The organism is Nocardioides cavernae (assembly GCF_016907475.1).
GTDB lineage: Bacteria > Actinomycetota > Actinomycetes > Propionibacteriales > Nocardioidaceae > Nocardioides > Nocardioides cavernae.
Genome location: NZ_JAFBCA010000001.1, coordinates 2,497,439 through 3,410,833, shown reverse-complemented (window position 1 = coordinate 3,410,833; position 913,395 = coordinate 2,497,439). Strand labels below are relative to the sequence as shown.

Genomic DNA, 913,395 nt, shown 5'->3' with positions numbered 1-913,395 from the left:
GAGTCGCACGGTGGGACGCTGTCGGTGTCCTCCGAGCTGGGTCAGGGGAGCACGTTCACCTTCACGCTCCCGTTGCGCTCGCCTCGAGAGCAGGCCGACTGACCGAGGCGGCCGTCCCCGCCTCGAGGTGCACCACCCGGTCCATCGCGTCGAGCCCGACCGTGCCGTGGGTGATCCACAGGATCGACCGTCCGACCCGGGCCGCCGAGTCGAGCATCTCCTCCGCGACCGCCCGCGCGGTGGGCCCGTCGAGGTGGGCGGTCGGCTCGTCGAGCACGAGCACCGGCGGGTCCGCCAGCAGCGAGCGTGCCAGGGCGAGGCGCGCACGCTCGCCCCCGGACACCTCGTGGCTGCCGGAGCCGACGTGGGTGTGGATGCCCGCGGGCAGGCCGTCCACCCACGCGCCGAGGCACGCCCGGTCCAGGGCCGTGCGGACCTCGTCGTCGCCGGCGTCCGGCCGGGCGAGCCGGACGTTCTCGGCGACCGTCGAGGCGAAGACGTGGGGGTCGTCGTCGACCAGCCCGACCCGGCGGCGTACGTCGTCGAGGGACAGGCGCCGCAGGTCGGTCCCGCCGAGCAGCACCTCACCGCTGACCGGGTCGATGAAGCGGACGAGGGTGGCGGCGAGGGTGGACTTCCCGGCCCCGGAGGGCCCGGTGATCCCGAGGTGCTCACCCGGCCGCAGGACGAGGTGGTCCAGCGCCAGCGCCGGACGGTCGGTCCATCCGAGCTCGGCACCGCGCACCACGACGCCGTGACCGGCGGGCAGAGGCAGGGGAGCGGCAGGGTCGCTGACCGCCGGAGCGGTGACGGCGAGCCGGTCCAGGCGCTCGCGCGCCGCACGTGCGCGCACCGACAGGGCGCCGGCGTCGGCCAGCCCGCCGACGGCATCGGCCAGGGCGAGCGGCACGAGCAGCAGGAGGGCCAGACGGGCGGGGGAGGTGGCTGCCGGGTCGACGAGGGCGGCCACGGCGACCACGCCCAGCCCGGCCGCCGCGGTGGTCAGGGCGGTACCCGCTGCGACGGCGCGGGAGGAGCGTCGTACGGCCCGGGAGAGCCCTGCCCCCTCCTCGCGGACGGCGTCGAGGGCCCGGTCCGTCGCGCCCCACTGCTCGAGCTCGCGCAGCCCGTGGGCCAGCTCTTCGACCCGGGTCCCGAGCAGCGCGCGGTGCGTGACGACGAGCGGCTCGGCGGCGGCGGTGCCGCGGCGGGCGAGCACGAACGCGAGCGCCCCCGAGCCGGCGACCAGCAGCACCACCGCGCCCGCCACCGGGGCGACGAGGGCGGTGAGCAGGGCGGCGCCCCCGCCGACGAGGGCCGCGGTGACGAGCGGCTGGCGCACCCGGAGCCGGTCGTCGAGCAAGGCGTCGACGTCGTCGACGACACCGGTGAGCAGGTCGCCGCGGCGCGGGCCGAGGCGACCGGGGACCAGCGGGACGAGGTCGGCGAAGACCCTGGCCCGACGCTCGGCCAGCTCGCGGAGGACGACGTCGTGGCTGAGCACGCGCTCGGCGTGGCGGAGCACCGGGCGGGCGAGTCCGAAGAGGCGCACCCCGACGATCGCCACCATCAGGTAGAGCACCGGCGGCTGCTCGCTGGCACGGGTGATGAGCCAGCCCGCAGTCGCGGTGAGGGCGACGCCGGACGCCGTGGACAGGGCGCCGAGCAGGGTGGCCGTCCGGATGCCCCACCGCGGCCGACGCTCGTCGACCGCGGCCGGGACGACCGCAGGGGCCGCCGGACGCTGAGGGCGTACGACGTCCGCACCGGCCGGTCGGGTGTCGTCCGCGGCCACCAGGGTGGTCACCGGCACCAGCTCGACCACCCGGTCGGCGGCCGCGAGCACGGCCGGCCGGTGGGCCACCACGACCACCAGGCTGCGCTGCGCGAGCAGGGCGAGGGTCTGGAGGAGGACCTGCTCGGTCTCCTCGTCGAGGTGCGCGCTCGGCTCGTCGAGCAGCACGACCGGACGCCCGGCGAGCACGACGCGGGCCAGCGCGACACGGGCCCGCTGGCCCGCGGACAGTCCGGCACCGTCCTCGCCGAGCGTCGTGTCGATGCCGTGGGGGAGGGCGCGTACGACGTCGGCGAGGCCGACGCTGCGCAGGGCCTCCCACACCTCGTCGTCGCCGGCCGAGGGACGGCCGATCCGCACGTTGGCGCCGACAGTGTCGGCCATCAGCCAGGGCCGCTGCGGTGCCCACCCGACCAGGCTGCGCCACCAGCCCGGGTCGAGGTCGGCGAGCGGCGTCCCGCCGAGCGTGACGTCGCCGGCCAGGGGTGCCAGCTCGCCGCGGAGCGTGGCCAGGAGCGTCGACTTGCCGCAGCCGGACGGCCCGGCGATCGCGACGAGGCCCCGGTCGGGGAGGTCGAGGTCGAGCGGACGGGTCAGGGCAGCGCCGGGGGCGTAGCCGATCTCGAGGTCGCGCAGCGCGAGACCGGTCGTGGTGGGCAGCGCCGTGCCGGGCTCGACCGACCCGGCCCGCGCCAGGAGGTCGTCGGCATCGGCGAGGGCGGCGGTGCCCTCGGCGGCCGCGTGGAACTCCGCGCCCACGCGGCGCAGCGGCCAGTAGGCCTCGGGGGCGAGCAGCAGGACGGTGAGGGCGACCTGGAAGCCGACACTCCCCGACGCCAGCCGCAGGCCCACCGTCACCGCCACCAGCGCCACGGACAGGGTGGCGATCAGCTCCAGCACCGACGAGGAGGCGAAGGCGACCTTGAGGGTGTCGACGGTCGCGCGGCGGTAGCGGTGCGTGACGGACCGGATCGTGCCGACCTGTGCCTCGGCGCGGCGGTGGGCGACGAGGGTCGGCAGCCCGCGCACCACGTCGAGGAAGTGCCCCGACAGCGCCTCGAGCGCGCGCCACTGCGTGCGGGCACGGTCGCGGGTCGTGAGCCCGACCAGCACCGCGAAGACAGGGACCAGCGGCAGCGTCAGCGCGACCACCAGGCCCGAGAGTGGGTCGAGCCACGCGATCGCGGCGAGCGCGACGAGGGGCAGGACGGCGGCCGGCACGAGCGCGGGGAGGTAGCGGGTGACGTAGGGCTCGACGCCGGCGACGCCGCGGGTGGCCAGCACGACGAGGCGGGCGGGCGACAGGTCGTCGCTGCGGCCTGCGGCGTCCAGGAGTCGCTGTCGCAGCGCCCCGGAGACCTCGCCCGCCGCGCGGGCCGCGCCCCGCTGACCGACGTACGCCGCAGCGGTCCGCAGCAGCACGAGGCCGCCGAACGCCCACGCGGCACCTGCCCAGCCGCCGGCCGGCGGCGTGACGGCCGCGACCACGAGCGCACCCAGCGCGAAGGCCTGCGCCACCGTGGCCAGCCCCCCGACGACCCCGCTGACGACGACCAGCGACAGGGCCCCGCGCGCGGGACGGAGGTGGCGGACGACGGCCGGGTCGAGCGGCTTCACTTCGCCGCGTCCGCGAGGACCGGCGAGGGGATGTGGTGCACCGCGATCCGCTTGCGGAACACCCAGTAGGTCCACGCCTGGTAGCCGAGGACGATCGGGGTGAAGACGACCGCGACCCACGTCATCACCTTGAGCGTGTACGCCGTCGCCGCCGCGTTGGTGGTGGTGAGCGAGAAGGCGGGGTCGGTCGTCGACGGCATCACGTCGGGGAACAGCGCCACGAACAGGCCGATGACGGCGAGTCCGATCGTGAGGAACGTGCCGACGAAGGCCCAGCCCTCCCGGCCGCGCATCGCCGCGAAGAGCGCGCCGACGAGCGACAGTGCGGCGACCACGAAGACGACCGCCGAGGCGGCGGTGCCCGTCTTCACCTGCGTCCACGCCAGGAACACCACCGCCAGCAGGGCGGCGACCGCGCCGATCCGCACCGACAGGTCGCGGGCGCGGTGGCGGATGTCGCCGTCGGTCTTGAGCGCGACGAACATCGCCCCGTGCGTGGCGAAGAGCGTCAGGGTGACGAGGCCGCCGAGCAGGCCGTAGGGGTTGAGCAGGGTGAGGAGCGTGCCGGTGAACTCCTTGTCGGCGTCGATCGGGACGCCCGCGACGATGTTGGCGAAGGCGACGCCCCACAGCACCGCCGGAACGAACGACCCCCAGATGATGGCGAGGTCCCACCGGCCCTTCCAGGCGTCAGCCTCCCGCTTGTGGCGGTACTCGAAGGAGAGCCCGCGCACGATGAGCGCGACCAGGATCAGCAGCAGCGGCAGGTAGAACCCGCTGAAGAGGGTGGCGTACCACTCGGGGAAGGCGGCGAAGGTCGCGCCGCCCGCCACGAGCACCCAGACCTCGTTGCCGTCCCACACCGGCCCGATGGTGTTGATCATGACGCGTCGTTCGGTCTCGTTGCGGGACAGCACGGGCAGCAGCATCCCCACCCCGAAGTCGAAGCCCTCGAGGCAGAAGTAGCCGACCCACAGCACGGCGATCAGGGCGAACCAGACGGTGGTCAGTTCCATGGTGTCTCTCTGGTGTCTCTCTCGTGATCGGGCGGGAGGTCAGTAGGCGAAGGTGAGCGGGGCGTCCTCGTCGTCGGAGCCGCCGACCTTGACGCGGGGCGGCTCCTCATAGGGATCAGCGCCCTTGTTGATGTAGGTGACGAGGAGCTTGACCTCGATCACCGCGAGCACGGCGTAGAGCGAGGTGAGCACGACGAGCGACGTCGCGGCCTCGAAGACGGAGACGCCGGGCGAGACGCCGGACTCCGTGGTCATCAGCCCGAAGACGACCCACGGCTGGCGGCCCATCTCGGTGAAGATCCACCCCCACGACGACGCGAGGGTCGTCGCGATCGGCAGGCTGAGCCCGAGCACGCCGAGCCAGCGGACACCGGGCGTACGCCCCTTGCGCGTCAGCCACAGGATGAGTGCCGCGCCGGCCGCGGCGAAGATGCCGAGGCCCATCATGAAGCGGAACGACCAGTAGGTCACCGGGATGACGGGGGTGTAGTCGCCGTCGGTGTAGGTCGTCGAGGTCGGGTCCGAGCCGTACGTCTCGACGTACTGCTCGCTCAGCGGGTTGATGCCCTCGACCTTCCCGTCGAAGGAGCCGGTGGCGAGGAAGGACAACAGGCAGGGGATCGTGACGGCGAACTTCTCCTCCTTCCCGTCGGGGGTGCCGAGGGTGAAGACGGAGAACGGCGCGCAGCTGTCGCTGGTCTCGTAGAGGCCCTCCGCGGCCGCCATCTTCATCGGCTGCACCTCGGTCATCACCTTGCCCTGCAGGTCGCCGGTGACGGCCACACCGATCCCGGCGAGCAGGGTGATGACCGCGCCGATACGGATGGCGCGGTGGTACATCGGCCGGTCGGCCTCGTGCTTCTTCTTCATGTAGAGGTAGGCCGAGACGCCGAGCAGGAAGGTGCCCGCGGTCATGTACGCCGCGAAGATCACGTGCGGGAACGTCACGACCTGGACCTTGTTGAACATCACCGCCCAGAAGTCGGTCAGCTCGGCGCGGCCGGTCTCGGGGTTGAAGCGATGGCCGACGGGGTGCTGCATCCACGAGTTGGCGGCGAGGATGAACCACGACGAGGCCAGGGTGCCGAGGTGCACCAGCCACATGCAGCCGGCGTGGAGGCCGCGGGGGAGCTTGTCCCAGCCGAAGATCCAGAGGCCGAGGAAGGTCGACTCGAGGAAGAAGGCCAGCAGCCCCTCGATGGCCAGCGGCGCCCCGAACACGTCGCCGACGAAGCGGGAGTAGTCCGACCAGTTCATCCCGAACTGGAACTCCTGGACGATCCCGGTGACGACGCCGATGGCGAAGTTGATGAGGAAGAGCTTGCCGAAGAACTTCGTCAGCCGGAGGTAGTCCTCCTTGCCGGTGCGCACCCACGCCGTCTCCAGCCCGGCGATCACCGCTGTGAGTCCGATCGTCAACGGCACGAACAGGAAGTGGTAGACGGTGATGATCCCGAACTGCCACCGGGCGATGTCGAGGACGTCCATGAGACCCTTTCGGCGAAGGAGTTACTACACAGCGTAGTAGATACTACGTCGTGTCGTAGTTCGACGGGCAGGGCCTCTAGACTCTTGTGCCATGAGTCCAAGGTCCCGGGTGGGAGAGCTCGAGCAGGCCGTCCTCGAGGCCCTGTGGGACCTCGACGGCGCCGATGCCGAGCGCCCGGGCGTCAGCGGCCGCGCCGTGCACGAGCGGCTCCAGGGGCGCGACGGTCGGGACCTGGCCTACACGACCGTGATGACCGTGCTCGACCGACTTGCCCGCAAGGACGTCGTGGTCCGCGAGCGCGACGGACGGGCGTTCCGCTACGCACCTCGACTCACCCGGGCCGCGATGACCGCCGAGGTCATGCACGAGGCGCTCGAGGGCACGCGCGGCGACCGCGAACAGGCTCTGGTCTCGTTCGTGGGGGAGGCCAGCGCCGAGGACCTCGCGGCCCTGCGACGCGCCCTCGACGACCTGGCCTGACCGGGCGCCGGCGATGCCGACCCCTGTCGTGCTCGGCGCGCTCGCCGTGCTGCTGGCCGGTCCGCTGCCGTGGGTGCTCTCGCGCTGGACCGGGCTCCGTCGCACGCCGGCCGCCGCGATGCTGCTCTGGCAGAGCGCCGCGCTGGCCGCAGTCCTCGCCGCGCTCGGTGCCGGGCTGTCGCTGGTGACCGCGCGCCTCTGGGAGGACCCGGCCGGCCCCGGTGACGTCGTCGTTGCCTGCCTCGCGGGAGCGGTCACCGTCGTCGTGCTGGCCCGGCTCCTGCTGAGCGGGCACCGCACCGGCACCTCGCTGCGCCGGATGCGACGTCTGCACCGCGAGCGGGTCGACCTGGTCGCCCAGGTGGACGGGGGAGTATCGGTCCTCGACCACGACGTGCCGGTGGCCTACTGCGTGCCCGGCATGAGCCGCTCGCGCATCGTCGTGTCCCGCTCGACCCTGACCCGCCTCGCGCCGGCCGAGCTCGGCGCGGTCCTCGAGCACGAGCGCTCGCACCTGCGGGCGCGCCACGACCTGGTGCTGGAGGCCTTCACGGTCCTGCACCTGGCGTTCCCGCGCTGGGTCGCCAGCGCGTCGGCCCGTCGCGAGGTCGAGGTGCTCGTCGAGGTGCTCGCCGACCGCGCGGCGTGCCGTACGGGCGGCCGCCGGGACCTGGTCTCCGCCCTGGTCACCCTGGCCGGGTCACCGGCGCCCGCCGGGTCGCTGGGGTCGGCCGGCTCGAGCCTCGCCGCCCGGGTCGAGGTGCTGCGTGACACCCGCCCGCACCCGTGGCAGTCGACAGCGGTGTCCGTGCTCGCGGCGGCCATCCTGGCGCTGCCCACGCTCCTCGTGGTGCTGCCCTGGCTCGACCGCCTCGTCTGAGGGACGCACGGGGGCCCCGGCGGAATCACTCCGCCGGGGCCCTCGCGTGCCGCTGGTGCTCAGCCGGTGATCAGGTCAGCGACGCACGACCTTGAACGTCAGCTTGTCGCTGCTGTCCTCGACCGAGTCCGAACCCGTGTAGCGGGCGACGAGCTTGTGCTTGCCCACCTCGAGGTTCTTGGTCACCGTGAGGACCACTCGGCCGTCGTCGAGGCGCTTGGCCCCGATCTTCTTGCCGTCGATGCGGACCACGACCCGGCCGGTGGGCGTCGTGCCCTCGGCCGCGACCTTGACGACGACCTTGAAGTCCCGCTTGAAGCGGGGCTTCGCGGGCTTGACCTTGGCCGTGGTCGTCGACGCCGTGACGCCCTTGCCGACCACCGTGGCGGTGAACGCCGCCGTGGAGGTCGCCAACGAGTCGCTGCCGCTGTAGGTGGCGGTGAGCTTGTTGGCACCCACCGGCAGGTCGGCCGGTAGCGGGACGGAGGCCTTCCCGTCGACGAGCTCGGCGCTGCCGACCTCGGTGCCGTCGGCCTTCGTGATCACCACCTCGCCGGTCGGCGTCGATCCCGTGGAACCATCGCGCGCGACCGTGACCCGTGCCGTGGAGGCCTCGCCGAAGGTCGAGGGCTCCGGCACGTGCACCGCGGTGACCTTGGTCGCGAGCTTGCAGATCGTCAGTGCAATGTTGTCGACCCACCAGCCCGTCACGCCACCGCAGCCGTCCCGACCGATGTCCAGGCGGAACTGCACGGTGTCACCCGCAACCACGCCGAGCGCACCCATGTCGACGACGGACGTGCCCCACGCTGTGGTGAGCTCGCCGCCGTCGGTGCCGGTGAAGGCGTCCTCGCCGGCCAACGGGTTGGTGTTGCCAGCCGAAGCAGGCAACAGCGTGCCGGGAGCGTTGAAGGTGTAGGCCTCGGCGGGGATGGCCTCGAAGTCGCCGCCATTGACGGCGACCTTCACGTTGCCGCCGTCGACATCGAGCTCGGTCGCGACCGAGTGCTCGAAGGACAGTCGCTGGTTGCGAAGGGTGCCGGACGGCAGCTCCACGATCGGACTGATGATCGAGTCGCGGCTCGAGAAGTCACCCGCGCCCCCGACGCACTTGCCAAGACGGCCGTCCGCGTTGCCGAAGGCCACACGACCCGCGTGCCCCTCGGCGCCGGTCACCGTGGTCCACGGCTTGCCGAACCCGCCGTCGTAGACGACCTCCTGGTCGGTGCCCCAGCCGGCCAGGCCGTCCTCGAAGTCCTCGCTCCACAACACGTCGGTGGTGTAGCCGGGACCGCAGGGAGCCGGGGCGCCCTGCTCGAAGAGCGGCTTGAAGTTGCACTGCGTGGGCTCCTTGCGGAGCTCCACGGCAGCGGCGGCGTTGTCGACCTGCGTGCAGTCGGTTGCCGTGATCGGCGTCGCCGCAACCGGGGTGGCGTTCGGCGCGACCGTCAGCTTGTTGATCGGCTGACCTGTGAGGTCACGACACGAGGCCGCCAGCGCGTCCGCGTGGTCGGTGAAGTCCGACGTCGGCGTCTGGTAGGCGGTCATCGCCCGGTAGTAGATCGCCGCGGCCTTGTCGAGGCCGATGCCGGTGATGGTCACGCCGTTGGACGTGCCGCCGTCGACGAGCAGCGCATAGCCGTGATTGGGCACACCGGAGTTGGTGTGCACGCCGCCGGCGTCGCTGGTGTCGCAGTGGTATTCGGCATCCGACACCTTGCCAGGGTCCCCGGCGCAGGTCGGCATCCACATGTCGCGGATCGCGCCGCCGAAGGCGCTGGACTTCTCGCCCATCAGCCAGCGGTAGGAGTCATCCGTCTGGTCCGTGCCGGACAGGCGGATCGTGGCGTTGACGGCCGTGGTGGATGGGATCGAGAGGATGCGCTCGCCGTCGGCCTGGGAGATGCCGACCACCGGGACGGTCAGGGGCGGGTTGACCCCACCGCCGGGCCCGAACGGACCACCGCCGTTGTTGTTGTAGAGGATCACGCCCACGGCACCGGCGTTGACGAGGTTCTGCGCCTTGGTCGTGAACGGACAGGTGCCGCGCTGAACCATGCCGATCTTGCCGTTGACGGCCGCCGCGTTGGTGAGGGCGGTGCACCCGTCGTTGGTGGCCGGGCCGTCCGTGTTGGCTGCGTCGAGCCCCAGGACGACCTGGTTGGTGACGCCCGTGGTCGTCGGCGTGGCTCCCCAGTTGGCGCTGCCGGCGACGCAGACCTTCGCGATGTTGGCCGGCGAGTTGATCACGACCTGGACCGCACGCGGCCCCTCGGTGGCGCAGATGCCGTCAGTGCGCTTGGTGGTGAGGTCACCCTCGCCGTCGTCGAGCCTTCCGTTGATGAGGTCGATGGTCTCGCCCCAGACGTCGGAGTAGGACTCGTTGAGCGCGCCGGCCTGCCACTGGTAGATGAGGCCGTGGGTGTACTCGGTGTAGGCGTGGCCCCACTCATGGGCGACCACGTCGTCCGAGGTGACGCCGTCGCAATAGTTGGTCGTGGTGCCGTTCCAGTTGGCGTTGGGGCAGCTGATCCGGCCGTCGTTGTTGACGGTCGTCATCGAGTGTCCCGCGCCGTCGTAGGAGTCGCGGTTGAAGACGTTCTTGAAGAACCAGTAGGAGTCGCCGGTGAAGTTGACCTCGTTCTGCTGGTCCTGGTTGAGGGTGCCGGGGAACGGGTCGCCCTCCTTCCACACCTCGGTGAAGGTGCTGGGGTTGTTCGACCCGCCCGCCTCGATGAGGTGGCGGTCGAGCGCGCCGTGCACCAGCGACCAACGGTTGACCGGCTTTCCGGTCGACGCGTCGAGGATGACGACGTCACGGATGTTGTCGCCGTTGCCGACCTCGGTGTACCAGGCGAGCACGGACTCGCCGTCCTCGCCCTTGGTCGAGCCCTTGCGGTAGACGACCAGGCGCGGGTCGCTCGCCTGCAGCTCGCCGACGTCGAAGGATCCGTCGTCGTTGACCGGCGGCTGCGCCTCGACCAGTCCTTCGGCGTTGCTCGCCGCCTTGGTCGCGGACACGCGGGGATCGGTGGACAGCGACAGGTCGGGCGCGGCGAAGCCGTTGACCGAAGTCAGGTCGCCCTGCTGGTCCACCTGGGCCCGGAGCATCGAGCCGAAGACGTCGACGCCCTGATAGGTCTGGGTGTAGGTGATCGTCCAACCGTTGGGGCTTCGGTCGACGCCGGCCCTCTGCAGCTCGTCGGCGCGCGCACCGAAGCTGCCGGCGAACTCGTCGAGGTAGGCGTCGGCCTTGGCCGTCGCCGCGTCGGCAGACCTGCCCTCGAGCGCCGGCATCAGGTCGCCGTCGCCCTTGACGCGGATGAAGCCGACCTTGTGGGTCGCCCCCTCACGCGTGACGGCGACCTCGCCACTGGCCCGGTCGGCCATGGCTGCGACGCCGTTCGTGTCGGCCTTGGCGGCCGGTGCTGCTTGCACGCCGATCGTGGGGAGTGCGGCAAGGCCAGCCCCCATGACGGCGAGTGCAAGTCCTCTGTTGAGGAGCTTCACTCTGTTTCCTCCGATTCCGAGACGCACCCGGAACCCAAGTCGCCCGAGTGACGCGGCTCACCATAAGTAGGACGTCCGACAATTGGGAAGGGAGGGTGGACAATCCGCCCCCCAAGGGGTGCGCTCGCACGACACGCACTCGTGTGGTCCGTGTGACGGGTGTGACGTGGCCGTAGGGTCGGACCATGGCGACCCGTACGTCTTCCCCGCCGGGGTCGCGGAGCTCGAGCACGTCTGGATCCAAGCGCACCACCAAGGGTTCGAGCACCCGATCACGGAGTACCAGCAAGCGCCCCGCCCCTCGCTCCTCAGCGAAGGGCCGGAGCGGCTCCAGCGCGTCCGCACGCCGTTCGGGCTCACGCCCGGCGCCCCGTGCCGTCAGGAGCGGCCCCGGTCCGGTCGCGCGCAGCTTCGGCGTGCTGGGGCGAGGTGTCGCAGCCGTGTGGCTCGGCATGGCCCACGCCGTCGGCGCGGTCGCGCGGTCGATCGGGCGGTCCGCCCGCGACCTGGACCCCGAGCACCGCCGTGACGGCGTCGGCCTGTTCCTCTTCGGCCTCGCCATGGTCGTCGCGGCCGCCGTGTGGTGGCAGCTGCCGGGTGGGGTGATGGACTTCGCCCGATCCGTGACGTCGGGCGCGGTCGGCAAGGTCGGCTGGTTCGTGCCGCTGTTCCTGGTCTACGCCGGCTGGCGCACCCTGCGCGACCCCGAGCGCAACGGTCCCGCCGGGCGACAGGTGATCGGGTGGGCCGCCTTCACGCTCGGGCTGCTCGGCATCGTGCACATCGCCAACGGCAACCCGCAGCCGGTGCTCGGCGACGCCACCAACCTCCAGGAGGCCGGCGGCGCCGTCGGCTACGTCACCTCGAGCCTGCTGCTTGACCTCATGCAGACGACGTACGTCGTCGTGCCGCTGCTGACGTTGCTGGCGGTCTTCGGCGTCCTCATCATCACCGCGACGCCCGTCTACCAGGTCCCGGTCCGGCTCGCCGAGCTGCGCGACAAGGCTCTGGGCCGCACCCCGGCCCGCGAGGCGGAGGACGACGACCCCACCAAGCCGGTGCGCACGCGCCGCCGCTCGATGCTGGACGACGACATCGACCCCGAGATGGGCGATCCCGCCTACGACAGCCCGGTCCTCAGTGACCGCGAGCTGCGCAAGCGTCGCAGGAAGAAGGCTGGGGCCGACGAGGGGGCAGAGCCTCAGGAGGACTACGGGATCGACCTGTTCGCCGACCCGATCGACTCCGGTGACTCCTCGGCCGACGCCCCCACCGCGGTCACCCCGGCCGTGGCCCCCACCGCAGTGGGCGGCGGCAAGGACGACACCGGACCCGTCGAACCGCCGCCGCACACGCCGCTACCGGCCCGCGTGGAGCAGCTCGCGCTGTCCGGCGACATCACCTACTCGCTGCCCGACAACTCCTCGCTCAAGCCCGGCTCGCCGCACAAGGCACGCTCGAAGGCCAGCGACGCGGTCGTCGAGCGGCTGATGCAGGTGATGGACGAGTTCAGCATCGACGCCACCGTCACCGGCTACACCCGTGGCCCGACGGTCACCCGCTACGAGGTCGAGCTCGGCCCGGCGGTGAAGGTCGAGAAGGTCACGGCGCTGTCGAAGAACATCGCCTACGCCGTCGCGTCCGCCGACGTCCGGATCCTCAGCCCGATCCCCGGCAAGTCGGCGATCGGCATCGAGATCCCCAACATCGACAAGGAGATCGTCTCCCTCGGCGACGTGCTCCGGTCCACCACCGCACGCTCGGACCACCACCCGATGGTGGCCGGGCTCGGCAAGGACGTCGAGGGCGGTTTCGTCGTGGCCAACATGGCGAAGATGCCGCACCTGCTGGTCGCCGGTGCGACCGGCTCCGGAAAGTCGAGCTTCATCAACTCGCTGATCACCTCGATCCTGATGCGGTCCACGCCCGACGAGGTGCGGATGATCATGGTCGACCCGAAGCGGGTGGAGCTCAACGCCTACGAGGGCGTGCCGCACCTGATCACCCCGATCATCACCAACCCCAAGAAGGCCGCCGAGGCGCTGGCCTGGGTCGTGCGTGAGATGGACATGCGCTACGACGACCTGGCCAACTTCGGCTTCCGTCACATCGACGACTTCAACAAGGCGGTGCGGGCCGGCAAGGTCGAGGTTCCCGCGGGCAGCGAGCGCACGCTGACGCCGTACCCCTACCTCCTCGTCATCGTCGACGAGCTGGCCGACCTGATGATGGTCTCGCCGCGCGACGTCGAGGACTCGGTCGTCCGCATCACCCAGCTGGCCCGCGCGGCTGGCATCCACCTGGTGCTCGCCACGCAGCGGCCCTCGGTCGACGTGGTGACCGGCCTGATCAAGGCCAACGTGCCGTCGAGGCTCGCGTTCGCGACGAGCTCGCTCGGCGACAGCCGCGTCATCCTCGACCAACCGGGCGCGGAGAAGCTGGTCGGCCAGGGTGACGGTCTCTTCCTGCCGATGGGCGCGTCCAAGCCCGTGCGCGTCCAGGGCGCGTGGGTCACCGAGGCGGAGATCCACCAGGTCGTCAAGCACTGCAAGGACCAGCTCGAGCCGACCTACATCGAAGAGGTAACGGCGCCGAAGGAGTCCAAGCGCGAGCTCGACGACGACATCGGCGACGACATGGAGCTCGTGGTGCAGGCCATCGAGCTGATCGTCTCCACGCAGTTCGGCTCGACCTCGATGCTCCAGCGCAAGCTGCGCGTCGGATTCGCCAAGGCGGGCCGGCTGATGGACATCCTCGAGAGCCGCGGGGTCGTCGGACCCAGTGAGGGCTCCAAGGCCCGCGACGTCCTGGTCAAGCCGGACGAGCTCGATTCCGTGATCGCCACGTTGGAGGGAGGAGCCTGATGGGCGCCGCAGCAGTGCACGAGGACGACACCAGCTGGACCGAGACCGGGGAGCACGAGTCGCTCGCCGTCGCTCCCGACGCGGTGGAGGTACGCCGCAGCGCGGCCGTCGCCGCCGGGGTCGGGCTGACCGCCTCCGCGGTCGCCATCGCCTACCTCGGTCGCGCCACCCAGACCGGGTCGGTGCTCGACTGGGCCTTCGTGGTCGCGATGGGGCTCCTGGGCGCCTACTGGCTCGTCGGCCTCGTCGACGCCCGCACCCCGCTGCTCGTCGCCGACGCGCAGGGCATCCGGATCCGCCTCGGCCGCACCTGGCGGGGGCTGCCGTGGACGGCGGTGCACCACGTGGAGCACACGCCGCGGCAGGGCCTGCTGCGCGACGGCCGCCTGGTCGTCGTCCCCCACAACCTCGAGCTGATCGAGGCCGAGCTCACCGGCGCAGGCAAGCGCCACACCAGCATCTCCCGCCTGTTGCACGGCGCCCCGTTCGCCGTCCCGCTCGGGCTCTCGACGCGCGTCATCGGCGCGGACGGCGACCTGACCGAGGCCCTCGGCCGCGTCGCGCGCGACGCCAGCCAGATCGTCGTCCTCGAGCCGGCCGCCGCCGAGGTCGAGGACTCCGAGACCGTCGAGGCCGCAGAGCCCGTCGACGAGACCCAGGCGCCCGAGGCCACCGAGGTCACCGAGGACACCGAGGTCACCGAGGTCACCGAGGTCACCGAGGCATCTGCGTCCTCGGCGCCCGAGGTCGGCGTGCCAGTCGTCGTCGCCAGCCCGACGCCGGCCGCGCTCCGCGAGACCGGCGCAGCCCGGCGCTCCGAGGTGCGGCGCGACGTCGTCGTCGACGAGGACGAGCCGGAGGGTCGTGAGCTGCGCCGCCCCGGTCGGGTCAGCCTCGTGGAGGAGACCCAGTCCTGGGGCGACCGCGTCCGCGCGATTGCCCGGCCGGGGGAGCCGGTGGAGCCGCTGGTGCTCGACGACTTCGAGGTCGAGCCTGCAGAGGACCCGGTCATCGGCCCTGAGCTCGCCGCGGCCCGCACCCGCCTCGGCCTGACCGTCGACCAGCTGGCCGACCGCACCCGCATCCGTCCGCATGTGATCGAGGCCGTCGAGGTCGACGACTTCGAGCCCTGCGGTGGCGACTTCTACGCCCGCGGACACCTGCGCACGCTCGCCCGCGTCCTCGGCATCGACGTCGCGCCGCTGCTGGCGTCGTACGACGAGCGCTACGCCCGCGCGCCCATCAACCCGCGCCGCGTCTTCGAGGCGGAGCTCGCCACGGGCGCCCACGGCTCCATCCGCGGCACGCGCGGCGGCCCCAACTGGTCGGTGCTCGTCGCCGTCGTCATGGCCCTCGTGCTCGCCTGGTCGATCGCCCGGCTGGTCATGGACACCCCGCCCGAGCTGCGCGGCGCCACGCCTGTCCTCAACGGCTCTGGCGGTCCGCAGGGCGCCGGCACGGCCCCGCTGGCTGAGCCGGTCGCGGTCGTCGTCAGCGCGGCGTCGGGCGGCGCCCAGGTCGTCGTACGGGACGGCGCGGGGGAGCAGGTCTTCAAGGGCAACCTCGCCGTGGGCCAGACCCGCGAGCTCAAGGCCTCGCCCCCGGTGCGCGTGATGTCCTCCGACGGTGCCGTCACCGTCTCGCTGGCCGGCGGCGACGCCCGCCCGGTCGGCGAGTCCGGCGTCGCCGGTCAGGGCACCTTCGTCACCGACTGATGCGCTCGCCGGCCCGTTCTTCAGCGATCCCCGGTCAGCCGGCGATCACTGGCGCCGGGGATGGCGGTCGGCGGGGCCGGAACGGGCATACTCACGGTGCGATGACGATTGATACAGAGCTTCCCCCGACTCCGCTGAACGTTGCTGTGGTCACCCTCGGGTGCGCCCGCAACGAGGTCGACTCCGAGGAGCTGGCCGGACGGCTCGAGGCCGGCGGCTTCGTGCTGGTCGACGACGCGGAGGACGCCGATACCGTGGTGGTCAACACCTGCGGTTTCGTCGAGGCCGCGAAGAAGGACTCGGTCGACACGCTGCTCGAGGCGGCCGACCTCAAGGCGTCCGCCGGTCACGGCGGCCGCGCCCAGGCCGTCGTCGCGGTGGGCTGCCTGGCCGAGAGGTACGGCAAGGACCTCGCCGAGTCGCTTCCCGAGGCCGACGCGGTCCTCGGCTTCGACGACTACCCCGACATCGCCTCGAAGCTGCGGGCGATCGTCGGCGGGGAGACCCACCACCCGCACACGCCGTCAGACCGCCGACGGCTGCTGCCGATCTCGCCGGTCGAGCGCGACGCCTCCGGGATCTCCGTGCCGGGGCACCAGGACCGGCCCGAGGTCGGTGACGTTGCCGAGATCGGTGCGGGTGCGCCCGCGACGGGCCCGCGCGCCGTACGCCGTCGCCTCGACGCCGGCCCGATGGCTCCGCTCAAGCTGGCCAGCGGCTGCGACCGGCGCTGCTCCTTCTGTGCCATCCCGAGCTTCCGCGGCTCGTTCGTGAGCCGCCGTCCCAGCGACGTCCTGCAGGAGGGCCAGTGGCTGGCCACGCAGGGTGTCAAGGAGCTCTTCCTCGTCAGCGAGAACTCCACGTCCTACGGCAAGGACCTCGGCGACCTCCGGCTGCTGGAGACGCTGCTGCCCGAGCTGAGCGGCATCGACGGCATCGAGCGGGTGCGTGTGTCCTACCTGCAGCCCGCCGAGACGCGTCCCGGCCTCATCGAGGCGATCGCCTCGACGCCCGGCGTGGTGCCCTACTTCGACCTTTCCTTCCAGCACGCCAGCGCTGCGGCGCTGCGAAGGATGCGCCGGTTCGGCGACCCCGACAGCTTCCTCGGCCTGCTCGAGCAGATCCGCTCGCTTGCCCCGCTGGCCGGCGTACGGTCCAACGTCATCGTCGGCTTCCCCGGTGAGACCGAGGACGAGCTGCAGACCCTGTGCGACTTCCTGGTCGCGGCACGGATGGACGTCACGGGCGTCTTCGGCTACTCCGACGAGGACGGCACCGAGGCTGCCGGCTTCGCCGACGACCTCAAGCTCGACGAAGACGAGATCCGCGCCCGCACCGAGCACGTCACCACCCTCGTCGAGGAGCTCAACGCGCAGCGCGCCGAGGAGCGCATCGGCGAGCAGGTGGTCGTGCTGGTCGAGTCCGTCGACGACGACGTCGTGGAGGGCCGGGCGGCCCACCAGGGACCGGAGGTCGACGGTACGACGATGTTGACTGGCGCCGGTCGCGCGCTCGTCGGCGACCTGGTGACGGCCACCGTCACGGGCACCGACGGGGTTGACCTGATCGCACGCACGGACGGAGTCCCGGCATGAGCACTGACCACCAGGTCTCCAACTTCAACATCGCCAACGTGCTGACCACGCTGCGCATCGTCATGGTGCCGTTCTTCGGCTGGGCGCTGCTGTACGACGGCGGCAACGACCCCACGTGGCGCTGGATCGCCTTCGGGCTGTTCGCGGTCGCGATGATCACCGACAAGATCGACGGCGACCTGGCGCGCAAGCACAACCTGATCACCGACTTCGGCAAGATCGCCGACCCGATCGCCGACAAGGCGATCACGGGCATGGCGTTCATCGGCCTCTCGATCGTCGGCGACATCTGGTGGTGGGTGACGATCATCGTGCTGCTGCGCGAGTGGAGCGTGACGCTGCTTCGGCTGTCGATCCTGAAGGACGTCGTCATCGCCGCCGCGCAGAGTGGCAAGGTCAAGACCGTCCTGCAGGGGGTCGCGCTCGCCGGCCTGATCATGCCGTTGCCCCACGGCGACGCGCACGGAGGGGCCTTCGACTTCTGGCCCGGTCTGCTCGGTGAGGGGCTCTTCTACCTTGCCCAGATCATGCTGGCCGCCGCGGTCGCGATGACGATGTGGTCCGGCTACGAGTTCTTCCGCGACGTCCGCAGGCAAAGGGCCTCCCGCGTCTGAGACGTAGGTCACATCGCGACGAAGAGCGATGTGAACTTTTGGCAACAATCGAAGGAAAAGGTTCGCGGCTCTGGGCCCGAATCCGAGATCCATGGGTGAAGATGCGTCGGTCACATCAACCCTGAAGACTCGGAGCACCCATGCGCGCACCGCTCCCCTCGCCGCGTCGTATCGCGGCAGGAGCAGGTCTGGCCATCTTGGCGGCCGGACTCACCCCGATAGCAGCGTCCGCGAATCCCGGAGGCACTGGCCTCGTCATCAATGAGGTCTACGGTGCCGGCGGCAACAACGGCGCCGTCTACAACGCGGACTTCGTGGAGCTGAAGAACCCCACCGGTTCCCCGATCGACCTGAGCGGCAAGTACATCGCGTACCGCTCCGCCAGCGGTTCGCCCGGCGCAGTTCCCTTCGCCCTGGCGGGTTCCGTGCCTGCCAACGGCACCTGGCTCGTCCAGATGTCGGCCACGGGCGCGGGCGGTGCCGCGCTCCCGCCCCCGAACCAGGTGGCATCGCCTGCGTTCGCGATGGCGGGCGCGGGCGGCCAGGTCCTGCTGCAGACCAGCTCGACCTCCCTCGCCGTCTCCGGGGACGTGGCAGGAACGGCGGGGACTACCGCCGGCATCCTCGACATGGTGGGTGCTGCCGGCTCCACGACGTTCGAGACCGCTCCGGCGGGAACGGCGACCACGACGTCCTCGCTCAACCGCAGCGCTGCGGGCACCGACTCCGACAACAACTCCGCGGACTTCTCGCTGGCCGCGCCGTCGCCGACCGCAGGAGCCGTGGGCAACGGCCCCGCCGTCGGCACTGTCGCAAACAAGAGCGCCATCGTCGGGCAGCCCATCACCCCGTTCACCGTTACCGCCACGGGCGGCACCACGCCGTACTCCTGGTCCGCCACTGGTCTCCCGGCCGGCGTGACGATCGATGGCACGACCGGCGAGGTCACGGGCACCCCGACCACCGCCGGCGTGTCCAACGTGACCGTCACGGCCGAGGACGCCGCTGACGCGACGGCCACCACGACCTTCAAGATCACGGTGAACCCGGCCGGCACCATCGCGATCGACGAGGTCCAGGGCGCCGGCGCCACCTCGCCGATCGTGGGCACCACCGTCACCACCCGGGGCATCGTCACCGCTGCGTACCCGAGCGGCGGCTTCTTCGGGTTCTACATCCAGACGCCGGGCACGGGCGCCGCCAACATCGACCTCGCCACGCACACCGCGTCGGACGCGGTCTTCGTGCGCCAGACGACCGGGTCGGTCACGGCTGCTCCGGGCAGCTACGTCGAGGTCACGGGCACCGTCGCCGAGTTCGCCGGCGCCACCCAGATCGAGGTCGTCCCGGCCGGCATCCAGGTGCTCTCCGAGACCCCGGCCCCCGTCGTCACCACCACCACGGCCTCCTGGCCGCGCGCCGCAGCTGAGAAGGAGTCGCTCGAGGGCATGCGCTACCGCCCGACCGGCAACTTCACGATCAGCAACACCTTCTCGACCAACAACTTCGGCGAGGTCGGTCTGGCGCAGGGCACCAAGCCCCTGATCCAGCGCACCGAGGTCGAGCGCCCCGGGCCGGCCGGCTCCAGCGCGACCGAGGCCGACAACCTGGCACGCGCGGTCGTCCTGGACGACGGCGCGTCGACCAACTTCCTGCTGTCCGGCGACGCTGCCGCGTGCACCCCGCGTCCCACGGGCTGCCTGCTCAACGGCAACCTCACGCCCCCCTACGTCTCGACGACCGACCCCGTCCGGGTCGGCGCCAAGGCGACGTTCACCGAGGACGTGATCTTCACCCAGGGTGGCTCGCCCAGCGCGCCCACCTACCGCTTCCAGCCGCTGACGACCGTCGTCGGCCCCGGCAACGCGGGCTCCCCGGCGACGTTCGAGAACACCCGGACGGCCGCTCCGGACGAGGCGCTGATCAACGAGACCGGCGACGCCGACCTCAAGGTCGCCTCGTTCAACGTGCTCAACTACTTCACCACGCTCGGTGACGCCGACGACGACAACGTCGGTGACGGTGGTTGCACGCCGTTCCGCGACCGCAACGACGACGGCAACTCCGTCAACAGCGGGTGCGACCAGCGCGGAGCCTGGGACCCCCAGGACTTCGAGCGCCAGCAGTCCAAGATCGTCAAGGCGATCAACGCCCTCGACGCGGACGTCGTCGGCCTGCTCGAGATCGAGAACTCGAAGACCCTCGGTGAGACTGCGGACGAGGCGACCAACAGCCTCGTGGCGGCGCTCAACGCGGACGCCGGTGCCGGCACCTGGGCGGCCAACCCGTCCTCGTCCGAGCTCCCGGCCAGCGGCATGGACGTGATCACCAACGCGATCATCTACAAGCCCGCCAGCGTCGACCGTGTGGGTGAGTCCCGTGCGCTCGGCACCCTGAGCGACGCCGGTGAGGCGTTCGACAACGCGCGTGAGCCGCTGGGCCAGGTGTTCGAGGCGAAGTCGGGCGGCGACCCGTTCCTCTTCGTCATCAACCACTTCAAGTCCAAGGGTTCGGCCGGTCCCAACCCGGGCGACGGCGACTCAGGCGACGGCCAGGGCGCGTCCAACGGCTCCCGCGTGCTGCAGGCGACTGCGCTGCGCGACTGGGTCGCGGGGCTGCAGACCGAGACGGGCGTGGAGTCCGTCGTCCTCGGTGGCGACTTCAACTCCTACGCCATGGAGGACCCGCTGAAGGTCCTGTACGACGCGAAGTACACCAATGTGGAGCAGCACTTCGGCAACGGCGAGTACTCCTACTCGTTCTCCGGCCTCTCGGGCTCGCTGGACCACATCCTGGTGAACGACGAGGCGCTCGAGCGCTCGACCGGCACCGACATCTGGAACATCAACTCGGGCGAGTCCCTGGCGCTTGAGTACAGCCGCTGGAACTACCACGGGACCGACTTCCACGCCGAGGGCCCGTACCGCTCCTCCGACCACGACCCGGTCGTCCTTGGTCTGAAGAAGGACGACCCGATCACCAAGGTGCAGATCATCGGCACCAACGACTACCACGGTCGTCTGGCTGCTGGTCCGCGTCTCGCGGCAGCGGTGAAGGCTGCCCGCAAGGCCAACCCCGACACCGTCTTCGCGGCTGCGGGTGACCTGGTCGGTGCGACGACGTTCGAGTCGTTCATCCAGCACGACAAGCCGACCATCGACGTGATGAACGAGGCCGGTCTGGAGGTGTCGGCAGTGGGCAACCACGAGTTCGACGCCGGCTACGACGACCTGGTCGACCGCATCATGGCTCCCTACGACGCCACCACGAACCCCGAGGGCGGCGCCGAGTGGCAGTACCTAGGTGCCAACGTCAAGTTCAAGGACGACGGCTCCGACGCCCTCGAGGGCACCTGGATCCGCGACTTCGGTGACGTCCAGGTCGGTTTCGTCGGCGCGGTCACCGAGGACCTCCCCTCGCTGGTCGGGGGCGACGGAATCGCCGACATCGAGGTGACCGACATCGTCGGCGCCACGAACGCGGCGGCCGAGGACCTGAAGGACGAAGGAGCGGACGTCGTCGTCCTGCTCGTGCACGAGGGCGCGACGACCACGTCGCTGGCCTCCGCGACCAACCCGAGCTCCGCGTTCGGCAAGATCGTCAACGGCGTGAACGCTGACGTGGACGCGATCATCTCCGGCCACACCCACCTGGCCTACAACCACTCGGTGCCGGTCCCCGCATGGGCGACCGAGGGCCGGGCGGTGACCGAGCGCCCCGTCGTCTCGGCCGGCCAGTACGGAGAGAACCTCAACAAGCTGGTCTTCACGGTCGACAACGCCACCGGCGAGGTCCAGGCGAAGACCCAGGAGATCGTCACCACGGCGCAGTTCCCGGCCACGGGTGACGCTGCCACGCAAGCCATCGTCACCGCGGCCAACAGCCAGGCGGCCGTCCTGGGTGCCCAGCCGTTGGGCAAGATCGAGGCCGGGTTCTCGCGGGCCAAGTTCGTCGGCGGTGCCGAGAACCGGGGCGGCGAGTCCACCCTGGGCAACAAGGTCGCTGAGGTGCAGAGATGGGCGACGGACGCGGAGATCGCGTTCATGAACCCGGGCGGTCTCCGCGCCGACATGCTCGGCACGGGTACTGACTACCCGCGCACGCTGACGTACAAGAACGCCGCCGACGTGCAGCCGTTCGCCAACACCCTCGTGACGATGGACCTCACCGGTGCGTCGATCAAGAAGGTGCTCGAGCAGCAGTGGCAGCGCAACGCCAACGGGACCATCCCGGCCCGACCGTTCCTGAAGCTGGGTCTCTCGGACGGGTTCGAGTACACCTACGACCCGACCCGTCCCGAGGGCGATCGGATCACGGGGATGAGGCTCGACGGGGTCGAGCTCGTTGCCACCGGCACCTACAAGGTGGCGGCCAACGCGTTCCTCGCCTCCGGCACCGGTGACAACTTCTTCGCGTTCGCCGAGGCGACTAACAAGCGCGACAGCGGCAAGGTGGACCTGCAGGCCATGGTCGACTACATGGCTGAGTTCGCCCCCGACGCCGACCCGCTCGAGGTCGACTACGCCCAGCGCGCGGTCGGTGTCTCCGGTGTGGCCGACGAGTACGCCGTCGGCGACTCGGTGGTGATGAACCTGTCGTCGCTCGCGATGACGGGCGCCGGTGACCTGCAGGACGCGAAGGTCGAGGTGTCGTTCGACGGCACGTCGGTCGGCGAGTTCGCTGTCGACAACACGGCGAACCCCGCCGGCGACGGCAACAGCAACGACGAGGCCGGCAAGGCCGCGGTGACCTTCGCGGTCCCTGCGCTCGAGGCTGGAGGCACCTACGACGTGGTCATCACGGGCGCGACGACCGGCACCAGCATTGCCGTGCCGGTGCAGGTCAGGGTCGAGACCACGCCGCCGACCACGCCGCCGACCACGCCGCCGACCACGCCGCCGACCACGCCGCCGACCACTCCGACCCCGGAGCCGGAGAAGGTGGAGCCGAAGCTCAAGGTGGTCGACGCCAAGGGCCAGGTGGGCGAGAAGGTCCGCTTCAAGGTCAAAGTGAAGGCCGGCGACGAGACCGCCACGGGCTGGATCAAGGTCCGCCGCAAGGGCAGCGACAAGGTCTGGCGGTTCAAGGTGAAGAACGGTGTGGCGATCGTGAAGCTGCCCGCCTTCAACCGGGCTGGCACCAAGAAGCTGGTCGTGCGTTACCTCGGTGACGACGCCGTCAAGCGCGACAAGACGGTGGTGAAGCTGAAGATCAAGCGCTGACCCTCGGCCCGTGGCAAACGGCCCCCGTCCTGCACTGCAGGGCGGGGGCCGCTTTACGTGTCAGCGCAGGGCGAGGGCCGCTTGCACGAGCGCGAGGTGGCTGAACGCCTGCGGGAAGTTCCCCGCCATCCGGCCGTGCCCGGCGTCGTACTCCTCCGACAGCAGGCCGACGTCGTTGGCCAGGCCGCAGAGGCGGTCCATCAGCTCCGTCGCCTGGTCACGCCGCCCGGCCTTCGCGAGGGCGGACACGAGCCAGAAGGAGCAGGCCAGGAAGGGGTGCTCGTCGCCCGAGATCCCGTCGACCCCCGTCTCGGTGCGGTAGCGCAGCAGCAGGCCGCCGACGTCGAGGTCGGCGATCACGGCGTCGATCGTGCCCAACACGCGCGGGTCGTCGCCGGGCAGGAACCCGACCAGCGGGATGGTCAGCAGCGAGGCGTCGACAGCGGTCGTGTCGTAGTGCTGCGTGAAGGTGCCGCGCTCGTGGTCGAAGCCCTTGTCCAGGATCTCCTCGCGCACCCGGTCGCGCAGGTCGCGCCACCTCTCGAGCGGACCGTCGAGCCCGTGGCGCTCGACCGCCTTCACGGCGCGGTCGAAGGCCACCCACACCATCATCCGGGAGTGGGTGAAGTGTCGCTGCGGCCCGCGGATCTCCCACAGCCCGTTGTCGGGCTCGTCCCAGTGCTCGGCGAGCTCGTCGACCAGTGCGCGCTGCAGGGACCAGGAGTTGTGCGTCTCCTCGAGGCCGGACTCCCGGGCGAGCTCGAGCGCGATCATCACCTCGCCCAGCACGTCGTTCTGGCGCTGTGACACCGCGCCGTTGCCGATCCGCACCGGGCGGCTGTCGGCATAGCCGGGCAGGTGCGGCACCTCGCGCTCGGGCAGCTGGCGGCCACCGTCGACGGTGTACATGATCTGCAGGTCGGCGGGGTCGCCGGCGACGGCCCGCAGCAGCCAGCTGCGCCAGTGCAGCGCTTCCTGCGCGTAGCCGGCGCCGAGCAGCGACTCGAGCGTCAGGGCTGCGTCGCGCAGCCAGCAGAAGCGGTAGTCCCAGTTGCGCTCGCCACCGAAGTCCTCCGGCAGCGACGTGGTCGGCGCCGCGACGATGCCGCCGGTCTCGGCGTGCGTCATCAGCAGGAGGGTGAGCAGGCTGCGTCGCACCATGTCGGCGTGCGGCACGTCCTCCGGCGAGCGGGCCGACCACTCGCGCTGGCGCGCGGTCGTGGCGTCGATCCTCTCGTCGAAGCCGAGCGGCCGGGGGATGTCGCGCCACGAGCGCACCCAGGTCGTGGAGAAGGTGACCTCGTCGCCGGCGGTCATCTCGAACTCGTCGCTGTGGTGGCCGGCGTGGCCGTGGGGGAGGTGCGGCCCGCGCAGCACGAGCTTGTCCGGTCCGGCGACAGCCACGACCACCTCGTTGCCGTGCGCCTGCTCCCGGCTCACCCACGGCCGCACGCGACCGTAGTCGGTGCGCACCACCCAGTCGTGCCGGATCCGCACCGTGCCGCGCGTGCAGGTGAGGCGGCGTACGACGTCGGCGCGGTCGTCGCCGACCGGCATGACGTCGAGCAGCACCACTTCTCCGTCGTCGACCGTGAAGGTGGTCTCGAGGCACGCAGTCCCGTCGAGGTACTGCCGCGACGTGGCGACCACCTCGTCGGCAGGGGCGAGCAGCCAGCGGCCGTTCTCCTCGGTGCCGAGCAGCGCGGCGAAGCAGGCGGGGGAGTCGAAACGCGGAAGGCACAGCCAGTCGATCGACCCGTCCTTGCCGACCAGGGCGGCCGTGCCCCGGTCACCGATCAGTGCGTAGTCCTCGATGGGGAGTGCCATGCGGCTAGTGTCGCCGACATGTGGTCAGCCGAGCCGGACGGCAGCGTGGCCGCGCGCGTCCTCGAGACCCTGGCCGGTCGCGGCCAGACGCTCGCGACGGCCGAGTCCCTGACCGGCGGCCTGCTGGCGGCCCGGATCACCGACGTGCCCGGCGCCTCGCGGAGCTTCGTCGGCGGCGTGGTGTCGTACGCCACCCGCGTGAAGGTGTCGCTGCTCGGCGTGCCACCCGAGGTGGTGCAGGAGCACGGCGTGGTCTCGGAGCAGTGCGCCCTCGCGATGGCCCGCGGCGTACGTGACCGACTCGACGCGATGTGGGGCCTGGCCACCACCGGCGTCGCCGGACCCGACGAGCAGGAAGGTCGCGCGGTCGGGACGGTGTGGGTCGCGATCGCCGGACCTTCCGGGGCGACGGCCCGGCTGCTGGCGCTCGGTGGCGACCGGGCAGCGATCCGGCAGGCATCCTGCGTCGCGGTGCTCGAGATCCTCGCCCACGAGCTGCGGGACTGAGCCCGTGGGGACGGGCTGTCGTGCTCAAACCGAGGTAACCCCGCGGGAAGAAGGAGGCCTCGGGTAGCGTTGGGGGCAGAGACTTCCCTCATCCGGACATCCCAGAGAGTAAGGACTCGCGCATGGTGCTCTTCCGACGACTGCTCGGTGACGTGCTGCGCAGTGCCCGGATGCAGCGTGGGATGACCCTGCGGGAGCTCTCTGCGGAGGCCCGGGTGAGCCTGGGCTACATCTCCGAGATCGAGCGCGGCCAGAAGGAAGCGTCCTCCGAGCTCCTGGCGTCCCTGTGCCAGGCGATGGACCTGCCGCTGTCCGACGTGCTGCGCGACGTCGCCGACGCGGTGTCGATCGAGGAGGCCGCCATGAGCGTGGTCGTGCGCACCCCGATCGGCGTCGGCCGCCCGGCCGGCGACGTGGTCGCCTCCGCCGCCTGACCCGACCGGCGGATCGGGCCTAGCGCTCGGGCTGGCAGCTGGGACACCAGTAGGCCGCGCGCTCGCGACCGAGCTCGCCGAGCATCGTGACCGCGATCGGTGTGCGGCACCGGCGGCACGGAGAGCTGTCGCGACGGTAGACCCACATCCGCTCGCGCTCGCGGAGGTCGCCGGTCGTCGTCTGGATCGCCCGCTCCTTGTTGACCTCGAGCATCTGCTTCCCGCGCCGCACGAGCCGGGGGAGCTGGTCGACGGTGGCGACGGCGCTGGCCGGGTGGACGCCCATGGTGAAGCACAGCTCGGCCATGTACATGTTGCCGATGCCGGCGAGGTTGCGCTGGTCGAGCAACGCCTGTCCGATCGGCCGGGCCGGCTCGTCGCGGAGGTTGGCGAGGGCGCGCTCCTCGTCCCAGTCGGGGCCGAGCAGGTCGGGACCGAGGTGGGCCACCAGGTCGGCCTCCTGCTCCCGTGGCACGAGCTCGACGATGCCGAGCTGGAACCCGACGGCCTTGCGCCCGTCGATGCCGAGCACGAGTCGTACCTGGGTGTCGGGGCGCCGCCACCGCTCGCCGTCGGGGTAGACGTGCCACGAGCCCTCCATCTTGAGGTGGGTGTGGATCGTCCAGGCGCGGTGGTGGTCGACGCGGGTGAGGAGGTGCTTGCCGCGGGACAGCGTGCGGATGACAGTGCCCTCGCGGAGGTCGACGGTGGCGAAGGCGGGCACGCGGAAGTCGGAGAGGGTCAGGCGGTGACCAGTGAGGGCGCGGTCGAGCTTGGCTGCCGCGCGGTAGACGGTGTCTCCCTCAGGCACGCAGCCTCAACCCCTTGGGTGTCGCCAGGAAGCCCGCCGCCGTGAGCGCGAGCCTGATGGGTGTCTCCCCGCCGCTGCCGATCAACGCCTGTCCGTCGGCCTTCTCGACGGTGAGCCGGCCGAGCGCCCCACGGCGGGCGGCGTCGGCCAACGCCTGCATCGCCGGCGTGAGCACATCGAGGTCGTCGTTCCAGGTGAGTAGCGTGCGGCCGCCGCGCTCGACGTAGACGGTGAGCGCCCCGTCGACCAGGACGACCAGCGCCCCCGCCTTGCGTCCCGGCCGGTGGCCGGTGCGCTCGAGGTCGCCCGCGTCGGGCCACGGGAGGGCGGCGCCGAAGACGCTGGCGGGGTCGGTCGCGGCGAGCGCGACGACCGACGGCTTGGTGCCGGGCCTCGCGCTGTCGGGCTCGGCGAAGGTGCGCAGCCTGTCGATCGCACCGGCGCTGCCGAACTGCGCCGCCCCGAGGCCCTCGATGAAGTAGCCGCGGCGGCAGCGGCCGGTGTCCTCGAAGGCGCTGAGCACCTTGTAGACCCCGGCGAACCCTCCCGCGATCCGTTCGCTGACGACGGCGCCGCGGGTGACGACGCCGTGGCGCTCGAGGAGGTGCTCGGCGCGGGCGTGGGCGCGTCGCGTCGGGTCGCCGTCGCGGTCGGGCATCAGCGCCCACCGGCCGGCCGTCTCAGGGGGACCCGTGCGCACGGGCATCCGCCCGCCGGTCGTGCGGCCGAGCCGCGGCGGCGTACGACGGGTGCGGTGGGACGGTGTGCCGCTGCGGACGAGCGCGCGCAGCGGCGCCAGGGTGTCGTTGGTGACCAGGCCCTTCCAGGTCAGCTCCCACAGTGCGCTGCTGAGGTCGGCGTCGGACGTCGACCCGACGCGGTCGGCGAGCTGGCGGAAGAACCACGCCCCGCCCGGGTCGAGCGCGTCGAGGACGGCTCGCTGGAGGCCGTCGGGCTCGTCGCCCTCGACCTCGGGCAGGGTCAGGTGGGCCTGGTCGGCGAGGTGGAGGCTGACCCAGCCGTCGCTGCCGGGCAGCGGGGCGTGACCGGTCCAGATGACCTCGCCGGACGCGGTGAGCTCGTCGAGCATCGACGGCTCGTAGTCGCGCACGCGGGCGGCGAGCACCAGCGGCTCGAGGGCGCTCGCCGGCACGGGGCACCCGGCGAGCTGGTCGATGGCGGCGACCACTCCGTCGACGCCACGCAGGGAAGCGCCGACGCGCTGCCAGGCGGGGAGGAAGCGGGCGACCGCGTCGTGGCTGACCGGCTCGATCTCCTGCCGCAGGCGCGCGAGGGACCGACGACGCAGCTTGCGCAGCACCTCGGCGTCGCACCACTCGGTGCCGGACCCCGCGGGACGGAACTCCCCGTCGAGCACCCGGCCACGGTGGGCGAGGCGCTGCAGGGTCTGGCGGGCGACGGCCTCGCCGAGGCCCAGCCGGGCGGCCACCTCGGCGGTGGTGAAGGGTCCGTGGCTGCGGGCGTAGCGGGACACGAGGTCGCCGAGCGGGTCCTCGGGGAGCTGGAGGAACGCGTCGGGGGTGCCGACGGGGACGGGTACGCCGAGCCCGTCGCGCAGGCGGCCGATGTCCTCGATCGCGGTCCACCGGTCGTCACCGGCCATCCGGACCAGGGCGACGCGACGGTCGAGCGAGGCGAGCCAGCCCTCCACGTCGGCGCCGTCGACCGACCGCGCCCGGATCTCCTCCACCGACAGCGGGCCGACGAGGCGCAGCAGGTCGGCGACGGCCTCGGCGTTGCGGGCGCGACGGTCGGTGGCGAGCCACTGAAGCTCGGCCTCGACCTCGGTCAGCACCTCCGGGTCGAGCAGCTCGCGGAGCTCGGCGCGGCCGAGCAGCTCGGCGAGCAGGCCCTGGTCGAGGGAGAGCGCGGCGGCACGGCGCTCGGCGATGGGGGAGTCGCCCTCGTAGACGAACTGGGCGACGTAGCCGAAGAGCAGGCTGCGGGCGAACGGGCTGGGCTGGGTCGTGGCGACGTCGAGGACGTTGACCTCGCGCCGCTGCACACGACCGAGGAGGGCAACGAGCGCCGGCAGGTCGTAGACGTCCTGGAGGCACTCGCGGACCGCCTCGAGCACGATCGGGAAGGCTGGATACTGCGACGCGACCTCGAGGAGCTGGGCGCTGCGCTGGCGCTGCTGCCACAGCGGGCTGCGTCGGCCCGGGTCGCGGCGGGGGAGCAGCAGGGCGCGGGCGGCGCACTCGCGGAAGCGGCTGGCGAACAACGCCGACCCGCCGACCTCCTGGGTGACGAGCTGCTCGATCTCCTCGGGCTCGAAGACGATGACCTCGCCGGTGGGCGGCTCGGCGTCGGTGTCGGGGATGCGGATCACGATGCCGTCGTCGGAGGCGACGGCCTGCCCGTCGACGTCGAAGCGCTCGCGCAGCCGGGCGTTGATCGCGAGCGCCCACGGGGCGTGGACCGGCGTCCCGTAGGGGGAGTGGACGACGAGGCGCCAGTCGCCCAGCTCGTCACGGAACCGCTCGACGACGATCTGGGTGTCGTTGGGGACGACCTGGGTGGCCTCGCGCTGCTCGCCGAGGTAGGTGACCAGGTTGGTCGCGGCGTTGACGTCGAGGCCGCGCTCGCGGACGCTGTCGATCGCCTTGGCCGCGGGCTTGCCGGCGAGCTCGCGGGTGAACGCACCGACGGCCGCTCCGAGCTCGGCGGGTCGCCCGAGCGCGTCGCCCTTCCAGAACGGCAGGCGGCCCGGGATGCCCGGCGCAGGCGTGACGAGCACCCGGTCGTGGGTGATGTCCTCGATCCGCCAGCTGGTGGCGCCCAGCGCGAAGATGTCGCCCACCCGGGACTCGTAGACCATCTCCTCGTCGAGCTCGCCCACGCGGCTGGCCTTCTCGCCGACAAGGAAGACGCCGAAGAGGCCCCGGTCGGGGATGGTGCCCCCGCTGGTGACGGCGAGTCGTTGGGCGCCGGGGCGCCCGCTGAGCTGGCCGGTCACGCGATCCCAGACGATGCGCGGGCGCAGCTCGGCGAACTCGTCGCTCGGGTAGCGCCCGCTGAGCAGGTCGAGGGTGGCGTCGTAGGCGCTGCGGGGGAGCTGGGTGTAGGACGCGGCGCGGGTGACGAGGGAGAACAGCTCGTCGACCTGCCACTCCTCCATGGCGAGCGCCGCCACGACCTGCTGGGCCAGGACGTCGAGGGGGTTGGTCGGCACCGCCATCTTCTCGATGGCACCCGAGCGCATCCGCTCGACCGACACGGCCGTCTGCGCGAGGTCGCCGCGGTGCTTGGGGAACAGCACCCCCCGGCTCACCTCGCCGACCTGGTGGCCGGCGCGACCGACGCGCTGGAGCGCGCTGGCGACGCTGGGTGGCGACTCGATCTGGATGACGAGATCGACCGAGCCCATGTCGATGCCGAGCTCGAGGCTGCTGGTCGCGACGACGCAGGGGAGGCGGCCGCGCTTGAGGTCGTCCTCGATGATGGCGCGCTGCTCCTTGGAGACCGAGCCGTGGTGGGCCTTGGCGATGACGGCCTCGGCGCCGCTGCTCTGGCCGGACTGCGCCATCACCTGGGCGGGCGGCTTGCCCGGTGCGGCCCCCGTCGGCCCCGCCCCAGCGGTCTCCGCCTCGGCGCGCTCGGCCCGCTCGGCCGCGATCTCGTTGAGGCGGGCGGTGAGCCGCTCGGCCAGGCGCCGCGAGTTGGCGAAGACGATCGTGGAGCGGTGCTGCTCGACGAGGTCGACGACGTGCTCCTCCACGTGGGGCCAGATGCTCGTCGATCGGCCGGGGTCGCCGGACTCCTCGTCGTACTCCTCGGGCATGGTCATGTCCTCGACGGGCACGACGACGCGCAGGTCCCACTCCTTGGTGCTGGGCGGGGAGACGATCTCGACGGGCTGGGTGCCGCCGAGGAAGCGGGCGACCTCCTCGAGGGGGCGGACGGTCGCGCTGAGCCCGATGCGCTGGGCCGGCCGCTCGAGCAGGTGGTCGAGGCGCTCCAGGCTGATGCCGAGGTGGGCGCCGCGCTTGGTGCCGGCGACCGCGTGGACCTCGTCGATGATGACGGTGTCGACGCCCCGGAGCGTCTCGCGCGCCTGGCTGGTCAGCATCAGGAACAGCGACTCGGGCGTGGTGATGAGGATGTCGGGCGGCGTCGTGCCGAGCTTGCGTCGCTCGGCGGGGCTGGTGTCGCCCGAGCGCAGGCCGACGGTGATGTCGGGGACGGCCGTCTCGAGGCGCTCGGCGGTGTTGCGGATGCCGATCAGCGGGGCGCGGAGGTTGCGCTCGACGTCGACGCCGAGCGCCTTGAGCGGGGAGATGTAGAGCACGCGCGTGCGGCGGGTCTTGTCGTCGGGGCGCTCGGTGCTGAGGAGCCGGTCGATCGCGTGGAGGAAGGCACTGAGGGTCTTGCCGCTGCCGGTGGGCGCGACGACCAGCGCGTTCTTGCCGGCGGCGATGGCGTCCCAGGCGCCGTCCTGCGCCGGGGTGGGGCTGGCGAAGGACGCTTCGAACCACTCGCGCGTGGGTGCGCTGAAGCGGTCGAGGGCGGTCATGCCCTGCAGTCTTGCACCGGGGCCCGACAACGGTCTCCGTCCTTTGGGGGCTGGCTGGCCCGTCCGGCCGCTGATTCTTCGGCGCCGGGCCACCAAATCGGGCATGTTGGCGCGCGGAGGCCGACCTCGACCGGACGAGCGTGCACGCTGTCGGCATGACAGCGGTGATGCTCGACGGGACGGCCACGGTGATCCGTGAGCTGTCTCGCGCCGCCGAGGCCTTCGCCCAGCGCGCGGAGGAGCAGGAGGCCTGTCGCGACCGGGCGCGTCCCGGCACCGCCGTGCAGCACCGCCACGCACACTCCGCCACGCTGTGGCGGCTGGCCGAGGCGAGCCTGCGGGCACGGATCTGCGAGCTGGAGACCGCGCCGGCCGCGTGACCGGACCCTGCGCACGTCGCTCCCGCAGCGTGGACCGCACATCCTCAACTTGGGCGACGCCCTCGCGGCAGCGCGCGCCGTACTGTCGCGGGAGCAGCTGCGCCCCACGACTGGAGGCTCGAGCCATGGGAACTCTCGCCCGGACATCCCGGATCCTGGCCTCGGCGAGCCTCGCCGCGGCCGTCCTCGCCTCGGTCGGGGCGGGCGCCGCGCCAGCTGAGCCAGGAGCGCGCGCGCCCGGTGGCCCGCGGTTCACCGCCGGCGCGGACGGAGCCGGAGACCCCTACTTCCCCCGAGCGGGCAACGGGGGCTACGACGTTTCCCACTACGACCTCGACATCGACTACGAGCCCCCGACGGCGACGGTCCCGCCGACGCCGCTCGCGCAGATCCGTGGCCGCCTGGACGGTGTGGCGACGATCGACCTCGTCGCGCGCCAGGACCTCGACCGGTTCAACCTCGACCTGCGCGGCATGACGGTGTCGGCGCTGACCATCAACGGGAAGCGGGCCACCGGCATCGCGCCGCCCGCGGACGGGGCGGAGGTCGAGGGAGCGGCGTACTGGCACGTGCAGGACGCCGCGGCCCGCCAGTGGGAGCTGACCGTGCAACCCCGACCCAAGCTCAAGGCAGGGCAGTCGGCGCGGGTCGTCGTCACCTACGGCGGCGAGACCACGCGCCCGACCGACATCGAGGGAGCGCTCTACGGCTGGGTGACGACGCGCGACGGCGCGATGGTGGTCGGCGAGCCGGAGGGGTCGATGACGTGGTACCCGGTCAGTGACCACCCGAGGGACAAGGCGACCTACAGCTTCGAGATCACGGTGCCGGCCGGGAAGACCGCCGTGGCGAACGGCCTGCCGGACGGGGACCCCGTGACCGCCGGTGGCCGGACCACCTGGTCCTGGGAGGCTCCCGACCAGCAGGCCAGCTATCTCACCACCGCCTCGGTCGGCGACTTCGTCCAGCGACCCGTGACGATGTCGGCGAGCGGGGTGCCGATCCTGGACTTCGTCGACAGCAAGATCGCGGGCAACGCGTTGGCCGCGACCAACGCCAGCCTGGCGTTGCAGCCGCGCATGATCGACTTCTTCGAGTCCCGGTTCGGGGCCTACCCGTTCAACTCGTTCGGCTCGATCGTCGACAACGACAGCGTGGGCTACGCGCTCGAGACGCAGACGCGTCCGGTCTACTCAAGCTCGGCCGGCCAGGGCACGGTCGCGCACGAGCTCGCGCACCAGTGGCTCGGCAACGCGGTCAGCCCGGACGAGTGGCGCCACATCTGGCTCAACGAGGGTTGGGCGACCTACGCGGCCTGGATGTGGACCGAGGAGAACGGCGGCACCACCGCGCAGCAGGCGTTCGCCAACTGGTACGCCCCCGCGCGCACGCCGGCGTACTGGGCGCTGCCCATCGCCGACCCGGGCGCGCTCGGGCTCTTCGCGACGCAGGTCTACAACCGCGGCGCGGGCACGCTGCACGCGCTGCGGACGAAGGTGGGCGACGAGGTGTTCTTCGCCGCGACGCGCGAGTGGCTCCGGCGCTACGACGACTCGACCGGGACCACCGACGACTTCATCGCGGTCTTCGAGGAGGAGTCGGGCCAGGACCTCTCGGCGTTCTTCCACACCTGGCTGTTCGCCCCGGAGAAGCCCACGAGCTGGTAGCCAGCCTCAGTCGTCGGCGACCGGACGGATCTCCACGACGGGGTGCGAGCGGGTGAGGACCTGTGCGGCCTCGACGAGGGCATCGTGGTCGTCGCACGTGACAAGGAAGAACCCGGAGATCTGCTCCACCGTCTCGGCGTACGGGCCGTCGGTGACCAGGGGACCGTCCGGGCCGCGCCGCAGCGTCCGCGTCTCGCTGCTGGCGCCCAGCGCGGCGCCCCCGGTGATGGCACCTCCACTCGCGCGCAGCAGCCGGGCGAACTCGGCGTCGGTGTCGAACGTGACCTGCCGGTCGGCGTCGGTGGCGCGCTGCCACGCGGCATCGTCGTCGGCCGGGAACAGGAGGACGTACTCGGTCATCGGTTCTTCCTCTCAGGTGTCGTCACCACGATGACGGGTACGCCGAGGCGGGATCGACAGCTCAGTCCCCGGTGCCCGGGCGGATCTCCGCGACGCCGGCGAGCTCGACCTGCGCGAGCTCCGAGTACGTCGTCCCGGACGCGCCGAACGACGCTCGGGCCAGCGTGACGTGGGACGGCGACCAGGTCGGACCGGCGTGGGGTGCCTCCGCGCCCGCGACGGTGGCGGGGACCGGGGTGCCGTCCTCACCCTCGACGGAGCCGACGACGAGCTCGCTGCGGAAGCTGCGTCGGTCGAGGAAGAACCGCTGCTGGCGCGCGACCTCGTTGACGTTGCCGTAGATGTCGCGCAGCGCGTCGACGTCGCCGCCGAGCTGGGCCGTCACGGCGTGGGGCTCGGACTCCGACACGCTCACCCCGGTCGTGTGGAGCACGGGTGCCGGCCAGGTTCCGGCCACCGCTGCGAGGGCCCGGGCGAGACCCTCGGCGTCGTCCCCGGCGACGTTGCCGAACTTGGCCAGGTGCACGAACACGGCGTCCGGCGAGACCGGACGGAGGGCGATGCCCGGCGCGGTGGACGAGGCGCCCCGTCGTCGGCCACGGATCCGGTCCAGGAGGCCGCGGGCCGGTTCGTCGTTCGTCGCCGGCGCCGGCGCCCACAGGGCCTGCGCAGCCTCGAGAGCGTCCCGGACCACCTCCGGTGGCGGGACGATCACGGCGAGCAGCTGCATGCGTTGGCCTCCTTCGACGGCGACCCTGGTCGCGACCCGGTCCATCAGAACGGGGTCACCCTAGGCCACGCCCGGCAGGCGAACCGGCGACCGAGCAGTGCCAGATTGCGGAGAAGGAATGCGCCGGCGCCGACCGGCAGTCGGGAGGGCCGGAAGTCGGACACGTGCGGCAGATGTTGCCCTCGGATCGGCGGACCGAGGGCCGGAAGTCGGACACGTGCGGCGGATGTCGACCACGGCAGCGTCCCCGGGTCCGAGCGGTCGTCAGTCGGGCACCGCGGCGACCAGCTGCGGGAGGAGCCAGGGAGCGATCCAGCCCTGGACGCCTGACGGCGTGAGGTGCAGCCCGTCGGACCGGACCTGGTAGCCCCCTGCGGTCCACGAGAAGCGACCTTCGGGAGAGACGCGGGCCCCGAGCTCGACGACCTCGACGGCCGGGTGGTCACGCGCGACAGCGCGGAGCAGGTGGTTCCACGCAGCCACCCGCTCGGGCTCGTCCTCGGGATAGAGGCTCCCGTCGAGCTGCTCCCAGCGCCGGTTGTACGGCTCGGTGGCGAGCAGCACGTGCGCGCCCCCCGCCCCAGCCAGTCGGATCGCCAGCTCGAGCTCCGAGCGCAGGTGCGCGTCGAACGCCGGATCGCCGACGTGGGTCCACCGCCCGTCGAGGACCCGGTCCATGGTCTCCCACCGCCCGACCAGGATCAGCGCGACGTCGGGGTCGTCGCGAGCCACGGCGGCCTGCCAGATCCGGGGCCAGCTCCGGCAGGCGGGCATGAGCCCGGCGTGGTGGCGCCCGGCGTAGCGGAACGGGGCGGTCCGGCTGATCCCGCACCCCATCAGCGTGCGGTCGCGCACGTCGAGCTCGGGGTGGCTCGGGAGGTAGGTGACCAGTGTCCAGGCGACGGAGTCCCCGAAGACGTCTACCACGATCGGTCGTCCGGGCCGACGGTGGTGGAGCCGCGGCGACGGCCGCCGCTCCGGAGACGCGCTCGGCTCGGTGGTCCGCGCGGCCGGGTCGCTCCACAGGTCGCCGACGAGGTTGCCGGATCGTCCATCACCGGCAACGAAACGGTCGACCACCTCGGACACGGAGGAGTCTCGAGCGACAGCGGGCCCGAGCGGCACGGCCGTCAACGGCACGAGCACGGCGGCGCCGGCCGCGGCGGCGACGCCCGCCCCGGTGATGGCGAGGGCCGGACGCCGGACACGCACGCGGAGCTGGACGGGCCGCTCGACGAGCACGTAGGAGAGGGTGGCGAGGGCCAGGGTCACCATGCAACGCGCAGCGAAGAGGGGCAGGCCCTCGAGGCCGGTCCGGGCGGCGTTGGCGGCGATGAACACCGGCCAGTGCCAGAGGTAGACGCCGTACGAGATCAGCCCGAGGGCGGGGAGCGGTCGCATCGACAGCGCGCGCGCCGACCATCCCGAGGGGACCAGCACCACGTGCGCCACCACCACCGCGACAGCGAGCGCGACGGCGGCCATGCCCCCGCCGTAGAGTCCGCGGTCGCCGCCGGACACGTGCGTCGCGGCCCACGCCAGGCCGACCACCGCGATCGCCGCCAACCCGCCCAGGGTCGTTCGCCCCCAGCGGGTCGAGATCGACAGGGGAGCGGCCACCCCGCCTGCCTCCCGACCCTGCTGGTCCCGGACCGCCAGCAGTGCGGCGAGACCGGCCCCGACGAGGATGGCCGCCCCGCGGGTGTCGGTGCCGTAGTAGGCGCGTCCGGGATCACCGACGGCGTACGTCGCAGCGAGCGCAGCCGTCGAGGCAGCAGCACCGACGAGGCAGACGGCGACGAGCATCCACAGGCGGGGCTGCAGCGAGGCTCCGGGCCGTCGGCTCCAGAGGCCGATGCACAGCACCAGCGGCCACACGAGGTAGAACTGCTCCTCGATGCCCAGGGACCAGGTGTGCTCCAGCGGTGACGGTGCCGCGGTCTGCGCGAAGTAGTCGCCCCCGCGGAGGATCATCCGCCAGTTCGCGACGTAGAAGAGGGCAGCGATGCCGTCGCCGCGCAGCAGCCGGACCTCCTCGGGTGGGAGCAACGAACGCGCACCGATCGCGACAGCCGTCACCACCAGGAGCAGAGCCGGCAGCAGCCGGCGCGCGCGACGCCCCCAGAAGGCCGCGAGGTCGATCCTGCCGCCGTTGCGGGTCCACTCGGTCAGCAGCAGCGCGGTGATGAGGTAGCCGGAGAGCACGAAGAAGGCATCCACGCCGACGAAGCCGCCGCTCGCGCCGGGCAACCCGCCGTGGAACGCGAGCACGGCTGCCACGGCCACGGCCCGTACGCCGTCGAGGGCAGGAACGTGCGTCCTTCGACTCCGCCGCTGCTGCGGACGGTCGTGGGCCATGACGACCTCCAGGGACCCGTGCCATCAGTGGATCTTCACAGTGGTGGCGGGCGGTGCCTGTGTCATGGGTCACGAGTCCCGGTGGGCCGGGAGGAATCGCCCTGATCCACGGTTTGCGTGCGCGCCGGGTCCGAGCAATGGTGAGGGGGACACATTCTCCATTCGGAAGGAGAGCCATGCTTGCTCTCACCGAGAACGTGACCGACATCGTGAAGCAGCTCGCCGACGAGGTGCCCGAGATCACTGCCCTCCGCATCGCCACCGAGGTGGACGGGGAGTCCCTGTCCGTGAGCCCGGCCGACCACGCCGAGAGCGAGGACCAGGTCATCGAGCAGGACGGCGCGACCGTCTACGTCGACGGACCCGCGTCGGAGTTCCTCTCCGACAAGGTGCTGGACGGCGGCGTGGACGAGGACGGCACCATCCAGTTCGCGCTGGGCCAGCAGGCCTGACGCACGACTGACACCGACCGACGGAGTCCCGGGCCCATGGGGGTCCGGGACTTCGGTCATCTCGGGGGCGGGTCGCCCGCACCTCGCGCCACCCGGGACATCGACCCGCGACGTGGACAGGTCTGTACCAGCGCTGGCGTGCCCTGACTTCATCTCGCTAGAGTCAGCAGGGTGGCGGGTGCTGAGGGGCTTCTCGGCCGGCACGTCGAGCGGGAGCGGGTGCGTGCCCTGCTCGGGCACGCGCGCAACGGGCGCGGCGGCGCGCTGCTCGTCACCGGCGAGCCGGGGATCGGCAAGACCGCCCTGCTCGATGCCACGACGTCTGACCAGGCCGGGCTGCGCCTGCTCAGGGTGGACGGGTTCGAGGCGGAGTCGATGATCCCCTTCGCCGGCGTGCAGCGGCTGGCGATCCCGTTGCGGGGCTACCTCTCCGAGCTTCCCGAGAGCCACCGCCACGCGCTGCGGGTGGCAGCCGGCGCGACGGACGGCGAGCCGCCCGACCGCTTCCTCGTCGGTCTCGGGGTGCTGGGCCTCCTCGGCGCCGCCGGGGAGGTCGAACCGGTGCTGTGCGTGATCGACGACGCCCACCTGCTCGACCCCGAGTCGCTCGACGTCCTCGGTCTGGTCGCGCGCCGGCTGGAGGCCGAGTCGGTCGCGCTCGTCCTGGCCGGGCGCGACACGGCGCACGTCGCGACCCAGCTGGCCGGCGTTCCCGGTCTGCCCCTCGCCGGGCTCGAGACCGAGTCGGCCCAGCGACTGCTGTCGGCGTCGCTCCCCGAGCCGATCGATCCGGCCGCGGCCGCGCAGGTCATCACCGCCACTGGCGGCAACCCGCTCGCCCTGGTGGACCTGGCGCAGGAGCTGAGCGCACGGCGACTCACCGAGGTGAGCCTGGCCGACGAGCCGCTGCCGATCGGTCACCACCTCGAGGCGCTCTACCTGAGGCGGATCCGCCACCTCGCCGCGGACCTCCAGACCTGGCTGCTGATCGCCGCCGCCGACGCGACCGGCAACATCGACCTGATCCGGGCCGCCGGCCAGGCGTGGGGCCTGCCGGACGACCCGGTCGAGGAGGCGGAGTCGGCGGGCCTCGTCGAGCTCGGCGCGACCATCAAGTTCCGGCACCCTCTGGTGCGCTCGGCGGCGTACAACGCCGTCCAGGGCTCCCAACGCAGGCGGGCCCACCGCGCGCTGTCGGTGGCCGCCGAGCAGCTCGGACTCGTCGAGGTGGCGGCGTGGCACGCCGCCAAGGCGACGCTGGGCACCGACGCGGACGTCGCCGACCGGCTCGAGCGGGTGGCCGACGCAGCCGGTCGACGAGGCGGTCTGGCATCCCGCGCGCGGGTGCTGGCCCAGGCGTCGGAGCTCACCCCGCCCGGTCGCGTGAAGTACGCCCGTCTCGTCGACGCCGCGGAGGCAGCGCTCGGGTCAGGAGCGGCCCAGCTCGCCAAGACCTACCTCGACGACGTGGACGAGGACGCGCTCGACGCCGTGTCCCGGGGGCGGCTCGTCTGGATCCGCGCGAGCATCTCGCTCTTCACCGCCGACCCCGCGCTGATGGAGGCGGGCGCGACCATGCTGTCGGCTGCGGAGTGCTTCCACGGGCACGACACGGCGCTGGAGCAGGAGGCCCTGATCAAGGCGTTCGAGTACACGCTGCCTGCGGAGCGGCTGGCCCGGGGCCTCACGCTGTCGGAGCTCGGGGCCCGGCTGCGAAAGGGTGCGGAGCTGCGTGACGGGACGGCGAGCACCATCCTGCGCGGCCTCAGCGCGCACATCCTGCTCCCGTACGAGCAGGCCGTCCCGGTCATGCGCACCGCGGTCAGGGCGATCCTCGACCTCGACGCCCCCGGCCTGCTGCGTTACGGCGCCACGAGCGTGGCGCTGACGACGGCGCTGTGGGACGCCCACGCCCGGCGCGAGTGCCTCGAGCGGACGGCGGCCGCTGCGCGCGACGCCGGCGCCCTGCAGCTGCTGGACACCACCCTGTGGATCATGTCCCTGGCCGAGCTCTCCGGTGGCACGCCGCGGCACGCGCACGAGTACATCGAGCAGGTGCGTGAGCTCCGCCGGGCCATCGGCTACGACGCCGAGCACGTCATCAACGTGGCACTGCTCGCCTGGGCAGAGGCACCCCGCGCCCAGGTGGAGATGATCGCGGACGGCGCCGGCTCGATGGGCTTCGACGGCGTGCGGTCGGCCGGCTGGGCCGCCCTGGCGGTGCGCGACCTGGCCGAGGGCGACTACGACGGGGCGCGGCGCCGGCTCGAGCCCCTGGTGGCCGATCCCTTCCTGCAGGTCACGCCCCTGCAGCTGCCCGACTACGTCGAGGCGGCCTGCCGGAGTGGGCGCGCACCCGACGCGACGGCGCACGTGCGGCACCTCGAGGGACTGGCGAGGGTCAACGGCTCGCCGTGGAACGCGGGGGTGGCGCACCGCTCGCGCGCGTTGGTCGAGGAGGATGCCGAGCCGCACCACCGCGCGGCGATCGAGGCCCTGGCCGCAGGCGACGTGCCCATCGAGCTGGGTCGCGCCCACCTGCTGTACGGCGAGTGGCTGCGTCGCTCCAAGCGCCGCCGCGACGCCCGGGAGCAGCTCCATGCGGCACTCGCCCTCTTCGAGCGCGGCCAGGCTCCGGCCTTCGCCCACCGGGCCCGCGCCGAGCTCACCGCCATCGGCGACCAGGCCGCTCCAGCCGGCGTGCGCGAACCGCTCGACCTCACCGCTCAACAGCTCACCGTCGCGCGCCTCGCGGCCGCGGGCCGCACCAACGCCGAGATCGGGGCGACGATGTTCCTGAGCCCCAACACCGTCGACTACCACCTGCGCAACGTCTTCCACAAGCTCGGCATCTCGTCCAGACGCCAGCTGGCCGAGCGCCTCGACGGGTCGGACTGACAGGCGTGACCGGCGGCCGGAGTGCGGCCGGACTACGTGGCGTACGTGGTCCGCGTGGTCCCGGACTCCACCACGCTCGGAGGCATCCGACTCCAGCCCCACCTCAGGAGGCCTCGTGCCCTACGTGACCGCCGACGACGGCGCCCGCATCTTCTACAAGGACTGGGGTGTCGACGGCACCCCCGTCATCCTCAGCCACGGCTGGCCCCTCAACGCGGACGCCTGGGAAGCCACCGCCCTGTTCCTCGCCGAGCACGGACACCGCGCGATCGCCCACGACCGTCGCGGTCACGGACGCTCGAGCCAGACGTGGGACGGCAACGAGATGGACACCTACGCCGACGACCTGGCCTGCTTGGTCGAGGCCCTCGACCTCTCGGACCTGACCCTGGTGGGCCACTCCACGGGCGGAGGCGAGGTCGTGCACTACGTGGGTCGCCACGGCACGGCCCGCGTGGCCCGGCTCGTGCTGGTGTCCGCAGTACCGCCGCTGATGCTGCGCACCGACGACAACCCCGACGGCCTTCCGATCGAGGTGTTCGACGACATCCGGGCGGGGGAGGCCGCCAACCGCTCGCAGCTCTACCGCGACCTGGCCGACGGACCGTTCTTCGGGCACAACCGCGACCACGACGTGGCCCAGGGCTTCCGTGACGCCTTCTGGCTCCAGAGCATGGCGTGCGGCCACCGGGCGGCGTACGAGTGCATCGCCGCGTTCAGCGCGACGGACTTCCGTCCCGACCTGGAGAAGGTGGACGTCCCCACCCTGGTCATCCACGGCGACGACGACCAGATCGTGCCCTTCGAGGTCGGTGGCGCGCGGTCGGCGGCCATGGTCGACGGCGCCGAGCTGAAGGTCTACGAGGGAAGCGGCCACGCGCTACCCGACACCGACCGCGACCGCCTCCACGCCGACCTGCTCGCCTTCATCGACTCCTGAGAGGAACCACCCATGACCGAGACACGACCCGAGACCATCGCGCTGGTGCACGGGCTCTGGATGACCCCCCGCAGCTGGGAGCACTGGGTCACGCACTACGAGGCGCAGGGGCACACCGTGCTCACGCCGGGCTACCCCGGATTCGACATCGAGGTCGAGGCGCTGCGGGAGAACCCGCAGGTCATCGCGGACCTCACCGTCCCCGAGACCGTCGACCACCTCGCCTCGGTGGTCGAGGGGGTCGGCACCCCGCCGATCATCATCGGACATTCCTTCGGTGGGACCCTCACGCAGCTGCTCCTGGCCCGCGGGCTGGGGTCGGCGGGGGTGGTCATCGATTCCGCGCCGACCGAGGGCGTCCGGGTGAACCCGGTGTCCCAGGCCAGGTCGCTGTTCCCCGCGCTGAAGAATCCGGCCAACCGGCACAAGGCCGTGGGCTTCACGCCCGAGGAGTTCCACTACGCCTTCACCAACACCCTCTCCGAGGAGGAGTCGCGCAAGGTCTGGGACCGCTACGCGATCGCGGCCCCCGGCCACTGGGTGTGGGAGTACGGGTTGTTCGCCAACTTCAAGCCCGGCCACCAGGACACCTGGGTCGACTACTCCGCCGACCGCGCCCCGCTGCTGTTCATCGCCGGCTCGGAGGACCACATCATGCCGCCGTCGGTGAACCGGTCGAACGCCAAGCACTACGGCAAGTCGCCGGCCGTCACCGAGTACCACGAGTTCGAGGGACGCGACCACTGGACCTGCGCCGCGCCCGGGTGGGAGGCGGTCGCGGACCACGCGCTGACCTGGGCCCGCGAGCACAGCCGTACGGCGTCGACCGGGGCCGTCGGGTCCTGAGCGTCCCATCCGCAAGCGGGGTCGACCGGGCTGGTCCAGCCCGGTCGACCCCGTCCGCGTCCGCGCAACCGCTGATCGATGCGCGAACTACAGTGGCGAGGTGTCGATGAAGCTCGAGGGGGCACTCGCCCTGCGCGACGACCAGCCGGTCGGCAGCTACTGCCCGATCGAGCGCACCCTCACGGTCGTGAGCACCCGGTCGGCGATGCTGGTCCTGCGCGAGGCGTTCTACGGTGCCTCTCGCTTCGAGGAGTTCGCGGCACGAGCCGACCTGACCGACGCGACGACGTCCGCCCGGCTCCGCGACCTGGTCCGGGCCGGCGTCCTCGAGAAGCGCCCGTACCAGGAGCCCGGCCAGCGTCGGCGGCACGAGTACGCCTTGACGCCGGCGGGGGAGGACCTGATGCCGGCGCTGTTCGCGCTGCTCCAGTGGGCCAACCGCCACGACCCGCCGCCGTACCCCCCACAGCTCACCCACGACGGGTGCGGCCGACCGGTGACCATCGAAGCGCGCTGCGACGCCGGGCACCACGTCACGAGCGACGACGTCACCGTCACGGCTGCCGGACCCTTCGGTCTCGACGACCCCGTCGCGTCGACCTGAGGCTCCGGCGCCGAGCCGGCACGGAGACACCGGCCGACCGCGCGAGCGGCCGACCGGTGTCATGTGGACCGGTGACGTGCTGGTCAGCGAGCGGCCTCCCGGATGAGCTTCGTGACGGCTCGCGGGTGGCTCATCATCACCACGTGTGAGCTGTCGACCTCCACGACCCGCGCACCGGCCCTCGCGGCCATCGCGCGCTCGGCCTCCGGCGGGATGATGCGGTCCTGCGTGGCGACGAGGTACCAGCTCGGGATCTCGGCCCATGCCGGCGGACCGGACTCCGTGACGAGGGCTGCCAGGGCGCCGGGTCGCTGGGTGGCTGCCATGAACCGGGTGGTCCGTCGCGGCAGGTCCTGCGCGAAGAGCTCGCCGAACCACGCCGGGTCGATGTAGGCGTCGGCGTTGGGCGGGCTGACGCCGGGAATCGGCCGGAGCACCAAGTGGTCGGTCACCACCGTGTGACCGCCACCCAGGTGGTTGGCCTCCGCGACGCTCTCGCCCTCGGCAGGGGCGTACGCCGCCACGTACACGAGGGAGCGGACGGCGGGGTTGCCCGTCGCGGCGTTGCTGATCACCGCGCCGCCGTAGGAGTGACCGACCAGCACGATCGGTCCCTCGACGGTGGTCAGGAACTCGCGCAGGTAGGCGCCGTCGCTGATCGGGTCACGCAGCGGGTTGGAGAACGCCAGGACCGGGTAGCCCTGGTCCATCAGCTGCGTCGCGACGGCGTCCCACCCGCTGGAGTCGGCGAACGCGCCGTGCACCAGCACGACGGTCGGCCGGTCGCCCCGGTCGGGGTGGCGCACAGGTGGCCGCTGGACGGCGCGGGCGACGTCGGCCGTCGAGGAAACGGTCGGGCCCGGTGGCGAGCCGGACGTGGCGGCGGCGAACAGCGTCCCCACCAGTGTCAGCGCCAGCGTCAGTGGCAGGAGGACGGCCGACAGCGGGCGGGTCAGGAACCGGTGTCTCATCAGGGGACTCCTCGTCTCGTGGGTGACCCCGATCGTCGATCGGCCAGCAACCGGCGCGGACCACGTGCCCCTCGTAGTCGGACAGCGTCGCGAGGCGGGCGCTCACCGTCAGGTGCGCGGGGAAGGAACCCCGAGGACTCGAGCGAACGTGGCAGCAATCGCAGCGCCGTCCCGCTCGCCGTTCGCATGCAGGTCGAGCCACAGCTCAGGCAGGTCCCACCCCTCGAACGACAGGCGGCAGCGACGGTTCGCCTGGTCGAGGTTGATCCAGTAGTCGATGCAGTGAACGGTTTCCCACTGGCCCTCGCCGTAGGTGTCCACGATGCCGCTCTCGGGGTAGCGCTCTGCAAAGCGTCGCGGATCTGCCTCCCACAGGAGGTGGACGACCTCGTTCTGCTGGTCGTCGGCGTACTGCACCTGTCGCACGAAGCCGACGTCCGCGCCCTCGAAGACGGGGTCGCAGGCGTGAGTGACCGAATCGGCCCAGCGCTTGCCCATCATGTGCACTGCAACAGGCTAGATGTTGAGAGACTGAATCGGTGTCGGAGGACAGACCTGCAGAGATCGCCGCGAACCGGAAGCTCTGGGCGATCGTGAACGAGCGATACACGGACGGCGCCGCTGAGAGCATGTGGCGCCGGGAGGAGATGGCGTGGGGCCTGTTCGCCGTACCTGAGGAGCAGTTGGGCGTCCTGGGCGACGTCCGCGGTCTGGACGTCCTCGACCTTGCCTGCGGCACCGGCTACGTCGCCGCCTGGCTCGCACGCGCAGGTGCCCGGCCGGTCGCACTGGACTTCTCCGGTGATCAGCTCGGCACGGCACGGCGGCTCCAGGCCCGGCTCGGCCCCGCCTTCCCCCTGGTCCAGGGGGACGCGGAGCGGACCCCGTTGGTCAGCGGGCAGTTCGACCTCATCGTGAGCGAGCACGGCGCGGCAGCCTGGTGCGACCCGGCGCGCTGGCTGCCCGAGGCGGCCAGGCTGTTGCGCCCCGGCGGTCGGCTGGTCTTCCTGACCAACAGCAACCTGTCGACGCTGTGCGTCCCGGCCGAGGGCGGCGTGGCGCAGGACCGGCTCCTCCGCGGGCAGCGCGAGGTCCACCGGGTTCATTGGCCGGGCGGCGGGTTCGAGTTCCATCCGTCGCACGGTGAGTGGGTCGGACAGCTGCGCCGCTCCGGCTTCGTCGTGGAGGCGATGCACGAGCTCTACGCGCCGGCCGACGGGCTCGACCATCCCTTCTACGAGATCGTGTCCCCGGAGTGGGCGACGGCGTGGCCGGCGGAGGAGCTGTGGGTGGCGGTCCTCGGCCAGCCGGCGGAACAGTGACGCAGCCCGGGCGTCTGCGGGGCGCCCCGCCGCACTGTGGCCCACAATGCGTCCGTGCGGGCGGCGATCCCGGCGATGCGCGATCAGCAGGGCCTGGGTGTCGGAGGCTCGATGGACTGTGGCGCAGGCCAGCCGTGGGACTCGCGGGTGAACGAGATCTGGGTGCCGGCAGGCGACGCGGTGACCAGCAACTTCTACGACGTCTGGGTGACGCTGACGTTCAGGTGACCTCGGCGCTCGTCGGCTAGCAGGGTCATGCGACCGCATCAGCCTTGCTCACCTGTCGTCCGCCCTGATCTGCCGTTACCAGGTGAGCCGGCGGGCGCTTCGGGGGACCGTCGGCAGCACTGTTGACCGATCGCCAACTCAATGGTTGGCTCATGCTGTGACTCCCCCACGCACCCGCCTCGACGCCGCGGAGCGGCGTGCTCAGATCCTCGATGCGGCCAACAAGCTGTTCGCCGAACACGGCTATGACGGCGTCGCCGTCGACGACATCGCACGCGCAGCCGGCGTCACGCGCGGGCTCGTGCATCACTACTTCGGTGGACGCAAGGATGTCTATCTCGGCCTGCTCGCGTGGCTGGGCGCAATGCGCGAGGACGAGCTCCGGCCGCCGACGGGGCGGAGCGCCCGCGCGCGCGTAGGGGACTCGGTGTCGCGCTGGCTGGACTGGACCGAGGCGAACCGGACAGTCTGGCTCGCAGCAATGGCGCCCGGAGAGGACGTAGCGGATCCCGAAGTGCGGGACGTGCTCGCCGAGCTGGTACGTCGCGCCGTTGTGCTCCTGGCCCAGTTCCACGCCGACATCGCCGAGGACACCCCCCGGCTGCGCTACGCGTTGGAGTGCTGGACGGGTCTCAATCGTACGGCGACGCGGCGCTGGTTGCGGGGCGAGGCGTCACGCGAGACGACCCATGAACTCCTCGCCTCGACACTCGAACATGTCCTTCGCAACTTCGGGAAGCCCGCGACGACCTAGTCCTGTCCCCACGGAGCGGGCACGGCTCGCACCACCACCGGAGCAGTCGACGCGGATCGGCCGCGATCTCACTGCGGGATCACGAGCAGCCGATGCGGTGCGCCCCCCGGCGCGCGGGCGCTTCGACCCCTAGCGAGCAGCACTCCGCCATAAGTTGGCGATACGTCAACAACTAATTAGCATTGTGCCAACAGTCCCCCCCCTTGGCGTAGCGAGCCAATCTCACTGGAAGGCACCACTTGAACCTCCGCACCCTCCGCATCGCAGGGACGTTCGGCGTCTCTGCGTTCGTCATCGCCTGCGCAGCTTCTCCCGGCAGCGCAGCCACCCCGACCACCACGATCCGCCACGGCGACTTCATCGGCGGTCTGTCGGACACCCGCTCGGCCGGGCACGTCGAGTTCATGGACGACAGCCTCCGCGTCTACACCGACAACAACACGTCACAGGCGAAGGCAGCCGAGTACTTCTCCATCGCCCCGGAGTTCCCGACCCAGGGCTCGATCGCCTGGACCGGCACCAGCCCCGCCCCCGGAGCCCAGCTCGTGTTCGACGTCGACGGCGTCACCGGCAATGGCAACGACTACAACATCCTCGTGGGCGAGTCGGTCTACGGCCAGAACTGGTGGCTGACGAACAGCTCCAGCGCGGCGGCCAAGGCAGCTGACCCGTCCGGTACCAACGACGGCGGAAACGGCTCGTCCTACTTCGGCACGTTGGCCGAGTGGAAGGCAGCCCTGCCCGAAGCGCGCGCACTGGCGGGTGGCTTCTCACTCGGGTCCGGTGTCCTCGGCAACGGGTACATCCACTCCATCACCCTCGGGGAGGACTCCTACGTGTTCACCGACCGCGGCGTGGACGGCACTGACGGCACTGACGGAGCGACCGGCGCCACTGGTGCCCAGGGCCCCGCAGGTCCGGCAGGTCCGGCAGGTCCCGCAGGTCCCGCAAGCGCCGTGACCACCAAGGCGGCTACCGACGCGATCGGCGGGTACAGCATTGTCAAGCCGGCCGTGAACCGCATCCGGATCATTCTGTCGACCGTCGACCAGGACGCCCCGGTCGCCAAGAAGGTGTCGTGGGTCGTGAAGGCCGACGGCAAGCCGATCGCGGTGATCTCGCAGGGCCACGGCGCCAAGAGCATCGTGACCGCTCGCTTCGCGAAGCTGTCGGGAACTCACACCGTCTCGATCGTGAAGAACAAGACGGCCCTCCGCTCCCTCCAGGTGCGCACCGGCCGCTGACCCACGGACCAGCGCCCGGAGGTGCCGACCCGAGACGGCCCTCCGGGCGTTGCCACCTCATCCGGATCTCGGCAGATTAGTGCGCTCATCGCGGCAGATCCGGGCGAGCGTAGGCGCCCTCAACGCGGCAGATCCGGATGTTCAACGGTTGACCTCGAGCCCCCGCCGCGGCGTCACATCTGCAGCCGCGGGTCGTCGCTCGGGTCGTCGTACGGTGGCGGACAGCCCATCTCGACGGCGCCGGGATCCAGCTCGAAGTGCCACGGCTCGTTGTCGTACACCTGGCACAGGCCGTAGTCGGCGCCGTGCTGCGCCAACCAGTCGACGGCGTTACTCGGCCCCAGGTCGACGGCCGCCCCCGCCTCGTGAACGGACGTGCCGGGCCGCGCGACCCACGCCGTGGCCGCGGCCTCCGTGCCGTGCTCGGCGACTGCCTCCTCGAACAGCAGCGACTGGTACGCCTTCGACCGCCACCCGCTATTGACAACGATCCCGATGCCCTGGGCGGACGCGTCCGCCGTGGCGGCGCGGAGCTCCTCGAGGAGCCGACTGTCCAAACGGACAACCCCGGGGTGGTCGTCGAACACCGTCGCGCCGGCCGGCAGCATGCCGTCCGCGAAGTGGCGCGACGCACCGAACGGCGGCCGGGGAGGACCTTCGGGGACGGGGGCCACCAGCGCGACGGACGACGACGGGTCCTGGGTTGTGGCGCAACCGAGGGCGAGCATCGCGACGAGGGCGAGCGCGGAGGGAAGGTGTCGTGACATGCGACCAGTGAAGAGAGCGCGACGTTGCCAGAGCGTATGCCGTTTTCGATACGCCGACGACACACCGCGCTCTCTACCATCGGGGCATGCGCGTGCTGATCGTCGAGGACGAGCCCCTGATGGCGGGCGCCATTCGTGACGGCCTGCGGCTCGAGGCGATCGCGGCCGACGTAGCCGGTGACGGCGATGCCGCGCTCGAGCTGCTCGGGGTGAACTCCTACGACATCGCCGTCCTCGACCGCGACATCCCGGGGCCCTCCGGCGACGACGTCGCTGCGCAGATCGTCGCGTCCGGCTCGGGCCTACCAATTCTCCTGCTGACGGCCGCCGACCGGCTCGACGACAAGGCGTCCGGCTTCGAGCTCGGCGCCGACGACTACCTCACCAAGCCGTTCGAGCTGCAGGAGCTGGTCCTCCGACTGCGCGCCCTGGACCGCAGACGCGGTCACCACCGGCCACCGGTGCGTGAGCTCGCCGGGCTGCGCGTCGATCCGTTCCGGCGCGAGGTGCACCGCGATGGGCGCTACGTCGCCCTCACCCGCAAGCAGTTCGCCGTGCTCGAGGTCCTGGTCGCAGCGGAGGGCGGGGTGGTGAGTGCCGAGGAGCTGCTGGAGCGGGCCTGGGACGAGCACGCCGACCCGTTGACCAACGCCGTACGCATCACGGTGTCCGCGCTGCGCAAGCGCCTCGGCGAGCCGTGGGTGATCGCCACCGTGCCTGGGGTGGGTTACCGCATCGACGTGTCGGACGCAGACCGTCGTGGCTAGGCCGCCCGGGCCCAGCGTCCGGCTGCGGCTGACCCTCAGCTATGCGGGCTTCGTGCTGGTCGCGGGCGCTGGGTTGCTGGCCGTGGTGTGGGTCTTCCTGCTGCGCTACGTGCCCGACGAGGCCGGGTCGACGAGCGGACCCGGCGCGCCGGACGGCGGGTTCGGCAGCACGTTCATGCCGGGCCGGTCCGACCTCTGGGACGCCTTCGCGCCCAAGGCCGCGCTGATGATGGGCCTGCTCCTCGTCGTCGGGCTGGCCGGCGGCTGGGTCCTCGCCGGCAGGATGCTCGCGCCACTCGACCGCATCACCGCGGCGACCCGCTCCGCCGGCAGCGGCGCTCTCGACCACCGCATCCGGCTGTCTGGCCGCAACGACGAGTTCCGCGAGCTGGCCGACGCCTTCGACGCCATGCTCGAACGCCTCGAGCGCCACGTCGCCGAGCAGCAGCGTTTCGCGGCCAACGCCTCGCACGAGCTGCGTACGCCGCTCGCGATCACCCAGACATTGCTCGACGTGGCCGCGAAGGACCCCGACCCGGACGTCGACCTGCTCGTCGAGCGACTGCGCACTGTCAACACTCGGGCCATCGATCTCACCGAGGCGCTGCTGGTGTTGAGCCGGGCCGACCAGCGCAGCTTCGAGCGGGGGCCTGTCGACCTGTCGCTCCTCGCGGAGGAAGCGGCCGAGGTGTTGCTCCCGCTCGCCGAGGAGCGCGGCGTCACGATCACGACCGCGGGCGAGGCGGCCGCGACGTCGGGCTCACGCGCGCTCCTGCTCCAGCTGATCACGAACCTGCTGCACAACGCGATCGTGCACAACCTGCCGTCCGGCGGCAGCGCGTGGGTCACCACCCGGACCACCTCGTCGGGGGTCGCCCTCGTGGTGGAGAACACCGGCGACCGCCTCGATCGGCTCCTCGTCGATACGCTGGCCGAGCCGTTCCGACGCGGCTCCGGCCGGCTGCACGACGACCACGGGGGCGTCGGCCTGGGCCTGGCGATCGTCCAGCGGATCGCGGCGGCGCACGACGGGACGCTGTCCCTCGACCCTCGCCCCGGCGGGGGGTTGGTCGCGACCATGAGCCTGCCCCGACGCTGACCAGCTCGCGCAACGGGGGCACCGTGGCGACTGCAACAGGCACATCCACTCACTGACCTAGGTGGGTCGGCGCCGCCAGAGACGTGCACTCGAGCCAGGCACCTATCGGCTTCGCGGGGGTGTTCGGGCCTTTCGCTGGTCGCACGCACGTCGGTGCGGGCAGATCCGGTCGTTCGAGGGCGACACAACGTGATGAGCGCGTCATCGGGCGGCACGACCACGAGCTCGGGTGCGGGTCGAGGGACACGGCCGCCTCGCCCTGCCGTCCTGACCGTTCCCGTCTCCTGCGAAGGTCGGCCGGACGATCAGGCGCGCCGCCCGATCACGGGGGAGTAGCGGTATCCGAGCTCGTCGTGCGGCTGGTTGCGGAGCGAGGCGCCCGCGAACGAGTCGCGGCTCGCGAATCTGGCCAACGCATGCAGGCCGAGGAAGATGAGGAAGACGGCGATGAAGGTCATAGCGGGTCCTTTCGTGTGAGTGCCCGCAGGGGTGCGGGAAGTTCCCGTTACTTACGATACGCAAAACGTATCGTTTTTATTCCCGACGATGCTGCGGTCCACGCCTCGGTCAGGAGACCGCCGTCATGTCCTGTCCTTGAGGGCCGGCGCGGTGTCCATGACGGCATGGAGGCGCCAACTGGCATTCGGCCCGAACGTTGCTATGGTCGAGGACATGGAGGGGAACTTGGTGCTCGAGGCGGCTGCGCCCGACCGCACCTACCTGCCCTCCCACGTGCCGTCCGGTGCCGCTCTGCTCGCCATCGAGCTCAGCGAAGAAGCGCGCGGCATCCGTGGTCTCGACGTGCTGCGTCGCAGCGTCGACCGCGCCCCTCCCGGCCGCTGAGCTGAACGGTCCCGGGTGCACCGCCTCGCAGCACCCGTTCCTCGACCCACTGACGTCCGGATCATCCGCTAGGGCGCTCACACCTGCTCGTGCAGGACGGCACCCACGGGACACATACCCGCTGCGCGGTCCTGTTCACCCAGCCGCTCTCGGGACCGTCTCGTGGCAGTCGGCCAGCGTCACCTGCGACCACCTCGTCGTCAGCTGACCTCGGCGCCCACCTCACCCCCTCCTCTCCACCTTCACGAAAGCCCCTCAGCCATGCCCCAGTCCGTTGCCATCGTCGGAGCCGGAATGGTCGGACTCGCGACCGCCTGGCACCTCCAGGAACACGGCATCCACGTCACTGTCTACGAACGCCATCACGTCGCCGCGGGCTCCTCATGGGGCAACGCCGGCTGGCTCACCCCCGCCCTCACCGCGCCCCTGCCCGAGCCTGCCGTCCTGCGCTACGGCGTCCGCGCCGTCGTCAGCCCGTCCTCACCTGTCTACGTCCCGCTTCGGCCCGACCCGCGGCTGCTTCGCTTCCTCACCGGGTTCGCCCGCCACAGCACAGAGCGGCACTGGGGACGCGGGATGCGCGCCTACGCCCCCATGAACCGTCGCGCCCTCGACGCCTTCGACGAGCTCACCGACAACGGTGTCGCGGCCACCACCCGGCCTGCGGACCCGTTCCTCGCAGCCTTCCGCACCCCTGAGGAGCGAGCAGCACTCGTCGACGAGCTCGAGCACATCCAGGACGCCGGCCAGGCCGTGAAGTACGACCTCCTCACCGGCCACGAGGCCCGCGGTATCGAACCGGCCCTGTCCTCGGCAGTCGGGGCAGTCATCCGCCTGTACGACCAGCGCTACATCAACCCGCCGGCCTTCGTAGGAGAGCTCGCTCGAGCGGTCATGGACCGCGGGGGCCGGATCGTCGAGGGCGCGTCCGTCTCCGGCGTCCGCCCCGCGAACGGCGGCGCCTACCTCACCACCCGCGAAGACATCGACGGCACCAACCGCTACGACGCCGTCGTGCTCGCCAACGGCGCATGGATCGGGCACCTCGGTCGCCAGTTCGGCGTACGGCAGCCCGTCCAGGCTGGCCGCGGCTACTCCTTCAGCGTGGCCGGCGAGCACCTTCCGTCCACGCCCCTGTACTTCCCCGCCCAACGAGTCGCCTGCACGCCGCTCCACGGCCCCAACGGAACGCGGCTGCGCGTCGCCGGGATGATGGAGTTCCGCGCCCCCGACGCAGCACTCGACCGACGCCGTATCGGCGCGATCGTCAACGCCGCGCGCCCCTTGCTGGACGGCGTCGACCTCGACAACCGTCGTGACGAGTGGGTCGGGTCCCGCCCGTGCACCGCAGACGGTCTGCCGCTCATCGGCGGCACCCGCGCACCCGGCGTGTACGTCGCGGGCGGGCACGGCATGTGGGGCATCGCCCTCGGGCCGCTGACCGGCAAGCTCCTCGCCGACCAGATCGCCACCGGAGTCACGCCGCCCGAGCTCGTGGCGTTCGACCCGCTGCGCTGACCTGCCCCAGGCCGCCGGACCCGGCCCTACCCCCGCGCCAGCGGACGTGCCCATGGTCCGAGCCATCAGCCTCCACGGGAGTCGGAGCGGAGAGGAGGGGTCCGAAGATGGACGTTGTCGTCAGCGACGGAGTTCTCGACCCATGCGAGCAGCTGCGGCCGCCACGCGCGCACGCTTTCCCTTCGCGCCCTCCCGCCGGCGCGGCCCTCGCCGCGCTGCGGCTCAGCGAGGAGGCGCGAGGAGTTCGAGGCCTCGACGTGCTGCGACGGAGCGTCGATCGCGCCCCGCCCGTCCCGGCCTGACCGTCATCCAGCCAGTACGCCACGTACCCCGCTGACAGCGCAGCCGAGCACCGACGCCACTCACGGATCGTGAGCGACGCCGCGGCGTGAGCCTGCCTGCGCCTCCACGACCCCGCAAAGGACATCCGCGTGCGCACGCCCATCCATCAGCACCAGCTGACCACCCCCGTTCCGGACTCGACGCCGCCGGAGCACAGACCGAACACCGAGGACACGCCCGGCACGTGGGATCACCTGGAAACTCGCGCACTCGGGCGGACGGCAGTGGCTTCGACCACATCGTTGGACGCGACACTGGCCGCGCTCGCGCTCAGGCGACAAGAACAGCTCTTGAACTGAGGCGCTCGGCAGGCGCAAGCGGCTCTGGTCCGCGCGTGAACGGGGAATAGTCGCCGATCGCGTGCGTTCAGACTGCGTGTGCGCGCCATCGACCCTTCTGCTGCAGCTGTGACGCGAAAGTCGATGCCCTCAGCGCGTGACACGGGACCAGCGGCGAACATCCTCGGCACGCGCTCCCAGCGGATGCTGGCTGAGCTGGGCCGGTTCCTCACCGTGGGGGGCGTCGCCACGATCGTCGCCTTCATCCTCTTCAACGTGCTGGTCCACGGCTTCAGCACCGGCAACCACGCGCTCCTCCGCGATCGACCGATCCTTGCCTACGTGCTGGCCAACAGCGTCGGCATGGTGATCAGCTACCGCGGTGCCAGGAGCTGGGCATTCCGAGACCGCCCGCCGCGGCAAGCGGACGGCGGCCGGTCGGCGTACGTGCTGATCAACCTGGCCACAATGTCGCTTCCCATCGCGTGCCTCATCATCAGCCGCGACGTGCTGGGTTTCGACGACCCGTTGTCGGACAACATCTCGGCCAACCTCATCGGTCTCGTGCTCGGCCTCGCTGCGCGGTTCTACCTCTTCCGCCGATTCGTCTTTCGACGGCCGGTCACGCCGCGCAGCCACTTCGCACAGAGGTCGGAACTCGTCGATGCCGTAGATCCGCGGGACCTCCGCATCTCGGCATGAGCGGACGCGCGGTCGCGGCAGATCCGGGCGACCGTAGCCGCCCGCAGCGCGGGCAGAACCGGTAGCCCGCGCCAGGCGGCTGCTTGAGATGCCGGGACCGTTGCCGCCGTCGTCGGCGTTGCGGCCGGGTGGTCGGAGGTGGACGCTGGGGGAATGCGCGTGCCGGGCGTACGAGGTGGCCGCTCTGGAGCCAGTCTGGTCCTGGTCCTGGTCCTGGCGTTGGTGCTGCTCGCCGCCTGCACCTCGAGCTCAGACGACTCACCTCGCCCGTCGAGCGACACCTCGGGCGCGGCTGCCGATGCTGCGGAGGAACCCCTCGTTCTCGACCGGATCGTCGAGTCGTGGCAGAGCCCCAGCGCCGACGTCTACCTCGAGGACCTCCCTGGGGCGATTCTCGTGGCCTTGGAGAATGGTGAGACCCGCTCCCTTGCCGTCGGCAACTCTCGACTGGCCCCGGACGAGCCGATGCGCGTCGACGACCGCTTCGGTGCCGGAAGCGTCACCAAGCCGATGGTCGCAGCCGCCATTCTCCAGCTCGAGGACCAGGGAGCACTCAACCTCACGGACACGGTCGAGGAGTGGCTCCCAGGCATGCTGCCGTTCGGCAAGGGGGTCACCATCGAAGACCTGCTCGACCACCGCAGCGGCATCTTCGACGTCGCCAACGCTGATCCCGACTTCCCCCTCGACATCGATCTGACCGACCAACGGCTACGCCGCCTGCTGGACCACCCGCCCACAGGCCCACCGGACAAGACCACGCGCTACACCAACCCGGGCTACTGGCTGCTCGGCAAGATCATCGAGCGGGCGACCGGCCACCAGCTGGCGCACGAGCTGGACACGCGGGTGTTCACCCCTGCAGGGATGACAGACACCGTGCTGTCAGCCGACCTGCGCGGCGAACCGCGCCTCGTGCGCGGGTACGACAAGAACGGCGAGGACATCACGCCGAGCGACTACACGGGACCCTGGGCTGCCGGCGGTGTCGTGACCACCGGCGGCGACCTCGTCCGGTTCCTCGACACTCTCCTCCACAAGGACCTCGTCTCCGACGCCAATCTGGACGAGATGACCACCTCTCGCGGAGACCTGGCGGCCGGTGCGGGTTACGGGCTCGGCGTCCTGCTTGCGGACAGCAGGTGCGGTGAACTCATCGGCCACGACGGCGAAATCGCCGGCTACCGCACCTTCGCCTTCTACAACCCGGCCAACGGCCGCACCGTGGTCGCGTTCACCAACACCTCGACGAACGCTGCCGACGAGGCGCTCGCGTACCTCACCGTCGACGGCCTCTGCTATTAGTGATACGGACCCCGCGGGGGCTCACCGACCAGACGCCGGGCACAACTCAAGCACCGACCTCATCTCGGCAGATCCGTGAGCTCATCGCGGCAGATCCGGATGCTTGCGGGCTAGGTTTCTTCGTGCGCACGAGACTGTGTAGTGGTTGCGGACGGGGAGGATGAGTGACGAGCGAATCGCCTGACTGGTTGCCGCTGCTGCGCCTGCACACCGAGCGATTCGGTGACGTTGCTCGGGATGCCGAACTCGACGCACCGGTGCCTTCCTGTCCAGGTTGGTCATTGCGAGACCTTGTGGTGCACCTGGGCGGTGTCCATCAATGGGCGACTCACGCCGTAGTCGAAGGCAACCCCAACCTCCGACCGGAACCACCCGCCGACGAAGGGCGCTCGGGGTTGACCGCGTGGTACCGCCGACACGCCTCGCATCTGGTCGAGGTCCTGGCCTCGACAGCGACGGACGCGCCCGCATGGACCCTCGACGACCGAGACCCCTCCGCGCAGTTCTGGATGAGGCGTCAGGTTCACGAGACCGTGATGCATGCTTGGGACGCCGAGAATGCACTAGGCCGGCCTCGACCCATGGACCCGTCCCTCGCTTGGGATGGAGTCCTCGAGGTTCGGGACGTGATCTACCCACGGCAAGTGAGGCTCGGGCGCGTTCAGCCTCTGTCACGTCCCGTCCGCGTGATTGGTACGGACGTCTCCGGGTTCGCCGTCCTCGGCGACGGCGACGGCGAGTCAATCGTGCTGCGAGACAAGGCGGAGACACTGCTGCGGTTGCTGTGGCATCGCGCGGATCCTCACGTCCACGTGTCGGACCGACAAGCGCGCGGTCTCTTGTCAGGTGCCTTGACCCCGTAGCCCTCGCCGTCCGCGCATCGGCGTGAGCGGATGCACGGATCGCCGGAACGCTCACTCGTGAGTAGCCTCCGCCAGATGCAGGAGCAGTGGCATCTGTCAGATCAACCGGGCCCGGTCGAAGCGGACGTCATTGTCGCGACGATCGAGCGGCGAGTCTCGCAGGGCACGATGACCACGTGGCTGGAGAGCTCACGTGGCCGCACGATCTCCCTGGTGAGTAATGGCTCTCGAGCGATGGTCGTGCTCCTGGAGCACAGCGACGGCGACCCTGGGGAACATGCGATCGACCCAGCGGGAGCGGGGTCGAGTGGGGGTTTCGTCCTCGAGAACGGTCAAGTTGATGACTACCCCGACCAAGACACCGTGCCGATGGAAGAGGCGCTGCGGATCCTGGCCCACCTTGTTGCCGAGGGCGTGCCCCCGAGTGATGCCTCGTGGCAGGTGGATCGCTAGCGGCATCGCCACGATCGCTCATCGGCATGTGCGGACACTCGGGACGCGGCAGATCGAGACATCAACAGCCGGTTCCCGCCGAACCTGTGCGCGCCTTCAGTCCGAGGCGCGATGCTGTCCCAGGGTCAGAACTTTTGGGGGAGGTCGCCATGCGGCTCGGTGTGTCTGCCGCACTCTGGTGCGCGTTGCTGCTCGCTGGGTGCGATGTCGGACTGGGACGAAGCGTCATCGTCGTCAACCAGACCAGTGAACCCCTGACGATCGACGGGGATGAACTGCGACCCCACGGGGGCCGATGGAACTACGGATTCCAAGGTTGCAGTCATGATGCGCTCGACATTCTCGACGCCGCCGGCGAGGAGTATGCCCAGATCGACGTGGGCTGGTGCGATGGCGAGGTCTGGACGATCACCGGGCCTGGCGAGGTTTCGGTCGAAGAGGAAGAGTAGAGAGCGCCGATTGCGCGGAGCGCTGATCGCGGCAGATCCGGACGTCACCCGTCTTCGTCTGACACCTCGTCCTGCGCCTCGTCGAGAAGTCCGTGGTACTCGATCCAGTCCGGATGCGCAGCGAAGAAGGCCGGAAGGTCCTCCGCCGCCAGCGTCTGGATCTCCTCGCCCGTGTAGTGGTCACATGCCAGCCACAACTCAGGCGCATCGTGCGACTTGTCGTCTGGGTGGATGAACAGGTCGTACACGTAGACCTCCCTCCGCCGATACTCCGCGAGCCGTTCCTCCACCCTGCCAGCGATGCGCGCGGTGAACTCTTGGTACCGGTGTCGCTCCTCCAGAGTCCACTCATCGGGGTAGGACATGAGATGAGGCTAGGGCACCGACGGGGGACGCCTCGTTGAGAAATGGACGCTCCGGAGACCGTCGACGAGATGGGCGGCTACGGGACCATGCTCGGTTCGCGGCAGGTCCGGATGTCAACGAAGGGCGTAGAACCAACTTCCCTCGAAGTCTCGGGCGACTGTCTCTTCTGACTGCACGCTCACTCCGCTGACGTTCTGCGCTGGGAAGCCGTGGTGCTCCGCGATCCGACGCGCCTCCGAGAGCAGGCGAGGTTTCGTGCCCGTCAAGGCGTCACGCTCGGCGTCAGTAGCCGTTCCGAGCCACACCCAGGCATCGTCCTGGAGCGGGAAGGCGGACACGTACTCAACCCGCAACACCCCCCACTCCCCGAACCTCCTCAACAGCGCAGGCTTCATGTCCTGCAGCAGCGCCCATCGCGGATCAGTCACCAGGCAACCGTAGATCCGAACCGCGTCAGCGTCCGCTCATCGACATGGGCGGACGCGCCAGTCGCGGTGGGTCCGGACTGACCGGGCGACCCGGTGAGCTAGTGCGGTGATCGTGGCGCACCCGGTGCATCAGGATCACCGCGCTGTCCGGTTCTCCTCCGCCCGCCGCAGCAGGACGGTGCGCTCGCCCTCGTTGCGGGTCCGCGAGGCCGCATCGGCGAACGCGTCCGCGGCCTCGGAGTGGCGTCCGGCCCGCTCGAGCAGGTCGCCCCGCACGCTGGGCACCAGTGGCGAGTCCCCGAGAGCCGCGGGATCGACGGCGTCGAGCACGGCGAGCCCCGCTGGGGCCCCGTGCGCCCGGCCGTGGGCCACGGCCCGGTTGACCTCGACGACCGGGCTGGGCGCGGCCCGCGCGAGGACGTCGTACAGCGCGGCGATGCGCGCCCAGTCCGTGTCCTTGGCGAGCGACGCAGTGGCGTGCTCGGCGGCGATGGAGGCCTGGAGGAAGTAGCGACCGACCGGCGCACCGTCGGCGGCGAGGCGGGAGGCGGCCCGCAGCGCCGCGAGGCCGCGCCGGATCATCAGCTCGTCCCACCGGGAGCGGTCCTGCGCCTCGAGCAGCACCGGGGTGCCGTCCGCGGAGAGACGAGCCGCGGTCCGCGATCCCTGCAGCTCGAGCAGCGCCTGCAGGCCGAGCACCTCGGGCTCGTCGGGCGCCAGGTCGGCCAGCATGCGGGCCAGCCGTGTCGCCTCGGCCGCGAGGTCGGGGCGCATCCAGTCGTCGCCCGCGGTGGCGGCGTAGCCCTCGTTGAAGATCAGGTACACCACGGCCATCACGTCGTCGAGGCGCGCCGTCCGCTCCGCGCCCGTCGGCAGCTCGAGCTCCGCCCGGGCGGACGTCAGCGTCTTCTTCGCCCGCGAGATGCGCTGGCCCATCGTCGTCTCGCTGGTGAGGAAGCCGCGGGCGATCTCCGCGGTGGTGAGGCCCCCGACCAGCCGCAGCGTGAGCGCGGCGCGGGACTCGGGGGTCAGGGAGGGATGGCAGGAGAGGAAGACCAGCCGCAGGACGTCGTCCTCGATGTGGTCGACCTGGTCGTCGAGGTCGGTCACCCGTGCCTCCTCCCCGCCCCCGGCGTGCTCCAGCTCGGCCACCTTGCGACGCAGCGTGTCGGCGCGCCGGAAGTGGTCGACACCGCGGCGCTTGGCCGTCGTCATCAGCCAGGCCGACGGGTTGTCCGGGATCCCCGACACGGGCCACTGCTCCAGCGCGGCGACGAGCGCGTCCTGCGCAAGGTCCTCTGCCAGGTCGACGTCGCGCGTCATCCGGGCGAGGGCGCCGACGAGGCGGGCCGACTCGGCCCGCCACGTGGCGATGACGATCTCTTGGGCCCCCGTGGGGTCGTCGTACGTCCCTGCCGGCACGCGGCCAGCGTAGTGAGCCGGCGTCAGTCGCCGGGCGCGTCCGGGCCCTCGGACACCTGGCGCAGCGTGGAGACCACGGTGACCTCCGGCCAGTGCTTCGCGTGCAGCTCGGCGAAGAGCTGCTGGTCGGCCACGGCCTCCTCGAGGCTGGCGTACTCCATCAACGACCAGCCGCCGACGACCTCCTTGCCCTCGGCGTAGGGCCCGTCGACACGGGTGATCTCACCCCGGCGGACCACGAAGTTGACGGCGTCCTCGGTGCCGAAGAGCCCGCCGCCGTCGAGGAACGAGCCGTTGGCGGCGCGCTCCCCGATGAAGACGTCCATCGCGTCGAACAGCGACTGCGGCGGCACCCCGATGCCCTCTTCCATCCTGACGAATCCCATGAAACGCGGCATTGTGATCGTTCCTCCTGTGGTGCGGTGGATGTGTTCTCGCACGTACGTCGAACGGGTGCGGCGCGGCTCGACATCGGCGCCGCCGATTTCTTCGACGTCTTTCCCGACATCCTTCTCCGACGGGTGCCGCGCTTGCCACCCCCGCGCACCATGGACCCATGAAGCCCCTCGCACCGGCGCTGGCCGGACTGCTGACCGTGCTGGCCACGGCCTGTTCCGGGGACACCGCGGCCTCCGGCTCGCTCGGCCCGGCATCGGGGGAGGGGGACGACGGCTGGCCCTTCGCCGTCGAGGAGCTCGACCGGCTCGACGAGCCCTGGGCGATGGCGTTCCTGCCCGACACCGGCGACCTGCTCATCACCGAGCGCAGCGGCACGCTCCACCTGCGCGACGCCGAGACCGGTGACAGGGTCGCGGTCGCGGGCGTGCCCGAGGTGGTCGACGCCGGCCAGGGCGGGCTGGGCGACGTCCTGCCCGCGCCGTCGTACGAGGAGGACGGGCTGGTGTACCTCAGCTGGGTCGAGGCGGGCGACGGCGGTACGGGTGCCGTCGTGGGTCGCGCGGTGCTCGAGACCGACGGGGACGGGCCGCGCCTCGACGGCCTCGAGGTGGTGTGGCGCCAGACGCCGAAGGTCGACGGCGACGGGCACTTCAGCCACCGCCTCGCCTTCTCGCCCGACGGCGAGCACCTCTTCGTCTCCTCGGGCGACCGTCAGCTCGGCGATCCGGCCCAGGACAACACCGACACGCTGGGCACGATCGTGCGCCTCACACCCGACGGCGAGCCCGCGCCGGGCAACCCGCTCGCCGACCAAGGAGGGGTGGGCGCCGAGATCTGGAGCTGGGGCCACCGCAACCCGCTTGGACTCGAGCACGCTCCCGACGGCACCCTGTGGTCCTCGGAGATGGGGCCCGAGGGCGGCGACGAGCTCAACCTGATCGAAGCCGGCTCGAACTACGGCTGGCCCGAGGTGTCCGACGGCAGCGACTACGGCGGCGGGGAGATCCCCGACCACGCCGAGGGTGACGGGTACGCCGCCCCCGTGCGGTCGTGGAACCCCAGCATCTCGCCGGGAAGCCTGATGGTCTACGGCGGCGAGTTGTTCGAGGGCTGGACGGGCGACGCGTTCCTCGGCGCGCTGTCGGGCGAGGCGCTGGTACGCGTGGACCTCGACGGCCGGACCGCGGGCGAGACGGAGGTCTTCGACATGGGCGCACGCGTGCGTGCTGTCGAGGAAGGCCCCGACGGCGCGATCTGGGTGCTCGAGGACGAGGGCGCCGGACGGTTGCTGCGCCTGACCCCGGCCAGGTAGCAGCAGGTCTTCCCACGGATCCCACCTGTGGCCCTCGAAGCCCGAGCAGATGATCTAGGGTCGTCGCCTGTGACAGAAGCCATGATCTCGGCACGGGGACTGCGCAAGTCGTTCGGCGACTTCGAGGCTGTCAAGGGCATCGACGTGGAGGTGCGACGGGGCGAGGCGTTCGGCTTCCTCGGCCCCAACGGCGCGGGCAAGTCGAGCACGATGCGGATGATCGCGTCGGTGAGCCCCGTGAGCTCCGGCGAGCTGCGCATCCTCGGCATGGACCCCGCCACCGACGGCCCCGCGATCCGCAGCCGGCTCGGGGTGTGCCCGCAGGAGGACACGCTCGACAACGAGCTCAACGTGTTCGACAACCTCTACATCTACGGCCGCTACTTCGGCATCGACCGTGCCACCTGCCGCGAGCGCGCGCAGGAGCTGCTCGAGTTCGCGCAGATCACCGACAAGGCGAAGGCCAAGGTCGAGGACCTGTCAGGCGGCATGAAGCGTCGGCTGACGATCGCCCGCAGCCTGATCAACAACCCCGACCTGCTGCTGCTCGACGAGCCGACCACCGGCCTCGACCCGCAGGCCCGCCACGCGCTCTGGGACCAGCTGTTCCGCCTCCGGCAAGCGGGCGTGACCCTGGTCCTGAGCACCCATTTCATGGATGAGGCCGAGCAGCTGTGCTCGCGGCTGATCGTCATGGACAAGGGCCTGATTGCCGCCGAGGGGTCACCACGCGAACTCATCGACGCGCACTCCACCCGCGAGGTCGCCGAGCTCCGCTTCGGCGTCGGCGAGCACGAGGCGCTCGCGGAGAAGATCGAGGACCTGGGGGAGCGGGTCGAGGTGCTGCCCGACCGGCTGCTCGTCTACAGCGACCACGGCGAGGACGTCGTCACGGCCGTCCTCGACCGCGGGCTGCACCCGATCGCCACCCTCGTGCGCCGCTCCACCCTCGAGGACGTCTTCCTGCGCCTCACCGGCCGGAGCCTGGCGGACTGATGGGCTCCGACATGGGATCCGACGTGGCCTCCGACACGACCCCCGCGACGACCACCTCCCGCCCGGCCCGACCCACCGGCTCCCTGTCGGCGTGGGAGGGCATGGCCCGGCAGTACGACTACTGGCTCACGGTCCTCAAGCGCACGTGGCGCGGGGGAGTGGTGAGCAGCTTCCTCACGCCGCTGCTCTACGTCGTGGCGATGGGCGTCCTGCTCGGCGGGTTCATCGAGGCCGACCCCGACAAGCTCGAGGGTGCGACCTCCTACCTCGCCTTCGTGGTCCCCGGCCTCGTCGCCTCGCACGCCATGACGCTCGCGGTCAGCGAGTCGACGTACCCCGTCATGGGGTCCATCAAGTGGCACAAGACGTTCTTCGCGCAGCTGGCCACGCCCCTTGCGGTGCGCGACCTGGTCAACGCCTACGTCGCGTTCGTGATGTTCCGGGTGGCCTCGGCGTGTGCGGTGTTCATGCTGGTGATCGCGCCGTTCGGGGTCTTCGCGACATGGTGGGGGCCGATCCTGGCGTGGCTGTCGCAGGTGCTCGTCGGCTTCGCGTTCACCACGCTGGTCTTCGCCTACAGCGCGTGGCTGAAGTCGGAGGAGGGGTTCGGCCTGCTGTTCCGGCTCGTCGTGATCCCGCTGACGCTCTTCTCCGGTGCCTTCTTCCCGATCAGCAACCTCGGCCCGGTGCTGGAGTGGATCGCCCGGCTGACCCCGCTGTGGCACGGCGTCTCGCTCTCCCGGATGTTCTGTGTCGACCACATCGACTGGGCGCTGGTCGTGGTGCACGTCGTCGTTCTCGTCACCCTCACCGTCGTCGGCTGGTTCCTCGCGGTGCGCAACCTCGACCGCCGGCTGGAGGTCTGACATGGCGCTCCTCGAGGGGATCCCGGCCCCGCTGACCCCGGCCGCCGCCACCAGGGTGCTGGTGCTGCGCAACTACGTCGTCTACAAGGGCGCGTGGAAGCTCTTCATCACCGGGTTCCTGGAGCCGGTCTTCTACCTGTTCTCGATCGGCATCGGCGTCGGCCAGCTGATCGATACCTTCGAGTTCCACGGCGAGGCGATCCCGTACGCCGAGTTCGTCGCGCCGGCCATGCTCGCGACGTCCGCCTTCAACGGCGCGCTGCTCGACTCGACCTACAACGTCTTCTTCAAGATGAAGTACGAGAAGCTCTACGACCAGATGCTCGCGACCCCGCTGTCCACCGGTGACATCGCGCGCGGCGAGATCACCTGGGGCCTGATGCGGGGGTCTGTCTACTCCGCCGCCTTCCTCGTCGTCATGGCGCTGATGGGTCTGACCCAGTCGTGGTGGGCGGTGCTCGCCCTGCCGGCGGCGATCCTCATCGCGTTCGCGTTCTCCGCTGTGTGCATGGCGGTCACGACGTGGATGACGAGCTGGCAGGACTTCGACAAGATCACCCTCGCGCAGATGCCGCTCTTCCTCTTCTCGGCCACCTTCTTCCCGGTCGAGGCGTTCGGAGACGGTGTGCTCCGGTGGGTCGTCGAGGCCACCCCGCTCTACCGCGGGGTCGTGCTGTGCCGTGAGCTGACCACCGGCGTGATCACGTGGGAGTCGGCCGTCTCGGTGGTCTACCTCGTCGTGATGGGCGTGGTCGGCCTGCTCGTCGTACGACGCCGGCTCGACAAGCTGCTGCTGACCTGAACGGGTCTCCCGGGCTAGGTTCGGGAGCATGGCGAGCAGCACGGACTCCTGGACGAAGGGTGGGTCGACCCCAGCACTGCTGGAGGAGACCATCGGGGACAACCTGGCGCGCACCGTGGCGTCGTACGCCGACCGCGAAGCGCTGGTCGAGTGCGCGAGCGGGCGGCGCTGGACCTGGGCGGAGCTGCAGGCCGACGTCGACGCCGTCGCGCGCGGCCTGATCGGGGCGGGCATCCGCAAGGGCGACCGCGTCGGCATCTGGGGGCCGAACAGCGCCGAGTGGACGCTGGTGCAGTTCGCCACCGCGAAGGTCGGCGCCATCCTGGTCAACGTCAACCCGGCCTACCGCACCCACGAGTTCTCCTACGTCGCCAACCAGTCGGGCATGCGGCTGCTGGTCGCCGCGACGTCGTTCCGCACCAGCGACTACCGAGCCATGGTGGAGGAGACGGCTGCCGAGAACCGTGCGCTGGAGCGCGTCGTCCACCTCGACGACGAGGAGAGCTGGGCCGGCCTGCTGGCCGACGGCGAGGGCGTCTCCGCCGACGACCTGGCCGAGCGCGCCGCGAGCCTCGCGCCGGGCGACCCGATCAACATCCAGTACACCTCCGGCACCACCGGCTTCCCCAAGGGCGCGACCCTGAGCCACCGCAACATCCTCAACAACGGCTACCTCGTCGGCGAGGTGTGTCGCTACACCGAGGCCGACCGCGTCTGCATCCCCGTGCCCTTCTACCACTGCTTCGGGATGGTGATGGGCAACCTGGCGTGCTCCACGCACGGGGCAGCGATGGTGATCCCGGCGCCCGGCTTCGACCCGGCGCTCACGCTGCGGGCGGTGGCGGACGAGCGCTGCACCTCGCTCTACGGCGTGCCGACGATGTTCATCGCCGAGTGGGCGCTGCCCGACATCGACTCCTACGACCTGTCCTCCGTGCGCACCGGGATCATGGCGGGCTCGCCCTGCCCCGCGGAGATGATGAAGAAGCTCATCGCGGCCGGCATCGAGGAGATGACGATCTGCTACGGCATGACCGAGACGTCGCCGGTCTCCACCCAGACCCACACCGACGACTCCTTCGAGCGGAAGGTCGGCACGGTCGGCCGGGTCTGCGCGCACCTCGAGGTCAAGATCGCCGACCCGCTCACGGGCGAGGCCGTCCCGCGAGGGGAGGCCGGTGAGCTCTGCACCCGCGGCTACTCGGTGATGCTGGGCTACTGGGACGACGAGGAGAAGACCCGCGAGGCCATCGACGACGACGGGTGGATGCACACCGGCGATCTCGGGGTGATGGACGACGACGGCTACGTCCAGGTCACCGGTCGCATCAAGGACATGGTCATCCGGGGCGGCGAGAACATCTACCCGCGCGAGATCGAGGAGTTCCTCTACACCCACCCCGACATCGAGGACGTCCAGGTGGTCGGCGTCCCGGACGAGAAGTACGGCGAGGAGCTGTGCGCGTGGGTGCGGATGCGCCCGGGCAGCGAGCCGCTCGACGCCGACGCGGTGCGCGCCTTCGCGACCGGCAAGCTCGCCCACTACAAGATCCCGCGCTACGTGATGGCCGTGGAGGAGTTCCCGATGACCGTCACCGGCAAGGTGCGCAAGGTCGAGATGCGCGAGGTGTCCACCGCCCGACTCGGCCTGGCCTGACTGCGGCTGGCCTGAAGGGGCCCGTCACCGGAAGACGCCCCGGTAGACCTCGTCGAGGGCCGCGGTGTCGAGGGCGGTCACGACGCGCACCGGTCCGTCGCCCGTACGCCGGAGCCGTCCCCGGTCGTCGCTCGTGTCGACGGCCCAGGTGCCCGACTCGGTGGTCGCGGCCGAGCCGTCCACGAACGTGCCGGCGGTCGCGAGGTCCCAGTACTTCGGCGACTCGAACCCGGGGACACGGCCGAGCCCACCGACGACGGGACCGGCCAGCCCGTCCGGGGCGCCGGGCGGCACCGGGTCGTCCGGCAGCACCGTCACCGGCACGGGGCCGGCCAGCACCTCGGCGAACGGCACCGGGTCGGCCCCGACGTTCCACTCGCCCACGCCGTCGGCGTGCGACTCGCTGTCGACGGTGCCCGCCATGGTGGTGACGCCGCCCAGCCGGGCGTACGCCACCGGGTGCTCGCGCAGGACGGCGGCCACCTCGGTCAGGGGCGCCAGGGCGACCACCTGCAGCCCGAGATGGCGCCGGGCCAGCCGGGCGATGAGCTCGGCAGCCGGCGTACGCACCGGAGTGAGCTCACCGCCGACGGCGTCGCGTGGGAGCCCGCTGTTCATCAGCGCGCCGGCGCCCCACTCGGGCGGGAACATCACCCCGTCCTCGCCGCGCGGCGTGGAGCCGCAGGCGACGGGAGGCGGGACGGTCTCGAGCGCGTCGAAGAAGTCGCCCAACAGGCCGGTGCCACGGCAGTCCAGCTCCCCGGTCTGCGGGACCGTCACGGCGACGACCTGGACGCGGGGGTGGCGCAGGAGCAGGGCGAGCGCGGCGAGGTCGTCGGGCGCGAGGTCGGTGTCGACGACGACCGGCACGGCGTCCGGTTGCTTGGCGGCGGCCGGCGCCATCGGGCCGGTGGCGAAGACCTCGCCGTCGACGTCGGAGGCCGCGGGGCTGCAGGCGGCCAGCGCCGCGACGGCCAGCGGCACGACGAGCAGACGCCAGCTCACGGGATCACCACGTGCTGGCCGACGAGCCCTGCCACGGCGAGGACCGCCCCGACGGCGAGCAGAGCCCGACGTCCCGACCGGGGCCACGCGACACCGAGCAGCAGCGCGGCGATCCCGAGCAGCCACACGTCGTGCCACCACGCGAGCGCCTCGGACACCCACTGCCTCTGCCAGCCCTCGGGATCGGGATGGCCGACGAGGAGCCAGTCGGACGGGAAGGACAGCGGGTCGGCGGAGGCCGGGCCCACCGTGATGGAGAGCGGCTGGACCTGGATCACCGAGAACGGCGTCACCGCCGCCTGGCCGAAGAGCCAGTAGACGCTGACGACGAACCACAGCACGAAGAGCGCGGGTACCAGGGCCACGAGCCGCGACATCCGCCGCCCGAGGGCGGCGCCGAGCGCGACGGCCACCAGTGCGAGGGCGACCGGCTGCGCCAGCTCGGCCGTGGTGTGGAGGGCCTCAGTCGTGCGACCGGGCTCCATGCCGAGCCACAGGCCGCCGAGCTCCCGCTCCCGCCACGCGACTAGGCCGGCGTACGCAGCGGCGACCACCACGAACGGCAGCGCCGCCAGCAGCCGGGCGAGCGTCCGGCGGGCCTCCGAGACGGGTGCGGCCGGCGCGACGTCGTGGCGTGCGCGGTGGAAGGGCAGCGAGACGGCGACAGAGATGCCGAACAGGAACGGCGCGACGGCGGGAGTGATCCCTTCGTACGACGCGCCCGGCCACTCGCCCGGCTCGGGCGTCACGGTCCACATCGCCCAGATCGTCAGCGCCAGGAAGGCCCAGGGCACCGGGTTGCGCAGCATCCGACGTGCCTCGGTGACGACCAGTGCGCGGGTGACCATCGCAGGCGCTGACGTGGCAGGCACGGGCCTGACGGTCGTCGTGCTCATCGCCGCCACCCCGCGATGCAGAGGAGGGTCGCGGCCGCGAGCACCCACCACGGCTCCGTCAGCCACCAGCCGACGACGTCCGAGGCGGTCCCACCCGGCAGGAACTGGTGGAGGGCGAACAGGGCGACCGGTGTGGATGCCCCCAGCACCACGGCCCGGCGCGGCGGCGCCCACACGGCGACGGCCACACCGCACGCCGTCGCGGCAAGCAGGGGACCCGGCCCGGACAGCTGCGCGGTCGTCAGCGAGTCGAGCAGGAACCACACCGCGAGGGCCGGCAGCCCGAGCAGGGCGAGCCGCAGGACCCGACGCTGCATGACCGACACCGGCACCGCCGAGAGCATCGCAGCGGCGGGGTCGTGCAGGCCGGACACGACGGTCGCCGCGAGGCCGGCGGCGGCGATCGCGAGGAGGACGTCCGCCGGTCGGCCGGCGGACCGGGCAAGCACCGTCGCAGCGACGAGCACACCCGCGAGGCAGACCGCTGGCGCCCAGCGGATGGCGCGCGCGGTGGGCAGGGCGGCCTGGGCGAGCGCGGTGTTCACCGGGTCAGCCTCGTCACGAGCAGGTATCCGTCGTCGACGGTGGGGACGGCCGGTGAGGCGCCCACCGGCGGGGTGCCGACGTGGCGGCGCGCGCCGGGGCCGGTCAGCCACGAGCGCAGCGCGGTCGGCTCCTCGACGTCGGACTCCCAGACCCGGCCCTCGGCCTCGCCCGCCAGCTCGGCAGGCGTGCCGGACCAGCAGATCCTGCCGCGGTCCATGACGAGGACCTGCTGGCACAGGGCCGCGACCTCGGCGGTGTTGTGCGTCGACAGCACGACGCAGCCGCGGTGCGAGGTCTCGGCGAGGACAGAGCGCAGCGCGATGCGCTGCTCCGGGTCGAGCCCGGTGGCCGGCTCGTCGAGGACGAGGAGGTCCGGCGCACCGACGAGCGCGGACGCCAGTGCCACCCGCTGCTGCATGCCGCCCGACAGCGTGCGGATGCGCTTGTGCATCGCGTCACCGAGGCCGACGGCCTCGAGCATCTCGGCTGCTTCCCGCCGTCGCCGGGCCGCGTCCGTGTGCTCCTTGAGGATGGCGACGTAGTCGACCATCTCGAGCGGCGTGAACCCGCCGTAGAGCCGGGGCGACTGCGGGAGGTAGCCGAGGCGGCGTCGCACCTCGGTGCGAGATGTCGGGTGGGCCGGGTCGAGGCCCAGCAGGGACAGGGTGCCGCGGTCGGGAGCGAGCACGGTCGCCAGGATGCGCAGCAGCGTCGTCTTGCCGGCGCCGTTGGGGCCGAGCACCCCCACGATGCCGCGCCCGAGGGTCAGGTCGACCCGGTCGACGGCGGTCTGGGAGCCGAACGCCTTGGTGATACTGGCCGCGCTCAGCAGCGTGCCCGTGGGCGTGTGAGTGGCAGTGTCGGTGGTGCTCATGTGGTCCTCCGGTAGGCGACGGTGTCGCGACGGGCGATGGTGAGGGCGATCGCCGCGAGCGCGACCACCAGGGCGGTGAGCTGGATGGGCGCCGACGCGACCAGGCTGGTGACGACGTCGGCGGGCAGCCTGCGCGAGGCGGCGGGCCACGAGACGGCCACGGCCCAGAGCGAGCCCAGGGATGCGGCGACGACCGTGGGATCCAGCCGGGTCGTGCCGGCCAGCGCCACCAGCGAGGCCAGGGCGGCGCCGGGCAGCAGCCAGCCGAAGGCCACTGGTGTGGGAAGCCCGAGCAGCAGGGCCACGCCGACGCCGATGGGCACGGCCGAGAGGGCCACCAGCACGGCCCGCGCCGCCACCACGCGCAGACCGGCCGTCGGCGCGGCGAGGGCGAGCTCGCCGGCCGGCTCGGCGTGGCGTCCGTAGGTGAGGGCCACCGCCGCCAGCGGGGCGACAGGCGCCAGCGCCATGAACACGGGCAGGCGGAGGCCGACGACGGACACGACGACCGGCAGGGTGAGCAGCAGCAGGATCGAGGTGAGCCAGGCTGCGCGCAGCCCGGGGGTGGCCAGGCCGAGGCGCAGCAACGGGTTGGAGCGCGGCCGGTCGATCCGGTCGGCCAACGCGTCCCAACGTCGTACGACGTCGCTGCCGGAGGTGGACGGCGCCAGCGTGGCCATGCGACGACGGCACTCGTCGCAGCGGAGCAGGTGGGCCTCGAGCGAGGCGGCGGGGACGGGCGCCGCGGAGCCGTCGGCCCACGCGCGCAGCGCCTCCTCGTCGGCATGCCAGGTCTGCGTCACAGCAGGGCCTCCCTCAGCTCGGTGCGAGCGCGGCTCATCCGGCTCTTGACGGTGCCGCTCGGGATGCCGAGCAGCGCGGCGGCCTCACGCGTGGTGAGGCCGTCGAGGACGGTCGCCTGGACGACCGCCTGGAGGTCAGGGGAGAGGCGTGCGAAGGCGACCCCCACGTCGCTGTGCTCGACGCGGGCGAGCACCTCCTCCTCCGCCGACGCGATCGAGGACCCGCGCAGGGAGCGCAAGCGCTCGACCACGCTGGCCCGCGGCCGCAGCTGGTGGAGCATGGACCGCACGGCGATGCCCCACAACCAGGCAGCGACCTCGCCGTCGCCCCGCCAGGCGGACGGCTTGCGCCAGACGGCGAGGAAGGTGTCCTGGATCGCGGTGTCGACGATCGCCGGATCGGCACACCGCCGCGACAGCCGGATGGCGACCCAGGGCTCGTGGCGCACGAAGAGCTCGTGCAGCGCACCACGATCGGCGTCTGCCACGGCGGCCAGCAGCTCCGCGTCGGACCGGTCGTCGACGCCCTCTCGGGCGTCCCAGCCGGTGTCGTCCACTCCCATCACGTCTCCTAGTTGCACCGACGCACATGATCGGTTCGCCCACGCCGCCACGTCTTGCACCGGTCCAGACCAGGCGTGAACCGAACACCGACCGCGCGGACACCTCTAGGTGGCGGCCCGATCGGTCCGCCGGAGGAGCTCAGTCATGAAGGGGAACCAGATGTCGAAGATCAGGACGGGAGTGGCGGCAGCAGTCGTCCTTGCCGCAGTGCCCACCACCGCGGTGGCCGCGGGGGTGCTGGTGGACCACGGGCACGGGCCCACGGTCGTGCACGACACGGCGTACGACCAGGTCAAGACCCAGGTGCACGCCTGGTCCAGCGACGGGATCACCCGCGTCCGGCTCATGGTGACCGGGCTGCCGGCCGGACAGACGTTCGGGGCGCACGTGCACACGCGTGGCTGCGGCACGGACCCGCTCGCGTCCGGTGGTCACTACCAGCACTCGACCGACGCGACGGTCCCGCTCGCCGACCGGGAAGTCTGGCTCGACGTCACCTCGGACGAACAAGGGCGAGGCGTCGCCACGACCACGGTGCCGTGGGCGTTCGTGCCGGGCACCGCGGGATCGGTGGTGATCCACGCGCTGCCCACCAACCCGACCACGGGGGCTGCCGGTGCCCGGTTGGCCTGCACCACCGTCGAGTTCGGAGGCTGACGGCCGTCGATCGCGGCGACGGCCGGCAGGTCGGCGGGAAGTGCGCGACGGATGACCGTTCCACACGTTGTCACCGCCGCCGGGACTGGTTGGATGACGGCCATGAGCATCACGCCCGACACGAAGGACTGGACCTGGGTGCTCGAGCGGCCGTGCCCCGAGTGCGGCTTCGAGGCCGCCGCGCACGACGTGTCGGACCTGCCCGACCTCCTCGCGGTGACGGCGTCGTCGTGGTCGCAGGTGCTGGGTCGCGGCGACGCGACCGACCGCCCGCGACCCGAGGTCTGGTCGGCGCTGGAGTACGGCTGCCACGTCCGTGACGTGCACGTGCTCTTCGCCGAGCGCGTGCGGCTGATGCTCACCGAGGACGTCCCGACGTTCGCCAACTGGGACCAGGACGTAACCGCGGTCGAGCGCGCCTACGGCAGCCAGGACCCCACGGCGGTCGCGGCCGAGCTGGTCGAGGCCGCCCGCGCAGTGGCGATGCTCTACGCCTCCGTCACCGATGCCACGCGCGGTCGCCGGGGGCTCCGCTCCAACGGTGACGAGTTCACCGTCGAGACCCTGGGCCGCTACCACCTGCACGACGTCGTCCACCACCTCCACGACGTGGCGGCGCCGGCGTGACCAGCGAGACCGTCCGGTCCTACGACCGCGACGCAGCGGCGTACGTCGCCCGCACCGCGGCCGTGCCGGACTCGGTCCGCGCCGCCCTGGAGCAGCTTGCCGACCGGCTCGGCCCGGGCGCACGCGTGATCGAGATCGGGTCGGGTGGCGGTCGTGACGCGCTGCTGATGGAGCAGCTCGGCCTCGCCGTGCGGCGCACCGACGTCACGCCCGCCTTCGTCGCGCTGCTGCGCGAGCAGGGCCACACGTGCGACCACCTCGACCCCCTCGTCGACGACCTGTCCTCGCTCGACGGGCCGTACGACGCCGTGTGGGCGAACGCGTCGCTGCTGCACGTCGCGCGGGACGACCTGGCCACCGTGCTGGGGCACCTGGCGGCGGTCACCCGGACCGGTGGCCTGCTGTGCATGTCGCTCAAGGAGGGCGACGGCGAGGGCTGGTCCACCCACGGGACGATCAACGGCCCGCGGCACTTCACCTACTGGCAGGCCGCCGCCGTCGAGGCCGTCGTCCGCCGCGCGGGCTGGGGCGACGTCGTCGTCCGGCAGGGGCTCGGGGGCGACCGGGGGGAGACCTGGCTCGAGCTGTGGGCGGTCCGTGATGGGGTGTCGCCATGAGGCACACGGAGTTCTGGGCGCGGCTCGACGAGACCCTCGGGCGGGCCTACTCCCGCACCTGGGCCGAGCTCACCGTCGTGCGCGACCTCGACGGCCGCACGACCCAGGAGGCGCTCGACGCGGGTGTGCCGCCCAAGCAGGTGTGGGCCGCCGTGCATCGCCAGCTCGAGCTCCCGGACAGTCAGCGGTGACCACCCGGCTCGCGGGAGGCCTCACCGTCGCCGACGTCCAGCGTCGTACGGTCCGCACCCTCGTCGTCTCCCAGGCGGTCGGCGCGGTCGGCGTCACCATCGGTGTCGCGACCGCCTCGCTCCTCGCCCGCGACATCTCCGGCAGCGAGACGATGGCCGGCCTCGCGCAGACCTTCCAGGTCCTCGGCACGGCGGCCGCCGCCTACGGGCTCGCGCGCGTCATGCGACGCCGCGGGCGACGTGTCGGCCTGGTCGCGGGCTACCTCATCGGGGCGACCGGTGCGGTCCTGGCCGTCGTCGCCGGCGTCGTCGACTCCATGGCGGTGCTGCTCCTCGGAGCGCTCATGCTGGGAGCCACCACGGCGGTCAACAACGGGTCGCGCTACGCCGCGACCGACCTGGCGACCGAGGAGCACCGCGCCCGTGCCCTGTCGGTCGTCGTGTGGGCGACCACCGTCGGAGCCGTCGCCGGCCCCAACCTCACCGGCGTCGGAGCGAGCGTCGCCCGCTCCATGGGCGTGCCCGAGCTGACCGGTGGCTTCGCCATCGGCGCCGTCGTCCTGGTCGTCGCGGCCGGGTGGGTGTGGTGGCGGCTGCGGCCCGACCCGTTGCTCCTCGCCCAGGAGACGGCCGGGGTCGTGCCGAGCGCAGGTCCCGAGCCGCGGGGCCGGTCGTGGAGCCGCTTCGCCGCGGTGGTGCGCGACGTGCCGGCCGTCGGGGCCGCAGTGGTGGCGATGGCCTGCACCCACGCGGCGATGGTGACCGTGATGATCATGACGCCGCTCCACATGGAGCACGGCGGCGCGCACCTCGAGGTCATCGGGTTCGTCATCTCGATCCACGTGCTCGGCATGTTCGCCTTCTCGCCGCTCGTCGGCTGGGCCGCCGACCGCTTCGGCCGGTCGGCCGTCCTGGTCACCGGGGGAGTGGTGCTGCTGGTGTCGCTCGCGCTGTGCGGCCTGTCCCCGCAGGGCACCTCGTGGCAGATCTTCGCGGGGCTGTTCCTCCTCGGCCTCGGCTGGTCCTGCGCGACGGTCGCCGCGTCGACGGTCATCGCCGACCGCACGCCCATCGAGGCGCGCACCGACGTGCAGGGCACCTCCGACATGGCGATGGCGCTCACCGCCGCCGGGGGAGGAGCCCTCGCCGGGGTCATCGTCGGCGAGCTGGGCTACCCCGCGCTGGCGACGTTCGCCGCGCTGCTGGCGGGTGCGGTCGTGGTCGCCGGCGCCGTTACCCGCCGTCACTCCTGAGCCGCACCGGCCGTTCCTCGCACCCGGGGCAGGTTCGGCGTCGACACGCCGGTGTCGAAGCGCTCGTCGAACACCTGTTCGGGCTACTGTGCATCCACAGGTACGACGAGGGGCGAGGTTGTCCACAGCGTTCGACCGTTCTGATCAGGGACTGTCGGTGGCTCGCCCTAGCGTCGCAGACGTACCTCTCACGACACGACACGACGACAAGACAGGACACAGCTATGGCTGGTGCAGACCGCGAGAAGGCCCTCGACGCCGCGCTCGCACAGGTGGAGAAGCAGTTCGGCAAGGGCTCGGTCATGCGACTGGGCGACGAGACGCGTGCGCCGCTCGAGGTGATCCCCACGGGGTCGATCGCCCTCGACGTGGCCCTCGGGCTGGGCGGCTTGCCGCGCGGTCGTGTCGTGGAGATCTACGGTCCGGAGTCCTCCGGAAAGACGACGGTCGCCCTCCACGCGGTGGCCAGCGCCCAGGCAGCCGGCGGCATCGTCGCCTTCATCGACGCCGAGCACGCGCTCGACCCCGACTACGCGAAGAACCTCGGCGTCGACACCGACGCGCTGCTGGTCTCGCAGCCCGACTCGGGTGAGCAGGCGCTCGAGATCGCCGACATGCTGATCCGCTCCGGTGCCCTGTCGCTGATCGTCATCGACTCGGTGGCCGCGCTCGTGCCCCGGGCCGAGATCGAGGGCGAGATGGGCGACAGCCACGTCGGCCTCCAGGCCCGACTGATGAGCCAGGCGCTGCGCAAGATGACCGGTGCCCTCAACAACTCGGGCACCACCGCGATCTTCATCAACCAGCTGCGCGAGAAGATCGGCGTGATGTTCGGCTCGCCGGAGACCACGACCGGTGGTCGCGCCCTGAAGTTCTACTCCTCGGTGCGCCTCGACGTGCGTCGCATCGAGACGCTGAAGGACGGCACCGACATGGTCGGCAACCGCACCCGCGTCAAGGTCGTGAAGAACAAGGTGGCCCCGCCGTTCAAGCAGGCCGAGTTCGACATCATGTACGGCAAGGGCATCAGCCGCGAGGGCGGTCTCATCGACGTGGGCGTCGAGGCGGGCCTGATCCGCAAGGCCGGCGCCTGGTACACCTACGAGGGCGACCAGCTCGGCCAGGGCAAGGAGAACTCGCGCAACTTCCTGCGCGACAACCCCGACCTCGCCAACGAGATCGAGAAGCTCATCCTCGAGAAGCTGGGCGTGACTCCCGCGGTGGACAAGCCCGGCGACGACCTGACCGACGAGCCCATCGGGGTCAATGACTTCTGATCGCACAGCCGCCCTCGAGGAACGAGAGGGCGGCGTGGGTGCGGTCAGGTCGAGCAAGCGATCGAGCGAGCCTGCGAGGTCGATGATGCGTGTCGAGACCGGTCGATGAACGAAGAGAATCGTCCCGCACCCGACTGGGTCGGTGACGTCGGGCTCGGAGTGGAGGCGTGGGTGGGGGACACCCCATCCACGCCGGTCGAGCCACGTCCGGCCCGTCCCCGCGGCGGGCGCGCGGGCGCCGGTCGCCGTGAGGGCCGCAAGGGTGGTCGGAAGGCGACCCGCACCTGGGAGGAGCGCGAGGCAGCCAGGCTCGCCCGGGAGGAAGCCGCGGCGGCGGAGCTCGAGGCTGACCCCGAGGCCGTCGCCCGCAAGATCCTGCTCGACACCCTCACCGGTCAGGCACGTTCTCGCAAGGAGCTGGCCGACAAGCTGGCCAAGCGAGGCGTGCCCGACGAGCTCGCCGGCGAGCTGCTCGACCGCTTCACCGAGGTCGGCCTGATCGACGACGCCGCCTACGCCCGGCAGTGGGTCGAGAGCCGGCACCGCAGCCGGGGGCTGGCCCCCCGAGCCCTGGCCCAGGAGCTGCGCCGCAAGGGCATCGACGACGAGGACTCGAAGACCGCGCTGGAGCAGATCGACGAGGCCGACCAGCGTGCGGCCGCCCGCGCGCTCGTCGACAAGAAGCTGCGCTCCATGCGCGGCCTCGACCGCCAGGTGGCCACCCGCCGCCTGGCCGGGCTGCTGGCCCGCAAGGGCTACGCGGCCGGCCTCGCGTTCTCGGTCGTCCGTGAGGCGCTCGGCGAGGCGGAGGACGACGAGCCGCACCCCGACTTCTGAGACCGGGGCCGATCGGGTGCCGCGTGCCTGCGTCATGCGGACTCGCACCCATGGGTCCGGGTCGGTATGACGGTCGAGGTCGATACCGTCGGGCGGGCCCGGTCTTCCGGTGAGCGCCGGGCTCTGGTGGGATGGTCCCGTGAGCAGCGAGCGCGAGGTCCTCACCTACGACCTCTTCGGCACCGCCACCCGCGAGCTGGCGCAGGAGGTGGCCGACTCCGGGTTCCGCCCCGACATGATCCTGGCGATCGCCCGCGGCGGGCTCGCCCTCGGCATGGGGTTGGGCTACGCCCTCGCGGTCAAGAACATCTCGGTGGTCAACGTCGAGTTCTACACCGGCGTCGACCAGCGCCTCGACGTCCCGATCATGCTGCCGCCGACGCCGGCGGCCGTCGACCTGTCCGGCCTCAAGGTGCTCGTCGCCGACGACGTCGCCGACACCGGTCGCACCCTCGAGCTCGTCCACGCGTTCTGCGAGGGCCACGTCGCCGAGGCCCGCACGGTGGTGATCTACGAGAAGCCCCAGTCGGTCATCAAGCCCGACTACTCCTGGCGGAGCACCGAGCGGTGGATCGACTTCCCGTGGTCGGTGCTGCCACCCGTCGTCGACCCGGACGCCCTCGCGCACTGACGTGCCCGGGAGCGACGTGACGGCGACCCGCCCCGTCGTCGTACGCCACGGAGACGGGGAGCTGGCCGGCACCCTGCTGCCGGGGGAGCCGTGGGCAACGGCCGCGGCCCGCATCTCCGCACCGGTCGACGGCGAGCCCGTCGCCCACGACCTCTCGGGCGACATCCTGCGATTCGACGTCGAGACCGACCGGGCTGTCTACCTGCGGGCGATGACGCGCAGCGACCTCCCGGCACTGACCCGCTGGTTGCAGGCACCGCACGTCCGACGGTGGTGGCACAACGACGGGGAGCCCACCACGGACCGCGTGACGGCGGCGTACGGACCTCGCGTCGACGGCAGCACGCCGACACGCATGTGGGTGGTGGAGGTCAACGGCCGGTCCGTTGGCTTCGTCCAGGACTACCGGATCCGCGACTACCCCGGGTTCGCCCTCCTCACGCCCGATCCGGACGCCATCGGCGTCGACTACGCCATCGGGGAGCCCGGCTGGGTGGGACGCGGCCTGGGCGCCCGTCTGCTGTGGGCATGGATGCGGGACGCGCACCGACGCTTCCCCGACGCCACGTCCTACTTCGCCGCGCCCGACCACGCCAACGCGGCATCGCTGCGGATCCTCGACAAGGCCGGGTTCGGCCGGGGCACCTGGTTCGACGAGCCGCAGCGCGACGGCACCACCTCGACGGTCGTCGGCTGCACCCTCGACGTGCGCCGCGTCCTCGGCCCAGCAGCGCCACGCCGTGCGCCATGATGTGCCCATGACGGACCACATCGCCGCCCACCTGCGCCTGCCCGCGGGACCGGTGGACCTGACCGCGATCGAGACCGACGCCGCGCCCGGCTTCGACGGCGGCAAGACCGAAGGCAAGGCCGCCCTCGCCGGGATGGGTGCTGAGCTCGCCGATCTGCAGGAGCGGCTCTGGGCCGAGCGGACCGTCGGGTCCGAGCGGCGCGTCCTGCTGGTGCTCCAGGGGATGGACACGAGCGGCAAGGGCGGGGTGCTCCGCCACACGATCGGCCTCGTCGACCCCCAGGGCGTCCGGATCACCAGCTTCAAGGCGCCCACCGAGGAGGAGAAGCAGCACGACTTCCTCTGGCGCATCGAGAAGGGCCTGCCACAAGCCGGCTACATCGGGGTGTTCGACCGCTCGCACTACGAGGACGTCCTGATCGCCCGGGTCCGGAACTTCGCCGACGCCGACGAGCTCGAGCGGCGCTACGACGCGATCAACGACTTCGAAGGCCGGCTCGCTGCCGAGGGGTTCTCGATCATCAAGTGCATGCTCCACATCAGTGCCGACGAGCAGAAGGCCCGGCTCGCCGAGCGGCTGGGCAACCCCGAGAAGCACTGGAAGTACAACCCCGGTGACCTCGACGAGCGCTCGCTGTGGCCCGCCTACCGCGACGCCTACGAGATCGCTCTCGAGCGCACCAGCACCGACACTGCGCCGTGGCACGTGGTCCCGTCCGACAAGAAGTGGTTCCGCAACCTCGCCGTCGGCCAGCTCCTGCTCGACACCCTCCGGGGCCTCGACCTGCAGTGGCCGGCTGCCGACTTCGACGTGGCCGCCGAGACCGAGCGCCTGGCCGAGGAGACGCCGGTCCAGTGATCCGAACCGGCCTCCCCAGCGTCACCGTCACCCGCTACGTCACCCCCTTGCGCGAGGGCGGCAGCCTGCCCGGAGTGGTGGAGGGCGATGACCTCGGCACCTACGTGTGCAAGTTCCGCGGCGCCGGGCAGGGCGCCAAGGTCCTCGTCGCCGAGGTGATCGTCAGCGCCCTCGCCACCCGCCTCGGACTGCGCACCCCGCGCCTCGTCGTCCTCGACCTCGACCCCGAGCTCGCCCGCTACGAGGCCGACGAGGAGGTGCAGGACCTGCTCAACGCGAGCGTCGGTCCCAACCTCGGCATCGACTTCCTGCCCGGCTCGTTCGGCGTCGACGGACAGGTGAGCGCTGCCGACGACGAGGGCGCGCGCGTGCTGTGGCTCGACGCGTTCACCGCCAACGTCGACCGCTCCTGGCGCAACCCCAACCTGCTGCTCTGGCACGGCGACCTCTGGGTCATCGACCACGGCGCGGCGCTCTACTTCCACCACGGCTGGCGGTCGGGCATCACCGACCCGGCGAAGTTCGCGGCGCAGGCGTGGGACGTCGGCGGCCACGTCTTCGAGGAGTGCACGCACCGCGCGCGACAGCTCGACGAGGAGATCGCTGCCCGGTTGGGCCGCGACGTCTTCGTGGAGGTGCTGGCCCAGGTGCCGGACGTGTGGCTCGAGCCGGTCCCGGGTGCAGAGACGCCGGACGCGCTGCGCACGGCGTACGTCGACTTCCTCGTCGCCCGCCTCGGCACCCGTCAGTGGCTTCCCGAGGGAGAGTCGCGATGACCGCCAGCCGGCTCGCCTACCAGTACGTCGTGCTCCGCTGCGTGCCGCGACCCGAGCGCGAGGAGTTCGTCAACGTCGGCGTGGTGCTGCACTGCCAGGCCGCCGACTTCCTCGACGTGACGTGGTCGGTGGACGCTGACCGTCTCCGCGCCCTTCACCCGTACATCGACGTCGACCAGGTGTGCGACGCCCTCACGTTCACCGACTGGGTGTGCCGCGGCGACGACCGCGGGGGCGAGGCATCGCGGCAGTCGCTGGGACAGCGGTTCGGCTTCCTCAAGGCCCCGCGCAGCACCGTGCTCCAGCCCGGCCCCGTGCACGGCGGGCTGACCGGCGACCCGGCACGTCAGCTCGAGCACCTCCGCGAGCGGCTCGTGAGCTGAGCCGAGGGCCGCGCGTCCTCCGGGCGGCGCCCTGTCCGGACCGGACGTCGGGGCGGATACTCGGCTCCGTGAGCACGCACGACGGCGTCGTCCGGCTGCGCCTGTCGTCCACCCTGGCAGTGGACGCGACAGCAGGCGCGCTCACGGGCAACGCCTTGGGCAGTCGCAAGGCGCGCACGCTGCTCGCCCTGCTCGCCTCCACGCGCGGGGCAGCCGTGTCCACCGACCGCATCGTCGAGGCGCTGTGGCACGACGAGCCGCCCAGGGATCCCGCGGCCAACGTGGCCACGCTGGTCAGCCGCCTGCGGCGTGCGGTCGGCACCGGCCTCGTCGTGGGCTGGCCCGGCGCATACGGACTGGGCGGCACGTGGTCCCTCGACCTGGAGGAGGCGCGCCAGTGGTGTGTGCAGGCCGCCGGCCGAGCGGCTGCCGGCGAGCCTGCCCTGGCCGAGACCGCGGCCGCCGCAGCCCAGGCCCTGCTCGGCTCCGGCCCTGCGCTGCCGGACGAGGACGACGACGACTGGGTCCTCGAGGTGCGCCGCGAGGCCGACGCGCTGCGTCGCGACGCGCGGCACCAGCGCGTGGCCGCGCTCCTCGAGGTCGACCCGGCGCGAGCGGTCCCGGTGGCCTCTGCCGGGGTGGCGCCGGACCCCTACGACGAGCGGGCGGTGCGCGACCTCATGCGGGCCTTCGCGGCAGACGGACAGGTCGCCGCGGCGCTGGCGGCGTACGACCGGCTCGCGGGGACGCTGCGCGACGACCTCGGCACCGAGCCGGACCGCGCATCGACCGACCTGCACCTCGCCCTCCTGCGCCACCCCGGGCCGACCCGGACGGACGGACGTCCGCCGCGCGCGCCGTCGGCCGCCCCGAGGGACGCGCTCGTGGGCCGCGACGGCCAGCTCGCCGCCCTCCGCGACACGTGGCGCTCGGCCGTGGCCGGCGACGACGTGGACCTCGTGCTGGTCGTGGGGGAGGGCGGCATCGGCAAGACCCGCCTCCTCGACGCCGCGGCCGAGTGGTGCTCCGCCACCGGTGGCCAGGTGCTGCGCGGGCGGTGCCACCCCGCGGAGCGCTCCCTGTTCGTCCAGCCGTTCGTCGACGCCCTGCGCCCCGGCCTCGCCGTGCTCGGGCGTGACGCGCTCGTCGCCGTGCTGCGCGACCACGAGGGCGCGTGGGTGACGTTGGTTCCGGACCTCGGCACGGTCCTCGGTGAGGTGCCGGCGCCGCCGGCGGACCGCGACCTCCAGCGCCGGGCGACGTACGACGCCGTGCTCGCCGCACTGCGCCGGCTCGCTGCCGAACGGCCGCTCGTCCTCGTCATCGACGACCTGCAGGACGCCGGTGCCGCGACGCTCGACCTGCTCGGCTACCTCTCCCGACGCCTCGACGGGTCGCGCGTCCTGCTGGTCGGCGCCGTCCGGAGCGAGGCCGTCGCCGTCGCCGAGCGCCTCGGTGACCGGGTGCGCCGCGTCCCGCTCGGACCGCTCGACACCGCGTCCGTCGAGTCCCTCGCCGCAGCAGCCGGCCTGTCACCGCTGAGCGACCAGGTGATGGACCGCACGGCCGGCCACACGCTCAGCGTCGTGGAGTGCCTGCGGGCGCTCGCTGACGGTGACACCGGGGTGCCGGCCTCGCTGTCGGCCGCGGTGCTCACCCGCGTCGACCGGCTGGGCGCCGAGGCGCGCTCGGTGGTCGAGGCCGGCGCCGTGCTGAGGCGGCGGCTCGACCCGCGACTGCTGGCGGCCCTCACCGAGCTGACGGAGATGAGCGCCACCCGCCACGGGGAGGAGCTCGCGCGGGGCGGGCTCTTCGTCCGGAGCGGTGCGGTCTACGAGTTCGCGAACGACCTCTTCCAGGAGTGCGTGTACGCCGCGCTGCCACCGGCCGTCGCCACGGCCTACCACCGCCGCGCCGCCGACCTGACCAGCGACCGTCCCGAGGTGATGGCGACGCACGCGCACGCGGTCGGCGACGACGCGCGGGCGGCGCGCGGCTGGCTGGTCGCGGCCGAGGAGGCACTGCGCCGGGCGGCGGTGGAGGACGCGCGGACCCTGGTCGAGCGCTGCCTCGCCGTCCCCGACCTCGCCGGGGAGACCCGGGCGCGGGCGCTGCTGGTCCGGGGCCGGGTCCACGAGGCGGCCACGCGGTGGCAGGCTGCGATCCAGGACATCGACGCGGCGCTCGCATGGGCGCGCCGCGACGGGGAGCGCCGGCTCGAGCTCGCCGCGCTGCGCGCCCGCGGGGGCGACGCAGCGGTCGGCGCGCAGCTCGCCGCGGACGAGCTGCTCGGCCCGCTCGAGGACGGAGTCCGGCTCGCCGCCGCGCTCGGGGACCGGAGGGCGGAGGCCGACTTCGCCACCCGGCTCACCGTGCTGGAGGCCAGCCGGCTGCGGCTGGCCGACGCCGCCCGGCGCGCCGAGCAGGTCCTGGCCCGAGCGCGCGCCGCGGGCTCGGAGGACGCCTTGGTGCTGGCGCTGGACGGGGCGAAGACCGTGGCGTGGTACCTCGGGGACGCGGAGGCCCTCGATGAGGTGGTCGTCGAGATGGAGCCGCTCGTGCGGGCGCGCCGCGACGCCTGGCTGCTCCAGTGGGTGGTCTTCGAGTCCGCCTTCGTCCCGGCGGCGTACGACCGGTGGGGCGAGGCGCGCGACCGCGTGGCGCAGGCGCTCGACCTGAACCGTCGCAGCGGCTTCCCGGCCTACGCGGGCTACATCCGGGCGTACGACGGATGGCTGGCGCGCCTGTCCGGAGACCTCGACGACGCGGCTCGCCTCGGCCGTCGGGCAGTGGAGGACACGTCGGCCGTCGACCACCCGTGGTGGCACTCCTGGGCCGCGGGGCTGCTCGCCGCGACGCTGGTCCGCACGGGGGAGACGGACGAGGCGACGGCTGTGGCCCGCGCCGGCCTGGCTGCACGCAGTGGCACGGCGCGACCGGGGCGGCTGCTCTGTGCCGCCGCGCTCGCGACCGTCACTGGTGAGCACGCGGCCGCCGCGTCGGACGCGCTGTCCCGCGTGGACTGCCCTCCCGGCCGCGCCTGGGTGCTCGGCGCGGACGCCTACGTGATGCTGGCGGGATCCGCGGCCGCCCGTGGAGACGGCGACGAGGCCGCCCGGCTCCTCGCGCCCCTGAGGACGGCGACGGCCGGGGCATGGCCCGCGGTACGCGGGCTGGTCGAGGAGTCGGACCATGGCGAGCGGGAGCCGGGTCAGAGCGCCTCCAGCGCCAGCCGGGCGGCGCGCGCGGCCCCGTCGGAGGGCACCGGCAGGTAGTCCACGGGCTGCGCCAGGCAGGCCGCCAGCTCCTCGGCGATGCGGTCGGGGTCGGCCTCGGCGTAGGCGAGGGGGCGGCCGGCGCGGTGCCGGTCGAGCCGGTGTCGCACGTGGACCTGCTGCTCGAAGTGGCGCCCGAGTGGCACGTAGAGGAACGGCCGACGTGCGGCGGTGAGCTCCATCGTGGTGCTCAGCCCGCCCTGCACCACGGCGATGTCGCAGGCCGCGTGGTGCAGGTCGAGGTCGGGCACGAACCCGTGCACCTCGACCCCGTCCGGCAGGTCGAGGGCACCCGGGTCGATCCGCGGCCCGGCCACGACGACCATGCGCAGCCCGGGCACCCGCTGCCTCGCAGGGGCGTACGCCGCCGCCACTCGCCTGAGCAGGTGGTGCCCGACGCCGGAGCCTCCGACCGAGACCACGCAGACGACGTCGTCGTCGGTCCAGCCGAACCGCTCGCGCAGCTCCCCCCGGCGCGCGGGGTCCGGCCGGTCGCCCATGACGTAGCCGGCGAAGTCGAAGTGCTCCTCGGTCCACGACCGCGCCGTCGGCAGCCCCGGTCCGAGCGGCAGGTCGACCACGTCGCCGGGGTCGCCCACGAAGACCGACCGGTCGCGCAGTGACGGGGTGCGGGCGACGTGCTCGACCATCTCGGCGTTGTAGTCCGCCGTCAGCAGGGCCTCCCGCTCCCCGCCCTCCGGCATCGGCACCCACCCGACGAAGTCGGTCATCCAGACGAACGGTGCGCGCTTGAGGTCGGGGTGCTCGTGCAGGAAGTGGTCGAGGTCCCAGGCCTCGTCGCCGATCCACAAGTCGTAGGCCTCACGTTCGACGAGGTCGTCGAAGACCATGAAGTTGTTGACCAGCACCTCGTCCATGCGGCGTACGGCGTCGAAGGCGTGGAGGTCGTGCTCGCCCGACTCCGCCTCGAAGTGGCCGGACTCGCTCGCGAGCAGCCGGGAGGCCGGGTGCACGACCTCGCCGCGCTGCTCGAGGAACGCCGCGACCGGCGACTGGGTCAGCCACTCGACCTCGAGGTCCGGGTCCTGCTGGCGCATCGCGTCGGCGACGGCCAGGTCGCGCCGCACGTGGCCCAGGCCGATGGGGGAGGAGAGGTAGAGGACGCGAGGACGGCGACGACGACGAGGGCGGGGCGGTGCCGGGAACCCGTGGACCCGGTCCACGAAGCGCCTGATCGCCCGGCTCACGGCGACCGGGTGGCGCGCCATCGGCAGGTGGCCGGCTCCCTCGATCACCAGCTGCTCGCCGCCGGTGAGCCGGACCAGGGTGTCCGCGCGTCCGGGAGGCTGGCACCGGTCGTCGGTGCCGCGGACCACCAGGACCGGCGCGGTGAGGCCGGACATGATCTGTTCCCCCTCCTCGACGGTCTCGGGGAAGTAGGCGCCGTCCTCGGCGGTGAGCATGGTCTCGCCCGTGGTCTCGCAGGCGAACCCCACGACGTCCTCGAGCTGCTTGGTGGAGTGCGGCTCGGGGAGCATCTGGTCGAAGAAGAACCGAGGGAACGCCGCCCAGTTGTCGCGCCACACGTGCCGGTTGGTCAGCGCCCAGCCCTCGTAGGACTCCCGCTCCTCCTCGAAGCCCTCCTGTGCCTCCAGTCGCCAGCGGTGCGGCGGGGTGCTGTCCTTGACCCACGGCGCGACCGCGACGATGCCGTCGACCCGCCCGGGGTGCAGGTGGGCGACGAGGATCGCGTGCCAGGCGCTGAGGCAGATCCCGACGAGCGTGGCCCTCTCGAGCTGGAGGTGGTCCATCACCGCGACCGTGTCGGCCACGAACTCGAGGTCGTCGTAGGCCGAGGAGTACGTCGGCCGGTCCGTGCGGCCGTTCCCGCGCGGGTCGATCGTGACGACGCGGTAGTGCTGCGCCAGGTAGGGCACCTGCCCCTTCCACGCCCGGCTGTGCACGATCGTGTCGATCGGGACGAACACCACCGTCGGGCGGGTGGCGGCATCCGGCCCGTCGAACCCGAAGGTCTCGTACCCGATCCGCACGCCGCCGCGCTCGACGTGCCCCTGCTCGTCAGGCTCCCGTGCTCTCACGCGTCCCACCCTCCGCCGTCGCGGTTGCAGTGGCGTTGCAACCATCCCGCAAGCGCTGCAGCGCACCGTCCTCCCACAGCATCCACCCGGATGCCCTTCACGAGGGAGACCCACATGACCACCACCGACCAGACGACCGACCGGGCCACCGAGCACGAGGCCCAGCCGGCGATCGACATGGAGGTGCTGATGCAGTTCGTCGGCAGCTTCGTCGGCGACCTCGGAGCCACGATGGGCGCGGGCAACGTGCTGCTCGGCGAGCGGCTCGGCCTCTACCGCGGCCTCGCAGCCGGGCCCGCGGACGCCCGCGAGCTCGCGACCAGGACCGGCACCGACCCGCGCTACGTGGACGAGTGGCTGCGCGGCCAGGCGGCCGGCGGGTACGTCGAGCACGACCCCGCGTCCGGCACCTACTCGATGACCCCGGAGAAGGCGTTCGCCCTCACCGACCCGGCGGGCCCGGTCTTCCTGCCAGGTGCCTTCGAGCTCGCTCTGGGCGCGCTCAAGGCCCTCCCGGAGATCGAGCATGCCTTCCGGACCGGCGCCGGCTACGGCTGGCACGAGCACGACCACGACGTGTTCACCGGCTGCGAGCGGTTCTTCCGCCCCGGCTACCTGATGCACCTTCTCCCGGAGTGGATCCCAGCCCTCGACGGGATCGGCGCGCGCCTCGAGCGCGGTGCGCGGGTCGCGGACCTCGGGTGCGGCCACGGCGCGTCGACCGTGCTGATGGCGCAGGCGTTCCCCGCCAGCACGTTCGTCGGCTCCGACTACCACCGCGGGTCCATCGAGGCTGCCCGGCAGCGGGCGGACGAGGCCGGCGTGGCCGACCGGGTGCGATTCGACGTGGCCGGGGCGCAGGCCCTGGACGAGCGCGACCTCGACCTCGTCACGACGTTCGACTGCTTGCACGACATGGGCGACCCGGTCGGCGCGGCCCAGCACGTGCGCGGCTCCCTGGCCGCCGACGGCACGTGGATGATCGTCGAGCCCGCCGCCGGCGACACCGTGGCCGACAACCTCAACCCCGTGGGCCGGGTGTTCTACGGCTTCTCCACGTTCCTGTGCGTGCCCAACGCCATGTCGCAGTCGGGCGGCTACGCGCTGGGGGCGCAGGCCGGAGGGTCGGCGATCCGGCAGGTGGTCACGGACGCCGGTTTCACCCGGTTCCGCAAGGTGGCCGAGACGCCCTTCAACCACGTCTACGAGGCGCGCCCCTGACGCTGTCGGATCCCGTTGTCGCAGGTGGCTGCCAAGATCGGGCCATGACCTACGTGGGGGCGGTGCGGGCGGCCCTGGCCGGGGCGGGGGACCCGGCCAGGGCTGCCCAGCAGCAGGCCTACATGAAGTCCGAGCTGCCCTACGTCGGCCTCGGCGCCCCGGCGCTCAAGGCGGTGCTGCGGCCCCTTCTGGTCGAGCACCGCTTCGTCGACCGGGCGCAGTGGGAGGCGGCGGTGCTCGAGCTGTGGGAGGACGCCGAGCACCGCGAGGAGTGGTACGCCGCGATCGCCCTGCTTCGGCACCGGGCCTACCGGGCGTGGCTCGACCCCGACCTGTTGCCGTTGCTCGAGCAGCTCGTGCGCACCGGCGCGTGGTGGGACGTCGTCGACGAGATCGCCGCCCACCCTGTCGGGCAGGTCCTCCTCGACCACCGCGCGGTCGCCACGCCGGTCATCGAGCGGTGGTCGGTGGACCCCGACAGCCTGTGGGTCCGGCGTACGGCGATGCTGGCGCAGCTGCGTCACCGCGAGCAGACCGACGCCGACCTGCTGGAGCGGGTGCTGGTCGCCAACCTCGACGACACGACGTACGGCCGCGAGTTCTTCGTGCGCAAGGCGCTCGGCTGGGCGCTGCGGCAGCACGCACGCACCGACCCGGGCTGTGTCCGGTCCTTCGTCACGACCTACGACGACCGGCTCAGCGGGCTGTCACGGCGGGAGGCGCTCAAGCACCTCGCATGACGTCATGGCCGCCGGTCGCCGGGACGACCGGCGGCCATGACGTCGGCGGAGCTGATCGATGTCGACGCGCTCGTGCCGACTTTCGTGCCTCAGTCACGTCGCTTGCTCGATCTGGCCGAGCCCACGCGCCGCGCTCGTTCCTCGCGTGCCGCTGCTCGCCTCATTAGACCGGGACGAGCTCGACCGCACCCACGGCGTAGCGGGCGAGGATCGCGCGGGCGACCGCGGGGTGCGCCCCGAGCGGGTCGGAGACCGCCACCGCACCGGCCTCGACGGCCAGCTCGGTGGCCCGGTCGGGCAGCCGGCCGGGCGCGAGGAAGAACGACGCCACGGCGATGTGGCGCTTGCCCTCGGCGCGGAAGGCTCGCACCGCCTCGCCGGCGGCCGGGGGAGCGGCCGAGGCGAAGGCCGCGGTGACGGGCAGCCGGTGCCGCGCGCCCCACGTGCGGGCGATGCGGGCGACCGCCTGGTTGGCCAGCGGGTCGGACGAACCGGCGGCAGCGAGCACCAGCGCGTCGAGCTCGCGCACTCGGGCGGCCTTCAGCGCCTCGCGCAGGCGGACGTCGAGCACCTCGAGGAAGGCCGCCTCCATGCCGAGGATCCGGCTGGCCTGGATGCGGACGCCCTCGTGGCGGGCCATGGCGGCGGCGATGGCCTCCGGCACGTCGACCTTCGCGTGGTAGGCCTCCGTCAGCAGCAGCGGGACGACGACGATCTCCTCGTGACCGGCCTTCACCAGGCGGTCGACGACCGTGTCGAAGCTCGGCTTGGAGAGGTCGAGGAAGGCCGTCTCGATCTTGAGGTCGGGGCGCATCGCCTTGACCTCGGCGACGAGCGCCTTGATCGTCGCGGCCGAACGCGGGTCCCGGCTTCCGTGGGCCAGGGCAACCAGAGCAGGAGCAGCCATCAGAGGTGCCTCCGTTCGTGTGTGGTGCGGTGGTGCTTCAGGTGGGGGTGCTGCTGCGGGGCGACGGCGTTGTCGCCCCGGTGGGTGAAGTCGTGGGTTGGTCTCGACTCCGGGGTCCCCGCGGCGTTGTTCGGGGGAGCGGAGCGGAGGAGAAGAACGTCGTGGGGTGATCTCATGCGTGGATCCCGCACTCCGTCTTGGACGTGCCGGCCCAGCGGCCGCTGCGCGGGTCGTCGCCGGGGGCGACGCGGCGCGTGCAGGGCCAGCAGCCGATGCTCGGGTAGCCGTCGTGGACGAGGGGGTTCACCAGCACGCCGTGGTCGAGGACGTACTGGTCGACCTGCTCGTCGCTCCACCGGGCCAGCGGCGAGACCTTGACCTTGCCCTTGCGGGCGTCCCAGCCGACGACCGGCGCGATGACCCGGTTGTGGGTCTCGGCGCGGCGCAGGCCGGTGGCCCAGGCGTCGTACTCCGCCAGCGTGTCGGCGAGCGGCTTGACCTTGCGCAGGGCGCAGCAGAGGTCGGGGTCGGTCTTGTAGAGGTCCTTGCCGTACTGCTCGTCCTGCTCGGCGACGGTGAGCGAGGTGCTCACGGTCCGCAGGTTGACCGGGAGGGTCGCTTCGACGGCGTCGCGGGTGCCGATGGTCTCGACGAAGTGGTAGCCGGTGTCGAGGAACACGACGTCGATGCCGGGCGCGACCTTCGAGGCGAGGTGGGCGAGAACGGCGTCGCCCATCGAGGACGTGATCGCGAACCGGTCGCCGAACGTCGCGACGGCCCACTCGATGATCACCTCGGCCGGCGCCAGCTCGAGCTCGGCGCCGACGTGGGAGACCAGCTCGCGGAGCTCCTCGGGCGCACGGCCCTCGGTGTGCGTGCCCTTGAAGTCGCGGGCGGCGCGGGTGGAGAGGCTCATGGTGCGCCTCCCTCGAGGGCGGGGTCCGTACCGGGGTGGGGGATCATCCCCGTCATCTGCACCGTGAAGCTGCGCAGGCACGAGCGGCACTCCCAGGCCCCCGCACCCTCGCGGGGGAACAGGTTCTCGTCCCCGCAGTAGGGGCAGTGGAAGGGAACGGCTCGTTCGGACATCAGACCGCCACCGGCTCCCCGCGCAGCAGGACCTCGTCGGCGCGGGCCACCCAGGCGGCGAACCGCTCGCCCTCGGTCCGGTCCTGGAGGTACGCGCTGACGACGGCCGAGACGTAGTCGTCGAGGCCGGCGCTGGTGACCTTGTGGGCGCGGAGCTTGCGGCCCATGGCGGGGTTCAGCCCGAGCGCGCCGCCGAGGTGCACCTGGAAGCCCTCGACCTGGTGACCGTCGGCGTCCATCACGAGCTGGCCCTTGAGGCCGATGTCGGCGACCTGGGTGCGCGCGCATGCGTTGGGGCAGCCGTTGACGTTGACCGAGATCTCGGTGTCGAGGTCGGGGAAGCGCTTCTCGAGCTCGGTGACGAGCCGGCGCGCACGCTCCTTGGTGTCGACGATCGCGAGCTTGCAGAACTCGATGCCGGTGCAGGCCATCGTGGAACGGCGCCAGTTGCTCGGGCGGGCGGTGAGGCCGATCTTCTCGAGGTCGTCGGCGAACGCCTCGGTGTCCTCGGCCGCGACGCCGATCACGACGAGCTTCTGGTACGCCGTCAGCCGGGCGCCGCGGGCGTCGTACCGCTCGACAAGGTCGCCGAGCGCGCTCAGCGTGGTGCCGTCGATGCGCCCCACGACAGGTGCTGCGCCGACATAGAACCGGCCGTCCTGCTGCTCGTGGATGCCGATGTGGTCGCCCTGGGTGGTCGGCGCCTCGGGGGAGGGGTTGTCGACGAGCGCGCGGTGGAGGTACTCGTTCTCCAGGACCTCGCGGAACTTGTCCTTGCCCCAGTCGGCGAGGAGGAACTTCAGGCGGGCCTTGGAGCGGAGGCGGCGGTAGCCGTAGTCGCGGAAGATGCCGGCGACGCCCTCCCAGGCATCGGCCACCTCGTCGAGCGGGATCCAGACGCCCAGCTTGTGGGCGAGCATCGGGTTGGTGGACAGGCCGCCGCCGACCCAGAGGTCGAAGCCGGGGCCGTGCTCGGGGTGGACGGTGCCGACGAAGGAGACATCGTTGACCTCGGGCGCGACGTCGTGGCTCGGGTGGCCGGTCAGCGCGGTCTTGAACTTGCGCGGGAGGTTGGAGAAGTCGGGGTTGCCGAGGATGCGGCGCTTGATCTCCGCCAGCGCCTCGGAGCCGTCGATGATCTCGTCCTTGGCGATGCCCGCGACGGGGGAGCCGAGGAAGGGGCGCGGGCTGTCGCCGCACGCCTCGAGCGTGGTGAGGCCGACGCCCTCGAGGCGCTCCCAGATCGCCGGGACGCTCTCGATCTCGATCCAGTGGTACTGGATGTTGTTGCGGTCGGTGATGTCCGCGGTGTTGCGGCCGTACGCCGTCGACACCTCGCCCAGCGCCCGGAGGGCGGCTGCGTCGAGGATCGCGCCGTCGGTGCGCACGCGCATCATGAAGAAGCGGTCGTCGAGCTCCTCCTCCTCGAGCTGCGCAGTCTTGCCGCCGTCGAAGCCGGGGGCGCGCTGCGTGTAGAGGCCCATCCAGCGAAAGCGACCACGCAGGTCGGCCGGGTCGATCGAGTCGAAGCCCCGGCGGGAGTAGGTGTAGAGGATGCGGTCCCGCACGTTGAGCGGGTCGTCGTCCTTCTTGGACTGCTCGTTCTTGTTGAGCGGCTCGGTGTAGCCGAGCGCCCACTGACCCTCGGCGCGCTTGGGGCGCGGGATCTCGGTGTGCTGGGCGGCCTGGGGCGTGAACCGGAGGTCAGGCATGATCAGGAATTTCCTGTTCGCTGAGGAGTGCCGCGCGCGACGTTGAGCGCGGAAGGGATGCAGGGGCGGCGTTCAGCGATGCCAACAGGTCGCGCTGCCCACGCGCATGAGGTCGACGTGACGTCGGACCACAAGGTGTGCGTGGGTGGAAGCGGTGACCATGTCAAGAAGTCTCAGGGAATGGACACACGTTCCACAAGGTGAAATCTTGCCATTCGAGACGACGAGCCACTATGTGAGACGACGCCTGCCGGGTCCCGCCCGGTCGCGGCCCGGAGTGCGGCCCAGGTCACACCGTGGTTACGCGCGGGTACGCCGCTCGCACGACGCGATGCCCAGCCAGGTGTGCCGGTTGCCCCACCAGCACCAGCCCAGCTTCGGGGCGTGGCGACGCTCCCGGCCGTCGCGTCCGGTCCCGCTGCTGATCCACAGCGCCGGCGTGCGGGCGTCGTACGACCCGTCGGCCCGACGCAGCCGCGAGCCGGGTGTCATGAAGCAGGCGTTGCGCTCGAGGGCGCCCGGGTCCTGCAGCACCCAGTGCAGCCCCTCGGTCAGCGTCAGGGGCGAGCGGCCCGCGGCCAGGACCTCCGGCACCGACTCCGCGGGCGTCCGGTTGAGGAACGCATCGCCGCGGTCGAGCCCCACGACGGCGTACGGCGCCGGCGGCACCTCGACGGTCGGGGCGAAGCCGTCGACGTCGGTCATGTCCTCCACGACGAAGCCCGGCTTGTCGCCCAGCCTGAGCAGCGGAGCGAGCTCCGAGGCGGGCGCAGAGGTCATCAGGAGGGAGCCTGAGGGGCCGGAGGCGGCCGCCTCGTGCAGCACGTCGGCCGGGATCCCGGCGAGGTCGTGGACGCCGAGGCGGACGAGCCGCTCGGCCTGGTCGGGGAGGGAGGGGAGGGCCACGAGGGCTCAACGGACCGGGCTCTGCTGGCGTTCCCGCCGGACGGTGTCCAGCGCCTGCGGGCCGCGGCGCAACGGCGCCCGGGGACCTCTAGGCTGTGGGCCATGACGGACTCCCTGATCAGCAGTGCGTACTCCCAGGCCCTCGAGGTCATCGCCTCGGTCGAACCCCGCATCGCGGAGGCCACCCGCCAGGAGCTCGCCGACCAGCGGGCCTCGCTCAAGCTGATCGCGTCGGAGAACTACGCCTCGCCGGCCGTCCTGATGACGATGGGCACCTGGTTCAGCGACAAGTACGCCGAGGGCACCGTCGGGCACCGCTTCTACGCCGGCTGCCAGAACGTCGACACCGTCGAGTCGCTCGCCGCCGAGCACGCCCGCGAGCTCTTCGGCGCGCCCTACGCCTACGTCCAGCCGCACTCCGGCATCGACGCCAACCTCGTCGCCTTCTGGTCGATCCTCGCCAACAAGGTCGAGACGCCCTACCTGCAGAAGATGCAGGCCAAGAACGTCAACGAGCTCACCGAGGCCGACTGGGAGACGCTGCGCCACGAGTTCGGCAACCAGCGCCTCCTCGGCATGTCGCTCGACGCCGGCGGCCACCTCACGCACGGCTTCCGCCCCAACATCAGCGGCAAGATGTTCCACCAGCAGCAGTACGGCACCGACCCGGAGAGCGGGCTGCTCGACTACGACGCCGTCGCTGCCAAGGCGCGGGAGTTCAAGCCGCTGGTGCTCGTCGCCGGCTACTCCGCCTACCCCCGCCGGGTGAACTTCGCGAAGATGCGCGAGATCGCCGACGAGGTCGGCGCCGTGCTGATGGTCGACATGGCCCACTTCGCCGGTCTCGTCGCGGGCAAGGTGTTCACCGGCGAGGAGGACCCGGTCCCCTACGCCCACATCACCACGACCACCACCCACAAGTCGCTGCGCGGCCCGCGCGGCGGCATGGTGCTGGCGCAGGAGGAGTTCGCCGCCGACGTCGACCGCGGCTGCCCGATGGTGCTGGGTGGCCCGCTGTCGCACGTGATGGCCGCCAAGGCCGTCGCCCTGGCCGAGGCCCGGACCACCGAGTTCCAGGACTACGCCCAGCGCATCGCCGACAACGCCAAGTCGCTGGCCGACGGCTTCCTGACCCGCGGCGCCAACCTGGTCACCGGCGGCACCGACAACCACATCGTCCTGCTCGACGTGTCGTCCTTCGGCCTCACCGGTCGCCAGGCCGAGTCGGCGCTGCTCGACGCCGGCGTCGTCACCAACCGCAACTCGGTCCCGGCCGACCCCAACGGGGCCTGGTACACCTCCGGCGTCCGGCTCGGCACGCCCGCGCTCACCACCCGCGGCTTCGGCCACGACGAGTTCGACACCGTGGCCGAGCTGATCGTCGACGTGCTGTCCAACACCGAGGCCGGCACCACCAAGGCCGGCGGGCCCAGCAAGGCGTCGTACGTGCTGGGCGACGGAGTCGCCGACCGCGTCACCAAGCGCTCGGCCGAGATGCTCGACAAGCACCCCCTCTACCCAGGCCTCGTCCTCAGCTGACCGGGTCGCTCCCGGGCGGCAGGGCCGGGAAACGCACGTGGGCGGGGTCGATGTTGACCTGCCAGGCGCGCCACCCCAGCCAGATCCAGGCGGCGAAGTGGGCCGCGCCCACGACCACCGCGCCGACGGCGGCGGCCCAGCCACCCGCGGGCCAGAGCACGAAGGCGGCCAGGCCCGCCGCGACGAGGGTGTTCACCACGATGATGAACATCGCCGAGCTGGACAGCACCTGGCTGGCGCTGCGCCGGGTCGAGCCCATCGTGTAGGTCTGCCCGATGCCGTCGTCGTCGTCGGTCAGGCCGGTGATGAAGTAGGGCGCCAGGGTCGGGTCGATGTCGACGTACGCCGCCCGCAGCCGGTTCATCCCCTTGATGAACATGTAGTCCTCCTGGCTGGCGTTGTGCACCCGGAAGGACGTGAGGGTCCCGGCGACCAGCAGGGTCAGCCCCAGCGCGATCGCCAGCAGCCGGAAGGTGGGGGAGTACGACAGCGCCTGCCCGGCCAGGGCGAGGAACAGCAGCGTCGCCGAGGTGAACATCAGCTGCGAGGTGATCCGCCCGATCACCTCGCTCCAGGTCTGGCTCCGCACGGCCAGCAGGCCCCAGTGCTCCGTCGCGAGGATCTGCGCCCGCACGGCGGGCGACACGGGCTCGGGGCTCGGCTGGCTCATGGCGCCTCCTGGTCGATCCACGGTAGCCCTGCATCCGCCCGCCCGGCATCCCCGATTCTGCCGTAGCCGCGCGGACACAAGTCCGCCCGCCGAGGGCGCTCACGCAGCGACGGGCCACACAGGAAGAAGTTCTGTCCGCGCGTGTACGCCAACCGCACGGCAGAGAACGGCGCGAACCCACGCGGGTCGCATCATGACGTCGTCCCACGTGAAGCGGAGCACCATCCAGCCGTCGGCCGTGAGGAGCGTGTAGCGCCGCACGTCCTTGACGAAACCCCTGCGGTCGCCGTGCCACTGCCACGAGTCGCACTCGATGACGATCCGACGCTCACGGTCCACCAGGTCGGGGCGCGCCCAGACGTGGTCACTCGACAGCACGAGCTGTGGTGTGACGGAGAGACCCGGCACCTGCAGGCAGATCGCCCGCATGACCGACTCGAACGGGTTCGCGGCACGTGCGTCCGCCTGCTTGCCGATGCGGCGTACCTTGGCGCTGCCCGCTCCGCGTGCCGTGGCCATCACCCGCCGGAGCGTCGGTATCTCCCCATGTCGCAGCGCGGAGTCCGCGACTGCAAGTGCCTCGTCGTCCGGCAGCGACCGCAGGCACTGCAGCAGTGTCAGCTCGCGACTCGTGGCGATGCCGGTGACATCGTCAGGTCCGAGGTCGGCCCGGTGCACCACCACCTCGCGCCGGCCGAGCCGGGGAACGTTGCGCTTGCGGGGGAAGACGACGTGGGGGATCGGCGGGACGGTCTTGACCTCCCAGCCGTGGTGCACGGCGGCGCTGGTCAGGCTCAGGTGGCCGTTGAGCCGGTGGGCTGTGGCGGCAGCCTGCTCCACACCGGGGAGCGCATAGCGGCCCTGTCCGACCCGTCGGAGTGCCCCTCGTGCCATTGCCCGGTCGACGTCTGCGCGCGAGGTCGCCCGGATCAGGTCGGCCCGGGTGGCCAGGCCTCCTGACCGCTCGATCACGGTGATGACGTCCACCCCTGCAGCATGGACGGACTCCGCGTGAGTGCGCTGGACTCATCCACAGCCCGCAGACGCGCGGACACAACCCGCGCTCGCGCCATTGGCTCAGGCGGACCACCCACCGTAGGGCGGACTTCTGTCCGCGCGTCTACGAGGCGTGCACGAGCGAGGAGTAGAGGTCGAGGGTGCGGGTGGCGATCGAGCCCCAGCTGAAGGACTCCTCCGCCCGCCGGCGACCAGCGACGCCGTAGGCACGGGCGCGGTCGGGGTCGCTGACGGCGTCGGTCAGGGCGGCGGCGAGGTCGGCGACGTAGCGCTCGGGGTCCAGTGGGGTGCCGGTGCCGTCGGTGGCCTGCTCGATGGGGACCAGCCAGCCCGTCTCGCCGTCGACGACGACCTCGGGGATGCCGCCGGTGGCGGTGGCGACGACGGCGGTCTCGCAGGCCATCGCCTCGAGGTTGACGATGCCGAGCGGCTCGTAGATCGAGGGGCAGGCGAAGACGGTGGCGGCGGTCAGCAGGGCCACGACGTCGGGGCGGGGCAGCATCTCGGCGATCCACACGACCCCGGAGCGCGTCGCGGCGAGGTCCTCGACGAGGCCGCGGACCTCGGCCTCGATCTCGGGGGTGTCGGGCGCGCCGGCGCACAGCACGAGCTGGACCTCGGGCGGCAGCGCCGCAGCCGCACGCAGGAACAGCGGCAGGCCCTTCTGGCGGGTGATCCGGCCGACGAAGATGACGCTCGGCCGGTCGGGGTCCACTCCGAGCTCGCGGACGCGATCGGGGTTCGGCACGGGCGCCCACTCCGTGGTGTCGATGCCGTTGTGCACGACGTGCACCCGCGCGGGGTCGACCAACGGGTAGCTGCGCAGGACGTCGTCGCGCATCGCGGCGCTGACCGCGACGATGCCGGCGGCACCCTCGTACGCCGTCCGCTCCGCCCAGCTCGACAGGGCGTAGCCGCCGCCGAGCTGCTCGGCCTTCCACGGCCGCATCGGCTCGAGGGAGTGGGCGCTCACCACGTGGGGGATGCCGTGCATCAGCCCGGCGAGGTGGCCGGCCATGTTGGCGTACCAGGTGTGCGAGTGGACCAGGTCGGCCCCGGCGCAGTCGTCGACCATCGCGAGGTCGACGCCCAACGTGCGGATGGCAGCGTTGGCTCCGACGAGCGACTCCGGCTCGGCGTACGCCGTCGTGCCGGGCTCCGAACGCGTCGCCCCGAAGCAGCGCACCCGTGCGTCGACGTCGGGCTGCACCCGGAGCGCGCGGACCAGCTCGGCGACATGGACGCCTGCGCCGCCGTAGACCTCCGGTGGGTACTCCTTGCTGAGGACGTCGATGCGCATGCGCCGAACCTAGCCGCAAAACACAGACCCGAGGGAGGTCGACCGCGCTCCTGCGGACGGCTAGTTTCGTCGCATGGCCATCACGCCCCCGCGCAAGAAGGTCCTCGCCGTTGTCCTCGCCGGAGGCGAGGGCAAGAGGCTGATGCCGTTGACGGCCGACCGGGCCAAGCCTGCGGTGCCGTTCGGCGGGATCTACCGGCTCATCGACTTCGCCCTGTCCAACGTCGTCAACTCCGGCTACCTCAAGGTCGTCGTGCTGACGCAGTACAAGTCGCACAGCCTGGACCGCCACGTCACGACGACCTGGCGCATGTCCAACCTGCTGGGCAACTACGTCACCCCGGTGCCGGCGCAGCAGCGCGTCGGCAAGCGGTGGTACCTCGGCAGCGCCGACGCGATCTACCAGTCGCTCAACCTGCTCACCGACGAGCAGCCCGACATCGTCGTGGTGGTGGGCGCGGACCACGTGTACCGGATGGACTTCTCGCAGATGGTCGCCGACCACGTCGAGTCGGGTGCCGGCTGCACGGTCGCCGCGATCCGCCAGCCGATCAGCCTGGCCGACCAGTTCGGCGTGATCGACGTGGACCCCGGCAACCCGCAGAAGATCCGCGCCTTCCTCGAGAAGCCGACGGACCCGGTCGGGCTCCCGGACGCCCCCGACGAGGTGCTCGCCAGCATGGGCAACTACGTCTTCACCGCAGACGCGCTGCGCGACGCCGTCACCCGCGATGCCGAGCTCGAGCAGTCCAAGCACGACATGGGCGGCGACATCGTGCCGTGGTTCGTCGACAAGTCGGAGTCCGCCGTCTACGACTACAAGGACAACGAGGTCCCCGGCTCGACCGACCGCGACCGCGGCTACTGGCGCGACGTCGGGACGATGAGGTCGTACTACGACGCCCACCTCGACCTGGTCTCGCCGCTGCCGGTCTTCAACCTCTACAACAAGGCCTGGCCGATCTACACCAGCTACGGGCCGCACCCGCCAGCCAAGCTCGTCGAGGGCGCCAGCGGCGCGGGGGTCTCGACGTTCAACTCCATCCTCTCGCCCGGTGTCGTCGTCAGCGGCGGCACTGTCAACCAGTCGGTGCTCTCGCCGGCGGTCTGGGTCAAGGACGGCGCGGAGGTCTCCGACTCGGTGCTGATGGACGGTGTGCACATCGGTGAGGGCGCGATCGTGCGCAACGCGATCATCGACAAGGGCGTCGTCGTCCCGCCCGGCGTGCAGATCGGGGTCGACCAGGAGGCCGACCGCGCGCGCGGCTTCGTCGTCGACGAGGGACTCACCGTCCTCGCCAAGCAGCAGCCGGTGCCCGGCGAGCAGGCGGGCTAGCGGTCAGGCAGCGCGTCGCGCTGCGCGACGAGGAACTCCGTCTCGACCTCGTTGCGACAGGCCGCGATGGCCTGGTCGTACGCCGCACGGGCGGCGTCGACGTCCCCCGCACGGGACAGCAGCTCGGCCCGCACCGCCGCGGGCCGGTGGCTCTGGGGGAGGTCCAGCCCCTCGAGCGCGTCGAGGCCGGCGGCCGGTCCGTGCTGCTCGGCGATCGCGACGGCTCGGGCCAGCCGGGCCGACGGGGTGGGTGCCACCTGGAGCAGCACGTCGTAGAGCCCCACGACGCGGTCCCAGCGGGTGTCCTGCGCCGTCGGCGCGGTGGCGTGCTCGGCGGCGATCCGCGCCTGCAGGACGTACGACGCCGCCAGCGGGGTCAGCGGTCCGGCCAGGTGCGGCCGGGCGAGCAGCCGGGTCGCCTCCGCGATCTCGTCGTGGTGCCACCTGGTGCGGTCCTGGTCGGCGAGGAGCACCAGTCGCCCGTCACCGACCCGGGCGTCGCGCCGGGAGTGGTGGAGCAGCATCAGCGCGAGCAGCGCGACGAGCGCCGGCTCGTCCGGGCGCAGGCCGAGCACCACGCGCACGAGCCGGATCGCCTCCCCGGACTGGTCGGCGCGCAGCAGGTCGGGGCCGGTGCCGGGGGAGTAGCCAGCGGTGAAGGTGAGGTAGGCGGTCTGCGCCACGACCTCGAGGCGTTCGGGCAGCACGCCGGCGTCGGGCACGGCGAACGGGATGCCGGCCCCCACGATGCGCTTCTTGGCGCGCGTGATCCGGGCCGCCATCGTCGGCTCGGGCACCAGGAACAGCCGGGCGATGTCGGCAGTCGGCACGCCGAGGACCAGCCGCAGGCTCAGCGCACTGGCGGCCTCGGGCGCCAGCGCCGGGTGGGCGCACATGAGCACCAGGCGCAGCACGTCGTCCTCGACCAGGCTGCCGGCGTCGGCCATGCTGCGGGCTCCTTCCTGGTGCTGCTCGGCGTCGAGGAGCAGCAGCGGCTCCTTGCGTCGGGCCACGTCCTCGGTGCGGAGTCGGTCGAGCACCCGTCGTCGCGCCGCGGTCATCAGCCACGCCGGCGGGTTGGCCGGCACACCGTCGGCGGGCCAGGTGCGGCTGGCCGCCTCGACGGCGTCGCCCAACGCGTCCTCGACGAGGTCGAGGCGGCGGAACTGAGCGAGGAGGAGCGCCACGAGGCGGCCCCACTCCTCCCGCACGACCCGCTCCAGGTCGGCCGAGGCGTCGCCCACCCGCTCGCTCAGAGCTCCACGTCCACCGTGGGGTGGATCTGGATGTCGTACGGCGGCAGCACCCGCAGCAGCTCCACGACGACGTCCAGGTCGGGGGCCTCGAGCAGGTAGAAACCGCCCATTCCCTCGATGACCTCGGCGTAGGGCCCGTCGGTCAGGTGGACCCTGCCGCCGGTCGTGCGCATGACGGTGGCATCGCGTGGGCCGCTCAACGCCTCGCCGGCGAGGATCCGGACGCCGTCGCGCGCGTCGCAGGCATCGCCGAACGCACCGAACTTCGCCATCGCCGCCCCCTGCTCCTCCTCGGTCTGCTCAGACCAGGGCTTCTCTTCACCGTCCCCGACCAGCAGGACCAGGTACTTCATGACGTTCCCTCCTCGCCCGAGAGCTTGCGGCGCACCTCGACCGCGTCGCCGGTCGCCGACAGGATCCGGCACACGTCCATGAGGTCGTCGAGGTCGTCCGTGCTGACCTCGTAGTAGCCGCCGAGCTGCTCGCTCGTCTCGGCCCACGGGCCGTCGGTGACGCTGTCGGCGTGCGGTGCGAGCGACCTCGCCTCGGACGCCCGCGGCAGCTCGGCGCCGCCGATGATCGTGTGGCCACGCCTGACGAGCTCCTCGGTGAACCTCCCGTGGACGTCGTACGTCGCCTTCTTCTCCTCCTCGGGCGTGTCCCACCACGCCTCCGTGTCGCCGAACAGCAGCACGATGTAGTCGGTCATGACCCTCTCCTCACTCCGCCAGCCGGCGCAGCTCGATGTGCTCGCCGCGCGCGGCGAACCGCTCGCACGCCGCTCGCAGCGTGTCCCCGTCCTCGGAGTCGACGAGGTAGAAGCCGACCACCTGCTCGGCGGTCTCGCTGAACGGCCCGTCGGTCACCAGTGCGCCGCCCGCGCCGTCGGGGCGCATCGACGTCGCCCGCGCCGAGGGCTCGAGCGGGCTGACGGTCACGAGGGTGTGCCCCTCGGCCTCCAGGTCGCGCTGGAACTCCTGGTGGGAGCGGTGTCCCTTCTCGTGCTCCTCGGGCGGCAGGTCGGCCCAGTCGGCCTCGGGGGCGGGCAGCAGGATCAGGTAGCGGCTCATCGCCGGTGACTCCTTCGCGTCGCGGACCGCAGGGGCTGCGGCCTCACCACTCTGACGGACCGGCCCTGCCCGGATCGACAGCCGACACGGCACTTTCTGCGCCCATCTCCGAGATTCTCGGACCACGGACGTGCCGGGGGTCTTGCCCAACCCACGGCGTGACCCGCCAAGATGGGCCCATGGCCACCCACGAGAGAGCCGGACAGCCCGCCCGCACCGAGGACCTGGTGGACGTCTCCCACCTCGTGACGGCCTACTTCGACCTCGAGCCCGATCCCGACGACGTCTCCCAGCAGGTCGCGTTCGGCACGAGCGGCCACCGTGGCACCTCGCTCACCACGTCCTTCAACGAGGTGCACATCGCCGCGACCACGCAGGCGATCTGCGACTACCGCAAGGAGCAGGGCTACGACGGCCCGCTGTTCGTCGGCCGCGACACCCACGCCCTGTCGGAGCCAGCCTGGGCCACGGCGCTGGAGGTGCTGGTCGCCAACGACGTCACGGTGCTGGTCGACGACCGCGACGGCTTCACCCCCACCCCTGCGGTCAGCCACGCGATCCTGCGCGCCAACCAGGGGCGTACGACCGGTGCCGGGCTCGCCGACGGCATCGTGGTCACGCCCTCGCACAACCCACCCCAGGACGGCGGGTTCAAGTACAACCCGCCCCACGGCGGACCGGCCGACTCCGACGCCACCAGCGTGATCGCGGCCCGCGCCAACGAGCTCATCCGCGGCAACATCGCGGGGGTCCGTCGGGTCTCGTTCGCCAAGGCGCGCGCCGAGGTCGGGTCCTACGACTTCCTCGGCACCTACGTCGACGACCTGCCGTCGGTGCTCGACCTCGACGCGATCCGCGACGCCGGGGTGCGCATCGGCGCCGACCCGCTGGGCGGTGCGAGCGTCGCCTACTGGGGCGAGATCGCCGAGCGCCACCGGCTCGACCTGTCGGTGGTGAATCCGCTCGTCGACCCGACGTGGCGGTTCATGACGCTCGACTGGGACGGCAAGATCCGCATGGACTGCTCCTCGCCGTACGCCATGGCGTCGCTGGTGGGCCGCAAGGACGAGTACGCCATCGCCACCGGCAACGACGCCGACGCCGACCGCCACGGCATCGTCACCCCCGACGCCGGCCTGATGAACCCCAACCACTTCCTCGCCGTCGCCATCGCCCACCTGTTCGGCGGGGCACGCCCGGAGTGGTCCGCGGACACGCGGATCGGCAAGACCCTGGTGTCGAGCTCGATGATCGACCGCGTCGCCGAGTCGATCGGCAAGCCGCTGGTCGAGGTGCCGGTCGGCTTCAAGTGGTTCGTGCCCGGCCTGATGGACGGGTCCTTCGGCTTCGGCGGCGAGGAGTCGGCGGGCGCCTCCTTCCTGCGGCGTGACGGCTCCACCTGGACCACCGACAAGGACGGCCTCCTGCTCGCGCTGCTGGCCAGCGAGATCCTCGGCGCGACCGGGCGGACGCCCAGCCAGCACTACGCCGAGCTGGTCGCCCGGCACGGCGACCCGGCGTACGCCCGCATCGACGCCCCGGCCGACCGCGAGCAGAAGGCCAAGCTCGCCGCGCTGTCGCCCGGCGACGTGTCGGCGACGACGTTGGCGGGGGAGGAGATCACCGGCAAGCTCACCGAGGCGCCTGGCAACGGTGCCAAGATCGGCGGGCTCAAGGTGACGACCGAGTCGGCATGGTTCGCCGCCCGGCCGAGCGGCACCGAGGACGTCTACAAGATCTACGCGGAGTCCTTTCGAGGACCCGACCACCTCGCCCAGGTGCAGGACGAGGCGCGGGAGGTCGTCAGCGCGGCCTTGCGCTGAGGCCCTGCAACATCTCGAACTGCTGCTCGCCCCGCGAGGGGTGCGGCACCGTCACCGGGCCGGCCTCGATCGGCCCGCGTTCGGCCTCACCGTGCGAGCGGGCCTCGGTGCTGTCGGCGTGCTCCATCTGGCCGCGGCGGAACCTCACCGCCGTGACCGCGTCGAGCCGGACCAGCGCCTGCCCGTCACCGTCGTCGAGCACCGCGCCGAGGCCGTCGCAGCCGATGACCCGTCCCTCGAGCCAGCTTCCTGCGACCAGGACGCTCACCTCGGCACCGGTGTCCTCGGCGCGCCGCAGCAGCGTCCCCACGCTGAGCATCGTGCTGGAGATCTTCGTCATCCCCCACCTCCCCACAAGGCATCACCCACACCGTGTGGGTGCGGTGAACGTAGGGCGGGAGCGGCCGTCCTACAGCGGCTCGGACGAGGGTGGGACGAGGGTGGGGCAGGACTTCGACGAACCTGCGACGAGCCTGTGGGACAGGCCGCCGACTGGTGTGGACCAGTCAGCCGCCGACCGGGCCCGCCTCGATCGGGTCCCGTCGCCGGCGTCCGTGGGGCCGTGGAGCCTCGTCGCCCACCTCACCACCGGGGTCGTCGATGTCGGCCCTCGAGAAGCTCACGGCGACGATCGAGTCGAGGCGGACGAGCACCTGCTGGGTGTTGCCGTCGTCGAGCACCACCCCGAGGCCGTCCGCGCCGACGATCCGGCCGTCGAGCCAGGTGCCCTGCACCAGCAGGCGCACGGGGGCGCCGGCGTCCTGCGCGTGCCGCAGCAGGGTGCCGACGGTGAACAACGTGCTGCCCTTGCCCGACATCACGACTCCTCTCGATCGGGGCAACGCTACGTCGTCGGGCCACGGCGAGGGGCTGATCGGTCAGGTGTCCTGACAGCCTCGCGCCGTGCGCGCTCAGGTCCGGGGTGTCGCCCGGTCCACGACCTCGCGCAGCGATCCGCTGTCCAGCATCCCGAACGTGCCGCCGTACGACGTCCCGAACCGGCTGCCGCAGAACGCGTCGCCGACCTCGGCAGGCGCGAACCGCACGAGCAGGGACCCCTGCAGGCAGGCGGCCATCCGGCCGGCGAGTCTGCGCGCACCTGCCTCGAGGCCGGCGCCCTCGCCGATGAGCGCGAGGGTGTCGTCGACCGCCCGGTCCAGCCGGCTGTCGGCCCCGCGGGCCGCGCCGACCTCGGTGATCCAGGCCTGCAGCACCTCCGGTTCGCGGCCCAGCGCGCGCAGCACGTCGAGGGCGTTGACGTTGCCCGACCCCTCCCAGATCGAGTTGAGCGGCGACTCGCGGAACATCAGCGGGAGCCCGGAGTCCTCGACGTAGCCGTTGCCGCCCAGGCACTCCAGCGCCTCCGCGACCATCGCCGGGGTGCGCTTGCACACCCAGAACTTCGCGAGTGGCAGCGCGAGGCGGCGCAGCGCCACCTCGTGCGGGTCACCGGGCCGGTCCACTGCGGCGGCGAGGCGCATCGCGAGGGCCGTCGCGGCCTCCGACTCCACGGCCAGGTCGGCGACGACGTTCTGCATGAGCGGCTTGTCGACCAGCAGGCCACCGAACGCCGAGCGGTGGGCGACGTGCCACGACGCCTCGGCCAGCGCGTGGCGCATGAGCGCCGCCGAGCCGAGGACGCAGTCGAGGCGGGTGGCGGCGACCATCTCGAGGATCGTCCGGACGCCGCGGCCCTCGTCGCCGAGGCGCTGGGCGAGCGTGCCGGTGAGCTCGAGCTCGCTCGACGCGTTGGACCGGTTGCCGAGCTTGTCCTTGAGCCGCACCACGTCGATCCGGTTGCGGGTGCCGTCCTCGAGCACCCGCGGGACGACGAAGCACGTCATCCCGCCGTCGGCCTGCGCCAGCACGAGGAAGACGTCGTTCATCGGCGCCGAGGTGAACCACTTGTGGCCGTCGAGGCGGTACCAGCCGTCGTCCGTCGTCGGGGTCGCGCGGGTCCGGTTGGCGCGGACGTCGGAGCCGCCCTGCTTCTCCGTCATGCCCATCCCGGCGAGCGCCCCGGTCTTGGCCGAGCGGCTCCGCACGCCGGGGTCGTAGGACCGGGCGGCCAGCAGCGGCGTCCACTCCTTGGCGACGGCCTCGTCGGCCCGCAGCGCCGGCACGGCGGCGTACGTCATCGAGATCGGGCACCCGTGCCCCGGCTCGGTCTGCGACCACGCGAAGAAGCCGGCCGCGCGACGCAGGTGGGCGTGCGGGTCGCCTGCCTCCTGCTGCTCCCACGGCGCGGCCTGCAGCCCGTGGCCGACCGCGCGCTCCATGAGCCAGTGCCACGACGGGTGGAACTCCACCTCGTCGACCCGGTTGCCCCAGCGGTCGTACGGCACCAGCTCGGGGTGGTGGCGGTTGGCCAGCATCCCGTGCTCGCGCGCCTCCTCGGTGCCCGCCTCGGCGCCGAGCGGGGTGAGCTCCTCGACGAGCGACGCCGACCCGTGGCGGGCCAGAGCCTCGGTGAGGGCGAGGTCGGAGGTGACGACGTTGTGCCCGACGAGGGCGGGCGCCTGGTTGGTCGCGGTGCGGGCGTCGACAGTGGGGCGGTCGCTCATGTGCCCACGGTAGAGCCCGCCCGGACGGCGGGTGACGAGGACCACGTCGCCGGTCGAACCGCCGCGCGGGTCCGGTCCATCGGCGCACCCTCTCGATAACGTGGCCGACATGGTCGAGGCGCGCGAGGACACCCCCGCCCCGCGCCGGGCAGAGGTGCTGCTGCGGCGCTGGCGCGAGCACCTCTGGCGCATCATCGTCACTACCGTCGGGTCGTGCCTGCGGCACCGGGTGACCGGGCTCGCCGCCGAGGCCGCGTTCTTCGCGGTGCTGTCCGTCCCGCCGCTCATCTTCGCCCTCGCCGGAGCGGTGGGCTTCGTGAGCGAGCGGTTCACCGCGACCCAGGTCGACGACGTGAGCAACGCTGTCCTCGAGATCTCCCGCCAGGCGCTGACCGACCGGGCCGTCGACCGGATCATCGCGCCGACCCTGCAGGAGGTGCTCGACGGCGGGCGCTACGACGTCATCTCGATCGGCTTCGTCCTCGCCCTCTGGTCGGGCTCCCGTGCGCTCAACGTCTTCGTCGACACCATCACGATCATGCACGGCCTGGGCGGCCACCGGGGGATCGTCGCCACCCGTGCCCTGTCGTTCGTGCTCTACGCGCTGGCGATGGTGACCGGCGCGGTGAGCATCCCGCTGGTCGTCGCGGGACCGTCGCTGGTGGACCGGGTGCTGCCGGAACGGCTCGACTTCGTCAACAGCCTCTACTGGCCGATCGTGCTCGTGCTGTGCATCTGCTTCCTGGCCACGCTCTACCACGTCTCCGTCCCGGTGCGGACCAACTGGAGCTTCAACCTGCCCGGTGCGGTCTTCGCCCTCTTCTGCTGGATCGCCGGGTCCTACACCCTCCGCTGGGTGCTCACGGTGACCGCGGCCGAGTCGCGCTCGATCTACGGACCACTGGCGGCACCGATCGCCGTGCTGCTGTGGCTCTACCTGCTTGCGCTCGCCGTGCTGATCGGGGCCGCCGTCAACGCCGCCTTCGACACCGTCTACCCGCAGAAGAGCACGACGCGGGCCCGGCTGGAGCTGGTGCAGCGGCTGCGCGAACGCATCAGCGTGCGAGACTCCTGACCGTGCGTGCCGACAGCGTCCACCCCAGCGTGGGGCGGGTCTCTCTCCCGGAGACCGAGCGGTCGCCGTGGTGGGAGCTCGGGCGGCGGCTCCTCCTGGCCGCCGCGATCCTCTTCGGCACCGTCCTGCTCGTCTACCTCGACCGCGAGGGCTACAACGACAACGCCCACCCCGGTCGCGACCTGACGCTGCTCGACTCGTTCTACTACACGACCGTCACGCTCAGCACGACCGGCTACGGCGACATCGCCCCGGAGTCGGAGCAGGCCAGGCTGATCAACGCCCTGGTGATCACGCCCGCCCGCATCGCCTTCCTGGTGCTGCTGATCGGCACCACCCTCGAGGTCCTCGCCTCGCAGGGACGCGAGATGTTCCGGGTCGCCCGGTGGAGGAAGAAGAAGATGGACCAGCACGTCGTCGTGGTCGGCTACGGCACCAAGGGCCGCAGCGCGATCGACACCCTCGTCAGCAACGGCTACAGCCGCGACTCGATCGTCGTCGTCGACCCCGGGCTCGTGGCGATGGAGGAGGCCAACCGCGACCAGCTCGTGGGCATCGCCGGCGACGCCACGCGGCGCGGGGTGCTGCGCCAGGCCGGTGTCGAGAAGGCGACCCACGTCATCATCACCACCGACCGCGACGACTCCAACGTGCTGGTCACCCTCACCGTGCGGCAGCTCAACCCGGACGCCTGGATCGTCGCGTCGGTGCGCGAGCACGAGAACGTGCCGTTGATGCGCCAGTCGGGCGCCAACTCGGTGATCACGTCCTCCGACGCCGTGGGACGCCTGCTCGGCCTGTCGTCGATGTCGCCGATGCTGGGCTCGGTGATGGAGGACCTGATGACCTATGGCGAGGGACTCGAGGTCGCCGAGCGCGAGCTGCTGGTCACCGAGGTGGGCAAGCAGCCGCAGCGGCTGCCCGACCAGGTCATCGCGGTCGTGCGCGACGAGAAGGTCTACCGCTACTTCGACCCCGTCGTCTCGCTGCTGGCCCGCGGCGACAAGCTCATCGTCATCCGACCGGCCAAGGAGCTGCCGTGGGCGCCGCGACCCGGCACGCACGGCGAGGAGCTGGCAGACGAGGACGACCAGGCGTGAGCTCGTGATCGCCTCGCACCGTCACCGCTTCGTCTTCGTCAAGACCCGCAAGACCGCCGGCACCAGCCTCGAGATCGCGCTGTCGCGCCACTGCGGACCGACCGACGTCGTCACCCGGATCAGCCCGGAGGACGAGGAGCTGCGCGCCGCCGCCGGGGGAGTCGGGCCCCAGAACGACGACACCGAGCCCAGCTCGTACGCCCACATGGGCGCCCGTCGCGTGATCGAGGTGATCGGGCGCGAGACGTGGGACGCCTACTTCACCTTCGCGGTCGAGCGGAACCCCTTCGACGTGGTGGCGTCGTCCTACCGCTACAGCGCCCGCAAGCCCACCTTCACCAAGACGTTCGCGGAGTTCGTCCGGACCCCGAAGCGGATGGAGCGGCTCGCGCTCAACGAGCGCCTCTACCGCCTCGACGGCCGCGTCGTCGTCGACCGGGTCTACCGCTACGAGGAGCTGCCGGACGCGGTCGCGGACATCTCCGCCCGCCTCGGCATCGAGCTCGACCTGCCGCACGCGAAGCAGGGGAGCGGCCCGCACTACCGCGAGCTCTACGGCCCCGGTGACGTCGAGATCGTGGCGGAGCGCTTCGCGCGGACCGTCCGCGAGTTCGGCTACGAGTTCTAGCCCCCTCTCCTTCCCCGGTCAGGACGGGCGGTGGCCGAGGCGCCCGGAGATCCGGGCCGCCGCGTCCTGGAGCTGGGGGAGCAGCTCGTCCATCCGGCTGGCGGGCAGCCGCTCCGAGGGAGCGGTGATGGACAGCACCGCGGCCAACGCGCCGTCGGCCCCGCGCACGACCACGGACATGGTGTGCACCCCCTCGATGGTCTCCTCGAACGCGCGCGCGTGGCCCGTACGACGTACCTCCTCGACCTGGCGGCGCAGCTCGTCCGCCGCGGGCGGGTTCACCGGGTCGATGTCGGTGAGCTCGCGGTCGTCGAGGAGGCGCAGGATCTCCTCGGCGGGGCGCGCGGCGAGCAGCAGGCGGGCGGGCGCGCCGAACCACAGCGGCAGCGGGCGCCCGACGTGGAACCGCGCGCTGAGCCGGCGCTCGGGCTCCACCTGCTCGACGTGGATCAGCCGGTCGCCGCGCCCCACGGACAGGCCCACGGTCTCGCCCACCTCGGCGGCGAGGTCGGTCATGGGCCCGATCGCTGCGGCGTGGAGACTGAGCCCGCGCTGGTACGCCGATCCGAGCGCGAGGGTGCGCGGACCGAGGCGGTACCGCCTGGTCGCCGGGTCGCGCACCGCGAGGTCCACGGCCTCGAGCTCGGCGAGGATCCGCTGGACGGCCGACTTGGACAGCCCGGTCCGCTCGGCGATGGCACGCACGCTCGGCGGGGCGGTGTCGGCGGCGAGGAGGTCGAGGACGGCGACCGCGCGACGCAGCGTCCCGCGCTCCTCCACGCGACTCGCCGGGACGGGTGACAGGTCCACGCAGGCACTCCTCGGTCAGTGGCAGGGGAAGGCAGGCACTCCTTGACACGTGCCGTCAGACACCCGAACACTGTCGCGGTGTCCCACTACAGGGAGCACTGTCCCAGTCAACGGGACATGACGCAAGGAGATGACATGTCACAGCCGGGCACCACGGCACCCGCCGGACCGGACTCCGTCCGGGACGAGGCCGAGATCCGACGCGTGGCGGGCGCGAGCCTGCTGGGCTCGGTGGTCGAGTGGTACGACTTCTTCCTCTACGGGACGATGGCGGCGCTGGTCTTCAACAGCCAGTTCTTCCCGACCTTCGACCCGCTGGTCGGCACCATGATCGCCTTCGCGACCTTCGCCGCCGGCTTCGTCACGCGGCCGCTCGGCGGCTTCATCTTCGGCCACTTCGGCGACCGCGTCGGGCGCAAGAAGATGCTCGTGCTGACCATGCTGATCATGGGCCTGTCGACCTTCGCGATGGGCCTGCTGCCCACCTACGCGAGCATCGGCGTCTGGGCGCCCATGCTGCTGCTCGTCCTGCGGATGCTGCAGGGCATCGGCCTTGGCGGCGAGTGGGGCGGCGCTGTCCTCCTGTGCGTGGAGCACGCGCCCGACAACCGCCGCGGCTGGTTCTCGTCGTGGCCCCAGCTCGGCGTGCCGATCGGCCTGCTGACCTCCACCCTCGCGGTGACCGCGGTGACCCAGCTGCCCGAGGAGGCGTTCCAGTCGTGGGGCTGGCGCGTGCCGTTCCTCGTCTCGATCGTCCTGGTCGCGGTCGGCCTGGTGATCCGGCTCAAGATCGACGAGCCGCCGGCGTTCAAGGAGATCGAGGAGGCCGACGCCACGGCCGCGCTCCCGCTCGTCGAGGTGTTCCGCAAGTACCCCAAGGTCACCCTGCTGGCGATGGGCGCCCGGGTGAGCGAGAGCGTCACGTTCAACATCTACAACGCCTTCCTCGTCACCTACACCGTCACCGTGCTCGGCCTCGCCGCGTCGGTGGTGCTCGACGCCCTGCTGGTCGCCTCCGTCGTCGGCTTCGTCGCGATCCTGGTCGCCGGCCGCCTCTCGGACCGTTTCGGCCGGCGGCCGGTCTTCGCGACCGGCGCCGGGCTCGCCCTGGTCAGCGCCGTGCCGATCTTCGCGCTGGTCAACACCGAGAACGCCGTGCTGATCACCCTCGGCGTCGTCGTCGGGTGGGGTCTGGCCGCCTGCATCATGTTCGGCCCCGAGGGTGCGATGTTCGCCGAGGTGTTCCCCACCCGCGTGCGCTACTCCGGCATGAGCGCGGTCTACCAGATCGGCGTCATCCCGACCGGCGCCGTCGCACCCCTCATCGGGACCTCGTTGGTGAGCGCGTGGAGCGGCTCGGTGTGGCCGGTGGCGGTCTACGTGATGGCGATGGCCGCGATCTCGCTCGTCTCGGTGTTCTTCCTGCCGGAGACCCACCGCCGCGACCTGCGCGACGCGAGCGCGTACGACGCCACCCGCGCCCCGGAGCTCACCGGTGCGGGGTCCCCGCGATGACCGCACCCGACGCGCGCCCCGACGTGCTGCTGGTCCTGGCCGACGACATGGGCTTCTCCGACATCGCCTCCTACGGTGGCGAGATCCGCACGCCGTCACTGGACCGCCTGGCCGCGGGCGGGGTCCGGATGACGCAGTTCTACAACACCGCCCGCTGCAGCCCGTCGCGTGCGTCGCTGATGACCGGGCTGCACCCGCACCAGGTGGGGATCGGGATCCTCAACTTCGACGACGCCCCCGACGGCTACCCGGGCAACCTCAGCGAGGAGTGCGCCACCGTGGCCGAGGTGTGCCGTGACGCCGGCTACGCCACCTACCTCTCGGGCAAGTGGCACCTCGCCGTCGACATGGACAACCCCAACCCGGCGTGGCCCACCCGGCGCGGCTTCGACCGGTTCTTCGGGACGCTCGAGGGGGCCGGCTCGTTCTACCGCCCGCGCACCCTCGTGCGGCAGGAGACCAACATCGAGCACGAGGCGGAGGAGGCCGGCTGGTTCTACACGGACGCGATCTCCGACACCGCGGTGCAGTTCCTCGCCGACCACGAGGAGGAGCGGGGCGACGACCCGTTCTTCCTCTTCCTGTCCTACACCGCGCCGCACTGGCCGCTGCACGCCCACGAGGAGGACATCGCGTCCTATGCCGGGCGCTTCGACGCGGGCTGGGACCAGCTGCGCGAGGAGCGGCTCGAGCGGCTCGTCAAGGAGGGGATCGTCGACGCGACCTGGCCGCTCACGCCGCGCGACGAGCGTGTCCCGGCGTGGGAGGAGGTCGTCGACCGCGAGTGGGAGGCCTCCCGCATGGCGACGTACGCCGCGCAGGTCGACCGGATGGACCAGGGGATCGGGCGGGTCCTCGACCAGCTCGAGGCCACCGGCCGGCTCGACAACACGCTCGTGGTGTTCCTCTCCGACAACGGCGGGTGCGCCGAGGAGATGCCGCCGGGGGAGGGCGCGCGCGAGTTCGTGACCGCCTTCGTGCCGCTGCAGGAGACGACGCGCGAGGGCGACCCGGTGGTGCCGGGCAACGACCCGTCGCTCCGCCCCGGGCCCGAGTCGACGTACATGTCCTACGGCCGGTCGTGGGCCAATCTCTCCAACACGCCGTTCCGTGAGTACAAGCACTGGGTGCACGAGGGCGGGATCTCCACGCCGTTCATCGCCCACTGGCCGGCGGGGCTGCCGACCGACGGGTCGCTGTGCCGGGTCCCCAGCCAGCTCGTCGACGTGCTGCCCACCATCGCCGACGCGGCCCGCGCCGGCTATCCGACGCAGCGCAGCGGTCACGACGTGCCGGCTGCGGAGGGCGTGAGCCTGCTGTCCGCGCTCCGCGGGGAGCCGGACGGCGGCGAGCGCGACCTCTTCTGGGAGCACGAGGGCAACTGCGCCGTACGCCGTGGCCGCTGGAAGCTGGTCCGGAAGCACCGCGGCCCGTGGGAGCTCTACGACATCGAGGCCGACCGCACCGAGCTGGACGACCTGGCGTCGGCGCACCCGGACCTCGTGGCGACCCTCGCCGACGCGTGGCAGTCCTGGGCGGACCGCTGCGGTGTCATCCCGCGCGAGAAGGTGCTCGAGCTCTACGCCGCGCGCGGCCACGGTCTCCCGGAGGAATGACTCCGGAGGGGTGAGGGCAGCGGGCGACCGCCACGGGGGTGTGGTCGCCCGCTCCTGCTCGCCCGGGAGCGGCCCTGCCGGCGTCGCGTCACAGCACGAGCCGGCAGGGCCTCGACCGAGGCCCCACGCACTCGGTCTGCCCGGGAGGTGCGCGTCAAGGCCGCCTTGATACATCGGCCCACCCCTGGGGCGGTGGAAACGAGCGCGTGCCGCGGCGAGCCGGGGCGTGAGCCACGCGGGCGCCGAGAATTACATGATTGATGTTCGCTCATCGGCGTGGCGGGCTTGACTTTTCCCCCATACGATCGCTTCTCGTGCACCAACAGTCACACGAACCCCATGCGTCACAGCGCCGATCGGCACCCCGTCGAGGTGCCGTACGACGTGCCGTCGGCACGGCGAAGCTGCTCACCGGGGTGCTCGTCCTCCTGGTGCTCGTCATGCCGACCACCGCGGGTCGGATGAGCCTCGCGTCCTCGACCTACCTGTGCACCGGATACCAGGGCTGCGAGGCTGCCGGCTACGGGAACGCCGGCTACCGGCAGGTCTCCTCGACGATGTACTGGCGCATGTACGCCGGGCACAACTGCACCAACTACGTCGCGTACCGGCTCATCCAGTCAGGCATGCCGGACGTCCGGCCGTGGCAGGGCAATGGCAACGCCTCGAACTGGGGCGTGGCGATGGCAGCCATCACCGACCAGACCCCCACGGTGGGGTCCGTCGCCTGGTACAAGCCGAACGTGACGCCGGCCGGTTCGGCCGGCCACGTCGCCTACGTCGAGCAGGTCATCTCCGACACCGAGATCATCGTGTCCGAAGACTACTGGGGCGGCGACTTCTACTGGCGCCGCATCACCAAGACGGGCGGCGGCTGGCCGAGCGGGTTCATCCACTTCAACGACCGCGTGGTCCAGCCCACGTCGCCCCCCACCATCGCCGGGTCGCCCATGGTCGGCGCGCCGTTGGAGGTGGCCGCCGGAGCCTGGACCCCGGCACCCACCAGCATCACCTATCGCTGGCTCGCCGACGGCGCCGAGATCCCTGGGGCCACCGGTGCCAGCTACGTGCCGACGCCCGACGTCAAGGGCAAGGCCCTGACCGCCGAGGTGACCGCCCAGCTGAGCGGCTACACCCCGGGTGCGGCGGCGCTCGCCACCGCCCCGGTCGCCCCCGGAACCTTCCAGAAGGCCCAGCTGCCGGCGATCCAGGGTGCCCCTGAGGTCGGCACGACCCTCACGCTCACCCCGACGGCGTGGGCGCCGCAACCCACGAAGGCCAAGACCCAGTGGTACGCCGACGGGGCCCCCCTGTCCGGCGCGACCGGGTCGACGCTGACCCTCAGCCGCGACCAGATCGGCAAGAAGATCAGCGCCCGCGTGATCGCGAGCGCGAAGGGCTACAAGAAGTCGAGGTCGACCGCGCCGGAGACCGAGCCCGTCCTCGCCAAGCCGGTCACGCTCGTCCGCCCGTCCCGGATCAAGGGCGCCGCGCAGGTGGGGGACCGCCTGGTCGTGAGGACCGGCCAGGTCCGACAGAGCGGCGCGACAGCCACCTACCAGTGGTTGCGCGACGGTCGACGCGTCGCCAAGGCCACGCACCCCACCTACACGGTCCGTCGGGGCGACATGGGCCGCGGCCTGTCCGTCGAGGTCACGTGGAACCGGCGCAACTTCCGCGCCACGACCGAGACCCTCGCCGTGGCGTCGCCCGTCACGACCGTCCCCGAGGTGCGGGTCCGCACCGAGGTCAAGCGGGCACGCGTCGCCGTCGACATCCGCGTCAAGGCCCTGGGTGCGCCGAAGCCCGCCGGGGCGATCACCCTCAGCGTCGGTGGACGGACGGTCGAGGGCCAGGTCGTCGACGGCCGGGCGCGCCTCGTCGTACGTGACGTCCGGCCGGGCACGAAGCCCGTGGTCGTGCGCTATGCGGGGACCGACCTCGTGCAGGCGGCGGTCTCGCGCTCCACCGTGACGGTGCCGAAGCGCAACCAGTCGTGACGCCCTGAGCGTCAGCCGCCAGGTTCCTCGTCGACGACGACGGGTTTCTCGTCCTCGACCTGTGCATCGATCAGCGGGGCAACCCAGGACGCACGATCGTCGGCGTCGATGAAGATCGCTCGGAGGAGCAGTGTCATGGGCACGGCGAGGAGCGCGCCGAGCGCGCCGAGCAGGAACGTCCAGACGACGAGCGAGATGAAGGTGATCTCGGCGCTGAGGCCGACCGAGTTCCCGACGATGCGCGGCTGGATGAACGTCTGGATCGTGACGTTGAGGAGGGAGTAGGCCACGATCACCCACAGCATGGCCTCCCAGCCGCCGTCGAGCAGGGCCAGGAAAGCCGGCGGGATGACGCCGATGACGAAGCCGATGTTGGGGATGAAGTTCGTGAGGAACGAGAAGAAACCCCACACCAGCGGCAGCGGGACGCCCAGGAGCCACAACGCTCCGGCATCGAGCACGCCGACGATGGCGCCGAACAGGGCGGTCATGAGCAGGTAGGTCTGCGAACCTCGCACGAACTTCCCCAGCGCGGCGGTCAGTCCGGGCTTGGTGCCTCGGAGGGCCGCGACGCGCGGCGCGAAGCCGGGAACCGCGACCACGAAGAAGAACATCAGCGTGACCAGGAAGAACAGGTTGCCGAGCGCTCCGAGGACGCCCGAGATCAGGTCGCCCACCAGCCCCGCGAGCTTAGACAGGTCGACCTTCGACAAGGCATCGCTCGTGGCGCTCGTGCTCAGGCCGACCTGCGCGAGGCCGTCCTCGACGTCCTTGGTGAGGTCCTTGGTCTCCGCGGCGTACGCGGGGAGCAGGTCCGCGAACTTGATCAGGCAGACGACGAGGCCCACGACCATGACCAGCAGGATCAGGTAGGCCGCGACGAGGGCGGCCAGCGTCGCCAGCCAGCCCGGCCAGCGGTGGCTGCGCGCCCACCGGCCGACTGGCAGGACCGCGATCGTGAGCACGAGGGCCAGCACCGCCGGCGCGACGATCCCGGAAGCCGCCTTGATGCCGACGCCCGTCGCGACGACGCCGGCGATGCCGAGCAGGACGACGATCGAGCGCGGCAGCGCGCCGGCGGAGGCACCGCGGACATCGTCGGCGGTGCGAGAGCTGTCCGCGGGAACCAACGGCATGTGGTCACGATAGGAACGAGTGCTCCGACCGGGGTCACCCACGAGGGGTGACGCAGGTCCGACGAGGCGTCATCCCGGCCGGAGCAGCCGGGTGCCGGCAGCCGGTCAGGGCTCGGTGAGGCGTGCGGGTGGTGCGCCGTCGTACGCGATGCCCTCGCGGTGTCCGCAGTGGCGCAGGATCCCGCACAGCGCCATGTGCATGGCGTCAGCGCCGATGATGCGGTCGGTCGGGAACGGCAGGTCGGTAGGCACCACCACCATGGCCCGGTCCTGCCATCCGCCCAGCCCGCCGTGGCAACCCACCAGGCCCTCGAAGGCAGCGACCTCCTCGGTGCCCGGGTCGACGAGGCTGTTGACGTAGATGTCGGGGGCCTCGGGGCGGTGGGCGACGCGAGTGACGAACTCCGGGGCGTGGACCCCGAACGGCGCGAGAGGGTCCTCGCCCTCGACGTGACCGTCGTCGAGCCGGTGCGACCCGCGGTTGCCCAGCGCGATCGGCCCGTCCCGGTCCATCACGACCACGAACCCCACGCCGGGGTGCAGCGCCAGGCCCTCGACCAGTCCGGGGAAGCGCCGGTGGAGCTCGGTGCGGTCCAGGCGTTCCTTCTCGCCCCGCGCGTAGATGAGTCCCAGGTTGCCGGAACCGAAGACGTGGAAGGTCTCAGCCCCGGTGGCACCCCGATCGGCGGACCGGGTGGAGGTGTCACCGGGGCTCACCTGCTCGGGCCGGTTGCGGCTGCGCTTGTCCATCGCACGCGAGGCGCTGGTCATCCCGCGTCCACTCACGTTGCCCGCGGAGGCCAGCTCGTCGACGAGCGCCTGCGTCCGGCCCCAGCCCTCGACGCTGTCGTCGGACGCGGCCACCTCGCTGTCCGCCAGGCGCGCCACCAGCGCCGCCAGGTCCTCGCCGTAGCGGTCGGCGAAGACGGCACCCTGGGACTGGCCGTGGTCGGAGAGGATCACGAACCGGTAGCGCCGGGGTGCCGCCGCCGCCACGAGCTCCAGCTGGTGCAGCACGGCGTCGACCGCCTCGAGCGCCTCCAGGCTCTCGGGGCGCAGCATGCCGGCGTGGTGGGCGATCTCGTCGTAGTCGACGTAGTCCACGTAGATCGACCGGGTGCCGCGCAGCATGTGCTGAGCCACCAGGATGGTGTTGAGGTCGCGCAGCGCGCCGTTGGTGACCGCCCTCAGCAGCGCAGTCTCCCAGGTGCGCTCACACCGTGGTTGTACGTCGCGCCGGATCGCCCGCTTGGCCTGGAACCGGTCCCGGGTCAGCTCGGACACCGAGCGGGACAGCGCCCTGGTCAAGCCGGACGGATTCACCACGAAGTTGGCGACCGCCCGCTGGGCGAGCTCCCCGCCCCGCGCACGTCGACTCATCGTCAGCACCGCTGCAGGTGCGTCGCCGGTGAACAGGTTGCTGATGCTCACACCGTCGTCGGCCAGCAGCCCGCGACCGGTGGACAGGTCGGTCTCGATGACCGCGGCGTCGGCGGGCTTGTTCGCCACCATCACCTTGTCCCTCGCCCGGTCGTACCAGCGGAAGGCAGGTATCCCGTCGATGACTCCGTGCAGGATGCCCATCTGGCTCGCCGGGGTCGTCGCGGGCAGCTTGGGAGTCCACTCCGCCATGGTGTGGCTGCCGGACCGGATCCACCGGGTCAGCGTCGGCACCGTGCCCGCCGAGACGGCCATCTGGAGCACCGGGAACGGGACCCCGTCCATCTGGACGAAGAGCACGCCGTCCACCTCGGGGTCCTCGATCTCGACCCGACGACGACGATGGGTCGACACGAGTCGCCCCACCAGCACCTGCGAGGTACCCGCGCTCCCGATCCAGCCCAGGATGGTCCCGACCAGGCCGATGACGATGGCGACGACCAGGGCCGACCAGTAGTCGTCGAGGGTGACCATGGGCAGCAGTCGGGCCGCGATCATCACGACGAGGGCCTGCCCCAGGAAGGCGAGCAGGAGCACCCCCAGCCAGCCGAGCCGGACCGCCGCACCCACGAGGACCGGCTGCAGGACGAGCCCCACGAGCGCCAGGACCGCGGCGAAGAGGAGCGGTCCGCCCGGCGGTCCCGCGTGGAAGCCCGGCAGCGCCCAGTCGCAGATCCAGACTGCGGGCACCATGAGCAGCACGGTCATCACGTAGGCGCCGAGCTGGGCAGCCCACGGCCGCCGGAAGCTCTCGCGGGTCAGCTCGCCCGCCACCTGCGCGCGCCCCGACCCGGTCTCGTGACTCGCCATGGCATCTCCTCCTGCCCGCGCCCGGCTCCGATACCAGCGGACCGCGCGCCGCGGCGCCTCACCCGAGGTGGATGAACAGCAGCTCCCGCCTCAGAGCACGAGCCGCAACAACCCGTCCACGAGAAGAGCCCCGCCGACCAGGAAGGAGATCCACTCCCGAAGTCCCGCGGCGTGCCCGCTCACCCACGACTGACCGCGGGCGAGGATCGCCGCGGCGCGATCGCCGGCGACGAGCACGATCCCGATCGGAACCGAGACCGACATGGTCGACACGGCGATGTACACGACCACCAGGGTCGCGTCGACGACGTTGCGCAGCCCCGCGTCGGTGACCGAGGACATGGCGATGAACGTGAGCAGGAGCCGCTTCGGCCCTCCGAAGCCGAGGAGTCCGGCCATGGAGGAGGACGCCGCGGGACCGACGTTGCTGAGCCCGTCGAGGATCGCCGCCGCGCGACTGCTCCGCTCCTCCGGTCTCGCCGGACCCGTGAGTCTGGTCCGGACGCCGACGGCCAGCAGTGCCAGACCGAGGCCCACCGTGGCCACGGCCTTGAACGTCTCGTGCGAGTCGAACCGGGTGACCACGGCCTGGCCGACGGCGAGGCCGATCGCGCTGGCGACGACGGTGCCGAACACGAAGCCGCTCAGGAACGCGATCCCGTTGGTGCGCGGGCGCGCGCTGCGAACGACGATGAGGGTCGCGGTCAGCACGAGGAAGCTGGCCGCGGCAGCCAGCGCGTAGAAGACGACCTGAGCGGCGGCGTAGATCATCCGCAGCTCCGTCCCGCGAGGTCGAGGCGGTGGGCACATGGGTTCGCCACGTCGCGACCTCCGGCCCCACGCCGACCGGGCGTGGCTTCGTCCACTGCGATGGCGAGACGCTAGTGACAGCCGCGCGCGGCGCCATCACCCGAGGAGGGTGACCGGCTCGATCGGGTCTCGTGCTCGACCGTCACGGTGTGGCGGTCAAGCTCACCCTCGGAGGGTGAGGGCTGGGCAGCGATCGGGAGCGCATCGTCGTCGGCGAGGCCACCGTCCACCGGGGCGTGGGCTCCGTGCAGCGTGTGCGCGATGGAGAGGCGGACCATGACAGGCATCGGCCGTTCCCGCCGGAGCGGTGTCAGGCGGATCATCGGCGTCGTCAGTGACGGCACCGGGCGTTCGCAGGACGAGGTGGTCGTGCTGGCGACCCTGGGCGCGGCCGTGCTGGTGATCGTGGCCGCGCGGCGAGGCATCGCCTGGGCCGTGGAGGCTGCGACGGACCAGAACCCCTGGCCTGCCCCACCCGCGCGGCGCCGCCTGTGAGCGGCCGACTGTTGTGCCACGGGGAACAGGGCGAGACCATCAGGATGGAGGTGCGGCGGATGAAGGTGCGGCCGGGAGCTGTGGTCCGCGGAGCCGGCGTGGCGCTGGCCTGCCTCGCAGGTGACTCCTCCAAGCGGTCGCCCATCCTCCTCGTAGGTTTCGCCTGCGGCTGGTTCCTGGACAGACCCGGCCTGCAGAAGTTCACCGTCGTCCCTGGCACCGACGAGCCGTGGAAGAGCACCACCGTGCCCTTCGCGACCTCGGTCGCGTCCTGGTCGGCCGTGATGCTGGCGGCCATGACCGCTCTGCGGAGGACCAGGCTGCCGGTGCCGATCGCTGCCGCCGTGCTCGGAGGCGGCCTCGTCGTGGCCGACTCCCTTCTCGCCGATCTGGGCGAGGCTCGTGACGCAGCCGGCGCGGATGAGGATCACGCGGGGACCGAGACCGCCGCCACCTAGGGGTGTCGACCGACAGGCTCGAGGTGCTGCCGTGAGTCGCCGGGCAGGCGCGACATGGTGCACGCACGACACAGGGGCCGGTCTCCTGGTGGAAACCGGCCCCTGCGCTGCATCGTGCTGGTGGGCGATACTGGGTTTGAACCAGTGACCTCTTCCGTGTCAAGGAAGCGCGCTACCGCTGCGCCAATCGCCCAGGTCTTGAGTTGTGACTGCGAGGTGGGTACGGGATTTGAACCCGTGTAGACGGATTTGCAGTCCGTTGCCTCGCCTCTCGGCCAACCCACCGTGGAGGTTCCGGAATGTACGGGGGAGACCTTCCGAGCGGACAACGAGACTCGAACTCGCGACCTCAACCTTGGCAAGGTTGCGCTCTACCAACTGAGCTATGTCCGCCTGCATCCCTGTGCCGTTTCACCGGCCCTGAGTGCGAGTGGAACAGTAGTACATGCCCGACGAGGCACCAAAATCGCCCCCCTCGTCCGAGTGTCACACCCGTCTCAGGAGACACCTCGGGACCCCTAGAGTGACGCCATGCGCGCGTGGATCGACGGTGACCTGCTGGCCGACCCGACCCAGGGGGCGATCGCGGTCACCGACCACGGTTTCACCGTCGGCGACGGTGTCTTCGAGGCGGTGAAGACCCTGGACGGCGTGCCCTTCGCGCTGACCCGGCACCTGGCCCGGCTCGAGCGGAGCGCCTCCGGCCTGGGGCTGCCGGCGCCCGACCTCGACGACGTACGACGTGGCGTCGCGGCCGTGCTCGACGGCGCGCAGGAGGACCCGATGGGTCGGCTGCGGATCACCTGGACCGCCGGGCCGCACCCGATGGGGTCCGGACGCGGTGGGGGACCGGCGACGCTGGTGGTGGCCTACAGCGCCATCGACCACGCGGCCCCCGAGACGACGGTCGTGACCGTCCCGTGGACCCGCAACGAGAACGGCGCCACGGCGGGGCTGAAGACCACGTCGTACGCCGAGAACGTGATCGCGCTGGCGCACGCCCGCCGGCACGGCGGGACCGAGGCGATCCTCGCCAACACGGCCGGCGACCTCTGCGAGGGCACGGGGTCCAACGTGTTCTACGTCGTCGACGGCGAGCTGCGCACGCCGAGCCTGACGTCGGGCTGCCTGGCCGGCATCAGCCGCGAGCTGGTCCTCGAGTGGTGCGGTGCCATGGAGGTCGACGAGCCGCTGGCGGAGGTCCGGGCACGTGCGAGCGAGGCGTTCCTCGTCTCCACCACGCGCGACGTCCAGGCCATCGCGCGCTGGGACGACCGCGACCTGCCTGCACCCGGCCCGGTCACGCAGCGCTGTGCTGCGACGTGGGCCGCCCGCGAGGCTGAGACCATGGAGCCGTGAACACTCCGAGCTCCGCCCTCGACCCGGCGATCTCCGCTCGCCTGCGGCACACGGCCGAGGGCCTCGTCCCCGTCGTCGTCCAGCAGCACGGGTCGGGCGAGGTCCTGATGCTGGCCTGGGTCGACGACGAGGCACTCGCCCGCACCATCGACACCGGGCGGGCGACGTACTGGTCGCGCTCGCGCCGCGAGTACTGGGTCAAGGGCGACACCTCCGGCCACGTGCAGTGGGTCAAGGAGGTCCGCCTCGACTGCGACGGCGACACGCTCCTCTTCGTCGTGGACCAGGTGGGTCCCGCCTGCCACACCGGCGACCACACCTGCTTCGACGCCGACGTGCTGTACCGGGTCGATGGCTGACGCCGGGACCCAGCACGACGCGCGGCCCGCGTCGACGCGGCGCACCTTCGGCCCCGTCGTCGCGCTGGGTCTGGTCTCCGGCGCGCTGGGGGCGTGGGCCGGCAGCAAGCCCTGGGTCGACGGCACCGGACCCGAGTCGGCGCCCGGCACGGGTTCCGCGGACTGGGGCATGACCTGGGGCGAGGTGGCCACCTCGCCGCTCGCCACGGCCCTGGCCTTCGTCGTCCTCGCCTGCTGGGGCGTCCTGCTGGTCACCCGCGGAAGGTTCCGCCGGGCCGTGGCCGCGCTGGCCGTGGTGGCCGCCCTCGGCTACGCCGCGACCGTCGTCTGGGCGCCGTTCAGCCTCCCCGACCACCTCGTCGCGCAGGTACGTCGCCGGACCGGGCTCACGCTCGACGACACGTCGCTGACCGGGTGGTACTGGCTCGCGGCCGTCGTGGCGCTGCTCGTGCTCGCCTCGACGGTCCTGGCCCTGCGCCTGGTCCGCACGTGGCCGGAGATGGGCTCCAAGTACGACGCGCCGACCGGTGCCCGTGGCGGCGACAGCACCGACCCGGCCGGGGCTCCCGCCGACCCCCCGACCGACAACATCGACATCTGGAAGGCCCTCGACGAGGGCAGGGACCCGACCGCCTAGACTCGTCGCGCACCCCGCTCGACTGACGAAGGAGCACCAACGATGGCTGCTGGCCACGGCAACACCCCCGCTGCTTGGACCGCTGTGGCGATCGCGATGCTCGGCTTCGTCGTGGGCAGCGTCGCGCTGCTGCAGGTCCCGACCCAGATGACCCTGCTCTGGATCGGCATCATCATCGCCGTCGTCGCGTTCCCGCTGTTCCTCGTGCTGTCCAGGCTCGGCTTCAACTCCTCCGAGCACTGACCCGCACCCGCCACTGGGCACGTCCGTCCACTGGGCACCGGCCCCGGACGCAGTGGGCCCGGGTGAGAGGCTGAGGGCATGGCAGCGACCGGTTCCGTCCTCGACGACATCGTCGCGGGAGCACGCGAGGACCTCGCCCGCCGCGAGGCCTCGCTCCCGCTGGGTGAGCTGCGAGCCCGCCTCGCCGACGCCCCGCCCCCGCGCGACCCGATGCCGCACTTCCGCGCGGCCGGGTCGAGCGTGATCTCGGAGGTCAAGCGGCGCAGCCCGAGCAAGGGCGCCCTCGCCGACATCCCGGACCCGGCGTCCCTCGCGCAGGCCTACGCCCGCGGTGGCGCCGCGGCGATCTCCGTGCTGACCGAGGAGCGCCGCTTCGGCGGAAGCCTCGACGACCTGCGCGCCGTGCGCGCCGCCGTGGAGACGCCGATCCTGCGCAAGGACTTCATCGTCGAGAGCTACCAGCTCGTGGAGGCCCGCGCCGCCGGCGCCGACCTCGCGCTGCTCATCGTCGCCGCGCTCGACGACGACACCCTCCGCCGCCTCCACGACGAGGCGACCGCGCTCGGGCTCACCGTGCTGGTCGAGGTGCACGACGAGGGGGAGGCCGAGCGTGCGCTGGCGCTCGAGGCCGAGCTGATCGGCGTCAACAGCCGCAACCTCAAGACCCTCGAGGTGGACCCCGACGTGTTCGGGCGCCTCGCCCCCCAGGTGCGGGGCCACGCGGTCCTCGTCGCCGAGAGCGGCATCACCGGCGTGGCCGACGTCCAGCGCTTCGTCTCCGAGGGAGCAGGCGTGGTGCTGGTCGGCGAGGCACTGGTCAAGGACGGCGACCCCGAGGCCGCCGTACGAGCAATGACAGGAGTGACGGCGCCGTGAGCGTGCAGTCGAACATCCAGACGAGCGTGACGACGAGCGGGACCGGCAGGTACGACGCCGACGAGCGCGGCTACTTCGGCGAGACGTGGGGCGGGCGCTTCATGCCCGAGGCCCTCGTCGCCGCGCTGGACGAGCTGACCGACGCCTGGCGCGAGGCGATGGCCGACGAGTCGTTCGTCGCCACCTTCGAGCGGGTGCTGCGCGACTACGCCGGCACGCCGAGCCGGCTCTACCACGCCGAGCGGCTCTCGGACCTCGTCGGTGCGCGCGTGCTGCTCAAGCGCGAGGACCTCAACCACACCGGGGCCCACAAGATCCGCAACGTCCTCGGCCAGGCGCTGCTGACCAAGCGGATGGGCAAGACCCGGGTGATCGCCGAGACCGGCGCCGGCCAGCACGGCGTCGCCAGCGCCACCGCGGCCGCGTGGTTCGACCTCGACTGCACCGTCTACATGGGGGCCGTCGACACGCGGCGCCAGGCGCTCAACGTCGCTCGCATGCAGCTCCTCGGCGCCAAGGTCGTCCCGGTCGAGTCCGGCAGCGCGACGCTGAAGGACGCGATCAACGAGGCGCTGCGCGACTGGGTCGCCAGCGTCGACCACACCGCCTACCTCTTCGGCACCGCCGCCGGGCCGCACCCGTTCCCGAGCATGGTGCGCGACTTCTGCCGCGGCATCGGCGACGAGGCGCGCGCCCAGTGCCTCGAGCAGTACGGCGTCCTCCCGGACGCCATCGCGGCGTGCGTCGGCGGCGGCTCCAACGCCATCGGCCTGTTCACCGCGTTCCTGGAGGACGAGGGCGTGGAGATCCACGGCTTCGAGCCCGGGGGAGACGGCGTCGAGACGGGCCGTCACGCGGCGACCATCCACGCTGGCGAAGCGGGCGTGCTGCACGGTGCCCGCACCTACGTGCTCCAGGACGACGACGGCCAGACGATCGAGTCCCACTCGATCTCCGCCGGCCTCGACTACCCGGGCGTCGGTCCGCAGCACTCGTGGCTGGCCGCGGCCGGGCGGGCGACGTACACGCCCGTCACGGACGCCCAGGCGATGGACGCGATGGCGCTGCTCAGCCGCACCGAGGGGATCATCCCGGCCATCGAGTCCGCCCACGCGGTCGCCGGTGCGCTCGACGTCGCCAAGCGGCTCGGCGAGGAGAAGGGCCCCGACGCGACGGTGATCATCAACCTCAGCGGCCGCGGCGACAAGGACATGGGCACGGCCATCGAGTGGTTCGGCCTCGGTGATGCCGACCTGGGGCCGGACGCCGACCTCGAGCAGGCGTCCGAGGAGGCCGTGCAGTGACCTCGACGACGACCGCCTTCGAGAAGGCGCGGTCCGACGACCGTGCCGCCCTGATCGGCTACCTCCCCGCCGGCTACCCGAGCGTCGAGGGATCGATCCGGGCGATGCGGACGATGGTCGAGGCCGGCTGCGACGCGATCGAGATCGGACTGCCCTACAGCGACCCCGTGATGGACGGGCCCACGATCCAGGCCGCCGCCCAGGCCGCGCTCGACGGCGGGGTCCGCACCGCCGACGTGATGCGCGTGGTCGAGGAGGTCGCCGCGACGGGCGTGCCCACCCTGGTCATGACCTACTGGAACCCGGTCGAGCGCTACGGGGTCCAGCGGTTCGCCGCCGACCTGGCCCGGGCCGGCGGCGCCGGCCTGATCACGCCCGACATCACCCCTGACTACGGCGCGGAGTGGATCGCCGCCGCCGACGAGCACGACCTCGACAAGGTCTTCCTCGTCGCGCCCAGCTCGACCGACGAGCGCATCGCGATGACGGCCCACGAGAGCCGCGGCTTCGTCTACGCCGCCGCCGTCATGGGCGTCACCGGCGCGCGCGACGCCACGTCCGACCTCGCCGGCCCCCTGGTGCGACGGGTCCGCGCCGCGGGTGACGTCCCGGTGGCCGTGGGCATCGGGGTCAGCAACGGCGACCAGGCCACCGAGGTGGCCGGCTACGCCGACGGCGTGATCGTGGGCTCGGCCTTCGTCCGCTGCCTGCTCGACCACGAGGGCGACGAGGCGGCCGGCCTCGAGGCCCTGCGCGCCCTGACCGCCGACCTCGCGGAGGGCGTACGACGTGCGCTCTAGGGCACTCGCCGCGGTCCCGCTGCTGGCGCTGCTGGCGGCCTGCGGCGGGGGAGCGGAGTCGAGCGAGCTGACCGGGACCGTCCTCGACCCGCCGTTCGAGGTGTCGTCGACGCCGCTGGTGGACACCGACGGTGCGGGCTTCAGCCTGGCCGACGACACCGACAAGGACCTCACGCTCGTCTTCTTCGGCTACACCAACTGCCCCGACATCTGCGGCCAGGTGATGGCGACGCTCGCCGGCACCCTCACCCGGTTCGACGAGGAGCAGAAGGAGAGCGTCGACGTCGTCTTCGTGACCACCGACCCGGCGCGCGACGACGAGGCGGTGACGCAGGACTACGTCAGCGCGTTCGACCCGAGCATCGTCGGCCTCACCGGCGACCTCGACGACATCGTCGAGGTCGGCCAGAGCCTGGCCGTCGGGGTCGAGAAGGGGGACAAGCTGCCCAGCGGCGGCTACGACGTCACCCACGGCACCCGCGTCTACGCCATCGACGCGGACGACGAGGCGCCGATCATGTGGGACCACGACGTCTCGCAGGCCCAGCTGGCCCGCGACGTCACGATGTTGCTCGACCAAGGATGATGCTCCCCATGCTGACCGTGCCGTCCCTCATCGGATCGCCCCTCGTGACCCTCATGTCCATCCCGAGCCCCGCCGACGGCGTGTGGAACCTCGGGCCCGTCCCGATCCGCGGCTACGCGCTGAGCATCATCCTCGGCATCGTGCTCGCGATCTGGATCGGTGAGCGGCGCTGGGTCGCGCGCGGCGGCATCGCGGGGGAGGTCAGCGACCTGGCGATCTGGGCGGTGCCCTTCGGCCTGATCGGCGGCCGGCTCTACCACGTGATGACCGACTGGCAGCTCTACTTCGGGGAGGACCGCAACCCGATCACCGCGCTCTACGTGTGGCGCGGCGGCCTCGGGGTGTGGGGGGCGATCGCCCTCGGCGCCTTCGGGTTGTGGCTCGGCGCGCGGACCAAGGGCATCAAGATGCTGCCGCTGATCGACGCCCTGGCTCCCGGCGTGCTCGTGGCGCAGGCGGTCGGGCGCTGGGGCAACTGGTTCAACCAGGAGCTCTACGGCCGGCCCACCGACCTGCCGTGGGGGCTCGAGATCGACGTCGCCCACCGGCCGTCGCAGTACCTCGACCAGGCGACGTTCCACCCGGCGTTCCTCTACGAGTGCCTGTGGAACCTGGCGGCGTTCGCCCTCATCATCTGGCTCGACCGGCGCTTCCGTCTCGGCCACGGCCGGGTCGCCGCGCTCTACGTCATGCTCTACACGCTCGGCCGCGGCTGGATCGAGAACCTCCGCATCGACGACGTGCAGATGGACGACGTCATGGGGCTGCGGCTCAACGTGTGGACCTCCATCGTGCTGTTCGTCCTCGCGGCGGCCTGGTTCATCTGGTCGGCCGTGCGCCACCCCGGCCGCGAGGAGGTCGTCCGCACCCGGGAGCCCGAGCGCGAGGCCGACCCCGAGGTCGAGGGCGTCGAGGCCTCGGACGAGGCCGGTGAGACCGATGGGGCCGACGAGGCGGGGCCCACGGACGGTCCCGACCGCGTCGAGCCCACCCAGGACGGACGTCCCGCCGGTCCCACGGCCTGACACGCGGGGCGCCGGCGGCGCCCGCCGGTGATAGGTTCCGTCTTGCTCGGGCCAACGTCGTCCCCAGCGGTAACTTCCACCCCCCTCGCCTGTCGTGGACCCAGCGAGATCCAGGTCTGCGGCGCGCGGAGACGACGACGGGAGAATGCCTCCATGCACGCATTCCCGCCGAGCCAGGGTCTCTACGACCCTCGCCACGAGAAGGACGCCTGCGGAGTCGCCATGGTGGCGACACTGACCGGTGAGGCCAGCCACGACATCGTGGCCAAGGCGCTCACCGCCCTGCGCAACCTCGACCACCGAGGTGCCGCCGGCGCCGAGGTGAACTCCGGCGACGGCGCCGGGATCCTGATGCAGGTGCCCGACGCCTTCCTCCGCGCGGTGGTCGACTTCGGCCTGCCTCCCGCGAGGGCGTACGCCGTCGGCACCGCGTTCCTGCCCGGCGACGCCGAGGCGGTGGCCAAGACCCGCCAGCGCATCGAGGAGATCGCCGACGAGGAGGGCCTCACGGTCCTCGGTTGGCGGGAGCTGCCGGTCGACGACAGCACGCTCGGCGCCACCGCGCGCAGCGTGATGCCGAGCTTCGCGCAGGTCTTCGTCGCGGGCCGTGGCGCCCGGGTGAGCGGGATGGCGCTGGAGCGGCGCGCCTTCTGCCTGCGCAAGCGCGCCGAGTCCGAGACCGAGGTCTACTTCCCCTCGCTCTCCTCGCGCACCCTCGCCTACAAGGGCATGCTGACCACCGACCAGCTCGACCAGGTCTTCCCCGACCTGACCGACGAGCGGGTCGCCTCCGCGATGGCGGTCGTGCATTCGCGCTTCTCCACGAACACCTTCCCGAGCTGGCCGCTGGCCCACCCGTTCCGGTTCATCGCCCACAACGGCGAGATCAACACCGTGATGGGCAACCGCAACTGGATGCGCGCCCGCGAGGCGCTCCTCGAGAGCGACCTGATCCCCGGCGACCTCGAGCGGATCTTCCCGATCTGCACGCCCGGCGCCTCGGACTCCGCCTCGTTCGACGAGGTCCTCGAGCTGCTGCACCTCGCCGGCCGCTCGCTGCCGCACGCGGTCCTGATGATGATCCCGGAGGCCTGGGAGAACCACCGCGAGATGGACGCCAAGCGACGCGCGTTCTACGAGTTCCACTCGATGCTGATGGAGCCGTGGGACGGACCGGCGTGCGTGGTGTTCACCGACGGCACCCAGATCGGCGCCGTCCTGGACCGCAACGGCCTGCGCCCCTCGCGCTACTGGGTCACCGACGACGGCCTCGTCGTGCTCGCCTCCGAGGTCGGCGTGCTCGACCTCGACCCCGCGACGGTGGTCCGCAAGGGCCGCCTGCAGCCGGGCCGGATGTTCCTCGTCGACACCGAGGAGCACCGGATCATCGAGGACGAGGAGATCAAGAGCCAGCTCGCCGCGGAGCAGCCCTACGACGAGTGGCTGCACGCCGGGCTGATCCACCTCGACGACATCGACGACCTCGAGCACATCGTGCACACGCACGCCTCGGTCACCCGCCGCCAGCAGATCTTCGGCTACACCGAGGAGGAGCTGCGCGTCCTGCTGAGCCCCATGGCCAACACCGGGGGAGAGGCGCTCGGCTCGATGGGCACCGACACGCCGATCGCCGCGCTGAGCGAGAAGCCGCGGATGCTGTTCGACTACTTCTCTCAGCTGTTCGCCCAGGTCACCAACCCGCCCCTCGACGCGATCCGCGAGGAGCTCGTGACCTCGCTCAGCGGGTCCATCGGCCCCGAGGCCAACCTGCTCGAGCCGACCCCGGCCTCGTGCCGCCAGATCGTGCTGCCGTTTCCGGTGTTCTCCAACGACGACCTGGCCAAGATCCGCCACATCAACCGCAACGGCGACAAGCCGGGCTTCCAGGTGCACGTCGTGCGTGGCCTGTACGCCGTCGAGGGCGGGGGAGCGGCGCTCGAGGCCCGCCTCGACGAGCTGTGCGCCGAGGTGTCGGCGGCCATCGCCGACGGTGCGCGCATCATCGTGCTCTCCGACCGGCACTCCACCGGGGAGCTCGCCCCGATCCCGTCGCTCCTGCTCACCGGGGCGGTCCACCACCACCTGGTCCGGGAGAAGACCCGCACCCAGGTCGGCCTGCTGGTCGAGGCGGGCGACGTCCGCGAGGTCCACCACGTGGCCCTGCTGGTCGGCTACGGCGCGGCGGCGGTCAACCCCTACCTCGCCATGGAGTCGGTGGAGGACCTCGCCCGCGAGGCCTACTACGTCAAGGTCGACGCCGAGAAGGCGGTCGCCAACCTGATCAAGGCCCTCGGCAAGGGCGTGCTCAAGGTGATGTCCAAGATGGGCGTCTCCACGGTCGCGTCCTACACCGGCGCGAAGATCTTCGAGTCGGTCGGGCTGTCCCAGGCCGTCATCGACCGCTACTTCACGGGTACGACCTCCAAGCTCGGCGGCATCGAGCTCGACACGATCGCCGAGGAGGTGGCCCGCCGTCACGCGACGGCGTACCCCCGCGGCGGTATCGCGCCCGCGCACCGCGAGCTCGCCGTCGGCGGCGAGTACCAGTGGCGTCGCGAGGGCGAGCCGCACCTGTTCGACCCGGAGACGGTCTTCCGGCTCCAGCACGCGACCCGGTCCGGCAGCTACGACATCTTCAAGATGTACACCGACCGGGTGAACCAGCAGTCGGAGCGCCTGATGACGCTTCGCGGCATGTTCACGTTCAAGGACGGGGTCCGCGACCCGATCGACATCGACGAGGTCGAGCCCGTCTCGGAGATCGTCAGGCGCTTCTCCACCGGCGCGATGTCCTACGGCTCGATCAGCCAGGAGGCGCACGAGACCCTCGCGATCGCGATGAACCGGCTGGGCGGCAAGTCCAACACCGGTGAGGGCGGCGAGGACCCCGACCGGCTCTACGACCCCGAGCGCCGCTCGTCGATCAAGCAGGTCGCCTCGGGCCGCTTCGGCGTCACGTCGGAGTACCTCACCAACGCCGACGACATCCAGATCAAGATGGCGCAGGGCGCCAAGCCCGGCGAGGGCGGCCAGCTGCCCGGTCACAAGGTCTACCCCTGGGTGGCCAAGACCCGGTACTCCACGCCCGGCGTGGGCCTGATCAGCCCGCCGCCGCACCACGACATCTACTCGATCGAGGACCTGGCTCAGCTGATCCACGACCTCAAGAACGCCAACCCGTCGGCGCGCGTGCACGTCAAGCTCGTCTCCGAGGTCGGCATCGGCACCGTCGCGGCGGGCGTGTCCAAGGCGCACGCCGACGTCGTGCTGGTGTCCGGCCACGACGGCGGCACCGGTGCCTCCCCGCTCACCTCGCTCAAGCACGCGGGCGGTCCCTGGGAGCTCGGCCTGGCCGAGACCCAGCAGACGCTGCTGCTCAACGGCCTGCGCGACCGGATCGTGGTGCAGGCCGACGGCCAGCTCAAGACCGGCCGCGACGTCATCATCGCCGCCCTGCTGGGTGCGGAGGAGTACGGCTTCGCGACCGCGCCGCTCGTGGTCAGCGGCTGCATCATGATGCGGGTCTGCCACCTCGACACCTGCCCGGTCGGCGTCGCGACCCAGAACCCGGTGCTGCGCGAGCGCTACAACGGCAAGGCCGAGTACGTCGTGAACTTCTTCGAGTTCATCGCCCAGGAGGTTCGCGAGCTGCTGGCCCAGCTCGGCTTCCGCAGCCTCGACGAGGCGATCGGCCAGGTCGGCGCGCTCGACGTGGTCGGTGCCGTCGACCACTGGAAGGCCTCGGGGCTCGACCTGACGCCGATCCTCCACCAGGCCTCGGCCCACGGCGAGTTCGGCCAGTTCGAGCACCAGGACCTGCGCAACACCAGGACCCAGGACCACGGCCTCGCGAAGGCGCTGGACAACGAGCTCATCGCCATCGCCGCCCCGGCGCTCGAGAGCGGCGAGCCGGTGCGCGCCCAGGTCGCGATCCGCAACGTCAACCGCACGGTCGGGACGATGCTCGGCCACGAGGTCACCAAGCGCTACCGGGGTGACGGGCTGCCCGACGGCACGATCGACATCACGCTGACCGGCTCGGCCGGGCAGTCGTTCGGTGCGTTCGTGCCGCGCGGGGTGACCCTGAGGCTCGAGGGTGACGCCAACGACTACGTCGGCAAGGGCCTCTCCGGCGGCCGGCTGGTGGTCCGGCCCGACCGGTCCGCGACGTTCGAGGCGGCCGAGCAGATCATCGGCGGCAACACGATCGGCTACGGCGCGACGTCCGGCCAGATCTTCCTGAGCGGCCGGGTGGGCGAGCGGTTCTGCGTCCGCAACTCGGGCGCCACGGCCGTCGTCGAGGGTGTCGGTGACCACGGTTGCGAGTACATGACCGGTGGCATCGTCGTCGTCCTCGGTCCCACGGGTCGCAACTTCGCCGCCGGAATGTCGGGTGGCTACGCGTTCGTGCTCGACCTCGACGAGCAGCGGGTCAACCCCGAGCTGGTCGAGCTCGCGCCGGTGACCGGCAAGGCCGCCGACGAGCTCAAGGCCCTGGTCGAGCAGCACGCCGAGGAGACCGGCTCCGCCGTGGCCACCTCGCTGCTGGACGACTGGGACGCCTCCCTCGCCCGCTTCACCGAGGTGATGCCGAGCGACTTCAAGCGGGTCCTCGAGGCACGCGAGGAGGCGCTGGAGGACGGGCTCAGCGAGGACGAGGCCGCCGCCCGGATCATGGAGGTGCTCCATGGCTGACCGGACGGCACCCCGCACCCACCCGACGACCACCCACTCTCCTGCGAAGAAGGTGAACCAGCATGGCTGACCCGAAGGGCTTCCTGAAGCACGGCCGCGAGGTCGCCTCCCGTCGCGACGTCGCCGAGCGCGTCCAGGACTGGGACGAGGTCTATCCCGACGGCATCGGCCGCGCGCTGCTGCCGATCATCAACACCCAGGCGGGCCGCTGCATGGACTGCGGCATCCCGTTCTGCCACCAGGGGTGCCCGCTGGGCAACATCATCCCGGAGTGGAACGACCTGGTCTGGCGCGACGACTGGGACGGCGCGATGGACCGGCTCCACGCGACCAACAACTTCCCGGAGTTCACCGGCCGCCTGTGCCCGGCCCCCTGCGAGACCGCCTGCGTGCTGGGCATCAACCAGGACCCGGTGACGATCAAGAACGTCGAGGTCTCGATCATCGACCGCGCCTGGGGCTCGGGCTACGTCCGCCCCCAGCCGCCGGAGTGGCTCTCGGGCAAGACCGTGGCCGTGATCGGCTCCGGGCCGGCCGGACTCGCTGCCGCCCAGCAGCTCACCCGCGCCGGTCACACCGTCGCGGTCTACGAGCGGGCCGACAAGATCGGCGGCCTGCTGCGCTACGGCATCCCCGAGTTCAAGATGGAGAAGAAGCACCTCGACCGGCGCCTGGACCAGATGCGTCGTGAGGGTACCGTCTTCCGCGCCGGGGTGGACGTCGGCGGCGACCTGACCGGCGACAAGCTGCTCGACCGCTACGACGCGGTGGTGCTCGCCATGGGTGCGACCGCCGCGCGCGACCTGCCCGTCCCCGGCCGGGAGCTCGGTGGGATCCACCAGGCGATGGAGTTCCTGCCGCAGGCCAACCGCGTCGCGCTCGGGGAGGCCCCGACCGCCGACGGCACGGAGCAGATCGTGGCGACCGACAAGGACGTCGTCATCATCGGCGGCGGTGACACCGGCGCCGACTGCCTCGGCACGTCGATCCGCCAGGGCGCCCGGTCGATCACGCAGCTGGAGATCATGCCGCAGCCCGGCGAGGACCGGCCCGAGGGCCAGCCGTGGCCGACGTACCCGATGACCTTCCGGGTGTCCTCGGCCCACGAGGAGGGCGGCGACCGTGTCTACGCCGTGTCGACGCAGGAGTTCGTCGGCGACGCCGGCGGCCACGTCGCGTCGCTCCGGCTGGTCGAGGTCGACGCGAAGTTCCAGCCGGTCGAGGGCACCGAGCGCGACATCCCGGCACAGCTGGTGCTGCTCGCGATGGGCTTCACCGGTCCGGAGCGCACCCGCCCCGAGGGTCCCGGCCTGATCGACCAGCTGGGGGTCGACCTCGACGAGCGGGGCAACGTCCGGCGCGACGCGTCGTACGCCGCCTCCGTGCCGGGCGTCTACGTCGCCGGCGACGTGGGTCGCGGGCAGTCGCTGATCGTCTGGGCGATCGCCGAGGGTCGCAGCGCCGCCGCGGCCGTCGACTCCTACCTCACCGGTTCGACCACGCTGCCCGCGCCGATCAAGCCGCACGAGCGCCCGCTCGTCGTCTGAACGGTCGCGGGCGGTGAGTGAGGCAGGTTTCTCCTCGCGAAAACCTGTCTCACTCACCGCGCGGCGCGAGCCGAGGGCTTTGGAACGATCCAATCTCCGATAGGGTGAAGCACGTGCGTAGAGCAAAGATCGTCTGCACCCTCGGTCCCGCGGTGAACACCCCCGAGGGGATCCGATCCCTCGTCGAGGCCGGCATGGACGTCGCGAGGCTCAACATGAGCCACGGGGCGTACGCCGACCACGAGGCCGTCTACCGGCTGGTCCGGCAGGCCTCCGACGACACCGGCCACGCGATCGGCATCTTCGCCGACCTGCAGGGCCCCAAGATCCGCCTCGAGCGGTTCGCCGACGGCCCGGTGAAGCTGAAGCGTGGCGCCACCTTCACCATCACCACCCGCGACGTCGAGGGCACCGTCGACATCTGCGGCACGACCTACAAGGGTCTGCCCGGCGACGTGAAGCCCGGCGACCCGCTCCTGATCGACGACGGCAAGGTCCGGCTCAAGGTCGTCTCTGTCGACGACACCGACGTCGTCACCGAGGTCGTCGTGCCCGGCAAGGTCTCCAACAACAAGGGCATCAACCTGCCCGGCGTCGCCGTGTCGGTCCCGGCGCTGTCGGAGAAGGACACCGAGGACCTGCGCTGGGCGCTGAAGCTCGGCGTGGACTTCATCGCACTCAGCTTCGTGCGCAGCGCGACCGACGCCGCGGACGTGCGCGCGATCATGGACGAGGAGAGCATCTTCGTGCCGATCATCGCCAAGATCGAGAAGCCCCAGGCGATCGACAACATCGACGAGATCGTCGACGCCTTCGACGGCATCATGGTCGCGCGCGGTGACCTCGGCGTGGAGTGCCCGCTCGAGGACGTGCCGATCCACCAGAAGCTCATCATCGACAAGGCCCGCCGCAACGCGAAGCCCGTCATCGTCGCCACCCAGATGCTCGAGTCGATGATCAGCTCGCCGGCGCCGACGCGCGCCGAGGCCAGCGACGTCGCCAACGCCGTGCTCGACGGTGCCGACGCGGTGATGTTGTCGGGCGAGACGAGCGTGGGGGAGCACCCCATCGTCGCCGTTGAGACCATGGCCCGCATCGTGGAGTCCACCGAGGAGCACGGGCTCAGCCACATGGCGGCCGTGGAGTGGCAGCCGCACACCCGCGGCGGCATCATCGCCAAGGCGGCCGCCGAGGTCGCCGAGCGCGTCGAGGCGAAGTACGTCGTCGCCTTCACCGTCAGCGGCGACTCCGCGAAGCGGCTCTCCCGCTACCGCGGTCCCATCCCCGTCCTCGCCTTCACCCCCGCGGCACGCACCCGCTCCCAGCTCGCGCTGACGTGGGGCGTCGAGACGTTCCTCGGCGCCGACGTGGAGCACACCGACGAGATGGTCCGCCAGGTCGACGAGGCGCTGCTCCACATCGGCCGGGTGACGAAGGGCGACCTCGTCGTGATCATCGCCGGCAGCCCGCCCGGCATCCCGGGCTCGACCAACGCGCTGCGGATCCACCGGATGGGCGACGCCATCGACGGGGCCGCACCGGCCTACCGTCGCCGCTGACCTAGCTCTTCGGGCCGACCAGCGTGTCCAGTCGCGCGACTGCGTCCCGCGTCGAGACGGACACCGTCCACGGTCCGGAACGCCGCCAGGGGACGTCCACGAGGTCGAGGGCCCAGCAGCAGAGCCCCATGATGTCGTCGGAGCGGTTGCTGAACTGCCAGCGCGGGTAGTCGTAGCGTCGCTTCTCGCCCGCGACGACCCTCGTGGCCAGTTGTTGACGCGTGCACCGTCGGAGTGGAAGAGGCCGCGGAGGAACGCTGAGGGAGACGCCCGGACGATCTCGTCCTGCCACTCGGCGAGGACGATCGCTCGCTCGTGCTTCCGACCCGGGCCGTGTTGCGGGAACAGGCAGGGCCAGTGCTTCCACGACACGGTCGTGATGACCACACCCGGCCTCCGTCGGGTGTGCGGCCTGCCCCCCGGCTTCACCGTGGCCATCAGCCGCAGCAGGCCTGCGTTGAGGTCGACGTAGCGTTCGTCGTTGTAGACGTGCAGGTTGTGGACGCCGCGACGACCGCTCGAGATGTGGCCGTCGCCGAGGTACCAGCCGAGGAGCTCGGCGTACGCGTCGCCGTCGAGAGCCGCTCCGTCGCAGCGCGGGCACGGTGGGGCGAGATGGCCTTGCCCCGGGACAGCCCTCGGCGCTGGTAGAGCCTGCGCCACCTGCGGATCGTCTTGACCGCCACGCCGTGTCGGGCTGCGTTGTCGGCATCGAGCATTCCGCGAGCTGAGCACCTGAGGGCCGAGTCGACGACCGACTGCGGGCGGATGTGGGGCACGTGCCGAGCGTGGCGGTTGCCACCGACACCGAGGGTGTGCCGGGTGTGGGAGTCGAACCCACACGCCCTTGCGGGCAGTGGTGTTTGAGACCACCGCGTCTGCCATTCCGCCAACCCGGCTGGGTGCGCACACCGTAGCGGAACTAGCCTTGCCGTCGTGACGCAGCCCGTTGAGAGCAGCACCCCCGCAGACGGCGTACGCCGGGTCGTGATCGCCGAGGACGAGGCGCTCATCCGCATGGACCTCGCCGAGATGCTCGGCGAGGAGGGGTACGACGTCGTGGGCCAGGCCGGAGACGGTCAGCGGGCGATCGAGCTGGCGCGCGAGCTGCGACCCGACCTGGTCATCCTCGACGTCAGGATGCCCGTGCTCGACGGGATCGCGGCCGCCGAGACGATCGCGGGGGAGCGGATCGCCCCGGTCGTCATCCTCACCGCGTTCTCCCAGCGCGACCTCGTGGCGCGGGCGCGCGACGCCGGCGCGATGGCCTACCTCGTCAAGCCGTTCCAGCGCGGCGACCTGGTGCCCGCGATCGAGATGGCGGTCAGCCGCTACGCCGAGATCACGGTGCTGGAGCGCGAGGTGTCCGACCTCCAGGAGTCGCTGGCGACGCGCAAGTCCGTCGACCGTGCCAAGAGCGTGCTCCAGGAGAAGCTCCGGCTGAGCGAGCCCGATGCCTTCCGCTGGATCCAGAAGACCGCGATGGACCTCCGGCTGTCGATGAAGCAGGTCTCCGACGGCGTCGTGGAGCACGGGGTCGCCGGGCTCGGCGACGTCGACCGCGGACCGGCGGACCCCTCCTGATCCAGGGCTCGTCAAGGTCTGCTCAAGGCCAGGACCGCCGTCGCGTGTTTCGCGCGGGTTTCCGGTACAGACCGGTTGGTCACGAAACGGCAACGGCACGCAACTCAGGCCGTTCAATCGTGTCCTGGGCCACATCCAGAGTGTTAGGTTCCCGCCGAGAGGCTGCCGAGGTGGACAGCCCATAGAACTGTGGAGGGATCCATGATCCGCTCATCCAAGACGTGGCAGGCTGTCGCGTTCACGGCTGTGGCCGGCCTTGCGCTGACCGCGTGCGGCACGACCGACGACGGCGGCGGCAGTGACGCCGGCGGCGAGGACTGCAACTTCAAGATCGGTGCGATGGGTGCCCTCTCCGGCGCCAACGCCAGCATCGTCCTCCCGTCCGTGGACGGCGCCGAGCTGGCGATCGACCAGTGGGACAACGACGAGTGCGAGGTGACCCTCGAGCGCTTCGACACCGAGGGCGACCCGGCCAAGGCCACGCCCGTCGCGACCCAGATCGCCGGCGACGACACGTTCATCGGTGTCCTCGGTGGCGCGTTCTCCGGCGAGACCCGCGCGACGAAGACCATCTACCAGGATGGCGGCGTCCCGATGATCAGCCAGTCGGCGACCGCGACCGACCTGACCCAGGACGACCCGGTCGAGGTCTTCCACCGGCTCGTGCCCTACGACGACTACCAGGGCGCAGCGATCGCGAAGTACCTCACCGACGAGGTCGGCGCCTCCAAGGTCTTCGTCGTCGACAACTCCGAGGCCTACGGCGAGCCGCTGGCCGACCGCGTCGAGGAGACCCTCGGCGACGCGATGGTCCAGCGCGACAAGACGCAGGTGGGCCAGACCGACTTCGCCCCGACGATCTCGAAGATCGAGTCGGCCGAGCCCGACGCCATCTTCTACGGCGGCTACATCGCCGAGGCGGCTCCGCTGCTCAAGCAGATCCGCGACGCGGGCATCGAGGCCCCGTTCGTCGGTGGTGACGGCCTCTTCGGTGCCGACTTCGGCAACGCCGTGGGCGACGCCGGCGAGGGCGCGGTCGTGATGTGCCCCTGTGCTCCGATCGAGGAGGACAGCACCTTCGCTGCCGACTTCGAGGAGGCGTTCGGCAGTGCGCCCGGCGCCTACGCTGCTGAGGGCTACGACGCGATGAGCGTCTTCCTCGCCGCGCTGGACGACGGCGCTCGCACCCGCGAGGAAGTCCTCACGTTCGTCAACGACTACGAGGGCGAGGGTCTCAGCAAGGACATCGCCTTCGACGACGCCGGTGACGTGCCGAAGGACCAGGTCTCCTACTGGGCCTACAAGAACGTCGACGGCACGCTCACGCCCGAGGTCGAGGTCAAGCCCGAGGGCTGATCGAGGCACCAAGCATGGACACCGCGGGGGCGGCCGGGACTCGGCCGCCCCCGCTCCATGGCCCGGACCGGGCCGCACTACTGGGAGGGCCCTGAGTGGACTTCGACGCCCTGATCAGCGGGTTGGACCGTCACACGTTGGACGGCATCACCCGCGGATCCATCTACGCGCTCGTCGCGCTCGGTTACACCATGGTGTACGGCGTGATGAAGCTGATCAACTTCGCCCATTCCGAGGTGTTCATGGTGGGCACCTGGACGGTGCTCGGTGTCTACACCGTCCTCGGCGCCACGGCCGGGATGGGGGTCGGCGCGGTCGTCGGCACCACCGTGCTGGCGCTGCTCGCGGCGATGCTGGCCTCGGCAGGCACCGCACTGGCCGTCGAACGGATCGCCTACCGGCCGCTGCGGAGGAAGGGTGCTCCGCCGCTGATCTTCCTCATCACCGGCATCGGCTGCTCGCTCGTGCTCGTCGAGACGTTCGGCCAGGTGCTGAAAGCGTTCTTCGGTCCGCCGTTCGGCCGCGTGACGGTCAACGTGCCGTCCGTGATCGAGACGAAGGTCGTCTTCACGATCCCCGGCCTCGACCTGCCTGTCACCAACACCCGGCTGCTGATCATCATCGGCGCCATCGTCATGATGGTCGCGCTGGACACCTTCGTGAACAAGAGCCGCCTCGGCCGCGGCGTCCGCGCGGTCGCGCAGGACCCGGACACCGCCTCCCTGATGGGCGTCAACCAGGAGCGCGTCATCATGCTCGTCTTCGTGCTCGGTGGCGCGATGGCCGGCGTCGCCGCCCTCCTGTTCACCATCCAGTACGACATCACGAAGTTCGACATCGGCTTCATCATCGGCATCAAGGCGTTCACCGCCGCGGTCCTGGGCGGCATCGGCAACCTGCGCGGTGCGCTGGTCGGCGGTCTGCTGCTGGGCGTGGTCGAGGTGTACGCCTCGCAGATCTGGGACTCCAGCTGGACCGACGTCACCGCGTTCATCGTCCTCGTCCTGGTCCTGATGTTCCGGCCCACCGGACTGCTCGGTGAGTCCCTCGGAAAGGCACGCGCATGAGCCAGATCTCCGAAGCCCTCCGCGGCCTTCGCCTCGGCAACCGCTGGGACAGCGCCCCGAAGTGGGTCCGCTCCGTCGGCCTGCTGCTGTTCATCGCCTTCGCGTTCTACCTGCCCTTCCTCAACATCCTGCCGTTCGCCTACATCCGCACCGACCTCAACCCGACCGGCTCCGACTGGGCGAGCGTGCTGTTCCTCATCGTCGTCTACATGATCGCGGCCGTCGGCCTCAACGTGGTGATCGGCTTCGCCGGACTGCTCGACCTCGGCTATGTCGGCTTCTACGCCCTCGGCGCCTACTCGGTGGCTCTCTTCGGGTCGCCGTCCTCGCCGGTCGTGGAGGCCATTCAGTCGCGTTTCGGGCTGTCCGACGAGTGGGCCGTCCCGTTCGTGATGTGCATCCCCATCGCGATCGCGATGGCGCTCACGGCGGGCGTGATCCTCGGCGCTCCGACGCTGCGGCTCCGCGGCGACTACCTCGCGATCGTCACCCTCGGGTTCGGCGAGATCATCCGCATCACCGCGCGCAACCTCGACCCCATCACCGGCGGCGCCGCGGGCATCACCCAGGTCCCCGTGCCGCCCGGGCCGGAGATCGACGGGCGGTCGTTCTTCAACACCATCGACGCCGAGCGCTGGTACTGGCTGGCGCTCGTCATCCTCATCCTCATCGTCTGGCTGGCCAGTCGCCTCGAGCACAGCCGTGTCGGTCGTGCCTGGCTGGCCATCCGTGAGGACGAGGACGCCGCGGCCGTCATGGGCGTCGCGGGCTTCAAGTTCAAGCTGTGGGCCTTCGCGATCGGCGCGTCCGTCGGTGGGCTCGCCGGGCTGTTGTTCGGCAGCAAGCAGCAGTACGTCGAGCCGAACGCGTTCATGCTCAACCTGTCGTTCCTCTTCGTGGCCATGGTGGTCATCGGTGGCTCGGGCAACATCGTCGGTGTGCTCGTCGGTGCCTTCCTGCTCACCTACCTCCCCGAGCGGTTCCGCGAGCTCCAGGAGTGGCGCCCCTTCGCCTTCGGCCTGGCGCTGGTGCTGGTGATGGTCCTCCGACCCCAGGGCCTGGTGCCGAGCAGACGACGAGCCGCAGAGATCGAAGATCGACGACACGAGGCCGAGGAGGCTGCCGCAGATGCCTGAGCACGAGATCGAGGGCGCCGAGGTGCTCAAGGACACCTCCGACCACGACGCCATTGCCCACGAGGCGTCCGGCGCCATGGGCGACGTCCTGCTCGAGGTGGACCACGTCACCCTCCGCTTCGGCGGCGTCGTCGCGCTCAACGACGTCAACTTCGAGATCCGGCGGGGCGAGATCCTCGGCCTCATCGGTCCCAACGGTGCCGGCAAGACCACCTGCTTCAACGCGATGACGGGCGTCTACACGCCCACGGACGGCACGATCCGGTTCAAGGGCCAGGAGATCGCGGGCACCAAGCCCCACAGGATCAACCACCTCGGCATCGCCCGCACGTTCCAGAACATCCGGCTCTTCCCGGAGATGTCGGCCCTGGAGAACGTCATGGTCGGGTGCGACGCCCGCCACAGGACGAGCGTGCTCGGGGTGCTGTTCCGTGCCTACCGGGTCCGCCCGTCGGAGGAGGAGCTGCCGGCAGGTGGCATCCGCCGCAGCTTCGCCAAGGTGTTCGGCATCAGCCGCCACACGCTGGAGGAGCGGGCCGGTCGACGTCGGTCCATGGAGCTGCTGCGCTTCGTCGGCATCGCCGACCGGGCCCACGAGGTCGCGCGCAACCTGCCCTACGGCTACCAGCGCCGCCTCGAGATCGCCCGCGCCCTGGCCACCGAGCCCGAGCTGATCTGCCTCGACGAGCCGGCTGCCGGCTTCAACCCCGCGGAGAAGGAGGACCTGATGGGTCTCATCCGCCGCATCCGCGACCTCGGGCACACGGTCCTGGTCATCGAGCACGACATGAAGCTGGTCCTCGGCGTGACCGACAGGATCGTCGTGCTCGAGTTCGGCCAGAAGATCGCTGAGGGCACCCCGGAAGAGGTCGCCCGCAACCCGAAGGTCATCGCCGCCTACCTGGGAGAGCCTGACGATGCTGCTTGAGATGAAGGACGCCGTTCTCAGCTACGGCAAGATCGAGGCGCTGCACGGCATCAGCGTGCACGTCGAGGAGGGTGAGGTCGTCTCGCTGATCGGCGCCAACGGCGCCGGCAAGACCTCGACCATGCGAGCCCTCTCCGGCGTGCGCGGGCTCTCGTCCGGGTCAGTGGTCTTCGACGGTCAGGACGTCACCAAGATGCGGGCCGACCAGCGCCTGCGCAAGGGCCTCGTGCTCTGCCCCGAGGGCCGCGGGATCTTCCCCGGCATGACGGTCACCGAGAACCTCAACATGGGCGCCTACACCCGCAAGGACAAGGCGGCCATGGACGAGGACTACGACCGGGTCTTCGACCTCTTCCCGCGGATGCAGGAGCGGCGCAAGCAGATCGCCGGCACGCTCTCGGGTGGCGAGCAGCAGATGCTCGCCATCGGTCGTGCCCTCATGTCGCGCCCCAAGCTGCTCATGCTCGACGAGCCGTCGATGGGCCTCGCCCCGATGCTGATCCAGCAGATCTTCGACATCATCACGGAGATCTCGCAGCAGGGCACGACCATCCTGGTCGTGGAGCAGAACGCCAAGCAGGCGCTCTCGCGCAGCGACCGGGCCTACGTCCTCGAGACCGGCAACATCGTGAAGTCCGGCACGGGTGCCGAGCTCCTCGACGATCCCTCGGTGCGTGAGGCCTACCTCGGCGTAGCCTGATCCCGGCATCGGGGATAGGGTCTGTCCCGGCGTGGTGCCGCGAGAGGGCGGCTGGGGGCCACCGTGGTGCTCGAGGAAGTGGTGGGTCGATGAGTCGGACGCCGGTGACCGTACGCGTGGCAGAGACCACGGACGTCCCCTCCCTGCGTGAGCTGTGGGGCGACATCCTGCGCCGCGGTGCGCTCGACGAGCAGCTCGCCGACGTGGCCGGGATCCTCGCCACCGCCGAGTCCCGCGAGGACCAGTGCGTGGTCGTGGCGGAGGTGGACGGGGAGGTCGCGGGCGCGGTCTACCTCGAGGCGACGACGTTCACCCCGCTCAACCTCGAGCGGGCCGTCCTGGCGGTCTCGCCGCACGTGTTCACCCAGTTCCGACGCAAGGGCGTGGGCAGCGCACTGATGGAGGCGGCCTGCCGGTTCGCCGAGCAGCACGGCATCAGCCACGTGCAGACGGCCGCGGCCGCCGAGGCGCGCGACGCCAACCGCTTCATGGCGCGGCTGTCGTTCACCCCGCAGGCGACGCTGCGGGCCGCCACCACCAGCGCCGTGCGCGCCCGGTTGCCACAGGCGCGGCAGGGCACTCAGGCGGCGACCAGTCGGCAGCGGATCGACCGGGTCCTCGCGGCGCGGCGGATCCGCCGCGAGCGCGTCCCGGGCTGATCCGGGGACGACTGCTGCCGGGAGCGCGTCAGGGCTTCGGGGCGTCCAGCAGCGCGCAGGTGATGCGCGAGGTGCACACGCGTCGGCCCTGCTCGTCGGTGATCACGACGTCGTACGACGTCGAGGACCGGCCGAGGTGGATGGCGGTCGCGACGCCGGTGACCAGGCCGGAGGTGGCCGCGCGGTGGTGGGTGGCGTTGATGTCCACCCCGACGGCGATCTTCGCCGGATAGGCGTGGATGGCCGACCCGATGGAGCCGAGGGTCTCGGCGAGCACGACCGACGCGCCACCGTGCAGCAGGCCGAAGGGCTGGGTGTTGCCCTCGACGGGCATGGTCGCGACGACCCGCTCCGCGGCGACCTCGACGAGCTGCACGCCCATCTTGTCGTTGAGGCGACCGTTGCCCTGCGGGAGGAAGGCGATGAGCTCCTCGACGCTCAGGTCCGCCAGCGACGTGGGAGGGGTGCCGGGTGTCTCGCTCATGGCGTCATTCTGTCCGAGCAGGGCGCGCTGGCGTCGCCGGGGCTGGGGACGCCCGGTGTCGGTGGCGGCCGATAGAGTCGGCGAGTGCCTGAGACGAGCGAGTCGACCCGCCCCCGCCTCCTCCTGCTGGACGGCCACTCCCTGGCCTACCGGGCGTTCTTCGCGCTGCCGGTGGAGAACTTCGCGACCGCCTCGGGCCAGCACACCAACGCTGTCTACGGCTTCACCTCGATGCTCGTCAACGTGCTCCGAGACGAGGTGCCCACCCACGTCGCGGTCGCCTTCGACAAGTCGCGGCAGACCTTCCGCCTCGAGCAGTACAGCGACTACAAGGCCAAGCGCAACAAGACGCCCGACGAGTTCAGCAGCCAGCTGCCGCTGATCCGCCGGGTGCTCGACACGCTGTCCATCCAGCACCTCGACGTCGCCGGCTACGAGGCCGACGACATCATCGCCACCCTCGTCACCGAGGCGCTGGCGGACGGGATGGAGGTGCTGATCCTCACCGGTGACCGCGACTCCATCCAGCTCGTCACGGACAGCTCGACCGTGCTCTACCCCATGCAGGGCGTGAGCAACCTCGCCCGGCTCACCCCGGCAGCGGTCGAGGAGAAGTACGGCGTCCCTCCGGGCCGCTATCCCGAGCTCGCGGCGATCGTCGGCGAGACCTCCGACAACCTTCCCGGCGTGCCCGGTGTGGGCCCGGGCTTTGCCGCGAGGTGGATCAACCAGTTCGACGGCCTCGACAACGTCATCGCCCGCGCCGACGAGATCACCGGCAAGAAGGGCGAGGCGCTCCGCGAGCACCTCGGCGACGTGATCCGCAACCGCCAGCTCAACGCGCTCGTGCGCGACATGGATCTGCCGTTGCACCCGAGCGACCTCGGTCGCCGCCCGTGGGACCGCACCGCCGGCCTCGAGCTGCTCGACGAGCTGGAGTTCCGCGGCGAGCTGCGCGGCCGGCTGCTCGAGACCATCGATCCCGACCCGGCCGACACGGTCGAGGCGGAATCGGGGTTCGAGCTCGACGGCCAGCGCCTCGCGTCCGGCGAGGCCGCAGCCTGGCTCCAGGAGCACGCGCCTGCCGGCACGCGCGTGGGGGTCTCCGTCCAGGGGAGCTGGCGCGCCGGCACCGGCGAGGTGCTCTCCGTCGCGGTGGCGACCCGCGAGGGGCAGGCGGCCTGGCTCGACGTGGCGGAGATCGGCGCGGACGACGACGCTGCCGTCGCGGCGTGGCTGACCGACCCGGAGCGCCCCAAGGCGATCCATGACGCCAAGGGGCCAAGGCTCGCGCTGGCCGCGCGCGGCTGGGACCTCGCCGGACTCGAGGTCGACACCGCCCTCGCGGCCTACCTGGTCCAGCCCGACCAGCGCTCCTACGACCTGGCCGACCTGACCCTCCGCTACCTCAAGCGCGAGCTGCGGCAGGACACCGTCGACGCCGACCAGCTCAGCTTCGACGCGATGGACGACACCACGGCCAGCGACACCGCGATGCTGACCGCCCGGGCCGTCCTCGACCTCGCCGACGCGCTCGACCACGCGGTCGACGAGCACGGTGGCACCCGCCTGCTGCGCGAGGTCGAGCTCCCGCTCATCGGCACCCTCGCCCGCATGGAGCAGGTTGGCATCGCGGTCGACACCGACTACCTCGAGGGCCTCGAGTCGGAGTTCAGCGACCAGGTGCGCGCTGCGGCGACCGACGCCTACGACGTCATCGGCAAGGAGATCAACCTCGGCTCGCCCAAGCAGCTGCAGGTGGTGCTGTTCGACGAGCTCGACATGCCCAAGACCAAGCGCACCAAGACCGGCTACACCACCGACGCCGACGCCTTGCAGCAGCTCTTCGAGAAGACCGAGCACCCGTTCCTGCAGCACCTGCTGCGCCACCGGGACGTGATCCGGCTGCGCCAGACCGTGGAGGGCCTGCTCAAGACCGTCGCCTCCGACGGCCGCATCCACACGACCTACAACCAGATCATCGCCGCCACAGGCCGGCTCTCGAGCACCGACCCCAACCTGCAGAACATCCCGATCCGCACCGAGGCCGGTCGCCGCATCCGCGAGGGCTTCGTCGTCGGTGCGGCCGGTGAGTCGCTGATGACCGCCGACTACAGCCAGATCGAGATGCGGATCATGGCCCACCTGTCCGAGGACGCGTTGCTCATCGAGGCGTTCCGGTCCGGCCAGGACTTCCACTCCATCACCGCCGCCCGCGTCTTCGGCGTCGCCGCAGAGGACGTCAGCGTCGAGCAGCGCGCCAAGATCAAGGCGATGAACTACGGCCTCGCCTACGGACTGTCCGCGTTCGGCCTGTCCCAGCAGCTGCGCATCTCGACCTCCGAGGCCAAGGGCCTCATGGACGAGTACTTCGAGACCTTCGGCGGGGTGCGCGACTACCTCGGCGGGATCGTCGACGAGGCACGGCGCTCGGGCTTCACCGAGACGATCCTCGGTCGTCGCCGCTACCTACCCGACCTCACCAGCGACAACAGGCAGCGTCGCGAGACGGCTGAGCGGATGGCGCTCAACGCGCCCATCCAGGGTTCGGCGGCCGACCTGATCAAGGTGGCGATGCTGGGCGTCGAGCGCGCCCTCGCCGAGCACGGCCTGCGCTCGCGGATGCTGCTGCAGGTGCACGACGAGCTCGTGCTCGAGGTGGCGCCGGGGGAGCACGACGAGCTCGCCGAGATCGTCCGCACCGAGATGGGCGGCGCGGCCGACCTCACCGTCCCCCTCGACGTCTCGATCGGCACCGGGCGCAGCTGGCACGACGCCGCTCACTGAACGGTTGAGCGCTGCCTCAGCTTGACGAAGCTGATTGGCAGCAGGACCGCCAAGAGGACGAGATCGACGGAGAGCACGACTGCAAGGAGGTCGCCGACGGTGGAGACCATGGTCGTGGCCATGGCGACGACTGCTCCCAAGGCCACCCAGACCAGCGCCATCGACACCGTGCCCTGGCGGGCGAGGACCGAGTAGACCAGCAGCTGCAGGAGCGACATGGTCGTGCCAAGCACGGCGAAGACCCACAGCAACGCGCTCACCTCGTCGTACTCCTTGCCGCCGGCGAACACCAGCACCAGGTCGGGGAACATGGCCGTGGCGAGCACGCAGGCTCCCCCCAGGCCGCCGACGACCAGCAGGCTGCCAGCCAGGGCGCGCGCAGGGTTGCGGCTCGTCGACATCGACGGGAAAGCGATGACGACGACGAACTGGGGGAGGAACATCACGGCGCGGGAGACGATGAGGCCGGCGGCGTACAGACCCGAGTCGTGCGAGTCGAGCACCGAACGCCCGACGAGCATGTCGATGTTGGTCAGCGCGAGGTAGGCGAACAGCGCCTGCGAGTTGAGGACGGCTTCCTTGACGACAGGGAGCAGCCCGTGACGGTCGTGGGTGTCGCCGGACTCCCGGCCGTGTCGCAGCACGACGAGCCCGTAGAGGAACGGCGCGTAGTAGCCGAGCGCGACGCCGAGGAACGCGACGAACTCCGTGGGCCGCCAGAGGATCAGCGCGAGGCCGATGACGAGCCGCGGCACGCCCGAGAGCACGTACATGATCGCGAGCTCGCGCCAGCGCCGCTCGCCCTGGAGGATGCCCATCTGCGCCCCCGTCATCGTCATGGGCACGGCCGCGACGGCGGCCAGCATGGCCGTCGGCATGCTGTCGAGGTCGAGCAGCTGGTTGACGAGGGGGGCGCCGAGGAGCAGGACGACGCCCAGCAGCAGCGACGCGCGGGAGGCCACCCGCAGGATCTCGCGCTCGATCTGGCCGACGTGAGCGGGGTCAGCGCTGATGCGGCGAGCGGCCGTCGCTTGCAGTCCCAGCATGACGACGCTGACGATCATCACGAGGTTCATCAGTGCGAAGAACGCGCCGTAGGGGACGGGACCGATGATCCGTGCCGCGGTCATCGTGAACCCGTAGGTGGCGATGTTCATCAGCATCATCGCGACTGCGATCTGCCCACTCCCGGCCAGCAGGCCGCGAGGCCCTCGGCGGGGGTCGGCGACCTCGTGCGACCGGTCGCGCGCTCGTGTGGACATGCGGCACACCCTAAGGTGTCCCACCGTGGGAGCACGGGTCGATTGGGCGACGGCACGCACGCGTGGGCTGCTGTTGCCGACGGTGTGGGCAGCCGTGCTCGCGGTGCTGCTGCTCGGCGGCGCACTCGGCCGCGGTTACGTCCTGAGCTACGACATGGTGTGGGTGCCGGACCTCCGGCTCGGAGCGGATGCCCTCGGCCTCGGCAGTGCGCTCCCGAGGGCCGTCCCTTCCGATGCCGTGGTCGCCGTCCTCGACGAAGTGCTGGGCGGCATGCTCCTGCAGAAGCTGGTACTGCTGCTGCCGCTCGTGGCAGCCGGCTCCGGTGCGGCCGCCCTGGTCGGTCCCGGCGTCGTTGCGCGCCTGGTTGCTGCGTCCGTGGCCATATGGAACCCCTTCGTGGTCGAGCGCCTGGCCATCGGCCACTGGCCGGTCCTCGTGGGTTACGGAGTCCTTCCCTGGGTGGTGCTGGCCGGGGCTGCGTGGCGCACGTCAGGCGTTCTTCCGGCGAGGCTCCCGGTGCTCCTCGTCTTCGGCAGCCTGAGCGCGTCCACCGGGATCGTGACGGGGGTCGCTGCCTGCGCTGCTGCCGCGCCGCGTGGGTGGCGTCACCGGCTCGCCCTGGCGACATTGCTCGTGCTGGCCAACCTGCCCTGGCTCGCGTCCGGGCTCCTCCACGCCGGAAGCGCCACGTCGAGCGCCGACGGTGCGGACGTCTTCGCGCCGAGCGGTGGTGGCCTCCTTCCGGGACCTCTGGCCTTCGTATCCCTCGGCGGGATCTGGAACGCCCAGGTGGTGCTCCCATCACGGTCCGGCGCGCTCGCCGTCATCACGACGGTCGTCCTGGTGGCGCTGGCATTGCTCGGCGCTCGCCGCGGGTGGTCGAAGGTGCCGCAAGAGCTGAGGCGACCGCTCGTGATGTGCTGGGTCATCGGTCTGACCGTGACCGTGGCGACCTGGGCGCTCCCCGGCGCGACGGGGTGGCTCGCCAGCACGGTGCCGGGCGCGGGCCTGCTTCGTGACGGGTCCAGGCTGCTCGCTCTCGCCGCGCCTCTGACTGCAGTCCTGGCGGGGCGCGGCGCGGATGCCCTGGTTCACGCCCTCCCGGACGCGTTCTCCCGAGCGATGATCGCGCTCGCCTGCGTGTTGGTCCCGGTCGCGCTGATGCCCGACGCGACTCTCGGTCTCTCCGGACGCCTGGCCGCAGTCGACTACCCGGACTCCTACGACGAGCTGGTCGCTGAGCTGCGGTCGCTGCCGCCCGGCGATGTCGCCCTGCTGCCTTTCCAGAGCTATCGGGCCCCGTCGTGGAACAACGACGGACGCCCAGTGCTGGCACCGCTCGGGCGCTACCTGCCCCGGCGCGTCGTCGTCGAGGACCGGCTCGTGGTCGACGGACGACCGCTCGCCGGTGAGGACCCGACGGCCGCCGCGGTGCGACGCGCCCTGGAGTCGTCGGACGCACAGGTGCGGTCCGCGGGGCTTCGCGAGGCAGGCATCCGGCTCGTCGTCGTCGAACAGCTGCCGGCCGTGGAGGTGCCCGACATCGAGGGGGACGTGGTCTGGCAGCTCGACGGACTCAGCGTGATCGACCTCGGGCCCGCGGCGTCGGAGGTCGGGGCACGTGCCGCGTGGGTGGTCGCGATGTCACTGGCGTGGTGCGGCTGGTGCGGCCTGCTGGTATTCGCTGCATTCGCATGGCTGAGGCGGGCCGGCCAAAGAGTTGCCGCGTGATTGCACAAAGGTCACTACCGGCTGGTATCTTGCTCGCATCGTCTAGGGAGGGTCACCAGAACCATGGGTTCAATCATCGCGCCGATCGTCAGCATCGTCGTTGGCGGAGGCTTGGCCGTCGCCACTCTCATGGGCGTCGTCACCAGCCAGACAAGTGCGCCGGAGCAGTCTCCCGGCACGATCAACACGCCGGAGTTCAACTACGGCACCACCGTCGAGTGACGCCTGCCTGACCCGCGACCCGCCCCGATCACTCAGCGTCGGGGTCCTGCGCGTCGACGCGCTCACCACGCAGGACGGCCGCCACCACGTGGGCGAACGACTCCTGCGCGTGCTCCCAGGTGAACCGGTGACTCATCTCGAGTGACCCCTCCCCGAGCCGTCCACGCAGCTCCGCATCGGCGAGCAGGTCCCGCAGGGCCTCGACGAAGTCGTGCGGCTCGTCGACGAGCAGTCCTGACACGTCATGGGTGATGGACTCCCGGGTTCCGCCCGCTGAGCGGTACGCCACGGTCGGCGTCCGGTGCATGCCAGCTTCTCCGACGACCAGACCCCAGCCCTCCTTGAGTGAGGGAAGGGCCAACGCCCATGCCTGCTCGTAGACCTCGTGCTTGCGAGTCTCGTCCACGTGACCTTCGAACACGACAGTGTCGCCCGCGCCCCGGTCGGCGGCGTAGCGGTGCAGCTCGGCCTCCCACCACCCACTGCCCACGACGTGGAGACGCAGGTCGGGGTGCTCGGCCCGCAGGGCGAGTGCCGCGTCGATCGCGTGCTCGACCTGCTTGTGCGGGACCAGCCGCCCAACCACTGCGATCGTCGGGTGGTCCGACTTCCCGACCCCCGTGGCGACCACGGGGTCGGTGCCGTTGTGGACGACGGCGATGCGCTGGCGGTCCACGCCCAGAGGGACGAGCTCGTCGCGCGTGGCCCGCGACACCGCGACGTACTGGCACGAGCGGTAGAGCCGCGGCGCGAGGCGGTGCTCGATCGCCCATCCGACCTTGCCGACGAGCCCCGGGTAGACGACCGGCCACTGCTCGCGGTGCACATGGTGCACGAGGACGACGACGGGTGCCTTCGTGGCGGCGCGGGTGAAGAACGGGAGACCGTTCTGCACGTCCACGACCAGGTCCACGTGTCCGAACCGGCCGCGAGCCAGCCCGCTGAACCCCTCCGAGTACACGGTGAGCTTCGACCCTCGCCTGATGAAATGGATGCCGTCGACGACCTCGTCGGGAGGTGCGGCCGCATGGGCAGCGCAGAAGATCGTGACGCGGACGCCGCGCGCGACGAGTCCTTGCGCCATCTTCTCGAGATAGCGCTCGGCGCCCCCGCCCTCGGGGTTGTGGGTGTCGCGCCAGCTGAAGAAGGCGACATGTCGGCCGGCGAGCTCCTGGTGGTCAGTCATCGGCGAGAACCCTACCGTCGGGTCACTTGTCAGTTAGGGTCTGCGGGTGCTGACGAGGACCCCGCCGTGGCGCGCCGATCTCTCCCGGTCGCTACGGCTGTTCCGGGAGTTTCGCTACGAGCAGCCCGACCCGGCCCGGTTCTACACTGCGCTTGCGCGCGACTCCGCGCTGCAGGTGTCGCAGTACCACGACCTGTCAGGCCAGCTGATGCTCGACGTCGGGGGTGGCCCCGGCTACTTCCGGCAGGCGTTCGAGGCAGCTGGCGCTTCCTACGTCGCGCTCGACGCCGACGTGGGTGAGCTCGCCGGCACGGGGTCGATCGACGTGCGCACCGTCCTCGGCAGCGGCATGCAGCTGCCGTTCCGCGACGCGGCGGTGGATGTCTGCTACTCATCCAACGTCCTCGAGCACGTTGTGGAGCCGTGGCGGATGGCCGATGACATGCTGCGGGTCACCCGTCCGGGCGGCCTGGTCTTCATCAGCTACACCACATGGTGGGGTCCGTGGGGCGGCCACGAGACCGCGCCCTGGCACTACCTGGGTGGGCGACGGGCCCGACGCCGGTACGCCGAGCGCCACGGTCACGAGCCCAAGAACAAGTTCGGTGAGTCCCTCTTCGCGGTCTCGGTCGCCGACGGGCTGCGGTGGGCGCGCAGCCAGCAGGATGCCGACGTGGTGCACCTGGTTCCGCGTTACAACCCATGGTGGAGTCGCTGGCTGCTGCACGTCCCGGTAGTGAGAGAGGTCATCACGTGGAACCTGGTGCTCGTGCTGCGCAAGCGGTGAACCAGGAGGGCTCGCGTTTTGGTTGGCGGCTGGTTGCTGCCTGCGCGCTGCTGACGGGTCTCGCCCTGACCCAGTCCGCGGGGCTCGTGGTCGCCGACACCAAGCTCGACCTGGCGATCTCGCCGGTGGACTTCCTCGCTCGGGCGGCCCACCTGTGGGACGCCGAGGGCGCTTTCGGTCAGCTGCAGAACCAGGCCTACGGCTACCTCTGGCCGATGGGTCCCTTCCACGCCCTGGGCTACGTCATGGACCTCCCGGCGTGGGTCGTGCAGCGGTCGTGGATGGCGCTCGTGCTCTGCGTGGCGCTCGTCGGGATGGCTCTGCTCGCGCGCGCGCTGGGCGTTCGATCCGACCTGGCCTGCATCGTCGCCGGCTTCGCCTTCGCCCTGTCGCCGCGGATGCTGACGGTGCTGGGCCCCAGCTCGATCGAGGTGTGGCCGAGCGCCCTGGCGCCCTGGGTCTTGCTGCCGCTCGTGATCGGCAGCCGCCGCGGCTCGCCGGTCCGGGCGGCCGCGCTGGCCGCCCTGGCGGTGGCGATGGTGGGGGGCGTCAACGCGGCGGCGACGTCCGCCGTCCTTCCGCTGGGGGTGCTCTGGCTGCTCACCCGCGAACCCGGTCCGCGCCGTCGCTCGATGCTGCTGTGGTGGCCGCTCTTCACGGTCCTCGGCACGCTGTGGTGGCTCGTGCCTCTCTTCCTGCTCGGAGCCTACAGTCCTCCGTTCCTAGACTTCATCGAGACCGCGGCCGTGACGACCTATCCCACGACACTGGCCGACGCGCTGCGGGGCACCTCCAACTGGGTGGCATACCTCGACCCGGACAGCCGCGCCGGACGTGACCTCATCACCTCGCTCTACCTACCCCTCAACAGCGCGGTCGTCCTGGCGGCCGGTGTGGCGGGCCTTGCGCTGCGGCGCAACCCGCACCGCCTGTTCCTGGTCTCCGGGGTGTTCGCGGGCCTCGTGCTCGTGACGATGGGCCACCACGGCGACGTGCAGGGGTGGTTCGCCTCACAGCTGCTCACGCTGCTCGACGGGTGGCTCGCGCCGCTGCGCAACGTGCACAAGTTCGACGTCGTGCTCCGGCTCCCACTGGTGGTCGGGCTCGCCTACGCGCTCGAGGAGCTGCAGTCCCGCTGGAGCGCCGCTCGAGGAACACGTCAGGGCCTGGGCGTGTCCGAACGGACCAACATCGCTTTCGCGATCGGCGTCGTCGTGGTGGCCGTGGTCGGATCGACGTCCCCCGCGTGGGTCGGACGCATCACACCCGGGCAGGGGTTCGGCGATGTCCCCGGCTACTGGCGGGAGGCGGCGGCGTGGCTCGAGGAAGACCAGGAGGAGCACCCGGGCGTGGCGCTCCTCGTGCCCGGCTCGTCGTTCGGCACCTACGTGTGGGGCACGCCTCGGGACGAGCCCATGCAAGCGCTCGCGAGCAGCCCGTGGGCCGTTCGGAACGCCGTACCGCTCACCCCGGCCGGCAACATCCGGATGCTCGACGAGATCGAGCGACGCCTCAACGAGGGGCAGGGGAGCGAAGGGCTCGCGAGCTACCTCCGCCGGGCCGGTGTCTCCCACGTGGTGGTACGCAACGACCTCGAGCGCAGCCGCGACGTCGCCGACCCGGTCCTGGTCCACCAGGCTCTGGACGACACGCCCGGACTGGTGCGGGCGGTGGGCTTCGGGCCGGACATCGGTGGAGAGGCGCGCATCGAGGGAGGCCGTCTGGGCAAGGCGCTGGTCAACTCCGGCTGGCAGACGGAGTACCAGGCGGTCGAGGTCTATCGCGTGACAGGGGAGGTGCCGTACGCCACCGAGGCGGCGGATCCCGAGACGGTCGTGGTCGGTGGGCCCGAGGACCTCCTCGACCTTGCCGACGCGGGAGTCGTGGGCACCTCCCCGGTGCGGCTCGCCGTGGGTGCGGACCGGGGCGATGCACCACCCGACCGCGTCGTCCTCACCGACGGTCTGCGGGCGGTGGAGCGCAACTTCGGCCGGCTCCACGACTCCGTGTCGCCGACGTTGTCGTACGAGCAGTGGCGCGAGCTCTCCCGGTCCGGGGTGCCTGACTACTCCGTGGCGGACGGCTCGCGCTGGCTCACCGTCGCGGACCTGGAGGGCGCGGCGTCGGTGACCGCCTCGAGCACCCAGGCCGACCCCGACGCGCTGGGCTTCACCCGACGTGGCACCCTCCCCGAAGCGGCTGTGGACGGCGACCCGGACACGAGCTGGCGGTCCGCGACGATGTCGCCGGGTGCGCAGTGGTGGCGCATCGAGCTCGAGGAGCCACGTGACGTCGGCCGGGTGACGGTGCGCGTCGGTGACGCGGGCGACGAGGTCCTCGTCGTGTCGACGCCCGACTGGGAGAGCGAACCCCTGAGGTTCGCACCGGGGGAGGCGCGGTCGGTGGAGGTGCCCGGTGGGACGTCGTCGGTGACGGTGTCCGATGTGTCGGAGCGGACCGGCAACGACATCGAGCTCGCCGAGGTCGAGGTCGGAGAAGACGTCGTGCGTCGCCTGGTGGTCCCGCCCACGCCGCCGGAGTGGGGACAGCCCGACGCAGTCGTGCTCCGTCGCCTCTCCGACGGCCGGACCGGCTGCGCACGAGTGGACGACGTCGTCCGGTGTGCTGCGCACAAGGCAGGTTCTCAGGAGGAGTCCCGCGACGTGCACCGCCGCTTCACGTCCGACGCCACCACCGCCGTGCCGGCACACCTGATCGTGAGCCCCTACCCCGGACCCGACCTCGACGACGTGATCCTGCAGGACCAGCCGGCCCGGATCACGGCCTCCTCGGTCGGCGTGGACGACCCGCGGGCGGGCGCCGTCGCAGCCGTGGACGGAGACGCAGGCACCACGTGGTCGGCGGCGCTCGGCGAGCTGAACCCCGAGCTGCGGATCTCGTGGCTGGGGCGGCGCACGGTCACCGGCCTCGGGATGAGCGTCAACCGCGACGTCGCGGCTCGCCTGCCGCAGCGGGTCGAGCTTTCGTGGCCGGGAGGCACGAAGGAGGTCGAGCTGGAGCGCGGGTCCGCCCGGTTCGACGCGATCCGCACCGACCAGCTCACCGTCCGGGTCCTGGACGCCGAGCCGGCCACCGACCTGGGCTTCGACGGTGCCGCGCAGAGCGTGCCGGTCGGAGTCAGCGAGCTCGTCCTGCAAGGCGTCCCCTACCTGCCTCTGGACCTGCCTGACGAGCCGGCCCGAACTCCATGCGGCACGGGTCCCACGATTCGCAACAACGCGGTGTCCCAGTCCACGCGGGTCGTGGGCAGCCCGGCGGACATGCTGGCCGGGCGGCGACTCGAGGCGGTCCTGTGCCGGGGCGATGTGGTTCCCCTAAGCACGGGCGTCAACGACGTCGACCTTCTGGCGTCCGACGCGTTCGTGCCCGACGTGCTGGTCCTGGGTGACCCACTGGGCCCGACGGACGGCAGAGCACTCCCGACCGAGCAGCCCGACCCCGTCCTGCGTCGGGTCGACGTGCCGACCGGGGGCGACGTGGCGACGCGAGAGAACGCAAGCCCCGGCTGGACCGCGCGCGTCGACGGTCGTGAGGCCGTCCCGGAGGTCTTCGACGGCTGGCGCCAGGGGTGGACGACGACCGCGGCCGGGAGCCTCGTGATGTCGTTCGCGCCTGACGGCACCTACCGCGCGGGCCTGCTCGGTGGCGCGGTTGCCCTCGGTGGGCTGCTGGTGGTCGCGGCGTCCGTCCGCCGCGGGCGACGTGGTGCTCGGGAGTCCGGGCGACGCCGGAGACTTCCCTTCATCGCGCACGCAGCGGTCCTGCTGATGGTCGCCGGCGTGGTAGCGGGGTATCCGGGCGTGGTGGTCTCACTGGTCGGTGCTGCCGGGGCCGCGGCCCTCCACCGCAGGGCGCCGGAGGCCGGGGCGTGGTGGCTCGGCGCTCCGCTGGCCGCGTCCTACGCGGCGTACGCGGTGCGGCCGTGGGGCGGCTCGGCGGGGTGGGCCGGTCAGCTGGCCTGGCCTCACCTGCTGGTCGTGCTGTCCCTCTCGGCCGTGGCGGCCTGGGTGTGGCTCGACGAGGAGGATCGGGTGCGCCCGAGTCGCAGGGCAGGTCGCTCCACGACGCGATAGAGCACCTCCGCGGCTGCGATGCTGGCGACGAGGGTGAGCGCCCACACCTCCAGGCCGTTGCCGCCGAAGAGACGGTAGTCGGTGCTCCAGAGCACCAGGCTGATGATCGACAGGTGGAGGCAGAAGACGCCGTACGAGATCTGGCCGAGGTGTCGGCAGACCGGGTGCGACATGAGCCGTCCGTATCCGCGCTGCGGGTCGGCAAAGACACCACTGAGCACGATGAGCCCGCCGATGATCGAGTAGACGACGTTCTTCAGCAGTGTCTCCGACGGGGTGCCTGCGACGAAGAGCACCGGGCCGGCGAGCGGGGTGGAGACGGCGAGCACGAGTCCGGCCACGAGCACCCAGCAGGTGCCCGGCATCCGACCGAGCTCGACCAGCCGTCGCTCGACGACGGTGCCGACGCCCTGCTGGTGGCGTACGTGGAGCAGCGCGAGCCCGATCCCGACCGCGAACCACGTGAGATAGCCGGGTAGCCAGAGGCCGGTGCCGCCGGGGACCCGAGGATCGAGCAGGGGGGTGCCCTCGAGGTGCCACCACACGGTGACGGCGGCCATGGTCGCAAGCACGGCGAGCGTGCGGCGGGGACGCAGGATCCGGCGACGGCCGCGCCCGAGCGCCACCAGCATGAGGAGCGGCAGCAGGACGTAGAAGGCCACCTCGACGGCGAGGCTCCACATGTGGGTGAGCCCGTGCGGCAGCTTGTCGCGGGTGTAGATGTCGAGGAGAAGCAGCGTCGAGAGCCAGTCCAGCGGTCCCTCGTCGGCGTTCTTCGGGAACACGGCGAGCGCCAGCACTGCCGTCACGACGTAGGCGGGGGCGATCCGCAGGACTCGCTTCCGGCCGTACGAGCCGAGGTCGGGGGCCGGCCGACCCGTGGCGGCCCGGGCCAAGTGGGGGCGCGCGAGCAGGAAGGCGGACAGCACGAAGAAGATGGCGACGCCGACGTCGAGGCGAGCGAGGAACGTGCCCCACGCGCCCGAGCCGAGGTAGCTGCCGGTCTGGAAGGCGGCGTGCGTGGTCAGGACCGCGATGGCGCCGATGGCGCGCACCGTGTCGAGCGCGGGGAACTCGTGCGCGATCTCGACCTGCGTGGCGGAGTCTGTCGTCACGGCAGTGGTGCTCCCGGCTCGGGTTGTCCGACCTCGACGGTGTCGACGCACAGCGTCGTCCCCGGGTCGAGTCCGTCGATCGTCACGTGGTCGAAGCCCCCCTCCAGACGCAGGTAGAGGTTGTTGAGCCCGCTGCGCACGCTCGTCTGGACCCGATTCTGCCCCGCGGTCACGGTGACGGGTGAGTCATTGCTGCTGAGGTATCCGATGCGCGCCCACCAGACGAAGTCGAACGCGTCCCCGGCGAGCGGGATCCGCCGTCCCTTCTCCGTCACCTTCCACCCGCACCCGGCGAGAGGACCAGGAACAGAGTCGACCCCGCGATCGATCACGACCTGGCGGAAGGAGCCGTCATCGCCCACGATCGCGAGGTCGGACGACACGTCGGGGAAGTGGATCGCGTCGGTCACGAGCGGCGCGAGGAACTGGAAGCTGTTGGCGGGCGCGGCCAGCTGAGACATCACGTCCTCAGGTACGACCCGATCCACCATCTCGGTCCGGCCGCGCGACTCGACCTCGGCGCGCACAGTGTCGAAGAAAGCGTGCGCCGCATTGTCGCGATGCCACGGTCGAACGTAGCCGATCGAGCTCACCACGCTGCCGACGAGGACGACGACGAGCAGTCCCACGCCGACAGGCCGCGGGACGGCCGCGACGAGTGGCCTCTCGCGCTGGGCCGACGAACCGGGCGCGTCAGGCAGGTCGATGAAGGCGAGCCCCAGGCAGAGCGCCGCTATCAGGGGGATGTCCGAGAGGTACCGCGCGTCCGTGCCGAGCGTGGCGCCGAGGGCGGTCGCGCGGCCGGCGAGGACGAGGACGAACGTGCCTCCGACGTAGCCGAGGAACAGGAGGAACGCCCGTCCTGTCCGGAGCCGGCGCAGCCAGGCGTACGCCACGACGAGCAGCACGACGACCCAGGCGAGGTGGACCGCCAGCTGAGGGGGGTCGGCGAACGAGTTGGGCGGGGCGGGGTCCCGCCAGCGCCAGGGTCCGCCCACGAGACCGGTCATGAGGGTGGTGCCGAGCATCGTCTCGGCGAACTCGCCCACGAGTCGCGCGGTGACCGTGGAGAGCTGTCCCGGAACGACGCTCACGTAGTAGCCGACGTAGGCCAGGCCCACGACGAGCAACGGAACGAACGCCACGAGCTGCGAACGCAGGCCCTGCAGTCGACGTCGCACTCCGAGGGGAGAGAAGTAGGCGATGCTGAGGTACGCGAGGAGCGGCAGCAGGAAGAGCGCCTTCGGCCAGAACGCCAGGCCGAGACCCAGCGCACCGGTGCACGCCACGAGCCAGAGCGTTCGGCGTGTGCGGAGGTAGCGCACCCAGGCGCCCACGCCGAGGCTGAGCGTGATCTGCAGTGGCAGCTGCTGCAGCGCCGCGACGAACCACATGAACGAGGGCACGGACATCGCGAGGAACAGGTAGATCGCGTAGGGCACCAGGATCGCCCGGCGAAGGCCGAAGAGGCTGACGAGCATCCAGAGGCAGGCGGCGCTCGCGAGGGCCTGCCCGACGACGACCACCAGCGCTCCCGGCCACCACTCGGTCGGGCCCGTCGTGCGAAGCAACCAGTAGATCGCCTTGGCGGCAGGCATGACGTGGCCGTTGTAGGGATCGACGAGATAGCTCCAGTCGCTCGCCTCGGCGTGACGCCGCAGGAACACGAGGTCGTCGAGGAAGTACCAGCTCGACGCGGCGGCCCAGGTGCGGAACGCGAGCTGGACGACCATGAGCGCCACGGCAGTCCCGAGCACCCACGTCCGCGAGTGCGCCAGCTCATCTGACACGCGCACCAGGGCTCTCATCACCAGGTGGTCCTCTTCAACACGTGGGGATCGGCGACGCCCGACTCGGTCGGGAGTCACTGGAGTACTGGTCACCACGTTTGCAGACGTCCATCCGGGGGTTCGACGATCTCTCTCCACGACATGCTACTTGCTGGTACCGTTCGGCGACTTCATTCAATCCGCCTGGAGGATTCTCGTGCGCAAGGTCATCGCCGCCGTCTTGGTCGGCCTTGGTTCGTTCCTGCTCGTCGCCGCGCTCACCGTCGTCCTCTGGGGCGGGGATGCGGTCAAGAAGACCCCGCTGGACACGGACTCGGTGACCAACCTGTCCGGCACGGCCGACAAGCTCAACCCGGCATCGGGTGACGTCGAGTCGCTCCAGGTCAAGGCTGCCAGCGTGACGAAGGCCGACGCGGAGCTGTCCGACGACGACGTCGTCGTCTTCGTCAACACGACGTGTCTGGTGATCGACGAGGGCGACACGCCGCAGTGTGTCGACGAGTCCGACGACCGGCTCGTGAGCGCCAGCAGCGACGTGTTCGCCACCGACCGCCGGACGGCCGAGGCCGTGAACGACCCCCAGTACGTCCCGCCGAGCGCCGAGGAGAAGTCGGGCCTCGTCAACAAGTGGCCCTTCGACGCCGAGAAGAAGGACTACACCTACTGGGACGGCATGCTGGGCGAGGCGGTCGACGCCACCTACGACGGCACCGAGACGCTCGAGGGTCTCGAGACCTACAAGTACCACGTGCTCGTGGAGGAGGAGTCGGCCGAGGTCGTCGAGGGCATCGACGGTGTCTACTCCCAGGACAAGTTCATCTGGATCGATCCGACGACGGGATCCATCGTCAACCAGACCCAGCACGAGGTGCGCGAGCTCGAGGACGGCTCGCCGCTGCTCGACATGCAGCTCGCGTTCACCGACGAGCAGGTCGAGGCCAACGTCGCGGACGCCAAGGACAACGGACGATCCCTGGACCTGCTCACCAAGACCCTGCCGCTCATCGGATTCATCGGCGGTGCGATCGCACTCCTGGCCGGCCTGTTCCTGTTCCTGCGCGGGCGCCGCGACACGACGGCCTGAGGCAGGACCGAACCGTTCCTCACAGCATGTCCGAGCTCGCGACCGTCCACCCTGACGATGTGCGGTGGTACGCCGACACGTTCGACCAGGTCCAGCACAACGTCGAGGCGGCCGTCCTCGGCAAGCGGCACGTCGTCCGTCTCGGGCTGACCTGCCTCGTCTCCGGTGGGCACCTCCTGCTGGAGGACCTCCCGGGCACGGGCAAGACGATGCTGGCCCGGGCATTGGCGAAGTCGCTCGACTGCTCGTTCGCGCGCATCCAGTTCACGCCCGACCTGTTGCCCTCGGACATCACCGGCGTCACGGTCTACGACCAGGTGCAGGGTCAGTTCTCGTTCCACCCCGGGCCTCTCTTCCACAGCATGGTCCTGGCCGACGAGATCAACCGCGCGTCGCCGAAGACACAGTCGGCGTTGCTGGAGGTGATGGAGGAGGGGCACGTCACAGTCGACGGCAAGACCCACGAGGTCCGCCGGCCGTTCATGGTGATCGCGACCCAGAACCCGATCGAGCAGGCCGGGACCTACCAGCTGCCCGAGGCGCAGCTGGACCGGTTCCTCATGCGCACGAGCGTCGGACACCCCGACGCGGAGTCGACCGAGGCACTGCTGGCGGAGTCGCGCATCCGCGACCGGGCGGCGGACCTCGTGCCCGTGGTCACGGCTCGTGAGATCGAGCGGATGAGCCGGCTGGCGGACATGGTCCACGTCGACCCGGCGATCATCAGCTACGTACGCCGACTCGCCGAGGCCTCCCGCGAGGTGCCCGGGGTCAGGATCGGCCTGTCCACGCGCGGCTGCCTGGCCTGGATCCGGGCCGCCAAGGCGTGGGCGCTCGCCGAACGTCGCGGGCACGTGGTGCCCGAGGACATCGCGACGCTTGCCCACCCGGTGCTGGGCCACCGGTTGCTGATGGGCTCGGGTGCGGCCTACGGGGGCACGACCTCCGACGAGGTCATCGACGACCTGCTCGCGCAGGTGCCCGCCCCCCGCGACCGCGCGTGAGCGACCGGGCCGGCACACGGGGCGGCGCCGCACGGCGGCTCGCCGCGCTGCGGCCCTCGCGGTTCGTGGGTCCGCTCCGCCTGCTGACGCCGCTCGGTCGCGGGGTCCTGGCGACGGGGGTCGTCGCGACCGCACTGTCCGTGCGGCTGAACTGGCTGGAGTTCACCCAGCTCGCTGTCGTCGCCTTCGGGCTGCTGCTGGTGGCGCTGGCGTGGCAGGTGCTACCCGGTGCGCCGTCGGCGACCATCGTGCTGCGGCAGCACCGCACGATCGTGGGTGCGTCGCCTCCGGTCGCAGTCCTCGCGGTCGAGGCAGGCGCGGTCCCGATGCTGTTCCCGCGCGTGGTGGTGCCCGTAGGTGGCCGCACCGTGCGCCTGCGCCTTCCGTTCCTGCGGCCTTTCTCGCGGCACGATGAGGTGATCGAGCTCCCCGTGATGCCTCGTGGAGCTCACGCCGTCGGACCGGTGAGCTACGAGAAGACCGATCCAGTCGGCCTCATGAGTCGCCGCCACGAGATGGGTGGGGTGCTCGAGCTGCTCGTGTCGCCGCAGGTGACCGACCTGGCTGTCTTCGCCGGGGGACTGGCCAACGACCTTGACGGGGCGACGAGCCAGCAGCTCTCGATGAGTGACCTGGCCTTCCACGCGCTGCGGGAGTATGTCCCCGGCGACGACCTACGGCATGTGCACTGGCGCTCCTCGGCCAAGGCGGGGCAGCTGCTCGTCCGGCAGTTCCACGAGACGCGACGCGGTCACGTCACGGTGCTCCTCGACGGCTCGAGGGCGTCCTACCCCCGCGCGCGGGACTTCGAGCTCGCGACCTCGGTCGCGACCTCGGTCGCGCTGCGGGCCGTACGGGACGACTTCGACACCTACCTGCGCTGCGGAGCGCACCTCGCCCACAGCCGTCATCCGGTCGCCATGACCGATGCCGCGTGCCGGTTCGCGCTGGAGGACGGCGACGCCTACCTGGCTCACGCGGCAGAGGCGGCCGGATCCGTTGCCGGGACGGGCCTCGTCGTCCAGGTGACGGGCGCTTCCCGGGCCCTCGTCGACCTGGACATGGCAGCTGCGCAGTTCGGCCGCGGCGCGGACTGGATCGTCGTACGCGCGGACAGTCAGGGAGAGACGGCCGTGCGTGACAGCGGGCCCCTGCGCGAGCTGTCCGTCCCGGACCTGGCACGGCTGCAGGACCTGATGGCGAGGGGGATGAGGTGAGGCGCGAGCAGGGGAGCATGGTCGACGCGGTCGCGGTCGTCGTCGCGTTGGCGATGATCCTGTCGATCCTGGACGACAGCTTCGTGGGCCGCAGCTACCTGGTGGTCGGCCTGGTGCCCGTCGTGCTGCTCGTGTCCCTTGCCCTGGCTGCGCGCCGCGTACACGAGGGCGGGTGGTGGTACTCGCTCGTCGGGCTAGCGGGGTTCGTCCCCGTCGGCGCGTGGGCCGCCCTGCGCGAGCCCGGGCCGTGGCTGTTCCCCACGCTCCGCACAGTGAGTCGCGTGCTCGTTGGGTCCGTCGACGCGCCCCTCACTCTTGTCAGCACGGTCCCGCCGGTGGAGTCGAGCGGCCAGGTGATGCTCGTGCCGTACCTCATCGGGTTCTTGGCCGCGTTCCCCGCTGCGTGGTTCGCGGTCGCGACGACGCGCCCGTTGGCGCCGGTGGTGCCCTTGCTGGCGGGCCTCGCGGCCACCATCCCGCTCGGCGTGCTGGCCCCGAGCCTGATGGTGGCGCGCGCGGTCCTCGTCACGATGGTCCTCCTCGGCTGGGCGGCCGTACGCGCCCGTCGGCACGAGGCCTCGGTCGGTGCCAGCAGAGGGTCGGGCACGGCTGCCGCGGTGGCCGTCGCGATGGTGGTGGTGGTGTCCGCCTTCGCCGGACTCGTGGTGCCCGACTCGGACGTGTCTGACCGCGTGCTGCTCAGCGGCAGGAACGACACGCCTCTTGTCGCCGACACGCCCGTGCTGCCTGTCCCGAGGACCGACGACATCAGGTTGTTCAAGGCGAGCGGAGTCCCCGACGGCCGTCGGCTGCGGCTGGCCGTGCTCGACCTCTACAACGGTGAGGCCTGGATTCCCGCAGAAAGCTCGCCGGGGTCAGACGGCTACGGGACGTTCAAGCGAGTGAGCTCCGACGTGGCTGCCCTCCATCCCGGCGCCACGGCGGTCGTGCGGGTGAAGTTCCGGCCCGGCTACTCCAGTGACTGGCTGCCGATGCTCGGCGAGCTGACCAACCTCGACTTCGACTTCAACCCCGGTCGGACCGACGTCGGCGACGTCCGCTACAACCAGGCGACCGCCAGCGCACTCGTGCTGGGCGGCGTGGACGTACGCGACGAGTACCGGTTCGAGTCGGTGGTGGGGGACGTGACGTTCACGCGCCGGGACCCTACCCGTGAGCCGACCGAGGAGCAGCGACAGCCCGACGGGACCTTCCTCGACGAGTATCTGCAGCCCTTCGACCGGCAGGAGCTGCTTCCGCTCGAGCGGGTCCTGCTGCTGGCTCGCTACCTCCAGAGCCACGGCACGGTGCGGGTCACCGAGGCGTTCGACCAGTCGCCCGACATGCTCGGCCACCGCATGCTGGGATCGCAGCGGATGACCGGCACCGCCTTCCAGTACAGCGCCCTCATGGCTCTCGGGGCCTCCCGTCTCGGCGTGGCTGCACGGTTGGTGACCGGCGCGGAGCCGGGTCGCGGCGGTCTCGTCGACTACGGTGACCTGACCTCGTGGGTGGAGCTGCAGTTCGAGGACGGCACCTGGCGCCCACTCGACCTCGAGCGGTATCTGGGCTCACGCGTGCTCGAGGAGGGGGCGGAGACGGCGCCGGCGCCCGACCCCGCGGAGTTCGTCCAGGAGCAGCTCGACCAGGCGTCGAAGGGGAGGGACAGGGAGATCCGCCCGCCCTCAGTCCCGTCCGAGTCGCGTCCGGCCTGGCAGGTGGCCCTGGGCGTCGTGGCCGCGACGGCTGCGCTCGGCCTCGTCGCATTGCTGCTCGTGCCGCTGGTCAAGGCGCTGCGCCGGGCGAGACGAGGGCGTACGTCGTCGTGGTCCGGGCCCTACGTCAACGGCTGGCAGGAGGTGCTCGACGCGGCCCTCGACCTCGGCACGCCGGTCCCCGACGACTGGAGCCGCGTCGCGCAGGCGACCAGCCTGGGGGTCGGCCGAGGACTCGCCCAGCAGGCGGATGCCGCTGTCTTCGCACCCGTCGCCCCGCCTGCCGAGGAGGGCCGCGCGTTCTGGGACGCGTGCCAGCAGGTGCGGGGCGAGCTGGTGGCGGAGGCCAGCCGGCGCCGTCGGGTCTGGTCGTCCTTCAACCCGTCCTCGCTCATGGCCGGCTGGGCTCGCGGCCGTCGGTCAGCCCAGCAGGTGCGCCACGAAGATCGCCGTGCCCGGCGTCAACAGGCCGCGGGTGCGTGACCAGCCGCCCCACACCCGGTCGTGCTGCTCTGGCCACTCGGGCTCGACGAGGTCGACCAGCCTGAAGTGGGACGCCGCGAGGAGACGTACCCAGTCACCGAGCGTGCGGTGGTGCTCGACGTAGGCGACCACGCCGCTCGCGTCGTCGACCTCCACGTAGGGCGTGCGGTCCCAGTAGGACTGCGTCGCCGTGAGGCCGGGCTCGCCCGGGTCGTCGGGGAACATCCAGCGCGTCGGGTGGGTGATGGAGAAGGCGAAGCGGCCTCCCGGGCGCAGCACCCGGGCGACCTCGGCGACCGCCACGTCGATGTCGCTGACGAACTGCAGGGCGCCGAAGGAGCAGAAGACGACGTCGAAGCTGCCGGCCGCGAAGGGCAGGGCGGTGGCGGTGCCACGGACGGACGGCACGGCCACCCCCGTCTCCTCGTCGAGCCGCAGCGAGTGCTGCAGCTGGCGGTGGGACAGGTCGAGGCCGAACCCGCGGCCGCCGCGCGTGCGCACCCAGCGCGAGCACTGGCCGGCGCCGCTGCCCACCTCGAGCACGTCGAGACCGGCCACGTCGCCGAGGATCCCGAGCTCTTCCTCGGTGTGGCCCTCGGGACCCCAGACGAATCCGGCGTCGCCGAGGAACGCTCCGTGCGTGGCCTGGTACTCGTCGGCGTAGCGGTCCCAGTCGGGTCCGTTGGCGCTGCGGGACTCGCGCTCGGAGACGGGGCGCCGCTCGACCCTCACGGACTGCGGCAGGTGATCCTCCACCCCCGGAGCGTAATGGTGCCGGTGCACCGGGCGAGTCACTGCCCGGGTGCACCGCGCATCTCGGCGCCGCTGCGTGGCAGCATGCGCTCGATGAGCGATCTCGGACCGGTGCTGCAGCCGCTGGAGGGCGGCCACTCGGGGCGGACCTTCCTCGGGGAGGTCGGCGGCGAGCGTGCCGTCGTACGCCTCTATCCGCCCGGCGACCCCCGCGGGGACGCGGCACCCGAGGTGGACCAGGCGGTGCTGCGGCTCGTGTGCGGGCTCCTGCCCGTCCCGGACGTCCTCGAGGTCCGGCACGCGGATGCGGCGGCCGGCCGGCCCGGCTTGCTGGTGACGTCCTGGCTGCCGGGGGAGCGAGGCGACCTCGTCGTGGCGCGCCTCTCCGCGGCCGGTGACGCCGACGGGCTCACCCGGTTCGGGGCGAGCACCGGGGCGGTCGCCGCGGCGCTCGCGGGGATGCCGCTGCTGCGACCGGGGCCCTTCGTCGACGCGGAGCTGACCGTCGGCGCCTTCCCCGACGGCGGCCTGGACGAGTGGGTCGCCTCCCGCCTGGCGCACTGGCCCGAGTCCGAGCGCACTCCGCTGGTGGAGGTGGCCCGGCGCGCGCAGGACCTGCTCGACACGCAGCGTCGGACCTGCCTCGTGCACAGCGACCTGAACCCGAAGAACCTGCTCGTCGACCCCGACACCCTCGGGGTGACCGGGGTGCTCGACTGGGAGTTCGCCCATGCGGGGCACCCGTGGACCGACCTCGGCAACCTGCTGAGGTTCGAGCGGGACCCGTCCTACGTGGCGGGCGTCCTCGGGGCCTGGGCGACCCGGCACGGGGGAGGGGTCGGCGCGCTGCTCGACGGGGCGCGATCGGCCGACCTCTATGCGCTCGTCGACCTCGCCTCCCGTGAAGGTGACAACCCCGTGGCCGACCGGTCCGCGACGCTCCTCAGGGCCGTCGCCCAGGCCGGCGACGTGCACGCGTGGCCCGTCGCGTCGTAGGGCCGGTCTGAGCGTGGGCTGAGCGTGGCCTGCCGGTTGGACGCGAGGTGTCGGGCGCGCGTAGTCTTGGGGGCTGCGCCAGACGTCTGCCCGGCTTCCATACCGAGCGAACCCGGGCTCGCCGCGTCCTCGTCAGTGACTCGTCACCGGCAGGGGCCAGTGAAACAGACGGTTGCGTGCCTACGTACGACTCCATCCATCCAAGGAATCACTTCCCATATGACGAGCCTGCTCTCCACTCTTCCGGACTACGACGCCCCTCAGGTGGCTGTCAACGACATCGGGTCCGAAGAGGACTTCCTCGCGGCAATCGACGCGACGATCAAGTACTTCAACGACGGCGACATCGTCGACGGCACCATCGTCAAGGTGGACCGCGACGAGGTCCTCCTCGACATCGGCTACAAGACCGAGGGCGTCATCCCCTCGCGCGAGCTGTCGATCAAGCACGACGTGGACCCCAACGAGGTCGTCTCCGTCGGCGACAAGGTCGAGGCCCTCGTCCTCCAGAAGGAGGACAAGGAAGGTCGTCTGATCCTGTCCAAGAAGCGCGCTCAGTACGAGCGTGCCTGGGGCACCATCGAGCAGGTCAAGGAGGAGGACGGCGTCGTCGAGGGCACCGTCATCGAGGTCGTCAAGGGCGGCCTCATCCTCGACATCGGCCTCCGCGGCTTCCTCCCCGCGTCGCTGGTGGAGATGCGTCGCGTGCGCGACCTGCAGCCCTACGTCGGCCAGACGCTCGAGGCGAAGATCATCGAGCTCGACAAGAACCGCAACAACGTGGTCCTGTCCCGCCGCGCCTGGCTCGAGCAGACCCAGTCCGAGGTTCGCCACGGCTTCCTGACCCAGCTCCAGAAGGGCCAGATCCGCAAGGGCGTCGTCTCCTCGATCGTCAACTTCGGTGCGTTCGTGGACCTCGGCGGCGTCGACGGCCTCGTCCACGTCTCGGAGCTGTCCTGGAAGCACATCGACCACCCGTCCGAGGTCGTCGCCGTGGGCGACGAGGTCACCGTCGAGGTCCTCGACGTGGACATGGACCGCGAGCGTGTCTCCCTGTCGCTGAAGGCGACGCAGGAGGACCCGTGGCAGCACTTCGCCCGCACCCACCAGATCGGCCAGATCGTCCCGGGCAAGGTCACCAAGCTGGTGCCCTTCGGTTCGTTCGTCCGCGTCGAGGAGGGCATCGAGGGCCTGGTGCACATCTCCGAGCTCGCCGAGCGTCACGTCGAGATCCCCGAGCAGGTCGTCCAGGTCAACGACGACGTCATGGTCAAGATCATCGACATCGACCTCGAGCGTCGCCGGATCTCGCTGTCGCTCAAGCAGGCCAACGAGACCGCTGCCGCCGCCGACGTGGAGGAGTTCGACCCCACGCTCTACGGCATGACCGCGACCTACGACGAGCAGGGCAACTACGTCTACCCCGAGGGCTTCGACCCCGAGACGGGCGAGTGGCTCGAGGGCTTCGACGACCAGCGTGCGGTCTGGGAGGACCAGTACGCCAAGGCGCACGCGCGCTGGGAGCAGCACGTCAAGCAGCAGGCCGACGCGAAGGTCGCCGAGGCCGAGGCCGGCGAGGCCACCTCGTACTCCTCCGGTGGCGACGACACCGAGGGCGGCGAGACCGGTGGCGACACCGGCGGCTCGCTGGCGTCCGACGAGGCGCTGCAGGCGCTCCGCGAGAAGCTCACGGGCGGCCAGGCCTGATCGGCTGACCACCACGCACGACACGACGGCCCGCCGGGGAGACCCGGCGGGCCGTCGTCGTTCCCGGGCGTGCGTGGTCAGGATGCGGTCCGGTCCGCTACAACTGGGCCCATGACAGGACGCGGCACCTCGGCACTGGTCCTCGGCGGCGGTGGCATCACCGGGATCGCCTGGGAGCTCGGCATCCTCACCGGACTGGCCCGCGCCGGGGTCGACCTGACCGGGGCCGACATCGTCGTCGGCACCTCGGCCGGGTCGGTCGTGGGTGCCCAGGTGACCAACGGCGTGCCGCTCGAGGACCTGTACGCCGAGCAGCTCGGGCCCGCTGACGCCGAGATCGGCGGCCGGCTGTCCCGCATCGCCGCGCTCAAGCTCGTCCCGCCCTACGTGCTGCCCGGCAGCGGGCGCGACAAGCTGGCCCGCGTCGGTCGGGTCGCCCACGCGTCCCACGCCCCCGGGAGCGTCGACCGCGAGGGCGTGATCCGCTCGCGGCTCCCGGTCCACGACTGGCCCGACCGCGACCTGCGCATCACGGCCGTCGACACCACCAGCGGAGAGCTCACCGTGTTCGGGCCCGAGTCCGGGGTCGACCTGGTCGCGGCCGTCGCGGCCAGCTGTGCCGTCCCCACGGTGTGGCCGCCCGTCGTGGTCGGCGGACGCACCTACATGGACGGCGGGATGCGGTCGACCGCCAACGTCGACGTCGCCGAGGGCGCCGAGCGGGTCGTCGTGCTCGCACCGCTCCCGCGGTCGGTGAGCAAGAAGACGTCCATCCGCGCCCAGCTCGAGCGCGTCGGGCCGCGAGCCTGGTCGGTGGTCACGCCGGACGCCGACGCGCTGGCCGCCTTCGGCCGCAACCTGCTCGACCCCGCCAAGCGCGCCGTCGCGGCCGAGGCCGGGCTGCGCCAGGCCCGTGACCTGGTCGACCAGGTCGGGCCGGTCTGGTCTGCCTGAGGTCGCGTCGCGGCCCCGAGGTCTGTTCAGCTCGAACCTGAGCGGTGCCTGACGGGGGTTCTGGACGGCTCGACTCCCCCTCACGCACCGCCCGCCGGCGCGTCGTACGCCGACACGCGCGCCAGCGGTGCCCGAGCCACATTCCGGACGGCCAGAACGTGGCTGCCGCACCGCTCGCCGACACGGCCTGAGGTAGCGGGCGCGCCCCGTGGACCCGGTCAGACCAGCCCGGTGAGGGCGTCCCGTCGGACCTTCCCGGTGGCGGTCATCGGCAGCTCGGAGACGCGGAGGTAGTCCTTGGGCCGCTTGGCCGGCGCCAGGACCTGCTCGGCGTGCGCGCGGAGGGCATCGGTCGTGGCGTCGCCGACGACCGCGGCGCACACCCGCTGGCCCCAACGGGGGTCGGCGGCGCCGAAGACGGCGACGTCCACGACCCCGGTGACCTCGCGCAGTGCGTTCTCGACCTCGAGCGGGTAGACGTTGACCCCGCCGGTGATGACCAGGTCGGTGCGCCGTCCCTCGAGGTGGAGGTAGCCGTCGGCGTCGATGCGTCCGACGTCGCCCACGGTGAACGCCGGCCCGTCGGACGTGTCCCGCCACGCGGCGGCCGTCTGCTCGGGCGCACCGAGGTAGGTGAACCGGGCGTGCTGCGGCACGGCGCACCAGATGCGGCCGTCGTCGTCGGTGGTGAGGGTGCGGCCGGGTCGGGCTCGGCCCACCGTGCCGGGACGCCGCAACCAGTCCTCGGAGCGGCAGGCCGTGAACTGGCCCTCGGTCGAGCCGTAGAACTCCCACGTCGAGCCGTCGGGAAACAGCTCGATCAGGCGCCGCTTGACCGACGGGGGGCAGGGGGCGCCCGCGTGGGCGACCAGCCGGAACGAGGACAGGTCCGGGACGCCGACGGCGTCCCAGTGGTCGAAGAGGCGCTGGAGGTGGGTCGGGACGCAGAACATCGTGGTCGGGCGCTCGTGCTCGATCGCCGCCGTGACCGCCGCCGGGTCGAACTTCCCCGGCACCACGATGCGGCCGCCGGCGAGCAGCGTCCCGGCTGCGAAGCGGAGCGGGGCCGAGTGGTGGAGCGGGCTGAGCACCAGGTTGACGTCGTCGGCGTCGAACCCCCAGAGGTCACGCTCCTCGGCGACGAGCGCCATCGCGTCGTGCTGGGGGAGGAGCCCGGACCACACGCCCTTCGGGGTGCCGGTCGTGCCGCTGGTGCAGTGGATCGGTCGCCCGAGCGGTAGCGACCGCGACCGGCCGGGTCGAGCGGCGAGCAGCTGCGCGAGCTGCTCCTGCGAGGTCACGACGAGGTCGGGAACGATCGGTTCGAGGATGCGGGCGCGCTCGGCCTCGGTGAGCGCCGGGTCGAGCGGGACGGGGAAGACGCCGTCGGCGAGCAGCGCGAGCACCAGGGCGACGTACGACGGCGAGCCGGGGACCAGCAGCGCCACGCGGTCACCGGCGAGCAGGCTCTCCTCCTCGCCGGTGCGGACCATGGGGGCATTGTGCACGCCGCTGTGGACGTGCCAGCACCCGCCGGGCGTCCGGCGGGTGCTGGTGGTGGGACGGTGGGGCGTCAGCGGCTCACGGTGATCCAGAAGCGGACGGTGCTCTTGTTGCCCGCTTCGTCCCGAACCGTCAGCACGACGCGGTGCCGACCCGGCGCGAGCGGCTTCGCCGTCGCGACCATGACGCCCTTGCGGTTGACCCGCACCTTCGCCGCGGCCCGGTCGCCGAAGCGCACCTTGACGTCGCGCGCCCGCAGGTCGTCGTACCGGTCGCTGAGGCGCGCGCGCACCGTGGGCGTCCGGTCCTTGGTCGCCTGGGGTCCCGTCAGAACCTTGACGGTGGGCTTGCCCCGGTCGACCGTCCAGGTCAGCGCTGCCGGGCTGGCGTCGGTGTTGCCCGCCTTGTCGGTGGCCCGCACCCGCAGCTCGTGCTCGCCCTGCCCCAGCTTGGTGAACGTCGCCGGGGAGCTGCACGCGGCCCACGCCCCGCCGTCCAGGCTGCACTCGAAGGTGCTGCCGGGCTCGGAGGAGGTGAAGGTGAACGTGGCTGCCGGACCTCGCCCCTGGCCCTTCGGGCCGTCGGTGATGGTGGTCTCGGGGGCGCTGGTGTCACCCGGGGCCGGCTTCGCCTTGACCGTGACGGTCGCCTTGCCCTCACCGGCGGCGACCTCGTCGCTGCCGGCATAGGCCGCGGTGAACGTCACCGTGCCGGGCTCGGTGAACGGACCGACCGTGAAGGTGGCGGTGCCGCCCTCGAGCGAGGTGGGGCCGTAGGACTTCCCGCCGCCGGTGAGGGTGACCTCGCCGGTCGGGGTGGTGCCCTCGGCCTTCACGTCGACCGACACCTTCGTGGTGTCGCCCACCGTGACCTCGGACGGCGTCGCCGTGGCCGTGACCGTCGACGCGACGGGGTCGGTCGGGTCGACCGGGTCGTCGCCGGTGACGACGACCTCGACGGTGTCGGTGACCTCGTCGGTGCCGCCCTGCATGCTCACCGTGACCGTGGCCTCGTAGGTGCCGGGCTCGGTGTAGGTGTGGGTCGCGTCGGCCCCCTCGCCCTGCTCGCCGTCACCGAAGTCCCAGGCGTAGGTGAGCCCGTCGATGCTCGGGTCGAGGTCGACGCACCCGATCCGCTTGGCCGGGTTGTCCGGGTCGTGGATCACGATGGCCATCGCCTTGGAGCCGGCGCGCTGGTCGCTGGTGACGACCACCTCGCCGCTGGTGCCGTCGGCCTTGCTGGTGAACGGCAGCCAGATCTCGTTCTCCTCCGAGAAGGGCAGGTCGGTGTCGAAGCGGAAGTGCGCCCCGCCGTTGCCGTTGGAGCACGACTGCTCGTGGACGTGGACCATGTGCGCGGCGTTCGGCTTGAGGCCGGTGACGTCGAGCGTGGTCACGGTGGTGTCGCGCGAGCGGACCATCGATGCGGTGCCCGTGAGGTCCGGGTAGGTGGCCGTGCCGTCGGCGAAGGCGCTGAGCTCTCCCGCGGTGGTGACCACCGTGGAGAAGTCGACGTCCAGTGGTGCGTCACCGGTGTCCGGGGTGGCCGTCGCCTCGATCTCGGGCAGTGCGTCGACGCTGATCTCGACGCTGTCGCTGCCCTTGTTGCCGTCGGGATCGGTCACGGTCAGCGTGGCGGCGTAGCTGCCCGAGGCCGTGTAGACGTGGTTCAGCGGCGGCTTCGGACCCGTGTACGTCGTTCCGTCGCCGAAGTCCCACGTGTAGCTGAGCGGGCCTCCCTGGTCGTCGATCGCACTGATCTCGAACGCGACCGGCAGGGGAGCGGGGCCGCTGGTGGGCGTTGCCTCGATGGAGACCCGCGGCGCCTCGCCGGTGACGGCGATCTCGAACTCGTCCTCGTAGGTCCCACCCTTGCCGTCGCTGACGGTCAGGGTCGCGGTGTACCGGCCGGGCTCGGCGTACGTCACGTGGGCGTGCGACGACGTCGACTGGTCGGAGGGCCCGTCGCCCTGGCCGAAGTCCCACAGGTAGGTGAGCGCGTCACCGTCAGGGTCGCTGGCGCGCGCCTCGAAGTGGACGTAGAGCGGCGCGGGGCCGGTGCGCGGCGAGACGTACGGCTGTGCCGTCGGCGGCTGGTTGTCCGCCGCGGGCTCCTCGACCACCACGGTGCCGCGCATCGTGGCGCCGTGGATGCTGCACCAGTACTCGTAGGTGCCCGGCTTGGTGAAGGTGTAGCGGATCGGGGCGCCGCCGGCGTCGCGGTACTCCTGAAGGGCGGGGTCCCACGTGTCCGCGCTGTCGAGCGAGGTCAGGTCGTGGCCCATCGTGGCCCGGTCGAACTGCCACTCGACGGTGTCGCCCACCTCGACGGTGACGGTCGACGTGCCGTTGTCCTCGGACACCCACTGGTTGTTGGTGGCGGAGTCGACGGCGTCGACGACCCACGTACGTCCCTCGGCGGGCTCCTCGACGACGACCTCGACCGTGTCCTCACCGGTCTGGCCCTCGGGGTCGGTCACCGTCACCGTGGCCGTGTAGGTGCCCGGCTCGGTGTAGGTCCAGCTCGCGTCGGCGGTGTCGGCGGTGTCGTCCTGCGTGCCGCCCACGCCGAAGTCCCACGCGTAGGTGAGCGCGCCGTCCTCGGGGTCGGTGCCCTCGGCGCTGAACTCGACATCCAGCGGCGCGGTGCCCGAGGTGGGCTCGGCCGACGCGGTCACGCTCGGCGCCTCGCCCTGCTGCACGCCGGACCAGCGGAAGAAGTCGAAGTCGGCGACCGGGTCGCCCGGGGCACCGCCCTTCAGCGCCATCACGCCGACCCGGGGGTTGGTGATCCCGGCCAGGGTGCGCGGGTCACCGACCTGGGTGAACTCCTCACCGTCGGTGGAGTACCACCCGCGCAGCTGCGAGCCGTCGGAGGTGAACCGCAGCCAGAAGGTGGAGGGGAAGTCGCCGGGCAGGAAGGGCCCGTCGAAGCTGCCGCCGCCGGTGTTCCAGTTGCCGCTGAACTCGAAGTCGTTGTTGCTCGGGCTCGACGACTTGAGGAACTCGATCCACTCGTTGTTGTCGCCCTTGTCGACGAAGGTCAGCTTCGCGAAACCGGAGCCGCCGCTGCCGGCGACCACGAGCCCCGCCTGCTGGCCTGCCTCGGCCGGGTCCCAGGTGAGCTTGGTCGTCGCCGTCCACGCACCGTCGGGTGCGTCCTGCGTGATGACGTTGGCGGTGTCGTTGTACTCACCGGGGCGGGCGGTCAGGTGCAGCGCACCGTCGGAGACGTCGTACGCCGTCTCATCGGGGCGGCGCACCGTCCAGTGGCAGTTGTCGAGCAGCTCGGAGTCGTTGAACTCGTCGGAGCGCTCGGGCTGCTCGCACGGCGGGGCGGGCTCCTCGGAGCGGACCCCGGAGACCCCGAAGACGTGCAGCTTCGGGTCGACCGGGAGGGTCAGCGTGTCGGGCTGCTTGCCGGCCTCGAGGGGGATCCGCTGGGTGAAGATCATGACCCGCGGCGAGGTGTCGCCGCCGCCGTTGTGGCGGTAGGGCATGTCGATCGCGATCTCCTCGCCGAACTTCGGCGTCACGGCCCAGTCGGTGAACCGCAGGGGCACCTGGACGGTGGAGCCGTCGTTGTAGGCGAGGGTGGCCTCCTTCTGCACGTCACCGTTGTGGGCCGTGGCGAGGATGCTCAGCTCGTCGTAGGTGCCGGTCGGCAGCGGGATCACCTGGCCGTCGGACTCGACGTTGTTGAGCTGGCCGTCGGCCGGGCTGCCCATGTCGTAGTCCACGCCATTGATCCGGACCGGGCCGCCGTTCTGCTGCACGGCCTGGGGGAGGAGCTCGGCGGCGAAGGTCCAGCCACCGCCGTCGAAGTTGCCGTCACCGGGGTTGGCGTCGGTGGAGATGCCGTCGTTGTTGAACAGCTCCGACAGGTCGGCCACCGGGCGGCACTCGCCGTCGGCGAGCACCTCGATGCGGACCGAGCTGGTGCCGGTGTTGCCGTCGGGGTCGGTCGCGGTGACGGTCGCGGTGTACTCGCCCGCCGCCGTGTAGGTCCAGGTCGGCGACTTCTCCGTGGATGTGTCGTCGTCCGTGCCGTCGACTCCGAAGTCCCACGTCCAGGTCAGGGCCTGGTCCTGCGGGTCCGTCGCCGAGGCATCGAAGTCGACGTCGAGCGGCAGCACGCCGCAACGCGGGGTCGCCGTCGCGGTGGCGACCGGGTCGACGAGGACGGTGATCTCCTCGGTCGTCCGGGTCGGGCCGCGGTTGCCGTCGGCGTCGACAGGCGTCACCTCGGCGGCGAACGTGCCGCCCTCGGTGTAGGTGTGCGAGACCGTGCCAGCGGCGCCGGTGACGGGGTCGGACCCGTCGCCGAAGTCCCAGTCGTAGGTGATCGCGTCGTCCTGCCGGTCGACGCCCTCAGCGGTGAAGTCCACCTCGAGCGGCGCGCCGCCACGGACCGGGTCGGCCGTCAGCGTGTTGACGAACGGCTCCTGGACCTCGAGCTCCCTGACCTGGATGTTGCGGAAGCTGACCTTGTCGGCGTTGCCGTGGTTCTGCAGGCCGATGTAGCCGCCGGTGCCACGGGTGCCGTCGGAGGTGTACTCGTTCACCACCTGGCCGTTGAGCGTCATCGTGTAGGTCTGGCCCTCGACGGTGATCTCGTAGTCGTTCCACTCGCCGATCGGCTTGGCGTTGCGCGCGTCCTCGCGGTCGAAGTTGTAGACCGAGCCGGTCTTCTGCGGCTCGTCGTTGGGCTGGCCCTCCTTGATCTGGATCTCGTGGCCGTTGTCGACGGCGACGAAGGGGTCGTTGCCCGGGTCGGGGAAGCGGGTGAAGACGCCGGAGTTGTCGCCGTCGTCGGAGAGCTTGAACTGCAGCTTGACCGTGTAGTCGTCGAAGGTGCGCTCGGAGAACCAGAACAACCCGAGTCCGCCGAAGCTGGTGAGCTCGCAGTTCTCGACGGTGAACCCACCGGGGCCGGACTGCTTCCAGCCGGACACGTCGGTGCCGTCGAAGAGCAGCTCGTAGCCCTCGTCGGGGGTCGGTGCGGTCGCACAGGGCTGCCGCACGGTGACGTCGACGGCCCGGCTGGTCGACTTGCCGGTCTCGTCCTCAACGGTCAGCGTGGCGGTGTACGTGCCCGGCTCGGGGTAGGTCCACGAGGCCGCGGCCGTGGTCGCGGTGTCGTCGTCCGTGCCCTCGACACCGAAGTCCCAGGCGTAGGTGATGTCGTCGCCGTCGGGGTCGTTGGCCTCGGCTGCGAAGGCGACCTCGAGAGGTGCCAGGCCGTCGGCGGGGGTGGCGGTGGCCGAGGTGATGACGGGGGAGGTGTTGCCGGCGACGCCCTTGCCCTCGACGGAGAACTCGTCGAAGTTCATCTCACCGTTGCCGGCGTAGACGAAGTAGAGCGGGCGGCCGCCGGCGTCGGCGTCGCGAGCGGTGATCGCGGCGCTGACCGTCTTGTAGAAGTACTGGCCCTGCGTCCCGCCGTCCAGCGGCACGGTCGCCACGACCGGGCCGTTCGCGGCGCCCGCGCGGACCTGGATCGTGGCGCCTGCCTGCGGTCCGCCGGAGTAGCGGATCGACACGTCGGTCATGTTGGCCAGGCTCATCGGGTCGAACATCACCCAGTCGCCGTTGCCCATGCCGGTGATCAGTCCGCCGCCACCGGGACGCGTGCCGGACTTGTCGTCGTAGCCGGTGTAGCCGACGCCCTGGCGGTTGGTCGCGTGCTCGGCCTGTCGCAGCTTGGGCTGGAGGATGACGGTGTCGCTGCCCTGCAGCGACGCGTTGGCACCGTCGTTGGCGCCGCCGTCGCGGTAGGTCGCGATGAGGACGCCGTACGTGTTCGCGTCCGGGCCGTGGTCGGCGGAGGCCGCGGTGCGGATGGTGCCCTCGCAGCCGTTGACCGACAGGTTCGGGTGGACGTGGATGTCGTGGCCCAGGCCCTCCTGGACGACGACCTCGCTGCAGTCGACGGTCTCCTCGGCGTCCTGCACGTCGACGACGAACGGGATGTCGTCGCCGGAGGAGTAGAAGCCGCCGTCGACCGGGAGCTCGATCTGCACCTTCGGGGCGGTGTTGCCGACGTTGACGACGACCTGCGAGGTCGCGGACTTGCCGGTCGCGTCGGTCACCGTGAGGAGCACGGTGTAGTCGCCGGCCGAGTCGTAGGTCCACGACGGGGACGCGTCGGTGGAGTCGGTCTGGCCGTCACCGTCGAGGTCCCACGCGTAGGTGACGGCGTCACCGTCGGGGTCGCTGGTGCCGTCGCTGCTGAACTGGACGGCGAGCGGGGCAGAGCCCTCGGTGACGTCGGCGCTCGCGCGGGCCACCGGCGCCGAGCCGTTGATCGCGTAGTCGATGCGCACGAGCTTGGTCTGCGGGGAGCCGGAGAAGAAGCCGGTGCCGTACTCCAGGACGTACATCGAGCCGTCGGGCCCGAACTCCATGTCGCCGGGAGCCACGAAGCCGCTCATGAAGTCGTTGATGGAGGCGATGTTGCCCTCGGCATCCATCCGCACCTCCTTGATCCAGCCGCGGCTCATCTCCGTCATGAAGTAGGAGCCCTCGTAGTGCGCCGGGAAGGCGGTGTCCTTGGCCGCGGTGTTCTGCGATTGCCGGTAGACCTGGCCGCCGGTCGGGGTGGCGCCCTGGACGGCGGGGTACTTGTAGGGGGCGACGTCGGAGTAGGGGATCCAGGCGTCGGTCATCGGGGGCAGCGTCTGCAGCCCGGAGCTGTTGGGGGAGTCGTTGACGCCGGCCATCTCCTGCGGGTCGTTGCAGGGGAAGCGCTTGGGGGTGCCGTCCGGGTTGGTGCGGTAGCGGTTGGCCACGAAGTCCCAGTCGACGTAGGCGCCGCCGAAGTCCATCTTGGTGAGGTCGTCGCCGACCTCGCCCCCGCAGTAGGGCCAGCCGCCGTTCATCGCGGCCTCGGTGCGGTTGAACTCCTCGAAGTGGCGGGGACCCCGGTTGGGGCTGTTGACGCGCGAGTCTGGGCCGACCTCGCCCCAGTAGAGCGCATCGGTGTCGGCGTCCACGCCGAGCCGGTAGGGGTTGCGCAGGCCCATCACGTAGATCTCGGGCCGCGTCTTCGCCGGGTCGGCGTCGGGGTAGAGCGCAGACGGGTAGGCGCCGCCCTCACCGAACAGGTTGCTCTCGGGGATGTCGTACGAGATGCCGTCCCCGGCGGTCGGGTTCACGTCGCCGGCGTCGTCGTTGCGGGGGATGACGCGCAGGATCTTGCCGCGCAGGTCGTTGGTGTTGGCGGAGGACTTCTGCGCGTCGTAGTCGGACCGTCCGGTCCGCTCGTCGTGGGGGGAGTAGCCGTCGTTGTCGGAGGACGAGGTGTTGTCGCCCGTGGCGAGGTGCAGCACGCCGCCGTCGCCGAACTGCACCGAGCCGGCGGAGTGGCAGCAGACGTTGCGCTGCGTGCCGACCTCGAGGATGACCTTCTCCGACTGCTTGTCGACGAACGTCTCGCCGTCCGCGTCGGTCTCGACGGTGAGGCGGGACAGCCGGTTGGCGTTGTGCGAGGCGGGCAGGGGTGCGTAGTAGACGTAGATCCAGCCGTTGTCGGCGAAGGCGGGGTCGACCGTGATGCCGAGGCCTCCGTCCTCGAGGCCGCTCCACACCCCGAGGCTGGGGTTGTTCATGACGATCTCGATGCTGCCGTCGGCGGGGTCGTACATCGAGATGTCGCCGGCGCGGGTGATGAAGAAGACCCGCCCGTCCGGGGCGACCGTCAGCTCCATGACCTCGCCGAGTCCCGTGCCCTGGCCGAGGACGACCTTCTGGAACTTCGACAGGTCCGGCGGGTCGTCGGCGGCGGCCGCGTCGGCGGCCGTCGTGCCGGAGGTGGCGGTCTTTCCCGCACCGTCGCTCTTCGCGGCCCGGTCGCGCTGGGCGGCGGGTGCCTTCGCCTCGGCGTCACCGGACGTGGCCCGGTCGGGCACGGGATCCGGACCGGCGGCCGCCACCGGGGCGGCCAGTCCCAGGGCGAGCCCCAGAGCGGTGACCAGGGCGAGCAGCGAGACGAGGAGCTGACGAGACCGCACAGGCATGACGTGCCTTCCACAACCGAGTTTGAGGTGGCGTCACCTGCCGGACGGCTGTGTGACTGGCATCACGCTAGGCGGGACTTTTGTGTCAGGTCAAGCAAAAGTTGATTTGTACTCGTCGAAACCGCTCAGTAACGCGGGACGAGGTGGTGGCGCTCCTCGATCGGACCGAGGTCGTCGACCGGGTGGGCGGTGGAGGCGTGGCCGGCGAACCGGTCGTGACGGGCGTAGTTGACCAGCAGTGCGACGACGGCGGCCAGGACCAGGAGGGCGATGAAAGTGTTCATGGCAGTAATCATGCGCGCATTTACTTACTGCCACCAGTGGCAGGAATGCCAGTATTAGTTGATTTCCTGCCACTACTCGTGGCACGCTGCTGTCATGCAGAAGGTCGCCGTGGTCGTGCAGGAGCAGCCCGAGCCGTTCGGGCTCGGTGCGTTGTGTGAGGTGTGGGCCGAGCCCTACCACCCCGAGGACGACAACCCCGTCTTCGACTTCAAGGTCGTCACGCCTCGTCCCGGACGGCTGCGCACGCGTGCAGGCTTCGACCTGCACGTCGAGCACGGGCTGGACGCGGCGGCGGACGCCGACCTGATCTGCCTGGCTCCCAAGAGCGACCACCGCGGCACCTCGCCGGAGGTCTCCGAGCTGCTGCGGTCCGCCCACGCGCGCGGCGCGATGCTCTTCGCCCACTGCTCGGCGACGTTCATGCTGGGCGAGGCGGGCCTGCTCGACGGCCGTCGCTGCACGACCCACTGGAGGTACGCCGCCGAGCTGGCCGCCCGCTTCCCGGAGGCGGTCGTCGACCCCGACGTGCTCTACGTCCAGGACGGCTCGATCGTGACCGGCGCCGGGTCCGCTGCCGCCATCGACGCGGCGCTCCACGTGATGCGCCAGCAGTTCGGCGCCAAGGTCGCCGCCACCACCGCGCGCCGCATGGTCGTGCCGCCGCACCGCGACGGCGGTCAGGCCCAGTACATCGCCCGTCCGGTGCCTGTCTGCGAGTCGGAGGCGCTCGCGCCGCTGCTCGCGTGGATCAGCTCCCACCTCGCCGACGACCTCGACGTCGAGACCCTCGCCCGCCAGATGCACATGTCGTCCCGGACCTTCGCCCGACGCTTCAAGGAGGAGACCGGCACGACGCCCTACAGCTGGATCCTGGGGGAGCGGGTGCGCGCCGCCCAGGAGCTGCTCGAGCAGTCCGACCACTCGATCGACTGGGTGGCCTCCGAGGTGGGCTTCGGCAACGCCGCCACGTTGCGGCAGCACTTCGGTCGCGCTCGCGGCGTCAGCCCCCAGGAGTACCGGCGCACCTTCCGGATGAGCGCCTGATCGACGCCGCCGACCGGCATCGAGACGCACGAGGTCGGCACCGGCCCGGTCGTACCACGGGCAGAACGGCCGCGAGGGCACGGCCGGGCGACCTCTAGGCTGGAGCCGTGAACGCGACTGCGCTGGCCGACCTGTCCGCCGACGACCTCACCGCGCTGCTCGACGAGCAGCGGGCTGCCTACGAGCAGCTGAAGGCGCAGGGGCTCAAGCTCGACCTCACGCGGGGCAAGCCCTCGTCCCAGCAGCTCGACCTTGCCGACGACCTGCTGCGGCTGCCGACGTCGACCAAGGACGCCAGCGGGGTCGACGTACGCAACTACGGCGGGCTCGAGGGTCTGCGCGAGCTGCGCGAGATGTTCGCCGAGCTGCTGTGGGTCGAGCCCGAGCAGGTCGTCGCCGGCGGCAACTCCAGCCTGTCCATCATGCGCGACTGCCTCGTCTGGATGATGCTCTTCGGCGCGGTCGACTCGGAGCGGCCGTGGGGCAAGGAGGACAAGGTCCGGTTCGTGTGCCCGGTGCCGGGCTACGACCGGCACTTCACCCTGCTCGAGAGCCTCGGCATCGAGATGGTGACCGTCCCGATGAACGACGACGGCCCCGACGCCGACGCGGTCGCCGCCCTCGTCGCCGACGACCCGAGCATCAAGGGCATGTGGATCGTCCCGACGTACGCCAACCCGTCGGGCGCGATCTGCAGCCAGGACGTCGCCGCCCGGCTCGCCGCGATGCCCACCGCGGCACCCGACTTCAAGATCTTCTGGGACAACGCCTACGCGCTGCACCACCTCACCGAGGAGGAGGCCAAGAGCGCCGACATCCTCACCCTGGCCTCCGCTGCCGGCCACCCGGACCGGCCCGTCATGTTCGCGTCGACCTCCAAGATCAGCTGGGCCGGGGCGGGTGTGGCGTTCCTCGCGGCGTCGACGAACAACGTCCGGTGGTACCTCGGGCACCTCGGCAACGGCTCGATCGGGCCCGACAAGGTCAATCACCTGCGGCACGCGGAGTTCTTCGGGTCCCCGCAGGGCGTGCGCGACCACATGGCCCGGCACCGCGAGATCATCGCGCCGAAGTTCGCCGAGGTCGACCGCGTGCTGACCGAGCGGCTCGGCGGCCGCGCCGTCGCGACGTGGAACACCCCGACCGGCGGCTACTTCGTCAACCTCGACGTCGTGCCCGGGACCGCCAGCCGCGTCGTCGCCCTCGCCAAGGACGCCGGCATCGCGCTGACGCCCGCCGGCTCGTCGTTCCCCTACAAGCAGGACCCGGACGACACCAACATCCGGCTCGCCCCGACGATGCCGCCCCTCGCCGAGGTCACCCAGGCGATGGAGGCCGTGGCGACCTGCGTGCTCCTCGCGGCGGCCGAGAAGGCCGCGGGGGAGTCGGCGGCCTGACGCCTCAGGCGGCCGCCGGCTCGGCGACGAGGCCGCCGCGCACGAGGTCCGCGTAGCGGCCGCCGAGGAGCAGCAGCTCCTCGTGCGTACCGAGCTCGACGACGCGTCCGGCGTGGAGCACCGCGATCTGGTCGGCGTTGCGCACGGTGGACAACCGGTGCGCGATCGTGATCGTCGTACGGCTCCGGGTGACCTCGTCCAGCGTGGCCAGGATGGCGCGCTCAGTCTCGTTGTCGAGCGCGCTGGTGGCCTCGTCGAGCACCAGCACGGCCGGGTCGCGCAACAGGGTGCGGGCGATCGCCAGCCGCTGCTGCTCGCCGCCGGAGAACCGGTGCCCGCGCGATCCCACGACGGTGTCGTAGCCCTCGGGGAGCGAGGCGATGACGTCGTGGATGCGCGCGGTGCGGCAGGCCTGCTCGATCTCGACGTCGGTGGCCTCCGGCCGGGCGTGGCGCAGGTTGTCACGCACGCTCGCGTGCATCAGGTAGGTCTCCTGGGTCACCACGCCGACGATCCCGGCGAGGTCGGCCGCAGCCAGGTCGCGCACGTCGACGCCGTCGACCAGCACCCGCCCGGACGTCGCGTCGTGCAGGCGCGGGACGAGCGAGGCGAGGGTGGACTTGCCGCTGCCGGTCTCCCCGACCAGCGCGAGTGTGCCGCCCGCCGGCACGACGAGGTCGACGTCGGACAGCACCGCACGCTCGCCGTCGTACGAGAAGCCCACGTCCTCGAACCGCACCTCGCCGCGCACGCGCCGCGGGTCGAGCCGGACCGGCTCGTCGGGCTCGGCGATGTCGACCGGGAGGTCGGCGTACTCGAAGATCCGGCTGAAGAGCGCGAGGGAGGCGGTGAGGTCGACGCCCACGTTGAGCAGCCCCATGAGTGGGCGGAACAAGGTGCCCTGCAGGGCGATGAAGGCGACGAGCGTGCCGATGGTCATCCCGCCGGACGTCGCCGGGAAGCCGGCGGCGAGGTAGATCGCGGCCGGGACGGCGGCGAACACGACGTTCATGGTCGCCATCCGCCAGCGGCCGGCGAGGCGGGACCGGATCTCGAGGCCGACGAGGTCGGCGGAGGTCTCGTCGAACCGCGCGGTCAGCCGCGGGGACGCGCCGAGGGTCTTGCTGAGTAGGACCCCGCTGACCGAGAGGCCCTCCTCGATCTGGACGTGGAGGTCGGCCAGGCGTCGCTGCCGCTCGCCGGTGATGCGGTGCCGCATCCGGGCGACCTGCCTGGTCAGCAGGACGGCCGGCGGCAGCACCACCAGCGAGATCAGCGCGAGCCTCCAGCTGAGGGCCACCATGGCCACGGCGGTGCCGACCACCACGGTGACGTTGGCGGCGATCGACGTCGCCGTCTGGGTCACGACGCCCTGCATGCTGCCGATGTCGTTGACGAGGCGCGACTGCACCTCACCGCCGCGGGTCCGGGTGAAGAAGTCGAGGGACTGGCGCTGGAGGTGGGCGAACAGGTCGCTGCGCAGGCGGTGCATGACGCGCTGGCCCACCGCGGTGGAGAGCCAGGTCTGCACGACGCCGATGACGGCGGTGACGACGGCGACGCCGAGCATGGCGCCGACCAGGAGAAGAAGCAGGCGGAGGTCCTGGCGGGGCAGTGCCTCGTCGATGACGTGCCGGACGAGGAACGGCTGGGCGAGCCCGACGAGCGAGCTCAGCACGATGAGCGCCACGACCACGGCCAGGGTGGCGCGGTGCGGGGTGAAGAGTCGGGCGATGCGGCGCAGCGACACCGGGGAGTCGGCGAGCTGCCGCAGGTCGGCCGGGTCCGGGCGTCCGCCGCGACGGCGGCCGGACGAGTCCGGGTGGGGGCGGGAGTCGGTGTGGTCAGCCATCCGACCAGCTCCTCTCTGGGTTTCGAGGTGGTGAGGTAACCTCACTATGAGGTCACAACCGGATGTGGGGCGGAGGTATTCCCGTGGTGCGCGACGAGGGGAACGACCCGGCGACCGGCGACCTGGTGATGGCGCTCGCCCGACGCGTACGACGCGCGCACGTGGAGGCACTCGCCGACTGGGAGGTGACCCCGGGGCAGGCCCGCGCGCTGCGGGTGCTGGCCGGTGCCGACGGGATGCGCCCCTCGGCCCTCGCCGACGCGCTGCGCATCGCCCCCCGGTCGGCGACGGAGGTGGCCGACGCGCTGGAGGACCGGGGCTGGGTCCGCCGTGAGCCCGACCCCACCGACCGCCGGGCCACCCGCCTGGTGCCCACCGATGCCGGCCGGCACCTGGTGGAGCGGATCGACGACGTACGCCGGGAGGCGTCGCAGCGGGTCCTCGACGTGCTCACGCCGGCCCAGCGCCGTACTCTCCACGAGATCCTGGCCGTCGTCGTGGGGGAGGACCTGTGACCGTTCGTGTCGGCCTGACCGGGGGCATCGCATCCGGCAAGAGCACCGTGTCGGCGGTCCTCGCTGAGCTGGGGGCCGTCGTCATCGACGCCGACCTCATCGCCCGCGAGGTCGTGGCGAGGGGGACACCCGGGCTGGCGGCGGTGGTCGAGGAGTTCGGGCCCGACCTCCTGACGCCCGACGGCGACCTCGACCGGGCCGCCATGGGCGCCCTCGTCTTCGCCGAGCCGGACGCCCGCCGGCGGCTCGAGGCGATCATCCACCCGCTGGTCCACCGGCGCAGCGCCGAGCTCGAGGCGGCCGCCCCTGAGCACGCGGTCGTCGTCCACGACATCCCGCTGCTGGCCGAGGTCGGACGGTCCGGGTCCTTCGACGCGGTCGTCGTGGTCGACGCCCCCGCCGAGCTGCAGGTGCAGCGGATGGTCGAGGACCGGGGCTGGACCCGCGAGGACGCCGAGTCCCGCATCGCCGCGCAGGCGACCCGCGAGGAGCGGCTCGCGATCGCCACCCACGTCGTCGACAACACCGGGTCTCTGGCCGACCTGCGCCGGCAGGTCGAGGCGATCCACGAGGAGCTCGCGCGGCGGGCCTGACGTTTCCGGCTCGCGGGGGTCGGGCGGGTAACCTCCCCGGCGTGCTCTCGATCCGACCCCGCCTGGCCGTGATCGCGACGGGTGTCCTGCTCGTCAGCGGGTGTGCCGGACCCGGCCAGACGCCCGACGACGCCGAGCCGGCCACCTCCAGCCCGTCGTCCTCGGCGTCCGCCCCGGGATCCGACGACCCGGCTGCGCCCGAGGCGGAGGCGACCGACGACCCGGACGCCCCCACGTCGTGGGGCCCGACGACCGGCGAGCTCCAGCAGGCGCAGGAGCTCGTATCCACGTGGAGCTCCGACCAGCTCGCCGGGGGCGTCATCGTCGGACGCTTCCACGGCACGGACCCGCAGGAGCCGGCCCGCATGGTGCGCGACCTGCACCTCGCCGGCGTCTCGGTGACCGGGGCCAACGTGCTCGACCGCGGCCAGGTGCTGGCCATGACGTCGGCGATCACGGAGGCCGCCGCCGCCGACGGTCGCGACCACCCTCCGGTCATCGGGGTCGACCAGGAGGGTGGCTACGTCTCGCACCTGCGCGGTATCGCCACCGACTTCCCGCACTTCCAGTCGGCGGGGCTCGCCATCGCGGCGGACGCCCGTCTCGGCCGCCGGGTGACCCGGTCCGCGGCCCTCGCGACCGGGCTCGAGCTGCGTGACCTCGGCTTCACCTGGGTGTTCGCCCCCGTCGCCGACGTCACCATCGGCGCCGCCGACCCGACCATCGGGGCAAGGTCGCCCTCGCAGGACCCCGGGCTCGCGTCCCAGGCCGTGGGCGCTGCCATCAAGGGCTACGACGACGCCGGCGTCGTCTCGACCGTCAAGCACTTCCCGGGTCACGGCGGTGCGACCAGCGACAGCCACGACACGCTGCCGCTGCTCGACTCGACGCTCGCCGAGCTCGAGGCGCACGACCTGCCGCCGTTCGAGTCCGCTTTCCGCCAGCACGCGCCCGCCGTGATGCTGAGCCACCTCGACCTGACCGAGATCGCGCCGGGGGTGCCCGCCAGCATGGCGCCCGAGGTGTACGACCTGCTGCGCGACGACCTCGGCTTCGAGGGGGTCACCATCACCGACTCGCTCGGCATGGGTGCCGTCGGTGGTCGGCCCACGCCGGCCCTGCAGGCGCTGCAGGCCGGGGCCGACCTGCTCCTCATGCCCGTCGACACCGCGACCACCCATCAGATCGTCGCGGACGCGATCGACTCCGGCGTGGTCTCGCGGGCGCGGGTCGAGGAGGCCGCCGCCCGCGTCGTGGCGGTCCAGATGTGGCAGGCGCGGGTGGCAGCACGACGGCCCGTCCCCGCCGACGTGGTCGAGCGGGCACGGGCCGCGAGCGCGGACCTGGAGTCCGCGGCGTACTGAGAATCAAACCGCGTCGCGGTCTGAGGGTGCGTGCCTGGCAAGGCGGAGGAGCGAAGGCGGCCTTTGAGCGGAGCGGGCCGTCGAGCGACGAGAACGCAGCCAGGTGCGTGCCCTCAGGCCGCGAGGTCCGGGTCCCCGGCGCGACGGAGCTTTTGCAGCGCCTCCCGCTCGAGCTGGCGGACCCGCTCGGCGGAGATGCCGTGGCGGGCACCGATGTCGGCGAGCTTGTGCTGGCGACCGTCCGCGAGGCCGTAGCGGGCGCGGACGATGTCGGCGGAGCGCTCGTCGAGGATCCCGACCAGGTCGTCGAGCCGCTGGCGGGCCTCGGCGTCGAGGACGTTGAGGTCCGGGCCGGGCGCGGTCTCCTGCGCCATCAGGTCACCCAGCGACGTGTCGCCGTCCTCGTCCACGGGCGTGTCCAGCGAGACGTGGTCACGGCCCCAGCTCATCAGGTCGAGGACCCGGTCGATGTCCATCCCGAGCTCGGTGGCGATCTCCTGCGGCTCCGGGTCGCGGCCGAGCTGGCGCTCGAGCGTGCGCCGAGCGCTGCCGACCTGGTTGAGCTCCTCGACGACGTGCACCGGAAGGCGTACGACACGGGCCTGCTGCGCGATGCCGCGCGTGATGGCCTGGCGGACCCACCAGGTGGCGTAGGTCGAGAACTTGTAGCCCTTGGTGTAGTCGAACTTCTCGACCGCGCGGATCAGGCCGGTGTTGCCCTCCTGGATCAGGTCGAGCATCGGCATCTGCGAGCGGCCGTACTTGCGTGCGATGGAGACCACCAGGCGCAGGTTGGCCTCGATGAACCGGTCGATGGCGAGCTGGCCCTGCTCGGCGAGCCACTCGAGCTCGGCCTCGTTGGCGCTCATCGGCGCGCCGCCCTTGCGGCGGCCGACGCGGCCGGTGTCGAGGAGGTGCTGGGCCAGCAGCCCGGCCTCGATGGTCTTGGACAGCTCGACCTCGGTCTCGGCGTCGAGGAGCGGGGTGCGAGCGATCTCGTCGAGGTAGAGGCCGACGCTGTCGCGGCCCTCGATCTCACGAGTGGTGGTGGTGCGCTTGGCCTGTGCGGTGCTCATGTCGTCCTCCTGCTCTCGTGCGACCACCCCGTGTCGCACATCTGATCCAACGCCTGTGTCCGCCGCGAGATTCCCGCCTCGGATGTGGTGCCTTCACCTGCCTTGACGAGCCAGTACCCACCGGAGTTGCACGATCGACCAACTCTCAGGGACTTCTCAGGGGTTCCCCGGGGAGACTGGGCCCATGCGCACCGCCGGGGACCTGGGTCGGGTCGACCTCAATGCCGATCTGGGGGAGGAGGTCACCGACGACGCGGGCCTGCTCGCCGTGGTGACGAGCGCCAACGTGGCCTGCGGCTTCCATGCCGGGACACCGGCCACCATGCAGGCCGTCTGCACCGGCGCCGTACGGCGCGGGGTGACGCTCGGCGCGCAGGTGTCGTACGACGACCGCGCCCGCTTCGGTCGGGTGGAGCTCGACGTGCCGGCAGAGGTCCTGCGTGAGCAGGTGGCCGAGCAGGTCGGCGTCCTGTCGGCCATCGCCGCCGCCGAGGGTGGGGAGGTGGCGTACCTGAAACCGCACGGCGCGCTCTACCACCGGGTCGCCCGCGACGAGGGCCAGGCCGCGGCCGTGCTGGACGGCTCGGGTGAGCTGCCGGTGATGGGGATGCCCGGCTCGGTGCTGCTGTCGATGGCGCACGCGCGTGGTCGCGCGTCGCGGCTCGAGGGGTTCCCCGACCGTGGGTACGGCACCGACGGCCGGCTGCTGCCGCGCGACCAGGCGGGCGCCCTGGTGACGGACCCCGAGCAGGTGGCGGCGCGGGCGGTCGAGCTGGCCGCGTCGGTCGACTCGGTGTGCGTGCACGGCGACTCCCCGGGGGCGGTGCGGACGGCGGCTGCCGTACGACGCGCGCTCGAGGCCGCCGGGCTGGTCGTCGTCACCTGCTGGTCCTCCACAACCTGAGCCCGCGGCTGTGGAGGGCCGCGCCCTGCCTGTGGAGCAGCGGACGACTTCTGTGGGGAACCCTGTGGGACCGCGGGTTTGTGTTCCAGACCCCTTGCGGGGCGGCGTCCCGACGACGTAGAACTCTCCTACCGGAACCGCTTCGGCGGGGTCGGGGATCGGATCGGACGAACAGCTCCACACGGCGACTTGCTCGCCGCGCAGGCCCGGTGGCGGGGACTGTGGGGGCCGGAGACCGGTTCGGTGGATCGGACGTCACCATCCCGATCACATCGAGGGGCTCCTGATGCTCATACCATCGGGAGCCCCTCACCTGTGTGCGCCCACGAGGCTGCCAAAGGACCGGCGTCCGCGGCAACTCCCTGCAGGTGAACGCTCGGGTGAACAATGACCGACGTGATGGTCGTCGACGTCGGGACGCGCGCCTGCCTCGTCGAGGTCGACGACGCCGTCGCGGCGGCCTCGCTCGCCACGTGGGTGCGCGCGGCCGGCCTGCCGGCCGAGGAGGTCGTGCCGGCGGCACGGACCGTGCTGCTCGACGGCGTCGACCCCGCGGCGGTCCGCGAGCTGCTCCCGCGGTGGGCGGCACAGCACGCAGCACCACCCGGCCCGCTCGTGCGCGTCGCGGTCCGCTACTCCGGTCCCGACCTCGCCCGGGTGGCCGACCACTGGGGATGCACGACGGAAGAGGTCGTCGACCTCCACACGTCGCTGGAGTTCACCTCGACGTTCTGCGGGTTCGCCCCCGGCTTCGCCTACCTCACCGGACTGCCCGTCGAGCGCGCGGTGCCCCGGCTGGAGTCGCCACGAGCCCGGGTGGCGCCGGGATCCGTCGGGCTCGCCGACACCTGGTGCGGCGTCTACCCGACCGCCTCACCCGGCGGGTGGCTGCTGATCGGCACCACCGACGCCGACCTGTGGGACGTCGACCGCGCCGAGCCGGCGCTCCTGGCCCCGGGCACCCGGGTGCGGTTCGAGGCGCGGCAGTGACCGCCGACGGCCCCTTGGGCGCCGTCGAGGTGGTCGACGCGGGCCCGCTCTCGACGCTGCAGGACCGCGGCCGGCAGGGGTGGGCCCACCTCGGCGTGCCCCGGGCAGGAGCACTGGACCGGGGCGCGGCGGCCCTGGCCCGCCGCCTCGTGGGCGGCGGACCGGACGACGCCGTGATCGAGACGACCGTCGGCGGCGTCGTGCTGCGGCCGCACCGCGCGGTGACGCTGGCGGTGACGGGGGCGACCTGCGCCGTCCGGGTCGACGGACGTGCCGTCGCCCACGGTGCGCCGGCCACGGTGCCCGCGGGAGCCCTGGTGAGCGTCGGGCCGGCAGTGACCGGGGTGCGGTCCTACGTCGCCCTCGCCGGCGGGATCGCCGTCGCGCCGGTGCTGGGGTCGCGCTCGACCGACACGCTCGCATGGGTGGGGCCACCCCGGCTCGCAGCGGGCGACCTGCTGGTCCTCGGGCCGACGGGCCAGCTGCCCGAGCCGCCGCCGGCGGTCGTCGTACGACCCCGCGAGCCGGTGCTGCGCCTGCGTCGCGGGCCACGCGCCGACTGGCTCGACCGGACGGGCTGGTCGAGGCTCGACGGGGCGTCGTACGCCGTCGCGCCCGACAGCGACCGGATCGGGCTGCGGCTCACCGGTCCGCGGCTGGAGCGACGCAGCGGCGAGCTCGCGAGCGAGGGCATCGTGCTCGGTGCCGTCCAGCTGCCGCCGTCGGGGCAGCCCGTGGTGTTCCTGGCCGACCACCCGACGACGGGCGGCTACCCGGTCGTCGCCGTGGTCGAGGACGACGACCTGGACCTCTGCGCCCAGCTACGACCCGGCGACGAGGTGCTGCTGCGGCTGGTGTGACGCCCGGCGTCACTCCTCGGCCGGGGGCTCCCAGCGGTGCAGGGCCGGGTCGTCGATCCGGAAGCTCCGCACCGGTCCCGGCGGGGTGTCGGCGGTCTCGAACCGCACGGTCACCACCCCCGAGCCGGAGCCCCACACCCAGCCCGCGCCCATCTCGTCGTGCACGACGTCCGCGCCCGGCGGCCAGGTGCGGCGCGGCGGCTCGGGGAGCACCACCTCGGCCTCCTCGTCCTCGGCCGTCTCGCCGAAGAGGTCCTCCTGCACCCAGTCGGCGAGGCCGGAGACGCCGACACCGAGGAGGCGCACGCCGCCGGTGGTGTCGAGGTCGGCGAGCAGCGAGCGGGCGATCCGGGCGATGGTCGCGCCGTCGTCGGTGGGGCTGGTGAGGGTGCTCGACCTGTTGAGGGTGGTGAAGTCGTAGAGCCGGACCTTGATGGTGACGGTCCGCCCGGAGAAGCCGTTCTTGCGCATCCGGGTGCCCACCTCGCGGGCCTGCCGGCTCAGCAGCCCCTCCATCAGCTTGCGGTCGGTGAGGTCGGAGTCGTAGGTGCCCTCGACGCTGATCGACTTGGCCTCCCGCTCGGAGACGACCGGTCGGGAGTCCTGCGCCCGGGCCAGCTGCCAGAGCCCGTGGCCCTGTGCCTGGCCGAGCAGCCGCACCAGCTCGCCCTCGGCGACGGCCTCGAGGTCGGCGACGGTGTGGATGCCGGCCCGACGGAGCCGTTCGGCGGTCGCCGGGCCCACGCCCGGGATGACCTTGACCTTCATCGGCCGGAGCAGGTCGAGCTCGGTGCCGGGAGCGACGACGGTCATCCCGTCCGGCTTGTCGAGCTCGCTCGCGACCTTGGCGAGGAACTTCGACGACGCGATGCCGACGGTCGCGGTCAGACCGCCGGTGACCTCCTGCACGCGGCGCCGGAGCTCGGCTCCCGCCGCGGTCACGGTCGCCACCTCGAGGTCCGGGAGATCGGCTGCGGCGAGGTCGACGAACGCCTCGTCGAGCGAGAGCGGCTCGACCAGCGGCGACAGCTCCCGCAGCACCTGCATGACCCGCTTGCTCGTGTCGCGGTAGGCGTGGAACCGGCCGCTCAGGAACGCCGCGTGCGGACAGCGGGCCCGCGCCTCGCGGCCCGACATCGCCGAGCCGACGCCGAACTCGCGGGCCTCGTACGACGCGGTGGACACCACGCCCCGGCCACCGGTGCCGCCGACGATGACGGGCTTGCCGCGCAGCGACGGCTTGTCGCGCTGCTCGACGGCGGCGAAGAAGGCGTCCAGGTCCAGGTGCAGGATCGACGCGGTGCTGCGCATCAGCCGGTGAGGCCGGGGGAGGACAGCGTCGTCACGCGACCATCCTCCCGCATCCTCACGCCGGCCGGCGTTGCCCCCGGGGTCCTGTCGCGCGCCACGAACCGTCCACAGGAGTGCCGGATCCCTGCCTGTCCACAGGCAGCCCGACCGCGGGGCGTGGGAGGTCGGTGCTCCCGGGCAACGTCACCGGCATGGAACCCCACGACCTCGCCCCCGTCCCCCCGTCCGCTTCACGGCCCACCACGATGCGGGTCCGCACCCCGGGCGACATCGCCGCCTTCGTGCCGCTCGCCATGGGCTTCGTCCCTCAGCGGTCCGTCGTCGTGGTGAGCGTCGGCGCCCTCGGCGGCGGCATGCACGCGCGCGTCGACCTGCCCCACGACCCCGACGACGTCGACGACGTGGTGGAGGCGCTTCTCCGGCCCGCGCGGCGCAACGGCGTGCGCGACGTGGTCGTGGTGGTCTACGACGACGAGACGACGGTCGCCGACGAGGCCGCCTGGTCGGTCCACGAGGAGTTCACCGCCGCGGGCATCGGCGTGCGCGAGGTGCTGCGCGTCCACGACGACCACTGGTACGCCGTGCTGCCGGGGGCGCCCCTGGCCGCCTACCGCGGTGTCCCGTTCACCCGCGCCGACCACCCGTTCACCGCACAGGCCGTCTTCGAGGGGAGGGTCACCCACGCCAGCCGGGAGGCGTTGCGGGAGACCGTCGCGCCGGACGCCGGAGCGGTCGCCCGCAGCCTGCCCCACCTCGTGGACGCGGCGCCGCTCCCACCTGGCGGGCTCACGGCGCTGGTCCGCCGCCACGTCCGCGCCGGCACCACCCTCTCCTCGACCGAGCTGGCGTCCGTCGCCGCCAGCGTCCGCACGGGGGAGCGACGCGACGAGGCGTGGGCGTGGCTCGGGCGGGCCGACGCGCGGCCAGCCGTCGAGCTCTGGTCCGACGCGGTGCGTCGCCTTCCGGCCACCCACGTGGCCGGTCCCGCCGCCGTCCTGGCCTTCGCGGCGTGGCTCGCCGGTGACGGCGCCCTGGCGTGGTGTGCCGTCGACCGGTGCCGGGAGAGCGAGCCCACCCACTCGCTGGCCGGCCTTGTCGCGCAGCTGCTCGAGTCGGCGACCCCGCCGGACACGTGGGCGACGCTGCAGCCCGAGGTCGGGGCGAGCGGGGACCCGGCGGCGTGAGACCAGCCCTGCGGACGGTTTCCGGCAGGGGAGCGCGTGACTAGGGTGCCGTCATGGGCGAAGAGGTCGATCAGCAGGAGTTCAGCCGGGCCGACCGGACGCGCCACCGCGAGAAGGTGCGGCGCAACCTCGATGTGTTCGCGCGGATGCTGCGTGAGGCGGCCTTCGAGACCGACGACCCGATGACGGGCCTCGAGATGGAGCTCAACCTCATCGACGACGCGGGCGACCCGGCCCTGAAGAACGCCGAGGTCCTCGAAGCCATCGCCGACCCGGACTTCCAGACCGAGCTCGGCCAGTTCAACATCGAGATCAACGTCGCGCCGGCCAAGCTCCGCGAGGGCGGCCTCTCGAAGTTCGAGGACAGCCTGCGCCGCTCGCTCAACGACGCCGAGGAGAAGGGCTCCAAGGTCGGCGCCCACCAGGTCATGATCGGGATCCTCCCGACGTTGGCCGAGGGCCACATGAACGTCTCCTCGCTCAGCTCCAACCCGCGCTACAAGCTGCTGTCCGAGCAGATCCTCGCCGCGCGCGGGGAGGACATCACCATCAGCATCTCGGGCAAGGAACGGCTCACCACGACGTCGGACTCGATCGTCCCGGAGGCCGCCTGCACCAGCACGCAGTTCCACGTGCAGACCTCGCCCGACCAGTTCGCCGCCCACTGGAACGCCGCCCAGGCGATCGCCGGCGTGCAGCTGGCGGTGTCGGCGAACTCGCCCTACCTGCTCGGCAAGGAGCTGTGGCGCGAGACCCGCATCCCGCTGTTCGAGCAGGCGACCGACACCCGCAGCGAGGAGCTCAAGGCCCAGGGCGTCCGGCCACGGGTGTGGTTCGGCGAGCGGTGGATCACCTCGGTGTTCGACCTCTTCGAGGAGAACGTCCGCTACTTCCCGGCCCTGCTGCCCGTCACCGACGACGAGGACCCGCTCGAGGTGCTCGAGTCCGGCGGCACCCCGGCCCTCCACGAGCTCAAGCTCCACAACGGCACCATCTACCGCTGGAACCGTCCGGTCTACGACATCTCCCAGGGCATGCCGCACCTGCGCGTGGAGAACCGCCTGCTGGCCGCCGGCCCGACCATCGCCGACACCATCGCCAACGCGGCGCTCTGGTTCGGCCTGGTCCGCTACCTCGTGGAGAGCGAGCGCCCGCTGTGGTCGCAGATGTCGTTCTCCGCCGCCGAGGAGAACTTCCACGTCGCCGCCCAGATGGGCGTCGACGCCCAGGTCTACTGGCCGGGCCTCGGCCAGGTCCGAGCCACCGAGCTGGTGCTGCGGCGCCTGCTCCCCATGGCCCGCGCGGGGCTCGACTCGTGGGGCGTCCCCTCGGAGGAGAGCGACCGCTACCTCGGCATCATCGAGCAGCGCTGCCAGACCGAGGCCAGCGGCGCCGGGTGGTTCGTCGACCGCGTCCGCGAGCGCGGGGGAGTGGACCGCTACGACGCCCTGCGGGCGACGCTGCTCGACTACACCGAGCGCATGCACAGCAACGAGCCCGTCCACACCTGGGACTGACACTCCGCCCGGTCTCGTCCGCCCCCGGATCAGCCGCGCGCCGACAGGGGACGTGGTCGCAGCCGGCGCCACTCCCGGCGTACGTCGCTGACGGGGTCGAACCACCCCCGGCGGGTCACGACGACCAGTCCGACCGGCATCCCCAGCGCCTGGGCGGCCCAGGCCGCCGGTCCGAGCCAGCGCAGGTCGTCGTCGTGCGGGCTGAGCTCGCCCGGCCGGGTCAGCCACAGCACCCGGCGCGGGGTGAGCGAGGCCGCAGCGCGCAGGAGCGCGAGGACGACGTCGGCACGCAGGCCCGCGTCGGGCAGCGGCGGGTCCTCGACGTGGCGTGCACACCGCCCCGGTGCCCCCGCGTGGAGGGTCACCGGGAAGAGGCGCCGGTCCTCGTCCTCGACCAGCGCGAGGGTGGCCGCCCGCAGGACGGCATGGGTGTGCCGGTCGACGGGTGCCTGGAGCGCCGGCTGCTGCGCGAGCGGTGGGGCCACCGGTCAAGACTGCCCCAGCGCCGAGCGTCCGACCCACCCCTCCACAGGCTGCCGAAGGCCAGTCGTTTCCGTTACGGTGCCAACAGGCCCGCGGCGACGCGTCGTGGCCCCGAGAGGAGACACCATGGGCACCGTCGTCGTCGGATACGTCCCCAAGCCGGAGGGTGAGGCGGCCCTTGCTGCCGGTATCAACGAGGCCAAGCTGCGCGGGAGCAAGCTGGTCGTGGTGAACTCCCACCGGGGTGGTCAGGAGTACGACGGATCCGCCGCGCGGGCCGCCGAGGACGACATGGCCGCCATCCAGAAGCGGCTCGAGGAGGCCGGCGTCGAGCACGACGTCCGCCAGCTCGTCCGCGGCTTCGAGCCCGCCGAGGACCTGATCAGCATCGCCGAGGCCAACGGTGCCGAGCTGCTCGTCATCGGCCTGCGACGACGCTCGCCCGTCGGCAAGCTCATCCTCGGCAGCAACGCCCAGCGCGTGCTCCTCGACGCCCCCTGCCCGGTCCTGGCGGTGAAGGCGCAGTAGTCGCGCCAGCCCCCGGCCAGACGTCGCGCTGAGCAAGCGCCCGCGGCGGGCGTACGTCGGGCAGGATGACCCCATGGGCTTCCAGATCACCGGCGACCCCGCCGCCGACAAGGTTCTCGACGACTCCGCGTTCGCGCTGCTCGTGGGCATGATGCTCGACCAGCAGTACCCCATGGAGCACGCCTTCCGCGGGCCGGCGAAGGTCCTGGACCGCTTCGGCACGGTCGAGCCCGACGCGATCGCTGCTGCCGACCCCGAGGAGTTCGCGGCGATGGCGTCCACCCCGCCGGCCATCCACCGCTTCCCCGGCTCGATGGCGGCCCGCCTGCAGGAGCTGGCGCGCATCGTCGAGGAGACCTACGACGGTGACGCCTCCCGGCTGTGGACCGAGGCGGCCGACGGCAAGGACCTGCTCAAGCGCGTCATGGCGCTCCCGGGCTTCGGCAAGCAGAAGGCGCAGATCTTCGTCGCACTCCTCGCCAAGCAGCTCGACGTACGTCCCGACGGCTGGGAGGCCGTGGTGGGCGACTACGCCCTCGAGGGCCACCGCTCGGTCGCCGACGTGGTGGACGCGGAGTCGCTGCAGAAGGTGCGCGACTTCAAGAAGGCGAAGAAGGCTGCCGCGAGGGCCACCGACTGAACGACGGCGTGCAGACGACGGCGAGCAGGGTGCGTGACACGCGCGGACCCCGGCCGGATGTCGAGCCGTCTGGAAGGCCGTGGCAGAATGACGACGCGGCTCTTGACGTCACCGGGCCTCGCCGCGCCCCGAAGTTGCTCGACGAGAGGTGTTCGTGTCCTCACACGCACGCAAGTTGCTCCCCGCAGAGGTGCTCACGCACCCCTCCATCGCCGCCCTGGTCGCCGGTGCCGCTGCCACCGGCACCGTGTCCCCCGAGGACGTACGGCGCGCCAGTGACGAGGCCGGGGTCGAGCCCCGGCACCTGAAGGCCTTGCTGGTGCACCTCAGCGGCCTCGGGATCTCGGTCCAGATCGATGCTTCGGGCATGCGTGCGGTCGCCGCGACCAGCAAGCGGACCGCGACCTCGTCCGCCGCCAAGAAGGCCCCGGCCAAGAAGGCTCCTGCCAAGAAGGCGAGCGCCGCGGCCGACCCCAAGGCCGCCGCCAAGACCGCCGCCAAGACGGCGGCGCCGGCGAAGAAGACCGCTGCCAAAAAGGCCGCGGCCGACGAGGTCGTCGACCTCGGCACCGTCGAGGCGCCCGTCGTCGGTCCCGACGGCAAGAAGGTCCTCCCGGACATCCCCGACGCCGAGTTCGAGAAGGACGTCGCCAAGGACCCGACGATCAAGGAGGACGAGAAGCAGGCCTTCACCGTCTCCGCGGCCGACGAGACCGACGAGCCCGAGCAGCAGGTCATGGTGGCCGGCGCCACCGCCGACCCGGTGAAGGACTACCTCAAGCAGATCGGCAAGGTGCCCCTCCTCAACGCCGAGATGGAGGTCGAGCTCGCCAAGCGGATCGAGGCCGGCCTGTTCTCCGAGGAGAAGCTCGCCAAGGGTGGCCGGATCAGCCCGAAGATGCTCGAGGAGTACGAGTGGATCGCCGAGGACGGTCGACGGGCGAAGAACCACCTGCTCGAGGCCAACCTGCGACTCGTCGTCTCGCTGGCCAAGCGCTACACCGGTCGCGGGATGCTCTTCCTCGACCTGATCCAGGAGGGCAACCTCGGCCTGATCCGTGCGGTCGAGAAGTTCGACTACACCAAGGGCTACAAGTTCTCGACCTACGCCACGTGGTGGATCCGCCAGGCGATCACCCGGGCGATGGCCGACCAGGCCCGCACCATCCGCATCCCGGTGCACATGGTCGAGGTCATCAACAAGCTCGCGCGCGTCCAGCGTCAGATGCTCCAGGACCTGGGCCGCGAGCCCACGCCGGAGGAGCTGGCCAAGGAGCTCGACATGACCCCGGAGAAGGTCATCGAGGTCCAGAAGTACGGCCGCGAGCCGATCTCGCTGCACACGCCGCTCGGTGAGGACGGCGACTCCGAGTTCGGCGACCTGATCGAGGACTCCGAGGCCATCGTCCCGGCCGACGCGGTCTCGTTCACGCTGCTCCAGGAGCAGCTGCACGCCGTGCTCGACACGCTCTCCGAGCGCGAGGCCGGCGTGGTCTCGATGCGTTTCGGCCTCACCGACGGCCAGCCGAAGACCCTCGACGAGATCGGCAAGGTCTACGGCGTGACCCGCGAGCGGATCCGTCAGATCGAGTCCAAGACGATGTCGAAGCTGCGCCACCCGAGCCGGTCGCAGGTCCTGCGCGACTACCTCGACTGAGCCCGACCCTCTCCACGCATCACGAGCAGCGTCGCCCTCCGGGGCGGCGCTGCTCGCCATTTCGCCCGGGACGCCCCGGCTACGGTGAGCGCATGCCCGCCCAGCGCCGCACCGCGTCCGTCGGTGCGGTCGCCGCGCTCCTCCTGACGGCGTGCACCGGCCCGTCCGGTGACGGTCCCGACCAGGGGGCGGACCGCACCGCCGGGGTGCCACGCGTGGACTTCCCGCTCTTCGCGCCGACCCTCGACGGCGATGCTCCCGAGGCGAGCCAGGTGTGGGCCGACCGCGTCGAGACGTCGTACGCCGGCGGGGTCGGGCTGGTGCAGGTCGCGGACCCCGCAGCCGACCTCTGCACGACGCTGGAGCCCTACCGGCTGGCGGACGACACCTGCGCGGTCGAGGACGGGGTGGCCGTGACGTCGATGGAGGAGATGAGCGGCGTCGGGCTCGTCCGCGACGGCACCCTGCTCTACTGGCGCTCGCTGGTCACCGAGGTCGACCCCGGTCTGGTCGACCGGGCGGCCACCGCGCTGCGTGAGGCACCCCAGAGCGGCGTGGACGGCCTGGGCGCGGTGTCCCCGGGCGGCCCGACCCCGGCCACCGACGAGTCGGACGGCGCGGGCGAGTCACCGACGGCCGACTCGTCGCCCGTGGTGGACGAGCCGCTCGCAGCCGATGACCTCGACCCCGCGACCGCGGTCGGCGCCGTGCGCCGCCTGGCCGGCAGGATCGGTCCGCGCGAGGCGACCAGCGCGGCGTACGACCGTGCCGCCCGCTGGGTGGCCGGCGAGCTGACCCGGTTCGGGTACTACGTCGAGCGCCAGCGCGTCGACGTACCTGCGGGGGAGTCGTGGGGCGTCGCCGTGCCCGCCGGTCGCTCCACCAACGTGGTGGCGACCCCCGCCGACTTCGACCCGAGCGCTCCCCACCTCGTCGTCGGGGCGCACCTCGACACGGTGCCCCAGGCACCTGGGGCCGAGGACAACGCGTCGGGTGTCGGTGTGCTGCTCGCCGTCGCGGAGGCGGTCGCCGTTCGGCGTACGCGCCTGCCGGTCGTGTTCGTCGCGTTCGGGGCCGAGGAGCCGCGCGGACCGTCCGACGACGACCACCACTACGGCTCGCGGCGCTATGTCGCGAAGCTGACGCCCCTGGTGCGCAATGCCGTCCGCGGCATGGTCTCGCTCGACCGCGTCGGCGTGGGGCAGCGCGTGCCGGTCGGGTCCGCCGGCGACACCGACCCCGTGCAGCGGGAGCTGCTGGCGGCGGCCCGGCGCGCCGGGGCCGCCACCGTCGCCGAGGACGGGCAGCGCAGCAGCGACCACTGGTCCTTCGTCCGCGCCGGGCTGCCGGGGGCGCGCCTGGGCTCGACGCCGTACGCCGGCTACCACTCGGCGGGCGACGTGCCGGCCGTCGTGTCGCCGGCCCAGCTCGAGCGGGTCGGCCGGATCGTCGCCGCGTGGCTGGCCCCGCGCTGAAGGGCGTTCACCCCAGCCCGGCACACCCGCGCAGCGCCTTGCGGCGGTCCCGGGACGCCGCTGCTCGGGCTCCGTAGTCCGGTGCGGCGAGCCCGTCCGCGCCGATCGTCGCCGGCCACCAGCGGGACGCGGTGACCCGCGCCCGCCCTGCCGGCTCCCGCGGCGGCTGGACCGTCAGCGTGAGGACGCCGGTGGGACCGGGGGAGTACCACGCGAAGTTGCCCAGCCCGTAGGCGACGTAGCCCGGTCCTAGGCGTCCGTCGCCCTGCAGCTCGTGGGCGTGGCTGCCCACCACGAGGTCGGCGCCGGCACCGACCAGCCGACGGGCCAGCGCGCGCTGGTCGGCAGACGGGCAGCGCTCGCCCTGGACGCCCCAGTGCAGGTAGGTGACGACCACGTCCGCCTCGGCGTCAGCGCGTCGTACCTCCCGCAGCAGGCGCCTCGGATCGTTGGCATCGGCGACACCGGGCGTGTCCGGACCTGCCGCCCACGCACCGGTGGGGTCGGCCGTGGGGTCCTGGTCCGCGGCCGAGGCGGCGATCGTCGCCACGCGGGTGCCGTCCACGTCGGTGACGGCCGGGGCCACGGCCTCGTCCTCGTCGACACCGATCCCGACGACGGCCAGCGCAGGCTGCGCCGCGGCCGCGGCCCGCAGTGTCGACGGGAGCCGGGCCCGACCGAAGTCGAGGGCGTGGTTGTTGGCCATGCTCGCGACGTCGATCCCCGCTGCGGCCAGCGCCTCGAAAGCAGCCGTGCCGGCGGAGAAGACGAACCGCTTCCCCGGCTCGGGGCGCCCGCCCGAGCCGACGGACGTCTCGAGGTTGACGATCGCCACGTCGGCGGCCGCCAGCGCAGTGGTGGCCGGCGTCAACGCGGACGCCGGGCGAAGCAGACGCGGCGCCAGCGCCCCCTCGAAGTGCACGTCTCCGGCGACGGCGATCTCAACCGGAGCCGGGCGGGGCTCACGGGGGGTGGGAGCCGCGGTGGTCGGGGACGGCGTCTCGGTCGTCGAGGCTGCCGGGGCACGGGACGACTCCGGGGACGACGGCTCCGCAGTCGGGCTGCAGCCCGCGGCCGCGCCGCCCACGACCAGTGCGAGCACCGCGCCGCAGCGGCGTACGCCCCTGCCGACGGCCCCGGTCATGGCGTCATGGTGCCACCGCGCACCCGCCACACCACCCGAAGTGGGTGGGCACACGGGGGGCGGACGGTGACACACTCATGTCATGAGAACTCGGATCTCGCTCGTGGTCGTCCCCGCGCTCGCGCTCACCGCCCTCACCGCCGCGCCGGCGCACGCGGAGTTCTACAGCATCGACGACCCGGCCGACGCCAAGGGGTCGTTGACCGACATCTACGGGTTCGAGGCCAACCACGGCGCCGACAACGTGCTCGTCAAGGTGCGCTTCAACGAGCTGATGCGGACCAGCGCCGCCGGTGTCTCCGTCTTCTTCGACACCGACCGCGACACCAAGGGACCGGAGTACGTCCTGAGCAGCGGCCTCGGCGACGGGACCGACTACGTGCTGACCGAGGCCGACGGGTGGCGCGGTAGCGACGACCGGGTCCGGTGCGACTACTCGGCCCGGCCCAAGTGGGGGCGGGACGTGTTCCGCGCCGTCGTCAGCCGTGAGTGCTTCGACCGGGTGCCGTCGGTGCGCGTCTCGGTGAAAATGGTCGACCAGGCGGACGGGTCCACCCCGGTCGTCGACTGGGCGCCCAAGCGCCAGCGGTGGACCCTGCCGATCGGGTCGGGGCTCGGCGCCTGACCGACGCGTGCCGTCAAGCGGCCGCGACCAGTCCCACTGCCAGGCCGCAGAGCGCCAGCCCCAGCGCCTGTGGGGCGTGGACGCGCTCGCGCAGGACCAGTGCCGCGAGGGCGATGGTCACGGCCGGGTAGAGCGACGTCACCACGGACGCGATCGTCAGCAGACCGGTCTGGGTGGCGAGGAGGAACGCGGCGGCCGCCGCGGTGGACAGCACGCCCGCGACCGCACCCCACGCCTGCGAGGGGTGGTCGGGGACCCAGCGCGCACCCAGCACGGCTGCCGTGAGGGCGACCGCGACCGCGCCCACCCCCTGGGCGACCGCCAGCGGTGCGAATCCCGCCGCTTCGGGCACCTGCCCCATCGCGGCGAACAGCAGCCCGAAGCCCACGCCGGCGAGGACACCGTCGAGGATCCCCGCCGCGAGGTCGCCCGAGCCGCCGGGCTCCCGGCTCACCAGCCAGATGCCCGGGACGGCAGCGGCGATGCCGGCCCACACGAACAGGTCCGGACGCTCGCCCGCGGCGATGCCGACGCACACCGGCAGGACCGCGGCACCGACCGCCGAGATCGGCGCGACGACACCCATCCGCCCGGCCGCCAGGCCCCGGTAGAGGAACGCGCCGCCCACGCCGCTGCCGACCCCGGCGAGGGCGCCCCACCCGAGGTCAGCGCGGGTGGGTGAGCCCTCGGTGAGCAGGGCGAGGCCGACCGCACCCACGAAGGCCACGGTGGACCCGACGAAGGCGACCGGCCACGCCGACGTACGACGCGCGGCGAGGCCGCCGACGAAGTCCGAGAGCCCGTAGGCGACGGCTGCCGCGAGCGAGAGCAGGACGGCCACGGCGGCGACCTCAGGTTGCCACGACGCCGGCGACCCACACGATCGCCGCGAGGGAGGCCGCCACGAGCTCGATGAGGATCGAGACGCCCACGGCGCGCAGCGCGCCCTTCGTCGAGGGCCAGGCCAGGGCGCCGCCGACCCGCGCCCGCTCGGCGACGTAGACGCCGAGGACGAACCCGATGAACATGCCGATGACGGGGATCACGAAGAACCCGATGAAGCCGAGCAGCGCGCCGACGAGCAGCGTGCGGTTGGGCACTCCGGCGGTCTTGAGCTGCCGGCCCGGCACGAGGTACTTCACGACCGATCCGCCGACGAGGAGCAGCGCGCTGACGGCGAACACCGCCCAGGCCGTCGTCGTACCGACCTCGAGGGTCCACACGAAGATCGCGCCGAGCACCAGGATCGTCCCGGGCAGGACGGGGACGATGATGCCCGCGATGCCGACGGCGATCGCGATGGAGATGAGGATCTCGGTGGGGCTCACGGGGCACAGCCTCCCAGACGTCGTACGCGCGGACGGACAGGGACGGGTGGGGACGCAGAACGGCCCCGGAGAGCGTGTCCGGGGCCGTTCTGGAAGTAGGTGGGTGCGGTCGGTGTGGCTCAGGCCTCGCTGCCCGCGGAGGGGTCCAGCTTGTGGGTCTCGTCGTGGACGGCCGCAGCGACCTCGCGGAGCTTCTCGCCGTGCTCGCGGGCGTGGTGAGCGCAGAAGAGCAGCTCGCCGCCGGTCTGGAGCTCCACACGGAGGTAGGCCTGGGCGCCGCAGCGGTCGCAGCGGTCACCGGCCGTGAGGACGGCCTGGGTGGGTGCGGTGGCAGTGGTCACGTCAGCCTCATTTCTGTTCATCGGTGTCTGGCCCAACGTAGCCAGTGGGGCAAAGATTCCCTGCTGTCGTTTCAGGTACGAGAACTCTTCAAGTCAATCACGTCACACTCCTCCCCGCTGGCGTTGTCCTCAACCGTGGACGAGCCGTTGCGGAAGCGATACCTGTCCGGTGCCCCACGCTAGTCCGGACCATGCGCGGCCGGGGGCAGGCGTGCCTCCGTCGGCGTCCGGCGTGTCGCGGGTAGGTTCTTCCCTTGTGGCAGCACCGGCAGACAACACGTACAACGCCGCACACCTCCTCGTCCTCGAGGGGCTCGACGCGGTCCGCAAGCGACCGGGCATGTACATCGGCTCGACCGACACGCGCGGCCTGATGCACTGCCTGTGGGAGATCATCGACAACGGCGTGGACGAGGCCCTGGCGGGCGTCGCGCACTCCGTCGAGATCACGCTGCACGACGACGGATCGGTCGAGGTGTACGACGACGGCCGCGGCATCCCGACCGACAAGGAGCCCAAGACGGGCCTGTCGGGCGTCGAGGTCGTCGCGACCAAGCTGCACGCCGGCGGCAAGTTCGGCGGCGGGTCCTACGTCGCCACCGGCGGCCTGCACGGAGTCGGCCTGTCCGTGGTCAACGCCCTGTCCGCCCGGATGGACATCGACGTCGACCGGTCGCCCTCGCAGCAGGGCCTGTCCTTCCAGCGCGGTGTGCCCGGCGTCTTCGACGGCGACGGGCCCGGCGCGAAGTTCACCCCGCAGTCCGGCCTGACCCGCAAGGGCAAGCGGGTGGCGAAGGGCAGGACCGGCACCCGGGTCCGTTTCTGGCCGGACCGGCAGATCTTCACCAAGGACGCCCGCTTCGAGATGGAGGGCCTGGTCGGCCGCGCCCGCCAGACGTCGTACATCGTCCCGGGCCTCGAGCTCGTCATCCGCGACCAGCGCTCCTCGGAGATGCTGGAGGAGAAGTTCCGCCACGACGGCGGCATCGCGGAGTTCGTGGAGTTCCTGTCCCACGGTGAGCCGGTGACCGACATCCTGCGCCTGCAGGGCACCGACACCTTCACCGAGACGGTCCCGCTGCTCGACGACAAGGGGCACATGACGCCCCAGGAGGTCGAGCGCGAGCTGACCGTCGACGTCGCGGTGCGGTGGGACACGGCGTACGACACCGAGCTGCGCTCGTTCGTCAACGTGATCGCGACTCCCAAGGGCGGCACCCACGTCAGCGGGTTCGAGGCCGCGCTGACCAAGACGTTCAACGACTCGATGCGCGCCGCCAAGGTGCTCAAGGCCGCCGACACCGACGTCATCAAGGACGACGTGCAGGAGGGCCTCACCGCGGTGGTGACCGTGCGGCTCGCGGAGCCGCAGTTCGAGGGCCAGACCAAGGAGATCCTCGGCACGCCGGCCGCGCGGAGCGTGGTGCGCAAGGTCGTGGCCGCCGAGCTCAAGTCGTTCCTCACCTCCACCAAGAGGGCCGAGAAGGCGCAGGCCAAGCTGCTGATGGAGAAGGTCGCGGGCGCGTCGAAGACCCGGCTCGCAGCACGCCAGCACAAGGAGAACCAGCGACGGAAGAACGCGCTGGAGTCCTCGGCGCTGCCGGCCAAGCTCTTCGACTGCCGCAGCACCGACACCGAGCGCACCGAGCTGTTCATCGTCGAGGGCGACTCGGCCATGGGCACCGCGAAGGCGGCGCGGAGCAGCGAGTTCCAGGCGCTGCTGCCGATCCGCGGCAAGATCCTCAACGTCCAGAAGGCCACCGTCGGCGACATGCTCAAGAACGCCGAGTGCGCCTCGATCATCCAGGTCGTCGGCGCCGGCTCCGGCCGGACGTTCGACCTCGAGGCGGCCCGCTACGGCCGGATCATCCTGATGGCCGACGCCGACTCCGACGGCGCCCACATCCGCTGCCTGCTCGCGACGCTGTTCTTCAAGTACATGCCCGAGCTCGTCCGTGACGGCCGGCTCTTCTCGGCGGTGCCGCCGCTGCACCGCATCGAGCTGTCCAACCCCAAGAAGGGGATGGACAAGTACATCTACACGTACTCCGACGACGAGCTGCAGCGAAAGCTCGCCGAGCTGAAGAAGAAGAACGTGCGCTGGAAGGACCCGGTCCAGCGCTACAAGGGCCTCGGCGAGATGGACGCCGACCAGCTGGCCGAGACCACCATGGACCCTCGCCACCGCACGCTCCGCAAGCTCACCATCGACGACGTCGACGAGGCGAGCAAGGTCTTCGACCTGCTGATGGGCTCCGACGTGGCCCCCCGCAAGGAGTTCATCGTGCAGGGTGCCTACGAGGTCGACGTGGAGACCCTGGACGCCTGATTCCGACGTCTGAGCGCAACGCCGAGACGCATGTGTGACGCGCAGCTGGCCCGATAGGCTGGTGCGCATGGACACCGGGGGAGCCACAGGGCTGTTCGTGCTCGTGGCCGTCGGCGCAGCAGCGGTCTACGGTCTCTACTGGGTCATCCGGCTGGCGGTCTACCACGGGATCAGGGACGCCGACCGCTACGGCCGGGTCTGGACCCGCGACGGCGACGCTTCAGAGACCCCCGGCGGACGCGCCTGACGTACGTCACACGTGCTCGGTGAGCAATCCCGAGTCGACGTCGTACAGGAAGCCGCCGACCTTGGCGCGCTCGCCGATGAGCGGGTGCGTGCGCACCTTGGCGACGTCCTGCCGGAGCTGGTCGAGCTGGTCGGTGACGACGCCGAACGACGCCCAGCTGGCGTCGACGCCCGCCGACTCGCCGATCTTGACCCGGAGCTCCTGCTCCGACGACGAGGCCATCGCGCAGCGGGTGTGCGGGACGACGAGGATGCGCTGGACGTTGAGCAGGTGCACGCCGAGCACGAGGGCCTCGAGCGCCTGCGGGGTCACGCGCGCGCCCGGGTTGCGGAAGATCTTGGCGTCGCCGTGCTTGAGCCCGAGCATGCCCAGCGGGTCGATGCGTGAGTCCATGCAGGTGACCAGGGCGATGCCGGCATGGGCCTTGCCGTCGAAGCCGCCGAGGTCGAACGTGTCCGCGAAGGCGCGGTTGGCCTGCAGGAGATCGTCGAAGTCGCTCACGACCGGCAGGTTAGCGCCCCTCAGGCGCCGCCGGTGAAGACGTCCCGCGCCGCGAGCCGGGTCGGGCGCACCTGCCGGAACAGCACGAGCGCGAGGACGGCCGCCACCACGGCGCACCCGGCGGCCCCCCAGAAGACCGCGTGCTCCTGGGCGATGCCCGCGACCCGCAGCAGGTCGGAGAACTCCTTGCACCGGCTCTTGCCGTCGCAGACCTCCTGCACCGGCGGCACGGCGAGCTGCTCGGAGTAGTAGCGCCGCAGCCCGATCGTGGTGAGGGCCGAGATGCCGATCAGCATGCCCACCATGCGGGCGACCACGACGAAGGCGCTCGCCACGCCGTGGACGTCGTCGTCGGTGGACGCGAGCAGGGCCGCGTTGACGGGCGCGAGCGCCAGCCCGAAGCCCAGCCCACCCGTGATCAGGGCGAGGTTGGCGATCGGCTCCTCGATCGTCGTGAGCCCCCAGCGGGTCATCAGCACGAAGCCGGTCGCGGCGAGCAGCATGCCGAACGCCGTGACGAGGCCGGGGGAGAGGAAGCGGATGAGGTAGCCCCCGACCACGGCGCCCACCGGCAGCGCGAGCAGGAACCGGACCAGCACCAGCGCCGCGGGCAGCTGGTCGTCGGGGTAGACGGTGGTGCGGGCGAACAGCGGGATGTCGATCAGCGCCGCGATCAGCGCGGCACCGACGAAGAAGCTGACCAGCAACGCCCCCCACGCCGGCGTACGACGCAGCGCGCCGCGCGGCACCAGCGGGCGCGCGGCACGGCGTACGTGCCAGGTGAACGCGGCCGCCGCCACGAGGGCGCCGAGGAGGTACCACCGGCCCTGGGGCGAGAAGACCTCGATCTTCGGGTCGGCGGTCGCGAACGCGAGGATCACCCCGCCGAGCGCGGCGGCGAGCAGCAGGGCGCCGACCAGGTCGGCGTCGACGAGCACGCGGATCCAGCCGCGCAGGTCGAGCAGGGGGCGCGGCGCGAACCAGCACCACGCGAGCAGCAGGACGAGCGTGACGACGGTCGCCATGCCGATCGGGGTCAGCCAGCGGCCGTCCCCGGCGAACGGGACGAAGAGCCGTCCCCACGTCAGGTCGCGCATCAGCGGGGCGGGGCGCAGGAAGACGACGGCCGCGCACGCGAAGGTGAGAAGCAGCAGGAGGAGCCCGACGAGGTCGGGCCGGAGACGGGCGTCGGCGGGTCTCCGCTGCGGGGCCAGCGCACGGATGGCGGCGGCGAGCACGAGCCCGACGGCGAGGTTGATCGCGAAGATGGCCCGCCAGTCGGCGACGGCGAGGACGGCGGCGCCGAAGAGCGGACCCAGGACGGAGCCGATCTCCTGCACGGCCGAGACCACGCCCAGCGGGACGCCGCGGCGTTCGACGGGGTAGAGGTCGGCCACCAGCGCGAGGGTCGCCGGCACCAGGCCGCCGCCGCCGACACCCTGGAGGAACCGGCCCGCCACGATGCTCGGCATGTCGTAGGCCACCGTGGTGATGAGGGAGCCCAGCGCGAACAGCACGAGCGCCATCACCAGCACTGGCACCCGTCCGCGCAGGTCGGCGATCCGGCCGATCAGCGGGAGCATCGCGACGTAGCCGAGCAGGAAGCCGCTGACGATCGGCGCCGCGCGCTGCAGCTGGTCGATCGGCACGCCGACGCCGGTCATCATGTCGGGCAGGGCGAGCACGACGACGTAGGTGTCGGCCGCCGCGAACGCCACGGCGACGGCTGCCATGGCGAGGAGCAGCCGCGAGCTGCGCGAGACCACTGCCTCGCCCGCGGCGGTGCTCACGGTGCGGTGATGTCCTTCTCGGTGCCGTAGTCGGCGAAGTCGACGGTGTAGGTCATCGGCTCGGCACGGGGGTAGAAGACGCCCGTCAGCGTGGCCTCGCGCAGCTCGCCGTCGTCGGTGATCTGCCACTCCACGTCGAAGGAGTCGCCCGAGGACGACGGGATGATCGACTCCATCGCCGTCCCGGGCACCGTGCCGGTGTAGGTGGTGAGGATCTCGGTGTTGTCGGCGCCGCCGCGCACGCTCTCACCGGCCTTCGGCGACTCGGTCTGCTCGAGCAGGCCGGCGAAGCCGTTCTCGCCGACGAGGTTCGAGGGGTCGGGGGCGCCGTACTCCTTGGGGTTGACCTTGTTCCAGCCCGGGGTGAAGGGGAGCTGGGCGTAGACGGTGTCGTCGACGGCGATGACGGGTACGTCGACGGTCTGGCCGGCGAACACCACGGTGATCGAGCCGTCGAAGGCCGGCGCCTGGGTGATCGTGCCGGTCGCCTTGGTGATGCCGGAGACACCGTCGGGCAGCGACGGGGTGGACAGGGTGAGGTCGACGCCGCTCGTCTCGGTGAGGGTCGTGGCCGCCTCGGCCAGCACCTCCTCGGGTGTGGGGCCCTCGTCTCCGCCGCCTCCTCCGCTGCCACCGTCGTCGCCCGAGCAGGCAGAAAGGACGGGCAGGGCGAGGACGAGGGCGGCGACCGTGGTGGTGAGCCGTCCGGACGTGCGGGCGCGGGCGAGCATGGCCTCAGCCTTCCACAGGGGCGGCTGCGTCACCGGCGTCCGCGCCCGACGCCGCGCGGGTCGCGACCTGCGCCGCGACCGGCGAGGCCACTGCCGCGATGGGCTGCGGGGCAGGCACGCCCGAGCCGTCGCGTCGGCCGTTGGCCTCGGGCAGGTCGATGGGCGCACCGCTCGACGCTGCCGCGCGGGCCGGACCGGGGCCGGCCCAGGCGGTGACGAGGGTGTCCTCGCCCTTGAGGAAGCGGTGGCTGCGGACGCCGCCCGTGGCGCGCCCCTTGCCGGGGTACTCGGTGAACGGCGTCACCTTGACCGCGCCGGCCTCGGTGCCGGGCAGGGCCGTGGAGGAGCCGGACGCCGTCACGACGACCGCGTCGGCGGGGTCGAAGGCGCCGAAGAAGGCGGCCCGCTGGCCCGCGCCGAGCTTGATGCCGGCCATGCCGCCGCCCGAGCGGCCCTGCGGACGCACGCCGGAGGCGGAGAAGTGGAGCAGCTGCGCGTCGGTGGAGATGAAGCACAGCTCCTCCTCGCCGGTCGCGAGCTCGACGGCACCGATGACCTCGTCGCCGTCCTTGAGGCCGATGACCTCCCACTCGTCGCGGTTGAGCACCTCCGGGTTGACCCGCTTGACCACGCCGTCGCGCGTGCCCAGCGCGAGGCCGGGGCCGTCGGTGCGCAGCGAGGTGAGCGCCAGCGGCCGCTCGCCCGCCTCGAGGGCGACGAGCTCGCTGAGCGGGACGCCGCCGGCGACGTGGGGGTCGTTGGCGGTCGACGGCAGCTCGGCGCCGATGTCGATGACCGGCAGCCGGACCAGCCGGCCGCGGTTGGTCAGCAGGCCGACCTCGCCGCGCCTGGAGGTCAGGACCGCGGAGACCGTCACGTCGTGGTTGGCCCGGTCGCCGCCGCGTCCGGGGGCGTCGGCGTCCCGGGTGCGGGCGAGGAGGCCGGTGGAGGACAGCAGGACGAAGCAGGGGTCGTCGCTGACCTCGACCGCCGAGGCCGCAGTCACGGCCGGCGCGGCGCCGAGCAGGACCGTACGCCGCGGGGTGCCGTGCTCCTTGGCGACGTCGGTGAGCTCGTCGGAGACGACCTTCCGCAGCAGCTTCTCGTCGGCCAGGATCGCGTCGAGCTGCTCGATGGTGCGCTCGAGCTCGCTCTTCTCCTTCTCGAGCTCCAGCTTGCTGAACCTGGTGAGGCGCCGCAGGGGCATGTCGAGGATGTAGTCGGCCTGCACCTCGGTGAGGTCGAACACCGAGATCAGGCGTTCCTTGGCGGCGGCGGCGTTGTCGGAGCCGCGGATCACCTGGATGACCTCGTCGATGTCGAGGATCGCGATCAGCAGGCCGTCGACGAGGTGCAGCCGGTCTGCGGCCTTGGCGCGGCGGAACGTCGAGCGACGGCGTACGACGTCGAAGCGGTGGCCGAGGAAGACCTCGAGCATCTCCTTGATGCCCAGCGTGCGCGGCTGACCGTCGACGAGGGCGACGGCGTTGATCCCGAAGGAGTCCTCGAGCGCGGTCTGGCGGTAGAGCTGCTCGAGGATCGCCTCGGGGACGAATCCGTTCTTGATCTCGATCACCAGGCGCAGGCCGTGCTCGCGGTCGCTGAGGTCCTTGATGTCGGCGATGCCCTGCAGCTTCTTGGACAGCACCAGCTTCTTGATCTGCTCCATGACCCGCTCGGTGCCGACGCCGTAGGGGAGCTCCGTGACGACGATGCCCTTGCGGCGCGCGGTCACCGACTCGATCCGGGCGGTGGCACGCATCTTGAAGGTGCCGCGGCCGGTCTCGTAGGCGTCGCGGATCCCGTCGAGGCCGACGATCTTGCCGCCGGTGGGCAGGTCCGGGCCGGGGATGAAGCGCATGAGGTCGTCGAGCGACGCCTTGGGGTGGGTGATGAGGTGCTTGAGTGCCTGGACGACCTCGACGAGGTTGTGCGGAGCGATGTTGGTGGCCATGCCGACCGCGATGCCGGCCGACCCGTTGACCAGCAGGTGGGGGATGGCCGCCGGCAGGACGACGGGCTCCATCTCGCGCGAGTCGTAGTTGGGCTTGAAGTCGACCGTGTCCTCGTCGATCGAGGCGGTCATCGCCACCGCGGCGGGCGCCATCCGGCACTCGGTGTAGCGCATGGCGGCGGGGGAGTCGTCGGGCGAGCCGAAGTTGCCGTGGCCGTCGACCGTGCGCAGCCGCATCGACCAGGGCTGCGCCATGCGGACCAGCGCGTCGTAGATCGCGCCGTCGCCGTGCGGGTGCAGCCGGCCCATGACCTCACCGACGACGCGGGCGCTCTTGACGTGCCCGCGGTCGGGCCGCAGGGACATCTCGTCCATCGTGTAGAGGATGCGCCGCTGTACCGGCTTGAGCCCGTCGCGTGCGTCGGGCAGCGCCCGCGAGTAGATGACCGAGTAGGCGTACTCGAGGAACGACGTCTGCATCTCGTCGCGGATGTCGGTGTCGAGGATGTGCTCCTCGAAGTCGTCCGGGAGGGGCTCCTGCTTCGTACGTCGTGCCATGGCCGCCATTCTCCCCGCTGCCGTGGCGCGGAAGGACGGGGGCACGCCGAGAACCCCTCGGTGGTCGAGTAGCCCGCGAGCGCCAGCGAGCGGGCGTATCGAGACCCGGACCTCACCCGGACGGCTGTCCTGGGCGACCGAAGTCCTTTTTGGCGAGCACGGGCAGCGACTCGTAGTCGCGGTCGATCAATGCGAGACGTTTGGCCCGTCCCCAGTTCTGGACCTGCTTCTCGCGTGAGAACGCCAGGCCGACGTTCTCGTACTCCTCGTGCCAGACGAGCTCGACAGGAAGCCGCTCGCGCGTGTAGTTGGCCCCCAGACCGATCTGGTGCTGGTGCAGGCGAGTGGCCAGGTCACGGGTGCTGCCGACGTACAACGAGCCGTCGGAACACCGCAGCATGTAGACGTAGGCAGTCATGGGTCCAGCGTCGAACCTGGCGGTGACGGACGACAGGCCTCCGGCCGCATCTGTGGACAGGGGTCTCGATACGCCTCGCTCGTTCCTCGCTCGGCTACTCGACCAGCGAGGGAGGGTCGGGGGCCGATAGATTGCAGTCGTGACCGAAGCGGACGCTGCTGCAGACCAGGTGCGGACGATGCGTCCGCCCCGGCACTGGGAGGCGGACGTCCTCCTGCGCGACGGGCGCACGGCCCACATCCGGCCGATCCAGCCGGAGGACCGCGAGCTGCTGGTCGAGTTCTACAGCCGCGTCTCGGAGCAGTCGAAGTACTACCGGTTCTTCTCGCCGATGCCCGAGCTCTCCGAGCGCGACCTCGACCGGTTCACCCAGGTCGACCACCGCGACCGGGTCGCGATGATCCTGCTCGTGGCCGGCCACATGATCGCCGTCGGGCGCTACGACATGATCCGGCCCGGCTACGCGGAGGTCGCCTTCCTCGTCGAGGACGCCCACCAGGGCCGCGGCATCGGCCAGCTCCTGCTCGAGCACCTCGCCCAGGCGGGCCGCGAGCGGGGGATCGACGAGTTCGTCGCCGAGGTGCTGCCCGACAACCAGGCGATGATCCACACCTTCAAGGACGCCGGCTACCAGGTGAAGAGCACGTTCGAGGACGGCGTGATGGAGCTGGTGTTCCGGATCGACCCGACCGACACCGCCCTCGGTGTGATGGAGCAGCGTGAGCACCGCGCGGAGTACGCCTCGATCGAGCGCTTCTTCTCGCCGAAGTCGGTCGCGATCATCGGCGCCAGCCGGCGGCAGGACACCATCGGCCGCGCGCTGGTGCGCCACCTCGTCCTGGGCAACTTCACCGGCCGGATCCACGTCGTCAACCCGAGCGCCGACTCGGTCTCCGGGATGCCGGCGTGGAAGTCGGTGGGCGACATCCCCGGCGACGTCGACGTCGCCATCGTCGCCGTGCCGGCGGAGTCGGTGCAGGACGTCGTGCTCGACTGCGCGGCCAAGGGCGTCCACGGCCTGGTCGTGATCTCGTCGGGCTTCGCCGAGACCGGGGAGGAGGGCCGGATGCGGCAGCGGCGCCTGGTCGGGCTGTCCCGCTCCTACGGCCTGCGCCTGATCGGCCCCAACGCCCTCGGCATCATCAACACCGACCCCGACGTGCAGCTCAACGCCTCGCTCTCCTCGGTGATGCCGCCGCGTGGCCGTGCCGGGTTCTTCTGCCAGTCCGGTGCGCTCGGCTCGGCGATCCTCGAGAAGGTGCAGAACCGTGGACTGGGCCTCACCACGTTCGTGAGCGCGGGCAACCGCGCCGACGTGTCCGGCAACGACCTCCTCCAGTACTGGGAGGAGGACGACGCCACCGAGGTCGTGCTGCTGTACCTCGAGTCGATCGGCAACCCGCGCAAGTTCTCTCGCATCGCCCGGCGGGTGAGCCGCCGCAAGCCCATCGTCGCGGTGCGGTCGGGCCGCAGCTCCCAGGGTGTGCCGATGGGGCACGCCGTGCGCAAGATCGGTGCGCCGGGCGAGGCCGTCGACGCGATGTTCCGGCAGGCCGGGATCATCCAGGTCGAGTCGCTCGAGGAGATGTTCGACGTCGCCCAGCTGCTCGCCCACCAGCCGCTGCCGAGGGGGCGTCGGGTCGCGATCGTCGGCAACTCCGACGCTCTCGGGCTGCTCGCTGCCGACGCCGCCAACTCGGTCGGCCTCGTCGTCAACCGGCAGGAGGCCCTCGGCGCGGACGCGACCGCGGAGGACTTCGAGGACGCCCTCGACGCCGCGATCGACGACCCCGAGGTCGACGCGGTGGTCGCGATCTTCATCCCGCCACTCAACGTCGCCGGCGCCCGGGAGGACGTCGCCAACGTGCTCGCAGCGGTCGGCGAGCAGTCCGACAAGCCCATCGTGTCGACGTTCCTCGGCACCGAGGGCGTCCCCGAGCTGCTGCGCGTGCCCGACGTCGCCGGCTCCAGCGCCGGTCGCGGGTCGGTGCCGTCGTACCCCGCGGTCGAGGCGGCCGTCCGCGCCCTCGCCCACGTCGTGGAGTACGCCGTGTGGCTGCGCGTGCCGCAGGCGTCGCTCGTCGAGCCGGGCGTCAACGACCTCGACGCGGCCCGCCACCTCGTCAACGAGGTGCTGATGCGCCACCCGGAGGGACGCGACCTCGACTTCGACGAGCAGTACCGCCTGCTCACCGCCTACGGCATCGACCTGTGGGACACCTACGCCGTCGCCACCCTCGACGAGGCGACCACCGCCGGCGAGGCGCTGGGCTGGGACGTCGTCCTCAAGGCGACCGCCGACCACCTGCGCGACCGCCCGGACCTGGCCCACGTGTGGCGCAACATCGACACGCCCGACGAGATGTCACAGGCCTGGCGCTCGCTCACCAGCCTCATCACCGACCCCGACAACGCCGGCTTCGTCGTGCAGCGCAATGCGCCCCCGGGCGTGCCGGTCACCATCGCGACGATGGAGGACCCGCTCTTCGGCCCGGTCCTGTCCTTCGGCATCGGGGGCCCGCTCACCGAGCTGCTGGGCGACCGGTCCTTCCGGATCCCGCCGCTCGCCGACCACGACGCCCAGGACATGGTGCGCGAGATCAAGGCCTCGCCGCTGCTCTTCGGCTACCGCGGCAGCGAGATCGTCGACGTCGCCGAGATCGAGCGGCTCGTGCGCCAGGTGGCGCAGCTGCAGCACGACCTGCCGCAGGTGCGCGCGCTGCAGCTGCCGCTGGTGCTCGCCGGGGCGGAGGGCGCGACCGTCCTCGGGGCCAGCGTGCGGGTCGAGCCGGTCAAGGACCCGCGGTCCGACTGGTTCGTCCGGCGCCTCAGCACGATGCCCGGGGACACGCTGCCGGACTAGGTGACGGCGTCGACCGCTGGGTGCGGTCGACCGAGGCGTGACAGACTTGCCACCATGCCCCGCTCCACCCGTGACGCGGACGTCTCCCACGACCTCCGCAAGGCGATCCAACGCACCGGCTACTACCCCGACGTCGTCGCCGACGGCGTCTTCTCGGCGGCCGGGGGCGAGGAGGTCGTGTCCTACTTCGTCCACCACGAGACGACGTTCGACCACGAGGAGGTACGCCGTCACCTGACCGCGCTGCTCCTGACGCCCACCCGGCTGGTGATCGCGCACACCGACGAGCACCCCGGCGACGACCTGCTGCCCGAGCCCTACACCTCGACGACCACCGAGGCCGTCACCCTCACGTCCATCCGGACCGTGGTGGTGACGCGCATGGTGGCCAACCCGACCAAGGGCGTCGCCCCGCCCGCCGAGGCGGTGCTGACCATCGGCTGGGGCGGCGTGGGACGGCTCGACCTCGAGCCGGCCGCGTGCTCGGACCCGAGCTGCGACGCCGACCACGGCTACACCGGCACCCTGGCCGGCGACGACTACACGCTGCGGGTGTCGGCCGCCGCCGAGGGAGCAGACGCCGTGGCCGGCCTGCTCGCCTTCGCGGAGGCGCTGTCCGCGCGCACCCGCGGATGACCACCCCACCGAGCACCCGGCGGTGACCGCCGCCCCCGAGCCGGCGGGCTTCACCCCGCCGGCCTACGGCGACCGTTCGCTCGCCGACGTGGTGCCCTCCGTCGCGCGCGCCCTCGGCGTCGAGCTCGACGGGCACCCGGTCGGCCTCGAGCTCCCGCCCGCACCGTCGTACGTCGTCTTCCTCATCGACGGGATGGGCGCGAAGCTTCTCGCCCGCTACGCCCACTCCGCGCCCTACCTCTCCTCCCTGCTCGACGGGGCCGCGATCGGCACCGCCGGCGTGCCGTCGACGACGGCCACCTCGCTCACCTCGCTCGGCACCGGGCTGGTGCCCGGTGCGCATGGGCTCGTCGGCTTCACCGCCCGGATCCCGGGCACGGACCGGCTGCTCAACCACCTCTGGTGGGACAAGGGCGTCGATCCCGTCGAGTGGCAGCCGCACCCGACCGCACTCGGGCGGCTGGCGCACGCCGGCGTCCACGTCACCTCGGTCAACAAGCGGGACTTCGACGGGTCCGGACTGACCGTCGCGTCGCAGCGCGGGGCGACGTACGTTGGCGCGGACCGCGTGGGCGAGCGCATCGCCGCGACCGTCGCCGCATCGGCGGGCCAGCCGTCGCTGACCTACGTCTACGACTCCGACCTCGACTGGACCGGGCACAAGTTCGGCGTCGCCTCGACCCAGTGGCTCCAGCAGCTCGCGATGGTCGACGCCGAGGCCGAGCAGCTGCGCGAGGCGCTGCCCGCCTCGACCCGGCTGCTGGTGGTCGCCGACCACGGCATGGTCGACAGCCCCCGTGACGCCCGGATCGACGTCGACGAGGTCCACGGGATGCGCGACGGTGTCGCGCTCCTCGGCGGGGAGGCGAGGTTCCGGCACCTCTACTGCGCCGCCGGTGCCGTACCCGATGTCGTCGCCACCTGGCGCGAGGTGCTGGGGGACCGGGCCACCGTGCTGACGCGCGAGGAGGCGATCGGGCGCGGGTGGTTCGGCGCAGTGTCGCCAGGAGTGCTGCCGCGCCTGGGCGACGTGATGGTCGCCTGCCACGACGACACCGCGGTGATGTCCTCCCGCGACTTCGCCTACGAGGACACCCTCGTCGGGCTCCACGGCTCGCTCACCCCGGCCGAGATGCTGATCCCGATCCTGGTCGGCTGAACGACGGTCGCGTCAGCGGCCCGCGTCGTACAGGACCTTGGCGGCCCGGCCGTCGACCGCGGTCAGCGCGAGCAGGCTCGCGGCGGTGGCGCGGCCCGTCCAGCCGCCCCGGGCCACGACCGTGGCCGTGGCGACGTTGGCCACCGTGCGCGCCGCGAGCCACGGCCACCGCGGGGTGCCGCCCAGCAGCCCGGGGGACAGCGCGAGGTCGACGAGCCCGACCGCGCGGGCGGTGCGCGCGTCCGTGATCCCGCCCAGCGGTCCCACCCAGCGGGGTGCCAGCACCAGCGCGGAGCCGATCACCAGCGTCGAGAGTCCGGCCGTACGTCCGGCGCCGAGCGCCGCGTCCTCGTCCATCCCACGATCGTAGGGTGCCGGCGCACCGGCCGGGGTCAGCCGAAGGGCAGTGGCTCGGGCGCCAGGCTGACCGCCTTGGCGCGCGCGGCCGTGAGGCGGCGGCGGTGGTGCTGGCGGCACAGCACCTCGTACGCGACGTCGGCCGGCGGCTCGTCGACCTGGTCGACGTCGCCGACCACGATGACCTCGCCCTCGACGACCATCGCGCCGTTCTCGGTGCGTGCGTTGTGGGTGGCGCGCTTGCCGCACCAGCACAGCGCCTCGACCTGGAGCACGTTCATCCGGTCGGCGAGCTCGACGAGCCGGGCGCTGCCGGGGAAGAGCTGCGTACGGAAGTCCGTGAGGATGCCGAACGCGAAGACGTCGATCTGCAGCTCGTCGACGACCTTGGCGAGCTGATCGATCTGCGCGGCGGCGTAGAACTGGGCCTCGTCACAGATGAGGTAGTCGATCCGGCCACCCCTGGTCAGGGTGTCCACGACGTAGGCCCAGAAGTCGAAGCCGGCGTCGACCTCCAGCGCGTCGTGGGTCAGCCCCAGCCGGCTGGACAGCACCGCCTGCCCGGACCGGTCATGCGTGGTGAAGATCCGGCCGACGCGTCCGCGGGCGGCGTGGTTGTGGTTGGTCTGGAGCGCCAGCGTCGACTTGCCGGAGTCCATCGTGCCCGTGAAGAAGTGCAGTTCAGCCATGTCCCGGGAATCCTGTCACAGCCTCCGCCCGGCCCGGCGGCTACCGTGCCGCGCATGGACGAGGACTTTCCCCGTGACCTCTCGCGAGGCCCCCTGACCAGCCCCGACGAGCTGGCCCGGGACCTCGGCCGGGTCACGGTGCTGGACGTGCGCTACCTCATGAGCGGTCCGCCCGGTCGGGAGCAGCACGAGGCGGGCCACGTCCCCGGAGCGGCGTACGTCGACCTCGACGAGGACCTCGCCGACCCGCCGGGCGCCGGCGGCAGGCACCCGCTGCCCGATCCGGCACGGTTCGAGGCGGCCATGCGGCGCGCCGGTGTGCGCGGCGACCGGCCCGTGGTGGTGTACGACGACTGGCAGGGTCGGGCGGCCGCCCGCGCCTGGTGGCTGCTGCGGCACCACGGCCACCGCGACGTCCGCGTCCTCGACGGCGGCTGGACCGCGTGGCGGGAGGACGGCCACCCGGCCGAGGCCGGGCCGGTGGACGTCGAGCCGGGCGACTTCACCGTCTCCGACCGCTCACTCGCCGCCGCCGTCGGGCCGCAGGAGGTGCCGCTCGTCGAGGTGCTCATCGACGCGCGGGCGCCCGAGCGGTTCCGCGGCGACACCGAGCCCGTCGACCCCGTCGCCGGCCACATCCCGGGCGCCGTCAACGTCCCGACGACCGCCAACCTCGACGAGCGCGGCCGCTTCCTCCCGCCGGAGCGGCTCCGGGAGGTGTACTCCCGGGTGGGCGCCGACACGGCGTCCTCGGTGGCCGCGTACTGCGGCTCGGGGGTGACCGCCGCTCACGACCTCCTCGCGATGGAGGTCGCCGGCATCAGCGCTGCGCTCTACCCGGGCAGCTGGAGCGGCTGGATCGCCGACCCCGCGCGGCCGGTCGCGACCGGGTGATCAGTCGGCCCGGACGGCGTCGCCGACGCTGATCCGGCCGCTCGTCTCCGGGACGAGGTGCACGGCAAAGAACACCTTGCCCTCGACCCGCCGGTGCCGGGCCAGCGTGCGCGTCGGCTCCTTGGCCGTCGTCAGCGTGAGCGGGTCGAGGGTCGCCATCACGCACCGGCCGACGGGCTTGCCGATCCGGAAGGGGACGTCGCCCACGACGACGCGGGTCCACCGGTCCTCGGCGAACGGCTCGTAGCCGTCGACCACGAGGTTGGCCCGGAATCGCTCGATCGGCAGCGGCTCGGGCGGCTCCTCGCCGAGCTCCAGCGCGCGTTCGAGCATCCAGTCGTTGAGCTGTCGCATCGACGCGAGGGACGCGATCGTCACGGGGAACGAGTCCGGGAAGGCGGCATGGTCGCCGGGCTGCGAGAACCCTGGCTGGAGGGTGCGCTGCTCCGGCGCGTGGCACCAGACGAGGCTCAGGTCGTCGCGCCCGAGGGCCGAGCGCAGCCACGCGTCGGCCTCCGCACCGGCCGGGCGGGCACGGAGGTGCAAGGAGAAGAGACGTACGTCGACCGGCGCGGTCTGCGGGACGTCGACGAGCAGGTCGGGGTGGCCGGGGGAGCGGAGCCGCAGCGCGGCCGCGACAGAGGGGTCCGTGGCCGGCGTGTCGGCGACCACGTGGAACAGGCCGTGGACCTCACGGGCGGAGACGAGGCGGTGGTCGCCGTCGACGAGCATCCACGTCCGGTCGTCGGCCAGGCCGCGGGGCAGGACGGTCGTGGAGGTGATCGGACGGATGGCGCCGGACTTGAGCGGGTGGACGTTGAGCTGGACGAGTCTCAAGCGTCAGTCGCCCTTGCCCCCACCGAACATGATCTCGTCCCAGCTCGGCACCGAGGCGCGGCCGCGCTTCTTGGCGGGCTTCGGCTTCGGCTCGGCCGGTGCCTCGGCAGCGGCGTCGCGCTCGGGCGCCCGCTCGTCCCGGTCCTCGCCGCCGTTCGGCTCGCTGCGGTCATCGTCGAGGTAGGCCTCCACGGGCTGCTCGGCTCCGAGGCCCGTGTCGGAGAGCTCCATCGTGGTCTCCTCCGGGGTGGTGGAGGACTCCTCGCCGGTGACCATCTCGATCGCGTCGTCGCCCAGCGGTACGTCCTCGTCGACCGAGCTGAGCCGGCGCTGCCGTGCGACGGCGAGGTCGTCGGAGGCCGGCGTGGCACCGGCAGCGTCCGGGGTGGCGTCGCCGACGAGCCAGCGGGCGTCGTCGTCGTCGACGGTCACGAAGCTGCCGCGCGGGTCGTGGGAGAAGGTCGCGGTGCCGACGCGGCCCGCGACGTCGTACAGCGCGGTGAGGGTCCACCGGCCGTCCTCACGGCGCCAGGCGTCCCACTCGACGCTGCCCGGGTCGACGTTGTGCGCCCGGAGCTGGGCGGCGACGGCCTCGCCGAGGGTGCGGGCGCCGGACTCGGAGGCGCGGCGTCGTACGGACGCGAGCTGGGCGCGGTCGGCGACGTGGGCGCGCTCGGCCATCACGGGCGCGGCGAACGCCATGATCTTCTCCACCGACGTCCCGGCTGCGTGCGCCACCGCGTCGGGTGACTCACCGGCGCGGATGCGCATCTGGATGTCGCGGGGGCGGAGGGTTGATTCCATCGGGATCTCCAACTGGCCGTTGCTGTCGGGCGCGCCGGCAATGACGCGACGGAGCCGGGCATCGACCGCCAGGGTGTGCTCCTGGCCCGACTCGTCCACCAGCAGCAGGCGCTTGCCGTCCTTGCTGCGTCCGGTGAACGTCAGCTTGGCCATGGACGGCGGGCTCCTGCCTGGCTGTGGTCGGGGTCATCGTGCGATCGTCGGTGCACGGGGCATCCGTGTCGCTCGAGCCTACGCCAGCGGCATGCCCGGGAGCGGTTGCACCCGCGGCGCGCCCTAGGCTTCCGGTGTGCCCGAGACGGAGTTCGCCACGACGCTGGTCACGCTCGACCTGGTCGGCATCTTCGTCTTCGCGGTGACCGGGGCGCTCGTCGCCGTCCGCAAGAACCTCGACATCTTCGCCGCGCTCGTCCTGGCCGGCGTGACCGGGCTGGGCGGCGGCTTCATCCGCGACGTGCTCATCGACGCCACGCCGCCGGCGGCGCTGACGGACTGGCGCTACCTCCTCGCCCCCGTCGCGGCAGGCCTGCTGACCTTTGCCTTCCACCCCGCCATCGGGCGGCTCGAGCGTCTGATCACGGTCCTCGACGCGGTCGGCCTGTCGCTCTTCTGCGTGACGGGGGCGCTCAAGGCGGTGGAGTACGGGCTCGGGCCGGCGCCCGCCGCGCTGATGGGGATGGTCACCGCCATCGGAGGCGGGATGCTCCGCGACGTCCTCGCGGGAAGCGTCCCGGTGATCTTCGAGGGTGCCCTCTACGCGACGCCGGCGCTGTGCGGCGCTGTCGTCGCCGTGCTCCTCGACCGGACCGACCTCCCGATCGTGGTGGTCTCGGCGGCCGGGTTCACCACCTGCCTGGTCTGGCGGCTCCTGGCGCTCGTGCGCGGCTGGAGCGCCCCGCTGCCCCGGGGCCCCGCCAACGTCTGAGCAGTCCTCAGTCGCCGAGGACGCGGCGCAGGTGGGCGTTGGCGAAGACGCGGTCGGGGTCGAGGCGGTCGCGCAGCGCGACGAAGTCGTCGAAGCGGTCGTAGACCGGGGCCAGGTCCGCGGCGGTGCGGGTGTGCACCTTGCCCCAGTGGGGGCGCCCGCCGGCAGCGCGCAGGACCGGCTCGAGCCCGCCGAAGTAGGCCGTGTGGTCGGTGTCGGCCGGCACGTGGAAGGCGAGGTAGAGGCTGTCGCGGCCGTGGGCGGTCGACAGGGCGACGTCGTCGGCCCGGGCGGTGCGCACCTCGACGGGGAAGGCGATCCGCCAGTCGCTGGCGTCGATCACCCGGCGGCACTCACGCAGCACGTCGAGACCGACCTCGCGCGGGACGGCGTACTCCATCTCCCTGAACCGCACCCGTCGCGGCGTCACGAACACGCGGTGCGCGAGGTCGCTGTAGAGGCGCTCGGACTGCGCGCGCCCGGCGACCCGGTTGATCCGCGGGACCAGGGCAGGGGCGCGGGATCCCACCCGGCAGAGGGCGCCGAAGACCGCGTTGGACACGAGCTCGTCCTCCCACCACGCCGCCATGCGCGACGGGGGCTGCTGCTCGCCGGGCTCGAGGTCGGTGCGGACGTTCTGCTTGACCATGAGGCGGTCCGTGTGGGGGAACCAGTACAGGTCCAGGTGGTGCGAGTCGGCCTCCATCTCGTCGTACGACGACAGCCCCTCGTCCCACGTCATCGGCTGCTCGTGGGCCTCGACGACGAAGAGCGGCTCGACGTGGAAGGTCAGGCTGGTCAGGATGCCCAGCGCGCCGAGGCCGACCCGGGCGAGGTCGAACACGTCCGGGTTCTCGGCGGCGGAGGCGCGCAGCACCTCGCCGGTGCCGGTGACCAGCTCGAGGCCGGCGAGCTGCGCGGCCAGGCCGGCCGCGATGCCGCCGGTGCCGTGCGTGCCGGTGGAGGTGGCGCCCGCCAGGGTCTGCTCGGCGATGTCACCCATGTTGTGCAGCGACAGGCCGAGGCGCTCGAGGGCGAGGTTCAGGTCCTTGAGCGGAGTGCCGGCGCGGGCGGTCACCGTCATCGCGTCGCGGTCGACGTCGAGGATCCCGGTGAGTGCCTCCGGGCGCAGCAGCGTGTGCTCGGGCGCGGCGATCGCGGTGAAGCTGTGCCCGGTGCCCGTCATCTTGACCGTGGTTCCGCCCTCGCGGGCACGACGTACGGCGTCCACGACCGACTCGACGGACCCGGGGGTCTCGACGTGGCGAGGGACCGCCTCCTCGAGGCCGGACCAGTTGCGCCAGAGGTGACCGTGGACTGCGGAGCTCATGTGCGCAGACTAGGGGCCGGGCGGGCCGCCTGCGCGGCAAGCGCACCGAGCAACCCGCCGACCAGCGCCACCGCGTACGCCGCCGACGCACCGCTGTGGTCGACGACGAACCCGGCGACGCTCGCGCCCGGGGCGACGCCGGCGACGATGCCGGTGTGCAGGATCGCCATGCCCTCGGTGAGCCGGCCGGCCGGGACGCCCTGCTCGACCATCGTCATCGCGGCGATCATGGTGGGCGCGATCGCGAGGCCGCCCACGAGGAGCACGACGGCCATCAGCGGGACGGAGTCGACGAACATCAGCGGCGCCATCGCCAGCGCCATCGCCGCGGAGCCCCACCGGAGCCGGACGTCGGGTCCGCTGCGCCAGGCGATCGCGCCCGTCACCAGCCCGGCGATGAGGCTGCCGAGGGACCAGGCCGCCAGCAGCCACCCGGCCACCCAGCGCTGGCCCTGCTCCTCGGCGAACGCGACCGTGGTGACCTCGGCGGCCCCGAAGAGCGCGCCGAGGGTCAGGCAGACCAGGGCGAGGGTCAGGACGAGCCGCCAGGGCATCGCCGGGCGGACGGCAGCGGGCGCGCTGCGTCCGGCGGGCGGCTCGGTGCGCCGCTGGGCGGCGAACGCGAAGGTGCCGACGACGCCGCTGACCAGCGCGGCGGTCAGGCCCGCGACCGGGTGCCAGCTGGTGGCCAGCAGGGTGACCAGCACGGGGCCGACCACGAACACGACCTCGTCGAGCACCGCCTCGAGGGCGAACGCCGTCTGCTTCTCGGCCGGGTCGTCGAGGAGGTGGGACCAGCGGGTGCGGACGCTGGCGCCGACCTGGGGGAGTGCCGCGCCGGCGACAGCCGCGAAGACGTAGGTCCAGACCCGCGGCCAGTCCTGCTCGACGGCAAGCATCATCAGCGCGAGGCCCACGCCGAACACCGAGATGGCCAGCGGGAGGACACGCGCCTGGCCGAAGTGGTCGACCCAGCGGCCGTGCAGCACCGCGAAGGCCGCCTCGGCCAGCACGAACACCGCCGAGACCGTCCCGGCCAGCCCGTAGGAGCCGGTGCGCTCCTCGACGAGGAGCACGATGCCGAGCCCGACCATGGAGATCGGCAGCCGGGCGACGAGGGCGGCGCTGCTGAAGGCGAACGCACCCGGTCGTGCCAGCACCCGGCGGTAGGAGTCGAGCACGAGCGGCATGGTAGGCCGCTCTACTCTGGCTGCATGAATCCTGCGGGTCACCCCCACGTGAAGCCGTACGACGCCCTCCTGGTCCTCTCGTTCGGGGGTCCAGAGAAGCCCGAGGACGTGGTGCCGTTCCTGGAGAACGTGACCCGCGGCCGGGGGATCCCGCGCGAACGCCTCGAGCAGGTGGGGGAGCACTACTTCCTGTTCGGCGGACGGAGTCCGATCAACGACCAGAACCGCGCGCTGATCGCGGCGCTGGAGAAGGACTTCGCCGACCAGGGCATCGACCTGCCGGTCTACTTCGGCAACCGCAACTGGGACCCGTACCTCGCCGACACGCTCGCGCAGATGACTGCCGACGGCGTCCAGCGGGCCGCGGTCTTCACCACGTCGGCGTACTCCTCGTGGTCGTCGTGCCGGCAGTACCGCGAGAACCTGTGGGACGCGGTCGAGCAGACCGATGGCGCGCCGCGACTCGACAAGCTGCGGCAGTACTACAACCACCCCGGCTTCCTCGAGCCCGTCGTCGACGCGTGCCTCGCCGCGCTCGCCGAGCTGCCCACCAACGGCGAGGCGGCCCACCTGGTCTTCGTGACGCACTCGATCCCGACCGCGATGGCCGACACCAGTGGCGCGCCGCCGGAGTCCGAGGCGCAGCCGCGCAAGGCCTACGTCAAGCAGCACCGCAGCGCCGTCGACGAGGTGGCGGGCCGGGTGCGTGAGGCCACGGGGCGGGCCCACCGGCACGACCTCGTCTACTGCTCCCGCTCCGGGGCGCCCTCCACGCCGTGGCTCGAGCCCGACGTCAACGACCACCTCGAGGAGCTCGCCAGCGACGGGGTGAGCCAGGTGGTGATGGTGCCGATCGGCTTCGTGTCCGACCACATGGAGGTCATCTACGACCTCGACACCGAGGCGATGGCGACCGCCGAACGGCTCGGCATGCGCGCGGTGCGTGCCGCGACCTCGGGGACCGACCCACGGTTCGTGGAGATGGTCCGCGACCTCGTGCTGGAGCGGGCTGCGGCCGAGCGGGGCGAGTCACCCGTACGCCCCGCGATCGGCTCGCTGCCGGCCGGGCCCGACGTCTGCGGGGCGGGTTGCTGCCCCAACCCGCGAGGTCCGCGCCCGGCCCTCTGCGGGGCCGACTCGTGACGGTCGCCCCCTCCGACGCGCCGGAGGACCTGCGCGACCTGGCTCGTTCGCTCGCCCACGAGGGCGCAGCCCTGGCGCGTGAGATGCGTCGCGGCGGGATCGACGTCGCCGACACCAAGACGAGCGCCGTCGACGTGGTGACCGAGGCGGACCGGGCGGTCGAGGAGCTGCTCCGGTCGCGCATCGTCGCCCAGCGCCCCGACGACGCCATCCTGGGGGAGGAGGGCGACGACCGCCCCGGCACCTCGGGGGTGCGGTGGGTCCTCGACCCGATCGACGGGACCGTCAACTACCTCTACGGCCTGCCGGACTGCGCGGTGTCGGTGGCGGCGGAGGTCGACGGCCAGGTGGTCGCGGGCGCCGTGGTGACGATCCCGACCGGAGTGGAGTACGCCGCGGCGCTCGGGCACGGCGCGACGCGCGACGGCCGCCCGATCTCCGTCCGACCGTCGCCGCCCCTGGCCGAGCGGCTGGTGCTCACCGGTTTCGGCTACCAGCGCGAGGTGCGCGAGCACCAGGCCGGCTGCATCGCTGCGCTGCTGCCCGAGGTCCGCGACATCCGCCGGATGGGCTCCTGCGCCCTCGACCTGTGCCACGTGGCGGACGGGAGCGGTGACGGCTACGTCGAGGCGGGCCCGCAGGCGTGGGACTGGTCCGCGGGCGGCCTCGTGCTGAGCGAGGCGGGCGGCCGCTTCGATCTCCTCGACGGCACGTTCACGCTCGGCTCGCACCCGGTGCGGAACGTGGTGGTGGGCGCCCCGGCCGACGGGTGGGACGACTTCGTCGCAGCACTCGCCGAGGCCGGTTTTCTCGCCTGACCGCCCGCCCGCGGGGGAAGGGTGCGGCCGCCTGCCGGAGCGGGAATAGAGAGACGTCACCCACTGTTCAGGCGACACGTTGCGGACCGGCTCACCACGGAACCGGTTCATGGTGCACAATCTGGCGCCGACGACGCGCACAACTGGGACGTACCGCCGCGATCCGGCGGAACGGGTCCCACAGCATGGGGAGAGGTAACCGATGGCCACCGACTACGACGCACCACGCAAGTCCGAGGAGGACCAGAGCGAGGAGAGCATCGAGGAGCTCAAGGCCCGGCGTCACGACAAGAACTCCGGCAAGGTCGACGAGGACGAGACCGAGGCCGCTGAGTCCTTCGAGCTCCCGGGTGCCGACCTCTCGCACGAGGAGCTCGCTGTCGAGGTCATGCCTCGACAGGACGACGAGTTCACCTGCATGAGCTGCTTCCTGGTGCACCACCGGTCGCAGCTGGCCGATGAGAAGAAGCTCATCTGCCGCGACTGCATCTGAGCCTGGCACCCGACTTTCCGAACGCGACCGCGCCCGTTCCTCCCTGCGAGGAGCGGGCGCTTCGTCGTGTGCGCCGCCCGCTCGGCCCGGGATCTCTGCGTCAGGCGGCGTGCTGTGGTGGCGTCCAGGGTCTCGGCCTGCGGGCCTGCCACTCGTCGTCGAGGTGCTCCGCCTCCGCCCGCAGCTGGTGGAACGCCGGGTGGTCGACGGGCGTGCCGAAGATCATCCGCTCGATCCGCTTTCGGTGCGGGCAGGTCCGGTAGTGGACCGACGGGAGCCCCAGCCGTCGTGAGCGGTCCTTGCTGGTGAAGTAGCCGATGCTCGTCATCCGCCGGACGGCCCTGGGGACCCACCACCCGGTCACCCGCAGGTCGACGTGGGCGGGGTAGCGGCTCCCGTTGCGCTGGCGCGCACCGTCGGCCCGCATCGGCTCGACGCTCTCACCCGACTCCTCCTCGTGGAGGGCGACCGCCACGCCGGCCATGCTCAGCATCCGCTGCAGGACGCTCACCCGCGGGCTGGTGCGCTCGGTCTCCCAGCGCGCCACCCTCGACTGGGACACGCCGAGCAGCTCAGCCAGCCCGCGCTGCGACACGTCGAGGATCCGCCTGATCCGACGGATCAACCCGGCCAGGCCGCCGTCGAACGGCCCCATGTGGAGCCACACGAGCTCCTCCTCGGTCAGGTCCGCCGCCCTGACCCCCGCCGTCGTACCACTCATCCGCCGTCCTCCTCCTGCGTCCGCCTGTCGTCGTACGACGAGCAAACGTCTTGGGGCCGACAGCCGCGGCCGTTCGTCCACAACGGGTCCGTCCGGACGCGTCAGGGCCTGGTTGTGGACGATTGCTGGCCCGTGATCCGCGCGGGCCGACCTGTTCGGCACCGGCTCCTCGGGCCCTGGCCAGTGAGTCGCTCAAGGACTCACGGGCCAGTGGCCGGGCCGGGCGGGGCCAGCGAGATGTTGAGTCGCCCAAGGACTCACTGGCCAGGGAACGGCGGGCCGGTGGACGACCGGGGGCGGGTCCACGGGGATTCGAGGACGTCGCCCCACCGCCCAGCGGCGCTCAAGGCGGCTCCCGTCACGGCTCACCGGCGCGCTGCGACGGGAGGGCCCCCGGGGCATGCGAGTCTTCGTGGGCTCGGCCGGTCCGGCCCGAGCGAGGACGGATCGGGGTCAGGACTGGGCTGCGGGGGCCTTCGAGGCGTCCTGGTCGTCCTTCTCCAGTTGCGGGGGGAGGTGTCCGGTCGACTTGGCGTAGTAGTGCGCCGCGCGGCGGGTGGCGAGCATGCGCGCCACACCGATCAGGGTGCCGCTGACGGCCGCCCACATGACGGCCTCGCCGATGCTGACGTCGGGGTCGGCCGGGTTGGCGGGCGGGTTCTTGCCGGTGGCCGCACGCCAGGAGGAGTTGAGGCCCTTCTTGGCCACGGCTGCCGCGCCGAGAGCAGCAACGAGGGAGAACGCCGAGTAGAACTTGCTGGAGCTGTCCGTGGAGGAAGAGGCCATGAAACTCACCCTACCCAGCAGCTCGGTGCGTCCGCCCCGCCTCCAGGGCTGAGACGAGCGCGTCCGGTCGGCGGCAGCTGACCAGCCAGTATGGCGTCGGGTCGGCCGGGTCGGCGATGTCCACCCGGACGCCGCGCTTGAGGTAGGGGCGCAGCAGCAGATAGGCCCGGGCATCGGCCTCGACACCCGCCTGGCGTCGTACGCCGTCCGCGTCGAGGGCCGTCACAGGACCCACCAGGTGGAGCGGGATGTGCGCCCGGCCGGCCCGGAAGGTCGTGCCGTCCACGGAGACCCGGGGACGCCCGTATCCGACGAGCAGGGCGACCAGGACGGCCATCGCGACGGCCGTCACCGACCAGGCGACGACCTCGGGAGTGGCAGCGAGGACGGCCAGCCACAGGGACGCCACGAACATCGTGCCCTGCACCCACCAGCGCAGCGGAACGGTGAGGCGTTCGGCGTAGTCCACGGCGCAGAGCCTATAGATTCCCTCCTCGTGCCCGACCACGACCCGACCCCTGACCGGACCCCCGACCTGGACATCGCCGTCGTCCGCCTCGACCCGGACCTGCCGCTGCCGTCGTACGCGCACCCGGGCGACGCCGGCGCCGACCTGCACACGACCGTCGACGTCCACCTCGCGCCGGGCGAGCGCGCCCTCGTGCCCACCGGCATCGGGGTCGCGCTGCCGGACGGCTACGTCGCCCTGGTGCACCCACGGTCGGGCCTCGCGGCCCGCCACGGCCTGTCGATCGTCAACACCCCGGGCACGATCGACGCGGGCTACCGCGGGGAGATCAAGGTGCTGCTCATCAACCACGACCCGGTCGAGGCGGTGACCCTCAGCCGCGGCGACCGGATCGCCCAGCTCGTGGTCCAGCGGTTCGAGCGGGCGCGGTTCGTCGAGGTGGGGGTGCTGCCCGAGTCGGTTCGGGGCGCCGGGGGCTACGGTTCTACAGGTACCGGTTCGCGTCCTTGAGCCGGAACGCGTTCGAAGGAGCGCTGATCGAAGGAGTGCTGACGTGAAGTTCCGCCGCAAGGCTGACACGACCCCGGCGACCGCGGACGGCTCCGCAGAGGACGCCACCGACGCCCCGGCTGCCGGCACCGGCCCGTTCGACGTGTCCCAGGTCGAGGGCGACGGCATCGACCGGGCCGACCTCGGCTCGGTCCTCGTGCCCCCGATCGCCGACCGCGAGCTCCGGCTGCAGGTCGACGAGCAGAGCGGCCAGGTCCGGGCGGTCATGCTGGCCGGTTCCGACGGCGCCTGCGAGTTCCAGGCCTTCGCGGCACCCCGCAACGGTGACCTGTGGTCCGAGGTCCGCCCGCAGATCGCCGCAGACATGGAGCGCCGTGGCGGGAAGGCCACCGAGCGCGAAGGTCGCTGGGGCACCGAGTTGGTGTGCCAGATGCCGGTGCAGCGCCCCGACGGGACGACCGCGACCCAGCCGTCGCGCGTCATCGGGGTCAACGGCGAGCGGTGGATGCTGCGCGCTTCCTTCCTCGGCAAGCCGGCCGTCGACCCGGACTCCGCCCCCGACTGGGAGGACGCGCTCGCCCAGATCGTCGTACGCCGCGGCGACCAGGCGATGCCCGTGGGCGAGCCGCTGCCGGTCACGCTGCCGGACGACGCCCGCCGGGTCAGGTGACCCCGTGGCCGAGAAGAGCCGGCTGCGCCAGGCGCTCTCCCGCTGGGCGGACAGCTCCGAGGCCCACCAGCGCGAGCTGCGCCAGACTCACGCGACCGACGAGGCGCTCGCCATCGCCGACGCTCCCGAGCGCGAGCACGTCGTCGTCAGCGGCGTGCTGCGCACGGTCACGTTGCGTCCCCGGGGCGGCGTGCCGGCCCTCGAGGCCGAGCTCGACGACGGCTCCGGCGTCATCACCGTGGTGTGGCTCGGGCGCCGGCGCATCACCGGCGTCGACCCCGGGCGGTCGGTGACCGTCACCGGCTGCATCGGGCGCCAGAACGGCGTACCGATCATGTTCAACCCGCGTTACGAGCTGCGCCCGTGACCGAGCCCAGCCAGCCCGCCAGCCAGCCAGCCGGCCAGCCCGCCAGCCACGCCGCCAGCAGGCCCAGCGAGCACCTCGGAAGCACCCCCTCCACCGAGACGGTCGAGGCCGTCGTGCGGGGCCAGCTCGCCAAGGCGCTCGGCGGGCGACGGGGCATGGCCGAGGCGGCCGTGCCGACCATCCTGTTCACCGTCACGTGGCTGACGATGAGCAACCTCAACCTCGCGCTGTCGGTCAGCATCGGCGCGGCGCTCGTGCTGCTCGTCGTTCGGCTCGTGCAGCGCTCGACGGTCCAGTTCGTCCTCAACGCGCTCTTCGGCATCGGGATCGGCTGGTACTTCGTCTACCGCGCCGCCCAGTCCGGCGGCTCCGAGCAGGAGCAGGCGCTGGCCTACTTCCTGCCCGGACTGCTCTACAACGGCGGGTACGCCGTCGTGCTCGGATTCACGTGCCTGATCGGCTGGCCGCTGGTCGGCTTCATGGTCGGCAGCATCACCGGCGACCCGACCGCGTGGCACAAGGACAAGCAGATCGTGAAGCTGTGCAGCCGGCTCACGTGGCTGCTCGTCGCCCCGTGCCTGCTGCGCGTGGCCGTGCAGGCGCCGATCTGGCTGGCCGGCAACTCGGGCTCGATGGACCCCGACGCCGCGGTGGCCGCCCTCGGGGTGCTCAAGATCGCGCTCGGCTGGCCGCTCCAGCTCGCGGCGCTGGCGTCGATGATCTGGCTGCTCTCGCGCAACCGCACCCCCGTCGAGCCGGACGCGGCGCCCGCCTGACCGACCGACCGACCCGACCGACGGGGCTCAGCCGGGGTGGTGGCCGGGGGAGAGCAGGTGCTCGAGCTCGGACTCGACCTCGGCCGGAACGACGAACAGCAGCTCGTCACCGGACTCCAGCGGCTGCTCGGCCTCGGGTGTGTAGACCTGCCCGTCGCGCAGGATCGTCACCAGCGCGCAGTTGTCGGGGAACGGCACCAGGCCGGCGGGCGTACCGACGTAGGGCGAGTCGGCCGACAGGGTCAGCTCGACCAGGTTGGCGTTGCCCTGCCGGAACGTGAAGAGGCGCACGAGGTCGCCGATGGAGACGGCCTCCTCCACGAGTGCGGACATGATGCGCGGGGTGGAGACGTTGACGTCGACGCCCCAGGCCTCGGTGAAGAGCCACTCGTTGTTGGGGTGGTTGACCCGCCCGACGGTGCGCGGCACGCCGAACTCGGTCTTCGCCAGCAGCGAGGTGACCAGGTTGGCCTTGTCGTCGCCGGTCGCGGCGATGACCACGTCGCACTTGCCGAGCTGGGCCTCGGCCAGGGAGGACAGCTCGCACGAGTCGGCGAGCAGCCACTCGGCGTTGGGGACCCGCTCGGGGCGGATCGCGGAGGGGCTCTTGTCGATGAGCAGGATCTGGTGACCGTTCTCGATCAGCTCGCGGGCGATCGATCGACCCACGGCTCCGGCTCCGGCGATGGCGACGCGCATGTCTCAGGTGTTCCTTCAGTCGTCTTCGGGGCCGGCCTCGAGCACGGCGTACGCGTGGGCCGCGTTCTCCTCGCGGATCACGATGTGCAGCATGTCGCCCTCCTGGAGGACCGTCTCCCGGGTCGGCAGCATGCCCTCGCCGAGCCGATCGATCCACGCGATCCGGCTGCGCGACTGCATCTGGAACTCGACGGTCCGGTTGCCGATCCAGGACTCCGGGACGGGGATGTGGTCGACGCGGATCGTTCCGGACGGGTCGCGGAAGTCGGGCTCTGCGCCAGCGGGCAGGATCCGGCGGAGGATCTGGTCGGCCGTCCACTTCACGGTCGCGACCGTCGTGATGCCGAGGCGCTGGTAGACCTCGGCGCGACCGGGGTCGTAGATGCGGGCGACGACCTGCTGGAGACCGAAGGTCTCCCGCGCGACTCGCGCCGCGATGATGTTGGAGTTGTCACCACTGGAGACCGCGGCGAAGGCGTCGGCGCGGCGGATGCCGGCCTTCTCCAGCACCTGCTGGTCGAAGCCGTAGCCCGTGATCTTGTCGCCGTTGAACTCGGGGCCCAGGCGCCGGAACGCATCGGGCTCGCTGTCGATGACGGACACGGTGTGGTTGCGGTCCTCGAGGCTACGGGCGAGCGTCGAACCGACGCGGCCACAACCCATGATCACGACGTGCACGCCCGAACCGTATCCCAGCGGGGATATCGGTCGCTGCGGGTCTAGGCTCGCGCCCGTGAGTGTCGGCGACGTGTCCAAGCGGATCCTGCTGGGTCGCAAGCTCCGCAGCAGCCAGCTGGGGGAGACGCTCCTCCCCAAGCGGATCGCCCTGCCGGTGTTCGCCAGCGACGCGCTGTCCTCGGTGGCGTACGCGCCCGACGAGGTGTTCATCATGCTCGCCGTCGCCGGCGCGTCGACGTACGTCTGGTCGTGGAAGATCGGCCTCGCCGTGGCCCTGGTGATGCTCACGGTCGTCGCGAGCTACCGCCAGACCGTGCACGCCTACCCCTCGGGCGGCGGCGACTACGAGGTGGCCACGGTCAACCTCGGCCGCAACGCCGGGGTGACGGTCGCGAGCGCGCTGCTCGTCGACTACGTGCTCACGGTCGCGGTGTCGATCTCGTCGGCCGCGCAGTACGCCGCCGGGGCCGTCAACGGGCTCATCGGCCACGAGGCGACGGTCGCGGTCGTCGCGGTCGTCCTCCTGACGGCGATGAACCTGCGCGGTGTGCGGGAGTCCGGCGCGTTCTTCGCCGTGCCGACCTACCTGTTCATGTTCGCCATCCTGGGCATGTGCGCCTACGGCCTGATGCGCCTGCTGGCCGGCGACCTCCCCGAGGCGGAGAGCGCCCACCTGACGATCGTCCCCCAACCCGGGTGGGAGGAGCCGCTCACCCAGATCGGGTTGATGTTCCTGCTGGCCCGCGCGTTCTCGTCGGGCTGTGCGGCCCTCACCGGCGTCGAGGCCATCAGCAACGGCGTACCGGCCTTCCGCAAGCCGAAGAGCCGCAACGCGGCGACGACGCTGCTGCTGCTCGCCCTGATCGCGATCTCGATGATGCTCAGCGTCATCGTGCTCGCCAACCAGATGGCGATCCGCTTCGTCGACCCGCACGAGCTCGACCGGCTGCGGACGGCGTCCGGGGACGCGCTGCCCGACGGCTACGAGCAGCACCCGGTGATCGCCCAGATCGCCGCGGGGGTCTTCGACCACTTCCCGCCGGGCTTCTACTTCGTGCTCACCGTCACCGGGATCATCCTCGTGCTGGCGGCCAACACGGCCTTCAACGGCTTCCCGGTCCTCGGGTCGATCCTCGCCCAGGACGGCCTGGCGCCCCGCTCGCTCGGCTCGCGGGGCGACCGTCTCGCCTACAGCAACGGCATCGTCTTCCTCGCGGCCATGTCGATCCTGCTGATCTGGATCTTCGACGCCGAGACGACCAAGCTCATCCAGCTCTACATCGTCGGCGTCTTCGTCTCCTTCAACCTCAGCCAGCTCGGCATGATCCGCCACTGGACCCGACACCTGCGCACCGAGCGCGACCCGGCGGTACGCCGTCGGATGATGCGGTCGCGGGCCATCAACACCTTCGGCCTCGGGCTGACCGCCGTCGTCCTGGTGATCGTGCTGATCACCAAGTTCCTCGCCGGAGCGTGGATCACGATCCTGGCGATGGGCTTCTTCTTCGCGCTCATGCAGGCCATCGGACGCCACTACGCCCGGGTCGAGCTCGAGCTCGCGGCCGACGAGCAGGACAAGGTCATGCCGACCCGGGTCCACGCGATCGTGCTGGCGTCCAAGCTGCACAAGCCGACCCTGCGGGCGCTGGCCTTCGCCCGTGCCACCCGGCCCAACGTCCTCGAGGCGATCTACGTCAGCATCGACTCCAAGGCCACCAGCAGGCTGCTGGAGGAGTGGGACGACCGGAACCTCGACATCCCCCTCAAGGTGCTGCACTCGCCCTACCGCGAGGTCGTGCGCCCGATCGTGGAGTACACCCAGGAGATCCGCCGGGCCAGCCCGCGCGGCGTCGTGGCTGTCTACATCCCGGAGTACGTCGTCGGGCGCTGGTGGGAGCAGCTGCTCCACAACCAGACGGCGCTCAGGCTCAAGGGACGCCTGCTCTTCACGCCGGGTGTCATGGTCATCTCCGTGCCCTACCAGCTGCGGTCCTCCCAGGTCGCCGAGGAGCGTCGCCGCGACGAGGTCCGGGTGCACGCCGGTGACCTGCGCCGGGGCCGCGTCTCCTCGCGCACGAGCCGACAGATCGACGACTCATGAACACTCCGAGGGGTCGCCAGAACCGTCCGCGTCGGGCCCGCGGTCGCTCGCGGGTGGGGGAGCGCTTCGAGGTCGAGGTGGGTCCCGTCGCCCACGGCGGGCACTGCGTCGCCCGGCTCCCCGAGCCGGACTCCCGCGTCGTCTTCGTGCGGCACGCCCTGCCGGGCGAGCGGGTCGTCGTCGAGATCACCGAGGGCACCGACGGCGACCGGTTCTGGCGCGGCGACGCCGTCCGCGTCGACGTACCCTCGGCCGACCGCGTCGAGCCTCCGTGCCCCTACGCCGGACCCGGCCTGTGCGGCGGCTGCGACTTCCAGCACGTCGCGCTCCCCGCGCAGCGCGACCTCAAGACGGCCGTGGTGCGTGAGCAGCTCGTGCGGCTCGGCCGGCTCGACGCCGAGTCGGACCTCGTGACCGGGCTGCACGTCGAGGCCGTGCCCGTCGCCGGGCGCGACGACGACGGCCTGCGCTGGCGCACGCGCCAGCGGTACGCCGTACTCCCGGACGGACGACCGGCCATGCGGGCCCACCGCTCCCACGAGCTCGTCGCGGTCGACGACTGCCTGATCGCCGCCGAGGGGGCACGCCCCGCCGACGCCGCGGTCGTCGAGGAGGGCGCGCAGGGCCCGTCACGAGACCCCGCCACCCACGACGTCACCGTCGGCAGCAGCACCCACCCGTTCTCCGTCGCCTCCGACGGCTTCTGGCAGGTGCACCCCGAGGCGCCCAGCCTCCTCGTCGGCACGGTGCTCGACCTGCTCGACCCGCAGCCCGGCGAGCGTGCACTCGACCTCTACGCCGGCGTCGGGCTGTTCGCCCGGTTCGTGGGCGAGGCCACCGGCGCCCGGGTGGTGGCGGTGGAGGCCGATCGGGCCGCGTGCCAGCACGCCCGTGCCAACCTGGCCGCCCTGAAGCCGGCCGTCGTCGAGCACGGGCCGACCGACCGCGTGCTGCGCTCGGGGCTCGACGAGCCCTTCGACCTCGTCGTGCTCGACCCGCCCCGCGAGGGCGCCAAGCGCGCCGTGGTGGAGCAGGTCGTCGACCGCCGGCCCCGCGCGGTGGCGTACGTCGCCTGCGACCCCGCCGCGCTCGGTCGCGACGTCGCGATCTTCGCCGAGCACGACTACGAGCTCACCGCGATCCGGGCCTTCGACCTCTTCCCGATGACCCACCACGTCGAGTGCGTGGCGCTGCTGAGGAGAGTCGGCCCCGGCTCGCGGTGACGCGCAACTAGAGTCGGGCGGGTGCGTCTGACCTCGGCAGTCCTCGGCTTTGCGCTGAAGAAGCTGGGGCTCTTCGCGGCGGTCGTCCTGTCCCTCTTCCTCGGTCTCCTGCTGATGTCGGCGCTGATCCCGGTGCTCCGGGAGGCCGAGGCGGAACGAGCCGCCTGGAGCAGGTGGCACAGCGACGTGCGGGGCTCGAGGCCGAGCTCGAGGAGCTGGACGGCGCGTACGCCGAGGCCCAGAGCAGGGCCACCGAGTCCCTGAAGGACGAGATCGCCACGGAGATCGCTGAGGGGCAGCAGCAGGTCTCGGAGCAGCAGTCCGTGGTCCAGGGTCGGCAGGACGAGATCTGCACCACGTTGGAGAGCGTGCCCGAGAAGCTCTCTCCGATCGGCCCGAACCCCTGTGAGGACGCGAAGAGGGCCTTGGAGGCGGCCGACGATGCGCTGGCCACCTTCGAGCGGACCCTCACCGAGGCCGAGGACGATGCCGCTGTCCTCGGCGACCCCGACCTCACCAACGAGCAGAAGCTCGAGCGTCTTGGCGAGGACGGCGGTCTTGCCCCGGAGAGGAGGGAGATCGACAACACGGAGTCGGAGCTGGCCCAGGCGAAGGCCGAGGAGCGGAGCCTGCAGGAGGCGCAAGGTTCCTGGTCGGGACGGGTCGTCAACCTCTGGGCACGGTCGTGGACGTGGCTGGTGTGGGCGGCGCTGCTCCTCGTGCTCGCGCCCGGGTTCCTGCGGACCGTCAGCTACTTCGCGCTGATGCCGCTGGTGAAACGGGCCCACAGTCCGATCCACCTGGCGTCCGGTTCCGAGAACGAGGCCGCAAGCCTCCGCACCACGGCTGCGCACCGCACCTTGACCGTCCGGCTGGACGACGGCGAGGTGTTGTCGGCGCGCTCGGAGCACGTGCGCCCGGTGCAGGGAATGATCCGCAGCCGACTCCTCTACGACTGGTCGTCGCCGTTCATCAGCTTCGCGGCCGGGCTCTACGGCCTGAGCCGGATCACGGGCGACGGGGACGCCACGACTGCGACGCTGGCGACGCCCGACGATCCCAACGCGTACCTGATGCGCATCGACTTCCGCGACCACCCCGGCCTGGTGATGCGTCCCCGGCACGTCGTCGGGGTCATCGGCTCGCCGGACCTGGAGACCCGGTGGCGGTGGGGCATCCAGTCCCTGGCGACGTGGCAGGTGCGCTACATCATGTTCGCCGGGACGGGCAGCCTGATCGTCCAGGGTCGCGGTGACGTCGTCGCGACGAACCCCGACGGCAGGTCCACGAGGATGGAGCAGAACCTGGTGATGGGTTTCGACTCCAGACTGGTCGTGGGAGTCAACCGGACCGAGGTGTTCTGGCCCTACCTGTGGCGTCGGACCCCGCTCGTCGACGACGAGTTCGTCGGGTCCCACCCGCTCTTCTGGCAGAAGTCCAGCGAGGACGGGCCCAGCAACCCGATCGCCAAGGTGTTCGACGCCTTCTACTCCGCCTTCGGAAAGGTGCTGGGCTTCTGAGTCCACGGCGTGGGCCGGAGCCCGTGCTCGGCGGGAGCCTCAGCCGCGCTGCAGCTCCCACGCCGCGGTCAGCAGCCGGCGTACTGCGTCGTCGTCCGCAGCCGGCAGGTGCACCAGCAGCTTGTGGTGCGCCTCGATGGCCGGGGTGACGTAGAAGGCGTCCGGGTCCTCGGCCGCGAAGCGCTCGCGGTCGTCGGGCAGGCTGCGCACGACGAGGGTCTCGGCGTCCTCGAGCCGCGCGACGAGCCGCCCCGAGACGCGCCACGTCGTGCGTCCCTCGTCCGTGCGGCTGCGCACACCCTCCAGCCCGGCCAGGTGCTCCTCGATCGCAGCGGCGTCCACCCGCCGATCATGGCATCGTGGCCCCATGGCCACGTACGACGTGAACCCGGCGGCGGTCGCCCACGCGCGCAGGCTCATCGACGCCCGGCAGTACGTCCTCGACAGCGACTGGGGCCAGGTGCAGCCGCGGGCGGAGGACGAGAACGCCTACCTCGAGCGCCACTCGTGGGACGACTACGCGTCCTGGCACCTCGGCCTCACCGAGGGCGCCAACGACGGGACCAAGGCCCGCCACGCGTTCGTCTACGGCGACCTGAGGCGGGTCCACCGCTCCGCCCTGATCGCCTGCGTCTACCGCGCCTCCGAGTGGCGGCACAAGGCCGTGGAGCTGGCCGCGCACGACCTGCTGCAACGGCTCGACCAGATGGCCGGGATCGACTGACGCCCCCGACTGACGGCCCTGACTGACGCCGCGTCAGCGGCAGACGGTCACGAGGTCCGACAGCGTCGCGAGTGCGCCGTGCCGCTCGGTCGTGTCGACCACGTCCCAGCCACGCTCCGTGGCGAGGTCGAGCAGCTGCTGCCGTCCCTCCAGCACCAGGTCGTCGCCACCGCGCTCCTCGATGATGCGTGCGACGACGTCGTTGACCGCGGTCCTCGGGCGGCCGTGGAGCCGGGAGAGCAGCTCGTCCGGCGCGACGTCGAGCACCACGGCGACGTACGACGCCCCTGCCGCCGCGGCTGCGGCCTCGAAGCGCTCGGCCTGGGCGGGGGTGACGATCAGCTGGGGCAGCACGACGTCGCGCCCGGTGCCGAGGTAGGCGGTCAGCAGGGCGAGGGCGGAGGCGCGCACGGCCTCGCCGGTGCCGACGAAGTCGTCCTCCCACCCCGACACCCACGACCGCAGCTCGTCGATGTCGCACACCAGCGTGCCGGGGTGGCGGGCGGCGTACGCGCGGGCGAGGGTCGACTTGCCGACGCCCGAGGGACCGTTGAGGTGGAGGAGCGTGGGCATCGCCGGAGCCTACGGCCGGAGGGGTCCGGACGGGTGAGGACGCACGGACACGCGGCGACGTACGGTTGGACCACCCCTCGACATCGTGTATCTTGACGTCGAGACAAGTTGACGCCGGAACTAAGGGTCGCCTGCCTTCCCGCGCCTCAGGGTGCGACGGCAAGATGGATGCGAACCCGCGAACTCCCGAGGAGATGTGGCTGATGGCCAGTCAGGACAGCTTCGGTGCCAAGGGCACCTTGGACGTGGACGGACAGTCCTACGAGATCTACCGACTCGACGCGGTCGAGGGTGAGGGTCTCGACGTCGAGAGCCTGCCCTTCTCGCTGAAGGTCCTGCTGGAGAACCTGCTCCGCACCGAGGACGGCGCGGACATCACCGCCGACCACATCAAGGCGATCGCCGGCTGGGACGCCAGCGCCGCGCCCGACCAGGAGATCCAGTTCACGCCCGCCCGCGTGATCATGCAGGACTTCACCGGCGTCCCCTGCGTCGTCGACCTCGCCACCATGCGCGAGGCGATGGCCGAGCTCGGCGGCGACGCCACCAAGATCAACCCGCTCGCGCCCGCCGAGATGGTCATCGACCACTCGGTGATCGCCGACGTCTTCGGCACCCCCGACGCCTTCGAGCGCAACGTCGAGATCGAGTACGAGCGCAACCGCGAGCGCTACCAGTTCCTGCGCTGGGGCCAGGGCGCGTTCGACGACTTTAAGGTCGTCCCGCCCGGCACCGGCATCGTGCACCAGGTCAACATCGAGCACCTGGCGCGCGTCGTGATGGTGCGCGACGGGGTCGCCTACCCCGACACCTGCGTCGGCACCGACTCCCACACGACGATGGTCAACGGCATCGGCGTCGTCGGCTGGGGCGTCGGCGGCATCGAGGCCGAGGCCGCGATGCTCGGCCAGCCGGTCTCCATGCTGATCCCGCGCGTCGTCGGCTTCAAGCTGTCGGGCGAGCTGCCCGCGGGCTCGACCGCCACCGACCTCGTGCTCACCATCACCGAGATGCTCCGCGAGCACGGCGTGGTCGGCAAGTTCGTCGAGTTCTACGGCGAAGGCGTCTCCGCGCTGCCGCTGGCGAACCGCGCCACGATCGGCAACATGAGCCCCGAGTTCGGCTCCACCATCGCGGTCTTCCCGATCGACGACCAGACCATCGACTACCTCCGCCTCACCGGCCGCACCGACGAGCAGCTCGCGCTCGTCGAGACGTACGCCAAGGAGCAGGGGCTGTGGCACGACCCGAGCGCCGAGCCCCGCTACAGCGAGCGGCTCGAGCTCGACGTGTCCACCGTCGTGCCGTCGCTCGCCGGCCCGAAGCGCCCGCAGGACCGCGTCGAGGTGTCCGCCGCGAAGGACTCGTTCCGCGCGGCCCTGGCCGACTACGTCGACGAGGGTGACTCCGACCCGGACGACGCCGCCGAGGCGTCCGGCTACGACGAGGCGATCGAGGAGTCCTTCCCGGCCTCCGACTCCCCGAGCCACGAGGGCGGCAACGGCAAGCCCGTGCACGCCGACGCTCCGCACGACGCCGGGCGACCCACCAAGAGGACGAAGGTGTCGCTCGACGGGCAGGAGGTCGAGATCGACCACGGCGCCGTCGTGATCGCCGCGATCACCTCGTGCACCAACACCTCGAACCCGAGCGTGATGATCGGCGCCGCGCTGCTGGCCAAGAAGGCCGTCGAGAAGGGCCTGACCCGCAAGCCGTGGGTCAAGACCTCGCTTGCTCCCGGCTCCAAGGTCGTCTCGGACTACTACGACCGCGCCGGCCTCACGCCGTACCTCGACAAGCTCGGCTTCAACCTCGTCGGCTATGGCTGCACGACCTGCATCGGCAACTCCGGCCCGCTCATCCCCGAGGTGTCGGCCGCGGTCAACGAGGCCGACCTCGCGGTCGTCTCGGTGCTGTCGGGCAACCGCAACTTCGAGGGCCGGATCAACCCGGACGTGAAGATGAACTACCTGGCGTCGCCGCCGCTCGTCGTGGCCTACGCCCTCGCCGGCTCGATGGACGTCGACCTGTTCGGCGACCCGCTGGGCCAGGACACCGACGGCAACGACGTGTTCCTCGAGGACATCTGGCCGAGCCCGCAGGAGATCGAGGAGACGATCGCCGGCGCGATCACCTCCGACATGTTCGGCGACTCCTACGCCGACGTCTTCAAGGGCGACGAGCGCTGGCAGTCGCTGCCCACCCCGGAGGGCAACACCTTCGAGTGGGACGAGGACTCGACCTACGTCCGCCGTCCTCCCTACTTCCACGGCATGCCCGACGAGCCGGAGCCGGTCGCCGACATCGTCGGCGCCCGTGTCCTGCTCAAGCTGGGGGACTCGGTCACGACCGACCACATCAGCCCGGCCGGCGCCATCAAGAAGGACAGCCCCGCCGGCACCTACCTCGCCGAGCACGGCGTCGAGCAGCGCGACTTCAACTCCTACGGCTCGCGCCGCGGCAACCACGAGGTCATGATCCGCGGCACGTTCGCCAACATCCGCCTGCGCAACCAGATCGCGCCGGGCACCGAGGGTGGCGTGACGAAGGACTTCACCAAGGACGGAGAGGTCACCAGCGTCTACGAGGCCAGCCAGAGCTACCAGGAGGCCGGCACCCCGCTGGTCGTCCTGGCCGGCAAGGAGTACGGCTCCGGCTCGTCGCGCGACTGGGCCGCCAAGGGCACCGCGCTGCTGGGTGTGAAGGCCGTCATCGCCGAGTCCTACGAGCGGATCCACCGCTCCAACCTCATCGGCATGGGCGTCATCCCGCTGCAGTTCCCCGACGGCAAGACCGCCGACGACCTGGGCCTCACCGGTGCCGAGATCATCTCGATCAGCGGCATCACCGAGCTCAACGACGGCACCACGCCGAAGACCGTCACGGTCAAGGTGGAGCCCGCGCCCGGCACCGACCAGGCGCACGGCGAGGCCAGCGAGTTCGAGGCGACCGTCCGCATCGACACCCCGGGCGAGGCCAACTACTACCGCAACGGCGGGATCATGCAGTACGTCCTGCGCAACCTGCTGCGCGGATGACCGCTGGCCCTTCTCGAAGTGGCGCTGCCGATCCGGCAGACGTGTGGCGCGGCCGCGTCCAGGACCACCTGGACGCGGCCGGCCGCCCGGCGCTGGGCGGCATGGCGGACTGGGAGGTCTTCCCCTTCGAGCGCGACGGCCTGGCGCCGAGGCCGCTGGGGGAGCGGGTCGTGCCCGAGCCCTCGCGGGCCCGGTCGGCCGACGCGTGCGGCACCTGCAAGGCGCTGGCCCGTGACGACCTCGTGCTCCACACGGGCACCCGGCTCGCGGTCATCCGCCCCGGCGGCACGAGCCTGATGTTCGTCGCCAACGTCGTGGCCCGCGAGCACGAGCGGCTCGAGGACCTCGACGAGGCCGCCGACGAGGAGCTCGGCCGGCTCGTCGCCCGCACCTACCGTGCGCTGCGCGCCCTCCCGGGCGTCGGCAACGTACATGTGAACAAGTGGGAGAACGGCGGCGGGCACCTCTCCGTCACCCTCCTGGCCCGCCCGCTCGGCGTGCTCGAGCTGCGCGGCTCCAACCTGCCGGTGTGGGCCGACATGCTCCCGAACATCCCGCAGGACGAGTACGACGAGCGCGCCGAGACCGTGCGCGCCACGTTGTCCTGACTGGTTAGCCTGACGCGGTGAGCGACGCCGACCCCCCGCCCGGTCCTGTCCCGCCGGGCCAGCCCGGGCCGGCCGTCGACGGGCCGCCCGAGGCGTCGTACGACCTGCGCGAGGCGTCGTACGCGCCTGTCGAGGAGCAGCGGCCGAGGCGCAGCCTCCCCCTCGTCCTGGCCACCGTCGCGTCGGGCCTGGTGCTCGGCGCCGCCTTGGTCGCGCCCCTCGTCGACCAGGCGATCCGTGGCGAGGAACGGGCCCAGCGGGCGCTCGACCTGACGCTCGTCGAGACGTGGGAGGTCACCGACCGCGCGCACACGATGGACGACGTCACCTACCCGCAGGACCCGCCTGCCGGCGGGGCGCACGCGCCGATCTGGCTGGCGTGCGGCGTCTACGACGAGCCGGTCCGCGACGAGAACGCCGTCCACGACCTCGAGCACGGCACCGTGTGGATCACCCACGACCCCGACCTGTCCGACGCCGACCGGGCAGCGCTGGCCGAGCAGCTGCCCGACAACGGCATCATGTCGCCGCGCGAGGGCCTGCCGTCGCCCGTCGTGGTGACGGTGTGGGGTGCGCAGCTCCGGCTCGACGGCGCCGACGACCGCCGGCTCGGGCTCTTCCTGGAGGAGTACGGCGACGGGCACACGGCCCCGGAGTTCGGGGTCAGCTGCGAGGGCGGGACGCCGTCCCCGGACGGATCGCTTCCCGAGCAGGGCACCGACGCCTGAAGCGGGAGGGGCGGACGCAGATCGTGGAGGATCCGAGCCACCGGATGACCCCGATCCTCCACGATGTCGACATCACCAGGGGCGGCGAGTGCCCTAGCGTGGCGGCATGATCGTCGCCTTCTCCCTGTCACCGATGTCCAACGACCCGACCGGTTCGGTCACCGACGCGGTGGCGGCCGCCGTCCGGGTCGTCCGCGAGTCCGGGCTGCCCCACGAGACCAACGCGATGTTCACGAACATCGAAGGGGAGTGGGACGAGGTGATGGCCGTGGTCAAGCGGGCCGTCGACGCCGTCTCGGCGGCGTCCCCTCGCGTCGGCCTGGTGCTCAAGGCCGACATCCGACCGGGCTACGACGGCCAGCTGAGCGCGAAGGTGGAGCGGATCGAGGAGGCGCTGCGCGATGCACAGTGAGACCCGCAGCTATCGCACCGGCAGCGAGGAGGTCGTGCTCGACCTGACGCAGGACGCCGTCGAGTTCGTCGGCGACCGGGGCGACGGGCTGCTGCAGGTGTTCGTGCCGCACGCGACCGCCGGCATCGCGGTCATCGAGACGGGCGCCGGGTCGGACGACGACCTGCTGGCGGCCCTCCGCGACCTGCTGCCCCTCGACGACCGGTGGCGCCACCGGCACGGCTCCCCGGGCCACGGCCGCTCTCACGTGATGCCCGCGATCGTGCCGCCCCACTGCACCGTGCCGGTCCTGGGCGGGCGGCTCGCGCTCGGCACCTGGCAGAGCATCTGCCTGGTGGACCTCAACGTCGACAACGACGAGCGCGAGGTGCGCTGGTCATTCCTCGCCGGCTGAGGCCCGGGAGACGCCGTGGACCTGGCCGGGGCGACGCCGACCGAGGCCGCTGCCTCGCTCCCCGGCGACGACCTCGTGCGGGCGGACGTGGTGATGGACCGCGGCTTCGACCTCGACGCCCCGCCGTCCGAGGTGTGGCCGTGGCTGGTGCAGCTCGGCAAGAGGCGGGCCGGCTGGTACCTCCCGAGGTCTGTCGAGCTGTTCGTCCCGCCCCGACGGCGGGCCCTGCGCCGCATCGACCCGCGCCTGCTCGAGCACGAGGTCGGTGACATCGTCCCGGACTGGGGCGGCGCCGACGCCACGTTCACGCTCGCGGCGATCGAGGCACCGACCCTGCTGCTCTACACCTCGAGGCGTGGACGCACCGACCTGACGTGGTGCCTCCACGTCACGGGATCACCGTCGGGTGGTAGTCGGGTCCACCTGCGTCTGCGTCTGGGGCCCGTGCGCCGGGTGTGGTTGGCAAGGACGGTGGGCGGGCTCGTCGACGCCCTGACCGTCACCGGGCTCGGTGCCGGACTGCGCGAGCGGGTTGGGGGCTAGCGTGGCGAACGTGACCCCCGAGCCACCCGACGCCGCGATCCGCCCGGCCACCCGCGCCGACGACCGCGACATCGATGCCGTCATCCGTGCAGCCTTCGGCGCCGCTGACCCGGGGGAGGGCGACAAGGTCGCCGACCTGTGGGCCGAGGTGCGCGACGCAGGGCTCGTGCTGGCCGAGCTGGTCTCCGTCGTGGGCGAGGAGGTCGTGGGACACGTGGGGGTCAGCCACTGCTGGCTCGACGCGCGCCGGGAGCTGGTCGAGGTCGCGATGCTGAGCCCGTTGAGCACGCTGCCGGACCACCAGGGGGCAGGGATCGGCACGGCCCTGGTCGGGGCGGCGATCGAGGCGGCCCGCGCCTCGGGCCGTCCGGCTCTGTTCCTCGAGGGCAGCCCGGCCTTCTACGGCTCGCGTGGCTTCGAGCGGGCCGGCTCGTACGGTCTCGAGCCGGCGTCGCGGCGCACGCCCGAGGCGGCGTTCCAGGTCGTGCGGTTCGACGCGTACGCCGACTGGATGACCGGACGTCTGGTCTACCCGGACGTCTGGTGGCGCCACGACGCCGCAGGCCTGCGCGACCCGGACCTCGCGTTCCTCGAGGACCTGTTCGCCCGCGAGCTCCCGCCCTCCTGATTCACAACCGAACAACTGTTCGATAGGCTTGGCGGGTGTTCCCCGCCCCCCAGCCCCGCCAGCGGCCGACGCCGCCGCAGGGGCACGCGGGCGTCGCGCCCCCCGGCTGGCCGCGGCAGGTGCGACCCCCCGACGCTCCCGACTGGGAGGTCACGGCGGCCAGCTGGCTGCTCGACCTGTGCCCTCCCGACTACCGCCGGTTCTCCGGCCTGCGCCGCCACGTCGTGGTCCTGGCCCGTTTCGCCGTGCTCCACGTCGAGGCACAGCAGCTGGCGACCCGCCGCGGGCTCAGCGAGATCCGCGGCGACCTGAAGGACGTGGCAGACGAGGCGGTCGTCCTGGCGGCGGTGCAGACCTTCCAGCTCGAGGACGCCCGCCTGCTCGGCGTACGACGCGAGGTGGGGTTGGTCGAGGACGCCCTGCGGGGGCGTCGCTACCGCGTGCGGATGTGACCGCTCGCTAGGGTCGCCCGATGCACAGGTTCGCCGCCGTCGCCATGATCGACCCGCACGGGCGGGTGCTGATGCAGGAGCGCGGGGACGACGCGCTGCACGAGCCCGGTCGCTGGGGCTACCCCGGGGGTGACCTCGAGGCCGGGGAGGACTTCGTCGACGCGGCCGTCCGCGAGCTGATCGAGGAGACGGGTCTCGTCGTCGACGCCCGCGACCTGGAGTCGCTGGGGGTGCAGCGGTTCCGCAGCGACGGGTGCGGCGGCGACGACGAGTTCGAGCTGTTCGCCGTCCGCACCGCGGCCGCGGAGGCCGATGTCGTCTGCGGCGAGGGCCGCCGGATGGCCTTCGTCCACCTCGACGACGTGGCCGACCGCCCGCTCCACCGGGCGACGCGGCTGACCCTCGACCTGGTGCGCGAGTGGCAGGCGGTGCCGCTTCCCGTCGACTTCGTGCAGGTGGCCCTCGTCGACCCCCGCGGGCGCGTGCTGATGCAGGAGCGCGACGACCGCGCCCCCGCGTGGCCGGACATGTGGTGCCTCCCGGGCGGCGGGCTCGAGCCCGGTGAGCAGCCGGTCGCCGGGGCGGCCCGCGAGCTGGCGGAGGAGACCGGCGTCGTGGTGGATCCCGGCGACCTCGACGACCTCGGACAGTTCACGCTGGCGGACGATCGCGGCACCTTCCGCTACGGCGTCTTCGCAGCACGCACGGCGCTCGGCGACGATGGGGTCGAGTGTCACGAGGGCCGGCAGATGGTCTTCGTCGCCCCCCAGCGGCTGCCCGGCCTGGACGTCATCCCGGCCACCCGGAAGCTGGAGCCGACGCTCCGGGAGTGGATCGATGACCACCCCTTCGACCACGGCCCCGCACCGAGGCGCTTCGCCGGGATCATCCTCGTCGACCGTCGCGGGTGGATCCTGCTCCAGGAGCGCGACGAGTTCCCGCGCATCGACCCCGAGAAGTGGGGCCTGGCCGGCGGCCACGTCGACCCGGGCGAGGACTTCGAGCCCGCCGCGCACCGCGAGCTCGAGGAGGAGACCGGCGTACGACTGCCGGCAGGCGGGCTGCAGCTGTTCCGCGAGTTCGTCGTCGACCACCGCGAGGTCTACGGCTCCTGGGACGTCATGCAGGTCTTCGTCGCCGCCACGGACCTGACCGACGCCGACATCGACTGCCGCGAGGGACGCCAGATCGTCTTCGTCGACCCGACGGTGGCGCGCGGACTCGACCTCAGCTCGGCGGCCACCGACATCGTCCCGGCCTTCCTCGACAGTGACGTCTACGCCAGCATGGCGCCATGACCGCCCAGACCCTCACCGTCCACCCCGTCCCGTCGATGGGCGCGGAGGACGTGCTCGTCGGGCCCGACGGCACCGTCTTCACCGGCACCGAGGACGGCGCGATCTGGGCGATCGACCCCGCGACGGGCAGCACCCGACGCGTCGCCGACACCGGCGGCCGCCCGCTGGGCATCGAGCTGCTGCCCGACGGTGACCTCGTCGTCTGCGACGCAAGGCGGGGCGTGCTGCGGGTGTCACCCGCGACCGGCGCCGTCGAGGTGCTCGTCGGCGAGGTCGACGGCGAGCCGATGAGGTTCTGCAACAACGCCGCGGTCGCCGGTGACGGCACCGTGTGGTTCAGCGACTCCTCGCTGCACTTCGGCGTGGAGCAGTGGAAGGACGACTTCGTCCAGCACACCCGCACCGGCCGGTTGCTGCGCAGAGACCCCGACGGGTCGGTCGAGGTGGTGCTCACCGGGCTGGCCTTCGCCAACGGCGTCGCACTCGCCTCCGACGAGTCCTATGTCGCCGTGGCCGAGTGCCGCGGCCGCACTGTCGTACGCCTCTGGCTGACCGGCCCGCGCGCAGGGGAGCGCGACCACCTCGTCACGGACCTCCCGGGCTATCCCGACAACATCAGCCGGGGGAGCGACGGGCTGATCTGGGTGGCGGTCGCGAGCCCCGTCGACGGCCTGGTCGAGCGGCTCGGCACCGCCCCGATGCCCCTGCGCAAGGCGGTCACGCGGATCCCCGAGGCGCTGCAGCCCAAGCCCGCGCGGACGATCCGGGTGCAGGCCTACGACGACGACGGCCGGCTGGTGCACGACCTCGACCTGCCGGGCCTCGAGCGCGGCGCCGGCTACCACATGGTCACCGGCGTCCGGGAGCACGACGGCAGGCTCTGGCTGGGGAGCCTCCACGAGCCGGCGGTGGCGGTCATCGACCGTCCATGAAATAGACTCTCGCCCCATGGCTCTCCTCGACTCGATCGCCTCCCCGAGCGACCTCCGCGGGCTCTCCGCGGAGCAGCTCGACGAGCTCGCCGCCGAGATCCGCGACCTGATGATCCGCACGGTCGCGACGAACTCGGGGCACCTCGGGCCCAACCTCGGTGTCGTCGAGCTGACGCTGGCCATCCACCGGGTCTTCGACTCGCCGCGCGACCGGGTCGTCTTCGACACCGGCCACCAGTCCTACGTGCACAAGCTCGTCACCGGCCGTCACGCCGACTTCGCCACCCTGCGCAAGGAGGGTGGCATCAGCGGCTACCCCAGCCAGGCCGAGTCCGACCACGACATCGTCGAGAACTCGCACGCCTCCACCGCGCTGTCCTACGCCGACGGGCTGGCCAAGGCCTACGCCATCCGAGGGGAGGACCGGCACGTCGTCGCGGTGATCGGCGACGGCGCGCTCACCGGCGGCATGGCGTGGGAGGCCCTCAACAACATCGCGATCGCGAAGAAGAGCCGCCTCGTCATCGTCGTCAACGACAACGAGCGGTCCTACACCCCGACCATCGGCGGGCTCGCCACGGCGCTCACCTCGCTGCGCACCAACCCGCGCTACGAGCAGGTCCTCGACCTGGTCAAGAAGCGGCTCAACGCCGTCCCCGGCGTCGGGCACGCGGCGTACGACGCCCTCCACGCCGTCAAGAAGGGCATGAAGGACGCGCTCGCCCCGCAGGGGCTGTTCGAGGACCTCGGCCTCAAGTACGTCGGCCCCGTCGACGGCCACGACCGCGCCGCGATGGAGCAGGCGCTGACCAACGCCAAGCGCTTCGACGGACCCGTCATCGTCCACGCGCTCACCCGCAAGGGCCAGGGCTACGACCCCGCCCTGCGGCACGAGGCCGACCAGTTCCACGCCCCCGGGCCCTTCGACGTGCAGACCGGCGCGGAGAAGCCCAAGGGCAAGATCTGGACCGACCACTTCTCCGAGGCGATCGTCGACCTCGGCGCCCGCCGCGAGGACGTCGTGGCCATCACCGCGGCGATGATGCACCCCGTCGGCCTCGACGTGTTCGCCGAGAAGTACCCCGAGCGCACCTTCGACGTCGGCATCGCCGAGCAGCACGCCGTCACCTCCGCCGCCGGGCTGGCGATGGGCGGCCTCCACCCCGTCTTCGCGGTCTACGCGACCTTCCTCAACCGCGCCTTCGACCAGGTCCTGATGGACGTCGCGCTGCACAGGTGCGGCGTCACCTTCGTGCTCGACCGCTCCGGTGTCACCGGCGACGACGGCGCGAGCCACAACGGCATGTGGGACATGTCGATCCTCCAGGTCGTCCCCGGGCTGCGGCTCGCCGCGCCCCGTGACGTCACGCGGCTGCACGAGCTGCTCGACGAGGCAGTCCAGGTCGACGACGCCCCGACCGTGGTCAGGTTCCCCAAGGGTCCGCCGCCCGCGGACGTGCCGGCGATCGACCGTGCCGGTGGCGCCGACGTGCTCGTCCGCTCGGGCGACCATGACGTGCTGGTCGTCGCGGTCGGCTCGATGGCGACCACGGCCGTCGAGGTCGCCGCACGGCTGACCGACCAGGGCATCGGTGTCACCGTCGTGGACCCCCGCTGGGTCAAGCCGGTCGACCCCGCCCTGATCGACCTCGCGCGCGAGCACCGGCTCGTGGTGAGCGTCGAGGACAACGGACGCGTCGGCGGCTGCGGCGCGACGCTCCTGCAGGCACTCAACGACGCGGGCGTGCGTACGCCGTTCCGCCTGCACGGCATCCCGCAGGAGTTCCTCGACCACGCCAAGCGCGACGTGATCCTGGCGCGCATCGGTCTCGACGCGCAGACCCTCGCCCGGTCGATCGTGGAGGACGTCACCGCCCTCGACCGCGGGCTCAGCGTCGTCGAGGTCGACCACACCGTCTGACCACCTCAGGGGGCGGCGAGGTGCAGCCCAGCCGGCAGCTGGAAGTCGCCGAGCGGCGGCAGCTGCTCGCCGGGTGAGCAGGCGCCGGTGAGCGCGTCGCAGGTCAGGAGCCAGCCGTCCATGGACGTCTCGTCGTCCATGCCGTCGAAGGCCAGCGTCGCCACGGTCGTCGGTCCGAGCCACTGGTAGCCCACCGCCCACTCGTGGCCGTGGTCCAGCGTGACCTCCCGGCCCGTCGTCGTGTCGACGACCTTGCCGATGTCCGCGTCGTCCAGCGACACCAGCCGGGCGTCGGGGGAGAGGTCGGCGAACTCGCGCGAGGACACGTGGAGGGTCGTCCCCTCGCGTTCGAGGAGGACCGTCCGGCCCGGGGCGGTGCGCACCAGGGTGCCGGACTCGGCGTCCAGGACCACGGCGCGCGGATCCGTGTCGAGGGTGCGGTACCTGCTGGGCGTCGACGGCTGCCAGGCGTACACCCCGGCCGAGTCGGCGAGGTAGACCTCGGCGCCGTCGATCGCAGTCACCCGCGGCCGCTCGCCGGGCAGCGCCGGCCCCCGGACTGTGGTCCCGTCCGCCACGTCGAGGCGCACGACCCGTCGGTCGGTGCCGACCCAGGCGACGAAGGTGCCGTCGGACACGAGCTCGGCGAGGTCGGTGTCCGGGGAAGCCGTCTCGCCGACCACCTGGTCGCGACCGTCCCGCCAGAGGTGCACGCGGTGGCCGGGGTCCGTGTAGACCACGTCGTCAACGACCCACACCCAGGCCCGGACCTCGGCGGCGAGGTCGACGGACTCCCCGCCGGCGGTGTGCAGCGTGCGACCGGCAGTCCAGGTCAGGGGCTGCACGCCGGCCGGGGGACTCCCCGCGACCTCTCCGTCGTCGCTGCCCCGGGTGCCGAGCAGCGCGGCTCCGGAGACCGCGGCCACCACGGAGGCCGCAGCCAGGCCAGCGACGACGGTGGCGCGCCGGCGGCGTACGGCTCGCTCGCCGTCGCGGGCGATGGCGGCCACGTCGACCTCCGGAGGCTCGAGGTGGTCGGCACGGTCGCGCATCACGTCGTTGAGCAGCCCGGTCATCGGGTCACCTCCAGCGGGTCGGCGGGGTAGAGGTCGGCGTCGGCGATCCGCTCGCCGAGGCGCGTGCGCAGGGTGCGGAGGGCGGTGGAGACCTGGCTCTTGACGGTGCCGACGGCACAGCCGAGGACGGCCGCGGTCTGCGCCTCGGTGAGGTCCTCGTAGAAGCGCAGGACGATCGCGGCTCGCTGCCGCGGCGGCAGGGCCTGCAGCGCCTGCCAGAGCAGGTCCCTGGTGGCCACGTCGTCGTCATGACCGACCCCGACTCGCTCGGGCACGGTGTCGACCGGACGCTCGCCCCAGCTGCGGCGGCGGTACCAGGTGATCGCGGTCGTCGTGAGCGCCTTGCGCGTGTAGGCCTCGGCCTTGCCCGGGTCGCGCAGCCTCGGCCACGCGACGTACGTCTTGGTGAGGGCCTCCTGGAGCAGGTCCTGGGCGAGGCCACGGTCGCCGACCAGCAGGTACGCCGTGCGGTGCAGCGAGGCTGATCGGGCAGCGACGAACTCGGCGAAGGCTGCCGGATCTCGTCGTGGCATCGGTCGGTCCTGACTGCTCGGGGGCGTTCACCCCTACCGACGATCCCAGCAGCCCGGATGGTTGGGTCGCTCGCGACACGCGAGACCGGGAAGCGCAGGAGGGCCGGTCGGGTCTACCTTGCTGGGATGAGTCTCTTCCGGACCAAGTCAGTCGAGCAGTCGATCGCCGAGACCGAGGAGCCCGAGCACCGCCTGAAGAAGAACCTCGGTGCCCTCGACCTCACGATCTTCGGTGTCGGCGTCATCATCGGTGCCGGCATCTTCGTCTACACCGGCCTGGTCGCCGCGACGAACGCAGGGCCGGCCATCTCGCTGTCGTTCCTCATCGCCGGACTGGCCTGCGCGCTCGCGGCGCTCTGCTACGCAGAGTTCGCCTCGACGGTGCCGGTGGCGGGGAGCGCCTACACGTTCTCGTACGCCACCTTCGGCGAGCTGATCGCCTGGATCATCGGCTGGGACCTCGTGCTGGAGTTCACGGTCGGCGCCTCGGCGCTGGCGGTCGGCTTCTCCGGCTACCTCACGGCCCTGCTGGACGGCACCCCGCTCGAGATCCCGGCGTCGTTGACCTCGGCCAGTGACGGCGTGGTCAACCTCCCGGCGATCGTGATCACCCTGGTCTGCGCCTCGGTCCTGATCGGCGGCATCAAGCTCTCCAGCCGCGTCAACCAGATCGTGGTGGCCATCAAGCTGAGCGTCGTCGCCCTCGTGATCATCGTCGGCGTCGCGCACGTCAAGACGTCCAACTACACGCCCTTCATCCCGCCGAGCCAGCCCTCCTCGGGCGCGGACGCCTCCGCCTGGAAGACCCCGCTGATCACCTCGATCTTCGGCCTCGAGCCGGCGGTCTTCGGGATCGCCGGGGTGATCGCCGGCGCCGCCATCGTGTTCTTCGCGTTCATCGGGTTCGACGTCGTCGCGACCACCGCCGAGGAGACCAAGAACCCGCAGCGTGACGTCCCGATCGGGGTGCTGGCGTCGCTCGCCATCGTGACCGTCCTCTACATCGCGGTCTCGCTCGTCATCACCGGCATGCAGTCCTACCGCGACATCGACCCCGATGACGCGGCACCCCTCGCGACGGCGTTCGAGAACGTCGGGTTGCACTGGATATCGGACCTGATCGCCATCGGGGCCACGATCGGGCTGACCGTCGTCGTGCTGATCCTGATGATGGGCCAGACGCGGGTCGCCTTCGCGATGGCCCGCGACGGGCTGCTGCCCGTCGGCCTGGCCAGGGTCCACCCGACGTTCGGCACGCCCTACCGCATCACCGCGGTGACCGCGATCATGGTCTCGGTGCTGTCGGGCTTCGTGCCGTTCGAGACGCTGGGCGACCTGGTCAGCATCGGCACGCTGTTCGCCTTCATGCTCGTCAGCGTGGGCGTGCTGGTCCTCCGCAGGACACGCCCCGACCTGCACCGCGCATTCCGGGTGCCGGGGATCTACGTCGTCGCCACCGCGTCGGTGCTGCTGTGCGGCTACCTGATGCTCAACCTGATCGCCGAGACCTGGTTCCGCTTCCTGGTCTGGATGGCCATCGGGCTCGTCGTCTACTTCGCCTACGGCCGCTCCCACAGCCGGCTCGGCCGGGGTGAGATGTCGGGCACCCGCACCACCGACCCGGCAGAAGGCGCCGCGGCGGACCCTCACGCCTGACCTCGAGTCGGCGCATCCTGGCGTCGAAATGACGTCGAGTCGGCGCATCCTCCCGCAGGATGCGCCGACTCGACGGGCTGTGGGCGTCACGAGGCGCCCACTCGACGGGTCAGTGGAAGCGCTTGCCGGTCGCCTTCTCCGAGATGCCTGCGACATCGAGCATGAAGGTCAGGCCGCCGTTCCAGAACGAGAACCCGGCGCCGGTGATCATCGCCAGGTCGATGTCCTGCGGGGCGGCGACGACGCCCTCGTCGAGCATCAGGCGCGCCTCCTCGGCCAGGCCGGACAGCGTCCGGTCGCGCACCTCCTCGGCCGTGAGCACGACGGGGGACGACGGCTTCTCGAGCAGCTCCTCCACCTCGGGGTCGAGGCGGCCGTCGGGGCCGTAGTAGGCACCCTTCCTCGCAGCGACGATCCGCTCGAGGGCGGGGGAGACGTAGAAGCGGTCGGGGAACGCAACCTTCAGCGTCTCGTTGTTGTGCAGCGCGATCGCCGGTCCCACGAGCGAGAGCAGCACGAACGGCGGCATCGGCGCGATGCCGGCGAAGGCGCTGTCGGCCACGCCGACGGACGTGCCCTCGTCGACGATGCGGCCGACCTCGCTCATGAAGCGGCCGAGCAGCCGGTTCACGATGAACGACGGGCTGTCCTTGACCAGGATCGTCGTCTTCTTCAGCGCCTTGCCGGTCGCGAACGCCGTGGCCAGCGTGGCGTCGTCGGTGGCGTCGCCCTTCACGATCTCCAGCAGCGGCATCACCGCGACGGGGTTGAAGAAGTGGAAGCCCACGACCCGCTCGGGGTGCTCGAGGTCGGCGGCCATCTCGGTGATCGACAGCGACGAGGTGTTGGTCGCCAGCACGCACTCGGCGCTCACGACCTTCTCGACGTCGGCGAAGACCGTCTTCTTGACCGACATCTCCTCGAAGACGGCCTCGATCACGAAGTCGGCGTCGCCGAAGGCCACCTGCTTGTCGGTCTCACCGGACACCAGCGCCTTGTGGCGGTTGGCCTTGTCCTGGTTGATCCGGCCCTTGGCGAGCAGCTTGTCGATCTCGGCGTGGACGTAGGCGACGCCCTTGTCGGCGCGCTCCTGGTCCAGGTCGGTCAGCACGACCGGCACCTCGAGGCGTCGTACGAAGAGAAGCGCGAGCTGGCTCGCCATGAGGCCGGCACCCACGATGCCCACCTTGGTCACCGGGCGGGCGAGCGACTTGTCGGGCGCGCCCGCCGGCCGCTTGGCCCGCTTCTGCACGAGGTCGAACGAGTAGAGCGAGGCGAGCAGCTCGGCGGTCTGCGACATCGCCTCGAGGGCGTCGTCCTCGGCCGCGAAGCCGGTGTCGCGGTCGGTGTCACGCGCAGCGGCGATGAGCTCGACGGCCTTGGCCGCGGCGGGGGAGCCCCCACCGGTCTTGGCCGCGACGATGCCGCGGGCGCGCTCGATCGCTGCGTCCCACGCCTCGCCCCGGTCGACCTCGGCGCGCTCGACGACGGTCTCGCCGCGGAGCACGGAGGCCGCCCAGAGCAGGGACTGCTCGAGGAAGTCGGCACCGTTGAAGACCGCGTCGGCCAGCCCGAAGTCGTACGCCGCCTGCCCGCCCAGCGTCCTGCCCTGGTTGAGCGGGTTCTCGACGATCAGCGTCACGGCCTTGTCGGCACCGACGAGGTTGGGCACCAGCCACGCGCCGCCCCAGCCGGGGACCAGGCCGAGCATGACCTCGGGCAGGCCGAGGGCCGGCGCGGAGTCCATCACGGTGCGGTAGGTGCAGTGCAGCGCCACCTCGAGGCCACCGCCGAGGGCGAGGCCGTTGACGAGGCCGAACGACGGCTTGCCGCCGTCCTGGAGCTTGCGGAACACCGCGTGCCCGAGCTCGGCGACCGTGCGTACGGCGTCGGGGCCGCCGCCCTGGATCGCGTTGAGGTCGGCGCCGGCCGCCAGGATGAACGGCTTGCCCGTCACCGCGATCGCGTCGATCGTGTCGTCGACCAGCGCCGCGTCGATCGCGGTGTTCAGCGCGAGCAGCGAGGCGGGTCCGAAGGTGTTGGGCTTGGTGTGGTCCTCGCCGTTGTCGAGGGTGATCAGGCCGATGGTCGCGCCCGGCAGGGTCACGGTCCGCAGGTGGGCCTGCGTGACCCGCTCGGCGTCGGACACGATCGCCTGCGCGCGCTCGAAGATGCTGACGTCGTTCACTTGGACTCTCCAATCGAGTCGGGGGTCGCGGCCGCACCGGTCCAGTGGGGGTTCTCCCAGATCACGGTGCCGCCCATGCCGATGCCGATGCACATGGTGGTGAGGCCGTAGCGGACCTCGGGGCGCTCCTCGAACTGGCGCGCCAGCTGGTTCATCAGGCGTACGCCGGACGAGGCCAGCGGGTGCCCCATCGCGATCGCGCCGCCGTAGGGGTTCACCCGCACGTCGTCGTCGGCGATGCCGTAGTGCTCGAGGAAGGCGAGCACCTGCACGGCGAACGCCTCGTTGACCTCGAAGGCCTCGATGTCGTCGATCGTGAGGCCGGCGAGCCGGAGGGCCTTCTCGGTCGCCGGGATCGGGCCGGCGCCCATCACCTCGGGCTCGACGCCCACGAAGGCGTAGGTGACCAGGCGCATCTTCACGGGGAGGCCGAGCTCGCGCGCGGTCTCCTCGTCGGCCAGCAGCGCGGCGGTGGCGCCGTCGTTGATGCCCGCGGCGTTGCCGGCGGTGACGTTGCCGTGCGAGCGGAAGGGGGTCTTGAGGCTGGCGAGCGACTCCATCGTCGTCTCGGGGCGCATGGGCTCGTCGATCGTGGCCAGACCCCAGCCGGCCTCGGCCGAGCGGGTCGCGACCGGCACGAGGTCGGGCTGGATCTTCCCGGCGTCGTAGGCGGCCTTCGTCTTCTGCTGGCTGCGGACGGCGTACTCGTCCACGCGCTGCTTGGTGATCGTGGGGTAGCGGTCGTGGAGGTTCTCCGCGGTCTTTCCCATGACGAGCGCGTCGGGGTTGACGATCCGCTCGGACAGGATGCGCGGGTTGGGGTCGACGCCCTCGCCCATCGGGTGGCGGCCCATGTGCTCGACGCCGCCGGCGATGGCGACGTCGTAGGCACCGAAGGCGATGCCCGAGGCGGTGTTGGTCACGGCCGTCATCGCGCCGGCGCACATGCGGTCGATGGAGTAGCCGGGGACGCTCTGCGGGAGTCCGGCGAGCAGCGCGGCGGTGCGGCCGATGGTGAGGCCCTGGTCGCCGATCTGGGTGGTGGCGGCGATCGCCACCTCGTCCACCCGCTCGGGCGGCAGGGACGGGTTGCGACGGAGCAGCTCGCGGATGCTCTTGATGACGAGGTCGTCGGCGCGCGTCTCGGCGTACTGGCCCTTGGCCTTGCCGAACGGGGTGCGCACGCCGTCGACGAAGACGACCTCACGCTGTGGTCGGGACACTGGCTACTCCCAGGCTATGAGGGGGACAGGGTGCGCTCACGTTACCCCTGAGTAACAACGCCTGCCCACCAGGACGGGTGTGTGTCGGGTCACGGACGGCGACTCACTAGGCTCTAGGCATGGCCGACCGACTCGTGCACATCGTCGACGACGCCGAGGTGCTCGCCGATGCCGGTGACCTCACCCTCGTCGTCGTCCTCACCGGGTTCCTCGACGCGGGCAAGTCCGCGGAGCTGGCTGCCCGGCACCTGTCCGACCTCGCGGAGGGCAAGGTGGTCGCCACGTTCGACGTCGACGCGCTCCACGACTACCGCGCCCGCCGGCCCCCGGTGACCTTCGTCCGTGACCACTACACCGACTACGAGGCGCCCCGGCTGGTCGTCCGCGCGCTGCGCGACACCGGCGGTACGCCGTTCCTGCTGCTCGCCGGCCCCGAGCCCGACATCCGGTGGGAGGCCTTCGCCCGCGCCGTCCGCGAGGTCGTCGAGCGCTTCGACGTGAGTCGGGTCGTGAGCATGGGCGCCGTCCCGATGGCCGTGCCGCACACCCGGCCGATCGCGATCACGCCCCACGCCAACCGGCCCGACCTCGTCCCCGGCGAGAGCCCGTGGCAGGGCGAGCTGCGCGTCCCGGCGAGCGCGCAGGCGCTGCTGGAGATCCGGCTGGGGGAGTGGGGCATCGACGCCCTGGGCTTCGTCGCCCACATCCCGCACTACCTGGCGCAGATGGAGTACCCCCAGGCCGCGCTCGTGCTGCTCGAGCACCTCGAGATCGGAGGTCACCTCACCATCGACCTCGGGGAGCTCCGCGAGGCGGCCGAGATCACCGAGGCCGGGGTCGACCGCTACCTCTCGACCCACGACGAGGTCGGCGACGTCGTCCGCGGGCTCGAGCAGCAGTACGACTCCTTCCGCGAGGCCGAGGCGGCCGGTACGTCGTTGCTGGCCGGTGACGGCCCGCTCCCGACGGGTGAGGAGATCGGTCGCGACTTCGAGGCGTTCCTCGCCGACCTCGACGACCAGTCCAAGGACAACGGCGACGACGCCGGCGGCTGGGACGGCCGCTGATGGCGGGCAGCGCCGACGAGCTGGCGACCCTGCTGGACCTCGAGCGACTCGAGGTCGACCTCTACCGCGGTGCGCAGGCGCGCACCGAGCGCCAGCGGGTGTTCGGCGGCCAGGTGGCCGCCCAGGCGGTCGTCGCCGCGACCCGCAGCGTCGAGAGCCAGTTCGTGCTGCACTCGCTGCACTCCTACTTCCTGCGCCCCGGTGACACGACGGTGCCGATCGTCTACGACGTCGAGCGGATCCGCGACGGGCGCTCGTTCGTGACCCGGCGGGTGTCGGCGCGCCAGCACGGCCGGCCGATCTACTACATGACCGCCAACTTCCAGATCCCCGAGCCGGGCCTCGAGCACCAGGACCGGATGCCGGAGGTACCCAGCCCCGAGCAGGGGATGCCGCTGGTCGAGCTGGCCCGCTCGCGCGGCCCCGAGGCCGCCGAGCACTGGGAGCGGGAGTGGTCGGCGCTCGACATCCGGCACGTGGGGGTCACCGGCCAGGGGCTGCCCGAGGACCCCGACCAGCCCGCCCGGGCCCGGCTCTGGATCAAGGTCGACGGTGAGCTCGCCGCCGATCCCACGGTCCAGCAGGCGGCGTTCACCTATGCGAGCGACCTCACCCTGCTGGGCGCCGCCCTGGTGCCGCACGGCATCCACATCGCGTCGCCGCGGCTCCAGCCCGCCTCGCTCGACCACACGATCTGGTTCCACCGGCCGTTCCGTGCCGACGAGTGGTGGCTCTACGACCAGTTCTCGCCGTTCGCCGGCGGCGCTCGCGGCCTCGCGCTGGCCCGGGTGTTCTCGCAGTCGGGCGAGCTCGTGGCGACGGTGGCCCAGGAGGGCCTGATCCGGGTCCGCGACGAGCGCGTGTAGCATTACACCGCTGTAGTTCCCGGCATTTCCCTGACGGGCGTGTCGCGCGCCCCTAGCCTGTGAGCGCTCGTGTGGCGTCTGGGACTGCGGTGAACCCATGCAACTGGTGGGACAACAGCACGGACCGGTGGCGCCTCTCCCACCCCTCCGCCGTGACGAGGACGCTCACCCATGGGTCCGACCCCCCGAACGACCGCGCTCGTGGCCGCCGCGGCAGCCCTGTCGCTGCTCGCGCCGATGGCGCCGGCTGCCGCGCGTCGCTCGCCCGTCACGGCGTACCAGATGCCCTTCCCGTGCGGGGAGACGTGGAGCGGTGCCACCCGGGTCGGCCACAGCCCGAGCCGCTACGCCATCGACTGGAACCGCAACCCGGATCTCGGCGCCCCGGTCGTGGCGGCTGCCGCCGGGGTCGTGACGACGGCACAGGCCACGCCCAAGGGCGGTTACGGCCGCTGGGTGGTCGTCGACCACGGCAACGACGAGACGTCGCTCTACGCCCACCTCGCCAGCGTCGTGGTCGCTGTGGGCCAGCGCGTCGACCAGGGCGCGATGGTCGGCACGCTCGGCGACAGCGGCAACTCCTCGGGGTCGCACCTGCACTTCGAGGAGAAGGTCGGCCGCAGCGTGGTCCCGGCCGTGCTGAACGGCGCCGCCTACCGTGACGGCGCCCAGACCTCGCTCAACTGCGTCGACGTGCCGCTGGCGGGGGACTACACCGGCGGCCGGGTCTCCGAGGTCGCCGTCTTCCGCCGCGCGAAGAGGTCGTCGTTCGTCTTCAACTCGGGCGCGACAGTGCGGTTCGGCAAGGCGTACGACGAGCCGCTGCTCGGCGACTGGAACGGCGACGGGCAGCTAGACGTCGGGGTGCGCACGCCCAAGGTGAGCAGGTTCAAGCTCAAGACCCCGACCGGCATCGTCAAGATCAGGTGGGGCCTGCCCTCGGACATGCCGATCAGCGGCGACTGGGACGGCAACGGCACCACCGAGATCGGCGTGCGCAGGGCCTACGACGGCACGTTCCACCCACGGATGGCGGACGGGACGTCGACCCCGGTCTGGCTCGGCGACGCGGACGACCTGCCCGTCACCGGCGACTGGGACGGCAACGGCACGACCGACCTGGGCGTCTTCGACCAGGCGACGGCCACCTTCACGCTGCGCAGCGTCACCACCTCAGGTCTCTCCGTGCTCGAGGTCGTCCAGTTCGGCGCGGCGGGCGACCTGCCGGTGACCGGCGACTGGAACGGCGACGGGGTGAGCGACCTCGGGGTCTGGTCCCCGGCGACGGCGACCTTCACCCAGGGCCTCGGCCGTGCGCCCACCTCGGCCCGCGGCGTGCTGAGGACTATCCCGTTCGGCAACCCCCGCCGCTGACGGGTCGTCAGGCCGGGGTCGTCCGACCGAGCAGGTGCGGCGAGCCGTCCTTCGGGTTGGTCATCGCGAAGGTCCAGCCCGCGTCGTCCTGGCCGGCGGCGTAGCGCACCGTGCTCGGGAGGAGCACCGGCTTCTTGAACGCCGCCTCGACGGTGACGGCGTCGGGCAGCCGGTTCTCGATCGCGGCGACCGAGCGCGCCAGGGTCCACATGCCGTGGGCGATCTGGCGCGGGAACCCCAGCGCCCTCGCGGTCAGCGGGTGGAGGTGGATCGGGTTCGCGTCGCCCGACACGGCGGCGTAGGTGCGCCCGAGGTCGGCGGGCAGGCGCCACTCGACGCCACCGGTCGGCGGGTCCGGCACCTCCAGGCCCTGAGCCGCGTCACCGTCGACGGACCGGCCACGGCGCAGGTAGGTCGACGTCGACTCCCACGCGGTCCGGCCCTCACCCGACACGGTGGTGGTGAAGTCGAGCAGGACGCCCCTGGCGTGCGGGCGTGGCGTGGCGACCGAGGTGGTGACGTCGAGCGCCTCGCCGACACCGATGGCGCGGTGGGCCGTGATCGCGTTCTCGACGTGGACCATCCCGATCGCGGCGTAGGGGAAGTCCGCGTCGCTCATGATCGCCATGTGGAGCGGGAACGCCAGCAGGTGCGGGAAGGTCACGGGTACGACGTCGCGGCGCGGGAAGCCGCAGACGGCGGCGTACGCGTCCACGCGGGCACGCTCGACGACCACCGCCTCGCGGGAGTAGGCGAGGCCGGTGAAGTCGCGCGCCAGGCCCTTGCGGATCCCCGGCAGCCGGTTGACGCCGGGCACCGCCGGCAGCGCCGCGCGGACGAGCGTGGCCAGCCCGCCATGCTCGCCGGTGAGGGTCTTCGGCGCCGTCATCAGGCGCCCAGCATCATCTGGCCGCAGACGCGCACGACGTTGCCGTTGACCGCGCCCGATCCGGCGGCCGCGAACCATGCGATCGTCTCGGCGACGTCGACCGGCAGGCCGCCCTGCGCCAGGGCGTTGAGGCGCTGGCCGACCTCGCGGGTCGCGAACGGAACGGCGGCGGTCATCTGCGTGATGATGAAGCCGGGCGCGACGGCGTTGACGGTGATCCCGTCGGAGAGCTCGTCGCGCAGGCTGTCGACGAGGCCGATGACCCCTGCCTTGGAGGTCGCGTAGTTGGTCTGGCCGACGTTGCCGGCGATGCCCGCGATCGAGGCGACGCCCACGATGCGGCCGCCGGCGTTGATGACGCCCTGGTCGAGCAGCTCACGGGTGATCAGCTCGGGTGCGGTGAGGTTGACGGCGACGACGCTGCTCCAGCGGTCCTCGGCCATGTTGGCGAGCTTCTTGTCGCGGGTGATCCCGGCGTTGTGGACCACGACGTCGACACCGCCGTGGTGCTCGCGGAGGTGGTGGGCGATGCGCTGCGGGGCGTCCTTGGCGGTGATGTCGAGGACGAGGTGGTCGCCGTCGAGCTCCCCCATGAGGGTCTGCAGCTCGCTGGCGGCCTGCGGCACGTCGACCCCGACGACCGTAGCGCCGTCGCGGTGCAGGACCCGGGCGATCTCCTCGCCGATGCCGCGGCTCGCGCCGGTCACGAGCGCGACCTTGCCCGCCAGCGGGCGGGTCCAGTCGGTCACCTCGTCGGTGGTCACGGCGCCGTGCGCACCGATGCGGACGACCTGGCCCGAGACGTAGGCGGACTTGGGGGACAGGAGGAAGGCGAGGGTGGAGGCGGTCGCTCCGTCGGCGGCAGGAGCGACGTACACGAGCTGGACGGTGCCGCCGCGGCCGATCTCCTTGCCGAGGGAGCGGGTGAAGCCCTCGAGCGCGCGCTGGGCGACCCGCTCGGACCCGGTGCGCTGCTCCGGCGGCGTGCCGATCACGACCACGCGCGGGCAGGACTCGAGGCGGCGCATGAGCGGGGTGAAGAACTCCTGCAGGGCGACGAGACCGGCGGTGTCGGTGATGCCCGTGGCGTCGAAGACGAGGGCCTTGGCGCGAGCGCCCTCCTCGAGCGCGCTGGCGGACGCGATGCCGAGCCCGTCGAGCGTGGTCGGGAGGGTCTCCGCCAGGCGGCCTTCCCCGCCCAGCACCACGAGCCCGTCCACCAGCGGTGAGCCGTCGGACCAGCGCTCGAGCCTGGTGGGGTCGGGCAGGCCGAGGTTCTTGACGAGCAGCTTGCCGATCGGGGTGGACACGAAGCCCTGGTAGCGGTCGCTCATGGTCGCGGTGTTCCCTCTTCGCTGGTGGGACGGACGGTGGTGTCGATGTGTAACGCGTGCTGTAACTCCGAGTCCACTTTTCGTGACGTGCCCCTCAGGCCGTTGGCCGGGGGCGACTCTCCGGCAAGGATAGGAACATGCAGCCCACCACCCGCCCGGTCGCCGTCGTCGGCGGCAACCGCATCCCGTTCGCCCGGTCCAACACCGTCTACGCCGGCGTCTCCAACCAGGAGATGCTGACCGCCGCCATCGACGGCCTCGTCGACCGGTTCGAGCTGCGGGGCGAGCGGCTCGGCGAGGTCGTGGCCGGGGCAGTGCTCAAGCACTCGCGCGACTTCAACCTCACCCGCGAGTGCGTGCTCGGCTCCCGGCTCGCCCCGGAGACCCCCGCCACCGACATCCAGCAGGCCTGCGGCACCGGTCTGCAGGCGGCGATCCAGGTGGCCAACAAGATCGCGCTCGGCGTCATCGACGCCGGTGTCGCCGGCGGCACCGACACCACGTCCGACGCGCCCGTCGCGATCAGCGACAAGCTGCGCCGCAAGCTGATGAAGGTCAACTCCGCCAAGGACACCGCGAGCCGGCTCAAGGCGCTCGGCGCGATCCGCCCCGGCGACATCGGCCTCGACATCCCCCAGAACGGCGAGCCCCGCACCAGGCTCTCGATGGGCGAGCACGCCGCGCTCACGGCGCTGGAGTGGCGCATCACCCGTGAGGCGCAGGACGAGCTGGCCGCGCGCTCGCACCACAACCTCGCCCGCTCCTACGAGGAGGGGTTCCACGACGACCTGGTCACCGCGTTCCGCGGCGTCGAGCGCGACAACAACCTGCGCCCGGACTCCACGGTCGAGAAGCTCGCCAACCTCAAGCCGGTCTTCGGCAAGGGCTCGGCCGCGACGATGACCGCGGGCAACAGCACCCCGCTGTCCGACGGCGCCTCCGCGGTGCTGCTGTCCAGCGACGAGTGGGCGCAGGAGCGCGGCCTGCCGGTGCTCGCCCACCTCGTCGACGCGGAGACCGCGGCGGTCGACTACGTCAACGGCCACGAGGGCCTGCTGATGGCGCCGGCGTACGCCGTCCCGCGGATGCTGGAGCGCAACGGGCTCACGCTCCAGGACTTCGACTACTACGAGATCCACGAGGCGTTCGCCTCGCAGGTGCTGTCGACGCTCGCGGCCTGGGAGGACCCGGTGTTCTGCAAGGAGCGCCTCGGCCTCGACGCCCCGCTCGGCTCGATCGACCTCGACTCGCTCAACGTCAACGGCTCGTCGCTCGCGGCCGCGCACCCCTTCGCCGCGACCGGTGGCCGGATCATCCCGGTCGCCGCCAAGCTGCTCGCCCAGAAGGCTGAGTCGACCGGCAAGGGCGGCCGCGCGCTGATCTCGATCTGCGCCGCCGGCGGACAGGGCGTCGTCGCGATCCTGGAGCGCTGAGGTCGCGGTCGCCCCGGCCGATCAGGTGCGGGTGAGCCGGAACCACTCGCCGCTCCTGCTGCTCGACGCTCGGGTCGGTGCTGTGGAGTCGGACGAGCCGATGCCAGACACAGCGGTCACGGTCCAGCCACGGTAGGCCCGTTCGATGTCGTGGCGAACCGCCTGCCTCGGGCGCACGGGCCAGGCCCGGGGACCGCCCGTGCGGATCAGGACGGTGGCGTCCGGCGCGGCGAGCTCGCTGACGCCGCCCGCCATGAGGGTGCGATCTGCGTCCCCGAGGCTCTGGAAGCAGCCGACGTCGAGGAAGAGGTCGAACCGGTTGCCGACGCCGGAGTGGACCAGGTGACGCACGTCGCCGATCACGAAGCGTGCGTCGTCGAGGCCGTTGCGCCGCACGGCGATGTCGACGGCCTGGCGCACGTTGTCGACACCCATGGCGTCCCACCCGCGATCGAGGAGGAGCTTGGTGTTGGCGCCGCGGCCACAACCGAGGTCGATGGCGCTACGGAGCCGGTCGGGCCGCAGCGCCTCCTCGCGGTCGAGGAGGTGCTCGAGGGTGGGCCGATCCTGACGGCTCGCCTTCTCCCACGGGATGATCCCGGCGCGATATGCGGTGGCGTAGCCGATGCTCATGTGGAGTTCCTGCCCTGCGTGAGCGGAATGTACCGCTCGTTTCGAGCGTACTCCTGTCCCGGCTCCGCACCCGCGCTGCTGCTAGGGTCGCCACCGATCGACATCCTTTAACGAGCCGTCCCGTGAGGCGGAGAAGGAGGTCCGGCGCGCAGATGCCTGCCCCCGAAGAGACCGTGACCGACCCCGCGAGCGGGAGAGCGGACCGCACCGTCCTCGACGCCCGTGACATCTCCCGGGCGCTGACCCGGATCGCGCACGAGCTGCTCGAGCGCAACAAGGGCGCCACCGACCTGGTGCTGCTCGGCCTGCACACCCGCGGCGTGCCCCTCGCCCGGCGCATCGCCGAGAAGATCACCGCCGTCGAGGGCACGCCCGTCGCCGTCGGCGAGCTCGACGTGACGATGTACCGCGACGACCTGCGCTCGCAGCCCACGCGGCGTGCCCACAAGACGGCGCTGCCGCCCGGCGGGATCGACGGGAAGATCGTCGTCCTCGTCGACGACGTCCTCTTCTCCGGCCGCACCATCCGCGCCGCGCTCGACGCCCTCGCCGACCTCGGTCGCCCCGGCGCCGTACGCCTCGCGGTCCTGGTCGACCGCGGGCACCGCGAGCTGCCCATCCGTGCCGACCACGTCGGCAAGAACCTCCCAAGCGCGCTCGCCGAGCGCGTCAGCGTTCGCCTGGCCGAGGTCGACGGCACCGACGAGGTGACGATCTCGTGAAGCACCTGCTCTCCATCGACGACCTCTCCACCGACGAGATCCTCCAGCTCTTCGAGACCGCCGCCGACATGCACGACGTGCAGAGCCGCGAGGTCAAGAAGCTGCCGGCGCTGCGGGGCCGCACCGTCGTCAACATGTTCTTCGAGGACTCCACCCGCACGCGGTCGTCCTTCGAGATCGCCGGCAAGTGGCTCTCCGCCGACGTCATCAACGTCAGCGCCAAGGGGTCGAGCACGTCCAAGGGCGAGAGCCTGCGCGACACCGTCCTGACCGTCTGCGCGATGGGCGTCGACGGCCTCGTCATCCGCCACCCCGCCAGCGGGGCGGCCGTCCAGGTCAGCCAGTGGGTCGACGCCGCGGTCGTCAACGCGGGCGACGGGATGCACGAGCACCCGACCCAGGCGCTCCTCGACGCCTACACCCTCCAGCGCCACCTCGGCTCGCTCGAGGGCCGCCACGTCGCGATCATCGGCGACCTGACCCACAGCCGGGTCTTCCGGTCCAACGTGCAGTGCCTGACCCGCCTCGGCGCCCGCGTGACCGTGGTCGCGCCACCGACGCTGATGCCGAGCGGGATCGGCGCCTGGTCGGCCGCGGCCGGCTTCGAGACGTCGTACGACATCGACGCGGTCCTGCCCGAGGCCGACGCGGTGATGATGCTGCGCGTCCAGCGTGAGCGGATGTCTGGAGCGTTCTTCCCGAGCGCGCGGGAGTACACCGTCGGCTACGGCCTGACCCGCAACCGCCTGTCGCTGCTCAAGCCGGACGTCCCGATCTGCCACCCGGGACCGATGAACCGCGGCCTCGAGATCGCCGCCGACGCCGCCGACGCGGCCCAGTCGGTCGTGCTGGAGCAGGTCTCCGGCGGCCTGGCGATCCGGATGGCCGTGCTCTACCACCTGCTGGCCGGGGACACCTGGGGAGGAATTGCCTGATGTCGCTGGTGATCAAGGGAGCCTCGCTGCTCGGTCAGCAGACCCGGGACCTGTACGTCGACGACGCGGGCGTGCTCGTCGACGAGGCGCCGTCCGGCGCGGAGACGATCGACGCCGACGGCCTCGTCGCCCTGCCCGGGCTCGTCGACCTGCACACCCACCTGCGCGAGCCCGGCCGCGAGGACGCCGAGACCATCCTCACCGGCTCGCAGGCCGCCGCCCTCGGCGGCTACACCGCGGTGCTGGCGATGGCCAACACCTCGCCCGTCACCGACACCGCTGAGGCCGCCACTCGCGTCTGGGAGCTCGGCCGCGAGGCGGGGCTGGTGCACGTGCAGCCGGTCGGCGCGGTGACGCGTGGTCTCGCCGGCGAGGAGCTGGCCGAGCTCGGGCTGATGCACCGGTCGCGCGCTGCCGTGAACGTCTTCTCGGACGACGGGAAGTGCGTCCACGACGCGCGGGTGATGCGCCGGGCGCTGGAGTACGTCAAGGCGTTCGGCGGCGTCGTCTCCCAGCACTCGCAGGACCCGGCGCTCGCCGGCCCGGCAGCGTGCTGCCACGAGGGCGAGCTGTCCGGACGCCTCGGACTGCCCGGCTGGCCGGGGATCGCCGAGGAGGTGATCGTCGCCCGCGACGTGATGCTGGCCAGGCACACCGGATCGCGGGTGCACGTGGCCCACGTGTCCACCGCCGGCTCGGTCGAGGTGCTGCGGTGGGCGAAGGCGCGGGGCATCGAGGTCACCGCCGAGGTCACCCCGCACCACCTGCTGCTCACGACCGACCTGCTCACCGGCTACGACCCCACCTACAAGGTCAACCCGCCGCTGCGCCCGCAGGAGGACGTCGACGCGCTCCGCGAGGCGCTCACCGACGGCACGATCGATGCCGTCGCGACCGACCACGCGCCGCACGCGCGCCACGACAAGGAGCACGCGTTCGTCGACGCGGCCTTCGGGATGCTCGGGATCGAGACCGCGCTCGGCGTGGTCCGCACGGCGCTGCCCGACCTGTCCTGGTCCGACGTGGCCCGCGTGATGTCGACGACGCCGGCGCGAATCGCGGGACTGGCCGAGCAGGGGCGCCCGCTCGAGCCCGGCTCACCGGCCCACGTCGTGCTCGTCGACCCTGACACCGCCGTCACCGTCGACCGCGACGCCTCCGCGTCGCTCTCGCGCAACAACCCGTGGCACGGGCGCAGCCTCACCTCGCGGGTCGTGCACACCGTGTACGGCGGCCGGGTGACCGTCCGCGACGGCGCCCTGGCCTGACCCGGCGTACGTCCGCCCTGGCCGGTGAGTCGCCCAGAGACTCACCGCGCATCCCGGGCGTGTCGGGGGTCGGTGTCGGGTTCCTGGACCGTGAGTCGCGCAGAGACTCACCGTCCATTCCGGGGTTGGTGGCGGCAGATGACGCGTTCGGGGGCCGCACACCTGCGATGTGCCGCCACCCCCAGGGATCGAGCGGCGGCGCGGCCCCGCCCGGGCTCAGCGGCGCCGGCGGGGGCGCAGGTCGAGGACGTTGGAGTCGCCGCCGTCGCGGAGCGTCGTACGACCGCGTGTGACCGTGACGGCGTTGCGGTCGCCGGTGAGCACCAGCTTGTCGGCACGTCGCAACCCGACGACGTTGTCCGAGCCCGTGATCCGCGTGCGGTAGGCCTTGCGGGCGGTCACGGCGTCGGCGCCGCGCAGGCGGGCGACGTTGACGACGTCGGCGGTCAGGGTCGACGAGGTGCTGGAGAGCTCCGCGAGCTCCACGAGGCCCGACACGGTCACCGTGGTGCCGGCACCGCTGACGACCAGCGACCGCACGGACGGGGTGGTGAGGCCGTTGCCGGCGCCGGTCACCTCGACGTCGAGGAGCGGCTTCGCGGTCACCGTGTTGCCGGCGCCCTCGAGGACCAGCCGGGTGGCTGCCGGCATCGTGACGGTCGCGTGGTCGGCGCTCACCCGGACGACGCCGCACGTGCCGCGCAGGTCGTAGGCCACGTCGTCCCAGGCCAGCACCGTCTCGGTGCCGACCTCGCACTGGACCGGCAGGACGGGTGCGACGGCCTGCGCGGGGACAGCGACCAGTAGAGCGGAGGTAAGCCCGGCGGTGAGGGCGAGGACGGGCAGGGCGCGGTGGCGAGAAGTCACATACCGACAGTACGCACGGCGGAGCCGCTGTGGGCGGTGGGCTCGGTCACACGCCGGTGGCGCGACCGGTGGCGGGGTCACGGTCGGTCAGGCAGTAGACCTGCCCGCCGGGAGCGGTGAGCACGGTCCAGAACGCGTTCACCGACACGACCTCCGCCCCGAGCCCGACGTGACGGGCGGTGTCGGCCTCCCGGTCGGCGGTCGCGAGGTCGGGGTGGGCGCGGACCGGACCGTCGGGCTCGTCGAGCCGCTGGAGCAGGATCCGCACCCGCCCGTCCTCGACCAGACGGACGAAGTGGGGGAGGCTGCCGACCTGCGGGTCGCGGCCCGTCAGGTCGGACCAGAAGGCCACCTCGGACTCCCAGTGGACGGCCGGGACGTCGAGGCACACCTGGTCGAGGACCGTCGTCCCGTCGCGGACCAGGGTCGGCTCCCCGTCGAGCAGCGTGTGGCAGAAGACCAGGCCGCCGGGGGAGCGCTCCACCTCGACGTCGTGGTAGCTCCAGGCCGCCGTCGCGCCGAGGTCGCGGGCCCGCGCGACCGTCGCCGGGCGGTCGGTCGAGTCGAGGTCGAGGTGCACACCGGCCGGGCCGTCGACGGCCTGCAGCTTGACGTACGCCGCTCCCGCCGGAGGCAGCAGCGTCAGGAACTGTCCGTCCTCGCCGCGTCGCTCGGACGGCGTCCAGCCGGTCACGGCCGACCAGAACGCGACGGCCTCCTCGTAGGTGTCCGCAGGCGTGTCGAGGAAGACCTGGATCCACCCGGGTCGCGCGCTCATGGCGTGATCCTCACACGTCGTAGGGTCGGGCGATGGCCACCCCACCAGCCAGCCACGCAGCCAGCCACGCCCATCCCGCCGACTTCCCGCCGGTCGTCCCCCAGCTGCTGCACGTCGTCCTCGACGCCCGTGATGCGCGTGGGGAGGCCGAGTTCTGGCGGATGCTCCTGGGGCTGGCCTACCGCCCGGGCGACGAGGCGCCCGAGGACGGCGACGACGACGCGGACTGGCTGGTGCTCACCCACCCGGACGGTCGGCGGGCCCTGGCGGTGCAGGCGGTCGAGCAGCTGACGGCGAGCCGCTGGCCCGAGCCCGGGCACCCGTCGGTCTCGCACCTCGACACCACGGTCCCGTCGCGGTCCGCGCTGGACGCGGTGCACGACCTGGTGCTGGAGCTGGGCGGCGAGCTGCGCCTGGACCGCACCGACGACCCGGAGGAGCCGCTGCGGGCGTACGCCAGCCCGGAGGGGCACATCTTCTGCGTGTTCGTCGTCTGAGACCGGGCGAGCCCGCGACGAGGACGCGGGGTCAGGCCAGCCCGAGCCCGCGTGCCTCCTCCCAGAGGTCGTCGCGGACCCGGGGATGCGCGGCCTGCTCGATCAGGTTGCGCGCCTGCTCGCGCTCGCTCCGGCCCCACATCCAGGCGATGCCCTGCTCAGTGACGACGGCGCCGTGCTGGAAGGACGTCACCGGCTCGTCGACCAGCGGCACGATCGTCGAGACGTCGGCGCGCGGGTGCCAGCTGCGCAGCGCCATGAACGCCCGGCCACCAGGCGAGTGGCTCGCGCCCACGGTGAAGTCGGTCTGGCCGCCGAAGCCGCTGTAGATCCGCGTGCCGATCCGCGACGCGTTGGCCTGGTCGAACAGGTCGACCTGCAGCGCGGTGTTGATCGAGGTCATCGCCGGCTGCTGGGCGATCGCGGCGGGGGAGTTGGTGGTCTCGGTGCGCAGCATCCGGACCCGGGGGTTGTCGTCGACCCAGTCGTAGAGCTCCTGGCTGCCGAACACGAACGACGTACGCACCGGGGTGCCGCGGTCGAGCGCACCCGCCTGCTCGAGGACGAGGACGCCGTCGCTGAACATCTCGGTCCACACCTTCAGCCCGCGGCGCTCGAGCACGCCGGCGATGGTGGCGTCGGGCACCTCGCCGATGCCCGCCTGGAGGGTGGCTCCGTCGCCGATCTCGGCGGCGACGCGGGCGCCGATCACCCGGGCGTCGTCGCTCGGCGGGCCGGCGAGGTGGGTGGTCAACGGGGCGTCCACCTCCACCCCGAGGTCGACGACGTCGAGCGGCAGCACCGCGTCGCCGAAGGTCCACGGCATCCGCGGGTTGAGCTGGGCGACCACGAGCGCGCCCCGCTCCCGGGCCGCCTCGATGGCGGCCGGCAGCACGTTGACCTCGAGCCCGAGCGACACCTGGCCGTCGCGCGGGGTCGTGGTGTGCACCACGACGACGTCCGGTGCCAGCGGACCGTGGAAGAGCCGCGGCACCATCGACAGCCGGCAGGGGACGTACGCCAGTCGCGGGTGCCGTCGGAAGCCTGGGCCGACGAACGTCGTCTCCGGGACGACGCCGTCGTGCATCGGCAGGTCCTGCTGCGCGTTGAGTGCGTGCAGGCGAGCGGCCGGCAGCTCGGCGAGCAACGGGCCCAGCAGGTCCACCGGAGCCGCGAAGTTCCCGCTCGTCACGACCCGCGGCCGGTCGTGTGGCGCGCAGTGCTCGCGCACCTCACGGACGGCCTGCTCGACCTCGACGACGCGCATGCGATCAGCCATGGGACCAGCGTGGCAGCCAGCAGCGGCAAACCGGTGGGCCATCCGGCCCGGACCGCCTAGGCTGTTGGTCATCATGTGGATCCAGGACTGACCCGACTCGCGTCCGCGGCGGCGCACCAGTGCGCCCGAGCCCGGCGAGTCCTCCCTGATCCTCCGAAGGACGTCCGCATGCCTGCCTCCTCCTCGTCATCCGCCGCGCGCCTCTCCGGCGCGGCCACACCCGCCACCCCCGCCGGCCCCGCCGGCCCCGCCGGCCCCGCGCCGCTCGTGGTCTCCGGACTGTCGGTGACCTACCCCGACCGAACGGTCCTGTCCGGGGTCGACCTGCTCGCCCAGCCGGGGCGCCGCATCGGTCTCGTCGGCGAGAACGGCGTCGGCAAGTCGACCCTCCTGCGGGCGGTCGCCGGTCGGCTGCCCGCGCGGGCGCGGGTCGCGGGCTCGATCACCGCGCCCGACGACCTCGTGCTGCTCGGCCAGGAACCGCCGTTCCACGACACCGCCACGGTCGCCGAGGTGCTCGCGATGACCCTGGCGCCGCTGCGGACGGCCGTCGCCGACGTCGAGCGGCTCGCCGCCCTGGTCGGCACCCCCGACGGCGACACGGCGTACGAGCACGCGCTCGAGGCGGCGGTCGCGCACGACGCCTGGGACGCCGACCGGCGCGCCGAGGTGGCAGCGGCTCGACTGGGGCTCGCCGACCTCGGGGCCGACCGGGTCGTGGGGACCCTCTCGGGCGGCCAGCGCACCCGGCTCGCGCTGGCCACGATCATGACCACGCGCCCGTCCTGCCTGCTGCTCGACGAGCCCACCAACCACCTCGACGACGGCGCGATCGAGGTCCTGACCGGCTTCCTGCGCGAGCTGCCCGGCGTCGTCGTGCTGGCCAGCCACGACCGCGTGCTGCTCGACGACGTGTGCACCGACCTGGTCGACCTCGACGCCGGCGAGCTGGGCACCGACGGCAACGGCGGGCGCCGCTTCGGGGGCGGGTGGTCGGCCTACGAGGCCGCTCGCGCCGACGCCCGCCGGCGCTGGGAGGAGACCTGGGCCGCGCAGCAGGAGGAGATCGCGCGGCTGCGCGACGCCACCCGCATCGGCACCTCGGCGATCGCGCACGACCGCGGCCCCACCGACGGCGACAAGTTCATCTACTCCTTCAAGGGCGGGCGCGTGGACCAGACCCTCGCCCGGCGCAAGAAGGACGCCCAGCGCCGGCTCGAGGTGGCCGAGCGCGAGCAGGTGCGCAAGCCGCCGGCGCCGCTCGCCTTCCGCGGCCACCTGACGGCCGCGGCGACCGGGCGGCTGGTGCAGGCCCGCGGGCTCGAGGTCGCCGGGCGGGTGCGGGTGGAGCGCCTCGACCTGGCGGCAGGGGAGCACCTGATGCTGACCGGTCCCAACGGGTCGGGCAAGTCGACGCTGCTGGGCGTGCTGTCCGGCCGGCTGGCAGCCACGGGCGGCACGCTCGACGTCTCTGCCCGCACCGTCCGCGAGCTCACCCAGGACCCGGAGGCGGCCGACCGCAACCGCTCCGCGCTGGCGACGTACGACGACGCGGTGCGGCACCTGCCCGACGCACCGGCGCTGCGCGAGCTGGGGCTGCTGCACCCGCGCGACCACCGCACTCCCGTCGGCAGCCTGTCGGTCGGCCAGCGGCGGCGGCTCGGCCTGGCGGTCGCGATCGCCGCCGCTCCCGACCTCCTCCTGCTCGACGAGCCGACCAACCACGTCTCGCTCGCCCTCGCCGGGGAGCTGGAGGAGGCGCTCGCCACCGCGCCGGGAGGTGTCGTCCTCGCCTCGCACGACCGCTGGCTGCGCCGCCGGTGGGGCGGCCCCGAGCTGGCACTCACACCGTGGTGAGGCCGCGGGAGCACGCCGTCTCGACAGGCCGACACGATGCCGGAGGGACGCGTCCTCGCTGGTAGGGTCGGCGACGGCTCGAACATCCTTTAACGATCCGTCCCGTGAGGCGGAGAAGGAGGTACGGCATGGCTCTGCCTGCCCCAGCGATCATGGTCCTCGAGGACGGTCGCACCTTTCGCGGTGAGTCGTTCGGAGCCGAGGGCGAGACCTTCGGCGAGGCGGTCTTCTCCACCGGCATGTCCGGCTACCAGGAGACGCTGACCGACCCCAGCTACCACCGCCAGGTCGTCGTGATGACGGCCCCGCACGTCGGCAACACCGGCATGAACGACGAGGACACCGAGTCCTCCCGCATCTGGGTCGCGGGCTACGTCGTACGCGACCCAGCGCGCGTCCCGTCCAGCTGGCGCAGCGTGCGCAGCCTCGACGACGACCTGCGCGACCAGGGCGTCGTCGGCATCAGCGGGGTCGACACCCGCGCGCTGACCCGCCACCTGCGCGAGCGCGGCGCGATGCGCGTCGGCATCTCCACGACGGAGACCGACCCCCAGCGGCTGCTGGCGCGGGTGCTGCAGTCGGGCGAGATGGCCGGCGCCAACCTCAGCGAGGCCGTCAGCACCGCCGAGGCCTACGTCGTCCCCGCCGTCGGAGACAAGCGCTTCACGGTTGCCGCCGTGGACCTCGGCATCAAGTCCAACACCCCGCGGATGATGAGCGAGCGCGGCATCGAGGTGCACGTGCTGCCCGCGACCTCGACCCTCGCCGACGTGCAGGCGGTCGGTCCCGACGGGCTGTTCTTCTCGAACGGTCCCGGCGACCCGGCGGCCACCACCGGCCAGGTGGAGCTGCTCCAGGGTGCCCTGCGCGCCGGCATCCCCTACTTCGGGATCTGCTTCGGCAACCAGCTCTTCGGCCGTGCGCTCGGCTTCGGCACCTACAAGCTGAAGTACGGCCACCGCGGCATCAACCAGCCGGTGATGGACCGCACCACCGGCAAGGTCGAGATCACCGCCCACAACCACGGCTTCGCCGTCGACGCCCCGCTCGAGGGATCGACGACGACCGAGTTCGGCGAGGCCTCGGTCAGCCACGTGTGCCTCAACGACGACGTCGTCGAGGGGCTCGAGCTCCGCGACGCCGACGGGCGGCTGACGTCGTTCTCCGTGCAGTACCACCCGGAGGCCGCGGCCGGCCCGCACGACGCGGCGTACCTCTTCGACCGATTCGCGGACCTGATGGGAGGCACCCTCTGATGCCGAAGCGCACGGACATCCAGAGCGTCCTGGTCATCGGCTCGGGGCCGATCATCATCGGCCAGGCCTGCGAGTTCGACTACTCCGGTACCCAGGCGTGCCGGGTGTTGCGTGAGGAGGGCCTGCGGGTCGTCCTGGTCAACTCCAACCCGGCCACGATCATGACCGACCCGGAGTTCGCCGACGCGACCTACGTCGAGCCGATCACGCCCGACTTCGTCGAGAAGGTCATCGCCAAGGAGCGCCCCGACGCGCTGCTCGCGACCTTGGGCGGCCAGACCGCGCTGAACTGCGCGATGGCCCTCGACAAGGCCGGCGTCCTCGAGAAGTACGGCGTCGAGCTGATCGGCGCGTCCATCGAGGCGATCGAGCGCGGCGAGAACCGCCAGCAGTTCAAGAAGATCGTCGAGCAGCTCGGCGGCGAGTCCGCCCGCAGCGTCATCTGCCACTCGCTGGACGACCTGCTCGCGGCGGCCGACGACCTCGGCTACCCGATGGTGGTCCGCCCGTCGTTCACGATGGGCGGCACCGGGTCCGGGATGGCGTACGACGAGACCGACCTGCGCCGCATCGGCGGGTCGGGCCTCGACGCCAGCCCGACCACCGAGGTGCTCCTCGAGGAGTCGATCCTCGGCTGGAAGGAGTACGAGCTCGAGGTGATGCGCGACAGCGCCGACAACAGCGTGATCGTGTGCTCGATCGAGAACCTCGACCCGATGGGCGTGCACACGGGTGACTCGATCACCGTCGCGCCCGCGATGACGCTCACCGACCGCGAGTACCAGAAGATGCGCGACCTCGCGATCGACATCATCCGCGCCGTCGGCGTCGACACGGGTGGCTGCAACATCCAGTACGCCGTCAACCCGGCGGACGGCCGGCTGATCGTCATCGAGATGAACCCGCGCGTCTCGCGGTCCTCGGCGCTCGCCTCGAAGGCCACCGGCTTCCCGATCGCCAAGATCGCGGCCAAGGTCGCCATCGGCTACACCCTCGACGAGATCCAGAACGACATCACCCAGGAGACGCCGGCGTCGTTCGAGCCCTCGCTCGACTACGTCGTGGTCAAGGTGCCGCGCTTCGCCTTCGAGAAGTTCCCCGAGGCCGACCCGACGCTGACCACGCACATGAAGTCGGTCGGCGAGGCGATGGCCATCGGCCGCAACTTCACCGAGGCGCTGCAGAAGGCGCTCCGCTCGCTCGAGAGCAAGCACGCGCCGTTCGACTGGCACAAGCACTTCGACGACGAGCTCGCCTCCGCCGACTCGAAGGCGTCGCTGCTCGAGGAGATCAAGGTCCCGCACGACGGCCGCCTCAAGAAGGTCATGGACGCCATCCGCGCCGGCGCGACGCCGGAGGAGATCTTCGACGCGACCGCCATCGACCCGTGGTTCCTCGACCAGCTCGCGCTGATCAACGAGGTCGCCGTGCAGCTCATCGACGCGACCGAGCTGACCCCCGACCTGCTCCGCCTCGCCAAGCGCCACGGCTTCTCCGACGAGCAGGTCGGCAGGATCCGCGGCCTGTCCGCCGACGTCGTCCGCGGCGTCCGGCACGCCCTGGGCATCCGGCCGGTGTTCAAGACGGTGGACACCTGCGCCGCCGAGTTCGCCGCACAGACGCCCTACCACTACTCGTCGTACGACGAGGAGACCGAGGTGCGGCCCCGCGCCGAGGGCAAGGAGGCCGTGATCATCCTCGGCTCCGGGCCCAACCGCATCGGCCAGGGCATCGAGTTCGACTACAGCTGCGTCCACGCCTCTCTCGCGCTGGCCGAGGCCGGCTACGAGACGATCATGGTCAACTGCAACCCGGAGACGGTGAGCACCGACTACGACACCTCCGACCGGCTCTACTTCGAGCCGCTCACGCTGGAGGACGTCCTCGAGATCGTCCACGCCGAGCAGCAGGCCGGCCCGGTGGCCGGTGTCGTGTGCCAGCTCGGCGGGCAGACGCCGCTCGGCCTCGCGCAGGGCCTCGCCGACGCGGGCGTGCCGATCGTCGGCACCACCCCGGAGGCCATCCACCTCGCGGAGGAGCGGGGCGCGTTCGGTCGCGTGCTCGCCGACGCCGGCCTGCCGGCGCCCAAGCACGGCACCGCGACGTCGTACCCCCAGGCGCAGCGGATCGCCCACGAGATCGGCTACCCGGTCCTGGTGCGTCCGTCCTACGTCCTCGGCGGTCGGGGCATGGAGATCGTCTACGACGACGCCGCGCTGGAGGCCTACCTCGAGAAGTACGTCGCCAACGGGCTGATCAACGAGCGCCAGCCGGTGCTGGTCGACCGTTTCCTCGACGACGCGGTCGAGATCGACGTCGACGCCCTCTTCGACGGCGAGGAGCTCTTCCTCGGCGGTGTGATGGAGCACATCGAGGAGGCCGGCATCCACTCCGGCGACTCCTCGTGCGCGCTGCCTCCGATCACGCTCGGCCGCGAGGAGATCGACCGGATCCGCCGCTCCACCGAGGCGATCGCCCGCGGGCTCGGCGTGCGCGGGCTGCTCAACATCCAGTTCGCCCTCGCGTCCGACGTGCTCTACGTCCTCGAGGCCAACCCCCGCGCGTCGCGGACCGTGCCGTTCGTGTCCAAGGCCACGGCGACGCCGCTGGCCAAGGCCGCGGCCCGGGTGATGCTGGGGGAGTCGATCGCCGACCTGCGCGTCGCCGGGGTGCTGCCCGCGGAGGGCGACGGCGGGCACCTGCCCGACGGGTCCCCGATCGCGGTCAAGGAGGCGGTCATGCCCTTCGACCGCTTCAAGACCTCCGACGGCCGCACCGTCGACGCGCTGCTCGGTCCGGAGATGCGCTCGACCGGTGAGGTGATGGGCTTCGACGCCTTCTTCGGCACCGCCTTCGCCAAGGCGCAGGCCGCGGCCTACGGGTCGCTGCCGCTGTCGGGCAAGGTCTTCGTGTCGGTCGCCAACCGTGACAAGCGGCACATGATCTTCCCGGTCAAGCAGATCGCCGACATGGGCTTCGAGATCCTCGCGACCGCGGGCACCGCCGAGGTGCTGCGCCGCAACGGCGTGCAGGCCACCGTCGTGCGCAAGCACTCCGAGGGCGAAGGCCCGAACGGCGAGCCGACGATCGTGGGCCTGATCTGGGCACGCGAGGTCGACCTGGTCATCAACACGCCGCACGGCGCGACCAGCGGCGGGTCGCCCCGGATGGACGGCTACGACATCCGCACCGCAGCGGTGTCGACGGACATCCCGTGCATCACGACGATCCAGGGCCTCGGCGCCGCGGTGCAGGGGCTCGAGGCGATGCGCCGCGGCGACATCGGTGTCCGGTCGCTGCAGGACTGGGCGGCGCTCGCGCGCAACGGCGGGGACGCCTGACGGTGCGGCCCTACGACGTCCTCTTCGAGCAGGCCCTCACCCGGGTCGACCCCGAGCGCATCCACCACGCGGCGTTCCGGGCCATCCGGGCGGCGGCGCCCGTCACGACGCGGGCCGTCCGCGTCCCGTCCGCGCCGGTGCACGCCCTGGGCCTGACCTTCCCGCACCCGCTCGGCCTCGCCGCCGGCTTCGACAAGAACGCCGTCGGGATCGACGGGCTCGCCGCCCTCGGCTTCGGGCACGTCGAGATCGGGACCGTCACCGGCGAGGGCCAGCCCGGCAATCCGCAGCCGCGGTTGTTCCGGCTCACCGACGACCGCGCGATCGTCAACCGGATGGGCTTCAACAACGACGGTGCCGAGGTGGTCGCCCGGCGGCTCGCCGCCTGGCGCGCGGGCGGTGGCTCGACGATCCTCGGCGTCAACATCGGCAAGACCAAGGTCGTCCCCGAGGACGAGGCGGCCCGCGACTACGAGAAGTCGGCGGGGCTCCTGGCCCCGTTCGCCGACTACCTCGTCGTCAACGTCTCCTCGCCCAACACCCCCGGCCTGCGCGACCTGCAGGCGGTGGAGAAGCTCGAGCCGATCCTCACGGCCGTACGCCGTCGCGCCGACGAGGCGCGTCCCGACCACCGGGTGCCGCTGCTGGTCAAGATCGCCCCCGACCTCAGCGACGACGACGTGCTCGCCGTGGCCGACCTCGCGCTCGCCACCGGGCTCGACGGCGTCATCGCCACCAACACGACCATCAGCCGCGACGGGCTCGCCTCGCCGGTGTCCCGGGTGGAGCAGGTCGGAGCCGGCGGCCTGAGCGGGCGCCCGCTCACCCTGCGGTCCGAGGACGTCGTACGCCTGCTGCGCAACCGCGTCGGGCCCGGCCTCGCACTCGTCGGCGTCGGCGGCATCACCACCGTCGACGACGCGCGGCGGCGGCTCGCGGCCGGTGCCGACCTCCTGCAGGGCTACACCGCCTTCGTCTACGAGGGCCCGCTGTGGCCTCGGCGCATCGTGCGGGGTCTCGCCACGGATGGCTGACGAGCGGGGACCGGTCCACTCCAGCCTCCACCCGAGCGTGCACGTCGACGGCGAGGTGGTCGCCACCAAGCGCGTCGGCGGCTACCGCCACCTGACCCTGACCGCGCCGGGAGTCCCCGAGCGGTTCCGGGCGGGCAACTTCGTCGCGGTCACCGTCGCCGGGCACGTGGCCCGGCGGGCCCTGTGGGTGCACCGGGTCCGGGCGTCCAGCGCGTTCGGTCCCACGCTCGACGTCGTCGTGGAGGCTCGGGGGAGCGGTACGGAGTGGCTCGCCGCCCAGCCGGTCGGCGCACGGATCGCGATCACCGGTCCGCTCGGTCGGCCGTTCGCCCTGCCCAAGGACGCCGTGTCGTGCCTGCTCGTCGGGGAGGGCTACGCCGCGGCACCGCTCTTCCCGCTCGCCGAGCGCCTCCGTGAGCGCGGGTGCGCCGTCTCGCTCGTCGTCTCCGCGCGCGACGAGGCGCACCTGCTGTCCGCCCTGGAGGCGCGGCGGTCGGCCCGGTCGGTCACCGTCCTCACCGCCGACGGCTCCGTCGGCCAGCGCGGCACGGTCGCCGACCACGTCGAGGACCTCGTCCGCCGCAGCGACGCCGACGTCGTGTACGCGGCGGGTCCCCACTCCGTGCTGCGCAGCGCGGCAGCAGCCGCGGAGCGCGCCGGCGCGTGGAGCCAGGTCGCGGTCGAGACGCCCACCCCGTGCGGCACCGGACTCTGCCACGGGTGCCCCCTGCCCGTCGTCGGCGAGGACGGCGTCGAGCGGGTCGTCCGGGCCTGCGCCGAGGGTCCCGTCGTGCGGGGCGACCGGATCCGGTGGGACGCCCTGCCGGACGCACTGGGGCACGCGCAGTGAGCGCGCACCTGCCGGGCCCCGTGATGGTCGCCGCCGGCTGCGGCGGCACCGGACGCGAGCTCGAGCCGTACGCCGGTCCCGACGGACTGGCCGGGCTCGACCTCGTCACCCGCTCGATCACCCTCGACGCCCGCCCCGGTGGCCCCGGGCCACGGGTCGTCGAGGTGCCCGGCGGGCTGGTCAACGCGGTCGGCCTGCCCAACCCCGGTCTCGAGCACTTCCTCGCCACCGAGCTGCCGTGGCTCGTGCGCGCCGGCGCCCGCGTCCACGTGTCGATCGCCGGCGCGACGATGGGCGAGTACGCCGACCTCGCCCGGCGCCTCAGCCGCGCCCCGGGCGTCGCCGGGCTCGAGGTCAACGTGGGTGCCCCCGACGAGGTGGGCGCCGGCCTGTTCGAGGTGCGCGAGCCCTACCACTCGGCCAGCGTGATCGCGGCCGTGCGCCGCGAGTTCCCCACCGACCGGCCCGTCCTCGCCAAGCTGCGCCCCGACGTCTCCCGGATCGTCGAGGGCGCCCGCTCCTGCCACGAGGCCGGTGCCACCGCGATCGTCGTCGGCAACGCTGTCCCCGCCGCGTTCCCCGACGGACGGGCCGGTGGCCTCAGCGGCCCCGCCATCGCCCCCGTCGCGCTGCGCTGCGTCGCCGAGGTGCACCGGGCCCTGCCCGACGTCCCGACCATCGGGTGCGGCGGCGTGCACGACCTGCGCTCGGCCAACGCCTACCTCGACGCCGGCGCGAGCGCCGTACAGGTCGGCACCGCGCTGCTCCACGACCCGACCACCGTGGCTCGCTTGCGGGCCGCCCTCTCGCCCCGTCCCGATGCCCGTCCCGAGGAGACCCGATGACGCCGTTCGGCACCCGCCTGGCCCACGCGATCGAGGAGCGCGGACGCTTCTGCGTCGGCATCGACCCGCACGCGGCGCTGCTGCACGAGTGGGGCCTCGACGACGACGTGGCGTCGCTGGAGCGGTTCGCGCTCACCGTGGTGGAGGCGGTCGCGCCGGTCGTGGGCATCGTGAAGCCGCAGAGCGCGTTCTACGAGCGCTTCGGCAGCCGGGGGATCGCCGTCCTCGAGCGCGTCGTGGAGGAGTCCCGCGCGGCCGGGGCGCTGGTGCTGATGGACGCCAAGCGGGGCGACATCGGATCGACCAGCCAGGCCTACGCCGACGCCTACCTCGACCCCACGTCGCCGCTCGGCTGCGACGCGGTCACCGCCAGCCCCTACCTCGGCTTCGGCTCGCTCGACCCGATGCTCGAGGCCTGCCGGCGCCACGGCGGCGGCCTGTTCGTGCTCGCCCTGACCTCCAACAAGGAGGGCCCCGAGGTCCAGCACGCCCGCACCGGCGACACCTCCGTCGCCGGGACCGTGCTGGCGCACCTGCGCGCCGCCAACGCCGGGGCCGAGCCGGTCGGGTCCTTCGGCGCGGTCGTCGGCGCCACGATCGGCGACACCGAGGAGGACCTCGACGTCAACGGCCCGCTGCTCGTGCCGGGCTTCGGCGCGCAGGGCGGCACCGTCGACGACATGGCGCGCATCTTCGGGCGCGCCTCCCGGTGGGCGCTCCCCAGCTCCTCGCGTGACGTGCTGCGGGCCGGGCCCGACGTGGGCGCGCTCCGCGACGCCGCCCGGCGCGGCAACGACGCCGTGCGAGGCTTGGGGGCGTGAAGCTCCTCGCCCCGGCGGTCCTCGTGCTCGGGCTGGTCTGCCTGGCGGTGACCGGCTGCTCGAGCGACCCGCAGGCCGACTACTGCGAGGCGGTCGAGGAGCACCAGGCCGACCTCAGCGACATCGCGGCCTCCGACGACGCCGGCGCGGTCTTCGACGCCCTCGACGACTACGAGGAGCTCGCCGAGCAGGCACCACGCGACATCGCCGACGACTGGTCGGCGGTCGTCGGACCCCTGCGCACGCTCCAGGAGGCGCTCGACGCGCACGACGTCGACCCGTCGACGTACCGGGCCGACAAGCCCCCTGCCGGGCTCGACGCCGACGCGCGCGCGGAGATCGAGGCGGCCGCTCGGGCGGTCGGGGCGCAGCGCACGGTCGACGCCATGGCCGCGGTCGAGCAGCACGCGCTCGACGTGTGCGGGACCCCGCTGTCGCGCTGACCATGGTGAAGGTCACCTCGGCGGCCTCCGCCGCGGGCCCGATTGCCCGACCCGACGCGACCTGACTAGATTGATCCGCACCGTCGGGATCCCCGTCCGACGCCCGTCCGACCCTCGTCCGACCCCAGAAGGATCGCTTTCGTGGCCTTGCCCCCTCTGACGCCCGAGCAGCGCCAGGCAGCCCTCGACAAGGCTGCGGCCTCCCGACGCGAGCGGGCCGAGGTGAAGAACCGCCTCAAGAACTCCGGCGGCTCGATCGTCGACGTGCTTCACGAGGGCCAGACCAACGAGGTCATCGGCAAGATGCGCGTCGTCGAGCTCCTCCAGTCGGTGCCCGGCCTCGGCCGCGTGCGAGCCCGCCAGGTGATGGAGCGGCTCAACATCGCCGAGAGCCGCCGCGTGCGCGGGCTGGGCGTCAAGCAGGTCGCTGCGCTCGAGCGTGAGTTCGGCCCCGACGCCTCGTGACCCACACCGCTGAGACTCCTGCGGCCGGCTCGACCGGCGCCACCCCCACCCGCTCCCGGCTGATCGTCCTCGCCGGCCCCACGGCCGTGGGCAAGGGCACCGTCGCCGCCGCCGTGCGCGAGACGCACCCCGAGGTGTGGCTCTCGGTCTCCGCCACCACGCGCAGGCCGCGCCCCGGCGAGGAGAACGGCGTCCACTACTGGTTCGTCTCCGACGAGGAGTTCGACGCCATGGTCGAGAAGGGTGACCTGCTCGAGTGGGCCGTGGTCCACAAGGCCGCGCGCTACGGCACCCCCCGCGGCCCCGTCGACCTCGCCCTGGCGTCCGGCCAGCCGGCGATGCTGGAGATCGACCTGCAGGGCGCCCGGCAGGTGCGCGAGACGATGCCCGAGGCCCTGTTCGTCTTCCTCAAGCCGCCGTCGTGGGAGGAGCTCGTACGCCGCCTCGTCGGCCGCGGCACCGAGACCGAGGCCGAGCGGGAGCGCCGCCTCGAGACCGCGCGGGCCGAGCTGGCCGCCGAGAGCGAGTTCGACGTCACCATCGTGAACCACGAAGTTCACGCCGCTGCCGACGAGTTGGTAACCTTGATGGTTGGACCTGCTCCATCCACATCTGACTAGCGAGGCACCCACACCGTGGCTTCTCCCACCATCGCCGCCGAGGGCGTGACCAACCCCTCGATCGACGACCTGCTCACCAAGACCGACAGCAAGTACAAGCTGGTGCTCTACAGCGCCCAGCGTGCCCGCCAGATCAACGCCTACTACTCCCAGCTCGGCGAGGGCCTGCTGGAGTACGTCGGCCCGCTCGTCGACACCCACGTCCAGGAGAAGCCTCTCTCGATCGCGCTCCGCGAGATCAACGACGACCTCCTGACCTGCGAGGACATCGACCCCGCCGCCGAGGCCGCCGCCGCTGAGGCTGCTGCCGGCGACGCCACGGAGTGACGCGAGCCTCCCGATGACCGTACGGGTCGTCCTGGGGGTCTCCGGCGGCATCGCGGCCTACAAGGCCTGCGAGCTCCTCCGCCGGTTCACCGAGTCGGGGCACGACGTCACCGTCGTGCCCACGGCGTCGGCTCTGAAGTTCATCGGTGCTCCGACGTGGGCTGCCCTGTCGGGCAAACCCGTCGCCACCGACGTCTGGACCGACGTCCACGCCGTGCCCCACGTCCACATCGGCCAGCAGGCCGACGTGGTCGTGGTCGCACCGGCGACCGCCGACCTGCTCGCCCGCGCGGCGCACGGCCTGGCGGACGACCTCCTCACCAACACGCTCCTCACGGCGCGCTGCCCGGTGGTCTTCGCCCCGGCGATGCACACCGAGATGTGGGAGCACCCGGCCACACAGGCCAACGTCGCCACCCTCCGCGAGCGCGGGGCGGTCGTCATCGAGCCCGCCGTCGGCCGCCTCACCGGCGCCGACACCGGCAAGGGTCGCCTGCCCGAGCCCGACGAGATCTACGAGCTGGTCCGCGGGCTGCTCGACCGCGGTGCCGACACCACGCAGGACCTCGCCGGTCGCAAGGTGGTCGTCTCCGCGGGCGGCACCCGGGAGTACCTCGACCCGGTCCGGTTCCTCGGCAACCGGTCGTCCGGGATCCAGGGCTACGCCCTCGCCCGGGCCGCGGCCTCGCGGGGCGCCCACGTCACCCTCGTCAGCGCCAACGTGACCCTGCCCGACCCGGCCGGCGTCAACGTCGTACGCGTCGAGACGACCGAGGAGCTGCGTGAGGCGGTCGTCGCCGCGACCGTCACCGCCGACGCGGTCGTGATGGCCGCGGCGCCGGCCGACTTCCGGCCCACGGCGGTGAGCCAGGCCAAGATCAAGAAGGCCGACGACGGGTCCGCGCCGGCCATCGAGCTGGCGCAGAACCCCGACATCCTCGCCGAGATCTCCCACGACCGGGCCCGCGAGGACGCCGTCATCGTGGGCTTCGCCGCCGAGACCGGCGACGCCACCGGCTCGGTGCTCGACCTCGGTCGCGCCAAGCTGGCTCGCAAGGGCTGCGACCTCCTCGTCGTCAACGACGTCAGCGGGGGAGCCGTCTTCGGCAGCGCCGACAACGAGGCGGTCGTCCTGGCCGCCGACGGAGCCGCCGTGGACGTCCCGCGCGGCTCCAAGACCGCGCTCGCCCACGTCATCTGGGACGAGGTCGCCCGGCGATTCGCCGGCTGAGACACGCGTCCCGGATGCTGGTCGGCAGGTACGTTTCATCCAACCGTTACAGAGAAGAATCGAGATCAACGTGGCTGGACGCCTGTTCACCTCCGAGTCCGTGACCGAGGGACACCCCGACAAGATCGCCGACCGGATCAGCGACTCGGTCCTCGACTACCTGATGGCCGAGGACGCCGACAAGGCCAACCTGCGCGTGGCCGTCGAGACGCTGCTGACCACCGGCCTCGTCGTGGTCGCCGGTGAGGTGCGCACGACCGCCTACGCCCCGGTCGCCGACATCGTCCGCAAGGCGATCCTCGAGATCGGCTACGACTCGTCCGACAAGGGCTTCGACGGGCACACCTGTGGTGTGCAGGTCGCCATCGGCGCCCAGTCCACCGACATCGCCGCCGGTGTCGACGCCGGCCACGAGTCGCGGGTCGGTTCCTCCGAGGACGAGCTCGACAAGCGCGGCGCGGGTGACCAGGGCCTGATGTTCGGCTACGCCTGCGACGACACCCCGCAGCTGATGCCGCTCCCGATCACCATCGCCCAGCGGCTCGCCCAGCGCCTGACCGAGGTCCGCAAGGACGGCACGCTCGGCTACCTCCGTCCCGACGGCAAGACCCAGGTCACCATCGAGTACGACGAGAACGACCGCCCCCTGCGCATCGACACCGTCGTGCTCTCGACGCAGCACGACCCCGACATCGAGCACGCCACGCTCGAGGCCGACATCAAGCAGCACGTCATCGACCACGTGCTCGCCGATGTCGACCTGCCCTCCGACGGCTACCGGATGCTGGTCAACCCGACCGGCACGTTCGTCATCGGTGGCCCGATGGGCGACGCCGGCCTGACCGGCCGCAAGATCATCGTCGACACCTACGGCGGCATGGCCCGCCACGGCGGCGGCGCGTTCTCCGGCAAGGACCCGTCGAAGGTGGACCGCTCGGCCGCCTACGCGATGCGCTGGGTCGCCAAGAACGTCGTGGCCGCCGGCCTGGCCAGCCGCTGCGAGGCGCAGGTCGCCTACGCCATCGGCAAGGCTGCGCCCGTCGGCGTGTTCATCGAGACGTTCGGCACCGGCGTCGTCCCGGACGAGAAGATCCAGGCCGCCGTCCTCGAGGTCTTCGACCTCCGCCCCGCCGCGATCATCCGCGACCTCGACCTGCTCCGCCCGATCTACGCCCAGACGTCGGCCTACGGCCACTTCGGTCGCGAGCTCCCCGAGTTCACCTGGGAGAACACCGACCGCGCCGACAAGCTCAAGGCCGCCGCCGGCATCTGATCCGCACGCGTTCGGCGGTCGTCCCTGTGTCGCGCCTGTGTCGAAGTCCCCGCACGTGCGGGGACTTCGTCGCTCGGAGGGGGTTGCAACCCCCTCCGAGTGTCAGACTCGCCCACCGAGTCCGGTGTCGGGGCGCGCTGACAGAATCGGCCGCATGACGTCCCACGAAGCCCCGGAAGCCGAGATGCTTCCGGGGCTTCGTGCTGCCGTCGACGACGCCAAGGCCAAGGCGGCCGCCACCCGGCGGCGCACAGCAGCGCAGTGGGAGGCCGCCGAGACCGACCCCGTCGCCCGGGTCCTGGTCGACATCGCGCTGGCCCACCTCGACCGGCCGTTCGACTACGCCGTCCCGACGGCGATGGCGGAGACCGCGGTCCCGGGCGCGCGGGTCAAGGTGCGCTTCGCAGGTCAGGACGTCGACGGCTACGTCGTCGAGCGCACGAGCCACACCGACCACACCGGCACGCTCCAGCCGCTGCGGCGCGTGGTGAGCCCCGAGCCGGTGCTCGCGCCGGAGGTCGTCGAGCTGAGCGAGACCCTGGCCCGGAGGTACGCCGGCGCGCGGTCCGACGTGCTCCGCCTCGCCGTCCCGCCCCGCCACGCGGCCACGGAGAAGGTCGCGTCCGAGCCCGCGCCCGAGGCCCCGGTTGTCGAGGCGCCCACGACCTGGTCGGAGGTCGCCCACGCCGACGCCTACCTCCGTCACCTCGCCTCGGGTGCATCGCCGCGCGCGGTGTGGGCGGCAGCCCCCGGCGACGACTGGCCCGCGATGGTCGCCGAGGCCGTGGCGACGACGTACGCCGCCGGACGTGGCGCGCTCGTCTGCGTCCCTGACCGGCGTGACGTCGCCCGGGTCGACGCCGCACTGGCGGACCGGCTGGGGGAGGGGCACCACGTCTGCCTGACCGCTGATGGCGGCCCGGCAGCGCGCTACCGCGACTTCCTGGCCGTGTCCCGTGGCGCGCGGCGGATCGTCGTCGGCACCCGCTCCGCCGCGTTCGCGCCCGTGCACGACCTCGGGCTCGTGGTGCTGTGGGACGACGGCGACGACCTCCACGCCGAGCCGCGCGCGCCCTACCCGCACACCCGCGAGGTGCTCCTCCTCCGCGCCGAGCAGCAGGGGACGGCGGCGCTCCTCGGCGGCGTGGCCCGCACCCCGGAGGCCGAGCAGCTGGTCGCCACCGGCTGGGCGCACGAGCTGGCGGTGCCCCGCGAGGTGCTGCGACGGCGCGCCCGCGTCGAGGCCGTGCCGGCCGAGGACCGGTCCGTCGGCACCCGCATCCCGCGCGCCGCATACGACGCCATCCGGCGCGGTCTCACGACCGGGCCCGTGCTCGTGCAGACGCCGCGTGCCGGCTACGCCGCGTCGCTGGCCTGCGACACCTGCCGCGCCCCCGCCCGCTGCACCGTCTGCACCGGACCGCTCGTGGTGGACGGTCCCGCGGTGCCGCCGCACTGCCGGTGGTGCGGTCACGTCGAGTCGCCCTGGGCGTGCCCCACGTGCGGTGGCCACGGGCTGCGCGCGCCGGTGCGGGGTGAGGCCCGCACCGCGGAGGAGCTGGGCCGGATGTTCCCCGGCACCACCGTCCGCAGCTCCAGCGGCGAGCGGGTCGTCGACCGGGTCGGCGACTCGGCCGACCTCGTGGTCGCCACCGTCGGGGCCGAGCCCGTCGCCGACGATGGCTACACGGCCGTCATCGTCCTCGACACCTGGTTGAGCCTGGCCCGCGACGACCTGCGGGCGGCCGAGGAGGCCCTGCGCCGGTGGCTCAACGCAGCAGCCCTCGTGCGGCCCGGCGGTCACGTCGTGGCCGTGGGCGACCCGGCCCACCCCGCGCTGCAGGCCCTCGTGCGGTGGGACCCGACCGGCTTCGCCCGACGGGAGGCGCAGGAGCGCTCGCAGGCCCACCTCCCGCCCGCAGCCCGGCTCGCGACGGTCACGGGTGACCTCGGGGCGCTCGACGACGTCCTCCACCTGGTCGACCTCCCCGCCGGCGCCGAGGTGCTCGGTCCGGTCCCGGTGGACGACGAGCACCGGGTCCTGCTCCGCGTCCCGCGGTCCAGCGGGGAGGCGCTCTCCCGCTCCCTCGGCGACCTCCAGCGGGTGCGCTCGGCCCGCAAGCTCGACCCCGTCCGGATCCAGGTCGACCCCCTGACGATCTGAGCCGGCCCGCCCCGGCGCCCACGTCGCGCGCGGACGTCGTACGTCATGGTGCGCGGCCGCCCCGGAGACCGGCCGCTCTGACGTCTCAGCGGGCGCCTCCCTAGACTTGGCCACTGCCCGAGCCGGACCCGGGCACGACCCAGACCGCGACCAGCCGAGCGAAGGAGCTCCGTGGCCGTCCAGCCCATCCGTCTCTTCGGTGACCCCGTGCTCCGCCAGCGCGCGGTGGAGGTCGACGACTTCAACCGCGAGGTCCGTCAGCTCGTCACCGACCTGACCGACACGATGCTCGCCGCCCCCGGCGCCGGTCTCGCGGCGCCGCAGATCGGCGTGGGCCTGCGGGTCTTCACCTGGAACGTCCACGGCGAGGTCGGCCACCTGGTCAACCCCTCCCTCGAGCTCTCCGACGAGACCCAGGACGGCGCGGAGGGCTGCCTCTCCCTCCCGGAGCTCACCTACGACTGCCTCCGGGCGCTGTCTGTGGTCGCGACCGGCTTCGACATGTACGGCGAGCCGCAGCGGATCGAGGCGTCGGAGCTGCTGGCCCGCGCCATGCAGCACGAGACCGACCACCTCGACGGCATCCTCTTCATCGACAAGCTCGACACCGCCGCGCGCAAGGCGGCGATGAAGGAGATCCGCGAGTCCGAGTGGTTCGGTCTCGAGCAGCCGACGGTCCGCTTCAGCCCCCACCCGACGAACGGATTCGCCCGATGAAGGTCCCCAGCTGATGCGCGTCGTCTTCGCCGGCACGCCCGAGGTTGCCGTGCCCGCGCTCGACGCGATCGCCGACAGCCGCCACGAGCTCGTCGGCGTCGTCACCCGACCCGACGCCCCGAGCGGGCGGGGTCGCAGGCTGGTCGCCAGCCCGGTCGCCCAACGCGCGGAGGAGCTCGGCGTACCCGTCCTCAAGCCCGAGCACCCGCGCGACCCGGACTTCCAGCAGGAGCTCGCCGCGCTGCGTCCCGACGCCTGCCCGGTCGTGGCGTACGGCGCCCTGCTCCCGCAGTCGGCGCTCGACCTGGTGCCGCACGGCTGGATCAACCTGCACTTCTCCGTGCTCCCGTCCTGGCGCGGCGCCGCCCCCGTGCAGCACTCGCTCTGGGCGGGTGACGAGGTCACCGGCGCGACCACGTTCCGGATCGTCAAGGCGCTCGACGCCGGACCGGTCTTCGGGGTGATGACCGAGCGGGTGCGGCCCACCGACACCGCCGGTGACCTCCTCGCGCGCCTGGCCGACGGCGGAGCGGGCCTGCTGGTGCAGACCCTCGACGGGATCGAGGACGGCACCCTCGAGGCGCGCGAGCAGCAGGCGGAGGGCGTCTCGTTCGCCCCCAAGATCCTCGTCGAGGACGCCCGCATCGACTGGAACCTCCCGGCGGTGGCCATCGACCGGCAGGTACGCGCCTGCGAGCCGGCCCCCGGTGCGTGGAGCACCTTCGAGGGCGAGCGGATCAAGATCGGCCCGCTGCGCCCGGTCGACCGCGGGCCGCTGACCCCGGGCGTCCTGGAGGTCACCAAGAACGCCGTGTTCGTCGGCACCGCCACCACGCCCGTCGAGCTCGGTCAGGTCAAGGCCTTCGGCAAGAAGCAGATGGGCGCCGCAGACTGGGCCCGCGGCGTGCGCCTGGAGTCCGGCGTCCGCCTCGGCGAGCAGGTCGTCCCCTCGTGAGCCGGCCCGCCCGTCCGGAGGACGTCGACGAGATCTGCGGCAGCCTGCCGGAGACCGAGCTCGGGATCTCCTGGGGCGACCGGCCGACCTGGAAGGTGCCCCGCGGCGACAAGGGCAAGGGTTTCGTCCTCTACCGCGCGCCGCACAAGTCGGCCGTCGACCCGGACACGGGGGAGATGTACGACGACCTGGTCGTGATCACGACGCCGACCGAGGTGGAGAAGCACGCGCTGGTCGCGGACGGGTCCACGCCGTTCTTCACCATCGACCACTTCAAGGGCTACGCCGCCGTGCTCGTGCAGCAGTCGCGGCTCGGGGAGATCGGCCGCGACGAGCTCGAGGAGATCATCACCGACGCCTGGGCGACGAAGGCGCCGAAGAAGCTCGTGCGGGAGCACCTCGGTGAGTGACCGACGCCGCCCGGTCGACAAGGCCCGCCGCGCGGCGCTCGACGTGCTCACCGCCGTGCGCGCCGACGACGCCTACGCGAACCTCGTGCTGCCGCAGGTCCTGCGCAAGCACGGGCTGACCGGTCGCGACGCCGCGCTGGCCACCGAGCTCTCGTCCGGGGCGATCCGGATGCACGGTCTGTACGACGCCGTGATCGACGCCTGCCTCACCAAGCCGCGCCTCCAGCCGGAGGTGCGCGACGTGCTCCGGCTGGGGACGCACCAGCTGCTCTCCATGCGGGTCCCCGACCACGCCGCGATCTCGACCAGCGTCGACCTCGTCCGCGCCACCGTCGGCCGGGGGCCGGCCGGCCTGGTCAACGCCGTCCTGCGCACGATCAGCCGGCGCGACCTCGCCGGGTGGGTCGACGAGGTCGCACCCGACCGGCAGCACGACCCGTACGCCCACCTCGCCGTCGCCAGGTCCCACCCCCGCTGGGTCGTCGCGGCGCTGGGGGAGGCGCTGGCCGCGTCCGTCGGCAGCGACGACGAGCTCGACGCGTTGCTGGAGGCCGACAACGCCCCGCCGCGGGTCACGCTGGTCGCCCGCCCCGGCATGTCGACCGTCGAGGAGCTCGAGGCCGCGGGCGGCACCCGCACCGGCCGGTCGCCGTACGCCGTGACCCTGGCCGGTGGCGACCCTTCCGCCGTCCCGGCGGTCGCCGAGGGACGCGCCGGGGTGCAGGACGAGGGTTCGCAGGTCGTCGCGCTCGCGCTGGCGGATTCCCCGATGGACGGCCGCGACGAGCGGTGGCTCGACCTGTGCGCCGGGCCGGGGGGCAAGGCCGCCCTGTTGGCGGCGCTGGCTGCTCAGCGCGGGGCGGTGCTCGTCGCCAACGAGCGCCAGCCGCACCGGGCCGCGCTGGTCGCGTCGGCGCTGCGTGCCACACCCGAGGCCGCCGCGCAGGTGCTCGCCGGCGACGGCATGCGCCCCGCCTGGCTCCCCGGCACCTTCGACCGGGTGCTGGTCGACGCTCCGTGCTCGGGGCTCGGTGCGCTCCGACGACGTCCCGAGTCGCGCTGGCGTCGTACGCCCGAGGACGTCGAGGAGCTCGTCGGGATCCAGCAGGTGCTGCTCGACTCGGCCCTGGAGTCGGTGCGACCGGGCGGCGTGGTGGTCTACGCGACCTGCTCGCCCGTGGTCGCGGAGACCAGCGACGTCGTACGCGCCGTGCTGGCCCGCCGCGGCGACACCGACGAGGTCGACCGCTTCCAGCTGTGGCCGCACCGCGACGGCACCGACGCGATGTTCGCAGCCACCCTGCGGCGTCGGGCCTGACCCGACCCGCGGCAGCGTCGTCAGTCGTCCTGCAGGTGGCGCAGGTAGGCCCACGGCTCGGCGAGGTAGCGCCGCCAGTGGTCGACGACCTCCAGGTCCTCCCACGCCGACTCGCGCAGCCCCCACGGCCCGGCCTCCAGGATCCGGGCGCCGGGCATGGCGGCGAGCACGGGGGAGTGGGTCGCGCACAGGACCTGGCCGCGACGCGCCACGACGCGCTGCAACGTCGCGACAAGCCCCAGGGTCGAGGAGAACGACAGCGCTGCCTCCGGCTCGTCGAGGCAGAAGAAGCCCGGTCCCGTGAACCGGGACTCCAGCACCGCGAGGAACGACTCGCCGTGGCTCAGGTCGTGGAAGGCGACGTCACCACCGAGGTCCTCGATGTAGGAGTACCAGCCGTGCATCGTCTCGGCGCGCAGGAAGAAGCCCCACTTGCTGGCCCCGGCGCCCCTGACCAGCTGCAGCGCGTCGCTGAGCGGCGACTCGGTGGCACGGGTGGAGTGCCGGCTGTGCGTGCTGCCGCCCTCCGGCGAGAGGCCGTAGGCGATCGCCGCGCCTTCGACGAGCGTGGACTTGCCCGAGCCGTTCTCCCCGACGAGGAAGGTGACGCCCGGGGCCAGATCGAGCCCGTCGCGCAGCACCTGGGCGACGGCCGGGATCGATGCTGGGTAGCGGTGATCCGGGAGCTCGTGGCCGGCGCGCACCTCGATGCGACGCACGGGGTGGCGGGCGACGTCCTGACCCCGCAGCGGCATGGGGCCAACCTAGCTGCGCGGTCCGACAGGGGAGCCGACGCCGGTTATGGCCACCAATTGGGGTGACTTCCACGCCTGGACGGTTCACATCCTTTGCTTTGACCAGCATGATGGAGTCAGCTCGGCACACCGGAGGGGTGTGCCGTGTCACGGGGAGCAGGAATCCATGCACGTGCGCAGCATCATGACGGCCTTGGTCGCCACGACCTTGACCCTGACCGTGGGGACGACCCTGGTCACCAGTCCCGCCCACGCCGCGGGCGGCTCGCGCACGCTGTCCGGTCCCGCCACCGGCGACGCCGACGTCTACCTCACCTACGTCGGGTGCGCCGACCTGCTCGGCAACGCAGCCGCACCCGCCTCCCGCATCAACCTCGGTCCCTACGCCGCCCCGCTCGGACGCCGGTCGCTGGGCCTCGTCCCGACCGCCGCCGGCAGCGCGTCCGGCCCCTACGCCTCGTTCGACTCGCTCGCCGGGCTCGACTCGTCGGTCGCCGTCGCGGCCACCGGCGGAAGCTCGGGCGTCTCGTGGGTCATGGCCGTGAGCCGGCAGAGCCCGGCCGGCACCGCCTGGCGCGGGCGGGCGGCCGTCTCGGCCCCGGCCGGGTCCTGGACCACCGTGTCCTCCTCCGCACTCACCTACGACTGGGCGCTCGTCGACCTGGCCTCGGGCGCCACCGTCGACCGGGTCGGATCCGCCACCCCGGCGCAGTTCGCCGCCGACCACGGCGACGGCCCCGGCTTCGCGGTCACCGGCTTCGGCTGCGACGGCAAGGCCTTCAACCTCGACGCCGTCAGGGCGTCGGGCTCGACCTTCGACTTCGAGGGCGTGTCGCTGTCGACGAGCGTGGCGGCAGGCAGGCAGCAGGTGAAGCCCGACGAGGAGGTCGAGCTCACCGGACGGGTCACCGACGGGTCCGGACGCCTCACGGGCGACCCGCTCGTGCTGGAGTCCCGCTCGCCCGGCGGCCAGTGGGCCCCGGTCGGCAAGCCCGTCCTCGCCTCGCGCGACGGCGTCGCGCGAGTCGTCGTACCCGTTGCGGAGACCACCGAGTTCCGCTGGCACCGTCCCGAGAGCCAGTACGCCGACGAGGGCTGGTCCGACGTCGTCACGGTGACCGTGGACAAGCCGCAGGAGACGCCGCCCGGCGACCAGCAGACCCAGCAGCAGGACGGGCAGCAGCAACAGCAGCCCGAGCAGCAGCAGCCGTCGGAGACGTCCGCGCCGTAGTCGACCTCGTTCGCGACGCCGGACGCGACTGCGTCGCCTCCGACTACGCTCCTTGACATGGCGTCGCCGTTCATCGAGATCGAGGTCGACGACCGCGTCGTCAAGGTCACCAACCCCGACCGCGTCTACTTCCCGCCCACCGACGCGGCGCCGAGCGGCGCGACCAAGGTCGACCTCGTCGAGTACTACCTCGCCGTCGGCGACGGGATCGTCAACGCCCTCCTCGAGCGTCCGTGCATGCTGCACCGCTTCCCCAAGGGACTGGCGGGCGACAAGGTGCACCAGAAGCGCCTGCCCGCCGGAGCACCCGACTGGGTGGAGACCGTCCAGCTGTTCTTCCCGCGGTGGAAGCGCACCGCCGACGAGCTGTGCGTGACCGAGCTGGCGAGCGTCATCTGGGCGGTGCAGATGTCGACGGTCGAGTTCCACCCGTGGAACAGCCGGCGCTCCGACACCGAGAAGCCCGACGAGTGGCGCATCGACCTCGACCCGGGGCCCGCATGTGACTGGGCCACCGTTCAGCGGGTCGCTCACATCGCCCACGAGGTGCTCGACGAGCTCGGTGCCGTCGGCTTCCCCAAGACCAGCGGCGGGTCGGGGATGCACGTCTACGTGCGGATCCCACCCGACCACGGCTTCCAGGACGTACGCCGCGGCGCGCTGGCGTTCGCACGCGAGGTCGAGCGGCGGGCCGGGGGAGAGGTCACGACGGCGTGGTGGCGCAAGGACCGCGACCCCTCGCAGCTCTTCGTCGACTACAACCAGAACGCCCGCGACCACACCATCGCCGCCGCCTACTCCGTCCGGGGCGTGCCCGAGGCCCGCGTGTCGGCGCCGATCCGCTGGGACGAGGTCGACGGCTGCGTGCCCGACGACTTCACCATCTTCACGATGCCCCAGCGGTTCGCGGAGATCGGCGACCTGCACGCCGGGATCGACGACCACCCGTTCGACATCGCCCCGCTGCTCGAGTGGGCGACCCGCGACGAGTCCGAGGGCGCCGAGGCGCCACCGGAGCCCGAGGAGACCTAGCCGGTCGCCCGGCCCCGGCGGTCGACCAACGCACGCGCCGGCACAGCCCGCGCACAGGCCGTCCTCATCGTCCTCTCACGCGCGCGACCTAGCCTCGAGCCATGCAGCAGAACAGGTCCGCCCAGCCGCGCACCGGTCGGGTCGCAGTCGTCGTCAACACCGCAGCCCGCCGCGGGGCGCGTGCGCTCCCGCTCGTGGAGGCAGCAGTCCGGGGTGTGTCGGACGACGTGACGGTGCACCCCGTGCACGGCGGCCTCGAGCTCCTCGAGGCGCTGGCGGTCGCCGTCGAGTCCGAGCCCGACCTGCTCGTGGTGGGTGGGGGTGACGGCACGATCGGCTGCGCGGCCGCCTTGGTCGCCCACTCGGGCACCGCGCTCGGCGTGCTCCCCCTCGGGACCGCCAACGACTTCGCCCGCACCCTCGGCGTCCCGGACGACCTGGGGGCGGCGGTCGACACGCTGGTCCACGGTCACGTGGTCGACGTCGACCTCGGCCGCGTCGACGGGCGCGCCTACCTCAACGTCGCGTCGGTCGGTCTTTCCGTCGCCGTCACCCAGAGGCTGACTCCCGCGCTGAAGCAGCGCCTGGGTCGCTTCGCCTACCCGGCGGCCACCCTGGCGGCGTACCGGACCCACCGACCGTTCGCCGCCCGCCTCGAGCTCGACGACGGCACCACGCTCGAGCTCGCCGACCTCATGCAGGTCGCCGTCGGCAACGGGCGGCACTACGGCGGCGGGCTCACCGTCGCACCGGACGCGTCGATCGACGACCACCTCCTCGACGTGTACGCCGTCGAGAAGGGCCGGCTGCGCGACCACGTCTCGGTCGCGCGGCTGCTGCGGACCGGTCACCTCGTCGAGCACGACCGGGTGCACCACGTCACCACCCGGCGCCTGCGCCTGGTCACCGACGAGCCGCTACCGGTCAACCTCGACGGCGAGATCGCGGCCACCACCACGGCGACGTTCGAGGTCGACCGCAACGCACTCCACGTCGTCGTACCGGCTGGGAGCAGTGCCGCGCGTCTCGACGGTCCCGGGGGTCACTAGGCTCGCCCTGTGGGCATCCAGATCACGCCGAGCATCCTCAACGCCGACCTGTCGCGCCTCGCCGACGAGGTGGCCCGGATCCCCAGTGCCGACTGGGTGCACGTGGACGTCATGGACAACCACTTCGTGCCCAACCTGACCCTCGGCCTGCCCGTCATCGAGGCGCTCAGCAAGCACGCCTCCCAGCCGATCGACGCGCACCTGATGATCGAGGACGCCGACCGGTGGGCACCGGCGTACGCCGAGGCGGGGTGCGGGTCCGTCACGTTCCACGCCGAGGCGGCCAAGGCGCCGGTGCGGCTCGCCCGTGAGATCCGGTCGCAGGGCGCGCGCGCGTCGATGGCGCTCAAGCCGGCGACACCGATCGAGCCCTACGAGGCGCTGCTGCCCGAGCTCGACATGGTGCTCATCATGACCGTCGAGCCCGGCTTCGGCGGCCAGAAGTTCCTCGACCTGTGCCTGCCCAAGATCCGCACCGCCCGCGAGCTCATGCGCAAGCACGGCGTCGAGACCTGGCTCCAGGTCGACGGAGGCGTGTCGCTGGAGACCATCGAGCGGTGTGCCGAGGCCGGGGCCGACGTGTTCGTCGCCGGATCGGCCGTCTACTCCGCCGACGACCCCGACGCGATGGTGGCCGAGCTGCGGGCGAAGGCGGCGGCGGCCTCGTCGTGAGTCGCCCGGCGACCGTCGACGACATCCACGCCACCGCGCGTGCGATGCCCCACGTGAGCGTCGTACGCCCGGAGAAGAACCCCGTCTACCAGGTGGGCAGCAAGTCGTTCGTGTTCTTCCGGACGCCACGACCCGACGCCGTGGACCCCGTGACGGGCGAGCGCTACGACGACGTCGTGGTCATCTGGGTCGCCTCCGAGGGCGACAAGCAGGCGTTGCTGCAGGACGAGCGACTGCCGTTCTTCACGACAGCGCACTTCGACGGCCACGCGTCCGTGCTGCTGCGCACCTCCCGGGTGGGGGAGATCGAGCGGGACGAGCTCGTCGAGGTCATCGAGGAGGCCTGGCTCGCGCAGGCGTCGGACCGTCGCGTCCGCGCCTGGCTGGCGTCGCGCGACCTCGAGCCGTAGGGATCGGTCCGTAGGTTGGGCGCATGACCGAGTCCGTGTGGGACTACCCCCGCCCGCCGCGGGTCGACCCGAGCAGCGAGCACGTCGTCGTCATCCACGGTGGCCTCGTCGTCGCCGAGACCACCGCGAGCCTGCGGGTGCTGGAGACCAGCCACCCGCCGACGTACTACCTGCCGGCAGCCGACTTCGTCGAGGGGGTGCTCCGCCCGGGGCAGGGCGCCTCGTGGTGCGAGTGGAAGGGCCAGGCGGCCTACTACGACCTGGCGATCGGCGACGAGGTGCTCCCGGCCGTGGCGTGGACCTACCCGACGCCCTCGACGGGCTTCGAGACGCTGGTCGACCACGTCGCGCTGTACCCGGGCAAGGTCGACCGCTGCACCGTCGACGACGAGGTCGTCCAACCGCAGCCGGGCAGCTTCTACGGCGGCTGGATCACGTCGCGGGTCACCGGACCGTTCAAGGGCGGACCGGGCTCCACCGGCTGGTAGCCGCCCGTCCCGCCCGGGACCTGCTCAGTGCAGGCCGCGGTCGTTGACCTGCTGACTGCGAAGGTGGGACCCGTGCCGCGCGTGGTCGTCCACCCGTCGCTGGTCGGCCACCAGCGTCTCGCCCTCGAGCTGGTCGGCGCGCGTCTGCACCCGCTCAAGGCGGGCGTTCCAGGTGTCCACGTCACGTGCCACGTCGTCCAGGCGGGCCGCCGGCAGGACGATCGCGTCCCCCTCGCTCCGAAGCCCCGGCTCGACCGACGCCAGCCCCTCCGCCTCGTAGGTCGTCAGCGGCCGGGTCAGCCTGATCCGGACGGGATAGGTCTCCTGGTCCACGTCGGACGGGTCCACCGCCAGCTCCACGATCCCGAGTGCCGGCCTGTGCCTGCGTGTCGTCATCTGCGTCGTCCCCTCAACCGGGACCGGGGTGGCCCCGCTCCTTCGAGTCGAGCACCGTGGGGCGGCGACGTCCATGGGGTCCGCACCCCATGGCGTCGGTCGGGTCAGCCGGCGAAGAGGGTCAGCCGCTGCCGGATGATCTTGCGGCGCAGCACCACGCGCCGCTTGCCGTCGTTGCCGATGCGGAGCCGGTCGAGCTCCCAGCCACCGTGCTCGGCCCGCTCGACGAGCACCCGGGTGACGACGTTGCGGGAGAAGTCCTGGGGCAGCACGAGCGTCTCGAACTCCCACTCCACCCCGCGGCCCGGTGGGCGGCGCTGGATCCTGGCCATCGTCTCTCCCGTCTCTCGTGTCTCTCCCGGAAGGGTGCGTTCAGTCGGCCGACACGTCGTCGAGGGCGTCGACGATCTCCGGCGGCAGGGTCAGCTCCTCGATGCCCAGCGCTCCCTTGAGCTGTGCGGCCGTGCGGGCACCTACGATCGGGGCGGCGACCCCGGGCCGGTCGCGTACCCAGACGAGCGACACCTCCAGCGGCGACCAGCCGAGGCCGTCGCCGGCGCGCGCGACGGCCTCCACGATCCCGCGACCGCGCTCGTCGAGGTAGGCGCCCACGAACCCGGCGAAGTGCTCGGTGGCGGCGCGCGAGTCCGACGGCGTGCCGGTGCGGTACTTCCCGGTGAGCACGCCGCGGCCGAGGGGCGACCAGGGCAGGACCCCGAGCCCCAGCGCCTGTGCGGCGGGGACGACCTCGTGCTCGACGTGGCGGTTGAGGAGCGAGTACTCGACCTGGGTCGACGCCAGCGGCACCCGCCCGGGGACGGCTCGCTGCCAGGTCGCGGCCTGCGCGGTCTGCCAGCCGGTGTAGTTGGAGACGCCGACGTAGGACGCGCGGCCCGAGGTGACGGCGAGGTCGAGGGCGCTGAGCGTCTCCTCGACCGGGGTCTCGTCGGTCCACACGTGGACCTGCCAGAGGTCGACGTGGTCGACACCGAGGCGCTTCAGCGAGGCGTCGAGGGTGGTCAGCAGGCTGCCGCGGGAGGTGTCGGTGACGCGTGCGCCCGTACGCCGGTGGATGCCCGCCTTGGTCGCGAGGACCACCTCGTCGCGGGAGACGACATCACCGATGAGCGTCCCGATCAGCTCCTCGCTCGCGCCGTCACCGTAGCCCGCCGCGGTGTCGACCAGGGTGCCCCCGGCCTCGGCGAAGGCGATCAGCTGGTCGCGCGCCTCGTGCTCGTCGGTGTCACGGCCCCAGGTCATCGTGCCGAGGCCGAGCCGGGAGACCTTCAGTCCGGTCGCGCCGAGGGAACGCTGCTGCATGGTGGTGAGGGTAGCCACGGGTGGTGCGGAGAGCACACGAGACGCGCCCGTAGGCTCCCGCCCTGTGATCGATCTCCTCAAGGCAGTGGTCCTCGGCGTCATCCAGGGGTTGACCGAGTTCCTGCCGATCTCGAGCAGCGCGCACCTGCGAATCTTCCCCGAGCTGTTCGGCTGGGGGGACCCGGGGGCGGCGTTCACGGCCGTGATCCAGATCGGCACCGAGCTCGCCGTGCTGATCTACTTCCGCAAGGACATCTGGCGCATCGGCAGCGCGTGGGTGCGCTCGCTGTTCAAGGCGGAGTACCGCGGCACGATCGACGCTCGGATGGGCTGGTTCATCATCATCGGCTCGCTGCCGATCGTGGTGCTCGGGGTGCTGCTCAAGGACGTGATCGAGCGCGACTTCCGCAACCTGTGGATCACCGGCACGACGCTGATCGTGATGGGCGTCGTCCTCGGCATCGCCGACCGCGTCGGACGCACCGACCGGCCGCTGGGCAAGCTCACGCTGAGGGACGCGGTCCTGATGGGCGTCGCGCAGGCCCTCGCGCTGATCCCCGGCGTCTCACGCTCGGGCGCCACGATCTCCATGGGCCGCTTCCTCGGCTTCGACCGCGAGGCCGCGACCCGGTTCGCCTTCCTGCTCGCGATCCCCGCGGTCGTCGGCGCCGGGCTCTTCGAGCTCAAGGAGATCCCGCACGGCCACAACGACTTCGGCTGGGGCCCCACCATCACCGCCACGGTCGTCTCGTTCGTCGTCGGCTACGCCGCCATCGCCTGGCTGCTGCGCTACGTCAGCACGAACTCCTACACGCCCTTCGTGATCTACCGGATCCTGCTCGGAACCGGCGTGCTCATCCTGCTCGGAGCCGGCGTGCTGACCGCCTGAACGTGTCGGCCAGCAGCACCAGCGCCACGACCTGGGTGACGGCGACGACGGCCACGAGCGCCGGCAGCGACCGGTCGTAGAGCCACCCGGCGGTGACGCCGCCGACGATCGCGAAGAGTCCCTGGATCCCTGCGAAGACTCCGTACGCCGTCGCGCGGCGCGGCGCGTCGACCAGGTCGGCGACCACCGCCTTGACCGTCGAGTCCTGGACGCCCTGGGCCACGCCCCACGCGACGACGCCGCCCAGGATCGCGACCAGGGCCGAGCCGAGGGCGAGGGCCGGGACGAGCGCCACCAGCACCGGCACGAGGAGCAGCACGCGCGGGCCAGTGCGGTCGTAGACCGAGCCGACGGCGAGCGCTGCGACCGCCTCGACGCCCATCGCCGCGGCGTACACCACGGGGACGGCCGCGACGGGCATCAGGTCGTCGACCGTGAGGTGGTAGCCGATGATCCCGAAGGTGACCAGCGCACCCGTCGTCAGCGACGCGGCGACGGCGTAGCGGAAGAAGTCGCCCGGCAGGCCCGACCCGACGGCGTCCGCCCACCAGCTGCGGCGGGCGGCCGGGTGCTCGGGGGCCACTGGCGGGGGCGAGTCGTCGTACACGCTGGGGTCGGGGACGCGGCGGCGCAGGGTGAGCAGCAGGACCATCGCGACGGCGCCGGGGACGGCCAGCACGGCCATGCCCCACCAGAGGGACGCGACCGCGACGACCCCGGCCACCACGAGCGGTCCGGCGAACGCGCCCACCTGGTCGAGGGCCTTGTGCACCCCGAAGCCGCGCCCACGGCCGACGGCGCTCGCGACGTGGGCGAGCAGCGCCGACTTCGACGGTGACCGGACCGCCTTGCCGAGGCGCTCGAGCAGGATCATCGTGGAGGCGAAGGCCAGCCCGGCCGCACCCAGGCGCGGCGCCAGCGCGATCAGCGGGACGCAGATCGCGGTGAGGCCGTAGCCCACGATCGTCAGGGACCAGTAGCGGCCCGTGCGGTCGGCGATCGGGCCGAACGCCAGGCGCAGGACGAGCGCGACCGCCTCACCTGCCCCGGTCACCAGCCCGACGACCAGCGCGGACGCACCGAGGGCCGCGAGGACGGGGCCGTAGACCGAGCGGGCGCCCTCGTAGACCATGTCTGCGGCCAGGCTGACGAAACCGAACCACCAGACCACCCGCCAGGCCGTGGGGGCGCCGGTCGCCGATCGCGCTACAGCCACCCGGACTTCTTGAACCAGGTGAACAGGCCGCCCGCGATCGCGGCCATCAGGAGCAGTGCGAAGGGGTAACCGAGGCGCCAGTGCAGCTCGGGCATGTGGTCGAAGTTCATCCCGTAGATGCCGGCGACCAGCGTCGGTACGACGATCAGCGCGGCGCCGGCGGAGATCTTGCGCATGTCCTCGTTCTGCTGGACCGAGATCCGGGCGAGGTGGGCGTCGAAGGCGGTGGACAGCAGCACGTCGAGGCTGTCGATCACCTCGGAGACACGCTGGAGGTGGTCGGCGACGTCGCGGAAGTAGGTGGCCGTCTCGACGGTGATCCGCTCGTCGACGCCCATGGCGAACTTCCGCATCGGCTCGCGCAGCGGCATGACAGCCCGGCGCACCTCGGCGATCTCGCGCTTGAGGACGTAGATCCGGTTGGAGTCGTTGGTCCGCGCCTCGGAGAAGACCGACTCCTCGACCTCGTCGACGTCCATCTCGAGCTCCTGGCCGACCTTCTCGTACTCGTCGACGACGCGGTCGCAGATGGCGTAGAGGACGGCCATCGGTCCGTGCTCGAGCACCTGGGCGCGGTGCTCGAGGTCGCGTCGCGCCTTCGCCAGGTCGATGCCGTGGCCGTGCCGGACGGTCACCACGAAGTCCTTCCCGACGAACAGGTTGATCTCGCCGGTCTCGACCGCGTCCTCCTCGTCGACGTACCAGAGCGTCTTGAGCACGAGGAACAGCGTGTCGCCGTAGCGCTCGAGCTTGGGACGCTGGTGGGAGTCGCCGGCGTCCTCGACGGCGAGCGGGTGCAGGTCGAAGGTGCGCGCGATCAGCTCGAGCTCGTCGGGGCTGGGGTCGTGGATCCCGACCCACTGGAAGTCACCGGGGTCGCACGGCACCCGGGCCCAGCCGAGGCTCTGGTCGTCGGCGTCACCGAGCTGGACCCGCTTGCCCTGGTGGTAGAGGGCGTTGTCCACGATCACAAGGCCGAGGCTAGCCCCACTAACCTCTGGAGAATGCCCACCGTCATCCTCGTGCGACACGGCCGCTCGTCGGCCAACGCGACCGGAGTCCTCGCCGGCCGGCTGCCCGGCGTCCACCTCGACGACGCCGGCGTGAAGCAGGCGGTCGCGGTGGGGGAGCGGCTCGCAGGCGTACGACTCGCTGCCGCGGTCACCAGCCCCCTGGAGCGCTGCCGCGAGACGTGCCGCGAGATCACCACCCGGCAGGCCGACCCCCTGCGCGCGGGTAGCGACAAGCAGCTGTCGGAGTGCGACTACGGCGAGTGGCAGGGACGACCGCTCAAGGAGCTCGCCAAGGAGAAGCTCTGGAAGACCGTCCAGGCGCAGCCGTCGGCGGCCACCTTCCCCGGAGGGGAGTCGATGCGGGCGATGCAGGACCGCGCGGTGGCAGCCGTACGACGGCACGACGCGCGGGTGGCGGCCGAGCACGGCGACGACGCCGTGTGGCTCGCCGTCAGCCACGGCGACGTGATCAAGTCGATCCTCGCCGACGCGCTCGGCACCCACCTCGACCTCTTCCAGCGCATCCACGTCGACCCCGCGTCGGTGTCGATCGTGCGCTACACCGAGTCGCGGCCGTTCGTGATCGGCACCAACACCCACGCCGGCGACCTCGCCTGGCTGACCCCGCCGAAGAAACCCCGCCGCACCACCCGCAGCCGGCGCGCGGACGCCGAGGTGGGTGGAGGCGCCGGACCCCAGACAGGCACGCCCTAGGGTGAGTGACATGCCCGTCGTGCACCGCTTCGACCCACCCGAGCGCTTCGTCGCCGGCACCGTTGGCGAGCCCGGCCAGCGCACGTTCTTCCTCCAGGCGCGCGAGGGCGCCCGGCTGGTCAGCGTCTCGCTGGAGAAGCAGCAGGTGCAGGCCCTCGCCGAGCGCATCGACGAGCTCCTCGACGAGCTGATGCAGGCCGCCGGCGACGACGTGCTGATCCCGGCGATCGCGCCGCGCGACCTCACCGACACCCAGCCCCTCGAGCAGCCGATCGAGGAGGAGTTCCGCGCCGGCACGATGACCCTGTCGTGGGACGGCGCCGACGAGCGGGTGGTGATCGAGGTCTTCCCCTTCACCGAGGCCGCGGTCGTCTCGCCCGAGCAGCTGCAGGAGGACCTCGAGGACCTCCTCGAGCCCGAGCCGGACGAGATCTTCCTCGTCCGGCTCACCGCCGCCGCGGCGCGGTCGTTCGTGGAGCGCTCGCTGTCCGTGATCGGCGCCGGGCGCCCCGACTGCCCCTTCTGCGGCGAGCCGATCGACCCGGACGGGCACCTCTGCGTCCGCGCCAACGGCTTCCGGCGTCGTGATCCCTGACAGCACCCTCCCGGCCGGCTTCCCCACCGGGGAGCTGACCCTGCACGGCCGCGTCCTGCCTGCGTCCAACGCCACCTTCGTCGGTGAGCTCGACGGCGTCCGGGTCGTCTACAAGCCGATCGCGGGGGAGCGTCCGCTGTGGGACTTCCCCCACGGCACGCTGGCCGCGCGCGAGGTGGGTGCGTACGCCGTCTCCGAGGCGCTCGGCTGGGACATCGTGCCGCCGACGGTCCTCGGCGACGGGCCGCACGGCCCGGGGATGGTGCAGCTGTGGCGTGACGAGGTCGAGGACGCGTCGCCCGTCGACATCGTCGGAGAGGGCGAGCTCCCGGCGGGCTTCCGCCACGTCTTCGACGGCCTCGACGCCCACGACCAGGCGGTGTCGCTGGTCCACGAGGACAGCGAGCCCCTGCGGCGGATGGCGCTCTTCGACGTGGTGGTCAACAACGCCGACCGCAAGGGCGGCCACGTCCTGCCCATGCCCGACGGCCACCGGCACGGCGTCGACCACGGGCTGACCTTCCACGTCGAGCACAAGCTCCGCACCGTGCTGTGGGGCTTCGTGGGCGACGCGATCAGCGCCGACGAGGCCGACGGCCTGCGAGGGCTCGCGGCGGCGCTCGACGGCGAGCTGGGCGCGACCCTCTCCGGGATGCTCACCGATGATGAGGTCGAGACGACGAGGCGCCGGGTCGACCGGCTGCTGGCGCGGGGGACGTTCCCCGGCCCGCGCTCGTCGTCGTACCCCGTCATCCCCTGGCCCCCGTTCTGAGCCGCGCGAGGCCGTATCGAGATCGAGACGGGCAGCGACGGCCGGCGCCTCCCGGGCGGCGGATAGGCTTCGCGACATGCGTGCCTGGTCGTCGCCCGACGTTCCCTCACTGCCCGTGACGGGCCCCGTCGTGCGGGTGCACGACACCGCGAGCGACGTCCTCGTCGAGACGCGGCCCGAGGGACCGGCGCGGATGTACGTCTGCGGGATCACCCCCTACGACGCCACCCACATGGGCCACGCCGCGACCTACGTCGGCTTCGACCTCCTCAACCGCGCCTGGCGCAACGCCGGCCACGAGGTGACGTACGTCCAGAACGTGACGGACGTCGACGACCCGCTGCTGGAGCGCGCCACCAAGGTCAACGTCGACTGGGCCGAGCTCGCCCAGCGCGAGACCCAGCTCTTCCGCGAGGACATGGAGGCCCTGAGGGTCCTGCCGCCCGCGCACTACACCGGGGCGGTCGAGTCCATCCCGCAGGTGATCGAGCTGATCCAGCGACTCGACGAGGCCGGGTCGGTCTACCGCGTCGACGACGACCTCTACTTCTCGGTGACCGCCGACGACACCTTCGGCGCCGTGTCCGGCCTCGACCGCGACACGATGCTCGAGATCTTCCCCGAGCGAGGTGGCGACCCCGACCGCGATGGCAAGAAGGACCCGCTCGACTGCCTGCTGTGGCGTGCCGAGCGGCCGGGCGAGCCGGCGTGGGACAGCCCGTGGGGTCCTGGCCGGCCGGGCTGGCACGTCGAGTGCTCCGCGATCGCGCTGGACCACCTCGGGTCCACGTTCGACGTGCAGGGCGGCGGCAGCGACCTCGTCTTCCCGCACCACGAGATGTCGGCCGGTCACGCGCAGGTCGCCCACCCGGGGGAGCGGTTCGCGCGGACCTACGCCCACGCCGGGATGGTCGCCTACGACGGCGAGAAGATGTCGAAGTCCAAGGGCAACCTCGTCTTCGTCTCCGCGCTGCGGATGAGCGAGGTCGACCCGATGGCGATCCGGCTGGTGCTGCTGCGCCACCACTACCGCAGCGACTGGGAGTGGACCGACGACCAGCTCTGGGACGCCGTCGACTCCCTGGCCACCTGGCGCCGGGCCCTCGCGCTCGGCAACGGTGCGCCGGCCCTTCCGTACGTCGAGCGGGTGCTCGCCGCCCTGGCCGACGACCTCGACGCGCCGACCGCCGTCGCCGCCGTCCAGGAGTGGGTCGAGGCGACCCTCGGCACCACCGGCCTCGCCGACACCTCTGACCCGGAGGCCGCGGCCACCGTCCACCGGCTCCTCGACGCCGCCCTCGGCCTCTCGCTCTGACGTACGCCGCCTCCTCACCACCCGAGCGGTGCGTGAGGCAGGTTCTGAGGCCAGAAAAGGTGTCTCACCCACCGCTGCGGGGCGTGTCGGCGTACGACGCGCGGGCGGGCGGTGGCTGAGCGACATTCCGCAGGCGGGGAATGTGGGTGGGGCACCGCTGCCTGGGCAGCGGTGCGTGAGGGGTATTCGGGCGGCCGGAAGTGCCCCTGGGCCACCGCTGCGGGGCGTGTCGGCGTACGACGCGCGGGCGGGCGGTGGCTGAGCGACGTTCCGCAGGCGGGGAATGTGGGTGGGGCACCGCTGCCTGGGCAGCGGTGCGTGAGGGGGACTCGAGCGGCCGGAAGTGCCCCTGGGCCACCGCTGCGGGGCGTGTCGGCGTACGACGCGCGGGTCGGCGGTGCGTGAGCGACATTCCGCTGTAGGCGAATGTGGGTGGGGCACCGCTGCGCGGCGCGTCGACGCCCGGCAGACCCTCAGTCGGTGTCGCGGCGCTTGAGGTAGCGCTCGAACTCGCGGGCGATGGCCTCGCCGGAGGCCTCCGGGAGCTCGGCGGTGTCGCGGGTCTCCTCGAGCGCGCGGACGTAGTCGGCGACGTCCTCGTCCTCGGCGGCGAGCTCGTCCACGCCGCGCTCCCAGGCCTTGGCGTCGTCGGCGAGGTCGCCGATCGGCATCGGGGCCTGGAGCAGCTCCTCGAGCTGGCCGAGCAGGGCGAGCGTCGCCTTGGGGCACGGCGGCTGGGCGACGTAGTGGGGGACCGCGGCCCAGTAGGAGACGGCCGGGATGTCGAGCTGGGTGCACGCGTCGTTGAAGACGCCGACGATCCCGGTCGGCCCCTCGTAGGTCGACTGCTCGAGGACGAGGCGGTCCACGAGCTCGGGCTCGGTCGCGGTGCCGGTGACCGGGATGGGGCGGGTGTGGGGTGTGTCGGCGAGGAGCGCGCCCATCGTGATCACGAGCTCGGCGCCGAGGTCGTCGCAGGCAGCGAGGAGCTCGGCGCAGAACTGGCGCCACTTCATGTTGGGCTCGATGCCGCGCACCAGGATGACGTCACGGTCCAGCTCGGCGGGGCGCGCGACGGCGATGCGCGTGGTGGGCCAGGTGAGCCGTCGGTAGCCGTTGACGTCGGTGCCGATGATCGGTCGGTTGACTTGGAAGTCGTAGAACTCCTCGGGGTCGATCGCGCCGATGACCTCGGCTTTCCACTGCTCGATGAGGTGGTCCACCAGCCCCGAGGCCGCGTCGGCGGCGTCGTTCCAACCCTCGAAGGCGGCGATCACCACCGGGGAGACCAGATCCTGCACGTCGTCGAACTCGATCACCCGCCGAGCCTAGGGCGCCGCGCCCAGCCATCCGTCGTGATTTCGCCGCCCGACGCGCCGGGTGCCACCATGTGGGAAACCAGTCCGCGTGTCGGACGACGTTCCTAGGCTGGCTGCAACGCCGCCCGAGAGGAGCCACATCCGTGGAGCCGCAGCACCGCCCTGATGCCACCTCCGCACTGACGGAGATCCTGAGCGAGCGGATCATGGTGCTGGACGGCGCGATGGGTACGGCGATCCAGCGCGACCGGCCCGACGAGGCGGGCTACCGCGGTGAGCGCTTCGCCGACCACCCGAGCGACCTGATCGGCAACAACGACCTGCTCTCGATCACGCAGCCGCAGATCATCCGGACGATCCACGAGGAGTACCTCCGGGCCGGCGCGGACATCATCGAGACCAACACGTTCAACGCCAACTCGGTGTCCCTGGCGGACTACGGCCTCGAGGAGCTCGCCTACGAGCTCAACCGCGAGTCGGCCAGGCTCGCCCGCCAGGCCGCCGATGCGGTCGCGACCGAGGACCGCCCTCGCTGGGTGGCCGGCGCGCTCGGCCCGACGACCCGCACGGCCTCCATCTCGCCCGACGTCAACGACCCGGGCGCGCGCAACGTGTCGTTCGACCAGCTCGCCGACGCCTACCTCGTCGCCGCCCGCGGGCTCGTCGACGGTGGCGCCGACCTGCTGATGATCGAGACGATCTTCGACACCCTCAACGCCAAGGCCGCGATCTTCGCTGTGGAGACGCTCTTCGAGGAGCAGGGGCGCCGCTGGCCGGTGATCATCTCCGGCACCATCACCGACGCGTCCGGTCGGACGCTCTCGGGCCAGGTCACCGAGGCGTTCTGGGACTCGATCCGCCACGCCCGCCCGCTGGCCGTCGGCCTCAACTGCGCCCTCGGCGCGCGCGACATGCGCCCCTACGTCGCCGAGCTGTCGCGGCTGGCCGACTCGTTCGTCAGCGTCTACCCCAACGCCGGCCTGCCCAATGCCTTCGGGGAGTACGACGAGACGCCCGACCAGACGGCCGCGGTCCTCGCGGAGTTCGCCGACGCCGGCTTCCTGAACCTCGTCGGCGGGTGCTGCGGCACCACGCCCGACCACATCGCCGCCATCGCCGGCGCGGTCGAGGGCAAGGGCCGCCGCGAGCCCGTGACCCTCGAGCCGGTGATGCGGCTCTCCGGTCTCGAGCCGCTGACGATCACCGAGGAGAGCCTCTTCGTCAACGTCGGCGAGCGCACCAACATCACCGGCTCCGCGCGCTTCCGCAAGCTCATCAAGGACGGCGACTACGACGCCGCCCTCGCGGTGGCTGCGCAGCAGGTCGAGTCGGGCGCCCAGGTCATCGACGTCAACATGGACGAGGGGATGATCGACGGGGTCGCGGCCATGGACCGCTTCCTCAAGCTCATCGCGGCCGAGCCCGACATCAGCCGCGTGCCGGTGATGGTCGACTCCTCCAAGTGGGAGGTCATCGAGGCCGGCCTCAAGTGCGTGCAGGGCAAGGCGATCGTCAACTCGATCTCCATGAAGGAGGGCGAGGAGTCGTTCCGCGCGCACGCCCGGCTGTGCCGCAAGTACGGCGCCGCCGTCGTGGTGATGGCGTTCGACGAGGACGGACAGGCCGACAACCTGGACCGGCGCAAGGCCATCTGCGAGCGGGCCTACCGGATCCTCGTCGACGAGGTCGGCTTCCCGCCCGAGGACATCATCTTCGACCCCAACGTCTTCGCCGTCGCCACCGGCATCGAGGAGCACGCCACCTACGGCGAGGACTTCATCGAGGCCACCCGCTGGATCAAGCAGAACCTCCCCGGCGCGAAGGTCAGCGGCGGCATCTCCAACGTCTCGTTCTCCTTCCGGGGCAACAACCCGGTCCGTGAGGCGATCCACGCCGTCTTCCTCTTCCACGCCATCCGCGCGGGCCTCGACATGGGCATCGTCAACGCCGGCGCGCTCGTCGTCTACGACGAGGTCGACGCCGAGCTGCGCGAGCGCATCGAGGACGTCGTCCTCAACCGCCGCGCCGACGCCGCCGAGCGGTTGCTGGAGATCGCCGAGCGCTTCAACGTGGCCGCCGACGCCGTCGAGGAGGCGGAGCACGAGTGGCGCAGCCTCCCACTGCGCGAGCGGATCGCCCACGCCCTGGTCAAGGGCATCGACGCCCACGTCGAGGACGACACCGAGGCGCTCCGGGCGGAGATCGCGGCGGCCGGCGGCCGACCGATCGAGGTCATCGAGGGCCCGCTGATGGACGGCATGAACGTCGTCGGCGACCTCTTCGGCGCGGGCAAGATGTTCCTCCCGCAGGTCGTCAAGAGCGCCCGCGTCATGAAGAAGGCCGTGGCCTACCTGATCCCCTTCATCGAGGAGGAGAAGGCGAAGGACCCTGCGCTCGCGGCCCAGAAGGACACCAACGGCACGATCGTCATGGCCACGGTCAAGGGCGACGTCCACGACATCGGCAAGAACATCGTCGGCGTCGTCCTGCAGTGCAACAACTACGAGGTGATCGACCTCGGTGTGATGGTCCCGGCCCAGAAGATCCTCGACGCGGCGCAGGAGCACGGTGCCGACATCATCGGCCTGTCCGGCCTGATCACGCCGTCCCTCGACGAGATGGTCAACTTCGCCTCCGAGATGCAGCGCCTCGGCCTCGAGATCCCCCTCCTGATCGGCGGCGCCACCACCTCCCGCGCCCACACCGCGGTCAAGATCGACCAGAAGTACGACGGCCCCGTGGTGTGGGTCAAGGACGCGTCCCGGTCCGTGCCCACCGCAGCGGCGCTGCTCAGCCCGACCGGTCGCGAGAAGCTCATGGGCGACGTCAAGGCCGACTTCGACTCGCTGCGCACGCGCCACTCGGCCAAGAACGACCGGCCGATGGTGACGCTCGAGCACGCCCGTGCCAACGCGACCACGGTCGACTGGTCGGACTACCACCCGCCCAAGCCCCACATGCTGCTCCAGCAGGACCACGCGGTCTCGCCGCTCACCGGCGTGCGCGCGAGCCAGCACGTACGCGTGCTCCGCGACCAGGACCTGACGACCCTGCGCCGCTACATCGACTGGCAGCCGTTCTTCAACGCCTGGGAGATGAAGGGCGCGTTCCCCGACATCCTCAACAACCCCAGCTCCGGACCGGCGGCCCGCAAGCTCTACGACGACGCGCAGGCGATGCTCGACCAGATGATCGAGGAGAAGTGGATCCGCGCGCACGGCGTGGTCGGCTTCTTCGCGGCCAGCTCGGTGGGCGACGACGTGGAGCTCTACCTCGACGACGACCGCAGCGAGGTGCACGCCACCCTGCGCCACCTCCGGCAGCAGGGCCAGCACCGCGACGGGGTGCCCAACCGGTCGATCGCCGACTACGTCGCCCCCAAGGAGACCGGCCTGCGCGACCACGTCGGTGCCTTCGCGGTGACCGCCGGCGACGGGCTCTCGGACCGCGTCGCGGCGTTCCGCGCCGACCTCGACGACTACAACGCCATCCTCCTCGAGTCCCTCGGTGACCGGCTTGCCGAGGCGTTCGCCGAGCGGCTCCACGAGCGGGTGCGCAAGGAGCTGTGGGGCTACGCGCCCGACGAGCACCTCGACAACGTCGGGCTCATCAAGGAGCAGTACGACGGCATCCGGCCGGCGCCGGGCTATCCCGCCTGCCCCGAGCACACCGAGAAGCAGACGCTCTGGGAGCTCCTGGACGTCGAGGAGCACACCGGCATCAAGCTCACCGAGTCGATGGCGATGTGGCCCGGGGCGTCGGTCAGCGGGTTCTACTACTCTCACCCGCAGTCCCAGTACTTCGTGGTGGGGCGGCTGGCGCGCGACCAGGTCGCCGACTACGCGGAGCGCAAGGGCTGGACGCTCGCCGAGGCCGAGCGGTGGCTATCGCCCAACCTCGGCTACGACCCCGAGGACTGACGGACCGGGGGACCTCCTGCCCCGCCCATGCATGGGGGAGGGCCATGTCGGGAACGGGCCACAGGGGCGACCTGCCGCGCACGACGGCGGGTCGCTGGACCGTGGACGACCAGCAGATGGAGGAACCCCAGGGTGATTGAGGCCGGCAAGGTCTCGGTGGTGCTCGTCGACGACTCCGTCGACGTGCGGACCTTGGTGCGCATGCGGCTCGAGTCCTCGGGGCTGTTCGACGTCAAGGGCGAGGCCGCGGACGGCGAGCAGGCCATCGCGCTCGTGATCCGGCACGAACCCGCACTGGTGCTCCTCGACGTCTCGATGCCGAGCATGGACGGCCTCGAGACCTTGCCGTCGATCCTCGCGGTGCGGCCCGAGACAGCCGTGGTGATGTTCAGCGGCTTCGGGGGCACCCACCTCACCACGGAGGTCCGGGAGCTGGGCGCGATCGACTTCATCGAGAAGTCGATCCCCCTGGAACAGCTCCCCGAGCGCCTCTTCCAGAGTCTCCTGGGCACGAGCCCGAAGCCCGTCGTACCTTCACCTTCTTCGTCGACCTCGCCACCCGACACCCCTGCCGAGCTCCTCGAGGCAGGTGCCGACACGACCCGGATCGAGCAGGAGATCCTGGACGAGCACCTCGAGGGCTTCCATGCGCTCTTCGACCGCGCCGCGATCGGCATGGCGACCCTGACCGTGCACGCCACGATCGTGCGCGCCAACGATGCGCTCGCCGACCTCATGTCGTGCGAGCCGAGCGAGCTCGTCGGCGTCGACTACGGCCGCCTGACCGGCGGCCAGGGTGACGTCCTGGACAGCCGGCTCGAAGCACTCCGGACCTCGCAGGAGAACGTCGCCACGTTCGAGCACCGCATCCCCGGACCGCCTGGAGCGAGTGCTGTCCGCATCGCCCTCGTGACGCTCGTCCCGATCCGCGACTCGGGCGGCCAGATGCTCTACGGATTCGCGCAGGTGCAGGACATCAGCGCCCAGCGGACCGTCGAGGACGAGCTGCATCGGACCGAGGAGAAGTTCCGGCTCCTGGTCGCCGCGGTCGAGGAGTACGCCGTGTTCATGCTCGACACCAGAGGACGGGTGATGAGCTGGAACGCAGGCGCGCGCCGGATCAAGGGCTACGACGCCGACGAGATCATCGGGAGCGACTTCCGGGTCTTCTACCCCGAGGAGCAGCAGCTGACGGGGCATCCGCAGCGCAATCTCGAGGCAGCGCTGCGCGACGGGTCGTTCGCGGAGGAGGGCTGGCGCGTGCGCCAGGACGGCACCCGGTTCTGGGCCAGCGTCGTCATCAGCCCGGTCCACGACGACAGGGGCCTGCACGTCGGCTTCGCCAAGGTCACCCGTGACCAGACCGAGCAGCGGCAGAACGCCGACGACCGGTTGGAGGCCATGGCCGAGCAGGCGCGCCTGCTCGCCGTCACGGCCCACGAGCTGCGGAACCCGACGGCCGTCATCGACGGCAGCGCCCACGCGCTCCAGGTGTCGGAGGGCCGGATGGCGGCCGGTGAGCGCGACCAGCTCTTCCGCGGCATCCGGAGCAGCGCGGAGCGCCTGCGCCGGCTCGCCGCCGACCTGACCGCTGCGTCACAGCTGCAGGGCTCGGGCATGGAGTTCCGGACGCAGAGCGTGTCGCTCCCGGAGCTGGTCCGGGGTGCCGCGGCCCGCCGGGAGGCTGCCAGCCCCACCGCCCACGTCGGGGTCGACGTCCCCGACGGCGCCGTCCTCCAGGCGGACGAGGTCCGCCTCGCCCAGGCGGTCGACAACCTGCTGGACAACGCCATCCGCCACGGTGCCCCGCCCTTCACGATGGGTGCGCAGGTGCGTGGCGACCACGTCGAGCTCCGGGTCTCGGACGCGGGCCGCGGTGTGCCTGACGAGCTCGTCTCGCGGCTGTTCGACCGCTTCGCCGCGGCCGGAGCCACCAGCGGGACCGGACTGGGCCTGTACCTCGTGCGCGAGATCGCGAGGGGCCACGGCGGTGAGGTCGTCTACGAGCCCCCGGCCGACGACAGCCCGACGACGTTCCTCATCCGGGTCCCCGTGGCTGCCGCGAGCACCTGACGGGCGACCGGGTCAGAGGACGACGGCCGCCAGCATGACGAGCGGCAGCGAGACGACCGAGGCCACCGAGGTCACGAGCGTCAGCGTCTTGAGCGTGCCCTTGGTCGACAGGCCCAGCAGCGACTTGAACATCCAGAAGAAGTTGCTGTTCACCTGCAGGGCGAACATCGCGCCCGACGCGATGGCCAGGCCTACGGCGATGGGCGAGATGGGCAGCGAGTCGAGGATCGGGGCGATGATGCCGGCTGCGGTGATCGCCGCCACCGACACGGAGCCGATCGCCAGGTGCAGGACCGCGGCGATGAACCACGCCAGCAGGATGCTCAGCACGACGGGTGCGCCCTCGTCGGCCTGGAACAGGTCGCCGAGCACGCTGTCGAGCCCGGTCGCCTCGATGACCGCGCCGAGCGAGCCGCCCACGCCGGTGATGAGGAGGATCTCGCCGGTCGTGTGGAACCCGTCCTCCATCGCCTCGTTGGTGTGCTCACGGCCCGACGAGGCGCGCGAGAGGAAGTAGGCCCCGAGGAGGCCGATGAAGAGCGCGACGTTGGCATCGCCGAGGAAGGCGATGAAGGAGGTGGACCAGCCACCCAGCTCGGCGAACGCGCCGAAGGCGATCAGCAGCAGCGGCACCAGGATCGGCAGCATCAGCACGATGAGCGGGAGCTGGCGTACGCCCGCCTGCTCCTTGGCCGCGGTCGCCTCGGACTCGCTGCTGGCCAGCGCCTCCTCCGAGGAGTCCGCCTCGCCCGTCAGGTAGGCCCGGTCGGCCGCCTCCTGCTCCGCCATCGCCTCGTCGACCTCTTCGTCCGTCTCCGGGTTCCAGAAGCCGCCGGCCGAGAACAGCAGGCGCATCAGCAGCGTGGAGACGAGGGCCGTGATCAGGCCGATCACGACGCCGTACACGAGCCAGTCGCCGAGGCGGATGTCGAGAAGGCCGGCGATCGAGATGGCGGCGAGGCCGGGGATGACGAAGACGTAGCCGGCGAAGATGCCGCAACCGAGCGCGGACGCGAGCACGGGGAGTCCGACCTTGCCGATGAACGGCGATGCCGATCGGGCGACCGGTGCGGCGAGGACGACCTGCACGTCCACGTAGATCGACGGCATCACCACCGCCAGCATCGAGGTCAGGGCGTACGGCAGCCGCGCCGAGCCGACCCGCTGCACCAGGAGCGCGACCAGGCGCCGGAACGCACCCGTGGAGTGCAGCAGCGAGCCGATCAGCACACCGAATCCGATCAGCAGGCCGACCTCCGCCATGATCCCGCCGAAGCCGGTGGTGATCGCCTCGATGGTGCCGGCGAAGCCGACGCCGCTGGCCAGTCCGAGGTACAGGGATCCGAGGATCAGTGAGATCACCGGGTCGATGCGGACCTTGATGATGAGTGCGATGACCAGCACGATCGCGATCGTGGTGTGCAGGGCGACCATGAGCTCTCCAGAGAAGTCGTCGTCCCCGAGAGGCTCCCGAGTGGCCTCCTGTCTACCCGTGCCGGGCAGGCATTGACCACCCGGTGTCGAGTGCTGGGCGCCGTCGGGCCGGACGACCGCCGGTGGATAGGGTCAGTCCTCGTGACATCACACCGCAGCCGGGTCGGCGAGGTCGCCGGCGCTCCGACGCCCTTCCCGGCCGCGGTGCTCTGGGACATGGACGGGACGCTCGTCGACACCGAGCCCTACTGGATCGCCACCGAGTACGCGATGGCGGAGAAGTACGGCGGCACCTGGTCGGAGGAGCACGCACTGAACCTCGTCGGGAACGCCCTGCTCGAGTCCGGTGACTACATCCGCGTGCACATGGGGATCGACCGCACGCCGCAGCAGATCGTCGACGAGCTGCTCGACGGCGTCGTCGCCCGGGTCGAGGTGGAGGTGCCGTGGCGCCCCGGGGCCCGCGAGCTCCTCACCGACCTGCACCGGCAGGGCGTGCCCTGCGCCCTCGTCACCATGTCGTGGCAGCGGTTCGTCGACCCGATCCTCGCCCACCTCCCCGAGGGCGCCTTCGCGACGGTGGTGACCGGCGACCGCGTCGAGTTCGGCAAGCCGCACCCCGAGCCGTACCTCACCGCGGCCGCCGAGCTGGGCCTGCACCCGGGCCAGTGCCTGGCGATCGAGGACTCCAACACGGGCGCCAAGTCGGCCGTCGCCGCGGGGTGCACCGTGCTGTGCGTGCCCAACCACGTGCCGATCCTCGAGGGGGATGGGCGCGTCTTCGTCGACACCCTCGACGGCCTCGACACCGCCGGTCTCGCCGCGCTCGTGGACTCGTACGCCGGCGGGTCGGAGACCCCGACCGCCTAGCTGCGCCGCTGGCGTCAGTCGGTGGACCCGTCGGTCGACGCGTCCGTCGCGGGTGCCGGGGCGGCCTCGGGCAGCGGTGGGATCGTGCCGCCCTTGGTGGGGCAGAACTCGTGGAACGAGCACCAGTCGCAGAGGCGGGACGGGCTCGGGCGCCAGTCGCCCGTCTCCTGGGCGAGGCGGATCGCCCGCCACACCGCCTCGACCTTGCGCTCGGTGGCGCGGAGGTCGTCCTCGTCGGGCTCGTAGCGCAGGATCTCGCCGTTGCCGAGGTAGACCAGCTGCAGCACCGACGGCACGACGCCGCGCAACCGCCAGAGGACGAGCGCGTAGAACCTCATCTGGAACAGCGCCTTGGCCTCGTAGCCCTCGCCGGGGGCCTTGCCGCTCTTGTAGTCCACCACCCTGATCCGGCCGTTCGGCGCCACGTCGACGCGGTCGACGAACCCGCGCAGCAGCAGCTTGGAGTCGAGCAGCGCCTCGACATAGAGCTCCCGCTCGGCAGGCTCGAGGCGCCTCGGGTCCTCGAGGTCGAAGTAGCGGTCGAGCACGGTGCGGCAGGAGGCGAGCCACGCAGCGAGGTCGGGCCCCTCGCCGCCGAACATCTCGGCCAGGCCGGGGTCGGCCTCGAGCAGCAGCTCCCAGGTGGGCACGAGCATGTCGCCGGCCCGCTCGGGCGTGCGCTCCGCCGCTGGTGCGTCGAAGAGGTCCTCGAGCACCTTGTGCACCACGGTGCCGCGGACGGCGTCGGGCGACGGCGGCTCGGGCAGCCGGTCGATGGTGCGGAAGCGGTACATCAGGGGGCACGCCATGAAGTCGCCCGCCCGGCTGGGCGAGATCGCCCCGAGCACGTCGACCCCGTCCACGGGCGTCGAGATCCGCTCGGCGGGGGACTCGGGCGCTGCCGTGGTGGCAGGAGTCGGGAGGGAGGTCGACATGACGCGGCTCAGCCTAGGCGGGGCCACCGACAACGGACCCACGCCGGCGGACGACTCGTCAGGGCGGGCCTCCGCTGTGGGCGGGGTTCGTTAGGGTTCAGACGTGTCCGATCCCATCGATCCAGCGTCTGACGACGGCGACGAGCGGCGCCCACCGCGCCCGCGCGGCACGCTTCGCATCGGGTCGATCGTCGGGATCGACGTCCTCATCACCTCCTCGTGGTTCGTCGTCGCGCTGCTGATCTCGCTGGCGTTCGGGCCACGCATCGAGGCCGCCCAACCCGGTCTGGGGTTCTGGAAGTACGTCGCCGGCTTCGTGTTCGCGGTCGTGCTCTACCTCTCGGTCCTGCTCCACGAGGCGTCCCACGCGGTCGTCGCGAAGCGCCTGGGCTACGGCGTCAACTCGATCACCCTGCACTTCCTCGGCGGCATGACGGAGGTCGACGGGCAGTCGCGGCGTCCCCGCCACGAGTTCTGGATCGCCGTCGTCGGCCCGCTCACCTCGATCGCGGTCGGCGCTGCGTCCGGAGCCGTGGCCTACGTGATGTCGGACGGGCTCGTCCGTGAGGCGATGGTCCTCCTCGCCGGCGCCAACCTGTTGATCGGCGTGCTCAACCTCGTGCCGGGCCTGCCGCTCGACGGCGGTCGCGTCCTCAAGGCGCTCGTCTGGGGTGCCTCCGGCAACCAGCACCGCGGCACCATCGTCGCCGGCTGGGGCGGTCGCATCACAGCGGTGGCGCTGCTGGCCTGGCCGCTGGTGCAGGAGCAGGTGATCGGCGAGCCGCCGAGCATCCTCGACCTCGTCCTCGTGTTCATCCTCGGCCTGTTCCTCTGGACCGGCGCGACGGCCGCGATGGCACACGCCCGGCTGCGTCAGCGCCTCCCTGCCCTCGTCGCGCGCCCGCTCGCACGTCGTACGCTCACCGTCCCCGAGGACCTGCCCCTCGCCGAGGCCGTACGCCGCGCGCAGGAGGCCGAGGCGGGCAGCATCGTCACCGTCACGCCCGACGGCACCCCCGTGGGCATCGTCAGTGAGGCGGCGGTGACCGCGATGCCGGTCGAGCGCCGACCGTGGGTGGCGGTGTCGGCGGTCGCCCGCACGATGGAAGAGGGGCTCACGCTGCCCGCCACCGTCGCGGGGGAGGACCTCATCCTCGCCATCAGCCGGCGCCCCGCGGAGGAGTACCTCCTCGTCGAGGCCGACGGCCGGATCTACGGGGTGCTGTCGACCGCCGACGTCGACCGGGCGTTTCGTGAGAACGGTCGCCGCTGAGGGAAATCGGCCCTCGGAACACTAGGGTTCGCGCCATGTCCGAGCCTTCTCCCGACGTCCCCGCCGAGGCCTGGTCCGGCGTCCACCGCGGCCCCCTGCGTGAGGGCGAGTGGGTCCGCCTGGTCGACAACAAGGGCCGCAAGCACAACTTCGAGCTCGTCGCGGGCAAGCGGTTCTTCTCCAACAAGGGTCATCTCGACCACGACGACATGATCGGTCGCGAGGAGGGCTTCACGCTCGTCTCGTCGGCGGGCGGGCAGTACCTCGTCTTCCGCCCGCTGCTCAATGAGTTCGTCGTCTCCATGCCGCGCGGGGCGGCCGTGGTCTACCCGAAGGACGCAGCCCAGATCGTGGCACTCGCCGACATCTACCCCGGCGCCCGCGTGGTGGAGGCCGGTGTCGGGTCGGGTGCACTCACCTGCTCGCTCTTGCGGGCCGTTGGCCCGTGGGGCCGCGTGACGTCGTTCGAGCTCCGCGAGGAGTTCGCCGACGTCGCCCGACGCAACGTCAACCAGTTCTTCTCCGCCCCCGAGGGCCAGACCCACCCGGCCTGGGACCTGCGGCTCGGCGACCTCAAGGAGGGCCTGCCCGCGCTGGGCGGCCAGGCCGACCGCGTCATCCTCGACATGCTGGACCCGTGGAACTGCGTCGATGCGGTCGCCGACGCGCTCGTGCCCGGCGGCATCGTCTGCGCCTACGTCGCCACCACCACCCAGCTCTCCCGCGTGGTCGAGACCCTGCGCGTCCACGGCGGCTTCACCGAACCGCAGGCGTGGGAGTCCCTCGTGCGCGACTGGCACGTGGAGGGCCTCGCCGTGCGACCCGGGCACAAGATGATCGGGCACACCGCCTTCCTCGTCACCGCGCGCCGCATGGCGCCGGGGGAGCAGCCGCCACGCAAGACCCGGCGTCCCGCGCCCGGCGCCTACGGTCCGGACTACACCGGCCCGCGCCCCGCGGACATCCCGCCGGTCAACCCCGCGCACCTCGACTCCGACGACGAGTGAGCGGAATCGAGGTCGTCGACTGGTCGCCGCGGTGGGCCGAGCAGTACGACGACGTCGCAGCGGTGCTGCACGACGCCCTCGCCGGCATCGCCTCCGCCACGGTCGAGCACGTCGGCTCCACGTCGGTCCCGGGGCTGGCGGCGAAGCCGATCCTCGACATCGACGTCGTCGTCGACGCGCAGGACGTGCCCGGCGCGATCGCGGCGCTGGAGTCGATCGGCTACGAACATCGCGGCGACCTCGGTGTCGCCGGCCGCGAAGCGTTCCACGCGCCTGACGAGCCGCGTCGCAACGTCTACGTCTGCACCGCCGGCACCCTGAACGTGCGCAACCACCTCGCTGTCCGCGACGTGCTCCGGTCCCAGGACGACCTGCGCGAGGCGTACGCCGCCGTGAAGCAGGCGCTGGCGGCCGACCCGGGGATGGACATCGACACCTACCTCGCCGGGAAGTCGGCGGTGCTCCAGCAGGTGCTCGAGGCATCGGGGGACATGACGCAGGCGGAGCTGGACACGATCCGACGTCTCAACGGCGGTTGACGCACCCCTCACGCCTGCGTTGCGAAACGGTGATCAACACGGCGAGATATTCACTTCCGTCCCGTGGATCCATGGGTAGTGTCACTGAGCAGGAGGTGCGAGATGACTGAGCCGACCCGCGAGCAACTTGCCACTCAGGTGCGCTACCTGGAGGACGAGGTCACCGACCTGCGCCGCCGCCTGGAGGACCTGCCCGGTCAGTCGCGCGGCCTGGAGACCCGGCTGGCCGACGCGCAGCGGTCCCTGGCGGCCGTCTCGAGCCAGAACGAGCGGCTCGCCCAGACGCTGCGCGACGCGCGCGACCAGATCACCACGCTCAAGGAGGAGGTCGACCGGCTGGCACAGCCGCCGGCGGGCTTCGGCACGTTCCTCGGGCGCAACGACGACGACTCCGTCGACGTCTTCACCGGCGGGCGCAAGCTGCGCGTCAGCGTCAGCCCCGCCGTCGAGCTCGACGGCCTCGTGCGCGGCCAGGAGGTCATGCTCAACGAGGCCCTCAACGTCGTCGCCGCCCTCGACTTCGAGCAGGTGGGCGAGGTCGTCATGCTGAAGGAGATCCTCGCCGACGGCGACCGCGCGCTCGTGATCGCCAACGCCGACGAGGAGCGCGTCGTGCGCCTCGCCGAGCCGCTGCGCGCCGAGGACGTCACGATCCGCGCTGGTGACTCGCTGCTGCTCGACACTCGTGCCGGCTACGTCTACGAGGTCGTCCCGAAGTCGGAGGTCGAGGAGCTCGTCCTGGAGGAGGTGCCCGACATCGACTACACGCAGATCGGCGGCCTCACCACCCAGATCGACGCGATCCGCGACGCGGTCGAGCTGCCCTACCTGCACCCCGAGCTGTTCAAGGACCACGAGCTCAAGCCCCCGAAGGGGGTGCTGCTCTACGGCCCGCCCGGCTGCGGCAAGACCCTGATCGCCAAGGCGGTCGCCAACTCGCTGGCCAAGAAGGTCTCCGAGCGCACCGGGGCGTCGGGGAAGTCCTACTTCCTCAACATCAAGGGACCCGAGCTGCTCAACAAGTACGTCGGCGAGACCGAGCGGCACATCCGCCTGGTCTTCCAGCGGGCGCGCGAGAAGGCCTCGCTCGGCACCCCGGTCATCGTCTTCTTCGACGAGATGGACTCGCTCTTCCGCACCCGCGGCTCGGGCGTGTCCTCCGACGTGGAGAACACGATCGTGCCCCAGCTGCTCAGCGAGATCGACGGCGTCGAGGCTCTCGAGAACGTCCTCGTGATCGGTGCCTCCAACCGCGAGGACATGATCGACCCCGCCATCCTGCGGCCCGGTCGCCTCGACGTGAAGATCAAGATCGAGCGCCCCGACGCGGAGTCGGCGCGCGACATCTTCTCGAAGTACCTGACCCCGAGCCTGCCGCTGCACGCCGAGGACCTCACCGAGTTCGGCCAGGACCGCACCGCCACCGTCAACGCGATGATCCGCGCCACGGTGGAACGGATGTACACCGAGTCGGAGGAGAACCGCTTCCTCGAGGTCACCTACGCCAATGGCGACAAGGAGGTCCTCTACTTCAAGGACTTCAACTCCGGCGCGATGATCCAGAACATCGTCGACCGGGCCAAGAAGATGGCGATCAAGGACTTCCTCGACAGCGACCTCAACCCCGCGCAGCGCGGTCTCCGGGTCCAGCACATGCTCCAGGCGTGCGTGGACGAGTTCAAGGAGAACGAGGACCTGCCCAACACCACCAACCCCGACGACTGGGCGCGGATCTCGGGCAAGAAGGGCGAGCGGATCGTCTTCATCCGCACGCTCATCACCGGAAAGCAGGGCACCGAGCCGGGTCGCTCGATCGACACGGTCGCCAACACCGGCCAGTACCTCTGAGCCGCGCATGAGCCACCAGGACGACCTCGGCCACGGCGACATCGAGGCCGCCCTGTCGGCCCGGCGCGAGCTCGGTGCCCGCTACGACGCCGAGCTCGTGGACGGCTTCGCCGACCGCATCGAGCGTGCGGTGGAGCGCCGCGCGGCCGAGCGGGGCGAGCTGCAGCAGCGTCGTACGGCCGCAGTGGCCGGTGCAGGTGCCCGCCAGCTGGCCCTCGGCATCATCTCGTTGGTGGCGTTCATCCCGATCAGCATCGTGCTCGGCGTGAACGACCAGTTCCTGGCGCTGCTGGTCACGCTCGGGGGGATCGTCGCCGTGAACGTCGCGCATGCCTGGCAGTCCCGCGGCGACTGAGCAACACGTCGGCCGGACACCCCTGGGAGGGTGTGGTCGCGGTGCGTGCGCGCACTAGGTTGACGGGATGCGAACCATTCTGATCATCGTCGTCATCGTCGTCATCGTGCTGTTCCTCGTCGGGTTCCTCCGTCGCGGACGCTGATCGTCTGCCCCACGTCGTCTCAGCCGGCTACCAGCCGGTAGACGTACGTCCACGGCCGGGCGAGGGCCGGTCCGGGCAGGTAGTCCTGCTCCCGGTCCTCGACCCGCCACCCGGCGGACGTGAGCAGGTCCGGCACGTCGCGGGTCAGGTGGCAGCCGGCGAAGACGGTTCGCTGCACGGGCTCCATCCGACGCTGCCACCGGCGTACGGACTCCTCGGGTGCCACGCCGTGCTCGAGCGCGTGCAGCCGCCCACCGTCGCGCACCACCCGCCGCGCCTCCCGCAGCGCCAGCAGCGGGTCCGCCACCGTGCACAGGCTGAACGTCACCAGCGCGCTGTCGTGCGAGTCGTCCGGCAGGTCGAGCCGCTGGCCGTCGAGCCCGGCGCGGACGACCGTGACGTCGCTGGCTGACCGCCGGCGCTGGGAGAGCTCCCAGGCGAGGTCCGACGGCTCGATCGCGGCCACCGACGTGACCCCGCCGGGATACCAGGGGACGTTGAGCCCGCTGCCGAAGCCGATCTCGAGCACCCGCCCGGTCAGGCCGGCGCAGACGGCCCTGCGCAGCTCGTCAAGCTCGGGGCCCCGCAGGCTCCGGTCGGTCAGGCGCGGCAGCACGCGCTCGTCCCACACCCGTAGGCTCATCACATGAGCGTACGGCGCGTGATGGGCACGGAGGTCGAGTACGGCATCTCCGTGCAGGGACAGCCGTCGGCCAACCCGATGGTGGCGTCCTCCCAGATCGTCAACGCCTACGCCAGCTCGACGGTGAAGGCGCGGCGGGCGCGCTGGGACTTCGAGGAGGAGTCGCCGCTGCGTGACGCTCGCGGCTTCGACATGGCCCGGCAGGTGGCCGACCCGAGCCAGCTCACCGACGAGGACCTCGGCCTGGCCAACGTCATCCTCACCAACGGTGCGCGGCTCTACGTCGACCACGCGCACCCGGAGTACTCCTCGCCGGAGGTGACGACGCCGCTCGACGTCGTCCGCTGGGAGAAGGCGGGGGAGCAGGTGATGCTCGACGCGTCGCGGATGGCGGCGCAGGTGCCGGGCAGCACCCCGATCGTGCTCTACAAGAACAACACCGACAACAAGGGTGCGTCCTACGGCGCCCACGAGAACTACCTGATGCGGCGCTCCACCCCGTTCGCCGAGATCGTGCGCCACCTGACGCCGTTCTTCGTATCCCGCCAGGTGGTCACCGGCGCGGGCCGGGTCGGCATCGGACAGGACGGGCGCGACACGACACCCGAGCGTGGCTTCCAGATCAGCCAGCGCGCCGACTACTTCGAGGTCGAGGTGGGGCTCGAGACGACCCTCAAGCGACCGATCATCAACACCCGCGACGAGCCGCACGCCGACCCCGCCGTCTACCGCCGTCTCCACGTCATCCTCGGCGACGCCAACCTCGCCGAGGTCTCGATCTACCTCAAGACCGGCACCACCGCGCTCGTGCTCGCGATGATCGAGGACGCCTTCATCGACCGCGACCTGAGCGTCGAGGGGGCCGTCAAGGCGCTCCGCGACGTCTCGCACGACCCGACGCTGCGGCAGCTCGTCACCCTGCGCGACGGGCGCCGGCTCACCGCCGTACAGCTGCAGCTCGAGTACCTCGACCTCGCCCGCAAGTACGTCGAGGACCGCTACGGCGCCGATGCCGACGAGCAGACCGTGGACGTCCTCGCCCGCTGGGAGTCGGTGCTGACCCGGCTCGAGCGCGACCCGATGGAGTGCGCCGGGGAGCTCGACTGGGTCGCCAAGCTCAAGCTGCTCACCCAGTACCGCGACCGCGACGACCTCGACTGGGACGACGCCAAGCTGCACCTCATCGACCTGCAGTACGCCGACGTACGACCCGACAAGGGGCTCTACCACCGTTTGGCCGCCGCCGGTCGCATCGAGCGGCTGCTCGACGACGCGACGATCGAGGCGGCCATGCACGACCCGCCGGTCGACACCCGCGCCTACTTCCGCGGTCGCTGCCTCGACAAGTACGCCGACTCGGTGGCCGCCGCGTCGTGGGACTCGGTGATCTTCGACCTCCCTGGCCGTGAGTCGCTCCAGCGGGTCCCCACCATCGACCCCCTCCGCGGCACGCGCGCCCACGTCGGCGAGCTGATCGACCGCAGCGACTCCGCCCAGGCCCTCGTCGCGGCGATCACCCGCTGACGGCTGTGCTCGTTCCCGTCGAAGTCCCCGCACGTGCGGGGACTTCGACGCTCGTAGGCGGTTGCAACCCCCTCCAGGTGTCGGACTTCCCCGCCAAGTCCTCCGTGGAGGCACGACGCGCCCGTCCGCCGAGGGTGAACGTCCTTGTGGCGTCGGCGGGAGTGGATAGGGTCGAGGCATGGCCCAGGAGCAGAAGCAGCCGCGCAAGTCCTCGCAGGAGGAGTCGGCGACCGAGGAGGTCGTGGAGTCCGACGTCGCCGAGCGCAAGGAGATGATCGACGAGGACGTCGACGCGATCCTCGACGAGATCGACGAGGTCCTCGAGACCAACGCCGAGGACTTCGTGAAGTCATTCATCCAGAAGGGCGGTCAGTGAGCCGCATGAGCGACTCCCGCCTGCCTGCGTCCTACATGACCCCCGGGACGTCGAGCTTCGCCGACTTCCTCGGCGTCCAGGCGCCCGACCTGCTCCCGTCGCGGCGCGCGGTCCCCACCGGCGACGCCGGCAGCCTGGCGCCGCACGGCACCACGATCGTCGCGGCCACCTTCGCCGGCGGCGTGGTCATGGCCGGCGACCGGCGCGCGACGATGGGCAACATCATCGCCCAGCGCGACATCGAGAAGGTCTTCCCGGCCGACGAGTTCTCCGTGGTCGGCATCGCCGGCACCGCGGGCCTCGCCGTCGAGATGGTCCGGCTGTTCCAGACCGAGCTCGAGCACTACGAGAAGATCGAGGGCACGACGCTGTCGATGGACGGCAAGGCCAACCGGCTCGCCGCCCTCATCCGCGCCAACCTCGGCCTGGCGATGCAGGGCCTCGCCGTCGTGCCGTTGTTCGCCGGCTACGACCTCATCGCTGACCAGGGCCGCATCTTCAGCTACGACGTGACCGGCGGACGCTACGAGGAGACGGCCTTCCACTCCGTCGGCTCCGGCTCGCTGTTCGCCCGCGGCTCGCTCAAGAAGCTCTACCGCGACGACCTCGACGCCGAGGGCGCGGTCACGGCCGTGGTCCAGGCGCTCTACGACGCCGCCGACGACGACTCGGCCACCGGCGGCCCCGACCTGACCCGCCGCATCTTCCCGGTGGTCCACGTGATCACGCCCGACGGCGGTCGGCGGCTGCCCGATGACGAGGTCTCGGCGATCGCCGACCGGATCATCGCCGCCCGGATGCAGCGCCCCGACGGCCCGGCCGCGGCCCTCACCTGATCTGACGTAGGAGTCACAGCCACATGAGCATGCCGTTCTACGTCTCGCCCGAGCAGCTGATGAAGGACCGAGCCGACTTCGCCCGCAAGGGCATCGCCCGCGGTCGTTCCGTCATCGCCGTCCAATACGCCGACGGGGTCCTGTTCGTCTCGGAGAACCCCTCCCAGGCGCTGCACAAGGTCAGCGAGATCTACGACCGGATCGCCTTCGCGGCGGTCGGTCGCTACAACGAGTTCGAGAACCTCCGGATCGCCGGCGTACGCCTCGCCGACATGCGCGGCTACGCCTACGACCGGCGCGACGTCACCGGTCGCGGCCTCGCCAACGCCTATGCCCAGACGCTCGGCACGATCTTCTCCTCGGGCGGCGAGAAGCCCTACGAGGTCGAGATCTTCGTCGCCGAGGTCGGTGACGCTGCCGAGGACGACCAGCTCTACCGGCTCACCTACGACGGCCAGGTGGCCGACGAGCACGGCTACGCCGTGATGGGTGGGGCGGCCGACACGGTCGCAGGCCATCTCGCCGAGCACTACGTCGGCGGCGGGTCGCTGGAGGAGACGCTCCGCGTCGCGGTCGCGGCCCTGGGTCACGGCGAGTCCGAGGACCGGGTGATCCCGGCCGGCGACCTCGAGGTCGCCGCCCTCGACCGCACCCGCACCCAGCCCCGGAAGTTCCTCCGGCTGCGCGAGACGCGGCTCGCCGAGATCCTCGGCGAGCGCGGCCCCGAGCAGGCCGACGAGGCGGCACCCGAGGACGCGCTCGCCGGGTCAGGTCCGCGGCAGTCCGGTCAGGACGACCCTGCCGACCCCACCGACCAGGTCTCCGGAGCCACGCCGCCCCTCGAGGACCCGGTCACGGGCGAGCCGCCCGTCGCCCCGCCGCCCACCGCGCCCCCGGTCGCGCCCCCGGTCGCGCCGCCGGTCGCACCGCCCCCGCCGGCTCCCGAGCCGGGCCAGCCTCCGACGCCCGGCACACCGCCGCCGCCGACGGAGCCCGGTCAGGTCTGAGCGGCCTCAGACCTCGAGCCCTCAGCGCAGGTTGAGTCCCGGCCACTCCGCCGTCGGCTCGGTGGGGATGCCGTTGAGGCGTCGGCGGTAGCGCACCGACGACTCGAACTCGGCCAGCGCGCTCCACAACCGCTGGTGTGCGGCCCAGGGGAGGGGACCCGAGGGACGCGCGTTGCCCTCCGGACCGAACTCGTGCCAGGCGGCGCCGAAACCGATCCAGGCGGGCGTCCAGTCGGAGGCATCGTCCCAGGCACCACGCCGCTGCTCGATCAGCCGCCGGCGGAGCTGGAACTCCATCCGCGCTCCGTCGACGACCACGGGTGCCGAGCGCACGGGCCACAGCCACATGTCGTCGGTCATCACCCTCAGCTCGAGGTCCTGGACGACGTCCGGCGCGACCAGCACGGTCGCGACGAGGTGGCGAGGTCCCATGGGGAAACGCTCGCCCGAGTGACGGCCGGCCGTCAAGAGCGGCCTGTCAGGACGTGGACGACGCCTGTTCCCGAGCCGCCCGGCGCTTGTCGGAGGCGCTCACCGCCAGCGAGGCACCTGCCGCGGCGACGCCCATCCACAGTCGCGGACGACGTACGCCCCGCCGGGTGAGGGCGCCCTCGGCCCACGCGTCCGCCGACTGGCCGCCGCGGCTCATCGCGGCGATCGTGGTGCCGAACGCGACGGCGATCCCGGCCTTGGCCGCAGGGCTCAGCGTGAACGGAGGCGCATCCTGCTCCTCCGGTTCGACGAGCTTGCCGGGGGCGCGCAGGAAGAGGCCGACGGCGCCCGCGGCGAGCGCTCCCATCCCACCGTGCAGCGCCCAGCGGGTCGGACGCGACCAGCGCTGCACCGGCATGTAGGTCGTGGCGACGCCGGTGACCACGGCGGTCGCGACGTGCGCGGGCCAGGACTGGAGTGGGGAGTCGGGACGGGAGTCAGGAGCCTGCTCATCCATGCCCGCAACCTAGGCAGCCGGGGCAAGTTTCGGCGCGGAGTGACGGTCCCGACGTGGTCCGCGGTCCTAGGGTGGGTCCATGGACCGGCGGATCTTCGGCATCGAGAACGAGTACGGCGTCACGTGCACGTTCAAGGGGCAGCGCCGGCTGAGCCCCGACGAGGTCGCCCGCTACCTCTTCCGCAAGGTCGTCAGCTGGGGTCGCTCGTCCAACGTGTTCCTCCGCAACGGCGCGCGGCTCTACCTCGACGTGGGCAGCCACCCGGAGTACGCCACACCGGAGTGCGACGACATCGTCGACCTCGTCACGCACGACAAGGCGGGCGAGCGCATCCTCGAGGGCCTGCTGCTCGACGCCGAGGCGCGCCTGCACGAGGAGGGCATCGCCGGCGACATCTACCTCTTCAAGAACAACACCGACTCCGCCGGCAACTCCTACGGCTGCCACGAGAACTACCTCGTCGGCCGCGCGGGGGAGTTCAGCAGGCTGGCCGACATCCTGATCCCGTTCCTGGTGACCCGGCAGATCGTCGTCGGCGCAGGCAAGGTCGTGATGACGCCGCGCGGTGCGTCGTACAGCGTGAGCCAGCGTGCCGAGCACATCTGGGAGGGCGTCAGCAGCGCCACCACCCGCAGCCGGCCCATCATCAACACCCGCGACGAGCCGCACGCCGACGCGGAGCGGTTCCGGCGCCTCCACGTCATCGTCGGCGACTCCAACATGAGCGAGACGACCACGATGCTCAAGGTGGCGTCCTGCGACCTCGTGCTGCGGATGATCGAAGAGGGCGTGGTGATGCGCGACCTCACGATGGAGAACCCGATCCGCGCGATCCGCGAGATCAGCCACGACCCGACCGGCCGCCGCAAGGTGCGTCTGGCCAATGGCCGCGAGGCGAGCGCGCTGGAGATCCAGGCCGAGTACCTCGGCAAGGCCCGCGACTTCGTCGACCGGCGCCAGATCTCCACGCCGACCATCGAGCGGGCGCTCGACCTGTGGGAGCGCGGGCTCAAGGCCGTCGAGTCCGACGACCTCGGCCTGGTGGACCGCGAGATCGACTGGGTCATCAAGCTCAAGCTCATCGAGCGCTACCGCGCCAAGAACGGTCTCTCCCTCGGCGACGCCCGTATCGCGCAGCTCGACCTCGCCTATCACGACATCCACCGGGGGCGCGGGCTCTACTACCTGCTCGAGAAGCGCGGTGCCGTCGCCCGCGTGAGCAGCGACCTGAAGATCTTCGAGGCCAAGAGCGTGCCGCCGCAGAACACGCGCGCGCGCCTTCGAGGCGAGTTCATCCGGCGCGCGCAGGAGCGTCGCCGCGACTTCACCGTCGACTGGGTGCACCTCAAGCTCAACGACCAGGCGCAGCGCACCGTGCTGTGCAAGGACCCGTTCAAGGCGTACGACGAGCGGGTGCAGCGCCTCATCGACGGCATGTGACCTCCCCGTGACCTGCCCGCGCGGGCGTCGCGGTGGTGTCGCGGCGGTTGGCGTGGGGTGTGCTGGATAGGGTGTCCGGGCAACGCCGACCGATCGAACAGGTGAATCCGTGTCTCGTGTACGTTCCGCTGCCCTCAGCGGTGTCCTCTCCTTCAGCATGCTCGGACTGGCCGCTTGCGGCTCCGGCTCCAGCGACCCGCAGGAGGGCGGCGAGTCCCTCAGCTCGGTGACCATCGAGGGCGACCAGGGCTCGGAGCCGAAGGTCACCTTCGACGGCCGCCTCGACGGCTCGAAGGACGAGACCGAGGTCCTCGTCGAGGGCGACGGCGAGGAGGTCGCCGAGGGCGACACCGTGAAGGCCAACTGGTGGATCGGCAACGGCTTCACCGAGAAGGAGGCGCAGAGCACCTGGACCAAGGACGGCGCGCCGCAGTCGGTGGAGATGTCGGAGGACATCCTGCCGTTCCTGCGCGAGACCGTCATCGGCAACCAGGTCGGCGACCGCGTCGTGCTGCTCACCAGCGCCGAGGAGGCGTTCGGTGAGGGCGGGCGCCCCGACATCGGCATCGGCAACAAGGACGCCGTCCTGGCGGTCGTCGACATCCTCGGCCGGTCCGAGACGGTGCCGCCGCTCGACGGCCCGCAGGGCGAGGACAAGAAGCCCGCGGGCTGGGCGCCGGAGCTGGTCGAGAAGGACGGCGTCATCACCGGCCTCGACTTCAGCACCGCCCACAAGCCCACCGGCAAGCTGATCGCCACCACCCTCGTGAAGGGCGACGGCGCCAAGGTGAAGGCCGGCCAGACCCTCACCGTCAACTACCTCGGTCAGGTCTACGACGCCGACAAGCCGTTCGACGAGTCCTACAGCGGCGAGCCCGCCGAGTTCCCGATCGGCGTCGGCCAGGTCATCCCGGGCTGGGACGAGCGCCTCGTGGGTCGCACCGTCGGCTCGCGCGTGATCCTGGAGATCCCGCCGGCCGACGGCTACGGCGAGCAGGGCAACGAGCAGGCCGGGATCAAGGGCACCGACACCCTGTTCTTCGTCGTCGACATCCTCGGCGCTTCCTGACCCGACCGACAGGCGCAGGGGAGAGGGGGACTGGAATGGTGCAGCCACGGGCAGAACGGCTGATGAACCTCCACATCCTGCTGCTCGGCGCCAAGCGCTTCATCGGCAAGGACGCGATCCGCGAGGCGTGCTACCCCGAGCACGCCCGCGGGCCGGCCGGCGACGAGGCGTTCGAGCGTGCCTTCGAGCGCGACAAGGACGCCCTGCGACAGATCGGCGCCGTGATCGAGGTCGGGAGCGCTGACGCGTTCTTCGACGACGAGATCGGCTACCGCATCCCGACCGAGCAGACCTCGCTCCCGGAGATCAGGTTCGAGTCCGACGAGGCAGCTGTCCTCGGCCTGGCCGCCCAGGTCTGGCAGCAGGCGACCCTCGCGAAGGCGACGGGCCGCGCGCTGGCCAAGCTGAAGGGCCAGGGCGTCGAGATCGACCCGTCGCGCCTCGAGGTCGTCGCCCCGGCCATCACCGCCGACGAGCCGGCCTTCGAGCCCCTGTGGGACGCGATCGGCAAGCGGCGCCAGGTCGGCTTCCCCTACCAGCGCGCCGACGAGACCGCGCCGACCACCCGTCGGGTCCAGCCCTGGGGCCTCGCTCGCTCCTCGGGCCGGTGGTACGTCGTCGGCTTCGACGTCGACCGTGGCGCCGAGCGCGTCTTCCGGCTCTCGCGGATCGTCGGCACCGTCCGCGCGAGCGGCAGGTCCGGGGCGTACGACGTCCCGCCCGGCACCGACGTGCGCGAGGTCGCCCGGCGGCTCTCGCCGTCGTACCCGTCCGTCCGGGCCGAGGTCAGGTTGCGGCAGGGCACCGGTGTCGGCCTGCGCCGGCGCGCGGAGTCGGTGACGCCGATCGCCGACCGCCCCGGGTGGGACGCCGTTGTCGTCCAGGGGCCCGTGCACGAGCTGGCCGACGAGGTGCTCACCTACGGCGCCGACGCGGTCGTGGTGGCGCCGCAGTCCCTGCGCGACGACGTGGTCGCCCGGCTCCGCGCCGTGGCCGGCTCGGGGGAGGCGTCATGAGCACGCAGACCGGTGACACCGCGCCCGACCAGGTGGCGCGCCTGCTCGCGCTGGTGCCGTACCTCCTGGCACGCGGCGAGGTGCGCCTGGAGGACGCCGCCGCCCACTTCGGCACCGACGCCGACCAGATCGAGCGCGACCTGCGGCTGCTGTTCATGACCGGGGTGTCGCCCGGGCTGCCCGGTGACCTGATCGAGGTCGACCTCGAGGCGCTGGAGGGCGACCGGATCATCCGGGTCGACAACGCCGACTACCTCGCCCGGCCGGTGCGCTTCTCGCCCGCCGAGGCCACCTCGCTCGTCGTGGCGCTGCGCACGATGGTCGACACCGCCCCCGCTGAGGCCCGCGAGGTCATCGAGCGGACCCTGGCCAAGCTCGAGGAGGCCGCCGGGCAGGACGGCGAGGGACTGCTCCGCCTCCACGTCACGCCGACGCCGCTCGAGAGCAGCGCCGTCGTTCCCGTGCTGGAGTCGGCGCTGGCCCACGGCCACCAGGTCGAGATCACCTACCACGTGCCGTCCCGCGACCGGGAGTCCCGCCGGGTCGTCGATCCCCGCGGGCTCGCCCGGGTCGAGGACCTGCTCTACCTCGACGCCTGGTGCCACACCGCCGGCGGCGACCGCGCCTTCCGGGTGGACCGCATCGTGGCCGCCACGGAGCTCGACAGCCCCGTCGCCGACCCCGGCGCGCGTGCCCGAGACCTCACCGGCGGCTGGTTCACCGACGCCGAGACCACGACCGTCACCCTGCGGCTGGCACCCCAGGCGCGCTGGGTCGTCGAGTACTACCCGGTGACCGGCAGGCGACCGGGGCCCGACGGCACGATCGACGTCGACCTCGAGGTGGCCAGCGAGGAATGGGTGAAGTCCCTGCTCCTGCGCCTGGCGCCCCACGCCGAGCTCCTTGCGCCAGCGGCGTACGCCGACGCTTTCACGACCGCAGCCCGGACGGCGCTCCGCATGTACGAGGACGACGGCGTAGACTCCGAGTGACCCCCAGCACGTGATCCACCACACCACCAACGACGGAGTGACCCACATGATCGACCCGATGATCGGCATGCCGCAGGGCCTGGAGTGGCTCGTGATCCTGGCGATCGTGGTGCTCGTGTTCGGTGCCGCCAAGCTGCCCGACCTGGCCCGTAGCTCGGGACAGGCGCTGCGCATCTTCAAGACGGAGACCAAGAGCCTCCGCGACGATGACGACGCCGAGAAGACCCCCGAGCAGCGCGAGATCGAGGCCCGCAACGAGGCCCACGACCCGGCCGCGGGTGGCGAGGTGCGCAACGACACCTCCGGTGAGGTGCTGCGCGAGCGGCGCGACGACACCACCGCCTGATCGCCGGAGTCCAGAAGAGCGTGAGGATTGCCGGTCTCGTCGGCCTGTTCAAGGGGCCGTCGCCCGATGCTGTCGGCCCCGACGGACGGATGGCACTCGCCGACCACTTCCGCGAGTTCCGCGCGCGGCTGCTGCGCTGCCTGCTGGTGTTCGGCGTCGCTCTCGCGGTGGCGATCGTCTTCCGCCATGCGATCTACGACGCCGTCTACGGCCCCTACCAGGACGCCCAGAAGACACTGGCGGAAGGCACGTCGATCGCCACGACCAGCGGCGCAGGCGCGGGCCTTCTCCTCTGGTTGACCCTGTGCGGCTTCGCCGCCGCCATCGTGACCGCGCCCTACTGGCTCTACCAGATCTGGGCCTTCGTGCTGCCCGGGCTCTATGCCCAGGAGCGGAAGATGAGCCGCATCTTCGTGGCGGTCGCCGGTCCGCTCTTCCTCACCGGCATCGTCCTGGGCTACGTGACCCTGCCGATCGCCCTGGAGGTGCTGATCGGCTTCAACCCCGACGGCGTCACCAACCTCATCGACTTCAACGACTACCTGCAGTTCTTCACCCGCACGCTCTTCGTGTTCGGGCTGGCCTTCAACATCCCGGTCTTCGTCGTGCTGCTCAACTTCGCCGGCGTGGTGAAGGGGTCCGCGCTCAAGGCCTACCGGCCATGGATCGTCATCGGCACCTTCATCTTCGCTGCCGTCGCGACGCCGTCGGCCGACCCCTTCACGATGACCCTGATGGCGGTCCCGATGGTGCTGCTGTTCTTCGCCTCGGAGGCCATCGCGCGGTTCAACGACAAGCGTCGCGCCCGCCGCGCACCCAACGCCGGCCTCTCGCCCGACGAGCTGTCCTCCATCTGAGGCCCCGGCCGGCTCTGACAGGGTGGACCCATGCAGGCCACCCTCACCGACATCGACCCGTTCGACCTGCCGGAGTGGCTGGGCACCGGCGACGTGGTCTGGCGCGCCGACGAGGGCCTGCAGACCGGGCACCTCGTCCGGGGTCGGCTGGCGGCGGACCAGCCCGACGACCGGGCAGAGGTGGCCCAGGAGATCGTGTGCGACCTGCTCGCGGTCGACGAGGCCTACCCGGCTCCGGTCGTGGACGACGCGACCCGGCTGCGGGTCCACCAGGCGTGGCGCCACGGACAGGTCGTGATCGGCGAGCACGGCTCGCGCATGGTCCTGGCCGTCCCGGGGACCCGCTTCGGTCCCGAGCTGGTGCTCGACGCCCTCGGTCGGCTGGCCCGCGCGGTCGGGGCACGCACCGAGCGGTACGCCGTCCTGCTGCGGCTGGGCTGACCCGCCACCGGCGCGCTGGCGCCGGGCGTGCGGGAGAGTCGAGCCGTCCGGTCGGTGCCGGGGGATAGGGTCGCGCCATGCACGACCCGGCTGCGCCCGACCGCCTCGTGCGGGGGCGGGAGATCGCCCTGCTGACCAACCCGACGTCGGGTCGCGGCAAGGGGGCACGCCATCGCGACGCCGCCCTGGCCCGGCTGCGGGAGAGCGGCTTCGTCGTGCGCAACCTCGCGGGTCGCGACGCCGACGAGGCGGCCGACCTGGCCCGCGCGTGCGTCGCCGACGGTGTCGAGGCCCTCGTGGTGTGCGGCGGCGACGGCCTCGTGCACCTCGGCGTGCAGGCCGTGGCCGGCACCGGCACACCCCTCGGCGTGATCCCCAGCGGCACCGGCAACGACTTCGCGCGCTACCTCGACCTCCCGCGCACCGACCCCGTGGCGGCCGCCGACCGCGTCATCGCGTCGCGGCGGCGCACCATCGACCTGGCCCGCAGCGGCGACCGGTGGTTCGTGACCGTGCTCGCCGCGGGTTTCGACGCGATCGTCAACGAGCGGGCCAACGCGATGACCTGGCCCCGTGGCCAGATGCGCTACAACATCGCCACGCTGGCCGAGCTCCGCACGTTCCGCCCGATCCCCTACGTGCTGCAGCTCGACGGCGAGACCGTCGAGCACGAGGCGATGCTCGTCGCCGTGGGCAACGGACCGTCGTTCGGGGGCGGGCTCCGGATCACCGAGGGCGCCCTCCTCGACGACGGGCTGCTCGACGTCGTGGTCATCACCCGGATGAGCAAGCCCAAGCTGGTCCGTTCCTACCCGCGCCTGTTCACCGGGCGGATCGACGGCGTGGCGGAGTACGTCCACCGGCGGGTGCGGAGCGTCACCGTGGCGGCGCCCGGCATCGTGTCGTACGCCGACGGCGAGCGCTTCGGCCCGCTGCCCCTGACCGTCGAGTGCGTTCCCGGCGCGCTGGACGTGATTGCATGAGGACCCCATGAGCACCCCACGACGTTCTTCTCCTCCGCTCCGCTCCTCCGAACAACGCCGCGGGGACCCCGCATGACCGAGCACGACGACCAGCCCACGCCCGCCGAGCGCTACGCGGCGTTCCAGCGCGAGAAGCCCTTCCCGATGCTCAAGGACTTCGAGGGCCTCTACGGCTTCGAGCTCGACGACTTCCAGCTCCGCGCCTGCCGGGAGATCGAGGACGGCCGCGGCGTGCTCGTCGCGGCCCCGACCGGGTCCGGCAAGACCGTCGTTGGCGAGTTCGCCATCCACCTGGCGCTCCAGACCGGGCGCAAGGCGTTCTACACGACGCCGATCAAGGCCCTGTCCAACCAGAAGTACCACGACCTGGTGAAGCGCTACGGCGCCGACAAGGTGGGCCTGCTGACCGGCGACAACGTGGTCAACGGCGAGGCGCCCGTGGTCGTGATGACCACCGAGGTGCTGCGCAACATGCTCTACGCCGGGTCCCGCACGTTGCTCGGCCTCGGGTTCGTGGTCATGGACGAGGTGCACTACCTCGCTGACCGGATGCGCGGCGCGGTGTGGGAGGAGGTCATCATCCACCTCCCGGAGTCGGTGACCCTGGTGTCCCTCTCGGCGACGGTCTCCAACGCCGAGGAGTTCGGCGAGTGGCTGGCCACGGTCCGCGGTGAGACCACGACGATCCTGGAGGAGAAGCGGCCGGTGCCGCTGTTCCAGCACGTCATGGTCGGCCGCCGGCTGCTCGACCTCTTCGCCTCCTCCGACGTCGACGCCAGCGCCGGCTTCGTGAAGGAGGGCGCGCCGGTCAACGACGAGCTGACCCGCATCGCCCGCGACGACTGGGCGAGCTCGCGGCTGATGCGCGACCGGCGTTCGCCGCGCAAGGGCAAGCCCGGGTCGCCGAAGAACCCCCGGTCGGTGGGCAACGGGCGTCGGGTGTGGATCCCGAGCCGCGTCGAGGTCGTCGAGCGACTCGACCGCGAGGGCCTGCTGCCGGCGATCGTGTTCATCTTCAGCCGGGCCGGGTGCGACGCGGCGGTGACCCAGCTCGTCCAGGCCAACACCCGCCTGACGACCGCCGCCGAGCGCGACGAGATCTTCGCCCGGGTCGAGGAGGCATCCCGCACCCTGCCCGAGGAGGACCTCCACGTCCTGGGCTACCACGAGTTCCTCGACGGACTGACCCGCGGCGTCGCCGCGCACCACGCCGGGCTGCTGCCGGCGTTCAAGCAGGTCGTCGAGGAGCTGTTCCAGGAGGGCATGGTCAAGGTCGTCTTCGCCACCGAGACCCTGGCGCTCGGCATCAACATGCCGGCCCGCACGGTGGTGATCGAGAAGCTGTCGAAGTGGAACGGCGAGACCCACGCCAACCTGACGCCGGGGGAGTACACCCAGCTCACCGGGCGCGCGGGGCGGCGTGGCCTCGACATCGAGGGCCACGGCGTCGTGCTCTACCAACCGGGGATGAACCCCGGCGAGGTCGCCGGTCTGGCCTCCACCCGCACCTACCCGCTCCGCTCCTCCTTCCGACCGTCCTACAACATGGCGGTCAACCTCGTGCACCAGTTCGGCCGCGCGACGTCGCGTGAGCTGCTCGAGCAGTCCTTCGCCCAGTTCCAGGCCGACAAGGCGGTCGTCGGGCTGGCCAGGCAGGTGCACAAGGCCGAGGAGGCCCTCGACGGCTACCGCGAGGCCGCTACGTGCCACGTCGGCGACTTCATGGAGTACGCCGCCCTGCGCCGGCAGATCTCCGACCTCGAGAAGGGGGCCGCCCGGGAGCGCCGCATGGACCGCCGCGAGGAGGCGATGCGGTCGCTCGGCAAGCTGCGCCCCGGCGACGTGATCCACGTGCCCGCCGGCAAGTTCAGCGGCCTCGCGGTCGTGATCGACCCGGGCCACTCGGGCGACGAGCCACGCCCCTACGTCCTCACCGCCGACCGCCAGGCGCGGCGGCTCGCACCGATGGACTTCCCGACCCCGGTGGAGGCCGTCGGGCGGCTGCGGATCCCCAAGTCGTTCAACGGTCGCAACCCGGGGATGCGGCGCGACCTCGCGACGGCGCTCCGCGCCAAGGCCCACGACCTCGACGCCCCGGGGGAGCGGCGCGCCAAGCAGGGTGACACCTTCGGCGACACCGCCACGGACCGGGAGGTCGCCCGCCTGCGCACCGAGCTCAAGGCGCACCCGTGCCACCAGTGCCCCGAGCGTGAGGACCACTCGCGGTGGGCGGAGCGCTGGTTCAAGCTCCAGCGCGACACCGAGACCCTGAAGCGGCGGGTGGACAACCGCACCAACACGGTCGCGCGCACCTTCGACCGCGTCTGCGACGTCCTGGCCGCGCTCGGCTACCTCGAGGGCGACAAGGTCACCGAGAAGGGTTCGCACCTGCGGCGGATCTACACCGACATGGACCTCGTCGCGGCCGAGGCGATCCGGGCCGGGCTGTTCGACGGGCTCGCCCCCTCCGAGCTGGCGGCCGTGCTGTCGGCGCTGGTGTTCGAGGCGCGACGCGCCGACGACGCCACCTCGCCCAAGATGCCCGGCGGCCAGGTGCGGCCGGTGCTCGGCGAGCTCGTCCGCCTCTGGGGCCAGCTCGACGCGCTCGAGCGGGACCACCACCTCGACTTCCTCCGCGAGCCCGACATGGGCTTCGCCTGGGCGGCGTGGCGCTGGGCCGAGGGCGACGCCCTCGACGACGTGCTGATGGTGACCGGGCTGTCCGCCGGCGACTTCGTGCGCTGGATGAAGCAGCTGCTCGACCTGTGCGGCCAGGTCGCCGACGCGGCGGGGGAGCGGGAGCTGCGCGAGACGGCGCGGGCGACCGCCCGGCTGCTCAAGCGCGGCGTGATCGCCTACAGCGTGCTGGCCGACTGACGCGCAAGGGACCGACGGGCTCGCCGCGGTGCGGGGTCGGAACCGGCCGGCCAGTGATGTGGAAGGCTTCCGGCCATGGCCACCGGCGACCGTCTCCTGCTGCTCGACACCGCCTCGCTCTACTTCCGGGCGTTCTTCGGCGTGCCCGACTCCGTGCGGGCGCCGGACGGCACCCCCGTCAACGCCGTGCGCGGACTGATGGACTTCATCAGCCGCCTCGTGGGGGAGTACGACCCCACCCACCTGGCGTGCTGCTGGGACGACGACTGGCGCCCGCAGTGGCGCGTCGACCTGCTCCCCTCCTACAAGGCCCACCGCGTGGTGCGCGAGGTGCCGGGACCGAAGCCGGACGTCGAGGAGGTGCCCGACCCCCTCGAGGCGCAGATCCCGGTCATCCTGTCGGTGCTCGAGGCCTACGGCATCCCGGTCGTGGGGCACGCCGAGATGGAGGCCGACGACGTCATCGGCACCCTCGCCACCGACGCCGGCATGGCGGTCGACATCGTGACCGGCGACCGCGACCTCTTCCAGCTCGTCGACGACGACGCCGAGGTGCGGGTGCTCTACGTCGCCCGCGGCGTCAGCAAGCACGAGCGGGTCGACAACGCGTGGGTGCGCGGCAAGTACGGCGTCGACGCCCACCAGTACGCCGACCTCGCAACGCTGCGCGGGGACGCGTCCGACGGCCTGCCCGGGGTCGCCGGCGTGGGGGACAAGACCGCGGCGACGCTGCTCAACAGGTTCGGCACCATCGACGCCGTCATCGCCGCGGCCGGCGACCCCGACTCCGACATGGGTCCCGGACCGCGCGGCAAGATCAAGGCGGCTGCCGACTACCTCTCCGTCGCGCCCCGCGTGGTCGCCGTACGCCGTGACCTCGACCTAGGGGGGCGCGACCTGACCCGTCCCCGTACGCCCGCCGACCACGACGCCGTCGTCGCCCTCGACGCGCAGTGGGGGCTCGGCTCGTCTGCCGTGCGCCTGGTGGAGGCGCTGTCCGGCTCACACTAGGGTGTCGCGCGTGAGCTCCTCCGAGGTCGAGTCCAAGGACCGGCAGATCCTCGCGCTGCTGGCCGCTGACGGACGCATGTCCTTCACCGACCTGGGCAAGGCGACCGACCTGTCGACGTCCGCGGTGCACCAGCGCGTCAAGCGTCTCGAGCAGCGCGGGCTGATCATGGGCTACGGGGCGACCGTCGACCACGACCAGCTCGGTCGCCCGCTGACCGCCTTCATCTCGATCACGCCGATCGACCCGTCGCAGCCCGACGACTACCCCGACCGGCTCAGGGGCATCACGGAGATCGAGTCGTGCTGGTCGGTGGCGGGCGAGGAGTCCTACATCCTCAAGATCCGCGTCGCCACGCCACTCGCGCTCGAAGAGCTGCTGGCGCGGATCCGCGCAGTCGCGAGCGTCTCCACCCGCACCACCATCGTGCTGTCGACGCCGTTCGAGAACCGACCCGTCGACTGACCGCGGGATGGTTGACCGTCGCACGCTGCTGCTGGACACGGCCCTCGAGCTGGTCGGGACCCAGGGGATGCGCGGGCTGACGCACCGCGCCGTCGACGCGGCCGCCGACCTGCCTGCGGGGTCGACGTCCAACTACTTCCGCACCCGCGAGGCGCTGGTGCTCGGCATCGTCGAGCGGTTCATCGTCCGCGAGCGGGAGATGGCCACCGGGCCGCGCGACCAGGTCGACCCGACACCGGACGGCGTCGCCGAGGCGCTGGGCCGCTTCGTCGACCGCGCGCTCGGTCCCGACAGGATGGTGACACTCGCCCGCTATGCCATCCTCGTCGAGACCGCTCAGAACCCGGGGCTTCGCGCGGGGATGGCGCTCGGTGCCGACCAGGTCGACACGTGGGGCCTCGACCTCATCACTCGCGCCGGCTCGCGTGACCCGCACCGGGACGTCGGCCTCCTCGCCAACTACGTCACCGGGCTCGTGCTGCACGAGCTCGCGTTGCCGTCGCCCGACCTTGACGCCAGGGCCAGGATCCGCGCGGTGATCGACACCCTGGGCTGGACCGTCGGCGAAGCCTCTTGACGCGCAGGCACTACACGTGTAGTTGTTAGGGATGGCAGATCTCCGTGCCCAGCTGCTCGACGCAGGCATCGAGCTCGTCGCCGACCAGGGAGTCAGCGGACTGACCCACGACGCGGTGGACGCCCGGGCCGGGGTCGCCGCCGGCTCCACGGAAGTGCGGTTCCCGACGAACCGGGCGCTGGTCGAGGGCGTGACGCAGCGCTGCATCGAGCGGGAGATGGAGATGGCCTCCGGCCCGAACGGGGAGATCGAGGCGTCGCGCGAGGGGCTTGCGTCGGCGTTCGGAGCCTTCGCCCACCGCGCGCTCGGCGTCGACCGTGCCACGACGCTTGCCCGTTACATGCTCCACGCGGAGGCCGCCCGCACGCCCGCGCTGCGCGCCTTCTACGCAGTCGGGGCGGACGAGGTCGACACCTGGGCGCTGGACCTCGTACGTCGTGCCGGTTCCCGCCACCCGGAGCGGGACTACGGGATCATGGCGAACTACGTCACGGGCCTCGTCTTCCACGAGCTGGCGCTGCCGACGCCCGGCCTCGACGTCGCGGGGCGCGTGCGCACCCTCATCGACGCCCTCGGGTGGCGAGCAGCATGAATGGGGCGACCACTGTGTCGGAGCTGACCCGCACGCTGCGCGACGGCTTCATCGAGACGCTCGTGGGGCTCGAACCCGACCAGTGGGTCGCCCCCTCGCTGTGCTCGGAGTGGCGGGTGATCGACGTCGCCGCCCACCTCGCCTGGGCCCCGGTTCTGGGCATCGGTGCCGGAGCGGCCGCGATGGGGCGGCACGGGTTCTCGATGAACCGGATGATCGCCCGCTCGGCCGTCGGCTGGTCCGAGCGCGGCCACGAGGCCATCCTCGCCCAGCTGCGCGACAACGCACGGACCGGCGCGACACCGATCGGCATGCCCCCGGTTGCTGCGCTGGCCGACGCCGTCGTGCACGGGATAGACGTACGTCGCCCCCTCGGGATCCCGGCACAGGTGCCGGCCGAGGTGCTCGCCCCGCTCGCCGAGTTCAGCATGGCTACTCCCTGGCCGCTGAACGTGGTGGTCGGCGGGAGCGCGCGACGCCGGGTCGCCGGCGTGCGCCTCGTGGCCACCGACAGCGACTGGACCCATGGCTCGGGCCCCGACGTCCTCGCCTCGACCGAGATCCTCCTGCTGGTCCTCTACGGCCGCCCCGTCGCCCCCGATCACCTCACCGGCCCCGGCGCCCCGGTCCTCCTCGCCCGCCTCTGACGCCCCTTCTGCATGCGGCAGCGATACCGATCCCCGATCGAAGTCCCCGCACGTGCGGGGACTTCGTCGCGTGTAGGCGGCCGCAACGGCCTACACGCGCCAGACTGCTCCTCCAACTCGGCTCAGCCCTGCGCGCGGCGCGCCAGCGCTCGCCGGATCCGATCGGCCAGGACCAGCGGGCGTGCAAGGTCTTCCCAGGTGATTCGAATGCAGATCCAGCCGGTGGCCAGGCAGATCTGCTCCTCGCGGCGCTTCTCTCGCAGCACGTAGTCGGCGACGGTCTCGCCAGGCCGGCGGTGCTGCTCGTACTTGATGCGGCCGTCGAACTCGAGGAAGACGCCCAGGCGGCGCCACAGGAAGTCGACGATGCCGAGCAGGTTCCCGGCGGCGTCGAACACGTCGACCTGGGGTTCGGGGCGCGGGATGCGCTGCTCGTGGAAGAAGTGCCACACCCGTGCCTCTGCGACATTGGTGAGGCGCCGATCAGCACGCGACAGGACGATGCGCGTGTTCAGACTGAACGGCCAGTGCCGCGTGAGCGATGCGGCCTCGGCGAGCTCGGCCTCCGTGGACAGACCGAGGTGCAGCACTCCGCACGCCACCACGAGGCCGACCTCCGGGCGATTGGACGTCACCACCTCGATCACCGCGCGGGCAGGTCTGACCACGCGGACGCCGTCGCGGAGCAGCCACTGGCGTTTGCCGAGCGTCGCTCGATGATGGACGACCCCCGCCTCGCGTCGCCCCGGTCGCCCGTCGGTTCGTGTCACGTGGGTGAGACCCAGCTCGATTCCCCACAGCGGGACGTCGTACTCGGCCAGCGCGCACTGGTGGCTGAGGACTGACGACGGATGCGCTGTCCTCAGGACCGCTCGCGACCGCGCACGCATCATGCCAACTGCATCGAGGCCCTTGACCAGATCTGTCGGCACGTAGGCGCCGTACCGCAGCTTCGTCAGCGACCCGGACCGTACGTGTCGTCGGATGTCGCGGTCCGTGTAGCCCTCGTCAACGAGGTCGCGCCGTAGACGCACGTCAGTGGGGGAGAGCTGGAAATCAGTCATGCCCCTGGATGCCCGCCCGACGATTGTGGACAAACACCGAGGCCGTCCCTCTGTGGAGAACGCCTACTTGGAGGGCGAGTCCGACACACAGTGGGTGTTGCAGCGGCCTACACGTGACGAAGTCCCCGCACGTGCGGGGACTTCGACAGGTTGCGGGACCGCGGGGCGGGCAGGCGGCGGACCTACCAGGCCTGGAGGGCAGCCGTACGGCGCGACGCCTCGGCCATCTCGGCGGCCTTGAGGGAGGCCTCGTCGAGGCGCCCGTGCTGCTCCCACCACTGCTGGCCGGACTCGGGGAGGGTGTGGATCGGGTCGTAGTACTCGTAGTAGCGCGAGAGGGCCTCGATGTCGTCGGCCTCGATCGAGGTGCGGTAGTTCTTCGTCCAGTAGGAGATGCCGTGCTCGGTGTCGTAGTCGGCGTTCTGGTGGACCCAGCGCTTGCCGACGAAGGGCACGTCGCAGACGATGCGCGGCGTGGCGAAGCCCGGCAGGTAGCCCATGATGTGGTGCTGCAGGCGCTGCGCGTCGGCGAGCGAGACCCGCCAGTGCTCCGAGAACGGGATCATGTCGCACATGTAGAAGTAGTAGGGCATGATCTGCGCGCCGTCGAGGAGCCGGAAGCACAGGTCGAGCAGGGCGTGCGGGTCGGCGTTGACGCCGTCGAGCAGCACCCCCTGGTTGCGTACGTCGCGCAGGCCGGCGTCGAGCATCGCCCGCGAGGCCTCGGCCACGATCGGCGTGATGGAGTTCGCGTGGTTGGCGTGGGTGTGCATCGCGAGCGAGACGCCGCGCGAGCGCGCGACCGCGGCGACACGGGCGACGCCCTCGACCACGTCGGGCTGCAGCCAGTGCTGCGGCAGGCCGATGAGGGCCTTGGTCGCGAGCCGGATGTCGCGGATGTTGTCCACCTCGAGCACCGCCATGAGGAACGCCTCGAGACGCGGCCACGGCATGTTGGCGACGTCGCCGCCGGAGACCACGACGTCGCGCACGGACGGCGTACGACGCAGGTAGTCGATCATGTCGCCGAGCCGGTCGTTGGGCTTGCCGGCGAACTTCAGCTTGTCGATGACCGCGGTCGAGTTGCCGACGAGGTCCATGCGGGTGCAGTGGCCGCAGTACTGCGGGCACGTCGGCAGCAGCTCGGCGAGCACCTTGGTGGGGTAGCGGTGGGTGAGGCCCTCGGTCGCCCACATGTCGTGCTCGTGGAGCGAGTCGCGCGCGGCGTGCGGGTGGGAGGGCCAGTCGGTGCGGCGGTCGCTGAAGACCGGGACCATGTAGTGGCGCACCGGGTCGGCGTAGAACGCCTCGGTCAGCGAGCCCGGGCCCGCCGGCGACACCGTCGGCACCATCGTGTTCATCATCTGCGGCGGGACGAGCATCGACATCGTGGCCCGCTCGGCCTGGTCGCGCTCGAGGTCGGCGTAGAAGCGCTCGTCGAGGAGGTCGCCCATCAGCTCGCGCAGCTGCTTGACGTTCTTGATGCAGTGGGCGCGCTGCCACTGGACGGACGCCCAGTCCGCGGCGGTCACGTCGGACCAGCCGGGGAAGCGCGTCCAGTCGGGCTCGACGAGCTCGACCCGCTGGTAGGGGTAGGGCTGGCCGGTGGCGAGTGCCCCCTCCAGCGAGGTGGCGGTCTCGATGCTCATGGGTTCTCCTCGCGGTGGCCCCGGACCGCCTCGGGCGGCGGGGTCAGGTCTGACGGCGCGCCGGTTGTGTGTGCGGCGACACATCTGGGAGAGTACGTGGAGAACATGCGGCGAGTCCAATGCCACGCCGCAAGATTTGCGGTTCAACGCGACGAACCTAGAAGGATGCCCTGCATGAAGACCTCCTCGGACATCCAGGCGGACGTCCGCACCAGCGACCCGACCGGCCTGCACCGCGTCCTCGACGAGGGTGCGGTGCTGCCCCAGGCCGCCCGCCGGCTCGACACCCGCGCCGAGCTCTGGCCCGACGAGGTGCGCATCCGCGTCGAGCGGCTCAACCTCGACGCCGCGTCGTTCCGCCAGCTCGAGCGCAAGCACACGAAGTACGGCGAGAAGCACGGCGACGCGGTCCGCGCCGAGGTGCTCGACATCGTCGCCAGCCGCGGCAAGATGCAGAACCCCGAGACGGGCTCCGGCGGGATGCTCGTCGGCACCGTCGAGGAGGTCGGACCCGAGTCGCCGCTCGGCCTCGCGGTGGGGGACCGCGTCGCGACCCTGGTCAGCCTCACGCTGACCCCGCTCGTCATCGAGGACGGCCTGGCCCGCTGGGACGGCGACAGCGAGCAGGTGCCGTGCGACGGCTACGCCGTGCTCTTCGGCCGATCGATCGCCGCCGTCATCCCCGACGACCTCGAACCCGCCCTGTCGCTCAGCGTGATGGACGTGTGCGGAGCCCCGGCACTCACCGCCCGCGTCGTGGAGGAGTACGTCGCCCGCGGTCACGCCCCGGTCGTCGCCGTCATCGGAGGGGCGGGCAAGTCCGGCTCCCTCAGCCTGGCCGCCGCCCGCAAGGCCGGTGCCGCCCGCACGATCGGCGTCGTGCCCCACGAGGGTGAGCACGACCTGCTCACCGCTGCCGGCCTCGCCGACGCCGTCGCGGTCGCTGACGCCCGCGACCCGATCGCGCTGCGGGACGCCGTCACCGCCGCCGGCGGCCCGGCGGACGTCACGGTCGTGTGCGTCGACGTCCCCGGGTGCGAGGGCGGCGCCATCCTCGCCACCGCCGAGGGCGGCACCGTGATCTTCTTCTCCATGGCCACCAGCTTCAGCGCCGCCGCCCTGGGCGCGGAGGGCCTGGCCGCCGACGTGCGGATGCTCGTCGGCAACGGCTACGTCCCGGGCCACGCCGCCTACGCGATGGAGCTGCTACGCGGCGACGCCGGCGTCCGCGGACTCTTCGAGCGGAGGATCTGACATGGCCCGCCCCACGAGCGCCCTCGGCATCGACCGCGGCGACGTACGCCGTGCCCGCACGCTGGCCCGCCAGGTCGGCAAGCCGATCGTCGACCTCGCCCAGCGCCACACCACGGTGAGCGTCGAGCGCGCCACCCTGCGCCTCGCCGGGCTCGGCGGCGCCGACCCCGACGGCACCCCGTGGGTCAACCGGCTCGCCGACGTCGTACGCGCCGACGTCGGGCTCGAGCACGGGGTCAGCCTGCCGGTGTGGGACGCCCTGCTCCGCGGCGAGGGCGACGACCTGCTCACGCTCGCCCAGAAGGCGGCCGCCGGCTCGGTGACGTTCCGCGTGCCCGAGGGCAGGGACGCGAAGCGCGCAAGCGCCGCCGCCCGCAAGGCGGTCGGGGCCGGCATCAAGCAGGTCGACCGGCAGCGTGTCGCCCGCGAGCGGATGATCGCGAAGGTCGGCGACGCCCCGAGCAAGCCCTGGATCTACCTCATCGTCGCCACCGGCGACATCCACGAGGACATCCCGCAGGCGCAGGCCGCCGCCCGCGAGGGCGCCGACGTCATCGCCGTGATCCGCTCGACCGGCCAGTCGCTGCTCGACTTCGTCCCGGAGGGCGCCACCCGCGAGGGCTTCGCCGGCACCTACGCCACGCAGGAGAACTTCCGCCTCATGCGGGCCGCCCTCGACGAGACGTCGAGGGAGCTCGGTCGCTACGTCCGCCTCACCAACTACGCCTCCGGACTGTGCATGCCGGAGATCGCTGCGCTGGCCGGCCTCGAGCGGCTCGACATGATGCTCAACGACTCGATGTACGGGATCCTCTTCCGCGACATCAACCCGATCCGCACCTTCGTCGACCAGCGCTTCAGCCGACAGGTCCACGCCCGGGCGGGGATCATCATCAACACCGGCGAGGACAACTACCTCACCACCGCCGACGCGATCGAGGCCGCCCACACGGTCACGACGAGCCAGCTGCTCAACGAGTACTTCGCCAAGGAGGCCGGTCTCGAGGACTGGCAGCTGGGCCTGGGCCACGCCTTCGAGATCGACCCCGAGGTGCCCGACTCGTTCCGGCTCGAGCTGGCCCACGCCATGCTCGCCCGCGAGCTGTTCCCGGACGCGCCGCTCAAGTGGATGCCGCCCACGCGGCACATGACCGGCGACATCTTCAAGGGCTACCTGCTCGACGGCTTCTTCAACCTCGTCGGTGCCATGACCGGCCAGGGCATCCTGCTCGTGGGCATGATGACCGAGGCGGTCGTGACCCCGTGGATCTCCGACCGAGACCTGGCCCTGCAGAACGTCCGTTACGTGATGAACGCCGCCGGCAACCTGCGCGAGGACTTCCACCCGTCGCCCGACGGGTTCATCGCCTCCCGCGCCCGCGAGGTGCTGGGTGAGGCGATCGGCCTGCTCGAGGACATCAAGGCCGACCGCAGCGTCCCGGGGGAGCCGCCGCTGCTCTCGGCGATCGCCGACGGCACCTTCGGCCTGATGAAGCGCCCGGCCGACAAGGGCAGGGGCCTCGACGGCGTCGCGGAGAAGGCGCCCGACTACTACAACCCGGCGACCGAGATCCTCGAAGGAGACAAGTGAGCCTCATCCGTCCCTACGGCGACACCACCGGCGACGGCATGGTGCAGCTGTCCTTCACGCTCCCGATCGAGCACTCCAAGGTCGCCGAGGGCGCCGCGGCGCAGCTGGCCAACAAGATGGGCATGGACCCGGCGCTGGTCGTCCACGCCAAGCCGATGGGGGAGGGCTTCACGTTCTTCGTCGTCTACGGCCGGGTCAACCACCTCGTCGACCCGAGCACGGTCGAGGTCGTGGAGCGCGACTACCCGCTGCTGACGCCCAAGGAGGCCAACGCCGCGATCAAGCGGTCGATGCGCCGCCGCCTGGTGGTCGTGGGCGGCTGCATCGGCACCGACGCCCACACCGTCGGCATCGACGCGATCCTCAACATCAAGGGGTTCGCGGGGGAGAAGGGCCTGGAGTACTACCGCGAGCTCAAGGTCGTGAACCTCGGCGCCCAGGTGTCCGTCCCGCAGCTCGTCGAGGCCGCCCGCGAGGAGAAGGCCGACGCCGTGCTCGTCTCGCAGGTGGTCACCCAGCGCGACGCCCACCTGCTCAACACCCGCGAGATGTCCGCGGCCTTCCGCGAGGCCTACCCGGCAGCCAAGCGCCCCCTGCTCGTCGTCGGCGGACCTCGCTTCGACGAGACGATGGCGGGCGAGCTCGGCGTCGACCGCGTCTTCAGCAGGGGTACGACGCCGGGCGAGGTCGCGTCGTTCATCGTCCACCGACTCACCCAGGAGAAGGCTTCATGAGCGATCGCACCGGCACCGTGGTCACCCACCGCCGCTACGTCCCCTACTCCCACGCCCACTACGCCGGCAACCTCGTCGACGGGGCCTACAGCCTCGGCCTGTTCGGCGACGTGGCCACGGAGATGTGCATCGTCCTCGACGGCGACGAAGGCTTGTTCGCGTCCTACTCCGACGTGCAGTTCCGGGCGCCCGTCCGGGCCGGCGACGTCCTCGAGATCACCGCGACGCTGGTGAAGGAGGGGACGCGGAGCCGGGTGATGGACTTCGCCGTGAACGTCGTCGGGAGGGGCGCTCCGAGCGACGACGCACCCGGGCGCGCGGAGGTCCTCGACCCGCCGGTGGTCGCCACGACCGCGACAGGCACGGTCGTCGTCCCGCCCGCACCGCGCGGCTGATTCCCCATCGTCGGCGTGTCATGCGTCGACACGCCGACAGCGCTGAGATTTGTCGGACAAGTTTCGCCCGACCCCCGGTCCGTTGACCTGCAGGAACGCACGTCGTCGCAGGTCAGGGAGGTGTTGACACCTCCTCGCGAGGGCGAGAGGGTTCCCGGGTCCGCCTGTGCAGCTCGCGGGTGGCGCCTTCGACAGAGCGGAGACGAGCGTGGGGCACGCGGAGCCAGCGGTGCCCACCGCCCGTCGACCGGTCGGCGGCGCCCCGCGGGGGCTGGATGCGGGAGGGACCACGGGGCCGTAGACAACTTCGCGCGCTCGTCAGCCAGACGGGTGCGTGTTGGTCCGAAGCCCCCCGGTTCCTCCCGCACCGCTGCAGGCACTCGATCCTCCCCATCGGGCCGTCGGCTACGGTCTGTGCGTGTTGCTCCGCTGCCTCCTCGCCCTCGCCGGCGGGCTCGCGCTGGCGGCTGCGTTCGAGCCGGTCGGGTACTCGTGGCTGATGCCCCTCGCGATCGCGGTGCTCGTCCTGTGCGTGCGTGGCCTCGGACCGCGACGGGCGTGGCTCCCGAGCCTGGTCTTCGGCGTGGCCTTCGTCTACGCCGTGATGGTCTGGATGCGCTCGGTCGGCACGGACGCGTGGATCGCGATGTGCGCGATGGAGGCGGCCTTCTTCGTGCCGCTCGGCATCGGGATCTCGTGGAGCATGCGGGTGCGCGCGTGGCCGGTCCTCGCCGCGCTCTGGTGGGTCGGGATCGAGACGTGGCGCAGCGGGTTCCCCTTCAGCGGGATGCCGTTCGGCCGGCTGGTCTACGCGACCGCCGACACGCCGTGGGCCGACGCCCTGCCGTGGATCGGCATGACGGGCGTCAGCTTCCTCGTCGCGCTGACCGGCACGACGCTCGCGTGGGTCGTGCTGCACGCGCGCTCGCCCACGCGGGCGACGTACGCCGTCGTGGCCGGGCTGGCCGTCGTGACCCTCGCGCCGGCACTCGTGCCGTTTCCGCTCGAGCGCAGCGGCACGGCCACGGTCGCGGCCGTGCAGGGCGACGTGCCCGGCACGGGGCTCAACGTGCCGGCCGTCCATCGTGAGGTGACGGCCAACCACGTGCGGCTCACCGAGGACCTCGCCGACGCGGTCGCCGCGGGGGACGAGCCGCTCCCCGACTTCGTGGTCTGGCCGGAGAACTCCACGGCCGTCGACCCGTTCCTCGACACCGAGGTCCATGCCGGCATAGTCGCGGCCTCCGACGCGATCGGCGTGCCGATCCTCGTGGGCGGCACCAACAGCAACCCGCTCGACGACACCCAGGTGCTCAACCAGGGGATCGTCTACCAGCCCGGCCTCGGCAGCGGCGACCGCTACACCAAGCGGCACCCGGTGCCCTACGGCGAGTACATCCCGTTCCGCGGCAGCAGCTGGATGCCGTCGACCTACGGCCGGCTCACCGAGGTGCCGCGCGACATGGTCCGCGGCACCAGCCTGGAGCCGATCCGGATCGGCGGCCTGCGCGTGGCCGACGCGATCTGCTTCGACGTGGCCTACGACGAGGGCATCGCCGGCCAGGTGTCGCGCGGCGCCGAGCTGGTCACGGTGCAGACGAGCAACGCGATGTTCAGCCGCACCGGCCAGCTCGCGCAGCAGTTCGAGATCAGCCGTCTACGCGCGCAGGAGACCGGTCGCTGGGTCGTGGTGGCAGCGATCAACGGCATCTCCGGCGTCGTACGCCCTGACGGCTCCGTCGTCGCCTCGGTCCCGGCACGCGGGCAGGAGGTCCTCGTGGAGGACGTCGGCCTCAGCACGACCCGCACCCTCGCTGTCCGGCTCGGCGTCTGGCCCGGACGACTCGTGATGCTCTTCCTCGTCCTGCACACGGCTTTCGTGCTCGTCACCTATCGTCGTCGCCGGCAGCGCGACCGCGCCGACCACCACCTGCAGGAGCCCCAGCAGCCCCGGCAACCCCTAGAGCGAGGTACTCCCGCGTGAGTGTCGACGGCCTCGGCCGCTGTGTGATGGTCGTCCCGACCTACAACGAGTCGGAGAACCTCGAGTGGATCGTCGGGCGGCTGCGTGCCGCCCAGCCCGGCGTCGACGTGCTGGTCGTCGACGACAACAGTCCCGACGGCACCGGTGACCTCGCCGACCGCCTGGCCGCCGCCGACCCGGCCGTGCAGGTCGTGCACCGCACCGAGAAGGCCGGACTGGGCGCCGCCTACCTCCACGGCTTCGACGTCGCGCTCCGCGCCGGCTACGACGTCATCGGCGAGATGGACGCCGACGGCTCCCACCAGCCCGAGCAGCTGCAGCGGCTCATCGACGCCCTGCACACCGCCGACCTCGTGATCGGCTCGCGCTACGTCCCGGGCGGCTCGGTGGTCAACTGGCCCGCCCAGCGCCTGCTGCTGTCGCGCGGCGGCAACCTCTACGTCCGGCTGCTGCTCGGGATCCGCGTCAAGGACGCGACCGCCGGCTACCGCCTGTTCCGTCGTACGACACTCGAGGCGATCGACCTTGGCTCGGTGAGGTCTACTGGATACGTGTTCCAGACCGACCTCGCCTACCGCACCGTGAGCCGCGGCCTCCGCCTGACGGAGGTGCCGATCGAGTTCATCGAGCGCGAGCGCGGCGACTCCAAGATGAGCGGCCAGGTCGCGAGCGAGTCGCTGCGCATGATCACCCGGTGGGGGCTCTCCGAGCGTCGCCGGCAGCTGCGACGGTCCAGGGTGCGGGCATGACCTCACCCACCCCGCCCTCAGGTCCGCGACGCCGCCGCCGCTGGGTGCGCCCGGTCCTCGCCGTCGCGTTCGTCGTCGTGCCGCTGGTCGAGATCTGGGCCATCCTGCAGGTCGGCCAGCTCGTGGGACCCTGGTGGACGATCGTCCTGCTCGTCCTGGACAGCATGCTCGGCGCGTGGCTGATCAAGCGCGAGGGCGGTCGTGCGTGGACGGCACTGCGCGAGGCGCTCCAGCACGGCCGGATGCCCGCCCGCGAGATCGCCGACGGAGCCCTGATCCTCATCGGCGGCACGTTGATGCTCAGCCCCGGCTTCGTCCTGGACATCGCCGGGATCGTGCTGATCCTGCCGTTCACCCGGCCCGTTGCTCGCCGACTGCTGACCAAGGTCGTCGAGCGCCGCCTCGTGGTCGCGCCCACCTTCGGGACGCCGTTCGGACGCCCGGGGGCCGGACCGGGGTTCGGGCCTGGCTTCGGAACCGGTTTCGGTCCCGGAGACGACGAACGCCCCGGACCTGGGCCCGGGGGCCCGGTGGTCCGGGGCGACGTCGTCGAGTGACGCTGCACCAGCTGGATCAGGCGGTCAGCTGACCCGCTTCTTCTTGTTGGCGCGGTGCAGGTGCGCCGGGCCGATCTCGCCGCCGCGCAGCAGCTCGAGGCGCTCCTTGAGGATGTCCTCGAGCTCCTTCTCCGAGCGACGCTCCAGGAGCATGTCCCAGTGCGTACGAGCCGGCTTCTCGACCTTGGCCTCCGGGAGGATGCCCGCGGTGCTCAGCGCTTCGGCGCCGCAGCGCGGGCACTCCCACACTGCCGGGATGTCGGCCTCGACCGACATCGTGACCTCGAAGTCATGTCCCTGCTTGCACCGATAACCGACCTGCTGACGAGCTGCGAACTCGATGCCGCGCTCATCCTCGAAACTCTGGCCGCCGAGCCGTGCGCCACGTAGTGTGCGCTCCGCCACCGTGCCCACCTCCATTGGGTTGCTGACACCCGTTGTGTTGTGTTCGGGTTCTCCAGGTGCAACGAGCCAGACCGTGGATCGTGACGCCGCTCGTGACGACGCGGCTCGGCTGCCCCTGGAACTTCTACGATCTTCAACGGTAGCGGGGCCAGCACAATTCCGTGGATTCGTGGTGTCGTCGGCCACGCTCAGGCGAGACGAACTTCACCCCAGGGGGTGAAGTCTGCCGACCGGGGTGCGGGCCAGGCCGACGGCGGGCTCAGATCACGGCGGGTACGTCGTTGCCGGCCTCGCGGATGCCCCGCTCGGTGTCGACCCGGGTGAGCAGCAGGCCACCGATGACGAAGAAGGCGATCAGGGCGAACAGCGCCGGCCGGTAGGAGTCGGTGATGGCCAGCACGATGCCGAAGGTGGCCGTGCCGAACCACGACGTCCCGCGGTCCATCGCGTGGTAGAAGCTGAAGTACTCCGCCTCCTTGCCCCGGGGGATCAGGAGCGAGAAGTAGGACCGGGCGAGGGCCTGGGTGCCGCCGAGGACGATGCCGATCGCCACGCCCATGAGCAGGAAGAGGGCGACGTTGCCAGCGGGCAGGAACAGGCCCGCGGTCACGATGACGCACCAGATGGCGAGGCCCATCAGGATGGTCCGCTTGGCGCCGATCCGGCCGGCGAGCCGGCCGAAGAGCAGCGCACCGCCGAAGGCGACGAACTGCACCATGAGGATGGTCGCGATCAGGATCGTCTGGCCGTGGCCGAGCTCCTCGGAGCCGTAGACCGACGCGGACGCGATGACGGTCTGGATCCCGTCGTTGAAGAAGAGGTAGGCGATCAGGAACGTCAGCGCCATCGGGTACTGGCGCATGTCGCGCAGGGTGGCGCCGAGCTGGCCGAAGCTGCGACGGATCGCGTTGCCCTCGACCTGCTCGACGGCGACCGGCGGGTGGTCGTTGAGCCGGAGGTAGGGGATGAAGGTGAAGCCGGCCCACCACACGGCGGCCGACAGCATGCAGAGGCGGGCCGCGAGCGCCTCGTCGAGCCCGAGGGCCTCGTGGCCGAGGTAGACGGCCAGGTTGAGCACGAGCAGGAGACCGCCGCCGAGGTAGCCGAACGCCCAGCCGCGAGAGGACACCCTGTCCCGGTCGTCCTCGTCGGAGATGAGCGGCAGGATCGAGTCGTTGACCACGCCGGCGGCGCCGAAGAACAGGTTGCCCAGCACGATGCCGACGGCGGCGAGCTCCCAGTTGTCGCCGGTGGCGAAGAAGATCAGGGCGGCGAAGAACGAGCCGATCCAGGCCAGGGTCGCCAGCAGCCGCTTCTTGTTCGCCACGCGGTCGGCGTACGCCCCCAGCGGCGGCAGGATCAGCGCGGACAGGATCGTGGAGACCGTGATCAGCCAGAAGAACAGCGAGTCCGGCGGGAGCGAGAGCCCGGCGACCTCGAACCGTCCGTCCTCGCCCCCGACGGCGTTCTCGGCCAGGTTGATGAAGTAGGGGCCGAAGAAGACGGTGCCGATGGTGGTCGTGTAGGCGCTGTTGGCCCAGTCGTACCAGTACCAGGCCTTCTGCTCCCGAGCCTGCTCCAGCGGCTTGAGGTTGGCGATCCCGCCGTCCACGTCGGTCATGCGTCCCCCTCCATGCGGTCCCCGGACGTCACTGGTCGGGGCCGTTCCACTGTCCGCGGGCGCGGAGCACGTCCCTGAGTATGTCCGTGCGATCGGTCATGATGCCGTCGACACCACGGTCCAGGAGGGCGTTCATCTCAATTGGGTCGTCGATCGTCCACACGTGCACCTGGACGCCTGCCGCCTGGGCACGTCGTACGAGCCCGCGCGAGACCACGAGCAGGCGACCGCGACGGTGGGGCACCTGCAACGCCACCGGTCGGCCACGGGTGAGCCACCGGGCGAGCCGGGCGCTGGGGGAGAGCACGAAGGCGACCACCTCCAGCGGGTGGGCCGAGGTGGCCACCCGGCCCCCCGTGCGCCGGCGGAAGGCGTTCATCCGGCGGCCGGAGAAGGAGCCGACGAGCACCCGGTCCCACGCGTCGCGCTCCTCGATGAAGCGCGCGAGCGACTCGACCGCGCCCTCGGACTTGAGGTCGATGTTGAACCGCGCCCCGGGGAAGGTGTCGAAGAGGTCGGCCAGGGTCGGCACCCGCTCGCGCCCGCCGATCATCGCCTGCCGCACCTCGTCGTACGTCGAGTCCGCGATGCTGCCGGTGCGGTCGGTCACCCGGTCCAGGACCGTGTCGTGGAAGGCCAGCAGCACCCCGTCGCTGGTCACGTGGACGTCGGTCTCGAGGTAGGTGTAGCCCAGCTCGACCGCGTGGGTGAACGCCGCGAGCGTGTTCTCGAGGCCCTCGATGTCCGGGTGGTAGGCGCCGCCGCGGTGGGCGAAGGCCAGCGGGCGTCGGGCGTCGAGGTAGGCCGGTCCAGTCGGGTGCGGTGGTTCCACGCGAGAAGTATGGGGGTCAGCGGTACCGTCAGGGGATGGAGAGCATGACGTGTCCCCGGTGCGGTGTCGAGATGGATGAGCGGACCCACGGCGAGGCGACGGTCAGCTCGTGCCCCGAGGGGCACGGGGTGTTCCTCGCGCGCGCCGACCTGGGGATGCTGGTCGAGGCCGAGAACGACTGGCACCGCAACGCCGGCCAGCACACCGCACCCCTGCCCCGGATCACCGCCGACATGACCGCCCCGCCCGCCGCGGGCAAGGTCTCCCGGGCCTGGGTGGAGACGCTCTTCAGCTGAGTCCCTCGGTGGTCGAGTGGCCGAGCGAGGCACGAGCTAGGCGTATCGAGACCCACCACGAGGGTGGGATCTCGACACGGCCCTGCGCGTCTCAGATGTCCCGGAAGGTCTCGATGTTGGCGCCGAGCTCGTTGAGGCGCTCGGCGAGGTCCTCGTAGCCGCGGTGGATGACGTACGTCGAGCGCAGCACGCTGCGGCCCTTCGAGGCGAGCATCGCGATGAGCAGCACGACGGCCGGGCGCAGGGCGGGCGGGCAGACGATCTCCGCGCCCGAGAAGTGCGTCGGCCCCTCGATCAGCACGCGGTGCGGGTCGAGGAGCTTGACCTGTGCCCCGAGCTTGTTGAGCTCGGTGAGGTAGATGGCGCGGTTCTCGTAGACCCAGTCGTGGAGGAGCGTCTGGCCCTCGGCCACGGCGGCGATCACGGCGAAGAACGGCAGGTTGTCGATGTTGAGGCCGGGGAACGGCATCGGGTGGATCTTGTCGAGAGGCGCGCGGAGCTCGGAGGGATGCGTGGTGATGTCGACCAGCCGGGTCTCGCCGTTGAGGGCGGCGTACTCGGGGGAGCGGTCGTAGCGGAAGCCCATCTCCTCCAGGGTCGCCAGCTCGATCTCGAGGAACTCGATCGGCACCCGGCGGATGGTGATGGACGACTTGGTGACGATGGCGGCGGCCAGGAGCGACATCGCCTCGATCGGGTCCTCGGCGGGGGCGTAGTCCACGTCGACGTCGATGGACGACCGGCCGGTGACCTTGAGCGTCGTGGTGCCGATGCCCTCGACCTCGACGCCCAGGCGCTGGAGGTAGAAGCACAGGTCCTGGACCATGTAGTTGGACGAGGCGTTGCGGATCACGGTCGTGCCGGGGTGGAGCGCCGCGGCCATGAGGGCGTTCTCGGTGACCGTGTCGCCGCGCTCGGTCAGCACGATCGGCCGGGAAGGCTCGATGGTGCGGTTGACGCTGGCGTGATAGCTCCCGTCGCTCGCCTTCACCTCGAGGCCGAAGGGTCGCAGCGCCGACATGTGCGGCTCGACCGTGCGCTCACCCAGGTTGCAGCCACCGGCGTAGGGAAGGTCGAACTCGTCGTAGCGGTGCAGCAGCGGGCCGAGGAACATGATCACCGAGCGCGTGCGTCGCGCCGCGGCCTCGTCGATCGCGGCCAGGTTGAGGTCGGCGGGCGGGATGATCTCCAGGTCGTTGTCGTCGCCGACCCAGCGGGTGGCCACGCCGAGGGAGTTGAGCACCTCGAGCAGTCGGTTGACCTCCTCGATGCGGGCGACCTTGCGCAGCGTCGTACGACCCTTGTTGAGCAGGGAGGCGCACAGCAGCGCCACACCGGCGTTCTTGGAGGTCTTCACGTCGATCGAGCCGGACAGCGTCGTCGGACCGTCGACGCGCAGGTGCGTGGGCCCCGCGCCGAGGGCGACGATCTCGGAGTCGAGAGCCGCGCCGATGCGCGCGAGCATCTCGAGGGAGAGGTTCTGGTGACCCTTCTCGATGCGGTTGATGGCGCTCTGGCTCGTGCCGAGCAGCTCTGCCAGCTGGTGCTGGGTGAGCCCGCGGTGCTTGCGGGCGTCGCGGATGAGGTTGCCGATGCGACCCTTGTAGTCAGCCATGCGGATCACGGTATCTCAGATATGAGATAAAGCGAGATCGGCACTCCGGGGCCGGTCCGGGACGCTCGCCCCCAGGGAGGGGGCGGCTGCCGACCGCCGTGGCAGGATCGCCGCATGCGTGCAACCACCATCCATGCGCCCGGCGACATCCGCTTCGAGGACGTGCCCGACCCGCGTATCGAGGAGCCCACCGACGCCATCGTCAAGGTGGTCGCGGGCTGCATCTGCGGCTCCGACCTGTGGCCCTACCGCGGCGAGAACGACGTCAGTGCGGGCTCGACCATCGGCCACGAGTGCGTCGGCGTCGTGGAGGAGGTGGGCTCGGACGTCTCGACCACCAAGGTCGGCGACTTCGTGATCGTGCCGTTCTGCCACTGCGACAACACCTGCGCGCACTGCCGTGCAGGCATGCAGTCGGCGTGCGTCAACCTCGGGGTCACCCAGAGCGGACAGGGCGAGTACGCCCGGGTGACCCAGGCCGACGGCAGCCTCGTCGCCACGGACGGGATGCCCGACGACGAGCTCATCCCGTCCCTGCTGGCCCTGACCGACGTGATGGCGACCGGGTGGCACGCCGCGGTCGCCGCGGGCGTGCAGCCCGGCCACACCGTCGTCGTGGTCGGCGACGGCGCGGTGGGCCTCAGCGGCGTCCTGGCCGCGGCCCAGATGGGCGCCGAGCGGGTGATCGCGATGTCGCGCCACGAGCCCCGCCAGGAGATCGCCCGCGCCTTCGGGGCGACCCACGTGGTCGCCGAGCGCGGCAAGGAGGGCGAGGCGCGCATCGCCGACCTCACCGACGGGGTGGGGGCCGACGCCGTCCTCGAGTGCGTCGGCACCGACGGCGCGATGAAGACGGCGTTCACCGTCGCGCGACCGGGCTCGACCGTCGGCTTCGTCGGCGTGCCGCACGGTGTCGAGCTGCCGGTGCGTCGCATGTTCCAGAAGAACGTCGGCCTCGCCGGTGGCATGGCTCCCGTGCGCCGCTACCTGCCCGACCTGCTCGACCGCGTGCTGTCCGGTGCCATCGACCCGGGGAAGGTCTTCGACCTGACGCTGCCGATGGCCGAGTCGGCCGAGGGCTACCGGGCGATGGACGAGCGCCGCGCGATCAAGGTGCTCCTCCAGCCATGACGACACCCGACGACCGACTGCTCCTGGGCCCTCTGCTCCGCTACGTCGACGAGACGTCGGCGGCCATCTGGGTCGAGACGGCCGCTCCCGCGACCGTCACGGTCACCCGTGGCGCCGCCTCGGCGACCGCCCCGACGTTCGTGGTCCACGACCACCACTACGCCCTCGTCGAGCTCGACGGCCTCGAGCCCGGCACCACCGAGGCCTACTCCCTCGCGATCGACGACGACCGGGTCTGGCCGCCCGCCGGGTCGCCGTTCCCGGACCCCGTCATCGCCACCTTGGAGGCGGGGCGTCCCCTCCACCTGTCGTTCGGCTCCTGCCGCACGTCGGTCTCCCACGACGAGAAGGGCAACAAGACCCACGGCGTCGACGCCCTGCGCGCGTGGGCGTTGCGCGTCGCCGGCCAGGTCGAGGCCGCCGACCCGTCCGACGCGGACCTCGACCCGGACCGGCTGCCCGACCTGGTGCTCTTCCTCGGCGACCAGGTCTACGCCGACGAGACCACCGACGCGATGCGGGAGTTCATCGAGTCGCGGCGCGACATCGAGCAGGCGCCCTGGACCGAGCTCAAGGACTACGAGGAGTACGCCCACCTCTACAAGCTCGCCTGGTCCGACCCCGCCAACCGGTGGCTGCTGTCGACCGTGCCCAGCGCGATGATCTTCGACGACCACGACATCCGCGACGACTGGAACACCTCGATGGACTGGCGCCGCGAGATGGAGGCAACGTCGTGGTGGCACGGCCGCATCGTCTCCGGCCTGGCGTCGTACTGGGTCTACCAGCACCTCGGCAACCTGTCGCCCGCCGAGCGGGAGAAGGACGAGGTGTACGCGCAGGTGCTGGCGCACCGGGGCGATGCCGAGCAGGACCTCGGACCGTTCCTCGACGACTTCGCGGACCGGGTCGACCAGCAGCCCCAGACCTACCGGTGGAGCTACACCCGCGACTTCGACACGCAGGCCCGCCTCGTCGTCGTCGACTCTCGCGCGGCCCGCAAGCTCGACCCGGACGACCGCGCGCTGCTCGACGACGACGAGGCGGCCTGGCTCGACGAGCAGCTGCGCGGCGACGTCGACCACCTGTTGATCGGCACGTCGCTGCCGTTCCTGCTCGCCCGCGGCCTCCACCACCTCGAGGCGTTCAGCGAGGCGCTCGCGCAGGGCGCGTGGGGAGAGCGCGGCGGCCGGGCGGGGGAGAAGCTCCGCCAGCTGGTCGACCTCGAGCACTGGGGCGCGTTCCAGACCAGCTTCCAGCAGGTCGCCCGCCAGGCGATGGAGGTCGCCGCCGGCAAGCGTGGGCGGGCGCCGTCCACCGTCACGTTCCTCTCCGGCGACGTGCACCACAGCTACGTCAGCGAGGCACGGCCGAGCCACGGTGGTCCGGCGCTGCGCTCCACTGTGCTGCAGGCGGTCTGCTCGCCGATCCGCAACCCGCTCTCACGCAACATGCGTTTCGCGACCGCGGTGCTCTCCTACGGCGTCGCGGGGCCCATGGGGCGGCTGGCGTCGAAGTCGGCGCGGGTGCCCGACGCGCCCCTCACGTGGACCTACGCCGAGGGGCCGTGGTTCGACAACAACCTGGCCTTCCTCCGGTTGGCCGGCCCGAGCCTGCGCATGTGGTGGGTCACGGGTGAGGTCGTGGATGACCACGACCGGCCGCGGCTGGCGAAGGTGGAGTCCTACGCCCTCGACGAGGACGGCAACCCGCCGCCGCGCGAGAGGTTCGTGTCGAAGGTCAACCGTCGGGTCAGGCGGCGTGCGAAGGACGACTCGGTGCGCGAGCGCTGAGGCCGGCTCTGGGGTGGCGGCTCAGGCGTTGCTGAGCACGCGGTCGCGCCCGTAGGCGCAGCTGCACGTGTCCGAGCACGGCAGGTAGGTGTGACGACCGTGGCCGCACTCGCTGCACGGCAGGTCGTGAGAGAGGTGGACCGAGCTGGTCTCGACGGTGTCCCACATGCCGTCAACGGTCGCACCGCCGGGCGCGGTGCGGGCGGGAACCGGCCGGTAATGCCCGATCTGGGTCAGGAATGACCCGTTCGGGCCATGCCGGCGTGGCCCCGACACACCGGTCTCCGGTCCTAGGATCTGCGCATGGGCGCCCCTCCGAGCCTCGAGCTGTCGCCGCGACAGGCCCGCCGCATCGCCGTACGCGCCCAGCTGCTCGCCACGCCGCGACCCGGCGACGTGCTGGAGGCGGTGCGGCACCTCGGCTTCCTGCAGGTCGACCTCACCCGCGTCGTCGCGCACCACGCCGACCTCGCCCTGTGGACCCGCCTCGGGAGCGCGTACGCGCCGGAGGACCTCGAGGAGCTCGTCGGCGACGGCGCTCTCGTCGAGCTGCGGGCCATGCTGCTGCCCAGTGAGGACGTCGCGCTGCACCGCGCCGACATGGACGCCTGGCCCGGTGAGCCGCCGCTCAAGGAGTGGCAGGAGGACGTCGCCGACTGGGTGGCCGCCAACGAGGGCTGTCGCCGCGACATCCTGGCGCTGCTCCGCGCGGAGGGCCCGACCGCAGCGCGTGACCTGCCGGACACCTGCGAGGTGCCCTGGCGCTCGACCGGGTGGACCAACGACAAGAACGTGATGAAGCTCCTCGAGTGCCTGGAGGCGCGCGGCGAGGTCGCGGTCGCCTCGCGCGAGGGCCGTGAGCGGCGCTGGGACCTCGCCGAGCGCATCCACCCCGGCGACCCGGCAGTGCCCGCGGAGGAGGCGCACCAGGCGCTCGCCGCACGGCGACTGCGGGCGCTCGGCATCGCCCGCCCGCGGGCCCTCGAGGCGTGGGACGAGAGGTACGACGTCCGCGGCACGGGCGCGGCGGCCCGCATCGACGGCGTACGCGGGCTGTGGCGCGTGGACCCCGACCGGCTGGACGACCTCGACGACTTCGAGGGCCGCACCGCGATCCTCTCCCCGCTGGACCGGCTGGTCTTCGACCGGAAGCGGATGGAGGACGTGTTCGGCTTCGACTACCAGCTGGAGATGTACAAGCCCGCCGCGACGCGTCAGTGGGGCTACTGGGCGATGCCGGTGCTCGACGGCGACGAGCTGGTCGGCAAGGTCGATGCGACGGCCGACCGTGAGGCGGGCGTGCTGATCGTCGACGCGGTGCACGAGGACGGCGACTGGTCCGCGGCGCGGCGCCGGCGGGTGCACGCCGAGCTCGACGCGCTGGGGGAGTGGCTGGGGCTCGAGGTCGCGCGCCCCTGAGCGGCGCTCAGCCTCGGCGCAGGACGGCGAGGACGATCCGCTCCTCGGACTCGCCGACCGTCCCGTCGAGGTGTCGGCCCTCGCCCAGCGGCGTACCCACGATGCGGGCGACTGCGAGGTCGACCGCGCCCGCGAGCACGGTCGTGACGGCGCCGTCGTCGGTCACGGAGTCCACGCGGTCGATCTCGGGCACGTCGGCGGCATCGCCCCGGCCGCTGCCGCGCACCTCCATGCGCGCCGGGATGTCGATCCTGCGGCCGTCCTCCTCGAAGAACATCTGCGACTGCCGCGCACCGGTGAGGATCGCGGCAGCCAGGGTCCGTGCCCACACGGGGTCGCCGCACCCGTCGTAGACCCACCGCTCGCCGAGGACGGAGTGGGCAGTGGTGGCGATGAGGTGCGACTCGGCGCCGGCGAGCGGGGCGGCGCGATAGGTCAGCGGGGTCTGCAGCACGGACCCGTCCTCGGTGTGCCAGAGAATCGTCTCGACACCCACCTCGCCGTCGGGGTCGTCGAACCGGTACTCCGCGACCTTCCCGGCGATCGTGCGGCCCTCTGCCCACGGACGGCTCGGCAGCCACGCCTCGACGAGCTCCTGCTTGGACGGCGACAACGTGGCCCTGTGCACGATTCCCATACCGGGACCCTAGGACGCCGACCCCGTTCGGTCCTCGGTCTCGGCGGACGTGTCGGCGCATATGACCCCCCGGTTGCCCTCCTGGTCGGCGACCACGGTGAGCCCGGGGGCGTTGCTGTCGTCGACGACGGTCCCGCCCGCGGCGACGGCGGCGGCGACCCGCTGAGCGGCGACCTCGGGCGCCACGTAGACCTCGACGTGGAACCGCTGACCCGGGACAGCGTCGGCGGCAAGGTCGTCGAACCACAGGTTCGGCACACGACCCGTCGCGTCGCGCACCTCGTCGCCGGGCGATCCCCGGCCCTGGGACGCGGCGTCGCCCGTCAGGAGGGCTGCCCACACGGGGGCGACGGTGGCCGAGCCGGCCGCGTCGAGGCCGAGCTCGATCTCGCTGACCGACGCCGGGTCGGCGTCCAGCCGGTGCTCCGCAGCGATCTCGGTGACCCGGCGGGCGAGGTCGACGTCCTGCTGGGTCACCCACTCGACGACGTGCTCGGTGCCCTCGTCGTCGCGGTAGATCGCGTCGGCGGTGACCAGCTCGAGGTCGACGTGCCCCTGGCCGATCGTCACGCGCGGGTGGTGCCCGACCTCGTCGCCTGCCTCGCCCACTGCAGCGACGAAGCGCACTCCCGTGGCGAAGTCGGCCGTCAGGTAGCGCGCGTGCAGTCCCTGCGCCAGCTTGCGCCACTCGGTCAGTCCGGCCTCGGCGATCTTTGCGCCCCGCAGCATGTCCATGCTCTGCGACCCTAGCCCGGATGGGCCTTCGGCACCCGCTACTCGTCGAGTGAGAAGCCGAGCGCGGACGCGAGCCTGCGCGGGTCGGCCACGGCGATCGTGGCGCCCGGGTGGGTGATGGTGCCGGTGGGGTCGATCGCGGGGACGGGCTCGTGGAAGGTCAGGCAGAGGGCACGGTCGCCGTTCGTCGTGAACGAGACGCCGCGGTCGCTGAGCGACAGGTGCGGCGGACCCGCGGTGCGGTGCCACGCGAAGCCGCCGGTGAGCTCGGCCGAGGCAAGGTTGGTCCGCGGTGTCACCAGGCGCCACGGGCCGTAGCGGATGAAGAGCCACGCGGGGCCGACCTCCACCGTGGTCGTGGCCGGGGTGACGCCGAAGGCGCGCGCGGGGCCGACGTAGTTGGGTGCGAAGGCGAAGTCGAACGACTCGACGGCCTCGGGCGCACCCTCGCCACCGGGCTCGCGCACGAGCCCGCGCAGCGCCGCGCCGGCGGGCAGCCGGTACGGCTGGAGCACGGCAGCGGCGGGCGCGGGCACGCGGAGCATCGCCCGGCTGCCGCCACCGGGTGCCGGGACGACGTGGTGGTCCATCGACACCGCGGCGGGCCCGCGCCCGGCCCGCCACGTCCACGACCGCAGGGCCGGGTCGACGCGAGTGACCTCGAAGTCGATGGCCACACCGCCCGGGCCGTGCACCCGACCGGTGGTACCGACGGCCAGCACGTCGTCGGACGCCTCGACCTCACGGATCAGAGGTGCCCACGACGGCCAGGTCGCAGGCGTGGTGAAGCGCCGCCACGACTCGTCGGCGGTGGCGGGACCGTGGGCGTCGACGAGCACGAGGCGCCCCGCTCAGAGCTGCACGGTGTCGTTGTCGCCGAGGTCGGGCTTGTCGTCGCTGAGGAGCCCCTTGGCCATCTGCACGGCGATCGCGACCTTGCCGGGGGACTCCCAGTACTCCGCCGTCGCACCGTCGATGCGCAGCAGCACGTTGTCGGGGTCGTCGGGACCGCCGGACATGAAGGCGCCGGCCGAGGCGTCCCAGAGGTCGCGGAGCTTGGCGCGGTCGTCACTGACGTGGGCGGTGCCGGTCAGCGAGACCCAGCCGGCCTTGCTGGAGTAGGACACGTTGACCCGCGGGTCGGCCTCGATCGCCCGCACCTTGTCACTGCTGCGCTCGGTGAGGAACCACGTGGTGGCCGGGTCCTCGAAGTCCTGCGTGCCCATCGGCGTGGAGACGAGGTGTCCGTCGAGCGACACGTACGTCAGCACGGCGATGTCGGTCTCCTCCATGATCTCGGCAACGGTCAGGGTCCGGTCGTGGGTGCTCATGTCTCGACACTGACACGTTGGACAAACCTTGCACCCCACCCGAGGGGCGGGTGCCGGTCACACCATCGGCGCGCGAGGCGTCGTACTGGCAGGATTGCCCCCGCCACGGGAGGGGCGCGGGTGCGGCTCGGCCGGCCCGCCACACGACAGGCCACACGACAGGGGAGACGCGCACCATGACCACCACACACCCGGCCGACGACCACGCACTCATCCGTGTCGAGGGGGCACGCGAGAACAACCTCAAGAACGTCAGCGTCGAGCTGCCCAAGCGCCGCCTGACCGTCTTCACCGGGGTGTCCGGCTCGGGCAAGAGCTCGCTGGTCTTCGCCACCATCGCGGCGGAGTCGCAGCGGATGATCAACGAGACCTACAGCGCGTTCGTGCAGGGCTTCATGCCCACCCTCGCGCGTCCCGACGTCGACCACCTCGAGGGCCTCACCACGGCGATCATCGTCGACCAGGAGCGGATGGGCGCCAACCCGCGCTCCACGGTCGGCACCGCCACCGACGCCAACGCGATGCTGCGGATCCTCTTCAGCAGGCTCGGCGACCCCTACGTCGGCCCGCCGACGGCGTACTCCTTCAACGTCCCGACCCGCAAGGCGAGCGGGATGATGACCACCGAGAAGGGCGGGCGCACCGAGCGCCGGATCGCCAAGCAGGAGGTCTACCTCGGCGGCATGTGCCCGCGCTGCGAGGGCATGGGCAAGGTGAACGACATCGACCGCACGGCGCTCTACGACGAGGAGAAGTCGCTCTCCGAAGGTGCGCTGACGGTGCCCGGCTACTCGATGGACGGGTGGTACGGCCGGCTGTTCGAGGGCATGGGCCTGCCGATGGACAAGCCGATCAAGTCGTTCACGAAGAAGCAGCTCGAGACGATGCTGTGGTCGGAGCCGACCAAGCTCAAGGTCGAGGGCGTCAACCTCACCTTCACCGGCATGATCCCGCAGATCCAGAAGTCCATGCTCTCCAAGGACCCCGAGGCGATGCAGCCGCACATCCGGCGCTTCGTGGAGCGGGCGGTCACCTTCCAGACCTGCCCGGACTGCGAGGGCACCCGCCTGACGCCGGAGGCGCGGAAGTCGAAGATCAACGACAAGTCGATCGCCGACCTGTGCGAGATGCAGATCAGCGACCTCGCCGACTGGGTGCGCGACCTCGACGAGCCGTCGGTCGCCCCGCTGCTGAAGGGGCTGCAGCACCTCCTGGACTCGTTCTCCGAGATCGGTCTGGGCTACCTCTCGCTCGACCGGTCGGCCGGCACCCTGTCGGGCGGCGAGGCGCAGCGCACCAAGATGATCCGCCACCTCGGGTCGTCGCTCACCGACGTCACCTACGTCTTCGACGAGCCGACGATCGGGCTGCACCCGCACGACATCGAGCGGATGAACAACCTGCTCCTGCAGCTGCGCGACAAGGGCAACACCGTGCTCGTCGTGGAGCACAAGCCGGAGACCATCGGCATCGCCGACCACGTGGTCGACATCGGCCCCGCGGCCGGAGCAGCGGGCGGGAGCATCTGCTTCGAGGGCGACGTCGACGGCCTCCGCAGGAGCGACACCATCACCGGCAAGCACCTCGACGACCGCGCGAGGCTCAAGGAGTCGGTGCGCGAGCCGTCCGGGGCGATGGAGGTGCGCGGGGCCAGCACGCACAACCTGCGCGACGTGGACGTCGACGTCCCGCTCGGCCTGCTGACCGTGGTCACCGGCGTCGCGGGGTCGGGCAAGAGCTCGCTGATCCACGGCTCGCTCGCCGGCCGCGACGAGGTCATCGTCATCGACCAGGGCGCGATCAAGGGGTCACGCCGCAGCAACCCGGCGACGTACACCGGTCTGCTCGAGCCGATCCGCAAGGCCTTCGCCAAGGCCAACGGCGTCAAGCCCGCGCTCTTCAGCTCCAACTCCGAGGGCGCGTGCCCGACCTGCAACGGCGCGGGCGTGATCTTCACCGAGCTCGGCCCGATGGCCACGGTCGAGTCGCCGTGCGAGGAGTGCGAGGGCCGCCGGTTCAAGGCCGAGGTGCTCGAGCACACCCTCGGCGGCAAGGACATCGCCGAGGTGCACGAGATGTCGGTCCTCGACGCCCTGGCCCTCTTCAGCGACGGCGAGGCGAAGATCCCCGCCGCGGTGAAGATCCTCGACCGGCTGGTCGACGTCGGCCTGGGCTACCTCGCGCTCGGCCAGCCACTGACCACGCTGTCCGGGGGGGAGCGCCAGCGCCTCAAGCTCGCCACGCAGATGGGGGACAAGGGCGACGTCTACATCCTCGACGAGCCCACCACCGGCCTGCACCTGGCTGATGTGCAGAACCTGCTCGGCCTGCTCGACCGCCTCGTCGACGCCGGCAAGTCCGTCATCGTCATCGAGCACCACCAGGCTGTGATGGCCCACGCCGACTGGATCATCGACCTCGGTCCCGGAGCCGGCCACGACGGCGGCACCGTCGTCTTCGAGGGTCCGCCGGCCGACATGGTGGCGGCGAAGAAGCCGACGCTGACCGGCAAGCACCTCGCGGCCTACATCGGCGCCTGACGCTGCCCCTGCTGGTCGGGCTGATCCGCTATGCCTGGCAGACGGGGCACCAGAACAGCCGCCGGGCGGCGATCTGCGTGTCCTGGACGGGCATTCCGCAGATCCGGCAGGGCAGCTCGGCACGGCCGTAGACGTAGTGGGCGTCGACGCGGCGCGGGCGGCCCGACGGACGTTCGCGGTCGTCGGGCATCGTCGTGACGATGCGCCCCGCCCGGACGCCGGCGCGAAGCAGGACCACGAGGTCGTCCCACAGGGCGTGCAGCACGGCCGCGTCGTGGTGGCGCCCCGGACGCAGCGGGTCGAGCCGCTGGCGGAACAACACCTCGGCGCGGTAGACGTTGCCGACCCCCGCCACGACCGACTGGTCCATCAGGAGGGTGGCGACCGGGGCGCGGCTGCGCAGCACCCGGGCGACGAACGCCTCGGCGTCCGGTCGCCGCCGGAGCGGGTCGGGACCGAGCCTGGCCAGGACGAGCTTGCGCTCCGCGTCGGTGAGCACCTCGCAGGCGGTCGGTCCACGCAGCTCCAGCCAGTGGCCGCCGCCCACGAGCCGGAGCCGCAGGGCGCCCCGCGCGGCCGGCGCCGGGAGGGTGCCGTCGCGGAACTTCCCGTAGAGGCCGAGGTGCACATGCAGCCACAGGTCGTCGTAGCGGTGGAAGAGGTGCTTGCCCCACGCGTCGGTGGCGCCGAGCACGCGACCGTCGAGCAGGCTCGCCCCGTCCTCGAAGCGGCCCTGCGGACTGTCTGCGGACACGTGCTGCCCGCCCAGCAGCCGGGCATGGCGGCGGGCGAGTCGGTGGATGGTGTGTCCCTCTGGCACGTGGTGATGGTCGCCGACGAGACCCGCGGGTCGTCACACCCCTCGGGTGCCAGACTCTGGGCATGACCCGCACGGACCTCCGGACCGCCATCGCCGAGCGCCCCGTCGTCCTCGACGGCGGCCTGGCCACGCTGCTCGAGGAGCACGGCCACGACCTGTCGAGCGACCTGTGGTCGGCGCGGTTGCTGCGCGACGACCCGGCGGCCATCGAGCGGGCCCATCGCGAGTTCTTCAGGGCGGGCGCAGAAGTGGCGACCACGGCGTCGTACCAGGTGTCGTTCGAGGGCTTCGGCGCCGAGGGGGCGGACCGCGACGAGGTCGAGCGCCTGCTGCGCCGGAGCGTCGAGCTGGCCGCCGCCGCGCGTGACGCCGTGGCACCCGACGGGTGGGTCGCGGCCTCGGTCGGCCCGTACGGCGCGGTGCTGGCCGACGGCTCGGAGTACCGCGGTGACTACGACCTCGACGTGGCCGGGCTGCGCGCCTTCCACCGACCCCGGCTCGACGTGCTCGCCTCGACCGTGGGGGATCACGCCGACCTGCTCGCGATCGAGACCATCCCCTGCCTCGCCGAGGTCGAGGCCGTGCTCGCCGAGCTCGACGGCAGCGGCGTGCCCGCCTGGCTGTCGCTGTCCACCGCCGACGGGCTCACCCGGGCCGGCGAGCCCATCGGTGAGGCCTTCGCGATGGCGGCCGGCGTCACCGAGGTCGTCGCCGTTGGGGTCAACTGCTCCTCGCCCGCAGACGCCGGTGCCGCCGTTCCCTTCGCGGGCGCGCACGGCCCCGCGGTCGTCTACCCCAACTCCGGGCAGGGCTGGAACGCCGCGACCCGGTCGTGGGAGGGCCGCTCGGCGTTCGACCCGGCCGACGTCGCGGCCTGGGTGGCGGCCGGGGCGCGACTCGTCGGCGGGTGCTGCCGCGTCGGCACCGCCGACATCACGGCCCTGCGTGCCACACTCGCCCGGTGACGCAGCAGGAGGCCCACCACGACCGTGCCCGCCCGCACGAGGGCCAGGTCGTGACCGTCTTCCGCAACCGCCTCCGCGACGCCGCCCGTGACGCCTACGTCGAGGAGCTGCAGGTCATCACCGCGCTGGCCCGGTCGATGCCGGGCTTCGTGGAGACGAAGCTGTTCGTGTCCGAGGACGGCGAGCGAGCGACGATCGTGACGTTCGCCGACGAGGAGAGCCATCGCGGCTGGCGCGACCACCCGAGGCACCGCGAGGCGATGCGGCACGGCGTCGCCGACTACTACGAGGAGTACTCGATCGCGGTCGGCACGACGTCGTACGCCAGCGCGTTCAGGCGTCCCGACCTCACGTCGTGAGCACCACCAGCCGTTGCGTGGCGCGGGTCATCGCGACGTAGCGGTCGACCGCGCCGGACACGCCGTCCCCGAAGCCCTCGGGGTCTACGAGCACCACGAGGTCGAACTCGAGTCCCTTGACCAGCTCGGGTGCGAGGGAGCGGACGCGCGCCGTGTCGACCCAGGTGGGGTCGCCGACGACCACCGCTGTCCCGTCGGCGTGCTCGGCCAGCCAGCCCTCGATGATCGCGTCGCGCTCGGCGACAGGCGCGTGGAGCACGGGGATCCCGCTCTCGCGGACGGACGTGGGCACGTTGGCCTCGGGGAGCGCCGCGCGGATCACCGGCTCGGCCTCGGCCATCACCTCGGCCGGCGTGCGGTAGTTGACGGTCAGCGGCGCGACAGCGACGTCCGTGAGGCCGACGCGTGCCAGCCGCTCCGTCCACGACTCGGCGAAGCCGTGGCGGGCCTGCGCGCGGTCGCCGACGACAGTGAGGCTGCGCGACGGGCAACGACGCAGCAGCATCGCCCACTCGGCATCGCTGAGCTCCTGCGCCTCGTCGACGACCACGTGGGCGAACGGCCCGGTCAGGAGGTCGACGTCGGACGTCGGGAGCGCCGCGTCGTCGACCAGGGCCGTCTGCAGGTCGTCGTGGACGAGCATCGACACCAGGCCGTCGCCGAACTCGTCGGCGCCCGTCTCGCGTGCCGTGGTGCGCAGGTCGTCGATCACCTCGCCCATCCGGGCGCGTTCGCGCGCCTCGGCGGCCTGTGTACGCCGTCGTCGTCGCGACGACTCGGGGTCACCGAGCCGCAGCCGGGCGGCGTCGAGCAGCGGCAGGTCGGCGTACGTCCACGCCTCGGGGTCGTCGCGACGCAGGGCCCGGACCTCGTCGGGGTCGAGCCAGGGAGCGCAGCGGCGCAGGTAGGCCGGCACCGTCCAGAGGTCGCCCACCAGGTCGGTGTGCTCGATCAGCGGCCAGGCCCGGTCGAAGGTGTCCCGCAGACCGACGTGGCCGTCGAGCACGCGTCGGAGCTCGTCGGGGGAGAGGTCCTCGACGACGTCCGCGGCCTTGTCGACGAGGATCGTGAGGACCTCGTCCCAGACGTCGTCGCGGGCGAGGTTGTGGGGCGTGCCCGGGTCGGGGGAGTCGAAGGCCTCGGCCCACTCGGACGCAGTGATCCGGACGTCGCCCCACGCCGTCTCGACGAGGTACGGCTCGGTGGGCGGCTCCTCGTAGAGCGCCACGGCCGGCTCGATCGCCTCGACCATCCGCAGGTCGGCCTTGAGCCCGGCGACCTGCGCATCGCCCTCGGGCCCACGGGCCGCCTCGGGGACCAGGTCGCGGACGGTGCACGTCTGCACGCCTTCCTCCCCGAGGCTCGGCAGCACGTCGCCGACGTACGCGAGGTAGGGCGCGTGCGGGCCCACGAAGAGCACGCCCCCGCGCCGGTGCCCCAGCCTCGGATCGGCGTAGAGGAGGTAGGCCGTGCGGTGGAGCGCAACGACCGTCTTGCCGGTGCCGGGACCACCGTCGACGACGAGTGCTCCACGCGACCCGGCCCGGACGATGGCGTCCTGGTCGGCCTGGATGGTTCCCAGCACGTCGCGCATCCGGGGCGTACGGCTCCCGCCGAGGGTGGCGATGAAGGCCGACTGGTCGTCGAGTGCCGCGGTGTGGGTCAGCCCCTCCTCGGTGAAGGCCTCGTCCCAGTAGTCGACGATCCGCCCGCCGACCCAGCGGTAGCGACGCCGGCTCACCAGGCCCTGCGGGTGCGCGTGGGTGGCGGCGAAGAACGGCTCGGCGGCAGGCGAGCGCCAGTCGACGAGCAGCCGGCGGCCGTCGGAGTCGGCGAGTCCGAACCGTCCGATGTACGTCGTCCCGCCGTCCTGCTCGTCGCCGTTCTCGGGGGTGAAGTGGACGATGCGGCCGAGGCAGAGGTCGAGGTCGTAGCGCCGCAGGGCTCGCAGCCTCGTGGCCAGCCGGTGCACCTCCTGGTCGCGCTCGAGGGCGGCCGTGCCGTGGCGCACCGCGGTCCGCCGCACCTCCGCCAGGCGCTCCTCGAGGTCGGTGATCGCTCGCTCGAGCCCGGTGGCGATCCGGGTGAAGTGCTCCCTGTCGCGGTCGATCAGGGACGGGTCGGACTTGGCCGCGAGGGCGCGGGGGAGGGCGAAGGGCATGGTGTCGAGGTGGGTGTCCTGCTGCGTCACGCCGTGCAGTGTGAAGCCTGACCGGGGCCTTGCGGCAAGCCCCCTGATGGCCTATACGTTGAGAGTGGAGGCAGTCCAGGCCGTTGGGTCGGTCCCGATCCTGGAGGCCATGGGGATCCGCGTCATCGAGGTCCGACCGGGTTTCGCCGCGGCCGAGCTGCCGCCGGAGCCCAACGTCAACCACTTCGGTGTCACCTACGCCGGTTCCTTGTTCAGCGTTGCCGAGATGCTGGGTGGGCTGCTGAGCCTGACCACCTTCGACCTGGAGGGCGAGCTCGCCGGGTTCGTGCCGCTCGTCAAGGAGTCCGCGATCAGGTTCCGCCGGCCCGCGCTGGGCGTCGTACGCGCCTCGGCGTCGCTGTCGGAGGACGAGGTCGCGCGGGTGCGTGCCGACGCGCTGGCGACGGGCCGGGGCGAGTTCGAGCTCGAGGCGACGCTCACCGACGCCGCAGGCGAGGTCGTGGCGACGACCGTCGGGACGTACCAGCTCCGACGCCTCGGGTGAGGCGGGATCCTTCCGTGCCGGAGCTGCCCAGGTTCGTCCTGCACGACCACCGACGGCCGAGCCCGCACTTCGACCTGCGGCTCGAGGAGGACGGGGTGCTGCGCAGCTGGGCGGTGCCCAAGGGGCTGCCGGAGGACGGTCGCCACGACCGATTGGCCATCGCGGTGGACGACCACGACCTGGACCACGTCGACTACGAGGACGAGCACAAGTCCGTCGCCGACACCGGGACCTGGGAGGAGCACTCGCGCGACGAACGGCGACTCGTCCTCACCCTGCACGGTCGTGAGGGCTCCCGACGCCTCGCGCTGATCCATACCGGTGGCTCGCAGTGGCTGCTCCACCTGACGAAGGAGCAACCGCGCGCCGGTCGGAAGATCGCGGAGGCGTGAGGTCACGACGTGACTCGGAGCCTCCGCGTTGGTCGGCAGATCGTCAACGAAGGTTGACAACCTGCGTTATGTCAACGACAGTTGACGCATGAGGACTGCAATCGACGCCGAGGACCCGGGGGAGGAAAACCCCCTGGAAGAGCTGATGCGCATCGCCCGCGCCAAGCACGAGCTGGCCGCAGCCGAGGCCGTGGCCGTACGACGGGCTCGGATCCACGGATTCTCCTGGGCCGAGATCGGGACGATGCTCGGCGTCTCCAGGCAGGCCATGCACAAGAAGTACGGCAAGTTCGCCTAGGTTGTCGCTCACAACGGAGCCAGGCGATCGGGGAACGACAGCCGGCTCCGCGCTGGTGACGATGGCTTTGGTGAGCGCTCGGTTGCGCATTGCTGCTCGCTGGGTGCGACGCCGGCCTGGGACGAAGCGTCATCGTGGTCAACCAGACCAGCGAACCCTTGACCATCCGAGGGGATGAGTTGCGACCGGACGGTGGCGAGTGGAACCACGGGTTTCAAGGTTGCAGTCGTGCCGCGCTCGACGTTCTGGACGGCGACGGCGACGGCGAAGAGTATGTCCAGATCGACGCTGGCTGGTGCGACGGCGAGATCTGGACGATCACCGGGCCCGGCGAGGTTTCGGTCGAGGACCACGAGTAGACACGCCGGCACTGCCTGCTGGATGGACTCCACCGGGTTCGCCGATAACTGACATTATGTCAGATAGTGCGGATCGGGGAACCACAACGGTGTGATCCCCCCGGCATGGGGTCCGTCCCCCATCTTTCCGCTGCGCCCCTTCGAGCGGCCGGATGAGCCGTTCTGCGCCTGTACGGTTGAGAAAACTCCACCGATGACGAGGACCACCGCCTGTGCTGTTGCTGATCGCCGCTCTGCTGGCGGCGGCGGTCGTGTCTCCGTGGCTGTTGCTCCGTGCCGGCAGACGCGCCTTCCTGGCCATCGCGCTGGTGCCACTGGCCGGTACGGCGTGGGTCGCCGCACAGGGCGCCGCAGTCGACGACGGCGAGACGCTCGTCGAGGTCCACCCGTGGGTCGGCAGCATCGGCATGGACCTGGCCCTCGCCATGGGCACCCTCCAGTGGGTTATGTCGCTGATCGTGCTCGGCATCGGCGCGCTCGTGCTGGCCTACTGCGCGTGGTACTTCGACGACGACGAGCCGGGCGTCCCGCGCTTCGCCGGCGTGCTCGTCGCCTTCGTGGCCTCGATGCTCGGCCTGGTCCTGGCCGACGACCTGCTGCTGCTCTACGTGTTCTGGGAGCTCACGACCGTCTTCTCCTTCCTCCTGATCGGGCACGACTCGGAGCGGCGGGCCAGCCGCCGCGCTGCCATCCAGGCGCTCGTGGTGACCACGTTCGGCGGCCTCGTGCTCCTCGTGGGCGCGATCGTCATCGGGCGGGCCGCCGGGACGTTCCGCATCACCGAGATCCTGGCCGACCCGCCCACGGGCGTGGCCGTGACCATCGGTGTTCACCTCCTCCTGGTGGGTGCCATCAGCAAGTCGGCCCTGCTCCCCTTCCACTTCTGGCTCCCGTCGGCCATGGCGGCACCGACCCCCGTCAGCGCCTACCTGCACGCGGCGTCGATGGTCAAGGCCGGCGTCTACCTCGTCGCGCTCCTGGCGCCCGCCTTCGCCGGCGTGACCGGATGGCGCACGGTGCTCCTGGGCCTCGGCCTCGCGACGATGGTCCTCGGCGGCGTACGAGCGCTCCGCCAGAACGACCTCAAGCTGCTCCTCGCCTACGGCACAGTCAGCCAGCTCGGCTTCCTCGTGCTCGTCCTCGGCACCGGCACCCGCAGCGCGATGCTCGCCGGGCTCGCCCTCCTGCTCGCCCACGCCTTGTTCAAGGCGACCCTCTTCCTGGTCGTCGGCGTGATCGACCACAGCACCGGCACGCGTGACCTGCGTGAGCTGACCGGCCTCGGCCGCCGGCTGCCGGTCCTTGCCGTCGCCGCGACCCTCGCCGCCGCGTCGATGGCGGGTCTCCCCCCGCTCCTCGGCTATGTCGCCAAGGAGAGCGTGCTGGTCGCGCTCGTCGACGTCGCCCGCGACGGTGACGGCACCGGGATCGGTACGACGGGTGGCTGGCTGCTCGTCCTCGGGGTGGTCCTCGGGTCGATCCTCACCGCCGCCTACTCTGCCCGCTTCGTGTGGGGCGCCTTCGGCAACCGGGAGGTGGAGGCTCCGGTGTCGGTCCACTCCCCCTCGCCCGCGTTCATCGCGGCCCCCGTCGTCCTGGCGGCGCTCTCGCTGGTGCTCGGCTTCCTCGGTGCGCCGCTCACCACGATCCTCGACCCCCAGGCCGACGAGTTCCCGCCCGGGGCCCACGAGCCCGAGCTCTCGCTGTGGCACGGCGTCGGGCTGCCCCTGGTGCTCACCCTCGTCACGCTCGCCGCGGGTGCCGCGCTGTTCGTCGCCCGCGAGCCGGTCGCCCGAGTGCAGGCCGCACTGGTCCACGACTGGAGCCTGGAGCGGGCCTACCGCGGCGGCATGCGCCTGCTCGACCGCACGGCGGTCGAGGTCACCGGTGTCGTGCAGCGCGGCTCCGCTGCGGCGTACCTCGCGATCATCCTGATCGTGCTGGTGCTGCTGCCGGGCTCGACGTTGCTCGGTGGCCTCGGCGACGTGCAGGTGATGGCATGGGACAACCCCGCGCAGGCGGTCATCGGCGCCGTCATCGTCGGAGCAGCCGTGATGACGGCGCGCTCGCGGCGCCGCATCCGCGCGGTCCTGCTCGTCGGCGTCACCGGCTACGGCACGGCCCTCCTCTTCGTCCTGCAGGGCGCGCCCGACCTCGCCCTCACCCAGGCACTGGTCGAGACGCTGACCGTGGTGGTCTTCGTGCTGGCCCTGCGCCGGCTCCCCGAGTACTTCACCGACCGCCCGCTGAGCCGCCAGCGCTACCTCCGCGTCGCGCTGGGCGTGGCCGTGGCGGTCGTGACCGCCGGCTTCCTCCTGGTGGCGGGCGCGGCGCGCACCGCCGACCCCGTCTCCCTGGCCCTGCCGGAGCAGGCACTCGAGTTCGGCGGTGGCGGCAACATCGTCAACGTCATCCTCGTCGACACCCGTGCCTGGGACACGCTCGGCGAGCTCGCGGTGCTCGTGGCCGCAGCGACGGGCGTCGCCAGCCTCGTGTACGTCAACGCCCGCGGCGCCGACATCCGTCGCGTCCACGACATCCCCTACCCGGCCGGCGTCGAGAAGGTCGCCACCGCTCCGGGACGGCGTGCCTGGCTTCCCGGCTCACGGACGCTGCCGCCGGACAAGCGCTCGATCATCTTCGAGGTCATCGTGCGACTGCTCTTCCACACGCTGGTCGTCATCTCGATCTACCTCCTGCTCGTCGGCCACAACGAGCCCGGCGGTGGCTTCGCGGCGGGCATGACCACCGGGCTGGCGCTGGTCGTGCGCTACCTCGCCGGCGGTCGCTACGAGCTCGACGAGGCGGCACCGGTGGACGCCGGGCGCCTGATCGGGGGCGGCCTCGCCGTTGCGGCGCTGGCTGCGCTCCTGCCGATGGCCTTCGGCGGTGTGGTGCTCCAGTCCGCGGTGATCGACCTGCACCTGCCGCTGCTCGGCGACCTGCACCTGGTCTCGTCGGTCCTCTTCGACGTCGGGGTCTACCTGGTCGTCGTCGGACTGGTGCTCGACCTGCTGCGCGCCCTCGGCTCCCACATCGACCGCGACATCCAGCGTGCCATGCGCGAGGCGCAGGCGGAGGCCGCATGACCATCAACCTGACCCTCGTCCTCGTCGCCGCCGCCCTCCTCGGCTGCGGTGTCTACCTGGTGCTCGAGCGCAGCCTCTCGCGCGTGCTGATCGGCATCGTCATGATCGGCAACGGTGTCAGCCTCTGCTTCATGGTCGCCGGCGGTCCCGCGGGACGCGCCCCGATCGTGTCGAAGGGCGGTGACACCACCGGCCTCACGGACCCGCTCCCCCAGGCGATGGTGCTCACCGCCATCGTCATCACACTCGCGACCACGGCGTTCGTGCTCGCCATGGCCTACCGCAGCTGGCAGCTCAACGGCCACGACGACGTGCAGGACGACATCGAGGACGACACCATCCGCAGGCTCGCACTGCGGGACGTGACGTCGGAGGCCTACGAGGCCACGACGTCCGACTACCCCGGCGACGACTCCAGCGGAGACCACGGCCAGGGCCCGGACGACGACCCGCTCGCCGCCGACGCCGAGGAGATGAGGTCGACGTGAACTCCCTCGTCCCCCTCCCCGTCCTGCTTCCGATCCTCGGAGCGGGTGCCTCGCTCGCGCTGCTGCACCACCCGCGCATCCAGCGCTGGCTCAGCCTCGCCGTGCTCGGCTCCGTCGTCGTCGTGGCGGCCGTGCTCCTGGTGCAGGCGGACCGGCACGGCCCGCAGACCGTGTGGATCGGCGCGTGGCCCGAGACCCTCGGCATCGTCCTCGTCGCCGACCGGCTCGCCGCCCTGATGCTGCTGGTCAGCGCCATCGTGACCCTGGCGGTCCTCGCCTACTCCGTCGGGCAGGGCATGACGGAGGACGAGGAGGGTGCGCCGATCTCGGTCTACCACCCGACGTTCCTCGTGCTGGTGGCAGGCGTGGCCAACGCGTTCCTCGCCGGCGACCTGTTCAACCTGTTCGTCAGCTTCGAGATGCTGCTGTTCGCCAGCTACGTCCTGCTGACGCTCGGCGGCACGGCGGCCCGGGTCCGCGCCGGCACGATCTACGTGCTGGTCAACCTGCTCTCGTCGACGCTGTTCCTCATCAGCCTGGCGGTGACGTACGCGGCCACCGGCACGCTCACCCTCGCCCACCTCGCCGAGCGGCTCGCGGAGCTGCCCGACCACGTGTCGATGATGATCCAGCTGCTGCTGCTGACGACGTTCGCCATCAAGGCGGCCGTCTTCCCCCTGTCGCTGTGGCTGCCGGACAGCTACCCCACCGCGCCCGCGCCGGTCACGGCGGTGTTCGCCGGGCTGCTCACCAAGGTCGGCGTCTACGCGATCCTGCGCATGCAGACCCTGCTCTTCCCTGACAGCCCGCTCACCGACCTGCTCCTGTGGGCCGCGCTCCTGACCATGATCATCGGCATCCTCGGCGCGATCGCCCAGTCCGACATCAAGCGCATGCTGTCCTTCACTCTGGTCAGCCACATCGGCTACCTGATCCTCGGCATCGCGCTCGACAGCCGCACCGGCACGGCAGGCACGACGTTCTACGTCGTCCACCACATCACCATCCAGACGGCGCTCTTCCTCGTCCTCGGCCTCGTCGAGCGCCGGGCCGGCAGCACCGCGCTGATGCGCATCGGAGGGCTGGCGCGCATCGCGCCGGTGCTGGCCGTGCTCTTCTTCGTGCCGGCGATGAACCTCGCGGGCATCCCACCGTTCTCCGGCTTCATCGGCAAGGTCGGGCTGTTCCAGGCCGCGCAGCTCGACGGCAGCCCGCTCGCCTGGACGCTCGTGGCCGCCGGCGCAGCCACCAGCCTGCTGACGCTGTACGCCGTCGCGAAGACGTGGGCCGTGGCGTTCTGGCGCACCCCCCGCGAGGCCCACGAGGCGCTCGAGGCCATCGGCGAGACCGCCGGCGGGGCGGCGACCGAGCCGGTGCCCGGGCACGACACCCGCGCGATGCACCAGCACCGGGGCCACGTGCACACCGCCGCGGGCACCGTGTCGCGGCGTGACATCGAGGAGGCCCGCCGCCTCGGCGACGACAGCGAGCCCGACCGCGACCTGTTCACGCTGATCGAGGCGGGGGACGACACCCGCCACTCCCCCCTCGGCATGCTGCTGCCGGCAGGCGGTCTCGTCGCGGCCAGCGTGCTGCTGTCGGTGATCGCCGGGCCGCTCTACGCCCTGGCCGACCGGGCGGCGGGCGACCTGCACGAGCGCACCCCCTACCTCTCCTCCGTCCTCACCGAGGAGCACCCGTGAGCCCGGTCATGCGCACCCGCCGCGACGGGTCCACCCGTCCCGCGCGGCACCGCGCCGTCCAGCCGCTCGCGGTCGCCTGGCTGCTGCTCGTCTGGCTGGCCCTGTGGGGCGCCGTGACGCCGCTGCTCGTCGTCGGGGGCGTGCTCGTGGCGGTGCTGGTGTGCGTCACCTTCCCGTTGCCCCCCATCGACCTCGGCTCCTCGGTCCGGCCCCTCCCCCTGCTCGGCGTGGTCGCCCGCTTCCACCTCGACGTCGTGCGGGCGAGCTTCGAGGTGGCCGGCGTCGTCCTGCGGCGACGACCGGTGCGCAACGCCGTGGTCGCGGTCGACCTCGAGACCAAGTCCGACTTCATGATGACCCTCGTCGCGTCCATGCTGTCGCTCATCCCGGGGTCCGTGGTCGTGGAGGCCCGTCGGTCCACGCACACGCTCTACCTCCACGTCATCGACGTACCCGACGCGGAGGCCGCCGACGACTTCCGCCGCACCGCGCTGGACCTCGAGCAGCGCCTGCTGCGCGCCCTGCCGCCCCGACCCACCGACCGGGAGGACCCATGACAGTCGTGCTCGTCCTCGGAGCCACGCTGCTCGCCGCCGCCGCCGTGCTGCTGCTCGTGCGCCTCACCATCGGACCGACGATCCTCGACCGGAGCGTCGCGCTCGACGTGCTGGTCGCGGTCACGGTCTGCGCGACCGGCCTGTACGTCGCCCACTCGGGCGTGACGTACCCGCTCCCGATGCTCGTCGTGCTCGCCGGCTGCGGCATGGTGGGCGCGGTGAGCGTCGCCCGCTACGCCAGCCGCAGCGACGACCTCGAGGCCGGCGACCGCGACGACCCGGGCACTGGGGGCAAGTGGTGAGCTGGACCCAGGTCGCCGACCTCGCCGCCGCCGTGTGCATCCTCCTCGGCGCGGTCCTCGCGCTCATCGCCGCCATCGGCGTCGTCCGCCTGCCCGACCTGCTCACCCGGATGCACGCGGCCACGAAGCCGCAGGTCCTCGGCACGGTGCTGGTGATGACCGGGGTCGCGCTGCGCCTGCGCGACCCGGGGGTGGTCGGCATCCTCGCCCTCATCGTGCTGCTGCAGATGGCCACGAGCGTGGTCTCCAGCCACATGGTCGGCCGGGCCTCGTTCCGTGCCGGCCAGGTGCGCCACGACCTCCTCGTGGTCGACGAGCTCAGCGACCGTCCGAGCCACGAGGAGCCACGCGGCGCCCCCTGACGGCGCCTGAGGCTCGCTACCCTGACGGGCGTGGAGCTGCTGACCCTCGCCGTCGCCGCCCTGATGGCGATCGTCGTGGCGGCCGTGCTGTCCCGGCGCACCGGGATCGCCACCCCGCTGGTCCTGCTGGTCCTCGGCATCGCCTTCAGCCTCGTGCCCGGCACGCCCGACTTCGAGCTGGAGCCCGACTGGATCCTGCTCGGAGCCCTGCCGCCGCTGCTGTACGCCACCGCGGTCCAGGTGCCCGTCCTCGACCTGCGCCGCAGCATCGGCATGATCACGTGGCTCTCGGTCACCCTGGTCGTCGTCTCGGCGCTCGCCGTCGGTGCCGTCGTGCACCTCGTCGTTCCCGACGTCTCCTTCGCGGCCGGCGTGGCACTGGGCGCCGTCGTCAGCCCCACGGACGCGGTCGCGGCCACCGCGATCGGCAAGCGCCTCGGGCTCCCCCACCGGTTGATGACGGTGCTGGAGGGCGAGAGCCTGTTCAACGATGCCTCTGCGCTGGTCGTGCTGCGGACGGCGCTGCTCGCCATCACCGCGGGATTCAGCCTGGGCGACGCGGTCTTCGACTTCGTCCGGGCGGTGGCGCTCGCCGTCCTCATCGGCTACGTCGTGGGCCGCTCGACCGTCTGGCTGCGGAGCAAGCTGGACGACCCCGTCCTGATGACGGCGGTCAGCTTCATCGTGCCGTTTCTGGCGTTCCTGCCCGCCGAAGAAGCCGAGGCGTCGGGCGTGGTCGCCGTCGTCGTGGCGGGCCTGGTCACCGGGCACCACGGCGTACGGACCTTCAGCGCCCGCGAGCGCCTCACCGAGCGCACCAACTGGCTGACGATCCAGTTCCTCGTCGAGAACGGCGTCTTCCTCCTGATGGGCCTGCAGCTCGAGTCGCTCCTGCGCGACCTCGACGAGTCGTCCAGCAGCCTGCCCGAGGTGCTGGGGATCGCCGCCCTGGTCCTCGTCCTGCTGCTCGTCCTGCGGATCGGCTTCGTCGGCGTCCAGGTGCTCCTCGAACGGCGACGCCGACCGCGGCTCGACGCCCTGCGCCAGCGGCTCACGCACATCAGCGACCACGTCGACACGATGGCTCAGGAGGGCGGACCTCGCATCGACAGCCCCCGTGGTCAGCACCGCATGTCGCAGTTCCGGCGCCGGATCGAGCGCGGGAGGGCCGACGTCGCCTACCAGGAGAGCGAGCCGATCACCGCGCGCGGCGGGGCGGTCCTGTCGTGGGCGGGGATGCGAGGCGTCGTCACGCTCGCCGCTGCCCTCACGATCGGCCAGGAGGTCGACGAGCGGACCCTGCTGATCACGGTCGCGTTCGTCGTGGCGGTCGTCTCGCTCCTCCTCTACGGGGGCACCCTGCCGTGGTTGATCCGCACGCTCGGCGTCTCGGGTGTCGACCCGGACCGGCAACGCGCCGAGGTGGCCGAGCTCGTGAACGACATCACCGCCACCGCGGCCGCCGCCATGGGACCCACGGACCGGATCGTCATCGACGGCACCCCGATCGACCCGGACGTCGCGACCGAGACGCTCGCCTGGCTGGAGCGCGTCCGCGACGCCCGCACCGACAGGGGTCCGGAGGCCGTCACACTGGCCTCGCAGCGGGTGCTCCTGCACCGCCAGATCATCTCGCTGATGCGCGACGCGCTGCACGAGGAGCGCGCCATCGGTGCCTACAGCACGGCGGCGCTGACCCGCGCGTCAGCACTCATCGACGCCCAGGAGCTCCAGCTGGACCGCTGAGGCGAGTGCTTGCCGGGCGACCTAGGTTGGGTCCATGGCCCACATCCCGACGTACGACCTCAACGACGGCACGAGCATCCCCGCGATCGGCTTCGGCACCTACCCGCTGCGTGGGGACGACGGCACCGAGGCCATCCGCACCGCCATCGAGTCCGGCTACCGGCTCGTCGACACCGCGGTGAACTACGAGAACGAGGTGGAGGTCGGCGAGGCCATCCGCCGCTCGGGGGTCCCCCGCGACGAGCTGGTCGTCGCCAGCAAGATCCCGGGCCGCCACCACGCGTACGACGCAGCGATCGCGTCGGTGCGCGAGTCGCTGGACCGCCTCGGGCTCGAGCGCACGGATCTCCACCTCATCCACTGGCCCAACCCCAGCCAGGGGGCGTACGTCGAGGCGTGGCGGGCGCTCGTGCAGCTGCAGAAGGACGGCCTGGTGCGGTCCATCGGCGTCTCCAACTTCACCGAGGAGCACCTCGAGCGCATCATCGACGACACGGGCGTGACGCCGGCGGTCAACCAGGTCGAGCTGCACCCGCGGTTCCCGCAAGCGCACATGCGCGAGGTCCACGATCGCCTCGGCATCCGCACCGAGGCGTGGAGCCCCATGGGCAAGCGGCGCGCGCCCCTCGAGGAGGAAGCCGTCCGGACGGCCGCCGAAGCGCACGACGTCTCCCCCGGCCAGGTCGTCCTGCGCTGGCACGTGCAGCTGGGCTCGCTCCCGATCCCGAAGTCGGCCGACCCCGCCCGCCAGGCGCAGAACCTCGACGTGTTCGGCTTCGAGCTCACCGACGACGAGGTCGCGGCGATCTCGGGGCTCGCCGAGCCCGACGGCCGCCTCTTCGGCGGCGACCCGGACACCCACGAGGAGATGTGACGGGGCGCTGGCTACCATCACCCGCATGCTGAAGCGACTCGCCACCGTGGCCGCCTGCCTGTCCGTCCTCGCCCTGTCCGCGTGCGGCAACGAAGCAGACGGGAAGGACTCCGCGTCCGACCCGGCGGCGTCCGAGACCACGAGCGAGTCGCCCGAGGCGTCGACGGAGGAGTCGCCGGAGGCCTCCGGCGCCACGACCACCTGCGACTATCCCGAGGACGGCCAGGAGCCGGCGCGCGACGTCGACGCACCGGACGCCGAGGCCCCCTCCGAGGGCACCGTGACCGCGACGATCACGACGAACTTCGGCGACATCGGGCTCAACCTCGACGCGGCCACCGCGCCGTGCACGGTCAACTCGTTCGTCTCGCTCGCCGACCAGGGGTTCTACGACGACACCCCGTGCCCGCGCATCGGTGACCAGGAGGGCTTCGGCATCCTGCAGTGCGGCGACCCGACGGGCACCGGTTCCGGCGGGGCCGGCTACTCCTTCGCCGACGAGCTGAGCGGCGACGAGACCTACCCGGCCGGCACGCTCGCCATGGCCAACGCCGGCCCCGACACCAACGGGTCGCAGTTCTTCCTCGTCTTCCGCGACTCGCAGTTCCCCCCGAACTACACCGTCTTCGGCACCATCGACGAGGCCGGCCTCGAGACCATCGACGCGATCGCGGCCGAGGGCAACGACGGCGCGCACCCGGCCGGCGGCGGTGCCCCGAACAAGGACGTCACCATCGAGAAGGTCACCGTCGGCTGACCCTGCTCCTCGCCCCGGGCCGGTGTGAGGTCCAGGGGCAACATCCCGCACACGTGCGGCGGTGGTGGCCCCTGGGCTGGCTGTTCGAGGGCAGCCTCTCGCGCACGTGCGGCGGATGTGGCCCCTGGACCAGCCGTTCAGGGGCAACCTCCCGCACACGTGCGGCGGTTGTGGCCCTACTGGGCCCGGCTGCGGGCATTCTGCGGGAGCAGCGTCTTACGCCCGCACGTGCGGCGGTTGTAGCCCTCGGACCGGCCGTTCAGGGGCAACCTCCCGCACACGTGCGGCGGATGTGGCCCCCAGCCCTGCCGTTCGAGGGCAACTTCCCGCACACGTGCGGCGACGATGAACCGTCGCCCGGGGACGCAGTCAGGCATGACCCGTCACGACACCGGGTCGTACTCCACGTCCGCACCGAGCTGGACGGTCCGCGAGACCGTGCAGAGCCGGTCGTGAGACAGGTCGATCGCCGCCTGCACGCGGTCGCGCGCGGCATCGCCGTCCGGTCCCTCCGGGAACGCGATGTCGAACGACACCCTGATGCCGGTCAGGTGGTTGCCCTCCGCGTCGCGCACCTTGTGTCCCTCGGCATGCACGTCGAACGTCGTGCTGGAGGTGCGCTTGTGCGTGATGGCCTCGACGTCGAGGGCGCTGCACCCGGCGATCGCGGCGAGCAGCAGCTCGATGGGGGTGAAGTCGGGGTCCTCTCCCCCGGTGCCGAAGAAGGTCTCGCCGCCACGGGCGTTGGTCGCCTTGAACCTGGCCGGGCCGATGCGGGTGAGCTCGACGCTGCGCAGGTTGTCGTCCGTCATGACGAACACCCTGCCAGAGCGAGCTCAGGCAGGGTGTCGTGTCCCCGACGGTGGGGTCTCCGCGGACGACCTCGCAGGGGGGTCAGCGGGTGACGCGTCGCGCGGCGCGTCGGGCTCGGCGCTCCTCACGGAGGGCGATCTCCACGTTCCGCAGGAGCGCGCGGTCCTCGGTGGAGCGCGCTCGTGAATCGACGAGGCTGAGAGCCAGGTGCAGCTGCGTGGTCATGAAAGATCTGTCCTCTCGAGGGCGTCCGGCCCTCACGTGATGAGCAAGTGATGTAAGAACTAACCGCTCCGTTGCGGCTCTTACATCCTACGGACCAGTAGCTTTCCGTCCGGCATCCTCGAAGGGGTGATCTCGGCCACCAGCAAGACGCGTCCCCGGGCTAGTGTCGTGGGGTGACGACCCAGCGAGCGCGACGCCCCGGACCATCCGTCCGGACGCGTGTCGTCGAGCACACCGACGCCTCGGAGGTGGCCCGCGAGGACCGGCTCATCACCGAGGAGCCGCTCGAGATCCGGGTGCGCTCCTTGGGCCTGGAGCCCCGCCGCGCGTGGGTCACCATGCGCACGCCCGGGCACGACTTCGAGCTCGCCGCCGGTTGGCTCGTCAACGAGGGGCTCGCGTCGCCGTCGTCGATCAGCCAGGTCGCCTACTGCACCGACGACGACCTCGCTCCCGAGCAGGAGTTCAACGTCGTGACGGTGGACGTCGACGGCGCGACGGCGCTCCCCCACCGGCACGAGAGCGCCTCCTCGGGCTCGTCCGCCTGCGGCGTGTGCGGCAAGGACAGCGTGGTCGAGGCGCTCGCGACCAGGACGACGCGACCCTGGGCAGGACTGCGCCCCGACGCGTCCGTCGTACGACGACTGCCGGAGGCGCTGCGGGAGCGCCAGACCCTCTTCGCCCGGACGGGCGGCGTCCATGCGGCGGGGCTGGCCGACGAGCTCGGCACGCTCTTCGTGGTGCGCGAGGACGTCGGGCGTCACAACGCCGTCGACAAGGTCGTCGGGGCGCGGGTGCTCGCCGGCGACCCGGCTGCCTCGGCGTGCCTGGTGCTCAGCGGGCGGGTCGGCTTCGAGCTCGTCCAGAAGGCCGCGGCCGCCGGCATCGGGTCGATCGTGGCGGTCGGCGCACCGACCAGCCTGGCCGCCCACCTGGCCGCCGAGGGCGACATCGACCTGTGGGGCTTCACGTCCGCAGGGCGCACGGTGCGCTACTGACCTCACCTGACCCGGCGCGGCGTGGTGGGACGGCCCTGTCGGTGCCGCGATCTACGGTCGTCCCGTGCGCATCCTCCACACCTCCGACTGGCACCTGGGGAGGTCCTTCCACCGGGAGGACCTGCTGGGCCACCAGGGTGCGTTCGTCGACCACCTCCTCGAGGTCGTCGCCGAGGAGGACGTCGACGTGGTCGTCGTCTCGGGAGACGTCTACGACCGTGCCCTCCCCCACGTCGACGCGGTCGCCCTGGCCGACGAGGCGTTCGCCCGGCTGGCCGCCTCCCGTGCGCGCGTCGTGGTGAGCAGCGGCAACCACGACAGCGCGCGGCGGCTCGGGTTCGGCTCGCGCCTGATGGACGCAGCAGGCGTCTTCGTCCGCACCGACGCGTCCTCGGTCGGCACCCCCGTCGTGCTGGCCGACCAGCACGGGGACGTGGCGATCCACGCGATCCCCTACCTCGACCCCTCGGCGCTGCTCGAGCCGTGGGCGCTCGGCCGCCGCAGCCACGAGGCTGCGCTGTCCGAGGCGATGACGCGGGTCCGGACCGACCTCGCCGCGCGCCACGACTCCACTCGCAGCGTGGTCCTGGCGCACGCCTTCGTCGCCGGCGCGACACCCTCGGAGTCCGAGCGCGACATCAGTGTCGGCGGCGTGTCCCGGGTCGCGACCAGCCTGTTCGACGACATCGACTACACCGCCCTCGGCCACCTCCACGGCCCCCACGTGCTCGACGAGCGGCTGCGCTACTCCGGCTCCCCGCTGGCCTACTCCTTCTCCGAGGCCGACCAGGCCAAGGGTTCGTGGCTGGTCGACCTCGACGCCACCGGGTTCGCGTCGGCGACCTGGGTCGACGCACCGGTCCCGCGTCGGCTGGCCCGGCTCTCCGGCACGCTCGACCAGCTGCTCGCCGACCCGTCGCTCACCACCCACGAGGACGACTGGGTGCAGGTCACCCTGACCGATGCCCGCCGGCCGCTGCGCGCCATGGAGCTGCTGCGCCGACGCTTCCCCCACACGCTGGTCCTGCAGTTCCCGACCCCGACGGTCGACGCCCGCACCCCTCCGCGGCCCGCGCCCGGCACGAGCGACCACGCCATCTCGCTCGACTTCGTCCGCCACGTGCGTGGCTCGGACGCCACGTCCGGCGAGGCCGCGCTGCTCCGCGAGGCCATCGACGCCTGCTGCCACGACCCCGACCAGGACGTGCTCATCGGCGCGCCCCTCGCCTCCGCCCCTCGCACGGCAGGTGGTGCCTCGTGAGGCTGCACCAGCTCCAGGTCGTCGGCTTCGGCCCCTTCGCCGATCCCGTCTCGATCGACTTCGACGCCCTCTCCGACGCCGGCCTCTTCCTGCTCAGCGGGCCGACGGGTGCCGGCAAGTCCAGCGTCCTCGACGCGGTCTGCTTCGCGCTCTACGGCGACGTCCCCGGTGACCGCGCCGTCGCCAAGCGGCTGCGGTCCGACCACGCGGCCGACGACGTCGCTCCACGGGTGGTGCTCGAGGCGACCCTGTCCGGCCGACGGTTCCGCATCGACCGCTCGCCCGCCTGGACCAGGCCGAAGAAGCGCGGCACGGGCACCACCACCGAGCAGGCCCGGGTCGTGATCTCCGAGCGACGCCCCGCCGCCGACGGCCAGCACCTCTGGCACCCGCTCAGCACCCGCCTCGACGAGACCGGACACCTCGTGACCCGTCTCGTCGGCATGACGCTCCCCCAGTTCTGCCAGGTCGCCATGCTCCCGCAGGGAAGGTTCCAGGCCTTCCTGCGGGCGCGGTCCGAGGAGCGTCATGCCCTTCTCCAGCAGGTCTTCCAGACGGAGCGCTTCGACCGCACCGAGCGCTGGCTGCGCGAGCGTCGCGTCGGGCTGAGGCGCGCCTCCGACACGCACCGCGACACGGTCGCCGACCTGGTCAGCCGGGTCAGCGAGGTCGGCGACGACGGTGCGCCCGACGACTGGCCGGCCGACCCCTCCTGCCTCGACGCCTGGGTGACCGGGCTGACCGACGCCGCATCGACCGCATCGGCCGACCAGTCGACCAGCGCGCAGGCGGCAGCTGCGGCCGAGACGACGGCTGCCGCTGCCCGAGCCGCAGGCACCGAGCTCGCTGCGCTTCAGGCCACCCACGCCGCGGCACGCCGTGACCGCGACGCACTGGAGGCGGCGGCAGCGGCGCACGCCGATCGCGTGCAGCTCGTCGACCGGGCCCAGCGCGCCGCCGGCGTACGCGCCCTCCACGACCTCGCGCTCGCGTCGCGAGCCACCTCCGACGACCTCCAAGAGCGCCATGCCGCGTCAGTCGCGTCGTTGGGGCGGCTGCTCGGAGTGACGACACCAGACGACGCGCAGGTCGCCGAGCACCACCGCACTGCCACGCGTGTGCTCGACGACCTCGCCCGCGTGCGCCCGCTGCTCCGCCAGGTCACCGAGGTCGAGTCGGCCCTCCACCACTCCGAGCGGAGCCGGGAGGGGCTTGCGGCCGAGCTCGACCGGCTCTCCGCCCGGGCGGCGCAGGTGCCGCAGTCCCTGGCCGAGCTCGAGCCCCGGCTCGCCTCGGCCCGCGACGCGGTGACCCACGTCGCCACGCTCGACGACGAGCTCGTGGCCCTCCGGGCGCGGGTGCTCGCCGCCCGCTCGGCCGACGACCTCGCGACCGACCTCGCCTCAGCCCAGCGCGACCTCGCGGCGGCGACGCAGACACGGCTGCTCGCGCGCGAGGCGCTCGTGGAGATCCGCGAGCAGCGCCTCGACGGCATGGCTGCCGAGATCGCGCGCAAGCTGGCCGTCGGCGCCTGCTGCCCGGTGTGCGGCTCGGCCGACCACCCCTCCCCCGCGTCTCCTGCGTCCGGCGCACCGGACGAGGCCACCGAGCGCAAGGCCCGCCGCGAGGTCGACGACCTCGAGGTCGTCGTCGAGGCGCACTCCCAGCAGGTCCGTGGTCTCGAGACCCGGCTGGCTGCTGCCCTCGCCGAGTCCGGCGAGGCGCTGGACACGCTCCTCGCCGCCGAGGACGACACGCTGGCCCGCCTCGACGGTGCCCGGGCCGCCGCGGCCACCGTCGACCCGCTGGCCGCCCGGTTCGACGCGCTGCTCGGCGAGCAGGACGACGTCGTCCGCCAGCGCGAGCAGCTCACCGCGACCGCCTCCCGGCTCGACACCGAGGCCGCCGTCCTCGCCGCGCGCCTCGAGGCACTGCGTGAGCAGGTCCGCGCGGTCCTGCCCGACGGGGCCGACCTCGACGACCTGACCGCGCACCACCAGCAGGTCGCGGACGTGGCCCGCCGCTGCACCGACACCGCAGCCGACCTTTCGCGCGCTCGCGAGTCCGCGGCCGGCACCCAGCGGGCCGCCGACGGTGCAGCGTCCGGGGCGGGCTTCCCGTCGTCGGGTGCGGCTGCCGCCGCCTGGCTCCCCGAGGCCGAGCTCACCGCGCTCCTCGCGGCGGTCGAGCGGCACGAGCGCGAGCTCGCCCGCACCGGTGAGCTGCTCGCCGACACCGACCTCGCGGTGGCTGCTGCAGCGGAGCCGCCCGACCTCGAGCTGCTCGCCGAGGCCCACCGCCGCGCCCAGGAGGAGGCTGCGACCACGCGGCACCGCGACCTGGTCCTGCGCGAGCGCGTGGGCCGCCTCCGCGCCCTGACCGGCGACGTCCGCACCGCGCTCGCGGTGTGGGCCCCGGTGCGCGCCGACCTCGACCTGGTTGCTGACCTCGCCGCCCTCGTCGAGGGCAAGCACCCCGACAACCGCCACCAGATGCGCCTGTCGGCCTACGTCCTGGCCCACCGTCTCGGCCAGGTCGTCGATGCCGCCAACCTGCGGCTCTCCACGATGAGCGACCGGCGCTACTCCCTCGTCCACACGGGGCAGCGCGGCGCCGGGGAGACCCGGGGCGGCCTCAGCCTGCTCGTCCGCGACGACTGGACCGGCGACAGCCGCGACCCGGCCACGCTCTCGGGCGGCGAGACGTTCGTGGTTTCCCTCGCACTGGCGCTCGGCCTTGCCGACGTCATCACCCAGGAGGCGGGCGGCGCCGACCTCGACACCCTGTTCGTCGACGAGGGATTCGGCTCGCTCGACGCCGAGACCCTCGAGGACGTGATGGACACGCTCGACACCCTCCGTGACGGGGGCCGGGTGGTCGGCGTGGTCAGCCACGTGCCCGAGCTGCAGACGCGCATCCCCACGCAGCTGCGGGTCCACCGCGGCCGCCACGGCAGCCGCACGAGCCTCGTCCTCGCCTAGCGCTCGTCGTCGGTGATCGCGACCGCTACCCGCCGTCGCCGCCGTCTCCCCCGCCGTCGGCATGGCCGCCGCTCCTGGTTGCCTTCACGGGGCCGCGAAGGGCGTTCTCGATGACCAGGCCGATGAGCACGACGACGAGCACGACGACGAGCACGACGACGAGGTAGGTCATCTTGCTCGCCGCTTCGGCCGCGGTGCGCCGCAAGGCGTCAGGCTGACTGGCATCGGATGCCCGGTGTGTCGAGAGACCGAATTCTGCCATCGCGAGTGCCCGTCGGCCCGATGATCACTCCGGCGAGGCGCCAGCCCACGATTTGCCGCCCTCCGGTCGGTTCGGCACGCCGTCGAGGTAGGGAACCTCGGGCCACCGGAGCCACTGGTGCGGCCGGCGGCGCCACCTCCGGGCGAACGGATGCCAACCTGGGCCGTCCCAGCACTGGAGCAGCCCGGGTTGGTACGGCGACGGGTAGAAGCCGGGCGGAGGAACGTCGCGGTCGGGCTCGCGGCGGACGACACCGTTCCGACCCAGGCGCCACAGTCCGGCGTACGCGGGGCGTGAGGTGTAACCCCGCTCGAGCTCCTCACGCTCGCGGGCCTCGAGGCGGAGCAGCGTCCACAACGCGCCGCCACCACCGCCGATCACGAGGGACGCGACCATCACTCCTGGGGCGTCGTCCGGGAGCGCGACCAGCAGCAGGATGGTGCCGAAGAACAGGCCGATCCCGGTGAGCAGCAACGCGTGGGCGGACGGGCCGGGTAGCGGTTGCGGCGGGGTCACCGGGGCAGGTGGCGGCAGCAGGCCCAGCCGCTGCGCGGCCCGAAAGCCGGGCGCGGTCTGCGGAGGGTGCTTCGCAGCGGCGCCGTAGACCTCCCATCCCTGGACCCGTTGGGCCTCTCCGGGGGGAAGCGGCGGGAGCATCGGCTGTCTCCAGTCGAGCACCGACCTGTCGCCGCCGGCCCGCCAGTGGAACCACCGTTGCATCCGGTCACTGTAGGAGAACCGATCGGGGCGCGGCGCAGAACGAGGCACACGCCCGAGGTGTCTGCCGGCTCGGCACGCGGCGACGCGGCCGGTGGTGGCGGGGCACCGCGCACACCCTCCGATAGGTTCGTCGCCATGAGTGCGCCCGGGCTCGACCCGACCTTCAACGACCTGCCGCACCGCCGGCTCGGCGAGGTCGCCCTCGCCCGCGCCCAGGAGCTCGGCGCCAGCCATGCGGACTTCCGGTTCGAGCGCAACCGCTACCAGTACCTCGGCGCCCGCGACGGCGTGCTCCAGACCGCGAGCGACGCCGAGGACCTCGGCTTCGCCGTCCGCGTCGTCCACCAGGGCGCCTGGGGCTTCGCCTCCGGCGTCGTCCTGACCGACGACGAGGCCCGGCGCGTCGCCGAGACGGCCGTGGCGGTCGCGCAGGTCGCCGCAACCATGACCACGACGCCCGTCGAGCTGGCGCCCGAGCCGGTGCACGACGACGTCACGTGGGTCTCCGGCTACGACATCAACCCGCTCGACGTACCCACTCCGGAGAAGGGCGCGCTGCTGGTCGACTGGACCGAGCGCCTGCGCACCGGTGCGGCCGTCGCCCACGCGACCGCCTTCCTGCAGCAGGTGCAGGAGAACAAGTACTACGCCGACCTCAGCGGCACCCGGACCACCCAGCAGCGAGTGCGGCTGCAGCCCGGCTTCGAGGCCACGGGCGAGGACGCGGAGACCGGGATCTTCGACTCGATGGCCTCCATCGCGCCCCCGGTCGGTCGCGGGTGGGAGTACCTCACCGGGGCCCACTGGGACTGGGACGCCGAGCTCGCGGAGGTGCCCGAGCTGCTCGCCGAGAAGCTGAAGGCGCCCACCGTCGAGGCCGGCACCTACGACCTCGTGGTGCACCCGTCCAACCTGTGGCTCACCATCCACGAGTCGATCGGCCACGCCACCGAGCTCGACCGGGCGCTGGGCTACGAGGCCAACTACGCCGGCACGTCCTTCGCGACCTACGACAAGCTCGGCACCCTCCAGTATGGCTCCCCGGTGATGAACGTGCGGGGTGACCGCACGCAGGAGCACGGCCTGGCAACGGTCGGCTACGACGACGAGGGCGTCCTGACCCAGGAGTGGGACATCGTCCGCGACGGCGTGCTGGTGGGCTACCAGCTCGACCGCTCGATGGGCCACCTCAAGCCGGAGCTGAACGACGGCCGGTCCAACGGCTGCGCGTTCGCCGACTCCTCCGGCCACATCCCGATCCAGCGGATGGCCAACGTGTCGCTGATGCCCGGCGCCGACGAGGTCGGCACGGACGACCTGATCTCCCGCGTGGAGCGGGGCATCTACGTCGTCGGCGACAAGTCGTGGTCGATCGACATGCAGCGCTTCAACTTCCAGTTCACCGGCCAGCGGTTCTACGCGATCGAGGACGGCCGGCTCGCCGGGATGCTGCGCGACGTGGCCTACCAGGCCACGACGACCGACTTCTGGGGCTCCATGGAGGCGGTCGGCGGACCCGACACCTGGGTCCTCGGTGGCGCCTTCAACTGCGGCAAGGCCCAGCCCGGGCAGATCGCAGCCGTCAGCCACGGGTGCCCCACCGCTCTCTTCCGCGGGGTCAACATCCTCAACACCATCGACGAGGCGGGCCACTGATGACCTCCCTGCGCAGCACCCCCCAGCAATTGGTCGAGCACGCGCTCGCGTCCTCGACCGCCGACGACTGCATCACGATCGTCCGCGACGTCACCAGCGCCAACCTGCGCTGGGCCAACAACACGCTGACCACCAACGGCGTGATGACCGAGGTGTCGGTGACCGTGATCAGCTTCGCCGCCGTGCAGGGCGGTGTCGCGACGGGCTCGGTGTCCGGCAGTGCCTCCACGCCCGTGCAGGTCACCGCACTCGTGCAGGCCGCCGACGCGGCCGCTCGAGCCGGATCGCCCGCCGAGGACGCGGCCGAGCTGGTCACCGATTCCACCTCCCCCGACTGGGACACGGAGCCGGAGACGACCGACATCGGCGTCTACGACGCCTTCGCTCCGGCCCTCGGGGAGGCATTCGCCCAGGCCACCGCGGAGGACCGCCTGCTCTACGGCTTCGTCAACCACGACGTCGCCACCACCTACCTCGGGTCGAGCCGCGGCCTCAGGCTGCGGCACGTGCAGCCGACCGGGCACTACGCCTGCACGGGCAAGGACACCTCGCTCACCCGGAGCGCCTGGACCGGCGGCGCGACCCGCGACTTCCGCGACGTCGACGCCGCGACGATGGCCGCGACCGTCGCCCAGCGCCTGGCCTGGGCCGAGCGACGCATCGACCTGCCCGCCGGGCGCTACGACACCATCCTGCCGCCGTCGTCGGTCGCCGACCTGATGATCGACGCCTACTGGGGCGCCGGCGCGCGCGTGGCGCACGAGGGCGAGTCGGTCTACAGCCGCCGTGGCGGCGGCACCCGGATCGGTGACAAGGTCGCCGCCCCCGGCGTCAGCCTGTTCTCCGACCCGGCCCACCCGGGACTGGAGTGCGCCCCGTTCGCCATCGCCGGCGCGTCCGACAACACGGACTCCGTCTTCGACAACGGCCTGGCGCTCGAGCGCACCGACTGGATCCGCGACGGCCTGCTGACCGGGCTGCTCCAGACCCGCCACTCCGCCGGGATGACCGGCCAGCCGGTCACCCCGATGATCGACAACCTCGTCCTCGAGGTGGGCGACGGCGCCGGCACGATCGAGGACATGATCGCCGACACGCAGCGCGGCCTGCTGCTGACCTGCCTGTGGTACATCCGCGAGGTCGACCCGCAGACGATGCTGCTCACCGGCCTGACCCGCGACGGCGTCTACGTCGTCGAGGACGGGGAGATCGTCGGCGCGGCCAACAACTTCCGCTGGAACGAGAGCCCCATCGACCTGCTCAACCGGTTCAGCGCCGCCACCGCGACGGTGCCGAGCTTCAGCCGCGAGTGGGGCGACGACTACTTCTCCCGCACCGCCACGCCCGCCTTGCGGATCCCCGACTTCAACATGTCGAGCGTGTCGCAAGGCGTGTGAGGCACGACGCCGTCAGCGCGGGTGGCCGCCCGGGATCTCGACCTCGGGGTCGTAGGGCGTACGGGTGTAGACGAACGTCGCGCACTCGAGGTGGTGGACCGACCCGTCCGGACGGCGTACGACGTCGAGCCGCTCGCCGCGGTGGTAGCCCAGGACGCCCACCAGCGTCCCCTGCACGAGCTCGAAGCGGTCGGTCACGACGTTGCCGCGCGCCATTGCCCGCGTCTCGATGCCGTCGTTGTGCCAGCGCACGTCGTAGGCGGTGTTCCCCCAGAACCACAGCCCCGGCACACCCTGCGCCTCCGAGGGGACCGCGACGGTCGGGCGCCACGGCGCCGGCCGGGTGTCCTCGGCGTCGGGATCACCCTCGATGAGCGACACGGCCAGGTCGCGCGGGTCGATACCCGTGGTCGCGTTGGCGAGCACCGCCGCCCCGATGCCGCTGTCGGGGTCCACGTGGAGGGCGGCCAGGAAGCCGGGCATCGAGCCGTTGTGGCCCACGAGCCGTCCGCCGGGGTGGATGCCCAGCATCAGCCCGAGCCCGTAGTCGGCGGTCACAGGTCGCTTCATCTCTTCCAGTGATGACGTCGCCAGCACGTCGGGGCGGGCGCCGCCGAGCACCTGGCCCCACGTGACGAGGTCGGCGAGGGTGGACCACAGCTGCCCGGCCGGGGCCATCGCCCCGGTGTCGGTGAGGGGTTCGTGGACCCGGACACCGGTGAAGTGGTCGACGCTCCAGCCCGGCTGGGCGCCGGGACGCGGCAGGTACGACGTCGCCCGCATGCCGAGGGGCTGGAGGAGGCGCTCGGACACCAGGGCCCGCCAGGACGTCCCGAACCGTCGGGCGACGACCTCACCGAGGAGGCCGTAGCCGAGGTTGGAGTAGTGGAACCAGGCGCCCGCCGGTGCCACCCGGCCGCTGCCGTCGTTGGCCAGGGCGAGGGCCGTGAAGTCGCCTCCCCGCGTTCGCTCCCACCACGGGCCGCGGGGCTCGCTCTGGATCCCCGACGAGTGCGCGAGCGCGTCGCGGACCGTCACGTCGCCGTAGCCGACGTCGCCCAGGTGCGCCGCGAGCGGGTCATCGAGGTCGAGCAGCCCCGCGTCCCGGGCCTGGACGACCAGGACGGCCGTCATCGACTTGGTGATCGAACCGATCCGGTACTGGCCGTCGAGGCCGGGCGCCTGCCCGGCCCCGCCCGCCCACACCGCGCCGTAGCGATCGAAGACCGCACCGACGACGGACGTCAGCCGCCCCTCGGCCTGGGCGACGTCGAGCAGTCGCTGCCGCTGGAGACTCACGAAAGCGACCCTAGAGCAGCGCGCCCGCTCAGTCCTGCGCGAACGCCTCCGGCGGGGGGCACGCGCACACCAGGTTGCGGTCACCGTAGGCCTGGTCGATCCGAGCCACCGGCGGCCAGTACTTGTCGGGGTCGATGCCGCGCGGGAACACGCCGAGCTCGCGCGAGTAGGGGCGGTCCCACTCGCCGACGAGCGCGCGTGCGGTGTGCGGCGCGTGGCGCAGCGGCGAGTCCTCCGGGCTCCACTCCCCCGCCTCGACGCGGGCGATCTCCTGGCGGATCTCGATCATCGCGTCGCAGAACCGGTCGATCTCCGCGAGGTCCTCGGACTCGGTGGGCTCCACCATCAGCGTGCCGGCCACCGGGAACGACATCGTGGGCGCGTGGAAGCCGTGGTCGACGAGCCGCTTGGCGACGTCGTCGACGCTCACGCCGCTGGCCTTGGTGATGCCCCGCAGGTCGAGGATGCACTCGTGGGCCACCAGGTTGCCGTGCCCGCGGTAGAGCACCGGGAAGTGCTCCTCGAGGCGGTGGGCGATGTAGTTGGCCGACAGGACCGCGACGGCCGTCGCGCGGGTCAGCCCCTGCGCGCCCATCATCCTGATGTAGGCCCACGTGATCGGCAGGATCCCGGCGGAGCCGTAGGGCGCAGCGCTGATGGGGCCGATGCCGTCGCGCTTCCCGGTCTCCGGGTGCCAGGCGTGCGAGGGCAGGTACGGCGCCAGGTGGGCTCGTACGGCGACCGGGCCGACGCCGGGGCCACCGCCGCCGTGCGGGATGCAGAACGTCTTGTGCAGGTTGAGGTGGGACACGTCCCCGCCGAACTCACCGGGACGCGCCCAGCCGAGCAGCGCGTTGAGGTTCGCCCCGTCGACGTAGACCTGGCCACCGTGGTCGTGGACGATCTTGCAGAGGTCGGTGATGGTGTCCTCGTAGGCCCCGTGGGTGGAGGGGTAGGTCACCATGATCGCGGCGAGCGTCTCGGCGTGCTGGTCGCACTTCGCGAGCAGGTCGTCGAGGTCGACGGACCCGTCGTCGGAGGCCTTCACCACGACGACCTTCATCCCGGCCATGACGGCCGACGCGGCGTTGGTGCCGTGGGCCGAGGACGGGATCAGGCACACGTTGCGCCCGGTGTCGCCGTTGGCCCAGTGGTAGCCGCGGATCGCCAGCAGGCCGGCAAGCTCACCCTGCGAGCCGGCGTTGGGCTGCACCGAGACCCGGTCGTAGCCGGTGACCTCGGCCAGCCACCGCTCGACGTCGTCGACAAGCTCGCGGTAGCCGGTGGCGTCCTGGGCGGGCGCGAAGGGGTGGAGGTCAGCGAAGCCGGGCAGGCTGATGGGCTCCATCTCGGTGGTCGCGTTGAGCTTCATCGTGCAGGACCCGAGCGGGATCATGCCGCGGTCGAGGGCGTAGTCGCGGGACGAGAGCCGGTGCAGGTAGCGCAGCATCTGCGTCTCGCTGTGGTGGGAGTTGAAGACCTCGTGGGTGAGGTAGTCGGTGGTGCGGCGCAGGTCCTCGGGCAGGCCGGTGGACGCAGCCTCGCCGCCGGGCGCGACGCCGAAGGCGCGCAGCACCGCCGAGACGGTCGACGGGCTGGTGCGCTCGGACGTCGACAGGCCGACGTGGTCTGCGTCGATCGCCCGGAGGTGCAGGCCGACCTGGCGGGCCGCCGCGATGACGTCGCCGGCGCGGCCGGGAACGGCCACGGTCAGCGTGTCGAACCAGGTGTCGTTGACGACCTCCACTCCCCCGGCCCGCAGCGCCTCGGCGATGCGGCTGGCGTGGTCGTGGGTGCGCTGCGCGATCCGGCGCAGGCCCTCGGGACCGTGGTAGACGGCGTACATCGACGCGACGACGGCGAGGAGCACCTGCGCGGTGCAGATGTTGGACGTGGCCTTGTCGCGGCGGATGTGCTGCTCGCGGGTCTGGAGGGCGAGCCGGTAGGCCGGGCGACCCTCCGCGTCGACGGACACACCCACCAGGCGGCCGGGCAGGTGCCGCTCGAGACCGGCCGACACCGACATGAAGCCGGCGTGCGGACCGCCGTAGAAGAGGGGTACGCCGAAGCGCTGGGACGAGCCGACCACGACGTCGGCGCCGAAGGTGCCGGGCGCCTCGAGGACGGCCAGGGAGAGGATGTCGGCCGCCACGACGGCGAGCGCGCCGCGCTCGTGCGCGGCCTCGATGACGGGCCGCGGGTCACGGACGGCGCCGGAGGCACCGGGGTACTGGACCAGCACCCCGCACAGGTCTCCCTCGGGCAGGCTCTCGTCGAGGTCGGCGACGATGACCTGGATGCCCATGCCCTCGGCACGGGTCCGGACCACCTCGATGGTCTGCGGGAGCGCGTCGGCGTCGACGACGAACGGGCCGGACACGTTGCGCTGCGCCCGGCGTACGAGCGTCATCGCCTCCGCGGCAGCGGTGCCCTCGTCGAGCAGCGAGGCGTTGGCGGTGGGCAGGCCCGTCAGGTCGGCCACGACGGTCTGGAAGTTGAGCAGCGCCTCGAGGCGGCCTTGGGAGATCTCCGGCTGGTAGGGCGTGTAGGCGGTGTACCAGGAGGGGTCCTCGAGCACGTTGCGCCGGATCACCGGTGGCGTGATGGTGGCGTGGTAGCCCAGCCCGATCATGGCCTCCGCCGGGCGGTTCTGCGAGGCGAGGGTGCGCAGCGCGCGGGCCGTCGCCTCCTCGTCGAGGGGATCCGGGAGGTCGAGCGCCGCGGCTGAGCGGATGCCGTCGGGCACTGCCGCCGTCATGAGCGACTCGAGCGACTCGTGTCCGATCGCCTCGAGCATGTGGGCGACGGCGGCGTCGTCCGGTCCGATGTGCCGGGCGACGAACTCGCCCAGCCCTTCGACGGTGCTGGGGGCGGAGGTCGGGGTGAGGTCGGGCACGCAGGCTCCCTGAGGTCGCGTCGCTGGACCTCCCCCTCTGTCGGTCCGGTGACCTCCAGAGTGCCAACCCAGCGCGGTCCGGGTGCCTGAGAGGTTCCGGGGAGGAATTGCCCCTTCGGCGCGCGACGTCCGGTCCGGGGACCGCGCGCCGCGACTCTCCCGCATGGGATGTCGGCGCCACCGAGTCTAACCGGGGAGGGCAGAAATGCCCGAAGCCGCCCGGTGCAACGGGCGGCCTCGTGGGTGAACGGGAGGGTCGGGGGCCGGGGTCAGCCGGTCTGCCGAGCAGCGCGGCGGGCGGCGAGCTCGTCACCGGCCGACGGCGAGGCCTGCTCGGCGGTGCGCTCGGACGGCAGCTCCGCGAGGGTGCCCTCGATCTCGCGCCACACACCGCCGATGGCGATGCCGAAGACGCCCTGCCCGCCCTGGAGCAGGTCGATGACCTCGTCGTTGCTGGTGCACTCGTAGACCGAGGCGCCGTCGCTCATCAGCGTCACGCGGGTCAGGTCGTCGGTGCCGCGCTCGCGCAGGTGGGCGGTCGCGGTGCGGATCTGCTGCAGCGAGATGCCGGCGTCGAGCAGGCGCTTGACGACCTTGAGGATCAGGATGTCGCGGAAGGAGTAGAGCCGCTGCGACCCGGAGCCGGCGGCTCCACGGACGCTCGGCTCCACCAGGCCGGTGCGGGCCCAGTAGTCGAGCTGGCGGTAGGTGATGCCGGCGGCGTTGCACGCGGTCGGGCCGCGGTAACCGGTGTCGCTCGGGAGCGGCGAGACGTCGTCGGCGAAGAGCAGTCCCTGCTCCTCGGCGAGGTCGGTGGCCTCGGCCTCGGCCTTCATGCGCGCGGCGTCGGCGCCCTTCTCGTTCTCGTTGCTAGCCACAGTGACCCTCCAGGTCAGTTCCTCCGCTGAGCAGTAACTCCTGGGGGAAGGGCCCGCCCGGTGCCGGAGGACCCGACAACCACAACGGTGGAGTTACAACAGAGACAGTTCAAAGTAGGCCCGATCCTCCGGGTTGTCCATCCACGCGGCGGCGTGTCGCAACCCTCAACCTCAACATGAGGGTGAGGGTCTGGGCAACGGTCAGTGCGACTCGAAGTCGTCGGGTGAGACGTGGTCGAGGAACTCGCGGAACCGCTCGACCTCGTCCTCCTGCTCGGCCGGCACCGCCAGGCCGGCCTCGTCCAGCACCGCCTCGGCGCACACGATCCGTGAGCCGGTGCGCAGCGCCAGCGCGATGGAGTCCGAGGGGCGGGCACCGACCTCGGCCCCGCCGTCGAAGACCAGCTGTGCGAAGAACACGCCGTCCCTCATGTCGACGATGCGGACCTCGTCGAGGCGCTGCCCCGTGGCCTCGAGCACGTCGCGCATCAGGTCGTGCGTGAGCGGTCGCGGCGGCGTCACGCCCTGCTGGGCGAAGGCGATCGCGGTCGCCTCGACCGCGCCGATCCAGATCGGCAGGTAGCGCTCCCCCGTCACCTCTCGCAACAGCACGATCGGCTGGTTGGAAGGCATCTCGACGCGGACTCCGACGACGTCCATTTCGCGCATGCGTCCACCCTACTCATGTGCCCTGATCGACTGGACCGGGTCCCGGCCCATCGTCGAGCGGTGCGCCAGCCACGTTCTTGGGTTGCCGAATGTGGCCCAGACACCGCCCGCGGGCACGCCGGCGTACGACACTCGCACCAGCGGTGCGTCAGCCACCTTTCCCGGCCGCGGAATGTGGCTCAGCCACCGCCCCCAGCGTGCGACGCCCGCCCGACGGCGGCGGGTCGGCAGGTCAGCCGCGGTCCAGACCGACCTTCACGAGGGTCGCGTGCAAGCGCACCGACAGCGCCGCGATCTCGGACGTGGCGTCCTCGGCGCGCCCCCGGGCGGCGGCGTCGCGGCCCCGCGCGAGGGGTGCGACGACCTGCTGGACGAGGCCGACCTCCCGGTCGGCGGCCGTCTTGAACGCGCGCAGGTGCCGGGGCTCGAAGCCGAAGTCGGCGAGCTCGCGGGCGGTCTGGGCGACGACGAGCGCGTCGCTGTCGAAGTGGCCGGTGCCGCTGCGCGCGCTGAGCAGGCCGAACTGCTCGAGCTCGACCAGCAGCTCCTCGGTGATCTCGGCGACCTTGAGCAGCTCGCGGCGCGAGAGGCGCAGGTCGCTGGTGCGCCGGAACGACTCGGGGCTGGGCAGCCCGTCCGCGCTGAGCGCCACCTTGGGCACCGTGGGCACGACGGAGTCGATCGCGGGCGGCTCCAGCCCGCGGTCGATCGCGTCGAGGTGGTCGCCGATCACCTTCAGCGGCAGGTAGTGGTCACGCTGCATCGTCAGGATGTAGCGCAGGCGCGAGACGTCGTCGACGGAGAACTTGCGGTAGCCGGCCGCGGTGCGCTCGGGCTTGACGAGGCCCTGGTCCTCGAGGAAGCGGATCTTGGGGATGGTGACCCCGGGGAAGTCCGCTCGCAGCTGGTCGAGCACCTGCCCGATGTTGTAGCGGGCGCCGCGACTCGAGCCCGCGGCTGTCGAGGCACTCACGGATCAGCTGCCCGGGTGGGAGGAGAAGAACACCAGGCGGTACTTGCCGATCTGGACCTCGTCGCCGTCGTTGAGCTCGACGGAGTCGATCCGGTCGCGGTTGACGTAGGTGCCGTTGAGGCTGCCCACGTCGCTGACGTCGTAGCCGGTGCCGGTGCGTCGGAACTCCGCGTGACGGCGAGAGACCGTCACGTCGTCGAGGAAGATCTCGCTGTCGGGGTGGCGACCGGCGCCCACGACGTCGACGTCGAGGAGGAAGCGGCTGCCCGCGCTCGGCCCGCGCTGCACGACGAGGAGGGCGTGGCCCTCGGGGAGCGCGTCCACCGCTGCGGCGTCGACGGGGCTGAGCTGGCGGTCGGAGGACTCCCGCTGGTCCGGCACCCCGAAGGTGATGGTCGCAGTGGACTCGACCGGGCTCGCGCCCGTGTCCTCCCCGGCGTGCAGCTTGGTGCCGCACTGGGCACAGAAGCGCGCATCGTCAGGGTTCTGCTTGCCACAGGCGGTGCAGAACGGCATGTGAAGCTCCTCGACGGATCGACGCCCAACCCTCATCCGAGGGTTGAGGTTGACGGTTTCCCCGAACCTACCAGCCCGCTGGAGGCGGCGGCGGGCGGTCGGGGAACACGAACGACAGGTGGTGCGGCTCAGCCCTCGAGGCCGGCCTGGTAGGCCGCGGCGTCCATCAGGCCGTCGACCTGCGAGCTGTCGGCGACGGACACCTCGAACAGCCACCCGGCCTCGTAGGGGTCGCTGTTGACCAGCTCGGGGGTGGAGTCGAGGGAGGCGTTGGTGGCGACGATCTCGCCGGTCACGGGGGCGTAGATGTCGCTGACCGACTTGGTGGACTCCAGCTCGCCGCAGGTGTCCCCCGCCGTCACCTGGTCGCCGACCTGCGGCAGGGAGACGTAGACGATGTCGCCGAGCGCGTCCTGCGCGAAGTCGGTGATCCCGACCCGGACCGAGCCCTCGGTGTCACCGGGGGTACGGACCCACTCGTGCTCGCTGGTGTACTTGAGATTCTCCGGATACACGGGGACTCCTAGGTGCGGTGTGGGACGTCGGGTGGGTGGGTCTTGGGGTGTCCGGCAGGCTACTGGCCGGTGCCGGGCTCCGCATACTCAGGTCGCGAGGGGTCGCGGACGCTCGTGATGTCGACCGCCTCGAGCTCCTCGATCTTGACCGTTGCTCCGTCATAGGTCTCCAGCGTCTCGACGGGCCCGGTCGAGAACGTGAGCGCCGTGCGCAGCACGTGCGGGTCGCCAATGACCTCGAGCGTGTACGGCGGCTCGAGGAGCTGGCCGTCGAGCTCGATGCCGCCGACGGCGTTGTCGAACGAGCTGTCGGCACCGACCCGGATCGAGTCGTTGAACTCCATCGCCTCGGCGCCGGCCGTGCGCAGCTCCTGCACGGTGTCGAGCAGCGACCCGACGTTGACCCGGCTGGAGGACTCGTTGATGGTCATCCGCAGGCCGGGGCCGGTGACGGGCACCAGGCCGGCGATGATGTTGAGGGTCCGGACCCGCTGCTCGGCCTCGTCGAGGGCGGCGGACCGCGCCCGGCTCTCGTTGGTCAGCTCGTCTCGCCGCGACTCCAGCCGGCCGACCTCGCGCCGGGCCCGCTCGGCCGTGCCGGTCAGGCCGTCGAGCACCTCGATCAGCTCGCTCTCGCGCAGCCCGGAGTAGGTGTCGTTGGCCTTGGTGTCGCGCACCTGCACGACGAAGGCGAAGCCGAGGACGGCGAGCAGGACCGCGACGACCACCTGGCGTCGCGAGGGCCGGACGAGGGCGTGGCGCAGGCGCTCGCGGCCGGGCTCGGGATCAGGGTCGGTGCCGTGCGCGGCATGCGACGCGTGACCGGCCTCGTGACCGGGCTGGGGATCGGATTCGGGGTGGGGCGTGGGATCTGGCATGGCGATCAGGCGTGGAAGACGTGCCTGCGGATGGCGGCGACGTTGGAGAAGATGCGGATGCCGAGCACGACGACGACGCCCGTGCTGAGCTGGGACCCGACGCCGAGCTGGTCGCCGAGGTAGACGATCGCCGCCGCGACGACCACGTTGCTCACGAAGGAGACGACGAACACCTTGTCGTCGAAGATGCCGTCGAGGTAGGCGCGGAGCGCACCGAAGACGGCATCGAGGGCGGCCACCACAGCGATCGGCAGGTAGTTCTGCAGGCTGAGCGGCACGTCGGGGGCGAAGACCAGCCCGGCGATGATGCCCAGGAGCAGGCCAAGTGCGGCGATCACGGCGAGCTCCCCTCCTGTGCTGGTCCGCCGTAGGGTTCGGCGTCGAGCCCGATCACATCACGAAGGACACGTTCGGGCGCAGCCGGCAAGCGGATGTCGTCGACATTCTCGGCCTCGTACACAAACCCGAAGTTGTTGACGCGGCCGAACCACTGCTGGCCCTGGTAGGTCTCCACGAGTCGGGCCTGCAGCGTGCGCGGGTCGCCGATCGCCGAGACCACGTAGGGCGCGTTGACGGGGCGTCCGTTGACGTGGACGGCCCGGTTGGTGTTGCGGATGCCGCCCAGCGCGTTGATCCGCTGGTCGTTGATCGCGACGGCCTCGGCGCCCGCCTCGAACAACCCGTCGACCAGGGTGGCGAGGTCCTCGTCGAGCACCTCGCCGTCCACCTCGTCGCCGGGACGGTTGTCGACCGTGATCCGCACGCCCGGGCCGTGCACGGGCGAGAACCCGGTGGTGAGCTCGGCGCGGCGCACCCGGGCGTCGACGTCGCCGAGGTCCGTCTGCGTCCTCGTGCTGTTGCTGGCGACCGAGGCGTTGAAGCGGGTCAGCCGCGCGACGTCGGCCTGCAGGGCACGGACGTCGTCGCTGCGGGTGTCGATCTGCTGGACGAGCGCGGCCCGGCTGAGCTCGTTGGCCGGGGCCTCCCGGTCGGTCTGCACGGCGACGACCGCCGCCATCACCCCGAGCGCCGCGATGGCCAGGAAGCTCGACCAGTGGGACCGCACCGCACGCGGCCGTGCGTCGCCCGCGACCGCCCGCTTCTGGGCCACGTGGGCGTAGTCCTCGTCCATGGACCGGGCGGTGATCAGCGTCAGCAGCGGGGTCGTGACGTGCTCGGGGAGCCGACGGCCGGCATCGGGCTCGCCCGGCGCCGTCGGGGTGCCCGTCCTCGTGTCAGCCATGGTCGGTCGCCGGGGACGTACGACGTGGGGTGTCGCGCAGCAGCGTGCGCACCTGCCAGGCGTAGAGGACCCCTGCCCACCAGTAGAGCCCGATCCCCCACCAGGCGAAGGCCCACCCGAAGTTGCGGGCGAGCGTGGCGACGATGCCGTCGCCCTCGCCGAGGAGCAGCAGCGGGAAGGCGTAGAGCAGGTTGAACGTGGCGGCCTTGCCGAGGAAGTGCACCGGCAGGGCCGAGTAGCCGCGGGTGCGCAGGATCGGCACGAGACCCCACAGCAGGAGGTCGCGCAGCGGCAGGGCGATGGCGACCCACCACGGGATGATGTCGCGCAGGAAGAGGCCGAGGACCACGGCCAGGATGTAGAGCCGGTCGGCCACCGGGTCGAGGATCTCCCCCAGCTTGGAGTACTGGTCGAGCCGTCGCGCGAGCCACCCGTCGAGGAAGTCGGTGAAACCGGCGACCATCAGCACCACGAGTGCGATCGCGTCGGCCTCGGGCCCGAGCACCAACCACAGGAACAGGGGCACGCCGGCAAGCCGCACCACACTGATGATGTTGGGCACGGTCCAGACGCGAGAGGCTTCCTCGGACACGTTCAGACCCTATCCAGCGCTCAGTACGCCTCGACGCCGGACACGTCGTGGTGCGCAGCGTCGCGGATCTCGCCGACGAGCTCCTCGAGCACGTCCTCGAGCGTGACCAGCCCGATCACGGTCCCGTCGCGCTCCACGACCCGCGCCATGTGGGCGCCCTTCACCTGGAGGCTCTCCAGCGCGTCGTGGAGCAGGTCGCCGGGGTGCACCGAGGCGAAGGGACGGATCCACTTGTCCTCGATGACGCGCGAGCGCTTGTCGTCGTCGGACTCGAGGGCGTCCTTGATGTGGAGGTAGCCCAGCAGGGTGCCGTCGTCGCCGGCGACCGGGAACCGGCTGAAGCCGGTGGCCGCGCACACCGCCTCGACGTCGGCGACGGTGGAGCCGGGTGCCACGGTGGCGAGGGTGGCGGGAGCCATGACGATCGCGGCGACCGACTTCTCGGTGAAGCCGAGCGCGCCGGCGAGCCGGTCGTACTCGTCCGCCTCGATGAGGCCCTCGCCGCGCGACTCCTCGACGAGGGCGGCGACCTCCTCCCGGGTGAAGCTCGAGTGCACCTCGTCCTTGGGCTCGATGCGCAGGAGGCGGAGCACACCGTTGGCGGCCATGTTCATGGCATCGATCAGCGGGCGCAGCACGGTGACGATCACCATCATGGGCGGGCTGAGGACCATGGCCGCCCGGTCGGCACCCGCGAGCGCGATGTTCTTGGGCACCATCTCGCCGAGGACGACGTGCAGGTAGACCACGACCGACATCGCGACCACGAACGACACCGGGTGCAGCAGGTTGTCGGGCATCCGGGCGGCGTGGAACACCGGCTCGAGGAGGTGGGCGACCGCGGGCTCGCCGATGGCACCGAGCCCCAGCGAGCAGACGGTGATGCCGAGCTGGGCTCCGGCCATCACGAGCGAGACGTTCTCCATGGCCCGCAGCGTGGTGCGGGCCGCGCGTGAGCCCTCCTGCGCCTTCGGCTCGATCTGGCTGCGGCGCGCAGCGAGCAGGGCGAACTCGGCGCCCACGAAGAAGGCGTTGAGGGCGAGCAGGACGACGGCCAGGCCGACGCCGAAGAGATCACTGTTCACGGTCGGCCTCCCCCACCAGGACGAGGTCGAGGCGGTCGATGCGCAGACCGTCCATCCGCCGCACGGTCAGGGTCACGAGGCGCTCGCGCACCTCGTGGGGGTCGCTGCGGTCGGGCACCGGCAGCTCGACGCGGTCGCCCGGCTCCGGGATCTTGCCCAGCTCGCGCATGACGAGGCCGGCGACGGTGTCGTAGTCGTCGTGGTCGGGCAGCTCGATGTCGGTGACGTCCTCCACCTCGTCGGGCCGCAGGAGGCCCGAGAGGGTCCAGCTCCCGTCGCGACGCTGGCGGATGCGCGCGCCGAGTCGGTCGTGCTCGTCGGAGATGTCGCCGACGATCTCCTCGACGACGTCCTCGAGCGTCACGATGCCCGCGTGGCCGCCGTACTCGTCGAGCACGATGGCCATCTGGAAGCCGTCCTGGCGCAGCAGGGCCATCAGCGGGTCGAGCCGCAGGCTGTCGGGCACCACGACGGGCCTGACCATGACGTGCTTGATGCGGGTCGTGGCCCGCTCGTGCACCGGCACGGCGACTGCGTGCTTGACGTGCACCGTGCCGACCACGGTGTCCTCTGCGTCGAGGACCGGGAATCGGGAGTGGCCGGTCTGGCGCGCCAGGTCGATGACGGCGGAGACCCGGTCGCCGTCCTCGACGGTCGTGGTTCGCACGCGGGGGGTCATGATCTCCCCCGCCGTGCGGGTGCCGAACTCGACCGAGCGCTCGACGAGCTCGGCGGTGTCGGCGTCGAGAGTGCCCTGGACGGCGGACCGCTGCACGAGCGAGGCGAGCTCCTGCGAGCTCCGGGCGGAGCGGAGCTCCTCCTGCGGCTCGATGCCGAGGCGGCGCACGATCGCGTTGGCCGACCCGTTGAGCGCCCGGATGGGACCGCGGGTGAGGGCCGTGAAGCCGCGCATGAAGCCCTGGGTCCTGCGGGCGGTCTGGAGCGGCCGGGCGATGGCGATGTTCTTGGGCACCATCTCGCCGAAGATCATCGTCACCACGGTGCCGAGGACCAGGCCGAGTGCCAGCGCGAGCGGCGTGACGACGCTGTCGGGCACGCCGGCTGACGCCAGCGGGTCGTCGATGAGGTCGGCGATCGCCGGCTCGGCGAGGAAACCGATGGCCAGGTTGGTCACGGTGATGCCGACCTGGGCGCCGGAGAGCTGCGTCGACAGCGAGCGGAGCGCCAGCTGGACACCGCGGGCTCCCTCGTCACCGGAGGCCGCGGCGCGCTCGACGCTGGGCCGGTCGACGGTGACCAGGGAGAACTCGGCGGCCACGAACAGGCCGCAGGCGGCCACGAGGGCCAAGGACACGAGCAGGAGCAGGAGGGGGGTCACGACGCGCACCAGGCGATCAGTGCGGTCGTGCTGGGACTTTGACTATCGTCCATGGCGAGGGCTGCGGGTTCCTTCGTCTCGTGCAGTCTGGTCGTCGCCGGGCCGTCGTTGCCGGGCCCGGCGAGTCCACAGGGTAGCGGTCGGAACCATTGTCGCCCCAGTCGTCGTGTCGCTTTGGGGAGGCGGGTGGCAGCGCCCTAGTCTTGCGCCGGTACAGGGGCGAGCGACAAGGACCCTCAGGGTCTCGGCGAGGGGCATGATGCGAGCGTGGGCACAGTCGATCACGGCTGCCCTCCTCGTCGTACTCGTCGCCACCCTCGCCACGGTCACCGCGACCAGCGACACCGGCGACGCGCGCAGCCCCGCCTCGGTGCGGATGGTGCAGGGCACCCAGTCCCCCACTGCTGAGGCCGACGGTCCGACCCGGCCCAACCTGGTCTTCGTGCTCACCGACGACATGCGCGACGACGACCTCGACCACATGCCGATCACCCGGCGCCTGCTGGCCGACCAGGGCATGGAGTTCACCGACGCGATCTCGCCGCACCCGCTCTGCTGCCCGGCGCGCGCGCAGCTCGCCACCGGCCAGTACGCCCAGAACAACGGCGTCCAGCACAACCGGGGCGTGCACGGCGGATTCCAGGCGCTCGATCCGACCCAGGAGGCGAGCACCTGGTTCCGCAGCAGCGGCTACCGCACCGGCTTCGTGGGCAAGTTCCTCAACGGCTACGGCCCCCGCGACGTGCGCCCCGCCGGTTGGTCGCGCTGGGACGCGCTCACCCGGGGCGTCTACGACTACGTCGACTTCTCGATGACCGGCGACGGCGACCCCCGTCAGTACACCGACAGCTACATCACCTCGGTGATCGAGGACCACACCAACGACGCCGTGCGCGACTTCGCCCGCAGCGGCGACCCGTTCGTCGTCTACGCGTGGCACCTCGCGCCGCACTACCGGATCAGCCCCGAGGGCGGTCGCGGCCTGCCCCCCGCGGAGCCGCAGGACGAGCACCTGTTCGTCGACGAGCGCCCGTCGGCCTTCGACGACCCGGCGTTCAACGAGGAGGACGTGTCCGACCAACCCGCGTACCTGCGCCGGCTCACGCAGGTCTCGCGCGAGGAGGTCGCCGCCGAGAACACCGCCCGGCTGCAGACGCTGCAGTCCGTCGACCGGGCGGTCGGGTCGCTGGTCGAGACGCTGGAGGACGAGGGCGTGCTCGACGACACCTACATCGTCTTCACCTCCGACAACGGCTACTCCCTCGGCGAGCACCGTTTCGTCGGCAAGGACGTGCTGACCGACGAGGCGCTGCAGGTCCCGCTCCTCGTGCGCGGCCCGGACGTGGTCGCCGGCACCACGTCGCCGCTGCCGGTGACGCTGGTCGACCTGCCCGTCACCTTCGCGGCGCTGACCGGGGTCACCCCGCAGTGGCAGGTGGACGGCACGTCCCTGGCCCCGACGCTGCGCGGCGAGGCGCAGCTGTTCCGCGACACGACCCTCATCCAGACCGGCCGCACCCTCGGCGACGGCTGGTCGCACCGCGGGGTGCGCACCGAGCGCTATCTCTACGGCACCGACGGCCTCGACACGTTCCTCTACGACCGGCTCCTCGACCCCGACGAGATGGTCAACCTCGTCGACGACCCGGCCTACGCGGGCGTCCGGTCCACCCTGGAGCTGCGCCGTCGCGAGCTCGTGGACTGCGCAGGCTGGACCTGCAACCAGCAGTTCGGGCCCGTCCCCGAGCCAGTGACGACCGCGGCCCGCGAACCGTCGCCGTGACACCGTGAGCGAGGCCCTGCACCCCGTCCTGTCGCAGGTGCTGCCGGTCGCGGTCTTCCTGCTCGCGATCACGGTGACCGCCGAGGTCGCGCAGCTCGCCGGCGTCTTCGACGTGGCCGCCCACGCCCTCGCCCGCCGCGCCCGCCACCGGGTGGTGCTGCTGTGGCTGACGTTCGCGGCGCTCGCGGTGGTCTGCACGGTCGTGCTGAGCCTCGACACCACCGCCGTGCTGCTCACGCCCGTCGGCCTCGCGATCGCGAGCCAGACCGGCGTCGCGCCACTCCCCTTCGCGCTCACGACGCTCTGGATCGCCAACACCGGGTCCCTGCTGCTGCCGGTGTCCAACCTGACCAACCTCCTGGCCGTGCACCGGTTCGAGGACCTCGGCGCGAGCCACGCCGACTACGTACGCACGGCGGCTGCCCCGGCCCTCACTGCCGTGGTCGTCACGCTCGTCCTGATCGCCGTCCTGCAGCGGCGCGCGCTTCGCGGGACGTACGCCGTCGAGCCGCCGGCCGAGCCGCACGACCGCGTCCTGCTCGTCGTCGCCTCCGCCGTGTGCCTCGCCATCGGGCCGCTGTTCGCCGTCGGCGTCGAGCCGTCCGTCGTGGCCGTGGGGTCGTCTCTCGTCCTGCTGGCGGCCCTGCTGTGGCGCGCGCCCGGCCTGCTGCGCGAGGTCCGCCCGCCCTGGCTGATGGCCGGCGGCTTCGTGGTCGTCGCCGGCCTGCTCCGCCTCGCCCAGGGCGAGGGGTTCCTCGACTGGCTCGCGCCCGCCGTCGGCACAGGGGTCCGGACGATCGACCTGCTGCACCTGTCGGCGGCCTCGGCCATCGGCGCCAACCTCGTCAACAACCTCCCCGCCTACCTGCTCGTCGAGCCGGCGGCAGCCGACGACGTACGCCGCCTCATGGCGACGCTGGTCGGCGTCAACACCGGTGCGCTGGTCACGCCCTGGGCCTCGCTCGCGACGCTCCTCTGGCTGCAGCGCTGCCGATCGGCCGGGCTGCGGATCCCGCTCCTCAAGCTCGCGGGGTGGGGGGCGATCTGCGCCACCGTCTGTGTCGTCGCCGCGACCCTCGCCATCCGCTGACGCCTCCCCCGACGCGACCCGGCAACGCAGCAGCGGCGCGGCCCCGGAGGGCCACGCCGCTGTTCTGCGCGTTTTCGAGCCGTCCCACTGCCTCTGGGGGGATCCGCGCCTCGGCGGGAGGTCGGGGCACGGGTGAGCAGTGAGGGGCCCGGCGGAACGCAGCCGCCTACTTCCACAGCGCCGACGTGGTCCCGGGTGTTACGGGTTCGTCAGACAAATTCCCGGGCCTGTCGGGACCGCTCCGGCGGGCCCTCAGTCGGCCTCCCAGTAGGGGCCCTTGCGGTAGCGGTCCCGCTCGATCGTGGTGACCGGTCGGCGGACGGTCCTCCAGACCGTGCGCGGGGTCCCGTCCGCGTCGCGGACCGTGCGGGCGACGCGGAAGTTGAGGTAGGTGGTGGTGTAGGCGTTGCGGGAGTTGCGCTTGTGCTTCCACTGGTAGTCGAAGTTCCGCACGTACTTCCGCGCCAGCTTCCTGCCGCGGATGGTGAAGAGCAGCTCGTCGTTGCCCGGGCTGAGGCTGGCCCAGTTGGACGAGCCGGTGAGCACCAGGTGGGAGTTCGGGACCCCGTTGTAGGTGCCCTGGACCACGAGGTACTTCTGGTGGCTGTAGTAGCTCAGGATGAGGTCGTCCTTGCCGTCCTTGTTGAGGTCGTAGTTGTCGTCCGGGTTGTAGTCCAGGCCCGTCGAGCGGAGCGGGACCCGACCCCGGCTCGTGGGGGCACCGATGACCTTCTTGGTGTGGAAGCCGATGAGGCCGTAGCTCACCCGGACCTTGCAGCCCTCGATGAACTTCTGCCGGATCGCGGCCGCGAGGTAGTCGCCACGCCTGCCACGGATGGTGTGCATGTTGAGCGCGAGCCTGGTGCGCTCCTGGCCGCCTGATCCGTTCGGGGTGAGGCACTGGACCTTGCCCAGCATGTCGAGCACGAGGTCGTTCCTGGGACCCGACGGCTTCGGCATCACCCAGGCGGTGTGCTTGTCGACCGAGTCGTCGCAGGCCGCGCCGAGGGGCGTTCCGCAGAAGAACTGGGCCGGCCGCCTGGTGTCGTGGTCCTTCTTCATGTCGTTGAAGAGCCGGACGAACTGGCGGAACAGCTCGTGGTCCCCGGAGGTGAAGTACAGGTCGTTCCACTGGTGGATGTCGGCGTTCAGGGTCATGTTGGCCGACCCCACGGCGAGCACGTCCTTGGACCGTCCCGCCTGCGAGAACGAGTAGAACTTCGTGTGCATGTTGTTGTACTCGTTCTTGTTGCTCCGGCACCCCGCCCTGCAGCGGTAGATGAAGCTGTTGCGGCTGCGCTTGGCGCCGATCTCCTTCCGGATCGCTCGCATCGCCTTCGTGTACTGGTGGTCGTTGAGCAGCATCTGCACGTGCACCCCGCGGCGGTGGGCCGCGACGAGGGCCTTGGCGACCGGCATCCGGTCGAACGAGTAGACCGCGATCCTGATCGTCGATCCCTTGGGGGTGTGCTTGATGGTGTCGATCACCCTCCGCTCGATGCGGAACCAGCCCTTCTTGCGGTGCGGATCGTTGAAGAACGGACCCTTCGGAGCCTTCCACTGCTTTCGGGCGTTCAGTGCAACCGCCGGGGCACCCGCCGCCGGTGCCGCAACCGGGGCCGCGCTCGACGTCGCGGCACCCCCGGGTGCGGCGGCGAGGGCCGGAGCCTCCGACAGGTGGGTGCCCACGACCAGGCACAGGGTGAGCAGGAACAACAACCTCGGCACGAACTCGCCTTCCCGACTGCCACCGTCGGTGGCGTCGTCACGCTCGGGCCCCGATGCGCGACTCGCTGTCACGGGCGCGGGCAGGGCATGTCGACCGGACCTGCGGCGTCCGCTGGTCCGGTCCCGTCCATGGGGTGACGACGCCCGGGCCGGCAAAGTTGTCGCCTCCGGGCGCCTGGTCGCCGAGACGAGGCTCACATCCCTGCCGCGGTCGGCTCCATCGACCTGGAGTGGTCGGCCCAGACGGCGTCGAAGTGTGCGACGTAGGCGTCGTGGATGGCTGCCCGCGGGATCATCACGACGAGCTCGTCGTTGAGGAGCGACACGTCGGACCAGTTCTCCGAGCCGGTCCACACCGCCCGGGTGGCCGATCCGTCCCAGGTGCCGTCGACCGACATCCACTTCTCGTGGACGAAGTGCTCCCACCCGGAGGTCTCGAACCCCGTCGCCACGTTGCCGTCGACGTCGAGCGAGGCGCTCCGGACCCGGACGCCCGCCGCGAGCAGGATCTCGACGACGTCCGGTCCCGCGGCGCTGACCAGTGCCTGGACCCGGCACCCCTGGCCACGCAGTCCGGCGACCCGCCGGGCCAGGTCGGCGCCACGGGCGCCGCGCCAGCCGTACATGCTGATGCGGAGCACGGTCCGCCCGGCGACGCCGCTCCCGTGGAGCGCCCGGCAGTCGACCCGAGCCAGGCGCTGGGCGACGGGGTCGTCGTCTGCGTCCGCGGGCATCGCGGACGAGATGCTCGTCGTCACGTCGCCGTGGGTGACGTCGACCGCCGGGGCCTCGACCAGGCGGTCCGCCGCCAGCTCGGCGAAGACCCCGCTGTAGTCGTCGTACAGCTGCCGGCTCCCGGTGAAGGTCACCAGGTCGTTCCAGTGCACTCCCGCGGCGTAGCCGGTGAGGTTGGCCGACCCCAGCATCACGACGTCCGTCGCGTCGTCCGCCCCGTCCTCGGCTCCGGAGAACAGGTAGACCTTCATGTGCTGGTTGCCGCGGTCACCGAGCCGGCAGCTGGCGTGGCACACCTTGACGAAGCTGGGCTCCGTGCCCGTCCACCCCGACCCGTCGCAGGCGCCGAGGCTCGAGTCCGGGGCCGCGCCCAGCAGCCGCTGCAGGCGCCAGACGGGTGACGAGACGAAGTTGTCGTTCAGGACGACCTGGACCGTGACCTGGCGGCGGGTGCACGCCCGCCGGAGCGCGTCGGCGATGTCGGGACGGTCGAAGCTGTACGCCGCCATGCGGATCGTGCCGCGGTCCGGCGTGGCCTCGATGGCCTGCCGGACGTGGTCGGCGATCCGGTCCTGGGCGGCCACACCGCCGGTCGGGTCGTTGAACAGCACGCTGGCCGTCGCGGCCGGGGCGACCGCGGCGGCCCGGGCGACCGTCAGGCGTGCGCCGTCGGTACCCGCGTGCTGCGCCGAGCCTGTTGACGCTCCCCCGAACGCTGCGCCGAGCACCGGGGTGGCCACCGCTGCCGCGACGCCGAGGACCACCGTTCCCACCAGCAGATTGGTTCGCATCCCGACCACCCGATCCCGTTGACGGGGGCTTCCTGCCCCGTGGATCGACAGTCCCGCCGAGGACGTTCCCCGGGCACGGGCCTGCGGTCTCGCCGGCCGCGGGATGGTTCGGACGCACCTGGGTGGGCAGTCTCGGTCCGCGACCGCGGCCGGCCGTGCCGGGTCCCCAGGTCCTGGGGTCCCGGTGCGGACCGGGACTCCCGGCTCAGGGCATCGGGAACGACGGCAGGCCCGGACGCGCGTCCCGTCGTCCGCATGTGGTGCCGGTCAGCCCGGCTCGGGTTCAGCCGGCGTAGGCGGGGTCGTGCGTCCCGACCTTGCGAGCGGCGGCCAGGTGCCCGCCGAGGTATCCGCCGACGGTGGCGACCGCCGCACCCGTCAGCGAGCGGCGTACGCCGGCAGCGTGGTCGCCGCGGCGGCGAGCGAGCCAGGACGACGCGAAGATCCCGATGGCAACGGCGTTGGTCGCCGCGTGCACCACCCCGACCCGCTTGTCACGATCGGCCGCGCTCGCCCACTCGGCCCAGCCGGTCCAGGCCGTGGGGCCGACAGCCAGCAGGCTGACGCCGAGCAGGCGCTGCGCGGCGGAACGCGACCCCCGACCGCCGACCAGGTCGAGGATGGTGGCGGAGGTCCAGGTCCCCAGGACGACGTCGGTCAGCACCGGGTGGACGGCGTGGCCCAGCCAGTCGCCGCGCAGCACCTCGCCCCGCCTCCCGGTCGCGAACGCGGCAGCGACGAGTGGCTCGAGCGCGCGGACGGCGCCGTCGAGCGCAGCGGTGTCCTCGAGGTTGCGGGTCCAGCTCACGAGCCGCGGCGTGTCCATGGCTCCAGCCTCGCCCGGCGGGGACGACGGGTCAATGCACGTGGTGGTGCTCGCGCCGGGCCGCTGGTCAGACCGCGATGCTCACGGGGAAGGTGGCGATCCAGCCCAGCGTGCCGAGGAAGACGGCGCAGCCGGCCAGGGTCAGGATCCAGCGCAGCCGTGGCGCGGTGACGCGCGTGCTCATGCCCGCGAAGAAGAGCGACACGGCGTAGAGGACCACAGTGAGCACGTAGTTGCTGGCGCGCTGGATGTTGGCGCGGACCTCGGCGGCTGACGCCTCGGCCCGGGCGTCCAGCTCGTCCGCCTGCTCCTGGGACACGAGCTGGTACTCGTCCATCGCGAAGGGTGTGGGTGGAGCGTCCGGGTTCGTCAGCGGATCGGTGGCGTTCCAGGCCTCGAACGCCGGGCGGAACTCGTCGCGCATGCGGTCCTCCACGAAGGCCGCGAGCTTGCGGTCGCCAGTCACGTCGGCCTCGGCCCAGGCGATGAACGTGGCGACGTCGATCTCGGTCTGCGCCTCGGCGAGGCTGTCGGCGCGAGACGCCTCGATCCTGATGGCGTTGGTGCGTCCCGCAGCCGCGGCCTGCTCGCCGTTCCAGCGCGTCGCCTGGTAGCTGCTCCACGACGTCGCCACGGCCGCGACGACGAGGAGCACCGTGGCCACGCCCTCCTGCCAGTCGCGACGGCGATCCGTCGGTGCCTCAGAGCGGGTTGCCATCGCCGTCACACGGGAGCCGGATGTCGAGGTCGAGGATCTCGATCTCGGTGTCGATGAGCCGGACCGTGCGCTCCATGGCAACCGGCTGCAGTCGTCCGATGCCGCCGCCGTGCGGATGGTCGAAGAACGCCAGCAGGAGCAGGAGCAGGGTGATGACCGCCGTGGAGCTCCCCATCAGCATCGCCTGGGTGACCGGTCCCTCCGTCGGATCCGCGAAGAAGAGCAGGTAGCCGAAGATGACGGCCGTGATCAGGAACAGGGCCAGCCACAGTGGGAGGGGGATGATGCCTTCGGCACCGTGCACCCGGGTGATCCTCGCCTGCTCGCGCTGGATCGTCTGGTCCATCCAGCGGTCGTAGGCCGACTGCTCCGTCGCCTCCTTCGGCACCACGTCCGAGATGGTCCGGAACAGCTCCACGCCCCAGGGGTTGATGCGATCCCCGAGGGTCCCGGACTCGAGCGCCTTCCACTCCGCGCCCGCGACCGACCGGGCGTAGCAGGCGAGCTCGGCAGTCAGCTCGGCGGAGGCCGCGCTCGGCAGGAACTGCGCGGTCTGCGCCTGCTGGAGGACCGTCGTCGCCTCCATCTCAGCCCCGCTGCGGGAGGAGTCGTACGACTGGAACGACAGGAAGATGATGAAGCCGAGCAGCACCGAGAAACCCGTGGCGAGCACCCCGAAGACACCGGACGCCCGGTCACCGTCCTGGAAGTAGCTGCCATCCGGAGCGCGACGACGCACCGTCAGCATCGCGGTCACCGTCACCGCCGTCGCAGCGACGACCACGAGGATGCCGACCACCAGGTTCATCGCGCTCCCCCTCGGTGCCACGCAGGTCGCGGGGGCTCGCGAAGGATTGGCATCTGGTGTCCTCGCTCGAGGGGCGCTCGCGTCCAGCGTCACCCCAGGCACCGTGGCGCACCTCACCCTCGATGAGTGAGGTGGTTGCGTGAACAACACCCCGGGGCTGGTGGCCCCTGGGTCCGTTGCACTCGCCTCAGTGGCTGCCTATCGTGGAAATTCGATCTGGAGGTGTGGCATGGGACTGGCTCACGCCGCCATCGACGGCATCGCCGACAGCCTGGCCTTCCGGGCCAGCGCGGCCCCCTACCTGCTCCTCGACGTGGACCTGCAGATCCGCGCCGCCAACGCGGCCTACCAGCGGGCGACCGACCACGCCGGCTCCGAGATGGTCGGCGAGGCGATGTTCGACGTGTTCCCCGACAACCCGCGCACGCCCGAGGTACGAGGTGTCCAGCTCCTCGGTGAGTCCTTCGAGCGCGCCCTCAGCACCGGCAGGGCAGACCGGATGGGGCTCCAGCGTTACGACGTCATCGCGGGAGGGGGTGACGGGTTCGTCCACAAGACCTGGCTCCCGATCAACTCCGTGATCCGCGACCAGGGCGGCCAGATCGTCGGGCTCCTGCACCACGTCGAGGACGTCACGCACCTGATGACCGCCACGGCGCTGGAGCTCGACCTCCTCGCCCCGCACGACGGCGCTCGTCCGCGTGCACTGGCCGGCACCCCGAGCCAGGTGGCAGCCATCCGGGAAGACCTGCGCGAACGCCGCGCCCGAGGCAGCCGGGCGGTCCAGGACTCGCACCGAGCACTCGAGCGGATGTCGCAGAGGATCGCGATCGACCCAGGCACGTGATCCCGGGCCTGCCGCCTGAGATCGACCCGGGCTGACCCTCGCCGCCTCCGCCTGCACCCGTGGCGACGGCCACCCGCCAGTCGACGCGCTCGGCGGCAGAACATCCGCGACACGCTCGAGCAAGCGGATCCGAACGCCGTCGGTGGGCGGCAAGTGATCGGTCAACGGACGGCAAGTGGGTGCCGACAGGCTCCGGACATCCGATCGGCGCGAGTCCCTGGCGCCCACCACGGAGCGCTCGCCCAACCGAAAGGCACTGCCATGACAGACCTCGACAACTCACCATCGCTCGCCGCCCTCCGGCCCCAGTCCTCCCAGGAGGACGCGGGCTCCGCGCTGCACGAGCTGCAGACCCTTCTGCCCGGACGCGTGCTGCTGCCGGAGCACGAGGGCTGGAACCTGGCCCGTCTGGGCTGGGCGGTCAACGTCGACCAACACCCGATCGCCGTGGTCACCGTGCACGGCCCGGAGGACGTGGTCGTCGCCGTCGGGTGTGCGGCCCGCCACGGCCTGAGCGTCTCGACCCAGCCGGTCGGCCACGGGGCCACGACCGCCCTCACGGGGACCGTCCTGCTGCGCACCGGCGCGCTCCAGGACCTCACCATCGACGTCGAGCGTCGCGTCGCCCGCGTGGGCGCCGGGGTCAAGTGGGGCACCCTGCTCGCCGCGCTGGAGCCGACCGGGCTGATGGCGCTGGCCGGAAGCAGCCCTGACCCGAGTGTCGTCGGGTTCACCCTCGGTGGCGGGCTCAGCTGGTTCAGCCGGGCCCTCGGGCTCACCGCGCACAGCGTCGTCGCCTTCGAGATCGTCGATGCCGCGGGGGTCCGTCGACGCGTCTCGCCCTCCACCGACCCGGATCTCTTCTGGGCGATGTGCGGTGGGGGCGGTGACTTCGGGGTCGTCCTGTTCGTCGAGATCATGCTCGACCACGTGGGGCCGATCGTCGGCGGCAGGATGCTGTGGCCGCTGGAGATGGCCCGGCCTGTCCTGCGCGCGTTCCGCCAGATCACGGCAGATGCGCCCGACGAGCTCACGCTGTGGGCACACCTGTTCAGGTTCCCGCCGATGCCGGAGCTCCCCGAGCTCCTGCGGGGGCGCTCCTTCGTGTCGGTGGACATGACGTTCCTCGGCTCTGAGACGGAAGCCAACCGGTTGCTCAGCCGACTGCGGCAGCTGCCTGCACAGGTCATCGACACGGTCGGCGTGGTCCCGCCGTCGCAGCTGGGCGGGATCGCCGCCGAGCCGGTCGACCCGATGCCGACCCAGGAGTACTCCGAGCTGCTGCGTGGCCTGGACGACGCGACGCTGGACCGGCTGGTCGATGCAGCCGGCGCCGGCGCCGACATCCCCGTGGCAGTTGTGCAGATCCGCCACCTCGGCGGTGCGCTCACCCGGGCCACCCCCGAGGACGGACCCAACGGGGCGATCGCGGAGGAGTACTCCGTGTTCTGCCTCGGGGTGCCGGTGGCTCCGGGCCTGCCGGAGGCTATCGAGGCGGCGTTCGCCGAGGTGCGGACGGCGTTGGCCGGGCAGCGGAGCGGACGGACACTGTTCAACTTCCTGGGCGCGGAGTCCGATCTCGGCTCCACCTTCTCCGCCACGTCCCGGGCGCGACTGCGCCGGGTCAAGGCCTCGACCGACCCGGCAGGCGTGTTCCGCAGCAACCGGCCCGTCTGACCGGGTCCGCCAGGTGGTCACCACACGTCGGGGGGCGTGTGGTGACCACCTCGGCGTTCCTTCGACGTACGTGCGGTACGAATCGGCTTCCTCCGGGACCCGAGCGACCCTAGTGTCTCGGTCTGTGCACCCCGATCGGAGCATCGCGTGACACCGGAGCTCGGCGCGGCACCCGCGCCGCAGACGCTCGTGCGCGTGCTCGGTCCCGTCTCAGCCACGGTCGACGATCGCCCGTGCGGCATCTCCTCGCCGCTGCAGCGCGGGTTGCTGGGACTGCTGGCAGCGGACGCCGGGCGGGTCGTGTCCGTCGACCGGCTGCTCACCGAGCTGTGGGGGGACTCGACGTCCGAGTCCGCGCTCTCGTCGTTGCAGGTGTGCGTGTCCCGCCTGCGCCGCGCACTCGGCGACACCGCCAGCGGTGACAGCGTCGAGCCCCCGTCGGTCCGGGTGACGCGTCGTGCGCCCGGGTACGTGCTCGAGCTGCCCGAGGGCGCCCTCGACGCTTGGCGCCTCACGCGGTTGGCCGACGCGGCTCGCGCCCGGGTGACCACTGATCCCGGCGCCGCCCTCGAGCTGCTCGACGAGGGCCTGTCCCTGGTGACGGGAGAGCCGCTGAGCGACGTGGTCGACGCGCTCGGGCCGGTGGCAGCCGCCGAGGCGCAGCGGCTCGCCGACCTGGTGCTGCGTGCCCGGGAGACCCGGGTGGAGGCCCTGCTCGGCGTCGGTCGGGCTCCGGATGCGGCCACTGCGGCGGAGCACCTGCTCGTCGGCGAGCCGCTGCGGGAGAGCCTCCACGCCCTGCGGCTGCTGGCGCTCTACCGGAGCGGTCGCCAGACCGACGCCCTGGCCGCCTACCAAGCACTGCGCGACCAGCTCTCCGAGGACGTGGGGGTGGATCCCGGTCCCGCGCTTCGACGCCTGCATGCCCAGCTCCTGCAGCAGGACCCGACGCTGGACTGGTCCCCGCCGCGGACCGCAGCCGTCGTCGAGGGTGCGCCGGCCGGTCCGCCTGACGCCGTGGGAGCGACCGGACCGGCGGGTAGGCACCCGCTCCTCGGTCGGGACGCCGAGGTCGACGTCCTCGAGAGGGCCGTTCGTCGCAGCGCGCAGGGCCACGGTGCGGTCTGGGTGGTGTCGGGCGAGGCCGGGATCGGGAAGACCCGGTTGGCGGAGGAGGTCGCCGCGAGGACCCGGGCTGCCGGCACGGTGGTGGCCGTCGGGCGGACCAACGAGACGAGCGACGGCACGCCCTACTGGCCGTGGGCCCAGGTCCTTCGCAACCTGCCGGGCATCCCCGGTGACGGTCCGGCTGGTGTCGTGATGGGCAGGGCCGGGATGGCCGAGGGGTCCAACCTCACACAGGCGGCCCTGCACGACGCGGTGGCGGACCTCCTCGTCGGCGAGGCGCGCCGGTCCGGCCCGCTGCTGGTCGTGCTCGAGGACCTCCACTGGGCCGACGAGGCCAGCCTGTTGTTCCTGTCGACGCTGGCCGGGCTGGTCGGTGACGCCCCGATCGTGCTGCTGTGCACCTACCGGGTCGAGGACGCAGTGCCGGCAGGAGCGTTCGGCTCGATGCTCGCGCGGCTCGCGCGGACGCCGGCCACCGAACGCCTCCGGATGTCCGGACTTCCAGAGGAGGCGTCGCGAGACCTGCTCGCCGTACGTCTCGGCTGGCAGCCCGACGAGGCCCTGGCCGCCCGGGCCGCCGCGCGCACGGGCGGCAACCCGTTCTTCCTCCAGGAGCTCGCCCGTCTGGTCCGGGACTCCACCCACCCGCACCTGGCGTGGGACGACATCCCCGAGACGGTCCACGACGTCCTCACCCATCGACTGAGCCGGCTGCCGATCCAGGCCCGGCGGTTGCTCGACGTCGCAGCGGTGGTGGGGCGGGACTGCGAGCTCGGCCTGCTCGAGGTGGTCTCGGGTCTGCCCCCGGACGACGTCGACGCCGGGCTGGCCGCGGCGGTGGCGTCCGGGCTGACTGTCGAGGTCGGCTCACCCGCCCCGGTCCTCCACTTCCAGCACGCGCTGATCCGTGAGGCGCTGTACGCGCAGCTGGGCGCCCGAGCACGGATGCGCCTCCACGCGGCCGTCGGCAGAGCGATGTCGGCGCGCCCTGGGGTGGACGTCGACGACCTCGTCCACCAGCTCATGGCGGGGGGCGACCTCGTCGAACCAGCGCTCGTCGTCTCCACCGCGACCCAGGCTGTCGACCGGGCGATGACGCAGCTGGCCTTCGACCACGCCGACGAGCTCATCGACCAGTCCCTCGGCCTGCTCGAGAGGGTGCCGGCAGGCGCCGGGCGCGACGGCCTCGAGCTGGCCCTGCAGGCGCGCCGCGGGACGCTTGCGATGACCCGGCTCGGACTCGGAGCGCCCGAGGCCGGCGCCGCACTCGAACGTGCCCTCGAGCTCGCGCTCGGGCTGGAACCCGGGCCGGACGTGTACGCGGCGATCTACCGCCGCTACCTGTGGCTGCTCATGGCGGGCGACTTCGCCGCCGTCCAGCGGCTCGCCGACGTCGTACTGGCGCACGCAGCAGCGGCACGAGGTCCGGAAGCCGCCGATCGCTTCACCCTCCTGGGCCGTCTCGCCCGCGGCTCGGTCCTCTGGTGCCTCGGCGACGCCGAGCCCGCCGTGCACGAGCTCGAGCGTGCTCTGCGGCTCGCGCAAGGAGCCGGGGTCGGCGTGCTCGTCATGGCCTTCGGGGACCCGGCCGTGCGCATCCGGATGTTCCTGTGCCACGCGCTCGCCGAGGCAGGACGCCGGGACGAGGCGATCGCCGTCGCCGACGAGATGGTGCACCAGGCGCACCTCTCGGGACCGGCGGACGAGAGCGACGCCCTCGCCACCCGCGGGATGATGTACGCCGCGTTCGAAGAGCCCCACAAGGCCCACGACGACGGCATCGAGGGCGCGAGGCTGGGGCGACTCGCCGGGGCCGACCTGCTCACGCACTTTGCTGCGCTCAACGAGAGCTGGGGCGATGCGATCGCCGACGCCACCCACGCATCCGACGCAGTGGAGGTCGCTCGTTCCGCAGCGGAGGGATACCGCGCGACGGGCACCCGGATGCACGACCCGATCGTCTACGCCATGCTGGCCGAGGCCGAGGCAGCCACCGGCAACTCGGACCGGGCAGCGAAGGCCGCCGAAGCCGGTCTGGACGCCCTCGCGCGCACCGGCAGCCGGTTGTGGCGTGAGCGGCTCGAGCGGGCCGCGGACGCCGCTCCGTCCACGACCTCCTGAGAACACAGCCGGCTCATGCCAGCGGTCTCCATCCCGCCGCGATGGCCAGTCGGTAGCGGTCGCGACGCGGGGCGTCACACGATGCCTGGATGATCTCGTGACGTCGCAGGGCGTGGGTACGGATCAGTCGCGAGGACAGGTCGGTTCGGGTGATGCGGAAGCTGGACATGGCAGCTGCTCCTGTGGTGGTCCGGCAGTGCCCCGGTCGGGGCACGACACCAGAGGACGCCCAGACGCTTGCGCCGTACTTGCCGTGTGCTTGCCGACCGGCCAGCGGTCAGGTCGATGACCTCAGGTACGCAGCCGGCGCCAGGCCCGCGCGGCTGGGTCGGCGGCGAGGAGCAGCAACAAGGGTGCGTAGCTGGTCGCGGGCACCACGAGCGTGATGACCAGGGCCGCCGCGAGCATCGCCACGTTGGCGGCGCCGTTGACCGGGTCGGCATCGTCGTCGCCGTCGGTGAGCCCGGGATGGCGGGCCAGCCTGGCCTCGACGAGGGTGAGTATCGCCGTGGACAGCACCATCGACCCGATGTAGAGGAGCTTGGTGGTGGAGTCGTCGGGAGTCTCGGCCACCAGTGCGGTCGGGAAGGGAAGGAACACGATCGTCAGCGCCCAGAGCAGGAGCAGACGAGCGAGACGCCGGTCGTAGCCGACCACGTGCCGCACCGAGTCATGCTGGACGAACCACAATCTCGCGATGACCGCGAAGCTCAGCAGGAACGCCCAGACCTCGGCCTGGTTCTCGCGGAGCAGCGCGTTCACGCTGTCGTAGTCGTCGATCTCCGCCGTGAGCTCCACGAGGGGCAGCACGAGCAGCGTGATCGCGATTGCGACCATCGCATCGATGAAGGCAACGAGCCGTTCGAAGCCGCGGTCACGCTCGGGTTCGGCCACGGCCGCATCGTACTGACGACCGCTCCCCTGAGCACTCGCGAACGTGTCGGACCACCACGCGCTTCACCCTGGTCGGGTGATGCGGGGGCTCCGCTGGCCCGTGCACGGTCGTCGTGTTCGTCAGCCGTCCCGCCGTGATTGCGTGCAGCCCGTTGCCGGTGCCCGCGTCGGGACCATGGCACCGGCTGTTCTCGGAGAGTGAGGGCGACATCGTGGCAAAGCCTTTCAAGGGTGTGGTCAATCTCGACATCACCAAGTCGACTCCAGACTGGGAGCCATTCGCGCAACCGGTCGCTCCGGACGGGTCGCCGAACGTGCTCTACATCGTGCTCGACGACGTCGGCTTCTCGGCGATGCAGCCGTACGGAGGGCTGATTGAGACGCCCAACATCAACAGGATCGCCGAGCGCGGACTCACCTATACCAACTTCCACACCACGGCGCTCTGCTCCCCGACCCGGTCGTCCCTGCTCACCGGCCGCAACCACACCACGAACAGCATGGCCAGCATCACCGAGGCTGCTGCCGGCTTCCCCAACTCCAGCGGGCACATCCCCTTCGAGTGCGGCAACATCGCCGAGGTCCTCGGCGAGCGTGGCTGGAACACCTACATGGTGGGCAAGTGGCACCTGTGCCCCGAGGACGAGATGAACTTGGCCTCCACGCGTCGGCAGTGGCCGCTCGGTCGCGGGTTCGAGCGGTTCTACGGCTTCCTCGGAGCGGAGACCAACCAGTGGTACCCCGACCTGGTGCACGACAACCACCCGGTCGACCAACCGGCGAGCCCCGAGGAGGGCTATCACTTCGGCACCGACATCACCGACCGCGCGCTCGCCTTCATCCGGGACGCCAAGGCCGTCGCTCCCGACAAGCCCTTCCTCCTGTACTACTGCCCCGGCGCGTGCCATGCCCCGCACCACGCCCCTCAGGAATGGTCGGACCGTTACCGGGGCAAGTTCGACATGGGCTACGAGATGTACCGGGAGCAGGTCTTCCAGCGGCAGAAGACGCTGGGGATCCTCCCCGAGCACGCCGAGCTCTCCCCGATCAACCCCTATGTCGACCAGACGAGCAAGGACGGCAAGACCTGGCCCGAGCTCGACACGGTGCGCCCCTGGGAATCCCTGACCGACGACGAGAAGCGGCTCTTCGCGCGGATGGCCGAGGTGTATGCGGGCTTCCTGAGCCACGCTGACCACGAGATCGGGCGCCTGCTCGACTACCTGGAGCAGAGCGGCCAGCTCGACAACACCCTGATCGTGCTGGTCTCCGACAACGGCGCCTCGGGCGAGGGCGGACCGAACGGCTCGGTCAACGAGAACAAGCTCTTCAACGGACTCCCCGACAAGATCGAGGAGAACCTCGACCACCTGGACGTGCTGGGCACCCCGCTGACCTACAACCACTACCCCACCGGTTGGGCGTGGGCCTTCAACACCCCGTTCAAGATGTGGAAGCGCTACGCCAACTACGAGGGCGGCACGGCGGATCCGATGATCGTCTCCTGGCCGGAGCGGATCACCGAGCACGGTGTGCGCACCCAGTACACGCACGCGGTCGACATCGTCCCGACGGTCTACGAAGCCTTCGGCATCGAGGTCCCGGAGACGCTGAAGGGCTACACCCAGTTCCCGGTGGAGGGTGTCAGCTTCGTCGCGAGCTTCGATGATCCCGCGGCGAAGACGGGCAAGCAGACGCAGTTCTACTCGATGGGCGGCACCCGCGCCATCTGGAACGACGGCTGGAAGGCGGCGGCTTTGTCGCCCGCGGCCCCGGACTGCTGGGCTGACTACCCCAGCCAGCAGTGGGAGCTCTTCAACACCGACCTCGATCCCACGGAGTGTCACGACGTCGCAGACGAGCACCCCGACAAGCTCCGGGAGCTGATCGACCTGTGGTGGATCCAGGCAGGCATGTACAACGCCCTTCCCCTGGAGAACCGCGGGGCGGTGGAGATCCTCACCACCGAGCGGCCGCAGATCGCCAAGCCGCGCAATCGCTACGTCTACTACCCCGGGTGCGCCGAGGTGCCCGAGTCGGTGGCCCCCAACACCCGGAACCGCTCGTACACCGTCGCGGTCGAGGCCGACATCGAGACCGATGAGGCGTCCGGCGTGCTCTTCTCGCACGGCGCGCGATTCGGTGGCCACGCGCTCTACGTCAAGGACGGCAGGCTCAAGTACGTCTACAACTGGGTCGGCATGTTCGAGCAGATCGTCGAGTCGGACGTGCCGATCACGACCGGCCCCGCCGTCTTCTCGGCGAGCTTCGAACGCGACGGCGACACGATGCCTGCAGAAGGCACCCTCACGCTGCACATCGGGGACACCAAGGTCGGGGAGGGTCGGATCAGGACCCAGCCCGGCAGGTTCTCGATCGCGGGCGAGGGCCTCAACATCGGCAGGGACAGCGGGGAGCCGATCACCGACGACTACCCGGGACAGTCGCCCTGGACGTTCGTGGGCGGCACGATCCACAAGGCGGTGGTCGACGTCAGCGGTGCGCCGTTCGTCGACCTCGCCCAGGAGGCCGCGATGGCCTTCGCCCGCGACTGACCGGGGACGGTGTCGATGACGACCGGCCTGAGCACCTGGAAGGACGGACCCACGACGGCCACCATTGTCGACTTCGTGGCTGGCGTGAGCGACCCCGGCGGACCTGACTTCGTCGAACCGGCAGACCGCGTCGCGGTCTTCGACAACGACGGCACCCTGTGGTGCGAGAAACCGATGCCGATCCAGCTCGACTTCACCGTACGTCGCCTCGCCGAGATGGCAGCAGACGATCCCACACTGCAGCAGCAGCAACCGTGGAAGGCCGCCCACGAGCACGACCTGCACTGGATGGGTGCGGCCATGGTCAAGCACTACCACGGCGACGACGAGGACCTCCGCGCCCTCATGGGGGCGGTGACGCGAGCGTTCGACACCGTCACGGTCGAGGAGTACGACGCCCGCGTGCGGGAGTTCTTCCTCAAGGCGGATCACCCGACGCTGGGACGCAGCTACCGGTCGTGCGCCTTCTCTCCCATGGTGGAGCTCCTGCGCTACCTGGAGGCACACGGGTTCACCAGCTACATCGCGTCGGGTGGCGACAGGGATTTCATGCGACCGGTCGCCAGCGAGCTCTACGGGGTGCCGCCGGAACGGGTGATCGGGAGCGCCCTGGGCCTCACCTACGCGGAGGCGAACGGCGCGACCAGCCTGGTCTACAAGGCGGCCATGGAGTTCTTCGACGACGGGCCCGAGAAGCCGATCCGGATCTGGAGCCGGATCGGTCGCCGGCCGATCCTGTCGGTCGGCAACTCGAACGGCGACGTGCCGATGCTGACGTTCTCCGAGTCCCCCGGTCGCCCTGCGCTCCGCCTGCTCGTGCGTCACGACGACGCGGAGCGTGAGTTCGCCTACGACGCGGGATCGGAGGATGCGCTGGTCGGCGCCGAGAAGCAGCGGTGGACCGTGGTCAGCATGAGGAACGACTGGGTCGAGGTGTTCGGCGACGAAGCGAGCTCCGCCGTCAGCGACCGCTGATGCCACCCACGGCGGAGGGCGGTCGGCCGGCACTCTTCGCCGGCATGGCCGGCTACCAGCGGAGCTGGCTGCGCGGGGACCTGGTCGCAGGGCTCACCGTGTGGGCCGTGCTCGTCCCCGAGTCGCTCGCCTACGCCACGATCGCGGGGGTGCCGCCGGTGGTCGGCCTCTATGCCGCGGTGCCGTCCCTGGTGCTCTACGCCGCTCTCGGGTCCTCACGACACCTGGTCGTCGCGTCCATGTCCGCCACCGCAGCACTGTCGGCGAGCATCGTCGCGCTCTACGCCGAGGCCGGGCAGGACAGCTACGTGGCCCTGACGACGGCACTCGCGATCACCACGGGGGTGGTGGCGCTGCTGGCCGGCGTGCTGCGCCTCGGGTTCCTGGCCTCCTTCATCTCCGAGCCGGTCCTCAAGGGCTTCATCGTCGGTCTGGCGCTCACCATCATCGCCGGGCAGCTGCCGAAGCTCTTCGGGGTGCCCAAGGGCGGCGAGGACTTCTTCTCCCAGATCGTCCACCTGGTCGAGAGCCTGGGCGACACCCAGTGGCGGGACCTGCTGGTGGGGGTGCTCAGCCTGGTCGTGGTGCTCGGGCTGCGGCGATGGCTCCCGCTCGTCCCCGGATCGTTGGTGGCGGTGCTGCTGGGCGTGGCTGTCGTGTCGGTGCTGGGGCTGGCCGACGAGGGCGTCGCCATCGTCGGGGAGATCGACTCCGGGCTGCCCGCAGTCGGTCTCCCGGACGTCGGGCTGCACGACTACCTGGTCCTTGTCGGCGCCTCCGTCGGGGTGATGCTCATCGGCTTCGCCGAGGGGCTCGGCGCTGCCAAGACGTACGCCGCGCGGGCCGGCTACGACATCGACGCCAACCGTGAGCTCATCGGCCTGGGCGCAGCCAACCTCGGCAGCGGCCTCGCCTCGGGCATGGTCGTCAACGGCAGCCTCTCCAAGACCGCGGTCAACGGCGGTGCCGGCGCACGCAGCCAGGTCTCCGGGCTGTTCGTCGCCGGGCTCACGGTCATCACGCTCCTCTTCCTCACCGGGCTCTTCGAGAACCTGCCGGAGGCCACCCTCGCCGCGGTCGTCATCGCGGCGGTGATCGAGCTGGTCGACGTCCCCGCCCTGGCCCGGCTCTACCGTGTGTGGTCGGGCCGGCTCGGCGGGATCTACGGGTGGGCGGCCCGCGCCGACTTCCTCGCGGCGCTCGCCGCCCTCCTCGGCGTCCTCGTCTTCGACACGCTGCCCGGCCTCTTCATCGGGATCGGCGTCTCCGTCGTCCTGCTGCTCTACCGGGCATCGGTCGCCCGCGTCAGCACGCTCGTGAAGCTCACCCCCGCCCGGGACGGCCTGCCGGTGGTGTGGGTGGACTCCGACCGGCACCCAGACCTCCCGACCCTCCCGGGGGTGCTGGTCGCCAGGGTGGAGTCGGGCCTGTTCTTCGCCAACGCAGACCACGTCCGAGACACCGTGCGGCGCCGACTCACCGACGACACGCGGCTCGTGGTCCTCGACGCCGAGACCTCCCCCACCATCGACGTGACCGCCACCGCGATGCTGGCCCAGCTCGCGAACGACCTCCGGCGCGACGGCATCGAGCTCCGGATCGCGCACGGCATCGGCCAGACCCGCGACGTCCTTCGGCGAGCAGGCAAGGACAGCGGCGTCCTGCAAAGGATCTACCCGAGCGTGGACGACGCCGTCGCCGACCCCACGGACGGAGCGCCCCGCGAGCCATGAGCATGCGGCCGGCGGAGTGGACGACGAGTGCACTCGTGCCATGAACGGGCCACTCTCCCGGGCGACCGGACTCTTGCTCCGTCATGAGTGAGACGGTGGGTTTCTGACCGGACAAGTGGTGAGTAGGTGCGGCACACTCACCCCCGTTCTTGCCGCGTGTGCGTCGTCGCCGGGCTTGGACCGTCGCCGTGAACTCCGCCCTGTCCCGGCCCTGCCTGCCGTTCGTGGGTATGCGCACGAGTCGCCGAGCTTCACGCCGAACGCAGAAGCCACGGCTTCTTGCGAACGAGCTCGCCGACCTGGGCACGACGCGTGAGCTCCAGCTTCGAGAGCACGGCGTGCACGTGGTGCTTCACGGTTGCCACGCTGAGATGAAGCTCGGTCGCGATCTCCTTGTTCGTGTAGCCCTGCTCGAGGAGCCGGACGGTCTCGGCCTCGCGCCGGGTGAGCAACTCGACCGCCTCGACGACTCCGCTCGACTCGCGCCGGCGGCGGAGCTCGTCGACCAGCGACCTCGTCACCTTCGAGTCGCAGGACGTCTCGCCGCGAAGGGCCATCGCAAGCACCCCGACGAGCTCGTCCAGGGTGGAGTCGCGCGGCACCCACGCCACCAGGCCGGAGTCGACGTACGCGATCACGTCGTCGGCGTTCGGCGAGGCGGTGAGTGCGACCACCGGCACCTCGACCAGCTGGTCCGTCAGGGCCCGCACCGCCGTGAGTGCTCCGCCCGCGGTGATGTCGTACAGCACGATGTCGACCTCAGAGCCACGTGCGGTCCCGGCGACGGCCAGGGCGTCGTGGACGACCACCACGCCGTCGACCAGCTCCTCGCGCCGCAGGCACGCGCCGACGGCCTCGCCGAACAGCTGGCCCGTCGCGTAGAGCAGGACGCGGGCCACGGCTCAACTCTGCGTCGTCGTCGGATCGCCGGACGGCGGTCCGCCCTCACCGGTCGGGGGGGCCTGCTGAGTCGGCGGGTGCTGCTCGGTCGGTGACGGGTCTCCCTTCCCGCCCTCCCCTCCGTAGGGGTCCGGCTCCGGTTCGGGTGTCGGCTCCGGCTCGGGCTCCGGCTCGGGCTCCGGCTCGGGCACGTCAGGGCATGGGTCGAGCTCGTCGACCTCCTCCATGTCGTCAGCGGGGGGCTGGGTCGGCTCCTTCTGCTTGGCGCAGCGGAGCACCTCGTCGATGAGCGCGCTCTCGGCATCCGTGCCCTGGGCCTGCTCGTCCGCGAGCTGCGCCTTCTTCTCGAGGAAGGCGATGGCACCCGCCACGCACACGTCCCACGTGTAGAGCGTGAAGAGCTCGTCGAGGAGGTCGTAGATCCGACAGACGAACGTCGTGGGATCGGTGAGCTGGTGCCGGAGCTCGACGTAGGCCAGGCGGTAGTGCAGCTGCATGACGAAGGCGCGTTCGGGCTCGATCGTCTTGTCGCAGATCCTGGTGTTGAGCTCCTTGACCTTCGCAGCCAGCAGGTCGACCTTCGCCTTGATGCCCGACGGCAGCCCGGCCAGCTCGTCGAGGGCACGCTTGCGCGCGTCGATCGCCTTGGTGATCCCGGTCTGCGCGGTGCGCAGCGCCTCGAGGTCGTCGGGATCCCGCTCGTCAGCCATCGGGCACGGGTCGTCCGGCATCGGGAGCGGCGACGAGCCACCGGGCGTCTTCTCCCACTTGCAGAAGCAGTCGACGAGGTCGTCCTGGTCGGTGACCAGGCACTCGACGGTCTTCCTGATCGCCTTCAGGTCCTCGAGCAGCTGGACGAGCGCGGGCATCTGCGCGGCCTTCGCATCCTCGTAGGCGACCTGGATGCCCGTGATCGCGACCATGCGCGCCTTCATGTCCTCGAACGCCTTCTTGCGCCGCTCGGTCACCGCGACGTCGTAGGCGTTGAAGCACTGCAACGTGACGTACGCCGCGGTCGGATCCGTGCAGGTCTGGCCCGCACCGCCGGTCGGCGCCTGGGTACTGGTTCCGGAACTGCCCTCAGTGGCCATGGACCCACCTCTCCACTCGCGCCGGCTCGGCGCACCCGGCCTTCGAGGCTTCCAGCGCCCCGTCACGCCACCGTCGCCGCGCCGTCACCGACCGGGATGTTCCAGCCACGCCGGGGAGTGGTACCCCGGCAAGGCCCGTGCCTCTATGGACGAGGCGCTTTTCGAGATTCGCTGAAGAACTGGCCGAGCGTGTAGTCCATCTCGGCTCGACCCTCCTCCAGGTGCGCTCTCACCAAGGCGGAGTACTCAGAGGACCCCGGTTTGAGGCCTCGCCGCTCAATCTTCGCGTCGAGCGATCGGTACACCCGGTTCCACACGGTGCGGATCTTGGAGTTGTGTAGCTGCCGCCTGCCCCCCTGCTCGGGGGGAATCCCTCTCATGTTTGAACTCGCGTTGAGTTCACTCGCGGTGAAGACGCCTGGATAGCGATCCAGGACCGTCAGCTCGATGGCGTGATGGACCTGTCCCCCCGGATCAACGCCCAGACGGGCGGCGTGACCTGGCTGGTCCGGGTCAAACTCGGACCGAGCCTCCTGCCCGAGTCCGGTTGGTGCCGCCCGTCGGAGCGGGCCTGCTCGTCGGGGCGCGTCTGTGGACTCCTGTTCTTCAACAATCCCGCGCTCGACCATCTCGTCCACCTCAGGGTCCACACCCGCCATCGGCAGTTGAGCGCTCGTCGATACAACTGAGGCAACCACGCGGAACCCCCACGAACGGCCTTCCGCAACCACGTCGACGCTCTTGAACACGGGATGGGCAACTTGCACATCCCTCGCGATCTCCTCAGCCACCTCTCGCGTCGCGCCTCTGCCCGCGTACCTGTTGACAGCGTCTTGCAGTGAGGCAAGGCCGCCATTCACTGCAAGCTTGTGATCTTCGTCGCCTTCCTTGGGTCCGTCGTCCTTCCCGATCCCCAGCAGCTTGCCCGCCGCCTTGACGAGGTCGACGGCCTTGCCGATGAGCCACCGGATGGCCTCCTCGACGGGCTTGCGGATCTTCTTGATGAAGGCGGAGATGGTCTCGCTGAGGTCGCCGAGACCGAGGAGGTCGGCCAGGAAGCCGATGGCGACCGGGATCGCCCGGGCAAGGGCGTCCTCCACCCGTTGCGCGGCCGCGCCGAGCGAACCCTTGGCGATCGCACCGATGGAAGCGGTCACAGCCTTGACGAGGTCGGCGATCTGCTGCGCCTTCTCGACGAAGAACATGACGATGTCGTAGATGGCCATGCACGCCTTGATGAACGCGCCGGCGGGCGTCAGGAGCCCGATGATCCACTTGATGCCGGCCTCGACCACGTTGGTGATCAGCCAGCTCTGGATCTCCTCGAGCAGCATCGACTTCAGGTCGGTGAGCTTCTCCTTGATCCACTCCCACAGGCCCGCCGGCCCCTCCCGGACGAGCACGATGACCGGCTCGGCGAACATCTCGAGTGCGCGGACGATCGGCTCGCCGACCATCTCCACGGCGATGCGGCGGATGTTCTGCCACGTCAGCCCGAGGATCTGCAGGACCAGTCCCAGGATGCCTTGGAGGTCGAACTTCGCCGGCATCTGGATGCCGGCACCGGCGACGGCTCCGAAGATCCAGTCGAGCAGGCCCTTCTCGAGGTGCTCGACGATGTGGTCCTTGAAGTTGGTGACCCCCTGCATCACCGCCTCGATGAGGTTGGAGAGGAAGCCGATCGGGTCCTCGATGATCAGCGTGATCACCGATGCCGCCTCGGCGAGCGCCGAGAGCAGCATGTCCTTGAACTCGAGGATCTTCTTGATCAGCCCGACCGTGGCGTCGTATACGCGCTGCCACAGCGACTTGTTCTCCTCGCGCAGCCGGTTCTCCGTCTCGGACATGCGCTGGTAGGAGTCGCGGTACTGCTGGGTCAGGCGCTGGACGAGACTGTCCCGCCGTTCGTCGATCGACGACTCCAGCGCGTCGAAGTCGGCGCTGACCAGTTGACGGGCCTCCTCGCCGGCCGAACGCAGGCTCTCGTCGAGGCCGGCGACGTACGAGTCAAGCTCGGCGCGTCCGGCTGCCACGCGTTGTTTCGCGGCGGCCAGCCTGCTCTCGACCAAGGTCGCGACCTCGTCGATGGCCCGGCCGACGCGCGCGAGATAGGCCGCGCGACCGGTCGCCAGGGAGTCCTCGATGAGTCGCTCCCAGTCGTCCCCCCACTCGGTGAGCCAGTTGCCGACGCCGCCCTTGGCCTCCTCGAAGGCGTCCTCGTACGCCGCTTCGGCCTCGCGCAGCCCGACGTCGAAGATCGCGACGGCGGCAGCATCCATCGCGGTGAGAATGACGTCCACGTCGGTCCGGGTCGCCTCCTTGATGGCGGTCACCCGCTCCGTGACGAGGCGGCGCTGCTGCGACTGGTTCGTGCTCGTGGACTGCTGCTCCCCGACGACCTGTCCGATGAGGTCGAGCCGTTGCGCGCGCATCCCGGCGAGGCCGCCGCCGAGCCGCTCCTGGGCCTGCGCCCGCGACTCCCCTCGCACCGCCGCTTCGTTCTCCCGGTACTGGTTCCCAGCGGCGGCCTCGTGCGTCTCGGCCGTCGACCGTGCCTCGAGCGCTGGCGCGAACTCGGGATCGTTGCCGCGCTGGAGCTGCTCGGTGCTCACCCCGGCCTCGGCCATGGCCTGGTCCGTCGCCGACCGGTCCGAGGAGTAGTCCAGGCGCTCGGCCGGAAGCGGCGCCGGGACGACGGCGTCCGGCCCGACCGGGTCGGGGGCGGGACCGGGTGCCTCGGGCACGAGTGCGGGCGCCGGCGTACCGGCCGCTGGATCGGGCGCCGCCTCGGCCTGGGCCGTGGACCGCAGGGGGCCGGCCGCCTCTTCCCGCTGGATGCCGAGCTGTGCGTTGATCCGAGCGCTCGCGTCGGTCGCCCCCTGGGCCATGACACGATCGGCCTCGTCCTCGGTCTTCGGCTTAGGTGTGGCCTCGTCGATGGCCAGGCGCAGCGCTTCCTTGAAGGACTGGCGGGGCACCTCGCCAGCCGGCACGGAGTCGATGGCGTCGACCGTGCGCTCGGCGGTGGAGCGCTGTTGCTCGACCGCGGGCTGGCGCGCCGACGCGCTGGCGCTGGCCACCGGCGTCTCGGCAGGCGGATGGGCCCGCTGTCGGCGCGCGCGATCGGCCACGGCCTGCGCCACCGGCGCCACCGCCTCCTCCGGCGTCGGCACCGCAACCACCTCGGTCCCTTCCGGAGCCGGGGTGCCTCCGGGGGCAGCGGTCGTTGCGGCGTCGGACGTCGGGGTCGGGGGCGCGACAGGTGGCGCCGCCGCTGGTACGTCGTCGGCCGGAGCGAGCGTGGTCGCGCCCGAGGCGTCCGCCACCGGCGTGCGATCGTCGACTGCCCCGGGAGCGGACGGCTCGCCGACCGTCTCCGCCATCCCTGGTGGCGTGCCCGCGATCAGCTCGAGAGGAGCGACGACCGCGGGCGCGGCCTCGGGACCGCGTACGGGTTCCGGCGGGGTCGGCTCGGCCAGCGGAGCCATCGTCGGCATGGGAGTGACCGGCAGGCCCCCGTCACCCGTCGCGCGGGCCAGGAGCCTGGAGGTCCCCCGGTTGCCCAGCCGGTGCTGCAGGTCGGCCGGCGCCGGTGGGCGCAGGCCCGGGGGCGCGACCCGCCCGACCACGGGCGGCCGTGGTCGGGCGCCCGGCCGCTGGACGCGCTGCCGTGTGACCACCATGGACGTCAGGAGCCACCCTTCGTGGCCGCCGACGCCGCCGACACCGTCGACGCGGCCTTGGTGTCGGTCTTCTCGGCCACCTTCCGTGCGGTCTCCCGATGGCGCGACCGGCAGCACTCGATCGGCTTGACGTACTTGCGACGCGTGGAGTCGACCTCGCTCAGCGTGTAACCAGACGCACATCCGTCGTCGGGCGCAGGGATGACGGTGACGCACGCCAGCAGCACCCAGCTGCGCTCGGCGCAGCACCGCTCGGCGCAGGCAGTCAGGCACGCGCAGTCGTCCTCGGCGTCCTCATCCGCGCCCGCGTCCGGCGTGCCGGACACCGCCTTCGCCACCGGCGTGCCGGAGCCTCCCGAGCCGGATTCGTCCTCGGCGTCGTCCTTGGCGTCGTCGCTGGGCCCCGCGCACACGTGGTCGCGGACGTCGTCCAGCCCGGTCAGGTCGACCGCCTTGATGAGGACCTGGTCCCGCACCCGGTTGCAGTCGTCGTGGGCCCCTCCGGAGCACCCACACCCGCCTCCACAGCCGCCTCCGCATCCGCCTCCGCATCCGCCACCGCATCCGCCACCGCATCCGCCACCGCATCCGCCACCGCACGGCCGTCGAGAGGCGTCCTCCGACGTCGCCCGACGCATCACGATGCAGAGCGTGCGGGCCTCGGTCTCACAGGCGCACGGGTCGGGAGTGAGGTCGAGCACCACCTCACGGCACAGCTCGACGGGGAAGCCGTGGCAGTCGACCATCACACCCGGGCGGATGCGGACGCACGCCCGCTCCTCGTTGGGGCGGACGACCTCCAGGCCACACACGATGCCGCAGCCGAGGTACGACCGGAGCACCACTTGCAGCAACGAGACCGGGAACATCATCGCCGTGGTGAGAGCGTCGGCGTCGACCAGCTGGCCGTCGCGGAACTGGACGCGCTCGGTCGAGGTGGGCACGAGCACCTGGGGGTCGGCAGTGGTCTGGGTGCTCATCACGATTCTCCTTGTCGTGTCGATTCGTTCTTGTCTGGCGCGCCTCCGGAGTCGTACCGGGCATCGCGTTCCCCGACCTCGAAGGCCCAGATCAGATCGTCGCCGGGGCGCCGCTGGCAGCGTGTGCAGTCGAGGTCGGTGGGGACCGCGTCGAGCATGTGGCCGCAGTCGTCCCTGAGGAGCTGGCCCCGGAGGGTGATCTCGAGCCGGAAGCCATCCGTGAGCGACGACCTCCTGCCGGTGACCTCGGCGGCGAGCCACTCGCGGTCGGCGACCAGCTGCACTCCGCGAGCCAGCTCGCCGACGGGTTCGAGCGGGCGCACCTCGATCGGTACGCGGCTCGACGTCCAGTAGTCCGCCAGCTCCTCCTGCGTCAGGGCAGTGAGGAGCACCGACGCCGTGGTCAGGGTGTTGGCCCGAACGGGACGGGTGAACCAGATCGCGAGCCCGTCCGCGGCTCGACCCTCGTCGACGACCTGGATGCGCGTCGAGAACTCGTCCCAGGACACGCCGCCCGAACCCGCCCATCCCGGCCAGGAGACGCGTTCGACACGGGGAAGGGCGACGTCGCAGCAGTTGAGCAGCTCGAGCAGGAGCGGGTTCCGGTACACGTGGGGCACCGGTGAGCACTCGTCCGTGCAGACCCGGTCGATGACGAGGCAGCGCGCGTCGGACTCTGGCCAGCCGTCACCCTTGGTCTTCGCGGTGTCGCCGCCCGGATCGGCGCCATCCTTCTCGACGCGTTCGCGGAGGTCGCGGATCTCGACGCACGCGATGGGGACGCCCGCATCCTTGTCGTAGCACCAGGAGCCGCACCGTGTCGCCTGCAATGAACCCGGGCGCTCGCAGGCGTGCTCCAGATCCTTCGACAAGCCGGGCTGCTTCTCTCGCGCCGACCCGATCCTGCGACGGACGTAGTCGGTCCGGGACAGGCACTCGTCGTCCGGCAGCGGAGGACAACCGTCGCCGGGTGGCTCGCATCCGTGTCGCAGCGTGTAGACGACGCCGTACTCGCGCCACTGGGGACTGGCGCTTCCGCACGAGTCATGATCGGGCGGGTCGAGGCGCTCGGCGTGGTGCGCGACGAGCGTGTACCGGCCGCTGGCCTTCGGTGGCGAGCCCTCGACGTCGGCGAGCGAGAGCAAGCGATCATCGGTGCGCAGCATCCGTCCGAACGGGTCGAGCGCCACCCCGCAGCCGACGAGGAGGCGTTTCCTCGGCGGCTGGCCGTCGCGGCCGAGCTCCCGGAGCTCCACGCCGAAGCCGAAGACGACGCCCCAGCCATGAAGAGCGAGGTTGAGGACCCGTTGGCGCTCGAGCTCGTCGTCCAGCGCGGCGTTGAGGCGATCGGCGTCGAGGAGCTGTCGCGGAGCGAACAGCGGTCGCTTCGACCAGGGCTCGTGGTGTGCGGCGACGGTGGTGTTCATGATCGGCTCCTTGGCGGTGGGGCGTCGTCAGGTCAGGTGGGTCGGGTCGTCGCCGAGCACCGCGGCGTCGAGCACGGCGACGCCGGTCGTGGGCGCCGGGAGGGACCAGACGCCGAGCTCCGTGCTGGCGCCGAGGCGCCAGTGCTCGTCGCCGTGGAGGCGGGAGTCCGGTCCGTCCGAGGGGGACCCGGCGAGGTGCAGGTCGACGCCGATCGCCCGGGAGCCGGACGACCCCGGCCCCGGTCGGTCGTCGATGAGGACACGGCAATGGGCGGGCGCGAACACGGTGAGGACGCGGTCGACGATCGGACGCGTGGCGGCGCGCTCGTCGGCGGGCAGCTCGACGCGGATCTCGACGAGTCCGTTCCGCTCGTCGATCACGCGTCCCGGGTCGACGCAGGCGACGCCGAGCGGGCTCTCGCCGAGGATCGCGGTGCCGGCCCGGAACGACTGCGGTCGCGCCCTGGCGACGACGGTGTCGACGCCCAGCCGGGCACCGGTGGGTCGACCAGCGCGAGGCAGGAACCACCACGCCGCCTCGTCGCCATGGTCACGGACGCGGACGGTGCTCCCTGTCACGATCTCGAGCGCGCGCACGAGGGCGCCTGCGGTACCCCGGTCCTGCTGGAGCCGCGGCAGCTCACGCAGGAGCGTCCGTCGCCGGTCCGGGTCGAGGTCCTCGAGGAGCGGCATGCCGAGCCACCCCAGCAGCACCGTCGTCCACTCGTCGTCCGCCGTCGCGGGGTCGATCCGCGCCGGCAGCGCGTCGATCCGCGCGTCGAGCCCGTCGAGGAGCACCTCGAACGGGGCAAGCAGCCGACGCAGCTGGGACGCCGAGGCTGGGTCCTCGCGGTAGACGGCCGGGAGGTCGTCGAGGAGCGACCTCGACGGGTACGACACGTGCAGGCCGGCGAGGATCGGTGGCTCGGCCCCGACCGCGGTCGTGACGGTGACCCGCACCCAGAGGTGCGGCTCGGGCCGGTCGATCGTCGCCGCCAACCGCTCGGGCACCGCGACCGCGCCATCGTCGACGTGTGCCGACTCGTAGACCACGCGGTCCTGCGTGCGCCACACGAGCAGGGAGTCGAGCGCCACCAGCCGGTCCCCCGGGGAGAGGCTGGCGTCGGCGAGGACCGCGCCGACCTCGTGGACGACCGACTCCTGGTCCGTCGCCGCCCACGCCAGCTCCATCGTCGTACCCCGTGGCAGGGCGACGTCGACCTCGACGCGGTTCCAGCCCCCGAGCACCTTGCCGCGGCGCCCTCCCGGGCGGTTCCGGCCCAACGGGGAGTGCAGCGCCGGCGTCACGAAGGTCGAGACCCGCCGCGAGGCCGACGTGGAGGACGGGTCGAGGACGACGAGGCCGCCCGCGCCGACGAGCGCCAGCTGCCGACCGGCGACCACACCCGACACGGGTCCGAACCCGCGGGGCAGCTCGACGACGTGCCGCTCGTCCGGGTCGCCGTCGATCGTGAGGATCTCCACCACGGCGCCGGCGTCGTCGGCACGCAGCAGGACCACGCGGTCCTCGAGGTCGAGTGACACCGCGCGCACGTCGGGACCGGCTGCCAGGGGCAGCGGTCGGACCTCGATGGTCGGGTGAGGGCGCACGAGCACAGCCACGCGCGACGACCGCGACGGTACGACGACGACCCTGCCACCCCGGGCAGCCGCCACGGTGCCGGTGAGGTCGCCTGCGAGCGGCACCCGCAGGGGGCGGCCGACCACGGCGCCCCAGCAGTCGAGGTGCACCAGCGTCAGGCAGCCCGACGATCGGGCCACGAGCACCCAGATCCCGTCGGCCCCGTCGCGGCACACGCCGATCGGACGCAGGTCCGTCCCCGCCACGTGGTCCGTGGTGACGCCCAGTCGTTGCAGGTCGTGCGCGTCATGACGCTCCACCCCGCGCAGCGTCGCCAGCCAGAGCAGGCCACCGTTGATCGCCAGCGCTACCGGAGTCGGGCCGCGGACCAGCCTGCCGAGCTCCACGACGCCGAGCTCGTCCCACCGGCGTACGGAGCGGTCGCCCGGACGCACCCACAGCAGACGACCACAGGGGTCGACGGCGGCCAGGGCGTCGCCGTGCGCCTGGCCGGCCCCGTGCAGGGGTCGGGCCTGGATCGCGCACGGCGGACGGACGGCACCACCGTGCACCCTCAGCCCGTCGCGAAGACCGGCACGCCACTGGGCCTCGGTGGCGAAGTGGTAGGCGAGGTCCGGCGAGCGACTCATGACCCCACCACCTCCAATCGCAGGTCAGGTTCCCCGAGCACTGCGACCTCGTCCGGGTGGAGGACGATCGGCTCCTCGCCGCGCGGCTCCCCCGACCGACTGATGGTGCAGGACTCGACCGCGAGCACGCCGTCGCACTCGACGGCGAGTGAGGCCACCTCCTCGCACGTGACCCTCCTGCCGAGGGGCCACGGAGCGATGGCATCGTCGCGACCGACGTCGGTGAACCGGGCCAGCAGTCGCGAGGTGACGCGGGCACGCACATCCTCCGGAGGCATGCCCGGGTCCGCCCGGACGGTCAGGTCCACGGCCACCGCCGCGATGACGTGACCCGCGATGACGAGTCGTTCACCGAGGACCCGCCGGTCCGCGAGCAGGCGGCGGACCGCGGCCAGGTACGCCGGCCGCGCGGGCATCGCGGGATCCTGGCTGCGCCGCTGGGGGATGACGACGAGGGTCCTCGTGCCGTCGATCCGCCGGTCCGGGACGTACGGGTGAAATCCGTCGATCACCTCGGCGCGCGCCACGGCGAACCCGGGCAGCAGCCGGGCCGCGACGGCGAGCTCGTCGTCGGTGAGCAGGGCACGGCGCTCGGTGGCCGAGCGACGGGCCATCGCCAGCAGGACGGCGAGGTCGGTCCGCCCCTGACCGCCGTCGATCGGGGCGACGTTGGTGGCGAACGCCGATCCGTCGGGTCCGAGGGCGGCGACGTTCCACTCGAGTCCTTCCCGGACCCGGACCCGGTCGCCCCGCGTCCGGGTGACCTGCCCTCGCTGGATCGCCGCCTCGCGTGGCGGGACGCGACCGTTGACGCCGTTGCCGAACACGATCTCGCCCGCCCCGCGGACGAACACGCGGTCGTCGGGTCCCGCGCTCTCGAGCGCAGACCTCTGCTGCCACACCTCATCGCCGACACGGATCTCGAGGGCGTCGGCATCGACCAGGTCGGTGCTGTCGAACGGCACCGACTGGTCGGGCAGACCGGTGCCCCGGCTGTCGAACGTGGCGGCCACCTCGGTGGCCTGCTGGACGACGGGGAGCACGTTGAGCGCGACGCGGGTGATCCGCCGCTCGAGCGGCACCAGGTCCGCGTCGAGCACCAGCCGGAGCTGGGACGGGTCGGGCGACGCGGGGGCGTCGCCGGCGGGCACCCGGACGACCAGCACGCCTGTGCGCCCCAGGGCCGCGGTGCCGTCGGTGACCACGTCCGCGCGCGCCCACGCCTCGTCGCCGCGCCGGTGCTCGAGATGGAGCGGGCCCCAGCGGTGTTGGCTGGGCTCGGAGGGTGGCCCGGGCGGCGGTTCGACGACGAAGCCGATCGACACCGGTTCCGGCGGCACGGCGACGAGCGGCCGGTCGAAACGCAGGACGAGTGTGGCCCGACCGGCGGGGCCGGAGGGGACGAGCGAGAAGGGCGCGGGGCGATCGCCCTCGTGGGCGATCACCACTGGTTCGCCACCGCCGCCACCATCGACGACGAGCTCGGTGAGTCGTGCAGGCGAGAGGTGGAGCCCCGTCTCGAGCTGGAACGGGAGGTCCGGGTCCGTCGCGCACGTCACCCCCGCGCCCGCCGCGACCACCCATTCAGTGTCGAGCGACCGCCGCGGCCAGAGCAGCCCACGGGCCGGGGACGGACCGTGCGGCCGCGCGTCCAGCAGGGCCGCGAACGCCTCCAGGTGCTGATCCCCGACGAAGCCGGTGCGATACACCTGCTGGTCGACGATCCAGGCCAGCAGGTCGATCAGGGTCATGCCCGGGTCGTGCAGGTTGTGGTCGGTCCACCCGGGTGCGTACCGCGGGATCAGGCCGCGGGCGCGCTCGACGAGCTGCTCGAAGGTGGTGGTGTCGAGATCGGGAACGATCGAGGTCATGGGTCGACCACCACCTCGACCTGGACGTCCACGTCCTCCGCCGCAGCCCAGATCAGACCATCGGCCGGCATGTCGGCGAGAGCGCGCCCGTCGACGCGGCTGACCTCGACGCCGTCCACCCGCTCGATCCCGTCGACCGTGCCGAGGGTCCGCAGCACGTCGCTCTCCCACAGGCGGCGCCCGAACGGCCAACCGCTGCCGTCAGGTCCCCCGTCCGTGGGATGCAGCAGCCCGACGAGTGCGTCCGTGGCGGCCTGCTCGACCTGGGCGGCGAGCGCGGCCGAGGCCCGCAATCTCGCGGTCACCTTGACGGCGACGTACGCCGGCGGCTCTACGACGAGCCGGCGAGCGGGCAGGCCGCCCCACCCGGCGGAACGCAGCCTCCGCGCCACGGCACTCCGGAGGGCGAGCGAAGGCACCGGGCGACGGGTGCCGTCGCGGACGGCGATCACCACCCGGATCGGGTCACCGGGACGCGTGGGCGGGGTGCACCGGGCCCGGACGACCTGTGCAGCGGCCGCGACGGCCTGAGACTCGTAGTCGGCAGCCGAGACGACCCGGCCCGCGGTACGCAGGCGTGCCGGCGCGGTGTGCAGGAGCGCGACCGGACTCGGGCTGTCGACTCCCCCGGCCGCGTCCACCGGCAGCACCGCCGACTCGATGCCCTCCAGCGCCGACTTCACCGCCACATCGCTCCACGCGGGCGCGTTGCCGCCTGCTCCCCCGCCTTGCTGGTAGCGGAAGGCGCGGACGGCGTCGCTCCCCGCAGGCGGGACCTTTCCCTGCCGTCCGTCGCCGAAGGTCACCCGCCCGGTCCCCGGATCGAGCCGGTACACACGGGCGTCGCCGTCGGTGTCGATGAAGGAGTCGACGCGGCGCCAGAGCACCCAGGCGCCGTCGACACCCGGCACTGTTGCGACGACCGGCGGTGCCTCGGCCGGGCGGCCGCTGATCCGGACCGAGCGGCGTCGCTCCTCCTCGAGCACCTCCCGCTCGTCCTCGCTCAGCTCCTCGCGCACCCGGAGCTCGACCGTCTCCGGCAGGACCGGGATCTCGGCGAGCTCGAGGACGAGCGAGGGCTCGCCCAGGCTGGAGCCGAGGATCTCCTGCACGACGGTCCTCGCCTGCGTGGCCGGTACGCCGTTCACGAACAGGCCGCGCACCACCGGCCGCCACGCGCCGGAATCCACGCCCTCCGCCTCGGTCGCCGGTCGGAGCCGCAGCCAGAAGCCGTCCCGCCCGAAACGCGTCGCCCGGGCGAGCGGCGCCGACAGGAACACCTGGACCAGGCCGGTCCGACGGAGCGCGTCGGTCTCGTCGTCAACGGTGGCGCGTCGCCATCCACCAGCGGTCAACGCGTCCACCGCGAGGGTCCCCGGGACGGGCTGGTCGTCGGCCACCGCGAGGAGCACCAACGGACTCACCGGCTGTCGGCTCAGACCGACGTAGATCGCCGGACCGTCGACTCCGGCGTCGATGGCACGGGCGCCCGCGAACAAGCGGAAGCGCGCCTGGTCGGCAGCGCTGGCCCCGGTCTGGTCGAGTGCGGCCAGGTTGTCGACGACCAGGACGCCCTCCGGCGCCGTCTCGCCGTCGAGTTCGAACCTCGCCTCGATCGACTCGATCTCCGGTGGGTGCAGGTCGCTCGTCTCGATGCTCGTCGACTGGGTCACGGTGGTCCCGACCGTCGTCGACGTGACGACGTACTTCGGTCGCCCGTAGTCGCCGCCCACCAGCCGGGCCCGGATCCAGAGGTCCTCCCGTCCCCCGATCTCGGTGGCCGCCAGAGTGGCCGGCACCCGGAACGAGATCGTTCCACTCGTCGCCAGCTGCCGGGTCCCGTCGACGAATCCGCTCTCGAGCAGGCGCCACCCGTCGCCGTCGAAGACCTCCCACGACAGCTCCGGGTTGTCGTAACCGCGCTCGAGCGCCCGCACCGTCCACTCCCCCACGGTCGGGTCGCCGAGCACCTCCGCTGCCGTCGTGCTGGGCGTCGTCGTCCACGCCTGTCCCAGCCGCCACCAGAGACCGTTCGACCTCAGCGAGTCGGCGGCCACGACGCGCCGGCGGGGATCGCCGTCGGCGAACCGGACGACATCGCCCGCGGCGACGGCGGGACTCACCTGCACCAGCGTCCGGATGTCAGCCGGCTCCACGGACGCGAACGCGCCGAGCTTCTTGGTCGGCGTGTAGGTCGCGTGGGCGTTGGTCGTGACGCCCGGCAGCGGACGGTCGAGGGTCGCGACCCGGCGCACGGGGCCCGTGAGATCGACGATCGTGATGACGTGGAATGCGCTGTCGCCGACGACCAGCCAGTGGTCCACCTGGGTGGTCTGGTCGGTGTCGTCCAGCTGCAGCTGCGGGCTGTTCCGGGCCGTGCCGTCGAGGTCCTTGACGGCGGAGTCCACGCGCTGGAGGAACCGGTACTGCTGGGCCCCGCGGAGGCCGCCCGGGACCTCGTAGACGCGATCGTCGGCGTGGGTGATCCGGGCCGCCTCGAGCTTCTTGGTCCCGGGTGCCTGGCCCCCGACGAGCTCGACGTAGTGGGAGGGGTCGGGCTCGCTGCGGATGACCAGCCCGTCGTGGAGCACCGTGGTCACCTCCTTGTCCGGGAGCTGGTCCACGGTGGCCGCGACCAGGGCCTCACCGGTCGCGGGGAGGACCAGGAGCGGTCTCGCCGCTGCCTGTCCCGCCGGCGGTTCGACGATCAGCAGGTCGGTGGGCGGCAGATCGGTCGTGTCCCGTGGCAGCGTCGAGGTGTCCGCCGCCCCCTCGTCGAACCAGACGAGCACCGAGCGGTGGCCCTGGTTGTCGCGTGCCACGGCGGTGGTGGGCGGCTGCGTCGTGGACGGCTCCCACGGCTGGGTGCCGACCTGCACGGAGCTCCCCGACGCGGCGGAGAACCCCGGACTCGCGGCGTCGCGGACATGGCCACCGGTTCCGTCGGTCGCTCCCCACCAGCCACCGATCCCGTCGTCGGCGTCGGCCCACGCCACCCAGAGGTGGGTGTGGCCGTCCGGAAGGCGCACGTGGGTGGCGGCGGGGCGTACGTCGGCACGGGCGCCCGCAGCGCGCAGCCGGCTCCAGGTGGCCCCGAGGCCCGCGGGCACCGGTCCGACCCGCCCGAACCACACAGTCCCGTCCTCGGCGGCCAGGACGACGTCGGTGGTGGTCCCACCCTGCCCGGGCGCCCGTCGTACGGGGACCAGCGCGATCGCCTGGTCGAGGTCCGGGCCGGTGCCCGAGGTCGTCACGGTCTCCCAGGAGGGTGCGGGTCCGCCGGCCCCGATCGGGAGAACCTGGAGCTGGCCGCCGTCCACCCGCAGGAGGCCGACGGAGCTCGAGCCACCTGCGCCGACGGTGGGCACCAGCACCAGGTCGCGGACGGGGGTCTCGACGTCGGCGGGGAGCTGCTGCCACGCGCCGGTGAACTGCCCGACGATGCCGGTGTACCAGAGCTGGCCGTCGCGATCACGGGCCACGAGGACGTCCACGACGAACGACACGAACGAGGTGCCGACGCTCGCGGCGAGCAGCCCGGCCGCGCCGTCGAGCAGCACCGGCACGCCCTCGGCGTTCACCGGGGTGGGCAGCACGCGCCAGCGCACGTCGGACGTGACCGAGATCATGAGGGAGTAGGGCAGGCCGTTGGCGCCGATCCCGTACGCGGTCGTGTCCGACGTGCCGACCGGCCGGTTCAGCGGCGCCACGAGCGTGAGCAGGGAGGCGTCTGCCAGACGCACCTCCAGGTCGACGCGGGCACCCGGCTTGGAGAGGGCCTCCGGCGCGGCGAGCGAGAAGATGTCGAAGCGGGTAGGCGTCGGTCCGAACGGCAGGAACCGGCCGGTCACGGCCAGCGGCGCGGCATTGTGGAAGGCGTGGGTGATGGTGGTGCTGCCGACGGGCGTCGACGGCGCCGCAGGCCCTGGCAGCGTATCGGACGCGACCTTAAGCGCAACGTGGTCGACGAGGGCCGTGACGTCGACCGTCGTGATCGGCACCGGGTGCACGATCCGGAGCCAGCGGTTCTTCCGGCCCTCGACGGCGACCTTCTCCACGGTTCCCGTCCAGCGCTTGCGGAGGGTGAGCGTGGTGACCGAACCCCCGACCAGCTCGAGGGCGTGCCAGTCCGGCGCGTCTCCGCCCTTCAGGGTCCCCCACATCGCGTACCGGAGGTCGAGCCCGGCCAGTCGCCGGGCGAGGCCGGCCGGCGTGAGCACGAGCTCGATGCGGGCCGGTTGCTCGAGGTTCAGCAGCGAGCTGTGACCGACGTACACCGCGTGCTCCTGGAGGTTCCGCAGGGTGAAGATCTCCAGTGCCTCGATGCGAGCGAGCGGGGTCCCCGCCGGCAGCGCGGACTCCAACGGGTCGCGCAGCGTCACCAGGTCGCGGTCCACGCCGGCGACGCGGTAGGCGGACTGGAGGATGCGGACCTGGTCGCCGGGCTCGAGCCCGATCGCCGGGGCGACCTGCAGCACGGTGCTGCCCGCCGAGGCAGCGGTCACCACCTGGTGGACCGCGACGGGTGCGGGAGGCGGCTCCGTGGAGACGACCCGGCCGGGCGCCCGCTCGAGGTGGTCGGCGCCGGGGTCCACCGCGACCACTTCGGTGATCCGGACCGGGCTGGCCTGCAGGGCCCGCACTGTCTCGAAGACGACCTCCTCGTCGCCGACGGTCACGCCGACCTGCGTACGAGCGGGGACGTGCGTCGACGCGGTTCGCGACTCCTCAGGAGCGAGGATCACGGTGGCGGTGGCGGCCTGCGGTGACGGAGGCGGGATGTCCAGCGTGTCGACGAAGGCCAGGGCATCCCGCTCGGCGGTCCGGTCGAGCTGGGTTGTCGCGACCTCGGCGAGGGCTGCCGCGATCTCGAGCAGGGCACGCCCGAACGAGTCCGGCGCCGTCGCGACCTCCCACCCGGGATTGGTGGCCGCCCCCACCCGGTCGAGCTCGGCGCGCAGGCGCCCGGCCCGTCGTGGGTCCGTGCCCGGCAGTGACCTGGCCATCGTCCTCACGCCTCCCGGAAGTAGAAGGGGTAGACGTAGTTGCCGGTCTGGTTGGTCGCCCGCACGCGGTAGTCGATCTCGACGTCCAGCCGGCCGACGTCCAGGTCCCGGGTCCCGACGGCGACGCGCAGGACCTCGATCCGGGCCTCGTAGGTCCGCAGTGCGTCCTCCACCTCTCGTCGGAGCCGGGTGACCAGCTGCGTGCTGACCGCGGCGAACACCAGGTCGTGGATGCCGCACCCGAAGTCCGGTCGCATGACCCGCTCACCCTTGGCCGTCGCGAGGATCAGCTGGATCGACTGACGGACGTCCTCGTCCCCGGTGACCGCGGCGATCGCGCCCGCGCCGATCGTGACCGGGAAGGCCCACCCGGTCCCGCGGAAGTCGTACGACGACAGGTCGGCCATGGCTAACCGATCAGCACCGTCGGAGCGCCCGCCGCGATCAGGTTCGGCACGCTCGCCTCGACCACCTGGTCGCCCTGCCGGGCCGCTGGGAGGCCACCGATGAGCACGGTGACGCTCCCCATCGCCACCACACCACCGACGTGGGGCTTGGGTCCGTCGGAGAGCGGGCACGTGTGGGTGTCCGACCCTGCCCGCCACGCCGGCATGCCGCCGATGAGCACCGTCGCCGAACCCGGCCCCGGTCCCAACGGCGTGCCGTGACTGGTCTGGTCGCCGACACGTGCCGCTGGCTGTCCCATCGTTCCCCTCCTAGTTGATCTGGACCGTCGCGCCCTTGAGCGTGAGCGTGCCGGTCGCCTTGACCTCCGCCGACGCGTCGGCGCCGACTGAGACCGTCGACGCCTTGAGGGCCAGCTTCTGCGCGGCGGTGATCTCGACCGTTCCCGAGGAACCGATCGAGATGGAGTTGCCGTTGCCCGCGTCGATGAGGACACCGTCCTTGTCGAGCCGGATGTGGGCGCCGTCCTTCAGCTCCAGGTCGATCTCCGGTGCCGCCTCGTCGTCGACGAAGCGCAGCCGGTGCCCCGATCGGCTGTGGATCAGGCGCTCGTTGTTCTTGCCGTCATCGTTTGACGCCGGCGGCTTCGCCCTGCCGTTCCACAGCGAGCCGATCACGTACAGGTGTGACGGGTCGCCCGCCTCCGCGATGACGAGCACCTCGTCGTCGACCTCGGGGAGGAAGTAGGTGCCCCGAGCGTCACCGCCCATCGGCACCGCCAGCCGGGCCCAGTAGCTGGTGGACCCGTCCTCGTACCACGGCAGACGCACCCGCACCCGGGCCAGCCCGTCCGGGTCACGGTTGTCGGTCACCACCCCCGCCATCGGTCCGCTGAGGTAGCCGTCGGCCTCGCGCTCGGTCTGGTCGGTGGCGCCGAAGATGCCGTCCATCACACCGTCGTCTCCTGCACCTTGAACGACGTGCTGTAGCCGCCGCTGTCGAGCTTGTGGGTGGCCTCGGACACCCAGTACGTCTTGCTGAAGCCCCGGCCCATCCCGCCGAGCTCGATGTTCACGTCGGGGACGATCTCGGGCAGGCCGATGCACTCGCCGCTTCCGGTGACGAAGTCCTGGGCGCGCTCGTCGAGGATCGCCTTGGCGCGCTCGTCCGCCTCGGCCTGGGTGTGGACGGGAGCCCGGACGCTCAGGATCGGCGAGGACGAGAGCGCGTTGACGACCCGCTCGCTGCCGCTCGACGCCCGGGTGTCGCGACCTGTCTCGTCGCCGCGCTTCGCGGTGCCCACGATCTCCTTCCCCTCGGTGGCCGACCTGCCGTGCACCTGGACCTCGGTGACCTGACGGGCGAGATTGGCCTCGGGGGCGAACGAGACGAGTCCGAAGCCCCACGAGAGCGACACGACGGCGCTGTCCTGGTTGTGCCGACGACCGAAGTAGAGCTGGTCCCCGCGCATGTAGAAGGTTGCCTGGTTGCGCTCGGCCAGGAATTCGATGAACGCCATGTCCGTCTGCTGGCTCTGGTCGATCCGCGGCCGGACCGGTTCCGTGCGCTCGGGATCGGCCGTGACCCCCCGGCCCCTGGCGACGTCGGTGACGGCGTCGCTGTCGCGCCGGCCCTCCCAGTTCCTCGTGCTCTTCCCGATCGTCAGCGGGTACAGCGCGTCGAAGCCCTTGATCGTCAGCTCCGGCGTCCCTCCGGACGAGAAGCTCGTCGAGAGCTCGGTCACCAGGCCCGAGAGCTCGACTGCCGGGCCGGTGCCGTAGCCAAGACGTACCCGCACCGGGCTGCCGAACGCGAAGAGCTCGAACAGGTCGATCGGCCGGTCGCCGCGCATGGCCTCGAACTCGCGGCGCTCGAGGTCGAACGCGTTGGCGACGGTGAAGGAGAACTGGCCCGGCGTGCGCTCCTTCAGGTCCAGCTGCACGTTGGACACGGTGAGGAACAGGTCGCGTACGACGTCGCGCTCCCCCACCGTCACGGTGAAGGTCGGCACGTAGAAGTCCGCGTGCTCCCGCGCCAGCTCGTCAAGCGCCTTGGCTGCCACGCCGCACCTCCACCGTCTCGTCGTCAAGGGGCGGGAGCACCAGGACGGTGCCCGCCGCCACCCGGCGGGGGTCGTCGATCCGGTTGGCCCGGGCGATCGTGCGCCAGTGGGCCACGTCGCCGTACTCGCGGTCGGCGAGCAGCCACAGGCTGTCCGGCCCCTCGACCACCCGACGCTTGGTCTTGTCGGCCGAGTTGCGCCGAGGCTGCTCCAGCTGCTCCTGGATCGTCCGGTACTGGGTGAACGTGACCGAGAGCGTCGCGCGCACCGGTGTGCCGTCGGCGAGGAACATTGTGAACCTCTGGCTCACCTTCTCGATGACGGCGTCGAAGAGGAACACGCCCCACGAGAACCGGACGGTCGGCGGTGCATGGAGGTCGCCGTCGATGTGGACCAGGTCCGTGAGCTGGCGGGTCCGCTCCGACACGTCCTCGCCGCCGCCGTCGGTGTAGGTGTCGAACAGCAGGTCCATGGTGAGGACCTGCGCGTTCCCGTTGACGAACTGGGTGATGGGGTTGTCGAGGCCGGGCGGAGCGGTCTGCCCGAAGCTGGCGGAGTGCTCGACGCTGTACTCGGTGGGGTTGAAGAGCACCTCGACGACCGTGCCCTTCGCGCTCCCCGCGAGGACCTCCACCGTTGCTCGTGTCAGCTGCTGCCGCATGGCGACCTCACGCTCGCCCGCGACGCTCGCGCTCGGTGCGGGCGCGCTTCTCGAACCGGCGCCAGAGCTCGCGGTCGAGGTGGTCGATGTCGATGGTCGGACGCACCACGGGTGCGTCGAGCGCGGGCGTCCGCGGCCGTGCAGGCGTCGCGACCTGTGTGGACGGCTGCTGCCGGTAGACGGTCGCCACCCGGGCGTCGCGAGGGACGTGCCGCGTCTCCTGACGGGCCGACGCACCCAGCGCAAGCTCCACACGTGGCAGCGCGCGATACGTGGTCGGGGCGGGAGGACCGCCGCCCTCGCGCCCTCCAGCCCACTCGCGGGTCAGCGGGTCTCGGGTCACCCGACGGACGTGGCGACGCTCGGAGGGGTCGAGCGTGCCGCGACGGCGAGGGACCGGGAGCCCGACAGCGTACGCCGGACCGGGCCCGCTCCGAGAAGGTGCGGGGCGGGAGTCCGACCGCCACGGTGCCCCTCGCTGCGGGCGGGCGACCTGTGTCGTCGGCGCGCTGGTGATCCCCCCGAACCACGCCTGCGGCGGGACGGCCGGACTCGACGGAGCGCTCATTGCGTGGCGGGAGAGCAGCAGCGCGACGGTGGTTCGCTCGACCAGCACGGTCGTGGACCGCCCCGGCCAGGGCAACGCCGGCGTCCGGTGGTGGTGCACGACCACCGACCGGTCGGCCTTGCCGCTCGCCCCGGGGGCACCCCGACGGCCGTCCCCGGCCGGCCGCTCGGCACGGTCCACCACCGCGGCGGCGGCGAGGAACTGCTGGAGGACCACCGTGAAGCGGGGCGCCAGCGTGACGGCGACCTGGTCACCCGCACGGATCGTTGGGAGCGGCGCGGCCGGATCGAGCCGCGGCGGGCGTCGGAGGACGAGTGCGACCGGGCGGTGTCGTACCCGCCGGTGCCGGGTCGGCCGGCCGGCGAGTCGGAGCGGGATGGTCGGGCGGTTCATTGGCGCCTGATCCCGTGGTGCACGAGCTCGACCGACTCGGTGGCGATCGACCCTGACACCGCGTCGAGATCGGCTCCGGACCACTTGGCGGGGAAGGCGCCCTGGCAGACCCAGCGCCACGCCTGCTGGCCGGACTCGTCGAGCAGCTCGATGGTGACGTCCCTCCGGGTGACCGATCCGTCGATCACGTCCTGGTGCCAGTCCCACAGCGTCGACTCGACGAGGCCACGCTGGAGGGTGAGCGGCGGGAAGGTCGTCTGGACGACCAGCTGGTGCTCGAAGTCGTTCACGCCACCCTCGCGGTACGGCTCGACGGTCGTGGTCCTCTCCATGCCTCCCACCGAGCGGAACCCGCCCTGCACGAGTCCCTGGATCTCGATCCGGAAGCGGAAGGCCCGGTAGGGGTCGGAGCGCGCCATGACCGGGCCTCACACCACGTCGAGCAGGCTCGGGGCCTGGTCGTTGAAGCGACGGTTGATCGACGAGATCTCCTCGCACCAGCGGCGGCGCTCGCCGTGCTCGAGGGCCATCAGCTCGTCGCGCGACCAGTGGAAGTGGAAGGCGATGAACGCCATCTCCTCGTAGAGCTGGTCGACGGGGTAGAGGATCACCGGACGACACCTCCGGCCGTGTCGAACGCGTTGAGCCCGACCGGCTCGCGCGGGTCTGCCTCCTCGCCCGGGGCGAAGGCATCGGTCGAGTCGCCGTTGAGCCGCTCGTAGAGACCCTGGAGGTGGCTCAGGTCCGAGGCGAACAGACCCTCGACGACCTTGGTGTTGATCGACGGGACGGAGCCCAGCCGGGTGATGACCCGTGCCAGCACGATGATCGTGAGGTAGGCAGGATTCTGCTGCACCCGGGGGTCCTTGAGCGGCAGGATCTCGTCGGCCGCAGTGGCCAGGCGCATCACACCGTCGCGGTGGAGGGACCCCTCGTCGTCCAGGTAGCCCTTCGGCAGGGTGAACTCGACCTCTGTCTGGAACATCTCGTCCCACCTCCTCTCACTTGATCCGCTTGATGCCCTCGTTGCACAGCTCGAGCGTGTCGATGGCGACCTCGTTGCCCTTGCCGTTCAGGTCGGTGGGGTCGTACTTGCACGGCCACGCCTTGGTGAGCTCCCACGCCGCCTTGTCCTGCCCGGCCTCGTCCTGGAGCCGGATCACCACACTGCGCCGGGCGTCGTCGAGCGGGGTGACGCCGTCGACGACCAGCTGGTGCCAGTTCGCGAGCTCGAGGTTGTCGGTGACGCCCCACTTGAGCGTCACGTTGGCGTACTTGGTCAGCCCGTTGAGCTTGCGCACCGTCGTGACCTCGTCGCCCTCGCGGTACTCGATGGGCTCGTTGGAGAGGTCACCGATCGCCACCTCCGCGAAGCCGGCCTGCTGGATCTGGTCGATCTCCAGGCGGTAGCGGAAGTTCCGTAGTGGGTCTTGCCGTGCCATGGGGTTCTCCGTTCTCGGGTCGCGGCGCTACGAAGTGGCTTCCTGGGTCTGCTGGTAGACCCGGAAGATGACGAACTCGGCGGGACGGACGGGCGCGATGCCGATCTCGACGATCAGCCGGCCGTTGAGGATGTCGTCCTCGGTCATGGTCGCCCTGCCGACGACGACCCGGAACGCCTCCTCCTCCTTCTCCCCGAACAGCGCTCCCTCGCGCCACTGGGTGCGCAGGAAGAGGGTGATGGTCTGCTGGACCCGAGCCCAGAGGCGTGGGTCGTTCGGCTCGAAGACCACCCACTGGGTCGAGTAGTAGATCGAGGCCTCGAGGAAGATGAACAGGCGCCGGACGTTCGTGTACTTCCAGAGCGGGTCGCTGGAGAGCGTCCGGGCGCCCCACACGCGGATGCCGCGGCCCGGGAAGCGGCGGATGGCGTTGACGCCACGGGGGTTCAACACCTCCTGCGTCCCAGTGGTGACCTCGTACTCGATGTCGATGGCCCCCGCCACCACCTCGTTGGCTGGCGCCTTCCACACACCGGTGGTGTTGTCGGTGAGGGCGTAGATGCCGCAGACCGCGCCGCCCGGCGGGACCTTCCTGCGCGCACCGCTCCGCGGGTCGCTGACGAAGATCCACGGGTAGTAGAAGGACGCGTAGGTGCTGTCCCGGAGGGTGGTCCGCGGGTCCAGGTTGCTCGCGTCGGCCTGGTCGGCCTCCGAGTCCACGACGGCGAAGCGGAACCGGTTGCGCTCGCAGTGGGTGATCACGGCCTGCACGACATCGGACGCCGCAGCGGGCGCGTGGACGATGGCGACGTCGCGGTAGCGGTCCAGGGCCAGCGCGGCGAGACCCCTCCGCTGGTTCGGGTCCTGGGCGTCACCCAGGAAGCTCGGAAGGGTCAGCACGTCGTCGTCGACTCCGTCGGCGAGCACCGCGGACGTCGCGCCGCCGGGAAGCTGAGGAGGTGCGGCACCCGCCGCCTCGATCTCCACGAACGCAGAGTTCCCGTTCACGCGCTTCTCGAAGTACGACGGTGACGCCGGATCGACGCTGAGGTCGTCGAAGTCCTCGGTCACGTTCGGCCGGGGGCCGGGCGGGTCACCACCCGCATCGTCCGCTGCCTGGACGTCGTACGGGATGTTCGGTGCGGCCTTCGACCAGTACCAGATCCGCAACCGGAACCCGACCGGGTCGCCCGCGCCGTTCCTCGTCGTGCCGGGTTCGATACGAGCCTGCACCCGGTGGTACGCCGTCCCCACTCCGGTCGCAGTCAGGGCGAAGCCGGCCAGGTCGACGTTCGCTGCGACGGCGTTCGCGCCGCTGATGCGCGCGATGTACGCGCGGCGGCCGCCGTTGTCGAAGAACGCCCGCACCGAGTACGGCAGGAAGGCGCTGTCGCTGAAGATGTCGCCGAAGTAGCGCATGTACTCGCTGAAGCTGGTGACCAGGCGGGGTCGGCTCGGCCCCAGCTCCGTCGCGCCGAGGAACGCGGCCGTGCTGGTGGCGACTCCCTCGATGGGCTTGGGACCACGTTCGATCTCCTCGACGTAGACACCGGGTGCTAGGTACTCAGGCATCAGTTACCTCCTCGGGGGACGGGATGGACGGTTCGGTTCGCCGATCCGGCTGCAGGTGTTGGCCACGGTCAGGCCCCGTCCGTGAAGGGCGGCTCGTTGCTGCCGTCGAGGACGAGTGCCTCGGCGAACACGTGCTCGCGGCCGTGCCGGAGCTGCACGACGATGTCGCGGTGCGGGTTCGCGCCACGGTTGAGGGTGATCGTGGTCTCGACCGGGTCGGCCAGGTCGCCGTCGTCGGCCGGCTCCAGGTGCAGGGCCACCGCGAAGCCGCCACGCGCGTCGGTGATGCCGACGAACTCGGGATCGCCGACCGCGGGTGCCGCTCCGTCGCCCCGGCGCGGCACCGCCACGACATCGAGCCCGGACGCTGACGCGCCCGCAGCGCTCCGGGTCACGACACCTCGCACCGTGGTCGTGCCCGGTTCGATCGAGGAGTCCGGGCGGCTGGCCAGCCACACGATGCGCCGGCGGCTCGCCGCGACCGGTCGGAACGTCACCGGGACTGGCCCGGCGTAGCCGGCTCCTGTCGGATCGATCCGGAACGTGTAGTCCTGCCCCAGCGGCCGGTTGAGTAGCACCAGACCACCGCTCAGGTTGCGGACCACGCGGTCCGGGAGCGCGCGGTCGGTCGTCGGGTCCCAGAGCACGGCCGTCACCCCGGACGTGACGGCGCGCCGGCTCGCCCGGTCGGCCGGCACCAGCACGGCCGTGACCTCGTCGACCCTCGGGCCGAGGGCCGGGAACTCGATCGCGCCCGTCACGGTCCGACCTCCGGGAGCGAGCGGTCGCCGAAGACGCTCCCGGTGCCGGTGAGCACGCCGCCACGGAGGCTGCGCTGCGTGACCGGCGCCGCGGGTGTCGGCGTCGCGAAGGTAATGACCACCGGACTGGCCAGGTACACGATCGACGACTGGTACGGCGTCGTCGGGAACAACCCCCAGACGCGGCTCATCTCCTCCATCGGGTACGGCTCGGGCGTGAGGCGCACCGTCTGGCCGGGGAGCACGGGATCGGTGTACGTCGGCCGCGCGGCCAGGGCCTGCACGAGCTTCCCGAGCACCTGGAGCTCCACTGGGTCGGCGGCGTTCGTGGGTCGACGGAAGACCGAGATGACGTACCGCAGGTCCAGCGGCAGGCCCTCGGACACGGCCAACAGGTCGTCGGGTCCGCCACCGGGTGGGTCGACGTAGTGGTCGACGTTGCGCAGCTCGCGGTTGGGCTCGACGTGGAAGAGGAAGAGCGTGACCGACTCGCCGGCCGTGAGGTCAGCGCCCACCGGAGGTCCGATGTGCACGCTGTTGGCGCCCACGGCGGCCTCGATGCGGTCGCGGACCGCCGAGGTCAGGTCGGCGATCGCGTCGGCGCTCATGCCGCACCTACCCGCGCCGCGCGACCCTCGAGAGCCCGTCCGGCGTCGAACATCCCCAGCTTGTCCAGCTCGCGCTGGGTCGCGGCGAGGACGTGCCGCATCTCGATGGCTCCGCCGTCCACCGCCGCGAAGGCAGCGTGCAGCGCGATTTGCTGGATGGTCCCACCCGTCAGCTGCAGCCGGCGCCCGAGGAAGCCGAAGTCGATGTCGTCCGCCAGCGGAGCACGGTCCGGGAACGCCTGCCGCCAGATGACCTCTCGTGCCGCGGCGTCGGGCAGGGGGAAGTCGACGATGAAGCGCAGGCGCCGGAGGAAGGCGTCGTCGATGTTCTGCTTGAGGTTCGTCGTGAGGATGGCGATGCCCTCGAACGCCTCCATCCGCTGGAGCAGGTAGGCGACCTCCACGTTGGCGTGCCGGTCGTGGGCGTCCTTCACGTCGGACCGCTTCCCGAACAGCGCGTCCGCCTCGTCGAAGAGCAGGAGTGCGCCGCGTCGCTCCGCCACGCGGAAGGCGGTGTCGATGTTCTTCTCCGTCTCGCCGAGGTACTTCGACACGGTCCGTGAGAGGTCGACGAGCAGCAGCTCGACACCCAGCTCGCGCGCGAGGACCTGGGCCGCCATCGTCTTGCCCGTGCCGCTCGCGCCGCTGAACAGCGCTGACACCCCCCGGCCGTACGTCAGCCGGTCGACGAAGCCCCAACGGTCGAGCACCGAGGCCGACCACGTGAAGTGGGCCGCGATCGAGCGCAGCTCGGTCTTGGCCTTCTCCGCCAGGACCAGGTCGTCCCACGAGAACCGCGTCGCGACGGACCGTACGCTCGGCGGCAGCGCGTCCTTCTCCTGGTCGACGGCGACGTGCCGCAGCAGCCGGGCGATCGGCTCCCCCGCCTCCCGTGGCTGCCGCGCAAGACGGGCCACCGCGTCGGCGATCTCTGCCGGACCGAGCGGGAGCGTCGAGGCCAGCGCGGTCGCGTCGACCTCCGAGAGGACGAGACCGTTGCTGGCCGCAGCGGCAGACCACATGTCGATGCGCTCGACGACGCCCAGCTCCGGTCTGGACAGCACGACCGACGAGGTGTCCGCCTCCACGTCGGGGCACGGTCCGTCGCACGCCAGCGCGACGACTGTCCCGTCGAACGAGCCGAACACCTCCCCCAGGCGCCGGTGGTCAGGCGCCGTCAGCTCGCGAACGCCCCGCAGCTGCAGCCCGGCGCCGGCCAGGGCTGCGAGGCACAGCCAGCCGGCGACGACCTCGTCCAGCGGGCGTCCTTCGACCGCGGCGAGATCACCGTCGATGAGCGGGAGCCCCGCGGTGGCCGCGACTCGTTCGAACCACCGACCACCGGGTTCGGCGAGCCGTACGAGTGCAGTGCGGTCGGCTTTCGCGACGGCGGCGGCCAACCGGTCGGCCGTCAGGCCCTCCGCTCGGCTGGCCGCGACGACGGCGCCGCGGTACGGCAGCAGGCGGGCACCGGTCGCCCGTACCGCCGCCCCGACGGTCGGCGCGTACAACGACGCGACCAACGCGTGCAGTGGCAGCAGACCGGCCTCGACCAGGGGGACGGTCGGGTCCCGTCGATCCGGCAGCACGAGCCGGCGGTCCAGGAGCGACCCGGGGGCGCCGAGCTCCTGCCGGCAACGCCACGCGCCGGATCGCGTCGAGAGGAGCTCGTCGAGCAGCGTGAGGCTCGGCCTCCGTCGGTTCAGGTCGTCGTGCAGCACCCCGATCGCGACCCCGAACCGGCCATCGAGCTCGGGGGCCAGCGCCAGCAACAGGGACCGCAGCTCGCCGTCGCCCAACCCAAAGACGCGTGCGGCCGTCACGAGGACATCGGGGAGTCCACGCCGCTCGACGACCAGGTCACGATCCACCTCGGCCAGCCGGCCTCTCAGCTCGCCGACGGAGCAGTCCCCGAGCCCGAGACCGGCGAGGGCGTCGCCCGGCGAGGCGGTCCACCCTGCGAACGACGGTTCACCGGCCTGCTCCACCCGCTCCAGCAGCCGCGCACCGAGCACCAGCTCGAGCCATGTCATCACCGGGACCAGGTCGGCCAGAGGCGGGTCCGAGGGGATCGGGTCTGTGTCGATCGGGTTGTCGACGTACGGAAGGTCCCCCGCCTGGGTCGACCCGTCCCCGCTGCGGGACGGATCGACCAGGTGCAGGCGTGCCACCGTCCGCGTCCCGGCGCCCGTTGCGTCCGGCGCGCCCAGCTCCTCGATGAGCCGGACCAGGTGCTGCGCGCTGGGGTCGTCGACGGCGATCACCGCCCGGCGGCCGGCGTCGTTGAGCAGGACGACGGACACGTGCTCGGCGCGGTCCAACAGGTCGAGCGCCCAGCCCAGGTCGGTCCCCTCTCCGATGACGACGACGGGGCGGTCCCCGACGATCAGGTCGTCCACGGCGGAGTGGTCGGCGGCTTCGACCGTGTCGAACTGGCCCGAGTCGGCAAGGAACATGCGGAGGCCGTTCGCGAACGGTGAGCTCGCGAAGGGTCCTGCGATGATGGCGCGCGTTCGACTCATGGAGACGGTCTCCCCGGACTGTCAGCTCGGTCCCACGATCGTGCTGCGGGCCACCTCCTGGTGACCATGGATCGCAGGATCCAAAACCGATCCAGGGAGATCCAGCCGTGGTCCCAGTCCGGTGACGTGCGTGTGACGCGCCGCGCCCACAGTCTGTCGGTGCACCCAGACCGACCAGCGGCCCACGACGTGATCGTGGTGCTGCGACTCTGGACGGAGGCCCACGACCCCCGCCGCCCTCGTGCGCGTCTCCTGACGGGTGCGGGCGACCCCGGGGAACCGTTGATCGGCACGACCGCGATCCTGAAGGCGCTGGAGCGGGTCGTGCGCTCCTTCGAGCTGGAAGCGGACTCCGGTCACGGCGGACACGCGGATGAGACGCGGGTGCAGCGCCCGCGGTGACGCTCCCGAGGCGTCTGTCCGTCCATCCTGATGACTCGCTGCGACCGAGGGGGGCGAATGCCTGACGTTCGACTTCACCTGCTGGGCGGGTTCGAGCTCACGATCGACGGTCACCGCGCCCCCACCCTGCAGCCCGGTGTACAGCGGCTCCTCGCGTTCGTCGCCCTGACCGTGCGCGGTGTAGAGCGTGACTTCGCCGCCCAGCAGCTGTGGCCGGACAGCACCGAGCAGCGGGCGCGTGCCAACCTGCGCTCCTCGCTGTGGCGGCTGCGCAGGCTGGACGTCGAGCTCGTCGAGACGAGCCCGACGCGGCTCAGGCTGGCGGAGTCCGTGTGGGTCGACACACGCGACGTCGTCGGCGAGCTGACGGCGTCCGGGGTGGGCAGGCTGGACAGCCCGGTGGCCTTCGACTTCTTGTTCGTCGACCTGCTCCCGGACTGGTACGACGACTGGCTCACGATCGAGCGCGAGAAGGTGCGCCAGCTGACCCTGAGGATGCTCGAGACCCAGGCCAGGCGTGCGCTCGCCCGCGGCGACGCCTCGGAGGCGATCCAGCTGGCGTTGACGGCCATGGCCATCGACCCGCTGCGCGAGACCCCATGCCGGTTGGTGATGGAGGCACACCTCTCCGAAGGCAACGAGTTCGACGCGCAGCGCACCCTGGACGACTACCGGCAGCGACTGACCTGCGATCCGCGGCTCGCCGTCTCGGCCGACGCCCTGACGCTCCTCGCGCGGACGCCCGGCCCGCCGGCCCTGTCTGTCGGCGAGTCAGTCGCGGGTTGAGCGACCGGCGACCAGTGCGCTCAGCACCGGGGACGGACGCACACCGAGGTCCCTCGCGAGGAGGTCGCAGAAGGCGTCGAACTGCCGCCGCGCATCCGCGGTGTTCCCCTCGGCCAGGTGCGCCTCGATCAGCACGCGCTGGGCGCTCTCCCGCAGAGGGTCCGCGGCGACAGCGGCCAGGCCCGCCTCGACGGCCTCGGCATGCCGGTTGTCGCGACTGAGCCGCACCGACAACGCCTCGATCGCGTGGATACGCAGTTGCCGCACGCGCTCACGCTCGAACACCACCCAGTCGTCCTCCCAGCTGGGGAGGACGTCATTCGAGAACAGCTCCAACAGGTCCGCAAACTCCGCTGGCTGTCCGACCCGCGTGTCCCGAGCGACGTCGAGAAGCTCCCGAGCCAGCTCCAGGACGTCGACCACGTCGACGCCGACGTCCAGGCAGAGGGAGAGCCGGTCGTGGCCGACGGCGATCACTCGTTCCCTGACGGCGTGGAGCTTCCACAGCGCCGCCCGCAGATTGGCGATGGCGCGCTGGTCCGTCATGTCGTGCCACAGGATGCGCGCGATCTGCGGACGCTGCTGCGGGCGTGCGTGCAGACCGAGGAACGCCAGCACCCGCTGGCTGCTCGCCGGTACGACGACCCCCTCGCCGTCGATGACGAGCTGGAATCCCCCGAGCAGGCTCAGCCGCACGGGAGGCGCGACCGCTCTTCGACCGACCGTGCCGAGCCGGGCCGCGTAGCCCAGTCCGTCGTACCCGGACGGCTCGGGTGCGGTGCCTTGATGACCCATCGCAATCGCCCCCGAAGGCATTCGTGGTCAAGGCGGCGGTGCCGCGGCGTCGCCCCGCACGCGTCCCCATCGCTGGTCGACTCTCACGTCACACGATGCCGTCAGGTAAAGAGTTGGTCAATGTGAGCGGCACCCCGCTCTGGACCGGCCTTGACACCGCGTACCACTGGGGCGCGTCGTGACGACGAGGTGACGACGAGGCGAGTGAATGCTCGAGCCGCTGTTCCCTGCAAGGGAGAAGTCATGTTCATCGATCCCACGGTCCCGGTCGTCGCCATCTTCGGCAGCAACTTCGGCGACCCGACCACGCCTCCGGAGGTGAAGGACGCCGAGCTGCTCGCGGCCGAGCTGCTGGCGGCGGCGATCCACAGGGCGGGAGCCCTGGTGCTCAGTGGAGCCGGGCCGCGGCCTGATCAGTACGACGAGAGGCCCGGCACGGTCAAGGACGTGTCCGCCTACACCCTGCAGAACTCAGGCGACGGGGAGTCGGCAGCCTGGATCGGGGTCGCCAACGCCGGCGAGGCTCGAGCGCCCCGGGACCACGGGACGTCGGGGGTCGTGGTCACCCCAGGATGGCGGGACCGGCGCAACTTCGTCGAGGCGTGCCTGTGTGACGCGGCGATCGCCGTCGGCGGCACCAGTCCTGGCACGGCGTCGGAGGCCCTGTTCAGCCGCTTCCTGCGGCGGCGCCTGACCGTAGTGGTCGACGGCCCACCCGGCGAGGATCTGACGGCCGGCGAGCTCCGGGCCCGGATCGGCAACAGGGTCGACGCCAAGGGTGACGGCCTGGCTGTGGACGTCGGGATCAAGGCGGCGTACCGCTGGGCCGGGATCACGCACAAGCGGGTGAGGCAATGGTCCCTGCCGACGGACGACGCGACCGCCGATCGCGTCGTTGCGAGGCTCCTGAAAAGGTCCAGCCTGCACCAGCCCCGGCCCGACTTCGAGATGCTCATCGACGAGCCGACGTGGGATCGGTACGTGCGGCAGGCGCTTATATCCGCAGATAGGTGGCCGGCAGCCGGATGACCGCTGAGCTCACGGTAGATGTAGCCGGAACCGCCGCCTGTCGGCGCCGTGGGCGAACGACCGGATCTGCCGCTGAGCGGATGGGCTATCGATGGCTGGCGATTTGCTGCGATCCTGCATGTCACCCAGCGAAAGCGAGATTGCCGTGAGCGCCGAATCCACAGAGCGGAACGCGCCCACGCGCTACCGCGTCCAGCCGTCCATCGGCCTTGGGGTCGGGATCGTCATCGTCTACATGGCGATCTGCTTCGGCATCCAGTTGTCCAGCGGGATCGAGTACCAGGACTTTTTCGACACTGCTGACAACGCTTACCGCACCGCTGTTCTCTCGCTTGCTGTCTGCTCGGTCCTGCTGGCCGCTTTCGTGGTGTGGTCGCGCTGGGACATCATGTGGCGCGACCCGGGGCGTCTTGCAATGTCGACGCTGATGCGCGCGATCTTGATCATGTTCGTCGCCGCCGTTGTGATCCGGCTCGCCGGACTCGAATGGGGCGACGTCCCGGGCGATCTCCTGCTCGCCATCGCCTGCACGTCCGTTCTGGTGGGCTTCGCTGAGGAGATCCTCTTCCGGGGGATCTTTCTACGCTGCATGCGCACCCATGGCCGCCCCGAGGGAACCGCGGCGCTGTGGACGGCGATCGCCTTCGGCCTGTTCCATCTTCCGAACGTGTTCATGGGCACGGGAGCAGCGGGGCTGAGTCAGATCGTGCTCGCTGGCCTGTCCGGAGCGGTTCTGTATCTGTGGCGACGCAACTACGGATACATCATCCCGGCCATGATCGCCCATGGGCTCTGGGACTTCTCCACCTTCCTCGAAGGCAATTACGGCAGAGACCTCGTCCAGGTACTCACACTGCTTCTCACCGTTGCCGTCGCCATCTCAGCACTTGTCGTGCTCATCAGGCTCGCCCGCAACGAACGCAATGTCGTCGTGACGCCGCACGGCGTCGCCACCGTCGACGCAGCGTGACAAACCTTCCGCTCACCGCAATTCGGTCGACGACGACCTGCGTCTTTTCGCCGCGAGCGGACAACTCCCAGCGGCCCGCAACCTGCTCGGCGGCGCCCTGGGGGCCACCCACATTGAACACGCGCGCGTAGCAGCTCTGTTCTGTGCCAAGCCGCTGCCGCCGCACCTTGAGCAGCCATTCAATCGGCTTCAGTGCTTTTCGTCCTCGTCGGTCCGGAGGCTGTTGGACCAGTCGCAGAAACCCTCTACTCCAAGGCGATAGAGGATCAGAACCAGCGCAACGATCACGGGGACCCCCATGAAGCCGAGAAACGGCACAGTCGCTACCAGGTAAGTGCCCAGAGCTGCACCGCCGCTGGCAACAACGACCTCGGGACTCAGGTCTGCCACAGCGATACCGCTCTTCCTCGAGGTGGTCGTAGCCTCCTCGACCTTGGCTCGAACAACAGGATCTCCGCAAATGTAGCGGCGGACCGCTCGAGCAAAGAAGCCGAAGAAGCCCTCCTCGTTCTGCGCCCAGAAGGCGAAGTCGTAGGTAGTCCAATCGCGGACACGTGGGTCGTCAGCCGCCAGTTCGGCCTTGATCGCACCGAGCGCCTGGTACTGCCAAGTGGCGACGCGGTCTGCGCGGTCGAAGTCCTCCCTGCTCGCAACAAGGTCCCAGCCTCTGTACGCAGCCGTTCGTTCAGATGGGGACGCCAGCGGTCGGCTCTTAGCGAAAGGCTCCTTGAGCTCTACGCCAACGAGCCGACCAAGACGCACCGCGGCGTGACGGGGGTCGGGATCCTGCGAGACAACGGCCAGTCCGTCGTGGTATTCGGTCAACGCGAGTCTGTCGAGCGAGTTGAGCCCTTCTCGGAATTCTTCATCGTCCATGCCGACTTCCTCCGTCAATCCCTTGACGATTGGAAGTCCTAACGATGCTCGCGCGCACTTCGGCCGTCAAGCGCCAGGACGGCCAGCCCGTCCGAAACTACTTCGCCCTCTGCGTTCGATGGCGAAGTCTTCATCTGACGAGACCGGTAGAGCGCGCCCGCCTTGGTGTCGCTGTCCGATGCGTGGCGACCTGCGTCTTACCGCCGCGTGCTGGTCTCTCCTGCTCCGGACCTGAAATCCGTGCAAAGCCGGCAGGCACGGCATCGCTCAGCAGTTTGGAATGTTCGGTAGGCGTTCGCACACGTGCACTAGTTCTTGGAACGGCAAGCTCACGAACCGCCCGAGACCTCATTGTCGTGGCGACGGTCGAGTCTTATCGGGCGTTGTATCGGCCCCGAAGTCGGCTCTGGTCGGCACATGGATACTCGTGCCAATATGTCGGTGCCGGGTCCGACATTCCGGGACGCACCCGGTACGGGGGTGCTCATGGCTGCTGGAGTCTGGCTCGCGAAGGTCTTGCTCCTGGCCCGCTCGAACAAGGGCCTGACGTTGGCGCTGGCCGTAGTCGTCACAGCTTTCGTCCTGGGGCTCGCGTCCGACTTATCCGACAACCCCGACGGGGCTGACACCACGGCTTCCGAGTCCACTCCAAGCAAGCGCCCCATCTCGGCGACCTGCAACGGTTCGACGGACTTGACTGCCGCGGCAGACGCGATAGTCGATTCTGGCGATTCCACGGCATACCCAGCCGCCAAGCGGCTTTACGAGCAGGTCATCGCGAGCGGCAGCCCGCCAGATCGTGCCTGCGCCGCTGTCGGTCTGGCCAGGTTGTTGCAGAAGGAGGATGCGGCCGCCACGGCCGCCGCCGCGAAGGACGCCAGCAAGGCGGGCTGGGAGCAGAAGCTCCAGAAGAGTTGGTCGGCATGGACCAAGGCCAACCTGGATCCCCTCAAGGACGTGCTCCTCGCGGCCTTGGGCATCATCCTGGTGTTGCTCGTGCTGGCGCGACTGTCAGCCGGGGTCGTGGTGCGTCCCGCCGCGAAGGCGCCAGCCGACTGGTTGCGTCTGTCATGGTGGACGGTCGGCCTCGCGCTGATTGTCGCTGCGGGGTGCAGCGCCGCGGTCGCCGCGCACGTCGATGTCGACGACAACAAGTGGTGGCCGTTCGCCGCAGCGCTAACTACTCTCGTTCTGGTGCTGCTACTGGCGCCGTGGCGGCAACGGCACCAGGAGTGGGAACGGCCGGCGTTGGTGTTGGCGGTCGCTGGGGCGGTGGCCACGGGTCTGGCGATTCCGGCCGTCTATGTCGACGTGGCGCTGGTGGCTGGTGGATGGGCTGCGATCGCTGGTGCTGTTCTAGTGGCCTGTGCTCGCGGTACAGGCCTAGCCATCGAGGTGCTAGTACGGGGCGACTCGGGGTCAGACAACGCCGCTCGCTCGCAGATGATGTTGGCTCGGCTCCAAGAGCTCGGGTCGGAGAACCCGCACGACATCCGGCACATAGGTAAGAGCGATGTCACCTCGCTGCCCGAGGACGCACTGACCGCAGTGCCGAGCGGGGCAGTCGCGGCAGCGCTGTTCAATCTCTTGAAGGTTATCCGCCCGTCAGCTCCGTGGCGGGTGACAGTGTCTTTGCCCGACGACGCCACCCTGGTAGCTGACATCACTCGCAACCGCATCGCCGTCCCAGCCGGCTCGTTGGTAGTGCGCGCCGCGGATCTACCGTCGGCTGACGCTGATGCAACGGACAGCGCAACTGCCAACGGCGACGCGGCTGACGCATCGGAATTGAGCAACCTCGACGAGATGCTCACGATTGCCGCGGCGCACACACTGCTGGTGCTGTCAGGGCCTCACGAGGACCTGCAGGAGGGTCTGTGCGGCGCTACGCGCTGGCAAGCCCTGGCGCTGCACGCTATCTCGCGACGACCCGGGGTGAGCGACAGCCGCAAGTCCGCCCTGGTGCACGCAGCAATCGACGCAAGCCCTCGCTACCTCCTTCCCCGGATGGCCGCGGTGAACGCCATCGACGACTCAGACCCGGACGGCCGTTCGCGGTATGCAGAGGCTCTGAACCGCTTGTGGGATGACTTCGACGCCGACCTGTCTCCGACGAAGCCGGACCCGGTTCGGCGAGGCTACGAGGCGGCAAAGTTGCGCCTGCTGTACAACCGCTCGATCGCGTGGATGAACGTCCGCCTGGACCGCGCGATCGCCGGTGATGCGGAGGGAGGAGCCGACGCGTGGAGAAAGAGCGCCAAAGCTGCCCTCGGATTGAGGGAACGTCTCATCGCCCTCGAGGCCAACCCGACCCCGTCGCTGGCAGCCCTGGTCGGGGAATCAGTACGTCCCACCGCCTTCCTGCTGCGCGACCTTGCAGCCCACGCACCCGAGTTCGGCCAGCACGTCGACGCGGTGAAGTCTGCGGCGAGCAACCTCGACCTGAACAGGGACGACCTCAAACCACAAACGCGCAACGACTACTACGGACGAGCGTGCTTCTACGCAGCCGTACCAAACGCCCCGGACGAGTGGAAGCTCGCCGTGCGCGACTTGCGCGTCGCCGCGACAGCTCCGCGCTTCGCCGAGTGGGCACCCCAGGACCCGTCCATGGCGGTCTTCATCCTCCGCAACGAGGGAGGCAAACGCGCACATGACGACCTGATCAAGGAGTTCAAGGAAATCCTGGCGCCGGGGCCATTGACGACATACCTCGAGCTGGAGCCGTTCGAACCGTATGCCAAGGCGTTGAAGGGCTACGGCCTGCTGCACCTCAGCGATCTAGTCGGCGTCGGACGCGAGAAGCTGGCGAGCACCGCCAGCGTGCATCCGTCGGTGGCCCAGCAATGGGTCGAGGCTGCGCTGCTCTACGACCTGCTCGGCCAACTGGACGAGACCGGCGAACAGGACGAAGCCACACGCCTGCAGCTGCTACAACTGCTGCTGTCGGTCGATGTGACCTCCCGAGCACACCTGGTGGCGCGTCTGGCAGGCGACGAGGCGGCACTCATTGCCTTCTACTTCGAGTTGGTGAAGGAGGCCGCCACCCTGCGGATCGTCCCGACCTGGGAAGAGACCATCAAGGTCTGGAAGCGGGTCGACAAGCCGAAGCCGCTTCTGGATGCCACCAAGTACGACTAATTCCGGCTAGGCAACCTAGGGCCGGCCGAGATGCGCGCGGCGGCGTAAGATCCGCTGTCGCGGGAGTGACCTTCTCGGACCGATGTGTTCCGGGCACGCACGGCGCATCGTTCGCTCGAGGGGTGTCGTGTGCCATCTCGGCTTCAACCCACGAACGGATCTGCGTCTTACCGCCGCCTGACGGCGTCAGCTTTCAATGGCGATGACGTGCGTCCAAGCGAGCGTCAATCGCGGGACTTCTTTCGGTTGGTGGGCTTCAACTAAACCGATGGGGAGTTGGCTAACAGCACGTGTCGCGCCCGCGAGGCAACGGTAACGGTGCCCCGCTGTTGCGGTTCTCCCGGCCGTCAGCCGGGTACTGGCGACCCGTCGAACCGTTGACGGCGTTGCGGTTCTCCCGGCCGTCAGCCGGGTACTGGCGACCCGTCGAACCGTTGACGGCGTTGCGGTTCTCCCGGCCGTCTGCCGGGTACTGGCGGTGCGTCGAAGCGTTGCGCGCGCTGTTGCGGTTCTCCCGGCCGTCGGCCGGATAGGCCTTGTTCGTCGGGGTCTCCTTGCTGGTTCGGGTGATGGACTGGGAAACATCTGTAGCGCTTCCGCAAGCGGTCGCGGCAAAGAAGGTGGCCGTGATCGTGATGGCACCGGCGACGGTGCGACGGAAGGTGAATGAGGTGCTCATGATTTGCGCCTTTCGGGCAGGGGGCACCGCTGGCCGGAGCGTTGCCAGACAGTGCAGTGGCATGGCGGTGCCAGAGCGGTGACGTGACTGGCCACGCTCAGGGCCTGCGTGGACCGGGCGTCGCAGTCCGCGCGCTGGTCCTTGCCGTGATCTCCGGACATGGTGCGGAGTGTGTACGTGTGACGACTCTCGACTGGATCTGCAGGTTCCCGGAGATCCCGGATTTCGATCGCGGTGCGCCTTCGAGAGGCCGGTTGCCTAGACCACGCCGTACCGGTCCCCGCAGAAGAGCACCCTGAGAGAAGCAATCAGAGTTCGGCGGAACGGAAGAGGCTGCTCGGGAGTCGTCACAGGCATCCCCTCCAGGAGGCCAGCATGGACGAGGACTCCATCACCTTCGGGCTGGTGTCGGGCCCCGAAGATTGCGGCGTCGCCCTCCGCGACGTCTTTGACGCGAGCTACCGCAAGCTGGTCGTCCAGCTCTACGCCATCACCGGCGACTACGACGAGGCCGAGGACCTCGTGCAGGAGGCGTTTGTGAAGGCGGTCGCGACCAGCCGACGCTTCCTCCGCGTCGACAACAAAGAGGCATGGTTGCGCACCACGGCGGTCAACGCCCACCGCAGCCGCTGGCGCAAGAAGCGCAACGGTCGCCGGGCCCAGGATCGGATGACTCGACCGCGCGACCCAGCCGCCCTCGAAGAGCACGTCGAGATCATCAACGCCCTACGAGCCTTGCCGGAGCAACAACGCCAAGTGGTAGCGCTCCATTACCTGGCCGACCTACCGGTCGGCGCCATAGCCGCAGAGCTTGGCGTCCCAGAAGGGACGGTCAAGTCGCGACTGAGCCGGGGACGCGAAGCGCTCGCGACCAGCTTGACGCCTGCCGAAGGAGGGGTCGACCATGTCTGAACGATTGCTGGATGCATTCCGCGAAGAGGCGGAGCGGGCGATCGTGCTGCCCGAGTTTGAGCGGATCGAGGCAGCCGGCCGTGCCCGACGGAACCGGAGGCACGCTGTGGTGGGTGCCGCGGCAGCCTGCGCGCTGGTGGTGACCGGCCTTCTTGCAGCGACGGGCCGGGACAGCGACGAACCACAGCCGGCTGAGGACACCCATTCCGCCGCGAAGCCGTACCCCGGTCCTGAGAACGTCACCCTGGATGAGGGAACCTACGAGCTCACCCCCTACCACGACATCGCTCTCCCGGCCGCGTGGGTGCGGGTTTCTAAAGGTTGGAATGCGTCGTACGGGCCAGACAGATTCGAAGGCATCGGTCCGGTCGGCGCCGACAACACGAAGGCATTGGAGCGCTCGAAGTGGTACGCCGGGTTGTACGTCACGGAGCTCGACTGGGTGGCCGCACCCAACTGCGAAGTGCTCGACCTCACGGGCGCGGGCGTAGACCGACTGCTGCCCCATCTCACCAGACTGCCTCGCGTCGGCGTGACCTACGGCCCCGACGCCGCGACCCGCTTCGGTCACCCTGCCTACCACCTGAGGCTGAAGGAGACCCGCCGTGGGCCCGACTGCCCCTTGGAGACCATCCAGGGCGCCAAGGGACCGCTCAGCAACCTCGGCCTGGGCGGCACCTATGATATCTGGCTGATCGACCTCGACGGCGAGCCTCTCCTCGTGCTCGCCGGGTGGACGCGGCACGCGCCGCCCTCCGTCGTCGACGAGCTACTGACCATGGCGGACTCCCTCGAACTACAGCCCCGTCAACGGCCGTGGCGATGAAGCCGCGGCCGCGGAGCTCGACGGTGCGTCTTTTCGCCGCCTGTCGGGGACGCTGCCGACTTCCAGATCCGCACATGAGCGTGGCGTCTCGGCATGATGACGCGGGGCTGGCTTTTCCGGCATGACCTCGACCATTCGCCTCCGCAGTAGCCCGGTTTACACAAAGCGCTCGCGGCCGACCTACCCGGGTGTGACCGGCGTCCACTGATATCCGTCGGAGGAGACGGAGATCGTTCGCACTCCAGTCCTGGCGATGATGACACCGCCAGAAGTGTCGATCCCCCCGGACCAGTACGGACCGAGCAGGCTAGGGGCGCCGGCTAGGGGCTCGGGCACGCGGCTCCCCGGGGCGTAGCGCCAGATCTCGCCGGGCGGCCCGCAGATCGGTTTGGTGCACGGGATGTCGGAAACGAAGAGTCGGCCGAAGAGCAGAGCTCCATCGTCGGCGTACGCGATGCCGCCGAAGTAGGGTCGGTCCCAGGGCAGCGGGACCTGGTGGAATCGTTGCTCGTCATCTGTCTGCCACAACGCGTTGACGTACGACGGCAGGTCCTGCAACCACGTCGTCGACACCGTCGCCTGCAGGTGTCCGGGCCCCACGGCGACCCCCGCTTGGCCGTACCCGAATCCTGGGCCGCCGGTGGACCTGCCTCCCGGCAGGTCGGCTTCGGTAGTGGTCCATGTGCGTCCGCGGTCGCTACTGGTCTCGAAGCGCCACTGCTGACCGCGACGCTTGAAGCCCTGGACGCCCATGATCGCTCCGCGGCGACCCGCTACGTGCTGCCACACCTCACCGAACCGGGTGCCCTCGACCGGATAGATTTCCGCAGCATCGACGTCGGCAGCCCACAACTGCCGTGTCTGGACCTCGCCGAGACCGTAGAGGACGCTGCCAAAGCGGTCGAGGTCGAGGAGCACGTCTCCTCCTCTTCGTGCCTGCGGCTCCAAGACCCGCAGAGGCTTCGTCTTGCCGTTCGGGTAGAAGACGAACGCCGGGTAGTTGATGAAGGGGTCCTGCTGCTGGGCCCTGACGGCCACCGCCCCACCGCCTAGCGGGCTGTACGACACCAAGTAGGCGAGAGCGTCGCTGATGTACATCCGAGTGGCGTGGGCCCAGTTGTCGTCGGTGGTGGCGATGACCGTGCCTTCGCTCCCCTCGCGTTGGTCGAGGAGCATCGCCACGGCGTCGGTCCGGGAGGTGTACTGGATCTCGCGAAGCTCGAGGTCCGGACCCGCGTGGTCGAGGAACTGAACCCGGTCGAGGAACCCCTCGAGCTTCTCTCGTCGCTTCGGCGAGATAGGTCCCTTCGTGGCCGGAGTCACCGAACCAGCCGATGGACTCTCGTTAGCACTCTCGCTGTCCGTGCTCTCGGGGGCAGATCTCCCACTGGGCTGGCCCGGGGAGCGTGACTCACTGCGCTGGCGGCTTTCCTCGCTGCACCCAGCGAACAAGACGACCACCGCTACCAGCGTGACGTATGAGCCAACTGCGCGCATGCCCCTCCGACAGGTACGCGGTGCTTGTCCACCTCACCTCAGAGTGCCCACAGACCCCCGGTCTCGCAAGCGTGCGACATCCAGCTCGACCACGCGAAGTGCGTCTTACCGCCGCCTGTCGGGGACATCCGAATTTGCGTGAGCGGTTACTTGTCGAACTGGACGGGGACTCAGTCACTTCGCGTGCTTCAACAACGATGGCCGTGGGCAAGCGGCGCACACGCCCGGCGCCTAACGCGAACTGCTGAGCTCTTGAAAGGCGCGGACGTCGCAGGCTGCGCGACGCCGTCGCGGTTGACAATCCGGGATCTCGATCATCGCGCCCTCTGGGGTCGACCGGGTCACGCGTGCCCAAGATCATGGCGCCGTCCTATTGGAACGATCCAACTGGCGCCCGAGACTGGAGGTCACAGCTAGCCCACATCGCGACTCCAAGGGGTTGTCCATGACCAACCAGACCCGCCTTACCGACGAGCTCAACGCCCTCTACGCCAACTACGTCCAGTCCATCAACGATGCTGTCGCGGCCGACGACTTAGTCCTCGCCGCCGAACTCGCCGACTCCTACGACCGGGACGCGATCTTGCTGATGGCCGAGCGAGAGGGGCGCCAGGACCTGCTGTCCCATTTCGGGCTGACGCAGGATGGTGGCCGCCTCACAGCGCAGCGCGATACGCCGCTGCGTCGTCTCGTGAAGAGCGTCGCTGCGTTGCGCTCCAGCTGAGCGACCGGCGCCGAGCCGCCTCGATAGCGCTTCTGCCGTTCGAGGGGTACATCCATCTCGACGTGCCCGAGGGGAGGCAACGACCTAGTTGCGTAGGCGGAGATGGATCTGCGTAGGCGGTCATACCGCCGCGTCCAGGGCGAGTGAGTCCCGAGCACCGAACCGCAGCATTCAGTCTTTCGGCCGTGGCTAGCGTCGGCAGGATCGGCCGCCGTCGGTCGAGGGCGATGTCACGCTCAGGGTTTGCGTTCGATCCGGTAGTGCAGCGTCAGGAACGGGAAGCCGAAGACCCAGAACGCGTGCTCGGCGCGGAGCACGCCGTCGTCGACGTACACGTCGAGCTGCTCCTCGAAGCCCGGCACGCCCAGGGCAGTGAGCTCGTCTGAGGTCGTGTCGACGTAGGTGAGGTAGTGCCCGGCCTGGCCATCGTTCACCCGGCTGGTCAGCCTCAGGCCTTTGTCGGGTCGGGCCTGCGGCCGCAGCGTGGCGGTGAAGCTGCCCTCGGGCACGGGGAATCCGACGCTCACGTAGCCGCGGTCGTCGTGGGTGTAGGTGGTGTAGATCCCCAGCATGATCGGCTCGTCGTCATCGGCGAACGAGCGGATCCAGCCACGTACCGACACCACACCGTCGACCCCGGTGACGGTGTCGATTCTGCTGCGGATGCCGCGCTGGGCCTCGCGCTGGTTCATGGGCATGCTGGCCTGTCCGAGCGGGCGCGCGACGAGGGTGCGGTAGAGCAGGTAGCCGGGCCGGACCCACAGTCGCCATTGCGGCAAGATATCGAGGGCGAATCGAGTGGTGTGCTCGTAGAACTCCCTCACCAACGGGTCGACCTGGCCCGGATCGAGGTCCGGACCGGCGAGAGCGTCGAGCGATGCGACGATCCCGGTGTCCGACGCGTTGGCGGTGTAGTGGGCACCTAGCTCCTCGGCGAGGCTCTGGACGTAGCCGGTGCCGACGTACCTCGATCGCGCGGGTCGCGGTACGACGAACGGCAGGTCGGCGGCGCGCACCCGTTCAGCGAGCAGACTGACCTGGGCGTCGCGGAAGACGAGCGCGGACAGGCTGCGGTAGGCGAGCACGGTGCTGCTGGCGACCGCCGCTCCCGGAGCTTGTCGCCGCGCGAGCAGCTCTCCAACGGCGAGGCCAAGGGCCGGGCCCATCGCTACCTTTTGCGGTCGTATCCCCATCAGTCCTACGACGGCGCCGGTGAAGAGCCCGATCGTCCGGGGACGTGCGCTCGCCACCTTCTCCGAAGCCCATCCCAGCGGAGCGGCCAGCGCGATGCTCACCGCGATCCGCTGCCACAGCGCCGGGATCTCGCCTTCCGCTTGGCGAGCCCGGGACGCCGCCTCGGAGACGCCCAGCCCCGCGGCACCCGCGAAGGCGGCTCCCGCTACGGCCCTGATCCCGCGATGCGCGGCCAGCGAAGCTCCGGCGATTGCCCCGACAAGGGCTGCGAAACCGACGGACGACGAGGTGGCCACGCTCGTGACCCTAGCCCGGAGACAAGCGGCGTCGTCGCGACCAGGGAGAACGGTCATACCGCCGCGAGGCCGCCGGGCCATCTACTCGGTGAACGCGCGCCCAACGCCGCGGATGACAAGACCCTCAGCTTGCGTGCTGCTGAACGACGTTGAGCACGTTGCCATCGGGAGCGCGGACGAAGAAGCGAGTCACGCCCCATGTCTCGGTTGTCAGGGGATGCACGATCTCGTACCCGCGCTCCTGTGCTTGGCGGTAGGCGGCTTCGACGTCGTCGACCATGACCGAGACCACGGGGTCCACGGGTGCGGTGGCATCGCTGGTCATCACTTGGAGCGTCGCCTTGGAAGCCGGCGAGGTGTGGCGGGCCACCCAGCCCAGGTTGAACTCCTCTTCGACTAACCCGAGGTAGTCGCTGTAGAAGCTTTTGGAGGCGGGGAGGTCGGGTACGTGAAGGTCGGCGATGATCTGCGTGACGCGGATGCGCGACGCGTCGGCACTCCCAGAATGGCTGGCTTCGCCTGAGGTCTGCTCCGGCGCGGCTCCCAGGAGGTGGATCCAGCGCGGATCCTGCTGGCCCGACCGGCGCTCGAGTTCGCACACCAGCGGTTGCGAGCGGCTCGCCATCCGGCGCAGGCAATCCTCGACCTGGCCCCGGTCGGCGAACCCGTGTAAGCGCTCGGTGCGGGTGCGCAGCTCACCCGGCGCCTGCGCCCCACGGAGCAACAGCACCGTAAGCAGCGCCCGCTCATCGGGCTCGAGGGCGAGATGCTCGTCGAGGATCTGGTGGTACTTCAGTGTCCGGCGCCCGGTGTCGGACCACACGATCCGCAGCAGCCCGCGATCCTTGAGCGACTTCGCGGTCCGCTCGACGGTCTGCTGGTCGAGGTCGGTGACGGGGTCGCGGCTGCTCCTCTGGTTGCACGCCGATACCAGTGCGTTCGCGGAGAGGGGATAGGTGGTGGGCACGGTCGTCTGCTTCTCCAGCAGGCTGCCGAGGATGCGCTGGTCAGTCGCATCGAGGACGGGGAGTTCGCTCACGTCACGACCATAGATCTGCCTTGGCACGCTTGCGGATCGAACAGCGTCCTTCCCCCGCGTGCCGGACGCACTGATCTGCCTCCCCTCTGTGTCAAGACGCTGCGGGAAGCGGGGTTCTAGGATCGGTGGTGGGCGGGTCCGGGAAGTGACTTGTCCGAAGAGCCGGTGTGGGGCTGTGAGCCGGTCGCGCTGGAGTCAGAGTCGTTGCCCCGGTGTCCTCCCGGGCCCGTCCCTTCGAGTGGTGGGGAAGATCGGACGGCGTCGTCGAGCATGGTCTTGAAGACGATGTCGGACAGCCGGCGTTTGACGCAGCGCATCGCTTCCATCGGCGCCTTGCCGTCGGCCTTCTTGCGGTCGTAGTACTCGCGCCCGGGCGTCGGGTTGCGGAGCTGGACGCGGGCCATGGTGTGCAGCACGCGGTTGATCTGACGGTTCCCGGCACGCGACAACCGGTGGCGCGTGTGGTCCCCGGAGGATGCGTCGATTGGGGCCGTGCCGTTCCAGGACGCGAAGTGCGCCTTGTTCGGGAACCGAGTGATGTCACCGACCTCAACCAACAAGCGCGCGGCGCCAGTAGGGCCGATGCCGTGCAGGTCCAGCAGTCCGGTGCCGGTGGCCGCGACCAGCTCGGTGAGCTCCTTGTTCGCGGCCTTCTTCCGCGCGTAGATCCGTTCCAGGTCCGCAACCAGCTCCGCGGCCACGCGCCGTCGGGTCTTGCCGACCACATCGCGTGGACGGACCTTGGCCAGCAGCGCCTTCGCCTGAGCCGCGGACAGGTCCCGCTTCGCACCGCCCGGGATCAGCTCGAGCAGCAGCTGGTGCAGCTGCGAGGTCTTGCGGCTGTGCTCCTCACCCAGCGAACGACGGCGGTCGACCAGCAGACGTAGGACCGCGAGCTGCTCGTCATTCACGACCGGCCGCAACCCGGCCATCCGGGTCCCGACCAGCGCGACCGAGTGGGCGTCAGTGGCGTCGGTCTTGCGTCCCTGACCGGTCGCGAACACCCTCGTGCGCGCGGACAGCTTCGGCGGGACGTCGACGACGTCCTCGCCCGCGGCGAGCAGCCGAACTGCGACGTGATGCCCGATGCCGGAGCAGCCTTCGATCGCCCAGACACGATCAGGGAACTGGCTGACATAGCGCCCCATGTCGGCGAACCCGGCTTCGTCAGTGCCGTATCGGCCGCCACCGAGGACGGTGTCGTCGGCTGTCATCACCTCGATCGTCACCGACCGTTTGTGTGGGTCCATCCCGATCACCACACGACCGCTTTCGTCCTTCATCAGCTCCTCCGATCCTCGAAACCTGTTCGGTTGTCGAGCCGGGAGGGCAACGCTGCTTCGAGCTGGACAAACCCCTCTTGAGCCTCTCCTGGCCCTGGCGACGCCCGGGACCGCGCAGGCCAGATGAGAGCCACACGACCAGCGTGGGCAGCCGATGTGAGAGCGACGACCCGGGCGCCTGGACCGAGCCTCGCCAGACTCGGTCCTGCCGTCAATGAAACAAGCAGCCGATGTGGGCTCGTTCCGCATCGGCGGCTGGGGACGCAGTTGCCGGCGGTCGTGTGATGACCAGCGTGGCTGCTCCTGTGCCCGGTCGTGTTCGCGGCGGGCAGGGCCGAGGACCTCATCCCCCAGCCAAGATCATCTCGATCCGGGTAGCGCTTTGAGGTGCACTCGATAGATGAGCTTGCTCTGCGCGCCGTCGTTCGACACCTGGACCCCGGCCTTGGGGTCCTTCAGTGCGGGATCGAAGACGAAGCCACTCGGAGCGTCGAAGGTGAGCGTGTAGATGTAGTTGATGTTCTTCTTCGCCACGGAGTCGAAGTTGCCGCCCGTGAGCTTCCAATCGGCGAAGAGGAAACCTGACCATGGGCTGGTGGTCATGATCGCCGTTCGCGGTTGCTCGATGACGTTGCCGACGGTCGGCACCTCTGGGTAGCTGATGATGGGTTCCACCTCGGTGATCGTCTGCGTAGTTGGGACGTCGGGCCCGTTCACCCAGATGGGGTTGGTGATGGCACGTCGGTTGCCCGCGGAAGTGACGGCGCCGAGAGCGAACCACTGCTTGCCTTGGACGCCGTCCAACCTGACGGTGAAGTCCTTGGACGTGGCCAGGTCACCATCGGTGTAAGTGGTGCGGGAGATCAGGTTGGTGAGTCCGTTGAACCCACCTGTCGAGGTGCCTGTTCCGGTGCTGCCGAAGACATAGATGTCGGTGATGTTGTTCAGGGCTGACACCTTGAAGTCGGCCGTGAAGGTTCCGTCCTGGTCCGCCCGGTACGTCTTGCCGAACAGCTTGCCGGTGGTGGGGGTGATGAACGCACCACTGGAGACGAAGCTGTGACCGGCCGCTTGGTTCCTGCTGAACTCGAGCGAGAACTCGTCGAAGTCCGCCGCACTCTTGTCCTTGCCGTCCTCTACGTGGACGTACGACCGTTGCCCACCGCTGCCCGTTCCTTGACCGGAGTCGTGGATGTCGGTGGAACCATGGATGTAGTGGGGCCTGTTCACCTCCACCCCACGGTGAGTTCCGCCGGACAGGAACGCGCTCCAGAAGTCGAAGGCTTCGTTGATGGTGGTGGTACCGAACCCCTGGATCTCGATGCCGTCGAAGTCTCCGCTCATGCCACCGGGCACGGTGTGGTCGTCGTCCGCGAGGAAGAGCCCGTAGGAGCTGTTGGGGTGGTTCACGCCGATGGCGATGCCGTTTTGGTGGGCGTCATCGAGGATGCCCTGGTGGTTGGTGTTGGTGTTGATGATGGGATTCACCTGGTCGCAGTCACGGAAGCGGTCGTAGGCGTAACCCGTGAGCGGCATCATGTTGTGGTGAGCCCAGCTCGGCGTGATCTCTTCGTTGGGCATGTAGCCGGTGGCGCCGAGCTTTCGTGACCAGGTGTAGACGGGGCAGTTGTCCAGGACGAACTGGTGGTCGGCCAGGGACATCACCTCCAGTCCAGCGGTCGCCTGCGCGTTGGCCGACACCGCGGGCGGGGAGAACGCATCCATTCGCCCGCCGTGATGGTGGTTGTCCACCCCGAACCAGTCCGTGGGGGCGCTGAGCGGCTTGGTGATGTGGACGGTCGGGGTGGGATCGGTTGCGGTGTTGCCGGTGACGGTTTGTGTGAACGTCGAGGAGTTCGTGGTGTAGGAGTAGAAGCCGTAGCCCTCACCCCGAGCGGTGGCCGAGTAGTTGCCCGGGGCGACCATCGCGGTGACCACGCCCTTGTTGATCGATCCGTCCGGGTTGCGGTCGGAGAAGTAGTAGTTCTCTCCGGTGTAGATCATCTGGGGCAGGGCGCCTACCGAGATCCGTCCCCAGATGGGATCGCCGTTCTGGTCCTTGAAGGTGAACGTCACAGGCACCTTGTCGGCGCCTGTCTGCAGGGCGACACCCCCCGCGGGAACAGTGGCGCTGGTGAAGTTGGCGGTGGGGGTCCCGGGAACGGTGCCCTTCTTCTCGACACGGAGGTTGTAGGTCTGGGTGGTGTTCTCGTTGGGCAGGTCGAGGCTGTAGTGCCCGTTCGCGTCGCCGATCACCGAGCCGAACAGCGTGTTGCCGCGGTACACGATGACAGTGGGATACGGCGCCGGAGCTCCGGAGGCGCTGGTGACGGTCCCTGAGACGTTGAACGTGTCCAGGCCCTTGTAGTCCGCCCAGAAGTCGTAGACCTTCTGCCAAGATGCCTGGTCGTCGATCATCAGGTAGGACTCGTAGAGCCGGGTCTCGCCCGCAGCGTAGGGACGATTAGCGGCCGAGAACTGGAGCTGGCGATAACCCCTGGCACCATCGATCCCGCTAAAGGGGTGCGTCCTGCCGTCCGACCCGAGGTTGGTTCCGGGAGAGATCAGGGTCGTCGAGAACTGGGAGGTGGGCTGTCCGCTGTCGTCGGTGACGAAATTGAAGGTGTTGGCGGCGCTCAGCGCGGCCACCGGCTTGGTGTCGATTCCCACGCTGCCCTTGTTCGAGATGACCACCTCGTTCTGCGCCTCCGTCGAAAATGCGGACCCGTTGTTGTGGATCGTGTCGAACCAGTAGGCGTAGTCATTGCCCGGCGCGATGCTGTAGTAGGAGATCACGTCGAGGTCGCGGGGGGTGGACACGCCGTTCAGGTTGTAGGGGACGGTGAACTTCCGCGTCACCTGCACCGCCGGCATGCCGTTGACGTCGTCGATCGCCTTGGTCTCGAAGTTGTAGCTGACCAGGTCGAACGAGACCATGCCGGCATTCGACGGGGCCCACGCGTCCCAGGTGTTGAAGAGGAACTGAGCGGTCAGGACCGAGTCATCGCCGAAGGTGGCGCTCTTGAGGTCGGTGCTCCCATCGGGCACCGTGACGCGGCCGGCGTCGAGGATCGAGCCGCCGGGGTACCCCCAGGGATCGTCAGTCCCTGCCGCCAAGACGATGCCGACCCGGTCGTTCATGATGAGGATGTCGTAGGGGTGAACGCCGAAACCCCCTCCGAAGACGGGGGTGTCACCGTCCGCCTCGTCCCCCAGGTAGGACTTGACGGTGCCGATGTACAGGTCCTGCGTCGAAACGCTGCCGCTGGCGATGGCTGCATCGATGGAGAACTTGATGGGGTTGTCAGGGTCGTCCTGGACGACCCTGTCGCCCGCGGCTGAAGGAAGAGCTGTCTGAACGGCAAGCCCGTCCTTCGCCAAGGCTGGGGCGCTGGCGACGCCGAGACTGAACAGCAGCGCCAGGATGACGAAAACTCGCGATCGGGCTTGGCTGGCAAAGTTCATCGTCGGCTCACTTCCGGATGGGTGACGCTTTCACTGGTGTCACTTCTGCCAACCCGAAGCGCTGGTTGCGTATGAGGCAACATCGCGCGCTTCGCGCAACATCTGCACAATGCTCCGTCCCTGGGACCTCGTCAAGGGAGTGCGCAAGGAGGACGAAGTCACCACTCGGCCTGTACTTCTACCGCGGCCACATCACGCTCGACTGACCATCGTCCCGTCCCGTCACGAAGGGCCGGACCAAGCCGTCACGCCCAGCACGTCGCCAACACCCACAGGCGACCCTGACGGGCCTGAGTGTGCGTCACACCGCCGCCTAAGGGTGTGCTGACACATGGCAGCGGGCGCGGGGGCCTAGGGTGCACTCCCCAACGGTGCCGGACACGCCACGATCTTGAACAACGGGCGAGTGCCTGCCGACAAATTCCTCCGATGGTCGAAAGCTGCCTCTCGCTACCAAGCCACGTACGCGATGGTCCGGTTCGGGACGAGGAGTTCGCGCCGACCGCGCGCGTCGAGATTCCACAGACCCGCACGCGGCGCTGGGGAGGCGCGACGCCCGTCGCTGTACCAGGCGAGGCGCCCGTCGTCGGACCAGCTTGGGCTGTAGGACATGCCATCGGTGGCCGCCAGCTCGCGCAGATCACTCCCGTTGCCTCGCACAGTCAGCACCTCAGCGGATCGCATCCACCACGGACCCTGCTCGTGGGTGAAGGCGATGGTGCGACCGTCAGGTGACCATTCCGCTTCCCTCTCCGCACCGCGCAGGCGCGTCACCCGCCGAAGACGCTCGCCAGAAGGCGAGATAGTCATGATGTCGGTTCGCTGAGTGGAGAAGTCTTGACTGAACGCCACGACTCGGCCGTCTGGGGACCAGGCCGGATCGCGGGGGCAACATCCCACTTCGATCGGAATTACGCGGCGGTGGCCCGTGCGTAGATTGAGGATGGTCAGTCCCTCGGAGCCGCCCCAGGCCAGTAGCCGTCCGGACGGTGCCCATGTGAGTCCTGCAACGCCGTAGGACTTGGCGACCTTGCGGTCGACGCCGGAATCAACTCTCAACACCCGGATCCCGCCGTGGAGGGTCGAGTAGGCGATGCGCTTGTGATCCGGTGACCACTCGGGGTTCTGAGCTCGCCCGTGCTTGGTGAGACGTCGCGAACGGTCCCCGTCAGGACGAACGACGAACAGATCGAATCCAGCGTCGCTCGCAGCGACGTACGCGATCCTTCTCCCTGACGACTCGGGGGCGGCGGGGGGCGCAGTGGCCCCAGCCTCGAACCCAGGTCGCCAGGTCGGGTCTTCACCGCCACGCACGACGAGGTGCCGGTTGCGGCCGTCGCGCGACGTTGTCCAGATGCCTTGCATGCGCGGATACCCAAGGGCTGCACTCGTGAAAGCGATCGCCCGACCATCCGGAGACCAAGCGGGGTCGTCGTCCGTTCCGGGCTGCTTGACGACGGGTGTTCGGGCCGTCCCATCTGGGCGGATGGAGTAGATGTCGCCACTGACCTCACCGCCGCGACCGTCGTACCGCTCGGCGTACAGCAGCGCTGACCCATCGCGCGACCACGCAGGACCGGTCCCCGTCGGGAAGGTGTTGGGGACAGCCCTCAGGCCGGTCCCATCAGGATGGACGACGAACAACTGTCGGTAGTTCGTATAGCCGTCGCCCTCCGGGCTCCACCCGGTGAAGACGATCAAGGACCCGTCTGGGGACCAGTCTTTCTGCCCGACGCCGATGTGGATCCCGTCAGTCGTAGGTGGCACGATCGTCGTGACGTGATGCGTGTCGAGCTCGACAGCGCACAGGGCGCTGTCCTCGTCGCAGCTGTAGGCCAATCTGCTTCCATCGGGCGACCACGTGGGACTCGAGCCGGTCGCCACCCATCTCCGAGTGGTTCCGCCCGCGCTCATGACCCCAACTCGGTTCTTCCACCAGAACGCGAGCTGTGATCCGTCGGGGGACCACACCGGCCCGAGCCCTCCGCCAGTCGTGAGCTGACGGCTCCGTGACCCATCGGTGCGGATCGTATGGATGTTGGGCACACCATCTTGGCCCCAAGCGACGTAGGCGATCATCCCTACGGTCGCCGCCTGCTGCAGGGTCCTAGGCACGAGACTCGAAGGCAAGTGCGCATCGACTGACGGGCCGCCCAACATCGTCGCAGCTAGAACGCACAGCGCGACGAGCCGGATGTGCATCGACACCACCCAGAGCAGGAGGAATACCTACGTCAGTAGAGCACCACCAAGGCTCTGCGTGCCAGTGCCAAGGGGCAGGACGTTGACGCCCCCGACCTAGCCTCTGCCTGGATGAGCAGTACCCGGACTAGGCGCCAGGGCGGCTACAGGCGAATCGGCGGCGACGGTCCAGGCGCCCTCAGGTCACGGTGCGGCGACGCCCCCAAAGAGCACCTGCGTCATACCGCCGCCCTTGCGCTGACTTCCGGTTGCACGGTCCTACGCGTTAGACGGTCAGCGCCGGGTCGAGATCGGCGTACCGGTGGAACCAGGGCTGTGCCTGCTCCAGCTGCGCGGCGAGCCGGAGCAGGAGACCGTCCGAGGCAAGGGAGCCGACGAACTGCACCCCCAGGGGCAGGCCGGTGGCTGTCCAGTGCAGAGGCACGGAGATGGCGGGGCGGCCGGTGAGGTTGGCCAGCTGGGTGTAGGGCACCCAGCCCAAGTTCTCGGCGATGAGCTGGTCGAGGATGCCGGTCGCGTTGAGGAGCTTGCCGGCGCGCACCTTGGCGATGATCCGCGAGGCCCGCTGCAGCATCGGCGGGGTATCAACAGAGCCCACCTCCAGCGGCGGCTTCGCCAAGGTCGGGGTGAGCAGCAGGTCGTAGCGCTGGTGGAAGTCGTCGAGCGCTCGGATGTGCCGGTTGACGTTCTCCAAGGCGGCGAAGAGCGCCCCGACTCCGGCGGCGCGGCCGATCTCGGCTGCCGCGAGCGAGTCGGCAGCGAAGGCGCTGTCGGGCGAGCCGAGTCGGTGCTTGATCAGGCTGATCTGGCCGTGGAGCTGGGCGAACCAGATGCTCAGGAAGTCACGGGCCAGGGCGTCGTCGTCGTGCGGCGCCTCGACTTCCTCGGCTTCGTGGCCGAGCTCGGCGAGTAGGCGAGCGGCACCCGCGACCGCGGCGACCGCCTCGGGGTCTGGGCTGGGGTTGATGGCCGAGGAGACTGTGAAACCGATCCGCAGACGCGCGGGTGGGCGGTCGAGCTCCGGAAGGAAACGATCGGGGGTCGCGGCGGCGTACGCCGCGTAGCGGGTGGGCGCACCCACGATCGCATCGAGCAGTGCGGCGCTGTCCCGGACGCTGCGGGAGACCACGCCCTGGGTGACCATCCCGAACATCATCTCGGTGCCCTGCGGACCGTAGGGCGTGAGGCCACGGCTGAGCTTCAACCCGACCAGACCGTTGCAGGCGGCGGGGATGCGGACCGACCCGCCGCCGTCGTTCGCGCCGGCCGCCGGGACGATGCCCGCGGCGACCGCGGCGCCCGAGCCACCGGACGAGCCACCCGGAGTGTGGGCCAGGTTCCACGGATTGCGGGCCCGCCCCAGCAGATCGTCCTCCGTGATGCCCTTGGCTCCGAACTCAGGGGTGTTGGTCTTGCCGAAGACAACGAGTCCCGCGTCAAGGAAGCGCTGCGTGACGAGTGCGTGCTCCTCGGCCACGTCGGCCACCAGCGCGTGGCAGCCGTTGGTGGTGGGGAACCCGGCGTACTCCTGGGCGAGATCCTTCACCAGGAACGGCACGCCTGCGAAGGGACCCCTCAGCGGCTCGGCGGCCCGCGCATCAGCCACGTCGTCCAGCCTCCTGGTGATCGCGTTGATCTTCGGGTTCACCTGGTCGGCACGCTGACGTGCCAGGGCCAGCAGCTCAACCGGAGTGACCTGCTTGTCGGCAACCAAGGCTGCCAGGTCGGTGGCGTCAGTGATCAGGTAGTCGTCAAGGTGCACAGCGCGAGTGTAGGAGTGCGCCATCACCTGCTCCTGACGTCAGACCCGAGCCGGGACGACGAGGGGCCGATCGAGGTGGGGCTCACCGAGGACGGCTCCCACACCCGCATGGTCGTCGAGGACCGCGGTCTGCCGAAGGCGTAGCTTCCGTTCCACGCCTCCGGCTGGGGAGTCCCCTCGAGGATCTCGGTCAGTCGCAGGAAATCGATTGATGTCCCCCTGGCCTGCGTGTTGACGGTTCGGCCTCGTGGAGAGGTCTCGTCGAACGACTACCGACGGCGGCTCGCATCGTGGCCGAGACGATGCTGCTCCAAGACGTCCGGTCAGTACGTGGGCGCTCCCTCCGCGCGGCGTTGGATGGTCTGCATGAGCCAGTAGACGCCGAGGAGGACGATGAGGATCGCCTCCAGGACGAAGGTGGCGTGGGTGTCGAGCCAGCCCCCGAACCAGCCGTCGAACCAGTCGAGCCGGTCACCTCCCTTGACGACGATCGCGGTGAGCACCATCAGCGTCCCGAGTGAGCCATAGAGCCAGACCCATCGGTCCCAGTCGGCCACCGCCTTCCACCGTCGCCACCAGGGCACGGCCTCGTCGGTGCCGCGGGCCGACTCGGCTGCCGCGGTCAGGACGGCGACGATGATGAACCCGACGCCGATGTTGGCCGACCAGCCGTGCAGCTCGTGGTTGAAGAAGCTCGTCGGGTCGTCCGCCGCCTGGAACAGGTAGACGTACACACCCCACGCTGCCGCGGCGAGCACCCAGGTGGCTGCGTACCCGATCGTCGCGGGGCGAGACAGGCTGGGCGCGGAGTCACTCAACCGTCGTCTGAGCGCCATGAGCAGGGTGAAGACGAGGACCACGGCGACGACGATCAAGAACGCCCAGAAGGTCGACCGAACCGTGTCCGCGTGCTGGAGGATCAGGTCCTTGTCGGCGACGCTCTGCGCCTCCGGATCGACGCCTGCGTCACGGAGCTCGGGTGGAACGCTGCAGTAGTTCGCATCGAGGGTGGGCACGATGGCGACCGCCATGAGCAGGAGTCCGGCCAGGTTCAGCGCGGCGTCCTCGACGATCGTGTGTCCCCACATCACGATCATCGCGAAGCCGATGAGGAGCAGCGCGCCGACGAAGACAGGCATCACCGGCGTGTGGAAGTACGCGCTCAGTGAGCGTTGCGTGCACCAGTCCGGCTCGCTCGCGATCTCCTTGCCGACCGCGAGGAAGAGCGCCACGATCACGGCGATCACGCCGATCCGGATGCCCATGTAGGTGCGCAGGGCAACCGGTGGAATCTCAGGCATCGCGACCTCCTCACACCAACGAGAGCAGGCTACGGCCGAGCCCGAGCCAGTCGTCCAGCAGACCGAATGGCCAGGCGACCAGCGCCACGAGCCAGAACAACATGACCAGCGCAACCGTGAAGACCGCGCTCAGCCCGTTGCCCGTGGCCAGGGCAAGGACCACCCCGAGCCCGAGCAGGATGAAGGCGACAGACACCTCCCCCAAGCCCGCGAGCTCACCGAGCGCGCTGAACGGCTGGAGCCACTGCAGCACCTCCGCCAACCGGGCATCGTCGCCACGCCAGACCGCACCGACCTGCGTGATGGTGAATGCCGCCACCGTGGCGAGGAGCGTGCCCAGCACGACGGCACTGGCCGGGTGGGACAGCATCACGCGCGTCAGCAGGTTCGTGGCGACGTCATCGACGCTGTCGTCGGGGTCGACAGCCACGTCGTACGACGGCCGCTCGCCTCCGCGCGAGCGCCAGGCAGTCACCCAGGACACGACCGCTCCGGCCGCGAGCATGGCGGCGAGCACGAGCGTGAACGAGGTCGCCAGGAGTCGCTCGTCGGGGACACGACGATCAGTGACGGGAACGGCACCGAGCAACAACAGCGCTCCGATGCCGGCCATCGACCCGAACCCCACGAGGGCGAGCGTCAGCTCCCACCGCCGAAGGGGCCGTTCCTCCGTGATGGTGTTGCCCTCCATGTCGGTCGTCGTGACCATGACCGGCCGGCTCGGCCTCGCCGCCATGCCGACCAGGGCGGCCGTTCCCCCAGCGGCGAGCGCGAGACCGAAGAACCCCCACAACCAACGCATGTCCACCTCCACGTCACATCCAGCGCCCGAGCGCCCTCTTGCCCACGTCGACGACGGGCAGCCTGACCCCGCAGCGCGAGCAGTGAGCCCGACGGCACCCCTCGAGGGCTTGTCCGCAGTAGCAGGTGCGTGGCACGTCCCGGCTCGACCGCGCGCACGCAACTGCCTGCTCGGCACCCGTCCTGTCCTCGCGGTTCATGCGCAGACTCCGTCCACGAGCCCGTGCGCCTGGAGCGCCGAGCGCAGCTTCGCCAGGATGCGAGCCCTGGTGGGCCCGATGCTGCCGACCGGCATGCCCGTGAGCTTGCTGAGCTCCTGGTAGCTCAGCGCCGGGCTCGCGTGCAGCAGCTGCAGCAGCTGCTTCTGCTGCTCGGGAAGCTCAGCCAGGACGAGCCGGACGGCTGCCTGGTGCTCGCGCCGGATGAGGCTGCGGACCGGGCACGTGTCGTCGTCGTCGTCCGCTCGCTGGTGCACGACGCGCCATTCGCCCAGCACCTCGACCGGCTTCTCCCGCTGCGAGGCACGCACCTTGTCCGAGCAGATGCGGCGCACTGTGGTGGCGAGCCAGCCAGGCAGACACGCGGGGTCGCGGATGTCGTCGATGTTCTCCAGCAGCTTCAGCCACGTGGCCTGGACGGCGTCCGCACGTTGGTGCTCGTCGAGGCGGAATCGCCGTGCGACGCCCCAGAGCAAGCGTGAGTACTCGGCGTAGAGGTGTTCCCACGCGGCGCTGTCCCCCTCGCTCGCCTGCCGGACCAGCACGGTGACCTGGTTCGCGTTCATCTCGTCTCCCTCCCTCGCGGACCGATGTCCGAGGGAAGGACGGTCGGCGGGACGGGTCAGCGAGCCGTCAGCGAGCCTCCGAACGGTCCAGACCAGTCCAGATCGTGCACATCCACCGGGCCTGGGAGGGCGCCGAGCTTCCGGTCGAGGGTGGTGGTCCGCGCGTCCTCTGCGCGGCCCTGCTCGAACAGCATCTGCCGGCACCAGTCGAGGTAGCGTCTGGCAGTCGGCCGGTCACCACGTTCGAGGTGGACGGCGACGAGGAGCTGGTACGCCTCTTCGCACTCGGGGCCGAAGCTCAACGCGCGCTCCCCCAGCGACCATGCCCGGTCCAGGTCGCCACGGGTCAGGAAGAGCTCGCCCGCCCGTACGGCTGCATCCACGAACTGGGTGCGCTTGGTGCGGCGCTCATGGTCCAGCCAGTCTCCGTCCGGCACGTCGCCGAGGTAGTCACCGCCCCAGAGGTCCGTGGCCTGGGCGAAGGCATCCAACGCCGCCGAGAGCGCGCCCTGCTCGTTGAGCCGCCACGCGTCCCGCAGGCAGCCCTCGAAGGCACGCGTGTCCACCTCCAGGTACGCGTCGTCGACCAGCTCGAGCAGCTCCTCGGTGGGCGTACGGACGAAGTACGCCGGGTCGTCCCTGTTCCGGTCGGGCTCGAGCACCTTTTGGAGGTATCCGAGCGTCACCGACAGGTTGTGCGCGCCGGCCCGCGTGTCGAGGTCGGGCCAGAGTGCTGCCGCCACCTCGTGCCGGAGGGCGCGTCGCCTCAGGGCGAGGTAGCCGAGAAGCTCTCGAACCCGACGGCGGCGCAGGTGCTCGTGGGTGACGACCACCCCGTCGCGGCTCAACTCCAAGGTGCCGAGCAACCGGAGCCGGAGGCGGTACGCCGGCAGGGCCGGCATCGTCCTCCGCAGCTCGTCGGCGGTGGCTGCCAGCGGCCCGCCTGCGGCCAGCGCCCGAAGCGTGGGCCGGGCCCGGTTGCCCAGCTCCTCGACCAGCGCGCGCCCGACCTGGTCGCCACACGCCACCCGACCCACCGCCAGCTGTACCAGCCACGGAGCGGGCAAGGTGGCGGGCATCAGCCGTCGCGCCTCACCGTCCAGGGAGGCGAGCCGCTCCACGTCGCCGTGCTCGCGGAGGTCCACCAGGGCGCGAGCCAGCGCGTGCATCGGCCGCAGCCAGCCGGGGTGCTCGTTGCCATCCCACTCGGGTCGGACCTCCGGCACGAGGACGTACATGAGGACCGGGGCCGAGGCCGAGACCTGGACCAGTGCTCCCTCGTTGCGGCCGACGGGGAGACGCGTGAGGTCGCGAACGACGGCCGCAGCCTGTGCCTCATCCCCCACCGAGACGGCGTGGAACGCCGTGGCCAGGGCCGCCGCAAACCTGCCCCACGCAACCGGGGACCGGACCACGGCGGGCAGGAAGTCCTCGAGAACCCCCTCGGCCTCGTCGGTGCGACCGAGGACGTCGAGCAACACGACTGCCTGGGTCACCAGCTCGGGCGAGGTGTGCACCTTCACGGCCTTGAGGTCGGCCAGCAGCGCAGGCAGCATCGCGGCCGGCACGTCGAGCCTGCCCTCGAGCCGGTAGGACTCGGCCAGCACGCTGCGCGAGACCGCCATCATCGTCATCACGTTGTTCTTCAGGGCCAGGCGAGCAGGCGTCCTCGCCGCCCCTGGGTCGCCGAGCTTGAGCAGCAGGACGTGTGCGTGCAGCCAGTGCTGGACCGGGTTGCGCACTGTCCCGTCCCGCAAGCCCGGCTCCCCGAGCTCCGACCGGACGTCTTCGACGCGCAGGGCCAGCACGGCACTGACCAGGGCCACCCACCCCCGAGCGTCGGGATGACCGCGCTCAGCCAGCGCCCGGAGCTGGCTCACGATCCACTTCATCCGGGCGCGGTCGCTGCGCCAGAAGGCCAGCTGCACCAGCGCATTGAGACACGCGTAGCGCACTGCCGGGTCGAGCGGAGTCGTCTCCAGGGCCCGCTCCAGAAGCTTCTCCGCGACCGCGGGGTCGGTCGGCTCGGCGATCATGCTGGCGAGCAGGAGGGCCTCGGGAGTCTGGTGCAGCTCGCGCGGCAGTCGTTCCTGCCACACCTCGAGCACGTCGTTGGGAACGAGGGGCGTGCACACCTCGCACACCTCGGTGATCAACGCCAGGACCTCGTCCCAGGCCTCCGCCCCGAGGAGCAGGTTCATCGCATCGTGGTACTGCCGCCGCCGACGCAGCACGACCCCCGCCTTGCGCAGCGCATCGGCGACCTCCGCGGCGTCGAGCTCGTTGCGCAGGGTGTCCTTCCAGGTGTCGTGCAGGGAACGCCACCCGTCGTCGGCGCGGACGACCAGGGGCAGGCCATCGAGAGTGTCGTCGAGGTCGAGGTCGGACTCCAGCAGCTGGCTCGCCAGCTCCTGATCCGCACCCCCCACGGCGGCCAGGACCGCCAGCGCACGGCGTCGCTCCTCCGAGAAGCCGGACAACAGCTCGGCCCGCAGGTAGCTGCCCACCGCGTTCACGCCCGCCGAGCTCACGCCGAACGTGGCACGCAGCTCGGCGACCGCCGGCCAGGGCGTGAGCGAGTCGACCTCGACCTCGTGGTCGAGGTCGCGCAGGCGGGCGAACTCCTCGAGCTCGGTGTGCGCGAAGTCCAACGACTGCTGATCGATCTCCTCGACCCGCCCCTGGACCCGGAGACGGGCGACGACGCGTTCCCAGGCCGGGGAGTTGCGCGGGGCGGTCGTCGATGCAGGTCGGGTGGCCAGCACGAGGTGTCCGTTGAGGGGAAGCTCCTCGATCAGCATCACGAGGAACTCCTCGCCCGGCGTGCCTGACGGAATCTCGTGGGCGTCGTCGAGGACCAGCCCGACGTGCGTCGGACTCTTCCGCCACATGGCCTCCGCCACGGCGACGGCCGCCGTGCGCGGGTCCTCCGGGACCGGCTTCGGCACCTCCAGCGCCTCGAACGCACCCCCGACCAGGAAGGAGAGGCTGGCGTCGTCGCGCTGGCAGGTGAGCCACTTCTCCTCGCCCAGCGGGGACAGCTGGTTCTCCCGGTATGCCTGCATCAGCAGGGTGGTCTTGCCACCTCCTGCGCCGGCGACCACGGTCGTGAGCGGCCTGTCGAACCGGCCACGCAACGTGGCGAGAAGCCGCGGCCGGTCGACCAGCTCGCGGGTCGCGATCGGCGGAGCGTAGCGCAAGGCCCTGCTCATGCACGGATTTTACCTTGCTCGGCGACGACACCTTCGGTTCAATAAGCAGATGGAGGCGCTCTGGCGCGCGACCAGGGACCAGGTCCAGACGGGGGCCGGCGCGCGGCAACGCGCGGCCACAGGCAGGCTGCAGCAGCTGGCCATCACGGCACCTCAGCGCTTCTTCGACTTCCGGAACGTCAGCGGCCTGTCGTGGCTGCGCCACCGGCGGCCCATCGTGCGTGTGGGCGACGCAGTCGTGGTCAGCCGCCGGGAGGACGTGCTGGGCGTTCTCGACGACACGACCACCTTCGCGCCGCCCTACACCACCGGCCTCGCGTCCGGCTTCGTGCTGGGCCTCACCGGCGAGGACTATCGCCGGCACCACCGTGCACTGGAGGGCCTGCTGCGACCGGGCGACCACCAGCACCTCCGACAGGACATGGCGAACATCGCCACCGCTGCCGTGGCATCGGCCGATCCGAACGGGATGGCTGTCGGACGAGAACTGGTCCGGCCCGTGCTGATCGATCTGGTTGCCCGATACGTCGGGATCGGGCGGACACCACCCGACGTGCTGCTGGACTGGAGCCGCGCGATCTTCCAGGACATCTTCCTGAACAACGCGAACCTGTCGCAGATCCACCGAGCAGGCGACGGCGCGGCCGCGGAGGTCAGGCACGTCGTCGAGACGGCGCTGGTCGAGCGTCGTTCGGTGCCGATCCGCGATCGCCCTGACGACCTGCTGACGCGGATCATGGCCGTCGAGCGGGCTCCGCAAGGCCCGGATGGCCTGAGCCAGGCGGAGATCGTCGACAACATCATCGGCCTCGCCATCGGCTGGTTCTGGCACGCGACGAAGGCGGCAATGGTCGCGATCGACGGCCTGCTCGACCGCCGCGACGCCCTTGTGATCGCCACGGCAGCGGCGCGCGACAGCGACATGGAGCAGCTGCAGCGCGTGCTGTGGGAGGTCCTGCGGTTCCGTCCCGTGCAGGTCGGCCTTCCCCGCACGTGTCCCGACGGCGCGATCCTGGGCAGGGGGACCCCGTACGAGACCGTGGTCCCGCCCCACGCGTTCGTCCTGGCCGGCACCCACTCGGCCATGTGGGACGACTCCGTCGTCCCGGATCCGGCCAGGTTCGACGTGACCCGGTCGGAGGGCCAGTACCTCGTCTTCGGGAGCGGCCCCCACCGCTGCATGGGAGAGGCCCTCATGCGCGGTCAGCTGCCCGCCATGTTGGCTCCGCTGCTGGCCGTGGACGGGCTGACCCGCGCGGCCGGGCGACGCGGACGGCTCACCTGGGTCGATGCCAGTCCTGACGAGCTGTGGGTCCAGTTCTCCCGATAGGCCAACAAGGAGGCACCGTGTACCGGATTCTCTCCCTCGACGGTGGTGGGGTACGCGGCCTCGTCCCCGGTCTGATCCTCAAGGGGATCGAGGAGCGCGCCCGCTGCAGGACCGCCGACATGTTCGACCTCGTCGCTGGGACGTCCACCGGCGCGATCGTCGCGCTCGGCTTGCTGCGGCCGTCCATGACCGGCCGGCCGGCGCGGACGGCCCAGGAGGTCGTCGACTTCTACCTCGCGGTGAGCCGCACCATCTTCCGCCGGTCGTGGCGGCACCGAATCGTGTCGGCGAACGGCTTGCTCGGACCGAGGTACGACGCTGCCGCCCTCGAGAGGAGCCTCGAGGAGGAGTTCGGGAGCGCCATGCTGGCTGAGGCAGTCCAGGAAGTGCTCATCACGTCCTACGACATCAAGGCGCGCGAACCGCGCATCTTCAAGTCACGGGAGATGACGATCGACGGTCGCCAGCAGGTCCAGCTGATGAAGGACGTGTTGCGCGCGACTGCGGCAGCGCCGACGTACTTCTCACCTGCACGGCTCATCGAGGACGGCTGTGACCTCCACCTCGTCGACGGCGGCACGGTCGCCAACAACCCCACGCTGTGCGCGTACGCGCACGCGATGGACCTGGTGATCCGGGGCGTCTCCGACTTCGCGGCCGACGAGGTGGTCGTGCTGTCGATCGGCACCGGCGCTGTCGGATTCGACTTCGCGACGAGGTCGACGCTGCACGGTGGCGCGCTCGGTTGGGCAAAGCCGCTGTTCGACATCGTGCTCGATGCACAGGAGGACGCCGTGCACTACCAGATGAAGCGCCTGCTCCCCGAGGGCGAACGATACTTCCGTCTCCAGCCCGAGCTTCCCCAGGCGGTCGACGGCAGACGGACCCGGGTGAACGAGATCGACAACGCCGGTGCAGAGAACCTGCGCCACCTGAGGTCCAGTGCCATGGAGCTGCTCGCCGACACGGACACGATCGACAGGATCGTGGACGCCTTCCGTCCGACGGCGGGCTCGAGGCAATGACGCAGGACACCCCGGGTCGCCCCACCCGGCCGGCCAACGGCGCACTGACCGTCATCACCCCGCTCGCGCGGCGCGGACCGGTCTTGCTGAAGGCCCAGTTCGTCGCGACCCGCCTCAAGCCCTCCCTCAAGGGGCTGCAGCACTTCGACTCCGTGTTCTTCTCCAACTGGAACATCATCACGCGGCTACCTGCCGTCGGGGACGAGGTCATCGAGCGCGCTTCCCCGCGCGTGATGCTGTGGGAGGTGGCGTACAGCGCCGAGGTCGACCCGTACATCGAGTCGTTCGTGCACGGCATCGCCGCGAACATCAGGCGAATCTGGGGGACGTCGCTCGGTTTTCCGGGGTCCAGCTCGGTCGGCAGCGTGCGGGACTACATCAAGAAGCACTCGTGGGACATCGGGTACCTCTACTGGGCCTACCCGCACGCCACCGTGCGCACGATCGAGTCCGCGCTGGCGGTCGCCCGGGAGCACGAGTTCCTGACCGAGGCGGCCCGCTCGTCCACTCCCGAGGAGTTCGCCCGCCTCTACCGCGGCTTCCTGGTGCGCCGGGGGACGGATCTGTGACGGCGGGCTGGCCGCAGACCTCGATCTCGGTGCTGACGCCCGTCACCCGCGGCCGCGAGGCCGAGCTGCGCGATCACCTCCGGTCCCTCCCGCGGGACGAGAAGAGCCCCTTCGCACGTCTCGACTCGATCCACCTGGCGCGCCTGGTGCTCGTCGGCGGCCCGAACGAGCCCGCCGGCCGGAGACGCAAGCCGCTGGCGAGGCGTCACCTGCTCTTCAGCGTGGTCGCGAACCGACCTCCGGAAGCCTTCTTCGAGGACCTTCGCAGCACGTGCGGCACGGACGCCGACCGGATCTGGGGATGCTGCAACGGCTACCCCTGTGATGGCGCAGCGACGGAGTTCGTCGCGTACATGGAGACCCACCGGCTGCCCGCCCAGCAGACCTACTTCGCCTTCCCCGATGCGACCGTCAGCAAGATCGAGTCCGCGCTCGCGCTCCGCAAGCAGCACGCACGGTTCGCGATCTGGGCCCAGGGTGCCGACCCCGTCGACCTCCTCAACAGGTTCCGCTCCTGGGACGGGAGTGCCTGACATGGGCCGCCATCTCGACCTGCCCGACATCCAGGCCAACATCCTGCACTCCTACGGGCACGACCCCGGCCGTGCGGCCTACTTCCTGCTCCGCTTCGACTCGCCCGGACCCGGTCGCAGGCTCCTCGGAGCCCTCCTTCCCGACCTCACCCCCGCCACCTCCAGGCGACCCAGCGTGGGCACGACCGTGTCGATCACCCATGCGGGGTTCGGCGCGCTCGGCATCCGCCAGTCACTGCTCGACGGCTTCCCCGAGCCGTTCCGCGAGATGTCGCACCCCAAGACCGCCCACGCACGCGCTCGCTCGCTCGGCGACGTCGGTGCCAGCGACCCGACCCTCTGGGAGGAGGGGATGGGCACCGGCATGGGGCAGGTGCACGCGATCGTCACCCTCCACGCCACGCCGGACGAGTACCCCCGGACGTACCGGGACCTGGAAGCAGTCCTCGCGAAGGCGGACGACGTCGCGGTCGTCGCCGTCCAGGAGGCCGAGACGCTACGGCACATGGTCGAGCACTTCGGGTTCGCTGATGGTTCCTCACAGCCCGCCGTCGAGGGCGTGGTGCCAACCGATGACCCGCTCGTCCGCGGCGGCGGAGTCCCGCTGCGCGACGGCGGCTGGCGCCCCGTGAAGCCCGGGGAGTTCATCCTCGGCTACTGGGACGAGGACGGCGCGGTGCCTGACGCGCCGGATCCAGCCTTGGTGCGGAACGGGTCGTACGTCGTGTGGCGCAAGCTGCGCCAGCACGTCGGCGCGTTCCGGGCCCGCCTCCAGGTGGCGGCTGAACAGGCTGACCTGCCGGTCGAGCTGATGGCGGCGAAGACCGTGGGACGCTGGCGCGACGGCCTGCCGCTCGAGCTGGATCCGTGGCGCTCCGTCACGCACGACCTCAGCGACGACGCGGCCCGCCTGCCCCCGAACGACTTCCGCTACCTCCCCCACGACCGCGCAGGCGAGATCTGCCCGCGGGGCGCACACATCCGGCGGACCAACCCTCGCGACTCGATCGAGTTCGGGACAGCGGTGCCGGAGACCGGCCTGCTCACCGCGCGGCACAGGATCATCCGACGCGGCATGCCCTACGGCCCTCCGTTGCCGACGGAGGCGTCCGGCGACGACGCGGTGGACCGCGGGCTGGTCTTCGTCTGTTTCCAGGCCGACATCGAGCGACAGTTCGAGGTCATCCAACGGGCCTGGTGCTGTGACGGGGACGCCTTCTTCCTCGGCGAGGACCAGGACTTCCTGCTCGGCAACGAGAACGCCAGCGGCAAGATGGTCATCCCCGTGCGGGACGGTCCGCCCAGGTTCGTCACCACCGAGCCGGACCTGGTGGTCACCCGAGGCATGGAGTACCTCTTCGCGCCGGGGCTCGCGGCGCTTCGGGGCCTCGCCGACGGGAGATTCTCCTAGTCGGCGTGCCGATGTATCACGGGACGTCCCAGGACTCTCCGCAATAGCGCAACCTGCCCCAGGCACACCCATTGCGAGGAGACCCCATGTCCACACGCCGCAACGCCTCCGTCCTTCGGCACCTCTGCCGGCTGGTCGCCACGCTCATGGCGGCCGCCCTTGCCACCGTCGGCGTCACGGCGGCGACGACCACCTCCGCCTCGGCACTGTGCGCCGCACAACCGATGGTCGGCGACTGGCGCAACACGAACACCGCCACGCGCTCCACGACCCGCGTCGTCGTCGGCTTCCACTGCGGCGACCAGATCCTGTGCGACGAGAACGGCAACTGCACCGGTGGCCAGAGCTACTTCACGCTCCGGCCCTTCGGCAGCTGCAGCCCGACCGACTGCGACTGGGGGACGCGCCGCGCGTACGAGATGTCGGACAGCTGGCAGCGTGCGACCTATTCCTACAGCTGGGCCACGAAGGCGGTCTGGGTGAAGACCTACACCTACTCCGGGCGGCTGTACCTGCGGGTGTGGGTGCACACGGACTTCACCGCGGCCGACTGGCGGACCGACTACACGACCGATGAGTGGTTCCTGAAATGAGCCGAGCACGCGCTGACGAGACGGAAGGAGCAAGCCGATGACAACGACCCGCACCACACAGGAGTCAGCCCCGCCACGGCCTTCCGACCGTCGGTGGCCCACCGCAGAGGCTGCTGACGACAACGAGGAGTCCCAGGGACGTCAGCGTCGCCGTCGGACGCGCCGGGTCTGGTCGCAGGAGGTCCTGGTGCGCGCCGCCGTCCTGGAGGCGCGCCTCGAGGCGATGCGGCTCGACAGGGACCTGTCGGCCGGCGAGACCCAGCTCGCTGAGCGGGCCGAGGACCGGCTCAAGCACGCTGCGCTCGCGGCGACGCGGGTCCAACCGACCCGCAGCGTCCGCAACTGGTGGCGAGGGGCACACGTTGATGCGGCCTACCAGAACCTCCACGCTGCGGAGATCCTGATGACGTCGCTCTACGACGACGTCCACGCCGAGGCAGAAGTGCCCGAGGCAATCGCCCGCGTGGAAGCACGGCTCGACCGGGACGACCCCAGGCGCGCCGCCGCCTTCGCCCTCCAGTCCGAGGCACAGTCTCCGGAACAACGCCGCGCCCAGCTGGCCAAGGCGGTCCAGGTGGGGTTCGAGGCCGCCGACTCGGAGTACAAGCGTCTGCGCAGCTTCCGCAACGCCGTCCTGGGGAGTGCCGCCATCCTCGGCGTCACCCTGATCGCCGTCGTGGCGTACGCATGGAACAACCCGGAAGCACTACCCATCTGCTTCAGCGAGGCACAGGAGGTCTGTGCGTCAGGACTTGGCGATCCGTCCAAGGCGGACGTGGGGATCGTCGCATCCCTGGGGGCGCTCGGTGGGCTCCTGTCCGCGATCATCTCCATCAGGAACATGCAGGGGACCTCGGTCGCCTACGACGTCCCCACCGCACTGGCCGCGCTCAAGCTGCCGGTGGGGGCCCTGACGGCCGTGGGCGGGCTACTCCTCGTCGCCGCACACTTCATCCCCGGGTTGTCCAACCTCGACAACCAGCAACAGATCCTCGCCTACGCCTTCCTGTTCGGAGTCGCACAGCAGCTCTTCGTGGGATTCGTCGACAAGCAGGCGCAGGAGCTGCTCTCCCACGCACCCGGCAAGGCTGCGACCGCGAGTCGTCCCGAGCGCGGCACCTTCCCCGGCGCACCGACGCCGCGATAGGAGCTGGCCCATCGATCTGTGGTGGCGTTCGGAATGGTGGGATCGTGGTACCCCATGACCTCGTCCTCGAGCCCACGAGGTGAAGGGAGACGCCGATGACCGGGATCCATGTCTACCTGGAGAACGGCTTCGACCACGATCTGGTGGTCCTCGTCGCCAGCGAGGACCACCACACCGACCCCGACGTGACCACACGTCACCAGGTGGGGCTGGCGACCGTCGTCGAGCTGGACGTCCCGTCCGACGCCCGAGCGACCGTGCAGATCACCGTTCCCGAGCGGGGTCTCTCGGCCGAGGTCGGACTGGACCCGGCAGCCACACCGCACGTGCGAGTGAACGTCACGGACGGTTCGCTGGACGTGCTGCCGCAGGCGACGCCACCGATGTTCGCCTAGCCACGAGCCGTACGCCGCGTCGCGCTGCCTGCCGGTCGTCTAGACGGGTGTATCTGGTGGTCGTCCGGCGGCTCCGCTCCAGGTGGAAGGTCACCACCCAGAAGAGGAGCGCCCACCATGTCCATCGATCTCAGCCGCGCGTCCGACGAGGACTACCGCACGACACGCAACGCGACCGCCGAGGTCGCTGCAGTCCCCGACGCGGTTCCCGACGTGTACGACGACGCGGATCACGGGGGGCTCGCCGCGGCGAAGGCCCCCCTCTCGCCCATCCCGTTCCCGCCGATCCTGCTGCGCCGCTCCGGCGTGTACCGCGTCGATCGGCCCATCGTGCTGCCGCCGGTACCTGTGCCCATTCCCACTCCGCAGATCCCCCCGTTCCCGCCGATCACCCCACTCGGAGCATCCGCTCCGGACCAGGCGGGGAGCTCCACCAACGGCCAAGAACCGCACGCCGGCACCGCTGAGGACGCTGTGGCTCCACTCGTTCCGGTACCATCGATCACACCGCTGTTCGGTTCCGAGGAGCTGCGCGTCGACATCGACGGAGTGAAGCCGACGATGACCATCAGCGGCACCATCACCCGACTCTTCGGAGGCAGGCTCACCTGGATCGCCCGGGTGAAGAAGGACCCAGCGACCGGGACATGGTCAGGTCCGATCAGCTACCGCGACGGCAACGCCTCGCTGCGCCCGCACACCACGGTGACGGTCAAGCTCACCGGAGGCCCGTTCCTTCCCTCGAACAGGAAAGCCACCGCGACCTTCAGCGGCGGAACCGCATCCCCTGTCACGCACACCTTCAGCTTCCAGAAGGCCGCGTTCCGAGACGTCGCGTTCGAGTACGACCGGGTCAGCGACGCCACCGCGGTGACCTCGCACAACCCCGCCACCCACCCGAACCGCTCCCCCTCGGCGCCCGGCTCGACGTTGACACTGGAGACCGCCTACTCCCGCCTGGGGTTCCAGGTGACGAAGACGGGCGGGGACTCGGTGATCCCCAACCCGCCTGGCTCCGCCTGGTCCGACCAGGAGATGCACGACGCGATGCAGGCCCACTGGTCCCGTTGGGCCGACGCGCCCCAGTGGGCGATCTGGGTCCTGTTCGCACGACTGCACGACCAAGGCACGTCGCTCGGCGGCATCATGTTCGACGACATCGGCGCCGCCCAACGCCAAGGCACCGCCATCTTCAGCGACTCGTTCATCTCGCAGGCGCCCAACGGCGAGGTCCACCCCGGCCCGTGGGTCGAGCGCATGAAGTTCTGGACCGCCATGCACGAGATCGGTCACGCATTCAACCTTGCACACTCGTGGCAGAAGTCGCTCGGCACAGGGTGGGTCTCCCTCACCGACGAACCCGCCGCACTCAGCTTCATGAACTACCCGTACAACTACCCGGGCGGCCTGGACGCATTCTTCGCCGCGTTCGACTACGGGTTCAGCCCGGACGAGCTGCTCTTCCTTCGCCACGCACCGGAGCGTTTCGTCAAGATGGGCGCGGCGCCGTGGTTCGACAACCACGGGTTCGAGCAAGAAGCGTACGAGCAGCTGCGTGCCGCCGTGACCGGGCCGCTCGAGCTGGAGCTGCGCGTGCACCGCGAGCCGCGCTTCGAGTTCCTCGAGCCGGTCGTCCTGGAGCTGCGGCTCAAGAACGTCTCGTCCACGCCGGCCGTGGTGGACGACAACGCTCTGCAGGGCGACGGTCTCGCGATCGTCGTCGCCAAGGACGGCGGCGAGGCGAAGCGGTGGCTGCCGTTCGCGCGGTACTGCACCGCGCCCGCGCCGCGCGTCCTCCAGCCGGGCGACGCCATGTACGCCTCGGTCTTCGTCTCTGCGGGCAGCGGTGGCTGGCTGGTCAGCGAACCCGGCTCGTACACGGTCTACGCCGCCACGGAGGCACAGTCGGGCGCCACAGCGGCGCTCAGCAGGCCGCTGGGCATCGTCGTCGACCGACCAAGCGGAACCGAGGCCGAGCGGCTCGCCGACGACATGTTCACCAAGGAGGTGGCCCACGTGCTGGCCTTCGGTGGATCACGCGTGCTGACCTCCGCGAACGACACCCTCCGCGAGGTGGCCGAGCGGCTCCCCGAGTCGGCCGCGGCTGTCCACGCCACTGCCGCCCTCGGCGCCCCGAAGGCGACCGACGGCAAGGTGCTCGCCCTCGGGGACGCAGGCACCGAGGTCGTGGAGGTCGTCCCGGCCGACCCCCACGAGGCGACCCAGCTGCTCTCCGCGTCGCTCGGTGACTTCGATCGAGCCGCCGACTCGCTCGGTCACATCGCCGTCACGAAGCAGACAGAGCGGCTCGCCGCCGCCATGGAGGACATGGGCGACACGACAGCGCGAACGGACCTGCTCAACGCCTCCGCGGACGTCCTGGCCCGACGCGGCGTCCTCCCAGGAGTCGTGGAGGAGCTGCGGTCGCGCTGACCCTAGCTGCGAACCAGGGGCCCACGTGGACCGTGACGGTCCTGCGACGGAGCAGCCTCATCGCCGCCCGACGGGGGTGAGGCTGCTCTGCAGCAGAAGCCTGGGTCGCCCAGGATCCAGACGGCCCGAGCGGGACGGGCGGCACGCACATCCCTGTCCGAGCCAAGGAAGCCTTTCCGCCGGACCTGGGTTGGCCCGCCCCACCGTTTCGCGGGGTCACCGCCCCGACGCGCCTACCTGGCTGATGTCTGTTCCGACTCGGACCGACCGTTCCAGGCGGCCACCAAGCCGCATGCGTGGTCAGGGAGATCGATGGACTGCCCGAGTGTTGCCATGACGCCTCGGCGGGAGGAAAGTTGGAAGGCACGGCCACATGGTTCACCGGGGGTAACAGTGTCCCGCTCGCCAGCGCCTCGTAAGCGAGCACGCCTCGCCGGGCTCGTGGGCGCGCTCCTACTGGTCCTGGCGGGGACAGCGTCCGCCGTGGCGATCCCGTCACTCAGCCTCGACCGCGACGAGTCGCCTCCTGGGGCGTTGGTGCCTTGGACGGCGAGCGGGTTCGACGGATGCCTACCGATTGACGACGTGCAGACCGACGGAACCCTGGCCCTCCTGTGGGACGGCGATCAGGAGTTGGTCCGGGAGGAGCTGGCCGGCGGCTCGGCAGCCGGCACCTTCGTCGTCCCGGAGTCCGCCCAGCTGACCGAGCACCGCGTCACAGCGCAATGCGTGTCGGACGGCGCCCTTGGCGACACCTCGAATCTCCTCGTGACTGCGCCACGAGAGCCAGACGTCGCGGTACCCAACGTGGTGGGCCTGACCCGGGCCGAAGCCGAGCAGGAGATCAGGGCTGCCAAGCTGGTGCCTGGGGTCGTCACGGGCACCGGTGACTTCGTCGAGGATCAGCAGCCTGCCGCTGGCTTGCTGGTGCAGCCGCTCAGTCGCGTCGACCTCGACCTCGGCACCCCGCCGGTCGAGGACGTCGTGGTCGTCCCGGACGTGGTCGGCCTGTCCGTGGCGTCGGCACGGGCCGCGCTGGAGTCGGCCGGCTTGCTGCTGGGCAGCATCGCCAACCCCGGCGGCGGCAACGTGCAGGAGCAGCGGCCTCTGGCGGGGCAGGAGGCGGCGCCTGGCGACTCGGTCGCCGTCACCCTGGGCCTGCCCCCTACGACAAGGGTGCGCGTACCGGACCTGCGCGGCCTGAAGCTCGCTGACGTCCCTGCGGTGCTGGACCGCCGTGACCTCGAGCTTGGCGTGGTAACGGGCACCGGCGGCACGGTGCGGGGACAGCGCCCCGAGCCGGGTGGCCTGGTGCCAGTACGGAGCGAGGTCAACGTCAGCGTGCAGAGCGGGCGTCGGCCCGTGCGCGTGGTGGTGGTGCCCGACCTTGTCGGGCTCACCGCCGACGAGGCGCGCGATTTGCTGTCGAGCGTCGGCCTCTTCCTGAGCCAGCCCGACGGCGACGGCGACGGCGACGGCACGATCAGCAGTCAACAGCCGGTGGCACGCACCCACGTCGCCGTGGGCTCGACCGTCACCGTCATCGTCGAAGACGACTCGCCGTGGGCCATGGTCGCCGGCATCGGGGCAGCGACGCTCCTGGTGGCAGCCGCCGGCGCCACCGGCGGTCGGGCGCTCAAACGCCGGGGCGACCAGCGGTGGGTCGCCAAGAACCTCGCGCTCGACCCGGTGTCCGGCCGCTCTGAGGAGCACGTCGCCGAGCGAAGCGCCGACGAGTCCCCGCAGACGCGGGTGCTACGTCTGACGCCACACCGAGACCTCGGCACTCAGACCGTCCAGGAGGTCGAACCATGACCAGCACCCGCATCGGTAACCCCACCACCGCCCGCAGCCTGCTCTTCGACGAGCGCGACAACGGCGAGCCCCGCGACGCCGGAGAGGCGATCCGCGGCCACGACCACGCGCGCCACAGGCTGGAGGTGGTCCGGCGCCTGGCATCGTCGGTCGCCGACCACATCGACCGGGACGTCGGCGCCATGGCCGACGACCTCGTCGACCTCGACCTCGGCGACCTGCTCGTGGCGGGCTGGCGCAGGCACAGCCGGCTCGTTGAGGCGGCGCGACGTACGGCGGCCGCACCGGGTACGGAGGAGGTGGCGCTGCTGGCGACCCACCGAGTGACATCCGTGCACCACCCACACGTCGACCTCTACGTCGACGACACTTTCATCAACTCCTTCGAGTTCCTGCTGGAGGTGCACTTCGACGTCGTCGGTGCCGCCGCGGTGGTGCGCGCAGGAGAGCTGGTCGCCTTGCACGGCGGTGAGTGCACCGTCACGGCCCGGCTCCTGCTCGAGGATGCCCAGCTCGCCAAGCGCCATGCGCGAGTCAACAACCTCGCCGTGATGGTGGTGCTCGATCCACCACGCCCGTTGCTTACAGCTCCTCCTGCCCGTCACAAGTCCGGCCCGAGCGGGCTCGGCGCACGCTGAGTCCTCTACGCCTGACCGAGCGCAGGCTCCGGTGGCTCCCCCGGTCGGTGCGGCTCCACCGGTGACGGCCACCACACCAGCGGCCACGGCGGCGTCACCTGGCAACACGTGAACAACGTGGAGCGCCGCTGGCGGCAGATCCCCATGGACACCGCTCTCGAGTGGGTCACGCCCCACACGTTCTGCAAGACGGTGGCGACCCTCATCTCGGAGCGGGTCGATGCCTTGACCGCCTCCCAGCAGCTCGGCCACTCCTCCCCCGCCATCACGCGCGAGTTCTACATCTCGAAGCCTGCGATCGCCGCTGATGTGGCGCACGTCCTGCACGAGCTGGCGCCCAAGCTCCCGACCCCGACCCCGACCCCGACCCCGACCCGGAACGGGTGGGGAGCAAGTGCGGAATGGCTCTTTCGGGTTCGAATGACGAACCGGCCCTGACCCTGCGTTTCCGCTGGTCAGAGCCGGTTCTCTCGGTCGGGCTGACAGGATTTGAACCTGCGACCCCTTGACCCCCAGTCAAGTGCGCTACCAAGCTGCGCCACAGCCCGAGTGCTCCTGGCACGAGGCCTGCGGAGCGATGGGAAGACTACCGCAGGGCTTCCGCGGTCACGGAATCGACCCGCCATCCACCCAGCTCCCCCCGTGTTCGCGCCACCTTGCCGGGTCGCCACGGTCGTAGTCCGAGTGGGCCATTTGTCGCCGAACGCCGTGAGCGCCGGCCCGTGCGGCCCGACCATGGACCGTCGACCTGTGGGGGTTTCCTGATGCCAGCTGTGCCACGCCTCGGCCTGGTGGTCGCCGCCCTCGCGGCGATCGTCGGGACGGGCCTCGTCGCGCCCGCCGCCCAGGCCGCACCCGAGGCGGTCGTGCGCGAGGACAGCGGTGAGGCCGAGGCCGTCGCGCAGGCCGTCGCTCTGGCCGAGCAGCTCGCCGAGCGCCAGCACAGCCTGGCGACCCTCAACCAGGCCGCGGACGCCCGCGACCGGGCGCTCATCGGCTATCGCGCCGTGCTGGCCCGCTACGGCTACGACGGCGACCCGGACGCGGTGCGTGCCGTGCTGCCGCTGGCGTCGTACGACCTCTCGGCCGGCTTCGGGCTGACCGGTCCGCTGTGGGAGGCAGAGCACGGCGGCCAGGACTTCAGCGCGTACGCCGGCGAGCCGCTGGTCGCGGTCGCCGACGGCACCGTCACCGAGGTCGCGTACGCCGGGCCCTACGGCCTGCGCACGATACTCACGCTCCCCGACGGCACCGAGGTCTGGTACTGCCACCAGACCGACACGAGCGTCGTCGCCGGCCAGCAGGTCGGCATCACCGACGTCATCGGCAGCGTGGGCTCCACCGGCAACTCCACCGGCCCGCACCTCCACCTCGAGGTGCGCCCGGCCGCCGGCAGCCCGGTCGACCCGATGGACTGGCTGCAGGCCCAGGGCCTCGATCCCTGAGCAGCGGCGAGGTCAGCGCTTGCGCTTCTCCCGCGGCTTCTGCTCGATGACGATCGGCGTGCCGACGAAACCGAACTCCTCGCGCAGCCGCCGCTCGATGAAGCGCTCGTAGGAGGCATCGAGCTTGCCGCTGGTGAAGAGCACGAACGTGGGCGGGGCAACCGACGGTTGGGTCGCGAACAGGATCTTGGCCTGCTTGCCACTGCGCACGGGGTGCGGGTGCTCGGCGACCAGGCGCCCGAGGAACGTGTTGAGGGCGCCGGTGCCGATGCGGGTCTCCCAGCCCTCGAGCGCCTTGTCGATCGCCGGGACGAGACGGTCGACGTGCCAGCCGGTGCGGGCGGTGAAGTTGATCCGCGGCGCCCACTTCAGCTGGACCAGGTCGCGCTCGATCTCGCGCTCGAGGTAGTAGCGGCGCTCCTCGTCGACGAGGTCCCACTTGTTGAAGGCGATGACCATGGCGCGGCCGGCGTCGCGGATCGTCTGGATGATCCGCATGTCCTGCTCGGAGACCGTCTCGCTGGCGTCGAGCACCAGCACCGCCACCTCGGCGCGGTCGATCGCGGTCGTGGTGCGCAGCGAGGCGTAGTACTCGTGCCCGGACGCCTGGTTGACCCGCTTGCGGATGCCCGCGGTGTCGATGAAGCGCCAGGTGCGGTCACCGAGCTGGATCAGCTCGTCGACCGGGTCGACCGTGGTGCCGGCGGCGTTGTCGACGACCACCCGGTCCTCCTTGGCCAGCATGTTGAGCAGGGACGACTTGCCGACGTTGGGCTTGCCGACGATCGCGATGCGGCGCGGGCCGCCGACCTCCTCGAACGACTCCTTCGGCGTCTCCGGGAGCGCCGCGAGGATCGCGTCGAGCATGTCGCCGGACCCGCGGCCGTGCAGCGCGGACACCGCGAACGGCTCGCCCAGGCCGAGGTTCCAGAGGCCGTAGGCCTCGGCCTCGGTGCGCTGGTCGTCGACCTTGTTGGCGGCCAGGACGACGGGCTTGCCCGACTTGCGCAGGATGCGTACGACGGCCTCGTCGGAGTCGGTGATCCCGACGGTCGCGTCCACGACGAACAGCACGGCGTCGGCCAGCGTGACCGCCACCTCGGCCTGGCCGGCGATGCGCTCGGCGAGCCCGCGGGCGTCGGGGTCCCAGCCGCCGGTGTCGACCACGGTGAAGGCGCGGCCGTTCCAGTTGGCGTCGTAGTACACGCGGTCCCGGGTCACGCCCGGGCGGTCCTCGACGACGGCCTCGCGGCGCCCGATGATCCGGTTGACGAGGGTGGACTTGCCCACGTTGGGTCGCCCGACCACGGCCAGGACCGGGGTGGGCCCGGTCGGCTCGTCGGTGGACGCGGCGTCGACGCCGGCGTCGTACTCAGTCATGGGTGATCACAGCTCTCTGGATGGCTCGACGAGCCCGGTGTCGGGGTCGTCCTCGGATTGTCCCGCAGGAAGCGGCCCGGGCAAGGATCGGCGCGTGTCGGCGAGCGCGGTGGCCAGCTCGGACAGCAGGTGCCCCCGGAGCAACACCGACGTGGCCGCCACGTGTTCCCGGGTGCGTGGCCACGGCTGCTGTGTCGTCCGCCACGGCCGCCCGAACACCAGGTCGACGGTGTCGCCGCGCGCCGGGAGGGCGTTGGCCCCACCACCGGGCGGACGGGTGCCGAGCATCGTGACCGGCACGACCGGGGCGCCGGTGACCAGGGCGAGGTAGGCGGCACCGTGGTGGAAGCGGTGCAGCTCGCCGTCGCCGCGGGTGCCCTCGGGGAAGATGCCGGCCACTCCCCCGTCGCGCACGACGCGCAGGCACGAGCGGATCGCACCCGGGTCGGCGTGGAACCGGTCGAGCGGGATCTGGCCCGAGGCCCGCAGGAAGCGCCCGAGCCGCCCCTCGAACATCTCCTGCTTGGTCAGCGCGTGGACGGGCCGGGGCGAGAAGACCGCGAGGAGCGGCCCGTCGATGATCCCGATGTGGTTGCTCGCCAGGATCACGCCGCCCGTCTCCGGCACGCGATCGGCGTGGTGCACGACCACCGGCCACCGGGTGCGGACCAGCCGCGCGGCCGGGCGACGCAGCCGGTGCAGCAACCGGGTGGCGGGGTGCTCGTCGGCGCTGGCCGGCAGGTCCGCCCGGGTCACGCTGGTCGTGCCTCCGCCAGCGCGACGATCCGGTCGATGACCTCGGCGAGCGTCAGGTGCGTGCTGTCGACGTGGACCGCGCCCTCGGCCATGGTCAGCGGCGCGGTGGCCCGCCCGGAGTCGATGCGGTCGCGCTCGAGGAGGGACTGCTGGGTGCTGGCGACGTCCGTGCCGCCCTGCTCGGCCGTACGACGCTGCGCGCGGGCATCGGGGTCGGCGCTGAGGTAGACCTTGACCTCGGCCTGCGGCCACACGACGGACCCGATGTCGCGGCCCTCGACGACGATGCCGCCCCCACCGATGGCCTCGCGCTGAAGGTCGAGCAGCCGGGCACGCACCTCCGGCACGGCGCTGACCGGGCTGACCGCGGCGTTGACCTCGTCGGCTCGGATCTCGACCGAGACGTCGGTGCCGTCGACGGTGATGGTCGGGCCGAGCGGGTCGGTGCCGGACTCGATGGTGGGACGTCCCGCAGCGGCCGCGACCGCCGCCGTGTCTCGTACGTCGATGCCCTCGCGCAGCAGCCACCACGTCATGGCCCGGAACATCGCGCCGGTGTCGAGGTAGCGCAGGCCCAGCCGGTCGGCCACGCCCCGTGAGGTGCTCGACTTCCCCGAGCCGGACGTGCCGTCGACGGCGATGACGAGGGACCCGGTCTGTGCGGTGCTGTCGACGGTGCTCACGGGCGAGAAGGTTACCGGTGGGTCGTCCACCCGCGGGATTCGAGAGCGGCCAGCAGCGGCTCGGCGCTGCCGCGCTCGACGACGAGCTCGGTGAGGCCGACGGGGCGTCCCGGGTCGTGGTCGATGTGGACGTCCTCGATGTTGATGCCGATCTCGCCGGCGTCGCCGAAGAGGCGGGCAAGCTCGCCCGGGTGGTCGGGCACCGCGACGAAGACCGAGCGGGTCGGTCGCGCCGGGCCGCCGTGCTTGCCGGGGATCGCCGCCGTGCCCGCGTTGCCGCGGGTGAGGATCTCGACGAGGTCCGGGCCCGAATCGGAGGCCACCGCCGACATGAGGGCGTCGAGGTCCGCGCGGACCTCGGCGAGGAGGTCGAGCACGGCCTCGGAGTTGGCCTCCAGGATCTGCTGCCACAACTCCGGGTCGCTCGCCGCGACACGCGTGACGTCGCGGACGCCCTGCCCCGAGAGGGCGAGGTGCTCGGCCGGGGCCGCTGCCAGCCGTCCGGCGACGAGCACGGCGGCGAGGTGGGGCAGGTGGGAGATGCGGGCGACCGCCCGGTCGTGCTCCGCCGGCTCCATCACCAGCGGCGCGGCCCCGCACTCCAGCACCAGGGCCTCGACGAGGCGTACGGCGTCGGGGCGCGCGTAGGGGTGCGGCGTGACGGCCCAGGGACGTCCGTCGAAGAGGGCCGCGCTGGCGGCGAGGGGTCCGGAGCGCTCGCTGCCGGCCATCGGGTGCGAGCCGACGTAGCGGGCGAGGTCGTCCGGTCCGACCCGGCCGGCCACCTCCTCGAAGGGGGCGGCCTTCACGCTGCCGACGTCGGTGACGACGGCGCCGGTGCGGCTCAGGGCGTCGACGATGGCGTCGCCGACCGAGGCGGGCGGCACGGCCACCACGACCAGCTGCGGTCGGTCGTCCGGCGCCGCCGCGCGTCCCGCCCCGAGGCCGTGGGCGGTGCGGAGGTTCTCCTCGGAGGTGTCGCGCAGCACGACCTCGATGCCGAGCCGGCTGCACACCAGGGCGATCGACGTGCCGATCAGGCCGGCACCGACGACCTCCACCGGCCCGGTCAGGGCCGGCAGGTCGTCGTCAGTCATGGCTGGTGGTCCGGGCCAGGTCTCGGCGCAGGTTGGCCGCGCCGTGGAGGTAGGCGTGGGTGATCTCCGAGCGCGGCAGGTCGGTCTCGACGTGCGCCATCAGCCGGACCACCCGCGGCATCGAGCCGGCGATCTCCAGCTCGCGGGCACAGACCAGCGGGACGTCCGAGAAACCGAGCTGCCGTGCGGCATAGGCCGGGAACTCGCTGGTCAGGTCGCTGGTCGCGGTGAAGATGATCGAGATGAAGTCGTCGACCTCGAGGTGGTTGGCCTCCATCACGTCGGTCACCAGCTCGGCGACCCGGTCCAGCATGTGCTCGCGAGTGTCCTCCTCGAGCTGGGTCGCCCCACGCACTGCTCTCACTGCCACCCGACGAGCCTAGCCGCGTCCGGAGTCAGAGCTGCGCGCTGTCCATCAGCTCGCCCAGCTCGGCCATGGTGAGCTCGCGCATCTCCCCCGACCGCAGCCGGGCGAGGGTGACCGGTCCGATCTGCGTGCGGGTGAGCCGGCGCACCGGGTGGCCGACGTGGGCGAGCAGGCGCCGCACGATGCGGTTGCGCCCCTCGTGGATGGTGAGCTCGACGATCGAGCGGTTGCTGCCCTCGCGCCGCGGGTCACCGCCGAGCACCCGGGCCCGGGAGACCGTGACCGGACCGTCCTCGAGCGTCACGCCGGCGAGCAGCTCGCGGATCGTCCGGACGTGGACCTCGCCGTCGACCTCGGCCACGTAGGTCTTGTCGACCTCGTGCGAGGGGTGCGCGAGGTGCTGCGCGAAGTCGCCGTCGTTGGTGAGGATGATCAGGCCCTCGGTGTCGGTGTCGAGCCGGCCGACGTGGAAGAGCCGCTCGGGCCGCTCGGCGACGAGGTCGCCGAGGGTGCGCCGGCCCTCGGGGTCCGACATCGTCGAGACGACGCCGCGGGGCTTGTGGAGCACCAGGTAGACCTTGTCGCTGATCGGCGGCAGGCGCTTGCCCTCGACCCGGATCACGGCGGTGCGCGGGTCGACCTTGGTGCCGAGCCGGGTGACGACCTCGCCATCGACCTCGACGAGGCCGTCGAGCATGAGCTCCTCGCACTTGCGGCGGCTGGCGACACCGGACTGCGCGAGCAGCTTCTGCAGCCGGATCAGGCCGTCCTCGTCGGTGTCGGGGCGCTGCGAGGCGGGCTGGTCGTTGTCGGGTGCGTCGTGCGGTCTCATTCGGGGTCCCTGCGGAAGCGCGAGCGATGCGAGTGGTGTCGTGGGGTGGTCAAGAGATCTCGGTCCCGCCGTCGGGCTCGGTGCCGTCGCCGGAGTGGGGCGAGGCGTGGCGCGGAGCCTGCTGCGGCTGCTGGGGAGCGGGCGGTACGTCGACGGGAGCCGGCTCGGCAGCCGGCTCCGGCGCAGGCTCGGCGTCGAGCCCCGCGACGCTGGCCAGCTCGTCCTCGAGGTCGTCCATGTCGGGCAGGTAGGGCGCGAGCTCGGGCAGCTCGTCGAGCGAGGTGACGCCGATGCGCTCGAGGAAGTAGGACGTGGTCCGGTAGAGGTTCGCGCCGCTCAGCTCGTCCTGGCCGGCCTCCTCGACCAGCCCGCGGGTGAGGAGCGTGCGCATCACGCCGTCGACGTTGACGCCGCGGATCGCCGACACCCGCGCGCGCGACACCGGCTGCTTGTAGGCGACCACCGACAGCGTCTCGAGGGCGGCCCGGGTGAGCCGCGCCTGCTGACCCTCGAGCACGAACGACTCGACGACACCGGCGAACTCCGGACGCGAGTAGAAGCGCCACCCGCCGGCCACCGAGCGCAGGTCGAAGCCGCGGCCCTGCTCGGCGTACTCCCCCGCCAGGGCCTCGAGGGCGGCCTCGACCGCCTCGACCGGGTGCCCGACCACGGAGGCCAGGCGCACCGTGCTCAGGGGCTCGTCGGAGACCATCAGGATCGCCTCGAGCGCCGGGCGCAGCTCGGCGACCGCCACGTCCAGCGTGTCGACCCCGGCGTCGGCCTCAGCAGCCGTCCCGGTGTCGGCGCCCTCGACGGGACCCGGGTCCGGCTGGGTGCTGTCGGGCTGCTCGCTCACTGGTCCTCCTCGGGCTCGTCGGCGGCTGCCGACGGCATGGGTGCATCATCGTCGCCCGGCGGGGCGCCGTCGAACTCGTCGTGGATGTCGACCTCGCCGTCCTCGGCGCCGGTCCAGCGCACGGTGAGCTCGCCCAGTGGGGTCACCTGGTCGAAGGACACCGCTCCCTCGCGGAACAGCTCGAGCAGCGAGAGGAAGCGGGCCACGGTGGTGAGCCGGTCCGGTGAGTCGCCGCACAGCGCCCGGAAGGTCATCGTGCCGCTGCGGCGCAGCCGGTCGACGACCAGCTGGCCCTGCTCGCGGACGCTCACCTTGGCGGCGTGGATGTGCTGCAGGGACACCTCGAGCACCGGCTTGGGCTCCAGCGCCCTCGCCGCCAGCCGCGCGAACTCGTCGAGACCGATGCCGATCAGCACCTCGGGCAGCAGCGTCGCGAACTGCTCCTCGAGCCCCACCGCTCGCGGGTGGCGGCGCGACTCCGAGGACAGTCGCTCCTCGAGGACCGAGGCCACCTGCTTGAAGGCGCGGTACTGCATGAGCCGGGCGAAGAGCAGGTCGCGCGCCTCGAGGAGCGCGAGGTCCTCCTCGTCCTCGACGTCACCCTGCGGCAGCAGGCGGGCCGCCTTGAGGTCGAGCAGAGTCGCCGCCACCACCAGGAACGACGTGGTCTGCTCGAGGTCCCAGGCGTCGCCGAGGTTCTTCACGTGGGCGATGAACTCGTCGGTGACCTGGGACAGCGCGACCTCGGTGATGTCGAGCTTGTGCTTGGAGATGAGTCCGAGCAGCAGGTCGAACGGGCCCTCGAAGTTGTCCAGGCGTACGGCGAACGCCGGGGCCTCGCTGCCCGGCTCGAGCGCGCCGCCGGGCGAGAGGTCCGGGACAGCGGGGCGGGCGGTGCTCACTCGTCGAGAAGCCGCTGCACCAGCGCGCTGTCGGCGCCCTGGGCCTCGAGGTCGGCGAGCACGAGCGCCAGCGCCTCCCGGACCAGGCGGCCACGGTCGACGGCGAGGCCGTGATCGCGACGCATCGTCAGGCGGGCGTGCTCGATGTCGAGCAGCTCGTCGGAGGTGACGTAGACCGTCATCTTCTCGTCGTGCCGCACGCGGCCACTGGGCTTGCGCGGGCCGTCGGGCTCGGCGTCGTCGGCCACGGCCCGGACGCGGCGCTGGCGCTGCTCGGGAGCGGGGTCCGCAGTCGCGGGGTCGGAGGTCGGCCGGAACAGGTCGTCCGCGGCCGGCATGCTCACTCGGCGGGCCACCGGGTCAGCACCTCCTTGGCCAGCTGGCGGTAGGCGTCGGCGCCGGCCGACGAGGACGCGTAGGCCGTGATCGGCTCGCCGGCGACCGTCGCGTCGGAGAACTTCACGGTGCGGCGGATGACGGTGTGGAAGACCTTGTCGCCCCACGCCGACACGAGGCGCTCCATCACCTCGCGGCTGTGGAGCGTGCGTCCGTCGAACATCGTGCCGAGCACGCCCTCGATCTCGAGCTTGGGGTTGAGCCGCTCGCGCACCTTGTCGATCGTCGTCTTCAGCAGGGCCACGCCGCGCAGCGCGAAGTACTCGCACTCCAGCGGCACGATGACGCCGTCCGAGGCGGTCAGCGCGTTGACGGTCAGCAGGCCGAGCGAGGGCTGGCAGTCGATGAGGATGACGTCGTAGTGCTCGAGGGCCGGGGCGAGCACGCGCTGGAGGGTCTGCTCGCGCGCCACCTCGTGGACCAGCTGCACCTCGGCGGCCGACAGGTCGATGTTGGAGGGCAACAGGTCCATGCCCTCGATGCCGGACGGGACCACGACCTCGTCGAGCACGGTCTCGCGGTCCATCAGCAGGTTGTAGATGGTCAGGTCCATCTCGTGCGGGTGGAGGCCGAGCCCCACCGACAGCGAGCCCTGGGGGTCGAAGTCGACGAGCAGCACCTTGCGACCGAGCTCGGCGAGCGAGGCACCGAGGTTGATCGTGGTGGTGGTCTTGCCGACCCCGCCCTTCTGGTTGCACATCGAGATCACGCGGGCGCCACCGTGCTCGGTCAGCGGCCGCGGCTCGGGGAACACCGGCATCGGACGCCCGGTCGGGCCGAGGGGCTTCTCCGCCTCGAGGGTCGTCGTGGCGCGTGTCTCGAGCGGACGCTCGAAGGGGATCGGCTGGGTCACGGTCTGCTCGTCTCGCGGGGTCGGGCCGGGGTGGGGGGTCTGGTGCGGGTGCGGTGGCCGCACGAGGGGTGGCATCTGCGGGGCACTGCTGCCCGTGTCGTGACCGGGGAATCCCGCACCGCTCATGTCTGCTCCTCGTGCATCCGTCGTGCATCGGCCTGGACCTCGATTGGACCACGCCGGATGCTGTCGACTTTGTCGACACGTCGACAGTTCGCAGATGAGTTCCGGCGGGTCCCGGCCTGCTACCGCGGCGGGACTCTACGCGGTCGTCCGCGCCGTCCGGCGGGTCACCCGGCTCAGAGCCGCCGCATCGCCGCGGTCGCCAGCACCAGCTCACCGGCGCTGTCGGTGGCGTCGCAGTCCACCACCGCCTCGATGACCCAGTCGTGGTGGTCCTCGGGGTCGTGGATCGTCTGGCGTACGTCGCGCAGACGGGCCGTAGTGCCCTCCTCGGCGCCGACCGGCTCCCCGGTCCGCTCCTCCCCCACCACCAGCAGGTCCGGCCCGCGCGCGTCGCCGTCGGTGAGGACGCGGTCGTGCTCGGCGTAGTAGCCCTCCAGCGCCGCGTCCCACACCGAGCGGCCGACGACGACCTGCCGCGGCGGGTCCGTCCGGTCGGCGGCGGCGCGCTCGAGGCGTACCAGCCCGTCGAGGTCGTCGCGCGAGACGGCGTCCACCCGCGCCCACATCGCGTTGCGAAGCATCACCGCGAACGGCCGCTCCTGCTTCGAGAGCGGGCGCGGCGGGGGCGGGGGCTCGTGGTGCGCCACGGCGGAGGACGCGTGGTCGGGGTCCGACAGCGCCTCCCACTCGTCCAGGAGCGACGAGTCGGTCTGGCGGACGGTCTCCCCCAGCCACTCGATGACGTCCTCGACCTCGGGGGCGCGGTGCGACTCGGGCACGGTCTGGCGCAGCGTGCGGTACGCGTCGGTGAGGTAGCGCAGCACCAGCCCCTCGGACCGGGCGAGCTGGTAGCGGCCGACGAAGTCGGTGAAACCCATCCCCTGCTCCCACATCTCCCGCACCACCGACTTCGGGCCGAGCGCGTCGTCCGGGAGCCAGGGATGGGTCTGCCGGTAGGTCTCGTAGAGGGCCTCGAGGAGCTCGCGCAACGGCTGCGGCCAGGTGATCTCCTCCAGCAGCGCCATCCGCTCGTCGTACTCCAGGCCGTCGGCCTTCATCTGGCCGATCGCGTCCCCGCGCGCCGCATGCTGCTGGGCCATGAGGATCTGGCGCGGCGCCTCGAGCACCGACTCGACGATCGAGACCACGTCGAGGGCGTACGTCTCGGACTCGGGGTCGAGCACGTCGAAGGCGGCCAGCGCGAAGTGGGCCAGCGGCTGGTTGAGCGCGAAGTTGTCGGGCAGGTCGACGGTCATCACGAACCGGCGGCCGAACTCGTCGACCTCGGGGAGCCGGGTCACGATGCCGGTGCGCACCAGCGAGCGCGACAGGCGCAGGGCGCGGCGGGCCAGCCGCAGCTGTCCTCTCCGCTCCTCGTGGTTGTCGGTGACCAGCCGGCGCAGGACGCCGAAGGCGTCCTCCTCGCGGGTCACGACGTTGACGAGCATCGCGTTGTCGACCTTCATCCGGCTCTGGAGCCGCTCCGGCACGCCGGCGACGAGCTTGTCGAAGGTCTGCTCGGTCCACACGACGGTGCCCTCGGGCGCCTTCTTGAGCTGCGCCTTGGACTTCTTCTTGCCAGCCGCCTGACGTGCGGCGATCTTGGCCTTGGCCTGCTCGTTCTCGATCACGAAGTCCGGCGCCTGCACGACGACGTAGCCGGCCGTGTCGTAGCCCGCGCGGCCGGCGCGGCCGGCGATCTGCTGGAACTCCCGCGTCCGGAGCACCCGCTGCTTGGTCCCGTCGAACTTGGCCAGCCCGGTGAACAGCACCGTGCGGATCGGCACGTTGATCCCGACGCCGAGGGTGTCGGTGCCGCAGATCACGCGCAGCAGACCGGCCTGGGCGAGGGTCTCGACGAGCCGACGGTACTTCGGGAGCATCCCGGCGTGGTGGACGCCGATGCCGCTGCGGACCAGCCGGGACAGGGTCTTGCCGAAGCCCGCGCCGAAGCGGAAGGCCCCGATCTTCGCGGCGATCGCCTCCTTGTCGACCTTCGGACCGCCGCCCGAGGAGCCGATGCGGGACTTCAGCAGGTTGGTGGCGTGCTCGACGGCCGCGGCCTGGGTGAAGTGGACGACGTAGACCGGGTCCTGGCCGGTCGTCACGAGCTCCTCGAGGGTGTCATCGAGCGGCTCCATCGACCAGCGGAAGCCCAGCGGGACGGGACGCTCGGCGTCGTCGATGACGGCGGTGTCGCGTCCGGTGCGGCGCTTGAGGTCCTCGACGAAGAAGGAGACGTCGCCGAGGGTCGCCGACATGAGGAGGAACTGGGCGTCGAGCAGCTCCAGCAGCGGGACCTGCCAGGCCCAGCCGCGGTCGTGCTCGGAGTAGAAGTGGAACTCGTCCATCACGACGAGGCCGACGTCGGCTCCTCGACCCTCGCGCAGCGCGATGTTGGCCAGCACCTCGGCGGTGCAGCAGATGATCGGGGCGTCCGCGTTGACCGCGGCGTCGCCGGTCAGCATCCCGACGTTGTCGGCACCGAACACCTCGATGAGCGCGAAGAACTTCTCGCTCACCAGCGCCTTGATGGGTGCCGTGTAGAAGCTGACCTTGTCCTGCGCGAGGGCCGCGACGTGAGCGCCGACCGCCACCAACGACTTCCCCGACCCGGTCGGCGTGGCCAGGATGACGTGGTTGCCGCCGAGGATCTCGATGACCGCCTCGTCCTGGTGCGGGTAGAGGCCGAGCCCCTGGTCGGCGACCCAGCCGGTGAAGGCGTCGTAGACGGCGTCCGGGTCCGCGCCCGTCCGGACCCGCGTGTCGAGGCGCACTGGATCCGGCATGCGTCGATCCAACCATCCACGGGTTTCAGCGCGGCAGGCGGCGTGGAACCACGGTGAAACCGCGGGCGCGGACAGTTCCTCCCATGACCACACAACCAGGACTCGCGGTCCGCGCCTCCGGGCTCGTCAAGCAGTACGGCGACCAGCGCGCCGTGGACGGGATCGACCTCGAGGTCCACCACGGCGAGGTGTTCGGCGTGCTCGGGCCCAACGGCGCGGGCAAGACGACGATGCTTCGCATGCTCGCCACCCTGCTCCGCATCGACGAGGGCCGGGCCGAGATCTTCGGCCACGACGTCCACGCCGAGCCCCACGCCGTACGACGGCTGCTGGGCGTCACCGGGCAGTTCGCCTCGGTCGACGAGAACCTCACCGCCACCGAGAACCTCTGGCTCTTCGCGCGGCTCCAGGGCCTCGGCCGCACCGAGGCCCGCACCCGCGGCGCCGAGCTGCTCGAGCAGTTCGACCTCACCGAGGCGGCGAAGAAGCCCATCTCGGCGTTCTCCGGCGGCATGCGCCGGCGTCTCGACCTCGCCACCAGCCTGCTCACGCGGCCACCGCTGATCTTCCTCGACGAGCCCACCACGGGCCTCGACCCCCGCACCCGCGGGCAGATGTGGGACACGATCCGGGACCTCGTCCGCACCGGGTGCACGGTCCTGCTGACCACGCAGTACCTCGACGAGGCCGACCAGCTCGCCGACCGGATCGCCGTCATCGACCGCGGCCGGAAGGTCGCCGAGGGCACCGCCGACGAGCTCAAGTCGTCCGTCGGCCAGTCCGCCCTGCAGCTCCAGCTGGCCGACCCCGCCGACCTCCCGGTCGTGGCGGACGAGGCCCGGAGGCTGGTGGGCGAGGAGGCGGTCCTGACCCCCGAGGCGCGACGCGTCAACGTGCCGCTGACCCGCACCGACCAGGCCGTCGACGTCCTCGTCGCGCTCCGCGACCGCGGGATCGTCATCGAGTCGGTGACGGTCCAGAAGCCGTCGCTCGACGAGGTCTTCCTCGCGCTGACCGGCCACGACACCCACGACGGCACGCCCGCGAGCAGTGCCGACGTCCACGACCTGCAGATGGAGGACGCCCGATGAGCACCACGACAGCTACTCACCCCGCCGACGTCGGCACCGCCCGCGTCGGTCTGGCCGACACCGTCAGCCAGACGATGACCCTGGCCTGGCGCGCGACGATGAAGATGCGCCGCAGCATGGAGGTGATGTTCGACGTCACCATCCAGCCGCTGATCTTCACGGGGATGTTCGCCTACATCTTCGGCGGCGCGATCTCGGGCGACGTCCAGAGCTACCTGCCGCTGATCATCCCCGGCCTCATCGGCCAGACCGTGCTGACGGCGTGCGTGGCCACCGGCGTCCAGCTCCGCACCGACATGGACACGGGCGTCTTCGACCGGTTCAAGGTGCTGCCGATCTCGCGAATCGCGCCGCTGGCCGGACCGATGGTGGCCGACCTGCTGCGCTACTTCATCGCGTCGGTCCTGACCTTCGCCGTCGGCATCGCCATCGGCTACCGCCCGGGCGGCGGCGTCGCCGGTGTCGCCGGAGCCGTGCTCCTGGCCATGCTGGCGGGCTGGTCGCTGGCCTGGATCTTCACCCTGTTCGGGATCCTCGGCCGCAACGCGCAGGGCGTGCAGGCCATCTCCCTGCTCGTGATGTTCCCGCTGACCTTCCTGTCCAACGCGTTCGTCCCGACCGACACCATGCCCGAGCCGCTCCAGACGTTCGCCGAGATCAACCCGGTCTCGCTGGTGATCACCGCCCTCCGCGACCTCGCCAACGACGGTGCGGTCACCGCGGGGGTCGGCTGGGCACTGCTCGGCTGCACCGTGATCATCGCGGTCTTCGCCCCGCTGTCGGTGCGGGCGTTCAACCGGCGGATGTGACCTGCCAGGCGCGCTGCAGGCGGTCCACCGCCGCAGCCGCGCCGGCCACCAGGGCAGGGCCCGGATGGTCGGCCAGCTCCACGACGAGCGGGCCGAGCCGTCCGGGCTCGACCGCGTCCGCGAGCGCCACCATCGGCTCCCACGCCATCACCGGGATGCTGCGGTTGTAGGCCCAGCGGTGGGCGACCGCGAGCAGGTGCACACCGTCCGCATGCTGCTCGGCGGGCCCGAACCTCAGCACCCACGCGGCCAGCGCCACCAGCAGCATGCCGTTGAGCGGGAGGTCGGTGAACCAGAGCGTGCCCTCGGGCGTGCGGCCGGACGGGCCCGCGACGAGGTCGCGCAGCTCGTCGGCGCGGGCGTCGGGCGAGCTCGTGCCGTAGCGGACCCGGCTGACGAGGGCGGCCGACGACGCCAGCGCCACCCACGGCGATGCGCCCGGTCCCCCACCCGGGTCGCCGTCGGTGACCAGGTCGACGACGGCGTCGTAGCGGCGAAGCGCCTCCGCGTGGTCGCCCCGAGCCAGGGCGAGCTCGGCCTGGGCGGTCTGCCACGTCAGGCGGGCGCCGACCTGGGCGGTCTCGCCGTCCGGCGGGCCGAACCGCTCGAGCAGGACCGCCGCCGCGTCGGCGTCGCCGTCCAGCAGCGGCGCGAGGGCGGTCGCCACCTGGAGGCTGTAGGCATCGGTCATCGAGTGGATCCGCTCGAGCAGCGGCCACGCCACCTCCGCGTGGCGGGCCGCCCGGTGGTGGTCGCCGACGGCCATCGCCAGCTGGCTCAGCTCTGCGTGGAGCGACGCGTGGAGGTAGGGCGGCAACGGCCCGTCGAGGGCCGCCTCGGCGTACGTCCGCGCGGCGTCCACGTCGCCGTCGTTCTCGGAGACGATCGCCGCCCACAGCAGCAGCGCGCCGGCCATCCCCGGTCGCGACTGCTGCGCGGCGACCTGGGCGAGGCGCGGGGGCACCGGCCCGTCGGCGACGTGGACGGTGTGGCCGATCAGCCCCCACACGCCGGTGGGACGCTCGCCCTGCAGGAGCAGGTCGCGCAACCCGCCGAGGTCGGCCCCCGGCATCCAGCTGAGGTGGACCATCAGGACGCCGGCGGCCTCCTGGGCGTGCCGTCGCAGGTCCGGCGGCATGTCCCAACCGGAGAGCAGCTCGGTCGCGGCGTCGCAGACGGCGAAGATCCTCGGCTGGTCGCCGGTGACGGTCCAGAGGCTGCCGAGCAGCGCCACGAGTCGCGCTACGGTCTCGCGGTCGCCGGTACCGAGGGCGTGCCGGAGCACATCGGTGAGGTTGTTCTGGTCGCGCACGAGCAGGTCCACGAGCTCGACCTGGTCGTCGGTGACGACGAGGTCCTGGCAGCGCTCGGCCAGGTCGCGGGCCCACCTCCGCTGCGCCTCTCCGGCTGCCTCCTCCTCGCCGCTGCGCGCGAGGCGGGCGGCGGCGTACTCGCGGATCGTCTCCAGTGCCCGGAAGCGCGCGGTGCCGCCGTCCTCGGTGACCACCAGCAGGGACTGCTCGACGAGCGCGTCGACCAGGTCGGAGCCGTCGACACCCAGCACCGACACGGCCGTCGCCCGGTCGAACCCGTCCTGGAAGGCCGAGAGCCACGCCAGCGCCCGCTGCTCGTCGGCGCTCAGCAGGTCCCAGGACCAGGCGATGACCGCCTCCAGCGTGCGGTGGCGGTCGGGGGTGGTGCGGTCGCGGCTTCGGAGGGCGGCGAAGCGGTCGTCGAGTGCTGCGGCCACCTCGGCGACCGTCATCGTGCGGACACGCGCGGCGGCCAGCTCGACGGCGAGGGGCAGCCCGTCGAGGCGGTCGACGACGTCGCGCACCCCGGTGGGATCCAGCACGGCGTCCGGCCGCGTCGCCGTGGCGCGCTGCACGAACAGCTGCCCGGCGTCGACCGCGGAGAGCTGGCTCAGCGGGACCGCGCGTTCGGCGCCCAGTCGCAGCGGCGCCCGGCTGGTGGTCAGCACCCGCAGGTCGCGGGTCGTGGCGAGCAGGAAGGCCACCAGCGCGGCCACCGGCTCGAGGACGTGCTCGCAGTTGTCGAGGACCAGCAGGGTCGGCCCCGCGTCGAGCTCCTGCGCCAGCCGGCTGCGTACGTCGGCCTGCTGGGTCGCGGTGAGCGCGAGCCGCGTCGTCACCGAGCCCCGGACGCCGAGGGCCGCGCCGACCGCGACCACGACGTCGTCTCCCGCGCCGACGCCGACGAGCTCGACCACGTGCACGCGGGGCAGCATCGACTCGCGCGCCAGCACCTGGGCGATGCTGGTCTTCCCGATGCCGCCCGGACCGAGCACCGTGACGAGCCGGGACGCGGATAGGGCCGAGCGAAGCCGGTCGAGGTCCTGCTCTCGGCCCAGCAACCCGGTCGCGTCGTACGTCACCCCGGTGCGCACCGGGTCGTCGGCGGCCAGCAGCTCTGCGTGCAGCCGTTGGAGGGCGGCCTCCGGGTCGACGCCGAGCCGCTCGACCAGGTCGGCCCGGTAGGTCTCGTAGCGCGCCAGCGCGGTGGCCGGTCCTGCGGTCGCGGCCTCGGCGCGCAGCAGCGCGAGGAGGACCTCTCCGTCGTCGGGGCGCCGCTGGTGCGCGGCCGCCAGGTCGTCGAGCGCCTCGGCGTGCCTGCCCAGCCGGGCGGCGGCCAGCGCCGCCACCTCCCGCGCGGTCGTACGTCGCAGCTCCGCGGCGTGGCGCAGGTCGCCGAGCGGTCCGGACCCGGGGACGCCCACCTCCATCGCCGCGGCCGACGACGCGAGGCGGAAGGCCTCGGTGGCCTCGCCGGACGCCAGCGCGGCGCGCGCGGTGGCGAGGTGGGCCGCCTGGATGCGGGCGTCGACGTCGTCGTCGGCCAGGCCGAGCCGGTAGCCGCCCTCGACCCGCTGGACGGCGTCCGGCGCGGTGGCCGCGCGGGTGCGGGAGACCAGCACCTGCAGGGCCTTGGCCGGGTGCACGGGCTCCGCGTCGGGCCAGATCTCCCGCACGAGCCGACCGTCGCTGACGCCCGCCGGCTCGGCGACGAGCACGGCGAGCAGCGCGCCCACCCGTTCGCCGGGCAGCGGCACGCCGTCCCACGAGACCCCGTCGAGCAGGCGCAGCACGACTACTCCCGGGCCCGCGGGTGGGCAGTGGCGAAGACCTCGCGCAGGTTGTCGACCGTGACGAGGGTGTAGACCTGCGTGGTCGTGACGGACGCGTGCCCGAGGAGCTCCTGGACGACGCGCACGTCGGCGCCTCCGTCGAGCAGGTGGGTGGCGAACGAGTGCCGCAGCGTGTGCGGGGAGACCGACGCGGTCACCCCGGCACGATCGGCGGCCTTGACCAGCACCGCCCACGCGCTCTGCCGCGACAGCCGGCCCCCGCGGGAGTTGAGGAACATCGCCGGGCCGCCCTTGCCAGCACCGACCAGCTCGGGTCGCGCACGCGTGAGGTAGGCGGCGACGGCGTCGCGGGCGTAGCCGCCGACCGGCACCAGCCGCTCCTTGCCGCCCTTGCCGCGCAGCAGCACCGTGCCGTCGACCTGGTCGAGGTCGTCGACGTCGAGCCCGACCGCCTCGGAGATGCGCGCCCCGGTGCCGTAGAGCAGCTCGAGCAGGGCCCGGTCGCGCAGGGCGAGGACGGTGTCGGGCGCTCCCGCCGCCTCGAGGATCGCCTCGACGTCGGACAGCGGCAGCGCCTTGGGCAGCCTCTTCGCCGGCGTGGGCGGCTTGACCGCGGCCGCCGGGTCGGTCGTCGCCAGGCCGTCGGAGACGGCGAACTTGTGGAATCCGCGCACGGCCACGACCGTCCGCGCGGCGGACGTCGCGCTCAGCGGCGGATGGCCCTCGCTCCCCTCACGCAGGCTGACCAGGAACGCGGTCACCGTCGCCTCGGTGACCGCGTCCAGGTCGTCGATGCCCTGCCCGGTCAGGAACTCGTCGTAGCGGGACAGGTCACGGCGGTAGGAGCTCAGCGTGTTGACCGCCAGCCCGCGCTCGACCGCCAGGTGGTCGAGGTAGGTGCGGACCGCGCGGTCCAGCCTCGCCCCAGAGCTCACCCGAGGACGGTATCGAGTTCCACCGACTCGATACCCACGGCTTCGCCGACCGGCGCGTTGGTGAGCTCGCCGGCGTGGGTGTTGAGACCGAGCGCGAGGCTCCGGTCGTCGCGCAGCGCCTGCTGCCAGCCCTTGTCGGCGAGGGCCACGGCGTAGGGCAGCGTCGCGTTGGTGAGGGCGTACGTCGAGGTGTTGGGCACCGCGCCGGGCATGTTGGCCACGCAGTAGAACACCGAGTCGTGCACCTCGTAGGTCGGGTCGTCGTGCGTCGTGGCGTGGGAGTCCTCGAAGCAGCCGCCCTGGTCGATCGCGATGTCCACCAGCACCGAGCCCGGCTTCATCCGCGAGACGAGGTCGTTGCTCACCAGCTTGGGCGCCGCGGCGCCCGGGATGAGGACGGCACCGATCACCATGTCGGCCTCCATCACCTGCTGCTCGATGGCGAGCCTGGACGAGGCGAGCCCGTGGACCCGGTTGTTGTAGCGCCAGAACGACATCCGCAGCTTGTCGAGGTCGGTGTCGAGCAGCGTCACGTCGGCGCCCATGCCGAGCGCGATGTTGGCGGCGTTCTGACCCGAGACGCCGGCGCCGATGATGACGACCTTGGCGTTGGCCACGCCGCCGACGCCACCCATCAGGACGCCGCGGCCGCCGTTGGCCTTGAGCAGGGAGTGCGCGCCGACCTGGGGTGCGAGGCAGCCCGCGACCTCCGACATCGGGTAGAGCAGCGGCAGCCCGCCCGAGGGCAGCTGGACCGTCTCGTAGGCGATGGCGGTGACCTTGCGCTGCATCAGCTGCTCGGTCAGCGGCTTGTCGGCGGCGAGGTGGAGGTAGGTGAAGAGGGTCTGGCCCTCCCGCATCCGCTCGTACTCCTCGGCGACGGGCTCCTTGACCTTGAGGACCATGTCGGCGGTGCCCCACACGTCGTCGGCCGTGTCGAGCATCGTGGCGCCCGCGGCGACGTACTCCTCGTCGGGGATCTGCGAGCCCTCGCCGGCGGTCTTCTGCACCACGACCTCGTGGCCGTGCTGGACGAGCTCGTGCACGCCGATCGGGGTCAGGGCCACGCGGTACTCGCGGTTCTTGACTTCCTTGGGTACGCCGACCTTCATGCCTTGCTCCTCAAGTGTTCCGGGGGACCACCACGGTGTGGCCCGCCTCACAGCGAGGGCGAGAATACTCCCGGGGGGCCCCTACCGGGCGTCGAGGGCCCCGCGGCGCTTGAGCACGTCGTACGCCAGCACCGCCTGCGCCAGCGGACCCTGTCGCACCCGCCCCTCGAGGACGGCCTCGAGCAGGTCGGCCATGGGCACCCAGAAGCGCTCCATCTCGGCCTCCTCGTGCTCCATCTCGAAGTCCCCGCGCGGCGCGTGGGTCAGTCCGCGTGCCAGGAAGATCTCGTGCACCTCGTCGCTGATCCCCGCGCTGGAGAAGGTGCTCAGCAGCAGCCGCCAGTCCGCGGCGTCGAGCTCGACCTCCTCGCGCAGCTCGCGCTTCGCCGTCTCGACGGCCGGCTCGTCGCCCGCGTCGCGCAGTCCGGCGGGGAGCTCGACGAACTCGTGCCCGCTGGTGTGGCGGTACTGGCGCAGGCACATCACCCGCTCGTCGTCGTCGACCGCGAGCACCACGACCGCGCCGGGGTGCTCCAGGCTGAGCCGGCTGAACTGCTCGGGGTGGCCCGGCCGGGTGATCCGGTCCTCGCGCAGCGCGACCACCCAGTCGTCGCGGTGCAGGTCCTGGCTCGACACGACGGGCCACGCCATCGGCCGGTCGGCGAGCTCGTCGGGTCGGCCCTGCGGTCGGTCGTCCGATCGGTCGTGGGTGCTCGCGTCGGTCATGCCTCGACGCTAGCCCAGAGGCACATGTCGGTTGAGATGGAGATGGAGATGGAGATGGACAGGGTGAGTTAGGTTCGGCTGCATGACGTTGTCGACCCTCACCAAGCACGAAGCGAAGACCCGGTCGGACCTCCTCGAGGTCCAGCGCTACGACATCGAGGTGGACACGACCGGCCTGCTCGAGGGCGAGGTGTGGCGCTCCACCAGCACCATCGCCTTCACGTGCTCCGCGCCCGGCGCGACCACGTTCGTCGACGTCGCGATGGACGTGGTCCGAGCGACCCTCAACGGCGAGGACGTCGACGTCTCCGCCGCGGCCGGCGGTCGCCTGCCGCTCCCCGCGCTCGCGGCCGACAACGTCCTGGTCGTGGAGGCGAGCACCACCAACACGGCCACCGGCGAGGGCATCCTGCGCACGGTCGACCCGACCGACAAGCTGGTCTACGTCTGGACCAGCCTCGAGCCCGACGAGGCGCGCCGCGTGTGGGCCTGCTTCGACCAGCCCGACCTCAAGGCTCCCCACCGCTTCGTCGTGACCGCGCCGTCGTCGTGGCTGGTCACCTCCAACGGCGCGCCCGAGTCGGTCGAGGACGCGGAGGCCGACGACGCTCGGGTGTGGACGTTCCCCGACACGCCGCGCCTGTCGACGTACGTCGTCGTGGTCAACGCGGGTCCGTTCCACGAGGTGCGGCAGCAGCACGACGGCTACGACCTGGGCTTCTACTGCCGCCAGTCGCTCGTGCCGATCCTCGAGCGCGACCTCGACGAGATGGTGACCCTGACGCGGCAGGGCCTCGCGTTCTTCGGTGAGCGGTTCGGCTACCCGTTCCCGCAGGAGCGCTACGACCAGGTCTTCGTGCCCAACCTCGGCGGCGCGATGGAGAACTGGGGCTGCGTCACCTACGGCGACGGCCAGCTGTTCCGCACTCCCCCGACCCACGCGCAGCGCGCGGTCCGGGCGGAGTTCATCTTCCACGAGATGGCGCACATGTGGTTCGGCGACCTCGTGACGATGCAGTGGTGGGACGACCTCTGGCTCAACGAGGCGTTCGCCTCCTGGGCGGCCAACTGGGGCATGGCGGGGGCGAGCGAGTTCACCGAGCAGTGGGCCACCTTCCTCGCCGCCTTCAAGCGCACCGCCTACGAGATGGACATGAGCCCGGCTCGCCACCCCATCCGCAGCGACGTGCCCGACGTGTCGTCGGCGATGTCCAACTTCGACGCCATCACCTACGTCAAGGGCCAGAGCGTGCTGCACCAGCTCGTCGCCTACATCGGCGAGGACGCGTTCGTCGAGGGCCTGCGCGACTACTTCAGCCGCTACGCCTTCTCCAACACCCGCCTCGACGACCTGATGGACTGCTACTCGCGGGCCTCGGGTCGCGACCTGTCGGCCTGGACCAAGGCGTGGCTCGACGAGGCCGGCACCGACGTGATCTCGCTGGTCGACGGCGAGCTCGTCGTGGAGACGACCGACGACCAGGAGCCCCGGCCCCACCGCCTCGACGTGGCCGTCTTCGACGCCTCGGGTGACGCCCTGGTCCCGGTCGGCCGCTCCTCGCACGAGGTGACCGGTCGGCGCACCCCGATCGACCTGCCCGAGGGCGACCTCCGCCTGGTCAACGCGGGTGACTACACGTTCGCCGCCGTGAAGCCCGACCCGACCTCGTTGCGGCTGATGCTCGAGCGCGTCCAGCAGCTCGACGACCCGCTCGACCGGGCGCTCGTCGCCGCCACCGCCGGCCAGCTGCTGCTGCTCGGCGACGTCGCCCCTCGCGACGTGTCGAGCGCACTCACCCGCGCCCTGTCGACGGAGACCAGCCCGGCGCTCGTCGAGCCCTTCCTGGGCCAGGCGCTCCAGGTCGCCGACAGGTGGGCGCCGGCCGACGAGTCCCCCGGCCTGCTGGCCGCGCTGGCCGACGCCGTGGTCGGGCTCGTCGACGTGCCCGACGCCCGCCAGGCGGCGCTGCGCACGCTCGCGGCGTCCGCCTCCACCGACGAGCACTGGTCGGTCCTGCAGGCGGCCGCCGACCGGGCGACCGACCTCGACCTGGCCTGGCGGATGGCGGTGCGCCGCGCCGAGCTCGGCGACTACGACGAGGACGTCGTACGCCGTCTGCTCGAGTCCGACCCCGACCCGGACGCCGGCATGCGCCGCCTCGCGGTGCTCGCCGCCCGTCCCGACGTGGAGGCCAAGGAGGAGGTGTGGCGGGCGTTCTTCGTCGACTACGCCGTGCCGGCCAGCCGGGAGACCCTCGTGCTGGGGTCGACGTTCTGGCGTCCCGGTCAGGCCGAGCTGCTCGCGCCGTTCGCGCACCGCTACCTCGAGGAGCTGCACACGCTCAAGGGCGGGCTCCTCAACCAGGGGCTCACCATCCGCGCGATGTACCCCCTCGGTGCGGGCGACGAGTCGTTCCTCGCCGCCGCCGAGGCCGCGGCCGACGACACCAGCCTGATCGCCTACGCCCGCAACCAGCTCCGCGCGAACTCGTTCGTCCTCGGCCGGGTCCTGCAGGCCCGCCGCCTCTGACGCCCGACTTGCTCCGCTTCAGCGATCCCCGGTCAGCCGGGGATCGCTGACAAGTACCCCCGCCGTCAGTCCTCGGCGCCCTCGTCCTTGCGGCGCAGGCCCGACTCGTCGAGCGGGAAGCGCTCGGAGCGCTGCCGCTCGATGGCCGCGCCGACGAGGCCGGCGAACAACGGGTGCGGCCGCGTGGGCCGCGAGCGCAGCTCGGGGTGCGCCTGGGTGGCGACGTAGTAGGGGTGCACGTCCGCCGGCAGCTCGACGAACTCGACGAGCCCGAGCTCGGGGTTGACGCCCGAGAACACCAGGCCCGCCTGTGCGAGGGGCTCGCGGTAGGCGTCGTTGAACTCGTAGCGGTGGCGGTGGCGCTCCTCGACGGTGCCCGAGCCGTACGCCGCCCGCACCACGCTGCCCTCGGCGAGGTCGGCCTTCTGCAGGCCGAGCCGCATGGTGCCGCCGAGGTCGCCGGCGCCCTCGACGTACTTCTTCTGCTCCTCGATGGTGGAGATGACCGGCTCGACGGTGTCGGGGTCGAACTCCGTCGACCCCGCCTTGGTCAGGCCCGCCACGTTGCGGGCGTACTCGATCACCATGCACTGCAGGCCCAGGCACAGCCCGAGCGTGGGGATGCCGTGCGTGCGGGTGTAGCGCAGCGCACCGAGCTTGCCCTCGATGCCGCGCACGCCGAAGCCGCCGGGCACGAGCACCGCGTCGACGTCGGCAAGGTGCTTGGCCGCACCCGCCTCGGTCTGGCACTCGTCCGAGGCGACCCACCGGATGTGCACCTTCGCGTCGTGGGCGAAGCCCCCGGCACGCAGCGCCTCGCTGACCGAGAGGTAGGCGTCGGGCAGGTCGATGTACTTGCCGACGAGCGCGACGGTGACCTCCTCGGAGGGGTGGTGCACCCGGCGCAGCAGGTCGTCCCAGTCGGTCCAGTTGACGTCGCGGAACGGCAGGTCGAGGCGGCGTACGACGTAGGCGTCGAGGCCCTCCCGGTGCAGCACCTTCGGGATGTCGTAGATCGACGGCGCGTCGGCGCACGTCACGACGGCCTCGTCGTCCACGTCACACATGAGCGCGATCTTGCGCTTGATGCCCTCGGGCAGGTCGCGGTCGGAGCGGCACACGATGGCGTCGGGCTGGATGCCGATGGAGCGCAGGGCCGCGACCGAGTGCTGGGTGGGCTTGGTCTTCAGCTCACCGGACGGACCGATGTAGGGGACCAGGGACACGTGGATGAAGAAGCAGTTGTCGCGCCCGATCTCGTGCCGGGTCTGGCGGGCGGCCTCGAGGAACGGCAGCGACTCGATGTCGCCGACGGTGCCGCCGACCTCGGTGATGACCACGTCGATGTCGGGGCCGCCCATCGCGAGGATGCGGTCCTTGATCTCGTTGGTGATGTGCGGGATGACCTGCACGGTGTCGCCGAGGTAGTCGCCGCGACGCTCCTTGGCGATGACGGTCGAGTAGACCTGACCGGTCGTGACGTTGGCGATCTGGTTCAGGTCGGTGTCGAGGAACCGCTCGTAGTGCCCGATGTCGAGGTCGGTCTCGGCACCGTCGTTGGTCACGAAGACCTCACCGTGCTGGAAGGGGTTCATCGTGCCCGGATCCACGTTGAGGTAGGGATCCAGCTTCTGCATCGTGACGCGCAGTCCGCGCGCCTTCAGCAAGTTGCCCAGGCTCGAGGCGGTGAGCCCCTTGCCGAGGGAGGAGGCGACGCCTCCAGTGACGAATACGTGCTTGGTCGGCGTGCGGCTCTTCACGGGCTTTTATCCTACCCGAGGGGGACGGGTCCGTCCGCACCCGACGCACCGAACGCCCCACCCGGAGTCGTCAGCGAGCGCTGGAGGGTGAGGATCGTGGCAACCCGACCGGCGGCCGTGTCGACGCCGTCGAGCGTCGCGACCGCGGCTGAGACCGGGTCGGCACGGAGCCGACCGAGCTGGCCGTCCCCGCCGTCGGAGGTGACACCCGCCACGACCACGCCGCCCGCCTGGACGGCGAGTCCCTGGACGAGCCCGGCGAGGATCGCGTCCGAGCCCTCGTCGCCGGCGTCCGTGCCCAGCACGACCAGCACGAGCGGCGAGCGCTGCGCGACCTCGCCCGGCTTGGCCATCAGGCCGGCGCCGCTCACGGCGTCGACGATCGCGCGGGCCTTGCCGTTCACGTCCTGGCCTTCGGCCTCCTTCGTCGCCACCGCGAGGCCGAGCAGCTGTCCGACCCGGTCGTACGTCGACGCCTCGGCGGCGACGTCGCCCTCGGCCTGCTGGGTCAGCAGCTGGCTGCCGAGCGTGTCGACCAGCGACTTCTGGCCGGGGTCGACGATGTCAGCGGACAGGTCGTAGCGTGCGCTGATCGTGCCGCCGGCGGCGGTCACCTGCTCGGTGAGCGCCGTGACGACCTGCTCGTCGGCGCCCGGCACGGTCACCACGGCGACCGAGCGGTCAGCGAGGCGCCCGCTGACCGTGGCCGGCCCCAGCGCGGAGACGAAGCTCTCGGTGTAGTCGGTCTGCGCCCGGTCCGCCGCGGGCGCGGCTTCCTTCTCGCCGGACGAGGTCGCGGCGGTGGGTCCGACGTCGGAGAGCGGGCCGCCGCCGAGGACTATCCCGGCCGCAAGGGCGAGGAAGACGGCGACGATGGTGAGCAGGTGGTGGCGCAGGGTGATCACGGAAGAATTCCTCGGACGTTGTCGATCAGGTCTGACGTGGTGCTGGTGACGGGCGGCGACAGCTCGTCGACCCACTGCTGGCCGACCGGCGTGACGCTCACGGCCGCCGCGAGGGCGAGCACCCCGGCGACGAGGGCGCCGACGAGGTGGCGGGGCCGGACCGCACCGTCGTAGAGCCGCGGCACTGCCGCCGCGTCCACGAGGTCGGGCCCGAGCTTGAGGCGGGTCAGGAACGTGCTCGCCAGGCCGCTGCGGCGCCGGTCGAGGAAGTCGGCGAGGGTGGCGTGCATGCCCACGCCGACGATCAGCGAGGCCTCGTGCGCCGAGGCGAGCAGCAGGGCGGCGTCCTCGGTCGTGGCGGACGTCTCGAAGCGCAGCGGCCGGATGCCGAGCCGCTCGAAGGGCTCGGTCGCGCTGCGCGGAGCGCCGCGCTCGACGAGGACGACCACGTCGCGGGCCCGACGCAGGACGGCGGCCGCGGGCAGGTCGTCGGAGCCGCCGGTCACCACGACGACGTCGGGTCGGTGCCCGGCGCTGGCCAGGGCGTCCGCGCCGCGGTCGACTCCGACCAGGACGGGGCGCTGCTCGCGCACGAAGGGCTTGATGCCGCGCAGCTCCTGCTCCCACCCGTGGGAGCGCACGGCCACCACGACGGGGCGTCCGGCCATCTCGGTGGCGGTGCGTGGCACCCCGTGGCCGTGGAGCAGGAGGTCCTGCTCCCGGCGGAGGAACTCGGTGCTGTTGTGGGTGAAGCTCTCGAGCTGCGCCGAGAGGCCGGAGCGGGCGCCGTGCATCTCGGAGGCGACCAGGTCGACGGTCAGCTCGCGCCCCTCGGCGACCTGGGTGCCGCCGGCGTGCACCGCGTCACCGTCGACGCGGAGGGCGGCTCCGTCGCGGACCCGGTCGAAGATCTCCGGGCCGACGCTGTCGACGACCGTGAGCCCGGCCTCCACGAGCAGCTGCGGCCCCAGGTTGGGGTAGCGGCCCGAGATCATCGGGCTGGCGTTGACCACGGCCACGACGCCGGCGTCGACGAGCGCCTGGGCGCTGGCGCGGTCCATGTCGAGGTGGTCGAGGACGGCGACGTCCCCTGCGTGCAGGCGGCCGAGGACGCTGGCCGTACGACGGTGGACCCGGGCGGGACCGTGCACGCCGGGGAGGGCGGGGGCTTGGCGGGAGCGGACTGCGAACTTCATGACCGCGCCATGGTGTCAGCCGCGGGCAGGCCTCTCGGGGAGGCACGCCCGCTCGGGCGCGGCGGCCTCCAGCAGCTCCCGGGCGTGCGCCCGGGCACTGTCGGAGTCCTCGACGCCGGCGAGCATCCGCGACAGCTCGCGCTCCCGGTCGTCGTCGGTCAGCGAGACGAGTCCCGAGGTCGTGACCGTGCCGTCGCTGGACTTGTGGACGACCACGTGCCGGTCGGCGTAGGCCGCGACCTGCGGCAGGTGGGTCACGACCAGCACCTGCGACGTGCGCGCCAGGGCGGCGAGCCGGCGCCCGACCTCGATGGCGGCCTTGCCGCCGACACCGGCGTCGACCTCGTCGAAGACGAACGTCGGGACGGACCCGGTCTCGGCCAAGGAGACCTCGAGCGCGAGCATCACGCGGGAGAGCTCACCGCCGGACGCGCCCTTGTGCAGGGGGCGGGCGTCGGCACCCGTGTTGGCGGCGAGCAGGAACTCCACGTCGTCGACGCCGTGCACACCGGCACGCACCCAACGGCCGTCGACCAGCAGCTGCGGTCCGGCCGGGGTCTCCGGAGCAGGTGTGTCCTGCTGGGTGATCGCGATGGTCACCGTGGCGTGCGGCATGGCCAGGGAGGTGAGCTCGTCGCTCACCGCCTGACCGAGCCGTCGCGCAGCGTCGTGACGCTGGGCGCTGAGGGTGCCGGCGAGGTCGCCGAGCTCGGCGCGGATGCGGTCGCGGCGGGACTCCAGCTCGGCGATCTGCCCGTCGGTGTCCTCGAGGTCCAGCAGCCGCTTCGCGCCGTCCTCGGCCCACGCGAGCACCTCGTCGATCGTCTCGCCGTACTTGCGGGTGAGCGCCGTCAGCGCCGCCCGTCGCTCCGAGACGGCCGCGAGACGGCCCGGGTCGGTCTCGAGGGAGGCGGCGTAGGACGCGACGTCGCCGGCGAGGTCCACGAGCAGGTGGCTCAGCTCGGCGAGCCGGTCGGCGAGCTCCCCCGCCGCCGGGTCGTGGTCGCGGACGCCGTCGAGCGCCCGCCGCGCCGCGCTGGTCGTGGCCAGGGAATCGGGGGCGCCCTCCTCGCTGGAGAGCGCCTCGCGGGCCGTCTCCGCCGCGGTGCGCAGGGTGTCGGCGAACCCGAGGCGCGTCTCCTCGGCGGCGAGCTCGGCGTCCTCCCCGGGGTGCGGGTCGACCGCCTCGACCTCTCCGAGGCCGAACCGCAGCGTGTCGGCCTCCCGTGCGCGCTCGCGAGCCGAGCCGACCACCTCGGCGAGCGTCCGCTCGGTCACGATCAGCTCCGCCCACAAGGCGGCGTACGACGACGCGGTCGCGGCCAGGCTCTCGCCGCCGAACCGGTCGAGCGAGGAACGCTGGGCACCGGACCGGAGCAGGCGGTGCTGGTCGGACTGGCCGTGCACGGCCACGAGGGGCTCGGCGACCTCGGCCAGGGTCGTCACCGGCACCGACGCACCGCCGACCCAGGCGCGCGAGCGGCCCTGTGCGGCGACGTTGCGGGCGAGGACGACCTGGTCCTCCTCGACCTCACCGCCGGCGTTCTCCACGGCCGCACGGAAGCCGTCGAGGTCGCTGACGGCGACAACGCCCTCGACGCGGGCCTGCTTGGCTCCCGAGCGCACGGCGCCCGGGTCGGCCCGGCCGCCGAGCAGCAGCCCGAGGGCGGTCACGACCATCGTCTTGCCCGCGCCGGTCTCGCCCGTGATGACGGTCAGGCCGGGTCCGAGCTCGAGCGTCGACGACTCGATGACGCCCAGCTGGCTGATCCGGAGCTCCTCAAGCATCGGCGTCCCCGTTGTCGCGGCGTCGGCGCTCGGCGGCGCCGCGCCATCCCTCGACCGGCAGGTCGAACTTGGCCACCAACCGATCCGTGAACGGCGCGTGGTGCAGCCGGACGAGGCGCACCGGACGGGCGCCGCGGCGCACCTCGATGCGGGCGCCCGGCGGGAGGTCGACCGTGCGGCGACCGTCGCACCACAGGACGCCGGAGCCCTCGGTGTTGGACAGCACCTCGACGGCGAGCACCGACGTGGGTGCCACCACCATCGGGCGGGCGAACAGCGCGTGGGCGCTCAGCGGGACCATCAGCAGGGCCTCGACCTCGGGCCACACCACCGGGCCGCCGGCGCTGAAGTTGTAGGCGGTCGACCCCGTCGGGGTGGCACAGACGACGCCGTCGCAGCCCCACCTGGAAAGCGGGCGCCCGTCGACCTCGACGACGACCTCGAGCATGCGCTCGCGGGCGGCCTTCTCGACGCTCGCCTCGTTGAGGGCGAAGGTGGAGAACCGCACCTCCTTGCCCACCAGCACGCAGACGTCGAGGGTGAGCCGGTCCTCGGCGGTGTAGTCGCGCGCGACGATGGCGGCGATGGTGGACTCGACGTCCTCCTGCTCGGCCTCGGCGAGGAACCCGACGTGGCCCAGGTTGACGCCCAGCAGAGGAGTGCTCGTCGCGTGGGTCAGCTCGGCCGCGCGGAGGATCGAGCCGTCGCCGCCGATGACCAGCACCAGCTCGCAGCCCTCACCGGGCACGTCGTCGGGACGGGTCGTCTCGACGAGCCCGTCGATGTCGGCCAGGCCCAGGTCGGCGGCCTCGTCGGCCAGCAGTCGTACGGCGATGCCGTGGGTCGTCAGGCTCTGGACGCAGGCCCGCGCGACCTCCCGCACCTCGGCCCGGCCGGTGTGGGCGACCACCAGGACGCGGCGCTGGGGGCTGTGGGTGCTCACGGGTCCACCCTCTCACCCGCCGCCCCCAGCGACCCGGCGGCTTCGACCTCGGCGCGGATCGCGTCGGCCCCGATCGAGGCCGGACCCCGACGCAGCAGGAGGAAGAACTCTACGTTGCCGGAGGGCCCGGGGAGCGGGCTGACCGTGACGGCCACGGCACCCCAGCCCCGATCGGCGGCGAGGTCAGCGATCGTGGTGACCGCCTCGGCCCGCAGCGCGAGGTCGCGCACCACGCCGCCCTTGCCGACCCGCTCCTTGCCGACCTCGAACTGCGGCTTCACCATCAGCGCCAGCTCGCCGTCCTCGCGGGTCACGGACAGCAGTGGGTCGAGCACCAGGGCGAGGGAGATGAAGGACAGGTCGCCGACGACCAGGTCGACCGGGTCGCCGACGATGTCGAGGGTGAGCTCGCGGATGTTGGTGCGGTCGTGCACCTGCACCCGTGCGTCGCTCTGCAACGACCAGGCCAGCTGTCCGTAGCCGACGTCCACCGCCACCACCTCGCGCGCACCGGCTCGCAGGAGCACGTCGGTGAAGCCACCGGTGGACGCACCGGCGTCGAGGCATCGCTTGCCGCTGACGGTGAGGCCGTGCTCGGCGAACGCCTTCAGCGCGCCGGCCAGCTTGTGCCCGCCCCGGGAGACGTAGTCGACGGACGTGGGGTCGTCCTTGACCACGATCGCGACGTCGGTGGTGACCCCGGTCGCCGGCTTCGTGGCGCGTGCCCCCGAGACCGTCACCCGCCCGGCGGCGACGAGCTCGCTGGCGTGCTCGCGCGAGCGGGCCAGGCCGCGCCGGACGAGCTCCTGGTCCAGCCGTAGACGTCTGGGCGGCACGGGCGTTCAGACGCCCCGGGGGTCGCCGGACGCGTCGGGCCGGGCGTCGAGGGCGCGACGCAGCTGCTCGTGGGCGCGCTCGAACACCGCGACGTGCTCGGCCACGGGTGCGTCGGCCAGGGCCGCCACCTCCGCCAGGACGCGGTCGACCGACTCGACGCCGGTCGGCTCATGGTCGGGCAGCTCGCTCATGGCCGCGAGCCTACTCGGCACCGAGCTGTCGGACCGGTCCGGGAGGCGTCGTGTCGGAGACGTCGGCCGCGCTGCCCGACTCGTCGAGGTGGCGCCAGCACGCGGTGGCCGCGACGCGCCACCAGTCGGCGTCGCCGCCCTCCCCCTCGACCGTCAGCCGACCGTCAGCGACGCTCGCGGTCCAGCCGCCGAGCTCGACCGTCGCGTCAGTGACCGACGGCACGGGGTGCTGCTCGAACAGGCCCGCCAGCGTCGGAGAGATGTACGTCGGCCGCAGGCGGGGCGGTGCCGTGGCCAGCTCCTCGAGCCAGGTCACACCGGTGAGCACCAGCATCGAGGGCGCATCGATCGCGTGGGCGCCCTCGATGTCGGTGTCGAGCCGGTCGCCGACCATGAGCGGCTGGTCGCCCCCCACGCGCAGGACGGTCTCCTCCATCAGCGGCTTCTCGGGCTTGCCGGCCACGATCGCGTCGACGCCCGCGAAGCCGGTGATGGTCCGCACGAGGACGCCGTGGCCGGGCGCCAGCCCGTAGGGGGTGGGGATGGTCAGGTCGGCGTTGCTCGCCACGTAGGGCAGCCCGTCGCGCACGAGCGTCGAGACGCGCATGATGTCGCGCCAGCGGACGTCGGGGCCGTAGCCGCTCGCCACCGCCACGGCACCCTCGGGGTCGTCCACCGGCTCGAGGCCGGCCTCGAGCAGCGCGACCCGCAGGCCGTCCCCTCCGAGCATCAGCACGCGCGCACCCGCGCCGTGCTGCTCGACCAGGACCCGTGCCGCGGCCTGGGCGGAGGTGACCACGTCGCGTGCCTCGGCCGACACACCCACCTTGGTCAGCTTCGCCGCCACCTGGTCAGGGGTGCGCGAGGCGTTGTTGGTCACGAACGCCACGTGGCGCCCGGACTCGCGCACCCGGTCGATCACCGCGGCGACACCGTCGATCGCCTCGCCCCCGACGTAGACCACACCGTCCAGGTCGAACATGACCAGGTCGTGGGCCTCGACGAGGGCACTCTCGGACTCCTCGAGCATGGTCCACCCCTTTCCGGATTGTGACGAGCGTCCCCCTACGATGCTCCGATGGACCTCGCCACCGTCGTGCCTCCGTACGTGGCGAAGCCCCTCGAGCTGCTCCCGTTCCGGGCGGTGATGCTGTCCCCGACCCGCGTGGGCGACCCCGCCTCCGCGCGAGCACTGGCGCGACCCTACCGCGACGTCGCGGAGCGCCTGACCCAGTGGATCGACCGCGGCGACGCCCGTGCTGACGGCGGACCCGCCCTCTACCTCCACGAGTACACCGCCGGCGGCCTCACCGTCCGGGGCCTGGTCGGCGCCCTCCGCATGTCCGAGCGTGCGGACACGCTGGCCGAGCGGGCCGTCTGGCCGCACGAGGCGATCCACCCCGAGCAGGCCGGGGAGCTGGCCGAGCGGATGCTGCAGATGGACCTCAACCCGGCACCCATCCTCCTGGTGCACCGCGGCAGTCAGGAGCTCCGGGACCTCGTCGACGAGGTCGCGCGCGCCGAGCCGGACTGGCGCTACCTCGACCGCACCGGACAGCGACAGCGGCTCTGGGCCGTACGGGACGAGCAGGCCATTGCCCGCATCGGCCACCTCATCTCCGGCAGCTCGTGCCTCCTCGCCGACGGCCACCACAGGTACGCCGCCTACCTGCGGCTCCAGGAGGAGCACCCGGGCACCCCGTGGGACGCCGGGCTCGCGATGCTGGTCGACCAGGCCGACACTCCCCTGTTCCTCGGCGCCATCCACCGCACGCTGCCGACCGTGGGTCTCGACGTGCTCGTCGAGGCGACCCGCGCGGCTGGGGCCGAGGTGACCTCGCGATCACGGCAGGAGGCCCTCGGGGCCCTCGACAGCACGCACCTGGTGCTGACGGACGGGGAGACGTGGTACGCCGTCGCGCCCCACGGCCTCGACCGTGAGGCTGCCGTGTCGTGGCTGCACGACCACGTCCTTCCCCGGCTGCCCGAACCGCCGCCCCGCCTCGAGCACCACCACACGGTGGAGGAGGCACTGACCGCAACCTCCCCCGCGGCACCCGCAGTGCTGCTGCCGAGCCCCGACTTCGCGCAGGTCAAGGCACTCGTCGAGTCAGGCGGGCTCCTGCCGGAGAAGGCGACCTCGTTCCAGCCGAAGCCGAGCCTCGGCGTCATCATGCGACCGGTGAACGACGGATGATCCTCGCGGACGAGGCCACCACCTCGACCCGCGACCGTGTCGCTCCCCCGGCCTGGTAGAACCGACAGCAGACGGCGCCAGCCACCTCGACAGTGTCGCCGGGTCTCCAGCCGGCGATCCGCCGACGCAGCGAGGCGGTCCAGGCGGAGCACGGGATCGAGTCGACCCGCTGGCTCGTCGTGGCCACCGTCTTCGTCGCGCCGGGACTCCTCGGCACCGAGACCCGGAAGCTCACCAGAGCGTCTCCGCTCGGCAGCTCGACGACGACGGGGACGCTCGTGAGCCGGCCGACGAGCCGAACCTCGTTGGCACCCTCGTCGCCGTCGTCGGCGGGCGGCTGCGCCCGGCGCTCGCGGGGCGAACGGTCTGGCGAGCGCCTCTTGCGAGCGGTCGCGGTCTTCTTCGTGTCAGTCGTCGTGCCCGATGTGGTCACAGTGCACCTCCTGGTGACGACTGTCCCGGCTCGGTGCGACGGCCCGCCGTCCAGACGTGGCAGGCCTGTGGACAACACCCGACAGGCGCGCCCTGTGGACATTCGGCGGCCAGGTTCGGCACCCACCACATGACCACGACAAACACCCGGAAATGCAGAAGTGGGGCCACCCGAAGGTGACCCCACTTCCACAATGTTTGTCCGGCGGCGTCCTACTCTCCCACAACCTCTCGGTTGCAGTACCATCGGCGCTGAAAGGCTTAACTTCCGGGTTCGGTATGGGACCGGGTGTTTCCCGTTTCGCTATGGCCGCCGTAACTCTTTCAACCTCTACAAACCCCCAGGTGTCCTGGGTTGGGTTTGTTGGTTGGGAACTGCTTAGTGGACGCGAACAAGTGTGTGTGTGTGTTCGTTGGTTTGCGCGGTCGTACGTCACACAGTTGGTGTGTGTGGTTTTGTACGGTGTTGGGACAAGCCCTCGGCCTATTAGTACCGGTCGGCTAGGCATTACTGCTGTACACCTCCGGCCTATCAACCCCATGTTCTGTGGGGGGCCTTACCCCATTATTGGGTGGGAAACCTCATCTTGAAACGTGCTTCCCGCTTAGATGCATTCAGCGGTTATCACTTCCGAACGTAGCCAACCAGCCGTGCTCTTGGCAGAACAACTGGCACACCAGAGGTTCGTCCATCCCGGTCCTCTCGTACTAGGGACAGCCTTTCTCAAGTTTCCTGCGCGCGCGGCGGATAGGGACCGAACTGTCTCACGACGTTCTAAACCCAGCTCGCGTGCCGCTTTAATGGGCGAACAGCCCAACCCTTGGGACCTACTCCAGCCCCAGGATGCGACGAGCCGACATCGAGGTGCCAAACCATCCCGTCGATATGGACTCTTGGGGAAGATCAGCCTGTTATCCCCGGGGTACCTTTTATCCGTTGAGTGACCACGCTTCCACATGCCGTGGCCAGATCACTAGTTCCGACTTTCGTCCCTGCTCGACATGTCTGTCTCACAGTCAAGCTCCCTTGTGCACTTACACTCGCCACCTGATTGCCAACCAGGCTGAGGGAACCTTTGAGCGCCTCCGTTACATTTTAGGAGGCAACCGCCCCAGTTAAACTACCCATCAGGCACTGTCCCTGATCCGGATGACGGACCTAGGTTAGACATCTAGTACGACCAGAGTGGTATTTCAACGTTGACTCCACCCCCACTGGCGTGAGGGTTTCACAGTCTCCCACCTATCCTACACAAGCCGTACCAAACACCAATACCAAACTATAGTAAAGGTCCCGGGGTCTTTCCGTCCTGCCGCGCGTAACGAGCATCTTTACTCGTAGTGCAATTTCGCCGAGTCCATGGTTGAGACAGTGGGAAAGTCGTTACTCCATTCGTGCAGGTCGGAACTTACCCGACAAGGAATTTCGCTACCTTAGGATGGTTATAGTTACCACCGCCGTTTACTGGGGCTTAAATTCTCAGCTTCGACCCCAAAGGGTCTAACCGGTCCTCTTAACCTTCCAGCACCGGGCAGGAGTCAGTCCGTATACATCGTCTTACAACTTCGCACGGACCTGTGTTTTTAGTAAACAGTCGCTTTCCCCTGGTCTCTGCGGCCCTTCACGCTTCCCCCAGCAAGTGGGTTCACGATCCGGGCCCCCCTTCTCCCGAAGTTACGGGGGCATTTTGCCGAGTTCCTTAACCATGGTTGTCTCGATCGCCTTAGTATTCTCTACTTGATCACCTGAGTCGGTTTGGGGTACGGGCGGCTCGTTGCTCGCTAGAGGTTTTTCTCGACAGCATAGGATCACCCACTTCGCCATATGGCTCCGCATCACGTCTCAGACTCCACACTGAAGTGGATGGTGCGGATTTGCCTACACCACGTCCTACACGCTTGCCCACAGACAACCATCGCTGTGGCTGGGCTACCTTCCTGCGTCACCCCATCGCTTGACTACTACCAGCTCGGGTCCCACGCTCCGCTCACCAGCCTCGCCCCGAAGGGTCCGGTCCGATGAGTTTCGGGTGGTTAGCATCACCAGGTTCGTCATGGGCGCAACTTCGCCGGTACGGGAATATCAACCCGTTGTCCATCGACTACGCCTGTCGGCCTCGCCTTAGGTCCCGACTTACCCAGGGCAGATTAGCTTGACCCTGGAACCCTTGATCATTCGGCGCACGGGTTTCTCACCCGTGATTCGCTACTCATGCCTGCATTCTCACTCGTGTGGGCTCCACGCCTGGATCACTCCGGCGCTTCACTGCCCACACGACGCTCCCCTACCCATCCAGCGCACTGAACACCGATCAAGTCGATGCTGATGTATTCGCTGAATGCCATAGCTTCGGCGGATGACTTGAGCCCCGCTACATTGTCGGCGCGGAATCACTTGACCAGTGAGCTATTACGCACTCTTTCAAGGGTGGCTGCTTCCAAGCCAACCTCCTGGTTGTCAATGCGACTCCACATCCTTTTCCACTTAGTCACCGCTTAGGGGCCTTAGCTGATGGTCTGGGCTGTTTCCCTCTCGACTACGGAGCTTATCCCCCGCAGTCTCACTGCTGCGCTCTCACTTACCGGCATTCGGAGTTTGGCTAACGTCAGTAACCTTGTAGGGCCCATCGGCTATCCAGTGCTCTACCTCCGGCAAGAAACACGCAACGCTGCACCTAAATGCATTTCGGGGAGAACCAGCTATCACGAAGTTTGATTGGCCTTTCACCCCTATCCACAGGTCATCCCCTCAGTTTTCAACCTAAGTGGGTTCGGTCCTCCACGTCGTCTTACCGACGCTTCAACCTGCCCATGGATAGATCACTTCGCTTCGGGTCTTGAGCGCGCTACTGAAACGCCCTATTCGGACTCGCTTTCGCTACGGCTTCCCCACACGGGTTAACCTCGCAACACACCGCAAACTCGCAGGCTCATTCTTCAAAAGGCACGCCGTCACCCCTGCACAAGGCAGAAGCTCCGACGGATTGTAGGCACACGGTTTCAGGTACTATTTCACTCCCCGCCAGGGGTACTTTTCACCTTTCCCTCACGGTACTTGTCCGCTATCGGTCATCAAGGAGTATTTAGGCTTAACGGGTGGTCCCGCCAGATTCACACGGAATTTCAGGGGTTCCGTGTTACTTGGGAACACGCTCCAGAGCCAGCGCTTTACGTCTACGGGCCTATCACCCTCTACGGTACGGCTTTCCAACCGACTTCGACTTCCACACTGGTTTCTTACTCTGTGCTGAGCCGGCAGACTCAGCTGAACGGTCCCACAACCCCCCGAATGCAACCCCTGCCGGGTATCACACACTCGAGGTTTGGCCTCATCCGATTTCGCTCGCCACTACTCTCGGAATCACTGTTGTTTTCTCTTCCTGTCGGTACTGAGATGTTTCACTTCCCGACGTTCCCTCCACACACCCTATGTGTTCAGGTGCAGGTAACACGACATGACTCGTGCTGGGTTTCCCCATTCGGACACCCCCGGATCACAGCTTGGTTGCCAACTCCCCAGGGCTTATCGCAGGCTCCAACGTCCTTCATCGGCTCTTGATGCCAAGGCATCCACCATGTGCCCTTCATAGCTTGTCTCAACAACGTCAAAACAACACACGCCCAAACAGCACACGCCATTCACGCGCACGTCATCACAACGCACGAGACAAACCAAAGAACACCCGACCCACCCCCCAATCAAAGGAATGAGCCGGCAGACTCTTCACACACCGCAAACCCGTAAGGAAACGAGTCCACGGCGCGAAGATAATTACACACTCACCACACACCCATCGCCAGGAGCCACACCCAAAGGTGCGCCACCCGATCACGGCGTGCAGTGAAGATGCTCGCGTCCACTATGCAGATCTCAAACAACAACCCCACCAACCCCCCCACCCCCCACAAGGAGGAGCACGAGCGAAGAGAGGAACAGAAGCCCAACCACACACACCACCCTCGGCTTTGACGCCAAGGACGGCCGCGACGGCTGATCCTTCAGGACCCAACAGTGTGCTTGACCCCACCCCCACCAACGCGGGGCATGAGTAAACCAGCAGCACCGGCCCTCCACGGAAACCCGTGACGAGCCAGCTCGCTGATGTCGACGATTCCACTAGTGAGACACCACCATCGCACCTGGGCGCTTCGCGACCCAGTATGGGCCGGCCAGATGTCGGGGTGTGTGCTCCTTAGAAAGGAGGTGATCCAGCCGCACCTTCCGGTACGGCTACCTTGTTACGACTTCGTCCCAATCGCCAGCCCCACCTTCGACGGCTCCCTCCACAAGGGTTGGGCCACCGGCTTCGGGTGTTGCCGACTTTCGTGACGTGACGGGCGGTGTGTACAAGGCCCGGGAACGTATTCACCGCAGCGTTGCTGATCTGCGATTACTAGCGACTCCGACTTCATGGGGTCGAGTTGCAGACCCCAATCCGAACTGAGACCGGCTTTTTGGGATTCGCTCCCCCTTACGGGATCGCAGCCCTTTGTACCGGCCATTGTAGCATGCGTGAAGCCCTGGACATAAGGGGCATGATGACTTGACGTCATCCCCACCTTCCTCCGAGTTGACCCCGGCAGTCTCCTATGAGTCCCCACCATTACGTGCTGGCAACATAGAACGAGGGTTGCGCTCGTTGCGGGACTTAACCCAACATCTCACGACACGAGCTGACGACAGCCATGCACCACCTGTACACCCCCAAAAGAAGCCCCATCTCTGGAGCGGCAGGGTGTATGTCAAACCCAGGTAAGGTTCTTCGCGTTGCATCGAATTAATCCGCATGCTCCGCCGCTTGTGCGGGCCCCCGTCAATTCCTTTGAGTTTTAGCCTTGCGGCCGTACTCCCCAGGCGGGGCGCTTAATGCGTTAGCTGCGGCACGGAATCCGTGGAATGGACCCCACACCTAGCGCCCAACGTTTACGGTGTGGACTACCAGGGTATCTAATCCTGTTCGCTCCCCACACTTTCGCTCCTCAGCGTCAGGTCATTCCCAGAGAACCGCCTTCGCCACCGGTGTTCCTCCTGATATCTGCGCATTTCACCGCTACACCAGGAATTCCGTTCTCCCCTGAATACCTCTAGTCTGCCCGTATCGAAAGCAAGCCAGGTGTTAAGCACCTGGTTTTCACTCCCGACGCGACAAACCGCCTACGAGCCCTTTACGCCCAATAATTCCGGACAACGCTCGCACCCTACGTATTACCGCGGCTGCTGGCACGTAGTTGGCCGGTGCTTCTTCTGCAGGTACCGTCACTTGCGCTTCGTCCCTGCTGAAAGAGGTTTACAACCCGAAGGCCGTCATCCCTCACGCGGCGTTGCTGGATCAGGCTTCCGCCCATTGTCCAATATTCCCCACTGCTGCCTCCCGTAGGAGTCTGGGCCGTGTCTCAGTCCCAGTGTGGCCGGTCACCCTCTCAGGCCGGCTACCCGTCGAAGCCATGGTGAGCCATTACCTCACCATCAAGCTGATAGGCCGCGAGCACATCCCTGGCCGAAAAACTTTCCACAACCAACCATGCGGTCAGATGTCATATCCGGTATTAATCACCGTTTCCGGTGGCTATCCCAAAGCCAGGGGCAGATTACTCACGTGTTACTCACCCGTTCGCCGCTCGAGTACCACCGAAGTGGCCTTTCCGCTCGACTTGCATGTGTTAAGCACGCCGCCAGCGTTCGTCCTGAGCCAGGATCAAACTCTCCATCGAAAACATACCCACCAACCACCCAAAAGGAGGCCAACAGGACTATCAATAAGAGCCACATCCATGACTGAACAAAACTAGCGATGAGACCCCCTCCACAAAGGAGAAGACCTCGCCAGAATCATTGTCAAAGAAACCGCGACACCACACCCACCAACCCAAAAGGCCGGTGAGCAAACATGATGTCAACGGGGCATAACAAACTAATTCGTCGACTAATCAAACACACTGTTGAGTTCTCAAGAATCAGACGCACCCGATCCTCGCCGGCTGGGCCGGTCCGGTCGCGGGGCAACCTGCAGAAACTTACCGGGCGCTCTGCTCGCAGTCAAACTCGCGAGCTTCGCGCTTCGGTGTGGCCGCCGCTGGTCTCCGCTCCATCCCGCCTTCTGGCCGGGGAGCGGCGCCTTGCGGCGACAGGTGAAACATTAGACCCTCCTCCCGGAGCATGCAAAACCGGGGGTGTCCTTCACGCATAACCGCAGGTCAGCGGCCTGCGGCGCGGCGTGGAGCCGCAGGACGGTACGTGCTGACGGTGGGATCGCCGGTGGCCCAGAACCGCCACGGACGCTCTGCTGCGAGCCGCAGACCAACCCGTGGTCCGGTGCTGATGTCGGCCACCGGCTCCCCCGCCACCAGGTCGGGACGGATCCCGTTGTCCGCGAGATCGATCCCGAGCACCCGGCACAACCGGGCCGGACCACGGGCCAGGTCGCGGTCGCTGCTCGAGCGACGGCGCTCCCGGGCGACGTCGATCCCGGCCACCACCTCGCCCGCGCGCAGCAGGACGGCGCCGGGGTCACCCTCGGGGCCGGTGACGAGGTTGGCGCAGAAGTGCATCCCGTAGACGAAGTAGACGTAGAGCCGGCCGGGCGGACCGAACATCACCTCGTTGCGGGCCGTCTGCCCGCGGTGCGCGTGCGAACCCGGGTCGAGCGGGCCGGCGTACGCCTCCACCTCGGTGAGGCGCACCGAGACGCCGCCGTGGGTGAGGATCGCGCCGAGCAGGCGGGGTGCCACCTCGAGCGGGTCGCCCTCAGCCCAGGCGGTCACGGTGTCCGGTGGTAGCCGTACGCACCTCGTCGAGCTGCTCACGGACGCGGTCCGGTGCCGTGCCGCCGCGGCCGGAGCGCGAGGCGACCGACCCCTCGACGGTCAGGACCGTGCGGACCTCCGGCGTCAGGGTCGGCGAGATCCCGGCCAGCTGCTCGTCGGTGAGGTCGGGCAGGTCGCAGCCGAGCTCCTCGCAGCGGCGTACGCACGCACCGGCGACCTCGTGGGCGTCACGGAACGGCACGCCCTCGCGCACCAGCCACTCGGCGACGTCGGTCGCGAGCGAGAAGCCCTGCGGAGCGAGCTCGGCCATCCGGGGACCGTTGAAGGTGAGCGTCGCGACCATGCCGGTCATGGCGGGCAGCAGGACCTCGAGGGTGCGGACCGAGTCGAAGACCGGCTCCTTGTCCTCCTGCAGGTCGCGGTTGTAGGCCAGCGGCAGCCCCTTGAGCGTGGCCATCAGCCCGGACAGGTTGCCGATCAGCCGCCCGGACTTGCCGCGCGCGAGCTCGGCGATGTCGGGGTTCTTCTTCTGCGGCATGATGCTCGACCCGGTCGACCACGAGTCGTGCAGCGTGGCGAAGTCGAACTCCCGGGTCGTCCAGAGGATGACCTCCTCGGCGAGGCGGGAGAGGTCGACGCCCACCTGGGCGGTGACGAAGGCGAACTCGGCGGCGAAGTCGCGCGACGACGTGCCGTCGATGGAGTTGGCCGACGAGCCAGAGAAGCCGAGCTCCGCCGCGACCGCCTCCGGGTCGAGGCCGAGCGTCTGGCCGGCGAGGGCCCCGGAGCCGTACGGCGAGTCGCCCGCCACGCGCGCGTCCCAGTCGCGCAGCCGCTCCACGTCGCGCAGCAGCGGCCACGCGTGGGCCAGCAGGTGGTGCGACAGCAGCACCGGCTGGGCATGCTGGAGGTGCGTGCGCCCCGGCATCACCGTGGGTGAGTCAGGGCCGAGGTGCTCCCCCGCCTGCCAGGCGAGCACGTCGACCAGGTCGAGCACCAGGCCGGCGATCGTGTGCGCGTGGTCGCGCAGGTAGGCCCGGAAGAGCGTGGCCACCTGGTCGTTGCGCGAGCGGCCCGCCCGGAGCCGACCGCCGACCTCGGGACCGACCTCGTCGAGCAGCAGCCGCTCGAGCGCGCCGTGGACGTCCTCGTCGGTGGTCGCGGGGACCAGCTCGCCGGCGTCGTACCGCTCCCCCAGCACCGACAGCCCGCGCAGCAGCTCGGCGTGGTCGGCCTCGGTGAGCAGGCCGGCGCGGTGCAGGGCGTTGGCGTGCGCCCGGGAGCCGGCGAGGTCGTAGGGCGTCAGCTGCCAGTCGAAGTGCGTCGAGCGCGACAGCTCCTGGAGCTCGGGCGAGGGTCCGCTCGCGAAGCGGCCACCCCACAGCGATCCCTCGTTGGTCGTGCCGCCGCTCGTCGGTGTGCCTGCCATCAGTCGGTCCCGAACTCCATCGCCGCGTTCTCCAGGGCGGACTCGTCGGCCGCCTCGGTGGCCGGGTTGTCGGTGATCTTGTCGTAGCCACCGGCCTCGATGGCACCGTAGAGGGTGCCGTTCTCGACGAGCACCTGGCCCTGGTCGAGCGGCTGGGCGGCGTAGAGCTCGAGCTTGGCGCGCGAGTCGGCGATGTCGAGGTTGCGCATCGTGAGCTGGCCGATCCGGTCGGTGGGACCGAAGGCGGCGTTGTCGGTGCGCTCCATCGACAGCTTGTCCGGGTGGTAGGAGAAGGCCGGGCCGCTCGTGGCGAGGATCGAGTAGTCCTCCCCCCGCCGCAGCCGCAGCGTGACCTCGCCGGTGACGAGGGAGGCGATCCAGCGCTGGATGGACTCGCGGATCATCAGCGCCTGCGGGTCGAGCCACCGGCCCTCGTAGAGCAGGCGACCGAGCTTGCGGCCCTCGTTGTGGTACTGCGCGACGGTGTCCTCGTTGTGGATTGCGTTGACCAGCCGCTCGTAGGCGATGAAGAGCAGCGCCATCGCCGGCGCCTCGTAGATGCCGCGCGACTTCGCCTCGATGATGCGGTTCTCGATCTGGTCGGACATGCCGAGGCCGTGGCGGCCGCCGATGACGTTGGCCTCGTGTACCAGCGCGACGGCGTCGTCGTACTGCGTGCCGTTGATCGCCACCGGTCGGCCCTGGTCGAAGCGGATCGTGACGTCCTCGGTCTCGATGGCGACGGACGGGTCCCAGAACTTCACGCCCATGATCGGGTCGACGGTCTCGAGGGAGACGTCGAGGTGCTCGAGGGTCTTGGCCTCGTGGGTGGCGCCCCAGATGTTGGCGTCGGTGGAGTACGCCTTCTCCTGGCTGTCGCGGTAGGGCAGGCCGTGGTCGGTGAGCCAGGCGCTCATCTCGTGACGTCCGCCGAGCTCGGTGACGAAGTCCGCGTCGAGCCACGGCTTGTAGATCCGCAGGTCGGGATTGGCGAGCAGGCCGTAGCGGTAGAACCGCTCGATGTCGTTGCCCTTGAAGGTCGAGCCGTCGCCCCAGATGTTGACGCCGTCGTCGTGCATCGCGCGCACCAGCATCGTGCCGGTCACGGCGCGGCCCAGGGGCGTGGTGTTGAAGTAGATCCGGCTGCCGGAACGGATGTGGAACGCGCCGCACGCGAGGGCCGCGAGGCCCTCCTCGACGAGCTGCGTCTTGCAGTCCACCGCGCGCGCCAGCTCGGCGCCGTACTGCAGCGCGCGGGACGGGACGCCGGAGATGTCGGGCTCGTCGTACTGACCGATGTCGGCGGTGTAGGTGCACGGCACCGCGCCCTTGTCGCGCATCCAGGCGACCGCCACCGAGGTGTCGAGGCCGCCGGAGAACGCGATGCCGACGCGCTCGCCGACCGGGAGGGAGGTGAGGACCTTGCTCACTGGGAGTCCTTTGCTGAGCTGGAGTCAGGGGTGGTGTTCGAGGGGCTGGGGGCGTGGCTCGAGCCGTGGCGGACGTCGTTGGCCAGGTCGAGGAACCGCTGGGCGAGGGCGTCGCCGCCCGCGGGGTCGCGGCCGATGACGAGCAGCGTGTCGTCACCGGCGATGGTGCCGAGGATGTCGCCGAGGTCGGCCTTGTCGAAGGCACTCGCGAGGAACTGCGCGGCACCGGGCGGCGTACGGAGCACGACGAGGTTGGCGCTGGCCTCGGCGCTGACGAGCAGCTCGGCGCACAGCCGCGCCAGCCGGTCGCGGCCGGCCGCGGTCTCGCGGGGCGCGGAGACCCTGCGGTCACCGCCCTCCCCCGGCACGGCGTAGACGAGGGCGCCGTCGGTGTCGCGCACCTTGACCGCGTCGAGCTCGACCAGGTCGCGGCTCAGCGTGGCCTGGGTGACACGGACGCCGTGGTCGCCGAGGAGGTCGGCGAGCTCGGTCTGGGAGCGCACCGGGTGGGCCGTCACGATGTCGATGATCCGCTGGTGCCGGGCGCTCTTGGTCAGCGGGGTCATGGCCGTCATGATGACCGCTCCAGCAGCCAGGTCAGCACCGCCTTCTGGGCGTGGCGACGGTTCTCCGCCTCGTCCCAGACGACCGAGTGCGGTCCCTCGATGACCTCCTCGGAGATCTCCTTGCCGCGGTAGGCCGGCAGGCAGTGCATGACGATCGCGTCGGGCGCGGCATGGGACAGCAGGTCCTCGGTGACGCCGAAGGGCGGGAAGATCCGCAGCCGTTCCTCGGACTCCTCCTCGCGCCCCATGCTGACCCAGGAGTCGGTGACCACGACGTCGGCACCGGCGACCGCCTCGACCGGGTCGGTCGTGAGCTCGATCGAGCCGCCGGTGCCCTGCGCGATCTCACGCGCCCTCGCGACGACGTGGGCGTCGGGCGTGAACCCTTCGGGTGCGCCGACGACGACGTGCATGCCGGCGGAGGCGCCGGCGAGGACCCACGAGTTGCCCATGTTGCAGGCACCGTCGCCGACGAACGCGACCCGGATCCCCGCCAGCCTGCCCTTGTGCTCGCGCACGGTCTGCAGGTCGGCGAGGAGCTGGCAGGGGTGGAACTCGTCGGTGAGCGCGTTGAGCACCGGCACGCCGGCGTACGCCGCCATGGTGACGACGTCACCCTGGTGGGCGGTGCGCCAGACGACGGCCGCGGCCTGGCGGCCGAGGATGCGGGCGACGTCCTCGACGCCTTCACGGGACCCCATCGCAGCGAGGCCGCCGTCGACCGTCATCGGGTTGCCGCCCAGCTCGGCGATGCCGGCGGCGAAGGACACCTGGGTGCGCAGGGTCGGGCGGTCGAAGACCAGGGCGACCGTCCGCGGGCCGGCGAGCGGCTTGTGGTCGAACGGCTCGGCCTTCATCCGGTCGGCCAGGTCGAGGACCTCGAGCAGCTCGGCGGGCGACAGGTCGTCGTCACGGAGGAAGTGGCGCGTCATCGGGTGGGCTCCTGTGCTGCGGCGCGGGCGGTGTCGAGGACGGCGGGCAGGGCCGCGTCGAGGGCGTCGAGGTCGGCGGCCGTGATCACCAGCGGCGGCACGAACCGCAGCCGCGTCGGGCCGGTGGCGTTGAGGATGAAGCCCGCCTCGCGCCCGGCCGCCACCGCCTGGGTGGCGTAGGGGCCGTCGAGCTCGGCGCCCCGCATGAGGCCCGCGCCCGTCACCTCGACGACGCCGGTCTGCTTGCGCAGCAGCGCCTCGAGCTGGGCGCCCCGGGTGACGGCGGCGTCCATCAGCCCGTCGGCCTCGATCGTGTCCAGGACCGCGAGGGCGGCGGCCGTCGCGACCGGGTTGCCGCCGAAGGTGGTGCCGTGGTTGCCCGGCTGGAGCAGCGCCGCGGCGTCACCACGGGCGACCGTCGCGCCGATCGGGATGCCGCCACCGAGGCCCTTGGCGAGCGTGACGACGTCGGGCTGCACGCCGTGGAGCAGCTGGTGGGCGAACCACGCGCCGGTGCGGGCGACGCCGGTCTGCACCTCGTCGAGCCACAGCAGCGCGCCGTGGTCGTGGGCGATCCGCTGGGCGGCGGCGAGGTAGTCGGCGGACGGCACGACCACGCCGGCCTCCCCCTGGATCGGCTCGAGGACGACCGCGGCGACGGTGTCGTCGACGGCGGCCTCCAGCGCGGCCACGTCGTCGTACGGGACGAAGGTGACGTCGCCCGGCAGGGGCTCGAACGGCTCGCGGTAGGCGGCCTTGGACGTGAGGGCCAGCGCACCCATGGTGCGACCGTGGAACGAGCCCTCGGCGGCGACGAGCCGGGTGCGGCCGGTCCGGCGGGTGAGCTTGAGCGCGGCCTCGTTGGCCTCGGCGCCGGAGTTGCTGAAGAAGACGCGCGCGTCGTCGGACCAGCCGAGGAGGCCGACGAGGCGCTCGGCCAGCGCTACCTGCGGCTCGGTGGCGAAGAAGTTGGAGACGTGGCCGAGCGTGCGGAGCTGGGTGGTGACGGCCTCGACGAGGGCGGGGTGGGCGTGGCCGAGGGCGTTGACGGCGATGCCGCCCAGCAGGTCGACGTACTCCTTGCCGTCGGCGTCCCACACGTGCGCGCCCTCCCCGCGGACGAGCGCCAGCACGGGCGGGCCGAAGGTGTTCATCACGGCGCCGGTGTAGCGGTCCTGGATGCTCATGTGGCCTCCTCCGTCGGGTAGGGCTTGCGCATCCTCGTGGCGACGCCGGGGAGCACCTGGGTGCCGACCCCCTCGTCGGTGAAGATCTCGAGCAGCACGGAGTGGGGCTCGCGTCCGTCGACGACCGTGGCGCGCGGCACCCCGCCGGTGACGGCCTCGTAGCAGGCACGCATCTTGGGGACCATGCCCGCGTCGAGGGACGGCAGCATCTCGCCGAGCGCCTCCGGGCTGATCTCCTGGATCAGGTCGTCGGAGTTGCCGTAGTCGCGGTAGAGGCCCTCCACGTCCGTGAGGACCAGCAGCTTCTCTGCCCCCAGCGCGACCGCGAGGGCCGCGGCGGCGGTGTCCGCGTTGACGTTGTGGACCTGGCCGTCGACGTCGGGCGCGACCGAGCTGACGACCGGCACCCGGCCGGCCTCGATCAGGTCGAGCACCGCCTCGGGCCGCACCTTGGCGACCTCGCCGACCAGGCCGAGGTCGACCTCCTCGCCGTCGACGATCGTGTTGGTGGGCTCGGCGGTGAAGAGGCCGGCGTCCTCACCGGAGAGGCCCACGGCCAGCGCGCCGTGCTGGTTGATCAGGCCGACGAGCTCGCGCTGGACCTGGCCGACGAGCACCATCCGGACGACCTCCATCGCCTCGGGGGTGGTGACCCGCAGGCCACCGCGGAACTCCGACTCGATGCCGAGCCTGTCGAGCATCCGGGAGATCTGCGGGCCGCCGCCGTGCACGACGACGGGCTTGAAGCCGGCGAAGCGCAGGAAGGCGATGTCCTCGGCGAAGGCGACCTTGAGGGACTCGTCGGTCATCGCGTTGCCGCCGTACTTCACGACGATCGTGCGGCCGTGGTAGCGCTTGAGCCACGGCAGGGCCGCGGCCAGCGTGCGGGCCTTGGCCGGGTCGGGGCGGCGCGGGTTCTGGACGGTCTCGGGCATGGGATCGCTCATGAGCTGTAGGCGCTGTTCTCGTGGACGTAGGCGTGGGTGAGGTCGTTGGTCCAGACGGTGGCGCGGGCGTCGCCGGACTTGAGGTCGATGGTCACGCTCACCTCGCGGCCGGTGAGGTCGACGCTCGCCGGGTCCTCGGCCGGGGTGGACTGCCGGCAGACCCACACCCCGTTCATCGCGACGTCGAGGTCGGCGGGGTCGAACTGCGCCTGGGTGGTGCCGATGGAGGCGAGCACCCGTCCCCAGTTGGGGTCGTTGCCGAAGACGGCGGCCTTGAACAGGTTGCTGCGGGCGACGCTGCGGCTCACCTCGACCGCCTCCTCCTCCGACGCGGCGTGGAGGGTGGTGATGGCGATCTCGTGGTCGGCACCCTCGGCGTCCTTGAGCAGCTGCATCGCGAGGTCGGTGCAGGCCTGGGTGAGCGCGGCGGTGAAGTCCTCCGGCGTGGGGGTGATGCCGCTGGCACCGCTGGCCATCACGGTGACCGTGTCGTTGGTGGACATGCACCCGTCGGAGTCGAGGCGGTCGAAGCTGACCCGGGTGGCGGCGCGGAGCGCGGCGTCGAGGTCGGCGGCGGGCACGACGGCGTCGGTGGTCAGGACCACGAGCATCGTGGCCAGCTGCGGGGCGAGCATCCCCGCGCCCTTGGCCATCCCGCCGATCGACCAGCCGGCGCCCTCGACGACGGTGTTCTTGCTGACCGAGTCGGTGGTCATGATCGCCTCGGCGGCGCTGGTGCCCCCGTCGGGCGACAGCGCAGCGCTCGCCGCCTCGACGCCGGCCAGGAGGTCGTCGCGGTCGTTGGCGAGACCGATGAGGCCGGTGGAGCAGACGACGACGTCGATGGCGCCGATGCCGAGGCCCTCGGCGACCTTCTCCGCCACCGCATGGGTGGTCTGGAAGCCCTCGGGGCCGGTGTAGCAGTTGGCGCCGCCGGAGTTGAGGACGACCGCCCTGACGGTGCCGTCCTTGACGACTTCCTGGCTCCACAGCACGGGGTTGGCCAGGCACCGGTTGGCGGTGAAGACGCTGGCGGAGTCGAAGGTGGGGCCCAGGTTGACGACCAGGGCGAGGTCCTTGGCACCGGTGGACTTGAGTCCGGCCGCGACGCCGGCGGCGGTGAAGCCGTGGGGGGTGGTGACAGTCATTACGGGGCAATTCCGATCGTGGTGAGCCCGGCGGCCTCGTCGAGACCCAGGGCGAGGTTCATGCACTGGACGGCGGCGCCGGCGGTGCCCTTAGCGAGGTTGTCGACCACGGCCACCGCCACGAGTCGTCGTACGCGCTCGTCGACCGCAACCTGCACCTGGACGGCGTTGGAGCCGAGCACGGACTGGGTCTGCGGCCACTGGCCCTCGGGGAGCAGGTGCACGAAGGGCTCGGTGTCGTACGCCGCTGCGTAGGCGTCGCGGACCTGGTCCGGGGTGACCCCGTCGAGCAGGGGCGCCTGGACGGTCGCGAGGATGCCGCGGGACATCGGCACCAGGAGCGGCGTGAAGCCGACCCGCACCGCCGCACCGTGGACGCCGCTGAGGTTCTGGACGATCTCGGGCGTGTGCCGGTGGGTGCCGCCGACGCCGTAGGCGCTGGCGTTGCCCATCACCTCGCTGCCGAGCAGGTGCGGCTTCGCGGCCTTGCCGGCGCCGCTCGTGCCGGACGCGGCGACCACGGTGACGTCGGGCTCGACGAGACCGGCAACGAGCGCAGGGACCGCCGCGAGTGTCGAGACGGTCGGGTAGCAGCCGGGCACGGCGATCCGCCGGGCACCGCGGAGCAGGTCCCGCTGGCCGGGCAGCTCCGGGAGGCCGTAGGGCCACGATCCGGCGTGCTCGCCGCCGTAGAACGTCTGCCACTCCCCCGCGTCGGTGAGACGGAAGTCGGCACCGCAGTCGATGACGACGGTGTCGTCGCCGAGCTCCCGCGCGATCTCGGCGGACTGGCCGTGCGGCAGCCCCAGGACCACGACGTCGTGCCCCGCCAGCGTGTCGACCGTCGTCTCCGCCAGCACCCGGTCGGCCAGCGGGAGCAGGTGCGGCTGCAGCGAGCCGAGCCGCTCACCGGCGTTGGAACCCGCGGTCACCGCTCCGACCTCGACGCCCGGGTGGCCCAGGAGGAGGCGCAGGACCTCTCCTCCGGCGTACCCACTGGCTCCGGCCACGGCGACTGTTGCGGTCATATGCATGACTATACATTGCACTGCATGTATGCGGCGAGTCGGGTCCGATAACGCGAGGCGGAGCGTCGGTCTCCTCCCCTACCGTGCACGGGTGACCTCACTCCACACCCGCCCGTCCCCCGATGTCTACCTCGACCACCTGCGCGCCGAGTCCGCTCGCTTCCGCGACGTGCTCGCCGGCTGCGACCCGGCGGCCCGGGTCCCGGCGTGTCCCGACTGGGACGCCGCCGACCTGCTGTGGCACCTCGCCACGGTGCAGCGGTGGTGGACCGAGGTGCTGACGGCCAGGCCCGAGCGGCCGGAGGAGATCGACCCGCCCCGCCCGGAGGCGTACGACGACCTGCTGCGCGCCTACGACGAGTGGTCGGCCGGTCTGGCTGCGGCGCTCGACGGCGCGGACCCGGAGGAGGAGGCCTGGAACTGGTCGGACGACCACACGGTCGGGTTCATCCTCCGACGGCAGGCGCACGAGGCGCTGGTGCACCGCGTCGACGCCGAGCAGGCCGCCGGGGTGGGCAGCGAGCTCGACGCGCCGCTGGCGACCGACGGGGTGCACGAGTGCCTCGACGTGATGTACGGCGGCATGCCTCCGTGGGGGTCCTGGGAGGCCGGTGAGGGGACGGTGCGGGTCGACGTGACCGACACCGGTGAGTCGTTCTGGCTGCGGTTCGGGACGTTCTCGGGCACCGACCCCGACAGCGGCACGTCGTACGCCGACGAGGAGGACTTCCACGTCGTGCCCGCGCCGGACGACGCCGACGTCGAGCCGGACGTCGTCGTGGACGGGCCGGCGGCCGCGCTCGACCTGTGGCTGTGGAACCGCGGCGACGACACCGACATCTCGACCGCCGGGGACCGGGACGTGCTCGGGCGGTTCGCCGCGATCGTGGCGTCGCCGATCAACTGACGACAACCGGCGGGCGTCCGGCTGCGTCTCCCTGATGACCATGCTGGCAGGAGCGTCATCGCCAGCAGCGCCACCTCTCGGGAGGAACACCCATGTCCACCACCGTCACCGCGACCGGCCTCGGTGCCGTGCTCGGCCTCACCCTGGCGCTCCTGCCGAGCGTCCCGGCCAACGCCGACCCCGCCACCTGCCAGGGCAGGGCGGTGACGACCGTGGGCGACGCCGGGACCGACGGCGACGACGTCATGGTCATGGGGCCCGGCCAGAAGTCGGTGAGCACCGGCGCCGGCAACGACGTCGTGTGCATACGCCTCACCGATGACGACAGCGTGAAGCGGTACCTCTTCCTCGACACCGGTCCCGGCGACGACGTGGTCCACAACGAGACGACCTCCAGCCGCCGCGACGTGACCGTCCTGCTCGGCGCGGGCGCTGACACCTTCGTGGGCGGCGACACGAACGAGGCGGTGTACGCCGGGCCGGGGCTCGGCGGGGACACCACCGACACGGAGCGCGACGTGATCGACACCCGTGGCGGCAACGACTACGTGGCCACCGGCTCGGAGTCGCTGGGCGCCCCGAATCCCGACGTGGTCGCCACCGGCACGGGCGACGACCGGGTCGAGTGGGCCGGACAGCAGGTCGGTGGCTCCGTGGACCTCGGTGACGGCAGCAACTTCCTGACCCTGGTGGAGGGCTGGGTCGGCGACGTCGCCATCGATGCCCCAAGCGGGACCGTGACGGCTGGAGGCACCACAGTGCTGCGCTGGTCCGGCGGGGTCGCCGACTACCAGCTGACGTTCCCCAACCTGCGGACGTCCTTCATCGGCACCGACGCGGACGAGCGTGTCACCTATTGGCCCGAGGTCCGGACCGACGACGGCAGCAGCAGCGTGCCTTCCGACCCCGACCGGCGCCTGGACGTCGACCTGCGCGGCGGCGACGACCGGCTCTACCTGTCGGACTCGGCGAGCGGGTCGATGATCGGCGGCGCCGGGCGCGACATGCTGCACGGCGGTGGCTGGTGCCGCGCCTCCGTGGTCCGGCTCGGATCCACCTACGACTGCGAGGTCCGTCGTCGCGTCCACTACTCCTCGACGATCGACGTCTGGGAGAAGGCTGTCGTGCTCGCCGACAAGGTCGAGGTGGTCGGCAGCAGCGGCCCCGACGTGATCAAGGTCGGCGGCCACACCAGGATCCGCCTCGACGGGCGCGGTGGCGACGACGTCCTGACCACCATCGGGTCGGCGGGAGCCGGCCGCAACCCGCGGCCCGCGGTGGTCCGTGGTGGCGCCGGGTACGACGAGCTCCGCGGTGGGTACCTCGCCGACCGGCTCCTCGGTGGACCGGGTGACGACCTGCTCCGGGGCAACGGTGGCGACGACGACGTGCTCGGTGGTGCCGGCCGGGACCGCCTGTTCGGCGGTAAGGGCGACGACACGTTGCTGGGCGGATCCGGGCGCGACCGGGCCGACGGTCAGAAGGGCCGGGACCGCTGCGTCGCGGAGGTCCGTCGTTCCTGCGAGCGGCGCTGACCTGCCGGGAACACGCGCACTGGCCCTTGAGTCTCCAGGAGACTCAAGGGCCAGTGGCGTCGGAACGGGCGCAGCTCAGGCGCGCTGGACGGCGCCGGTGCGCTCGGCGGCGAGCGCGACGGCGGCGTCGCGGGCCGCTGCCGCCTCACCCTCCTTGAGGGTCCGGTCGAGCGCGCGGAAGCGCAGGGCGTAGGCGAGCGACTTCTTGCCCTCGCCGACCTGGTCGCCGGTGTAGACGTCGAAGAGCCGGATCGACTCGAGCAGCTCACCGGCACCCTCGCGCAGCGCGGCCTCCACGTCGGCGGCCGGGACCGAGGCATCGACGACGAGCGCGACGTCCTCCTTCGCGACCGGGTACGACGAGAAGGTCGGCGCCGTACGGAGGTGCACCGCGCGCGCGATCAGGAGGTCGAGGTCGACCTCCGCGGCGACGGTGCGCTTCGGCAGGCCGAACGCCTGGCACACCGTGGGGTGCACCTCGCCGGCGTGACCGATGACCTCGCCGTCGACCGTCAGCTCGGCGCAGCGACCGGGGTGCCACGGCGCGAGCTCGACGGCCGAGGCACTGACCTCGAGGCCGAGCGATGCCGCGACGGCTCGTACGGCCTCGACGGCGTCGGCCCACGAGAAGGGCCGGGCCTCGCCCCACCAGCCGCCGGACGCCGCGTCTCCGGCAGCGACCAGCGCGAGGTGGAGCGGCTGGGCGGGCAGGGCGGCGTCGAGGGCCTCGAGCTCGGCCTCGGTCGGGCGCCGATCGACAGGCAGGATCGCTGCCGGGCCGGCGTGACGCGGGAGCGTGACGGTGCCGGTCTCGAAGATCGCGACGTCCGTCGTGCCGTGCCCGACGTTCTTGCCGGCCGCGCGCAGCACGCCCGGGAGGAGGGTCGCGGTCATGAAGCCCGCCTCGGCGTTGAGCGGGTTGGACAGCCGCAGCAGGTCGCGGCGCGGGTCCTCGGCTGCCAGGCCCAGCGCGTCGAGGTCGGCCTCGCCGACGAACGGGAAGGTCACCACCTCCACGAAGCCCTCGCCGGCGAGCGTGCGCCCGATCCGGCGCCGCAGCAGCTGCGGGCGGGTGAGACCGCGACCGGACGGAGGTGTGGGGAGGACCGACGGCACCTTGTCGTAGCCGACGAGCCGGACGACCTCCTCGGAGAAGTCCTGGGCGTCGGTGAGGTCGGGACGCCACGGGGGCGGGGTGACCGACAGGGTGCCGGACCCCTCGACCTCGCAGCCGACCGCACGCAGGCACGCGACCGACTGCTCCTCGGTGATCGGCATCCCCGACACGCGGGCGGCCAGGTCGCCCGCGACCTCGACGACCGGCATGGCCGGGGGGGTGCCGACGACGGTGACGCCCGGGTGGGCCGTGCCGCCGCCGTGCTCGACGAGCAGCTCGACGACACGGTCGGCGGCCGCCTCGCAGATGGTGGGGTCGACGCCGCGTTCGTTGCGCTTGCCGGCCTCGGAGGTGATCTTGTGGCGGCGACCCGTGCGGTACATCGACACGGCGTCCCAGTGGGCGGCCTCGACGAGGACCGACGTGGTCGTTCCCGAGATCTCGGTGGTCTCCCCGCCCATGACGCCGCCCAGGCCGATGATCCCGGAGTCGTCGGTGACGACGAGGTCGCCGGGGTCGAGCGTGCGGGCGGTCCCGTCGAGGGTCGTGAGCTTCTCGCCCTCGCGCGCCCGGCGTACGACGATCGCGCCCTGCAGCCGGTCGGCGTCGTAGCCGTGGATCGGCCGGCCGGTCTCGAGCATCACGTAGTTGGTGACGTCGACGGCGAGCGAGATGGGGCGCATCCCGGCCGCGGTGATGCGCTGGACCATGAAGTCCGGCGTCGGCGCAGCGGGGTCGAAGCCGTCGACCCGCCGGGCCACGAACACCGGGCATCCCTCGGCGTCCTCGACGTCCACGGGGTGGCCCTCGTCGTTGGCCGCAGGGGTGTCCCGCAGCGCCGGGTCGCGGAAGCCGCTCGCGCCGTCCACGGAGACGAGCACCTCGCGGGCGATGCCGCGCAGGGACAGCGCGTAGGCCCGGTCGGGGTTGACCTCGAACTCGATGACCTCCTCGTCGAGGCCGAGCACCGCACGGACGTCCTGGCCGGGCTCGCCGGCGTCGGGCGGCAGCACGATGATGCCGTCGTGGTCCTCGCCGAGGCCGAGCTCGCGGGCCGAGCAGATCATGCCGGCGGAGAGGTGGCCGTAGGTCTTGCGGGCGCCGATCTCGAAGCCGCCGGGGAGCACGCCGCCGGGCAGCACCGTGACGACGAGGTCGCCCGGCGCGAAGTTGTGGGCCCCGCAGACGATGCCCTGCGGCTCGCCGGTGCCGTTGGCGTCACCGACGTCGACGGTGCACCAGTTGATGGTCTTGCCGTTCTTCTGCGGCTCCGGCTCCACCGTCAGGACGCGGCCGATCACCAGCGGGCCGGTGATCTCGCGGCCGGGGCTGACGATCGCCTCGAGCTTGAGGCCGGTCAGCGTGAGCCGGTCGGTGATCTCCTCGGTGGTGGTGCCGGCGGGTACGTCGACGAGGTCCAGGATCCAGGACAGGGGTGCCTTCATCGCTCGTTCTCCCCTCTCAGATCTCGGTGCCGAACGCGCTGGTGAACCGGACGTCGCCCTCGAAGAGCGGACGCATGTCCTCCAGGTCGTGGCGGAACATGAACGACCGGTCGATGCCCATGCCGAACGCGAAGCCGCTGTAGACCTCCGGGTCGACGCCGCAGGCGACCAGGACGCGGGGGTTGACCACGCCGCAGCCGCCCCACTCGATCCAGCCCTCGCCACGGCAGGTGCGGCACGAGGCGGAGTCGACGCCGCGGCACACGAAGCACCGCACGTCGACCTCGGCCGACGGCTCGGTGAACGGGAAGTAGGACGGCCGGAACCGCGTCGTGATCCCGTCGCCGAACAGCTGGGACGCGAAGTGGTCGAGCGTGCCCTTGAGGTGCGCCATCGTGATGCCCTCGTCGACCACAAGACCCTCGACCTGGTGGAACATCGGCGAGTGCGTGGCATCGTACTCGTCGGTGCGGAACACCCGGCCCGGGCAGACGACGTAGATGGGCGGCTTGCGGGTCAGCATCGTGCGCGCCTGGACGGGTGAGGTCTGGGTGCGGAGCACGACGTGGTCCTCGGCCGGCTCGGTCCAGAAGGTGTCCTGCATGGTGCGGGCCGGGTGGTCGGGCCCGAGGTTGAGGGCGTCGAAGTTCAGCCACTCGGCCTCGACGACCGGTCCCTCGGCCACCTCGTAGCCCATGGCCACGAAGAGGTCGGCGATGAGCTCGGACTGCAGGGTCAGCGGGTGCCGGCCGCCGCGGCGGCGGCGGGTCGTCGGCAGGGAGACGTCGACGGTCTCCTCGGCCAGCATCCGCTCCTCGTGCTCGCCCTCGAGGACGGCCTGACGGGCCGCGATGGCCTGGTTGACGGCGCCGCGGGCCTGGCCGACGCGCTGGCCGGCGTCCTTGCGCGCCTGGGGCGGCAGGGCGCCGATCTCGCGGTTGGCGAGGGCGAGGGGCGAGCGGTCGCCGGCGTGGTCGAGCCGGACCTGCTTGAGCGCGTCGAGGTCGGCGGCGTCCGCGATCGCGGCGAGCGCCGCCTCACGCATCGCCTCGACCTGGTCGGCCTTGAGCGGGGTCACTTCGACGGGGTCGTAGTCGGTGTTGGGGCCGGACATGGCTCCCTTTCGCGCGGCGACAGCAGTTCGCCGCAGAGTCTAGAAGTGGATGAGCGTCGGGTCGGACGGGGACTCCCCGGACCCGGTGACGTCAGCTGCCCGACGGACCAGGTCCGGGGCGCAGAAATCGTAGGCTCGTGTCCACGGTGAGAATGCTACTCCCCGAAGTCCGCCCAGACGTCACTGCACTCGTCGGCCGGGACGCCCGTTCCGACGTCGTACGCCGCCTGCTCGCCCGCCGGCAGCAGGCCGAGGTCGGTGAGCGGCCCCTCGGCGCGGCTGCGGCCCAGGTTCCACGCGCGCGGGTCGTCGAGGGCCTCCGCGCGCATCTCGTTGTCCGGCAGCTGCTGGAGCACGCAGCGGGACACCTCCGGGGGCAGCCGGTCCGCGATCACCGGTGTCGCATCAGCGGAGAGGTCCTGGAGGTAGCGCAGGTCGAGCTTGCCGGTGGCTTCGTAGCGGTCGATGTTGCGTCCGGCGACCCAGGCGTCGGGGTTGATCGCGGCGAGCCCGACGAGCGCGACCGCACCGGACACGAGCGCGATGCGCGGGAGCCAGGCACCGCGACCGGCGGCGCCGGCGACCATGATCGCGAGCACGACGAAGCCGAGCCACCCCTCGAAGACGTCGACGAAGAGCCGCAGCGTCGTGAAGCCGTAGGCGTCCTGGTAGACCGACATGCCACGTAGGGCGGATGCGACCACCAGCAGCGTGAGGACGCAGAGCAGGCCGAGCGAGCCCCGCAGCCACCGTCGGTCCTCGATGCTGTCGCCGGCTCGCCTCGAGGCGATCCACACGACCAGCACCGTCAGCGCCGTGGCCAGCGTGAGCTGGCCGAAGCCCTGGTGGACGTAGTCGGCGTAGGTCAGGCCGGTCGTGGCCTCGATGTAGTTGCGTCCGCCGACCAGGGCCCGCGCCTGCGCGGCGATGAAGGCGAGGAACACGGCGTCGACGACGAGCACCGGGACGAGCCACTCGAAGCGGTTGGCGAGCGCGGCGGGCCGGCGCCCCCCCAGCACCTCGACGTCGGCGGGGTTGAGCGCCAGGTAGGCGGCGCCGAGGGTGGCGGCGAAGACGAAGCACGCCAGGAACGCGCGTCCGACGAGGTCGTTGAAGGTCAGGTTGGGCACGAGCTGGTCGACCCACGACCCGAAGACGGGGTTGGCGCTGGCGAAGATGGTGCCGAAGACGCCGAGACCCAGCAGCGACCACACCGTCGTACGCACCACTGCCGGCGTGCGCGACCCGGTTCCGGCGATCCGGAGCGACCGGCCGAACCACGGCAGGCCGCGCAGCGACGCAAGCGGCCACGCCATCCCGGACAGCAGGATGCCGGGCAGCGTGCGAGCCCCGGTGACGCCGCACAGGAACACGGCCGCCGCCACGACGAGCCCCAGCATCTGCACCCACCAAGCGGCCCGCAGGGTCATCGGCAGCACGAGCATGATGGCCAGTCCCGCGCACACGAGGGTCCATGGCTCGCGTCGCCGGCGCGCGGTGACCAGCGCCGCTGCACCGCACGTCAGCGCGACCAGCGTCCACGTGATGCCGACCGCGGTGAACGACAGGGCGATGCCGGCGACGAGCCCGGCCCCCGCCGCGGCGACCACGGTCCGGAGCCCGTGCGGGGCGGCGCGGTCGGGCCAGAAGCGACCGAACACCGCGTCCAGCCCGGACTGCGGGCGCGGGGTGGTCTCCGGCACCGCGACGGTCGGTGCGACGACGGACGGGACTGCGGACGGGACGGGTGCCGGCGAGGTGGGGACGGCGGTCGCGCGCTCACCCGGGACCTCGAGCCGGATCCGGGCACCCTGCCCGACGTCGGGGTCGAGGAAGCGGAGGGACCCGCCGTGGAGCTCGGCCACCCACCGGGCCACGGCGAGTCCGAGGCCGGTCCCCCCGGCACCGTCGGTGCCGAAACGCTCGAAGACGCGGTCCCGGTCCTCCGGCGCCACTCCCCCGCCGGCGTCGACGACCTCGAGCCACCACGAGCCGCCGATGCCCCCACCATCGGTCCCACCGTCGTCCCCGGCGGTGATCCGTACGGAGGTCCCGGCGGGCGCGTGGCGCGCCGAGTTGTCCACCACGTTGACCAGCAGCTGGCGCAGCCGGGCCGGGTCGCCGGCGACCACGAGGTCGTCGGCGACATCCATCGCGACGTCGAGGGTCCGGCCGGTGGCGCGCACCTGGGCGACGACGTCATCGACGAGCGGATGCAGCGCCACGTCCTGGCGGTCCAGGTCGACCACGCCGGCCTCGAGCCGGGAGAGCTGGAGCAGGTCCTCGACCAGCCGGCCCAGGCGCTGCGCCTCCTCGAGCGCGGCGCCGAGGTGCTGGGAGTCGGCGGGCACCACGCCGTCGGCGAGGTTCTCGAGCAGGGCGGTCATGGCCGTGAGCGGCGTACGCAGCTCGTGGGAGACCGTGGCGATCAGGTCACGCCGCTCGCGGTCCACCCTCGCGAGGTCCTCCGCCATCCGGTTGAAGGCGGTGGCGAGCTGGCCGACCTCGTCGGTCGCCGACGTGCGCACACGTCCGGTGTAGTCGCCGCGTGCCATCGCTCGCGACACCTCGGTCATCCGCCGCAGCGGGGCGACCATGCCGGCGGCCAGGAGCTGCGTCACGCCCAGCGCGAGCGCGACGCTCACCGGCAGCACGAGCAGCGGCGAGACGTCAGCGGCGGAGCCCAGCAGGGTCAGCAGGACCGCGGTGACGACCGACGCGACCACCAGCAGGCCGAGCTTGGCCTTGAGGCTGGAGACGGCGTCGAACCAGGCGCTCATGCAAGGTCCTCGAGGGAGTAGCCGACGCCGTGCACGGTGCGGATCCGCGACGCACCCACCTTGCTGCGCAGCGCCTTGACGTGGCTGTCGACGGTGCGGGTCGCGCTGGCGCTGGCCCAGGCGTCGCCCCAGTCCCAGACGTCACGCAGCAGCCGCTCGCGGCTGAGGACCTGACCGGGCGCGCGGGCCAGGGACAGCAGCAGGTCGAACTCGGTCGGGGTGAGGTGCACGGCCTCGCCGGCGACCGTCGTACGCCGGGAGCCGGGGTCGATCCGCACGCCGCCGACCTCGATGGTGGCGGGCCGCTCGTCCGCCAGCGCGGCCGCCCGCTCGACCCGGCGCAAGAGGGCGGCCACCCGGGCGACGACCTCGCGCATCGAGAACGGCTTGGTCAGGTAGTCGTCGGCGCCGACCCCGAGCCCCACCAGCACGTCGGCCTCGTCGTCGCGTGCGGTCAGCATCAGCACCGGCACCGGGCGTGCGGCCTGGACGCGGCGGCACACCTCGAGGCCGTCGAACCCGGGGAGCATCACGTCGAGCAGGACGACGTCGGGACGCACGGCAGCGGCCATCTCGACCGCGGACGGGCCGTCGAAGGCCTGCTCGACGTCGTAGCCCTCGGCGCGCAGCCGCTGGGCGAGGGCGTCGTTGATGGTGCGCTCGTCCTCCACCACCAGGGCGGTCCTCGGCCTGGACGTGGCGGGGGTGCGGGAGGTCATGCCACGACCCTAGGAGGGCGGACGGGTGGACGGCGGGGACGACTCGTGAAGGTTGTGTGGAGGTCGCGGCCCGTCACTCCGGGCGCATGTCCTCGCTCGGCCAGTCGACCATCACGCGGCCGCCGCCGCCGGGTGCGTCGTCGATGGTGACCCATCCCCCGTGGGCGCGCGACAGCCCGCCCACGATGTACATGCCGAGCCCGGTGCCACCGGAGGTACCGGTGGTCCAGAACTTGGTGAAGACCCGCTTGCGCAGCTCCGCGGGGATGCCGTCGCCCTCGTCGTCGACCGTGAGCCGCACCCCCGTGAGGGCCGGCGATGCCGACAGCTGCACGGTGACCTGGCCCTGGCCGTGGCGCACTGCGTTCTCGACGAGGTTCGTGACGACCTGGGTGAACTTGTCCGGGTCGGCGAACAGCGCGGGCAGCGCTTCCTCGACCTCGAGCTTGATGTCGCGCGCCGTCCCGGCCTCGATGGAGTCCACGACCCGGGCCACGAGCACCTCGGCGGAGCACTCGCGAGGGTAGAGCTGGAGGCGATCGGTGTCGATCCGGGCCACGTCGAGCAGCTCGGCGATCAGGCGGGCGAGCCGGTCGGCGTCGGCGTTCACCGTCTCCAGCATCAGCTTGCGCTGGTCGTCGGTGAGCTTGTCCCACCGGTTGAGCAGCGCCTGCACGAAGCCCTTGACGCCCGTCAGCGGTGAGCGCAGCTCGTGGGCGACGGTGGCGACGAGGTCGGAGCGCTCGCGGTCGAGTCGCGCCCGACCGCGACCGCTGCGCAGCCCGACCGCGATGCCGACGACCCGACCCAGAGGCTCCTCACGGACCAGGCGCGCGGTGGTGAGGACCTCGTCACCGAAGGCGTTGAGCCACGACTGCTCGGGCACGCCGCGCGTGATCGAGATGGCGTCGAACGGCCGGTTCACGTCGAGCCAGGTGCGGCCGTCCTGGTCGAGCAACCGCAGGACGTCCGGCAGCGACAGCCCCTTCGCATCCTCAGGGTCGACACCGAGCAGCGCGGCCCCCTGGGCGTTGAGGATGGTGACCACGCCCTCGCGGCTCGCGCCGAGGATGCCGTCGGGATAGAAGTCCGCCAGTGCGCGCAGGCGCGTAGGCCGACTCCTCTCCACCCGGTGCTGGGGTGCGCTCTCGTCCGACACGAGCGCCACCCTAGGCCAGCCCTAGTCGCGGAACCGGGCCTTGGGCCGTCGCAACCCGGCTGCGCGCAGGGCCACGACGAGCTCGCGGGACGTGACCGGGACCGCCCCCGCGGACACCAGCGCGTCGTACGCGTCGGCAGGGACGTCGTAGTGGTCCCGGTCCCAGCCGCGGGCAGGCACGCCCTGGGCGGCAGCGAAGTCGTGCACCTCGTCGTAGGAGGTGTCGCTGGCCAGGTGGGACCAGAGCCGGTCCCAACGCGGCACGGCGGGCGGGTCGATGAGGATCATCGCCGGCGAGCCTAGGCCACGGGAGGCGTGCCGCGGCGGCGCACGGCGGGGCCGTACGCCGCTCGGCGTCGTGCAGGTGCTCAGGAGAAGAAGCCACGGATCGCGCCGGCGAGCTCCTCGGGGACCTCCATCGAGGCGAAGTGGCCGCCCTCCGGGTGCTCGGTCCACGACACGATGTCGGTGTTGTCGCGCTCGGCGAAGGGACGCATCGTGCGGAAGTCGTCGGCGAAGACCGCGACCCCGATCCGCCCCTCGTTCACCCGCGGCTCGACCGCCTGCTCGGCGCGGTAGGCCTGCACGGCGCCACCGCTGCTGTTGGTGAACCAGTAGAGGCTGACCTGCGTGAGCACCTGGTCGCGCGTCACTCGTGACGTGCCGTTGCCGAAGCTCTCGAACAGCTCGTTGTAGGCGAGCTGCCCGACCGGGGAGTCGCTGAGTGCGGCCGCGACGGTGAGCGGCCGCGAGGCGTTCATCGTGGCGTAGCCGTTGACCGTCTGGAACCAGCCGGCGAACTCCAGCGCCGCATAGTCGGCAGGGGTCATCTTCTCGAACTCCGCCGGGTCACCGGAGGGAAAGGAGAACAGCTGCAGCACGTGGGCGCCGAGGAAGCCCTCGGGGGCCAGCATCGCCAGCTCACGGGCCACGATCGCACCGTTGTCGGAGCCGTGCGCGCCGTAGGACTCGTATCCGAGGCCACGCATCAGGCGGTCCCACGCCCGCGCGTTGCGCCGCGAGTCCCAGCCGCCGTCGGTGAGCGGTTGGCTGAAGCCGACGCCCGGGATCGAGGGGATGACGAGGTGGAAGTGGTCGGTCAGGTGCGGGACGAGGTCGAGGAAGTCGACGAAGGACCCCGGATAGGTGTGGAGCAGCAGCAGCGGGGTCGCGTCCTCGTTGGCGGAGCGCACGTGGACGACGTGGATGGTCTGGCCGTCGATCTCGGTGAGGAGCTGCGGGTAGGCGTTCATCCGCTCCTCCTGCGCGCGCCAGTCGAAGTCGCCCGCCCAGTGCTCGACCATCTGCCGGAGGTAGGAGACCGGGACGCCGGCGGACCAGTCGGTGCCGTCGGCGCTCGAAGTGGGCTCGGCGGCGTAGCGGGTGTTGGCGAGGCGGGCGCGGAGGTCGTCGATCGCGTCCTGCGGGACCGAGACCGTGAAGGGGCGGAAGGTGAGCTGGCTGGGGTTCTGGTGAGTGGTCATGAAGGTACGGTAGGAAGGAATCCGGCACGATTCGGCCCTGATTCGACCAGCGGCTCCGATCTCCTCGAAAGGCCAGCCCATGTCGCTCCAGACGTCGTCGAGGCTGATCTCCCTCCTCGGCCACCTCCAGGCCCGGGCGACCGCCACGGGACCCGAGCTCGCGGCCCTGCTGGGGGTCGGCGAGCGCACCGTCCGCAAGGACGTCGAACGGCTGCGCGAGCTCGGTTACCCCGTCGAGGCCGTGCGTGGGGCGGCCGGCGGCTACCGGTTCGGTGACCACGGCCGGCTCCCTCCCCTGCTGCTCGAGGCCGACGAGGCGGTGGCCGTCGCAGTCGGGTTGCGGAGCGTCTCGGCCGTGCGGGGCATCGAGGAGGCGGGCGCCCTCGCGCTCGCGAAGCTCCAGCACGTGCTGCCCGATCGCCTGTGGCGCCGGGTGCGCGCCCTGAGTGAGAGCACCGACGTAGGTCCGGCCGACACCGCGACCAACGTCGCCGCACCGCCGGTCGACGTGGTCCTCCTGGCTGACCTGGCGACAGCGATCCGCGACCGTGAGGGCCTGAGGCTGTTCTACCGGCCGGCCGCCGACGTCGAGGAGCGGGTCGAGGCCGACCCGTACCGGCTCGTGAGCTGGCAGCAGCGCTGGTACGTCGTGGTGCGTCACCGCCCCGACGGACGCTGGCGGGCGCTGCGGGCCGACTGGATCGAGCTGCGCGTCCCGGGCGCCGGGCGCTTCGCCCCCGACCCGCTGGTGGGTGGCGACTACGCAGCGTTCGTCCTGCGCGACGTGGCGTTCTCGGGGTGGTCGGTGCACTGCCGCATCGCGGTGGACGCCCCGGCGGAGGAGGTGCTCCGCCGGATCAACCCGACGGTGGGCGTCGTCGAGACCCTGGACGAGGGCCACAGCGTCCTGGTCACCGGCGCCGACAGCGTCGAGACGGTGGCGGTGTGGATCGGGATGCTCGGCCTGGACTTCCACGTCACCGAGCCACCGGAGCTGGTCGCGCACCTCGCGACGCTCGCGACGAGGTACGCCGCGGCGATCCCGCCGCGATGAGTCAGCGGCGCTGGGCGCGCGCGCTGGCGTAGAGGCACACGGCCGCGGCGGTGGACAGGTTGAGGCTCTCGGCCCGGCCGTGGATCGGGATGGCGACGCGGTGGTCGGCCAGCGCGGCCAGGTCCTCGGGCAGGCCCCAGGCCTCGTTGCCGAAGAGCCACGCCGTGGGCCCGGACAGGTCGGCGTCGAACAGGTCGACCTCGCCGGCGCCGTCGGCGGCCAGGACGGTCAGTCCCCGAGCCTGCGCCTCACGCACGGCGGCAGCGGGATCGGGCTCGATCGCGAGCGGCAGGTGGAAGAGGCTCCCGACGGTGGCGCGCACGGTCTTGGGGTTGTAGGCGTCGACGGACTGCCCGGCCAGCACGACCGCGTCGGCGCCCGCCGCGTCCGCCGTACGGATGACGGTGCCGGCGTTGCCGGGGTCGCGGACGTCGGCGCACACGGCCAGCAGCCGGGGCGAGGCCCGCACGACGTGCTCGAGCGGCGCGTCGAGGTGGCGGCACACGGCCACCACGCCGGCCGGGGACACCGAGTCGGACAGCGACGCGAGGGCGCGGTCGTCGACCAGCGTGACCGGCGCCTCGGCGAGCAGCTCGGCGTGCTGCTCGAGCGCGAGCGGGGTCGCGAAGACCTCGACGACGCACCCGGCGACGGACAGCGCCCCCTCGACGGCCTTCGGGCCGTCAGCGAGGAAGAGCCGCCGCTCGGTGCGTACCGAGCGGCGGCTCAACTTGCGAGCCTCCTTGACGCGGCCATTGCCGACCGTCAGTGGAGTGCTCATGTGGTTCAGGCGGAGACCTTGGGCGCGTTGACGTCCTCGGGCAGCGCGGCCTTGGCGGCCTCGACGAGCGCGGCGAAGGCCGGCGCGTCGTTGACGGCGAGCTCGGCGAGGATCTTGCGGTCGACCTCGATGCCGGCCAGGCCGAGGCCCTGGATGAAGCGGTTGTAGGTCATGCCGTTGGCGCGGGCCGCAGCGTTGATCCGCTGGATCCAGAGCTTGCGGAAGTTGCCCTTGTTCTTGCGCCGGTCGTTGTAGCTGTAGACCAGGGAGTGGGTGACCTGCTCCTTGGCCTTGCGGTAGAGGCGCGAGCGCTGGCCGCGGTAACCGCTGGCGCGCTCGAGGGTGGTACGACGCTTCTTCTGGGCGTTCACTGCGCGCTTGACGCGTGCCATGGGGTTACTCCTTGATGCAGGGGAAAGTCAGACGGACGGCGGCTGAGCCACCGGGGAGGTGCGGTGGGTGAGGCTCAGATGCCGAGCATCTTCTTGGCGCGTGCGACGTCGCCCTTCTCGAGCTCGACCATGCCGGCGTTGCGGCGGTGCTTCTTGCGGCTGCCCGTGGTCGGCGCGGACGCGAACGCAGCGCCGGACTTGCGGCCGGCCTGCAGACGCATGATCTTGCCCGAGCCGGTCACCTTGAAGCGCTTCTTCGCGCCCGAGTGGGTCTTGTTCTTCGGCATGTGTCTGCCTCAACTTCCTTGTACGTGGTTCGGGGTTCTGGGGTTCTCGCTAGGACGTGGGCGACTCGCCGTTGTCCCGGTCCCGACGGCTGTCACGGCTTCGCCGCGACCTGCTCGATCGAGCCCTTCGCTTCGCTCAGGCCTCGATCTCAGGATCGAGGTTCTCGGAGCGGCGACGCTCCTTCTTCTGGGCGACCGGCCCGGCGGCGTGGGCCGCCTCGCGCTCGGCGTCCTCCTCGGCCTTGCGGTCCGCACGTGCCTGCTCCTTGGTGGCGCGGGCAGCGTCGGCGTCGATCTTGGCGTCGGCCTTCTTCTTGTGCGGGCCGATGACCATGGTCATGTTGCGGCCGTCCTGCTTGGGCGAGGACTCGACGAAGCCCAGCTCCTGCACGTCCTCGGCCAGCTTCTGGAGCAGGCGGAAGCCCAGCTCGGGGCGGTGCTGCTCGCGGCCGCGGAACATGATCGTGATCTTGACCTTGTCGCCGGCACCCAGGAATCGCACGACGTGACCCTTCTTGGTCTCGTAGTCGTGCTTGTCGATCTTGGGACGAAGCTTCATCTCCTTGATGATCACGTTCGTCTGGTTGCGCCGCGACTCGCGGGCCTTCTGGGCGTTCTCGTACTTGAACTTGCCGTAGTCCATGAGCTTGCAGACCGGGGGGCGTCCCTGGGGCGCGATCTCGACGAGGTCGAGGTCGGCCTCCACGGCCAGCTTGAGTGCCTGGTCGGTCGGCACGATGCCAACGGTCTCGCCGTTGGGTCCTACGAGCCGGACCTCGGGTACGCGGATCCGGTCGTTGATGCGCAGCTCGGTGCTGATGGGTCCTCCAGTGGTTCGGGTGGGTGGGAGTCCCTCGCCCGGCCCGACTGGTGTGCCGGAAAATGGACAATGGCTCCCGCTGTTGCCAAGCGGGAGCCAGTCACGACACGTCTCCCCTCTCGGGGAAACTGAGGTGTCCACCTCCGTCTCGCGACGGTGGTGGCTCTGGACCGGGACCCGACGATCTGTGCTGCTGGGCGATCGATGCGGGTGGGAGACGGTGGTGCTGCCTCCGCTTGGCGGGATCGGTGTCACCGTGAAGCATGGTGTCACTGATCGGTCAACACGGAAGGTTAGCGGATCATTCCGTCGAGGGGCCAATCCAGCCGTGACCGCCCGAGCCGTCGCCGATGGCGACCAGGCGCCACCCGGCCGCGAGCCGGGTCAGGTCGTCCCCGTCGACGACGTACGACGCAGGGCCGGCGAGGTCCACGAGCAGCGCCTCCGCGCCGTCCTGGATCGCCGCGGTGGCCGCCGTCGCGGCCGGCACCGGCACCGGCCTGGCCTGCGGGTCCCACCGGGCCATCGAGGCGGTGGACGTGAAGGCGAGCAGGCCCCTGCTGCCGTCCGGGGCCTCCACCAGGACGGCCGCCATGTCGGAGGACTTGTCGTGGGCCAGTCCCTGCTCGTCGACCTCGACCTCGCCGAGCACCGCGACCACCGGCACCAGCAGCCGGGCGTCCTGCAGGAGGGCGAGCACCGCGCCGGAGCTCGCGGTGCCCGCGGCCCGGTCGGCCAGCACGCCGGCGAGCCGGGGGTCCGCCTCGCCGGCGTCGTCGGCGAACCCCGGGTCGGGGATGGTGCGCTCGAGCGGCTCGAGGGAGGAGTCGTCCGCCACGTGGTGGGGGGATGCGTCGTCGTGGACCACGGCTCCATCCTCCCGCAGGCCTCGCAGGTGCCGACGAGGGCGTGGTGCGCTGTGGGAGTCTGGTCACGTGGAAGGAACTACCTGGGCTGCACTGACCGCCGCGCTCACCGTCGCGGGTGCCATCTGGACGTGGATCGCGTTCCGCCGGCGAGGAGCGGCCAACGGCCTGCGAGCGCTCGGCTTCACCCTGCTCCCCGCGGCCGCGTGGCTGACCGGGACGCTCGAGATGGTCGTGGACATCGCGGGGTCGATCACCGACTGGGCCACCAGTCTCGTGTTCGACGTACGCACCTGGATGGGCGTCGGCCTGGCCGGCCTCGCGGTCGTGCTGTGGTTCGTCAGCGGCATCATCCGCGACCGCCAGCTGGCCCGCGCGCAGGCCGTGGGCGCGGGTGGCCGCACGCCGCGCGGCAAGGACGAGCTGCCGGAGGCGTCCTCCACCCGGACCGGCCCGACCTCGCGCCCGGCCGTGGACGACGAGATGGCTGACATCGAGGCGCTGCTGCGCAAGCGGGGCATCGAGTGATCGACCGGCTCGTCGACCGCAACCGTCTGTGGTCGCGGCTCGACGCCGCCGTCGCCGGCCTGCCCGAGTCCCCGTCCACACCCATCGCCGTGGTCGACCTCGACACCTTCGACGCCAACGCCGACGACCTGGTGCGTCGCGCGGGCGGCAAGCCCGTCCGCGTGGCCTCGAAGTCCCTGCGCGTGCCGGCCCTCCTCGAGCGGGCGCTGGCGCACGACGGGTTCTCCGGCGTCCTGGCCTACACGCTCGCCGAGGCGCTCTGGCTCCACGAGACCGGCATCAGCGACGACATCGTCGTGGCCTATCCCACCGTCGACGTGCCGTCCCTGCGCCGGCTGACCTCGTCACCCTCGGCCGCGGCCGCGATCACCCTGATGGTCGACGACCCGGCCCACCTCGACGTCGTGGACTCGACCCGCTCCTCCCCGGCCGTGCCGGTGCGGATCGCGCTCGACGTCGACGCCGGACTGCGGTTCGGCGGAAAGCACGTCGGCCCCAAGCGCTCGCCTCTCTTCGACACCTCCGACGTCGTCGCGCTCGCGCGCCGCGTCGCGGAGCGCGACGGCTTCCGCCTCGTCGGCGTGATGACCTACGAGGGCCAGGTCGCGGGCGTGCAGGACTCCGTCCCCGACCAGCGCGCGCGGTCCAGCGTCGTACGCCGGCTCAAGCAGGCGTCCATGGCCCAGCTGGCGGTGCGCCGCCGCGAGATCGCCGAGGCGCTCGCCGAGGTGGTGACGCTCGAGTTCTGGAACGGCGGTGGGTCGGGGTCGGTCGAGGCCACGGCCGCCGACGGCGCGGTCACCGAGATCGCGGCCGGTTCGGGTCTGCTGGTGCCGGGCATCTTCGACCACTACGCGTCGTTCGAGCCCCGCCCCGCAGCGTTCTTCGGGCTGCGGGTGACACGCAAGCCCACGCCGGAGATGGCCACCGTGCACGGCGGTGGACTGATCGCCAGCGGCGCCACCGGCGCCGACCGCTCCCCCGTCCCGTGGGCCCCGCCGGGTCTGCACCTGACTGGGCTCGAGGGTGCCGGCGAGGTCCAGACGCCGCTGACCGGACACCCGGCCGCGCAGCTGCGGATCGGCGACCTGGTGTGGTTCCGCCACGCCAAGTCGGGCGAGCTCTTCGAGCACGTCCGCGACGTGCACCTCGTGCGTGGGGCGGCCGTCACCGAGGTGGTGCCGTCCTACCGCGGCTGCGACCGTGCCTTCTGAGCTCTCCCCCGACCCCTGCTCCGTCGCCGCCGAGGTCGCCGAGCGCGTGCTGGCCGCTCCCCCGACGCTCGGCACCAGCCGCCTGGTGTGCGTCGACGGTCCCGCCGGGTCCGGCAAGACCACGTTGGCCACGGCCATCGCGGACGTCGTTCCCGAGGCGCACGTCGTGCACTGCGACGAGCTGCTGCAGGGGTGGCGCGGGCTGCCGGGCCTCGCCCGCACGATCGAGACGTTCCTCGAGCCGCTCGCGCGCGGCGAGGGGAGCCGGTGGACGCGGTGGGACTGGGCGGCGGACGACTGGGCCGAGAGCCACCCCGTGGAGGCCGGAGGGCTGCTCGTGCTCGAGGGCACCGGCTGCTGGTCCCCCGCGATCGCGTCCCTCGTCGGGGTGCTGGTGTGGGTCGAGGCGGAGTCGGGGCTGCGCCTGCGGCGCGGCATGGCGCGCGACGGCGAGCAGATGCGGCCGCAGTGGGAGCAGTGGCGGATCGACGAGGACGTGCTGTTCGCCCGGCTCGGCACGCGTGCGGGTGCTGACCTGGTGGTCGTCACCGGCTGAGGCGGCCACCGACCGGTGGGACGTCGAGGTGGTGGGAGTCCTGGCGGTAGAGCTGGCGGAAGCCGGCCCGCTCGTAGATGCCGAGCGCACCGGTGGGGTTGGCCGTGTCGACGTTGAGGCTTGCGGTCACGTAGCCGGCCACGCTCGCGCGTCGCAGGACCTCGGCGAGCAGTCCCGTCGCCAACCCGCGGCCGCGGTGCGCCGGGAGGGTGCCGACGTACGGCACGTGGACCTCGGGGCCGTGCCCGCCCGACGGCGGTACGACGTACTCGTGGGCGAGGACGTAGGCGGCGACCGCGCCGTCCGCGTCCCGGGCGACCGCCGAGAGCGCGTGCCGGGCGTGGGCGGCACCGACCACGAAGGTGGCCCAGAAGCCGGTGCTGGCGTCGGCGCGCACGGGATGGTCGGCGAAGGCGAGGTTGTGCGTCTGCCGGAGCTCCTCGGCGGCCTCCGGGTCGAAGGTCGTGACGGTGTACCCGCCCGGCAGCTCGACCGCGGCTCGTCGCTCGAGATGGGCGACCATGAGGAAGCTGTGCCGCCCGGGGCGCATCCCCGCCCGCTCCACCAGGTCGACCTGGTCCTCGCGACCTGCGAGCGTGGCGGCCGCGAACCTGCCCGGCACCCCGGGCGCGAGGGCGGCGTGGAGGGCACGTGAGAGGTTCAGCGAGCGGGTGAGCATGAGCGTCCCGATGCCCTCGCCGAGGCGCGCGGGGTCGACGTCGCCGAAGAGGGTGACGTGCAGGCCGACCTCGTCCGGGCGGCCGGGCAGCACGGTCGTGTAGGCGACGAGCTCGTCGCCGTCGTACGCCCCCTCGAAGACGTTGACGGCCTGCCCGCCCATGACCTCGCGGATCTCGCCGGCACCCAGGCAGAACCCGGTCGGGTGGTCGCCCTCGATGCGCGTCATCAACGCCGCCAGGGCGTCGGCGTCCTCGGCGGAGAGGACGCGCGTGGTGATGCCCATGGGGGCACCGTAGTGATGTCTAGGGTGAGCGTCATGGTGCTTCCCAGTGGTGACCAGTACGAGATCTCGGCGGCGGGCTACACCGCGGTCGTCACCGAGGGCGGGGCGGCGCTGCGGGTGCTGCGTCACCACGGTCGCGACCTGGTGCACGGGTTCGACGAGTCCGCGATGTCCACGGGCGGCCGCGGCCAGCTGTTGATGCCGTGGCCCAACCGGATCCGCGACGGCCGCTACTCCTTCGGCGGCCACGACCTCCAGCTCGGGCTCACCGACCCGCGCACCGGCAACGCCTCGCACGGCCTCGCCCGCTGGGCCCCGTGGACGGTGGAGGAGCACACCGCCACGTCGGTGTCGCTCGTCCACCGCCTGATGGCGCAGACCGGCTACCCGTGGGCGCTGGACCTGCACGTGCTCTACGACCTGTCCGCGGACGGGCTCGTCGTCACCCAGACCGCGACGAACCTGGCGGTGGAGCCGGCGCCCTACGCGAGCGGGGCGCACCCCTACCTCTGCGTCGGGGACGCGATCGAGCACCTCGAGCTGACCCTCCCCGCCCGGACCCGGGTGGTGCTCGACGACCGCCAGCTCCCGACAGGTGTCGAGCCCGTCGGGGACGACCTCGACTTCACCAACGGACGCCGCATCGGCGACCGGGCGCTCGACCACGGGTTCGGCGACCTCCAGCACGTCGAGGGACGCGCCCGGATCACGCTCACCGAGCCCTCGGGCGAGCGAGGCGTCGCGCTGTGGGTGGACGAGCACCACCGGTGGCTCCAGGTCTTCACACCGCCCGCGGACGGACCGCGTCCGGCGCTGGCGGTCGAGCCGATGACCGCACCGGCCGATGCCTTCAACTCCGGCACCGACCTCGTCACCCTCGCCCCGGCCGGCACCGCGGGAGACGAGCTCTCGGTCTCGTGGGGCATCCACGCCCTGCAGCCCGCCGACGCCAAGGACGCGTAGCGGTCGAGGCGGGGGCCTCCATTGCGGCGCGGCTGGTCGGGGTCGGCGTGTCTCGTCCACGTGGCGCGACCGGTTCGCCGCGGATGGGCTCCCGGGCCTCGCGCGATCACCGATGGTCCGGGACCGGCTCTGCGACGACCACGACGTACTTCGTGTAGCGGAAGTGCCCGCCGGCGGTGACCACTCTGTCGGTGCAGCTGATGAGCACCAGACGGTGGCGTCCTGTGGTGGCGAAGAATCGGTCGGGCAGCTCCCGGCGGCGGTCGAGGGTCGTCTTCTCGAGGACCTTGAACCGGTGCCGGGACCCGGCCTGGGTGACGGTGATCCGCTGCCCGGCGCGGGCCCGGCTGAGGTTGAACATCGCCCCTGGCCGGTCGTGCCGGTCGGACACGTGTCCACCGATCACGGCGGTGCCGATCATGTCGCCGACACCGGCTGACCGGCGCAGCCATGCCACGTCGTCGACGTCACCGGGCAGGGTCATCTTTCCGCCGACGATGCCGTGTGGCTGGACCGTGGCACGCATCCCTGTCCCTGGCATCTGGATCGTGGCCGGTGGGGACAGGCGCGGGTCACGGTCGAAGCCCGGCAGGGTGCCTGAGAAGCCGCCGACGACGTCCGGGGCAGCGTAGGTCGGCTTGGCCACCACGGTGGTCTCGGCGGCCAGACCACACCGGTGGACCGGTGACGCGGTCGCGGCGTCGGCGCCGATGGCGACCTGCCAGGTGTAGACGCCCGGCGTACTGACCCGCACGCTCGGCGAACGGTTCCGCCCGTTGTCGACCTGGAGGACCTCCTCTCGGACCAGGAATCGCGCACGGCAGTCGGCCGACGCCCTTGAGCTGAACGGCCCGTAGAGCCGCGCGACGGCGGTGGCACCGTCTCCGCCGACAAGCCCCTCGATGAGGATCCGGTCGTGGAACGGCTCGCCGGGGGCGACCCGACGCTGCGAGGTGTCGGTTCGGACGGACGCCTCGGCCGGCAGCACCTCCGGCGGCGGGTCCGGCTCCGGCTCCGGCTCCAGCTCCGGCCCTGGCTGCGGCTGGGCGACGTTCACGATGAGGCAGAGGATGTCTTGGCCGGGCTCAGCGACGAACCTCGAGGGCCGGATCTTCTCGACGCCCCGGCAGAACCACCCTGCGCTGTCGAAGCCGGGCGGCCCCCCGGACTCACTCAGCCGGTAGCGGCCGAGCCCGATGCGCTGCCTCGTCACCGCGGCACTGTTGCCGGGGCCGGACACGCGGGTCCGGCCCTCGGCTGTCAGCGTCCATTCGCCCGGGGCCGCGTCGGTGCCCGTACCGCGGTCGAGGACGATCTTGCGCAGGGTGATCCTGGTCGAGCAGGTGACCACGTTGATGACGAGAATGCGGTTGGAGCCCGCCTGGAGCGTGGGCCGGAAGGGCATGGACTCGTTGACCCTCTCGCCGTTTGCCCTGACGACCCGTCGGGCGACAAGCTCGCAACGTGGCCGGTTGACTTGCACCCTCTCGTCGATCTCGGGGGTGTCGCCCTCGGTGTAGCCGTGGGCGGTGACGCCCCAGCCGAGGTCGTTCGGATCGCCATCGATCGGGCTGGTCACGGTCAGCTGCGCCTGCAGGAAGCCCGGCTGGGTGCCCTCCCTGAATGCCTGCCGCCTGTCGCCGACCCGGACCACCCAGCCCTTGAAGACTGTGAGGTCGGCCGGCTGGGACACCGGGGGCGGCGCGGGTGGCCGGTCGTAGACGATGCAGGAGATGGCCTGCTCGTTCGGCGGGCCGGTGACGGTCAGTGTGAACCCGGGGTTCGGGTCGGTCGGGGCACCCACGTTGGTGACCGGGACCGGAGTGTTGGTGTCCAGGTCGGTGCAGACCGCGTTGAAGCCGCCCTGTCGAACCAGGACGTGGTCGTCGTGCTGGTCTTCTGTGATCGTCACCGCGGCGTTCGGTGCGCCACTTGCGAAGTCGAGGGTGAAGTTGACGGCGCCCGTGCCATCGTCGGTGGTCGTCCGGCTCGGGGGCACGACTGGGACCGTGGACCTGGCGTTGAAGGTCCAGCCCTCCGGGGCGCGGGTTGCACCGGAGACGTCCTCGCCGGTGTTCCCCGGTGGCACGATCATCTTCAGCACGCTGATCGATGGCCGGCACTTGGCCAGGGCGATGCTGCGCAGCGCGCCGGCCGCGGCCACGTAGCTGGGCTCCTGGAAGAAGTCGGCATCGATCGGGTCGACCCCCGCGGCGTAGCGCGTAGGTCCAGAGATGGAGCTCAGGTTGGACGCGGTGTTCGGGTCGGTCACACCGGCCCCGACGCCGAACCCGATGACTCTGGTGTCCTGTGCCTTGAGCGCATTGGCGGAGAAGATGGCCTTCTCCACCTCGATGATGCGGTTGTTGCTGCCGCTGCCGTTGACGGTGCCGGACGTAGTGCCGGTGCCACCCCAGTTGGTCGGGTTACCGTCGGTGAGCATGACGGCCAGGTCGTAGCGGTCGGGCGCCGGCCTGAGGCGGTTGGCGTCGGCCGCTGCCTGGATCCCGCGGTCCCAGTTCGTGCCGCCCGCCGGGGTGCCGTCCGCGATCCAGCCCTTGACGATGTTGCCCCCGGCGCTGTCGGAGACTGGTTGCAGGGCCGGATAGTTCCTGGTGGCGTTCTGGGCCGGAGACCCCCAGGAGAACGAGAAGACCGACATCCTCGACGGCGTGCCCTTCAACGCGTCCACGAAGGCGTTACCGGCGCCCCGCAGGGCGCCTATCTGGTCGCCGACCGAACCGGACAGGTCCAGGATGAGGGCGACATCGAGCCCGCACGTGCTCGGCGGCAACGGGTTGTCACGGGACTGCTGCCAGACCCCGCCTGACGACCGCCGCTGCTGCTCTGCTGGAAGAGACCCGCTCAGCGTGGTCATGAAGTCCGTCCCGGAGCGATACGTGACACCCGCGTGGAGCTCGTCACCGGTGAGGAACCGGTACGGCTGCGCCGACGACTCGGCCGAGGTCGCGGTGCCGGTACGCAGAGTCGGGTTGGGGAGCCACCCCGTCGGTGCGGAGACCTGGGCCACCCAGAACCGGCGATTCCGGTTTGCACCCGCCGGTGACCCGCCCGCCGCCGCCTGGGTGTCGGGCACCACGAAGCTGCAGTCGCCACGGGCGTCAGAGGTGCAGGTGGACCACGACGTGTTCACGGGTGCGCCCGGGGTGCTGTCGCCGTCGTAGGTCAACAGCTGCAAGACCACGCCCTGCAGAGGCGCCTGTCCGTCGTCCTCACGATCGCCCCCGACCTTCAGGGTGATCACCGCGTTGTCCCCGTTCGCCCGAGGAACACGTGCATCGGCCGGCGCCACCGCGAGCAGAGCCACCACCAGGCCGAGCACCGCCCCGAGCGTGACCCACCGACCCTGCGTCGCGCTACTCGTGAATCGTCCGACCATGACGCCTCCCGCCGCTTCGCCGTCCCCCGCAAAGCACCCGGTCTAACGGCTCTCGCCGGAGGACGCTCGATCAGCGTATTGGCGCCCACCACAGCCCGGCTAGTGTCGTGCGGCTGAATCTCGTTCATGGGTCGCACGGGGCAGGATCTCGTCTGCTGTCGCGGGCTCAGAAGAAGGGGATGGCAGCGTTCCAGCCCTCGATGAAGGAGCTGATCGCGCCGATCGACCGGGTTTCCAGGAGCCGCTGGCGGGGGTGAAGTGCGGGGTCACGCGCGGGTTCTTGGCGAGCCAGCGGTGATGTCGGGGTGTTCGACGCTAGCGGCGGTCGGAGCCGTCGCGGTCGATCAGCGCACGCAGCTGGCGTACGCCGTCGCGGGCCGCCCTGCCGTCGGAGCCCTGGAACGCCATCGCCGAGATCGTCGTGCCGTCGGCCAGGTCGAGCGTGGCCCACGGGGCGCCGGACGGGAGGTGCACGCCGAGGACCTGCTCCCACTCCAGCCGCCGGGTGCGGAAGCCGTTGACCACCACGAGCGACGCCTGCTCGGCGGTGACCCGGGCGCGGCCCAGGGCCCACCCGATGACGGCGAACCCGGCGCCCATCGCGAGCAGCGTGAGCCGTTGCAGGATGTTGAACTTGGCGCGCGTCTCGTCGTCGAAGCCGAACCACGCCGCCGCGCACACGACGAGCAGCATCAGGCCGAAGCCGATCACGGCGAACCGCACGCCCATCGGCCGCCATGTGTGCGGCAGGGCGGGTGCGGCGGGGCCGCGGGGCGCGCCGGCCGGGCGCTCAGAGGCGGCAGGCATGGATGTCGGTCAGCAGGATGGCGCGCGCGCCGGTCGAGTAGAGGTCGTCCATCAGCCGCTGCGAACCGGCGCGCGGCACCATGACGCGCACCGCCACCCAGCCGGCCTTGCCGAGCGGGGAGATGGTCGGGCCCTCGCGGCCGGGGGCCAGCTCGCTCGCCCGGTCGAGGTACCTCTCCTCGATGTCGTAGTCCATCATCACGAAGCTGCGCGCCACCAGCACGCCCTCGATCCGACGGCGGAAGATCTCGAAGTCGTCGGGCACCTCGCCGCCGCGGGTGATGAGGACCGCCTGCGAGTCGAGGATGACCTCCCCGAAGGTCTCGAGCCCGGCGGCCCGCAGCGTCGACCCGGTCTCGACGACGTCGGCGATCACGTCGGCCACGCCGAGCTGGATGCTGGTCTCCACCGCGCCGTCGAGGCGGGTGACGGTGGCGTCGACGCCGTGGCGGAACAGGTAGTCCTCCACCACGCCGACGTACGACGTCGCGATGCGCAGGCCAGCGAGGTCCTGCAGCGAGGAGTAGCGCCCGATGGGGCCGGCGAAGTGGAAGCGCGAGCGGCCGAAGCCGAGGTTCATGACCTCTTCGGCCTTGGCGCCGGAGTCGAGGAGCAGGTCGCGGCCGGTGATGCCGGCGTCGAGCGTGCCCTCGCCGACGTAGAGCGCGATGTCGCGCGGGCGGAGGTAGAAGAACTCGACGTCGTTCTCGGTGTCGACGAGCGCGAGCTCCTTGGAGTCGCTGCGCTGGCGGTAGCCCGACTCCCGCAGGATCTCGGTCGCGGCCAGGGACAACGACCCCTTGTTGGGGACGGCGATGCGGAGGGTCATGGCTGGCTCACTGGGGGTCACAGGTGGGCGTAGACGTCGTCGAGGGTCAGGCCGGAGGCGAGCATGAGCACCTGTGCGTGGTAGAGCAGCTGGCTGATCTCCAGCGCCGTCGCGTCCTTGCCCTCGTGCTCGGCGGCCATCCAGGACTCGGCGGCCTCCTCGAGCAGCTTCTTGCCGATCGCATGGATGCCGGCGTCGAGCTGCTGCACGGTGCCGGACCCCTCGGGGCGCTCCGCGGCCTTGGTGGACAGCTCTGCCCACAGGTCCTCGAACGTCTTCACGAGGAGCAAGCCTAGGCGCTGCGGCACCCGGTGCCGCCCACCGGCCCGGGCGCGGACCACCCGCCGGCGAGGTCACCCCGCCCGCACCGCCCGCACCACGCGGGCGGTGTCGAGCGCGGCGGCCGTCGCCTCCCAGCCCTTGTCCTCGGCGGACCCCTCGAGGCCGGCGCGGTCGAGCGCCTGCTCCTCGGTGTCGCAGGTGAGGACGCCGAAGCCCACCGGCACCGCGTGGTCCACGCTGACCTGGGTGAGGCCGTCGGTGGCGGCCGAGCAGACGTAGTCGAAGTGCGGCGTGCCGCCGCGGATGACGACGCCGAGGGCCACCACGGCGTCGTACCCCGCCCGCGCGAGCGCCGCCGCCACCACTGGCAGCTCGAAGGTGCCCGGCACCCGGATGACCTCCGGGTCCTTGACGCCGTACGCCGCCAGCGCGCGCTCGGCGCCGCCGACGAGTCCGTCCATCACCTGGGTGTGCCAGCTCGCCGCGACCACCGCGACCCTGAGGTCGCCGGCGTCGAAGGGCTGCGAGGTGGGTGCTCCTGATCCGCTCATGCGGTCTCTCCTTGCTCAGGTTGCTCAGGGTGCTCGGGGTGCTCGGCCTGGTGGTCGGTGGCGACCGGCGGCAGGTCGACGGCCGGCAGGTGGTGACCCATCCGCTCGGCCTTGGTGCGCAGGTAGGCGCGATTGTGCTCGGTCGGGTGGATGGCGAGGGGGACGCGCTCGGTCACGTGGATGCCGAAGTCCTCCAGGCTCGCCGTCTTGTCCGGGTTGTTGGTCATCAGCCGCACCGACTCGATGCCGAGGTCGCGCAGCACCTGGGTCGCGGTGCCGTAGTGGCGGGCGTCGGCGGGCAGGCCGAGGTCGAGGTTGGCGTCGACCGTGTCGCGACCGCCGTCCTGCAGCTGGTAGGCCTGCAGCTTGGCGACGAGGCCGATGCCGCGTCCCTCGTGGCCGCGGAGGTAGACCACCACTCCCCTGCCCTCGGCGACGATCGTCCGCAGTGCCTCGTCGAGCTGGGGGCCGCAGTCGCAGCGCTCGCTGCCGAAGACGTCGCCGGTCAGGCACTCGCTGTGGACCCGGGTCAGCACCGGTTCGCCCTTCGCGACGGCGCCGGCGATGTCGCCGTACGCCAGCGCGACGTGCTCGCTGTCGTCGATGGTGATGCGGTAGCCGTAGGCGGTGAACTCGCCGTGCCGGGTGGGCAGGCGGGTCTCGGCGACGCGCTCGACGTGGCGCTCGTGGCGGCGGCGGTAGCGCACGAGGTCCTCGATCGAGATCATCGCGAGGCCGTGCTCGTCGGCGAACTCACGCAGCTCCGGGGACCGCTTCATCGTGCCGTCGTCGTTGACGACCTCGACAAGGACGCCGGCGGGTGTCAGGCCCGCCAGCCGGGCGAGGTCGACGGCGGCCTCGGTGTGCCCGCGGCGCACCAGCACGCCGCCCTCGCGGTAGCGCAGCGGGAACACGTGGCCCGGGCGGGTGAGCTCCCACGGCTCGGTCGCGGAGTCGGCCAGCGTCCGCGCGGTGCGGGCGCGGTCGGCGGCGCTGATCCCGGTGGAGACGCCGTCGCGGGCGTCGACGGAGATCGTGTAGGCCGTGCGCAGCTTGTCCTTGTTGTGGGGCGTCATCAGCGGGATCTCGAGCCGCTCGAGCATGTCGCCCGGCATCGGCACGCAGATCACGCCGCTGGAGTGGCGGATGGTGAAGGCCATCAGCTCGGGGGTCGCCTTCGCGGCGGCGAAGATGATGTCGCCCTCGTTCTCCCGGTCCTCGTCGTCCACCACGACGACGGCCTTGCCGGCGGCGATGTCCGCGACGGCCTGCTCGACGGAGTCGAGGCGCACGCGGTCGGGCGCGCTCATGCCGACACCACCTCGGTGCTGCGGTCGGCGCCCGTCGTGTCGACGACGGTGCGGCTGGCCCGCACCCACACGAAGAACCCGATGACCACGAACACGGCGTAGAAGAGGTACATGCCGGCGGTCGGGTAGTAGCCGGCCTGCACCAGCGTCGTCACGCCGACGATGTCGACGAGGATCCAGATGAGCCAGAACTCCACCCAGCCGCGGGCCATGCCGTAGGTCGCGAGCATCGAGCCGGTGAGGATCCACGCCTCGGTGACCGGGCCCCAGGAGCCCAGCACCTGGGTCAGGAGGACGTACGCCGCTGCGTAGCCGACGACGCCCAGCACGAGCAGCTGGACCCGTTCGGCGCCGGTCGCCCAGCGAGGCGCGATGGCGCCGCCGTCGGACGCGCCACCGTGGCGGCGCAGCTGGGTCCAGCGCCACCAGCCGTAGAGGGACATCGCGGCGAAGAAGACCTGGCGGCCGGCCTGGCCCCACAGCGGCTCGTCGATCTGGCCGGACAGCTCACCGGTGGCGAAGACGGTGAAGAGCAGGACGTTGCCGATCAGGCCGATCGGCCAGGCCCAGACGAGCCGCTTCATGCCGAGGATCGCGCTGGCGAGGCCGAAGACGTTGCCGATGACCTCGCGGGCACCCAGCGCTCCGTCGCCCGGCACCGGGATCGTGCCGTGGATGAGCCATTCGAGCAGGTCCATCATTCTTCCTCGTCGTTCTCGGGGGTGTGGGTGCTGGTGGAGGTCGGGGAGTACGCGCCGAGCAGCTTCTCGACGTGCTTGGCGATGACGTCGGCCTCGAGGTTGACCAGGTCGCCGACGCGGCGGCTGCCGAGCGTCGTGCGCGCGAGGGTCTCGGGGATGAGGCTGACGGTGAAGCTGTCCTCGCGGGCCTCGACGACCGTCAGGCTGACGCCGTCGACGGTGATCGAGCCCTTGTCGACGAGGTAGCGGTCGAGGTCACCGGGCAGGGAGATCTCGACGACGTCCCAGTGCTCGCTAGGCGTGCGTGAGAGGACCTCACCGACGCCGTCGACGTGGCCCTGGACGATGTGGCCGCCGAGGCGCTTCTCGACGGTGACCGCGCGCTCGAGGTTGACCCGGTCGCCGCGGGCGACACCCCGCAGCGACGTCTTGTCGAGCGTCTCCTGCATGAGGTCGGCGGTCCAGCGCCCCTCGCCGAGCTCGGACACGGTGAGGCAGCACCCGTTGACGGAGATGGAGTCGCCGAGCCCGGTGCCCTCGAGCACCGTCGCGGCCTGGACGGTGAGCCGGATGGCGTCACCCTGGTCGACGACCTCGGCGACGGTGCCGAGCTCCTCGACGATCCCGGTGAACATTCAGGGCCTCCTGTGGGGGGTCGTCTGGGGGGTCATGGTGAGGCGGACGTTGGTGTCCTCGCCGTCGTGGCCCTGCAGCACGTGCACGTCCGCGACGTGCAGGTGGACGGCATCGGCGATGGTGGTGATGCCGAGGTCGGCGACGGCGCTGGAGCCCGCACCCAGCAGCATCGGGGCGACATAGGCCACGGCCTCGTCGACGAGTCCGGCCGTGAGGAAGGCGCGGGCGAGGGTGGGGCCGCCCTCGAGGAACACGTGCTGGCGATCCCGGGCGAAGAGGGTGTCGAGCGCCTCGCGCGGGTCGCGGGTGCGCAGGTGCACCGTCTCGGCGCGGTCGTTGAGGATCCGGCGGTCGGGCGCGAGGTCGCGCAGGCCCATCACGGCACGCAGCGGCTGGTGCACCACCGGCTCGTCGACCTCGTCACGGACGGTCAGCTCGGGGTCGTCGACCTCGACGGTGCTGGTGCCGACCAGCATGGTGTCGCAGAGCCCGCGCAGTCGGTGGGTGTCGAGGCGGGCGGCGCGGCTGGAGACCCAGCGGCTGGTGCCGTCGGCGGCGGCGCTGCGCCCGTCGAGGGTGGTCGCGAACTTCCAGGTGACGAACGGGCGGCCGTGCTCGAGGGCGAAGGTCCACGTGCGGTTGACGGCCTGGGCGTCCTCGGCCAGGAGCCCGGACTCCACCTCGATGCCGGCCCCGCGCAGGCGGGCGGCACCACCGACGGCGACCGGGTTGGTGTCGGTCTGCGCGAACACGACGCGACGTACGCCGGCGGCGACCAGCGCCTCCGAGCAGGGACCAGTGCGGCCGGTGTGGTTGCACGGCTCGAGGGTGACGACGGCGGTCGTCCCCCGCGCGGCGTCACCGGCCTCGCGCAGCGCCTCGACCTCGGCGTGCGGTCCGCCTGCGCCACGGTGGAAGCCCTCGGCGACCGTCGTGCCGTCCGGGGCGAGGAGCACGCACCCGACGCGGGGGTTCGGACCCAGCGGCACGCCCGGCGTGACAGCAAGCGCCAGCGCGCGCCTCATGGCGGTGCTCTCTGCCTCGCTGGTCGTCATCTCCGCCTCCGGTCCGGGTGGGACTCAGGGGGGCGGGCGACGGGGCACTCCCCCGCGGGACGCGAGGGATGGCGTGCGAGCCGTCAGCGTGCACTTCTCATCCGGACTATGACCGTCGGTCCAGGAGTTCCACCTGGTCAACCGGCCACTGGCTGTGGTCGGGTCGCGGACTGTGACCGCCGGTGCGGAGTTCCACCGCCCCCAGAGCACGCAAGCTCTTCGTGGTCGCAACCATGCCACAGCGCGCGCCATTCCCTCACCGGTGTCCGCCGGTGACGTGCGCAACATCCGCCGAGGGGCCGGACGGCGGTCGCTGCCACCGGCTCCGGAGCAGGCGCGGGTCAGACCTGGTCGAGGAACCTGTCGAAGACCCGCGCGCCGAACTCGAGCGCGTCGACCGGCACCCGCTCGTCGACGCCGTGGAACAGCGCGGTGAAGTCGAGGTCGGCGGGCAGGCGCAGCGGCGCGAAGCCGTAGGAGCGCATGCCGAGCTTGCGGAAGTGCTTGGCGTCCGTGCCGCCGCTCATCGTATAGGGCGCCACGAGCGCGTCGGGGTCCTCGGCCAGCAGGCTGCGGGTCATCGCGTCGACCAGGTCACCGTCGTACGGCGTCTCCCACGGCTGCTGGTGGGACTCGAAGTCGAACTCGATGCCGTCGCCGGCCAGCTCGCGGAGCGTCGCGAAGAACTCGTCCTCGTAGCCGGGCAGGAAGCGGCCGTCGATGGTCGCCTGCGCGTCGGTGGGGATGACGTTGGTCTTGTAGCCGGCCCGCAGCATCGTCGGGTTGGCGGTGTTGCGGATGACCGCGCCGAGCATCCGGGCGGCATCGCCGAACTCCTCGACCAGCGCCTCGGCGTTGTCGGGCCTGGCCTCCGTGCCGGCGAGCTCGCCGACCGTCGCGAGCAGGACCTCCATGGTGGGGGTGAGTCGCACCGGCCACTGGTGGGCGCCGATCCGCGCCACCGCACCGGCGAGCCGGGTGACGGCGTTGTCGTCGTTGATCATCGAGCCGTGGCCGGCCCGGCCGCGTGCGGTCAGGCGCATCCAAGCCATCCCCTTCTCGGCGGCCTCGATGAGGTAGACCCGGCGTCCACGCACCGTGGCCGAGAAGCCGCCGACCTCACCGACGGCCTCCGAGCAGTCGGCGAACCAGTCGGCGTGCTGGTCGACCAGGATCCCGGCACCGTGGTGGCCGCCGGCCTCCTCGTCGGCGGTGAAGCAGAGCACCACCTCGCGGTCCGGGGCCGCGCCGGCCGCCGCGCGGGCGCGCACGACACTGAGCAGCATCGCGTCGAAGTCCTTCATGTCGACCGCGCCACGGCCCCAGACCTGACCGTCCTTGATCTCACCGGCGAACGGGTCGACCTGCCAGTCCGACGCCTCAGCGGGTACGACGTCGAGGTGGCCGTGGAGCAGCAGGGGCGCCCGGCCGTCGCCGCCGCCCCAGCGCGCCACGACGTTGGCCCGCCCGGGACGGCCCTCGATGATCTCGGCCCCGATGCCGACCTCGTCGAGCAGTGCGGCGACGTGCTCGGCCGCCTTGCGCTCCCCCGGACCGTCGTCGGTGCCGTAGTTGGACGTGTCGATCCCGATGAGGTCCTGGCACAGCTGGACGACCTCCGCGGCGGGGTCGTAGGAGCGGTCGTTCGAGCGGTCCTGCGAGCTGTCCTGGGGCGCCTGTTCCATGCCGTCCATCCTGCCCCACGAGCGTGCACCTGCCCCGATTCGTTGGCGCGGAACTGCTTTGCTACTGTTCTCCAGCACTCGTCCGGGTGGCGGAATTGGCAGACGCGCTAGCTTGAGGTGCTAGTGCCCGTATTAGGGCGTGGGGGTTCAAGTCCCCCCTCGGACACTGAAAAGGCTCCGGCTCCACGGGGCCTTTTCGTCATTTCAGTCGAGGCACGACTGGTTCTCCTCGTCGGCCGCCAGTCCGTACCACCGAAGCAGCCGGCCCCCGGAATGTTGCCGGGGGCCGGTCCTGCTCACGCTCCTCCTGCAGCTGCTACTCCAGGAGGTGGGCCATGGCCCCAGCCACGAAGTCGTTGCGCATCGCGGCCGTGGTCAGACCCTCGACACCGAAGCCGGTGAAGACGGTGTCGTCGGTGACGGTGCCAGCGCCCTCCTGGAAGGCGGTCTGGCTGCGCTCCCAGTTGTTGGTGACGCGGGAACCGGCCGGCGCTGCGGACGGGGTCCAGCCGCCGAGGTCACCCTCGAACGACGTCTCCGCGCTCACCGCACCGTCCACGACGACCTGGGTGTCGTCGACGAACACGCCGAGGCCCTGGGTGCCCCAGTCGGTGATGTAGGAGATCGAGACCTCGACCTGCTTTCCGGCGTACGCCGTCAGGTCGACGTTCCACTCCTGCCAGCCACCACTGCTGCCGGTCGCGGCGTGCCACGACCCGCTGGTCCCGGTCGGGGAGCAGTCCGCGCCCTGGTAGTGGGTCACGAACGGGTGGATCGCGTCCCAACCGGCCGCACACGACTCGCCGGTTCCCTGAGCGGTGTGGCCGTTGGCGTCGGGCAACGTGGTCCAGTTCTCGGTGCCCACCTCGCGGGCCTCGACGACGACGTAGTCCCAGTCCGCCTCGGTGTCGTTCGACATCTGGAACTTCACGGCACCCGAGGTGGCGTCGCTCAGGTCGACCGTCCGACTGAGCCGCTTCCACCCTTGGTCCGCCGTCTGGCTGAACATGTACCACTCACCGGTGTGCGGGTCGAATGGCGCGCCGCCGGGGCGGACCCACTCGATCGGCTCCGAGCTCGCGAACTGCGGGAACTCGTCCTCGGGCAGGAAGCTCGAGGTGGTCAGCAGGGAGGCCGTGTGGCCCTGGTTGTCGGCGCCGTCGCCACCGTTGAAGGTGCCGCTGAAGCCCTCGAACGCTCCGGAGTCGCCTTCGATCGGGAACGGGTTGCCCGTGTCGTCGGTGCCGCCGTCGCTGACATAGTTGTAGGCGCCGAGCCAGTACTGGAGGAAGTCGTTCTCCAGGGGCAGACAGGGGTTGGCCCGCACCGTGCACTCCGGCGGAGCCGTGGGCGAGTAGAAGTACGCCGGTCCGGTGCCCTGGGCGAACTGGTTGTTCTGACCGGTGATCAGCGCCTTGCCGCCCTCGTTGAGGTAGTCGCGGACCGTGAGCTCGAGGTCCGCGGCCAACTTCGCCGCTGTGCCGCCCGGCTGCCCGGGGGCGCGAGTGATGATGTCGTCGCCCGACTCCCAGACGATCGCGTCGTAGTGGGATAGCACACCCAGGTGGTGCGGCGCGGTACGACCGTTGACGTCCACGTCGTACACGTCAGAGGTGTAGCCGGAGGCCGTGAGGGCCGCGGCGTAGTCGTCGGCGTACTTCGCGCTGGTGACGCCCTGCGCAGGGCTGATGCCCGTGACATCCTCGGCAGCCAGGATCAGCACATCGCCGCCGATGTCGCGGGCCACCGTGTAGGTGAACGGCTCGGAGCTGACGTTGCCCGTGCCCGGCTTGACCCCGGTGAACCAGACCTTGACCGAGTCACCGGACTTGGTGCCGGTCACTGTCCCGCGGAACTCGCCGTAGAAGTCGTGGTGGGTGTCGCCATAACGCTCGCCCCCCTGCCACATCGCGGTCTTGACCGACTTCGTGGCACCGCCGTTGACGGAGTACTTCAGGCGCAGGTCGCGCAGCGCCTTCTTTGCGGTGACCGCGACCGGCTGGCTGGTGCCGTGCGAGACCGAGAACGGGTCGGAGACCAGGTCGGCCGCCGTCCGAGGCGTGCCGTCGTCCTCGACGACCGAGATCGGGTCGTCCGGGTCCTGCGTCGACTTGGCGACCGACAGGGCGAACGGGATGTTCTTCTCGAACTCGGCCTGGATCAGGCCCTCGTCATCGGGGAAGTTGAAGCCCGAGAGGCAGTCCTCGGCCAACCACTCGTCGTCCGGGATGGAGTCAGAGACCGTCTCGCACGTGGTCATCTCCGGCGTGAAGCCGAGGGTGCCGTAGCCCACCTGGGCGTGCGTGTCGGTGTCGCCGTTGGTGGTGTAGAGCTCTGCCGAGATATCCGGGTCGTAGCCCTCGACCGCCGGGTTGGCGTCGTCGCCGACCATCGCCTTGTAGATCACGTCGTCGGGTGACGGCGTGGCTACCTGCCAGCCGATGCCGTAGAGCAGGAGCTCGGCCGCCGAGTGGTAGTTGATGTAGAACTCGAAGCCGACGCGGTTCAGCAAGGCGTCGAGCGCCTGGGTCTCCGGCTCGGAGTTCGGGCCGGTGCCGCGGTAGGTCTCGCTGGCCGGCTCGGGCGAGGAGCCTTCGTTGTCCCAGCCCCACTTGACGGCGAAGTTTCGGTTGGGGTCCACGCCGTCACCGGGAGTGATCGTGCCGTCGCCGTTGTTGTCGCGGAGGTTCTTGCGCCACAGGCGGTTGTCCGGGGTGAAGGTGAAGTCGTAGCCGTCCGGGTTGGACACCGGCAGGAACCACAGCTCGGTGGTGTCGACGATTCCCGTCAGCTCGGCGTCGCTGCCGTAGCCCTCGAGGTAGTGGTGCATCAGCCTGCGGACCATCTCGGGGGTGATCCACTCGCGCGCGTGCTGCGCGCCGCCGTACAGGACCGAGGGCCGCTTGCCGTCCTTGAGCTGCTTGGCGTTCTTGGTGACCTTCAACGCGAGGATGTCCTGGCCGTTGACGGTCTGCCCGAGGGTGACGAGCTTGGTGATCGCGGGGTAGGCCGCCGCCGTCTCGCGCAGCTCGTCAGCGATGCCGCCGGGCTCGCTGTATGAGCGGTAGGCGTCGTAGCCGGCGAGGTTCTGGAGTCGCGCCGCATCGGAGGCATTGCGCCCGTTGACCTTCTTGACCTTGACCTCGAGACCTTCCTTGCGCAGCTGCGCGGCCTGGGTCTCGGTGATGACGGCGTCGAGCCGCACCTCGCCGGCGCCAGCGCGTTCCTGTGTGATGTGGGTGGTGTCGACGCCGACGTCGGCGAGGTCACTGACCTGCGCGGCCGAGCCTTCGACGACGTAGACCTCGAGCTCGCCGCCGCGGTCGGCGCTGCTGGGAGTGGTGCTCGCGGGCGGGCTGGCGACAAGCAGTCCGGCCGTCAGGGCGGCGAGTGCAAGCGCTGGGGGGAGAGAGCGCACGATCGACCTCGCTTCTTGCGGAAGGGTGAGATTCTCGGGACCATCACCCTTGTTGTGACCTGCATCACAGTCAAGACGTCCGTACGGGATACCCTCAATTGGCGGGAGATCTGCGCACGCGACGCCAGGATGTGGGCATGAGGCGCTAGCCATCGCCCTGCTGCTTCTTCCGCCGTCGAGGTCCCCTTCGCACGGTTTCAGGGACGCGGCGTCAGCATCCGCAGCTGGAGCATCGCCGCGAAGCGCTGGTCGGGGTCGGTGAGGTCCAGCCCGCTGATCTCCTCGACCCGCCGGAGCCGGTAGCGGAGCGTGTTGGTGTGGATGAACAGCCTGGCGGCGGCGGAGCGGACGTCACCCAGTGCGTCGAGCCAGGCCGCCAGGGTCTCGGTGAGACCGGAATCGTTGCGCGCGTCGTAGTCCAGCAGGCGCGCGATGGGCCCCATCGGGCGCTCGCCGCGCGCGGCGGCCAGGTCGCGGAGCTCGAGGAGCAACGACTCCGTGTGCACGTCGGGCAACCGCGCGACGCGACGCTGGGCGTGGTGGCCGTCCCGGAGGACGCGCAGGGCCCGCACCGCCGCCGCCCGCGACGCGGTCACGCCGCCGACGTCGGACCCGACGCCACCGACGCCCACCACGGTCGGCAGCCGCGCGCCCAGCCGCTCGCAGAAGTCCTCCGCCAACCGGGCGGCCCGCTGCTCGGGGTCCGGACCGGAGCCGTGCACGGGGAGCAGGGCGAAGGCGATGCCGCCCACGACCGCGACCGCCGACGACGGCACCGAGGCGGAGAGGTGGACGGCGAGTGCGTCGGCGACCCGGTCCAGCTCGCCGAGCCCGCCGGGGTCCGCGTCCTGGTCGGCCACCCGAGCGGCAGGCAACGAGACGGCCAGGACCACGACCTGCTTGCCGCCCAGCCCGAGACGGGCCAGCGCGTCGCCCGCGCCCAGGCCACCCTCGAGGGCGGTGCTGACCAGGTCCGTGCGGAGGCGGCGCTGCACGTCGGCTCCGGCACGCACTCGCAGCATGTGCAGCGCGACGAGCTTCGCGGCGTCCTGCAGGGCGGCCGCGCGTTCGGGGGTGACCTCCCCGTCCATCGCGGCCCAGATCGAGCCGAGCACCTCGTCGCCGGCCCGTACGGCGATCGCCACTCGCTGCTTGCTGATGGTGTCCGCGCCGAGCATGGTCGGGTCGACGACCACTGGCCGGTTCTCGCGGTAGAGGTCCCGGAAGACTCCGAGCTCGGTCAGCATGCGCGCGTACTTCTCCGGGACCTGACGACCGATGATCGTCTCCACCCGCGAGGGGTCGGCCTCGTCCTGGCGGCCCGAGAAGGCGAGCACGCGCGAGCTGCGGTCCTCGATCGTGACGGGCGCGTCGAGGAGCGCGCCGATGGCATTGGCCACGGCGAACAGGTCACCCGACGGGAGACCGCCGAGCGACTCCGGCTCGGCTGGGCCGACGTCGCCCTCCGCGAGCAGCGAGCGCAGCAGCGCGGTCAGCTGGGCCCAGGTCGCGCCGCGACGGAGGCCCAGCAGCGCCAGGCCGGCCTCGTCGATCGCCGTGTCGAGCTCCGGGGTGAGCGCCACGGGCGCGCGGACGACCAGCCCGACCGCGCCACGGCGCCCGACGTCGCGCACGAGTCCGGCGATGTCGGCGGCCGGCACGCCGACCCCGAGCACGAGCGCACCGGGCGGGTGCACGGGCTCGTCATCGGGGTCGTGGATGACGACCCCGCCGATCTCGCCCTCGTGGTCCGGGTCGCCGGCGACAAGCTCGAGCAGGGAGTCGCCGAGGTCGTCGAGGATCCGACCCAGACTCGCTCGCGGCCGTTGGCTCACGGAGGTCAGGATAAGCGGCGTGGTCACGTCTGGAGGCTCAGAGCGGGATCCACTCGGTCGCAGTCGTGACGGAGTCGAGGATCTCGAGGATCGGCGTGACGCCGAGCCCCGGACCACTCGGCACCGCCATGTGGCCGTCCTCGATCACGAGCGGCTCGGTGATGTCGGTCCGGTAGAAGCGGTCGGAGGCGGAGATGTCACCCGGCAGCGTGAACCCCGGCAGCGCCCCGAGCGCCGCGTTGGCCGCCCGGCCGAGGCCGGTCTCGACCATCCCACCGCACCACACGGCCAGGCCGTGGGCGGCCGCGAGGTCGTGGATGCGCACCGCCTCGAGGTAGCCGCCCACCCGGCCGGGCTTGATGTTGATGACCGAGCAGGCGCCCAGGCTGATGGCGGCCGCCGCGGTCTGTGCCGACACGATCGACTCGTCCAGGCACACCGGCGTCGACAGCTGCCGCGCCAGCTCGGCGTGGCCCAGCACGTCCTCCTCCTCGAGGGGCTGCTCGATGAGGAGCAGGTCGAAGGCGTCGAGCCGGGCGAGGTGGCGGGCGTCGCGGAGCGTGTACGCCGTGTTGGCATCGACCTGCAGCAGCACGTCGTCCCCGAACCGCTCCCGCACGGCGCGCACCGGCTCCACGTCCCAGCCCGGCTCGATCTTCAGCTTGATCCGGACGTAGCCCGCGTCGAGATAGCCGCCGACCACGTCGAGCAGGTGCGGGATGCTGTCGAAGATGCCCACGGAGACGCCCGAAGGCACCCGGTCGCGCACGGCGCCGAGCTCCCTCGCCCAGGAGCGACCCTCGGTCCGGAGCTCGGCGTCGAGCACAGCCATCTCGAGGGCGGCCTTGGCCATCCGGTGGCCCTTGAACTTGTGCAGCACCGAACCCACCGCGTACGCGCCGTGCCGGTCCACCTCGTCGGCCGAGGCCCCCAGCTCGGGCAGCAGGAATCGACGCAGCACGTCGGCCGTCGCGTCGACGTACTCCGAGGAGTAGAGCGGGTCGGACATCGCGACGCACTCCCCCCAGCCCTCCGCGTCGCCCCGGTCCGAGGTCGTGACGGCACGCAGCAACAGGATGTCGCGCGTGGTCTGGGTCCCGAACGAGGTCCGGAACGGCGACACCAGCGGCATCGCCACGCGTCGCAGCTCAACGCCCTGCAGCTTCACGACTGTTCTCCTTCTGTCGGGAGCACGAGGTACCCGCGCTCCTTGTCGAATCCCGCGACCCGGCCGCCGGTGGCCAGGGCGACGGTGAGCTGGTCGCGCACCTTCAGGCGCCAGCTCCGGGCCTGTTCGAGGTCGCCGAGCCGCATCGCCTCGATGTCGTGCGGCACGGCGACCCACGACGCTGCGGCACCCGCCGGCACGACGGGGCGGACCGGCGTGCCCGCACAGGCGTCGACCACGACCGACTCCTCCAGCGACCAGTGGACCAGGATCCGGTCGGTCTCGTCGTCCCGGTTGATGCCGTCGCCCATCGAGCCGTAGAAGTCGGGGAGGTACTCCGCGACGCGCGCTCCGAGCTTGCCCAGGTTGAACCACGCGTTGCGGGCGACGAGCGGGTCGTAGGTCCACTCCATCAGGGTGATGCCGCGGTCCAGGCACCACGCCCGCTGGTGCAGCTTGAGGGCGAATCCCACGTGCCGGCCCGTCATCGCGGAGGTCACCCCGGCGATGTGACTGTGCATGGCGCGGGCGGCCGGCGCGGAGTGGAAGCCCACGCAGACGCCGACCATCGTGGCGCCGTCGTACGCCGCTGCCACGTAGCTCTCCGCCTTCGCCAGGGCGCGGAGCAGCTCGGCGTTCATCGGCGGCTTGTCGGGCACCCCCCAGATCTCGCCCAGCACGCCGGCGGCCAGGTGCAGCTCGTGGAGCTCGGTGAGCTCGCGGACGACGACCCGTGAGCGGGCGGCCGCCGCCTCGAAGGATGCTTGGGGCTCAGTCGTCATCGGGCACCTCGGTCAGCAGGTCGGCCAGCAGGGCACCGAGCAGCACGGTGCGGTCGACGAGCCGGTCGACGAGGACGTGCTCGTCGGCCGCGTGCGCCCCCCCGCCCACGGCGCCCAGTCCGTCCAGGGTGGCGACGCCGACCCCCGCGGTGAAGTTGCCGTCGGAGGCGCCACCGACGGCTGCGGCCGACACCGGGGGCAGGCCCCACCGCTCCGCGAGCGCGCTCGCCCGCCGGAACAGGTGCCGGGACGACGACTCCTCCAGCGGCGGCCGGTTGATGCCGCCGTGCACCACGACCGATGCGCCGGGGAGGGCGGGACTGAGCGCCCGCAGGGCCGCGTCCACCCGCTCGAGCTCGGCCTGCGACCAGGCTCGTACGTCGACCGCGAAGCGCCCCGTCGCCGGGACGGTGTTCGCGGTCGTGCCCGCAGTCGTGACGGTGGGCGTCACCGTCGTGCCACTGGTCGCGTCGGCCAGCGCAGCGACCGCGTGGACCTGGTGGGCGAGCTCCAGCGTCGCGTTGACGCCCTTCTCCGGGTCCAGGCCGGCATGGGCGGCGCGGCCGACCACCTCGACCTCGTAGAGCGAGGTGCCCTTGCGGGCGGTCTTCAGCGCGCCGTCGTCCGCCGAGGCCTCGAGCACCAGCGCCGCGATGGTCCCCGTGGCCTCGGACTCGATCAGTGCTCGCGAGGTCGGCGAGCCGATCTCCTCGTCACCGGTGACGAGGATCGTGACGCCATCACGCCCCGGCAGCGCGGCGACGGCGTGGAACGCCATCACCAGTCCGGCTTTCATGTCGAAGCAGCCCGGCCCGCGCACCACGCCGTCGACCACGCCGAACGGGTGGACGGTCAGGGTCCCCAGCGGCCACACCGTGTCGTGGTGGCCGAGCACGAGCACCCGGGTCGGCCCCGGACCGAGGCGCCACCGCAGGTGGACGACGCCGTCGACCAGGATCCGCTCCGGCTCGCTCCCGAGCAGACGCTCCCCCACCCGCGCCACCGCCTCGGCGGAGGCGGCGACCGCGGTGGGGTCGCTCGACGGCGACTCGACCTCGACGAGCTCGCGCAGGTCGGCGAGGAGCAGGTCGAGGTCGGCCACCACGCCGGTGGAGGGAGACGTCATCAGGACTTCTTCGGAGTGGCGCGCGCGCCGAAGTGGAGGTACTGCTCGCCGGTGGGCAGGGAGTAGAAGCGCACCGGGTAGTAGGCCTCGCTCTTGTCCGGCTTCATCGCGAACAGGGCGTCCGACACCGCGACCAGCTCGTTGGTCTCGGGCTCGGACTCCTCGAGCTCCGCCACCGGGCCCGAGACCGTGATCCGCATGAAGGCCTTGCCGTCCTCGACGAAGACCTCCTCGGTGACGGATTCGCGGGAGTACGTGCCGACGTACGGCGTGGGGTCGACGTCGACGGGCTCGCTGGGGACCTCGAAGCGGTCCGGCAGGGCGACGTCGGCCAGCTCGGCGAAGATCTCCTCGTAGAGGTCCTGGTAGAGCGGGATCGCGGAGCCGATGTTGGTGTTCAGGGAGACCGCGAGGCCGGCCTCGGGGAGCAGGCGGAGGAACGCTGCCTGGCCGATGGTGTTGCCGTCGTGGCCGATCGCGCGGTGACCGTTCCAGTCGCAGCGGAACCAGCCCAGCCCCCAGGAGTCGCCGAGGAGCAGCTTCTCGGGGCAGTCGGTCTGGTAGTCGGCCATCGCCGCGGCGCTGGCCTCGGACAGCACGCGGGTGCCGTCGGCGGCGACGCCACCGTTCAGGTGCATGCGAGCGAAGGCGAGGACGTCGGTCGCGGTCGCGGTGATGAGCCCGGCCGGTCCGACCGAACGTGGCAGGCCCCAGACCGGGGCCACCTTCGGCTCGTCACCGCCTTCGAGGTGGCCCATCGCGTGGGCGAAGACCATGGCCTCCTCGGGCAGCGTGCCGGTGTGGGTGAGGCCCAGCGGGGCGAAGAGCTTCTCCTTCATGGCCTGGTCCCAGGTCAGCCCGGTGCTGACCTCGATGATCCGGCCGAGCAGGCTGAAACCTGAGTTGCAGTACGACCAGGTGGCCCCGAGCGGGTGGTTCTGGGCGGCCTCGCCGAGCTCAGCGACGTACTTCTCGAGGCAGTCGTCGCCGCGGCCGGTGTCGGTGAAGACGTCGCCGTCGATGCCGCTGGTGTGGGTCAGGAGGTGCCAGACCGTGACCGTCTTGGTGACGTCCGGGTCCTGCAGCGCGAGCTCGGGCACGATCTCGACGACAGGGGTGTCGAGGGTGAACCTCCCCTCGTCGACGAGCTGCATGATGACGGTCGCGGTCCACACCTTGCTGACCGAGCCGATCTGCCAGACCGCGTCGTCGGTGGCAGGCTGGCCGGTCCCGGCGTGGAGGACTCCGGTGACGGCGGTGACGAGCTCGTCGGGCGCGCCGTCGCGGCCCACACGCAGGATGCCGAGCTGGGCGCCGGGGACGCCGTGCTTCTTCACGAGCTCGGTGAGGCGCGACTCCCAGTGGGCCTGGTCGATGGGTGGGGTGGTGGTCATGAGATCTCCTTGACTCAGTGGTGGGTGCCGGGGATGGCGGCGAGGAGCTGGCGGGTGTAGTCGTGCTGCGGGTTCTCGAGCACGCCCGCCACGGGTCCGTGCTCGACGATGCGACCGCCCTCCATCACCGCGACCTGATCGGCGACGTAACGGACGACGGCGAGGTTGTGGGAGATGAAGAGCACCGAGAGGCCGAGCTCGCGTTGCATCTCCCGCAACAGGTTGAGCACGGCGCCCTGGACGGAGACGTCGAGGGCGGACGTGATCTCGTCGGCGATGACGACCTGCGGTCGTCCGGCGAGCGCCCGGGCGAGTGCGACCCGCTGCCGCTGGCCGCCGGAGAGCTGCCCGGGCAGCTGGGTCGCCCGGCCGGCCTCGAGGTGGACCAGCTCGAGGAACCGCGCGACCTCGGCGCGGCGCGTGGCGCGGGACATCCGCTCGGAGCCGGGCCCGTGGAGCGCCTCGGCGACCGACTCCCCGATCGTCATGCGCGGGTCGAGGGAGGAGAAGGGATCCTGGAAGACCATCTGGATCGGGCGGCGCCGACCCTTGAGGGGGACGGGGACACCGTCGAGGAGGACGGTGCCGCTGCTGAGCGGCGCGAGTCCGACCGCGGTCCGGGCCAGGGTGGACTTGCCGGAGCCGGACTCGCCGACGAGACCGACGACCTGTCCGTCGTGGACGGTCAGGCTGACCTGGTCGAGCACGGTGTGGTGGCCGTAGCGGACGGTGACGTTGTCGAAGTGCAGGGTGCTCATGACGTCGCCACCACCTCGCCGGTCGGGAGCAGGTCGAGCGGTGCCCCGGCGTGCCAGCACGCCACGGAGCGGCCACGCTGGTCGGTGACGAGCTGAGGCTCCTCGGTGCGGCACCGCACCGAGGCGAGGGGGCAGCGGGCGGCGTAGGCGCACCCGGGCGGCACTGCGGCCGGGTCGACGGGCGTGCCCGGGATGGTGGCGAGCGGCTCGGTCAGGTCGGTGGTCATGTCCGGGACGGCCGCGAGCAGCGCCCGCGTGTAGGGGTGCTGCGCCCCGCCCGACGCCACGCGCTCGGGGTCGGCCAGGTCGGCGACGGGAAGCTCCTCGACGACGCGGCCGGCGTACATGACGACGACCCGGTCGCAGACCTCGCGCACGACGGAGACATCGTGGCTGATGAAGAGCAGCGCCGCCTCCTGCTCGCACTGCACCTGCTTGAGGAGAGCGAGGACCTGCGCCTGGACGGTGACGTCCAGCGCCGTCGTCGGCTCGTCCGCGATGATCAGCCGCGGGCTGCCCATCAGTCCCATGCCGATCATGGCGCGCTGACGCATGCCCCCGGAGAACTCGAACGGGTACTGCCGCGCCCGGCGCTCGGGGTCGTCGACGCGCACGGCCGCGAGCCGGTCGACCGCACGAGCATGCGCGTCCTTGCGGTCCAGCCCCTGGTGGTAGCGGCCGACCTCGGCCAGCTGGCTGCCGATCCGCATCGTGGGGTTGAACGAGGTCATCGGATCCTGGAAGACCACCGCCAACGAGGTGCCGAGCAGCTCGTCGTGGTCGTCCCCCGAGTCCGTCGGGTCGCCGAGCAGGTCGGCACCGCAGAAGACGAGCCGGTCCGCGTCGACCCGGCCGGGCTCCTCGATGAGTCGTGCGATGGCGAGAGCCGTGAGCGACTTGCCCGAGCCGGACTCCCCGACCACGCCGACCGCCTCGCCGGCACGGATCCCGAAGGACACCCCGCGCACCGGGCGGACCACCCCGTGCGGGCCGGGGAACCCGACTGTGAGGCCGCGGACGTCGAGCACCAGCCCCGGGTCGCCCGCGGTGTCGTGCGGGTGCTCGGACACCGGGGCGTCCGGCCGTTCGACGTGCGCGACCGGGTCCACGAGCCCGGTGGCCGCCGAGACACCGACGGCCCCGGCGATCGCCTCACCGGTGAGGTTGAACGCGAGCGCGGCGATGATCACCGCGATGCCCGGCGCGAGCGCGGCGAGCGGGTGGATGTAGATCCCGGCGAGGCCCTCCTGCATCAGTCGGCCCCAGTCGTACGCCGGCTGCTGGACGCCCAGCCCGAGGAAGGAGAGCCCCGCGAAGCTGAGCAACACCCCTCCGGCGCCGATCGTGATGTTGACGATCAGCGGCTCGGCGACGTTGGGCAGGACGTGCCTGAGCAGGACGCGGACCCGGCCCACCCCAGCGATGCGGGCCGCGGCGACGTAGTCGCGCTCGGCGACCCCGGCGATGAGCGTCTGGCAGAGCCGGGCGAACGCCGGCGCGCCGGCGAGCCCGATGGCAAGCACGGCCCCCGTCCCGCCCACGCCGAAGACCACCGCCAGGAACAGCACGAGGAGCAGGCCGGGGAAGGCCACCATGACGTTGACGGTCGCCGTCACCAGCCGCCCAGACCGGCGGCCGAGGAGCAGCGGCGCCGCGCCGAGGAGCAGTCCCACCACCACCCCGAGGACGGTGGCCAGGAGGGCCAGGGTCACCGAGAGCCGAGTCGCCACCAGGACGCGGAAGAAGATGTCGCGGCCGAGGCTGTCCGTTCCGAGCCAGTGGTCGGCGGACGGGCCCGCGAGCAGGTTGTCGGTGTCGACCGCGTCGGCCCGGTCGCCCCACAGGATCGGGGCGACGACCGCGAGGACGAGGACGAGGGTGAGCAGGCTGACGCCGGTGATGCCGACGGGCGTCCGGACGACGCGGGTCCAGCGGCTCATCACAGGTCCCCGATCGTGGACCGCGGGTCGAGGACGGCCAGGGCGACGTCGACGAGGGTGTTCACGGCCAGCACGCAGACGCCGTACACGAGGACCGTGCCCTGCACGAGCGGGTAGTCCCTGAGGACGATCGACTGGACGATCGTGCTGCCCAACCCGGGCCAGGCGAAGACGTTCTCGACCAGCACCGTGCTGGCGACCATGGTGGCGAGGAGCATGCCGCCGAGGGTCAGCGTCGCCGTGACGGCGTTCGGCAGGGCGTGGCGCAGGTGGATGCGCAGCGCCGGCAGGCGCTTGGCGCGCGCCGTACGGACGTAGTCGGTCTCGAGGACGGTGAGCATCTCGACCCGGACGATGCGGGCGAGCAGCGCGGCCGGCCCGATCGTCAGGGCGATCACCGGGAGGACGTACGACGACGCACCATCACGACCGGCGACCGGGAACCACCCCAGGTTCACCGCGAAGACCGCGACCAGGGCGACGCCCAGGAGGAAGTCGGGGACGGAGCCGAGGACCACGCTGCTGCCGGCGAAGGCGAGCTCCGTACGCCGCCGGCGGCCGCGGCGGGTGGCCACGGCCACGGCCACGCCGAGAGGGATGGCGATGAGCACCGCCGCGACGAAGGCCAGGACCGCGAGGGAGGCGGTGGCCGGGAACCGCTGGGCGATGGTGTCCCAGACGGGGATCTCGGTCTGGATCGACTCACCGAGGTCCCCGTGGAACAGGTTTCCGATGTAGTGCAGGTACTGCGTGAGGAGCGGGTCGTTCAGCCCCAGCGACTCGCGTCGGGCAGCCACCAGGTCGGCCGGCGCCGTGAGTCCCAGCGCGGCCCGCACCGGGTCACCGGGCACGAAGTGGATCATCAGGAAGGACGCCGTCACGAGCGCCCACAGCGACACCAGCAGGCGCCCCGTGCGACGGAGGGCGAACCGGGCCCACCGCCCGCCCAGTCCGAGGACTGGGCGGGACGGCGCGGCTGCGGGGGTCAGGGTGGTCATGGGTGACGTGCCGCTCAGCCGAGCATCCGGATGCTGGTGGGCACGATGATGTCGGTGACGACGAGGTCGGCGCCCTTGTGGAAGGTCTGCGAGACGTTGTTGGCGAACGGCACGATGTCTGCCGCCTCGAAGAGCGCGGCCTCGGCGGCCGACCAGTCGTCGCAGCCCTCGGTGCCGGTCTTGGCCGTGGCGGTCTCGACTGCGGCGGTGTAGTCGTCGTTCTCGATGCCGGAGAAGTTCATCCCGCCGTCGGCGACGGCCGGGCCCGACAGGAACGGCACCAGCTGGTCCGGCGTGCCGACGTTGATCGGCTCCCACGCGATGTCCCAGTCGCCGCTGCCGAAGAGGATCGGCTCGAGCTCGGCGGTGGTCGCCGCCTTGGCACTCACGTCGATGCCGAAGTCCTGCCACGCCTTGACCGCCAGCTCCGCGGCGGCGGCACCACCGCTGCCCAGAGCGGTGTCGTGGACGAAGGTGACGGCGAGCTTCTTGCCGTCCTTGGCGTAGGTGCCGTCCGATCCCTTCGCCCAGCCGGCACCCTCCAGCGCCGCGGCCGCGGCTGCGGGGTCGGTCTCGGGGAGGTTGCCCTCGACCGAGTCGCCCTGGCACGCCCGAGGCTCGAGGATCGCCAGTCCGGTCGCCGGCTCCCCGGCGCCGGACGTGATGACCTTCTGCAGCTCGGCCAGGTCGACGACCTGCGTGAGGGCGGTGCGGACGGCCGCATCCGAGGCGGGGCGAGACTCGGCGTGGTTGTACCACTGCTCGCCGGTGATCAGTGCCGTCTTCTCCGCGTCGATGTCGGCGGCGGTCAGTCGCACGGCGTCGGGCCCGATGATGCCGGCGGCGTTGATCTCCCCGCTGGTCAGCTGGTTGGCGGCGGTCGTCTCGTTGGTGACGACCTTGACCTCGATCGCAGCGGGCGTGCCGGTCTCGGAGGTCTTCGCCCCGTCGGGACCCCAGGCGTAGTCCTCGCGGACCTTGTAGCTGTAGTGGTCTCCCGACGCCGCCTCCTCGAGCGTGTACGGGCCCGTGCCGGCGGAGGCGGACGCGAGGCCGTCGCGGTCCTCGAGGCCGGCGTCGCAGACGAGGAGCAGGCTGGCGAGGCCATTGAGCACGAACGGCGAGGGTCCTGCCAGCTTGAGCGTGACGGTCGATCCGGAGGCCGACGCCTTGGCGCCTGCGGGGACGAAGACGCCGAGGAAGGGGCTCTGGTTCTTGGGATTGCCGACGTAGTCCAGGTTGTCGACCACGGTCTGGGCCGTGAAGTCCGAGCCGTCGGAGCAGGTGATGCCGTCACCGATCTCGAAGGTGACCTTGGTGCCATCGACCTTCCATGACGTCGCGAGGTTCGGCTCGATCTCCCCCTCGCCGTTGACGGTCACCAGCGAGTCGTACGCGAACCGGCCGAGCTGGAGGGCCGCGCTGACCGGGGAGGCCTGGGGGTCGAGCGCGCCGGGGTCGGTGCCGATGGCGAGGGTGAACGTCTTGCCGTCGGCGTAGCTGCTGCCGGACGTCGGCGACCCCTCCGCCCCTTCACCGCCACAGGCGGTCAGGGTGAGGGCGAGGGAGAGCCCCAGGAGGGCACTCGAGCGGACAGGCCTCATGGGCATTCCTCTTTCTGCTGCTGACGGTGGTGTTGGGGGTGGTGAGGGCGATCAGTCGGCGCGCGAGACGACGCGGCCGTAGTGGACGTGCTGGGCGCGTCCGGCCGCGTCGCGGCCGATGAACGCGAAGACGACGTGGATGCCGTGGTGGGCCTCGAGCGTGATGAAGGAGTCTCCGGCGAGGTGCACGAGCTCGAAGCGCATCGGCTTCTCGCCGATCGCGGCGATGATGTCCTTCGGCTCCCGGTCGAGCCAGAGCCGGCCGTCGGCGTCCCGGCTGACGTGGATGTCGTAGATGGTGTCCGCGTAGTGACCGAGGTAGGGGGTGGGGTCGACCTCCGCGGGCTCGGCCGGCGGGGTGGGCCGCTCGGGGAGCACCACACCGGTGAGCTCGCGGAGCAGTTGCGCGAGCACGTCGTTGAAGAGGCCGAAGACGTCGCCGCCGTTGGTCAGCAGCGCGATGGCCACGCCCTGCTCGGGCACCACCCGCAGGAACGCGGCCTGGCCGATGGTGCCGCCGTCGTGGGCGACGACGACGCCCTGGTCGGTGTCGAAGAGCTCCCACCCGAGGCCCCACGCGTCCCCCATCCCGGAGAGGACGGGAAGGTCGATCTGCCGGGCCCGCATGGCCTCCACCGACGCGGCGCTGAGCACCGGGGCACCGTCGGCCCCGGTCCCGCCCTCGAGGTGCATCCGGACGAAGCCGAGGAGGTCGGTCGCCGTCATCGCGAGCATCGAACCGGCCGGGGCGTTGGACCGAGCCAGCGCCCACGTCGGCGCCGCGGTCGTCGCGCCGTGCTCGTCGGCCACGTGGCCGGTGGCGGCACGGTGCAGGATCGCGTCGTACGGGCTCGGGCTCACGCTGGTCAGGTCGAGCGGCTGCGCGATCCGCTCGACCAGGACCTCGTCGAAGGGCTTCCCCCGGAGGACCTCGACGAGGCGGCCGAGGAGCACGAACGCGGTGTTGTTGTAGGAGAAGATGGTGCCGGGAGCGAAGAGCTGAGGGAGCTCCGCCAGCGTGGCGACGTACTTCTCGATGGCGTCGTCGCCCCGACCCGTGTCGGTGAAGATGTCGCCCTCGAACCCAGCGGTGTGCGTGAGCAGGTGCCGGGTCGTGAGAGCCTTCGCGGCCTCCACGTCCGCGATCACGAGCTCGGGCAGGTGGTCGAGCAGCGGCTGGTCGAGGTCGAGGATGCCGTCGTCGACGAGCTGCATCACCAGCGTCGTGGTCCAGATCTTGGTGATCGAACCGATCTGGAAGACGGTGTCGGTGTCGACCTCGACGTTCGTACGACGACTCGTCACGCCACTGGCCGCGGCGACCACCTCCCCCGCGGCGAGCACGGCCACCGTCGCTCCGGGCACGTCGTGCTCGGTGACGAGGCGAGCGAAGTTGTCGTCCAGCCAGCGGGTGGCGGCGGGCAGCCCCGTCTTCTCCAACATGCGGGCCACCGTAGGGGTGTGGCAGGGGCCGATAGTTCGTCCGAGCGGCCAGTCAACTCCGGCTGCGTTTGTCCGATCCTCCAATGAGGGCACGGGGGTCCTGGAGTTGGATGGAGGAGTGCTGATTCTCCGCGGTGGCCTGGTCGTGGACCCGCGCGCCGGAACCGAGCGCGTGGCCGATGTCGTCGTCGACGGCGGGAGGGTCGCTGCCGTCGGGTCGGCGCCGCCGGGCGCCGGGGAGGCCGAGGTCGTCGACGTCAGCGGCCATGTCGTCGGACCCGGCTTCGTCGACGTGCACAGCCACGTCCACTCGATCGCGGGCCAGCGCCTCCAGGCGCTCGACGGGGTGACGACGACGCTCGACCTCGAGGCCGGGCTGATGCCGATCGACAGGGCCTACTCGCGCGCGGCGGCCGACGGTCGGCCCCTGCACTACGGCTTCTCCGCCTCGTGGGGGGACGCCCGCGCGCAGGCCCACCTCGGCACCACACCCGACGCCGACCTCAACGCCTCGCTCGCGATGCTGGGCGACCCCGCGTGGCAGCGGACGTCCTCGGCGTCCGAGCGGGCAACCTGGCTCCGCCTCCTCGAGTCCGAGCTGGAGGCGGGCGCCCTCGGCATCGGCGTCCTGATGGGCTACGCGCCACGGTCCGACCCTGCCGAGTTCCTCGAGGTCGCCCGGCTCGCAGCCGCCACCGGCACCGGCACCTTCACGCACGTGCGCGAGATCGTCGAGGCCGATGCGACGACGCCGATCGACGGGTCGCTCGAGATCACCCGCGCCGCCGCGGAGACGGGTGCGCCGATGCACCACTGCCACGTCAACAGCACCTCCCGCCGGCACGTCGACCGGGTGCTCGGCCTGCTCGACGACGCGCGTGCGCACGGCTCGCGCGTCACGGTCGAGACCTATCCGTACGGCGCCGGCAGCACCGCGATCGGCGCCTTCTTCCTCGCCCCCGAGCGGCTGCCCGCGTGGGGGCTGCGCCCGACCGACATCTCGCTGGTGACGACCGGCGAGCGGGTCGCCGACCTCCGGCGGCTCGAGGAGCTGCGCGCCACCGACCCCGGGGCAGTGTGCGTGGTGAGGTTCCTCGACGAGGACGACCCCTCCGACGCCGCGATGCTGACGCGTGCGCTCGCCTTCCCGGACGCGATCGTCGCCAGCGACGCGATGCACGTGGTGTGGCCGGACGGTTCGACCGACTCGCGCGAGTGGCCCCTGCCACCCGGCGGCCAGACCCACCCGCGCACGGCAGGGACCTACGCACGCTCCCTGCGCCGGATGGTCCGCGAGACGGGCCTGTGGACCTGGGCCGAGGCGTTCCGCCGCTGCTCCTACCTCCCCGCGCAGCTCGTCGCCGGGTTCGCACCCGCCGCGCGCGGGAAGGGGTGGCTCGACGTCGGCGCGGACGCCGACCTCGTCGTCATCGACCCGGCGCGGCTCACCGACCAGGCGACGTACGTCGAGCCGACCCGTCCCTCCCGCGGTGTCACGCACCTCCTCGTCGACGGCCAGTTCGTGGTCCGCGACGAGGTCCTCCAGACGGACGCGTTCCCCGGGCGACCCGTGCGGGGAATGCTGCCCTGACACAGACGAAGAACCCCAGGTCAGCGACCCGGGGTTCTTCTGCCTCTCGAGGCGCGTCGTGTTCAGTCGTCGAAGGCCTTGACCACGGCCTCGTCGATGGTGGTCTTGGGCCCAGTGAACCAGTTCTTCGCCGAGGCGTTCCACCAGATCGCCAGCAGCAGGAGGGACGCGAGCGTGACCAGGGGCGCGTAGTTGACGAACTTCCAGGCGAAGTCGGTCTCGCTGAAGGGGTTGCCGGCCGGGACGAACGGCATCGAGAGGTAGAAGATCACGATGACGATCTCGGCGACGGCGACGAGGTTCATCCACTTGTACTTGGACCCGTTGTTCCAGGTGCCCACCTCGAACTGGTCGCCGTGCTTCCACCGCAGCCAGATCGGGATGGCGAAGGCGAGGTAGAGCCCCATCACCGCGATCGACGTCACGGCGTAGAACGCGACCGGGACGATGAGCGGTGCCTCCGGCGTGCCGATGTTGACCTCGACCAGTGCCGGCAGCGTGACCACGGCGGCGCAGATCGCCACGAAGACGACGGCGTTGGCGGGGACGCGTGTGGAGGTGAGCTTCTTCAGCGTGTTCGAGCCGGGGATGGCCCCGTCGCGGCTGAAGGCGAAGGTCATCCGCGATGCCGACGTCATGCAGGACGTCGCGCAGAAGAACTGGGCCGACGCCGAGATGAAGAGCACCAGGCCCGCCCAGTTGGCGCCCATCGACTGCACGAAGATGTACGCCACGCCGCCGGCGCCGACACCGGCGTTGTCCGGGTTGCCACTGGCGTCGTCGGGGATCGCGAAGACGACCGTCAGCAGCAGGATGTAGCCGCCGATCACCGAGTAGAGGATCGACTGCCAGATCCCCTTCGCGGCCGCGGTCGACGCCGAGGCGGTCTCCTCGGACAGGTGTGCGCAGGCGTCGAAGCCGGTGATCGTGTACTGCGTCAGCAGGAACCCGAAGGGGACGATGGCGAACCAGAAGCCGAGGGTGCCGGTCTCGCCACCGAAGTAGCCCGAGTTGTTGAAGCGCTCGGTGAAGACGTAGCTGAAGGACTGGTGCTGGTCGGGGACGAGCAGCAGGATCACCACGATCGCCGCCGCGCCGACGACGTGCCACCACACCGACACGTTGTTCATGACCGCCATCAGGTGGCTGCTGAAGATGTTCAGCACGGACACGAGCGCCAGGACGATCACGAAGATGACGAAGACGCGGGTCAGCGAGTAGTCCTCGGCGAAGCTCTCGGACCACGTGCTGATCGTGAGGTCGATGAAGGTGGCGCACCCGTAGGAGACACCGGCGGTGACGGCGACGAGCCCGATCAGGTTGAGCCAGCCGGTGAAGAAGCCCGACATCGGACCGCCGAGCTTCGACGCCCACCAGTAGATGCCCCCGGAGGTCGGGTAGGCCGACACGAGCTCGGACATCGTGAAGCCGATGATGAGGATGAAGATGCCGAGGATCGGCCAGGACCAGGAGATCGAGATCGGACCACCGTTGTTGAACCCGGCACCGAAGTTGGTGAAGCACCCGGCCAGGATCGAGATGATCGAGAACGAGATCGCGAAGTTGGAGAACCCCGACCAGGAGCGGTTGAGCTCCTGGCTGTACCCCAGCTTGGCGAGGTGCTTCTCGTCAGCGCTGAGCTCTGCGTCGTGGTGAGCCGGGATCGGCTCGTGTGCTTCGGGCATGGCGGACCCTCCGAACAGACGATCGTGCGAATGTGAAGCGGACGCTAGACCCCGCCCGATTCGGGTGTAAATACGTTGCCGAAAAAATGGTATGAACTCAGACCATTGGATCTCGGCGCCGATTGACGCCGGCCGTCGCCGCCCGAAGGATGAAGTCGTGACCGCCTCCCCCGCACCGCACCTGCCTGGAGCGGTGCTGCGGCCGGTGCGTGGCCACCACGCGTTCGAGGCGTGCGTGGAGCAGCTCGCCACCGCGATCCGTCTGGGGGTCTACCCGCTCGGGTCCACGCTGCCTCCCGAGCGCGAGCTCGCCGCCATGCTCCACGTCTCCCGGGCGACGCTCCGCGAGGCGATGGCCGCCTTGCGCGAGGCCGGGCTGGTCCAGACCACGCGCGGCCGCGGCGGCGGCACCGTCGTCACGCTGAAGCCCCGGACGCCGCCTGCCCGGGCGGCCGCCCGGATCTCCGTGGCCCGGCGCAGCGAGTGGCTGGACGCGCTGGAGTTCCGCCGGATCGTCGAGTCCGGCGCCGCGTACCTCGCGGCGAGCGCGACGCTCGACCAGGAGCAGCGGAGCCAGCTCGAGCGGGCGCACGCCGAGGTCGCTGCGGCCAGCAAGGCGGCGCAGCACCGGCAGGCGGACTCGCGGTTCCACCTGACGATCGCCTCGCTGTCCGGTTCGCCGCGGACCGTCGAGGCGGTGACGTCGGTGCAGGCGACGCTGCACGAGATGCTGCTTGCCATCCCGGTTCTCGGCACCAACATCGCCCACTCGGACCGCCAGCACGCCGCGCTCGTGCGTGCCATCGAGTCCGGCAACGCCGAACGGGCGCGCAAGACCATGGAGCAACACTGCGACGACACGGCGGCGCTCCTGCGCGGCTTGCTCGTCTGACCCCGTCCCGCGCCGACCGGCCAGCCCACACTGCACGCAAGGAGACGACGTGAGCACACGCAACGACCGCCACCTCACCATGGAGGGGCTCCGCCAGCGCATCGACGCCGGCGACGTCGACACGGTGGTCCTCGCCTTCACCGACATGCAGGGCCGCCTGCAGGGCAAGCGCCTGCACGGACGCTACTTCGTCGACCACGTGATCGGGCACGGCACCGAGGGCTGCAACTACCTCCTCGCCGTCGACGTCGACATGAACACCGTCGACGGCTACGCGATGACGTCGTGGGAGCAGGGCTACGGCGACATGGAGTTCGTCATGGACGAGCAGACCATCCGGCTGCTGCCGTGGCTACCCGCCACCGCCATGGTCCAGTGCGACCTCGAGTGGACCGACCACCGCCCGGTCGTCGCGAGCCCCCGCGCGATCCTCAAGTCGCAGCTTGCGCGCCTCGCCGAGCGCGGGCTGGTGGCACTCGCCGGCACCGAGCTCGAGCTGGTCATCTACGACGACACCTACGAGGAGGCGCACCGCAAGCGCTACCGCGACCTGACGCCCGCCAACCAGTACAACGTCGACTACTCGATCCTCGGCACCACCCGCGTCGAGCCGCTGCTGCGCGACATCCGCAACCACATGTACGCCGCGGGGCTCGACGTCGAGGGCGCGAAGGGCGAGTGCAACTTCGGCCAGCACGAGGTCGGGTTCCTGTACGCCGACGCGCTCACCACGGCCGACAACCACGCCGTCTACAAGAACGCCGCCAAGGAGATCGCCGCCCAGCACGGCAGGTCCCTGACGTTCATGGCCAAGCCCAACGACCGCGAGGGCAGCTCCTGCCACATCCACCTGTCGCTGCGCGGCGCGGACGGCGACCTGGTGTTCTGGGACGACGCGAGCGGAGGACGTACGCCGCTCTACGACAGCTTCATCGCCGGCGTGCTGGCGACGGTCGCCGACTTCACGCTGATGTTCGCGCCCAACATCAACTCCTACAAGCGGTTCGCTGACGGCTCGTTCGCGCCGACCACGATCGGCTGGGGCCTGGACAACCGCACGTGCGCCGTCCGCCTGGTCGGGTCGGGACCCGCCGCGCGCATGGAGAACCGCGTCCCCGGCGCCGACGCCAACCCCTACCTCGCCCTGGCCGCGATGATCGCCGGCGGGCTGCACGGCATCGAGCGGGAGCTCGAGCTCGAGCCGGAGCTGACGGGCAACGCGTACGCCTCGGACAAGCCCCGCGTGCCCGGCACGCTGGCGGCGGCCCGTGAGGCGTTCCACACCTCCGCCGTCGCCCGGACCGCCCTGGGCGACGAGGTCGTCGACCACTACGCCAACATGGCCGACGTCGAGCTGGCCGCCTACAACGCCGCCGTCACCGACTGGGAGCTGCTCCGCGGCTTCGAGCGGTTGTGAGACGAGTCCCCAGGAAGGCTGACATGAGCGAGCGAAGCGAGCGAATCATCCAATGCAGCGCACCAAGAGCCTCGTGCGCGCACGGAGCGAAGCGAGTACGTGCATGAGCATCCTGATCAACCCGAGCACCGGTGTGGAGCTCGACGTCTCCCCCGCCTCCGCGACCATGGAGGAGGCCGACGCCGTCATCGCCCGGGCGCACGATGCGTTCCCGGCGTGGCGCGACGTGGCTCCCGGCGAGCGCGCGCGGCTCCTGCGGGCGTTCGCCGCCCTCGTCGACGAGCACCTCGAGGAGCTGGCGCAGCTCGAGGTGCTCAACGCCGGGCACACCATCGGCAACGCGCGGTGGGAGGCGGGCAACGTCCGCGACTGCCTCAACTACTACTCCGCCGCACCCGAGCGGCTCTTCGGGCGGCAGATCCCGGTGCCGGGCGGCACGGACGTGACGTTCCACGAGCCGCTCGGCGTCGTGGGCATCATCGTCCCCTGGAACTTCCCGATGCCCATCGCGGCGTGGGGGTTCGCGCCCGCGCTCGCCGCCGGCAACACGGTCGTGCTCAAGCCGGCGGAGCTGACGCCCCTCACGGCGATCCGCATCGGGGAGCTGGCCGTCGAGGCCGGCCTGCCCGAGGGTGTCCTCAACGTCGTCCCGGGCAAGGGGTCGGTCGTCGGCGAGCGGTTCGTCACCCACCCGCTCGTCCGCAAGGTCTGCTTCACCGGGTCCACGATGGTCGGCAAGCGGATCATGGCCGGCTGCGCCGACCAGGTGAAGCGGGTGACCCTCGAGCTGGGCGGCAAGAGCGCGAACATCGTCTTCGCCGACACCGACGTGGCGGCGGCCGCGGCCAGCGCGCCGTACGCCGTGTTCGACAACGCCGGGCAGGACTGCTGCGCGCGCTCACGGATCCTCGTGCAGCGATCGGCGTACGACGAGTTCGTCGGTCGGCTCGAGACCGCCGTCAAGGCGCTGCGGGTGATCGACCCCGCCGACGAGCAGAGCGAGATGGGTCCGCTGGTCTCCGCCGGGCAGCGCGACTCCGTGCAGGCCTACCTCGACAGGGCGAGCGTCGCGTTCACCGGCAGCGTCCCCGACGGGCCGGGGTGGTGGCTGCCCCCCACCGTCGTTGAGTCGACCGACACCACCGAGGCGGTGTGGCGCGAGGAGGTCTTCGGCCCGGTCGTGGCCGTGATGGCCTTCGACGACGAGGACGAGGCGGTCGCCCTGGCCAACGACACGGAGTACGGCCTGTCCGGCTCGATCTTCACCTCCGACGTCGGCCGGGCCCTGCGGGTCGCCCGGCGCGTCGAGGCCGGCAACCTCTCGGTCAACAGCCACTCGGCCGTTCGCTACTGGACGCCGTTCGGCGGCTACAAGCAGTCCGGCCTCGGCCGCGAGCTCGGCCCGGACGCGCCGAACGCGTTCACCGAGGAGAAGAACGTCTTCATCGCGCACTGATCCACCGATCCCCCTGAAAGGCAAGGAGCACCCCATGGCAGGACGCATCGAGGGCCGCACGGCCGTCGTCACCGGTGGTTGCAGCGGCATCGGTCTGGCGACCGTACGGCGCTTCGTCGAGGAGGGCGCCCGGGTCGTCATCGGCGACATCGACGACGCCGCGGGCACGGCGCTGGCTGCTGAGCTCGGCGGCCCCGACGTGGTCACGTACGTCCACGTCGACGTGACCTCCAAGGACGAGGTCGACGCGCTCTTCAGGACGGCCAAGGACACCTACGGCTCGGTCGACATCGCCTTCAACAACGCCGGCATCTCGCCGCCGGAGGACGACTCGATCCTCGACACCGACCTCGAGGCGTGGCGCAAGGTGCAGGAGGTCAACCTCACCAGCGTCTACCTGTGCTGCAAGGCCGCGCTCCCCTACATGCTGGAGCAGAAGCGCGGCTCCATCATCAACACCGCGTCGTTCGTGGCGGTCATGGGCGCCGCGACGTCGCAGATCTCCTACTCCGCCTCCAAGGGCGGCGTGCTGTCGATGTCGCGCGAGCTCGGAGTGCAGTTCGCGCGCGAGGGCGTGCGCGTCAACGCGCTCTGCCCCGGCCCGGTCAACACCCCCCTGCTCAAGGAGCTGTTCGCCAGCGACGCCGAGCGGGCCGCCCGGCGGCTGGTGCACGTGCCGATGGGGCGCTTCGGCGAGCCGGAGGAGATGGCCAACGCGGTGCTGTTCCTCGCCTCCGACGAGTCGAGCTTCATGACCGCCAACACCTTCCTCGTCGACGGCGGCATCTCGGGCGCCTACGTCACCCCGGTCTGAGGCCTGAGGTGGGTGGGGCTCCGGTCGTCGGGCTGACGACCTACCGCGAGGTCGCGGCGTGGGGCGTGTGGAACGCCCGCGCCGACCTGCTGCCGACGGAGTACGCCGCCTCGGTCGAGGCCGCGGGCGGCGTGCCCCTGCTGCTCCCTCCCGTCGCCTCGCCGGGTGCCGCGGCCCGGGTGGTGTCGCGGATCGACGCGCTCGTCGTCTCGGGCGGGGCGGACGTCGACCCGGACCGCTACGGCGCGCGGCCGCACGCCCGCACGGCGGGCTGGCGACCCGACCGCGACTCCTGGGAGCTCGCCCTGCTGGACGCCGCCGACGAGGCGGGGCTGCCGGTGCTGGGGATCTGCCGTGGCATGCAGCTCATGGCCGTCCACGCGGGCGGGTCCCTCGACCAGCACACTCCTGACCTGGTCGGTCACGAGACGCACTCCCCCGGTGGGGACGCCTACGGCTCCATCGACGTGGCGACCGAGACGGGCTCGCGGCTGGCCGCACTCGTCGGCGCCAGCGTCGAGGTCAGCTGCCACCACCACCAGTCGGTGGCCAGCCACCCCGGCTTCACTGCTGTGGCGCGGGCCGCCGACGGGACAGTGGAGGCGATGGAGGCGGCCGGCGACCGCTGGCGCCTGGCGGTCCAGTGGCACCCCGAGACCCGGGTGGAGATCGGGCTGATGGCGGGGCTGGTCGCTGCCGCCCGCGAGCACGCGGCCACAGGGGGACGCTAGCCGCGCTCCCGCCGCCGGCGCAGGGTCGCCGGGAGCGTCAGGACGAGTGCCAGTGCGATGCCCAGGAACATGCCGATCGAGTTGGCGGCGACGTCGCGAGGGTCGGACACCCGGCCGGGGATCTCGCGCTGGACGGCCTCGATCATGGAGGTGAGCACGATGCCGGCGGCAAGCGCGACCAGCCACAGGCGCGTGCCGACGAGGAGCAGCAGGAACATGCCGAGCGGGACGAAGAGCCCGATGTTGGCGAGGAACTCGATGCGTTCGACGCTCAGCCGGCTCGTCACCGGGTCGAGGTCGGGGTAGCGCTCCAGGCGAGCCAGCACCCGGCCGGCCAGCCCGGCATAGTCGGGCTGCTCGTTGCCCGGCGTCAGTGTCACGAGGCCGACGAAGCCCAGGTAGACCAGGGTCAGCAGGCTGAGGAAGGGATGGCGGTGCAGCACGACGCCATCATCCGGGTACGACCTGAGCTCACGTCTGCGGAGCGACCTCGTCGGCAGTGAGCTCCCAGTCAGTGGAGGGCTGGGAGTCGCTGGCGACCGGCACGACCATCACCGGGCACATCGACGCCCGCAGGACCGTCCGCGCGAGGGAACCGAGGTGCTCCGGGATCCAGCCTCGGGCGCCGCGCCGCCCGATCACCACGAGGGAGGCGTTCCTCGAGTCGTCGACCAGGACGTCGGCCGGCCACTGGTGCCGCACCTCGACCTCGACGGGGACGGTGGGCCAGGAGTCGCGGTGGTCGGCCACGGCGGCGGAGAGCAGCCGTTTCTGCGTCGCCCGCCACTCCTCGTCCACCCGGTGGGTGATGATGTCGTCGTAGGCGGCGTCGAGTCGCCACGCGTGAACCACCCGGAGCGGCGCACCGGTCCGGTCGGCCCAGGAGAAGGCCGCCTGGAGCACCTGCCGCGGCACACCTGCCTCGTGGACACCGACCACCACCTCGGCCGTGCCGCCCGGCGGGGGCTCCCACCCGGCCGGCACCGACACGAGCGGGCAGTGGCACCGTGCCGCGGCCCCGTTGGTCGTGGACCCGACGAACAGGCGCTCGAGCGCGGTCGACGTACGGTGCTGCACGACGACGAGCCGGGCGTCGCGGCTGAGCTCGACCAGCACCTGCGAGGGCACCCCGGTCACCGCCACGGCGTGGTGGGCGACGGGACCGCCGACGAGCTCCTCGAGCTCCTCGGCGACCTCACGGACGATCCGCTCGGCGACGTCGATCGCGTCCGTGGGCGTCACCACCAGCCCGGGCACGGTCGGCAGCGACACCCGGCCGACGTGGACCAGCACGACGCGTGCTCCCTCCCGCCTCGCGTGCTCGGCGGCGAAGCGCAGCGCGGACGTCTCCCGTCCCCGGCCCGTGACCCCGACGACGACGGCTCCTGAGGTCCTGCTGTCCATGATGTTCCTCCTCACGTCCTTCCTCCACGGTGCCCCTCGGGGGGAGCCGGGGTGCAGGGCCAGAGGTCCCTCCGACGTGGTGCACGAGTCCTCTCCACGGGTCGCCCGCTCCGGCCGGGCACCGCGAGGAGGAGGGCGGCCAGCACGGCGCCCAGCCAGCCGAGCGCCAGGTCGCCGAGGGTGTCGACGTACGCCGTCGCCGCCTCTCCCGACCTCGTCACGAACGCGACGTACTCCCAGAGCTCCCACGCCAGCGACATGGTGAGCCCGGCTGCCACGGACAGCTGCAGCCGGCGGTCCAGCGGCAGTCGCGCGGCGCCGGACAGGACGAGCACGCCCGCGCTGAGGGCGCAGGTCGCAGCGACGTGCATCGCGTCGTCGAACCAGACCACGCGGTCGTAGAGGTCGAGCCGGTTGCCCAGCACGTCGGAGAACGCGGGCAGGGTGACCAGCAGGTCCGCGCCCCAGGGGTACGGGCGGGTGCGGCCCAGCGCGAGGTGGAGCACCGGGACGAGGAGGGCGAGCATCGGGTAGGTCACAGCGCGCGTGCCGGGCGCCTTGCCCTCGAGGTTGCCCCAGCCCGGATCGATCGCCACCCGTGCGACCGCGAGGAGCAACAGTGTCTTCGCGAGCAGGTCGGCGGCCACGATCCACCCGGGTGCAGCGCCCGGTGCCCGGCCGACGGTCGGGACCGGCATCGGGCGGAGCGTGGTCATCTCAGTCCACCAGCACCCGTTCGCCGTACCGCGGCACCACGGCCGTCCAGCCCAGCTCTTCCGAGACGCGCCGGGCCAGAGCGTTCGCGGAGTGCGGCTCGCCGTGCACGACGTAGACGGTGCGCGGAGGGACCGGTGCCCGGCTGAGCCAGTCGACCGTCTCGTGGGCGTCAGCGTGGACCGAGAAGTCGGTGAGCGTGACGACCTCCGCCCGCACCGGCACGTAGTGACCGTGGATCTTCACCTGGCGCGCACCGTCGGCGAGCCGGCGACCGCGCGTGCCCTCGGCCTGGTAGCCGGTGAGCACGACGCAGTTGCGCCGGTCGGGCAGCTGGTGGGCGAGGTGGTGCACGACCCGACCGCCCGAGGCCATCCCCGACGCGGAGATGACGATGCTGGGGGTGCGCGGCCGGTTGAGCCGCATCGACCCCTCGACGTCGTGGACGGCGTGCACGTCCGGTCCGTCGAGGTCGGCGAGGAGCCCGCGCGCCTCGGGGCGGAGCTGAGGCCCGCCGCGCGACGCCGCCCGTCGGTAGCAGTCCAGCGCGGCGAGGGCCATCGGGCTGTCGACGAAGACCGGGACGTCCGGGATGTCGCCGCGCTCCATCAGCCGCCGCAGCTCCAGGAGCACCAGCTCGGTGCGGTCGACGGCGAACGCCGGGACCAGCACGCTCCCGCCCCGGGCCACGGTGCGGCTGACCGCGTCGGCCAGCAGCTGCGGGTCCGGGGGTGGGTGCTGCCGGTCGCCGTACGTCGACTCGACCACGATCGTGTCCGCCTCGGGCGGGTCGGCCGGGGGGCGCAGGAGCGGGTGGTGCGCACGACCGAGGTCACCGCTGAAGGCCACCCGGTGCTCCCCCAGGCGCAGCGCGGCGGTGGCGGAGCCGAGGATGTGTCCCGCCGATCGCAGCGTGAGGGTGACGTCCGGGCCCAGCCTCAGGGGGTGCTCGAGGTCCACCGGATCGATCAGCTTCAGGGCCTGCTCGACATCGCTGTCGTCGTACAACGGAAGTGCGGGGCGGTGCCGGGAGAAGCCGGCGTAGTTGGCGTAACGGGCGTCCTCCTGCTGCAGGTGGGCACTGTCCCGCAGGACGATGGCCGCCAGGTCGGCTGTCTCGGCGGTGCACGTCACGCGGCCCCCGAAACCGTCCTTGACCAGCCGCGGCAGGTAGCCGGTGTGGTCGAGGTGGGCGTGGGTGAGCACGACGTGGTCGATGCCCGCCGGGTCGACGGGGAAGGGGTCCCAGTTGCGGCTCCGGTGGACCGCCAGGCCCTGGTACAGCCCGGCGTCGACGAGCACGCGGACGCCGCCGTTCTCGACGAGGAAGCGGCTGCCCGTGACCGTGTCGACGGCGCCCAGAAAGGTGAGCGCAGCGATGGAGGTGGGGTCGCGCGATGTCCTCATGCAACGACGCTAGGAGCCGCCGCGCCGGGCCGGCAGAGCCCGACGACCCGGCCGCCCGGGACCAACGGCTCTGCCGACCCGCCCCGCGAGCGCGCACGCTCGGAGCAGGACCCACACCTGCCAAGGAGCCGGCCATGACCAGCACCCGCCTCGTCCCCGTGGAGACGCTGCACCGGATCGTGGAGATCGCGGCGCGCGCACCCAGCGTGCACAACACCCAGCCGTGGCGTTGGCGGGGTGGCTCGCGCACCCTCGCGCTGTACGCCGACACCGCTCGCCGCCTGCCTCACACCGATCCCGACGCGCGCAACCTCACCCTCAGCTGTGGTGCGGCCCTGCACCACGCCCAGGTCGCCGCGGGAGCGCTCGGGTGGCAGACCCGCGTGGCACGCCACCCCGACCCGGACCGCCCCGACCTCTTGGCCTTCCTCGACCTGTCCCCCGGTCCTCCGCCCGCCACGGCCGACGAGACGCTCGCGGCCCTGGACCGGCGCTGCACCGACAGGCGTCGCTTCACGGCCTGGCCGGTGCCGGAGGAGCGGCAGTCCCACCTCGCGCGGATCGCCAACCACTGGGGCGCGCGGGCGGTCGCCCTGACCGACGAGTCGGAACGCTTCATCGCCGAGCGACTCGTCCGGCGAGCCCACCAGCTGCAGTGGGCGGACCCTGTGGCGCGTGCGGAGCAGGAGGCCTGGGGGCACCGGGGCGGGGACGACGGTCTGCCGCCCGACGCCCTGCCCGGCGGGCCGGACCTCGCCGGCGGCCACCCGCACCGGTTCGAGGGCGCGTGGGAGGACCGGACAGCCACGGACCTGGAGACCTCCGACGGGCTCCTCGTCTTCTTCGACACGGACGACGATCCGGCTGCCTGGCTGCGCGCGGGCGAGGGGCTGGGCGCCATGTGGCTGGCCGCCACGACGGCCGGACTCGCGCTGGTGCCGCTGAGCCAGGTGATCGAGGTGCCCGAGACCCGGGCCGCCTTCCAGACCGAGGTCCTCGGCAGCCTGGCCCACCCGCTCCTGCTGGTCCGCGTCGGCTGGCGGTCCACCGGACGGCCCCCGCCGGCCCGCACCCCGCGACGGCCGGTGTCCGAGGTGCTCGAGCTGGACTGACCCCGACCGGCGGTGTCGGCGGCCGGCAACGGCGACGTCGGTGCCGTCGTGGAGGCTGTCCCCATGACCCGCGTCCGCCTGTCCCGGCTGCCGGGTGAGCGCGTGCAGGTCTCGGAGGACGGCACGACCCACGAGGTGGCGCTCGCCGACCTGCCGGGCTACGTGGGCGAGCGCGAGCCCGACGACCCGCGGTGGGTCTGGGACGACACCGCACGGTGGTATCCCCCGCTGCTGGCGGCCGGGGTGCGGGTGGCCCGGTGCCACGACCTCCGGCTGTCCAGGCGCCTCCTGGCCCGGGCACCCGCCGTCGACCCGTCGCTGCTGGGCGGCGACGAGGCCGAGCTGTGGGACCGGCTGCGGCCGGCGACCGTCACGGAGCCCGTCCTGTTCAGCGGGCACGACGCGCTCGACCACCTGCGCGCCGACGTCGAGGACGCGCGCCAGCTGGCGGCGATCGACGCCTCCCTCGAGGCCACCCGGCTCAGGCTCCTCGTCGCGGCGGAGTCGGCAGGGGCCCTCGCGGCCGCCGAGATGACCCACGCGGGTGTGCCGTGGCGCGTCGACGTCCACGAGGCGTTGCTGACCGAGCGGCTCGGCCCCCGCCCGCCCCGCGGCGCCCGCCCGCGGCTGCTCGCGGAGTGCGCCGACGACGTACGACGTCTCCTCGACACCCCCGGCCTCAACCCGGACTCCCGACCCGAGCTGCTGGCCGCCCTGCGCCGCGCCGGCATCGAGGTCACCGACATCCGGGCGTCGACCCTGCGCGCCGTCGACCACCCGGTCGTCGAGCCGCTGCTGCGCTACAAGTCCCTCGCCCACCTGTTCTCGACCAACGGCTGGGCGTGGATCGACGAGTGGGTCCGCGACGGCCGGTTCCGCGCGGTCTACCAGCCCGCCGGGTCGGCGACGGGACGGTGGTCGTCCAACGGCGGCGGCGCCCTGTCGTTCCCGGTCCAGGTGCGGTCGGCGGCCGTGGCCGACGAGGGCTGGGTCCTCGTCGTCGCCGACGTGGCGCAGCTCGAGCCGCGCGTGCTGGCCGGAATGAGCGGCGACCGCGCCCTGGCCCGGGCCGCGCGGGGCGCCGACCTCTACCAGGGGATGGTCGAGGCCGGAGCCGTCGCCACCCGGCAGGACGCCAAGCTCGGCCTGCTCGGCGCGATGTACGGCGCCACGAGCGGCGAGAGCGGCCGGATGGTCGCCGGGCTGACCCGGCGCTACCCCCAGGCGTTCGGGCTCGTCGAGGAGGCAGCGCGCGCGGGCGAGCGGGGGCAGGTGGTCCGCACCCTGCTCGGGCGGGGCAGCCCGGCGCTCGGCGGCTCCTGGGACGAGTCCCCCGACGCACCCCCGACCGACCTCGACGACCTCGACCGGCGGCGTCGGTCCTTCGGTCGCTTCACCCGCAACTTCGTGGTGCAGGGCACGGGCGCCGAGTGGGCGCTGTGCTGGATCGCCGACCTGCGCAACCGGCTCTGGCGCCTGGGCGGCGAGGGTCCCCTCGACGAGAGGCCGCACCTCGTCTTCTTCCTGCACGACGAGGTGGTCGTGCACGCCCCGGCCGGGCTCGCCGACGCCGTCGCTGCGGAGGTGGCGGAGGCAGCGTCCACCGCCGGCCGGCTGTTGTTCCGCGAGCTGCCCGTCGACTTCCCGCTCAACGTCTCGGTGGTGCGCTCCTATGCCGACGCCGGCAAGCCGGGGACCTAGGTCCTCGCCGGCGACGACCTTCGCCCCTGACCCTCCCCGGAGCCTCGGCGGATGCTCGAGGTGGAGGACGGAGGTACCGCCGTGACCGCGACGCTGGAGCCCCGCACGAGCCTCGATGCCGTGCCACGTCAGCGCACGCGCGCCTCCGACGTACGCCGCTTCGTAGGCGGCTTCTACCTGGTCATGGGCGGCATCAACGCGGGCATCGTGGCCGCGGACGCCGCGACCTACCGGACCTTCGCCGACGGCTCCTTCTGGCCGTTCGTGACCGACACCTGGCGCGACGTCGTGATGGCCCACCCGGCCCCGTGGCTGCTGGCGCTGGCTGTCGGCGAGGTCGTGCTCGGACTGCTCCTCCTGCACGGCGGCACAGGTGCCCGGGTCGGCTGGGCCGGCGTGATCGTCTTCCACGTGCTGCTGATGTCGTTCGGCCTCGGCTTCTGGCTGTGGAGCGTCCCGGCGCTCCTCGTGCTCGTCCCGGCGGCGCGCGCGGACTGGCCGGCGCTGGGGGTCGCGGCCCCGGCGCCTGCCCCTGCCACCACCGCGACGCCGCCACCGCCGTTGCGCGACGGCGCCGTCACGCGCACCACCGCCACGCTCGTGTCGACCTGCGTGCTCGCGACCGCCGTGGTCGCCGCATCGCTCTACGGCCTCCTCGCCGAGACGCCGTACCGCTCGCTGCCGGAGGCGACCGTCGTGTCGGCGCGCGCCCAGGACGCCTGCAGCATCGTGGTGGCCGCGCTGCTGGTCCTCCTGGTCCGCCGCCCCGTCATGTCCGCCTCGGTCCGGCTCGCCCGGCTCGGGCTGCTGGCCTATCTGCTCTACAGCTACCTGATCTACGTCACCGGTGTGCCGATGAACCGGGGCTTCCTGGTCTACGTCCTGATCGTCAGCATGTCCGGCGCCGCCCTGCTCGGCGGCCTCCTGGGCATCTACGAGCGCCCACCCGTCACCACCGCGTCTCCCGGGCTGACCAGGACGACCGGCTGGGTCCTCGTCGTCACCGCCGTCCTGTTCGCCGGGCTGTGGCTCTCGGTGCTGGTGCCGTACGCCCTCGGGGGCAGCACGCCGGACCCGGAGGGCGTGGGCGGCACGCCGTACCCGGTGTTCGTCCTCGACCTCGCCGTCGTCCTGCCCGCGATCGCCGCTGTGGGGGTGCTGCTGCTGCGCGGTCGAGCGGTGGCCGGCGCCCTCGCGACCGTGGCGATGCTCAAGATCCTGACGCTGTTCACCGCGCTGTGGGCCGGCCCCCTCCTGGCCCTCGCGACCGACGCCGACGTGCACCTCGGGCCGGATGCCGCGCCCAGCCTGCTGCTGCTCGCGGCGAGCGGTTGGCTCACCGCGCGGTGGCTGCGCTCGTTCAGACCCGTCCCCCTCCACCCCCTGCATCCGCCTCCTGAGAGGAGCACGCCATGACCGCACTGGTCGTCCACGAGTCCCACTGGGGCAACACCCGCGCCGTCGCCCAGGCGATCGCCGACGGCCTGTCCGACAGCGACGCAGGCCCGGTGCAGGTCGTCGACGTCGGGTCGGCACCGTCCCCGCTGCCCGACGGCGTCGACCTCGTCGTCCTCGGCGGCCCCACCCACGCCTTCTCGATGAGCCGGCCCACCACCCGGCGCGACGCCCACGACCGCGGGGCCGAGCCAGGGCACGAGGACCGGGGCATCCGCGAGTGGCTGGCGACCCTGCCGGCCGGCGGACCGGCGTGCTCCGTCGCGACCTTCGACACCCGAGCCGAGCAGGTACGTCGGCTGCCCGGCTCGGCGGCCCGCTCGGCCGCCCGGTTCGTCTCACGGCACCGGCTCGGCCGGATGGTCGCGAGCGAGTCCTTCTACGTCGAGGACGCCCCCGGCCCGCTCGTCGACGGGGAGCTCGAGCGGGCACGTGCCTGGGGCAGGGCCCTGGCTGCCGGGCGCGGGTGACCCCTGTGGGCATCGTCTCAGTTTGAGCGCACACGCATACTCCTGGTTTGCGCACCGGTGCGGTTGTTTGGTCTGGTCCTCGGATGGCCACCGGAATCGAACACCCGCGAGACCTGCCCACACCTGACCTGATCGACGAGCCACACCCCGCGCTGGACGCGGCCATCGAGCCCACCGAACCTCGCGAGACAGGCCTGGACAAGCTCGTCTTCGGCGTGACCGCGGTCGTCAGCCTCGCGTTCCTAGTCTGGGGCTTCCTCAGCACCGACAGCCTCGCCGACGCCTCGGGCAGCGGCCTGGGCTGGACGATGAAGAACACCGGCTGGCTCTTCGTGCTCACCTCGAGCGCGTTCGTCGTCTTCGTGATCTGGCTGGCGCTCGGCAAGTTCGGCAACATCCCGCTCGGTCGCGACGACGAGGAACCCGAGTTCCGGACCATCTCCTGGGTCGCCATGATGTTCAGCGCCGGCATGGGCATCGGGCTCATGTTCTACGGCGTCAGCGAGCCGATCAGCCACTTCGTCACGCCGCCGCCCGGCACCGGCGCTGCCGGCAACACCGAGGCCGCCCAGCACGCCATGGCGACCACGATGTTCCACTGGACCCTGCACCCGTGGGCGATCTACGCCGTCGTCGGCCTCGCAGTGGCGTACGGCGTCTACCGCAAGGGCCGCCTCCAGCTGATCAGCTCGGCCTTCGAGCCGCTCATCGGCCGCCACGCCCACGGGCTGGGCGGCAAGGCCATCGACATGTTCGCGATCTTCGCGACCCTGTTCGGCTCCGCCACCTCGCTGGGCCTCGGCGCCCTGCAGATCGAGTCCGGCCTGCAGATCGTCGCCGGTCTCGGCAACACCGGCAACGGCGTCCTCGTCGGCATCATCGCCGTGCTCACCGCCGCCTTCGTGCTGTCCGCCGTCTCCGGCGTGGCGAAGGGCATCCAATGGCTGTCCAACATCAACATGGTGCTCGCCGTGGGGCTCGCCCTGTTCGTCTTCATCGTCGGCCCCACCGTCTTCATCCTCAACCTGGTGCCCACCTCGATCGGCAGCTACGTCGCCGACCTCCCGATGATGGCCGCGCGCACCGCCGCCGAGGGCGACGAGGTCAGCACCTGGCTCTCGACCTGGACGGTCTTCTACTGGGCGTGGTGGCTGTCCTGGACGCCCTTCGTCGGCATGTTCATCGCGCGCATCTCCCGCGGTCGCACCATCCGTCAGTTCGTCACCGGCGTGCTGCTCGTTCCGAGCCTGATCAGCGTCGTGTGGTTCTGCATCTTCGGCGGCGCCGCGATCAACCTGCAGCAGAACGGCACCGACATCGCCGGCGCCGGCGGGCTCGAGAACCAGCTCTTCAGCACCCTCGAGGCCTACCCGCTCGCCACCGTGTCGAGCGTCGTCGTGATGGTCCTCGTCGGCATCTTCTTCGTCTCCGGCGCCGACGCCGCCTCGATCGTGATGGGCTCGCTCTCCGAGCGCGGCACCATCCACCCGAGCCGCCCGACCGTCATCTTCTGGGGCGTGGCAACCGGTGCCGTCGCCGCCGTGATGCTGCTCGTCGGTGGCCCGGACGCGCTCAGCGGCCTGCAGACCATCACCGTCATCGCCGCGCTGCCCTTCGTGCTCATCATGATCGGCCTGGCGGTCGCCCTGGTGAAGGACCTCGCCCAGGACCCGCTGGTCGTGCGACGCAAGTACGCCATGGAGGCCGTCGAGGCCGCGGTCATCACCGGCGTGACGGAGCACGGTGATGACTTCGTGTTCTCCGTCGAGAAGGGCGAGCTCGACACCGCCAAGGACGAGGTCGAGGACGAGCACGAGGTCCACGACGAGATGCACCACGAGCTCGAGATGGACCACGCCCGACGCTGACGTCCGCCGTCGCGGGAGCCGCTCACCACGGATGAGGTGAGCGGCTCCCGCGGTGCGTCGGCCCGCCGCCTAGGCTCGGTCCCATGAGCATCCCCCTGCGCATCGGCTTCGTCACCGGCGCGACCCCCGACAAGTGGGCGCGCCACTGGCGCGACCGCCGTCGCGAGCCTCTGGTGCTCGTGCCGGTGACGGAGGCCGACCAGCTCGACGGCGTGCGCGACGGGAGCCTCGACATGGCGCTCGTACGCCTCCCCGTCGACCGTGACGGGCTGCACTGCGTCCGTCTCTACGACGAGCTGCAGGTGGCGGTGGCCTCACGCGACCACGTGCTCGCCGCCGCCGACGAGGAGGTCACGACCGGGGACCTCGACGACGAGCAGCTCGTCCGCCCCCACCCGAGCGGCTGGACGCCCACGGCCGACCAGCTCGACTGGCCGCCGATGAGCGAGCAGGACGCGATCGAGACGGTCGCCGCCGGCACCGGCGTCGTCGTCGTACCCATGTCGGTCGCGCGGCTCCACCAGCGCAAGGACGTCGTGACCCGCGTCGTCACCGACCTCGAGCCCACCACGATCGCACTGGTCTGGCTCGTGGACCGGGACGACGACGTCACCCAGGCGTTCGTCGGCGTCGCCAAGGGGCGGACGGCGAACACCTCGCGCTGAGTCTGCGCGGCCCGCGACGGGGTACAGGTCGCGCATGCGCATCGTCATCACGGGAGCCACCGGCAACGTCGGCTCCGCCCTGGTCCGACGGCTGGTCGAGGACGGCGGGCACGAGCTCGTCGGGGTGGTCAGGCGCCCACCTGCGAGCGAGGTGTCGTTCCCCGCAATGGAGTGGGTGGCCCTCGACCTCACCGACGACGCGGACGCGGAAGCGCTGCACGCCGCCTGCGAGGGCGCCGACGCCGTCGTGCACCTCGCGTGGGGCTTCCAGCCCTCGCACCGCGAGGCCCACCTGCGCGCGCTCGGCGTCGGCGGCACCGGGCGAGTCATCGATGCCGTGGTGGCCACCGGCGTGCCGCACCTCGTGCACATGTCGTCGGTGGGCGCCTACTCCCCCAAGCAGGACGACACCCCGGTCGACGAGACGTGGCCGACCAACGGCGTGCCGACGTCGATGTACAGCCGGCACAAGGCCGCCGCCGAGCGGCTCCTCGACGAACTGGAGGTCGACGCCCCCGACGTGACCGTCACCCGCGTGCGTCCCGGCATCATCGGCCAACGCAGCGCCGGCAGCGCCCTGCTGCGCTACGGACTGCCCGCCCTCGTCCCGGCCGCGCTGCTCCGGCACGTGCCGGTGCTGCCCATCGACTCGGGGCTCGTGATCCCGATGGTGCACGCCGACGACGTCGCCGACGCCCTGTCCCGGGTGCTCGACGCACGAGCGCCTGGTGCGTTCAACCTGGCCGCCGAGCCGCCCGTCACCGCCCAGGACGTGGCCGACACCCTCGGCGCCCGGCTCGTCCACGTCCCGTCCGCTGCCGTGCGCGCCGCCGTGTCGGCGAGCTGGCACGCGCGGGTGCAGCCCCTCGACCCCGGCTGGATCGACATGGCCTACGCAGTGCCGCTGCTCGACACGACCCGCGCGCGGACGGAGCTGGGCTGGGCGCCGTCGACGGACGCGACGTCGGTCCTGGCCGAGACGCTCGCCGGCATGCAGGACACCGCCTCGTCAGGGACGCCCGTCCTCCGACCTCGCACCGTCACCGGTGGCCTGGCCCGCGCCTTGCGTCGTGGTCCGGTCAGCTCTCGGCGGGCGCCGTGAGCAGCACCCGCGTCGCCGCCGGGACGAACCCGGCAGCGGCCAGACGAGCCGCCTCCTGCTCGTCACCGCTCGCCGCGAGAACTGTGACGTGGCGCGCGTGGCGGCGCGCCTCGACCGCTGTCGCACCGAACGCGGCCTCCACGTACGCAGCCTCGCCTCCGGGCGCGTAGCACGCTCCCATCCGCACCGTGTCCGCGAGCACGCGGCTGCGGCTGCACATCGCGACCGGATCGCCGTCGACCTCCCACAGCACCAGTCCACCGGCGGCGAGCGGGTCGTCGACGACGTACGCCCGGTCGCTGGGGTCGCCGGGAAGACCCGCCATCAGTGCGTCGAACCACTCGTGGAGCATCGGCTCGTCAGCCGGCCCCGCGATGCGCGGGCGACCCGCGCAGGAAGGCGCCGCCGACCGCCCTTCGAGCACGTGCACCGTGAAGGACCGCGCGGGCGTCAGCCGGGTGCCGGTCACCGCCCAGGCCTGAACGACGTCATCGGCGACCACGCCCGGCACGCCCACGGCGTCCGCGCTGCTCTCGGGCAGCGCCACCAGCTCGTCGAGCGCAGCGCGAGGCATCCGCGTGAGGAGCGGGTTGTGCCGGGGCGCCCGGACGTACGCCCCGCGCACGACGCCGGAGACGTCGCTCCACCAGCCGCACTCGAGCCCCGCGGGCGCGGTGTCCGTCACGAGGAGGTGGGCGACCTCGGCCAGCAGCGGAGCGTTCTCGACCGGTTGCTCTCCCAGCCACGGCCCCGCCCGGCGCCAGAGCTCGGCCGCGTCGGTCGTCTGCGTCCACGCCACGCCCGATCGTCCCACGGGCAGGCGGCGTCCCTCAGGAACCGAGGACCGACGCCAGCACCATGATCCCGACAATCAGCAACAGGAACGGCAGCAGCACCCAGAAGTACCGGGTGTCGATCCACTTCTGCTTCGCGTCGGGGTCCCACGGACCCTGCGGACGGTCGCTCCCGGGATTGATGATCATGGGCGCACCCTTGCACAGGTGCGGACACGTCAGGTGCCGGAGCGACGACGACTCGCCCGTTCCGCGGCTCAGCCGTGGAGAAGCGTCCTGCACGATGTCGCAACCTCCGCGACGTCCACGGGGGCGGACGTGTCGACGTCGAGGACCGGGCCCAGCCCCAGCGGAGCGACCTCGTCGCCCCACAGCTCGAGGGGCGAGCGGCGATCGTCGAGGTGGCGCGCGTCCCGGGTCCGCCCGGCGTAGCGGTGCTGTGCCGTCGCGAGCGGCACCCGGCACCGCACCTCGACGACCGGCCCCGGCAGAGCACGCGTGAGCACCTCGGCGTACGGGTACCAGGTGCTGTCGACCACCGCACCGGGGCACCCCCGTGCTGCTGCCAGCACCGCGAAGACCGCCGCCCGCCCGAGACGGCGGGTCTCCTCGACGTCGGCGGGGGCACCGAGCGCGTCCATCAGAGCCTCCTTGACCTCGTCCTTGGCCAGCAGAGGCATGCCGAGCTCGGCGGCGAGCGCGCGCGACAGCGTGGTCTTGCCTGACCCCGGCCAGCCGCCGACGAGCACGAATCCACGCACGTGCCCAGCCTGCCACCGCGGCCGGCGGGTCGCCGCGAGTCCCAGCCCTCGCTAGAGGCCGCGCTCCTGGTTCCGACGCACCTGCTCGATCGCAACCAGCCCGAGCAGCCCGCCGGCCAGCGGCACGAAGCTTCGCAGGGTCACGCCGTCGGTGACGAGATTGGTGAAGAAGAAGAACACACCGAGCCCGATCACGGACAGCTGGAGGATCCTGCGCTCGCCCGTCGTCACGGCTGTCCGCCGTAGTAGATGACTCCAGCCACGCCCAGGAGGACCATTGCCTGCGCGTAGGCGTCAATCGTGGACGTGCCTGTGGCCCCGCTACCTGGTGGGTGGCGGGGTGCGGGGCGGGGTCATGGTCGGCGCGGTCGCGGAATGCCGGGCGGATCGGGTGGGTCGATCGCGGTGGTGCCGTGGCGGTCGCGTCGGTAGCGGTTGCCGTGCGGTGACGTCCACTCGAACGTCCCGGGCTCAGTCATCTGGTAGCGCCAGGTGGTGTTGGTCTTGAGGCGGTGGTGGAACCTACAAAGGGCGGCGAGGTTGGCCGTCCGGGTGGGGCCCGGCTGTGGCCGGCCTTCCGCCTCTGCGGCATGGTCGTACTCGTCGACGTGGTCGACGTCGCAACCCCGGGCCGGACGGGTGCACCACGGGAACACGCACGTCGTGTCGCGGAGGATGACCTGCTCCCGGATCCGGTCCGGCACCCCGTACGCCGGGGTCGAGAGGTCGGCGTTGAGGTCGATCACCGGCTTGACCGTGACCTTGGTCCGCGAGTCCGAACACCAGCCGCGGATCTGGTCGAGGAGCACCAGCCGCTGGCCTTCCTCCATCCGCCCGGTCGGACCGAACACGGTCGCCAAGCCGTCGAGGGACGCGTCGAAGTGGGCGTGCAGCACGACCTCGCGGGCGGCGGGCAGGTGCTGGGGGTCGGCTCCCGACCCGGCGAGGTCGAGCGCGGTCTGGGTGCGAGCCAGGTCACCGAGGGCAGCAGAACGGCGCGCGTCCAGCGACATGTCGGACCCGAGGGCCTTCAGGCTGGCCGCGCCGTGGGCAAGCGCCCGGTCGAGGTCGAGGGCGTCGGCGATGTCGAGCTCGGCCTCGAGCCGCATGGTCCCGGCGTAGTGCACGTCGTCGTCGTGGATCGTGGCGTGGCGGGGGTCGACGTGGAGGTAGCCGTCCTCCGGATCGTCAGCCGGGTCCACGTCGGCGAGGTCGTGGCGCTTGATCGTCTCCGCGACGAGCCGGTCCAGCTGGGCAGGGCCGACTCGACCGGCGACGGCGGCGACCTGGGCATCCACGAACGCCGCGGCTTCGCGGGTGAGGGCGGGGGTGGTGTGGATGGTGACCTCCGCGACCGCGCGCGCCCGCCATGCGGGGACCCGCCCGGCCTGGGTCTGCGCCCACAGTCGCGGCAGGCGGTGGCGGAGCTCGAGGGCGTGGCCGACGAGCTTCTTCGCCGCCGTCGTCGAGACCCCAAGGACGGTCCCGAGCTCGGCGAGGCAGAACTCCGCGACCAGCGGCGCACCCTGACCGGCGATGGGCTCCTCGTGCTCACAGCCGGGCACCGTGAACGCAGCCGCGTCGTGGATCGACTCGGGCGGGTGCAGGTCGGCCCACTGTGCAGCCAGGACCAGCTGGGCCGCTGCTGCGCGTTCCTCATCAACGCGTTGGGCACGGATCGCCGACAGCACGGCGGAGGCGGTGAGGTCCTCGACCTCACCCGCCTCCAGCATCGTCAACGATCCGCTCATGTGTTCGACCCTAGCCGTGGGGTACGACAGTGGCACGTGGCCGAGCGGCGCCTGTACACACCCTCGCTGGGCGGGCCACTTGACCGGTTCCGGGTCGCATGCGGCATGAGCGGGCGCGTGCCGAATGCTCCTGTGATCGGCCCGTGTCGACGTCGGTGGCTTGTAGCCTTTCTCGGGTGGGCACCGGACTGGAGATGGCGGAAGTCCACGCTGCCTCTCCATGGATGCCCGACCTGGTGAGCCTGTTCACCTGCTACCGACGGCACTACGGTCAGCCGGAGGACGCGGGTGACGTCCGTGACTGGCTGGCATCACAGCTCGCCAGTGGTGGCCTTCGTGGATTCCTCGCACGTCGCGACGGCGCGCCCAGAGGGATGGCGCTCGTCGCACCGACCCCCGCTTCCTTGCTGCTCGGGCACTTCTGGCAGCTCCGGGACCTGTACGTGGCGGATCGCCACCGTCGCGAAGGCGTCGGCCGTGCGCTCCTGGCCCACGTTCGGGACGCTGCTGCTGCCGATGGGGCGCTCCGCGTGTCCTTGACCACGGAGGCTGACAACACCGGCGCCTTGACCCTGTACAGGCAGTTCGGGTTCGAGCCTGTCGACGGCTACACGTCGATGTCCTTGAAGACTGAGACCTCCGGTTGACCTGCAGGTGACCATCCCGGGCGTGTGGAGTGCCACCGCCCGCGCCCCTCAGACCTGGGTGCGCAACCACTCCCCCAGCGCGAGTGCGGAGACCTCGACCATCGAGGCCCAGTCGAGGGCGGACTCGTCGGCGGAGTCGGAGACGTGCTTGACCAGCCGCACGGGCACGCCGGCCTCGCGGGCCGCCCAGGCGACGGCGTACCCCTCCATGTCGACGAGGTGCGCGCGCTCGGCGAGGGCGTCGCGGACGGCGGGGTCGCTGACGAAGACGTCACCGGTGGCGAGGACGACGTCGGACCCACCCACCTCGAGGCGCTCCTGCGGGTCGTAGCCGAGCGCTCGGATCAGGTCGGCGCTGATGTCGTGGTTGAGCACCGTGCCGGGCTCGAACAGCCCGGTCAGGCCAGGACGCAGCGCTCCGGCGGTGCCGATGTTGACGACCGTGAGGCCGGCGAGGTCGTCGTACGACGCCAGCGCGCGGGCGGTCGCGGCGGCGGCCGCCGTCTTGCCGAGGCCGGTGATGACGAGCGGTAGGTCGGCGGGGACGTGGGCGGCCTCGGCGGCGGTCGCCGAGACCACCAGGACGCGGTCAGTCACGGTGGTTGCCGCGGCGCGAGTGCGGGGTCGCGAGCACGGACTCGACCCGGTTCTGGTCGTAGACCTCGCCCAGCCAGTCGAACAGCCCGCGCAGCACCTCCGGGTCGGCGACGTAGTCGTCGTAGTGGACGCGGTAGGCGGCGTCGCCCAGCCCGGCCACCGTGGCGAGGATCTTGTCCTCGATCGCCCGGACCTGCGCCAGCGGGTCGTCCTTGTGGGTCCAGTAGTTGCTGGCCGCGACGTCCTCGAGGTTGCGCGTGTTGACCACGAAGCGGGCGCCGGGGAAGACCTGGCGCAGGAACTCGACGTAGTCCGGCAGGTCCTCGTCGTACCAGCGGATCTCCTTGTAGCCGGTGACCCTCGTGTCGTGCTCCGGACGCAGCAGCGTCGCCTCCGCCAGCGAGCGGATGTGCTGCAGGGAGGCCGCCTCCGGGAACGCCTCGATGCCGAACCACGGGTGCGTCGGCTGGCTCGCACGGGCCGGGTCGACGCGCGCCCGCTCGGCCATGCCGCTGCGGTGGAAGTCGTAGAGGTGCCGCATGGCGTGGCGGTTCTCGCCGCGCAGCAACCAGCCGGGGATCGAGTTGAGGATGCCCATCAGCAGGGTCGAGCCCGACCTGCCGTACGTCATCACGAACACATGGCGCAGCTCGTGCACGTCACCACGACTTCTCGAGCGGGCGGCCCTCGTGGAAACCGGCAGCGGACTGGACACCCACGAGCGCGCGCTCGTGGAACTGCGCGAGGTCGGTCGCACCGGCGTAGGTGCAGGCCGACCGGACGCCGGAGCAGATCTGGTCGATGAGGTCCTCGACGCCGGGGCGGTCGGGGTCGAGGTACATCCGGGAGGACGAGATGCCCTCCTCGTAGAGGCCCTTGCGGGCGCGGTCGTACGACGACTCCCCCGATGTGCGGTTGGCGACGGCCCGGGCCGAGGCCATCCCGAACGACACCTTGAACGGGCGGCCGTCCGCGTCGAGCATCAGGTCGCCGGGCGACTCGTGGGTGCCGGCGAACCAGGAACCGATCATCACGGACGAGGCGCCGGCGGCCAGCGCCAGCGCGACGTCGCGCGGGTGGCGCACGCCTCCGTCGGCCCACACGTGCTTGCCGAGCTCGCGCGCGGCGGCGGCGCACTCGTGCACAGCGGAGAACTGCGGCCGGCCGACGCCGGTCATCATCCGCGTGGTGCACATCGCGCCGGGTCCGACGCCGACCTTGACGATGTCGGCGCCGGCCTCGATGAGCGCGCGGGTGCCCTCGGCGGAGACGACGTTTCCGGCGGCGATCGGGACGTCGGGCGACAGGGCGCGCACCGCCTGCAGGGCCTGGACCATCCGGTCCTGGTGGCCGTGGGCGGTGTCGACGACCAGGCAGTCGACGCCGGCCGCGAGCAGCTCGGCGGCCCGGTCCGCGACCTCTCCGTTGACGCCGACCGCGGCCGCGATCCGCAGGCCTCCGGACGGGTCGACGGCCGGCGTGTAGAGGGTGGCGCGCAGGGCGCCGAGCCGGGTCAGCACGCCCACCAGCTCGCCGGAGTCGGACACGGCGACCGCGAGGGGCGCCTTCGCGCGCTCGATCGCGTCGTACACCTCGCGGGGGTCGGTGCCCTCCGACACGGTGACGACGTCCTGGTTCATCACGGCCGAGACCTGGGCGAAGCGGTCGACCTCGGCGCAGTCGCGCTCGGAGACGACGCCCACCGGGCGGCCGTCCTGCACCACGACCGCCGCCTTGTGAGCCCGCTTCGGGATGAGGGAGAGCGCCTCGGCCACCGTCTGGTCGGGCCGGAGCTCGATCGGTGTGTCGAAGACGCGGTGCCGCTCCTTGACCCACCGGACCACGTCGGTGACCACCGGGATCGGGATGTCCTGCGGGATCACCGTGATGCCGCCGCGGCGGGCGACGGTCTCGGCCATCCGCCTGCCCGCGATCGCGGTCATGTTGGCGACGACCAGCGGCAGCGTCGTACCGGTGCCGTCGTCGGTGGCGAGGTCGACGTCGTAGCGGCTCGCGACCGACGAGGAGCGCGGGACCATGAAGACGTCGTCGTAGGTCAGGTCGTGGGGCGGCGTTGCGCCATCGAGGAACTGCACGTGTCTGGACTCTACGCGGCCGGCATCTTCTTCGGGCGCAGCCCGACGTCTGCGAGCTCGAGCGCTGCGAGACGTCGTACGACGTCGGGGTCGCGCTCGCGCCACGCACCCGCCGGGTCGTCGCTGACCCTCGCCAGCACGTGCATCGGCTGGTGGGCCAGCGCGCGCAGGGCGAAGAGGTCGAGGTCCTCGGACGCGTCGATGAACTTCGCGCCTGCCGTCGCCTCGCGGATGAACCGCCACCTGAGGGGCAGGTGGATCGCCGACACGATGAGGATCGGGATCAGCGCCACCGACAGGCCGAGCAGCAGCGCCAGCCGCTCGACGGCCTCGACCGTGTCGCGCCCCGCCTCGGCGAGCCCGTCGGAGGCGTCCGCCGCGCGGTCGAACGGGACCGCGAGCTCGTCGCCGACGAGCGGCGCCTCCCCGAGCCGACCGCCGGCGTCGCGGAGCTGCTCGGCCATCGACGTCGCCGCGGTGTCGGTCTGCCGGGCGGGCGCCGCCAGCTGCCCGGTGCCGTCGTGGACGGCCATCCCGATCCAGACCCAGAGCACCAGCCACACGACGAACACGACGTCGGCGACCACCTGCAGCGTGCGGCGGAGAGGCGTGTCGGCGAAGAGCTTCATGCCGCCCACCCTGCCAGTCCCGATCAGACCGGGTCAGCCCTGCGCCGACGCCGCCCGCTGCAGCGCACGCCAGGTGCGGTCGACGTCGGCCTCGGTCGTGCGCCAGCTGCCGACAGCGAGCCGGATCGCGGCCCGGCCCTCGACCGTCGTGTGCGAGAGGTACGCCTCGCCCGAGGCGTTGACGGCCTCCATCGCCGCCAGCGTCGGCTCGTCACCCGCGGTGAGCCGGAAGACCACCAGCGACAGCGACGGCTCGGTCACCATCTCGAACCGGTCGTCGGCGGCGACCAGGTCGGCGACGTGCTCGGCGAGCGCGACGCCGCTGCGGACGTGCCGGCGCAGCCCCTCCAGCCCGTAGGTGCGCAGCACCGCCCACAGCTTGATCGCGCGGAAGCGTCGGCCGAGCTGTGGGTGCCAGTCGCGGTAGTCGACGACCTCGCCCGACTCGGTGGCCGCGTTGCGGAGGTACTCCGGGAGGATCGACAGCGCGCCGGTCAGGGCGGCCCGGTCGCGCACCCAGAAGGTGCTGCAGTCGAAGGTCGTCAGCAGCCACTTGTGCGGGTTGGTGACGAACGAGTCCGCGTACTGGACGCCGGCGAGGTGGCCGCGGTGCTCGGGACAGACGGCAGCGACGCCGGCCCAGGCGGCGTCGACGTGCAGCCAGACGCCCGTGTCGCGCACGACCTCCGCGACGGCGGCGATGTCGTCCATCGCGCCGGTCGACGTGCTGCCGGCGGCGAGGTGCACCATCACCGGTCGCAGTCCGGCCTCGGTGTCGTCGGCGATCGCGGCGCGCAGCGCGTCGACGTCCATCGCCTGCGTGGCGGCGTCGACGGCGATCGTGCGGACGGCGTCCTCGCCGAGGCCGGCCATCATCGCGGCCTTCACCAGCGACGAGTGGGCCTGTGTGGACCCGTAGACCCGCCACCCGGCGTCACCGACGCCGTGACGTCGTACGTCTCCCCCGCTGGCGCGGTGCAGCGCGGACAGCAGGGCGGTGAAGGTCGCGGTGGAGGCGGTGTCCTGGATGACGCCGCCGCCCGGGCCGTCGCTGCGGAACGTCTCCGGGAGCCCGAGCGCCTCGGCGAACCAGTCGAGCACCACCTGCTCGACCTCGGTCACCGCCGGGCTCGTCGCCCAGATCATCCCCTGCGCTCCGATGCCGCTGGAGAGGAGGTCGCCGAGGATCGCGGCGGGCGAGGAGTTGGCCGGGAAATAGGCGAAGAACCGCGGGTGCTGCCAGTGGGTGAGCCCTGGAACGACGACGCGGTCGAGGTCGGCCAGCACCGCGTCGAACGGCTCGCCGTTCTCCGGGGCCGACGCCGGCAGGAGGCGCCGTACGTCGCCCGGCGCGACCTGCGCGCGGACGGGCAGGTCGTCGAGCGAGGCCCAGTAGTCGGCGATCCAGTCGATGGCGGCGTGCCCGTGGCGGCGGAATTCCTCGGGCGTCATGTGGGCTGGCTGCTCGGGCATGGGCAGAACGTACTCGGAACGGTTGAGTAGCCGTGCTCAACCGTGATCGGGTAGGTCTGCGGCTCCGGCGGGGCCTGCGGAGGACCACGGTTGACCCATGACCCCCTCGACTCCGACCAAGAACACCAACGCCTTCTTCCTGCAGGCCGGCATCTCCTTCGCCGTCGCGCTGCTGACCATGATCTTCGCGATCTTCTACCTCCCGGTCGACCCGTGGATCCGCGCCTTCCTCGGCCTCGGCACGATGTTCCTCACGACGTCGAGCTTCACGCTCGCCAAGTGCGTCCGCGACGCCCAGGAGGACTCCTACGTGGTCTCCCGCATCGACCAGGCCCGCGTCGACCGGATCCTCTCCGAGCACGACCCCTTCAAGTCGGTCTCCTGACGCACGCCGACCGGGCGCTTCCTCGCGCTACAGACAGCCGACCGGGCGCTTCCTCCCGCTACAGCGCGAGGAAGCGCCCGGTCGGCGCGTTCATGCGCGAGGAAGGGAGGAGGTCAGCGGAGCTCGGAGCTCGTCAGCCCGAGCACCCGGCGCGCGACGATCAGCTGCTGGATCTGCTGGGTGCCCTCGAAGATGTCGAGGATCTTGGAGTCACGGGCCCACTTCTCCAGCAGCTCGCCCTCGCTGTAGCCGAGGGTGCCGCACAGCTGGACGCACGACAGCGTGACGTCGGACCCGACGCGACCGGCCTTCGCCTTGGCCATCGAGGCCTCGAGCGAGTTGGGCTTGCGGTTGTCGGCCATCCATGCCGCCTGCATCATCAGCAGCTTGGCGCCCTCCCAGTCGGCCTCGAGCCGCAGGAACGTCGCCGCGGCTGCCGACTGCGACTGCGCCGGGCGGTCGTAGTCGACCACCACGCCCGCCTGCTCGAGCAGGTCGCGCGTGAGGTCGAGCGACGCGCGGGCGCACCCGACGGCCATCGCGGCGACCAGCGGGCGGGTGTTGTCGAAGGTCGCCATCGCCCCGGCGAAGCCCGACTTCGTGTCGATCTCGGGCGAGCCGAGCAGGTCCTCGGCCGGGACGCGGCAGTCGGTGAAGGTGATGACCGCGGTGTCGGAGGCGCGGATGCCGAGCTTGTGCTCGAGCCGCTCGACCTTGAGGCCGGGGTTGTCCTTGCGGACCATGAAGGACTTGATCGCTCCGCGGCCGAGGTCCTTGTCGAGCGTCGCCCAGACCACGACCGAGTCCGCGCGCTCGCCGGAGGTGACGTAGATCTTCTCGCCGTTGATGACGTACTCGTCGCCGTCCTTCACCGCCGTGGTGGTGATGCTGGCGGAGTCCGATCCGGTGCCGGGCTCGGTGATCGCCATCGCCGCCCAGGTGCCGCGGTAGCGCTCGAGCTGCTCCTCGTTGGCGACCGACGCGATCGCGGAGTTGCCGAGGCCCTGGCGCGGCATCGACAGCAGCAGCGCGGTGTCGCCCCAGCACATCTCGGCGACGGACAGGACCGAGGCGAGGTTGGCCCCGTTGCGGACCTTGCCGGTGTCGTCGTCGGCGGCGTCGTCCCGTCGTACGCCGCTCGCACCGGCGCCGCTGCTCGCCCCGGTCTCGGACACGCCGTCGATCAGCGCGGCGAGCATGTCGAGCTCCTTGGGGTACGCGTGCTCGGCGCGGTCGTACTTGCGCGAGATCGGCCGGAGCATGTTCATCGCCAGCTGGTGGGCCTGGTCGATGAGGGTCGCGTGCTTCTTGGGGGTCTCCAGGTTGATCATCAGACCAGCACCGCGCCTTCCATCACGCCGACGGCCCGCAGGTCGCGGTACCACCGTTCGACCGGGTGTTCCTTGACGAAGCCGTGCCCGCCGAGGAGCTGGACGCCGTCGAGGCCGATCCGCATGCCCTTCTCGGTGCACAGCTGACGGGCCAGCCCGACCTCGCGGGCGAAGTCCTGGCCGCGGGTGGCGCGCGAGGCGGCCTTCCAAGTGAGCAGGCGCATCGCCTGCACCTCGATGGCCATGTCGGCGACCATGAAGGCGACCGACTGGCGGTGGCTGATCGGCTCGCCGAACGCCTCACGCCCGTTGACGTAGCCCTTGACGTAGTCGAGGACCGCCTGCCCGGTGCCCACCGCCAGCGCGCACCACGCGAGGCGCGAGAGGCGGACGCACTCGGCGTACGCGATGCCGTCGGTGTCGCCGAGCAGCGCGTCTTCCCCGACCCGTACGCCGGTGAGGTGCAGGCGGGACAGCGCGGCGGCCCGCACGCCCATCGAGGGGTCGGCCTCCACCTCGAGCCCATCGGTGCCGGACTCGACGAGGAAGAGCGCCGGGATGCCGTCGAGCATCGCGGCGACCACGAAGAGCTCGGCCTCGGCTCCGCGGACGACAGCCGACTTCACCCCGTCGAGGACGAAGCCGTCGTCGTCGCGCAGGGCGGTGGTCGCGAGCTCGAAGGGGTCGAACAGCACCGTCGGCTCGGCGAGCGTCAGGGCCGCGGCAGGGACGCCAGGCCCCGAGCTGTCGGTGAACGCGGGCAGGTAGGTCTGCTGCTGGGCCTCGGTGCCCCAGAGACCGATGGCCGTGGCGACGGCGCCCGGGGCGAGGGTGGCGACGGCGAGACCCATGTCGCCCTGCGCCAGGGCCTCGGCGACGAGGGCCCCGGCCGTGGCCGAGCGCTCCTCCATGATCCCGCCGAGCTCCTCGGGGACACCGAGGACGGGCAGGCCGACGTCCTGGGCGGCGGCCAGGACCTCCGCCGGGGGCGCGCACGCCTCGTCGGCGGCGGAGGCGGCGGGGCGCAGCACCTCGGTGGCCAGCTCGCGGACCACGTCGAGGAGCATCGCCTCGTCATCGGTCGGCGTGAGGTCGAAGACGCCGCGCGACGCGGCGGTGGCGGGACGGGCCCCGGCGGTGCGCCGACCGGCGCGGGCGAAGGTCCGTCCTGCGGCGGTGGCCACCCGGAAGCCGTTGCGCGTGGTCGAGTAGACCGCGTGCTCGGCCTGCTTGCGCAGGCCCACCCGGTCGATCAGCTCGCTCTGCGCCAACCGGTTGACCGCGGCGACCGCGAGACCGATCGGGTCGCGGGTCTCCCGGGACGACAACCCGTGGCGCCCGCCCGGCCGGAGGTTGCTGATGAAGGACATGCAGACAAGGTAACTGTGAGTTACAACCATCGCCAGCACCCTGCCGCCCTGCGGGTGGTGCACCCCCCGCTGGCTAGGATCCCCCGCATGCCCGACGAGCAGCCGACCGACGCCCACCCCGGCACGGACCCCGGTGTCCAGGCGCCCCACGGCCCCCTGCCCACGGACGGCACCATCCGGCCGATCACCCGCTGGGGCACGCCGGTCATGCACCGCCCCCAGGCCGCGGTGACGGAGTACGACGACGCGCTCGCCGCGCTGGCCGCCGACATGGTGGCGACGATGTACGCCGCCGAGGGGGTCGGGCTGGCGGCGTGCCAGATCGGCGAGGACATCGCGATGTTCGTCTTCGACTGCCCCGACGACGAGGGCGTGCGCACCGTCGGCGTCGTCTGCAACCCCGTTCTCACCCTCCCGGAGGGCAAGGACCGCCGCCTCGAGGACGACGACGAGGGCTGCCTGTCCTTCCCCGGCTCCTTCGAGCCGTGTCCCCGCCCCGACTGGGCGCGCGTCGACGGCCAGGGTCTCGACGGCCGGCCGGTGTCCTTCGAGGGCGACGGCCTTCTCGCCCGGTGCCTGCAGCACGAGACCGACCACACCCTCGGCACCGTCTTCGGCGACCGTCTCTCGTCGAAGTCGCGCAAGCGGCTGACCAAGAAGCACGACGCCGCCGCCGAGGACTTCCCGCTGTCCTGGCCCGCCGACGCCGCAGGCTGACGCTGATGCATGAGCTGCGCATCACGCGGGAGAACGCGCGCTTCCAGCAGTGGGAGGCGCTCCTGACCAACCGCTCCAAGCGCCACCGCAACCGCGAGTTCCTGGTGCAGGGCGTCCGCCCGATCACCCGGGCCGTCGAGGAGGGCTGGACCGTGCGCGCCCTGCTGCGCGCCGACGGCGCCGCCTCCACGTGGTCAGACGGCCTCTGGTCGACGACCGACGCCGAACGGGTGCTGCTCTCCCCCGAGCTGCACGCCCGGCTCAGCGGTCGCGAGGAGGGGGCCGAGCTGGTCGCGGTCGTCGAGATGCCCGACGACGGTGTCGCGCGCCTGGAGGACTCGCGACGGCCGCACGGTCCCGTCGTGGTCTTCGACCGCCCCACGAGCCCCGGCAACATCGGCACCCTGGCCCGCTCGGCGGACGCCTTCGGCGCCTCCGCGCTGGTCGTCACCGGCCACGCCGCCGACCCCTACGACCCGCAGGCGGTGCGCGCCAGCACCGGTTCGCTGTTCGCCCTGACGGTGCTGCGCGTGCCCGGCCCCGGCCCCGTCGTCGAGCACGCCCACGCCCACGGCTACCGCATCGTCGGCACCGACGAGGTGGGTGGCGTCCTGGCGGACGCCGACCTGGGGGGTCGGGTGGTGATCGTGGTCGGCAACGAGACCCACGGCCTGTCCTCGGGGTGGCGGGACGCGTGCGACGAGGTCGTCGCCATCCCGATGGTCGGCACCGCCTCGTCACTCAACGCCGCCGTGGCCGGCTCGATCGTGCTCCACGAGTCGCTGCGCCAGCGCGGCTGAGGGACGGCGTACGACGTGGAGGCAGTGCTCGACTGGGTCGTGCTCGTCATGCGCACCGTCGGCTCCCCCGGGGTCGGCCTCGCCACCGCCCTCGAGACGGTGTTCCCGCCGGTGCCGAGCGAGCTGGTGCTGCCGCTCGCCGGCTACACCGCCAGCCAGGGCTACTACAGCGTCTCCGCCGCCATCGCCTGGGCGACGGCCGGCTCGTTGGTGGGGGCGCTCGTCCTCTACTGGCTCGGCGCGGCCTGGGGGCTGGAACGCATCTGCGCGCTGGCCGACCGGATCCCGCTGATGCACGCCCACGACGTCCGCCGGGCCGTGGCCTGGTTCGGCCGGCACGGGCGCACCGCGGTCTTCGTCGGACGGCTGGTGCCGGGCGTCCGCAGCCTCATCTCGATCCCCGCCGGCATCGACCGGATGCCGCTGCTGCGCTTCTGCGTCTTCACGACGGCGGGCAGCCTGGTCTGGAACGCGGCGCTGATCCTGGCCGGCTACGAGCTCGGTGAGCAGTGGCACGTCGTCGAGGGGTACGTCGGACCGGTCAGCAACGTCGTCTACGTGCTGATCGGCATCGCCCTGGTCTTCGTGGCCGCCCGACGGCTGCGGCACCGGCTGGGCTGAGTCTCAGCGTCGGGCGGCGGCGTAGCAGGCCACGGCGCTGGCGGCCGCGACGTTGAGGGAGTCGATGCCGGCCGCCATCGGGATCACGGCACGGCGGTCGGCCGAGGCCTCCCAGCGCGACGACAGGCCGTGCCCCTCCGACCCCAGCACGAGGGCGAGGCGGTCGACTCCGGCGACGGCCTCCTCGATGGGCAGCGAGTCGGGCCCGAGCGTCAGCGCGACCGTCGTGAAGCCGCGGCGGGAGAGGTCCGGCAGGGCGTCGTACCAGTCGGGGACCCGGGTCCACGGCGTGGAGAACACCGCACCCATGCCGACCTTGATCGAGCGGCGGTAGAGCGGGTCCGCACATCGTGGTGCGAGCAGCACGGCGTCGAAGCCCAGGGCGGCGCCGGACCGGAAGACCGCGCCGACGTTGGTGTGGTCGACCAGGTCCTCGAGCACCAGCACCGAGCGTGCCCCGGCGAGCACGTCGTCCACGGGCGGGAGGGGCCGCCGGCGCAGCGACGCCAGCGCGCCGCGATGGACGTGGAAGCCGGTGACCTGCTCGATGAGCGCCTCGGACAGCACGTAGCAGGGCGCGGAGCTGAGTTCGAGCACGTCGGCGAGCCCGTCGAGCCACCGCGGCGCCATCAGGAACGACCGCGCCTCGTGGCCGCCCTCGATCGCGCGGCGCACCACCTTCTCCCCCTCGGCCAGGAAGAGCCCGTGCTCGGCCTCCAGGCTCTTGCGGAGCTCGACGTCGCGCAGGTCGCGGTAGTCGGCCAGGCGCGGGTCGCCGGGATCGTCCAGCTCGACGATCGCGCCCGGCGCGCCTGCCGTGACTGTCTGGTCGGTCGGGTCGGGGTCAGCCACGCCCGTAGTGTGCCGGACGCGCCACGGCGACGACCTCGCCCACCACGATGATCGCGGGCGGGACGACGCGGTGGGCGGCCACGTCCGCGGCCAGCGTGCCGAGGGTGCTCAGGACCGTGCGCTCGGTCGGCATGGTGCCGTCCACGATGACGGCCACGGGAGTGGCCGCGTCGCGCCCGCCGGCGAGCAGGGCCTCCGCGATCGCGGGCGCGTTGTCGACCGCCATCAGCAGGACGAGGGTGCCCCGGAGGCCGGCGACCGCGTCCCACGCCACCAGCGAGTCCGGATGGCCGGGCGGGAGGTGCCCGGAGATGACGGTGAACTCGTGGGCGACCCCGCGGTGGGTCACCGGGATGCCGACCCGCGCCGGGACGGCGATGGCCGAGCTGAGCCCCGGTACGACGGTGACGGGTACGTCGGCGGCCGCGCACGCCAGCAGCTCCTCGTAGCCGCGGCCGAAGACGAAGTTGTCGCCTCCCTTGAACCGCACCACCCGCTTGCCGGCGCGCGCCCGGTCGATGATGACCTCGTTGATCGTCTGCTGCGAGGCGGACCGACCCCGTGGCAGCTTGGCGACGTCGATCAGCTCGACGTGAGGCCCGAGCTCGTCGAGGAGCTCACGTGGCGCCAGCCGGTCGGCGACCACGACGTCGGCGGTCGCGAGGGCGTGGCGGGCCGCGACCGTGACGAGCTCCGGCTCGCCCGGTCCACCACCCACGAGCACGACGCCAGGGCTCCGGTCGAGCGCGTCGGACGCCGTCAAGTGCCCGTCGCGCAGCGCGGTGACGATGTCGTCGCGCAGCGAGGCCGACTTCCTCGGCTCGCGGTTGCCGAGCACCCCCACGGTCACCGTGCCGTGGTGGCCCACGGCCGGGGTCCACGCAGTGCCGCCGAGCGCGTCGTCGGCGCGGACGCAGAAGGTGTGGCGGGCGTCGGCGGCCGCGACCACGCGCGCGTTGACCGCGGGGTCGTCGGTCGCGGCGACGACGTACCAGGCGCCGTCCAGGTCGGTCTCGGTGAACTCGCGCAGCACGAGCGTCAGCTCGCCCTTGAGTCCTTCCAGCGCCGGAGTCACGTCGAGGCTGACCACCGTGACGTCGGCGCCGGCGCCGAGCAGGCCCGAGACGCGGCGCTGCGCGACGTGCCCGCCGCCCACGACCACGACCTTGCGACCGGTGAGCACCAGCCCCGCCAGGTAGGGATGGGGGGCGGCACCGCGATCGGTCATGCACCGATTGTCCCTTTCGGGCGCGCAGGCGGGTGGCTACGTTCGAGGAATGAGCATCGAGCGACCCGTGGCCCCCAATCCCTACGACTACCTGCCGGCGACCGACTCCTTCACCGTCACGAGCGAGGACGTCACCGACGGCGCACCGCTGAAGGACGACCAGGTGGCCGACCGCGGCAACACCTCACCGCAGCTCAGCTGGTCGGGGGCGCCTGATGGCACCCAGTCCTACGTGGTGACCTGCTTCGACCCGGACGCGCCCACCCCGAGCGGCTTCTGGCACTGGAGCCTGGTCGACATCCCGGCCGACGTGACCTCCCTGCCCGCCGGCGCGGCCTCGGGAGACCTGCCGGGCAACGCCTTCCACGTCCGCCACGACGGCGGTGCGGCGGGGTTCATGGGGGCGGCACCGCCGGAGGGCGACCACCCGCACCGCTACTTCTTCGTGGTGCACGCGGTGAAGGACGCCACGTTGGGCGTCGACGCGGACGCCTCCAACGCGGTGGTCTCCTTCAACCTGGCCTTCAAGACCCTGGGACGCGCGATCCTGCACGGCACCTACCAGCACTGACCGGACCGGGCGCACTGCCACCGCGCGCCCCACCTGTCACACCTGTCCCTCAGATCCCACCAGACCCGTGTTCTGGACCGAAAGGTCCAGACCACGGGTCTCTTTTTGCGCGTTCTCGTCATGGCGAAAGCATCAAGCCGCTTTCATCAGTGCTGATCGAACTCAGCGATCTGCACGCCAAAACTTGATGAAACCTTCCGCATGCAGCGCGGGTCGCTGCTGCGGGCTCGACATTCGGCACATGACCTACTTATGGTCAATCCCTAGTTCCAAAAGATTCCATCAAGATCTGCCCGCGCCCCCGAACCGCGGATCTTCCCCGGAGGACACCCCCGTGCAGCACTCCCGCCCCCTCTCGCGCCTCGTCGGCCTCGGCGTCGTCGCCGCCGCCGTCGCCGCCGCGACCGCCGGTGTGCCCACCGCGGCCGGGGCCACCACGTGGGCCGTGCCCCGCGCCGCCTCCGCCGTCGCCGCCGACTCGAGCAGCGACCAGCTCGAGGACGCGCTGATGGTCCGGATCAACCAGGCGCGCGCCGAGCACGGACTGCGCAAGATCTGGAACTTCGACGTCTGCACCGACCAGCTCGCCGAGCAGTGGGGCGCCCGGATCGCCCGCACCGGGGTGCTGGAGCACCGCGACCAGCGCGAGGTCATCCGCAAGTGCGACAACTCCTGGGCCGGCGAGACGCTCGTCCGTGGCACGGACCTGAGCCCGGAGGCCATGGTCTCCCTGTGGCTCGACTCCCCCGGCCACCGGGAGATCCTGCTGAGCCCGCGCGCCAAGCGCGCCGGCGTCGCCATCACGCGTGACGCCCAGGGCCGCACGATCGGCGTGGTCAACCTCGTCCGCCACGGCTGAGGTGCACCGCACCCCTGCGATGTGAGACGATCCCCGGCCCCCTCGTGGGTGGGCCGGGGATCGAACACGCGTGAGGGGGAAGCCGGTGCTGCACGTCGCCGTCGCGACCCGAGCGTTCCGCCGATACTCCACCTACCGGGCCGCGACGCTCGCGGGGATCTTCACCAACTCGGTCTTCGGGATCATCTACTCCTACGCCTACCTCGCCCTCTGGGACGCGAACCCGACCGCCGGTGGCTACGACGCCCAGGACGCGGTGACGTACGTCTGGCTCGGCCAGGCGCTGCTGATGACGATCGCACTGTGGGGCGGCGGCACCACCGACGACCTCGCGGAGCGGATCCGCACCGGTGACGTGGCGATCGACCTCTACCGGCCCGTCGGGCTGGTGGGGTGGTACCTCGCCAGCGACCTCGGCCGGGCGGCGTACCACCTCCTCACCCGGGGGCTCGGGCCCACGGTCATCGGCTACGTCGTCTTCGACATCGCCCTCCCCTCCTCCTCGCTGACCGCGCTGGCCTTCGCCGTGTCGCTGGTGCTCGCGGTCGTGGTGAGCTTCGCGATCCGGTTCCTGGTCGCCAGCACCGCCTTCTGGTTGCTGGACCAGTCGGGCGTGAAGGTGATGAGCGGGGCCTTCGCGATCTTCTTCAGCGGGATGATGCTGCCCCTGGTGCTGTTCCCCGGGTGGCTCGGCACGCTCGCGCAGGCGCTGCCGTGGGCGTCGTACGTCCAGGTGCCCGCGGACATCTGGCTCGGCAAGCACACCGGCTCCGACCTCGTGGCTGCCCTCGGGTTCCAGGTGATGTGGGCCGTCGTCCTGCTGGCCGCGTGCCAGGGCGTGGTGCGCCTGGCCACGCGCAAGGTGGTGGTCCAGGGTGGCTGAGTCGGCGGCGGCGCTGCACCTGCGCTCCTACCTGCAGATCGCGTGGCTGTGGATCCGCGCGGCGTGGCAGTACCCCACCTCGTTCGTGCTGCTCGCCGTGGGCAACGGGCTGATCACCGCTCTCGACTTCGTCGGCCTGTGGATCATGTTCGCCCACCTCGACGACCTCGCGGGCTTCACGCTCCCCGAGGTGGCGCTGCTCTACGGCAGCGCCTCGCTCGCGCTGGCCGTCGCCGACACGGCGATCGGCAGCGTCGAGCGGATCGGCAGCTACATCCGCACCGGCCGGCTGGACCAGATGATGACCAAGCCGGTGCCCCTGCTCGTGCAGGTGTGCGCCGACCAGTTCACGCTGCGCCGGCTCGGGCGGCTGACCCAGGCCACCATCGTGTTCGGGTGGGCGTGCACCTACGTCGACTGGACCCCGGCGCGGGTCCTGGTGGCCGTGTCGATGCTGGTCAGCGGCGGGCTGGTCTTCTTCGGGCTCTTCGTCGGCTTCTCGTGCGTCCAGTTCTGGACGACGGACGCCACGGAGTTCGCCAACGCGTTCACCTACGGCGGCGCCACGGTGACGCAGTACCCGCTCAACATCTTCCCGCGCGAGGTGCTGGTCGGCCTGACGTTCGTGATCCCGGTCGCCTTCGTCAACTGGTACCCCTGCCTCTTCCTCCTCGGCCGCTCCGACCCGACCGGGATGCCCGAGGCGTTCCAGTTCGCCTCGCCGGTCGCGGGCGTGCTGACCATGGCCGCCGCCCTGCTCGTGTGGCGCTCCGGCGTCCGCCACTACACCTCCACGGGGAGCTGACCATGTCCGTCACGGAGCCACTCATCGACGTGCGCGACCTCGAGCGCACCTTCGACGTACGCCGCCGGGTGGAGGGGCGCCGCCGCCGGGTCCGCGACTCGGTGCTGGCCGTGCACGACCTGACGTTCTCCGTCGATGCCGGTGAGATGGTCGGCTACATCGGGCCGAACGGTGCCGGGAAGTCGACCACCATCAAGATGCTGACCGGGATCCTCGTGCCGACCGGCGGGCAGGTGCGGGTGGCCGGCCTGGACCCGAGCCGCGACCGCCTCGAGCTCGCGCGTCGCATCGGGGTGGTCTTCGGCCAGCGGTCGACGCTGTGGTGGGACCTCCCGCTACGCGACTCGTTCGACCTGCTCCAGAAGATGTACCGGATCACGCCGGCGCGCTACCGCGACAACCTGGACCGGTTCGTCGACCTGCTCGACCTCGGCGACCAGCTCGACACCCCGGTGCGTCAGCTCAGCCTCGGCCAGCGGATGCGCGGCGACATCACCGCGGCGCTGCTGCACGACCCCGAGGTGCTCTACCTCGACGAGCCGACGATCGGCCTGGACGTGGTGAGCAAGGGCCGCCTGCGCGAGTTCCTCCGCGCGCTCAACGACGAGCGCGGCACCACCCTCGTCCTCACGACCCACGACCTGCAGGACATCGAGGCGTTGTGCGACCGGGTGATCGTGATCGACCACGGCACGTCGGTCTTCGACGGCCCGCTGGCCGGGCTGCACGAGCAGGGCGGCTCGACCCGCACCCTGGTGGTGGACCTGGTCGACGAGGCGCCGCCCATCGAGGTGCCCGGTGCGGTGGTGCGACGTGTCGAGGGACCGCGCCAGTGGCTGTCGTTCCCGGCCGAGGCGAGCGCCGCGCCGGTCGTGGCGGCCGTCGCAGCGTCGTACGACGTCGCGGACCTCTCGATCCAGGAGCCCGACATCGAGGACGTCATCCGCGAGCTCTACTCGCGGGGTGCCTGAGCCTCAGACACCGAGGCTGCGGGCCCGGTCCGAGTCGAGCTCGGGCGACGTGAGCGGCTGCCGCTCCAGCACGAGCAGGGCGCGGTCGTCGTCCCCACGAGGCACCTTCTTGAGCACGCGCTTCGGCATGCCGGTGAAGCCGCGGGTCTCGACGGCCTGGAGGGCGGCGTGCCGCAGCCAGTCGATGCCCGCGTCGAGGTCGCGGTCCGCGGACTCGATGACGCCGTCGGTGTAGAACATCAGCGCCTCACCGGGGCGCAGCCGCCCGCGGCTCGGGGTGAACTCGGCGTCGTCGATCACGCCGAGCGCCATGCCCCGCGCGTTGTCGATGGCCCATCCCCGCTGGCTCAGGTGCCAGTGCAGCGCCGGCGGGTGTCCGGCGCTGGTGATCGTGTAGTCGCCGGTGACCAGGTCGATCTTGAGGTGCACGGCCGTCGCCAGCGACTCGTCGGACTCCTGGCGCAGCAGGAAGTGGTTGGCCGCCGCCATCAGCTCGGCCGGAGGCAGGGCGCCGATCAGGCCGCCGAGCGCGCCGGCGAACTGCAGCGCCTGCGGGCCGACGGAGGTGCCCTTGCCGCACACGTCGACGAGCGCCATCTCCAGCCACCGCCCCTCGCGCAGGTCGGCGACGAGGAAGTCGCCGGCATAGCTGGGGCCGTTGGCCGTGATCGTGGCGGACTCGGAGCGCCAGCCGTTGGGCAGCGGCGGGACCACGCCCTGGCGCTGCAGCCGGTCACGGAGCTGGGTCAGCACCGCCTCGCTCAGCGCCATCGGCAGGCCCGACCGCTGGCGGCTCGACTGGTAGATCGCGAGCAGCACGCCGACGGCGAGGGTGAGCAGTGCCGCCTCGCGGCTCGGGGTGGCGAAGCCGGTCTGGACCGACGTCCAGTAGGCGGCGGCCCCCAGCACCACGGTGAGCAGGAGCAGCGGCACGAACCGCAGCAGCATCAGGCCGAGCATGAGGACGAGGAACCACAGGGACACCGGGACGACGACCTGGGCCAGCTCGCCGATACCCACGGCCGCGCCGACGAGGGCGACGAACACCAGCAGGAGGAACGCCTGGCTGCCTCGTGAGCCGGTGCGCCAGCCCTGGACGCGCTGCTGGACGTACGACGTGACGCCGCGAATCACCGTCCCCACAGCACTCGACACGGCCAAAGGGTAGGGCTCGACAGACCTTCACCGACGTGGAACCGGGAAAGTCAGCGGCGATCGATAGGCTCCTCACATGCCTCTGGTCCCGCTGCAGGCCGACATCCTCGGACCTGACTTCCGGGTGGAGACGATCTCCCTCCCGCCCGACCCCGAGGGCCCCGTCGTCGCGACGCTCGTGACGCTGGCCCCCGAGCACCCCAACGGACGTGCCGTGCTGCACGTGCACGGGTTCGCCGACTACTTCTTCCACACCGAGTACGCCAGGTGGTGGGCGGACCGGGGCTACGCGTTCTACGCCCTCGACCTCCGCAAGTACGGCCGGTCGCTGCGGGACCACCAGACGCCGCACTACGTCGCCGACCTCGGTGAGTACTTCGCGGAGATCGACCTGGCGTGGTGGCGGATCACCCAGCGCGACGGGCACCGCGACGTCATCGCCTCGGGCCACTCGACCGGGGGCCTGACGGTCCCGCTCTGGGCGAAGGAGCGCCGGCCGGCCGAGCTGACGGCGATGGTGCTCAACTCCCCGTGGTTCGACATGCAGGGCGCCGCGTGGCTGCGCAGCCCCGCGACGCGGCTGGCGATCGAGCGGCTCGGCACCAGCCGACCGATGCAGGAGATCCCGCGCCGGATCAGCAACGTCTACGGCCGCTCGCTGCACCACGAGCACGCCGGCGAGTGGGACTACGACCTCGCCTGGAAGCCGCTGGACTCGCGCCCGATCTACGTCGGGTGGCTGCGCGCCGTACGACGTGGCCACGCGCTCCTGCACGCCGGGCTCGACATCGACTCCCCCACCCTCGTGCTGTCCTCCGCGCGGTCGTGGTTCGGCGAGCAGACCGAGGAGACCGCTGCCACGCACGACATCGTGCTCGACGTCGAGCAGATCCGCCGCTGGGCCTCGTCGGTCGGCACCCACGTCACCTCGATCGCGGTCGAGGGCGCGATCCACGACGTCGTCCTCTCCCGACCCGCCGTGCGCGCCCAGGCGTACGACGTCCTCGGCACCTGGCTCGAGGCATGGGTGGAGAAGGTGCCGGAGCCGGCGACGGGTGATGGCTCCTAGGGCGACGGTCGGAAGTCGCGCGTCGGTGGAAGCGACGCTGACTCGAGCCTTGCTCGTTCCTGGTGCGAGTGAACTTCGACCCAGGGCCGTCTCGCCGCCGATCAGGCGCGCACGGCGATCAGCCACGTCACGTAGCCGACGTACGCGGCCACGAACAAGGCCCCCTCGGCCCTGCTGATCCGAGCGCCCGTCACGAAGACGGGCAGCGTCGCGAGGGCCGCCGCCAGGAGGAGCACGAGGTCCGAGGCGAGCACCTCGTCCGGGATCGGCAGTCCGTCCGGAGCGACGACAGCGGTGAGACCGAGGACGAACGCGATGTTGTAGGTGCTGGAGCCGACGAGGTTGCCGAGTGCGAGGTCCCGGTCGCGACGCAGCGTGGCCATCAACGTGGTCACCAGCTCCGGAGCCGAGGTGCCGATCGCCACCACGGTCAGGCCGGTGACGGCGTCGCTCACGCCGAGCGACGCGGCCCCCGCCACCGCGCCCTCGACCAGCAGCTCCGCCCCCACCACGACCGCCACGATCCCGATCACCAGCCGGACGACCGCCGCACCGACGCCCGGACCATCCGGCGTCCGAGGAGGCGGCTCTCCCCCGCGTTGCTGCCGTTCGCGCGCCACCAGCAGGACCGTGTAGACCGTGGCTCCGAGGAGGAGCACGCACCCGTCGACCCGGTCGAGCGCGCCGTCGAGCGAGAGCAGGAACAGGGCCACGGCCGCTGCTGTCATGGCCGGCAGGTCGAAGCGCAGCGTCCGGGACTGGAGCACCACCGGGACCAGGAGCGCGCTCAGACCGAGGATGAAGAGGATGTTGACGAGGTTCGTGCCGACGATGTTGCCGACCGCCAGCCCCGGGCTCCCACTGATGGCGGCGTCGATGCCGACCGCCAGCTCCGGCACGCTGGTGCCGAGCGACACGACGGTCAGCCCGACGAGCATCGGCGAGACACCGAACCAGGCAGCCAGCCCCGTGCCGCCCCGGACCAGCACCTCGGCGCCGGCCAGCAGCACGACCAGCCCGGCGACGACCAGCAGGACGCTCGACATCGCCCGACGCGGGTCAGGCCGAGGTCAGTCCGCCGCGCGGGTGTCGCGCTTGGCCTGCCGGCGGTCGCCCGCGGCGCGTGTGGAGGCGTCCCGTTTGAGGCCGCCGGTCGTCTTCTTCACGCCCCGCGGCCGCGACATCTCGGTCACGTCGGACCCTGCGTCCGGCGCCTCGGCCTTCGGACCGCCTCCTCCGGAGCGCGCGGCGTCCAGCCGGGACGCCTTGAGCTCCGCCGCGGCCCGGGCGGCATGGACGGCGACCTGCCGGCTCACCGCGGCGAGGGCGCTCTCGAACACCTCCGCCTTGCCGCGATCGCGCTGGTTCTTCGGATAGCTGAACCCGCGGCCGCCGCGCTTGACGACGCCGCCGCTGGCACCGCGGCGGTACATCGTCACGTACTTGGCTCGCGCGCGACGGACTCGAGCGTGGAGCGCGAGCAGCTCCTCCTCGTCGAGCTCGGCCAGCGCCGGCCGCGTCGTCTCCGCGACGAGCCTCTGCTCCGCGTTCGTCATCGAGCCGAGTAGCGCCTTGTTCATGGCATTCCTCCCGCCGGTCGCCCGGGCACGGGCGTCCCTCTGCGCCATCCTGCCGCAACAGGCAGGCATCTGGCATCCCGCGCGGCTCAGACGAGCAGCGCCACGAGCGCGACGACACCGACCGTGGCGATGACGGCGCGGAGCAGGACGGGTGGCAGGCGTCGCCCGACGGTGGCACCGATCTGGCCGCCGATCACGGAGCCGATGGCGATCAGGCCGGCGACGGTCCAGTCGATGTCGGCGACGGCGATGAAGACCAGCGCGGCGACGGCGTTGACGATGAGGGCGAGGACGTTCTTGGTGGCGGTGTGCCGCTGCATCGAGTCGGCGACCCCGATGCCGAGGATCGCCATCAGCAGCACGCCCTGGGCCGCCCCGAAGTAGCCGCCGTAGACGCCGGCTGCCGCGACCGCCGGCCACACCCACCACACGCCGTGGTCGGGGATGCCGCCGCGCGACTCGGCGCGAGCAGCGACGGAGCGTTGGATCCGCGGACCGAGGACGACCAGCACCACCCCGAGCGCGATGAGCGCGGGGACGATCGCGTCGAACGCGGACGAGGGCAGCCACAGCAGGAGCAGCGCGCCGGCGACACCCCCGAGCAGTGACGCCGCCCCCAGCCGGAGCACGCGGGCCCCCTGCCCAGCGAGCTCACGGCGGTAGCCGAAGACGCCGGACATGCTGCCCGGGACGAGCCCGACGGTGTTGCTGACGTTGGCGGTCACCGGGGGTACGCCGAACGCGAGGAGGGTCGGGAACGTGATCAACGTCCCCGACCCCACCACGGTGTTGATGGTGCCGGCCGCCACTCCTGCGAGGGCGATCAGCACCGCTTCGGTCGGACTCACTGGCCGGCGGGTGCTCCCGGCTCAGTGGGTTCGGCGCCCGGGTCGGTGGCGGTCGCGTCCGGGTCGATCGATCGCGCGGCGCGGCCAGGGTTGGCGGCGCTCTCGGCCGCGGCGATCGCCTGCTGCACGGCCTCGTTGGTCGCCCGCATCTCCGGGTCCGCCGCCGCCGAGCTCGGCAGCTGAGGCTCGGTCGGGCCCATGTCCACCCGGGTGCGCGGCGTGGCGTCCTTGGGGATGCCGGCGATCTCGTGGATCGACGAGCCCAGGCCCTCCATCGCCTTGGTGATCTCGGAGGGGATGACCCACACCTTGTTGGCGCTGCCCTCGGCGATCTTCGGCATCATCTGGAGGTACTGGTAGGCCAGCAGCGACTGGTCGGGCTGGCCGTCGTGGATGGCCTGGAAGACCGTCTGGATCGCCTGTCCCTCACCCTGGGCGCGCAGGATCTGCGCCTCCCGGTCGGCCTGGGCACGCAGGATCTGCGACTCGCGGTCACCCTCGGCGTTGAGGATCTGCGACTGCTTGGAACCCTCGGCGGTGAGGATCGCGGCCTGGCGCTGGCCCTCGGCCGTGAGGATCACGGCACGCTTCTCGCGGTCGGCGCGCATCTGCTTCTCCATCGAGTCCTTGATCGACGGCGGCGGGTCGATGCCCTTGAGCTCGACACGGTTGACGCGGATGCCCCATTTGCCGGTGGCCTCGTCGAGGACGCCCCGCAGGCCGGAGTTGATCGAGTCGCGACTGGTGAGCGTCTCCTCGAGGTCCATGCCACCGACGATGTTGCGCAGCGTGGTCATGGTGAGCTGCTCGATCGCCTGGATGTAGTTGGCGATCTCGTAGGTCGCGGCGACCGGGTCGGTGACCTGGAAGTAGATGACCGTGTCGATCGAGACGACGAGGTTGTCCTCGGTGATCACGGGCTGCGGCGGGAACGACACGACCTGCTCGCGCAGGTCGATGAGGTAGCGCAGCCGGTCGATGAACGGGATGACGATGTTGAGCCCTGCCGGGAGCGTCCCCTTGTACTTGCCGAAGCGCTCGACGATGCCCGCGCGTGCCTGGGGCACGATGCGGACCGTCTTGGCGAGCATGACGACGACGAACAGGACGACGAGCAGGAGCAGGACCAGTAGTGCAGTCCCCATGGGTTCCCCCCGATCTTGTGGGTTGCTGTGGCTGGCGGTGGAGCAGTCGTGAGGCGGCGTACGACGCCGGGTCAGGGCTCGAGCGTGCCCACCGGGTGGACGTAGGCGGTCGCGCCCTTGATCTGGAAGATCTCGACGGTCTCGCCCGGTGCGATCCTGAGGTCCTCGTCGTAGGGCAGCGCCGACCAGACCTCGCCGGCCACCTTGATGCGACCCGGCGCCAGGCCGGTGATCTCCTGGGTGACGAGCGCGCGGGTGCCGACCAGCTTGCCGTGCCCGAGCGCGAGCTCGGGACCGCTGTGGAGCCGCTTGACGAAGGCCGGCCGGACGAAGGCCAGCATGGCGATGGACGCGGCCAGCGCCGCGAGGATCTGCACGAAGACCGGCAGGCCGATGATGGCGGCGACCATCCCGATCACGGCTCCCGCGGCGAGCATCGCGAGGATCAGGTCGAGGCTGAACATCTCCGCCACACCGAGCACGATCGAGAGACCGAGCCAGGTCTCCCAGAGGTGGTCGCGGATCCAGTCCATGGCCCGACCCTATCCAGTGGGGCGTGACGTCAGGCGTGAACGACGCGCTCGGCGGGGCGTCGGCGCGCCGCGAAGCGGTCGTCCGAGCGGCTCAGCAGCAGCGGCATCGCGAAGGTCTCCGACAACGACTCGGCGGTGACCACGTCGTCGACCGGCCCCGAGTCGACGACCCGGCCCTCGCGCAGCAGCAGGGCGTGGGTGAAGCCGGGCGGGATCTCCTCGACGTGGTGCGAGACCAGCACGGTCGCCGGGGAGTCGGGATCGAGGGCCACCTGGGACAGCGTCGCCACCAGGTCCTCGCGCCCGCCGAGGTCGAGACCGGCGGCCGGTTCGTCGAGCAGCAGCAGCTCGGGGTCGGTCATGAGCGCCCGGGCGACCTGCACCCGCTTGCGCTCGCCCTCGCTCAAGGTGCCGAAGGTGCGCTCGGCCAGGTGGTCGGCCCCGACCTCCGCGAGCAGCGCGGCGGCCCGGTCGTGGTCGAGGTCGGCGTACTCCTCGCGCCAGCGGCCCAGGACGCCGTAGGAGGCGGAGACGACGACGTCCTTGACCAGCTCGGACCGCGGGATGCGGTCGGCGAGCGCGGCGCTGGTGAGGCCGATGCGCGGGCGCAGCTCGAAGACGTCGGTCGTGCCGAGCACCTCGTCGAGGATCCCGGCGACCCCCGAGGTCGGGTGCAGCTGCGCGGCGGCGACCTGGAGCAGCGTCGTCTTGCCGGCGCCGTTGGGCCCGAGGACCACCCAGCGCTCGTCCTCCTCGACCAGCCAGCTGACGTCGTCGAGCAGCAGCGACTGGCCCCGGCGCACCGTGACCCCTGCGAACTCGATGACGGCGACCATGCGCGTCACCCTATCCAGCACCGGCCACGGCGCGGCCCCGGACACGGCGGTGCGGGACGGCGAGTAGCCTCGCCCGCGATGTCGCGCACGCACCTCGCCCTCCCCCACTCGGCGACCCTCGCCTGGTGGCTGACCGCCTGGCTGCGCGGGCACGAGCAGACCGACCACGTGCTCGACGCGCTGGCCGACGACACCCACCTGCTGGCGGGCGGCTCGACGCTCGACCTGCTGGTGCGCGCACGGGGCACCGGGGCGTCGTACGCCGGACTGGCACTGCCGGTCGACGGCGATCCGCTGGGACTGGGCGGCCCGCGCGACTTCAACAGCGCAGCGCTCGAGGCGGGTCAGGCCGTCGTGGTGGGCGACCTGGGCCTGGTGCCCGAGGAGCAGGGCGAGACGGTGCAGTGGCAGCCCCTGGAGGCGTCGCGCCGCCAGCTGCCGGACGTCGGCGAGGCCGACCGCACCCTGCGCGGCGCGCTCCTCGACGCGGCGGGCGACCTCGCCGACCTCGACGTGGCGAGGTGGCGGCCCGAGGCCGCCGACGCACTGATGAACCTGCACCACCGTCCCTCGCTCGACGCCCCGCTCGGCACCCCGCCGCGGTGCGTCGACCTCGCCGCGCGCGGCCTGCAGGCGTGGGCGATCGTCGACCTGGCCCTCGTCGACGACGGCGGCGCGCTGTCGTCGTACGAGGTGGAGCGGCGTCGCGACCTCCTGCAGCCGCTCGGCCGCGCCGCCCGGCGCGCGATCGTGGCAGCCTGCTCGCCCGAGGTGTGGCCCGACCGCTGAGCGGCCCTCGGGCCGCTACGTCGTCGCCCAGACCCCCAGCACGTTGCCGCTCGGGTCGCTGAACTCGAACCGGCGCCCACCGGGGAACTCGTAGGGGCCTGTCGTGACGGCGCCGCCGGCCGCTTCGACCGCGACCACCGTGGCGTCGAGGTCGTCGGAGAACAGCAGGACGAGCGGTCCGCCCGGTCCCGGTGTCCCGGTGCCGTTGAGACCGCCCACCTCACCGTCGCCGGACGCGGCCCGGATGCCGGAGTAGGTGGGACCGTAGTCGTTGAACGCCCAGCCGAACGCCTGCGCGTAGAAATCGCGCGCCGCGGCCATGTCGGAGACGTTGATCTCGATGTAGTCGATGGTGTGGTGGGACCGGCTCATGCCACGAGGCTAGGACGGGCCACCGACACCGTCAGCCGCCGTACTGGCCGCTGCCGTAGGCCGGCGGCGGGTAGTCGCCGGGGTGGCCGGTCGGTCCCGTCTTGGGGTTGGGCCCGTACTGGTTGTCGGCCTTGGAGTCCGTGCAGAACCACACGAGGAGCAGGATCCAGCCGATGATCGGGATGAGGCCGATGAGGATCCACCAACCGCTGCGGTCGGTGTCGTGCAGCCGGCGCACGGCCACGGCGAGACTGGGCAGGAAGAACGCCAGGCCGACGACGGTCTGGATCAGTCCACCGGTGGTCGCGCCGTCGTAGTCGGTGCCGAGGACGGCGTCGATGATGCTGGCCGCAAGGCTGACCAGGAACGAGAAGAGCGCGAAGTACCAGTACTCGGAGCGTCGCGCGCGGCCCGAGAAGTCGACGTACTTGGACAAGCACGTGCGCACTGCCGTCATGAAGTCCATGGAAACCCCCGGTTGTCGGGCGGCTCCGAGGCCCGGACCGCCTCCGGCAACAACGTAGAGGCCCGGACCGCCTCCGGCAACAACGTAGAGGCCCGGACCGCCTCCGGCAACAACGTAGGGGACCGGGCCGACGCCCGCCAGCACCAAGTTGAGGTACTGCCCGATGCGCGGACCCGGCGGCGGGCCGCGCGGCACCGCGACTAGCCTTCGACGCACGATGGAAGACGAGCCGAAGACCCTCCTGGTCACCCTCACGGGCAAGGACCGGCCTGGCGTCACCTCAGCGATCTTCGCCGCGCTCGCCGCAGCCGGCGTCGAGGTCATCGACATCGAGCAGATCGTGCTCCGACGGCGGCTGGTGCTCGGCATCCTCGTCACCGCGCCCCGGGACTGGAAGAAGCTGCGCGACACCATCGAGCGCACCGCCGCCGACCTCGACATGAGCGTCGAGGTGGACCGCGGTGCGGGCGACAACCGCAGTCGGCGCGGCGAGCGCTCGCACATCACGATCATCGGCAACCCGCTCAAGGCCTCGGCGATGTCCGCGATCGCGGGCCGGATCGCCGACTCGGGCGCCAACATCGACAAGATCGAGCGGATGGCGCGCTACCCCGTCACCGCCATCGAGCTGCACGTCTCCGGCGCGCCGGCCGAGACCCTCCGACCGCTCCTCTCGGTCGAGGCCGTCAAGCAGGGCATCGACCTCGCCGTCCAGCGCGACTCCCTCCACCGTCGCGGCATCCGGCTGATCGTGATGGACGTCGACTCGACCCTCATCCAGGGCGAGGTCATCGAGATGCTCGCCGCCCACGCCGGCCAGGAGGTCGAGGTCGCCCGCGTGACCGAGGCGGCGATGCGCGGCGAGCTCGACTTCGAGGCGTCCCTGCGCGAGCGGGTCGCGCTGCTCGAGGGCGTCCCGGAGTCCGCCCTCGACGAGGTCTACGAGTCGATCGTGCTCGCGCCCGGAGCCCGCACGATGGTGCGCACGCTGCGCCGCCTCGGCTACCGCTTCGCGATCGTCTCCGGTGGCTTCACCCAGATCACCGACCGCCTCGCCGCCGACCTCGGCATCCACTTCGCGCGCGCCAACGAGCTCGAGGTCGTCGACGGCCGCCTCACCGGTCGCATCGTCGGCGAGGTCGTCGACCGGGCGGGCAAGGCGGCGGCCCTGCGCGAGTTCGCCGGCGAGGTCGGCGTACCCCTCGACGCCGTGATCGCCATCGGTGACGGCGCCAACGACCTCGACATGCTCAACGCCGCCGGGCTCGGCATCGCCTACAACGCCAAGCCGATGGTCCGCGACGCCGCCGACACCGCCGTCAACGTCCCCTACCTCGACGCGATCCTCTACCTGCTCGGCATCTCGCGCGAGCAGATCGAGGAGGCCGACGCGGCGGTGGGCATCACGACGCCCGCGCCGCCGCTCATCGGCTGACGCCGTCGGGGCGTACGCCGACCGCGACGCACCCGCCGACCTCGTCGTCGGTCCCGACCCACGTCGCGAGCCCGGCCGCCTCCATCGCGCCGGTCGTGAGTCCCGCCTGTCCGGGGCTGGTCTCGATGAGCAGCACTCCCCCGGGCGCCAGCCAGCGGGCGGCGTCCGCCGCGAGCCGCCGGTGCAGGTCGACGCCGTCGGCGCCGCCGTCGAGCGCCACCAGCGGCTCGTGGTCGCGGGCCTCCGGCGGCATGTCGGCCACCCGGTCACTGGGGACGTAGGGCGCGTTGGCGGCCAGGACGTCGACGCGGCCGACGAGGCCGGTCGGCAGCGCGTCGTACAGGTCACCGAGGTGGAGCGCCGCGGACGGCGCGTTGGACCGCGCGCAGCCGAGGGCCGTCGCGCTCACGTCGGACGCGTGCACCTCGGCGTGCGCGCCCTCGAGGCTCGCGGCCACCGGCGCCACGCCGCAGCACATCTCGACCACGACGGGCCGTCCGTGGCCCGCCGGGACGGCACGGGTGTGTTCGAGGGCCCTCCTCGCCAGGAGCTCGGTGCGGCGTCGGGGCACGAAGACGCCGGGCGCGACCAGCAGCCGCCGGCCCAGGAACTCCACCCAGCCGAGCACCGTCTCGAGGGGCTCGCCGGCGACACGACGTACGACGAGGCTCTCGAGCTCGTCGGGCGACACGGCAGCCGCGACGAGCAGCGCCGCCTCGTCCTCGGCCCACACGCAGCCGGCAGCGCGAAGCCGCGCCACGACGTGCGGATCGCTCACGCAGCCCCGACGTGGAAGGCGTCGAGCCGCGCCGTGCCGGGACCGAGGTCGGCCCAGCGCCCCTCGACGGTGAAGACCGCGACGGCCGACGTCGGGAAGCCGCGCGTCAGCATGGCGGTCGTCGCCTCGCTGTCGCCCTCGCCGTCGTCGACGAGCTCGGCCAGCGATCCCATGGTCGGGTTGTGGCCGATGACGACCAGGGTCCGTATGTCGCCGGCGACCTCGCGCAGCAGGTCGAAGGCCGAGTCGGTGCCGGCGGCGTAGAGGGCCTCGGAGAAGACGACGATGCCCTCGTCCCACCCGGCGCCGGCGGCGACCTGCTGCCACGTCTGCTGCGTGCGGAGCGCGTCGGAGACCAGCGCGGCATCGGGCTCGACGCCGTGGTCGCGCATCCAGCGGCCGACCGCCTCCGCGTCGCCCATCCCACGCTCGGCCAGCGCACGCACGTGATCGGTGCTCGCACTGTGCTCGGCCTTGGCGTGACGCATGACGACCAGTCGGCGCGAACCCGCGTCCGACGTCTTCCCCACAGACTCCTGCATTCCCTCACCCTTCCAGCCGCTAGCCTGCCTGTCATGCCCAGAGGACCACTCATGATCATCGGGGGCGCCGAGGACAAGGTGCGCAAGCCCACCATCCTCAAGCACTTCGTCACGCTGAGCGGCGGCAAGGACGCCCGGATCGCCGTCATCCCGACCGCCTCCTCGCTCGGACGCGAGGTGGTGGACGTCTACGACGCGCTCTTCACGAAGTTCGGCGCGGCCAGCGTGGACGCCGTACGTCCGGAGTCGCGCGACCAGGCGCACGACCCGGTCCTGGTGAAGACGCTCGACGAGGCCACCGGGATCTTCATGACCGGCGGCAACCAGCTCAAGCTGTCCTCCATCGTGTGCGGCACGCCGGTAGGCGAGGCGATCCTGAGAGCCCACGAGCGCGGAGCGGTCGTCGCCGGCACCTCGGCGGGCGCGAGCATCCAGTCCTCGCACATGGTCGCCTTCGGCGTCGGCGGGGCCACGCCCAAGCAGCGGATGACGCAGGTGGCGGCCGGCCTCGGCCTCGTCGACATGGCCGTCATCGACCAGCACTTCGACCAGCGCAACCGCTACGGTCGGCTGCTGATGATCGTGGCCCAGAGCCCCCAGCTGCTCGGCATCGGCGTCGACGAGGACACCTGCGGCCTGGTCGAGGACGTCGACGGCGACAAGGTCATGCGAGTCCTGGGCAAGGGCGCGGTGACGATCTTCGACGGGTCGCGCATGGTCTCCAACGCCTACGAGGCCACCCGGTCCTCGCCCCTGCTCGCCAGCGGGGTCGTGTTCCACACGCTGCCGGCCGGCACCGTGTTCGACCTGACCACCCGCGAGCTCCTGCCGCAGGAGCCGTCCATCCAACCCGAGGATGCCGACGAGCTCGCCGAGGCCGGCCGCGACCTGCGTCAGCTGGCCCGCGACATCGCCGCTGCCGACGCGACCCCCGCCGCGATCCGCCGACGCCTCAAGCTGCGCCGCGGCTCGGCCCCCCAGACCCCCACCTCCGACCAAGGAGTAGATGCATGAGTGAGCGACCCACGCCGGACCTGGAGATCGTCGAGACCCGCGTCTACCGCGGCGCCAACGTCTGGTCCTACGACAAGTCGATCCACCTCGTGGTCGACCTGGGCTCGCTCGAGCAGTTCCCCACCAACACCATCCCCGGGTTCACCGACGACCTGGTCGCGATGCTGCCCGGCCTGCGCGAGCACTCGTGCTCGCGCGGGCGCCGCGGCGGCTTCCTCGAGCGCCTCAACGAGGGCACCTGGCTGGGCCACGTCGCCGAGCACGCCGCGCTGGCCCTCCAGCAGCTCGTCGGCCACGACATCCGCCGCGGCAAGACCCGGCAGGTCAAGGGGCAGCCGGGTCGCTACAACATCATCTACGGCTACATCGAGGAGAACGTCGGCCTCACCGCCGGCCGCCTCGCCGTCCGGCTGGTCAACCACCTCGTCGAGGGCGACCCCGACTTCGACTGGGAGACCGAGCGCGACGACTTCATCCGTCGTGCCGAGCGCACGGCGTTCGGTCCCTCGACGCAGGCGATCGTCGACGAAGCGGTGTCGCGCGACATCCCGTGGATCCGGCTCAACCAGTACTCCCTCGTCCAGCTCGGCCAGGGCGTCCACGCCAAGCGGATCCGCGCCACGATGACCTCGGAGACGTCGTCGATCGCCGTCGACATCGCGTCCGACAAGGACCTGACGACCAAGCTGCTCGGCGCCGCCGGCCTGCCGGTGCCCAAGCAGGAGTCGGTCCGCACCGAGGAGGGCGCGGTCGCCGCAGCCCGCCGCATCGGCTACCCGGTCGTGCTCAAGCCGCTCGACGGCAACCACGGGCGCGGGGTGTGCCTCGACCTGCAGGAAGACGCCGACGTACGCGCGGCGTTCCCGATCGCGCACGACCAGTCGCGCCGCGGCAACGTCATCGTCGAGTCGTTCGTGACGGGCAAGGACTACCGCTGCCTGATCATCGACGGCCGGATGGTCGCGATCGCCGAGCGCGTGCCCGCGTCCGTGACCGGCGACGGCACGTCGACGGTGGAGGCGCTGGTCGACCTCACCAACGCCGACCCGCGCCGCGGGGTGGGCCACGAGAAGGTGCTGACGCGCATCAAGATCGACGAGGCGGCGGTCGAGGTGCTCGCCGACCAGGGGCACACCCTGGAGTCGGTGCCCGCCGAGGGCGAGATGGTCAAGCTCGCGCTCACCGGCAACATGTCCACCGGCGGCATCTCCATCGACCGCACCTTCGAGGCCCACCCGGAGAACGTCGAGATCGCCGAGGAGGCCGCCCGGATGGTCGGCCTCGACATCGCCGGCATCGACTTCATCTGCCCCGACATCACCGAGCCGGTCCGGGAGGCCGGCGGCGCGATCTGCGAGGTCAACGCGGCCCCGGGGTTCCGGATGCACACCCACCCGACGATCGGCGAGCCGCAGTTCATCGCCAAGCCCGTGGTCGACATGCTCTTCCCGCCGGGCGCCACGTCCCGGATCCCGATCGTGGCGGTGACGGGCACCAACGGCAAGACGACCACGAGCCGGATGATCAGCCACATCTTCAAGGGCATGGGCCGCAAGGTCGGCATGACGTCGACCGACGGCGTGGTCATCGACGAGCGGCTGCTCATCCGCGCGGACGCTTCCGGTCCCCGCTCGGCGCGGATGGTCCTGCAGAACCCGCGCGTCGACTTCGCGGTCTTCGAGGTCGCCCGCGGCGGCATCCTGCGCGAGGGCCTGGGCTACGAGCGCAACGACGTCGCCGTCGTCCTCAACGTGCAGCCCGACCACCTCGGCCTGCGCGGCATCGACACCGTCGAGCAGCTCGCCGACGTGAAGGCCGTGATCGTCGAGGCGGTGCCGCGCGACGGCCACGCCGTGCTCAACGCCGACGACCCGCTGGTGCGCGAGATGCGCCGCAAGTGCTCGGGCCAGGTCGTGTGGTTCTCGATGGAGGAGCCGGGCAGCGAGGTCCGCGACATGATCGACGCGCACTGCCGCCGGGGCGGCAAGGCGATCGTGCTCAACCCCAGCGACCGCGGCGAGATGATGGTGGTCATGCACGGCCGCCGCGAGATGCAGCTGGCCTGGACCCACCTCCTGCCCTCGACCTTCAGCGGCCGAGCCCGGATGAACGTCCAGAACGCCCTCGCCGCAGCCGCCGCCGCCTTCGCCGCCGGGGCCCCGCTGCACGACATCCGGCAAGGCCTGCGGACCTTCTCGACCAGCTACTACCTCTCCCCCGGCCGCCTCAACGAGGTCGAGGTCAACGGCGTCAACGTGATCGTCGACTACTGCCACAACGCGCCCGGCATGAAGATGCTCGGCGACTTCGTGGACCGCGTCGGCGAGTCGCTCGAGTCGTCGCACGACCTGGCCCGGCCCTCACGGATCGGCATCATCGCCACGGCCGGCGACCGCCGCGACCAGGACATGCGCGAGCTCGGCCAGATCGCGGCCCAGCACTTCGACGTGTGCATCGTCCGCGAGGACGTGGCGCTCCGCGGCCGCGAGCGTGGAGCGACCGCCCAGCTCGTCCTGGACGGCGTACGTGCCGCGATGGACGAGGGCGCACGCTGCAAGCAGGTCGAGCTCGTGCTGGAGGAGATCGAGGCCGTGCGCCACGCGATGAGCCGCGCCAACCGCGGCGACCTCGTCGTGGTGTGCGTCGACAAGCACGCCGAGGTGATGGCCGAACTGGAGAACTGGTCCGACGTCGCCCAGGCCGGCTCGACCACCAACCCCGACGCGCCCTCCGCCGACCCCGACTACACGCCTCCGGCGGACCAGGCGACGGGCGGCGCGTGAGGATCCTCGACCTGACGGACCTCCCGCACCGTCCGATCGAGGCGCACGGGAGCCGCGGCTTCTCCGTCGGCGCATTCGGCCTGAGCGCCGACGCCCACCTCGTGTCGGTCGCGCTCGCACCCGGCGGCGTCATCGGGAGGCACCCGGCCGTCGGCCGCCAGCTGCTCGTCGTGCTCGTGGGCGAGGCCGAGGTGGCGGGCGCGGAGGGCGTCGTACATCGGCTCGGCGCCGGCCAGGCAGCCGTCTGGGAGCCGGGAGAGCTGCACGAGACCCGGTCGGCGGGCGGCGTGTCGGCCCTGATCGTCGAGGGCGACCTCGACATCGGCGCGCCCGGTGAGCAGGTGGACCCGGGCGACACCTGACCCCGGCTCGAGCTTCCGTCGAGCGGTGCGTCAGGAACGTTCTGGACCCCGAAGAGGTGTCTCCCTCACCGCCGGTCGGCGTGGCGCCGTACGACGCGCCGGTCAGCGGTGTGCCGCCCGCACCTTCTGCGAGAGGACCTCGGGACTGTCGGGCGTGCCGCCGTGCTCGGCGATCCAGGCGTACGCCTCCTGCCGCTCGGCGTGGCACATGAGGCCGACGACGTCGCCCGGCTCGGCGCGCTCGACCAGGGCGGCGAGGCAGGCGACCTCGGTCGTGTAGGTGTCGATGTCGGTGACCCCCACCCGGGCGGCGCCGGCGCGGAGCAGGGCGTCGATCTCGTCCATGGTGCGGCCGCGGAGGTACCACTCCTTGTGGCCGATCGCGACGACGTCGCTGCCCTTGGCGCCGATCTCCCCGAGCGCGTCGATCAGCTCGTCGGTGCGGTCACCGACGGCGCCGAGGCCGAGCAGCAGGCGGGCGCCGGGACGTCGTACGCCCGACATGATCTCCAGCAGTGCCTCGAGCCCGGCCTCGTTGTGCGCGAGGTCCATGACGACCGACACGCTCTGCCCGTCGCCGGCGGGCAGCGAGAAGAAGTTCATCCGGCCCGGGTTGTGCTCGGCGTCGGGGAGGAACGACGTCAGTCCTGCGACCACGGCGTCGCGCGCGAGACCGATCGCGAGGGCGGCGGACGCGGCGGCGAGGGCGTTCTCGATGTTGAAGCGGGACAGCCCGGCCAGCGTCATCGGCACGTCGGCGAGCTCGACGAGCGGGTCGGGGTCGGCGCCCGGAGCCAGCACGGTGATCCAGCCGTCGATCACGGTGGTGGCCCGGCCGCCGTCGGTGAGCACCTCCCGCACGGCCGGCGAGTCGGGGTCGCGGCTGAAGATCCAGGGCCGTGCGGAGATCACGCTGCGCATCGCCAGCACCCGGGGGTCGTCGCCGTTGAGCACCGACCAGCCGTCCTTGCGGGTGATCCGCGGCACGACGGACTTCACCTCGGCGAGCTGGTCGACCGTGTCGATGCCCTGGAGCCCGAGGTGGTCGGCGGTCACGTTGGTCACGACCGACACGTCGTTGCGGCTGATGCCGATGCCCTTGAGCAGGATGCCGCCGCGGGCGGTCTCGGTCACCGCGAACTGCACGCCGTCGAGCCCGAGCGCCCGGCCGGCACCGGAGGGCCCGGAGTAGTCGCCGGCCTCGACGAGCACGCCGTCGCGGTAGATGCCGTCGGTGTTCGACCACCCGACGACCAGCCCGCTGGTGCGCGCGATGTGCGCGATCATCCGGCTGGTCGTGGTCTTGCCGTTGGTGCCGGTCACCGCCACCACGGGGATCGTCGGCGTGATGGTGCCGGGCCGGTCACCTCGGGGCGCTGCCGCGACCTCGGCCGCCGCAGCGCTGACGGCTTCCTCGACGTCGGGCGTGGGCAGGGCGTCGAGAGCGTGGGTGACGGCCCGGCCGAGCGCCTGCGCCCGGTCGCGGTTGCGCCACGGGAACGCCACGATGACCACGTCGGGGTTGCTGGTCGGGCGTACGCGGACGGCGAGGCGACGTGTTCCCGCCTCCGCTGCGATGGCCCGGACCAGCCGCTCGACGGCCCGCAGGGCGAACCGTTGCCGGAAGCCCGAGCCGGGCGCGCCCGGCCTGGTCGTGCGCAGGCCGATGCGTCGGGCGAACCGCAGGACGGCCTCCTCGCTCGCCTCGGTGATCGTCGAGACGTCGAGCGTCAGCTTCACCGCCGCGCGCGGGAAGTAGAGGTTGGGGCCTTCGAGGACGCGCAGCTCGACGAGAGAGGTCACGCGGGGAAACTACCGAACCTCAGAGGCCCATCGCGTGGAAGCCCCCGTCGACGTGCACGATCTCGCCCGTGGTCGCCGGGAAGAAGTCGCTGAGCAGCGCCACGACGGCCTGCGCGGTCGGCCTGTGGTCGGACTCGTCCCACCCGAGGGGCGCGCGGTCCTTCCACGCCGACTCGAGGTCCTCGAAGCCCGGGATCGCCTTGGCGGCGAGGGTCTTCAGGGGGCCGGCCGAGACCAGGTTGCAGCGGATGCCCTCGGGACCGAGGTCGCGGGCGACGTAGCGGGACGTGTTCTCCAGGGCCGCCTTCGCGACGCCCATCCAGTCGTACGCCGGCCACGCGGTGGTCGCGTCGAAGGTCAGCCCGACGATCGACGAGCCCGGCGACAGCAGCGGCTTGGTGGCGACGGCCAGGGACTTGAGCGAGTACGCCGACACCTGCACGGCCTGCGCCACGTCCTCCCACGGGCCGTCCATGAACTTGCCGCCGAGCAGCGTCTCCGGGTTGCCGTACGCGATGGAGTGGACGACGCCGTCCAGGCCGTCGACGTGCTCCCGGACCTGGTCGGCGAGACCCGCGAGGTGGTCCTCGTCGGTCACGTCGAGCTCGAGCACCGGTGCCTCCTGCGGGAGCCGCTTCGCGATGCGCCTGGTGATGCCGAGCGCGCGGCCGAAGTTGGAGATCAGCACCGTGGCGCCCTGCTCCTGGGCGACCTTCGCGGTCGCGAAGCCGATGGAGCTGTCCATCGTGACGCCGGCGACGAGGATGCGCTTGCCGTCGAGGATTCCCATGTCGTTGGACCTTTCGTCAGTGCTCGTGTCTCGCGGGAGGAAGGATCAGTGGCCCATGCCGAGGCCGCCGTCGACCGGGATCACGGCCCCGGTGACGTAGGACGCGCCGTCGGAGGCGAGCCAGGTGACCGCCGAGGCCACCTCGGCCGGTGAGGCGTAGCGGCCCAGCGGGACCTGGGTCTTGATGGCGCTCTTCTGCTCGTCGGTGAGCACGTCGGTCATGTCGGTCTCCACGAAGCCCGGCGCGACGACGTTGGTCGTGATCGACCGGCTGCCGAGCTCGCGGGCCAGTGAGCGCGCCAGGCCGACGAGACCGGACTTGGAGGCGGCGTAGTTGACCTGGCCGGCCGAGCCGAGCAGCCCGACGACCGAGGAGATGAGGATGATCCGGCCCCGGCGCAGGCGCAGCATGCCCTTGGCAGCGCGCTTGGTCAGCCGGAAGGTACCGGTGAGGTTGGTGTCGATGACCGAGGACCAGTCGTCCTCGCTCATCCGGAGCAGCAGGGTGTCCTTGGTGATGCCGGCGTTGGCGACGAGCACCTCGACCGGGCCGTGCGCCTCCTCGACCTGCTTGAAGGCTGCCTCGACCTGGTCGGCGTCGGTGATGTCGCAGCGCACGTCGAGCGCGCCCTCGGGCGCGCCGCCGTTGCGGGTGGTGACCGCGACCTTGTCGCCCTGGGCGATGAACGCCTCGGCGATCGCGCGGCCGATCCCGCGGTTGCCACCGGTCACCAGGACCGATCGTGGCTCGGTCGGGGTGCTGGATCCAGGAATCTCGCTCACGCTCCCCGACGCTAGTGATTACCGAGGGGTATCCGGAATCACGCCGCGACACCCGGGCGAAGCAAGGGCGTGATCACTCGTCCTCGAGGCGGAAGCCGACCTTCATGCCGACCTGGAAGTGCTCGACGACCCCGTCCTTGGCCTGGCCGCGGACCTGGGTGACCTCGAACCAGTCGATGTGGCGCAGGGTCTGGCCGGCGCGCTCGATGCCGTTGCGGATCGCCTGGTCGATGCCGTCGGGCGACGTGCCGACGATCTCCGTGACGCGATAGGTGCGGTTGGTCATGATGCCTCCTGGTCGACGGCTGTGCGGACCGTCCCCGGCCCGTGGTTCTGCGAGCCTAGCGGCGTAGACTCCGAGCATGGCCAAGTCCGATGCCGTGCGCATCACCACGGCTCGCAGCAGCGCCGCAGAGGACATGCGGTCGCGCCAGCGCCGTTACGCCATCTCGATGACGATCCGGCTCGTGTGCTTCGTGGGCGCGGTGGCGGTCGGTCCGGGGGTCCTGCGGTGGGTCCTGGTCGCCGCCGCCGTCTTCCTTCCGCTCTTCGCGGTGGTCATGGCCAACGCGAACGACCAGCGAGACGACGGATTCAGCCTGCCGACCAGCGGCGGCGCCCACGAACTGACGGCACACGACGGTGAAGACTGAGGAAATCCGACACGACACCGGAGTGTCGAAAGTTTGGTTTTCACCCAGTCACATGGAATGATCTTCATCGCTAGCGCAGCATCCCCCGTCTGCGTATGCATCGAGGTGCCGGACAGCTTCCCCCCGTGGCTGTCCGGCACTTCTCATGTCCGGGCCGCCCGCGTGCGGCGCGGAGGCCCCAGCCGGAAGGACGCCGATGGACCTCGACCGTGACATCTGCTCGGCCAAGGGCTGCCAGGCCGACGCCGTGTGGGACCTCCAGTGGAACAACCCGAAGATCCACACCCCCGAGCGCCGCAAGTCCTGGCTCGCCTGCGACGAGCACCGGGCCTCGCTCTCGGACTTCCTCGGTGCGCGCGGGTTCCTGAAGGACGTCGTCCCGCACGCTCCCGCGGGCTGACGTACGCCTGTCCGCCACCCCCGGGCGTGGTTCCGCGAAGGTGGCGGCAGATTGCAGCTCCTGGACCCCCCGATCCGCAGAGTGCCGCCACCCCCGGATGGGCTGTGGCGACTGAGGTGGCCGCTCGGCCCCGAGCCAAGTTCGACGCGCTCGCGCGACTTCGTACCTCAGCCGTGTCGCTTGCTCATTCCGGGTCCCCACGCCACCTGCTCGTTTCAGCGCAGGCGGCAGGTCACCCGCCGATCGCGGACATCGGGCGGTCGGGCTGGAGGAAGGTCTCGTCGTCGATGCCGTGGCCGGCACGCTTGCCGCGCATGGCGATGACCCACCGCTCGGCAATCTCCTCGTCGTCGGCGTCGGAGCGCAGCGCCGTACGGAGGTCGGACTCCTCGCGGGCGAAGAGGCAGTTGCGCACCTGGCCGTCGGCGGTGAGCCGGACGCGGTCGCAGTCGCCGCAGAACGGGCGAGTGACCGAGGCGATGATCCCGACGGTCGCCGGCCCGCCGTCGACGTCGAAGAGCTCGGCCGGGGCGCTGCCCCGGGGCTCGCCGTGGGGCGTCAGGGTGAACTCGGCGGCGAGGGCCTGGTGGATCTCGTCGGCGGTGACCATCGACTCGCGGCTCCAGCCGTGCTGGGCGTCGAGCGGCATCTGCTCGATGAACCGGAGCTCGTAGTCCTGCGCGATGCTCCAGCGGAGCAGCTCGGCCGCCTGGTCGTCGTTGGTGCCGCGCAGCAGGACGGCGTTGAGCTTGATCGGCCCGAGCCCCGCGGCCCTGGCGGCCTCGAGGCCGGCCACGACGTCCTTGAGCCGGTCGCGACGCGTGATGGTCGCGAAGGTCTCCGGTCGCACCGAGTCGATGCTGGCGTTGATCCGGTCGAGGCCGGCGTCGGCGAGGGCCTGCGCGGTGCGCGAGAGCCCGAGGGCGTTGGTGGTGAGCGACGTCTCGACGCCGAGCGCGTGCGTACGGCCCACGATGTCGACCAGTCCCCGGCGCAGCAGCGGCTCGCCGCCGGTGAACCGCACCTCGCGGATGCCGAGCCGCTCCACGCCGATCGTGATCAGCCGGACGACCTCGTCGTCGGTCAGTGTCTCCTCGGTGGGTAGCCAGTCGAGTCCCTCGGCCGGCATGCAGTAGTTGCACCGGAGGTTGCACCGGTCGGTCAGCGAGACCCGAAGGTCCGTGGCCACGCGGCCGAAGCGGTCCGCCAGGGGTGTCGTCACGATCACAAGTCTAACGACGGGTGCCGCACCACCCGCCGGATGCTCAGGACGGGACGGATAACCTCGCCGGGTGCACAAGCTGCGGTTCCTGGTCTCACGCCGCTGGATCGCCTTCGCGCTGGTGGTCGTCTTCCTGGCGTGGGTCGCGTGGCGGCTCGGCGAGTGGCAGTTCCACCGGCTCGCCGACCGGCAGGAACGCAACGAGATCATCCAGCGCAACGAGAAGGCCGGCGCCGACCCGGTCGCCGACGTGCTGGCCCCCGGCCGGGCTGTCGCCGCGGCCGACGAGTGGCGCATCGTCGAGGCCACGGGGACGTACGCCGTCGAGGACACCGTGGTCGTCCGCTACCGCACCCGCGACGGTGCCGCCGGCGTCGACGTCGTCGTCCCGCTCGAGCTCGACGACGGTACGAGCCTGCTGGTCGACCGCGGCTGGTTCGCCACCGACAACCGTGGAGCCACGACCGCCGACGTACCCGCACCGCCGGACGGGGAGGTCGACGTCACCGGCTGGGTACGCCGTGACGCCGAGGGCGACAGCACCGAGGTCACCGACCAGTCCACCCGCGCCGTCGACAGCGCGCGCATCGGCGAGGCGCTGGACCGCGAGGTGCTCAGCGGCTGGGTCGACCTGCGTTCGGAGTCGCCCGAGCCCGCGACCCCGCTGCAGCCGGTCGAGCTCCCGGAGCTCGACAACGGGCCGCACTTCTTCTACGGGCTCCAGTGGTGGTTCTTCGGCGCCCTGGCGATCTTCGGCTTCTTCTACCTCATCTACGACGAGTGGCGCGGCGGCCGCGGCCCTTGGGGCAACCAGGAGTCCCCCGCGCCCGAGCCGACCCGCGCCGGCAGGGCGGAGCCGGCCCGACCGCGACGCCGTACGTGGCGCGAGCGGCTGGACTCGGGGGACGACCAACGGGACGACTCAGAGGGCGCGGAGGAGTCCGCCGTCGACCGGGAGCATCACGCCCGTCAGGAATGACGCCGCCGGCGACAGCACGAAGGCGGCGACCGCGCCGAACTCCTGCGGCCTGCCGTAGCGCCCCAGGGGGATGGACGCCTCCGCGGCACGGCGCGCTGCCTCCGGGTCGCCGGTCGAGGCGTCCAGCTCCGCGACCCGTTCGGTGGCGATCCGGCCGGGCAGGAGCCCGTTGACCCGTACGCCGCGCGGGCCCAGCTCGTCGGCCAGGGTCTTGGCGACCATCGCGAGACCGGGACGCAGCCCGTTGGAGATCGCCATCTCCGGCAGCGGCGCGCGCACGCTCGAGGAGAGCACCAGGCCCAGCGATCCCCCTTCGGGCAGCGCGGTGCCGAGCTCGCGTGCGAGGCGGACGGCGCCGAGGAAGACGGACTCGAAGGCGGCGCTCCACTGGTCGTCGGAGATCGCGGTGACCGGGCCCTTCGGTGGCCCGCCGACGCTGATCAGGGCTCCGTCCACCCGACCGAACGCCTCGTCCGCCGCAGCGAGCAGCCGCCCTGGGGCCTCGCGGTCTGCGTTGTCGGCCACGATGCCGACCGCCGACCGGCGCCCCGCTAGCTCGTCGAGCGCGTCGGTGGCCTCGTCGAGCGACTCCTGGGAGCGCCCGGAGAGCACGACGCGGGCCCCCTCGGCGACCAGCACGTCGGCGGTCGCGCGACCGAGCCCACGGGCCCCGCCGGTGACGATGAAGACTCGATCGGTCAGCTGCAGGTCCATTTTCCCGACCATAGCCGTGGGGTCAGCCGGGGACGACCTCGGACCGCTCCTCGCGGAATTGCGTGGCGTGGAGCGTCGCGTAGAGCCCGCCGGCGGCGAGCAGCTCGGCGTGGGTGCCCTGCTGCACGACGCGGCCGTCGTCGAGGACGAGGATGAGGTCGGCGTTGCGCACCGTGGAGAGCCGGTGCGCGATCACCAGCGACGTACGTCCCTCGAGAGCGGCATCGAGCGCCTGCTGGACCGCGGCCTCGGACTCGCTGTCGAGGTGGGCGGTGGCCTCGTCGAGCACCACGATGGCCGGCGCCTTGAGCAGGAGCCGGGCGATCGCGAGCCGCTGCCGCTCTCCCCCGCTGAGCCGGTAGCCCCGGTCGCCCACGACCGTGTCGAGGCCGTCGGGCAGCGACCGCACCAGCGCCGCGATCTGCGCGGCCTCGAGCGCGCCCCAGACGTCGGCCTCGGACGCGGAAGGCCGGGCGTAGAGCAGGTTGGCGCGGATGGTGTCGTGGAACATGTGCGCGTCCTGGGTGACGTAGCCGACGACGTCCTCCAGCGACTGGAGGGTGACGTCGCGGACGTCGTGGCCGCCGACGCGCACCGCACCGGACTCGACGTCGTAGAGCCGGGCGACGAGGTGCGTGACCGTGGTCTTGCCGGCTCCGGACGGACCGACGAGGGCGACCATCTGGCCAGGCGCGGCGGTGAAGGTGACCTCGTGCAGCACCTGCCCGGTGTCACGCGACTCGGTGCGGGCGACGGTCTCGAGCGAGGCGAGCGAGATCTCGTCGGCGCGCGGGTAGGTGAACGCGACGTGGTCGAACTCGAGGCGGGAGGCCGACGGTGCCAGGACGACGGCGTCGGGCTTCTCCTGGATGAGGGACGGCAGGTCGAGGACCTCGAAGACCCGGTCGAAGCTGACCAGCGCGGTCATCACGTCGATGCGGACGTTGGAGAGGCCCTGCAGCGGGCCGAGCAGGCGGGTCAGCAGGACGCCGAGGGCGACGATGGTGCCGACGGACAGGTCGCCCCGGATGGCCAACCAGCCGCCGATGCCGTAGACGAGCGCGGTCGCCAGCGACGGCACGAGCGTCATCGCGGCGAAGAAGATGCGGGTGAGCAGGGAGATCCGGATGCCGAGGTCGCGCACCACCGCGGCCTTCTCGGCGTAGGCGACGTCCTCGGCCTCGCGGCGCCCGAAGAGCTTGAGGAGCATCGCGCCGCCGACGTTGAACCGCTCGGTCATGGCGTTGCCGAGGTCGGCGTTGCCGTCCATCTGCTGGCGGGAGAGGCTGGCGAGGCGGTCGCCCACCACGCGCGAGGCGAGGAGCAGGATCGGGAAGAGCGCGACGCACAGCAGCGTGACCGGCCAGCTGAGGAAGAGCATCGTCACACCCACGACGACGGCCGCGATGATGTTGGAGACGGTGCCCTGCAGCGTGGAGGTGAACGCCCGCTGCGCACCGATGACGTCGTTGTTGAGGCGGCTGACGAGCGCGCCGGTCTGCGTACGCGTGAAGAAGGCGAGCGACTGCCGCTGCACGTGGGCGAAGACGCGGGTGCGGAGGTCGTAGATCAGCCCCTCGCCGATGCGGCTCGACAGCCAGCCCGTGATCAGCCCGAAGCCGGCGTCGACGACGGCGACCACCGCCACCAGGACGGCGAGCCACACCACGAGCGAGGTGTTGCCGGCCTGCACACCGTCGTCGATGATCGCCTTCAGCAGCAGCGGCGGGGCGACGACGAGCGCCGCGTCGACCACCGTCACGGCCAGGAACGCCTCGATCAGCCGACGGTGCGGGCGCGCGAAACCGAGCACCCGGCGCAGCGTGCGCCGCTCGATCTTGTTGTCGACGACGCTCCGGTCACTGCGCAGGTGTCGCCACGGCGGGCCACCTGCGCCCGGTCCCATCGACATGCATGCTCCTTCGTTGCTCACCGTCCCAACCGTCGCCGGCGGGTGATTGTTCCTCCCTGCGGGCGCAAGCGGTCACCTGGGAGGTCACCGGAGAGGTCACCGGCGGGCGATCAGCCCATCCCGCACATCCACCAGCCGTCGCCGAAGTTGACCGGGGCCTGGCACAGCATCCCGGCCATGTCGGCGCCAGCCGGCGAGCCACTTCTTGAGTAGAAGTAGCCACCGCCGTCGTCGGGCATCCCGTACCACTGCGGGAAGAACAGGGCACCCTCCTTGTCGACGACGCGGCCGTCCACGGTGAGCCAGCGCCACTGGAGCGGCAGGTCGGTGCCGTAATAGCCGTTCCCGGCACCCGACGACTCCGCTGCTGCCCCATACGCCAGACGGTGGGTCTGGAACCACAGCTTCGGAGCCACGGACACCCAGTTGAGCAGCGGCACCGCGAGCACGAGGGTGAGCATCGCGGCGACCGTCCCCACCCGGTCTCCGAGCGGTCGGAGCAGGGCGCGGCAGCCGGCCGCCAGTGCGAGCCAGAGGGCGACGGACAGGGCCAAGGAGATGTAGGTGCCGCCGAACAACAGCGGGACGAACGCGCTCGCCACGCCGACCGCCCAGAGCGCCACCACGCCGAGGACCCGCACGACCGTAATCACGCGACCCAGTGTGCCGGTCAGCCCGCGAAGGCGGCGGCGAGCGCGCGGAACCGGCGTACCTGCGCCTCCCGCTCCAGGCGCCGCTGCTCGTCGAGGTCGCGGTCGGCCGCGCCCTGGAGCAGCGTCTTGGTCTCGGTGACGACACCCGGCATCGGCGACACCAGCGCGGCAACAAGGTCGGCGACGGCGGCGTCGAGCCCGGCCGCCGGCACACAGGTCGTGGCGAGGCCGATCCGTGCGGCCTCCTCCCCTGTCACGACGCGGGCGGTCGCGCAGATCTCCAGCGCCCGGGCGTAGCCGACGTGCTCGACCAACGGCTTGGTGCCGGTGAGGTCAGGCACCAGGCCGAGGGCCGACTCCTTCATCGAGAACTTGGCGTCGTCGGCGACCACCCGGAGGTCGCACGACAGGGCGAGCTGGAAGCCGGCACCGATGGCGTGGCCGCGCACCTTGGCGATCGAGACGAAGCGCGGGTCGCGCAGCCACGTGAAGCCGCGCTGGAACTCCTCGATCCGGGCCGAGGCGTCCTCGTCGCTCAGCGCCAGCAGCCCGAGCACCGTGCCCTCCCCCGCGTTGGCCGGGTCGAGCATCGCGCGGTCGAGGCCGGCCGAGAAGGTGTCGCCCTCCCCCGTGACCACCACGACGCGTACGTCGTCGGGCAGCGAGGCGCCGAGCTCGCCGAGCGCCAGCCACATGGCCGGGGTCTGCGCGTTGCGCACCTCGGGACGGTCCAGGGTGATCGTGGCGACGGCGCCGTCCACGTCGAGGCGGAGGCCGACCGCGGCGAGCTCTTCGGGAGTCATGCCGAGCAGGTTACTACTCGTGAGTAACCCTCAGGTCAGGGACACCAGGTCGGCGTAGTCCTCGTTCCAGAGGTCCTCGTCGCCGTCGGGCAGCAGCAGCACCCGGTCGGGGTCGAGGGCCCGCACCGCGCCCTCGTCGTGGGTGACGAGGATGATCGCGCCGGTGTAGCTGCGGATCGCGTGGAGCACCTCCTCGCGGGAGGCGGGGTCGAGGTTGTTGGTGGGCTCGTCGAGCAGCAGCACGTTGGCGCTCGAGACCACGAGGATCGCGAGGGCGAGCCGGGTCTTCTCGCCACCGGACAGCACGCCGGCCGGCTTGTGGGCGTCGTCGCCGGAGAAGAGGAAGGACCCGAGCACCGAGCGGGCCTGGGTGTCGGTGAGCTCGGGCGCGGCGCTGTGCATGTTCTCCAGCACGGTGCGGTTGACGTCAAGCGTCTCGTGCTCCTGGGCGTAGTAGCCCATCTTGAGCCCGTAGCCCGGAACGACCTCGCCGGTGTCGGGCTGGTCGACGCCGGCGAGGATCCGCAGCATCGTCGTCTTGCCCGCGCCGTTGAGGCCGAGGATGACGACCCGGCTCCCCCGGTCGATCGCCAGGTCGACGGCGGTGAAGACCTCCAGCGAGCCGTAGGACTTCGACAGCTCGGAGCCCATGAGGGGCGTCTTGCCGCACGGCGCGGGCTCCGGGAAGGCGATGCGCGCCACCTTGTCGGCCTGACGCTCCGTCTCGATGCCGGCCATCATCTTCTCGGCCCGCTTGAGCATCGACTGCGCGGCCTGCGCCTTCGTCGCCTTCGCCCGCATCTTGTTGGCCTGGTCGGTGAGCACCTTGGCCTTGTTCTCGGCGTTCATGCGCTCGCGCTTGCGGCGCTTCTCGTCGTCCTCGCGCTGGGTCAGGTAGTTGTGCCAGCCCATGTTGTAGACGTCGATGACGGCGCGGTTGGCGTCGAGGTGGAAGACCTTGTTGACCGTCGCCTCGAGCAACGCGTTGTCGTGGCTGATGACCACGAAGCCGCCGCGGTGCGCCTTGAGGAAGTCGCGCAGCCAGACGATGGAGTCGGCGTCGAGGTGGTTGGTGGGCTCGTCGAGCAGCATGATCTCGGCGCCCGAGAACAGGATCCGGGCGAGCTCGACGCGGCGTCGCTGGCCACCGGACAGGGTGCCGATCGGCTGGGCGAGGATGCGCTCCTCGATGCCGAGGGCGGCAGCCATCTGCGCCGCCTCGGACTCGGCGGCGTACCCGCCACCGGCGTGGAGCTCGGCGTCGGCGCGCGTCCACCGCTTCATGCCGCGCTCGTGGATCTTGGGGTCCTCGTCGGCCATGTCGACCTCGGCCTCGCGCAGGCGTCGTACGACGTCGTCGAGGCCGCGCGCCGAGAGGATCCGGTCGCGGGCGATCACCGCCGGGTCGCCGACCCGGGGGTCCTGCGGCAGGTAGCCGACCTCACCGCTGCGGAGGACCTGGCCGTCGGCCGGGGTTCCCTCGCCGGCGAGGATGCGGGTGAGGGTCGTCTTGCCGGCACCGTTGCGCCCCACGAGGCCGACCTTGTCGCCTGCGGCGATGCGGAAGGTGACGTCCTCCATGAGGAGCCGCGCGCCGGCTCTGACCTCGAGCTTCTGGGCGGTGATCATCTCGGGCGACATCCTACGAAGGGGTGGAGGCGGGAGCCCCATCGGCGACGCACGCGCTACTGTGCGCAGAGGTCGGTTCGACCCCCATGACCTGCGGAAAGGCACCATCCATGCGCTTCAACCCCAAGGCCGACATCAGCGGCGGTCGCGTCCGTGACGCGGGCGGCAGCGGTGGCGGTGGAGGCGGCGGGATGCGGATCCCGCTGCCGGGTGGCACCCGCGCCGGCGGTGGCATCGGGGGGCTGATCATCATCATCCTGTTCGTCGTGCTCACCCAGTGCATGGGCGGCGGCCTCCCCGGCGGCGGTGGCGGCACCAGCACGCAGGGCCAGGGCCAGGGCGAGCCCGACGGCATCGACACCGGGGACGAGCGCTACGCCAACTGCAAGACGGGCGCCGACGCGAACACCGACGCCGACTGCGCCCGCAAGGCCGTGGCGCTGTCGCTCGAGCAGTACTGGGCGACGACGCTGCCGGAGCAGGCCGGCACCGAGTTCACCCCCGCGAACATCAAGACCTTCGCCGGCGCCGTCTCTACCGGGTGCGGCGAGGCGTCGTCCCAGGTGGGCCCCTTCTACTGCCCGCCGGACCAGCAGATCTACCTCGACACCACGTTCTTCGCCGACGTCCTCGAGGGACAGCTCGGCGGCCAGGGCGGCGACTTCGTCGAGCCCTACGTCCTCGGCCACGAGTACGGCCACCACATCCAGAACCTGATGGGCACGATGGGCCAGGTCCGTACCCAGAAGGGCGCCGACTCCGACGCCGTACGCCTCGAGCTGCAGGCCGACTGCTACGCCGGCATGTGGACCCGCGACGCCAGCGACGGCGACGGCATCCTCCAGGGCCTCGACGAGGGCGACATCACCGAGGCGCTCGACTCGGCGAAGGCCGTCGGCGACGACCGGATCCAGCAGAAGTCCGGCCAGGGCGTCGACCCCGAGGGCTGGACCCACGGCTCGTCGGAGCAGCGGATGGCATGGTTCACCCGCGGCTACCAGGAAGGCACCCTCCAGGCGTGCGACACCTTCTCGGCCTCATCGCTCTGACCGGGTCGCTCTGACCCGGCCGGTCAGCGGTCGCTGAGGAGCGCCTCGATCTGACCGACCTGGCGCTGCATGGAGCGGATGTACGGCGCCACGCTCGGGTGGCGGAACTTGCCGGCCAGCGCGCCCTCGCCGTCCGCGACCCGGGCCAGCGCCCAGTCGAGCCGGGTCAGGGCGGTGTAGACGGCCATCACGCGAGCACCGGTCACCACGTCCTCGGGGCTCGCGAGCCCGGCGGGCAGCGCGGCGACGTACGCCTCCACGAGGGGCTCGACGTCCTCACGGCTCGCCAGCGACAGGTAGCCGAGGTCGGCGCCGACCGGGCCCCGGCCGAGGTGGGCCCAGTCGATCGCGACGGCACCGTCCCCGTGCCGTCCCGGGATGTTGGCGGCCGACGGGTCGCCGTGCTGGGCCACGTGTGGCAGGCCGTCGCAGCGGTCCAGCCACGCCTCGCGGCGCGTCCACAGGTGATCGGCGATGTCGGCCATGGGCGTGCGGGCGAGGGTGCGCCACCCGCCGCGCCGCTCGACCAGGCGGAGCCGGCTGCGCAGCTGGTCGCGCGCCAGCCACGGGTGCTCCCCCAGGTCGACGGCGGCGAAGCGTCCGAGGCAGGCAGCCAGCCACAGGCCCGGCGGGTCATCGGTCTCGACCCGTTCGTGGACCAGGGTGATGCCCTCGTCGTCCTCGTCGACGCGCACCACGGGCGCCTCCCGCAGGCCCGGTGCGTCGGCCACCACCCCGCTGAGCGCGACGTCAGCAGCGCGTCGCCAGTAGTTGACGTCACCCGGGACGAGGACCCCGGGCGCGTCCTGCGGCTCGGGCCGGCGGAGCCGTTTGACGACGACGTCGTGGCCGTGGTGGGTGGCCGACCAGACGCCGACGGTGGCCGGACCTGCGCCCGGGAGGCGCTGCCAACCCGGCTCCGGCTGCCACATGGACGTGACGCTAGCCGATGTCACGGGCGCGGTAGCGCCACCAGGCGAGCGACACGAGGGCTGATGCCAGCAGGGTCAGGAGCAGCTCGGGACGCCAGTCGAAGGCCTCGGACGGGTACTTCGGCACGTGGTGGAAGGGCGAGAGGCCGAGGACCCAGCCCGGGAGCTCGAGTCCTGCCCCGACCTGCCCGAGGGTGACGAACACCGCGAGCACCGCCCAGCCGGCGACGGCCCAGCGGCTGCGCACCGACAGCAGCAGCAGCGCGACGCCGAGCACGACCCACACCGCCGGCGCCTGGGCCAGCGCAGCCCAGACCGCTCCCAGTCCGCGTCCCCAGCCGATGGCCGTCGCGGTGCCGGAGACCAGCAGGAGCCACGTGCTGCCGAGGATCGCGGCCGACGACACGGCCACCAGCAGCCCGGCGCGGGAGGTGGCCGTGGCGAGCACGGTCTCGGTGCGGCCGTCGTGCTCGTCGCCGGCGGCGCGCGTCACGGCGGAGATGCCGAAGCAGGTGATCACCACAGCGATCACCGACGCCAGCGCGAACACCAGCGCATCCTGGATCCCACCGATCCCGCCCATCGCCTCGATGATCGGGCGCGTGGTCTCGGTGTCGAGCAGGTCGCCGATGTTGGGCACGATCGACCCCATCAGGACGCCCATCACGCCGATGCCGACCGTCCAGCCGGCCAGCGCGGTGCCCTGCTGCCGCCAGACCAGGGCAAGGGCGTCGCGGAGCCGTGGGGCTCCCTCCGCGGGACCGGCGCGGTCCGGCAGCAGGCCGGCCCCGAGGTCGCGTCGTCGCCGCAACGCCACGCCGGCCGCCGTCAGCGCGCCTGCGAGCAGCGGGTAGGCCACCAGCAGCCAGGTGCGCGGCTCGGACCAGGCACTGAGCTGCGTCCCCCAGCCGAACGGCGTCAGCCACGACAACCACCCGGCGGACGTGTCGCCGATCGCGCGCAGGAGGTAGAGGACCCCGACGGCGCCCGAGGCCACGAAGCCGACGGTCCGGGCGCTGCTCGACAGCTGGGCGGCGAGGACGGCGATCCCCGCGCCCACCAGACCGATGCCGGTCCAGGATGCCGCGAAGAGCACGGAGCCGGTGACGGGCAGCCCTGACGCGATGTTGCCCGCGGCCACCAGCACGCCCAGCACGACCGAGGCGAGCACCGCCTCAGCGAGTGCGGCCGCGAGCGGGGCGCCGACGCCCACCGCGGTCGCGCCGACCAGCTCCGCGCGTCCGGTCTCCTCCTCGACGCGCGTGTGGCGGCGTACGAGGACCACGGACATGAAGGCGACGAACACGGCGTAGAGCACGGTCATCTTGGTCATCGACAGCTCGCCGAGGCTGGAGGTGTCGAGGATCGGTCCGTAGAGCGCGACGATCGCGGGGCTGGCGTTGAGCGCCTCGGCCGCGGCCACCCGCTCCGCCGTCGTGGCGTAGAGGGGACCCGTGGCCGCCGCGCTGGCCACCACGGTCGCCGTGAGCACCAGCACCCATGCCGGTAGCAGGATGCGGTCACGGCGCATCGCGAACCTCAGGAGCAGGCCGGTGCCGCGAAGCCGGTCGCTCACGGCGAGGTCCGGTAGGCGTCGAGGAACAGCTCCTCGAGGGTGGGCGGTGAGCTGGTCAGCGAGACGACGCCGGCGTGGTGGAGGGCGTTCAGGAGCGGCGGCAGTCCGGCGGGGTCGACCGAGGCGGAGACGACGCGTCCGTCGACCGCGACGTCGTGCACGCCGTCCAGTCCCGCGAGGTCGGGGACGGGACCGGAGATCTCGGCCCGGACCCGGTTGCGCCGAAGGTGGCGCAGCTCGTCGAGCGACCCCGACTCGACGGTCCGCCCGCTGCGGATGATCGTCACCCGGTTCGCCAGCCGCTCGACCTCGCTGAGGATGTGGCTCGAGAGCAGGACGGTCGTGCCCGCGGCCTTGTGCTCGGCGAGGCACTCGTTGAAGACCTGCTCCATCAGCGGGTCCAGGCCGGAGGTGGGCTCGTCGAGGATCAGCAGGTCGGTGGGCGCGGCGAAAGCAGCGACGAGAGCGACCTTCTGCCGGTTGCCCTTGGAATAGGCACGCCCCTTCTTCGTGGGGTCCAGCTCGAACCGCTCCAGCAGGTCGTTGCGGCGAGTCGAGCGCGGGTCGAGGTCACGCATCCGCAGGAGCAGGTCGATGGTCTCGCCGCCGGACAGGTTGGGCCAGACACTGACGTCACCGGGCACGTAGGCGAGGCGTCGGTGGATGTCGGTGGCGTCGCGCCACGGGTCCAGCCCGAACACCGAGGCGGTGCCGCCGTTGCTGCGCAGCAGCCCGAGCAGCACCCGGATCGTGGTGGACTTGCCCGCTCCGTTGGGTCCGAGGAAGCCGTGCACCTCGCCGGGCGCGACGTCGAGGTCGAGGCCGTCGAGGGCCCGAGCACTGCCGAAGCTCTTGACGAGGCCACGAACCTCGATGGTGCTGCTCACGACCGCAACCGTACGACGTCAGAGCCCCGGAGTGCGTCAGGCGTTGGTCACGTCGACGGCGAGCGCCTGCGCGTCCAGGATCGCCTTGTCCAGCACCGCCCGCCGCGGGTCGGGCACCGCCAGCCAGGGGTCCACGACCGTGACCGACGACAGCCGTTGGTCGGTCAGCACGGCGTCGACGGCCGTGTGGTCGCCGCCGGTGACGACGAGGCGTACGCCGCCGAGGATCCGCGCCGCGTGGTCGGCGGCCGCCTCGTAGGCCTGCCGGGCCTGGTTGTCCCGACGCCGGGCGAAGCGCTGCTGGCTCTGGCCCCCCGCCTTGGTGCGCCCCTGCACGTGCCGCTGGCCGATCTTGTGCTCGACCAGGGTGGAACCGCCCATCCGTGCGACGGCGAAGCCGCCCTTGCGCACGAGCAGCACGCCCCACTCCCCCCGCGCCTCGGCTGCGGCCGCGAAGTCGCCGGCATCGGGCGGGCCGTCGTACGCACCAGCGAAGGGAAGCCGAGCCGTGAAGTGGGAGCCGTCGACCGCCGCGCCGCGGAGCTCTCCGTCGACGACCGCGAGGTCCGCACCGCCGTGGCCGGTGGCGAAGTTGGCGACCCACCGCTCCCAGCGCGCGGCGGGGACCAGGACGGACGGCACGGGTCCGACCCTATGCCGAGGGGGTGTGCCGATGGGGCGGCGTCGCGGACTAGCGTGCGCCGATGGAGCCGTGGTGGTGGTGCGTGGGCGCGTGCATCGTCGCTTTCCTCTGGACCGTCTACCTCGATGTGCGTCACCACTCGGAGCAACGCCTCGCATCGTGGTGGGTGGCGCGGACCCGGACACTGGGTGGGTGGACGGGCCCGGTCTCGCTGCTCGTCTCCACGGCAGCACTGGCGTGCTTCTCGGCCGCGGCGTGGGCTGCCGTCCGCACGGCCGGCGCCATGGGGCACCACCTGTGGGCCCTGGCCGTTGTCGGGCCGGCGGTCCTGGCGTACGCGCCCCTGGTCATGGCGACAGCGCCGACCCAGGCCAGCGCCTACCGTCCGTGGCGCGCGGAGCTCAGCGATGCCGGGGCCGACCCGCACCAGCAACGCGCGATCGCCTGGTGGGCCGGCCTTCCCTCGCTGCTCGGCGTCCTCGCCATCGCGATGGCGTTGTGGTCGGCCCTCGCGCCCTGAGACGCCTCGACCAGGAGGATCGAGGATCCCCACCCAGTCAGGCTTCGCGGCCCGTCTGGTCGCTGACGCGTGGGAACGGAGCCAGCGAGAACACCGCCTCGACGGGCACGCCGAAGAACGCGGCGATCCGGAGCGCGAGGTCGAGGCTGGGGCTGTTCTCGCCGCGCTCGAGGTAGCCCACGGTCTGGTAGTGCACACCGAGGGCGTCCGCCAGCTGCCGTCGCGAGACTCCCTGCTCGGCACGGAGCAGCACGATCCGGTTGTGCACGGTGTCGCTCACTTGACCCACTGCGTCGCCGCTTCGCGGGCCGCTGCGACCGTCGACCCGGACTGGCGCCGCGCCATGCGGCGCAGGAGCGCCGGCGCGACGACGGCGCCGACGATCGCCCAGGCACCCAGGACGACCACGGTCTGCCAGGTGCGCCAGGAGCCGGCGATCTCCGCGGCGACATAGCTGTCGGGCAGGAACGCTGAGCGCATCCCGAGGCCCAGCCAGTACATCGGGAACACCTGCGCCACCACCTGCACCCAGCCCCAGAGCGCCTGCACGGGGTAGAAGATGCCGGAGATGCCGGCGAGCGCCATGACCGGCAGCATCCCCCACATGCCGACCTTCTGCACCCCGGGCACGACCGCGCCGATCATCATGCCGATGGGAAGCAGGGCGAGCAGGCCCAGGACCGTCACCCACCCGACGGTGAACCAGCCGCTGGGGTGCGACATGAGGTCCTCGAAGAGCAGGAAGCTCGGGACGAGGACGGCGATCGTCTGCGGGACGAGGCTGGCGGAGTGGAACAGCAGCTGTCCGGAGAAGTAGCCCGTGAGGCCGTTGGGCACCGCCTTGGCGCGCAGGAGCGTGCCGTCCTCCTTCTCCATCGCCAGGCTGTAGGCCGGCCCGATCACCAGGCCGAACGCGATGAGCCCGGCCAGGATGCTGGGCAGGGCCACCGACGGCAGCAGGAGTCCCGTGTCGTCGACCGGGGTGTCACGTCGCAGGTAGAGGTAACCGACCGCGAGGAACGCCGTGAAGAGGTAGAACCACTGGTCCTGCGAGCTCCGCAGGCTCAGCATGAACTCGGTCCACCCGCGGTGCAGCCCGAGGCGTACGGCGCGCAGCACGGCGGGCCCGCCGGAGGTCGTGGACATCAGACCACCTCCCTGAAGACGCGGACGGCCTCGTCGGACCGGCCGGCCTCGTGCCGTTGCACCAGGTCGAGGTAGGCGTCCTCGAGGCTGGCGCGCCGGACCTCGAGGTCGACCACCGGTTCGCCCGGCTCGTTGAGCAGTCGGCGTACGAAGTCGGAGGCGTCGTCGGTCGAGTGCACGAAGCGCTCACCGCCGCGCGACCACTTCACCTCCACCTCCAGCGCGGCCCGGAGGGCGAGGCGCTCGGCGGTGTCGTCGGCGACGATGCGGCCGCCGGCCAGGATGAGGACCCGGTCGGCCAGCTTCTCCGCCTCGTCGAGGTCGTGCGTCGTCAGCAGGATGGTGGTGTGCTCGAGGTCGGCGAGGCGGTGCACCACCTGGTGGAACTCGCGACGCGCCTGCGGGTCGAAGCCTGCGGTCGGCTCGTCGAGGAAGAGCAGCTCGGGCCGGCCGACGATCCCCATCGCCACGTCCAGCCGGCGCCGCTGGCCGCCCGAGAACGTCGCGATCTTCTGGTCGGCCAGGTCGACGAGGCCGACGACGTCGAGGAGCTCCTCGGTCGGCACCGGGCGCTGGCGGTCGGCCGTCGAGTAGGCCGCGTAGTAGCCGCCCACCTGGTCGAGCAGCGCGCGTGGCGTCCATCGGGCGTGGTCGCGCCACGACTGCAGCACCACGCCGGTGCGGGCGCGCCACGCCTCGCTGGCCCGGGCCGGGTCCTCCCCCAGCACCTGGACCGCACCTGCCGACCGCTCGCGGAACCCCTCGAGGATCTCGATGGTGGTGGTCTTGCCGGCGCCGTTGGGACCGAGCAGGCACACCACCTCGCCGGCGTCGATCGAGAAGTCGACCCCGGTCAGCACGTCCTTGTCGCCGTAGCGCATGCGCAGGTCGCGGACGTCGATGACGGCTCCGGTCGGCGTGCTCACACTGGAAATGTAGTCCGAGTGCTATCGCTGTAGCAAGAGTGCTACATGGGACTTTTCTCGGCCCGGCCTCAGAGGAAGTCGAGCGGGTCGAACTCGTCGATCGGGATCACGCGCGTGCGCGGGAGCGGCGAGTTGAAGGCGCCGAGGTCGTACTCGAGGTCGAAGATCCGCAGGCCCGGCAGGTTGCGGAACTGCGAGTTGACGAACTCGGTGAACCCGATCACGCCGACCTGGCGGCTGCCGTCGCACAGTGCCGAGACCTGGTCGACGAAGTCGCCGTCGTGGCTGACCAGCACCACGTCGGCCTCGCGGTGGACGAGCGCCTCGGCGGTGCGCTGGATGGCGATGTCGACGATCTTGCCCTCACCGCTGAGCGGGATCGGCTTGAAGCCGATCGCGAGCAGGGCCTGGACGAAGCTGGTGGGCAGCTCGGTCGTGGCCGCGAGGAAGAACAGCCCGGAGACGTCCTGGTCGAACGCCCGCTCGGCCCACTCCAGGAGCCGGTCCCACCGCGGCCGCTCCTCCGGACGCGGACGTCGGCCCAGGATCGAGGTGCCCAGGGTGGCGTCGATGTTCTCCCCGTCGACGAGGAGGTAGGTCATCCGCTCAGCCATGCGAGGACTCTCCCACACGCGGATGGGCGGCTCAGGGCTGGTAGACGACCTTGAACGACTCGGTCACGTCGTCGCCGGTGACGCTCACGTCGCTGACCTCGACGAGCGCGCGCGGTCGGCCGGAGCCGTCGCAGAGGATGGACAGGACACCGGGCTGCGGGAGGTCGCCGGCGTAGTCGGCCACCGCGGCGGTCGTGCTCCCCCGCTCGTCGACGAGCACGGTCTCGACGTAGGCGTCGGACTCCGTCGCCGACTCGCCGTACGCCCACGCCGGAGGCGGCACGGACTCCAGCGTCGTCGGCCCGAAGTAGGTCGGTGCGGCGTTGAGCTTGGCGTGGAAGCGGGCGAGGTCCCAGAAGACCCGCAGCTCCTCGTGGTCGAACTCGACCTCGGACAACTCGACGGCGCTGGGGTCGACCTCGGGATCCATGACCGAAGGGTAGCCAGTCAGGCCACAGCAGCGACGTACGCCGCGAAGTCCCGCGCGGCCTCCATCGAGCCCGGCCGCGGCGGCGCCTGCGGATCGAGACCGAGGTCGCGGTCGGCGAGCACCTGCTGCAGCAGCGGCCGCCAGCCGGGGTCGCCGTGCACCATCACCCACCGCAGCGCGTCGCGCTTGCTGGCCACCTCGCCGGTGCGGATCGTGTAGAGGCTGCGGCTGGCCTGCACGACGAGGTAGCGCTGGCACCACGCGATGCTCGGCGGGCACCAGCCCAGGACGTCGTCGGTGAGCGTCGCGAGTCCCGCCCGGGCGCTGTCGCGGAGCACGTCGTCGGGGACGGGTTCCATCAGCTGCACCGGGCAGGGGCCGACGAGCGTGATGCCGTGCTCGCGCAGGACCCACCGGGTCCACGGCTGGTTGCAGTGCTCCGACCACGCCATGACGTCGGAGCCGTGGTCGACGTAGAGCCACTCCCGGCCCAGCCCGGCCACGGTGGCGAGGTCGCCGGCGACGGCGTACGAGCCCTCGAGATGGCCGTGCCAGAAGCCGTCGCGGTGGGGCAGGTCGGCGTGGAGCCGCCGCAGCGCGGCCTCCTGCTCCACGTCGGGCCGCTCCCGCACCACGACGATGAAGTCGCAGTCGCTGTGGAGGTCACCCGCCCCGAGCGCGAACGACCCCTGCAGGTAGGCGCCGACGAACGACTCGCCGAGCGCCTCCTGGGCGCCCGTCACGAGGTCGTGCAGCACGCCGTTGAGCTCGGCGTAGCGCGTGGGGTGGGGGTTGAGCACGGATGGAGTGTGCGCCTCGACATTGCCGCTCCGCCACGGAATATCGGGCGGTGCGTGAGCCACGTTCCGCGCGGTGAAAAGGTGGCCGGCGCACCGCCCGGTCCGGCTCGCCCGGCCGCGAGGCTCAGGCCTTGCCAGCCAGCATCCTCGCCGTGTCCCCCGTGGTGCGCTCGCGCCACACGACGCGCAGCTTGGCGTCGTCGCGGCGTACCTTCACCGCCACCCGCTTCACGCAGTCACCGGTCGTGTTGCGGGTGATGACCTCGGCGAAGCGGTACCAGCCGTTGGAGCGACCCCGGTAGCGCCACACGCCGTAGCAGCCACCGGAGGCGACCCGACCGCGCAGCTCGCCGTTGCGCTTGACGATGCGGACCCGGGCGGAGTAGCCGGCGTCGGCGCCCTTGTCGCCGAACACCTGACCCTTCCAGGTGCCGGTGACGGCGGTGCCGGCCTCGGCGGGGGCGGCCGTTGCCGTCGGCGCGAGGACGGAGGCGGGGACGAGGAGCGCGACGGTGGTCAGCGCTGTGGGCACGAAGCGGTTCACGCGATACCCCCTGCAGAGGACGGCCCCGCCCGGTGCGGGGCCATCTCGGCAACGTAGACCCGCTGTCCCGCCCGGGACAGGGCTGCTTCCCCCCTACGGAGGGGTGCGGACGTACGACGTCATGGCCGCTGGCCGTCTGCGCGACCACCCACCATGACGTCCCGGCCTTGGTGGCGGGTGACCGACCTCAGACGTTGAAGCCGAGCGCCCGGAGCTGCTCGCGGCCGTCGTCGGTGATCTTGTCCGGGCCCCACGGGGGCATCCAGACCCAGTTGATGGCGACGTCGCCGACGAGGCCCTCGAGGGCCGACTCGGTCTGGTCGGTGATCACGTCGGTCAGCGGGCAGGCCGCCGAGGTGAGCGTCATGTCGAGGACGGCGTTGCTGTGCTCGTCGAGGTGCACGCCGTAGACGAGGCCGAGGTCGACGACGTTGATCCCGAGCTCGGGGTCGACGACGTCCTTCATCGCCTCGGTCACGTCGTCGACGGTCACCGTCGCCGTGCCTCCGCCCTGCCCGGCCTCGGGCACGTCGGGGAGGTCGCCGTGGTCGATGTCGGTCATGAGAGGGCTCCTTCTGATTGGGCCTGGGCGGTCGCGTCCTTCCACGCCATCCAGGAGAGCAGCGCGCACTTCACGCGCGCAGGGAACTTGGCGACACCGGCGAACGCGATGCCGTCCTCGAGGACGTCCTCGTCAGGCTCCACCTGTCCCTTGCCCTGCATGAGCTCGAGGAAGGTCTGGTGGATCTGCATCGCCTGGTCGACGGGCTTGCCGATCACGAGGTCGGTCAGCACGGACGCCGACGCCTGGGAGATGGAGCAGCCCACGGAGTCGTAGGACACGTCCTCCACCACGCCGTCGGACAGGTGGACGCGCAGCGTCACCTCGTCGCCGCAGGTCGGGTTGACGTGGTGCACCTCGGACTCGAACGGGTCGCGCAGGCCCTTGTGGTGCGGGTTCTTGTAGTGGTCCAGGATGATCTCCTGGTAGAGCGCGTCGAGGTCGGTGCTCATCCGTCCACCTTGAAGTAGCTGCGGGTGTGGTGGAGGCCCTCGACCAGCGCGTCGATCTCCGCCGGCGTCGTGTAGAGGTAGGACGACATCCGGCTCGAGCTCTGCACGCCGAAGCGGGCGTGCGCCGGCTTGGCGCAGTGGTGGCCGGCACGGATCGCGATGCCGCGCGAGTCGAGGACCTGCGCGATGTCGTGCGGGTGGACACCTGCGAGCTCGAAGGAGATCGCCCCACCGCGCTGCGCGGCGTCGAGCGGGCCGAGGACCGTGAGGCCCGGCACCGACTGCAGGCCCTCGAGGGCGTACGCCGTGATCGCCTGCTCGTGGCGGTGGATCGCGTCGAGACCGATGTGGCCGAGGTAGACGACCGCTGCGCCCAGGCCGACGGCCTCGACGATCGGCGGGGTGCCGGCCTCGAAGCGGTGCGGCACCTTGGCGTACGTCGACCGCGCCATGGTCACGGTCTCGATCATCTCGCCGCCGCCGTGGAAGGGAGGCAGCTCGTTGAGGAGCTCCTCACGACCCCACAGGACGCCGATCCCCGTCGGGCCCGTCACCTTGTGGCCGGTGAAGACCAGGAAGTCGCACCCCGTCGCCTGTACGTCGACCGGGAGCTGCGGCGCTGCCTGCGAGGCGTCGATGACCGACAGGGCGCCGACGGACTTCGCGCGGGCGACGAGGTCGGTGACCGGGTTGATCGTGCCGAGCATGTTGGACACCCAGGTGAACGCGACGACCTTGGTGTGCTCGTCGACCAACTGGTCGGCGTTGGACAGGTCGAGGTGGCCGTCGTCGGTGAGCCCGAACCAGCGCAGCTCGGCGCCCGAGCGCTCGCAGGCCAGCTGCCACGACACGATGTTGGAGTGGTGCTCCATCTCGGTGATGACGACGTTGTCGCCGGGACCGAGGTCGATCGTGCGGGCCAGCAGGTTGAGCGCCTCGGTGGCGTTCTTGGTGAAGATCACCTCGTTGCGCGACGGCGCGTTGAGGAAGCTCGCCACCTGGTCGCGCGCAGCCTCGTAGGCCTCCGTCGACTCCGCGCCGAGCTGGTGCATGGCGCGGGCGACGTTGGCGTTGTGCCGCTCGAGGTGGTCGACCATCGTGTCGATGACGACCTGCGGCTTCTGCGAGGTGTTGGCGCTGTCGAGGTAGACCAGCGGCACTCCGCCCGCGAGCGTGCGCTCGAGGATCGGGAAGTCCTTGCGGATCACGTCGAGATCCGGGAGCAGTCCTTCCATCGTGGTCTCCTTCGAAGTGGGCGGTGCGGGCGGGTGGCTCAGGCGTTCGCCTTGAGGTACTTGTCGTACCCCTCGGCTTCCAGAGCGTCGGCGAGCTCCCGGCCGCCGGACTCCGCGACCTTGCCGTCGACGAACACGTGGACGTAGTCGGGCTCGATGTAGCGCAGGATGCGGGTGTAGTGGGTGATGAGCAGGACGCCCTTGCCCTCGCGCTGGCGGAAGCGGTTGACGCCCTCGGAGACGATCTTCAGCGCGTCGATGTCGAGGCCGGAGTCGGTCTCGTCGAGCACCGCGACCTGGGGGTCGAGCAGCTCGAGCTGGGCGATCTCGTGGCGCTTCTTCTCGCCGCCCGAGAAGCCCTCGTTGACGTTCCGCGTGCCGAACGACGGGTCGAGGTTGAGCTGCTCGAGGGCGGCGTTGACGTCCTTGACCCAGGTGCGCAGCTTGGGGGCCTCACCGTCGATGGCGGTCTTGGCGGTGCGCAGGAAGTTGGACACCGAGACGCCCGGGACCTCGACGGGGTACTGCATGGCGAGGAACAGGCCCGCGCGGGCGCGCTCGTCGACCGAGAGGGACAGCACGTCCTGGCCGTCGAGGGTCACCGAGCCGCCGGTGATCGTGTACTTCGGGTGCCCGGCGATCGAGTACGCGAGCGTCGACTTGCCCGACCCGTTGGGCCCCATGATCGCGTGGGTCTCGCCCTCCTTGATGGTGAGGGTGACGCCCTTGAGGATCTCCTTGGGTCCGTCCTCGGTGTCGACGGTGACGTGGAGGTCGGTGATGACGAGCTTGCTCATGAGGGGGTGACTCCGTTCAGGGTGGTCTCGGTGTCGACGTACACGTCAGTGCCGCGTACCTCGATCGGGAAGGTGGCGACCGGCTCGGTCGCGGGGAGGTTGGTGGGCTTGCCGGTGCGGAGGTCGAACATCGACCCGTGCAGCCAGCACTCGACCTGGCAGTCGGCGACCTCGCCCTCACTGAGGGCGACCGCGGCGTGGCTGCACTCGTTCTCCAGCGCGAAGACCTCGTCGCCGTGGCGGGCGACCACGATCTCGTAGCGACCGAGGGTCACGGCGAGGCCCTGGTCGGTCCTGACCTCGTCGAGGGCGCAGGCGCGCTCGAACGCCATCAGCTGTCCGACCCGAAGGCGGCGAGCGAGCCGAGGTCCTTGAGCACGTTCTTGGCGAGCTCGGCCTCGACGGTGGTGAGGAGGCGGTCCTCGATGGACGGCACGCCCACCTTGCGGATCAGGTCGTTGAAGAAGCCGTGCACGACCAGCCGCTGCGCCTCCGCCTCGGAGACGCCGCGCGACTGGAGGTAGAAGAGCTGGTTGTCGTCGAAGCGCGCCGTGGCCGAGGCGTGGCCGGCACCCTCGATCTCACCGGTCTCGATCTCGAGGTTCGGGATCGAGTCGGCCTGGCACCCGTCGGTGAGGACGAGGTTGCGGTTCTCCTCGTAGGTTTCGATGCCCTCGGCGACCTTGCGGATCAGCACGTTGCCGACCCAGACCGTGTGCGCCTTCTCGCCCTGCAGCGCGCCCTTGTAGAGCGCGTGGGACTTGGTGCGCGGCGCCGTGTGGTCGGCGAAGATCCGGTGCTCGATGTGCTGGCCGGCGTCGGCGAAGTAGAGGCCGAGCAGCTCGGCCGAGCCGCCCGGACCGTCGTAGGTCACGTTGGCGTCCATCCGCACCAGGTCGCCGCCGAATGAGATCGCGGCGTGCTTGTAGGTCGCGTCACGACCGACGCTGGCCTGGTGGTGCGACAGGTGGACGGCGTCGTCGGCCCAGTCCTGGATCGAGACGACCGTGACGTCGGCGCCGTCACCGATCGCGATCTCGACGACCGCGGCGATGGTGGAGGAGCCGGTGTGGTTGAGCACCACGATCGCCTTGCTGTGCGCACCGAACCGCATCGCGACGTGACCGGCCTCGGTCACGGTGACGTCCTCGCCGTCGAGGTCGACGACGATCGGCTCGGACACCTCGGTGTCGGCGGGCACGTCGATCAGCAGGCTCGAGGGCACCTCGGCCAGGACGCGCGCGGCCCAGCGGGTGTTGGGCACGAGCCCGGAGATGCCCCGCAGCCCACGGGCCTCGTCGCCGGACACGCCCTCGATGCGGACACCCTCGGGGGTGTTCCACGTGCACGAGGTCGCGGACCGCATGAACTCGGCGTCGGCGTGCAGGCCCTTGAGCCGCTTGAGCGGCGTGAAGCGCCAGATCTCCTCGCGGCCGGTCGGGACCTCGTGGTCGGCGACGTCGAACGAGCCGGCCGGGTGGAGGTGGCTCTCCACCTTGCCGTGCTCGGGGCCCTGCTCCAGCGCGGAGCGGACGGAATCAGTGGTGACGGTCAAAGCTCTACTTTCTCGTTTCGGTCTCGTGACGGTCGCCGGGGCGACCGTCACGACCAACGGTCAGGCGGCGGGGCGGCAGGTCAGCCGACCGCGCCTTCCATCTGCAGCTCGATCAGGCGGTTGAGCTCGAGGGCGTACTCCATCGGCAGCTCCTTGGCGATCGGCTCGACGAAGCCGCGCACGATCATCGCCATCGCCTCGTCCTGCTCCATGCCGCGCGACATGAGGTAGAACAGCTGGTCGTCGGAGACCTTCGAGACGCTGGCCTCGTGGCCCATCGACACGTCGTCCTCGCGGATGTCGACGTAGGGGTAGGTGTCGCTCCGGCTGATCTGGTCGACCAGCAGCGCGTCGCAGAGCACGTTGGACTTCGAGCCGTGCGCGCCCTCGTTGACCTGGATCAGCCCGCGGTACGACGTACGACCGCCGCCGCGTGCCACCGACTTGCTCAGGATGGACGACGAGGTGTGCGGCGCCGCGTGCACCATCTTGGCGCCGGCGTCCTGGTGCTGGCCCTCGCCGGCGAACGCGATCGACAGCGTCTCCCCCTTGGCGTGCTCGCCCATGAGGTAGATGGCGGGGTACTTCATCGTCACCTTGGAGCCGATGTTGCCGTCGACCCACTCCATCGTGGCGCCGGCGTCACAGGTCGCCCGCTTGGTGACGAGGTTGTAGACGTTGTTGGACCAGTTCTGGATGGTCGTGTAGCGGACGCGGGCGCCCTTCTTCACGATGATCTCCACGACCGCGGAGTGGAGCGAGTCGGAGGAGTAGATCGGGGCGGTGCAGCCCTCGACGTAGTGCACGTAGGAGTCCTCGTCCGCGATGATCAGCGTCCGCTCGAACTGGCCCATGTTCTCGGTGTTGATCCGGAAGTAGGCCTGCAGCGGGATGTCGACGTGGACGCCCTTGGGGACGTAGATGAACGAGCCACCCGACCACACCGAGGTGTTGAGCGCGGAGAACTTGTTGTCACCGACCGGGATGACGGTTCCGAAGTACTCCTTGAAGAGCTCCTCGTGCTCCTTCAGCGCGGTGTCGGTGTCGACGAAGATGACACCCTTCTCCTCGAGGTCCTCGCGGATCGAGTGGTAGACGACCTCCGACTCGTACTGCGCGGCGACACCGGCGACGAGGCGCTGCTTCTCCGCCTCCGGGATGCCGAGCCTGTCGTAGGTGTTCTTGATGTCCTCGGGGAGGTCCTCCCACGACGTCGCCTGCTTCTCGCTGGAGCGGACGAAGTACTTGATGTTGTCGAAGTCGATCGTCGACAGGTCCGAGCCCCAGGTGGGCATGGGCTTGCGGTGGAAGAGCTTGAGGCCCTTGAGGCGCAGGTCGAGCATCCACTGCGGCTCGGACTTCTTGCCGGAGATGTCCCGCACGACGTCCTCGTTGAGACCACGCGTCGCGGTGGCGCCGGCGGTGTCGGAGTCGGACCAGCCGAACTCGTACTTGCCGATGCCCTTGAGCTCCGGGTTGAGTTCTTCGATGGAGGTCATGCCTGCTCCTTTGTCGGGACCGTCTTCGGGTCCGTCTTGAGGGTCTGGGGGATGCACGTGGTGCACACGCCGTCGCCGTGGGCGATGGTCGCCAACCGCTGGACGTGGGTGCCGAGCACGGAGGCGATCGCCTCGGTCTCGGCCTCGCAGAGCTGCGGGAACTCGTGGGCGACGTGGGAGACCGGGCAGTGCTGCTGGCACAGCTGCTCCCCCACGACCGGGAGCTCGCGCACCGATGCCGCGTAGCCGTTCTGGGTGAACACCCGTGCCAGCGCCTCGGCGGGCGTCAGGTCGGGGTTGGCGGCCATGATGTCGGCGTAGTCGCGCCCGACGAAGGCCACCCGGCGCCGCGCGAACTCGACCACGGCGTCCTCGCCCTGCGTCTCGGCCAGGAACCGCATGGCCTGCACGGCGAGGTCGTCGTACTGCTGGTCGAAGCTGTCGCGCCCGGTCTCGGTGAGCGCGAAGACCTTGGCGGGCCGGCCACGCCCCCGGGTGCCGTAGACCTTCTGGTCGCGCGACTCCACGACCCCCTCGTCGGCGAGGTGGTCGAGGTGACGGCGTACGGCGGCAGGCGTCAGGTCGAGCCGGAGAGCCAGGTCGGCGGCGGTCGAGGGACCGTTCTCGAGGATCGTGCGCGCCACACGGTCGCGTGTGGGCGCATCGCCCTCACGCTGTGCCGTCGACGTCCTCACGAATTCCACAACACCAGTGTGTCGTTAATGCTTCCTGTCGTTCAAGCAAGGGTCACCTAAGTGACCCCGCCCACTGTGGAGCCGGGAGCGCCGGCGGCCCGCTCAGTCCGCGGTGCGGGCGCGGAAGGTGCGTATGGCCAGTGGCGCCACGACCGCCGTGATCAGGATGATCCAGCCGATCGTGAACGGGATCGGGTGGTGCATCGGGAACGCCGCGCCCTCGGCGAGAGGCTGGTCGTTGCCCCAGAGCACGCGGACGGCCTGGGTGAGCGAGGAGATCGGGTTCCACTCGGCGACGAACCGCAGGACGGTCGGCATCTGGTCGGTCGGCGCGAACGTGTTGGCCAGGAAGGTGATCGGGAACATCGTCGCGAACATGACGCCGTTGACCGCCTCGACCGAGCGCATCGCGGAGCCGACCCAGATGCCGACCCAGATCATCGCGAACCCCCAGCCGAGGAGCAGGACGTAGCCGAAGGCCGCCTGGAACACGTCGGTGTGGATGCGCCAGCCGATGAGCAGGCCGGTCAACGACATGACGACGAGGCCGATCGAGGCGTGGACCAGGCTCGAGATGCTGCGGCCGACCAGCACGGCCGCCGGGTTGATGGGCAGCGAGCGCATCCGGTCGACGATGCCCTTGTCGAGGTCGGCGGTGAGGCCGACGGCGACGATGAACGAGGCGAAGGCGACGGTCTGCGCCATGATCCCCGGGAGCAGGAACGCGCGGTAGCCGGCGGGCGTCGCCACGTCGATCGACGAGCCGAAGACGAAGGCGAACAGCAGCACGAACATCACCGGCTGGATGGTGACGTCCATCAGCATCTCGGGCATGCGCTTGATGTGGAGGAAGTTGCGGCGGGCGATGGCCCATGACTGGGCCTGCAGCCCGGTCGTGCGGATCTCCGGTCGCTCGAGCGTGGTCATCGGGCCCTTCCTCCTGCGGTCTGGTCGAGCTGGTCTGCGGCGTCGACCTCGACTGTGTCGTCGGTCTCCTGCTCGGCACGGTGGCCGGTGAGGTGGAGGAAGACGTCGTCGAGGCTCGGGCGCTTGAGCCCGATGTCGTCGAGCACGATGCCGCTCTCGTCGAAGATCCCGGCCACGCGTGTCATGTGGCCCAGGCCCTCCGAGGGCGCCGTGAGCTGGCGCGCGCCCACGTCGACGTGCACCTCTCTGACGTAGGGGCGCAGCAGCGCCTCGGCGGTCCGGAGGTCGCCGGAGTGGGAGACCGTCACGACGAGCGCGGCCGCACCGGACTGGTCCTTCAGCTGCAGCGGGGTGCCCTCGGCGATCACCGTGCCGCGATCGATCACGACGATGTTGTCGGAGAGCTGGTCGGCCTCCTCGAGGTACTGCGTCGTCAGCAGCAGGGTGGTCCCGTCGGCGACGAGCTCGCGCAGCACCTCCCACAGTTCCACGCGCGAGCGCGGGTCGAGGCCCGTGGTCGGCTCGTCGAGGAAGAGCACGGGCGGCGTCGCGATCAGGCTGACCGCCAGGTCGAGCCGTCGCCGCATGCCGCCGGAGTAGGTCTTGGCCGTGCGGTCGCCGGCGTCGGACAGCGAGAAGCGCTCGAGCAGCTCGTCGCTGGCGCGCCGGATGTAGGAGGCGTCGAGGCCGTAGAGGTTGCCGATGAGGCGCAGGTTCTCCCGGCCCGTCAGGAGCTCGTCGACGGTCGCGGCCTGACCGGTCAGCCCCATGCTGCGGCGCACGGCCGCGGGGTCGGTCAGGATGTCGTGGCCGGCGACGCGCCCCGTGCCCGCGGTCGGGCGGGTCAGGGTGGTCATCATCCGGACGGTGGTGGTCTTGCCGGCGCCGTTGGGCCCGAGCAGGCCGAGGACCGAGCCCTCGGGGACGGTGAAGGACACCCCGTCCACGGCCACGGTGTCGCCGAAGTGCTTGACGAGGCCCTCGGCCTCGATCGCGGATCGCGTCATGTCGACCACGCTAGTCGCGGGGACCGACAGCCGCTCCTCAATAAGGCGCACCTAGAATCAGTTCGTGCCACCCGCCTCCCCCGCCGTCGAGATCGACGGTCTGGTGATGGCGTACGGCGACAAGGTGGCCGTCGACGGGTTGTCGCTCGAGGTGGCGCGGGGGTCGATCACCGCCGTGCTCGGCCCCAACGGCGCGGGCAAGACCACGACGCTCGAGACCTGCGAGGGCTACCGGGTGCCCCAGCGCGGCACGGTCCGCGTGCTGGGGCTCGACCCGCAGCGCGACCGCGCGGAGCTGCTCCCCCGGATCGGCGTCATGCTGCAGAGCGGCGGCGCCTGGAGCGGCGTACGCGCCGTGGAGATGCTGGACCACATGGCGTCGCTCCACGCGCACCCGCTCGACACGGCGATGCTCGTCGACCGCCTTGGCCTGGCCGACTGCGGACGGACTCCCTATCGCCGGCTGTCCGGCGGCCAGAAGCAGCGCCTCGGCCTGGCGATCGCGCTCGTCGGGCGACCCGAGCTGGTGTTCGTCGACGAACCGACCGCCGGCATGGACCCCCAGGCCAGGCGTACGACGTGGGAGATGCTCGAGGAGGTCCGGGCCGACGGCGTCACGGTCGTGCTGACGACCCACCACATGGACGAGGCCGAGCACCTGGCCGACCGCATCCACATCATCGACCGCGGCGCGCTGATCGCCTCCGGGACCCCGGCCGAGCTGACCCGCGGCGGCCACTCCGCGACCATCCGGCTGGTCGTCAACCGGCCGTTCCCCGACGGCGCACCCGAGTCCCTGCGCAGGGAGCTCGGGCCGCTCACCGAGGTCCGCCAGCTCGACGAGGTGAGCATGCTCATCCACGGTCCGGCCGACGCCACCACCCTCGGCCGCGTCTCGCGGTGGTGCGAGGAGCATGACGTCCTGCCCCAGACGCTCACCCTGGGCCAGCGCACCCTGGAGGACGTCTTCCTCGAGCTCACCGGACGGGAGCTCGAGACACCCCACGACGTTCTCCTCCCCCGCTCCGCTCCTCCGAACAACGCCGCAGGGACCCCCTCATGAGCACCGCTCCCGCCGGCGCCCGCCCGACCGGCACCTTCACACCGGCCCCCGGAGGGGCCGGCCTCGGCCGGATGGTGCTGGCACAGGCGCGCATGGAGGCGCGGCTGATGCTGCGCAACGGCGAGCAGCTGCTGCTCGCGATCGTGATCCCGGTGATCGTGCTCGTGGGAGGTGTCGCCGCGGCGGGTCGCCTCGGCAGCACCTTCGAGGGGCACGCGCCGGTCGACCTCCTCACCCCGGGAGTCCTGGCCCTCGCCGTGATGTCGACCGCGTTCACGTCCGTGGCCATCGCCACCGGCTTCGAGCGCCGCTACGGCGTGATCAAGCTGCTCGGCTCCTCGCCCCTCCCCCGTCACGGCCTGCTCCTGGGCAAGGTGCTGGCACTGCTCAACGTCGTCGCCCTGCAGCTCGTCGTGCTCGTGGTCGTCGCGCTGGCCCTGGGCTGGGAGCCCTCGCTGGCCAGCCCGGCACGCACCGTGCTCGGCCTGCTGCTCACGGTCGGCCTGGGCACCGCGGCCTTCGCGTCCCTCGGGCTCCTCGTCGCCGGTGCGCTGCGTGCCGAGGCGACCCTCGCGCTGGCCAACCTCGTCTACCTGCTCCTCATGGCAGGTGGTGGCGTGGTGCTGCCGACCAGCACCTACGGCGCCGCCGGCGGGCTGATCCAGTGGCTGCCGTCCGGCGCGCTCGGCGAGGCCATGCGCTCCACGCTCGTGCACGCCGACATCGACGGCCGCTCGCTGCTCGTGCTCGCAGCCTGGGCGGTGCTCGGCGCTCTGCTCACGGCCCGGACCTTCAGGTGGGAATGATGGGACGCACCCTGCTCGACCGCCTCGCGCGGTTCCTCTGGCCGCTCGCCGTGGCCAACCTCATCGCCAACATCGGCATCGTCGTCACCGGCGCGGCCGTCCGGCTCACCGGCTCCGGCCTGGGGTGCCCGACGTGGCCGCGCTGCACCGACGCGTCGTACGTCGCCCACGGTGAGCTGGGGCTGCACGGCGCCATCGAGTTCGGCAACCGGCTGCTGACCTTCGTCCTCGCCGCCGTCGCCGTGCTGTGCTTCCTCGCCGCCCTCGGGGCGCGGCACCGCCGCGCGACGCGGCTCGCGCTCGTGATCGGCCTGGGCATCCCGCTGCAGGCGGTGCTCGGCGGCATCACGGTGCTGACCGACCTCAACCCCTGGGTCGTCGCCGGTCACTTCCTGCTGTCGATGGCGATGATCATGGTCTGCGTCGCGTTGATCGACGAGCTGCGCAGCCCCACCCGCGGGATGGCACCGCCGCTGCCGCGCGCCCTCGCCTGGGCGACGTTCGCGTCGGGCTGGGTGGTCCTCTACCTCGGCACGGTCGTGACCGGGGCCGGTCCGCACGCCGGCGACACCGACTCGCCCCGCAACGGCCTCGACCCGGCGACCGTGTCGCAGGTCCACGCGATCTCGGTGTACGTCCTCGTCGCGCTGACCGTCGTGCTGCTGGTCGCGGCGCGGCGCGGCGGACACCGGTGGCTGGCCCGCGTGACCGGGCTGGTGCTGCTCATCGAGGTGCTCCAGGGCGTCCTGGGCTGGGCGCAGTACTGGCTGGACCTGCCGGTGGGCCTGGTCGCCCTCCACATGCTCGGCGCGGGCCTGCTCGCCGCAGGCCTGGCCCGCATCGCCCTCGCCGTGCTGCCCCACCGCGGCGCCGACGAGGCACGGGCGGACGGCGTGCCCCAGACGCACGCCGCCACCCGCATCGGCCCTTCGTAGGCGGTCAGGCGGTCAGGACCGCCCGACCTTGCGGGCGAAGACCACCGTGCGCCGGGAGTAGTCGTCGGCCTTGCAGCCGACGAGCACGATCCGGGCGGGCCCGGCGACGGAGTAGAGCGACCCCATCCGCCGCGACGCCGGCCAGTACTCGCGCCGGGTGACCTCGAACCGGCAGCCCGCCACCTTGATGACGTCGCCGCGTCGCAGCGAGCCCCACCGGTCGGCGACCCCGTTGCCGGCGCGCCAGGCGTGCCCGGCGTAGACGGTGCTGCCGGTGGGGTCGCAGGGCGGGTCGCCCTTCGACCAGGTGTAGACCGCGCCACGGAGCCGGTTGCCGACGGCCAGGGTGTCGTTGCGCGCCGGCACCTTGATGATGGCCGCGTCGGTGCCGGTGCGCCCGATCGTGAGCCGGTCAGGGGCGGCGTGAGCCGCGCCCTGACCGACCACCACGGTCACGCCGAGCGCCATCGCGGCGACGATCCCGGCAGCGCGGGAGCGGGTCATCGCGCTCCGGTGCTGGGTGCGACCTCCGGGGCGTTGGCGCACGGACGGGTGCGGAACGTCATCTTCCACACCTGCTTGCCCTGCAGCCGGTAGGACGCGTCGGCCGCGTGGGCGCGGACGGTGACGCGCTTCGCGCCGGCCTTCAGCCACACGCCCTGGCGCAGGACCTTGCCCTTCGACGTGTAGACGACGCCCGACCGCTTGATCACCTTGTAGACGTCACCGCGGGTGCCGCACTTGTCGATCGTGCGGGCACGGGCCGACACGACGCGTGCCTCGGCGGGCAGCACCTCGGGCGGGGTGACGACGGGCGGGGTGACGACGGGCGGCGTCACCACCGGCGGGGTCACGACCGGCGGGGTCGGGCACGCCTCGTTGCTGTCGGTCGGCGCCGGGTAGGTGACCGACGTCTGTCCGCCGGTGAACTGGTTGCCCGGGTTGGCCGTCACCGTGACGCTGCCGTCAGGGTTGGTGACCGAGGTCCACGGCCCGGACGGGACCTGGCCGTAGTGCGCGTTGCCCGGGCCGCAGTCGTCGACGACCGGGATCGTCGGCGGCTGGACGGTGGTGACCTTGCAGCCGTCCTCGAACTTCGCGACCGGGATGCTCCCGGAGCTGGTGTTGGTGGAGCCGTTGGTCCACCTCGCCGACAGCGTCAGGGTCAGCGGCGAGGTCGGCTTGGTGGTGACGGTCTCGGTGAACGGGCGTGTCTGACGCGAGGTCAGCTGAGTGCCGACGGGGACGACGCCCGGCCGGTTGGACGCGGTGATCGACTCGGTGCGCGTCTCGCTGTTCTCGACGGTCCAGGTGACGGCCCAGCCGCCGCCCGTCTTGCAGACCACCGAACCGTTGATCGTGTTGTGGTGCGCACTGGCCGCCCCGGCGACGCCGACGACGGCGAAGCCCACGGCCAGGACGAGTGTCACGATCCGCGACACCCCACGGTGGATCGGACGGCTACGAACCCCCAGTCCGGCCGCGCCCCCCGCGGTCCGGTGTCGTCGCTCAGGTGTTGAAGACATGCAGAACTACCCCCTGCTCCCACGAGGGATGCCCACTGCCTCCCCCTGCGGAGCATTCAACGGGTGATCGCGTCGGTGGACACGGAACGTTGTCTCAAGAAGATCTCCAGAGTTGTCGCATTCTCCTGACAAGACCTTCGAGATGCGCTATCGGCCGAGCAGGGGGTCCAGTGCTACGGCGACGAAGAGCAGCGAGAGGTAGAGGTTGGACGCGTGGAAGAGCCGCATCGGGTTGATGTCGGTCAGGGAGTCCGAGCCCTTCGCGCGCTTCCACATCCGGTGGGCCTCGACCAGGAAGACGGCGCCCAGGACGGCTGCGGCGATCGGGTAGACCAGGCTCGTCCCGGCGACCGGCCACAGCAGCAGCGACGTGGCGACCATCACCCAGCTGTAGATGACGACCTGTCGTCCGACCTCGGTCGCGGGCTTGACCACGGGGAGCATCGGCACGTCGACGTTGCGGTAGTCCTCGCGGTAGCGCAGCGCGAGCGCCCAGGTGTGCGGTGGCGTCCAGAAGAAGACGACGAGGAACAGCACGACCGGCGTCCAGGCCAGCTCGCCGGTCACCGCCGTCCAGCCGATGAGGGCCGGGAAGCAGCCGGCCAGGCCGCCCCAGACGATGTTCTGGGTGGTGCGGCGCTTGAGCAGCATCGTGTAGACGAAGACGTAGAACGCGTTGGCCAGCACCGACAGCGCGGCCGAGAGCCAGTTGACCCACAGCGCCAGGACCACGGTCGACAGCACGGCCAGCACCGTCGCGAAGACGAGGGCCGAGACCGGCGAGACGATGTGACGGGGCAGCGCCCGTCGCCGCGTACGCCGCATCTGCTCGTCGATGTCGCGGTCGTAGATGCAGTTGTAGGCCGAGGCGGAGCCCGCCGACAGCGCACCACCGACGACGGTCGCAGCGACCAGCCCCAGCGGCGGGATGCCGCGCTCGGCGAAGAACATCACCGGGACCGTCGTCAGGAGGAGCAGCTCGATCACCCGCGGCTTGGTCAGCCCGACGTAGGCGGCGATGACGTCGCGCCAGGACTTCGGCGCGTCGGTCACGACGCCCGGGTCATCGGTCGACGGCCGGGCGGACGCGGCTGCGTTCGGGCCGGCGTGGGACACGGTGGAGAACCTCGGGAGGACGGGGGCGGATGGGACGCGGACAGCAAGGGAACCGAAGGATGAACGGCCAACTGTTCCGGCGTCCGGGACGACCCTCGGGCACGGTCGAGTCTACTCGGCCACGACGATAGGGTCGCAGTCGAGGCCACCCCTGCTGGGCTGTGATCCTGACTGCACCCGGTTGCACTCCATCGAGAGGAACTGCGTTGACCAAGAAGTCCGCCCTGCCCGCCACCCTCCAGTGGGACGACATCGACCGCCGGGCCGTCGACACCGCCCGGGTCCTGGCGATGGACGCGGTCCAGAAGGTCGGCAACGGCCACCCCGGCACGGCCATGAGCCTCGCGCCGGTGGCGTACCTGCTCTTCCAGAAGGTGATGCGGCACGATCCGGCCGACCCCGAGTGGGTGGCCCGTGACCGCTTCGTGCTGTCGTGCGGCCACAGCTCGATCACCCTCTACACCCAGCTCTTCCTCGGTGGATACGGGCTCGAGCTCGACGACCTCAAGGCGCTCCGCACCTGGGGTTCCAAGACCCCTGGACACCCCGAGCTCGGCCACACCGCCGGTGTCGAGGTGACCACGGGGCCGCTGGGACAGGGCGTCGGCAACGCGGTCGGCATGGCTCTGTCGGGTCGCCGCGTGCACGGGCTGCTCGACCCCGACGCAGCTCCGGGCGCGAGCCTCTTCGACCACCAGGTCTACGCACTCGCCTCCGACGGTGACCTGCAGGAGGGCGTCAGCTCCGAGGCCTCCTCCATCGCCGGCACCCAGCAGCTCGGCAACCTCACCCTCATCTACGACCGCAACCGGATCTCGATCGAGGGCGACACCGACATCGCGTTCACCGAGGACGTCGCCGCCCGCTACGCGGCCTACGGCTGGCACGTCCAGACCGTCGACTGGACCAACGGCGGCAAGGAGTACGTCGAGGACGTCCCCGCGCTCTACGCCGCGATCCGCAAGGCGCACACCGTCAGCGACAAGCCGTCGCTGATCGTCGTCGACACCGTCATCGCGTGGCCCGCCCCGAACGCGCAGGGCACCGAGGCCGCACACGGCAGCGCGCTCGGCGCCGAGGAGGTCGCCGCCACCAAGGAGGTGCTGGGCTTCGACCCCGAGCAGACCTTCGAGATCCCGCCAGGCGTCCTCGAGCGCACGCGCGAGCTCCGCGAGCGCGGTGCCGCGTGGGGCGCCGAGTGGGACGAGCAGTACGACGCCTGGGCCAAGAAGCACGCCGCCTCCGCCGAGCTGCTCCACCGGCTCAAGCAGCGCGAGCTCCCCCGCGACCTCGCCGACGCGCTCCCGGCCTTCGAGGCCGACGCCAAGGGCGTGGCGACGCGCTCCGCGTCCGGCAAGGTGATCAACGCGCTGGCCCCGGTGCTGCCCGAGCTCTGGGGCGGCTCGGCCGACCTGGCCGGGTCCAACAACACCACGATCTCCAGCGCACCGTCGGTCGGTCCGGAGATCGCGAAGGTGGGCGAGTGGAGCACCGACCCCTACGCCGGTCGCGTCCTCCACTTCGGCATCCGCGAGCACGGCATGGGCGCGATCATGAACGGCATCGCGGCCGACCGGCTCACCCGCGTCTTCGGCGGCACGTTCCTCACCTTCTCCGACTACATGCGCGGCTCCGTGCGCGTGGCCGCGCTGAGCAGGCTGCCGGTCACCTACGTGTGGACCCACGACTCGATCGGCCTCGGCGAGGACGGCCCGACGCACCAGCCGATCGAGCACCTGGCGGCGCTGCGTGCCATGCCCGGCCTCGACGTCGTACGACCTGCCGACGCCAACGAGACCGTCGCCGTGTGGCAGACGATCCTCGGCCACACCGATCGGCCGGCCGCACTCGCACTCACCCGCCAGAACGTGCCCGTCTTCCCGCGCGGGACGGACGGTTTCGCCACGACCGAGGGCGTGGCCCGCGGCGCCTACGTCCTGATCGACTCCGAGAAGGCCACGCCCGACGTGATCCTCATCGGCACCGGCTCGGAGGTCCAGCTCGCCGTCGAGGCACGCAAGCTGCTGGCAGCCGACGGCATCGACGCCCGGGTGGTGTCGATGCCCTGCCTCGAGTGGTTCGAGGACCAGGACGAGTCCTACCGCGACACCGTGCTGCCCCCGACCGTCAAGGCTCGCGTGTCCGTCGAGGCAGGCGTCAAGCAGGGCTGGCGCGAGCTCGTCGGCGACAACGGTCGCATCGTGTCCATCGAGCACTACGGCGCATCGGCCGACTACACACGCATCTACACCGAGTTCGGCATCACTGCGCAGGCCGTCGCCGACGCCGCCCGCGACAGCGTCGCCGTCGTCACCGCCTGAGCAGCTCGACCCACCATCCCTACGGGAGGAAACCCATGAACGACCGCCTCAAGGCCCTGGCCGACGCCGGGGTGTCCATCTGGCTCGACGACCTCTCCCGCGAGCGGCTGGAGACCGGCAACCTGGCCGACCTGGTGAAGAACAGCCACGTCGTGGGCGTCACGTCCAACCCGGCCATCTTCCAGGCCGCGCTGGCCGACGGTGAGCGCTACGACCCGCAGGTGCGCGAGCTCGCCGCCGCGGGCGCCGACGTCGACAAGGCCACGCAGGTCATCACCACCGACGACGTGCGCGACGCCTGCGCGGTGATGCGCCCGGTCTTCGACGCCACCGACGGTGTCGACGGCCGCGTCTCCATCGAGGTGTCCCCCGGCTTCGCCCACGACACCGGCGAGACCGTCAAGGAGGCAGCCGAGCTCTGGCGGATCGTCGACCAGCCCAACCTCCTCATCAAGATCCCGGGCACCAAGGAGGGTTGGCCGGCCATCACGGAGACCATCGCCGCGGGCATCTCGGTCAACGTGACGCTGATCTTCGGCCTCGAGCAGTACCGCAACGTCATGGAGGCCTACGTCTCCGGCCTCGAGCAGGCCGCCGCCAACGGTCACGAGCTCGCCGACATCCACTCGGTGGCGTCCTTCTTCGTCTCGCGCGTCGACACCGAGATCGACAAGCGGCTCGAGGCCACGACGGACGGGCCGGGCACCGACCCCGACCTGCGCGGCAAGGCCGGCGTCGCCAACGCGCGGCTCGCGTTCCAGATGTACGAGGAGTTCTTCAGCGGTGACCGCTGGGCGGCGCTCGAGGCCAAGGGCGCGCGCAAGCAGCGCCCGCTGTGGGCGTCGACCGGTGTCAAGAACCCCGACTACGACGACACGATGTACGTCGTCGACCTGGTCGTCGAGGACACCGTCAACACGATGCCCGAGAAGACCCTCGACGCCGTCGCCGACCACGGCGAGGTCCGCGGTGACCGCATCCGTCCGTTCTACGACGACGCCGCCGCCCACATGAAGGCGCTCGCGGACGCCGGCATCGACTACGACGACGTGATCAAGGCGCTCATCAAGGAGGGCGTCGACAAGTTCGTCGTCGCCTGGGACGAGCTCCAGACGACGCTCGCGAAGTCCCTCGAGGCCGCTCGCTGATGAATGCGGTCGACCTGACCACGACGCAGGCGTGGGCACGGCTCACCGAGCTCGCGGCGTCGTACGAGCCCGACCTGCGCGCCACGCTGACGCCGGAGTGGGTCGACCGCCAGAGCCTCGCCGCCGCCGACCTCCACGTCGATCTATCGAAGAACCTCCTCGACGGTGACGTGGAGGCGGCGCTGCTCGCGCTCGCCGACGAGGTCGGCGTGACCGGACGGCGGGACGCGATGCTGGCGGGCGAGCACATCAACGTCACCGAGGACCGCGCGGTGCTCCACACGGCGCTCCGGCTGCCGGCCGACGCGTCGCTGAGCGTCGACGGCCAGGACGTCGTGGCCGACGTCCACGAGGTGCTCGACCGGGTGTACGCCTTCGCCGACCGCGTCCGGTCGGGCGAGTGGACCGGCGTCACGGGCAAGCGGATCGCGACGGTCGTCAACATCGGCATCGGCGGCTCCGACCTCGGCCCCGTGATGGCCTACGAGGCGCTCGAGCCCTACCGGCAGGACGGGCTGTCGTGCCGCTTCATCAGCAACATCGACCCCACCGACGCCGGTCAGGCGCTGTCCGACCTCGACCCGGAAACGACGCTGTTCATCGTCTCCAGCAAGACCTTCGGCACCCTCGAGACGCTCACCAACGCCCGGCTGTGCCGGGCCTGGCTCCTGGAGCACCTGCCGTCCGGCACCGACGAGGCGGCCGCGGTCGCCCAGCACTTCGTCGCCGTGTCCACGGCACTCGACAAGGTGGCCGACTTCGGGATCGACCCCGACAACGCGTTCGGCTTCTGGGACTGGGTCGGCGGGCGCTACTCGATGGACTCCGCGATCGGGCTGTCGCTGGTCGTGGCCGTCGGGCCGGAGCGCTTCGCCGAGCTGCTCGCCGGCTTCCACGCGATGGACGAGCACTTCCGCACCGCGCCGCCGGAGTCCAACGTGCCGCTCCGGATGGGGCTGCTCAACGTCTGGTACACCAACTTCCTCGGTGCCCACACCCACGCCGTGCTCCCCTACGCACAGCTGTTGCACCGCTTCCCCGCCTACCTCCAGCAGCTGACGATGGAGTCCAACGGCAAGGGCGTGCGATGGGACGGCGCGGCCGTCGGCTACGACACGGGCGAGGTCTTCTGGGGCGAGCCCGGCACCAACGGCCAGCACGCCTTCTACCAGCTCATCCACCAGGGCACCCGGCTCGTGCCGGCCGACTTCATCGCCTTCGCGCGACCGTCGTACGAGCTCGTCGACCGCACCGACGACGGCGAGACCGACGTCCACGAGCTGCTGCTGGCCAACTTCCTCGCGCAGACCAAGGCGCTCGCCTTCGGCAAGACCGCCGACGAGGTCCGCGAGGAGGGTGTCGCCGAGGAGCTGGTCTCGGCGCGCACCTTCCCGGGCAACCGCCCCACGACGTCGATCATGGCGGCGGCGCTCACGCCGTCCGTGCTCGGCCAGCTCATCGCCCTCTACGAGCACATCACCTTCGTCCAGGGCGCCGTGTGGGGCATCGACAGCTTCGACCAGTGGGGCGTCGAGCTCGGCAAGCAGCTCGCCCAGGAGCTGCGGCCGGCGATCTCGGGAGACGCGTCCGTGGCCGCCGGGCAGGACCCCTCCACGCAGTCGCTGATCCGCTACTACCAGGAGAACCGAGGCCGATGAACAACCCACGACGTTCTTCTCCCCCGCTCCGCTCCTCCGAACAACGACCTGGGGGCCCCGCATGACCCACGCCAACCCGCTACGTGACCCGCAGGACCGCCGGCTGCCGCGGATCGCCGGCCCCTGCGGCATGGTGCTCTTCGGCGTGACGGGTGACCTGTCGCGCAAGAAGGTCATGCCCGCGATCTACGACCTCGCCAACCGCGGCCTGCTGCCGCCGGGCTTCAGCCTGGTCGGCTTCGCCCGGCGCGACTGGGCCGACCAGGACTTTGCGCAGATCGTGCACGACGCGGTCAAGGAGCACGCCCGTACGCCGTTTCGCGAGGAGGTCTGGAAGCAGCTGTCCGAGGGCTTCCGCTTCGTCTCCGGCGACTTCGACGACGATGCCGCCTTCGACCACCTGCGCCGCACCGTCGAGGAGCTCGACCAGCTGCGCGGCACCGGCGGCAACATGGCCTTCTACCTCGCGATCCCGCCCGCCTTCTTCGGCACCGTCGTGGGCCAGCTCAAGGAGCACGGCCTCGCCGACCCCGGACCCGACCAGTGGCGCCGCGTGGTCGTGGAGAAGCCGTTCGGCCACGACCTCGAGTCGGCGCGCGAGCTCAACCGCACCCTCGACGGCGTCTTCCCGTCCGGGTCGGTCTTCCGGATCGACCACTACCTCGGCAAGGAGACGGTCCAGAACATCCTGGCCATGCGGTTCGCCAACAACATGTTCGAGCCGATCTGGAACGCCAACTACGTCGACCACGTGCAGATCACGATGGCCGAGGACATCGGCATCGGCGGCCGCGCGGGCTACTACGACGGCATCGGGGCCGCGCGCGACGTCATCCAGAACCACCTCCTGCAGCTGATGGCGCTCGTCGCGATGGAGGAGCCCATCGCGTTCGACGCCAGGAGCCTGCGCATCGAGAAGCAGAAGGTGCTCAAGTCGGCCACGCTGCCGCCGCGTCTCGACCTCACCACCGCCCGCGGCCAGTACGCCGCCGGGTGGGCCGGTGGCGAGAAGGTCCAGGGCTTCCTCGACGAGGAAGGCATCCGGAAGACCTCCACCACCGAGACCTTCGCCGCGATCACCGTCAACGTGGAGACGCGCCGCTGGGCCGGGGTGCCGTTCTACCTCCGCACCGGCAAGCGGCTCGGGCGACGCGTCACCGAGGTCGCCATCGTCTTCAAGCGCGCGCCGCACCTCCCGTTCGCGCAGACCGCGACCGAGGACCTCAGCCAGAACGCGCTCGTCATCCGCGTGCAGCCCGACGAGGGCATGACCCTGCGCTTCGGGTCGAAGGTGCCCGGCACCGCGATGGAGATCCGCGACGTCAACATGGACTTCGCCTACGGCGGCTCCTTCACCGAGGCCAGCGCCGAGGCGTACGAACGCCTCATCCTCGACGTCCTGCTCGGCGAGCCGCCACTGTTCCCGCGGCACGAGGAGGTCGAGCTCTCGTGGAAGATCCTCGATCCCGTGATCGACTTCTGGGCCCGGAAGGGCAAGCCGGACCAGTACGACTCCGGCACCTGGGGTCCTGAGTCCGCCGACAAGATGCTCGCACGCGACGGCCGTACCTGGAGGAGGCCCTGATGATCGAACTGACTGACACCAACTCGTCCAAGATCGCCGCGGAGTTCATCCGGTCACGCACCCGGGCCGGCAGCCCGGCGATGGGCATGGTGATGACCCTCGTCATCGTCGCCCCCGAGGACGACGCGGCCGAGGCGATGGCCGCGGCCAAGCGCGCCTCGCGCGAGCACCCGTCCCGGGTCCTCGGCGTCATCCTCGGTGACGCTCGCGGCGCCGCACAGGTCAACGCCCAGGTCGGCAGTGGCGACGGCTGGGGCGGCGAGATCGCCGTGATCCGGCTGAAGGGCGAGGTGGTCAAGCACGCCGAGTCCGTCGTGCTGCCCCTGCTGCTGCCCGACTCCCCCGTCGCCATCTGGTGGCCGACGTCCGCGCCGGCCGACGTTGCTGCCGACCCGCTCGGCGCGCTCGCCCAGCGGCGCATCACCGACTCCGCGGCGGTCCCGCGTGGCAAGTCCACCGCGATGCTGACCCAGTGCCGCACCTACGCGCCCGGCAACACCGACCTCAGCTGGACCCGGCTGACGCCGTGGCGCGCGCTGCTCGCCGCGGCCCTGGACCAGCACCCCCTCAAGGTGACCGGCGCCAAGGTGACCGCCGAGCGGATCAGCCCCAGCGCCGACCTGCTGGTGGCATGGCTCAGCGACCGGCTCAAGGTCGACGTCGCCCGCGGCAACTCCGACGGCCCCGGCATCACCGAGGTCACCATGGACACCAAGGACGGCCCGATCCGCATCTCCCGGGCCGACGGCCGGCTGGCGACGTTCACCTCGCCCAACCGGCCCGACCGGCCGGTCGCACTGAAGCGCCGCGAGGTGCCGGCCCTGCTGGCGGAGGAGCTGCGCCGCCTCGACGAGGACGACGTCTACGCCGAGGTCGCCGCCCGCCTCGTCAAGCTGAGGAGCAAAAAGTGAACGCGCCCGAGGTCCGCCGCCACGACGACGCCGACGTGCTCGTCGGCGACATCGCCTCCGCGCTGCTCGACCGGCTCGAGTCCGCGCAGGCTCGTGGTGAGGTGCCACAGGTCGGGCTCACCGGGGGCACCATCGCCGAGGAGCTCCACCGCGAGCTCGCCCGCCGGGCCGTCGACTCCGCGGTCGACTGGTCCCGCGTCGTGTTCTGGTGGGGCGACGAGCGGTTCGTCCCTGCCGGCTCCCCCGACCGCAACGCACGCCAGGCGCGCGAGTCGCTCCTCGACCACGTCCCCGTCGACCCGGCCAACGTCCACGAGGTGCCGGCGAGCGACCAGGTCGCGACGGCCGAGGACGCCGCCGCGGCCTACGGTGAGGCGCTGCGCCAGCACGGCGCCGGGTTCTTCGAGGTGCTGATGCTCGGCATCGGCCCCGACGGCCACTGCGCGTCGCTCTTCCCCGGCCACGCTGCACTGGAGGCCCGCGACGCGATCGCCGTCGCCGTCCACGACTCCCCCAAGCCGCCGCCGGACCGCGTCACCCTCACCTTCGAGGCGATGGAGCGCTGCCGCGCGGTGTGGTTCATCGCCAGCGGCGACAGCAAGGCCGAGGCGGTCGCCCGCGCGCTCGCTGCCGACGGGTCGGTCACCGAGACCCCCGCCCGTGGCGTACGCGGTGAGGAGACCGTCTGGTGGCTCGACGAGGCCGCCGCCTCCGCCCTCTGACCGGGCGAGTGGGCTCGTCCTGACGCCCACATCGGGTCGAGGCGGCGCGTCCTGACCGCCACATCGGGTCGAGTCGGCGCTTCCTGACCGCCACATCGGGTCGAGTCGGCTCGTCCTGACGTTGTCCACAGATCGCAGCAGGTAGGAGTCAGGTCCGTGGGCCGCGGGGATCAGTGCAGTCATGGACCCGACACAGTGGCTGCAACTGCCCTATCTCGACGACACCTTCCCGCTCCCGCTCGACGCACCGTTCACCACACGCGCCGCGTCGGACGAGGGGATCAGTCCGCACGACCTGACCCTCCTCAAGCGAGCGGGGCTCCTGCGGACGCCGATCAAGGGCGTGTACGTCGCTGCGCAGGCGCGCGACGACACTGCTCACCGGCTCGCGTGCCTCAGGCTCGTGACGCCGCCCGACGCCATCGTCGTCGACCGGCACGCCGGCTGGGCGCAAGGCGCCGACATGCTCCTCCACCCGAACGAGCACCTGCACGCCATGCCCATCGCCCTCTTCCTACCTCACGGACGAGGCCGGCTGCGCAACAAGCTTGCCGACAGCGGCGAGCGCACCTTCCTCGACAGGGACCTGACAGTGGTCGACGGCATCCGGATGACCACACCGCTTCGCACCGCACTCGACCTGGGGCGGCAACGGTGGCCGGAGCCCGCACTCACCGCACTCGACGCCCTGCACCGACTCGGTGTGTTCAGCGTCGAGGAGCTCCTCGCTGAGGTGGACCGGTTCAAGCGGATGCGCTGGGTGACCATCCTGCGACTGGTCGCACCCCACACTGACGGTCGTTCCCAGTCCGGAGGCGAGACGGTCGTCCGCTGGCGATGGCTCAATCTCCCGGTTCCTCCTCCGGAGCCGCAGATCGAAGTGCTGTCCGAAGGCCGGCAGGCCTTCATCGACGTGGGCAACAAGGACCTGCGCTTCGGTGTGGAGTTCCAGGGGCTCGACTGGCACACCGGTGAGCAGCACGAGGCCGAAGATGAAACCCGATTCGGATGGTTGCGCGACGATGAGGACTGGATCATGGAGCCCGTGTGGTCGTCCGACGTGTACGGGCGACACGCCTGCATCGAGGACGTCATCCTCGACGGCGTACGCCGCGGGCGAGGGCGCCACGCAGCCTGAGCAGGATGGGCCGACTCGACCGGTCCCGGAACTCAGGACGCGCCGACTCGACGTCCCTGTGGGCTCAGGACGCGCCGACTCGACGTCCCTGTGGGCTCAGGACGCGCCGACTCGACCTGTCAGAAGATGATCTCGCCGGCCTTGCGGCGGCTGCGCAGCAGGGCGACGGCCTCGTCGAGGATGTCGGCCGCCTCGGTCTCGCTGCGACGCTCCTTCACGTAGGCGAGGTGCGTCTTGTAGGGCTCGATCTTGGGGGCCGGGGGCGGGTTCTCCGAGTCGAGGCTGGCCGGCAGGCCGCACTTGGGGCAGTCCCACGACTCGGGCACCGCGGCCTCGATCGCGAAGGTCACCACGGACCGGTGGTCGTGGCTGCAGAAGTACGTCACTGCCTGCCGCGGTGCGGCCTCGCCGCGCTCGGCCTCACCCATCGGGCCGGCCCCGACTCGACTACCGCGGATCGCGTTTCCAGCACCAGCCATGACGACTCCTTCTCAGAAACGCTTGGGGACTCAGCTGCCCTGGTAGGCCATGAGCAGGCCGAGGGCGACAACACAGGCAAACCAGATGACGCCGACCCCGATCGTGAAGCGGTCGAGGTTGCGCTCAGCGACCGACGATCCCCCCAGGCTGCTGGACACGCCGCCACCGAACATGTCGGACAGGCCGCCGCCGCGGCCCTTGTGGAGGAGCACCAGCAGGATCATGATCGCGCTCGTGAGGACGAGCAGGATGGTGAAAGCAAGAATCACGAGCGGAAGCCTACGTCACGTTCGCCGCGAACCGGTGAGCGCCCTCACAGCACGGGCATGTCGTAGAAACGGCAGATCCCGCCGAACTCGTCGACCTGAAGGCTGGCGCCCCCGACGAGGCATCCGTCGACGTCCGCCTTCTCCATGATCCCGCCGACGTTGGCGGCCTTGACCGACCCGCCGTAGAGGATCCGCAGGCCGCCGGCCGCACCGTCACCGTGGACCGCGCGGACACGCTCGCGGATCGCCGCGCAGACCTCCTGCGCGTCGTCCGGGGTCGCCACCTCGCCCGTGCCGATGGCCCAGACCGGCTCGTAGGCGACCACGAGGCCGGCGACCTGCTCGGCGGTGAACCCGTCGAGCGAGCCGTCGAGCTGCGTGAGCGTGAAGGCGACGTGCTCCCCTGCCTTGCGTACGTCGAGACCCTCCCCGACGCACACGATCGGGGTCATCCCGGCGTGGAGCGACTTGTGGGCCTTGGCGTTGACCAGCTCGTCGGACTCGTTGTGGTACATCCGGCGCTCGCTGTGCCCGACGACGACGTAGGAGCAGCCCAGCTTGGACAGCATGGCCGCGGAGATCTCGCCGGTGTAGGCGCCGTTGTCGTGGACGGAGACGTCCTGGGCGCCGTAGCGGATCGACAGCCGGTCGCCGTCGACCAGCGTCTGCACCGAGCGCAGGTCGGTGAACGGCGGCACCACGACGACCTCGACCTTGCCGAAGTCGTGGCGCTTGTCCGACAGCGTCCAGGCGAGCTTCTGGACCGTCACCACCGCTTCCTGGTGGTTGAGGTTCATCTTCCAGTTGCCCGCCATCAGCGGCGTGCGGTTCGTCTTCTCGGCCACGGTCAGCCCCTCTCGAGTACGGCGATGCCCGGGAGCTCCTTGCCCTCCAGGAACTCCAGCGACGCGCCACCGCCGGTGGAGATGTGGCCGAACGCGGCCTCGTCGAAGCCGAGCTGGCGCACGGCCGCGGCGGAGTCGCCGCCGCCGACGACCGACAGGCCGTCGATCTCGGTCAGCGCCTGCGCGACGGCACGGGTGCCGCCGGCGAAGGCGTCGGTCTCGAACACGCCCATCGGGCCGTTCCAGAAGACCGTCCTGGCGTCGGCCAGCGCCGCCGCGAAGGCGGCCGCCGACTCGGGCCCGATGTCGAGCCCGAGGGCGTCGGCCGGGATCTCCGAGGCGGGTACGACGGACGGCTGCGGCTCGCGGTCGCCCGACGGGAACGCCGTGTCAACCACGACGTCGGTGGGCAGCACGATCTCGACGCCGCGGTCCGCCGCCTCGCTGAGGTAGCGGTTGCAGGTGTCGAGCTGGTCGGCCTCGAGGAGGCTCTTGCCGACCTCGTGGCCCTGGGCCTTGAGGAAGGTGAAGACCATGCCGCCGCCGATGAGCAGCTTGTCGGCCTTGTCGATGAGGTTGTCGATGACCCCGAGCTTGTCGGAGACCTTCGACCCGCCCAGCACGACGACGTAGGGCCGCTCGGGCTCCTCCGTCAGGCGCCGCAGCACGTCGACCTCCGCCGCCACCAGGCCGCCCATCGCGGACGGCAGCCGCAGCGCGACGTCGTACACGCTCGCCTGCTTGCGGTGGACGACGCCGAAACCGTCGGAGACGAAGGTATCGGCCAGCTGCGCGAGCTGGTCGGCGAACGCGCCGCGGACCTGGTCGTCCTTGCTGGTCTCGCCGTCGTTGAAGCGGACGTTCTCCAGGAGGGCGACGTCACCGTCCTCCAGGCCGGCGACGGTCTCGGACGCGCTCGCGCCGACGGTGTCGGTCGCGAACGCCACCGGACGCCCGAGCAGCTCGGACAGCCGACCGGCGACCGGCTCCAGCGAGTACGCCGGGTCGGGCGCGCCCTTGGGGCGGCCCAGGTGGGCGGTCACGACCACCCGGGCGCCCGCGTCGGACAGCTGCGTGATGGTCGGGACGCTCGCGCGGATCCGGCCGTCGTCGGTGATGGTGGTGCCGTCGAGGGGCACGTTGAGGTCCGAGCGGACCAGGACGCGCTTGCCCCTCAGGTCACCGAGGGACTCGATGCCAGCGGTGGTCTCGGCCACGGTCAGAGCGACGTGCCGACGTGGGTGATCAGGTCGGCGAGGCGGTTGGAGTAGCCCCACTCGTTGTCGTACCAGCCGAGCACCTTGACCTGGTTGCCGATCACCTTGGTGAGGGGCGCGTCGAAGATGCAGGACGCCGGGTCGGTGACGATGTCGGTGGAGACCAGCGGGTCGGTGGAGTAGCGCAGGTAACGCCCGTCGGCAGCGGCCTTGACGATCGCGTTGACCTCGTCGACGGACGTCTCGCGGCTGGCCTCGAAGGTCAGGTCGGTGGCGGAGCCGGTGGGGACCGGGACGCGCATGGCGTAGCCGTCGAGCTTGCCCTTGAGCTCGGGGAGGACGAGGCCGATGGCCTTCGCCGCACCGGTCGAGGTCGGCACCATGTTGAGCGCTGCGGCGCGGGCGCGACGCGGGTCCTTGTGGATGTTGTCCTGGAGGTTCTGGTCGGCGGTGTAGGCGTGGATGGTCGTCATCAGGCCCTTGTTGATGCCGAGGCCGTCGTGCAGCGCCTTGGCCATCGGCGCGAGGCAGTTGGTCGTGCAGGACGCGTTGGAGATGACGGTGTGGGCCGCGGGGTCGTAGAGCTCGTGGTTGACGCCCATCACGATGGTGATGTCCTCGTTGGAGGCGGGCGCGGAGATGATGACCTTCTTGGCGCCGGCGTCGACGTGGGCCTTGGCCTTGGTCGCGTCGGTGAAGAAGCCGGTGGACTCGACGACCACGTCGGCACCGATGTCGCCCCACTTGAGGGCGGACGGGTCGCGCTCGGCGAACGCGGCGATGGTCTGGTCGCCCACCTTGATCGACGTGTCGTCGCTGGTGACGTCGGCGTCGAGCCGACCCAGGATCGAGTCGAACTTGAGCAGGTTCGCCAGCGAGGCGTTGTCGGTCAGGTCGTTCACGCCGACGATCTCGATGTCGGCGCCCGAGGCGCGCACGGCGCGGAAGAAGTTGCGGCCGATGCGACCGAAGCCGTTGATACCTACGCGGACAGTCATGGTGATGCCTCCTTGGTGGGGCCTTCGGTGACCCCGTCGACACTGCGGCCTTTGGTGACCACTCCGACCATATCGGGCTCCCGGTCCTGCGCGACCTGCGGTCTCCCGCGGTACGGACCGGTAACTTTGGATCGATCCAAGGGCGTCGTCGCACACCGACCCTTCGTCGCCGGTGCATGATGTCCCAGCATTCCGGCGCGGCCGGGTGACGGTGTGACGACACGGCTTCAGGAGGACTTCAGGTGCAGGACGGGGGCGGCATCGGCGTCCGGTGCTCGGGCGTGGTGCACCTCTACCGCACCTTCGAGGGCCACGACGTGGTGGCACTGCAGGGCGTCGACCTCGAGATCGCCCCGGGCGAACGGGTCGCGTTCCTCGGCCCGAGCGGGTCGGGCAAGTCCACCCTGCTCGCGCTGCTCGGCGGCATCCAGCGCCCGAGCGCCGGGCGCATCCTGCTCGGCGACGACGACATCTCGCGGATGAGCGAGCGACACCTCTCACGGCTCCGTGCGCGCCGGGTGGCGACCATGCTGCAGGGGTCAACCCGCAACCTCCTCCCCTACACGACAGCGCGACGCAACGTGGAGTTCGCCCGCATCGGCATGACGGCCGAGGAGGCCGACCGGGCGCCGGGCGTGACCGACCTCCTCGACCGGGTGGGGCTGACCGACCAGGCCGACCAGGTGGTGAGCACGATGTCGGGCGGCCAGCGCCAGCGCCTGGCCCTCGCGTGCGCCGTCGCCACGACGCCCGGACTGCTCCTCGCCGACGAGCCGACCAGCCAGCTCTCCCACGTGGACCGTGACGCCGTGGTCGGCCTGCTCCACGACCTCAACCGCGACTTCGGCACCACCGTCGTGGTGGTCACCCACCAGCCGGAGGTCGCCGCGACCTTCCCCCGCACCGTGACGATGAAGGGCGGCCGAGTCGGGTCCGAGGGGCACCACGGCGCCGAGTACGCCGTCATCGGCAGCGAAGGGGTCCTCCACCTGCCCTCGCACCTGACCACCCAGTGGCCCGCCGGCACGCTCGTCCGCGTCGATGCGGAGCCGCGTCGGATCGTCATCAGCCACCCGGCCGACGAGACCGGCATCCCGCGGGACGGTCTGCGATGACCGCCGAGATGAACGGGACCGGCGACCTGGTCCTCGACCACGTCAGCTACCAGCCCGGGCCGCTCCTGCTCGACGACGTCTCCGTGACGTTCGCGGCCGGTCGCGTGACGGCGCTGTCCGGTCCGAGCGGGTCGGGCAAGACCACGCTGCTGTCGATCGCCGGTGGCCTGGTCGCCCCGAGCACGGGCGCCGCGACGTACGACGGCCGCGCGACGTGGCAGGGCGACGGCGACCCGCCGCCGGAGATCGCCTTCGTGCTCCAGGTCTACGGCCTGGTCCCCATCCTGTCCGCCCGCGAGAACGTCGCCATCGCACTGCGCGCCCGCGGCACCTCGTGGACCGACGCCTCCGACCGCGCCGAGGCGGCGCTGGCCCGATTCGACATCGCCGACCTCGGCGACCGGCAGGTGGAGGAGCTCTCGGGCGGCCAGCTGCAGCGCGTGGCCTGCGCCCGTGGCCTGGTGGTGGGCGCGCCGGTGCTGCTCGCCGACGAGCCGACGAGCGAGCTCGACCAGGGCAACGTCTCGGTCGTCCTCGACGCCCTGCGCGCCGAGGCCGAGCGAGGATGCGTCGTCGTCATCGCCACCCACGACCCCGCCATCGTCGAGCTCGCCGACCACCACGTCGCGATCGACGAGGGCCGGATCACATGACCTTGCGCCTGCTGGCCGGGTGGTGGGCCCGGCGTGGCACCCACCTGCCCGTCGCCGCCGCCATCGCGGTGGTCACCGCGGCCACCGTGCTCGCCGACGCCGGCGGCAGGCCCGCCCTCCTCGTGCCGCTGGTCGTGCTCGCCGCAGGGGTGCTCCCCGGTGCGGGCCTCGCCCTCGGTGGCGCGCGGCGGCAGGAGGCGGCGCTGCTGCGACTGCACGGACGGCGGGGCGTGCGCTGGGTGACCGCGCTCGTCGCCGAACCGATGCTGACAGCCGTCCTGGGTGGCGCGGTGGGTGCTGCGGTGCCGCTGGCCCTGGGGGCCGAGATCGCATCCCCGGCACTGGTCGCCGCCGTGTGGCTCCTTGCCTCGGCCACCGTCGTCACCGCGATGGTGGTCGCGCTGCGCGGACCGCTCACCGAGCTGCTCCGCCCCGCCGGTGCCGAACGGGCGCGCCGAGCCAGCGCCCTCGCTGCCCTCGTGCCCGTGGTCGTCGCGGTGGCCGCGGTCGTCGCGCTGCTCCGCCGCTCCTCGACCGCCCCCGACGCGTGGGCCTTCACCGCCCCCGTGGTGGTGGGCCTGGCCGCGGGTCTGCTGGCGACCGCGGTGGTGCGGCTGGTCGCGGGACGGCTCGCCCGGCGTCCCGGCCTCGGGCCGTCGCTCGCCGGCCACCGCCTCGCGCTGCCGCGGGCCGCGACCGGTCTCCCCGTCCTGGTCGGCTCGGCGGTGCTCCTCGGCTGCGCCGCCAACACGGCGCTGGCCGTCCACGACTGGACGCGCGACACCTCGCTCGTGACGTCCGCGACGCCCCTGGTGGTGTCGTACGACGGCCCTGCCGACGGTCTGCTCGAGGCGACCCGCGAGGCCGACCCGGACGGCCAGTGGCTGATGGCGGCGATCCGGGTCCTGGAGGACGACCGGCCGATCTCGCGGCGGGTCTACCTCGACACCGCCCGCTACGAGCGGGTCGTCGGTGACCGGCTGGCGGGGACCGCCGCCTCTGGCGGCTCCACCGAGGTGTCCGACCTCGGCGCCGCCGCCGCCGCGACCGATCCCGAACCGGTCACCACCGGACGCCGCATGACCGTCCGCCTCGCCCTCGCCGGCTCCCGCCCGCGCCCGCTGCGGCTCGACGTCCTGACGGTGAGCCCGTCCGGGTCGGGCCGCCAGACCGTCTTCGCCCGGCCGACCCCGGGGACGCCGACGACCGTGTCCGCCGACCTCGTCCGGTGCGAGACCGGCTGCCGGGTGACCGGCATGGAGGTCGCCATCGGCGCCCCCTGCAACGACGACACCTGGGCCCAGCCCTTCTGCCAGCGGCCGGCCCTCACCCTGACGGAGCTCGACCTCGGGGGTCTCGACCTGCTGGCCCGCCCGTGGGTGCTGGCCGAGCCCGACGAGCGGCCGCCGGGCGAGGTCGCGGCCACGCCCGGACAGCTCCGGGTCCGGCCGAGCAGCGCCGGCACCAGCTACCTCGCCACCGACAGGTCACCCTGGGCCACCCCGGTCCTCGCCACCAGCAGCGTGGAGTGGCCCGACGCACCGGAGGCGCCGACCACCGGCGGCATGGCCCGACCGGCCCGCGTCCTGGCGACCGCCGACGCCCTGCCCGTGGTGGGCGCGGCGGGCACCGTTCTCGACCTGCCGACCTCCGTCGTCCCGGGCACCGGTGCCGTGGCGCGCGCCGAGCCGCTGGTCCTCGCTCGTGCCGACACCCCCGACAGCGTGCTGGCCCGGGTCGGCCAGCCCCGGCAGGGCTCCGAGCTCTCGCGCGAGGTCGTCGAGGCCGCCGACGACGGAGTCGCGAGGCGGTTCGCCCTGCTCGCTGCCGGCGGCGCGCTGCTCGGGCTGCTGGCCGTCGTGCTGCCGGCCGCGAGGCTGCGGCGCGAGCGCACCCACGAGCGCGCGGTGCTGCGTCTCGTCGGCGTACGCCGGTCCGACCAGCGCACCGCGGGCCGCCTGCAGGTCGTCGTGATGGCACTCGCGGCCGGCCTGGCGAGCGTCGCGGCGACACTGCTGGTCGTCTCGGCCCTCTCCGACGCCCTGCCGGTGCTGGCAGCCGGCCCGGGACAGCTCCCCCTCGACACCGGGCCCCGTGTCCTCGCGCTCGTCCTGGCGGGCACCGTCGCGACCGGGCTCGCGGGGCTCACCACCTGGTGGACCGGCCACGTCCCCGACCGCGCCAGCCTCCCGGCCCGGCTGCGCGAGGAGGTGACGGCGTGATCCGGGTGGCGCTCGACGGCCTGCGGTCGCGCTCCCTGCTCTCCCTCGGCACCCTGCTCCTGCTGGTGGTGGCGCTGGGCTCGGCCGTGCTCGGCCCGTCCTTCGCCGCGGCCGTCGGCAACGCGTACGCCGTCACCCGCCTCGAGGAGGAGCGCAACGTCCTGACCGGGCGCACGTGGGAGGTCCGGCCGAGCAGCGCCGTCGACGACCCCGGCGCCCTGCTCGACGACACGCTCGCCCAGCTCGTCCTGCCGGAGGACCAGCACGCCGCCACCGCCCAGCTGGAGACAAGCCGGATGCTCGCCCCGGGTGCCCTCGGCGAGGTGATGCTGATGGCGAAGCCCGACGCCTGCGCGCACCTCGACCTCGAGGGCCGCTGCCCCGCGGCGCCCGGTGAGGTGTCCGTGCTGGCCGGAGACGCCGAGGAGGACGGCCACGAGCTCGGCGACCGGATCGACCTGGGCGAGCCGTTCGGCACGCTCACCCTCGTCGGCACCTATGCCTATCCCTCGGGCCCGAGCGTCTCACCCGAGCGGCGCGAGGCGCTCGAGGACTTCTGGTTCGAGCCGGGCCGGTTGGCGTCGGTCCCGGCCACGGTGCGCCCGGGACGCCAGCTCACCGACGTCGCCCGGCAGCCGGCGCCCTACCTCGTCGCTCCCGACCAGCTCGCCGGGCTCGCGCCGAGCCTGCTCCTGGTCCGGGTCGACAGCCGCATCGAGGTGCCGACCGACCTGGACGCCGCCGACCTGCCGGCGATCGCCGAGCGCGCCGCCGCGGACCCGGCGCCGCAGCAGCTCGCGGTGGGCACCGCCGCCGAGATCTCCAACAACGACCTCGACGGCATCGTCGCGGACGTCGAACGGGAGCGGCGGTCCGCGCTCCTCGCCGTCACGCCGGCCGTGGTCTCGCTCGTCCTCGTCGCCCTCGCCCTGCTCAGCCGACTGACCTCCGCGGCGGGCGAGCTGCGGGTCCCCGACCTGGCCCTGGCCTCGCTCCGCGGCGCCGACCGCCGGAGGACCTGGCTGCTGGCGCTGAGCGAGCCACTGCTCCTCGTCGCCCTCGCGGTGCCGGTCGGCCTCGCGGGCGGCGCGGCCCTCACCTGGGCACTCGTGCGCGCGTGGCTGCCCGCCGAGCTGCCGGTCCCGGTGCCGGCGTACGCCGTGCTCGCGTCCGTCGCCGTCGTCGCCTGCTCGATCGCAGTGTGCGTCCTCTCGACGCGAGCGGTCCTGGCCCGCAGCCTCGCCGACCAGCTGAGCGGCCAGGCTCGGCCGCGTCCGGCGGGGCGGCTCGCGGTCCTGGTCGCGCTCGCGCTGGTGGCGCTGACGCTCGTCCTCGTGGTCGCTGCGCTCACCCGGCCCGCCGGCGGCGCCACCGACGCGGCCGACCTCGTGCTGCCGCTGCTGATCGCCGCCGTCCTGGGGCTCGCCGCTGCCGGCGGCACCCGCGCGGCGGCGCGGGCGCTGGCCAGACGACCGGCACGCGGTGTCGCGGGCTTCCTGGCCGTGCGGGCGGTGGCGCGTCGCTCGGTCGGCACCCTCGTCGTGCTCCCCCTGACCATCGCGATCGCCGTCGTCACCTTCGGCGCCGGCACCTTCGACGCGGCCGGCGCGTGGCGGGCCAGCGTGGCCGCCACCCAGGCCCCGGCCAGCACGGTCTGGTCGAGCGAGCTGCCGATGAACGAGGCCGTGGCGCTCACCCATCGTCTCGACCCCGACGGCCGGTGGCTGATGGCCACGGGCACCTGGAACGCCCAGGACGGCGTCTACGTGGTCGCCGACGTGCCGCGGCTGGCGTCCGCCTCGTTGTGGGACCCCTCGTGGACGCCGGGGCACAGCGTGGACGACGTCGTCGCCCTCATCACCCGGCCGCCCACACCGCTGCTGACCGGCGCACGCCTCCGGCTGGGCATGACCGTGCCCCGCGCCGCCGGGCAGGTCACCGTCGAGATGCGGATGCGCACCTCGGGCGGCGACACCTTCAACACGTACGTCGGACCGTTCGGGCCCGGCACGTCCACCGCCACCGAGCGCGTCCCGTGCGGGCGCGGCTGCACGGTCGAGGGCTTCGCCCTCGCCGGACCGGCCGGCCTGCCCACCGAGCTCTCCGGGGAGTACGTCGTCGGGCCGCTCGAGGCCGACGGCACCGATGCCTCCGACGTGCTCACCCGCGGCGACTGGCACCTCGTCGACGAGGGCGTCACCCAGGCCGCGCAGGACGTGCGGGTCGACGGCGCCGGTCTCGTCGTCACCGCCGACGGGACCGGCAAGGCCGCCCTGACGTCGGGGATGGGGGGCCTGCGTCCCGTCGTGGCCGGCCGGGAGGCCGTGGACCGCCTCGGGCGCGTCGCGGGCGCCGCGACCTCGACCGTCGGCGGTCCCCCGCCCTCCGAGGCCGTGCTGGTCGCGGAGAGCGTGCCCTTCCTCGGGCCCGAGGGAGTGCTGATCGACTACTCCGTCCTGACGACCAACCGCACGGTCTACGAGGAGGAGTTCGAGGTCCGGGTCCTGGCAGCGGCGGACACCCCCGAACAGGTCACGACGGCGCTGGCGGGGCAGGGTCTCGCCGTGGAGCGCGTCTACGCCCAGGAGCGCGACCGCCTCGACGGGACGGCGTACGCCCTAGCCCTGCGCCTCTACCTCGTCGCGTCGATCCTCGTGCTGCTGATGGCGGTGGCCGGCCTCGTGGTCACCACGGCGATCCAGCTGCCGGGGCGCCGGATGGACGCCGCCGCGCTGAGCGTCGTCGGCGTCCGGCGCAGGTCCGTGCTGTCGTCGGTGGCCGTGGAGCAGGTGGTGGTGCTCGGCGCCGCGGCCGTCGCGGGCCTGCTGGCCGGTGCGGCCGCGCAGCTCATCGTGCTGGGTCGGATCACCCTGGGGCAGGTCGAGGAGGCCTCGTGGCCCCGGGTGGTCGCGCGCATCGATCCGGTGCTGTTGAGCGGCACCGCGCTGGTGGTGGCCGTCCTGCTCGGCACGGTGGCCCTGCTGAGCGCCTGGGCGACCGTACGCCAGGCACGCGGGGCGTCCCTGCGGGAGAAGGCCCGCTAGCTCTTTTCGGAGCCGGTCAGCCCTCGTCGGCCAGCATCTCCGGGGTCAGCGACGACTCCGTGTCGGGGATGCCGAGGTCCTCGGCGCGCTTGTCGGCCATCGCCAGCAGGCGCCGGATGCGGCCGGCGATCGCGTCCTTGGTGAGCACGGGCTCGTGCAGCTGGCCGAGCTCCTCGAGCGAGGCCTGCTTGTGCTCGAGGCGCAGGTGGCCGGCCTGGCGGAGGTGGTCGGGGATCTCCTCGCCGAGGATCTCCAAGGCCCGCTCCACGCGCGCACCGGCGGCCACTGCGGCGCGGGCCGAGCGGCGCAGGTTGGCGTCGTCGAAGTTGGCGAGACGGTTGGCGGTGGCGCGGACCTCACGCCGCATCCGCCGCTCCTCCCAGGCCATCAGCGACTCGTGGGCGCCCAGCCGGGTCAGCAGCGCGCCGATCGCGTCGCCGTCGCGGATCACCACGCGGTCCACGCCGCGCACCTCGCGCGCCTTGGCAGAGATGCCGAGGCGGCGGGCCACCCCGACGATCGCGAGCGCGGCCTCCGGGCCGGGGCAGGTGATCTCCAGCGACGACGAGCGTCCCGGCTCGGTGAGCGACCCGTGGGCCAGGAAGGCGCCGCGCCAGGCGGCGACGGCGTCGCACCCGCCCCCGCTGACGACAGCGGGCGGCAGGCCCCGCACGGGGCGGCCGCGCTGGTCGAGCAGGCCGGTCTGTCGGGCGAGGGCCTCGCCGTCCTTGGTGACGCGCACGATGTAGCGGCTGCCCTTGCGGATGCCGTTGCCCTGGACCATCACCACGTCGGACGGGTGGCCGTAGACCTCGGAGATGTCCTTGCGGAGACGCCGGGCCGCGGCGCCGGTGTCGAGCTCGGCCTCCACGACGATGCGGCCGCTCACGATGTGCAGGCCGCCGGCGAAGCGGAGCATCGAGGCGACCTCGGCCTTGCGGCAGCAGGTCTTGGTGATCTGGGTGGAGGCGAGCTCTGCCTTCACCTGTGCCGTCATAGCCATGGGGCGAATCCTGCCACGTAGGTCAACGACCCTCGGTGGGAACGGTCGAGCCACCGGCGCAGGCGTGATTCAGGCCTCGTCCACGACCTGCCGGAACGCTTCCGCGAGCCGGTCGGGGTCGTGGCGCGGCTCACCCGGGACGGCGATGTCGGCGACCACCAGCCGGGCTCCGCGGTCGGCCACGTCCTTCTCCAGCCGGGCCTGGTCGTCCGCGATCGCGGACGAGTCGACGACCACCGCGTGGACCGTCAGGTCGGGTGCGTGCTCGAACAGGACAGCGAGGTGGTCGGCGGGACCGAAGCCGGTCGTCTCACCCACCTGCGCCTCGAGGTTGAGCACCACGACGAGCCGCCCGGCGGTCTCGGCGAGGGCACGGCGGAGCCCGGGCACCATCAGGTGCGGGATCACGGAGCTGAACCACGAACCCGGACCGAGCACGACCCACTCGGCGGCGAGGATCGCGTCGACCGCCTCCGCACAGGCCTGCGGATCCTCCGGGACGAGGGCGACGGACTCGATGCGGCCGCCCGTGGTGGCCACCTCCACCTGGCCGCGTACGACGGTGACGGCCTCGGGGTCGGCCTCGTCGGCGCCGCGGACCCGCGCCGTGATGTCCATCGGCGTGGTCGCCATCGGCAGCACGCGACCGTGGGCGCCCAGGAGCCGCCCGACCCAGTCGAGCGCCCGCACCGGCTCACCCATGAGCTCCCAGAGCCCGACGATCAGCAGGTTGCCGACGACGTGGCCGTTCATCTCGCCCTGGCCGGCGAACCGGTGCTGCAGGACGTCGGCCCACGTGCGGCCCCACTCGTCGTCGCCGCAGAGCGCAGCGAGCGCCATCCGCAGGTCGCCCGGCGGCAGGACGCCGAACTCGCCGCGCAGCCGGCCGGACGAGCCGCCGTTGTCGGCGACGGTCACCACGGCCGTCAGGTCGTCGATCGTGAGGTCGTCGTGGAGCCGGCGCAGCGCCGACAGCGTGGCGAACAGCCCGTGTCCGCCACCGAGGGCGACCGCAGCCTGCGCGGTGTCGCGGGCCACGTCACTCCCTGCCGAGGTCGCGGTGGGCGGTGCTGACGTCGTAGCCGGAGTCGCGGAGCAGCCCGGCGATCGCCTCGGTCATCGCGACGCTGCGGTGCTTGCCGCCCGTGCAGCCGATGGCGACCTGCATGAACCGCTTGCCCTCGGTCAGGTAGCCCTCCGCGACCGTCGTGAGGACGGGGAGGTACTGCTCCAGGAACCGGCCCGCGCCGGGCTGGGAGAGCACGTAGTCCGACACCTCGGGGTCGCGACCGTTCTGCGGGCGCAGCTCGGGGACCCAGTGCGGGTTGGGCAGGAAGCGCATGTCGGCCACCCAGTCGGCGTCGACGGGGATGCCGTACTTGAAGCCGAAGCTGATGACGGTGACCTTGAGCCGCGTCGTGGCGGCCGTGCCGAACAGCTCGGCGATCCGGTCCTGGAGCTGGTGGACGTTGAAGTTGGAGGTGTCGAGCAGCACGTCGGCGTCGCCGCGGATGTCGGCCATCACGCCGCGCTCGCGCTGCAGGCCGTGCAGCAGGCGTCCGCCACCCTGGAGCGGGTGCGGCCGACGGGCGGCCTCCTGGCGGCGCACCAGCACCTCCTCGGTCGCCTCGAGGAACAGCAGGGTCGTGGGGCGGCCGGTCACAGGTTGGTGGCGGTTGGCCTGCAGAGAGTCGAAGAACGAGCCCGACCGGACGTCGACCACCACCGCGATCGGCTGGTGGATGCCGCGGCTGTCGTCGACGAGGCGCACGACGTCGCGCACCAGTGTCGGCGGGAGGTTGTCGACCACGAAGTAGCCGAGGTCCTCGAGCTCCTTGGCTGCCGTGCTGCGACCGGCGCCGGTCATGCCGGTGACGATCACGAGCTCGCCGGGCGTGGGTTCCACTGGTCAGTCCTCCAGGATCTCGCCGGTGGCGGTGTTGATCGTCGGCTCCTTGGGAGCAGTCTTGCGGGTCGCGTCGGCGTTGGCGACGGCGTCCTTGATGGCCGTGGCCGTGCGCGGTCCGATGCCGGGGACGAGGGCGATCTGGTCGACGTCGGCCTCGCGCAGCTTCTTGAGCGACCCGAAGTGCTTGAGCAGGGTCTTGCGACGCACCTCGCCGAGGCCCGGGACGTCGTCGAGGGTGCTCTCCACCATCGACTTGGAGCGTCGGTTGCGGTGGTGGGTGATGGCGAAGCGGTGGGCCTCGTCGCGGATCCGCTGCAGGAGGTAGAGGCCCTCGCTGGTGCGGGCCATGATCACCGGGTCCTCCTCCGCCGGCAGCCACACCTCCTCGAGCCGCTTGGCCAGCCCGCACACGGGTACGTCGTTGATGCCGAGCTCGGCGAGCGCCTGCTGGGCCGCCGCCACCTGCGGCGGTCCGCCGTCGACGACGACCAGCGAGGGCGCGTAGGCGAACTTGCGGGGGCGACCCGTCTCCGGGTCGACGAGGAGGGGCCTCTGGGCGTCGTCCGGCGGAGCCTGCGAAGCCGAGCTACGCCCTGAGGCCGCCCGAGGAGCCGGTTGAACCTCAACACTCCGCGCCTGCTCGTCGAGCAGCCGCCGGAACCGCCGGGTGATCACCTCGTGCATCGAGGCGACGTCGTTCTGGCCGTCGACCCCGCGGATCACGAAGCGCCGGTACTCGGACTTGCGGGAGAGGCCGTCCTCGAAGACGACCATCGAGGCGACGACCTCGGTGCCCTGGAGGTTGGAGACGTCGTAGCACTCGATCCGCAGCGGCACCTCGTCGAGCCCCAGCGACTGCTGGATCTCCTCGAGGGCACGGTTGCGGGTGGTGAGGTCGCTGGCCCGCTTCGTCTTGTGGAGGGTGAGGGCCTGGGCGGCGTTGTTGGCCACCGTCTGCTGCAGGTCGCGCTTGTCGCCGCGCTGCGGGACGCGGATCGCGACCTTGCTCCCCCGCCGCTCAGTGAGGAGCTGCTCCATCACGTCGGCGTCGGGCGGAAGGGCCGGCACCAGCACCTCGCGCGGGATCGAGTCGTCCTCGCCGCCGTAGAGCTGGAGGAGGAAGTCCTGCACCAGCTCGGGGGTGCCGCCCTCGTCGGTGCGGTCGGCGACCCAGCCGCGCTGGCCGCGGATGCGACCGCCGCGCACGTAGAAGATCTGCACGGCAACCTCGAGCGGGTCCTCGACGAGCGCGATCACGTCGGCGTCCGTGCCGTCGCGCAGCACCACGGCCTGCTTCTCCAGCGCCTTGGTCAGCGCACCGAGGTCGTCACGGAGCCGGGCGGCCTTCTCGAAGTCGAGCGCCTCGGAGGCGGCGTACATCTCCCGCTCGATGCGCTTGGTGAAGGCGGTCGTGTTGCCGGCCATGAAGTCGCAGAAGTCGTCGACGATCTCGCGGTGCTCCTCGGCCGTCACGTTGCCGACGCACGGGGCCGCGCACTTGTCGATGTAGCCGAGCAGGCAGGGGCGACCGATCTGGGACGAGCGCTTGAAGACGCCGTTGCTGCACGAGCGCATCGGGAAGACGCGCAGCAGAAGGTCGACGGTCTCGCGGATGGCCCAGGCGTGGCTGTAGGGGCCGAAGTAGCGGGTGCCCTTGCGCTTGGCGCCGCGGCCGACCATCACGCGGGGGAACTCCTCGCCGACGGTCACCGCCAGCCAGGGGTAGGACTTGTCGTCGCGGTACTTCACGTTGAAGCGCGGGTCGAACTCCTTGATCCAGCTGTACTCCAGCTGGAGGGCCTCGACCTCGGTGTCGACGACGGTCCACTCCACGCTCGCGCCGGTGGTGACCATGGTCGCCGTGCGCGGGTGGAGGTTGCCGATGTCCTGGAAGTACGACGACAGGCGCGGGCGCAGGCTCTTGGCCTTGCCGACGTAGATGACGCGGCCCTTGGCGTCGCGGAAGCGGTAGACCCCCGGCTTGGTCGGGATCGACCCGGTCGCGGGTCGATAGGAGCTCGGCATGGCCACCCGCCAACCCTACGGGCGGCCCCCGACAACCTCCGTCGGGTGGGGGCCGCCCGTTCGTGCCTCAGCCCGACGTGGGCTCAGGCCTGCGTGATCGAGTCACCGTCGACGGTGATCTCGACCGGCGCGAGGGGCGCCGACGCCGGCCCCGACAGCGGCGACCCGTCCTCCAGGGAGAAGTGGCTGAGGTGGCACGGGCACGGGATCTCGCCGTCGCTGCTGGACTCGACGAGGCAGCCCTGGTGCGTGCACACGGCGGAGAACGCCTTGAAGTCGCCCTCGGTCGGCTGGGTGACCACGACCTTCGCGTCCGCGTTGACCAAGCAGCCGCCAACGGGCACGGCCGAGGTGGTGGCCAGCGCCGCCGCGGCGCTCGGGGTCTCCGTCCCGTCGGTGCTCGGCGACGAGGGCGACTCGTCGCTCGGCGACGGGGAGGGCGAGGAGGACGGGTCGGCCGTCGGCTCGTCGTCGGAGCCGCAGGCGGCGAGGACAGGGACACCGACGACGATGGCGGCGGAGCCGGTCAGGGCGCGACGTCTGTTCATGGCGGTCATGCGGCGACCCTAGCCAGAGGACCTGTGAGGACCCTTGGTGCTCACGAGGACTTCTTCGCAGCAGCCTTCCGGGCCGGGGCCTTCTTCGCCGCCGTCTTCGCCGTCTTCGAGGCCGAAGCAGAGGCCGCCTTCTTCGCCGGCGCCTTCTTGGTCGTCCTCGACGCCGGGGCCGACTTCGCGGCCACGACCTTCTGGCGCCGCGGCGCGCCGGGCTGCTGAGCGCCACGACCCTCGAGGATGGGAGCGAGGAACGTGCCGGTGTGGCTCTCCGGGACGGCCGCGACGTCCTCGGGCGTGCCCTCGGCGACGACCATGCCGCCGCGGGACCCGCCCTCGGGACCCATGTCGATGATCCAGTCGGCCGTCTTGATGACGTCGAGGTTGTGCTCGATCACCAGGACGGAGTTGCCCTTGTCGACCAGGCTGGACAGCACGCCCAGCAGCTTGCGGATGTCCTCGAAGTGCAGACCGGTCGTCGGCTCGTCGAGGACGTAGACCGTGCGGCCGGTGGAGCGCTTCTGCAGCTCGCTGGCGAGCTTGACGCGCTGCGCCTCGCCGCCGGAGAGCGTCGTCGCCGGCTGGCCGAGGCGGACGTAGCCGAGCCCGACCTCCTCCAGCGTCGTCATGTGGCGCGCGATGGCGGGCACCGCGGCGAAGAACTCGGCGGCCTCCTCGATCGGCATGTCGAGGACCTCGGCGATGGTCTTGCCCTTGTAGTGGACCTCGAGCGTCTCGCGGTTGTAGCGGGCGCCGTGGCACACCTCGCACGGGACGTAGACGTCCGGGAGGAAGTTCATCTCGATCTTGATCGTGCCGTCGCCGGAGCACGCCTCGCAGCGGCCGCCCTTGACGTTGAACGAGAAGCGGCCCTGCAGGTAGCCCCGCATCTTGGCCTCCGGCGTGGAGGCGAAGAGCCGGCGGACGTGGTCGAAGACGCCGGTGTAGGTGGCCGGGTTGGACCGCGGGGTGCGACCGATCGGCGACTGGTCGACGTGGATCACCTTGTCGACGTGCTCGAGGCCGGTGATCTTGGTGTGGCGACCGGGGACCGTGCGGGCGTTGTAGATCTGCTTGGCCAGCGACGTGTAGAGGATGTCGTTGACCAGCGTCGACTTGCCGGAGCCGGAGACGCCGGTGACGGCGGTGAACACGCCGAGCGGGAAGCTGACGTCGACGTCGCGCAGGTTGTGCTCACGGGCTCCGTGGACGGTGAGCTCGCGGCCCTTGGTGCGCGGACGGCGCACCGGCGGGATGGGGATCTCGCGGCGACCGCTGAGGTATTGACCGGTCATCGAGTCGGGGTGGGTGAGGAGGTCCTCGACCGTGCCGGAGTGGACGACCTGGCCGCCGTGCTCACCGGCGCCCGGCCCGATGTCGACGACCCAGTCGGCGACGCGGACGGTCTCCTCGTCGTGCTCGACCACGATCAGGGTGTTGCCGAGCTCCTTGAGCCGCACCAACGTCTCGATGAGGCGCTGGTTGTCGCGCTGGTGGAGCCCGATCGACGGCTCGTCGAGGACGTAGAGGACGCCGACGAGGCCGGCGCCGATCTGGGTCGCGAGGCGGATGCGCTGGGCCTCGCCGCCGGAGAGGGAGCCGCTCGGCCGGTCGAGGGAGAGGTAGTCGAGCCCGACGTCGAGCAGGAACTGCAGGCGCTCCTGGATCTCCTTGAGCACCCGCTCGCCGATCTGGCGCTCGCGCACGGAGAGGTCGACGGTGCGGAGGTAGTGGGCGGCCTCGTTGATCGGCAGCGCACAGACCTCGGCGATGTTCTTGCCGCCCTGGTCGCGGGCACCCAGGGTGACCGACACCGAGACCGGCTTGAGGCGGGTGCCGCCGCAGGCCGGGCACGGCACCTCGCGCATGAAGCCCTCGAACCGCTCGCGGCTCGTGTCGGACTCGGCCTCGCGGTGCCGGCGCTCGACGTAGGGGCGGACGCCCTCGAACGCCGCGTAGTAGGCGCGCTGGCGGCCGTAGCGGTTCTTGGTGACGACGTGGACCTTGGTCTTGTGGCCCTCGAGCAGGGAGGTGCGCGCCTTGGGCGTCAGCTGGTCCCACGGCGTGTTGAGGTCGAAGCCGAGCTCCTCGCCCAGCGCGTTGACCAGGCGGAGGAAGTAGTCGGCGACGTGGGCGCCGCTCCACGGCGCGATGGCACCCTCACCGAGGGTGGCCCCCTGGTCCGGGACGACCAGCTCGGGGTCGACCTCCATCCGGGTGCCGAGGCCCGAGCAGACGGTGCACGCGCCGAAGGGCGAGTTGAAGGAGAACGAGCGGGGCTCGAGGTCGTCGGTGTCGATGGTGTGGTCGTTGGGGCACGCCATCTTCTCCGAGAACTTCATCTCGCGCCCGGGGTCCTTGGCGTCGAGGTCGACGAAGTCGAAGACCACCAGCCCGCCGGCGAGGCCCAGCGCGGTCTCGACCGAGTCGGTGAGGCGCCGCTTGGACGACTCCTTGACCGCGAGGCGGTCGACCACGACCTCGATCGTGTGCTTGAGCTTCTTGTCGAGCGTCGGCGGGTCGTCGAGCGTGTGCGTCTGGCCGTCGACGCGCGCGCGGCTGAAGCCCTGCTGCTGGAGCTGGCGGAAGAGCTCGACGTACTCGCCCTTGCGGCCCCGGATGACCGGCGCCAGCACCTGGAAGCGGCGACCCTCCTCCAGCGCGAGGACGCGGTCGACGATCTGCTGCGGGGTCTGCCGCTCGATCGGGGCGCCGCAGGTCGGACAGTGGGCGCGGCCCGCGCGGGCGTAGAGCAGGCGGAGGTAGTCGTAGACCTCGGTGATCGTGCCGACGGTGGAGCGCGGGTTCTTCGAGGTCGACTTCTGGTCGATGCTGACCGCCGGGCTCAGGCCCTCGATGAAGTCGACGTCGGGCTTGTCCATCTGCCCGAGGAACTGGCGGGCGTAGGCCGAGAGGGACTCGACGTAGCGGCGCTGGCCCTCGGCGAAGATCGTGTCGAACGCCAGGCTCGACTTGCCCGACCCGGACAGCCCGGTGAAGACGATGAGCGAGTCACGCGGGAGGTCGAGGGAGACGTCCTTGAGGTTGTGCTCCCGGGCGCCCCGGATGATGAGCTGGTCGGCCACAGTGGTCCTCGTTCTGGCATTGACGGAGTCGAACACATGTTCGTCCCGGAGTGGCGTCGCTGGCAAGTCGACGCACCGGTCAACACTCTCACGCACCACCGACAGCGGGCCCATCGTCCACCCGGCAGGGTGGACCGTGAGGTGTCTGTGGAGGTGGCACGATGGGCGGGTGATCGACGTCCCGAGACCTGACCCGGACACCATCGCCCGAGCCGATCGAGCGCTCGTCCGCACGGTCGACGCGCTCTCCGACCCCCAGTATGCCGAGCCGTCCCAACTCCCCGGCTGGACGCGCGCCCACGTCGTGGCCCACCTCACGCTCAACGGCGAGGGCCTGGCAGGCGTCCTGCACGGCGCGCACGTCGGCCGGCCGCAGCCCATGTACGCCTCGCCCGAGGCGCGCGACGCCGACATCGAGGACCTCGCCGCGGCTGCCCCCGACGAGCTGCGTGAGCGCTTCCTCGCGGCCACCGGCCGCTTCGGCGAGGCGCTCGGGTCGATGCACGAGCCCGACTGGGAGGGCCGGTTCGAGCGCACGCCCGGCGGGCCCGACTTCGCGCTGCGCAACGTCGTGCTGATGCGCGTGCGCGAGGTGGAGATCCACCACGCCGACCTCGGCGCCGGGTACACCGCCGACGACTGGCCGGCCGACTTCCGGGCGATCCTGCTGGAGTCGATGACCAAGCGCCCCTACCCCGCGCCCTTCGACGTACGACCGACCGACCTCGACCGCACCTGGCACTACGGCGCCGCGCCCGACGACGGTGACGGCGGGCCCCTCGTCACCGTCACCTGGCACTACGGCGCCGCGCCCGACGACGGTGACGGCGGGCCCCTCGTCACCGGTACGTCGGCCGCGCTGGGGTGGTGGCTGACCGGCCGCGGCACCGGCGAGGGCCTCACGACCGACTCGAACGACCTCCCGGAGGTGGAGACATGGTGAACGACTACACGGGCGACGTCTCGCCCGGCGGCGCCCCCGACGTCCGCACCCTCGGCGACCTCACCGTGACCAAGGTCGCGGTGGACCCGAAGATGTCCAACAACTGCTACCTGCTGCACTGCGCGACCACGGACGAGGTCGTGCTGATCGACGCCGCCGCGGAGCCGGAGCGGCTGCTCGAGCTGGTCGGCGACCGCTCGCTCACCTCGATCGTCACCACCCACCAGCACTGGGACCACCACCGCGCGCTGGCAGCGGTGAAGGCCGCCCACCCCGCTGCGCTCGTCGTCGCCGGAGGCCCCGACGCCGACGCCATCGAGCAGCAGACCGGGGTCCGGGTGGACCGCCGGGTGGACGCCGGGGACAAGGTGGCCGTCGGTCCCTGCGACCTGGTCGTCGTCCCGATCGCGGGGCACACGCCCGGGTCCATCTGCCTCCTTCTCGACGACCGGGCGGTCGCGCCCACCCCGCACCTCTTCACCGGCGACTCCCTCTTCCCCGGTGGCGTGGGCGCGACGTTCGGCGACGCCGACGCCTTCGCCCAGCTCGTCAGCGAGGTGGAGACCAAGATCTTCGGCCGGCTCCCGGACGAGACGTGGTTCTACCCCGGGCACGGCGGCGACGGCCGGCTCGGCGACGAGCGGCCGCACCTCGCGGAGTGGCGCGAACGCGGCTGGTGACGCGGCCCCGCCCCGCCGCCACACTGGCTCCATGACGCGTTCGTGGTGGGGCTGGGGCGAGGTCGAGCAGGAGGTCACGGCCGCGGAGGTCGGGACCCTGGTGGCCCGCGCCTCCGCCCTGCTCCCCGACCACGACTTCACCCCGCACGACCCGCCGGAGCCGGCCTCGCTCGACCTGCCCGCTCCCCGCATCGACGTCCCGCCGCGGCTGCAGGCGATCGCCTCCACCGAGGCCACCGACCGGCTCTCCCACGCCCGCGGCAAGGCCTTCCGCGACGTGGTGCGCAACCTCCAGGGCGACGTCGGGCCGCTCCCGGACGTCGTCGTCCGGCCCCGTGACGACGACGAGGTCGCGGCGGTCCTCGAGTGGTGCAGCGGGGAGGAGGTCGCCGTCGTGCCGTACGGCGGCGGCAGCTCGGTCGTCGGCGGCGTCGAGCCGCGCTTCGACGGCCCGGCGGTCACCCTCGACCTCGGGCGGCTCGACCGGGTCCTCGAGGTCGACGCGACCAGCCGCGCCGCCCGCGTGCAGGGCGGCGTCCTCGGACCGCACCTCGAGGACCAGCTCCGCCCCCACGGCCTGACCCTGCGGCACTTCCCGCAGTCCTTCGAGTTCTCGACGCTGGGTGGGTGGCTGGCGACGCGGGCGGGCGGTCACTTCGCCACCCTCCACACCCGCATCGACGACCTGACCGAGTCGATGCGGGTCGTCACCCCGGCCGGCGTCACGGAGACCCGGCGGCTGCCGGGCTCGGGCGCGGGCCCCTCGCCCGACCGCCTGTTCCTCGGCTCGGAGGGCACGCTCGGCGTGATCACCGAGGCCTGGGTCCGGCTCCAGCAGCGGCCGCGCTGGCGGCGTACCGCGTCGGTGACGTTCGCCTCCTACGAGCGAGCGGTCGACGCCACCCGCGCGATCGCCCAGTCCGGCCTGCACCCCAGCAACTGCCGGCTGCTCGACCCGGCGGAGGCCTTCCTCAACGCAGGCGCGTCGACCAGCGGCGGGGTGCTCGTGCTCGGCTTCGAGTCGGCCGACCACCCGGTCGACGACGCTCTCGACCGAGCCCTCGCGATCACCGCGGAGCACGGCGGCGAGGCGACCACCCACCAGCAGGGCGACGCCGCCGGTGCGGCCGCGAGCTGGCGCTCGTCGTTCATCAGGATGCCCTACCAGCGCGACGCGATGGCCCGGCGCTCGATGGTCGTCGAGACCTTCGAGACCGCGTGCACCTGGGACCGCTTCCCCTCGCTGCACGCCGCCGTCACCGCCGCCGCCCAGGAGGCGGCGGAGCGGGTGTGCGGCGCCGCGGTGGTCACCTGCCGGTTCACCCACGTCTACCCCGACGGCCCGGCGCCCTACTACGGCGTCTACGCCCCCGGCCGCTGGGGCTCGCTGGTCGAGCAGTGGGACGAGGTGAAGGCGAGCGTCTCGCGCGCGATCGTGGACCACGGCGGCACCATCACCCACCACCACGCGGTGGGCCGCGACCACCGACCCTGGTACGACGAGCAGCGGCCCGACGCGTTCGCCGCCGCCCTGGCCGCGGCGAAGTCCGTCCTCGACCCCGCCGGGGTGCTGAACCCGGGGGTGCTGCTCGACGCGGGTCGCCGTGGCACGCTTGGAGCATGAGCACGCGTGAGCTGACCCTGGCCGACTTCGAGCAGACCGTGAGCGGCGAGGGCATCGTCCTCGTCGACTTCTGGGCTGCGTGGTGCGGGCCGTGCCGCCAGTTCGCCCCCGTCTTCGAGAAGGCGTCCGAGGACAACCCCGACATCGTCTTCGGGAAGGTCGACACCGAGGCCGAGCAGCAGCTCGCCCAGATGGCCGCGATCACGTCCATCCCGACCCTCATGCTCTTCCGCGACGGCATCCTGCTCTTCAACCAGGCCGGCGCGATGCCGCCGCAGGCCCTCACCGGTGTGATCGAGCAGGCCCGCGAGCTCGACATGGACGCCGTACGCCAGGAGGTGGCCGCCGCGCAGGAGGCCGCCGCCAACGGTCCGCAGGACGAGGTCGGCCTCGACGAGTTCGCCGCCGCCCACAGCCAGGGCGCCTACGTCGTCGACGTCCGCGAGGACGCCGAGGTGGCCGGCGGCCGCGTCCCCGGTGCCGTGCACATCCCGATGAACGACGTCCCGACGCGGGTCGAGGAGCTGCCGACGGGCGTCCCGGTCTTCGTCATCTGCCAGTCCGGCAACCGCAGCCGCGCGGTCGTCGACCACCTGCGCGCGAAGGGCATCACGGCGATCAACGTCGCCGGCGGTACGGGCGGCTGGGCGCAGCGGGGCTGGCCGCTCGAGGCCTGAGACCCGCGTGCCCGACCGCGGTCAGAGCATCCGGCGCAGGATGACCGGCCGCAGGTTGGTCGACAGGTGCGCCGCGAGCGCCACGAAGAACGCGACGTGGGCGCCGACGTGCAGCGGCAGCCAGGCGTCGTCCCCGGTGGCGATCAGCACGATCCCGCTGAGCGGCACGACGACGAGCAGCGCCAGCAGGGCGCGCTCGGTCCAGTGGACCCGGCGTCGCTGGCCGGCCGAGAGGTGCTCGGACCACGGCGGCAGGCCGACGACCCTGCGCCACAGCGGTCGCACCACGCCGAGCGCCAGCACGGTGAGGCCGAGGAGCAGGTGCACCTCGGCGAGGTCGAACCCACCTCCGAGCAGGTCGTAGTCGTCGGCGCGGGCCTCGCACTGGTCCTCGAGCCGATCGAGCCGGTCCTCCTCGGCGTCGCTGGTGTCGCCGCCACTCCGGTCCTCCCCGGGCGGGTCGCAGTCTCCGTCGAGGTCGAGGAGGTAGCCGACCGTGAGCTGGGCGGCCACGGCCAGCACCGTCAGCCAGTGCAGGACCTTCTGCGAGGCGCGGTAGCCACGCCTCTCCCCCGTCGTCGTCACGCCGGGGATGCTAACGAGCGGTGACCCGGCCCCCGTCGACGTCCCAGCGCTGGTCGAGGGTGACGTTGGCCAGCATCCGGCGGTCGTGGGAGACGAGCAGCAGCGTGCCGTCGTACGTCGCCAGGGCCTGCTCGAGCTGCTCGATCGCGGGCAGGTCGAGGTGGTTGGTGGGCTCGTCGAGGACGAGCAGGTTGACGCCACGGGCCTGCAGGAGCGCCATGGCGGCCCGGGTGCGCTCGCCGGGCGAGAGCCGGTGGACGAGGCTGCCGACCTGGTCGGCCTTGAGGCCGAACTTGGCCAGCAGGGTGCGCACCTCGGCCGGGGTCATCGCCGGCACGGCGGCCTCAAAGGAGTCGCCGAGCGGCAGTGCCTCCGCCAGCGACGTACGTGCCTGGTCGATCTCGCCGACCGCGACGCTCGCGCCGAGGGAGGCACGGCCCTCGTCGGGTGCCAGGTGACCGAGCAGCAGCCGCAGCAGGGTGGTCTTGCCGGCGCCGTTGGGACCGGTGATGGCGATGCGGTCCCCGGCCGACACCTGCAGCGAGACCGGCCCGAGCTGGAAGTCGTCCAGCCGGACGACCGCCGCGTCGAGGACGGCGACGACGCTCGACGACCGGGGTGCGGTCGCGATGTCGAACTGCAGCACCCACTCCTTGCGGGGCTCCTCGACCTCCTCGAGGCGCGCGATCCGGGACTCCATCTGCCGCACCTTCTGGGCCTGCTTCTCCGACGACTCGCTCTGCGCGCGCCGGCGGATCTTGTCGTTGTCGGGGGCCTTCCGCATCGCGTTGCGCACACCCTGCGAGCTCCACTCCCGCTGGGTGCGGGCGCGGGAGACCAGGTCGGCCTTCTTGTCCGCGAACTCCTCGTAGGCCTCGCGGGCGTGCCGCCGGGCGACCGCCCGCTCCTCGAGGTAGGCGTCGTAACCGCCGTCGTAGACCGCGACCTGGCGCTGGGCGAGGTCGAGCTCGACGACCCGCGTGACGCAGCGGGCCAGGAACTCCCGGTCGTGGGAGACCACGACGATGCCGGCGCGGAGGCCGCGGACGAACGACTCCAGCCGCTCGAGGCCGGCGAGGTCGAGGTCGTTCGTGGGCTCGTCGAGGAGCACCACGTCGAACCGGCTCAGCAGCAGCGCGGCGAGGGCCGCACGAGCCGCCTGGCCGCCCGAGAGCGTCGTCATGAGGGCGTCCAGGCCGAGGTCGAGGCCGAGCTCCGCCAGGACCGCGGGAGCGCGGTCCTCGAGGTCCGGCGCGCCGGTCGCCAGCCAGTGGTCCAGTGCGACGGCGTACACGTCGGAGGCCTCGGGGTCATCCGACTCGAGCGCCGCGGCGGCGTCCTCCATCGCCCGGGTCGCGCGGGTGGCACCCGTGCGCCGGCCGAGGTAGCCGGCGATCGTCTCGCCGGGGATGCGCTCGTGCTCCTGCGGGAGCCAGCCCACGAAGGCGTCCGACGGTGCGGTCGACACCCGTCCGGCCATCGGCGCGGACTCGCCGGCGAGCAGTCGCAGGAGCGTGGACTTCCCGGCGCCGTTGGCTCCGACGACCCCCACCACGTCGCCCGGGGAGACGGTCAGGTTCAGGGACTCGAAGAGGGTGCGCGGCCCGTGGCCACCGGCCAGGTCCTTCGCGACGAGGGTGCCGGTCACGGGCCCAGAGTAGTCAGGCGGAGCGTGGGATAACCTCGCCGCGTGCTGATCAGCGACTCGCGCAAGGTCCTCTTCGTCCACGTCCCCAAGACGGGCGGCGTGTCGGTGGAGGAGACCGTCAAGGAGGCCTGCCCCGACGCCCGCAAGGCACGCGTCCCGATCGGCCGCCACGCGACGCTGGGCAAGATCATCAAGAACGAGCCGCAGGTGATCGACTACTGGACCTTCGGGTTCGTCCGCAACCCGTGGGCACGGATGGTGTCGTGGTACTCGATGATCTCGGCCTGGGACCGTCGGCACGGGCCCAGCAGCGGCAAGCCGCAGGACGTCAAGCACGGCTCGATGCGCGACGGCAACGAGATGTGGCGAGCGGCCTCGGCCTACTCCGGCTTCGACGAGTTCGTGATGCGCGGGACCGAGGAGCTGCCGCGCGTCGGGACGCCGCAGATCACCTACCTGCGCGCACCGAAGCACGGCCGCGAGGTCGACTTCATCGGTCGCACGGAGAACTTCGTCGCGGACCTGCAGCGGGTGCAGGTGCAGCTCGGCCTCGAGCCGTCGACGCCCGTGCACAAGAACAAGTCCAAGCACGGCACCTACCACGACTACTACACCGACGAGACCCGCCAGCGGGTCGCCGAGGTCTACGCCGAGGACATCGAGGTCTTCGGCTACACCTACGACTGACGGCTAGGGCTTGCCGTCGAGGTCCGGCAGCCGGGTGCCGCGCGCGCCCGACCACTCGCCGGTCGCCTCGAGCCGGCGCCACACGTCGTACTCCGGCGCGAAGTGGGCCGCCAGCGCCTCCCGGGTGGCGAAGCCGAGCTCGCCGTGCTCGGCGGTCGACGCGTTGCGCCGCTCGAAGTCCAGCGGCCGGCCGATCCGCTCGCTGAACCACGCCGACCAGACGTCGGGCCGCTCGACCGCGAAGACCCGGTCGACCGCGACCGCGCCCTGGGCGTGGATGAACCTCGCCGGACGCCCCTTGGGGACCGGCGCGTCGTCGTGGCCGGCGAGGTAGTGGAGGGCGAACTCCTCGAACGTCATGTCGGCGGTCGACTGCCGGCTGTCCTCGCGCGCCCGGTAGCGCCACCACGACTCGAGCCAGGCGACCGGCTCGCGGAACATCGCGACGAGCTCGTAGGACTCGCGCGGGTGCCCCTGCTCGGCGAGCTCGTGGGCCTTGGTGTGCACGAAGCCACGCGCCGGGAGGTGCTTGCGGCCGGGTGGCGCGCTGACCGACTCGGTGGCGTAGGGCGACAGTGTCCGCTCGAGGGCCGTGCTCGCCGTCTTGGGCAGGGCGAGGAGCACGAAGTCCCGACCGGGCCCGAGCGCGAGGAACGTCATCACGGGCCGATCATCCCGCACCGGCACGTCTGGTCGGCGGCCGGGCGCGACGCAGGCTGCGCCTGTCACCGGTGCGTGGGTTAGCCTCGCGCCCGTGCTCATCTCCGACGCCAGGCGCGCGCTCTTCGTGCACGTGCCCAAGACCGGCGGGGTGTCGGTCGGGGTCGCGTTCGAGCGGTGCTGCCCCGATGCGCGGAGCAAGGCACCCGGCGTCACTCCCCCGCTCGGCCGGCACGCGCCGTACGCTCGGATCCTGCGCGCGGAGCCGCAGACGGCCGGCTACTGGTCCTTCGCGTTCGTCCGGAACCCCTGGGCGCGGATGGTCTCGTGGTGGTCGATGATCCAGGACTGGGACCGCGCGTGGGGTCCGTCGAGCGGCCGACCGCAGGGCTCGGAGGCCGCACGGATGCGCGGCAACGACATGTGGCGGGCGGCAGCGTCGTACTCCGGCTTCGACGAGTTCGTGCTGCGCGGCACCGAGGAGCTGCCCCGGGTCGGCCGGCCGCAGGTGGACTACCTGCGCGCCCCCGACCGCGAGGTCGACTTCGTCGGACGGACCGAGACCTTCGCCGACGACCTCGCCCACGTCGAGCGGCGGCTCGGCGGCGAACCGGTCCACGTCCCGCACCGCAACAAGTCGCCGCACGGCAGCTATCGCGACTACTACACCGATGCGACCCGGGCGAAGGTCGCCGAGGTCTACGCGCGCGACCTCGAGGCGTTCGGCTACACGTTCTGATCCCTCCCGACGCACGGACGCCGGGCGGGCGGTGAGCCCGACCCGGCGTCGCGGGCGTGCGGTGGTCAGCTGGCCCGGTACTGCGCCCAGGCGTCGCTCATGCGGGCGACCTGCCCGGCGGTGAACTGGTACATGCAGGAGTCCTGCGTGTAGTCCATGTAGTTGTGGATCGGGTCCGCTCCGGGCGCGGTGCAGGTGTCCGCACCCACCGGGCAGTCGAACTGCGGTCCGGCCTCGGCCGCGGTGTCGGCGACCTGGTCGCCCTTGCCCTTACAGCCACCCTGGAACGTGTGGTAGAGCGCAAGCCAGTGGCCGACCTCGTGGGTCAACGTGTCGCCGAGGGCGTACTTCCCGGCCGTGCCTCCGGGCATCGACTCGTCGAGGATGACGACGCCGTCGTTGCTGCTGAGCTTCTTGGTCGGGAAGGTGGCCCAGCCGAGGAGGTCGTCACCGATGTTGGCGGTCCACACGTTGAGGGTGTCCTTGCCGCCGACGCGGGTCGCGGCCTTCATCTCCTTCTCGACGGCGCCCGGCACGACGCCGTACCAGGCATCGTTGTAGGAGAAGTCGACGCCCTTGAGCTCGAACCGGAACGGCGTCGCCGCGGACGACTGGGTGCCGGTGCGGCCGGCGTACGCCTCGTTGAGGACGCCCATCTGGGAGCTCACCATCGCGGTGAGCCGGTCCTCGGCGGCCGTGCTGTTGGTCGCCTCGGACGCCGGAAGCACGACGTGGACGTAGGTCGGGATGGTGACCGAAGCGGCGGCGAGGGTGGAGAAGTCGTCGAGGACGAAGTACTGCTCGCCCGTGCCGGAGAAGGGCTTCGGCTCATCGGCCTTGGCACCCTTGCGCACCCGCGCGGTGGCGTTCTCGTCGGCGTGGCCGTGGCCGTCGGCGCACTCGGCGGCCTTGGGTGAGGGCGCGAGCGCGGTCGCGGGCACGGCAGCAGTTGCGGACAACGTGGTGGCGACGAGCGCCATGGCACCGGCCATGACGAGGCCGCGCAGGGGACGGGAGTGGGGCATCCGAGATCCTGTCTGTGGGATGGGGGGAGCAGCAACCTAACCGAGCGGTCGGTCGGTGCAACAGACCCTCGCTCTTCCGCTCGCGCCTCCGGGCTGCCACATTCCTCCCGTGGACGCACTCGACGGCTGGACCCGCAGCGAGCACACCGACGACGTGGCGGGGGTCCGGACCACCCACCCCGTCTGGCGGCGAGGGACCGGCCCCGGAGTGGTGGTCATCCACGAGCTGCCGGGCCTCAGCGCAGGCGTGATCCGCTTCGGCGAGGAGCTGGTCGCGGCCGGTTACACCGTCCTGCTGCCGCACCTCTTCGGCCCGCTCGGCCGCGAGTTCAGCAACGTCGACGTGGCACGGGTCTTCCCCCGGGTCTGCATCAGCCGGGAGCTCACCAAGCTCGCCCGCGGCGTCACCACCCCCGTGGCCGGGTGGCTCCGGTCCCTGGCGCGCGACCTCCACGCCGAGGTCGGTGGCCCCGGCGTGGGGGCGCTCGGCATGTGCTTCACCGGCGGCTTCGCGCTCGCGATGATGGTCGACGACAGCACCGTCGCCCCGGTCGTGTGCCAGCCCAGCGTGCCCTTCATCGGCCTCCCCGGCCGCGCCGCCGACCTCAACCTCTCCCCCGCCGACGCCGACGTCGTACGCCGTCGCGCCGCCGACGGCTGCTCCGTGCTCGGCATCCGCTACGCCTCCGACCCGCTCGTGGGCGCCCGCTTCGACTCCCTCGCCTCGCTCATCGGCGACGCCTTCCTCCGCGTCGAGATCGAGGGCTCCGGCCACGCCACCGTCACCGAGCACCGGTCGCAGGTGGCGGTTGACGCGGTGCTCGAGTTCTTCGGCGAGCGGCTGCACTAGCGTCGTCGTGGAGCGGCGGCCGGCGCAGGATCGCGGAGCCTCCGAGTCATCAGGTGACCTCAGTACTCCGCGCTCCCGACCTCCGCATCGAGGCACGTCAGGACGACGCCGTCACGAGGGTCGACCTCGACCGCCCCAGCGCGCCGCAGGACCTCGTCGACCACCTCCGAGAGCGGGCGGGTCGCGTCGATGCCGACCCCCGAGCCGGGCACAGAGGCCACCCGCGAGGTCCCGCTCAGTCCAGCGAGGCGATCAGCCGCCGCACGGTCTCGAGCGCCCCGCGGGACGTCTCGGGTGCGGTGTCGCGGTAGTAGGTCCAGCCGCTGATGGCCGGGGCGAGCGCGAAGCCGCGAGCGCGGCGGTAGGCGGCCTCGTCCAGGCCGACGGCCTCGCGGTAGAGCTGGGCGACGGAGAGCGGGACGTAGCCCCACATCGCGTTGAGCTCGACGGCCGGGTCGCCGCGGCCGGCGGCACCCCAGTCGATCACCGCGGCGAGCCGGCCGTCCCGCACGAGGAGGTTGCCGTCGTGGAGGTCGCCGTGGAACCAGCGCGGCTCACCGTCGTACGACGGTGCAGCCAGGGCGTCCTCCCACAGCGCGAGCACCGCGTCCCTGGAGACCTGCGCGGGGTCGGCCTTGTCGGTCCACTCCCGCACCCACGCGTCGAGCGACGGCAGCGGAGCTCCCCGTCCCTCGGTCTTCACCGGACCGCCCATCGCCGGCACGTCGCGGCAGGCCCGGACGAAGAGGCCGAGCTCGACCGCCCACTCCTCCGGGTCGTACGACGACTCGGTGGGGGTCACGCCGTCGATCCACGGGACGACCGTCCAGGGCCACGGGAAGCCGTTGCCGGGTTCCCCCATCGCCACCGGCGCAGGGACTGCCACCGGCAGGTGCGGCGCGAGCCGCGGCAGCCACGTGTGCTCGAACGCCACAGTCTCGGCCGGGCCGGGGATGCGAGGCATGCGGACGAGCAGGTCGTCGCCGAGGCGGAACAGCTGGTTGTCGGTGCCCAGCGGCGGGAGCCGCCGCACCGGGAGCGAGGACCACTGGGGGAGCTGGGCCGCGACGAGGCGTCGTACGGTCTCGTCGTCCACCAGGAGCTCGTCCGCGTGCATGCCCGTCACCGGGCGGCCCGCCGGAACAGCTCCACGAGCAGGTTGGCGTAGCCGACGGTGTCGTCGATCGCCCGGTGGGTGTGCTCCACCTCGCCGAACCACGAGCTCGGGAGCGTGTCGACGTCAACGAGCCCGGCGGACTCCCCCGTCACCGCCGCCGCGTAGCTCCTCAGGCACAGACCTCCGCCGACGAACAACCGGTCCTCCTCGTGGTGGCCCTGCCTGATGCCGTAGGGGGTGAAGCGGCGCAGGTAGTGGTCCATCCAGATGCCGTCGAGCGCCAGCGGGAAGGCCGCGAACATGCGCGGCCAGGGCAGGTCCTGCAGCCACGCGACGTAGCGCTCCATCACCCGGACGACGGGCTCGGCGTCGCGGGTCGCCGCCTCCCACGCGCCCGGCTGGGTGGCGAACCAGTCCAGCGTGGCCGGGTCCGGGGACGTCCCGGCCAGCGGCTCCAGGACCGCCTCGAAGCGTCCGTGCTCGACGCCGTCGGCCGTCACCGCCACGGAGGCGAACGAGCGCATCGAGTTGATGCCGGGCCACGGGCCGTCGAGCTCGACGTCCGTCACGACGTAGGTCCAGGGGTCCGCGCGAGGAGTGTCCACAGCAGCGATCATGGCGTGCCTCCGATGGATCGAGCTGGCCGCGGTGGGGACGGCGTCGTCGACCGCTCGTCCTCGCCGACGTACCAGCAAGTAACATTGGCTCCGTGAGCTTCCTGTTCCGCCAGTCCGTGATCGCAGCCCTCACCGCCAACGCCCTGCGCCCCCCGCGCGGCCAGCGTGCCGGTGTGCCGTCCTTCGCCGCCGGCTGGCTCTTCGGCGAGACCGCGCCGCAGATGCTCGCCCTGACCGCGCTGGACGCCGCCGCCCACCTGACGAAGGGCCGCCGCGCGGGCCTGCCCGCCAAGGCCGGGCTCGCCCTCGCCGGGGCCAGCGCGCTCGGCCTCGCCCACATGGTGCGGCAGAGCCGCCGCGCCGCCGAGGTGCTCGACGAAGCCCTCGTGGAGGGCTCGGCGTCGACTACGTCGAGCAGCTCGACGCGGCTCCCGACCCGGCCGACCTGGCGACGCCGTGGCGCAACCTGGCCCGGCCGTTCGACTTCCAGGACGACGCGGTCCGGGTGATCCGCAACCTGCCCTACTCCGAGGCCGGACGACGTGGTCACCTCGACATCTACCTGCCGGCCGGCGACGCCGCGATCAAGGACGCCCCCGTGCTCCTGCAGGTGCACGGTGGGGCCTGGACCCTCGGCGCCAAGGAGCACCAGGGCCGGCCCCTGATGAACCGGATGGCCGCCCAGGGGTGGGTCTGCGTGGCGATCAACTACCGCCTCTCCCCCCGCGACCCGTGGCCCGCGCACATCGTCGACGTGAAGCGCGCCATCGCCTGGGTCCGGGACAACATCGCCGACCACGGCGGTGACCCCGACTACCTCGTGATCACCGGCGGGTCCGCCGGCGGCCACCTCGCCGCACTGGCGGCGCTGACCCCCGGCGACCCGCAGTTCCAGCCGGGCTTCGAGGACGCCGACACCTCCGTACAGGCGGCGGTGCCGTTCTACGGGGTCTACGACTTCGCCGGGTCGACCGGGCTCGCCAACGCGATCGGGATGCGCGACGCCTTCCTCGGCCCCCGCGTCATGCAGACGACGTGGCAGGACGCGCCCGACGTCTACGAGGCCGCGTCCCCCATCCTGCGCATCACGCCCGACGCTCCGGACTTCTTCGTCATCCACGGCGAGCTCGACAGCCTCGTGGCAGTCGACCAGGCGCGGATGTTCGTCGCCGAGCTGCGACGGACGTCGGAGAAGTCGGTGGTGTACGCCGAGCTGCCGGGCGCCCAGCACGCCTTCGACGTCTTCCACTCGATCCGCAGCGCCCACGCGGTGCGGGCCGTCGACCGCTACCTCACCTGGCACTGGAACACCTGGCGCCACGGCCTGGAGGCCGACAGCGGCGTCGACCCCGCAGAGCTCGACGGCGCCGCCAGCTAGCCCTGGGTGATGAAGCCGACCTGGTTGCCGGCCGGGTCGGTCAGCAGCGCGAGCGACGTCCCGCCCCCGACCTCCGTCACGGGACGTACGACGGTCCCGCCGGCGGCCTCGACCTCGGCCACCTTGGCCGCGAGGTCGTCAGTGGCCCAGTAGACGACCGGACCGGTCATCTGGTCGCGCTCGCCGTTGGGGTTGAGCCCGATCTCCTGCCCGTCGAGGTTGAACCCGACGTAGTAGGGCGTCTCGGTGTGCGGCTCGGCGCCCCACGCCGTGCGGTAGAACGCCGTCGCTGCTTCGAGGTCGGCGGCGGGGATGACGATCGTGTGGTTGCTCATGTCTGCTCCTCGGTGAGTGGATGCCTTCACCCACCTGACGCCTGCCGGGACGCAGGTGTGACCGCACTAGGGTCGTCTCCCGTGATGCCCGCCGACCTGCTCGCCCATGCCCGTGCCGCGAAGGGCTTCATGCCCGAGGACGAGGGGGCGCTGCTGCACCGGTGGGCCCGCGAGCGGCTCCCGTTCGGCCCGGCGCTGGAGGTCGGCACCTACTGCGGGAAGTCGGCCGTCTGGCTGGGTGGCGCCGCCCGCGAGGTCGGCGGCACCGTCGTCACCGTCGACCACCACCGCGGCTCCGAGGAGAACCAGGCGGGTTGGGAGCACCACGACGACAGCCTCGTCGACCACGACCTCGGCGTGATGGACACCCTGCCGACCTTCCGCCGCACCATCGCGGCCGCCGGCCTCGAGGAGCAGGTGGTCGCAGTCGTCGGCCGCTCGGAGACGGTCGGTGCGTGGTGGCGCACGCCGCTCTCGCTGCTCTTCATCGACGGCGGCCACGGTGTCGAGCCCGCCCGCACCGACTTCCGCACCTGGCCGCACTGGGTGATGGCGGGTGGCGTGCTCGCCGTCCACGACGTCTTCCCCGACCCCGCGCACGGCGGCCGTCCGCCCTACGAGGACATCTACCTCCCCGCGCTGGCGAGCGGCGCCTTCACCGAGGTCGAGGCGGTCGGGTCGATGCGCGTGCTACGCCGTACGACCGGCGACGCCGGCGACCCGCTCGGCTGACCCACCGGCCGGCGGGCACCCGCACTCCAGCCCGATCTCCGCGAAGTCCGGCGCCAGCGTCGTGCCGCGCATGATGTCCGCCCCGGGAGTCCCGTCGCTGAGCGCGTCCACGGCCAGGACCACGGCCGCTGCCGTGTAGGTCGTCTGCTCCGCGGGCCAGTTGACGCCCACCTCGTCGACATCCGTGGGGAACACGTAGCCGGTCCAGTAGGACCCCTCCGCGGTGCGCAGGTGCTGCACGTCGGCGAGCAGCTGCAGCGCCCGGGCACGGTCGCCGAGGGCGTCCAGGGCGAGCACGAGCTCGCAGGTCTCCGCACCCGTCACCCACGGGTTCTCCGAGACGCACCGGATGCCGAGGCCCGGCTCGACGAAGGTGTCCCACCGCTCCGCGAGCAGCGCGAGCGCCTCGGCCCCGCGCACCGCTCCGCCGAGCACCGGGTAGTACCAGTCCATCGAGAACGTCGACTTGTCCAGGAAGAGGTCGCGGTGCTCGCGCAGGGCGTGGCCGAGCCGGCCGCCCGCGAGCTCCCACTCGACCTGCGGCTCCCCCACCAGCTCCGCGAGCGCCACGCCGGCGCGCAGCGAGTGGTAGATGCTCGACGACCCCGCGAGCAGGGCGGCCTCGTTGACCGGGCCCGGTCGGCCGTCGTGCCACTCCTGCGACCAGGCGATGCCGCCGAACGGGAGCTGCATCGAGACCGCGAAGTCGAGCGCGCGGCGCACCGTCGGCCACATCAGCCGGACGAACGCCTCGTCGCGCTCCACCAGCCAGTGGTGCCACACGGCGACGGCGACGTACGCCGACATGTTGGTCTCGCCGGAGTGGTCCTCCACCTCGCCGACCACGATCTTCATCGGCCACGAACCGTCGGCCCGCTGCGTCCCACGCGCCCACGCGAAGGCTCGCTCCGCCGCCTCCCGCTGGTCGCCGACGACCAGCGCCATCGCCGCCTCGAGGTGGTTCCACACGTCGGTGTGCTCGCCGGGCGTCCACGGGATCGCACCGGACGGCTCCTGCATCGCCGCGATCGTGGCGGCGGTCTGCTCGACCTGGGCGCGGGTGAGGATCGCGTCGACGGCGGGGGCTCCGCTCACGCTGCGTCCGGCTTGCGGAAGTAGAGCACCATGCTCTTCCCGATGAGCGGGTCGAGCACCTTGCCGGCGTACTGCAGCACCTTGGGGTTCTCCATGATCTCCCACACGAGCAGCTTGTGGTACGCCTTGGCGAGCGGGTGGTCGTCGTTGGCGACGCCGACGGCGCACTTGATCCACCAGTAGGGCGTGTGCAGGCCGTGGGCGTGGTCGCGGCCGGTGAAGACCATCGCGTCGCCCGGGGTGCCGTCGTTGGGTCGTCCGGCCTTGGTGACCTTGTCCACGAGCTCCTGGGCCGTGTAGATCCGGATGTGGCCACCCTCGGCGTTGTGGTAGTCGTCGGACAGCTTCCAGTTGACGACCTCGGGCAGCCAGCGCGGCACGGAGATCGCCAGCGTGCCGCCCGGGCGCACGACCCGCACGAGCTCCTTGATCGCTTCGACGTCGGCGTGGATGTGCTCCAGCACCTCGGCGGCCACGACCCGGTCGAACTCCCCGTCGGCGAACGGCAGGGAGAGAGCGTCGCCCTCCTTGACGTCGGCCTCGGCACCCGCCGGGACCTCGCCGGCGTCGCGCATCGCGGTGAACCACTCGCGCACGGTCGCGAGCTCGTCGGCGTCCTGGTCGAAGGCGATGACGTCGGCGCCGCGCTTGTACATCTCGAACGCGTGGCGGCCCGCACCGCAGCCCATGTCGAGCACGCGGTCACCCGGGCGCAGGCCCAGCCGGTCGAAGTCAACGGTCAGCACGGTGGCTCTCCTCCTGCTCACGCCGGCCCTGCTCGGCCCGGAAGTCGGCGATGGTCGCCTCGTAGGCGGCGGCGGTGGCCTCGGCGACCGCGCGCCAGCTGAACAGCTCCTCGACGCGGGCCCGGCCTGCCGCACCCATCGCCGTACGACGCTCGGGGTCGTCGAGCAGTGCCGCGACGGCCTGCTCGAGCTCGCCCACGTCACCGGGGGTGACCAGGTCGGCGCAGATGCCGTCCGGGCCGACCACCTCCGGGATCGCACCGGCCCGCGACACCACCAGCGGGGTCGCGCAGGCCATGAGCTCGGCGGTCGGGAGCGAGAAGCCCTCGTAGAGCGAGGGCACGCAGGCCACCTCGGCCGAGCCCATCACCTCGACGAGCTCGGCGTCGCTGACGCCGTTGACGAAGGTGACCTTGTCGACGATGCCGAGCTGGTCGATGAGCTGCTCGGTGCGCCCGCCGGGCTCCGGCCGGGTCACGAGCACGAGGGACACGTCGCGCTCGACGGCGAGCTTGGCGAAGGCCTCGAGCAGGGTCGCGATGCCCTTCATCGGGGCGTCGGCGCTGGCCATGGCCAGGATCCGGCCGGGGACACGGGGGCTGGTCGGCGGGACGAAGACGTCGTCGACCCCGAGCAGGATGGTCTTCATCCGGGCGGGGTCGACCCCGAAGTCGCGCGCCACGTCGCGGCGCGAGGACTCCGACGGCACGAGCACCGTGCGGTAGCGCCTGGCGACCTTGGTCTGCATCCGCAGGAAGCCGTACCAGCGCCGCAGGGTGAGCCGCTTGCGCCGCGTCGGCGCGGTCTGGAGGTCGATGCGGCGGTCCATCGTGATCGGGTGGTGGATCGTCGCGACGACCGGGAGGCCGTACGACTCGAGCTCCATGATCCCGGTGCCCAGCACCTGGTTGTCGTGGGCGATGTCGAAGTCCCCGGCGCGCTCCTTCATCAGCCGTGCGACGCGCGAGCTGAAGGTCTTCGGCTCGGGGAACCCGGCCGTGCACATGGTGAGGAACTCCTCGACGTCGATCCGGTCGCGGAACTCGCGCAGCTTCGGGACCCGGAACGGGTCGGGCTCGCGGTAGAGGTCGAGGCTCGGCACCTTGGTGAGGACGACGCCTTCGTCGAGCTCGGGGTAGGGCTGGCCGGAGAACACCTCCACCTCGTGGCCGAGGCGGACCAGCTCGCGGGTCAGGTGGCGGATGTAGACGCCCTGCCCCCCGCAGTGGGGCTTGCTCCGGTAGGACAGCATGGCGATGCGCACCGGGCCATTATGCCTACTGGCGGGTAGCCCGCCCGCAGCCGGATGGTTGCTCATCCCTCGCTGGAGTGACCGGGGAAGACGTGGGCCGAGGGGTCGAGCACCACCGCGGCGTTGTTGACGGCGGTGGCGGCCTCCCCGAAGCCGACGGCGATGAGCCGGACCTTGCCGGGGTAGTCGGTGATGTCTCCGGCGGCGAAGACCCGCGCCAGGTTGGTCCGCATCGAGGAGTCGACGACGACGTGGCGCTTGTGCGTCTCGAGACCCCACTGCTGGATCGCGCCGAGGTCCGCGATGAAGCCGAGGGCGGCGACGAGCGCCTGTGCCTTCAGGGTCTGCGGCTCCTCGCCGTCCACGCTGACCACGACCTCCTCGAGGTGGGCGTCACCGCGCAGCTCTGTCACCTGGGCGTTGGTGATGATCGCGACGCTGGAGTCCTTCACCGCGGCGACGGTGCGCTCGTGGGCGCGGAACGCGTCCCGGCGGTGGACGAGCGTGACCGATGTGGCGATCGGCTCGAGGTGCTGGGCCCAGTCGAACGCGCTGTCCCCTCCCCCGACGACGACCACGTCCTTGCCGGCGTACGGCGCGAAGCTGGGCACGAAGAACTCCATCCCCCGCCCGACCCAGCCGTCCCCGGCCGGCAGCGGCCGTGGGCTGAACTTCCCGATGCCCGAGGTGATGAGGACGGCGCCGGCGGTGACGCGGGTGCCGTCGTCGAGGGTGACGACGACCTGGTCCTCGCCGTGCTCGAGCGTGGTGGCCGTCCGGTCCAGCAGGTACGTCGGGTCGGCGGTGGCGGCTTGCTCCACCAGCCCCTCCACGAGGTCGCGGCCCTTCACGCTGGGGAAGCCGGCGACGTCGAGGATCGCCTTCTCGGGATACATCGCGGTGATCTGGCCGCCGAGCTCGGGCAGCGAGTCGACCACCGCGACCCTCAGGCCGCGGAAGCCGGCGTAGTAGGCGGAGAACAACCCCGTCGGGCCCGCGCCGATGATGAGCAGGTCGGTCGTCACGTCGTCCACGTCGCGGATCCTTCCGTCGGGGCGTCCCGGCCACAAGGGCCGGTCCGCGGCTGTCCCCGCTGTGCGGGGTCGTGCTCAGAGGGCGTCGAGCTCGCTGACCTTCCAGTCGCCACCCTCCCGTTGCACCGTCACCAGCACGCGGTCCAGGTCGAGCGTCGGACGGTCGAGGTCCCTGCCGGACGTGCGCTGGTTGACGAACACCAGCACCCGGGCGTACGTCGGCGACGCGGTCACCAGCGCGGTGTCGACGACCTCGGCCTCGACCACCCTGCGGTCGCGTCGGCTCGACGTGGTGACGCCGGCCATCGTGCGGTCGTAGCGGTCGCGCATGGCCGGGGTCATCAGCTCGCGGGCGGCGGCCTTGTCGTCGGCCAGCGTCTTCCAGGAGTAGCTGTAGGCCGCGTTCGCGGCCCTTGCGGCGCGCTCGCGCACCGCGTCCTTCACCTCCGACGACGCCACGACGGCGTCCGCCGAGTCCGCGCTGCTGACGTCGGCGCCGGAGTCGGCGCCCGCGTCGCGGAGCACCCACACCAGCGCAGCCGCGGCGAGCACGACCAGCGCCGTGAGCGCCACCAGCCACCGGTTCACCGTCGTCCTGCCCGTCACGTCGTCACCGCACGAACTGCAGGTCGCTCGTGAGCCAGCGGTCGTCCTCGCGGACGAGCCGCAGGCGCAGCCGGTAGTAGCGGACCTGGCCGTCGGCGCCCGTGCCCGTGTTGGTCACCGTGCTGTTGGCCGCGACGAGGACCGTGGCCGACTCCGCGTCCTGGTCACCCACGCCGAGCGCGACGACCTCCGGGGTCGAGGTCGCCTCGGTGCGGACCGCCTCGCTCGTCAGCGTCTCGCGCTGGGAGGCGTACTGCTTCGCGAAGCCTCCGGTCGCACCGTCGAGGACGGCGTCGATCAGCGGGTCCATGTCGCGGTGGTCCACGGTGAGGAACGCCAACGCCTCGCGGCGCGCCGCGCCGGCGACGTCCTGCTGGGCGGCGGTGAGGCCGGCGTCGACGTCGTCGTCCCCGGTGACGACCAGCCCGATCGCGACCAGCAGCGCGACGAGCACGACGGCGAGGCCGCCGGCCACCCATCGCCCCGCTCGCTCACCCACGGGGCGAACCTAGCCCAGCGGAGCGTCGCCGCGCGGGTGATCAGCGCGTCCCTAGACTGCGTCGTCGTGGGCAGACGAATCGACCAGGTGACCGCGCACCCGTCCGCGATGCTGCTCGGTGCCCAGCTGCTCCAGGTGCTCGCGTGGCCGTTCCTCGGCGGCTCGAAGGTCGGCGGCGCGTTCCTCGGTGTCATCGGGATGCTCGCCGTCGGCTCCGCGGTGCTCGCGGTCCGGCGTACGCCCCACGTGAGCCGCGTCGTCTTCTTCCTCGGCGCCCCGACGATCGTGTTCACGCTCCTCGAAGCGATCTTCCCCGACACCGACGCGATCGTGCTGGTGTCGGGCCTGCTGCACGCGCCGTTCTACTTCTACGTCTCCTACGCGATGCTGCGCTACCTGCTGCACGACGACGTGGTCACCACGGACGAGTACTTCGCGACCGGCGCGGCGTTCACGGTCGTCGCCTGGGGCTTCGCCTACCTCTTCGCGGTCACCCAGGTGGTGTGGCCCGACTCGTTCTCGAACGCCGAGGGCTTCCACCACACGTGGTTCGAGCTGCTCTACCTGTCGTTCTCCACGCTCACCAGCGTGGGGTTGTCCGACATCGTGGCGGTCGGCGAGCAGGCTCGCTCGGTCGTGATGGTCGAGATGATGGTCGGCGTGTTCTACATCGCGATGGTCGTGGCACGCATGGTCGGCCTCACGATGATGCGCTACCGCCGCTGACGGCCTCCCAGCCCTCCGGCCGGTCACGCTTGGGCAGCCGGGAGACGACGAGCCGGTAGGACTCCTCCACCGCCTCGACGAGCTCCTCGTCCGGGATCGCGCCGCCCAGGGCGAGGTCGTTCCACCCCGACCTGCCGATGTACGCCATCACGCTGGCCTCGTCGGGATAGCGGTCGAGCCACTCGTCGGCGACCTCACGCGTCGCGCCGGCCTTGACCCCGACCGTCGTCGCTCCGAGGAACGCGAAGATCTTGCCGCGCTCCCCCGGACCGACCTTGTAGACCGGGTGCTCGTGGTCCCACGGGTTGTCGGGCCACGCCCCGGGGAGCCCGGCGCACAACGCCTCCGCCTGCGTCACGTCCATGCGGTCACCTCCGGCCGGGTCAGCCTGTGTGCGGCTCGATCAGTCGTCCTCGTCCTCGTCGTCGTCGAGGAGGCCTTCCTTCTCGGCCTCCTGCACGATGCGCCGGACGTTGTCGATCCTGCCGCAGTCTGCGTCGAGCTGCGCGTTGCGCTCGGTCGCGAAGGCCTCGCCCAGCTCCACGCGGACCTTCTCGCCGACCTCCTCGCGCGCCGGGTTGAGGATCGTCAGCTCCTCCTCGGTGAGGTGGTGGTTGAGCGCGGTGGCGAGCTCCTCCACGGCGTCGTCGAAGGCCTGCGTGTCGGTGCCCTTGAGCTCCAGCACCTTGAGCACCGCCTCGTGCCCCTCGGCGTGCTCCTCCTCGCCGTGCTCGGCCTCGTGCTCGGTGATCGCGTCCTTGTTGCGGAGCTTGGGGTAGACGTGCTTCTCCTCCGCCTCCGCGTGCGCGACGTGCAGCGCGGCGATCGCCTTGCGGACCGCGTCGCGGTCCGACGTGCTGTCGCGCAGCTGCCGCATGAGGGCCTCGAAGCGGCGGTGGTCCTCGAGGATCAGGTCGATGACGTCACCGGAGACGGGGCGGCCGAGGTCGATGGGAGTGCTCATGGCGCGAACCTAGCGAGCGCCGCCCGACCCGGCCAGCGGCCACCTCCGGACGGGTGGGACGCACCTATGCTGGCGCCATGACCGCCGGGACCTGGGAGCGCTTCGAGCACGATCCCCGCTCCCCGCAGGCAGCCCGCCTCCGAGCCTCCGACCGGGACCGCGAGGTCGCGCTCGAGGTGCTGGGACAGGCCTACGCCGACGGTCGGCTCGACCACGCCGAGTACGACGCTCGCTCCACCGCGGCCACTACCGCCAAGGTGCTCGCCGACCTCGTCCCGCAGCTCGAGGACCTCGTCCCAGACACGTCGTACGCCCCTCTGGAGCACCGCGCCACCGGCTTCGTGGCTCGGCCGGACCTTCACGGGCAGGCGGTGCGCATGTGGGCCAAGGACCGCCGCGAGGCCCTGACCGGGCTGGTCGGGATCTCGGTCATCACCTGCACCATCTGGGCGGTGACGATGTGGGGCGGATTCCCCTGGCCGCTGTTCCCGATGCTCGCGGCCGCGATCAACCTGCTGCGCATCCAGATGCAGGAGCAGGACATCGTCGAGAGCCACGAGCGCCACCTGCTCAAGCGGGAGAGGAAGGAGATCGAGAAGCGGCGCAGGGAGCTCCAGCGCGGCGACGACGAGGCTTGAGGTCCAGCTCGGCGCCGCTCGTCACTTCGTCGCCGGCGCGCTCGCTTCGCTCGCTCGCAGCTCCTCGCTCGTCGAGGACCCAACGAGCTCGTTCCTCGCTCGGGGCCCTCTCCTCACTTCGTCGCTTCCATCATCTGGCGGAGTTCTTTCTTGAGGTCACCGATCTCGTCGCGGAGCCGGGCCGCCACCTCGAACTGGAGGTCGGCGGCGGCCTGCTTCATCTGGTCGGTGAGCGCCTGGATGAGCTCGGCCAGGTCGGTGGACGGGATCCCGGCGGTGTCGGGCGCCTCGGCGTGGATCTTCGACAGCGCGGGGGTCGGCGACTTGCCGGCCTTCACGCCACCGGCGCGGCCCTTCTGGCCGACGTCGGCCCAGGTCTTGAGCAGCGCCTCGGTGTTCTCGTCCTCGCGGGCGAGCATCTCGGTGATGTCGGCGATCTTCTTGCGGAGCGGCTGGGGGTCGATCCCGCGCTCGGTGTTGTAGGCGACCTGGATCGCCCGGCGCCGGTTGGTCTCGTCGATCGCGTTCTCCATCGAGGGCGTGATCTTGTCGGCGTACATGTGGACCTGGCCGGACACGTTGCGGGCCGCGCGGCCGATGGTCTGGATGAGCGACTTGTCGGAGCGCAGGAAGCCTTCCTTGTCGGCGTCGAGGATCGCCACCAGCGACACCTCGGGCAGGTCGAGGCCCTCGCGGAGCAGGTTGATGCCGACGAGGACGTCGTACTCGCCCATGCGCAGCTCGCGCAGCAGCTCGATCCGCCGGAGCGTGTCGACCTCGGAGTGGAGGTAGCGGGTGCGGATGCTGGCGTCGAGGAGGTAGTCGGTGAGGTCCTCGGACATCTTCTTGGTCAACGTGGTGACCAGGACGCGCTCGTTCTTGTCGGCGCGCGTGCGGATCTCGTGGATCAGGTCGTCGATCTGGCCCTTGGTCGGCTTGACCACGACCTCCGGGTCGACCAGGCCGGTCGGGCGGATGATCTGCTGGACCGTGTTGTCGACGCCGCCGACCCGGTCGAGCTCGTAGTTGCCCGGGGTGGCCGACAGGTAGACCGTCTGGCCGATCCGGTCGACGAACTCGTCCCAGCGCAGCGGACGGTTGTCCATGGCGCTCGGCAGCCGGAATCCGTGGTCGACGAGGTTGCGCTTGCGCGACATGTCGCCCTCGTACATGCCGCCGATCTGCGGGACCGCGACGTGGGACTCGTCGACGACGAGGACGAAGTCCTCGGGGAAGTAGTCGAGCAGCGTGTTGGGCGCGCTGCCGGGCTTGCGGCCGTCCATGTGCATCGAGTAGTTCTCGATGCCGGAGCACGAGCCGACCTGGCGCATCATCTCGACGTCGTAGGTCGTGCGCATCCGCAGTCGCTGCGCCTCGAGCAGCTTGCCCTGCTTCTCGAAGGTGGCGAGCTGGTCGTCGAGCTCGAGCTCGATGCCCTTGATCGCCCGCTCCATCCGCTCCGGGCCGGCGACGTAGTGGGTGGCCGGGAAGACGTGGAGCTCGGTGTCCTCGGAGATCACCTCACCGGTGATCGGGTGGAGCGTCATCAGCCGCTCGACCTCGTCGCCGAAGAACTCGATGCGGATCGCCAGCTCCTCGTAGACCGGGAAGATCTCGAGGGTGTCGCCGCGCACGCGGAACGTGCCACGGGTGAACGACATGTCGTTGCGGGTGTACTGGATCTCGACCAGCCGCCGCAGCACCGAGTCGCGGTCGTGCTCCTCGCCGACCTTGAGCCGCAGCATCCGGTCGACGTACTCCTGCGGGGTGCCGAGGCCGTAGATGCACGACACCGTCGAGACCACGATCGTGTCGCGGCGCGTGAGCAGGCTGTTGGTCGCGCTGTGACGGAGCCGCTCGACCTCCTCGTTGATCGAGGAGTCCTTCTCGATGTAGGTGTCGGTCTGGGGGACGTAGGCCTCGGGCTGGTAGTAGTCGTAGTAGGAGACGAAGTACTCGACTGCGTTGTCCGGGAACAGCTGGCGCAGCTCGTTGGCGAACTGCGCGGCGAGGGTCTTGTTGGGCTGGAGCACGAGGACGGGACGCTGCAGCTGCTCGGCCACCCACGCCACGGTGGCCGTCTTGCCGGTGCCGGTCGCACCGAGGAGCACGACGTCCTCCTCGCCGCCCTGGATCCGGCCGACGATCTCCTTGATCGCGGCCGGCTGGTCGCCTGAGGGCTCGTAGTCGGACACCACCTTGAAGGGGGCCACCCGGCGCTGGAGATCGGTGACTGGACGCATGTGTCGAGCGTACGCGGAGCCACCGACAGCGGCCCGGGGCCTGCTGGTGGTCACCGGTGGTCAGCGGCGCGTCGGACGACCACAACCCGTGAACCCGGACGAGGCACCCGCTCAGCCGGAGCCGCGGCACCGACTTCTGGTCGTCCGACGCGCCGTCCTACGCTCGCTGCCATGCCTGCTCGGGATCCCCACGGCGACACCGGCCGACCGCCGGACCACGTGCTCGACCTGTTCGCGGCCGAGGGCGTCCTGGAGCCCCTCCCGGGCGGCCGCGGCACGAGCTGGCGGGCCGGCGACCTCGCGCTCTCCCCGGGGCACGACGCCTCCGAGGGCTGGCTGGCGCCGATCCAGGCGCGGCTGGCGGTGCGGCTCGACGAGCGGTCGCCCCGCTCGGTGCGGCTGGCGCTGCCGGTGCCCGCCCGCGACGGCAACCTCGTCGCCGACGGCTGGGCGGCCACCCGCTTCGAGCCCGGGGCCACGCCCTGCCGGGACCTCGCGACCCTGCGGGCGACCGCCCACCTCGTGCACGCCCACCTCGCCAGCGCCGTGCCCGAGCGACCCGCCGAGCTCGACGCGCGCACCGACCGCTGGGCCGTGGCCGAGCGTCAGGCGTACGACGCCGGCGCGGCCGTCGCGGCCGCCGCGGAACGCCCCGAGCCGGGCCTGGCCGGGCTCGTCGACACGCTCGCGGCCGGACTGGACGACACCGACCTGGGCCGCGAGCAGCTGGTCCACGCCGACCTCGCCGGCAACGTCCTGCTCGACGCCGCCGGGACCCCGTTCGTCATCGACCTCTCCCCCGCCTGGCGCTCACCGCTGTGGGCCGAGGCGGTCTGCGTGCTCGACGCGGTGCTGTGGCTCGGCGCGCCGAGGACGGCACTGGACGACTGGCGCACCGGCATCGAGCGCCAGGCGATGCTCCGGGCCTCGCTGTTCCGGGTGCTGTCCGACGAGCCGTGCGACGTCGCGCGCTACGCAGCCCTCGACCTGGACCGAGGCCCCGACTGGGGTCCCTCGCTAGATTGACCCCGTGACCGTCGCCCGCACGCTGACCGCCGTCCGGCGCACCCTGATGGGACTCGTCGGTCTCCAGCTCACGGTCGCCGTGGCGCTCTCGCTCGTCGACTCCTACCGCCGGCGCGGCAAGCGGCCCAAGCCGTTCCCGGTCACGGGTCCGGGCACCGTGCCCGTCGGTGACGGCGAGATCACGACGTACACCTTCGGCCGCGACCTCTACGACGACATGCTCGCCGCCATCGACGGCGCCAAGAAGCAGATCCTCTTCGAGACCTACATCTGGAAGGGCGACGAGATCGGGTGGAAGTTCAAGACCGCCCTCGCCGCCGCCGCCGACCGCGGCGTCGACGTGCACTGCATCTACGACGGCTTCGCCAACATGGTCGTCTCGCCGGCGTTCAAGCGCTTCCCGCCGTCGCTGAAGGTACTGCGCTACCCCGTCTGGACGGCCGGGTTCCGCGTCTGGGACCTGCGCCGCTACGGCCGCAACCACCGCAAGATGCTGGTCGTGGACGAGGAGGTCGCCTTCCTCGGCGGCTACAACATCGGCTCGGCCTACGCGACCGAGTGGCGCGACACCCACGTCCGGATCACCGGGCCCGGTGTGTGGGACATGAAGCGTGCCTTCGCCGACTTCTGGAACCTCAATCGCCACCACCGGCTGCGCCGCAACGACCGGCCGCTGCTGATCGAGACGGCGTCCGACTGGGACCCCCAGATCCGGGTCCACAAGAACATCCCGCGGCAGTGGAACTTCCCCATCCGCAGCATGTACCTCGAGGCGATCGCCCGCGCGACCCGCAACATCTGGCTCACCACCGCCTACTTCCTGCCCGACCAGGACTTCGTCGACGCGCTCGCCGAGGCAGCGCGGCGCGGCGTCGACGTACGGATCCTGCTGCCGCTGAAGTCCAACCACATCGTGGCCGACTGGATCTCGCGCGGCTACTACGGCCAGCTGCTCACCGCCGGCGCGCGGATCCTGCGCTTCAAAGACGCGATGGTGCACGCCAAGACCGCCACCATCGACGGCAGCTGGTCGACCGTCGGCACCGCCAACATCGACCGCCTCAGCCTGCAGGGCAACTACGAGATCAACCTCGAGGTCATCGACCCAGCGTTCGCCGCGGTGATGGAGGAGGTCTTCACGAACGACGAGTCGAACTGCCTCGAGCTGACCCTGTCGGAGTGGGAGGCGCGCGACCTCAACCGGAAGTTCACCGAGAGCTTCCTCGCGCCCCTGCGCCCGCTCCTTTGACGCCATGCTGATCGGGGACCCGGCGCCGCCGGAGCGGGCGGGGGACTTCTGCGCCCGGTGGCCGGGCCTGCTCCGCGATCGCCTGGCGTGGTTCGTGGCGGAGGTCGGCGCCGGTGCGCCGACCCCCGACACCCTCGACGGCCTCCTCGTCACGGTGGTCGACCGGATCGGGGAGGAGCGCGCGGTCGAGCCCGTCCCCGAGTGGTACGACGCCTCGCTGGCGTCGGCGGGGTGGTCGGCGTACGGCGCCGCCCTCGTCGAGGGCCTGACGGCGTTCGTCGCGGAGGTCTACGCGGCGCGTCTCGGCCGACCGCTCCCCTGGGTGCTGGACGAGGACCCCCCGAGCCCCTACCACCTCAAGCCGGTGGTGGACGTCGAGGGGATCGCTCCCCCGTGGCGGCAGGTGATCGGCACCGTGCGGCAGGTGCAGTCGGGCAAGGATCCGGCTCGCCTGCGCAGCGTCGTGGAGCACAGCCTGGCCCAGCTGCCTGGCTCGGGGAGCGTGCGTCCCGAGCAGGAGGCGGACCTGGTCGAGGTCACGGCAGTCGACCGGGGGCGGTGGCAGGTGTCCTTCCCCGAGGACATCGATGCCCGACTCGGCCCCACGGCGTACGCCGACCTGGAGGACGCGCTCGCCGGAGCCGACGGCGTGACGGCTGCCGTCATGGAGGACCGCGACCGCGCCCTGGTCAGCACGGACGAAGGCATCGACCGGGCTGACCTCGAGAGCCGGCTGACCCGGGCGGTCAGCGCGCTACGCGACGGGTAGTCGGGGACCCCGGAGCGCCAGGATCCAGGCGGACACGACCGCGATCCACGCCAGCCCGGCGACGTACGCCACCGCCTGCCAGCCCGACCAGTCGAGCACGTCTCCGTAGCGGAGCAGTGCCACCGCCTCGAGCACGACGAACGCCGCCCCGGTGAGCCCGACGGGCCGCACCGATTCCCGGTCGTCGACGAGTCGGGCGTGGGCCGACGCCCAGCCGAGCCCGACCAGCCACGCGCCGATGGCGCGGGCGGTGAGCGGCGTCAGGGGCCACGCCCACCCGTCGGCGGCCCACTCGGGCGCCAGCAGCAGCGCCGCGCCGGTGGCGAGCAGCAGCGCGGCGAGGCCGACGAGGAGCCACCGCAGGCCCGCCGGGAGGCGTACGACGTCCACGACCCGCGTGCCGCCGGCGCGCGCCTGCAGCACCAGGCCGACGACCATCGCGACCGGGACCCCGGCATAGATCGCCAGCCAGCCCCAGGTGATCGCGCGGGCGCCGGCGGGGTTCTCGGCGCCGAGGTGGAACTTGTCGAGGTGGACGAGCGTGACGACCAGCGTGAGGACGGTGAACACGAGCACGGTCCACACGGTGAGGCGGGCGCGGCTCCACGTGCGCGAGCGCGCGCCGGCGACCTCGAGGACGGCGCTGGACCAGTAGGCCGCGCCGAGGAACACCGCCGTCATGGGCACGTCGATGGTCCACGAGAACCACTCCGCCGTCCGGGTCGGGAAGACGGTCAGCTGGAAGCCGGCGAGGAAGACGAGCACCGCCGCGACGACGAGGAGCAGCCGCATCCCGCGCGTCACCGGCGCGCCGGTCCCGGCTCGGTGCCGGCTCATGCGGTCGGGGTCGTCTGCGGGTGCGCCGCGAGGTAGCCGTGCAGCGTCGCGATGACCGTCGCGCCGTCCCCGACAGCCGTCGCGACCCGCTTGATCGACCCGGCCCGCACGTCGCCGACGGCGAAGACACCCGGCAGGCTCGTCTCGAGCGGCAGGCGCCCCTCCCCGCCGGTCACCACGAACCCGGCCTCGTCACGCTCGATCTCGACCGGCAGCCACTGGGTGCGGGGCACCGAGCCGATGAGCACGAAGAGGCCGCCGGCGGGGACCTCCTCGCCCCCACCGGGACCACCGTGCTGCTCCCCCAGGGTGAGCGCGGCCAGGCACCCGTCCTCCTCGCGCCCGTCCAGCACCGCCGTGCCGTAGCGGATGCCGACGTTGCGCGTGGCGTCGAGCTGCGCGATGAGGTAGTCCGACATGCTCGCCGCGAGCGACGCTCCCCGCACGAGCAGTGTGACGTGGCGGGCGTATCGAGCCAGGTGGAGGGCGGCCTGCCCGGCCGAGTTGCCGCCGCCGATTACGTAGACCTCCGTCCCGGCCATCGAGGGCGCCTCGGCGACGGCCGCCCCGTAGAACACCCCGCGTCCGACGAGGCCCTCCAGCGTGGGCACGCCGAGGCGGCGGTAGTCGACGCCGGTGGCGATGACGACGCTGCGGGCGCGAATGACGCTGCCGTCGGACATGGAGACCGTCCGCAGTTCGCCGTCCGCGCCGAGCGCCTGGACCTCGCGCAGGAACGAGTACTCGCTGCCGAACGACCACGCCTGCTGGAACGACCGGAAGGCCAGGTGCGCGCCGCTGACGCCGCGCGAGAAGCCGGGGTAGTTGCGGATGAGGGAGGACGTGCCGGCCTGCCCACCCACCGCGGACTGCTCGACCACCATCGTCGAGAGCCCCTCGGAGGAGGCGTACACCGCTGCGGCCAGGCCGCTCGGGCCCGCGCCCACCACGACGACGTCGTAGACGCGGTCCGGCGACAGCGGGCTCATCAGCCCGAAGGCATCGGCGATCTCGAGGTCGGTCGGCGCGACGAGCGTCGTGGGTGGGTTGGTGAAGGCGAGCTGGAGCACCGGGAGCTCGGGGTCCTTGAGCCCGAGCCCGGCCAGCAGGCGGTTGGCGGACTCCGTGCCGACCTGGTGGAAGCCGACCGGGATGTGGTTGCGCCCGAACTGGTCGCGCAGCGCGTGGGTGCGCTCGTCGCGCTGCTCGCCGATCATCCGCACCGCCTCGAAGCCGATGCCCTGGGCGAGGTGCCAGTCGTCCAGCGTGTCCGTGATCGCGCCGTGGAACTCCTCGTCGCGCCGGCGCTCGGGGCGCAGGAGGACGAGCTCGGCATGCCCGTGGGCGACCGCGGCGAAGACGTCGCTGGTGCTGGCGAAGTCGCCCCAGATCGCGGCGACCGCCCGCTTGGCCGACGGGTGCAGCGAGTAGGCGCGGCGCAGGAAGTCGAGGCCGTTGCGGTCGTCGGGGCCGAAGCAGGCGATCACGAGCGCCACCTGCCGTCCCCACCGGCGCAGCCCCTCGAGCACCGCACGGGCGTGCTCGTAGCTCGCGCAGACGACCACCTCGTAGTCGCCTCCGTACCTGCGCCGCAGCTCTGACCCCAGAACGTCCCTCGACGTCTCGTCGGTCGTGGCCAGCAGCAGGACGGGATCGACGTCGCCCATGTCGGCCTCCCTCAAGCCTTCACATCGGCTTCGACGCTACTCCGGGCCCGCCGCGGGCGGCGACACCATTTCTGGGGGTCTGGACCGCCGGGGCGCCGACGTCAGCGGGTCGGGAGATGTGTCGGGATGCTCATCCGCGGACCGCGCCGCGGCCGGGCCTGACCACCGGCCATCGCCATCGCGGCAGCCCGCCCCCGCTGGGGGCGGTAGGGCTCGAGCAGCTCCCCCATCTCCTCGTCGGTGATGTCGTGGCCGACCAGCGCCCAGCCGACCCAGTTGGCGAGGTGGTAGTCGCCGAAGCTGACCGCGTCGGGATCGCCCAGCGCCCGCTGGCGCACCTCGGCGCTCGTCCACACGCCGACTCCGCGGATCGAGCAGAGCCGCCGTTCGGCCTCGTCGCCCGCCACGTCGCTCACCCGCTCGAGGGACGACGCCAGCCGGCAGGCGGTGACCATCGTGCGCGACTGCGCCGGCTGGACGCCGAGGCGCAGCCACTCCCACGACGGGATCGCCGCGATCGTGTCCGGGGTCGGCTGCAGCATCAGCCGCAGCGGCGCGACGGGGCCCGGCGCGGGCTCGCCGTGGCGTCGTACGAGCTCGCGGAACGAGCCGAACGCCTGCTTGCCGGTGACCTTCTGCTCGAGGATCGAGGGCACCAGGGCCTCCATCACCAGCCCGGTGCGGCCGATGCGCCAGTGCCGGTGGGTGCGCCACCCGGCCGCGACCTCGGGGTGGTGGTGCGGCTCGAAGGCCGACACGTCGTCGTCGGCGCCCAGCAGCGCCGGCATCCCGTCGAGCGCCCACTCCGCGCCCGGCCCCCAGGCCCGGCCGAGGACCTCACCCGCAGACGCCCTGGGCTGCACGCACAACGTCGCCGGCCCCTCCGGCGTGCGCATGGCGCGCCAGACCCGGCCGGACTCCTCGTGGCGCTGCGTCGGGTCGCCCGCCCCGCGGCGCTGCGGACGCAGCACCTGCGCGGGCGCGCACGGCCAGTCGGGCACCCAGGTGCGGGTGCGCTCGCCCGCATCAGGACTGGTCGTGGGGGCCATGGGTGCGACGGTAGACGAGAACACCGACTACCTTGCAGCCCATGGCACAGGGAACGGGCGACACACCGAACCGGCGCGACCTCGAGGACGGCATCCAGCGCGACTTCTCGCAGTCGATGTCCTACGGCGACTACCTGCGGCTCGACGTGCTCCTGTCGGCCCAGCAGCCGCTGTCGGACCCGCAGCAGCACGACGAGCTGCTCTTCATCATCCAGCACCAGACGAGCGAGCTCTGGCTGAAGCTGATGATCCACGAGCTGCGCTCGGCCCGCGCGCTGCTGCGCACCGACGACCTGTCCCCCGCGCTCAAGCGGCTGGCGCGGGTCAAGCACATCCAGCACACGCTCACCGACCAGTGGTCGGTGCTCGCGACGCTCACGCCGTCCGAGTACGCCGAGATCCGGCCGTTCCTCGCGACCAGCTCGGGCTTCCAGTCCGCGCAGTACCGCGAGGTCGAGTTCCTGCTCGGCAACAAGAACGCCGACATGGTGAAGGTCTTCTCGCACGACGAGGCCGCCCGCACCGCGCTCGACGAGCTGCTGCACGAGCCGTCGCTGTACGACGAGTTCCTGGCCTACCTCTCGCGCCAGGGGTACGCCGTCCCGCAGCGGCTGCTCGACCGCGACTGGACGCTGCCGCACACCACCGACGCCGAGCTCGTCGACCTCTTCGCGTCCGTGTACTCCGCGCCCGCCGAGCACTGGGGCGTCTACGAGACCTGCGAAGAGCTCGTCGACGTCGAGGACAGCTTCCAGCAGTGGCGCTTCCGCCACCTCCAGGTCGTGCAGCGGGTCATCGGCCACAAGGTCGGCACCGGCGGGTCGTCGGGCGTCGACTTCCTGCGCCGGGCGCTCAACCTGACGTTCTTCCCCGAGCTCTACGAGGTGCGCACCCGCATCGGGCAGTAACCGCGAACGGGGAACGATCGGGCCGCCGATCGACTCGATCGACAGCCCGACGGTTCCCCGTCCGGATTGAGCTCAGCTCAGCTCAGAGCAGGCGCCCGCAGTTCGGCCACGGCGAGCGGCCGCGCTGCTTGTAGAGCAGCTTGGCGCGGTAGGTCTGCTCGCCGGCAGAGGCGTTCGTGGGGATGCCGGAGCCGCCCACGCTGCGCCAGGTGCCGAGGTCGAACTGGTAGAGCCCGTAGTAGCCGGCCGGGTTGACCGCGCGCGGGTTGCCGCCGGACTCGCAGTTGGCGAGCGCGCCCCAGTTGAGGCCGTCGGCGCCGGTGACGGCGTAGGCCTGGCGGCCGACGAGCACGCGGCGCGGGCGCGGGTCCTTGACGACCTTGCGCTTGACCACGCGGTACTTCACGGGCTCGCCGTTGTGGAAGGTCTTCACGGCGACGACCTTGCGGACGCCGGGGCGACCCTCGCGCACGACCTTGCGGCGGCCGGGCTTGAGCTTGGTCGTCGGCACCTCGACGGTGCCGGCACGAACGCGCTCGCGCTTGGACTTGCGCTCCTTGACGACGTCGGTCAGGCGTACGACGTCGCCCTGGCGCAGGCGCTTGCGGGGACCGCTGACCTCGCGGCCGTCGCGGACGACGTCGACGAGGTCGTTGCCGTCGACGGGGACGCCCTGCGTCTCGAGGAGCTCACCGGGCCACGCGCGCGGCACGGTCGCCACGTCGACGGGCGGCTGGTCGGCCACCTTGAGGCGTACGGCGACGGCGTCGCGGCTCGTCTCCTGCGCGACGGCGCTGCTGGGCACCAGGGTCAGGGCGAGGGTGGCTGCGGCGGCGCCGGCGGCGGCACCTCGCAGGCGGGTGGACAGGGCGGGTGTGGTGGTGGCACGCACGTGCTTCGGACCTCACGGGTTGTGCGCCTCCGGGGCGCTCGGACGCGACACCGTCGAATCAGGCGTCGAGGCCGCGGCGGGCATCACCTCGCGATGGGAGGCGCCCCGTTCACGACGGGAACCCTGGCCTGCGGCTCTTCCACCAGAACACGATCGCCCTGTCATGTCGAATCCGGAGCGTGGCCTGTGTCCCCTCCTCGCGAGCCGGTGTGAGCGACCTCACCGGGTTGGTCACCGGGACCGTCCCCAGGACGTCGGCACGCACGTGCGCCGCTGGTCGCCGTGGCGTGGGCCGGGTCGGAGGTCGAGCTCGGACCGGGCGAAGCGGTCCAAGGCCTCGACCCACAGGTGGGCGACGAGGGTCCTCATGGGGACGTGGTTGATCAAGGAGATGAGGATCCTCTCCCGGGTGCGGCGGACACCCGTGTGGGTCCACTCGGCCTGCACCCGGCTGCCGCCACCGTCGGCGGGGTGGACCCGGACGGTCCCGTCACCGGATCCTCCCCAGCTGCCCTCCACCACGGTCGTCCGGATGACCGTGGGGTCGGCCCAGTCGTAGCGGTTGACGACCCAGAACGGCGATCCTGCGGTGCTCTCACGGGCCACCGCCCACGTGTCGCCGAGCTCGCGCACCTCGAAGGTCCTCGGGTCGAGCGTGCGCCGCCAGGTCTCGAGCCGCCGATCACTGAAGTCGGTCAGGGCGCGCAGGACCTGGTCCGGTGAAGCAGCTGTGGTCACCTCGAAGCGCACGGGACTCACGCACCCGCGAGCCGCACGCCGTGGCGCTGGGTGACCGCGAGGATCGCCTCCAGGGACTCCTCGGCCGGGCGGTCGGGCGGCACCGAGTCGGCGAACTCGGCGAAGAACCGTCCGGCACGGTCCCCGGAGGTGATCCCCAGGATCCGCGCGGACTCCCCGACGACCTCGAACGTGCTGGGCGTCCCGGCCGGGAAGACCACCACCCCGCCGGGCTCCACGTCGTACCTCGTGTCGCCGACCACCGCGGTGACCCGGCCCTCGAGCAGGAACAGGACTCCGGTCCACGGCGAGACGTGGGGAGGCGCCATCGGCGCGGCGGGGGCGATCACCTCGAAGACCTCGAAGGCTCCCTCCGTGTCGTGGACCGCGACCTTGGCGACGTGGTCGCCGTCGATCATCGGGTAGCTCCGGCCCTCTCCGGGCGGGACGTGGGTGGTGGTCGTGGTCATGGTTCCTCTCCTCCTGATGGGTGTGACGGGTGTGACGGGTGTGATGGGTGTGATGGGTGTGCGGACGGATGTCATCCCGCGACGTCGGCCGAGGGTGGGCGGAAGAGGCCCACGACGCCTGTGGCGACCAGCCACACGCCGGCCAGCCCCGCGACGGGGAACAGGGGGTCGAAGGTGTCGACGAAGGCGATCGTGGCCGTCGCCAGCGCGAACGCCAGGCCGCCGAGCACGCCGAGCGGCAGCACGATCCGGTTGCCCAGGACCCGCGTGAGCCCTCCGGTCACCGCGAGCGCCGCGATCATCAGTCCCCAGGCGGGGTTGACGATCGTCTCCACACCCATGAACGCGGCGACGAGCGGCGTCGTGTGGCCGTGCCCGACCTCGGCGGCCTGGGTGGCGGCGAACAGGTGGACCACGGCACCGAGGGTCGCGAGGACCGCGACGACGGCACCGATCGACAGGGTCCTGCCGAGGCGGTCCCGCACGACCGGGTCCCGCCGCAGTGCGAGGAGGCCGGCGGCGACGCACGCGAAGCCCAGCAGGGCGACCAGGTGGGCGGGGTACCAGGCGGAGTCGACGAGCATCGAGTGAAGCTGCTCGGTCTTGTCCCCCGCGTCGCTCCCCTGCGGGTGCAGGGGCCCGGCTGCGAAGAACGCTGCACCCCCGATGACGAGGAGCAGGTAAGCGGTGCGGTCGCGTCGCGGCGTGGCGGTGGCAGTGGCTCTGGTGCGGTCGACGGTGGTCATGCCTCCACGGTCCGCCGCACCGGGCCCGGCCGCATCAGTGCGCACCCGGGAGCAGTTCGAGGGTCAACCCTGGTACGCCGATGGCGCGAGCCGTGCCAACATCGATGGATGAGCCCGGCCCTCGCTGCCGACCAGGTGGGGTACGACGAACCGCGCTCGCTCGCGGGCGAGGTCGTGGTCGGCAGCCTGGGCCTCCTCGTCCTGGGCCTGGTGGCGTACGGCGCGACCCTCGACTTCCACGTCGGCAACCTCCACAACGCGCTCCTCGCCCTCACCTTCGCCGGCGTCGGGCTCTACGTGCTCTGGGCGCGGCCCGGGCAGCGCATGGGGCTCGTCTTCGTCCTGCTCGGGGTGGCGGACGCCGTCATGTACTTCGGCCGCCAGGCCGGGCTGCACAGTCCGGCCCTCCCGGGAGGAGCGTGGCTCGCCTGGGTGTCCATCTGGCTCGTGCCGCTGGTGATGGCGGCCGCCGGCGTCGGGATCATGGTCTTCCCGACGGGCCAGCACCTGTCGTGGCGGTGGCGCGCCGCGGCGCGCACGATGGTCGGGGTCGCGTCCCTGATCGCGCTCGCGTCAGCGCTGTGGCCGATCGAGGACGACTGGAGCCACAGCCGGCTCGTGTTCCCCTTCGACGTCGGTGGCGAGGACGTCGCGCGCGCCGTCGTCTGGCCGGTGATGCTCAGCTCCTACCTCGGGTTCCAGGTCCTGTGGGCCGCTGCGGTCGTCACCCGGCTGCGCCGGGCCGACAGCGTCGAGGTCCGCCAGCTGCGGTGGTTCGTGTTCGCCGTGGCCGTGTCCGCGATGCTCATGCTCACGGGGCAGCTCGTCTGGGACACACCGCTCCTCGGGCTGCTCAGCCTCCCGCTGGTGCCCCTGGCGGCAGGCGTGGCGATCGTGCGGTACCGCCTCTACGACATCGACCCGATCATCACCAGGACGCTGGTCGGCGGCGCGATGGTGCTGCTCGTCTCGGGCGGTTACGTCGGTCTGGTCGTCGGGGCAGGAGCGCTCATCCCGGTGTCGGACCGGGTGCTGGCCCTCGCCGCGACGGCCGCGGTGGCGGTGGTGTTCGAGCCGGTGAGACGCCGGGCCCAGCGCCTCGCCGACCGGTTGGTCTACGGCCGGCGCGCGACGCCGTACGAGACGCTGTCGCGCCTGTCCGCCCAGCTGTCCCGCAACGACGAGGGGCTGCTGGAGGGACTGGCGGCGACGATCGCCGGGGGCGTCGGTGCGTCCGAGGTCGTGGTCTGGCTCGGCGACGTGGAGCGGATGGCGGCCGTCGCCGCGTGGCCGACCCGAGCCCCCGCGGGCAGCAGCCCGCTCACCGAGCTCGGCGGCCGGCGGGCCCTGGTGCGGCCGGTGTCGCGCGACGGCGTCGTGCAGGGAGCCCTGGTGCTGACGATGGCTCCCGGAGAGGCGATGACCCCGGCGAAGGACCAGCTCCTCGACGACCTGGTCGCCCAGACCGGTCTGGTCATCGACCACCGGGCCCGGCTCGAGGAGGTGGCGCAGCAGGCGGCTGCGCTGCAGGCGGCTGCGCGGCGGATCGTCACGGCCGAGGACTCAGCCCGGCGCCGGATCGAACGAGACCTCCACGACGGCGCGCAGCAGCGGCTGGTGTCCCTGGGCATGGAGCTCGGGGCGCTGGTCGAGCGCGCAGCAGCGTCGGGCGACCCCGAGCTGGTGCTCCGGGCGGAGCACGCCCGCACCCAGCTGCTCGAGGCGACCGCGGAGCTGCGCGAGATGGCGCGCGGGGTGCACCCCGCGGTGCTCACCCAGGACGGCCTCGAGGCCGCGCTGGCCAATCTCGCCGACCGCTCGTCCGTGCCGGTCCGGTTGCACGTGGCGCTCGACCGGAGGCCACCGGCGGAGGTCGAGGCGACGACGTACTTCCTCGTCAGCGAGGCGCTCACCAACGCCGCGCGCCACGCGGGTGCCCGCGTCGTCGACGTCGACGTGACGCTCGACGGGGATCGCCTCACCGTCGAGGTGCGCGACGACGGCACGGGCGGTGCGGGGCTCGCCCCCGACCGTGGCCTGCAGGGGCTCGCCGACCGCCTGTCCGCGCTGGACGCGCGCCTGGAGGTGGCCAGCCCGCTGGGTGGCGGAACCACGGTCAGGACGGTGCTGCGGTGCGGGTGATCCTCGCCGACGACGCCGTGCTCCTGCGCGAGGGGTTGGCGAGGATCCTCACCGACTCGGGCTTCGAGGTCGTCGGACAGGCGGGTGACGCGCCGTCGCTCGTCGACCTGGTCCGGCGGCAGGCGCCGGACGTGGTCGTGGTGGACCTGCGGATGCCGCCCGGGTTCGCGAGCGAGGGCATCGACGCCGCAGCGGAGATTCGCGCGTTCGCCCCGTCCGTGGGACTGGTCCTGCTCTCGCAGCACGTGGAGGTCCACCACGCGATGCGGCTGATGACCGACTTCGAGGGAGGTGTGGGCTACCTGCTCAAGGACCGGGTCTTCGACCTCGCGGCGTTCGCCAGCGACGTACGACGGGTCGCGGGGGGCGACGTGGTCCTCGACTCCGAGCTGGTGACCCGCCTGGTGGCCCGCCGTCGCCACGACGACCCGCTCGACCGACTCACCGCGCGCGAGCGCGACGTGCTCGCGCTGATGGCCCAGGGCCTCACCAACGCAGCCCTCTGCTCCGAGCTGCACCTGAGCCCCAAGACCGTCGAGGGGCATGTGCGGAGCATCTTCACCAAGCTCGACCTCGACGCCGACGAACGCTCGCACCGCCGCGTCCTCGCGGTGCTGAGGTTCCTGCGCGCCTGAGCGCAACCACTCCCCTACGGTGCTCCCATGGAGCTTCGTCGCCTGGTCGTCGCCCTGGAGCGCGCGTGGGACGGCGCCCGTCTGCGGCGCGCCCGGTCCCGGACCCCCGAGCAGTTCAGGATCGAGCCCTACATCGGTCACGGCGGCCCCGCCGGCGTGGTCGTCCGGGGACGGGTGCTGGACAACCCGCTCGAGATGGAGGTCGTGGACGGCGAGGGAGTCTGGGCGGCGGTGCGTCGGACGCTCCGGACCTTCCTCACCGACGAGCTGCCCGGCGTGCCCCTCGAGGTCACCGTGGGCGGTGCCAGCGCCGAGGCCGTCAGCGACTCCGAGGGCTACTTCGTGGTGCGCGTCCCTGCTGCGCCCGCGACGCTCGGGAGCCCCTGGACGCACGGGACGGTCGAGCTCCGAGGCGACTACCGCGGCACCACCGGGCACTCAGCACCCGTCGAGGTGCGGGTCCCGTCCGGCGACGCCCGCTTCGGGATCCTCTCCGACATCGACGACACGATCCTCGAGACCGGCGTCCAGCGCGTGGGGCGGATGATCCTGCAGACGTTGGCCGGCTCCTCGCTGACCCGTACGCCGTTCCCCGGGGCCGCGGAGCTGTACCGCGACCTCGCCGCCGACGTGAACCCCGTCTTCTACGTCTCGTCGAGCCCGTGGAACCTGCACTCCTTCCTGGTCGGCTTCCTCCGCCATCGCGGCTTCCCGCTGGGTCCCGTCCTGCTGCGCGACCTGCTCGGCACCTGGCGAGGACGTGAGCAGAAGCACGACCGCATCCGGGAGGTCCTCGACCTCCACCCGGACCTGTCCTTCGTGCTCCTCGGCGACTCCGGTGAGCACGACCCCGAGATCTACGCCGACATCGTGCGCGAGCACCCCGGACGGATCCTGGCGGTCTACATCCGCGAGGTACGGCTGGACCCGGGCGACGGACGCGTGGAGAAGGTCTCCGACGACTGGGGGCCGGACGTGCCGTTCGTGCTGGCCGCGGACACCGATGCCGTACGCCGTCACGCGCAGGACCTCGGGCTGCTCTGACCGCAGCGGTCGAGGCCAGTCGATCCAGCTAGGACAGCGTGACGACGGTCGGCGGCTCCGACCAGGGTGACCACAGGCCTCCGCTGCCCTGGCACCTGACGGCGTAGGTCTGCGTCGTGCCGGCACCCTGGAAGATCGTCCACGTGCGGGGACCGCCCTCGTCGACCCCGTCCCCCAGCGACGTCCAGGTCCCGTCGCCCGCCAGGATCCCGAGGTCCTGCGTCACGCACCCGATCCCCGACCCGCTCCAGATGCGCACCTGGCCGTCCGACGCCTCGGCCCAGCCGAGCGGGCCCCTGGGTCCCTCGGGCGGCGTCGCGACGTAGACCGTCGGGCTGGTGCCGAGCGAGGCGTTGCGGCGCGTCTCCGCGGTGACGTAGATGGCGTGCAGGTCGCCGGGGTAGAGGTCGGTGATGCGAGCCGTCGTCGTGGACACGTGGACGGGTGACAGCCCCGGCGCGGTGACGACGTAGTGGTCGGCGCCCTTGACCGACGTCCACGTGAGGTCGACGGTGCGGCTGTCGACGGCGACGGCCGAGGTGATCTCCGGGGGCTTCGGCAGCGGCTTGGCCGCGACGGTGGGTCCGCCGGAGGCCAGGACCACGGCGACGAGGAGGACGATGACGGCGAGGATGCGACGAGGGCTCATGCGGCACTCCGAGGACGTGGGGGCCACGCCCGGTCCCCGAGTCCGGCCAACGTAGCCCCGACCTCGCCCCGCTGGTCCCTCCGCAGGGGTGGAGGAGAGCAGCCGGTCAACTGATCAGCTCGGCCAGGCGGGAGCACGCCTCGGCGTTGCCGCGAATGACCCGCACGCCCATCGGGAGGGCGCCGTCACGGCCGGTGGATCAGCCGGACCACCTCGCGACGAACCACCTGCGTCAAGGCAGATCGTTCGTCGTCGGCGGTCGCACGTGCGCCGGTGGCGACGGCGCTGCTCCGCAGCGCGATGACCTCCTCCGGCGTCGGACTGCGTCCGTGGCGCCGGATGAACTGGTGGACCACACAGTGGTCGTCGTCGAACTCGTCGGAGAACGTGGGACTGACAGGCGGCATGAGGCCCTCTCGACTGCTCTGCATCGACGCCATCGCTCGACGTCGGTCGATCAGTACCCGATTTCAGCCGTGGTGATCCGCGCGTTCATGCGACCGCACCCGCTGCGCCCGCCTTCAGCTGATCAGCTCGTCCAGGCGGGAGTACGCCTCGGCGTTGCCGCGGATGACCCGGCTCGGTCGCCCGTCGATGCTCACCGGGACGTCGCCCGCGACCGTGATGCGGGCCATCTCCCGGTACTCCGTGCCGAAGTCGGCCACCGCGTAGTGCTGCGTCGCCCGGTTGTCCCAGACCGCGACGTCGCCGGGCTGCCAGGTCCACCGGATCGTGTTCTCGAGCCGCGTGACACGGTTCTGGAGCAGCGTGAAGAGTGCGATCGACTCGGCCGTGTTGAGGCCGGTGAACGCCTTGACGAAGTGGCCCAGCACCAGTGACCGCTCCCCCGTCTCGGGGTGCACGCGCACGACCGGGTGCTCGGTCTCGAAGAGCTGGGAGGCGAAGTCGGCCCGCGTGTAGTTGGCGTCGGGCTCGTCCGACTCCTCGTCGCGCTGCGCGTAGTCGTAGCTGTTGGTGTGGACCGCCCAGAGGTCGTCGACCAGCGCCCGCAGCGGCGCCGGCAGCGCGTCGTACGCCGCCACGGTGTTGGCCCACACGGTGTTGCCGCCGTAGGGCGGCAGGTGGACCGCGCGGAGCACGCTGATCGCCGGCACGCGGTCGACGAACGTGACGTCGGTGTGCCACGCGTTGGCCGCCATCCCCTTGTCGGCCGTCACCTTGAAGACCCGGCCGCTGCCGGTGTTGACCGTCGGGTGCGCCGACGTGAGCGGGCCGAAGGTCTCGGCGAACGCCTGGTGGCCGGCCTCGTCGAGGTGGTCCTGGCCCCGGAAGAAGACGACCTTGTGGCGCAGGAGCGCCTCGCGGACGGTCGCGATCGCGTCGGCGGTGAGGTCACCGCCGAGGCGTACGCCGTCGATGCGGGCGCCGATCCTGCCGCCGAGCTGCTGCACGTTGACCGTGGGGCGGTCGAGGGTCGAGGTCATGGGATGAGCTCCGTTCGTGGGTTCGGGGTCAGCCGACGGTGACCGGCTCGGCGGTCACCGGCGCGGCGGGGGCGGCGGCGCGACGGCGCGGCCACCAGGCGGGGTTCGCGCGACCCTGGCCGCCGAGGGCGGAGGTCACGCGGTCGAGGTAGATGGCGATGACGACGACGGCCAGGCCGCCCTCGATCGAGGCCGCGATCTGCAGCCCCTGGACGGCGTTCACCACGACACCGCCCAGCCCCGCTCCGCCGACGAGGCCGGCGACGACCACCATCGACAGCGCGAGCATGATCACCTGGTTGACGCCGGTCATGATCGACGGCATCGCGAGCGGGAGCTGCACCTCGCGCAGCACCTCGCGACGCGAGGCGCCGAAGGCCACCGAAGCCTCGACCGTCTCGCTGTCGACCTGGTTGATGCCCAGCTGCGTGAGCCGGACGGCCGGCGGCACCGAGAAGACGATGGTCGCGACCAGGCCCGGGGCGTCGCCGACCCCGAAGAACAGGATCGTCGGCAGCAGGTAGACGAACACGGGCAGCGTCTGCATCAGGTCCAGCACCGGCCGCAGCACGCTGCGCACCACCGGGTTGAACGCCGACCAGATGCCGAGAGGGATGCCGATCAGCAGGGCGACGACCGTCGCCACCAGGACCGACGCCATGGTCTGCATCGTCTCGGGCCAGAGGTCCATGGACTGGATGAGCAGCAGGCCGAGGCCGAGGCTGATCGAGAGCAGGACGCGACGGGTCGCCAGGACCGCCAGGACCACGAGGACGACGACCATCGCCACCGGGGTCAGCACGGTGAGCAGGTCGTAGACCGAGCGCAGGCCGAAGTTCAGGATATCCTTGAGCAGGTCGAAGAAGCCGCCGAGGTGCTCGGTCATGAGGTCGATGACGCTCTCGCCGCGTTCACCGATGCGCAGGTCAGGCACGTGCGGCCACCTCCAGCCGGCGCTCGTCGCGCACGCGCTCCTGGGCAGGAGCGGTCGAGAGCGAGGACAGGATCGTCGCCCGCGGGACGACTCCGCTGAGCCTGCCCCGTCCGTCGACCACGGTCACGGGCACGACCTGGCGGCCGGCCCGGTGCATGAAGTCGCCGATGTGCGCGGTGGGCTCCACGGTGTGGAAGTCCTGCGACACCGCCGCGGAGAGGTCTGTGTCGCCGCGGTTGACGGCGGCCAGGAGCGCCGCGTCGGTCACCACGCCGAGCAGCCGCTCGTCCTGGCCCACGACGTACGCGCCCTGGGCCTCGTTGTCGCCGAGGCGGCGGAGGCCCGCGTCGGGCCGCTCGTCGACGGCGAAGACGAGCTTCGCGGGACGCTGCAGGTCGTACGCCGTCAGCACACGCGCACGGTCGACGTCGGCCACGAACTCGCTGACGTACTCGTCGGCCGGGTGCGCGACGATCTCGGCCCCCGGGGCGCACTGGACGACCCGGCCCTGTCGCATCACCATCACCTGGTCGCCGATCCGCATCGCCTCGTTGAGGTCGTGCGTGACGAACACGGTGGTGCGGCGGTCCTCGGCCTGCAGCTCGAGGAGCAGGTCCTGCATGTCGCGACGGATCAGCGGGTCGAGGGCCGAGAACGGCTCGTCCATCAGCAGGACGGGCGGGTCGACCGCGAGCGCCCGGGCGAGGCCGACGCGCTGCCGCATGCCCCCCGAGAGCTCGTGCGGCAGCTTGTCGCCACGGTCACCCAGGCCGACCCGCTCGAGGGCCGCGTCGGCCCGTTCGCGACGCTCCGCCTTGCCCACGCTGCGGACCTTGAGGCCGTAGGCCGCGTTGTCGCGGACCGTGCGGTGCGGGAACAGGGAGAAGTGCTGGAACACCATGCCGATCTTGTTGTTGCGGATCTCGCGCAGGCGCGAGTCGCTCACCTTCGTGATGTCCTCACCGTCGATCAGCAGCTCGCCGGCGGTGGGCTCGTTGAGCCGGTTGATCATCCGGAGCACGGTGGACTTGCCGGAGCCGGAGAGGCCCATCACGACGAACATCTCGCCCGTGCCGATCGAGAAGCTCACGTCGGAGGCGCCGAGGTAGCCGCCGGCGGCGGCGACGGCAGCCGCCGGGTCGTCGGCCGCGAGGGCTCGCGCAGCCTGGCGGTCGCCGAGGCCGTACACCTTGGACAGGCCCCGGCCCTCGATGGCCGGTTGCTCGGTGGCACGGTGGGTCGGCTGCGCCGCCGTGTCGACGTCGGTGGTCATGACGCGAACGCCTCGGCCGCCGGCTCGCCCTCGGCGTCGTCGACGCCCTCGAGGAAGGACGCCACGATGTCGGGGTTGGCCTCGATCCACGCAGCGGCGATGTCGGAGAGCTCCTCGCCGTCCTTGTCGTGCGCGTAGTAGAACTCGCCGGCCTGGTCGGTGGTGAAGGTGAGGTTGCCGAGGAACTCGTTGATCTCGGGGTTCTCGTCGGCGAAGCCGGCGCGGGTGACGGTACGGATCTCGCCGGCGCCGCCCCAGACCTCCTCGGGGTCCTCGAGGAAGACCGTGCCGAACTCGACGGTCATCCAGTGCGGGCTCCAGGCGAGGAAGACGATGGGCTCACCGGCCTTCTGCGACTTCGAGACCTGCGCCAGCATCGCCGGGGTGCCGCTGGCGACGAGCTCCCAGTCGCCGAGCCCGTAGGCGTCCGCGTCGATGGCGGCCTGGATGGTCTCGTTGCCGGGAGAACCGGCCTCGATGCCGTAGATCTTGCGGCCGAACTCGTCGGCGTGCTCGTCGAGGTCGGCGAGCGACTTCACACCGAGCTCCTCGGCGACGTCGCCGGGCACGGCAGGGGCGTACTCCGTGCCGGTCACGATGGTCGAGACGACATCCACGTCTCCCCCGTCGATGAGCTCGCCGAAGGTGGGCTCCTGCGAGGGCCACCAGTTGCCGAGGTAGGCGTCGATGTCGCCCGTGCCGAGCGCGGACGCGGCGTTCTCGACCGAGAGGTTCTTCTTGATCGAGGCGTCGTAGCCGATCTCCTCGAGGACCTGGACGGCGATCTCGTTCTCGACCTGCAGGTCGACCCACGGCTGCTCGGCGAGGACGACGGAGTCGGTGCCGCCGCCGGAGGAGCTGCTGGCGAAGCCGTCGTCGGTGTCGCTGTCAGCGGCGCAGCCGGTGAGCACCGCGCTGAGGCCGAGGGTGGCGAGGACCGCGAGCCGTGCGCCGCGGCGGGTGGGGGTGGGGCGGTGGTTCATGGAAGCTCCTCGTTGCACATCATCAATATATGAGTGAAACGATAGACTTACCAGATTGCCAGATCCAAGCGCAGACGCCCCGGGAGTCAGACCGGATGTGAGTGACAGCCATAGGCGCGATCTATGTCTGAGGCGACCGGAGTCCGGGCCGTCGCGGCGCGACAGCAGGTCAGCGCGCCCGGTCGGCCTGGTGCTCGCGGACGTGGTCCAGGAAGTCCGTCGCGGCGCCTTCCAACCCACCCGCGCGCCACACGAGCGAGACCGTGGCCCGGCTCTCGGGCTCCAGGCGCGCCACCAGCGCACCCTTGGTCGCCGCGTCCGCGGCCATCCCCTCGGGCAGCACGGCCGCTCCCGCCCCGGAGAGGACCAGGGGCACGACCGACGCCACGTGCGCGGTCTCGACCATCACGTCGGTCGGCTGTCCGGCGGCCTCGAGCTGGGCGTCCAGGAGGTCGCGCAGGGCGGTGCCGCGCGGCGTGCCGATGAGACCGTGCTGGAGCAGCTCGTCGATCGTCGTGGTCAGCTGCGGGCCGCGGCCCGGGGGCAGCACGGCGAGCAGCTGCTGCTCGGCCAGCTCGAGGCTGGCGAGCTGGCCCGCCGCCGGTGGTCCGTCCACGAGCCCGAAGTCGACCTGGCCGCTGCGCACCTGGTCGAGCACCACCGAACGGGCTGCCGGGTCCGTCACCTCGAAGCGCACCTGCGGACGCAGCCTGCGGAACTCGCCGATCAGTGCCACGAGCGGATGGACCGCCCACGACGTGCTGGAGACGATGCGCAGCACCCCGACGTCTCCCTCGACGACGCCGCGCACGGCGCTGGCCGCGAGCCCGAAGGAACGGACCGCCCGGCGGGCGGGCCCGACCATCGCCTCACCGGCAGCCGTGAGCCGCACGCCGCGGCCGTGGCGCTCGAACAGCGGCGAGCCGAGCTCGGCCTCGAGGGTGCGCATCGAGTGGGACAACGACGGCTGGGCGATGTGCAGCACCTGCGACGCCCGCGTGAAGCTGCCTGCCTCGGCGATGGCGAGGAAGAACTCCAGCTGCCTGCGCTCCATGGCCCCTCCCCTACCCGGCCCGCTCGATCGTGGTCACGACGCTCGTCACCGACGGTCGCTTGGGCGTGCTGGAGAAGCCGAACCGGCACGGCGGGTCCACCGGCGTGAGCGCCCCCAGGTCCGCACCGCGCCAGCGCCCGGAGATCTTCGTGACCGCCACGACGGACGTCGCGCCGTACCACTCGCGCCGGTCGTTGCCGGCCGTCCCGCGGGTGCGCACGCCGCGCAGCACGACACGGGCGACGGGGTCGACGACGGAGCACCAGGCGGGCGACGTCGCGAGGCGGCTGGGCACCGCGGTGAGGAGCGCGCCCAGCGGCGTACGACCACCGGTCACCAGCCGCAGCGAGAGCGACGGGGTCGACACCTGCCAGCCGTCGGCGGTGTCCTCGACCGTGACCGGCTCGATGACGTGCTCGTCGAACGAGTACGTCGCCGCCACGAAGTCGCGCACCTGCTCCGACGGGGCCAGGAGCACCCGGTGGCCGGTGGCGTCCTCGACCATCACGTCGGCGAACGCGCCCCAGGGCGAGTCGTCCCACCGGCCGACGACGATGCGTACGCCGCTGGAGCTGCCCACGCCGGCGATGCGGCCGCTGAAGCGTTCGCGGACGAGGGTCACGGGGCGACGAGCCCGTCCGGCTCGCGTCCGTCCGCGGCCAGGCCGGTGGCGACGCCGGCGCGGTCCTCGTCGGAGCGGTTCTGGCTCAGCTTGGCCTTGGCCTCCACCGAGGAGACCAGGAGCTCGACGCCGACGATGGGGCGGAGGTTCTTGTCGACGTAGTCGGCCGGAGCGTCGGTCACGGCCCACGGCTCCGGGCGCGGCTGCTCGTGGCGCTCGGTCAACCGGGTGACCAGGTCGCGCACCCAGGAGGCGTCGTCGTGCACCGCGATCCGGCCGCGGAGGTGGACGACCGAGTAGTTCCACGTCGGGACGACCTTGCCGTGATCGGCCTTCGAGGCGTACCAGGACGGTGACACGTAGGTGTCCGGGCCGGTCACGATCGCCAGTGCCGGGGAGCCGTCGACGATCCGCCGCCAGTGCCCGTTCGCGCGAGCGAGGTGGCCCACCAGCCGGTCGCCCTCCCACAGCACCGGCAGGAACGTCGCGTCCGGCACGCCGTCCTCGCCGACGGTGACGAGCTGCGCCGTGGCGACCGCGCCGACGAACGGGCGGACCTCGTCGGGGTCCATCACGTTGAACCGCGGCACGTAGAGCGAGGCGGCCGAGGGAGTGGTGCTCATGGCCACCATCCTGCCCGTTCGGGTGGCACCGCTGTCGGTGCCGGGCGGCAGGATGGGTCCATGCTGCTCGCCGAGCTCGTCGCCACCTCCGCCGCCGTGGCCGCCACCCGCTCCCGCAAGGCCAAGGTCGCCGCGCTCGCGGAGCTGCTCGGTCGTGTCGAGCCCGAGGAGCTCGAGGTCGTGGTCTCCTACCTCGGCGGCGCGCTGCGCCAGCGGCGCACGGGCCTGGGCTGGCGCGGCGTCAGCGACCTCCCCGCCCCCGCCGGCGAGCCCTCGCTGACGGTGCTCGAGGTCCACGACGCCTTCGAGGCGATGTCCCACCTGTCCGGCTCCGGGTCGCAGCTCGCGCGGAAGGAGGCGGTGGCGCAGCTGTTCGGCCGAGCGACCGCTGCCGAGCAGGCGTGGCTGCGTGCGATCGTCACCGGCAACGTCCGGCAGGGTGCGCTCGACGCGGTCACGCAGGAGGCCGTGGCCCAGGTGGCCGACGTGCCGCTCGCTGCGGTGCGGCGTGCCGCGATGCTGGCCGGCTCGACGGTGGCAGCCGCCGGGGCGGCGTTCGCGGGCGAGGAGGCGCTGGACGGGATCGGGCTCGAGGTCGGCCGACCGATCATGCCGATGCTCGCCTCCAGCGCGCCCGACGTCGCTGCCGCGATGGGGGGCCTCTCCCCCGACGGCGAGACCGAGGTCGCGATCGACGCCAAGCTCGACGGGATCCGCATCCAGGTGCACCGCGACGGCGACGAGGTGCTCGTCGTGACCCGCAGCCTCGACGACATCACCGGGCGGCTCCCCGAGGTGGTCGAGGTCGCCCGCTCCCTCCCCGCCGAGCGCTTCGTCCTCGACGGCGAGGCGCTCGCCCTCTCCGGCGACGGGCGCCCGATGGCCTTCCAGGACACGGCCAGCCGCACCGCGCAGGACTCCGGCGTCGCCGTCACCCCCCACTTCTTCGACCTGCTGCACGTCGACGGCCGCGACCTGCTCGACTCCCCCGGCCACGAGCGCCTCGAGGCGCTCGACGCGCTCGTCCCGGAGCAGCACCGCGTGCGTCGCCTCGTGACCGCCGACCCGCAGGCCGCCGACGCGTTCGCGACCGAGACCGTCGCCGCGGGCCACGAGGGCGTCGTGCTCAAGGACCTGTCGGCCCCCTACGCCGCCGGGCGTCGCGGCTCGGCGTGGGTCAAGGTCAAGCCGCGGCACACCCTCGACCTGGTGGTCCTCGCCGTCGAGTGGGGGTCCGGGCGGCGCGAGGGGTGGCTGTCCAACATCCACCTCGGCGCGCGCGACGAGTCATCCGAGACCGGCTTCGTCATGCTCGGCAAGACGTTCAAGGGCATGACCGACGAGATGCTCGCGTGGCAGACCGAGCGGTTCACCGAGCTCGCCGTCTCCCCCACGACCCTCCGCGACAGCTACGTCGTGGAGCTGCGGCCGCTCCAGGTCGTGGAGATCGCCTTCGACGGACTCCAGCGCTCGACTCGCTACCCCGGCGGTGTCGCGCTCCGCTTCGCCCGGGTGCTGCGCTACCGCGACGACAAGGGCCCCCACGAGGCGGACACGATCGAGACAGTGCGCTCGCACGTCACCGCGTGAGCGGGCCGAGGCCCGTCAGCCGCGTGGCTTCGCCAGCCGGCAGCCGGGGACGTCGAGGTCGAACGTCCGGCCGGCGTCGAGGCAGCCGAGCAGCCATGACGTCTGCTGCCCGTAGTTCATGCCCTTGCGCATGACGATCCGACCGCGGCGGCTCTCCTCGCAGGCGGAGTCGATGCAGCGGCGGCCGCCGACGTAGCCGGTGTTGGCGACCCCGACCACCAGCCCGGTCTCGCGCGACACGATCGGCGAGCCGGAGTAGCCGCCGCGGATCGCGCAGCCGTCTCTGGCCGGCAGCCGGATCGAGCCCCACCAGTCCCACGCGCGCTCGTGGAGCCGGTACGCCGTCCCGGTGGTCGTGCAGGCGCGCTGCTCGGTCCAGTAGCCGGACGGGATCCGGATCCGGTCGCCGCGCGACGGTCCCTCGGCGGCCAGGGACAGCGGAGTGACACCGTCGCCGGCCAGGTCGGCGTACGTCTCCCTCAGCGTCAGCAGGGCGATGTCGGTGCGGTACATCGAGGCGTACTGCAGCCGCACGGCCCGCGCCTCGAGCGCGACCCGCCCCTGACCGTCGAGGAGGTCGACCCGGGTCCAGCGCTTCTCGCCCACCAGCACCTCGCGGGCGCCGAGGAACGGCTGCCGCACGCAGTGGCCGTTGGTGAGGACGACGGCACGGTCGGTGTCGAGGGCAGCGGGCCACCGCACGACCGCCCCGGAGCAACCGGGCAGCCGAGCCGTCCCGGCGAAGCGTCCATCGCCGCTGGCAACTGAGGCACCGGCGGGCGCGAGCAGCGCGCCGAGGACCGCTCCGAGGACCGCGACGACGAGCGCCGTGCCTGACACGGCGACGGCACGACGGACAGCAGCGACCAACACCCCGGCATCGAACCAGACCGGGGCGCGGGCGACGACCTACCTAGACTGACCGCCATGAGCAGCGAGCCGACATCCGCGAACGCGCCCGCACGGGGTGGCACCGCTGCGACCCGGCGGCGGCGGCGCGAGGCCGAGATCATCTCCGCCACGCGCCGGCTCTTCGACGAGCGCGGCGTCCGGGACGCCCAGATCGAGGACATCGCCCGGGCGGTCGGCATCAACCGCGCGATCATCTACCGCCACTTCACCGGCAAGGAGGAGCTGTTCAGCCTCACGCTGGTGCAGTACCTCGACGAGCTGCGGGTGGCGCTCGAGCAGGCGGCAGCCGTCACGGACGAGCCGCGCGACCAGCTCGTACGCCTCGTGGAGGCGTTCGTGGACTACGGCCTGGCCCATCCCGCGTTCGTCGACTGCGCGCAGGCGATCATGCGACGCCCCGGCGGCGACCTGCTCGAGGAGGTCAGCGAGAGCGCGATGTACCGCCTGGGGCAGGCCATCAGCGGCTGCCTGTCGGTGCTGACCCGCACGATCACCGCGGGCGCGGAGAGCGGCGACTTCCACGTCGACGACCCGGGCCTGCTCGCCAACATGCTCTACGCCAGCGGGCTCGGCACCCTCCAGCTGGGTCGGGTCGCGATGCGGGTCTCCGAGGAGGAGCCGGGCGTGCCGCGGATCAGCCGCGTCACCGCCGAGCAGGTGCGCGACCACATGGTCGCCTCCGCACTGGCGGTCGCCGCCGGGGCTCCCGCGAGCACGGGAAGCCCGACCCGGGGTCGCTAGCGCGAGAGGTGCTTGGCCCGCGCGAAGCAGAAAGCGCCGTAGGAGGCGATGCCGAGCGCGATGGCGGTCAGGAGCACCTGGCCGAACGGCTGCTCGAGCACCGTCTGCAGCGCCTGGTCGAGACCGCCCGACTTCTTCGGGTCGTGGGTGATCGCGGCGTAGCAGAACAGCCCGCCCACGATCGCGATCGCCACGCCCTTGGCGATGTAGCCGACCTTGCCGAGCTTGACGTAGACCGAGCCGTCCTTGCCGGCCTGTCCCTGGGCATCGAGGTGCTCGCGGAACTTCTCGGTCCAGCCGCGGTAGACCAGCGAGCCGCCATAGCCGATGATCGCCAGTCCGACGGCGCCCACGATCAGCTGGCCGCCGGGGAGGTCCATCAGCTTGGAGGTCGTCGAGTCCGTCCCGCCGCCGGAGCCGCCGGAGCCGGTCGCGGTCTTCACCGCGCTCCAGCCGATCACGCCGTAGATGACCGCCTTGAACAACGCAGTGAGTCGCTTGCGCCACCGCTTGGTGTCGTCCGACTCCTCGCGGTAGCCGAAGGCGAACTCCAGCAGCCGCCACAGGACGAGCAGGAACATGCCGACGGCGATCAACCACACCAGCACGCCGCCCATGGGCTGCTGGGCGAGGTAGTGGAGGGCGCCGGAGTTGGAGGCGCTGTCCTCCTTCTCACCGAAGGCGAGCTGCAGCGCCAGCCACCCGACGAGCAGGTGGACGACGCCGTAGGCCACGAGACCGGCGCGGATCGCGTGGTCCATCCATTCGCTGTTGTTGGCCTGCTCGGCGCTGCGCGTGGGGGCGTTCATGGCGCCAACCTAGGACCTCGCGCACCGGCGCCGCGAGTCGGCTGACCCCTGCGGGTGAGGGCGGTCCGCCCCACCCGCCGCAGCGGCCCCGCGCGCGCCTCAGACCAGGCTGGCGCGGTCGCGCTGGATCGAGCCGAGCAGCCCGTTGACGAAGGCCGGCGAGTCGTCGGTGGACAGGTCCTGCACCAGGTGCAGCGCCTCGCTCACGGCCACGCTGGGGGGCACGTCGTCGTCGCCCCACAGCAGCTCGTAGACGCCGATGCGGAGCACGTTGCGGTCGACCGCGGGCATCCGGCTGAGCGTCCAGCCCTTGCTGTAGGTCGTCAGCACCTCGTCGATGCGCTCACGGTGCTCGACCACGCCCCGCACCAGCGTCGTGGTGTAGTCGTTGGTCGGACCCTCGCCGGCCTCGATGGCGCGCTCGAGCGCGACCACGGGGTCCTCCGAGCGGAGCTCGGAGGCGAACAGGATGTCCAGCGCGCGCTTGCGGGCCTTCGAACGGGCAGCCACCTGGTGTCAGGCCTTGACGCGGCCGAGGTACGACGAGTCGCGGGTGTCGACCTTGACCTTCTCGCCGGTGGTGATGAAGAGCGGCACCGCGATGGTGTGGCCGGTCTCGAGCGTGGCCGGCTTCGTGCCGCCGGTCGAGCGGTCGCCCTGCAGGCCCGGCTCGGTCTCGGCGATGAGCAGCTCGACGGACGCCGGCAGCTCTATGAAGAGGACGCGGCCCTCGTTGGTGGCGACGATCGCCTCCTGGTTCTCCAGCATGAAGTTCTTCGCGTCGCCCACGACCTCGGGGGTGACCTCGAGCTGCTCGTAGGTGCTGGTGTCCATGAAGACGTAGGACGAGCCGTCGTTGTAGAGGTACTGCATGGTGCGCTTGTCGACGTTGGCCGTCTCGACCTTGGTGCCGGCGTTGAAGGTCTTGTCGACGTTCTTGCCCGACTCGACGTTGCGGAGCTTGGTGCGCACGAAGGCCGGGCCCTTGCCGGGCTTCACGTGCTGGAACTCGACGACGGCCCAGAGCTGACCCTCGATCTTGAGGACCATGCCGTTCTTGAGGTCGTTGGTGGTTGCCATGGTGTGATGTCCGCCTTCGTCGTGTTGTCAAGGAGTCCGTGGGCGGGCCACGGCCCGGCGCCGACCGACGAGTCTAGTGGTGGCCCGCGAGAGCCATGAAATGCTGGGCGTGGGCCTCGGTGGTCCCCCGCGGGTTGCGCCGCCAGCCCCCGTTGCCCGGCAGGAGCATCGCGAGCCAGAACGCCGCGAAGAGGGGCCGGTAGGCGGCCATCCGCTCCCTCCCCTCGGCGTCGAGCCCGACGGCCGCCGGCAGGGCGTCGACGTCGTACACACCGGGCAGGCGGCTGCCGAGGTGCTCGACGTGGTCCGCGAGCTCGTACGCCGGGTCGCTGAGGCCTCCGTCCTCGAAGTCGACCAGCCGCACCTCCCCGTCGTGGAGGAGGACGTTGGCCGGGTTGAGGTCGGCGATCCCGAGGGCGGTGAGCCGCGGCTCGGGCAGCGGCGGAGCGGCGACGTACGCCCGCGCGAGAGCCAGGGCGTCCGCCACCAGCGCCGGGTCACGGCACTGCTCGAGGTCGTGCTCGTCGGCGAGCCACTCGACGAGCATCCCCGGCAGGGTGTCGGCGCCGTACCTCCGCGGCCCGATCCCGGCAGCCGTCACCGCCTCGACCGGTACGTCGTACAGCCGGCGGAGGGCCGCTCCCAACGCAGCGGTCTCGCCGGACGTCAACGGACGCGGCGCCACCGGTTCCCCCGGGACGCGCGACATCACGACGACCGGGCGGTCGCCGTCCTCGCGGCGCAGCGGCCGCGGCGCGAGGCCCGGCGCGTGCTCGGCGAGGACCGTCAGGCACGCCCACTCCCGCTCGGCCTGCGCCTCGTGGTCGGGGACGAACTCCTTGCGGACCTCCCGCTCGCCGATGGCCAGGTCGTGGGTGGAGGTCTGCACGCGCGCCAACCTACGACCCGCTTGTCGAGGAGGTCGTGCAACGACCGTCACGAGACCCGCCCGGTACGGTCGGGACCATGCGAGTCACCATCATCGGCGGACACGGCAAGATCGCGCTCATCCTGGCACCGTTGCTGGTGGAGGCGGGGCACGAGGTCACCTCGGTGATCCGCAACCCCGACCACGTCGCCGACGTCGAGGCGACCGGCGCGACCGCCCTGGTCTCCTCGGTGGAGGACGCCGACACGAACGCCCTGGCCGACCTGCTGTCCGGGCAGGACGCCGTGGTCTGGTCGGCGGGCGCCGGTGGCGGCGACCCGGAGCGCACGTTCGCGGTCGACCGCGACGCCGCGATCCGGTCGATGGATGCGGCGCAGACCGCCGGCGTCGGGCGCTACGTGATGGTGTCCTTCTCGGGCGCCAACGGGGACTCGCTGGTCCCGGAGGACAACCCGTTCCGGTCCTACCAGGACGCCAAGATCGCAGCCGACGAGCACCTCCGCGCGTCGGGCCTCGACTGGACGGTCCTCGGACCCGGAAGCCTGACCCTCGAGCCCGGCCGGGGTGCGGTCAACCCGCACGCCCGCTCGGGCGAGGGCGACACGACCTCGCGCGAGCTCGTCGCGCAGGTCACGCTCGCCGTGCTGGGAGACCCGCGGGCGCACCGCAAGACCCTCGTCTTCGGCGACGGCGACGTCGCGATCGATGACTGGCTCGCCTCGCTCTGATGGACCACCTCTTCGTCTACGGGACCCTCGCTCCGGGCCGACCCAACGCGCACGTGCTCGAACCGCTGGACGGGACCTGGGTCCCGGCCACGTTGCGCGGTGACCTGCTCGACGTCGGCTGGGGCGCCACGCACGGATACCCCGCGCTCGCCCTCCGGACCGACGGACCCGAGGTGGCTGGGTTCCTCTTCACGGCGCCTGCACTTGCCGCCCACTGGAGCGCGCTCGACGAGTTCGAGGGGCCCGGCTACTCACGGGTGCTGACGCAAGCGCGCCGCGAGGACGGCGAGCTCGTGGACACCTGGGTGTACGTCGACCGCCCTGCGGCTCCCTGACTCGACTGATCGAGTGGCGAACCGCTGCCTCGAAACCCTCGCCACAGGCCCCTTTCGCGCCCCGCCCCACTGTCGGTGGGCTCTGGTTGAGTTGGTCCATGACAGCAACCACAGCCCTCGGCCCGGGGGTCACCGACCTCGAGGACATGGCTGAGGGTGCGTTGCTGTCGGAGGCGACGGAGGTCGAGGCGCTCCTGCGGGAGGGCGAGGTCCACAAGCTGCGCATCGCCTACCAGTGGGCGGTGGCGCATCCTGCTGTCGACTCTTCCGAGACGCCTGGCGGCCCGTCCCTGCCCGCGGTGCTGACGGCGCCCGAGACCCTGGGCGGAGCCGGCACGCCCACCGTCGCCGCGTTCACCCCCGAGCCGCTGGCGGTGGCGCTCGGGTGCTCGCCCGCGTCGGCTTCGACGTTGCTCGCCGACGCGCTCGACCTGCACCACCGTCTCCCGCTGCTGTGGGACCAGACCCAGGCGCTGACGGTGCCGGCCTGGAAGGCGAGGCGGGTCGCCACCCGCACGCGGCACCTCTCGTTCGACGCTGCCAGGTGGGTGGACCGGCAGCTCGCCGGCCGTGCGTCGAGGCTCAGCGCCGCAGCCCTCGACCGCCTCGTCGCCGAGGCCGCCGCACGCTGCGACAGGGAGGACCAGGCCGATCGCGAGGCGGCGGCACGGCTGTCGTGGGACGTGGTGCTGGTCCACCCCGACCCGCTCCACTACACCGGCACGTCCGAGCTGCACGCCAGCGGCGACACCTTCGACCTGACGCGCTTCCACGACATCGTCTGCGCGGAGGCCGAGGCCCTCTGCGCGCTCGGCGACACCGACAACCTCGGCGTCCGCAAGGCCAAGGCGCTCGGGGTGATCGCAGACGCGCAGGCACGCCTCGACCTGACGACGCTCGTCCACGCTCCAGACCCCGAGGCGCACGAGCAGGCCCGCCGTCGGGCGCTCGGCCGGTGTGACGCGAAGGTGCGGCTCTACCTCCACGCCTCGCTCGCCGACGTCGTCGCGGGCGACACGCGCGCGACCGGGTCGGCCGAGGCTCTCGGCCCGGTGTCCCTCGACCTGGTCCGCGACTGGGCCGGTCGAGCGCGCATCACGGTGCAGCCCGTCCTCCACGTCGCTGCCGACGACCGCTGGTCGGTGGACCGACACGACCCGCCGCCACGGATGGCCGATGAAGTGCGTCTCCGGGACGAGTCATGCGTCTTCCCGTGGTGCGGTCGTCCCGCACGCCAGTGCGACCTCGACCACCGCGCACCGTTCGAGGACCCAGGTGACGGCGGGCCGCCGGGCCAGACCTCGCCCGAGTCGCTCGCACCCCTGTGTCGGCGGCACCACCGGGCGAAGACCTCGGGGGCGTGGTCCTACGAGCGTGTCGATCCCGGCACCTACTTCTGGACCGGGCCAGCAGGACTCTCCGTCCTCGTCACGCCGCGCGGCACGGTCTCAGTGCCTCGGAGCTAGGCGTGCTCCCATGACGTGTCGACACGCGCGGCGAACTCATCGCGGCAGATCCGGTCGTTCGAGGTGCCCAATAGCCTCATGAAATGGAGGAGCTAGGCCGCTCGACGGTCGAAAAGCTCCCACCCGTGTCGGACGAGGCGGATCACCAGGGCGTACCCGTTGATCACGTCGTCGAACGATCCACCGGCGGTGAAGGGGGCGAGCCCGCCGCTTGCCGCGGCCGACTGCGTGGTCCCGGCGCCGCCGAGCAGCGCCCACGGCAGTCCGTGCGCGTTGCCAGAGAATCGACGCCACTCCGCGCGAGCCTCGGTCTCGAAGCCCTTGCCTATCGCGTGAGCCGCGGCCTGTTCGATGATCGAGGTGCTGGAGTAGGTGAGGGTCTCGCCGAGTTCTTCGCGCTTCTCCTCCAGCTTCTCCAGGCGGTCGACGTTGTGGTCGTGCACGGTCTTCGTGTTCTTATCGTTCGGGTTGATGCGGAGCAGGTCGGCGAGGAACTTGCGGTGGTTCTCGCAGACCTCCAAGGCGACGACCCGGGACCGCTTCAGCCGGGTGGCGCGGTCATCCGGGGCGAGGATCCACACCGCCTGGGCGGACCCGAGCAGGGCCCCGCGGATCAGTGATCCGGTCACGTCGCCGAACTGCTCCCCGGCCTCGATGTGCACGCGGATGGCGTGCAGGTGGTTGCGTGCCGTCATTAGGCCGGCCGCGGCGAGTTGGCTGGTCTGCCAAGCGATGTACTCGGCGTCGTCAGCCTCCAGCTCGCTGCCCGGCGCGCCGGTGTTCACCTTGCTGCCACGCCCGCCCCATGCGTCCAGCTCCGGGAACGTGCTGCGGATGGTGTCGAGCGAGGAGGGCTGCCCTGGTGTCGTCATCGGTCCAGCATGCCGACCCGCAGGGACACCGAGGTAGCAACCCGCGCCAGGTGTGGACTTGGCCGAGGGCGAATGCAGTTCAGACAACCCCGCTACCGCGTAGCGATGTTCGCTCATCGGCTGCTTGTTTCATTGACGGCAGGACCGAGTCTGGCGAGGCTCGGTCCAGGCGCCCGGGTCGTCGCTCTCACATCGGCTGCCCACGCTGGTCGTGTGGCTCTCATCTGGCCTGCGCGGTCCCGGGCGTCGCCAGGGCCAGGAGAGGCTCAAGAGGGGTTTGTCCAGCTCGAAGCAGCGTTGCCCTCCCGGCTCGACAACCGAACAGGTTTCGAGGATCGGAGGAGCTGATGAAGGACGAAAGCGGTCGTGTGGTGATCGGGATGGACCCACACAAACGGTCGGTGACGATCGAGGTGATGACAGCCGACGACACCGTCCTCGGTGGCGGCCGATACGGCACTGACGAAGCCGGGTTCGCCGACATGGGGCGCTATGTCAGCCAGTTCCCTGATCGTGTCTGGGCGATCGAAGGCTGCTCCGGCATCGGGCATCACGTCGCAGTTCGGCTGCTCGCCGCGGGCGAGGACGTCGTCGACGTCCCGCCGAAGCTGTCCGCGCGCACGAGGGTGTTCGCGACCGGTCAGGGACGCAAGACCGACGCCACTGACGCCCACTCGGTCGCGCTGGTCGGGACCCGGATGGCCGGGTTGCGGCCGGTCGTGAATGACGAGCAGCTCGCGGTCCTACGTCTGCTGGTCGACCGCCGTCGTTCGCTGGGTGAGGAGCACAGCCGCAAGACCTCGCAGCTGCACCAGCTGCTGCTCGAGCTGATCCCGGGCGGTGCGAAGCGGGACCTGTCCGCGGCTCAGGCGAAGGCGCTGCTGGCCAAGGTCCGTCCACGCGATGTGGTCGGCAAGACCCGACGGCGCGTGGCCGCGGAGCTGGTTGCGGACCTGGAACGGATCTACGCGCGGAAGAAGGCCGCGAACAAGGAGCTCACCGAGCTGGTCGCGGCCACCGGCACCGGACTGCTGGACCTGCACGGCATCGGCCCTACTGGCGCCGCGCGCTTGTTGGTTGAGGTCGGTGACATCACTCGGTTCCCGAACAAGGCGCACTTCGCGTCCTGGAACGGCACGGCCCCAATCGACGCATCCTCCGGGGACCACACGCGCCACCGGTTGTCGCGTGCCGGGAACCGTCAGATCAACCGCGTGCTGCACACCATGGCCCGCGTCCAGCTCCGCAACCCGACGCCCGGGCGCGAGTACTACGACCGCAAGAAGGCCGACGGCAAGGCGCCGATGGAAGCGATGCGCTGCGTCAAACGCCGGCTGTCCGACATCGTCTTCAAGACCATGCTCGACGACGCCGTCCGATCTTCCCCACCACTCGAAGGGACGGGCCCGGGAGGACACCGGGGCAACGACTCTGACTCCAGCGCGACCGGCTCACAGCCCCACACCGGCTCTTCGGACAAGTCACTTCCCGGACCCGCCACCACCGATCCTAGAACCCCGCTTCCCGCAGCGTCTTGACACAGAGGGGAGCCAGATCCGCGCGCTGATCGCGGCAGATGCGGATGTTCGCAGCCGCTCTCGGCGGGCAGGTCCGGGGTCGTGCGAGCGAAGAGAACAGTCGAGCATCGCCCCACAGAAGAGAGCCAGACATCTCAGTCGTTGTGAGACAGTGCGCGGACATCCATCACCCGGAGAGTGCCATGGCCTTCAACGCAGGTCGCCGATCGCGACGCCTGGGCAACTGGGTTGTCGGGGGCACTCTGGGGGTGACTCTCGTGCTGGGCGGGTGCTCCGACGAAGGAGGCTTGTCCACGCCGACGGCACAGGACGCATCATCGCCCGACAGCCCGAGCGCCTCATCGGCAACAGCATCTCCGACCCCAGGCATGCAGGTCATCGAACTCGACCTCTCTCGCGACACGATGGAGACGGGCGACGAGTCCGTCGAGGTGCGAGCGGGCGAGAAGTTTGCACTGCAGGTCACCGCGGGCGCCGCGATGAAGGGAGCGATCTACGTGCACTCTTCTCCCGAGCAGACGTTCAACTATCAAGGTGGCACGTCCGCGTTCGTGATGAGCATTGACCAGCCGGGCCTGGTCGACGTGGTGGCGGACCACTCGGGCGAAGTGATCGTCCAACTCAAGGTCGTTTGACGAGATCCTCGGCAGATCCGCGCGCCATCAGCGGCAGATCCGGACGTCGGTGCAGCTAGGTCCGAGGGAGCCCAGCCTCCAGCAGTGAGAGCACCTCTCCAACCAACGAGTCGGCATCGAGTGGCCCTGCTGTGTTGACGCGGACCAAGTCGCCCACACCCAAGGGGCCGCGGAACGTTTCGCGCATGCGGCGCACGCCCTCCGCCATCTCCTCCAGCGATCGGATCGGGTCGTGGTGCCCGGGGTGACGCCTGCGACGCTCGAACCTGGCCACCGCCATCTCGATCGGACAATCGCAGAACACCTCGACAATCGACGAGGCAATACCGCGCAACCTTGCTGGCGACGAGTCGTGATCCCACCAGTTCACGACGATCGATGTCTTCGATGCCTCGGCAAGGGCGTACAGCACCTCGTCGCTTGCTCTGCTGAGCCGGTATCGATCATCCGGTTCCGGACACCCGAGGCTGTCGAACAGGGCCTCAAGGATCGCATCCTTGTCGATCAGCGGCAGGCCCAGCCGTTCGCCGAGAGCCGTGCCCACCGTCGTCTTCCCACTCGCAGGGAGACCCGAGATCACTACGAGTCGCGCCCGCACGCTCCCATCCTGTCACTTCGCGTGGCAGTGCGGGTGAGGCGCGAAGCTTGGCGTCGGCAGGTCCGAACGCATCGCGGCAGATTCGGATGTTCCGGTGTTCGGCTTCCGAACCGGCGAGGGGCAGCGGATGATGGACGCAGGAGGTCCGGCATGGACATGGGTCTGTGGGCCCTGGTGTGGCTGCTTGTTGCGTGCGCAGCCCTCGCGGGTGTCCTTGGCTTCTGGCATGACCGGACACATCGGCCGGGGCGCGAGCGGCTCCTGACACGCGAGCCGTATGACGTCTTGCGCGCCACGACCATGTCGAACTACTACGTAAGCAACCACGAAACAGAGTGGTGAGCCGGACCTGTTCCTTGGGATCTCAGGACGAGCCTGACGTCCGCAGGGGTCCCGGTGTCCGAGCTCATCGCGGCAGATCCGGGCGTTGCATCCCCGCGCGGGACCGGTGCCGGCTGCAAGGATCTGCGACGCGTGGTCAGTCAGACCCGGAGTAGGAGCCGTCATCACGAGGGAAGGCACCGTTGGCTTCCAATATCTCCAGGCCGGTCATGCCAGCGTCACGCAATGCTTCCCGAACCTCCCCGCTGATCACCACTCGGCCCGTGCGTCGCCCTCGGCGCATGCTGTGCACCGGGCCGGGAGCATCGACCTCCTCCAGCACCGAGAGATACCCCTCGACGGGCGATCCGTTCCTGAAGCGGACATCGGCTGGCCAGGTCTGCAGGCGAGCGCCGCACGACTCAAGCACCGCACACATGCGTTCGCTGTACACCTTCAGCCCATCCCCGTAGTGCCAAACCGCGTCGACCAGCCGCTTGCCGTAATGGTCCCGATGCGGCATGAAGTACCACTCGACGTCTTGAACTCCCGGCGGCCCTTCGGTGGCGAGGACTTCATGAACCGGCTTGCCTGACGGCGTCTTCCAGACGCCGTACTCGGGCGCCGTCGGCCCCGCCAACGACACCCACAGATCTCTTGTCGCGCCAGCCGGGCCCATCTCGAACCAACTCACGCTTAGGAACATAGCGTCCGCGGCTGTCCTCGGACGTTCCCGATCCCCACGCGCACCACGCCCGAGGCCGGTAGTTCACACATCCGCTCATCGGCAGATTAGTGCGCTCATCGCGGCAGATCCGGACGTCGCCGGTGGGAAGATGCGGGACACTCACTCCCGTGAACACGTGGCAGACGAGGCGTCCGCTGTGGTGGGGCCTCTTGTTGCTCATGGATCGCGAAGCCTCGGACGTACCGGCTCTTACAGCCGACGTGGTGTCGTTCTCCCGAACCGGCTTGGCTGTGAAGGTGCTTCACGCGCAAGACGTTGACCTGAGCGGATACGGCGGCGACGACGTGAGTCCCCCGGCGCAGGTGCAGATCGAAGTCATTTTCGGCGACGGTGCACCCGAGAGCCCGGCGTCCAGCGGCGTGATCGACGTCCCGTCAGGCGTGCTCACCGTCGGAGACGCCGAACTGCAAGACACGGTTGAGATTGGACCTGGCCGGTGGGCAGCACAGGTCGAGTGCACCCCTCGTGAGAATGCCGAGAAGGTCTGCGTCTGGTTACAAGCCGTGTAGGAACAGATGCACTCATCTCGGCAGATCAGGGCGTTCACAGTTCCTGCTTGGCAGGTCGGTCGCCATGCCAAGATCGCGCTTCATCGAGCCGCCGGGTTCGCCTCATGGGACAGGTAGGAAACGGATGTTCTACAACCCGTCGGGTGGAGTGGAACAGCCAGCCTCCGGCAGCTTCCTCCCCCATGCCGGAGGGAAGCCGTGGCTGCACGTCACACGCTCCGGGTGATGCCGTGCGCCGCGCGGCGCTGGACAGTGTTCGGGGCAGTGTCGTGGTGGCGCGACCTCCCGTCGACGAAGGGAGCGAAGGATGTCTGGCACCTCCGACGAGCCAGCGGCTCGACTCACCGATGCCCAGGTCGGCGAGGTGTTGGCACTGGCAAGGGACGCGGACAGCGTCGAGCTCAAGATGACGGTGCCGGACTCCTACCGACGACAGGCGGCCGCTGCCCTGGGGGTCGACCCGCTCGACGCGCAGATCCGGCAGGTGTACTTCTTCGACACCCCCGACCTGGCCCTCAACGCGGTCGGCGTGGTCGTCCGGGCTCGCCGGGTCCAGGGGCGGGGGGACGACTCCGTGGTCAAGCTGAGGCCGGTGGTCCCTGCGGACGTCCAGGAGGAGCGGGCGTCAGACAACCTGGTGGTCGAGGTCGACGCCATGCCGGGTGGCTTCGTCTGCTCGGCGTCCATGAAGGGCGTGCTCGGCTCGAAGGCGGTCAAGGAGGTCGCAGCAGGACACAAGGGGATCCGCACGCTGTTCTCCAAGGAGCAGCGGTCGTTCTACAAGGCGCACGCACCCGAGGGTGTGGCGCTGGACGACTTGTCCATCCTCGGGCCCATCACGGTCTTCAAGCTCAAGATCCGCCCTCCGGAGCTGAGCATGCGCATCGTCGCGGAGCTCTGGTTCTATCCCGACGGGTCGAGGATCCTCGAGCTGTCGGCAAAAGCTGCGCCCGCTGAGGCATTCCAGGCCACGGCAGAGCTGAGGGCCTTCCTGGCCGCCAAGGGCCTGGACGTCTCGGGCGAGCAGCAGACGAAGACGAAGACGGCGCTCGAGTTCTTCGCTGCCGAGCTCTCCGGCGAGCCAGCCGCCGCGCCGGCGTGATCCCTTCGGGTCGACAGTCCATGACCGACCACCCGGTCCACCCGTCCGCGCCCGCCGTCGTACCTCGGTGGGAGTGGCGCACGTTCGGCAACGACCTCGACGCCCTCGACGCCCTGGCACCGCTGCGGACCGCAGCACCCGTCGAGAGCGACGAGACCTACGTCCTTTCGATGTACGGCGACGCTTCCGTCAAGGTCCGCGACGGCGTCCTGGACGTCAAGGTCCTGCAGCAGGTGAGCGGCGCCGGGCTGCAGCTGTGGGTGCCGACGATGAAGGCCCCCTTCCCGCTCGATACCGGAGCGGTCGCCGCTGCCTTCGCGGCTCTTGGTGCGCCACCGCCGGAGACCCGGCGGACCGAGCTCGGCCTGGATCAGCTGGTGGAGGACCTGGTCGCTCCGCGCGACGACCTGCGCGTCGTGGCGATCCACAAGGGCCGTCGCCGCTCCATCGTGGACGACTGCATGGTCGAGCTCACCGCGGTGAGCGCCGAAGGGAGGACCGTCACGACCGTCGCCGTGGAGTCCCCCGACCCGGACCTCGTGTCGCGGACGATCGGCCGGCTGGGGCTCGACGGTCGACCCAACGTCTGCGTGGCCAGGGGGCTCAAGTCGGTGCTCGGGTGGGGACCGAGGCGGTTCGCCGTCCTCGACGTCGGCACCAACTCGGTCAAGTTCGCGCGCGGTCGCCGCGACGAGGGTGGCACCCCGCGGATCGAGGAGGAGACCGCCGTGGTCACCAGGCTCGGCGAGGGCCTGGTGGCGGCAGGTGGGCTGACCCCGGCCTCGATGAGCCGCACGGTCGACGCGATCGGAGACCTGGTCGACGACGCCCGACGTGACGGTCCGCTCGACATCGTCGCCGTGGGCACCGCGGGGATACGACAGGCGCCGAACCGGGACGAGCTCCTGGCGGCCGTCCTCAGCCGCTGCGGGGTCACCGTGGAGGTCATCTCAGGCCGGGACGAGGCGCGGCTCGCCTACATGGCCGCCGTGTCGACCCTCCCGCTGTCAGGCGACCGACTCCTGGTGTTCGACTCCGGCGGCGGCAGCAGCCAGTTCACCTCCGGGAGCGTGGACCGGATCGAGGAGCAGTTCAGCGTCGACGTGGGCGCCGTGCGGTTCGCCGAGCGCTTCGGGCTCGCGGCCGCCGTACCCCGCGAGACCGTCGACGCAGCGCTCGACGCGATCGCGGCCGAGCTCGCCGAGCTGGGGGACCGACCGCGACCGGACATGGTGATCGCGATCGGGGGCACCTCCACCAACCTGGCAGCCATCAAGCACGGCCTGGACCGCTACGACCCGGACACCGTCCACGGGACCGTCCTGGACGCGACCGACGTGGACGGACAGATCGAGGCGTTCCGGACCCGCTCCACGGAACAACGGCGTGGGATCGCCGGCCTGCAACCGGCCCGCGCCGAGGTGATCCTCGCCGGCGCGTGCATCGTCCGCACGATCCTCACGCTCACGCGCCAGGACGCCCTGACCGTCAGCGACCGCGGGTTGCGGCACGGTGTCATCGCGGAGAGGTTCGGCTCCCCGCAGCCTCCGTAGGGGCAGCGGAGCGGCGTCGACTCAGCCGCGTGCTCGCAGCTCGTCGGCGGCCAGGCGCAGGTCGCGCCAGTCGGTGACGGCGAGCCGCGATGCCGAGGCCAGCTGCGCGAGGTCGCCCGAAGCGACCGTCCAGACGTCCTCGACGACCTCGGTCGGCGGCGCCGCGTCGCCGTGGCTGTCGTGCCAGGCGAGCTCGAGGAGGTCGAGCAGGTCGAGGGCTGCGTCGGCCCGGTCGCCGAACTCCAGCGTCGCGCGGTCGCGTGCGCCCTCGCGTCGCTCGTCCCTGCTGCGCGCCGCGACCGAGTGCGGGACGCGTCCGCCGCTGCCGGCGCCCACAGCGCCGTCCCGGACCATCACCAGACAGGCCGTCGCGGTCGGACCGTGCTCATCGTGTGCAGCAGCGCGTCGCGGCGGACCGCTCGCACCTCACCCAGCTTCACCTGGCACTCCCAGCACCGGTCGGTCGGCACGCAGCACATGGCGTCGCGGACCTCTGCTTCCAGCTGATCGGCGTGGGCGCTCCTGCTCAGGACGCTTCCCATGGTCTTCCTCCCCTGTCGTTGCTCTTCGAGTGTGACCGGGGCGCCGACACGGCCGCATCAGCATTACTACCGATGTCTGGACCGGTGGGCCGGACCGACCGGAGCCGACCGGAGCCGGCCGGACCGCTTCGCGCGGCGATATCCTGCCGGCGTGCCCGTGACCGTACGCCGTGCGAGCGAGGCCGACGTCGAGGGCCTGTCCCGGCTCGCGGCGCTCACCTTCCCCCTCGCCTGCACCCCGCAGACGCCGGCCGACCTCCTCGCGGCCCACATCGCCACCCGGCTCGACCCGGCGAGCTTCCGCCGCCACCTCGGCGACCCGGCCTGCACCGTGCTCCTCGCCGAGGACGAGACGGGCGCAGACCCGGTCGGCTACACGATGCTGCTCCTCGAGGAGCCGTCCGACCCGGACGTCGCGCGAGCGATCCGCCACCGCCCCACCGTCGAGCTGGTGCGCTGCTACGTCCACCCGGAGCACCACGGCTCGGGGACGGCGGGGCTCCTGATGGAGCACACGCTCGCGGCGGCTGCTGGCACCGGGGCGCGAGGGGCCTGGTTGGGGGTCAGCGAGGAGAACGCCCGTGCCAACGCCTTCTACGCCCGCCACGGCTTCGAGCCGGTCGGACGCAAGAGGTTCCTCATCGGGGATGCCTGGGAGGACGACGTCGTGCGCGAGCGTGTGCTCCGCACGCCGTAGCCGTCCACCCGGGTCCTTGCCGGTCCATACCGGTCCAGGCATCTCGCGGACAGCAGCCGGCGTTTCCCCTAGTCTCGGTGCCGGACCCAGCCCTCGGTGCCTCTGGCCGACCGTCGGGCGAGTTCGTCCGTCCGCCCGGCCGCGCCGGCTAGAGATCCACCTCGCCGACGATCCGGGTGGTCGCGTCGCCCGAGACCCACACCTGGTCGGCGACGGACTCGAGCCGGACCCGCCCCTCACGCCCGATGACGCTGCCCTGGCGAGAGGTGTACGACGACGGCAGCGCGCCGGTGCCGATGAGCCACTGGGCCAGCCCGGCGTTGGCGCTCCCCGTGACCGGGTCCTCCCCGAAGTCCCGGCCGTCGGCGTAGAACGCACGCACCTCGACGTCGGCACCGAGCTCCTCGGCGGACGTCGCGTCCCAGCGACCGAGGACCGTCACCTTGAGGTCGGCGAAGGTGGCGATGTCGGGCACGACGCCGACGACCGCGTCCGCCGAGCCGAGGTCGACGCCGACCCAGCCGGGGCCGTTGTCGATCCATGCCATGTCCTCGACGGCCGCGTCGGTGACGCCGAGCGCGCGCACGATGCGGGCCCGCAGGTCCGCGTCGACCGGGCCGGACCGGCGCAGGGGCGGGGCGGCGAACCCGAGCCGTGGCGAGCGTCGTACGTCGACGAGCCCGGCGCCGCACTCCTGCACCACCACGTCGCCACGGGGCACTCCCCCGGCCTCCAGCCACGCGTGGGCGCTGCCGATGGTGGGGTGCCCCGCGAACGGCAGCTCGCCGGACGTCGTCCAGATCCGCACGCGGTAGTCGGCGGCAGGGTCGGTCGGCGCGGACAGGAACGTCGTCTCGGAGAGGTTGGTCCACCGCGCGAAGCGCGCCATCTGCTCATCGGTGAGGCCGTCGGCGTCGTGCACGACCGCGAGCGGGTTGCCGAGCCACGGCTCGGCGCTGAAGACATCGACCTGGCGGAAGGGCAGCACCCGGCGATCCAAGCACAGCGCACGACAGGAGTGGACGTCAGGCGTGGGCCGCCCACCTGCGGGCCGCTTCGTCCGCGGCCGCCGCGACCAGTGCGTCCAGCTCGGGCCGGTCCGGCACCGGGAACGAGACGTAGGCGCCCCGTCCCCCGGCGACCGGACGTCCGTATGCCTTCGCCGCGAGCGTGCCGTCGGGCAGCATCCTGATCGTCAGCGACTGGAGCTCGAACTCCTCGCCGCGGCGCGTGTCACGCCAGCGCAGCTCCTCGGGGATCACGACGTTGATGGCGAGGGCACTCAGGTCCACCGGTGCGTCCATGGCGCGATCGTCCCACCTCGCGGCGCCGTCATGACCTCGGACGTCATGGCCCTGCGGCCCGACCGCGACCAGCCTGAGGTCATGACCACCACACAGCAGACCCGGACCACGACCACCACGACACGCGACGGGCAGGGGATCACCACCCCCGTCGCCGGTGCCTTCCTCCTCGTCGACGCCGTCACGACCGGCGTCAACGGACTCGCGTACGCCGTCGCCGGCGGCTGGCTCGCCGAGTGGTTCGGCGCGCCCGAGGCGCTCGTCCGCTCCGTCGGCGGGTTCCTCCTCCTCGTCGCTGCGGGCGTCGCCGTCCTCGCCACCCGACGACCCGTCCCGCGACGCGGGGTGGCCGCGCTGGCGGCGCTCAACGTCGTCTGGGTCGTCGCCAGCCTCGGCTACGCCGCGCTGGGCGGGCTCACCACGCTCGGTGTCGTCTGGACCGTGCTGCAGGCTGTCGTCGTCGGCGCCTTCGCCGCCGGACAGCTGTGGCTGGCGCGGAAGGGCTGACAGAGTGACCACCATGGCCCTCGACGTCCCCCTCGAGGCGCCCGCGCCGACCGACGTGGGCTCCCTCGTGCGGCACTGGCGCCAGCGACGGCGCCTGTCCCAGCAGGCGCTGTCCGACCAGTGCGGCGTGTCCACCCGACACCTGTCCTACATCGAGACCGGCAGGGCGCGCCCGAGCGCGACGATGGTCGGGCAGCTCAGCGAGGCGCTGGCCGTCCCGCTGCGCGAGCGCCGCCGGCTCTTCACCGCGGCGGGCTTCGTCCCCGACACGTCGGAGCTGCCCCTCGGCGCTCCCGCCCTGGCGGACGTGAACGAGGCGCTGGAGCAGATCCTCGCCGGGCACGAGCCGTACCCGGCGCTCGTCATCGACGGGGGCTGGGACCTCGTCACCGCCAACGACGCCGCCTACCGCCTGCTCGCGGACGTGCCGGCCGAGCTGCTGGAGCCTCCGGTCAACGTCGTACGGCTGAGCCTGGACCCCCGCGGCCTCGCGCCCCGCATCGCCAACCTCGACGAGTGGCGCGCGGCGATCCTGTCGCGCATCCGGCACGAGCACGACACCACCGGCGACCCCCGCCTCGCGGCCCTGCTCGCCGAGTTCCCGGTCCGGGGTCCGCAGCCCACGCCGGGGATCGTGCTCACGCTACGGCTGAGCGTCGGCGGCCACGTGCTGTCGTTCCTCACGACCACGACGGTCTTCGGCACGCCCGGTGACGTCACGGTGGCGGAGCTGGCGATCGAGGCGCTCTACCCCGCCGACCCGGCCACCCGCGCGCTGCTGGGCTCGACCTAGGCGTCGGCCAGCACCTCGAGCGCCTGCCGGTAGCCGTCGATGCCCTGCCCGGCGATCGTCGCCACCGCGTGCGGCTCGATGACCGAGGTGTGGCGGAACTCCTCGGCGCGCTGCTTGGGGTCGGAGATGTGCACCTCGACCATCGGCGCGGTCAGCTGGGCGCAGGCGTCCCAGAGCGCGAGGGAGTAGTGGGTCCATGCACCGGCGTTGAGCACGACACGAAGGCCGTCGTCGGCGGCGGTGTTCAGCCAGTCGAGGAGCTCGCCCTCGTGGTTGGTCTGGCGGACCTCGACCTCGAGACCCAGGTCGCGCCCCCACTCGACGCACTGGTGGGCGAGCTCGGCGTGGGTGGTCGAGCCGTAGATCTCCGGCTGTCGACGGCCGAGCCGGCCCAGGTTGGGGCCGTTGAGGACGAGCACCTTCGTCATGACGGCAGCGTAGTGGCGCGGGCGCGTCGGACCTCGTCGGAGTCGGGGAGCGACGGGACGGTCCAGTCTGCAGGCGGCTGCCACGAGGTCCACTCCTCATCGAGCGGCCAGGCGCCGCCCTCGACCAGCTCTTCGCGAGCCCACTCCGCCACCGCCCTGACCTCAGCGGCGACCTCGGGCGAGCAGTGCCCCGACCCCACCGCGGCGTCGAGCTCGTCGGCGTCCTTCAGCCAGAGGTCGCCGGCGGCATCGAGCCAGAGGTCGAGGACCAGGTCGCGCGTCGCGCTGACCCCGTCTCGACGCCTGTGCGTCAGCTCGAGGTTGACGTAGTGGCCGGCGTGCGCGCCGTCGTCCTCCCGGAACACCCAGACCGACCACGGCCTGCCCGTGGGGGCGATGCGCACGACGCCGCTGCCGCTCCACCGGCGGAGCACCGGTCCCCGCGGGACACCGAAGCGCTCGGCGAGCGGCACGTCGCGCAGCGCCCGTCCGTCCACCGGCGCCATGCCGACCTGCTCCGTGCCCTCGGCCAGCCAGGCGACCAGCCCGCGCTCGTCGTCGCGCACCACGCGCATCGGGTCCGTACCGTGGCCGTAACGCCAGAGCACCACCTGCCCCGGCTCGAGGAACGGGCCGGTCCCGGCGTCGGACCAGTCCTCGTCGCCCCCGACGAGGCGGTGCTCCTCCAGCACTGCCAGGTCAACTGGACGGCGCACGGACCCTCCGGTCAGGAGCTGCATGGTGCTGCCCGAGTCGCTGACGGCGGTGTCGCCGTCGGGCGGAGGGGTGGTCGCGTGGTCCGAGAGGTCGCTCACCCGGCGGAGGTTATCGCGGCGTAGGCGGCGCGCAGGTCGTCCTCGCTGGGCCCGGCGAGGATCCGCGGCGTGGCGAGGTCGTCCAGCACGACGAAGCGCAGCTGCGAGCCGCGTGCCTTCTTGTCGACCTTCATCGCGGCGTGCAGGTCGTCGAAGGAGGCGGCGTCGTACGTCGTCGGCAGCCCGACGCGGGACAGCGCGGCGCGGTGCCGCTCGACGAGGGCGGGGTCGAGGCTGCCGGCCCGGGCGGCGAGCTCGGCGACGTAGACGCACCCGATCGCGACGGCCTCGCCGTGGCGGACGGCGTAGTCGCTGGTGCGCTCGATCGCGTGGGCGAGGGTGTGGCCGTAGTTGAGGATCTCGCGACCGGGGTGGCCGTCGGCGCCGCCGGTCTCCTTGAGGTCGTCGACGACGACGTCAACCTTGACCCGGATCGCCCGCTCGACGAGCTCGCGCAGCTCGGCGGAGTCCCAGGTCAGGTCAGCCGGGTCGGTGCCCTCGACGATGTCGAGGATGGCGGGGTCGGCGATGAAGCCGCACTTCACGACCTCGCCCAGCCCGGCGACGAGCTCCTCGTGCGGCAGCGTCTCCAGCAGCGCCAGGTCGCACAGCACGCCGGCGGGCTCGTGGAAGGACCCGACGAGGTTCTTGCCGGCGCCGGTGTTGATGCCGGTCTTGCCGCCGACCGCCGCATCGACCATGGCCAGCAGGGTGGTGGGCACGTGGACGACACGGACGCCGCGCAGCCACGTCGCGGCGACGAACCCACCGAGGTCGGTGGTCGCTCCCCCGCCGATGGTCACGACCGCGTCGGACCGGGTGAAGCCGGCCTCGCCGAGGGCCTCCCAGCAGTCGGACGCGACGGGCGCGGTCTTGGCCCGCTCGCCGTCGGGGAGGCCGAGCGCGAGGACGTCGTAGTGCTCCACCAGGGCGTCGACCACCGGGTCGGCCAGCTCGCCCAGCGTGCCGGCGTAGAGCACCGCGACCCGCTCGACCGACCCACCCAGCAGCGCGGGCAGCCGCTCGGGCAGCCCGTGGCCGACGACGACGTCGTAGGGGGCGGCACCGCCGACGTGCAGCACGGTGTCGCCGGACTCCTGCCGGACCGGTGGGTCGGACGTCCGGGTCTGGTGCTGGTTCCGCTGCTGGGCCCGCTGCTGGGTCCGCTGCTGCTGCTTCCGGGTGTGGCGCTTCGTCATCCGAGCAGCCTCCGGACCTCGGCCGCCACCTCGTCGGCGGTGCGGCCGTCGGTGTCGACGGTGTGGGCTGACACGGACTCGTAGACGGGGGTGCGCTCGTCGAGGAGCGCCTTGATGCGCGCGCGCACGTTGCCGAGCAGCAGCGGGCGCCCGACCCCGAGGCCGACCCGCTTGACGGCGTCGGAGAGGCCGACCCGCAGGAACACCACCGGCATCCCGGCCAGCAGCTCGCGCGTCTCCGGACGCAGGACCGCACCACCGCCGAGCGCCAGCACGCCGTCGTGCTCCGCGAGCGCAGCAGTGACCGCGGCGGCCTCGAGGTCGCGGAAGTGGTCCTCGCCCGACTCGACGAAGATGTCCGAGATCTCGCGGCCGGTGGTGGCCTCGATGTCGGCGTCGGTGTCGCGCACGGGCAGGTCCCAGGCGTCGCCGAGCAGCCCGGCGACCGTCGTCTTGCCGGCACCCATGGGGCCGACCAGCACCACGCGCGGGCTCATCGGAGGCTCACCGGAAACGGAGGGTGTCGAGGTAGGACTCGGCGTTGCGCCGGGTCTCCTGCACCGAGTCGCCGCCGAACTTCTCCACCACGGCGTCGGCCAGCACGAGCGCGACCATCGCCTCGGCGACGATGCCGGCCGCGGGAACGGCACAGACGTCGGAGCGCTGGTGGTGCGCGACGGTCGCTTCACCGGTGGCCACGTCGACGGTGCGCAGCGCCTTCGGCACGGTGGCGATGGGCTTCATCGCGGCGCGCACCCGCAGCACCTCACCGGTGGACATGCCGCCCTCGGTGCCGCCGGAGCGACCGGAGGTGCGGCGCAGGCCGTCGTCGGTCGTGACGATCTCGTCGTGCGCGAGCGAGCCGGGGGTGTCGGCGAGCTCGAAGCCGTCGCCGACCTCGACACCCTTGATCGCCTGGATGCCCATCAACGCGCCGGCGAGCCGGGCGTCGAGCCGGCGGTCCCAGTGCACGTGCGAGCCGAGGCCCGGCGGGAGGCCGTGGACGACGACCTCGACGACGCCGCCGAGGGTGTCGCCGTCCTTGTGGGCCTGGTCGATCCGGGCGACCATCGCGGCGCTGGCCTCGGGGTCGAGGCAGCGGACCTCGTCGGCGTCGAGCCGCTCGACGTCGTCGGGAGCGGGTACGAGGCCCGCGGGCGCCTTGACGCCGCCGAGCGAGACGACGTGGGAGACGACCCGTGCGCCGACGGCCTGCTCGAGGAAGTTGGACGCCACGCGGCCGAGCGCGACGCGGGCCGCGGTCTCGCGGGCGGACGCGCGCTCGAGGATGGGACGGGCCTCGTCGAAGTCGTACTTCTGCATGCCGACGAGGTCGGCGTGACCGGGCCGCGGACGGGTCAGCTTGGCGTTGCGGGCGAGCGCCTCGAGCTCGACGGGGTCGACCGGGTCGGCCGACATCACCTTCTCCCACTTGGGCCACTCGGTGTTGCCGACCTCGATGGCCACCGGGCCGCCCTGGGTCTCACCGTGGCGCACGCCGCCGAGCACGCGGACCTGGTCCTGCTCGAACTTCATCCGGGCGCCGCGGCCGTAGCCGAGCCGGCGCCGGGCCAGCGAGTCGGCGAGGTCGTCGGTCGTGACGCGGACGTGGGCGGGCAGCCCCTCGAGGATCGCCACCAGCGAGGGACCGTGGGACTCGCCTGCTGTGAGCCATCGGAGCATGGGGGAAGTCTCTCAGCCCCACATGCGCGCAGCGAGCGCAGTCCCCCAGACGAGACCCACCAGCGCGCCACCGACCATGAACGGCCCGAAGGGGAACGACCTCTTGAGCAGGCTGCGGTCGCGTCGCGCCAGCAGCACGACGAGCGCCGGGACGACGAACAACATGAAGCTGGCCCACAGCCCGATCGCCAGCGCGCCCCACCCGGTCCAGCCGAGCACCAGCCCGACCGGAGCGGCCAGCCGCACGTCGCCGAAGCCCATCCCGGCCGACCGCACGAACCACAGCACCCAGAAGAACGACCGCGCGAGCACCATCGCGATGAGCGCGCGCACGAGGGCGTCGCGCTCCCCCGTCGCGAGGCCCACCGCCGTCACCACGACGATCGCGGCGAGGGTGACGGGCACGACGACGACGCGGGGCAGCAGGCGGGTGTGCCAGTCGATCACCGACAGGGCGACCGCCACCGGGGTCAGCGGTACCAGCCACAGCAGCGGCCAGTCGAGCCCCGTGGCCGCGCCGAGCAGCGCCCCTGCCACGGCCGCCTGCAGCGCGCTGCGCCACGCCAGCCCAGGTCGGGCCGCGATGTCGGCGTAGAGCATCTTGGGGGGCTCGTCCGCGGGTGGCGCGTCAGCCGCCGCCTGCTTCGGCGCGGGCTCGGGCACGCGCGCGATCAGCCGAGGGACCAGCAGGCCGCCCAGCCCGGCGAGCAGGGCCGCGACGAGCGCGGCGAGCGCGGCGAGCGCAGGGTCGGTCAGGGTGTCGGTCACGGGGTCATTCAACCGGCACTGCGCGCCGCAAGGGCGCGTTCGCCTGCTTCTCGCAGGACGTCGACCGCGACCGTCCGTCCGGTGAACAGCTCGACCTGCAGCACCGCCTGGTGCACGAGGAGGTCCAGCCCACCGACGACCGTCCGGTCCGCAGCCGCGGCGACGAGGGGCGTGGGCCACGGGTCGTACAGCACGTCGAAGACGACCGGCACGTCCGCACAGGTCGCGACCAGCTCGGGCGTCTGCGCCGACGCCGGGACGGTCGACACCACGACGTCGGAGCCGGCGGGTCCGGCGCCCAGCGTCGACACCACGACCTCGGGCGCAGCCGGGTGCGCCCGGAGGGCGGCGAGGGTCTCGGCCGCCCGGGCCTCCTCCCGCACCGCCACGACGATCGTGCGCACACCGAGGTCGGCCAGCGCGAGCCCGACCGATGTCGCTGTCGCCCCACCGCCGAGGATCGTCGCCGTCGCCAGCGGGGTCGACGTGCGCTCACGGATGGCGGCGACCGCGCCGGGCAGGTCGGTGTTGTCGCCGACCCGGGTGCCGTCGTCCTCGAGCACGAGCGTGTTGACGGCACCGGCCAGGCGCGCCCTGTCGGTGAGCCGGTCGACGAGCGGCAGCGCCTCGCGCTTGAGGGGCATGGTCAGCGAGAGCCCGCGCCACTCCCCCCCGAGCCCCGACAGGAACTCCCCCAGGTCGCCGGAGCCGACCCGGTGGGCGTCGTAGGTCCAGTCCAGTCCCAGCTCGGCGTACGCCGCCCGGTGCAGCGCCGGCGACAGCGAGTGGGCGATCGGGTCGCCCAGCACGCCGCAGCGCCGGGTCAGCACCGGTCGGAGGTCTCGCAGTAGGTCTTGTACTCGTCGCGGCCCTCGAGGAAGCCGTCGTAGTCCTCGTAGAACTTGGTCTCACCCGTGGAGAGGTCGACCGTGACGTAGTAGTACCAGTCACCGTCGGCCGGGTTGGCGGCTGCTGCGATGGCGTCGTCACCCGGCGCCTCGATCGGCGTCGGCGGGAGCCCGGCGTTGATGCGCGTGTTGTAGGGCGTGTCCTCGGCCAGCTGCTCCGGCGTCAGCTCGGTCGATCCGGGCGACAGCCCGAGGCCGTAGGCGATCGAGGCGTCGATGCCGAGCGTGCCGTTGGTGCCGCCCTTGTCGCCGGGCCCGTCGAGACGGTTGTAGATGACGCGGGAGATCTTGGGCATGTCGTCGCCGCGGCCCTCGGCCTCGATGAGCGAGGCGATGATCATCAGCTCGCCGGGAGTGTGCCCGAGCTCGGCGGCCTTGGCCTCGAGGTCGGCGGCTTCCGCGGCCTCGCGCCAGCGGTCGACCATCATCTTGAGGATGCGGACCGGCTTCATGCCGGGCTTGATCTCGTAGGTGGCCGGGAACAGGTAGCCCTCGGCGTTGCCCTCGGCGTAGTCGGGCAGTCCGAGCTTGTCGGGCTGGTCGAGCGCCTTGTTCCACGCCTGCTCGGGGAAGTCGGTGTTCTCCGCGAGCGTCGAGACGATCTCGGTGAGCCGGAGGCCCTCGGGGATCGTGACGGTCGGGAACCCGATGAGGTTGGCGGGGTCGATGAGGACCTCGAGGGCGTCGGCTGCCTTCATCTCCTTCTGGAGCTCGTAGGCACCGACCTGGATGCCGGCCGCGTCGGGCTCCCCGGCGGCCGCGTCGATGAAGGCCTGGACCGACTTGGTGACGCCGTCGGCCTTGAGGTTGCGGCCGATCTGGGCGGTCGAGTCGCCCTCGTTGACGGTGAACTCGACCGAGCCCGAGCCCGGCCCCGGGTAGTCGTCGGGACCCTGGAACTGGTCGGCGACCCACGAGACGCCCTGGGTCAGCGCGACGTAGAACCCCCCGAGGAGCACCACGAGCGCGACCAGCACCGCGACGCAGCCCTTGAGGCCGCGTCCCTTGCGGCGCTTGCCCCCCGGGACGTAGTCGTTGTCCCGGAGCTCCTCGCGCTCGCCCGAACGCACGTCCTCGTCCGGACGGGTCTCGTGCTCACTCATCTGTCTTGGTCACCTCGACGATCTCTCCCGGTGCGTGTCCACTCGACCGCTCCGTGTCCAGTGCAGTCTGCAGGATCAGCACGGCCGCTGCCTGATCGACAACGGCGCGTCGCTTGGCCCCGTGGCGACCCTGCTCGCGCAGGATCGACTCGGCCGACACTGTGGTCAGTCGTTCATCACACAGCCTGACGGGCACGGGGGCAACTCGGCGAGCCAGTCGGCCGGCGAGCGCACGCGCCTTCTCCGCCGCCGGGCCCTCGGTCCCGTTGAGCGAGCGCGGCAGGCCCACCACGACCTCCACCGCCTCCATCTCGGCGACGAGCTGTGCGAGCCGTCGTACGTCTCCCCTGCCGCTGCGCACCGTCTCGACAGGGGTGGCGAGGAAGCCGGAGGGGTCGCTCCTCGCGACGCCGATCCGGGCGTCGCCCGGGTCGACGCCGAGCCGCACGCCGGTCCGCATCTTCAGCCCTGCACCTTCTCCGCGACCTCACGGGTCACCAGCGCGAGGGCCTCGTCGATGCGCGAGGCGTCGGTGCCGCCGCCCTGGGCGACGTCGTCCTTGCCGCCGCCCTTGCCGCCGAGGATGGGCCCGACAGTGCGGACCAGCTCGCCGGCGGACAGCCCGCGGGCACGCGCCTCGTCGTTGGTGGCGGCCACGACCGACACCTTCCCGTCGGCCTGACCGATGATGACCACGACACCGGGCTCGCCCTGGGGCAGCCGGCCGCGCACGTCCATCGCCAGGTTGCGTACGTCGCCGCCGGCGGCGCCGTCGGCGCGGTGGGCCACGACCTTGACCGGGCCGACCTGCGCCGCGCCGGCCGCCAGCTCGGCGCTGGCGCCGAGCAGTTGGGCGAGCCGGGCCTTCTCCAGCTCCTTCTCGGCAGTCCGGAGGCGCTCGGTGAGGCCCTGCACCCGGCCGACCAGGTCGTCCGGCTGGGTCTTGAGCAGGCCGGTGAGCTGGGCGACGACGTCGCGCTCGCGGGCGAGGTAGCCGAAGCCCTCGACGCCGGTGAGCGCCTCGATGCGACGGTTGCCCGAGCCGACGCTGGTCTCGCCCGTCACCACGACGGTGCCGATCTGCGAGGCGTGGGCGACGTGGGTGCCGCCGCAGAGCTCGCGCGACCAGGGCCCGCCGATCTCGACGACCCGCACCTTGGTGTTGTCGTACGTCTCTCCGAAGAGCGCGATGGCGCCCCACTCCTTGGCCTGCTCGAGGGTCATGTAGTCCCACGACACGGGCAGGTCGGCGCGCAGCGCCTGCTGGGAGACGAGCTCGATGTCACGGACCTGCTCGGGGCTCAGCGCCTGCGTCCAGCCGAAGTCGAGGCGGAGGTAGCCCGGTCGGTTGTAGGAGCCCGACTGCAACGCGGTGGGGCCGAGCACCTCGCGGAGGGCGGCGTGCACGACGTGGGTGCCGGAGTGCGCCTGGCGCGCGCCGGTGCGCCACTCCGGGTCGACACGGGCATGGACCTCGCGCCCGGGGTCGAGCTCGCCCTCGAGCACGCGCACCTGGTGCACGACCAGGCCCTTGATCGGACGCTGGACGTCGAGCACCTCGAGGCGACCGCCGTCGAAGACGATCGTGCCGGCGTCGGCCACCTGCCCGCCGGACTCGGCGTAGAAGGGAGTGCGGTCGAGCACCAGCTCGCCGACCTCACCCTCCGCGAGGCGCGGCACGGACGCGCCGCCGCTCAGCAGCGCGAGTGGGCGCGACTCGGTCTCGAGCGTCTCGTAGGCCAGCCACTCCGTGGGACCGAACTCGTCGAAGACGCCGCGGTAGACGGCCGTGTCGCCGTGGGAGCCCTTCTTGGCGCGGGCGTCGGCCTTCGCGCGCTCGCGCTGCTCGGCCATCAGGCCGCGGAAACCCTGCTCGTCGACGGAGAGGCCCTGCTCGGCCGCCATCTCGAGGGTGAGGTCGATGGGGAAGCCGTAGGTGTCGTGGAGCGCGAAGGCGCGCTCGCCGGACAGGGTCGAACCACCGGTGCCCTTCACCTCGGTCGCGGCCTGGTCGAAGATCTGCGTGCCGGCCTGGAGCGTCTTGCGGAACGCGTCCTCCTCGGCATAGGCCACCTGCGAGATGCGGGGCCAGTCGGTGAGGAGGTTGTCGTAGGTCTCCCCCATCCTGTCGCGGGAGATCGGCATCAGCTCGGGCAGCACCCGGTCCTCGCAACCGAGCAGGCGCATGGAGCGGACCGCGCGGCGCAGCAGCCGGCGAAGGACGTAGCCCCGGCCGTCGTTGCCGGGCGTGACGCCGTCACCGATCAGCATCATCGATGAACGGACGTGGTCGGCGACCACGCGGAACCGGACGTCGTCGTCGTGGTCGGCGCCGTAGCGCTTGCCGGTGAGCTCCTCAGCCCTCTGGATGACGGGGTAGACCACGTCGATCTCGTACATGTTCTGCTTGCCCTGGAGCAGGAACGCGACCCGGTCGAGGCCCATGCCGGTGTCGATGTTCTTCTTGGGCAGGGAGCCGGAGATGTCGAAGTCCGACTTCGAGCGGACGGCGCTCAGCTCGTCCTGCATGAAGACGAGGTTCCAGATCTCGAGCAGCCGGTCCTCGAGCTCGCCGGGCATGTCGGGGCCGAGCGTGGCCACGTCGAAGTCGGGACCCCACTCGGGCCCGCGGTCGTAGAGGATCTCCGAGCACGGTCCGCCGGGCCCGGGCACGCCCATCGACCAGTAGTTCTCCTTGGGGCCGAGCTGGACGATCCGCTCCCGCGGCAGCCCCGTGACCTCCGTCCAGAGCCCGATCGCCTCCTCGTCGCCAGCGAGCACCGACGGGTAGAGACGGTCCTTCTCCAGGCCGTAGCCGCCGTCCTCGACGGGCTTGGTGATCAGGTCCCAGGCCAGCTCGATGGCGCCCTTCTTGAAGTAGTCGCCGAAGGAGAAGTTGCCGCACATCTCGAAGAACGTGCCGTGGCGGGTGGTCTTGCCGACGTCCTCGATGTCGGGGGTCCGCACGCACTTCTGGATGCTGGTGGCGCGGTCGTACGGCGGCGTCTCCTGCCCCAGGAAGTAGGGCTTGAACGGCACCATGCCGGCCGGGACGAACAGCAGGTTGGGGTCGTCGGCGAGCAGCGAGGCGGAGGGCACCACGGCGTGTCCGGCGGCCTCGAAGTGCGCGAGGAAGCGGCGGCGGATCTCGGCGGTGTCCATCAGTTCTCGTTCTCCTGGGTGGTGCGTGCGGTCAGTTCAGGTGGGCCGGGCTCGTGAGAAGTGGGCCGCAGACCGAGCTGCTCGCGCAACTCCGTTTCGCGCTCGGCACGGCCCTGCTGGACCTCCTCGGCGAAGAGCCGGGCGCCGGCCTGCCAGCCGCGGACACGGTCGCGCAGGCCGTCGGCGGTGAGGGCCTCGGCGGCGCGGCGGGCGCGGGCAGCGGCGTACACCCCGACCCCCGCCCCGGCGACGAACCAGAGAGGGCGTCCCATCAGGCGACGTCCTCCCCGAACGATCCCGGGCCTCCGTCGCGCGCGGCGGCCCGCTCACGGGCCCGGAACTCGCGCAGTGCCTGCTTCATCTCGGCGCGGCGGTCGCGCCCGGCACGCCGGGTCTCCTGCCGCACCTCGAAGCGGATCCGGTTGCGGGTCTCGGGCGACAGCGCCCGGCGCAGGCCGTGGGTCCAGCCGGCCGCCTTCACCACGGTCTCGCGGGCGACGATGTCGGTGAAGAGACGGCCGTCGATCGGCCGTGCCACCGGCACGGACCCGGCGGACGGCGCGTCGTCGTCGCGTGGGCCGCCCACCTGGGTGATCACGAAGGCAGCCGTGTCGGTCTCGGTGACCGAGGGCACCTGCGCTGCCGGGGCCGGGGGCACGGTGACGCGCTCGGAGAGCGAGGCCACGAGGGACTCGGCCCGGCGGGCCCGGCGGTGCGCGAGCAGGGCGACGACGAGCGCGACGAGCGCCACTGCGCCCGCTGCACCCAGCCCCACCTGCTCCGTCGTCACGGCGCCGAGCCTACAAGCCCTGCAGAGGCTCACGGGATGGCGAGGTCACCCGCTGGGCGCACCCGCAGCCAGCGGAACCCGTAGCCCTCCAGCGCGACTCGGGTCGTCGCCGCACCGGTGACCACCTCCTCGGCCATCAGGTCCACCGCCTCGAGGCCGTCATCGCGGGGATCGATCGGTACGTCGACGGTGACCGGGTCTGCGCCGAGGTTGTGCACCGTCACGACCGCGCTGCCGTCGAGCTGGCACCGCTGCACCAGCACCTGCGCGGACGGCTGGTCGACGACGCTCCACGTCCCCCATCCCAGCTCCGGACAGGTGCGCCGGATGCTGATGAGCTTGCGCATGAAGCTCCACAGCGAGTCCGGGTCGTGCACCTGGGAGACGACGTTGACGTGCTCGGGCCCGCAGGCGCCCGGCACGACCCGCTGAACCAGGCGCGACGGAGCAGCCGTGGAGAAGCCACCGTTACGACCGGCGCTCCACTGCATCGGCGTGCGCACGGCCATCCGCCCGTCCGCCGCGAGGTCCTCCCCCATCCCGATCTCCTCGCCGTAGTAGAGCGTGGGCGTGCCGGGCAGGGAGAACATCAGGCTGTAGGCCATCCGGATCCGTCGCGGGTCACCGCCGAGCATGGTGGGGAGCCGCCGCTTGAGGCCGCGGTCGTAGAGCTGCATCTCGGGCTCCGGACCGAAGGCCGCGAACACCTCAGCACGCTCGGCGTCGCCGAGCTTGTCGAGCGTGAGCTCGTCGTGGTTGCGCAGGAACGTCGCCCACTGGCAGGTCACTCCGATGGCCGGCCGCTCCTGGAGCGCGGTCACGATCGGTCCGGCGTCCTCGCGGGCCAGGGCGAGGTAGGTCGCCTGCATGCCGATGAAGTCGAACTGCATCTGCAGCTCGTCGGCCGAGTCCCCACCGAAGAAGTCGAGCTGCTGCGGGTGCGCCAGGTTCACCTCGCCGAGCATCATCGCGTGCCCGGCGCGTCGGTTGAGGAAGCCGCGGATGGTCCGCATGAGCTCGTGCGGGTCGACGACCAGGGCAGGGTCGCCGATGTTCTTCGCGTTCTGCTCCAGGAACGGGATCCCGTCGACCCGGAACCCGTCGAAGCCCAGCTCCAGCCAGAACCCGACGACCCGCAGGATCTCGTCGACCACCTCGGGGTTGGCGAGGTTGAGGTCGGGCTGGTGCTTGTAGAAGTTGTGGAGGTACCACTCGCCCGTGCGGTCGTCGAGCTCCCAGATGGAGTCCTCCCGGTCGGGGAAGACGACCAGCTTCGAGGTGTCCGGCGGTTCGGTGTCCCTCCAGACGTAGTGGTCGCGGTAGCGGTTGGACGTGCTGCGCCGCGCGGCCTGGAACCACGGGTGCCGGTCCGAGGTGTGGTTGACGACCAGGTCGGCGATGACGTTGATGCCACGGTCGTGCGCGGTGCGGATCACCTCGACCAGCTGGCCGTGGTTGCCCAGGCGTGGGTCGACGCCGTAGAAGTCGGTCAGGTCGTATCCGTCGTCGCGGTCGGGGCTCGGGTAGAACGGCATCAGCCACAGGCAGGTGATGCCCAGCTCCGCGAGGTAGTCGATGCGCTGCGCCAGACCCTCCAGGTCACCCGTGCCGTCGCCGTCGGCGTCGTAGAAGGTCTCGACGTCGAGGCAGTAGATCACCGCGCTCTTCCACCACAGGTCGCTCGTGTCCGTCACTCGCACGGACCCACACAAGCAGACCGGGCGCGCCGGCGTCAGCCCCGAAGGGCGGGCAGGACGTGCTCGCCGAACGCGTCGAGGAAGCCTGCCTGCTCCTGTCCCACGAAGTGCAGGTAGACGTCGTCGAAGCCGACGGACGCAAGCTCGGCGATCCGGTCACGGTGCCACCCGAGGTCCTCCGACACCTCGACCGAGCGTCGTACGCCCTCGATGCCGACGTGCTCGGCCATCACGTCGAACGCCTCAGGGGTCTCGGTGTCCCAGTTGACCGGCTCGGTGAAGACGTTGGTGCGCCACTGGTCGAGCGCGATCCCCTCGGCCTCATCCTGCGTCGGCGCCCACGACAGGTGCACCTGGAGCGACAATGGCCCCGCGCCCCCGGCATCGCGGTAGGCCGCGACGAGGTCGCGCAGCACGCCGACCGGCTGGTTGATGGTGACGAGACCGTCAGCCCATCCCGCCACGCGGGCCGCGGACGCCACCGACACTGCGGGCGCGATGAGCCGCGGCTGCACCTGCGGCAGGTCCCACAGCCGGGCCCGGTCGACGGTGACGAGGCCGTCGTGGGTGACCTCCTCGCCGGCGAGGAGGCGACGGATCACGTCGACGCACTCCTCCAGGCGGCGCGTGCGCTCCTCCTTCGGTGGCCAGCGGTCGCCGGTGATGTGCTCGTTGCTCGCCTCGCCACTGCCGAGGGCGGTCCAGAACCGCCCCGGGAACATCTCGGCCAGGGTGGCGATCTTCTGGGCGACGACGGCGGGGTGGTAGCGCTGCCCCGGTGCGCACACGCAGCCGAGCTCGAGCTCCGTCGTGGCCAGGGCGGCCCCCAGCCAGCTCCAGGCATAGCCGGAGTGGCCCTGCCGGGTGCCCCACGGGGCGATGTGGTCCGAGCACATGGCCATCTCGAACCCGGCCTGTTCGGCGTGCTGGACGTCGCTCAGCAGTCGCGAGGGAGCGATCTGCTCGTGGGAGGCGTGGAACCCGAGGCGCATCCCGTCACCGTATCGGGGTCACCCGCCCCGAACGATGCGTCGGACGCGCTCCCAGCGCTCCTTGACCCCGGCCTCCGCGCCCAGTGCCGTCGGCTTGTAGTAGCTCGCGTCGCTGAGCACGTCCGGGAGGTACTGCTGCTCGGCCACGCCGTAGGGCTCGTCATGGGGGTAGGCGTAGCCCTTGCCGTGGCCCAGGTCCTTCGCGCCGCCGTAGTGGGCGTCGCGCAGGTGGGCCGGCACCTGGCCGATCTTCCCGGCCTTCACGTCGGCGATGGCTGCGTCGATCCCGCTGATCACGGCATTGGACTTGGGTGCCACTGCCAGGTGGATGGTGGCCTGGGCGAGGTTGATCCGCGCCTCCGGCATCCCGATGAGCTGCACGGCCTGCGCCGCCGCGACGGCCGCCTGCAGGGCGGTCGGGTCGGCCAGGCCGATGTCCTCGCTCGCGTGCACGACGAGCCGGCGCGCGATGAAGCGGGGGTCCTCCCCCGCCTCGATCATCCGCGCGAGGTAGTGGAGCGCGGCGTCGGGGTCGGACCCGCGGATGGACTTGATGAAGGCGGAGATGACGTCGTAGTGCTGGTCGCCCTGGCGGTCGTAGCGGACCGCGGCCTGGTCGACGGCAGTCTCGGCTGTGGCCAGGTCGATCGTCGCGAGCCCGTTGCTGGCCGCGGCCCCGGCGGCGGCCTCGAGGTAGGTCAGGCCCCGCCGCGCGTCACCACCGGCAAGGCGTACGAGGTGGCTGCGGGCGTCCTCGTCGAGCTCGGCGCTGCCGGCCAGGCCGCGCTCGTCGGCCAGCGCCTGGTCGATGACCTCGGCGACGTCGTCGTCGGTGAGCGACTGCAGGCGCAGCAGCAGGCTGCGCGACAGGAGCGGGCTGATGACGGAGAAGAACGGGTTCTCCGTGGTGGCGGCGATCAGCGTGACCCAACGGTTCTCCACCCCGGGAAGCAGGGCGTCCTGCTGGGCCTTGGTGAAGCGGTGCACCTCGTCGACGAAGAGCACCGTCTCCTGCCCGCCCCGGGCGAGCTCGGCCCTGGCCCCGTCGATGGCGGCACGGACCTCCTTGACGCCCGCCGCGACGGCCGACACCTCGACGAACCGGCGCCGGGTCTGCTGGCTGACGATGGCCGCGATGGTCGTCTTGCCGGTGCCCGGGGGGCCCCAGAGGAGCAGCGACATCGACTGGTCGCCCTCGATCAGCCGCCGCAGCGGTGACCCGGCGGCCCGCAGCTGCTGCTGCCCGACGAGCTCGTCGATCGTGCGAGGGCGCATCCTCACGGCCAGGGGCGCCGAGGCGTGCGTGTTGGCACCGAGCGACCCGGCGCTCGGCACCTGTCCGGACGCGGATCCGGGCGCGGGTTGCCCCGCGCCCGGTATCTCGAACAAGCCGTCCACGCCGGTGAGTATCCCCGACGCCGTCGGTGCGCCGCTCAGACCCCCGTCGTGTGCTTCGACTTGAGGTCGTACCAGGTCTTCTCGTAGCCCGGGATGGTGAGCTGCTCGTTGGTCGGCGTGGCCCCGGGCACCGGGGTGCCCTGGTCGTCGACCGCGAGCAGGTCGGTGGTCACCGGCGCCACCGGGTGCGAGCCCAGCTCGCCGGCGAAGTGGCAGGCCACCTTGTGGCGCGCGCCGATCTGCAGCAGCGGCGGCTCCACCTTCGCGCAGATCTCCTGGGCGAACTGGCAGCGGGTGCGGAACCGGCAGCCCGACGGCGGGTTGATCGGGCTCGGCACGTCTCCCTCGAGCCGGATCCGCTCCCGGCGTCCGCCGACCGCCGCCTGCTTCACGTCGGGCACAGCCGAGAGCAGCGCCTGCGTGTAGGGGTGGTGCGCGTGGCCGTAGATCGTCTCGCGGTCGCCGATCTCCACGATCTTGCCGAGGTACATCACCGCGACCTCGGGGCAGAAGTGGCGCACCACCGCGAGGTCGTGGGCGATGAAGAGGAAGGCGATGTCGAACTCGCGCTGAAGGTCCTGGAGCAGGTTGACGACCTGCGCCTGGATCGACACGTCGAGCGCCGAGACCGGCTCGTCGGCGACGAGGAGCTTGGGGTTGAGCGTGAGCGCCCGGGCGATGCCGATGCGTTGGCGCTGGCCACCGGAGAACTCGTTGGGGTAGCGGTTGTAGTGCTCGGGGTTGAGGCCCACCACCTCGAGCAGCTCCTGGACCCGCGGCAGGATCTTGTCCTTGGGAACGATCTTGTGCACCGCGAGGGGCGCGCCCACGATCGTTCCGACGGTGTGGCGCGGGTTGAGCGAGGTGTAGGGGTCCTGGAAGATCATCTGCACGTCGCGGCGCAGCGGCCTCATCTCCGAGTTGGAGAGCTTGGCCAGGTCATGGCCCTCGAACATCATCGAGCCGCCGGTCGGCTTGTAGAGGCGGGTGATGAGCCGCCCGGTCGTGGACTTGCCGCAGCCGGACTCGCCGACCAGACCGAGCGAGCCGCCGCGCGGCACCTCGAACGACACCCCGTCCACGGCCTGCACGTGGCCGACAGTCCTCCGGACGAGCCCCGAGGACTTCACGGGGAAGTACATCTTGAGGTTGTCGATCGAGATGATCGGCTCGGCGTCGGGGTCGAGCGCGGTGGCGACGTGCCCCTGCTCCGCGAGCTCGTGGAAGTCCTTCGCCTCGTGGACGACCTCGTGGTCGTCCACGACGTCGACGTGGTGGTGGGACAGGTCGCGCTCACCCGTCTCCGCCGCGTTGGCGCCGACCTCGCTGGCGTCGATCCCCACCTTGGCGTTGGGGTCCTGGCTCATCGGGTCTCCTCGGCGAGGTCGGGGGCAATCTCCGGCAGGACTTCCGTCCGGTAGATCTCCTCGGGGTTGGGCAGGTGGCACCGCTTGAGGTGGCCGGCACGGTTGCTGGCCGACGTGAGGGAGGGCATCTCGGTGACGCACAGGTCACCGGGCACCTTGTCACGGTGCGCGCAACGCGGGTGGAACGCGCAGCCGGTCGGCGGGCTCAACAAGCTGGGCGGGTTGCCCGGGATCGGGATGAGCCGCGCGTCCGTGGAGGCACCGACCTCGGGGATGCTGGACAGCAGACCCCAGGAGTAGGGCATCTCGGGGCGCGTGAGGATCTCCTTCGTCGTGCCGAACTCCACGCAGCGCCCGGCGTACATCACGAGCACGTCATCGGCCATCTCGGCGATGACGCCGAGGTCGTGGGTGATGATGATGACCGCGGAGTTGAACTCGCGCTGCAGGTCCTGCAGCAGGTCGAGGATCTGTGCCTGCACCGTCACGTCGAGCGCGGTGGTGGGCTCGTCGGCGATCAGGAGCGACGGGTCGTTGATCAGGCCCAGGGCGATCATGGCCCGCTGCCGCATGCCCCCGGAGAACTGGTGGGGGAAGTCGTCGACGCGGCGGTCGGGCTGCGGGATCCCGACCCGGTCGAGCATCTCGATCGCCTTGCGACGCGCATCGCGCTTGGACGCCTTGGGGTGGTGCTGTGAGTACCCCTCGGCGAGCTGCTCGCCGACCCGGTAGAACGGGTGCAGCGCAGCCAGGGCGTCCTGGAAGATCATCGCCATCGAGTTGCCGCGCAGCTTGCGCATGCGGTTCTCGGCGAGCCCGACGACCTCGGTGCCACCCACGCGGATCGAGCCGGTGATCTCGCTCGACCTCGCGTCGTGCAGGCCCATCACGGCCATGCTGGAGACCGACTTGCCGGAGCCGGACTCCCCGACGATGCCGAGCGTCTTGCCGAGCTCGACGGAGTAGCTCAGCCCCTTCACGGCCTGGACGGGCCCGTCCTGGGTCGGGAACGTCACCGTGAGGTCCTCCACCTGGAGGAAGGGCCCGTCGACGTCGGTGGACGACGAAGCGGAGGAGGGGGACGTGATGGTCAAGAGAGCCTCACTCGGGGATCGAGAACGCTGTAGATGACGTCGACGACGATGTTGGAGATGATCAGGACCGCGGCCGCGAACAGGGCGGTGGCAGCCACCACGGGCAGGTCACGCTGGGCGACCGCCTGCAGGCTCCACAGCCCGATGCCGTCGATGTCGAAGATCGTCTCGGTGAAGATCGTACCCGCGAGCAGGGTGCCGAAGTCGATTCCGAAGATCGTGATGACGGGCACCAGCGCGGCCCGCAAGCCGTGCTTGTAGACCACGGTGTTGTCCCGCAGCCCCTTGGCCTTCGCCGTGCGGATGTAGTCCTCGTTCAGCACCTCGACCATCGACCCGCGGGAGTAGCGGGTGTAGGAGGTGCATCCGAAGGCGCCCAGGGCCAGCCAGGCGAGAGCCATCCCGCTGAACCACTTCGCTGGGTTCTCGGTTATCGGGAAGTACCCCGTGTCGGAGAAGAGGGGTATCTCCCAGCTGATGGTCAGGAACAACCATGTCAGCAGGGCGAACAGGTAGTAAGGAATGGAGGAGATGACCAGGAAGCTCGACACGAGCGCCTTGTCGGCCATTGTCCCCCGTCTTCGGGCCGCGGCGACGCCGATGGGGATGCCGAGGGTCAGGTAGAGGAACGCGCCGCCGATGGCCACGGAGAACGTGGCGGGCATCCGGTCCTTCATCTCCTCGAACACCGGGGCCTTGGTCCGGTAGGAGTAGCCCAGGCACGGGGCCGGGCAGTCGAACTTGGTGGTGCTGCCGAACTGGATCTCGCGCCCGGCCACGACACCCTTCATGAACTTGCCGTACTCCTCGTACCACGGGTTGTTGAAGCCGAGGTTCTCGCGGAACACCTCGAGCCGCGCGGGTGTGCAGCGGTTGCTGGTGTCGTTGTCGCAGATCGTCTGCGCGGGCTCGGACGGTCCGTACCAGAAGAGCAGGAACACGCTCATCGAGATGAGGAACAGGACGACCACGCCCGAGAGCAGGCGCTTGACGACATAGGCGAACACGAGGATTTCCCTCCGAGGTTGTGAGCAGCTGCCGGCATGGCCGACACACGGTGGTGTGGGGGCCCCGGTTCACGGGGCCCCCACACCGAGTGGAGCAGGATCGACTCAATCAGTCGACCCCAGGATCACTGAGAGACGAAGAGATCCTTGTAGTTCGGCGCGCCGAGGGCACCGTCACCGGTCGGGTTCCCGATCTTCTCGCCGAAGGCGAAGAGGTCGTTGCGGAACGCGGTCGGGATGATCGGGTAGAACTCGGTCGCGATCTGCTCGTCCAGGGCACCCCAGGCATCGGGCTGCGCCTCGAGCTCCATGGTTCCGATCTCGTCCATCTTGGCGTCCATGGACTCCTCGGAGAACTGCGCCGTGTTGTAGGTGGCGCCGGTGCGGAGCAGAGCCGGGATCATCGTGGCGCCGGACGGCCAGTCCGAGCACCAGTTGACGCCGCGCAGGTTGAGCTTCTTGTTGATCTTGTTGTCCGGGTCGGTCCAGATCGTGTAGAGCGAGGTCTCGATCGGCACGGGGTAGGACGTGACCTTGAAGCCGGAGTCGGTGAGACCCTTCTCGATCTGCTTCTGAGCAGCCTCGGTGGTCGGCGAGCCGGTGTTGTAGGCCATGTGGATCTCGTAGCCCTCCTCGCCAGCCTCGGCCAGGAGCTCCTTCGCCTTCTCGGGCTGGTAGGTGATCTGCTCACCGTCGACCTGGTAGTCGGACTTGCCCGCCATGCCGGGAGGCATGACCGAGTTCGCCGGGACACGGGTCACGCCGGGCACCTCACCGGAGGCCTGCCACACGCTCTCGTACGGGTAGGCGTACGCCAGGGCCTTGCGGATCTCCGGCGTGGTCTTCGCGTAGTCGGGCGCCCAGAAGCTGGTGCACTGCGCCGACTGCTGGACGAGCCGGTCGCCAAGGTCCTGGTTGAACTTGGCGTAGTTCTCGGCGGTGATGCTGGCCGAGAGGGCCGTCTGCGACTCGGTGTTGCCGCTGAGCATCAGCTCGTCGGTCTGGGTCGGGTCAGCAGCGAACTTGAAGATCCACTTGTCGGCGTACTGGTGACGGGCCGGGTCGGAGTCGGCGACCCAGGCGTCGTTCTTGACGAGCACGAGCTCCTCGCTCGGGCGGAACGACTCAACCTTGTAGGGGCCGGTCGACAGCGGGCTGCGACCGTACTCCGGCGGGTCGGAGACCTTGCCGAGAGGCGACGGGCCCATCGCCATGAAGGCGCCCCAGTAGTCCATGTCCGGGAACGGCATGGACATCTTGATGGTCACCGTGCGGGCGGCCTCGTCGAACGAGATGCCCTCGTAGTCCTTGCCCTTGTCGGTGTAAGGACCCTTGTACTTGTCGGCGTCGAGGAAGTAGTGCGTGGAGTACTCGGTGCCGGGACCCGACGGGAAGGCCTCGGAGTCGAGCGAACGCTCGATGCCCCAGGCAACCTCCTCAGCGGTGATCGGCTTGCCGTCCTCCCACGTCGCGTCCTCGCGGATCTCGAAGGTCCACTCGGTGAAGTCCTCGTTGGGGCTACCCAGGTCGGTCGCCAGGTCCGGGACGAGGATCATCTCGCCGGTCTCGGTGTCGCGGGCGTACTGGGTCAGCGACCGGTGCGTCAGCGCCTGCTGGATCGAGTTGCCCGTCACCGACCAGCCGTTGGTCGGGTCGAGGTCCTCGGGGCCCGGGTCGTCCGGCAGGTACACCGTGATGGTGCCGCCGGCCGAAGCGCCCTCGACCTCAGCCGCAGGGCCCTGGCGCTCTGCGTCCTTGGCGATGGTCTCCGAAGCATCCTGGAAGCCGTCGCCGCTGCTGCCGCTACCGGTCTCGTCGTCGTTCCCGCCGCCGCCACCACAGGCAGCAAGGGTCACGAGCGCGGCACTGGTGGCGAGTGCTGCCGCCGCCTTGGTCCGTCTCATTGTCCAGCCTTTCGTTGTTGTTCGCACACCGGAAACGCCCGGGTGACGTCTGTTGAGGATCTCCGCCTCAGCGGCGGGTCTTCGGGTCGAACGCGTCTCGAACCGCGTCGCCCAGGAGGTTCAGCGCGAGCACGAGGGCCACGACGCCGATCAGGGGCTCCCACAGGTAGAGCGGGTAGTTGCTCCAGTAGGGAACCGCGTTGGCGATGGTCTGGCCCCACGAGGCGCTGCCGGTGACGCCGATGCCGAGGAACGCCAGGCCGGCCTCTGCCGCCACGAACGCGGGCAGCATCAGCGAGATGCTGATGACGATCGGCGCCGTGAGGTTGGGCAGGAGCTCGCGGAACAGGATGCGCCGGGTGGGCATGCCCAGCACCCGGGCGGCGTGGATGAACTCACGCTCGCGCAGGGAGAGAACCTCGCCGCGGATCAGGCGCGCCACCGTCATCCAGCCGAACATCGACAGGATCAGGATGAGCGAGCCGATCTGGATGGTCTCGTAGCTGTCGCTGGTGCCGAATCGGTCGATGATGATCGGCGAGATGGTCAGCGCAGCGAGCAGGAACGGGATCGTGAGGAAGAAGTCGATGATGAAGGACAGGATCCTGTCGACGACCCCGCCGGCGAAGCCCGCCACCAGGCCGATCACGATGCCGACCACCGAGGCGAACAGCGTCGCTGCGCCGGCGATCATCAGCGAGGTGCGGCAGCCGTAGATCCAGTGGGCCAGGTTGTCCGCGCCGGTGCGCGGCGCGATGCCGAACGGGTGCTCCGGGTCGAACGGGTAGAACGGCGGGCCCGACTTGGGATAGCCGACGCCCGGCTCGGCGAAGTTGCACTCCAGGACCTCACACGCGGTGACCGTGTCGAGGGTCACGCCGAACGCCTTGGCGATCAGGTCCGCGAAGACCGCGACCACCAGGAAGAAGAGGACGACGATCGCGCAGGTGATGGCGATCTTGTCGCGCCGCAGCCGGCCGAACGCGATCTGCATCGGCGACTTGCCGGAGATCTCCTTGGCCTGCTTGCTGTTCGGGTCGTTGATCTCCGGTTCGTCGCTGAGCGAGCCCAGGGTCTCAGGCCCCGTCGCTTGTGCCGACATTCTCTCCCCATCGAGTTCGGGTCCGGTGGTGTCTGCGGTCCCTCCGGGGACCGCGCCGAACGGGACTCTATGTGACCTGCGACGCGTGAACGATCACCGACGGGTAACGATCCCGTTACGACGCGTTCGCCCAGCGGCGCGGGCAAACCTGCGGAAGTTCACTCAGCGGACGGGACGTCCTTCGCGGGCGTGGCGTCGACACCGGCTTCCTTGCGCTGCTCGGCCGTGATGGGGGCAGGCGCAGCCGTGAGGGGGTCGTACCCGCCTCCGGACTTGGGGAATGCGATCACGTCACGGATGGAGTCGGTGCCCGCGAGGAGCGCCACGATGCGGTCCATGCCGACGGCGATGCCGCCGTGCGGGGGCGCACCGAACTTGAAGGCGTCGAGCAGGAAGCCGAACTTCTCCTGCGCCTCGTCCTCGGACAGCCCCATCACCGCGAACACGCGCTTCTGGATGTCACCGCGGTGGATACGGATGGACCCGCCACCGAGCTCGTTGCCGTTGCAGACGATGTCGTAGGCGTAGGCCAGCGCGCTGCCGGGGTCGGTGTCGAAGGTGTCGAGGAACTCGGGCTTGGGGCTGGTGAAGGCGTGGTGCACCGCCGTCCAGGCGCCCGCGCCGACGGCGACGTCGCCGCTGGCGACCGCGTCGGAGCTCGGCTCGAAGAGCGGGGCGTCGACGACCCAGGTGAAGGCGAATGTCGAGTCGTCGAGCATGTCACCGCGGCGACCGATCTCGAGGCGGGCGGCGCCGAGCAGCGCGCGGCTGCTCTTGGCGGGTCCGGCCGCGAAGAAGATGCAGTCGCCCGGCGCGGCCCCGACGTGGGCCGCGAGGCCCTCGCGCTCGGCGTCGGTGAGGTTCTTCGCCACCGGGCCGCCGAGCTCGCCGTCCTCGGCGATCGTGACGTACGCCAGGCCCTTGGCGCCGCGCTGCTTGGCCCAGTCCTGCCAGGCGTCGAACTGGCGACGCGGCTGGCTGCCGCCGCCCGGCATCACGACCGCGCCGACGTAGTCGGCCTGGAACACCCGGAACGTGGTGTCCTTGAAGTAGTCGGTGCACTCGACGAGCTCCAGGCCCATCCGGAGGTCGGGCTTGTCGGATCCGTACCTCGCCATCGCGTCGGCGTACGTCATCCGCGGCAGCGGGCGCTGGATGGTGTGGCCGGCCTGGGCCCACATGGCCTCCAGGACGTCCTCCATCAGCGTGATGACGTCCTCCTGGTCCACGAAGCTCATCTCGATGTCGAGCTGGGTGAACTCCGGCTGCCGGTCGGCGCGGAAGTCCTCGTCGCGGTAGCAGCGCGCGATCTGGTAGTAGCGCTCCATGCCGCCGACCATGAGCAGCTGCTTGAACAGCTGCGGGCTCTGCGGCAGGGCGTACCAGCTGCCCGGGGCCAGGCGTGCCGGCACCAGGAAGTCGCGGGCGCCCTCGGGCGTGGATCGGGTCAGCGTGGGCGTCTCGACCTCGACGAAGTCGCGGTCGTCGAGCACGTCGCGGGCGGCCTTGTTGATCTTGCTGCGCAGGCGGAGGGCGGCGTTGGGGCCGGAGCGGCGCAGGTCGAGGTAGCGGTGCTTGAGGCGGGCCTCCTCGCCGACCTCGCCACCCTTGTGGCCGGACGCGTCGTCGACGGGGAACGGGAGCGGGTCGGAGGCCGAGAGCACCTCGACCTCGGTCGCGACGACCTCGATCTCGCCGGTGGCGAGGTTGGGGTTCTCGTTGCCCTCCTTGCGCGCGACGACCTCGCCGACGACCTTCAGGCAGAACTCGCTGCGGAGGCTGTGCGCGACGGCCTCGTCGCGTACGACGACCTGCACCACGCCGCTGCGCTCGCGGAGGTCCAGGAACGCGACCCCGCCGTGATCGCGCCGACGCGCCACCCACCCGGCGAGCGTGACGGTCTGGCCGACGTGCTCGGCGCGCAGGGCGCCGGCGTCATGGGTGCGGATCACTGGTTCTCCTCTGAATCACTGGTGGTGCTGCTGGGGGTGGCGGTGCTGATGATCGTGGGGCGCAGGTCGGCCTCGGGCGGGGTCCACGACCCCGGGTCCGCCTCGACCTGCTCGCCGGTCCGGATGTCCTTGACCTGGCTGGTGCCGTCGGCCTGGACGAACCACACGTAGGGGATGCCCCGACGCTCGGCGAAGCGGATCTGCTTGCCGAACTTCGCCGGCGACGGGGCCACCTCGGAGGCGACGTCCCGGGCCCGCAGTGCGGCGGCGATGCGGGTGCTGGCGGTGCGGTCGTCCTCGTTGTTGAGGGCGACCAGGACGACGCTGGGCACGGGGCGGCTGCCGGACAGGACGCCGTCGGCGATGAGCGGGATGAGGGTGCGGGAGACGCCGAACGACACGCCGACCCCGGGGTACGTCGTACGCCCGTCGCTGGCGAGCGCGTCGTAGCGCCCTCCCCCGCCGACGGACTTGAGCCGCTCGTAGCCCTCCATGAAGATCTCGACGACGGTGCCGGTGTAGTAGTCGAGCCCCCGCGCGATGCGCAGGTTGGCCTCGACACCCACGCGGTCGCCGGCGACCGCGCGGCAGCCCTCGACCACGGCCGCGAGCTCCTCGAGCCCCTGGTCGAGCAGCTCGTCGGTGACCCCGAGCGCGCGGACCTTCTCCACGAACGAGGTGTCCTCGACGCGGATGGTGGCGAGCTCGAGGCAGCGCTGCGCCTGCTCGGGCGTGGTGCCGACACGGTCGACCAGCAGCCGGGCGACCTCGTCGGCCGGGAGCTTGTCGAGCTTGTCGATGACCCGGATGGCGTCGGTGACGTCGTCGATGCCGAGGCCGCGGTAGAACCCCTGGATCAGCTTGCGGTTGTTGAACTGGAACGACACCCGCGGGATCGGCAGCTTGCCGAGGGCGTCGACCATCACCGCCATCACCTCGACGTCGTGGTGGAAGGGCAGCTCGTCGCGGCCCACGATGTCGACGTCGGCCTGGGTGAACTGCCGGTAGCGCCCCTCCTGCGGCCGCTCGCCGCGCCAGGCGGGCTGCACCTGGAAGCGCCGGAACGGGAACTCCAGGTGACCGGAGTGCTCGAGGACGTAGCGCGCGAAGGGCACCGTCAGGTCGAAGTGGAGGCCGAGCTCGGCCTTCGCGTCGGGCTCGGCCGCGATGCGCTGGAGGACGTAGATCTCCTTGTCGACCTCGCCGCCCTTGGCCAGCCGGTCGATCGGCTCGACGACCCGGGTCTCGATGTTGGTGAAGCCGTGCAGCTCGAACGTGTGCGAGACGGAGGCGATCACCTCGCGCTCGACGGCGCGCTGCGCAGGCAGCAGCTCGGGGAACCCGCTCAGCGGGGCGATCTTGCTCATCAGACGTCCTGGGTCAGGTCGTGGGGAAGGTCTTGGAGGAAGGGGTTCGTGGCGCGCTCGCGTCCGATGGAGGTCTGCTCGCCGTGGCCGGGCAGCACCACGATGTCGTCGGCGAGCGGCAGGACCTTGTCGGCCAGGCTGCGCAGCATCGTGGCGTGGTCGCCGCCGGGGAGGTCGGTGCGTCCGATGGACCCGGCGAAGAGGAGGTCGCCGGAGAACATCAGCTCCGAGACGTCCTGCTGCGCGTAGGGCGTCCGGAAGGTCACCGAGCCCTCGGTGTGGCCCGGCGTGTGGTCGACCACGAACCGCAGCCCCGCGAGCTCGAGCTCGGCGAGGTCGGACAGCTCGCGGACGTCGTCGGGCTCGGCCCACGAGTAGTCGCCACCGAGGAGCATCTGGGTGGTCTCCGGGCTCATCCCGGCCATCGGGTCGGACAGCAGGTGCCGGTCGGACGGGTGGATCCACGCCGTCGCGTCGTAGGTGCCCGCCACAGGGGCGACGCACCACATGTGGTCGACGTGGCCGTGCGTGACCAGCACGCTGACCGGCTTGAGCCGGTGCTCCCGGACGACCTGGTCGACACCGGCTGCGGAGTCCTTGCCGGGATCGATGACCACGCACTCCGACCCGGGACCCGTCGCCACGACGTAGCAGTTGGTCCCCCAGGGTCCGGCGGGGAAGCCGGCGATGAACACGGGCGTCAGTCCTTGCTGGTCGTCGACCGGCGTCCGGCCGGTCGTCTGCTTGTCGGTGGGAAGCCTACCGAGGGCAGTCCGGGCCATGACTACGATGGGCGACCATGAGCGCCGACAAGCAGTCCCGAGACGACTCGGCACAGGGTGAGCAGCCCTGGGGCCGGGTGGCCGAGGACGGCACCGTCTATGTCCGAACCGCCGATGGCGAGCGTGCCGTGGGGTCCTACGAGGCCGGCACCTCCGAGGAGGCGCTGGAGTTCTTCACCAAGCGCTACGAGGAGCTCGAGGGGAAGGTCCACCTTCTCGAGCAGCGCGTGGCCTCGGGGCGACTGGCGCCCGAGGAGGCGACGTCGTCGGTGAAGGCGCTGCGCGAGCAGGTCGTCGACGCCCACGCGGTCGGTGACCTCGTGTCCCTCGCCGCCCGCCTCGACGCGCTGGCCCCGGTGATCGCGGTCCAGCGCTCGGCGCGCAAGGAGGAGCGGGCGCAGAAGAGCGCCGAGTCCAAGGCGGCGAAGGAGAAGCTCGTCGCCGAGGCCGAGCGGCTCGCCGACAGCACCGACTGGCGCAACGGCGCCAACCGGCTGCGCGAGCTGCTGGCGACGTGGAAGGAGCTCCCCCGGCTCGACCGCGCCACCGACGACGCCCTGTGGCGACGCTTCTCCACCGCGCGGACGACGTACACCCGCCACCGCAAGGCGCACTTCGCCGAGGAGCACGAGCGCCGCGACTCCGCGCGCGTCGTCAAGGAGCGGCTGGCGAAGGAGGCCGAGGCGCTCTCGTCCTCGACCGAGTGGGGCCCGACCGCCGGCAAGTACCGCGACCTGATGCGGGAGTGGAAGGCCGCCGGCCCCGCGCCCCGCGAGGTCGACGACCAGCTCTGGCAGCGCTTCCGCGGCGCCCAGGACACCTTCTTCGGCGCCCGCGACGCGACCAACGCCGCGCTCGACGAGGAGTTCGCGGCCAACGCCGAGGTCAAGGACGCCATCCTCGTCGAGGCCGAGGCGCTGGTCCCCGTGACCGACCTCGAGGCAGCCAAGAAGACCTTCCGTGAGCTCGCCGACCGCTGGGACGCCGCCGGCAAGGTCCCCCGCGACCGGATGAAGGAGCTCGAGGGCCGGATGCGGAAGGTCGAGCAGGCCATCCGCTCGGTCGAGGACGAGCAGTGGAGCCGCAGCGACCCGGAGAAGTCCGCGCGCGCCGACGACATGATCGGCAAGCTCGAGTCCGGCATCGCCGAGACGCAGGCCAAGCTCGACAAGGCGTCCGCCGCCGGCGACGACCGGCGCGTGAAGGACCTCGAGTCCGAGCTCGCCAACAAGCAGGCGTTCCTCGACATGGCCCGGAGGGCCGCGGCCGACTTCAGCTGAGCGAGTCAGCCTCAGGCGGTGACGCGGTAGGCGTCGAACACGCCCGGGACGGCACGTACGGCGCGGAGCACGCCGTCGAGGTGCGCCGCGTCGGCCATCTCGAAGGAGAAGCGGCTCTTGGCCACCCGGTCGCGGGTGGTGGAGAGCGTCGCGCTGAGGATGTTCACGTGGGCGTCGGAGAGCGCCATCGTGATGTCGGAGAGCAGCCGCGCGCGGTCGAGGGCCTCGACCTGAATGTTGACCAGGAACGTCGACTGCGACGTCGGCGCCCACTCCACCTCGAGCACCCGCTCGGGCTGGCCGAGGAGGCTGGAGGCGTTGGTGCAGTCCTTGCGGTGCACCGACACTCCCCCACCCTTGGTGACGAACCCGAGGATCGGGTCGGGTGGCACCGGGGTGCAGCACTTGGCGAGCTTGACCCACAGGTCGTCGACGCCCTTGACGATCACGCCGGAGTCGGTCGGGCCACGCTTCGTGGCGGTCCGTGAGCGGCCGGTGATGGTGACGCCCTCGGCGAGGTCCTCCTGGGCTCCGTCGTCGCCGCCGTGCAGGTCGATGACGCGGCGTACGACGGCCTGCGCGCTGAGGTTGCCCTCCCCGACCGCGGCGTAGAGGGCCGACACGTCGGCGTGGTGGAAGTGCTCGGCGACGAGCGCGAGCACGTCGTGGGTCATCAGCCGGGTGAGGGGCAGGCCCTCCTTGCGCATGAGCTTGGCGATCTGGTCCTTGCCGCGCTCGATCGCCTCCTCGCGACGCTCCTTGGTGAACCACTGGCGGATCTTGGAGCGGGCGCGCGGGGACTGGACGAAGTTGAGCCAGTCGCGCGACGGGCCAGACGTCGGCGACTTCGAGGTGAAGACCTCGACGACGTCGCCGTTGTCGAGCGTCGACTCCAGCGGCACGAGGCGGCCGTTGACCCGCGAGCCGATCGTGTGGTGGCCCACCTCGGTGTGGACGGCGTAGGCGAAGTCGACCGGGGTCGCGCCCGACGGCAGCGGGATCACGTCACCACGCGGCGTGAAGACGTAGACCTGCTGCTGGTTCATCTCGAAGCGCAGGGACTCCAGGAACTCGCCCGGGTCCTCGACCTCGCTCTGCCAGTCGAGCAGCTGGCGCAGCCAGGTCAGGTCGTCCTTGTCGCCGAGGCGGTCGGTGTCGACGCCGGCCTTGCTGTTCTCCTTGTACTTCCAGTGCGCGGCGACGCCGTACTCGGCGCGGCGGTGCTGGGCGAAGGTGCGGATCTGCACCTCGACCGGCTTGCCCGCGGGGCCGATGACCGTCGTGTGGAGCGACTGGTACATGTTGAACTTCGGCATCGCGACGTAGTCCTTGAACCGCCCCAGGACCGGGTTCCAGCGGGAGTGGATCACACCGAGGGCGCTGTAGCAGTCGCGGTCCTCGTCGACGAGGATGCGGATGCCGACGAGGTCGTAGATGTCGGAGAAGTCGCGGCCGCCGACGATCATCTTCTGGTAGATCGAGTAGTAGTGCTTGGGCCGGCCGGTGACCTTGGCGTTGATCCGGGAGGTCTTGAGGTCCTGCTCGATCTCGGCCACGACCTCGGCGAGGAACTGGTCGCGCGACGGCGCGCGCTCGGCGACCATCCGCACGATCTCGTCGTAGATCTTGGGGTGCAGGGTCGCGAAGGCGAGGTCCTCGAGCTCCCACTTGAGGGTGTTCATCCCGAGCCGGTGGGCCAGCGGGGCGTAGATGTCGAGGGTCTCGCGGCTCGATCGCTCCTGGGAGGCGGCCGGGACGTAGCGCAGGGTGCGCATGTTGTGCAGCCGGTCGGCGAGCTTGATGACCAGCACCCGGATGTCGCGCGACATCGCCACGATCATCTTGCGGATCGTCTCGGCCTGCGCCGAGTCGCCGTACTGCACCTTGTCGAGCTTGGTGACGCCGTCGACGAGCACCGCGACCTCGTCGCCGAAGTCGGCACGCAGCGCGTCGAGGGTGTAGGCCGTGTCCTCGACCGTGTCGTGGAGCAGCGCCGCGACCAGGGTCGGCTCGGTCATTCCGATGTCGGCGAGGATCGTCGTGACGGCGAGCGGGTGGGTGATGTAGGGGTCACCGCTCTTGCGCATCTGGCCGGTGTGCCACTTGTCGGCGACCGCGTAGGCGCGCTCGAGAAGGGCGAGGTCGGCCTTCGCGTGGTTGGCACGCACGGCCCGGAACAGGGGCTCGAGGACCGGGTTGGACGACGGCGGGCGGGTGCCGACCCGGGCGAGGCGGGCACGCATGCCACGCGCGGTGAGAGGCGCCTTGGCGTCCTGCGCGGGTGCCTGCTCCTCTGCCATTGGCCCAGTCTAGTGAGGACTCGGGCAACCCCGTGCGTGGACGGGGGTGGATGTGGTCAGATCGTGAGCAGCGTGGCGATCGGGAGGTCGCCGGTCATCGACCGGGGGTCGAGGAACGACAGCTCCATCAGCACCGTGGCGCCGGTCGCGACGCCGCCGCAGGCCTCGATGAGCTGTCGCGTCGCGACAGCCGTGCCGCCGGTCGCCAGCACGTCGTCGACCATCAGGACGCGCTCGCCCGGCGCGATCGCGTCCTTGTGCACCTCGAGCGTCGCCTCGCCGTACTCCAGGGAGTACGACACCGCGTGTGCAGCCCGCGGCAGCTTGCCCGCTTTGCGGACCGGCACGAAGCCGATGCCGAGCGCGAGCGCCACGGGTGCGGCGAGGATGAACCCGCGCGCCTCCATGCCGACGACCTTGTCGACGACGACGGTGCCGTGGTCGTCACGACCGGCGGCGGCCAGCGCGGTGATGATCGCGGAGAACGCGTGGTGGTCGGCGAGGACGGGGGTGATGTCCTTGAACGTCACGCCCTTCTCCGGCCAGTCGGGCACGTCGACCGTCAGGCGCTGCAGCGCCTCCTGGGCCGTACGACGGTCAGGCATCGTCGCGCGCGTCGGGGCCGGGCTGCTCGAGCGGCTCGTCGACCTTGGCGATCGCGGCGCGGGCGATGTCGATCTGGGTGCCGGGCGCGATCTCGAGACGGGCGCGGTCGTCGGTGAGCGAGACCACGGTGCCGTAGATGCCCGACGACATCATCACGCGCTGGCCGACCTCGATGCTCTGCTGGAGGCGGACGACGTCCTTCTGCCGGCGCTGCTGGGGGCGGACCACCATGAACCAGAAGAGGGCCAGGATGGCTACCAGGGGCAGAAGTGCAGCAAGGTCGTTCACGGTCGGGGCTCTCCTCGAGGGGTCGGGTGCGGGAGCGCGTGGAGTCTACGCGGGTGTCCCGACCGCCCTCACACGTCGTCGAAGAGGGTCGAGTCGACGGTCGGGACTGGCGGCGGCGTGAGGCCGAGGTGGTGCCATGCCGCGGGCGTCGCGACCCGCCCGCGGGGCGTGCGCGCGAGCATCCCCATCCGGACCAGGAACGGCTCGGCGACCTCCTCGACCGTCTCGCGCTCCTCGCCGACCGCGACGGCCAGGGTGGAGACCCCGACCGGTCCCCCGCCGAAGCGTCGGCACAGCACGTCGAGCACGGCACGGTCCAGCCGGTCGAGGCCCGACTCGTCGACCTCGAACAGGTCGAGCGCAGCCTGGGCGACCGGCAGGCTCAGCACCCCGTCGGCGCGCACCTGGGCGTAGTCGCGGACCCGGCGCAGCAGGCGGTTGGCGATGCGGGGGGTGCCGCGCGAGCGCGAGGCGATCTCGCTGGAGCCCTCGGAGGTGAGGTGCACGCCGAGCAACCCCGCGGAGCGGTGCACGATCTGGTCGAGCTCGTGGGGCTCGTAGAACTCGAGGTGGGCGGTGAAGCCGAACCGGTCTCGCAACGGGCCGGGCAGGAGGCCGGCGCGGGTGGTGGCGCCGACGAGGGTGAACGGCGGGATCTCCAGCGGGATGGCGGTCGCCCCCGGACCCTTGCCGATGACGACGTCGACCCGGAAGTCCTCCATCGCCATGTAGAGCATCTCCTCGGCCGGCCGCGACATCCGGTGGATCTCGTCGACGAAGAGGACGTCGCCGTCGTTGAGGCCCGACAGGATCGCGGCGAGGTCGCCGGCGTGGGTGATCGCCGGGCCGCTCGTGAGCCGCAGCGGCGTGCTCATCTCGGCGGCGATGATCATCGCGAGCGTGGTCTTGCCGAGCCCGGGCGGACCGGAGAGCAGCACGTGGTCGGGCGCCCGGCCCCGGCGGCGGGCCGCCTCGAGGACCAGCCCCAGCTGGTCGCGTACGCGCGCCTGCCCGACGACCTCGTCGAGCGTCTTGGGGCGCAGCGCCGCGTCGACCGCGCGGTCGTCGCCGTCGGCCTCGGCGTCGGTCAGCCGCTGCAGGTGACCCAGCTCGGCCTCGGTCAGCTCGACGTCGTCGGTGTCCTCGTCGGTGTCGTCCCAGTTCATCGTCGTACCCGCCTCACGCCTTGCTCAGTGCGCGGAGGGCGGCGCGCAGCAGTGCGCCGACGTCGGGGGCGTCGCCGGCGTCGGGGGCGACGGCCTCGACCGCCTTCTCCGACTCCTTGGCCGACCAGCCCAGCCCGACGAGGCCCTGCTGCACCTGGTCGCGCCACGCTTCGGTGGCTGGAACGGCGGCCGACGCCGGGTGGTGCACGCCCACCGGCGGGCCGATGCGGTCCTTGAGCTCGAGGATGATGCGCTGGGCGCCCTTCTGCCCGATCCCCGGGACCCGGGTCAGCGCCTTGACGTCCTCGGTCGTGATGGCACGGCGTACGTCGTCGGGGCTCATCACCGCGACGATCGCCTGCGCGACCTTGGGGCCGACCCCGGACGCGGTCTGGACGATCTCGAAGATCGACTTCTCGTCGTCGTCGAGGAAGCCGAAGATCGTCAGGCTGTCCTCGCGCACGACCATGCTGGTGGGCAGAGTCGCGGGCCGGCCGACGCGGAGCGTGGCGAGGGTGCCGGGCGTGCACATCAGCTCGAGGCCGACGCCGCCGACCTCGAGCACGGCGCTGGACAGGGTGACGGCGGCGACCTCGCCGCGGACGAAGGCGATCATCGGGTCCTCATCGGTGTCTGCTTCTGGTGTGCGCGGGCCTGCGCCCGGGCCTGTGCCGCGGCGGCCTCGAGCCGGGTGTGCGCCGAGCCGCGCCAGAGGTGGGTGATGGCCAGCGCGAGCGCGTCTGCGGCGTCGGCGGGCTTGGGGAGCTCGGACAGCCGCAGGATGCGGACGACCATGGCCCCCACCTGCGCCTTGTCGGCGCGCCCGTTGCCGGACACGGCGGCCTTCACCTCGCTCGGGGTGTGCATGGCGATCGGCAGCCCGCGTCGCGCGGCGACGACGAGCGCGATGCCGCTGGCCTGCGCGGTGCCCATGATGGTGCTGGAGTCGGAGCGGGCGAAGACCCGCTCCACCGCGACCGCGTCGGGCCGGTGTTCCTCGATCCAGGCGTCGAGGCCCTTCTCGATGGTGACCAGCCGCTCGGCGATCGGGAGCGTCGAGCTCGTGCGCACCACGCCGACGTCGACCATCGTCAGCGGCCGGCCGACGCTGCCGTCGACCACCCCGACGCCACACCGGGTCAGGCCGGGGTCGATGCCGAGCACGCGCACGCGCACACCCCTTCCGCCGTCGGTCTCGTCCGAACATGTGTTCGTGCGATCACGCTAACCCGCGCCGGCTGCGCGACGTCGTACGACACGCGGCGCGTCCCGCCGCAGCCCGCGGTCATCCGCTGCCTGATCCCGCCCCCGCGCCGCTGTAACGCCGGGTTACTGCTGGTACCCACTGGGGTGCTCGGGGGTGGGTAGTGACACTAACCCGGCGTTACAGCGGACCCCGGCGGGACGATCCGCGGGCGACTGCGCTCCACGCGGAAGGGCGCCAGGTCGTCGATCTCCGTGCCGAACCGGGCGCAGGTGTCGGCGTACTCGCGCGCCACCCTGGCCAGCGCCGCGCGACGACGGGCGAAGAGGTCGAGGTAGGTGACCCGGGACGCGCCGAGCTTGAAGCCGGTCAGGAAGTCGTGGCGCTCCTTCTCCTCAGCGAGCACCACGGCGGGCTCCTTGCCGCTCGGGTTGTCCTCCGCGTACTTCAGCAACCCGTCGGCCTCGAACAGGTGCCGCCGGACGCGGAGATCGGCGAACGCGGTCCGGCGCCCGTCCGTCAGGCCGAACTGCAGCTCTGGTCGACCGATGCCCAGCTCGAGGACGAAGTCGCGGACGAGCGACTCCAGGTAGCTCTCGGCCAGGGCGTCGGCGTGCTCGACGCACCACCGCATGCAGCGGCTGTGGGGCCACGAGGTCATGGTCGACAGCACGTCGAGCAGGTCGGATCGCGTCACCCCCGCGCGGAGCGCGGCATCGCACGCGGCGAGTCCGTGCGCGCGGCCGTGCTCGCGTGCCATGTCGAGCGCAGTCCTCGCGTGGCCGAGCAGGCGGAGGTCGTCGACGTGCGTGAGATCGATGTCGCGGAACGGCGCCAGGTGGTGCTTGACGCCCGCACGGACGGCATCACCGTGGACCTTGGTCCGGCTGACGTGGACGATCGCCGAGCGGGGGTCGGGAGCGCCCATGCCCAGGACGATGGCCGCCGAGTCGTGGCTGTAGGCGTAGTCGCGCGAGGTCAGCGTGAGCCCGGCCGCGCGCATCCTCAGCATGGGTTGTGCGCGGTACGGATCGAGGCCCGACCAGGCGTCGGAGTCGACGTACACCCCGCGGCGGAGCCGCACGAGGCGACCACCCTCGCGCAGACGGCGTACGTCGTGCGGGTCCAAGCCGGCGCGGGTGAGCTGTGCGGCGGTGATCAGGCCGTGCTGGGCGCCCATGAGGACGACGGCGGGGAGATACATGCGACCCACCGTCCGCGCGTCGCCGGACGCTCGGCGAGCAGTGGGCAGCGCGCCTGTGGATGCAGTGGTTCGGCACCGTGCTGTGGACGGGTGGTGGTCAGCGCGCGGCGCTGTAACGCCGGGTTAGTGGGGGTACCCATGGTGGAGCACCACATGGGGTAGTCGCACTAACCCGGCGTTACAGCGGCTCAGACGGTCGAGGCGGGACAGGACCCCGGAGGCTCAGGCGTCGGCGGTCTCGAGCTCGGCCATCACGTCGGCGGGGATGTCGACGTTGGTGAAGACGTCCTGGACGTCGTCGAGGTCCTCGAGCGCGTCGACGAGGTGGAGAACCTTGCCGGCGCCGTCGGCGTCGACCGGGATCTCGAGGCTCGGGACGAACTCCACGTCGGCGGAGTCGTAGTCGATGCCGGCGTCCTGCAGGGCCGTGCGGACCGCGACGACGTCGGTGGCCTCGCTCTGCACCTGGAACGCCTCGTCGAGGTCGTTGACGTCCTCGGCGCCGGCGTCGAGGGTTGCCTCGAGGACGTCGTCCTCGGTGACCTCACGGACGGTGCCGTCGTGGTCCTGCGACTTGGGCACGACCACGATCCCCTTGCGGGTGAACAGGCGCGAGACCGAGCCGGGGTCGGCCATGGTGCCGCCGTTGCGGGTGACCGCAGTGCGGACCTCCATCGCGGCGCGGTTGGTGTTGTCGGTGAGGCACTCGACGAGGATCGCGACGCCCTGCGGGCCGTAGACCTCGTAGGAGATCGCCTTGTAGTCGACGCCGCCCGACTCCGCACCCGAGCCCCGCTTGAGCGCGGAGTCGATGTTCTTGTTCGGGACCGAGCTCTTCTTCGCCTTCTGGATGGCGTCGTAGAGCGTCGGGTTGCCGGCCGGGTCGCCGCCGCCCTGCTTCGCCGCGACCTCGATGTTCTTGATCAGCTTCGCGAAGAGCTTGCCGCGCTTGGCGTCGATCGCGGCCTTCTTGTGCTTGGTCGTTGCCCACTTGGAGTGGCCTGACATGAGTCCCTCTATCCGTCGCTTCGTCTGTACGCCGTCACGCCGAGCGCACCAGGTCCACGAACATGCCGTGCACCCGGCCGTCGCTGCCGACCTCGGGATGGAACGAGGTCGCCATCAGGGGGCCTTGACGGACCGCGACGATCCTACCCGCGGCGGGCCCGTCCTCCACCCGGGCCAGCACCTCGACGTCGTCGTCGATCGCCTCGACCCACGGGGCGCGGATGAAGACCGCCCGCACCGGGTCGGCCAGCCCGTCGACGTGGAGGTCCTCCTCGAAGGAGTCGACCTGGCGGCCGAAGGCGTTGCGGCGCACCGTGATGTGCAGGCCGCCGACGGTCTCCTGCCCCGCCGCGCCGTCCTCGATGCGGTCGGCGAGCAGGATCATCCCCGCGCACGTCCCGAAGGCGGGCAGCCCACCGCGTACGGCGTCGCGCAGCGGCTCGAGCAGGTCGAAGATCCTGGCCAGCTTGATCATCGTCGTGGACTCGCCGCCCGGGAGGACGAGGCCGTCGCAGGCGGCGAGCTCGGCGGGACGGCGTACGGAGATCGGGTCCGCGCCCAGCGACCGCAGGACGGCGAGGTGCTCGCGCACGTCGCCCTGCAGCGCGAGCACGCCGATGGTCGGATTCACGATCGCCGATCCTAGGACCGCCGGTTCGCCGTAGGCTCACGCCCCATGAGTCTCCGCCGTCCGGGCCTGCTGGGCGCCGCCCTGCTCGCCCTGTCGCTCGCCGCCGGCAGCACCTCCACGAGCACCGCCGGTGCCGTCGCCGGGGCCGTCGACGTGTCCTCTGGTCGACCCGCGCCCGGCGCCCGTGCGGTCGAGGGCTGGCCCGTCGCGACACCCTCCCGACTCGGCCTGCGCACGAAGGCCGTCCAGCGTGGCGCGGCCGAGGCCCGGCGACTCGACTCCACCTGCTTCGCGGTCCTGCGCAAGGGCAAGCTCGTCGGCGAGTGGAACTGGCAGCTGCCCCGCGAGGAACCCCGTGAGGTCTTCTCGATCACGAAGTCGGTCACGAGCACCTTGGTCGGCATCGCGGTCCGCGACGGCGACCTGCGTCTCGACGACCCGGTCTCGACCTACGTGCCGCAGTGGCGCGGCACCGCGTCGGAGTCGGTGACGGTGCGCAACCTGCTCTCCAACGACAGCGGCCGCTTCTGGTCGTTCAAGACGGACTACTCCGAGCTGCTCTCGGCCCGGAGCCGCACGAAGTACGCCGTCTCGCTCCCGCAGCAGTACGCCCCCGGCAGCGCGTGGGCCTACAACAACGCCGCGATCCAGGTGCTCGAGCCGGTGCTGGAGAAGGCGACCGGGATGCCCGTGGCGAGGTTCGCCCGCGAACGCCTCTTCGAGCCGCTCGGCATGACCAGGACGTCGTTCATCACCGACCGCGCGGACGACGCCGCCGTCTTCTACGGCCTCCGCACCACGTGCCTCGACATCGCCCGCCTCGGCCGGCTCTACCTCGACAGCGGGAAGGTCGGCGGCAAGCGCATCCTCGACGCCGCCTACCTCAGGCGCGCGGTCGGGCGGTCCTCGTCGGTCCACAACGCGGCCTACGGCTACCTGTGGTGGCTCAACCGACCCGGCCTCCTTCGCGGCGCGACCGACCCGGTCGACGCCCAGGGGCAGCCGCTGCACCCGGTGACCGGACAGCTCGCCCCGTCGGCGCCCGTCGACGTCTTCGCCGCGCTCGGCTTCGGCGGGCAGGTGCTGCTCGTCGATCCCGCGACGCGCACGATGGTGGTCCGCCTCGGGCTGCCCGCCCAGCCGGGCGACGAGGCGTACGGCTTCACCAACGCCGCCCGCGTGCTGACCCGCGCCCTTCGCTGACGCGTGACGCCGCGCCGCCCGGTGCGGCACACTCGGCGGATGGTCGGGGCGTGGGAGCACCTGCCGGCGGCACGGGTCCCGGCGCCGCTCGCCCCGCACGTCCTGGCGATGTACGGCTACTCCGCCGAGGGCCTCGCCCCCGGCGTCCACCGCGGGCTCCCGTCCGCCGGGCTGACCCTTGTGCTGAGCTTGGAACGTCCCCTCCGCACCGCGCCCACCGCCGAGGCGTGGGACGCCGGTGTGCGCGACGCGCAGTGGGTGAGCCTCGGCGGCCTGCACACCCGCGCGGCGATGGTGGAGCAGCCCGGCCGGTGGGCCGGGGTGCAGCTGACCCTCCACCCGGTGGGCGTGCGGCGCCTGCTCGGCGTCCCGGCCTCCGCGCTCCCGGTCGGCAGCTGGGACGCGCGCGACCTGGTCGGCGACGAGGTCGACCGGGTGGTCGAGGAGCTGCACGCGGCTGGTGACTGGCCCGGGAGGTACGCCGCGGTGAACCGCTTCCTGCTGCGCCTGGCCGACCGCACGGACCGCGCCGCCTCCCACCCGGGGCCGTCCCCCGAGGTCGAGGAGGCCTGGCGGCTGCTCACCGGCCCGAGCCCTCGAACGGTCGCCGAGGCCGCCGACTCCGTGGGCTACAGCCGTCGGCGGCTGACCCAGCTGCTCACGGCCGAGACGGGCCACGGACCCAAGACCGTGCAACGGCTGGCCCGGTTCGACACGGCGCGCCGCGAGGTGGTCGCCGCCGCGTCCGTGGGCGCGTCGCTGGCGCAGGTGGCCGCCCGTACGGGCTACTACGACCAGTCGCACCTGGTGCGCGACTTCCGCGAGTTCGCCGGGCTCGGGCCGTCGGCCTGGCTCGCCGCGGAGTTCCCAAATGTCCAAGGCGCGCCGGTGGGCGTCGCGGCAGCATCGGGGCCATGAGCGATCCCCACCGCACCACCGTCTGGCCCGCCCTGCAGGCGCACGACCCCGACCTCGTCATCCGCACGCTCGTCGCGCTCGGCTTCGAGGAGACGGCCGCCTACCGCGACGAGGCGGGCGTCGTCCAGCACGCCCAGCTCGACTGGCCCGAGGGCGGCGGGGTGATGCTCGGCTGCCACAAGCCCGACGGACCGTTCACCCAGCAACCCGGGACCACGGCGGCGTACGTCGTCGCCTCCGACGTCGACGCGGTGCACCGGCGCGCCGTCGACGCGGGCCTCGACCCGTCGCCGGTCGTCGAGCAGGACTACGGCAGCCGGGAGCTCCGCGTCACCGACCCTGAGGGCAACCAGTGGTCCTTCGGGACGTACGCCGGTGAGCCACGGCGGGGCTGAGCCCGCCGCGGCGACGCGTCACCAGCCGCGCTCGGACAGGCGGTGCGGCTGCGGGATCTCGTCGACGTTGATGCCGACCATGGCCTCACCGAGGCCGCGCGAGACCTTGGCGACCACGTCGGGGTCGTCGTAGAAGGTCGTGGCCTTGACGATCGCCTCGGCGCGCTGGGCCGGGTTGCCGGACTTGAAGATGCCCGATCCGACGAAGACGCCCTCGGCGCCGAGCTGCATCATCATCGCAGCGTCGGCCGGCGTGGCGATGCCGCCCGCGGTGAAGAGGACGACCGGCAGCTTGCCCGCCGCCGCGACCTCCTTGACCAGCTCGTAGGGAGCCTGCAGCTCCTTGGCCGCGACGTAGAGCTCGTCCTCGGACATGCTGTGCAGCCGCCGCAGCTCGCCGCCGATGGTGCGCATGTGCATCACCGCGTTGGAGACGTCGCCGGTGCCGGCCTCGCCCTTGGAGCGGATCATCGCTGCGCCCTCGGTGATGCGGCGCAGCGCCTCGCCCAGGTTGGTCGCACCGCAGACGAACGGCACGGTGTACTGCCACTTGTCGATGTGGTTGGTGTAGTCGGCCGGGGTCAGCACCTCGGACTCATCGATGTAGTCGACGCCGAGCGACTGGAGCACCTGCGCCTCGGCGAAGTGGCCGATGCGGGCCTTGGCCATCACCGGGATCGAGACGGCCTCGATGATCGAGTCGATCATGTCGGGGTCGCTCATCCGGGACACGCCGCCCTGGGCGCGGATGTCGGCCGGCACGCGCTCGAGCGCCATCACGGCGACGGCGCCGGCGTCCTCGGCGATCTTCGCCTGGTCGGCGGTGACGACGTCCATGATCACGCCGCCCTTGAGCATCTCGGCCATGCCGCGCTTGACGCGGCTGGTGCCGTGCTCGATGGGGGTCTCGGAAGACGTCTGGGCCGACGTCTGGGGGGTGTGCTCAGCCATGTCTGGATCGTAGTGCGGCCTCATCCCAAAGGATGCATCGGGATGGCGATGGTTGAGCGCTTGATCAGGCCTGCGAGGCCGCGCGAGCGAGCGCCTGTCGGCGGACGACCCAGATGCGCTGCGCGACGGTCACGCTGGCTGCGACCGCGAGCGCCCAGAGGGCGACCTCGAGCAAGATCCACAGGTCGAGGAGGTCGGCGAAGAAGGCCGGCACGAGCATCCCGACGAGACGGTCGGGCCGCTCGGCGATGCCGACCTTGGCGTCGTAGCCGAGGTGGTCGGCCTTCGCCCGCGCGTACGACGTCACCGCGCCCATGACGAGGATGACGAGGCACAGCCAGAGGTAGAGGTGGCTCTCCCGCTGCCAGGCGAAGAAGAGGATCAGCCCGCCGAACAGCGCGCCGTCGGCGACCCGGTCGAGCGTCGAGTCGAGGAAGGCGCCGAAGTCGTCCTTGCGCCCGACCTTGCGCGCCATCGCGCCGTCGATCAGGTCACTGAAGACGAAGGCGGTGATGAAGAGGACGCCCTCCCAGACCATGCCGCGGGGGAAGAAGAACAGCGCGCCGAAGCTGACCCCGAAGGTGCCGACCAGCGTCACGACGTCGGGGCTGATGCCCAGGCGGATGAACAGGTTGATGAAGGGCGCGAGCATCACGCCCTGCCAGAACTGCTTGAACCGATCGAGCACGGGCGCAGGCTATCGGCTCCCTCTTGACGTGGACTGCACGGGAGAGGATCGTCCTAACGGTGTTAGACGTTCCTAACGGCAATCGGGTCGCCGTCCGCCGAGCCGCGACCCGGCTCGAGATCCTCGAGGCGGCGTGGGAGGTGGCGCGCTCCAAGGGCCTCGTCGAGCTCACGCTCCGGGACGTGGCGGAGCGCATCGGGATGAGGGCCCCGTCGCTCTACGGCCACTTCGCCTCCAAGCACGCCATCTACGACGCCATGTTCGAGCAGGCCTGGAGCGACTACGAGGCCACGATCCCCGACCTGGAGCGCGCCCTCCCGTCACACCCCCGGTCGGCGATGCGGGTGATCGGCGCGCACTTCTACGACTTCACCGCGACCGACCTCGCGCGGCACCAGCTGATGAACCAGCGCGTCGTCGCCGGCTTCTCCCCCTCCGCCGAGGCGTACGCACCCTCCGTGCGGGTCCTCGAACGCGCCCACCGCACGATCGTCGCCCTCACCGGCGCCACGACCGAGGACTTCGAGGTCTGGGTGGCTCTCGTCGGCGGCCTCATCAACCAGCACCACGCCAACGACGCAGGGGGCAGCCGGCACCGCGTGCTGCTCGACCGGGGCGTCGACATGTGGGCCGACGCCGTCGGCCTTCCTCCGGACGACCACCAGTAGGACTGGCACCAGGCACCAGAAGCGCACCGTGAAGGACCGACCATGACCACGACAGACACCCCGCAGCGACGACGTCACTCGCACCTCGACCCCCGGACGTCCATGACCCTGGCCCGGACCGAGCACGCGCGCACGGTCGACGCGCTGCGCGCCCTCGGGCCCGACGACTGGGCGCGCCCGACGTCCTGCCCCGAGTGGGACGTCCGGCAGCTCGCGTGCCACATGGTCGGCATGGCCGAGTTCCCCTCCTCCCCGATCGAGATCGCCCGGCAGCAGCGCAAGGCCTCCGCCGTCCACGCCCGCCGCGGTGGGCCGGCGGTCGACGGGCTCACCCAGGTGCAGGTCGACGAGCGCGCCGACTGGGCGCCCGATCAGGTGGTGCTGGGTGCCGTCAGGGCTGCCCCACGCAGCGTTCGTGGGCGGCGGTGGATCTCCGCATGTGCCGGCCGCGCGCCGCTGCCGGGGACGCAGCCCGTGAACGGCCGGGAGGAGTCCTGGAGCGTGGGCTACCTGCTCCGGACCATCCTCACGCGGGACCCCTGGATGCACCGGACCGACCTCTCGGCCGCGACCGGCCGGCCGATGACCCTGACCCCGGACCACGACGGCGTGATCGTGGACGACGTGGTCGCGGAGTGGGCCGAGCGGCACGGACGGCCGTACCAGCTGGAGCTGACCGGACCCGCGGGCGGCTCCTGGCGGCGAGGCGACGCCGAGCTCATGACCCTGGACGCGGTCGAGTTCTGCCGGATCATCTCCGGCAGGGGCATCGGCGTGGGGCTCCTGGAGACCCAGGTGCCCTTCTGACCGACCCCGCTCAGCCGAGCAGTGCCGCCCGGACGTCCGCCACCGCGGCGGGCGCCCCGGACACCGTCCAGTGCACGCCCGCGGCGGGCACGACGACCGACTCGCCGCCCACGCCGCGGATGATCGCGGCTCCCGGGAGCCGGTCCCAGTCGGCGACGGAGTGCTGGAAGAGCACGTCCCACTGACCCCACGCGATCGCCATCGTGTCCATCGTCCCCGATCCGAACATCCGCAGTGTGCCGACCTGGCCCAGTGCGCGGGCGAAGGCCTCACCGACCTCGCTGCCGTAGAACGGCGGGTGCAGGTAGGTCGCGGCGCAGCGGGCCTCGCGCGGGGTGTCGGGGAGCGGTGCGAGCGGCGTGCCGTCACAGGTGCTCGGCAGGTCGGGCCCGCCCACCCACGTGCGCAGGCTGGCGGCGTGGTGGACCGCGCCGAGCAGCACGTCGTCCTCGTCGTGGAGGGCGATCGCGGTGCACCACCAGTCGCTGCCGCGGGCGAAGTTGTAGGTGCCGTCCACCGGGTCGATCACCCACGTCCGGCCCGAGGTGCCGGGCTTCGACGCACCCTCCTCCCCCACGATCGCGTCGTCCGGCCGCTCGGCGATGAGCTGCTGCACGATGAGCCGCTCGGCAGCCGTGTCGGCCTGCGTGACGATGTCGGAGCCGCTGGTCTTGCGCTCGACGTCCAGGCCCTCCTGACGGATGCGGGCGGCCAGCAGCGCCGCCTCCCGGACCAGGTCGGCGGCGAGTGCGGCGTCGGCGCCGAGGTGCGAGTCGTCCACGCCGGTCACGTTAGTCGGCACGCGTAGTGTGGCGGCACGGAGCCATCCAGGCTTCCGACCGAGGAGCCCCGATGAGCGACAAGTCGCCACGGCAAGGCATGTCCAAGAAGTCCGGCAAGTCCCTCAAGGAGAAGCGGGCCGAGAAGCACGCCAAGGCTGCGGGGAAGAACGACGCCGCCGAGGGCCTGCTGCCCAAGAAGAAGTGACCGCGCTCCGTCTCGGAGTCATCGGGACGTCCGCCAAGGAGAACGAGCACCGGCTCCCGCTGCACCCGGACCACCTGTCGCGGCTGGCTCCCGACGTCGCGTCCCGGACCACCCTGGAGCACGGGTACGCCCACCGGTTCGGCATCGACGACGACGACCTGGCCCCGCTCGTGGCCGGCTTCGCGTCGCGCGACGAGATCCTGCACGACGCCGACGTCGTCGTGCTGCCCAAGCCGCAGCACGAGGACGTCGCTGCGATGCGCCCCGGACAGGTCCTGTGGGGGTGGCCGCACTGCGTCCAGGACCCGGCGATCACCCAGCTGGCGATCGACCGCGAGCTGACCCTGATCGCGTTCGAGGCGATGAACCACTGGACCGCGGACGGGCATGTCGGCCTCCACGTCTTCCACAAGAACAACGAGCTCGCCGGATACTGCTCGGTGCTCCAGGCGATGGAGCTCGTCGGGATCACCGGTGACTACGGTCGACGACTCAGTGCCGTCGTCATCGGTTTCGGCGCGACCGCGCGCGGTGCGGTGACGGCCCTCAAGGCGCACGGCGTCGGCGACGTCGCGGTGCTGACGACGCGCGGCGTAGCAGCGGTGGGGTCGCCGATCCACTCAGTCCTGATCCGGCAGTTCGACCACGACCCGGACGACCCCGGCGCCAGCCAGGTGATCACCGACCGCGGCCGCGTGCCGCTGGCGCCGTACCTCGCGGAGAACGACATCGTCGTCAACTGCACGTTCCAGAACACGGCCGCGCCGCTGACCTACCTGCAGACCGAGGACCTGGCCGAGTTCCGCCGCGGGAGTCTCATCGTGGACGTGTCGTGCGACGAGGGGATGGGATTCTCGTGGGCCGTGCCGACGACCTTCGACGACCCGATGTTCACGGTCGGGGACCGTGTGCACTACTACGCCGTGGACCACAGCCCCTCCTACCTCTGGAACTCGGCCACCTGGGAGAACAGCGAGGCCCTGCTCCCCTTCGTGGACACCGTCCTCGCCGGTCCCCAGGCGTGGGACGCCGACGAGACCATCAGCCGGGCCATCGAGATCCGGGACGGACGGATCTGCAACCCGGCGATCCTGGCGTTCCAGGGTCGGGCCGCCGAGCACCCCTACCGCGTGCTCTGAGTCGAGTCCCACGCGTCGGCCAGCAGGTCGCGCGTGTCCTCAAGCAGCTGCGGCAGGGTCTTGGTGCCGCCGACGACGGTGATGAAGTTGGCGTCGCCGGTCCAGCGCGGCACCACGTGCTGGTGCAGGTGCTCGGACAGGGACCCGCCGGCCGACCTGCCGAGGTTGAGGCCGACGTTGAAGGAATGCGGGCGGCTCACCGTCCGTACGGTCCGCAGCGCCTGCTGCGTCATCGCCATCAGCTCGGCCGCCTCCTCCGCCGTGAGGTCGGTGAGGTCGGCGACGTGGCGGTAGGGCAGCACCATCAGGTGGCCGGGGTTGTAGGGGTGCAGGTTGAGCACGACGTACGTCGACTCGCCGCGCGCGACCAGCAGCGACTCCTCGTCGGGGTGCGAGGGGATCGCGCAGAACGGGCAGCCCTCGTCGTCGATCGCCGTGCGGACGTAGGCCATCCGGTGGGGCGTCCAGATCCGCTCGAGCGCGTCGTCACTCATGGCAGCGATCCTAGGGTGGCCCCATGACGTCGATCCGACCGGCTGACGACGCCGACATGGCCGCGGTCGCCGACCTCTGGCACGAGGGCTGGCACGACGGCCACGCCGGGCACGTGCCCGACGGGCTCACGGCCGCGCGAACCCTGACGGCGTTCCACGCGCGCACGCCGTCCCGGGTGGCGGACACCGCGGTCGCGGTCGCCGAGGACGGGTCGCTCCAGGGATTCGTGATGGTCGTGGACGACGAGGTGGAGCAGGTCTTCGTCGCCCGGCCGGCGCGTGGGACCGGGCTGGCGTCCGACCTGCTGCTCGAGGCCGAGCAGCGGGTGGCGGCCGGCGGTCACTCCGCGGCCTGGCTGGCGGTCGTGGTGGGGAACGCGCGGGCCCGGCGGTTCTACGAGCGGCAGGGCTGGGCCGACCGCGGCGACCTCCCCTACGAGGTCAGCGCCGGCGGGCAGACGTTCGTGTCTCCGTGCCGGAGGTACGTCAAGCGGGTGCGCTGACGAGTGATCGTGTCGAGAACCTGACGGCGACTCCGTCCCTGACACACCCGTGGCCGTCGGCCACGTGGAGCCAGTCGAGAAGTGGAGACGTACATGACCGTGCGGATGGACAACGTCCTCGTCGTCGTCGACGACCTCGAGGCCGCGATCGCCTTCTTCGGTGCGATCGGCCTGGAGGTGGAGGGTCGGGCCATCGTGGAGGGAGAGCCGGTCGACCGGCTGGTGGGCATCGACGGCGTCCGGAGCGAGATCGTCATGATGCGGACCCCGGACGGCCAGTCGCGGATCGAGCTCGACAAGTTCCACACGCCGGCCGCCGCTCACGCCGGGACCGAACGTGCACCGGTCAACGCGCTGGGCATCCGACGCTTCATGTTCGCCGTCGACGACCTCGACGACGTCCTCGCGCGGCTGGGCGGCCAGGGAGCCGAGCTCGTCGGCGAGGTGACGGAGTACGCCGGCTACCGGATGTGCTACCTCCACGGCCCCGACGGGGTCATGGTCGCGCTGAGCGAGCAGCTCGGCTGAGGGCCTCGCCGCTGGAGGAACGCCGCACCGGCTCCGGGTCACGTCTCGCTACGGAACCGCGCGACCTCCGCGCGCGCACGTACGACCCGTTCGTCTTCTGCACCGCGGGCCTCAACAAGCTCGTGCACGAGCTCGTACCCCGCGTGGATGAGGTGCTTGCGTGCCCGACGCGCGTGGTGGTCGGAGCCTGCGTGGACATAGGCCTTGCGCGCCTTGCGGTCCAGGACCGCCTCGACCTCGACGTCATCGAGCAGGCCGGCCTCGACCTCTGGAGCGAGGATGTCGCGGGCGTATGCGTGCTCGACAGGTCGCGCGAGCTTGAACGCCGTCCAGAGCACGCCCAGCCCGAAGATGGCCGAGCCGAACATGACCAGCAGCGTCACGGCCCCACTGCCCGCGAAAGCGACCATGGAGTCCCACAGGCCGTGGGTGAGCACACCGGCTGCGAGGAAGCCGAGTCCGCGCCCGATCCGGCGCTCCTGACTGGCGGTGCCGATCAGGTAGACCAGCCCGGCACAGCACAACGCGGTGTAGAGCGGGTGCGACACGAAACCGGTCGCGACACGCAACCAGGCCGTGCCGATCGCGCCGTCGACGGGCGCGGTGCCGAAGTTCTCGAGCGCTCCGTTGAAGGCGTACGTGACGTCTTCGAGCACCTGGAACCCGAGCCCGATGAAGGCACCCAGGATGAGGCCGTCGTTGACCGTCCTGACGAGCCGGGGCGCCAGGCCCATGAGCAGCAGGAAGCCGGCGAACTTGGCGCTCTCCTCGACGAAGGGTGCCGTGAGTGCTGCCTGCCAGTGACCGGCCCAGTCCTGCCCGAACCACTTGGCCCACAGCGACATGAGAGCGCCGTTGGCGTTGATCGCGATGGCGAAGGTCGCCGGAACGGCACCCCACACGAACGCGGCGAGCAGGATCTTCGCGGGCTGACGCTCCCAGCGGTCGATGTGGTGGAACCAGAGCCACCACAGCAGCCCGAGGATCCCGTTCACGACCAGGGCCGCCGCGACGGCTGCGGGCGAGAAGTGGGCACTCCTGGAGACGATCGGCAGCATCGAGTAGACGCCGTAGCCGACCATGACGATGTAGACCCAGAAGCAGAGGTTGCGAGGTTGGACGAGATGGAACGGCTCACCCCAGGCTGATGCGTCCAGCGCGGCGTCACGACGCAGCAGGGCAGTGTCGGTGCTCACGAGGTCGCTCCGTCCGTCGCGTGGATACTCTCCACCATGGCGCTGACCTCGTCGCCGACGGCGGCAATCTGGTCGGGCGGGCCGACGACCTGGACCTCCACGCCGGTCCCGCCGAGCACCAGGGCCGCGATGAACCCACTTGCCCGGGCGCTGGCGAAGCCCTGGGCGATCCCGACGTCACCCATCTTCGTGGTGAGGCTGACGCGACGCTGGCTGACGTGGAAGCCCTCACCGTCAGTCAGCCGCGTGGTGATCTTGTCGATCTGCGAGAGCAGCGCATCGGGCGTGCCGGAGAAGTCCCCGCTGCTGAGCACGATCGCCACACCCCGCGACGACAGCCGCACCGGGCCCGACTGCTGCGCGCTCGCACCGGGGTCGACCCGGTAGCCGCCGGTGACTTCCCAACCGACCGCGGGGGTGAAGACGATCGACTCCGTGAGAGCGAACTGCTCACCAGCCCGCACCTCGTCGTCGTACGCCGTGGCCCGGTCGAGCCGGGGCACGGCAACCACCCACAGGAGGACGAGAGCGACGACCGCGAGGCCGAACGGCAGTGACCTCCTGTCCAACCCGAGCCATCGTTTGTCGACGGGAACGTACGGGACCGTGAAGTGGGGCACTGGGCGTCCTTCCGGGGTGTCGATCGTCACCTGGGGTCGGGGCCTCGGTCCGACTCCGGCTCGGCGAACGACTCGACGTCGCCAGCTGCAGCGATCCACTCCCCCTGGCGAAGAGCCTGTCATCCCGACGGATGGGCGCGGAACACCCGATTCCGACATGTGAGCGATCGGTGGCTGGGTGGCGGCACGCGCCGTACCCACCGGGGTGTGGCCCGCGCGCCGGCAGCAGGAGTACGACGGGGTGAACCCATCTCGGAGGCCATCATGTCGCTGCGCGTGCCCATCGGTCCGATCGCCCTCGCCCTGGCGGCGGCCACGCTGTCCCCGCCACTGGGCGCGGGTGCGGGCACTGCGGAGCGTGCGGCCCCCGACCGCGGCGCCAAGGGCACGTGGACCGAGGCCGACAAGGCGGGCTTCGGCACGGCGCGCGCCCGGCGGAGCAACGTGTGGTTCACGCTGCAGGACGGGCGGGTCAGTGAGGTCTTCTACCCAGACCTGTCAACGCCGAGCACCCGCAGCCTCGAGCTCGTGGTGACGGATGGCCGCACGTTCACCGACCGGGAGACCGAGGACGTCGACGTCGTCACGACGCGTCCTGACGAGAGCAGCCTGCGCTTCCAGCAGGTCGGCACTGCGACGTCCGGCCGCTACCGCATCACCAAGACCTACGTGACCGACCCGCGCCGCGACGCGCTCGTCGTCCGGGTCCGCCTCGAGTCGCTCGACGGTGGCAGCTACCAGCTGTACGCCGTGCACGACCCGGCGCTCGCCAACTCCGGGATGGACGACCGGGGCCGCGCGACGCGGGGGGTGCTCGTGGCCACGGACGTCGAGGAGCGCGTCGCGTCCGCGCTCGTCTCGCGCCCGCGCCTCGGCCGGAGCAGCACCGGGCTGCTCGGTCGCGACGACGGCTGGAGCGACCTCGAGGACGACCAGCGACTCGACGAGGGACGCCGTTCGGCCGGTCCGGGCAACATCGTGCAGACCGGCCGGATCGCGGGCGTGACGGGGCTCGCCGGCGAGCAGAGCGCGACGCTGGTCCTGGGTTTCGGGCGGACCGGCGCGGAGGCGCAGCGCACCGCACGGTCGGGTCTCCACGCGGGGGCAGGTCAGACCGCGGCGCGCTACGACCGCGGCTGGCACCGCTACCTCCGCACGCTCAAGGAGGTGCCCGAGAGTGCCGCGGCCGTCCGTCGCAACTACCTCGCGTCGGCTCTCGTGCTGGCCGCCGCGGAGGACAAGCTCAACCCAGGGGCGCTCGTGGCCTCGCCGTCGGCGCCGTGGGTCTGGGGTGATGAGGTCAAGGACCTGTCCTCCCCGTCGGGCGCCTACCACCTCGTGTGGTCGCGCGACTCCTATCAGTTCGGCACCGCGCTGTGGGCCATGGGCGACAAGGCGGCCGCTCGCCGCTCGGTCGACTGGCTCTTCGACGTGCAGCAGCTGCCCGACGGCTCGTTCCCGCAGAACTCCGACGTGGAGGGGACGCCGGTCTGGTCCGAGCTCCAGCTCGACGAGGTGGCGCTGCCGATCGTGCTGGCCCGGCTGGTGGGCCGCGACGGGCCGCGCACCTATCGCGGCGTGAAGCGGGCCGCGCAGTTCCTCGTCCGCTTCCGGGACGAGGAGACCGGGAGGCGGGCGCCGTACTCGCCGCAGGAGCGCTGGGAGAACCAGTCCGGCTACTCCCCGAACTCGATCGCCACCCAGGTCGCGGGTCTGGTCTGCGCCGCTGACATCGCCCGCAAGAACGGCGATCGCACCTCTGCCCGACGGTGGCTCCGGCTGGCCGACCGGTGGCAGTCGAAGGTCAAGCAGTGGACCCGCACGACCAACGGTCCGCTCAGCAGCAGCCCCTACTACCTGCGGATCACCAAGGACGGTCGCCCCGACCGCGGCACGGAGTACGGCATCGGCGACGGCGGGCCGTCCGCCGTCGACCAGCGGCGCGTGGTCGACCCGAGCTTCCTCGACCTGGTCCGGCTCGGGCTGGAGCAACCTGACGACCCCGACGTGCTGTCCACGCTGTCGTTGGTGGACGACGAGCTGCGGGTGGACACGCCCAACGGACCGTTCTGGCACCGCTTCAGCTTCGACGGCTACGGCGAGACGCGCGACGGCGGGCAGTGGGAGATCACGGAGGACGACACCGGCACGACGCTCGGTCGCGCCTGGCCCCTGCTGACCGGAGAGCGCGGTGAGTACGCCATCACCGCCGGGCAGGACGCGACGCCCTATCTCGCAGCCATGGCCGCAGCTGCCGGCACGAGCGACATGATCTCCGAGCAGGTCTGGGACGGCCGCGAGCCCACCGGCGAGGCGTGCTGCCCCGCGGGCGAGGGCACCCGGGCCGCCACCCCGCTGACGTGGTCGCACGCCGGACTGGTTCGGCTGGCCTGGACGATGCAGCGCGGTGCCCCCGTCGACCAGCAGGCGGTGGTGGCCCGCCGCTACGTGCGCTGAGCTCACCCACTGCCCACTGCCCACTGTCGGTTCAGTCCGGTTCGCAGATGACGAGCTGGAGCGCCGCTTCTGCGGCGAACGGTGCCCGGGACCAGTCGCCGAACCGTTCGACGACCCGGAGACCGCCGAGGGAGAGGAGCAGCGGCAGCTCCTGCGGGAAGATGCTCCTGATCTCCAGCGGCGCGACGAAGAAGTCGGCCTCGGATTCGGTCGAGAAGAACCACGTCCCGCGCGTCACCTGCGCGGTCGCGTCGTACGTCTCCGCGACATCGACGCGCACCGGGCCACGATCGGGGTCCACGAACGACAACGCGTCACGCCTGCGTCGTACGCCGTCGGCCCGGGCGAGCACGCGCACGCTCGGGTTGAACACGTCGAGGACGAGCCGCGCACCGGGCGCCAGGTGCCGTCGTACCGACTGGAAGCAGCCCACCACTTCGTCAGCCTCGTGCAGATGGAGCAGGGAGTTGGCGGCGATGAACACGAGGTCGAACGTTCGACCGAGGTCGAACTCACGCATGTCGCCCTGCAGCCACTCGACGTCGACGCCGCGGTCGTCCGCCTTGCGCCGGGCCTCGGCGAGCATGTCGGTCGAGAGCTCGAGACCCACGCACGGATGCCCGTCGGACGCGATCGGGATCAGCTTGTGCCCGGTGCCCGACCCGAGCTCCAGGACCGTCCCGCCCTGCCGATCGGCCTCGGCGCGATAGAACTCGACGGCCTGTTCGCCACCGGGGAACAGCCGGTCGTACAACCTCGCGTCCGAGTAGAACTGGTTGCTCATGAGGCGCCCCCTAACCCTCCCCGCCCTGCCCCATCTGTTCGCCGATGAACCTGGCATTCGGATCGAGGGACTGCTGCGGGAGCCGCGGGTCAGGTGCCGGACCGCGCGCGAGGAGCGAGGTCTGACGTCGGCCTCGTCTGCGTCGCGTCACCCGATGTTGCAGCGCGGCCATCGCCCTGGTGAGCATCCTCGGTTCCCCCGTCTCGACTGGAGCCACGCGACCCCGGAGCTGTCAGGTGACCGATCGTGACATCCCGAGAACACGCTGTCCTGGGTTCGCAGCATCCCTCGCCCGGGCGTGAGGGGCCGAGCGAGGTCAGGCCCGGCCGCGCCGGACGTGCCCGTGGCCCCGCCGGTCGAGGGTGGCGGGTGCGGGGCGAGGTCATGGTCGGCGTGGTTGCGGAATGCCGGGCGGATCGAGTGGGTCGATCGCGGTGGTGCCGTGGCGGTCGCGGCGGTAGCGGTGGCCGTGCGGCGACGTCCACTCGAACGTCCCGGGCTCAGTCATCTCGTAGCGCCAGGCGGTGTGGGTCTTCAAGCGGTGGTGGAAGCGGCACAGTGCGGCGAGGTTCGACGTTCCCGTTGGACCGGGCTGGGGTCTGCCTTCCGCCTCTGCGGCGTGGTCGTACTCGTCGACGTGGTCGACGTCGCAGCCGCGGGCCGGACGGGTGCACCACGGGAACACGCACGTCCTGTCGCGGAGGATCACCTGCTCGCGAATCCGGTCCGGCACCCCGTACGCCGGGGTGGAGAGGTCGGCGTTGAGGTCGATCACCGGCTTGACGGTGACCTTGGTCCGCGAGTCCGAACACCAGCCGCTGATCTGGTCGAGGAGCACCAGCCGCTGGCCTTCCTCCATCCGCCCGGTCGGACCGAACACGGTCGCCAGGCCGTCGAAGGACGCATTGAAGTGGGCGTGCAGCACGACCTCGCGGGCGGCGGGCAGGTGCTGGGGGTCGGCTCCCGACCCGGCGAGGTCGAGCGCGGTCTGGGTGCGAGCCAGGTCGCCGAGGGCAGCAGAACGGCGCGCGTCCAGCGACATGTCGGACCCGAGGGCCTTCAAGGTCTCGGCGCCGTGGGCAAGCGCCCGGTCGAGGTCGAGGGCGTCGGCGATGTCGAGCTCGGCCTCGAGGCGCATGGTGCCGGCGTAGTGCACGTCGTCGTCATGGATCGTGGCGTGGCGCGGGTCGACGTGGAGGTAGCCGTCCTCCGGATCCGCTGCCGGATCGACGTCGGCAAGGTGGAACCGCTTGATCGTCTCCGCGACGAGCCGGTCCAGCTGTGCAGGGCCGATGCGACCGGCGACAGCGGCGACCTGGGCATCCACGAACGCCGCGGCTTCGCGGGTGAGGGCGGGGCTGGTGTGGATGGTGACCTCCGCGACCGAACGCGCTCGCCATGCGGGGACCCGCCCGGCCTGGGTCTGCGCCCACAACCGCGGCAGGCGGTGGCGCAGCTCGAGGGCGTGGCCGACGAGCTTCTTTGCCGCCGTCGTCGAGACCCCGAGGACCGCACCGAGCTCGGCCAGGCAGAACTCCGCCACCAGCGGCGCACCGTCACCGGCGATCGGCTCCTCGTGCTCACAGCCAGGGACCGCGAAGGTCGCCGCCGAGTGGATCGACTCCGGCGGATGCAGATCAGCCCACCGCGCTGCCACGACGAGAAGATCGGCGGATGCCCGGTCCTCGGCCGCCTTCCGGTCCCGCGCGAGCGCAAGCAGATCGGAGGCCGTGAGGTCCTCGACCCCACGTGCTCCCGGTCCTGCCAGCGCCTCGATCATGTGTTCGATTCTACCGGCGGCCACCGACAGCGGCCACGCCTGTGCACGGTTGCTGGCCACCCTCTGTGGACCGGTTTCGTGACGGGACTTCGTCCCACCTCGACCAACGCGGGGAGCTACGTCCAGGCCTTCGCGAGCCGCTCGACGATCTCGACGAGCCGGTCGGACGAGGTGGCGATGTTGAGCCGGACCTGGCCGGTGGTGCCGGGGGCGTAGGACTCGCCCGGGCTGACCTTGACGCGACCGCGCTCGAGCGCGACGCCCGCGGCGTCGTCGTGGCCGTAGGCGGAGGCGTCGAGCCAGGCCAGGTAGGTCGCCTCGAGCGGACGCATCCGCACCTCGGGGAGGTGGGCAGCGAGGAGCTCGCCGAGCAGCGCGCGCTGCTGGTCGAGCCGTTCGACGAGGGAGGCGAGCCACGGGTCGCCGAGGTCGTACGCCGCCCGCGCCGCGACGGCGCCGATCGGCGAGTGCGAGTCGTTGCGCGACATCGGCTGGTCGGCGAGCAGCCGGCGGTCGGCCGTTGACGGGACGACGACCTGCGCGCACCGCAGGCCCGCGGTGTTGAACGCCTTGGACGCGGCCACGACCGCGACCGCGTGGTCGTGGGTGCCGTCGATCGAGAGGTAGGACACGTGCTCGGCGCCCGGCAGCACCAACGGCGCGTGGATCTCGTCGCTGACGACCCGCGCGCCGTGGCGTACGACGACGTCGCGGATCCCCTCGAGCTCGGCGCGGGTGAAGACGCGGCCCCACGGGTTGTGCGGCTGGGTCAGGATCAGCGTCTGCGCCCCGTCGGCGAAGAGCCGGTCGAGCCGGTCGAGGTCGACCTCGGCCCGGTCGGCCGAGACGGGCACGTCGAGGCGCACCTCCTCGCGACCCGTGATGGTGGCGAGGCCGAACTGGGCGTTGTAGCCCGGGGTCGGGAAGACCACTCCCCCGGGACCGCTGAAGACGTCGATCGCCAGCCGCACCCCGGCCGTCACGTCGACCACCGGATGCACCGCCTCGGGGTCGGGCGCCCAGCCGAAGTGACGGGCCGACCAGGCGGCGTAGGACTGCGCGAGCTCCGGGTCCCAGCCGAAGAGCGGGTAGCCGGTGATCCCGTCGGCCAGCATCCGCTGGACCGCCTCGAGAACCACCGGGTCGACCGCGTAGTCCATCTCCGCGACCCAGGCCGGGATCACGTCGTCGGGGACGCCCCACTTCAGCGGCAGCCTGAGCCGCGCCTCCTCGTCGGTCAGGTCGACGACGGGTCGGCGGTCGGAGCCGGTCACGGCTGCTCCTCGCTGCGGCTCCACGTGGCGGCGAACTCCTCGGGCGTCAGCTCGGCCAGCTGGGCCTCGAGGTGCAGGCGGGTCGCGCCGATCTCGTCGTGCGAGACGTCGACGCGGACGACCTCGGAGCCGTCGGAGCGGCGGGTGACGACGTAGGTGCCGCCACCACCGCTCGCGTCGTTGCCCGAGATCGTGTCGGCCAGCGTCACCGCCTGCCAGACGGCGCGGACGAACACGCGCAGGCCGCGCTCCTCACGCGGCTCGAAGCGCAGGTCGAGGACGTCCCCCGCCCGGTCCACGCGACGTCAGACCTGCTCGCGCGAGGCGACCGCTGCGGCCACCCGCTCGATGGCCTCAGCCAGCGGCACGCCGTTGTCCTGGCGACCGTCGCGGTAGCGGAACGACACGGCGCCCGCCTCCACGTCGGCGTCGCCGGCGATCATCATGAAGGGCACCTTGGCGAGCTGCGCGTTGCGGATCTTCTTCTGCATCCGGTCGTCGGACTCGTCGACCTCGACCCGCAGCCCCTGCGCCTTCATCTGCCTCGCGATGTCGAAGAGGTAGTCGTTGTGGCGCTCGGCGATCGGGATGCCCTGGACCTGCACGGGGGCGAGCCAGGGCGGGAACGCCCCGGCGTAGTGCTCCACCAGCACGCCGATGAACCGCTCGATCGAGCCGAACTTGGCGGAGTGGATCATCACCGGCTGCTGGCGGGTGCCGTCTGCGGCGACGTACTCCAGGTTGAAGCGGTCGACGGCCGGCTGGTTGAAGTCGTACTGGATGGTCGACATCTGCCAGGTGCGGCCGATCGCGTCCTTGGCCTGCACCGAGATCTTCGGCCCGTAGAACGCCGCGCCGCCCGGGTCGGGCACGAGGTCGACGCCGAACTTGCGCGCCGCGGTCTCGAGCACCGAGGTGGCGGTCTCCCACTGGTCGTTGGACCCGATGAACTTGTCGGGCTTGGAGTCGTCACGGGTCGACAGCTCGAAGTAGTAGTCGTCGAGGCCGAAGTCGCGCAGCAGCCCGGTCACGAAGGTGAGCAGGTGCTCGACCTCGGCGGGTGCCTGCTCCGGGGTGACGTAGGAGTGCGAGTCGTCCTGCGTCATCGCGCGCACGCGGGTCAGGCCGTGCACGACGCCGGACTTCTCGTAGCGGTAGACCGACCCGAACTCGAAGAACCGCAGCGGCAGCTCGCGGTAGGAGCGCTGCCGCGAGCGGTAGATGAGGTTGTGCATCGGGCAGTTCATCGCCTTGAGGCGGTACTCGGCGTGCTCCATCTCCATCGGCGGGAACATGGTGTCCGCGTAGTAGGGCAGGTGTCCGGAGGTGTGGAAGAGCCCGTCCTTGCTGATGTGGGGGGTGCCGACGTAGTCGAAGCCCTCCTCGAGGTGCCGACGGCGGACGTAGTCCTCCATCTCGCGCTTGATCACGCCACCCTTGGGGTGGAAGACCGCCATGCCCGACCCGATCTCGTCGGGGAACGAGTAGAGGTCGAGCTCGCGACCGAGCTTGCGGTGGTCGCGCCGCTCGGCCTCCTCGATGCGGTGGAGGTGCTCCTCGAGCGCCTCCTTGGTCTCCCAGGCGGTGCCGTAGATGCGCTGGAGCTGCTTGTTCTTCTCGTCACCGCGCCAGTACGCCGCTGCGCTGCGCATCAGCTTGAAGGCGGGGATCCGCTTGGTGGTCGGCAGGTGCGGGCCGCGGCACAGGTCGGACCACTTTGCCTCGCCGTTGCGACCGATGTTGTCGTAGATGGTCAGCTCGCCGGCCCCGACCTCGACGGAGGCGCCCTCGGTGTCCGAGGCACCCGCACCGCCCTTGAGACCGATCAGCTCGATCTTGTAGGGCTCGTCCTGGAGCTCGGTCAGCGCGTCGGCGTCGGTGGTGACCCGGCGCTCGAAGCGCTGGTTCTCCTTGATGATCTTGCGCATCGCGGACTCGATCTTCACCAGGTCCTCGGGCACGAACGGGGTCTCGACGTCGAAGTCGTAGTAGAAGCCGTTCTCCACCGGCGGGCCGATGCCGAGCCGGGCCTCCGGCCAGATCTGCTGCACCGCCTGCGCCATCACGTGCGCGGTGGAGTGCCGCAGGATGTCGCGGCCGTCGGGGCTGTCGATGGCCACGCCCTCGACCTCGTCACCGTCGGCGAGCTCGTAGGCGAGGTCCCTGAGCTGACCGGCCACGCGGGCGGCGACGACGTCGGCGTCGTCGCGGAACAGTTCCCAGGCCTTGGTGCCCGTCGTGACCGTGGTCTCCGCACGCTGATCGGCGTGGATGCGGACGACCTGGATGTCGGACACGAGGGCTCCTTCAGGGAGGTGTGAGGGGTGGGACGGATGTCCCCGGCGATGCTATCGGCCGGGCAGGCGGCGCCTCACCCCGGTTTGTGGTGCGGCCTCGGTGGTCGGCCGCCCCGCACCCGCAGGCGGGCGAGCTCGACGACGTTGGCGCCGATGGCGAGCAGGGCGTTGCCGTGCCCACCCCGCAGGCCGTTGAGCTCGTCACGCGACTGCAGCACGTTGCCGGGGCTGGGGCGCACCTCCACCGTCTGGTCCTGGGCGGCGACAGAGAAGAGCGGACCGACGAGGCGGTCGTACGCCCACGGCACGGCGGTGAAGCCGAACCGGATCACCTCGTTGGCGAGACCGACCTGCCCGCCGCGTCGCCGCCCGTCGGCCACCGCGAGGGCGCGGGCGGCGATGCGCTCGGGACTGGTCACCGGGAACGGTGGACGCCCGGCCGCGTCGCCGTACGTCGCTGCCTGCCGGTAGATGGGCGTGTCGACGCCGCCGGGAGCGACGTACTCGATCCGGACGCCGGGGCGGTCGCGGTTGTCGACCCGGAGCTGCCGCACCAGCGCGCGGACGCCCCACTTGCTGACGACGTACGCCGCCATGTCGGGGACCGCGACGTGCCCGATCACCGAGCCGACGACCACGATGCTGCCGGACCCCTGCGTGCGCATCACGGGCATGACGTGGCGCGCGAGGTTGACCGAGCCGAGCAGGTTGGTCGCGACGACCTGGTCGAACACCTCGGCGGGCACGTCCTCCACGCGGCCGTAGGCGACCACGCCGGCGCTGCCGATGACCGTGTGGATCCAGCCGTGCTGTGCGACGACGCCGGAGACGGCGGCTCCGACCTCGTCGTCGTTGCTGATGTCGGCCGTCACGACCGTCGTCGACGCGGCACCCAGCCCGTCGCAGTCACGGGCCACCCGCTCGAGGGCGCCGCGGCCGCGGGCGAGGAGGACGAGGTGGTCACCGCGTCGCGCGACGCGGTGGGCAGCGGCCTCGCCGATGCCGCTGGAGGCACCGGTGACGAGGACGACGCGTGGCGATCGATCATGGGTCGGCATGCCAGCCGGTACCCCCGAAGGGCCGGCGTCAGGCGTCCGCGACGGCCTCGATGACGCGCTCCATCTCGGCGATCGACGCGGCGGTGTCGAGGTGGAGGACGGCGTGCCAGCCCAGGGCTCGCGCGGCGACGACGTTGGCCTCGACGTCGTCGAGGAAGAGGACCTCCGCGGCCTCGACGCCGAGCCGTCGGGTCACAAGCTTGTACGCCGCCGGGTCGGGCTTGGCGAGCCCCACCTCGTGGCTGTAGACGATGTCGTCGGTGACGTCCTCGAAGCCGTGGAACCGCTCGCGCTCCCGCGCGCCGGGACCGGAGTTCGACAGGATCGCGGTGAGCCGCGCCGGGCGTTGACCGGCGAACCAGTCGAACAGCTCGCGGTCCAGCGTCCCGACGTACCAGCGCCAGAAGTCGTCCAGCAGCGCGGCGACCTGCCGGTCGTCCAGACCGAACGCGCGCTGCCACTCCGCACGGACCTGGTGCTCGGTCACCTCCCCGACCACCGCGTCGCCCGGCAGCCCGGCGAGACCGCCGGCGATCGAGCCCGGCGCGAGGCCGAGGCGGCGCTCGGCGGGCGCGGGGAAGACGTCGTCGTCGACGACCTCCAGCACTCCCCCGATGTCGAGGACCACCGCACGGATCGCCATGCGCCCACCCTAGGGACGAGTGAGGGACGACCAGCTCGGGACCTTGGTCCTCCCGAGTGGGGTGCCTTCGCCCTGTCCGGCGGACCTGCGGTCTCCCTAGCGTCGGAGACGAGGCGGGAACGACCCGGTGACCGCCCTGACGGAAGGCACATCATGCGCGCGTTTCTCGACAAGCTGGTCTCCTGGACTGGAGTGGCCGTCGCCGCGGTCCTGCTCATCGCCGGCGGTCTCCTGACGTGGGCCAACTCGTTCATCGGCGACCAGGTCCACGACCAGCTGGTCATGCAGGACATCACGATGCCGGAGGGCGACGCGCTGGGCGGCCTGGCCGACGAGGACGTGAGCGCCCTCGAGAAGTACGCCGGCAGCGCCCTCGACACCGGCCCGGAGGCCAAGGCCTACGCCGACCACTACATCCTCGCGCACATGAACGCCGCCAGCGACGGTCGCACCTACCAGCAGGTCAGCGGCGAGTTCCTCGCCCTCGACGACGAGGCCAAGGCGAGCGAGGAGGGCCAGGCGCTGGCCGGCCTCCGCCAGACGCTCTTCATGGGCAACACGCTGCGCGGCCTGCTCCTCTACGGCTACGCCTTCGCCACCATCGGCACCATCGCCGGCTTCGCAGCGATCGCCGCCTTCGTCGGGGCGTTCGTCCTTCTGGCCCTCGCCCTGCTCGGGATGCGGCACGCGCGGCAGACCGACCGGGCCGAGGTCGCACCGCAGCTGGAGCCGGTCACGGTCTGACCCCCGCGAACGACCCGCACCGAGCAGGACCCGGTCGCCTCACCCGGCGACCGGGTCCTGCTCCTGTGCCTGGCCGGTCTGGACCCGCCACAGGGCCGCGTAGGAGCCGCCCCGGTCGATCAGCTCGTCGTGCGTCCCGGACTCGACGACCCGGCCCGCGTCGAGGACCCAGATCCGGTGGGCGTGCCGCACGGTCGAGAGGCGGTGGGCCACGACGATCGCCGTGCGCTGGGCCGTGGCACGGCGCAGCGAGCGCTGGATCGCGGCCTCCGTCTCGTTGTCGACGGCGCTGGTCGCCTCGTCGAGCACCAGCACCGCCGGGTCGCGCAGGAGCGCGCGGGCCAGGGCGAGCCGCTGCCGCTGACCACCGGACAGCGTCACGCCCCGCTCGCCCACCCAGGTGTCCAGGCCGTCGGGCATCGCCTCGATGAAGTCGAGCGCGGCGGCCGCCTCGGCGGCCTCCCGGACCTGCTCGCGGGTGGCGTCCGGACGGCCGTACGCGATGTTGTCGGCCACGGAGCCGGCGAACATGAAGACGTCCTGGGCGACATAGCCGAGCGAGCCGCGCAGCGAGTCCCAGTCCAGGCCGCGCACGTCCTGCCCGTCGAAGAGGACTGAACCCTCCCGGGGGTCGTCGAAGCGCAGCACCAGACGCAGCAGCGACGACTTCCCCGAACCGGTGGAGCCCACGATCGCGTGGGTCTCGCCCGCGGGGACGAGGAGGTCGATGCCGTGCAGGACGTCGGGCCCGTCGGCGTACCCGGCCCGTACGCCGCGCAGCTCGACGCGGCCGGCGACGGGGCGCTCGAGGGCCGTGGCGCCGGCCGGCACCGTCACCGGCACCTGGAGCAGGCCAAGGATGCGGGCCGCCGACGCGCGGCCGCGCTGGTAGAGGTCGAGGACCTCGGCAACCTCGGTCAGCGGCCAGAGCAGGCGCTGTGTCATGAAGACCAGCACGGAGTAGAGGCCGACCTCGAGGTCGCCGCGCAGCGTCGCCCAGCCGCCGAGCAGCAGCGTGCAGGTGAAACCGGCCAGGATCGCCATCCGGACCAGCGGCACGAACGCGGCCGAGGAGCGGATCGCGTCGGTGTTGGCCCTCCGGTAGGCCAGGGAGACGGCCGACACGCGGTCGCGCTCGCGGTCCTCGGCGGTGAACGCCTTGATGGTGGCGATGCCGGAGATGTTGGACGAGAGCGTGCTGGAGAGGTCGGCGACGGCGGCGCGGACCCGGTCGTAGAGCGGCTCGAGGCGACGCTGGAAGACGAGCGACCCGATGACGATCAGCGGGATCGGCAGGAAGGCGAAGAGCAGGAGCTGGCCCGACGCGGCCGCGAAGACGGCCCCCACGAGCAGCACGTTGAGCGCGGTCTGCAGGATCGCCGGCGCGCCGACGTCGAGGAAGCGCTCGAGCTGGTTGACGTCGTCGTTGAGGGTGGCGAGCGTCGAGCCCGCCGGGCGGCTCTCGTGCCACCCGAGGTCGAGGTGCTGGACGTGGTCGTACGCCTCCACGCGCAGGTCGTGCTCGACACCCTGGGCGAGGCCGCGCCACAGGACGCTGGCGACGTACTCGCTCACCGACTCGACGAGCCAGACCACGGCGTTGATCACGGCCAGCCAGCCGAGCTGGGCGAAGCGCGACTCGACGCCGAGCACCTCGCCGACGAAGGACGCGTCGCCGCGCACCACGACGTCGACGGCCGCGCCGATGAGGAGCTCGGGGACGACGTCGGCCACCTTGTTGACCGTCGAGGCGGTGACGGCGCCGACGAACCTGGCGCGGTAGGCCCCGTAGCGGCGCCAGAGGGCTCTCAGCGGCTGGACGGCGTCGGGGTCGGAGGGCTCGGGCACCCGCACAGGTTAGGTGACCCTAACCGGTGTCCCGTCAGCGGGCCGCGTCGATGTAGGCGACCATCCGGTCGAAGAGCAGCGTGGCCCGGTAGAGGTCCTCCGACGCACCCGGCGGATCCGGCTGGTCGGGGAGGTCGGCGTCGCGCCAGCCGGGCCGCAGCTCGTCGGCCAGCGCCCCGGCGATCCGGCTGGCGTCACGGACCACCTGCGGGTCGACCGACCAGACCGCCTCGAACGTGCGCTCGCGCGTCCCCTCGGCGCCCTGGCCCGGGCGCTCGACCGCCACCAGGCACGCCGGCAGGTCGGCTGCGTCGCACACGACCAGCCACTCGCGGTTGAGCGGCGACTCAGGCGGCAGGGCGACCTCCACCGGGACCCCACGCGTCGGCGGGGCGGGGGCCGCCCCGTGGGGGAAGTCGGCGAGGACGACAGCGGACCGCGCCGTGCGGGCGAGCTCGCGCCAGCGGTCGTACGACGCACGCAGGAACCGCTCGCGCTGGAACCCCCCGAAGAGGACCGGGTCGGCGGCGCGCGCCGCGCACTCGTCCTCGATCGCATGGCTCATCGACACCAGCGTGCGTCGCGACAGCACCTGCGGCCGGAGCAACGGGTACTGGCGCCGCAGGTCGGCGAAGACGGACCCCGTCCGGGCCTGCGGGACCTCCGCGCGGTGGACGGCGGCGGCCAGCGAGAGGCCCCCGCGCCGGCGCGCCAGCACGTCCAGGACCGCCTCGACGTCGGCCTCGCTGTAGCGGCGGTGACCCCCGGGCTGACGGTGCGGCTGCGGAAACCCGTAGCGCCTCTCCCAGCTGCGGAGCGTCGAAATGGGTACTCCGGTCCTGTGGGCCAGGTCGCCGATGGTGAGGGAGGCGCGACCATGGGTGTCCAAATGGTTGTCCAAACCTTGTCCACTCCTTCGCACCGTGCCTAGATTTAGTTGGAAGTGTTGCATAGGTTTGGCAACCAAGGAACGGTCGAGCTGCGGGAGGCACAGATGATCGGCACCGGCACGGATGCGGCACTGGCACGGGTCCTCGACGGCGGTCGCCGACGCGCGGCCGCGATCGACGCCCACCACGCGCTCCTGTGGGAGGCGCTCTGCGCCGCCACCGAGGGCGGCAAACGGTTCCGGCCGGCTCTGGTGGTCGCCACCCACGACGCGCTGGGCGGAGGCGCGTCCGACGCTGCGGCCGAGGTCGGCGCGGCGGTCGAGCTGCTCCACACCGCGTTCGTCATCCACGACGACGTCATCGACGGCGACCACGTGCGGCGCGGGCGGCCCAACGTCAGCGGCACCTTCCGCGCCCTCGCCGGCGTCGACGGGGCCGACCCCGAGGTGGCCGCCGGCTACGGGCTCACCGCCGCGATCCTGGCCGGCGACCTGGCCCTCGCGGCCGCGGTGCGCACGGTCGCGCTGAGCGGTGCCCCGGCCCCGGTCGTCGCGCGGCTGCTCGACCTCTTCGACACCGCGCTGCACCGGACGGCCTCGGGCGAGCTCGCCGACGTCCGCCACTCGCTCGACCTCGCCCCCGCCACCCTCGCCCAGAGCCTGGAGATGGAGGCGCAGAAGACCAGCGCCTACTCCTTCGCCCTCCCCCTGCAGGCGGGTGCGGTGCTGGCCGGCGCCGACGAGGAGACGACCAGCCGGCTCGGTGACGTCGGCCGGGCGATGGGGATCGCGTTCCAGCTCGCCGACGACCTGATCGGCGTCTTCGGCGACCCGGCCCGCTCCGGCAAGAGCGCCACCTGCGACCTGCGCACCCGCAAGCAGACGCCGCTCCTGGTCCACGCCCGGACGACGTCGGCGTGGCCGCAGATCAGTGCCTATGTCGGCCGCGAGCTCAGCGACGCCGAGCTCGACGAGGCCCGGGGGCTCCTCGTGGCCTCCGGCTCGCGCCGCTTCGTGGAGGACCTCGCCGAGCAGCACCTCGACCAGGCGCGCGCCGTGCTCGACGGCCTGGGCGTCCCGGCCGACCTGATCGACGGCGTGGCCGTCCGACCAGCCTTGCCGGCCGACGGCAGCGAGGTCGCGGCATGACGCTCTTCGTGGGCCGCGGCGCGCCCCGCAGCCTCTACGACTCGGTGTCGGAGGCGAGCTCGGCCGTGGTGATCCGCGAGTACTCCAGCTCGTTCGGCCTGGCCTCGCGGCTGCTGGGCGAGCCGGTGCGCACCCAGGTCCGCAACATCTACGCGCTCGTGCGCGTCGCCGACGAGATCGTCGACAACCCCGACCCGACCCTCGACCGGTCCGCGCGCGCCACCATGCTCGACTGGCTCGAGGGTGACGTCGCGCACGCGATGCGCACCGGCTACAGCGGCAACCTGGTGGTGCACGCCTTTGCGCGCACCGCCATCGCCGTGGGGATCGAGCCCGGGATCGTCTCGCCGTTCTTCACCTCGATGCGCACCGACCTCGACACCCGGACCCACACCCAGGCGAGCTTCGAGCGCTACGTCTACGGCTCGGCCGAGGTCGTCGGGCTGATGTGCCTGCGCGCCTTCCTGGCCGCGCCCGACGCCCCGTCCGACCAGGAGGCGCAGTACGAGCGGCTCGCCGCCGGCGCACGGAGCCTGGGAGCGGCCTTCCAGAAGCTCAACTTCGTGCGCGACCTGACCGACGACCACGACCTGCTGCGCCGCGACTACTTCCCCGGACTGGACGTCGAGCGGTTCTGCGAGGCCGACCGGGACCGCATCCTCGACGACGTCGACGAGGACCTGCGGGCTGCCGCGGCGGTCGTGCCCGACCTGCCCCCGAGCAGCCGCCGCGCGGTCCGGGCGGCCCACGCGACCTTCGCCGAGCTGGCCCAGCGGCTGCGGGCCGCCTCGGCGGAGGAGATCCGCCACACCCGCGTCCGCGTGCCGACGCCGGTCAAGCTGCGCCTCGCCGCGAGCTCGCTGCGCGGAGGACGCTCGTGACGCTGCGCCTGCCCGAACGACTCAGCCGGTTCACCCCGACGCCCCGCAGCGCCGGTGACGGTTCCCCGCGGCGCGTGGTCGTCGTCGGTGGCGGCATCGCCGGCCTGGCCACCGCGGCGCTCCTCGCCTCGCGGGGCCACTCGGTGGACCTGCTGGAGAAGAACGACGACCTCGGCGGTCGCGTCGGCAGCGTCGAGCGCGGCGGCTACCGGTTCGACACCGGCGCCTCGTGGTACCTCATGCCCGAGGTCTTCGAGCACTTCTTCTCGCTCCTCGGCACCACCGCCGAGGCCGAGCTCGACCTGACCGTGCTCGACCCGAGCTACCGCGTCTTCTTCGAGGGCCACCCCGAGCCGGTGGACCTGCGACCCGACCGCGCCCACAACCGGGCGCTGTTCGAGCGGCTCGAGCCGGGGGCGGGTGACCGCTTCGACGCCTACCTCCGCTCCGCGGAGGACACCTACGACATGGCCCTGCGCCGGTTCCTCTACACGAGCTTCGACTCACCGACGGCCTTCGTGCACCCCGACGTCGTACGCCGGACGCCTGCCCTCGGCCGCCTGCTGACGCGGTCGCTGGAGAGCCACGTCGCCGGGTCGTTCACCGACAACAGGCTGCGCCAGGTGCTCGGCTACCCCGCGGTCTTCCTAGGCTCCTCCCCCAGCCGCACGCCGAGCCTGTACCACCTGATGAGCCGGCTCGACCTCGGCGACCGCGTGCTCTACCCCCAGGGCGGGTTCACCCGGCTGATCCGGGTCATCGCCGACCTCGCGGAGAAGCACGGCGCGCGCCTGCACACCGGCGCGGCCGTCACCCGGATCCTCACCTCCGACGCCGCAGGTGGACGACCCGTCGTCACCGGCGTCGAGCACGAGACACCGGACGGCCCGCGCACCGTCGACGCCGACGTCGTCGTCGGAGCCGCCGACCTGCACCACCTCGAGACGGCGCTGCTGCCCGCGGGGCTGCAGACGCACCCCGAGCCGGCATGGCGCGACCGCTCCCCCGGCCCCGGTGCGGTGCTCGCGATGCTGGGCGTCGAGGGGCGGCTGCCGCAGCTGCCGCACCACTCGTTGTTCTTCACCCGCGACTGGGGGCAGAACTTCGGCGACATCTTCGGCAAGGATGCACGGGTGCCCGACCCCGCCTCGATCTATGTCTGCAAGCCCTCCGAGACCGACCCCACCGTCGCCCCGGAGGGGTGCGAGAACCTGTTCGTGCTCGTCCCCGTGCCCGCCGACACGGCCATCGGCAGCGGCGGCGACGAGGGCGCAGGGTCCGAGACCGTCGAGCGCACGGCCGACGCGGCCATCGACCAGATCGCTTCCTGGGCGGGCGTCCCCGACCTGCGCGAGCGGATCAGGGTGCGCCACACGGTCGGCCCCGAGGACTTCGCCACCCGCTACCACGCGTGGCGCGGCGGAGCCCTCGGGCTGGAGCACACCCTTCGCCAGAGCGCCTTCCTGCGCCCGGGCAACGTCTCCGCCAAGGTCGACGGCCTGCTCTACGCCGGCGCGAGCACCGTGCCCGGCGTCGGCCTGCCGATGTGCCTGATCAGCGCCGAGCTCGTGCTCAAGCGCCTCAGCGGCGACCGCTCCAGCCTGCCGGTGCAGGCATGAGCGCCCCATGAGCCTTCCCCACTGGGCGTACGTCGCCATGCTGGCGTTCTGCCTCGCCGGGACGCTGCCTCTTGTGCCCGCCTTCCGGCTGCAGGTGCTGAAGCAGCCGGGGCGCCTGCTCCTCACCATCGGCCTCGCCGGGACGCCGTTCCTGTTGTGGGACCTCTGGGCCACGCACGTCGGGCACTGGTGGTTCGACGAGGACCAGACGCTGCCGTGGCGCATCGCGGGCCTGCCGCTCGAGGAGATCGGCTTCTTCGTGGTCATCCCGGTCGTGTCGGTGCTGACGCTCGAGGGGGTGCGCGCGGCCCGGCGCGGCGTACGACCCGGGGCTCCGCGGTCCCGCGAGAAGGCGAGGTGAGCCGCACGTGACCTACACCGCCATCGCCCTCCTCTGCGTGCCGCTGGCCGTCGTGCTGGACCGCTGGGTCGTCCGCACGCGACTGACCTCGACCCGCGACTGGTGGTCCGCCTACGCGATCATCGTGTTCTTCCAGCTCCTCACCAACGGCTGGCTGACCGGCCGCGGCATCGTGCGCTACTCCGGTGACGCCATCATCGGCAGCGGGCAGATCACTGTCCTGGGTGACGGCCGCCTGTTCTACGCACCGGTCGAGGACCTGATGTTCGGCTTCGGGCTGGTGCTGTGGAGCTGCATCGTGTGGACGTGGCTGGGCCGCCGACGCGACAGGACCGACGACCGGTCCAGCGATCGGGCGCTGGGATGAGCGTCGCGACCCGCCTGCAGGCGATGCAGCCGACCGACGTCGGCGTGCCGGGACCGACGTCGTGGGACATGGCCCGGGCCTTCCGCTCGATCCGCGCCGACCCGCTGACGTTCCTCGACGAGGTGTCCCAGCACTACGGCGACACCGTCTCCTTCCCGGTGCCCGGCGCACCGGCGCTGCTGCTCAACGACCCGGCCGACGTCAGGCACGTGCTCCAGACCTCGGCGCGAAGCTGGGGCAAGGACACCGTCCAGTACGCCGCCCTGGCGCGCGTCACCGGTCCCGGCCTGCTCGCCTCGGCCGAGCCCAGCTGGATCGACCACCGGCGGCTCGCCGCCCCGGCCTTCCACCACCAGCGCCTGGAGGCGGTGGGCGACGAGGTGGCCGCGGCCGCCCGCACCGCGATCGCGGCACGACTGGGCGGACCGCACGCCGACGCGGTCGCGGACGGAGCCGTCGTCGACATGGCGGCCCTGACCCACACCATCGGCCTCGACGCGGTCGGCCGCGCGCTCTTCAGCACCGACCTCTCCGACCAGGCCCACGACCTGCTCGCGGCGACGAGCGAGGCCGCCGACCTGGTGGTGCGGCTCGGCCGCTCGATCCTCCCCCGCGCCGAGTGGACCCCGACCCGGACCAACCTCCGGCTGCGCTCCGCGCGGCGCCGCCTCGACGCCGGCGCCGCCGCGATCATCGCCGAGCGGCGGGCCCGCAACGCCCGCGCCGGCGGGACGCCGCATCATGGCGACGACCTCCTCGGGCTGCTGCTCGACAGCGGCATGGGCGACGGTGAGATCCGCGACGAGCTCGTCACGATGGTCATCGCCGGCCACGAGACCGTGGCGGCCGCGCTCGCCTGGACGCTCATGCTGCTCGCGGAGCACCCGGAGGCGCAGGAGCGCGTGCGCGCCGAGCTCGACGCCCATCCCGGGCCGGTCCCGCTCGTGGGGCACCGCGAGCGCCTGCCGTGGACGCGTGCGGTGGTCGACGAGGCGCTGCGCCTCTATCCACCGGCCTGGGCCGTCTCCCGCCGCTCGGACCGCGACGACGAGGTCGGCGGGCGGCAGGTCCCGGCCGGCACGCTCGCCATCATCAGCCCCTGGCTGGTCCACCGGCGCCCCGACCTCTGGCCCGAGCCCGAGGCCTTCCGTCCCGAGCGCTTCCTCGACGGCACCGCCCGCACCGGCTACCTGCCGTTCGGCCAGGGACCGCGGCTGTGCATCGGGCGGGAGTTCGCGCTCGGCGAGATGGTCGTGGTCCTCGCCGAGCTGCTGCGCGACCACCGCATCGAGGTGCCCGGCGGCCCGGGCGGCTGGGTGCGGCCGGTGGCGGAGGCCAAGGTCGCCGTCCACCCCCGCGGCGGCATGCCGCTCGTCGTACGACGGACGGGCACGCCGTGACGGCTGCCCTCCTCGTCGACCTCGCGCTCGCGTTGCTGCTCCTCGGAGCGGCGGTGTGGGCGCAACGGCTGGTGGCCGACCTCCGCACCCTCCCGCCGGCCGACGCCCCGACGGGCGGTCAGGTATCGGTGTCAGTGGTGGTCCCGGCGCGTGACGAGGAGCAGACGCTGCCGGCGCTGCTGCGGTCGGTGGCCGAGCAGCTGCCGGAGGTCCACGAGGTCGTCGTGGTGGACGACGCGTCACGCGACGCGACCGCCGCCGTGGCACGAGCGGGCGGCGCCAGAGTCGTGCCGGCCGGCACGCCACCCCCCGGGTGGACCGGCAAGGCCTGGGCCTGCCACACCGGCACCGCGGCGACGACGGGCGACCTCCTGCTCTTCCTCGACGCCGACACCGTCCTCCGACCGGGTGCCCTCGCGGGCCTGCTCGCCGCGCACACGCGGCACGGCGGGCTCGTGTCGGTGCAGCCGCACCACGACGTCGTCCGCCCCTACGAGCAGCTGTCGGCCCACTTCAACGTCGTCGCGCTGATGGCCAGCGGGGCCTTCACCCGTCGCGGCCGGGTCCGCGCGAGCCGCGCGCCGATGGCGTTCGGGCCGTGCCTGCTGACCTCCCGCGAGGACCACGGGCGCGCGGGCGGGCACGAGGCCGTCCGCGCCGACATCCTCGACGACGCCGCGCTCGCCGCCGCCTACCACCGGGCGGGACTGCCGGTCTGGTGCGCGGTCGGGGGCGACGCGGTGCGCATGCGCAGCTATCCCGGCGGCCCGGCGCAGCTCGTTGCCGGGTGGACCAAGAACATCGCCTCCGGGGCGGCCGACGCAGCGCCGTCGGCGACCGCCGCCACCGTGGCGTGGATCAGCGCCCACCACGCCGTCGCCGTCGGAGCCGTCCTGTCCCTCCTCGTCGCAGTCACCGGGAGTGGGGCGCCGCTGCTGGCCGGCAGTCCCCTGCTGTGGGCGGTGGCGTACGCCGCCGTGGCCCTGCAGCTGCGCTGGATGCTGCGCCGCGCCGGCTCGTTCCGGTGGTGGGCGTGGACACTGTTCCCCGTGCCCCTCCTGGCCTTCGACCTCGTCTTCGCGCGCTCGCTCACCCTCACCGTCGTCCGCCGATCGGTGCAGTGGCGGGGCCGCGACGTCTCCCTCGCCGGCAGCCGGTCCGGGGAGGGGGTGGCCTGATGCTCCGACTCGTCATGCCGCAGACCGTCACGATCGTCGTCGACGTCGTCGCGTGGGGCGTCTTCCACGCCGCCACGGGCTACGCCGCCCACCGGCTGGGCGACGAGCGGTTGTCGAGCGACGGCTGGGGGCTGAGGGAGCGCCGCTTCGAGGACCGCGGCCGCTGGTACCGCCGACGGCTCCACATCCACCGCTGGAAGGACCGGTTGCCCGAGGCGGGCGCCCTGTTCGAGGGCGGCGTCAGCAAGCGCGAGCTGCCTGCGCTCCACGCCGAGGGCCTCGACCTCTTCGTGCGCGAGACCCGCCGCGCCGAGCTGGGGCACTGGTGGGCGCTGTGGTGCAGCCCGCTCTTCGTCCTCTGGAACCCGCCCCTGGCGGCGGTCCTGCTCGGCGCCTACGGCGTCCTGGTCAACCTGCCGTTCATCGCCGTCCAGCGCTACAACCGCTTCCGGACCCAGGCCCTGCTCGGGCGCGTCTCACGCCGGCGGAGCACGACATGACCAGCCCCGCGACCTCACGGTCCCGCGCCGACGCCACGGTGGCGCCGGAGGGCGAGGTCGCGGCCGCCGAGGACTCCCGCCATGGCCCGATCGCCCAGCTGCTGATCGCGTGGTCCCCGCTGAGCGCGATCCTGGTGGCGTACTGGCTCGCGCAGTGGATCACCGCACCGCTCGGGGTCGGTGACGGCGCCGACACCAACCGGCTCGGCGCCGGCCTGCACGTGCTGGGCCCCGCCCGCGCCGACGAGACGCTGCTGGGAGCGGTGCCCAGCGTCTGGCTGCAGGCCCGCCTCGTCGACGGCTCCCCGCACTGGTACGACGTCGTGGCGACGCTCGTCTACGTCACCCACTTCGTCACCATCCCGCTCATCACCGCGGTCGTGTGGTTCCGCCTGCGCGACCGGTTCGGACAGTGGCTCACCGCCGTGCTCGCCATGTCGCTGGTCGGCATCGCCGGCTACCTCGCCTACCCGGCCGCGCCACCCTGGCTCGCGGCCCAGCGCGGTGACATCGGCACGCTCGACCGCATCTCCCACCTCGGCTGGGAGGCCCTCGGGCTCGACGCGGTCGGCCGGCTCGTGCAGCTGGGCCAGTCGGGCAGCAACCCGGTGGCCGCGATGCCGTCCCTGCACGCCGGCGCCGCGCTCCTGGCGGCGCTGTTCCTGTGGCCGTCGGTGTCGCGGGTCTCGCGCATCCTGCTGGCGGCGTACGCCCTGGCGATGGCGCTGACCCTCGTCTACACCGGCGAGCACTACGTGGTCGACGTGCTCGCGGGCTGGCTCGTCGCGGTCGTCGGCGTCGGGATCTCGCTCGTGGTGGAGCGACTCGTCGGTGGGCCAGAGCCGTCTGGAGGAACGACATGAGCACCCGGCCCGTGACCGGCGGCGTGGGCACCGGCCGCTCGCCCGCCCCGTCACGCGTGCGGGTGCTCGTCGGTGCCGCGCACGCCGGGCCCGCCCTCGCGGTCACCGTCCTGGCCGGCCTCCTGTGCGTCGCGCAGGGCCTGGACCCGACGACGACCGCCGTGCTGGTGGCGGCTGTCCTCGCAGGTCAGCTCTCGATCGGGTGGAGCAACGACCTCGTCGACCGCTCCCGCGACCGCGCCGCGGGGCGCGGTGACAAGCCGCTGGCCACGGGAGACGGCTCGGTCGCCCTCGTCCGGGCGGCGTGCGGCGCTGCCGTCGTGGCCTGCCTCGTCCTGTCGTTCGCGCTCGGACCGGCCGCCGGGCTCGTGCACGTCGGCTGCGTCGCGTCCGCGTGGGCCTACAACCTCGGGCTGAAGGCCACGGTGTGGTCGTGGGCGCCCTACGCCGTGTCGTTCGGGGGGCTCACCGCGGTGGTCACCCTCGCCGACGGGGAGGCACCACCATGGTGGTGGCCGGTCGGCGCCGCGCTCCTCGGTGTGGGGGCCCACCTCCTCAACGTGCTGCCCGACCTGGCGGACGACGCCGCCACGGGCGTGCGCGGGCTCCCCCACCGACTCGGCCCGCGGCGCATCGCTCCCGTCGCCGCCGTCGTCCTCGTCATGGCGTCCGCGGTGGTCCTCGTCGGGGCCGCGCCGCCGCTCCCCGCCAGCGTCGCGGTCGCCGTCGTCGTGCTGGCACTGGCCGTCGTGGTCGTCGCCGGCACCGGTCGACTCCCCTTCGTCGCAGCGGTCGGCATCGCGCTGGTCGACGCCGTGCTCCTGGTGGTGGCGCGATGAGCCGCGGGACCGCCACCGAGCACTGGGACCTCGTCGTCGTCGGCGCCGGCCCCGCCGGGTCCGCGACCGCGCTTGGCGCCCTGGCCGAGGACCCGGGCCTGCGGGTCCTGCTCCTCGACCGCAGCGAGTTCCCCCGCGACAAGTCCTGCGGTGACGGCATCGCCCCCCACGTGCTCGACGCTCTCGCGCCGGTCGGCGCCGCCGACGTGGTCGACGGCTGGGCGCCGCTGCGCGACCTCGAGCTGGCCCACGGCGACGTGTCCGTCGCCGGCCCGATGCGTCGCGAGGTGCACGTCGTGCCGCGCCGGGTGCTCGACGCCCGGCTCGTCGAGCGGGCGGTGGCCGCCGGGGCGGTCCTGCGCACGCACCGCGCCACCTCGCTGACGCGCACCGACACCCCCGTGGTGTCGGGCGAGGTGTCCGCCGACGTCGTGGTGGGCGCCGACGGTGCCCACTCGTTCGTCCGGACGGCGCTGCTGGGCAAGCGCCGTGAGCCGCGCGCCATCGCGATCCGCGGTTATGCGCCGACGACGCCCGAGATGGCCGGGCGGCAGGTCATCCGCTACGGCGACCGCCGCCAGCCGTCCTACGCCTGGGCCTTCGACCGCGGCGACGGGCTGGCCAACGTCGGCTACGGCGAGCTGCTGCCGGGTGAGCGTCACGGTGGTGCGCCGAGCCGCCGCCTGCTCCTCGACCAGCTCGAGCTGCTCGTGCCCGGCGCCGCCAGCACCGGCGACGACTGGCGCGGCCACCACCTCCCGCTGAGCAGCTGGCGGTGGGACCAGCCCGACGGCCCGGTCCTGCTCGTCGGCGATGCCGCCGGTCTGGTCAACCCGATGACCGGCGAAGGGATCTACTACGCCGTCGCCACCGGCATCGCTGCCGGTCGCACTGCGGCACGGGCGGTGCGTGCCGGCAACCCCGCGGGAGCCGGCGCCGTGCACCGACGCGTCGTACGCGCCCTGCTGGGCTCCCACCTGCGGCACACCTGGGCGGCCTCGCGGCTGGCGCAGTCGCCACGCATCGTCGACGCCGGGATCCACGCTGCCGGCCGCGACCGCCACGCCTTCGACGCGCTCGTCGAGCTCGGCCTCGGCGACGGCCGCATCGACGTCCGGCTGGCGGGCGGGCTGCTGCGCAGCATGGCCCGACCAGGTCGACCAGCCCGTCCCGCACCCGACCTGCCTTCGACCCCCACACCCCGAGGTGGCTGACATGAGGATCCTCTCCGTACGAGGCGCACTGCCGCCCCACTCGCACCCGCAGGCCGAGATCACCGAGGCCTTCGGACAGTTCATCTCCGAGCGCAGCCTCGACCGGTCGCTGCTGCGCCGCTTCCACGCCAACGCCGGGGTCGAGCGACGGCACACGGTCCTCCCACTCGACGAGTACGCCGGGCTCGGCGACTTCGGGCACGCCAACGACCTCTTCATCGAGCACGCCGTCGAGCTGGGCTCCCGCGCCCTCGTCGACGCGCTGAAGGCCGCCGACCTCACCCCGTCCGACGTCGACCTCGTGGTCACCGCGACGGTGACCGGCCTCGCCGTGCCCTCGCTCGACGCACGCATCGCCGCCCAGGTCGGGCTGCGGGAGGACGTACGCCGGATGCCGCTCGTCGGGCTCGGCTGCGTGGCCGGGGCCGCCGGCATCGCCCGCGTCCACGACTACCTCCTGGGCCACCCCGACCACACCGCGGTGCTGATCGCCGTGGAGCTGTGCTCGCTGACCGTGCAGCGCGACGACGCGTCGGTGCCGAACCTCGTGGCGAGCGGGCTCTTCGGTGACGGGGCGGCGGCCGTCGTCGCGGTCGGGGAGTCCGGCCGGGCCGGTCGGCCGGGACCGGTCGAGGTCCTCGACTCACGCAGCCGGCTCTACCCCGACAGCGAGCGCACCATGGGCTTCGACGTCACGGGCAACGGCCTGCGCATCGTGCTCGACGCGGAGGTGCCCACCCTCGTGGGCCGCTTCGTGCGCGGCGACGTCGACGCCTTCCTCACCGACCACGGGCTCACCCGCGCCGACATCGGCTGGTGGGTGTGCCACCCCGGCGGCCCCAAGGTGATCGAGGCGCTCGAGGAAGCGCTCGAGGTGCCACGTGACGCCGTCCGGCTGACCTGGGAGTCGCTGGCCCGGGTGGGCAACCTGTCGTCGGTGTCGGTGCTCCACGTCCTGGAGGACACCCTGCGCGAACGCCCACCCGCCCCCGGCAGCCACGGCGTGCTGATGGCGATGGGCCCGGGCTTCTGCTCCGAGCTCGTGCTGCTGAGGGCCGCGGCGTGACCGGGCTCGTCGCGTTCACCGTCCTGGTGGCGCTCGTCGGCCTGGAGCGGGTCGCCGAGCTCGTCGTCTCGACCCGCAACGCCCGGTGGAGCCGCGAGCGCGGCGGCGTCGAGCACGGCCTCGGGCACTTCCCGTTCATGGTCGTGCTGCACACCGCACTCCTGGTCGGCGCGCTGGCGGAGGCGTGGATCCGGCAGCCGCAGGTGCCGTCCCTGCTGGCGTGGTCGATGCTCGCGCTCGTCATCGCGTCCCAGGCCCTGCGCTGGTGGTGCATCGCCACCCTCGGCCCGCGCTGGAACACCCGCGTGATCGTCGTGCCGGGGATGGCGCCGGTGACGTCGGGTCCCTACCGTTTCCTCCGCCACCCCAACTACGTCGCCGTCGTGGTCGAGGGGATCGCGCTGCCGCTCGTGCACGCCGCCTGGATCACCGCGCTGGTCTTCACCGTCCTCAACGCCGCGCTGCTCGTCGTACGCATCCGGGTGGAGGACGCCGCGCTCGCCACCCTGCCGCGTGCCGACGCGCCCACCGAGCCACGGACGGAGGCCGCCGGTGCATGACCTCGTGGTGGCCGGCGGCGGTCCGGTCGGCCTCGCCGTGGCGCTGCACGCCCACCGCGCCGGGCTCTCCGTCGTCGTGCGCGAGCCCCGCACCGGCCCGATCGACAAGGCGTGCGGCGAGGGGTTGATGCCCGGGGCCGTCGCCGAGCTGGCCGCCCTCGACGTCCGCCCGCACGGCCGCGAGCTGACCGGGATCCGCTACCTCGACGGCAGCGCCGACGGTCCCGGGGCGACGGCGAGGTTCGCCCGCGGGCCCGGACGCGGCGTTCGCCGCACCGTGCTGCACGACGCGCTGGCCGACCGGGTCTCCGCGGCCGGCATCGCCATCGACCCCCGCCCCGTGGCACGGGTCGACGACGCCGGCGACCACCTGCTCGTCGACGGTGAGCCGGCCCGGCACCTCGTCGCCGCCGACGGCCTGCACTCGCCGGTACGCCGCCTCGTCGGGCTCGACGTGCCCGTCGCCGGTCGGCGCCGCTTCGGGCTGCGCTGCCACGTGCAGCAGGCACCGTGGTCGTCGTACGTCGAGGTGCACTGGTCGCCGCGCGCCGAGGCCTACGTGACCCCGGTCGACGACGACCTCGTCGGCGTGGCCGTCCTCGGTGCGGCCGGCTCGCGCTTCGAGGACCTCATCGACGACTTCCCGCTGCTCCAGCAGCGGCTCACCGGTCCGCGCACGCGGGTGATGGGCGCGGGTCCGTTGCGCCAGCGCGCACGCTCGCGGTCGGCCGGACGGGTCCTCCTCGTCGGCGACGCCGCGGGCTACGTCGACGCCCTCACCGGCGAGGGCATCGCCCTCGGCCTGGCGCAGGCGCGCGTCGCAGTCGCGTGCATCGCCGACGGTCGCACCGACCGCTACGACCGGCTGGCCGGCCGGCTGGGGCTGCGCCACGAGCTCCTCACGCACGCCCTCCTGCGGGCCACCGCCCACTCCGCCGTCCGCAGGCGCCTCGTCCCGGCAGCGTCCCGACTGCCGTGGCTCTTCGACACCGCCGTCAACCAGCTCGCCCGACCCGTGGGGAGGCCCGCATGACCACAACCGACTCCAGCAGCACGACCGACACCGTCACGCCCGAGCTGGTGGTGCTGCTCGACGAGGACGGGCAGGCCGTCGGCACCGCCGACAAGGCGGGTGTCCACCACTCCGACACCCCGCTGCACCTGGCCTTCTCGTGCTACCTCTTCGACGACGCCGGCAACGTGCTGGTGACCCAGCGGGCGCTGCACAAGCGCACCTTCCCCGGCGTGTGGACCAACAGCTGCTGCGGTCACCCTGCTCCCGGCGAGCCGCTCGAGGAAGCCGTACGCCGTCGCGTCGAGCAGGAGCTCGGCACCACCGTCACCGACCTGCGGCTCGTGCTGCCCCGCTTCCGCTACCGCGCAGAGCAGGACGGCGTGGTGGAGAACGAGATGTGCCCGGTGTTCGTCGGCCTTGTCTCCGAGGCTGCCGCCGGGACTGTCTCCGCCGACCCCGACGAGGTCGGCGACGCCCGGTGGGAGCCGTGGCTGCCGTTCCGCGCCGCGGTGCTCGACGGCAGCCGCGCGGTGTCCGTCTGGTGCCGCGAACAGGTCGCCCAGCTGCCCGCCGACCCGGTGTCGGCAGCGGCCGCCGACATCCAGGAGCTCCCGCCCGCCGTGCGGGTCGTCCAAGGCCGGCCCTGAGGTTGCGTCGTTCGGTGCCGCCGCGGCCCCGCGTGTGGCACCCTGAGCGCGCGCGTCGACGAACGTGGGCCGCCGACCTTGCTTGAGCTGGCATGAGAAGGACCTGTGACCGACGACGACCTCCCGCCGCCGACCTCGCGGACCGTCCTCGACGCGGAGAGCGACCGCCTCGCGTGGCGGCTCGCCGTCGAGGCCGCCGGCGTCGGTGCGTTCGTCTGGGACCTCGTCACCGGCGACCTCCGCTGGGACGATCGGCTCCTCGAGCTGTTCGGCCTCGACGAGGAGAGCTTCGGCGGGACCATCGAGGCCTTCAACCGCTGCGTGCACCCCGACGACGTCGGCCGCGTCTCGGACGCGCTGCAGCGCGCCATCGCGACGTGCGGTGACTACGACGCGGAGTACCGCGTGGTCCTGCCCGACGGGTCCCTGCGGTGGATCGAGGCGCGCGGCCACGCCTTCGCCGACCAGCCCGACGGCCCACCCGTACGCCTGGTCGGGGCGGCGTACGACACCACCGAGGTGCGCGAGGGCGAGGCCCGCGTGGGCCGCGTGCTCGAGTCGATGTCGTCCGCGTTCTTCCAGCTCGACCGGGAGTGGCGCTTCACCTACGTCAACTCCGAGGCCGAGCGGCTGCTGGGCGCGACGCGCGTCCACCTGATCGGCGCCAGCATCTGGGAGTCGTTCCCCGCGGCCGTGGGCAGCTCCTTCGAGGAGCACTACCGCGGCGCCGTCGCGTCGGGCGAGCCGGTGACCTTCGAGGCCTGGTACCCGCCACCGCTGGACGCCTGGTACGAGGTGCGTGCCTGGCCCTCCCCCGAGGGCCTCGCCGTCTACTTCGTCGACATCACGGCCCGGCGCGACGCCCAGGAGGCGCTGGACCGCTCCGCGCACCGCCTCGCGCTGCTGGCGTCGGTGTCAGAAGCCCTCACCGCGACGCTCGACCCCACCGAGGGCGTCAGCCGGCTGGCCACCCGTCTGGTGCCCGAGCTCGCCGACTGGTGCCTGGTGACCCTCGTCGAGGACCCGCACGCCACCGACTGGCGACGCGGGCTGCGCGACGTCGGCTGGTCGCACCGCGACCCCGCCATGGAGGACGTCCTGCGCGACTACGCCGCCCGACGGCTGCGCGCGATGACCGACAGCTCCTACCTCGCCCAGGCGATCCGGGAGATGACGCCGGTGCTGATGGAGTCCTCTGCGTCCGAGGCCGTGGCGGCGGTGCTCGAGCCCGGCACGGCCCGCGACCTGCTGCGCCGCCTGGCGCCGTTCTCGGCCGCGGTCGTCCCGCTGCGGGCCCGCGGCCGGACGGTCGGCGTGGTCAGCGCCTTCCGCGACATCCACCGCACCCCGTTCACCACCGACGACGTCGCCCTCCTCGAGGACATCGGCGCCCGCGCGGCGCTGGCGCTCGACAACGCCCGCCTCTACGAGTCGCAGCGCGACGTCTCCGAGGCCCTGCAGCGCAGCATGCTCACCGCGCCGCCGCAGCGCCGGGGACTGCAGGTCGCGACCCGTTACACACCCGCCGGCGAGGCCGCCCGCATCGGCGGCGACTGGTACGACGCCTTCCTGCAGGGCGACGCCGCGACCCGGACACCCGACATCGTGGTCGTCGTCGGCGACGTCGTCGGCCACGACGTGGAGGCGGCCGCCGCGATGGGGCAGGTGCGCGGCCTGCTGCGCGGCATCGCCGTGCACAGCGGCGACGCGCCCGCCGCGATCCTGTCCGGCCTCGACACGGTCATGCAGTCGCTGCAGCTCGAGACCACCGCCACCGCGGTCGTGGCCCGCTTCGAGGAGGTCGGCCCGGGAGGCGACGGCTCGGCCCAGGTCCTGCTGCGCTGGTCCCACGCCGGGCACCCGCCGGCGCTGCTCGTCGACCACGACGGGATCGTGACCCGGCTCGCGGACGCAGACGCCAACGACCTGCTGCTCGGCTTCGACCCCGCAGCCGCCCGCCACGAGGGTGCGGTGGCGCTGGAGGCCGGCGCCACCCTCGTGCTCTACACCGACGGGCTCGTCGAGCGCCGTGACCGCGACATCGAGGACGGCATCGAGGCGCTGGAGCGCCTGCTCGCCGAGGTGGCTCCCGAGACGTCCGACCTCGACCACCTCTGTGACCGGCTGCTGAGCGGGATGGCGCGCGAGGAGCAGGAGGACGACGTCGCCCTGCTCGTCGTCCGCTGGGCTCCCGACGGCCCCTGACCCCCCGATCACCCACCCGGGGGGAGGCGAGTGCGGCGAGGCATGCCGGATCCTCGTCGCGGACAGGGAGGTGCGCCGCATGAGCCAGCCCGGGGTCGTGGCTTCCCGACGACAGGTCTGGGCGCAGGGACTGATCGTGCTGAGCCGGGTGGTGGTGACGGTGTCGCTGCTGTTCGCGACGTACTTCCTGATCCCGACGAGGCAGGCCGACGGATTCGAGATCTGGTGGCTGGTCCTGCAGCTGTGCGTCTTCGTCGCCATCGTCGGCGCGCAGGTCCCGGCGATCATCCGGTCCCGGCATCCCGTCCTGCGCGCGATCGAGGCCCTCGCAGTGCTGGTCCCGGTGTACCTGCTGATCTTCGCGCGGATCTACCTGGCGAACTCGGAGAACGACCCGGCGGGCTTCTCCCGCACCCTCGACCACGTCACGGCGCTGTACTTCACGGTCACGGTCTTCGCGACGGTCGGATTCGGGGACATCGTCGCGTCCAGCGAGAGCATGATGTTGTTGGTGACCGCGCAGATGCTCCTCAACCTCGTGGTGCTCGGGTTGGGGATCAGGCTGCTCACCTCGGCGGCGCGACGCGGCATCGCTCGTCGCGGGGGCCAGGCCGACATCGGGGATCGGGACCACCCCGTCGTCTGAACGGCAACGGTGACTGGTCCGGCAATCGCCCACCGCGGGTGAGGGCAGTGGGTCGGAGCCGCCCGTACCGTCGGCCGCGGAACGGCGTGGGCCTGGTCCGTGACCGGAGGGATCTCGATGAGTGACGTGGCCACAAGCAGGACCAGCAGGACCACGGCTGGCGGGGTGCTCGCAGCCACCTGCATCTCCACCCTGGTGGTGAACGCGAACACCTCGGCGGTGAGCATCCTGCTGCCTGCGATCAGCGAGGACACCGGCATGGGTGTCGACACGCTGCAGTGGGCCGTGACCGGCTACTCGCTCGTCGGTGCCGCAGTGATCATCACGTCCGGCTCGCTGGGTGACGTGCTCGGGCGCAAGAAGGTCTTCCAGCTCGGCCTGGCGCTCTTCGTGGTCTCGTGCGTGCTGATCGCGCTGGCCGAGTCCGGCGGGATGGTGATCGCAGGGCGGGTGATCCAGGGTGCGGCCGGAGCCACGATCCTGGCCTGCGGCCTGAGCCTCCTGACGGTCGCGACGTCAGGGGACCAACGGTTGAAGTTCGTGTCCCTGTGGGGCGCCGCCGCCGCGGTCGGCGCGGCCGCAGGTCCCCTGCTCGGCGGCGTCCTCGTGGACGTCACCGGTTGGCAGGGCCTCTTCTGGATCGACGCCGGTGTCGCCGTCGCCTGCATGGCGCTGACCTTCGCGACGGTCCAGGAGTCCCGCGACGAGGCGCGGCCACGCTCGATCGACTACCTCGGCACCGTGCTGATCGCGCTCACGCTCGCACCGCTGATCTACGGCTTCACCAAGAGCGGCGACTGGGGCTGGATCTCCGCCGCGACGCTCGGCTGCTTCGCCGCCTCGGTCGTCGCCGGCTTCCTCTTCATCCGGACCGAGCAGCGCGTCGCGGTGCCGCTGCTCGACCTCGCGCTGCTGCGCAACCGGATCCTGGTCGGCTCGACCCTGGCGATCCTCATCGGCGCCGGCACGATCAACGGGCTGATGTACCTGTTGAGCCTCTACTTCCAGAACCCCGCGGCGCTCGGCTTCAGCCCGCTCGAGGCCGGCATCGCGACCCTGCCGGCGACCGTCGGCCTCGTGGTGGTCGCCCCACTCGTGCCCAGGCTGGCCAACAAGCTGGGCGGCCGTCAGGTGATCGGCGTCGGCTTCATCCTGATGGCGGTCGGCTTCGCGTGGATCGGCTTCACCGACTCGACGTGGGCGTACGCCGCCTTCCTGCTCCCCGTGCTGGCGATCGCCGTCGGCATGGGTCTCTCCAACGGGCCCGCGTCGTCCGCAGCGACCGCGTCGGTGCCGCAGGAGCAGGTCGGCGGGGCCTCGGGGGTCTCCAACATGGCGCGGTACGTCGGCGCGGCGGTCGCGACCGCCCTGTGCGCCACGATCTACGCCACCGTCCAGACCAACCAGCTCGACGACGGCGCCAGCGCGGGCGACGCCCTGGCCTCCGGCCTGGCCGCAGCCTCCTGGCTGATGACGGTGATCAGTGCGCTCGGCATCCTCCTCGCCCTGGTCGCGATCCGCCGGCACAAGGCCACCGAGGGCACCGCTCGGGACGCCGCCGCCGCGGCAGCGGCGCACCTGCACACCATCCCGACCACGGCCTCGGGGAGCGGGTCATGAGCGCGGTGCCCTTCACGCGGGACGACTACGCCGCGCGGATGGCACGGGTCGTGGCCGACGGTGGGGCCGCCGGCGTCGACGGTCTGCTGGTGACGCCCGGCCCGGACCTGGTGTGGCTGACCGGCTACCAACCGACCGCGATCACCGAACGGTTGACGCTGCTCGTCCTCACCACCGACCGCGAGCCGACCCTGCTCGTGCCGACCCTGGAGCGGCCGGACGCCGAGCGCGCCGACGGCACCGCCGCCACCACCGTCGTCGACTGGCTCGACGGCGCCGACCCGTACACCGCGGCGAGCACGCTGCTGCGTCCCGACGGTCGCTACGCGATCTCCGACGGCGCGTGGGCCATGCACCTGCTGGCTCTCCAGACAGGGCTGCCGCACACGACGTACGACTCGATGACGACGCGGCTGCCGATGCTCCGCGCCGTCAAGGACGCCAACGAGCTCGGACGGCTCGAGGCGGCGGGCGCAGCCGCAGACGCGACGTACGAGCAGATCCTGGGCGTGCGGTTCTCGGGGCGGAAGGAGACCGACGTGGCCGCCGACCTCGCCGAGCTGCTGCGCGAGCACGGTCACGAGCAGGTCGACTTCACGGTCGTCGGGTCGGGACCCAACGGCGCCAACCCGCACCACGAGGCCGGCGACCGGACGATCGAGGTCGGCGACTGCGTGGTGCTCGACTTCGGTGGCCTGATGTTCGGCTACGGGTCGGACACCAGCCGCACCGTCTGCGTCGGCGAGCCGTCCGACGACATCCGCGAGGTGCACGAGGTCGTGCGGCTCGCCCAGCAGGCCGGCGTCGACGCCGTCCGGCCCGGCGTCGCGTGCCAGGAGGTCGACCGGGCGGCTCGCGCGGTGATCACGGACGCGGGGTACGGCGAGCAGTTCATCCACCGCACCGGCCACGGCATCGGCACCACGACGCACGAGCCGCCGTACATGATCGAGGGCGAGGAGCAGCCGCTGGTCCCGGGCATGTGCTTCTCGGTGGAGCCCGGCATCTACCTCGCCGGCCGGTTCGGGGTGCGCATCGAGGACATCGTCACGGTCACCGACACCGCTGGGCGGCGCCTCAACAACACGGATCGCGCGCTGCAGATCGTCGGATGACGGGCTCCTCCCGTCGCTGCACCGGTGCTCAGTGCAGGAACAGCTTGCCCAGCACGGCGAGGAGGCCCAGCGAGGCCGCCCCGGCCGACTCGAGCACGAGCCGCCAGCCCCGGATGTCCGCCCGGTGGGCGCCGAGGTAGCCGATCAGGGCGAGGAACGCCACGGAGAACCACAGCGCCCAGTAGGCGGCGCCGCTGGCGGAGAGGCCCAGCAGGTCGAGCGCGAGGTAGACGACGACGGCGGGCACGGCACCGACGAGGATGAACACCTCCTTGGCCGCTGCGTGCGGGGTGCGGCGGTAGAGCGGTCGGCGGTCACCCTCGAAGAGCATCTCCTGGGTCTCGGTGTACACGTGGGCCAGCCAGTACACGAAGACGACGGCAACGACGCTGAGCGCGACCCGCTGGACGTGCGAGAGGTTCGCGCTCACGGCGGCCAGGGAAGCGGCCGTGATCACGGCGCCGTAGAGGATGGAGCCGGGGTCGCGGCGTGCCAAGGAGTCCGCGGCCCTGCGGCGGTGACCGTCACTCACGGTTCGATCCTGACTCACGCGTCGATCCTCTCGTCATGCATGCTGCGGGGCAACGCGCTTCTCGTGGCGCCGGCCGGACCCGGTGGTCCTGGTCCTGCCCTGATCGCCGCGACCGCTGTGTCGTGGAGCCGCTGCGCGTGGTCGACCGAGCGGCCGATCGTCGTCAGTCCCACCACGCCGCCGGACGCCAGGCCGTTGAGCATGTGGAGGACGGCACCGACGCCTCGGCGCCGGTCGAAGGTCAGACCCGCACGATCGACGGCCTCGATGACCTCGCTCTCCGAGCGCCCGCGCCAGGCCGGGTCGGCGAGGTTGTCCGTCGCGGAGTAGCAGCGTCGGGATCCGTCCTCGAGGGTCCAGGTGCCGGCGACGCCGTCGTAGCGGCCGGACGTCAGGTTGTGGAGCAGCGAGAGCGGGTGCGTGGTGCCACTCTTGCGCAGGTTGATCTCGAGACCGTGGAGGCGCCACCGCGAGGACGACGTACGGGTCGCGGCGAAGTCGACGCCGAACCGGCCCATGGCGCCCCGGTCCGCCAGCAGCCGGCCGACGGAGGCGCCGTACGCCGCGAGGTCGCTGCGGTAGTCACGCGTCGCGGGGAACCGGCACCCCGCGTAGGCCTGTCGGTGCGTGCCGTCGTGGAGCTGTTCGTGCGTCGAGATGACGTCCACGCCACCTCCCGGCGTGATGTCGCCCTGCACGCTCGGGCTGGCGAGCTCCTCCCCCGTCAGGAGCTCCTCGACGACGGCTCCGGAGGCGAGGTCGGAGAGGTACTCCGGTCCCAGGGACTCGACGGCCGCACGGAGCAGTGTCGGGCCGGGGACGTCCGCGAACCGGAACACGCGGTTGCCGAGTCCCGTCGCACTGTCGTCCAGCTTGACCACCGCCCCGAGGGCGTCGGGGCGCTCCTGCCGGACGGAGTCGACGGCGGCGACGACGTCGTCGACGCTGCGGACGTCCTCGCGACCCGGAGCGAGCGGCACGCCGGCCTCGCGCATGATCCGGCGGCCGTTGCTCTTGAACCCCAGCGGCCACAGGCTCGCCGGCGTGCCGTTGAGCGGCAGCCCGAGCCGCAGCGCGACCTCCGTCTCCAGGTGGGTCACGTTCCACGGCTCGATGAACGCCAGGCGGCCGCGGGTCATCGACCGGATGGTGGCGAGGAGGTCCGGTCGGTCCAGGAGCTTGGCGGTGACCGAGCGCGGGGTGTCGTCAGGGACCTCCACCACGTGGAACCGCGCGCGTACTCCGTCACGGAGCTCCGGATCGACGAACGAGAGGTAGTACGCGATGGCCCGCGGGGTGGGGCGATCGGCCGTCACGAAGATCATCTCGGCCTGCGGGAGTCGGGCGAGCACCAGCATCGAGAGCAGCTGTCGGTGCTCCAGCGCCGGGATGCGCGGCCCGAAGTGCGCCAGCAGCTTGTGCTCGACGCTGTAGGACGGGAGGACCACGACTGTGTGGGCCACCCTCGAACCGGGTCGGTGCGCGGCCAGGGCCCGGGCCAGGTCGAGCGACGCCGGCGATTCCAGGGATGCCATCTCTCGCCTCACTCGCACGACGGTCGTCCGGCCAGACGCTACGGCCCGGCCCCGGGTCCGACCTCACCTCGCACGGGTGAGCCGCCGACGCCGTCCCGCGCGTGGAATGGAACGGCAGACCTGTGAACCAGAAAGGAAAGACCGCCATGTGTCGATGGCTCGCCTACTCGGGTTCGCCAGTGCTCCTCGCAGACCTGCTCTTCGCCCAGGAGAACTCGCTCGTGGTGCAGAGCAGGCACTCGCGGCTCGGGGTCGAGGCCGTGAACGGCGACGGCTTCGGGGTCGGCTGGTACGGCGCCCAGGAGGAGCCGGGCATCTACCACAGCACCGAGCCCGCGTGGAGCGATCGCAACCTGCGCGAGATCTCGGGCCACGCGTCCGCGGGTCGGGTGTTCGCGCACATCCGGGCGACGACCGGCTCGCCCGTGCAGCAGACCAACTGCCACCCCTTCCGGCACGGTCGCTGGCTCTGGATGCACAACGGGGCGATCGCGGACTTCACCTTGGTCAAGCGCGACCTGACGCTGGAGGTGGAGCCCGCGCTGTTCCCCCACATCGAGGGGTCGACGGACTCGGAGCTCTTCTTCTTCCTCGCCCTCACCTACGGGCTCGAGCAGGACCCGCCCGCCGCGGTGGCCCGGGCGGTCGGCTTCATCGAGGAGACGGGACGTCGGCACGGCGTCGAGCACCCGATCCAGATGACGGTCGCCACCACCGACGGCGAGACCACCTGGGCGTTCCGCTACTCCAGCGAGGGCAAGTCCCGGTCGCTGTTCCACAACACCGACGTCAGCACCCTCCGGCTCCAGCACCCCGACAACCCCACCCTCCAGCGCGTGTCCGACGACGCACGCCTCGTGGTGTCCGAGCCGCTGGGGAGCCTGAAGGGCGCCTGGCGCGAGGTGCCGGAGTCGAGCTGCCTCGTCATCCGGGGCGGGCAGGAGCAGATGCACCCCTTCTCGCCGTCCCCCGCCCCGTCGCCGAGCTCGGCCACAGCGACCTCGTGAGGCGAGCACGATGACGGCCCTGACGGTCTGGCGCTACGACACCCCCTTCGGGGCCGAGGCCGCGGCCGTGCGCCTGAAGCGGCTCGAGGAGCGCAAGGTCCTCACCGTCCACGACGCGATCACGATCGCGTGGATGCCGCAGGCACGGGAGCCGGTGATCGGGCACCTGAAGCACCCGACGGCCGCGAGCGCCGGCAAGGGATCGGTGCTGGGCGGTCTGGTGGGCATGCTCGTGCTGGCGCCGGTGGCCGGGGCCGCGCTCGGAGCCGGCGTCGCGTCCGTCTCGGCGCGACTGCGCAAGTCAGGGATCGACGAGCAGTTCGTCAAGGAGCTGGGCGCACAGCTGACCCCGGGCTCGTCCGCCCTCCTCGTGCTGTCGAGCGACGGGGACCTCGACGAGGTGCGACCCGCGATGGAGCGGGAGCTCAAGAGAGGGGACGTCGTGCTGCTGCACGCCGAGCTGTCGGCGGACGCACCGGCGGCCATCGTCGAGGCGATGGACGAGCTCCGGCGCGACGGTGGCACGGCGGGGACCTGACCCCGGCGTCCGAGCGTCACCCGTGCCGGGTGAGTCCCCCGCACCGAAGTGGTGCGAGCCTGTGCCCGTCAGCATCGGGACGAGGAGGAGCACCATGACGAGTGACGCCACCCGGTCGCACCGCCAGGAGGCGGACGATGCACCAGCCTCGCCCCTGTGGACCGGCATGCTGGGCTTCGCGTCCATCATGCTGCTGCTGCTGGGCGGCTTCCACGTCCTGGGCGGGTTCATCGCCCTCCTGGAGAACCGGGTGTACGACGTCGACGCGTCGGAGCTGCTCCTGTTCCGGAGCTACGCCGGATGGGGCATCGCCCACATGGCGATCGGCACGGCGGCGTTCCTCACCGGGGTCGCCCTGTTCTACCGCAGGCCCTGGAGCCGGATCGCGACCATCGTGATCGCGTCCGTCAGCGCCGTGACGAACCTGGCGTTCCTCTCGGCTGCCCCCGTCTGGTACGGGCTCCAGATCCTCCTCGACGTCCTCGTCATCTACGCCGTCACCGTCCACTTCGACGACGAGCGCGACTAGGGCTCCGGACACTGCGACTGTTCTCCGAGCCAGAGGGCCGGGGACGGTCAGCGGGGGTCCAGGTTGCCGAAGAAGTGGTCGTGCTCGGCGCGCACGGAGTCGTCCAGGCTGTCGACCTCGTAGGCCGGGGCGTCAGCGAGCTGGACCCCGGTGAGAGCGATCCGGACGGTGCGACCGTCGTGATTCATCGACGTGACCGCGCCGGCAGGCACGAGACGCAGGCCGGCGATCCCAGGGGCGGCGTCGACGACCAGGTAGGCCGCGGCAGACGAGCTGGAGGCGCGGACGACGACTCCGAGACGGCCGTCGGGGGCCTCGACCTCGTAGCCGACGAGGTCGCGGTCGAGGGTCCACGTTGACTCGCGGTAGTCCCAGACGGAGTCCCTGTAGTCCCACAACCCGCCGCTCATCGTCGCCACCTCGTTCAGGAGTCGCGGGCCAGCCCCGCGTGCACCTCCAACGTGCGGAGGCTCGCGCCGTTACGCAGGGGGGTGCTGGGTCCAGTACCCATCGGGCCGGCACGTCACGCGGCGGACGGGGCCTCAACCCGCGAGGATGCGGGCCTTCTGCTGCTCGAACTCGAGGTCGCTCAGCACACCGGCCGTCTTCAGCTCACCGAGCTCCTTGAGCTGCGCCAGCTTGTCGTCCATGCCGGTCTGGGCAGGGGGCGGCGGCGGCGGCGCGTACTGCTGCGGCGGCGGCTCCTGGGCGTACTGCTGCTGCTCCTGGGCTGCCCACCTGCCCGCCTGTCGGCGCGAGACCCGGTTGGACACAGCCGTGGCGGTGCCGGCGATGGCGGCGGTGCGTGCGACACCGCGGATGAGACCTGGCATGACGTGTTCCTGTTCTCTCGAGGTCAGACCGAGGAGGCGGCGGCGTCGGCCGCATCGACAGCGGCCAGCATGGCCTGGACGGGGATGCGCCCGCTGGCGACCAGCTGACCGCCCCCCTGGCGCACCGCGCGAGCGAAGGGCGCGGCCCAGACGTTCTCGTAGACGAGGATGCCCGCGGAGCTGCCCGCTTCGAGCGCGGTGCCCGCCTCGTCCAGGTCCTCTTCGTCGAGCAGTCCCGACGAGGCGCCCTCGAAGACCGTCAGGTCAAGCTCCCCGTCGCCGTCGACGTCGCTGATGTCGATCGCGTGGATGGACCCGTCCGGGTCCTTGGTGACGAAGGCGAGGTCCAGGATGCGGATGAGCCCGCGCTCGACGAGGTCGAGCAGGATCGGGAAGCCCTCCCCCGTCATCCTGCTGCCCGGGAACTCGACCACGATGTAGTCGATCGGACCCATCAGGTCGAGGTCGTCACCGGTCTCCTGGTCGAGGTCGTTGGACATGCTCTCCTCCTGCGGCTCGTGGGGACGCGACCCGGTGCGGTCACCCGGCCGGTCGTCCTCTCGGAGCCTAGGGAGCGCGCGCACCGCGCCGCTTCACCCGCAGCGGATGACCCCGGGGGCGGGTCCCCTCAGGGCAGGGTGGCCGACGACCCGATGTCCAGCACGAGCGGCCGGCAGGACGGCGCGTCGTGGGCCAGCGCCTCCACGAACCGCGGACCCGCGAGGTCCATCCAGCCGCGCGGGAACCGCCCGCCGACCGGGACGTGCAGGGTCTGCCAGTGCACCGGCAGCGCGGAGCGGGCAGCCACGAGCCGGCAGGCCGTTGCCGCCTGCTTCGGCCCCATGTGCCCCGGGGAGAGGCGCGGACCCCACCCCCCGACCGGGACGACGGCCACGTCGACCGGGGACCCGGCCAGCTCCGGATGGCTCGCCATCTCCGGGTAGAGGTCGGTGTCACCCGCGAGCCAGACGACTCCCGAGGGACCTCGGACGAGGTGCCCGTTCGCCGCGTTGGGTCGGTGCGGCATCGGTCGGGAGTGGTGCACGGCGGGGACCAGCCGTACCGCCACGTCGCCGGCGTCGCCGACGGGCGCCCACTCCCCCTCGCCGAGCCCACGCCCGGCCAGGCCCTTCTTCACCACCCAGACGGCGTTCTCCGGTGCCGTGAGCACCGGCACCCCGTCGAGCATCTTCAAGGACGCGACCTCGGCGTGGTCGTGGTGGAGGTGGGAGAGCAGGACGGCGTCCGCGCCGGACCAGGCCTCGCCCTCCGGGGTGGCTCCGCCACGGCGCCGCAGGATGCCGTTGTGCCGCCGCAGCAGGGGGTCAGACACGATCCGGACACCGTCCATGTCGACCACCACGGTGGCGTGCCCGAGCCAGGTGACGGTGATGGTCACGGCAGGAACCCAGGACCCGGCGTCACCAGGGCGCCTCCCCCGTGCGCTTGCGTGCGGCACGTGCCAGGACGAGGGACAGGCGCATCGCCGTCCGCGCGTCCCGCAGCGACCGACGTACGGCGGGGGACGTGAGCGTCAGCGCCAGCACGATGAGCAGCCCGGCAGGGGCCGAGACGGCGACGAGACCCGCCGCGCCGACGGTCGCGAGGGCCGTCAACGTGGACACGTCCACCACCACCCGCACCCGCGCGAGGTCGACCTTGCCCAGGCACGCGATGAAGAGCAGCACGGCGATCGCCACGCCGGCGAGCACGACTGCGCTCGGGACGACCCATCCCCACTGCACGACCGCCAGCAGGAGGCCGACGGAGCTGCACCAGTGCAGGCACCGCCACCACGCCCGGTCCCGGCCCCGGTCGATCACTCCTTGCCGGTCCTCGAGCCACAGCTCGTGCGTCGTTCGCGCCATCGTCCACTCCTCTCACTGCAGCGCGGCGGTCAGCCGCATCGTGTTGTCGAGGTACCGCTGCCAGGCCGAGCGCTGCTGCCACTCCTCGAGGGTCAGCTCGCGCGACAGCGCGCGGTAGTCGTCCTCGACCTTGCGGAACCGCGCGACGATGTCCGCGCCGGTGAGCATCATCGACACCTCGTGGTTGAGCGCGAAGGAGCGCAAGTCCATGTTGCTGGAGCCGATGACGGCGACGTCGTCGTCGATGGAGAAGTGCTTGGAGTGGAGCACGGCCGGGGCGGGGTAGAGATGGATACGCACGCCCGCCTCGAGCAGCGCCTGGTAGTAGGAGCACTGGGCGTGGTAGACCATGAACTGGTCGCCCTCCTCGCTCACGAAGAGCTCCACCTCCACGCCTCGTCGAGCCGCCGTCGTCACGGCGTACAGCAGCGGCTCGTCCGGGACGAAGTAGGGACTGGTCAACGAGATGCGGGACTGCGCGGAGTAGATCAGGGCAGTGAAGAGCCGCAGGTTGTTCTCCGTGACGTAGCCCGGACCGCTGGGCAGCACCTGCGCCGTCACCCCGCCCGGGTGGCTCTGCGGCTTCGCGGCGGAGACCTGCTCGGCCAGGCGCTCGTGTGTCTCGGTGAACCAGTCCTTGGCGAACACGGCGCGCAGGGCACTGACCGTGGGCCCGTCGATGCGGGCGACGAGCTCGACCCACTCGCGTCCCGCGGCATGGTTCTTCGGCTTGTTGTAGCCCGGCTCGATGAGGTTCTGAGACCCCATGAAGGCCACCTTGCCGTCGACCACCAGGATCTTGCGGTGGTTGCGCAGGTCGGGGCGCCGGAACTCGCCCTTGAGCAGACGCAGCGGGAGCATCGGCCGCCACTCGATGTCCGTGGCGTCCAGGCGCTTCGCGAAGTCGTCGTAGCCCGGGATGCCCCGTGACCCCAGGTGGTCGACGAGCAGTCGCACCTGGACGCCGCGGGCGGTCGCCTGGACCAGCGCCTCGAAGAAGGGGCCGGTCACCTCGTCCCAGGCCGTGATGTAGAACTCGACCTCGACCGTCGACCGGGCCGCGGCGACCTCGGCGGTCATCGCCGCGATGGAGTCGTGGTAGCCGGGGATCAGGTCGATCTTGTTCCCTCCCTGGAGGGGCAGCGCGCCGAGGTTGTAGTTGAGGGTCGCCATCGACGGGAGGTACGCCGGCTCGGAGAGCGTCGTCGAGGGCAGGACCTCCGTGGCGGCACGGATGGCCGCGTCGGCCTCGCGCTGTCGCGCCAGCCTGCCCCGTCCCAGGCTGGTGCGACCCAGGACCAGGAAGACGAGGAAGCCGGCCAACGGCACGATCAGGATCAGGATCAGCCACGCCATGGCCGACGAGGGTTTCTTGTTGCTCGGCAGCACCCCGAGGGCCAGGAACTTGATCACGTAGTCGAGGACCACGAGGCCGGCTCCCAGGACCACCATGACGTCAGCCATCACCGCGCTCGCCCGCTCCGGTGGTGTCCGATCATCTGCACCCACCTCGCCATCGAGCCCGTCTGAACGACCGATGCGCGGTGTGGCACACCGTCCGCACGGCCTCCGGTCGAGTCTCGGGCGCGACGGGCTCGGGCGTATCACCCTCCACGTGTGAGCCGCTGCCGGGGTGCGCGCCAGCGTCCGTACCCCGGCACCTTGGTTCGCCACCCGCCCGTTCGCCTCACCCACCCCGGATGACGACAGCGGTGTTCGACGCGACCGAGCATGGCGTTGTCAGGACCCGTGCAGACGCGGGTCGAGGAGGCGACGAGGGCGGGCAGGTGATCGCTCGTGCCGGCACGGAAGGTCGCTGTCCTCCTGGGGTGAGCTGATGCGCCTGCTGCCGGAGGAGCGCACGGACGAGGTCAGCGCCCTGTCGCGCCGGGTCGCTGCGTCGTTCCTCGGCCAGTCCGTGCGGCGTTTCGCCCTCATGGAGGGGTTCGACCGCTGCATCGTGCTCTCGTCCCAGGCCCTGACCGCGCTGATCCCGCTCTTCATAGTCGTGGCCAGTGCGGCTCCGGCCGGGCAGGAGGACGTGATCAGTCGGTCCATCATCCGGAGGTTCAACCTCTCGGGCGACTCGGCCGACGCCGTGGAGCAGCTGTTCCTCACCCCCGCCGGGGCGTCCAGCACCGTGTCGGTGTTCAGCGCGCTGCTGCTGATCTACTCCGCGATGGCGTTCAGTCGCCGACTCCAGTCGATGTACCGCGCCGCGTGGGGACGGACCAAGGCCGGCATGCGCAGCACGATGTACGCCGGACTCGGGCTGGTCGCCTTCACCGTGATGGCCGGCCTGTCCTACCTGGTCCGTGAGCTGGCCAGCCGGTTCCCGCTCGAGTGGCTGTGGACGATCCCGCTCCAGGCCGGTGTCGGCCTCGTGCTGTGGACGTGCATCCCCTACCTCCTGCTCGAGCGGCAGGTGCACTGGCGTCGCCTGCTCGCCACCGGGGGCGCCTCCGCTGTGGCCATGACGGTCCTCGCCATCGGCACGCCCATCTACATGCCGGGGATGATGGACCGTGCGACCGCCGACTTCGGCCTGTTCGGGGTCACGATCACGCTGCTCGGCTGGCTGCTCGCGGCAGCAGGCATCGTCATCGCGTGCGCCGTCATGGGGGCCCAGTTCGACTCGTCCGACGCCCGGTGGCTCGTCCAGCTGAAGAACCGGTTCGGACTCACCGACCCGGCGGCCGGCGAACCCGCGGAGGCGGAGCACCACGCGGACAGGGTCGCGGACGGCGGCCTCACGAGCGGCGACCTGCTGGCCATCGTCCACCTGCTCGTGAACTGGTCGATCATGGCCGCCGCGGTGTGGGTCGCCACGGCAGTCGTCCCGGGCATCGCGGTCAACGGCGGGCTCGGGACCTACCTCGCCGTGTCCGTGCTCTTCGGACTGGTCAACGCGATGGTCGGGCCGGTGCTGCAGTGGCTGGCCGGCTCCCAGTCGTGGCTCCGGATGGGCGCCTCCGCGCTCCTCGTCAACGGCGCCCTCTTCGCCGTCACGGCGGGCCTGAGCCCGAACCTGGACGTCGCGGGCCCGGGCAGCGCCCTGCTGGGTGCCGTGGTGGTCGCCGTGACCGGGACCCTGCTGGAGCTGGTGATCCGGCCGTCCGCGCCGAGCAGCAACCCCTGATCGAGGCGCTCACACCGGTGGGACGGGTGCACCGCGTGCGGGCGTCACCCGCCAAGGGTGACGCAATCCCGCACCCCGGGGGCGCACCGTAGAAGCCCCCCGGCAACCCCCCGTCGACGAATCGAGGACTTCATGTCGAGATCGGCCTACGAGATCCGCGCCGTGGGCGACGTGCCCTCCGAGCTGCTGGACGACTTCGAGGGTGCGACCGTCTCGATCGACCCCGGCGGGTTCACGATCCACGTCGTGCTCGGCGACGACGCCGAGCTCCACGGGCTGCTGGCGGCGCTCAGTCGCCAGGGCTTCGCGCTCGTCGACGTGCGCCGCGAGCCGGACGTCTAGCCACGGCCCGAGCTGGGACCGCTCCGGCCCTTGGGGGTCCCGGGACGGTCCCGGGACGGCCCGGGTCCAGACGCCGCGCCGCCGATGGCCCTATCGTCAAGACCAGGTCAAGCGCAGCTCGGGGGAGACGGGCAGGCGGGATGGGAGGCTGACCGATGAGCGCGTTCGGGTCTGAGCCGCCTGTCCGTGGTGTCGTCCTGGTCCCGTCGATGGACCACCTGTCGGACGTGAAGCTCCACCCGCCGTCCCGTCGCGCGAGCTGGGTCGACCGGCCGCGCCTGATGGAGGCCATGGCCAAGGCAGTCCACCGTCCTGTCACCCTCGTGGCTGCTCCGGCCGGTTACGGCAAGACCACCGTGGTGGCGCAAGCGCTGCAGGGCGAGAAGTGTCCCGACGCAGCGTGGGTCTCCCTCGACGCCGGCGACAACGACCCGGTGCGGCTCTGGAGCCACGTGGCCGCGGCCCTCGAACGTGCGGGATGCGTGCTGCCCCTCGTCGAACCCTCGCGGGCGTTCGGCAGACGTCTGCAGGCGCCACCGACCCTGCTGGCGACGATCATGGCAGCGCTGACGGCCATGCCGGACGACCTGGTGCTCGTCCTCGACGACTTCCACTTCGTCCAGCTGACCGCGCGCCACGAGGAGGTCGAGCTCCTCGTGCAGAGCCTGCCGGACAAGGCGCACCTGGTGATCGTCACCCGATCTGACCCCGGCCTCCGTCTGGGCCGGCTGCGCGTGTCCCACGACCTGGCCGAGCTGCGGGCCGAGGACCTGGCCTTCACGACAGAGGAGGCTCACGAGCTGGTCACTCGCGCGGGCGTCGCCCTCTCGGACGACACCCTCGCCGAGCTGGTCGAACGGACCGAGGGCTGGCCTGCGGCCCTCTACCTCGCCGCGCTCTCCCTCGCCGACCGACCGGACCCTGACGACTTCGTGCACCGCTTCAGCGGGAGCAACCGATTCATCGGGGACTACCTGACCGAGGAGGTCCTCAGCCGGCACCCGGAAGGGCTGCGGGACTTCATCCTCGACGTCTCGGTGCTGGACCGGTTCTCGGCCGGTCTGTGCGACCACCTGCTGGGACGGAGCGACAGTGCGACGATCCTCAACGACCTCGAACGCGCCAACCTGTTCCTGGTGCCGCTCGACGGGGATCGCACGTGGTTCCGTTTCCACCAGCTCTTCGCCGCCGTCGCCCGAAGCGAGCTGGAGCTGTCGCACCCCCAGCGCATCGAGGAGCTCCACGCCCGGGCCGCCGAGTGGTTCTCCGTCCACGGTCTCGTTCGGGAGGCGATCACCCACTGGCTCGCCGCAGGCAGGGAAGAGGACGCATCCGAGCTCGTCCAGGCCAACTGGCTGCGGTTCGTGGACGCCGGTCATGCCGCCACCGTCCAGGGGTGGCTCGACGTCCTGGGTCCCGGCGACGGCGCTCCACCGGCGCACGTGACGGCGGCCTGGATGGCGGGCCTGGCCGGTGACGAGCAGGGGATGGCGCGCCACCTGCGCGTCGTCGAGGGCCTGGACGACTACGGTCCGCTGCCGGACGGCTCGCGGTCGATCGAGTCCGCCACGGCCCAGATGCGCGCCATCCTCGGCTACGGCGGCCCCGTCGACATGTTGGCCGCGGCACGCCGCGCCGCCGAGCTGGAGACCGACGGCCGGTCGGTCCAGTTCGGCATCGCCCAAGCGGCGCTCGGGCATGCCCTCTACTTGCAGGACGAGCTCGACGAAGCCGTGCCGCACCTGCGGGCGGCGACCCGGACCGACGGCGCCCCCGGCATGGTCCACATCCTGGCCCTGTCCCTCGAGTGCTTCGTCGAGAGCGAGCGCGGGAACGCCACGCAGGCACGCGAGTGCGCAGAGCTGGCCATGGACGTGCTCGACAGCCGAGGGCTGGGAGCGACTCCCCAGGCCTCGTGGGCGTACGTCGCCCTGGCGCAGGCTCAGGCCAACGCGGGCAAGCACGACGACGCCATGCGCTCCCTGGAGCTCGGTCTCTCGACGCGTCGGCTCAACAACGCGCAGGCGGCGTGGGGGCCCATCCACCACCTCATGGTGAGCGCGCGCATCGCAGCCAGCCTGGGACACGCCGCTCTCGCCCGGGACCTGTTGGCCGAGCTCACCCAGCGCATGAGCCGCTTCACCGACGGGATGACGGCGATGCGCGCGCGGGCGGAAGCGGTCAGGAAGCTCGTCAACGACCTCGACGCAGTGGAGGTGCTCGGCGAGCCCCTCACCGAGCGCGAGATCGACGTCCTCCGCATGATGCAGGGCTCGCTGAGCCTCCACGAGATCTCGGTGGAGCTGTACCTGTCCACCAACACGGTCAAGTCGCATGCCCGCGCGGCGTATCGCAAGCTGGGCGCCCACTCGAGGGCCGACGCGGTGCGGCTCGCGCGCCGGCAGTCACTCATCTAGTCCACCGGGACTCACCCGGGTGAGATCACGCTCCGGGTGTTCCCGGCTCACCCCGATAGGTGGGTAATGGATGGGTGCCCGCTCGTCGTCGATCTGGGAGCCCCGACATGTCACTGCACCCCCCCGCCCGGCAGGCCCCGTCACGCCAGACCCACCCGCCGACCTGTGTCGCCGGCCCCACCGTGCCACGTCCCCGCGCGACCGGCCACGAGCAGGCCCCGCCCACCTGGGGGTGGGCACTGGTGGAGATCCGGGCCGACGGCACCTGGGGGGAACCCCGGGTGATCCCGGCGCCCGGGGCCGCCGAGCAACCGCTCGCGGACGTCCGGCCCACCAGTCAGGCGGCGCCGTCCAGCATCACCGAGCTCAGCGAGCTGCTCAAGACACACCTCGCGGCGGCGCGGGTCGAGGACGCAGGCCGCGACGAGGTCGCCGCGGTGCTCTCCCGGGGAGCGGACGCCGCGACGCCGGAGACGCGCAGCCGGTTCCTGGGCCCGCTGGCCCACGTGGAGGCACTCCAGGGCGACCTGCGACGGGCCGAGCGCCATGTCGAGCAGGCGCAGTCCGGGCCCCCTGACCCCCTCGGCGCCTCTGGCCGCGCTCACGCCCTCCTCGCCGAGGCCTGGGTCGCCCTCGAGCGCGCCGACTTCCACACAGCCCGGCGCCACCTCGACACGCTGGACGACGTCGTGCACGGGCACGACGCCTGGCTGGCGACGAGCCACGTGCTGCTCGACGCGAAGCTGTCGATCGCGGTGGGGGCCCCAGAGGCCGCGACGCGGCTCCTCGCCGCCCGGGACGGAGCGGCCCCGGCCGCTGGGTCGGACTGGCTCAGCGAGCTGGTGACGGTCGTGCGGGCCGAGGCGCTGATCGCGTCTGGCGAGCCACACCGGGCGATGGCGTTGCTCACCCCGGTGCCCCAGCACGCCGTGGTCGAGGCGATGGTCATGGCGGCGCTCGCACGACGGATGATCGGAGACGTCCGCGGAGCACTCGCCGTCCTGAGCCGTGCGGTCACCGACCTCGACCACGCTCCGCTGGCCCTGCAGATCGAGGCGTGGCTGCTCGAGGCACGGATGGCCGAGGAACAGCGGCGACCCGAGCGGGCACGACTGCTGACCGACCGGGCCCTCCGCTCGGCCACCGGCGAGGGGATGCGCCGCGCGGTGATGCGGGACGCGGCCTGGCTGCGCCGGATCGTGGAGCGTGACCCCGCCCTGCTGCGGAAGCACCGGGAGTTCCTAGCGACCTGCCCGGGCGACGACAACGCGATCGGGCGCCCGGCGGTGGTCCTACCGACCCTCGGCCTGGACGCCGACCAGCTCCGTCCCTCGCTGCTCACCGAGCGTGAGAGCCAGGTCCTCGAGCTGCTGGCGCAGATGAACTCGACGGAGGAGATCGCCTCGGCGCTCTTCGTGTCCACCAACACCGTCAAGACCCACCTCAAGGGCATCTTCGGCAAGCTCGGGGTCAACCGCCGCGTGGACGCCGTGCGCCACGGCCGGACCCTCGGCCTCTGCTAGCCCGAGCCCACCAGGGCCGGAGTGCCCACGCGGTGCACCCGGGCCAGACCGGCCCCGCAGTCGGTGCACGCCTGCAGGAACCGGTGGAGCTCGCCCGCGACCAGCGTGAGCCGCACGAGCGTCTGCTTCTGCACGGGGTAGTGCGTGCACTTCAGGTATCGCAGGGAGGTCCCTCCCAGCTCGCCGACGACCCGGACCTCGTAGAGCCCCGCGCCAGCCGGGCTCGTGCTGGTGGCGTGGTGCTGGTCCCGTGGGGCCGCACCGGGATCGGCGTCCTCGACGCTCATCACCCGGTGCACGTCCGTCAGGGTCAGGCCGAGGGTGCCGATCTCGACGAGCAGGGCGCTGAGCTCCTCGGGTCCCTCGACCCGCCGACGGAGGGCGGTCTGCGCCTCGGTGCTGCGCACCGTCATGCCGGGGTAGAGGGCGCGGAGCGCGTCGTCGGGACGCCGGGTCAGCTGGACGTCGTACTCGAACTCTTGCTCCTCGTCGACCATCACGCCACGGTGCTCCGTCGGCGGGTTCCTCGCGTCACCCTCGGTGGGTGAGGCCGTCCCACTGCGCTGTCTCCATGCTGAGGGAACCAGCACGACGAGAGGGAGGCAGGCTGATGGCAACACCGAGCCCGATGGCGGCGCAGGACCGCCACGAGAACCGTTCCACGGGCGGTGCATGGTCGGGCTGGATCGTGTTCGCCAGCACCATGATGTTCATCCTCGGGTGCTTCCATGCGATCGCCGGCTTCGTCGGCATCTTCGACGAGGACTACTACCAGGTCGGCGAGAACGGCCTCGTCGTGAGCGTCGACTACACGACGTGGGGGTGGACCCACCTGATCCTGGGCATCCTCGTGGCCTGCGCGGGCGGGGCGCTCCTCCGCGGTGCGATGTGGGCCCGGATCGTGGCCATCGTGCTCGCGGTGGCGAGCTCGATCGCCAACCTCGTCTTCATGCCGGCCTATCCCCTGTGGTCGCTCATCATGATCACCGTCAACTTCCTGGTGATCTACGCCGTCACGGCCCACGGTGACCGTCGGTCCCTCGAGGGCTACTGACGGGTCGGCGTCACGGTGACTCGGTGTCCCGATCCCGTCCAGCCCCATCCCGTCCCTCATGCTTAGGAGTAGGTAGACATGGAAGATGACTTCGGATTCTGGGACGTGATGGTCTCGATCTTCTGGTTCACGATCCTGCTCGCCTGGATCTCGCTCCTGATCCACATCCTGGCCGACATCTTCCGCGACGACAGCCTGAGCGGTGGCAAGAAGGCCCTGTGGACGATCTTCATCGTCCTCATCCCGTGGCTGGGAGCCCTCGTCTACATCATCTCGAGGGGTGACTCCATGAACACGCGCAACCGTGAGGCGGCGATGGCCCGCATGGCGGTCTACGACTCACAGCGGTCGCCTGCGCCACAGGTGTCGGACGAGCTGCAGCGACTGGCTGAGCTGCGTGACAGCGGCGTCCTGACTCCCGCGGAGTACGAACAGGCCAAGGCCAAGGTCCTGGCCTGAGCACCCGCGCGCGGATGCAGGAGGAACGATGGGATTCCGCGACCGAGGCCTCGACGGCCCCATGTTCCGCATGCGCGAGAAGCTGATCGCGATCGGGGACGACTTCTGGATCGAGGACGACGGCGGTCACCGGCTCTTCAAGGTCAACGGCAAGGCTGCCCGGTTGCGCGAGACCTTCATCCTGGAGGACGCGGACGGCAACGAGCTGTGCAAGATCCAGGAGAAGAAGCTCTCCGTGCGCGACAAGATGACCATCGAGCACGGCGCCACGACCGCGACGGTGCACAAGCGACTCCTCGGTATCCGCGACCACTACGTCATCGAGGTGGACGACGGCGAGGACCTCAAGGCACACGGCAACATCGTCGATCACGAGTACGAGATCGAACGGGACGGTGACACGGTGGCGAAGGTCTCGAAGAAGTGGTTCCGGGTCCGCGACACGTACGGCGTCCAGCTGGCCGAGGGCCAGGACATCCCCCTCGTCCTCGCCATCACGGTGTGCGTCGATGCGATGGCTCGGGGCTGACCGCGGACTCCGAACCACGAGGGTCGCAGGTGCCGCCACGCGGTCGGCGGGGTCACCCGCGGCGGATGATCCGCGGCTCGCAGCGGCCTCACTAGCGTCGAAGGACCGGGCACCGGCCCGTTCGCGTAAGGGGTGATGAGGATGACTCGTGCGGAGCTCGACACCAGGCTGCGGTCGACGTGACGACCAGTCAGGACCTGGCAGCGCGGGCCAAGGTGCCGGCGACCAACTGGATCTCGTGGGTGGCCCTCGCCATGATGACCACGAGCTCGGTCGCCAGCCTGCGGGCGGCGCCGACCATGGCCGTCTACGGTCTCGCCTGCGTGTTCCTCTATCTCCTCCCCGCCCTGGTCTTCCTGCTGCCGACGTCGCTGGTGTCGGCGGAGCTGGCCTCCGGCTGGGAGGGCGGCATCTACAAGTGGGTCTCGGAGGGGATCTCGAAGCCGATGGGCTTCCTGGCCGTGTGGTGCCAGTTCGCGATGACGATCTTCTACTATCCGAGCCTGCTCGGGTTCGTGGCCAGCACGCTCGCGTACGTCTTCAATCCCGAGCTGGCCAGCAGCGGCGTGTGGACAGCAGCCGTCATCATCGTCGTGTACTGGTCCGGCGTGTGGATCTCCTCGCGCGGCACCAAGGGTGTGGCCGGCCTGGCCAGCGGCGGCCTGATCATCGGGACCCTGATCCCCGGCGTCGTGCTGGTCCTGCTCGGCATGGTCTTCCTCGGGCAGGGCAACGAGTCCGCGGCGCCGATGACAGCCGACAACATCTTCCCGGTGTGGGCAGGTCTCTCGAGCCTCGTGCTGATCGTGAACAACTTCCTCTCCTACTCCGGCATGGAGATGAACGCGGTCCACGTGGGGTCGCTGAGGAACCCGGGCAAGGAGTTCCCGAAGTCGATGTTCCTGGCCATGGGCCTCGTGCTCATGATCTTCATCCTGCCCGCGCTGGCGATCAGCTGGATCGTCCCCGCCGAGGAGCTGTCCCTGACCGCCGGGGTGATGCAGGCCTTCGACGCGGTCTTCGCGAACTTCGGCTGGCAGTGGCTGACCCCGATCGTGGGCATCATGCTGGTGGCCGCCTCGCTGGGCGGCATGCTGACCTGGCTCGCGGGCCCCTCGAAGGGCCTGCTGTTGATCTCCCGCCAGGAGGGCTACCTGCCGCCGTACCTGCAGAAGCTCAACAAGAACGGCGTGCAGCAGAACATCCTGGTCGTCCAGGGTCTCGTCACCACGGTGATCGGCCTCGCCTACGCCCTGATCCCTGACGTCTCCAGCGTCTACTGGGTCTTCTCGGTGATCACCACGCAGGTCTACCTCATCATGTACCTGCTGATGTTCGTGGCTGCGATCCAGCTGCGACGGAAGGACCCGGACCACCCCCGCGGCTACCGCGCGCCCATGCTGGTCGGGATGTGCGGCATCGGCTTCGCCGCCTCACTCGCCGCCCTGCTCGTCGGCTTCATCCCGCCGTCGCAGTTCGCGGACGGCAACGCCGGGCTGTACTTCGCGATCGTGGGCGGCGGCGCGCTCGGACTCGGGCTCCTGGTGCCGTTCATCTTCTACAAGATGCGCAAGCCCAGCTGGAAGCAGCCCGAACCGCAGGAGGTGATCGCGTCATGAGCACTCCTGCCGAGACGCAGAGCCCGCGCGAGCGCAGCTGGATCTTCATCACCGTCCTGGTCCTCCTCGGGGTGGTCACCCTGGCCGGCGTCCTCGCCTTCACCAGAGGGGTCAACGACGCGCAGGCCCAGAACAAGGCCAACGAGCTCATCAACGCGCTCACGGAGGTCGGAGCCCGCACTCCCGACGTGGACCAGGTCGCACGTGTCCTGGGCGACGACGGTGGCGCCACCTGCGAGAACCCGAACGAGGCACTGAGCCGGGCGGTCCTGCTGTCGCAGCTCACGAACGGGGCGAGCGGTCCGGGCGCGAGGCCGGTGATCGCGGACAGTCGGGTCGTGCAGGGCCAGCTGCTCATCATCGAGATCTACTGCCCCGACGAGCTCGACGACTTCAAGGACTTCGTCGGCGACCTGAAGACCGACGACGTGGCGGGGTCGTGACCATGGATGCGGGGCTGGACCTGCGAGCCCGTGTCGCCGAGCTGATGCCCCGGGCGAAGGAGGAGCTGGCCGAGCTGGTCGCCATCCGATCGGTCGCCGACCCGCGCCAGTTCCCACCGGAGGAGTGCGACCGGGCGGCCGCATGGGTCCTCGAGCACTTCGCGGCCCTCGGCTTCGCCGATGCGCGGCTGGCCAGGACCTCGGACGGCAGCAACGCGGTGGTCGGCTCACGACCCTGCGCGCGCGCCGACGCGCCCACGGTGCTGCTGTACGCCCACTACGACGTGCAGCCGCCCCTCGACGACACCGCCTGGGAGACGCCGCCCTTCGAGCTCACCGAGAAGGGCGGGCGCTGGTACGGGCGCGGGACAGCGGACTGCAAGGGCAACATCCTCATGCACCTCCTGGCCCTGCGTGCCCTGGGTGAGGACGTACCGGTGAACCTCAAGCTGGTGGTGGAGGGCTCCGAGGAGCAGGGCACCGGCGGTCTCGAGGCCTTCGTCGTCGAGAACCCCGACCTGCTCCGCGCGGACACGATCCTCGTCTGCGACACGGGAAACGCGGCGGTGGGCCGGCCGGCGTCGACCGTCAGCCTGCGCGGCATGGTCAACGTGGTCGTCACGGTGGAGGCACTCGCCTCCGAGGTGCACTCCGGCATGTTCGGCGGTGCGGCCCCGGACGCCCTGGCGGCGCTCGTCGCCATGCTGGCCACCCTGCGGGACGCGGACGGCAACACCACGATCGAGGGCCTCGACACCGCCGGACGGTGGGAGGGCGAGCCGTACCCGCCGGAGCAGTTCCGGGGCGACGCGGGGCTGCTGGAGGGAGTGCGGCTCCTCGGTGACGGCACGGTGTCGGACATGCTGTGGGCTCGCCCGTGCGTCACCGTGCTCGGCGTCGACTGCCCGCCCGTGGTCGGCTCGGCGGCCGCGATCGTGCCGAGGACGGCCGCGCGGCTCAACCTCCGCATCCCGCCCGGGCTGGCGCCGGACGTGGCTGAGAAGACGCTCACGGCGCACCTCCACGACGCGGCACCGTGGGGGGTCCACGTCACCGTCGAGGTCGAGGCGACCGGCTCGCCGTTCCGGGCCACGATCGACGGACCGGCGTACCAGGCGATGGGCGCGGCGATGGCGGAGGCCTACGGGACGCCGATGGTCACCCTGGGGCAGGGCGGCTCGATCCCGCTGTGCAACGTCTTCACCGACACCTACCCCGACGCCGAGATCATCCTCATGGGCGTGGAGGAGCCGCAGGCGTTGATCCACGCCCCCAACGAGAGCGTCGACCCGACGGAGATCTCCGCCATGGCCCTGACCGAGGCGCTGTTCCTCCAGCGCTACGCCGCCGCCTCGAGCTGACGGGGACGATTGCTTCCGCCGGCCGGGCTACGTGGCCCCCACCACCCGCACGCCGCGCGGGAGGAGCGAGCCGTCACCGACCGCGTCGTCGAGCCACAACCCGATCACGCCCGCCAGCTCCGCAGGGTGGCTGAAGTTCACCGCGTGCGCCGCTCGGTCGATGACGGCGATCGTCAGGTGCTCCGGAGCGAGCCGGGCCACTTCGCGGATGCGGTCGGGGGACGGCAGGAGGGGATCGCGGCTCCCCAGGACGGCAACGGTCGGGACAGGGGTGTTCACCAGTCGCTCGAGCGACGGGAAGCGGGTCAGCTCGCCGAAGAGACGCAGCCCGTTCAGGGGCCCGAACCTCACGTAGTCGGGCACAGCGACGGGAAACATCCTCGTGCTCTCACGGAAGACGTCCCTCCCCAGCTGCCCGATGGCGCGCCCGAGGGGTTGGTTGTGGACGCCTCCAGCCGGCGAGACCAGGACGAGCCGGTGCACCCGCTCGGGCGCTCGGTGGGCGACCTCCAGGCTGATGGCGCAGCCCATGGAGTTGCCGACCAGGACGGCCTTGTCCATCTCGAGACCGTCGAGGATCGCGATCGTGCTCTCGGCCAGACCCGGGATGTCGAGGACGCGCTCCCGTCGCTCACTGCGACCGTAGCCAGGGAGGTCCGGGACCACGTTGACCCCACGAGCGGCCAGGGCTCGGGCGGTCGGCATCAGGTAGGCGCCGGAGATCGCGAAGCCGTGCAGGTGGACGAGAGGGACACCGTCCTCGTTCGTGCTGCGCCGGCAGTAGACCGACGTCCCGCCCACCTGGAGCTGCTCGTCCACCCAGCCGTCGCCTGGTCCCCGGTGGGCCTTCATGGCCCGAGGCTAGTGGTCCGACCTCGGTGGACTCCGCGACCAGCGCGGCAGGATCGCGATTTCTGGGGATCCCCGGCCGGGTCGTTCTCGGTAGCCTGCGAACGTCGCGTGGACGACGAGGATGGACACGCATGAGGATGGATCCCGCCGACGACTGGCGCCGCGGTGATGCCGTGGAGACACCGCGTCCCACCTCGCCTCCCACGTTCGAGCTGGCGCCGGACGACGTCTCCGGCACCCCGCTGTGGCCCGTCCAGCAGATCGTCGACGGCGCCTTCTTCGTGATCGGCACGGTGCTCGTCATGTGGCTGGGGTGGATCGTGGTCACCGTCGGGCTCGGCGACGGTTGGTACGTCATCGCGTCGGTGTTCCTGTTCTGGGTGCTGCTGGCCTACGTCGGGCTCCCCCGCCTCCAGGAGGTGCTCTCGAAGGTCTACGTGCCCGACTACTTCATCGGGCGATCGCTCACCGACATCGGCGTGCTCGGTGACCCGATCAACCTGGCCGTGGACGGCAACGAGGCAGACATCCATGCCGCAATGCTCCGCGCCGGCTGGACCCGTGCCGATGAGCTCACGATCCGCTCCTCCTGGCGGATCGTGGTCTCGTCGGTGCTGCGCCGCCCCTACCCCGAGGCCCCCGTCTCCTCCCTGTTCCTCTTCGGGCAGCGACAGGCGTTCGCCTACCAGCAGGAGGTCGACGGGAATCCGGCTCAACGCCACCACGTGCGTTTCTGGCCGGTCCCCGACGGCTGGAAGCTGCCCGGCGGGTTCGAGGTGGAGTGGTTGGCCGCGGCGACGTACGACAGGGCGGTCGGCATCTCCCTTTTCACCCTGCAGGTGACGCACCGGGTGGACGCCGACATCGACATCGAGCGCGACTACGTCGTCGACACGGTCCGGTACGCGGTTCCGGATGCCTCCCTGCGCGTCATCAAGGACTACTCCAGCGCCTTCACCACCCGCAACGGTGGAGGCGACGTCGTACGCACCGACGGGAGCCTGCCGATCCTCGACCTGACCACCCTCCGGGCGCCGGCGCCCGACCTGGTGCAGCCGGCAACCGATGCGCTGTCGCGCGCGGGGTCCCATCGAGTACCGCCTCCGACCCTCCTGGCCGCGGCAGCGATGAGCATCGGCAAGGCCGCGGCGACCCTGGCGACCGTGCTCGTGGCCGTCTTCCTGGGCGACAGCGTCCCGACCACCGCGTCGGCCCGCGAGATCACCGTCATGGGCCTCAGCGCGCTGTGCCTCATCGGCCTGTGGGTGTTCATGCTGGCCCACCATGCCTGGGCTCGGACCGCGCTCCTGGTCGTGTGCACGGCGGAGGCGGTCACGCAGCTGGTCGACCTCAGCGCCGCCCCCGAGGCCCACTTCCTCGTCCTGACGAGCACCGCGATCACCGTCCTCATCCTCATCGCGGTGAGCTCGGACGGAGCACGCCGCTGGGTGGGGCTCGATCGGCGGGCCTGAGCGACCCGTAGCCGGACCGCTGCGCGCGCAGGACCGCGGGCGAATCGCGGCAGATGCCGATGCTTCAGGTTCGCAGGTGGTATCCGTACGTCGACGGATCGGCCAGGACCGCATCCACGGTGGCAGCGGCGCTGCTCTCGCCCTGCCTCTCGAACATTGACACCCCCCGCCGCCTCGCTAGGTTGGATTGAGCTGGCGAGGACAACGTGGCCAGCGCCGGAGAGGACGAACCGTGCGACGAATTGCTGTCCTGGCCCTGCTGCTGCCCCTGGCGATGCTCGTCCAGGCCGGACCGGCCACGGCCGCGGTGTCCTGCCACCAGATCAACGCGACGGGCGCAGGCCAGGGAGCTGCTCCGCAGGCGGGTGACCCTCCGGGCTTGATCCGGACCGTCGCCCAGATCCGTGGCGGAGGCCTGTTGCAGGGCACGACAGAAGCTGCCTTCGAGGTGACCGGCCCCACCCCGACCGGGATTGCCTTCGACGGCGGCATCACGTTCACCACGAACCGGGGGACGCTCTCGGTCGACCTCGACGGCATGCTCGATCTGACGACCGGGGACTTCCAGGCCTCGGGCGACGTGAGTGGGGCCACCGGCAAGCTCGACGGAGCGACCGGCACGCTCACCCTTGCGGGCGTGCAGGACCTGCTCGACCCCGCAGGGAGCTTCAGCGAGACGGTGTCCGGCGAGGTCTGCGTCGACCTCGGCGCGAACGGCAAGAAGTAGCCCCCCGCGCCAACTCGCCCGCGCCCGGCGTACCGCCTCCAGGCGCCGCGCGACCTCGGCGAGGCACGACGTCCTCGGGGTGCTAAGAATCAGGCGCGGAGGACGTCGATGACGTCCTTGCTGTGGGTGAGCGGGATCCGGTTGCCCTCGAGCTGGATGGACGATCCGGTGGAGCTGTCGACCAGCTCGAGGATCCTGACGTTGACGCGCTGGTGGACCTTCACCTCGATCCGATCGCGGGGCACGCGGAAGACCAGCGCGCCGGCGGGGCTGCTCCGGTGCGCCGCGACGAACCCGTACACGTGCGTCGCCGTGACCCCGACCAGCATGTTCGTCGGCAGCCCGCTCGCGGCGTCGTGCATCCGTGCTCCGGCGAGCGCGCCACCAGCCGTTGCCACCGAGTCCGCCACATCGCCCAGTCCGCCGGCGAGGCTGTCGCCGATCATGCCGCCGGCGAACATGCTCCCCGTGTGACCTCGTGGCTGGAACTGGCCGGCCGCGGCCACCACCTCCGAGACCCCGAGCTCGCGCAACGCAGTCTCGACGCCCTCCACCATCGTCTGCTCGGACATCCCGCCACCCCTCCAGGTTGAGACGCTCCCGCTGGACATCATGCGCGGGTTGGACGGCCCGCGCCAGAGCGGTCCGGCCGGGGGCGTCACCTCTGGTGACCGTCCGTCGTTGTACCGACCATGAGTCGTCCGTTGGTGGGCCCCGACGCTGATGTTCAGCGCACGCACGGTGGACCCGCGACTGAATGCCGTTTCAATCTTGGTGGGCGATACTGGGTTCGAACCAGTGACCTCTTCGGTGCGAACAACAGAGCCGCGCTACCCGGTAGCGCGGCTCTCGATGATCTTGGTGGGCGATACTGGGTTCGAACCAGTGACCTCTTCGGTGTGAACGAAGCGCGCTACCACTGCGCCAATCGCCCAAGCTCGGCAGAACCGTATCCCATGGTGCGGCCCGGGCCTGAATCCGGGTCAGGTATCGGCACCGACGGTGCGGTCCTCGGCCTTGCGGCCGCGGGCCTTGATGTCGCTGCGCAGCTCGTCGGCCTTCTCGGGGTGGCCGTGGAAGCGCCGGTAGCTGTAGATGATCAGGCCGACCGCGATGAGGGCGGACGCCACCTGGGTGACGCCGGTCCAGATGCCACCGGGCAGCCACCACGTGTCGGCGACCGGCCACCAGTCCGGGGCCGGCGGTTTGATGATCCAGAGCACGCCGCACGCCGCCAGGACGATCGCACCGAGGCAGGAGGCGACGACGCGGGGCCAGGTCTCGACGCTCTCCGCGGCGCCGAGCATCGCCCGCAGCCGGACCGGCTCGACCCGCTTCTCCGCCCAGTCGTACTGCTGGGAGAGGAGCGCGAGACCGGCGAAGATGCCGAGCAGTCCCGGGCCTGGCAGGAAGATCGCCGCCACGCCGAGCACGAGCAGGGTCCACCCCAGGACCTCGAGACCGATGCGCTTGGCTGCCCCCGTCATGGGAAGAACCTACCCGGGGGGACCAGAGGTTTCGCTGCAGCCGAAAGGCCGGGTTACCGTCAAGTTCGCCACGAGCCGACATCAAGATGCGGTCTGGACCAGCCCGGGTCATCTTTTGCCGTTTTGCATCACGAGCGTCCCGGCATGCCGTCTCATGAGCACGCAACCTCGGAGAATCCCTCACTTCGGGCGACCACAAGGAGCTCTCGATGAACCTGTCCGGTAGCGGGCACACCCTGTCTGACGTCGCGTTGGACATCACCGTCGAGTGCATGGACGACCGCGGTATCCGCCATGAGATCGACACGGTGCTCAGCTACGCCGCCTCCGACCCGTTCGCGGTCGCGATGACGTTCGTCACCTCTGACGGCAACCTCGTGTGGACCTTCGGTCGCGACCTGCTGATCCGTGGTACGGAGGCCCCGGTCGGCGACGGTGACGTGCACGTCTCCCCCGCGATCGGCCTCAGCGGTCACGCGATGGTCTCCATCGAGCTCAGCTCCCCCGACGGCCACCTCGTGCTGCTGGCCCGCGCCGCGGACGTCGTCGACTTCATCGCGCGTACCGTCGCGGTGGTCTCCCCCGGCACCGAGTCCGAGGCCTTCGACGCCGACATGCTCATCAGCCAGCTGCTCGCCTCCTGAGGTCCGCCTCGGCGACGCGGGGCTACACCCGCGAGTGCTGCGCCACCCAGCTCGCGTGGAGCCCGGCGTAGACACTGCCGGCCTGCGTGACGAGCTCACGGTGCGGCCCCCGCTGCACCACCCGTCCCTTGTCGACCACGATCACCTCGTCGGCGCTCTCGGCCGTGGAGAGCCGGTGTGCGATGGTGACCGACGTCCGTGACTGCATCAGCCGCTCGAGGGCGCGGCCGATCTGCATCTCCAGCGCCGGGTCGACGGCGCTGGTGGCCTCGTCCAGGACCAGGAGGTCGGGGTCGGCGAGGTGCGCGCGCAGCAGGGCGACGAGCTGCCGCTCGCCGGCCGACAACGACTCGCCGCGCTGGCCCACCTGGGTGTGGAGCCCGCGCGGGAGGCCGCGCAGCCAGTCGTCGATGCCGAGCTCGACGGCCGATGCGCGGATCTCGTCCTCGGTGGCGTCGAGCCTGCCGTAGCGCACGTTGGCCGCGATCGAGTCGTCGAAGAGGAAGCCCTCCTGCGGCACCAGCACGACGCTGCGCCGCAGCGACCGCGCCTCGATGCGTCGTACGTCGACGCCGTCGAGCAGCACGGCGCCGTCGGTCGGGTCCATCAGGCGGGTGAGCAGCTTGGCGAAGGTGGACTTGCCCGAGCCGGTCTCCCCCACGATCGCCACCCGGGTGCCCGCGTCGATGGCCAGGTCGACCTCGCGGAGCACCGGCGGCCCGCCGGGGTAGGCGAAGCTGACGTCGGCGAAGCGGACGTCGATCGGACCTCGCGGGAGGACCTCGCCGTCGGCTCCCGGGTCGACGAGGTCGGCCGGCGTCTCGAGGATGCCGAGGACGCGGCGCCAGCTGGCGATGGCGTTCTGCGCGTCGGTGAGGATCTGGGTGCCCATCTGCACCGGCCCGACGAACAGGGTGACGAGGAACGCGAACGCCAGGACGCGACCCGGGGTCATGTCACCGGTGAAGCCGAGGAGCACGCCGATCACGATCACGCCGGCGTTGGCGAGGCCGGCCGAGAGGCCGCCGAGGGAGAACGACGTGACGGTGTAGGTCTGCGCGTGGGTGTAGGCGTCCTGCCAGTCCTGGATGGCGGTGTCGATGCGCGCCTGGGTGCGGTCCTCGACGCCGTAGGAGCGGACGACGGCGGCGCCGACGACCGGCTCGGAGATGGCGCCGAGCAGCACGCCGACCTGGTGGCGTACGACGGTGTAGGCGGCCGACAGCTTCTTCTGGAACCAGCGGATCGAGAGGAACAGCGGGGCGAACGACAGCCAGACCACCAGCGCGAGCTGCCAGCTGTAGACGACCATCAGCACGGTCGCGACCAGCATCTGTCCGATGCTGACGACGAAGATCAGGCCACCGAAGACGAGGAACTGGCTGACCTGGTCGACGTCGCTGGTCACCCGGGAGACCAGGGCGCCGCGGCGCTCGGTGTTCTGGGTGAGCAGCGGGAGGTCGTGCACGTGCCGGAACGCCTTGGTGCGCAGCGTCGCGAGCCCGCGCTCGGAGGTGGTGAAGAGCCGGCTGGTCATCAGGTAGGACGCCCAGCTCGTCACGGCGATCGCGAAGGCGGCGAGCACCCCCATCCAGACGACGTAGTCGAGGCGGGGACCGCCGGTGCCGTTGAGCCCGCGGTCGAGGGTCTGCTGGACCGCGATCGGTACGACGATCTGGCCGCACGAGGCGATCACGGCGTAGAACAGCGTCAGTCCGAGGCCCTCGCGCAGCTCGGGTGAGTACTTCATGCCGAGGCGGAGGGTCGCCATGACGCCGATGTCCTCGCCGGTGTCCATCCGGGTCCCGGAGGTGGGTGCGACAGCACTCATGCTCGGCTCCCTCCGTCGGTGGCGGATCCCGCGTCGGCATCGAGCGCGGCCTCTGTCTCGTAGGCGTTGACCAGCTGGGCGTAGGCCGGGCTGGTGGCGAGCAGCTCGGCGTGGGTGCCCCGGCCGACGATCCGCCCGTCCTCGAGGTGCAGGACCTCGTCGGCCAGCGAGATCGTCGCCTTGCGGTAGGCCACCACGACGAGCGATGCGGCCGAGTCGTCGCCGTCCTCGTCGCGGTCGTCGCGCAGCGAGGCGAGGATGCGCGCCTCGACCTCCGGGTCGACCGCGGACGTGGCGTCGTCGAGGATCAGCAGGCGCGGACGGCGTACGAGGGCACGGGCGAGCGAGAGTCGCTGGCGCTGGCCACCGGAGAGCGAGGTGCCACGCTCGCCCAGCTTGGTGTCGATGCCGTCGGGCAGGGCGGCGACGAACCCGTCGGCCTGGGCGGTGCGCAGCGCGGCCCACACGTCGGCGTCGGGGACGTCGGCGCCGAGCGTCACGTTGCCCCGGACGGTGTCGTCGAACATGAAGGCCGTCTGGGGCACGAGCGCCACGTCGCGGGGCAGCGCGCCCTTGCGGAGGCCCTTGAGGTCGTGACCGTCGATGCGGATCCGGCCCGCGTCGGGGTCGACCAGCCGGGTCATCAGGCTGGTCAGCGTGCTCTTGCCGGAGGCAGTGGCGCCGACCAGCGCGACGGTGCGTCCCGGGCGTACGTCGAAGTCGACGCCGCGCAGCAGCGGCGCGTCGGCGTCGTAGGAGTAGTGGAGGTCCTCGACCTCGAGCAGGGCGCCCGTCGTGAGCACCGGCAGCTCGTCACTCCCGTAGGACATGTTGCCCGTCGCGTCGAGCACCGCCTTGGCACGGCGGTAGCCCACGACCGAGCGCGGGAACTCGCCGAGCAGCCACCCGATCGCCCGGATCGGGAAGGAGACGATGGTCAGGAGGTAGGCGACGGTCACCACGTCGCCGGCCTCGGTCGCGCCGCTGGAGACGCGGGCGACGCCGACCGCCAGGACGACGAGGACACCGAGGCTGGGCAGGCTGGCCAGGGTCGGGTCGAACACCGCGCGGATCCGGCCGGCGCGGACGTTGACGTCGCGCAGCTCGTGGGCCTTGGCGCGGAAGCGGTCGGTCTCCTCGACCTCGCGCCCCAGCGTCTTGACGACCATCGCGCCGTCGAAGGACTCGTGGGCGATCTCGCTCACCTCGGCCCGGAGCCCCTGGGCGCGGGTCATCAGCGGGGAGGAGAAGTGCTGGTAGAGCAGGTTGGCCGCGACGACGGCGGGGAAGACGAGCAGGCCCACCACGGCCATCACGACGTCGGCGATGAACATCTGCACGACCGCGATGACCATCATCACGACGGTGCCGAGAGCCATCGGCAGGGGCATGATCGGTGACCACGCCGCCTCGACGTCGGAGTAGGCGTTGGAGAGCAGCTGGCCGGTCGGGTGGCGCTGGTGCCACTCCATCGGCAGGGACAGGTACTGCCGGGTCACGCCGCGGCGCGTGTGGGACTGCATCCGGTAGTACATGATGCCGCCGCCGAGGCGCCGGGCGACGATGCCGACCGCGCGAAGGATCGCCACGCCCATGAAGAGGGCGACCACCCAGAGCAGCATGTCGGTGCCGATCTCACCGGTGTCGAACGCCGGGATCAGGACGTGCTGGGTGGCCCAGCCGAGCACCCACGCGTCGGCCACGGTGAGCACCCCGAAGAGCACGGCTCCCAGCGTCGCGACAGTGAAGACGATGGGCTCGCGCTTGATGCCGACCCACAGGACCCGGAAGCCGTCGAGAGTGGTGGTGCCCCGCAGCTCCGCGTCGTCGCCCACAGGTGTCGCCCGCCTCCTCGTCGTCCGGTGTTCCGCTGGTCGGTTGCCGAGCGCAACCAACCAACCGGGCAAGGCTATTCCTCGGCACCGACACTCCGCGAATCGAAAAGCGTTTCGAGCAGGGCTCGATCAGGAGGCGCGGATCCGGGAGAGGAAGGCGCGCGTGCGGTCCTCCTGCGGGTCGCCGATCACCTGCTCGGGCCTCCCCCGCTCGTGGATGCGCCCGTCGTGCAGGAAGCAGACCTCGTCGGCCACGTCGCGGGCGAAGCCCATCTCGTGGGTGTTGAGCAGCATGGTCACGCCCTCGGCCTTGAGCTCGGTCAGCAGGTCGAGCACCTCACCGACGAGCTCCGGGTCGAGCGCGCTCGTGACCTCGTCGAGCAGCATCAGCCGCGGGTTGGCCACCAGCGCCCGGGCGATCGCCACCCGCTGCTGCTGCCCACCGGACAGGTCGTCGGGGCGCGCCTCCGCCTTGGCGGCGAGGCCCACCCGCTCCAGCATCGCCATCCCGCGGGACCGCGCCTCCTCGGCGCCGACCCCGTGCACCAGGCGCAGCGCCAGGGTGACGTTGCCCATCACGTCCAGGTGCGGGAAGAGGTTGTAGGCCTGGAAGACCAACCCCATGCGCGATCGCACCTCGTCGCCGTCCACGCGCGGATCGGTGATGTCGCGGCCCTCGAAGGTGATCACGCCGTCGTCGACGACCTCGAGGAGGTTGACGCACCGCAGCAGCGTCGACTTGCCGGATCCCGACGCGCCGATCAGCACGACGCACTCGCCGGGCTCGATGGTCAGGTCGACCTCGCGCAGCACGACGTGGTCGCCGAAGGACTTGCGGACGCCGTCGAGGCGCAGCAGCTCAGTCGTGGCGGTGCTCACAGGTGGCCTCCTGCCCCGTGGTAGCCCTTCTTGCGGGCGTAGCGGTCGGTGAGCCTCGCCATCGGGATGGTGAGGCAGCAGAACAGCACGCCGGCGACGACGTACGGCGTGTAGTTGAAGTCGATGGCCGTCTCGATCTGGGCCGCGCGGATCGCGTCCACGACGCCGAGCACGGCGATCAGGCCCGAGTCCTTCTGGAGCGAGACCAGGTCGTTCATCAGCGGCGGGATGACCCGGCGCCAGGCCTGGGGCAGCACGACGTGGCGCAGCGTCTGCCCGTAGGTCAGGCCGAGCGACCGCCCAGCCAGGCGCTGGCTGGGGTGGACCGACTCGATGCCGGCCCGGAACACCTCGGCGACGTACGCGGAGTACGACAGCACCAGGGCCGCGCATCCCCAGAAGAGGGCCGACGTGGGCAGCCCGGACAGGCTGAGCGCGGGTCCGCCGAAGCCGAGCAGGAAGATCACCAGCAGCAGCGGCAGGCCGCGGAAGACGTCGACGTACGCCGTGCCGACCAGGCGCAGCGGGAACGCGACGGGACCGCGGATGGTGCGCATGACGGCGATCGTCAGGCTCAACGCGACGATGAGGACTGCGCACAGCGCCATCACCCGGATGTTGAGCCAGAGGCCCTCGAGCACCGCCGGGAACGACGAGACGGCCTTGTCCCAGTCGAAGTACGTCTCCTGGACGCGCTCCCAGCCCGGCGAGCTGACCACCAGGCCGCCGACGATCCCGAGCAGCAGCACCGTGCTGCCCGACGCGATGGCCGCGCTGCGGATCGTGCGTCGGCGCCGCCACTCGTCGCGCTCGCGCTGGACCTCGGAAGGCTCCCAGGCGATGTCCACCTGGTCAGTCACGGGGTCGGCCTCAGGACAGCTCGGGAGCGCCCTGCTGGGCCAGCCACTCCTGGCCGATCTGGTCGAGGACGCCGTCCTCGCGCAGCGTGTCGACGGCCGACGAGACGCAGTCGGTCAGCGGGCTGTCCTTGGCCAGGACGGCGCCGAACTGCTCCGGCTCGCCGTCGGGGAGCGGGAGCTGGCCGACGATCACGCCGTCGTCGAGCTGCACGGCGGTCATGAAGTAGGCGGTGGGGAGGTCGACGACGATGCCGTCGATCTGGCCGTTCTTGAGCGCCTGGACCGCCTGGTCGTTGGTGTCGAAGACGGCCGGGTCCTGCGAGGGCTGGATCTGGTCGGTGATCGCGGTGTAGCTGGTCGTGCCGACCTGCGCGCCGAGCTTGGCGTCCGCGAGGTCGGCGAGGCTGGTGGTGCCGTCGATCGCGCTGCCCTTGTTGGTGATGACGGTCTGCACGACGTCGTAGTAGCCGGAGGAGAAGTCCACGGCCTTGCGGCGGGCCTCGGTGATGGACACCTGGTTGACGTCGAAGTCGAAGTCCTTGGGGCCGGGCTGGACGACCTTGTTGAACGGGACCTTCACCCAGGCGACCTGGTCCTGGGTGTAGCCGAGCTGCTCGGCGATGGCGTACGCCACGGCGGACTCGTAGCCCTCACCGTTGGTCGGGTCGTTGTCGACGAACCACGGCTCGTAGGCGGGGTCGTCGGTCGCGATGGTCAGGGTGCCGTCGGCGACCGTCTCCATCGCGTCGGGCGTGCACTCGTCGGCGGCGGGCGCCTCGGACTCCGAGCTCTCCGAGGTCTCCGAGGTCTCCGAACCGGAGTCGCTGCCGCTGTCGGCCTCGTCGGTCGGGGCGCACGCGGAGAGCGCGATCGCAGCGGACACGAGGGTGACGACGGCGAGGTGGCGCTGGGCTGCGCGCCGGGAGGTCTTCAGCATGGCCGAATCCTACGACTGCGCCCGCCGTCAGCGGACCGGATGGCCGGCTGTGGACAGACCGGTCTTGACCTCTGCGATGGTGAGCGTCCCGAAGTGGAAGACCGTGGCCGCCAGCACCGCGTCGGCACCGGCCTCGACCGCGGGTGGGAAGTGCTCGACCGCACCCGCTCCCCCGCTGGCGATGACCGGGATACCCACCTCGCGGCGTACGGCGCGGATGAGCTCGAGGTCGAAGCCGTCGGTCGTGCCGTCTGCGTCCATCGCGTTGAGCAGGATCTCGCCCGCCCCGAGCTCGGCGGCGCGCACGGCCCACTCGATCGCGTCGAGCCCTGCGCTCTTCCGACCGCCGTGCGTGGTGACCTCGAAGCCGCTCTGCGTGCCGGCCGCGCGTCGCGCGTCCACGCTCAGCACGAGCACCTGGTTGCCGAAGCGGTCGGCGATCTCCGCGACCAGCTCGGGCCGGTGGATCGCGGCGGTGTTGACCGCCACCTTGTCGGCACCCGCGCGCAGGAGCCGGTCGACGTCCTGGACGCTGCCGACGCCGCCGCCCACGGTGAGCGGGATGAAGACCTCCTCCGCGCAGCGGCTGACCACCTCCATCGTGGTGGCGCGGCCCTGGTGGGAGGCGGAGATGTCGAGGAACGTCAGCTCGTCGGCACCCTCGGCGTCGTACAACCGGGCGAGCTCGACGGGGTCGCCGGCGTCACGCAGCTCGGTGAAGTTGACGCCCTTCACCACCCGCCCGCCGTCGACGTCGAGGCACGGGATGACACGGATCGCGAGGCTCATCGCTGCTGCTCCTGCTGTGCGCGGGCCGACAGAGCGACGTCGACGATGCCCACGCGGGACTGGGCGTCGAGCTCAGCGAGTGGGACCCACGCTGCGTGGTCGGTCGACCCGTCGACCTCGGTCGTCCCGAGCTCGCCGCCGGTGATCGTCGCCTCGAAGACGAACCGCTGCGAGCGGAACAACCCGTCGAAGGTGCGCCCCTGTCCGGTGAAGAAGTCCTCGGCGAGGAGCCCACCGGGCTCGACGTGGTAGCCGGTCTCCTCGAAGACCTCGCGGACCAGCCCGTCCCGGATCGACTCGTCGAACTCGATCCCGCCGCCGGGCAGGGACCAGGCCGGGTCGCTGTGCCCTTCGCCGTTCCACCACGCGAGCAGAACGCACTCCTGCCCCTCGACCTCGTCGACGAGGAGCACGTAGGCGGCGAGCCGGGTGTGGTAGTCGGTGAACTCCATGCTCACGGCACCGGCTTCGTCAACGCCAGGGCGTCCTCGAGGGTGAAGCGGCCCTCGTAGAGCGCGGTGCCGGCGATGGCACCCTCGACGCCCTCGTCGACGAGGGTCATGAGCGCGCGGATGTCGTCGAGAGTGGTGACGCCGCCGCTGGCCACGACCGGCTTGTCGGTGGCGGCGCAGACGTCGCGCAGCAGCTGGAGGTTGGGGCCCTGCAGCATGCCGTCCTTGTTGACGTCGGTGACGACGTAGCGGGCGCACCCCTCGGAGTCGAGGCGGGCGAGGGTCTCGTAGAGGTCGCCGCCGTCGCGGGTCCAGCCCCGCGCGGCCAGCGTCGTGCCACGCACGTCGAGCCCGACCGCGACCCGGTCGCCGTACGTCGCGATGGCGCGGGCGCACCACTCGGGCTGCTCGAGCGCGGCGGTGCCGATGTTGACCCGCCGGCACCCCGCCGCCATCGCGGCCTCCAGCGACTCGTCGTCGCGGATGCCGCCGCTCATCTCGACCTGGATGTCGAGGGTCCCGACGATCCGGGCCTGGAGCTCGCGGTTGTGCCCGTGGCCGAAGGCGGCGTCGAGGTCGACGAGGTGGATCCACTCCGCACCGGCCTCCTGCCAGCGCAGCGCCGCCTCGACCGGGTCACCGAACCGCTTCTCGGATCCGTCCACCCCCTGCACCAGCTGGACGGCCTGGCCGCCCTTGATGTCCACGGCAGGTAGGAGCTCGAGGTAGGGCTGCTCGGGGGTGCTGGGCATGGGTCGATCCTAGGAGCGACCGCTCCCCGTCCCCACCGGGTGGTGGCCCGGCGAGACGCGCCGGCTCACCACTGCGGGTCGTCGATCCAGTCCGCGAGGTCGGAGAACGCGCCCGTACCGAGAGCGGGTGCCAGCAGGAACGGCAGGACGACGACGAGCGCGGCGAAGGCCAGCAGCCCCCACCACGGGCGCGCCCTCACGCCGTGGAGCACCAGTCCGGCCACGGCGGCGGGCGCGACGAACGGAAGCGTCGCCGGCAGCTGCCACAGGCACCAGGCGACGATGCCGGCGTAGAGCGCAACGCCGACGACACGGATGCCCACCGCGCGGGTCCACGAGCGCCCTGTCCTGGACGCACTGACCGTGTGACGTCGCACGTCCGCGATCGGCAGGTGGCAACCACGGCACGCCGCCGCAGCGACGGGGACAGCCGCACCGCACAGTGGGCAGGTCAGCTCAGCGTCGGGCATCGTCCGGGTCTTGGGCACGACGGCACCGTAGGCGGGTGCTGGCGCCCATGGGCCGAAAACGGTCAGAACGCGACGTTTGGAGGGGGCAGGATCACCAGCCGGGCATGGCTGTCACCCCGTCACCTGGTCGGTGGCGGGGTGCGGGGCGGGGTCATGGTCGGCGAGGGTGCGCGATGTCGGGCGGGTCGATCGGGCTGGTGCCGTGGCGGTCGCGGCGGTAGTGGTGGCCGTGCGGGGAGGTCCACTCGAACACCCCGGTCGCGGTCATCTGGTAGCGCCAGGCGGTGTGGGTCTTCAGCCGGTGGTGGAACCGACAAAGGGCGGCGAGGTTGGCCGTCCGGGTTGGGCCGGGTTGTGGCCGGCCTTCCGCCTCTGCGGCATGGTCGTACTCGTCGACGTGGTCGACGTCGCATCCCCGGGCCGGTCGGGTGCACCAGGGGAAGACGCACGTCCTGTCGCGGAGGATGACCTGCTCGCGGATCCGGTCGGGCACCTCGTACGCCGGGGTCGAGAGGTCGGCGTTGAGGTCGATGACGGGCTTGACGGTGACCTTGGTCCGGGAGTCGGCACACCATGACCGGAGCTGGTCGAGGAGCACCAGCCGCCGGCCCTCCTCCATGCGTCCCGTCTGCCCGAACACGGTCGCCAGGTCGTCGAAGTGGGCGTCGAAGTGGGCGTGCAGCACGACCTCGCGCGCGGCGGGCAGGTCCTGCGGGTCCGCTCCCGCTCCGGCGAGGTCGAGCGCGGTCTGGGTGCGAGCCAGGTCACCGAGGGCAGCAGAACGGCGCGCGCCCAGCGACATGTCGGACCCGAGGGCCTTCAGGCTGGCCGCGCCGTGGGCAAGTGCGCGGTCGAGGTCGAGGGCGTCGGCGATGTCGAGCTCGGCCTCGAGGCGCATCGTGCCGGCGTAGTGCACGTCGTCGTCATGGATCGTCGCGTGGCGCGGGTCGACATGGAGGTAGCCGTCCTCCGGATCCGCAGCCGGGTCCACGTCGGCGAGGTGGAAGCGCGTGATCGTCTCCGCGACGAGGCGGTCCAGCTGCGCAGGCCCGACGCGACCGGCGACGGCGGCGACCTGGGCATCCACGAACGCCGCGGCTTCACGGGTGAGGGCCGGGGTGGCGTGGATGGTGACCTCCGCGACCGAACGGGCCCGCCACGCCGCCACCCGCCCGGCCTGGACCTGACCCCACAACCGCGGCAGCCGGTGGCGCAGCTCGAGGGCATGACCGACCAGCTTCTTCGCCGCAGTCGTCGAGACCCCGAGGACCGCACCGAGCTCGGCGAGGCAGAACTCCGCGACCAGCGGCGCGCCCTGACCGGCGATGGGCTCCTCGTGCTCACAGCCGGGCACCGTGAAGGTCGCGGCCGAGTGGATCGACTCCGGCGGGTGCAGGTCTGCCCACCGAGCTGCCACGACGAGGAGGTCGGCGGCTGCCCGGTCCTCGGCCGCCTTCCGGTCCCGCGCGAGCGCGAGCAGGTCGCGAGCGGTGAGGTCCTCGACCCCACCTGCTTCCGGTCCTGCCAGCGCCTCGATCATGTGTTCGATTCTACCGGCGGCCACCGACAGCGGCCATGCCTGTGGACGGTTCCTGGCCACCCATTCTCGATCGGTCTCGTGGACGGGACTTCGTGCCTCCTCAACCACCGATCGCATCCATCCTCGACCGGCGGTGGCCGTCCGTCCTCAGCCAGCGGACGCGTCGCCCGCGGCAGCACGGAAGTGGCCCTCGATCTGCTCCTGGGTGTAGGGGTGATCGACCTCCCGAGACGGGCCTTCGAGCCCGAACAGCTCGCGAAAGGCCTGGCGGTCGTTGGTGCGCGGCATCGGGACGTCGGGGACCGGCAGCCCGAGGAAGTCGCAGAGGGGTTCCCAGCCCTGCGTGACGTCGTACTCCAGCAACCGGTCCCCCGGCACCCCAGCGCGTACGGCGGCGTTGTGCTGCTCGTAGGCGGCGACCAGGTCGTCCGGCGACTGCTCCTCGTAGGGCGAGCCGAAGGAGCGCGTGGTGAGCACGTGGCCGAAGACCGACAGGTCGACGAGCTCCTGACCGACCTCCGCCGGGTCGGGGATCTCCATGAGCATGAGCTCGTGGATCGTCTCCGCGTAGGACTCCCACCAACGGTCGGCCGGGCGCACGGTCAGGAGCACCTTCGCGTCCGGGTAGAGCGCCAGGAGCTCTCGCCACAGCGAGCAGCCCGGCCAGTCGACGGTGGCCCCGTAGCCGTCGAGGACTCCGCGGAGCGTGGCGGGGTCACCGCTCGCAGCCGCGAGCCAGGCAGGCTGGTGCTCGAGGTGCGAGAGCGCCTCGAACATGTGGTAGCACGGTCGCCGCAGGAGCATCTCGATCGCTGCCTTCGTCGAGGCCGTCCCGGTCCGGCCGAACCCGGCCCCGATCACCTGCAGCATCCGACCTCCCCCTCCACGCGGGTCCAGTCTCCGATCCGGGCGCTCGCGGCGCCACCGCGGACCAGACCATCGCTAGCGTGGGCACATGATCGGCGACCGGTGGGGTGTCACGGATGCCGAGGTACGCCGCACCTACGGGTGCGACTCCTTCGTCATAGCGCCGACGCTGCAGGCGTGGCGCGGGGTCACCGTCCGGGCCGAGGCCGCCACCGTGTGGGCCCGCGTCCGGCAGGTGCGTCTGGCGCCCTACTCCTACGACCTCGTCGACAACCTCGGCCGGCGCTCACCGCGCGACCTCCGCGACGTACCGGAGCCGCAGGTCGGTGACCCGTTCACCCGCGCGCTCGGCCGCGATCAGGGGCGGGTGGTGGCGGTCGAACCCGGCCGCGAGCTCACCGCGACGATCATGGGCGCCCACATGTCGTACGCCGTCCTGTCGCGGGAGAGCGACGTACGCCTCGTGCTCAAGGTGGTGGCCTGCACCAGCAGGTGGCTGGCTCCGGCCCTCTCGGTCGGCGACCTGGTGATGGCGCGCAAGCAGCTGCTCACTCTCAAGGCGCTCGCCGAGGCGGATCAACGTCGGACGGGACCGACCTCGCCGCGATAGCGGCGAGCAAGCAGCACCTCCGGGGACGGTTAGTGTCGGCCGCGCTTCAGGGTCGGCAGCTCGTAGGCGATGCCGTCCGGCGCGACTGTCGGCGCGATCCCGAGCGCCCGCAGGATCGTCGGCATGATGTCGACCGACCTCACCTCCGCGCGCAGGTCCTTGTGCGACGTGTTGGCGCCGGCGAAGACGATCGGGATCTGCTGCGACGCGCGCTGGATGCCGCCGTGGTCGCCGAGGACGGAGTACGTCGTGTTGTCGGGCAGCGTCGCGATCAGGTCGGGGCCGTATTCGGCGGCCTGCGTGTCGACGAGCTCCTGCGCCTTCGTGGCAAACCACCGCTTCTCGGCGCCGTGCATCCGGTCCCAGCGCACGGGGGTCACCAGATCGAAGTGGTCGCCGTTGCGCTGCCACACCGCGGTCACGTCGGCCAGGTCCTCCATGATGGCCGCCGCCTCGGCGACCTTCTCCGGGGACTGGTTCTTCAACCACACGTTGAGCGAGGAGTCGCTGTAGGAGAGGCCGACATTGGTCGCCCCGGTGCCGTCGTCGGTGCCGTCGATCAAGGGCAGCAGGGCCGCCTGCGGTTCGAGGTACGGGTCGTCGTTCAGCGCGTCGCCGTAGTACCAGTTGACGAAGCCGTAATCGTTGCGCGGCTTGAAGTCGCCGTGGAAGTGGCCTTCAGCGGCCGCGACGGAACCGTGGTCGGCAGTGAGGACGACAAGCGTGTCGTCGAGCTGGCCACTGTCCTCGAGCGCCTGCATGATCCGGCCGACCTGGGCGTCCGCGGTCTCGGTGGCGAACTCCATGTGCGTCATCGGGTCGTAGCCCGGCGTCGCGCCCTCCGGGTCGTTGACGCCGCCCCACATGTGCGCGGCCTTGTCGACGCCGGGGAGGCTGACGAAGATGCCGCTCCAGCCGTCGCCCTCCTGGCCCATGATCTCGAGGACGGCGTCGGTGGCCCAGATGTCGCCGCCCTGGTGTGCCGGGTCGTTGCCGACCACGTAGCGGTTGTCGGTGGCGGGGTAGAGCTGCGCCGGGTACTGGAGCGTGTCGTACCCCGTGTCGCGGGCCACCACCCATCGCGAGCCGCAGTCCGCCGAGAAGTACGACGGCACGTTCCAGCCCGTCGGGGCGCGGTGGCGGGTGGTCACCGGAGGGTTGCTCCCCGGGACGGGGCACGTCTTGCTGCCGAACGTGATCGTCGAGGTGTTCGCCGACCCGGGACCGCTGAGGCCCCACGCGGCGTACCCCTTGGGGCTCACGGTGAACACCTTTCCGGTGTCGTCGAGGTAGTCGGACAGGTGCGGGTAGCCGGCCGCCTGCTGCAGCGGCGCCATCTGGTCACGGCCGAAGTTGCTGGTGATGTAGAGGCCACCGGGGGCGCCGAGCAAGCCGGCGACGTCGCGGTAGCCCTCGTTGGTCCAGCCCATGTGCTTGGGCGACGCACCCGTCGTGACCACGTTGTGAGTGACGACCGTGACCGACCCGGTGTGGCCCAGGTAGCCCTTGGGCGTGTCGACGCCGTCCTTCATCAGCGCCTGCACGTTGCGCATGCCGTACGTCTCGACGATCTCCTTGCTGAGCGCGTCGACGACGATGACCACGACCTTCGTCGGCCGGTCGGGCGGTCTCGGCCCGTGCCCTCCGCGCCCCCCGGCCTGGGCACCCGACTGGGTCCCGACGACGGTGAGCGCGACCGCCGAGGCGGCGACGACGGCGAGCAGGCGGGCACGGTGCTGAGCCATCACGACTCCCTCCCGGCGCGGCGGCGTTGCCGCGGTCCGTGAGCCGAACGTAGACCGGGCCCGGACCCCCGGCAATCCCCCGGGATGGGTAGGTCCGCGCCTCCGTCGGGGGACGCGGATCAGCGCCAGACGGGAGCGACCTCGCGACGGTAGCGGCGCGCGACGAGCAGGGTGAGGATCGTGATCACGGGCCCCGGGATGTTCGCGCGCAGCGCCGACCGCTCCCGCTCCCCCGCGCCGTCCTGCATCCAGGCCAGGGAGTTGGCCGCGTCGACGGGGCTGGCCGGGCGGAGCTTCTTGGTCATTGCCTTGAACTCCTCGTCGTCGCGCAACGCGCCCATCGGGCCCTCGACGTCGCGTTCCTCGTGGTCGAGGTGACCGTTGATCACCTCGCGGGCTCGCGCGACCTCGTCGGCCGCAGCCGCTGCGTTGATCGAGGACGGTGCACCGACGACGGCGTCGAGGCTGGTCGAGACCGATGTCAGCGCCTGCTTCATCGCCACGTGCTCGGCCTCCATCTGCTCGAGGAGCGTGAGGTCGACGCCGCGCGACTGGAGGAACGGCCACACGTGCTCGTCCTCGGCCTCGTGGTGGTGGGTCAGCTCACGGACCAGGTTGCGCCAGGCCGTCCGGATCTCGCGGGCTCGCGCCGTGTCGCCGTCGGGCAGCGTGCGCAGCGCCTGCTCGGTCCGGGTCACGTCGCGGCGCACCGCCGCGTGAATGATCTGGTTCATGCTGAGCTGCTCGGTCATTCCCGGACGCTAACGCCGCGACAGACTCGTGGGCGACCCCATTCTCACTGACTTCTGTGCACAGGGTCTCGCCCATTCACGTGACACCGCCTGTCGGGTCCGGACACAATCCGAGCCACCAACCAGGGGGATGGACACGATGGCTCGACGACTCGGACGTGCACTGGTGGCTTGCCTGCTCACGGCGGCCATCGTCGGCGCGACAGATGCTTCTGCCTCCGCGGAGCGCTGGTGGGGCGGCGACCGGTCGGGCGACGTGGGCCAGGTCGCGATCTCTCCCGAGCCACCACCGTGCGGGACGGTGACGGAGTCGGTGGCGCCCCAGGATGCGGCGACCGACATCGTCGGCCTGTCGGTGCGGCACGAACAGGGCACCGTCGAGGTGCGCGCGCGCGTCCGGGACCTCACCGCCTGGGGCGACCGCCAGATGTCGTTCGACCTGCAGACCGACCGCCGCGCCTACGAGATCTCGATGATGAAGTGGCGCAAGCGCGGACGGTCGAGACCTCGCTGCTGCAGGCGGCCCCTCCCCCGGAGTCCTTCGACGAGTGTGGTGGCTACGCCACCCTGCAGCTCCACGTCCCGTGCGACGTGGTCGTGACGCGATCACCGACGCAGGACTACGTCTCGGTGGTCCTTCCCCGCTCGTGCCTGCGTGGTCCCCGCTGGGTCAGGGCCGGCGTGCGCACGTTCCGGACCGTGGGTGAGCGCTACCGATGGGACGTGTGGTCGCACACGGACCCGGGTGCGGCGGCCTACTCCGGTCCCTTCGGACCGCGCGTGCGCCGCGACTGAAGGACTTCAGGCGGACAGCGTCGCCACCCAGTTGCGCAACAGCGCGGCGCCGGCGTCCCCGGACTTCTCCGGGTGGAACTGGGTCGCGGACAGCGGCCCGTTCTCGACAGCGGCCACGAACCGGTCTCCCCCGTGCTCGGCCCAGGTCACCAGCGGAGCCGCCGTGCGCTCGTTGGTGACGAGGTCCCAGGAGCGCGCGGCGTAGGAGTGCACGAAGTAGAACCGCTCGTCCTCGACGCCGGCGAAGAGCTGCGTTCCCTCGGGGGCCTCGACCGTGTTCCAGCCCATGTGCGGCACCACGTCGGCCTCGAGCCGGGTGACCAGACCGGGCCACTCGTCGCAGCCGTCGGTCTCGACGCCGTGCTCGACCCCGCCCGCGAACAGGATCTGCATCCCGACGCAGATGCCGAGCACCGGGCGACCGCCGGACAGCCGCCGGCCGATGATCCGCTCGCCCTTGATCTCGCGCAGGCCGGCCATGCAGGCCGCGTACGCCCCGACGCCGGGCACCACGAGGCCGTCGGCGGCGAGCGCGGTGTCGAAGTCGCTCGTCAGGGTGACCGTGGCGCCGGCGCGCTCGACGGCGCGCACGACCGAGCGGAGGTTGCCCGACCCGTAGTCGAGGACGACGACGTCAGGAACCGTCACAGGCTGCCCTTCGTGGACGGTACGCCGGTCTCGCGCGGGTCGATCGCCACGGCGTCGCGGAAGGCGCGGGCGAAGGCCTTGAACTGCGCCTCGACCACGTGGTGCGGGTCGCGGCCGCCGAGCACCCGCACGTGGAGTGCGAGGTGGGCGTGGAAGGAGATCGTCTCGAAGACGTGGCGGGTCAGGGAGCCCATGTAGGTGGCGCCGGTGCCGCCGATGGCGACGTACTCCTGGCCCTCCGGCTCACCGGTGTGCACGCAGTAGGGACGGCCCGAGACGTCCACGACGGCCTGGACGAGGGCCTCGTCGAGCGGCACGGTGGCGTCGCCGAAGCGCCGGATGCAAGCCTTGTCGCCGAGGGCCTCGCGGAGCGCCTGGCCGAGCACGATCGCGGTGTCCTCGACCGAGTGGTGGGCGTCGATGTGGGTGTCGCCGGTGGTCTGGACGACCAGGTCGACCAGGGAGTGGCGGGCGAAGGCGTCGAGCATGTGGTCGTAGAACCCCACGCCGGTCGACACGTCGGAGCGACCGGTGCCGTCGAGGTCGACCTCGACGAGGACGCCGGACTCCTTGGTGGTGCGCTCGATCTTCGCGGTGCGGCTCATGCCGGCTCCTTCGTTGTCTCGATTGTGTCCAGCAGGGCCTTCTTGAAGGCTGCCATCTCCTCGGCCGTGCCGATCGACACGCGCAGCCATCCGTCGGGGCCGGTCTCGCGGATCAGCACGCCCCGGTCGACCAGACCCTGCCAGACGGCGTGCCGGTCGGCGAACCTGCCGAACAGCGCGAAGTTGGCGTCGGAGTCGGCGACCTCGAGCCCCTGCTCGCGCAGCCAGGCCACGGTCGCGTCACGCTCGGCACGGAGGTCGTCGACCTTGCCGAGCAGCTCGGGGGCGTGGCGCAGCGCCGCCAGCGCAGTCGCCTGGGTGACGGCCGAGAGGTGGTAGGGCAGCCGTACGACCCGGATCGCGTCGCAGATCGAGGGATCTGCGGCGAGGTAGCCCAGCCGGGCACCGGCCAGCGCGAACGCCTTGCTCATGGTGCGCGTCACGACGAGGTTGCGGTGCTGCGGCAACAGCTCGAGCGCGCTCGGGGTGCCGGCGCGGCGGAACTCGCCGTAGGCCTCGTCGACGACCACGATGCCGCCGGGCTCGTAGGACGCGGCCGCCTCGCACAGCATCGTCACCGCCTGGGGCGGCAGCACCGTCCCGGTCGGGTTGTTGGGGCTGGGCAGGAGCACGACCGACGGGCGGCGCTCCTCCACCAGCCGCCGCGCGGCGTCGAGGTCGAGCGAGAAGTCCTCGGCCCGGTGGCCGGCCACCCACTCGGTCATCGTGTCGCGGGCGTACTCGGGATACATCGAGTACGTCGGCGCGAACGACAGCGCCACGCGCCCCGGACCACCGAAGGCCTGCAGCAGCTGCAACATCACCTCGTTGGACCCGTTGGCTGCCCACACCATCTCGGGGGTGATGCCGGAGCCACCCGAGGTGTCGAGGTACGCCGCCAGGGCGGAGCGCAGCTCGACGAACTCGCGGTCCGGGTAGCGGTTGAGCGACACCGCGGCCGCACCGACGGCCCGGGCGATGTCGGCGGCCGCCTCGGGCGAAGGGCCGTAGGGGTTCTCGTTGACGTTGAGCTGCACGGGCGCCTGCTCCAGCGAGAGCTGGGGCGCACCATAGGGCTCGATCCCCCGCAGCTCGTCGCGAAGCGGTGGGAACAGCCCGCTCACCGCTGGGACCGGTCGCTGTCGAACCGGACGCTGACCGCCTGGCCGTGGCCCGGCAGGTCCTCCGCTCCGGCCAGCGTCACGACGTGGTCGGCGACCTCGGCGAGCGCATCGCGCGAGTAGTCGATGACGTGCACCGACTTCGTGAAGGCGCGCACGGAGAGGCCGCTGGAGTGGCAGGCGCAGCCGGCCGTCGGCAGCACGTGGTTGGAGCCCGCGCAGTAGTCGCCCAGCGACACCGGCGACCACGGTCCGACGAAGATCGCACCGGCGTTGCGCACGCGTGCGGCGTGGGCGGCGGCATCGCGGGTGACGACCTCGAGGTGCTCGGCGGCGTAGGCGTCGACGACGTCGACGCCCTGGTCCATGTCGTCGACAAGCACGATGCCGGACTGCCGCCCGCCCAGCGCGGTGCGGATGCGCTCGGTGTGACGGGTGGCGAAGACCTGCTTGTCGAGCTCGGCCTCGACCGCGTCGGCGAGCTCGAGCGAGTCCGTGACCAGCACGGACGCCGCCATCGGGTCGTGCTCGGCCTGGCTGACCATGTCGGCCGCGACGAACGCGGCGTCCGCGCTGTCGTCGGCCAGGATCGCGATCTCGGTGGGCCCGGCTTCGGAGTCGATGCCGACGACGCCGCGGAGCAACCGCTTCGCGGCCGCGACGTAGATGTTGCCGGGACCGGTGACGAGGTCGACGCGCTCGCAGGGACCGGCACCGTAGGCGAACATGGCGATCGCCTGCGCGCCACCGACTGCGTAGACCTCCTCGACGCCGAGCAGCTCACAGGCAGCGAGGATCGTCGGCTCCGGCAGGCCGTCGCTGTTCTTCTGCGGCGGGCTCGCCAACGCGATCGAGCGCACCCCGGCGACCTGCGCGGGCACGACGTTCATCACGACGCTGCTCACCAGCGGGGCCAGGCCGCCGGGGACGTAGAGGCCGACGCGGTCGATCGGCACCTTGCGGTGCGTGACGGTCGCCCCGGGGGCCACCTGGCTGGTGACGTCGCGCTCGAGCTCGGCCTCACAGGTGGCGCGGAGCCGGCGGATCGACTCCTCGAGAGCGGCCCTCACGGCCGGGTCGAGCCCCTCGAGCGCGGTCGTGAGGGCCCCGCGCGGCACCGCGATGTCGTCGCCCTGCACGCCGTCGAAGCGGGCGGAGAACTCGGTGATCGCCTCCACGCCGCGTGACCGGACCGCGTCCAGGATCGGCTGCACCTGATGCGTGGCGGCCTCGACGTCGAAGTCGGCGCGAGGCACGCTCGCGCGGTAGTCGACGGACGCCGCGTCGGCGCCCCTCAGGTCGATACGCCGGATCAGGGACATGCCCCGATTCTAGGTTCCTCCGCGGGTCGACCCGAAGTCGCGGGCGTCGGGTGGACACCGGCCACTAGTGTCGTGGGTGTGAGCGACCCACTGCCGATGTTCCCGCTGAGCACCGTGGTGTTCCCGGGCATGAGCGTGCCGCTCCACGTCTTCGAGGACCGCTACCGGATGCTGGTGCGTCACCTCCTCGAGGAGGACGACCCGGCCCAGCGGGTCTTCGGAACGGTCGCGATCCGCGAGGGCTACGAGGTCGGCGACCACGGCGCCCAGTCGGTCTACCGCGTCGGCTGCGTCCTGCAGCTGACCGAGGTCGACCGGCGCGACGACGGGACCTTCGACATCGTCGCCGTCGCCCGCGAGCGCCTGGTCCTCGAGGAGATGCAGCGGGGCAGCGACTACCCACAGGGCCTTGCCGTCGTGCTCCCCGAGCCGGAGGTGGACGTGCCGGCCGAGGTGCTCGAGCGCGCCCGCGCCACCTTCACCGCGTTCCGCGTGGCGATGACCGAGCTGCAGGGCGACCCCTACAGCGGGACGCTCCCCCGCGACCCCGACTACCTCGCGTGGACGCTGTCCGCCCTCGCCCCGCTGCCCATGGCGGAGCGGCAGTCGCTGCTGGAGGCGGAGGACGCCACCGAGCGGCTCACGCTCGTGACCCGGATGCTGACCGAGGAGCTCCGGGCGATCAACGTCATCCCGTCGTTGCCGGCCACCCAGGTGGCCCGCACCGCCTGGTCCCCCAACTGACCCCCGGGACCCGCTGATGGCGAAGAAGGCGCGCGGCGCCGGGGGTACGCCGGCCACGGTCGCGCTGTCGGCCGCGGGCATCGCCTTCGAGGTCCGCGCCTACGAGCACGACCCGCGGGCGACGTCCTACGGGCTCGAGGCGGCCGAGGCGCTCGACGTCGACCCCGCCCGGGTCTTCAAGACGCTGCTGGCGTCCCTGGACGGCTCGCTCGTCGTCGGGATCGTCCCGGTGACGGGTCAGCTCGACCTGAAGGCGCTGGCGCGCGCGCTCGGTGGCAGCAAGGCCGTGATGGCGGAGGTCGCGGCCGCTGAGCGCGCCACCGGCTACGTCGCCGGCGGCATCTCGCCGGTCGGTCAGAAGCGACGGCATCGCACGGTGCTCGACGCCTCCGCGCTCGAGCACGACACGATCCTGGTCTCGGGTGGACGGCGCGGCTTCGACCTCGAGCTCGCTCCGACGGACCTGGTGGCGGCCACCGAAGCGGTGACCGCCACCATCGGCCGCTGAGGCCGGTCAGACTCCGCCCCCAGGGGCGCGGACCAGTCAGTCGGTGGTGAGCTTCAGGAGTCCGTGGAGCACGTCGTCGTCAACCCAGCCGCTGACTCCGAACGCCGACAGCGGCTCGAGGTTCTTGCTGACCTCGGGCGAGTCGCCGGTCAGGCGGACCAGCCAGTCGTCGTCGGCGTTGAAGTTGACGAACATCACGGACTGGGCCTCGTCGGACTCCACGACCTCCGAGTAGGCGGCGCTGTCGCCGAGGCTGCCCCCGCCCTCGAGCTCGCCGCGGTAGCCCTCCTGCAGCGCCAGGACGGCGTAGCCGTCGCCCTCGGTCACCTGCATGAACTCGGCCATCTCAGGCCCTGCCTGTGCGGCGATCTTGTCGAGCACGGCCTGGATCTCGTCGGCGTCGCCGTCGATCCGGATGCCCACCGGGACCTCACCCGGGCCGCCGTTGGCCACGGCGTCGGGATCGAGGCCGCTGCCCAGCGAGACGGTGACGCCCTCGCCGAGGAGGGTCTCGACGTCCTCGGGGAAGGCGAGGCCGGTCTCGGACTCGAACTGCGCGAGCTGCTCGTCGATCGCCGCGCTCTCGTCGGGCAGGTTGCGCTTGAAGTAGTCGAGCATCGCGCCGGCCCACCCCTCCTCGAGGGACATGCCGAAGGCCGCGACGGTGTCGTCCGGCAGGCCGGCGACCATGTCGGCGCCGTTCTGGCTGTCGATGAACTTGGTCAGGTCGGGCTGGTAGTTGGACATGGCGTACTCGATCTCGACCGCGCCGTCGTCGAAGCGGACGGTCGCCGCCATGCCGTCGAAGTCGTCGATCATCTGCTGGAGCTCCTCGGGGACCTCCTCGGAGTCCGACGGCGTGCCGTCCTCACCCAGCGCGGCACCGGGCATGCCCATCATCCCCATGCCGCCCATGCCGCCGAGCTCGTCGAGGTACTTGGTGACGCCCTTGCCGACGTACATCGTCATGAAGCCGTCGCCGCCCGCCTCGCCGGTCCACTCCTCGAAGGAGGCGTTGCCCGCGAGCGTCGAGCCGTCAGCCGCGTCGACGACCTTCTGGGCGATCTCCTGGGTCTCCGCCACGACGATCCAGTCGCCGTCGACCACCCAACCGCCGACGTCACCCTCAGCGCCCTCGCCGCCCCCGCACGCGTCGACCAGCGCGGACAGGCCGTCCTCGGCCTTGCCGGAGTCGGTGGTCTGCACGACCCCGACCGGGGTCGGCTCGTCCTCGCCGAGGTCGACCACGGCCATCGCCGCGCGCGAGCCGAGCCACGGCTTGACGTCGGCGTCGTAGTCGAGGCCCTCGCACTCGCCGGAGGAGGTGACCTCCTCGAAGAATCGCTCGCGCAGGTCGTCGTCGGTCTGCAGGTCGACCTTGTCGGTGAACCCGGGGAACTTGCGCAACGTCTTGATGGCCTCGATCTTCTGGCCGCCGCTCGGGTCGAGGTCGACGCTGAAGTAGGCGACGGTCGAGGCGGGCAGCGCCTCCGCCGGCTGCGCGCCCGTGGAGAAGAAGCTGGTGGCCGCCCAGGCGCCACCCGCGACGACCGCACCGCCGGCGACGATCGCCCCCACCGCGATCAGCCGCTTCTTGTTGTCGTTGTCGGGCGGCGTCTGCGCCGGCCGCGATCCGTCGAGGTACTCAGGCCCGTCGGCCGGACCGCCCGATGTCATGCTCATCTCGCTCTGCTCCCCCGTTGCACGGGTCCCGGCGGCGCCGGGACTGCCCACCTGCGGGCGGCGCAAGCCTACCCACGCGAGCGCCTGGCGAACCCCAAGTTCCCCAAGAGATAGGACCCGACCAGCCCGGCCATCGCGCCGGCGGGCAGGACGACGAGCGCGGTGGAGTGCCACCGCACCCGCCCGTCGTCGGGGGCGGTCAGGCCGAGGTCGCCGGGCAGCGGCGTGTAGTCGGGCCGGCCGGCGGCCAGCGCCTGCGGGTCGGGCGGTCCGAGCGCGGTGCCGACGGCGTACATCACGGCCGCGGCGATGCCCGCCGAGACGAGCACCGCCACCACCGTGACGGTCTCGTGGCCGCGCCACAGCCCGGCCAGCACGGCCAGCACGAGGCCGAGCGGGAAGGCGATGAGGACGAAGAGGGCGATGCCCTCGAAGGAGAAGTCCGGCCCGGCCGGCTCGAGGTACCAGCGGCCCTGGAAGGCCAGCCCGGTCGGGGCGTCCCACAGCCGCTCCCAGAGCACCCCGCCGGCCGCGCCGCCCACGACGAAGAGCGCGAGCACCGACAGCACGCGTCGCAGCAGCCGGAGGGACCCGCCGTTCGCGCCGTCTCCGCCGGTGGAGCCGTCCGGGCCGGCGGCCGCGGTCACGTCGCTCATCCCGTCAGGCAGCCGGGACCCAGCAGCTGCTTGAGATCGGCGAACAGGGCGGGGCTCGGGCTGACGCGCAGGTTGTCGTCGAGGCGCAGCACCTTGGTCGAGCTCCGGGTCAGCAGGCGCAGCTGCACCTCGGTCATGCCCGGGTGGGTGCCGAGGACGTCGCGCAGCTGGGCGACGACCGGCGGGGTGCACCGGGTCGACGGCAGGCTGATCACGACCGGTCCAGCCGGCCCCTGCGTGAGGTCGGGAGCTGTGACCTCCTGGGCGCGGAGCTCGGGCTGGTCCTTGTCGCGCGAGAGCTGGCCCTTGATCCGGACGATGTTGTCCTCGACGAGGAGCGTCGAGGCGAGGGTGTAGGAGCTCGGGAAGAGGAGGACGTCGATCGCGCCGTCGAGGTCCTCGAGCGTGATCGTGGCCCACGGGTCGCCCCGCTTGGTGATCTTGCGCTGGACGGAGGTGATGAGGCCGCTGACGGTGAGCGTGGAGTTGTGAGCGCGCTCCTCGTCGAGCATCAGCTGGCCGATGGTGCAGTCGGTGCCTTGCGAGAGGACGTGCTCGAGGCCGAGCAGCGGGTGGTCGGAGACGTAGAGCCCGAGCATCTCCCGCTCGTGGCCGAGCAGGGTCATCTTGTCCCAGTCCTCGACGTCCGGGATCACGACCGTCGCGCCAGCAGCGCCGACGTCGTCCGGCATCAACATGTCGATGAGCGAGTCCTGCCCGCTCTCGTCGTCCTTCTTCGCCTGGACGTACTTCTCGACGGCGTCCTCGTGGATGATCGACAGCGCCCGACGCTTGTGCTTCATGTCGTCGTAGGCACCGGCCTTGACCAGCGAGTCCACGACCCGCTTGTTGCAGACCAGCGCGGGGACCTTGTCCATGAAGTCGTTGAAGTCCGTGTAGCGGCCCTTCTCCTCGCGCGCCGTGACGATCCGGTCGACGACGTTGCTGCCGACGTTGCGCACCGCGGTGAGGCCGAAGCGGATGTCGTGGCCCACAGGAGTGAAGTTGGCGTGCGACTCGTTGACGTCGGGCGGGAGGACCTGGATCTTCATGCGACGGCACTCGTTGAGGTAGATCGCCATCTTGTCCTTGTCGTCCTTGACGGACGTGAGGAGCGCGGCCATGTATTCGGCCGGGTAGTTGGCCTTGAGGTAGGCCGTCCAGTAGGTGATGACGCCGTAGGCCGCGGAGTGCGACTTGTTGAAGGCGTAGTCGGAGAACGGGAGCAGGATCTCCCAGAGCTTGTCGATCGCGACCTGGGGGAAGCTGCGCTCGAGCATGCCGGCCTGGAAGCCGGCGTACTGCTTGTCGAGCTCCTCCTTCTTCTTCTTGCCCATCGCGCGGCGGAGGTTGTCGGCGGCGCCCAGGGTGAAGCCGGCGAGCACCTGGGCGATCGCCATCACCTGCTCCTGGTACACGATCAGGCCGTAGGTCTCTCCCAGCACCGGCTCGAGCGCCTCGGCGAGCGCGGGGTGGATCGGCTCGATCGCCTCGCGGCCGTTCTTGCGGCGGGCGTACTTGTTGTGGGAGTCAGCACCCATCGGACCGGGGCGGTAGAGCGCGCTGACGGCGGTGATGTCAGCGAAGACGTCGGGCTGCAGGGAGCGCAGCAGCGCGCGCATGCCCGAGCCGTCGAGCTGGAAGACGCCGAGCGTGTCGCCGCGGCCCATCAGCTCGTAGGTCGGCCGGTCGTCGAAGGCCAGCTCCTCCAGCACGACCGTCTCGTCGCGGTTGACCTGGATGTTGGACAGCGCGTCCTCGAGGATCCGGAGGTTGGACAGGCCGAGGAAGTCCATCTTGACGAGTCCGAGCGACTCGCACATCGGGTAGTCGAACTGGGTGATGACGGCGCCGTCCTGCGGCCGCGCCATGATGGGTACGACGTCGATGATGGGCTCGCTCGACATGATCACGCCGGCGGCGTGCACGCCCCAGTTGCGGATCTGGCCCTCGAGGCCGAGCGCCGTGTGGAAGATCGTGCGCACGTCGGGGTCGGAGTCGTGCAGCGCGCGGAACTCGCCGCCCTCGTTGTAGCGCTTGTGCTGCGGGTCGAAGATGTCCTTGAGCGCGACGCCCTTGCCCATCACGTCGGCGGGCAGCGCCTTGGTGATCCGGTCGGAGATCGCGAAGCCGTGGTCGAGGACGCGCGCCGCGTCCTTGATGGCGGCCTTGGCCTTGAGCCGGCCGAAGGTCGCGATCTGCGCGACCCGCTCGGTGCCGTACTTCTCGGTGACGTACTTGATGACCTCGCCGCGGCGGGCATCGTCGAAGTCGATGTCGAAGTCGGGCATCGAGGGGCGCTCGGGGTTGAGGAACCGCTCGAAGAACAGGCCGTGCTCGAGGGGGCACAGGTCGGTGATGCTCAACGCGTAGGCGGCGATGGAGCCCGCTCCGGAGCCACGGCCCGGGCCGACGCGGATGCCGTTGGTCTTGGACCACTGGATGAAGTCGGCGACCACGAGGTAGTAACCGCAGTAGCCCTTCTGGGAGATGACGCCCAGCTCCATCTCGACGCGGTCCTTGACCTCCTGGGTCAGCCGCTCACCGGGGTAGCGGGCCTCGATGCCGCGCCACACCTCCTTGCGGAACCAGCTCTCCTCGGTCTCGCTCTCCGGGACGTCGGCGCGGGCCATGTAGCCGCCGGTGGACTCGACGAACTCGACGTTGCACCGTTCGGCGATCTCGAGGGTGTTGTCACAGCCGTCGGGGATCTCGGCCCACATCTCGCGCATCTCGGCCGCGGACTTGATGTAGTAGCCGCCGCCGTCGAACTTGAGCCGGTTGGTGTCGGCCAGCCGCTTGCCGGAGGCGACGCAGATGAGGGCGTCCTGGCCGTCGGCGTCCTCGGGGTTGGTGTAGTGGGTGTCGTTGGTGACGATGGTCGGCAGGCCGAGCGTCGCGGCGATCTTGCGCAGGTCCTCGCGGGTGGCCCGCTCGGCGGCGATGCCGTGGTCCATCAGCTCGAGGTAGAAGTTGTCCTTGCCGAAGATGTCCTGGAACTCGCCGGCAGCGCGGAGCGCCTCGTCGTACTGCCCGAGCGTCAGCCGGGTCTGGATCTCACCGGACAGGCACCCCGTGCTGGCGATGATGCCCTTGGAGTAGCGCTGGAGCAGCTCACGGTCCATCCGGGGCTTGTAGTAGTAGCCCTCGAGACTGGCGAGACTGGCGAGCCGGAAGAGGTTGTGCATGCCCCCGGTCGTCTCGGCCCACATGGTCATGTGGGTGTAGGCGCCACCGCCGGCGACGTCCTTGCCGCCCTCCTCGGCGAGGTCGCCCTGCCCCCAGCGGACCCGGCGGCGCTCGCCGCGCATGGTGCCGGGGGTGAGGTAGGCCTCGATGCCGATGATCGGCTTGACGCCGTGCTGCTTGGCCCGGCGATAGAAGTCGTAGGCGCCGTGGAGGTTGCCGTGGTCGGTCATCGCGATCGCCGGCATGCCGAGCTCGCTGGTGCGGGCGAACAGGCCGTCGAGCAACGACGCCCCGTCGAGCATCGAGTACTCGGTGTGCACGTGCAGGTGCACGAAGTTGCCCGCGGAACTGGTGGAGGAGCCGGACGACATGGAGGAGACTTCCGCGCCTTTCAGGGGTCGCTGACGGTGTCACGGGTGGGGCAGGTGCTGGCTGCGCAGCGGGCATCCAGAAGGAGGGGGAAGAGCCGTCAGCCTACGTCAGTGTGCCCGGCCCCACCGACAGGACACTCGACCCGATCCGCGCCCCGGCGGGTGCCACGCTCACCGCCAGTCGATCGCGTGGCCGTGGCCGTGGCTGTACGCCACCGGGGTGCCGTCGAGCGCGGTCACGAACCGCCCAGAGGGCACCTCCAGCCCGCCGGTGACGCGGGGCAGGACCCGCCTCCCCTCGTTGCTGATCCACCGGCAGCGGCCCTCGGCCACGAGGCCGGTCATCAGGTCGTGGAACCTCTCGCGGTCCGGCTCCTCGAGGTAGGCGATCACCGCCGAGTGGAGGACGACCGGCGTGCCGTGGGGTGCCGCCTCGTCGACGAGGTCGGCGACGTGGTCGAGGAGGTCGCCCTTCCGGATCACGGGCGGCTCCCGGCGGGCGACGTCGACGGCGCCGCGCAACCGCTCGCGACGCTCGTCCTGCTCGGGCCAGACCAGGTTCTCCAGCCACGCCATCGCGTCGGGGTCCACAACGTCGAGCGGGTTCAGGTCGACACCACCCCGCCAAGCGACGTGCGGGTGGGCATCGGGGACGGGAATCTCACCGGTGGCCAGGGCGCTCAGCAGCGGACCGCCGCTCCCCCGCAGCCCGCCCAGGGGTGACCACTCGTAGTCGTAGCGGTCGGGGAAGAGGCAGAGACCGGCGCTGGCCCCGACCTCGATCAGGGACAGCGGTCCCTCGATCAGCCCGAGGACCGGGACGAGGGTCGCGAGGCGGCCGACCTCGTTGGTCTGGGTCGCCCGCGCCATGACGGTGGCGCGCACGGCCGGCTCCCGCTCGAGCAGCACCGCACGCAGGGCGTCGTACGACGCCGGCGCGGGGGCACCGTGCCACCGGGCAGCGGCGAAGACCAGGTTGGGCTGGCGCTTGACGGGCGGCAGCGTGCCCAGCCAGGCCACGACCTCCTCGTCCTCGGCGACGCCGAGCGCCCACTCCTCGAAGCACGGCGAGTCGCCGGCCGCATAGGTCGCGAAGTCGCGGTACTCGGCCACCAGGTCGTCGTAGAGCAGCACCCCGACATCATCCTCGGCCGCTCGACCCTCCGGCCTCGCGGTCCGGACGGGGGCGTTGACCTGAGTGATGCAGGTCACATACCGTTCCCCTTATTCCTATTTGTTTGGGTTCCATACAAACAAACTCCCCCCATCACCCGAAGGACGAGTCATGAGGAAACCGCTCAGCCTGCTCACCACCGGCCTCGCCGCCGGCGCCCTGCTCCTGACCGGGGCCGGCTACGCCTCCGCCGGAGCCGATTCAGACGCGGCCGCCACCAGCGCTGCCGTGACCGCCGAGCCCTACAAGGTGCTGGTCGTCGGCAAGACGCTCGGCTTCCGCCACTCCCACATCGACGACACCACCAACGCGGTCATCCAGCTGGGTCAGGAGCACGGCTTCACCGTCGACGTCTGGGACCCGCCGATCGGTCGCTCGCCCGGCCAGCCCGCGCTGTCCATGGCGACGACGCCCTTCACGAGCACCGAGGCGCTGTCGCAGTACGCCACGATCATGTTCGCCTCGCCGGTCGACGGCACCAACAGCCAGAACCCGGCCAGCCCCCGCACCCTCGACGACGCCGAGCTCGCGGCGTTCCAGGGCTACATCCACCAGGGTGGAGGCTTCGTGGGCCTCCACGCCGCCACCGACGAGATGCACGCCGTGCCGTGGTTCAGCCGCCTGACCGGCGGATCTGCCCGCTTCCGCAACCACCCTGCGCAGCAGACCGCGACGATGGTCGTGGAGAGCCCGAACCACCCGTCGACCACCATGCTGCCGAAGCAGTGGGTGCGCTTCGACGAGTGGTACAACTTCACCGCCAACCCGCGGGCCGACGTCCACGTCCTGCTGACCCTCGACGAGTCGACCTACAACCCGGGCAACGGCGCCATGGGCGCCGACCACCCGATCGCCTGGTGCCACAACTTCGAGGGCGGCCGCTCGTGGTACGAGGGCGCCGGCCACGTGGACGCGTCCTACACCGACCCGCTCTTCCTCGACCACCTGCTCGGCGGCATCGAGTGGACCGCGGGCGTCGTCGAGGGTGGCGGCAACTGCGTGACCTTCCCCGAGGTCGAGAAGATCACCGCCGACCTCGGTGAGGGCGGCAACCGCAACGCCAAGCTCAGCCGCGACGTGGCCGCCTACCTGGCGTCCGCGGAGGCAGCCGCCGAGGCCGGCGACCACGCCGGGGCCGCGCACATCCTGAAGCAGGCCAAGGGCAAGGCGCACGGCCTGCAGGACGACACCATCGTCACCAAGCTCGCCGACCTGCAGGAATGGCAGGGAGGCCTCGTCGGCTGGTGACGACAACACGCCCACGCACCACCTGACGCTCGACTGGTCGACGACCGGTCACGCCCCGACCCGGGCGTGGCCGGTCGTCGTGCGTGCGGAGCCTCTGCTCAGCGAGAGGCGTCGAGCGACTCGGAGATGATGACGTCGACGATGCGGGCCACCCGCTCCGCACCCAGCTCGGGCACCACACGGGCCACCCGCTCGGCGATCTCCGCCTCGCGCACGGGATCACGCTCGGCCGACGGCTTCACCGCCTGCACTGCGCGGGTCAGGGCCGTACGTCGCGCGAGCACGTCGCCGAGAACCAGGTCCGTCTCGTCGATCAGGCCGCGCAGGAAGGCCAGCGGGTCGGCGCCGGGCCACGCCACGCGGACGTCCGGCGCGCCCTCCTCGTTGGCCGAGCCGTCGGTGCGCTCGAGCTCGAGGCAGCCGTGCCGGTCGTAGAACGCGCGGGCCGGCGCGTTGGACTCGAAGACCCACAGGCAGAAGCCGCCCGGGCGGGTCGACGCGACGAGCTCGAAGAGCGCGGTCCCGACGCCGTGGCCCTGGTGGTCGGGGTGGACGTAGAGGTCGTCGAGCCAGGTCGACGTCCAGCGCGCGTAGCCGACCGGCTCTCCGCCGCGCTCGGCCACCCAGACGTCGTACGTCGACAGGTCCCAGCCCGCGACCCACGCCCGCGCCTCGTGGTCGGGGTGCACGGGCGGCGGGAAGGAGTCACCGGCCCCGCGACGGGCGGCGAGGTGGAGCTCGGCGACGGCCGCGAGGTCGTCGGTCGTGGCGGGACGGAGGGTGAGCTCAGTCTTCATCGCGGATGACGTCGAGCGCGTGCGCGAGGTCGTCGGGGTGCGTGGACTCGTAGGTGACGTAGTCGCCGGTCTCGGGGTGCTCGAAACCGAGGCGCATGGCGTGCAGCCACTGCCGCTCGAGACCGAGCCGCTTGGCCAGGGTGGGATCGGCCCCGTAGGTCAGGTCGCCCACGCAGGGGTGCTTGAGCGCGCTCATGTGCACGCGGATCTGGTGGGTGCGCCCGGTCTCGAGGTGGACCTCCAGCAGGCTGGCGAACCGGTGCGCCTCGAGCGTCTCGTAGTGGGTGACGCTGTGACGACCGTCCGCCATCACGGCGAACTTGTAGTCGTGGTGCGGGTGGCGGCCGATCGGTGCGTCGACGGTGCCCGCGAGCGGATCGGGGTGGCCCTGGACGAGCGCGTGGTAGGTCTTGTCGACCGTGCGGTGCCGGAAGGCGTTCTTGAGCACCGAGTAGGCGTGCTCGGACTTGCAGATGACCATCACGCCGCTGGTGCCGACGTCGAGGCGCTGCACGATCCCCTGCCGCTCGCTCGCGCCGCTGGTGGAGATGCGGAAGCCCGCCCCGGCGAGGTGACCGACCACGGTCGGACCGGTCCAGCCGGGCGAGGGGTGCACGGCCACGCCGACCGGCTTGTCGATCACCACGATGGCGTCGTCGTCGTGGATGATCCGGATGCCCTCCACGATCTCGGGCTTCACCTCGAGCGGGTCACGCTCGGCGGGGATCGTCACGTCGAGCATCGCACCGGCGTCGACCCGGTCGCTCTTGCCGACGGCCGCGCCATCGACGTGCACCAGGCCCTGGGCGATCAGGTCGGCGGCCTTGGTGCGGGACAGCCCGAACATCCGCGCCATCGCGGCGTCGACTCGCTCGCCGGCCAGACCGTCGGGGACGAGGACCGTGCGCTGCTCGGCGTGGGTGGTCACGCCGCCTCGCGCCCGGAGCCGCGCTCGGAGTCGCGGGTGCCGTCGAGGGCGATGCCGCGGAACGTCTGGAGGATGATCAGGCCCGCGGCGATGTTGATGCACATGTCGGCGATGTTGAAGACCGGCCAGTTGGGCAGCATCAGGAAGTCGACGACGTGGCCGTGGAACGCCTCCGGCTCGCGCACGATGCGGTCGGTGAGGTTGCCGGCCACGCCACCCAGCAGCAGGCCGAGAGCCAGCGCCCAGCCGGTGCTGCGGATCCGGCGGCTCAGCCACAGCACGACCACGACCGCCACCATCGCCAGGCAGGTGAAGACGATGGTGAAGTCGGTGCCGGTGCTGAACGCCGCACCGGGGTTGAACGTCAGGTGGAAGGTCAACCAGTCACCGAGGACCGGGATGTCGCCGTCGGCCAGCTCGGACAGGGCCCACTGCTTGCTGGCGAGGTCGAGCCCGTAGGCCACGAGCGCGACGGCCGCGAACACCAGCCGCGCATCCACGCGGGGTCGGGACGGGACCTGATCGGCCTGGTCGCTGTGGTTCAGCGACGCTCCTCGCGCTGCTTGCATGACATGCACAGTGTGGCATGCGGCACCGCCATCAACCGATTCTTGCCCACGGGGTTGCCGCAGGAGTCGCAGACGCCGTAGGAGCCGTCCTCGATGTGGGCCAGGGCGCGCTCGATCTGCGCCAGGGTCTCCCGCTCGCGCGCCAGGACGGTCAGCTCGTGGTCGCGCTCGAAGCTGGTCGCGCCGACGTCGGCCTGGTCGTGACCGGCGCCGTCGCCGGCGTCGCGCATGAGGCCCGCCAGCTCCTGCTCGGACTCACCCACGATGGCGGCGAGTCGGTCGCGGTGCTCCTTGAGCTCCTTCACGACCTCGTTGAGCTCGCTCCTGGTCCACGGGTCCTCGCCGTCGAGCACCACGAGGGTGGCGGGGGTGGCCTTGCGTACCTTCTTCGCCGGCGCGGCCTTCTTGGCAGGCGTCGGAGCGGCCTTCGTCACTGGTGCAGCCTTCTTCGTGGGGGTCGAGGTGGTCGATGCAGACTTGGTGGCCGGGGCCTTCTTCGCGGCGGCCTTGGTGGCCGGGGCCTTCTTCGTCGCGGTCTTGCTGGCCGGGGCCTTCTTCGCCGCGACCTTGGGGGCCGGAGCCTTCTTCGCCGCGGCCTTCGTGGCCGCGGCCTTCTTCGCCGGAGTCGCCGCGGGCGTCGTCTTCTTGACGGGTGCCTTCTTCGCAGGCGCCTTGTTGGCAGGCGCCTTCTTCGCGGGAGCTGCCTTCGCAGCGGGCGCCTTCTTCGTGGGCGCCTTCTTCGCAGGCGCCTTCTTCGCAGGCGCCTTCTTGGCGGGCGCCTTCTTGGCGGGCGTCGCCGTGGCAGCCGTCTTCGTCGCGGCCTTCTTGGCCGTGCTCTTCTTCGCCGTGCCCGGCGCTGCTGCGCTCTTCTTCGCCGTCGCCTTCGTGGCCGTGGCCCCGTCTGCGGCACGCGTGCGACCGATCACCCGCTTGGCAGCGGCGGCCGCGGTGCCGGCCAAGGACTTGCGCGTGGTGCCAGCCATCTCCGAGGGCCTCCAGCATCCGTCAGGTGTGGCGGGAACCACACGGTGGCAGGGAGGCTAGCCGCTGCACCCTGACGAACCAACCTCGGCTCGCCGAAATGCGAGAACGACCACCCCGAGGGGCGGTCGTTCTCGTCACGCGTGGAGCAGGGTGATCAGTTCTCGTCGTCACCCAGCACCGAGCGAAGGCGCTTCGGCGCGTTGCCGCTGTCGACGGGAGCCTGCGTCTCGCTGCCGCTGGCGAGGGACTCCAGCTGCTGCGTGAAGTAGGTCTTCAGGCGGGAGCGGTACTCGCGCTCGAACTGGCGGAGGGTCTCGACGTCGCTGTTGAGCTTGTCGCGCTCCTTCTCCAGGTCGCCGAACATCTGCTGGCGGCGCTCGGCGGTCTCGGAGTCGAGCATCTGCGAACGCTGGCGGGCGTCGGCCTCCATGCGGTCGGCCTTGGTCTTGGACTCGGACTCGACCCGCTCGGCCTTGGTGCGGGCGGCACCGACGATGCGGTCGGCCTCGTTCTTGGCGTCCTCGACGAGCTCGTCGGCGTTGCGCGTCGCGATCTCGAGGAGACGGGCGGCGGCGTTGGACGCCTCCGGCACGGTCGCGACGCGGATCGTCTCCATCGGCGCGGCGGCGACGGGGGCCGGCGCGGCCCGCTGGGGCTCCGGCTCCGGCTCGGGCTCGGGCTCCGGCTCAGGAGCGGCGGGGGCGAACGACGCAGGCGCGGGGGCGGACGTCGACGCACCACCCGACTGCGCGGCCGACAGCTTGGCCCGCAGGTCCTCGTTCTCCTTGGTGAGCCGGGCGAGCTCGGCCTCGACCTCGTCGAGGAACTGGTCCACCTCGCCCATGTCGTAGCCCTCACGGAGGCGGACAGGCGTAAAGCGCTTGTTGCTCACGTCCTCAGGCGTCAGCGGCATGACCTCACCCAAACTTTCACGATCGAATATCACGGTGGCTCTGCTGTCAGGAGACAATAGCGCCCGGGATGCCACCGGGCACAGTGACCCGTGTGACGGATGGTTCTAGAGGCCGAAGATGGTGGCGACCACGTTGAGCAGCAGCCATGCTCCCACCATCACCAACAGGAAGCTCAGGTCGAGGGCGACCTGCCCGATCCGCAGCGGCGGCACGACGCGACGCAGCGCCACGATCGGCGGGTCGGTGGCGGAGTAGACGCCCTCCAGGGCGACGAGCAGCGGACCTCTGGGCTCCCAGCGGCGCGCGAACACCTGGACCCAGTCGACGACGAAACGCACCCACAGCAGCGCGATGAAGAGCAGCAGGATGACGTAGAGGACCTGACCGAAGGCTTGCACGAGACGATTATGGGTCAGCTCTGGTTGAAGAACCCGTCCTCGGCCATCCGCTCCTTGTCCTCGGCCGAGATCGCCACGTTGGGCGGGGAGAGCAGGAAGACCTTGTTGGTCACCCGCTCGATGGAGCCCCGGGTGGCGAAGATCAGGCCGGCGGCGAAGTCGACCAGACGCTTGGCGTCGTTGTCGTCCATCTCGCTGAGGTTCATGATCACGGGCGTGCCGTCGCGGTAGTTCTCACCGACGAGTCGCGCCTCGTTGTAGTTGCGGGGGTGCAGGGTGGTGATGCGGCTCAACTCAGCCACGACTCCCGTCTGGACCGAGGCCGGACGACGGCGCTCGGCAAGGTCGGACACAGGGGCAGGGCGACGCTCACGCTGGACCGGACGCTGCTCGACAGCCTCCTGGGTCGAGGTCTCGGCGTCGCCGTCGTAGTCGTCGTAGTGGCCGGTGTCCTCGAGCAGGCCGAGGTACTCGCCGATCTTGCGCATCGCGCCGCTCATGAGACTGTTCCTCCGCTAGACCTGGCACCCGGGACCGGGTACCTGTTGACTGTTCTGGACATTACTGGAACGTGGGCCTCTCACCGAGGACCGCGGAGCCGACACGCACGTGTGTCGCACCGCGCCGGACGGCCGCCTCGAGGTCGCCGCTCATCCCTGCGGACAGCGTGGTGGCCTCCGGGTGGTCGCGGACGAACGACTCGCGGACGTCCGCGAGCCGGGCGAAGGCGACATCGGGGTCCTCCCCGAGCGGCGCGACGGCCATCAGGCCACGCAGCCGGAGCATGCCGGCCTCCTCCACGCGACGCGCCAGGTCGGCGAGGTCGGCGGGGTCCGCACCCGACCGGTTGCCGGCCCCCGGTGGATCGAGGCTGACCTGGAGCAGGACGTCGACCTCCGGGGACCTGGGGTGGCCGCGGGAGTGGGCGCCCCGCGAGAGCGGGGCGACGAGCTTGGCGCGGTCGACCGACTCGACGACGTCGGCGTAGGCCGCGACCGCCGCGGCCTTGTTGGACTGGAGCCCGCCGATGAAGTGCCACCGCAGGCCGAGATCGGCGCACTCGGCGGCCTTGTCCTCGGCCTCCTGGTGGCGGTTCTCCCCCACGTCGGTGACACCGAGGTCGGCGAGCAGGCGGACGTCGGAGGCGGGAAAGAACTTGGTGACGACGACGAGGGACACGTCGTCCTCGGGCCGCCCCGCCTCGGCGCAGGCCGCGGCGATGCGACGGCGTACGACGTCGAGGTTGGCGGCGAGCACGTCTGCGCGCGCGGTCATCGGTGGCTCCAGATGACGCCGGCGAACCTGGTCGCCGCATCGCCGTCGCGACGGTAGGACGGCCAGGAGGCGTCCTCGCGCGTGCAGGCATCGACGGTGCGTACGTCGTCGATGCCGGCGGCGGCGAGCTGGGCGCGGACTCCCGCACCCAGGTCGAGCCCCGGCGTGCCCCACGACGTGGTGGAGCGCGCCTCGGGGACGACCGTCGCGACCTGCTCCTGCAGGTCGGCGGGCACCTCGTAGCAGGCACCGCACACATGGGGTCCGATCCAGGCGACCGTCGGGTCGCCGCCCCTCTCGCGGACTGCCGCGACGGCTGCCGGGACGACTCCCCCGGCAAGCCCGGGCCGGCCGCTGTGCACGGCCGCGATCCACCCGGTGGCCGGGTCGGCCAGCAGGACGGGGACGCAGTCGGCGGCCCGGGCCAGGAGGGCGATGCCGGGCTGCGAGGCGACGAGGGCGTCGCACGTCGGCGCGCGCCCCGCGTCCTCGACGGACCCGACGGACCCGACGGACCCGACGGACCCGACGGACCCGACGGACCCGACGGACCCGACGGACCCGACGGACGCACCGTGCACCTGGTGCATCAGCACCGGCGCCGCCCCCGTCTCCCGCGCGACCTGCGCCAGCGCGTCGGCGCGCACCGCATCGTCGGCGGCGTCCCCGAGGCTCAGGGAGACGTCGGTGAAGGCGACCTCGATCACGAGGTCGCCTTCGATCCGGTCGCGGTGGCGCAGGAGGCCCGTCGCGTCAGAGACGCTCACTTCAGGAAGTCGGGGACGTCCAGGTCGTCGTCGTCGAACTGGACCTGACGGGCCGGCCGCGAGGGCGCCGACTGCTGGGCGGGCTGCTGGGTGGACTGCTGGGACGGCGCCTGGGTCGACTGCTGCGGCTGCTGCGACGGAGCGAACGTCGTGGTGGCCGGACGGTCGGACGTCGACTCGCTGCGCTGCTGCGCAGGCGCCCTGGTCGCGATCTGCTGGGCCGCGGCGCGGGTCTCGTCCTGGCTCTGGGCCGGCTGGCCCTGACGAAGCACGTTGCCGTCGGAGCGACGCTTGGGCATTCCCCCGTCGAAGCCGGCGGCGATCACCGTCACGCGCACCTCGTCGCCCAGCGCGTCGTCGATGGTCGCGCCGAAGATGATGTTGGCCTCGGCGTGGGCGGCCTGGGACACAAGCGCGGCGGCCTCGTTGATCTCGAAGAGACCGAGGTCGGAGCCACCGGCGATCGAGAGCAGCACGCCGTGGGCGCCCTCGATGCTCGCCTCGAGCAGCGGGCTCGAGACCGCCATCTCCGCGGCGGCGACCGCACGGTCCTCACCGCGGGCCGAGCCGATGCCCATGAGGGCCGAGCCGGCGTTGGCCATGACCGACTTCACGTCGGCGAAGTCGAGGTTGATCAGGCCCGGGGTCGTGATCAGGTCGGTGATGCCCGAGACACCCTGGAGCAGCACCTGGTCGGCCTGCTTGAAGGCGTCGAGGATCGACACGCTGCGGTCGGTGATCGACAGCAGCCGGTCGTTGGGGATCACGATGAGGGTGTCGACCTCCTCGCGGAGCTGGCTGATGCCCTCCTCCGCGGAGTTGGCGCGACGGCGGCCCTCGAAGGCGAACGGTCGCGTCACCACGCCGATGGTCAGGGCGCCCAGCGAGCGGGCGATGCGGGCCACGACGGGCGCGCCACCGGTGCCGGTGCCGCCTCCCTCGCCGGCGGTCACGAAGACCATGTCGGCGCCCTTGATGACCTCCTCGATCTCGTCCGCGTGGTCCTCGGCGGCCTTGGCCCCGACATCGGGGTTCGCGCCTGCACCGAGGCCGCGGGTGAGCTCGCGGCCGATGTCGAGCTTGACGTCGGCGTCGCTCATGAGGAGTGCCTGGGCATCGGTGTTGATCGCGATGAACTCGACGCCCTTGAGGCCGACCTCGATCATCCGGTTGACGGCGTTGACGCCGCCACCACCGATGCCCACGACCTTGATGATCGCCAGGTAGTTCTGCGCTGCTGCCACGGCTCCGGGGCCTTCCTTGTGTGGGTCTGTGAAGTCTGGGGATGGACGATGGTCGACACCCTCTGCGGCCCGAACGGAACCCTAACCGTGAACCTGAGGGTTATAGTTATGTCAACCTCGCCTTTCGCCAGACACTAGGCACCGACGGCCACGATTCCCCGGCGGACACGCCCACGTGTCGCGTGTCGGCAAAGAATTTCTTTCGTTGCGACCCCCAGATGTCCCGGGGGTCCACGTCAGGGCGTGGTGCGGTAGGTCGGGTTCCCCGGGACGCTGACGTCGTAGTACGGCGCCTGCTGGGCGGCCAGCAGCTTGTCGACCACCTCCGCCTTGAGCTCGGACTCCTCCGCGCTCCCCCACAGCACCTCGCGCTGGTCACGCATCACGAGGGTGATCTGGTCGACGGTGGCGACCTCGACGTGGTCCACGCGGGTGACCAGGTCGTCCGGCAGCGCCGACACGACCGTGGCGGCCTCGCGCAGCGCGTCGGTCCCGGCGTTGGCGCCCGGGCGCACGCGCGGCATCCCCTTGGGGACGGCCTTGTAGTCGCGGAACACCACGCCGTCGGCGTCGAGGCCACGGAGCCTGCCGGCCAGCTCGACCGCGGCCACGGCGGTGCGCTCGACGACCGCGATGCGTACGACGTCGGGCCAGGTGCGGGTGACGTCGACGGACGCCACCTCGGCGAGCGACCCGACGCGGGCGTCCGCGCGACCGAGGTCCACGAGGGCGAGCTGGTCGCCCACCGGCACGTCGGCCACCTCACGGACGCGGGCGTCGCTCAGGAGGCTGTTGCCGACCACCTCGACGCGCTTGACCTGGAGGGTGGTGGAGAAGAACACGAGGTAGACCGACGTGCCCAGCAGCGCGAGGACCAGCAGGAGCGCGAGGACGTAGCGCAGCGACAGCCAGCGGCGCGCCCACTGCCGGCGGGCGAAACGGCGACGGGTGCGGCGAGTCGCCGCAGCCTCCTTGGCCGGCTTGGCGTCCGCGCCCGACGTGCCCTGCCCGCCGTCACGGCCGATGCTGGTGCTCGTGACGCCGGCCGCCCCGCGGCCGCCCTGCTCCGGGGCCTCGCGGTCCACTCAGTCACCCCCGAGCAGGTCGAGCACCCGCGGGCCGACGCCGGTGATGTCGCCCGCCCCGAGCGTGATGACGAGGTCACCGGGACGCGCGCGCTCGGCCAGCGCCTGCGCGGCGGCGCCCAGCCCGTCGACGTAGGTCACGTGCTGGACCGGGAGCGGGACGGCGTCGGCGACGAGCAGGCCCGTCACCTCGGGGTCCGGGTCCTCGCGGGCGACGTAGACGTCGAGCACGACGACCTCGTCGGCGGCGCCGAGCTCGCGGCCCATCGCCTCGCCGAAGATGCGGGTGCGCGAGACGAGGTGCGGCTGGAAGGCGGCGACGACGCGCCCGTCGCCGGCGAGCGCACGGGCGGCCTCGAGGTCGCCCCGGATCTCGACGGGGTGGTGGGCATAGGAGTCGTAGACGCGCACGCCGGCGACCTCACCCTTCAGCTCCATCCGGCGCCCCGTGCCGGTGAAGCCGCCGAGGCCCACGGCGAGCGCGTCGTAGGGCAGGCCGAGGCGCAATCCCGTCGCGAGGGCGGCGACCGCGTCGAGGACGTAGTGGCGACCGGGGATGCGCAGGCGCAGCTCCCCGAGGTCGTCGTCGCCGCGGCTGACCCGGCACGACGAGGTGGAGCCGTCGAGCGTGAGGTCGTGGATGCGCAGGTCGGCCGTCGCCGACTCCCCCACCGTCACGACGTCGAGGCCCCGATCGCGTGCCAGCCCGGCGAGCCGTGCGGCGCCGGGGTCGTCGACGACGCAGACGAGGAAGCCGTCGCGGTCGATCGTGTCGGCGAAGTCCTCGAAGGCCCGGTGGTAGGCCTCCTCCGTGCCCCAGTTGTCGAGGTGGTCGGCCTCGACGTTGGTCACGATCGCCGCGTGGGGCCGGTAGTGCAGGAAGGCGCCGTCGCTCTCGTCGGCTTCCGCGACGAACAGGTCGTCGGCGCCGGCGTCGGCGTTGCGCCCCGTGGCGGTCAGCACGCCCCCGACGGCGTACGACGGATCGACGCCCGCAGCGAGCAGCGCAGAGGTGAGCAGCCCCGTGGTCGTCGTCTTCCCGTGGGTGCCGGCCACGGCGAGGACGCGGGAGCCGGTCATGACCGCCGCGAGCCCGGCGGAGCGAGGCAGGATCCGCAGGTCGCGCCGTCGCGCCTCGAGGACCTCGGGGTTGTCCTCGCGAGCCGCGGTCGTCACGACGAGCGTGTCGGCGTCACCGAGGTGGGCGGCGTCGTAGCCGAGGTGACAGGTCACCCCGAGCTCGCGCAGCGCCGGCAGGAAAGGGGTGTCGTGGTCGTCGCTGCCGGTGACCGTGAGGCCGCGCTGGGCCATGATCCGGGCGATCGCGGAGATGCCCGCGCCGCCGATGCCGACGCAGTGGACGCGTCCTAGCTCGGCGGCGGGCAGCACCTCGTCGGGGACCGGGATCCTCATGCGCGCGGGCCTCCCGCGTCGAGGACCATCCGGGCCAGCTTCTCGTCGGCGTCGAGCGGGATCACGCCGGTGGCCGCGGCCCCCATGGTCGCGAGCCGTGCGGCGTCGTTGAGCAGACCCGGGACGCTGGCCTCCACCCACTCGGGCGTCAGCGCGGCGTCGGCGACCAGCAGTCCGCCCCCGGCGTCGACGACCGGGCGCGCGTTGAGCGCCTGCTCGCCGTTGCCGATCGGCAGCGGGACGTAGATCGCCGGCAGGCCCACGCCGGAGACCTCGGTGACGGTGTTGCTGCCCGAGCGGCACAGCACCGCGTCGGCCGCGGCGTAGGCGAGGTCCATCCGGTCCACGTAGTTGAGCACGACGTAGGGCACGTCCCCCGACGCGACGGCGAGCTCGTGCTTGGGGCCGACGACGTGCAGCACCTGCACGCCCGCCGCGGCCAGCGCGGGCGCGCCCCCGGACACGGCCGCATTGATGCGGGCGGCTCCCTGCGAGCCGCCGGTGACCAGGAGCGTCGGCAGGTCGTCGCGGAGGCCGAACGTGGCCAGGGCCTCGGCACGCAGCGCGCCGCGGTCCATCGTGGAGATGAGCCGGCGGATCGGCAGGCCCGTGCACACCGCGCGGGGCAGGTCGGTGGCGGGGAAGCTCGTGGCGACGTGGGTCGTCATGCGGGCGCCCAGCTTGTTGGCGATGCCGGGGATCGCGTTGCCCTCGTGGACCACGATCGGCACGCCGCGCTTGCGGGCGGCGAGGTAGGCGGGGACGGAGACGTAGCCGCCGAAGCCGACGACGACGTCGGGGCGCACCCGGTCCACCACTTCGAGCGCGGCCGCGCGCGCGGCCCGCAACCGGGTCGGCGTCCGCAGCAGGTCGGGGCCCGGGCGACGCGGGAGCGGGACGCGAGGCACGATCTCGAGCGGCAGGCCCGCCTCGGGGACGAGGCGGGACTCGAGCCCCTCGCGGGTGCC

Annotated in this window: 859 protein-coding genes, 7 tRNA genes, 3 rRNA genes and 2 riboswitches (2 of these 871 only partly in view); of the genes, 407 read left to right on the top strand and 462 right to left on the bottom strand. The window is 71.6% G+C overall.

The annotated features are described in order from the left end of the window. Positions 1-102: the end of a GAF domain-containing sensor histidine kinase gene (locus tag JOD65_RS15990; RefSeq protein ID WP_191195898.1), read on the top strand. The gene continues 1,680 nt to the left of window position 1, outside the view; only the last 102 of its 1,782 coding nucleotides appear in the window; the start codon falls outside the window, past its left edge; it ends in the stop codon at positions 100-102. Here JOD65_RS15990 and cydD read toward each other — a convergent pair. Genes cydD through JOD65_RS15975 form a run of 3 tightly spaced genes read right to left on the bottom strand, consistent with a single transcriptional unit; the run spans position 62 to position 5,916 of the window. Next, positions 62-3,412, bottom strand: a complete 3,351-nt coding sequence (cydD, locus tag JOD65_RS15985) for a thiol reductant ABC exporter subunit CydD (RefSeq protein ID WP_191195897.1) — start codon at positions 3,410-3,412, stop codon at positions 62-64. The genes JOD65_RS15990 and cydD overlap by 41 nt on opposite strands. Further along, on the bottom strand, positions 3,409-4,428 hold the full coding sequence (cydB, locus tag JOD65_RS15980; RefSeq protein ID WP_191195896.1) for a cytochrome d ubiquinol oxidase subunit II: 1,020 nt from the start codon (positions 4,426-4,428) through the stop codon (positions 3,409-3,411). Before cydB ends, cydD begins: the two co-directional genes overlap by 4 nt. Positions 4,429-4,467: 39 nt before the next feature. Then, complete coding sequence (locus tag JOD65_RS15975) at positions 4,468-5,916, bottom strand: cytochrome ubiquinol oxidase subunit I (RefSeq protein WP_191195895.1); 1,449 nt, start codon at positions 5,914-5,916, stop codon at positions 4,468-4,470. Positions 5,917-6,007: 91 nt separating this feature from the next. On the opposite strand from JOD65_RS15975, the gene JOD65_RS15970 reads away from it, so the two are divergent. Then, positions 6,008-6,397, top strand: coding sequence for a BlaI/MecI/CopY family transcriptional regulator (locus tag JOD65_RS15970; protein WP_191195894.1), 390 nt, complete (start codon positions 6,008-6,010; stop codon positions 6,395-6,397). A gap of 13 nt (positions 6,398-6,410) precedes the next feature. Continuing rightward, positions 6,411-7,277, top strand: a complete 867-nt coding sequence (locus JOD65_RS15965; RefSeq protein WP_191195893.1) for a M56 family metallopeptidase — start codon at positions 6,411-6,413, stop codon at positions 7,275-7,277. 75 nt (positions 7,278-7,352) lie between these two features. Here the strand turns inward: JOD65_RS15965 and JOD65_RS23810 are convergent, their stop codons facing one another. Continuing rightward, complete coding sequence (locus JOD65_RS23810) at positions 7,353-10,751, bottom strand: M4 family metallopeptidase (RefSeq protein ID WP_191195892.1); 3,399 nt, start codon at positions 10,749-10,751, stop codon at positions 7,353-7,355. A 221-nt stretch (positions 10,752-10,972) separates the two neighbouring features. On the opposite strand from JOD65_RS23810, the gene JOD65_RS15955 reads away from it, so the two are divergent. The 5 genes from JOD65_RS15955 to JOD65_RS15935 all read left to right on the top strand — a co-directional run bounded on the left by JOD65_RS15955 (position 10,973) and on the right by JOD65_RS15935 (position 22,797). Beyond that, a complete protein-coding gene (locus JOD65_RS15955; protein ID WP_191195891.1) occupies positions 10,973-13,651 on the top strand; it encodes an FtsK/SpoIIIE family DNA translocase in 2,679 nt (892 codons plus the stop codon). Further along, positions 13,651-15,366, top strand: coding sequence for a helix-turn-helix domain-containing protein (locus JOD65_RS15950; RefSeq protein ID WP_191195890.1), 1,716 nt, complete (start codon positions 13,651-13,653; stop codon positions 15,364-15,366). The genes JOD65_RS15955 and JOD65_RS15950 overlap by 1 nt, the downstream gene beginning before the upstream one ends. Before the next feature lie 134 nt (positions 15,367-15,500). Further along, on the top strand, positions 15,501-16,961 hold the full coding sequence (rimO, locus tag JOD65_RS15945; protein WP_204811557.1) for a 30S ribosomal protein S12 methylthiotransferase RimO: 1,461 nt from the start codon (positions 15,501-15,503) through the stop codon (positions 16,959-16,961). Further along, positions 16,958-17,575 (top strand): CDP-diacylglycerol--glycerol-3-phosphate 3-phosphatidyltransferase, encoded by a 618-nt coding sequence (gene pgsA, locus JOD65_RS15940; RefSeq protein WP_191195888.1) that lies wholly within the window; start codon positions 16,958-16,960, stop codon positions 17,573-17,575. The genes rimO and pgsA (JOD65_RS15940) overlap by 4 nt, the downstream gene beginning before the upstream one ends. Positions 17,576-17,715: 140 nt before the next feature. Further along, complete coding sequence (locus JOD65_RS15935; protein ID WP_191195887.1) at positions 17,716-22,797, top strand: ExeM/NucH family extracellular endonuclease; 5,082 nt, start codon at positions 17,716-17,718, stop codon at positions 22,795-22,797. A gap of 60 nt (positions 22,798-22,857) precedes the next feature. Here JOD65_RS15935 and JOD65_RS15930 read toward each other — a convergent pair whose 3' ends face one another. Next, positions 22,858-24,624: a glycoside hydrolase family 15 protein gene (locus tag JOD65_RS15930; protein WP_191195886.1), complete on the bottom strand. Its 1,767-nt coding sequence runs from the start codon at positions 24,622-24,624 to the stop codon at positions 22,858-22,860. A gap of 18 nt (positions 24,625-24,642) precedes the next feature. Here JOD65_RS15930 and JOD65_RS15925 point away from each other — a divergent pair, with 18 nt between their 5' ends. Both JOD65_RS15925 and JOD65_RS15920 read left to right on the top strand, forming a co-directional pair. Further along, complete coding sequence (locus JOD65_RS15925; protein WP_191195885.1) at positions 24,643-25,131, top strand: CinA family protein; 489 nt, start codon at positions 24,643-24,645, stop codon at positions 25,129-25,131. 122 nt (positions 25,132-25,253) lie between these two features. Further along, positions 25,254-25,565, top strand: a complete 312-nt coding sequence (locus JOD65_RS15920) for a helix-turn-helix domain-containing protein (RefSeq protein ID WP_191195884.1) — start codon at positions 25,254-25,256, stop codon at positions 25,563-25,565. A 19-nt stretch (positions 25,566-25,584) separates the two neighbouring features. On the opposite strand, the gene JOD65_RS15915 is transcribed toward JOD65_RS15920, so the two are convergent. Beyond that, positions 25,585-26,376 (bottom strand): DNA-formamidopyrimidine glycosylase family protein, encoded by a 792-nt coding sequence (locus tag JOD65_RS15915; protein ID WP_191195883.1) that lies wholly within the window; start codon positions 26,374-26,376, stop codon positions 25,585-25,587. Then, positions 26,369-30,913, bottom strand: a complete 4,545-nt coding sequence (locus JOD65_RS15910; RefSeq protein ID WP_191195882.1) for an ATP-dependent helicase — start codon at positions 30,911-30,913, stop codon at positions 26,369-26,371. Before JOD65_RS15910 ends, JOD65_RS15915 begins: the two co-directional genes overlap by 8 nt. A 155-nt stretch (positions 30,914-31,068) precedes the next feature. Between JOD65_RS15910 and JOD65_RS15905 the strand changes: the two genes are divergently transcribed. Together JOD65_RS15905 and JOD65_RS15900 are read left to right on the top strand one after the other, a co-directional pair. Continuing rightward, positions 31,069-31,293 carry a hypothetical protein gene (locus JOD65_RS15905; protein ID WP_191195881.1) on the top strand — a complete coding sequence of 75 codons (225 nt, stop codon included), beginning with the start codon at positions 31,069-31,071 and terminating at the stop codon, positions 31,291-31,293. Between the two features lie 125 nt (positions 31,294-31,418). Then, positions 31,419-32,960 (top strand): M1 family metallopeptidase, encoded by a 1,542-nt coding sequence (locus JOD65_RS15900; RefSeq protein ID WP_191195880.1) that lies wholly within the window; start codon positions 31,419-31,421, stop codon positions 32,958-32,960. Positions 32,961-32,966: 6 nt separating this feature from the next. Here JOD65_RS15900 and JOD65_RS15895 read toward each other — a convergent pair whose 3' ends face one another. The 3 genes from JOD65_RS15895 to JOD65_RS15885 form a co-directional block, all read right to left on the bottom strand. Further along, positions 32,967-33,320, bottom strand: a complete 354-nt coding sequence (locus tag JOD65_RS15895) for a YciI family protein (protein WP_191195879.1) — start codon at positions 33,318-33,320, stop codon at positions 32,967-32,969. Between the two features lie 61 nt (positions 33,321-33,381). Continuing rightward, the gene (locus JOD65_RS15890) at positions 33,382-34,050 is read right to left on the bottom strand and encodes a 2'-5' RNA ligase family protein (RefSeq protein ID WP_191195878.1); all 669 of its coding nucleotides are present in this window, start codon (positions 34,048-34,050) and stop codon (positions 33,382-33,384) included. Positions 34,051-34,314: 264 nt separating this feature from the next. Further along, positions 34,315-36,408 (bottom strand): acyltransferase family protein, encoded by a 2,094-nt coding sequence (locus tag JOD65_RS15885; protein ID WP_191195877.1) that lies wholly within the window; start codon positions 36,406-36,408, stop codon positions 34,315-34,317. Between the two features lie 176 nt (positions 36,409-36,584). Here JOD65_RS15885 and JOD65_RS15880 point away from each other — a divergent pair, with 176 nt between their 5' ends. The 5 genes from JOD65_RS15880 (at position 36,585) to JOD65_RS15860 (ending at position 42,148) form a co-directional block, all read left to right on the top strand. Then, entirely contained in the window at positions 36,585-36,860 is a 276-nt protein-coding gene (locus tag JOD65_RS15880; protein WP_191195876.1) for a Fe-S cluster assembly protein HesB, read from the top strand. Between the two features lie 171 nt (positions 36,861-37,031). Beyond that, complete coding sequence (locus JOD65_RS24100) at positions 37,032-39,758, top strand: helix-turn-helix transcriptional regulator (RefSeq protein ID WP_191195875.1); 2,727 nt, start codon at positions 37,032-37,034, stop codon at positions 39,756-39,758. A gap of 115 nt (positions 39,759-39,873) precedes the next feature. Next, on the top strand, positions 39,874-40,698 hold the full coding sequence (locus JOD65_RS15870; protein ID WP_191195874.1) for an alpha/beta fold hydrolase: 825 nt from the start codon (positions 39,874-39,876) through the stop codon (positions 40,696-40,698). Positions 40,699-40,710: 12 nt separating this feature from the next. Then, on the top strand, positions 40,711-41,544 hold the full coding sequence (locus tag JOD65_RS15865; protein WP_191195873.1) for an alpha/beta hydrolase: 834 nt from the start codon (positions 40,711-40,713) through the stop codon (positions 41,542-41,544). Between the two features lie 106 nt (positions 41,545-41,650). Next, entirely contained in the window at positions 41,651-42,148 is a 498-nt protein-coding gene (locus JOD65_RS15860; protein ID WP_191196236.1) for a winged helix-turn-helix transcriptional regulator, read from the top strand. Positions 42,149-42,231: 83 nt separating this feature from the next. Here JOD65_RS15860 and JOD65_RS15855 read toward each other — a convergent pair whose 3' ends face one another. Together JOD65_RS15855 and JOD65_RS15850 are read right to left on the bottom strand one after the other, a co-directional pair. Further along, positions 42,232-43,119 (bottom strand): alpha/beta fold hydrolase, encoded by an 888-nt coding sequence (locus tag JOD65_RS15855; protein WP_191195872.1) that lies wholly within the window; start codon positions 43,117-43,119, stop codon positions 42,232-42,234. A gap of 108 nt (positions 43,120-43,227) precedes the next feature. Further along, positions 43,228-43,626 (bottom strand): hypothetical protein, encoded by a 399-nt coding sequence (locus JOD65_RS15850; protein ID WP_191195871.1) that lies wholly within the window; start codon positions 43,624-43,626, stop codon positions 43,228-43,230. A gap of 32 nt (positions 43,627-43,658) precedes the next feature. Here JOD65_RS15850 and JOD65_RS15845 point away from each other — a divergent pair, with 32 nt between their 5' ends. The 4 genes from JOD65_RS15845 to JOD65_RS15830 all read left to right on the top strand — a co-directional run bounded on the left by JOD65_RS15845 (position 43,659) and on the right by JOD65_RS15830 (position 46,667). Then, the gene (locus JOD65_RS15845; RefSeq protein WP_204811228.1) at positions 43,659-44,441 is read left to right on the top strand and encodes a class I SAM-dependent methyltransferase; all 783 of its coding nucleotides are present in this window, start codon (positions 43,659-43,661) and stop codon (positions 44,439-44,441) included. A gap of 54 nt (positions 44,442-44,495) precedes the next feature. Then, positions 44,496-44,669, top strand: coding sequence for a hypothetical protein (locus JOD65_RS15840; RefSeq protein WP_191195870.1), 174 nt, complete (start codon positions 44,496-44,498; stop codon positions 44,667-44,669). A 157-nt stretch (positions 44,670-44,826) separates the two neighbouring features. Further along, entirely contained in the window at positions 44,827-45,423 is a 597-nt protein-coding gene (locus JOD65_RS15835; RefSeq protein WP_191195869.1) for a TetR/AcrR family transcriptional regulator, read from the top strand. Positions 45,424-45,662: 239 nt separating this feature from the next. Then, positions 45,663-46,667, top strand: coding sequence for a hypothetical protein (locus JOD65_RS15830; protein WP_191195868.1), 1,005 nt, complete (start codon positions 45,663-45,665; stop codon positions 46,665-46,667). A gap of 173 nt (positions 46,668-46,840) precedes the next feature. Here JOD65_RS15830 and JOD65_RS15825 read toward each other — a convergent pair whose 3' ends face one another. Then, positions 46,841-47,434 (bottom strand): M15 family metallopeptidase, encoded by a 594-nt coding sequence (locus JOD65_RS15825; protein WP_224747758.1) that lies wholly within the window; start codon positions 47,432-47,434, stop codon positions 46,841-46,843. Positions 47,435-47,520: 86 nt separating this feature from the next. Between JOD65_RS15825 and JOD65_RS15820 the strand changes: the two genes are divergently transcribed. Beyond that, positions 47,521-48,201 carry a response regulator transcription factor gene (locus tag JOD65_RS15820; RefSeq protein ID WP_191195867.1) on the top strand — a complete coding sequence of 227 codons (681 nt, stop codon included), beginning with the start codon at positions 47,521-47,523 and terminating at the stop codon, positions 48,199-48,201. Further along, entirely contained in the window at positions 48,194-49,300 is a 1,107-nt protein-coding gene (locus JOD65_RS15815) for a sensor histidine kinase (RefSeq protein WP_191195866.1), read from the top strand. Before JOD65_RS15820 ends, JOD65_RS15815 begins: the two co-directional genes overlap by 8 nt. A 305-nt stretch (positions 49,301-49,605) precedes the next feature. On the opposite strand, the gene JOD65_RS15810 is transcribed toward JOD65_RS15815, so the two are convergent. Further along, positions 49,606-49,758: a hypothetical protein gene (locus JOD65_RS15810; protein ID WP_191195865.1), complete on the bottom strand. Its 153-nt coding sequence runs from the start codon at positions 49,756-49,758 to the stop codon at positions 49,606-49,608. Positions 49,759-49,972: 214 nt separating this feature from the next. On the opposite strand from JOD65_RS15810, the gene JOD65_RS15805 reads away from it, so the two are divergent. The 8 genes from JOD65_RS15805 (at position 49,973) to JOD65_RS15770 (ending at position 56,053) form a co-directional block, all read left to right on the top strand. Beyond that, on the top strand, positions 49,973-50,143 hold the full coding sequence (locus JOD65_RS15805) for a type 1 glutamine amidotransferase family protein (RefSeq protein WP_191195864.1): 171 nt from the start codon (positions 49,973-49,975) through the stop codon (positions 50,141-50,143). A 261-nt stretch (positions 50,144-50,404) separates the two neighbouring features. After that, positions 50,405-51,661, top strand: coding sequence for an NAD(P)/FAD-dependent oxidoreductase (locus JOD65_RS15800; protein WP_191195863.1), 1,257 nt, complete (start codon positions 50,405-50,407; stop codon positions 51,659-51,661). Between the two features lie 431 nt (positions 51,662-52,092). Then, positions 52,093-52,302 carry a hypothetical protein gene (locus tag JOD65_RS15795; RefSeq protein WP_191195862.1) on the top strand — a complete coding sequence of 70 codons (210 nt, stop codon included), beginning with the start codon at positions 52,093-52,095 and terminating at the stop codon, positions 52,300-52,302. Between the two features lie 78 nt (positions 52,303-52,380). Beyond that, entirely contained in the window at positions 52,381-52,983 is a 603-nt protein-coding gene (locus JOD65_RS15790; protein ID WP_191195861.1) for a GtrA family protein, read from the top strand. Positions 52,984-53,136: 153 nt separating this feature from the next. After that, positions 53,137-54,288, top strand: coding sequence for a serine hydrolase domain-containing protein (locus JOD65_RS15785; RefSeq protein WP_191195860.1), 1,152 nt, complete (start codon positions 53,137-53,139; stop codon positions 54,286-54,288). 164 nt (positions 54,289-54,452) lie between these two features. Further along, complete coding sequence (locus tag JOD65_RS24200) at positions 54,453-55,151, top strand: maleylpyruvate isomerase family mycothiol-dependent enzyme (RefSeq protein ID WP_191195859.1); 699 nt, start codon at positions 54,453-54,455, stop codon at positions 55,149-55,151. 75 nt (positions 55,152-55,226) lie between these two features. Further along, the gene (locus tag JOD65_RS15775; protein WP_191195858.1) at positions 55,227-55,604 is read left to right on the top strand and encodes a hypothetical protein; all 378 of its coding nucleotides are present in this window, start codon (positions 55,227-55,229) and stop codon (positions 55,602-55,604) included. A 149-nt stretch (positions 55,605-55,753) separates the two neighbouring features. Further along, positions 55,754-56,053 (top strand): hypothetical protein, encoded by a 300-nt coding sequence (locus JOD65_RS15770; RefSeq protein WP_191195857.1) that lies wholly within the window; start codon positions 55,754-55,756, stop codon positions 56,051-56,053. Between the two features lie 44 nt (positions 56,054-56,097). On the opposite strand, the gene JOD65_RS15765 is transcribed toward JOD65_RS15770, so the two are convergent. The 4 genes from JOD65_RS15765 to JOD65_RS15750 all read right to left on the bottom strand — a co-directional run bounded on the left by JOD65_RS15765 (position 56,098) and on the right by JOD65_RS15750 (position 58,655). Beyond that, positions 56,098-56,418: a hypothetical protein gene (locus tag JOD65_RS15765; protein ID WP_191195856.1), complete on the bottom strand. Its 321-nt coding sequence runs from the start codon at positions 56,416-56,418 to the stop codon at positions 56,098-56,100. Positions 56,419-56,532: 114 nt separating this feature from the next. Next, positions 56,533-56,847 (bottom strand): hypothetical protein, encoded by a 315-nt coding sequence (locus JOD65_RS15760; protein ID WP_191195855.1) that lies wholly within the window; start codon positions 56,845-56,847, stop codon positions 56,533-56,535. Positions 56,848-56,982: 135 nt separating this feature from the next. After that, the gene (locus tag JOD65_RS15755; protein ID WP_191195854.1) at positions 56,983-58,269 is read right to left on the bottom strand and encodes an RNA polymerase sigma factor; all 1,287 of its coding nucleotides are present in this window, start codon (positions 58,267-58,269) and stop codon (positions 56,983-56,985) included. Between the two features lie 23 nt (positions 58,270-58,292). Continuing rightward, the gene (locus JOD65_RS15750) at positions 58,293-58,655 is read right to left on the bottom strand and encodes a YciI family protein (RefSeq protein WP_224747757.1); all 363 of its coding nucleotides are present in this window, start codon (positions 58,653-58,655) and stop codon (positions 58,293-58,295) included. Positions 58,656-58,825: 170 nt separating this feature from the next. On the opposite strand from JOD65_RS15750, the gene JOD65_RS15745 reads away from it, so the two are divergent. The 5 genes from JOD65_RS15745 (at position 58,826) to JOD65_RS15725 (ending at position 64,301) form a co-directional block, all read left to right on the top strand. Further along, complete coding sequence (locus JOD65_RS15745) at positions 58,826-59,980, top strand: PQQ-dependent sugar dehydrogenase (RefSeq protein WP_191195852.1); 1,155 nt, start codon at positions 58,826-58,828, stop codon at positions 59,978-59,980. Between the two features lie 69 nt (positions 59,981-60,049). Continuing rightward, positions 60,050-60,976, top strand: a complete 927-nt coding sequence (locus JOD65_RS15740) for an ABC transporter ATP-binding protein (RefSeq protein WP_443678557.1) — start codon at positions 60,050-60,052, stop codon at positions 60,974-60,976. A gap of 11 nt (positions 60,977-60,987) precedes the next feature. After that, complete coding sequence (locus tag JOD65_RS15735) at positions 60,988-61,842, top strand: ABC transporter permease (RefSeq protein ID WP_224747756.1); 855 nt, start codon at positions 60,988-60,990, stop codon at positions 61,840-61,842. A gap of 1 nt (position 61,843) precedes the next feature. After that, positions 61,844-62,644, top strand: a complete 801-nt coding sequence (locus JOD65_RS15730; RefSeq protein WP_191195851.1) for an ABC transporter permease — start codon at positions 61,844-61,846, stop codon at positions 62,642-62,644. 28 nt (positions 62,645-62,672) lie between these two features. Beyond that, on the top strand, positions 62,673-64,301 hold the full coding sequence (locus JOD65_RS15725) for an AMP-binding protein (RefSeq protein WP_191195850.1): 1,629 nt from the start codon (positions 62,673-62,675) through the stop codon (positions 64,299-64,301). Between the two features lie 24 nt (positions 64,302-64,325). Here JOD65_RS15725 and JOD65_RS15720 read toward each other — a convergent pair whose 3' ends face one another. Genes JOD65_RS15720 through JOD65_RS15695 form a run of 6 tightly spaced genes read right to left on the bottom strand, consistent with a single transcriptional unit; the run spans position 64,326 to position 68,988 of the window. After that, positions 64,326-65,306 (bottom strand): nucleoside hydrolase, encoded by a 981-nt coding sequence (locus tag JOD65_RS15720; protein WP_191195849.1) that lies wholly within the window; start codon positions 65,304-65,306, stop codon positions 64,326-64,328. Then, positions 65,303-66,178, bottom strand: a complete 876-nt coding sequence (locus JOD65_RS15715) for a hypothetical protein (protein WP_191195848.1) — start codon at positions 66,176-66,178, stop codon at positions 65,303-65,305. The genes JOD65_RS15720 and JOD65_RS15715 overlap by 4 nt, the downstream gene beginning before the upstream one ends. A 20-nt stretch (positions 66,179-66,198) precedes the next feature. Then, positions 66,199-66,747: a hypothetical protein gene (locus tag JOD65_RS15710; RefSeq protein ID WP_191195847.1), complete on the bottom strand. Its 549-nt coding sequence runs from the start codon at positions 66,745-66,747 to the stop codon at positions 66,199-66,201. Then, the gene (locus JOD65_RS15705) at positions 66,744-67,622 is read right to left on the bottom strand and encodes an ABC transporter ATP-binding protein (RefSeq protein ID WP_191195846.1); all 879 of its coding nucleotides are present in this window, start codon (positions 67,620-67,622) and stop codon (positions 66,744-66,746) included. Before JOD65_RS15705 ends, JOD65_RS15710 begins: the two co-directional genes overlap by 4 nt. Continuing rightward, a complete protein-coding gene (locus JOD65_RS15700) occupies positions 67,619-68,425 on the bottom strand; it encodes a zf-HC2 domain-containing protein (protein ID WP_191195845.1) in 807 nt (268 codons plus the stop codon). The genes JOD65_RS15705 and JOD65_RS15700 overlap by 4 nt, the downstream gene beginning before the upstream one ends. Next, entirely contained in the window at positions 68,422-68,988 is a 567-nt protein-coding gene (locus JOD65_RS15695; RefSeq protein ID WP_191195844.1) for an RNA polymerase sigma factor, read from the bottom strand. The genes JOD65_RS15700 and JOD65_RS15695 overlap by 4 nt, the downstream gene beginning before the upstream one ends. 145 nt (positions 68,989-69,133) lie before the next feature. Between JOD65_RS15695 and JOD65_RS15690 the strand changes: the two genes are divergently transcribed. From JOD65_RS15690 to JOD65_RS15630, 13 genes are all read left to right on the top strand, one after another. Then, entirely contained in the window at positions 69,134-69,646 is a 513-nt protein-coding gene (locus tag JOD65_RS15690) for a superoxide dismutase family protein (RefSeq protein WP_191195843.1), read from the top strand. Between the two features lie 102 nt (positions 69,647-69,748). After that, positions 69,749-70,273 carry a DinB family protein gene (locus JOD65_RS15685; RefSeq protein ID WP_204811226.1) on the top strand — a complete coding sequence of 175 codons (525 nt, stop codon included), beginning with the start codon at positions 69,749-69,751 and terminating at the stop codon, positions 70,271-70,273. Then, on the top strand, positions 70,270-70,890 hold the full coding sequence (locus JOD65_RS15680; RefSeq protein WP_191195841.1) for a class I SAM-dependent methyltransferase: 621 nt from the start codon (positions 70,270-70,272) through the stop codon (positions 70,888-70,890). The genes JOD65_RS15685 and JOD65_RS15680 overlap by 4 nt, the downstream gene beginning before the upstream one ends. Next, on the top strand, positions 70,887-71,081 hold the full coding sequence (locus JOD65_RS15675; protein ID WP_191195840.1) for a DUF3046 domain-containing protein: 195 nt from the start codon (positions 70,887-70,889) through the stop codon (positions 71,079-71,081). Before JOD65_RS15680 ends, JOD65_RS15675 begins: the two co-directional genes overlap by 4 nt. Next, entirely contained in the window at positions 71,078-72,334 is a 1,257-nt protein-coding gene (locus tag JOD65_RS15670; protein ID WP_191195839.1) for an MFS transporter, read from the top strand. Before JOD65_RS15675 ends, JOD65_RS15670 begins: the two co-directional genes overlap by 4 nt. Positions 72,335-72,558: 224 nt before the next feature. Then, complete coding sequence (gene recA, locus JOD65_RS15665; RefSeq protein ID WP_191195838.1) at positions 72,559-73,611, top strand: recombinase RecA; 1,053 nt, start codon at positions 72,559-72,561, stop codon at positions 73,609-73,611. Between the two features lie 105 nt (positions 73,612-73,716). After that, positions 73,717-74,448, top strand: a complete 732-nt coding sequence (locus tag JOD65_RS15660) for a regulatory protein RecX (protein ID WP_191195837.1) — start codon at positions 73,717-73,719, stop codon at positions 74,446-74,448. A 139-nt stretch (positions 74,449-74,587) separates the two neighbouring features. After that, on the top strand, positions 74,588-75,079 hold the full coding sequence (locus tag JOD65_RS15655; RefSeq protein ID WP_172260692.1) for a phosphoribosyltransferase: 492 nt from the start codon (positions 74,588-74,590) through the stop codon (positions 75,077-75,079). A gap of 16 nt (positions 75,080-75,095) precedes the next feature. Then, positions 75,096-75,830: a GNAT family N-acetyltransferase gene (locus tag JOD65_RS15650; protein ID WP_191195836.1), complete on the top strand. Its 735-nt coding sequence runs from the start codon at positions 75,096-75,098 to the stop codon at positions 75,828-75,830. A 7-nt stretch (positions 75,831-75,837) separates the two neighbouring features. Continuing rightward, complete coding sequence (locus JOD65_RS15645; protein ID WP_191195835.1) at positions 75,838-76,689, top strand: PPK2 family polyphosphate kinase; 852 nt, start codon at positions 75,838-75,840, stop codon at positions 76,687-76,689. Continuing rightward, positions 76,686-77,465: a HipA family kinase gene (locus tag JOD65_RS15640; RefSeq protein WP_307821211.1), complete on the top strand. Its 780-nt coding sequence runs from the start codon at positions 76,686-76,688 to the stop codon at positions 77,463-77,465. Before JOD65_RS15645 ends, JOD65_RS15640 begins: the two co-directional genes overlap by 4 nt. Beyond that, on the top strand, positions 77,462-77,848 hold the full coding sequence (locus tag JOD65_RS15635) for a DUF3037 domain-containing protein (protein ID WP_191195834.1): 387 nt from the start codon (positions 77,462-77,464) through the stop codon (positions 77,846-77,848). Before JOD65_RS15640 ends, JOD65_RS15635 begins: the two co-directional genes overlap by 4 nt. Before the next feature lie 68 nt (positions 77,849-77,916). Then, the gene (locus tag JOD65_RS15630; RefSeq protein WP_191195833.1) at positions 77,917-81,123 is read left to right on the top strand and encodes an ATP-binding protein; all 3,207 of its coding nucleotides are present in this window, start codon (positions 77,917-77,919) and stop codon (positions 81,121-81,123) included. On the opposite strand, the gene JOD65_RS15625 is transcribed toward JOD65_RS15630, so the two are convergent. Beyond that, the gene (locus tag JOD65_RS15625) at positions 81,060-83,183 is read right to left on the bottom strand and encodes an alpha/beta fold hydrolase (RefSeq protein ID WP_307821210.1); all 2,124 of its coding nucleotides are present in this window, start codon (positions 83,181-83,183) and stop codon (positions 81,060-81,062) included. The two genes, JOD65_RS15630 and JOD65_RS15625, sit on opposite strands and share 64 nt — an antisense overlap. 114 nt (positions 83,184-83,297) lie before the next feature. On the opposite strand from JOD65_RS15625, the gene JOD65_RS15620 reads away from it, so the two are divergent. Next, on the top strand, positions 83,298-84,404 hold the full coding sequence (locus tag JOD65_RS15620) for a class I SAM-dependent methyltransferase (RefSeq protein WP_191195831.1): 1,107 nt from the start codon (positions 83,298-83,300) through the stop codon (positions 84,402-84,404). A 44-nt stretch (positions 84,405-84,448) separates the two neighbouring features. After that, positions 84,449-85,144 (top strand): DNA alkylation repair protein, encoded by a 696-nt coding sequence (locus JOD65_RS15615; RefSeq protein ID WP_191195830.1) that lies wholly within the window; start codon positions 84,449-84,451, stop codon positions 85,142-85,144. Between the two features lie 163 nt (positions 85,145-85,307). Here JOD65_RS15615 and JOD65_RS15610 read toward each other — a convergent pair whose 3' ends face one another. The 5 genes from JOD65_RS15610 to JOD65_RS15595 all read right to left on the bottom strand — a co-directional run bounded on the left by JOD65_RS15610 (position 85,308) and on the right by JOD65_RS15595 (position 89,758). Further along, entirely contained in the window at positions 85,308-86,051 is a 744-nt protein-coding gene (locus tag JOD65_RS15610; protein ID WP_191195829.1) for a sirohydrochlorin chelatase, read from the bottom strand. A 172-nt stretch (positions 86,052-86,223) separates the two neighbouring features. Beyond that, complete coding sequence (locus tag JOD65_RS15605) at positions 86,224-86,967, bottom strand: phosphoadenylyl-sulfate reductase (protein WP_191195828.1); 744 nt, start codon at positions 86,965-86,967, stop codon at positions 86,224-86,226. A 172-nt stretch (positions 86,968-87,139) separates the two neighbouring features. Further along, complete coding sequence (locus JOD65_RS15600) at positions 87,140-88,852, bottom strand: nitrite/sulfite reductase (protein ID WP_191195827.1); 1,713 nt, start codon at positions 88,850-88,852, stop codon at positions 87,140-87,142. 72 nt (positions 88,853-88,924) lie between these two features. Beyond that, positions 88,925-89,014, bottom strand: a complete 90-nt coding sequence (locus JOD65_RS24195) for a putative leader peptide (RefSeq protein ID WP_363321295.1) — start codon at positions 89,012-89,014, stop codon at positions 88,925-88,927. A 138-nt stretch (positions 89,015-89,152) separates the two neighbouring features. Then, complete coding sequence (locus tag JOD65_RS15595; RefSeq protein WP_191195826.1) at positions 89,153-89,758, bottom strand: DUF5701 family protein; 606 nt, start codon at positions 89,756-89,758, stop codon at positions 89,153-89,155. 102 nt (positions 89,759-89,860) lie between these two features. Between JOD65_RS15595 and JOD65_RS15590 the strand changes: the two genes are divergently transcribed. Next, positions 89,861-91,297, top strand: a complete 1,437-nt coding sequence (locus JOD65_RS15590) for a glycine hydroxymethyltransferase (RefSeq protein WP_191195825.1) — start codon at positions 89,861-89,863, stop codon at positions 91,295-91,297. Here the strand turns inward: JOD65_RS15590 and JOD65_RS15585 are convergent. The 3 genes from JOD65_RS15585 to glgA form a co-directional block, all read right to left on the bottom strand. Then, positions 91,290-91,967: a hypothetical protein gene (locus tag JOD65_RS15585; RefSeq protein ID WP_191195824.1), complete on the bottom strand. Its 678-nt coding sequence runs from the start codon at positions 91,965-91,967 to the stop codon at positions 91,290-91,292. The genes JOD65_RS15590 and JOD65_RS15585 overlap by 8 nt on opposite strands. Positions 91,968-92,066: 99 nt before the next feature. Beyond that, positions 92,067-92,954 (bottom strand): DUF559 domain-containing protein, encoded by an 888-nt coding sequence (locus JOD65_RS24095; protein ID WP_191195823.1) that lies wholly within the window; start codon positions 92,952-92,954, stop codon positions 92,067-92,069. Positions 92,955-93,087: 133 nt separating this feature from the next. Continuing rightward, positions 93,088-94,284, bottom strand: coding sequence for a glycogen synthase (gene glgA / locus JOD65_RS15575; RefSeq protein WP_191195822.1), 1,197 nt, complete (start codon positions 94,282-94,284; stop codon positions 93,088-93,090). A gap of 73 nt (positions 94,285-94,357) precedes the next feature. Between glgA and glgC the strand changes: the two genes are divergently transcribed. Further along, entirely contained in the window at positions 94,358-95,620 is a 1,263-nt protein-coding gene (gene glgC, locus JOD65_RS15570) for a glucose-1-phosphate adenylyltransferase (RefSeq protein ID WP_191195821.1), read from the top strand. Here the strand turns inward: glgC and JOD65_RS15565 are convergent. The 4 genes from JOD65_RS15565 to JOD65_RS15550 are packed head-to-tail and all read right to left on the bottom strand — an operon-like array spanning position 95,617 to position 97,946. Continuing rightward, a complete protein-coding gene (locus JOD65_RS15565; protein ID WP_191195820.1) occupies positions 95,617-96,864 on the bottom strand; it encodes an RNA polymerase sigma factor in 1,248 nt (415 codons plus the stop codon). The two genes, glgC and JOD65_RS15565, sit on opposite strands and share 4 nt — an antisense overlap. Before the next feature lie 8 nt (positions 96,865-96,872). Beyond that, on the bottom strand, positions 96,873-97,229 hold the full coding sequence (locus JOD65_RS15560) for a YciI family protein (protein ID WP_191195819.1): 357 nt from the start codon (positions 97,227-97,229) through the stop codon (positions 96,873-96,875). Next, complete coding sequence (locus JOD65_RS15555) at positions 97,226-97,585, bottom strand: YciI family protein (protein WP_191195818.1); 360 nt, start codon at positions 97,583-97,585, stop codon at positions 97,226-97,228. Before JOD65_RS15555 ends, JOD65_RS15560 begins: the two co-directional genes overlap by 4 nt. Positions 97,586-97,595: 10 nt before the next feature. Continuing rightward, positions 97,596-97,946, bottom strand: coding sequence for a YciI family protein (locus JOD65_RS15550; protein ID WP_191195817.1), 351 nt, complete (start codon positions 97,944-97,946; stop codon positions 97,596-97,598). Positions 97,947-98,125: 179 nt separating this feature from the next. Between JOD65_RS15550 and pgm the strand changes: the two genes are divergently transcribed. Continuing rightward, positions 98,126-99,769, top strand: coding sequence for a phosphoglucomutase (alpha-D-glucose-1,6-bisphosphate-dependent) (gene pgm / locus JOD65_RS15545; RefSeq protein ID WP_191195816.1), 1,644 nt, complete (start codon positions 98,126-98,128; stop codon positions 99,767-99,769). On the opposite strand, the gene JOD65_RS15540 is transcribed toward pgm, so the two are convergent. The 3 genes from JOD65_RS15540 to JOD65_RS15530 form a co-directional block, all read right to left on the bottom strand. Further along, positions 99,750-100,109 (bottom strand): hypothetical protein, encoded by a 360-nt coding sequence (locus tag JOD65_RS15540; protein WP_191195815.1) that lies wholly within the window; start codon positions 100,107-100,109, stop codon positions 99,750-99,752. The genes pgm and JOD65_RS15540 overlap by 20 nt on opposite strands. Before the next feature lie 166 nt (positions 100,110-100,275). After that, on the bottom strand, positions 100,276-100,587 hold the full coding sequence (locus JOD65_RS15535) for a hypothetical protein (RefSeq protein ID WP_191195814.1): 312 nt from the start codon (positions 100,585-100,587) through the stop codon (positions 100,276-100,278). Between the two features lie 93 nt (positions 100,588-100,680). Beyond that, positions 100,681-102,333 (bottom strand): acyl-CoA dehydrogenase family protein, encoded by a 1,653-nt coding sequence (locus JOD65_RS15530; protein ID WP_191195813.1) that lies wholly within the window; start codon positions 102,331-102,333, stop codon positions 100,681-100,683. A 109-nt stretch (positions 102,334-102,442) separates the two neighbouring features. Here JOD65_RS15530 and JOD65_RS15525 point away from each other — a divergent pair, with 109 nt between their 5' ends. Genes JOD65_RS15525 through JOD65_RS15515 form a run of 3 tightly spaced genes read left to right on the top strand, consistent with a single transcriptional unit; the run spans position 102,443 to position 105,136 of the window. Next, positions 102,443-103,408: a YihY/virulence factor BrkB family protein gene (locus JOD65_RS15525; protein WP_191195812.1), complete on the top strand. Its 966-nt coding sequence runs from the start codon at positions 102,443-102,445 to the stop codon at positions 103,406-103,408. A gap of 2 nt (positions 103,409-103,410) precedes the next feature. Then, on the top strand, positions 103,411-104,508 hold the full coding sequence (locus JOD65_RS15520) for a potassium channel family protein (RefSeq protein ID WP_191195811.1): 1,098 nt from the start codon (positions 103,411-103,413) through the stop codon (positions 104,506-104,508). Positions 104,509-104,512: 4 nt separating this feature from the next. Further along, complete coding sequence (locus tag JOD65_RS15515; protein ID WP_191195810.1) at positions 104,513-105,136, top strand: hypothetical protein; 624 nt, start codon at positions 104,513-104,515, stop codon at positions 105,134-105,136. A gap of 18 nt (positions 105,137-105,154) precedes the next feature. Here the strand turns inward: JOD65_RS15515 and JOD65_RS15510 are convergent, their stop codons facing one another. Then, entirely contained in the window at positions 105,155-105,946 is a 792-nt protein-coding gene (locus JOD65_RS15510) for an IclR family transcriptional regulator (protein ID WP_191195809.1), read from the bottom strand. Positions 105,947-106,081: 135 nt separating this feature from the next. Here JOD65_RS15510 and JOD65_RS15505 point away from each other — a divergent pair, with 135 nt between their 5' ends. The 3 genes from JOD65_RS15505 to JOD65_RS15495 all read left to right on the top strand — a co-directional run bounded on the left by JOD65_RS15505 (position 106,082) and on the right by JOD65_RS15495 (position 111,077). Next, the gene (locus tag JOD65_RS15505; protein ID WP_191195808.1) at positions 106,082-107,461 is read left to right on the top strand and encodes an MFS transporter; all 1,380 of its coding nucleotides are present in this window, start codon (positions 106,082-106,084) and stop codon (positions 107,459-107,461) included. Continuing rightward, complete coding sequence (locus JOD65_RS15500) at positions 107,458-109,077, top strand: arylsulfatase (protein ID WP_191195807.1); 1,620 nt, start codon at positions 107,458-107,460, stop codon at positions 109,075-109,077. The genes JOD65_RS15505 and JOD65_RS15500 overlap by 4 nt, the downstream gene beginning before the upstream one ends. Before the next feature lie 314 nt (positions 109,078-109,391). Beyond that, positions 109,392-111,077, top strand: coding sequence for a CHAP domain-containing protein (locus JOD65_RS15495; RefSeq protein ID WP_191195806.1), 1,686 nt, complete (start codon positions 109,392-109,394; stop codon positions 111,075-111,077). Positions 111,078-111,088: 11 nt separating this feature from the next. Here the strand turns inward: JOD65_RS15495 and JOD65_RS15490 are convergent, their stop codons facing one another. From JOD65_RS15490 to JOD65_RS15480, 3 genes are all read right to left on the bottom strand, one after another. Continuing rightward, entirely contained in the window at positions 111,089-112,213 is a 1,125-nt protein-coding gene (locus JOD65_RS15490; RefSeq protein WP_191195805.1) for an AI-2E family transporter, read from the bottom strand. Between the two features lie 105 nt (positions 112,214-112,318). Further along, complete coding sequence (locus JOD65_RS15485) at positions 112,319-114,463, bottom strand: phage holin family protein (RefSeq protein WP_191195804.1); 2,145 nt, start codon at positions 114,461-114,463, stop codon at positions 112,319-112,321. Between the two features lie 90 nt (positions 114,464-114,553). Further along, positions 114,554-115,234: a GAP family protein gene (locus JOD65_RS15480; protein ID WP_191195803.1), complete on the bottom strand. Its 681-nt coding sequence runs from the start codon at positions 115,232-115,234 to the stop codon at positions 114,554-114,556. Positions 115,235-115,549: 315 nt separating this feature from the next. Between JOD65_RS15480 and JOD65_RS15475 the strand changes: the two genes are divergently transcribed. Together JOD65_RS15475 and JOD65_RS15470 are read left to right on the top strand one after the other, a co-directional pair. Continuing rightward, complete coding sequence (locus tag JOD65_RS15475; RefSeq protein WP_191195802.1) at positions 115,550-115,768, top strand: hypothetical protein; 219 nt, start codon at positions 115,550-115,552, stop codon at positions 115,766-115,768. 59 nt (positions 115,769-115,827) lie between these two features. Continuing rightward, positions 115,828-116,226: a hypothetical protein gene (locus JOD65_RS15470; RefSeq protein ID WP_191195801.1), complete on the top strand. Its 399-nt coding sequence runs from the start codon at positions 115,828-115,830 to the stop codon at positions 116,224-116,226. A gap of 118 nt (positions 116,227-116,344) precedes the next feature. Here the strand turns inward: JOD65_RS15470 and JOD65_RS15465 are convergent. From JOD65_RS15465 to JOD65_RS15455, 3 genes are all read right to left on the bottom strand, one after another. Then, a tRNA-Val gene (locus JOD65_RS15465) sits at positions 116,345-116,419 on the bottom strand. Between the two features lie 21 nt (positions 116,420-116,440). Next, positions 116,441-116,511, bottom strand: a tRNA-Cys gene (locus JOD65_RS15460). Positions 116,512-116,546: 35 nt separating this feature from the next. Next, positions 116,547-116,619, bottom strand: a tRNA-Gly gene (locus tag JOD65_RS15455). 138 nt (positions 116,620-116,757) lie between these two features. On the opposite strand from JOD65_RS15455, the gene JOD65_RS15450 reads away from it, so the two are divergent. From JOD65_RS15450 to pyk, 12 genes are all read left to right on the top strand, one after another. Next, positions 116,758-117,585: an aminotransferase class IV gene (locus JOD65_RS15450; protein WP_191195800.1), complete on the top strand. Its 828-nt coding sequence runs from the start codon at positions 116,758-116,760 to the stop codon at positions 117,583-117,585. Beyond that, positions 117,582-117,944, top strand: coding sequence for a phosphoribosyl-AMP cyclohydrolase (gene hisI / locus JOD65_RS15445; protein ID WP_191195799.1), 363 nt, complete (start codon positions 117,582-117,584; stop codon positions 117,942-117,944). Before JOD65_RS15450 ends, hisI begins: the two co-directional genes overlap by 4 nt. Then, positions 117,937-118,581 (top strand): Trp biosynthesis-associated membrane protein, encoded by a 645-nt coding sequence (locus tag JOD65_RS15440; RefSeq protein WP_191195798.1) that lies wholly within the window; start codon positions 117,937-117,939, stop codon positions 118,579-118,581. The genes hisI and JOD65_RS15440 overlap by 8 nt, the downstream gene beginning before the upstream one ends. Positions 118,582-118,623: 42 nt before the next feature. Beyond that, the gene (locus tag JOD65_RS15435; protein ID WP_191195797.1) at positions 118,624-118,824 is read left to right on the top strand and encodes an HGxxPAAW family protein; all 201 of its coding nucleotides are present in this window, start codon (positions 118,624-118,626) and stop codon (positions 118,822-118,824) included. A 78-nt stretch (positions 118,825-118,902) separates the two neighbouring features. After that, complete coding sequence (gene trpC / locus JOD65_RS15430) at positions 118,903-119,700, top strand: indole-3-glycerol phosphate synthase TrpC (RefSeq protein ID WP_191195796.1); 798 nt, start codon at positions 118,903-118,905, stop codon at positions 119,698-119,700. 2 nt (positions 119,701-119,702) lie between these two features. After that, the gene (gene trpB / locus JOD65_RS15425; protein ID WP_372440153.1) at positions 119,703-121,004 is read left to right on the top strand and encodes a tryptophan synthase subunit beta; all 1,302 of its coding nucleotides are present in this window, start codon (positions 119,703-119,705) and stop codon (positions 121,002-121,004) included. Next, a complete protein-coding gene (gene trpA / locus JOD65_RS15420; protein WP_191195795.1) occupies positions 121,001-121,804 on the top strand; it encodes a tryptophan synthase subunit alpha in 804 nt (267 codons plus the stop codon). Before trpB ends, trpA begins: the two co-directional genes overlap by 4 nt. Then, a complete protein-coding gene (locus JOD65_RS15415; protein WP_191195794.1) occupies positions 121,794-122,390 on the top strand; it encodes an SCO family protein in 597 nt (198 codons plus the stop codon). The genes trpA and JOD65_RS15415 overlap by 11 nt, the downstream gene beginning before the upstream one ends. 8 nt (positions 122,391-122,398) lie before the next feature. Beyond that, positions 122,399-123,415 carry a prolipoprotein diacylglyceryl transferase gene (gene lgt, locus JOD65_RS15410; protein ID WP_191195793.1) on the top strand — a complete coding sequence of 339 codons (1,017 nt, stop codon included), beginning with the start codon at positions 122,399-122,401 and terminating at the stop codon, positions 123,413-123,415. Positions 123,416-123,568: 153 nt separating this feature from the next. Beyond that, entirely contained in the window at positions 123,569-128,110 is a 4,542-nt protein-coding gene (gene gltB / locus JOD65_RS15405; protein WP_191195792.1) for a glutamate synthase large subunit, read from the top strand. A gap of 62 nt (positions 128,111-128,172) precedes the next feature. Further along, positions 128,173-129,657, top strand: coding sequence for a glutamate synthase subunit beta (locus tag JOD65_RS15400; protein ID WP_191195791.1), 1,485 nt, complete (start codon positions 128,173-128,175; stop codon positions 129,655-129,657). Positions 129,658-129,770: 113 nt separating this feature from the next. Continuing rightward, positions 129,771-131,216, top strand: coding sequence for a pyruvate kinase (pyk, locus tag JOD65_RS15395; protein WP_191195790.1), 1,446 nt, complete (start codon positions 129,771-129,773; stop codon positions 131,214-131,216). Between the two features lie 816 nt (positions 131,217-132,032). Here pyk and JOD65_RS15390 read toward each other — a convergent pair. Beyond that, positions 132,033-132,115: transfer RNA gene (locus JOD65_RS15390), tRNA-Leu, on the bottom strand. Positions 132,116-132,152: 37 nt separating this feature from the next. Here JOD65_RS15390 and JOD65_RS15385 point away from each other — a divergent pair. The 7 genes from JOD65_RS15385 to JOD65_RS15355 all read left to right on the top strand — a co-directional run bounded on the left by JOD65_RS15385 (position 132,153) and on the right by JOD65_RS15355 (position 138,646). After that, entirely contained in the window at positions 132,153-132,800 is a 648-nt protein-coding gene (locus tag JOD65_RS15385; RefSeq protein WP_191195789.1) for an ANTAR domain-containing response regulator, read from the top strand. 201 nt (positions 132,801-133,001) lie between these two features. Continuing rightward, positions 133,002-134,156 (top strand): branched-chain amino acid ABC transporter substrate-binding protein, encoded by a 1,155-nt coding sequence (locus JOD65_RS15380; protein ID WP_191195788.1) that lies wholly within the window; start codon positions 133,002-133,004, stop codon positions 134,154-134,156. Between the two features lie 95 nt (positions 134,157-134,251). Beyond that, positions 134,252-135,223 carry a branched-chain amino acid ABC transporter permease gene (locus JOD65_RS15375; protein WP_191195787.1) on the top strand — a complete coding sequence of 324 codons (972 nt, stop codon included), beginning with the start codon at positions 134,252-134,254 and terminating at the stop codon, positions 135,221-135,223. Beyond that, positions 135,220-136,359, top strand: coding sequence for a branched-chain amino acid ABC transporter permease (locus JOD65_RS15370; protein ID WP_191195786.1), 1,140 nt, complete (start codon positions 135,220-135,222; stop codon positions 136,357-136,359). The genes JOD65_RS15375 and JOD65_RS15370 overlap by 4 nt, the downstream gene beginning before the upstream one ends. After that, complete coding sequence (locus tag JOD65_RS15365) at positions 136,352-137,287, top strand: ABC transporter ATP-binding protein (RefSeq protein ID WP_224747755.1); 936 nt, start codon at positions 136,352-136,354, stop codon at positions 137,285-137,287. The genes JOD65_RS15370 and JOD65_RS15365 overlap by 8 nt, the downstream gene beginning before the upstream one ends. Position 137,288: 1 nt before the next feature. Further along, positions 137,289-137,987: an ABC transporter ATP-binding protein gene (locus JOD65_RS15360; RefSeq protein WP_275579255.1), complete on the top strand. Its 699-nt coding sequence runs from the start codon at positions 137,289-137,291 to the stop codon at positions 137,985-137,987. Positions 137,988-138,103: 116 nt separating this feature from the next. Further along, on the top strand, positions 138,104-138,646 hold the full coding sequence (locus JOD65_RS15355; protein WP_191195784.1) for a GNAT family N-acetyltransferase: 543 nt from the start codon (positions 138,104-138,106) through the stop codon (positions 138,644-138,646). Between the two features lie 28 nt (positions 138,647-138,674). Here JOD65_RS15355 and JOD65_RS15350 read toward each other — a convergent pair whose 3' ends face one another. Beyond that, on the bottom strand, positions 138,675-139,130 hold the full coding sequence (locus JOD65_RS15350; RefSeq protein WP_191195783.1) for a hotdog fold thioesterase: 456 nt from the start codon (positions 139,128-139,130) through the stop codon (positions 138,675-138,677). Between the two features lie 84 nt (positions 139,131-139,214). Between JOD65_RS15350 and polA the strand changes: the two genes are divergently transcribed. Beyond that, positions 139,215-141,917 carry a DNA polymerase I gene (gene polA / locus JOD65_RS15345; RefSeq protein ID WP_191195782.1) on the top strand — a complete coding sequence of 901 codons (2,703 nt, stop codon included), beginning with the start codon at positions 139,215-139,217 and terminating at the stop codon, positions 141,915-141,917. Here the strand turns inward: polA and JOD65_RS15340 are convergent. Further along, positions 141,911-143,179, bottom strand: coding sequence for a lipopolysaccharide biosynthesis protein (locus tag JOD65_RS15340; protein WP_191195781.1), 1,269 nt, complete (start codon positions 143,177-143,179; stop codon positions 141,911-141,913). The genes polA and JOD65_RS15340 overlap by 7 nt on opposite strands. A 25-nt stretch (positions 143,180-143,204) precedes the next feature. Between JOD65_RS15340 and JOD65_RS15335 the strand changes: the two genes are divergently transcribed. Together JOD65_RS15335 and JOD65_RS15330 are read left to right on the top strand one after the other, a co-directional pair. Further along, positions 143,205-144,911, top strand: a complete 1,707-nt coding sequence (locus JOD65_RS15335) for an MmpA family trehalose lipid delivery protein (protein WP_191195780.1) — start codon at positions 143,205-143,207, stop codon at positions 144,909-144,911. Between the two features lie 63 nt (positions 144,912-144,974). Further along, complete coding sequence (locus tag JOD65_RS15330) at positions 144,975-145,133, top strand: hypothetical protein (RefSeq protein WP_191195779.1); 159 nt, start codon at positions 144,975-144,977, stop codon at positions 145,131-145,133. A 28-nt stretch (positions 145,134-145,161) separates the two neighbouring features. On the opposite strand, the gene JOD65_RS15325 is transcribed toward JOD65_RS15330, so the two are convergent. Beyond that, on the bottom strand, positions 145,162-146,319 hold the full coding sequence (locus JOD65_RS15325; RefSeq protein WP_191195778.1) for a glycosyltransferase family 4 protein: 1,158 nt from the start codon (positions 146,317-146,319) through the stop codon (positions 145,162-145,164). Between the two features lie 46 nt (positions 146,320-146,365). Between JOD65_RS15325 and JOD65_RS15320 the strand changes: the two genes are divergently transcribed. After that, positions 146,366-147,106: a class I SAM-dependent methyltransferase gene (locus JOD65_RS15320; RefSeq protein WP_307821207.1), complete on the top strand. Its 741-nt coding sequence runs from the start codon at positions 146,366-146,368 to the stop codon at positions 147,104-147,106. Then, a complete protein-coding gene (locus JOD65_RS15315; RefSeq protein ID WP_204811224.1) occupies positions 147,073-151,200 on the top strand; it encodes an alpha-(1->3)-arabinofuranosyltransferase in 4,128 nt (1,375 codons plus the stop codon). The genes JOD65_RS15320 and JOD65_RS15315 overlap by 34 nt, the downstream gene beginning before the upstream one ends. Here JOD65_RS15315 and JOD65_RS15310 read toward each other — a convergent pair. After that, a complete protein-coding gene (locus JOD65_RS15310) occupies positions 151,092-152,315 on the bottom strand; it encodes an acyltransferase family protein (protein ID WP_191195776.1) in 1,224 nt (407 codons plus the stop codon). The two genes, JOD65_RS15315 and JOD65_RS15310, sit on opposite strands and share 109 nt — an antisense overlap. Further along, positions 152,312-154,126, bottom strand: a complete 1,815-nt coding sequence (locus JOD65_RS15305; RefSeq protein ID WP_191195775.1) for a glycosyltransferase family protein — start codon at positions 154,124-154,126, stop codon at positions 152,312-152,314. Before JOD65_RS15305 ends, JOD65_RS15310 begins: the two co-directional genes overlap by 4 nt. 175 nt (positions 154,127-154,301) lie before the next feature. Between JOD65_RS15305 and pgfA the strand changes: the two genes are divergently transcribed. From pgfA to JOD65_RS24085, 4 genes are read left to right on the top strand one after another with little or no spacing between them, the layout of a single operon-like run. Further along, on the top strand, positions 154,302-155,189 hold the full coding sequence (gene pgfA, locus JOD65_RS15300) for a cell envelope lipid trafficking protein PgfA (protein WP_191195774.1): 888 nt from the start codon (positions 154,302-154,304) through the stop codon (positions 155,187-155,189). 26 nt (positions 155,190-155,215) lie between these two features. Then, the gene (locus JOD65_RS15295) at positions 155,216-156,193 is read left to right on the top strand and encodes an AAA family ATPase (RefSeq protein WP_191195773.1); all 978 of its coding nucleotides are present in this window, start codon (positions 155,216-155,218) and stop codon (positions 156,191-156,193) included. Further along, on the top strand, positions 156,190-157,410 hold the full coding sequence (locus JOD65_RS24090; protein ID WP_191195772.1) for a DUF58 domain-containing protein: 1,221 nt from the start codon (positions 156,190-156,192) through the stop codon (positions 157,408-157,410). Before JOD65_RS15295 ends, JOD65_RS24090 begins: the two co-directional genes overlap by 4 nt. Beyond that, positions 157,407-159,608: a transglutaminase TgpA family protein gene (locus JOD65_RS24085; protein WP_191195771.1), complete on the top strand. Its 2,202-nt coding sequence runs from the start codon at positions 157,407-157,409 to the stop codon at positions 159,606-159,608. Before JOD65_RS24090 ends, JOD65_RS24085 begins: the two co-directional genes overlap by 4 nt. On the opposite strand, the gene JOD65_RS15280 is transcribed toward JOD65_RS24085, so the two are convergent. Then, complete coding sequence (locus JOD65_RS15280) at positions 159,546-160,364, bottom strand: class I SAM-dependent methyltransferase (protein WP_204811222.1); 819 nt, start codon at positions 160,362-160,364, stop codon at positions 159,546-159,548. The genes JOD65_RS24085 and JOD65_RS15280 overlap by 63 nt on opposite strands. A gap of 90 nt (positions 160,365-160,454) precedes the next feature. Between JOD65_RS15280 and JOD65_RS15275 the strand changes: the two genes are divergently transcribed. The 3 genes from JOD65_RS15275 to JOD65_RS15265 all read left to right on the top strand — a co-directional run bounded on the left by JOD65_RS15275 (position 160,455) and on the right by JOD65_RS15265 (position 164,018). Further along, the gene (locus JOD65_RS15275; RefSeq protein WP_191195770.1) at positions 160,455-161,357 is read left to right on the top strand and encodes a phosphotransferase family protein; all 903 of its coding nucleotides are present in this window, start codon (positions 160,455-160,457) and stop codon (positions 161,355-161,357) included. Positions 161,358-161,576: 219 nt separating this feature from the next. After that, positions 161,577-163,064 (top strand): 30S ribosomal protein S1, encoded by a 1,488-nt coding sequence (rpsA, locus tag JOD65_RS15270; RefSeq protein WP_191195769.1) that lies wholly within the window; start codon positions 161,577-161,579, stop codon positions 163,062-163,064. A 111-nt stretch (positions 163,065-163,175) separates the two neighbouring features. Then, positions 163,176-164,018, top strand: a complete 843-nt coding sequence (locus JOD65_RS15265; RefSeq protein WP_191195768.1) for a patatin-like phospholipase family protein — start codon at positions 163,176-163,178, stop codon at positions 164,016-164,018. A gap of 218 nt (positions 164,019-164,236) precedes the next feature. On the opposite strand, the gene JOD65_RS15260 is transcribed toward JOD65_RS15265, so the two are convergent. From JOD65_RS15260 to JOD65_RS15250, 3 genes are all read right to left on the bottom strand, one after another. Next, entirely contained in the window at positions 164,237-165,511 is a 1,275-nt protein-coding gene (locus tag JOD65_RS15260) for a class I adenylate-forming enzyme family protein (RefSeq protein ID WP_191195767.1), read from the bottom strand. An 80-nt stretch (positions 165,512-165,591) separates the two neighbouring features. Beyond that, positions 165,592-173,538 carry a PKD domain-containing protein gene (locus JOD65_RS15255; protein WP_204811220.1) on the bottom strand — a complete coding sequence of 2,649 codons (7,947 nt, stop codon included), beginning with the start codon at positions 173,536-173,538 and terminating at the stop codon, positions 165,592-165,594. A gap of 125 nt (positions 173,539-173,663) precedes the next feature. Next, positions 173,664-173,822 carry a hypothetical protein gene (locus JOD65_RS15250; protein ID WP_191195766.1) on the bottom strand — a complete coding sequence of 53 codons (159 nt, stop codon included), beginning with the start codon at positions 173,820-173,822 and terminating at the stop codon, positions 173,664-173,666. A 94-nt stretch (positions 173,823-173,916) separates the two neighbouring features. Between JOD65_RS15250 and JOD65_RS15245 the strand changes: the two genes are divergently transcribed. Beyond that, positions 173,917-174,867, top strand: coding sequence for a GlxA family transcriptional regulator (locus JOD65_RS15245; RefSeq protein ID WP_191195765.1), 951 nt, complete (start codon positions 173,917-173,919; stop codon positions 174,865-174,867). Between the two features lie 107 nt (positions 174,868-174,974). After that, positions 174,975-176,264, top strand: coding sequence for an aspartate aminotransferase type Ic (locus tag JOD65_RS15240; RefSeq protein WP_191195764.1), 1,290 nt, complete (start codon positions 174,975-174,977; stop codon positions 176,262-176,264). Positions 176,265-176,268: 4 nt separating this feature from the next. On the opposite strand, the gene JOD65_RS15235 is transcribed toward JOD65_RS15240, so the two are convergent. Beyond that, positions 176,269-178,116 carry an ABC transporter ATP-binding protein gene (locus JOD65_RS15235; protein ID WP_191195763.1) on the bottom strand — a complete coding sequence of 616 codons (1,848 nt, stop codon included), beginning with the start codon at positions 178,114-178,116 and terminating at the stop codon, positions 176,269-176,271. Between the two features lie 86 nt (positions 178,117-178,202). Here JOD65_RS15235 and JOD65_RS15230 point away from each other — a divergent pair, with 86 nt between their 5' ends. The 3 genes from JOD65_RS15230 to JOD65_RS15220 are packed head-to-tail and all read left to right on the top strand — an operon-like array spanning position 178,203 to position 180,588. Next, positions 178,203-178,631, top strand: a complete 429-nt coding sequence (locus tag JOD65_RS15230) for a MarR family winged helix-turn-helix transcriptional regulator (RefSeq protein ID WP_307821206.1) — start codon at positions 178,203-178,205, stop codon at positions 178,629-178,631. Next, positions 178,628-179,224, top strand: coding sequence for a dephospho-CoA kinase (gene coaE, locus JOD65_RS15225; RefSeq protein ID WP_191195761.1), 597 nt, complete (start codon positions 178,628-178,630; stop codon positions 179,222-179,224). Before JOD65_RS15230 ends, coaE begins: the two co-directional genes overlap by 4 nt. A gap of 41 nt (positions 179,225-179,265) precedes the next feature. After that, on the top strand, positions 179,266-180,588 hold the full coding sequence (locus tag JOD65_RS15220; protein ID WP_191195760.1) for a glycoside hydrolase family 3 N-terminal domain-containing protein: 1,323 nt from the start codon (positions 179,266-179,268) through the stop codon (positions 180,586-180,588). Between the two features lie 113 nt (positions 180,589-180,701). On the opposite strand, the gene JOD65_RS15215 is transcribed toward JOD65_RS15220, so the two are convergent. After that, positions 180,702-181,664, bottom strand: a complete 963-nt coding sequence (locus JOD65_RS15215) for a sigma-70 family RNA polymerase sigma factor (RefSeq protein ID WP_191195759.1) — start codon at positions 181,662-181,664, stop codon at positions 180,702-180,704. Positions 181,665-181,866: 202 nt separating this feature from the next. On the opposite strand from JOD65_RS15215, the gene JOD65_RS15210 reads away from it, so the two are divergent. From JOD65_RS15210 to JOD65_RS15200, 3 genes are all read left to right on the top strand, one after another. Next, entirely contained in the window at positions 181,867-182,568 is a 702-nt protein-coding gene (locus JOD65_RS15210) for a 5-oxoprolinase subunit PxpA (RefSeq protein WP_191196225.1), read from the top strand. Positions 182,569-182,955: 387 nt separating this feature from the next. After that, positions 182,956-183,558, top strand: coding sequence for a 5-oxoprolinase subunit B family protein (locus tag JOD65_RS15205; protein WP_204811218.1), 603 nt, complete (start codon positions 182,956-182,958; stop codon positions 183,556-183,558). Next, positions 183,555-184,418 carry a 5-oxoprolinase subunit C family protein gene (locus JOD65_RS15200; RefSeq protein ID WP_307821204.1) on the top strand — a complete coding sequence of 288 codons (864 nt, stop codon included), beginning with the start codon at positions 183,555-183,557 and terminating at the stop codon, positions 184,416-184,418. Before JOD65_RS15205 ends, JOD65_RS15200 begins: the two co-directional genes overlap by 4 nt. 9 nt (positions 184,419-184,427) lie before the next feature. Here JOD65_RS15200 and JOD65_RS15195 read toward each other — a convergent pair whose 3' ends face one another. Next, a complete protein-coding gene (locus tag JOD65_RS15195) occupies positions 184,428-185,729 on the bottom strand; it encodes a DNA polymerase IV (RefSeq protein WP_191195757.1) in 1,302 nt (433 codons plus the stop codon). 191 nt (positions 185,730-185,920) lie between these two features. Here JOD65_RS15195 and JOD65_RS15190 point away from each other — a divergent pair, with 191 nt between their 5' ends. After that, positions 185,921-186,913: a DUF4192 domain-containing protein gene (locus JOD65_RS15190; RefSeq protein ID WP_191195756.1), complete on the top strand. Its 993-nt coding sequence runs from the start codon at positions 185,921-185,923 to the stop codon at positions 186,911-186,913. Between the two features lie 53 nt (positions 186,914-186,966). Further along, complete coding sequence (locus tag JOD65_RS15185) at positions 186,967-188,430, top strand: glutamate-cysteine ligase family protein (protein ID WP_191195755.1); 1,464 nt, start codon at positions 186,967-186,969, stop codon at positions 188,428-188,430. A gap of 29 nt (positions 188,431-188,459) precedes the next feature. Here JOD65_RS15185 and JOD65_RS15180 read toward each other — a convergent pair whose 3' ends face one another. Beyond that, positions 188,460-188,915 carry a hypothetical protein gene (locus tag JOD65_RS15180; protein ID WP_191195754.1) on the bottom strand — a complete coding sequence of 152 codons (456 nt, stop codon included), beginning with the start codon at positions 188,913-188,915 and terminating at the stop codon, positions 188,460-188,462. Positions 188,916-189,039: 124 nt separating this feature from the next. On the opposite strand from JOD65_RS15180, the gene JOD65_RS15175 reads away from it, so the two are divergent. From JOD65_RS15175 to JOD65_RS15160, 4 genes are all read left to right on the top strand, one after another. Next, a complete protein-coding gene (locus JOD65_RS15175; protein ID WP_191195753.1) occupies positions 189,040-189,441 on the top strand; it encodes a universal stress protein in 402 nt (133 codons plus the stop codon). Between the two features lie 73 nt (positions 189,442-189,514). Continuing rightward, a complete protein-coding gene (locus JOD65_RS15170; protein WP_191195752.1) occupies positions 189,515-190,081 on the top strand; it encodes an HhH-GPD-type base excision DNA repair protein in 567 nt (188 codons plus the stop codon). 148 nt (positions 190,082-190,229) lie between these two features. Next, positions 190,230-191,738: an RNA polymerase sigma factor gene (locus JOD65_RS15165; RefSeq protein WP_372440116.1), complete on the top strand. Its 1,509-nt coding sequence runs from the start codon at positions 190,230-190,232 to the stop codon at positions 191,736-191,738. Between the two features lie 92 nt (positions 191,739-191,830). Beyond that, complete coding sequence (locus JOD65_RS15160) at positions 191,831-193,213, top strand: M28 family metallopeptidase (protein WP_224747750.1); 1,383 nt, start codon at positions 191,831-191,833, stop codon at positions 193,211-193,213. 7 nt (positions 193,214-193,220) lie between these two features. Here JOD65_RS15160 and JOD65_RS15155 read toward each other — a convergent pair whose 3' ends face one another. Next, positions 193,221-194,357 (bottom strand): CapA family protein, encoded by a 1,137-nt coding sequence (locus JOD65_RS15155; RefSeq protein WP_191195751.1) that lies wholly within the window; start codon positions 194,355-194,357, stop codon positions 193,221-193,223. 82 nt (positions 194,358-194,439) lie between these two features. On the opposite strand from JOD65_RS15155, the gene JOD65_RS15150 reads away from it, so the two are divergent. Further along, positions 194,440-194,982, top strand: coding sequence for a hypothetical protein (locus JOD65_RS15150; protein ID WP_191195750.1), 543 nt, complete (start codon positions 194,440-194,442; stop codon positions 194,980-194,982). A gap of 13 nt (positions 194,983-194,995) precedes the next feature. Here JOD65_RS15150 and JOD65_RS15145 read toward each other — a convergent pair whose 3' ends face one another. The 3 genes from JOD65_RS15145 to JOD65_RS15135 form a co-directional block, all read right to left on the bottom strand. Further along, the gene (locus tag JOD65_RS15145) at positions 194,996-195,823 is read right to left on the bottom strand and encodes a DMT family transporter (RefSeq protein WP_191195749.1); all 828 of its coding nucleotides are present in this window, start codon (positions 195,821-195,823) and stop codon (positions 194,996-194,998) included. 10 nt (positions 195,824-195,833) lie between these two features. Further along, positions 195,834-196,310 carry a DUF456 domain-containing protein gene (locus JOD65_RS15140; RefSeq protein ID WP_191195748.1) on the bottom strand — a complete coding sequence of 159 codons (477 nt, stop codon included), beginning with the start codon at positions 196,308-196,310 and terminating at the stop codon, positions 195,834-195,836. A gap of 119 nt (positions 196,311-196,429) precedes the next feature. Beyond that, positions 196,430-196,651: a DUF7455 domain-containing protein gene (locus JOD65_RS15135; protein WP_191195747.1), complete on the bottom strand. Its 222-nt coding sequence runs from the start codon at positions 196,649-196,651 to the stop codon at positions 196,430-196,432. A gap of 256 nt (positions 196,652-196,907) precedes the next feature. Here JOD65_RS15135 and JOD65_RS15130 point away from each other — a divergent pair, with 256 nt between their 5' ends. Further along, a complete protein-coding gene (locus tag JOD65_RS15130) occupies positions 196,908-198,980 on the top strand; it encodes a DNA gyrase/topoisomerase IV subunit B (RefSeq protein ID WP_307821202.1) in 2,073 nt (690 codons plus the stop codon). A 67-nt stretch (positions 198,981-199,047) separates the two neighbouring features. Further along, positions 199,048-199,227: a hypothetical protein gene (locus tag JOD65_RS15125; protein ID WP_191195745.1), complete on the top strand. Its 180-nt coding sequence runs from the start codon at positions 199,048-199,050 to the stop codon at positions 199,225-199,227. Between the two features lie 6 nt (positions 199,228-199,233). On the opposite strand, the gene JOD65_RS15120 is transcribed toward JOD65_RS15125, so the two are convergent. The 5 genes from JOD65_RS15120 to JOD65_RS15100 all read right to left on the bottom strand — a co-directional run bounded on the left by JOD65_RS15120 (position 199,234) and on the right by JOD65_RS15100 (position 205,179). Next, positions 199,234-199,728, bottom strand: a complete 495-nt coding sequence (locus tag JOD65_RS15120) for a beta-class carbonic anhydrase (protein WP_204811214.1) — start codon at positions 199,726-199,728, stop codon at positions 199,234-199,236. 20 nt (positions 199,729-199,748) lie between these two features. Continuing rightward, positions 199,749-201,518, bottom strand: a complete 1,770-nt coding sequence (locus JOD65_RS15115) for an MFS transporter (RefSeq protein WP_307821201.1) — start codon at positions 201,516-201,518, stop codon at positions 199,749-199,751. Continuing rightward, the gene (locus tag JOD65_RS15110; RefSeq protein WP_191195744.1) at positions 201,515-202,249 is read right to left on the bottom strand and encodes an LppX_LprAFG lipoprotein; all 735 of its coding nucleotides are present in this window, start codon (positions 202,247-202,249) and stop codon (positions 201,515-201,517) included. Before JOD65_RS15110 ends, JOD65_RS15115 begins: the two co-directional genes overlap by 4 nt. 4 nt (positions 202,250-202,253) lie before the next feature. Continuing rightward, entirely contained in the window at positions 202,254-204,761 is a 2,508-nt protein-coding gene (locus JOD65_RS15105; protein ID WP_191195743.1) for a DNA gyrase/topoisomerase IV subunit A, read from the bottom strand. Positions 204,762-204,873: 112 nt separating this feature from the next. Further along, complete coding sequence (locus JOD65_RS15100) at positions 204,874-205,179, bottom strand: GIY-YIG nuclease family protein (RefSeq protein ID WP_191195742.1); 306 nt, start codon at positions 205,177-205,179, stop codon at positions 204,874-204,876. A gap of 139 nt (positions 205,180-205,318) precedes the next feature. Here JOD65_RS15100 and JOD65_RS15095 point away from each other — a divergent pair, with 139 nt between their 5' ends. The 3 genes from JOD65_RS15095 to JOD65_RS15085 are packed head-to-tail and all read left to right on the top strand — an operon-like array spanning position 205,319 to position 209,837. Continuing rightward, entirely contained in the window at positions 205,319-208,042 is a 2,724-nt protein-coding gene (locus JOD65_RS15095; RefSeq protein WP_307821200.1) for a GNAT family N-acetyltransferase, read from the top strand. Between the two features lie 54 nt (positions 208,043-208,096). Continuing rightward, the gene (locus JOD65_RS15090) at positions 208,097-208,678 is read left to right on the top strand and encodes a DUF5998 family protein (RefSeq protein WP_191195741.1); all 582 of its coding nucleotides are present in this window, start codon (positions 208,097-208,099) and stop codon (positions 208,676-208,678) included. A 22-nt stretch (positions 208,679-208,700) separates the two neighbouring features. After that, entirely contained in the window at positions 208,701-209,837 is a 1,137-nt protein-coding gene (locus tag JOD65_RS15085; RefSeq protein WP_191195740.1) for an alkaline phosphatase family protein, read from the top strand. A gap of 12 nt (positions 209,838-209,849) precedes the next feature. On the opposite strand, the gene JOD65_RS15080 is transcribed toward JOD65_RS15085, so the two are convergent. Continuing rightward, positions 209,850-210,194 carry a hypothetical protein gene (locus tag JOD65_RS15080; protein ID WP_191195739.1) on the bottom strand — a complete coding sequence of 115 codons (345 nt, stop codon included), beginning with the start codon at positions 210,192-210,194 and terminating at the stop codon, positions 209,850-209,852. 35 nt (positions 210,195-210,229) lie between these two features. After that, positions 210,230-210,883, bottom strand: a complete 654-nt coding sequence (locus JOD65_RS15075; protein ID WP_191195738.1) for a thymidine kinase — start codon at positions 210,881-210,883, stop codon at positions 210,230-210,232. A 54-nt stretch (positions 210,884-210,937) separates the two neighbouring features. Between JOD65_RS15075 and JOD65_RS15070 the strand changes: the two genes are divergently transcribed. Beyond that, positions 210,938-211,777, top strand: a complete 840-nt coding sequence (locus tag JOD65_RS15070; RefSeq protein WP_191195737.1) for a sulfurtransferase — start codon at positions 210,938-210,940, stop codon at positions 211,775-211,777. Here JOD65_RS15070 and JOD65_RS15065 read toward each other — a convergent pair whose 3' ends face one another. Beyond that, the gene (locus tag JOD65_RS15065) at positions 211,778-212,614 is read right to left on the bottom strand and encodes an MOSC domain-containing protein (protein WP_191195736.1); all 837 of its coding nucleotides are present in this window, start codon (positions 212,612-212,614) and stop codon (positions 211,778-211,780) included. A gap of 3 nt (positions 212,615-212,617) precedes the next feature. Next, complete coding sequence (sepH, locus tag JOD65_RS15060) at positions 212,618-213,571, bottom strand: septation protein SepH (RefSeq protein ID WP_191195735.1); 954 nt, start codon at positions 213,569-213,571, stop codon at positions 212,618-212,620. A 136-nt stretch (positions 213,572-213,707) separates the two neighbouring features. Here sepH and JOD65_RS15055 point away from each other — a divergent pair, with 136 nt between their 5' ends. Then, the gene (locus JOD65_RS15055) at positions 213,708-214,343 is read left to right on the top strand and encodes a trimeric intracellular cation channel family protein (protein ID WP_191195734.1); all 636 of its coding nucleotides are present in this window, start codon (positions 213,708-213,710) and stop codon (positions 214,341-214,343) included. A gap of 7 nt (positions 214,344-214,350) precedes the next feature. On the opposite strand, the gene JOD65_RS15050 is transcribed toward JOD65_RS15055, so the two are convergent. Both JOD65_RS15050 and JOD65_RS15045 read right to left on the bottom strand, forming a co-directional pair. Continuing rightward, positions 214,351-215,673 (bottom strand): D-arabinono-1,4-lactone oxidase, encoded by a 1,323-nt coding sequence (locus JOD65_RS15050; protein ID WP_191195733.1) that lies wholly within the window; start codon positions 215,671-215,673, stop codon positions 214,351-214,353. Continuing rightward, a complete protein-coding gene (locus JOD65_RS15045; protein WP_191195732.1) occupies positions 215,670-216,863 on the bottom strand; it encodes an MFS transporter in 1,194 nt (397 codons plus the stop codon). Before JOD65_RS15045 ends, JOD65_RS15050 begins: the two co-directional genes overlap by 4 nt. Positions 216,864-216,887: 24 nt before the next feature. On the opposite strand from JOD65_RS15045, the gene JOD65_RS15040 reads away from it, so the two are divergent. The 3 genes from JOD65_RS15040 to JOD65_RS15030 all read left to right on the top strand — a co-directional run bounded on the left by JOD65_RS15040 (position 216,888) and on the right by JOD65_RS15030 (position 219,317). Beyond that, positions 216,888-218,006, top strand: coding sequence for a ferrochelatase (locus JOD65_RS15040; protein WP_191195731.1), 1,119 nt, complete (start codon positions 216,888-216,890; stop codon positions 218,004-218,006). Further along, positions 218,003-218,824, top strand: coding sequence for an inositol monophosphatase family protein (locus JOD65_RS15035; protein ID WP_307821199.1), 822 nt, complete (start codon positions 218,003-218,005; stop codon positions 218,822-218,824). Before JOD65_RS15040 ends, JOD65_RS15035 begins: the two co-directional genes overlap by 4 nt. A gap of 202 nt (positions 218,825-219,026) precedes the next feature. Next, positions 219,027-219,317, top strand: coding sequence for a DUF4193 domain-containing protein (locus JOD65_RS15030; RefSeq protein WP_056600397.1), 291 nt, complete (start codon positions 219,027-219,029; stop codon positions 219,315-219,317). Positions 219,318-219,417: 100 nt separating this feature from the next. On the opposite strand, the gene JOD65_RS15025 is transcribed toward JOD65_RS15030, so the two are convergent. The 3 genes from JOD65_RS15025 to JOD65_RS15015 form a co-directional block, all read right to left on the bottom strand. After that, positions 219,418-220,038, bottom strand: coding sequence for a helix-turn-helix domain-containing protein (locus tag JOD65_RS15025; protein WP_191195730.1), 621 nt, complete (start codon positions 220,036-220,038; stop codon positions 219,418-219,420). 453 nt (positions 220,039-220,491) lie between these two features. Further along, positions 220,492-220,824, bottom strand: coding sequence for a DUF4235 domain-containing protein (locus JOD65_RS15020; protein ID WP_191195729.1), 333 nt, complete (start codon positions 220,822-220,824; stop codon positions 220,492-220,494). 10 nt (positions 220,825-220,834) lie between these two features. Beyond that, positions 220,835-221,293, bottom strand: a complete 459-nt coding sequence (locus JOD65_RS15015) for a DUF3093 domain-containing protein (RefSeq protein ID WP_191195728.1) — start codon at positions 221,291-221,293, stop codon at positions 220,835-220,837. Between the two features lie 27 nt (positions 221,294-221,320). On the opposite strand from JOD65_RS15015, the gene dut reads away from it, so the two are divergent. Genes dut through JOD65_RS14995 form a run of 4 tightly spaced genes read left to right on the top strand, consistent with a single transcriptional unit; the run spans position 221,321 to position 223,616 of the window. Beyond that, entirely contained in the window at positions 221,321-221,803 is a 483-nt protein-coding gene (dut, locus tag JOD65_RS15010; protein WP_191195727.1) for a dUTP diphosphatase, read from the top strand. Between the two features lie 43 nt (positions 221,804-221,846). After that, the gene (locus tag JOD65_RS15005; protein ID WP_191195726.1) at positions 221,847-222,473 is read left to right on the top strand and encodes a DUF3710 domain-containing protein; all 627 of its coding nucleotides are present in this window, start codon (positions 221,847-221,849) and stop codon (positions 222,471-222,473) included. 4 nt (positions 222,474-222,477) lie between these two features. Continuing rightward, positions 222,478-222,840 (top strand): OB-fold nucleic acid binding domain-containing protein, encoded by a 363-nt coding sequence (locus JOD65_RS15000; RefSeq protein WP_191195725.1) that lies wholly within the window; start codon positions 222,478-222,480, stop codon positions 222,838-222,840. After that, positions 222,837-223,616 (top strand): DUF3159 domain-containing protein, encoded by a 780-nt coding sequence (locus JOD65_RS14995; RefSeq protein WP_191195724.1) that lies wholly within the window; start codon positions 222,837-222,839, stop codon positions 223,614-223,616. The genes JOD65_RS15000 and JOD65_RS14995 overlap by 4 nt, the downstream gene beginning before the upstream one ends. Before the next feature lie 27 nt (positions 223,617-223,643). Here the strand turns inward: JOD65_RS14995 and JOD65_RS14990 are convergent, their stop codons facing one another. Both JOD65_RS14990 and JOD65_RS14985 read right to left on the bottom strand, forming a co-directional pair. Next, positions 223,644-224,315: a potassium channel family protein gene (locus tag JOD65_RS14990; RefSeq protein WP_191195723.1), complete on the bottom strand. Its 672-nt coding sequence runs from the start codon at positions 224,313-224,315 to the stop codon at positions 223,644-223,646. 15 nt (positions 224,316-224,330) lie between these two features. Continuing rightward, complete coding sequence (locus JOD65_RS14985; protein WP_191195722.1) at positions 224,331-224,993, bottom strand: potassium channel family protein; 663 nt, start codon at positions 224,991-224,993, stop codon at positions 224,331-224,333. Between the two features lie 55 nt (positions 224,994-225,048). Here JOD65_RS14985 and JOD65_RS14980 point away from each other — a divergent pair, with 55 nt between their 5' ends. The 3 genes from JOD65_RS14980 to JOD65_RS14970 all read left to right on the top strand — a co-directional run bounded on the left by JOD65_RS14980 (position 225,049) and on the right by JOD65_RS14970 (position 229,837). Continuing rightward, positions 225,049-227,094: an APC family permease gene (locus JOD65_RS14980; protein ID WP_307821196.1), complete on the top strand. Its 2,046-nt coding sequence runs from the start codon at positions 225,049-225,051 to the stop codon at positions 227,092-227,094. Then, positions 227,091-228,317: a class I SAM-dependent RNA methyltransferase gene (locus JOD65_RS14975; RefSeq protein WP_191195720.1), complete on the top strand. Its 1,227-nt coding sequence runs from the start codon at positions 227,091-227,093 to the stop codon at positions 228,315-228,317. The genes JOD65_RS14980 and JOD65_RS14975 overlap by 4 nt, the downstream gene beginning before the upstream one ends. Positions 228,318-228,490: 173 nt before the next feature. Next, positions 228,491-229,837, top strand: a complete 1,347-nt coding sequence (locus JOD65_RS14970; protein WP_191195719.1) for a hypothetical protein — start codon at positions 228,491-228,493, stop codon at positions 229,835-229,837. A 39-nt stretch (positions 229,838-229,876) separates the two neighbouring features. On the opposite strand, the gene JOD65_RS14965 is transcribed toward JOD65_RS14970, so the two are convergent. After that, the gene (locus JOD65_RS14965; RefSeq protein WP_204811212.1) at positions 229,877-230,179 is read right to left on the bottom strand and encodes an MmcQ/YjbR family DNA-binding protein; all 303 of its coding nucleotides are present in this window, start codon (positions 230,177-230,179) and stop codon (positions 229,877-229,879) included. Between the two features lie 25 nt (positions 230,180-230,204). Between JOD65_RS14965 and JOD65_RS14960 the strand changes: the two genes are divergently transcribed. Beyond that, positions 230,205-230,561 carry a hypothetical protein gene (locus JOD65_RS14960; protein WP_191195717.1) on the top strand — a complete coding sequence of 119 codons (357 nt, stop codon included), beginning with the start codon at positions 230,205-230,207 and terminating at the stop codon, positions 230,559-230,561. Positions 230,562-230,594: 33 nt separating this feature from the next. On the opposite strand, the gene JOD65_RS14955 is transcribed toward JOD65_RS14960, so the two are convergent. Then, the gene (locus tag JOD65_RS14955; RefSeq protein WP_191195716.1) at positions 230,595-231,134 is read right to left on the bottom strand and encodes an AAA family ATPase; all 540 of its coding nucleotides are present in this window, start codon (positions 231,132-231,134) and stop codon (positions 230,595-230,597) included. 203 nt (positions 231,135-231,337) lie between these two features. On the opposite strand from JOD65_RS14955, the gene JOD65_RS14950 reads away from it, so the two are divergent. The 11 genes from JOD65_RS14950 to dxs all read left to right on the top strand — a co-directional run bounded on the left by JOD65_RS14950 (position 231,338) and on the right by dxs (position 242,088). Continuing rightward, a complete protein-coding gene (locus JOD65_RS14950; RefSeq protein ID WP_191195715.1) occupies positions 231,338-234,172 on the top strand; it encodes an aconitate hydratase in 2,835 nt (944 codons plus the stop codon). A gap of 41 nt (positions 234,173-234,213) precedes the next feature. Further along, positions 234,214-234,780 (top strand): hypothetical protein, encoded by a 567-nt coding sequence (locus JOD65_RS14945; protein WP_204811204.1) that lies wholly within the window; start codon positions 234,214-234,216, stop codon positions 234,778-234,780. Between the two features lie 17 nt (positions 234,781-234,797). Next, positions 234,798-235,508, top strand: a complete 711-nt coding sequence (locus JOD65_RS24080) for a thioredoxin-like domain-containing protein (protein ID WP_191195713.1) — start codon at positions 234,798-234,800, stop codon at positions 235,506-235,508. A gap of 106 nt (positions 235,509-235,614) precedes the next feature. Continuing rightward, positions 235,615-235,920, top strand: coding sequence for an MTH1187 family thiamine-binding protein (locus JOD65_RS14935; protein ID WP_191195712.1), 306 nt, complete (start codon positions 235,615-235,617; stop codon positions 235,918-235,920). Beyond that, positions 235,910-236,314: a YjbQ family protein gene (locus JOD65_RS14930; protein ID WP_191195711.1), complete on the top strand. Its 405-nt coding sequence runs from the start codon at positions 235,910-235,912 to the stop codon at positions 236,312-236,314. The genes JOD65_RS14935 and JOD65_RS14930 overlap by 11 nt, the downstream gene beginning before the upstream one ends. A 15-nt stretch (positions 236,315-236,329) precedes the next feature. Then, positions 236,330-236,857, top strand: coding sequence for a hypothetical protein (locus JOD65_RS14925; protein ID WP_191195710.1), 528 nt, complete (start codon positions 236,330-236,332; stop codon positions 236,855-236,857). Positions 236,858-236,867: 10 nt separating this feature from the next. Further along, positions 236,868-237,485, top strand: coding sequence for a GNAT family N-acetyltransferase (locus JOD65_RS14920; RefSeq protein WP_204811202.1), 618 nt, complete (start codon positions 236,868-236,870; stop codon positions 237,483-237,485). Between the two features lie 35 nt (positions 237,486-237,520). Beyond that, positions 237,521-237,937, top strand: a complete 417-nt coding sequence (locus JOD65_RS14915) for a hypothetical protein (RefSeq protein ID WP_204811200.1) — start codon at positions 237,521-237,523, stop codon at positions 237,935-237,937. A gap of 20 nt (positions 237,938-237,957) precedes the next feature. Continuing rightward, positions 237,958-239,235: an NUDIX domain-containing protein gene (locus JOD65_RS14910; protein ID WP_204811198.1), complete on the top strand. Its 1,278-nt coding sequence runs from the start codon at positions 237,958-237,960 to the stop codon at positions 239,233-239,235. After that, positions 239,232-240,167, top strand: coding sequence for an SMP-30/gluconolactonase/LRE family protein (locus tag JOD65_RS14905; RefSeq protein WP_191195709.1), 936 nt, complete (start codon positions 239,232-239,234; stop codon positions 240,165-240,167). The genes JOD65_RS14910 and JOD65_RS14905 overlap by 4 nt, the downstream gene beginning before the upstream one ends. 16 nt (positions 240,168-240,183) lie before the next feature. Continuing rightward, positions 240,184-242,088, top strand: a complete 1,905-nt coding sequence (gene dxs / locus JOD65_RS14900) for a 1-deoxy-D-xylulose-5-phosphate synthase (RefSeq protein WP_191195708.1) — start codon at positions 240,184-240,186, stop codon at positions 242,086-242,088. 5 nt (positions 242,089-242,093) lie between these two features. Here dxs and JOD65_RS14895 read toward each other — a convergent pair whose 3' ends face one another. Then, on the bottom strand, positions 242,094-243,164 hold the full coding sequence (locus tag JOD65_RS14895) for a hypothetical protein (RefSeq protein WP_191195707.1): 1,071 nt from the start codon (positions 243,162-243,164) through the stop codon (positions 242,094-242,096). Beyond that, positions 243,161-243,697, bottom strand: a complete 537-nt coding sequence (locus tag JOD65_RS14890) for a SigE family RNA polymerase sigma factor (RefSeq protein WP_191195706.1) — start codon at positions 243,695-243,697, stop codon at positions 243,161-243,163. Before JOD65_RS14890 ends, JOD65_RS14895 begins: the two co-directional genes overlap by 4 nt. Before the next feature lie 126 nt (positions 243,698-243,823). Between JOD65_RS14890 and JOD65_RS14885 the strand changes: the two genes are divergently transcribed. After that, positions 243,824-245,353: an amino acid permease gene (locus JOD65_RS14885; RefSeq protein ID WP_191195705.1), complete on the top strand. Its 1,530-nt coding sequence runs from the start codon at positions 243,824-243,826 to the stop codon at positions 245,351-245,353. Positions 245,354-245,462: 109 nt separating this feature from the next. Here the strand turns inward: JOD65_RS14885 and JOD65_RS14880 are convergent, their stop codons facing one another. Beyond that, entirely contained in the window at positions 245,463-247,541 is a 2,079-nt protein-coding gene (locus JOD65_RS14880) for a 3-hydroxyacyl-CoA dehydrogenase NAD-binding domain-containing protein (RefSeq protein WP_191195704.1), read from the bottom strand. After that, entirely contained in the window at positions 247,538-248,764 is a 1,227-nt protein-coding gene (locus JOD65_RS14875) for a thiolase family protein (protein WP_191195703.1), read from the bottom strand. Before JOD65_RS14875 ends, JOD65_RS14880 begins: the two co-directional genes overlap by 4 nt. Positions 248,765-248,883: 119 nt before the next feature. Here JOD65_RS14875 and JOD65_RS14870 point away from each other — a divergent pair, with 119 nt between their 5' ends. From JOD65_RS14870 to JOD65_RS14860, 3 genes are all read left to right on the top strand, one after another. Beyond that, positions 248,884-249,831, top strand: a complete 948-nt coding sequence (locus JOD65_RS14870) for a PAC2 family protein (RefSeq protein ID WP_191195702.1) — start codon at positions 248,884-248,886, stop codon at positions 249,829-249,831. Next, entirely contained in the window at positions 249,831-250,697 is an 867-nt protein-coding gene (locus JOD65_RS14865; RefSeq protein ID WP_191195701.1) for an acyl-CoA thioesterase, read from the top strand. Before JOD65_RS14870 ends, JOD65_RS14865 begins: the two co-directional genes overlap by 1 nt. 171 nt (positions 250,698-250,868) lie before the next feature. Next, positions 250,869-252,071, top strand: coding sequence for a M23 family metallopeptidase (locus JOD65_RS14860; RefSeq protein ID WP_191195700.1), 1,203 nt, complete (start codon positions 250,869-250,871; stop codon positions 252,069-252,071). A gap of 7 nt (positions 252,072-252,078) precedes the next feature. Here JOD65_RS14860 and JOD65_RS14855 read toward each other — a convergent pair whose 3' ends face one another. Then, positions 252,079-252,960 (bottom strand): MaoC/PaaZ C-terminal domain-containing protein, encoded by an 882-nt coding sequence (locus tag JOD65_RS14855; protein WP_191195699.1) that lies wholly within the window; start codon positions 252,958-252,960, stop codon positions 252,079-252,081. Continuing rightward, positions 252,960-254,294, bottom strand: coding sequence for a 3-oxoacyl-ACP reductase (locus JOD65_RS14850; RefSeq protein WP_191195698.1), 1,335 nt, complete (start codon positions 254,292-254,294; stop codon positions 252,960-252,962). Before JOD65_RS14850 ends, JOD65_RS14855 begins: the two co-directional genes overlap by 1 nt. A 137-nt stretch (positions 254,295-254,431) precedes the next feature. On the opposite strand from JOD65_RS14850, the gene JOD65_RS14845 reads away from it, so the two are divergent. Beyond that, on the top strand, positions 254,432-255,727 hold the full coding sequence (locus tag JOD65_RS14845) for an acetyl-CoA C-acetyltransferase (protein WP_191195697.1): 1,296 nt from the start codon (positions 254,432-254,434) through the stop codon (positions 255,725-255,727). Between the two features lie 21 nt (positions 255,728-255,748). On the opposite strand, the gene JOD65_RS14840 is transcribed toward JOD65_RS14845, so the two are convergent. Then, complete coding sequence (locus tag JOD65_RS14840) at positions 255,749-256,360, bottom strand: class I SAM-dependent methyltransferase (protein ID WP_191195696.1); 612 nt, start codon at positions 256,358-256,360, stop codon at positions 255,749-255,751. 152 nt (positions 256,361-256,512) lie between these two features. On the opposite strand from JOD65_RS14840, the gene pyrR reads away from it, so the two are divergent. The 3 genes from pyrR to JOD65_RS14825 are packed head-to-tail and all read left to right on the top strand — an operon-like array spanning position 256,513 to position 259,285. After that, a complete protein-coding gene (gene pyrR / locus JOD65_RS14835; protein WP_191195695.1) occupies positions 256,513-257,082 on the top strand; it encodes a bifunctional pyr operon transcriptional regulator/uracil phosphoribosyltransferase PyrR in 570 nt (189 codons plus the stop codon). Then, entirely contained in the window at positions 257,079-258,017 is a 939-nt protein-coding gene (locus tag JOD65_RS14830) for an aspartate carbamoyltransferase catalytic subunit (protein ID WP_191195694.1), read from the top strand. Before pyrR ends, JOD65_RS14830 begins: the two co-directional genes overlap by 4 nt. Then, positions 258,017-259,285, top strand: a complete 1,269-nt coding sequence (locus JOD65_RS14825; protein ID WP_191195693.1) for a dihydroorotase — start codon at positions 258,017-258,019, stop codon at positions 259,283-259,285. The genes JOD65_RS14830 and JOD65_RS14825 overlap by 1 nt, the downstream gene beginning before the upstream one ends. A 216-nt stretch (positions 259,286-259,501) precedes the next feature. Here the strand turns inward: JOD65_RS14825 and JOD65_RS14820 are convergent, their stop codons facing one another. Beyond that, positions 259,502-260,152 (bottom strand): DUF3060 domain-containing protein, encoded by a 651-nt coding sequence (locus tag JOD65_RS14820; RefSeq protein WP_191195692.1) that lies wholly within the window; start codon positions 260,150-260,152, stop codon positions 259,502-259,504. Positions 260,153-260,198: 46 nt separating this feature from the next. After that, positions 260,199-260,930 (bottom strand): VOC family protein, encoded by a 732-nt coding sequence (locus JOD65_RS14815; protein ID WP_191195691.1) that lies wholly within the window; start codon positions 260,928-260,930, stop codon positions 260,199-260,201. A 32-nt stretch (positions 260,931-260,962) separates the two neighbouring features. On the opposite strand from JOD65_RS14815, the gene JOD65_RS14810 reads away from it, so the two are divergent. After that, on the top strand, positions 260,963-261,427 hold the full coding sequence (locus tag JOD65_RS14810) for a VOC family protein (protein WP_191195690.1): 465 nt from the start codon (positions 260,963-260,965) through the stop codon (positions 261,425-261,427). Between the two features lie 31 nt (positions 261,428-261,458). Here JOD65_RS14810 and JOD65_RS14805 read toward each other — a convergent pair whose 3' ends face one another. Next, the gene (locus JOD65_RS14805) at positions 261,459-262,706 is read right to left on the bottom strand and encodes an acetyl-CoA hydrolase/transferase family protein (RefSeq protein WP_224747748.1); all 1,248 of its coding nucleotides are present in this window, start codon (positions 262,704-262,706) and stop codon (positions 261,459-261,461) included. A gap of 168 nt (positions 262,707-262,874) precedes the next feature. Between JOD65_RS14805 and JOD65_RS14800 the strand changes: the two genes are divergently transcribed. From JOD65_RS14800 to JOD65_RS14715, 18 genes are all read left to right on the top strand, one after another. After that, on the top strand, positions 262,875-264,563 hold the full coding sequence (locus JOD65_RS14800) for an ABC-F family ATP-binding cassette domain-containing protein (RefSeq protein ID WP_191195689.1): 1,689 nt from the start codon (positions 262,875-262,877) through the stop codon (positions 264,561-264,563). Between the two features lie 128 nt (positions 264,564-264,691). Beyond that, entirely contained in the window at positions 264,692-265,819 is a 1,128-nt protein-coding gene (gene carA / locus JOD65_RS14795) for a glutamine-hydrolyzing carbamoyl-phosphate synthase small subunit (RefSeq protein WP_191195688.1), read from the top strand. Further along, positions 265,819-269,160, top strand: a complete 3,342-nt coding sequence (gene carB, locus JOD65_RS14790; RefSeq protein ID WP_191195687.1) for a carbamoyl-phosphate synthase large subunit — start codon at positions 265,819-265,821, stop codon at positions 269,158-269,160. Before carA ends, carB begins: the two co-directional genes overlap by 1 nt. Before the next feature lie 2 nt (positions 269,161-269,162). Beyond that, positions 269,163-270,194, top strand: a complete 1,032-nt coding sequence (locus JOD65_RS14785; RefSeq protein ID WP_307821195.1) for a quinone-dependent dihydroorotate dehydrogenase — start codon at positions 269,163-269,165, stop codon at positions 270,192-270,194. Beyond that, entirely contained in the window at positions 270,187-271,044 is an 858-nt protein-coding gene (locus JOD65_RS14780; RefSeq protein WP_191195686.1) for an iron-sulfur cluster-binding protein, read from the top strand. The genes JOD65_RS14785 and JOD65_RS14780 overlap by 8 nt, the downstream gene beginning before the upstream one ends. Continuing rightward, positions 271,041-271,889 carry a nitronate monooxygenase gene (locus tag JOD65_RS14775; RefSeq protein WP_191195685.1) on the top strand — a complete coding sequence of 283 codons (849 nt, stop codon included), beginning with the start codon at positions 271,041-271,043 and terminating at the stop codon, positions 271,887-271,889. The genes JOD65_RS14780 and JOD65_RS14775 overlap by 4 nt, the downstream gene beginning before the upstream one ends. Then, positions 271,886-272,710 carry an orotidine-5'-phosphate decarboxylase gene (gene pyrF / locus JOD65_RS14770; protein WP_191195684.1) on the top strand — a complete coding sequence of 275 codons (825 nt, stop codon included), beginning with the start codon at positions 271,886-271,888 and terminating at the stop codon, positions 272,708-272,710. Before JOD65_RS14775 ends, pyrF begins: the two co-directional genes overlap by 4 nt. Continuing rightward, entirely contained in the window at positions 272,707-273,153 is a 447-nt protein-coding gene (locus tag JOD65_RS14765) for a hypothetical protein (protein ID WP_191195683.1), read from the top strand. Before pyrF ends, JOD65_RS14765 begins: the two co-directional genes overlap by 4 nt. Positions 273,154-273,294: 141 nt before the next feature. Further along, positions 273,295-273,618, top strand: a complete 324-nt coding sequence (gene mihF / locus JOD65_RS14760; protein ID WP_191195682.1) for an integration host factor, actinobacterial type — start codon at positions 273,295-273,297, stop codon at positions 273,616-273,618. Further along, positions 273,615-274,238 (top strand): guanylate kinase, encoded by a 624-nt coding sequence (gene gmk / locus JOD65_RS14755; protein WP_191195681.1) that lies wholly within the window; start codon positions 273,615-273,617, stop codon positions 274,236-274,238. The genes mihF and gmk overlap by 4 nt, the downstream gene beginning before the upstream one ends. A 15-nt stretch (positions 274,239-274,253) precedes the next feature. After that, a complete protein-coding gene (gene rpoZ / locus JOD65_RS14750) occupies positions 274,254-274,565 on the top strand; it encodes a DNA-directed RNA polymerase subunit omega (protein ID WP_172261153.1) in 312 nt (103 codons plus the stop codon). A 13-nt stretch (positions 274,566-274,578) separates the two neighbouring features. Further along, positions 274,579-275,796, top strand: a complete 1,218-nt coding sequence (gene coaBC / locus JOD65_RS14745; protein WP_191195680.1) for a bifunctional phosphopantothenoylcysteine decarboxylase/phosphopantothenate--cysteine ligase CoaBC — start codon at positions 274,579-274,581, stop codon at positions 275,794-275,796. 70 nt (positions 275,797-275,866) lie between these two features. Continuing rightward, complete coding sequence (gene metK / locus JOD65_RS14740) at positions 275,867-277,069, top strand: methionine adenosyltransferase (RefSeq protein ID WP_307821194.1); 1,203 nt, start codon at positions 275,867-275,869, stop codon at positions 277,067-277,069. Positions 277,070-277,223: 154 nt separating this feature from the next. Next, positions 277,224-279,233 (top strand): primosomal protein N', encoded by a 2,010-nt coding sequence (locus JOD65_RS14735; RefSeq protein WP_191195679.1) that lies wholly within the window; start codon positions 277,224-277,226, stop codon positions 279,231-279,233. A 171-nt stretch (positions 279,234-279,404) separates the two neighbouring features. Then, complete coding sequence (def, locus tag JOD65_RS14730; protein ID WP_191195678.1) at positions 279,405-279,950, top strand: peptide deformylase; 546 nt, start codon at positions 279,405-279,407, stop codon at positions 279,948-279,950. Positions 279,951-279,963: 13 nt separating this feature from the next. Further along, a complete protein-coding gene (gene fmt, locus JOD65_RS14725; protein WP_191195677.1) occupies positions 279,964-280,905 on the top strand; it encodes a methionyl-tRNA formyltransferase in 942 nt (313 codons plus the stop codon). Then, positions 280,902-281,315, top strand: a complete 414-nt coding sequence (locus tag JOD65_RS14720) for an MmcQ/YjbR family DNA-binding protein (protein WP_191195676.1) — start codon at positions 280,902-280,904, stop codon at positions 281,313-281,315. Before fmt ends, JOD65_RS14720 begins: the two co-directional genes overlap by 4 nt. Beyond that, positions 281,308-282,633, top strand: a complete 1,326-nt coding sequence (locus tag JOD65_RS14715; protein ID WP_191195675.1) for an RsmB/NOP family class I SAM-dependent RNA methyltransferase — start codon at positions 281,308-281,310, stop codon at positions 282,631-282,633. The genes JOD65_RS14720 and JOD65_RS14715 overlap by 8 nt, the downstream gene beginning before the upstream one ends. A 20-nt stretch (positions 282,634-282,653) precedes the next feature. Here the strand turns inward: JOD65_RS14715 and JOD65_RS14710 are convergent, their stop codons facing one another. Then, positions 282,654-283,388 (bottom strand): AAA family ATPase, encoded by a 735-nt coding sequence (locus tag JOD65_RS14710; RefSeq protein WP_191195674.1) that lies wholly within the window; start codon positions 283,386-283,388, stop codon positions 282,654-282,656. A 166-nt stretch (positions 283,389-283,554) separates the two neighbouring features. Between JOD65_RS14710 and JOD65_RS14705 the strand changes: the two genes are divergently transcribed. The 6 genes from JOD65_RS14705 (at position 283,555) to JOD65_RS14680 (ending at position 288,270) form a co-directional block, all read left to right on the top strand. After that, the gene (locus JOD65_RS14705) at positions 283,555-284,619 is read left to right on the top strand and encodes a hypothetical protein (RefSeq protein ID WP_191195673.1); all 1,065 of its coding nucleotides are present in this window, start codon (positions 283,555-283,557) and stop codon (positions 284,617-284,619) included. Between the two features lie 57 nt (positions 284,620-284,676). Further along, positions 284,677-285,651 carry a non-homologous end-joining DNA ligase gene (ligD, locus tag JOD65_RS14700; protein ID WP_191195672.1) on the top strand — a complete coding sequence of 325 codons (975 nt, stop codon included), beginning with the start codon at positions 284,677-284,679 and terminating at the stop codon, positions 285,649-285,651. Between the two features lie 101 nt (positions 285,652-285,752). Then, the gene (locus tag JOD65_RS14695) at positions 285,753-286,700 is read left to right on the top strand and encodes a lipid kinase (RefSeq protein ID WP_191195671.1); all 948 of its coding nucleotides are present in this window, start codon (positions 285,753-285,755) and stop codon (positions 286,698-286,700) included. Positions 286,701-286,709: 9 nt separating this feature from the next. Further along, positions 286,710-287,372 carry a ribulose-phosphate 3-epimerase gene (gene rpe, locus JOD65_RS14690; protein ID WP_191195670.1) on the top strand — a complete coding sequence of 221 codons (663 nt, stop codon included), beginning with the start codon at positions 286,710-286,712 and terminating at the stop codon, positions 287,370-287,372. Continuing rightward, positions 287,369-287,782, top strand: coding sequence for an MmcQ/YjbR family DNA-binding protein (locus JOD65_RS14685; protein ID WP_191195669.1), 414 nt, complete (start codon positions 287,369-287,371; stop codon positions 287,780-287,782). Before rpe ends, JOD65_RS14685 begins: the two co-directional genes overlap by 4 nt. Before the next feature lie 23 nt (positions 287,783-287,805). Further along, positions 287,806-288,270 (top strand): DUF427 domain-containing protein, encoded by a 465-nt coding sequence (locus JOD65_RS14680; protein ID WP_191195668.1) that lies wholly within the window; start codon positions 287,806-287,808, stop codon positions 288,268-288,270. Positions 288,271-288,294: 24 nt separating this feature from the next. Here JOD65_RS14680 and JOD65_RS14675 read toward each other — a convergent pair whose 3' ends face one another. The 3 genes from JOD65_RS14675 to JOD65_RS14665 all read right to left on the bottom strand — a co-directional run bounded on the left by JOD65_RS14675 (position 288,295) and on the right by JOD65_RS14665 (position 289,986). Beyond that, on the bottom strand, positions 288,295-288,666 hold the full coding sequence (locus JOD65_RS14675; RefSeq protein WP_191195667.1) for a hypothetical protein: 372 nt from the start codon (positions 288,664-288,666) through the stop codon (positions 288,295-288,297). 104 nt (positions 288,667-288,770) lie between these two features. Continuing rightward, positions 288,771-288,998 carry a DUF5703 family protein gene (locus tag JOD65_RS14670; protein ID WP_191195666.1) on the bottom strand — a complete coding sequence of 76 codons (228 nt, stop codon included), beginning with the start codon at positions 288,996-288,998 and terminating at the stop codon, positions 288,771-288,773. Positions 288,999-289,038: 40 nt separating this feature from the next. Further along, positions 289,039-289,986 carry an aldo/keto reductase gene (locus tag JOD65_RS14665; protein WP_191195665.1) on the bottom strand — a complete coding sequence of 316 codons (948 nt, stop codon included), beginning with the start codon at positions 289,984-289,986 and terminating at the stop codon, positions 289,039-289,041. 67 nt (positions 289,987-290,053) lie between these two features. Between JOD65_RS14665 and JOD65_RS14660 the strand changes: the two genes are divergently transcribed. Further along, on the top strand, positions 290,054-290,875 hold the full coding sequence (locus JOD65_RS14660; RefSeq protein WP_191196212.1) for an undecaprenyl-diphosphate phosphatase: 822 nt from the start codon (positions 290,054-290,056) through the stop codon (positions 290,873-290,875). Here JOD65_RS14660 and JOD65_RS14655 read toward each other — a convergent pair. Together JOD65_RS14655 and corA are read right to left on the bottom strand one after the other, a co-directional pair. Beyond that, positions 290,841-292,091 (bottom strand): MFS transporter, encoded by a 1,251-nt coding sequence (locus tag JOD65_RS14655; RefSeq protein ID WP_307821192.1) that lies wholly within the window; start codon positions 292,089-292,091, stop codon positions 290,841-290,843. The genes JOD65_RS14660 and JOD65_RS14655 overlap by 35 nt on opposite strands. Continuing rightward, positions 292,082-293,062, bottom strand: a complete 981-nt coding sequence (gene corA / locus JOD65_RS14650) for a magnesium/cobalt transporter CorA (protein ID WP_191195664.1) — start codon at positions 293,060-293,062, stop codon at positions 292,082-292,084. The genes JOD65_RS14655 and corA overlap by 10 nt, the downstream gene beginning before the upstream one ends. A gap of 33 nt (positions 293,063-293,095) precedes the next feature. Here corA and JOD65_RS14645 point away from each other — a divergent pair, with 33 nt between their 5' ends. The 4 genes from JOD65_RS14645 to mshC all read left to right on the top strand — a co-directional run bounded on the left by JOD65_RS14645 (position 293,096) and on the right by mshC (position 296,500). Next, complete coding sequence (locus tag JOD65_RS14645) at positions 293,096-293,818, top strand: histidine phosphatase family protein (RefSeq protein ID WP_191195663.1); 723 nt, start codon at positions 293,096-293,098, stop codon at positions 293,816-293,818. A 10-nt stretch (positions 293,819-293,828) separates the two neighbouring features. Beyond that, positions 293,829-294,413: a DUF3090 domain-containing protein gene (locus JOD65_RS14640; RefSeq protein ID WP_191195662.1), complete on the top strand. Its 585-nt coding sequence runs from the start codon at positions 293,829-293,831 to the stop codon at positions 294,411-294,413. After that, positions 294,403-295,185, top strand: coding sequence for an SCO1664 family protein (locus tag JOD65_RS14635; protein WP_307821191.1), 783 nt, complete (start codon positions 294,403-294,405; stop codon positions 295,183-295,185). The genes JOD65_RS14640 and JOD65_RS14635 overlap by 11 nt, the downstream gene beginning before the upstream one ends. A gap of 76 nt (positions 295,186-295,261) precedes the next feature. Further along, positions 295,262-296,500 (top strand): cysteine--1-D-myo-inosityl 2-amino-2-deoxy-alpha-D-glucopyranoside ligase, encoded by a 1,239-nt coding sequence (gene mshC, locus JOD65_RS14630; RefSeq protein ID WP_191195661.1) that lies wholly within the window; start codon positions 295,262-295,264, stop codon positions 296,498-296,500. Positions 296,501-296,973: 473 nt separating this feature from the next. Here the strand turns inward: mshC and JOD65_RS14625 are convergent, their stop codons facing one another. Further along, positions 296,974-297,819: a PAC2 family protein gene (locus JOD65_RS14625; RefSeq protein WP_191195660.1), complete on the bottom strand. Its 846-nt coding sequence runs from the start codon at positions 297,817-297,819 to the stop codon at positions 296,974-296,976. Between the two features lie 206 nt (positions 297,820-298,025). On the opposite strand from JOD65_RS14625, the gene metH reads away from it, so the two are divergent. Further along, positions 298,026-301,739: a methionine synthase gene (gene metH / locus JOD65_RS14620; protein ID WP_204811541.1), complete on the top strand. Its 3,714-nt coding sequence runs from the start codon at positions 298,026-298,028 to the stop codon at positions 301,737-301,739. Positions 301,740-301,871: 132 nt separating this feature from the next. After that, positions 301,872-303,812 carry a PAS domain S-box protein gene (locus JOD65_RS14615; RefSeq protein WP_191195659.1) on the top strand — a complete coding sequence of 647 codons (1,941 nt, stop codon included), beginning with the start codon at positions 301,872-301,874 and terminating at the stop codon, positions 303,810-303,812. 12 nt (positions 303,813-303,824) lie between these two features. Here the strand turns inward: JOD65_RS14615 and JOD65_RS14610 are convergent, their stop codons facing one another. After that, positions 303,825-305,246 carry a GntP family permease gene (locus tag JOD65_RS14610; RefSeq protein ID WP_191195658.1) on the bottom strand — a complete coding sequence of 474 codons (1,422 nt, stop codon included), beginning with the start codon at positions 305,244-305,246 and terminating at the stop codon, positions 303,825-303,827. Between the two features lie 141 nt (positions 305,247-305,387). On the opposite strand from JOD65_RS14610, the gene JOD65_RS14605 reads away from it, so the two are divergent. Further along, complete coding sequence (locus JOD65_RS14605) at positions 305,388-306,116, top strand: HAD family hydrolase (RefSeq protein ID WP_307821187.1); 729 nt, start codon at positions 305,388-305,390, stop codon at positions 306,114-306,116. A gap of 14 nt (positions 306,117-306,130) precedes the next feature. Here the strand turns inward: JOD65_RS14605 and JOD65_RS14600 are convergent, their stop codons facing one another. Then, positions 306,131-307,051, bottom strand: a complete 921-nt coding sequence (locus tag JOD65_RS14600; protein WP_191195657.1) for a RecB family exonuclease — start codon at positions 307,049-307,051, stop codon at positions 306,131-306,133. A gap of 103 nt (positions 307,052-307,154) precedes the next feature. On the opposite strand from JOD65_RS14600, the gene JOD65_RS14595 reads away from it, so the two are divergent. The 5 genes from JOD65_RS14595 (at position 307,155) to JOD65_RS14575 (ending at position 312,073) form a co-directional block, all read left to right on the top strand. Further along, positions 307,155-308,324 carry a site-2 protease family protein gene (locus JOD65_RS14595; protein WP_307821186.1) on the top strand — a complete coding sequence of 390 codons (1,170 nt, stop codon included), beginning with the start codon at positions 307,155-307,157 and terminating at the stop codon, positions 308,322-308,324. 35 nt (positions 308,325-308,359) lie between these two features. Further along, the gene (locus JOD65_RS14590; protein ID WP_191195656.1) at positions 308,360-309,331 is read left to right on the top strand and encodes a tRNA (adenine-N1)-methyltransferase; all 972 of its coding nucleotides are present in this window, start codon (positions 308,360-308,362) and stop codon (positions 309,329-309,331) included. Next, a complete protein-coding gene (locus tag JOD65_RS14585; protein WP_191195655.1) occupies positions 309,328-309,870 on the top strand; it encodes a GrpB family protein in 543 nt (180 codons plus the stop codon). Before JOD65_RS14590 ends, JOD65_RS14585 begins: the two co-directional genes overlap by 4 nt. A gap of 102 nt (positions 309,871-309,972) precedes the next feature. After that, the gene (arc, locus tag JOD65_RS14580) at positions 309,973-311,718 is read left to right on the top strand and encodes a proteasome ATPase (RefSeq protein WP_191195654.1); all 1,746 of its coding nucleotides are present in this window, start codon (positions 309,973-309,975) and stop codon (positions 311,716-311,718) included. Between the two features lie 7 nt (positions 311,719-311,725). Beyond that, the gene (locus JOD65_RS14575) at positions 311,726-312,073 is read left to right on the top strand and encodes a hypothetical protein (RefSeq protein ID WP_191195653.1); all 348 of its coding nucleotides are present in this window, start codon (positions 311,726-311,728) and stop codon (positions 312,071-312,073) included. Between the two features lie 164 nt (positions 312,074-312,237). Here JOD65_RS14575 and JOD65_RS14570 read toward each other — a convergent pair whose 3' ends face one another. Further along, positions 312,238-312,861, bottom strand: a complete 624-nt coding sequence (locus JOD65_RS14570) for a class I SAM-dependent methyltransferase (protein ID WP_191195652.1) — start codon at positions 312,859-312,861, stop codon at positions 312,238-312,240. 3 nt (positions 312,862-312,864) lie between these two features. On the opposite strand from JOD65_RS14570, the gene dop reads away from it, so the two are divergent. The 4 genes from dop to prcA all read left to right on the top strand — a co-directional run bounded on the left by dop (position 312,865) and on the right by prcA (position 316,604). Next, positions 312,865-314,385: a depupylase/deamidase Dop gene (dop, locus tag JOD65_RS14565; RefSeq protein WP_191195651.1), complete on the top strand. Its 1,521-nt coding sequence runs from the start codon at positions 312,865-312,867 to the stop codon at positions 314,383-314,385. A gap of 178 nt (positions 314,386-314,563) precedes the next feature. Further along, positions 314,564-314,761 carry a ubiquitin-like protein Pup gene (locus JOD65_RS14560; RefSeq protein ID WP_191195650.1) on the top strand — a complete coding sequence of 66 codons (198 nt, stop codon included), beginning with the start codon at positions 314,564-314,566 and terminating at the stop codon, positions 314,759-314,761. Between the two features lie 5 nt (positions 314,762-314,766). Next, positions 314,767-315,597, top strand: a complete 831-nt coding sequence (gene prcB / locus JOD65_RS14555) for a proteasome subunit beta (protein WP_191195649.1) — start codon at positions 314,767-314,769, stop codon at positions 315,595-315,597. Positions 315,598-315,620: 23 nt separating this feature from the next. Beyond that, the gene (prcA, locus tag JOD65_RS14550) at positions 315,621-316,604 is read left to right on the top strand and encodes a proteasome subunit alpha (protein ID WP_191195648.1); all 984 of its coding nucleotides are present in this window, start codon (positions 315,621-315,623) and stop codon (positions 316,602-316,604) included. A 21-nt stretch (positions 316,605-316,625) separates the two neighbouring features. Here the strand turns inward: prcA and JOD65_RS14545 are convergent, their stop codons facing one another. Further along, on the bottom strand, positions 316,626-317,036 hold the full coding sequence (locus tag JOD65_RS14545; RefSeq protein WP_191195647.1) for a hypothetical protein: 411 nt from the start codon (positions 317,034-317,036) through the stop codon (positions 316,626-316,628). A gap of 46 nt (positions 317,037-317,082) precedes the next feature. Continuing rightward, positions 317,083-317,553: a hypothetical protein gene (locus JOD65_RS14540; protein WP_191195646.1), complete on the bottom strand. Its 471-nt coding sequence runs from the start codon at positions 317,551-317,553 to the stop codon at positions 317,083-317,085. A 79-nt stretch (positions 317,554-317,632) separates the two neighbouring features. Here JOD65_RS14540 and pafA point away from each other — a divergent pair, with 79 nt between their 5' ends. From pafA to JOD65_RS14470, 14 genes are all read left to right on the top strand, one after another. After that, positions 317,633-318,994: a Pup--protein ligase gene (pafA, locus tag JOD65_RS14535; protein ID WP_191195645.1), complete on the top strand. Its 1,362-nt coding sequence runs from the start codon at positions 317,633-317,635 to the stop codon at positions 318,992-318,994. A 109-nt stretch (positions 318,995-319,103) separates the two neighbouring features. Next, positions 319,104-320,063: an FKBP-type peptidyl-prolyl cis-trans isomerase gene (locus JOD65_RS14530; RefSeq protein WP_191195644.1), complete on the top strand. Its 960-nt coding sequence runs from the start codon at positions 319,104-319,106 to the stop codon at positions 320,061-320,063. Between the two features lie 62 nt (positions 320,064-320,125). Next, entirely contained in the window at positions 320,126-321,079 is a 954-nt protein-coding gene (locus tag JOD65_RS14525) for a helix-turn-helix transcriptional regulator (RefSeq protein WP_224747746.1), read from the top strand. Then, complete coding sequence (locus JOD65_RS14520; RefSeq protein ID WP_191195642.1) at positions 321,076-322,071, top strand: helix-turn-helix transcriptional regulator; 996 nt, start codon at positions 321,076-321,078, stop codon at positions 322,069-322,071. The genes JOD65_RS14525 and JOD65_RS14520 overlap by 4 nt, the downstream gene beginning before the upstream one ends. A 46-nt stretch (positions 322,072-322,117) precedes the next feature. Then, positions 322,118-322,417, top strand: a complete 300-nt coding sequence (gene tatA, locus JOD65_RS14515) for a Sec-independent protein translocase subunit TatA (protein ID WP_191196207.1) — start codon at positions 322,118-322,120, stop codon at positions 322,415-322,417. Between the two features lie 20 nt (positions 322,418-322,437). After that, positions 322,438-323,274, top strand: coding sequence for a twin-arginine translocase subunit TatC (gene tatC, locus JOD65_RS14510; RefSeq protein ID WP_307821182.1), 837 nt, complete (start codon positions 322,438-322,440; stop codon positions 323,272-323,274). 30 nt (positions 323,275-323,304) lie between these two features. Continuing rightward, complete coding sequence (locus JOD65_RS14505) at positions 323,305-323,715, top strand: hypothetical protein (protein ID WP_191195641.1); 411 nt, start codon at positions 323,305-323,307, stop codon at positions 323,713-323,715. A gap of 77 nt (positions 323,716-323,792) precedes the next feature. Beyond that, a complete protein-coding gene (locus JOD65_RS14500; RefSeq protein WP_191195640.1) occupies positions 323,793-324,698 on the top strand; it encodes a diacylglycerol kinase in 906 nt (301 codons plus the stop codon). Positions 324,699-324,770: 72 nt separating this feature from the next. Next, entirely contained in the window at positions 324,771-327,575 is a 2,805-nt protein-coding gene (locus JOD65_RS14495; RefSeq protein ID WP_191195639.1) for a DEAD/DEAH box helicase, read from the top strand. Between the two features lie 75 nt (positions 327,576-327,650). Then, the gene (locus tag JOD65_RS14490) at positions 327,651-328,586 is read left to right on the top strand and encodes a 5'-3' exonuclease (protein WP_191195638.1); all 936 of its coding nucleotides are present in this window, start codon (positions 327,651-327,653) and stop codon (positions 328,584-328,586) included. Between the two features lie 10 nt (positions 328,587-328,596). Beyond that, positions 328,597-329,049, top strand: coding sequence for an Lrp/AsnC family transcriptional regulator (locus JOD65_RS14485; protein ID WP_307821181.1), 453 nt, complete (start codon positions 328,597-328,599; stop codon positions 329,047-329,049). Positions 329,050-329,056: 7 nt separating this feature from the next. Beyond that, complete coding sequence (locus tag JOD65_RS14480) at positions 329,057-329,626, top strand: TetR/AcrR family transcriptional regulator (RefSeq protein ID WP_191195637.1); 570 nt, start codon at positions 329,057-329,059, stop codon at positions 329,624-329,626. 31 nt (positions 329,627-329,657) lie between these two features. Next, the gene (locus JOD65_RS14475) at positions 329,658-330,218 is read left to right on the top strand and encodes a TetR/AcrR family transcriptional regulator (protein WP_191195636.1); all 561 of its coding nucleotides are present in this window, start codon (positions 329,658-329,660) and stop codon (positions 330,216-330,218) included. After that, positions 330,215-330,865, top strand: coding sequence for a maleylpyruvate isomerase family mycothiol-dependent enzyme (locus tag JOD65_RS14470; RefSeq protein WP_191195635.1), 651 nt, complete (start codon positions 330,215-330,217; stop codon positions 330,863-330,865). The genes JOD65_RS14475 and JOD65_RS14470 overlap by 4 nt, the downstream gene beginning before the upstream one ends. 122 nt (positions 330,866-330,987) lie before the next feature. On the opposite strand, the gene JOD65_RS14465 is transcribed toward JOD65_RS14470, so the two are convergent. Beyond that, positions 330,988-331,962 carry a putative endonuclease domain-containing protein gene (locus tag JOD65_RS14465; protein WP_191195634.1) on the bottom strand — a complete coding sequence of 325 codons (975 nt, stop codon included), beginning with the start codon at positions 331,960-331,962 and terminating at the stop codon, positions 330,988-330,990. 149 nt (positions 331,963-332,111) lie between these two features. Further along, on the bottom strand, positions 332,112-333,578 hold the full coding sequence (locus tag JOD65_RS14460; RefSeq protein WP_191195633.1) for a KamA family radical SAM protein: 1,467 nt from the start codon (positions 333,576-333,578) through the stop codon (positions 332,112-332,114). Positions 333,579-333,752: 174 nt separating this feature from the next. Between JOD65_RS14460 and kdd the strand changes: the two genes are divergently transcribed. The 7 genes from kdd to JOD65_RS14425 all read left to right on the top strand — a co-directional run bounded on the left by kdd (position 333,753) and on the right by JOD65_RS14425 (position 340,842). Then, the gene (kdd, locus tag JOD65_RS14455; RefSeq protein WP_191195632.1) at positions 333,753-334,832 is read left to right on the top strand and encodes an L-erythro-3,5-diaminohexanoate dehydrogenase; all 1,080 of its coding nucleotides are present in this window, start codon (positions 333,753-333,755) and stop codon (positions 334,830-334,832) included. A gap of 1 nt (position 334,833) precedes the next feature. Further along, positions 334,834-336,423 carry a lysine 5,6-aminomutase subunit alpha gene (gene kamD / locus JOD65_RS14450; RefSeq protein WP_191195631.1) on the top strand — a complete coding sequence of 530 codons (1,590 nt, stop codon included), beginning with the start codon at positions 334,834-334,836 and terminating at the stop codon, positions 336,421-336,423. Continuing rightward, on the top strand, positions 336,420-337,157 hold the full coding sequence (kamE, locus tag JOD65_RS24075; RefSeq protein WP_191195630.1) for a lysine 5,6-aminomutase subunit beta: 738 nt from the start codon (positions 336,420-336,422) through the stop codon (positions 337,155-337,157). The genes kamD and kamE overlap by 4 nt, the downstream gene beginning before the upstream one ends. Further along, positions 337,154-337,552, top strand: a complete 399-nt coding sequence (gene kal, locus JOD65_RS14440) for a 3-aminobutyryl-CoA ammonia lyase (RefSeq protein WP_191195629.1) — start codon at positions 337,154-337,156, stop codon at positions 337,550-337,552. The genes kamE and kal overlap by 4 nt, the downstream gene beginning before the upstream one ends. 418 nt (positions 337,553-337,970) lie before the next feature. Further along, positions 337,971-339,536 (top strand): apolipoprotein N-acyltransferase, encoded by a 1,566-nt coding sequence (lnt, locus tag JOD65_RS14435; protein WP_191195628.1) that lies wholly within the window; start codon positions 337,971-337,973, stop codon positions 339,534-339,536. Positions 339,537-339,562: 26 nt separating this feature from the next. Next, positions 339,563-340,285, top strand: a complete 723-nt coding sequence (locus tag JOD65_RS14430; protein WP_191196204.1) for a polyprenol monophosphomannose synthase — start codon at positions 339,563-339,565, stop codon at positions 340,283-340,285. Further along, entirely contained in the window at positions 340,282-340,842 is a 561-nt protein-coding gene (locus JOD65_RS14425) for an FxsA family protein (protein ID WP_191195627.1), read from the top strand. Before JOD65_RS14430 ends, JOD65_RS14425 begins: the two co-directional genes overlap by 4 nt. 24 nt (positions 340,843-340,866) lie before the next feature. Here the strand turns inward: JOD65_RS14425 and JOD65_RS14420 are convergent, their stop codons facing one another. The 3 genes from JOD65_RS14420 to JOD65_RS14410 form a co-directional block, all read right to left on the bottom strand. Then, on the bottom strand, positions 340,867-341,247 hold the full coding sequence (locus JOD65_RS14420; protein WP_191195626.1) for an RNA polymerase-binding protein RbpA: 381 nt from the start codon (positions 341,245-341,247) through the stop codon (positions 340,867-340,869). A 259-nt stretch (positions 341,248-341,506) separates the two neighbouring features. Next, on the bottom strand, positions 341,507-342,868 hold the full coding sequence (locus JOD65_RS14415) for an MFS transporter (protein WP_191195625.1): 1,362 nt from the start codon (positions 342,866-342,868) through the stop codon (positions 341,507-341,509). A gap of 28 nt (positions 342,869-342,896) precedes the next feature. Next, complete coding sequence (locus JOD65_RS14410) at positions 342,897-343,700, bottom strand: glycerophosphodiester phosphodiesterase family protein (protein WP_191195624.1); 804 nt, start codon at positions 343,698-343,700, stop codon at positions 342,897-342,899. 35 nt (positions 343,701-343,735) lie between these two features. Between JOD65_RS14410 and JOD65_RS14405 the strand changes: the two genes are divergently transcribed. Continuing rightward, entirely contained in the window at positions 343,736-343,996 is a 261-nt protein-coding gene (locus JOD65_RS14405; protein WP_307821180.1) for a TFIIB-type zinc ribbon-containing protein, read from the top strand. A gap of 91 nt (positions 343,997-344,087) precedes the next feature. Here the strand turns inward: JOD65_RS14405 and JOD65_RS14400 are convergent, their stop codons facing one another. Next, a complete protein-coding gene (locus JOD65_RS14400; RefSeq protein WP_191195622.1) occupies positions 344,088-345,611 on the bottom strand; it encodes a helix-turn-helix domain-containing protein in 1,524 nt (507 codons plus the stop codon). A gap of 114 nt (positions 345,612-345,725) precedes the next feature. Between JOD65_RS14400 and JOD65_RS14395 the strand changes: the two genes are divergently transcribed. Both JOD65_RS14395 and JOD65_RS14390 read left to right on the top strand, forming a co-directional pair. Then, entirely contained in the window at positions 345,726-346,742 is a 1,017-nt protein-coding gene (locus tag JOD65_RS14395) for a zinc-dependent alcohol dehydrogenase family protein (RefSeq protein WP_191195621.1), read from the top strand. Continuing rightward, a complete protein-coding gene (locus tag JOD65_RS14390; RefSeq protein WP_191195620.1) occupies positions 346,739-348,535 on the top strand; it encodes an alkaline phosphatase D family protein in 1,797 nt (598 codons plus the stop codon). Before JOD65_RS14395 ends, JOD65_RS14390 begins: the two co-directional genes overlap by 4 nt. Positions 348,536-348,556: 21 nt before the next feature. On the opposite strand, the gene JOD65_RS14385 is transcribed toward JOD65_RS14390, so the two are convergent. Then, on the bottom strand, positions 348,557-348,703 hold the full coding sequence (locus JOD65_RS14385) for a hypothetical protein (protein WP_191195619.1): 147 nt from the start codon (positions 348,701-348,703) through the stop codon (positions 348,557-348,559). Positions 348,704-348,838: 135 nt separating this feature from the next. On the opposite strand from JOD65_RS14385, the gene JOD65_RS14380 reads away from it, so the two are divergent. Then, the gene (locus JOD65_RS14380) at positions 348,839-349,954 is read left to right on the top strand and encodes a DNA glycosylase AlkZ-like family protein (protein ID WP_191195618.1); all 1,116 of its coding nucleotides are present in this window, start codon (positions 348,839-348,841) and stop codon (positions 349,952-349,954) included. 7 nt (positions 349,955-349,961) lie between these two features. On the opposite strand, the gene JOD65_RS14375 is transcribed toward JOD65_RS14380, so the two are convergent. From JOD65_RS14375 to JOD65_RS14360, 4 genes are read right to left on the bottom strand one after another with little or no spacing between them, the layout of a single operon-like run. Next, complete coding sequence (locus JOD65_RS14375) at positions 349,962-350,591, bottom strand: CG0192-related protein (protein ID WP_191195617.1); 630 nt, start codon at positions 350,589-350,591, stop codon at positions 349,962-349,964. 9 nt (positions 350,592-350,600) lie between these two features. After that, the gene (locus tag JOD65_RS14370) at positions 350,601-351,326 is read right to left on the bottom strand and encodes a 4a-hydroxytetrahydrobiopterin dehydratase (RefSeq protein ID WP_191195616.1); all 726 of its coding nucleotides are present in this window, start codon (positions 351,324-351,326) and stop codon (positions 350,601-350,603) included. Between the two features lie 38 nt (positions 351,327-351,364). Continuing rightward, positions 351,365-352,165: an SRPBCC family protein gene (locus JOD65_RS14365; protein ID WP_191195615.1), complete on the bottom strand. Its 801-nt coding sequence runs from the start codon at positions 352,163-352,165 to the stop codon at positions 351,365-351,367. A gap of 12 nt (positions 352,166-352,177) precedes the next feature. Then, on the bottom strand, positions 352,178-352,657 hold the full coding sequence (locus JOD65_RS14360; protein WP_204811196.1) for a pyridoxamine 5'-phosphate oxidase family protein: 480 nt from the start codon (positions 352,655-352,657) through the stop codon (positions 352,178-352,180). A gap of 176 nt (positions 352,658-352,833) precedes the next feature. Between JOD65_RS14360 and JOD65_RS14355 the strand changes: the two genes are divergently transcribed. Next, positions 352,834-355,197, top strand: coding sequence for an ATP-binding cassette domain-containing protein (locus JOD65_RS14355; RefSeq protein ID WP_191195614.1), 2,364 nt, complete (start codon positions 352,834-352,836; stop codon positions 355,195-355,197). A gap of 28 nt (positions 355,198-355,225) precedes the next feature. Here JOD65_RS14355 and JOD65_RS14350 read toward each other — a convergent pair whose 3' ends face one another. After that, entirely contained in the window at positions 355,226-356,017 is a 792-nt protein-coding gene (locus JOD65_RS14350; RefSeq protein WP_191195613.1) for an Fpg/Nei family DNA glycosylase, read from the bottom strand. A gap of 62 nt (positions 356,018-356,079) precedes the next feature. Here JOD65_RS14350 and mmuM point away from each other — a divergent pair, with 62 nt between their 5' ends. Together mmuM and JOD65_RS23785 are read left to right on the top strand one after the other, a co-directional pair. Beyond that, entirely contained in the window at positions 356,080-356,982 is a 903-nt protein-coding gene (gene mmuM / locus JOD65_RS14345) for a homocysteine S-methyltransferase (RefSeq protein ID WP_191195612.1), read from the top strand. Then, positions 356,979-357,341 carry an antibiotic biosynthesis monooxygenase family protein gene (locus tag JOD65_RS23785; protein WP_191195611.1) on the top strand — a complete coding sequence of 121 codons (363 nt, stop codon included), beginning with the start codon at positions 356,979-356,981 and terminating at the stop codon, positions 357,339-357,341. Before mmuM ends, JOD65_RS23785 begins: the two co-directional genes overlap by 4 nt. Here JOD65_RS23785 and helR read toward each other — a convergent pair. Further along, positions 357,331-359,532, bottom strand: a complete 2,202-nt coding sequence (gene helR / locus JOD65_RS14335) for an RNA polymerase recycling motor ATPase HelR (protein WP_307821178.1) — start codon at positions 359,530-359,532, stop codon at positions 357,331-357,333. The two genes, JOD65_RS23785 and helR, sit on opposite strands and share 11 nt — an antisense overlap. Between helR and JOD65_RS14330 the strand changes: the two genes are divergently transcribed. The 13 genes from JOD65_RS14330 (at position 359,501) to JOD65_RS14270 (ending at position 370,964) form a co-directional block, all read left to right on the top strand. Continuing rightward, positions 359,501-360,037 (top strand): PaaI family thioesterase, encoded by a 537-nt coding sequence (locus tag JOD65_RS14330; RefSeq protein WP_307821177.1) that lies wholly within the window; start codon positions 359,501-359,503, stop codon positions 360,035-360,037. The two genes, helR and JOD65_RS14330, sit on opposite strands and share 32 nt — an antisense overlap. 14 nt (positions 360,038-360,051) lie before the next feature. After that, positions 360,052-360,429: a DNA polymerase ligase N-terminal domain-containing protein gene (locus JOD65_RS14325; protein WP_191195609.1), complete on the top strand. Its 378-nt coding sequence runs from the start codon at positions 360,052-360,054 to the stop codon at positions 360,427-360,429. 88 nt (positions 360,430-360,517) lie between these two features. Further along, complete coding sequence (locus tag JOD65_RS14320) at positions 360,518-360,727, top strand: hypothetical protein (protein ID WP_191195608.1); 210 nt, start codon at positions 360,518-360,520, stop codon at positions 360,725-360,727. A gap of 134 nt (positions 360,728-360,861) precedes the next feature. Continuing rightward, complete coding sequence (locus tag JOD65_RS14315; RefSeq protein WP_191195607.1) at positions 360,862-361,086, top strand: hypothetical protein; 225 nt, start codon at positions 360,862-360,864, stop codon at positions 361,084-361,086. 212 nt (positions 361,087-361,298) lie between these two features. Beyond that, positions 361,299-364,175 (top strand): Na+/H+ antiporter subunit A, encoded by a 2,877-nt coding sequence (locus JOD65_RS14310; protein ID WP_191195606.1) that lies wholly within the window; start codon positions 361,299-361,301, stop codon positions 364,173-364,175. Beyond that, the gene (locus JOD65_RS14305) at positions 364,172-364,663 is read left to right on the top strand and encodes a Na(+)/H(+) antiporter subunit C (RefSeq protein WP_191195605.1); all 492 of its coding nucleotides are present in this window, start codon (positions 364,172-364,174) and stop codon (positions 364,661-364,663) included. The genes JOD65_RS14310 and JOD65_RS14305 overlap by 4 nt, the downstream gene beginning before the upstream one ends. Next, a complete protein-coding gene (locus JOD65_RS14300) occupies positions 364,660-366,366 on the top strand; it encodes a Na+/H+ antiporter subunit D (RefSeq protein ID WP_191195604.1) in 1,707 nt (568 codons plus the stop codon). The genes JOD65_RS14305 and JOD65_RS14300 overlap by 4 nt, the downstream gene beginning before the upstream one ends. Continuing rightward, a complete protein-coding gene (locus JOD65_RS14295; RefSeq protein ID WP_191195603.1) occupies positions 366,363-366,923 on the top strand; it encodes a Na+/H+ antiporter subunit E in 561 nt (186 codons plus the stop codon). Before JOD65_RS14300 ends, JOD65_RS14295 begins: the two co-directional genes overlap by 4 nt. After that, positions 366,920-367,225, top strand: coding sequence for a monovalent cation/H+ antiporter complex subunit F (locus JOD65_RS14290; protein ID WP_191195602.1), 306 nt, complete (start codon positions 366,920-366,922; stop codon positions 367,223-367,225). The genes JOD65_RS14295 and JOD65_RS14290 overlap by 4 nt, the downstream gene beginning before the upstream one ends. Next, on the top strand, positions 367,222-367,587 hold the full coding sequence (gene mnhG, locus JOD65_RS14285) for a monovalent cation/H(+) antiporter subunit G (protein WP_191195601.1): 366 nt from the start codon (positions 367,222-367,224) through the stop codon (positions 367,585-367,587). Before JOD65_RS14290 ends, mnhG begins: the two co-directional genes overlap by 4 nt. A 30-nt stretch (positions 367,588-367,617) precedes the next feature. Continuing rightward, the gene (locus JOD65_RS14280; protein ID WP_191195600.1) at positions 367,618-369,333 is read left to right on the top strand and encodes a cation:proton antiporter; all 1,716 of its coding nucleotides are present in this window, start codon (positions 367,618-367,620) and stop codon (positions 369,331-369,333) included. A 34-nt stretch (positions 369,334-369,367) separates the two neighbouring features. Continuing rightward, positions 369,368-370,207: an aldo/keto reductase gene (locus tag JOD65_RS14275; protein WP_191195599.1), complete on the top strand. Its 840-nt coding sequence runs from the start codon at positions 369,368-369,370 to the stop codon at positions 370,205-370,207. Positions 370,208-370,232: 25 nt separating this feature from the next. After that, positions 370,233-370,964: a peptidylprolyl isomerase gene (locus JOD65_RS14270; protein WP_191195598.1), complete on the top strand. Its 732-nt coding sequence runs from the start codon at positions 370,233-370,235 to the stop codon at positions 370,962-370,964. Between the two features lie 383 nt (positions 370,965-371,347). On the opposite strand, the gene JOD65_RS14265 is transcribed toward JOD65_RS14270, so the two are convergent. Together JOD65_RS14265 and JOD65_RS14260 are read right to left on the bottom strand one after the other, a co-directional pair. Next, entirely contained in the window at positions 371,348-371,776 is a 429-nt protein-coding gene (locus tag JOD65_RS14265; protein WP_191195597.1) for an OsmC family protein, read from the bottom strand. 82 nt (positions 371,777-371,858) lie between these two features. Beyond that, on the bottom strand, positions 371,859-372,002 hold the full coding sequence (locus JOD65_RS14260) for a hypothetical protein (protein WP_191195596.1): 144 nt from the start codon (positions 372,000-372,002) through the stop codon (positions 371,859-371,861). Positions 372,003-372,175: 173 nt separating this feature from the next. Between JOD65_RS14260 and JOD65_RS14255 the strand changes: the two genes are divergently transcribed. From JOD65_RS14255 to JOD65_RS14245, 3 genes are all read left to right on the top strand, one after another. Beyond that, complete coding sequence (locus JOD65_RS14255) at positions 372,176-373,000, top strand: formate dehydrogenase accessory sulfurtransferase FdhD (protein ID WP_191195595.1); 825 nt, start codon at positions 372,176-372,178, stop codon at positions 372,998-373,000. Between the two features lie 64 nt (positions 373,001-373,064). After that, positions 373,065-374,261, top strand: a complete 1,197-nt coding sequence (locus JOD65_RS24070) for an exonuclease SbcCD subunit D (protein ID WP_191195594.1) — start codon at positions 373,065-373,067, stop codon at positions 374,259-374,261. Continuing rightward, positions 374,258-377,242: an AAA family ATPase gene (locus tag JOD65_RS14245; protein WP_191195593.1), complete on the top strand. Its 2,985-nt coding sequence runs from the start codon at positions 374,258-374,260 to the stop codon at positions 377,240-377,242. The genes JOD65_RS24070 and JOD65_RS14245 overlap by 4 nt, the downstream gene beginning before the upstream one ends. A 25-nt stretch (positions 377,243-377,267) precedes the next feature. On the opposite strand, the gene JOD65_RS14240 is transcribed toward JOD65_RS14245, so the two are convergent. Next, complete coding sequence (locus JOD65_RS14240; protein WP_191195592.1) at positions 377,268-377,447, bottom strand: hypothetical protein; 180 nt, start codon at positions 377,445-377,447, stop codon at positions 377,268-377,270. Between the two features lie 81 nt (positions 377,448-377,528). Continuing rightward, positions 377,529-378,224, bottom strand: a complete 696-nt coding sequence (locus JOD65_RS14235; protein WP_191195591.1) for a hypothetical protein — start codon at positions 378,222-378,224, stop codon at positions 377,529-377,531. Between the two features lie 135 nt (positions 378,225-378,359). Here JOD65_RS14235 and JOD65_RS14230 point away from each other — a divergent pair, with 135 nt between their 5' ends. Beyond that, positions 378,360-379,880, top strand: coding sequence for a TldD/PmbA family protein (locus JOD65_RS14230; protein ID WP_191195590.1), 1,521 nt, complete (start codon positions 378,360-378,362; stop codon positions 379,878-379,880). Next, on the top strand, positions 379,880-381,277 hold the full coding sequence (locus JOD65_RS14225; protein WP_191195589.1) for a metallopeptidase TldD-related protein: 1,398 nt from the start codon (positions 379,880-379,882) through the stop codon (positions 381,275-381,277). Before JOD65_RS14230 ends, JOD65_RS14225 begins: the two co-directional genes overlap by 1 nt. Before the next feature lie 12 nt (positions 381,278-381,289). Here JOD65_RS14225 and JOD65_RS14220 read toward each other — a convergent pair whose 3' ends face one another. The 13 genes from JOD65_RS14220 to JOD65_RS14160 form a co-directional block, all read right to left on the bottom strand. Then, positions 381,290-382,576, bottom strand: a complete 1,287-nt coding sequence (locus JOD65_RS14220) for a serine hydrolase domain-containing protein (protein WP_191195588.1) — start codon at positions 382,574-382,576, stop codon at positions 381,290-381,292. Between the two features lie 28 nt (positions 382,577-382,604). Continuing rightward, a complete protein-coding gene (gcvP, locus tag JOD65_RS14215) occupies positions 382,605-385,472 on the bottom strand; it encodes an aminomethyl-transferring glycine dehydrogenase (protein ID WP_372440112.1) in 2,868 nt (955 codons plus the stop codon). Positions 385,473-385,536: 64 nt separating this feature from the next. Next, positions 385,537-385,644: riboswitch (glycine riboswitch) on the bottom strand. A gap of 97 nt (positions 385,645-385,741) precedes the next feature. After that, a complete protein-coding gene (locus tag JOD65_RS14210) occupies positions 385,742-386,308 on the bottom strand; it encodes a MerR family transcriptional regulator (protein ID WP_191196200.1) in 567 nt (188 codons plus the stop codon). Positions 386,309-386,551: 243 nt separating this feature from the next. Next, positions 386,552-387,019, bottom strand: coding sequence for a bifunctional nuclease family protein (locus tag JOD65_RS14205; protein WP_191195587.1), 468 nt, complete (start codon positions 387,017-387,019; stop codon positions 386,552-386,554). Positions 387,020-387,251: 232 nt separating this feature from the next. Then, positions 387,252-387,992, bottom strand: a complete 741-nt coding sequence (gene ftsR, locus JOD65_RS14200; RefSeq protein WP_191195586.1) for a transcriptional regulator FtsR — start codon at positions 387,990-387,992, stop codon at positions 387,252-387,254. A 3-nt stretch (positions 387,993-387,995) separates the two neighbouring features. Continuing rightward, positions 387,996-388,508: an FHA domain-containing protein gene (locus JOD65_RS14195; RefSeq protein ID WP_191195585.1), complete on the bottom strand. Its 513-nt coding sequence runs from the start codon at positions 388,506-388,508 to the stop codon at positions 387,996-387,998. Between the two features lie 128 nt (positions 388,509-388,636). Next, positions 388,637-389,023 (bottom strand): glycine cleavage system protein GcvH, encoded by a 387-nt coding sequence (gcvH, locus tag JOD65_RS14190; protein WP_191195584.1) that lies wholly within the window; start codon positions 389,021-389,023, stop codon positions 388,637-388,639. 59 nt (positions 389,024-389,082) lie between these two features. Then, positions 389,083-389,901, bottom strand: a complete 819-nt coding sequence (locus JOD65_RS14185) for a DUF881 domain-containing protein (RefSeq protein WP_191195583.1) — start codon at positions 389,899-389,901, stop codon at positions 389,083-389,085. 5 nt (positions 389,902-389,906) lie between these two features. Further along, the gene (locus JOD65_RS14180; RefSeq protein WP_191195582.1) at positions 389,907-390,239 is read right to left on the bottom strand and encodes a small basic family protein; all 333 of its coding nucleotides are present in this window, start codon (positions 390,237-390,239) and stop codon (positions 389,907-389,909) included. After that, positions 390,236-391,144: a DUF881 domain-containing protein gene (locus tag JOD65_RS14175; protein ID WP_191195581.1), complete on the bottom strand. Its 909-nt coding sequence runs from the start codon at positions 391,142-391,144 to the stop codon at positions 390,236-390,238. Before JOD65_RS14175 ends, JOD65_RS14180 begins: the two co-directional genes overlap by 4 nt. Then, entirely contained in the window at positions 391,137-391,736 is a 600-nt protein-coding gene (gene clsA / locus JOD65_RS14170) for a cardiolipin synthase ClsA (RefSeq protein WP_372440111.1), read from the bottom strand. The genes JOD65_RS14175 and clsA overlap by 8 nt, the downstream gene beginning before the upstream one ends. A gap of 20 nt (positions 391,737-391,756) precedes the next feature. Next, positions 391,757-392,821, bottom strand: coding sequence for a hemolysin family protein (locus JOD65_RS14165; RefSeq protein ID WP_191195580.1), 1,065 nt, complete (start codon positions 392,819-392,821; stop codon positions 391,757-391,759). Continuing rightward, a complete protein-coding gene (locus JOD65_RS14160) occupies positions 392,811-394,160 on the bottom strand; it encodes a hemolysin family protein (protein ID WP_191195579.1) in 1,350 nt (449 codons plus the stop codon). Before JOD65_RS14160 ends, JOD65_RS14165 begins: the two co-directional genes overlap by 11 nt. 259 nt (positions 394,161-394,419) lie before the next feature. Here JOD65_RS14160 and JOD65_RS14155 point away from each other — a divergent pair, with 259 nt between their 5' ends. Next, the gene (locus JOD65_RS14155; RefSeq protein ID WP_191195578.1) at positions 394,420-395,943 is read left to right on the top strand and encodes a sulfatase family protein; all 1,524 of its coding nucleotides are present in this window, start codon (positions 394,420-394,422) and stop codon (positions 395,941-395,943) included. A 4-nt stretch (positions 395,944-395,947) separates the two neighbouring features. Beyond that, positions 395,948-397,033 carry an ArsB/NhaD family transporter gene (locus JOD65_RS14150; RefSeq protein ID WP_204811190.1) on the top strand — a complete coding sequence of 362 codons (1,086 nt, stop codon included), beginning with the start codon at positions 395,948-395,950 and terminating at the stop codon, positions 397,031-397,033. Positions 397,034-397,285: 252 nt separating this feature from the next. Here JOD65_RS14150 and JOD65_RS14145 read toward each other — a convergent pair whose 3' ends face one another. The 5 genes from JOD65_RS14145 to JOD65_RS14125 form a co-directional block, all read right to left on the bottom strand. Next, on the bottom strand, positions 397,286-398,761 hold the full coding sequence (locus JOD65_RS14145) for a phospholipase D-like domain-containing protein (RefSeq protein WP_191195577.1): 1,476 nt from the start codon (positions 398,759-398,761) through the stop codon (positions 397,286-397,288). A 194-nt stretch (positions 398,762-398,955) separates the two neighbouring features. Beyond that, complete coding sequence (locus JOD65_RS14140) at positions 398,956-400,287, bottom strand: phospholipase D-like domain-containing protein (protein WP_191195576.1); 1,332 nt, start codon at positions 400,285-400,287, stop codon at positions 398,956-398,958. A gap of 283 nt (positions 400,288-400,570) precedes the next feature. Then, positions 400,571-401,113, bottom strand: coding sequence for a DUF2231 domain-containing protein (locus JOD65_RS14135; RefSeq protein ID WP_191195575.1), 543 nt, complete (start codon positions 401,111-401,113; stop codon positions 400,571-400,573). A 67-nt stretch (positions 401,114-401,180) separates the two neighbouring features. Further along, positions 401,181-401,831: a hypothetical protein gene (locus JOD65_RS14130; protein ID WP_191195574.1), complete on the bottom strand. Its 651-nt coding sequence runs from the start codon at positions 401,829-401,831 to the stop codon at positions 401,181-401,183. Beyond that, positions 401,815-402,639: a bestrophin-like domain gene (locus tag JOD65_RS14125; protein WP_191195573.1), complete on the bottom strand. Its 825-nt coding sequence runs from the start codon at positions 402,637-402,639 to the stop codon at positions 401,815-401,817. The genes JOD65_RS14130 and JOD65_RS14125 overlap by 17 nt, the downstream gene beginning before the upstream one ends. Before the next feature lie 229 nt (positions 402,640-402,868). On the opposite strand from JOD65_RS14125, the gene JOD65_RS14120 reads away from it, so the two are divergent. The 3 genes from JOD65_RS14120 to JOD65_RS14110 all read left to right on the top strand — a co-directional run bounded on the left by JOD65_RS14120 (position 402,869) and on the right by JOD65_RS14110 (position 408,412). Beyond that, the gene (locus JOD65_RS14120; protein ID WP_191195572.1) at positions 402,869-403,486 is read left to right on the top strand and encodes a PAS domain-containing protein; all 618 of its coding nucleotides are present in this window, start codon (positions 402,869-402,871) and stop codon (positions 403,484-403,486) included. A gap of 261 nt (positions 403,487-403,747) precedes the next feature. Next, the gene (locus tag JOD65_RS14115) at positions 403,748-405,163 is read left to right on the top strand and encodes an FAD-binding oxidoreductase (protein ID WP_191195571.1); all 1,416 of its coding nucleotides are present in this window, start codon (positions 403,748-403,750) and stop codon (positions 405,161-405,163) included. Positions 405,164-405,310: 147 nt separating this feature from the next. After that, positions 405,311-408,412, top strand: coding sequence for an ATP-binding protein (locus JOD65_RS14110; RefSeq protein WP_191195570.1), 3,102 nt, complete (start codon positions 405,311-405,313; stop codon positions 408,410-408,412). Positions 408,413-408,703: 291 nt separating this feature from the next. Here the strand turns inward: JOD65_RS14110 and JOD65_RS14105 are convergent, their stop codons facing one another. Further along, positions 408,704-409,306, bottom strand: coding sequence for a TMEM175 family protein (locus JOD65_RS14105; RefSeq protein WP_191195569.1), 603 nt, complete (start codon positions 409,304-409,306; stop codon positions 408,704-408,706). A gap of 212 nt (positions 409,307-409,518) precedes the next feature. On the opposite strand from JOD65_RS14105, the gene JOD65_RS14100 reads away from it, so the two are divergent. Genes JOD65_RS14100 through JOD65_RS14090 form a run of 3 tightly spaced genes read left to right on the top strand, consistent with a single transcriptional unit; the run spans position 409,519 to position 414,569 of the window. Continuing rightward, the gene (locus tag JOD65_RS14100) at positions 409,519-411,861 is read left to right on the top strand and encodes an arylsulfatase (protein ID WP_191195568.1); all 2,343 of its coding nucleotides are present in this window, start codon (positions 409,519-409,521) and stop codon (positions 411,859-411,861) included. A gap of 15 nt (positions 411,862-411,876) precedes the next feature. After that, positions 411,877-412,836: an HAD family hydrolase gene (locus tag JOD65_RS14095; protein ID WP_191195567.1), complete on the top strand. Its 960-nt coding sequence runs from the start codon at positions 411,877-411,879 to the stop codon at positions 412,834-412,836. Continuing rightward, the gene (locus JOD65_RS14090) at positions 412,836-414,569 is read left to right on the top strand and encodes a SulP family inorganic anion transporter (RefSeq protein WP_224747743.1); all 1,734 of its coding nucleotides are present in this window, start codon (positions 412,836-412,838) and stop codon (positions 414,567-414,569) included. Before JOD65_RS14095 ends, JOD65_RS14090 begins: the two co-directional genes overlap by 1 nt. Positions 414,570-414,820: 251 nt before the next feature. Here JOD65_RS14090 and JOD65_RS24065 read toward each other — a convergent pair whose 3' ends face one another. The 22 genes from JOD65_RS24065 to JOD65_RS13980 all read right to left on the bottom strand — a co-directional run bounded on the left by JOD65_RS24065 (position 414,821) and on the right by JOD65_RS13980 (position 442,753). Next, positions 414,821-415,468: a LuxR C-terminal-related transcriptional regulator gene (locus tag JOD65_RS24065; RefSeq protein WP_191195566.1), complete on the bottom strand. Its 648-nt coding sequence runs from the start codon at positions 415,466-415,468 to the stop codon at positions 414,821-414,823. 3 nt (positions 415,469-415,471) lie between these two features. After that, entirely contained in the window at positions 415,472-416,560 is a 1,089-nt protein-coding gene (locus JOD65_RS14080) for a hypothetical protein (protein ID WP_191195565.1), read from the bottom strand. A 143-nt stretch (positions 416,561-416,703) separates the two neighbouring features. Next, a complete protein-coding gene (locus tag JOD65_RS14075; RefSeq protein WP_191195564.1) occupies positions 416,704-420,048 on the bottom strand; it encodes a phage tail protein in 3,345 nt (1,114 codons plus the stop codon). Between the two features lie 200 nt (positions 420,049-420,248). Beyond that, a complete protein-coding gene (locus tag JOD65_RS14070; RefSeq protein WP_191195563.1) occupies positions 420,249-421,223 on the bottom strand; it encodes a hypothetical protein in 975 nt (324 codons plus the stop codon). Further along, positions 421,223-422,650, bottom strand: a complete 1,428-nt coding sequence (locus tag JOD65_RS14065; protein ID WP_191195562.1) for a hypothetical protein — start codon at positions 422,648-422,650, stop codon at positions 421,223-421,225. Before JOD65_RS14065 ends, JOD65_RS14070 begins: the two co-directional genes overlap by 1 nt. 27 nt (positions 422,651-422,677) lie before the next feature. Continuing rightward, a complete protein-coding gene (locus tag JOD65_RS14060; protein WP_191195561.1) occupies positions 422,678-424,882 on the bottom strand; it encodes a phage tail protein in 2,205 nt (734 codons plus the stop codon). Next, complete coding sequence (locus JOD65_RS14055; protein WP_191195560.1) at positions 424,879-426,753, bottom strand: baseplate J/gp47 family protein; 1,875 nt, start codon at positions 426,751-426,753, stop codon at positions 424,879-424,881. The genes JOD65_RS14060 and JOD65_RS14055 overlap by 4 nt, the downstream gene beginning before the upstream one ends. Beyond that, a complete protein-coding gene (locus JOD65_RS14050) occupies positions 426,750-431,759 on the bottom strand; it encodes a baseplate J/gp47 family protein (RefSeq protein WP_191195559.1) in 5,010 nt (1,669 codons plus the stop codon). The genes JOD65_RS14055 and JOD65_RS14050 overlap by 4 nt, the downstream gene beginning before the upstream one ends. A gap of 5 nt (positions 431,760-431,764) precedes the next feature. Then, positions 431,765-432,166 (bottom strand): GPW/gp25 family protein, encoded by a 402-nt coding sequence (locus JOD65_RS14045; protein WP_191195558.1) that lies wholly within the window; start codon positions 432,164-432,166, stop codon positions 431,765-431,767. Between the two features lie 2 nt (positions 432,167-432,168). After that, positions 432,169-432,465 carry a PAAR domain-containing protein gene (locus tag JOD65_RS14040; RefSeq protein WP_191195557.1) on the bottom strand — a complete coding sequence of 99 codons (297 nt, stop codon included), beginning with the start codon at positions 432,463-432,465 and terminating at the stop codon, positions 432,169-432,171. A gap of 10 nt (positions 432,466-432,475) precedes the next feature. After that, positions 432,476-433,114 carry a phage baseplate assembly protein V gene (locus JOD65_RS14035; RefSeq protein WP_191195556.1) on the bottom strand — a complete coding sequence of 213 codons (639 nt, stop codon included), beginning with the start codon at positions 433,112-433,114 and terminating at the stop codon, positions 432,476-432,478. Then, positions 433,114-434,226, bottom strand: a complete 1,113-nt coding sequence (locus JOD65_RS14030) for a phage late control D family protein (protein ID WP_191195555.1) — start codon at positions 434,224-434,226, stop codon at positions 433,114-433,116. Before JOD65_RS14030 ends, JOD65_RS14035 begins: the two co-directional genes overlap by 1 nt. Further along, complete coding sequence (locus tag JOD65_RS14025) at positions 434,207-434,860, bottom strand: CIS tube protein (protein WP_204811188.1); 654 nt, start codon at positions 434,858-434,860, stop codon at positions 434,207-434,209. The genes JOD65_RS14030 and JOD65_RS14025 overlap by 20 nt, the downstream gene beginning before the upstream one ends. Before the next feature lie 34 nt (positions 434,861-434,894). Beyond that, the gene (locus JOD65_RS14020) at positions 434,895-435,848 is read right to left on the bottom strand and encodes a hypothetical protein (RefSeq protein WP_191195553.1); all 954 of its coding nucleotides are present in this window, start codon (positions 435,846-435,848) and stop codon (positions 434,895-434,897) included. After that, positions 435,845-436,267 carry a phage tail protein gene (locus tag JOD65_RS14015; RefSeq protein ID WP_191195552.1) on the bottom strand — a complete coding sequence of 141 codons (423 nt, stop codon included), beginning with the start codon at positions 436,265-436,267 and terminating at the stop codon, positions 435,845-435,847. The genes JOD65_RS14020 and JOD65_RS14015 overlap by 4 nt, the downstream gene beginning before the upstream one ends. Positions 436,268-436,276: 9 nt before the next feature. Beyond that, positions 436,277-436,459: a DUF6760 family protein gene (locus JOD65_RS14010; RefSeq protein WP_191195551.1), complete on the bottom strand. Its 183-nt coding sequence runs from the start codon at positions 436,457-436,459 to the stop codon at positions 436,277-436,279. Further along, a complete protein-coding gene (locus JOD65_RS14005) occupies positions 436,456-436,833 on the bottom strand; it encodes a hypothetical protein (protein ID WP_204811187.1) in 378 nt (125 codons plus the stop codon). The genes JOD65_RS14010 and JOD65_RS14005 overlap by 4 nt, the downstream gene beginning before the upstream one ends. A 16-nt stretch (positions 436,834-436,849) precedes the next feature. Further along, positions 436,850-437,290, bottom strand: coding sequence for a phage tail protein (locus tag JOD65_RS14000; protein WP_191195550.1), 441 nt, complete (start codon positions 437,288-437,290; stop codon positions 436,850-436,852). 27 nt (positions 437,291-437,317) lie between these two features. Further along, a complete protein-coding gene (locus JOD65_RS13995) occupies positions 437,318-438,862 on the bottom strand; it encodes a phage tail sheath family protein (RefSeq protein ID WP_191195549.1) in 1,545 nt (514 codons plus the stop codon). 68 nt (positions 438,863-438,930) lie between these two features. Further along, positions 438,931-439,623 carry a hypothetical protein gene (locus JOD65_RS13990; protein ID WP_191195548.1) on the bottom strand — a complete coding sequence of 231 codons (693 nt, stop codon included), beginning with the start codon at positions 439,621-439,623 and terminating at the stop codon, positions 438,931-438,933. Continuing rightward, the gene (locus tag JOD65_RS13985) at positions 439,620-440,231 is read right to left on the bottom strand and encodes a Pvc16 family protein (protein WP_191195547.1); all 612 of its coding nucleotides are present in this window, start codon (positions 440,229-440,231) and stop codon (positions 439,620-439,622) included. The genes JOD65_RS13990 and JOD65_RS13985 overlap by 4 nt, the downstream gene beginning before the upstream one ends. Next, a complete protein-coding gene (locus tag JOD65_RS13980) occupies positions 440,228-442,753 on the bottom strand; it encodes an ATP-binding protein (RefSeq protein WP_204811184.1) in 2,526 nt (841 codons plus the stop codon). Before JOD65_RS13980 ends, JOD65_RS13985 begins: the two co-directional genes overlap by 4 nt. 159 nt (positions 442,754-442,912) lie before the next feature. Here JOD65_RS13980 and JOD65_RS13975 point away from each other — a divergent pair, with 159 nt between their 5' ends. Both JOD65_RS13975 and JOD65_RS13970 read left to right on the top strand, forming a co-directional pair. Continuing rightward, on the top strand, positions 442,913-443,155 hold the full coding sequence (locus tag JOD65_RS13975) for a hypothetical protein (RefSeq protein ID WP_191195546.1): 243 nt from the start codon (positions 442,913-442,915) through the stop codon (positions 443,153-443,155). 57 nt (positions 443,156-443,212) lie between these two features. Next, the gene (locus tag JOD65_RS13970) at positions 443,213-443,941 is read left to right on the top strand and encodes an AfsR/SARP family transcriptional regulator (protein ID WP_191195545.1); all 729 of its coding nucleotides are present in this window, start codon (positions 443,213-443,215) and stop codon (positions 443,939-443,941) included. Here the strand turns inward: JOD65_RS13970 and JOD65_RS13965 are convergent. Continuing rightward, on the bottom strand, positions 443,927-444,637 hold the full coding sequence (locus JOD65_RS13965; RefSeq protein WP_191195544.1) for an AfsR/SARP family transcriptional regulator: 711 nt from the start codon (positions 444,635-444,637) through the stop codon (positions 443,927-443,929). The two genes, JOD65_RS13970 and JOD65_RS13965, sit on opposite strands and share 15 nt — an antisense overlap. Before the next feature lie 342 nt (positions 444,638-444,979). Between JOD65_RS13965 and JOD65_RS13960 the strand changes: the two genes are divergently transcribed. Both JOD65_RS13960 and JOD65_RS24060 read left to right on the top strand, forming a co-directional pair. Further along, complete coding sequence (locus JOD65_RS13960) at positions 444,980-445,765, top strand: hypothetical protein (RefSeq protein ID WP_191195543.1); 786 nt, start codon at positions 444,980-444,982, stop codon at positions 445,763-445,765. Positions 445,766-445,910: 145 nt separating this feature from the next. Further along, positions 445,911-446,735: a CPBP family intramembrane glutamic endopeptidase gene (locus JOD65_RS24060; protein ID WP_191195542.1), complete on the top strand. Its 825-nt coding sequence runs from the start codon at positions 445,911-445,913 to the stop codon at positions 446,733-446,735. Positions 446,736-446,924: 189 nt separating this feature from the next. On the opposite strand, the gene JOD65_RS13950 is transcribed toward JOD65_RS24060, so the two are convergent. Then, entirely contained in the window at positions 446,925-447,611 is a 687-nt protein-coding gene (locus tag JOD65_RS13950) for a hypothetical protein (RefSeq protein WP_191195541.1), read from the bottom strand. A gap of 486 nt (positions 447,612-448,097) precedes the next feature. Here JOD65_RS13950 and JOD65_RS13945 point away from each other — a divergent pair, with 486 nt between their 5' ends. Next, positions 448,098-450,752, top strand: a complete 2,655-nt coding sequence (locus tag JOD65_RS13945; RefSeq protein WP_191195540.1) for a hypothetical protein — start codon at positions 448,098-448,100, stop codon at positions 450,750-450,752. A gap of 280 nt (positions 450,753-451,032) precedes the next feature. Here JOD65_RS13945 and JOD65_RS13940 read toward each other — a convergent pair whose 3' ends face one another. Next, positions 451,033-451,431 (bottom strand): hypothetical protein, encoded by a 399-nt coding sequence (locus tag JOD65_RS13940; protein WP_204811182.1) that lies wholly within the window; start codon positions 451,429-451,431, stop codon positions 451,033-451,035. 375 nt (positions 451,432-451,806) lie between these two features. Here JOD65_RS13940 and JOD65_RS13935 point away from each other — a divergent pair, with 375 nt between their 5' ends. Continuing rightward, a complete protein-coding gene (locus tag JOD65_RS13935) occupies positions 451,807-452,343 on the top strand; it encodes a SigE family RNA polymerase sigma factor (RefSeq protein WP_191195538.1) in 537 nt (178 codons plus the stop codon). Beyond that, positions 452,336-453,169, top strand: coding sequence for a hypothetical protein (locus JOD65_RS13930; protein ID WP_191195537.1), 834 nt, complete (start codon positions 452,336-452,338; stop codon positions 453,167-453,169). The genes JOD65_RS13935 and JOD65_RS13930 overlap by 8 nt, the downstream gene beginning before the upstream one ends. Before the next feature lie 180 nt (positions 453,170-453,349). Here JOD65_RS13930 and JOD65_RS13925 read toward each other — a convergent pair whose 3' ends face one another. Beyond that, on the bottom strand, positions 453,350-454,492 hold the full coding sequence (locus JOD65_RS13925) for a hypothetical protein (protein ID WP_191195536.1): 1,143 nt from the start codon (positions 454,490-454,492) through the stop codon (positions 453,350-453,352). A gap of 619 nt (positions 454,493-455,111) precedes the next feature. On the opposite strand from JOD65_RS13925, the gene JOD65_RS13920 reads away from it, so the two are divergent. After that, complete coding sequence (locus JOD65_RS13920) at positions 455,112-455,390, top strand: hypothetical protein (protein ID WP_191195535.1); 279 nt, start codon at positions 455,112-455,114, stop codon at positions 455,388-455,390. Between the two features lie 236 nt (positions 455,391-455,626). Here the strand turns inward: JOD65_RS13920 and JOD65_RS13915 are convergent, their stop codons facing one another. The 6 genes from JOD65_RS13915 to JOD65_RS13885 all read right to left on the bottom strand — a co-directional run bounded on the left by JOD65_RS13915 (position 455,627) and on the right by JOD65_RS13885 (position 466,631). Then, the gene (locus tag JOD65_RS13915; RefSeq protein ID WP_191195534.1) at positions 455,627-456,880 is read right to left on the bottom strand and encodes a hypothetical protein; all 1,254 of its coding nucleotides are present in this window, start codon (positions 456,878-456,880) and stop codon (positions 455,627-455,629) included. A gap of 124 nt (positions 456,881-457,004) precedes the next feature. Then, positions 457,005-457,919 carry a DUF480 domain-containing protein gene (locus tag JOD65_RS24055; RefSeq protein ID WP_307821173.1) on the bottom strand — a complete coding sequence of 305 codons (915 nt, stop codon included), beginning with the start codon at positions 457,917-457,919 and terminating at the stop codon, positions 457,005-457,007. A 116-nt stretch (positions 457,920-458,035) separates the two neighbouring features. Next, the gene (locus tag JOD65_RS13900; RefSeq protein WP_204811180.1) at positions 458,036-459,202 is read right to left on the bottom strand and encodes an IS110 family RNA-guided transposase; all 1,167 of its coding nucleotides are present in this window, start codon (positions 459,200-459,202) and stop codon (positions 458,036-458,038) included. 360 nt (positions 459,203-459,562) lie between these two features. Further along, positions 459,563-462,667, bottom strand: coding sequence for a CehA/McbA family metallohydrolase (locus JOD65_RS13895; RefSeq protein ID WP_191197319.1), 3,105 nt, complete (start codon positions 462,665-462,667; stop codon positions 459,563-459,565). A 450-nt stretch (positions 462,668-463,117) separates the two neighbouring features. After that, the gene (locus JOD65_RS13890) at positions 463,118-464,368 is read right to left on the bottom strand and encodes a beta-propeller domain-containing protein (protein WP_224748222.1); all 1,251 of its coding nucleotides are present in this window, start codon (positions 464,366-464,368) and stop codon (positions 463,118-463,120) included. A gap of 766 nt (positions 464,369-465,134) precedes the next feature. Then, a complete protein-coding gene (locus JOD65_RS13885; RefSeq protein WP_191197321.1) occupies positions 465,135-466,631 on the bottom strand; it encodes an amidase in 1,497 nt (498 codons plus the stop codon). Between the two features lie 15 nt (positions 466,632-466,646). Between JOD65_RS13885 and JOD65_RS23760 the strand changes: the two genes are divergently transcribed. After that, on the top strand, positions 466,647-466,775 hold the full coding sequence (locus JOD65_RS23760) for a hypothetical protein (RefSeq protein WP_263575359.1): 129 nt from the start codon (positions 466,647-466,649) through the stop codon (positions 466,773-466,775). 179 nt (positions 466,776-466,954) lie between these two features. On the opposite strand, the gene JOD65_RS13880 is transcribed toward JOD65_RS23760, so the two are convergent. The 4 genes from JOD65_RS13880 to JOD65_RS13865 form a co-directional block, all read right to left on the bottom strand. Continuing rightward, complete coding sequence (locus tag JOD65_RS13880) at positions 466,955-467,932, bottom strand: hypothetical protein (protein WP_191197322.1); 978 nt, start codon at positions 467,930-467,932, stop codon at positions 466,955-466,957. Between the two features lie 10 nt (positions 467,933-467,942). Beyond that, positions 467,943-468,734 carry a hypothetical protein gene (locus tag JOD65_RS13875; RefSeq protein WP_191197323.1) on the bottom strand — a complete coding sequence of 264 codons (792 nt, stop codon included), beginning with the start codon at positions 468,732-468,734 and terminating at the stop codon, positions 467,943-467,945. A gap of 195 nt (positions 468,735-468,929) precedes the next feature. Beyond that, positions 468,930-469,517, bottom strand: coding sequence for an RNA polymerase sigma factor (locus JOD65_RS13870; RefSeq protein WP_191197324.1), 588 nt, complete (start codon positions 469,515-469,517; stop codon positions 468,930-468,932). A gap of 56 nt (positions 469,518-469,573) precedes the next feature. Continuing rightward, positions 469,574-472,729: a BTAD domain-containing putative transcriptional regulator gene (locus JOD65_RS13865; RefSeq protein WP_191197325.1), complete on the bottom strand. Its 3,156-nt coding sequence runs from the start codon at positions 472,727-472,729 to the stop codon at positions 469,574-469,576. 49 nt (positions 472,730-472,778) lie between these two features. Here JOD65_RS13865 and JOD65_RS13860 point away from each other — a divergent pair, with 49 nt between their 5' ends. From JOD65_RS13860 to JOD65_RS13805, 12 genes are all read left to right on the top strand, one after another. After that, positions 472,779-474,059, top strand: a complete 1,281-nt coding sequence (locus tag JOD65_RS13860) for a cytochrome P450 (protein ID WP_191197326.1) — start codon at positions 472,779-472,781, stop codon at positions 474,057-474,059. A 17-nt stretch (positions 474,060-474,076) separates the two neighbouring features. Continuing rightward, positions 474,077-475,084, top strand: a complete 1,008-nt coding sequence (locus JOD65_RS13855) for a patatin-like phospholipase family protein (RefSeq protein WP_191197327.1) — start codon at positions 474,077-474,079, stop codon at positions 475,082-475,084. Beyond that, a complete protein-coding gene (locus JOD65_RS13850) occupies positions 475,081-475,653 on the top strand; it encodes a hypothetical protein (RefSeq protein WP_191197328.1) in 573 nt (190 codons plus the stop codon). The genes JOD65_RS13855 and JOD65_RS13850 overlap by 4 nt, the downstream gene beginning before the upstream one ends. After that, on the top strand, positions 475,650-476,186 hold the full coding sequence (locus JOD65_RS13845) for a hypothetical protein (protein WP_191197329.1): 537 nt from the start codon (positions 475,650-475,652) through the stop codon (positions 476,184-476,186). Before JOD65_RS13850 ends, JOD65_RS13845 begins: the two co-directional genes overlap by 4 nt. Position 476,187: 1 nt before the next feature. After that, on the top strand, positions 476,188-477,597 hold the full coding sequence (locus tag JOD65_RS13840; protein WP_191197330.1) for a Dyp-type peroxidase: 1,410 nt from the start codon (positions 476,188-476,190) through the stop codon (positions 477,595-477,597). 86 nt (positions 477,598-477,683) lie between these two features. After that, positions 477,684-478,190 (top strand): hypothetical protein, encoded by a 507-nt coding sequence (locus tag JOD65_RS13835; protein ID WP_191197331.1) that lies wholly within the window; start codon positions 477,684-477,686, stop codon positions 478,188-478,190. Positions 478,191-478,377: 187 nt separating this feature from the next. Further along, the gene (locus JOD65_RS13830; RefSeq protein ID WP_191197332.1) at positions 478,378-479,337 is read left to right on the top strand and encodes a hypothetical protein; all 960 of its coding nucleotides are present in this window, start codon (positions 478,378-478,380) and stop codon (positions 479,335-479,337) included. 95 nt (positions 479,338-479,432) lie between these two features. Beyond that, on the top strand, positions 479,433-479,732 hold the full coding sequence (locus JOD65_RS13825) for a hypothetical protein (protein WP_191197333.1): 300 nt from the start codon (positions 479,433-479,435) through the stop codon (positions 479,730-479,732). A gap of 117 nt (positions 479,733-479,849) precedes the next feature. Continuing rightward, a complete protein-coding gene (locus tag JOD65_RS13820) occupies positions 479,850-482,165 on the top strand; it encodes a zinc metalloprotease (protein WP_191197334.1) in 2,316 nt (771 codons plus the stop codon). A 333-nt stretch (positions 482,166-482,498) separates the two neighbouring features. Continuing rightward, entirely contained in the window at positions 482,499-483,980 is a 1,482-nt protein-coding gene (locus tag JOD65_RS13815; protein WP_191197335.1) for a PASTA domain-containing protein, read from the top strand. Next, positions 483,977-484,618, top strand: a complete 642-nt coding sequence (locus JOD65_RS13810) for a hypothetical protein (protein ID WP_191197336.1) — start codon at positions 483,977-483,979, stop codon at positions 484,616-484,618. The genes JOD65_RS13815 and JOD65_RS13810 overlap by 4 nt, the downstream gene beginning before the upstream one ends. A 144-nt stretch (positions 484,619-484,762) precedes the next feature. Then, positions 484,763-485,056: a site-specific integrase gene (locus JOD65_RS13805; protein WP_191197337.1), complete on the top strand. Its 294-nt coding sequence runs from the start codon at positions 484,763-484,765 to the stop codon at positions 485,054-485,056. A 36-nt stretch (positions 485,057-485,092) separates the two neighbouring features. Here the strand turns inward: JOD65_RS13805 and JOD65_RS13800 are convergent. Next, positions 485,093-485,166, bottom strand: a tRNA-Pro gene (locus JOD65_RS13800). A 216-nt stretch (positions 485,167-485,382) separates the two neighbouring features. On the opposite strand from JOD65_RS13800, the gene JOD65_RS13795 reads away from it, so the two are divergent. Continuing rightward, positions 485,383-486,063: a M23 family metallopeptidase gene (locus JOD65_RS13795; RefSeq protein WP_191197338.1), complete on the top strand. Its 681-nt coding sequence runs from the start codon at positions 485,383-485,385 to the stop codon at positions 486,061-486,063. Between the two features lie 12 nt (positions 486,064-486,075). On the opposite strand, the gene der is transcribed toward JOD65_RS13795, so the two are convergent. The 11 genes from der to JOD65_RS13740 form a co-directional block, all read right to left on the bottom strand. After that, complete coding sequence (gene der / locus JOD65_RS13790; protein ID WP_191197339.1) at positions 486,076-487,443, bottom strand: ribosome biogenesis GTPase Der; 1,368 nt, start codon at positions 487,441-487,443, stop codon at positions 486,076-486,078. A 6-nt stretch (positions 487,444-487,449) separates the two neighbouring features. Further along, positions 487,450-488,199, bottom strand: a complete 750-nt coding sequence (locus JOD65_RS13785; protein WP_191197340.1) for a lysophospholipid acyltransferase family protein — start codon at positions 488,197-488,199, stop codon at positions 487,450-487,452. After that, the gene (cmk, locus tag JOD65_RS13780; protein WP_191197341.1) at positions 488,196-488,882 is read right to left on the bottom strand and encodes a (d)CMP kinase; all 687 of its coding nucleotides are present in this window, start codon (positions 488,880-488,882) and stop codon (positions 488,196-488,198) included. Before cmk ends, JOD65_RS13785 begins: the two co-directional genes overlap by 4 nt. An 11-nt stretch (positions 488,883-488,893) precedes the next feature. Further along, entirely contained in the window at positions 488,894-489,979 is a 1,086-nt protein-coding gene (locus JOD65_RS13775; protein WP_191197342.1) for a prephenate dehydrogenase, read from the bottom strand. Further along, positions 489,972-490,349 (bottom strand): chorismate mutase, encoded by a 378-nt coding sequence (gene aroH / locus JOD65_RS13770; protein ID WP_191197343.1) that lies wholly within the window; start codon positions 490,347-490,349, stop codon positions 489,972-489,974. The genes JOD65_RS13775 and aroH overlap by 8 nt, the downstream gene beginning before the upstream one ends. A gap of 25 nt (positions 490,350-490,374) precedes the next feature. Next, positions 490,375-491,178 carry a pseudouridine synthase gene (locus JOD65_RS13765; protein WP_191197344.1) on the bottom strand — a complete coding sequence of 268 codons (804 nt, stop codon included), beginning with the start codon at positions 491,176-491,178 and terminating at the stop codon, positions 490,375-490,377. A 49-nt stretch (positions 491,179-491,227) separates the two neighbouring features. Continuing rightward, positions 491,228-492,034, bottom strand: coding sequence for an SMC-Scp complex subunit ScpB (gene scpB / locus JOD65_RS13760; protein WP_191197345.1), 807 nt, complete (start codon positions 492,032-492,034; stop codon positions 491,228-491,230). After that, complete coding sequence (locus tag JOD65_RS13755; RefSeq protein ID WP_191197346.1) at positions 492,031-492,936, bottom strand: segregation and condensation protein A; 906 nt, start codon at positions 492,934-492,936, stop codon at positions 492,031-492,033. The genes scpB and JOD65_RS13755 overlap by 4 nt, the downstream gene beginning before the upstream one ends. Further along, complete coding sequence (locus tag JOD65_RS13750; protein WP_191197364.1) at positions 492,933-493,274, bottom strand: hypothetical protein; 342 nt, start codon at positions 493,272-493,274, stop codon at positions 492,933-492,935. The genes JOD65_RS13755 and JOD65_RS13750 overlap by 4 nt, the downstream gene beginning before the upstream one ends. 2 nt (positions 493,275-493,276) lie before the next feature. Further along, a complete protein-coding gene (locus JOD65_RS13745; RefSeq protein ID WP_307821172.1) occupies positions 493,277-494,185 on the bottom strand; it encodes a ParA family protein in 909 nt (302 codons plus the stop codon). Between the two features lie 299 nt (positions 494,186-494,484). After that, positions 494,485-497,100 (bottom strand): DEAD/DEAH box helicase, encoded by a 2,616-nt coding sequence (locus tag JOD65_RS13740; protein WP_191197347.1) that lies wholly within the window; start codon positions 497,098-497,100, stop codon positions 494,485-494,487. A gap of 83 nt (positions 497,101-497,183) precedes the next feature. On the opposite strand from JOD65_RS13740, the gene JOD65_RS13735 reads away from it, so the two are divergent. Together JOD65_RS13735 and JOD65_RS13730 are read left to right on the top strand one after the other, a co-directional pair. Continuing rightward, a complete protein-coding gene (locus JOD65_RS13735) occupies positions 497,184-498,191 on the top strand; it encodes an ATP-binding cassette domain-containing protein (protein WP_191197348.1) in 1,008 nt (335 codons plus the stop codon). Beyond that, the gene (locus JOD65_RS13730) at positions 498,188-499,000 is read left to right on the top strand and encodes an ABC transporter permease (protein WP_191197349.1); all 813 of its coding nucleotides are present in this window, start codon (positions 498,188-498,190) and stop codon (positions 498,998-499,000) included. Before JOD65_RS13735 ends, JOD65_RS13730 begins: the two co-directional genes overlap by 4 nt. Here JOD65_RS13730 and JOD65_RS13725 read toward each other — a convergent pair. From JOD65_RS13725 to JOD65_RS13710, 4 genes are all read right to left on the bottom strand, one after another. Then, positions 498,984-502,106: an ATP-binding protein gene (locus JOD65_RS13725; protein WP_191197350.1), complete on the bottom strand. Its 3,123-nt coding sequence runs from the start codon at positions 502,104-502,106 to the stop codon at positions 498,984-498,986. The two genes, JOD65_RS13730 and JOD65_RS13725, sit on opposite strands and share 17 nt — an antisense overlap. 2 nt (positions 502,107-502,108) lie before the next feature. Next, on the bottom strand, positions 502,109-503,041 hold the full coding sequence (gene xerD / locus JOD65_RS13720) for a site-specific tyrosine recombinase XerD (RefSeq protein ID WP_204811177.1): 933 nt from the start codon (positions 503,039-503,041) through the stop codon (positions 502,109-502,111). Then, positions 503,038-504,153 carry an alanine dehydrogenase gene (ald, locus tag JOD65_RS13715; RefSeq protein WP_204811174.1) on the bottom strand — a complete coding sequence of 372 codons (1,116 nt, stop codon included), beginning with the start codon at positions 504,151-504,153 and terminating at the stop codon, positions 503,038-503,040. The genes xerD and ald overlap by 4 nt, the downstream gene beginning before the upstream one ends. An 81-nt stretch (positions 504,154-504,234) precedes the next feature. Further along, positions 504,235-504,879, bottom strand: coding sequence for an NUDIX domain-containing protein (locus JOD65_RS13710; RefSeq protein ID WP_191197351.1), 645 nt, complete (start codon positions 504,877-504,879; stop codon positions 504,235-504,237). An 82-nt stretch (positions 504,880-504,961) separates the two neighbouring features. Here JOD65_RS13710 and pepN point away from each other — a divergent pair, with 82 nt between their 5' ends. Then, complete coding sequence (gene pepN / locus JOD65_RS13705; protein WP_191197352.1) at positions 504,962-507,409, top strand: aminopeptidase N; 2,448 nt, start codon at positions 504,962-504,964, stop codon at positions 507,407-507,409. A gap of 65 nt (positions 507,410-507,474) precedes the next feature. Here the strand turns inward: pepN and pyrG are convergent, their stop codons facing one another. The 8 genes from pyrG to JOD65_RS13665 are packed head-to-tail and all read right to left on the bottom strand — an operon-like array spanning position 507,475 to position 516,059. Continuing rightward, complete coding sequence (gene pyrG, locus JOD65_RS13700; RefSeq protein ID WP_191197353.1) at positions 507,475-509,169, bottom strand: CTP synthase; 1,695 nt, start codon at positions 509,167-509,169, stop codon at positions 507,475-507,477. Between the two features lie 11 nt (positions 509,170-509,180). Next, positions 509,181-510,074, bottom strand: coding sequence for a copper transporter (locus JOD65_RS13695; RefSeq protein WP_191197354.1), 894 nt, complete (start codon positions 510,072-510,074; stop codon positions 509,181-509,183). After that, complete coding sequence (gene steA / locus JOD65_RS13690) at positions 510,071-511,270, bottom strand: putative cytokinetic ring protein SteA (protein ID WP_191197355.1); 1,200 nt, start codon at positions 511,268-511,270, stop codon at positions 510,071-510,073. Before steA ends, JOD65_RS13695 begins: the two co-directional genes overlap by 4 nt. A gap of 15 nt (positions 511,271-511,285) precedes the next feature. Then, a complete protein-coding gene (gene recN, locus JOD65_RS13685; protein ID WP_191197356.1) occupies positions 511,286-513,058 on the bottom strand; it encodes a DNA repair protein RecN in 1,773 nt (590 codons plus the stop codon). Further along, positions 513,051-514,001, bottom strand: coding sequence for an NAD kinase (locus JOD65_RS13680; protein WP_191197357.1), 951 nt, complete (start codon positions 513,999-514,001; stop codon positions 513,051-513,053). The genes recN and JOD65_RS13680 overlap by 8 nt, the downstream gene beginning before the upstream one ends. Beyond that, a complete protein-coding gene (locus JOD65_RS13675; protein WP_191197358.1) occupies positions 513,998-514,837 on the bottom strand; it encodes a TlyA family RNA methyltransferase in 840 nt (279 codons plus the stop codon). Before JOD65_RS13675 ends, JOD65_RS13680 begins: the two co-directional genes overlap by 4 nt. A 6-nt stretch (positions 514,838-514,843) precedes the next feature. Beyond that, positions 514,844-515,029: a hypothetical protein gene (locus JOD65_RS13670; protein WP_191197359.1), complete on the bottom strand. Its 186-nt coding sequence runs from the start codon at positions 515,027-515,029 to the stop codon at positions 514,844-514,846. A 10-nt stretch (positions 515,030-515,039) separates the two neighbouring features. After that, entirely contained in the window at positions 515,040-516,059 is a 1,020-nt protein-coding gene (locus JOD65_RS13665) for an HAD-IIA family hydrolase (protein ID WP_191197360.1), read from the bottom strand. Positions 516,060-516,107: 48 nt separating this feature from the next. Here JOD65_RS13665 and JOD65_RS13660 point away from each other — a divergent pair, with 48 nt between their 5' ends. Next, on the top strand, positions 516,108-517,226 hold the full coding sequence (locus JOD65_RS13660; protein WP_191197361.1) for a DUF1015 family protein: 1,119 nt from the start codon (positions 516,108-516,110) through the stop codon (positions 517,224-517,226). Here the strand turns inward: JOD65_RS13660 and JOD65_RS13655 are convergent. The 13 genes from JOD65_RS13655 to argC form a co-directional block, all read right to left on the bottom strand. Further along, positions 517,201-517,659, bottom strand: coding sequence for a single-stranded DNA-binding protein (locus tag JOD65_RS13655; RefSeq protein WP_307821170.1), 459 nt, complete (start codon positions 517,657-517,659; stop codon positions 517,201-517,203). The two genes, JOD65_RS13660 and JOD65_RS13655, sit on opposite strands and share 26 nt — an antisense overlap. A gap of 199 nt (positions 517,660-517,858) precedes the next feature. Next, positions 517,859-517,976, bottom strand: a 5S ribosomal RNA gene (gene rrf / locus JOD65_RS13650). 149 nt (positions 517,977-518,125) lie between these two features. After that, a 23S ribosomal RNA gene (locus tag JOD65_RS13645) occupies positions 518,126-521,255 on the bottom strand. A gap of 600 nt (positions 521,256-521,855) precedes the next feature. Next, a 16S ribosomal RNA gene (locus JOD65_RS13640) occupies positions 521,856-523,370 on the bottom strand. The 16S, 23S and 5S rRNA genes sit together here, the layout of an rRNA operon. A gap of 483 nt (positions 523,371-523,853) precedes the next feature. After that, positions 523,854-524,420, bottom strand: a complete 567-nt coding sequence (locus JOD65_RS13635) for a DNA-3-methyladenine glycosylase (RefSeq protein ID WP_191197088.1) — start codon at positions 524,418-524,420, stop codon at positions 523,854-523,856. Beyond that, complete coding sequence (gene argH, locus JOD65_RS13630) at positions 524,404-525,852, bottom strand: argininosuccinate lyase (protein WP_191197089.1); 1,449 nt, start codon at positions 525,850-525,852, stop codon at positions 524,404-524,406. Before argH ends, JOD65_RS13635 begins: the two co-directional genes overlap by 17 nt. Next, positions 525,852-527,282, bottom strand: a complete 1,431-nt coding sequence (gene argG, locus JOD65_RS13625; RefSeq protein ID WP_191197090.1) for an argininosuccinate synthase — start codon at positions 527,280-527,282, stop codon at positions 525,852-525,854. The genes argH and argG overlap by 1 nt, the downstream gene beginning before the upstream one ends. Continuing rightward, positions 527,279-527,857 (bottom strand): arginine repressor, encoded by a 579-nt coding sequence (locus JOD65_RS13620; protein WP_191197091.1) that lies wholly within the window; start codon positions 527,855-527,857, stop codon positions 527,279-527,281. Before JOD65_RS13620 ends, argG begins: the two co-directional genes overlap by 4 nt. Then, the gene (gene argF / locus JOD65_RS13615; protein ID WP_191197092.1) at positions 527,854-528,780 is read right to left on the bottom strand and encodes an ornithine carbamoyltransferase; all 927 of its coding nucleotides are present in this window, start codon (positions 528,778-528,780) and stop codon (positions 527,854-527,856) included. Before argF ends, JOD65_RS13620 begins: the two co-directional genes overlap by 4 nt. After that, the gene (locus tag JOD65_RS13610) at positions 528,777-529,967 is read right to left on the bottom strand and encodes an acetylornithine transaminase (protein ID WP_191197093.1); all 1,191 of its coding nucleotides are present in this window, start codon (positions 529,965-529,967) and stop codon (positions 528,777-528,779) included. Before JOD65_RS13610 ends, argF begins: the two co-directional genes overlap by 4 nt. Further along, positions 529,964-530,902: an acetylglutamate kinase gene (gene argB, locus JOD65_RS13605; RefSeq protein ID WP_191197094.1), complete on the bottom strand. Its 939-nt coding sequence runs from the start codon at positions 530,900-530,902 to the stop codon at positions 529,964-529,966. The genes JOD65_RS13610 and argB overlap by 4 nt, the downstream gene beginning before the upstream one ends. Before the next feature lie 8 nt (positions 530,903-530,910). Beyond that, the gene (gene argJ / locus JOD65_RS13600; RefSeq protein WP_191197095.1) at positions 530,911-532,062 is read right to left on the bottom strand and encodes a bifunctional glutamate N-acetyltransferase/amino-acid acetyltransferase ArgJ; all 1,152 of its coding nucleotides are present in this window, start codon (positions 532,060-532,062) and stop codon (positions 530,911-530,913) included. Next, positions 532,062-533,090, bottom strand: coding sequence for an N-acetyl-gamma-glutamyl-phosphate reductase (argC, locus tag JOD65_RS13595; RefSeq protein WP_204811172.1), 1,029 nt, complete (start codon positions 533,088-533,090; stop codon positions 532,062-532,064). Before argC ends, argJ begins: the two co-directional genes overlap by 1 nt. Positions 533,091-533,181: 91 nt before the next feature. Between argC and JOD65_RS13590 the strand changes: the two genes are divergently transcribed. Together JOD65_RS13590 and JOD65_RS13585 are read left to right on the top strand one after the other, a co-directional pair. After that, a complete protein-coding gene (locus JOD65_RS13590) occupies positions 533,182-533,997 on the top strand; it encodes a maleylpyruvate isomerase family mycothiol-dependent enzyme (RefSeq protein WP_307821166.1) in 816 nt (271 codons plus the stop codon). Positions 533,998-534,089: 92 nt separating this feature from the next. Beyond that, entirely contained in the window at positions 534,090-535,532 is a 1,443-nt protein-coding gene (locus JOD65_RS13585; RefSeq protein ID WP_191197098.1) for a calcium-binding protein, read from the top strand. A 75-nt stretch (positions 535,533-535,607) separates the two neighbouring features. Here JOD65_RS13585 and pheT read toward each other — a convergent pair whose 3' ends face one another. The 7 genes from pheT to JOD65_RS13550 all read right to left on the bottom strand — a co-directional run bounded on the left by pheT (position 535,608) and on the right by JOD65_RS13550 (position 545,350). Beyond that, positions 535,608-538,094 carry a phenylalanine--tRNA ligase subunit beta gene (gene pheT / locus JOD65_RS13580; protein ID WP_191197099.1) on the bottom strand — a complete coding sequence of 829 codons (2,487 nt, stop codon included), beginning with the start codon at positions 538,092-538,094 and terminating at the stop codon, positions 535,608-535,610. 16 nt (positions 538,095-538,110) lie between these two features. Then, positions 538,111-539,208: a phenylalanine--tRNA ligase subunit alpha gene (gene pheS / locus JOD65_RS13575; RefSeq protein WP_191197100.1), complete on the bottom strand. Its 1,098-nt coding sequence runs from the start codon at positions 539,206-539,208 to the stop codon at positions 538,111-538,113. 155 nt (positions 539,209-539,363) lie between these two features. After that, on the bottom strand, positions 539,364-541,988 hold the full coding sequence (locus JOD65_RS13570) for a DUF4153 domain-containing protein (RefSeq protein ID WP_191197101.1): 2,625 nt from the start codon (positions 541,986-541,988) through the stop codon (positions 539,364-539,366). Continuing rightward, a complete protein-coding gene (locus JOD65_RS13565; protein ID WP_191197102.1) occupies positions 541,985-542,707 on the bottom strand; it encodes a response regulator transcription factor in 723 nt (240 codons plus the stop codon). Before JOD65_RS13565 ends, JOD65_RS13570 begins: the two co-directional genes overlap by 4 nt. A gap of 73 nt (positions 542,708-542,780) precedes the next feature. After that, positions 542,781-543,866, bottom strand: coding sequence for a sensor histidine kinase (locus JOD65_RS13560; protein ID WP_307821164.1), 1,086 nt, complete (start codon positions 543,864-543,866; stop codon positions 542,781-542,783). 21 nt (positions 543,867-543,887) lie between these two features. After that, positions 543,888-544,154 carry a DUF4031 domain-containing protein gene (locus tag JOD65_RS13555; RefSeq protein WP_191197103.1) on the bottom strand — a complete coding sequence of 89 codons (267 nt, stop codon included), beginning with the start codon at positions 544,152-544,154 and terminating at the stop codon, positions 543,888-543,890. An 80-nt stretch (positions 544,155-544,234) separates the two neighbouring features. Continuing rightward, on the bottom strand, positions 544,235-545,350 hold the full coding sequence (locus tag JOD65_RS13550) for an epoxide hydrolase family protein (protein WP_191197104.1): 1,116 nt from the start codon (positions 545,348-545,350) through the stop codon (positions 544,235-544,237). A 79-nt stretch (positions 545,351-545,429) separates the two neighbouring features. Between JOD65_RS13550 and JOD65_RS13545 the strand changes: the two genes are divergently transcribed. Continuing rightward, positions 545,430-546,404, top strand: a complete 975-nt coding sequence (locus JOD65_RS13545) for a helix-turn-helix transcriptional regulator (RefSeq protein ID WP_191197105.1) — start codon at positions 545,430-545,432, stop codon at positions 546,402-546,404. Position 546,405: 1 nt separating this feature from the next. Here JOD65_RS13545 and JOD65_RS13540 read toward each other — a convergent pair whose 3' ends face one another. The 5 genes from JOD65_RS13540 to JOD65_RS13520 form a co-directional block, all read right to left on the bottom strand. Continuing rightward, positions 546,406-547,185 (bottom strand): TrmH family RNA methyltransferase, encoded by a 780-nt coding sequence (locus tag JOD65_RS13540; protein WP_191197106.1) that lies wholly within the window; start codon positions 547,183-547,185, stop codon positions 546,406-546,408. Positions 547,186-547,190: 5 nt separating this feature from the next. Beyond that, positions 547,191-547,577: a 50S ribosomal protein L20 gene (gene rplT / locus JOD65_RS13535; RefSeq protein WP_090971165.1), complete on the bottom strand. Its 387-nt coding sequence runs from the start codon at positions 547,575-547,577 to the stop codon at positions 547,191-547,193. Between the two features lie 74 nt (positions 547,578-547,651). Then, complete coding sequence (locus JOD65_RS13530) at positions 547,652-547,864, bottom strand: large ribosomal subunit protein bL35 (RefSeq protein ID WP_090971167.1); 213 nt, start codon at positions 547,862-547,864, stop codon at positions 547,652-547,654. Between the two features lie 136 nt (positions 547,865-548,000). Beyond that, positions 548,001-548,666, bottom strand: coding sequence for a translation initiation factor IF-3 (gene infC, locus JOD65_RS13525; protein ID WP_307821375.1), 666 nt, complete (start codon positions 548,664-548,666; stop codon positions 548,001-548,003). Positions 548,667-548,985: 319 nt separating this feature from the next. Further along, the gene (locus JOD65_RS13520) at positions 548,986-549,552 is read right to left on the bottom strand and encodes an SseB family protein (protein WP_307821163.1); all 567 of its coding nucleotides are present in this window, start codon (positions 549,550-549,552) and stop codon (positions 548,986-548,988) included. Between the two features lie 67 nt (positions 549,553-549,619). Between JOD65_RS13520 and JOD65_RS13515 the strand changes: the two genes are divergently transcribed. The 3 genes from JOD65_RS13515 to JOD65_RS13505 are packed head-to-tail and all read left to right on the top strand — an operon-like array spanning position 549,620 to position 551,848. After that, the gene (locus JOD65_RS13515) at positions 549,620-550,078 is read left to right on the top strand and encodes a cellulose synthase (protein WP_191197107.1); all 459 of its coding nucleotides are present in this window, start codon (positions 549,620-549,622) and stop codon (positions 550,076-550,078) included. Continuing rightward, positions 550,075-551,292 carry an amino acid deaminase/aldolase gene (locus tag JOD65_RS13510; protein WP_307821162.1) on the top strand — a complete coding sequence of 406 codons (1,218 nt, stop codon included), beginning with the start codon at positions 550,075-550,077 and terminating at the stop codon, positions 551,290-551,292. Before JOD65_RS13515 ends, JOD65_RS13510 begins: the two co-directional genes overlap by 4 nt. Further along, positions 551,282-551,848 (top strand): uridine kinase family protein, encoded by a 567-nt coding sequence (locus tag JOD65_RS13505; RefSeq protein ID WP_307821161.1) that lies wholly within the window; start codon positions 551,282-551,284, stop codon positions 551,846-551,848. Before JOD65_RS13510 ends, JOD65_RS13505 begins: the two co-directional genes overlap by 11 nt. Here JOD65_RS13505 and JOD65_RS13500 read toward each other — a convergent pair. After that, positions 551,838-552,812: a GNAT family N-acetyltransferase gene (locus tag JOD65_RS13500; RefSeq protein ID WP_191197108.1), complete on the bottom strand. Its 975-nt coding sequence runs from the start codon at positions 552,810-552,812 to the stop codon at positions 551,838-551,840. The genes JOD65_RS13505 and JOD65_RS13500 overlap by 11 nt on opposite strands. 33 nt (positions 552,813-552,845) lie before the next feature. Between JOD65_RS13500 and JOD65_RS13495 the strand changes: the two genes are divergently transcribed. After that, positions 552,846-553,775 carry an aldose 1-epimerase family protein gene (locus JOD65_RS13495; RefSeq protein ID WP_191197109.1) on the top strand — a complete coding sequence of 310 codons (930 nt, stop codon included), beginning with the start codon at positions 552,846-552,848 and terminating at the stop codon, positions 553,773-553,775. Between the two features lie 106 nt (positions 553,776-553,881). Here the strand turns inward: JOD65_RS13495 and JOD65_RS13490 are convergent, their stop codons facing one another. The 10 genes from JOD65_RS13490 to JOD65_RS13445 all read right to left on the bottom strand — a co-directional run bounded on the left by JOD65_RS13490 (position 553,882) and on the right by JOD65_RS13445 (position 565,031). Beyond that, positions 553,882-557,175: a sortase domain-bontaining protein gene (locus JOD65_RS13490; RefSeq protein WP_191197110.1), complete on the bottom strand. Its 3,294-nt coding sequence runs from the start codon at positions 557,173-557,175 to the stop codon at positions 553,882-553,884. A 315-nt stretch (positions 557,176-557,490) separates the two neighbouring features. After that, positions 557,491-557,982, bottom strand: a complete 492-nt coding sequence (locus JOD65_RS13485; RefSeq protein ID WP_191197111.1) for a PH domain-containing protein — start codon at positions 557,980-557,982, stop codon at positions 557,491-557,493. After that, entirely contained in the window at positions 557,966-558,811 is an 846-nt protein-coding gene (gene hisG, locus JOD65_RS13480; protein ID WP_191197112.1) for an ATP phosphoribosyltransferase, read from the bottom strand. The genes JOD65_RS13485 and hisG overlap by 17 nt, the downstream gene beginning before the upstream one ends. Positions 558,812-558,828: 17 nt before the next feature. Continuing rightward, the gene (locus JOD65_RS13475; protein ID WP_191197113.1) at positions 558,829-559,092 is read right to left on the bottom strand and encodes a phosphoribosyl-ATP diphosphatase; all 264 of its coding nucleotides are present in this window, start codon (positions 559,090-559,092) and stop codon (positions 558,829-558,831) included. Positions 559,093-559,164: 72 nt separating this feature from the next. After that, positions 559,165-559,644 (bottom strand): 6,7-dimethyl-8-ribityllumazine synthase, encoded by a 480-nt coding sequence (gene ribH / locus JOD65_RS13470; RefSeq protein WP_191197114.1) that lies wholly within the window; start codon positions 559,642-559,644, stop codon positions 559,165-559,167. Continuing rightward, positions 559,641-560,954: a bifunctional 3,4-dihydroxy-2-butanone-4-phosphate synthase/GTP cyclohydrolase II gene (locus JOD65_RS13465; protein WP_191197115.1), complete on the bottom strand. Its 1,314-nt coding sequence runs from the start codon at positions 560,952-560,954 to the stop codon at positions 559,641-559,643. Before JOD65_RS13465 ends, ribH begins: the two co-directional genes overlap by 4 nt. After that, positions 560,951-561,655 (bottom strand): nicotinamide riboside transporter PnuC, encoded by a 705-nt coding sequence (pnuC, locus tag JOD65_RS13460; RefSeq protein ID WP_204811169.1) that lies wholly within the window; start codon positions 561,653-561,655, stop codon positions 560,951-560,953. Before pnuC ends, JOD65_RS13465 begins: the two co-directional genes overlap by 4 nt. Continuing rightward, a complete protein-coding gene (locus JOD65_RS13455; protein WP_191197117.1) occupies positions 561,652-562,290 on the bottom strand; it encodes a riboflavin synthase in 639 nt (212 codons plus the stop codon). The genes pnuC and JOD65_RS13455 overlap by 4 nt, the downstream gene beginning before the upstream one ends. Continuing rightward, on the bottom strand, positions 562,291-563,346 hold the full coding sequence (ribD, locus tag JOD65_RS13450) for a bifunctional diaminohydroxyphosphoribosylaminopyrimidine deaminase/5-amino-6-(5-phosphoribosylamino)uracil reductase RibD (protein WP_224748162.1): 1,056 nt from the start codon (positions 563,344-563,346) through the stop codon (positions 562,291-562,293). Between the two features lie 84 nt (positions 563,347-563,430). Next, positions 563,431-563,560, bottom strand: a riboswitch (FMN riboswitch). 127 nt (positions 563,561-563,687) lie between these two features. Then, entirely contained in the window at positions 563,688-565,031 is a 1,344-nt protein-coding gene (locus JOD65_RS13445) for a M20/M25/M40 family metallo-hydrolase (protein WP_191197118.1), read from the bottom strand. Positions 565,032-565,111: 80 nt separating this feature from the next. On the opposite strand from JOD65_RS13445, the gene JOD65_RS13440 reads away from it, so the two are divergent. Further along, positions 565,112-565,197 (top strand) — tRNA-Leu (locus tag JOD65_RS13440). A gap of 150 nt (positions 565,198-565,347) precedes the next feature. Here the strand turns inward: JOD65_RS13440 and JOD65_RS13435 are convergent. The 11 genes from JOD65_RS13435 to JOD65_RS13385 all read right to left on the bottom strand — a co-directional run bounded on the left by JOD65_RS13435 (position 565,348) and on the right by JOD65_RS13385 (position 581,497). Further along, a complete protein-coding gene (locus JOD65_RS13435) occupies positions 565,348-568,449 on the bottom strand; it encodes a M14 family metallopeptidase (protein WP_307821159.1) in 3,102 nt (1,033 codons plus the stop codon). Positions 568,450-568,646: 197 nt separating this feature from the next. Then, positions 568,647-570,284, bottom strand: a complete 1,638-nt coding sequence (locus JOD65_RS13430) for a PucR family transcriptional regulator (protein ID WP_307821158.1) — start codon at positions 570,282-570,284, stop codon at positions 568,647-568,649. A 37-nt stretch (positions 570,285-570,321) separates the two neighbouring features. Then, complete coding sequence (gene menC, locus JOD65_RS13425) at positions 570,322-571,452, bottom strand: o-succinylbenzoate synthase (protein WP_191197120.1); 1,131 nt, start codon at positions 571,450-571,452, stop codon at positions 570,322-570,324. Further along, positions 571,449-572,234, bottom strand: a complete 786-nt coding sequence (locus JOD65_RS13420) for a GNAT family N-acetyltransferase (protein WP_191197121.1) — start codon at positions 572,232-572,234, stop codon at positions 571,449-571,451. Before JOD65_RS13420 ends, menC begins: the two co-directional genes overlap by 4 nt. Continuing rightward, positions 572,224-573,360: a M20/M25/M40 family metallo-hydrolase gene (locus tag JOD65_RS13415; protein WP_191197122.1), complete on the bottom strand. Its 1,137-nt coding sequence runs from the start codon at positions 573,358-573,360 to the stop codon at positions 572,224-572,226. The genes JOD65_RS13420 and JOD65_RS13415 overlap by 11 nt, the downstream gene beginning before the upstream one ends. After that, a complete protein-coding gene (locus JOD65_RS13410) occupies positions 573,360-574,754 on the bottom strand; it encodes a serine hydrolase domain-containing protein (protein ID WP_191197123.1) in 1,395 nt (464 codons plus the stop codon). Before JOD65_RS13410 ends, JOD65_RS13415 begins: the two co-directional genes overlap by 1 nt. Positions 574,755-574,768: 14 nt before the next feature. Then, entirely contained in the window at positions 574,769-575,512 is a 744-nt protein-coding gene (locus tag JOD65_RS13405) for an ABC transporter ATP-binding protein (RefSeq protein ID WP_191197124.1), read from the bottom strand. Further along, positions 575,509-577,452, bottom strand: a complete 1,944-nt coding sequence (locus JOD65_RS13400) for a dipeptide/oligopeptide/nickel ABC transporter permease/ATP-binding protein (protein WP_191197125.1) — start codon at positions 577,450-577,452, stop codon at positions 575,509-575,511. Before JOD65_RS13400 ends, JOD65_RS13405 begins: the two co-directional genes overlap by 4 nt. Further along, complete coding sequence (locus JOD65_RS13395; protein WP_204811167.1) at positions 577,452-578,450, bottom strand: ABC transporter permease; 999 nt, start codon at positions 578,448-578,450, stop codon at positions 577,452-577,454. Before JOD65_RS13395 ends, JOD65_RS13400 begins: the two co-directional genes overlap by 1 nt. Positions 578,451-578,464: 14 nt before the next feature. After that, complete coding sequence (locus JOD65_RS13390; RefSeq protein ID WP_191197126.1) at positions 578,465-580,054, bottom strand: ABC transporter substrate-binding protein; 1,590 nt, start codon at positions 580,052-580,054, stop codon at positions 578,465-578,467. Positions 580,055-580,105: 51 nt separating this feature from the next. Then, on the bottom strand, positions 580,106-581,497 hold the full coding sequence (locus JOD65_RS13385) for a serine hydrolase domain-containing protein (protein WP_191197127.1): 1,392 nt from the start codon (positions 581,495-581,497) through the stop codon (positions 580,106-580,108). Positions 581,498-581,615: 118 nt separating this feature from the next. Here JOD65_RS13385 and JOD65_RS13380 point away from each other — a divergent pair, with 118 nt between their 5' ends. Continuing rightward, entirely contained in the window at positions 581,616-583,088 is a 1,473-nt protein-coding gene (locus JOD65_RS13380) for an amidohydrolase family protein (protein ID WP_204811165.1), read from the top strand. Positions 583,089-583,150: 62 nt separating this feature from the next. Here the strand turns inward: JOD65_RS13380 and JOD65_RS13375 are convergent, their stop codons facing one another. Continuing rightward, positions 583,151-584,773 (bottom strand): amino acid permease, encoded by a 1,623-nt coding sequence (locus JOD65_RS13375; RefSeq protein ID WP_191197129.1) that lies wholly within the window; start codon positions 584,771-584,773, stop codon positions 583,151-583,153. Between the two features lie 157 nt (positions 584,774-584,930). On the opposite strand from JOD65_RS13375, the gene JOD65_RS13370 reads away from it, so the two are divergent. The 5 genes from JOD65_RS13370 (at position 584,931) to JOD65_RS13350 (ending at position 590,083) form a co-directional block, all read left to right on the top strand. After that, entirely contained in the window at positions 584,931-585,665 is a 735-nt protein-coding gene (locus tag JOD65_RS13370) for a FadR/GntR family transcriptional regulator (protein ID WP_307821155.1), read from the top strand. Between the two features lie 49 nt (positions 585,666-585,714). Beyond that, entirely contained in the window at positions 585,715-587,082 is a 1,368-nt protein-coding gene (locus JOD65_RS13365; protein ID WP_307821154.1) for a glutamine synthetase family protein, read from the top strand. 103 nt (positions 587,083-587,185) lie between these two features. Further along, positions 587,186-588,538: an aldehyde dehydrogenase family protein gene (locus JOD65_RS13360; protein ID WP_191197131.1), complete on the top strand. Its 1,353-nt coding sequence runs from the start codon at positions 587,186-587,188 to the stop codon at positions 588,536-588,538. Between the two features lie 34 nt (positions 588,539-588,572). Continuing rightward, positions 588,573-589,352, top strand: coding sequence for a 3-oxoacyl-ACP reductase (locus tag JOD65_RS13355; protein WP_191197132.1), 780 nt, complete (start codon positions 588,573-588,575; stop codon positions 589,350-589,352). An 8-nt stretch (positions 589,353-589,360) separates the two neighbouring features. Beyond that, on the top strand, positions 589,361-590,083 hold the full coding sequence (locus tag JOD65_RS13350) for a gamma-glutamyl-gamma-aminobutyrate hydrolase family protein (protein ID WP_191197133.1): 723 nt from the start codon (positions 589,361-589,363) through the stop codon (positions 590,081-590,083). On the opposite strand, the gene JOD65_RS13345 is transcribed toward JOD65_RS13350, so the two are convergent. Genes JOD65_RS13345 through JOD65_RS13330 form a run of 4 tightly spaced genes read right to left on the bottom strand, consistent with a single transcriptional unit; the run spans position 590,080 to position 593,608 of the window. Further along, on the bottom strand, positions 590,080-590,526 hold the full coding sequence (locus JOD65_RS13345; RefSeq protein WP_191197134.1) for a VanZ family protein: 447 nt from the start codon (positions 590,524-590,526) through the stop codon (positions 590,080-590,082). The genes JOD65_RS13350 and JOD65_RS13345 overlap by 4 nt on opposite strands. Positions 590,527-590,554: 28 nt before the next feature. Further along, on the bottom strand, positions 590,555-591,487 hold the full coding sequence (locus JOD65_RS13340) for a universal stress protein (protein ID WP_191197135.1): 933 nt from the start codon (positions 591,485-591,487) through the stop codon (positions 590,555-590,557). A gap of 11 nt (positions 591,488-591,498) precedes the next feature. Continuing rightward, the gene (locus JOD65_RS13335) at positions 591,499-592,185 is read right to left on the bottom strand and encodes a DUF2238 domain-containing protein (RefSeq protein WP_191197136.1); all 687 of its coding nucleotides are present in this window, start codon (positions 592,183-592,185) and stop codon (positions 591,499-591,501) included. Between the two features lie 19 nt (positions 592,186-592,204). Then, positions 592,205-593,608, bottom strand: coding sequence for an MBL fold metallo-hydrolase RNA specificity domain-containing protein (locus JOD65_RS13330; protein ID WP_191197137.1), 1,404 nt, complete (start codon positions 593,606-593,608; stop codon positions 592,205-592,207). Positions 593,609-593,742: 134 nt separating this feature from the next. On the opposite strand from JOD65_RS13330, the gene JOD65_RS13325 reads away from it, so the two are divergent. The 7 genes from JOD65_RS13325 to JOD65_RS13295 all read left to right on the top strand — a co-directional run bounded on the left by JOD65_RS13325 (position 593,743) and on the right by JOD65_RS13295 (position 601,981). Beyond that, positions 593,743-594,720 carry an Acg family FMN-binding oxidoreductase gene (locus tag JOD65_RS13325; protein WP_191197138.1) on the top strand — a complete coding sequence of 326 codons (978 nt, stop codon included), beginning with the start codon at positions 593,743-593,745 and terminating at the stop codon, positions 594,718-594,720. Positions 594,721-594,783: 63 nt separating this feature from the next. Continuing rightward, complete coding sequence (locus tag JOD65_RS13320) at positions 594,784-596,421, top strand: bifunctional 3'-5' exonuclease/DNA polymerase (RefSeq protein WP_191197139.1); 1,638 nt, start codon at positions 594,784-594,786, stop codon at positions 596,419-596,421. A 51-nt stretch (positions 596,422-596,472) separates the two neighbouring features. Continuing rightward, on the top strand, positions 596,473-597,837 hold the full coding sequence (locus JOD65_RS13315; protein ID WP_191197140.1) for a hypothetical protein: 1,365 nt from the start codon (positions 596,473-596,475) through the stop codon (positions 597,835-597,837). Continuing rightward, complete coding sequence (locus tag JOD65_RS13310; RefSeq protein WP_191197141.1) at positions 597,834-598,346, top strand: flavodoxin family protein; 513 nt, start codon at positions 597,834-597,836, stop codon at positions 598,344-598,346. The genes JOD65_RS13315 and JOD65_RS13310 overlap by 4 nt, the downstream gene beginning before the upstream one ends. An 83-nt stretch (positions 598,347-598,429) precedes the next feature. Next, on the top strand, positions 598,430-600,214 hold the full coding sequence (locus tag JOD65_RS13305) for a BCCT family transporter (RefSeq protein ID WP_191197142.1): 1,785 nt from the start codon (positions 598,430-598,432) through the stop codon (positions 600,212-600,214). A gap of 83 nt (positions 600,215-600,297) precedes the next feature. Next, the gene (locus tag JOD65_RS13300) at positions 600,298-600,879 is read left to right on the top strand and encodes a LysR substrate-binding domain-containing protein (protein WP_191197143.1); all 582 of its coding nucleotides are present in this window, start codon (positions 600,298-600,300) and stop codon (positions 600,877-600,879) included. Between the two features lie 34 nt (positions 600,880-600,913). Further along, positions 600,914-601,981 (top strand): NAD-dependent epimerase/dehydratase family protein, encoded by a 1,068-nt coding sequence (locus JOD65_RS13295; protein WP_191197144.1) that lies wholly within the window; start codon positions 600,914-600,916, stop codon positions 601,979-601,981. Here JOD65_RS13295 and JOD65_RS13290 read toward each other — a convergent pair. The 5 genes from JOD65_RS13290 to JOD65_RS13270 form a co-directional block, all read right to left on the bottom strand. Continuing rightward, positions 601,959-602,780: a hypothetical protein gene (locus tag JOD65_RS13290; protein WP_191197145.1), complete on the bottom strand. Its 822-nt coding sequence runs from the start codon at positions 602,778-602,780 to the stop codon at positions 601,959-601,961. The genes JOD65_RS13295 and JOD65_RS13290 overlap by 23 nt on opposite strands. 31 nt (positions 602,781-602,811) lie before the next feature. Beyond that, positions 602,812-602,964, bottom strand: coding sequence for a hypothetical protein (locus tag JOD65_RS13285; protein WP_191197146.1), 153 nt, complete (start codon positions 602,962-602,964; stop codon positions 602,812-602,814). Between the two features lie 68 nt (positions 602,965-603,032). Then, positions 603,033-603,536, bottom strand: coding sequence for a P-loop nucleotide/nucleoside kinase family protein (locus tag JOD65_RS13280; protein WP_191197147.1), 504 nt, complete (start codon positions 603,534-603,536; stop codon positions 603,033-603,035). 51 nt (positions 603,537-603,587) lie between these two features. Further along, complete coding sequence (locus JOD65_RS13275; protein WP_191197148.1) at positions 603,588-603,767, bottom strand: hypothetical protein; 180 nt, start codon at positions 603,765-603,767, stop codon at positions 603,588-603,590. A 122-nt stretch (positions 603,768-603,889) separates the two neighbouring features. Beyond that, entirely contained in the window at positions 603,890-605,287 is a 1,398-nt protein-coding gene (locus tag JOD65_RS13270) for an HNH endonuclease signature motif containing protein (protein ID WP_191197149.1), read from the bottom strand. Between the two features lie 176 nt (positions 605,288-605,463). On the opposite strand from JOD65_RS13270, the gene JOD65_RS13265 reads away from it, so the two are divergent. After that, positions 605,464-605,934, top strand: coding sequence for a GNAT family N-acetyltransferase (locus JOD65_RS13265; protein WP_191197150.1), 471 nt, complete (start codon positions 605,464-605,466; stop codon positions 605,932-605,934). 48 nt (positions 605,935-605,982) lie between these two features. Here JOD65_RS13265 and JOD65_RS13260 read toward each other — a convergent pair whose 3' ends face one another. The 5 genes from JOD65_RS13260 to JOD65_RS13240 are packed head-to-tail and all read right to left on the bottom strand — an operon-like array spanning position 605,983 to position 610,729. Further along, positions 605,983-606,531, bottom strand: coding sequence for a nucleosidase (locus JOD65_RS13260; RefSeq protein ID WP_191197151.1), 549 nt, complete (start codon positions 606,529-606,531; stop codon positions 605,983-605,985). Beyond that, positions 606,524-607,189: a sulfotransferase gene (locus JOD65_RS13255; RefSeq protein ID WP_191197152.1), complete on the bottom strand. Its 666-nt coding sequence runs from the start codon at positions 607,187-607,189 to the stop codon at positions 606,524-606,526. The genes JOD65_RS13260 and JOD65_RS13255 overlap by 8 nt, the downstream gene beginning before the upstream one ends. Position 607,190: 1 nt before the next feature. Next, positions 607,191-608,627 (bottom strand): GuaB1 family IMP dehydrogenase-related protein, encoded by a 1,437-nt coding sequence (locus tag JOD65_RS13250; protein WP_191197153.1) that lies wholly within the window; start codon positions 608,625-608,627, stop codon positions 607,191-607,193. A gap of 11 nt (positions 608,628-608,638) precedes the next feature. Next, positions 608,639-609,256, bottom strand: coding sequence for a hypothetical protein (locus JOD65_RS13245; protein WP_191197154.1), 618 nt, complete (start codon positions 609,254-609,256; stop codon positions 608,639-608,641). Positions 609,257-609,289: 33 nt separating this feature from the next. Beyond that, positions 609,290-610,729, bottom strand: coding sequence for a pyridoxal phosphate-dependent decarboxylase family protein (locus JOD65_RS13240; RefSeq protein WP_204811163.1), 1,440 nt, complete (start codon positions 610,727-610,729; stop codon positions 609,290-609,292). Between the two features lie 97 nt (positions 610,730-610,826). On the opposite strand from JOD65_RS13240, the gene JOD65_RS13235 reads away from it, so the two are divergent. Continuing rightward, complete coding sequence (locus JOD65_RS13235; RefSeq protein ID WP_191197155.1) at positions 610,827-611,114, top strand: YiaA/YiaB family inner membrane protein; 288 nt, start codon at positions 610,827-610,829, stop codon at positions 611,112-611,114. Between the two features lie 113 nt (positions 611,115-611,227). On the opposite strand, the gene JOD65_RS13230 is transcribed toward JOD65_RS13235, so the two are convergent. Then, on the bottom strand, positions 611,228-612,445 hold the full coding sequence (locus JOD65_RS13230; protein WP_191197156.1) for an acyl-CoA dehydrogenase family protein: 1,218 nt from the start codon (positions 612,443-612,445) through the stop codon (positions 611,228-611,230). Next, positions 612,445-613,815 carry an acyl-CoA dehydrogenase family protein gene (locus JOD65_RS13225; protein WP_191197157.1) on the bottom strand — a complete coding sequence of 457 codons (1,371 nt, stop codon included), beginning with the start codon at positions 613,813-613,815 and terminating at the stop codon, positions 612,445-612,447. Before JOD65_RS13225 ends, JOD65_RS13230 begins: the two co-directional genes overlap by 1 nt. Positions 613,816-613,902: 87 nt before the next feature. Here JOD65_RS13225 and def (JOD65_RS13220) point away from each other — a divergent pair, with 87 nt between their 5' ends. From def (JOD65_RS13220) to JOD65_RS13210, 3 genes are read left to right on the top strand one after another with little or no spacing between them, the layout of a single operon-like run. Beyond that, positions 613,903-614,532 carry a peptide deformylase gene (def, locus tag JOD65_RS13220; RefSeq protein ID WP_191197158.1) on the top strand — a complete coding sequence of 210 codons (630 nt, stop codon included), beginning with the start codon at positions 613,903-613,905 and terminating at the stop codon, positions 614,530-614,532. Between the two features lie 5 nt (positions 614,533-614,537). Continuing rightward, the gene (locus JOD65_RS13215) at positions 614,538-615,332 is read left to right on the top strand and encodes a TrmH family RNA methyltransferase (protein ID WP_191197159.1); all 795 of its coding nucleotides are present in this window, start codon (positions 614,538-614,540) and stop codon (positions 615,330-615,332) included. A 15-nt stretch (positions 615,333-615,347) separates the two neighbouring features. After that, positions 615,348-615,953 carry a DedA family protein gene (locus JOD65_RS13210; RefSeq protein WP_307821152.1) on the top strand — a complete coding sequence of 202 codons (606 nt, stop codon included), beginning with the start codon at positions 615,348-615,350 and terminating at the stop codon, positions 615,951-615,953. A 3-nt stretch (positions 615,954-615,956) separates the two neighbouring features. On the opposite strand, the gene JOD65_RS13205 is transcribed toward JOD65_RS13210, so the two are convergent. Both JOD65_RS13205 and cobA read right to left on the bottom strand, forming a co-directional pair. Next, positions 615,957-616,751, bottom strand: a complete 795-nt coding sequence (locus JOD65_RS13205) for a TrmH family RNA methyltransferase (protein WP_191197304.1) — start codon at positions 616,749-616,751, stop codon at positions 615,957-615,959. Positions 616,752-616,797: 46 nt separating this feature from the next. Beyond that, on the bottom strand, positions 616,798-618,033 hold the full coding sequence (gene cobA / locus JOD65_RS13200) for a uroporphyrinogen-III C-methyltransferase (protein ID WP_191197160.1): 1,236 nt from the start codon (positions 618,031-618,033) through the stop codon (positions 616,798-616,800). 49 nt (positions 618,034-618,082) lie between these two features. Between cobA and JOD65_RS13195 the strand changes: the two genes are divergently transcribed. From JOD65_RS13195 to JOD65_RS13175, 5 genes are all read left to right on the top strand, one after another. Continuing rightward, complete coding sequence (locus JOD65_RS13195) at positions 618,083-618,604, top strand: YbhB/YbcL family Raf kinase inhibitor-like protein (protein WP_191197161.1); 522 nt, start codon at positions 618,083-618,085, stop codon at positions 618,602-618,604. A gap of 334 nt (positions 618,605-618,938) precedes the next feature. Next, on the top strand, positions 618,939-619,463 hold the full coding sequence (locus JOD65_RS13190; RefSeq protein ID WP_191197162.1) for a CAP domain-containing protein: 525 nt from the start codon (positions 618,939-618,941) through the stop codon (positions 619,461-619,463). Between the two features lie 70 nt (positions 619,464-619,533). After that, positions 619,534-620,346, top strand: a complete 813-nt coding sequence (locus tag JOD65_RS13185; protein WP_307821150.1) for an ABC transporter permease — start codon at positions 619,534-619,536, stop codon at positions 620,344-620,346. Then, the gene (locus JOD65_RS13180) at positions 620,339-621,151 is read left to right on the top strand and encodes an ABC transporter permease (protein WP_191197163.1); all 813 of its coding nucleotides are present in this window, start codon (positions 620,339-620,341) and stop codon (positions 621,149-621,151) included. The genes JOD65_RS13185 and JOD65_RS13180 overlap by 8 nt, the downstream gene beginning before the upstream one ends. Before the next feature lie 2 nt (positions 621,152-621,153). Next, a complete protein-coding gene (locus tag JOD65_RS13175) occupies positions 621,154-622,122 on the top strand; it encodes an ABC transporter ATP-binding protein (protein WP_191197164.1) in 969 nt (322 codons plus the stop codon). A 3-nt stretch (positions 622,123-622,125) separates the two neighbouring features. Here JOD65_RS13175 and JOD65_RS24050 read toward each other — a convergent pair whose 3' ends face one another. Beyond that, positions 622,126-623,277 (bottom strand): PP2C family protein-serine/threonine phosphatase, encoded by a 1,152-nt coding sequence (locus tag JOD65_RS24050; protein ID WP_191197165.1) that lies wholly within the window; start codon positions 623,275-623,277, stop codon positions 622,126-622,128. 76 nt (positions 623,278-623,353) lie between these two features. Between JOD65_RS24050 and JOD65_RS13165 the strand changes: the two genes are divergently transcribed. Then, on the top strand, positions 623,354-624,346 hold the full coding sequence (locus tag JOD65_RS13165; protein WP_224748163.1) for an alpha/beta hydrolase: 993 nt from the start codon (positions 623,354-623,356) through the stop codon (positions 624,344-624,346). Positions 624,347-624,447: 101 nt separating this feature from the next. Here JOD65_RS13165 and JOD65_RS13160 read toward each other — a convergent pair whose 3' ends face one another. The 6 genes from JOD65_RS13160 to JOD65_RS13135 form a co-directional block, all read right to left on the bottom strand. After that, on the bottom strand, positions 624,448-625,392 hold the full coding sequence (locus JOD65_RS13160) for a calcium/sodium antiporter (RefSeq protein ID WP_191197166.1): 945 nt from the start codon (positions 625,390-625,392) through the stop codon (positions 624,448-624,450). Positions 625,393-625,416: 24 nt separating this feature from the next. After that, positions 625,417-625,926, bottom strand: a complete 510-nt coding sequence (locus JOD65_RS13155; RefSeq protein WP_204811161.1) for a hypothetical protein — start codon at positions 625,924-625,926, stop codon at positions 625,417-625,419. 86 nt (positions 625,927-626,012) lie between these two features. Next, a complete protein-coding gene (locus tag JOD65_RS13150) occupies positions 626,013-626,774 on the bottom strand; it encodes a sulfite exporter TauE/SafE family protein (RefSeq protein WP_191197167.1) in 762 nt (253 codons plus the stop codon). Further along, positions 626,771-627,919, bottom strand: a complete 1,149-nt coding sequence (locus tag JOD65_RS13145; protein ID WP_191197168.1) for an SPFH domain-containing protein — start codon at positions 627,917-627,919, stop codon at positions 626,771-626,773. Before JOD65_RS13145 ends, JOD65_RS13150 begins: the two co-directional genes overlap by 4 nt. Before the next feature lie 71 nt (positions 627,920-627,990). Beyond that, positions 627,991-628,452: an NfeD family protein gene (locus JOD65_RS13140; protein WP_191197169.1), complete on the bottom strand. Its 462-nt coding sequence runs from the start codon at positions 628,450-628,452 to the stop codon at positions 627,991-627,993. A gap of 29 nt (positions 628,453-628,481) precedes the next feature. Then, on the bottom strand, positions 628,482-629,288 hold the full coding sequence (locus JOD65_RS13135; RefSeq protein ID WP_191197170.1) for an ABC transporter ATP-binding protein: 807 nt from the start codon (positions 629,286-629,288) through the stop codon (positions 628,482-628,484). A 78-nt stretch (positions 629,289-629,366) separates the two neighbouring features. On the opposite strand from JOD65_RS13135, the gene JOD65_RS13130 reads away from it, so the two are divergent. Next, positions 629,367-630,077: an Rv1486c family protein gene (locus tag JOD65_RS13130; protein ID WP_191197171.1), complete on the top strand. Its 711-nt coding sequence runs from the start codon at positions 629,367-629,369 to the stop codon at positions 630,075-630,077. 15 nt (positions 630,078-630,092) lie between these two features. On the opposite strand, the gene JOD65_RS13125 is transcribed toward JOD65_RS13130, so the two are convergent. Together JOD65_RS13125 and JOD65_RS13120 are read right to left on the bottom strand one after the other, a co-directional pair. Further along, on the bottom strand, positions 630,093-630,449 hold the full coding sequence (locus tag JOD65_RS13125) for a VOC family protein (RefSeq protein WP_191197172.1): 357 nt from the start codon (positions 630,447-630,449) through the stop codon (positions 630,093-630,095). Positions 630,450-630,480: 31 nt separating this feature from the next. Beyond that, positions 630,481-630,906, bottom strand: a complete 426-nt coding sequence (locus JOD65_RS13120) for a DUF805 domain-containing protein (protein WP_204811159.1) — start codon at positions 630,904-630,906, stop codon at positions 630,481-630,483. Between the two features lie 226 nt (positions 630,907-631,132). Between JOD65_RS13120 and serB the strand changes: the two genes are divergently transcribed. Further along, on the top strand, positions 631,133-632,350 hold the full coding sequence (gene serB, locus JOD65_RS13115) for a phosphoserine phosphatase SerB (protein WP_191197174.1): 1,218 nt from the start codon (positions 631,133-631,135) through the stop codon (positions 632,348-632,350). Here serB and JOD65_RS13110 read toward each other — a convergent pair. Both JOD65_RS13110 and JOD65_RS13105 read right to left on the bottom strand, forming a co-directional pair. Beyond that, the gene (locus tag JOD65_RS13110) at positions 632,340-633,128 is read right to left on the bottom strand and encodes a putative protein N(5)-glutamine methyltransferase (RefSeq protein WP_191197175.1); all 789 of its coding nucleotides are present in this window, start codon (positions 633,126-633,128) and stop codon (positions 632,340-632,342) included. The two genes, serB and JOD65_RS13110, sit on opposite strands and share 11 nt — an antisense overlap. After that, a complete protein-coding gene (locus JOD65_RS13105) occupies positions 633,125-633,670 on the bottom strand; it encodes a SixA phosphatase family protein (protein ID WP_191197176.1) in 546 nt (181 codons plus the stop codon). The genes JOD65_RS13110 and JOD65_RS13105 overlap by 4 nt, the downstream gene beginning before the upstream one ends. A 33-nt stretch (positions 633,671-633,703) precedes the next feature. Here JOD65_RS13105 and JOD65_RS13100 point away from each other — a divergent pair, with 33 nt between their 5' ends. Genes JOD65_RS13100 through JOD65_RS23355 form a run of 3 tightly spaced genes read left to right on the top strand, consistent with a single transcriptional unit; the run spans position 633,704 to position 637,829 of the window. After that, positions 633,704-634,684, top strand: a complete 981-nt coding sequence (locus JOD65_RS13100; RefSeq protein ID WP_191197177.1) for a cyanophycinase — start codon at positions 633,704-633,706, stop codon at positions 634,682-634,684. Beyond that, positions 634,681-637,467: a cyanophycin synthetase gene (gene cphA / locus JOD65_RS13095; RefSeq protein ID WP_191197178.1), complete on the top strand. Its 2,787-nt coding sequence runs from the start codon at positions 634,681-634,683 to the stop codon at positions 637,465-637,467. The genes JOD65_RS13100 and cphA overlap by 4 nt, the downstream gene beginning before the upstream one ends. Further along, positions 637,464-637,829: a cupin domain-containing protein gene (locus JOD65_RS23355; protein WP_191197179.1), complete on the top strand. Its 366-nt coding sequence runs from the start codon at positions 637,464-637,466 to the stop codon at positions 637,827-637,829. The genes cphA and JOD65_RS23355 overlap by 4 nt, the downstream gene beginning before the upstream one ends. Positions 637,830-637,931: 102 nt before the next feature. On the opposite strand, the gene JOD65_RS13085 is transcribed toward JOD65_RS23355, so the two are convergent. The 4 genes from JOD65_RS13085 to JOD65_RS13070 all read right to left on the bottom strand — a co-directional run bounded on the left by JOD65_RS13085 (position 637,932) and on the right by JOD65_RS13070 (position 641,491). Beyond that, the gene (locus JOD65_RS13085; RefSeq protein WP_191197180.1) at positions 637,932-639,632 is read right to left on the bottom strand and encodes a Mur ligase family protein; all 1,701 of its coding nucleotides are present in this window, start codon (positions 639,630-639,632) and stop codon (positions 637,932-637,934) included. Between the two features lie 19 nt (positions 639,633-639,651). After that, positions 639,652-640,422 carry an enoyl-ACP reductase FabI gene (gene fabI / locus JOD65_RS13080; RefSeq protein WP_191197181.1) on the bottom strand — a complete coding sequence of 257 codons (771 nt, stop codon included), beginning with the start codon at positions 640,420-640,422 and terminating at the stop codon, positions 639,652-639,654. 45 nt (positions 640,423-640,467) lie between these two features. Then, positions 640,468-641,196 (bottom strand): 3-oxoacyl-[acyl-carrier-protein] reductase, encoded by a 729-nt coding sequence (gene fabG / locus JOD65_RS13075; RefSeq protein WP_204811526.1) that lies wholly within the window; start codon positions 641,194-641,196, stop codon positions 640,468-640,470. Positions 641,197-641,278: 82 nt separating this feature from the next. Further along, positions 641,279-641,491: a dodecin gene (locus tag JOD65_RS13070; RefSeq protein ID WP_191197183.1), complete on the bottom strand. Its 213-nt coding sequence runs from the start codon at positions 641,489-641,491 to the stop codon at positions 641,279-641,281. 76 nt (positions 641,492-641,567) lie between these two features. On the opposite strand from JOD65_RS13070, the gene JOD65_RS13065 reads away from it, so the two are divergent. Both JOD65_RS13065 and JOD65_RS13060 read left to right on the top strand, forming a co-directional pair. Continuing rightward, positions 641,568-641,858: a DUF3099 domain-containing protein gene (locus JOD65_RS13065; RefSeq protein WP_191197184.1), complete on the top strand. Its 291-nt coding sequence runs from the start codon at positions 641,568-641,570 to the stop codon at positions 641,856-641,858. Positions 641,859-642,054: 196 nt separating this feature from the next. Beyond that, positions 642,055-642,258: an acetone carboxylase gene (locus JOD65_RS13060; protein WP_191197185.1), complete on the top strand. Its 204-nt coding sequence runs from the start codon at positions 642,055-642,057 to the stop codon at positions 642,256-642,258. Between the two features lie 232 nt (positions 642,259-642,490). On the opposite strand, the gene moaA is transcribed toward JOD65_RS13060, so the two are convergent. Further along, positions 642,491-643,480: a GTP 3',8-cyclase MoaA gene (gene moaA / locus JOD65_RS13055; RefSeq protein WP_191197186.1), complete on the bottom strand. Its 990-nt coding sequence runs from the start codon at positions 643,478-643,480 to the stop codon at positions 642,491-642,493. Positions 643,481-643,550: 70 nt separating this feature from the next. Between moaA and JOD65_RS13050 the strand changes: the two genes are divergently transcribed. Continuing rightward, entirely contained in the window at positions 643,551-644,459 is a 909-nt protein-coding gene (locus JOD65_RS13050; protein ID WP_191197187.1) for an SURF1 family cytochrome oxidase biogenesis protein, read from the top strand. On the opposite strand, the gene JOD65_RS13045 is transcribed toward JOD65_RS13050, so the two are convergent. The 5 genes from JOD65_RS13045 to JOD65_RS13025 all read right to left on the bottom strand — a co-directional run bounded on the left by JOD65_RS13045 (position 644,403) and on the right by JOD65_RS13025 (position 650,170). After that, positions 644,403-645,173, bottom strand: coding sequence for an SDR family oxidoreductase (locus JOD65_RS13045; RefSeq protein WP_191197188.1), 771 nt, complete (start codon positions 645,171-645,173; stop codon positions 644,403-644,405). The genes JOD65_RS13050 and JOD65_RS13045 overlap by 57 nt on opposite strands. Positions 645,174-645,195: 22 nt before the next feature. Beyond that, positions 645,196-647,085 (bottom strand): ABC transporter ATP-binding protein, encoded by a 1,890-nt coding sequence (locus JOD65_RS13040; protein ID WP_191197189.1) that lies wholly within the window; start codon positions 647,083-647,085, stop codon positions 645,196-645,198. 110 nt (positions 647,086-647,195) lie between these two features. After that, positions 647,196-647,738 (bottom strand): hypothetical protein, encoded by a 543-nt coding sequence (locus tag JOD65_RS13035; protein WP_191197190.1) that lies wholly within the window; start codon positions 647,736-647,738, stop codon positions 647,196-647,198. Positions 647,739-647,755: 17 nt separating this feature from the next. Further along, the gene (locus JOD65_RS13030; protein ID WP_191197191.1) at positions 647,756-648,541 is read right to left on the bottom strand and encodes an enoyl-CoA hydratase/isomerase family protein; all 786 of its coding nucleotides are present in this window, start codon (positions 648,539-648,541) and stop codon (positions 647,756-647,758) included. Between the two features lie 30 nt (positions 648,542-648,571). Beyond that, on the bottom strand, positions 648,572-650,170 hold the full coding sequence (locus JOD65_RS13025) for an ABC-F family ATP-binding cassette domain-containing protein (RefSeq protein WP_191197192.1): 1,599 nt from the start codon (positions 650,168-650,170) through the stop codon (positions 648,572-648,574). Between the two features lie 110 nt (positions 650,171-650,280). On the opposite strand from JOD65_RS13025, the gene ypfJ reads away from it, so the two are divergent. After that, positions 650,281-651,219: a KPN_02809 family neutral zinc metallopeptidase gene (gene ypfJ / locus JOD65_RS13020; protein WP_191197193.1), complete on the top strand. Its 939-nt coding sequence runs from the start codon at positions 650,281-650,283 to the stop codon at positions 651,217-651,219. A 23-nt stretch (positions 651,220-651,242) separates the two neighbouring features. On the opposite strand, the gene JOD65_RS13015 is transcribed toward ypfJ, so the two are convergent. The 4 genes from JOD65_RS13015 to JOD65_RS13000 are packed head-to-tail and all read right to left on the bottom strand — an operon-like array spanning position 651,243 to position 655,256. Next, positions 651,243-652,151 (bottom strand): phosphotransferase, encoded by a 909-nt coding sequence (locus JOD65_RS13015; RefSeq protein ID WP_191197194.1) that lies wholly within the window; start codon positions 652,149-652,151, stop codon positions 651,243-651,245. A gap of 10 nt (positions 652,152-652,161) precedes the next feature. Further along, positions 652,162-653,727: an ABC transporter permease gene (locus JOD65_RS13010; protein WP_191197195.1), complete on the bottom strand. Its 1,566-nt coding sequence runs from the start codon at positions 653,725-653,727 to the stop codon at positions 652,162-652,164. Beyond that, positions 653,724-654,614 (bottom strand): ABC transporter ATP-binding protein, encoded by an 891-nt coding sequence (locus JOD65_RS13005; RefSeq protein ID WP_191197196.1) that lies wholly within the window; start codon positions 654,612-654,614, stop codon positions 653,724-653,726. Before JOD65_RS13005 ends, JOD65_RS13010 begins: the two co-directional genes overlap by 4 nt. Positions 654,615-654,650: 36 nt before the next feature. Next, positions 654,651-655,256: an acVLRF1 family peptidyl-tRNA hydrolase gene (locus JOD65_RS13000; RefSeq protein ID WP_191197197.1), complete on the bottom strand. Its 606-nt coding sequence runs from the start codon at positions 655,254-655,256 to the stop codon at positions 654,651-654,653. Positions 655,257-655,318: 62 nt separating this feature from the next. Between JOD65_RS13000 and JOD65_RS12995 the strand changes: the two genes are divergently transcribed. Then, positions 655,319-655,777: a hypothetical protein gene (locus JOD65_RS12995; protein ID WP_191197198.1), complete on the top strand. Its 459-nt coding sequence runs from the start codon at positions 655,319-655,321 to the stop codon at positions 655,775-655,777. 37 nt (positions 655,778-655,814) lie between these two features. Here the strand turns inward: JOD65_RS12995 and JOD65_RS12990 are convergent, their stop codons facing one another. The 17 genes from JOD65_RS12990 to JOD65_RS12910 all read right to left on the bottom strand — a co-directional run bounded on the left by JOD65_RS12990 (position 655,815) and on the right by JOD65_RS12910 (position 668,966). Continuing rightward, positions 655,815-656,057 (bottom strand): helix-turn-helix transcriptional regulator, encoded by a 243-nt coding sequence (locus JOD65_RS12990; RefSeq protein WP_191197199.1) that lies wholly within the window; start codon positions 656,055-656,057, stop codon positions 655,815-655,817. Further along, a complete protein-coding gene (locus JOD65_RS12985; RefSeq protein ID WP_191197200.1) occupies positions 656,054-656,923 on the bottom strand; it encodes an ABC transporter permease in 870 nt (289 codons plus the stop codon). The genes JOD65_RS12990 and JOD65_RS12985 overlap by 4 nt, the downstream gene beginning before the upstream one ends. After that, on the bottom strand, positions 656,923-657,849 hold the full coding sequence (locus JOD65_RS12980) for an ABC transporter ATP-binding protein (RefSeq protein WP_307821147.1): 927 nt from the start codon (positions 657,847-657,849) through the stop codon (positions 656,923-656,925). The genes JOD65_RS12985 and JOD65_RS12980 overlap by 1 nt, the downstream gene beginning before the upstream one ends. 68 nt (positions 657,850-657,917) lie before the next feature. Further along, the gene (locus tag JOD65_RS12975; RefSeq protein WP_191197201.1) at positions 657,918-658,463 is read right to left on the bottom strand and encodes an NYN domain-containing protein; all 546 of its coding nucleotides are present in this window, start codon (positions 658,461-658,463) and stop codon (positions 657,918-657,920) included. 31 nt (positions 658,464-658,494) lie between these two features. Continuing rightward, complete coding sequence (locus tag JOD65_RS12970) at positions 658,495-658,893, bottom strand: ASCH domain-containing protein (RefSeq protein WP_191197202.1); 399 nt, start codon at positions 658,891-658,893, stop codon at positions 658,495-658,497. A gap of 17 nt (positions 658,894-658,910) precedes the next feature. Next, on the bottom strand, positions 658,911-659,693 hold the full coding sequence (locus tag JOD65_RS24045) for an aminoglycoside adenylyltransferase domain-containing protein (RefSeq protein WP_191197203.1): 783 nt from the start codon (positions 659,691-659,693) through the stop codon (positions 658,911-658,913). Positions 659,694-659,817: 124 nt separating this feature from the next. Continuing rightward, positions 659,818-660,237, bottom strand: coding sequence for a hypothetical protein (locus tag JOD65_RS12960; protein WP_191197204.1), 420 nt, complete (start codon positions 660,235-660,237; stop codon positions 659,818-659,820). Positions 660,238-660,424: 187 nt separating this feature from the next. Beyond that, complete coding sequence (locus JOD65_RS12955; RefSeq protein WP_191197205.1) at positions 660,425-660,799, bottom strand: metal-sulfur cluster assembly factor; 375 nt, start codon at positions 660,797-660,799, stop codon at positions 660,425-660,427. Then, positions 660,796-661,251 carry a Fe-S cluster assembly sulfur transfer protein SufU gene (sufU, locus tag JOD65_RS12950; protein WP_191197206.1) on the bottom strand — a complete coding sequence of 152 codons (456 nt, stop codon included), beginning with the start codon at positions 661,249-661,251 and terminating at the stop codon, positions 660,796-660,798. The genes JOD65_RS12955 and sufU overlap by 4 nt, the downstream gene beginning before the upstream one ends. Then, a complete protein-coding gene (locus JOD65_RS12945) occupies positions 661,248-662,486 on the bottom strand; it encodes a cysteine desulfurase (protein ID WP_191197207.1) in 1,239 nt (412 codons plus the stop codon). The genes sufU and JOD65_RS12945 overlap by 4 nt, the downstream gene beginning before the upstream one ends. A gap of 38 nt (positions 662,487-662,524) precedes the next feature. Next, positions 662,525-663,283 carry a Fe-S cluster assembly ATPase SufC gene (sufC, locus tag JOD65_RS12940; RefSeq protein ID WP_191197208.1) on the bottom strand — a complete coding sequence of 253 codons (759 nt, stop codon included), beginning with the start codon at positions 663,281-663,283 and terminating at the stop codon, positions 662,525-662,527. After that, positions 663,280-663,615 (bottom strand): non-heme iron oxygenase ferredoxin subunit, encoded by a 336-nt coding sequence (locus JOD65_RS12935; protein WP_191197209.1) that lies wholly within the window; start codon positions 663,613-663,615, stop codon positions 663,280-663,282. The genes sufC and JOD65_RS12935 overlap by 4 nt, the downstream gene beginning before the upstream one ends. Next, positions 663,615-664,838: a Fe-S cluster assembly protein SufD gene (sufD, locus tag JOD65_RS12930; protein WP_191197210.1), complete on the bottom strand. Its 1,224-nt coding sequence runs from the start codon at positions 664,836-664,838 to the stop codon at positions 663,615-663,617. Before sufD ends, JOD65_RS12935 begins: the two co-directional genes overlap by 1 nt. Before the next feature lie 80 nt (positions 664,839-664,918). Beyond that, on the bottom strand, positions 664,919-666,337 hold the full coding sequence (gene sufB, locus JOD65_RS12925; protein ID WP_191197211.1) for a Fe-S cluster assembly protein SufB: 1,419 nt from the start codon (positions 666,335-666,337) through the stop codon (positions 664,919-664,921). Then, the gene (locus JOD65_RS12920; RefSeq protein WP_191197212.1) at positions 666,334-667,041 is read right to left on the bottom strand and encodes a helix-turn-helix transcriptional regulator; all 708 of its coding nucleotides are present in this window, start codon (positions 667,039-667,041) and stop codon (positions 666,334-666,336) included. Before JOD65_RS12920 ends, sufB begins: the two co-directional genes overlap by 4 nt. Before the next feature lie 93 nt (positions 667,042-667,134). Next, positions 667,135-667,959, bottom strand: a complete 825-nt coding sequence (locus JOD65_RS12915; RefSeq protein WP_191197213.1) for an ABC transporter permease — start codon at positions 667,957-667,959, stop codon at positions 667,135-667,137. Then, the gene (locus tag JOD65_RS12910) at positions 667,956-668,966 is read right to left on the bottom strand and encodes an ATP-binding cassette domain-containing protein (RefSeq protein ID WP_191197214.1); all 1,011 of its coding nucleotides are present in this window, start codon (positions 668,964-668,966) and stop codon (positions 667,956-667,958) included. Before JOD65_RS12910 ends, JOD65_RS12915 begins: the two co-directional genes overlap by 4 nt. Before the next feature lie 64 nt (positions 668,967-669,030). On the opposite strand from JOD65_RS12910, the gene JOD65_RS12905 reads away from it, so the two are divergent. Genes JOD65_RS12905 through JOD65_RS12895 form a run of 3 tightly spaced genes read left to right on the top strand, consistent with a single transcriptional unit; the run spans position 669,031 to position 671,770 of the window. Further along, positions 669,031-670,029, top strand: a complete 999-nt coding sequence (locus JOD65_RS12905) for an ABC transporter ATP-binding protein (protein ID WP_307821146.1) — start codon at positions 669,031-669,033, stop codon at positions 670,027-670,029. Then, entirely contained in the window at positions 670,026-670,835 is an 810-nt protein-coding gene (locus JOD65_RS12900; protein WP_191197215.1) for an ABC transporter permease, read from the top strand. Before JOD65_RS12905 ends, JOD65_RS12900 begins: the two co-directional genes overlap by 4 nt. After that, positions 670,835-671,770, top strand: coding sequence for a COX15/CtaA family protein (locus JOD65_RS12895; RefSeq protein WP_224748164.1), 936 nt, complete (start codon positions 670,835-670,837; stop codon positions 671,768-671,770). Before JOD65_RS12900 ends, JOD65_RS12895 begins: the two co-directional genes overlap by 1 nt. Before the next feature lie 12 nt (positions 671,771-671,782). On the opposite strand, the gene JOD65_RS12890 is transcribed toward JOD65_RS12895, so the two are convergent. From JOD65_RS12890 to JOD65_RS12880, 3 genes are all read right to left on the bottom strand, one after another. Next, on the bottom strand, positions 671,783-672,274 hold the full coding sequence (locus JOD65_RS12890; RefSeq protein WP_191197217.1) for a class F sortase: 492 nt from the start codon (positions 672,272-672,274) through the stop codon (positions 671,783-671,785). Then, the gene (locus JOD65_RS12885) at positions 672,271-673,200 is read right to left on the bottom strand and encodes a hypothetical protein (RefSeq protein WP_191197218.1); all 930 of its coding nucleotides are present in this window, start codon (positions 673,198-673,200) and stop codon (positions 672,271-672,273) included. The genes JOD65_RS12890 and JOD65_RS12885 overlap by 4 nt, the downstream gene beginning before the upstream one ends. Before the next feature lie 243 nt (positions 673,201-673,443). Continuing rightward, positions 673,444-674,412: a heme o synthase gene (locus JOD65_RS12880; RefSeq protein WP_191197219.1), complete on the bottom strand. Its 969-nt coding sequence runs from the start codon at positions 674,410-674,412 to the stop codon at positions 673,444-673,446. A 224-nt stretch (positions 674,413-674,636) separates the two neighbouring features. Between JOD65_RS12880 and tkt the strand changes: the two genes are divergently transcribed. From tkt to JOD65_RS12845, 7 genes are all read left to right on the top strand, one after another. After that, the gene (gene tkt, locus JOD65_RS12875; RefSeq protein ID WP_224748200.1) at positions 674,637-676,733 is read left to right on the top strand and encodes a transketolase; all 2,097 of its coding nucleotides are present in this window, start codon (positions 674,637-674,639) and stop codon (positions 676,731-676,733) included. Positions 676,734-676,768: 35 nt separating this feature from the next. After that, complete coding sequence (gene tal / locus JOD65_RS12870) at positions 676,769-677,881, top strand: transaldolase (protein ID WP_191197221.1); 1,113 nt, start codon at positions 676,769-676,771, stop codon at positions 677,879-677,881. Further along, positions 677,878-679,539: a glucose-6-phosphate isomerase gene (gene pgi / locus JOD65_RS12865; RefSeq protein WP_204811522.1), complete on the top strand. Its 1,662-nt coding sequence runs from the start codon at positions 677,878-677,880 to the stop codon at positions 679,537-679,539. Before tal ends, pgi begins: the two co-directional genes overlap by 4 nt. Before the next feature lie 61 nt (positions 679,540-679,600). Next, on the top strand, positions 679,601-681,124 hold the full coding sequence (zwf, locus tag JOD65_RS12860; protein ID WP_191197223.1) for a glucose-6-phosphate dehydrogenase: 1,524 nt from the start codon (positions 679,601-679,603) through the stop codon (positions 681,122-681,124). Continuing rightward, a complete protein-coding gene (locus JOD65_RS12855) occupies positions 681,124-682,035 on the top strand; it encodes a glucose-6-phosphate dehydrogenase assembly protein OpcA (RefSeq protein ID WP_191197224.1) in 912 nt (303 codons plus the stop codon). Before zwf ends, JOD65_RS12855 begins: the two co-directional genes overlap by 1 nt. Then, complete coding sequence (gene pgl, locus JOD65_RS12850; RefSeq protein WP_191197225.1) at positions 682,032-682,757, top strand: 6-phosphogluconolactonase; 726 nt, start codon at positions 682,032-682,034, stop codon at positions 682,755-682,757. The genes JOD65_RS12855 and pgl overlap by 4 nt, the downstream gene beginning before the upstream one ends. Positions 682,758-682,938: 181 nt before the next feature. Continuing rightward, complete coding sequence (locus JOD65_RS12845) at positions 682,939-683,895, top strand: type IV toxin-antitoxin system AbiEi family antitoxin domain-containing protein (protein ID WP_191197226.1); 957 nt, start codon at positions 682,939-682,941, stop codon at positions 683,893-683,895. Positions 683,896-684,014: 119 nt separating this feature from the next. Here the strand turns inward: JOD65_RS12845 and JOD65_RS12840 are convergent, their stop codons facing one another. Genes JOD65_RS12840 through gap form a run of 5 tightly spaced genes read right to left on the bottom strand, consistent with a single transcriptional unit; the run spans position 684,015 to position 687,704 of the window. Continuing rightward, positions 684,015-684,374 carry an RNA polymerase-binding protein RbpA gene (locus JOD65_RS12840; protein WP_172259783.1) on the bottom strand — a complete coding sequence of 120 codons (360 nt, stop codon included), beginning with the start codon at positions 684,372-684,374 and terminating at the stop codon, positions 684,015-684,017. 30 nt (positions 684,375-684,404) lie between these two features. Continuing rightward, positions 684,405-684,644, bottom strand: coding sequence for a preprotein translocase subunit SecG (gene secG / locus JOD65_RS12835; RefSeq protein WP_191197227.1), 240 nt, complete (start codon positions 684,642-684,644; stop codon positions 684,405-684,407). A 44-nt stretch (positions 684,645-684,688) separates the two neighbouring features. Continuing rightward, positions 684,689-685,459 carry a triose-phosphate isomerase gene (gene tpiA, locus JOD65_RS12830; RefSeq protein WP_191197310.1) on the bottom strand — a complete coding sequence of 257 codons (771 nt, stop codon included), beginning with the start codon at positions 685,457-685,459 and terminating at the stop codon, positions 684,689-684,691. Between the two features lie 32 nt (positions 685,460-685,491). Continuing rightward, positions 685,492-686,706 (bottom strand): phosphoglycerate kinase, encoded by a 1,215-nt coding sequence (locus JOD65_RS12825; RefSeq protein WP_307821144.1) that lies wholly within the window; start codon positions 686,704-686,706, stop codon positions 685,492-685,494. A gap of 2 nt (positions 686,707-686,708) precedes the next feature. After that, the gene (gene gap / locus JOD65_RS12820; protein ID WP_191197228.1) at positions 686,709-687,704 is read right to left on the bottom strand and encodes a type I glyceraldehyde-3-phosphate dehydrogenase; all 996 of its coding nucleotides are present in this window, start codon (positions 687,702-687,704) and stop codon (positions 686,709-686,711) included. Positions 687,705-687,946: 242 nt separating this feature from the next. On the opposite strand from gap, the gene JOD65_RS12815 reads away from it, so the two are divergent. The 4 genes from JOD65_RS12815 to JOD65_RS12800 are packed head-to-tail and all read left to right on the top strand — an operon-like array spanning position 687,947 to position 694,738. Then, a complete protein-coding gene (locus JOD65_RS12815) occupies positions 687,947-688,819 on the top strand; it encodes an ABC transporter ATP-binding protein (protein ID WP_191197229.1) in 873 nt (290 codons plus the stop codon). Beyond that, positions 688,816-689,472: an ABC transporter ATP-binding protein gene (locus tag JOD65_RS12810; protein ID WP_191197230.1), complete on the top strand. Its 657-nt coding sequence runs from the start codon at positions 688,816-688,818 to the stop codon at positions 689,470-689,472. Before JOD65_RS12815 ends, JOD65_RS12810 begins: the two co-directional genes overlap by 4 nt. Further along, positions 689,469-691,694: a hypothetical protein gene (locus JOD65_RS12805; protein ID WP_191197231.1), complete on the top strand. Its 2,226-nt coding sequence runs from the start codon at positions 689,469-689,471 to the stop codon at positions 691,692-691,694. The genes JOD65_RS12810 and JOD65_RS12805 overlap by 4 nt, the downstream gene beginning before the upstream one ends. Then, positions 691,691-694,738, top strand: coding sequence for an FtsX-like permease family protein (locus tag JOD65_RS12800; protein ID WP_191197232.1), 3,048 nt, complete (start codon positions 691,691-691,693; stop codon positions 694,736-694,738). The genes JOD65_RS12805 and JOD65_RS12800 overlap by 4 nt, the downstream gene beginning before the upstream one ends. 16 nt (positions 694,739-694,754) lie before the next feature. Here JOD65_RS12800 and whiA read toward each other — a convergent pair whose 3' ends face one another. The 6 genes from whiA to uvrA all read right to left on the bottom strand — a co-directional run bounded on the left by whiA (position 694,755) and on the right by uvrA (position 703,315). After that, positions 694,755-695,741, bottom strand: a complete 987-nt coding sequence (gene whiA, locus JOD65_RS12795; protein WP_191197233.1) for a DNA-binding protein WhiA — start codon at positions 695,739-695,741, stop codon at positions 694,755-694,757. Positions 695,742-695,810: 69 nt separating this feature from the next. Next, positions 695,811-696,779: a gluconeogenesis factor YvcK family protein gene (locus JOD65_RS12790; RefSeq protein ID WP_191197234.1), complete on the bottom strand. Its 969-nt coding sequence runs from the start codon at positions 696,777-696,779 to the stop codon at positions 695,811-695,813. 1 nt (position 696,780) lies between these two features. Continuing rightward, complete coding sequence (rapZ, locus tag JOD65_RS12785; RefSeq protein ID WP_191197235.1) at positions 696,781-697,647, bottom strand: RNase adapter RapZ; 867 nt, start codon at positions 697,645-697,647, stop codon at positions 696,781-696,783. Positions 697,648-697,650: 3 nt separating this feature from the next. After that, on the bottom strand, positions 697,651-699,675 hold the full coding sequence (gene uvrC, locus JOD65_RS12780) for an excinuclease ABC subunit UvrC (protein WP_191197312.1): 2,025 nt from the start codon (positions 699,673-699,675) through the stop codon (positions 697,651-697,653). Positions 699,676-699,758: 83 nt separating this feature from the next. Then, positions 699,759-700,232: a Rieske (2Fe-2S) protein gene (locus JOD65_RS12775; protein WP_191197236.1), complete on the bottom strand. Its 474-nt coding sequence runs from the start codon at positions 700,230-700,232 to the stop codon at positions 699,759-699,761. Positions 700,233-700,273: 41 nt separating this feature from the next. Further along, positions 700,274-703,315, bottom strand: coding sequence for an excinuclease ABC subunit UvrA (uvrA, locus tag JOD65_RS12770; RefSeq protein ID WP_191197237.1), 3,042 nt, complete (start codon positions 703,313-703,315; stop codon positions 700,274-700,276). 169 nt (positions 703,316-703,484) lie between these two features. On the opposite strand from uvrA, the gene JOD65_RS12765 reads away from it, so the two are divergent. Genes JOD65_RS12765 through trxA form a run of 4 tightly spaced genes read left to right on the top strand, consistent with a single transcriptional unit; the run spans position 703,485 to position 707,239 of the window. Beyond that, positions 703,485-704,258 (top strand): maleylpyruvate isomerase N-terminal domain-containing protein, encoded by a 774-nt coding sequence (locus JOD65_RS12765; protein ID WP_191197238.1) that lies wholly within the window; start codon positions 703,485-703,487, stop codon positions 704,256-704,258. Then, positions 704,252-704,938 carry an MBL fold metallo-hydrolase gene (locus JOD65_RS12760; protein ID WP_191197239.1) on the top strand — a complete coding sequence of 229 codons (687 nt, stop codon included), beginning with the start codon at positions 704,252-704,254 and terminating at the stop codon, positions 704,936-704,938. Before JOD65_RS12765 ends, JOD65_RS12760 begins: the two co-directional genes overlap by 7 nt. 31 nt (positions 704,939-704,969) lie before the next feature. Next, positions 704,970-706,562: an FAD-binding oxidoreductase gene (locus JOD65_RS12755; protein ID WP_191197240.1), complete on the top strand. Its 1,593-nt coding sequence runs from the start codon at positions 704,970-704,972 to the stop codon at positions 706,560-706,562. Then, positions 706,559-707,239 carry a thioredoxin gene (gene trxA, locus JOD65_RS24040; RefSeq protein ID WP_191197241.1) on the top strand — a complete coding sequence of 227 codons (681 nt, stop codon included), beginning with the start codon at positions 706,559-706,561 and terminating at the stop codon, positions 707,237-707,239. The genes JOD65_RS12755 and trxA overlap by 4 nt, the downstream gene beginning before the upstream one ends. A 21-nt stretch (positions 707,240-707,260) precedes the next feature. Here the strand turns inward: trxA and JOD65_RS12745 are convergent, their stop codons facing one another. Then, on the bottom strand, positions 707,261-707,824 hold the full coding sequence (locus tag JOD65_RS12745; protein ID WP_191197242.1) for a cytochrome b/b6 domain-containing protein: 564 nt from the start codon (positions 707,822-707,824) through the stop codon (positions 707,261-707,263). 10 nt (positions 707,825-707,834) lie between these two features. Beyond that, the gene (locus JOD65_RS12740) at positions 707,835-709,472 is read right to left on the bottom strand and encodes an ABC-F family ATP-binding cassette domain-containing protein (protein WP_191197243.1); all 1,638 of its coding nucleotides are present in this window, start codon (positions 709,470-709,472) and stop codon (positions 707,835-707,837) included. A 42-nt stretch (positions 709,473-709,514) separates the two neighbouring features. Here JOD65_RS12740 and JOD65_RS12735 point away from each other — a divergent pair, with 42 nt between their 5' ends. Then, complete coding sequence (locus tag JOD65_RS12735; protein WP_191197244.1) at positions 709,515-710,159, top strand: sulfotransferase family 2 domain-containing protein; 645 nt, start codon at positions 709,515-709,517, stop codon at positions 710,157-710,159. Between the two features lie 3 nt (positions 710,160-710,162). On the opposite strand, the gene JOD65_RS12730 is transcribed toward JOD65_RS12735, so the two are convergent. Next, a complete protein-coding gene (locus tag JOD65_RS12730; protein ID WP_191197245.1) occupies positions 710,163-710,822 on the bottom strand; it encodes a hypothetical protein in 660 nt (219 codons plus the stop codon). A gap of 91 nt (positions 710,823-710,913) precedes the next feature. Here JOD65_RS12730 and JOD65_RS12725 point away from each other — a divergent pair, with 91 nt between their 5' ends. Next, the gene (locus JOD65_RS12725) at positions 710,914-711,558 is read left to right on the top strand and encodes a sulfotransferase family 2 domain-containing protein (RefSeq protein WP_191197246.1); all 645 of its coding nucleotides are present in this window, start codon (positions 710,914-710,916) and stop codon (positions 711,556-711,558) included. Between the two features lie 65 nt (positions 711,559-711,623). Here the strand turns inward: JOD65_RS12725 and JOD65_RS12720 are convergent, their stop codons facing one another. Beyond that, positions 711,624-712,583 (bottom strand): zinc metalloprotease, encoded by a 960-nt coding sequence (locus tag JOD65_RS12720; RefSeq protein ID WP_191197247.1) that lies wholly within the window; start codon positions 712,581-712,583, stop codon positions 711,624-711,626. 109 nt (positions 712,584-712,692) lie between these two features. Between JOD65_RS12720 and JOD65_RS12715 the strand changes: the two genes are divergently transcribed. Next, positions 712,693-713,433 carry a dienelactone hydrolase family protein gene (locus JOD65_RS12715; RefSeq protein ID WP_307821141.1) on the top strand — a complete coding sequence of 247 codons (741 nt, stop codon included), beginning with the start codon at positions 712,693-712,695 and terminating at the stop codon, positions 713,431-713,433. Positions 713,434-713,492: 59 nt separating this feature from the next. Here the strand turns inward: JOD65_RS12715 and JOD65_RS12710 are convergent, their stop codons facing one another. Genes JOD65_RS12710 through JOD65_RS12700 form a run of 3 tightly spaced genes read right to left on the bottom strand, consistent with a single transcriptional unit; the run spans position 713,493 to position 715,155 of the window. Next, positions 713,493-713,654: a hypothetical protein gene (locus tag JOD65_RS12710; protein ID WP_191197248.1), complete on the bottom strand. Its 162-nt coding sequence runs from the start codon at positions 713,652-713,654 to the stop codon at positions 713,493-713,495. A gap of 14 nt (positions 713,655-713,668) precedes the next feature. After that, positions 713,669-714,529: an aminoglycoside phosphotransferase family protein gene (locus JOD65_RS12705; protein WP_204811153.1), complete on the bottom strand. Its 861-nt coding sequence runs from the start codon at positions 714,527-714,529 to the stop codon at positions 713,669-713,671. Positions 714,530-714,555: 26 nt separating this feature from the next. Then, the gene (locus JOD65_RS12700; protein ID WP_204811151.1) at positions 714,556-715,155 is read right to left on the bottom strand and encodes a hypothetical protein; all 600 of its coding nucleotides are present in this window, start codon (positions 715,153-715,155) and stop codon (positions 714,556-714,558) included. A 104-nt stretch (positions 715,156-715,259) separates the two neighbouring features. On the opposite strand from JOD65_RS12700, the gene JOD65_RS23335 reads away from it, so the two are divergent. Then, positions 715,260-715,676 carry a hypothetical protein gene (locus JOD65_RS23335; RefSeq protein ID WP_224748166.1) on the top strand — a complete coding sequence of 139 codons (417 nt, stop codon included), beginning with the start codon at positions 715,260-715,262 and terminating at the stop codon, positions 715,674-715,676. Beyond that, positions 715,673-716,545: an alpha/beta hydrolase fold domain-containing protein gene (locus JOD65_RS23330; RefSeq protein ID WP_307821139.1), complete on the top strand. Its 873-nt coding sequence runs from the start codon at positions 715,673-715,675 to the stop codon at positions 716,543-716,545. Before JOD65_RS23335 ends, JOD65_RS23330 begins: the two co-directional genes overlap by 4 nt. Here the strand turns inward: JOD65_RS23330 and JOD65_RS12690 are convergent. After that, entirely contained in the window at positions 716,542-716,880 is a 339-nt protein-coding gene (locus JOD65_RS12690; protein ID WP_191197251.1) for a VOC family protein, read from the bottom strand. The two genes, JOD65_RS23330 and JOD65_RS12690, sit on opposite strands and share 4 nt — an antisense overlap. Positions 716,881-716,964: 84 nt before the next feature. Between JOD65_RS12690 and JOD65_RS12685 the strand changes: the two genes are divergently transcribed. After that, positions 716,965-717,612: a class I SAM-dependent methyltransferase gene (locus JOD65_RS12685; RefSeq protein WP_191197314.1), complete on the top strand. Its 648-nt coding sequence runs from the start codon at positions 716,965-716,967 to the stop codon at positions 717,610-717,612. On the opposite strand, the gene JOD65_RS12680 is transcribed toward JOD65_RS12685, so the two are convergent. The 6 genes from JOD65_RS12680 to JOD65_RS12655 form a co-directional block, all read right to left on the bottom strand. Then, complete coding sequence (locus tag JOD65_RS12680; RefSeq protein WP_191197252.1) at positions 717,571-718,707, bottom strand: prenyltransferase/squalene oxidase repeat-containing protein; 1,137 nt, start codon at positions 718,705-718,707, stop codon at positions 717,571-717,573. The genes JOD65_RS12685 and JOD65_RS12680 overlap by 42 nt on opposite strands. Then, complete coding sequence (locus JOD65_RS12675) at positions 718,704-719,453, bottom strand: class I SAM-dependent methyltransferase (protein ID WP_191197253.1); 750 nt, start codon at positions 719,451-719,453, stop codon at positions 718,704-718,706. The genes JOD65_RS12680 and JOD65_RS12675 overlap by 4 nt, the downstream gene beginning before the upstream one ends. Then, positions 719,440-720,717, bottom strand: coding sequence for a glycosyltransferase family 4 protein (locus JOD65_RS12670; protein WP_191197254.1), 1,278 nt, complete (start codon positions 720,715-720,717; stop codon positions 719,440-719,442). The genes JOD65_RS12675 and JOD65_RS12670 overlap by 14 nt, the downstream gene beginning before the upstream one ends. A gap of 50 nt (positions 720,718-720,767) precedes the next feature. Further along, positions 720,768-721,739: an NAD(P)/FAD-dependent oxidoreductase gene (locus tag JOD65_RS12665; protein WP_204811149.1), complete on the bottom strand. Its 972-nt coding sequence runs from the start codon at positions 721,737-721,739 to the stop codon at positions 720,768-720,770. A 75-nt stretch (positions 721,740-721,814) separates the two neighbouring features. Continuing rightward, positions 721,815-722,345, bottom strand: a complete 531-nt coding sequence (locus tag JOD65_RS12660; RefSeq protein WP_191197255.1) for a hypothetical protein — start codon at positions 722,343-722,345, stop codon at positions 721,815-721,817. A 4-nt stretch (positions 722,346-722,349) separates the two neighbouring features. Next, entirely contained in the window at positions 722,350-722,844 is a 495-nt protein-coding gene (locus JOD65_RS12655; RefSeq protein WP_191197256.1) for an Rv1363c family protein, read from the bottom strand. 66 nt (positions 722,845-722,910) lie between these two features. On the opposite strand from JOD65_RS12655, the gene JOD65_RS12650 reads away from it, so the two are divergent. Next, positions 722,911-723,570 carry an ion channel gene (locus JOD65_RS12650; RefSeq protein WP_307821138.1) on the top strand — a complete coding sequence of 220 codons (660 nt, stop codon included), beginning with the start codon at positions 722,911-722,913 and terminating at the stop codon, positions 723,568-723,570. On the opposite strand, the gene JOD65_RS12645 is transcribed toward JOD65_RS12650, so the two are convergent. After that, entirely contained in the window at positions 723,545-723,934 is a 390-nt protein-coding gene (locus JOD65_RS12645) for an MmcQ/YjbR family DNA-binding protein (protein WP_191197257.1), read from the bottom strand. The two genes, JOD65_RS12650 and JOD65_RS12645, sit on opposite strands and share 26 nt — an antisense overlap. A 39-nt stretch (positions 723,935-723,973) precedes the next feature. Continuing rightward, positions 723,974-724,534, bottom strand: coding sequence for a hemerythrin domain-containing protein (locus JOD65_RS12640; RefSeq protein WP_191197258.1), 561 nt, complete (start codon positions 724,532-724,534; stop codon positions 723,974-723,976). 77 nt (positions 724,535-724,611) lie between these two features. On the opposite strand from JOD65_RS12640, the gene JOD65_RS12635 reads away from it, so the two are divergent. Then, entirely contained in the window at positions 724,612-725,172 is a 561-nt protein-coding gene (locus JOD65_RS12635; RefSeq protein ID WP_191197259.1) for a DUF1707 SHOCT-like domain-containing protein, read from the top strand. 113 nt (positions 725,173-725,285) lie between these two features. Here the strand turns inward: JOD65_RS12635 and uvrB are convergent, their stop codons facing one another. Beyond that, complete coding sequence (gene uvrB, locus JOD65_RS12630) at positions 725,286-727,415, bottom strand: excinuclease ABC subunit UvrB (protein ID WP_191197260.1); 2,130 nt, start codon at positions 727,413-727,415, stop codon at positions 725,286-725,288. A gap of 171 nt (positions 727,416-727,586) precedes the next feature. On the opposite strand from uvrB, the gene JOD65_RS12625 reads away from it, so the two are divergent. Genes JOD65_RS12625 through JOD65_RS12615 form a run of 3 tightly spaced genes read left to right on the top strand, consistent with a single transcriptional unit; the run spans position 727,587 to position 730,459 of the window. Then, positions 727,587-728,441, top strand: coding sequence for an aminoglycoside phosphotransferase/kinase family protein (locus tag JOD65_RS12625; protein WP_191197261.1), 855 nt, complete (start codon positions 727,587-727,589; stop codon positions 728,439-728,441). A gap of 4 nt (positions 728,442-728,445) precedes the next feature. Continuing rightward, positions 728,446-729,690, top strand: a complete 1,245-nt coding sequence (locus JOD65_RS12620; RefSeq protein WP_307821136.1) for a phospholipase D-like domain-containing protein — start codon at positions 728,446-728,448, stop codon at positions 729,688-729,690. A gap of 4 nt (positions 729,691-729,694) precedes the next feature. Next, a complete protein-coding gene (locus JOD65_RS12615) occupies positions 729,695-730,459 on the top strand; it encodes a hypothetical protein (RefSeq protein WP_191197262.1) in 765 nt (254 codons plus the stop codon). Here JOD65_RS12615 and JOD65_RS12610 read toward each other — a convergent pair. The 3 genes from JOD65_RS12610 to JOD65_RS12600 all read right to left on the bottom strand — a co-directional run bounded on the left by JOD65_RS12610 (position 730,445) and on the right by JOD65_RS12600 (position 734,012). After that, a complete protein-coding gene (locus JOD65_RS12610) occupies positions 730,445-731,296 on the bottom strand; it encodes a hypothetical protein (protein ID WP_204811147.1) in 852 nt (283 codons plus the stop codon). The genes JOD65_RS12615 and JOD65_RS12610 overlap by 15 nt on opposite strands. Beyond that, on the bottom strand, positions 731,293-732,963 hold the full coding sequence (locus JOD65_RS12605; RefSeq protein ID WP_191197263.1) for an NAD(P)/FAD-dependent oxidoreductase: 1,671 nt from the start codon (positions 732,961-732,963) through the stop codon (positions 731,293-731,295). The genes JOD65_RS12610 and JOD65_RS12605 overlap by 4 nt, the downstream gene beginning before the upstream one ends. A 101-nt stretch (positions 732,964-733,064) precedes the next feature. Next, on the bottom strand, positions 733,065-734,012 hold the full coding sequence (locus tag JOD65_RS12600) for a DNA-3-methyladenine glycosylase family protein (protein WP_191197264.1): 948 nt from the start codon (positions 734,010-734,012) through the stop codon (positions 733,065-733,067). A gap of 41 nt (positions 734,013-734,053) precedes the next feature. Between JOD65_RS12600 and kynA the strand changes: the two genes are divergently transcribed. Then, on the top strand, positions 734,054-734,920 hold the full coding sequence (kynA, locus tag JOD65_RS12595; protein ID WP_191197265.1) for a tryptophan 2,3-dioxygenase: 867 nt from the start codon (positions 734,054-734,056) through the stop codon (positions 734,918-734,920). An 82-nt stretch (positions 734,921-735,002) separates the two neighbouring features. Here the strand turns inward: kynA and JOD65_RS23325 are convergent, their stop codons facing one another. The 4 genes from JOD65_RS23325 to JOD65_RS12575 all read right to left on the bottom strand — a co-directional run bounded on the left by JOD65_RS23325 (position 735,003) and on the right by JOD65_RS12575 (position 737,766). Further along, on the bottom strand, positions 735,003-735,812 hold the full coding sequence (locus JOD65_RS23325; protein ID WP_191197266.1) for a resuscitation-promoting factor: 810 nt from the start codon (positions 735,810-735,812) through the stop codon (positions 735,003-735,005). A 231-nt stretch (positions 735,813-736,043) separates the two neighbouring features. Further along, positions 736,044-736,571, bottom strand: a complete 528-nt coding sequence (locus JOD65_RS12585) for an SRPBCC family protein (protein WP_191197267.1) — start codon at positions 736,569-736,571, stop codon at positions 736,044-736,046. Continuing rightward, the gene (locus tag JOD65_RS12580; RefSeq protein WP_191197268.1) at positions 736,568-737,020 is read right to left on the bottom strand and encodes a cupin domain-containing protein; all 453 of its coding nucleotides are present in this window, start codon (positions 737,018-737,020) and stop codon (positions 736,568-736,570) included. Before JOD65_RS12580 ends, JOD65_RS12585 begins: the two co-directional genes overlap by 4 nt. 71 nt (positions 737,021-737,091) lie before the next feature. Beyond that, entirely contained in the window at positions 737,092-737,766 is a 675-nt protein-coding gene (locus JOD65_RS12575; protein WP_191197269.1) for a hypothetical protein, read from the bottom strand. Between the two features lie 108 nt (positions 737,767-737,874). Here JOD65_RS12575 and JOD65_RS12570 point away from each other — a divergent pair, with 108 nt between their 5' ends. The 3 genes from JOD65_RS12570 to JOD65_RS12560 are packed head-to-tail and all read left to right on the top strand — an operon-like array spanning position 737,875 to position 741,587. Then, a complete protein-coding gene (locus JOD65_RS12570) occupies positions 737,875-739,908 on the top strand; it encodes a sensor histidine kinase (protein WP_191197270.1) in 2,034 nt (677 codons plus the stop codon). Next, complete coding sequence (locus JOD65_RS12565; protein ID WP_191197271.1) at positions 739,899-740,543, top strand: response regulator transcription factor; 645 nt, start codon at positions 739,899-739,901, stop codon at positions 740,541-740,543. The genes JOD65_RS12570 and JOD65_RS12565 overlap by 10 nt, the downstream gene beginning before the upstream one ends. Positions 740,544-740,570: 27 nt before the next feature. After that, positions 740,571-741,587 (top strand): App1 family protein phosphatidate phosphatase, encoded by a 1,017-nt coding sequence (locus JOD65_RS12560; RefSeq protein WP_191197272.1) that lies wholly within the window; start codon positions 740,571-740,573, stop codon positions 741,585-741,587. Positions 741,588-741,615: 28 nt separating this feature from the next. Here JOD65_RS12560 and JOD65_RS12555 read toward each other — a convergent pair whose 3' ends face one another. From JOD65_RS12555 to JOD65_RS12515, 9 genes are all read right to left on the bottom strand, one after another. Next, on the bottom strand, positions 741,616-742,236 hold the full coding sequence (locus tag JOD65_RS12555; protein WP_191197273.1) for a hypothetical protein: 621 nt from the start codon (positions 742,234-742,236) through the stop codon (positions 741,616-741,618). Between the two features lie 185 nt (positions 742,237-742,421). Beyond that, complete coding sequence (locus JOD65_RS12550) at positions 742,422-742,643, bottom strand: hypothetical protein (RefSeq protein ID WP_191197274.1); 222 nt, start codon at positions 742,641-742,643, stop codon at positions 742,422-742,424. A 114-nt stretch (positions 742,644-742,757) separates the two neighbouring features. Next, on the bottom strand, positions 742,758-743,681 hold the full coding sequence (locus JOD65_RS12545) for a TauD/TfdA dioxygenase family protein (protein WP_191197275.1): 924 nt from the start codon (positions 743,679-743,681) through the stop codon (positions 742,758-742,760). A 28-nt stretch (positions 743,682-743,709) separates the two neighbouring features. Further along, complete coding sequence (locus JOD65_RS12540; protein WP_191197276.1) at positions 743,710-744,615, bottom strand: ABC transporter permease; 906 nt, start codon at positions 744,613-744,615, stop codon at positions 743,710-743,712. After that, positions 744,608-745,888: a quaternary amine ABC transporter ATP-binding protein gene (locus JOD65_RS12535; protein ID WP_191197277.1), complete on the bottom strand. Its 1,281-nt coding sequence runs from the start codon at positions 745,886-745,888 to the stop codon at positions 744,608-744,610. The genes JOD65_RS12540 and JOD65_RS12535 overlap by 8 nt, the downstream gene beginning before the upstream one ends. Next, positions 745,885-746,871, bottom strand: a complete 987-nt coding sequence (locus JOD65_RS12530; protein WP_191197278.1) for an ABC transporter substrate-binding protein — start codon at positions 746,869-746,871, stop codon at positions 745,885-745,887. The genes JOD65_RS12535 and JOD65_RS12530 overlap by 4 nt, the downstream gene beginning before the upstream one ends. A 169-nt stretch (positions 746,872-747,040) precedes the next feature. Beyond that, on the bottom strand, positions 747,041-747,925 hold the full coding sequence (locus JOD65_RS12525) for a LysR family transcriptional regulator (RefSeq protein WP_191197279.1): 885 nt from the start codon (positions 747,923-747,925) through the stop codon (positions 747,041-747,043). A gap of 10 nt (positions 747,926-747,935) precedes the next feature. After that, a complete protein-coding gene (locus tag JOD65_RS12520; protein WP_191197280.1) occupies positions 747,936-748,547 on the bottom strand; it encodes a hypothetical protein in 612 nt (203 codons plus the stop codon). Then, positions 748,544-749,170 carry an FMN-binding negative transcriptional regulator gene (locus tag JOD65_RS12515; RefSeq protein WP_191197281.1) on the bottom strand — a complete coding sequence of 209 codons (627 nt, stop codon included), beginning with the start codon at positions 749,168-749,170 and terminating at the stop codon, positions 748,544-748,546. The genes JOD65_RS12520 and JOD65_RS12515 overlap by 4 nt, the downstream gene beginning before the upstream one ends. Positions 749,171-749,230: 60 nt before the next feature. Here JOD65_RS12515 and JOD65_RS12510 point away from each other — a divergent pair, with 60 nt between their 5' ends. Next, the gene (locus JOD65_RS12510; protein ID WP_191197282.1) at positions 749,231-750,760 is read left to right on the top strand and encodes an ATP-dependent DNA ligase; all 1,530 of its coding nucleotides are present in this window, start codon (positions 749,231-749,233) and stop codon (positions 750,758-750,760) included. A gap of 15 nt (positions 750,761-750,775) precedes the next feature. On the opposite strand, the gene JOD65_RS12505 is transcribed toward JOD65_RS12510, so the two are convergent. After that, positions 750,776-751,633, bottom strand: coding sequence for a S1 family peptidase (locus tag JOD65_RS12505; protein WP_191197283.1), 858 nt, complete (start codon positions 751,631-751,633; stop codon positions 750,776-750,778). Between the two features lie 54 nt (positions 751,634-751,687). Here JOD65_RS12505 and JOD65_RS12500 point away from each other — a divergent pair, with 54 nt between their 5' ends. After that, positions 751,688-752,413, top strand: coding sequence for a TetR/AcrR family transcriptional regulator (locus JOD65_RS12500; protein WP_191197284.1), 726 nt, complete (start codon positions 751,688-751,690; stop codon positions 752,411-752,413). On the opposite strand, the gene JOD65_RS12495 is transcribed toward JOD65_RS12500, so the two are convergent. The 4 genes from JOD65_RS12495 to JOD65_RS12480 form a co-directional block, all read right to left on the bottom strand. Next, entirely contained in the window at positions 752,410-753,222 is an 813-nt protein-coding gene (locus JOD65_RS12495) for a DUF1206 domain-containing protein (protein ID WP_191197285.1), read from the bottom strand. The two genes, JOD65_RS12500 and JOD65_RS12495, sit on opposite strands and share 4 nt — an antisense overlap. 99 nt (positions 753,223-753,321) lie before the next feature. Continuing rightward, positions 753,322-753,732: a transcription antitermination factor NusB gene (nusB, locus tag JOD65_RS12490; protein WP_191197286.1), complete on the bottom strand. Its 411-nt coding sequence runs from the start codon at positions 753,730-753,732 to the stop codon at positions 753,322-753,324. Positions 753,733-753,738: 6 nt separating this feature from the next. After that, on the bottom strand, positions 753,739-754,302 hold the full coding sequence (efp, locus tag JOD65_RS12485) for an elongation factor P (protein WP_191197287.1): 564 nt from the start codon (positions 754,300-754,302) through the stop codon (positions 753,739-753,741). A 73-nt stretch (positions 754,303-754,375) separates the two neighbouring features. Then, complete coding sequence (locus JOD65_RS12480; protein ID WP_191197288.1) at positions 754,376-755,191, bottom strand: aminoglycoside phosphotransferase family protein; 816 nt, start codon at positions 755,189-755,191, stop codon at positions 754,376-754,378. Between the two features lie 77 nt (positions 755,192-755,268). Here JOD65_RS12480 and JOD65_RS12475 point away from each other — a divergent pair, with 77 nt between their 5' ends. From JOD65_RS12475 to JOD65_RS12465, 3 genes are all read left to right on the top strand, one after another. After that, on the top strand, positions 755,269-755,919 hold the full coding sequence (locus JOD65_RS12475) for an SDR family oxidoreductase (RefSeq protein WP_191197289.1): 651 nt from the start codon (positions 755,269-755,271) through the stop codon (positions 755,917-755,919). Beyond that, on the top strand, positions 755,919-756,254 hold the full coding sequence (locus JOD65_RS12470) for a gamma-glutamylcyclotransferase family protein (RefSeq protein WP_191197290.1): 336 nt from the start codon (positions 755,919-755,921) through the stop codon (positions 756,252-756,254). Before JOD65_RS12475 ends, JOD65_RS12470 begins: the two co-directional genes overlap by 1 nt. Before the next feature lie 98 nt (positions 756,255-756,352). Then, positions 756,353-757,720 carry an HNH endonuclease signature motif containing protein gene (locus JOD65_RS12465; protein ID WP_191197291.1) on the top strand — a complete coding sequence of 456 codons (1,368 nt, stop codon included), beginning with the start codon at positions 756,353-756,355 and terminating at the stop codon, positions 757,718-757,720. Between the two features lie 92 nt (positions 757,721-757,812). Here JOD65_RS12465 and JOD65_RS12460 read toward each other — a convergent pair whose 3' ends face one another. Further along, positions 757,813-758,709 (bottom strand): hypothetical protein, encoded by an 897-nt coding sequence (locus JOD65_RS12460; RefSeq protein WP_191197292.1) that lies wholly within the window; start codon positions 758,707-758,709, stop codon positions 757,813-757,815. 230 nt (positions 758,710-758,939) lie between these two features. Between JOD65_RS12460 and JOD65_RS12455 the strand changes: the two genes are divergently transcribed. Both JOD65_RS12455 and JOD65_RS12450 read left to right on the top strand, forming a co-directional pair. Then, a complete protein-coding gene (locus tag JOD65_RS12455) occupies positions 758,940-760,130 on the top strand; it encodes an IS110 family RNA-guided transposase (protein ID WP_204811019.1) in 1,191 nt (396 codons plus the stop codon). Between the two features lie 368 nt (positions 760,131-760,498). Beyond that, entirely contained in the window at positions 760,499-760,765 is a 267-nt protein-coding gene (locus tag JOD65_RS12450; protein WP_191197042.1) for a hypothetical protein, read from the top strand. A gap of 55 nt (positions 760,766-760,820) precedes the next feature. On the opposite strand, the gene JOD65_RS12445 is transcribed toward JOD65_RS12450, so the two are convergent. After that, the gene (locus JOD65_RS12445) at positions 760,821-761,345 is read right to left on the bottom strand and encodes a P-loop nucleotide/nucleoside kinase family protein (protein WP_307821370.1); all 525 of its coding nucleotides are present in this window, start codon (positions 761,343-761,345) and stop codon (positions 760,821-760,823) included. Between the two features lie 496 nt (positions 761,346-761,841). Continuing rightward, positions 761,842-762,378: a hypothetical protein gene (locus JOD65_RS12440; protein WP_191197040.1), complete on the bottom strand. Its 537-nt coding sequence runs from the start codon at positions 762,376-762,378 to the stop codon at positions 761,842-761,844. A gap of 161 nt (positions 762,379-762,539) precedes the next feature. Between JOD65_RS12440 and JOD65_RS12435 the strand changes: the two genes are divergently transcribed. The 3 genes from JOD65_RS12435 (at position 762,540) to JOD65_RS12425 (ending at position 765,596) form a co-directional block, all read left to right on the top strand. Beyond that, positions 762,540-762,941, top strand: coding sequence for a hypothetical protein (locus JOD65_RS12435; RefSeq protein ID WP_191197039.1), 402 nt, complete (start codon positions 762,540-762,542; stop codon positions 762,939-762,941). A 307-nt stretch (positions 762,942-763,248) separates the two neighbouring features. Then, entirely contained in the window at positions 763,249-764,043 is a 795-nt protein-coding gene (locus JOD65_RS12430; RefSeq protein WP_191197038.1) for an adenylate cyclase, read from the top strand. Between the two features lie 20 nt (positions 764,044-764,063). Continuing rightward, positions 764,064-765,596, top strand: a complete 1,533-nt coding sequence (locus JOD65_RS12425) for a Ppx/GppA phosphatase family protein (RefSeq protein WP_191197037.1) — start codon at positions 764,064-764,066, stop codon at positions 765,594-765,596. A 21-nt stretch (positions 765,597-765,617) separates the two neighbouring features. Here the strand turns inward: JOD65_RS12425 and JOD65_RS12420 are convergent, their stop codons facing one another. Together JOD65_RS12420 and JOD65_RS12415 are read right to left on the bottom strand one after the other, a co-directional pair. Next, the gene (locus tag JOD65_RS12420; protein ID WP_191197036.1) at positions 765,618-765,953 is read right to left on the bottom strand and encodes a hypothetical protein; all 336 of its coding nucleotides are present in this window, start codon (positions 765,951-765,953) and stop codon (positions 765,618-765,620) included. After that, complete coding sequence (locus JOD65_RS12415; protein WP_204811145.1) at positions 765,950-766,138, bottom strand: hypothetical protein; 189 nt, start codon at positions 766,136-766,138, stop codon at positions 765,950-765,952. Before JOD65_RS12415 ends, JOD65_RS12420 begins: the two co-directional genes overlap by 4 nt. A 151-nt stretch (positions 766,139-766,289) precedes the next feature. Between JOD65_RS12415 and JOD65_RS12410 the strand changes: the two genes are divergently transcribed. Next, a complete protein-coding gene (locus JOD65_RS12410; protein WP_204811143.1) occupies positions 766,290-766,835 on the top strand; it encodes a GNAT family N-acetyltransferase in 546 nt (181 codons plus the stop codon). 148 nt (positions 766,836-766,983) lie between these two features. Here the strand turns inward: JOD65_RS12410 and JOD65_RS12405 are convergent, their stop codons facing one another. Both JOD65_RS12405 and JOD65_RS12400 read right to left on the bottom strand, forming a co-directional pair. Further along, positions 766,984-767,823 (bottom strand): PhzF family phenazine biosynthesis protein, encoded by an 840-nt coding sequence (locus JOD65_RS12405; RefSeq protein WP_191197034.1) that lies wholly within the window; start codon positions 767,821-767,823, stop codon positions 766,984-766,986. 37 nt (positions 767,824-767,860) lie between these two features. Next, complete coding sequence (locus JOD65_RS12400) at positions 767,861-768,139, bottom strand: hypothetical protein (protein ID WP_191197033.1); 279 nt, start codon at positions 768,137-768,139, stop codon at positions 767,861-767,863. Positions 768,140-768,220: 81 nt separating this feature from the next. On the opposite strand from JOD65_RS12400, the gene JOD65_RS12395 reads away from it, so the two are divergent. Then, a complete protein-coding gene (locus JOD65_RS12395; protein ID WP_204811141.1) occupies positions 768,221-768,646 on the top strand; it encodes a hypothetical protein in 426 nt (141 codons plus the stop codon). A gap of 13 nt (positions 768,647-768,659) precedes the next feature. Beyond that, positions 768,660-769,439, top strand: coding sequence for a helix-turn-helix domain-containing protein (locus JOD65_RS12390; protein WP_191197032.1), 780 nt, complete (start codon positions 768,660-768,662; stop codon positions 769,437-769,439). Here the strand turns inward: JOD65_RS12390 and JOD65_RS12385 are convergent. The 23 genes from JOD65_RS12385 to JOD65_RS12275 form a co-directional block, all read right to left on the bottom strand. After that, entirely contained in the window at positions 769,436-769,867 is a 432-nt protein-coding gene (locus JOD65_RS12385) for a type II 3-dehydroquinate dehydratase (protein WP_191197031.1), read from the bottom strand. The genes JOD65_RS12390 and JOD65_RS12385 overlap by 4 nt on opposite strands. Beyond that, a complete protein-coding gene (locus JOD65_RS24035) occupies positions 769,864-770,682 on the bottom strand; it encodes a ribonuclease FAU-1 family protein (RefSeq protein ID WP_191197030.1) in 819 nt (272 codons plus the stop codon). Before JOD65_RS24035 ends, JOD65_RS12385 begins: the two co-directional genes overlap by 4 nt. Then, positions 770,679-771,881 (bottom strand): 3-dehydroquinate synthase, encoded by a 1,203-nt coding sequence (aroB, locus tag JOD65_RS12375; RefSeq protein WP_191197029.1) that lies wholly within the window; start codon positions 771,879-771,881, stop codon positions 770,679-770,681. Before aroB ends, JOD65_RS24035 begins: the two co-directional genes overlap by 4 nt. Beyond that, complete coding sequence (locus tag JOD65_RS12370; RefSeq protein WP_191197028.1) at positions 771,878-772,378, bottom strand: shikimate kinase; 501 nt, start codon at positions 772,376-772,378, stop codon at positions 771,878-771,880. The genes aroB and JOD65_RS12370 overlap by 4 nt, the downstream gene beginning before the upstream one ends. 7 nt (positions 772,379-772,385) lie before the next feature. Continuing rightward, a complete protein-coding gene (gene aroC / locus JOD65_RS12365; RefSeq protein ID WP_191197027.1) occupies positions 772,386-773,564 on the bottom strand; it encodes a chorismate synthase in 1,179 nt (392 codons plus the stop codon). Positions 773,565-773,576: 12 nt separating this feature from the next. Further along, positions 773,577-774,332 carry a prepilin peptidase gene (locus tag JOD65_RS12360; RefSeq protein ID WP_191197026.1) on the bottom strand — a complete coding sequence of 252 codons (756 nt, stop codon included), beginning with the start codon at positions 774,330-774,332 and terminating at the stop codon, positions 773,577-773,579. Positions 774,333-774,340: 8 nt separating this feature from the next. Next, positions 774,341-775,162: a shikimate dehydrogenase gene (locus tag JOD65_RS12355; protein ID WP_307821131.1), complete on the bottom strand. Its 822-nt coding sequence runs from the start codon at positions 775,160-775,162 to the stop codon at positions 774,341-774,343. Continuing rightward, positions 775,156-776,343, bottom strand: a complete 1,188-nt coding sequence (gene mltG, locus JOD65_RS12350; protein ID WP_191197025.1) for an endolytic transglycosylase MltG — start codon at positions 776,341-776,343, stop codon at positions 775,156-775,158. Before mltG ends, JOD65_RS12355 begins: the two co-directional genes overlap by 7 nt. Beyond that, positions 776,336-776,803, bottom strand: coding sequence for a Holliday junction resolvase RuvX (gene ruvX, locus JOD65_RS12345; RefSeq protein WP_191197024.1), 468 nt, complete (start codon positions 776,801-776,803; stop codon positions 776,336-776,338). The genes mltG and ruvX overlap by 8 nt, the downstream gene beginning before the upstream one ends. Before the next feature lie 2 nt (positions 776,804-776,805). After that, on the bottom strand, positions 776,806-779,505 hold the full coding sequence (gene alaS / locus JOD65_RS12340; RefSeq protein WP_191197023.1) for an alanine--tRNA ligase: 2,700 nt from the start codon (positions 779,503-779,505) through the stop codon (positions 776,806-776,808). Continuing rightward, complete coding sequence (locus JOD65_RS12335) at positions 779,505-779,777, bottom strand: DUF6167 family protein (protein WP_191197022.1); 273 nt, start codon at positions 779,775-779,777, stop codon at positions 779,505-779,507. The genes alaS and JOD65_RS12335 overlap by 1 nt, the downstream gene beginning before the upstream one ends. Continuing rightward, positions 779,777-780,295, bottom strand: a complete 519-nt coding sequence (locus tag JOD65_RS12330; protein WP_191197021.1) for a hypothetical protein — start codon at positions 780,293-780,295, stop codon at positions 779,777-779,779. The genes JOD65_RS12335 and JOD65_RS12330 overlap by 1 nt, the downstream gene beginning before the upstream one ends. A gap of 29 nt (positions 780,296-780,324) precedes the next feature. Continuing rightward, positions 780,325-781,995: an alpha-amylase family protein gene (locus JOD65_RS12325; RefSeq protein ID WP_191197020.1), complete on the bottom strand. Its 1,671-nt coding sequence runs from the start codon at positions 781,993-781,995 to the stop codon at positions 780,325-780,327. A 32-nt stretch (positions 781,996-782,027) separates the two neighbouring features. Continuing rightward, positions 782,028-782,984 carry a TIGR03885 family FMN-dependent LLM class oxidoreductase gene (locus tag JOD65_RS12320; RefSeq protein WP_191197019.1) on the bottom strand — a complete coding sequence of 319 codons (957 nt, stop codon included), beginning with the start codon at positions 782,982-782,984 and terminating at the stop codon, positions 782,028-782,030. A gap of 18 nt (positions 782,985-783,002) precedes the next feature. After that, on the bottom strand, positions 783,003-784,382 hold the full coding sequence (locus tag JOD65_RS12315) for a replication-associated recombination protein A (protein ID WP_372440108.1): 1,380 nt from the start codon (positions 784,380-784,382) through the stop codon (positions 783,003-783,005). A gap of 35 nt (positions 784,383-784,417) precedes the next feature. Next, complete coding sequence (locus JOD65_RS12310; RefSeq protein ID WP_191197084.1) at positions 784,418-785,524, bottom strand: ABC transporter ATP-binding protein; 1,107 nt, start codon at positions 785,522-785,524, stop codon at positions 784,418-784,420. Between the two features lie 221 nt (positions 785,525-785,745). Next, positions 785,746-786,837, bottom strand: coding sequence for an ABC transporter ATP-binding protein (locus JOD65_RS12305; RefSeq protein ID WP_191197083.1), 1,092 nt, complete (start codon positions 786,835-786,837; stop codon positions 785,746-785,748). 2 nt (positions 786,838-786,839) lie between these two features. Beyond that, positions 786,840-787,850, bottom strand: a complete 1,011-nt coding sequence (locus JOD65_RS12300) for an ABC transporter permease (RefSeq protein WP_191197018.1) — start codon at positions 787,848-787,850, stop codon at positions 786,840-786,842. 125 nt (positions 787,851-787,975) lie between these two features. Beyond that, complete coding sequence (locus tag JOD65_RS12295; protein WP_191197017.1) at positions 787,976-789,754, bottom strand: ABC transporter substrate-binding protein; 1,779 nt, start codon at positions 789,752-789,754, stop codon at positions 787,976-787,978. 67 nt (positions 789,755-789,821) lie between these two features. Then, entirely contained in the window at positions 789,822-790,856 is a 1,035-nt protein-coding gene (locus JOD65_RS12290; protein WP_191197016.1) for an ABC transporter permease, read from the bottom strand. Between the two features lie 158 nt (positions 790,857-791,014). Beyond that, positions 791,015-792,808, bottom strand: a complete 1,794-nt coding sequence (gene aspS, locus JOD65_RS12285) for an aspartate--tRNA ligase (protein WP_191197015.1) — start codon at positions 792,806-792,808, stop codon at positions 791,015-791,017. Beyond that, positions 792,805-794,175 (bottom strand): histidine--tRNA ligase, encoded by a 1,371-nt coding sequence (hisS, locus tag JOD65_RS12280; protein ID WP_191197014.1) that lies wholly within the window; start codon positions 794,173-794,175, stop codon positions 792,805-792,807. Before hisS ends, aspS begins: the two co-directional genes overlap by 4 nt. Then, positions 794,175-794,870, bottom strand: a complete 696-nt coding sequence (locus JOD65_RS12275) for an MBL fold metallo-hydrolase (RefSeq protein WP_191197082.1) — start codon at positions 794,868-794,870, stop codon at positions 794,175-794,177. The genes hisS and JOD65_RS12275 overlap by 1 nt, the downstream gene beginning before the upstream one ends. A gap of 104 nt (positions 794,871-794,974) precedes the next feature. Here JOD65_RS12275 and JOD65_RS12270 point away from each other — a divergent pair, with 104 nt between their 5' ends. After that, on the top strand, positions 794,975-796,237 hold the full coding sequence (locus JOD65_RS12270; RefSeq protein WP_191197013.1) for a DUF349 domain-containing protein: 1,263 nt from the start codon (positions 794,975-794,977) through the stop codon (positions 796,235-796,237). An 11-nt stretch (positions 796,238-796,248) separates the two neighbouring features. Here the strand turns inward: JOD65_RS12270 and JOD65_RS12265 are convergent, their stop codons facing one another. From JOD65_RS12265 to pdxT, 9 genes are all read right to left on the bottom strand, one after another. Next, on the bottom strand, positions 796,249-798,537 hold the full coding sequence (locus JOD65_RS12265; RefSeq protein ID WP_224748076.1) for a RelA/SpoT family protein: 2,289 nt from the start codon (positions 798,535-798,537) through the stop codon (positions 796,249-796,251). A gap of 56 nt (positions 798,538-798,593) precedes the next feature. Then, positions 798,594-799,142 (bottom strand): adenine phosphoribosyltransferase, encoded by a 549-nt coding sequence (locus JOD65_RS12260; protein ID WP_191197012.1) that lies wholly within the window; start codon positions 799,140-799,142, stop codon positions 798,594-798,596. Further along, positions 799,135-799,431 carry a preprotein translocase subunit YajC gene (gene yajC / locus JOD65_RS12255; RefSeq protein WP_191197011.1) on the bottom strand — a complete coding sequence of 99 codons (297 nt, stop codon included), beginning with the start codon at positions 799,429-799,431 and terminating at the stop codon, positions 799,135-799,137. Before yajC ends, JOD65_RS12260 begins: the two co-directional genes overlap by 8 nt. A 68-nt stretch (positions 799,432-799,499) precedes the next feature. Then, positions 799,500-800,597 (bottom strand): Holliday junction branch migration DNA helicase RuvB, encoded by a 1,098-nt coding sequence (ruvB, locus tag JOD65_RS12250; RefSeq protein WP_191197010.1) that lies wholly within the window; start codon positions 800,595-800,597, stop codon positions 799,500-799,502. 13 nt (positions 800,598-800,610) lie between these two features. Further along, complete coding sequence (ruvA, locus tag JOD65_RS12245; RefSeq protein WP_191197009.1) at positions 800,611-801,213, bottom strand: Holliday junction branch migration protein RuvA; 603 nt, start codon at positions 801,211-801,213, stop codon at positions 800,611-800,613. Next, complete coding sequence (gene ruvC, locus JOD65_RS12240) at positions 801,210-801,767, bottom strand: crossover junction endodeoxyribonuclease RuvC (RefSeq protein WP_191197008.1); 558 nt, start codon at positions 801,765-801,767, stop codon at positions 801,210-801,212. Before ruvC ends, ruvA begins: the two co-directional genes overlap by 4 nt. Before the next feature lie 203 nt (positions 801,768-801,970). After that, positions 801,971-803,005, bottom strand: coding sequence for a type IV toxin-antitoxin system AbiEi family antitoxin domain-containing protein (locus tag JOD65_RS12235; RefSeq protein ID WP_191197007.1), 1,035 nt, complete (start codon positions 803,003-803,005; stop codon positions 801,971-801,973). A gap of 222 nt (positions 803,006-803,227) precedes the next feature. Further along, entirely contained in the window at positions 803,228-804,013 is a 786-nt protein-coding gene (locus JOD65_RS12230) for a YebC/PmpR family DNA-binding transcriptional regulator (RefSeq protein WP_191197006.1), read from the bottom strand. A 34-nt stretch (positions 804,014-804,047) separates the two neighbouring features. Next, positions 804,048-804,647 carry a pyridoxal 5'-phosphate synthase glutaminase subunit PdxT gene (gene pdxT, locus JOD65_RS12225; protein ID WP_191197080.1) on the bottom strand — a complete coding sequence of 200 codons (600 nt, stop codon included), beginning with the start codon at positions 804,645-804,647 and terminating at the stop codon, positions 804,048-804,050. 42 nt (positions 804,648-804,689) lie between these two features. Between pdxT and JOD65_RS12220 the strand changes: the two genes are divergently transcribed. The 3 genes from JOD65_RS12220 to JOD65_RS12210 are packed head-to-tail and all read left to right on the top strand — an operon-like array spanning position 804,690 to position 807,160. After that, a complete protein-coding gene (locus JOD65_RS12220; protein WP_191197005.1) occupies positions 804,690-805,847 on the top strand; it encodes a serine hydrolase domain-containing protein in 1,158 nt (385 codons plus the stop codon). A gap of 39 nt (positions 805,848-805,886) precedes the next feature. Further along, positions 805,887-806,765 carry a helix-turn-helix domain-containing protein gene (locus JOD65_RS12215; protein WP_191197004.1) on the top strand — a complete coding sequence of 293 codons (879 nt, stop codon included), beginning with the start codon at positions 805,887-805,889 and terminating at the stop codon, positions 806,763-806,765. After that, the gene (locus JOD65_RS12210; protein ID WP_191197003.1) at positions 806,762-807,160 is read left to right on the top strand and encodes a VOC family protein; all 399 of its coding nucleotides are present in this window, start codon (positions 806,762-806,764) and stop codon (positions 807,158-807,160) included. Before JOD65_RS12215 ends, JOD65_RS12210 begins: the two co-directional genes overlap by 4 nt. Before the next feature lie 18 nt (positions 807,161-807,178). Here the strand turns inward: JOD65_RS12210 and pdxS are convergent, their stop codons facing one another. Together pdxS and pgsA (JOD65_RS12200) are read right to left on the bottom strand one after the other, a co-directional pair. Next, entirely contained in the window at positions 807,179-808,111 is a 933-nt protein-coding gene (gene pdxS / locus JOD65_RS12205) for a pyridoxal 5'-phosphate synthase lyase subunit PdxS (RefSeq protein ID WP_191197002.1), read from the bottom strand. Between the two features lie 64 nt (positions 808,112-808,175). Beyond that, on the bottom strand, positions 808,176-808,799 hold the full coding sequence (gene pgsA / locus JOD65_RS12200; RefSeq protein ID WP_191197001.1) for a phosphatidylinositol phosphate synthase: 624 nt from the start codon (positions 808,797-808,799) through the stop codon (positions 808,176-808,178). 59 nt (positions 808,800-808,858) lie between these two features. Between pgsA (JOD65_RS12200) and JOD65_RS12195 the strand changes: the two genes are divergently transcribed. Beyond that, complete coding sequence (locus JOD65_RS12195; protein ID WP_191197000.1) at positions 808,859-809,467, top strand: TetR/AcrR family transcriptional regulator; 609 nt, start codon at positions 808,859-808,861, stop codon at positions 809,465-809,467. Positions 809,468-809,509: 42 nt separating this feature from the next. Beyond that, complete coding sequence (locus JOD65_RS12190; protein ID WP_204811137.1) at positions 809,510-810,274, top strand: maleylpyruvate isomerase family mycothiol-dependent enzyme; 765 nt, start codon at positions 809,510-809,512, stop codon at positions 810,272-810,274. A 10-nt stretch (positions 810,275-810,284) separates the two neighbouring features. On the opposite strand, the gene JOD65_RS12185 is transcribed toward JOD65_RS12190, so the two are convergent. Beyond that, entirely contained in the window at positions 810,285-811,055 is a 771-nt protein-coding gene (locus tag JOD65_RS12185) for an inositol monophosphatase family protein (protein WP_191196999.1), read from the bottom strand. A 71-nt stretch (positions 811,056-811,126) separates the two neighbouring features. On the opposite strand from JOD65_RS12185, the gene JOD65_RS23750 reads away from it, so the two are divergent. Both JOD65_RS23750 and JOD65_RS24030 read left to right on the top strand, forming a co-directional pair. Beyond that, positions 811,127-811,261, top strand: a complete 135-nt coding sequence (locus JOD65_RS23750) for a hypothetical protein (RefSeq protein WP_263575349.1) — start codon at positions 811,127-811,129, stop codon at positions 811,259-811,261. Beyond that, positions 811,258-812,400: a N(5)-(carboxyethyl)ornithine synthase gene (locus JOD65_RS24030; RefSeq protein ID WP_204811135.1), complete on the top strand. Its 1,143-nt coding sequence runs from the start codon at positions 811,258-811,260 to the stop codon at positions 812,398-812,400. Before JOD65_RS23750 ends, JOD65_RS24030 begins: the two co-directional genes overlap by 4 nt. Here JOD65_RS24030 and JOD65_RS12175 read toward each other — a convergent pair. After that, positions 812,385-812,894, bottom strand: coding sequence for an HIT family protein (locus JOD65_RS12175; protein WP_191196997.1), 510 nt, complete (start codon positions 812,892-812,894; stop codon positions 812,385-812,387). The two genes, JOD65_RS24030 and JOD65_RS12175, sit on opposite strands and share 16 nt — an antisense overlap. Positions 812,895-812,917: 23 nt before the next feature. On the opposite strand from JOD65_RS12175, the gene JOD65_RS12170 reads away from it, so the two are divergent. Both JOD65_RS12170 and JOD65_RS12165 read left to right on the top strand, forming a co-directional pair. Beyond that, positions 812,918-813,397 (top strand): GNAT family N-acetyltransferase, encoded by a 480-nt coding sequence (locus JOD65_RS12170; protein ID WP_191196996.1) that lies wholly within the window; start codon positions 812,918-812,920, stop codon positions 813,395-813,397. A gap of 93 nt (positions 813,398-813,490) precedes the next feature. After that, on the top strand, positions 813,491-813,925 hold the full coding sequence (locus JOD65_RS12165; protein WP_191196995.1) for a VOC family protein: 435 nt from the start codon (positions 813,491-813,493) through the stop codon (positions 813,923-813,925). Positions 813,926-813,963: 38 nt separating this feature from the next. Here the strand turns inward: JOD65_RS12165 and JOD65_RS12160 are convergent, their stop codons facing one another. Both JOD65_RS12160 and JOD65_RS12155 read right to left on the bottom strand, forming a co-directional pair. Then, positions 813,964-815,121 carry a PrsW family intramembrane metalloprotease gene (locus JOD65_RS12160; protein ID WP_191196994.1) on the bottom strand — a complete coding sequence of 386 codons (1,158 nt, stop codon included), beginning with the start codon at positions 815,119-815,121 and terminating at the stop codon, positions 813,964-813,966. Continuing rightward, complete coding sequence (locus JOD65_RS12155) at positions 815,118-815,690, bottom strand: hypothetical protein (protein ID WP_191196993.1); 573 nt, start codon at positions 815,688-815,690, stop codon at positions 815,118-815,120. The genes JOD65_RS12160 and JOD65_RS12155 overlap by 4 nt, the downstream gene beginning before the upstream one ends. Positions 815,691-816,005: 315 nt before the next feature. Between JOD65_RS12155 and JOD65_RS12150 the strand changes: the two genes are divergently transcribed. Continuing rightward, positions 816,006-818,198 carry a glycoside hydrolase family 15 protein gene (locus JOD65_RS12150; RefSeq protein ID WP_191196992.1) on the top strand — a complete coding sequence of 731 codons (2,193 nt, stop codon included), beginning with the start codon at positions 816,006-816,008 and terminating at the stop codon, positions 818,196-818,198. Positions 818,199-818,229: 31 nt separating this feature from the next. On the opposite strand, the gene JOD65_RS12145 is transcribed toward JOD65_RS12150, so the two are convergent. From JOD65_RS12145 to JOD65_RS12115, 7 genes are all read right to left on the bottom strand, one after another. Continuing rightward, positions 818,230-818,982 carry a class I SAM-dependent methyltransferase gene (locus JOD65_RS12145; protein ID WP_191196991.1) on the bottom strand — a complete coding sequence of 251 codons (753 nt, stop codon included), beginning with the start codon at positions 818,980-818,982 and terminating at the stop codon, positions 818,230-818,232. 382 nt (positions 818,983-819,364) lie between these two features. Next, on the bottom strand, positions 819,365-820,762 hold the full coding sequence (locus tag JOD65_RS12140; RefSeq protein ID WP_191196990.1) for an HNH endonuclease signature motif containing protein: 1,398 nt from the start codon (positions 820,760-820,762) through the stop codon (positions 819,365-819,367). A 116-nt stretch (positions 820,763-820,878) separates the two neighbouring features. After that, positions 820,879-822,036, bottom strand: coding sequence for a MalY/PatB family protein (locus JOD65_RS12135; RefSeq protein WP_191196989.1), 1,158 nt, complete (start codon positions 822,034-822,036; stop codon positions 820,879-820,881). After that, the gene (locus tag JOD65_RS12130) at positions 822,033-822,335 is read right to left on the bottom strand and encodes a hypothetical protein (protein WP_191196988.1); all 303 of its coding nucleotides are present in this window, start codon (positions 822,333-822,335) and stop codon (positions 822,033-822,035) included. Before JOD65_RS12130 ends, JOD65_RS12135 begins: the two co-directional genes overlap by 4 nt. 6 nt (positions 822,336-822,341) lie before the next feature. After that, positions 822,342-824,333: a threonine--tRNA ligase gene (thrS, locus tag JOD65_RS12125; protein ID WP_191196987.1), complete on the bottom strand. Its 1,992-nt coding sequence runs from the start codon at positions 824,331-824,333 to the stop codon at positions 822,342-822,344. 74 nt (positions 824,334-824,407) lie between these two features. After that, positions 824,408-825,391, bottom strand: coding sequence for an SDR family NAD(P)-dependent oxidoreductase (locus JOD65_RS12120; RefSeq protein WP_191196986.1), 984 nt, complete (start codon positions 825,389-825,391; stop codon positions 824,408-824,410). 28 nt (positions 825,392-825,419) lie between these two features. Further along, positions 825,420-826,034, bottom strand: coding sequence for an HAD-IA family hydrolase (locus JOD65_RS12115; RefSeq protein WP_191196985.1), 615 nt, complete (start codon positions 826,032-826,034; stop codon positions 825,420-825,422). Positions 826,035-826,187: 153 nt separating this feature from the next. Between JOD65_RS12115 and JOD65_RS12110 the strand changes: the two genes are divergently transcribed. Further along, positions 826,188-826,778 carry a hypothetical protein gene (locus JOD65_RS12110; RefSeq protein WP_191196984.1) on the top strand — a complete coding sequence of 197 codons (591 nt, stop codon included), beginning with the start codon at positions 826,188-826,190 and terminating at the stop codon, positions 826,776-826,778. A 39-nt stretch (positions 826,779-826,817) separates the two neighbouring features. On the opposite strand, the gene JOD65_RS12105 is transcribed toward JOD65_RS12110, so the two are convergent. Both JOD65_RS12105 and JOD65_RS23735 read right to left on the bottom strand, forming a co-directional pair. Continuing rightward, complete coding sequence (locus JOD65_RS12105; protein WP_307821125.1) at positions 826,818-828,626, bottom strand: ABC transporter ATP-binding protein; 1,809 nt, start codon at positions 828,624-828,626, stop codon at positions 826,818-826,820. 34 nt (positions 828,627-828,660) lie between these two features. Next, positions 828,661-829,515 (bottom strand): DICT sensory domain-containing protein, encoded by an 855-nt coding sequence (locus tag JOD65_RS23735; RefSeq protein ID WP_275579250.1) that lies wholly within the window; start codon positions 829,513-829,515, stop codon positions 828,661-828,663. A 54-nt stretch (positions 829,516-829,569) separates the two neighbouring features. On the opposite strand from JOD65_RS23735, the gene JOD65_RS12095 reads away from it, so the two are divergent. From JOD65_RS12095 to JOD65_RS12005, 19 genes are all read left to right on the top strand, one after another. Continuing rightward, positions 829,570-830,664 (top strand): polyprenyl synthetase family protein, encoded by a 1,095-nt coding sequence (locus tag JOD65_RS12095; protein WP_191196981.1) that lies wholly within the window; start codon positions 829,570-829,572, stop codon positions 830,662-830,664. Beyond that, positions 830,661-831,545: a phytoene/squalene synthase family protein gene (locus JOD65_RS12090; RefSeq protein ID WP_191196980.1), complete on the top strand. Its 885-nt coding sequence runs from the start codon at positions 830,661-830,663 to the stop codon at positions 831,543-831,545. The genes JOD65_RS12095 and JOD65_RS12090 overlap by 4 nt, the downstream gene beginning before the upstream one ends. Continuing rightward, positions 831,542-833,164 (top strand): phytoene desaturase family protein, encoded by a 1,623-nt coding sequence (gene crtI / locus JOD65_RS12085; protein WP_204811133.1) that lies wholly within the window; start codon positions 831,542-831,544, stop codon positions 833,162-833,164. Before JOD65_RS12090 ends, crtI begins: the two co-directional genes overlap by 4 nt. A 7-nt stretch (positions 833,165-833,171) precedes the next feature. After that, positions 833,172-833,525, top strand: a complete 354-nt coding sequence (locus JOD65_RS12080; protein ID WP_191196979.1) for a lycopene cyclase domain-containing protein — start codon at positions 833,172-833,174, stop codon at positions 833,523-833,525. Between the two features lie 7 nt (positions 833,526-833,532). Then, the gene (locus tag JOD65_RS12075) at positions 833,533-833,892 is read left to right on the top strand and encodes a lycopene cyclase domain-containing protein (protein ID WP_191196978.1); all 360 of its coding nucleotides are present in this window, start codon (positions 833,533-833,535) and stop codon (positions 833,890-833,892) included. Beyond that, on the top strand, positions 833,889-835,292 hold the full coding sequence (locus JOD65_RS12070) for a cytochrome P450 (RefSeq protein WP_191196977.1): 1,404 nt from the start codon (positions 833,889-833,891) through the stop codon (positions 835,290-835,292). Before JOD65_RS12075 ends, JOD65_RS12070 begins: the two co-directional genes overlap by 4 nt. Next, positions 835,289-836,470: a glycosyltransferase gene (locus tag JOD65_RS12065; protein WP_191196976.1), complete on the top strand. Its 1,182-nt coding sequence runs from the start codon at positions 835,289-835,291 to the stop codon at positions 836,468-836,470. The genes JOD65_RS12070 and JOD65_RS12065 overlap by 4 nt, the downstream gene beginning before the upstream one ends. Further along, complete coding sequence (locus JOD65_RS12060) at positions 836,470-836,970, top strand: glycosyl-4,4'-diaponeurosporenoate acyltransferase CrtO family protein (protein ID WP_191196975.1); 501 nt, start codon at positions 836,470-836,472, stop codon at positions 836,968-836,970. The genes JOD65_RS12065 and JOD65_RS12060 overlap by 1 nt, the downstream gene beginning before the upstream one ends. Then, positions 836,967-837,833 carry a phosphatase PAP2 family protein gene (locus JOD65_RS12055; RefSeq protein ID WP_191196974.1) on the top strand — a complete coding sequence of 289 codons (867 nt, stop codon included), beginning with the start codon at positions 836,967-836,969 and terminating at the stop codon, positions 837,831-837,833. Before JOD65_RS12060 ends, JOD65_RS12055 begins: the two co-directional genes overlap by 4 nt. Next, a complete protein-coding gene (locus JOD65_RS12050; RefSeq protein WP_191196973.1) occupies positions 837,830-838,672 on the top strand; it encodes a UbiA family prenyltransferase in 843 nt (280 codons plus the stop codon). The genes JOD65_RS12055 and JOD65_RS12050 overlap by 4 nt, the downstream gene beginning before the upstream one ends. Next, positions 838,669-839,886, top strand: a complete 1,218-nt coding sequence (locus JOD65_RS12045; protein WP_191196972.1) for an NAD(P)/FAD-dependent oxidoreductase — start codon at positions 838,669-838,671, stop codon at positions 839,884-839,886. The genes JOD65_RS12050 and JOD65_RS12045 overlap by 4 nt, the downstream gene beginning before the upstream one ends. Position 839,887: 1 nt before the next feature. Beyond that, complete coding sequence (locus JOD65_RS12040; RefSeq protein WP_191196971.1) at positions 839,888-840,952, top strand: type III polyketide synthase; 1,065 nt, start codon at positions 839,888-839,890, stop codon at positions 840,950-840,952. Further along, positions 840,949-841,512 carry an isoprenylcysteine carboxyl methyltransferase family protein gene (locus JOD65_RS12035; RefSeq protein WP_191196970.1) on the top strand — a complete coding sequence of 188 codons (564 nt, stop codon included), beginning with the start codon at positions 840,949-840,951 and terminating at the stop codon, positions 841,510-841,512. The genes JOD65_RS12040 and JOD65_RS12035 overlap by 4 nt, the downstream gene beginning before the upstream one ends. Continuing rightward, positions 841,505-842,545: an NAD(P)/FAD-dependent oxidoreductase gene (locus tag JOD65_RS12030; protein WP_191196969.1), complete on the top strand. Its 1,041-nt coding sequence runs from the start codon at positions 841,505-841,507 to the stop codon at positions 842,543-842,545. Before JOD65_RS12035 ends, JOD65_RS12030 begins: the two co-directional genes overlap by 8 nt. Beyond that, on the top strand, positions 842,542-843,174 hold the full coding sequence (gene idi / locus JOD65_RS12025) for an isopentenyl-diphosphate Delta-isomerase (protein ID WP_191196968.1): 633 nt from the start codon (positions 842,542-842,544) through the stop codon (positions 843,172-843,174). The genes JOD65_RS12030 and idi overlap by 4 nt, the downstream gene beginning before the upstream one ends. Before the next feature lie 105 nt (positions 843,175-843,279). Next, complete coding sequence (locus tag JOD65_RS24025) at positions 843,280-845,379, top strand: SpoIIE family protein phosphatase (RefSeq protein ID WP_191196967.1); 2,100 nt, start codon at positions 843,280-843,282, stop codon at positions 845,377-845,379. A gap of 79 nt (positions 845,380-845,458) precedes the next feature. After that, positions 845,459-846,025: an ion channel gene (locus tag JOD65_RS12015; RefSeq protein ID WP_191196966.1), complete on the top strand. Its 567-nt coding sequence runs from the start codon at positions 845,459-845,461 to the stop codon at positions 846,023-846,025. 117 nt (positions 846,026-846,142) lie between these two features. Next, on the top strand, positions 846,143-847,645 hold the full coding sequence (locus tag JOD65_RS12010; protein ID WP_191196965.1) for an MFS transporter: 1,503 nt from the start codon (positions 846,143-846,145) through the stop codon (positions 847,643-847,645). Beyond that, positions 847,642-848,760 (top strand): aminopeptidase P family protein, encoded by a 1,119-nt coding sequence (locus JOD65_RS12005; protein ID WP_191196964.1) that lies wholly within the window; start codon positions 847,642-847,644, stop codon positions 848,758-848,760. Before JOD65_RS12010 ends, JOD65_RS12005 begins: the two co-directional genes overlap by 4 nt. A gap of 28 nt (positions 848,761-848,788) precedes the next feature. Here JOD65_RS12005 and JOD65_RS12000 read toward each other — a convergent pair whose 3' ends face one another. Further along, positions 848,789-849,292 (bottom strand): hypothetical protein, encoded by a 504-nt coding sequence (locus tag JOD65_RS12000; protein ID WP_191196963.1) that lies wholly within the window; start codon positions 849,290-849,292, stop codon positions 848,789-848,791. Between the two features lie 14 nt (positions 849,293-849,306). After that, complete coding sequence (locus JOD65_RS11995; RefSeq protein WP_191196962.1) at positions 849,307-850,827, bottom strand: peptide ligase PGM1-related protein; 1,521 nt, start codon at positions 850,825-850,827, stop codon at positions 849,307-849,309. Positions 850,828-851,006: 179 nt separating this feature from the next. On the opposite strand from JOD65_RS11995, the gene JOD65_RS11990 reads away from it, so the two are divergent. From JOD65_RS11990 to JOD65_RS11980, 3 genes are all read left to right on the top strand, one after another. After that, entirely contained in the window at positions 851,007-851,834 is an 828-nt protein-coding gene (locus JOD65_RS11990) for a class II glutamine amidotransferase (RefSeq protein WP_204811131.1), read from the top strand. Between the two features lie 10 nt (positions 851,835-851,844). Continuing rightward, the gene (locus JOD65_RS11985) at positions 851,845-852,372 is read left to right on the top strand and encodes a DUF1269 domain-containing protein (protein ID WP_191196960.1); all 528 of its coding nucleotides are present in this window, start codon (positions 851,845-851,847) and stop codon (positions 852,370-852,372) included. Positions 852,373-852,466: 94 nt separating this feature from the next. Next, positions 852,467-852,901 (top strand): DUF7144 family membrane protein, encoded by a 435-nt coding sequence (locus JOD65_RS11980; protein WP_191196959.1) that lies wholly within the window; start codon positions 852,467-852,469, stop codon positions 852,899-852,901. Between the two features lie 47 nt (positions 852,902-852,948). On the opposite strand, the gene JOD65_RS11975 is transcribed toward JOD65_RS11980, so the two are convergent. The 6 genes from JOD65_RS11975 to cls all read right to left on the bottom strand — a co-directional run bounded on the left by JOD65_RS11975 (position 852,949) and on the right by cls (position 857,066). Continuing rightward, the gene (locus tag JOD65_RS11975; protein ID WP_191196958.1) at positions 852,949-853,311 is read right to left on the bottom strand and encodes a hypothetical protein; all 363 of its coding nucleotides are present in this window, start codon (positions 853,309-853,311) and stop codon (positions 852,949-852,951) included. Between the two features lie 132 nt (positions 853,312-853,443). Further along, positions 853,444-853,734, bottom strand: a complete 291-nt coding sequence (locus JOD65_RS11970) for an SHOCT domain-containing protein (protein ID WP_191196957.1) — start codon at positions 853,732-853,734, stop codon at positions 853,444-853,446. A gap of 23 nt (positions 853,735-853,757) precedes the next feature. Further along, positions 853,758-854,234 (bottom strand): DUF6325 family protein, encoded by a 477-nt coding sequence (locus JOD65_RS11965; RefSeq protein WP_204811129.1) that lies wholly within the window; start codon positions 854,232-854,234, stop codon positions 853,758-853,760. A 128-nt stretch (positions 854,235-854,362) separates the two neighbouring features. Beyond that, entirely contained in the window at positions 854,363-855,133 is a 771-nt protein-coding gene (locus JOD65_RS11960) for an MBL fold metallo-hydrolase (RefSeq protein WP_191196956.1), read from the bottom strand. Positions 855,134-855,155: 22 nt separating this feature from the next. Next, positions 855,156-855,602: a hypothetical protein gene (locus tag JOD65_RS11955; RefSeq protein WP_191196955.1), complete on the bottom strand. Its 447-nt coding sequence runs from the start codon at positions 855,600-855,602 to the stop codon at positions 855,156-855,158. 12 nt (positions 855,603-855,614) lie between these two features. Continuing rightward, positions 855,615-857,066, bottom strand: a complete 1,452-nt coding sequence (gene cls, locus JOD65_RS11950; RefSeq protein ID WP_191196954.1) for a cardiolipin synthase — start codon at positions 857,064-857,066, stop codon at positions 855,615-855,617. A 373-nt stretch (positions 857,067-857,439) separates the two neighbouring features. Here cls and JOD65_RS11945 point away from each other — a divergent pair, with 373 nt between their 5' ends. The 4 genes from JOD65_RS11945 (at position 857,440) to JOD65_RS11930 (ending at position 863,023) form a co-directional block, all read left to right on the top strand. Then, positions 857,440-858,741 (top strand): YhjD/YihY/BrkB family envelope integrity protein, encoded by a 1,302-nt coding sequence (locus tag JOD65_RS11945; RefSeq protein WP_191196953.1) that lies wholly within the window; start codon positions 857,440-857,442, stop codon positions 858,739-858,741. Between the two features lie 132 nt (positions 858,742-858,873). Next, complete coding sequence (locus JOD65_RS11940; RefSeq protein WP_191196952.1) at positions 858,874-859,083, top strand: DUF8691 family protein; 210 nt, start codon at positions 858,874-858,876, stop codon at positions 859,081-859,083. A gap of 155 nt (positions 859,084-859,238) precedes the next feature. Continuing rightward, a complete protein-coding gene (locus JOD65_RS24190) occupies positions 859,239-861,500 on the top strand; it encodes a helix-turn-helix transcriptional regulator (RefSeq protein ID WP_191196951.1) in 2,262 nt (753 codons plus the stop codon). Positions 861,501-861,607: 107 nt separating this feature from the next. Then, a complete protein-coding gene (locus JOD65_RS11930) occupies positions 861,608-863,023 on the top strand; it encodes a LuxR C-terminal-related transcriptional regulator (RefSeq protein ID WP_191196950.1) in 1,416 nt (471 codons plus the stop codon). Here the strand turns inward: JOD65_RS11930 and JOD65_RS11925 are convergent. Then, positions 863,020-863,520, bottom strand: a complete 501-nt coding sequence (locus JOD65_RS11925) for a hypothetical protein (RefSeq protein ID WP_191196949.1) — start codon at positions 863,518-863,520, stop codon at positions 863,020-863,022. The two genes, JOD65_RS11930 and JOD65_RS11925, sit on opposite strands and share 4 nt — an antisense overlap. A 113-nt stretch (positions 863,521-863,633) precedes the next feature. On the opposite strand from JOD65_RS11925, the gene JOD65_RS11920 reads away from it, so the two are divergent. The 6 genes from JOD65_RS11920 (at position 863,634) to JOD65_RS11895 (ending at position 868,488) form a co-directional block, all read left to right on the top strand. Further along, positions 863,634-864,077 carry a DUF7144 family membrane protein gene (locus JOD65_RS11920; RefSeq protein ID WP_191196948.1) on the top strand — a complete coding sequence of 148 codons (444 nt, stop codon included), beginning with the start codon at positions 863,634-863,636 and terminating at the stop codon, positions 864,075-864,077. 78 nt (positions 864,078-864,155) lie between these two features. Next, positions 864,156-864,536 (top strand): SHOCT domain-containing protein, encoded by a 381-nt coding sequence (locus tag JOD65_RS11915; protein WP_191196947.1) that lies wholly within the window; start codon positions 864,156-864,158, stop codon positions 864,534-864,536. Between the two features lie 28 nt (positions 864,537-864,564). Then, on the top strand, positions 864,565-865,065 hold the full coding sequence (locus JOD65_RS11910; RefSeq protein WP_191196946.1) for an LURP-one-related/scramblase family protein: 501 nt from the start codon (positions 864,565-864,567) through the stop codon (positions 865,063-865,065). A 179-nt stretch (positions 865,066-865,244) separates the two neighbouring features. Next, positions 865,245-866,684, top strand: coding sequence for a glutamate/gamma-aminobutyrate antiporter GadC (gadC, locus tag JOD65_RS11905; protein ID WP_307821122.1), 1,440 nt, complete (start codon positions 865,245-865,247; stop codon positions 866,682-866,684). Beyond that, the gene (locus JOD65_RS11900; protein ID WP_191196945.1) at positions 866,681-867,127 is read left to right on the top strand and encodes a hypothetical protein; all 447 of its coding nucleotides are present in this window, start codon (positions 866,681-866,683) and stop codon (positions 867,125-867,127) included. Before gadC ends, JOD65_RS11900 begins: the two co-directional genes overlap by 4 nt. A 2-nt stretch (positions 867,128-867,129) precedes the next feature. Beyond that, the gene (locus JOD65_RS11895) at positions 867,130-868,488 is read left to right on the top strand and encodes a dipeptidase (protein ID WP_204811127.1); all 1,359 of its coding nucleotides are present in this window, start codon (positions 867,130-867,132) and stop codon (positions 868,486-868,488) included. Between the two features lie 27 nt (positions 868,489-868,515). Here JOD65_RS11895 and JOD65_RS11890 read toward each other — a convergent pair whose 3' ends face one another. Next, positions 868,516-869,340: an alpha/beta fold hydrolase gene (locus JOD65_RS11890; RefSeq protein WP_191196944.1), complete on the bottom strand. Its 825-nt coding sequence runs from the start codon at positions 869,338-869,340 to the stop codon at positions 868,516-868,518. A 131-nt stretch (positions 869,341-869,471) separates the two neighbouring features. Here JOD65_RS11890 and JOD65_RS11885 point away from each other — a divergent pair, with 131 nt between their 5' ends. Together JOD65_RS11885 and JOD65_RS11880 are read left to right on the top strand one after the other, a co-directional pair. Then, positions 869,472-870,812 (top strand): LssY C-terminal domain-containing protein, encoded by a 1,341-nt coding sequence (locus tag JOD65_RS11885; RefSeq protein ID WP_191196943.1) that lies wholly within the window; start codon positions 869,472-869,474, stop codon positions 870,810-870,812. A gap of 232 nt (positions 870,813-871,044) precedes the next feature. Continuing rightward, entirely contained in the window at positions 871,045-871,539 is a 495-nt protein-coding gene (locus JOD65_RS11880; RefSeq protein WP_191196942.1) for a hypothetical protein, read from the top strand. A gap of 89 nt (positions 871,540-871,628) precedes the next feature. On the opposite strand, the gene JOD65_RS11875 is transcribed toward JOD65_RS11880, so the two are convergent. The 3 genes from JOD65_RS11875 to JOD65_RS11865 form a co-directional block, all read right to left on the bottom strand. After that, on the bottom strand, positions 871,629-872,111 hold the full coding sequence (locus JOD65_RS11875; RefSeq protein ID WP_191196941.1) for a hypothetical protein: 483 nt from the start codon (positions 872,109-872,111) through the stop codon (positions 871,629-871,631). A 287-nt stretch (positions 872,112-872,398) separates the two neighbouring features. Continuing rightward, a tRNA-Val gene (locus JOD65_RS11870) sits at positions 872,399-872,473 on the bottom strand. 49 nt (positions 872,474-872,522) lie between these two features. Beyond that, complete coding sequence (locus JOD65_RS11865; protein WP_191196940.1) at positions 872,523-873,026, bottom strand: PGPGW domain-containing protein; 504 nt, start codon at positions 873,024-873,026, stop codon at positions 872,523-872,525. Positions 873,027-873,235: 209 nt separating this feature from the next. Here JOD65_RS11865 and JOD65_RS11860 point away from each other — a divergent pair, with 209 nt between their 5' ends. Next, on the top strand, positions 873,236-873,670 hold the full coding sequence (locus JOD65_RS11860; RefSeq protein WP_191196939.1) for an SsgA family sporulation/cell division regulator: 435 nt from the start codon (positions 873,236-873,238) through the stop codon (positions 873,668-873,670). Positions 873,671-873,692: 22 nt separating this feature from the next. Here JOD65_RS11860 and JOD65_RS11855 read toward each other — a convergent pair whose 3' ends face one another. The 11 genes from JOD65_RS11855 to JOD65_RS11805 all read right to left on the bottom strand — a co-directional run bounded on the left by JOD65_RS11855 (position 873,693) and on the right by JOD65_RS11805 (position 884,885). Beyond that, the gene (locus JOD65_RS11855; RefSeq protein ID WP_191196938.1) at positions 873,693-875,501 is read right to left on the bottom strand and encodes an ABC transporter ATP-binding protein; all 1,809 of its coding nucleotides are present in this window, start codon (positions 875,499-875,501) and stop codon (positions 873,693-873,695) included. Beyond that, positions 875,498-877,336, bottom strand: a complete 1,839-nt coding sequence (locus JOD65_RS11850) for an ABC transporter ATP-binding protein (protein ID WP_307821120.1) — start codon at positions 877,334-877,336, stop codon at positions 875,498-875,500. Before JOD65_RS11850 ends, JOD65_RS11855 begins: the two co-directional genes overlap by 4 nt. A gap of 129 nt (positions 877,337-877,465) precedes the next feature. Beyond that, positions 877,466-878,215, bottom strand: a complete 750-nt coding sequence (locus JOD65_RS11845) for an amino acid ABC transporter ATP-binding protein (protein WP_191196937.1) — start codon at positions 878,213-878,215, stop codon at positions 877,466-877,468. Then, positions 878,212-879,075, bottom strand: a complete 864-nt coding sequence (locus tag JOD65_RS11840; protein ID WP_204811125.1) for an amino acid ABC transporter permease — start codon at positions 879,073-879,075, stop codon at positions 878,212-878,214. Before JOD65_RS11840 ends, JOD65_RS11845 begins: the two co-directional genes overlap by 4 nt. A gap of 10 nt (positions 879,076-879,085) precedes the next feature. Continuing rightward, positions 879,086-880,012 (bottom strand): ABC transporter substrate-binding protein, encoded by a 927-nt coding sequence (locus tag JOD65_RS11835; protein WP_191196936.1) that lies wholly within the window; start codon positions 880,010-880,012, stop codon positions 879,086-879,088. Positions 880,013-880,039: 27 nt separating this feature from the next. Continuing rightward, positions 880,040-880,801, bottom strand: coding sequence for an imidazole glycerol phosphate synthase subunit HisF (gene hisF / locus JOD65_RS11830; protein ID WP_191196935.1), 762 nt, complete (start codon positions 880,799-880,801; stop codon positions 880,040-880,042). Beyond that, a complete protein-coding gene (locus tag JOD65_RS11825) occupies positions 880,798-881,253 on the bottom strand; it encodes an NUDIX domain-containing protein (RefSeq protein ID WP_204811498.1) in 456 nt (151 codons plus the stop codon). Before JOD65_RS11825 ends, hisF begins: the two co-directional genes overlap by 4 nt. A gap of 2 nt (positions 881,254-881,255) precedes the next feature. After that, on the bottom strand, positions 881,256-882,005 hold the full coding sequence (priA, locus tag JOD65_RS11820; RefSeq protein WP_191196933.1) for a bifunctional 1-(5-phosphoribosyl)-5-((5-phosphoribosylamino)methylideneamino)imidazole-4-carboxamide isomerase/phosphoribosylanthranilate isomerase PriA: 750 nt from the start codon (positions 882,003-882,005) through the stop codon (positions 881,256-881,258). 65 nt (positions 882,006-882,070) lie between these two features. Continuing rightward, complete coding sequence (locus JOD65_RS11815) at positions 882,071-882,493, bottom strand: hypothetical protein (protein WP_191196932.1); 423 nt, start codon at positions 882,491-882,493, stop codon at positions 882,071-882,073. Between the two features lie 133 nt (positions 882,494-882,626). Further along, a complete protein-coding gene (locus JOD65_RS11810; protein WP_191196931.1) occupies positions 882,627-884,015 on the bottom strand; it encodes an HNH endonuclease signature motif containing protein in 1,389 nt (462 codons plus the stop codon). Between the two features lie 147 nt (positions 884,016-884,162). Beyond that, complete coding sequence (locus tag JOD65_RS11805) at positions 884,163-884,885, bottom strand: sulfotransferase family protein (protein ID WP_204811123.1); 723 nt, start codon at positions 884,883-884,885, stop codon at positions 884,163-884,165. A gap of 85 nt (positions 884,886-884,970) precedes the next feature. On the opposite strand from JOD65_RS11805, the gene JOD65_RS11800 reads away from it, so the two are divergent. Beyond that, a complete protein-coding gene (locus tag JOD65_RS11800; protein ID WP_191196930.1) occupies positions 884,971-885,492 on the top strand; it encodes a polyketide cyclase in 522 nt (173 codons plus the stop codon). Between the two features lie 29 nt (positions 885,493-885,521). Here JOD65_RS11800 and JOD65_RS11795 read toward each other — a convergent pair whose 3' ends face one another. Together JOD65_RS11795 and JOD65_RS11790 are read right to left on the bottom strand one after the other, a co-directional pair. Continuing rightward, a complete protein-coding gene (locus JOD65_RS11795; RefSeq protein WP_191196929.1) occupies positions 885,522-887,237 on the bottom strand; it encodes an alkaline phosphatase family protein in 1,716 nt (571 codons plus the stop codon). 119 nt (positions 887,238-887,356) lie between these two features. Beyond that, on the bottom strand, positions 887,357-887,989 hold the full coding sequence (locus tag JOD65_RS11790) for a hemerythrin domain-containing protein (RefSeq protein ID WP_191196928.1): 633 nt from the start codon (positions 887,987-887,989) through the stop codon (positions 887,357-887,359). 480 nt (positions 887,990-888,469) lie between these two features. Here JOD65_RS11790 and JOD65_RS11785 point away from each other — a divergent pair, with 480 nt between their 5' ends. Continuing rightward, the gene (locus tag JOD65_RS11785; RefSeq protein WP_191196927.1) at positions 888,470-888,784 is read left to right on the top strand and encodes a hypothetical protein; all 315 of its coding nucleotides are present in this window, start codon (positions 888,470-888,472) and stop codon (positions 888,782-888,784) included. A 6-nt stretch (positions 888,785-888,790) separates the two neighbouring features. Here the strand turns inward: JOD65_RS11785 and hisH are convergent, their stop codons facing one another. From hisH to hisD, 4 genes are read right to left on the bottom strand one after another with little or no spacing between them, the layout of a single operon-like run. Further along, a complete protein-coding gene (hisH, locus tag JOD65_RS11780) occupies positions 888,791-889,432 on the bottom strand; it encodes an imidazole glycerol phosphate synthase subunit HisH (protein ID WP_191196926.1) in 642 nt (213 codons plus the stop codon). Then, the gene (gene hisB / locus JOD65_RS11775; protein WP_191196925.1) at positions 889,429-890,037 is read right to left on the bottom strand and encodes an imidazoleglycerol-phosphate dehydratase HisB; all 609 of its coding nucleotides are present in this window, start codon (positions 890,035-890,037) and stop codon (positions 889,429-889,431) included. The genes hisH and hisB overlap by 4 nt, the downstream gene beginning before the upstream one ends. Then, complete coding sequence (locus JOD65_RS11770; protein WP_191197070.1) at positions 890,034-891,152, bottom strand: histidinol-phosphate transaminase; 1,119 nt, start codon at positions 891,150-891,152, stop codon at positions 890,034-890,036. Before JOD65_RS11770 ends, hisB begins: the two co-directional genes overlap by 4 nt. 5 nt (positions 891,153-891,157) lie before the next feature. Then, the gene (gene hisD, locus JOD65_RS11765; RefSeq protein ID WP_224748074.1) at positions 891,158-892,480 is read right to left on the bottom strand and encodes a histidinol dehydrogenase; all 1,323 of its coding nucleotides are present in this window, start codon (positions 892,478-892,480) and stop codon (positions 891,158-891,160) included. A 78-nt stretch (positions 892,481-892,558) separates the two neighbouring features. On the opposite strand from hisD, the gene JOD65_RS11760 reads away from it, so the two are divergent. Together JOD65_RS11760 and ybaK are read left to right on the top strand one after the other, a co-directional pair. Beyond that, entirely contained in the window at positions 892,559-893,224 is a 666-nt protein-coding gene (locus tag JOD65_RS11760; RefSeq protein ID WP_191196924.1) for an LON peptidase substrate-binding domain-containing protein, read from the top strand. A 16-nt stretch (positions 893,225-893,240) separates the two neighbouring features. Further along, positions 893,241-893,732 (top strand): Cys-tRNA(Pro) deacylase, encoded by a 492-nt coding sequence (ybaK, locus tag JOD65_RS11755; RefSeq protein ID WP_191196923.1) that lies wholly within the window; start codon positions 893,241-893,243, stop codon positions 893,730-893,732. A 36-nt stretch (positions 893,733-893,768) separates the two neighbouring features. On the opposite strand, the gene JOD65_RS11750 is transcribed toward ybaK, so the two are convergent. The 4 genes from JOD65_RS11750 to JOD65_RS11735 all read right to left on the bottom strand — a co-directional run bounded on the left by JOD65_RS11750 (position 893,769) and on the right by JOD65_RS11735 (position 900,843). After that, positions 893,769-895,415: a DUF3352 domain-containing protein gene (locus tag JOD65_RS11750; protein WP_191196922.1), complete on the bottom strand. Its 1,647-nt coding sequence runs from the start codon at positions 895,413-895,415 to the stop codon at positions 893,769-893,771. Positions 895,416-895,483: 68 nt separating this feature from the next. Further along, a complete protein-coding gene (locus JOD65_RS11745; RefSeq protein WP_191196921.1) occupies positions 895,484-896,071 on the bottom strand; it encodes a hypothetical protein in 588 nt (195 codons plus the stop codon). Beyond that, positions 896,068-899,631, bottom strand: coding sequence for a DNA polymerase III subunit alpha (dnaE, locus tag JOD65_RS11740; RefSeq protein ID WP_191196920.1), 3,564 nt, complete (start codon positions 899,629-899,631; stop codon positions 896,068-896,070). Before dnaE ends, JOD65_RS11745 begins: the two co-directional genes overlap by 4 nt. Before the next feature lie 171 nt (positions 899,632-899,802). After that, a complete protein-coding gene (locus tag JOD65_RS11735; RefSeq protein WP_307821118.1) occupies positions 899,803-900,843 on the bottom strand; it encodes a DUF2332 domain-containing protein in 1,041 nt (346 codons plus the stop codon). A 73-nt stretch (positions 900,844-900,916) separates the two neighbouring features. On the opposite strand from JOD65_RS11735, the gene JOD65_RS11730 reads away from it, so the two are divergent. Further along, positions 900,917-902,053, top strand: coding sequence for a ThuA domain-containing protein (locus JOD65_RS11730; RefSeq protein ID WP_191196919.1), 1,137 nt, complete (start codon positions 900,917-900,919; stop codon positions 902,051-902,053). Between the two features lie 98 nt (positions 902,054-902,151). Here JOD65_RS11730 and JOD65_RS11725 read toward each other — a convergent pair whose 3' ends face one another. The 13 genes from JOD65_RS11725 to murG form a co-directional block, all read right to left on the bottom strand. Further along, positions 902,152-902,850 (bottom strand): GNAT family N-acetyltransferase, encoded by a 699-nt coding sequence (locus tag JOD65_RS11725; protein WP_191196918.1) that lies wholly within the window; start codon positions 902,848-902,850, stop codon positions 902,152-902,154. After that, entirely contained in the window at positions 902,840-903,778 is a 939-nt protein-coding gene (locus JOD65_RS11720; RefSeq protein ID WP_191196917.1) for an RluA family pseudouridine synthase, read from the bottom strand. Before JOD65_RS11720 ends, JOD65_RS11725 begins: the two co-directional genes overlap by 11 nt. Next, the gene (gene lspA, locus JOD65_RS11715; protein WP_191196916.1) at positions 903,775-904,347 is read right to left on the bottom strand and encodes a signal peptidase II; all 573 of its coding nucleotides are present in this window, start codon (positions 904,345-904,347) and stop codon (positions 903,775-903,777) included. Before lspA ends, JOD65_RS11720 begins: the two co-directional genes overlap by 4 nt. Beyond that, positions 904,320-904,781 carry a TraR/DksA family transcriptional regulator gene (locus tag JOD65_RS24185; RefSeq protein WP_372440151.1) on the bottom strand — a complete coding sequence of 154 codons (462 nt, stop codon included), beginning with the start codon at positions 904,779-904,781 and terminating at the stop codon, positions 904,320-904,322. The genes lspA and JOD65_RS24185 overlap by 28 nt, the downstream gene beginning before the upstream one ends. Before the next feature lie 704 nt (positions 904,782-905,485). Then, positions 905,486-906,244 (bottom strand): DivIVA domain-containing protein, encoded by a 759-nt coding sequence (locus JOD65_RS11705; RefSeq protein WP_191196914.1) that lies wholly within the window; start codon positions 906,242-906,244, stop codon positions 905,486-905,488. A gap of 105 nt (positions 906,245-906,349) precedes the next feature. Next, positions 906,350-906,643, bottom strand: a complete 294-nt coding sequence (locus JOD65_RS11700; RefSeq protein WP_191196913.1) for a YggT family protein — start codon at positions 906,641-906,643, stop codon at positions 906,350-906,352. 14 nt (positions 906,644-906,657) lie between these two features. Beyond that, positions 906,658-907,143, bottom strand: a complete 486-nt coding sequence (locus JOD65_RS11695) for a cell division protein SepF (protein WP_191196912.1) — start codon at positions 907,141-907,143, stop codon at positions 906,658-906,660. Positions 907,144-907,204: 61 nt separating this feature from the next. Continuing rightward, positions 907,205-907,918 carry a YggS family pyridoxal phosphate-dependent enzyme gene (locus JOD65_RS11690; RefSeq protein ID WP_191196911.1) on the bottom strand — a complete coding sequence of 238 codons (714 nt, stop codon included), beginning with the start codon at positions 907,916-907,918 and terminating at the stop codon, positions 907,205-907,207. After that, positions 907,915-908,685, bottom strand: coding sequence for a purine nucleoside phosphorylase YfiH/LACC1 family protein (locus tag JOD65_RS11685; RefSeq protein WP_307821116.1), 771 nt, complete (start codon positions 908,683-908,685; stop codon positions 907,915-907,917). Before JOD65_RS11685 ends, JOD65_RS11690 begins: the two co-directional genes overlap by 4 nt. Next, complete coding sequence (ftsZ, locus tag JOD65_RS11680; RefSeq protein ID WP_191196910.1) at positions 908,682-909,929, bottom strand: cell division protein FtsZ; 1,248 nt, start codon at positions 909,927-909,929, stop codon at positions 908,682-908,684. The genes JOD65_RS11685 and ftsZ overlap by 4 nt, the downstream gene beginning before the upstream one ends. Before the next feature lie 236 nt (positions 909,930-910,165). Further along, entirely contained in the window at positions 910,166-911,014 is an 849-nt protein-coding gene (locus JOD65_RS11675; RefSeq protein ID WP_307821113.1) for a cell division protein FtsQ/DivIB, read from the bottom strand. Beyond that, positions 911,015-912,427, bottom strand: coding sequence for a UDP-N-acetylmuramate--L-alanine ligase (murC, locus tag JOD65_RS11670; RefSeq protein WP_191196909.1), 1,413 nt, complete (start codon positions 912,425-912,427; stop codon positions 911,015-911,017). Continuing rightward, positions 912,424-913,395, bottom strand: partial view of an undecaprenyldiphospho-muramoylpentapeptide beta-N-acetylglucosaminyltransferase gene (gene murG / locus JOD65_RS11665; protein WP_191196908.1) — the 3' portion only. Its footprint extends 108 nt past the window's final position; the window shows 972 of its 1,080 coding nt (coding positions 109-1,080); its start codon lies off the right edge, out of view — the gene reads right to left on this strand; it ends in the stop codon at positions 912,424-912,426. Before murG ends, murC begins: the two co-directional genes overlap by 4 nt.

Excerpts from the sequence above, each read along its gene's own strand:
- JOD65_RS13895 (WP_191197319.1), bottom strand. The coding sequence starts at position 462,667 with ATGAACTTTGCCAGCCAAGCCCGATCGCGAGTTTTCGTCATCCTGGCG.
- JOD65_RS14405 (WP_307821180.1), top strand. The coding sequence starts at position 343,736 with ATGGAGAGCATGACGTGTCCCCGGTGCGGTGTCGAGATGGATGAGCGG.
- JOD65_RS11690 (WP_191196911.1), bottom strand. The coding sequence starts at position 907,918 with ATGACCGCGCGCGCAGACGTGCTCGCCGCCAACCTCGACGTCGTACGC.
- JOD65_RS14360 (WP_204811196.1), bottom strand. The coding sequence starts at position 352,657 with ATGAGCACCCACGACCGGACCCTGACCGTTGCCGAGATCATGGAGGAG.
- JOD65_RS15245 (WP_191195765.1), top strand. The coding sequence starts at position 173,917 with ATGCAGAAGGTCGCCGTGGTCGTGCAGGAGCAGCCCGAGCCGTTCGGG.
- JOD65_RS11890 (WP_191196944.1), bottom strand. The coding sequence starts at position 869,340 with ATGAAGGCCCACCGGGGACCAGGCGACGGCTGGGTGGACGAGCAGCTC.
- pyrF (WP_191195684.1), top strand. The coding sequence starts at position 271,886 with ATGACGCCGTTCGGCACCCGCCTGGCCCACGCGATCGAGGAGCGCGGA.
- fmt (WP_191195677.1), top strand. The coding sequence starts at position 279,964 with ATGCGCGTCGTCTTCGCCGGCACGCCCGAGGTTGCCGTGCCCGCGCTC.
- JOD65_RS14130 (WP_191195574.1), bottom strand. The coding sequence starts at position 401,831 with ATGGCAACCCGCTCTGAGGCACCGACGGATCGCCGTCGCGACTGGCAG.
- JOD65_RS11910 (WP_191196946.1), top strand. The coding sequence starts at position 864,565 with ATGGGATTCCGCGACCGAGGCCTCGACGGCCCCATGTTCCGCATGCGC.
- JOD65_RS14645 (WP_191195663.1), top strand. The coding sequence starts at position 293,096 with ATGCCCACCGTCATCCTCGTGCGACACGGCCGCTCGTCGGCCAACGCG.
- JOD65_RS14475 (WP_191195636.1), top strand. The coding sequence starts at position 329,658 with ATGGCAGATCTCCGTGCCCAGCTGCTCGACGCAGGCATCGAGCTCGTC.
- JOD65_RS12580 (WP_191197268.1), bottom strand. The coding sequence starts at position 737,020 with ATGACCACGACCACCACCCACGTCCCGCCCGGAGAGGGCCGGAGCTAC.
- sepH (WP_191195735.1), bottom strand. The coding sequence starts at position 213,571 with ATGGCCAAGCTGACGTTCACCGGACGCAGCAAGGACGGCAAGCGCCTG.
- ruvX (WP_191197024.1), bottom strand. The coding sequence starts at position 776,803 with ATGCGGACCGGCGTGCGGCTCGGCGTCGACCCGGGCGACGCCCGGATC.
- JOD65_RS13985 (WP_191195547.1), bottom strand. The coding sequence starts at position 440,231 with ATGAGCGCCGACGCGATCGCCGACCTGACCTCGGCGGTCCGCGACCGC.
- glgA (WP_191195822.1), bottom strand. The coding sequence starts at position 94,284 with ATGCGCATCGACGTCCTCAGCAAGGAGTACCCACCGGAGGTCTACGGC.
- dxs (WP_191195708.1), top strand. The coding sequence starts at position 240,184 with ATGGCTCTCCTCGACTCGATCGCCTCCCCGAGCGACCTCCGCGGGCTC.
- JOD65_RS13225 (WP_191197157.1), bottom strand. The coding sequence starts at position 613,815 with ATGTCCTTCATCAGCAACCTCCGGCCGGGCGGGCGCCACGGGTTGTCG.
- JOD65_RS14670 (WP_191195666.1), bottom strand. The coding sequence starts at position 288,998 with ATGGCCAGGATCCAGCGCCGCCCACCGGGCCGCGGGGTGGAGTGGGAG.
- JOD65_RS14570 (WP_191195652.1), bottom strand. The coding sequence starts at position 312,861 with ATGAGCCTACGGGTGTGGGACGAGCGCGTGCTGCCGCGCCTGACCGAC.
- rpsA (WP_191195769.1), top strand. The coding sequence starts at position 161,577 with ATGACGAGCCTGCTCTCCACTCTTCCGGACTACGACGCCCCTCAGGTG.
- JOD65_RS12310 (WP_191197084.1), bottom strand. The coding sequence starts at position 785,524 with ATGTACTTCCCCGTGAAGTCCTCGGGGCTCGTCCGGAGGACTGTCGGC.
- JOD65_RS12550 (WP_191197274.1), bottom strand. The coding sequence starts at position 742,643 with ATGCCGCCTGTCAGTCCCACGTTCTCCGACGAGTTCGACGACGACCAC.
- JOD65_RS14935 (WP_191195712.1), top strand. The coding sequence starts at position 235,615 with ATGATCGTCGCCTTCTCCCTGTCACCGATGTCCAACGACCCGACCGGT.
- tatA (WP_191196207.1), top strand. The coding sequence starts at position 322,118 with ATGATCGACCCGATGATCGGCATGCCGCAGGGCCTGGAGTGGCTCGTG.
- JOD65_RS14855 (WP_191195699.1), bottom strand. The coding sequence starts at position 252,960 with ATGACGGCGCCGAAGACCCTCACCGGCGAGCATGGCGGGCTGGCCACG.
- JOD65_RS15260 (WP_191195767.1), bottom strand. The coding sequence starts at position 165,511 with ATGGTCCGCACCGGCGAGGAGGAGAGCCTGCTCGCCGGTGACCGCGTG.
- JOD65_RS13490 (WP_191197110.1), bottom strand. The coding sequence starts at position 557,175 with ATGGTCGGACGATTCACGAGTAGCGCGACGCAGGGTCGGTGGGTCACG.
- JOD65_RS13860 (WP_191197326.1), top strand. The coding sequence starts at position 472,779 with ATGGAGGCGCTCTGGCGCGCGACCAGGGACCAGGTCCAGACGGGGGCC.
- dnaE (WP_191196920.1), bottom strand. The coding sequence starts at position 899,631 with ATGTCGTCCGGCTCCTCCACCAGTTCCGCGGGCAACTTCGTGCACCTG.
- JOD65_RS12170 (WP_191196996.1), top strand. The coding sequence starts at position 812,918 with ATGACGTCGATCCGACCGGCTGACGACGCCGACATGGCCGCGGTCGCC.
- JOD65_RS13935 (WP_191195538.1), top strand. The coding sequence starts at position 451,807 with ATGGACGAGGACTCCATCACCTTCGGGCTGGTGTCGGGCCCCGAAGAT.
- JOD65_RS13545 (WP_191197105.1), top strand. The coding sequence starts at position 545,430 with ATGTCGCTCCAGACGTCGTCGAGGCTGATCTCCCTCCTCGGCCACCTC.
- JOD65_RS12120 (WP_191196986.1), bottom strand. The coding sequence starts at position 825,391 with ATGCCGACCCATGATCGATCGCCACGCGTCGTCCTCGTCACCGGTGCC.
- JOD65_RS12685 (WP_191197314.1), top strand. The coding sequence starts at position 716,965 with ATGCCCGCCGACCTGCTCGCCCATGCCCGTGCCGCGAAGGGCTTCATG.
- ligD (WP_191195672.1), top strand. The coding sequence starts at position 284,677 with ATGGCGTCGCCGTTCATCGAGATCGAGGTCGACGACCGCGTCGTCAAG.
- JOD65_RS13015 (WP_191197194.1), bottom strand. The coding sequence starts at position 652,151 with ATGTGGCAGCCGGAGCCGGGTTGGCAGCGCCTCCCGGGCGCAGGTCCG.
- JOD65_RS15970 (WP_191195894.1), top strand. The coding sequence starts at position 6,008 with ATGAGTCCAAGGTCCCGGGTGGGAGAGCTCGAGCAGGCCGTCCTCGAG.
- JOD65_RS13305 (WP_191197142.1), top strand. The coding sequence starts at position 598,430 with ATGGCCACCGGAATCGAACACCCGCGAGACCTGCCCACACCTGACCTG.
- JOD65_RS15775 (WP_191195858.1), top strand. The coding sequence starts at position 55,227 with ATGCAGGAGCAGTGGCATCTGTCAGATCAACCGGGCCCGGTCGAAGCG.
- cydB (WP_191195896.1), bottom strand. The coding sequence starts at position 4,428 with ATGGAACTGACCACCGTCTGGTTCGCCCTGATCGCCGTGCTGTGGGTC.
- JOD65_RS15855 (WP_191195872.1), bottom strand. The coding sequence starts at position 43,119 with ATGAGACACCGGTTCCTGACCCGCCCGCTGTCGGCCGTCCTCCTGCCA.
- JOD65_RS13335 (WP_191197136.1), bottom strand. The coding sequence starts at position 592,185 with ATGCCGGTCCCGACCGTCGGCCGGGCACCGGGCGCTGCACCCGGGTGG.
- JOD65_RS14460 (WP_191195633.1), bottom strand. The coding sequence starts at position 333,578 with ATGAGCATCGAGACCGCCACCTCGCTGGAGGGGGCACTCGCCACCGGC.
- uvrC (WP_191197312.1), bottom strand. The coding sequence starts at position 699,675 with ATGCCGAGCTCCTATCGACCCGCGACCGGGTCGATCCCGACCAAGCCG.
- pyrR (WP_191195695.1), top strand. The coding sequence starts at position 256,513 with ATGCCTGCCCCCGAAGAGACCGTGACCGACCCCGCGAGCGGGAGAGCG.
- ribD (WP_224748162.1), bottom strand. The coding sequence starts at position 563,346 with ATGACGACCAGCGAGGCAGAGAGCACCGCCATGAGGCGCGCGCTGGCG.
- JOD65_RS12010 (WP_191196965.1), top strand. The coding sequence starts at position 846,143 with ATGAGTGACGTGGCCACAAGCAGGACCAGCAGGACCACGGCTGGCGGG.
- JOD65_RS15590 (WP_191195825.1), top strand. The coding sequence starts at position 89,861 with ATGACGGACTCCCTGATCAGCAGTGCGTACTCCCAGGCCCTCGAGGTC.
- JOD65_RS15770 (WP_191195857.1), top strand. The coding sequence starts at position 55,754 with ATGCGGCTCGGTGTGTCTGCCGCACTCTGGTGCGCGTTGCTGCTCGCT.
- JOD65_RS11790 (WP_191196928.1), bottom strand. The coding sequence starts at position 887,989 with ATGACCGAGCAGCTCAGCATGAACCAGATCATTCACGCGGCGGTGCGC.
- JOD65_RS13230 (WP_191197156.1), bottom strand. The coding sequence starts at position 612,445 with ATGATCAACCTGGAGACCCCCAAGAAGCACGCGACCCTCATCGACCAG.
- JOD65_RS12500 (WP_191197284.1), top strand. The coding sequence starts at position 751,688 with ATGAGCAGCGAGCCGACATCCGCGAACGCGCCCGCACGGGGTGGCACC.
- JOD65_RS13235 (WP_191197155.1), top strand. The coding sequence starts at position 610,827 with ATGACCCCCTCGACTCCGACCAAGAACACCAACGCCTTCTTCCTGCAG.
- JOD65_RS13125 (WP_191197172.1), bottom strand. The coding sequence starts at position 630,449 with ATGAGCCGGTCCCACCACACCATCGACTACATCGAGATCAACGTCTCC.
- JOD65_RS13530 (WP_090971167.1), bottom strand. The coding sequence starts at position 547,864 with ATGCCGAAGAACAAGACCCACTCGGGCGCGAAGAAGCGCTTCAAGGTG.
- JOD65_RS13270 (WP_191197149.1), bottom strand. The coding sequence starts at position 605,287 with ATGAGCGGATCGTTGACGATGCTGGAGGCGGGTGAGGTCGAGGACCTC.
- hisB (WP_191196925.1), bottom strand. The coding sequence starts at position 890,037 with ATGAGCCGCACCGCGAAGATCGAGCGCACCACCAAGGAGTCCGGCGTC.
- JOD65_RS15105 (WP_191195743.1), bottom strand. The coding sequence starts at position 204,761 with ATGGCACGACGTACGAAGCAGGAGCCCCTCCCGGACGACTTCGAGGAG.
- JOD65_RS13060 (WP_191197185.1), top strand. The coding sequence starts at position 642,055 with ATGGACCTCGACCGTGACATCTGCTCGGCCAAGGGCTGCCAGGCCGAC.
- JOD65_RS14135 (WP_191195575.1), bottom strand. The coding sequence starts at position 401,113 with ATGGACACGCCGCGGCTCGTGAGCTGGACCCGCAACCTCGAGGACACC.
- JOD65_RS15750 (WP_224747757.1), bottom strand. The coding sequence starts at position 58,655 with ATGGGATTCGTCAGGATGGAAGAGGGCATCGGGGTGCCGCCGCAGTCG.
- JOD65_RS14975 (WP_191195720.1), top strand. The coding sequence starts at position 227,091 with ATGAACACTCCGAGGGGTCGCCAGAACCGTCCGCGTCGGGCCCGCGGT.
- kal (WP_191195629.1), top strand. The coding sequence starts at position 337,154 with ATGAGCGATCGCACCGGCACCGTGGTCACCCACCGCCGCTACGTCCCC.
- JOD65_RS12995 (WP_191197198.1), top strand. The coding sequence starts at position 655,319 with ATGGAGCCGTGGTGGTGGTGCGTGGGCGCGTGCATCGTCGCTTTCCTC.
- JOD65_RS15360 (WP_275579255.1), top strand. The coding sequence starts at position 137,289 with ATGAAGGACGCCGTTCTCAGCTACGGCAAGATCGAGGCGCTGCACGGC.
- JOD65_RS14035 (WP_191195556.1), bottom strand. The coding sequence starts at position 433,114 with ATGGACGGCATCTTCGGCGCCACCGACCAGACCGAGCGCGAGGCCGAC.
- JOD65_RS13670 (WP_191197359.1), bottom strand. The coding sequence starts at position 515,029 with ATGAGCGAGCTGCCCGACCATGAGCCGACCGGCGTCGAGTCGGTCGAC.
- JOD65_RS14075 (WP_191195564.1), bottom strand. The coding sequence starts at position 420,048 with ATGGCTCCGCTGGCCGAGCCGACCCCGCCGGAACCCGTACGCGGTCCC.
- JOD65_RS14840 (WP_191195696.1), bottom strand. The coding sequence starts at position 256,360 with ATGAGCATCGGCTACGCCACCGCATATCGCGCCGGGATCATCCCGTGG.
- JOD65_RS12415 (WP_204811145.1), bottom strand. The coding sequence starts at position 766,138 with ATGGGAAGCGTCCTGAGCAGGAGCGCCCACGCCGATCAGCTGGAAGCA.
- trpC (WP_191195796.1), top strand. The coding sequence starts at position 118,903 with ATGGCAGCGACCGGTTCCGTCCTCGACGACATCGTCGCGGGAGCACGC.
- JOD65_RS13665 (WP_191197360.1), bottom strand. The coding sequence starts at position 516,059 with ATGCTCGAGGAGTCCGAGAGTGCCCTCGTCGAGGCCCACGACCTGGTC.
- JOD65_RS11975 (WP_191196958.1), bottom strand. The coding sequence starts at position 853,311 with ATGAGCGGCGGGTTGTGGGACTACAGGGACTCCGTCTGGGACTACCGC.
- JOD65_RS14890 (WP_191195706.1), bottom strand. The coding sequence starts at position 243,697 with ATGCCACGACGAGATCCGGCAGCCTTCGCCGAGTTCGTCGCTGCCCGA.
- JOD65_RS12110 (WP_191196984.1), top strand. The coding sequence starts at position 826,188 with ATGCGCGCGTTTCTCGACAAGCTGGTCTCCTGGACTGGAGTGGCCGTC.
- JOD65_RS12220 (WP_191197005.1), top strand. The coding sequence starts at position 804,690 with ATGAGTCTCCGCCGTCCGGGCCTGCTGGGCGCCGCCCTGCTCGCCCTG.
- JOD65_RS14225 (WP_191195589.1), top strand. The coding sequence starts at position 379,880 with ATGACCTCCCTGCGCAGCACCCCCCAGCAATTGGTCGAGCACGCGCTC.
- JOD65_RS11885 (WP_191196943.1), top strand. The coding sequence starts at position 869,472 with ATGAGGATGGATCCCGCCGACGACTGGCGCCGCGGTGATGCCGTGGAG.
- JOD65_RS12720 (WP_191197247.1), bottom strand. The coding sequence starts at position 712,583 with ATGCCCCACTCCCGTCCCCTGCGCGGCCTCGTCATGGCCGGTGCCATG.
- priA (WP_191196933.1), bottom strand. The coding sequence starts at position 882,005 with ATGCCCAGCACCCCCGAGCAGCCCTACCTCGAGCTCCTACCTGCCGTG.
- JOD65_RS13820 (WP_191197334.1), top strand. The coding sequence starts at position 479,850 with ATGTCCATCGATCTCAGCCGCGCGTCCGACGAGGACTACCGCACGACA.
- JOD65_RS12450 (WP_191197042.1), top strand. The coding sequence starts at position 760,499 with ATGCAGGTCATCGAACTCGACCTCTCTCGCGACACGATGGAGACGGGC.
- cls (WP_191196954.1), bottom strand. The coding sequence starts at position 857,066 with ATGGCTGACGTCATGGTGGTCCTGGGAGCCGGCCTCGTGGTCCTCGAC.
- pdxS (WP_191197002.1), bottom strand. The coding sequence starts at position 808,111 with ATGGCTGAGCACACCCCCCAGACGTCGGCCCAGACGTCTTCCGAGACC.
- JOD65_RS12570 (WP_191197270.1), top strand. The coding sequence starts at position 737,875 with ATGAGCCCGGCCCTCGCTGCCGACCAGGTGGGGTACGACGAACCGCGC.
- serB (WP_191197174.1), top strand. The coding sequence starts at position 631,133 with ATGGAAGACGAGCCGAAGACCCTCCTGGTCACCCTCACGGGCAAGGAC.
- JOD65_RS13810 (WP_191197336.1), top strand. The coding sequence starts at position 483,977 with ATGACCAGCACCCGCATCGGTAACCCCACCACCGCCCGCAGCCTGCTC.
- JOD65_RS14495 (WP_191195639.1), top strand. The coding sequence starts at position 324,771 with ATGACCGAGCACGACGACCAGCCCACGCCCGCCGAGCGCTACGCGGCG.
- JOD65_RS13165 (WP_224748163.1), top strand. The coding sequence starts at position 623,354 with ATGCCTCTGGTCCCGCTGCAGGCCGACATCCTCGGACCTGACTTCCGG.
- metH (WP_204811541.1), top strand. The coding sequence starts at position 298,026 with ATGGTGCTGGACGGCGCGATGGGTACGGCGATCCAGCGCGACCGGCCC.
- kdd (WP_191195632.1), top strand. The coding sequence starts at position 333,753 with ATGAAGACCTCCTCGGACATCCAGGCGGACGTCCGCACCAGCGACCCG.
- JOD65_RS13585 (WP_191197098.1), top strand. The coding sequence starts at position 534,090 with ATGTCCACCACCGTCACCGCGACCGGCCTCGGTGCCGTGCTCGGCCTC.
- JOD65_RS14800 (WP_191195689.1), top strand. The coding sequence starts at position 262,875 with ATGCCTGCCTCCTCCTCGTCATCCGCCGCGCGCCTCTCCGGCGCGGCC.
- JOD65_RS12015 (WP_191196966.1), top strand. The coding sequence starts at position 845,459 with ATGAGCCAGCCCGGGGTCGTGGCTTCCCGACGACAGGTCTGGGCGCAG.
- JOD65_RS14185 (WP_191195583.1), bottom strand. The coding sequence starts at position 389,901 with ATGCCAGATCCCACGCCCCACCCCGAATCCGATCCCCAGCCCGGTCAC.
- JOD65_RS13070 (WP_191197183.1), bottom strand. The coding sequence starts at position 641,491 with ATGACCAACCGCACCTATCGCGTCACGGAGATCGTCGGCACGTCGCCC.
- JOD65_RS15440 (WP_191195798.1), top strand. The coding sequence starts at position 117,937 with ATGGCTGACGCCGGGACCCAGCACGACGCGCGGCCCGCGTCGACGCGG.
- JOD65_RS12610 (WP_204811147.1), bottom strand. The coding sequence starts at position 731,296 with ATGAGCCGGCACCGAGCCGGGACCGGCGCGCCGGTGACGCGCGGGATG.
- JOD65_RS12175 (WP_191196997.1), bottom strand. The coding sequence starts at position 812,894 with ATGAGTGACGACGCGCTCGAGCGGATCTGGACGCCCCACCGGATGGCC.
- JOD65_RS15885 (WP_191195877.1), bottom strand. The coding sequence starts at position 36,408 with ATGGCCCACGACCGTCCGCAGCAGCGGCGGAGTCGAAGGACGCACGTT.
- JOD65_RS14990 (WP_191195723.1), bottom strand. The coding sequence starts at position 224,315 with ATGCGCGTCGCCATCGCCGGAGCCGGAGCCGTGGGTCGATCGATCGCC.
- JOD65_RS14115 (WP_191195571.1), top strand. The coding sequence starts at position 403,748 with ATGACAGACCTCGACAACTCACCATCGCTCGCCGCCCTCCGGCCCCAG.
- uvrB (WP_191197260.1), bottom strand. The coding sequence starts at position 727,415 with ATGCGTCCAGTCACCGATCTCCAGCGCCGGGTGGCCCCCTTCAAGGTG.
- JOD65_RS14600 (WP_191195657.1), bottom strand. The coding sequence starts at position 307,051 with ATGTCGACCTCCCTCCCGACTCCTGCCACCACGGCAGCGCCCGAGTCC.
- efp (WP_191197287.1), bottom strand. The coding sequence starts at position 754,302 with ATGGCAACCACCAACGACCTCAAGAACGGCATGGTCCTCAAGATCGAG.
- JOD65_RS13765 (WP_191197344.1), bottom strand. The coding sequence starts at position 491,178 with ATGAGACCGCACGACGCACCCGACAACGACCAGCCCGCCTCGCAGCGC.
- JOD65_RS11835 (WP_191196936.1), bottom strand. The coding sequence starts at position 880,012 with ATGCTGAAGACCTCCCGGCGCGCAGCCCAGCGCCACCTCGCCGTCGTC.
- JOD65_RS12525 (WP_191197279.1), bottom strand. The coding sequence starts at position 747,925 with ATGGAGCGCAGGCAGCTGGAGTTCTTCCTCGCCATCGCCGAGGCAGGC.
- JOD65_RS11945 (WP_191196953.1), top strand. The coding sequence starts at position 857,440 with ATGCGCCTGCTGCCGGAGGAGCGCACGGACGAGGTCAGCGCCCTGTCG.
- JOD65_RS13835 (WP_191197331.1), top strand. The coding sequence starts at position 477,684 with ATGTCCACACGCCGCAACGCCTCCGTCCTTCGGCACCTCTGCCGGCTG.
- JOD65_RS14275 (WP_191195599.1), top strand. The coding sequence starts at position 369,368 with ATGGCCCACATCCCGACGTACGACCTCAACGACGGCACGAGCATCCCC.
- JOD65_RS14930 (WP_191195711.1), top strand. The coding sequence starts at position 235,910 with ATGCACAGTGAGACCCGCAGCTATCGCACCGGCAGCGAGGAGGTCGTG.
- pheS (WP_191197100.1), bottom strand. The coding sequence starts at position 539,208 with ATGTCCGGCCCCAACACCGACTACGACCCCGTCGAAGTGACCCCGCTC.
- JOD65_RS13850 (WP_191197328.1), top strand. The coding sequence starts at position 475,081 with ATGACGCAGGACACCCCGGGTCGCCCCACCCGGCCGGCCAACGGCGCA.
- recA (WP_191195838.1), top strand. The coding sequence starts at position 72,559 with ATGGCTGGTGCAGACCGCGAGAAGGCCCTCGACGCCGCGCTCGCACAG.
- JOD65_RS15050 (WP_191195733.1), bottom strand. The coding sequence starts at position 215,673 with ATGAGCTCCGCAGTCCACGGTCACCTCTGGCGCAACTGGTCCGGCCTC.
- JOD65_RS13175 (WP_191197164.1), top strand. The coding sequence starts at position 621,154 with ATGTCCGTCACGGAGCCACTCATCGACGTGCGCGACCTCGAGCGCACC.
- JOD65_RS13310 (WP_191197141.1), top strand. The coding sequence starts at position 597,834 with ATGACCGCACTGGTCGTCCACGAGTCCCACTGGGGCAACACCCGCGCC.
- JOD65_RS12970 (WP_191197202.1), bottom strand. The coding sequence starts at position 658,893 with ATGGATCCCGAGGTCGACCCCAGCGCCGTCGAGTTGTCCGAGGTCGAG.
- JOD65_RS13340 (WP_191197135.1), bottom strand. The coding sequence starts at position 591,487 with ATGGACAGCAGGACCTCAGGAGCCGTCGTCGTCGGGGTCACGGGCCGG.
- JOD65_RS13660 (WP_191197361.1), top strand. The coding sequence starts at position 516,108 with ATGGACCTCGCCACCGTCGTGCCTCCGTACGTGGCGAAGCCCCTCGAG.
- JOD65_RS11860 (WP_191196939.1), top strand. The coding sequence starts at position 873,236 with ATGAACCTGTCCGGTAGCGGGCACACCCTGTCTGACGTCGCGTTGGAC.
- JOD65_RS13315 (WP_191197140.1), top strand. The coding sequence starts at position 596,473 with ATGCTCGAGGTGGAGGACGGAGGTACCGCCGTGACCGCGACGCTGGAG.
- JOD65_RS14895 (WP_191195707.1), bottom strand. The coding sequence starts at position 243,164 with ATGACCGGGCTGCTCAACGACGTGATGCGCGACCGTGCCGACCACCTC.
- JOD65_RS14020 (WP_191195553.1), bottom strand. The coding sequence starts at position 435,848 with ATGAACCGCCCGACCATCCCGCTCCGACTCGCCGGCCGGCCGACCCGG.
- prcA (WP_191195648.1), top strand. The coding sequence starts at position 315,621 with ATGAGCATGCCGTTCTACGTCTCGCCCGAGCAGCTGATGAAGGACCGA.
- JOD65_RS12060 (WP_191196975.1), top strand. The coding sequence starts at position 836,470 with ATGCTCCGACTCGTCATGCCGCAGACCGTCACGATCGTCGTCGACGTC.
- argH (WP_191197089.1), bottom strand. The coding sequence starts at position 525,852 with ATGGCAGGCACACCGACGAGCGGCGGCACGACCAACGAGGGATCGCTG.
- JOD65_RS15765 (WP_191195856.1), bottom strand. The coding sequence starts at position 56,418 with ATGTCCTACCCCGATGAGTGGACTCTGGAGGAGCGACACCGGTACCAA.
- JOD65_RS13295 (WP_191197144.1), top strand. The coding sequence starts at position 600,914 with ATGCGCATCGTCATCACGGGAGCCACCGGCAACGTCGGCTCCGCCCTG.
- tpiA (WP_191197310.1), bottom strand. The coding sequence starts at position 685,459 with ATGGCGGGCAACTGGAAGATGAACCTCAACCACCAGGAAGCGGTGGTG.
- JOD65_RS14375 (WP_191195617.1), bottom strand. The coding sequence starts at position 350,591 with ATGGGAATCGTGCACAGGGCCACGTTGTCGCCGTCCAAGCAGGAGCTC.
- JOD65_RS14590 (WP_191195656.1), top strand. The coding sequence starts at position 308,360 with ATGTCCGAGCCTTCTCCCGACGTCCCCGCCGAGGCCTGGTCCGGCGTC.
- JOD65_RS14330 (WP_307821177.1), top strand. The coding sequence starts at position 359,501 with ATGGTGTCGAGGTGGGTGTCCTGCTGCGTCACGCCGTGCAGTGTGAAG.
- JOD65_RS11800 (WP_191196930.1), top strand. The coding sequence starts at position 884,971 with ATGATCGGCGACCGGTGGGGTGTCACGGATGCCGAGGTACGCCGCACC.
- sufU (WP_191197206.1), bottom strand. The coding sequence starts at position 661,251 with ATGAGCACCGACCTCGACGCGCTCTACCAGGAGATCATCCTGGACCAC.
- JOD65_RS11695 (WP_191196912.1), bottom strand. The coding sequence starts at position 907,143 with ATGAGCGGCGCGATGCGCAAGATCGGCGAGTACCTCGGCCTGCTCGAG.
- JOD65_RS13100 (WP_191197177.1), top strand. The coding sequence starts at position 633,704 with ATGCCCAGAGGACCACTCATGATCATCGGGGGCGCCGAGGACAAGGTG.
- JOD65_RS14195 (WP_191195585.1), bottom strand. The coding sequence starts at position 388,508 with ATGCCGTTCTGCACCGCCTGTGGCAAGCAGAACCCTGACGATGCGCGC.
- JOD65_RS12760 (WP_191197239.1), top strand. The coding sequence starts at position 704,252 with ATGGTGAACGACTACACGGGCGACGTCTCGCCCGGCGGCGCCCCCGAC.
- JOD65_RS11980 (WP_191196959.1), top strand. The coding sequence starts at position 852,467 with ATGACGAGTGACGCCACCCGGTCGCACCGCCAGGAGGCGGACGATGCA.
- JOD65_RS15925 (WP_191195885.1), top strand. The coding sequence starts at position 24,643 with ATGTGGTCAGCCGAGCCGGACGGCAGCGTGGCCGCGCGCGTCCTCGAG.
- JOD65_RS14640 (WP_191195662.1), top strand. The coding sequence starts at position 293,829 with ATGCCCGTCGTGCACCGCTTCGACCCACCCGAGCGCTTCGTCGCCGGC.
- JOD65_RS15090 (WP_191195741.1), top strand. The coding sequence starts at position 208,097 with ATGCCCCGCTCCACCCGTGACGCGGACGTCTCCCACGACCTCCGCAAG.
- carB (WP_191195687.1), top strand. The coding sequence starts at position 265,819 with ATGCCGAAGCGCACGGACATCCAGAGCGTCCTGGTCATCGGCTCGGGG.
- JOD65_RS12600 (WP_191197264.1), bottom strand. The coding sequence starts at position 734,012 with ATGGCCCCCACGACCAGTCCTGATGCGGGCGAGCGCACCCGCACCTGG.
- JOD65_RS11895 (WP_204811127.1), top strand. The coding sequence starts at position 867,130 with ATGGATGCGGGGCTGGACCTGCGAGCCCGTGTCGCCGAGCTGATGCCC.
- JOD65_RS15615 (WP_191195830.1), top strand. The coding sequence starts at position 84,449 with ATGACCTACGTGGGGGCGGTGCGGGCGGCCCTGGCCGGGGCGGGGGAC.
- JOD65_RS15900 (WP_191195880.1), top strand. The coding sequence starts at position 31,419 with ATGGGAACTCTCGCCCGGACATCCCGGATCCTGGCCTCGGCGAGCCTC.
- JOD65_RS13500 (WP_191197108.1), bottom strand. The coding sequence starts at position 552,812 with ATGGGCATCACCACGCGCGTCCTCTCCGCCGAGGACGCCGACGCCCTG.
- JOD65_RS13410 (WP_191197123.1), bottom strand. The coding sequence starts at position 574,754 with ATGACCACCACCCCACCCATCGACCAGGCCCACTGGGAGTCGCGCCTC.
- pnuC (WP_204811169.1), bottom strand. The coding sequence starts at position 561,655 with ATGATGGACCTGCTCGAATGGCTCATCCACGGCACGATCCCGGTGCCG.
- JOD65_RS14090 (WP_224747743.1), top strand. The coding sequence starts at position 412,836 with ATGCCACCCACGGCGGAGGGCGGTCGGCCGGCACTCTTCGCCGGCATG.
- fabI (WP_191197181.1), bottom strand. The coding sequence starts at position 640,422 with ATGGGAATCCTCGACGGCAAGCGCATCCTCGTCGCCGGCGTCACGATG.
- JOD65_RS13495 (WP_191197109.1), top strand. The coding sequence starts at position 552,846 with ATGGTGCTTCCCAGTGGTGACCAGTACGAGATCTCGGCGGCGGGCTAC.
- JOD65_RS15695 (WP_191195844.1), bottom strand. The coding sequence starts at position 68,988 with ATGGGAGTGGACGACACCGGCTGGGACGCCCGAGAGGGCGTCGACGAC.
- JOD65_RS14675 (WP_191195667.1), bottom strand. The coding sequence starts at position 288,666 with ATGACGACACGCAGGCACAGGCCGGCACTCGGGATCGTGGAGCTGGCG.
- argB (WP_191197094.1), bottom strand. The coding sequence starts at position 530,902 with ATGCCCGAGACCGTCCAGAACCCGCGCCGCCCCGACCCGGCCAAGGCC.
- cobA (WP_191197160.1), bottom strand. The coding sequence starts at position 618,033 with ATGACCGATCGCGGTGCCGCCCCCCATCCCTACCTGGCGGGGCTGGTG.
- JOD65_RS13120 (WP_204811159.1), bottom strand. The coding sequence starts at position 630,906 with ATGACGGCAGTGCGCACGTGCTTGTCCAAGTACGTCGACTTCTCGGGC.
- JOD65_RS14560 (WP_191195650.1), top strand. The coding sequence starts at position 314,564 with ATGGCCCAGGAGCAGAAGCAGCCGCGCAAGTCCTCGCAGGAGGAGTCG.
- pgsA (WP_191195888.1), top strand. The coding sequence starts at position 16,958 with ATGAGCACTGACCACCAGGTCTCCAACTTCAACATCGCCAACGTGCTG.
- JOD65_RS15820 (WP_191195867.1), top strand. The coding sequence starts at position 47,521 with ATGCGCGTGCTGATCGTCGAGGACGAGCCCCTGATGGCGGGCGCCATT.
- JOD65_RS13875 (WP_191197323.1), bottom strand. The coding sequence starts at position 468,734 with ATGCGTTGGTTGTGGGGGTTCTTCGGTCTCGCGCTCGCCGCTGGGGGA.
- JOD65_RS15895 (WP_191195879.1), bottom strand. The coding sequence starts at position 33,320 with ATGACCGAGTACGTCCTCCTGTTCCCGGCCGACGACGATGCCGCGTGG.
- prcB (WP_191195649.1), top strand. The coding sequence starts at position 314,767 with ATGAGCGACTCCCGCCTGCCTGCGTCCTACATGACCCCCGGGACGTCG.
- JOD65_RS15340 (WP_191195781.1), bottom strand. The coding sequence starts at position 143,179 with ATGTCCACACGAGCGCGCGACCGGTCGCACGAGGTCGCCGACCCCCGC.
- sufB (WP_191197211.1), bottom strand. The coding sequence starts at position 666,337 with ATGACCTCCATCGAAGAACTCAACCCGGAGCTCAAGGGCATCGGCAAG.
- pepN (WP_191197352.1), top strand. The coding sequence starts at position 504,962 with ATGACGTTGTCGACCCTCACCAAGCACGAAGCGAAGACCCGGTCGGAC.
- JOD65_RS14305 (WP_191195605.1), top strand. The coding sequence starts at position 364,172 with ATGACCATCAACCTGACCCTCGTCCTCGTCGCCGCCGCCCTCCTCGGC.
- JOD65_RS14470 (WP_191195635.1), top strand. The coding sequence starts at position 330,215 with ATGAATGGGGCGACCACTGTGTCGGAGCTGACCCGCACGCTGCGCGAC.
- JOD65_RS13130 (WP_191197171.1), top strand. The coding sequence starts at position 629,367 with ATGTCGCGCACGCACCTCGCCCTCCCCCACTCGGCGACCCTCGCCTGG.
- JOD65_RS14545 (WP_191195647.1), bottom strand. The coding sequence starts at position 317,036 with ATGGGACCTCGCCACCTCGTCGCGACCGTGCTGGTCGCGCCGGACGTC.
- JOD65_RS15075 (WP_191195738.1), bottom strand. The coding sequence starts at position 210,883 with ATGGCTGAACTGCACTTCTTCACGGGCACGATGGACTCCGGCAAGTCG.
- JOD65_RS14825 (WP_191195693.1), top strand. The coding sequence starts at position 258,017 with ATGTCGCTGGTGATCAAGGGAGCCTCGCTGCTCGGTCAGCAGACCCGG.
- JOD65_RS15400 (WP_191195791.1), top strand. The coding sequence starts at position 128,173 with ATGGCTGACCCGAAGGGCTTCCTGAAGCACGGCCGCGAGGTCGCCTCC.
- JOD65_RS15160 (WP_224747750.1), top strand. The coding sequence starts at position 191,831 with ATGCCCGCCCAGCGCCGCACCGCGTCCGTCGGTGCGGTCGCCGCGCTC.
- JOD65_RS14355 (WP_191195614.1), top strand. The coding sequence starts at position 352,834 with ATGACCACCACACACCCGGCCGACGACCACGCACTCATCCGTGTCGAG.
- JOD65_RS15435 (WP_191195797.1), top strand. The coding sequence starts at position 118,624 with ATGGCTGCTGGCCACGGCAACACCCCCGCTGCTTGGACCGCTGTGGCG.
- JOD65_RS15125 (WP_191195745.1), top strand. The coding sequence starts at position 199,048 with ATGGACACCGGGGGAGCCACAGGGCTGTTCGTGCTCGTGGCCGTCGGC.
- JOD65_RS12975 (WP_191197201.1), bottom strand. The coding sequence starts at position 658,463 with ATGGCTGAGCGGATGACCTACCTCCTCGTCGACGGGGAGAACATCGAC.
- JOD65_RS13730 (WP_191197349.1), top strand. The coding sequence starts at position 498,188 with ATGAGCACCACGACAGCTACTCACCCCGCCGACGTCGGCACCGCCCGC.
- JOD65_RS15930 (WP_191195886.1), bottom strand. The coding sequence starts at position 24,624 with ATGGCACTCCCCATCGAGGACTACGCACTGATCGGTGACCGGGGCACG.
- JOD65_RS15675 (WP_191195840.1), top strand. The coding sequence starts at position 70,887 with ATGAGGCACACGGAGTTCTGGGCGCGGCTCGACGAGACCCTCGGGCGG.
- JOD65_RS15295 (WP_191195773.1), top strand. The coding sequence starts at position 155,216 with ATGTCCGAGCTCGCGACCGTCCACCCTGACGATGTGCGGTGGTACGCC.
- mmuM (WP_191195612.1), top strand. The coding sequence starts at position 356,080 with ATGACCCGCACGGACCTCCGGACCGCCATCGCCGAGCGCCCCGTCGTC.
- JOD65_RS12935 (WP_191197209.1), bottom strand. The coding sequence starts at position 663,615 with ATGGCGTTCGAGCGCGCCTGCGCCCTCGACGAGGTCAGGACCGACCAG.
- JOD65_RS13140 (WP_191197169.1), bottom strand. The coding sequence starts at position 628,452 with ATGGACTGGATCCGCGACCACCTCTGGGAGACCTGGCTCGGTCTCTCG.
- JOD65_RS15235 (WP_191195763.1), bottom strand. The coding sequence starts at position 178,116 with ATGGCTGACCACACCGACTCCCGCCCCCACCCGGACTCGTCCGGCCGC.
- JOD65_RS13960 (WP_191195543.1), top strand. The coding sequence starts at position 444,980 with ATGTTCATCGATCCCACGGTCCCGGTCGTCGCCATCTTCGGCAGCAAC.
- JOD65_RS14260 (WP_191195596.1), bottom strand. The coding sequence starts at position 372,002 with ATGACCACGCAGCTGCACCTGGCTCTCAGCCTCGTCGATTCACGAGCG.
- JOD65_RS12515 (WP_191197281.1), bottom strand. The coding sequence starts at position 749,170 with ATGAGCACCACTCCCTCGGCCGCCTCGCTCTACGTGCCGCGGTTCAAC.
- JOD65_RS15480 (WP_191195803.1), bottom strand. The coding sequence starts at position 115,234 with ATGATCTACGCCGCCGCTCAGGTCGTCTTCTACGCGCTGGCTGCCGCG.
- JOD65_RS12690 (WP_191197251.1), bottom strand. The coding sequence starts at position 716,880 with ATGAGCAACCACACGATCGTCATCCCCGCCGCCGACCTCGAAGCAGCG.
- JOD65_RS15540 (WP_191195815.1), bottom strand. The coding sequence starts at position 100,109 with ATGACGAAGATCTCCAGCACGATGCTCAGCGTGGGGACGCTGCTGCGG.
- JOD65_RS15905 (WP_191195881.1), top strand. The coding sequence starts at position 31,069 with ATGACAGCGGTGATGCTCGACGGGACGGCCACGGTGATCCGTGAGCTG.
- JOD65_RS13825 (WP_191197333.1), top strand. The coding sequence starts at position 479,433 with ATGACCGGGATCCATGTCTACCTGGAGAACGGCTTCGACCACGATCTG.
- aroC (WP_191197027.1), bottom strand. The coding sequence starts at position 773,564 with ATGCTCCGATGGCTCACAGCAGGCGAGTCCCACGGTCCCTCGCTGGTG.
- JOD65_RS11745 (WP_191196921.1), bottom strand. The coding sequence starts at position 896,071 with ATGAGCGACGTGACCGCGGCCGCCGGCCCGGACGGCTCCACCGGCGGA.
- JOD65_RS14735 (WP_191195679.1), top strand. The coding sequence starts at position 277,224 with ATGACGTCCCACGAAGCCCCGGAAGCCGAGATGCTTCCGGGGCTTCGT.
- JOD65_RS11900 (WP_191196945.1), top strand. The coding sequence starts at position 866,681 with ATGAGCACTCCTGCCGAGACGCAGAGCCCGCGCGAGCGCAGCTGGATC.
- JOD65_RS12605 (WP_191197263.1), bottom strand. The coding sequence starts at position 732,963 with ATGGGCGACGTCGATCCCGTCCTGCTGCTGGCCACGACCGACGAGACG.
- JOD65_RS14125 (WP_191195573.1), bottom strand. The coding sequence starts at position 402,639 with ATGAACCTGGTGGTCGGCATCCTCGTGGTCGTCGCTGCGACGGCGGTG.
- JOD65_RS15910 (WP_191195882.1), bottom strand. The coding sequence starts at position 30,913 with ATGACCGCCCTCGACCGCTTCAGCGCACCCACGCGCGAGTGGTTCGAA.
- hisS (WP_191197014.1), bottom strand. The coding sequence starts at position 794,175 with ATGAGCAAGATCGCCCCGCTGAGCGGGTTCCCCGAGCTGCTGCCTGCG.
- JOD65_RS13805 (WP_191197337.1), top strand. The coding sequence starts at position 484,763 with ATGGACACCGCTCTCGAGTGGGTCACGCCCCACACGTTCTGCAAGACG.
- JOD65_RS15620 (WP_191195831.1), top strand. The coding sequence starts at position 83,298 with ATGACCACCACCGACCAGACGACCGACCGGGCCACCGAGCACGAGGCC.
- pgm (WP_191195816.1), top strand. The coding sequence starts at position 98,126 with ATGGCCACCCACGAGAGAGCCGGACAGCCCGCCCGCACCGAGGACCTG.
- coaBC (WP_191195680.1), top strand. The coding sequence starts at position 274,579 with ATGACCGTACGGGTCGTCCTGGGGGTCTCCGGCGGCATCGCGGCCTAC.
- JOD65_RS13135 (WP_191197170.1), bottom strand. The coding sequence starts at position 629,288 with ATGGTCGCCGTCATCGAGTTCGCAGGGGTCACGGTGCGCCGGGGCCAG.
- JOD65_RS12290 (WP_191197016.1), bottom strand. The coding sequence starts at position 790,856 with ATGTCGGCACAAGCGACGGGGCCTGAGACCCTGGGCTCGCTCAGCGAC.
- JOD65_RS12045 (WP_191196972.1), top strand. The coding sequence starts at position 838,669 with ATGAGCCGCGGGACCGCCACCGAGCACTGGGACCTCGTCGTCGTCGGC.
- dop (WP_191195651.1), top strand. The coding sequence starts at position 312,865 with ATGAGCGTACGGCGCGTGATGGGCACGGAGGTCGAGTACGGCATCTCC.
- JOD65_RS15020 (WP_191195729.1), bottom strand. The coding sequence starts at position 220,824 with ATGGCCTCTTCCTCCACGGACAGCTCCAGCAAGTTCTACTCGGCGTTC.
- JOD65_RS12115 (WP_191196985.1), bottom strand. The coding sequence starts at position 826,034 with ATGGCGATCCGTGCGGTGGTCCTCGACATCGGGGGAGTGCTGGAGGTC.
- JOD65_RS12615 (WP_191197262.1), top strand. The coding sequence starts at position 729,695 with ATGCTGATCGGGGACCCGGCGCCGCCGGAGCGGGCGGGGGACTTCTGC.
- JOD65_RS14265 (WP_191195597.1), bottom strand. The coding sequence starts at position 371,776 with ATGACGGACGACAACCTGCGCAGCGTCGAGCTCACCCGCATCGGCCCG.
- JOD65_RS12625 (WP_191197261.1), top strand. The coding sequence starts at position 727,587 with ATGCCTGCTCGGGATCCCCACGGCGACACCGGCCGACCGCCGGACCAC.
- JOD65_RS13610 (WP_191197093.1), bottom strand. The coding sequence starts at position 529,967 with ATGAGCATCCAGGACCGCTACACCGGCGCCGTGATGAACACCTTCGGC.
- JOD65_RS13775 (WP_191197342.1), bottom strand. The coding sequence starts at position 489,979 with ATGACTGACGACGACCTGCCGGCCCTGACCGGGCCGGTGGAGGTCGTC.
- JOD65_RS15810 (WP_191195865.1), bottom strand. The coding sequence starts at position 49,758 with ATGACCTTCATCGCCGTCTTCCTCATCTTCCTCGGCCTGCATGCGTTG.
- JOD65_RS14860 (WP_191195700.1), top strand. The coding sequence starts at position 250,869 with ATGGGTCCGACCCCCCGAACGACCGCGCTCGTGGCCGCCGCGGCAGCC.
- JOD65_RS12535 (WP_191197277.1), bottom strand. The coding sequence starts at position 745,888 with ATGACCACCGACGTCGACACGGCGGCGCAGCCGACCCACCGTGCCACC.
- hisF (WP_191196935.1), bottom strand. The coding sequence starts at position 880,801 with ATGAGCCTCGCGATCCGTGTCATCCCGTGCCTCGACGTCGACGGCGGG.
- JOD65_RS15800 (WP_191195863.1), top strand. The coding sequence starts at position 50,405 with ATGCCCCAGTCCGTTGCCATCGTCGGAGCCGGAATGGTCGGACTCGCG.
- JOD65_RS12810 (WP_191197230.1), top strand. The coding sequence starts at position 688,816 with ATGACCGCCGAGATGAACGGGACCGGCGACCTGGTCCTCGACCACGTC.
- JOD65_RS14520 (WP_191195642.1), top strand. The coding sequence starts at position 321,076 with ATGAGCACGCAGACCGGTGACACCGCGCCCGACCAGGTGGCGCGCCTG.
- JOD65_RS15555 (WP_191195818.1), bottom strand. The coding sequence starts at position 97,585 with ATGACCGACTACATCGTGCTGCTGTTCGGCGACACGGAGGCGTGGTGG.
- JOD65_RS13445 (WP_191197118.1), bottom strand. The coding sequence starts at position 565,031 with ATGGAACAGGCGCCCCAGGACAGCTCGCAGGACCGCTCGAACGACCGC.
- JOD65_RS11970 (WP_191196957.1), bottom strand. The coding sequence starts at position 853,734 with ATGCCAGGTCTCATCCGCGGTGTCGCACGCACCGCCGCCATCGCCGGC.
- aroB (WP_191197029.1), bottom strand. The coding sequence starts at position 771,881 with ATGACGAAGCGCCACACCCGGAAGCAGCAGCAGCGGACCCAGCAGCGG.
- JOD65_RS14370 (WP_191195616.1), bottom strand. The coding sequence starts at position 351,326 with ATGGACATGCTGCGGGGCGCAAAGATCGCCGAGGCCGGACTGACCGAG.
- def (WP_191197158.1), top strand. The coding sequence starts at position 613,903 with ATGCCCGACGAGCAGCCGACCGACGCCCACCCCGGCACGGACCCCGGT.
- JOD65_RS15735 (WP_224747756.1), top strand. The coding sequence starts at position 60,988 with ATGGGATCCGACGTGGCCTCCGACACGACCCCCGCGACGACCACCTCC.
- JOD65_RS14540 (WP_191195646.1), bottom strand. The coding sequence starts at position 317,553 with ATGGATGAGCAGGCTCCTGACTCCCGTCCCGACTCCCCACTCCAGTCC.
- JOD65_RS14780 (WP_191195686.1), top strand. The coding sequence starts at position 270,187 with ATGGCTGACGAGCGGGGACCGGTCCACTCCAGCCTCCACCCGAGCGTG.
- JOD65_RS13025 (WP_191197192.1), bottom strand. The coding sequence starts at position 650,170 with ATGATCACCGCCCAGAAGCTCGAGGTCAGAGCCGGCGCGCGGCTCCTC.
- JOD65_RS12295 (WP_191197017.1), bottom strand. The coding sequence starts at position 789,754 with ATGAGACGGACCAAGGCGGCGGCAGCACTCGCCACCAGTGCCGCGCTC.
- JOD65_RS13385 (WP_191197127.1), bottom strand. The coding sequence starts at position 581,497 with ATGTTGGAGAAGACGGGGCTGCCCGCCGCCACCCGCTGGCTGGACGAC.
- JOD65_RS13970 (WP_191195545.1), top strand. The coding sequence starts at position 443,213 with ATGCCTGACGTTCGACTTCACCTGCTGGGCGGGTTCGAGCTCACGATC.
- JOD65_RS12640 (WP_191197258.1), bottom strand. The coding sequence starts at position 724,534 with ATGAGCACTCCCATCGACCTCGGCCGCCCCGTCTCCGGTGACGTCATC.
- JOD65_RS15610 (WP_191195829.1), bottom strand. The coding sequence starts at position 86,051 with ATGGCTGCTCCTGCTCTGGTTGCCCTGGCCCACGGAAGCCGGGACCCG.
- JOD65_RS23750 (WP_263575349.1), top strand. The coding sequence starts at position 811,127 with ATGAGCGACAAGTCGCCACGGCAAGGCATGTCCAAGAAGTCCGGCAAG.
- JOD65_RS15450 (WP_191195800.1), top strand. The coding sequence starts at position 116,758 with ATGCGCGCGTGGATCGACGGTGACCTGCTGGCCGACCCGACCCAGGGG.
- JOD65_RS15155 (WP_191195751.1), bottom strand. The coding sequence starts at position 194,357 with ATGACCGGGGCCGTCGGCAGGGGCGTACGCCGCTGCGGCGCGGTGCTC.
- JOD65_RS13300 (WP_191197143.1), top strand. The coding sequence starts at position 600,298 with ATGAGCATCCCCCTGCGCATCGGCTTCGTCACCGGCGCGACCCCCGAC.
- JOD65_RS14395 (WP_191195621.1), top strand. The coding sequence starts at position 345,726 with ATGCGTGCAACCACCATCCATGCGCCCGGCGACATCCGCTTCGAGGAC.
- JOD65_RS14400 (WP_191195622.1), bottom strand. The coding sequence starts at position 345,611 with ATGGCTGACTACAAGGGTCGCATCGGCAACCTCATCCGCGACGCCCGC.
- rplT (WP_090971165.1), bottom strand. The coding sequence starts at position 547,577 with ATGGCACGCGTCAAGCGCGCAGTGAACGCCCAGAAGAAGCGTCGTACC.
- ribH (WP_191197114.1), bottom strand. The coding sequence starts at position 559,644 with ATGAGCGGATCAGGAGCACCCACCTCGCAGCCCTTCGACGCCGGCGAC.
- JOD65_RS14575 (WP_191195653.1), top strand. The coding sequence starts at position 311,726 with ATGAGCCACCAGGACGACCTCGGCCACGGCGACATCGAGGCCGCCCTG.
- JOD65_RS15265 (WP_191195768.1), top strand. The coding sequence starts at position 163,176 with ATGACAGGACGCGGCACCTCGGCACTGGTCCTCGGCGGCGGTGGCATC.
- JOD65_RS15470 (WP_191195801.1), top strand. The coding sequence starts at position 115,828 with ATGAAGGTGCGGCCGGGAGCTGTGGTCCGCGGAGCCGGCGTGGCGCTG.
- JOD65_RS13330 (WP_191197137.1), bottom strand. The coding sequence starts at position 593,608 with ATGAGGACATCGCGCGACCCCACCTCCATCGCTGCGCTCACCTTTCTG.
- JOD65_RS13325 (WP_191197138.1), top strand. The coding sequence starts at position 593,743 with ATGACCAGCACCCGCCTCGTCCCCGTGGAGACGCTGCACCGGATCGTG.
- argJ (WP_191197095.1), bottom strand. The coding sequence starts at position 532,062 with ATGACTGTCACCACCCCCCACGGCTTCACCGCCGCCGGCGTCGCGGCC.
- JOD65_RS13540 (WP_191197106.1), bottom strand. The coding sequence starts at position 547,185 with ATGAGCACTCCACTGACGGTCGGCAATGGCCGCGTCAAGGAGGCTCGC.
- JOD65_RS11955 (WP_191196955.1), bottom strand. The coding sequence starts at position 855,602 with ATGGCGCGAACGACGCACGAGCTGTGGCTCGAGGACCGGCAAGGAGTG.
- hisD (WP_224748074.1), bottom strand. The coding sequence starts at position 892,480 with ATGTCCCTGATCCGGCGTATCGACCTGAGGGGCGCCGACGCGGCGTCC.
- JOD65_RS15585 (WP_191195824.1), bottom strand. The coding sequence starts at position 91,967 with ATGAGCCAGCCGAGCCCCGAGCCCGTGTCGCCCGCCGTGCGGGCGCAG.
- JOD65_RS15325 (WP_191195778.1), bottom strand. The coding sequence starts at position 146,319 with ATGACTGACCACCAGGAGCTCGCCGGCCGACATGTCGCCTTCTTCAGC.
- JOD65_RS11810 (WP_191196931.1), bottom strand. The coding sequence starts at position 884,015 with ATGATCGAGGCGCTGGCAGGACCGGAAGCAGGTGGGGTCGAGGACCTC.
- JOD65_RS13950 (WP_191195541.1), bottom strand. The coding sequence starts at position 447,611 with ATGGACGATGAAGAATTCCGAGAAGGGCTCAACTCGCTCGACAGACTC.
- JOD65_RS15275 (WP_191195770.1), top strand. The coding sequence starts at position 160,455 with ATGAGCGATCTCGGACCGGTGCTGCAGCCGCTGGAGGGCGGCCACTCG.
- JOD65_RS14380 (WP_191195618.1), top strand. The coding sequence starts at position 348,839 with ATGGGCGCCCCTCCGAGCCTCGAGCTGTCGCCGCGACAGGCCCGCCGC.
- hisG (WP_191197112.1), bottom strand. The coding sequence starts at position 558,811 with ATGACCCTCCGCATCGCCGTCCCCAACAAGGGGTCGTTGTCCCTGGCC.
- kamD (WP_191195631.1), top strand. The coding sequence starts at position 334,834 with ATGGCCCGCCCCACGAGCGCCCTCGGCATCGACCGCGGCGACGTACGC.
- JOD65_RS12430 (WP_191197038.1), top strand. The coding sequence starts at position 763,249 with ATGTCTGGCACCTCCGACGAGCCAGCGGCTCGACTCACCGATGCCCAG.
- JOD65_RS12900 (WP_191197215.1), top strand. The coding sequence starts at position 670,026 with ATGAGCACCGCTCCCGCCGGCGCCCGCCCGACCGGCACCTTCACACCG.
- JOD65_RS13840 (WP_191197330.1), top strand. The coding sequence starts at position 476,188 with ATGGGCCGCCATCTCGACCTGCCCGACATCCAGGCCAACATCCTGCAC.
- JOD65_RS14490 (WP_191195638.1), top strand. The coding sequence starts at position 327,651 with ATGGCCACCGGCGACCGTCTCCTGCTGCTCGACACCGCCTCGCTCTAC.
- JOD65_RS15475 (WP_191195802.1), top strand. The coding sequence starts at position 115,550 with ATGACAGGCATCGGCCGTTCCCGCCGGAGCGGTGTCAGGCGGATCATC.
- JOD65_RS15030 (WP_056600397.1), top strand. The coding sequence starts at position 219,027 with ATGGCCACCGACTACGACGCACCACGCAAGTCCGAGGAGGACCAGAGC.
- JOD65_RS14430 (WP_191196204.1), top strand. The coding sequence starts at position 339,563 with ATGGTCGTCCCGACCTACAACGAGTCGGAGAACCTCGAGTGGATCGTC.
- JOD65_RS14500 (WP_191195640.1), top strand. The coding sequence starts at position 323,793 with ATGCACGACCCGGCTGCGCCCGACCGCCTCGTGCGGGGGCGGGAGATC.
- JOD65_RS15860 (WP_191196236.1), top strand. The coding sequence starts at position 41,651 with ATGAAGCTCGAGGGGGCACTCGCCCTGCGCGACGACCAGCCGGTCGGC.
- JOD65_RS12425 (WP_191197037.1), top strand. The coding sequence starts at position 764,064 with ATGACCGACCACCCGGTCCACCCGTCCGCGCCCGCCGTCGTACCTCGG.
- JOD65_RS13570 (WP_191197101.1), bottom strand. The coding sequence starts at position 541,988 with ATGAGCGCCTGGTTCGACGCCGTCTCCAGCCTCAAGGCCAAGCTCGGC.
- JOD65_RS15685 (WP_204811226.1), top strand. The coding sequence starts at position 69,749 with ATGAGCATCACGCCCGACACGAAGGACTGGACCTGGGTGCTCGAGCGG.
- JOD65_RS14905 (WP_191195709.1), top strand. The coding sequence starts at position 239,232 with ATGACCGCCCAGACCCTCACCGTCCACCCCGTCCCGTCGATGGGCGCG.
- steA (WP_191197355.1), bottom strand. The coding sequence starts at position 511,270 with ATGAAGTTCGCAGTCCGCTCCCGCCAAGCCCCCGCCCTCCCCGGCGTG.
- JOD65_RS15935 (WP_191195887.1), top strand. The coding sequence starts at position 17,716 with ATGCGCGCACCGCTCCCCTCGCCGCGTCGTATCGCGGCAGGAGCAGGT.
- JOD65_RS15170 (WP_191195752.1), top strand. The coding sequence starts at position 189,515 with ATGGGCTTCCAGATCACCGGCGACCCCGCCGCCGACAAGGTTCTCGAC.
- JOD65_RS14205 (WP_191195587.1), bottom strand. The coding sequence starts at position 387,019 with ATGCGCGAAATGGACGTCGTCGGAGTCCGCGTCGAGATGCCTTCCAAC.
- JOD65_RS14850 (WP_191195698.1), bottom strand. The coding sequence starts at position 254,294 with ATGAGCGACCGCTACCAGGGCTTCGTGTCCACCCCGATCGGCAAGCTG.
- JOD65_RS15890 (WP_191195878.1), bottom strand. The coding sequence starts at position 34,050 with ATGCAGCTGCTCGCCGTGATCGTCCCGCCACCGGAGGTGGTCCGGGAC.
- JOD65_RS13390 (WP_191197126.1), bottom strand. The coding sequence starts at position 580,054 with ATGAGGCCTGTCCGCTCGAGTGCCCTCCTGGGGCTCTCCCTCGCCCTC.
- JOD65_RS11940 (WP_191196952.1), top strand. The coding sequence starts at position 858,874 with ATGTCGAGATCGGCCTACGAGATCCGCGCCGTGGGCGACGTGCCCTCC.
- JOD65_RS13455 (WP_191197117.1), bottom strand. The coding sequence starts at position 562,290 with ATGTTCACCGGGATCGTCGAGGAGCTCGGCACCGTCGCCGAGGTCGTC.
- JOD65_RS15635 (WP_191195834.1), top strand. The coding sequence starts at position 77,462 with ATGACCGCCAGCCGGCTCGCCTACCAGTACGTCGTGCTCCGCTGCGTG.
- JOD65_RS15745 (WP_191195852.1), top strand. The coding sequence starts at position 58,826 with ATGAAGCCCCTCGCACCGGCGCTGGCCGGACTGCTGACCGTGCTGGCC.
- JOD65_RS14865 (WP_191195701.1), top strand. The coding sequence starts at position 249,831 with ATGGCGGGCAGCGCCGACGAGCTGGCGACCCTGCTGGACCTCGAGCGA.
- JOD65_RS12910 (WP_191197214.1), bottom strand. The coding sequence starts at position 668,966 with ATGACGCGATCCGCGATCGAGGCCGAGGGCCTCGTCAAGCACTTCGGC.
- JOD65_RS14665 (WP_191195665.1), bottom strand. The coding sequence starts at position 289,986 with ATGCAGCAGCGTTCCCTCGGCGCGACCGGACTGAAGGTCTCCCGGCTC.
- JOD65_RS12140 (WP_191196990.1), bottom strand. The coding sequence starts at position 820,762 with ATGATCGAGGCGCTGGCAGGACCGGGAGCACGTGGGGTCGAGGACCTC.
- JOD65_RS15605 (WP_191195828.1), bottom strand. The coding sequence starts at position 86,967 with ATGAGCCTCTCCACCCGCGCCGCCCGCGACTTCAAGGGCACGCACACC.
- JOD65_RS14065 (WP_191195562.1), bottom strand. The coding sequence starts at position 422,650 with ATGAACACCACCGTCGCCGCACACCACGAGCCCTGGTCGAAGCGACCG.
- JOD65_RS15070 (WP_191195737.1), top strand. The coding sequence starts at position 210,938 with ATGGACGAGGACTTTCCCCGTGACCTCTCGCGAGGCCCCCTGACCAGC.
- JOD65_RS14425 (WP_191195627.1), top strand. The coding sequence starts at position 340,282 with ATGACCTCACCCACCCCGCCCTCAGGTCCGCGACGCCGCCGCCGCTGG.
- JOD65_RS15040 (WP_191195731.1), top strand. The coding sequence starts at position 216,888 with ATGAATCCTGCGGGTCACCCCCACGTGAAGCCGTACGACGCCCTCCTG.
- JOD65_RS12395 (WP_204811141.1), top strand. The coding sequence starts at position 768,221 with ATGACCACCACACAGCAGACCCGGACCACGACCACCACGACACGCGAC.
- JOD65_RS15100 (WP_191195742.1), bottom strand. The coding sequence starts at position 205,179 with ATGACTGCCTACGTCTACATGCTGCGGTGTTCCGACGGCTCGTTGTAC.
- ald (WP_204811174.1), bottom strand. The coding sequence starts at position 504,153 with ATGAAGGTCGGCGTACCCAAGGAAGTCAAGAACCGCGAGTACCGCGTG.
- JOD65_RS13870 (WP_191197324.1), bottom strand. The coding sequence starts at position 469,517 with ATGAACGCGAACCAGGTCACCGTGCTGGTCCGGCAGGCGAGCGAGGGG.
- JOD65_RS14960 (WP_191195717.1), top strand. The coding sequence starts at position 230,205 with ATGGCCACGTACGACGTGAACCCGGCGGCGGTCGCCCACGCGCGCAGG.
- JOD65_RS15785 (WP_191195860.1), top strand. The coding sequence starts at position 53,137 with ATGCGCGTGCCGGGCGTACGAGGTGGCCGCTCTGGAGCCAGTCTGGTC.
- JOD65_RS12635 (WP_191197259.1), top strand. The coding sequence starts at position 724,612 with ATGACCGCCGGGACCTGGGAGCGCTTCGAGCACGATCCCCGCTCCCCG.
- JOD65_RS12260 (WP_191197012.1), bottom strand. The coding sequence starts at position 799,142 with ATGCCTGACCGTCGTACGGCCCAGGAGGCGCTGCAGCGCCTGACGGTC.
- JOD65_RS14805 (WP_224747748.1), bottom strand. The coding sequence starts at position 262,706 with ATGGCTGATCGCATGCGCGTCGTCGAGGTCGAGCAGGCCGTCCGTGAG.
- zwf (WP_191197223.1), top strand. The coding sequence starts at position 679,601 with ATGACCCACGCCAACCCGCTACGTGACCCGCAGGACCGCCGGCTGCCG.
- JOD65_RS12335 (WP_191197022.1), bottom strand. The coding sequence starts at position 779,777 with ATGGGACGCCCTCTCTGGTTCGTCGCCGGGGCGGGGGTCGGGGTGTAC.
- JOD65_RS15175 (WP_191195753.1), top strand. The coding sequence starts at position 189,040 with ATGGGCACCGTCGTCGTCGGATACGTCCCCAAGCCGGAGGGTGAGGCG.
- JOD65_RS13355 (WP_191197132.1), top strand. The coding sequence starts at position 588,573 with ATGGCAGGACGCATCGAGGGCCGCACGGCCGTCGTCACCGGTGGTTGC.
- JOD65_RS15330 (WP_191195779.1), top strand. The coding sequence starts at position 144,975 with ATGGGTTCAATCATCGCGCCGATCGTCAGCATCGTCGTTGGCGGAGGC.
- JOD65_RS15955 (WP_191195891.1), top strand. The coding sequence starts at position 10,973 with ATGGCGACCCGTACGTCTTCCCCGCCGGGGTCGCGGAGCTCGAGCACG.
- JOD65_RS14950 (WP_191195715.1), top strand. The coding sequence starts at position 231,338 with ATGGCCAGTCAGGACAGCTTCGGTGCCAAGGGCACCTTGGACGTGGAC.
- JOD65_RS15185 (WP_191195755.1), top strand. The coding sequence starts at position 186,967 with ATGGGCGAAGAGGTCGATCAGCAGGAGTTCAGCCGGGCCGACCGGACG.
- JOD65_RS15725 (WP_191195850.1), top strand. The coding sequence starts at position 62,673 with ATGGCGAGCAGCACGGACTCCTGGACGAAGGGTGGGTCGACCCCAGCA.
- JOD65_RS13710 (WP_191197351.1), bottom strand. The coding sequence starts at position 504,879 with ATGACCGACGCGAGCACCCACGACCGATCGGACGACCGACCGCAGGGC.
- JOD65_RS15500 (WP_191195807.1), top strand. The coding sequence starts at position 107,458 with ATGACCGCACCCGACGCGCGCCCCGACGTGCTGCTGGTCCTGGCCGAC.
- whiA (WP_191197233.1), bottom strand. The coding sequence starts at position 695,741 with ATGGCTATGACGGCACAGGTGAAGGCAGAGCTCGCCTCCACCCAGATC.
- JOD65_RS24195 (WP_363321295.1), bottom strand. The coding sequence starts at position 89,014 with ATGGTCACCGCTTCCACCCACGCACACCTTGTGGTCCGACGTCACGTC.
- JOD65_RS13155 (WP_204811161.1), bottom strand. The coding sequence starts at position 625,926 with ATGAACAAGGCGCTACTCGGCTCGATGACGAACGCGGAGCAGAGGCTC.
- JOD65_RS14610 (WP_191195658.1), bottom strand. The coding sequence starts at position 305,246 with ATGGTCGCCCTGCACACCACGATCGCGATCGTGCTGGTCATCGCACTC.
- JOD65_RS12945 (WP_191197207.1), bottom strand. The coding sequence starts at position 662,486 with ATGGAAGGACTGCTCCCGGATCTCGACGTGATCCGCAAGGACTTCCCG.
- sufC (WP_191197208.1), bottom strand. The coding sequence starts at position 663,283 with ATGAGCAAGCTCGTCATCACCGACCTCCACGTCACCGTCGACACCGAG.
- JOD65_RS13920 (WP_191195535.1), top strand. The coding sequence starts at position 455,112 with ATGACCAACCAGACCCGCCTTACCGACGAGCTCAACGCCCTCTACGCC.
- JOD65_RS12090 (WP_191196980.1), top strand. The coding sequence starts at position 830,661 with ATGACGCTCTTCGTGGGCCGCGGCGCGCCCCGCAGCCTCTACGACTCG.
- JOD65_RS14000 (WP_191195550.1), bottom strand. The coding sequence starts at position 437,290 with ATGGCACGGCAAGACCCACTACGGAACTTCCGCTACCGCCTGGAGATC.
- JOD65_RS14175 (WP_191195581.1), bottom strand. The coding sequence starts at position 391,144 with ATGGCTGACACGAGGACGGGCACCCCGACGGCGCCGGGCGAGCCCGAT.
- JOD65_RS14320 (WP_191195608.1), top strand. The coding sequence starts at position 360,518 with ATGAGGACTGCAATCGACGCCGAGGACCCGGGGGAGGAAAACCCCCTG.
- JOD65_RS14870 (WP_191195702.1), top strand. The coding sequence starts at position 248,884 with ATGGCCGACCGACTCGTGCACATCGTCGACGACGCCGAGGTGCTCGCC.
- JOD65_RS12840 (WP_172259783.1), bottom strand. The coding sequence starts at position 684,374 with ATGGCTGGTGCTGGAAACGCGATCCGCGGTAGTCGAGTCGGGGCCGGC.
- JOD65_RS14055 (WP_191195560.1), bottom strand. The coding sequence starts at position 426,753 with ATGACCTCGATCGTTCCCGATCTCGACACCACCACCTTCGAGCAGCTC.
- cphA (WP_191197178.1), top strand. The coding sequence starts at position 634,681 with ATGAGTGAGCGACCCACGCCGGACCTGGAGATCGTCGAGACCCGCGTC.
- JOD65_RS15705 (WP_191195846.1), bottom strand. The coding sequence starts at position 67,622 with ATGAGCACCACCGACACTGCCACTCACACGCCCACGGGCACGCTGCTG.
- kynA (WP_191197265.1), top strand. The coding sequence starts at position 734,054 with ATGGCACAGGGAACGGGCGACACACCGAACCGGCGCGACCTCGAGGAC.
- JOD65_RS11875 (WP_191196941.1), bottom strand. The coding sequence starts at position 872,111 with ATGTCCGAGCAGACGATGGTGGAGGGCGTCGAGACTGCGTTGCGCGAG.
- JOD65_RS12470 (WP_191197290.1), top strand. The coding sequence starts at position 755,919 with ATGGACCACCTCTTCGTCTACGGGACCCTCGCTCCGGGCCGACCCAAC.
- JOD65_RS15365 (WP_224747755.1), top strand. The coding sequence starts at position 136,352 with ATGCCTGAGCACGAGATCGAGGGCGCCGAGGTGCTCAAGGACACCTCC.
- JOD65_RS15880 (WP_191195876.1), top strand. The coding sequence starts at position 36,585 with ATGCTTGCTCTCACCGAGAACGTGACCGACATCGTGAAGCAGCTCGCC.
- JOD65_RS12890 (WP_191197217.1), bottom strand. The coding sequence starts at position 672,274 with ATGACCCGCTCCCGCGCTGCCGGGATCGTCGCCGCGATGGCGCTCGGC.
- argC (WP_204811172.1), bottom strand. The coding sequence starts at position 533,090 with ATGACCGCAACAGTCGCCGTGGCCGGAGCCAGTGGGTACGCCGGAGGA.
- JOD65_RS12775 (WP_191197236.1), bottom strand. The coding sequence starts at position 700,232 with ATGACCGCCATGAACAGACGTCGCGCCCTGACCGGCTCCGCCGCCATC.
- JOD65_RS13735 (WP_191197348.1), top strand. The coding sequence starts at position 497,184 with ATGACCACACAACCAGGACTCGCGGTCCGCGCCTCCGGGCTCGTCAAG.
- JOD65_RS11915 (WP_191196947.1), top strand. The coding sequence starts at position 864,156 with ATGGAAGATGACTTCGGATTCTGGGACGTGATGGTCTCGATCTTCTGG.
- JOD65_RS15950 (WP_191195890.1), top strand. The coding sequence starts at position 13,651 with ATGGGCGCCGCAGCAGTGCACGAGGACGACACCAGCTGGACCGAGACC.
- ruvB (WP_191197010.1), bottom strand. The coding sequence starts at position 800,597 with ATGAACTGGGACGACACCGACGAGGACACCGACGACGTCGAGCTGACC.
- JOD65_RS14505 (WP_191195641.1), top strand. The coding sequence starts at position 323,305 with ATGCAGGCCACCCTCACCGACATCGACCCGTTCGACCTGCCGGAGTGG.
- JOD65_RS13195 (WP_191197161.1), top strand. The coding sequence starts at position 618,083 with ATGAGCATCGAGCGACCCGTGGCCCCCAATCCCTACGACTACCTGCCG.
- JOD65_RS13930 (WP_191195537.1), top strand. The coding sequence starts at position 452,336 with ATGTCTGAACGATTGCTGGATGCATTCCGCGAAGAGGCGGAGCGGGCG.
- JOD65_RS14885 (WP_191195705.1), top strand. The coding sequence starts at position 243,824 with ATGAGTCTCTTCCGGACCAAGTCAGTCGAGCAGTCGATCGCCGAGACC.
- JOD65_RS11825 (WP_204811498.1), bottom strand. The coding sequence starts at position 881,253 with ATGGAGTTCACCGACTACCACACCCGGCTCGCCGCCTACGTGCTCCTC.
- JOD65_RS11995 (WP_191196962.1), bottom strand. The coding sequence starts at position 850,827 with ATGGCATCCCTGGAATCGCCGGCGTCGCTCGACCTGGCCCGGGCCCTG.
- JOD65_RS14040 (WP_191195557.1), bottom strand. The coding sequence starts at position 432,465 with ATGGGACAGCCAGCGGCACGTGTCGGCGACCAGACCAGTCACGGCACG.
- JOD65_RS13105 (WP_191197176.1), bottom strand. The coding sequence starts at position 633,670 with ATGCAGGAGTCTGTGGGGAAGACGTCGGACGCGGGTTCGCGCCGACTG.
- JOD65_RS14845 (WP_191195697.1), top strand. The coding sequence starts at position 254,432 with ATGCAGCCCACCACCCGCCCGGTCGCCGTCGTCGGCGGCAACCGCATC.
- JOD65_RS13980 (WP_204811184.1), bottom strand. The coding sequence starts at position 442,753 with ATGAGTCGAACGCGCGCCATCATCGCAGGACCCTTCGCGAGCTCACCG.
- JOD65_RS14695 (WP_191195671.1), top strand. The coding sequence starts at position 285,753 with ATGCAGCAGAACAGGTCCGCCCAGCCGCGCACCGGTCGGGTCGCAGTC.
- recN (WP_191197356.1), bottom strand. The coding sequence starts at position 513,058 with ATGCTTGAGGAGCTCCGGATCAGCCAGCTGGGCGTCATCGAGTCGTCG.
- JOD65_RS12145 (WP_191196991.1), bottom strand. The coding sequence starts at position 818,982 with ATGAGCAACCAGTTCTACTCGGACGCGAGGTTGTACGACCGGCTGTTC.
- JOD65_RS12040 (WP_191196971.1), top strand. The coding sequence starts at position 839,888 with ATGAGGATCCTCTCCGTACGAGGCGCACTGCCGCCCCACTCGCACCCG.
- JOD65_RS11855 (WP_191196938.1), bottom strand. The coding sequence starts at position 875,501 with ATGAGTGCTGTCGCACCCACCTCCGGGACCCGGATGGACACCGGCGAG.
- JOD65_RS13375 (WP_191197129.1), bottom strand. The coding sequence starts at position 584,773 with ATGCCCGAAGCACACGAGCCGATCCCGGCTCACCACGACGCAGAGCTC.
- JOD65_RS15825 (WP_224747758.1), bottom strand. The coding sequence starts at position 47,434 with ATGTCACGACACCTTCCCTCCGCGCTCGCCCTCGTCGCGATGCTCGCC.
- JOD65_RS12985 (WP_191197200.1), bottom strand. The coding sequence starts at position 656,923 with ATGTCCACGACCTCCGGCGGGCCCGCCGTGCTGCGCGCCGTACGCCTC.
- JOD65_RS13215 (WP_191197159.1), top strand. The coding sequence starts at position 614,538 with ATGCATGAGCTGCGCATCACGCGGGAGAACGCGCGCTTCCAGCAGTGG.
- JOD65_RS14705 (WP_191195673.1), top strand. The coding sequence starts at position 283,555 with ATGCACGTGCGCAGCATCATGACGGCCTTGGTCGCCACGACCTTGACC.
- JOD65_RS14680 (WP_191195668.1), top strand. The coding sequence starts at position 287,806 with ATGACCGAGTCCGTGTGGGACTACCCCCGCCCGCCGCGGGTCGACCCG.
- JOD65_RS15025 (WP_191195730.1), bottom strand. The coding sequence starts at position 220,038 with ATGAGTGGTACGACGGCGGGGGTCAGGGCGGCGGACCTGACCGAGGAG.
- JOD65_RS13405 (WP_191197124.1), bottom strand. The coding sequence starts at position 575,512 with ATGAGCACCCTGCACTTCGACAACGTCACCGTCCGCTACGGCCACCAC.
- JOD65_RS12385 (WP_191197031.1), bottom strand. The coding sequence starts at position 769,867 with ATGACGAAGGTGCTCGTCCTCAACGGCCCCAACCTGGGCCGGCTCGGC.
- JOD65_RS14050 (WP_191195559.1), bottom strand. The coding sequence starts at position 431,759 with ATGGCCAGGTCACTGCCGGGCACGGACCCACGACGGGCCGGGCGCCTG.
- JOD65_RS15110 (WP_191195744.1), bottom strand. The coding sequence starts at position 202,249 with ATGCTCGCCCGCGCCCGCACGTCCGGACGGCTCACCACCACGGTCGCC.
- glgC (WP_191195821.1), top strand. The coding sequence starts at position 94,358 with ATGGCCATCACGCCCCCGCGCAAGAAGGTCCTCGCCGTTGTCCTCGCC.
- JOD65_RS13620 (WP_191197091.1), bottom strand. The coding sequence starts at position 527,857 with ATGACGGCCATGACCCCGCTGACCAAGAGCGCCCGGCACCAGCGGATC.
- JOD65_RS12575 (WP_191197269.1), bottom strand. The coding sequence starts at position 737,766 with ATGACCACCGTCGACCGCACCAGAGCCACTGCCACCGCCACGCCGCGA.
- JOD65_RS11795 (WP_191196929.1), bottom strand. The coding sequence starts at position 887,237 with ATGGCTCAGCACCGTGCCCGCCTGCTCGCCGTCGTCGCCGCCTCGGCG.
- JOD65_RS14710 (WP_191195674.1), bottom strand. The coding sequence starts at position 283,388 with ATGCCGCTGCGGGGTCAGGACGTCGCCCGCCACCCCGTGCGTCGCATC.
- JOD65_RS15525 (WP_191195812.1), top strand. The coding sequence starts at position 102,443 with ATGGTCGAGGCGCGCGAGGACACCCCCGCCCCGCGCCGGGCAGAGGTG.
- JOD65_RS14910 (WP_204811198.1), top strand. The coding sequence starts at position 237,958 with ATGCACAGGTTCGCCGCCGTCGCCATGATCGACCCGCACGGGCGGGTG.
- JOD65_RS15645 (WP_191195835.1), top strand. The coding sequence starts at position 75,838 with ATGACGGACCACATCGCCGCCCACCTGCGCCTGCCCGCGGGACCGGTG.
- JOD65_RS13865 (WP_191197325.1), bottom strand. The coding sequence starts at position 472,729 with ATGAGCAGGGCCTTGCGCTACGCTCCGCCGATCGCGACCCGCGAGCTG.
- JOD65_RS14230 (WP_191195590.1), top strand. The coding sequence starts at position 378,360 with ATGAGTGCGCCCGGGCTCGACCCGACCTTCAACGACCTGCCGCACCGC.
- JOD65_RS15805 (WP_191195864.1), top strand. The coding sequence starts at position 49,973 with ATGGAGGGGAACTTGGTGCTCGAGGCGGCTGCGCCCGACCGCACCTAC.
- JOD65_RS11920 (WP_191196948.1), top strand. The coding sequence starts at position 863,634 with ATGGCAACACCGAGCCCGATGGCGGCGCAGGACCGCCACGAGAACCGT.
- JOD65_RS12230 (WP_191197006.1), bottom strand. The coding sequence starts at position 804,013 with ATGTCAGGCCACTCCAAGTGGGCAACGACCAAGCACAAGAAGGCCGCG.
- JOD65_RS12460 (WP_191197292.1), bottom strand. The coding sequence starts at position 758,709 with ATGAGCGAACATCGCTACGCGGTAGCGGGGTTGTCTGAACTGCATTCG.
- JOD65_RS15530 (WP_191195813.1), bottom strand. The coding sequence starts at position 102,333 with ATGAGCGACCGCCCCACTGTCGACGCCCGCACCGCGACCAACCAGGCG.
- JOD65_RS15730 (WP_191195851.1), top strand. The coding sequence starts at position 61,844 with ATGGCGCTCCTCGAGGGGATCCCGGCCCCGCTGACCCCGGCCGCCGCC.
- JOD65_RS13145 (WP_191197168.1), bottom strand. The coding sequence starts at position 627,919 with ATGGGGACTGCACTACTGGTCCTGCTCCTGCTCGTCGTCCTGTTCGTC.
- JOD65_RS14080 (WP_191195565.1), bottom strand. The coding sequence starts at position 416,560 with ATGGCCACTGAGGGCAGTTCCGGAACCAGTACCCAGGCGCCGACCGGC.
- mshC (WP_191195661.1), top strand. The coding sequence starts at position 295,262 with ATGCGTGCCTGGTCGTCGCCCGACGTTCCCTCACTGCCCGTGACGGGC.
- JOD65_RS15490 (WP_191195805.1), bottom strand. The coding sequence starts at position 112,213 with ATGCCGTTGGTTCCCGCGGACAGCTCTCGCACCGCCGACGATGTCCGC.
- JOD65_RS12805 (WP_191197231.1), top strand. The coding sequence starts at position 689,469 with ATGACCTTGCGCCTGCTGGCCGGGTGGTGGGCCCGGCGTGGCACCCAC.
- alaS (WP_191197023.1), bottom strand. The coding sequence starts at position 779,505 with ATGGACACCGCCGAGATCCGCCGCCGCTTCCTCGCGCACTTCGAGGCC.
- JOD65_RS12955 (WP_191197205.1), bottom strand. The coding sequence starts at position 660,799 with ATGACCGACATCGACCACGGCGACCTCCCCGACGTGCCCGAGGCCGGG.
- JOD65_RS14060 (WP_191195561.1), bottom strand. The coding sequence starts at position 424,882 with ATGAGTCGCTCGCCGGACCTCGCCTACCACTTCGCCACCGAGGCCCAG.
- JOD65_RS13285 (WP_191197146.1), bottom strand. The coding sequence starts at position 602,964 with ATGATCATCAATCCCGGGAGCGACCGTCCGCAGGGTCCGTGGGACCCC.
- JOD65_RS12270 (WP_191197013.1), top strand. The coding sequence starts at position 794,975 with ATGAGCGCCGACAAGCAGTCCCGAGACGACTCGGCACAGGGTGAGCAG.
- JOD65_RS13940 (WP_204811182.1), bottom strand. The coding sequence starts at position 451,431 with ATGAGCACCTCATTCACCTTCCGTCGCACCGTCGCCGGTGCCATCACG.
- JOD65_RS13160 (WP_191197166.1), bottom strand. The coding sequence starts at position 625,392 with ATGTCGAGCGTCCTGCTGGTCGTCGCCGGGCTGGTCGTGCTGCTGGCC.
- JOD65_RS12495 (WP_191197285.1), bottom strand. The coding sequence starts at position 753,222 with ATGAACGCCCCCACGCGCAGCGCCGAGCAGGCCAACAACAGCGAATGG.
- JOD65_RS12235 (WP_191197007.1), bottom strand. The coding sequence starts at position 803,005 with ATGTATCTCCCCGCCGTCGTCCTCATGGGCGCCCAGCACGGCCTGATC.
- JOD65_RS15150 (WP_191195750.1), top strand. The coding sequence starts at position 194,440 with ATGAGAACTCGGATCTCGCTCGTGGTCGTCCCCGCGCTCGCGCTCACC.
- JOD65_RS12560 (WP_191197272.1), top strand. The coding sequence starts at position 740,571 with ATGGAGCTTCGTCGCCTGGTCGTCGCCCTGGAGCGCGCGTGGGACGGC.
- mltG (WP_191197025.1), bottom strand. The coding sequence starts at position 776,343 with ATGAGTGAGCACGAGACCCGTCCGGACGAGGACGTGCGTTCGGGCGAG.
- JOD65_RS12895 (WP_224748164.1), top strand. The coding sequence starts at position 670,835 with ATGGGACGCACCCTGCTCGACCGCCTCGCGCGGTTCCTCTGGCCGCTC.
- JOD65_RS13030 (WP_191197191.1), bottom strand. The coding sequence starts at position 648,541 with ATGACTCCCGAAGAGCTCGCCGCGGTCGGCCTCCGCCTCGACGTGGAC.
- JOD65_RS14480 (WP_191195637.1), top strand. The coding sequence starts at position 329,057 with ATGGTTGACCGTCGCACGCTGCTGCTGGACACGGCCCTCGAGCTGGTC.
- idi (WP_191196968.1), top strand. The coding sequence starts at position 842,542 with ATGACCACAACCGACTCCAGCAGCACGACCGACACCGTCACGCCCGAG.
- JOD65_RS13565 (WP_191197102.1), bottom strand. The coding sequence starts at position 542,707 with ATGACCTCCCGCACCCCCGCCACGTCCAGGCCGAGGACCGCCCTGGTG.
- JOD65_RS13400 (WP_191197125.1), bottom strand. The coding sequence starts at position 577,452 with ATGAGCCGCTGGACCCGCGTCGTCCGGACGCCCGTCGGCATCACCGGC.
- JOD65_RS13415 (WP_191197122.1), bottom strand. The coding sequence starts at position 573,360 with ATGACGTCTCCCTCCACCGGCGTGGTGGCCGACCTCGACCTGCTCCTC.
- ruvA (WP_191197009.1), bottom strand. The coding sequence starts at position 801,213 with ATGATCGCCTTCGTCCGCGGCGAGGTCGCCGCCGTCACCCTGTCCAGC.
- JOD65_RS12755 (WP_191197240.1), top strand. The coding sequence starts at position 704,970 with ATGACGCGTTCGTGGTGGGGCTGGGGCGAGGTCGAGCAGGAGGTCACG.
- JOD65_RS11965 (WP_204811129.1), bottom strand. The coding sequence starts at position 854,234 with ATGTCCAACGACCTCGACCAGGAGACCGGTGACGACCTCGACCTGATG.
- JOD65_RS15560 (WP_191195819.1), bottom strand. The coding sequence starts at position 97,229 with ATGAAGTACCTGGTCCTGCTGGTCGGGGACGGTGAAGAGAAGCCCTGG.
- JOD65_RS12150 (WP_191196992.1), top strand. The coding sequence starts at position 816,006 with ATGTCGCTGCGCGTGCCCATCGGTCCGATCGCCCTCGCCCTGGCGGCG.
- JOD65_RS12215 (WP_191197004.1), top strand. The coding sequence starts at position 805,887 with ATGGTCGGGGCGTGGGAGCACCTGCCGGCGGCACGGGTCCCGGCGCCG.
- JOD65_RS11705 (WP_191196914.1), bottom strand. The coding sequence starts at position 906,244 with ATGCCGCTGACGCCTGAGGACGTGAGCAACAAGCGCTTTACGCCTGTC.
- ybaK (WP_191196923.1), top strand. The coding sequence starts at position 893,241 with ATGGCGAAGAAGGCGCGCGGCGCCGGGGGTACGCCGGCCACGGTCGCG.
- arc (WP_191195654.1), top strand. The coding sequence starts at position 309,973 with ATGACTGAGCCGACCCGCGAGCAACTTGCCACTCAGGTGCGCTACCTG.
- JOD65_RS13995 (WP_191195549.1), bottom strand. The coding sequence starts at position 438,862 with ATGCCTGAGTACCTAGCACCCGGTGTCTACGTCGAGGAGATCGAACGT.
- lspA (WP_191196916.1), bottom strand. The coding sequence starts at position 904,347 with ATGCAAGCAGCGCGAGGAGCGTCGCTGAACCACAGCGACCAGGCCGAT.
- JOD65_RS14015 (WP_191195552.1), bottom strand. The coding sequence starts at position 436,267 with ATGGCGCGCTCCGACCCCTACCGGGCCTTCCGCTTCCGGATCGAGATC.
- JOD65_RS13795 (WP_191197338.1), top strand. The coding sequence starts at position 485,383 with ATGCCAGCTGTGCCACGCCTCGGCCTGGTGGTCGCCGCCCTCGCGGCG.
- JOD65_RS12210 (WP_191197003.1), top strand. The coding sequence starts at position 806,762 with ATGAGCGATCCCCACCGCACCACCGTCTGGCCCGCCCTGCAGGCGCAC.
- JOD65_RS14120 (WP_191195572.1), top strand. The coding sequence starts at position 402,869 with ATGGGACTGGCTCACGCCGCCATCGACGGCATCGCCGACAGCCTGGCC.
- JOD65_RS14070 (WP_191195563.1), bottom strand. The coding sequence starts at position 421,223 with ATGAGCACCCAGACCACTGCCGACCCCCAGGTGCTCGTGCCCACCTCG.
- JOD65_RS15865 (WP_191195873.1), top strand. The coding sequence starts at position 40,711 with ATGACCGAGACACGACCCGAGACCATCGCGCTGGTGCACGGGCTCTGG.
- JOD65_RS14235 (WP_191195591.1), bottom strand. The coding sequence starts at position 378,224 with ATGCAACGGTGGTTCCACTGGCGGGCCGGCGGCGACAGGTCGGTGCTC.
- JOD65_RS12475 (WP_191197289.1), top strand. The coding sequence starts at position 755,269 with ATGCGAGTCACCATCATCGGCGGACACGGCAAGATCGCGCTCATCCTG.
- JOD65_RS14415 (WP_191195625.1), bottom strand. The coding sequence starts at position 342,868 with ATGACCGACGTGGACGGCGGGATCGCCAACCTCAAGCCGCTGGAGCAG.
- JOD65_RS15250 (WP_191195766.1), bottom strand. The coding sequence starts at position 173,822 with ATGAACACTTTCATCGCCCTCCTGGTCCTGGCCGCCGTCGTCGCACTG.
- JOD65_RS15920 (WP_191195884.1), top strand. The coding sequence starts at position 25,254 with ATGGTGCTCTTCCGACGACTGCTCGGTGACGTGCTGCGCAGTGCCCGG.
- JOD65_RS14390 (WP_191195620.1), top strand. The coding sequence starts at position 346,739 with ATGACGACACCCGACGACCGACTGCTCCTGGGCCCTCTGCTCCGCTAC.
- JOD65_RS15195 (WP_191195757.1), bottom strand. The coding sequence starts at position 185,729 with ATGCGCAGCACCGCGTCGATCCTGCACCTGGACCTGGACGCCTTCTTC.
- JOD65_RS12320 (WP_191197019.1), bottom strand. The coding sequence starts at position 782,984 with ATGCGCCTCGGGTTCCACGCCTCCCACGAGCAGATCGCTCCCTCGCGA.
- JOD65_RS15600 (WP_191195827.1), bottom strand. The coding sequence starts at position 88,852 with ATGCCTGACCTCCGGTTCACGCCCCAGGCCGCCCAGCACACCGAGATC.
- JOD65_RS13245 (WP_191197154.1), bottom strand. The coding sequence starts at position 609,256 with ATGAAGCTCTTCGCCGACACGCCTCTCCGCCGCACGCTGCAGGTGGTC.
- JOD65_RS12055 (WP_191196974.1), top strand. The coding sequence starts at position 836,967 with ATGACCAGCCCCGCGACCTCACGGTCCCGCGCCGACGCCACGGTGGCG.
- JOD65_RS15255 (WP_204811220.1), bottom strand. The coding sequence starts at position 173,538 with ATGCCTGTGCGGTCTCGTCAGCTCCTCGTCTCGCTGCTCGCCCTGGTC.
- JOD65_RS13040 (WP_191197189.1), bottom strand. The coding sequence starts at position 647,085 with ATGTCGATGGGACCGGGCGCAGGTGGCCCGCCGTGGCGACACCTGCGC.
- JOD65_RS15660 (WP_191195837.1), top strand. The coding sequence starts at position 73,717 with ATGAACGAAGAGAATCGTCCCGCACCCGACTGGGTCGGTGACGTCGGG.
- JOD65_RS14005 (WP_204811187.1), bottom strand. The coding sequence starts at position 436,833 with ATGTTCCAGACAGAGGTCGAGTTCACCCTGCCGAAGGGCTACCTGGAC.
- JOD65_RS13550 (WP_191197104.1), bottom strand. The coding sequence starts at position 545,350 with ATGACCACTCACCAGAACCCCAGCCAGCTCACCTTCCGCCCCTTCACG.
- JOD65_RS15045 (WP_191195732.1), bottom strand. The coding sequence starts at position 216,863 with ATGCCGCTCGTGCTCGACTCCTACCGCCGGGTGCTGGCACGACCGGGT.
- JOD65_RS12530 (WP_191197278.1), bottom strand. The coding sequence starts at position 746,871 with ATGAACCACCGCCCCACCCCCACCCGCCGCGGCGCACGGCTCGCGGTC.
- JOD65_RS12070 (WP_191196977.1), top strand. The coding sequence starts at position 833,889 with ATGAGCGTCGCGACCCGCCTGCAGGCGATGCAGCCGACCGACGTCGGC.
- JOD65_RS13740 (WP_191197347.1), bottom strand. The coding sequence starts at position 497,100 with ATGCCGGATCCAGTGCGCCTCGACACGCGGGTCCGGACGGGCGCGGAC.
- JOD65_RS12080 (WP_191196979.1), top strand. The coding sequence starts at position 833,172 with ATGAGCCTTCCCCACTGGGCGTACGTCGCCATGCTGGCGTTCTGCCTC.
- JOD65_RS11805 (WP_204811123.1), bottom strand. The coding sequence starts at position 884,885 with ATGCTGCAGGTGATCGGGGCCGGGTTCGGCCGGACCGGGACGGCCTCG.
- JOD65_RS15690 (WP_191195843.1), top strand. The coding sequence starts at position 69,134 with ATGAAGGGGAACCAGATGTCGAAGATCAGGACGGGAGTGGCGGCAGCA.
- JOD65_RS14095 (WP_191195567.1), top strand. The coding sequence starts at position 411,877 with ATGACGACCGGCCTGAGCACCTGGAAGGACGGACCCACGACGGCCACC.
- JOD65_RS11750 (WP_191196922.1), bottom strand. The coding sequence starts at position 895,415 with ATGAGCATGACATCGGGCGGTCCGGCCGACGGGCCTGAGTACCTCGAC.
- JOD65_RS14210 (WP_191196200.1), bottom strand. The coding sequence starts at position 386,308 with ATGAAGGCCGAGGCCGAGGCCACCGACCTCGCCGAGGAGCAGGGACTG.
- JOD65_RS12855 (WP_191197224.1), top strand. The coding sequence starts at position 681,124 with ATGATCGAACTGACTGACACCAACTCGTCCAAGATCGCCGCGGAGTTC.
- JOD65_RS12265 (WP_224748076.1), bottom strand. The coding sequence starts at position 798,537 with ATGGCAGAGGAGCAGGCACCCGCGCAGGACGCCAAGGCGCCTCTCACC.
- pheT (WP_191197099.1), bottom strand. The coding sequence starts at position 538,094 with ATGAAGGCACCCCTGTCCTGGATCCTGGACCTCGTCGACGTACCCGCC.
- JOD65_RS12190 (WP_204811137.1), top strand. The coding sequence starts at position 809,510 with ATGACCACGACAGACACCCCGCAGCGACGACGTCACTCGCACCTCGAC.
- murC (WP_191196909.1), bottom strand. The coding sequence starts at position 912,427 with ATGAGGATCCCGGTCCCCGACGAGGTGCTGCCCGCCGCCGAGCTAGGA.
- JOD65_RS14270 (WP_191195598.1), top strand. The coding sequence starts at position 370,233 with ATGCTGAAGCGACTCGCCACCGTGGCCGCCTGCCTGTCCGTCCTCGCC.
- trxA (WP_191197241.1), top strand. The coding sequence starts at position 706,559 with ATGAGCACGCGTGAGCTGACCCTGGCCGACTTCGAGCAGACCGTGAGC.
- JOD65_RS13485 (WP_191197111.1), bottom strand. The coding sequence starts at position 557,982 with ATGCCTGCCGCCTCTGAGCGCCCGGCCGGCGCGCCCCGCGGCCCCGCC.
- JOD65_RS14810 (WP_191195690.1), top strand. The coding sequence starts at position 260,963 with ATGGCCACCCCACCAGCCAGCCACGCAGCCAGCCACGCCCATCCCGCC.
- JOD65_RS15190 (WP_191195756.1), top strand. The coding sequence starts at position 185,921 with ATGGAACCCCACGACCTCGCCCCCGTCCCCCCGTCCGCTTCACGGCCC.
- JOD65_RS13880 (WP_191197322.1), bottom strand. The coding sequence starts at position 467,932 with ATGCCTGAGATTCCACCGGTTGCCCTGCGCACCTACATGGGCATCCGG.
- JOD65_RS14045 (WP_191195558.1), bottom strand. The coding sequence starts at position 432,166 with ATGGCCGACCTGTCGTCGTACGACTTCCGCGGGACCGGGTGGGCCTTC.
- pafA (WP_191195645.1), top strand. The coding sequence starts at position 317,633 with ATGGACCGGCGGATCTTCGGCATCGAGAACGAGTACGGCGTCACGTGC.
- tal (WP_191197221.1), top strand. The coding sequence starts at position 676,769 with ATGAACGACCGCCTCAAGGCCCTGGCCGACGCCGGGGTGTCCATCTGG.
- JOD65_RS12555 (WP_191197273.1), bottom strand. The coding sequence starts at position 742,236 with ATGAGCCCTCGTCGCATCCTCGCCGTCATCGTCCTCCTCGTCGCCGTG.
- JOD65_RS13900 (WP_204811180.1), bottom strand. The coding sequence starts at position 459,202 with ATGAAGGACGAAAGCGGTCGTGTGGTGATCGGGATGGACCCACACAAA.
- JOD65_RS13065 (WP_191197184.1), top strand. The coding sequence starts at position 641,568 with ATGGCCAAGTCCGATGCCGTGCGCATCACCACGGCTCGCAGCAGCGCC.
- JOD65_RS13750 (WP_191197364.1), bottom strand. The coding sequence starts at position 493,274 with ATGCCGGCCGCGGACGACCTGTTCCGGCCGACCTCCGACCCCGCGACT.
- JOD65_RS14815 (WP_191195691.1), bottom strand. The coding sequence starts at position 260,930 with ATGAGCGCGCGACCCGGGTGGATCCAGGTCTTCCTCGACACGCCTGCG.
- JOD65_RS13045 (WP_191197188.1), bottom strand. The coding sequence starts at position 645,173 with ATGGACCTGCAGCTGACCGATCGAGTCTTCATCGTCACCGGCGGGGCC.
- JOD65_RS24190 (WP_191196951.1), top strand. The coding sequence starts at position 859,239 with ATGAGCGCGTTCGGGTCTGAGCCGCCTGTCCGTGGTGTCGTCCTGGTC.
- JOD65_RS12915 (WP_191197213.1), bottom strand. The coding sequence starts at position 667,959 with ATGACCACGCTCGAGCGACCGGAGATCCGCACGACCGGGCTGCAGGCC.
- JOD65_RS15535 (WP_191195814.1), bottom strand. The coding sequence starts at position 100,587 with ATGTCGGGCAAGGGCAGCACGTTGTTCACCGTCGGCACCCTGCTGCGG.
- JOD65_RS14155 (WP_191195578.1), top strand. The coding sequence starts at position 394,420 with ATGCGAGCGTGGGCACAGTCGATCACGGCTGCCCTCCTCGTCGTACTC.
- der (WP_191197339.1), bottom strand. The coding sequence starts at position 487,443 with ATGACTGAGTACGACGCCGGCGTCGACGCCGCGTCCACCGACGAGCCG.
- carA (WP_191195688.1), top strand. The coding sequence starts at position 264,692 with ATGGCTCTGCCTGCCCCAGCGATCATGGTCCTCGAGGACGGTCGCACC.
- JOD65_RS11985 (WP_191196960.1), top strand. The coding sequence starts at position 851,845 with ATGACGGCCCTGACGGTCTGGCGCTACGACACCCCCTTCGGGGCCGAG.
- JOD65_RS12390 (WP_191197032.1), top strand. The coding sequence starts at position 768,660 with ATGGCCCTCGACGTCCCCCTCGAGGCGCCCGCGCCGACCGACGTGGGC.
- JOD65_RS15080 (WP_191195739.1), bottom strand. The coding sequence starts at position 210,194 with ATGGACGAGGACGCGGCGCTCGGCGCCGGACGTACGGCCGGACTCTCG.
- JOD65_RS12455 (WP_204811019.1), top strand. The coding sequence starts at position 758,940 with ATGAAGGACGAAAGCGGTCGTGTGGTGATCGGGATGGACCCACACAAA.
- JOD65_RS15965 (WP_191195893.1), top strand. The coding sequence starts at position 6,411 with ATGCCGACCCCTGTCGTGCTCGGCGCGCTCGCCGTGCTGCTGGCCGGT.
- JOD65_RS15380 (WP_191195788.1), top strand. The coding sequence starts at position 133,002 with ATGATCCGCTCATCCAAGACGTGGCAGGCTGTCGCGTTCACGGCTGTG.
- JOD65_RS15505 (WP_191195808.1), top strand. The coding sequence starts at position 106,082 with ATGTCACAGCCGGGCACCACGGCACCCGCCGGACCGGACTCCGTCCGG.
- JOD65_RS13815 (WP_191197335.1), top strand. The coding sequence starts at position 482,499 with ATGACGCCTCGGCGGGAGGAAAGTTGGAAGGCACGGCCACATGGTTCA.
- JOD65_RS12545 (WP_191197275.1), bottom strand. The coding sequence starts at position 743,681 with ATGACCTCGACCCTCGACCGCCCCACGGTCAACGTGCAGCAGCTCGGC.
- JOD65_RS14290 (WP_191195602.1), top strand. The coding sequence starts at position 366,920 with ATGACAGTCGTGCTCGTCCTCGGAGCCACGCTGCTCGCCGCCGCCGCC.
- JOD65_RS12005 (WP_191196964.1), top strand. The coding sequence starts at position 847,642 with ATGAGCGCGGTGCCCTTCACGCGGGACGACTACGCCGCGCGGATGGCA.
- JOD65_RS15215 (WP_191195759.1), bottom strand. The coding sequence starts at position 181,664 with ATGAGCACCGCACAGGCCAAGCGCACCACCACCACTCGTGAGATCGAG.
- JOD65_RS13320 (WP_191197139.1), top strand. The coding sequence starts at position 594,784 with ATGACCCGCGTCCGCCTGTCCCGGCTGCCGGGTGAGCGCGTGCAGGTC.
- JOD65_RS11925 (WP_191196949.1), bottom strand. The coding sequence starts at position 863,520 with ATGGTCGACGAGGAGCAAGAGTTCGAGTACGACGTCCAGCTGACCCGG.
- JOD65_RS12845 (WP_191197226.1), top strand. The coding sequence starts at position 682,939 with ATGGACCCGACACAGTGGCTGCAACTGCCCTATCTCGACGACACCTTC.
- JOD65_RS15550 (WP_191195817.1), bottom strand. The coding sequence starts at position 97,946 with ATGAGCCGCTACCTGATCCTGCTGCCCGCCCCCGAGGCCGACTGGGCC.
- JOD65_RS13555 (WP_191197103.1), bottom strand. The coding sequence starts at position 544,154 with ATGATCCTCATCGACCCGCCCGCCGTGCCGCGTTGGGACCGGCTCTGG.
- JOD65_RS13420 (WP_191197121.1), bottom strand. The coding sequence starts at position 572,234 with ATGACGACTGAGCCCCAAGCATCCTTCGAGGCGGCGGCCGCCCGCTCA.
- JOD65_RS14525 (WP_224747746.1), top strand. The coding sequence starts at position 320,126 with ATGAACCTCCACATCCTGCTGCTCGGCGCCAAGCGCTTCATCGGCAAG.
- argF (WP_191197092.1), bottom strand. The coding sequence starts at position 528,780 with ATGACGCGCCACTTCCTCCGTGACGACGACCTGTCGCCCGCCGAGCTG.
- lgt (WP_191195793.1), top strand. The coding sequence starts at position 122,399 with ATGCTGACCGTGCCGTCCCTCATCGGATCGCCCCTCGTGACCCTCATG.
- JOD65_RS12465 (WP_191197291.1), top strand. The coding sequence starts at position 756,353 with ATGACAGCAACCACAGCCCTCGGCCCGGGGGTCACCGACCTCGAGGAC.
- JOD65_RS12165 (WP_191196995.1), top strand. The coding sequence starts at position 813,491 with ATGACCGTGCGGATGGACAACGTCCTCGTCGTCGTCGACGACCTCGAG.
- JOD65_RS23810 (WP_191195892.1), bottom strand. The coding sequence starts at position 10,751 with ATGGGGGCTGGCCTTGCCGCACTCCCCACGATCGGCGTGCAAGCAGCA.
- JOD65_RS15485 (WP_191195804.1), bottom strand. The coding sequence starts at position 114,463 with ATGGCGAGTCACGAGACCGGGTCGGGGCGCGCGCAGGTGGCGGGCGAG.
- JOD65_RS11865 (WP_191196940.1), bottom strand. The coding sequence starts at position 873,026 with ATGACGGGGGCAGCCAAGCGCATCGGTCTCGAGGTCCTGGGGTGGACC.
- JOD65_RS15975 (WP_191195895.1), bottom strand. The coding sequence starts at position 5,916 with ATGGACGTCCTCGACATCGCCCGGTGGCAGTTCGGGATCATCACCGTC.
- JOD65_RS13465 (WP_191197115.1), bottom strand. The coding sequence starts at position 560,954 with ATGAGCGCGCCCGACCGCGTGCGCCTCGACTCCGTCGAGCAGGCCGTC.
- gltB (WP_191195792.1), top strand. The coding sequence starts at position 123,569 with ATGCACGCATTCCCGCCGAGCCAGGGTCTCTACGACCCTCGCCACGAG.
- JOD65_RS15205 (WP_204811218.1), top strand. The coding sequence starts at position 182,956 with ATGACCGACGTGATGGTCGTCGACGTCGGGACGCGCGCCTGCCTCGTC.
- JOD65_RS13360 (WP_191197131.1), top strand. The coding sequence starts at position 587,186 with ATGAGCATCCTGATCAACCCGAGCACCGGTGTGGAGCTCGACGTCTCC.
- JOD65_RS15370 (WP_191195786.1), top strand. The coding sequence starts at position 135,220 with ATGAGCCAGATCTCCGAAGCCCTCCGCGGCCTTCGCCTCGGCAACCGC.
- gap (WP_191197228.1), bottom strand. The coding sequence starts at position 687,704 with ATGACTGTCCGCGTAGGTATCAACGGCTTCGGTCGCATCGGCCGCAAC.
- JOD65_RS11725 (WP_191196918.1), bottom strand. The coding sequence starts at position 902,850 with ATGAAGACTGAGCTCACCCTCCGTCCCGCCACGACCGACGACCTCGCG.
- JOD65_RS11730 (WP_191196919.1), top strand. The coding sequence starts at position 900,917 with ATGAGGAAACCGCTCAGCCTGCTCACCACCGGCCTCGCCGCCGGCGCC.
- JOD65_RS15350 (WP_191195783.1), bottom strand. The coding sequence starts at position 139,130 with ATGAGCGAGACACCCGGCACCCCTCCCACGTCGCTGGCGGACCTGAGC.
- JOD65_RS12645 (WP_191197257.1), bottom strand. The coding sequence starts at position 723,934 with ATGGACGTGACGCAGGCGGAGGCGTTGTGCGCCGGGCTCCCCGGGGCG.
- JOD65_RS12510 (WP_191197282.1), top strand. The coding sequence starts at position 749,231 with ATGCTGCTCGCCGAGCTCGTCGCCACCTCCGCCGCCGTGGCCGCCACC.
- JOD65_RS12370 (WP_191197028.1), bottom strand. The coding sequence starts at position 772,378 with ATGAGCCCGCGCGTGGTGCTGGTCGGCCCCATGGGTGCCGGCAAGACG.
- JOD65_RS12400 (WP_191197033.1), bottom strand. The coding sequence starts at position 768,139 with ATGGACGCACCGGTGGACCTGAGTGCCCTCGCCATCAACGTCGTGATC.
- ypfJ (WP_191197193.1), top strand. The coding sequence starts at position 650,281 with ATGCGCTTCAACCCCAAGGCCGACATCAGCGGCGGTCGCGTCCGTGAC.
- JOD65_RS14140 (WP_191195576.1), bottom strand. The coding sequence starts at position 400,287 with ATGCGAACCAATCTGCTGGTGGGAACGGTGGTCCTCGGCGTCGCGGCA.
- JOD65_RS13945 (WP_191195540.1), top strand. The coding sequence starts at position 448,098 with ATGGCTGCTGGAGTCTGGCTCGCGAAGGTCTTGCTCCTGGCCCGCTCG.
- JOD65_RS12050 (WP_191196973.1), top strand. The coding sequence starts at position 837,830 with ATGAGCACCCGGCCCGTGACCGGCGGCGTGGGCACCGGCCGCTCGCCC.
- JOD65_RS13395 (WP_204811167.1), bottom strand. The coding sequence starts at position 578,450 with ATGACCACCCTGACCCCCGCAGCCGCGCCGTCCCGCCCAGTCCTCGGA.
- JOD65_RS13240 (WP_204811163.1), bottom strand. The coding sequence starts at position 610,729 with ATGCCCGAGCAGCCAGCCCACATGACGCCCGAGGAATTCCGCCGCCAC.
- JOD65_RS14955 (WP_191195716.1), bottom strand. The coding sequence starts at position 231,134 with ATGCCCACGCTCCTCCACCTCAACGGTCCCTCGGGCGTCGGCAAGTCG.
- JOD65_RS14385 (WP_191195619.1), bottom strand. The coding sequence starts at position 348,703 with ATGTGGGACACCGTCGAGACCAGCTCGGTCCACCTCTCTCACGACCTG.
- JOD65_RS11930 (WP_191196950.1), top strand. The coding sequence starts at position 861,608 with ATGTCACTGCACCCCCCCGCCCGGCAGGCCCCGTCACGCCAGACCCAC.